The 922746-nt window shown below is 63.5% G+C and carries 794 protein-coding genes, 11 tRNA genes, 1 other RNA gene and 6 pseudogenes (1 of these 812 running past the window's edge); 460 read left to right on the top strand and 352 right to left on the bottom strand.

Annotation, left to right across the window (positions count from 1 at the left end):
- A protein-coding gene (gene fixL / locus CUJ91_RS11715) for an oxygen sensor histidine kinase FixL (RefSeq protein WP_006051255.1) crosses the window boundary here: on the bottom strand, positions 1-2411 show its 5' portion. The gene continues 106 nt to the left of window position 1, outside the view; only the first 2411 of its 2517 coding nucleotides appear in the window; its start codon is at positions 2409-2411; its stop codon lies beyond the left edge, outside the window.
- 275 nt (positions 2412-2686) lie between these two features.
- Between fixL and aceE the strand changes: the two genes are divergently transcribed.
- The 3 genes from aceE (at position 2687) to lpdA (CUJ91_RS11695) (ending at position 9167) form a co-directional block, all read left to right on the top strand.
- Positions 2687-5383, top strand: coding sequence for a pyruvate dehydrogenase (acetyl-transferring), homodimeric type (gene aceE, locus CUJ91_RS11710; RefSeq protein WP_114156243.1), 2697 nt, complete (start codon positions 2687-2689; stop codon positions 5381-5383).
- A 95-nt stretch (positions 5384-5478) separates the two neighbouring features.
- Positions 5479-7140 (top strand): dihydrolipoyllysine-residue acetyltransferase, encoded by a 1662-nt coding sequence (gene aceF, locus CUJ91_RS11705; RefSeq protein WP_114156242.1) that lies wholly within the window; start codon positions 5479-5481, stop codon positions 7138-7140.
- A 251-nt stretch (positions 7141-7391) separates the two neighbouring features.
- The gene (gene lpdA, locus CUJ91_RS11695; RefSeq protein WP_114156241.1) at positions 7392-9167 is read left to right on the top strand and encodes a dihydrolipoyl dehydrogenase; all 1776 of its coding nucleotides are present in this window, start codon (positions 7392-7394) and stop codon (positions 9165-9167) included.
- A gap of 357 nt (positions 9168-9524) precedes the next feature.
- Here lpdA (CUJ91_RS11695) and CUJ91_RS11690 read toward each other — a convergent pair whose 3' ends face one another.
- Positions 9525-10097 carry a phasin family protein gene (locus tag CUJ91_RS11690; RefSeq protein ID WP_006051259.1) on the bottom strand — a complete coding sequence of 191 codons (573 nt, stop codon included), beginning with the start codon at positions 10095-10097 and terminating at the stop codon, positions 9525-9527.
- Between the two features lie 769 nt (positions 10098-10866).
- Between CUJ91_RS11690 and pbpG the strand changes: the two genes are divergently transcribed.
- On the top strand, positions 10867-12051 hold the full coding sequence (gene pbpG / locus CUJ91_RS11685; protein WP_114156240.1) for a D-alanyl-D-alanine endopeptidase: 1185 nt from the start codon (positions 10867-10869) through the stop codon (positions 12049-12051).
- A gap of 134 nt (positions 12052-12185) precedes the next feature.
- Here the strand turns inward: pbpG and CUJ91_RS11680 are convergent, their stop codons facing one another.
- A complete protein-coding gene (locus CUJ91_RS11680) occupies positions 12186-12998 on the bottom strand; it encodes an IclR family transcriptional regulator (protein ID WP_114156239.1) in 813 nt (270 codons plus the stop codon).
- A gap of 179 nt (positions 12999-13177) precedes the next feature.
- On the opposite strand from CUJ91_RS11680, the gene CUJ91_RS11675 reads away from it, so the two are divergent.
- Together CUJ91_RS11675 and CUJ91_RS11670 are read left to right on the top strand one after the other, a co-directional pair.
- Positions 13178-13900, top strand: coding sequence for a (Fe-S)-binding protein (locus CUJ91_RS11675; RefSeq protein ID WP_006051262.1), 723 nt, complete (start codon positions 13178-13180; stop codon positions 13898-13900).
- Positions 13901-13918: 18 nt separating this feature from the next.
- The gene (locus tag CUJ91_RS11670) at positions 13919-15334 is read left to right on the top strand and encodes a lactate utilization protein B (protein ID WP_006051263.1); all 1416 of its coding nucleotides are present in this window, start codon (positions 13919-13921) and stop codon (positions 15332-15334) included.
- Positions 15335-15540: 206 nt separating this feature from the next.
- Here the strand turns inward: CUJ91_RS11670 and CUJ91_RS11665 are convergent, their stop codons facing one another.
- Entirely contained in the window at positions 15541-16065 is a 525-nt protein-coding gene (locus tag CUJ91_RS11665; protein WP_044021733.1) for a hypothetical protein, read from the bottom strand.
- Positions 16066-16334: 269 nt separating this feature from the next.
- On the opposite strand from CUJ91_RS11665, the gene CUJ91_RS11660 reads away from it, so the two are divergent.
- From CUJ91_RS11660 to iscX, 10 genes are all read left to right on the top strand, one after another.
- A complete protein-coding gene (locus CUJ91_RS11660) occupies positions 16335-16574 on the top strand; it encodes a hypothetical protein (RefSeq protein WP_114156238.1) in 240 nt (79 codons plus the stop codon).
- Between the two features lie 165 nt (positions 16575-16739).
- A complete protein-coding gene (locus tag CUJ91_RS11655) occupies positions 16740-17237 on the top strand; it encodes a low molecular weight protein-tyrosine-phosphatase (protein WP_053859064.1) in 498 nt (165 codons plus the stop codon).
- A gap of 130 nt (positions 17238-17367) precedes the next feature.
- On the top strand, positions 17368-17898 hold the full coding sequence (gene iscR, locus CUJ91_RS11650; protein ID WP_006051269.1) for a Fe-S cluster assembly transcriptional regulator IscR: 531 nt from the start codon (positions 17368-17370) through the stop codon (positions 17896-17898).
- 72 nt (positions 17899-17970) lie between these two features.
- Positions 17971-19194, top strand: a complete 1224-nt coding sequence (locus tag CUJ91_RS11645; RefSeq protein ID WP_006051270.1) for an IscS subfamily cysteine desulfurase — start codon at positions 17971-17973, stop codon at positions 19192-19194.
- A 94-nt stretch (positions 19195-19288) separates the two neighbouring features.
- Entirely contained in the window at positions 19289-19705 is a 417-nt protein-coding gene (iscU, locus tag CUJ91_RS11640; RefSeq protein WP_006051271.1) for a Fe-S cluster assembly scaffold IscU, read from the top strand.
- A gap of 131 nt (positions 19706-19836) precedes the next feature.
- A complete protein-coding gene (gene iscA, locus CUJ91_RS11635) occupies positions 19837-20160 on the top strand; it encodes an iron-sulfur cluster assembly protein IscA (protein ID WP_029967490.1) in 324 nt (107 codons plus the stop codon).
- A 140-nt stretch (positions 20161-20300) separates the two neighbouring features.
- Entirely contained in the window at positions 20301-20828 is a 528-nt protein-coding gene (gene hscB / locus CUJ91_RS11630; RefSeq protein ID WP_029967488.1) for a Fe-S protein assembly co-chaperone HscB, read from the top strand.
- Between the two features lie 103 nt (positions 20829-20931).
- Positions 20932-22803 (top strand): Fe-S protein assembly chaperone HscA, encoded by a 1872-nt coding sequence (gene hscA, locus CUJ91_RS11625; protein ID WP_029967486.1) that lies wholly within the window; start codon positions 20932-20934, stop codon positions 22801-22803.
- Between the two features lie 155 nt (positions 22804-22958).
- Positions 22959-23300 (top strand): ISC system 2Fe-2S type ferredoxin, encoded by a 342-nt coding sequence (gene fdx, locus CUJ91_RS11620; protein ID WP_006051275.1) that lies wholly within the window; start codon positions 22959-22961, stop codon positions 23298-23300.
- Between the two features lie 15 nt (positions 23301-23315).
- On the top strand, positions 23316-23513 hold the full coding sequence (gene iscX, locus CUJ91_RS11615) for a Fe-S cluster assembly protein IscX (protein ID WP_006051276.1): 198 nt from the start codon (positions 23316-23318) through the stop codon (positions 23511-23513).
- A gap of 131 nt (positions 23514-23644) precedes the next feature.
- Here iscX and CUJ91_RS11610 read toward each other — a convergent pair whose 3' ends face one another.
- The 5 genes from CUJ91_RS11610 to CUJ91_RS11590 form a co-directional block, all read right to left on the bottom strand.
- Positions 23645-24403: a glycine zipper 2TM domain-containing protein gene (locus CUJ91_RS11610; RefSeq protein WP_114156237.1), complete on the bottom strand. Its 759-nt coding sequence runs from the start codon at positions 24401-24403 to the stop codon at positions 23645-23647.
- Between the two features lie 234 nt (positions 24404-24637).
- Complete coding sequence (lysS, locus tag CUJ91_RS11605) at positions 24638-26164, bottom strand: lysine--tRNA ligase (protein ID WP_114156236.1); 1527 nt, start codon at positions 26162-26164, stop codon at positions 24638-24640.
- 117 nt (positions 26165-26281) lie between these two features.
- Positions 26282-27386 (bottom strand): peptide chain release factor 2 gene (gene prfB, locus CUJ91_RS11600; protein ID WP_107706556.1). Its coding sequence is split into 2 segments (ribosomal slippage): positions 26282-27304 and positions 27306-27386, totalling 1104 coding nucleotides; the frame shifts between segments, so codons are not numbered across the junction.
- Positions 27387-27571: 185 nt separating this feature from the next.
- Complete coding sequence (gene recJ, locus CUJ91_RS11595; protein ID WP_114156235.1) at positions 27572-29278, bottom strand: single-stranded-DNA-specific exonuclease RecJ; 1707 nt, start codon at positions 29276-29278, stop codon at positions 27572-27574.
- A 61-nt stretch (positions 29279-29339) separates the two neighbouring features.
- A complete protein-coding gene (locus tag CUJ91_RS11590; protein WP_114156234.1) occupies positions 29340-30509 on the bottom strand; it encodes a regulator in 1170 nt (389 codons plus the stop codon).
- A 602-nt stretch (positions 30510-31111) separates the two neighbouring features.
- Here CUJ91_RS11590 and CUJ91_RS11585 point away from each other — a divergent pair.
- From CUJ91_RS11585 to ftsB, 9 genes are all read left to right on the top strand, one after another.
- The gene (locus CUJ91_RS11585) at positions 31112-32365 is read left to right on the top strand and encodes a lipoprotein-releasing ABC transporter permease subunit (protein WP_006051283.1); all 1254 of its coding nucleotides are present in this window, start codon (positions 31112-31114) and stop codon (positions 32363-32365) included.
- The gene (lolD, locus tag CUJ91_RS11580) at positions 32358-33101 is read left to right on the top strand and encodes a lipoprotein-releasing ABC transporter ATP-binding protein LolD (RefSeq protein ID WP_029967476.1); all 744 of its coding nucleotides are present in this window, start codon (positions 32358-32360) and stop codon (positions 33099-33101) included. The genes CUJ91_RS11585 and lolD overlap by 8 nt, the downstream gene beginning before the upstream one ends.
- A gap of 157 nt (positions 33102-33258) precedes the next feature.
- Positions 33259-34047: a TatD family hydrolase gene (locus tag CUJ91_RS11575; RefSeq protein WP_029967474.1), complete on the top strand. Its 789-nt coding sequence runs from the start codon at positions 33259-33261 to the stop codon at positions 34045-34047.
- A 134-nt stretch (positions 34048-34181) separates the two neighbouring features.
- Positions 34182-37031, top strand: a complete 2850-nt coding sequence (locus CUJ91_RS11570) for a ComEC/Rec2 family competence protein (RefSeq protein WP_114156233.1) — start codon at positions 34182-34184, stop codon at positions 37029-37031.
- A gap of 227 nt (positions 37032-37258) precedes the next feature.
- Positions 37259-38062, top strand: coding sequence for an alpha/beta fold hydrolase (locus CUJ91_RS11565; protein WP_006051287.1), 804 nt, complete (start codon positions 37259-37261; stop codon positions 38060-38062).
- Positions 38063-38183: 121 nt separating this feature from the next.
- Entirely contained in the window at positions 38184-39857 is a 1674-nt protein-coding gene (locus tag CUJ91_RS11560; protein ID WP_006051288.1) for a CTP synthase, read from the top strand.
- On the top strand, positions 39854-40708 hold the full coding sequence (gene kdsA, locus CUJ91_RS11555) for a 3-deoxy-8-phosphooctulonate synthase (RefSeq protein ID WP_029967470.1): 855 nt from the start codon (positions 39854-39856) through the stop codon (positions 40706-40708). Before CUJ91_RS11560 ends, kdsA begins: the two co-directional genes overlap by 4 nt.
- An 80-nt stretch (positions 40709-40788) precedes the next feature.
- Entirely contained in the window at positions 40789-42072 is a 1284-nt protein-coding gene (gene eno, locus CUJ91_RS11550) for a phosphopyruvate hydratase (protein ID WP_053858435.1), read from the top strand.
- A gap of 114 nt (positions 42073-42186) precedes the next feature.
- Complete coding sequence (gene ftsB / locus CUJ91_RS11545; RefSeq protein WP_006051291.1) at positions 42187-42618, top strand: cell division protein FtsB; 432 nt, start codon at positions 42187-42189, stop codon at positions 42616-42618.
- Positions 42619-42736: 118 nt separating this feature from the next.
- Here the strand turns inward: ftsB and CUJ91_RS11540 are convergent, their stop codons facing one another.
- The 3 genes from CUJ91_RS11540 to CUJ91_RS11530 form a co-directional block, all read right to left on the bottom strand.
- Positions 42737-43123: a hypothetical protein gene (locus tag CUJ91_RS11540; RefSeq protein WP_029967468.1), complete on the bottom strand. Its 387-nt coding sequence runs from the start codon at positions 43121-43123 to the stop codon at positions 42737-42739.
- Positions 43124-43238: 115 nt separating this feature from the next.
- Entirely contained in the window at positions 43239-44189 is a 951-nt protein-coding gene (gene hslO, locus CUJ91_RS11535) for an Hsp33 family molecular chaperone HslO (protein WP_006051293.1), read from the bottom strand.
- 74 nt (positions 44190-44263) lie between these two features.
- A complete protein-coding gene (locus tag CUJ91_RS11530; protein WP_006051294.1) occupies positions 44264-44788 on the bottom strand; it encodes a gamma carbonic anhydrase family protein in 525 nt (174 codons plus the stop codon).
- 403 nt (positions 44789-45191) lie between these two features.
- Here CUJ91_RS11530 and CUJ91_RS11525 point away from each other — a divergent pair, with 403 nt between their 5' ends.
- The 10 genes from CUJ91_RS11525 to CUJ91_RS11480 all read left to right on the top strand — a co-directional run bounded on the left by CUJ91_RS11525 (position 45192) and on the right by CUJ91_RS11480 (position 54418).
- The gene (locus CUJ91_RS11525; RefSeq protein ID WP_114156232.1) at positions 45192-46124 is read left to right on the top strand and encodes a ferritin-like domain-containing protein; all 933 of its coding nucleotides are present in this window, start codon (positions 45192-45194) and stop codon (positions 46122-46124) included.
- Between the two features lie 102 nt (positions 46125-46226).
- Positions 46227-47111: an alpha/beta fold hydrolase gene (locus tag CUJ91_RS11520; RefSeq protein ID WP_029967461.1), complete on the top strand. Its 885-nt coding sequence runs from the start codon at positions 46227-46229 to the stop codon at positions 47109-47111.
- Positions 47112-47240: 129 nt separating this feature from the next.
- On the top strand, positions 47241-48071 hold the full coding sequence (locus tag CUJ91_RS11515; protein WP_029967460.1) for a 3',5'-nucleoside bisphosphate phosphatase: 831 nt from the start codon (positions 47241-47243) through the stop codon (positions 48069-48071).
- Positions 48072-48230: 159 nt separating this feature from the next.
- The gene (locus tag CUJ91_RS11510) at positions 48231-48866 is read left to right on the top strand and encodes an L-threonylcarbamoyladenylate synthase (RefSeq protein WP_006051298.1); all 636 of its coding nucleotides are present in this window, start codon (positions 48231-48233) and stop codon (positions 48864-48866) included.
- A 47-nt stretch (positions 48867-48913) separates the two neighbouring features.
- Complete coding sequence (locus CUJ91_RS11505; RefSeq protein WP_006051299.1) at positions 48914-49576, top strand: site-2 protease family protein; 663 nt, start codon at positions 48914-48916, stop codon at positions 49574-49576.
- Positions 49577-49582: 6 nt separating this feature from the next.
- Positions 49583-50785 (top strand): tryptophan--tRNA ligase, encoded by a 1203-nt coding sequence (locus CUJ91_RS11500; RefSeq protein WP_006051300.1) that lies wholly within the window; start codon positions 49583-49585, stop codon positions 50783-50785.
- A 17-nt stretch (positions 50786-50802) separates the two neighbouring features.
- Positions 50803-51402 carry a class I SAM-dependent methyltransferase gene (locus CUJ91_RS11495; protein ID WP_107706565.1) on the top strand — a complete coding sequence of 200 codons (600 nt, stop codon included), beginning with the start codon at positions 50803-50805 and terminating at the stop codon, positions 51400-51402.
- Between the two features lie 43 nt (positions 51403-51445).
- Entirely contained in the window at positions 51446-52372 is a 927-nt protein-coding gene (dapA, locus tag CUJ91_RS11490; RefSeq protein ID WP_006051302.1) for a 4-hydroxy-tetrahydrodipicolinate synthase, read from the top strand.
- Positions 52373-52497: 125 nt separating this feature from the next.
- The gene (gene bamC / locus CUJ91_RS11485) at positions 52498-53637 is read left to right on the top strand and encodes an outer membrane protein assembly factor BamC (RefSeq protein WP_107706566.1); all 1140 of its coding nucleotides are present in this window, start codon (positions 52498-52500) and stop codon (positions 53635-53637) included.
- A gap of 7 nt (positions 53638-53644) precedes the next feature.
- Positions 53645-54418, top strand: a complete 774-nt coding sequence (locus CUJ91_RS11480) for an MBL fold metallo-hydrolase (RefSeq protein ID WP_107706567.1) — start codon at positions 53645-53647, stop codon at positions 54416-54418.
- 154 nt (positions 54419-54572) lie between these two features.
- Here the strand turns inward: CUJ91_RS11480 and CUJ91_RS11475 are convergent, their stop codons facing one another.
- Positions 54573-55271 (bottom strand): Bax inhibitor-1/YccA family protein, encoded by a 699-nt coding sequence (locus tag CUJ91_RS11475; RefSeq protein ID WP_006051305.1) that lies wholly within the window; start codon positions 55269-55271, stop codon positions 54573-54575.
- A 343-nt stretch (positions 55272-55614) separates the two neighbouring features.
- Here CUJ91_RS11475 and ndk point away from each other — a divergent pair, with 343 nt between their 5' ends.
- The 17 genes from ndk (at position 55615) to CUJ91_RS11390 (ending at position 75255) form a co-directional block, all read left to right on the top strand.
- Positions 55615-56040, top strand: coding sequence for a nucleoside-diphosphate kinase (ndk, locus tag CUJ91_RS11470; protein WP_006051306.1), 426 nt, complete (start codon positions 55615-55617; stop codon positions 56038-56040).
- Between the two features lie 158 nt (positions 56041-56198).
- Complete coding sequence (gene rlmN, locus CUJ91_RS11465; protein WP_029967454.1) at positions 56199-57350, top strand: dual-specificity RNA methyltransferase RlmN; 1152 nt, start codon at positions 56199-56201, stop codon at positions 57348-57350.
- A gap of 215 nt (positions 57351-57565) precedes the next feature.
- A complete protein-coding gene (locus tag CUJ91_RS11460; protein WP_053858429.1) occupies positions 57566-58642 on the top strand; it encodes a helix-turn-helix domain-containing protein in 1077 nt (358 codons plus the stop codon).
- Positions 58643-58725: 83 nt separating this feature from the next.
- The gene (ispG, locus tag CUJ91_RS11455; protein WP_053858428.1) at positions 58726-60042 is read left to right on the top strand and encodes a flavodoxin-dependent (E)-4-hydroxy-3-methylbut-2-enyl-diphosphate synthase; all 1317 of its coding nucleotides are present in this window, start codon (positions 58726-58728) and stop codon (positions 60040-60042) included.
- A gap of 20 nt (positions 60043-60062) precedes the next feature.
- Positions 60063-61403, top strand: a complete 1341-nt coding sequence (gene hisS / locus CUJ91_RS11450) for a histidine--tRNA ligase (RefSeq protein ID WP_053858427.1) — start codon at positions 60063-60065, stop codon at positions 61401-61403.
- Between the two features lie 79 nt (positions 61404-61482).
- Positions 61483-62112 (top strand): YfgM family protein, encoded by a 630-nt coding sequence (locus CUJ91_RS11445; RefSeq protein WP_053858426.1) that lies wholly within the window; start codon positions 61483-61485, stop codon positions 62110-62112.
- 74 nt (positions 62113-62186) lie between these two features.
- Positions 62187-63332, top strand: coding sequence for an outer membrane protein assembly factor BamB (bamB, locus tag CUJ91_RS11440; RefSeq protein WP_029967447.1), 1146 nt, complete (start codon positions 62187-62189; stop codon positions 63330-63332).
- A 625-nt stretch (positions 63333-63957) separates the two neighbouring features.
- Positions 63958-65295 carry a ribosome biogenesis GTPase Der gene (der, locus tag CUJ91_RS11435; protein WP_029967444.1) on the top strand — a complete coding sequence of 446 codons (1338 nt, stop codon included), beginning with the start codon at positions 63958-63960 and terminating at the stop codon, positions 65293-65295.
- Positions 65296-65437: 142 nt separating this feature from the next.
- A complete protein-coding gene (gene hfq / locus CUJ91_RS11430) occupies positions 65438-65674 on the top strand; it encodes an RNA chaperone Hfq (protein ID WP_006051315.1) in 237 nt (78 codons plus the stop codon).
- Positions 65675-65746: 72 nt separating this feature from the next.
- Positions 65747-66919 (top strand): GTPase HflX, encoded by a 1173-nt coding sequence (gene hflX, locus CUJ91_RS11425; protein ID WP_114156720.1) that lies wholly within the window; start codon positions 65747-65749, stop codon positions 66917-66919.
- Positions 66920-66968: 49 nt separating this feature from the next.
- Positions 66969-68381, top strand: coding sequence for an FtsH protease activity modulator HflK (hflK, locus tag CUJ91_RS11420; protein WP_114156231.1), 1413 nt, complete (start codon positions 66969-66971; stop codon positions 68379-68381).
- A 12-nt stretch (positions 68382-68393) separates the two neighbouring features.
- A complete protein-coding gene (hflC, locus tag CUJ91_RS11415; RefSeq protein ID WP_114156230.1) occupies positions 68394-69296 on the top strand; it encodes a protease modulator HflC in 903 nt (300 codons plus the stop codon).
- 45 nt (positions 69297-69341) lie between these two features.
- Positions 69342-69533: a DUF2065 domain-containing protein gene (locus CUJ91_RS11410; protein WP_006051319.1), complete on the top strand. Its 192-nt coding sequence runs from the start codon at positions 69342-69344 to the stop codon at positions 69531-69533.
- Between the two features lie 244 nt (positions 69534-69777).
- Positions 69778-70929, top strand: coding sequence for an ATP phosphoribosyltransferase regulatory subunit (locus tag CUJ91_RS11405; protein WP_006051320.1), 1152 nt, complete (start codon positions 69778-69780; stop codon positions 70927-70929).
- 244 nt (positions 70930-71173) lie between these two features.
- On the top strand, positions 71174-72520 hold the full coding sequence (locus CUJ91_RS11400) for an adenylosuccinate synthase (protein ID WP_006051321.1): 1347 nt from the start codon (positions 71174-71176) through the stop codon (positions 72518-72520).
- Between the two features lie 3 nt (positions 72521-72523).
- On the top strand, positions 72524-73114 hold the full coding sequence (locus tag CUJ91_RS11395) for a phosphoribosyltransferase (RefSeq protein ID WP_006051322.1): 591 nt from the start codon (positions 72524-72526) through the stop codon (positions 73112-73114).
- A gap of 254 nt (positions 73115-73368) precedes the next feature.
- On the top strand, positions 73369-75255 hold the full coding sequence (locus tag CUJ91_RS11390; RefSeq protein ID WP_029967434.1) for a potassium transporter Kup: 1887 nt from the start codon (positions 73369-73371) through the stop codon (positions 75253-75255).
- A 139-nt stretch (positions 75256-75394) separates the two neighbouring features.
- On the opposite strand, the gene CUJ91_RS11385 is transcribed toward CUJ91_RS11390, so the two are convergent.
- Positions 75395-77746 carry a Tex family protein gene (locus tag CUJ91_RS11385; RefSeq protein WP_006051326.1) on the bottom strand — a complete coding sequence of 784 codons (2352 nt, stop codon included), beginning with the start codon at positions 77744-77746 and terminating at the stop codon, positions 75395-75397.
- 142 nt (positions 77747-77888) lie between these two features.
- Positions 77889-78158: a hypothetical protein gene (locus CUJ91_RS34000; protein WP_153067628.1), complete on the bottom strand. Its 270-nt coding sequence runs from the start codon at positions 78156-78158 to the stop codon at positions 77889-77891.
- Here CUJ91_RS34000 and CUJ91_RS11380 point away from each other — a divergent pair.
- The 3 genes from CUJ91_RS11380 to yoaA all read left to right on the top strand — a co-directional run bounded on the left by CUJ91_RS11380 (position 78136) and on the right by yoaA (position 81803).
- Positions 78136-78996: a hypothetical protein gene (locus CUJ91_RS11380; RefSeq protein ID WP_114156719.1), complete on the top strand. Its 861-nt coding sequence runs from the start codon at positions 78136-78138 to the stop codon at positions 78994-78996. The genes CUJ91_RS34000 and CUJ91_RS11380 overlap by 23 nt on opposite strands.
- Before the next feature lie 247 nt (positions 78997-79243).
- Positions 79244-79462, top strand: coding sequence for a DUF465 domain-containing protein (locus CUJ91_RS11375; protein WP_006051328.1), 219 nt, complete (start codon positions 79244-79246; stop codon positions 79460-79462).
- Positions 79463-79526: 64 nt separating this feature from the next.
- The gene (gene yoaA, locus CUJ91_RS11370) at positions 79527-81803 is read left to right on the top strand and encodes a DNA repair helicase YoaA (protein WP_114156718.1); all 2277 of its coding nucleotides are present in this window, start codon (positions 79527-79529) and stop codon (positions 81801-81803) included.
- A gap of 169 nt (positions 81804-81972) precedes the next feature.
- Here yoaA and CUJ91_RS34815 read toward each other — a convergent pair whose 3' ends face one another.
- On the bottom strand, positions 81973-82233 hold the full coding sequence (locus CUJ91_RS34815; protein WP_081652994.1) for a hypothetical protein: 261 nt from the start codon (positions 82231-82233) through the stop codon (positions 81973-81975).
- A gap of 233 nt (positions 82234-82466) precedes the next feature.
- Positions 82467-83717 carry a cupin domain-containing protein gene (locus CUJ91_RS11355; protein WP_114156229.1) on the bottom strand — a complete coding sequence of 417 codons (1251 nt, stop codon included), beginning with the start codon at positions 83715-83717 and terminating at the stop codon, positions 82467-82469.
- A gap of 32 nt (positions 83718-83749) precedes the next feature.
- On the opposite strand from CUJ91_RS11355, the gene CUJ91_RS11350 reads away from it, so the two are divergent.
- On the top strand, positions 83750-84295 hold the full coding sequence (locus CUJ91_RS11350; RefSeq protein ID WP_006051465.1) for an FKBP-type peptidyl-prolyl cis-trans isomerase: 546 nt from the start codon (positions 83750-83752) through the stop codon (positions 84293-84295).
- On the opposite strand, the gene CUJ91_RS11345 is transcribed toward CUJ91_RS11350, so the two are convergent.
- The 6 genes from CUJ91_RS11345 to CUJ91_RS11320 all read right to left on the bottom strand — a co-directional run bounded on the left by CUJ91_RS11345 (position 84275) and on the right by CUJ91_RS11320 (position 92785).
- Positions 84275-85708, bottom strand: coding sequence for a hypothetical protein (locus tag CUJ91_RS11345; protein ID WP_244231009.1), 1434 nt, complete (start codon positions 85706-85708; stop codon positions 84275-84277). The two genes, CUJ91_RS11350 and CUJ91_RS11345, sit on opposite strands and share 21 nt — an antisense overlap.
- Positions 85695-88376 (bottom strand): DNA mismatch repair protein MutS, encoded by a 2682-nt coding sequence (gene mutS, locus CUJ91_RS11340; RefSeq protein WP_114156227.1) that lies wholly within the window; start codon positions 88374-88376, stop codon positions 85695-85697. Before mutS ends, CUJ91_RS11345 begins: the two co-directional genes overlap by 14 nt.
- A 138-nt stretch (positions 88377-88514) precedes the next feature.
- Entirely contained in the window at positions 88515-89138 is a 624-nt protein-coding gene (locus tag CUJ91_RS11335; RefSeq protein ID WP_114156226.1) for a flagellar biosynthesis sigma factor, read from the bottom strand.
- A 2-nt stretch (positions 89139-89140) separates the two neighbouring features.
- On the bottom strand, positions 89141-90148 hold the full coding sequence (locus CUJ91_RS11330) for a DUF2515 family protein (RefSeq protein WP_006051469.1): 1008 nt from the start codon (positions 90146-90148) through the stop codon (positions 89141-89143).
- A 104-nt stretch (positions 90149-90252) separates the two neighbouring features.
- Positions 90253-91551: a lysophospholipid transporter LplT gene (gene lplT, locus CUJ91_RS11325; RefSeq protein WP_114156225.1), complete on the bottom strand. Its 1299-nt coding sequence runs from the start codon at positions 91549-91551 to the stop codon at positions 90253-90255.
- 430 nt (positions 91552-91981) lie between these two features.
- Positions 91982-92785, bottom strand: a complete 804-nt coding sequence (locus CUJ91_RS11320; protein WP_029970735.1) for an inositol monophosphatase family protein — start codon at positions 92783-92785, stop codon at positions 91982-91984.
- A gap of 795 nt (positions 92786-93580) precedes the next feature.
- On the opposite strand from CUJ91_RS11320, the gene CUJ91_RS11315 reads away from it, so the two are divergent.
- A complete protein-coding gene (locus tag CUJ91_RS11315) occupies positions 93581-94456 on the top strand; it encodes an RNA methyltransferase (protein ID WP_029970736.1) in 876 nt (291 codons plus the stop codon).
- Positions 94457-94730: 274 nt separating this feature from the next.
- Complete coding sequence (gene cysE, locus CUJ91_RS11310) at positions 94731-95642, top strand: serine O-acetyltransferase (RefSeq protein WP_114156224.1); 912 nt, start codon at positions 94731-94733, stop codon at positions 95640-95642.
- Positions 95643-95866: 224 nt separating this feature from the next.
- Here the strand turns inward: cysE and CUJ91_RS11305 are convergent, their stop codons facing one another.
- The 4 genes from CUJ91_RS11305 to CUJ91_RS11290 form a co-directional block, all read right to left on the bottom strand.
- Positions 95867-96664 (bottom strand): UDP-2,3-diacylglucosamine diphosphatase, encoded by a 798-nt coding sequence (locus CUJ91_RS11305; RefSeq protein WP_006051474.1) that lies wholly within the window; start codon positions 96662-96664, stop codon positions 95867-95869.
- A gap of 46 nt (positions 96665-96710) precedes the next feature.
- Entirely contained in the window at positions 96711-97205 is a 495-nt protein-coding gene (locus tag CUJ91_RS11300) for a peptidylprolyl isomerase (protein ID WP_006051475.1), read from the bottom strand.
- A gap of 171 nt (positions 97206-97376) precedes the next feature.
- Positions 97377-97961 (bottom strand): peptidylprolyl isomerase, encoded by a 585-nt coding sequence (locus tag CUJ91_RS11295; protein ID WP_006051476.1) that lies wholly within the window; start codon positions 97959-97961, stop codon positions 97377-97379.
- A gap of 45 nt (positions 97962-98006) precedes the next feature.
- The gene (locus CUJ91_RS11290) at positions 98007-98879 is read right to left on the bottom strand and encodes a tetratricopeptide repeat protein (RefSeq protein ID WP_114156223.1); all 873 of its coding nucleotides are present in this window, start codon (positions 98877-98879) and stop codon (positions 98007-98009) included.
- 345 nt (positions 98880-99224) lie between these two features.
- Here CUJ91_RS11290 and cysS point away from each other — a divergent pair, with 345 nt between their 5' ends.
- From cysS to CUJ91_RS11250, 10 genes and pseudogenes are all read left to right on the top strand, one after another.
- Positions 99225-100622 carry a cysteine--tRNA ligase gene (cysS, locus tag CUJ91_RS11285; protein WP_114156222.1) on the top strand — a complete coding sequence of 466 codons (1398 nt, stop codon included), beginning with the start codon at positions 99225-99227 and terminating at the stop codon, positions 100620-100622.
- Between the two features lie 47 nt (positions 100623-100669).
- Positions 100670-101782 carry a DNA-3-methyladenine glycosylase family protein gene (locus CUJ91_RS11280; protein ID WP_107706581.1) on the top strand — a complete coding sequence of 371 codons (1113 nt, stop codon included), beginning with the start codon at positions 100670-100672 and terminating at the stop codon, positions 101780-101782.
- 126 nt (positions 101783-101908) lie between these two features.
- Positions 101909-102880: an acetyl-CoA carboxylase carboxyltransferase subunit alpha gene (locus tag CUJ91_RS11275; protein ID WP_006051481.1), complete on the top strand. Its 972-nt coding sequence runs from the start codon at positions 101909-101911 to the stop codon at positions 102878-102880.
- A gap of 61 nt (positions 102881-102941) precedes the next feature.
- A complete protein-coding gene (tilS, locus tag CUJ91_RS11270) occupies positions 102942-104414 on the top strand; it encodes a tRNA lysidine(34) synthetase TilS (protein ID WP_114156221.1) in 1473 nt (490 codons plus the stop codon).
- Between the two features lie 400 nt (positions 104415-104814).
- Entirely contained in the window at positions 104815-106065 is a 1251-nt protein-coding gene (locus tag CUJ91_RS11265; protein WP_006051483.1) for an aspartate kinase, read from the top strand.
- A gap of 199 nt (positions 106066-106264) precedes the next feature.
- A tRNA-Ser gene (locus CUJ91_RS11260) sits at positions 106265-106358 on the top strand.
- 313 nt (positions 106359-106671) lie between these two features.
- Positions 106672-106725 (top strand): annotated as a pseudogene (locus CUJ91_RS35195) (hypothetical protein); the annotation flags it as partial.
- Between the two features lie 18 nt (positions 106726-106743).
- Positions 106744-106866, top strand: a complete 123-nt coding sequence (locus CUJ91_RS35190) for a hypothetical protein (RefSeq protein ID WP_308810912.1) — start codon at positions 106744-106746, stop codon at positions 106864-106866.
- Positions 106839-107393, top strand: coding sequence for a tyrosine-type recombinase/integrase (locus CUJ91_RS35185; RefSeq protein WP_308810907.1), 555 nt, complete (start codon positions 106839-106841; stop codon positions 107391-107393). The genes CUJ91_RS35190 and CUJ91_RS35185 overlap by 28 nt, the downstream gene beginning before the upstream one ends.
- The gene (locus CUJ91_RS11250; RefSeq protein ID WP_310399526.1) at positions 107390-107665 is read left to right on the top strand and encodes a helix-turn-helix transcriptional regulator; all 276 of its coding nucleotides are present in this window, start codon (positions 107390-107392) and stop codon (positions 107663-107665) included. Before CUJ91_RS35185 ends, CUJ91_RS11250 begins: the two co-directional genes overlap by 4 nt.
- Before the next feature lie 624 nt (positions 107666-108289).
- Here the strand turns inward: CUJ91_RS11250 and CUJ91_RS11240 are convergent.
- Positions 108290-108853, bottom strand: coding sequence for a TetR/AcrR family transcriptional regulator (locus CUJ91_RS11240; protein ID WP_006051394.1), 564 nt, complete (start codon positions 108851-108853; stop codon positions 108290-108292).
- A 115-nt stretch (positions 108854-108968) separates the two neighbouring features.
- Between CUJ91_RS11240 and CUJ91_RS11235 the strand changes: the two genes are divergently transcribed.
- From CUJ91_RS11235 to CUJ91_RS11225, 3 genes are all read left to right on the top strand, one after another.
- Positions 108969-109613 (top strand): glutathione S-transferase, encoded by a 645-nt coding sequence (locus tag CUJ91_RS11235; RefSeq protein ID WP_053858345.1) that lies wholly within the window; start codon positions 108969-108971, stop codon positions 109611-109613.
- A gap of 82 nt (positions 109614-109695) precedes the next feature.
- Positions 109696-110661 (top strand): alpha/beta fold hydrolase, encoded by a 966-nt coding sequence (locus tag CUJ91_RS11230; RefSeq protein ID WP_006051397.1) that lies wholly within the window; start codon positions 109696-109698, stop codon positions 110659-110661.
- 228 nt (positions 110662-110889) lie between these two features.
- A complete protein-coding gene (locus tag CUJ91_RS11225; RefSeq protein WP_006051398.1) occupies positions 110890-111621 on the top strand; it encodes a dienelactone hydrolase family protein in 732 nt (243 codons plus the stop codon).
- A gap of 552 nt (positions 111622-112173) precedes the next feature.
- On the opposite strand, the gene CUJ91_RS11220 is transcribed toward CUJ91_RS11225, so the two are convergent.
- On the bottom strand, positions 112174-112965 hold the full coding sequence (locus CUJ91_RS11220; protein WP_107706583.1) for an alpha/beta fold hydrolase: 792 nt from the start codon (positions 112963-112965) through the stop codon (positions 112174-112176).
- Between the two features lie 352 nt (positions 112966-113317).
- Between CUJ91_RS11220 and CUJ91_RS11215 the strand changes: the two genes are divergently transcribed.
- The 4 genes and pseudogenes from CUJ91_RS11215 to CUJ91_RS11200 all read left to right on the top strand — a co-directional run bounded on the left by CUJ91_RS11215 (position 113318) and on the right by CUJ91_RS11200 (position 116039).
- The gene (locus CUJ91_RS11215; protein ID WP_107706584.1) at positions 113318-113743 is read left to right on the top strand and encodes a MarR family winged helix-turn-helix transcriptional regulator; all 426 of its coding nucleotides are present in this window, start codon (positions 113318-113320) and stop codon (positions 113741-113743) included.
- Positions 113744-113819: 76 nt separating this feature from the next.
- Positions 113820-114368 (top strand): nuclear transport factor 2 family protein, encoded by a 549-nt coding sequence (locus CUJ91_RS11210; RefSeq protein WP_107706585.1) that lies wholly within the window; start codon positions 113820-113822, stop codon positions 114366-114368.
- 2 nt (positions 114369-114370) lie between these two features.
- Positions 114371-115416 (top strand): annotated as a pseudogene (locus tag CUJ91_RS11205) (aldo/keto reductase).
- Positions 115417-115418: 2 nt separating this feature from the next.
- Positions 115419-116039 (top strand): glutathione S-transferase family protein, encoded by a 621-nt coding sequence (locus CUJ91_RS11200; RefSeq protein WP_114156220.1) that lies wholly within the window; start codon positions 115419-115421, stop codon positions 116037-116039.
- Between the two features lie 3 nt (positions 116040-116042).
- Here the strand turns inward: CUJ91_RS11200 and CUJ91_RS11195 are convergent, their stop codons facing one another.
- On the bottom strand, positions 116043-117026 hold the full coding sequence (locus CUJ91_RS11195; protein ID WP_114156219.1) for an AraC family transcriptional regulator: 984 nt from the start codon (positions 117024-117026) through the stop codon (positions 116043-116045).
- A gap of 526 nt (positions 117027-117552) precedes the next feature.
- Here CUJ91_RS11195 and CUJ91_RS11190 point away from each other — a divergent pair.
- From CUJ91_RS11190 to CUJ91_RS11170, 5 genes are all read left to right on the top strand, one after another.
- A complete protein-coding gene (locus CUJ91_RS11190) occupies positions 117553-118731 on the top strand; it encodes an efflux RND transporter periplasmic adaptor subunit (protein WP_244230937.1) in 1179 nt (392 codons plus the stop codon).
- Between the two features lie 14 nt (positions 118732-118745).
- Positions 118746-121883: an efflux RND transporter permease subunit gene (locus CUJ91_RS11185; protein ID WP_107706588.1), complete on the top strand. Its 3138-nt coding sequence runs from the start codon at positions 118746-118748 to the stop codon at positions 121881-121883.
- A 167-nt stretch (positions 121884-122050) separates the two neighbouring features.
- Positions 122051-123553 (top strand): efflux transporter outer membrane subunit, encoded by a 1503-nt coding sequence (locus CUJ91_RS11180; protein WP_165919796.1) that lies wholly within the window; start codon positions 122051-122053, stop codon positions 123551-123553.
- 73 nt (positions 123554-123626) lie between these two features.
- Positions 123627-124535 carry a LysR family transcriptional regulator gene (locus tag CUJ91_RS11175; protein WP_161966574.1) on the top strand — a complete coding sequence of 303 codons (909 nt, stop codon included), beginning with the start codon at positions 123627-123629 and terminating at the stop codon, positions 124533-124535.
- 198 nt (positions 124536-124733) lie between these two features.
- On the top strand, positions 124734-125303 hold the full coding sequence (locus CUJ91_RS11170) for a TetR/AcrR family transcriptional regulator (protein ID WP_006051409.1): 570 nt from the start codon (positions 124734-124736) through the stop codon (positions 125301-125303).
- Positions 125304-125417: 114 nt separating this feature from the next.
- Here CUJ91_RS11170 and CUJ91_RS11165 read toward each other — a convergent pair whose 3' ends face one another.
- The 3 genes from CUJ91_RS11165 to CUJ91_RS11155 all read right to left on the bottom strand — a co-directional run bounded on the left by CUJ91_RS11165 (position 125418) and on the right by CUJ91_RS11155 (position 128277).
- Positions 125418-125957, bottom strand: a complete 540-nt coding sequence (locus CUJ91_RS11165; RefSeq protein ID WP_107706591.1) for a hypothetical protein — start codon at positions 125955-125957, stop codon at positions 125418-125420.
- A gap of 92 nt (positions 125958-126049) precedes the next feature.
- On the bottom strand, positions 126050-126991 hold the full coding sequence (locus CUJ91_RS11160; RefSeq protein WP_244230936.1) for a quinone oxidoreductase family protein: 942 nt from the start codon (positions 126989-126991) through the stop codon (positions 126050-126052).
- A gap of 80 nt (positions 126992-127071) precedes the next feature.
- Positions 127072-128277 carry an MFS transporter gene (locus CUJ91_RS11155; protein WP_244231008.1) on the bottom strand — a complete coding sequence of 402 codons (1206 nt, stop codon included), beginning with the start codon at positions 128275-128277 and terminating at the stop codon, positions 127072-127074.
- Positions 128278-128432: 155 nt separating this feature from the next.
- Between CUJ91_RS11155 and CUJ91_RS11150 the strand changes: the two genes are divergently transcribed.
- Both CUJ91_RS11150 and CUJ91_RS34810 read left to right on the top strand, forming a co-directional pair.
- A complete protein-coding gene (locus CUJ91_RS11150) occupies positions 128433-129281 on the top strand; it encodes a LysR family transcriptional regulator (protein ID WP_181324798.1) in 849 nt (282 codons plus the stop codon).
- A 791-nt stretch (positions 129282-130072) separates the two neighbouring features.
- A pseudogene (locus CUJ91_RS34810) lies at positions 130073-130248 on the top strand (IS5/IS1182 family transposase); the annotation flags it as partial.
- 133 nt (positions 130249-130381) lie between these two features.
- Here the strand turns inward: CUJ91_RS34810 and CUJ91_RS11135 are convergent.
- The 6 genes from CUJ91_RS11135 to CUJ91_RS11105 all read right to left on the bottom strand — a co-directional run bounded on the left by CUJ91_RS11135 (position 130382) and on the right by CUJ91_RS11105 (position 134899).
- On the bottom strand, positions 130382-130795 hold the full coding sequence (locus CUJ91_RS11135; RefSeq protein ID WP_107706595.1) for an ExbD/TolR family protein: 414 nt from the start codon (positions 130793-130795) through the stop codon (positions 130382-130384).
- A complete protein-coding gene (locus CUJ91_RS11130) occupies positions 130795-131493 on the bottom strand; it encodes a MotA/TolQ/ExbB proton channel family protein (protein ID WP_107706596.1) in 699 nt (232 codons plus the stop codon). Before CUJ91_RS11130 ends, CUJ91_RS11135 begins: the two co-directional genes overlap by 1 nt.
- Before the next feature lie 54 nt (positions 131494-131547).
- Positions 131548-131997 (bottom strand): energy transducer TonB, encoded by a 450-nt coding sequence (locus CUJ91_RS11125; RefSeq protein WP_244230935.1) that lies wholly within the window; start codon positions 131995-131997, stop codon positions 131548-131550.
- 546 nt (positions 131998-132543) lie between these two features.
- Positions 132544-133284, bottom strand: coding sequence for a DUF6250 domain-containing protein (locus CUJ91_RS11115; RefSeq protein ID WP_107706599.1), 741 nt, complete (start codon positions 133282-133284; stop codon positions 132544-132546).
- A gap of 110 nt (positions 133285-133394) precedes the next feature.
- The gene (locus CUJ91_RS11110; protein ID WP_114156216.1) at positions 133395-134345 is read right to left on the bottom strand and encodes a FecR family protein; all 951 of its coding nucleotides are present in this window, start codon (positions 134343-134345) and stop codon (positions 133395-133397) included.
- A complete protein-coding gene (locus tag CUJ91_RS11105; RefSeq protein ID WP_244230934.1) occupies positions 134342-134899 on the bottom strand; it encodes a sigma-70 family RNA polymerase sigma factor in 558 nt (185 codons plus the stop codon). The genes CUJ91_RS11110 and CUJ91_RS11105 overlap by 4 nt, the downstream gene beginning before the upstream one ends.
- 396 nt (positions 134900-135295) lie before the next feature.
- On the opposite strand from CUJ91_RS11105, the gene CUJ91_RS11095 reads away from it, so the two are divergent.
- Complete coding sequence (locus CUJ91_RS11095) at positions 135296-137848, top strand: TonB-dependent receptor (protein WP_153067627.1); 2553 nt, start codon at positions 135296-135298, stop codon at positions 137846-137848.
- 149 nt (positions 137849-137997) lie between these two features.
- On the opposite strand, the gene CUJ91_RS11090 is transcribed toward CUJ91_RS11095, so the two are convergent.
- Complete coding sequence (locus CUJ91_RS11090) at positions 137998-139281, bottom strand: oligogalacturonate lyase family protein (RefSeq protein WP_107706603.1); 1284 nt, start codon at positions 139279-139281, stop codon at positions 137998-138000.
- Between the two features lie 465 nt (positions 139282-139746).
- On the opposite strand from CUJ91_RS11090, the gene CUJ91_RS11085 reads away from it, so the two are divergent.
- The 14 genes from CUJ91_RS11085 to CUJ91_RS11020 all read left to right on the top strand — a co-directional run bounded on the left by CUJ91_RS11085 (position 139747) and on the right by CUJ91_RS11020 (position 153060).
- Positions 139747-140505 (top strand): GntR family transcriptional regulator, encoded by a 759-nt coding sequence (locus tag CUJ91_RS11085; protein WP_107706604.1) that lies wholly within the window; start codon positions 139747-139749, stop codon positions 140503-140505.
- A complete protein-coding gene (locus CUJ91_RS11080) occupies positions 140502-141245 on the top strand; it encodes an ABC transporter ATP-binding protein (protein WP_107706605.1) in 744 nt (247 codons plus the stop codon). Before CUJ91_RS11085 ends, CUJ91_RS11080 begins: the two co-directional genes overlap by 4 nt.
- Before the next feature lie 3 nt (positions 141246-141248).
- Positions 141249-142034, top strand: coding sequence for an ABC transporter permease (locus CUJ91_RS11075; RefSeq protein ID WP_107706606.1), 786 nt, complete (start codon positions 141249-141251; stop codon positions 142032-142034).
- Positions 142035-142053: 19 nt separating this feature from the next.
- On the top strand, positions 142054-143064 hold the full coding sequence (locus CUJ91_RS11070; protein WP_107706607.1) for an ABC transporter substrate-binding protein: 1011 nt from the start codon (positions 142054-142056) through the stop codon (positions 143062-143064).
- Between the two features lie 53 nt (positions 143065-143117).
- Positions 143118-144122 (top strand): zinc-binding dehydrogenase, encoded by a 1005-nt coding sequence (locus tag CUJ91_RS11065; protein WP_181324813.1) that lies wholly within the window; start codon positions 143118-143120, stop codon positions 144120-144122.
- Between the two features lie 27 nt (positions 144123-144149).
- Complete coding sequence (locus tag CUJ91_RS11060) at positions 144150-144620, top strand: PaaI family thioesterase (protein WP_107706608.1); 471 nt, start codon at positions 144150-144152, stop codon at positions 144618-144620.
- On the top strand, positions 144620-145393 hold the full coding sequence (locus CUJ91_RS11055; RefSeq protein ID WP_107706609.1) for a VOC family protein: 774 nt from the start codon (positions 144620-144622) through the stop codon (positions 145391-145393). Before CUJ91_RS11060 ends, CUJ91_RS11055 begins: the two co-directional genes overlap by 1 nt.
- The gene (locus tag CUJ91_RS11050) at positions 145390-146958 is read left to right on the top strand and encodes a class I adenylate-forming enzyme family protein (protein WP_107706610.1); all 1569 of its coding nucleotides are present in this window, start codon (positions 145390-145392) and stop codon (positions 146956-146958) included. The genes CUJ91_RS11055 and CUJ91_RS11050 overlap by 4 nt, the downstream gene beginning before the upstream one ends.
- Before the next feature lie 16 nt (positions 146959-146974).
- Complete coding sequence (locus tag CUJ91_RS11045; protein ID WP_107706611.1) at positions 146975-148054, top strand: ABC transporter substrate-binding protein; 1080 nt, start codon at positions 146975-146977, stop codon at positions 148052-148054.
- Entirely contained in the window at positions 148051-149367 is a 1317-nt protein-coding gene (locus CUJ91_RS11040; protein WP_107706612.1) for an acyl-CoA thioester hydrolase/BAAT C-terminal domain-containing protein, read from the top strand. Before CUJ91_RS11045 ends, CUJ91_RS11040 begins: the two co-directional genes overlap by 4 nt.
- Positions 149364-150122, top strand: coding sequence for an ABC transporter ATP-binding protein (locus CUJ91_RS11035; RefSeq protein ID WP_107706808.1), 759 nt, complete (start codon positions 149364-149366; stop codon positions 150120-150122). The genes CUJ91_RS11040 and CUJ91_RS11035 overlap by 4 nt, the downstream gene beginning before the upstream one ends.
- A complete protein-coding gene (locus CUJ91_RS11030; RefSeq protein WP_107706613.1) occupies positions 150119-150925 on the top strand; it encodes an ABC transporter permease in 807 nt (268 codons plus the stop codon). The genes CUJ91_RS11035 and CUJ91_RS11030 overlap by 4 nt, the downstream gene beginning before the upstream one ends.
- 805 nt (positions 150926-151730) lie before the next feature.
- Complete coding sequence (locus CUJ91_RS33995) at positions 151731-152036, top strand: hypothetical protein (protein WP_132384534.1); 306 nt, start codon at positions 151731-151733, stop codon at positions 152034-152036.
- Positions 152037-152367: 331 nt separating this feature from the next.
- Positions 152368-153060 carry a phosphatase PAP2 family protein gene (locus tag CUJ91_RS11020; protein ID WP_107706615.1) on the top strand — a complete coding sequence of 231 codons (693 nt, stop codon included), beginning with the start codon at positions 152368-152370 and terminating at the stop codon, positions 153058-153060.
- A gap of 106 nt (positions 153061-153166) precedes the next feature.
- Here the strand turns inward: CUJ91_RS11020 and CUJ91_RS35110 are convergent, their stop codons facing one another.
- Together CUJ91_RS35110 and CUJ91_RS34805 are read right to left on the bottom strand one after the other, a co-directional pair.
- Positions 153167-153277 (bottom strand): DUF2254 domain-containing protein, encoded by a 111-nt coding sequence (locus CUJ91_RS35110; RefSeq protein ID WP_006051418.1) that lies wholly within the window; start codon positions 153275-153277, stop codon positions 153167-153169.
- Positions 153267-153464, bottom strand: coding sequence for a DUF2254 domain-containing protein (locus tag CUJ91_RS34805; RefSeq protein WP_258196059.1), 198 nt, complete (start codon positions 153462-153464; stop codon positions 153267-153269). Before CUJ91_RS34805 ends, CUJ91_RS35110 begins: the two co-directional genes overlap by 11 nt.
- A gap of 478 nt (positions 153465-153942) precedes the next feature.
- Between CUJ91_RS34805 and CUJ91_RS11010 the strand changes: the two genes are divergently transcribed.
- The 5 genes from CUJ91_RS11010 (at position 153943) to CUJ91_RS10985 (ending at position 165807) form a co-directional block, all read left to right on the top strand.
- The gene (locus CUJ91_RS11010) at positions 153943-154587 is read left to right on the top strand and encodes a hypothetical protein (protein WP_107706616.1); all 645 of its coding nucleotides are present in this window, start codon (positions 153943-153945) and stop codon (positions 154585-154587) included.
- A 920-nt stretch (positions 154588-155507) separates the two neighbouring features.
- Positions 155508-164114 carry a glycoside hydrolase family 94 protein gene (locus CUJ91_RS11005; RefSeq protein WP_114156214.1) on the top strand — a complete coding sequence of 2869 codons (8607 nt, stop codon included), beginning with the start codon at positions 155508-155510 and terminating at the stop codon, positions 164112-164114.
- 78 nt (positions 164115-164192) lie between these two features.
- The gene (locus CUJ91_RS11000; protein WP_029970750.1) at positions 164193-164636 is read left to right on the top strand and encodes a hypothetical protein; all 444 of its coding nucleotides are present in this window, start codon (positions 164193-164195) and stop codon (positions 164634-164636) included.
- Between the two features lie 390 nt (positions 164637-165026).
- Positions 165027-165440, top strand: coding sequence for a type II toxin-antitoxin system HicB family antitoxin (locus tag CUJ91_RS10990; protein WP_053858329.1), 414 nt, complete (start codon positions 165027-165029; stop codon positions 165438-165440).
- 160 nt (positions 165441-165600) lie between these two features.
- A complete protein-coding gene (locus CUJ91_RS10985) occupies positions 165601-165807 on the top strand; it encodes a hypothetical protein (protein WP_029970752.1) in 207 nt (68 codons plus the stop codon).
- Between the two features lie 581 nt (positions 165808-166388).
- Here CUJ91_RS10985 and CUJ91_RS10975 read toward each other — a convergent pair.
- Complete coding sequence (locus tag CUJ91_RS10975) at positions 166389-166646, bottom strand: DUF1488 family protein (protein WP_035570457.1); 258 nt, start codon at positions 166644-166646, stop codon at positions 166389-166391.
- Positions 166647-167422: 776 nt separating this feature from the next.
- Here CUJ91_RS10975 and CUJ91_RS10965 point away from each other — a divergent pair.
- The 3 genes from CUJ91_RS10965 (at position 167423) to CUJ91_RS10955 (ending at position 170488) form a co-directional block, all read left to right on the top strand.
- On the top strand, positions 167423-167875 hold the full coding sequence (locus CUJ91_RS10965; RefSeq protein ID WP_029970754.1) for a DUF2934 domain-containing protein: 453 nt from the start codon (positions 167423-167425) through the stop codon (positions 167873-167875).
- Between the two features lie 726 nt (positions 167876-168601).
- Positions 168602-169516, top strand: a complete 915-nt coding sequence (locus CUJ91_RS10960; RefSeq protein ID WP_107706620.1) for a LysR family transcriptional regulator — start codon at positions 168602-168604, stop codon at positions 169514-169516.
- A gap of 204 nt (positions 169517-169720) precedes the next feature.
- Positions 169721-170488, top strand: a complete 768-nt coding sequence (locus CUJ91_RS10955) for an SDR family NAD(P)-dependent oxidoreductase (RefSeq protein WP_053858327.1) — start codon at positions 169721-169723, stop codon at positions 170486-170488.
- Between the two features lie 141 nt (positions 170489-170629).
- Here the strand turns inward: CUJ91_RS10955 and CUJ91_RS10950 are convergent, their stop codons facing one another.
- From CUJ91_RS10950 to CUJ91_RS10925, 6 genes are all read right to left on the bottom strand, one after another.
- Entirely contained in the window at positions 170630-171016 is a 387-nt protein-coding gene (locus CUJ91_RS10950; RefSeq protein ID WP_132384535.1) for an MFS transporter, read from the bottom strand.
- Positions 171017-171440: 424 nt separating this feature from the next.
- A complete protein-coding gene (locus tag CUJ91_RS10945; protein WP_107706622.1) occupies positions 171441-172772 on the bottom strand; it encodes an MFS transporter in 1332 nt (443 codons plus the stop codon).
- Positions 172773-172800: 28 nt separating this feature from the next.
- Complete coding sequence (locus CUJ91_RS10940; RefSeq protein ID WP_107706623.1) at positions 172801-174102, bottom strand: MFS transporter; 1302 nt, start codon at positions 174100-174102, stop codon at positions 172801-172803.
- Positions 174103-174232: 130 nt separating this feature from the next.
- Positions 174233-175861, bottom strand: coding sequence for a CoA-transferase (locus CUJ91_RS10935; protein ID WP_006051435.1), 1629 nt, complete (start codon positions 175859-175861; stop codon positions 174233-174235).
- Positions 175858-176598: an enoyl-CoA hydratase/isomerase family protein gene (locus CUJ91_RS10930; protein ID WP_107706624.1), complete on the bottom strand. Its 741-nt coding sequence runs from the start codon at positions 176596-176598 to the stop codon at positions 175858-175860. Before CUJ91_RS10930 ends, CUJ91_RS10935 begins: the two co-directional genes overlap by 4 nt.
- A gap of 11 nt (positions 176599-176609) precedes the next feature.
- Entirely contained in the window at positions 176610-177947 is a 1338-nt protein-coding gene (locus CUJ91_RS10925; protein WP_114156213.1) for an FAD-dependent oxidoreductase, read from the bottom strand.
- Positions 177948-178145: 198 nt separating this feature from the next.
- On the opposite strand from CUJ91_RS10925, the gene CUJ91_RS10920 reads away from it, so the two are divergent.
- A complete protein-coding gene (locus tag CUJ91_RS10920) occupies positions 178146-178832 on the top strand; it encodes a GntR family transcriptional regulator (RefSeq protein ID WP_006051438.1) in 687 nt (228 codons plus the stop codon).
- Positions 178833-178890: 58 nt separating this feature from the next.
- On the opposite strand, the gene CUJ91_RS10915 is transcribed toward CUJ91_RS10920, so the two are convergent.
- The 3 genes from CUJ91_RS10915 to CUJ91_RS10905 all read right to left on the bottom strand — a co-directional run bounded on the left by CUJ91_RS10915 (position 178891) and on the right by CUJ91_RS10905 (position 182146).
- On the bottom strand, positions 178891-179709 hold the full coding sequence (locus CUJ91_RS10915; RefSeq protein WP_161966573.1) for an isocitrate lyase/PEP mutase family protein: 819 nt from the start codon (positions 179707-179709) through the stop codon (positions 178891-178893).
- 38 nt (positions 179710-179747) lie between these two features.
- Complete coding sequence (locus CUJ91_RS10910) at positions 179748-181085, bottom strand: MFS transporter (RefSeq protein WP_107706809.1); 1338 nt, start codon at positions 181083-181085, stop codon at positions 179748-179750.
- Positions 181086-181195: 110 nt separating this feature from the next.
- A complete protein-coding gene (locus tag CUJ91_RS10905) occupies positions 181196-182146 on the bottom strand; it encodes a LysR family transcriptional regulator (protein ID WP_244230932.1) in 951 nt (316 codons plus the stop codon).
- Between the two features lie 286 nt (positions 182147-182432).
- Here CUJ91_RS10905 and CUJ91_RS10900 point away from each other — a divergent pair, with 286 nt between their 5' ends.
- Positions 182433-183941: a M81 family metallopeptidase gene (locus CUJ91_RS10900; protein WP_107706627.1), complete on the top strand. Its 1509-nt coding sequence runs from the start codon at positions 182433-182435 to the stop codon at positions 183939-183941.
- 35 nt (positions 183942-183976) lie between these two features.
- On the opposite strand, the gene CUJ91_RS10895 is transcribed toward CUJ91_RS10900, so the two are convergent.
- Positions 183977-184945 (bottom strand): LysR family transcriptional regulator, encoded by a 969-nt coding sequence (locus CUJ91_RS10895; RefSeq protein WP_107706628.1) that lies wholly within the window; start codon positions 184943-184945, stop codon positions 183977-183979.
- A gap of 74 nt (positions 184946-185019) precedes the next feature.
- On the opposite strand from CUJ91_RS10895, the gene CUJ91_RS10890 reads away from it, so the two are divergent.
- From CUJ91_RS10890 to CUJ91_RS10875, 5 genes and pseudogenes are all read left to right on the top strand, one after another.
- Positions 185020-185913: an MBL fold metallo-hydrolase gene (locus tag CUJ91_RS10890; protein ID WP_107706629.1), complete on the top strand. Its 894-nt coding sequence runs from the start codon at positions 185020-185022 to the stop codon at positions 185911-185913.
- Between the two features lie 26 nt (positions 185914-185939).
- Positions 185940-186947 (top strand): alpha/beta hydrolase, encoded by a 1008-nt coding sequence (locus CUJ91_RS10885; protein ID WP_107706811.1) that lies wholly within the window; start codon positions 185940-185942, stop codon positions 186945-186947.
- A 180-nt stretch (positions 186948-187127) separates the two neighbouring features.
- On the top strand, positions 187128-188759 hold the full coding sequence (locus tag CUJ91_RS10880; RefSeq protein ID WP_114156212.1) for an HAL/PAL/TAL family ammonia-lyase: 1632 nt from the start codon (positions 187128-187130) through the stop codon (positions 188757-188759).
- Between the two features lie 48 nt (positions 188760-188807).
- Positions 188808-188924: pseudogene (locus CUJ91_RS34800) on the top strand (GntR family transcriptional regulator); the annotation flags it as partial.
- A gap of 51 nt (positions 188925-188975) precedes the next feature.
- Positions 188976-189434, top strand: a complete 459-nt coding sequence (locus tag CUJ91_RS10875) for a GntR family transcriptional regulator (protein WP_244231007.1) — start codon at positions 188976-188978, stop codon at positions 189432-189434.
- A gap of 99 nt (positions 189435-189533) precedes the next feature.
- Here the strand turns inward: CUJ91_RS10875 and CUJ91_RS10870 are convergent, their stop codons facing one another.
- Positions 189534-190283, bottom strand: coding sequence for an SDR family oxidoreductase (locus tag CUJ91_RS10870; RefSeq protein WP_107706630.1), 750 nt, complete (start codon positions 190281-190283; stop codon positions 189534-189536).
- Positions 190284-190307: 24 nt separating this feature from the next.
- On the opposite strand from CUJ91_RS10870, the gene CUJ91_RS10865 reads away from it, so the two are divergent.
- The 10 genes from CUJ91_RS10865 (at position 190308) to CUJ91_RS10820 (ending at position 201225) form a co-directional block, all read left to right on the top strand.
- Positions 190308-190937 carry a TetR/AcrR family transcriptional regulator gene (locus tag CUJ91_RS10865; RefSeq protein ID WP_232292347.1) on the top strand — a complete coding sequence of 210 codons (630 nt, stop codon included), beginning with the start codon at positions 190308-190310 and terminating at the stop codon, positions 190935-190937.
- A gap of 260 nt (positions 190938-191197) precedes the next feature.
- Positions 191198-191923, top strand: a complete 726-nt coding sequence (locus tag CUJ91_RS10860; RefSeq protein ID WP_006051450.1) for a GntR family transcriptional regulator — start codon at positions 191198-191200, stop codon at positions 191921-191923.
- A gap of 31 nt (positions 191924-191954) precedes the next feature.
- Positions 191955-192761, top strand: coding sequence for an SDR family oxidoreductase (locus CUJ91_RS10855; RefSeq protein ID WP_006051451.1), 807 nt, complete (start codon positions 191955-191957; stop codon positions 192759-192761).
- Positions 192762-192776: 15 nt separating this feature from the next.
- Entirely contained in the window at positions 192777-193709 is a 933-nt protein-coding gene (gene kce / locus CUJ91_RS10850) for a 3,5-dioxohexanoate:acetyl-CoA acetone transferase (RefSeq protein ID WP_006051452.1), read from the top strand.
- 16 nt (positions 193710-193725) lie between these two features.
- A complete protein-coding gene (locus CUJ91_RS10845) occupies positions 193726-194505 on the top strand; it encodes an N-acyl homoserine lactonase family protein (protein WP_114156211.1) in 780 nt (259 codons plus the stop codon).
- Between the two features lie 39 nt (positions 194506-194544).
- Positions 194545-195684 (top strand): sugar ABC transporter substrate-binding protein, encoded by a 1140-nt coding sequence (locus CUJ91_RS10840; RefSeq protein ID WP_107706631.1) that lies wholly within the window; start codon positions 194545-194547, stop codon positions 195682-195684.
- 10 nt (positions 195685-195694) lie between these two features.
- Positions 195695-197218, top strand: coding sequence for a sugar ABC transporter ATP-binding protein (locus CUJ91_RS10835; RefSeq protein WP_107706632.1), 1524 nt, complete (start codon positions 195695-195697; stop codon positions 197216-197218).
- 10 nt (positions 197219-197228) lie between these two features.
- A complete protein-coding gene (locus CUJ91_RS10830) occupies positions 197229-199328 on the top strand; it encodes an ABC transporter permease (protein ID WP_107706633.1) in 2100 nt (699 codons plus the stop codon).
- Between the two features lie 15 nt (positions 199329-199343).
- Entirely contained in the window at positions 199344-200285 is a 942-nt protein-coding gene (locus CUJ91_RS10825) for a 3-hydroxyacyl-CoA dehydrogenase (RefSeq protein ID WP_107706634.1), read from the top strand.
- A gap of 37 nt (positions 200286-200322) precedes the next feature.
- Positions 200323-201225: an SMP-30/gluconolactonase/LRE family protein gene (locus tag CUJ91_RS10820; protein ID WP_114156210.1), complete on the top strand. Its 903-nt coding sequence runs from the start codon at positions 200323-200325 to the stop codon at positions 201223-201225.
- A gap of 175 nt (positions 201226-201400) precedes the next feature.
- On the opposite strand, the gene CUJ91_RS10815 is transcribed toward CUJ91_RS10820, so the two are convergent.
- On the bottom strand, positions 201401-202771 hold the full coding sequence (locus CUJ91_RS10815) for an FAD-dependent oxidoreductase (protein ID WP_107706635.1): 1371 nt from the start codon (positions 202769-202771) through the stop codon (positions 201401-201403).
- 110 nt (positions 202772-202881) lie between these two features.
- A complete protein-coding gene (locus CUJ91_RS10810) occupies positions 202882-204531 on the bottom strand; it encodes an FAD-dependent oxidoreductase (RefSeq protein WP_107706636.1) in 1650 nt (549 codons plus the stop codon).
- 220 nt (positions 204532-204751) lie between these two features.
- Between CUJ91_RS10810 and CUJ91_RS10805 the strand changes: the two genes are divergently transcribed.
- The 10 genes and pseudogenes from CUJ91_RS10805 (at position 204752) to CUJ91_RS10760 (ending at position 212703) form a co-directional block, all read left to right on the top strand.
- Positions 204752-205723 carry a GlxA family transcriptional regulator gene (locus CUJ91_RS10805; protein WP_114156209.1) on the top strand — a complete coding sequence of 324 codons (972 nt, stop codon included), beginning with the start codon at positions 204752-204754 and terminating at the stop codon, positions 205721-205723.
- Positions 205724-205883: 160 nt separating this feature from the next.
- Complete coding sequence (locus CUJ91_RS10800; RefSeq protein WP_053858320.1) at positions 205884-206684, top strand: SDR family NAD(P)-dependent oxidoreductase; 801 nt, start codon at positions 205884-205886, stop codon at positions 206682-206684.
- A gap of 42 nt (positions 206685-206726) precedes the next feature.
- Complete coding sequence (locus tag CUJ91_RS10795) at positions 206727-207488, top strand: SDR family oxidoreductase (protein ID WP_114156208.1); 762 nt, start codon at positions 206727-206729, stop codon at positions 207486-207488.
- Positions 207489-207601: 113 nt separating this feature from the next.
- Positions 207602-208804, top strand: a complete 1203-nt coding sequence (locus CUJ91_RS10790) for an MFS transporter (RefSeq protein WP_107706638.1) — start codon at positions 207602-207604, stop codon at positions 208802-208804.
- A 159-nt stretch (positions 208805-208963) separates the two neighbouring features.
- Positions 208964-209317, top strand: a complete 354-nt coding sequence (locus tag CUJ91_RS10785; RefSeq protein ID WP_006052629.1) for a DUF1428 domain-containing protein — start codon at positions 208964-208966, stop codon at positions 209315-209317.
- A gap of 133 nt (positions 209318-209450) precedes the next feature.
- Positions 209451-209828 (top strand): nuclear transport factor 2 family protein, encoded by a 378-nt coding sequence (locus CUJ91_RS10780; protein ID WP_107706812.1) that lies wholly within the window; start codon positions 209451-209453, stop codon positions 209826-209828.
- Between the two features lie 76 nt (positions 209829-209904).
- Positions 209905-210033: pseudogene (locus CUJ91_RS10775) on the top strand (ABC transporter ATP-binding protein); the annotation flags it as partial.
- Between the two features lie 258 nt (positions 210034-210291).
- Positions 210292-211110, top strand: coding sequence for an ABC transporter substrate-binding protein (locus CUJ91_RS10770; RefSeq protein ID WP_107706639.1), 819 nt, complete (start codon positions 210292-210294; stop codon positions 211108-211110).
- A 91-nt stretch (positions 211111-211201) separates the two neighbouring features.
- Positions 211202-211942 carry an amino acid ABC transporter permease gene (locus CUJ91_RS10765; RefSeq protein WP_181324801.1) on the top strand — a complete coding sequence of 247 codons (741 nt, stop codon included), beginning with the start codon at positions 211202-211204 and terminating at the stop codon, positions 211940-211942.
- Positions 211939-212703 (top strand): amino acid ABC transporter permease, encoded by a 765-nt coding sequence (locus CUJ91_RS10760; protein WP_114156207.1) that lies wholly within the window; start codon positions 211939-211941, stop codon positions 212701-212703. Before CUJ91_RS10765 ends, CUJ91_RS10760 begins: the two co-directional genes overlap by 4 nt.
- A gap of 162 nt (positions 212704-212865) precedes the next feature.
- On the opposite strand, the gene groL is transcribed toward CUJ91_RS10760, so the two are convergent.
- Positions 212866-214506: a chaperonin GroEL gene (gene groL / locus CUJ91_RS10755; protein ID WP_006052636.1), complete on the bottom strand. Its 1641-nt coding sequence runs from the start codon at positions 214504-214506 to the stop codon at positions 212866-212868.
- An 18-nt stretch (positions 214507-214524) separates the two neighbouring features.
- Positions 214525-214815, bottom strand: a complete 291-nt coding sequence (locus CUJ91_RS10750) for a co-chaperone GroES (RefSeq protein WP_006052637.1) — start codon at positions 214813-214815, stop codon at positions 214525-214527.
- A gap of 300 nt (positions 214816-215115) precedes the next feature.
- On the opposite strand from CUJ91_RS10750, the gene CUJ91_RS10745 reads away from it, so the two are divergent.
- Together CUJ91_RS10745 and CUJ91_RS10740 are read left to right on the top strand one after the other, a co-directional pair.
- A complete protein-coding gene (locus tag CUJ91_RS10745; RefSeq protein ID WP_114156206.1) occupies positions 215116-216612 on the top strand; it encodes a sugar ABC transporter ATP-binding protein in 1497 nt (498 codons plus the stop codon).
- Positions 216609-217688: an ABC transporter permease gene (locus CUJ91_RS10740; RefSeq protein WP_114156205.1), complete on the top strand. Its 1080-nt coding sequence runs from the start codon at positions 216609-216611 to the stop codon at positions 217686-217688. The genes CUJ91_RS10745 and CUJ91_RS10740 overlap by 4 nt, the downstream gene beginning before the upstream one ends.
- Here the strand turns inward: CUJ91_RS10740 and CUJ91_RS10735 are convergent.
- The 4 genes from CUJ91_RS10735 to CUJ91_RS10720 are packed head-to-tail and all read right to left on the bottom strand — an operon-like array spanning position 217679 to position 222246.
- Positions 217679-218638 carry an ABC transporter permease gene (locus CUJ91_RS10735; protein ID WP_114156204.1) on the bottom strand — a complete coding sequence of 320 codons (960 nt, stop codon included), beginning with the start codon at positions 218636-218638 and terminating at the stop codon, positions 217679-217681. The genes CUJ91_RS10740 and CUJ91_RS10735 overlap by 10 nt on opposite strands.
- Positions 218631-219659: an ABC transporter permease gene (locus CUJ91_RS10730; RefSeq protein ID WP_114156203.1), complete on the bottom strand. Its 1029-nt coding sequence runs from the start codon at positions 219657-219659 to the stop codon at positions 218631-218633. Before CUJ91_RS10730 ends, CUJ91_RS10735 begins: the two co-directional genes overlap by 8 nt.
- Positions 219656-221209, bottom strand: coding sequence for a sugar ABC transporter ATP-binding protein (locus CUJ91_RS10725; protein WP_114156202.1), 1554 nt, complete (start codon positions 221207-221209; stop codon positions 219656-219658). The genes CUJ91_RS10730 and CUJ91_RS10725 overlap by 4 nt, the downstream gene beginning before the upstream one ends.
- A complete protein-coding gene (locus CUJ91_RS10720; RefSeq protein ID WP_114156201.1) occupies positions 221206-222246 on the bottom strand; it encodes a sugar ABC transporter substrate-binding protein in 1041 nt (346 codons plus the stop codon). Before CUJ91_RS10720 ends, CUJ91_RS10725 begins: the two co-directional genes overlap by 4 nt.
- Positions 222247-222482: 236 nt before the next feature.
- Between CUJ91_RS10720 and CUJ91_RS10715 the strand changes: the two genes are divergently transcribed.
- The 5 genes from CUJ91_RS10715 to CUJ91_RS35100 all read left to right on the top strand — a co-directional run bounded on the left by CUJ91_RS10715 (position 222483) and on the right by CUJ91_RS35100 (position 227814).
- On the top strand, positions 222483-223730 hold the full coding sequence (locus CUJ91_RS10715) for an SfnB family sulfur acquisition oxidoreductase (RefSeq protein ID WP_244230931.1): 1248 nt from the start codon (positions 222483-222485) through the stop codon (positions 223728-223730).
- 4 nt (positions 223731-223734) lie between these two features.
- Positions 223735-224949: an SfnB family sulfur acquisition oxidoreductase gene (locus CUJ91_RS10710; RefSeq protein ID WP_114156200.1), complete on the top strand. Its 1215-nt coding sequence runs from the start codon at positions 223735-223737 to the stop codon at positions 224947-224949.
- Between the two features lie 45 nt (positions 224950-224994).
- Positions 224995-226377, top strand: a complete 1383-nt coding sequence (locus tag CUJ91_RS10705) for an LLM class flavin-dependent oxidoreductase (RefSeq protein WP_114156199.1) — start codon at positions 224995-224997, stop codon at positions 226375-226377.
- Between the two features lie 48 nt (positions 226378-226425).
- Positions 226426-227502 (top strand): substrate-binding domain-containing protein, encoded by a 1077-nt coding sequence (locus CUJ91_RS10700; protein WP_029970784.1) that lies wholly within the window; start codon positions 226426-226428, stop codon positions 227500-227502.
- A 180-nt stretch (positions 227503-227682) separates the two neighbouring features.
- Positions 227683-227814, top strand: coding sequence for a hypothetical protein (locus tag CUJ91_RS35100; RefSeq protein ID WP_279635383.1), 132 nt, complete (start codon positions 227683-227685; stop codon positions 227812-227814).
- 288 nt (positions 227815-228102) lie between these two features.
- Here the strand turns inward: CUJ91_RS35100 and CUJ91_RS10695 are convergent, their stop codons facing one another.
- From CUJ91_RS10695 to CUJ91_RS10680, 4 genes are all read right to left on the bottom strand, one after another.
- Positions 228103-229641, bottom strand: coding sequence for an efflux transporter outer membrane subunit (locus tag CUJ91_RS10695; protein ID WP_114156198.1), 1539 nt, complete (start codon positions 229639-229641; stop codon positions 228103-228105).
- Positions 229638-230714 carry an HlyD family secretion protein gene (locus tag CUJ91_RS10690; RefSeq protein WP_114156197.1) on the bottom strand — a complete coding sequence of 359 codons (1077 nt, stop codon included), beginning with the start codon at positions 230712-230714 and terminating at the stop codon, positions 229638-229640. The genes CUJ91_RS10695 and CUJ91_RS10690 overlap by 4 nt, the downstream gene beginning before the upstream one ends.
- Before the next feature lie 12 nt (positions 230715-230726).
- A complete protein-coding gene (locus CUJ91_RS10685; RefSeq protein ID WP_114156196.1) occupies positions 230727-232199 on the bottom strand; it encodes an MFS transporter in 1473 nt (490 codons plus the stop codon).
- A gap of 355 nt (positions 232200-232554) precedes the next feature.
- Positions 232555-233241 carry an antibiotic biosynthesis monooxygenase family protein gene (locus CUJ91_RS10680; protein ID WP_114156195.1) on the bottom strand — a complete coding sequence of 229 codons (687 nt, stop codon included), beginning with the start codon at positions 233239-233241 and terminating at the stop codon, positions 232555-232557.
- 14 nt (positions 233242-233255) lie between these two features.
- Between CUJ91_RS10680 and CUJ91_RS33990 the strand changes: the two genes are divergently transcribed.
- Together CUJ91_RS33990 and CUJ91_RS10675 are read left to right on the top strand one after the other, a co-directional pair.
- On the top strand, positions 233256-233456 hold the full coding sequence (locus tag CUJ91_RS33990; RefSeq protein WP_153067626.1) for a hypothetical protein: 201 nt from the start codon (positions 233256-233258) through the stop codon (positions 233454-233456).
- A gap of 135 nt (positions 233457-233591) precedes the next feature.
- Complete coding sequence (locus CUJ91_RS10675) at positions 233592-234512, top strand: LysR family transcriptional regulator (protein WP_044021990.1); 921 nt, start codon at positions 233592-233594, stop codon at positions 234510-234512.
- On the opposite strand, the gene mug is transcribed toward CUJ91_RS10675, so the two are convergent.
- Together mug and CUJ91_RS10665 are read right to left on the bottom strand one after the other, a co-directional pair.
- Complete coding sequence (gene mug, locus CUJ91_RS10670) at positions 234485-235015, bottom strand: G/U mismatch-specific DNA glycosylase (RefSeq protein WP_244230930.1); 531 nt, start codon at positions 235013-235015, stop codon at positions 234485-234487. The genes CUJ91_RS10675 and mug overlap by 28 nt on opposite strands.
- Positions 235012-236037 carry a GlxA family transcriptional regulator gene (locus tag CUJ91_RS10665; protein WP_006052655.1) on the bottom strand — a complete coding sequence of 342 codons (1026 nt, stop codon included), beginning with the start codon at positions 236035-236037 and terminating at the stop codon, positions 235012-235014. Before CUJ91_RS10665 ends, mug begins: the two co-directional genes overlap by 4 nt.
- A 345-nt stretch (positions 236038-236382) precedes the next feature.
- Between CUJ91_RS10665 and CUJ91_RS10660 the strand changes: the two genes are divergently transcribed.
- From CUJ91_RS10660 to CUJ91_RS10645, 4 genes are all read left to right on the top strand, one after another.
- Complete coding sequence (locus tag CUJ91_RS10660; RefSeq protein ID WP_114156193.1) at positions 236383-237048, top strand: AraC family transcriptional regulator; 666 nt, start codon at positions 236383-236385, stop codon at positions 237046-237048.
- Positions 237049-237246: 198 nt separating this feature from the next.
- Positions 237247-239112, top strand: a complete 1866-nt coding sequence (gene ilvB, locus CUJ91_RS10655; protein WP_374710136.1) for a biosynthetic-type acetolactate synthase large subunit — start codon at positions 237247-237249, stop codon at positions 239110-239112.
- Between the two features lie 20 nt (positions 239113-239132).
- A complete protein-coding gene (locus CUJ91_RS10650) occupies positions 239133-239465 on the top strand; it encodes an ArsR/SmtB family transcription factor (protein ID WP_114156716.1) in 333 nt (110 codons plus the stop codon).
- Between the two features lie 83 nt (positions 239466-239548).
- The gene (locus CUJ91_RS10645; RefSeq protein ID WP_114156191.1) at positions 239549-240490 is read left to right on the top strand and encodes an aldo/keto reductase; all 942 of its coding nucleotides are present in this window, start codon (positions 239549-239551) and stop codon (positions 240488-240490) included.
- A gap of 163 nt (positions 240491-240653) precedes the next feature.
- Here CUJ91_RS10645 and CUJ91_RS10640 read toward each other — a convergent pair whose 3' ends face one another.
- Entirely contained in the window at positions 240654-241109 is a 456-nt protein-coding gene (locus CUJ91_RS10640; RefSeq protein WP_053858299.1) for a VOC family protein, read from the bottom strand.
- A gap of 5 nt (positions 241110-241114) precedes the next feature.
- Positions 241115-242071 carry an enoyl-CoA hydratase/isomerase family protein gene (locus CUJ91_RS10635; protein WP_006052661.1) on the bottom strand — a complete coding sequence of 319 codons (957 nt, stop codon included), beginning with the start codon at positions 242069-242071 and terminating at the stop codon, positions 241115-241117.
- 383 nt (positions 242072-242454) lie between these two features.
- On the opposite strand from CUJ91_RS10635, the gene CUJ91_RS10630 reads away from it, so the two are divergent.
- The 3 genes from CUJ91_RS10630 (at position 242455) to CUJ91_RS10620 (ending at position 244770) form a co-directional block, all read left to right on the top strand.
- Entirely contained in the window at positions 242455-243780 is a 1326-nt protein-coding gene (locus CUJ91_RS10630) for an epoxide hydrolase family protein (RefSeq protein ID WP_114156189.1), read from the top strand.
- A gap of 109 nt (positions 243781-243889) precedes the next feature.
- Entirely contained in the window at positions 243890-244249 is a 360-nt protein-coding gene (locus tag CUJ91_RS10625; protein ID WP_114156188.1) for a BON domain-containing protein, read from the top strand.
- Between the two features lie 56 nt (positions 244250-244305).
- A complete protein-coding gene (locus CUJ91_RS10620) occupies positions 244306-244770 on the top strand; it encodes a universal stress protein (protein WP_006052664.1) in 465 nt (154 codons plus the stop codon).
- Between the two features lie 23 nt (positions 244771-244793).
- On the opposite strand, the gene CUJ91_RS10615 is transcribed toward CUJ91_RS10620, so the two are convergent.
- Both CUJ91_RS10615 and CUJ91_RS10610 read right to left on the bottom strand, forming a co-directional pair.
- Positions 244794-245207 carry a response regulator gene (locus tag CUJ91_RS10615; RefSeq protein WP_149029180.1) on the bottom strand — a complete coding sequence of 138 codons (414 nt, stop codon included), beginning with the start codon at positions 245205-245207 and terminating at the stop codon, positions 244794-244796.
- A 156-nt stretch (positions 245208-245363) separates the two neighbouring features.
- Positions 245364-246011 (bottom strand): response regulator transcription factor, encoded by a 648-nt coding sequence (locus tag CUJ91_RS10610; protein WP_006052666.1) that lies wholly within the window; start codon positions 246009-246011, stop codon positions 245364-245366.
- Between the two features lie 315 nt (positions 246012-246326).
- Here CUJ91_RS10610 and CUJ91_RS10605 point away from each other — a divergent pair, with 315 nt between their 5' ends.
- Together CUJ91_RS10605 and CUJ91_RS10600 are read left to right on the top strand one after the other, a co-directional pair.
- Positions 246327-247004, top strand: coding sequence for a type 1 glutamine amidotransferase domain-containing protein (locus CUJ91_RS10605; protein ID WP_006052667.1), 678 nt, complete (start codon positions 246327-246329; stop codon positions 247002-247004).
- Between the two features lie 100 nt (positions 247005-247104).
- Positions 247105-248838, top strand: coding sequence for an FAD-dependent oxidoreductase (locus CUJ91_RS10600; RefSeq protein ID WP_053858296.1), 1734 nt, complete (start codon positions 247105-247107; stop codon positions 248836-248838).
- A 20-nt stretch (positions 248839-248858) separates the two neighbouring features.
- Here CUJ91_RS10600 and CUJ91_RS10595 read toward each other — a convergent pair whose 3' ends face one another.
- On the bottom strand, positions 248859-249866 hold the full coding sequence (locus CUJ91_RS10595; protein WP_161966572.1) for a LysR family transcriptional regulator: 1008 nt from the start codon (positions 249864-249866) through the stop codon (positions 248859-248861).
- Between the two features lie 478 nt (positions 249867-250344).
- Between CUJ91_RS10595 and CUJ91_RS10590 the strand changes: the two genes are divergently transcribed.
- The 3 genes from CUJ91_RS10590 (at position 250345) to poxB (ending at position 258762) form a co-directional block, all read left to right on the top strand.
- Complete coding sequence (locus CUJ91_RS10590) at positions 250345-256311, top strand: ATP-binding sensor histidine kinase (protein ID WP_114156186.1); 5967 nt, start codon at positions 250345-250347, stop codon at positions 256309-256311.
- Between the two features lie 321 nt (positions 256312-256632).
- Positions 256633-256896 carry a DUF3331 domain-containing protein gene (locus tag CUJ91_RS34795; RefSeq protein WP_053858293.1) on the top strand — a complete coding sequence of 88 codons (264 nt, stop codon included), beginning with the start codon at positions 256633-256635 and terminating at the stop codon, positions 256894-256896.
- Between the two features lie 144 nt (positions 256897-257040).
- Positions 257041-258762, top strand: coding sequence for a ubiquinone-dependent pyruvate dehydrogenase (gene poxB, locus CUJ91_RS10580; protein WP_029970807.1), 1722 nt, complete (start codon positions 257041-257043; stop codon positions 258760-258762).
- Between the two features lie 60 nt (positions 258763-258822).
- Here poxB and CUJ91_RS10575 read toward each other — a convergent pair whose 3' ends face one another.
- Entirely contained in the window at positions 258823-259764 is a 942-nt protein-coding gene (locus CUJ91_RS10575; protein ID WP_114156185.1) for an AEC family transporter, read from the bottom strand.
- A 230-nt stretch (positions 259765-259994) separates the two neighbouring features.
- Here CUJ91_RS10575 and yfcF point away from each other — a divergent pair, with 230 nt between their 5' ends.
- Positions 259995-260627 (top strand): glutathione transferase, encoded by a 633-nt coding sequence (yfcF, locus tag CUJ91_RS10570; RefSeq protein ID WP_114156184.1) that lies wholly within the window; start codon positions 259995-259997, stop codon positions 260625-260627.
- Between the two features lie 180 nt (positions 260628-260807).
- Here the strand turns inward: yfcF and CUJ91_RS10565 are convergent, their stop codons facing one another.
- From CUJ91_RS10565 to CUJ91_RS10530, 8 genes are all read right to left on the bottom strand, one after another.
- Entirely contained in the window at positions 260808-261110 is a 303-nt protein-coding gene (locus CUJ91_RS10565; protein ID WP_114156183.1) for a gamma-butyrobetaine hydroxylase-like domain-containing protein, read from the bottom strand.
- Positions 261107-262111, bottom strand: a complete 1005-nt coding sequence (locus tag CUJ91_RS10560) for a HEAT repeat domain-containing protein (protein WP_114156182.1) — start codon at positions 262109-262111, stop codon at positions 261107-261109. Before CUJ91_RS10560 ends, CUJ91_RS10565 begins: the two co-directional genes overlap by 4 nt.
- A 39-nt stretch (positions 262112-262150) precedes the next feature.
- Entirely contained in the window at positions 262151-262426 is a 276-nt protein-coding gene (locus tag CUJ91_RS10555) for a 4Fe-4S dicluster domain-containing protein (RefSeq protein WP_053858289.1), read from the bottom strand.
- A 12-nt stretch (positions 262427-262438) separates the two neighbouring features.
- Positions 262439-264178, bottom strand: coding sequence for a fumarate reductase/succinate dehydrogenase flavoprotein subunit (locus CUJ91_RS10550; protein WP_053858288.1), 1740 nt, complete (start codon positions 264176-264178; stop codon positions 262439-262441).
- Complete coding sequence (locus CUJ91_RS10545) at positions 264175-265008, bottom strand: GntR family transcriptional regulator (RefSeq protein WP_114156181.1); 834 nt, start codon at positions 265006-265008, stop codon at positions 264175-264177. Before CUJ91_RS10545 ends, CUJ91_RS10550 begins: the two co-directional genes overlap by 4 nt.
- 159 nt (positions 265009-265167) lie before the next feature.
- Positions 265168-266352, bottom strand: coding sequence for a porin (locus CUJ91_RS10540; RefSeq protein WP_114156180.1), 1185 nt, complete (start codon positions 266350-266352; stop codon positions 265168-265170).
- A gap of 69 nt (positions 266353-266421) precedes the next feature.
- On the bottom strand, positions 266422-268845 hold the full coding sequence (locus CUJ91_RS10535) for a glycoside hydrolase family 31 protein (protein ID WP_114156179.1): 2424 nt from the start codon (positions 268843-268845) through the stop codon (positions 266422-266424).
- An 18-nt stretch (positions 268846-268863) separates the two neighbouring features.
- Complete coding sequence (locus CUJ91_RS10530) at positions 268864-270150, bottom strand: MFS transporter (protein ID WP_006053087.1); 1287 nt, start codon at positions 270148-270150, stop codon at positions 268864-268866.
- A 604-nt stretch (positions 270151-270754) separates the two neighbouring features.
- Between CUJ91_RS10530 and CUJ91_RS10525 the strand changes: the two genes are divergently transcribed.
- From CUJ91_RS10525 to CUJ91_RS10500, 6 genes are all read left to right on the top strand, one after another.
- On the top strand, positions 270755-271102 hold the full coding sequence (locus tag CUJ91_RS10525; protein ID WP_006053088.1) for a hypothetical protein: 348 nt from the start codon (positions 270755-270757) through the stop codon (positions 271100-271102).
- Positions 271103-271443: 341 nt separating this feature from the next.
- Positions 271444-273270 carry an extracellular solute-binding protein gene (locus CUJ91_RS10520; RefSeq protein WP_374710135.1) on the top strand — a complete coding sequence of 609 codons (1827 nt, stop codon included), beginning with the start codon at positions 271444-271446 and terminating at the stop codon, positions 273268-273270.
- A gap of 63 nt (positions 273271-273333) precedes the next feature.
- On the top strand, positions 273334-274371 hold the full coding sequence (locus tag CUJ91_RS10515) for a microcin C ABC transporter permease YejB (RefSeq protein ID WP_114156177.1): 1038 nt from the start codon (positions 273334-273336) through the stop codon (positions 274369-274371).
- The gene (locus tag CUJ91_RS10510; RefSeq protein ID WP_006053091.1) at positions 274371-275477 is read left to right on the top strand and encodes an ABC transporter permease; all 1107 of its coding nucleotides are present in this window, start codon (positions 274371-274373) and stop codon (positions 275475-275477) included. The genes CUJ91_RS10515 and CUJ91_RS10510 overlap by 1 nt, the downstream gene beginning before the upstream one ends.
- Positions 275478-275479: 2 nt before the next feature.
- Entirely contained in the window at positions 275480-277126 is a 1647-nt protein-coding gene (locus CUJ91_RS10505) for an ABC transporter ATP-binding protein (protein WP_114156176.1), read from the top strand.
- A gap of 137 nt (positions 277127-277263) precedes the next feature.
- Positions 277264-277929: a C40 family peptidase gene (locus tag CUJ91_RS10500; RefSeq protein ID WP_107706669.1), complete on the top strand. Its 666-nt coding sequence runs from the start codon at positions 277264-277266 to the stop codon at positions 277927-277929.
- A gap of 121 nt (positions 277930-278050) precedes the next feature.
- Here CUJ91_RS10500 and CUJ91_RS10495 read toward each other — a convergent pair whose 3' ends face one another.
- A complete protein-coding gene (locus CUJ91_RS10495; protein WP_114156715.1) occupies positions 278051-279001 on the bottom strand; it encodes a patatin-like phospholipase family protein in 951 nt (316 codons plus the stop codon).
- A 409-nt stretch (positions 279002-279410) separates the two neighbouring features.
- Here CUJ91_RS10495 and gltX point away from each other — a divergent pair, with 409 nt between their 5' ends.
- The 7 genes from gltX (at position 279411) to CUJ91_RS10460 (ending at position 282367) form a co-directional block, all read left to right on the top strand.
- Positions 279411-280820, top strand: coding sequence for a glutamate--tRNA ligase (gltX, locus tag CUJ91_RS10490; RefSeq protein ID WP_114156175.1), 1410 nt, complete (start codon positions 279411-279413; stop codon positions 280818-280820).
- A 139-nt stretch (positions 280821-280959) separates the two neighbouring features.
- Positions 280960-281035: transfer RNA gene (locus CUJ91_RS10485), tRNA-Ala, on the top strand.
- Between the two features lie 186 nt (positions 281036-281221).
- Positions 281222-281297, top strand: a tRNA-Glu gene (locus tag CUJ91_RS10480).
- Positions 281298-281377: 80 nt separating this feature from the next.
- Positions 281378-281454 (top strand) — tRNA-Asp (locus CUJ91_RS10475).
- A gap of 61 nt (positions 281455-281515) precedes the next feature.
- Positions 281516-281591, top strand: a tRNA-Glu gene (locus tag CUJ91_RS10470).
- Between the two features lie 92 nt (positions 281592-281683).
- A tRNA-Asp gene (locus tag CUJ91_RS10465) sits at positions 281684-281760 on the top strand.
- Between the two features lie 142 nt (positions 281761-281902).
- Positions 281903-282367: a GNAT family N-acetyltransferase gene (locus CUJ91_RS10460; protein WP_013338845.1), complete on the top strand. Its 465-nt coding sequence runs from the start codon at positions 281903-281905 to the stop codon at positions 282365-282367.
- A 16-nt stretch (positions 282368-282383) separates the two neighbouring features.
- Here the strand turns inward: CUJ91_RS10460 and CUJ91_RS10455 are convergent, their stop codons facing one another.
- Positions 282384-283304 (bottom strand): AraC family transcriptional regulator, encoded by a 921-nt coding sequence (locus tag CUJ91_RS10455; protein ID WP_244230929.1) that lies wholly within the window; start codon positions 283302-283304, stop codon positions 282384-282386.
- A 145-nt stretch (positions 283305-283449) separates the two neighbouring features.
- Between CUJ91_RS10455 and CUJ91_RS10450 the strand changes: the two genes are divergently transcribed.
- Positions 283450-283851 carry a gamma-glutamylcyclotransferase family protein gene (locus CUJ91_RS10450; RefSeq protein ID WP_006052985.1) on the top strand — a complete coding sequence of 134 codons (402 nt, stop codon included), beginning with the start codon at positions 283450-283452 and terminating at the stop codon, positions 283849-283851.
- Between the two features lie 139 nt (positions 283852-283990).
- Here the strand turns inward: CUJ91_RS10450 and aceB are convergent, their stop codons facing one another.
- Positions 283991-285601, bottom strand: a complete 1611-nt coding sequence (gene aceB / locus CUJ91_RS10445; protein ID WP_107706671.1) for a malate synthase A — start codon at positions 285599-285601, stop codon at positions 283991-283993.
- Between the two features lie 94 nt (positions 285602-285695).
- Positions 285696-286514, bottom strand: a complete 819-nt coding sequence (locus CUJ91_RS10440; RefSeq protein WP_107706672.1) for a haloacid dehalogenase type II — start codon at positions 286512-286514, stop codon at positions 285696-285698.
- A 148-nt stretch (positions 286515-286662) separates the two neighbouring features.
- Here CUJ91_RS10440 and CUJ91_RS10435 point away from each other — a divergent pair, with 148 nt between their 5' ends.
- Both CUJ91_RS10435 and CUJ91_RS10430 read left to right on the top strand, forming a co-directional pair.
- Complete coding sequence (locus tag CUJ91_RS10435; protein ID WP_006052988.1) at positions 286663-287565, top strand: LysR family transcriptional regulator; 903 nt, start codon at positions 286663-286665, stop codon at positions 287563-287565.
- 170 nt (positions 287566-287735) lie between these two features.
- On the top strand, positions 287736-288170 hold the full coding sequence (locus CUJ91_RS10430) for a universal stress protein (protein WP_006052989.1): 435 nt from the start codon (positions 287736-287738) through the stop codon (positions 288168-288170).
- Positions 288171-288503: 333 nt separating this feature from the next.
- Here the strand turns inward: CUJ91_RS10430 and aceA are convergent, their stop codons facing one another.
- The 3 genes from aceA to CUJ91_RS10410 all read right to left on the bottom strand — a co-directional run bounded on the left by aceA (position 288504) and on the right by CUJ91_RS10410 (position 292603).
- A complete protein-coding gene (gene aceA, locus CUJ91_RS10425) occupies positions 288504-289811 on the bottom strand; it encodes an isocitrate lyase (RefSeq protein ID WP_006052990.1) in 1308 nt (435 codons plus the stop codon).
- Between the two features lie 430 nt (positions 289812-290241).
- Positions 290242-291855 carry a DEAD/DEAH box helicase gene (locus CUJ91_RS10415; RefSeq protein WP_006052991.1) on the bottom strand — a complete coding sequence of 538 codons (1614 nt, stop codon included), beginning with the start codon at positions 291853-291855 and terminating at the stop codon, positions 290242-290244.
- 478 nt (positions 291856-292333) lie between these two features.
- Positions 292334-292603 (bottom strand): acyl-CoA-binding protein, encoded by a 270-nt coding sequence (locus CUJ91_RS10410; protein ID WP_006052992.1) that lies wholly within the window; start codon positions 292601-292603, stop codon positions 292334-292336.
- A gap of 169 nt (positions 292604-292772) precedes the next feature.
- Between CUJ91_RS10410 and tsaB the strand changes: the two genes are divergently transcribed.
- The 4 genes from tsaB (at position 292773) to CUJ91_RS10390 (ending at position 296287) form a co-directional block, all read left to right on the top strand.
- Positions 292773-293591: a tRNA (adenosine(37)-N6)-threonylcarbamoyltransferase complex dimerization subunit type 1 TsaB gene (gene tsaB / locus CUJ91_RS10405; protein ID WP_107706820.1), complete on the top strand. Its 819-nt coding sequence runs from the start codon at positions 292773-292775 to the stop codon at positions 293589-293591.
- Positions 293588-294082, top strand: a complete 495-nt coding sequence (rimI, locus tag CUJ91_RS10400; protein ID WP_006052994.1) for a ribosomal protein S18-alanine N-acetyltransferase — start codon at positions 293588-293590, stop codon at positions 294080-294082. Before tsaB ends, rimI begins: the two co-directional genes overlap by 4 nt.
- Positions 294069-295241 carry a uracil-DNA glycosylase family protein gene (locus CUJ91_RS10395; RefSeq protein WP_107706674.1) on the top strand — a complete coding sequence of 391 codons (1173 nt, stop codon included), beginning with the start codon at positions 294069-294071 and terminating at the stop codon, positions 295239-295241. Before rimI ends, CUJ91_RS10395 begins: the two co-directional genes overlap by 14 nt.
- An 83-nt stretch (positions 295242-295324) precedes the next feature.
- On the top strand, positions 295325-296287 hold the full coding sequence (locus CUJ91_RS10390) for a DUF1853 family protein (RefSeq protein WP_107706675.1): 963 nt from the start codon (positions 295325-295327) through the stop codon (positions 296285-296287).
- Positions 296288-296303: 16 nt separating this feature from the next.
- On the opposite strand, the gene thiD is transcribed toward CUJ91_RS10390, so the two are convergent.
- On the bottom strand, positions 296304-297113 hold the full coding sequence (gene thiD / locus CUJ91_RS10385) for a bifunctional hydroxymethylpyrimidine kinase/phosphomethylpyrimidine kinase (protein ID WP_107706676.1): 810 nt from the start codon (positions 297111-297113) through the stop codon (positions 296304-296306).
- An 82-nt stretch (positions 297114-297195) separates the two neighbouring features.
- Positions 297196-298503 (bottom strand): lysophospholipid transporter LplT, encoded by a 1308-nt coding sequence (gene lplT, locus CUJ91_RS10380; protein ID WP_006052998.1) that lies wholly within the window; start codon positions 298501-298503, stop codon positions 297196-297198.
- Positions 298504-298721: 218 nt separating this feature from the next.
- Here lplT (CUJ91_RS10380) and alr point away from each other — a divergent pair, with 218 nt between their 5' ends.
- From alr to CUJ91_RS10365, 3 genes are all read left to right on the top strand, one after another.
- Positions 298722-299792 carry an alanine racemase gene (gene alr / locus CUJ91_RS10375; protein WP_006052999.1) on the top strand — a complete coding sequence of 357 codons (1071 nt, stop codon included), beginning with the start codon at positions 298722-298724 and terminating at the stop codon, positions 299790-299792.
- 62 nt (positions 299793-299854) lie between these two features.
- Positions 299855-301231: a DNA repair protein RadA gene (radA, locus tag CUJ91_RS10370; RefSeq protein WP_006053000.1), complete on the top strand. Its 1377-nt coding sequence runs from the start codon at positions 299855-299857 to the stop codon at positions 301229-301231.
- Positions 301232-301386: 155 nt separating this feature from the next.
- Positions 301387-301665, top strand: coding sequence for a DUF2866 domain-containing protein (locus CUJ91_RS10365; protein ID WP_006053001.1), 279 nt, complete (start codon positions 301387-301389; stop codon positions 301663-301665).
- A gap of 44 nt (positions 301666-301709) precedes the next feature.
- Here the strand turns inward: CUJ91_RS10365 and CUJ91_RS10360 are convergent, their stop codons facing one another.
- Positions 301710-302852 (bottom strand): CaiB/BaiF CoA transferase family protein, encoded by a 1143-nt coding sequence (locus CUJ91_RS10360; RefSeq protein ID WP_053858277.1) that lies wholly within the window; start codon positions 302850-302852, stop codon positions 301710-301712.
- A 148-nt stretch (positions 302853-303000) separates the two neighbouring features.
- Positions 303001-304965 (bottom strand): ATP-binding cassette domain-containing protein, encoded by a 1965-nt coding sequence (locus tag CUJ91_RS10355; RefSeq protein ID WP_107706677.1) that lies wholly within the window; start codon positions 304963-304965, stop codon positions 303001-303003.
- Positions 304966-305100: 135 nt separating this feature from the next.
- Here CUJ91_RS10355 and CUJ91_RS10350 point away from each other — a divergent pair, with 135 nt between their 5' ends.
- On the top strand, positions 305101-305580 hold the full coding sequence (locus CUJ91_RS10350; protein ID WP_029970836.1) for a glutathione peroxidase: 480 nt from the start codon (positions 305101-305103) through the stop codon (positions 305578-305580).
- A gap of 23 nt (positions 305581-305603) precedes the next feature.
- Here CUJ91_RS10350 and cls read toward each other — a convergent pair whose 3' ends face one another.
- The 6 genes from cls to dapC form a co-directional block, all read right to left on the bottom strand.
- The gene (gene cls, locus CUJ91_RS10345; protein ID WP_006053005.1) at positions 305604-307085 is read right to left on the bottom strand and encodes a cardiolipin synthase; all 1482 of its coding nucleotides are present in this window, start codon (positions 307083-307085) and stop codon (positions 305604-305606) included.
- Positions 307086-307366: 281 nt separating this feature from the next.
- Complete coding sequence (gene prmB / locus CUJ91_RS10340) at positions 307367-308251, bottom strand: 50S ribosomal protein L3 N(5)-glutamine methyltransferase (RefSeq protein ID WP_107706678.1); 885 nt, start codon at positions 308249-308251, stop codon at positions 307367-307369.
- A 38-nt stretch (positions 308252-308289) separates the two neighbouring features.
- The gene (gene dapE, locus CUJ91_RS10335) at positions 308290-309429 is read right to left on the bottom strand and encodes a succinyl-diaminopimelate desuccinylase (RefSeq protein ID WP_107706679.1); all 1140 of its coding nucleotides are present in this window, start codon (positions 309427-309429) and stop codon (positions 308290-308292) included.
- Between the two features lie 117 nt (positions 309430-309546).
- The gene (locus tag CUJ91_RS10330; RefSeq protein ID WP_006053008.1) at positions 309547-309912 is read right to left on the bottom strand and encodes an ArsC family reductase; all 366 of its coding nucleotides are present in this window, start codon (positions 309910-309912) and stop codon (positions 309547-309549) included.
- Positions 309912-310739, bottom strand: coding sequence for a 2,3,4,5-tetrahydropyridine-2,6-dicarboxylate N-succinyltransferase (dapD, locus tag CUJ91_RS10325; RefSeq protein WP_053858274.1), 828 nt, complete (start codon positions 310737-310739; stop codon positions 309912-309914). Before dapD ends, CUJ91_RS10330 begins: the two co-directional genes overlap by 1 nt.
- Positions 310740-310846: 107 nt before the next feature.
- Positions 310847-312064 (bottom strand): succinyldiaminopimelate transaminase, encoded by a 1218-nt coding sequence (dapC, locus tag CUJ91_RS10320; protein ID WP_114156174.1) that lies wholly within the window; start codon positions 312062-312064, stop codon positions 310847-310849.
- A 428-nt stretch (positions 312065-312492) separates the two neighbouring features.
- Between dapC and CUJ91_RS10315 the strand changes: the two genes are divergently transcribed.
- The 5 genes from CUJ91_RS10315 to def all read left to right on the top strand — a co-directional run bounded on the left by CUJ91_RS10315 (position 312493) and on the right by def (position 321441).
- Positions 312493-313518 carry a DMT family transporter gene (locus CUJ91_RS10315; RefSeq protein ID WP_107706682.1) on the top strand — a complete coding sequence of 342 codons (1026 nt, stop codon included), beginning with the start codon at positions 312493-312495 and terminating at the stop codon, positions 313516-313518.
- Positions 313519-313678: 160 nt separating this feature from the next.
- Positions 313679-317197: a chromosome segregation protein SMC gene (gene smc / locus CUJ91_RS10310; RefSeq protein ID WP_107706683.1), complete on the top strand. Its 3519-nt coding sequence runs from the start codon at positions 313679-313681 to the stop codon at positions 317195-317197.
- A gap of 138 nt (positions 317198-317335) precedes the next feature.
- Complete coding sequence (locus CUJ91_RS10305; RefSeq protein WP_107706684.1) at positions 317336-318643, top strand: cell division protein ZipA C-terminal FtsZ-binding domain-containing protein; 1308 nt, start codon at positions 317336-317338, stop codon at positions 318641-318643.
- A 186-nt stretch (positions 318644-318829) separates the two neighbouring features.
- Positions 318830-320911, top strand: a complete 2082-nt coding sequence (ligA, locus tag CUJ91_RS10300; protein WP_107706685.1) for an NAD-dependent DNA ligase LigA — start codon at positions 318830-318832, stop codon at positions 320909-320911.
- Entirely contained in the window at positions 320908-321441 is a 534-nt protein-coding gene (gene def / locus CUJ91_RS10295) for a peptide deformylase (RefSeq protein ID WP_006048667.1), read from the top strand. Before ligA ends, def begins: the two co-directional genes overlap by 4 nt.
- Positions 321442-321559: 118 nt before the next feature.
- On the opposite strand, the gene CUJ91_RS34785 is transcribed toward def, so the two are convergent.
- From CUJ91_RS34785 to map, 3 genes are all read right to left on the bottom strand, one after another.
- Positions 321560-323290 (bottom strand): pseudouridine synthase, encoded by a 1731-nt coding sequence (locus tag CUJ91_RS34785; RefSeq protein ID WP_425183905.1) that lies wholly within the window; start codon positions 323288-323290, stop codon positions 321560-321562.
- A 681-nt stretch (positions 323291-323971) separates the two neighbouring features.
- Entirely contained in the window at positions 323972-326551 is a 2580-nt protein-coding gene (locus tag CUJ91_RS10280; protein ID WP_006048670.1) for a [protein-PII] uridylyltransferase, read from the bottom strand.
- Positions 326552-326581: 30 nt separating this feature from the next.
- Entirely contained in the window at positions 326582-327391 is an 810-nt protein-coding gene (gene map, locus CUJ91_RS10275) for a type I methionyl aminopeptidase (RefSeq protein WP_006048671.1), read from the bottom strand.
- A gap of 509 nt (positions 327392-327900) precedes the next feature.
- Here map and rpsB point away from each other — a divergent pair.
- The 16 genes from rpsB to CUJ91_RS10195 all read left to right on the top strand — a co-directional run bounded on the left by rpsB (position 327901) and on the right by CUJ91_RS10195 (position 344320).
- Positions 327901-328653 (top strand): 30S ribosomal protein S2, encoded by a 753-nt coding sequence (rpsB, locus tag CUJ91_RS10270; protein WP_006048672.1) that lies wholly within the window; start codon positions 327901-327903, stop codon positions 328651-328653.
- Positions 328654-328834: 181 nt separating this feature from the next.
- Positions 328835-329716 (top strand): translation elongation factor Ts, encoded by an 882-nt coding sequence (gene tsf, locus CUJ91_RS10265; RefSeq protein ID WP_006048673.1) that lies wholly within the window; start codon positions 328835-328837, stop codon positions 329714-329716.
- Positions 329717-329935: 219 nt separating this feature from the next.
- Positions 329936-330649 (top strand): UMP kinase, encoded by a 714-nt coding sequence (gene pyrH / locus CUJ91_RS10260; protein ID WP_006048674.1) that lies wholly within the window; start codon positions 329936-329938, stop codon positions 330647-330649.
- Between the two features lie 100 nt (positions 330650-330749).
- Positions 330750-331310, top strand: coding sequence for a ribosome recycling factor (frr, locus tag CUJ91_RS10255; protein WP_006048675.1), 561 nt, complete (start codon positions 330750-330752; stop codon positions 331308-331310).
- A gap of 152 nt (positions 331311-331462) precedes the next feature.
- Entirely contained in the window at positions 331463-332245 is a 783-nt protein-coding gene (gene uppS / locus CUJ91_RS10250; protein WP_006048676.1) for a polyprenyl diphosphate synthase, read from the top strand.
- Complete coding sequence (locus CUJ91_RS10245) at positions 332239-333060, top strand: phosphatidate cytidylyltransferase (RefSeq protein ID WP_107706687.1); 822 nt, start codon at positions 332239-332241, stop codon at positions 333058-333060. The genes uppS and CUJ91_RS10245 overlap by 7 nt, the downstream gene beginning before the upstream one ends.
- 10 nt (positions 333061-333070) lie before the next feature.
- Positions 333071-334276 carry a 1-deoxy-D-xylulose-5-phosphate reductoisomerase gene (locus CUJ91_RS10240; protein WP_053858268.1) on the top strand — a complete coding sequence of 402 codons (1206 nt, stop codon included), beginning with the start codon at positions 333071-333073 and terminating at the stop codon, positions 334274-334276.
- Positions 334277-334283: 7 nt separating this feature from the next.
- Positions 334284-335687, top strand: coding sequence for an RIP metalloprotease RseP (gene rseP, locus CUJ91_RS10235; RefSeq protein WP_107706688.1), 1404 nt, complete (start codon positions 334284-334286; stop codon positions 335685-335687).
- A gap of 67 nt (positions 335688-335754) precedes the next feature.
- A complete protein-coding gene (bamA, locus tag CUJ91_RS10230) occupies positions 335755-338067 on the top strand; it encodes an outer membrane protein assembly factor BamA (RefSeq protein WP_029970852.1) in 2313 nt (770 codons plus the stop codon).
- 47 nt (positions 338068-338114) lie between these two features.
- The gene (locus CUJ91_RS10225; RefSeq protein ID WP_006048681.1) at positions 338115-338636 is read left to right on the top strand and encodes an OmpH/Skp family outer membrane protein; all 522 of its coding nucleotides are present in this window, start codon (positions 338115-338117) and stop codon (positions 338634-338636) included.
- An 80-nt stretch (positions 338637-338716) separates the two neighbouring features.
- Positions 338717-339841 (top strand): UDP-3-O-(3-hydroxymyristoyl)glucosamine N-acyltransferase, encoded by a 1125-nt coding sequence (gene lpxD, locus CUJ91_RS10220; protein ID WP_006048682.1) that lies wholly within the window; start codon positions 338717-338719, stop codon positions 339839-339841.
- Between the two features lie 207 nt (positions 339842-340048).
- Positions 340049-340513 carry a 3-hydroxyacyl-ACP dehydratase FabZ gene (gene fabZ / locus CUJ91_RS10215; RefSeq protein WP_006048683.1) on the top strand — a complete coding sequence of 155 codons (465 nt, stop codon included), beginning with the start codon at positions 340049-340051 and terminating at the stop codon, positions 340511-340513.
- A 105-nt stretch (positions 340514-340618) separates the two neighbouring features.
- Positions 340619-341407 (top strand): acyl-ACP--UDP-N-acetylglucosamine O-acyltransferase, encoded by a 789-nt coding sequence (gene lpxA, locus CUJ91_RS10210; RefSeq protein ID WP_053858266.1) that lies wholly within the window; start codon positions 340619-340621, stop codon positions 341405-341407.
- A gap of 3 nt (positions 341408-341410) precedes the next feature.
- Positions 341411-342580 (top strand): lipid-A-disaccharide synthase, encoded by a 1170-nt coding sequence (gene lpxB, locus CUJ91_RS10205; RefSeq protein WP_006048685.1) that lies wholly within the window; start codon positions 341411-341413, stop codon positions 342578-342580.
- Positions 342577-343398 (top strand): ribonuclease HII, encoded by an 822-nt coding sequence (rnhB, locus tag CUJ91_RS10200; RefSeq protein WP_107706689.1) that lies wholly within the window; start codon positions 342577-342579, stop codon positions 343396-343398. Before lpxB ends, rnhB begins: the two co-directional genes overlap by 4 nt.
- A 133-nt stretch (positions 343399-343531) precedes the next feature.
- The gene (locus CUJ91_RS10195) at positions 343532-344320 is read left to right on the top strand and encodes a TrmH family RNA methyltransferase (RefSeq protein ID WP_107706690.1); all 789 of its coding nucleotides are present in this window, start codon (positions 343532-343534) and stop codon (positions 344318-344320) included.
- A 16-nt stretch (positions 344321-344336) separates the two neighbouring features.
- Here the strand turns inward: CUJ91_RS10195 and ppsR are convergent, their stop codons facing one another.
- Positions 344337-345152, bottom strand: coding sequence for a posphoenolpyruvate synthetase regulatory kinase/phosphorylase PpsR (gene ppsR, locus CUJ91_RS10190; protein ID WP_006048688.1), 816 nt, complete (start codon positions 345150-345152; stop codon positions 344337-344339).
- Between the two features lie 540 nt (positions 345153-345692).
- Here ppsR and ppsA point away from each other — a divergent pair.
- From ppsA to CUJ91_RS10175, 3 genes are all read left to right on the top strand, one after another.
- Positions 345693-348098 carry a phosphoenolpyruvate synthase gene (gene ppsA, locus CUJ91_RS10185; RefSeq protein WP_029970856.1) on the top strand — a complete coding sequence of 802 codons (2406 nt, stop codon included), beginning with the start codon at positions 345693-345695 and terminating at the stop codon, positions 348096-348098.
- Positions 348099-348275: 177 nt separating this feature from the next.
- Complete coding sequence (locus CUJ91_RS10180; protein WP_107706691.1) at positions 348276-348731, top strand: NfeD family protein; 456 nt, start codon at positions 348276-348278, stop codon at positions 348729-348731.
- Positions 348732-348827: 96 nt separating this feature from the next.
- Positions 348828-349763 carry an SPFH domain-containing protein gene (locus CUJ91_RS10175; protein ID WP_006048692.1) on the top strand — a complete coding sequence of 312 codons (936 nt, stop codon included), beginning with the start codon at positions 348828-348830 and terminating at the stop codon, positions 349761-349763.
- A gap of 132 nt (positions 349764-349895) precedes the next feature.
- Here CUJ91_RS10175 and smpB read toward each other — a convergent pair whose 3' ends face one another.
- The gene (gene smpB / locus CUJ91_RS10170; RefSeq protein ID WP_006048693.1) at positions 349896-350342 is read right to left on the bottom strand and encodes an SsrA-binding protein SmpB; all 447 of its coding nucleotides are present in this window, start codon (positions 350340-350342) and stop codon (positions 349896-349898) included.
- A gap of 100 nt (positions 350343-350442) precedes the next feature.
- Between smpB and CUJ91_RS10165 the strand changes: the two genes are divergently transcribed.
- Positions 350443-350880, top strand: a complete 438-nt coding sequence (locus CUJ91_RS10165) for a type II toxin-antitoxin system RatA family toxin (protein ID WP_006048694.1) — start codon at positions 350443-350445, stop codon at positions 350878-350880.
- The gene (locus CUJ91_RS10160; RefSeq protein WP_029970859.1) at positions 350877-351209 is read left to right on the top strand and encodes an RnfH family protein; all 333 of its coding nucleotides are present in this window, start codon (positions 350877-350879) and stop codon (positions 351207-351209) included. The genes CUJ91_RS10165 and CUJ91_RS10160 overlap by 4 nt, the downstream gene beginning before the upstream one ends.
- A gap of 58 nt (positions 351210-351267) precedes the next feature.
- Here CUJ91_RS10160 and CUJ91_RS10155 read toward each other — a convergent pair whose 3' ends face one another.
- Positions 351268-352245, bottom strand: a complete 978-nt coding sequence (locus CUJ91_RS10155) for a DMT family transporter (RefSeq protein WP_107706692.1) — start codon at positions 352243-352245, stop codon at positions 351268-351270.
- Between the two features lie 247 nt (positions 352246-352492).
- Here CUJ91_RS10155 and guaB point away from each other — a divergent pair, with 247 nt between their 5' ends.
- The 4 genes and pseudogenes from guaB to CUJ91_RS34780 form a co-directional block, all read left to right on the top strand.
- On the top strand, positions 352493-353953 hold the full coding sequence (gene guaB, locus CUJ91_RS10150; RefSeq protein ID WP_006048697.1) for an IMP dehydrogenase: 1461 nt from the start codon (positions 352493-352495) through the stop codon (positions 353951-353953).
- 6 nt (positions 353954-353959) lie between these two features.
- Positions 353960-354760, top strand: a complete 801-nt coding sequence (locus CUJ91_RS10145; RefSeq protein WP_107706693.1) for a hypothetical protein — start codon at positions 353960-353962, stop codon at positions 354758-354760.
- Positions 354761-355017: 257 nt separating this feature from the next.
- Entirely contained in the window at positions 355018-356601 is a 1584-nt protein-coding gene (guaA, locus tag CUJ91_RS10135; RefSeq protein ID WP_107706695.1) for a glutamine-hydrolyzing GMP synthase, read from the top strand.
- A gap of 45 nt (positions 356602-356646) precedes the next feature.
- Positions 356647-356916: pseudogene (locus tag CUJ91_RS34780) on the top strand (Arm DNA-binding domain-containing protein); the annotation flags it as partial.
- A 164-nt stretch (positions 356917-357080) separates the two neighbouring features.
- On the opposite strand, the gene CUJ91_RS35095 reads toward CUJ91_RS34780, so the two are convergent.
- Positions 357081-357254: a hypothetical protein gene (locus CUJ91_RS35095; protein WP_279635378.1), complete on the bottom strand. Its 174-nt coding sequence runs from the start codon at positions 357252-357254 to the stop codon at positions 357081-357083.
- Between the two features lie 106 nt (positions 357255-357360).
- Between CUJ91_RS35095 and CUJ91_RS34770 the strand changes: the two genes are divergently transcribed.
- Positions 357361-357696, top strand: coding sequence for a helix-turn-helix domain-containing protein (locus CUJ91_RS34770; RefSeq protein ID WP_053858234.1), 336 nt, complete (start codon positions 357361-357363; stop codon positions 357694-357696).
- Positions 357697-357726: 30 nt separating this feature from the next.
- Positions 357727-357825 (top strand): AraC family transcriptional regulator, encoded by a 99-nt coding sequence (locus tag CUJ91_RS35265; RefSeq protein WP_082366986.1) that lies wholly within the window; start codon positions 357727-357729, stop codon positions 357823-357825.
- Positions 357826-358010: 185 nt separating this feature from the next.
- Here CUJ91_RS35265 and CUJ91_RS10115 read toward each other — a convergent pair whose 3' ends face one another.
- Positions 358011-358922 carry a LysR family transcriptional regulator gene (locus CUJ91_RS10115; RefSeq protein WP_029971596.1) on the bottom strand — a complete coding sequence of 304 codons (912 nt, stop codon included), beginning with the start codon at positions 358920-358922 and terminating at the stop codon, positions 358011-358013.
- Positions 358923-359087: 165 nt separating this feature from the next.
- Between CUJ91_RS10115 and CUJ91_RS10110 the strand changes: the two genes are divergently transcribed.
- The 3 genes from CUJ91_RS10110 to CUJ91_RS10100 are packed head-to-tail and all read left to right on the top strand — an operon-like array spanning position 359088 to position 364972.
- Positions 359088-362534 (top strand): molybdopterin-dependent oxidoreductase, encoded by a 3447-nt coding sequence (locus CUJ91_RS10110; RefSeq protein ID WP_107706821.1) that lies wholly within the window; start codon positions 359088-359090, stop codon positions 362532-362534.
- A 26-nt stretch (positions 362535-362560) separates the two neighbouring features.
- Positions 362561-363496 carry a bifunctional Delta(1)-pyrroline-2-carboxylate/Delta(1)-piperideine-2-carboxylate reductase gene (gene lhpI / locus CUJ91_RS10105; protein WP_107706697.1) on the top strand — a complete coding sequence of 312 codons (936 nt, stop codon included), beginning with the start codon at positions 362561-362563 and terminating at the stop codon, positions 363494-363496.
- Between the two features lie 24 nt (positions 363497-363520).
- Positions 363521-364972 carry a short-chain fatty acid transporter gene (locus CUJ91_RS10100; RefSeq protein WP_053859044.1) on the top strand — a complete coding sequence of 484 codons (1452 nt, stop codon included), beginning with the start codon at positions 363521-363523 and terminating at the stop codon, positions 364970-364972.
- Between the two features lie 53 nt (positions 364973-365025).
- Here the strand turns inward: CUJ91_RS10100 and CUJ91_RS10095 are convergent, their stop codons facing one another.
- From CUJ91_RS10095 to CUJ91_RS10080, 4 genes are all read right to left on the bottom strand, one after another.
- Entirely contained in the window at positions 365026-366588 is a 1563-nt protein-coding gene (locus CUJ91_RS10095; protein ID WP_006050945.1) for a DHA2 family efflux MFS transporter permease subunit, read from the bottom strand.
- Between the two features lie 31 nt (positions 366589-366619).
- Entirely contained in the window at positions 366620-367882 is a 1263-nt protein-coding gene (locus tag CUJ91_RS10090) for an EmrA/EmrK family multidrug efflux transporter periplasmic adaptor subunit (RefSeq protein ID WP_006050944.1), read from the bottom strand.
- Positions 367883-367970: 88 nt separating this feature from the next.
- Positions 367971-369527: an efflux transporter outer membrane subunit gene (locus tag CUJ91_RS10085; protein ID WP_006050943.1), complete on the bottom strand. Its 1557-nt coding sequence runs from the start codon at positions 369525-369527 to the stop codon at positions 367971-367973.
- A 48-nt stretch (positions 369528-369575) separates the two neighbouring features.
- Positions 369576-370091, bottom strand: coding sequence for a MarR family winged helix-turn-helix transcriptional regulator (locus CUJ91_RS10080; RefSeq protein ID WP_006050942.1), 516 nt, complete (start codon positions 370089-370091; stop codon positions 369576-369578).
- 356 nt (positions 370092-370447) lie between these two features.
- Here CUJ91_RS10080 and typA point away from each other — a divergent pair, with 356 nt between their 5' ends.
- The 6 genes from typA (at position 370448) to CUJ91_RS10050 (ending at position 380386) form a co-directional block, all read left to right on the top strand.
- Complete coding sequence (gene typA / locus CUJ91_RS10075) at positions 370448-372274, top strand: translational GTPase TypA (protein WP_107706698.1); 1827 nt, start codon at positions 370448-370450, stop codon at positions 372272-372274.
- A 392-nt stretch (positions 372275-372666) separates the two neighbouring features.
- Positions 372667-375528 carry a 2-oxoglutarate dehydrogenase E1 component gene (locus CUJ91_RS10070; RefSeq protein WP_114156172.1) on the top strand — a complete coding sequence of 954 codons (2862 nt, stop codon included), beginning with the start codon at positions 372667-372669 and terminating at the stop codon, positions 375526-375528.
- Between the two features lie 143 nt (positions 375529-375671).
- Positions 375672-376955 carry a 2-oxoglutarate dehydrogenase complex dihydrolipoyllysine-residue succinyltransferase gene (gene odhB, locus CUJ91_RS10065; RefSeq protein ID WP_029971603.1) on the top strand — a complete coding sequence of 428 codons (1284 nt, stop codon included), beginning with the start codon at positions 375672-375674 and terminating at the stop codon, positions 376953-376955.
- Between the two features lie 164 nt (positions 376956-377119).
- A complete protein-coding gene (lpdA, locus tag CUJ91_RS10060) occupies positions 377120-378550 on the top strand; it encodes a dihydrolipoyl dehydrogenase (protein ID WP_107706699.1) in 1431 nt (476 codons plus the stop codon).
- A 107-nt stretch (positions 378551-378657) separates the two neighbouring features.
- Complete coding sequence (gene zapE / locus CUJ91_RS10055; RefSeq protein ID WP_006053265.1) at positions 378658-379755, top strand: cell division protein ZapE; 1098 nt, start codon at positions 378658-378660, stop codon at positions 379753-379755.
- 175 nt (positions 379756-379930) lie between these two features.
- Complete coding sequence (locus CUJ91_RS10050; RefSeq protein ID WP_006053264.1) at positions 379931-380386, top strand: transposase; 456 nt, start codon at positions 379931-379933, stop codon at positions 380384-380386.
- A 99-nt stretch (positions 380387-380485) separates the two neighbouring features.
- Here the strand turns inward: CUJ91_RS10050 and CUJ91_RS10045 are convergent, their stop codons facing one another.
- The 4 genes from CUJ91_RS10045 to CUJ91_RS10030 form a co-directional block, all read right to left on the bottom strand.
- The gene (locus CUJ91_RS10045) at positions 380486-380971 is read right to left on the bottom strand and encodes a DUF2147 domain-containing protein (protein ID WP_029971605.1); all 486 of its coding nucleotides are present in this window, start codon (positions 380969-380971) and stop codon (positions 380486-380488) included.
- A gap of 266 nt (positions 380972-381237) precedes the next feature.
- Positions 381238-382959, bottom strand: coding sequence for a ShlB/FhaC/HecB family hemolysin secretion/activation protein (locus tag CUJ91_RS10040; protein ID WP_107706822.1), 1722 nt, complete (start codon positions 382957-382959; stop codon positions 381238-381240).
- A gap of 339 nt (positions 382960-383298) precedes the next feature.
- Positions 383299-384684 carry a collagen-like triple helix repeat-containing protein gene (locus CUJ91_RS10035; protein ID WP_107706717.1) on the bottom strand — a complete coding sequence of 462 codons (1386 nt, stop codon included), beginning with the start codon at positions 384682-384684 and terminating at the stop codon, positions 383299-383301.
- Between the two features lie 371 nt (positions 384685-385055).
- On the bottom strand, positions 385056-386837 hold the full coding sequence (locus CUJ91_RS10030) for a collagen-like triple helix repeat-containing protein (protein ID WP_107706718.1): 1782 nt from the start codon (positions 386835-386837) through the stop codon (positions 385056-385058).
- Between the two features lie 654 nt (positions 386838-387491).
- Here CUJ91_RS10030 and CUJ91_RS10025 point away from each other — a divergent pair.
- The 14 genes from CUJ91_RS10025 to CUJ91_RS09960 all read left to right on the top strand — a co-directional run bounded on the left by CUJ91_RS10025 (position 387492) and on the right by CUJ91_RS09960 (position 401650).
- Complete coding sequence (locus CUJ91_RS10025) at positions 387492-387659, top strand: Flp family type IVb pilin (protein WP_006053275.1); 168 nt, start codon at positions 387492-387494, stop codon at positions 387657-387659.
- Positions 387660-387809: 150 nt separating this feature from the next.
- Positions 387810-388310 (top strand): A24 family peptidase, encoded by a 501-nt coding sequence (locus CUJ91_RS10020; RefSeq protein ID WP_053858227.1) that lies wholly within the window; start codon positions 387810-387812, stop codon positions 388308-388310.
- Positions 388307-388879, top strand: a complete 573-nt coding sequence (locus CUJ91_RS10015) for a TadE/TadG family type IV pilus assembly protein (RefSeq protein ID WP_107706719.1) — start codon at positions 388307-388309, stop codon at positions 388877-388879. Before CUJ91_RS10020 ends, CUJ91_RS10015 begins: the two co-directional genes overlap by 4 nt.
- Before the next feature lie 91 nt (positions 388880-388970).
- On the top strand, positions 388971-389912 hold the full coding sequence (gene cpaB, locus CUJ91_RS10010; protein WP_107706823.1) for a Flp pilus assembly protein CpaB: 942 nt from the start codon (positions 388971-388973) through the stop codon (positions 389910-389912).
- A gap of 41 nt (positions 389913-389953) precedes the next feature.
- On the top strand, positions 389954-391405 hold the full coding sequence (locus tag CUJ91_RS10005; protein WP_107706720.1) for a type II and III secretion system protein family protein: 1452 nt from the start codon (positions 389954-389956) through the stop codon (positions 391403-391405).
- 144 nt (positions 391406-391549) lie between these two features.
- Positions 391550-392791: a fimbrial protein gene (locus CUJ91_RS10000; protein WP_053859039.1), complete on the top strand. Its 1242-nt coding sequence runs from the start codon at positions 391550-391552 to the stop codon at positions 392789-392791.
- A 3-nt stretch (positions 392792-392794) separates the two neighbouring features.
- Positions 392795-394159, top strand: coding sequence for a TadA family conjugal transfer-associated ATPase (locus CUJ91_RS09995; protein WP_114156170.1), 1365 nt, complete (start codon positions 392795-392797; stop codon positions 394157-394159).
- Positions 394152-395270, top strand: coding sequence for a type II secretion system F family protein (locus CUJ91_RS09990; RefSeq protein WP_107706824.1), 1119 nt, complete (start codon positions 394152-394154; stop codon positions 395268-395270). Before CUJ91_RS09995 ends, CUJ91_RS09990 begins: the two co-directional genes overlap by 8 nt.
- 2 nt (positions 395271-395272) lie before the next feature.
- Complete coding sequence (locus tag CUJ91_RS09985) at positions 395273-396382, top strand: type II secretion system F family protein (RefSeq protein WP_107706722.1); 1110 nt, start codon at positions 395273-395275, stop codon at positions 396380-396382.
- Positions 396383-396431: 49 nt separating this feature from the next.
- Complete coding sequence (locus tag CUJ91_RS09980) at positions 396432-397259, top strand: tetratricopeptide repeat protein (protein ID WP_244231003.1); 828 nt, start codon at positions 396432-396434, stop codon at positions 397257-397259.
- Positions 397260-397285: 26 nt separating this feature from the next.
- Positions 397286-397648 (top strand): DUF3613 domain-containing protein, encoded by a 363-nt coding sequence (locus tag CUJ91_RS09975; RefSeq protein ID WP_107706724.1) that lies wholly within the window; start codon positions 397286-397288, stop codon positions 397646-397648.
- Between the two features lies 1 nt (position 397649).
- Positions 397650-399455 (top strand): TadG family pilus assembly protein, encoded by a 1806-nt coding sequence (locus tag CUJ91_RS09970; protein WP_107706725.1) that lies wholly within the window; start codon positions 397650-397652, stop codon positions 399453-399455.
- A 10-nt stretch (positions 399456-399465) separates the two neighbouring features.
- Positions 399466-400857 carry a sigma 54-interacting transcriptional regulator gene (locus CUJ91_RS09965; RefSeq protein WP_107706726.1) on the top strand — a complete coding sequence of 464 codons (1392 nt, stop codon included), beginning with the start codon at positions 399466-399468 and terminating at the stop codon, positions 400855-400857.
- A 49-nt stretch (positions 400858-400906) separates the two neighbouring features.
- Positions 400907-401650 (top strand): DUF2968 domain-containing protein, encoded by a 744-nt coding sequence (locus CUJ91_RS09960; protein ID WP_053858219.1) that lies wholly within the window; start codon positions 400907-400909, stop codon positions 401648-401650.
- 243 nt (positions 401651-401893) lie between these two features.
- Here the strand turns inward: CUJ91_RS09960 and CUJ91_RS09955 are convergent, their stop codons facing one another.
- Positions 401894-402112: a hypothetical protein gene (locus CUJ91_RS09955; RefSeq protein WP_053858218.1), complete on the bottom strand. Its 219-nt coding sequence runs from the start codon at positions 402110-402112 to the stop codon at positions 401894-401896.
- A gap of 299 nt (positions 402113-402411) precedes the next feature.
- Between CUJ91_RS09955 and CUJ91_RS09950 the strand changes: the two genes are divergently transcribed.
- Positions 402412-402636, top strand: a complete 225-nt coding sequence (locus CUJ91_RS09950) for a hypothetical protein (RefSeq protein ID WP_053858217.1) — start codon at positions 402412-402414, stop codon at positions 402634-402636.
- A gap of 24 nt (positions 402637-402660) precedes the next feature.
- Here CUJ91_RS09950 and hfq (CUJ91_RS09945) read toward each other — a convergent pair whose 3' ends face one another.
- A complete protein-coding gene (gene hfq / locus CUJ91_RS09945; protein WP_053858216.1) occupies positions 402661-403155 on the bottom strand; it encodes an RNA chaperone Hfq in 495 nt (164 codons plus the stop codon).
- A 357-nt stretch (positions 403156-403512) separates the two neighbouring features.
- Between hfq (CUJ91_RS09945) and CUJ91_RS34360 the strand changes: the two genes are divergently transcribed.
- From CUJ91_RS34360 to CUJ91_RS09925, 5 genes are all read left to right on the top strand, one after another.
- Complete coding sequence (locus CUJ91_RS34360; protein WP_165919791.1) at positions 403513-403656, top strand: hypothetical protein; 144 nt, start codon at positions 403513-403515, stop codon at positions 403654-403656.
- Between the two features lie 14 nt (positions 403657-403670).
- Positions 403671-404201 (top strand): sigma-70 family RNA polymerase sigma factor, encoded by a 531-nt coding sequence (locus tag CUJ91_RS09940; RefSeq protein ID WP_053858215.1) that lies wholly within the window; start codon positions 403671-403673, stop codon positions 404199-404201.
- Complete coding sequence (locus CUJ91_RS09935; RefSeq protein WP_107706727.1) at positions 404198-405073, top strand: anti-sigma factor family protein; 876 nt, start codon at positions 404198-404200, stop codon at positions 405071-405073. The genes CUJ91_RS09940 and CUJ91_RS09935 overlap by 4 nt, the downstream gene beginning before the upstream one ends.
- A 28-nt stretch (positions 405074-405101) precedes the next feature.
- On the top strand, positions 405102-406679 hold the full coding sequence (locus tag CUJ91_RS09930; RefSeq protein ID WP_114156169.1) for an FAD-binding oxidoreductase: 1578 nt from the start codon (positions 405102-405104) through the stop codon (positions 406677-406679).
- A gap of 114 nt (positions 406680-406793) precedes the next feature.
- Positions 406794-407210, top strand: coding sequence for a hypothetical protein (locus tag CUJ91_RS09925; RefSeq protein ID WP_107706729.1), 417 nt, complete (start codon positions 406794-406796; stop codon positions 407208-407210).
- Positions 407211-407228: 18 nt separating this feature from the next.
- Here the strand turns inward: CUJ91_RS09925 and CUJ91_RS09920 are convergent, their stop codons facing one another.
- From CUJ91_RS09920 to CUJ91_RS09885, 8 genes are all read right to left on the bottom strand, one after another.
- Positions 407229-408209: a DUF1571 domain-containing protein gene (locus CUJ91_RS09920; RefSeq protein WP_374710142.1), complete on the bottom strand. Its 981-nt coding sequence runs from the start codon at positions 408207-408209 to the stop codon at positions 407229-407231.
- A 92-nt stretch (positions 408210-408301) separates the two neighbouring features.
- Positions 408302-410080: an AMP-binding protein gene (locus tag CUJ91_RS09915; RefSeq protein ID WP_114156168.1), complete on the bottom strand. Its 1779-nt coding sequence runs from the start codon at positions 410078-410080 to the stop codon at positions 408302-408304.
- An 80-nt stretch (positions 410081-410160) separates the two neighbouring features.
- Positions 410161-411462 (bottom strand): acetyl-CoA C-acetyltransferase, encoded by a 1302-nt coding sequence (locus tag CUJ91_RS09910; RefSeq protein ID WP_107706732.1) that lies wholly within the window; start codon positions 411460-411462, stop codon positions 410161-410163.
- 103 nt (positions 411463-411565) lie between these two features.
- Complete coding sequence (locus CUJ91_RS09905) at positions 411566-412501, bottom strand: MaoC/PaaZ C-terminal domain-containing protein (protein WP_053858209.1); 936 nt, start codon at positions 412499-412501, stop codon at positions 411566-411568.
- A gap of 2 nt (positions 412502-412503) precedes the next feature.
- Entirely contained in the window at positions 412504-413946 is a 1443-nt protein-coding gene (locus CUJ91_RS09900) for a 3-oxoacyl-ACP reductase (protein ID WP_114156167.1), read from the bottom strand.
- Between the two features lie 116 nt (positions 413947-414062).
- On the bottom strand, positions 414063-416561 hold the full coding sequence (locus CUJ91_RS09895; protein ID WP_107706734.1) for an acyl-CoA dehydrogenase: 2499 nt from the start codon (positions 416559-416561) through the stop codon (positions 414063-414065).
- Between the two features lie 130 nt (positions 416562-416691).
- Positions 416692-417678 (bottom strand): TetR/AcrR family transcriptional regulator, encoded by a 987-nt coding sequence (locus CUJ91_RS09890; protein ID WP_107706735.1) that lies wholly within the window; start codon positions 417676-417678, stop codon positions 416692-416694.
- A gap of 389 nt (positions 417679-418067) precedes the next feature.
- Complete coding sequence (locus tag CUJ91_RS09885) at positions 418068-419315, bottom strand: MFS transporter (RefSeq protein WP_053858205.1); 1248 nt, start codon at positions 419313-419315, stop codon at positions 418068-418070.
- A gap of 446 nt (positions 419316-419761) precedes the next feature.
- Between CUJ91_RS09885 and CUJ91_RS09880 the strand changes: the two genes are divergently transcribed.
- Entirely contained in the window at positions 419762-420955 is a 1194-nt protein-coding gene (locus tag CUJ91_RS09880; protein ID WP_044021885.1) for a hybrid sensor histidine kinase/response regulator, read from the top strand.
- Between the two features lie 33 nt (positions 420956-420988).
- On the opposite strand, the gene CUJ91_RS09875 is transcribed toward CUJ91_RS09880, so the two are convergent.
- Both CUJ91_RS09875 and CUJ91_RS09870 read right to left on the bottom strand, forming a co-directional pair.
- Positions 420989-423619, bottom strand: a complete 2631-nt coding sequence (locus tag CUJ91_RS09875) for a response regulator (RefSeq protein ID WP_107706736.1) — start codon at positions 423617-423619, stop codon at positions 420989-420991.
- Between the two features lie 28 nt (positions 423620-423647).
- Complete coding sequence (locus tag CUJ91_RS09870; RefSeq protein WP_181324808.1) at positions 423648-424862, bottom strand: hypothetical protein; 1215 nt, start codon at positions 424860-424862, stop codon at positions 423648-423650.
- 412 nt (positions 424863-425274) lie between these two features.
- On the opposite strand from CUJ91_RS09870, the gene CUJ91_RS09865 reads away from it, so the two are divergent.
- The 6 genes from CUJ91_RS09865 to CUJ91_RS09840 all read left to right on the top strand — a co-directional run bounded on the left by CUJ91_RS09865 (position 425275) and on the right by CUJ91_RS09840 (position 430987).
- Positions 425275-426069 carry an OBAP family protein gene (locus CUJ91_RS09865; RefSeq protein ID WP_107706737.1) on the top strand — a complete coding sequence of 265 codons (795 nt, stop codon included), beginning with the start codon at positions 425275-425277 and terminating at the stop codon, positions 426067-426069.
- 203 nt (positions 426070-426272) lie between these two features.
- Positions 426273-426602 (top strand): four-helix bundle copper-binding protein, encoded by a 330-nt coding sequence (locus CUJ91_RS34765; protein ID WP_082367054.1) that lies wholly within the window; start codon positions 426273-426275, stop codon positions 426600-426602.
- Positions 426603-426618: 16 nt separating this feature from the next.
- Positions 426619-428745: a protein-L-isoaspartate(D-aspartate) O-methyltransferase gene (locus CUJ91_RS09855; RefSeq protein ID WP_107706825.1), complete on the top strand. Its 2127-nt coding sequence runs from the start codon at positions 426619-426621 to the stop codon at positions 428743-428745.
- A gap of 107 nt (positions 428746-428852) precedes the next feature.
- Entirely contained in the window at positions 428853-429461 is a 609-nt protein-coding gene (locus CUJ91_RS09850; protein ID WP_310073292.1) for a cytochrome b/b6 domain-containing protein, read from the top strand.
- Between the two features lie 2 nt (positions 429462-429463).
- Entirely contained in the window at positions 429464-430255 is a 792-nt protein-coding gene (locus CUJ91_RS09845) for a molybdopterin-dependent oxidoreductase (RefSeq protein WP_006051790.1), read from the top strand.
- A gap of 114 nt (positions 430256-430369) precedes the next feature.
- Positions 430370-430987 (top strand): hypothetical protein, encoded by a 618-nt coding sequence (locus tag CUJ91_RS09840; RefSeq protein WP_006051789.1) that lies wholly within the window; start codon positions 430370-430372, stop codon positions 430985-430987.
- Between the two features lie 55 nt (positions 430988-431042).
- On the opposite strand, the gene CUJ91_RS09835 is transcribed toward CUJ91_RS09840, so the two are convergent.
- Together CUJ91_RS09835 and CUJ91_RS09830 are read right to left on the bottom strand one after the other, a co-directional pair.
- Entirely contained in the window at positions 431043-431885 is an 843-nt protein-coding gene (locus tag CUJ91_RS09835; protein ID WP_107706738.1) for a DMT family transporter, read from the bottom strand.
- Between the two features lie 423 nt (positions 431886-432308).
- Positions 432309-432821, bottom strand: coding sequence for a low affinity iron permease family protein (locus tag CUJ91_RS09830; protein ID WP_107706739.1), 513 nt, complete (start codon positions 432819-432821; stop codon positions 432309-432311).
- A gap of 291 nt (positions 432822-433112) precedes the next feature.
- Between CUJ91_RS09830 and CUJ91_RS09825 the strand changes: the two genes are divergently transcribed.
- Positions 433113-433973, top strand: a complete 861-nt coding sequence (locus tag CUJ91_RS09825; RefSeq protein ID WP_107706740.1) for a class I SAM-dependent methyltransferase — start codon at positions 433113-433115, stop codon at positions 433971-433973.
- Between the two features lie 224 nt (positions 433974-434197).
- On the opposite strand, the gene chrA is transcribed toward CUJ91_RS09825, so the two are convergent.
- Positions 434198-435526, bottom strand: coding sequence for a chromate efflux transporter (gene chrA, locus CUJ91_RS09820; RefSeq protein WP_107706741.1), 1329 nt, complete (start codon positions 435524-435526; stop codon positions 434198-434200).
- 234 nt (positions 435527-435760) lie between these two features.
- Between chrA and CUJ91_RS09815 the strand changes: the two genes are divergently transcribed.
- The 11 genes from CUJ91_RS09815 (at position 435761) to CUJ91_RS09760 (ending at position 446340) form a co-directional block, all read left to right on the top strand.
- A complete protein-coding gene (locus tag CUJ91_RS09815; protein ID WP_053858194.1) occupies positions 435761-436366 on the top strand; it encodes a 2'-5' RNA ligase family protein in 606 nt (201 codons plus the stop codon).
- Positions 436367-436624: 258 nt separating this feature from the next.
- A complete protein-coding gene (locus tag CUJ91_RS09810) occupies positions 436625-437071 on the top strand; it encodes a DnaJ family domain-containing protein (RefSeq protein WP_006051782.1) in 447 nt (148 codons plus the stop codon).
- 458 nt (positions 437072-437529) lie between these two features.
- A complete protein-coding gene (gene tadA, locus CUJ91_RS09800) occupies positions 437530-438066 on the top strand; it encodes a tRNA adenosine(34) deaminase TadA (RefSeq protein WP_244231002.1) in 537 nt (178 codons plus the stop codon).
- A gap of 154 nt (positions 438067-438220) precedes the next feature.
- Positions 438221-439147: a muramoyltetrapeptide carboxypeptidase gene (gene ldcA, locus CUJ91_RS09795; RefSeq protein WP_053858191.1), complete on the top strand. Its 927-nt coding sequence runs from the start codon at positions 438221-438223 to the stop codon at positions 439145-439147.
- Between the two features lie 311 nt (positions 439148-439458).
- A complete protein-coding gene (locus CUJ91_RS09790) occupies positions 439459-440310 on the top strand; it encodes a GntR family transcriptional regulator (protein ID WP_107706744.1) in 852 nt (283 codons plus the stop codon).
- 355 nt (positions 440311-440665) lie between these two features.
- A complete protein-coding gene (locus tag CUJ91_RS09785; protein ID WP_114156165.1) occupies positions 440666-442147 on the top strand; it encodes an NCS1 family nucleobase:cation symporter-1 in 1482 nt (493 codons plus the stop codon).
- A 60-nt stretch (positions 442148-442207) separates the two neighbouring features.
- Entirely contained in the window at positions 442208-443035 is an 828-nt protein-coding gene (locus CUJ91_RS09780; RefSeq protein ID WP_107706745.1) for an aspartate/glutamate racemase family protein, read from the top strand.
- 240 nt (positions 443036-443275) lie between these two features.
- Complete coding sequence (puuE, locus tag CUJ91_RS09775; protein WP_107706746.1) at positions 443276-444226, top strand: allantoinase PuuE; 951 nt, start codon at positions 443276-443278, stop codon at positions 444224-444226.
- Positions 444223-444744 (top strand): 2-oxo-4-hydroxy-4-carboxy-5-ureidoimidazoline decarboxylase, encoded by a 522-nt coding sequence (gene uraD / locus CUJ91_RS09770; protein ID WP_107706747.1) that lies wholly within the window; start codon positions 444223-444225, stop codon positions 444742-444744. Before puuE ends, uraD begins: the two co-directional genes overlap by 4 nt.
- Before the next feature lie 73 nt (positions 444745-444817).
- Positions 444818-445831, top strand: coding sequence for an allantoicase (alc, locus tag CUJ91_RS09765; protein ID WP_006051773.1), 1014 nt, complete (start codon positions 444818-444820; stop codon positions 445829-445831).
- Positions 445828-446340: an ureidoglycolate lyase gene (locus CUJ91_RS09760; protein WP_107706748.1), complete on the top strand. Its 513-nt coding sequence runs from the start codon at positions 445828-445830 to the stop codon at positions 446338-446340. The genes alc and CUJ91_RS09760 overlap by 4 nt, the downstream gene beginning before the upstream one ends.
- Before the next feature lie 377 nt (positions 446341-446717).
- Here CUJ91_RS09760 and CUJ91_RS09755 read toward each other — a convergent pair whose 3' ends face one another.
- Entirely contained in the window at positions 446718-447911 is a 1194-nt protein-coding gene (locus CUJ91_RS09755; protein ID WP_006051771.1) for a urate hydroxylase PuuD, read from the bottom strand.
- 181 nt (positions 447912-448092) lie between these two features.
- Positions 448093-448446: a hydroxyisourate hydrolase gene (gene uraH / locus CUJ91_RS09750; RefSeq protein WP_006051770.1), complete on the bottom strand. Its 354-nt coding sequence runs from the start codon at positions 448444-448446 to the stop codon at positions 448093-448095.
- Positions 448447-448564: 118 nt separating this feature from the next.
- Here uraH and CUJ91_RS09745 point away from each other — a divergent pair, with 118 nt between their 5' ends.
- Both CUJ91_RS09745 and CUJ91_RS09740 read left to right on the top strand, forming a co-directional pair.
- Positions 448565-448822, top strand: a complete 258-nt coding sequence (locus CUJ91_RS09745; RefSeq protein ID WP_161966571.1) for a hypothetical protein — start codon at positions 448565-448567, stop codon at positions 448820-448822.
- A 172-nt stretch (positions 448823-448994) separates the two neighbouring features.
- Complete coding sequence (locus CUJ91_RS09740) at positions 448995-450401, top strand: 8-oxoguanine deaminase (RefSeq protein ID WP_107706750.1); 1407 nt, start codon at positions 448995-448997, stop codon at positions 450399-450401.
- Between the two features lie 79 nt (positions 450402-450480).
- On the opposite strand, the gene CUJ91_RS09735 is transcribed toward CUJ91_RS09740, so the two are convergent.
- The gene (locus tag CUJ91_RS09735; RefSeq protein WP_006051768.1) at positions 450481-451413 is read right to left on the bottom strand and encodes a LysR substrate-binding domain-containing protein; all 933 of its coding nucleotides are present in this window, start codon (positions 451411-451413) and stop codon (positions 450481-450483) included.
- A 249-nt stretch (positions 451414-451662) separates the two neighbouring features.
- Here CUJ91_RS09735 and CUJ91_RS09730 point away from each other — a divergent pair, with 249 nt between their 5' ends.
- The 4 genes from CUJ91_RS09730 (at position 451663) to CUJ91_RS09715 (ending at position 456596) form a co-directional block, all read left to right on the top strand.
- Positions 451663-453276, top strand: coding sequence for an ABC transporter ATP-binding protein (locus CUJ91_RS09730; protein WP_107706751.1), 1614 nt, complete (start codon positions 451663-451665; stop codon positions 453274-453276).
- Between the two features lie 83 nt (positions 453277-453359).
- Complete coding sequence (locus tag CUJ91_RS09725) at positions 453360-454466, top strand: ABC transporter permease (RefSeq protein WP_006051766.1); 1107 nt, start codon at positions 453360-453362, stop codon at positions 454464-454466.
- Between the two features lie 28 nt (positions 454467-454494).
- Positions 454495-455424, top strand: coding sequence for an ABC transporter permease (locus CUJ91_RS09720; RefSeq protein ID WP_029968638.1), 930 nt, complete (start codon positions 454495-454497; stop codon positions 455422-455424).
- Positions 455425-455489: 65 nt separating this feature from the next.
- Positions 455490-456596, top strand: coding sequence for a BMP family ABC transporter substrate-binding protein (locus CUJ91_RS09715; protein WP_107706752.1), 1107 nt, complete (start codon positions 455490-455492; stop codon positions 456594-456596).
- A gap of 154 nt (positions 456597-456750) precedes the next feature.
- Here the strand turns inward: CUJ91_RS09715 and CUJ91_RS09710 are convergent, their stop codons facing one another.
- The gene (locus tag CUJ91_RS09710) at positions 456751-456960 is read right to left on the bottom strand and encodes a dodecin (RefSeq protein WP_006051763.1); all 210 of its coding nucleotides are present in this window, start codon (positions 456958-456960) and stop codon (positions 456751-456753) included.
- Positions 456961-457185: 225 nt separating this feature from the next.
- Between CUJ91_RS09710 and CUJ91_RS09705 the strand changes: the two genes are divergently transcribed.
- Positions 457186-458778 (top strand): ABC-F family ATPase, encoded by a 1593-nt coding sequence (locus tag CUJ91_RS09705; RefSeq protein WP_006051762.1) that lies wholly within the window; start codon positions 457186-457188, stop codon positions 458776-458778.
- Positions 458779-458881: 103 nt separating this feature from the next.
- Here the strand turns inward: CUJ91_RS09705 and CUJ91_RS09700 are convergent, their stop codons facing one another.
- A complete protein-coding gene (locus tag CUJ91_RS09700) occupies positions 458882-459334 on the bottom strand; it encodes a hypothetical protein (RefSeq protein WP_006051761.1) in 453 nt (150 codons plus the stop codon).
- 199 nt (positions 459335-459533) lie between these two features.
- Here CUJ91_RS09700 and CUJ91_RS09695 point away from each other — a divergent pair, with 199 nt between their 5' ends.
- The 3 genes from CUJ91_RS09695 (at position 459534) to CUJ91_RS09685 (ending at position 463003) form a co-directional block, all read left to right on the top strand.
- Positions 459534-460958: an aldehyde dehydrogenase family protein gene (locus CUJ91_RS09695; RefSeq protein WP_107706753.1), complete on the top strand. Its 1425-nt coding sequence runs from the start codon at positions 459534-459536 to the stop codon at positions 460956-460958.
- A 129-nt stretch (positions 460959-461087) separates the two neighbouring features.
- Positions 461088-462278, top strand: coding sequence for an NAD(P)H-dependent flavin oxidoreductase (locus CUJ91_RS09690; protein WP_107706754.1), 1191 nt, complete (start codon positions 461088-461090; stop codon positions 462276-462278).
- Between the two features lie 68 nt (positions 462279-462346).
- On the top strand, positions 462347-463003 hold the full coding sequence (locus CUJ91_RS09685) for an OmpW/AlkL family protein (RefSeq protein ID WP_006051758.1): 657 nt from the start codon (positions 462347-462349) through the stop codon (positions 463001-463003).
- A gap of 9 nt (positions 463004-463012) precedes the next feature.
- Here the strand turns inward: CUJ91_RS09685 and CUJ91_RS09680 are convergent, their stop codons facing one another.
- The 3 genes from CUJ91_RS09680 to CUJ91_RS09665 all read right to left on the bottom strand — a co-directional run bounded on the left by CUJ91_RS09680 (position 463013) and on the right by CUJ91_RS09665 (position 466291).
- Positions 463013-463216 (bottom strand): DUF1289 domain-containing protein, encoded by a 204-nt coding sequence (locus tag CUJ91_RS09680; protein WP_006051757.1) that lies wholly within the window; start codon positions 463214-463216, stop codon positions 463013-463015.
- A 120-nt stretch (positions 463217-463336) separates the two neighbouring features.
- Positions 463337-464701 (bottom strand): phospholipase A, encoded by a 1365-nt coding sequence (locus tag CUJ91_RS09675; protein ID WP_107706755.1) that lies wholly within the window; start codon positions 464699-464701, stop codon positions 463337-463339.
- A 294-nt stretch (positions 464702-464995) separates the two neighbouring features.
- A complete protein-coding gene (locus CUJ91_RS09665; protein ID WP_107706756.1) occupies positions 464996-466291 on the bottom strand; it encodes an Nramp family divalent metal transporter in 1296 nt (431 codons plus the stop codon).
- 427 nt (positions 466292-466718) lie between these two features.
- Here CUJ91_RS09665 and CUJ91_RS09660 point away from each other — a divergent pair, with 427 nt between their 5' ends.
- From CUJ91_RS09660 to CUJ91_RS09645, 4 genes are all read left to right on the top strand, one after another.
- Positions 466719-467819 carry a polyamine ABC transporter substrate-binding protein gene (locus tag CUJ91_RS09660; RefSeq protein WP_006051754.1) on the top strand — a complete coding sequence of 367 codons (1101 nt, stop codon included), beginning with the start codon at positions 466719-466721 and terminating at the stop codon, positions 467817-467819.
- Positions 467820-467913: 94 nt separating this feature from the next.
- Positions 467914-469080: an ABC transporter ATP-binding protein gene (locus CUJ91_RS09655; RefSeq protein ID WP_161966570.1), complete on the top strand. Its 1167-nt coding sequence runs from the start codon at positions 467914-467916 to the stop codon at positions 469078-469080.
- A complete protein-coding gene (locus CUJ91_RS09650) occupies positions 469077-470006 on the top strand; it encodes an ABC transporter permease subunit (RefSeq protein ID WP_006051752.1) in 930 nt (309 codons plus the stop codon). The genes CUJ91_RS09655 and CUJ91_RS09650 overlap by 4 nt, the downstream gene beginning before the upstream one ends.
- On the top strand, positions 470006-470824 hold the full coding sequence (locus CUJ91_RS09645) for an ABC transporter permease subunit (protein ID WP_107706757.1): 819 nt from the start codon (positions 470006-470008) through the stop codon (positions 470822-470824). The genes CUJ91_RS09650 and CUJ91_RS09645 overlap by 1 nt, the downstream gene beginning before the upstream one ends.
- 42 nt (positions 470825-470866) lie before the next feature.
- Here the strand turns inward: CUJ91_RS09645 and CUJ91_RS09640 are convergent, their stop codons facing one another.
- The 3 genes from CUJ91_RS09640 to CUJ91_RS09630 all read right to left on the bottom strand — a co-directional run bounded on the left by CUJ91_RS09640 (position 470867) and on the right by CUJ91_RS09630 (position 475189).
- Positions 470867-472270 carry a methyl-accepting chemotaxis protein gene (locus tag CUJ91_RS09640; protein ID WP_029968623.1) on the bottom strand — a complete coding sequence of 468 codons (1404 nt, stop codon included), beginning with the start codon at positions 472268-472270 and terminating at the stop codon, positions 470867-470869.
- Positions 472271-472581: 311 nt separating this feature from the next.
- On the bottom strand, positions 472582-473583 hold the full coding sequence (locus tag CUJ91_RS09635) for an alpha/beta fold hydrolase (protein WP_107706758.1): 1002 nt from the start codon (positions 473581-473583) through the stop codon (positions 472582-472584).
- 97 nt (positions 473584-473680) lie between these two features.
- On the bottom strand, positions 473681-475189 hold the full coding sequence (locus CUJ91_RS09630) for a flavin-containing monooxygenase (protein WP_107706828.1): 1509 nt from the start codon (positions 475187-475189) through the stop codon (positions 473681-473683).
- A gap of 170 nt (positions 475190-475359) precedes the next feature.
- Here CUJ91_RS09630 and CUJ91_RS09625 point away from each other — a divergent pair, with 170 nt between their 5' ends.
- Positions 475360-476049, top strand: coding sequence for a TetR family transcriptional regulator (locus CUJ91_RS09625; RefSeq protein ID WP_107706829.1), 690 nt, complete (start codon positions 475360-475362; stop codon positions 476047-476049).
- A 97-nt stretch (positions 476050-476146) separates the two neighbouring features.
- Here CUJ91_RS09625 and CUJ91_RS09620 read toward each other — a convergent pair whose 3' ends face one another.
- The 3 genes from CUJ91_RS09620 to CUJ91_RS09610 form a co-directional block, all read right to left on the bottom strand.
- Positions 476147-477358: a tetratricopeptide repeat protein gene (locus tag CUJ91_RS09620; protein ID WP_107706830.1), complete on the bottom strand. Its 1212-nt coding sequence runs from the start codon at positions 477356-477358 to the stop codon at positions 476147-476149.
- 132 nt (positions 477359-477490) lie between these two features.
- Complete coding sequence (locus CUJ91_RS09615; protein WP_006051744.1) at positions 477491-478171, bottom strand: PspA/IM30 family protein; 681 nt, start codon at positions 478169-478171, stop codon at positions 477491-477493.
- A gap of 417 nt (positions 478172-478588) precedes the next feature.
- Positions 478589-479278 carry a plasmid mobilization protein gene (locus CUJ91_RS09610; RefSeq protein ID WP_029968619.1) on the bottom strand — a complete coding sequence of 230 codons (690 nt, stop codon included), beginning with the start codon at positions 479276-479278 and terminating at the stop codon, positions 478589-478591.
- 532 nt (positions 479279-479810) lie between these two features.
- Here CUJ91_RS09610 and CUJ91_RS09605 point away from each other — a divergent pair.
- On the top strand, positions 479811-482312 hold the full coding sequence (locus CUJ91_RS09605) for a penicillin-binding protein 1A (RefSeq protein ID WP_006051741.1): 2502 nt from the start codon (positions 479811-479813) through the stop codon (positions 482310-482312).
- Between the two features lie 156 nt (positions 482313-482468).
- On the opposite strand, the gene CUJ91_RS09600 is transcribed toward CUJ91_RS09605, so the two are convergent.
- The 4 genes from CUJ91_RS09600 to CUJ91_RS09585 form a co-directional block, all read right to left on the bottom strand.
- Positions 482469-483188 carry a glycosyltransferase family A protein gene (locus CUJ91_RS09600; protein WP_107706760.1) on the bottom strand — a complete coding sequence of 240 codons (720 nt, stop codon included), beginning with the start codon at positions 483186-483188 and terminating at the stop codon, positions 482469-482471.
- A 228-nt stretch (positions 483189-483416) separates the two neighbouring features.
- The gene (locus CUJ91_RS09595) at positions 483417-484985 is read right to left on the bottom strand and encodes an efflux transporter outer membrane subunit (protein WP_107706761.1); all 1569 of its coding nucleotides are present in this window, start codon (positions 484983-484985) and stop codon (positions 483417-483419) included.
- Between the two features lie 2 nt (positions 484986-484987).
- Complete coding sequence (locus CUJ91_RS09590) at positions 484988-488116, bottom strand: efflux RND transporter permease subunit (RefSeq protein WP_053858173.1); 3129 nt, start codon at positions 488114-488116, stop codon at positions 484988-484990.
- Positions 488113-489276, bottom strand: a complete 1164-nt coding sequence (locus tag CUJ91_RS09585; protein WP_107706762.1) for an efflux RND transporter periplasmic adaptor subunit — start codon at positions 489274-489276, stop codon at positions 488113-488115. The genes CUJ91_RS09590 and CUJ91_RS09585 overlap by 4 nt, the downstream gene beginning before the upstream one ends.
- Before the next feature lie 217 nt (positions 489277-489493).
- On the opposite strand from CUJ91_RS09585, the gene CUJ91_RS09580 reads away from it, so the two are divergent.
- On the top strand, positions 489494-490111 hold the full coding sequence (locus CUJ91_RS09580) for a TetR/AcrR family transcriptional regulator (protein WP_029968608.1): 618 nt from the start codon (positions 489494-489496) through the stop codon (positions 490109-490111).
- A 99-nt stretch (positions 490112-490210) separates the two neighbouring features.
- On the opposite strand, the gene CUJ91_RS09575 is transcribed toward CUJ91_RS09580, so the two are convergent.
- Entirely contained in the window at positions 490211-490423 is a 213-nt protein-coding gene (locus CUJ91_RS09575) for a hypothetical protein (RefSeq protein WP_006051735.1), read from the bottom strand.
- A 275-nt stretch (positions 490424-490698) separates the two neighbouring features.
- Here CUJ91_RS09575 and CUJ91_RS09570 point away from each other — a divergent pair, with 275 nt between their 5' ends.
- Positions 490699-491709, top strand: coding sequence for a LysR family transcriptional regulator (locus tag CUJ91_RS09570; protein WP_006051734.1), 1011 nt, complete (start codon positions 490699-490701; stop codon positions 491707-491709).
- Here the strand turns inward: CUJ91_RS09570 and CUJ91_RS09565 are convergent.
- From CUJ91_RS09565 to CUJ91_RS09535, 7 genes are all read right to left on the bottom strand, one after another.
- Positions 491706-492095 carry a cupin domain-containing protein gene (locus tag CUJ91_RS09565; protein ID WP_006051733.1) on the bottom strand — a complete coding sequence of 130 codons (390 nt, stop codon included), beginning with the start codon at positions 492093-492095 and terminating at the stop codon, positions 491706-491708. The genes CUJ91_RS09570 and CUJ91_RS09565 overlap by 4 nt on opposite strands.
- Positions 492096-492280: 185 nt before the next feature.
- Positions 492281-492511 carry a DUF2795 domain-containing protein gene (locus CUJ91_RS09560; protein ID WP_006051732.1) on the bottom strand — a complete coding sequence of 77 codons (231 nt, stop codon included), beginning with the start codon at positions 492509-492511 and terminating at the stop codon, positions 492281-492283.
- Between the two features lie 183 nt (positions 492512-492694).
- Complete coding sequence (locus tag CUJ91_RS09555) at positions 492695-492949, bottom strand: hypothetical protein (RefSeq protein WP_029968601.1); 255 nt, start codon at positions 492947-492949, stop codon at positions 492695-492697.
- A 334-nt stretch (positions 492950-493283) separates the two neighbouring features.
- The gene (locus CUJ91_RS09550; protein WP_029968600.1) at positions 493284-494621 is read right to left on the bottom strand and encodes a C45 family autoproteolytic acyltransferase/hydrolase; all 1338 of its coding nucleotides are present in this window, start codon (positions 494619-494621) and stop codon (positions 493284-493286) included.
- 140 nt (positions 494622-494761) lie between these two features.
- Positions 494762-496495 (bottom strand): ClcB-like voltage-gated chloride channel protein, encoded by a 1734-nt coding sequence (locus CUJ91_RS09545; RefSeq protein WP_029968599.1) that lies wholly within the window; start codon positions 496493-496495, stop codon positions 494762-494764.
- Between the two features lie 112 nt (positions 496496-496607).
- Positions 496608-497345 (bottom strand): glutathione S-transferase, encoded by a 738-nt coding sequence (locus tag CUJ91_RS09540; protein WP_029968598.1) that lies wholly within the window; start codon positions 497343-497345, stop codon positions 496608-496610.
- Between the two features lie 211 nt (positions 497346-497556).
- The gene (locus CUJ91_RS09535) at positions 497557-498660 is read right to left on the bottom strand and encodes a YeiH family protein (RefSeq protein WP_053858169.1); all 1104 of its coding nucleotides are present in this window, start codon (positions 498658-498660) and stop codon (positions 497557-497559) included.
- 114 nt (positions 498661-498774) lie between these two features.
- Between CUJ91_RS09535 and CUJ91_RS09530 the strand changes: the two genes are divergently transcribed.
- The 8 genes from CUJ91_RS09530 (at position 498775) to CUJ91_RS09495 (ending at position 507150) form a co-directional block, all read left to right on the top strand.
- Complete coding sequence (locus CUJ91_RS09530; protein WP_006051726.1) at positions 498775-499686, top strand: LysR family transcriptional regulator; 912 nt, start codon at positions 498775-498777, stop codon at positions 499684-499686.
- Between the two features lie 187 nt (positions 499687-499873).
- On the top strand, positions 499874-500647 hold the full coding sequence (locus CUJ91_RS09525) for a sugar phosphate isomerase/epimerase family protein (RefSeq protein ID WP_107706763.1): 774 nt from the start codon (positions 499874-499876) through the stop codon (positions 500645-500647).
- Between the two features lie 297 nt (positions 500648-500944).
- Positions 500945-501928 carry a sugar kinase gene (locus tag CUJ91_RS09520; protein WP_107706764.1) on the top strand — a complete coding sequence of 328 codons (984 nt, stop codon included), beginning with the start codon at positions 500945-500947 and terminating at the stop codon, positions 501926-501928.
- 259 nt (positions 501929-502187) lie between these two features.
- On the top strand, positions 502188-503477 hold the full coding sequence (locus CUJ91_RS09515) for an MFS transporter (protein WP_053858166.1): 1290 nt from the start codon (positions 502188-502190) through the stop codon (positions 503475-503477).
- Positions 503478-503481: 4 nt separating this feature from the next.
- Complete coding sequence (locus tag CUJ91_RS09510; RefSeq protein ID WP_107706765.1) at positions 503482-504447, top strand: 2-hydroxyacid dehydrogenase; 966 nt, start codon at positions 503482-503484, stop codon at positions 504445-504447.
- A 109-nt stretch (positions 504448-504556) separates the two neighbouring features.
- Positions 504557-505657 (top strand): LacI family DNA-binding transcriptional regulator, encoded by a 1101-nt coding sequence (locus CUJ91_RS09505; RefSeq protein WP_107706766.1) that lies wholly within the window; start codon positions 504557-504559, stop codon positions 505655-505657.
- A 177-nt stretch (positions 505658-505834) separates the two neighbouring features.
- Complete coding sequence (locus CUJ91_RS09500) at positions 505835-506683, top strand: YhfC family intramembrane metalloprotease (RefSeq protein WP_107706767.1); 849 nt, start codon at positions 505835-505837, stop codon at positions 506681-506683.
- 101 nt (positions 506684-506784) lie between these two features.
- On the top strand, positions 506785-507150 hold the full coding sequence (locus CUJ91_RS09495; protein WP_029968588.1) for a DUF3022 domain-containing protein: 366 nt from the start codon (positions 506785-506787) through the stop codon (positions 507148-507150).
- A gap of 17 nt (positions 507151-507167) precedes the next feature.
- Here the strand turns inward: CUJ91_RS09495 and CUJ91_RS09490 are convergent, their stop codons facing one another.
- Together CUJ91_RS09490 and CUJ91_RS09485 are read right to left on the bottom strand one after the other, a co-directional pair.
- Positions 507168-507605: a PGDYG domain-containing protein gene (locus CUJ91_RS09490; protein WP_029968587.1), complete on the bottom strand. Its 438-nt coding sequence runs from the start codon at positions 507603-507605 to the stop codon at positions 507168-507170.
- Positions 507606-507848: 243 nt separating this feature from the next.
- Positions 507849-508373, bottom strand: coding sequence for a Spy/CpxP family protein refolding chaperone (locus tag CUJ91_RS09485; RefSeq protein ID WP_006051717.1), 525 nt, complete (start codon positions 508371-508373; stop codon positions 507849-507851).
- Positions 508374-508597: 224 nt separating this feature from the next.
- Here CUJ91_RS09485 and CUJ91_RS09480 point away from each other — a divergent pair, with 224 nt between their 5' ends.
- The 3 genes from CUJ91_RS09480 (at position 508598) to CUJ91_RS09470 (ending at position 511394) form a co-directional block, all read left to right on the top strand.
- The gene (locus tag CUJ91_RS09480; protein WP_006051716.1) at positions 508598-509482 is read left to right on the top strand and encodes a LysR family transcriptional regulator; all 885 of its coding nucleotides are present in this window, start codon (positions 508598-508600) and stop codon (positions 509480-509482) included.
- 70 nt (positions 509483-509552) lie between these two features.
- A complete protein-coding gene (locus CUJ91_RS09475; RefSeq protein WP_006051715.1) occupies positions 509553-510011 on the top strand; it encodes an Lrp/AsnC family transcriptional regulator in 459 nt (152 codons plus the stop codon).
- Positions 510012-510287: 276 nt separating this feature from the next.
- Positions 510288-511394 carry a saccharopine dehydrogenase family protein gene (locus tag CUJ91_RS09470; RefSeq protein WP_029968583.1) on the top strand — a complete coding sequence of 369 codons (1107 nt, stop codon included), beginning with the start codon at positions 510288-510290 and terminating at the stop codon, positions 511392-511394.
- 70 nt (positions 511395-511464) lie between these two features.
- Here the strand turns inward: CUJ91_RS09470 and CUJ91_RS09465 are convergent, their stop codons facing one another.
- On the bottom strand, positions 511465-512052 hold the full coding sequence (locus CUJ91_RS09465; protein WP_029968582.1) for a P-loop nucleotide/nucleoside kinase family protein: 588 nt from the start codon (positions 512050-512052) through the stop codon (positions 511465-511467).
- A gap of 263 nt (positions 512053-512315) precedes the next feature.
- Between CUJ91_RS09465 and corA the strand changes: the two genes are divergently transcribed.
- The 11 genes from corA to CUJ91_RS09405 all read left to right on the top strand — a co-directional run bounded on the left by corA (position 512316) and on the right by CUJ91_RS09405 (position 529150).
- Positions 512316-513293, top strand: a complete 978-nt coding sequence (gene corA, locus CUJ91_RS09460) for a magnesium/cobalt transporter CorA (protein WP_053858160.1) — start codon at positions 512316-512318, stop codon at positions 513291-513293.
- Positions 513294-513648: 355 nt separating this feature from the next.
- Entirely contained in the window at positions 513649-514611 is a 963-nt protein-coding gene (locus CUJ91_RS09455; protein ID WP_006051711.1) for a sugar ABC transporter substrate-binding protein, read from the top strand.
- Between the two features lie 287 nt (positions 514612-514898).
- Positions 514899-516494, top strand: coding sequence for a sugar ABC transporter ATP-binding protein (locus CUJ91_RS09450; RefSeq protein ID WP_006051710.1), 1596 nt, complete (start codon positions 514899-514901; stop codon positions 516492-516494).
- Positions 516491-517564 carry an ABC transporter permease gene (locus tag CUJ91_RS09445; RefSeq protein ID WP_029968580.1) on the top strand — a complete coding sequence of 358 codons (1074 nt, stop codon included), beginning with the start codon at positions 516491-516493 and terminating at the stop codon, positions 517562-517564. The genes CUJ91_RS09450 and CUJ91_RS09445 overlap by 4 nt, the downstream gene beginning before the upstream one ends.
- A gap of 147 nt (positions 517565-517711) precedes the next feature.
- Entirely contained in the window at positions 517712-518752 is a 1041-nt protein-coding gene (locus CUJ91_RS09440; protein WP_006051708.1) for a LacI family DNA-binding transcriptional regulator, read from the top strand.
- 60 nt (positions 518753-518812) lie between these two features.
- Positions 518813-519736 carry a ribokinase gene (rbsK, locus tag CUJ91_RS09435; RefSeq protein ID WP_029968579.1) on the top strand — a complete coding sequence of 308 codons (924 nt, stop codon included), beginning with the start codon at positions 518813-518815 and terminating at the stop codon, positions 519734-519736.
- 497 nt (positions 519737-520233) lie between these two features.
- The gene (locus tag CUJ91_RS09430) at positions 520234-522057 is read left to right on the top strand and encodes a methyl-accepting chemotaxis protein (RefSeq protein ID WP_107706768.1); all 1824 of its coding nucleotides are present in this window, start codon (positions 520234-520236) and stop codon (positions 522055-522057) included.
- 465 nt (positions 522058-522522) lie between these two features.
- Entirely contained in the window at positions 522523-523284 is a 762-nt protein-coding gene (locus CUJ91_RS09425) for a 2-keto-4-pentenoate hydratase (protein ID WP_107706770.1), read from the top strand.
- A gap of 828 nt (positions 523285-524112) precedes the next feature.
- Positions 524113-526035 carry a PrkA family serine protein kinase gene (locus CUJ91_RS09415; protein WP_013339422.1) on the top strand — a complete coding sequence of 641 codons (1923 nt, stop codon included), beginning with the start codon at positions 524113-524115 and terminating at the stop codon, positions 526033-526035.
- Between the two features lie 131 nt (positions 526036-526166).
- Positions 526167-527438, top strand: coding sequence for a YeaH/YhbH family protein (locus tag CUJ91_RS09410; protein WP_006053195.1), 1272 nt, complete (start codon positions 526167-526169; stop codon positions 527436-527438).
- Entirely contained in the window at positions 527435-529150 is a 1716-nt protein-coding gene (locus CUJ91_RS09405; RefSeq protein ID WP_006053194.1) for a SpoVR family protein, read from the top strand. The genes CUJ91_RS09410 and CUJ91_RS09405 overlap by 4 nt, the downstream gene beginning before the upstream one ends.
- Positions 529151-529263: 113 nt before the next feature.
- On the opposite strand, the gene CUJ91_RS09400 is transcribed toward CUJ91_RS09405, so the two are convergent.
- Positions 529264-530301: a GSU2403 family nucleotidyltransferase fold protein gene (locus tag CUJ91_RS09400; RefSeq protein ID WP_053858155.1), complete on the bottom strand. Its 1038-nt coding sequence runs from the start codon at positions 530299-530301 to the stop codon at positions 529264-529266.
- 268 nt (positions 530302-530569) lie between these two features.
- Between CUJ91_RS09400 and CUJ91_RS09395 the strand changes: the two genes are divergently transcribed.
- Positions 530570-531874 carry an MFS family transporter gene (locus tag CUJ91_RS09395; RefSeq protein WP_006053192.1) on the top strand — a complete coding sequence of 435 codons (1305 nt, stop codon included), beginning with the start codon at positions 530570-530572 and terminating at the stop codon, positions 531872-531874.
- 49 nt (positions 531875-531923) lie between these two features.
- Here CUJ91_RS09395 and CUJ91_RS09390 read toward each other — a convergent pair whose 3' ends face one another.
- The 6 genes from CUJ91_RS09390 to CUJ91_RS09365 form a co-directional block, all read right to left on the bottom strand.
- Entirely contained in the window at positions 531924-532145 is a 222-nt protein-coding gene (locus tag CUJ91_RS09390; protein WP_006053191.1) for a hypothetical protein, read from the bottom strand.
- A 154-nt stretch (positions 532146-532299) separates the two neighbouring features.
- The gene (locus CUJ91_RS09385) at positions 532300-533481 is read right to left on the bottom strand and encodes a glycosyltransferase family 2 protein (RefSeq protein WP_053858154.1); all 1182 of its coding nucleotides are present in this window, start codon (positions 533479-533481) and stop codon (positions 532300-532302) included.
- Between the two features lie 212 nt (positions 533482-533693).
- The gene (locus CUJ91_RS34350) at positions 533694-533870 is read right to left on the bottom strand and encodes a hypothetical protein (RefSeq protein ID WP_006053189.1); all 177 of its coding nucleotides are present in this window, start codon (positions 533868-533870) and stop codon (positions 533694-533696) included.
- Between the two features lie 54 nt (positions 533871-533924).
- The gene (locus CUJ91_RS09380; RefSeq protein WP_114156713.1) at positions 533925-534845 is read right to left on the bottom strand and encodes a LysR family transcriptional regulator; all 921 of its coding nucleotides are present in this window, start codon (positions 534843-534845) and stop codon (positions 533925-533927) included.
- Between the two features lie 249 nt (positions 534846-535094).
- Positions 535095-536486, bottom strand: coding sequence for a DHA2 family efflux MFS transporter permease subunit (locus tag CUJ91_RS09370; protein ID WP_107706774.1), 1392 nt, complete (start codon positions 536484-536486; stop codon positions 535095-535097).
- 228 nt (positions 536487-536714) lie between these two features.
- Positions 536715-537152 carry a carboxymuconolactone decarboxylase family protein gene (locus CUJ91_RS09365; RefSeq protein WP_029968571.1) on the bottom strand — a complete coding sequence of 146 codons (438 nt, stop codon included), beginning with the start codon at positions 537150-537152 and terminating at the stop codon, positions 536715-536717.
- A 229-nt stretch (positions 537153-537381) separates the two neighbouring features.
- Here CUJ91_RS09365 and CUJ91_RS09360 point away from each other — a divergent pair, with 229 nt between their 5' ends.
- The gene (locus tag CUJ91_RS09360; RefSeq protein WP_029968570.1) at positions 537382-538467 is read left to right on the top strand and encodes an NAD(P)/FAD-dependent oxidoreductase; all 1086 of its coding nucleotides are present in this window, start codon (positions 537382-537384) and stop codon (positions 538465-538467) included.
- 89 nt (positions 538468-538556) lie between these two features.
- On the opposite strand, the gene CUJ91_RS09355 is transcribed toward CUJ91_RS09360, so the two are convergent.
- Entirely contained in the window at positions 538557-538793 is a 237-nt protein-coding gene (locus CUJ91_RS09355; protein WP_006053184.1) for a hypothetical protein, read from the bottom strand.
- A 198-nt stretch (positions 538794-538991) separates the two neighbouring features.
- Between CUJ91_RS09355 and coxB the strand changes: the two genes are divergently transcribed.
- The 6 genes from coxB to CUJ91_RS09325 all read left to right on the top strand — a co-directional run bounded on the left by coxB (position 538992) and on the right by CUJ91_RS09325 (position 545388).
- Positions 538992-540086 (top strand): cytochrome c oxidase subunit II, encoded by a 1095-nt coding sequence (gene coxB / locus CUJ91_RS09350; protein WP_114156712.1) that lies wholly within the window; start codon positions 538992-538994, stop codon positions 540084-540086.
- 53 nt (positions 540087-540139) lie between these two features.
- Entirely contained in the window at positions 540140-542170 is a 2031-nt protein-coding gene (ctaD, locus tag CUJ91_RS09345; protein ID WP_114156164.1) for a cytochrome c oxidase subunit I, read from the top strand.
- A gap of 1 nt (position 542171) precedes the next feature.
- The gene (locus CUJ91_RS09340) at positions 542172-542834 is read left to right on the top strand and encodes a cytochrome c oxidase subunit 3 (protein ID WP_114156163.1); all 663 of its coding nucleotides are present in this window, start codon (positions 542172-542174) and stop codon (positions 542832-542834) included.
- On the top strand, positions 542819-543259 hold the full coding sequence (locus CUJ91_RS09335; RefSeq protein WP_029968560.1) for a hypothetical protein: 441 nt from the start codon (positions 542819-542821) through the stop codon (positions 543257-543259). Before CUJ91_RS09340 ends, CUJ91_RS09335 begins: the two co-directional genes overlap by 16 nt.
- A 2-nt stretch (positions 543260-543261) precedes the next feature.
- On the top strand, positions 543262-544728 hold the full coding sequence (locus tag CUJ91_RS09330) for a c-type cytochrome (protein WP_114156711.1): 1467 nt from the start codon (positions 543262-543264) through the stop codon (positions 544726-544728).
- Between the two features lie 165 nt (positions 544729-544893).
- Positions 544894-545388, top strand: coding sequence for a DUF421 domain-containing protein (locus CUJ91_RS09325; RefSeq protein WP_053858148.1), 495 nt, complete (start codon positions 544894-544896; stop codon positions 545386-545388).
- A gap of 243 nt (positions 545389-545631) precedes the next feature.
- Here the strand turns inward: CUJ91_RS09325 and CUJ91_RS09320 are convergent, their stop codons facing one another.
- The gene (locus CUJ91_RS09320; protein ID WP_114156162.1) at positions 545632-547029 is read right to left on the bottom strand and encodes an MFS transporter; all 1398 of its coding nucleotides are present in this window, start codon (positions 547027-547029) and stop codon (positions 545632-545634) included.
- A 234-nt stretch (positions 547030-547263) separates the two neighbouring features.
- Here CUJ91_RS09320 and CUJ91_RS34345 point away from each other — a divergent pair, with 234 nt between their 5' ends.
- Positions 547264-547416 (top strand): hypothetical protein, encoded by a 153-nt coding sequence (locus CUJ91_RS34345; protein WP_013588207.1) that lies wholly within the window; start codon positions 547264-547266, stop codon positions 547414-547416.
- 170 nt (positions 547417-547586) lie between these two features.
- On the opposite strand, the gene CUJ91_RS34340 is transcribed toward CUJ91_RS34345, so the two are convergent.
- Positions 547587-547736: a hypothetical protein gene (locus CUJ91_RS34340; protein WP_006053306.1), complete on the bottom strand. Its 150-nt coding sequence runs from the start codon at positions 547734-547736 to the stop codon at positions 547587-547589.
- Positions 547737-548136: 400 nt separating this feature from the next.
- Between CUJ91_RS34340 and mprF the strand changes: the two genes are divergently transcribed.
- The 5 genes from mprF (at position 548137) to CUJ91_RS09290 (ending at position 555661) form a co-directional block, all read left to right on the top strand.
- Positions 548137-550689 carry a bifunctional lysylphosphatidylglycerol flippase/synthetase MprF gene (gene mprF / locus CUJ91_RS09310; RefSeq protein WP_244231001.1) on the top strand — a complete coding sequence of 851 codons (2553 nt, stop codon included), beginning with the start codon at positions 548137-548139 and terminating at the stop codon, positions 550687-550689.
- Positions 550686-551990 (top strand): virulence factor family protein, encoded by a 1305-nt coding sequence (locus tag CUJ91_RS09305; protein WP_114156160.1) that lies wholly within the window; start codon positions 550686-550688, stop codon positions 551988-551990. The genes mprF and CUJ91_RS09305 overlap by 4 nt, the downstream gene beginning before the upstream one ends.
- Positions 551991-552256: 266 nt before the next feature.
- Positions 552257-553828 carry a threonine ammonia-lyase, biosynthetic gene (gene ilvA / locus CUJ91_RS09300; RefSeq protein ID WP_114156159.1) on the top strand — a complete coding sequence of 524 codons (1572 nt, stop codon included), beginning with the start codon at positions 552257-552259 and terminating at the stop codon, positions 553826-553828.
- 248 nt (positions 553829-554076) lie between these two features.
- On the top strand, positions 554077-555255 hold the full coding sequence (locus tag CUJ91_RS09295; RefSeq protein WP_006052830.1) for a 4-hydroxybenzoate 3-monooxygenase: 1179 nt from the start codon (positions 554077-554079) through the stop codon (positions 555253-555255).
- Positions 555256-555409: 154 nt separating this feature from the next.
- Entirely contained in the window at positions 555410-555661 is a 252-nt protein-coding gene (locus tag CUJ91_RS09290; protein WP_114156158.1) for a hypothetical protein, read from the top strand.
- An 87-nt stretch (positions 555662-555748) separates the two neighbouring features.
- Here CUJ91_RS09290 and CUJ91_RS09285 read toward each other — a convergent pair whose 3' ends face one another.
- Together CUJ91_RS09285 and CUJ91_RS09280 are read right to left on the bottom strand one after the other, a co-directional pair.
- Positions 555749-556018 (bottom strand): hypothetical protein, encoded by a 270-nt coding sequence (locus tag CUJ91_RS09285; protein ID WP_006052828.1) that lies wholly within the window; start codon positions 556016-556018, stop codon positions 555749-555751.
- Positions 556019-556132: 114 nt separating this feature from the next.
- Positions 556133-556507, bottom strand: coding sequence for a hypothetical protein (locus CUJ91_RS09280; protein ID WP_029968545.1), 375 nt, complete (start codon positions 556505-556507; stop codon positions 556133-556135).
- Between the two features lie 659 nt (positions 556508-557166).
- On the opposite strand from CUJ91_RS09280, the gene CUJ91_RS09275 reads away from it, so the two are divergent.
- Positions 557167-557721 (top strand): cytochrome b, encoded by a 555-nt coding sequence (locus CUJ91_RS09275; protein WP_181324897.1) that lies wholly within the window; start codon positions 557167-557169, stop codon positions 557719-557721.
- 59 nt (positions 557722-557780) lie between these two features.
- Here the strand turns inward: CUJ91_RS09275 and kdgR are convergent, their stop codons facing one another.
- The 3 genes from kdgR to kduI form a co-directional block, all read right to left on the bottom strand.
- Positions 557781-558659, bottom strand: coding sequence for a DNA-binding transcriptional regulator KdgR (gene kdgR / locus CUJ91_RS09270; RefSeq protein WP_114156157.1), 879 nt, complete (start codon positions 558657-558659; stop codon positions 557781-557783).
- Between the two features lie 111 nt (positions 558660-558770).
- Entirely contained in the window at positions 558771-559571 is an 801-nt protein-coding gene (kduD, locus tag CUJ91_RS09265; RefSeq protein WP_114156156.1) for a 2-dehydro-3-deoxy-D-gluconate 5-dehydrogenase KduD, read from the bottom strand.
- Positions 559572-559620: 49 nt separating this feature from the next.
- Entirely contained in the window at positions 559621-560457 is an 837-nt protein-coding gene (gene kduI / locus CUJ91_RS09260) for a 5-dehydro-4-deoxy-D-glucuronate isomerase (RefSeq protein ID WP_114156710.1), read from the bottom strand.
- Between the two features lie 323 nt (positions 560458-560780).
- Between kduI and kdgT the strand changes: the two genes are divergently transcribed.
- Positions 560781-561797 (top strand): 2-keto-3-deoxygluconate transporter, encoded by a 1017-nt coding sequence (kdgT, locus tag CUJ91_RS09255; RefSeq protein WP_053858142.1) that lies wholly within the window; start codon positions 560781-560783, stop codon positions 561795-561797.
- 104 nt (positions 561798-561901) lie between these two features.
- Here the strand turns inward: kdgT and CUJ91_RS09250 are convergent, their stop codons facing one another.
- A complete protein-coding gene (locus tag CUJ91_RS09250) occupies positions 561902-562435 on the bottom strand; it encodes a GNAT family N-acetyltransferase (RefSeq protein WP_114156709.1) in 534 nt (177 codons plus the stop codon).
- Positions 562436-562542: 107 nt separating this feature from the next.
- Positions 562543-563988: an NAD-dependent succinate-semialdehyde dehydrogenase gene (locus tag CUJ91_RS09245; protein WP_107707802.1), complete on the bottom strand. Its 1446-nt coding sequence runs from the start codon at positions 563986-563988 to the stop codon at positions 562543-562545.
- 306 nt (positions 563989-564294) lie between these two features.
- Between CUJ91_RS09245 and CUJ91_RS09240 the strand changes: the two genes are divergently transcribed.
- Together CUJ91_RS09240 and CUJ91_RS09235 are read left to right on the top strand one after the other, a co-directional pair.
- Positions 564295-564498: a cold-shock protein gene (locus CUJ91_RS09240; RefSeq protein ID WP_006052818.1), complete on the top strand. Its 204-nt coding sequence runs from the start codon at positions 564295-564297 to the stop codon at positions 564496-564498.
- 529 nt (positions 564499-565027) lie between these two features.
- Positions 565028-565891: a ProQ/FinO family protein gene (locus tag CUJ91_RS09235; protein WP_114156155.1), complete on the top strand. Its 864-nt coding sequence runs from the start codon at positions 565028-565030 to the stop codon at positions 565889-565891.
- A gap of 29 nt (positions 565892-565920) precedes the next feature.
- Here CUJ91_RS09235 and CUJ91_RS09230 read toward each other — a convergent pair whose 3' ends face one another.
- Positions 565921-567261, bottom strand: a complete 1341-nt coding sequence (locus CUJ91_RS09230) for a TAXI family TRAP transporter solute-binding subunit (protein ID WP_006052816.1) — start codon at positions 567259-567261, stop codon at positions 565921-565923.
- A gap of 490 nt (positions 567262-567751) precedes the next feature.
- Here CUJ91_RS09230 and CUJ91_RS09225 point away from each other — a divergent pair, with 490 nt between their 5' ends.
- A complete protein-coding gene (locus tag CUJ91_RS09225) occupies positions 567752-568498 on the top strand; it encodes a glucose 1-dehydrogenase (protein ID WP_006052815.1) in 747 nt (248 codons plus the stop codon).
- 84 nt (positions 568499-568582) lie between these two features.
- On the opposite strand, the gene CUJ91_RS09220 is transcribed toward CUJ91_RS09225, so the two are convergent.
- Positions 568583-569452 carry a LysR substrate-binding domain-containing protein gene (locus tag CUJ91_RS09220; RefSeq protein WP_107707799.1) on the bottom strand — a complete coding sequence of 290 codons (870 nt, stop codon included), beginning with the start codon at positions 569450-569452 and terminating at the stop codon, positions 568583-568585.
- A gap of 133 nt (positions 569453-569585) precedes the next feature.
- Here CUJ91_RS09220 and CUJ91_RS09215 point away from each other — a divergent pair, with 133 nt between their 5' ends.
- Entirely contained in the window at positions 569586-570818 is a 1233-nt protein-coding gene (locus CUJ91_RS09215) for a 2-aminoethylphosphonate--pyruvate transaminase (protein ID WP_114156154.1), read from the top strand.
- Between the two features lie 40 nt (positions 570819-570858).
- Positions 570859-571662: a phosphonoacetaldehyde hydrolase gene (phnX, locus tag CUJ91_RS09210; RefSeq protein ID WP_114156153.1), complete on the top strand. Its 804-nt coding sequence runs from the start codon at positions 570859-570861 to the stop codon at positions 571660-571662.
- Between the two features lie 26 nt (positions 571663-571688).
- Here phnX and CUJ91_RS09205 read toward each other — a convergent pair whose 3' ends face one another.
- The 3 genes from CUJ91_RS09205 to CUJ91_RS09195 are packed head-to-tail and all read right to left on the bottom strand — an operon-like array spanning position 571689 to position 577020.
- Positions 571689-574604: an Hsp70 family protein gene (locus tag CUJ91_RS09205; RefSeq protein ID WP_208716118.1), complete on the bottom strand. Its 2916-nt coding sequence runs from the start codon at positions 574602-574604 to the stop codon at positions 571689-571691.
- The gene (locus CUJ91_RS09200; protein ID WP_114156152.1) at positions 574601-576460 is read right to left on the bottom strand and encodes an Hsp70 family protein; all 1860 of its coding nucleotides are present in this window, start codon (positions 576458-576460) and stop codon (positions 574601-574603) included. The genes CUJ91_RS09205 and CUJ91_RS09200 overlap by 4 nt, the downstream gene beginning before the upstream one ends.
- Complete coding sequence (locus CUJ91_RS09195; RefSeq protein ID WP_006052809.1) at positions 576457-577020, bottom strand: DUF2760 domain-containing protein; 564 nt, start codon at positions 577018-577020, stop codon at positions 576457-576459. Before CUJ91_RS09195 ends, CUJ91_RS09200 begins: the two co-directional genes overlap by 4 nt.
- A 467-nt stretch (positions 577021-577487) precedes the next feature.
- Here CUJ91_RS09195 and deoC point away from each other — a divergent pair, with 467 nt between their 5' ends.
- The 7 genes from deoC (at position 577488) to CUJ91_RS09160 (ending at position 587039) form a co-directional block, all read left to right on the top strand.
- Positions 577488-578495, top strand: coding sequence for a deoxyribose-phosphate aldolase (deoC, locus tag CUJ91_RS09190; protein WP_114156151.1), 1008 nt, complete (start codon positions 577488-577490; stop codon positions 578493-578495).
- 14 nt (positions 578496-578509) lie between these two features.
- Positions 578510-580927, top strand: coding sequence for an aldehyde dehydrogenase family protein (locus tag CUJ91_RS09185; protein WP_114156150.1), 2418 nt, complete (start codon positions 578510-578512; stop codon positions 580925-580927).
- Between the two features lie 167 nt (positions 580928-581094).
- Entirely contained in the window at positions 581095-582063 is a 969-nt protein-coding gene (locus tag CUJ91_RS09180) for a ribokinase (RefSeq protein ID WP_114156149.1), read from the top strand.
- Positions 582064-582112: 49 nt separating this feature from the next.
- The gene (locus tag CUJ91_RS09175; RefSeq protein WP_114156707.1) at positions 582113-583186 is read left to right on the top strand and encodes an ABC transporter permease; all 1074 of its coding nucleotides are present in this window, start codon (positions 582113-582115) and stop codon (positions 583184-583186) included.
- A 130-nt stretch (positions 583187-583316) separates the two neighbouring features.
- Entirely contained in the window at positions 583317-584321 is a 1005-nt protein-coding gene (locus CUJ91_RS09170) for an autoinducer 2 ABC transporter substrate-binding protein (protein ID WP_006052803.1), read from the top strand.
- A 60-nt stretch (positions 584322-584381) separates the two neighbouring features.
- Entirely contained in the window at positions 584382-585929 is a 1548-nt protein-coding gene (locus tag CUJ91_RS09165; protein ID WP_006052802.1) for a sugar ABC transporter ATP-binding protein, read from the top strand.
- Positions 585930-585944: 15 nt separating this feature from the next.
- Entirely contained in the window at positions 585945-587039 is a 1095-nt protein-coding gene (locus CUJ91_RS09160) for an ABC transporter permease (protein ID WP_029968518.1), read from the top strand.
- A 78-nt stretch (positions 587040-587117) separates the two neighbouring features.
- On the opposite strand, the gene CUJ91_RS09155 is transcribed toward CUJ91_RS09160, so the two are convergent.
- Positions 587118-587843, bottom strand: a complete 726-nt coding sequence (locus tag CUJ91_RS09155; RefSeq protein WP_029968517.1) for a DeoR/GlpR family DNA-binding transcription regulator — start codon at positions 587841-587843, stop codon at positions 587118-587120.
- 250 nt (positions 587844-588093) lie between these two features.
- On the opposite strand from CUJ91_RS09155, the gene CUJ91_RS09150 reads away from it, so the two are divergent.
- The 4 genes from CUJ91_RS09150 to CUJ91_RS09135 all read left to right on the top strand — a co-directional run bounded on the left by CUJ91_RS09150 (position 588094) and on the right by CUJ91_RS09135 (position 591818).
- Positions 588094-588345, top strand: a complete 252-nt coding sequence (locus tag CUJ91_RS09150) for a DUF2934 domain-containing protein (protein WP_006052799.1) — start codon at positions 588094-588096, stop codon at positions 588343-588345.
- Positions 588342-588674 carry a hypothetical protein gene (locus tag CUJ91_RS09145; RefSeq protein WP_244230928.1) on the top strand — a complete coding sequence of 111 codons (333 nt, stop codon included), beginning with the start codon at positions 588342-588344 and terminating at the stop codon, positions 588672-588674. The genes CUJ91_RS09150 and CUJ91_RS09145 overlap by 4 nt, the downstream gene beginning before the upstream one ends.
- A 223-nt stretch (positions 588675-588897) precedes the next feature.
- Complete coding sequence (locus CUJ91_RS09140) at positions 588898-589953, top strand: glycosyltransferase family 4 protein (protein WP_006052797.1); 1056 nt, start codon at positions 588898-588900, stop codon at positions 589951-589953.
- Positions 589954-589991: 38 nt separating this feature from the next.
- Positions 589992-591818, top strand: coding sequence for an HAD hydrolase family protein (locus tag CUJ91_RS09135; protein ID WP_114156148.1), 1827 nt, complete (start codon positions 589992-589994; stop codon positions 591816-591818).
- A 47-nt stretch (positions 591819-591865) separates the two neighbouring features.
- Here CUJ91_RS09135 and CUJ91_RS09130 read toward each other — a convergent pair whose 3' ends face one another.
- The 4 genes from CUJ91_RS09130 to CUJ91_RS09115 all read right to left on the bottom strand — a co-directional run bounded on the left by CUJ91_RS09130 (position 591866) and on the right by CUJ91_RS09115 (position 598082).
- Entirely contained in the window at positions 591866-594832 is a 2967-nt protein-coding gene (locus CUJ91_RS09130; RefSeq protein WP_114156147.1) for an ATP-binding protein, read from the bottom strand.
- Positions 594833-595013: 181 nt separating this feature from the next.
- A complete protein-coding gene (locus CUJ91_RS09125) occupies positions 595014-595979 on the bottom strand; it encodes a helix-turn-helix transcriptional regulator (RefSeq protein ID WP_114156146.1) in 966 nt (321 codons plus the stop codon).
- A gap of 429 nt (positions 595980-596408) precedes the next feature.
- The gene (locus tag CUJ91_RS09120) at positions 596409-597230 is read right to left on the bottom strand and encodes an alpha/beta fold hydrolase (RefSeq protein ID WP_029968505.1); all 822 of its coding nucleotides are present in this window, start codon (positions 597228-597230) and stop codon (positions 596409-596411) included.
- A gap of 333 nt (positions 597231-597563) precedes the next feature.
- Complete coding sequence (locus tag CUJ91_RS09115; protein ID WP_006049061.1) at positions 597564-598082, bottom strand: Dps family protein; 519 nt, start codon at positions 598080-598082, stop codon at positions 597564-597566.
- A gap of 295 nt (positions 598083-598377) precedes the next feature.
- Between CUJ91_RS09115 and CUJ91_RS09110 the strand changes: the two genes are divergently transcribed.
- The 10 genes from CUJ91_RS09110 (at position 598378) to CUJ91_RS09065 (ending at position 612135) form a co-directional block, all read left to right on the top strand.
- Positions 598378-600249, top strand: coding sequence for an amidohydrolase (locus CUJ91_RS09110; protein WP_006049060.1), 1872 nt, complete (start codon positions 598378-598380; stop codon positions 600247-600249).
- Between the two features lie 72 nt (positions 600250-600321).
- On the top strand, positions 600322-601791 hold the full coding sequence (locus CUJ91_RS09105) for a mechanosensitive ion channel family protein (RefSeq protein WP_114156145.1): 1470 nt from the start codon (positions 600322-600324) through the stop codon (positions 601789-601791).
- A gap of 211 nt (positions 601792-602002) precedes the next feature.
- Positions 602003-602644, top strand: coding sequence for a phosphohydrolase (locus tag CUJ91_RS09100; protein WP_114156144.1), 642 nt, complete (start codon positions 602003-602005; stop codon positions 602642-602644).
- Positions 602645-602668: 24 nt separating this feature from the next.
- On the top strand, positions 602669-602920 hold the full coding sequence (locus tag CUJ91_RS09095) for a DUF1427 family protein (RefSeq protein ID WP_006049057.1): 252 nt from the start codon (positions 602669-602671) through the stop codon (positions 602918-602920).
- A gap of 71 nt (positions 602921-602991) precedes the next feature.
- Positions 602992-603960, top strand: a complete 969-nt coding sequence (locus CUJ91_RS09090) for a VOC family protein (protein WP_114156706.1) — start codon at positions 602992-602994, stop codon at positions 603958-603960.
- Positions 603950-605566 carry an alginate export family protein gene (locus tag CUJ91_RS09085; RefSeq protein ID WP_244230927.1) on the top strand — a complete coding sequence of 539 codons (1617 nt, stop codon included), beginning with the start codon at positions 603950-603952 and terminating at the stop codon, positions 605564-605566. The genes CUJ91_RS09090 and CUJ91_RS09085 overlap by 11 nt, the downstream gene beginning before the upstream one ends.
- 52 nt (positions 605567-605618) lie before the next feature.
- Entirely contained in the window at positions 605619-607346 is a 1728-nt protein-coding gene (locus CUJ91_RS09080; RefSeq protein ID WP_006049053.1) for an FAD-dependent oxidoreductase, read from the top strand.
- An 11-nt stretch (positions 607347-607357) separates the two neighbouring features.
- Positions 607358-608371, top strand: coding sequence for an MBL fold metallo-hydrolase (locus tag CUJ91_RS09075; protein WP_114156143.1), 1014 nt, complete (start codon positions 607358-607360; stop codon positions 608369-608371).
- Between the two features lie 99 nt (positions 608372-608470).
- Positions 608471-609010 (top strand): DUF3331 domain-containing protein, encoded by a 540-nt coding sequence (locus CUJ91_RS09070; protein WP_029968496.1) that lies wholly within the window; start codon positions 608471-608473, stop codon positions 609008-609010.
- Between the two features lie 113 nt (positions 609011-609123).
- On the top strand, positions 609124-612135 hold the full coding sequence (locus CUJ91_RS09065) for an ATP-binding protein (RefSeq protein ID WP_114156142.1): 3012 nt from the start codon (positions 609124-609126) through the stop codon (positions 612133-612135).
- A 72-nt stretch (positions 612136-612207) separates the two neighbouring features.
- On the opposite strand, the gene CUJ91_RS09060 is transcribed toward CUJ91_RS09065, so the two are convergent.
- The 4 genes from CUJ91_RS09060 to CUJ91_RS09045 form a co-directional block, all read right to left on the bottom strand.
- Positions 612208-613143, bottom strand: coding sequence for a LysR family transcriptional regulator (locus CUJ91_RS09060; protein ID WP_006049049.1), 936 nt, complete (start codon positions 613141-613143; stop codon positions 612208-612210).
- 131 nt (positions 613144-613274) lie between these two features.
- A complete protein-coding gene (locus tag CUJ91_RS09055; protein ID WP_053858118.1) occupies positions 613275-614186 on the bottom strand; it encodes an MBL fold metallo-hydrolase in 912 nt (303 codons plus the stop codon).
- Between the two features lie 76 nt (positions 614187-614262).
- Complete coding sequence (locus CUJ91_RS09050; protein WP_114156141.1) at positions 614263-615201, bottom strand: LysR family transcriptional regulator; 939 nt, start codon at positions 615199-615201, stop codon at positions 614263-614265.
- A 123-nt stretch (positions 615202-615324) separates the two neighbouring features.
- Positions 615325-616278: a 2-hydroxyacid dehydrogenase gene (locus tag CUJ91_RS09045; RefSeq protein ID WP_107707780.1), complete on the bottom strand. Its 954-nt coding sequence runs from the start codon at positions 616276-616278 to the stop codon at positions 615325-615327.
- A 424-nt stretch (positions 616279-616702) separates the two neighbouring features.
- Between CUJ91_RS09045 and CUJ91_RS09040 the strand changes: the two genes are divergently transcribed.
- Positions 616703-618100: an MFS transporter gene (locus CUJ91_RS09040; protein ID WP_107707779.1), complete on the top strand. Its 1398-nt coding sequence runs from the start codon at positions 616703-616705 to the stop codon at positions 618098-618100.
- 37 nt (positions 618101-618137) lie between these two features.
- Here the strand turns inward: CUJ91_RS09040 and CUJ91_RS09035 are convergent, their stop codons facing one another.
- Both CUJ91_RS09035 and CUJ91_RS09030 read right to left on the bottom strand, forming a co-directional pair.
- A complete protein-coding gene (locus tag CUJ91_RS09035) occupies positions 618138-618455 on the bottom strand; it encodes a TFIIB-type zinc ribbon-containing protein (RefSeq protein WP_107707778.1) in 318 nt (105 codons plus the stop codon).
- 33 nt (positions 618456-618488) lie between these two features.
- On the bottom strand, positions 618489-619247 hold the full coding sequence (locus tag CUJ91_RS09030; protein ID WP_044020922.1) for a TerC family protein: 759 nt from the start codon (positions 619245-619247) through the stop codon (positions 618489-618491).
- A gap of 143 nt (positions 619248-619390) precedes the next feature.
- Between CUJ91_RS09030 and CUJ91_RS09025 the strand changes: the two genes are divergently transcribed.
- The gene (locus CUJ91_RS09025) at positions 619391-620272 is read left to right on the top strand and encodes a LysR family transcriptional regulator (protein ID WP_006049042.1); all 882 of its coding nucleotides are present in this window, start codon (positions 619391-619393) and stop codon (positions 620270-620272) included.
- Here CUJ91_RS09025 and CUJ91_RS09020 read toward each other — a convergent pair.
- The 6 genes from CUJ91_RS09020 to CUJ91_RS08995 form a co-directional block, all read right to left on the bottom strand.
- Entirely contained in the window at positions 620245-620706 is a 462-nt protein-coding gene (locus CUJ91_RS09020) for a tellurite resistance TerB family protein (protein WP_107707777.1), read from the bottom strand. The two genes, CUJ91_RS09025 and CUJ91_RS09020, sit on opposite strands and share 28 nt — an antisense overlap.
- Positions 620707-620923: 217 nt before the next feature.
- Positions 620924-622360, bottom strand: coding sequence for an aspartate aminotransferase family protein (locus CUJ91_RS09015; RefSeq protein ID WP_107707776.1), 1437 nt, complete (start codon positions 622358-622360; stop codon positions 620924-620926).
- Between the two features lie 37 nt (positions 622361-622397).
- Positions 622398-623732 carry a glutamine synthetase family protein gene (locus CUJ91_RS09010; RefSeq protein ID WP_029968479.1) on the bottom strand — a complete coding sequence of 445 codons (1335 nt, stop codon included), beginning with the start codon at positions 623730-623732 and terminating at the stop codon, positions 622398-622400.
- A 30-nt stretch (positions 623733-623762) separates the two neighbouring features.
- Positions 623763-624557: a gamma-glutamyl-gamma-aminobutyrate hydrolase family protein gene (locus tag CUJ91_RS09005; protein ID WP_029968477.1), complete on the bottom strand. Its 795-nt coding sequence runs from the start codon at positions 624555-624557 to the stop codon at positions 623763-623765.
- Between the two features lie 306 nt (positions 624558-624863).
- Complete coding sequence (locus CUJ91_RS34760) at positions 624864-625097, bottom strand: hypothetical protein (RefSeq protein WP_244230926.1); 234 nt, start codon at positions 625095-625097, stop codon at positions 624864-624866.
- Positions 625098-625371: 274 nt separating this feature from the next.
- The gene (locus tag CUJ91_RS08995) at positions 625372-626115 is read right to left on the bottom strand and encodes an SDR family NAD(P)-dependent oxidoreductase (protein ID WP_107707775.1); all 744 of its coding nucleotides are present in this window, start codon (positions 626113-626115) and stop codon (positions 625372-625374) included.
- Positions 626116-626285: 170 nt separating this feature from the next.
- Between CUJ91_RS08995 and CUJ91_RS08990 the strand changes: the two genes are divergently transcribed.
- Positions 626286-626873 carry a TetR/AcrR family transcriptional regulator gene (locus tag CUJ91_RS08990; protein ID WP_244230925.1) on the top strand — a complete coding sequence of 196 codons (588 nt, stop codon included), beginning with the start codon at positions 626286-626288 and terminating at the stop codon, positions 626871-626873.
- A gap of 242 nt (positions 626874-627115) precedes the next feature.
- Positions 627116-627457, top strand: a complete 342-nt coding sequence (locus tag CUJ91_RS08985; protein WP_006049034.1) for a cupin domain-containing protein — start codon at positions 627116-627118, stop codon at positions 627455-627457.
- 21 nt (positions 627458-627478) lie between these two features.
- On the opposite strand, the gene CUJ91_RS08980 is transcribed toward CUJ91_RS08985, so the two are convergent.
- Positions 627479-628951: an HD domain-containing phosphohydrolase gene (locus tag CUJ91_RS08980; RefSeq protein ID WP_107707773.1), complete on the bottom strand. Its 1473-nt coding sequence runs from the start codon at positions 628949-628951 to the stop codon at positions 627479-627481.
- A gap of 284 nt (positions 628952-629235) precedes the next feature.
- On the opposite strand from CUJ91_RS08980, the gene CUJ91_RS08975 reads away from it, so the two are divergent.
- Positions 629236-629940, top strand: a complete 705-nt coding sequence (locus tag CUJ91_RS08975; RefSeq protein ID WP_114156140.1) for an FMN-dependent NADH-azoreductase — start codon at positions 629236-629238, stop codon at positions 629938-629940.
- The gene (locus tag CUJ91_RS08970; protein ID WP_114156139.1) at positions 629937-630389 is read left to right on the top strand and encodes a cupin domain-containing protein; all 453 of its coding nucleotides are present in this window, start codon (positions 629937-629939) and stop codon (positions 630387-630389) included. The genes CUJ91_RS08975 and CUJ91_RS08970 overlap by 4 nt, the downstream gene beginning before the upstream one ends.
- A gap of 74 nt (positions 630390-630463) precedes the next feature.
- Here the strand turns inward: CUJ91_RS08970 and CUJ91_RS08965 are convergent, their stop codons facing one another.
- Positions 630464-630775: a hypothetical protein gene (locus CUJ91_RS08965; protein WP_029968463.1), complete on the bottom strand. Its 312-nt coding sequence runs from the start codon at positions 630773-630775 to the stop codon at positions 630464-630466.
- Between the two features lie 289 nt (positions 630776-631064).
- Between CUJ91_RS08965 and CUJ91_RS08960 the strand changes: the two genes are divergently transcribed.
- Positions 631065-632417 carry an MFS transporter gene (locus tag CUJ91_RS08960; RefSeq protein WP_029968461.1) on the top strand — a complete coding sequence of 451 codons (1353 nt, stop codon included), beginning with the start codon at positions 631065-631067 and terminating at the stop codon, positions 632415-632417.
- 52 nt (positions 632418-632469) lie between these two features.
- Here CUJ91_RS08960 and CUJ91_RS08955 read toward each other — a convergent pair whose 3' ends face one another.
- Complete coding sequence (locus CUJ91_RS08955; RefSeq protein WP_114156138.1) at positions 632470-634986, bottom strand: penicillin-binding protein 1A; 2517 nt, start codon at positions 634984-634986, stop codon at positions 632470-632472.
- 309 nt (positions 634987-635295) lie between these two features.
- Between CUJ91_RS08955 and fabV the strand changes: the two genes are divergently transcribed.
- Positions 635296-636492 (top strand): enoyl-ACP reductase FabV, encoded by a 1197-nt coding sequence (gene fabV / locus CUJ91_RS08950; protein WP_006049027.1) that lies wholly within the window; start codon positions 635296-635298, stop codon positions 636490-636492.
- A gap of 116 nt (positions 636493-636608) precedes the next feature.
- Here fabV and CUJ91_RS08945 read toward each other — a convergent pair whose 3' ends face one another.
- Positions 636609-637232 (bottom strand): glutathione S-transferase family protein, encoded by a 624-nt coding sequence (locus CUJ91_RS08945; protein ID WP_029968457.1) that lies wholly within the window; start codon positions 637230-637232, stop codon positions 636609-636611.
- A gap of 344 nt (positions 637233-637576) precedes the next feature.
- Between CUJ91_RS08945 and CUJ91_RS08940 the strand changes: the two genes are divergently transcribed.
- Positions 637577-637942, top strand: coding sequence for a hypothetical protein (locus tag CUJ91_RS08940; RefSeq protein WP_006049025.1), 366 nt, complete (start codon positions 637577-637579; stop codon positions 637940-637942).
- A 311-nt stretch (positions 637943-638253) separates the two neighbouring features.
- Positions 638254-639186, top strand: a complete 933-nt coding sequence (locus CUJ91_RS08935; RefSeq protein ID WP_114156137.1) for a LysR substrate-binding domain-containing protein — start codon at positions 638254-638256, stop codon at positions 639184-639186.
- A gap of 121 nt (positions 639187-639307) precedes the next feature.
- Here the strand turns inward: CUJ91_RS08935 and CUJ91_RS08930 are convergent, their stop codons facing one another.
- From CUJ91_RS08930 to aldA, 4 genes are all read right to left on the bottom strand, one after another.
- Positions 639308-640984, bottom strand: a complete 1677-nt coding sequence (locus CUJ91_RS08930; protein WP_114156136.1) for a GMC family oxidoreductase — start codon at positions 640982-640984, stop codon at positions 639308-639310.
- A 3-nt stretch (positions 640985-640987) separates the two neighbouring features.
- Complete coding sequence (locus CUJ91_RS08925; RefSeq protein ID WP_114156135.1) at positions 640988-642205, bottom strand: mandelate racemase/muconate lactonizing enzyme family protein; 1218 nt, start codon at positions 642203-642205, stop codon at positions 640988-640990.
- A complete protein-coding gene (locus CUJ91_RS08920) occupies positions 642206-643552 on the bottom strand; it encodes an MFS transporter (protein WP_114156134.1) in 1347 nt (448 codons plus the stop codon).
- A gap of 102 nt (positions 643553-643654) precedes the next feature.
- Entirely contained in the window at positions 643655-645109 is a 1455-nt protein-coding gene (aldA, locus tag CUJ91_RS08915) for an aldehyde dehydrogenase (RefSeq protein WP_114156704.1), read from the bottom strand.
- 274 nt (positions 645110-645383) lie between these two features.
- On the opposite strand from aldA, the gene CUJ91_RS08910 reads away from it, so the two are divergent.
- Complete coding sequence (locus CUJ91_RS08910; RefSeq protein ID WP_029968447.1) at positions 645384-646562, top strand: porin; 1179 nt, start codon at positions 645384-645386, stop codon at positions 646560-646562.
- A gap of 13 nt (positions 646563-646575) precedes the next feature.
- Here CUJ91_RS08910 and CUJ91_RS08905 read toward each other — a convergent pair whose 3' ends face one another.
- The 5 genes from CUJ91_RS08905 to nirB all read right to left on the bottom strand — a co-directional run bounded on the left by CUJ91_RS08905 (position 646576) and on the right by nirB (position 652356).
- Positions 646576-647076, bottom strand: coding sequence for an MgtC/SapB family protein (locus CUJ91_RS08905; RefSeq protein ID WP_114156133.1), 501 nt, complete (start codon positions 647074-647076; stop codon positions 646576-646578).
- Between the two features lie 75 nt (positions 647077-647151).
- Positions 647152-647874: a type IV pili methyl-accepting chemotaxis transducer N-terminal domain-containing protein gene (locus CUJ91_RS08900; RefSeq protein ID WP_114156132.1), complete on the bottom strand. Its 723-nt coding sequence runs from the start codon at positions 647872-647874 to the stop codon at positions 647152-647154.
- Positions 647875-647911: 37 nt separating this feature from the next.
- Entirely contained in the window at positions 647912-649279 is a 1368-nt protein-coding gene (locus CUJ91_RS08895) for an MFS transporter (protein WP_006049016.1), read from the bottom strand.
- A 149-nt stretch (positions 649280-649428) separates the two neighbouring features.
- Positions 649429-649782, bottom strand: a complete 354-nt coding sequence (gene nirD, locus CUJ91_RS08890; protein WP_114156131.1) for a nitrite reductase small subunit NirD — start codon at positions 649780-649782, stop codon at positions 649429-649431.
- 33 nt (positions 649783-649815) lie between these two features.
- Positions 649816-652356 carry a nitrite reductase large subunit NirB gene (nirB, locus tag CUJ91_RS08885; protein WP_114156130.1) on the bottom strand — a complete coding sequence of 847 codons (2541 nt, stop codon included), beginning with the start codon at positions 652354-652356 and terminating at the stop codon, positions 649816-649818.
- 784 nt (positions 652357-653140) lie between these two features.
- Between nirB and cobA the strand changes: the two genes are divergently transcribed.
- The gene (gene cobA / locus CUJ91_RS08875; protein WP_114156128.1) at positions 653141-653920 is read left to right on the top strand and encodes a uroporphyrinogen-III C-methyltransferase; all 780 of its coding nucleotides are present in this window, start codon (positions 653141-653143) and stop codon (positions 653918-653920) included.
- Positions 653921-653956: 36 nt separating this feature from the next.
- On the opposite strand, the gene CUJ91_RS08870 is transcribed toward cobA, so the two are convergent.
- Positions 653957-654838 (bottom strand): MOSC domain-containing protein, encoded by an 882-nt coding sequence (locus CUJ91_RS08870; protein ID WP_114156127.1) that lies wholly within the window; start codon positions 654836-654838, stop codon positions 653957-653959.
- A 288-nt stretch (positions 654839-655126) separates the two neighbouring features.
- Between CUJ91_RS08870 and CUJ91_RS08865 the strand changes: the two genes are divergently transcribed.
- Positions 655127-655531 carry a GlcG/HbpS family heme-binding protein gene (locus CUJ91_RS08865; protein WP_006049011.1) on the top strand — a complete coding sequence of 135 codons (405 nt, stop codon included), beginning with the start codon at positions 655127-655129 and terminating at the stop codon, positions 655529-655531.
- Between the two features lie 160 nt (positions 655532-655691).
- Positions 655692-657869, top strand: a complete 2178-nt coding sequence (locus CUJ91_RS08860) for a malate synthase G (RefSeq protein WP_114156703.1) — start codon at positions 655692-655694, stop codon at positions 657867-657869.
- Positions 657870-658049: 180 nt separating this feature from the next.
- Here the strand turns inward: CUJ91_RS08860 and galU are convergent, their stop codons facing one another.
- A complete protein-coding gene (gene galU, locus CUJ91_RS08855) occupies positions 658050-658964 on the bottom strand; it encodes a UTP--glucose-1-phosphate uridylyltransferase GalU (protein WP_114156702.1) in 915 nt (304 codons plus the stop codon).
- Between the two features lie 286 nt (positions 658965-659250).
- Positions 659251-659406: a hypothetical protein gene (locus tag CUJ91_RS34335; protein ID WP_006049008.1), complete on the bottom strand. Its 156-nt coding sequence runs from the start codon at positions 659404-659406 to the stop codon at positions 659251-659253.
- A 235-nt stretch (positions 659407-659641) separates the two neighbouring features.
- On the opposite strand from CUJ91_RS34335, the gene CUJ91_RS08850 reads away from it, so the two are divergent.
- Positions 659642-660877: an acyltransferase family protein gene (locus CUJ91_RS08850; RefSeq protein ID WP_029968437.1), complete on the top strand. Its 1236-nt coding sequence runs from the start codon at positions 659642-659644 to the stop codon at positions 660875-660877.
- A 118-nt stretch (positions 660878-660995) separates the two neighbouring features.
- On the opposite strand, the gene CUJ91_RS08845 is transcribed toward CUJ91_RS08850, so the two are convergent.
- Genes CUJ91_RS08845 through CUJ91_RS08835 form a run of 3 tightly spaced genes read right to left on the bottom strand, consistent with a single transcriptional unit; the run spans position 660996 to position 667170 of the window.
- Entirely contained in the window at positions 660996-663470 is a 2475-nt protein-coding gene (locus tag CUJ91_RS08845) for a glycosyltransferase family 4 protein (RefSeq protein WP_114156126.1), read from the bottom strand.
- On the bottom strand, positions 663467-664933 hold the full coding sequence (locus CUJ91_RS08840; RefSeq protein WP_114156125.1) for a flippase: 1467 nt from the start codon (positions 664931-664933) through the stop codon (positions 663467-663469). The genes CUJ91_RS08845 and CUJ91_RS08840 overlap by 4 nt, the downstream gene beginning before the upstream one ends.
- 35 nt (positions 664934-664968) lie before the next feature.
- Positions 664969-667170: an NHL repeat-containing protein gene (locus CUJ91_RS08835; protein ID WP_114156124.1), complete on the bottom strand. Its 2202-nt coding sequence runs from the start codon at positions 667168-667170 to the stop codon at positions 664969-664971.
- Positions 667171-667879: 709 nt separating this feature from the next.
- Here CUJ91_RS08835 and CUJ91_RS08830 point away from each other — a divergent pair.
- The 3 genes from CUJ91_RS08830 to gmd are packed head-to-tail and all read left to right on the top strand — an operon-like array spanning position 667880 to position 670856.
- Positions 667880-668977, top strand: coding sequence for an acyltransferase family protein (locus CUJ91_RS08830; RefSeq protein ID WP_114156123.1), 1098 nt, complete (start codon positions 667880-667882; stop codon positions 668975-668977).
- A gap of 46 nt (positions 668978-669023) precedes the next feature.
- Positions 669024-669773: an SGNH/GDSL hydrolase family protein gene (locus CUJ91_RS08825; protein WP_114156701.1), complete on the top strand. Its 750-nt coding sequence runs from the start codon at positions 669024-669026 to the stop codon at positions 669771-669773.
- Positions 669774-669812: 39 nt separating this feature from the next.
- Positions 669813-670856 (top strand): GDP-mannose 4,6-dehydratase, encoded by a 1044-nt coding sequence (gene gmd, locus CUJ91_RS08820; RefSeq protein ID WP_029968426.1) that lies wholly within the window; start codon positions 669813-669815, stop codon positions 670854-670856.
- Positions 670857-671007: 151 nt separating this feature from the next.
- Here the strand turns inward: gmd and CUJ91_RS34755 are convergent, their stop codons facing one another.
- Positions 671008-671385, bottom strand: coding sequence for a hypothetical protein (locus CUJ91_RS34755; protein ID WP_198143912.1), 378 nt, complete (start codon positions 671383-671385; stop codon positions 671008-671010).
- 69 nt (positions 671386-671454) lie between these two features.
- Between CUJ91_RS34755 and CUJ91_RS08815 the strand changes: the two genes are divergently transcribed.
- Positions 671455-672606, top strand: a complete 1152-nt coding sequence (locus CUJ91_RS08815) for a Fic family protein (RefSeq protein ID WP_244230990.1) — start codon at positions 671455-671457, stop codon at positions 672604-672606.
- A 24-nt stretch (positions 672607-672630) separates the two neighbouring features.
- Here CUJ91_RS08815 and CUJ91_RS08810 read toward each other — a convergent pair whose 3' ends face one another.
- The 10 genes from CUJ91_RS08810 to CUJ91_RS08765 all read right to left on the bottom strand — a co-directional run bounded on the left by CUJ91_RS08810 (position 672631) and on the right by CUJ91_RS08765 (position 685769).
- Positions 672631-673797: a glycosyltransferase family 4 protein gene (locus CUJ91_RS08810; protein ID WP_114156121.1), complete on the bottom strand. Its 1167-nt coding sequence runs from the start codon at positions 673795-673797 to the stop codon at positions 672631-672633.
- A 73-nt stretch (positions 673798-673870) separates the two neighbouring features.
- Complete coding sequence (locus CUJ91_RS08805; protein ID WP_114156120.1) at positions 673871-675100, bottom strand: glycosyltransferase family 4 protein; 1230 nt, start codon at positions 675098-675100, stop codon at positions 673871-673873.
- Entirely contained in the window at positions 675097-676623 is a 1527-nt protein-coding gene (locus CUJ91_RS08800; protein WP_114156119.1) for a glucose-6-phosphate isomerase, read from the bottom strand. The genes CUJ91_RS08805 and CUJ91_RS08800 overlap by 4 nt, the downstream gene beginning before the upstream one ends.
- Positions 676624-676626: 3 nt before the next feature.
- Positions 676627-677832 (bottom strand): glycosyltransferase, encoded by a 1206-nt coding sequence (locus tag CUJ91_RS08795; protein WP_114156700.1) that lies wholly within the window; start codon positions 677830-677832, stop codon positions 676627-676629.
- 79 nt (positions 677833-677911) lie between these two features.
- A complete protein-coding gene (locus tag CUJ91_RS08790; protein WP_006048995.1) occupies positions 677912-678844 on the bottom strand; it encodes a glycosyltransferase family 2 protein in 933 nt (310 codons plus the stop codon).
- A 61-nt stretch (positions 678845-678905) separates the two neighbouring features.
- Positions 678906-681104 carry a polysaccharide biosynthesis tyrosine autokinase gene (locus tag CUJ91_RS08785; protein ID WP_107707754.1) on the bottom strand — a complete coding sequence of 733 codons (2199 nt, stop codon included), beginning with the start codon at positions 681102-681104 and terminating at the stop codon, positions 678906-678908.
- A 43-nt stretch (positions 681105-681147) separates the two neighbouring features.
- The gene (locus tag CUJ91_RS08780) at positions 681148-682383 is read right to left on the bottom strand and encodes a polysaccharide biosynthesis/export family protein (RefSeq protein WP_029968417.1); all 1236 of its coding nucleotides are present in this window, start codon (positions 682381-682383) and stop codon (positions 681148-681150) included.
- Positions 682377-682814, bottom strand: coding sequence for an arsenate reductase/protein-tyrosine-phosphatase family protein (locus CUJ91_RS08775; RefSeq protein ID WP_029968415.1), 438 nt, complete (start codon positions 682812-682814; stop codon positions 682377-682379). The genes CUJ91_RS08780 and CUJ91_RS08775 overlap by 7 nt, the downstream gene beginning before the upstream one ends.
- 53 nt (positions 682815-682867) lie before the next feature.
- Complete coding sequence (locus tag CUJ91_RS08770) at positions 682868-684340, bottom strand: UDP-glucose dehydrogenase family protein (protein WP_029968413.1); 1473 nt, start codon at positions 684338-684340, stop codon at positions 682868-682870.
- A 31-nt stretch (positions 684341-684371) separates the two neighbouring features.
- The gene (locus CUJ91_RS08765; RefSeq protein ID WP_006048991.1) at positions 684372-685769 is read right to left on the bottom strand and encodes an undecaprenyl-phosphate glucose phosphotransferase; all 1398 of its coding nucleotides are present in this window, start codon (positions 685767-685769) and stop codon (positions 684372-684374) included.
- 666 nt (positions 685770-686435) lie between these two features.
- Here CUJ91_RS08765 and CUJ91_RS08760 point away from each other — a divergent pair.
- The gene (locus tag CUJ91_RS08760; protein WP_114156118.1) at positions 686436-688001 is read left to right on the top strand and encodes a mannose-1-phosphate guanylyltransferase/mannose-6-phosphate isomerase; all 1566 of its coding nucleotides are present in this window, start codon (positions 686436-686438) and stop codon (positions 687999-688001) included.
- Between the two features lie 115 nt (positions 688002-688116).
- Here the strand turns inward: CUJ91_RS08760 and CUJ91_RS08755 are convergent, their stop codons facing one another.
- Positions 688117-689553, bottom strand: coding sequence for a transposase (locus tag CUJ91_RS08755; RefSeq protein WP_114156117.1), 1437 nt, complete (start codon positions 689551-689553; stop codon positions 688117-688119).
- Between the two features lie 599 nt (positions 689554-690152).
- Positions 690153-690449 carry a YciI-like protein gene (locus tag CUJ91_RS08750; protein ID WP_029968407.1) on the bottom strand — a complete coding sequence of 99 codons (297 nt, stop codon included), beginning with the start codon at positions 690447-690449 and terminating at the stop codon, positions 690153-690155.
- A gap of 466 nt (positions 690450-690915) precedes the next feature.
- Here CUJ91_RS08750 and CUJ91_RS08745 point away from each other — a divergent pair, with 466 nt between their 5' ends.
- The 3 genes from CUJ91_RS08745 to CUJ91_RS08735 all read left to right on the top strand — a co-directional run bounded on the left by CUJ91_RS08745 (position 690916) and on the right by CUJ91_RS08735 (position 692933).
- The gene (locus CUJ91_RS08745; protein ID WP_006048987.1) at positions 690916-691209 is read left to right on the top strand and encodes a PsiF family protein; all 294 of its coding nucleotides are present in this window, start codon (positions 690916-690918) and stop codon (positions 691207-691209) included.
- A 314-nt stretch (positions 691210-691523) separates the two neighbouring features.
- Positions 691524-691976, top strand: a complete 453-nt coding sequence (locus tag CUJ91_RS08740; protein WP_114156116.1) for a hypothetical protein — start codon at positions 691524-691526, stop codon at positions 691974-691976.
- Positions 691977-692345: 369 nt separating this feature from the next.
- Positions 692346-692933, top strand: coding sequence for a BPSL1445 family SYLF domain-containing lipoprotein (locus CUJ91_RS08735; protein WP_006048985.1), 588 nt, complete (start codon positions 692346-692348; stop codon positions 692931-692933).
- Positions 692934-693310: 377 nt separating this feature from the next.
- On the opposite strand, the gene CUJ91_RS08730 is transcribed toward CUJ91_RS08735, so the two are convergent.
- The 11 genes from CUJ91_RS08730 to mltG form a co-directional block, all read right to left on the bottom strand.
- The gene (locus CUJ91_RS08730) at positions 693311-694378 is read right to left on the bottom strand and encodes a glycosyltransferase family 4 protein (RefSeq protein ID WP_006048984.1); all 1068 of its coding nucleotides are present in this window, start codon (positions 694376-694378) and stop codon (positions 693311-693313) included.
- A 252-nt stretch (positions 694379-694630) separates the two neighbouring features.
- Positions 694631-695797: an AAA family ATPase gene (locus tag CUJ91_RS08725; protein ID WP_114156115.1), complete on the bottom strand. Its 1167-nt coding sequence runs from the start codon at positions 695795-695797 to the stop codon at positions 694631-694633.
- A 100-nt stretch (positions 695798-695897) separates the two neighbouring features.
- Positions 695898-697307: an alpha,alpha-trehalose-phosphate synthase (UDP-forming) gene (otsA, locus tag CUJ91_RS08720; protein ID WP_006048981.1), complete on the bottom strand. Its 1410-nt coding sequence runs from the start codon at positions 697305-697307 to the stop codon at positions 695898-695900.
- Positions 697308-697597: 290 nt separating this feature from the next.
- On the bottom strand, positions 697598-698836 hold the full coding sequence (locus tag CUJ91_RS08715; protein WP_114156114.1) for a mechanosensitive ion channel family protein: 1239 nt from the start codon (positions 698834-698836) through the stop codon (positions 697598-697600).
- Between the two features lie 323 nt (positions 698837-699159).
- On the bottom strand, positions 699160-699516 hold the full coding sequence (locus tag CUJ91_RS08710) for a Rap1a/Tai family immunity protein (RefSeq protein ID WP_006048979.1): 357 nt from the start codon (positions 699514-699516) through the stop codon (positions 699160-699162).
- A 176-nt stretch (positions 699517-699692) separates the two neighbouring features.
- Positions 699693-700430: an ankyrin repeat domain-containing protein gene (locus CUJ91_RS08705; protein ID WP_029968403.1), complete on the bottom strand. Its 738-nt coding sequence runs from the start codon at positions 700428-700430 to the stop codon at positions 699693-699695.
- 47 nt (positions 700431-700477) lie between these two features.
- The gene (locus CUJ91_RS08700; protein WP_029968401.1) at positions 700478-701269 is read right to left on the bottom strand and encodes a TatD family hydrolase; all 792 of its coding nucleotides are present in this window, start codon (positions 701267-701269) and stop codon (positions 700478-700480) included.
- 33 nt (positions 701270-701302) lie between these two features.
- Positions 701303-701827: a GNAT family N-acetyltransferase gene (locus tag CUJ91_RS08695; protein ID WP_114156699.1), complete on the bottom strand. Its 525-nt coding sequence runs from the start codon at positions 701825-701827 to the stop codon at positions 701303-701305.
- A gap of 96 nt (positions 701828-701923) precedes the next feature.
- The gene (locus CUJ91_RS08690) at positions 701924-702967 is read right to left on the bottom strand and encodes a DNA polymerase III subunit delta' (RefSeq protein ID WP_029968397.1); all 1044 of its coding nucleotides are present in this window, start codon (positions 702965-702967) and stop codon (positions 701924-701926) included.
- Positions 702968-703064: 97 nt separating this feature from the next.
- The gene (tmk, locus tag CUJ91_RS08685) at positions 703065-703685 is read right to left on the bottom strand and encodes a dTMP kinase (RefSeq protein WP_114156113.1); all 621 of its coding nucleotides are present in this window, start codon (positions 703683-703685) and stop codon (positions 703065-703067) included.
- Positions 703686-704696 (bottom strand): endolytic transglycosylase MltG, encoded by a 1011-nt coding sequence (mltG, locus tag CUJ91_RS08680; protein ID WP_029968395.1) that lies wholly within the window; start codon positions 704694-704696, stop codon positions 703686-703688.
- A 77-nt stretch (positions 704697-704773) separates the two neighbouring features.
- Between mltG and ygfZ the strand changes: the two genes are divergently transcribed.
- A complete protein-coding gene (ygfZ, locus tag CUJ91_RS08675) occupies positions 704774-705850 on the top strand; it encodes a CAF17-like 4Fe-4S cluster assembly/insertion protein YgfZ (RefSeq protein WP_029968394.1) in 1077 nt (358 codons plus the stop codon).
- Between the two features lie 137 nt (positions 705851-705987).
- Positions 705988-706869: an NRDE family protein gene (locus CUJ91_RS08670; RefSeq protein WP_029968393.1), complete on the top strand. Its 882-nt coding sequence runs from the start codon at positions 705988-705990 to the stop codon at positions 706867-706869.
- Here CUJ91_RS08670 and CUJ91_RS08665 read toward each other — a convergent pair whose 3' ends face one another.
- From CUJ91_RS08665 to CUJ91_RS08645, 5 genes are all read right to left on the bottom strand, one after another.
- The gene (locus tag CUJ91_RS08665) at positions 706870-707829 is read right to left on the bottom strand and encodes an alpha/beta hydrolase (protein WP_114156112.1); all 960 of its coding nucleotides are present in this window, start codon (positions 707827-707829) and stop codon (positions 706870-706872) included.
- 64 nt (positions 707830-707893) lie between these two features.
- On the bottom strand, positions 707894-708787 hold the full coding sequence (locus tag CUJ91_RS08660; RefSeq protein WP_029968391.1) for an SDR family oxidoreductase: 894 nt from the start codon (positions 708785-708787) through the stop codon (positions 707894-707896).
- Between the two features lie 231 nt (positions 708788-709018).
- Positions 709019-710017, bottom strand: coding sequence for an NADP-dependent oxidoreductase (locus CUJ91_RS08655; protein ID WP_029968390.1), 999 nt, complete (start codon positions 710015-710017; stop codon positions 709019-709021).
- Positions 710018-710133: 116 nt separating this feature from the next.
- Complete coding sequence (locus tag CUJ91_RS08650; RefSeq protein ID WP_006048967.1) at positions 710134-710619, bottom strand: PaaI family thioesterase; 486 nt, start codon at positions 710617-710619, stop codon at positions 710134-710136.
- Between the two features lie 126 nt (positions 710620-710745).
- On the bottom strand, positions 710746-712293 hold the full coding sequence (locus CUJ91_RS08645; RefSeq protein ID WP_114156111.1) for an aminotransferase-like domain-containing protein: 1548 nt from the start codon (positions 712291-712293) through the stop codon (positions 710746-710748).
- A gap of 213 nt (positions 712294-712506) precedes the next feature.
- Here CUJ91_RS08645 and CUJ91_RS08640 point away from each other — a divergent pair, with 213 nt between their 5' ends.
- A complete protein-coding gene (locus tag CUJ91_RS08640) occupies positions 712507-712863 on the top strand; it encodes a hypothetical protein (RefSeq protein ID WP_114156110.1) in 357 nt (118 codons plus the stop codon).
- A 68-nt stretch (positions 712864-712931) separates the two neighbouring features.
- Positions 712932-713435, top strand: coding sequence for an LEA/WHy family protein (locus tag CUJ91_RS08635; protein WP_006048964.1), 504 nt, complete (start codon positions 712932-712934; stop codon positions 713433-713435).
- 10 nt (positions 713436-713445) lie between these two features.
- Here CUJ91_RS08635 and CUJ91_RS08630 read toward each other — a convergent pair whose 3' ends face one another.
- From CUJ91_RS08630 to CUJ91_RS08620, 3 genes are all read right to left on the bottom strand, one after another.
- Positions 713446-714624, bottom strand: a complete 1179-nt coding sequence (locus CUJ91_RS08630) for an acetyl-CoA C-acyltransferase (RefSeq protein WP_114156109.1) — start codon at positions 714622-714624, stop codon at positions 713446-713448.
- 156 nt (positions 714625-714780) lie between these two features.
- Positions 714781-716865 (bottom strand): 3-hydroxyacyl-CoA dehydrogenase NAD-binding domain-containing protein, encoded by a 2085-nt coding sequence (locus tag CUJ91_RS08625; RefSeq protein WP_114156108.1) that lies wholly within the window; start codon positions 716863-716865, stop codon positions 714781-714783.
- Positions 716866-717050: 185 nt separating this feature from the next.
- On the bottom strand, positions 717051-718736 hold the full coding sequence (locus CUJ91_RS08620) for a 3-(methylthio)propionyl-CoA ligase (protein WP_114156107.1): 1686 nt from the start codon (positions 718734-718736) through the stop codon (positions 717051-717053).
- 221 nt (positions 718737-718957) lie between these two features.
- Here CUJ91_RS08620 and CUJ91_RS08615 point away from each other — a divergent pair, with 221 nt between their 5' ends.
- The 5 genes from CUJ91_RS08615 (at position 718958) to CUJ91_RS08595 (ending at position 722809) form a co-directional block, all read left to right on the top strand.
- Positions 718958-720514: a protein adenylyltransferase SelO gene (locus CUJ91_RS08615; RefSeq protein WP_114156106.1), complete on the top strand. Its 1557-nt coding sequence runs from the start codon at positions 718958-718960 to the stop codon at positions 720512-720514.
- Positions 720515-720575: 61 nt separating this feature from the next.
- Positions 720576-720998, top strand: a complete 423-nt coding sequence (msrB, locus tag CUJ91_RS08610; RefSeq protein WP_006048959.1) for a peptide-methionine (R)-S-oxide reductase MsrB — start codon at positions 720576-720578, stop codon at positions 720996-720998.
- 176 nt (positions 720999-721174) lie between these two features.
- Positions 721175-721705 carry a septation protein A gene (locus CUJ91_RS08605; RefSeq protein WP_006048958.1) on the top strand — a complete coding sequence of 177 codons (531 nt, stop codon included), beginning with the start codon at positions 721175-721177 and terminating at the stop codon, positions 721703-721705.
- A gap of 1 nt (position 721706) precedes the next feature.
- On the top strand, positions 721707-722018 hold the full coding sequence (locus CUJ91_RS08600; protein WP_006048957.1) for a BolA family protein: 312 nt from the start codon (positions 721707-721709) through the stop codon (positions 722016-722018).
- An 11-nt stretch (positions 722019-722029) separates the two neighbouring features.
- A complete protein-coding gene (locus CUJ91_RS08595) occupies positions 722030-722809 on the top strand; it encodes a peptidylprolyl isomerase (RefSeq protein ID WP_006048956.1) in 780 nt (259 codons plus the stop codon).
- A 55-nt stretch (positions 722810-722864) separates the two neighbouring features.
- Here CUJ91_RS08595 and CUJ91_RS08590 read toward each other — a convergent pair whose 3' ends face one another.
- The 3 genes from CUJ91_RS08590 to purL form a co-directional block, all read right to left on the bottom strand.
- Entirely contained in the window at positions 722865-724157 is a 1293-nt protein-coding gene (locus CUJ91_RS08590; protein WP_114156105.1) for a HipA domain-containing protein, read from the bottom strand.
- Positions 724147-724434, bottom strand: coding sequence for a helix-turn-helix domain-containing protein (locus CUJ91_RS08585; protein ID WP_029968379.1), 288 nt, complete (start codon positions 724432-724434; stop codon positions 724147-724149). The genes CUJ91_RS08590 and CUJ91_RS08585 overlap by 11 nt, the downstream gene beginning before the upstream one ends.
- 315 nt (positions 724435-724749) lie before the next feature.
- Complete coding sequence (gene purL / locus CUJ91_RS08580) at positions 724750-728844, bottom strand: phosphoribosylformylglycinamidine synthase (protein ID WP_114156104.1); 4095 nt, start codon at positions 728842-728844, stop codon at positions 724750-724752.
- Between the two features lie 350 nt (positions 728845-729194).
- Between purL and CUJ91_RS08575 the strand changes: the two genes are divergently transcribed.
- From CUJ91_RS08575 to pgi, 3 genes are all read left to right on the top strand, one after another.
- Positions 729195-730502 (top strand): FAD-dependent oxidoreductase, encoded by a 1308-nt coding sequence (locus CUJ91_RS08575; RefSeq protein ID WP_114156103.1) that lies wholly within the window; start codon positions 729195-729197, stop codon positions 730500-730502.
- A gap of 235 nt (positions 730503-730737) precedes the next feature.
- Positions 730738-732324, top strand: coding sequence for an NAD(P)H-hydrate dehydratase (locus CUJ91_RS08570; protein WP_114156102.1), 1587 nt, complete (start codon positions 730738-730740; stop codon positions 732322-732324).
- A gap of 343 nt (positions 732325-732667) precedes the next feature.
- Positions 732668-734290, top strand: coding sequence for a glucose-6-phosphate isomerase (gene pgi / locus CUJ91_RS08565; protein ID WP_114156101.1), 1623 nt, complete (start codon positions 732668-732670; stop codon positions 734288-734290).
- 178 nt (positions 734291-734468) lie between these two features.
- Here pgi and CUJ91_RS08560 read toward each other — a convergent pair whose 3' ends face one another.
- Positions 734469-735155 (bottom strand): ABC transporter ATP-binding protein, encoded by a 687-nt coding sequence (locus CUJ91_RS08560; protein ID WP_029968371.1) that lies wholly within the window; start codon positions 735153-735155, stop codon positions 734469-734471.
- Here CUJ91_RS08560 and CUJ91_RS08555 point away from each other — a divergent pair.
- Positions 735154-735900, top strand: coding sequence for an arylesterase (locus tag CUJ91_RS08555; protein WP_053858070.1), 747 nt, complete (start codon positions 735154-735156; stop codon positions 735898-735900). The genes CUJ91_RS08560 and CUJ91_RS08555 overlap by 2 nt on opposite strands.
- A 116-nt stretch (positions 735901-736016) precedes the next feature.
- Positions 736017-736358, top strand: coding sequence for a hypothetical protein (locus CUJ91_RS08550; protein ID WP_006048947.1), 342 nt, complete (start codon positions 736017-736019; stop codon positions 736356-736358).
- A gap of 177 nt (positions 736359-736535) precedes the next feature.
- Here the strand turns inward: CUJ91_RS08550 and CUJ91_RS08545 are convergent, their stop codons facing one another.
- Together CUJ91_RS08545 and CUJ91_RS08540 are read right to left on the bottom strand one after the other, a co-directional pair.
- Positions 736536-738476 (bottom strand): SurA N-terminal domain-containing protein, encoded by a 1941-nt coding sequence (locus CUJ91_RS08545; protein WP_114156100.1) that lies wholly within the window; start codon positions 738474-738476, stop codon positions 736536-736538.
- Between the two features lie 83 nt (positions 738477-738559).
- A tRNA-Asp gene (locus CUJ91_RS08540) sits at positions 738560-738636 on the bottom strand.
- 244 nt (positions 738637-738880) lie between these two features.
- Between CUJ91_RS08540 and CUJ91_RS08535 the strand changes: the two genes are divergently transcribed.
- The 3 genes from CUJ91_RS08535 to CUJ91_RS08525 all read left to right on the top strand — a co-directional run bounded on the left by CUJ91_RS08535 (position 738881) and on the right by CUJ91_RS08525 (position 741719).
- Positions 738881-739786 (top strand): LysR family transcriptional regulator, encoded by a 906-nt coding sequence (locus CUJ91_RS08535; protein ID WP_114156099.1) that lies wholly within the window; start codon positions 738881-738883, stop codon positions 739784-739786.
- Between the two features lie 116 nt (positions 739787-739902).
- Positions 739903-740580 carry an HAD-IA family hydrolase gene (locus tag CUJ91_RS08530; protein WP_114156098.1) on the top strand — a complete coding sequence of 226 codons (678 nt, stop codon included), beginning with the start codon at positions 739903-739905 and terminating at the stop codon, positions 740578-740580.
- A complete protein-coding gene (locus tag CUJ91_RS08525) occupies positions 740577-741719 on the top strand; it encodes a DSD1 family PLP-dependent enzyme (protein ID WP_114156097.1) in 1143 nt (380 codons plus the stop codon). Before CUJ91_RS08530 ends, CUJ91_RS08525 begins: the two co-directional genes overlap by 4 nt.
- A gap of 35 nt (positions 741720-741754) precedes the next feature.
- On the opposite strand, the gene CUJ91_RS08520 is transcribed toward CUJ91_RS08525, so the two are convergent.
- Positions 741755-742258: a flavin reductase family protein gene (locus CUJ91_RS08520; RefSeq protein WP_053858065.1), complete on the bottom strand. Its 504-nt coding sequence runs from the start codon at positions 742256-742258 to the stop codon at positions 741755-741757.
- Between the two features lie 125 nt (positions 742259-742383).
- Between CUJ91_RS08520 and budC the strand changes: the two genes are divergently transcribed.
- The 3 genes from budC (at position 742384) to CUJ91_RS08505 (ending at position 745174) form a co-directional block, all read left to right on the top strand.
- The gene (budC, locus tag CUJ91_RS08515; RefSeq protein WP_053859020.1) at positions 742384-743166 is read left to right on the top strand and encodes a meso-2,3-butanediol dehydrogenase; all 783 of its coding nucleotides are present in this window, start codon (positions 742384-742386) and stop codon (positions 743164-743166) included.
- Positions 743167-743175: 9 nt separating this feature from the next.
- A complete protein-coding gene (locus CUJ91_RS08510; RefSeq protein ID WP_114156096.1) occupies positions 743176-744546 on the top strand; it encodes a 3-deoxy-D-arabino-heptulosonate 7-phosphate synthase in 1371 nt (456 codons plus the stop codon).
- A gap of 103 nt (positions 744547-744649) precedes the next feature.
- On the top strand, positions 744650-745174 hold the full coding sequence (locus CUJ91_RS08505) for a cyclophilin-like fold protein (RefSeq protein WP_244230989.1): 525 nt from the start codon (positions 744650-744652) through the stop codon (positions 745172-745174).
- A 141-nt stretch (positions 745175-745315) separates the two neighbouring features.
- Here the strand turns inward: CUJ91_RS08505 and CUJ91_RS08500 are convergent, their stop codons facing one another.
- Positions 745316-745591 (bottom strand): DUF4148 domain-containing protein, encoded by a 276-nt coding sequence (locus CUJ91_RS08500; protein ID WP_006048938.1) that lies wholly within the window; start codon positions 745589-745591, stop codon positions 745316-745318.
- A 234-nt stretch (positions 745592-745825) separates the two neighbouring features.
- Here CUJ91_RS08500 and CUJ91_RS08495 point away from each other — a divergent pair, with 234 nt between their 5' ends.
- The 6 genes from CUJ91_RS08495 to CUJ91_RS08470 all read left to right on the top strand — a co-directional run bounded on the left by CUJ91_RS08495 (position 745826) and on the right by CUJ91_RS08470 (position 750389).
- Positions 745826-746719 carry a LysR family transcriptional regulator gene (locus CUJ91_RS08495; RefSeq protein ID WP_006048937.1) on the top strand — a complete coding sequence of 298 codons (894 nt, stop codon included), beginning with the start codon at positions 745826-745828 and terminating at the stop codon, positions 746717-746719.
- A 346-nt stretch (positions 746720-747065) separates the two neighbouring features.
- Complete coding sequence (locus tag CUJ91_RS08490; protein WP_114156094.1) at positions 747066-748253, top strand: MFS transporter; 1188 nt, start codon at positions 747066-747068, stop codon at positions 748251-748253.
- A gap of 212 nt (positions 748254-748465) precedes the next feature.
- Positions 748466-749047 (top strand): RNA polymerase sigma factor, encoded by a 582-nt coding sequence (locus CUJ91_RS08485; protein WP_192698875.1) that lies wholly within the window; start codon positions 748466-748468, stop codon positions 749045-749047.
- Between the two features lie 12 nt (positions 749048-749059).
- Entirely contained in the window at positions 749060-749368 is a 309-nt protein-coding gene (locus tag CUJ91_RS08480) for a hypothetical protein (RefSeq protein ID WP_006048934.1), read from the top strand.
- 2 nt (positions 749369-749370) lie between these two features.
- Complete coding sequence (locus CUJ91_RS08475) at positions 749371-749667, top strand: 4Fe-4S dicluster domain-containing protein (protein ID WP_114156092.1); 297 nt, start codon at positions 749371-749373, stop codon at positions 749665-749667.
- A gap of 5 nt (positions 749668-749672) precedes the next feature.
- Positions 749673-750389: an O-methyltransferase gene (locus tag CUJ91_RS08470; RefSeq protein ID WP_114156091.1), complete on the top strand. Its 717-nt coding sequence runs from the start codon at positions 749673-749675 to the stop codon at positions 750387-750389.
- 153 nt (positions 750390-750542) lie between these two features.
- Here the strand turns inward: CUJ91_RS08470 and CUJ91_RS08465 are convergent, their stop codons facing one another.
- The 7 genes from CUJ91_RS08465 to tig all read right to left on the bottom strand — a co-directional run bounded on the left by CUJ91_RS08465 (position 750543) and on the right by tig (position 759340).
- Entirely contained in the window at positions 750543-752165 is a 1623-nt protein-coding gene (locus CUJ91_RS08465) for an MFS transporter (protein WP_114156090.1), read from the bottom strand.
- 188 nt (positions 752166-752353) lie between these two features.
- A tRNA-Val gene (locus CUJ91_RS08460) sits at positions 752354-752429 on the bottom strand.
- A 59-nt stretch (positions 752430-752488) separates the two neighbouring features.
- Positions 752489-752761, bottom strand: a complete 273-nt coding sequence (locus tag CUJ91_RS08455) for an HU family DNA-binding protein (protein WP_006048930.1) — start codon at positions 752759-752761, stop codon at positions 752489-752491.
- Positions 752762-753094: 333 nt separating this feature from the next.
- A complete protein-coding gene (lon, locus tag CUJ91_RS08450) occupies positions 753095-755518 on the bottom strand; it encodes an endopeptidase La (protein WP_006048929.1) in 2424 nt (807 codons plus the stop codon).
- Positions 755519-755716: 198 nt separating this feature from the next.
- Complete coding sequence (clpX, locus tag CUJ91_RS08445; protein WP_006048928.1) at positions 755717-756988, bottom strand: ATP-dependent Clp protease ATP-binding subunit ClpX; 1272 nt, start codon at positions 756986-756988, stop codon at positions 755717-755719.
- Between the two features lie 180 nt (positions 756989-757168).
- Positions 757169-757822, bottom strand: a complete 654-nt coding sequence (gene clpP, locus CUJ91_RS08440) for an ATP-dependent Clp endopeptidase proteolytic subunit ClpP (protein WP_006048927.1) — start codon at positions 757820-757822, stop codon at positions 757169-757171.
- A 171-nt stretch (positions 757823-757993) separates the two neighbouring features.
- Positions 757994-759340 (bottom strand): trigger factor, encoded by a 1347-nt coding sequence (tig, locus tag CUJ91_RS08435; protein WP_006048926.1) that lies wholly within the window; start codon positions 759338-759340, stop codon positions 757994-757996.
- A 399-nt stretch (positions 759341-759739) separates the two neighbouring features.
- Between tig and CUJ91_RS08430 the strand changes: the two genes are divergently transcribed.
- Both CUJ91_RS08430 and CUJ91_RS08425 read left to right on the top strand, forming a co-directional pair.
- On the top strand, positions 759740-760885 hold the full coding sequence (locus CUJ91_RS08430; RefSeq protein ID WP_006048925.1) for a glycerate kinase: 1146 nt from the start codon (positions 759740-759742) through the stop codon (positions 760883-760885).
- A gap of 64 nt (positions 760886-760949) precedes the next feature.
- A complete protein-coding gene (locus CUJ91_RS08425) occupies positions 760950-761402 on the top strand; it encodes a MarR family winged helix-turn-helix transcriptional regulator (protein WP_029968344.1) in 453 nt (150 codons plus the stop codon).
- 136 nt (positions 761403-761538) lie between these two features.
- Here the strand turns inward: CUJ91_RS08425 and CUJ91_RS08420 are convergent, their stop codons facing one another.
- Both CUJ91_RS08420 and CUJ91_RS08415 read right to left on the bottom strand, forming a co-directional pair.
- On the bottom strand, positions 761539-763077 hold the full coding sequence (locus tag CUJ91_RS08420; protein ID WP_114156089.1) for a DUF3999 domain-containing protein: 1539 nt from the start codon (positions 763075-763077) through the stop codon (positions 761539-761541).
- The gene (locus tag CUJ91_RS08415) at positions 763074-766631 is read right to left on the bottom strand and encodes a DUF2339 domain-containing protein (protein ID WP_114156088.1); all 3558 of its coding nucleotides are present in this window, start codon (positions 766629-766631) and stop codon (positions 763074-763076) included. The genes CUJ91_RS08420 and CUJ91_RS08415 overlap by 4 nt, the downstream gene beginning before the upstream one ends.
- A gap of 518 nt (positions 766632-767149) precedes the next feature.
- Here CUJ91_RS08415 and CUJ91_RS08410 point away from each other — a divergent pair.
- The 3 genes from CUJ91_RS08410 to CUJ91_RS34600 all read left to right on the top strand — a co-directional run bounded on the left by CUJ91_RS08410 (position 767150) and on the right by CUJ91_RS34600 (position 768283).
- On the top strand, positions 767150-767437 hold the full coding sequence (locus CUJ91_RS08410) for a hypothetical protein (protein ID WP_114156087.1): 288 nt from the start codon (positions 767150-767152) through the stop codon (positions 767435-767437).
- A 200-nt stretch (positions 767438-767637) separates the two neighbouring features.
- Positions 767638-768009, top strand: a complete 372-nt coding sequence (locus CUJ91_RS34750) for a hypothetical protein (RefSeq protein WP_244230988.1) — start codon at positions 767638-767640, stop codon at positions 768007-768009.
- Positions 768010-768043: 34 nt separating this feature from the next.
- Positions 768044-768283, top strand: a complete 240-nt coding sequence (locus CUJ91_RS34600; RefSeq protein WP_107707717.1) for a hypothetical protein — start codon at positions 768044-768046, stop codon at positions 768281-768283.
- A gap of 203 nt (positions 768284-768486) precedes the next feature.
- Here CUJ91_RS34600 and CUJ91_RS08395 read toward each other — a convergent pair.
- Positions 768487-768573: transfer RNA gene (locus CUJ91_RS08395), tRNA-Leu, on the bottom strand.
- A gap of 230 nt (positions 768574-768803) precedes the next feature.
- Here CUJ91_RS08395 and CUJ91_RS08390 point away from each other — a divergent pair.
- A complete protein-coding gene (locus CUJ91_RS08390; RefSeq protein ID WP_114156698.1) occupies positions 768804-769664 on the top strand; it encodes a squalene/phytoene synthase family protein in 861 nt (286 codons plus the stop codon).
- A 25-nt stretch (positions 769665-769689) separates the two neighbouring features.
- Here the strand turns inward: CUJ91_RS08390 and CUJ91_RS08385 are convergent, their stop codons facing one another.
- Together CUJ91_RS08385 and CUJ91_RS08380 are read right to left on the bottom strand one after the other, a co-directional pair.
- Entirely contained in the window at positions 769690-770892 is a 1203-nt protein-coding gene (locus CUJ91_RS08385; RefSeq protein WP_114156085.1) for a DUF1501 domain-containing protein, read from the bottom strand.
- 325 nt (positions 770893-771217) lie between these two features.
- Positions 771218-771544 carry a hypothetical protein gene (locus CUJ91_RS08380; RefSeq protein ID WP_082366974.1) on the bottom strand — a complete coding sequence of 109 codons (327 nt, stop codon included), beginning with the start codon at positions 771542-771544 and terminating at the stop codon, positions 771218-771220.
- Positions 771545-771773: 229 nt separating this feature from the next.
- Between CUJ91_RS08380 and ompR the strand changes: the two genes are divergently transcribed.
- The 4 genes from ompR to CUJ91_RS08360 all read left to right on the top strand — a co-directional run bounded on the left by ompR (position 771774) and on the right by CUJ91_RS08360 (position 775282).
- Positions 771774-772508 carry an osmolarity response regulator transcription factor OmpR gene (gene ompR, locus CUJ91_RS08375; protein WP_006048917.1) on the top strand — a complete coding sequence of 245 codons (735 nt, stop codon included), beginning with the start codon at positions 771774-771776 and terminating at the stop codon, positions 772506-772508.
- Between the two features lie 44 nt (positions 772509-772552).
- Positions 772553-773902 carry an ATP-binding protein gene (locus CUJ91_RS08370; RefSeq protein WP_006048916.1) on the top strand — a complete coding sequence of 450 codons (1350 nt, stop codon included), beginning with the start codon at positions 772553-772555 and terminating at the stop codon, positions 773900-773902.
- Positions 773903-774140: 238 nt separating this feature from the next.
- Complete coding sequence (locus CUJ91_RS08365) at positions 774141-774689, top strand: peroxiredoxin (RefSeq protein ID WP_006048915.1); 549 nt, start codon at positions 774141-774143, stop codon at positions 774687-774689.
- A 74-nt stretch (positions 774690-774763) separates the two neighbouring features.
- Positions 774764-775282 carry a carboxymuconolactone decarboxylase family protein gene (locus CUJ91_RS08360; RefSeq protein ID WP_006048914.1) on the top strand — a complete coding sequence of 173 codons (519 nt, stop codon included), beginning with the start codon at positions 774764-774766 and terminating at the stop codon, positions 775280-775282.
- A gap of 77 nt (positions 775283-775359) precedes the next feature.
- Here the strand turns inward: CUJ91_RS08360 and ispF are convergent, their stop codons facing one another.
- Positions 775360-775839: a 2-C-methyl-D-erythritol 2,4-cyclodiphosphate synthase gene (gene ispF / locus CUJ91_RS08355; protein ID WP_114156084.1), complete on the bottom strand. Its 480-nt coding sequence runs from the start codon at positions 775837-775839 to the stop codon at positions 775360-775362.
- A 54-nt stretch (positions 775840-775893) separates the two neighbouring features.
- Positions 775894-776607 carry a 2-C-methyl-D-erythritol 4-phosphate cytidylyltransferase gene (gene ispD, locus CUJ91_RS08350; RefSeq protein WP_029968333.1) on the bottom strand — a complete coding sequence of 238 codons (714 nt, stop codon included), beginning with the start codon at positions 776605-776607 and terminating at the stop codon, positions 775894-775896.
- Between the two features lie 120 nt (positions 776608-776727).
- Here ispD and mfd point away from each other — a divergent pair, with 120 nt between their 5' ends.
- The 4 genes from mfd (at position 776728) to mscL (ending at position 783311) form a co-directional block, all read left to right on the top strand.
- Positions 776728-780210: a transcription-repair coupling factor gene (gene mfd / locus CUJ91_RS08345; protein ID WP_114156083.1), complete on the top strand. Its 3483-nt coding sequence runs from the start codon at positions 776728-776730 to the stop codon at positions 780208-780210.
- A gap of 199 nt (positions 780211-780409) precedes the next feature.
- Positions 780410-781657 (top strand): acetylornithine deacetylase, encoded by a 1248-nt coding sequence (argE, locus tag CUJ91_RS08340; protein WP_114156082.1) that lies wholly within the window; start codon positions 780410-780412, stop codon positions 781655-781657.
- 62 nt (positions 781658-781719) lie between these two features.
- Positions 781720-782754 (top strand): threonine/serine dehydratase family protein, encoded by a 1035-nt coding sequence (locus CUJ91_RS08335; protein ID WP_006048909.1) that lies wholly within the window; start codon positions 781720-781722, stop codon positions 782752-782754.
- Positions 782755-782864: 110 nt separating this feature from the next.
- Entirely contained in the window at positions 782865-783311 is a 447-nt protein-coding gene (mscL, locus tag CUJ91_RS08330) for a large conductance mechanosensitive channel protein MscL (protein ID WP_006048908.1), read from the top strand.
- A 67-nt stretch (positions 783312-783378) separates the two neighbouring features.
- On the opposite strand, the gene CUJ91_RS08325 is transcribed toward mscL, so the two are convergent.
- The 3 genes from CUJ91_RS08325 to CUJ91_RS08315 all read right to left on the bottom strand — a co-directional run bounded on the left by CUJ91_RS08325 (position 783379) and on the right by CUJ91_RS08315 (position 787643).
- Positions 783379-785352, bottom strand: a complete 1974-nt coding sequence (locus tag CUJ91_RS08325) for a hybrid sensor histidine kinase/response regulator (protein WP_006048907.1) — start codon at positions 785350-785352, stop codon at positions 783379-783381.
- Between the two features lie 52 nt (positions 785353-785404).
- Entirely contained in the window at positions 785405-785890 is a 486-nt protein-coding gene (locus CUJ91_RS08320) for a response regulator (RefSeq protein ID WP_006048906.1), read from the bottom strand.
- 142 nt (positions 785891-786032) lie between these two features.
- Positions 786033-787643 (bottom strand): sensor histidine kinase, encoded by a 1611-nt coding sequence (locus CUJ91_RS08315; protein ID WP_114156697.1) that lies wholly within the window; start codon positions 787641-787643, stop codon positions 786033-786035.
- Between the two features lie 334 nt (positions 787644-787977).
- On the opposite strand from CUJ91_RS08315, the gene CUJ91_RS08310 reads away from it, so the two are divergent.
- Positions 787978-788469 carry a hypothetical protein gene (locus CUJ91_RS08310; protein ID WP_006048904.1) on the top strand — a complete coding sequence of 164 codons (492 nt, stop codon included), beginning with the start codon at positions 787978-787980 and terminating at the stop codon, positions 788467-788469.
- A 101-nt stretch (positions 788470-788570) separates the two neighbouring features.
- On the opposite strand, the gene CUJ91_RS08305 is transcribed toward CUJ91_RS08310, so the two are convergent.
- The gene (locus CUJ91_RS08305) at positions 788571-791210 is read right to left on the bottom strand and encodes an AsmA family protein (protein WP_114156081.1); all 2640 of its coding nucleotides are present in this window, start codon (positions 791208-791210) and stop codon (positions 788571-788573) included.
- 191 nt (positions 791211-791401) lie between these two features.
- Between CUJ91_RS08305 and CUJ91_RS08300 the strand changes: the two genes are divergently transcribed.
- Together CUJ91_RS08300 and CUJ91_RS08295 are read left to right on the top strand one after the other, a co-directional pair.
- Entirely contained in the window at positions 791402-792112 is a 711-nt protein-coding gene (locus tag CUJ91_RS08300; RefSeq protein WP_114156080.1) for an ABC transporter ATP-binding protein, read from the top strand.
- Positions 792109-792915: an ABC transporter permease gene (locus CUJ91_RS08295; protein WP_029968320.1), complete on the top strand. Its 807-nt coding sequence runs from the start codon at positions 792109-792111 to the stop codon at positions 792913-792915. Before CUJ91_RS08300 ends, CUJ91_RS08295 begins: the two co-directional genes overlap by 4 nt.
- A gap of 24 nt (positions 792916-792939) precedes the next feature.
- Here the strand turns inward: CUJ91_RS08295 and CUJ91_RS08290 are convergent, their stop codons facing one another.
- Together CUJ91_RS08290 and CUJ91_RS08285 are read right to left on the bottom strand one after the other, a co-directional pair.
- Positions 792940-793503: a DUF6013 family protein gene (locus CUJ91_RS08290; RefSeq protein WP_006048900.1), complete on the bottom strand. Its 564-nt coding sequence runs from the start codon at positions 793501-793503 to the stop codon at positions 792940-792942.
- A gap of 396 nt (positions 793504-793899) precedes the next feature.
- The gene (locus tag CUJ91_RS08285; RefSeq protein WP_029968319.1) at positions 793900-794916 is read right to left on the bottom strand and encodes a zinc-binding alcohol dehydrogenase family protein; all 1017 of its coding nucleotides are present in this window, start codon (positions 794914-794916) and stop codon (positions 793900-793902) included.
- Between the two features lie 160 nt (positions 794917-795076).
- On the opposite strand from CUJ91_RS08285, the gene CUJ91_RS08280 reads away from it, so the two are divergent.
- Positions 795077-796042: a LysR family transcriptional regulator gene (locus CUJ91_RS08280; RefSeq protein ID WP_114156079.1), complete on the top strand. Its 966-nt coding sequence runs from the start codon at positions 795077-795079 to the stop codon at positions 796040-796042.
- Positions 796043-796061: 19 nt separating this feature from the next.
- On the opposite strand, the gene CUJ91_RS08275 is transcribed toward CUJ91_RS08280, so the two are convergent.
- The 4 genes from CUJ91_RS08275 to CUJ91_RS08260 form a co-directional block, all read right to left on the bottom strand.
- Positions 796062-796364 carry a hypothetical protein gene (locus CUJ91_RS08275; protein ID WP_029968318.1) on the bottom strand — a complete coding sequence of 101 codons (303 nt, stop codon included), beginning with the start codon at positions 796362-796364 and terminating at the stop codon, positions 796062-796064.
- A 271-nt stretch (positions 796365-796635) separates the two neighbouring features.
- The gene (gene ligD / locus CUJ91_RS08270; RefSeq protein WP_114156078.1) at positions 796636-799458 is read right to left on the bottom strand and encodes a DNA ligase D; all 2823 of its coding nucleotides are present in this window, start codon (positions 799456-799458) and stop codon (positions 796636-796638) included.
- A 9-nt stretch (positions 799459-799467) separates the two neighbouring features.
- Positions 799468-800475 carry a non-homologous end joining protein Ku gene (ku, locus tag CUJ91_RS08265; protein WP_114156077.1) on the bottom strand — a complete coding sequence of 336 codons (1008 nt, stop codon included), beginning with the start codon at positions 800473-800475 and terminating at the stop codon, positions 799468-799470.
- A 161-nt stretch (positions 800476-800636) separates the two neighbouring features.
- Positions 800637-801866, bottom strand: coding sequence for a cytochrome P450 (locus CUJ91_RS08260; RefSeq protein ID WP_114156076.1), 1230 nt, complete (start codon positions 801864-801866; stop codon positions 800637-800639).
- Positions 801867-802293: 427 nt separating this feature from the next.
- Between CUJ91_RS08260 and serB the strand changes: the two genes are divergently transcribed.
- Positions 802294-803139, top strand: coding sequence for a phosphoserine phosphatase SerB (gene serB / locus CUJ91_RS08255; protein ID WP_114156075.1), 846 nt, complete (start codon positions 802294-802296; stop codon positions 803137-803139).
- A 283-nt stretch (positions 803140-803422) separates the two neighbouring features.
- Here serB and CUJ91_RS08250 read toward each other — a convergent pair whose 3' ends face one another.
- The 12 genes from CUJ91_RS08250 to CUJ91_RS08195 form a co-directional block, all read right to left on the bottom strand.
- Positions 803423-803884: a hypothetical protein gene (locus CUJ91_RS08250; RefSeq protein ID WP_029968309.1), complete on the bottom strand. Its 462-nt coding sequence runs from the start codon at positions 803882-803884 to the stop codon at positions 803423-803425.
- Positions 803885-804089: 205 nt separating this feature from the next.
- Positions 804090-805274 (bottom strand): cystathionine beta-lyase, encoded by a 1185-nt coding sequence (locus tag CUJ91_RS08245; RefSeq protein ID WP_053858035.1) that lies wholly within the window; start codon positions 805272-805274, stop codon positions 804090-804092.
- A 126-nt stretch (positions 805275-805400) separates the two neighbouring features.
- Positions 805401-806033 carry a hypothetical protein gene (locus CUJ91_RS08240; RefSeq protein ID WP_114156074.1) on the bottom strand — a complete coding sequence of 211 codons (633 nt, stop codon included), beginning with the start codon at positions 806031-806033 and terminating at the stop codon, positions 805401-805403.
- A gap of 59 nt (positions 806034-806092) precedes the next feature.
- Complete coding sequence (gene bktB / locus CUJ91_RS08235; RefSeq protein WP_006048888.1) at positions 806093-807277, bottom strand: beta-ketothiolase BktB; 1185 nt, start codon at positions 807275-807277, stop codon at positions 806093-806095.
- A 77-nt stretch (positions 807278-807354) separates the two neighbouring features.
- A complete protein-coding gene (locus tag CUJ91_RS08230) occupies positions 807355-808290 on the bottom strand; it encodes a sugar kinase (RefSeq protein WP_029968299.1) in 936 nt (311 codons plus the stop codon).
- A gap of 3 nt (positions 808291-808293) precedes the next feature.
- Complete coding sequence (rimO, locus tag CUJ91_RS08225) at positions 808294-809685, bottom strand: 30S ribosomal protein S12 methylthiotransferase RimO (RefSeq protein WP_114156073.1); 1392 nt, start codon at positions 809683-809685, stop codon at positions 808294-808296.
- 310 nt (positions 809686-809995) lie between these two features.
- A complete protein-coding gene (gene phaR, locus CUJ91_RS08220; protein WP_006048885.1) occupies positions 809996-810607 on the bottom strand; it encodes a polyhydroxyalkanoate synthesis repressor PhaR in 612 nt (203 codons plus the stop codon).
- Positions 810608-810734: 127 nt separating this feature from the next.
- Complete coding sequence (locus CUJ91_RS08215; protein ID WP_006048884.1) at positions 810735-811475, bottom strand: 3-ketoacyl-ACP reductase; 741 nt, start codon at positions 811473-811475, stop codon at positions 810735-810737.
- A gap of 210 nt (positions 811476-811685) precedes the next feature.
- Positions 811686-812867: an acetyl-CoA C-acetyltransferase gene (locus CUJ91_RS08210; protein WP_006048883.1), complete on the bottom strand. Its 1182-nt coding sequence runs from the start codon at positions 812865-812867 to the stop codon at positions 811686-811688.
- 123 nt (positions 812868-812990) lie between these two features.
- Positions 812991-814958, bottom strand: coding sequence for a class I poly(R)-hydroxyalkanoic acid synthase (gene phaC / locus CUJ91_RS08205; protein ID WP_192698880.1), 1968 nt, complete (start codon positions 814956-814958; stop codon positions 812991-812993).
- A 374-nt stretch (positions 814959-815332) separates the two neighbouring features.
- Positions 815333-816193: a peptidoglycan editing factor PgeF gene (gene pgeF / locus CUJ91_RS08200; protein WP_107707701.1), complete on the bottom strand. Its 861-nt coding sequence runs from the start codon at positions 816191-816193 to the stop codon at positions 815333-815335.
- On the bottom strand, positions 816190-817515 hold the full coding sequence (locus CUJ91_RS08195; protein WP_029968293.1) for an RluA family pseudouridine synthase: 1326 nt from the start codon (positions 817513-817515) through the stop codon (positions 816190-816192). The genes pgeF and CUJ91_RS08195 overlap by 4 nt, the downstream gene beginning before the upstream one ends.
- A 38-nt stretch (positions 817516-817553) precedes the next feature.
- On the opposite strand from CUJ91_RS08195, the gene CUJ91_RS08190 reads away from it, so the two are divergent.
- On the top strand, positions 817554-818414 hold the full coding sequence (locus CUJ91_RS08190; protein WP_006048879.1) for an outer membrane protein assembly factor BamD: 861 nt from the start codon (positions 817554-817556) through the stop codon (positions 818412-818414).
- A gap of 119 nt (positions 818415-818533) precedes the next feature.
- Here CUJ91_RS08190 and rlmD read toward each other — a convergent pair whose 3' ends face one another.
- The 6 genes from rlmD to surE all read right to left on the bottom strand — a co-directional run bounded on the left by rlmD (position 818534) and on the right by surE (position 824763).
- The gene (gene rlmD / locus CUJ91_RS08185; protein WP_107707700.1) at positions 818534-819961 is read right to left on the bottom strand and encodes a 23S rRNA (uracil(1939)-C(5))-methyltransferase RlmD; all 1428 of its coding nucleotides are present in this window, start codon (positions 819959-819961) and stop codon (positions 818534-818536) included.
- A gap of 91 nt (positions 819962-820052) precedes the next feature.
- Entirely contained in the window at positions 820053-820829 is a 777-nt protein-coding gene (locus CUJ91_RS08180) for a 3'-5' exonuclease (RefSeq protein WP_029968289.1), read from the bottom strand.
- A 4-nt stretch (positions 820830-820833) separates the two neighbouring features.
- On the bottom strand, positions 820834-821913 hold the full coding sequence (gene rpoS, locus CUJ91_RS08175) for an RNA polymerase sigma factor RpoS (protein WP_006048876.1): 1080 nt from the start codon (positions 821911-821913) through the stop codon (positions 820834-820836).
- Positions 821914-821924: 11 nt separating this feature from the next.
- Positions 821925-822872: a peptidoglycan DD-metalloendopeptidase family protein gene (locus tag CUJ91_RS08170; protein ID WP_107707699.1), complete on the bottom strand. Its 948-nt coding sequence runs from the start codon at positions 822870-822872 to the stop codon at positions 821925-821927.
- A gap of 5 nt (positions 822873-822877) precedes the next feature.
- Positions 822878-824008: a protein-L-isoaspartate(D-aspartate) O-methyltransferase gene (locus CUJ91_RS08165; RefSeq protein WP_107707698.1), complete on the bottom strand. Its 1131-nt coding sequence runs from the start codon at positions 824006-824008 to the stop codon at positions 822878-822880.
- Positions 824005-824763 (bottom strand): 5'/3'-nucleotidase SurE, encoded by a 759-nt coding sequence (gene surE, locus CUJ91_RS08160; protein ID WP_053858026.1) that lies wholly within the window; start codon positions 824761-824763, stop codon positions 824005-824007. Before surE ends, CUJ91_RS08165 begins: the two co-directional genes overlap by 4 nt.
- A 252-nt stretch (positions 824764-825015) precedes the next feature.
- Here surE and CUJ91_RS08155 point away from each other — a divergent pair, with 252 nt between their 5' ends.
- Complete coding sequence (locus CUJ91_RS08155) at positions 825016-825990, top strand: NADPH:quinone oxidoreductase family protein (protein WP_107707697.1); 975 nt, start codon at positions 825016-825018, stop codon at positions 825988-825990.
- Between the two features lie 95 nt (positions 825991-826085).
- On the opposite strand, the gene CUJ91_RS08150 is transcribed toward CUJ91_RS08155, so the two are convergent.
- The 8 genes from CUJ91_RS08150 to ffs all read right to left on the bottom strand — a co-directional run bounded on the left by CUJ91_RS08150 (position 826086) and on the right by ffs (position 835224).
- Positions 826086-826910, bottom strand: a complete 825-nt coding sequence (locus tag CUJ91_RS08150) for an ABC transporter permease (protein WP_006048871.1) — start codon at positions 826908-826910, stop codon at positions 826086-826088.
- A 78-nt stretch (positions 826911-826988) separates the two neighbouring features.
- Positions 826989-827801: an ABC transporter ATP-binding protein gene (locus CUJ91_RS08145; RefSeq protein ID WP_006048870.1), complete on the bottom strand. Its 813-nt coding sequence runs from the start codon at positions 827799-827801 to the stop codon at positions 826989-826991.
- Positions 827802-827889: 88 nt separating this feature from the next.
- Entirely contained in the window at positions 827890-828927 is a 1038-nt protein-coding gene (locus CUJ91_RS08140) for an ABC transporter substrate-binding protein (RefSeq protein WP_029968283.1), read from the bottom strand.
- A gap of 137 nt (positions 828928-829064) precedes the next feature.
- Positions 829065-830312: a CaiB/BaiF CoA transferase family protein gene (locus CUJ91_RS08135; protein ID WP_114156071.1), complete on the bottom strand. Its 1248-nt coding sequence runs from the start codon at positions 830310-830312 to the stop codon at positions 829065-829067.
- 72 nt (positions 830313-830384) lie between these two features.
- On the bottom strand, positions 830385-830981 hold the full coding sequence (gene recR, locus CUJ91_RS08130; protein WP_006048867.1) for a recombination mediator RecR: 597 nt from the start codon (positions 830979-830981) through the stop codon (positions 830385-830387).
- Positions 830982-831337: 356 nt separating this feature from the next.
- Positions 831338-831664: a YbaB/EbfC family nucleoid-associated protein gene (locus tag CUJ91_RS08125; RefSeq protein WP_006048866.1), complete on the bottom strand. Its 327-nt coding sequence runs from the start codon at positions 831662-831664 to the stop codon at positions 831338-831340.
- Positions 831665-831743: 79 nt separating this feature from the next.
- Positions 831744-834803, bottom strand: coding sequence for a DNA polymerase III subunit gamma/tau (gene dnaX / locus CUJ91_RS08120; protein ID WP_114156070.1), 3060 nt, complete (start codon positions 834801-834803; stop codon positions 831744-831746).
- A gap of 322 nt (positions 834804-835125) precedes the next feature.
- Positions 835126-835224: signal recognition particle sRNA small type (gene ffs, locus CUJ91_RS08115), an RNA gene on the bottom strand.
- Positions 835225-835652: 428 nt separating this feature from the next.
- Here ffs and trxA point away from each other — a divergent pair.
- The 8 genes from trxA to CUJ91_RS08075 all read left to right on the top strand — a co-directional run bounded on the left by trxA (position 835653) and on the right by CUJ91_RS08075 (position 844608).
- Positions 835653-835979 (top strand): thioredoxin TrxA, encoded by a 327-nt coding sequence (trxA, locus tag CUJ91_RS08110; RefSeq protein WP_006048864.1) that lies wholly within the window; start codon positions 835653-835655, stop codon positions 835977-835979.
- Positions 835980-836241: 262 nt separating this feature from the next.
- Positions 836242-837510: a transcription termination factor Rho gene (gene rho / locus CUJ91_RS08105; RefSeq protein ID WP_006048863.1), complete on the top strand. Its 1269-nt coding sequence runs from the start codon at positions 836242-836244 to the stop codon at positions 837508-837510.
- A 184-nt stretch (positions 837511-837694) separates the two neighbouring features.
- The gene (locus tag CUJ91_RS08100; protein WP_107707694.1) at positions 837695-838276 is read left to right on the top strand and encodes a MerR family transcriptional regulator; all 582 of its coding nucleotides are present in this window, start codon (positions 837695-837697) and stop codon (positions 838274-838276) included.
- A complete protein-coding gene (locus tag CUJ91_RS08095) occupies positions 838273-839829 on the top strand; it encodes an MFS transporter (protein WP_107707693.1) in 1557 nt (518 codons plus the stop codon). Before CUJ91_RS08100 ends, CUJ91_RS08095 begins: the two co-directional genes overlap by 4 nt.
- Positions 839830-839843: 14 nt before the next feature.
- Positions 839844-840677 (top strand): M90 family metallopeptidase, encoded by an 834-nt coding sequence (locus tag CUJ91_RS08090; protein ID WP_107707692.1) that lies wholly within the window; start codon positions 839844-839846, stop codon positions 840675-840677.
- Positions 840678-840872: 195 nt separating this feature from the next.
- Positions 840873-841139 carry a type B 50S ribosomal protein L31 gene (locus CUJ91_RS08085; protein WP_006048858.1) on the top strand — a complete coding sequence of 89 codons (267 nt, stop codon included), beginning with the start codon at positions 840873-840875 and terminating at the stop codon, positions 841137-841139.
- A 325-nt stretch (positions 841140-841464) separates the two neighbouring features.
- Complete coding sequence (locus tag CUJ91_RS08080) at positions 841465-843222, top strand: ArnT family glycosyltransferase (protein WP_006048857.1); 1758 nt, start codon at positions 841465-841467, stop codon at positions 843220-843222.
- Between the two features lie 6 nt (positions 843223-843228).
- Positions 843229-844608 (top strand): MATE family efflux transporter, encoded by a 1380-nt coding sequence (locus CUJ91_RS08075; RefSeq protein ID WP_107707691.1) that lies wholly within the window; start codon positions 843229-843231, stop codon positions 844606-844608.
- Between the two features lie 193 nt (positions 844609-844801).
- On the opposite strand, the gene CUJ91_RS08070 is transcribed toward CUJ91_RS08075, so the two are convergent.
- Together CUJ91_RS08070 and CUJ91_RS08065 are read right to left on the bottom strand one after the other, a co-directional pair.
- A complete protein-coding gene (locus CUJ91_RS08070; protein WP_006048855.1) occupies positions 844802-845233 on the bottom strand; it encodes a carboxymuconolactone decarboxylase family protein in 432 nt (143 codons plus the stop codon).
- Positions 845185-845685 carry a MerR family transcriptional regulator gene (locus tag CUJ91_RS08065; RefSeq protein WP_053858018.1) on the bottom strand — a complete coding sequence of 167 codons (501 nt, stop codon included), beginning with the start codon at positions 845683-845685 and terminating at the stop codon, positions 845185-845187. The genes CUJ91_RS08070 and CUJ91_RS08065 overlap by 49 nt, the downstream gene beginning before the upstream one ends.
- Positions 845686-846006: 321 nt before the next feature.
- Between CUJ91_RS08065 and CUJ91_RS08060 the strand changes: the two genes are divergently transcribed.
- Both CUJ91_RS08060 and CUJ91_RS08055 read left to right on the top strand, forming a co-directional pair.
- Positions 846007-846657: a ComEA family DNA-binding protein gene (locus CUJ91_RS08060; protein ID WP_107707690.1), complete on the top strand. Its 651-nt coding sequence runs from the start codon at positions 846007-846009 to the stop codon at positions 846655-846657.
- A 228-nt stretch (positions 846658-846885) separates the two neighbouring features.
- Positions 846886-847314, top strand: coding sequence for a YidB family protein (locus tag CUJ91_RS08055; protein ID WP_029971378.1), 429 nt, complete (start codon positions 846886-846888; stop codon positions 847312-847314).
- Positions 847315-847509: 195 nt separating this feature from the next.
- On the opposite strand, the gene clpB is transcribed toward CUJ91_RS08055, so the two are convergent.
- Positions 847510-850107 (bottom strand): ATP-dependent chaperone ClpB, encoded by a 2598-nt coding sequence (clpB, locus tag CUJ91_RS08050; RefSeq protein ID WP_006048851.1) that lies wholly within the window; start codon positions 850105-850107, stop codon positions 847510-847512.
- Positions 850108-850239: 132 nt separating this feature from the next.
- Positions 850240-850749 (bottom strand): Rrf2 family transcriptional regulator, encoded by a 510-nt coding sequence (locus tag CUJ91_RS08045; protein ID WP_107707689.1) that lies wholly within the window; start codon positions 850747-850749, stop codon positions 850240-850242.
- 310 nt (positions 850750-851059) lie between these two features.
- Here CUJ91_RS08045 and CUJ91_RS08040 point away from each other — a divergent pair, with 310 nt between their 5' ends.
- Positions 851060-851602, top strand: a complete 543-nt coding sequence (locus CUJ91_RS08040) for a group III truncated hemoglobin (RefSeq protein ID WP_114156069.1) — start codon at positions 851060-851062, stop codon at positions 851600-851602.
- Positions 851603-851638: 36 nt separating this feature from the next.
- On the opposite strand, the gene CUJ91_RS08035 is transcribed toward CUJ91_RS08040, so the two are convergent.
- The 6 genes from CUJ91_RS08035 to CUJ91_RS08010 all read right to left on the bottom strand — a co-directional run bounded on the left by CUJ91_RS08035 (position 851639) and on the right by CUJ91_RS08010 (position 857927).
- On the bottom strand, positions 851639-852115 hold the full coding sequence (locus tag CUJ91_RS08035; RefSeq protein WP_006048848.1) for a molybdenum cofactor biosynthesis protein MoaE: 477 nt from the start codon (positions 852113-852115) through the stop codon (positions 851639-851641).
- Positions 852116-852132: 17 nt separating this feature from the next.
- The gene (gene moaD / locus CUJ91_RS08030) at positions 852133-852390 is read right to left on the bottom strand and encodes a molybdopterin converting factor subunit 1 (RefSeq protein WP_006048847.1); all 258 of its coding nucleotides are present in this window, start codon (positions 852388-852390) and stop codon (positions 852133-852135) included.
- A gap of 24 nt (positions 852391-852414) precedes the next feature.
- A complete protein-coding gene (locus CUJ91_RS08025) occupies positions 852415-853671 on the bottom strand; it encodes a molybdopterin molybdotransferase MoeA (protein WP_107707688.1) in 1257 nt (418 codons plus the stop codon).
- A gap of 123 nt (positions 853672-853794) precedes the next feature.
- Positions 853795-855246 carry a threonine synthase gene (thrC, locus tag CUJ91_RS08020; protein WP_107707687.1) on the bottom strand — a complete coding sequence of 484 codons (1452 nt, stop codon included), beginning with the start codon at positions 855244-855246 and terminating at the stop codon, positions 853795-853797.
- 7 nt (positions 855247-855253) lie between these two features.
- The gene (locus tag CUJ91_RS08015; RefSeq protein ID WP_107707686.1) at positions 855254-856585 is read right to left on the bottom strand and encodes a homoserine dehydrogenase; all 1332 of its coding nucleotides are present in this window, start codon (positions 856583-856585) and stop codon (positions 855254-855256) included.
- A gap of 94 nt (positions 856586-856679) precedes the next feature.
- Positions 856680-857927: a pyridoxal phosphate-dependent aminotransferase gene (locus CUJ91_RS08010; protein ID WP_029971373.1), complete on the bottom strand. Its 1248-nt coding sequence runs from the start codon at positions 857925-857927 to the stop codon at positions 856680-856682.
- Between the two features lie 464 nt (positions 857928-858391).
- On the opposite strand from CUJ91_RS08010, the gene CUJ91_RS08005 reads away from it, so the two are divergent.
- From CUJ91_RS08005 to CUJ91_RS07950, 12 genes are all read left to right on the top strand, one after another.
- Complete coding sequence (locus tag CUJ91_RS08005) at positions 858392-858766, top strand: Mth938-like domain-containing protein (RefSeq protein ID WP_107707685.1); 375 nt, start codon at positions 858392-858394, stop codon at positions 858764-858766.
- A 163-nt stretch (positions 858767-858929) separates the two neighbouring features.
- Positions 858930-860651, top strand: a complete 1722-nt coding sequence (locus tag CUJ91_RS08000) for an ArnT family glycosyltransferase (RefSeq protein ID WP_107707684.1) — start codon at positions 858930-858932, stop codon at positions 860649-860651.
- A 25-nt stretch (positions 860652-860676) separates the two neighbouring features.
- Positions 860677-861048 carry an SMR family transporter gene (locus tag CUJ91_RS07995; protein ID WP_006048839.1) on the top strand — a complete coding sequence of 124 codons (372 nt, stop codon included), beginning with the start codon at positions 860677-860679 and terminating at the stop codon, positions 861046-861048.
- 210 nt (positions 861049-861258) lie between these two features.
- Positions 861259-862419: a DegT/DnrJ/EryC1/StrS family aminotransferase gene (locus tag CUJ91_RS07990; protein WP_107707683.1), complete on the top strand. Its 1161-nt coding sequence runs from the start codon at positions 861259-861261 to the stop codon at positions 862417-862419.
- Positions 862420-862425: 6 nt separating this feature from the next.
- The gene (locus CUJ91_RS07985) at positions 862426-863496 is read left to right on the top strand and encodes a glycosyltransferase (protein WP_053858011.1); all 1071 of its coding nucleotides are present in this window, start codon (positions 862426-862428) and stop codon (positions 863494-863496) included.
- A complete protein-coding gene (locus tag CUJ91_RS07980) occupies positions 863493-864428 on the top strand; it encodes a formyltransferase (protein ID WP_006048836.1) in 936 nt (311 codons plus the stop codon). Before CUJ91_RS07985 ends, CUJ91_RS07980 begins: the two co-directional genes overlap by 4 nt.
- Complete coding sequence (locus CUJ91_RS07975) at positions 864425-865471, top strand: bifunctional UDP-4-keto-pentose/UDP-xylose synthase (RefSeq protein ID WP_006048835.1); 1047 nt, start codon at positions 864425-864427, stop codon at positions 865469-865471. Before CUJ91_RS07980 ends, CUJ91_RS07975 begins: the two co-directional genes overlap by 4 nt.
- Positions 865472-865481: 10 nt before the next feature.
- Positions 865482-866375, top strand: coding sequence for a polysaccharide deacetylase family protein (locus CUJ91_RS07970; RefSeq protein ID WP_107707682.1), 894 nt, complete (start codon positions 865482-865484; stop codon positions 866373-866375).
- Positions 866376-866573: 198 nt separating this feature from the next.
- Positions 866574-867035, top strand: coding sequence for a peroxiredoxin (locus CUJ91_RS07965; protein ID WP_107707681.1), 462 nt, complete (start codon positions 866574-866576; stop codon positions 867033-867035).
- Between the two features lie 361 nt (positions 867036-867396).
- Positions 867397-869271 (top strand): PhoH family protein, encoded by a 1875-nt coding sequence (locus tag CUJ91_RS07960; RefSeq protein ID WP_107707680.1) that lies wholly within the window; start codon positions 867397-867399, stop codon positions 869269-869271.
- 213 nt (positions 869272-869484) lie between these two features.
- Complete coding sequence (locus tag CUJ91_RS07955) at positions 869485-870750, top strand: C40 family peptidase (protein ID WP_107707679.1); 1266 nt, start codon at positions 869485-869487, stop codon at positions 870748-870750.
- A gap of 274 nt (positions 870751-871024) precedes the next feature.
- Positions 871025-871831, top strand: coding sequence for an SDR family oxidoreductase (locus tag CUJ91_RS07950; protein WP_006048830.1), 807 nt, complete (start codon positions 871025-871027; stop codon positions 871829-871831).
- Between the two features lie 155 nt (positions 871832-871986).
- Here the strand turns inward: CUJ91_RS07950 and CUJ91_RS07945 are convergent, their stop codons facing one another.
- The 10 genes from CUJ91_RS07945 to CUJ91_RS07900 all read right to left on the bottom strand — a co-directional run bounded on the left by CUJ91_RS07945 (position 871987) and on the right by CUJ91_RS07900 (position 879764).
- Positions 871987-872997 carry an inorganic phosphate transporter gene (locus CUJ91_RS07945; protein WP_006048829.1) on the bottom strand — a complete coding sequence of 337 codons (1011 nt, stop codon included), beginning with the start codon at positions 872995-872997 and terminating at the stop codon, positions 871987-871989.
- Positions 872997-873623 carry a DUF47 domain-containing protein gene (locus CUJ91_RS07940; protein ID WP_006048828.1) on the bottom strand — a complete coding sequence of 209 codons (627 nt, stop codon included), beginning with the start codon at positions 873621-873623 and terminating at the stop codon, positions 872997-872999. Before CUJ91_RS07940 ends, CUJ91_RS07945 begins: the two co-directional genes overlap by 1 nt.
- A gap of 194 nt (positions 873624-873817) precedes the next feature.
- Entirely contained in the window at positions 873818-875203 is a 1386-nt protein-coding gene (locus CUJ91_RS07935) for a replicative DNA helicase (protein WP_006048827.1), read from the bottom strand.
- A gap of 146 nt (positions 875204-875349) precedes the next feature.
- Complete coding sequence (gene rplI / locus CUJ91_RS07930) at positions 875350-875802, bottom strand: 50S ribosomal protein L9 (protein ID WP_006048826.1); 453 nt, start codon at positions 875800-875802, stop codon at positions 875350-875352.
- A gap of 27 nt (positions 875803-875829) precedes the next feature.
- Positions 875830-876105 (bottom strand): 30S ribosomal protein S18, encoded by a 276-nt coding sequence (rpsR, locus tag CUJ91_RS07925; protein ID WP_006048825.1) that lies wholly within the window; start codon positions 876103-876105, stop codon positions 875830-875832.
- Positions 876106-876107: 2 nt separating this feature from the next.
- The gene (gene priB / locus CUJ91_RS07920) at positions 876108-876407 is read right to left on the bottom strand and encodes a primosomal replication protein N (RefSeq protein WP_006048824.1); all 300 of its coding nucleotides are present in this window, start codon (positions 876405-876407) and stop codon (positions 876108-876110) included.
- Between the two features lie 53 nt (positions 876408-876460).
- Positions 876461-876835, bottom strand: coding sequence for a 30S ribosomal protein S6 (rpsF, locus tag CUJ91_RS07915; RefSeq protein ID WP_006048823.1), 375 nt, complete (start codon positions 876833-876835; stop codon positions 876461-876463).
- A gap of 193 nt (positions 876836-877028) precedes the next feature.
- The gene (locus CUJ91_RS07910) at positions 877029-878009 is read right to left on the bottom strand and encodes an anti-sigma factor family protein (RefSeq protein ID WP_107707678.1); all 981 of its coding nucleotides are present in this window, start codon (positions 878007-878009) and stop codon (positions 877029-877031) included.
- On the bottom strand, positions 877999-878712 hold the full coding sequence (locus CUJ91_RS07905; RefSeq protein WP_374710193.1) for an RNA polymerase sigma factor: 714 nt from the start codon (positions 878710-878712) through the stop codon (positions 877999-878001). The genes CUJ91_RS07910 and CUJ91_RS07905 overlap by 11 nt, the downstream gene beginning before the upstream one ends.
- Positions 878713-878849: 137 nt before the next feature.
- Complete coding sequence (locus CUJ91_RS07900; RefSeq protein WP_107707676.1) at positions 878850-879764, bottom strand: LysR family transcriptional regulator; 915 nt, start codon at positions 879762-879764, stop codon at positions 878850-878852.
- 165 nt (positions 879765-879929) lie between these two features.
- On the opposite strand from CUJ91_RS07900, the gene gcl reads away from it, so the two are divergent.
- The 4 genes from gcl to CUJ91_RS07880 all read left to right on the top strand — a co-directional run bounded on the left by gcl (position 879930) and on the right by CUJ91_RS07880 (position 884641).
- Positions 879930-881705 carry a glyoxylate carboligase gene (gene gcl / locus CUJ91_RS07895; protein ID WP_006048819.1) on the top strand — a complete coding sequence of 592 codons (1776 nt, stop codon included), beginning with the start codon at positions 879930-879932 and terminating at the stop codon, positions 881703-881705.
- A gap of 103 nt (positions 881706-881808) precedes the next feature.
- Entirely contained in the window at positions 881809-882618 is an 810-nt protein-coding gene (gene hyi, locus CUJ91_RS07890) for a hydroxypyruvate isomerase (RefSeq protein ID WP_006048818.1), read from the top strand.
- 112 nt (positions 882619-882730) lie between these two features.
- A complete protein-coding gene (locus CUJ91_RS07885) occupies positions 882731-883639 on the top strand; it encodes a 2-hydroxy-3-oxopropionate reductase (RefSeq protein WP_006048817.1) in 909 nt (302 codons plus the stop codon).
- Positions 883640-884239: 600 nt separating this feature from the next.
- Entirely contained in the window at positions 884240-884641 is a 402-nt protein-coding gene (locus tag CUJ91_RS07880) for a DUF3597 domain-containing protein (protein ID WP_006048815.1), read from the top strand.
- Positions 884642-884775: 134 nt separating this feature from the next.
- Here the strand turns inward: CUJ91_RS07880 and CUJ91_RS07875 are convergent, their stop codons facing one another.
- The 6 genes from CUJ91_RS07875 to CUJ91_RS07850 form a co-directional block, all read right to left on the bottom strand.
- Complete coding sequence (locus tag CUJ91_RS07875) at positions 884776-885807, bottom strand: asparaginase (RefSeq protein WP_107707675.1); 1032 nt, start codon at positions 885805-885807, stop codon at positions 884776-884778.
- Between the two features lie 111 nt (positions 885808-885918).
- The gene (locus tag CUJ91_RS07870; protein ID WP_006048813.1) at positions 885919-886845 is read right to left on the bottom strand and encodes a CysB family HTH-type transcriptional regulator; all 927 of its coding nucleotides are present in this window, start codon (positions 886843-886845) and stop codon (positions 885919-885921) included.
- A gap of 85 nt (positions 886846-886930) precedes the next feature.
- Complete coding sequence (locus CUJ91_RS07865) at positions 886931-887989, bottom strand: sulfate/molybdate ABC transporter ATP-binding protein (RefSeq protein WP_107707674.1); 1059 nt, start codon at positions 887987-887989, stop codon at positions 886931-886933.
- Positions 887989-889068, bottom strand: a complete 1080-nt coding sequence (gene cysW / locus CUJ91_RS07860) for a sulfate ABC transporter permease subunit CysW (protein ID WP_181324884.1) — start codon at positions 889066-889068, stop codon at positions 887989-887991. Before cysW ends, CUJ91_RS07865 begins: the two co-directional genes overlap by 1 nt.
- Entirely contained in the window at positions 889065-889967 is a 903-nt protein-coding gene (gene cysT, locus CUJ91_RS07855) for a sulfate ABC transporter permease subunit CysT (RefSeq protein WP_006048810.1), read from the bottom strand. The genes cysW and cysT overlap by 4 nt, the downstream gene beginning before the upstream one ends.
- A gap of 152 nt (positions 889968-890119) precedes the next feature.
- Entirely contained in the window at positions 890120-891178 is a 1059-nt protein-coding gene (locus CUJ91_RS07850; protein ID WP_107707673.1) for a sulfate ABC transporter substrate-binding protein, read from the bottom strand.
- A 311-nt stretch (positions 891179-891489) separates the two neighbouring features.
- Between CUJ91_RS07850 and lexA the strand changes: the two genes are divergently transcribed.
- The 3 genes from lexA (at position 891490) to CUJ91_RS07835 (ending at position 893471) form a co-directional block, all read left to right on the top strand.
- Positions 891490-892152 (top strand): transcriptional repressor LexA, encoded by a 663-nt coding sequence (gene lexA, locus CUJ91_RS07845; RefSeq protein ID WP_006048808.1) that lies wholly within the window; start codon positions 891490-891492, stop codon positions 892150-892152.
- 107 nt (positions 892153-892259) lie between these two features.
- A complete protein-coding gene (locus tag CUJ91_RS07840) occupies positions 892260-892640 on the top strand; it encodes a hypothetical protein (protein ID WP_006048807.1) in 381 nt (126 codons plus the stop codon).
- A gap of 129 nt (positions 892641-892769) precedes the next feature.
- Entirely contained in the window at positions 892770-893471 is a 702-nt protein-coding gene (locus tag CUJ91_RS07835) for a DUF2939 domain-containing protein (protein ID WP_107707672.1), read from the top strand.
- 85 nt (positions 893472-893556) lie between these two features.
- On the opposite strand, the gene CUJ91_RS07830 is transcribed toward CUJ91_RS07835, so the two are convergent.
- Complete coding sequence (locus CUJ91_RS07830) at positions 893557-894021, bottom strand: universal stress protein (RefSeq protein ID WP_006048805.1); 465 nt, start codon at positions 894019-894021, stop codon at positions 893557-893559.
- Between the two features lie 275 nt (positions 894022-894296).
- On the opposite strand from CUJ91_RS07830, the gene nodI reads away from it, so the two are divergent.
- Together nodI and CUJ91_RS07820 are read left to right on the top strand one after the other, a co-directional pair.
- Positions 894297-895211 (top strand): nodulation factor ABC transporter ATP-binding protein NodI, encoded by a 915-nt coding sequence (gene nodI / locus CUJ91_RS07825; RefSeq protein ID WP_006048804.1) that lies wholly within the window; start codon positions 894297-894299, stop codon positions 895209-895211.
- Positions 895212-895286: 75 nt separating this feature from the next.
- Positions 895287-896114 carry an ABC transporter permease gene (locus CUJ91_RS07820; RefSeq protein WP_107707671.1) on the top strand — a complete coding sequence of 276 codons (828 nt, stop codon included), beginning with the start codon at positions 895287-895289 and terminating at the stop codon, positions 896112-896114.
- Between the two features lie 81 nt (positions 896115-896195).
- Here CUJ91_RS07820 and CUJ91_RS07815 read toward each other — a convergent pair whose 3' ends face one another.
- Positions 896196-896618 (bottom strand): hypothetical protein, encoded by a 423-nt coding sequence (locus CUJ91_RS07815; RefSeq protein ID WP_006048802.1) that lies wholly within the window; start codon positions 896616-896618, stop codon positions 896196-896198.
- Positions 896619-896829: 211 nt separating this feature from the next.
- Entirely contained in the window at positions 896830-897882 is a 1053-nt protein-coding gene (locus tag CUJ91_RS07810; RefSeq protein ID WP_006048801.1) for an NADP(H)-dependent aldo-keto reductase, read from the bottom strand.
- A gap of 142 nt (positions 897883-898024) precedes the next feature.
- On the opposite strand from CUJ91_RS07810, the gene CUJ91_RS07805 reads away from it, so the two are divergent.
- From CUJ91_RS07805 to CUJ91_RS35090, 6 genes are all read left to right on the top strand, one after another.
- Positions 898025-898237, top strand: a complete 213-nt coding sequence (locus CUJ91_RS07805) for a DUF3820 family protein (RefSeq protein WP_006048800.1) — start codon at positions 898025-898027, stop codon at positions 898235-898237.
- A 104-nt stretch (positions 898238-898341) separates the two neighbouring features.
- Entirely contained in the window at positions 898342-898686 is a 345-nt protein-coding gene (locus tag CUJ91_RS07800; RefSeq protein ID WP_107707670.1) for a hypothetical protein, read from the top strand.
- A gap of 271 nt (positions 898687-898957) precedes the next feature.
- Entirely contained in the window at positions 898958-900196 is a 1239-nt protein-coding gene (locus tag CUJ91_RS07795) for an acyltransferase family protein (RefSeq protein WP_035570657.1), read from the top strand.
- A gap of 581 nt (positions 900197-900777) precedes the next feature.
- Positions 900778-901287 carry an SGNH/GDSL hydrolase family protein gene (locus CUJ91_RS07790; RefSeq protein ID WP_029971353.1) on the top strand — a complete coding sequence of 170 codons (510 nt, stop codon included), beginning with the start codon at positions 900778-900780 and terminating at the stop codon, positions 901285-901287.
- A gap of 15 nt (positions 901288-901302) precedes the next feature.
- Positions 901303-902376 carry an acyltransferase family protein gene (locus tag CUJ91_RS07785; protein ID WP_107707669.1) on the top strand — a complete coding sequence of 358 codons (1074 nt, stop codon included), beginning with the start codon at positions 901303-901305 and terminating at the stop codon, positions 902374-902376.
- Positions 902377-902426: 50 nt separating this feature from the next.
- Positions 902427-902552: a hypothetical protein gene (locus CUJ91_RS35090; RefSeq protein ID WP_279635428.1), complete on the top strand. Its 126-nt coding sequence runs from the start codon at positions 902427-902429 to the stop codon at positions 902550-902552.
- Between the two features lie 230 nt (positions 902553-902782).
- On the opposite strand, the gene CUJ91_RS07780 is transcribed toward CUJ91_RS35090, so the two are convergent.
- Both CUJ91_RS07780 and dusA read right to left on the bottom strand, forming a co-directional pair.
- Positions 902783-902858: transfer RNA gene (locus tag CUJ91_RS07780), tRNA-His, on the bottom strand.
- Between the two features lie 99 nt (positions 902859-902957).
- Positions 902958-903959 carry a tRNA dihydrouridine(20/20a) synthase DusA gene (gene dusA / locus CUJ91_RS07775; RefSeq protein ID WP_107707668.1) on the bottom strand — a complete coding sequence of 334 codons (1002 nt, stop codon included), beginning with the start codon at positions 903957-903959 and terminating at the stop codon, positions 902958-902960.
- Positions 903960-904292: 333 nt separating this feature from the next.
- Here dusA and CUJ91_RS07770 point away from each other — a divergent pair, with 333 nt between their 5' ends.
- A complete protein-coding gene (locus CUJ91_RS07770; RefSeq protein ID WP_029971350.1) occupies positions 904293-904559 on the top strand; it encodes a hypothetical protein in 267 nt (88 codons plus the stop codon).
- Between the two features lie 122 nt (positions 904560-904681).
- Here CUJ91_RS07770 and CUJ91_RS07765 read toward each other — a convergent pair whose 3' ends face one another.
- From CUJ91_RS07765 to CUJ91_RS07755, 3 genes are all read right to left on the bottom strand, one after another.
- Positions 904682-905056 carry a glyoxalase superfamily protein gene (locus CUJ91_RS07765; protein ID WP_029971349.1) on the bottom strand — a complete coding sequence of 125 codons (375 nt, stop codon included), beginning with the start codon at positions 905054-905056 and terminating at the stop codon, positions 904682-904684.
- A 73-nt stretch (positions 905057-905129) separates the two neighbouring features.
- Positions 905130-905372 (bottom strand): DUF6566 family protein, encoded by a 243-nt coding sequence (locus CUJ91_RS07760; RefSeq protein ID WP_006048792.1) that lies wholly within the window; start codon positions 905370-905372, stop codon positions 905130-905132.
- A gap of 152 nt (positions 905373-905524) precedes the next feature.
- Entirely contained in the window at positions 905525-905722 is a 198-nt protein-coding gene (locus CUJ91_RS07755; protein WP_006048791.1) for a hypothetical protein, read from the bottom strand.
- 176 nt (positions 905723-905898) lie between these two features.
- On the opposite strand from CUJ91_RS07755, the gene CUJ91_RS07750 reads away from it, so the two are divergent.
- Entirely contained in the window at positions 905899-906195 is a 297-nt protein-coding gene (locus CUJ91_RS07750) for a hypothetical protein (protein ID WP_029971346.1), read from the top strand.
- An 8-nt stretch (positions 906196-906203) separates the two neighbouring features.
- Here CUJ91_RS07750 and CUJ91_RS07745 read toward each other — a convergent pair whose 3' ends face one another.
- The 4 genes from CUJ91_RS07745 to ssuD are packed head-to-tail and all read right to left on the bottom strand — an operon-like array spanning position 906204 to position 909599.
- Positions 906204-906419: a TOBE domain-containing protein gene (locus tag CUJ91_RS07745; protein ID WP_006048789.1), complete on the bottom strand. Its 216-nt coding sequence runs from the start codon at positions 906417-906419 to the stop codon at positions 906204-906206.
- Between the two features lie 47 nt (positions 906420-906466).
- Positions 906467-907525, bottom strand: coding sequence for an ATP-binding cassette domain-containing protein (locus CUJ91_RS07740; protein WP_107707667.1), 1059 nt, complete (start codon positions 907523-907525; stop codon positions 906467-906469).
- Positions 907522-908388, bottom strand: a complete 867-nt coding sequence (gene ssuC, locus CUJ91_RS07735; protein ID WP_053857989.1) for an aliphatic sulfonate ABC transporter permease SsuC — start codon at positions 908386-908388, stop codon at positions 907522-907524. Before ssuC ends, CUJ91_RS07740 begins: the two co-directional genes overlap by 4 nt.
- 50 nt (positions 908389-908438) lie before the next feature.
- Positions 908439-909599 (bottom strand): FMNH2-dependent alkanesulfonate monooxygenase, encoded by a 1161-nt coding sequence (gene ssuD / locus CUJ91_RS07730; protein ID WP_006048786.1) that lies wholly within the window; start codon positions 909597-909599, stop codon positions 908439-908441.
- A gap of 371 nt (positions 909600-909970) precedes the next feature.
- Between ssuD and CUJ91_RS07725 the strand changes: the two genes are divergently transcribed.
- A complete protein-coding gene (locus CUJ91_RS07725; protein ID WP_006048785.1) occupies positions 909971-910396 on the top strand; it encodes a hypothetical protein in 426 nt (141 codons plus the stop codon).
- 58 nt (positions 910397-910454) lie between these two features.
- Here CUJ91_RS07725 and CUJ91_RS07720 read toward each other — a convergent pair whose 3' ends face one another.
- The 3 genes from CUJ91_RS07720 to CUJ91_RS07710 all read right to left on the bottom strand — a co-directional run bounded on the left by CUJ91_RS07720 (position 910455) and on the right by CUJ91_RS07710 (position 912734).
- Positions 910455-911591: an enoyl-CoA hydratase/isomerase family protein gene (locus CUJ91_RS07720; RefSeq protein ID WP_107707666.1), complete on the bottom strand. Its 1137-nt coding sequence runs from the start codon at positions 911589-911591 to the stop codon at positions 910455-910457.
- Between the two features lie 286 nt (positions 911592-911877).
- The gene (locus CUJ91_RS07715; protein WP_029971341.1) at positions 911878-912162 is read right to left on the bottom strand and encodes a DUF1488 family protein; all 285 of its coding nucleotides are present in this window, start codon (positions 912160-912162) and stop codon (positions 911878-911880) included.
- Positions 912163-912467: 305 nt separating this feature from the next.
- The gene (locus CUJ91_RS07710) at positions 912468-912734 is read right to left on the bottom strand and encodes a hypothetical protein (RefSeq protein ID WP_006048782.1); all 267 of its coding nucleotides are present in this window, start codon (positions 912732-912734) and stop codon (positions 912468-912470) included.
- Positions 912735-912953: 219 nt separating this feature from the next.
- Here CUJ91_RS07710 and CUJ91_RS07705 point away from each other — a divergent pair, with 219 nt between their 5' ends.
- Positions 912954-913145, top strand: a complete 192-nt coding sequence (locus CUJ91_RS07705) for a hypothetical protein (protein ID WP_029971340.1) — start codon at positions 912954-912956, stop codon at positions 913143-913145.
- A gap of 45 nt (positions 913146-913190) precedes the next feature.
- The gene (locus tag CUJ91_RS07700) at positions 913191-913571 is read left to right on the top strand and encodes a hypothetical protein (RefSeq protein ID WP_053857986.1); all 381 of its coding nucleotides are present in this window, start codon (positions 913191-913193) and stop codon (positions 913569-913571) included.
- A gap of 90 nt (positions 913572-913661) precedes the next feature.
- Here CUJ91_RS07700 and CUJ91_RS07695 read toward each other — a convergent pair whose 3' ends face one another.
- Positions 913662-913994 carry an SMR family transporter gene (locus CUJ91_RS07695; protein ID WP_370882129.1) on the bottom strand — a complete coding sequence of 111 codons (333 nt, stop codon included), beginning with the start codon at positions 913992-913994 and terminating at the stop codon, positions 913662-913664.
- A 10-nt stretch (positions 913995-914004) separates the two neighbouring features.
- Positions 914005-914502 (bottom strand): heme-degrading domain-containing protein, encoded by a 498-nt coding sequence (locus CUJ91_RS07690; protein ID WP_006048778.1) that lies wholly within the window; start codon positions 914500-914502, stop codon positions 914005-914007.
- A 373-nt stretch (positions 914503-914875) separates the two neighbouring features.
- On the opposite strand from CUJ91_RS07690, the gene CUJ91_RS07685 reads away from it, so the two are divergent.
- The 7 genes from CUJ91_RS07685 to CUJ91_RS07655 all read left to right on the top strand — a co-directional run bounded on the left by CUJ91_RS07685 (position 914876) and on the right by CUJ91_RS07655 (position 920399).
- Positions 914876-914952: transfer RNA gene (locus CUJ91_RS07685), tRNA-Met, on the top strand.
- A 278-nt stretch (positions 914953-915230) separates the two neighbouring features.
- Positions 915231-915776 carry an NUDIX hydrolase gene (locus CUJ91_RS07680; RefSeq protein WP_006048777.1) on the top strand — a complete coding sequence of 182 codons (546 nt, stop codon included), beginning with the start codon at positions 915231-915233 and terminating at the stop codon, positions 915774-915776.
- 9 nt (positions 915777-915785) lie between these two features.
- Positions 915786-916523: a leucyl/phenylalanyl-tRNA--protein transferase gene (aat, locus tag CUJ91_RS07675; RefSeq protein WP_107707665.1), complete on the top strand. Its 738-nt coding sequence runs from the start codon at positions 915786-915788 to the stop codon at positions 916521-916523.
- A gap of 129 nt (positions 916524-916652) precedes the next feature.
- On the top strand, positions 916653-917474 hold the full coding sequence (locus CUJ91_RS07670; RefSeq protein WP_107707664.1) for an arginyltransferase: 822 nt from the start codon (positions 916653-916655) through the stop codon (positions 917472-917474).
- 212 nt (positions 917475-917686) lie between these two features.
- Positions 917687-918664 (top strand): quinone-dependent dihydroorotate dehydrogenase, encoded by a 978-nt coding sequence (locus CUJ91_RS07665; RefSeq protein ID WP_244231000.1) that lies wholly within the window; start codon positions 917687-917689, stop codon positions 918662-918664.
- A gap of 155 nt (positions 918665-918819) precedes the next feature.
- Positions 918820-919614 carry a cystine ABC transporter substrate-binding protein gene (locus tag CUJ91_RS07660; RefSeq protein WP_107707662.1) on the top strand — a complete coding sequence of 265 codons (795 nt, stop codon included), beginning with the start codon at positions 918820-918822 and terminating at the stop codon, positions 919612-919614.
- Positions 919615-919739: 125 nt separating this feature from the next.
- On the top strand, positions 919740-920399 hold the full coding sequence (locus tag CUJ91_RS07655; RefSeq protein WP_006048772.1) for an amino acid ABC transporter permease: 660 nt from the start codon (positions 919740-919742) through the stop codon (positions 920397-920399).
- Between the two features lie 97 nt (positions 920400-920496).
- Here CUJ91_RS07655 and CUJ91_RS07650 read toward each other — a convergent pair whose 3' ends face one another.
- Both CUJ91_RS07650 and CUJ91_RS07645 read right to left on the bottom strand, forming a co-directional pair.
- Positions 920497-921555, bottom strand: coding sequence for a Gfo/Idh/MocA family protein (locus CUJ91_RS07650; protein ID WP_244230987.1), 1059 nt, complete (start codon positions 921553-921555; stop codon positions 920497-920499).
- Positions 921556-921727: 172 nt separating this feature from the next.
- Positions 921728-922456: a FadR/GntR family transcriptional regulator gene (locus CUJ91_RS07645; RefSeq protein ID WP_053857982.1), complete on the bottom strand. Its 729-nt coding sequence runs from the start codon at positions 922454-922456 to the stop codon at positions 921728-921730.
- Positions 922457-922746 lie beyond the last annotated feature (290 nt).

Genomic DNA, 922746 nt, shown 5'->3' with positions numbered 1-922746 from the left:
ATGTGGCCGTCTGACTCGACGTTGTTGACCACCCACAGACGACCGCGGTGCGATTCGATAATCGAACGGCAAATGTTCAGCCCCATGCCCATGCCGTCGGACTTGGTGCTGTAAAACGGTTCGAACAGCCGCTCGGCGGTTGCTTCGTCGACGCCCGGGCCCTGATCCACGACGCTGATGTTGACAAAGCCGCCCTCCAGCCGCACGACGACGCGGATCACCGGATCGACCGCATTCGGCCGCGCTTCCGCCATCGCCTCGGCGCCGTTCTTCAGCAGGTTGACCAGCACCTGCTCGATCAGCACCGGGTCGACGTAAATGACGGGCAGCCGCGAGCGCATGTCGGTGACGATGCGGATGCGCCGCTTGCGCACTTCGATTTCGGCGAGGCCCACGGCGTCCGCGACGATGTCCGCGACGCGCGTCGCCTGGCGCTTCGGCTCGCTGCGTTTCACGAACTCGCGAATGCGCTTGATGATCATGCCGGCGCGCACCGCCTGCTGTGCGGTTTTTTCGAGCACGGGCAGCAGATTGTCAGGCGTCGTCCGACCGGATTTAACCAGCGCAACGGTTCCGGAGCAATAGTTATTGATGGCGGCGAGCGGCTGATTCAGTTCGTGTGCGAGCGACGACGCCATTTCGCCCATCGTCATCAGACGGCTCGTGAACTGCAGCTTTTCGTCCTGCTGGCGCGACAGTTCCTGCGCCTGCTTGCGCGTGGTGATGTCGGTTGCGATCTGCATCTGCGCGAGGTGGCCGTCCACCCACTGGATGTACTGACGGCGCACTTCGAACCATTTCTGGATGCTTTGCACGTAGATTTCCTGCGCGTCGGCCGTGCTTTCGGTCAACGCCGCGGCGGGCAGTCCCGCGTATGTGTCCACCATATCGATCGAATCCGACGACGCCTGTGCGCTATCGAACCCGCCGCCCGCCAATTCCAGATGACCGTCCGGGCGGATGCCGAACAGATGCCGGTAGTAGCGGTTGGCGAACAGCAGTTCGGCTTCGTCGGCGGCGAGCACGGACACGGCCGCGTCGAGACTTTCGAGCACGGTGGTGAAGCGCTCATGCGCGGCGGCGAGTTCCTCGCGCGCGCGCTTCGGCTCGGTGATGTCGGTCATCGACGACATCCAGCCGGTCTGGCGGCCCGAGCTGTCGATCAGCGGTGATACATACAGACGCGCGTGGAACGTGGAGCCGTCCTTGCGGCGCACCCGCAATTCGAATCCCGACGACGGCGCCTTGCCGCGCAGCGTCATGTCGAGCTGGCGCTGCATTTCCGGATAGGCGTCGCGCGGCCAGTAGGCGAACGGCGCCGTCTTGCCGACGAGGTCGCTTTCGTCCCAGCCGGTCATGCGGCAAAACGCGGGATTAACGTGCGTGATGCGGCCGTGCATGTCGAGCACGCGCATGCCGATGAGCACGGAGTTTTCCATCGCGCGGCGGAAGAACGCTTCGGCGTAGAGCGCCTGCTGCGCCTCGAAGCGCTGCCGCGTGTGCTTCCACAAGCTCCACAAACTCCACAACACGAAGCACGACAAACCGGCCACCAGCCACACGAGCGTGTTGTTGGTGAAGTTCGTCATCTGCGGGAACGCGTACACGCGCACCGAGACGCCCTGGCCCGGCGGATCGAGCGGCAGGTCGTAGAACATGTCGCGCGGCAGGCGCGGACGCGTGGACGTGGTGGTCAGCTCGCGGTTGTTCGCGTCGACGATCGAAATCTTGTACTTCGCCGACAGCTCGGGCGGAATATCGTGCTTGAGAATGCCTTCGACCGAAAACACCGCGGCGATCGAGCCGAGAAATTCGCGGTCGCGAAAGACCGGCGTTTGCAGTGTGATGTAGCCGTTGCCGAGGTCGTCGTAGATGAGCGGCGAATACACCTGGCGGCGCGTGCTGCGCGCCTCGGCGAACGCGGCTTTGACGGCCTCGTCCATTTGCGTGTCGTTCGGCTTGGCGAGACGCTGGCCGAACACGGGCAGCGCGGTATTGGGCCAGCGCGGCTGCTGCTGGCTCGTGTACCAGTTCATGTAGAGGATTTCGGGATGCCCCTGCATGATGTCCGTGGTAGACACCTGGAACGACTGCGGATCGGCGTGGCCCGCGGCGAGGTCGCGCGCGAGCGCCTGGATCTGTTCCTGCGCGCCGGTCATGGACAGGCGAATCTGCTGCTGGGCCCACGCGACGTTGCGGTAAAGCGTGTCTTCCTGCTGCTGCTGCTCGCGCCGGTTCAGGCTCCACAGAATCAGGCTCATGACGACCAGGAACACCAGGATCGACAGGAGCGGCGTCAGCAAATAGGAATTGGACCACCAGGGCCCATGGTGCCAGCGGGAGGACGGCGACGAATCCGCCGGCGAACCAGCGTTGCGCGCCGATCGAGCGAAAAGCCGTTCGGTCAACATGCGTGGCATTGTAGCGCAGCGCGTAGCTAGCAAATCACGCAAAAAATCACTGAAAGTGCCGTTATTCGGCGCACACTAGCCGACGTATCCGGGGAAAGGCAGTCAAATCAGGTTGCGCTGCAACAATTTTCCGCATTATGAGAACCGATCTCGTAATTCGAAAATTTTGTTGCGTGGACGTCGGGACCCTTATTACAATCGGCCGAAGCTGCCGCGGCCGTGCTTCGTCCGCGTCGTCTGTTCAAAGAGCGTTCCTCTATATCCAGGAGACGAGCATGTCCGCTGTACCCGACGAAGTCATGAAATATGTCGCCGCTGAAAAAGACGACGATCCCCAGGAAACCGGCGAATGGCTGGAAGCGCTGGATGGCGTGATTTCTGCTATTGGCCCCGACCGTGCCCACTACCTGATCGAGAAACAGATCGAATTCGCCCGCGTGCATGGCGAACATCTGCCGTTCTCCGCTAACACCCCGTACATCAACACGATTCCCGTCGCGCGCCAGGCGAAGATTCCCGGCGACCAGGACATCGAACACCGCATCCGCTCGTACACGCGCTGGAACGCCATCGCGATGGTGCTGCGCGCGGGCAAGGACACCAACGTCGGCGGCCATATCGCGTCGTTCGCGTCGGCAGCCACGCTGTATGACGTCGGCTTCAATCACTTCTGGCACGCGCCGTCGCCCGAACATGGCGGCGACCTCGTGTTCGTGCAGGGTCACTCGTCGCCGGGTGTTTACTCGCGCGCGTTCCTGCTTGGCCGCCTGACCGAGCAGCAGCTCGACAACTTCCGCCAGGAAGTGGGCGGCGAGGGCATCTCGTCGTATCCGCATCCGTGGCTGATGCCGGATTTCTGGCAATTCCCGACCGTCTCGATGGGCCTCGGCCCGATCATGGCGATCTACCAGGCGCGCTTCATGAAGTACATGCAGGCGCGCGGCATCGCGAAGACCGACGGCCGCAAGGTCTGGGCTTTCCTCGGCGACGGCGAAACGGACGAGCCGGAATCGCTCGGCGCGATCGGCATGGCCGGCCGCGAGCGGCTCGACAACCTCGTGTTCGTGATCAACTGCAACCTGCAGCGCCTCGACGGTCCGGTGCGCGGCAACGGCAAGATCATCCAGGAACTGGAAAGCGAATTCCGCGGCGCGGGCTGGAACGTCATCAAGGTCGTGTGGGGCAGCCGCTGGGACGCGCTGTTCCAGCGCGACAAGTCGGGCGCGCTGATGCGCCGCATGATGGAAGTCGTCGACGGCGAATATCAGACGTACAAGTCGGAGTCGGGCGCGTTCGTTCGCGAGCACTTCTTCAATACGCCGGAACTGAAGGCGCTGGTCGCCGACTGGTCGGATGAAGACGTGTGGAACCTGAACCGCGGCGGCCACGATCCGCACAAGATTTACGCCGCGTTCCACGAAGCCACGCAGACCAAGGGCCAGCCGACCGTCATCCTCGCGAAGACGATCAAGGGCTACGGCATGGGCGAAGCCGGCCAGGCGATGAACATCACCCACCAGCAGAAGAAGATGCAGGTGGAGCAGCTGAAGAAATTCCGCGACCAGTTCCGTCTGCCGATCTCCGACGAAGACCTCGTCAACGTGCCGTACCTCAAGTTCGAAGAAGGTTCGAAGGAACTCGAGTACATGCGCGCTCGCCGCCAGGAACTCGGCGGCTATCTGCCGGCGCGCCGTCAGAAGGCGGAGTCGCTGCCGGTGCCGGATCTTGCGGCATTCGAGCCGCTCCTGAAGGGCACGGGCGAAGGCCGCGAGATTTCCACGACGATGGCGTTCGTGCGGATTCTCAACATCTTGCTGAAGGACAAGGCGCTCGGCAAACGCATCGTGCCGATCGTCCCGGACGAGTCGCGTACGTTCGGCATGGAAGGTCTGTTCCGTCAGATCGGCATCTGGAATCAGGACGGCCAGAAGTACATTCCGGAAGATTCCGACCAGCTCATGTTCTACCGCGAGTCGGAAACCGGTCAGATTCTGCAGGAAGGCATCAACGAAGCCGGCGGCATGTCCGACTGGATCGCAGCCGCGACGTCGTACTCGACGCACGGCGAGATCATGATCCCGTTCTACATCTTCTACTCGATGTTCGGCTTCCAGCGCATCGGCGATCTGGCATGGGCCGCGGGCGACATGCGCTCGCGCGGTTTCCTGCTGGGCGGCACGGCAGGCCGCACGACGCTGAACGGCGAAGGTCTGCAACACGAAGACGGCCACTCGCTGCTGTGGGCCGCGTCGGTGCCGAACTGCATCAGCTATGACCCGACGTTCGGTTACGAACTCGCGGTCATCATGCAGGACGGCCTGCGCCGCATGGTCGCGGAGCAGGAAGACGTGTACTACTACATCACGGTGATGAACGAGAACTACGAGCACCCGGCGATTCCGCAGGGCGAGCATGTAGCGGCCGACATCATCAAGGGCATGTACGCGTTCCGCAAAGCCGACGCTGACAAGAAAGCGCCGCGTGTTCAACTGATGGGCGCGGGCACGATCTTCAACGAAGTGATCGCCGCCGCCGACCTGCTGAAGAACGACTGGGGCGTCGCCGCCGATCTGTGGAGCGTGCCGAGCTTCACCGAACTCGCTCGCGAAGGTCACGAAGTGCAGCGCTGGAACATGCTGCATCCGACGGAAGAAAAGAAGCTCTCGCACGTCGAGAAGCTGCTGAAGGACGCGCCTGGTCCGGTGATTGCCTCGACCGATTACGTTCGCGCGCTGACCGAGCAGATTCGCGCGTTCGTGCCGCAGAAGTTCGTCGTGCTGGGCACGGACGGCTATGGCCGTTCGGACACGCGCGAGAAGCTGCGCCACTTCTTCGAAGTCGACCGCTACTGGGTCACGGTTGCCGCGTTGAATGCACTGGCAGACGAGGGCACGATCGAACGCAAGGTCGTCGCCGAGGCGCTCAAGAAGTACAACCTTGATCCCGCCAAACCCAACCCGATGACCGTCTAAGGCATCATTCCCCGTGTGCCACGGCGTGCGCGCCCGCCACTGACCGGTTCCGACCGGCAGCGGCAGTCGCGTGCGCGGCCCAGGAGACACTAACAATGAGTCAAGCGATCGAAGTCAAGGTGCCGGACATCGGCGATTACAAGGACATTCCTGTGATCGAGGTGCTGGTCAAGGCGGGTGATACCGTCGAGAAAGAGCAATCGCTCGTTACGCTGGAGTCCGACAAGGCGACGATGGATGTGCCGAGTTCGGCGGCCGGCGTCGTCAAGGAAGTGAAGGTCAAGGTCGGCGACAACGTGTCGGAAGGTTCGCTGATCGTGGTGCTGGATGGTGCCGAGGGTGGAGCGGCCGCGGCTGCTCCGGCGGCTGCGCCTGCACCCGCACCTGCGGCTACTCCCGCGCCTGCACCGGCTGCGGCTCCGGCCGCTGCACCGGCTGCAAGCGGCGGCGGTCTGCAGGAAGTCAAAGTGCCGGATATCGGCGACTACAAAGACATTCCCGTGATCGAAGTCGCGGTGAAGGTCGGCGATCGCGTCGAGAAAGAGCAGTCGCTTGTCACGCTGGAATCCGACAAGGCGACGATGGACGTGCCGAGTTCCGCGGCCGGCGTCGTCAAGGAAGTGAAGGTCAAGGTCGGCGATACCGTGTCGGAAGGCTCGGTGATCGTCGTCGTGGAAGCCGAAGGCGGCGCTGCGGCGCCCGCGCCGGCTCCCGCGGCCAAGCCGCAAGCCGAGAAGCCGTCGGATGCGCCCGCCGCGCCGTCGCCCGCACCGGCCGCTCCGTCCGCGCTCGCACAAGCGCCTTCGATCCCGGCCGGCGAGGGCGGTTCGCGCCGCGCGAGCCACGCTTCGCCGTCGGTGCGCAAGTTCGCGCGCGAACTCGGCGTCGACGTGACGCAGGTTCAGGGCACAGGTCCGAAGGGCCGCATTACGCAAGCCGACGTCACCGCGTTCATCAAGGGCGTGATGACGGGCCAGCGTGCCGCTCCGGCCGGCGCAGCCGTGCCCGCAGCCGGCGGCGGCGAGCTGAATCTGCTGCCGTGGCCGAAGGTCGACTTCTCGAAGTTCGGCCCGTTCGAAGCGAAGCCGCTGTCGCGCATCAAGAAGATTTCGGGCGCGAACCTGCATCGCAACTGGGTCATGATTCCGCACGTCACGAACAACGACGAAGCGGACATCACCGAACTCGAAGCGCTGCGCGTGCAGTTGAACAAGGAAAACGAAAAGGCCGGCGTGAAGATCACGATGCTGGCGTTCGTCATCAAGGCCGTTGTGTCGGCGTTGAAGAAATTCCCGACGTTCAACGCGAGCCTCGACGGCGACAACCTCGTGTTCAAGCAGTACTACCACGTGGGTTTTGCCGCCGATACGCCGAACGGTCTCGTCGTTCCGGTGATTCGCGATGCGGACAAGAAGGGTCTCGTCGAGATCGCGAAGGAAATGACCGATCTTTCCAAGGCCGCGCGTGAAGGCAAGCTCAAGCCGGATCAGATGCAAGGCGGTTGCTTCTCGATTTCGTCGCTGGGCGGGATCGGCGGCACTAACTTCACGCCGATTATCAATGCGCCTGAAGTCGCTATTCTTGGGCTGTCGCGTGGCGCGATGAAGCCGGTGTGGGACGGCAAGCAGTTCGTGCCGCGTCTCATGCTGCCGCTGTCGTTGTCTTACGACCATCGGGTGATCGACGGGGCTGAGGCTGCGCGCTTCAATGCGTATCTTGGGGCGATTCTTGCCGATTTTCGGCGTGTGATTCTTTGATGTGGTGTTGCGCGGGGCGCTGGTTTTTTTCTGTGATCAGTGTCTCTCTGTAGAACCTGTTTTCTTAGTGGTCTATTGGCGCTGCCCCTGTGCGGGGCGGCACCTACTTTTCTTTGTCTTCCAAAGAAAAGTAGGCAAAAGAAAGGCGCGTCCTTCGGCGGACTGCAAAGGATGATTCTGTTTGGCGCGCTGCCAGTTTTTGGGCCCTGGGCTGGTTCTTCTCATCACCATCAACAAGACTAGGGGACACTATGAGTCTCGTCGAAGTAAAAGTGCCGGATATCGGTGACTTCAAGGACGTCGATGTCATCGAAGTCAATATCAAACCGGGCGATGCGATCGAAAAAGAACAGTCGCTGCTGACGCTCGAGTCCGATAAGGCATCCATGGAAGTGCCGAGCGATACCGCCGGCATCGTCAAGGAAATCCGTATCAAAGCCGGCGATAAAGTCTCGCAAGGCACCGTCATCGCGCTCGTCGAAACGTCCGGCGAAGCAGCGCCCGCTAAAGAAACTCCGAAGGCCGCGGAAAAAGCGCCTGCACCCGCGCCAGCTCCCGCCGCTGCGCCGGGCGCCGCTGCGCCCGCGCCGCAAGCGGGCAGCTTCTCGGGCAGCGCGGACATCGAGTGCGACATGCTCGTGCTCGGGTCGGGCCCTGGCGGCTATTCGGCTGCATTCCGGTCCGCCGATCTCGGCATGAAGACGGTGCTCGTCGAGCGTTATTCGACGCTTGGCGGCGTGTGTCTGAACGTGGGCTGCATTCCGTCGAAGGCGCTGCTGCACACGGCGCTCGTCATTGACGAAGCCGAAGCGCTCGGCGCGCACGGCATCACGTTTTCCAAACCGCAGATCGATCTGGACAAGCTGCGCGACTTCAAGTCGGGCGTCGTCAAGAAGCTGACCGGCGGTCTCGCCGGCATGGCGAAGATGCGCAAGGTCGAAGTGGTCACGGGCACCGGCGCGTTCGTCGATCCGAACCACATGGAAGTACAAACCGAGGGCGGCAAAAAGGTCGTCCGGTTCAAGCAGGCGATCATCGCCGCGGGCTCTGAAGCGGTGAAGCTGCCGTTCATTCCGGAAGATCCGCGTGTGGTCGATTCGACCGGCGCGCTCGAACTGCGTCAGATTCCGCAGCGCATGCTGGTGATCGGCGGCGGCATCATCGGGCTCGAAATGGCGACGGTCTACGCCACGCTCGGCGCGAAGATCGACGTCGTCGAAATGCTCGACGGTCTGATGGCCGGCGCGGACCGCGATCTGGTCAAGGTCTGGGAAAAGTACAACAGCAAGCGTTTCGCCAACGTCATGCTGAAGACCAAAACCACCGCGGCCGAAGCGAAAGAGGACGGCATCTACGTGTCGTTCGAAGGGGAGAAGGCTCCGGCGGAAGCGCAGCGTTATGACCTCGTGCTGGTCGCGGTCGGACGCTCGCCGAACGGCAAGAAGATCGGCGCGGACAAGGCCGGCGTGGCGGTCACGGATCGCGGCTTTATCGACGTCGACAAACAGATGCGCACCAACGTGCCGCACATCTTCGCGATCGGCGATATCGTCGGTCAGCCGATGCTCGCGCATAAGGCCGTGCACGAAGGACACGTTGCCGCCGAAGCCGCTCACGGCGAGAAGGCGTACTTCGACGCGCTGCAGATTCCGTCAGTGGCTTACACCGATCCCGAAGTGGCGTGGGCCGGCAAGACCGAAGACCAGTTGAAGGCCGAAGGCGTCAAGTACGGCAAGGCGGTGTTCCCGTGGGCCGCATCGGGCCGCGCGATCGCCAACGGCCGCGACGAGGGCTTCACGAAGCTGCTGTTCGACGAGGAAACGCATCGCGTGATCGGCGGCGGTATCGTCGGTCTGAATGCGGGTGACCTGATCAGCGAAGTGTGCCTCGCGATCGAAATGGGCGCGGACGCGGAAGACATCGGCAAGACGATTCATCCGCACCCGACGCTCGGCGAATCGATCGGCATGGCCGCCGAACTGTACGAAGGCGTCTGTACCGATTTGCCGCCGCAGAAAAAGAAGTAATGCGTTTGGCTCGTCCGCATGCGTGCGGATGGCGCTCGAAAACAAACGGCGCGCCCTTTGCGGGGCGCGCCGTTTCTCATCTGAAGCTCAATCGCATTCGAGCCGCGGCCCGAAACGAAGCAACGCCGCGAACGCCGCGCAAAAAAATCCCGGCGCTTCGCCGGGCAAACGATACGTCATTCAACGTATCGGAGCGTTCGGCCAATTGAAACCGTGTGAGCGGCAACGGCACGACGCTGTTGCTTACAGCAACGCCGGCGCAGCGATGAAGCTGGGCCGGCGCAAACGATGCCCGAAGCAAGGCCTCGGGTCAGTCGACCCAGGCTCCGACAGCGAGCCTGGAAGCAGACCGGAAACTTAGACCGGCTTCTTGGCCGAGCGCGAAGCTTGCGCAGCGGCTTGCGATGCAGCCTTCGAAGCGGCCGTGGCGGCTGCGTTGAAGTTGCTTTCCGCGATTTCGACAGCTTGCTTCGTGGCCTTGTGGACCGTTTCGTACGTGGTGTTGGCGGCAGTGATGGCCGACTTGATCACGGCGACAGCGGTTTCCGAACCGGCCGGTGCATTCTTCGCGACGTTTTCGACGAGCGACTGAACCTTGCGGTTCTGCTCTTCGAATTGCGCTTCCGCTACGCGGGCGAACTCGCCTTGCGTTGCCGAAACGATTTCGTACACGTGACGGCCATACGACAGCGCCTTTTCAGCGACCGGCTGCGCGAGGCTCGCTTGCAGTGCCAGCAGTTCCTGCGCGTCTTTCACCGACAGCGCGCGCTGGGCATTTTCCTGGCTTTCCGCGAGCGTCGATTTCACGACTTGCAGGTTCAGTTCGACCAGCTTTTCGACGCCTTCGAATGCCTTGGTGGTCAGGCCGAACAGCGTTTCGAAGTTGGCTTTCTGGGCTGCAGCGAATTGCTCGGGGGTCAGCAAAGTCATGGTTTACGCTCCTGGATCGCGGCCGAACTCTGCGACCGCATTGGGTGGTGGCGAGACGCACAAATTCGTCTGCCCGGACCGCGATGTATTGTGCATCGCAGCAATGAGTTCTATTTTAAGATGGCGCCAAGGAATGTCAAGTGGTTTTTGTGCATTGCACAATCTTAAGAAACCACTTAGGAAACAATAGCTTATGCGCTCTGAATGACAGCCGCATGACGCGGAACGATTGACCGTTCTTGCCAGTGGAAAGTCCGAAAACGGTATTTTGTTCCGGCTCCAACAGCCTCTCCGAGGCGCTTTTGCGTGCGCCGCGGAAAAAACCGTGAGGGGTCTATTTAACAAAAGCTGGGCGCGGATGCGAATTGATGTAAACCATAAACTGTCACGGAACGTTAATCGTTGATGCCGGTCGAACGCGCGTCTGCGATTTGCAGCGGGCATTTAAGACAACGTCCGCTGCGCGTGTTGTCTCGCTGGCGTCCGCGGCGGGAGACCTCGTTGGCCGCGACAGCCGTGTTTCCCCTCATCAAGGTTGTCTCGAAATTGCCGTTATGCTGAAAGGACCACACCCTTTTTCAGGGTGACGGTGGTGGCGAGGCGCGGCGCTCCGATCGTTTTTATCGATCGAAGCGCGGCACTTATTTGCGTTTTTGCGATCGGAGCTTATAAGCTGGTTTAAGGAGCGCAGATAAGTGCTTCAAATTGCTAATTTTTCGTTGTTTTACTACACTTGCGGAACCCTCTCGCCGCTCCCTACAGAACACCCATGAAAACCGACATGTTTTCGTCGCTAAAAGTGATCCACGGCGCGGCGCGCAGCACCGCTTTGTCGGTGGCCGCCTCCATGGTCCTCGCGGCGGCGCTTGGCACGCCCGTGAGCACTTTTGCCGCGACGCCCGCTGCATCCGCAAAAACCTCGAAGCACGCGAAGGCCGCCAAGAAGCCCGCCGCCGCAACCAAGGTCTCGAGCAAAGCTGTGAAAGCCGGCAGCAAAGGCGCGGTCGCAAAGGCCGCCGCCGCTGATGACGACGCGCCGCGCGCGAGCGTCAAGCGCAAGCGCGTGACCTATACGTCGAACGGCCGTCACCACTCGGTGGTGCGGCGCGTTGCCTATGAGCCGCGCCAGCCGACCGTCGGCCAGGCATTCGGCCTGCACGAGACGCCGGACGCGCTGATGCTGCGCTCGAGCGTCGCGTACGTGGTCGACCAGAACACCGGCGAGTCGCTCTTCGATAAAAACTCGCGCGCCGTGGTGCCGATCGCGTCCATCACGAAGCTGATGACCGCGATGGTCGTGCTGGATTCGAAAGAGCCGATGACCGATCAGCTCGAAGTCACGGACGAAGACCGCGACTACGAAAAGAACACCGGCTCGCGCCTGTCCGTCGGCTCGGTGCTGTCGCGCGAAGACATGCTGCATATCGCGCTGATGGCGTCGGAAAACCGCGCCGCCGCGGCGCTGTCGCGCTACTACCCGGGCGGCCGGCCGGCGTTCCTTGCCGCCATGAACGCGAAGGCGCGGCAACTCGGCATGACCGACACGCACTTCGAGAATCCCACCGGCTTGACGAGCCAGAACGTGTCGAGCGCGCGCGATCTCGTGAAGATGGTCAATGCCGCGTATCAATATCCGCTGATCCGCCGGTTCTCGACGGACCGCAGCTACGAGGTGTACACGGGCAAGCGCACGCTCGCGTACAACAGCACGAATGCGCTCGTGCGTAACCCGACGTGGGAGATCGGTCTGCAAAAGACCGGCTTCATCAACGAAGCGGGTGAGTGCCTCGTGATGCAGGCCAACATTCATGGCCGTCCGATGGTGCTGGTGCTGCTCGACTCGTCGGGCAAGTACTCGCGTTTCGCCGACGCCACGCGGCTGCGCACGTGGCTCGACAACGGCGGCGATCAGGCGCGTATCACGAGCGCGGACGCCGGCGGGCCGGGCACCTGAGCGCGCTGTGTTTCTGTGTTTGCGGTCGGTTTAAGAATCGGTCGCCACAATTGAAAAGCCCCGCATTTGCGGGGCTTTTTCGTTGCACGCTGCGATTCGTCGATTCGTCGATTCATCGACTCGCGACTCAGGACTTATGCATGCGAGCCCGAATGATGCCCATGATCCTGCGAAGCTTGCGGCCGATACCCAAGCGCTTCGGAAATCACAAGCGCTGTCTGGCTGAGCTGACCTAGCCAGGAATCCTGCAGGCGGTCGGCCGGCGCCGAAAGCGACAGACCCGCGACGAGTTTGCCGGTGTCGTCGTAGATGCCCGCGGCGATGCAGCGCACGCCGAGCTCCAGTTCCTCATTGTCGCGCGCGCACGCTTGCTGGCGCACATGCGACAGTTCGCGCTCGAGCTTGGCTAAGTCGGTGATGCTGTTTTGCGTGTGGCCCGAGAGGCCGGTGCGGGTTGCGTAGGCGCGCACGCGCGTCGATTCGTCGGCGGCGAGGAAGAGCTTGCCGACGGAAGTCAGATGCAGCGGCGCGCGTCCGCCGATGGCGCGCACGACCTGCATGCCCGAACGCTCGGAATAAGCGCGCTCGATGTACACGATCTCGTCGCCCTGACGCACCGACAGGTTCACGGTCTGGCCCGTCTGCCGATGCAGCTCGCGCATCGGCGTGAGCGCCGCGTCGCGCACGGACAGCCGCGCCTTCACGAGATTGCCGAGTTCGAGCAAGCGCATGCCGAGCCGGTACGTGCCGGGATCGGACCGGTCGACGAGCCGGCACATCACCATGTCGTTCAGGATGCGGTGCGCGGTGGACGGATGCAGTTCCGTGCGGATGGCGAGTTCTTTCAGGCTGACCGGGTCGCTATGCGCGGCGAGTGCGTCGAGCAGGCGCATCATGCGTTCGATCACCTGGATCGAAGTTTTGGGATCCGGGTTCGTGTCGCTCATAAGAAGAATCGGTTGACGCGTCAAACAGCGGAAACTGATTGTATCTCGTATCGTGAAAAAAGCGAACGCACTTGGAAGCGGCCTTCGAATTCGGCGAGGCGTTCGTCCTATGCCTTCCGGGCGTTGGTATTGTGCGCCAAACAGCGGATAATCAGGGACGTTTTCCCGGAGGAGGGCTCATGCGAGTCGGATTGTTCGTCACCTGCCTGATCGACCTGATGCGGCCCGAAATCGGTTTTTCGGTGATCAAGCTGCTCGAAGGCGCCGGTTTTGAAGTGGTGGTGCCGCCGGCGCAAACGTGCTGTGGCCAGCCCGCGTACAACTCGGGCGAGCGGCGCATCGCCCGCGACCTCGCCGAGAAAACCTTGCGCGAATTCGAGCAGTTCGACTACGTGGTGGTGCCGTCAGGCTCGTGCGGCGGCATGATCCGCGCGCATTACGGCGACCTGTTCGCCGACGACCCCGAACTGATGAATCGCTTCGGCCGCCTGCGCGCCAGGGTGTTCGAGCTGACCGACTTCCTCGTCAACGTCGCGAAAGTGCGGTTGCAGCCCGGCGAATTCGCCGGACAGGTGACGTATCACGATTCGTGTTCCGGTCTGCGCGAACTCGGCGTGAAGGCGCAGCCGCGCGAACTGCTCGCCCAGGTGGGCGTCGCGGTGACCGAAATGAAGGGCTGCGAACACTGCTGCGGCTTCGGCGGCACGTTTGCGGTGAAGTACGGCGACATCTCCACGGCGATCGTCGACGAAAAATGCGCGAATATCCGCGACAGCGGCGCGGGCGCGGTGGTGCTCGGCGATCTCGGCTGCATGCTCAATATCGAAGGGCGCCTGAGGCGCACCGGCGATACCGCGACGCGCGTGCTGCACATCGCGCAGGTCCTGGCCGGCGACGTATAACGGGGTAAGGGGACCGCCATGCAAATCCAATCGATGCAATTCAAGGCGCGCGCCGGTCAGAAGCTCGCGGATCAGCGGCTGCAGCAGAACCTGACCAAGCTGTCCACCAAGTTCGTCTCCGCGCGCGCCGCGGCGCTGACCGCGATCGACTTTCCCGCCACGCGGGACGCACTGAAGGAGCGCCGCAACCGGGCGCTCGAAAATCTGGACGTGTGGCTCGAGACGTTCGAACGCGAGGCGGCCCGGCGCGGCGTCACCGTGCTCTTTGCCGAGACCACGCAGGAGGCCGCGCGGCTCGTCGGCGAAATTGCACGCCGGCACGATGTGAAGAAGGTGATCAAGACCAAGTCGATGGTCACCGAGGAAATGCGCCTGAACGAGGTGCTCGGACAGATGGGCGTGCAATCCATCGAGACCGATCTCGGCGAATACATTCTGCAGATCAACGACAACGAGCCGCCTAGCCACATCATCGCGCCCGTCGTCCACAAGGATAAGGACGAGATCGCCGACCTGTTCGCCAAAACGCACGGCCGGCCGCGGCTTACCGAAATTCCCGATATGACGCTGGAAGCCCGGCAGGTGCTTCGCCCGCACTTCATGAGCGCGGACATGGGTGTGACCGGCGGCAACTTCGTGATCGCGGAAACCGGCTCGGTGGTGCTCGTCACCAATGAGGGCAACGAAGGCATGTGTACGGTGATGCCGCGCGTGCATGTCGCCGTCACCGGCATCGAAAAGGTGCTGCCCACGCTCGAAGACCTCGCGACGGCCATGCGCTTGCTGCCGCGCTCGGCGACGGGCCAGACCACGTCCAACTATTTCTCGGTGCTGACCGGGCCGCGAGGCGAGGGCGATCAGGACGGGCCCGAGCATATGTATGTGGTGCTCGTCGACGGCGGGCGCACGGGGCTGATCGGCGGCGATTTTCAGGAGATGCTCCGCTGCATTCGTTGCGGCGCGTGCATGAATCATTGCCCGGTGTATCAGAAAGTCGGCGGCCATGCCTACGGCTGGGTGTATCCCGGCCCGATGGGTTCTGTGCTGACGCCGAGCTACGTCGGCCTCGATAAGGCGCTCGATCTGCCGCAAGCAGCCACGCTGTGCGGCGAGTGCAATAGCGTATGTCCGGTCGGCATTCCGTTGTCCGATCTGCTGCGCAAACTGCGCGAGAAGCAGGTTGAACGGCGCCTGCGTCCGTGGAAGGAGCGCGCGGGTCTCGCAGTGTGGGGTTTTCTGGCGATGCATCCGGACGCTTACGCGCTCGTCACGAAACTCGCTGTGCGGGTGCTGGAGCGCATGGGCGGGCGCAATCGGTCGATTGCGAAGCTCCCTTTGGGCGGCGCCGGCTGGACGAATACGCGGGATATGCCCGCGCCGGTTGGACGCACGTTCCGGGAGTTGTACGCCGCGCAACGCAGTCATATCGGCTGAAGAAGGTTGGGGCGGCGCTCTGCCGTCGCGCGAGTGCTGCTGCTACTGCTAGTGAGTTGTGCAACGTGCCGGTAGAAGTTTTCGCGAGAGCCAACCGCTGTTGCGACGGCGCCGGTGCCATACGCCAAGGCTGGCCCGCGTGGCAAGTCGCTTGAGACGCCGTGGCGTGCCCGCGGCGTGCCGTTCACCGCCGCTAAAGCGCTGCTCTAATGCGTTGTCATGCCCCGAGCCGGATTGCCTCTCAACACGGGTGCGCCGGCATCGCCGCGACCGCCCGCCTGCGGTGCTGGCGCCGGCGCGGGCGGCGGCGGGGGCGGCGGCGCGACGCCGGGCCGCGGCGCATTCGAGCCGCTCGGACCGCGCGGACCCGCGACCGCTCCCTGCGGAGGCGGTCCGCCGTTGGGCTGGCCGCGAGGTCCACCGTTGGGTTGGCCATGCGGCCCACCGTTTCCGCCCCGATTGCCGTGGTCTCCGTCGTAGTACGGCCGCCCTCGGTATCCGCCGTATCCTGGACCGTAATAGCGCCCCGGACCGCCGTAATAGCCCGGACCGTAATAATTGCTGTAGCCCATGTAGACGTTCGTCTGCGGGACGGGCGCGCCGTACGCGTCGTAGTAGCCGTCATAGGTGCTGTAGCCGTTGCTGTACATCGGCGTGCCGTCCGGATAGACGGCGCAGCCGCCGAGCAGGGCGGCGACGGCGACAGCGGCAAAGGGTGCGAAGCGTTTCATTTCAAGCCCGAGACAGTAGGTTTCGTAGTAATGAGACCGCAATTATGCGCATCCGTGGCGGTAGCTTTGTATGCTTTTGTAAGGACTTATTTTTCGTGCCAGGCGTGAGCCGATCGCCCCTGATCGTGTCCGCATCAAATCACTGTTCCATTTCCGACAACGCTGTATCGCGCCTGAGCCGGTTTTTCCCGATTGGCTATTCCTATAGGATTCGTCATGGGCATAGTAAGCGATGAGCTTAGCTAGCCCTCCTCTGGAAGAACGACATCATGAAAAAGACAATAGCGGTGTACTGGCCTCTCGCACTGGTCGTCGGGTTAGCGGCCGTGGCGTATCTGCACATTTGCGGCGATCTGTCCGCGCGCGGCTCGCAGGCGCCGTTGGCGGCAGACCAATTGACCGCCGAACTGGCGCGGGCGGCGTCCTACGGCATGATCGACGACGCGTCGTCCGCGCCGGTCAAGCCGTTGCGCACCGTGACCACGCTGCCTCTGGCGCAGGCGTCCTGAACTCGAACCTGAGCCCGCGAGCGGCCGAAGCAATGCCGGGCGGCGTCCGCGGCGCAATTTCGTGCGCCTTTGTATAATCGCGGCACCGCGCGGCGGGCGTCGCGTCGCGGCGTATTTGCCGCCATTCGCACCTCACCGCGCCGAAAAGCGCAAAAGAAGCCTCCGATGAAAACTGTGTCCATCTGCTTTGTCTGCCTCGGGAACATCTGTCGTTCGCCGACCGCGGAAGCCGTGATGCGCCGTCTCGTCGACGAGGCGAAACTCGGTGGGCGCATTTTGCTCGACTCCGCCGGCACGGGCGACTGGCACATCGGCCAGCCGCCGGACGAGCGCGCGCAGCACGCCGCGCGCGGCCGCGGCTACGACCTCGCGGCACTGCGTGGGCGGCAGATAGCGGACATCGACTTCGACCGCTTCGACCTGCTGATCGCAATGGACGACAAGAACGTCGCCGCGCTGCGCCAGGTGTGTCCGCCGGACCAGCAGGACAAGATTCGCCTGCTGATGGAATTCGTGCCCGAAAGCGACGCTCGCTGGAGCGGTTCGCGCGAAGTCGTCGATCCGTATTTCGGCGGCGCGGAAGGTTTCGAGCAGGTGCTGGATCAATGCGAGGCGGCTTGCCGCGGGCTCATCGCCGCATTGCGTCCCCAATTGATCGATTAGCTCGCGGCGTCGCTGGGAAAAGCGCGCGAGCAATTAAGTAATGACCCACATCCCAGGAGGGATACTTGACTAAATCGGTCATGTATTTATACTTGACAAAACTTGTCGAGAATAGCGGTTCCCCATACATATGAGACTCACCACGAAAGGCCGTTTCGCCGTCACGGCGATGATCGACCTGGCTTTACGCCAGGAGCAGGGCCCGGTGACGCTTGCAGGTATCAGCCAGCGCCAGCATATCTCCCTGTCGTACCTCGAGCAGCTGTTTGGCAAGCTGCGTCGTCATGAAATCGTCGAGTCCGTGCGCGGGCCGGGCGGCGGCTACAATCTCGCGCGCCGCGCCGAAGACGTGACCGTGGCCGACATCATCATCGCGGTGGACGAGCCGCTCGACGCCACCCAATGCGGCGGCAAGGGCTCGTGCGAGGGCACCAAGCAGCACGACGGCCATTGCATGACGCATGAGCTGTGGTCCACGCTGAACCAGAAAATGGTCGAGTACCTGGATTCGGTCTCGCTGAAAGATCTGGTCGATCAGCAACGTTCGCGCGAAGGCGCGCCGGCCGTTCTGCGCGACAGGCGCAGTGAGGCGCCGGCGGTCGAGCCCGTTCGCGTGGCGCCCAAAGGTCCTAATTCCGTTTTCAACATGGCCGGTTCGTAAGACGCGGCGCGGCATACCGCAGCGCGATCACGAATTCAGAAGCCAGAGCACACGACGTCCCCGGAGCGATACATGAACAACGAGATTCCCCACCTGCCCATTTACATGGACTACAGCGCCACGACCCCGGTCGATCCGCGCGTGGTGGACAAGATGATTCCGTATCTGCGCGAGCAGTTCGGCAACCCCGCGTCGCGTAGCCATTCGTATGGCTGGACGGCTGAGCGCGCGGTCGAAGAAGCGCGCGAAAACGTCGCCGCGCTCGTCAATGCCGATCCGCGCGAAATCATCTGGACCTCGGGCGCAACCGAGTCGGACAACCTCGCGATCAAGGGCGCCGCGCACTTCTACAAGAGCAAGGGCAAGCACATCATCACGGTGAAGACCGAGCACAAGGCCGTGCTGGACACCTGCCGCGAGCTGGAGCGTGAAGGCTTCGAAGTCACGTATCTGGATGTGCAGGACGACGGTCTGATCGACCTCGAGAAGTTCAAGGCCGCGCTTCGCCCGGACACGATTCTCGTGTCGGTGATGTCGGTGAACAACGAGATCGGCGTGATTCAGGACATCGAGGCAATCGGCGAAATCACCCGTGAAAAAGGCATTATTTTTCACGTGGACGCCGCGCAAGCCACCGGCAAGATCGATATCGATTTGCAAAAACTGAAGGTCGACCTCATGTCCTTCTCGGCGCACAAGACGTATGGTCCGAAGGGCATCGGCGCGCTGTACGTGCGCCGCAAGCCGCGCGTGCGTATCGAGGCGCAGATGCACGGCGGCGGTCACGAGCGCGGCATGCGTTCGGGCACGCTGGCTACGCATCAGATCGTCGGCATGGGCGAGGCGTTCCGCATCGCGCGCGAGGAAATGGCAACGGAAAACGAGCGCATTCGCATGCTGCGCGACCGTTTGCTGCGCGGGCTGTCGGAGATCGACGAAGTCTATGTGAACGGCGACATGGAAAAGCGTGTGCCGCACAACCTGAACATCAGCTTTAATTTCGTCGAAGGCGAATCGCTGATCATGGCGGTGAAAGACGTGGCGGTGTCGTCGGGTTCGGCGTGCACGTCGGCTTCGCTGGAACCGTCGTACGTGTTGCGCGCGCTTGGCCGTAACGACGAACTCGCGCACAGCTCGATCCGCTTCACGGTGGGCCGCTTCACGACCGAGCAGGACGTGGACTACGTGATCAATCTGCTGAAGACGAAAATTGCGAAGCTGCGCGATCTGTCGCCGCTGTGGGAAATGCACCAGGACGGCATTGATATTTCGACGATTCAGTGGGCAGCGCACTGACGCGCCGGCTAGTCGAAACGATCGCGCAACTTACCGCGCAGTTCACCGCGCAATTTACGAACACGCAGATTGAAACGAATCAAGGAGTGTAATCATGGCTTATAGCGACAAGGTTCTGGACCACTACGAAAACCCGCGCAACGTCGGCTCGTTCTCGAAGGACGACGACGCGGTCGGCACCGGCATGGTCGGCGCACCCGCATGCGGCGACGTGATGAAGCTGCAGATCCGCGTGGGCGCGGACGGCATCATCGAAGACGCGAAGTTCAAGACGTACGGCTGCGGTTCGGCGATCGCGTCGAGCTCGCTCGTCACCGAGTGGGTGAAGGGCAAGACGCTCGATCAGGCTATGTCGATCAAGAACACGCAGATCGCCGAAGAACTCGCGTTGCCGCCGGTGAAAATCCACTGCTCGATTCTCGCGGAAGACGCGATCAAGGCAGCGGTCGCCGACTACAAGCAACGTCACGGCGAAGCAGCAGTAGTGGAAGGCGACCAGCAGCACGCCTGAAGCCACGAGTTCGAAAGCGATCGGGCGAGTTGAAGCGAACGGCGCGGTGGGTTGGCGCCGTCACGCATGAGCGATATTTGATGCAGGCAGGGCAGCGGGGCGTCGGCACGCACCGCGCAATGAGAAACGCTATGGCAATTACGTTGACCGAAAAGGCAGCACAGCACGTGCAGAAGTATCTGATCCGTCGTGGTAAAGGCGTGGGCCTGCGTCTGGGCGTGCGCACCACCGGCTGCTCCGGCTTGGCCTACAAGCTGGAGTATGTGGACGAACTCGCGCCCGAAGACGAGGTATTCGAATGCAACGGCGTGAAGATCATTGTCGACCCGAAGAGCCTCGCTTATATCGACGGAACCGAGCTCGATTTCGCGCGCGAAGGCCTGAATGAAGGCTTCAAGTTCAACAATCCGAACGTGAAGGACGAGTGCGGTTGCGGCGAGTCGTTCCGCGTATAACCGGAACTTCCGCGTGGAGCGGACCAAAGGCGGCGCGGGCCGCCTTTTTAGTTTGCTTCGCAAGATCGCACAATCGCACGATCGCACCGCGGGACTGCGCTTTGCATGCGCTCCTTTGAATGAACGGAAACTTCTATCCGATGGCCTCGCTGAACGATAGCCACTTCGACCTCTTTGGTCTTCCGGCGCAATTTGCGCTCGATCCCGCCGCGCTCGATCACGCGTATCGCACGGTGCAGGCGCAAGTGCATCCGGACCGCTTCGCGGCGGCCGGCGACGCGCAAAAGCGCATCGCGATGCAATGGGCGACGCGCGCGAACGAGGCGTATCAGACGCTGCGCGATCCGCTCAAGCGCGCGACGTATCTGTTGCATCTGCGCGGCATCGACATCGGCGCGCACGACAACACGGCGATGGAGCCGGCGTTTCTGATGCAGCAGATGGAATGGCGCGAAGCGATCGAAGACGCCGCCGCGGCGAAGAACGTCGACGCGCTCGATGCGCTGCTCGGCGAATTGCGCGACGAAGAGCGCGTGCGTTTCGACAAGCTCGGCGCATTGCTCGACAGCGGCGCGGACCAGGCGGCGGGCGAGGCGGTGCGGCAGTTGATGTTCATCGAACGGGTGGCGTCGGAAACCGGCTCGCAGATCGAGCGGCTCGAGAGCTAGCCTCGTTCAGCGCGTCGCATCGCATCGGCGCTGACGCGGCTTTGGCACTACATCCAGCAACGCAAAATTCAGGACGGGGCTTCGCGGCTCCGAGAAGATCCAGATGGCCTTACTGCAAATCTCCGAACCCGGCATGGCGCCGGCGCCCCATCAGCGGCGTCTGGCGGTCGGTATCGATCTCGGCACGACCAATTCTCTCGTCGCCGCCGTGCGCAGCGGCGTGCCCGACGTGCTGCCTGACGAAGATGGCCACGTGTTGCTGCCCTCTGTCGTGCGCTACCTCGAGAAGGGCGGCCGGCGCATCGGCCGCGCGGCCAAGGCCGAGGCGGCGACCGATCCGCGCAACACGATCGTCTCCGTCAAGCGCTTCATGGGCCGCGGCAAGGCGGAAGTCGAGGGCGCCGAAAACGCGCCGTACGATTTCATCGACGCGCCCGGCATGGTGCAGATTCGCACCGTCGACGGCGTGAAGAGCCCCGTCGAAGTGTCGGCGGAAATTCTCGCGACGCTGCGCCAGCGTGCGGAAGACACGCTCGGCGACGAACTCGTCGGCGCGGTCATCACGGTGCCGGCCTATTTCGACGAGGCGCAGCGCCAGGCCACGAAAGACGCCGCGCGCCTCGCCGGCCTGAACGTGCTGCGCCTGCTGAACGAACCGACGGCGGCCGCAATCGCCTACGGCCTCGACAACGGCTCCGAAGGCCTGTACGCGGTCTACGACCTCGGCGGCGGCACCTTCGACCTGTCGATTCTGAAGCTCACGAAAGGCGTGTTCGAAGTGCTGGCGGCGGGCGGCGACTCCGCGCTCGGTGGCGACGATTTCGACCACGCGCTCTATCGCCATGTGCTGCAGCAGGCCGGCATCGCGCCGCAATCGCTCGCGCCGGAAGATGTGCGGCTGCTGCTCGACAGCGTGCGCACGACCAAGGAGGCGTTGTCGGACGCGCCTGAGGCAACCCTCGCCGCGACGCTTTCGAACGGCACCAGGATCGATCTGACGATCGGCGAGGCTACTTTCGAGGCCATCACACAGTCGCTCGTGCAACGCACGCTCGGCCCGACCAAGAAAGCGCTGCGTGACGCAAAAGTCGCGACGAAGGACATCAAGGGCGTCGTGCTGGTGGGCGGCGCGACCCGCATGCCGGTGATTCGCCGCGCGGTCGAAGCGTTCTTCGGCCAGCCGCCGCTGACCAATCTCAACCCGGACCAGGTCGTCGCGCTCGGCGCGGCGATCCAGGCCGATCTGCTCGCGGGCAACCGGGGCGCGGACGGCGACGACTGGCTGCTGCTCGACGTGATTCCGCTGTCGCTCGGCGTCGAGACGATGGGCGGGCTGACCGAGAAAATCATCCCGCGCAATTCGACGATTCCGGTCGCGCGCGCGCAGGATTTCACGACCTTCAAGGACGGCCAGACCGCGATGGCGATCCACGTCGTGCAAGGCGAGCGCGAGCTCGTCAGCGACTGCCGCTCGCTCGCGCGCTTCGAGCTGCGCGGCATTCCGCCGATGGCGGCGGGCGCCGCGCGCATCCGCGTGACGTATCAGGTGGATGCGGACGGCCTCTTGTCCGTGTTCGCGCGCGAGCTGGGCTCGGGCGTGGAGGCGTCGGTGGTCGTGAAGCCGTCGTACGGTCTCGCCGACGACGACATCGCGCGCATGCTGGAGGACAGCTTCTCGACCGCCGAAGTCGACATGCGCGCCCGCGCGCTGCGCGAGGCGCAAGTCGAGGCGCGGCGTTTGATCGAAGCAACCGGCGCGGCGCTCGCCGCCGACGCCGAACTGCTCGACGACAGCGAACGCGCGGAACTCGACGCGCTCCTGAACGGCTTGCGCGACGTGGCGCAGAGCGACGACGTCGACGCAATCGAAGCGGCGACGAAAAAGCTCGCCGAAGGCACCGACGAATTCGCCGCCCGCCGCATGAACAAAGGCATTCGCCGCGCGCTCGCCGGCCGCAAGCTCGACGAGATCTGACGCTTGCTGCGCTCACGTGGCCAGCCGCGGTTCGCCGCTGCAAACCCATGAGCGCGATGGACTTAAAGACACGCGGACTTAAAAACTCCGCGCGTCGCCAGTAAAATGGTGCGAAGCCTGTTTGAGGCCGCGCCTCAGACCCAAACGGAAAATGTATGCCTCAAATCGTTGTGCTGCCTCACGTCGAACTGTGCCCGGAAGGCGCGGTGATCGAAGCCGTGCCCGGCAAGAGCATTTGCGACAACCTGCTCGATAACGGCATCGAAATCGAGCATGCCTGCGAGAAGTCGTGCGCGTGCACGACCTGTCACGTGATCGTGCGTGAGGGTTTCGCCGCCTTGACGCCGTCCGAGGAAGACGAGGACGATCTGTTGGACAAGGCGTGGGGGCTCGAGCCGGCTTCGCGTCTGTCGTGCCAGGCGATCGTGCCGGCCGAGCAGGACCTGGTCGTTGAAATCCCGCGTTACTCGATCAATCACGCGAAGGAAAACCACTAACAGGAGGACGCAGCCATGAAGTGGACCGATACGCAAGACATCGCGATGGCCCTGACCGACAAGCATCAGAACGTCGATCCGCAGCAGGTGCGCTTCACCGACCTGCATCGCTGGGTCACGGAGCTGGAAGGATTCGACGACGACCCGAACCGGTCGAACGAAAAAATTCTCGAGGCGATTCAGGCTGCATGGATTGAAGACGCGGATTACTGAGGTTGCGAAGCGGTTTCGGCCGATGCCGAGGCAGGAAGGAAAAAGGCGATTCCATCATTGGAATCGCCTTTTTTATGCGCGCTGACTTCGTGTGCGTGTGAGGTTTAAGCGCCGCGGAGTTTAGTCCGCGTTTAGTCCGCGACGAGCGTGCCGTTTTGCACGCGAACGCGCTGACCTTGCTGGAAGGGCGGCGCTTCGTGATACGTGAAGTAGCGCGTCTTGCCGTTTTCCATCCGTACCCGCACGGAATACGACGTCGTGCTGCGGATATGTTTTTCGACCGAGTTGCCGGCGAGCCCGCCGCCGAGCGCGCCGAGCAGCGTCATCGCGGTGCGGCCGTTGCCGCTGCCGAACTGGTTGCCGACCACGCCGCCGGCCACTGCACCGCCGACTGCGCCGATGCCGGTGCCGTGTCCTTCCTGACGCGCCGCGGAGATCGCGACCACCGTGCCGCACGTCGAGCAATGCGCCTGCTGTACAGGCTGCTGTGGCTGAGCGTATTGAGGCGCGGGCTCGGCCTGTGGTTGCGGCGCGGGTTGCTGTTGGGCGTATTGCTGCTGCGCGGGTGCGGGTGCGCGTTGCGGCTCGGCGGGCTGTGCGGCGGCGGTCTGCGCTGGCTGCTGCGCAGCCGGATTCGCCGGCGCCGCCGAATCGACCACAGGTTGCTGTTGCTGCGCGCTTTGCGGCACAACCTGCGCCGCTTGCGTCTGATTCGTCGGCTCGCCGTTGCTCGACGCCTTCGGGAACATGCCGGTGACGGCCGCCGTGGCGACGAGGCTCGCGATGATCACCGCGCCCGCGGCAGTCGCGACGAGCGGATGAAGCCGCCGCTGAGTCGGCGGCGCCGGCGGGGCAGCTTGTGTGGCGGGTTGCGTGTTGGGCTTGTCCATCTTGACCTCCGTCTTCGGCAGAGTGACTTCTAGTGAGACCCAGTCTCGCGGAATTCGATCCCCGAGGCGTTTCGAATTGTAACGATTTGCCGGAAAGCCGTCGTGCGACGGCTGTGGGCAGCGGGGCTTTTACCTATCGTTACAAACGGCGTCTCATGCAGCGTGCGCAAAAGAAAACGCCCGACATCCAGCCGGGCGTTTCCACAAATCAACCGCAAGCAAAAACCGCGGTCCTCAGTCCTCGCGACGCAGATGCGGGAACAGAATGACATCGCGGATGCTCGGGCTGTCGGTCAGCATCATCACCAGACGGTCGATGCCGATGCCGCAGCCGCCCGCCGGCGGCATGCCGTATTCGAGCGCGCGGATATAGTCCGCGTCGTAGAACATCGCTTCTTCGTCGCCGGCGTCTTTCTGGTCGACCTGCTTCCTGAAGCGCACGGCCTGGTCTTCCGGATCGTTCAGCTCCGAGAAGCCATTGGCGATCTCGCGGCCGGTAATGAAGAGCTCGAAGCGCTCCGTAATGCCCTCGACCTTGTCCGACGCGCGCGCGAGCGGCGACACTTCGAGCGGATAGTCGATGATGTACGTCGGCTCCCACAACTGCGACTCGGCGGTTTCCTCGAAGAGCGCGAGTTGCAGCGAACCCACGCCCGCGTTCAGGAACTGCGGCTGCGACGCATCCACGCCGAACTTCTTCAACTCGGTGCGCAAAAACGCGCTGTCGGCGAGCTGCTCGTTCGTGTATTGCGGCGCGTATTTCTGGATGGCCTGCGTGATTGTCAAACGGTGGAACGGCTTGGCCAGATCCAGCTCGCGCCCCTGGTACGTGATGGTGGCCGTACCCAGTGCGTCGATGGCGGCCTGGCGGATCAACTGCTCGGTGAAATCCATCACCCACTTGTAGTCGGTGTAGGCCGCGTAGAACTCGATCATCGTGAATTCCGGATTGTGGCGCACGGACACGCCCTCGTTACGGAAATTCCGGTTGACCTCGAACACGCGCTCGAAGCCGCCGACCACGAGACGCTTCAGATACAGCTCGGGTGCGATGCGCAGGAACATCTGCATGTCGAGCGCGTTGTGATGCGTGGTGAACGGCTTGGCCGCCGCGCCGCCGGGAATAGGGTGGAGCATCGGCGTTTCGACTTCCATGAAGCCGGCATCCGCCATGAATTTACGGATCGACGAAATCGCCCTGGTTCGCGCGACGAACGTCTTGCGCGTTTCCGGCGTGACGATCAGATCGACGTAGCGCTGCCGATACTTCATTTCCTGGTCCGACAGGCCATGGAACTTGTCGGGCAGCGGACGCAGCGACTTCGACAGCAAACGCAGTTCGGTACAGCGCACCGACAGCTCGCCCTTGTTCGTGCGGAACAGCACGCCGCGCGCCGCGACGATGTCGCCCATGTCCCACTTCTTGAAGGCGTCGTACGTTTCCTGGCCGACATCGGCCGGCGTGATGAAGAACTGGATCTGACCCGAGCCGTCGCGCACGGTCGCAAAGCTCGCCTTGCCCATCACGCGCTTGAGCATCATGCGGCCGGCGATCGCGACTTCGAGCGGATTCGCTTCGAGCGCTTCCTTGTCGGTGTGCTCGAACTGCGCCTGCAGATCTTCGGCGTGATGCGTGGGACGGAAATCGTTCGGATAGGCGACGCCTTGCTCGCGCAATTCGCGCAGCTTTTCGCGGCGCTCCGCGATGATCTTGTTGGCGTCCACCTCGGGCACGAGGTTCGGTTGGATCGGTTCGTTCATGATGGTCTTGGTGTTCGTGGTCCGCGTGGGTCGAGCCGCTTGCGAACAGCCAGTCGGTGAAAAACCTCAGGCAATAAAAAGAGGCGGCGCGGCTGTGCGTGCCGCGCCGGTTGTCGCTTAGACGCCTTGCTTCAGGCTTGCGCTGATAAACGGATCGAGATCGCCGTCGAGCACGCTCTTCGTATTGCTGATTTCGACGTTGGTGCGCAGATCCTTGATGCGGCTGTTGTCCAGCACATACGAGCGGATCTGATGACCCCAGCCCACATCGGTCTTGCCGGCTTCGAGCTTGTCCTGCTCGGCCTGACGCTTGCGGATTTCCGCTTCGTACAGGCGCGATTTCAGCATGGCCATGGCTTCCGCGCGGTTGCGGTGCTGCGAGCGGTCGTTCTGGCATTGCACGACGATGCCCGACGGCATGTGCGTGATACGCACCGCGGAATCGGTCTTGTTGATGTGCTGACCGCCCGCGCCGGACGCGCGGTACGTGTCGATCCGCAGATCGGCCGGGTTGATGTCCACTTCGATCGAATCGTCGACTTCCGGATACACGAACACCGACGAGAACGACGTATGACGCCCGCCCGAAGAATCGAACGGCGATTTACGCACGAGGCGGTGCACGCCGGTTTCGGTGCGCAAAAAGCCGTACGCGTATTCGCCTTCGATCTTGATGGTGGCGTTCTTGATGCCCGCGACGTCGCCGTCGGTCTGCTCGAGCACTTCCGTCTTGAAGCCCTTGCGTTCGCAATAGCGCAGGTACTGGCGCAGCAGCATGGCGGCCCAGTCGCACGCCTCGGTGCCGCCCGCGCCGGCCTGGATGTCCAGGAACGCGTTGTTCGGGTCGGCGGGGTTCGCGAACATGCGGCGAAATTCCATGTCGGCCACGCGCTGCTCGAGCGCTTGCGCGTCCGCTTCGCAGGCGACGAGCGTTTCGTCGTCGCCTTCTTCACGCGCCATCTCGAACAGGTCTTGCGCGTCGCGCAAGTCGTTGTGCAGCGAGGTGAGTTTGCCGACCGTGTCGTCGAGCAGCTTCTTTTCCCGGCCGAGCGCCTGGGCGTGTTTCGAGTCGTTCCAGACGTCCGGGTCTTCGAGTTCCCGGTTGACTTCGATCAGACGACGAGATTTGTCGTCGTAGTCAAAGATACCCCCGTAGGTCGGCCGCGCGCGTGCGCAGGTCCGCCAGAGAGGCTTCGATCGCGTTGAGACGTTCCGCTTCCATGTCGATCTTTGTGGCTTCGTAAAAAGGGGAAATTATAGCCGATCGGCGTGCCGCGCCGGAGGCCTCGTGGCGATCCGGCGCGTGTTTGCGGTTGATTTTGCGGAGATTTTCGGGGCGGTGCGTGCTGTGTGCGAGTTGGGCGCGAGTTGGGCGTGCACTGCCGCGGCAGTTCGTTGACGAGCGTGCTAGCTCACCGCATGCTCGACGATCAACTGCACGCGCGACACGCCGTTCCACGTATCGCTCGCGAGCCGGTACGCGACCGTGGTACGCGCGGGCAGCGTGTCCGTGTGGTTGAACCAGATCGCGTTGAAGCGCTGGCGGCCGCGCATCAGTTGCAGCTTGAGGTGCTTGTCCTTCACGAGCGCCTGTGAGGCAACGTCGAATTCGCCCGAGAACACCGGCGCCGGAAAGCCCTGCCCCCACACGGCTGCGTCGAGCATGTCGACGAATTGCGGCGTGAAATACGCGTCCTCGAGTTCGCCGTCGGTTTCGACGGTGCGCGACAGCGCGTCGTCGCTCAGCCATTCGCGGCCGACCGCTTCGAACGCGGCCGTGAAACGCGGCACGTCGGCGGTCGCGAGCGTGAGGCCCGCGGCCATCGCGTGGCCGCCGAACTTGACGATCATGCCGGGCTCGCGCTTCGAGATCAGATCGAGTGCATCGCGCAGATGAAAGCCCGCGATAGAACGCCCCGAGCCTTTGACGAGCTGGCCGCTGTCGTCGGCAAGCGCGAACGTGAACGCGGGCCGGTGAAACTTCTCCTTCAGCCGTCCCGCGACGATGCCGATCACGCCCTGATGCCACGCCGGATTGAACAGCGTGATGGTGGTCGCGCCGTCGGGGTCGATCGACGAGAGGTCGTCGAGCGCCTGCTGCTGCATGCCGGCTTCGATCTCGCGCCGCTCGCGGTTCATCGTGTCGAGCTGCTGCGCGAGTTCCCATGCGCGGCCGATGTCGTCGGTTGTCAGGCATTCGATCCCGAGCGACATGTCCGACAGCCGTCCGGCCGCGTTCAGCCGCGGGCCGAGCGCGAAGCCGAGGTCGAAGCCCGACGCGTTGCGCGCGTCGCGAGCGGCCGCGCGAAAGAGGGCGGCGATGCCCGGCTGCATCTTGCCTTTGCGGATGCGCTGCAAACCTTGCGCGACGAGCACGCGGTTATTGCCGTCGAGCTTCACGACATCGGCGACGGTGCCGAGCGCGACCAGATCGAGCAGGCCGTCCAGGCGCGGCTCGGGAAAGCCGTCGCCGAACGCGCCGCGCCGGCGCAATTCCGCGCGCAACGCGAGCAGCACGTAAAACATCACGCCGACGCCCGCGATGCACTTGCTCGGGAACTCGCAGCCCGGCTGATTCGGATTGACGATGGCGCGCGCGGCCGGCAACTGGTCGCCGGGCAGATGGTGATCGGTGACGAGCACGTCGATGCCGAGCGCGTTCGCCGCTTCCACGCCGTCCACGCTCGCGATGCCGTTATCGACGGTGATCAGCAGTTCCGGCTTGCCCGACGCGCTTTGCGCGGCCAGCGCGACGATCTCGGGCGTGAGCCCATAGCCGTATTCGAAGCGGTTCGGCACGAGGTAATCGATCTTGCCGCCGAACATGCGCAGCCCGCGCACCGCGACTGCGCAGGCGGTGGCGCCGTCGCAATCGTAATCGGCGACGACCAGCATGCGGCGCTTCTGCTGGATCGCGTCGGCGAGCAGCGCGGCGGCCTCGTCGCAACCCTTGAGCGCGGCGGGCGGCACGAGGCGCGCGAGGCCGGTTTCGAGCTCGTCGGGCAGGCACACGCCGCGCGCCGCATAGAGGCGCGCGAGCACCGGATGCAGGCCGTGGCGCACGAGGATTTCGGCGTCGACGGGAGAACAGGCGCGCGTAACGATTCGGGTCATTGTGAAGGGGCGTCGGTTGGTGCGTCGATAGGGGCGTGGGTACGTTAGATCGTGCGGTCGATCATTCGATGAACAGCGATGCGAGCACGCGCCGCCGCCAGAACTTGCGCAGATCGCCACGTGTGATGCTGAGCGTCACCGAGCCAGTGTCGCCGCATAGCGTCAGGCCGAGTTGAGCGAGCGCGCCCGATTCGAGCGCTGCGAGCGCCGGTTCGATCCAGTCGTCCTGCAACGCCGCGAAGGCCGCGTTCCAGCGGGCCCAGTCCTGTTCGATGTAAGGCGCCGAGAACGGATCGAGCTCGACGAGCGTCGCGTTGTTGTCGCTGCCGGCGTCTTTAGCCAACGGCGACGACGACGACGACGCCAGCGCCGCGAACGACGCCGGCGGTGCCGCGACCGGCGCGCCGGCCGTCATCGCGAGGCCGCGCGTGGCGGCGGCGTCGGAGAAAACTTGCGTGAACGGGCTTTGCACAGGACGCGCCGCGCCTTGCGCATGAAACCAGATGGAGTTGACGGCGGGCAGGCCGCGCGCTTCACGCGCCTCGTTGACGGGATGCTCGAACCAGGCCATCTGCACTTCGTTCTGCAGCTTCATCCACGCGCGCGAGCGCTCGCCGGAATGCGCTTCGTGCGGCAACCAGATTTCGATGTTGCGGCCGCTCGCGCGCAGCGGCGACGCGCCGGCGAGCGTGCCGAAGCCGTCGCCGGACAGATACCAGCGCGTGGGATTCGGCGCCTCGATTCGCACGCCGAGTTCTTCGATGAGCGGCCGCGCCACCGCGAGCAGCGCGCTGGCTTCTTCGTCCGAGAGTTCGAGCGACGCCGGATCGATCAGCACCAGATGGTCATGCGCGATGCGCACGTGCACCGGCTGCACGCAGGCCCAGGTGGCGTCGCCGGGATCGCCGCCGTCGGCGCGCAGCATGTACGGGGCGAGCGGGGCTTCGTCGGCGGCTGGGCTTGCATTGGTGGCGTCGGCGGCGCCAGTCGCGCCCGTCGCGCCCGTCGCGCCGGTCGATAAAGCGCCGAACTGGCGAGCGATCCACCGTTCATGCGGCAGCGTGCGCTGGAAATCCTCGCCGATCACGCGTTCCACGAGCGTCGCGCGCGCGATCAGCCGGTCGAGGGCGGGGCTGCGGATGTCGTGGAGGGCAGTGGCGGCATCGGCTGCGGCAGGCAGCGCGAAAGGAAGCAGAAGATGGAGGCGGTTGGCGTGCATGATGCTGCGCATTGTAGGGCAAAGCGTGCGGCGATTTCGATTGGCGCGGCGGATGGCGGGCGTGGGCGTTGGCGTCGCGGAGGGCGTGAAGCGGCTGGCGGACGGCGGGAGCATTTGCGCTGGGGCGGGCGTAGAGCGGCTGGCGGACAGCGGGAGCATTTGCGCCGCGGCGGGCTCGTGAGGGATCGCCGCAGGGCGCTTTGCGGCGAAGGCGGTGAACGCGCAAGACGGCGCACCGCGGGAACGCGTCAACTCCGGCAACGCGTCCACGCAGCGACACGTCAACTGCGGCAACCGGTCAACCGCGCGGACCTCACCGACCCGCCGCTCGTCACCCGTCCCTTTACGCGGCGGCGCGGCATTGTATGGCAAACTTCGCGCTTGATTGACGGTGGCGGCATCGGCGATATGGGGTGGAGTCTGGCGCGGAGTTGCGCCGCCAGACCAGACTGGAACCATCCGCATTGCCGCGACACCAATGATCAGGACACTCGGGCCACGCAACCATGCGCAACCGCGGGCAATCGCAAGCAACCGCAGCCGCACGGCAGCGGCTGCCCCGGCGGCAAGAGTGGCCGAAGAACGGTGGCCGAAGAACGCAGAAAAGGACTCGCTTGAAATTTCCCTATGAATGGCAGATCGGCTGGCGCTACACGCGCGCCGGCAAACGCACGACCGGCAACGGTTTTATCTCCTTTATCGCGCTCGTGTCGATGTCGGGCATCGCGCTCGGCGTGGCCGCGCTGATCGTCGTGCTGTCCGTGATGAACGGCTTCCAGAAAGAAGTGCGCGACCGGATGCTGTCGGTGCTCGCGCACGTCGAAATTTTCTCGCCGACCGGGTCGATGCCCAACTGGCAACTGACCGCTCAGGAAGCGCGCCAGAACAAGGAAGTGATCGGCGCCGCGCCCTATGTCGAAGCGCAGGCGCTGCTCACACGCCAGGACGCCGTGAGCGGCGTCGCGCTGCGCGGCATCGAACCGGCGCTCGAGCCGCAGGTCTCGGACATCGGCAAGGAAATGAAAGGCGGCAAGCTGACGGACCTCGTGCCGGGCGAATTCGGCATCGTGCTGGGCGCGGATCTCGCGACCAACCTGGGCGTCGCCGTCAACGACAAGATCACCCTCGTCGCGCCCGAAGGCACCATCACGCCTGCCGGCATGCTGCCGCGCCTGAAGCAGTTCACCGTGGTGGGCATCTTCGAGTCCGGGCATTACGAGTACGACAGCACGCTGGCGCTCATCAACATCAAGGACGCGCAGGCGCTGTTCCGGCTGCCCGCGCCGACCGGCGTGCGGCTGCGCCTCGCCGACATGCAGCGGGCGCCCGAAGTCGCGCATCAGCTCGCGCGGAGCCTCTCCGGCGACCTGTATATCCGCGACTGGACCCAGCAGAACAAGACCTGGTTCTCGGCGGTGCAGATCGAAAAACGCATGATGTTCATCATCCTCACGCTGATCATTGCGGTGGCGGCGTTCAATCTGGTGTCGTCGCTGGTGATGACGGTGACCAACAAGCAGGCCGACATCGCAATCTTGCGCACGCTCGGCGCGCAGCCGCGTTCGATCATGAAGATTTTCGTCGTGCAGGGCGTCACGATCGGCTTTATCGGCACGGCGACCGGCGTTGCGCTCGGTTGCCTGATCGCGTGGAGCATTCCGTGGCTCGTGCCGATGATCGAGCATGCGTTCGGCGTGCAGTTCCTGCCGCCGTCGGTGTATTTCATCAGCGAGTTGCCGTCCGAGCTGATTCCCGCCGACGTCGCGCGCATCGGCATCATTGCATTCCTGATGTCGGCCGTGGCCACGCTTTACCCGAGCTGGCGCGGCGCCAAAGTCCGTCCCGCGGAGGCGCTGCGCTATGAATGACCGTTCCGCAACTTTACCCATGACCGCTCAGGAAACGACGCCGCATCCCTACGTGCTGGAAGCGACCGGCATTTCGAAGTCGTTCGTGCAGGGCGGTCTGAATGTCCAGGTGCTGAACAACACGCAGTTGAGCGTGCGGCGCGGCGAGAAACTCGCGATTGTCGGCGCGTCCGGTTCAGGCAAAAGCACGCTGCTGCATGTGCTCGGCGGTCTCGACGATCCGAGCGCGGGCCACGTCTCGGTGATGGGCAAGCCGTTCACGAAACTCTCCGAGCGCGAGCGCAACGACCTGCGCAATCGCGCGCTCGGCTTCGTGTATCAGTTTCATCATTTGCTGCCGGAATTTTCCGCGCTCGACAACGTCGCGATGCCGCTGCGAATTCGCCGCATGACAACCGAAGCGTCGCGGCGTGAGGCGCTCGCGGTGCTGGAGCGCGTCGGCATGGCGCATCGCGCGAAACATCGGCCGGGCGAACTGTCGGGCGGCGAGCGTCAGCGTGTGGCGATCGCGCGGGCGCTGGTCACGAAACCGGCGTGCGTTCTCGCCGATGAACCGACGGGCAACCTCGACGGCGGCACCGCGGATACCGTCTTCAACCTGATGCTGGAACTGTCGCGAACGCTCGAAACGAGCTTCGTGATCGTCACGCACGATCCGGAACTCGCGGGCCGGTGCGACCGCATCATGCGGCTGCGCGACGGCGTTCTATACGAAGAGCCGCCCGTGCCGGTGTGACGGCGAGGCGGGGCGGGGCGGTGCGGTGCGGAGTTGGGTTGTGGCGGACGGGTTTGCCAGGTTCGCTTAGTTCCAGTCAGCGCCGCGTTCCGTTTAAAGCGTTCTGTTGCTCTGCGGCTCATTTGCTCACTCAGTTGCTCAGCTAGCGAGGCAAGTCATGTGGATCGATACGCACTGCCATCTCGACGCTTCCGAATTCGACGCCGATCGCGAGCACGTCGCGACGGCGGCGCGAGGCGCGGGCGTCGGGCGTATCGTGATTCCCGCCATCGGCCGGCAGAACTTCGCGACCGTGCGCGAACTGGCGCATCGCTTCGAAGGCGGCGCATACGCGCTCGGGATTCATCCGCTCTTCACGCCCTCCGCGCAGGACGGCGACCTCGAACTGCTGCGCGCGGAAATCGAGGCGAGTCTCGACGATCCGCGCTTTGTCGGCATCGGCGAGATCGGTCTGGACTATTTCGTCGACGGCCTCGACGACGCCCGGCAGCAATTCTTCTACAACGGCCAGCTTGAGATCGCGCGGGAATTCGATCTGCCGGTGATCTGCCATGTGCGCAAATCGCAGGACCAGGTGATCAAGGGACTGCGCCGGCACCAGATTCATCGCGGCATCGCGCATGCGTTCAACGGCAGCTTCCAGCAGGCGCAGGCCTACATCGATCAGGGGATGCATCTCGGCTTCGGCGGCAATCTGACGTTCGAGCGCGCGCGGCAGATTCGGCGCCTCGCCGAACAGTTGCCGTTCGACGCGCTCGTGGTCGAGACCGACGCGCCCGACATTCCACCCTCCTGGATCTACAAACAGCGCAACTCGCCCGAGCAGATTCCAGGCATCGGCGCGGGGCTCGCGCAATTGCGCGGCATGGCCGTCGACGAGACCGCCCTAGGCACAACGGCTAACGCGCTCGCCGCGCTGCCGCGGCTCGCACTTTCCTCTGCATAATCGAAGCGATTGATTCGAGTGGTTCGTGAGTGGTTCGCGCCGGGCGAGACACACGTCCCGGCATGCCTGTGCGTTGCGCCGCGCGGTGAGCGGGTGTTCGTTGTTTCGTCCGGTGGATGGCGGGCGGAGGGCGGATGCGTGCATGGTGGTGTGGGTTTGCGTTGGGTGTGATCTGGCTGCAGCAGCAGGCTGAGTTGCCGGGTTGGAGAGGCGGGTGCTTGCTGGTGTCGTTGGCCTGTGCGGCGTCGGCTGTTGCGATTTGGGGGTTGCGTCGGCGGGCGGAGATTCAGTCGGACGGGCACAGCGCGGTCGCACACTGGACCTTGCGGCGCTGGCGTTCTTTCGCGGGTTGGTGCGCGGTCTGTTGTGTGGCCTGGGGCGCGGGCTTCGGCTATGCCGCGTGGCGTGCCGACGTGCGGCTCGCGGCAAGCTTGCCGCCCGCGTGGGAAGGCCGCGACATCGACGTGACCGGCAGCATCAAAGGCTTGCCTGCGCGCGACGATAACGGCGCGCGTTTTCTGTTCGATGTCGAGTCGGTGGACTCACACGAAGCGGGACCGCTGCCGCCGACGCCGGTCATCTTTCCTCGCGTCATTCAACTTGCATGGATCGCGGACGAAGCGCCGCCGCCGCTTCAGCCCGGCGCGCGCTGGCGTTTGCGCGTGCGTCTGAAACGGCCGCACGGCAATGCGAACTTCGGTCTGCGCGACGCGGAAGCTGCGCTGCTCGCGCGCAATGTGCGCGCCACCGGCTACGTCAGCGCGGCGGCGCAGGCGGTGCGGTTGCGGCCAGACGCGCGCGGTGTCGGCGTGACCGTGGACCGCTGGCGCGCGGCGCTGCGGGCACGAATCGACGCGGTGCTTGGCAGCGCGCCGCATCGCGGCATCGTCGTCGCGTTGGCGATCGGCGCACAGGACGAGATCAGCGACGCCGATTGGCAACTGATGCGCGCCACCGGCACCAGTCATCTCGTGGCGATTTCGGGCTTGCATATCGGCTTTGCCGCGGGGATCGCCGCCTGGCTCGCGGGCGCTTTCTGGCGGCGCTCGGGATGGATCGGCCGCAACTGGCCGTTGTGGCTTCCCGCGCAAATCGTCGCGGTGACGGGCGGCGCGCTGTTTGCCGCGCTGCACGCGGCGCTGGCCGGTTTCAACGTGCCCGTGCAACGCGCGTTGTGGATGGCAAGCGTCGTCGCGCTCGCCTACGTAAGCGGGCGCAACGTGCCGCGCTCGGCCGTGCTCGCGTGGGCCCTCGGGCTCGTGGTGCTGATCGATCCGTGGGCAGTGGTGTCGGCGGGATTCTGGCTGTCCTTTTGCGCGGTGGCGGCGATTCTTTTTGCGACGTCAGGGCGGCCGCGGGTGTGGGACCGTGAGCAGCATTTTGATGAGATCGACGACGATGGCGTTGCGGCGGGCGGGGTGTTGGCGGCGTCGTCGCGGGCATCGGGTTTGTGGCGGTCGTTGCGCTTTCCCCGCTTTCGCACTGCCGCTGCACGGCGCATTCGCGCGTTCGGCGAGCGGCTCCATGGCGCCGCCCATGTCCAGTTCGCTGTCACACTCGCGCTCGCGCCGTTGACCGTCTACTGGTTCGCGCAGATTCCGCTGATCGGGCCGCTCGCGAATGCGTTCGCGATTCCGTGGGTGAGCGTGTTGGTCACGCCGTCGGTGCTGGCCGGCGTCGTGTTGCCCGCGCCGCTCGATGCCTACGCGTGGCGCATCGCGCATGCGTTGCTCGATGTGATGATCGCGGGATTGCAACGGCTGTCCGGGCCGCGTTGGGTGCTCTGGTGGCTGCCGCAGCCGAATGCATGGACGCTCGCCGCCGCCGCGGCCGGCGTGCTCTGGTGTCTTGCGCCGCGCGGCTGGCCGTTGCGCTGGGCCGCGCCGCTGACTTGGCTGCCGCTTGTCGTGCCCGCGCCGTCCGGGCCGCCGCACGGCAGCTTCCGGCTGACCGCGCTCGATGTGGGGCAGGGCACGTCGGTGCTCGTCGAGACCGCGCATCACGCGCTGCTGTTCGATGCCGGACCAGGGCCCGAATCGACGCATGCCGGCGAGCGGGTAGTGGTGCCGTATTTGCGAGCGCATGGCGTGAATGCGCTCGATACATTGATCATCAGCCATGCCGATTCCGATCATTCGGGCGGCGCGCCGGCCGTGCTGGATGCCATCGAGGTTCGTCAGATGGTCGCCGCGCTCGCGCCTGCCAACGCGCTATGGACGAACGCGCGGCAACGCGGCGCAGACACATGGCCGTGCGCGGCGGGTCAGCGCTGGCAGTGGGATGGCGTCGAGTTCGCGATGCTCTGGCCCGACCCTGGGCCGCTGCAAGGCAAACCGAACGCGCACTGCTGCGTGCTGCGCGTGAGCACGTTGCCACTGGCGGTTGCGTCTGAATTGGGTGGTGCCGTGCGCAGCGCTGCGGAGAGTGCGGGCGTGGATGGCACGGGTGATACGGATAGCTCGGTGCGCAGCGCACCGACCAGCGCATCAAACACAGCACCGACCGGCGCATCGACCAACGCACCGACCGGCGCATCGACCAACGCATCGAACAGCGCACCGACCGCGGGACCAACCCCCCAACCCCAAGCCACGCCCCTCGCCGCGCTCCTAACCGCAGACATCGAGGCCCCGTCCGAACGCGTGCTGCTTTCGCGCGATCGCGAGATGCTTCGCGCTGAGGTGCTCGTGGTCCCACATCATGGCAGCAAGACCTCATCCACTGAACCGTTCCTCGATTCTATCGACCCGCTCATCGCGCTATTTCAGGTAGGCTATCGCAACCGGTTTCATCATCCCAGTGCGGGCGTGCTGGCGCGCTATTCGGCGCGGCACATCGAGTTGGGCAGGAGCGATTCGGACGGCGCGGTGCGCGTGCTTGTCGATCCGTATTTCGCCGCGCGCGAGGCCCCGCATGCGCCAGACGCCGCGCTCACGGTCGAGCGTTATCGCGACACGCAGCGGCGCTACTGGATGGATCGATGAATGCTCGCTCAACGTTCGCTCGACGTTCGCAGATCGTGACAGCGGACATCGGCGCATCGCAAAAGGAGAGGCTGAAAATAGGCAGTTCCGCCACACAGCCAGACAGTCACACAGCCAGACAACAAGCGCCGCCACGAGCGCACCCGCGAACACTGCGGCATACCTTCGAGATGCCGCACCGCTTCACCCGCCGCGCGAAAACGAAAACAGAACGGAGATAACCGCAGTTGAAAAACATCATTCATTTTTCGCACGCGAACGGCTTTCCGGCCTCGACTTACCGGACGATTTTCGCCGAACTCTCCGACGACTACGACGTGCGCTACATCGAACGCATCGCACACGATCCGCGCTTTCCGGTGACGCAGGATTGGCCGCATCTCGTCGAGCAATTGATCGACGACATCGGCCGCACGTATGAGCAGCCTGTGTGGCTCGTCGGCCATTCGCTTGGCGGTTATCTGTCGCTCATGGCCGCGCTGAAAAAGCCGCAGTGGGTGAGAGGCGTCGTGATGCTCGATTCGCCGGTGGTCGCCGGCTGGCGCAGCAGCATCCTGCGCGTGTCGCAATTCACCGGGCTCGACGAGCGGCTGTCGCCCGCGGCCGCGACCCGCACGCGCCGCACGCACTGGGCGAGCCGCGACGAGGCATGGCGGCATTTCCATTCGAAGCCCGCGTTCGCGCGTTGGGACGAGCGCATGCTGTCCGACTACATCGAGTTCGGCATTCCGCAGGTCTCGCACGACGGCTCGCGCAGTCTCGCGTTCGATCGGCGCATCGAATATCAGATCTACCGGACCTTGCCGCACACGCTCGGTGCGCGGCTCGCGCGCGGCGCGCCGGTGCCGGTGGGTTTCATCGGCGGCACGCGCTCGAAGGAAGTCCGTCAGGTCGGCTTGAGCGCGACGCGCCGGGCGACGGGCGGGCACATCGAATGGATCGAGGGCAGCCATCTGTTTCCGATGGAAAAGCCGATCGAAACCGCGCGTGCCGTGCAGCGGATGTTGCGCGAACTGAGCGAGCGCGGCTGAGGCGGCGCGCGTCGATCGCCGTGGCTCGCGCGGCGCATCGGCCTGCCGCGGGCGCTCGCATTTTGCTGGGGTTGAGACCCTGCTTTACGGTATAATCCGTTTTTCCCGCGAGCATCCAGCGATGACCAAATATGTTTTCGTCACCGGCGGCGTAGTATCTTCCCTCGGCAAGGGTATTGCCGCCGCTTCCCTCGCCGCGATCCTCGAATCGCGCGGTCTCAAAGTCACTCTTCTCAAGCTCGATCCCTACATCAACGTCGACCCCGGCACGATGAGCCCGTTTCAACACGGCGAAGTGTTCGTGACGGAAGACGGAGCGGAAACCGACCTCGACCTCGGCCACTATGAGCGCTTCATCAGCACGAAGATGCGCAAGGCCAATAACTTCACCACGGGCCAGATTTACGAATCGGTGATCCGCAAGGAACGCCGCGGCGATTATCTCGGCAAGACGGTGCAGGTCATTCCGCACATCACGAATGAAATCCAGGCGTTCATCGAGCGTGGGGCAGCTTCCGCTACCTGCGGCGAACCGGACGTCGCGATCGTCGAAGTCGGCGGCACGGTCGGCGACATCGAATCGCTGCCGTTCCTCGAAGCCGCGCGTCAGATGAGCCTGCGCATGGGCCGTAACAGCGCGTGCTTCGTGCACCTCACGCTGGTGCCCTGGGTCGCCACCGCCGGCGAACTGAAGACCAAGCCCACGCAACACAGCGTGCAGAAGCTGCGCGAAATTGGTATCTCGCCGCACGTGCTGCTGTGCCGCGCCGACCGCCGCATTCCGGACGACGAGCGCGCGAAAATCTCCATGTTCTCGAACGTGCCGGAAGACGCCGTTATTTCGGTGTGGGACGCAGACAGCATCTACAAGATTCCGCAGATGCTGCACGACCAGGGTCTCGACGCGATCATCTGCGAAGAATTGAAGCTCACGCCGAAGCCCGCCGATCTGTCGATGTGGGCCGAACTCGTCGAGAAGCTGCAGAATCCGAAGCACGAAGTCACGATCGGCATGGTCGGCAAGTATGTCGATCTGACGGAGTCGTACAAGTCGCTGATCGAAGCGCTGCGTCATGCATCCATGCATACGTCCACGCGCGTGAACATCGAGTACATCGATTCGGAAGAGATCGAGACGCAGGGCGTCGAAAGTCTCAAGCATCTGGACGCCGTGCTCGTGCCTGGCGGCTTCGGCCGTCGCGGCACCGAAGGCAAGATCGCCGCGATCCGCTATGCGCGTGAAGCGAAGGTGCCGTATCTCGGCATCTGTCTCGGCATGCAACTGGCCGTGATCGAATTCGCACGCGACGTGGTCGCGCTGAAAGACGCGAACAGCACCGAGTTCGATCAGGAAACGCCGAACCGCGTGGTCGCGCTGATCACCGAGTGGTACGACCGCGAAGGCCGCGTCGAAAAGCGCACGGAAGAATCCGACCTCGGCGGCACGATGCGCCTCGGTTCGCAACGCTGCCCGATCAAGCCCGGCACGATGGCCGAAGAGATCTACGGCAAGGACGTGAACGAGCGTCATCGTCACCGTTATGAAGTCAATAACCGCTTCGTGCCCCAGCTCGAAGCCGGTGGTCTTATCATCAGCGCCCGTACCCCGAGTGAAGATCTGCCGGAAATGATGGAACTGCCGCGCAGCATGCACCCGTGGTTCGTCGGCGTGCAGTTCCACCCGGAATTCACGTCCACGCCGCGCGACGGCCATCCGCTGTTCAAGTCGTTCGTCGAAGCCGCGCTCGCGCATCAGCAGTCGCGCGTCGCGAGCGAAGTCGGGGAGAAAGCATGAAACTGGGCGATTTCGAAATCGGGCTCGACAAGCCGTTTTTCCTGATCGCGGGCACGTGTGTCGTCGAATCGGAGCAAATGACGATCGACACCGCGGGCCGCCTGAAGGAAATCTGCGCGAAGCTGAACATTCCGTTCATCTACAAATCGTCGTACGACAAGGCCAATCGCAGCAGCGGCAAGTCGTTTCGCGGTCTCGGCATGGACGAAGGTTTGCGCATCCTGTCGGAAGTGAAGCGTCAACTCGGCTTGCCGGTGCTGACCGACGTTCACGCGGAGCACGAAATCGAGCAGGTCGCATCAGTGGTAGACGTGCTGCAAACGCCGGCTTTCCTGTGCCGTCAAACCGACTTCATTCACGCGTGCGCGCGTTCGGGCAAACCGGTCAACATCAAGAAAGGCCAGTTTCTCGCGCCGCACGACATGAAGAACGTGATCGACAAGGCGCGCGACGCGGCGCGTGAGGCGGGTCTTTCCGAAGACCGTTTCATGGCATGCGAGCGCGGCGTGTCGTTCGGTTATAACAACCTCGTGTCGGACATGCGGTCGCTCGCGATCATGCGCGAAACCAACGCGCCGATCGTGTTCGACGCCACGCATTCGGTGCAGTTGCCGGGCGGGCAGGGCACGAGCTCGGGCGGTCAGCGCGAATTCGTGCCGGTGCTCGCGCGTGCGGCCGTGGCGGTCGGCGTCGCCGGTCTCTTCATGGAAACGCACCCGAATCCGGCAGAAGCGAAGTCGGATGGTCCGAACGCGGTGCCGCTCCATCGCATGGCCGATCTGCTCGAGACGCTCGTCACGCTCGATCAGGCCGTCAAGCGCACGCCGTTCCTCGAAAGCGATTTCAACTGATTCACGCGTTCGCCGCGTGCCGGCTTGCATATCGACACCGTGTCGCTGTAAAGAATTCATCGTCATTTCTTGAGGAAACCATGAGTGCTATCGTAGATATCATCGGTCGAGAGATTCTCGATTCGCGAGGCAACCCCACCGTCGAATGCGACGTACTGCTCGAGTCGGGCACGATGGGCCGCGCCGCGGTGCCGTCGGGCGCGTCCACCGGTTCGCGCGAAGCAATCGAGTTGCGCGACGGCGAAACCGGCCGCTACGGCGGCAAGGGTGTGCTGAAGGCTGTCGAGCACATCAACACCGAAATCTCCGAAGCGATCATGGGCCTCGACGCTTCCGAGCAGGCTTTCCTCGACAAGACGCTGCTGGAACTCGACGGCACGGACAACAAGTCGCGCCTCGGCGCGAACGCGATGCTGGCTGTTTCGATGGCCGTCGCGAAGGCCGCCGCTGAAGAAGCCGGCCTGCCGCTCTACCGCTACTTCGGCGGCTCGGGCGCGATGCAACTGCCGGTGCCGATGATGAACATCGTCAACGGCGGCGCGCACGCGAACAACAGCCTGGACATCCAGGAATTCATGATCGTGCCGGTCAGCCAGCCGACCTTCCGCGAAGCACTGCGCTGCGGCGCCGAAGTGTTCCACGCGCTGAAGAAGATTCTGTCGGACCGCGGCATGAGCACGGCAGTGGGCGACGAAGGCGGCTTCGCGCCGAACTTCGGCAGCAACGACGAATGCCTGTCGACCATCCTGCAAGCTATCGAGAAAGCCGGCTACCGCGCCGGTGAAGACGTGCTGCTCGCGCTCGACTGCGCAGCGAGCGAGTTCTACCACGACGGCAAATACCAGTTGGCCGGCGAAGGCCTGCAACTGTCGTCGGCGGAATTTGCCGACTATCTCGCGACGCTGGCCGACAAGTTCCCGATCGTGTCGATTGAAGACGGCATGCACGAAGGCGATTGGGAAGGCTGGAAGCTGCTGACCGAAAAGCTCGGCAAGAAGATTCAGCTCGTCGGCGACGATCTGTTCGTCACCAACACGCGCATCCTGAAGGAAGGCATCGAGAAGGGCATCGCGAACTCGATCCTCATCAAGATCAACCAGATCGGCACGCTGACCGAAACGTTCGCCGCAATCGAGATGGCGAAGCGCGCGGGCTATACGGCTGTCATCTCGCATCGCTCGGGTGAGACGGAAGACTCGACGATCGCGGACATCGCCGTCGGCCTGAACGCCGGCCAGATCAAGACGGGTTCGCTGTCGCGTTCGGACCGCATCTCGAAGTACAACCAGTTGCTGCGTATCGAAGAAGACCTCGGTGATATCGCCAGCTATCCGGGCAAGTCGGCGTTCTACAATCTGCGCTAATGGTTGTGAGTGGACTTTTTAGCGCTGACCGATGAGCCGGTTCTTCCTCGTGTCTGATTGACCTCGCCGCCCTGCGTAAAGCGCAGGGCGGCGCGTATTTATTGTGCTTACTTCATGCGGCTCGTCACTGCTGTACTGATCGTTCTGCTGGCGTTGATCCAGTACCCGCTGTGGTGGGGCCACGGCGGGTGGTTGCGCGTCCACGAACTGCAGCAACAGCTCGCGCAGCAGATACAAAAGAACGCCGACGCGAAGCTGCGCAACGAGCGTATTCAAGGCGAGGTGCAGGATCTGCAGAACGGCACGGCTGCCGTCGAAGAGCGCGCCCGCTACGAGATGGGCATGGTCAAGGACGGCGAAGTGTTCGTGCAGTTCGTGTCGCCGAATGCGCCGTTGCCGACGGCGAACGCGCCGTCGACTAGTGCGTCGACACGCGGCGAGGTGTCGGCCGCGCCGCTGCATGTGGTGCCGAATCCGGAGTCGCGCGCGAAGCCCGAGCGTAAGCACGGCAGCAAGGCGGCGAAAGAGAAGAAGCCCGCGCACTGACTAGGGCGTCGAGAGGTAGACAAAAAAGGCGCGGTCTGTGAACCGCGCCTTTTTGCATTTTGGGCCGCACATTCGGCGACCGGAACGACGGCTCTGCGGCATCGCACCTGCCACTGGATCACCAGCCCCAGTACGACCCATAGCCGATGCCGACGCCGGTGCCCCAGCCGTGTCCCCATCCACCGCCGTAGTAGCTGCCGTACACGCTGACGGGCACACGCGGGCTGTAATAACGCGACCACGCTTGCGCGGCGTTTTCGGCGGCGATGGCCTGGTTCTGCTCGGCCATGACCTGCCGGTCGATTGCGTCGTAACGCTCGCGCTCGGCCGGCGTCAGCGGTTGTGCGGTGCTGGCCATGCCCGACTGGTCGGCGGGCAGCCGGCTATAAATGGGCGAGGGACCCGGCGGGTCCATCATGCAACCGGTCAATGCGGTGAGGCCGGCGAGCGCCGTCAACACGGCGAGCGTGCGCGCGGGACGCGGCAATGAAGTGGGAATGCTCATGTTGAATCTCGATCGGTCGATACGTCAGCGCAGCCTAAGCGGACATTGAGCAGACACAAAGCGGACGCTCTGCGGACACTAAACGAACCCGCAAAGCGCCCACCCGCCGACCGCTTCAATGCCGTTGTTCAGCGGCCGGCGTCACACCTTGTGAGAGTGCGTTGGCGAAAAAAAGTTGCGCCACGTCGACGGGGTCGAACTCGTACCGCTGATTGCAGAACTCGCAATGAATCTCGACGTGGCCGCGCTCGGCGATCACGCCGTCAACTTCGTCGCGACCCAGCATCTTCAGCATCGAACCGACTTTTTCGCGCGAGCAGGTGCATTCGAAACGCGCGCTGGCCGGCTCGAAATGCTGGACGTTCTCCTGCCAGAAGAGGCGCCGGAACACCGTCTCGGGTTCTTCCTTCAGCAGTTCGTCTTGCGACAGCGTGCCGCCAAGCGTGCAGACGCGCTCCCATGTATCCGCGTCCAGTTCGCCGGGATGCGGGACGATGCCGCCGTCACCGGGAAGCTTTTGCAGCAGCATGCCGACCGCGCGCTCCGAATTGGCCGCGAGCCACAGGCGCGTGTCGAGCTGCTCGGAGTGATGCATGTAGTGTTCGAGCACTTCGGCCATCGACTCGAGCGGCCCGTTTTCGCCCGACAGCGGCACGATGCTCTGATACGGCTGCTGCCCCGGCTTCTTGTCGCGCGGATCGAGCGTGATCACGCAGCGGCCGTGACCGCTTGCGTTGAGCAATTCGATCATCGACGTCGTCTCGCCGATCACGCTGTCTTCGTCGCCGGAAAGTTTGGCGGTGGCGCGCATCGACAGGTCGGAGCTGCATTGAACCACCAGCATCTTGACCGGGCCGTCGCCGAAAATCTGCATGATCAGCGTGCCGTCGAACTTCAGATTCGCGGACAGCAGCGCGCACGCGGCCATCATTTCGCCGAGAATCGTCCGCACGGGCGCCGGATACTGGCGGCGCGTCAGCACTTCCTGCCATGTATTACGCAGCGAAACGATTTCGCCGCGCACCGGCGCCGCGCTGAACATGAATTTTTGCAACTGGTCGCTCACAACTTTTCCTCTGTCGAATGGCGCGGCACGGCGAGATGCCCTGCACACGCCGTGCGCGCCGCGCGCCCGGCCGGTTAGCCGATACGCACGAGCTGCGCCTTGAAATACTCGCGGCGCTCGGCGTAACTCGCCGTGCCGCGCTGCATGTTGGCGATGTCCGCGTCGGTCAGTTCGCGCACCACTTTCGCGGGCGCGCCGAGAATCAGCGAATTGTCGGGAAACACTTTGCCTTCAGTCACGATGGCGCCCGCTCCGACCAGACAGTTGCGGCCGATTACCGCGCCATTCAAGACCACCGCCTGAATTCCGATCAGCGCGCCTTCCTTGATCGTGCAGCCATGCAGCATGACCTGATGCCCGATTGTCACGTTGGCCTCGATGGTCAGCGGAAAGCCCGGATCCGTGTGCAGCACCGCGTTTTCCTGGATGTTGCTGCCCGCGCCGAGCGTGATCGGCTCGTTGTCGCCGCGCAGCGTCGCGCCGAACCAGACGCTCGAATTTTCCTCCAGCGTCACGTTCCCGATGATGGTCGCGGAATCCGCGACGAACACGCTTTCGTGGATGTTCGGTGCGGCGTCGCCAAGCTTGTAAATGGTCACGTTGTCTCCTCGTGGATCGGTCGGATCGGTCGCCGGGCGTGCGGACGGCTCGCGGCGTGTCGGGTTTGACGGCTTTTCGTTGGCTGCTGCGAGGCGCTTTGGGCTCTCGCGAGCGTCGAATCGAGTATTGTAAACGGTTGTGTGGTTCGGCCGCTTCGTGCGATATGCGGGGTGGTGGGCGCGGTTTGGTGGGTCTGGCGGGTTGCTGTTGCATGGTGTTGCAGCGTGCGGACACAAGCGGCCAGTGCGGCCATGCCGTCAGACCTGCAAGCGGCGGTAGCCACTGCGCTTGTGACCCGACCGACGCCAGCTCCGTTCGCTGTTTGCCCGCGACAGGCGCGCGCTGCCCTTAAACGTCCGTCGACCTCCGTCGCTCTCACTTCCCTCTACCGATCACGCTGCCATGATGTCCGCCGCTTCGTCCGCTTCGTCCGCTTCGTCCGCTTCGTCCGCTTCGTCCGCTTCGTCCGCTTCGTCCGTTCAGTCCGCGTCTGACATGGGCGACGACGCGCTTTGCGCGCGCACAGCGGCGCTTGCCGCGCTGCGCGAACCCGATCCGGCGACCAAGGCAAACGCCGCGCGCGCGCTCTACGCAGCGGTGCTCGACGGCAGCCTGCCGTGTATCGCCAATATCACACTCGACGAACCGCCGGAATTGCCCGGCCGGCCCGCGCGTCCGGAACTCGTCGAGCCGCGCAAGCTCGGGCGGCGCAGCATGCAATCGCCTCAAGGTCGCTCGGTATTGCTGCACGCGCTCGCCCACATCGAATTCAACGCGATCAACCTGGCGCTCGACGCCGTGTGGCGCTTCGCCGGCATGCCCGCCGCTTTCTACACCGACTGGCTGAAAGTCGCCGCCGAAGAGGCGTACCACTTCTCGCTACTGTCCGCGCGGCTCGCGGACTACGGCCATGCGTACGGCGACTTTCCCGCGCACGACGGCCTGTGGGACATGTGCGAGCGCACCCGTGGCGACGTGCTCGCGCGCATGGCGCTCGTGCCGCGCACGCTCGAAGCACGCGGCCTCGATGCGTCGCCGCCGATCCGCGCGCGTCTGCAGCAGGCGGGCGACGACGCTTCGGCGTCGATTCTCGACGTGATTCTGCGCGACGAAATCGGCCACGTGCTGATCGGCAATCGCTGGTTTCGTCATTTGTGCGACGAAGGCGGGCTGGACCCGCACACGACCTACACGCGCCTCGCCGACCAGTATCACGCGCCGAAATTGCGTGGTCCGTTCAATTTCGAGGCGCGCCGCGATGCAGGTTTCGACGACGCGGAACTCGCCGAACTGGCGGCGCTGGCGGGCCTCGACGTGGACGATCCGCAAAAGTAGGGCGTCTCCACGCGACTGAGTTAGTCCGCACTCGGGCGCCGCCCATCGTCGGCCTATCTCGTTATAATCGAACGATCATTCTTTTTTGGCGGGCATCCGACCATGAATACTTCCCGCTCCGAGTTCGTCGCCGTCCGAGGCATCCGTCTGCATGTGCGGCGCTGGGGCCATCCCGACGCGCCGATGCTGTTCATGCTGCACGGCTGGATGGACGTCGCCGCGTCGTTCCAGTTCGTCGTGGATGCGCTCGGCGGCGACTGGCAGGTCATCGCGCCGGACATGCGCGGCTTTGGCCTGTCCGACTGGCCGGTGGCGCAAAGCGGCGGCGGCCACTACTGGTTCCACGATTACCTCGCCGATCTCGACGCGCTGCTCGACCACTACGCGCCGACCGGCCAGGTAAATCTCGTCGGGCATAGCCTCGGCGCGAACGTCGTCTGCCTGTATGCGGGCGCGCGCCCCGAGCGCGTGCGGCGGGTGGTCGATCTGGAAGGCTTCGGACTCGCGCCCGCGCACCCGGCGCAAGCCCCGAAGCGTCTGCAGAACTGGCTCGACGAGTCGCGCGATCCGCCGCAACTCAAGCGCTACGCGTCGCTTGACGAGGTCGCCGGGCGCCTCATCAAGACGAATCCGCGGCTCGCCCCGGCCCGCGCGGAGTTCCTCGCGAAGCACTGGTCGAAGCCCGACGGCGAAGGGCGTTTCATGCTGCTCGCCGACCCGGCGCACAAACTGCGCGGCCCGACGCTGTACCGGCTCGACGAGGTCATGGCCGTCTGGCGCAAGGTGAGCGCGAAAGTGCTGCATGTCGAAGCCGCCAATTCGCCGACGCTCGCGACACTGGCCGGCGAGATTCCGCTCGACGAATTCAAGGCGCGTTTCCAGGCATTTGCCGACTGGCGCGAGAAGTTCATCGACGAAGCGGGGCACATGGTGCACCACGACCAGCCCGAACAGGTGGCGGCGCTGATCGAGGGATTCTGCGCGTAGCGCGGGGAAGGGGGCACAGCGCCGGCGCGAGCGTCGCAGCGAAGCCGCCGGAGCAATCGCCTACGAGATTTGCTCTGCGTCCACTTACTGCGTTGCAGTAAAATGGCTGCAAACCTTCTCCAGACGATGATGAACGCCGACCTCCACTGTCACTCCACCGTTTCCGACGGCCAGTTCGCGCCGGCCGATGTCGCGCGCCGTGCGCATGCGGGGGGCGTGACCTTGTGGGCGCTGACCGATCACGACGAACTCGGCGGCCAGCAGGAAGCGCGTGAAGCCGCCGCGGAACTGGGCATGAGCTATCTGAGCGGCGTGGAAATTTCGGTGACGTGGGCGGCGCGTACCGTTCACATTGTCGGGCTCGGCATCGACCCGACCAGCTCGGTGCTGATCGACGGCCTCGCGCGCACGCGCAACGGCCGCGCGGCGCGCGCCGAGGCAATCGGCGAGCAACTGGCCACGCTCGGCATTCCCGACGCGTATCAAGGCGCGCTCAAGTACGTGTCGAACCCGGACATGATCTCGCGTACGCATTTCGCGCGCTTCCTCGTCGAAAGCGGCTACGCCGCGTCCACGCAAGACGTATTCAACCGCTATCTCGGCGACGGCAAACCCGGCTATGTGGCGCACCGCTGGTCGAAACTGGCCGACGCGGTCGGCTGGATCAAGGCGGCCGGCGGCGAGGCAATCGTTGCCCATCCGGGCCGTTACGCGTACTCGCCGACCGAATTCGACGCGTTTTTCGCCGAATTCATCGACCTCGGCGGCAAGGCAATTGAAGTCGTCACGGGCAGCCACACGCCCGATCAATACCGCGAATACGCCGACGTCGCGCGCCGCTTCGGGTTCGAGGCGTCGCGCGGGTCGGATTTTCATGCGCCGGGCGAGGGGCGTGTCGAACTGGGCACGCTGCCGCCGCTTCCTTCCGATCTCAAGCCCGTCTGGGAACGCTGGCTGTGAACGCGCGCCGTGCCGACGCGGCACGTCGTGTGCGAGCCAGGGGTCTGGCGCGCTCGCGTTCCCGCTCGTCAAGTCCGCGTTTGCTTCGCACGGTCCACGGTCGTTTTGCCTTGAGCCGCGCTATAAACCGTTGTTTCTCCGTCGCCATCGTTAGCCGCCATGTCCCAATACTTCCGGCTTCATCCCGATAACCCGCAGCCGCGCCTCGTGAAGCAGGCCGTGCAGATCATCAACGACGGCGGCGTGGTCGCATTGCCGACCGACTCGAGCTACGCGCTCGCGTGCCATCTCGACGACAAGGACGCCGTGGAGCGCCTGCGCCGGATTCGCGGCCTCGACGAGAAGCAGTTGCTGTCGCTGCTGGTGCGCGATCTGTCGGAACTCGCGAACTTCGCGATGGTGGACAACCGTCAGTACCGGCTGATCAAATCGGTGACGCCGGGGCCTTATGTGTTCGTGCTTCAGGCCACGAAAGAAGTGCCGCGGCGGCTCTCGCATCCGTCGCGCAAGACGATCGGCCTGCGCGTGCCGGACCATGCGATCACGCTCGCGATTCTCGGCGAACTTGGCCAGCCGCTGCTCGGCTCGACGCTGATTCTGCCGGGCGAAACGGCGCCGCTCAACGAGCCCGAGGAAATCCGCGCGCGGCTTGAAAAACAACTGGATCTCGTGATCGACGGCGGGGCTTGCGTGTGCGAGCCGTCCACGGTGATCGATCTGACCGGCGACGAGCCGGTGCTGGTGCGGGCAGGGCGCGGTTCTCTCGCGCCATTCGGTCTCGAAGAGACGGCATGAGCGAAAGCGGACAGACGCACGCAATCGCATTGTTACAATAGCGAGTTATGGATTCTTCCCTGATACAAACCATCGCGGTCTACGCGTTGCCGGTGATCTTCGCCATCACGCTGCACGAGGCCGCGCATGGTTACGTCGCGCGCTGGCTCGGCGACAATACGGCCTACGTGCTCGGCCGCGTTTCGATCAATCCGATGCGGCACATCGACCCGCTCGGCACGATCGCCATTCCGTTGCTGCTGTACTTCGCCACGAGCGGCGCGTTCATGTTCGGCTATGCGAAGCCGGTGCCGGTCGCGTTCGGCAATCTGCGCAATCCGCGCTGGGGCAGCCTGTGGGTCGCGGCCGCCGGGCCGGGATGCAACTTCGTCCAGGCGCTGATCTGGGGCCTGTTCGGCGTGGCGCTCGCCGTGATGGCCGTCGACGAACCGTTCTTCACGCGCATGGCGGGCGCGGGCGTCGGCGTGAATCTGGTGCTCGGCGTGCTGAATCTGTTCCCGCTGCCGCCGCTCGACGGCGGCCGCGTGCTGATGGCGCTGTTGCCGCCGCGCCAGGCCATCGCGCTGTCGCGCCTCGAACCGTATGGCTTTTTTATCGTCATGGCGCTGGTCATGACGGGCACGCTGACGCGCTACTGGTTGAGCCCGCTCGTCGCGCTCGGCTACAGCGGCATCACCGCAATCCTGACTCCACTTGTTTCGCTTTTCTAAATAATCATGTTCCCAGACCGTATCTTCTCCGGCATGCGGCCCACCGGGTCGCTGCACCTCGGCCACTATCACGGCGTGCTGAAAAACTGGGTGCGGCTGCAGTCCGAATACCCGTGCTTCTTCGCTGTCGTCGACTGGCACGCGCTGACGACCCACTACGAAACGCCCGAGGTCATCGAGAAAAACGTCTGGGAGGTGCTGATCGACTGGCTCGCCTCCGGTATCGACCCGGCGCAGGCCACGCTGTTCATCCAGAGCCGCGTGCCCGAGCATGCGGAGCTATCGCTGCTGCTCGGCATGAGTACGCCGCTGGGCTGGCTCGAACGCGTGCCGACCTACAAGGAGCAGCAGGAAAAGCTGAAGGACAAGGATCTGTCCACGTACGGCTTTCTCGGCTATCCGGTGCTGATGGCGGCGGACATTCTGCTGTATCGCGCGTCGCTCGTGCCGGTCGGCGAAGACCAGGTGCCGCACGTCGAAATGACGCGTGAAATCGCGCGGCGTTTTAACTATCTGTACGGCCGCGAGGCGGATTTCGAGGACAAGGCGAACGAAGCCGCGAAGAAGCTCGGCGGCAAGCGCGCGAAGCTGTATCACGAACTGCGCAACGCCTATCAGCAGGAAGGCGACGACGAGGCGCTCGAGCAGGCGCGCGCGATGTTGCAGGAATCGCAAAGTCTGTCGATGAGCGACCGCGAGCGCCTGTTCGGCTATCTCGAAGGCTCGCGCAAGATCATTCTGGTCGAGCCGCAGGCCATGCTGACCGAAGCGTCGCGCATGCCGGGTCTCGACGGCCAGAAGATGTCGAAGTCGTACGGCAACACGATCGGTCTGCGCGAAGATGCCGAGACCATCACGAAGAAAGTGCGCACCATGCCGACCGATCCGGCGCGCGTGCGCCGCACCGATCCGGGCGATCCGGACAAGTGCCCGGTGTGGCAGTTGCACCAGGTCTACACGGACGAAACCACCCACCAGTGGGTCCAGAAGGGCTGCCGGTCGGCGGGTATTGGCTGTCTCGAATGCAAGCAGCCGGTGATCGAAGGCATCTTGCGCGAGCAGCAGCCGATGCTCGAGCGCGCGCAGAAGTACATGGACGACCCGTCGCTGTTGCGCGCGATCGTCGCCGACGGCTGCGACAAGGCGCGCCGCTTCGCCACGGAAACGATGCGCGACGTGCGCGAGGCGATGGGTCTGTCGTACAACTGACGAGCGGCGCGCACGTCATGAGCACGCCGGCCGCAGCCATGCATGGATTGGGCGAGCCGTCGCGCTGGGTGCGTCATTGGGCGCATCTGGTCGCGGCGGGCGGCGCGGTGCTCGACGTCGCTTCGGGTGCGGGGCGGCATGCGCGCTTTTTTGCGTCGCTGGGGCATCCCGTCACCGCGATCGACCGCGACGCGGCCGCGCTCGATGCGCTCGCCGACGAACCGCTCGTCACACGTATCCTGGCCGACATCGAAGGCGCTCCGTGGCCGTTGCGCACGGACGAGAAGTTCGCGGCGGTCGTCGTCACCAACTATCTGCATCGGCCGCTTTTCGGCCAACTGGTTTCGTCGCTCGCGCCCGGCGGCGTACTGGTTTACGAGACCTTCGCGCAAGGAAACGAAACGGTCGGCAAGCCCTCTAACCCCGCGTTCCTGCTCGCGCCTGGCGAGCTGCTCGAGGTCGTGCGCGGGCACTTGCGGGTGGTCGCGTTTCAGGACGGTTTTCTCGCGCAGCCACGCCCGGCTTACGTCCAGCGCATCTGCGCCATTCTCGAGGCGGACCGCTCAGACAACCCCGCGCAGGCGGCGCCCCCGCCTTGTTACGAGTTGGCTGGCTAATCCGCTACAATCGCGGTTTACCTGATCAAATTCATGGCGTTTCATGACTAACGGCACACACTCGGGCAACACCGCCGGCAACGACGGCGTTCAGATTCGCGGCAGCATTCCTGCCATCATCACCCCGATGCTCGAAGACGGCAGCCTCGACCTGCCGGCGTTTCGCAAACTGATCGACTGGCATATCGCCGAGGGCACGAATGCGCTCGTGGTGGTCGGTACGAGCGGCGAATCGGCCACGCTTTCCGTCGAGGAACATGTGCTGATGGTCAAGACCGCGGTCGAGCACACGGCGGGCCGGATTCCGGTGATTGCGGGCTCGGGCGGCAATTCCACGACCGAAGCCATCGAGCTCACGCGCGAGGCAAAAGAAGTCGGCGCAAACGCGACGCTGCAGGTCGTGCCGTACTACAACAAGCCGACGCAGGAAGGCATCTACCGTCATTTCGTGAAGATCGCCGAAACGGTCGATCTGCCGGTGATCCTGTACAACGTGCCGGGCCGCACGGTCGCGGACATGAGCAACGAGACCATTCTGCGTTGCGCGCAGGTGCCGGGCATCATCGGTGTGAAGGAAGCGACCGGCAATATCGATCGCGCCGCGCATCTGATCAAGTCGGCGCCGGCGCACTTCGGTATTTACAGCGGTGACGACCCGACCGCCATCGCGTTGATGCTGCTCGGCGGCCACGGCAATATCTCAGTGACGGCCAACGTCGCGCCGCGCGCCATGAGCGAGCTTTGCAAGGCCGCACTTGCGGCGGACGCGAAGACCGCGCGCGAAATTCATCTGAAGCTCTTGTCGCTGCATAAGAACCTGTTCATCGAATCGAATCCGATTCCGGCGAAATGGGCACTGCAGCAATTGGGTCGTGTGCAGGGCGGCATCCGCCTGCCGCTCACGCCGCTCGACGCGCAATACCACGAAGTGGTGCGCGGCGCGTTGCGCGAAGCGGGCCTGCTCGGCTAACCGGGCGGCCTGTCATACCCGTCAGCGCTCGCCCAGCCACCGGCATTTCCTTAACCGACGTCGATCCAGCCCACGTTCCCGGCACCCAGAACCAGGCACCGCGTTCCAGCATCACGAAGGACCTCATGAAACGTTCCGCACTTTCCCTCCACGCAACCCGCATGGCGGCGCTGACGCTTGCCCTGGTGACGCTCGCCGGCTGTGACACCCTGAACGACTGGTTCGCTTCCGATCGTGTGAATTACAAGGCTGCGGGCAGCGCGCCGCCGCTCGCCATTCCCGGCGACCTGACCACCACCGGCACTGATCAGCGTTACGTTGCACCGCCGGCCAATCTGGCGTTGGGCGGCGCGAGCAAGCGCGCGGTCACGGCGGCCGGCAATTCGACCGAAGGCCAGCCGACCGCGCAAGACCCGTACGGCATGCACATCGAGCGCGACGGCGACCGTCGCTGGCTGGTGGTGAACGGCCGCTCGCCGGAACAACTGTGGCCGCAGCTGCAGGAGTTCTGGCAGGAAAACGGCTTCGCACTGAAGACCGACGCGCCGGCCACCGGCATCATGGTGACCGACTGGGCGGAAAACCGCGCCAACATTCCGGACGACTGGTTCCGCCGCACGGTGGGCAAAGTGATCGACTTCGCCTATTCGTCGGGCACGCGGGACAGTTTCCGTACGCTCGTGTCGCGCGGTCCTTCCGATACCACGGACATTTCCGTCACGCATAGCGCGATGGAAGAAGTGCTGACGGGGCAGGACAAGACGTCGTCGCGTTGGGAAGAGCGTCCGCGCGACCCGGCGCTCGAAGCGCTGTTCCTGACCAAGCTGATGCAGAAATTCGGTCTCACCGAAAAGCAGTCGAAGCAATTGCTGACGGAAGCGCGTCCGGCCACGGCTCCCGCCACGCTTGACAAGAGCGCGGGCGCGTCGACGCTCGACCTGCAGGAATCGTTCGACCGTGCGTGGCTGCGCGTGGGCCTGGCGCTCGACCGCACCAACTTCACGGTCGACAACCGCGATCGCGAGAAGGGCATCTACTACGTGCGCTACGCCGATTCGATGCAGGAACTGAAGAAGGAAGGGCTGCTCGGCAAGCTGTTTTACAGCGGCACTTCGACGAAGAAGCCTGGTCAGCAGTTCCTCGTCAACGTGCGCCCGAAGGGTGACGCCGTGACGCAGGTCGCGGTGCTGGACACGAACGGCCAGATCGACAATTCGTCCGACGCGCAGCGCCTCGTGACGCTCCTGCACGCACAGCTGAACTGAACAGGCCGTGCGGTTCGCAAGTCTTGGCAGCGGCAGTGAAGGCAACGCGTTGCTGGTGGAGGCGCAAAGCGGCGTAACCACCACGCGCGTGCTGCTCGATTGCGGCTTCTCGGCGAAAGAAGTCGAGCGGCGCCTGAACCGGCTCGGTTCGAGCGCCGAAGCGCTCGACGCCGTTCTGATCACACACGAACACAGCGACCACATTGGCAGCGCGTTGACGCTCGCGCGCAAGTGGTCGATTCCGCTCTACATGAGCTGGGGCACGGCCCGCGCGGTCGGTGCCGACGAAGCCGACGTCGATCTGCAAGTGCTGTGGGGCGACGAGGCCGTGGCGATCGGCGACCTGAGCGTTCTTCCCTACACCGTTCCTCACGACGCCCGCGAGCCGTTGCAATACGTGTTCTCGAATGGCGCGAGCCGTCTTGGCGTGCTGACTGACGTCGGCACGTCCACGCCTCATATCAGCACTGTGTTGAGCGGCTGCGACGCGCTGGTGCTCGAATGCAATCACGACGTACGCATGCTGGCCGGCAGCCGCTATCCGCAATCGCTGAAGGCGCGGATCGGCGGCAATCACGGGCATTTGAACAACGACGCGGCGGGCGAAATTCTGGCTTCGCTCGATCGCTCGCGTCTGCGCCATCTGGTCGCCGCGCATTTGAGTCAGCAGAACAATCTGCCGGAACTCGCGCAGGCCGCGATGGCGAGCGTGCTCGGCGCCGCGGCGACCGAGGTGGTGGTCGCGTCGCAGACGGATGGATTCGAGTGGCTCAGCTTGTGATGCGCGAGTAGGTCCGGGGCCGCGGCGGTTTGTCGCCGGGGCGCATCGTCATCGCACGCGTAAAAAAAGCCCATAACGAGCGATCGTTATGGGCTTTTCACGATTTCCACCAGGCCGGCGCGTTGAGCGCCGCCGAGGTGCGAGGTGTGAAACCTTAGTTGCGGTTGCCGCCGAAAATGCCGAGCAGCGCCAGCAGGTTCACGAACACGTTGTACAGGTCGAGATAGATCGCGAGCGCCGCGGTGATGTAGTTCGTCTCGCCGCCGTTCACGACGCGCTGCACGTCGAACAGCATGTACGCCGAGAAAATCACGATCGCCATGACGGACACCGTGAGCATCAGCGCCGGCAGGTGCAGGAACACGTTCGCGACCGACGCCAGCAGCAGCACGATCACGCCCATGAAGAGCCACTTGCCGAGACCGGAGAAGTCGCGCTTGCTCACGGTCGCGATGGTCGCCATGGACGCGAAGATCACACCAGTGCCACCAAAGGCGAGCATGATCAGCGACGGGCCGTTGGAGAAGCCCAGCACGAAGCCCAGAATGCGCGACAGCATTAGGCCCATGAAGAACGTGAAGCCCAGCAGCACGAACACGCCCGCGGAGCTATTTTTTGTTTTCTCGATCGCGAACATGAAGCCGAAGGCGATCGCGAAGAACGCCAGCAGGCTCATGGCGGGACTGGTGGCGGCGAACAGCGAAAAACCGGTGGCGAGACCCACCCACGCGCCGAGCACTGTCGGAATCATGGACAGCGCCAGCAGCCAGTAGGTGTTTCGTAGCACCCGGTTACGCGTTTCGACCGTGCTGACCGCGCCAGTGCGGCCAAAGCTATACGGATGATCGTTCATGGTCTCTCCTTACGTCAGAAGCGTGTTGCGTGATGTTGTCAGCGGATTGTCCAGCGTTCTTGCCCGGTGGTGCCCGTTGTTGCCATATGCCGCCGCGCCGGACGCTGTTCGCCGCCCGCCGCAAACTACCCGATCATAAGATCGGTGCAATGGCCCGGAGTTTCAATGCGTTCATGCTGCGAAAAGTGCGTTGAAAGTCCCACACGGCCTACGCTACCAGCATTCACAAACTCCTGCTTGGAGTCTTTCAATGCTGTAAGGGTTCAATCGCAATCATACATGGGAACATGCTACAATAGCGGATTCATTTGAATCTGTAACCTCTTAATTTTTTGGAGTTTTTATGGCGATCGAACGCACCCTGTCCATTATCAAGCCGGACGCAGTGGCCAAGAACGTGATCGGCCAGATCTACAGCCGTTTCGAAAACGCCGGCCTGAAGATCGTGGCTTCGCGCATGGTCCATCTGTCGCGCGCCGACGCTGAGAAGTTCTACGCTGTGCACGCCGCACGCCCGTTCTTCAAGGACCTGGTTGAATTCATGATCTCCGGCCCGGTGGTCGTCCAAGTGCTGGAAGGCGAAAACGCCGTCCTGAAGCATCGCGATCTGATGGGTGCAACGGACCCGAAGAAGGCCGAAAAGGGCACGATCCGCGCCGACTTCGCCGACAGCATCGACGCGAACGCAGTGCACGGTTCGGACGCCGCTGAAACGGCTGCAGTTGAAATCGCGTTCTTCTTCCCGCAAGTGAACGTGTACTCGCGCTAATGCTGAATTGCCCCGGCGGCCGGTGCAGTCAATGCGTTTATTCACACCAATCGCCGGGCAAAGTAGTAAGGTAAAAGCAGCAGGATGGGCGCGAACGGTTTTGCGTTCATGCAGCTTGTTGCATGAACCAGTCTCGCACTGAAATGGCAGGAATCGATATGACGAGCAGTTCCACCGTCAACCTTCTCGACCTCGACGCCCAAGGGCTCGTCGCTTACTGCGACAGCCTGGGCGAGAAGCCGTTTCGCGCCAAACAATTGCAGCGCTGGATCCACCAGTACAACGCTGCGGACTTCGACGGCATGACCGATCTGGCGAAGTCCTTGCGCGAAAAGCTCAAGGGGCGCGCCACGATCTCGATGCCGGGCATCGTCAGCGACCATATTTCTACCGACGGCACACGCAAGTGGCTGATCGACGTCGGCAACAGCAACGCGGTCGAAACCGTTTTCATCCCGGAAGAAACGCGCGGCACGCTTTGCGTGTCGTCGCAGGCGGGGTGCGCGGTGAACTGCCGTTTCTGCTCGACCGGCAAGCAAGGTTTCTCGCGCAATCTGACCACCGGTGAAATCATCGGCCAGTTGCGCATGGCCGAGTTCGCGCTGCGCGCGTCGCTCGGCGCGGCCGGCGGCCGCGCCGTGGGCGGCGAAGGCAAGGGCGAGCGCGTCGTCACGAACGTCGTGATGATGGGCATGGGCGAGCCGCTTCTGAACTACGACGCAGTTGTACCCGCCATGCGCCTGATGCTCGACGACAACGCCTACGGCCTGTCGCGCCGGCGCGTCACGCTGTCGACCTCGGGCGTCGTACCCATGATGGACCGGCTGGGCGCCGATCTGCCTGTTGCGCTGGCGGTATCGCTGCATGCGCCGAGCGATCCGCTGCGCGACATGCTGGTGCCGCTCAACAAAAAATACCCGCTGCGCGAATTGATGGCGGCTTGCCAGCGCTATCTGAAAGTCGCGCCGCGCGATTTCATTACCTTCGAATATTGCATGCTGGACGGCGTGAACGACAGCGAAGCGCAAGCGCGCGAGCTGCTCGCGCTCACACGCGACGTCCCGTGCAAGTTCAATCTGATTCCGTTCAATCCGTTCCCCGAATCGGGCCTGGTGCGCTCGAAGTCGGAACAGATCAAGCGGTTTGCACAGGTGTTGATGGACGCGGGCGTCGTCACCACCGTGCGCAAAACACGCGGCGATGATATCGACGCTGCCTGCGGTCAGTTGGCGGGTGCGGTGAAAGACCGCACGCGTCTCGCTGAGCGCACCGGGAAGGCAGCGAAGATCATCGAGGTTCGCGCCGTCTAGCAGGAAGGGGCGGGGGGCTGCGAAGATTCGGCGCAAGCGCCGGAGAATGCGCAAAAACGCTTCACGCCCCGGCAATTGAAAAGAAAGTTTGCAGAATCGATCGGAAGCGGCACAAGAGGCCGCGCATTTTGTTATAAACGGTCTGCGATTCGGACATGAGGTTTGGACCGGTCCGGTCGCACAGTGAAAAAAGAATCGACGCGAAAGGATTTGGGATGAGTGAGCCGCAGCACCCGCAGCCGCAGGACACAGACACGAACGAAGGCCGCCCGGCATCTGTCGCACGGGCGGTGGTGCAGCCTGTGGGGCAGCCGGGCCTGGACTCGCTGGCGGCGGTTGGCGCGCGCTTGACGCAACTGCGCGAATCGAAGAACTGGTCGATCGAAGACGTTTCTGCCCGCCTCAAGGTGGCGCCCGCCAAATTGCGCGCGCTCGAAGCGGGCGACATCAGCCACTTGCCGGACACCACGTTTGCGCTCGGCGTCGTGCGCAGCTATGCGAAGATGCTCGGCGCCGATCCCACGCCGTTTACGCAGGCTTTGCGTCGCGAGAAGGGCGTGCCTGCGCCGGATCTGTCGATGCCGGCTTCATCGGGCAAGGATTTGCCGCGCGGCCGCGTGTCGCTGTCGCTCGGCGGGGGCGCGCAAAGAAGCCGCTCGTGGTTGTGGGGCGTCGCGGCGGTGATCGTCGCGGTTATCGCGCTCGCCATGTGGCATACCAATGGCGGCGATTCCACGGCTTGGCTCGCGCGCCTGAAAGCAAGCGCGAACGGCGGCGCGGGTGGCGCCACTGGTGCGTCCGGTGCTGTCGCGCAAGGCCCGGCGGCCGGCTCGGAGGCAGCCGCTCAGGAGGCGGCGCCCGAGACGGACGCTGCGGCGCAAGGCGCGTCGTCGGCTACACCGATGCCCGCTCCGCTCGCTGCCGGCACGGCGCCGGCTTCGGCGCCGCCCGTCACGGCTACGCCTGCTGCGCCCTCTGCTCCTGTGGCGAGCGCGCCGGCGGTGGTCGCGGGCGCATCGGCGGCAGTTGCAGCGCCGCGGGCAGGTTCGGCCATCGTTGCGCTGCGCGTCACGCAGGATAGCTGGTTCAGCGTGCGCGGCAAGGACGGCAAGGAAGTGTTCTCCGGCCTCGTGCGTGCAGGCGACACAAAAGAAGTGACGGGCGAAGCGCCCTTGAAGGTTACGGTCGGCAACAAGGCGGGTCTCGAGTCGATCACGCTCGACGGCCAGCCGGTCGATCCGTCGAAATATGCGGCGGCGAAAGGCAACGTGGCGCGCTTCGCGCTGCCTTGATACAGACGGTGTGCGCCGCGGCCAACCGGACCGCGGCGCTTTTTCAATTCAGGCGCTGCATTTTTGCGGCGACTGCGGCGTAAATGGGTTTTTCGATGCAATCCGAAGCTCAATCCCAATCCAGTAGCAAGATCGTGTCAAACGAGCCGGTGTTCGGCGGACAGGCGCCGCGGCGCAAGTCGCATGCGGTCGACGTCCGTTGGGGCGGCCAGCTCGTCACCATCGGCGGCGACGCGCCGGTGCGCGTCCAGTCGATGACAAACACGGACACCGCCGACGCCATCGGCACCGCTATCCAGATCAAGGAACTCGCGCAAGCCGGTTCGGAACTGGTGCGCATCACGGTCAACACGCCGGAGGCGGCCGCGGCCGTGCCGGCGGTGCGCGAGCAGCTCGACCGCATGGGCGTATCGGTGCCGCTCGTCGGCGATTTTCATTACAACGGCCACCTGCTGCTGCGCGACTACCCGGCGTGCGCGGAGGCGTTGTCGAAGTACCGCATCAACCCCGGCAATGTCGGCCACGGCGCGAAGCGCGACACGCAATTCGCGCAGATGATCGAAGCGGCGGTGAAGTACGACAAGCCGGTTCGTATCGGCGTGAACTGGGGCAGTCTCGACCAGGACCTGCTCGCGAAGATGATGGACGAAAACGCCGCGCGTTCCACGCCGTGGGAAGCGCAAAGCGTGATGTACGAAGCGCTGATCCAGTCGGCGATCGGCTCGGCGGAGCGGGCGGTCGAACTCGGTCTCTCGCGCAACCAGATCATTCTGTCGTGCAAGGTGAGCGGCGTGCAGGACCTGATCGCGGTGTACCGCGAGCTCGCGCGCCGTTGCGATTTCGCACTGCATCTCGGTCTGACGGAAGCGGGCATGGGCTCGAAGGGCATCGTCGCGTCGACGGCGGCGTTGTCGGTGCTGCTGCAGCAGGGCATCGGCGACACGATCCGCATTTCGCTCACGCCTGAACCGGGCGCGCCGCGTACCGGCGAAGTGATCGTCGGCCAGGAAATTTTGCAGACCATGGGTCTGCGCTCGTTCACGCCGATGGTCATTGCCTGCCCCGGCTGCGGTCGCACGACCAGCACGCTGTTCCAGGAACTGGCGTCGCAAATCCAGACCTATCTGCGTACGCAAATGCCGGTCTGGCGCGACCAGTATCCTGGCGTCGAAAAAATGCACGTCGCGGTGATGGGCTGCATCGTCAACGGTCCGGGCGAGTCGAAGCAGGCGAACATCGGCATCAGCCTGCCGGGATCGGGCGAGAATCCGGCTGCGCCCGTGTTTATCGACGGCGAGAAGGTCAAGACGCTGCGCGGCGAGAACATCGCGCAAGAATTCCAGCAAATCGTGAGTGACTACGTCGAGCGCCGCTATGGCCGCGCCGAGGCGCTCAACTAAACATCGGCTATCGCATACAGATGACTGAACAGAAGAAAAAGCTCGAGAAGCTGTCCGGCGTGAAGGGCATGAACGACATCCTTCCGCAGGAAGCCGGGCTGTGGGAATTTTTCGAAACGACCGTCAAGTCGATGCTGCGTTCGTACGGATACCAGAATATTCGTACGCCTATCGTCGAACATACGCAGCTGTTTACGCGCGGTATCGGCGAAGTGACGGACATCGTCGAGAAGGAAATGTACAGCTTCACCGACGCGTTGAACGGTGAAAATCTGACGATGCGCCCGGAAAATACGGCGGCGGTGGTGCGTGCGGCGATCGAGCACAACATGCTGTACGACGGGCCGAAGCGTCTGTGGTACATCGGCCCGATGTTCCGTCACGAGCGTCCGCAGCGCGGCCGTTATCGGCAGTTTCATCAGGTCGGCGTGGAAGCGCTCGGCTTTGCCGGCCCCGACGCCGACGCTGAAATCATCATGATGTGCCAGCGGCTGTGGGACGACCTCGGCCTCATGGGCATCAAGCTCGAGATCAATTCGCTGGGTCTCGCGGAAGAGCGCGCGGCGCATCGCGTCGAACTCATTGCGTACCTCGAAAAGCATATGGACGTGCTGGACGAAGATGCAAAGCGGCGTCTCTACACGAACCCGCTGCGCGTGCTCGATACGAAGAACCCGGCGCTCCAGGAAGTCGCTCAGAACGCGCCGAAGCTGATCGACTTTCTCGGCGAGGAATCGCGCGCGCACTTCGAAGGTTTGCAGCGCATTCTCAAAGCGAACAACATTCCGTTCACGATCAATCCGCGTCTCGTGCGCGGTCTCGATTACTACAATCTGACCGTGTTCGAATGGGTGACGGACAAGCTCGGCGCGCAAGGCACGGTCGCCGCGGGCGGCCGTTACGATCCGCTGATCGAGCAACTCGGCGGTAAGGCTACGGCTGCATGCGGCTGGGCGATGGGCATCGAGCGGATTCTCGAGCTGCTGAAAGAAGAACAGCTCGTGCCCGAAGACGAAGGTTGCGACGTGTACGTGGTCCACCAGGGCGATGCGGCGCGCGAGCAGGCCTTCATCATTGCCGAGCGGCTGCGCGACACCGGTCTCGACGTGATCCTGCATTGCAGCGCCGACGGTCAATCAGCGAGCTTCAAATCGCAGATGAAACGCGCCGACGCAAGCGGCGCCGCGTTCGCCGTGGTGCTCGGCGAAGACGAGATCGCGAACGGTACGGTCGGGGTCAAACCGCTGCGAGATACAAATGCTAACGGCGGTAAAAACGAGCAACATAACGTGCCCGCCGAAGACTTGACCGAATTTCTAATCAATGCGATGGTTGCAACCGCCGAAGACGGCGACGACTGATCGCGATGTCGTCGAGCCGGTTTTGTGACCGATCAGACTCGACACGCACACGTAGCAAGAAAGAGGAAATCGCCGGGCAATGAGTTACCACGACGAACAAGAATCGATTGAAGGTCTGAAGGCATGGTGGGCGCAGTGGGGCAATGCAACCACGTGGATCGTGCTGGTGGCGCTGGTCGCCGCAGCCGGCTGGAACGGCTGGAATTTCTGGCAGCGGCGTCAGGCCGCGGAAGCCGCCGTGCTGTACGACCAGGTGCAGCAGGCGGTGGCATCGGGCGATAAGGCGAAGATCAGCCGCGTCGCCGCCGACATGGAAGACAAGTTCAGCCGCACCGCGTACGCGCAAATGACGGCGCTTGGCGCCGCGAAGGCGCTGTACGCAGCCGGCGACGAAGCCGGCGCGAAAACGCAGTTGCAATGGACCATCGATCACGCGAAGGACGACGAGTTCAAGCAGATCGCCAGGCTGCGCCTCGCTTCGCTGCTGCTCGACGAGAAGGCTTACGACCAGGGCCTCGCACTGCTCGCCGAACCGCAATCCGACGCGTTCAAGGGCATCGTGGCCAACGGCCGCGGCGATCTGCTCGCCGCTCAGGGCAAGCGTGACGACGCGCGCGCGGCCTACAAGCTCGCGCTCGAATCGCTGCCGAAGAACGACAGTTCGGAGCGCCAATTGATCCAGTTCAAGCTGGACGCGCTGGGCGGCTAAGCAGCGCGCGCAACGTCGCCCGCCAAGATCAACCGGCCTTTCTTTAACCTATTTCCTGAATGCTTCGTCCACCGATGAATCTGCTGAAACGTTACGCTGTGCCCGTTGTCTGTGCGATGACCGTCCTCGCTCTCGCGGCATGCTCATCCACGAAAGACGAGCGCCGCGTGCCGACGCCGCTCACCGAGTTCAAACCCGTGCTCGACGTACAGCAAGCCTGGAAGACGAGCGTCGGCAAGGCAGGCCGTTATCTGTTCTCGCCGGTTGCGATCGGCGACGCGGTGTACGCGGCCGGCGCGAACGGCTCCGTTGCGAAGATCGACGCGCAAACCGGCAAGGACATCTGGCGAGTCAAGCTGCACGACGACATCTCCGCGGGTGTCGGCAGCGACGGCACGCTGACGGCCGTCGGCGGTCTGAAGGGCGACGTCTATGTGCTCGGCACAGACGGCAAGCAATTGTGGACGGCCAAGGCGCCCGGCGAAATCATCTCGCCGCCGCTCGTCGGCAATGGTCTCGTGGTCGTGCGTACAGTCGACGGCCAGATCGTCGCGTTCAATGCGCAAACCGGCGAGCAGAAGTGGAACTACCGCAATCGCGCTGTGCCGCTGAACCTGCGCGTGTCGTCGGGCATGACGTTCGCGGGCGACGCGGCCGTGCTGGCCGGTTTCCCTGGCGGATCGTTCTCGGCGATCAATCTGCAAACGGGTGAGACGTACTGGCAAACGCCGGTGTCCTATCCGAAGGGCGTGACGGAAGTGGAGCGCATCAACGACGTGACCGGCCCGCCCACGCTGGTCGGTTCGGAAACCTGCGCGGTGACGTTCCAAGGTCAGATTGGCTGTTTCGATGCGAACTCGGGCCGTGCGCTGTGGGAAAAGGCGTTCTCGAGCGCGAGCGGTCTTGCGCAGGACGATCGCGCGGTCGTCGCACCGGACGACTGGTCCGTCGTGTCCGCGTTCGACGTTACCACCGGCGCGCCGCTGTGGAAGAACGACAAGCTGAAGAACCGCGAACTCGGCGTGCCGTTTATCCTTGGCCGCGCTGCGGTGCTGGGCGACTATCAGGGCTACGTGCACTTCCTGTCGCGCGAGGACGGAACGCTCGTCGCACGCATGAAGACCGACGGTAGCGCGATTAGCGCGGCACCCGTGCTGGCCGGCGAGACGCTCGTCGTGCAAACGCGCGACGGCGACCTGTACGGTTACCGTCCGCGCTGATTGGCGGGGGCGCTGTCGAGCGCGCAGGCCGGCTTTGCCGGCCGCGCGTTTTTTGAGGCGCGTAGTAGTGGTAGCACCTTTGCGTGCGCCGACGCCGGCAGGCGGTGCAGGCAACGCACATCGCGCGTGCCACATCGCGAGGTAAGTAAGCGATTCCACCGGACTGGCTGAGCCGGTGAGAACGAAAAACGCTGCAAAAGCGAGCGGCACAATCGCTGCGAATAACAGCGATCGGCCGCGAACGGCGAACACAGCAGCGCATGAACGCGATGCAGTCGAGCGATGCACGCAAGCGATCAACAAAAGCAGCACGCGTGACGCCGCTTGTTGCTGGTGGTGCCGCAGTCAGTGCCGCAGTCAGCAGCATAGTCAGCGGCGCAGTCAGCCGCATCACAAGACACGCAGCGTAGCCGGCGAACGAACCGCCTGCAGCAGGACATGACCTCGCAGCCGATCACGCTGCGCATCAGCCAAACCCCCGTCCGCCTCGGCGCGCATCTGGACAGCGCATCCGGGGCTGGCCGAATTCGTGATAATTTTCGTCAAACGCTGCCGTGTAGCGGCGCAATGGCGTCGCTATGCGGACGGTCGATTCCGATCCGCGTTTCACCGTGAACAACATCTGATGAAACCCGTTATTGCCCTCGTCGGGCGCCCCAATGTGGGGAAATCCACGCTGTTCAACCGCCTCACGCGTTCGCGTGACGCGCTCGTCGCCGACTTGCCCGGCCTCACCCGCGATCGCCACTACGGCGAAGGGCGCACTGGTGAGCGGCCGTATCTCGTCGTCGACACGGGCGGTTTCGAGCCGGTCGCGAAAGACGGCATCCTGCACGAGATGGCGCGCCAGACGCGCCAGGCGGTGGAGGAGTCGGACATCGTCGTGTTTATCGTCGACGGACGCAATGGTCTCGCGCCGCAAGACAAGTCGATCGCCGACTATCTGCGCAAGACGGGCCGGCCGATCTTCCTCGTCGTCAACAAGGCCGAGGGGATGAAGTACAGCACCGTTGCCGCCGACTTCTACGAACTCGGTCTCGGCGATCCGCGCGCGATTTCGGCCGCGCACGGCGACGGCGTGACGGAAATGATCAACGAGGCGCTCGGCGTCGCGTACGCGGGCCAGCCCGAAGAGACCGACGAGGACAAGGAAGCGCGCGGCGTGAAGATCGCGATCGTCGGCCGTCCGAACGTGGGCAAGTCGACGCTGATCAATGCGCTGGTGGGCGAAGAGCGCGTGATCGCATTCGACATGCCCGGCACCACGCGCGATTCGATCTACGTCGACTTCGAGCGTCAGGGCAAGCCGTACACGCTGATCGACACGGCAGGTTTGCGCCGCCGCGGCAAGGTGTTCGAAGCGATCGAAAAGTTTTCGGTGGTCAAAACGCTGCAGTCGATTTCGGACGCCAACGTCGTCATTCTGCTGCTCGACGCGCGCCAGGATATTTCGGAACAGGACGCGCACATTGCCGGCTTCGTGGTCGAGCAGGGCCGCGCGCTGGTGGTCGGCGTGAACAAATGGGACGGGCTCGATTCGCATGTGCGCGAACGCACGAAAGCCGATCTGGAACGCAAACTAAAATTCCTCGACTTCGCCAAATTCCATTTCATTTCGGCTGCGGAAAAAACGGGAATCGGTCCGCTCATGCGCTCGGTTGACGACGCCTACGCCGCGGCAATGTCGAAGCTGCCCACACCGAAGCTGACGCGCGCGCTGATCGAGGCGGTCGAGTTCCAGCAGCCGCGCCGACGCGGTCCGGTGCGGCCGAAATTGCGTTACGCGCACCAGGGTGGACAGAATCCGCCGATCATCGTGATTCACGGCAACGCGCTCGACGCGATCACCGAAACGTACAAACGCTACCTTGAAAACCGCTTCCGGGAAACTTTCAAGCTGACCGGGACTCCATTGCGAATAGAGTTCAGATCGTCGACGAACCCTTACGCGGACAAAGGCTGAAACCCGCGTGTGCGTTGGGTTTGGCCGCTTCGGCAGGGGCCCCGCGCGAAAACGAAAATCGGCTATAGTGTAGCGGTTGACGGCAGATACCTTTTCTTCTGTCGTCAATTCAGTCAACCTGCAAAAAAATACGGAGTTTGCTATGAGCAACAAAGGGCAATTGTTACAAGACCCGTTTTTGAACGCACTGCGTAAAGAGCATGTGCCGGTGTCGATCTACCTGGTCAACGGCATCAAGCTTCAAGGGAACATCGAATCGTTCGACCAGTACGTCGTGTTGCTCAGGAATACGGTCACCCAGATGGTCTACAAGCACGCAATCTCGACTGTCGTGCCAGCCCGTCCGGTGAATTTCCACCCGGATTCCGAACAGTCCTAACCCCCGTCGCGGCCGGCATAGCGTCGCCCGTTGGCGATTACTTCCGGCCGCCTCATTTTGATACCGTCCAATTTGATCAATGCAGCGCTTGTCGGCATCGACTTCGGTAAGATCGATTTCGAAGCCAGTCTCGAAGAACTCAGCCTGCTCGCGCAAAGCGCGGGCGCGAATCCTCTAGTCACCCTCACCGGGCGCCGGGCGAGTCCCGACGCGAAGATGTTCGTCGGCAGCGGCAAGGCCGAAGAACTGCGCCTTGCGTGTGAGGCCAACGACATCGAACTCGTCATCTTCAATCACGCTCTTGCGCCTGCCCAGCAGCGCAATCTGGAGCAAGCGCTTAATCGGCGCGTGATCGACCGCACGAGTCTCATCCTCGATATTTTTGCGCAGCGCGCCCGCAGCCACGAAGGCAAGCTGCAGGTGGAGCTCGCGCAATTGCAGTATCTGTCCACGCGGCTGATCCGTGCATGGACTCACCTCGAGCGGCAAAAAGGCGGTATCGGCTTGCGCGGGCCTGGTGAGACGCAGCTCGAAACCGACCGCCGGCTGATCGGCGAGCGCATCAAGGCGCTCAAGTCGCGGCTCGAAAAATTGCGCCGCCAGCATGGCACGCAGCGCCGCCAGCGCTCGCGCAATCAGACCATGTCGGTGTCGCTCGTCGGCTATACGAACGCGGGCAAGTCCACGCTCTTCAATGCGCTGACGAAGGCGCAGGCGTACGCGGCCGATCAGCTTTTCGCCACGCTCGACACGACTTCGCGCCGTGTTTATCTCGGCGACGAAGCGGGGCAGGTGGTGGTGTCCGACACGGTCGGCTTCATCCGCGAACTGCCTCACCAACTCGTCGCGGCGTTTCGCGCCACGCTCGAAGAAACGATCCACGCGGATCTGCTGCTGCATGTCGTGGATGCTTCCAGCGCCGTGCGTCTCGATCAGATCGATCAGGTGAACGAGGTGTTGCACGCAATCGGTGCGGACACCGTCCGGCAGGTGCTCGTGTTCAACAAGATCGACGCGGTGCCCGAATTGGCGGCCCGCGGCGAGGCGGTCGAGCGAGACGAGTATGGTAATATTTCGCGCGTCTTTTTGAGCGCGCGCACGGGGCAAGGGCTGGACACATTGCGCGCTGCCATCGCTGAGATCGCTACTGCCGAACCTCTTCCCGACACGCTGCTGGACTCGTCGGAAGAAGACCGGTCGGCAGCACCACGCGAGCACCGCAAGGTTCCAGAACTCGGGCACTGACCCGTTCCAATTGCACTGACCCGCTGTCTACTCTGGTGAACGAACACAGGTGAACGATTACAACGAGCGGAGTATCTGGCTGCGCATGCGCGCCATGCTTTCACTGAACGATCCGCGCTGGGGCCGTGGCGATGGCAATGGCGAGCGCCAGCGGCCCGTCGAGCCCAAGCGGCCGCAGGCCAAGGAAGGTGAAGGCCCGCCCGATCTCGACGAGATGTGGCGGGATTTCAACCGTCGTTTGAGCCGGATGTTCGGCCGCAAGGGCGGCGGTGCCGGCGGCGGCCGTCCGGACAACGGACGTGGCGCGCGCATTGGCGTCGGCATCGTGATCGGCGTACTGATCGCCATTTATCTCGGCAGCGGCGTGTTCGTGGTGCAGGACGGCCAGGCCGGCGTCGTGATGCAGTTCGGCAAATATCGCTACACGGCCGCGCACGGTGTGCACTGGCGTTTGCCGTATCCGTTCGAAACGCACGAGCTCGTCAATATCGGCCAGGTTCGCCAGGTGGAGATCGGCCGCAACAACGTCGTGCGTCTTGCGAACGTGAAAGACGCGTCCATGCTGACGCACGACGCGGACATCGTCGACATTCGCTTCGCCGTGCAGTACCAGATCCGCAAGCCGACCGATTACCTTTTCCGCAGCGTCGATCCCGACCAGAGCGTGATGCAGGCCGCGCAGGCCGCGGTGCGCGGCATCGTCGGCGCGCGCAGCACACAAGACATTCTTGGTCAGGATCGCGAAGCAATTCGCCAGCAATTGATCGCGGCAATCCAGAAATCGCTCGATCAATACCAATCCGGTCTCGCTGTTACCGGCGTGACAATCCAGGCGGTGCAGGCGCCTGACCAGGTACAGGCCGCGTTCGACGACGCTGCGCGCGTGCGTCAGGAAAACGAGCGTGCGAAGCGCGACGCGCAAGCCTATGCAGCCGAGCTTCTTCCGCGTGCACAAGCGGACGTGGCGCGCCAGATCGACGACGCGAAGAAGTACAGCGACAAGACGGTGGCGCAAGCGCAAGGCGACGCGGACCGCTTCAAGGAAGTCTATGCGCAGTACTCGAAGGCGCCCGCTGTGATTCGTCAGCGCATGTATCTGGAAACCATGCAGCAGATCTATTCGAATACGACCAAGGTCTTTGTGGACAACAAGAGCGGCAACAACGTGCTGTATCTGCCGCTCGACAAGCTCGTCGAGCAGAACCGTCAGCGTGTGGCAGATGCCGCGGCAGCCGCGGCTGCATCGGGCGCCGCAGCGGCGGGTGCGTCGCAGCCGGCGAATTCGCCGGGTGCTGTGGCGGCGCAGGCGAATGCCGCATCGGCTGCCGCCGCATCGACGGCTGCTTCCGGGTCCGCATCCGCAGCAGCCGCCACGCCTGCAAGCCGCGCGGCGGCGAGCAGCGACGCGCTACGTTCGCGCGAGTCCTTCCGCAGCCGTATGCGCGAAGACGACGTTCAATAAGGAGCGCAGAACATGAACAAGATCATTGCGCTCGTCATCGCGGTTGTCATCGTGCTGTTCGCCGCTTCGTCGATGGTGGTCGTCGTCGACCAGCGTCATATGGCGGTGTTGTCGTCGCGCGGCGACGCGGCGCCGGCGTTGCTCGGGCCCGGACTGCACGTGAAGCTGCCGCCGCCGTTGCAAACGGTGACGCTCGTCGATAGCCGCATCCAGTCGCTCGACGCGCCGGACGAAGACCGCTACGTAACCGCCGACAAGAACGATTTGCTCGCGAACCCGGTCGTCAAATATCGCGTGACCGATCCGCTGAAGCTGCTCGCCGAAACGAAGGGCGACGTGCAAAGCCTGCCGGAGCGCCTCGCGCTCGTCGCGCGCGGCGCACTCGGCGACGCATTCGGCAAGTACACACTGGCCGATGCGCTCGCCAAACAGCAGACACTCGCCGACGAAGCGCGCGGCGCGATGGACAAGACGGCGGCGTCGCTCGGTGTGTCGGTGGTGGACGTGCAGTTGACGCGGGTCGATTTTCCGGCCGCCATGGCCGACTCGGTCTACAAGCGGATGATCGCCGAGCGCCAGCAGATCGCGGCCGACGAACGCGCGAAAGGCGCCGCCGAAGCCGACAAGATCAAGGCCGACGCCGTCGCGCAGCAGCAGGCCATTCTGGCTAACGGCTATGGCCAGGCGCAGACCATCAAGGGCGAGGGCGATGCGAAAACCGCCGAGATCGCCGCGCAGGCGTACGGCAGCGACCCGGAGTTCTATCAGTTCTATCAAAGCATGCAGGCGTACCGGAACACCTTCAAGCCTGGCGACGTGATCGTGGTCGACCCGAGCAGCGAGTTTTTCCGCTTCATGCGTAGTCCGACCGGCGGCGCAGCCCCGGACGCTTCCGCGGCCTCGCGCAAACACTAATAACCCGGAACGCCGCGGCATTCGCATCGCGGCCCCTTCTTTCGCATGGATATAGTCGGCTCGTTACTGCTCGCGATCGCGTTGATGCTGGTTATCGAGGGGATGTTCCCATTCGTTTTTCCGAGCGCGTGGCGCGACACGTTCCGTAGAATAGCGGAACGGCCCACGCATCAGATTCGTATCGGCGGCCTGATCGTCATGCTGCTGGGGCTGATTCTGCTGTTTTTCGTGACTTGACGCGGAGCGTGGGGCGACGCGCGATGCGCGACACGCGACGCCTCAGCGTGAACAAGCCCGCGATGTTTCCGCATCGACCGCCGCGTGTTTCGACAGGCGCTCTTCCTGCGTAGCGACTGCATGAGCCGTACGCTTCCGCCGCCGTCTGCCGAAGCCGCCGCAATCGAGCCCGAGTCCGAGCCCGCCATTCACACTTACTACCGGCGCACTGTGCCGCCGTGTTCAACGTCGTAGGACTGTATCGATGTCGACCTGGTTACTTCCCGAGAACATTGCCGACGTGCTGCCGTCGGAGGCCCGCAAGATCGAAGAATTGCGGCGTCGTCTGCTGGACCGTTTTCGCTCGTACGGCTACGAGATGGTCATGCCGCCGCTGCTCGAATACATCGAGTCGCTATTGACGGGCGGCGGGCACGATCTGAACCTGCGCACATTCAAGCTGGTCGATCAGTTGTCCGGACGCACGCTCGGCCTGCGCGCCGACATCACGCCGCAGGTCGCGCGTATCGACGCGCATCTGCTGAACCGTCAGGGCGTCACGCGTCTTTGCTACGCCGGGAATGTCGCGCATACGCGGCCGCGCGGTCTGCACGCGACGCGCGAGCAGATTCAGATCGGCGCTGAAATTTACGGTCATGCGGGCCTCGAGGCCGACCTTGAAATCCAGCAACTGATGCTCGATGCGCTGCATCTCGCGGGCCTGGGCAAAGTGCGCCTCGACCTGTGTCACGCGGGCGTGCTCGCGGCGTTGATCGAAGCGGAGCCGGCCGCCGCCGAACTCGGCCAATCGCTTTACGACGCGCTGGCGGGCAAGGACGTGCCCAGGCTCGTCGAATTGACCGCGAATCTTTCGGCCGTCACGCGCGATGCATTGCGCGCGCTGCCTGCGCTTTACGGCGACGCGTCGGTGCTCGAAGAAGCGCGCGCGCGTTTGCCGAATGCGCCGGCCATCGCACGCGCGCTCGACGACCTCGCATTCCTCGCAAGCCAGGTCGAAGGCGCCGAAGTGATGATCGACCTCGCGGATTTGCGCGGCTACGCGTATCACAGCGGCGTGATGTTCTCGGCGTATGTCGACGGCGTGCCGAATGCGGTTGCGCGCGGCGGCCGTTACGACCACGTCGGCCAGGCGTATGGCCGGGCGCGCGCGGCGACAGGCTTCTCGCTCGATCTTCGCGAAGTCGCGCGCATTTCGCCCGTCGAAGCGCGCAGCAGCGCGATTCTCGCGCCCTGGCAACACGACGACGCGCTGCGCGTGAGCGTGGCCGCGTTGCGCGACGCCGGTGAAGTCGTGATCCAGGCGCTGCCCGGTCACGAACACGATCTCGACGAATTCGCGTTCGACCGCGTGTTGGTCGAGCGCAACGGCGCATGGACCGTCGAACCGCGCTCGTGAGCGCGTTTTAATAGCGTCGCTCACGGTTTTTTCGCGGACACATCGAGGCGCGCAGCAGTTGTTCCGCATGCGTCGCCGGACATCGCGCGGCTATTGGCTACCCTTGGCCAACGTCGGCCACCACCGGCCGCGCTCCTTTCACGATACCCACCATAACGTGCATGCCGTTGAGCGGAAACGGAAAAATTCCGGAAGCGTCCGCGAACATAGGTAAAATACGTTTTTAACCAGCTTACGAAACAACATGTCTGCCAGCGCAGTGAATGTGAACCCCGGGCGTAACGTCGTCGTCGTGGGAACCCAGTGGGGTGATGAAGGCAAGGGCAAAATCGTCGACTGGCTGACGGACCACGCTCAAGGCGTCGTTCGCTTCCAGGGCGGTCACAATGCCGGCCACACGCTTATCATCGGCGGCAAGAAAACCATCTTGCGCCTGATCCCGTCGGGCATCATGCATGCCGGCGTCGCGTGCTACATCGGCAATGGCGTCGTGTTGTCGCCGGAAGCGCTGTTCAAGGAAATCGGCGAACTCGAGGCCGCAGGCGTCGACGTGCAGAACCGCCTGTTCATTTCCGAAGCCACCACGCTCATCCTGCCGTATCACATTGCCATCGACCAGGGCCGCGAAGCGCGCCGTGGCGCGAGCAAGATCGGCACCACCGGCCGCGGCATCGGCCCGGCTTACGAAGACAAGGTGGCGCGCCGCGGCTTGCGCGTGCAGGACCTGTTCGAGCCGGAGACTTTCGCCGAACGTCTGCGTGAAAACCTCGACTATCACAACTTCGTGCTGACGCAGTACCTGGGCGTCGCCGCTGTCGACTTCCAGCAAACGCTCGACACGATGCTGAGCTACGCCGACCGTCTGAAGCCGATGGTGACGGACGTGTCGCGCCGTCTGTACGACGCGAACGCCGCCGGCAGCAATCTGCTGTTCGAAGGCGCGCAAGGCACGCTGCTCGACATCGACCACGGCACCTATCCGTTCGTCACGTCGAGCAACTGCGTCGCGGGCGCGGCAACGGCGGGCGCGGGCGTCGGTCCGCAAAAGCTGAACTACATTCTCGGCATCACCAAGGCGTACTGCACGCGCGTCGGCTCGGGCCCGTTCCCGAGCGAACTGTACGACGCGGACAACGCCGCGCGCCAGGAAGCGATCGGCCTGGAACTCGCCACCGTCGGCAAGGAATTCGGCTCGGTCACCGGCCGTCCGCGCCGCACCGGCTGGCTCGACGTCGCCGCGCTGCGCCGCTCGATCCAGATCAACGGCGTGTCGGGCTTGTGCATGACGAAGCTCGACGTGCTCGACGGCCTCGACGAAGTGAAGCTGTGCGTCGGCTATACGGTCGACGGCAAGAACGTCGATCTGCTGCCGCGTGGCTCGTCGGAAGTCGCGCGTTGCGTGCCGGTGTACGAAACCTTCGCGGGCTGGAAGGAAAGCACCGTCGGCATCAAGGAATGGGACAAGCTGCCGGCGAACGCGCGTGCGTATCTGTCGCGCGTGCAGGAAGTGGCGGGCATTCCGATCGACATGGTGTCGACCGGTCCGGATCGCGACGAGACCATTCTGCTTCGTCATCCGTTCAAGGCTTAAGCGATGGTGCAAGGTGTCCCCATGATTGCGATGAAAGATCCGCGCAACGACGATAAAAACCTGTGGGTCGGCTGGGACGAGTATCACCGGCTGATCGAATTGCTGGCGCTCGCCGTGCATGAATCGGGCTGGAAGTTCGACAAGATTCTGTGCCTCGCGCGCGGCGGTTTGCGCGTGGGCGACCAGCTTTCGCGCATCTACGATTTGCCGCTGGCTATTCTCGCAACCAGTTCATATCGCGAAGCGGCCGGCACGGAGCAGGGCGAACTCGACATCGCGCAATACATCACGATGACGCGCGGTGAACTGCACGGCAACGTGCTGCTCGTCGACGACCTCGTCGATTCCGGCGTGACGCTCGCACGCGTTCAGCAGCATCTGAAGGAACGCTATCCGGCCATCACGGCGGTGCGTTCGGCGGTGCTCTGGTACAAGGGCTGCTCGAAAGTGAAGCCCGACTATCATGTGCAGTACTTGCCGACCAATCCGTGGATTCATCAACCGTTCGAGGAGTGGGATACGGTTCGCCCGCACAACCTCGGCGCGTGGATCAAGCGCGGCATGGCGCAAGCGCAGGAGTCCTCGGAAAATTGATGCCTCAAAAGCGCATCGTAGCGGAGCCCCATAGGGCTCCGTTTTTTTATGCGCTGGCAACAACGCGCGGCGCTTCGCCCGCGCGCAGTGACATTCGCCGCACGAGACGTTACGCAGCAGACGCGCACATATCGCAGTGCTACACTGCGCGGACCATCCACGTGGTGTGTCCACAATAAGCTGGGCGGTCTCAGGCAGGCGGTTTAGAATAGCGGTCGCTTTTTTCCGCCCAGGAAACGGATTTCCTCGCGTTTATGACAGATAACAATCACGTGCACAAACAGCCACTACCTTCGCTCGCGCTCGCCGCGATCGGCGTGGTGTTCGGCGATATCGGCACGAGCCCGCTGTACGCGCTCAAAGAGGCGTTCAGCCCGTCGCATGGCATTCCGCTGACCGATCAATCCATCCTGGGCGTGATCTCGCTGCTGTTCTGGGCCATCGTGATCGTCGTCGGCATCAAGTACGTGCTGTTCGTGATGCGCGCGGACAACAACGGCGAGGGCGGCGTGCTCGCGCTCATGGCGCTGGCGCTGCGTTCGCTGGATGAGAAATCGAAAATGGCCGGCCTGCTGATGATGCTCGGCATTTTCGGCGCCTGCATGTTTTACGGCGACGCGGTGATTACGCCCGCCATTTCGGTGATTTCCGCCGTCGAAGGTCTCGAGATCGCGGCGCCTCATCTGTCTCATCTGGTGTTGCCGCTCACCATCGTGATTCTGATCCTGCTGTTCTGGATTCAGCGGCACGGCACCGCCACCGTCGGCCGTCTGTTCGGTCCGATCATGGTCGTGTGGTTCGTCGTGCTCGCCGTGCTCGGGCTCTGGCATATCGTGCAATCGCCGACTGTGATCCGCGCGCTGAACCCGTATTACGCGTACTCCTTCATGGCCGCGCACGTGTTGCAAGCGTATGTCGTGCTCGGTTCGGTCGTGCTCGTGCTGACGGGCGCCGAGGCGCTCTACGCGGATATGGGCCACTTCGGCGCGAAGCCGATCCGCATGGGCTGGTACGTGCTGGTGATGCCTTCGCTGGTGCTGAACTATTTCGGCCAGGGCGCGCTGCTGATGCACGACGCGAAGGCGATCGAGAATCCGTTCTTCCTGCTCGCGCCGCAGTGGGCGTTGCTGCCGCTCGTCGTGCTGTCGACGGTGGCGACGGTGATCGCGTCGCAGGCGGTGATCTCGGGCGCGTATTCGTTGACGAGCCAGGCGATTCAGCTCGGCTACGTGCCGCGCATGAAGATCCTGCATACGTCCGAGCTTGCTATCGGCCAGATTTATGTGCCGGTCGTGAACTGGATGCTGCTCTTCATCATTCTGTGCATCGTGATCGCGTTCAAGAGTTCCGATAACCTCGCGGCCGCGTACGGCATCGCGGTGACGGCGACAATGGTCATCACCACGATCCTCGCATGCGTCGTGATGGTGAAGGTGTGGAACTGGAACAAGTTCCTGGTTGGACTGATCATCGCCGTCTTCATCACGATCGACCTAGGATTTTTCGGCGCGAATCTGCTGAAGGTGGAAGAGGGCGGCTGGCTGCCGCTCGGCATTGGCGCCTTGCTGTTCTTCCTGCTGATGACGTGGTTCAAGGGCCGAATGATCGTCAAGGAACGCACGGCCGCCGACGGTATTCCGCTGATGCCGTTCCTGCAAGGGCTGCTCGCGCATCCGCCGCACCGCGTGTCGGGTACGGCGATCTACCTGACCGGCAGCGATACGCTCGTGCCCGTCAGCCTGCTGCACAATCTGAAGCACAACAAGGTGCTGCATGAGCGCACCATCTTCCTGACCTTCATCACGCGCGACATTCCGTATGTGAACGACGCGGAGCGTGTGACGGTGAGGAACATCGACGGCGGTTTGTATCTCGTCAAGGCCGCGTACGGCTTTAATGAAACGCCGGACGTGAAGGCCGTGCTCATGGAAATCGGCCGCACGCACGACATGACGTTCGAGTTGATGGACACGTCGTTCTTCCTCGCTCGCGAAACGGTCGTGCCCACGCAATTGCCCGGCATGTCGGTGTGGCGCGAACGTGTGTTCGCGTGGATGCATCAGAACGCCGCGAAGCCGACGGACTTCTTTAGTATTCCCGCGAATCGCGTGGTGGAGCTGGGAACGAAGATCGAGATTTGACGGACGGCGCAGTAGCCGGCATTAGCTCTAACGAAAAAAACCCACGCAATGCGTGGGTTTTTTGTTGGCAGCCCCGTGAGAGACGGCGTGCATTCAGCGGCGCAGCATAAGCACTTCGCACACCGAACGCACAGGCGCCTTACTTCTGCTTGAGCTTCGCGAATGCCGCGGCCATTGCGCCACCCGGTTCCGGTTCACGCGAGCGCTGCTGCGGCGCGCCGCGTCCATTGCCGCCGCCCGCACGGCCGGAGCCGCCGCGATCCTGCTGCGCACCGCCGCCACTGCGCGTTGCGGCCGCGCCGAACTCGTCGTCCAGACGCATGGTCAGCGCGATACGCTGGCGCTTCACATCGACTTCGAGCACCTTGACCTTGACGATCTGGCCGGCCTTGACGACTTCGTGCGGGTCCTTGATGAACTTCGTCGACATGGCGGACACGTGCACGAGACCGTCCTGGTGCACGCCGACGTCGATGAACGCGCCAAACGCCGCGACGTTCGTCACCACGCCTTCGAGCACCATGCCAGGCGTCAGGTCGCTGACTTTCTCGACGCCTTCGCGGAACGTCGCCGTCTTGAACTCAGGCCGCGGATCGCGGCCCGGCTTTTCGAGTTCGAGCAGAATGTCGCGCACGGTCGGCAGACCGAAACGATCGTCGACGAATTCGGCGGGCGACAGGCCGCGCAGCGCGTCGCGATTGCCGAGCACTTCGCCGGCATGCTTGTTGATCTTCGCGAGAATCCGTTCGACGACCGGATACGCTTCCGGGTGCACCGACGAGCGGTCGAGCGGATTTTCGCCGTTGTTGATGCGCAGAAAACCGGCCGCCTGTTCGAAGGTTTTGTCGCCGAGACGCGGCACCTTGCGCAAGTGCTCGCGCGAAGGGAACGGACCGTTCGCGTCGCGATAGTCGACGATGTTGCGAGCCAGCGTGGCGTTGAGCCCCGACACGCGCGCGAGCAACGCGACCGACGCCGTATTCGCATCCACGCCGACCGCGTTCACGCAGTCTTCGACCACGGCGTCGAGCGAGCGCGCGAGTTCGCGCTGGTTCACGTCGTGCTGATATTGGCCGACGCCGATTGCCTTCGGCTCGATCTTCACGAGTTCGGCGAGCGGGTCTTGCAGACGCCGCGCGATGGACACCGCGCCGCGCAGCGACACGTCCATGTCCGGGAATTCCTTTGCCGCGAGTTCGGACGCCGAGTAGACCGACGCGCCCGCTTCCGACACGACGATCTTTTGCAGCTTGAGTTCGGGATGACGCGCGATCAGTTCGCTCGCGAGCTTGTCCGTTTCACGCGACGCCGTGCCGTTGCCGATACTGATCAGCTCGGCCTGCGTCTGCGCGCAGATGCGCGCCAGTTTCGCGATGGAGCCGTCCCAGTCGCGGCGCGGCTCGTGCGGGTAGATCACGTCGGTGGCGAGCACCTTGCCCGTCCGATCGACCACCGCGACTTTCACGCCGGTGCGCATACCAGGATCGAGACCGATCACGGCCTTCGGGCCCGCCGGCGCGGCCAGCAGCAGGTCCTTCAGATTGCGCGCGAACACGCGGATCGCTTCGTGTTCGGCTTCCTCGCGCAGATTGGTCAGCAGTTCGTTTTCGATGTGCGGCTGCACCTTCACGCGCCAGCACCAGCGGCACACGTCCGACAGCCATTTATCGGCCGGACGGTTTTGATTGGCAATGCCGAAATGACGCGCGATCAGCGTCTCGCCCGGATGCGGCACCTGCGCGTCCAGTTCTTCGCCGAGGCCGAGCTTGATCATCAGCACGCCGGCATTGCGGCCGCGGAACAGCGCGAGCGCGCGATGCGACGGCACCGTGCGGATGGTTTCCGCGTAGTCGTAGTAATCGCGGAATTTTTCTTCTTCAGCGCTCTCTTTGCCTTCGACCACCTTCGACGACACCACGCCCTGATTGAACATGTAATCGCGCAGCTTGCCGAGCAGGTCAGCCGTTTCGCCGAATTGTTCGGAGAGGATGTCGCGTGCGCCGTCGAGCGCGGCCTTCACGTCGGCGACGCCTTTCTCGGCGTCGACATACGCGGCGGCTTCGGTTTGCGGGTCGAGCAGCGGATTGCCGAGCAGCGCATCGGCGAGCGGCTGCAGGCCGGCTTCGCGAGCGATCTGCGCGCGCGTGCGGCGCTTCGGCTTATACGGGAGATAAAGGTCTTCGAGCACCTGCTTGCTGTCGGCGCCTTCGATCGCGGTGCGCAGCTCGTCGGTGAGCTTGCCCTGTTCGTCGATGCTCGCGATGATCGCCGCACGCCGGTCTTCCAGTTCGCGCAGATACAGCAAGCGTTCCTCGAGGTTACGCAACTGCGTGTCGTCGAGATTGTCGGTCACTTCCTTGCGGTAGCGCGCGATAAACGGAACGGTCGCTCCTTCGTCCAGAAGTTGCACCGCGGCCGCGACCTGGCGCGGCTGGACGGACAGTTCGGCGGCGATGCGCTGTACGATCTTGAGTGCTACGGTTTCCGTCATAAGCTCTTGGGTTTCCTGCGGACTCGGTCAGGGGCCGTGCGCCGGCGGCGCCTCGCACACACACGAGGCGCCGGGCACGCAGTGCGTGCGCGCTGCGACCAGTTTGCTAGAGCGGGGCATTTTGCCACAAATGCCAAAGGGCTCAACCGCGCGGGGGTGATAGAATTTCGGGCATGTTCCGTTGACCCTCTCTGACGTTGCCAATCACGTTGCCAATCTCCTTTTTGTTCAACCGCCAGGGCTCGCGCCCGGTTTCCCGCTTGCCACATTTGCCGCTGTTCGCCGCGCGCTGGCCGTTTGCTTCGCGTGTAGCCGGGTCGCGTCGTGTCGACCTTTTCGCGTGGGTTTCCAGCAGAACGTTGATGGCGTCTTGCGCGGTGTCGGCGTGCATGATGGCTGCGGCGCTGGCCATGTCAGAGCCTGCTGCGGCGCAATCGGTGACGCCCGCGGCCGCATCGGCTGTGCAGGGTAGCAGTGCCGGCGGTGACACGAATGCCGCTGCCGACGGTGCAAGCAGCACCGCAGCGCTGGACAGCGAATTCGACGCGCGGCAGAGAACGCTGGATCAACGCACCGAGGAAAACAACTATCGCTATGGCGTCGCCGAGCATGACTGCTACAGCACGTTCTTTGTCAATCACTGTCTGAACAAGGCGCGCGATCAGATGCGCACGGTTCAGGCGCAGATCCGCAAGGAGCAGTTGGCACTCGACGGCGAGCAGCGCGCCGAGCGCGCGCGCAAGCGCGACGAGCAGGCGGCGATCAAGCGCGCACAAGACGAGGCGAGCGCGCCGCAGCGTGCCGCCGAAGACGCGCGCAACGCCCAGGCTTACGAAGACAAGCAGCGCCAGCACGCGCTCGACCAGGCGCAGCGCAGTGCCGAGGCGCCGCAGCGCAGCGCCAACGCCGAGGCCTACGAGGAAAAGCAGCGTCAGCACGCAATCGACCAGGCGAAGCGCGGCATCAGCCCGTCGCAGGCGGCTGCCAATCAGCGGGCTTACGACCAGAAGCAGGGCGACTTCCAGCGCAAGCTGGACGAGGCTCGCAAGCAGGGCGCGCAGAAAGCGCAGGAGCGCGTCGAGAAGCAGCAGAGCTTCGAAAAGAAACAGGCCGAGGCCGCGCAGCACCGGGCCGATGTCGAAGCGCGCCAGAAGCAGGCCGCCGAAAAAGCCGAGCAGAAACGCCAGGAACAGTTGAGGCAGCAGAAGCAACTCGAAGAGCAGCAGAAACAGCAACAGCAGCAACAGTAGCGAGCCGCGCCGTGCGCAGTGCGTGTGACATGCGTATGGCGTTGAATGGCGCTTGCATGGTGCTGGATCGCACCCATCCGCACGGTGGGTGCCATGCGGTTGTAATATCGCAGTAGTGCACGCAGTAGCCAGCGCGCGCCGTAGTGCAGACAGTCGCCGTAACGCGTTTTGAGCCGGACAGCAACCTCAGGCAACGGGCTGAACATCGCGAACATGCAGCCCGTGTCACAGTCGAGCGGAGGCGAGCATGCGCGATCAACATCACGTCATCAACGCGGACACACTTCGCGACCGGATTCTGCAACTGCAATCGGAGCATAGTGGGCTCGACCGTTTGATCGACCGAATATCGGATGAGCCCGGCATCGACGACTTCGAGTTGCAGCGCCTGAAAAAGCGCAAACTCAAAGTCAAGGACACCATCATCTTGCTGCAATTGCAGCTCGAACCGGACGCACGCGCCTGAGTTCGCGGCCTGGCAGGCGCCGGGCGCGCGCCGCGCGAGCCGGACTTTGCAGGAAACGCTTGCCTTGAATTCACCGCTTGAAACTTCGCTTGAAACTTCATCACGCGCGAGTGCCGCCGACAGCGCCTCTGACACCGGCACACCTGCGCCGCGTCCCGCCGCGCCGGCGCTGAGCGCATCGCTCGATCCTCGCCGCGCCGCGGAACTGAACGACATCTTCGCCGACAACGGTTTGCTGGCGCGGCAGATCGACGGCTATCGCTCACGGGCGTCGCAAATCGAAATGTCGCGCGCCGTCGCTGCCGCCATGGAAGCATCGGGCCGCGCGATGCCCGAGCCCGCGATGTTCGAGGCGCAAAAACGTCCGGCGCGGCGTCTGCAAACTGCCGGCGCGGATGCCGCAAGCGAGACCGTCGAAGCCGACGGAGCGAAGGCGCTCGACGGCGCCGAGAACACGCTGATCGTCGAGGCCGGCACGGGCACGGGCAAGACCTATGCGTATTTGGTGCCGGCCATGCTGTGGGGCGGCAAGGTGATCGTCTCCACGGGCACCAAGCACCTGCAGGACCAGCTCTTTCAGCGCGACATTCCGACCGTGCGCGACGCACTGGCGGTGCCCGTGTCGGTGGCCATGCTCAAGGGCCGCGCGAACTATCTGTGTCACTACTATCTGCAGCGCACGGCCGATAACGGCCGCTTGCCGTCGCGCCAGGAAACCTCGTATCTGCAGGACATCGTCCGCTTCGCGAAGATCACGCGAACCGGCGACAAAGCCGAACTCGCGAGCGTGCCGGAAACGGCGGCGGTGTGGTCGATGGTGACGTCGACGCGGGACAACTGTCTCGGCCAGGAGTGTCCGCATTACAAGGACTGCTTCGTGATGCAGGCGCGCCGCGAGGCGCAGCAGGCCGACATCGTGGTGGTGAATCACCACCTCTTTTTCGCCGACATCATGCTGCGCGACACCGGCATGGCCGAGCTGCTGCCCACGGCCAATACGGTCATCTTCGACGAGGCGCATCAGCTTCCCGAAACGGCCACGCTGTTTTTCGGCGAGACGCTTTCCACCGCGCAGTTTCTCGAACTCGCGCGCGATTCGGTGGCCGAGGGCTTGGGGCATGCCCGCGACGCCGTCGACTGGGTCAAGCTCGGTTCGACGTTGGAGCGTGCCGCGCGCGACGTGCGGCTTGCGTTCAAGGAAGATTCGGTGCGCTTGTCGATCGGTCAGTTGCCCGACGATCACCCGCTGTTCGCCGCGCTCGAAGCGCTCGAAGCGGAACTCGACGCACTCGAGTCCGCGCTCGCCGGACAGGCCGAGCGCGCGGAGTCGATCGGCGCCTGTTTGCGCCGCGCGCGCGAGTTGCAGGGCGTGCTCGCCGGCTGGACGACTCCGCCTACCGAACTCGAACGTCAGACTGCGGATACGGATCGAAGCGCTTCCGCCGAAGCCAAAAACGAGCGCGCCGATCCGAACGAAAAAGTGCGCTGGATCGAAGTCTTCGCGCACACGGTGCAGTTGCATGAGACGCCGCTCGCGGTCGCGCCGATTTTCGCGAAGCAGCGCGCCGGCGTGCCGCGCGCGTGGATCTTTACGTCGGCTACGTTGTCGGTGCGCGGCGACTTCACGCACTACGCCGCGCAAATGGGCCTGAACGCCAAACGTTCGATGACCTTGCCGAGCCCGTTCGACTATCCGTCGCAAGGGCTGTTGTATGTGCCGCGCAATCTGCCGCAGCCGTCGTCGCCGACGTTCACAGACGCGGTGTTCGACGCGGCCTTGCCGGCGATCGAAGCCTCGGGCGGCGGCGTCTTCATGTTGTGCACGACGTTGCGCGCCGTGGACCGCATCTCCGCGAAATTGCGCGATGTGATCGAGGCGCGCGGCTGGAACTATCCGCTGCTGGTTCAGGGCGATGCGAGCCGCACGGAATTGCTCGATCGTTTTCGCGCGTACGGCAACGCGATTCTTGTCGGCAGTCAGAGCTTCTGGGAAGGCGTCGACGTGCGGGGCGACGCGCTATCGCTCGTCGTGATCGACAAGCTGCCGTTTGCGCCGCCCGACGATCCGGTTCTGTCAGCGCGGCTCGATGCGCTCACGAAGAAAGGTCTGAGCCCGTTCGCGGTTCATCAGTTGCCGCAGGCTGTCATTACGCTCAAGCAGGGCGCAGGGCGGCTGATTCGCGCGGAAACCGATCGCGGCGTGCTGATGATCTGCGATACGCGTCTCGTCGATAAACCTTATGGGCGCCGGATCTGGCAAAGCCTGCCGCCGTTTAAGCGCACGCGTGAAATCGAGGTCGTCCGCGAATTCTTTGAAGAGAACGACAAAGCCGCGCAATAGGCGAAATGGCATAGCCGTATTTCCACGCCGCGAAAACGACGCTGGAATAACGGCGCTGAAATAACAAAACGCCACGGATGTGAGTCCGTGGCGTTTCGCTTTACCGCTCGGGAAATCGCGATGATTTCCCGATGCGGTTTTCGCCCGAAGGCGAACCCTACGCGACAGCTTACTGGCTTGCGCCCGAAGCCGGAGCAGCAGCCGAAGCAGCAGCGCCTGCGTCCGAAGCAGCGGTCGAAGCCGAAGCAGCAGCGTCGCTCGCAGCAGCAGCCGCACCCGATGCAGCAGCAGCCGAATCCGAAGCAGCGGCAGCCGGTGCCGAAGCGGCAGCTGCGTCGCTAGCCGGTGCAGCGGCCTGATCGTTGCTCTTGTTGCATGCAGCCAGTGCCACAGCTGCCAACAGGGATGCTACGAGGAGGGATTTCTTCATGATCACGTCCTTTTATGGTTAAAGGTAAGCAACAGCGCAAAATAATACCGGTAATGTGCTCCAACACCGACTTCGGCCGCTGGTGGAGACGCTCTTTTGACGAGCAGGAATCTTCCCTACGGCTTGGGCGGAAATTATATGCACTTTCGTACTGACAATCCATAAATCCGGGGTCAATACGTTGTCTTTCTCATACAAAATTTCACTGTACTGTGTATAACAGACACGCGAGGCTAGGCAAGCTCGCCCATCCGTATCCAGCCCGCACGATACCACTCGTGTAGCCGTGCTGTCACCGACGAATCGTGTGAGAGTGTTACAAAGCGTTTCGCACTCAGACATCGGTGATCTGCGAGATCAAAGAGCCACTTTTTCGAGCCGTCAAACGGAAATTTCTCTCCGTTTATGAAGAAAAAGCGGCGGTTGTACAACAAACTCGTCTTGCGGTCCAGTCGCACTCCGGACTTCAATGCTTCACTGATAAAACGCGCTTCGTTGAGCGGCCTTTGCGGCGGATCAAAGACGACACTCGGCTTGGGTTCGCTGAGATACGTGCCAAGGAACGACGCAATGTCCTGCTCATTCCATCTGACCTCAGCAAGGATTGCGCCAACGCGTTCGACGAGCGCCGCCGGCAGTTCCGCCGGCCGGTCCACGGCGGGCTGCTGGGGATCGCGGTAAAGCGCGCCGGTCCGGCCGTTCTCTTCGCCGCGCTCGGCCAGATGGTAAAGGAACTGCGCCGTCAGCTCGCCCGCCGACGGCGCGCGAAACCCGATCGAGCAGGTCATGCATTCGCCCTCGGCGACGCCGTCGTGTGCGATATGCGGCGGCAGATACAGCATGTCGCCGGGCTCCAGCACCCACTCTTGTTCTGCCTCAAAGTTCTGTAAAACTTTCAACGGCAAGTCCGGCTGCAGCGTCAGATCTTTCTGCGCGCTGATGCGCCAGCGCCGCTTGCCTTTTACTTGCAAAAGAAACACATCGTAGGAATCGAAGTGCGGGCCCACGCCGCCGCCGTCGGTCGCATACGAGATCATAAGATCGTCCAGGCGCGCGTCTGGCACGAAGCGGAAGCGGTCGAGCAGGGCGCGCGCGCGGTCGTCGTGCAGATCGACGCCTTGCACGAGCAGCGTCCACGCGCGCCGCTTCAGCGACGGCAGTTCGTCAGGCGCGAACGGGCCATGCTCGAGTTGCCATTTATTGCGAAAGTGCGTGATGAGGCGCGCCTCGACGTCGTCTTCGTCCGCGAGTTCGAACAACTCGTCGCGCGAAAGCGGCGCTTCGACGTGGGGAATTGCCTGGCGGATCAATAACGGTTTTTTCTGCCAGTAGCGGCGCATGAATTGCGACGGCGTGAGGTTGCCGAGCAGCGGCGTGGGCGTGTCGGGCGAGGGCGGGAAAATCGCGGAAGCCGGCTTTGCAGCCGGTGAAGAATTGCGTGCCGAAGCTGCTTCGGCCGGGTGGTCAGTGGGCCGCTTGGGCATCGTATAATGTGAGTTGTATTCTGGAGAATCGAATGAAAATCGCAAAGAACACCGTCGTGTCGGTCGCTTACAAGCTGTCGGATGCGCAGGGCAATCTGATTGAAGAAAGCGACGAGCCGATGGTCTATCTGCACGGCGGCTATGATGGCACGTTCCCCAAGATCGAGGAAGAGCTCGACGGCCACGAGGCCGGCTTCGAGACCCAGATCCAGCTGGAGCCGCAAGACGCATTCGGCGAGTACGACCCGGAACTCGTGAAGATCGAACCGCGCAATCGCTTTCCGGAACCGCTCGAAGTCGGCATGCAGTTCGAAGGCACGCCGGAAGAAGGCGATGACGACCTCGATTCGCTCGTCTACGTGGTGACCGACGTCGCTGAAGACAAGGTCGTGCTCGACGGCAACCATCCGCTCGCCGGCATGGCGCTGCGTTTCGCGTTGACCGTGAAAGACGTGCGTCCCGCGACCGAAGACGAAATCCAGCACGAGCATGCGCATGGCGCGGATGGCCTGGAAGTGCTCGACGAAGACGACGACGCGGACGACGAGAGCGGCAAGTCAGGGCCCACGCTGCACTGAGTGCGGCTGCGAGCCGGTAGCGCCTGAGCCGGCCGCACCTGAAGCGCTTGAAGTGCCTGAAGCGCCTGAAGCGCTGGAGGCTCCCGGCGCACTCCGCTGCCCTGGCGGAGTCGATGTCGCGGGTCCGTATCCGCCGCCGCCCTGATCGGCCGGAATGCGCGGCAACTGATCGAGTTGCTGCGAGTCCGGTTGTGACTGGCCGGGCGTAGGAAGAAGCGGCGGCAAGTCGGACGCCGGCCCGAGCGACGGCACCGCCGGCATCGAAGCGGCGGGCTCGTCCCTCGGCAACACAGGCTGCGTCGTGGGCATCGGCATATGCCGCGGCACCTCGCGCACCGTCACGCGGAACGGCGGTTTTCTGCCGAAGTCCGCATCAATCTGAATCCACTGGTTAAGACGATCATGCGGCGCGAGCGCGATACGCGTGAGGTTCGTCACCAGATTCCCTTTGTCATTGCGTAACGGCTGGTCGATCGCGAAGCCGGCGCTCGCGTGTTCGTCGTCGAAATGGACGACGAGCACCGGCCCGTGGAAGATCTGCGCGAGCTTTACGAGGCTGCGCTTGAACTCGAGGAAGCCGTCGCGGCGCGGATTGCGTCCGAAGCGCAGCCATGCGAAACGCTCTGGCCGTTCATAGCGCTCGGCGTCGGGGTCGCCCTGAATGAACACGACGATCGCGCGTGCGTCACGGCGCTTCGCAAATTCGCCGGCATGTTCGAGCCAGAATGCGTTGGCGATCACGCGGTCTTCGAATTCTCCGTTGCGCCCGCCGGCGGTCAGATAGTGATTGTTGGGGCTCGGCGCATTGAGCCCGACGAACACCGTGTCGCCCACCTGCCAACGCACATTCTCGCGATACGGGCGAAAGCGCGATACCTCGCTCTCTCGCGTCAGTGAAAGCGGGTTCTGGCCCATCGAGTTGGCATCGCCGAGAAGCGTCTGGCGCAACTGGTCGAGCCGTTCGACCGGGTCGAAGCCGCCTGCCTCGGCGCTCGCGCAATCGACCCAATCGTGCTGGCCTGGAATAAAAAACAGCGCGGGCCGCGACGTTTCCAGCACCGCGTGGCGCCGTTCATACAGCGCATCGCGGCAGGCTTCTTTCGGGCCTTTCAGATTGCCGTCGTAGACGATAAAAGAGACGTCGCGTTCGCGGCCGATTGCGTCGATGAGCCGTTGGGTCGGGGCCTCGTCGGCGGGACTTTGCATCGTGTTCGCGATGACCGCGAAGCTGTAATTCGGCGCGGCTGCATGAGCCCGCGGTGTGGGAAGCAGAAGTGCGAAGGCGAGTGTGGATACGAGACCTGCAACGCGCAGCCCAACTCTGCTCGCTACCCTCGGCGCCATAGCTATAGCCGACCCCGCGCGGAATTCGCGCGGACGCTCGGCAAGACCGCGTGCCTCAATGATCCGCATCCGGCGCAGCGGCCAACTCGTGTAGTTCATACAGCAGATCGAGCGCCTCGCGTGGCCGCAGATCGTTCGGATCGATGCCGCGCAGACGCTCGACAAGCGCCTGCATAGCCGGCGACGCGTTAGCAGGTTGCGGCTCGTCGTCCGCATCTTCAAGCAGCATCGGCGACGGCGCCGCGAACAGATCGAGCTGCGGCGCCGGTTGCCCCGCGGACTGCTGCTCGAGATACGCAAGATGCTTGCGCGCCGCGCGAATCACCGCGTTCGGCACGCCGGCCAGTTGCGCGACCTGCAAACCGTAGCTCTGGTTCGCCGGACCTTCGTTGACGGCGTGCAGGAACACGATGCCATGTCCGTGTTCCACCGCCGACAGATGCACGTTCGCCGCTTGTGGGAATTCCGCCGGCAACTGCGTGAGTTCGAAGTAATGCGTCGCGAACAGCGTATGGCAACCGTTATGCGCAAGCAGATGCCGCGCGATGGCCCACGCGAGCGCGAGGCCGTCGAAGGTCGATGTGCCGCGGCCGATTTCATCCATCAGCACAAGGCTTTGCGGCGTCGCGTCGTTAAGAATCGCGGCCGCTTCGGTCATCTCGACCATGAAGGTCGAACGGCCGCCGGCGAGATCGTCCGCCGCGCCGATGCGCGTGAAAATCCGGTCGATCGGCCCGAATGCCGCACGCCGTGCAGGCACGTAGCTGCCGACGTACGCGAGCAGCGCGATCAGCGCCGTCTGGCGCATGAAGGTCGATTTACCGCCCATGTTCGGGCCGGTGATCAGCAGCAGCTTGCGCTCCGGCGTGAGCGTGCAGTCGTTGGCGATGAATTGCTCGACCTGCGCCTCGACAACCGGATGCCGTCCCTGTTCGATCTCGATGCCCGCATCCGGCGAGAAACTCGGCGCGACCCAGTCGAGCGCGCGAGCGCGTTCGGCAAAAGCGGCGAGCAAATCGAGCTCGGCGAGCGCCGACGCGACGCGCTGGCAGTCCGGAATAAACGGCAACAGCGCCTGCAGCAGCGAGTCGTAGAGCGAACGCTCGCGGGCAAGCGCGCGTTCCTGCGCGGACAGCGCCTTGTCCTCGAACGTCTTCAGTTCCGGCGTGATGTAGCGCTCGGCGTTCTTCAACGTCTGACGGCGGCGATAATCGTCCGGCACCTTGTCGGTCTGGCCGCGCGTGACCTCGATATAGAAGCCGTGCACCTTGTTGTATTCCACGCGCAGATTGCCGATGCCCGTGCGCGTGCGTTCGCGCGTTTCCAGATCGATTAGGAACTGTCCGCAGTTCTCCGAAATATCTCTGAGTTCGTCGAGTTCGGCGTCGTAGCCGCGCGCGATCACGCCGCCGTCGCGGACCATCGCGGCCGGCTCTTGTGCGATGGCGCGCGTGAGCAACTCGACGCACGCTTGCGGCGGCTCGAGCGACGCGTCGATGCGCGCAAGCGATTCCGCGTTCGACGAAACGGCGGCGAGCCTCGCGCGCAGTTCAGGCAGCGCGATGAAGGTGTCGCGCAAGCTCGACAGATCGCGCGGGCGTGCCGACAGCAGCGCGAGACGGCCGGTGATCCGCTCGATGTCCGAGATGTGCCGCAGTACGCCGCGCAGCGAGTCGACGTCCGTGCCCGCGCCCGCGGGCGCGTCGAGCAACGCGCCGATAGCCTGCTGACGCGCGCGTGCAACCGCCGATTCACGCGGCGGATGATGCAGCCAGTGACGCAGCAAACGGCTGCCCATCGTCGTGCAGCAGGTGTCGAGCAGCGAACACAGCGTGGGCGATTCGGTGCCGCGCAAAGTCTGCGTGATTTCCAGGTTGCGCCGCGTCGCGGGGTCGAGGCCGATATATTCCGATTCGTACTCGACCTTCAGACTGCGCACGTGCCGCAGTTGCTGGCCTTGCGTGGCCGCCGCGTACAACAGCAACGCGCCGGCCGCGCCGCACGCGCAGGTGAGCGAATGCGCGCCGAAGCCGTCGAGGCCCGCGACTTCCAGTTGATCGCACAAGCGCTGCGTGCCCGAGGCGACGTCGAAGTGCCATCCGGGCACGCGCGTGAGCGCGCGAGCGCCCGTAGGCGGCGTCCAGCTCGTGGAATCGGCCGTCGTGTCGGCGACCAGGATCTCCGCCGGGTCGATGCGTTCCAGCGCGGCGGCCACCTGGTCGGGCGCGACTTCGGCGAGCCGCAACGCGCCGCTCGCGAGATTCAGCCACGCGAGGCCGACGCTCGTCGCGACGCCGCGGCGATTGTGCGCGACGCACATGGCCAGCAGGAACACGTCGCTCTTGTCGGACAGCAGCGCGGCGTCCGTGAGCGTGCCCGGCGTGACGACGCGCACGACCTTGCGTTCGACAGGACCTTTGGACGTGGCCGGGTCGCCGATCTGCTCGCAAATCGCCACCGATTCGCCGAGCTTCACGAGCTTCGCCAGATACTGTTCGACCGCGTGATGCGGGACGCCCGCCATCTTGATCGGATTGCCCGCCGACGCGCCGCGTTGCGTGAGCGTGAGGTCGAGCAGACGCGCGGCTTTTTCGGCGTCGTCGAAAAAGAGTTCGTAGAAGTCGCCCATCCGGTAGAACACGAGCGTGCCCGGATGCTCCGCCTTGATGCGCAGGTATTGCTGCATCATCGGGGTATGTTGTGCGACGTCGCTGGCCGCTGCGGTTTGAGTGCCCATCCTCGGTATCTTTCTGCTTTAGCTGTTCAGGGCGTGAGTTTAACCCGCCGACGCCGCGAGCGGACCCTGGCCGAATGGCCGATGCGGGTTGCGAGGGGTGCGGCTAGGGAATGGCGTGGCTGTTGGCAGAGCGTTCGTTCAACGAGCAGGCGAATCTTCAAACACTGGTGGACTCAAGTCCAAGGTGATCACATAGCGCTCGTCGTTTGGATGGCCTCTGCTGCCGAAGCACCGGATATTGACTGAAACCTGATATTTGTTACCGGCTTGCCAGCGCGTTGTGGGGGCGGTGCATGCCCGGATCGCATTTCGGGCTGCCTGAGTGTCTTCGATAGGGCGGTTGTCGCGAGACTGGAACGGTTTCCAGCCCCCCCGCTGGAACTGCTTTTGCAGGTCCGTGAGAATAGCGATCGACGCGTCAAGCGGCAGTGTTTCGATTTGTGGCGATAGGGTAACAAGCGACACATTGCCAAGCTGATCCGCATAAAGACTCAGGAACCTGGCAGGCGGCGTAACGAAGCCGAACTGCGAATCGCTGAAGCGGAAGATTGCGGGGCGCGTTACGTAAAGGTTGATGGACTTCTCGTCGGTTGCAGCCGGCAGCGTCGATCGCGAGTGCTGCCGCACGTGTTCATAAGACTCACCAAGCGTCAGCACGACTTCGTCGACGGGTCTTGTCATCGCGTATATGCCCCAAACGACAGCGGAGCCGAACAGCGCGCACGCCGCGTACCCGAACCACCTGATTGTTCCGCGCACCATGATCACCTCGGGTGCGCAATGAGATACAGCGAGTTTTCGACCGAGTGCTTTTCGATCGGGTCGCGTAACAACTCGTCGAACCGCTGGGCTGCGCGGATAACGAACGCCATGCGCTGATCGGGATCTGCGATGTTGGCGAGAGCCTGGTTGCTGAAACGTTCGTTCTTCGCGCTGGTTGCTGCCAGTGTGCATTGGTTCGCAAATGCCAACTGGATCTCGCGCGCGGAACCGGTCGGAATGTGCCACGCCCACGCGAACTGGTTGGCGCGCATCAGCACCGCGAACGCCGGATCGGTGTACATGGCCGGTTGCAGGATATTGATCTGTTCGTGACGGGCAAGCAGCCTGACGCCCTCCGCGAGGTTGCCTGCATCGATTGCCCGGAACGCGAGTAACACCTCGGGTTTGCTTTCCGCGAAGAGAACACGGTCTGCGATCGGCCAGATAACCGACCCGCGGAGACCCGAGCGCTCGGTCAGGCATTTCTGAAATCGCTGCAGCCCGAACTTCCTGTAAAACATGTGCAGAGGCCAGACGTCGAGAAATAGCGCCGTGTTTCCCTTTGCGAGCATCTGATATACCTTTTCTGCGCCCGTACCGTTCACCTGATCCGGGATCGGCATGCGCGGCGATCCGTACGGTGCGATCCGTTCGAGCGGAGAGCTTTGTCTTTCCCATTGTTGGTAAGCGTTACGCTCCCGATTTGACTTGCCGATCAGTTCCGCAGCGTTGAGCAAGCCGCACCCGACCTGTTTGGATGCAAACGCCGCGAGCCCCGCCCACTGGAACCGGTGATCGTCTAGCCACAACTGCGCATACGCGGCGTTGATGCGTCGATTGCGGGCGATGGGATCGTCGATGGCAACGAGGGCCTCCGCTTTTTTCTGGTAGAAGCGCCAACAGTTGATGCAGTCTTGCTGGTCATCTTCCGACTGCTTTTTTGCGGCCGCTTCCTCGTCTCTCCAGTTCGGGTAACAGACCGGACAACGGTGGTTTTCGCACTTCGCCATCGAGCTCTTTCTCGCTGTCGGGTCTTGGGGATTTGCTGACCCCAGTTTCCCACGGCAAGAGCAGAGGCTATCTCGATATGCGGGTATTCGACGTCACGCCACCCTCATTCCTCCAGCAGCGCATGCATATTCGCAGACCGTTCGTTCGCCGCACTCCGCCGCTTTGCGAGCCACATCATGAACGTAATAAAAACGCCGAACACGACGATGATCCATTGCGCCGGCATCTTCGCCGTGAGCAGCAGCGCGTACGCGCCGAGCATCAGCAGCACTGCGAGATTCTGGTTGAAGTTCTGCACCGCGATCGAGTGTCCGGCCGACAGCAGGGTCGCGCCGCGATGCTGAAGAATCGCGTTCATCGGCACGATGAAAAAGCCGGACAACGCGCCGAGCAGGATCATCAGCGGATACGCGAGCAGGATGTAGACCGGCACGACATATGAGCCGATGTGGATGCCCGCGCCCGCGGGGAAAAGGTTCTTGTTGTAGAAGGCCATCGCAATGGCGACCGCGCCGGTGACGATGCCGACCGGCAGCACGGTCAGCGAGCGGCGCAGCGGAATCAGCGCGGCCGCCGCCGCGGCGCCGACAGCGATGCCGAGCCCGGTCACGCCTTGCATGACCGCGGCCTTCGAGAGCGACAGGCCGAGGTTCACGTTGGCCCATTTCAGCACCAGCAATTGCAGCGTGACGGCGCCGCCCCACATCAGCGTCGTGACCCACAGCGCGATCTGCGCGAGCTTGTCGGCCCACAGCACGTTAAAGCAATGATAGAAGTCGCCGACGAGCTTCGTCGGCTCGGTCAGGCGATTCGGATAGCGCGCGCCGGTGTCGGGAATGAAGATGTTGATGGCGGCGGCGATCGCGTACGTGAGCATGACCGCGAACATCGCCAGATCCGCCGACGAGCCGATCAGCGGCAGATGCGCGCGCGCGACGAATTTATCGGCGAATGTGCTGATGAGCGCGCCGCCCACCATGGTGCCGACGATCGTCGAGAGCACTGTCGCCGATTCGAGCCATGCGTTGGCCTTGACGAGTTTTTCGGCGGGCAGCAACTCGGTGAGAATGCCGTATTTCGCCGGCGAATACGCGGCCGCGCCAAAGCCGACCACGCCGTAGGCGATCATCGGATGCACGCCTGCAATCATCATCATGCAGCCGCTCGCCTTGAGAGCATTGGAGATGAACATCACGTGGCGCTTTTGCATGGCGTCCGCGAACGCGCCCACGAATGGCGCGAGCAGCACGTACGAGACAGTGAAGAAGATCTGCAGCAAGGGCGTGACCCACGCAGCCGAGCGGATCACCGATAACAATGCGATGGCGGCGATCAGCAGGGCATTGTCGGCAAGCGACGAAATGAACTGCGCCGCGATGATCGTGTAGAAGCCTTTTTTCATGAAGCGGATGGGAAGCGGCGCGCGAGGCGAGGCGCGAAGGACGCAGGAACGACGCACGGATGCGAGCGCGGATCGCTGCGCACACAACGCGCAGGCGGGCGCAGCGTGGGACGCGGAATGCAGCCGGCGAAAAGCGTAGGCCGGCGCGGCTTCCCGCTTTGTAGCACGAACGCTCGCACGATGCAGGCGCGCTAATGAAAAAGCGGCCGAAGCCGCTTGTTGAGTGGGTCTGTGTGTCGAGTGCTCGTCGTGATTGCCGGCGCGCAGTGCGCGGCTTACCCGTGGCGTCGCGTTGTGCTCGCCTGGAGCTTCGGGCGCTACGACGCGGAAGCGCGTGCCGCGCAACTCACGCGCTTCTCGCTCGGTAACGGCTCGCGCATGCGCCCGCTACACTCGGGCTGCGGATCGACCCGCCAGCCCGCCGCGCAACTCAAGCCGCTTGCTGACGCGTGCGGCTGTAACGCGAGAGGATCGGCACCATCTGCGCGTAAATCTTCGGATTGCCGGCGACGACTTCGCCGACGTGCAGGAAGTCCGAGTCGCCGGTGTAGTTGCCCACCAGACCGCCCGCTTCGGTAATCAGCAGGCTGCCCGCGGCGACGTCCCACGGGTTCAGGCCTTGCTCGAAGAAGCCGTCCATGCGGCCCGCGGCCACGTTTGCCAGATCGAGCGCGGCCGCGCCGGGACGGCGCAGGCCCGCGCAGGCTTGCGTCATTTCGGCGAACTGGCGGCCATATGCTTCGAGACCATCGGTTTCGCGGAACGGGAAGCCGGTGCCGATCAGGCCGTCCGCGAGACGATCGCGCCTTCCGACGCGAATGCGGCGGTCGTTCAGGAACGCGCCGCGGCCGCGCGAGGCGGTGAAGAGGTCATTGCGGGTCGGGTCGTACACGACGGCCTGCGTCACGATGCCCTTGTGGGCCAGCGCAATCGACACGCAGTAGTACGGAAAGCCGTGAATGAAATTGGTGGTGCCGTCGAGCGGATCGATGATCCACTGGTACTCGGACTCGTTGTCCGACTTGCCGGATTCTTCGGCGAGGATAGCGTGATCGGGATAAGCGGTCTTCAGCGTGTCGATGATCGCGGCTTCGGACGCTTTGTCGATCTCCGTGACGAAATCATTGTGCTGTTTCTTGCTGACCTGGATCAGATCGAGATCGAGCGACGCGCGGTTGATGATCTGGGCTGCGCGGCGCGCGGCCTTCACAGCGATGTTGAGCATGGGATGCATGGACGGATCCTTGTGCCGGGGCAGCACGGCTGCTTGCCGGTAAATAAGCGCGACGCGCGCGCTAATGGGCGCCCTCGATGAGGCGCGGAAACAGCACGGAACGCTCACCCGGTACAGGACCGGCGTGCATTCCGCCAACGGAGACGAATTGAATAAGAACGAGGCGCCGGGTTCTGGCTGATAGCTCTGCCTGACTGCGTGCACTGCTTTGAACTGGTGCGGTATGCAGATCGGCGTGGCGCAGGCCGGACGCGAATTCCGGTATTTTACCCGAGTCTGCCAGGCGCGGCAGGGTTCGGGTTGGGGAGGGCGCTGGTGGGCGTGCGTGGGCGCTTGCATGCGGATTTGAATGTGATGTTGAAGAGGCGGTCGGAGACGCGCTCGAGCCTCTTGCAACCCGCTTGCGCACGGGCTTGAGCCGCGGTTTCGCGCGCGCGTGAGCTGCTCGCGCACGGTCTTCCAGCCGCGCTCGAACCCGCGCTTGGAGACGCGCTTGAGCGGCTTGCAACCGCGCTTGCACATGCGCTCCCAGCCGTGCTCGTGCACGTGCTCGGAGACGCGCTCCAACTGCTTGCGGCGGCGCTCGCTCACGGGCGCGCAGCCGCGCTTGCACACGCACTTGGAGACGCGTTCGAACTGCTTGCAACCGCGCTTGCCCACGCGCCGGCGCGCAGCCTTCCAGCCGCGCTTGACGACGCATTTGCAGCCTCGATCCCGCCCGCCCACACACACGCCGTTCGGCGGCTTCGCGCGTTGGCGCTACCATACGCGTTCTCCGACTCGCAGGCTTTCATCGTGGACCACACCCACCATTCTTCCGATCCCGCCGTGGCAGACTTGCGCGGCGGCTTCACGTCGACGCGCTTCGTGCTCGTCGAGCCGAGCCATCCGGGCAACGTCGGAGCCGCGGCGCGCGCGCTGAAAACCATGGGTTTCTCGCGGCTCGTGCTCGTGTCGCCGCGCGTGCCTCATGTGCAGAGCGATCCGGAGGCGATAGCGATGGCAAGCGGCGCCGATGACGTGCTCGCCTCCGCGCACGTCGTGCCGACGCTTGCCGATGCGCTCTCCGGCGTGCACTGGTCGATCGCGTTGACCGCGCGGCAGCGCGAGTACGGCCCGCCGCAATGGACGCCTCGCGCAGCCGCAAGCCTCGCACGCGACGAAGCGTTGCACGGCGAGATCGCGCTCGTGTTCGGCAACGAGCGCACGGGCTTGTCGAATGAAGACGTCGAGCGATGCAGCGCGCTCGCGCATATTCCCGCGAATCCCGCCTACAGTTCCCTGAATCTCGCTCAGGCCGTGCAGGTCCTCGCGTATGAGTTGCGCATGATCTATCTGACGAGCGGTGCGGAGGTCAACGCATCGGCGAGCCGCGCGCCGCAAGCGTCGACTGGGTCGGCTGCATCGGCTCCATCGACCGGCGCCGCTGCATCGGCCGAGCCTGCAGGTCCGCGTGCCGCGAGCGATGAAATCGAAAGCATGTTTGCGCATCTCGAAAGCGCGCTCGTCGCACTCGAGTTTCTCGATCCCGCGAATCCGAAGAAGCTGATGTCGCGCTTGCGGCGGCTCTTCGCGCGTTCCGGTCTCGAGCGCGAGGAGGTGAACATCGTGCGCGGGATTGCGAAGCACATCCTGCTGAAAACCGGCCGCAAGGACGACAGCGCACGCTAGCGCGCGGCGCGGGGAATGAAGGGCCAATGAGCGAGCAATGAGCGAGCAATAAGCGAGCAATGAGCGGCCAATGAGCAAGCAATCAGCGGCCGTGCTGGCGGCCACCGACTAGCACGACGACCTTTTGCGCTACATGGACTTGCGGCAGGTTTGCGCGAACCGTCCTACAATCCTCGAAACCTTCTAAGCAAAGCTGCCGATCTGCTATGCGGCAGCCGTGCACGCGCGCATGACGTTTCGCGCGCGGCTTCCCCCACATAACATAGTCCCTGCCATGTTCACGAGACTTCGCGAAGACATTGCCACTATCCGCGAGCGCGATCCCGCCGCCCGCAGTGCCTGGGAAGTGCTCACGTGTTATCCAGGCTTGCACGCGCTGGTGCTGCACCGGTTCGCGCATGCGTGCTGGCGTGCGCGGCGCCGTTGGCTCGCGCGTTTCGTTTCGCAGATGGCGCGCTTCATGACGGGCATCGAGATCCATCCGGGTGCGACGGTTGGACGGCGAGTCTTCATCGATCACGGCATGGGCGTGGTGATCGGCGAGACCGCGCAGATCGGCGACGATTGCACGATCTATCAGGGCGTCACGCTCGGCGGCACGTCGCTCACACGCGGCGCGAAACGGCATCCGACGCTGGAGCGCGGCGTGATCGTGGGCGCGGGCGCAAAGGTGCTCGGAGGGTTCACGATCGGCGCGGACGCGAAGATCGGCTCGAATGCGGTGGTGACGAAGCCTGTGCCCGCCGGCGGGACGGCGGTCGGCAATCCGGCGCGAATCATCGTGCCGGCGGCGGCTGCCGCTGCATCTGTCGTGGCGAAGGCTGCCGCTGTTGGCATGCCGGTCAATGGCCGCGCGAGCGCAGCGTCGGATGCCACGGCGAACGGCGCTGCTGCGTCGAATGGCGTAACGCGTGAGGATGAACGCGGCAAGCTAGCCGCCAGGCGCAGCGATTTCTGCGCGTACGGCATCACGCCGAATGCAGACGATCCCGTATCGCTCGCCATTCACGGGCTGATCGATCATGCCGCGACGCAAGCGAAGCGCATCGATGAAATCGTCGTGGCGCTCGAGCATCTGGGCACGAGCCTGGAAGGCCTGCAAGGCGCCGATGCCGCGCTGCTCGATTTACGCCGTTTGTCCGCGGCGATCGCGGGCAAGGTGGAGGGGACGGTGGCCGCGCGTTGAAGGCTTGAAGATGCGCGGGGCCGTGAGCGCGGCACCGCCTCTTCATGCCACCGTCGGCGGCACAGCACATCATCATGCGGCCGGAGGCGGGGCGCAGCGTGGTCTCGCTGCTACGCATAAGACACGACCTTTTCATGCCGCCGTGGCGGCGCATCGCCTCGTCACGCCGCGGGTGAAACGCCACCTCATCACGCCGCGCAACGCACCACCTCTCACCACCACTCTCAATCGAGCGGTAACGCCCGAATCCCTTCCGAATCGACGCGCAAATAACCGCCGCGTCGCTCGCCATGATCGAGATCCCAGTCGGGCAGCACCCAGCGTATGCCGCCCGGCTCGCGATGACGCGCGGGGCGGTGCGTGTGCCCGTGAATCATCGTCGCCGCTTTCGACCACTTGAACAATGCGGCGACGCCTTTGGGCGTCACGTCGTATTTGAGTGAAACGGGACGCATGCGGCCGCCCTCGCTCTTCGCCCGCATGTTTTCCGCGAGCGCCTGACGCCACGAAAAGGGCGACGCGAGAAACAGCATCTGCGCAAGGCGGTTGCGCGCGAATCCGCGAAACAGTTGATAACCGCGGTCCGCGGTGCACAGACGGTCGCCATGCGCGACCGCAATGCGCGTGCCGAATGCGGTGATCACGAACGGGTCGGGCAGCCAGATCGCGCCGGCCGCTTTCATGAAACGCTTGCCGAGCAGAAAGTCGCGATTGCCGTGCATGATGTAGAGCGCAATGCCGCGCTCGGTCAGCGTGTGCAACAGCGCGGCCATCCGCGCGACGAACGGCTCGGCGAGCATGTCGTCGCCGATCCAGTACTCGAACAGATCGCCGAGAATAAAGACCGAGTCGGCCTGGTCGGCGTTGACGCGAATGAAGTGTTCGAACGCGGCGACCGTGCGCGGGATCGCCTCGCTCAAATGAATGTCGGAGAGGAACAAAAACGGGCGTGCGGCGTGCGGGCGTTTGCCCTCGCCAGGCACGCCCGCGGCGACGCTTCGCAGCGGCTTTTCTTGCAGCATTGAAGGTGCCTGTATCGCAGTTTTTCTAGTTAAGGCGCGTCCGCAATCAGTCGACGACCACGGCTTTTTCGATCACGACGTCGTCGACCGGCACGTCCTGATGAAAGCCCTTCGAGCCCGTCTTGACCTTCTTGATCTTCTCGACGATGTCCATGCCTTCGACCACCTTGCCGAACACCGCATAGCCCCAGCCTTGCGGCGTCGGCGACGAGTGGTTCAGGAAGTCGTTGTCGTTCACGTTGATGAAGAATTGCGCGGTCGCCGAATGCGGGTCGTTCGTGCGAGCCATCGCGATCGAGCCGTTCACGTTCTTCAGACCGTTGTTCGCTTCGTTGTTGATCGGCTCGGCCGTCGGCTTCTGCTTCATGCCGGGTTCGAAGCCGCCGCCCTGAATCATGAAGCCGTCGATCACGCGGTGAAACACCGTGTTGTCGTAGTGGCCGGCCTTCACGTAGTTGAGGAAGTTCTCAACCGACTTCGGCGCTTTCTCGGCGTCCAGTTCCAGTTTGATGACGCCGTGGTTCGTATGCAGTTCAACCATGATGGAATCCTTTGATGAACGGGGTGGGTGGAAAAGACGCGGCGAGCCGTCGTGCGCTGTGCAATCTGTGCGCGTCGATGCGTTTGACGGCGGGCCGCGCGGGGCGTGAGTTCGACGCTTCTACGCGTGCGTGATGTTCAGTGTTGTTCCGTGTTGCTCTGGGTTGTTCCGTTACTTGCCGCCGACCACGGTAGCCGATTCGATCACGATCGGCTTTTGCGGCACGTCGCCCATCGGACCGCGCGTGGTGGTCGGCGCGGCTTCGATCTTTTTGACGACGTCCATGCCGCTCGTGACCTTGCCGAACACCGCATAGCCGTTGCCGTCCGGATTCGGATAGTCGAGGCCCGCGTTGTCCACCGTGTTGATGAAGAATTGCGCGGTCGCGGAGTTCGGGTCGCTGGTGCGCGCCATCGCGAGCGTGCCCATCGTGTTCTTCAGACCGTTACGGCTTTCGAGCGGAATCGGCGCGCGCGTGGGCTTCTCCGCGAAGCTCTGCGTGTAGCCGCCGCCCTGGATCATGAAGCCGCGAATCACGCGATGAAAAATCGTGCCGCTGTACTGGCCGGACTTCACATAGTCGAGAAAGTTGGCGACCGTTTTGGGCGCTTTCTCAGGATACAACTCGACGCGAATATCGCCTTCCGACGTCTTGAGGAGGACGGACGGATGCGCGGCTTGCGAACCGGACTGGGCGAACGCGGGTGCGTTCGCGATCAGGGCGGCGCTGCCGAGCGCCAACATCAACCATTTCATGAAAATCCTCAGGGTTGGAAAAAACGTATGACCGCCGCGGCGGCCTTATTGCGAGGGTGCCATGTAAGGCGGCATGGCGAGCGAGCCGTTGGGTCCGCCGTACTGGAAGCTCGGCGTTTGCGTCATGTTCGCGGTGGAGCCGGGCGCGTATTCCTGCGGCGCGGCCGCGGCCCGTTTCGGCGCTTTCGCGGTCTTCGGCGGCGATACGATCTTCTGGATGTCGGCGATGCGCTGCGTGGTCGTGGCGTTCGCCTTGCCGAGGCTTTGCGCGCGGCGATACGCTTCGTTGGCCATGCGCAGATAGAGGTCGCCCAGGTTCTCGTAAGCGAGACCGTAACCGGGGTTGACCTTGGTCGCGGTTTCGAGCGCCGCGCGTGCTTCCGCGTAGCGGCCGTGCTTGGCGTAGAGCGCGGCGAGGTTGTTGTACGGCTCGGGCAACTCCGGATACAACTGCGTGAGTTCGGTGAACGCGGTGATCGCTTCGTCGTCGCGGTTCAGATGCGCGAGCACGGTGGCGCGCTTGAACTTCGCCTGCGCGTCACGCGGATTCGACGCGATGCGAGCATCGAGTTGCGTCAGCGAGGCTTGCCAGTCCTTTTGCGCGATGGACGCGTCGATCTCCGGCGTGTTGTCGCGCACGGCGGGCCCTTGCGGCATGGTAGGCGTTTTCTGCGCGAAGGCGGCGGCGCCCGGCAGCATGCCGAGCGCGACGGCCACGGCGACACGCAGCGTGACGGCGCGCGCGAACTTGCCGCCAGCGCCGTGCACTGAGCCACGCACCGAAGCGCCAACAGAGGCGCGGAGCGGGGCGCGAACAGGGCCGCGAATAGAGGCGCGAACAAGGGTGCCGGCAAGGCCGCCAAACGCCGTCGCGGCGAGGGTCGCAGCGCTGCGCGCGCGGCCGCTGGAAGGTTTCATAGGCTCGGGTCTGGGTGTTATACTCCGAGCCATTCTAACAAAAGGTCTGCGCGTTCCGTCGAACCGCCGGCTGTCTTTTCGCCACTCGTGGTCGTCTCCGCCTTGATAGCAGTCTGACCGCCGCACCAGGTGCACCGGTTTGCTGCTGTGCGTGTTTCAACAGTCGCCGCTGTGCGTGTTTCACGTCGGGCAATAGTCTGGTCATCAAGAAGTCTGATCAGAGCCCGTCCGAACAGGTAACAGGCAATAGGCAACAGTCGGCAACAATTCGTCCCCGCCGTCGTGTTCGGGGGCGGCACGCACGAAACACATTGCGGATTTCTTTCGGCCCACGCACCGTTCTCTATGGAATCACTGCGCATCTACAACACGCTCGCGCGTGACAAGCAAACTTTCGTGCCCCTGCAAGCAGGCGTCGTGCGGATGTACGTCTGCGGGATGACCGTGTACGACTATTGTCACGTCGGTCATGCGCGTGTCATGGTCGTGTTCGACATCGTGCAGCGGTGGCTGCGCACGCTCGGCTACCAGGTCACGTACGTGCGCAACATCACGGACATCGACGACAAGATCATTCGCCGCGCCGTCGAAAACGGCGAGACGATCAAGTCGCTGACCGATCGCTTCATCAATGCGTTGCATGAAGATGCGGACGCGCTCGGCATCGCGCGTCCCGACATCGAGCCGCGCGCCACCGACTTCATTCCGCAGATGCTCGGCATGATCGAGACGCTCGAGACGAACGGCTACGCGTATCAGGCGAGCGACGGCGACGTGAACTACGCGGTGCGCAAGTTCGCGGGCTACGGCAAGCTCTCCGGCAAGTCGCTCGAGGATCTGCGTGCGGGCGAGCGCGTCGCCGCGAACGACGCGAAAGAAGATCCGCTCGACTTCGTGTTGTGGAAGCAGTCAAAAGAGGGCGAACCCGCCGACACGGGCTGGGACTCGAAGTATGGCCGCGGCCGTCCTGGTTGGCATATCGAATGCTCGGCTATGGGGTGCGCGCTGCTCGGCGAACGTTTCGACATTCATGGCGGCGGACAGGACCTGCAGTTTCCGCACCACGAAAACGAAATCGCGCAAAGCGAAGCTGCGACCGGTCAAACGTTCGTGAATTACTGGATGCACAACGGCTACGTACAGATCGACAATGAGAAGATGTCGAAGTCGTTGAATAATTTCTTTACGATTCGCGAGGTATTGGCGCAGTACGATGCCGAGGTCGTGCGTTTTTTCATCGCACGCGCGCACTATCGTTCGCCGCTGAACTACAGCGACGTGCATATCGACGACGCCCGCAACGCCCTCGGCCGCCTTTACACGGCGCTGAAAGACGTGACGCCGGACGGCGCCGCGCTCGACTGGAACGAAGCGCATGCGCAGCGTTTCCAGGCAGCCATGAACGACGACTTCAACACGCCGGTTGCGGTGTCGGTGTTGTTCGAGCTGGCAACTGAAGTGAACCGCACGCGCGACCCCGCGCTGGCCCGTCAACTGCGCTCGCTCGGCGCGGTGCTCGGGCTGCTCGGGCGCGAGCCGCGTGCATACCTGCAGCAGGCAGCGGGCGCCGCGGTAGAAGGCGCGCTGGAACCCGCCGCGATCGAAGCGAAGATCGCCGAGCGCGTGGCCGCCAAGCAGGCGAAGGACTATGCAGCAGCAGACCGGATCCGGGCGGAATTGCTCGAGGCCGGCGTTGCACTTGAAGACAAACCCGGCGGGCTAACCGAGTGGCGGCGCGTGTGAGCGCACCTCGTACTTCCCTCTGAACGACTCGCCAGGCAGGAGGCAGGATGGCAACGGCCACGAAGACGCCGGCTAAACGAGCCACGTCTCAAACAAACGCGGCAGCCGCGCCCAAGTCGACTCGAACGTCGGCGCGCACGGCAAGCGGCGCGGTGAAGGCAGCAACGTCGAAAGGCGCGGGAGCGGCGGCAAAAACCGCCGCGGGCGCCTCGAAGAAGACGGCGGTCAAGCGCGCGTTGAACGGCGCGTCCGCGCCTGCGCATGTGGGTTCGTCCGCGGCGTCGTCGCTTTCGTCCGCCACGCGGCGCACGAAGGCGTCGTCCGCGAAGGCATCGCGTGCGAAGCCGAGTAGCGCGAACGGCGCGTTGCCGGCCGAACTTGCGGGCGACGTGCAGGAGCTCGCGCGCGTCGCGAAAACGCGAGAGAACCAGGAAGGCGAGATCGTGCGCAAGACGCGCGCGTCGTCTTCGGCGGGCGGCGAAGCGGCGAGCGCAAGCGAGGTCGCGGTGCCGGTGCAGATCGCCGGGCTTGCGCCCGAAGTCACGCGTCCGGACTACTGGGACAAGGCGTGCGCCGACCTCGTCAAACGCGACCGCATTCTGAAGAAGCTGATTCCGAAGTTCGGTCCGGTGCATCTATTAAGCCGCGGCGATCCGTTCGTCACGCTCGCGCGCTCGGTGGTCGGTCAGCAGATTTCGGTGGCGTCCGCGCAGGCCGTCTGGGCCAAGGTCGCGGCGGCTTGTCCGAAGCTCGTGCCGCAGCAGTTCATCAAGCTGGGTCAGGAAAAGCTCACGGCATGCGGCTTGTCGAGGCGCAAGGCGGAGTATGTGCTCGACCTCGCGCAGCATTTCGTGTCGGGTGCATTGCACGTCGGCAAGTGGCGGTCCATGGAAGACGAGGCGGTGATCGCCGAACTCACGCAGATTCGCGGCATCGGCCGCTGGACCGCGGAGATGTTCCTGATCTTCAACCTGTCGCGTCCCGATGTGCTGCCGCTCGACGATCTCGGTCTGATCCGCGCCATCAGCGTGAATTACTTTAGCGGCGAACCGGTCACGCGCAGCGAAGCGCGCGAGGTCGCGGCGAACTGGGAGCCGTGGCGCACCGTCGCCACCTGGTATATGTGGCGTAGTCTGGACCCGTTGCCGGTCGACTACTGAAAGCAGAAGAAGCAATGCCGCTTGGCGAAACTATCAATTGTTAGATTTTGATAGTTGCGAAGTGGTTTTGACATCGGCGAGCGCGGTTAGAATACGCGCTGCCGGTAAGTCCAAGGATTAAAACCAATGAAGACCACCTTTCTGGATTTCGAACAGCCGATCGCTGAACTCGAAGCGAAGATCGAAGAATTGCGCTTCGTGCAGGACGATTCGGCCGTCGATATTTCGGAAGAGATCGAGCGGCTGTCCAAGAAAAGCCAGCAGCTCACGAAAGATCTGTACGCGAACCTCACGCCGTGGCAGGTTTCGCAAATCGCCCGTCATCCGCAGCGCCCGTACACGTTTGACTACGTGAACGAACTCTTCACCGATTTCCACGAGTTGCACGGCGACCGCCACTATGCGGACGACCTGTCGATCGTCGGCGGCCTCGCGCGTTTCAATGGCCAGGCCTGCATGGTGATCGGCCATCAGAAGGGCCGCGACACGAAAGAGCGCGCGCTGCGCAACTTCGGCATGCCGCGTCCGGAAGGCTATCGCAAGGCCGAGCGTCTGATGCGTCTCGCCGAAAAATTCAGCCTGCCGATCTTCACGTTCATCGACACGCCCGGCGCCTATCCTGGCATCGGCGCGGAAGAACGCGGGCAGTCGGAAGCAATCGGCCGCAATCTGTACGTGATGGCCGAACTGAAGACGCCGCTGATCGCGACGATCATCGGCGAGGGCGGTTCGGGCGGCGCGTTGGCTATCGCGGTCGGCGACAGCGTGTTGATGCTGCAATTCTCGACCTATTCGGTGATTTCACCGGAAGGCTGCGCGTCGATTCTGTGGAAAAGCGCGGCCAAGGCGCCGGAAGCCGCCGAAGCGCTCGGTCTCACCGCGCATCGTCTGAAGGCGCTGGGTCTGATCGACAAGATCGTCAACGAGCCGCTCGGCGGCGCGCATCGCGATCCGAAGGGCATGGCGGCGATGCTGCGCCGTGCGCTCGCCGATTCGCTGCGTCAGTTCCAGGGCATGAGCATCAACGACTTGCGCGAACGCCGTTTCGAACGTTTGATGTCGTACGGCAAGTTCAAGGAAACGACGCCGGGCGTTTGAGCCCGCGCGTTTTCTTTCGTCCATCGGCGCGACGCATGACTAATGCAACCGCGCTAGCGACATGACTCCCACTGCCGAATCGCCTGCGGACCGCCTCGTTCTCGAGGCGGTCCGCGTTGCGTTTGCCGCGCTGCCCGCGAGCGCGCGCGTTGCCGTTGCGTTTAGCGGCGGCGTCGATTCGAGCGTGCTGCTGGACGCGGCCGTGCGTGTCGCCGGCTCGTCGCGTTGCATCGCGTTTCATGTGCATCACGGCCTGAGTCCGAACGCCGATGCGTGGCTCGCGCATTGCGAGGCGTTCGCGCGCGAACGCGAGGTCGAGTTCGTCGTGCGTTACGTCGACGTTTCGCGCGATGCCGGCGTGAGCGTGGAGGCCGCGGCGCGCGATGCGCGTTATCGCGCGCTGGACGCACTGTGCGCGGCACACGGCATTGGCTGGTTATGGCTCGCGCAACACGCGGACGATCAGGCGGAGACCGTGCTGCTACAACTGTTGCGCGGCGCGGGCCTCGCGGGCCTCGCGGCGATGGCGCCGGAGTTTTCGCCTGCGGGCGCCGCGGCGGCGCGCGTGCGGCCGTTGCTTCATCTGCTGCGCGCACAGATCGAACGCTATGCGAGTGCGCACGAACTGCGCTGGATCGACGACGAATCGAATGCGGACACGCGCTATGCGCGCAACGCGCTGCGCCACCAGGTCACGCCCGCGTTGGCCGTTCACTTCCCCGGTTTCCGCGACGCGCTCGCGCGCACGGCGTCGCATGCGGCGTCGGCGCAGCGCTTGCTCGATGAGCTTGCGCGCATCGACCTCGACGCCGTCTCGCGCGACGACGGGCACGCGCTCTCGCATGACGCGCTCATCGCACTCGATGACGACCGCGCGCTCAATCTGATGCGTTACTGGATGCGCTCGCAGGGCTTCATCGCGGCGTCGAGCGCGCGTCTTGGCGATGCGCTGCGGCAACTACGCGAAGTGGGCGAGGGCGGTGACGGGCATCGTCTGCGCGTCGATCATGCGGGTCATGCGCTGCGCAGCTATCGCGGGCTGGTGTATTGGGAAGCGGGCGACAGCAGCGATCCTGCCGACGAAACTTCGCTTGCGGCGCGCGAGGTCAGCGAGTTGGTGTGGCAGGGACAAGCGACGTGGCGCTTGCCGCAATGGCGCGGGACGTTTGTGTTTGAAGCGGTTGACGCTTTAGCGGTGAACGCGGCGGATGCCAGCAATGCCATTAACGCCGCGCTCAACGACACCATTCCGATGAGCCTGCTGCAACACGCACCACTGCGCGCGCGTTCGCGCAGCGGCGGCGAACGCATGCGCGCGAGCGACGCGCCGGGCGCGCGTAGTCGAACGCTGAAGAACCTGTTCCAGGAGCGCGGCATTCCCGCGTGGAAGCGCGAAGTGCCGCTGCTTTTTCTCGGCGACGAACTGCTGTTCGTCCCGTTGCTCGGCGTGAACCACGCGGCGTTGCACGCTGACGTAGCGCCCGACGAAGCGCGCGTGCGAATCGTCTGGCGCGAGGACTTGCTGATCGCCTGACCGGCCGGTCGGGCACTGGCTTCATCGAACGGGTTGTCGTCCAAATAGGGCGCGATTCTGAGCGCGAGCTAAAGCGCGAATATGCATTACGGAACGCCGCGCAAGCGCCGCGGCACGCGTCGCCACGGCCTTCGCGGCTTGTCTTTTTGCCTCTGATCGGGTACGTTAACTTGTTTGCCCGACCCGCTTTTGCCCTCGCTTTTGTCGGTTTTCCGATCGTGATCCGAGTTTTCCGGTAAGCCATTAGCGATCAATCACGGGCAAATCCGCGCGTGCTGCACGCGCGCTGCATCTACGCCGCCATACACTCCGCCGCCGTTCACAAGACGTTGCGCCCGTGTGCTTTTGTGCGGTCGTCGCGAGCGCGCCAGCGCGGTTTCTCCTTCAGTTCAGAACGACAATGGCACTCATCGTACATAAATACGGCGGCACTTCGATGGGCTCGGTCGAGCGCATCAAGAACGTCGCCAAGCGCGTCGCGAAATGGCAAAAGGCCGGCCACAAGATGGTCGTCGTGCCGTCGGCAATGTCCGGCGAAACCAACCGCTTGCTCGGCCTCGCGAAAGAGATCACGAGCCAGCCGAGCCCGCGCGAACTCGACATGATCGCCGCGACCGGCGAGCAGGTCAGCTCAGGGCTGCTCGCCATCGCGCTGCAGGAAGCCGGCGTCGACGCGGTGAGCTACGCGGGCTGGCAAGTGCCGGTCAAAACGGATAGCGCGTTCACGAAAGCGCGCATTAGCGACATCGACGGCGAGCGCGTGCTGCGCGATCTCGACGCGGGCAAGGTGGTCGTGATCACGGGCTTCCAGGGCATCGACCCGGACGGCAACATCACGACGCTTGGCCGCGGCGGTTCGGACACGTCGGCGGTCGCGGTCGCGGCTGCGTTGAAGGCCGACGAGTGCCTGATTTACACGGACGTCGACGGTGTCTATACCACCGACCCGCGCGTGGTCGAAGAGGCTCGCCGGCTCGATCGCGTGACGTTCGAAGAAATGCTGGAAATGGCAAGCCTGGGTTCGAAGGTGCTGCAGATCCGTTCGGTGGAATTCGCCGGCAAATATCAGGTGAAGACGCGCGTGCTGTCGAGCCTGACCGATCCGCTCATCCCGCTCGACGCTGAAATGAAGTCGGGCACCCTGATTACTTTTGAAGAAGACGAGACCATGGAAAAAGCAGTCATCTCGGGCATCGCGTTCCAGCGCGACGAAGCTCGCATCGCGGTGATGGGTGTGCCCGACAAGCCGGGCATCGCGTATCAGATTCTCGGCCCGGTGGCGGACGCGAATATCGACGTCGACATGATCATCCAGAACCAGAGCGTCGAAGGCAAAACGGCGTTCACGTTCACGGTGGGCCGCGGCGATTATCAGCGCGCGATGGACATTCTCACGAACCAGGTGAAGGGTCACGTGCAGGCCGAGCAGGTGCTGGGCGATCCGAAGGTGTCGAAGGTTTCGGTGGTCGGCGTGGGCATGCGTTCGCATGTGGGCATCGCGAGCACGATGTTCCGCACGCTGTCGGAAGAGGGCATCAACATCCAGATGATCTCGACGTCCGAAATCAAGATTTCGGTGCTGATCGACGAGAAGTATATGGAGCTCGCAGTGCGCGCGCTGCATAAGGCGTTCGAACTGGATCAGGCGTAACTGGGTGTGATTTGGTAGAAGCGGCGGGGCGTGCAGGAGCGCCTCGTTCGTTGTTGTACATATGCGTGGCCTGGCGAAAAAAATCCTTCGTCAATGACGACATTGGCACAAAAAGTGTTCGTCGGACATTGACCTTGGCGGTCCGGCCCGCTATTATCTTGGCTTCGTCGCGCTGACTCCCTGCGCGAGCGAAAGTTTGGGAGACGTGGCCGAGAGGTCGAAGGCACTCCCCTGCTAAGGGAGCATCTGGGCCAAAACCTGGATCGAGGGTTCGAATCCCTCCGTCTCCGCCAGGAGCACCTTCCGGGACATTTCACGATGTCCCGGACCAGACCCCGGAAGGCCGCCACAAGCGCCTTCCGGGGTTTTTTCTTTGCTGCTTCCGGCTCGTACCGACAGAATCGACCCATCAAGTTGGGGTGAAAGTAGGGGTGGGAAATGGCGGAATCTCAATCCAGGCAACCTCATTGGCTCTCGCCAGCTTCGCATAGCGAAGCTGGTTGATCGCGGTTACTACGCCGATGGTGGCGGCCTTTATTTCCAGATTTCTGGCTCGGGTTCGCGCTCCTGGATCTATCAGTTCAACTATTCGGGCGTTCGCGCGAGATGGGGCTTGGGCCGATGACGACTGTCTCGTTTGCAGAAGCGCGTACCGAGGCGGCTCGATGCAGGGCACTCGTGAAGGACAAGATTGACCCGATCGAGGCGCGTAAAGAGGCGCGGCGCACCGTGACGGCGACAACCCTGCACGCTGGCGTGGTCACCTGGATAAGATGCTGGCAAAGCGCAGGCGCGCCCTGAAGCATTTTCCGACGTTGCCGTGGGCCGACATCCCTGAATTCATACCAAAGCTTAAGGTGAAGGAAGACCAAGGTTCACGCTCGGCCGCGATGTTGCACCTGGTGATCCTGACCGTCTGTAGAACGAATGAGATCCGGCGAGCGCGGCCCGAAGAGTTTGACTTACGCCACAAGATTTCGACGATCCCCAGCGAGCGGATGAAGATGGGCCTTCCTCACCGCGTGCCCTTGTGTGATACGGCCTGCGATCTCGTGAAGAGAGCTATGCGGACGGCCAGGTATGGCTACCTCTTTCCGGGCGACAAAAAGGGCGCTCCGCTTTCGAATATGGCAATGTTAGAACTGCTCGATGGCATGGGATATACAGACATCACGGTGCACGGGTTCCGTTCGACATTTCAGGACTGGGCGGAGGAGTATGGTGAGTATCCCGAAGTGCTAGCCGACAAGGCGATTGCCCACAAGACGAGCAACAAGGCCCGCCGTGCGTATCAGCGAGGTGACATGCTCGAGAGGCGCCGAAGATGATGGACCACTGGTCGCAGTACTGCGCGGGGATGTCTGCGAGCGTCGTGTCTATTACGCCCCCGAAGGAGAATCCGGCAAAGCAAAGTTTGATTCGCCTTCGCGAGGTGCGTCTGCGTGTTGGCCTGGGCACAAGTACTGTCTATCGGTATCTGGCCGGAGGTAAGTTTCCACGGCCAGTGCAAATCGGTGGTGGTAGGGTTGCATGGCTAGAGACCGACGTTGATGCATGGATTGTCGACCGCGTTGAGGCCAGTGGGCGCGGAGCAACCTAGCTTGGTTCCATTCTGTCGCGGCGGTTTGCGTGACATCAGAAGCCATCGGAGCGCGACAGAACACGGACTTGCGGGACCTTGAGTTGCTCGGTCGTACCGCTGGAATGAATGCTTCGTTTTCCTTTTTAATTCGTCCTCCGCCCTCGGCAGAAGTACTTCCGGTAGCAGTCCATACTGTCCCGCCACGGAGCCCGGCAGATTGCCCGATATGGCGGCCTTCGGCTCACCGGCCCACCGGCCAGTCACGCTTGCGCCCAATGGCTTCGCCGATGGCGTGGTTTTCCATGGCCGCTTCCGTATCCTGATCCGCTTTTCGGCGCACACGTTCCCAGTCAGTGCAGCTTTCGCCGCGCGAGCGAACATCGTGCATTTCCGCGCTAGTCATCGAAGTGATTTTCGAGCCACTCCCGATAGGCGCACTGTTCATCTCGTTTGGCCGGCGGAAACTCACGATTCGCAGCGGTCCTCGCCCGGAACGAACGCCACCGACAATACGGTCAGAACCTCGGATACGTAGTCAAAAGCCCGCTGGCGCCGTCCGCCATGATGAGGGCAATCTACGAACAGGGTATGTTCACTTTCCCGCACCCGATCGGCATCGCAAAGTCACAGCGCCTGCGCTGTTTACGCAAAAAGGCCGGTACTTCGATATGCCTGGACCGTAGCGTCGAAGACCGACACGTCGCCGCGTCCACGAGCGACCAGTTGCGCGCCTTCAATAGCCGCGAAAATTGCTAGCGCGTGGCGCTTAATAGACTCGGCATCTCTTCCGTCCTCTCTGAGAGACAGAACCTTAAAAAGCCAGTCGACGTTTACCTCGGTGAAGTGATCGACTTCTACCCGGACTTCGGCGGGAAGGTCATGATGCTCTGCCGCCATGATGCCGCAAAGACACATTCGATTGTCTTGCACGAGTGCCGAACGAAAGATGCTCGCATAGCGCTCCAGCGTCAGCTGCTCGTTATCGAACCGTTCGAGAAGGTCATGCAGCAAAGTGACCGCTTCCTCCGTGTACTGGCGCGCCAACGCCGCGCCTAGATCACCCTTTGTCGGAAAGTGGTGGTGCACGCCTGCGCTCTTGATGCCGACCTCTTTGGCGATTTCGCGGAAACTCAGCGCGTTGTATCCACGCGCCTGAACCATGCGTCGGGCAGAGCCGAGAATGCGCTGTTTGGTGTCAGTTGTCATGTGGGAGACTCTAACACGATACCTATCGATAAGTAAGTGTTGACACGGGGAGGACGCCTCGCTAAAGTGCGCTTCACTTACCTATCGATAGGTAACGACCCTTTTGAGACCGACCATGAAAATTTTCGACATTCCAGGTTTTCCCAACCCGCTTCGCATCCGGATCGTGCTGGCGGAGAAAAATCTTGCTTCCAAGGTTGAGTTCATCAAAGTTGATCTTCCCGCTGCGGAACACAAGCAAGCCGCCTTCCTCGCCATCAACCCCACCGGGACTGTGCCCGTTCTGCAGTTGGATGACGGAACGTACATCTCGGAGTGCACGGCCATCACTGAGTATCTTGACAATCTTGACGGCAATCCGGTGCTGACGGGCAAGTCGCCAAAAGAGAAAGCGCTGGTTCATATGATGCAGAAGCGGGCTGAGTCAGAACTGATCGATGCGGTAGGGATCTACTTTCACCATGCGACGCCGGGTCTTGGACCGGCGCTTCAGGCGTACAAGAGCCCCGATTGGGAGGGCCGCCGAGAATGGGGTGAACGCTCACGCGACAAGGCTGTTGCCGGGATGCGCTACTTTGACAAGGTGCTCACGGCGCAACCGTACGTTGCGGGCGAATCCTTCTCAATGGCGGATATCACAGTTTGGGCGGGACTCGTGTTCGCTGGTTTTGCAAACATTCGGGTCCCCGAGGAATGCACCGCGCTGCTCAATTGGCGGCAGACGGTTGACGAGCGCTCTTCCGTCAAGAATCCGGCGTAAGCAGCGTTCGTCCCCAACACCACGCCAGTTCTCGGAGCGCAGTAAGAATATTTTTTAATGTGTTGAATTCAGGAGTACTGAAGTGAGAAAACCGATAAAAATCGCGACGGTCAAGGCGGGGGTGCTAGTACTTGCTACAGCTGCCGCTTTCGCAACTACGCCATCCAATGCGGCAGGGGAAGGGCAGAATCTGCGCGCCGTCTACACGCATCAGACAGCGCCGACGAGGTTTATCGATGTAAACGGTACGAAGCTCGCCTATCGCCGTTTCGGAAAACCCGGCAATGTGCCGCTGGTCTTTTTCCAGCACTTTGTGGGCAACATGGACAACTGGGACCCTGCGGTCATTGACGGTTTTGCTAAAAATCGAGAGGTAATTCTGTTCGACAACGCCGGCGTCGCCAGTTCAGAAGGAGAAGTTCCCAGCACCGTCGAGGGGATGGCACGGCATGCTATCGACCTGCTTCACGCACTCAACGTCAAAAGGGCTGATCTTCTCGGATTTTCTCTGGGAAGTCTCGTAGCACAGGAAGTTGCCGTTGAGCGCCCTGAAGTTGTTCGACATCTGGTGTTGGTGGGGAGCGGACCTCGCGGCGGGGCTGGAATGGCCACGCTTACGCCAGAGTTCCAGGAAATGATCAAGAAGGACAGCGGAAACAACGATCAACTGCTGCTTGATGTGTTCTTCACGCAATCAGACGCGAGTCGCGCTGCGGGACGTGAATTCCTCAATCGCCTTCATGCTCGTTCGCGCGATCGTGACCCGGACGTGAATGATAAGGTCGCACCGGCGCAGGTAGCGGCGTTCGCGGCATGGGGCGCGCCTCACGCTGATGCGGATGCATACCTGAAAAACATCAAGCAGCCTGTGCTCATCGTGGGCGGCAATCACGACATCGTTCATTATCCGGTGAATTCGTTCACCCTGGAGGAGAAGCTGCCGAACGCTCAGCTGATTCTGTACCCTGACTCGAGTCATGGGGCGCAGTATCAGTATCCCAAGCGCTTCGTGGCCGATGTCACGGCCTTTCTCGATCGCGAAGACTAGAACCTTCATGCAGCAGCCGGTGCTCGCTTATGTTCATCGTCTCATAGCTGCTAGCCACGGAGAAACCTCGCAGCGACAAGAGACGAGTTTTTCAACTCTCAGGCGCGGGGTTCCGTGGTCATAGGCGGTACACGGATGCCCTTTGCGACTCTGAAAGCCGGTTGACCACGCAATAAGCAGGCAGCCGCGCTTAACTTGAACTGTCGATAAATTATGGGAGGAAATCCGATGCGCAACGTGGGAACCATGGTCAGCTTTTGCCGTCCGGACGGTCAAGCCGTTGAGGGCTATCTTGCTAATCCGGCGAAGCTGGAAGGCGCGCCGGCAATCGTTGTGATCCAGGAGTGGTGGGGGCTTAACGCTCAGATCCGGGGCGTGGCGGACCGTCTGTCTCACGCGGGCTACATCGCGCTGGTGCCCGACCTCTACAGAGGAAAGTCTACAGTCGAGGAAGAAGAGGCTCACCACTACATGGATAGTCTGGACTTTGCTGACGCAATCTCTCAGGACGTTCGCGGCGCGGTTCAATACCTGAGTACGTACACGAGAAATATCGGTGTGACCGGGTTTTGCATGGGCGGCGCATTGACGCTTCTTGCCCTCAGCGCTGTCCCTGAATTTGCGGCTGGCGTTATATGGTATGGATTCCCGCCGCTGGATCGCCTGGACGCTTCTGGCATCAAAGCGCCCATCCAGGCGCACTGGGCCACACAGGATGCATTCTTTCCTGCCGCGGGTGTGGATGTGCTTGAGGAGAGGTTCGCCCGCAGTGAGGTCTCGGCGGAATTCCATCGCTATCTTGCACATCATGCGTTCGCCAATGAAACCGCCGTGGGCGATGGGCGCATATCAGGCACGCAATACGATCCGGTTTGGGCGCAACTCGCGTGGGACCGCACACTGACGTTTTTTGGCCGCACCCTTTGGAAGGAGCCAGTCGTAGTGAGACGTACGTCATAACCCACTGCGGTATTTCATGGCGCGATGCGACGCAGCGGCGAAAGGCGCAACACGCGGTCCATCGCTGAATACGGTCTCGCTATGCTGCACGCCGTGGAGATTGGCAGGACGAAGACGTCGCTGCCCCTTCCTAAAATCTCTGCTTGGGGGTACATCACCCCGTCACCAGATCGCAACGCATTACGCTCGCTGTGACCGTCATTCCTTGTCGGCTAGAAACCGCGGACAAAGCGAAGAATCTCGAGGTTATGCTTTTCCGCGTCGCCGGCATGTTGATCCTGCTGGCCATCTACGTCGCTCCTGCTCACGCCAGTTTCATTAGGCGAAGCGCTGACGGGTGAGATCCGTTGCGTAGCTGATTGGCCGGATGTGGTTGCCATGCAAGCGGAAAATAGCAATGACGACAGAAGCGTCGCAGCTACCACGAATATTTTGCGTGTGATCATTTTAAGGTCGTCAGGAAAATGATATCTCTGTCACTGCGTGAGCTATTGCGCAAGAGGGCGGGCGCGGCGGGCGTTAGCCCCGCCGCGCTGATGCTTTCGAGACCAGTCAGAGCACGCCGGTGGCTCGTGCCGCGTCGAGAACTACCGCGGCCACTGCGGCAGGTTGAGACATCAGTGCTACATGGCTCGCGCCAGCAATCGACGTAATCTTCGCGCCGATCTGTTTAGCCTCGGCCTGCTGGAGCGCCGCGGGAATGATCTGGTCCTGGTCGCCATAGACCCACCACGACGGTTTGGACTTCCAGGCGGCCACAGACACCTTATCGGTAAGACAGCGCGCATTGAGCGGCCCCTGAGCCGTGGCGAGCACACTGGATGTGTCTTTCGGAAGGTCCGGTGCGAAACTGCTCAGGTAGGTGTCAGTGTTGAGCGTAAGGAATCCAGTTTCGTCGGATACCAGACCCGCCTGCCAGGCCGGCTTCGGAAAGGGACTCGTCAGATCCGAGATCGACTGATTGTCTGCGGGCGCGAATGCTGACACATAAACGAGACCTGCAACCTTGTTAATGCTGCCGGCTTGCGTAATGACGGCGCCGCCGTAGGAGTGTCCGACCAGGAGGACGGGGCCCTGCTGGGCATCGATGGCACGGGTGACGGTTGCGGCATCGTCGGCTAGCGACGTGCGGGGAAGCTGAACAGTCACTACTTTCAGGCCACGCGCCTGCAGTACGCGCGTGACTGATGACCAGCTAGACCCGTCGGCCCACGCCCCGTGTACGAGTACGACCGTGCCCGTGGTGCTTGCGGAAGAGCTGCCGCATGCCGCAACGGATGCGAGGGTGACGAGACCGAGCGATACGACAAGAGCAGCAAAGAGCCGCAGAATGTAAGACTTCATGTTAGGAACGTTAAGACGCCAAATGAGATTTCAATATCGCGCCCGTCTAGCGACAGGAAGTATCAGGACGAGCGCGACGCCAACACGAACGGTAACCGGGCTCAGGGGCGCCGCCTATTGCACGTCGTCCGGTTTCAATGACATTGCGTCCGAAAGATAAGAGAGAAGATTTTTCGATGGTCGATACGACCGTATCCGCCAGCCCGTTGCAATGTCGGCCGGCGAAGCGTGGGCGACGGAAAAGTCGGCCGATCTCTGAGGCGGCCCCTCACAAAAGCACCTCTTTGGCTGAGTCGTGAGCCGCTATCCCGAAGCATTGACAAATGTGTAATAGCACATGAGAATAAGAAACATGAAACCGCTCACTGGTCCCGATCTTTGTCACTGTCTGGCTGCACGTCGCGCTGCCAGGTACGTGTCGCGTATTTACGATAGCCATCTGTCAGGCGTGGGCATTTCGATCTCGCAATTTTCGATACTTGCGCTCGTTGAAGAGCATCCAGGAATCGCGGTTGCCGATCTGGCGGACCTGATGGTGATGGAGCGGACCACGTTGGTACGTGCACTCAGACCCCTGAGGGACGCAAACTGGTTGACGAGCGATGCGGAAGGTCCGAAAGCGGCACTGACGTTCACGCTGTCCGCTGCGGGCAAGGCGAAGCTGTCGGAGGCTGAGCCCTGCTGGCGAGCAGCGCAGGCGGAGTTCGAAGCTGGCGTCAGTCGCAAACAGGCGGCTGCACTGCGGGCAGGTCTGTTGACCGTCGTCTTTGCAGGCTGAAAATTTTTCGTTCATATGTGTAATTGCACATATTATCTGTCTCATTCCGATCAACGTCTTCTTTCAAGGACTTTGCATGACAGCCTTTCCTTCCGTTCCGCATGTGAGCACAGTCAGCGCCGAAGACCGGGCGAGCGCCGTCGACTTCGTCAATCGCGTCAACTGGTTCTTCGAGACATGGGACGTCGAAGCCATGATCGAGGCATTCCTGCCCGACGCCGTGGCGTACCACTTTCACGGAACGATTAATGGACACACCGAAATCCGGCGCTTCTTCGAGCATGACTATCCGTATCTGATACCTGGCGTGGGGCGTCATGCCACAAACCATATCGTCGATGAGGACGAAGACGGCGTGGTCGTGCGATATCAAAACCTGCTGGTCCGCTATGCCTCGCCCGAGGATGCGTCGAAACTCGGTGCGGGCCAGGTGATGCACAACGATACCGGGCTGCCCGCGATCTGGCTGTATTCGCCGATGCGTGACCGGCTGCGCAAGACGGCGGCGGGGTGGAGGATCTATGAGCGCTATATCGGCGGTTCGACCACCAGTCGTGTCCTCACGCCTGCCGACACATCGGCAGCTGCCGTGGCGCCGTATCTCCCGAAGCTTCAAGGGGTGTAATCGTGCGATATCGTGTCTTCGGTAAACATACGGGCCTGCGCGTGTCTGAGCTGGTTCTTGGTACAGCCAACTTCGGCGGCCGGTGGGGGTACGGATCAGATCTTGATGCCGCACGCGAGATCGTCGACCGATATGCGGACGCGGGTGGTAACTTTCTGGATTGCGCCGACGTGTATCAGTTCGGAGAATCCGAGGAGTTTCTCGGTAAGCTCCTCTCGGGCCGTCGCGATAACTTCGTGGTTGCGACCAAGTACACTCAGGCAGCGGCGCCCAACGCGGGCGCTTTGGCGACGGGCAATAGCCGGCTCGCGATGCGCCTGTCTGTTGAGGCGAGCCTCAAGCGTCTCAAGACCGATCGCATTGACCTCTACTGGGTGCACTTTTCCGATGGCATCACACCAACGGACGAGATCGTGCGAGGCCTGGACGACCTGGTGTGCAGCGGCAAGGTGCTCTATATCGGACTGTCCGACTTCCCTGCGTGGCGCGTTGCGCGGGCGGCAACGATCGCCGAGTTGCGTGGCTGGGCGCGAGTTGCCGGCTTGCAGTTCGAGCACAGCCTGGTCGAGCGCACAGCCGAGCACGAACTGATGCCGGCAGGCCAGGCACTTGGACTTGGGATGGTGGCGTGGTCGCCGCTCGGTGGTGGACTGCTTTCGGGCAAGTACCGTCGGGGCGAGAAAGGGCGCCTTGAAGCACTGGGCGGTGCCGTATTCCAGCAGGAAAATTCCGGCCAGCGTACGGCGATCGTCGATGCCACCCTCGCGGTTGCGACCGAGCTTGGGGTCACGCCATCCGAGGTGGCAGTAGCGTGGGTCTTGCTAAAGGGTTCGCTGCCGATCATTGGACCTCGGACGAGCGAACAGCTATCGGCTACCTTGGCGCTGCAAAGCTCACGCTTGCACAGCATCACGTCGAGCGGCTGGATGATGCCAGTGCATTGGCTCCGATCTTTCCGCAGTCAATGATTGACGCGCCTGCGTACCGGCAAGCTGCGGCCGGAGGCCAGTACGAGCGCATCGTCATGCCCGAAACGCCGGCTCCCTGACAATGTCCGCCGACGTTACCCTGTATGGCGCGAAGACGGGTAACTGTCTTCGTGTGGCGATTGCGCTGGAGGAACTCGCGATCGCTCACCAGGTCGTGAAGCTCGATCTTCGGGCGGGGGAGCAGCGCACACCAGACTTCCTTTCACTGAACCCGAGTGGAAAAGTGCCGGTGCTGCGAGTTCGCTCGTCGGCGGCGCCTCCGCTCGTCCTCGCGCAGTCCAATGCGATTCTTCTTTACCTTGCGCGACGAGCGGGAGGCAGGTTGTTACCGCCCGAAACGGATGCATCGGCGCCCTTTGCACTCGAGCGATTCTTCTTTTTCGTGACTGACGTGATTGCGCCCAGCCACGCGGCCTTCTTTCTGAAGAACAAAGGGTGCAAGGAGGGGCAAGGGTTGATGGAACGGCGCAGCCTTGAGATGCTCCTTGCAAGCGAGAGGTTTCTGCAAAACGCACCGTTTATGGCAGGGCAGTCATTCACGCTCGCAGACATCGCTGCTGTCAGCATAGTGGCCGCGCAGTCGCCGTCGATCGACTGGGCGCGGTATCCGCAACTTCAGCGATGGTTCGCTGCCGTGATGGCGAGGTCCGGCGTAGAGCGTGGCATGATCGCTTTCGACTGAAGCTCAGCGTGACGGCATGCTCTGATCCGGATCTGCACCATGACGTATGGCACCGGGCGAATATCCGAAATGTGCCTTGAAGGCCCGCGAGAACGAGGAGTCCGACTGGTAACCGGCGACAGACGCTGCCTCGCTGATTCGCACACGACCGTTGCGCAGCCGGTCGGCGGCAAGGCTCAGGCGCCACCGTGCGAGATACCTGAGCGGCGGCTCGCCGACAATCTCCGTGAATCGGTCCGCAAAGTGCGACCGGGACATGGTCGCAATCTTCGCAAGCGCACCCAGTTTCCATTCATGCGCGGGATCCTCATGCATGGCCGCCAGTGCACGCCCAAGTCGTGCGTCGCCGAGGCCCCGGAGCCATCCGCTATGAGCGGGACTCTTCGCCACCCACTCGCGCAAGCTCCGTATCACCAGCAGATCGATCAGGCGCGAGATCATGAGCGCAGCGCCTGGCGACGGCTCGCTCGCTTCCAGCCGCACGAACCGCAGGATCGCGTGTTGCCATTCCGGTGTACCCGATGCGTCGGCCCGGAGATGAATGACGTCCGGGAGACCCGCGATCAATGAGCCGGCGGATGCGGATTCGAATACGAACGAGCCCGTCAGGACGCGAAAGGGCTTTTCGGCGAAGCCGCGACATTCATCGGGTCGCGAGGGTGATCCGGGCAGAGAGTCACGCGCATGGATTGCGGAGAGAACATGCGCACATCCCTTAGGTAGCAAAACAAGATCACCGGCGACTAACGTGGTCGTACCGATAGCGATCGCGTCGAGCCGGAAGGCGCCGTCCTGAATAAAGTGAAAGCGGGCGCGTCCAGCATCAAAGGGCTTGCGTTGCGCCTCGACCGTCTCGTATATCTCGATTGATTCGCCTCGTAGCCGTATCAGATCCAGAACGTCGGAAAGCACATCTTGCCGGGACAGCCTGTGTGCACGCGATTCGCGCTCACAAATGGATCGCCTCATCGCGTCGTCGCCGATCATGTCTTGCGCCTCAAAAAAAAGCGCACTTCAGGGAACGTGCGCCGCGACAAAAGAAGGACCGGTATGGAGGAGCGCTCCTTCATGCCGCAAAAAGAACAAACGCAATCACCTGCCATGGCACGCGAAAGCGATTCCACGCGCACAGTAGTTAAAAGCGTGCACAGCATAGCGGATCCAGTTGTTCGCATAAATCCGTCGATGATGAATACACATGCTGCCAGGCGCGAACAATCGGGCGAAGCGTTGCTGGTTCTGAGATGCATCGGTTGAGGGCCGGTAGAGCTACTGGTTAGCGCCTTGAAAAGTCTTGACGTATTAGATTTCACATGTAATCTAACGCCAGTTAGAAGTTGTGCGAAATCTAAATAGCCGCGTTGTCCGGTCCGCGCAATCAGTTGGTGCGCCGATTGGTCGAGACGCCGTTTCGCGACGAGGCGAACGACAACACTTTTCGAGGTGATCGAAGTTGGATACGAAAACAAGGCTGGAAGACGGCAGAACAGTTCGTCGTGCGCGATATGGCACGGTGGGCCGACGCGCCAGAACCTGGGCTGCCGCGGCCGCTGTGATCATGGCAAGCGGGGGCGCGTGGTTTCTCTACTCGCATGATGGCGGTGATAGCGTCGCCAATGCCCGACCCGTGCCGCCCCATGAGGTAACGATCAGCCGGCCGCTGGTACGCGACCTCGACACCCGACTCGGATTTCTTGGCCAGTTCTCGGCCGTCGATCAGGTGGAACTGCGCGCACAGGTAGGCGGTACGCTCACAGGTGTTCACTTCAGGGACGGCGACATCGTTCACAAGGGCGATCTGCTGTTCACCATCGATCCCGTGCCGTATGAGATTCGGCTCGCGCAGGCGACTGCCTTGCGGCGGACCGCTGAGGCGCGCCTCGTTCTGGCAAAGCAGGAGTTGGCGCGTGCACGGGAGCTTGAGCGCAATGATGCTGGCACGACGCAGAACGTCGAGCAGCGCACGTCCGAACTGAATGCTGCGCAAGCCGCACTCGACGATGCTGCGGCGCAGATCCGCGACGCCCGCTTCGATCTGGATCGCTGCCGCATCACGGCGCCGTTTACCGGCCGCATTGGCAGGCATCTTGTTTCCACCGGTAACCTTATTGCAGGCAGCCGTGGTGCAACGAGTCCGACGACATTGCTCGCGACGCTCGTCTCGCTCGATCCGGTCTACCTCGACTTCGATATGAGCGAGGCGGACTTCCAGTCGTTTTCGCAGTATCGCGGCGACGCCAAAGGGCCGATTGCAAATCGCGTCGAACTGGCGGCGGGCAATTCGACGACCTACACACGGCAAGGCACGCTTGATTTCATCGACAACGTGCTGGACCGTTCCAGCGGCACAATCCACGCCCGAGCGACGGTGTCCAATGCCGACCTGCGCTTTACACCTGGCGAGTTCTCGCGCGTGCGTCTCGCGGTGGCGCATCCCGCACCGACGCTGCTCGTGCCGGACGCATCCGTTTTACCCGACCAGTCCGAGTACCTCGTGATGACGGTTAGCACCGACGGAACGGTTGTGGCAAAGCATGTCGAGGTCGGTGAGATACGCGGGGGATTGCGTGTGATCCGCTCGGGCCTGTCTCGGGACGATCGCGTGATCGTCGACGGTTTGCCCTTTGCGGCGCCCGGAACGAAAGTGGCGACGCGCGATGGTGCGATCCGCTATGAGCCTAAACAGAACTAGCGGACAGTGAAGCCATGCGTATTGCCCATTTCTTTATCGACAGGCCGCGCTTCGCGACGGTGGTCAGTGCCTTTCTGACGCTAATTGGCCTGGGCGCGATGTTCGTGCTTCCCGTCGCACAGTACCCGGAGATCGTTCCCCCGACTGTGCAGGTGACGACATCGTATCCGGGTGCGTCGGCCGAAACGATTGCGCGAACAGTGGCCACGCCGCTTGAGCAGCAGATCAACGGCGTCGAGAACATGCTCTACATGAGCAGCCAGTCCACGGGAGACGGCCGGTTGACGGTCACGGTTACGTTTCGTATCGGCACCGACCTGAACGTCGCGCAGATGCTCACACAGAATCGGGTTCAGGATGCACTACCGCGCCTGCCCGAAGACGTCCGGCGCCTTGGCGTTCAGGTGAGGAAGTCCACACCTAGCATATTGCTGGCTGTTCACCTGTACTCACCTGACAGAACGCGCGACACACTTTATCTCTCGAACTACGCGACGTTGCACGTGAAGGACACGCTAGCGCGTCTGCAAGGCGTCGGCGACGTGCAGTTCCAGGGTGCCCGTGAGTACGCAATGCGTATCTGGATCGACCCCGACAAGGTCGCAGCCAACAATCTGAACGCGAGTGAAGTGCTCACAGCACTACGCGCACAGAACCTGCAGGTATCGGCTGGTGTCCTGAACCAGCCGCCCACGGCGGGCAGCGACGCGTACCAGATAAACGTAGAGGCGCTCGGCCGGCTGTCCACGCCACAGCAATTTTCCGACGTCGTCGTCAAGTCCGACGCACAGGGTCGCGTGACGCGGATACGCGATATTGGCCGGGTCGAAGTCGGCGCCGCAGACTACGGCTCAACCGCTTTCATGGACCGTGACAACGCTTCGACGTTGCTCATCTACGCGGAGCCCGGTGCGAACTCGCTTGCAGTCGAGCAGCAGGTTTTGTCCGCGATGCGCGGGCTAAAGAATGAGTTCCCCGCAGGAATGGACTACAAGATCATCTACGACCCGACCATCTTTATCGGCAAATCGGTCGACGAGGTGATTGTCACCATATTCGTCGCAATCCTGCTGGTTGTTGGCGTCGTCTTTCTTTTCCTGCAGAACTGGAGGGCCACGATTATCCCCGTCGTTGCAATTCCGGTCTCCCTGCTTGGGTCGTTCATCGTACTCGCCACGTTCGGAATATCGCTAAACAACCTGTCTTTGTTTGGCCTCGTGCTGGCGGTCGGCATTGTCGTTGATGATGCGATCGTCGTAGTCGAGAACGTCGAGCGCAACATGCGCTCTGGCATGTCGCCGGTAGAGGCGGCCCACCGGACGATGGACGAAGTGGGCGGGGCACTGCTGTCGATTGCGTTGACGCTATGTGCGGTCTTCATCCCGTCCGCCTTCCTTAGCGGGATTTCGGGGCTGTTCTTTCGCCAGTTTGCGGTGACGATCGCAGCATCGACTGTCATATCCTGCTTTGTGTCGCTTACGCTGAGTCCCGCCCTCTGCGCGGTGCTCTTCAAGTCGCATGAGCCGCATATCGCGTCGCACAGGGGCCTCGCGCAGCGTCTGCTACATGCGGGCTTCGATCGCTTTAACAGGGGCTTTGACAGACTGTCGTTCGGGTACGGAAACCTCACACGTCGTATCGTTCGTGGACTCACCGTCGTTCTCGCAATATACGTCGTGCTGATTGGCATTACGGGTCTTGAATTCTCGCGTACGCCAACCGGCTTTATTCCGGAGCAGGATCAGGGTTATCTGATTACCGTGGTTCAACTTCCGCCGGGCGCGGCACTCGACCGTACCGAGAAAGTGGTCCGAAATGCCATTGACATTATCCTGACGACGCGCGGAATTGAACACGTTGCCCCATTTGTTGGGCTTGACGCAACAACGTTGACCGTGGCGTCGAACTCGGGAACGATTTTTTCGGGGTTGCCGTCGCTGTACAACCACGAGATTCCGGGAGTGACCGCGAACACGGTACTGGCCGACCTGCGCAAACGCCTTTCCGTCATCAAGGACGCTTATGTGCTGACCATTCCGCCGCCTCCTGTGCAGGGTCTTGGCAATTCGGGCGGGTTCAAGATGATGCTGGAGGACCGCGCGGGACTTGGGTCGGAGGCGCTTGTGCATGCGGCGAATGCCCTTGTTGCTGCGGCCAACAGGGATCCCAGTTTTGCCGGAGTCTTTACCCTGTTCAATGCGGGGTCGCCATCGGTTTTCGCGAATATTGATCGTGTAAAGGCCGAAAAGGTCGGGCTCACACCCACGGATGTGTTTTCCGCACTGCAGGTCTATCTGGGTTCACAGTACGTGAACGACTTCAACTACCTTGGCAGAACTTATCAGGTCATTGTTCAGGCTGACGGGCAATTCCGGCATACGCCTCAGGACATTACCCGTCTAAAAGCGCGAAACCAGTTCGGTGAGATGGTGCCGGTCGGCACAGTGGCGCAAATGGAGAACCGTACGATTCCCTATCGTGTGCCTCGCTACAACTTGTATCCTGCCGCGGAAGTTCAGGGCGTCGCAGCGCCCGGCATCGCCACCGGTACAGCACTCCATCGCATGGAAGAGCTTGCCCATCAGGTGCTGCCGCAGGGTATCAGCTTCGAATGGACGGACCTGGCTTACCAGCAGCAGCAACACGGCACGCCGACGCTCCTGGTATTCGGAGCAGCTGCGCTCTTCGTGTTTCTCGTTCTCGTCGCGCAGTATGAGAGCTGGAAGCTACCGCTTGCGATCGTCCTGATCGTACCGATGTGTATTCTCGCGTCGGTCACTGGCCTGATCGCTCGCGGCATGCCCATCGATATCCTGGCGCAGATCGGCTTCGTCGTTCTCGTCGGACTGGCTGCGAAGAATGCCATCCTGATAGTCGAATTTGCGCGTCAGAAGGAGGACGAGGGGACCGCACCGGTTGACGCCGCGGTGCACGCTGCACGCACACGCCTGCGTCCTATCCTGATGACGTCTTTTGCCTTCATCCTCGGAGTGGCGCCGCTCGCGGTCGCCACAGGAGCAGGCGCTGAAATGCGCCAGTCGCTGGGAACGGCGGTGCTGTTCGGCATGCTGGGTGTGACTTGCTTCGGACTTCTGTTCACTCCTGCCTTTTATGTTTTCATCCGCAAATTTGGCCGTAAGGAGCGCACATGATCTTCACTACTGCCGTTGCTCGCGGACTAATGTGTGTTTCAGGTTCGCATAGTGAAGCTGGCAATCTTCGACACGAGCCGCATGACGGCGCCCCATATCTGCCCGAGATCAGCGGAGCGAAACCGGCGTGCCGGCGGCAGGCGGCTGAAGACGGACGTCACACGGTCATGCGCCGGCCTTCAACGAGCCTGCTCCGTGTTATATGCGTGGGCGTAGCAATCGCGACGGGCCTGGGGGCTTGTGCGGTGGGGCCAGATTATGCGGCGCCCACTACGCAGCTTGTGCCGTTCCATAACCGGGTTGAGACAAGCACCCAGCAAGCGGCCAGACCGTCTCCGCACCTCGACACCTGGTGGACCGGATTTGATGATCCAATGCTCGTAACCGTCGTTCAGCGTGCTCTTGCGCAGAACCTGGACCTTGCGGCGGCGTTTGCCCGCGTTCAGCAGGCGCGGGCGGTCGCAGCGGGGGCGGGCGCGCAGCTTCTGCCAACGCTCGATTTCGACGCGACGGGAACCGCCGAGCATCAGAGCCTGTTAAGTCCGGTCGGCACCATCGCGAAAACGTTTCCTGGCTACAGTCGCGACCAGCGCGAATACAACGTTGGGGCTACCGCGAGCTGGGAAATCGATCTGGCCGGCGGACTGCGCCGCAGCGCCGCTGCGGCGCGTGACGAAGTGCAGGCGGCCGAGGCTGAGCAACTCGGCACGCGGATTACGGTGGCCGCCGACGCCGCCGATGCATACCTGCAGGTCAGAGGGTTCCAGACGCGGCTTGCGGTGGCGCAGGATCAGATTGACACCGACGGACGCCTTCTTGAGCTTGTCCGGGTGCGGCGTCGCGCTGGCGCGGCGGACGAGAGGGAGATTGCCCAGGCCGAGGCGCTGCTAAAACAGGCAAGGTCCACTGTACCTATCCTGCGCACGTCGCTTGAGGCGCAACTAAACCGCCTGGATGTGCTGATGGGTGCGCAGCCGGGAACGTACGCGCATGAACTGTCCGTCTCCTCCACCATCCCCGCGATCCCGAAGATTGACGATAACGACCAGCCACTGGACGTCTTGAGGCGTAGACCTGACATCATCGCGGCGGAGCGGCGAGTGGCCGCTTCAAGTGAGCGGATCGGCGCGGCAATCTCGGGCTATTACCCGAAGATCTCCCTGTCTGGCGCGCTTGGCTTTGACAGCGTGAGCACCAATCACCTCTTTACCGCGGCAGCGTTTCAGCCGGTCGGTACGGGGGCGCTTCGGTGGCGTCTGTTTGACTTCGGGAAGGTGGATGCGGAGGTTAAGCAGGCGCGAGGCGCGAACGCAGAGGCGCTTGCACTGTATCGCCAGGCGGTGCTCAAGGCCGCTGAGGATGTTGAGAACGCGTTCACAGCGCTTTCCCAGACAGAGGCTCGACGGCAGGAGTTGCAGGATGAAGTGGCATCACTGACGCGCGCCCGCGACTTGTCCGAACGCGCCTACAGAGCAGGGGCCATAACCCTCACAGATGTGCTGGACGCGGACCGTCAACTCCTCGTCGCGCGTGACGATCTGGACAGCTCACGCGCGGACGCGGCGCGCGCCGCGGTCGGGGCATTTCGTGCGCTGGGCGGCGGCTGGGACATCTCCCCGGACGCCCGCGTGGCAACGAATAGTTCTCCACCGGCGGTTCCGGTCAGGTGAGATGCCTGGGCCGTTGCCTTGTTTCCTTCGTGAGCCGGGTGGTTGTCTGATACGGCGTCGACTTGGAGACGATATGGACCGGTTTCAGTCAATGCAGGTGTTCGCCAGGGTGGTCGAGCTGAACAGCTTTTCCCGTGCGGCGGACGCGCTCCGTCTTCCGCGTTCGACGGTGTCTGTTGTGGTCAGGAAGCTGGAAGCACATCTGCGGGTTCGTCTGATGCAGCGGACGACCCGACACCTTAGTCTTACTTCGGAAGGAGCGGAGTACTACAGGCATTGCATACGTATCCTGGCCGAGATCAGGGAGTCCGAAGAGATGCTTGCTAGCGCTCGGAACGGACCGCGAGGTCGGCTTTCCGTGCAGATCGCGACGGCGCTTGGAAGAATTGTCGTCTTGCCAGCCATCGACGACTTTCACAAACGGTTCCCCGATCTCGAGCTGATGATCGGTCTGGATGATCAGCCCATTCACTCGAGCGATGAGAACCTCGACTGTACAATCCGTATGGGGGAGCCTGACGACCCAGGCGTCATTCAGCGCCGGCTGTGTGATCTGGAGATAGTGACCGCTGGCAGCCCCGACTACCTTGTCCGTTACGGCGAACCTCAACGCGTGGAGGATATTCCGCAACATCTTGCAGTGCACTGCCTCTCACACGCTACCGGAAGAGTCGCGAACTTCATGTTTGACATCAACGGTGATGCGGTCGAGGTCGGCTTGCCGGCTGCGCTTTCAATCAGCGACGCGGAGAGCTGTGCAATATGCAGCGCTAACGGCATGGGACTAATTCAGGCTCCCCGGTTCATACTTGCGCCATACCTGAACTCGGGCGCACTCGTCGAAGTGCTGTCTCAGTGGCAGCCAGGGCCGATGCCGGTTGCAGCCGTGTTTCCGCACCGCCGGCAGATCGCCCTTAAGGCACGCGTCTTTGTGGAGTGGGCGGCGGAGCTATTGGAAAAAAGCCCTTTATTTCTGGGGTAACCTCGATCTTGGTAATCCGTCTTCGAGTGGCTATCGCGTCGACGCAGAGGCGCCTTTGATCGACTGATGGCCCCGCCGGTGGTGGACCCGAAAGGCGCGACGATTCGCGTCACTCCCTACGCAATGAGTGCATCTCCGACTTGCACCGGCAAGCTGGATGTTATATCAAATCTAAATTAACGAAAGATCATCGAGGTCATGAGAAAATCCAGACAGGAGGCGGCCGAGACCCGCCAACGCATCGTCGAGGCGGCGTCCAGCCGGTTTCGGGAAAACGGCATAGACGGGACTGCCGTCGCCGATCTTATGTCGCAGGCGGGCCTGACGCACGGCGGATTCTACAAACATTTCACATCGAAGGAACACGTAGTACTGGAGTCGCTACAACTCGCCGCTGGGTCGCTGCGCGAATCGATGGAAGCGTCGCTGTCGCGTTCGACCGACGTCCGAGGTCTGAATGCGGCAATCAACGACTATCTTTCTTTGGAGCATCGGGACGATCCTGGCAGCGGCTGTCCCTTCGTCGCACTTGCAGGCGAGTTGGCACGCTCCAGCGACGAGGTGCGCGACGCGGCCACCGAGGGCGTCGTGAACCTTGTCAACCTCATCGCAAGCCGTCTCACCGAACTGCCACCCGCTGCGGCAAGGAAGAAGGCGCTTGTCATGCTATCAACCATGATGGGCGCACTTACGATGGCGCGTATGGTGAACGACGAGCAACTGTCGTCGTCCATCCTCCGGGAGGCCAAGAAAGCGCTGCTGCCATGACCTTCGTGGCAGCAGCGATGTTTATGACAGGCGGCGGCCAACTTGATCGGCAATGAGGACCTGGATCAGCGGTGAGTTGTGCTATTTCGCGAGTTCGGACTAAATCGCGGCGGGTCAGGGCGACGGCACTGGCAAGATGATTTCCGACGCGATTTTCCATTGACCATCCAGATTCAGCCATTGAATGATCATGATAAACGGACGCGGAGATGGATCCTGGCCGCCGTAGCTGACGGCGATTTTCATCGGCGCATACGTCTGTGCGACTGTTGAAGAAATACCCACCACCTTTAGTTTTGCCCAGTCGGGAAACAGTGTGAGTGTGCCGGCAGCGTAGATATCCTGAAGCTTGTGCGCCACTGATTCAGATCCCCAAAAGCCGGCCCAACTTCCCTCTGCGGGATCGACGCTTTTTGCGACCAGCAGCGCTGACGGTGAGTCCCAGAACATCTTCTCTATGGCTGCAGCGTCGTGACGGTTTGCCGCCAATGTCAATTGCCGGAAGCGGTTCTTCACATCTTCAAGCGATCCATCGGGCAAAGGGTGCGCGGAGTCAAGATTCACAGGAGCCACATCCGTTTGTGCGCCGTACGTTGCACCTGCAGACATCAACGCACCGGCGAGCGCGGCCACGGCGAGGTAATTTTTTTTCATAAATAATCCTGGGGATTGCGATCCTCGCGGAGAGCGTTCAGCGAGCGGGACCATGACTGATCTGCGCGAACGCGTTGGAGCAGGGCCATTGATCAGTACCTCGGATCGAGGACGATGACGCCCTGGGCTTCCCGGCGTTCGAGCATGGCGTGCGCATCGGCCGCGCGGCTCAGCGGGAGCGTAGCCGCAACCCTCGGTCGAATCAGTCCTTGTGCAATGCCGTCTTTCAGGAAGCGCAGACCACGCAGGATAAGATCCGGGCGCTGAAAAAACGAGGGCAGATAGACTCCGGTCAGCGTTTGCGCTTTTGCCATCAACCGACGCGGCGCGAGAGGTTTGCCGGGGCCGCGCGTCGAACCGATGACAACACATCGGCCAAGCATGCCAAGGCAGGCGAAGTTCTCGTCGAAGACGTCGCCGCCGACTGTTTCGAGGATCACGTCAACGCCTTTGCCGTCAGTGAGGCTCAGGACCGATTCCGGCCAGTGCGGCGAGTCATAAGCAATCGCATGGTCGGCGCCACGGCTCAATACGAAGGCTCGGCGGGTGTCTGAACTCGCGGTCCCGATTACCGTGGCCGCACCGAGTACTTTCGCAATCTGGACCGCGAGGTTGCCGACGCCGCCGGCTGCGCCATGAACCAGCACGCTTTCGCCCGGGCGCAGCACTGTGCAAACCTGAAGAGCGAGAAATGCAGTCACGCCCTGACACGGCACGCTCGCCATGACGACGTCATCGGTATCGTCTTCGAGTTCAACGAGCATGTCAGTGCGAGCCACTGCGCGTTGCGCGTAAGCGCCCTTCGACATCAGGGCCATCACCTTGCGCCCAACCAGGTGGTCGTGCGCCTCGGTGCCGGCATTCAGCACACGGCCGACCACTTGCAGCCCGCCGACCTGAGGTAGCGTCACGCCGCCGACCTGCGTCTCTGCCCGGTTGTAGACACCCATGCGCTCCCGAACATCCGGAAAGTTGACACCGATAGCAGTGGTTTCGATCAACACTTCGCCCGCTCGCGGCTCGGGGTCGGGCAATCCGACGTACTCGAGGACTTCGGGGCCTCCGAATTTTCGATACTGAATGGCTTTCATTGAGGACTTCCTGTTTGATGGGATCATGCCTCGCCTGGGCGAGAGCGGATCGAGTCCGACTTTGCCCAGAGGGCAATGCCGAGTTGCCCTGACAGGGCGATGACGACCAGTGCCGTAGATAACATCGGCAACTGCGTAAGGCGGATGCCCGCGGCAAGGGCGAGCCCGCCCAGCGCAGCGCCGGCAGCACTGCCGAGATAGTGCGCGGAGCTCTGTAATGCGACGACGACGCCTGCTTTGTCCGGATGCAAAGTCAGCAATCTGTGTTGTTGTGGCGCCTGCGAGGACCACGCCGCGGCGCCCCACACACCAAACAGGGCGAGAGCCGCTGCGGGATAGGGCAGCGCTGGTCCCAGGGTTCCGAAAACTGTGACCATCAGAATCTGCACGACCGACATCGCCCATTCCGGGTGGCCTGTGGCGTCGATCAGCGCGCCGCAGAAGTAGATGCCGAGAACCCCGCCTACACTCCAGGCCCACAGATAAGGCAACGGATCAGTGATGCCGCCGCTCGCGCGCAGCAGCGGTGCCACGAAGGTGTAGAGCCCGATTGATGCGGCAGATGTGACGAATGAAACAGCAATGGTTGCAGCGACACGAGGGTCGACCAGTACTGCAACGCGTTGGCGAAGCGAAGGTGGTCTCGAGGCGGCGATTTCGGGCATGCGCGAAACGACGCCCGTGAATGCGATTCCACCTAGCGCCACTATCAGCCACATCGCGCTTCTCCAGCCGAAACCGTGAGCGACGATGAGACCGCACGGTACGCCGACGGCGGTGCCCAGTGCGAGGCCGCCCACGACGAGACCGAGTGCGCGGCCTCGTCGTTCCTGAGAAACCAGGCTTGCAGCAGCACTGAATGCGCTGGGACCATATAGGCCTGCGCCGACTCCGGCTGCTGCGCGCGACAGGAGCAGGACGGGGAAGCTCGTTGCGAGTGCGCTAAGCGTGTTCGCGAGCGTGAAAAGGATCAGCGCTGCGCCTAGCACGCGCCGCACGGGCTTGCCTGCCGTCAGTGCGCCAAACACCGGCGCTGCAACGGCATAACACGCGGTGAACATTGTGACCGTTTGACCTGCCACGGAGGCGGAGACCGCGAAGGTGTTGGCGATGCCGGGCAGCAAGCCCGCCATGATGTACGCGTCGATGCCAAGCGCAAACGTGCCGAGGCATAAGGGAAGAATCCTGATCAACCTGGCTCCTCGGGAATCGTTAATTTCCATCGCCATCAATAGATGCCACGCGATGCGACGCATGCACTCGGCGCCGGCATCACGATAAGATGTCAAGCATCATGCAAAATAGCACTGGTACCGGAAGTCGGAAACCCGGAAAGCATTCACATCGCTTGTGAGAATTTGCACCAATGTTCGACTGGAATGACATGAGACATTTCATCGCCCTGGCGGAGGCGGGCACTCTGTCGGGTGCGGCGCGCAAGCTGCAGGTGGATCACGCCACAGTTGCGCGGCGTATTGCAGCGCTCGAGCACGCGTTGGGAGAAACGTTGGTGGACCGCCTTGCGAGACGTTGGCGGTTAACCGATGCGGGCCTCGACGTTGCGCGCGTCGCCGAGGGCATGCAGACGCAGGCTCATGCATTGGAAATGGCGGTGCGAAGCCGTAACACGGGAGCGCGGGCGAGAGTCGTTGTCAGTGCTCCGCCTGCTTTCGCGAGCGTCTTCCTCGCGCCTCGTTTTGCCGAACTTGCTTCACGGCATCCCGAAATCGAACTGACGCTCCTGGGCACTCAGCCGATGATCTCGCTCAGTCGTCAGGAGGCGGATATTGCCGTTCGCCTGACCCAACCTACCGAACCAAGCTATGTTTCTCGCAGGATCGGAAGCGTGAGTTACGGGCTGTATGCGGCGCAGGGCTACATCAGCCGGCCATCCGGCGAGTGGCAGTTCATTGCGTACCATGCGGCACTCGATCACGTACCGGAGCAGGTATGGCTGCTTGACTTCGCGGGTGGCCGCCGCATCGGGTTCAGGAGCAACGATCTGGTGAGCCAGCTTGCCGCGGCGCGCGAAGGTCTGGGCATTGCTGCGTTTCCCCACTTTTTTGCGGCAGACGATGAACGCGTAATCGCGCTGCCTGTGGACGCAGAAAAACTGTCGCGTGATATTTATCTGATCGCCCACGTTGACATGCGACGGCAGGCGGCCGTGCGTCTCGTGATGGATTTCATTGCGGAGAAGTTCGTCAATGACTTTGACAACGGGGAGCGGTAGAACGAACAGTTCGCTGCCGCCCACCCTGAAGGCTGGTTGCGAAATGCAGCGGGTCATTCGGCTGCAAGTCAGACGGCGAGGTAGCGGCTATCGGGGAATCGCTGATGGATAGCAGACACGGTATCTATCGGCCCGATGTCGAAGCACGATGAGCAAGCGCATTGAATTGAGCAGCGGTCAGGCCGGCCCATTCCGGTCAATGAGGGTAGCGAGCGCTAGCGTCCGGCTGATCGAAGGGCGATGTCAAAGGAAGACGAAACGACCCCACGCCTTTCCTGCCATCCTGGGCAAATAAGCACGGGCGAGTCGCATACCCGCCATGACGTGTGCCTGCCAGTGACGATCCCAGCTATCGTCATCGGTATCAAAAAAATCTTTCGGTTGAAAAATCCCCAGGTTGCTTACGACGATGTCTGGCCCGACCTCGGCTTCGATCAGGCCATGACAACCGTCCGCGGTGCGAGATCGAAGGCATGGCCCCGCGCGCGCCCAAGGCGCGCAATGCCCGCATCGACTTTCTGTTTGGCGCGACCGTTTAGGACAACGTTGGCTCCGGCGTTGTTAAGCGCGCGGGCAATCGCGAAACCAATGCCTTCATAAGGGCGGTCACTACAAAAACGCTCGCACGGCAACCACTACGAGAAGCGCCGTTAGCGCTAACACTCCCAGGCGCGCCGCCTGATGATAGTTTCCCGTTCCGGGAAACTGAAAAACGTATGGGGCGGCGGTCCCGTCGGCGCAACGCGGCGAGCATGCACAGAAGCTGATTTGCACCGTGCTCAACGCTCCGTGATGTTCCAGAACACCCGGCGTTCTCAAAGGACGGTCACGGACGCTTTCGCGATAGTGATGTACTGCGGCATGTGTTCGAGACAGTGCTGGGTCGCTGTATGTCCGAAGGACTCGTAGGGGTGAAGGATTCGCGATTGATGCAGGCAACATCAGGGCCGACGCGAATCCTGCACGCGCTGCGCGGCGAGCACCGAATGCAGCGCGCCGTGGTTCGCAATGCCGCTCGCTGCAATCCAGGCTGCCGTCAATCGCTGAACAACGAAGCTTTTCTGCAACCCATTGCACGTTGGCAGACGTCGAGCGATTTGTCAGGCACCCGCGCTCTCCGTAAGAACGGCAAGCTTTGTCACGCCCGCATGCTCGATCGCTGCCATCGCCTTCGCGACCGTACCGTAAGGCACGCTCGCGTCGGCTTGCAGCGAGACGCCCGAGTTCGGGTCTCGCGCGGCGAGCGCGCGCATTGCCGCATCGAGCTGCTCCAGCGTGCGAGTCTCGCGATCCACGTAGATCTGCCCGTGGGCATCAATGCTTACCATCACCGTTTTGGTGGCCGGCGCAGGAGCGGTGGATTCCGTTTTCGGCAGCTTCACGTGCAACGCATTATTCAGCAACGGCGCCGTCACGATGAACGCGACCAGCAGAACGAGCATTACGTCGACGAGCGGAGTGATGTTGATTTCACTCAACACGTCATCGTCGTCGGATGAAGACGAGAACGCCATTATGCGAGTACCTCCTTGAGCGGGTGGGCGAGGGCGGCCTGCGCGCGCGGCACACGAAACCCGGCCTTTTGCGCGAGCGTGACAAAGTCGATTGCGAAGGCGTCGAGGTCTGCGGCGCCGCCTTTCACGCGGCGCACGAAAAAGTTGTAGCCCAGCACAGCCGGCACGGCTACGGCAATGCCAACGCCAGTTGCAACCAGCGCCTCTCCGATTGGACCGGCAACCACCGCAATGCTTGCCGACTCCGCATGCGAGATCGCCGCCAGCGCGTGGATGATGCCGAACACGGTCCCAAACAGACCGACGAATGGGGCCGTGCTGCCGATCGATGCCAGCACGGCGAGACCCGCTTCGGCGCGGCGGCGCTCCGTCTGGATCTGCTGGCGCAGATGGCGCTCGAGCAGATCATGACGGCTCCAGCTGTGTTCAAGGTCTCCCGCGCCGCTATCGTCCGCGCCGGCCAGCGCGTCGAAGCCCGCCGATGCCAGTCTGCCAAGCGGGCTGTCCGGACGGTCGAGCGCAGCAGCTGCCGCAAAGCTGGGAGCTGCCCAGAAGCTGCTGCCGTAGCGTCGGCTGCCGGCTGCCGCGCGCGTCGCCTGAAAAGCCTTGACGACGATGAGCGTCCACGTAATCACAGAGAAGATTCCGAGCAGCCATAGGGCGCCCTGTACGATGAATTGAGTCGATGAACCGGTCATGTTGTGTTCCTTTATGGATCGTAAGCGTGGTCGATGCGGGAGGAAGATGGCGCCTTACTGTGCAAGCCGGAAGTCGATCGGCACCGTCACCCAGCCGTCGACCGCCTGCTCGCCGCGCCTGGCTGGCACGAAGCGCCAGTTGCGCACGGCATCGCGCGCGGCCTCGTCGAGGACACGGCGGCCGGAGCCGGTCTGCACCGTTACGGATTCGGGCGATCCGTCGGCGAGCACGTGCACGCGCAGCAGCACGCGGCCCTGCCATCCCTGATCCTGCGCAATCTGTGGATAGTCCGGCGCAGGGTTGCGGAGGTACGCGGCGTCGCCGATCGGCGCAGTGGTGGGCGGCGTGTCGGCGTGCTGCGCGGGCGATGCCGCTGACGTTGCTGATTGCGTGGCCGGCTGAGTGGCCGCCTCTCCCGCGGGCGGCGATGTCTGCTGCGCAGTTTGCGGCGGCGCCTCGCTCTGGGTTATCGCAGGCTTCGATGTCGGCCTGGGATCGGACACCCGGTGTTCGACTGGCCGCGCCGGCACAGGAGCGGGCCGCTTCGCCTCGCGCGGCGGCTCCACGGACGGTCGTTGCGCAGCAGCTTCGACATGAGCGGCTTGTGGCAGCGCACGCGGAGCGGCGCCAAGCGTCACGGTCATCGGCAACGGTTGCGGTGGACGAGCGGGCGCGTGCGTTTGCCACGAGTGGACGAGCCACCAGAGCGCTCCGTGCACCGTGACGACCGCGATCGCCGTCAGTGCGAACGTACGATGCGCTCGAGATGTCGCCAGACGCGCGGGCGGCGATACGCCCGGTTGGCGTCCTGCCTGGTGCGCGGCTGAGCCGCCAGCCGGACGCTCAACGCTCGCAGCGGCGGCGCGTGCCTGGGCGGCTTGCTCATCGTCACGATGAGCGACTGCCTGCGCTGATCTCTGTGTCTGCGCGGCCCGGCGTACAGCGGCATAACGATGACTGAGCGCTGCACTCATCGTGCGGCTCCCGCGGGCGTAAAGGTATTAATTGACATTGATAGGTATCGTCTCGTTGCTTGACGCACGCTTCGCTTAAGGCAGGGCGCGAATCGCAAAGTCGCGAATGGTCTGGCGCGAAGCGGTCGAGCGGAAGCCAAACCAGCCTGCGTCCGGCAGCGGCCCAGCCGCCGCGAAGCACGGCTTGCCGTCGAGATAGAAACGTGTGCCCCTGCCATCGACGACGATCCGCACGCGGTATGCGTGATTGGCACGCAGCAGCCAGGGCGGAGCGGTGTATTCGGCAAGCAGGGGCCGCGACGGCGTGCCGTCGTAGTGACGAAAACGTGTGGTCGTGTTGTCGTTGCCCCCCACGCCGACGTAGTACAGCGTCAGTGAGTCGTAGTCGGTAAAGCGGCCCGAACCGCCGAACGGTGGCGCATGATCATCCTTCCTGTGTCCCGCGTGCGACGCGCTCGCGAGCCAGAACTGATTCATGTCGGACACGCGGTCGTTGGGGTCGCCGTGGTCGAGCACTGTGCGCGTGTAGCTGATTTCATAATGTCCGTTCAGACGCTGGCGAAGCCACACGGTCAGACCGCGTGTGCCGTTGAGCACCAGCGCATGCGCTTGTGTATAAACGGGCGGCTTGCTGCTCGGTGCGGACGCACGAGGCGCAGCCGAAACAGTAGGACCGTTCGCGGAGGCGGGCTCAGCTTCGACGACCCAGCGCCGGGCGTCGAACGAGGAGAAGTCGTCCTTGACGATCGTATGCTGCGCTGCCTGAAGCGGCGCGCAGGCCAGCAGCGCGAGCGCCGCGATGGGAATGTTGCGCACGTCCTGGAATCCGTCACGTTGCAGGGAAGTTGTTCAGACGAAGCCGCATTCGCGGCTCATATTGGACATGTGCAACGGGACTCAAGAAGCGTCAGTGCCCGTAACAAAAATTAGCTGAAAACGCTGACATAGTCGCCGATTCGCGTCAGCTCGACGGGGGCGCTGTCCGCGACCTGAGTGAGCGCTCGCGGAATATCGCCAAGAAGAAAGACGCCGCTCACGCGCAACTGGTTTGCCCCTCCAGTCACACGGATCACACCGGAGTCATAGCGATTGAAGACATCGACAAGCGCGGGCAACGGCAGGTTGTCGGCGACAAAGATGCCACGTGTCCACGCGCTCACGAGATCGAAAGGCTGCGCAAACCTCGTTAATCCTGCTTCGGTGAACGCGACGCTTTCGCCCGCCGCGACGTAGACGGGCGTGCGGCCAGGCTGGGAAATGCGCGCTTCGCCCCGGCCAACGGACACGACACTATGCCGATGTATGCGCCCGACGTTAAGCGCACCGCCGTCTGCTTCGACCACGCCGTGTACGGTCTCGAAGCGCCCGGGCGCACCGGCCCGCGACGAGGGCATTTCAACCAGCACCTGGCCTGCGGACACGCGCAGCGCGCGGTCGCTCGGCGCGGCTATGCGGTACACGCGGCTGCCCGCATCCATCGTCATGCGCGAGCCGTCGGTGAGACGCACGGTGCGACGCTGACCGATCGGGCTGCGCCAGTCGGCATCGAGCCCGAGCCGGTGCACACCGTCGCGCACCGTGGCGAAGCCGAGTACGGCGACCATGCCGCCGAACCCGGCACGCAGCAGCCTGCGACGTTTCCCGGATGGCACGCGCAACGCGTCGGCGACAGCTGCGCGTTCAGCCGGCACCGCAGGGCGCATCCGCGCGAGGCGCGCCTGCAACGCTTGCCACGCGCGGGCGTTGGCTTCGTCGCTGCGCCATGTGTCGAAGGCGGCCTGTTCGTGCGGACTCAGCTCTGCTTCGCGCAGCCGGACCTCCCATTCGATTGCGGTGCGCTCGGCCGTTTGCACCTTGGCCCCGGCAAGCGCGCTCATGACACCTCGCAACACAGCGCCAGTGCCTGTGCAACGTACTTGCGCACCATGCTGACCGAGACACCGAGTCTCGCCGCGATGTCCGCATATTTCATGTCCTCGTACTGGCTGAGGATGAACGCCTCGCGAGCGCGAGCGGACAGGCGTTGCAGGGCGGCGTCGATCAGCAGGATGTCCTGCACCGCTTCAAGCGCGACTTCGGGTGCCGGTGCCACTGGCTCCGGTGCGAGAGCGAGCCGCGCAAGGTAAGCGCGTTCAATGTCGCGGCGCCGCCAGTGCTCGAACGTCAGGCGTCGCGCGATCGTTGTCAGCAGCGCGCGAGGCTGACGAATCGCACTGACGTCCGGATACCCTGCAAGTTCGGTGAAAGCACTTGCGGCGAGGTCTTCGGCGTCGCTGCTGGAGCCGACCAGTCGATGCATGCAACTGGTGAGCCAGCCATAGCTGCGGCGGAATTCGTCGCTGAGAAAACGTTCGCGCATGAGCGCCGGACTGATCAGCGTATCAGCGTTGCCGGTGCGATCGGCGCGCAAGCTTTGAGATGGGATCGCCATAACGTTCAGGCTTGACGCGCTGCGCACAACGCGTCTTGAGCAAGGTGAGCAAATGCGGGAGCGGCAATTCTAAGTTGCGCGTCGCGTCGCCCAAAGCACCGTTTCTCGAATCGTTATCAGGTTCGTTGTGCTGCGTATTCCACGAATCGATTGCTCTGAAACGCGTGAAATGCAGCAAGTCCACGCGTCGCTCGCTGACGCTTTCGCACCCTGGCTGCACATGTCCACCGTCGCCATGTGACAGACGCGCGCCGGCCACTGGCCATAGGCGCCGCGGCTCCACGAGTCGATCAACTTGAAAAGCAACTGTACAACGACAGGGATACCGTGAAACGACCAGGCAAAAACGCGCGATGCGGCGCGTCACCGCGAGCGACCATCAGAAGCGGCACAACGTTGTGCACTCTTGCAACCGCGCTCGTTTTCTCCAGTGGCGTTGCACTCGCACAGAGCACTGCGACGCACTCCTTCCATCTTTCGGCGCAGCCGCTCAACCGTACGTTGCTGTCCATCGCCGCGCAGAGCGGTGTGCCGCTCAGCTACGATCCGCATATCGTCGAGAATCTGGTTGCTGCGCCGGTGGACGGCCAGCTGAGCGCGCAGGGCGCGATCGCTCAGGCGCTTAAGGGAACGGGACTCGAAGTCGCGGCAATCGACAACCGCGCGCTGACTGTGCGCCGCGTGCAGGCTGCCGTGTCGACAACGGAGGGAAGCGGCCCAAAAGCTGACCGGCCAAAACGGCCGGTGACCCAGTCAGCAGGCACCGCCGGGAAGACGACGGAGCTCGGCACCGTGACGGTGAGTGCAACTCGCCAAGCGAGAAAGGAGGACCCGCAGCGCGCGCCTACTTCCAGTTACCGGGTGACGGGCACGGAGCTGCAGCAGCAGCGCATCACGTCGCTGGCGGACCTGCAACAGATCGTGCCGGGACTGAACGTGCAGACCACCGATCCGTCCGATACGCAAATCACCATTCGAGGAATCGGCGACGGCGGAGGGCAGATGAGCGGCGAGCAAAACATCGGCATGCCGAGCAGCGTGGCGGTTTATCTCGACAATGTCTATCTGCCGCGGCCCGGCATGCTTGCCGGCGCGCTCGCAGATGTCGATTACGTCGACGTGCTGAGCGGCGCTCAAGGTACGTTGTTCGGCGCGAACTCCACCGGCGGCGTGGTCGACGTCCACACGCCGCTGCCCAGGTTCAAACTGACCGGCTCGGAGAGTCTGTCGATCGCCGAGCGCGGCACCGTAATGAATCACACGATGTTATCCGGCCCGATTTCGGATACGGTGGCGGGCCGCATTGACTACGCGCACGCCAGCACGGATGGTGACGTCACAAATGTGATCAACGGGCACACGCTCAACGGAAACTCGAGCAACGCGCTGCGGGGCCAGTTGTTGATCAAGCCCAACAGCCGGTTCAGCGTGCGCCTGAGCGCCGACTACGACAACGAAAACGGAACGCCGACGCCAGTGACGTACTCGTCGAACTCCGTCAACGGCGTCAACAGTTTTCTGACCCATTCGCAGCGGGTTGGCAACGAGGTGGTGTACGGCGGCAGCGGTCACACCGTCGCACTGGACGACGAAAACAGCTTCCATCTCGTGCAGGGCGGCGCCTCCGCCGAAGCGAACTACCGCTTTGACAACGGCTACAACCTGCGCTCGGTAAGTTCGTACCGCTACTTCAGCTACGTTCCTTCCACCGCCGACAGCCTGAGCGTCCCGATCTACGCAGACAGCGGCACGCAGTTTCTCGACCGCTCCTGGTTACAGGATTTCCGCCTCGATTCGCCGCGCGGCAAGTATTTCGATTTCGCGCTCGGCGCGACCTATATGGGTGAGAACCAGTCGACCCAGGCCTTTACGCGCTACGGTCACAGCGCGCTGCCCAACATCTACTACGATTCCACTATCTATAAAGGTCTCACCGTCATTCGCGATGGCACGTTGCACGACGAAATGTGGTCGGGTTTCGTGCAAGGTACGTTTCACGCGACGCCTCGCCTCGATATCACCTCGGGCGTGCGTCTCACGTATGACAAGAAGGGCGGCCAGTTCGTGCGGTACAACAAAAACGCGTTCGATTCGGGCTACATGACTCAATACAATACGCTGCCGTCGGCGACGCTGAACTTCAAGTACCTCATCTCACGCGACGTCTCCAGCTATCTTGCACTGTCGTACGGCGAGAAGGCGGGCGGTCTCAACGTTTCATCGGGCGCGGCCGCGAAGGAAGGCCTGGACTCACTCGTGATCCGGCCAGAGCGCACGAAAAGCGCGGAGCTGGGCATCAAGGGCACGCTGTTCGATGGCACATTGAACGCGAAGGCTGACGTGTTTCTCACGTACGTGAACGACTTCCAGACGCAAGGGTATGACCCGTCGACGCAATCGACATATCTGACGAACGCGGGTACGTTCCGCTCGCGAGGCGCTGAGTTCTCGCTGCAATACACGCCCGATGATCACTTGCTGCTGCAAACGTCGGCCGTTTATAACGACGCGCGCTATCTCAACTATCACCCGGCGATCTGCCCGCCGGAAGTCACGCTTGGACCAGGGGGCTCCTCGGCTGTCTGTGACCTGACCGGGCATCAGGTGTTCAACGCACCCAAGCTGACTTTCAATGCGACGGCGCGCTATACGTGGCATACGCTCAGTGGCTTGACGTCATTCGTCAGCGCCCGCTATTCATATCGCACGTGGGCGTTCGGCACCGTCGACGATTCGGCGTTCACACGCATTCCGGGCTACGGGCTCGTAGCGCTCTCGGCGGGCACCGGAGGCAAGTTCAATCGCGGCAGTTGGACCGCCTCGGTATGGGTGAATAACCTGTTCAACAAGACCTATTACCGTCGTCTGGTCGAGAGCGATTATGGTTCTGTGATCGGCTGGATCGGCGAACCGCGTACGATCGGCGGCACGCTCACGTACCAGTTCTGAGGCCACACTGCGCCGGTATGACCGACTCATGCGGGTGGGTCACGCAGCGAGCCGTTGACCATCATGGTGGCTCGAGCCTGGCAGCCGGGCCGCCACTCCGATGCCGCGAGGGTGCCCGGGCCGCATTGCAAAAGCTGAGTCTGTGAGACTTACTCGGCCCCAGACGAGGAGACTGCGCGGGCGACCTCCACAGCGAAGACGTAGACGGGTCCGAGCATGTTCGAGCGGAAGATCAGATACTTGCCGTCGGGGGTGAAGCGCACGTTCGGTTCCAGCCGGTAGTTATGCCTGGACATGTTGAGCAGCCGCTCAGCTCTCAGACGTCCCGGCTGGATCAGGTTTTCCCCGAGGCTGTGGTCGTCCTTGATCAGTTCCGGGCGGAACAGATAAATCCATTGTGCGCCCGGCGCCGTGCTGCCGTCACCCGCAAACAGTGCGCCGTCGGCAGACCGGGTGAAATGGATCGACGACTGCTGCTGGTCGTAGTGATACCAGATCCGCTTGCCGTTCCCGACGTTGTAGCTGGCCACGAAGGCATCCACGTTCTCGGGAAAGTGCAGGTCGTACCAGATGTTCCCGTTGTTGTCCCACCACTGGTGGCCGCTGCCCTCCATCTGCATGATGCGTGGATCGATGTGCCGGTTGCCGGACCCATCGGTGCGAATCGTCCACAGCTTTTCGACCTGTTGCCATGCACCCTGATGGGCATACATCAGCAGCGTTGGATCGGTCGGCGAGAACTGCAGATGATCGATCCAGTCCGTGCTCGCGAAGATGGGCTTGATGCGGCCGGTTTTCAGATCAACGGTGAACACGATCATCGGCAGCCGTGCGGCCAGACGCCGGGCCATTTTCTGCTCCTTGTTCAATGGCTCGGCGATCCAGTTCGCAGGCGTGGCCTGGCCGGCCTGACGGCCATTGAAATCTTCGCCATCTCCGACGATGTAACTGCCCACACCCAGGCTTTCGTCGGCATTGATCGAGAAGATGCCGGCGCGGGATGGCAACTCAGCGATCTTGCGCTGCTTGCCGGTGTCGATATCAGCCGCCCAGAGCGACGCATATCGGGGGTCGTCGGACGAGCCCTTGAAGTAATAGACCGTAGGTGTCTTGCGTCCAACGACCACCGCGCCGGGGCCGCCGCCCACCGGCCCCTTGACGAGGGGCCGGGACGCGAAGGTCGCGAGGTCGATTACGCCGATACCGTGATCGGCAGTGGTATAGACCATCTGCTTGCCATCCGGCGTAAAAGCGTTGATGTTGAAGTAGAGGCTGGCCGATCCGGGCTCGTCGGTCAGTCGAATGACGCGGTGGCCGGTATCGGGATCAATCCAGCTACGCGGCACTGGTTGTTCGCCTGCCGCGGCGATCGTAGAGAAAGTGAGCAGGGCGAGGCCTGGAATGAATCGGCGTAGGCGCGACGAGATGGTCATGATGGGTTACCGGAGGGTCGAATAAACCTCGCGGCTGGCGCGAGGCAGACGACCTTGATGTGCAATGGCAAGCCCAAAGCGTCAGTAACACGATCCGGTGGCCATCGCGAAGGTATTGCGGGTCGCCCGTTAGACGTTACAGCGGATCTCCCGCGCATCGTGTACGGTCGTTGTGCAGGGGGACGGTGCACGCTCAGGGCGATTTGCTCATCCCGCATCCACTCGACGCGCGGCACCACGTTACCGCCTCACGCTCGAACTCTCCCAACGCGTCGCGCATCGGCGTGCGGCTCACATTCGACCGCCTGGCGACCTGATCGTCCGAAGGCACGAGTTCGCTGCTGGGCGGCCCACGCTAGCAAAATGCATGAGATCGATAGCGCATTTTGTTCGTTAGCGATTCGGCAAAGACCGCCTACGATACCCGCTTGAGTGTTTCAAGCAACTGTCGTGAGCAGCTCACCAATGCCGTCGTCGATAATCCACGAAGACCCACAAGCAGATCCCACCGAAGCCGACAGCCGTGCGGCAGTCTCGCGCGGCGACGATGCTTACGCGCGAATCCGCCGCGATATCCTGTCGTGCCGCTTCATGCCGGGCTCGACCGTCAGCGAGAGCCAGTTGATGGAAACCTATGCGATCGGCAAGAACAGTTGCCGCATTGCGCTGGTGCGTCTGGTGCAGGAGGGGTTCGTCCGCTCGATTCCGCGTCAGGGCTATCGGCTCGCGCCGGTCACGCTGCGCGACGTCGAAGAGGTGTTCGCGCTGCGGGTGCAACTTGAACCGCTGGCGGCGCGGCTCGCATGCGGGCATGTCGACATCGCGCTGCTGCGCCGTCTTGAAGCCGCCTGCCGGGTGCCGTACCCGGAGCGCGCGCTCTCCGACCAGATCGATGTATTCCTCGACGCCAATCGCGACTTCCACCTCGCCATCGCGGCCGCGAGCGGCAACGAGCGGCTGCACCGCGCGCTAGCGGGTCTGATGGACGAAATGTCCCGGCTCGTCGCGCTCGGCTTCGGCGTGCAGGGCACCAAGCCCGAGATCAAGCACGACCATAACGCGATGATCGACGCGTTCGAGGCCGGCGACGGCCGTCGCGCCGAAACGATTGCGCGCCGGCATATCGAGACCTTCCAGGCGATGACGATGGAGAAAGTCTACGCGAGCCTCTCGAGCGCGGGCGCCTCCCTGCCGGTCTTAAGCGTGGCGGAGTTGCGCCGATGAGTTCGCAGGCCATTTCGTTGCGCGGCGTGAGCAAGCATTACGGCGCGCTGCCGGTGTTGCAGCAGATCGCGTTCGACGTCGCGCAAGGCGAGACCGTTGCCTTGCTCGGCACCTCCGGTTGCGGCAAGAGCACGCTGCTGAACATCGTCGCCGGTCTCGTCGAGCCGGACGCGGGTGAACTGTGGATTGAAGGCCGGCTAGCGGAAGGTACGCGGGAGCGCCACGCGCTCGCTTACATGTTTCAGGAGGACCGGCTGCTGCCGTGGCGCACGGCGCATGCGAACGCGGCGTTCGGTCTCGAGGCGCAACAGCCGCCGGTGCCGACGCGCGAACGCCACGCGCGCGCCGCTGCCGCACTCGAACTGGTGGGCCTCGGCGCGTTCGGCGACGCGCATCCGCATCAACTGTCCGGCGGCATGCGCAGCCGCGTCGCGCTGGCCCGCAGTCTGGTCACCGAGCCGCGCATCCTGCTGATGGACGAACCCTTTTCGAAACTCGATCCGCAGACGCGCGAGCAGATGCACCACGAATTGCTGCGTATCCGCGAACTGCACCGGATGACCGTGCTGTTCGTCACGCATGACGTGGAAGAGGCGGTCGTGCTGGCGGACCGCGTGGTCGTACTCGCGCCGCGGCCGGGCCGTGTGCGCGACATCGTCGGCGTGGATCTGCCGCGGCCGCGCGTCGTCACCGATCCCGCCGTCGCCGAGGCGATCCGCCAACTCCGTCTGCTGATCTGAGCCATGTCCACTGCGCCGTCTGGTTTGTCGTCCCGTTCATTTGCCGGACTCGTTGCCCAGCGCGCCGTGCTGGTTGCGCTGCTCGTCGCCGCCTGGTGGCTGGCATCGGTGCGTATGCCGCAATTCGTGCTGCCTGGCCCCGCGAAAGTCGGGGCCGCGTTCATCGCGCTGGTACATAGCGAGACCTTCTTCGACGATCTCGGCATCACGCTGTACCGGGTGCTCGCGGGGTTTGTGCTGGCCGCGATCGTCGGTGCGCCGCTTGGCATCGTGCTGGGTTCGAGTCCGCGCGCGGCGCGTTTTTTCGAGCCGTTGCTGTCGATCGTGAATACGGTTTCGTCGGCGATCTGGGCGGTGTTTGCGATTATCTGGTTCGGCATCTCCAACGCGACGACGATCTTCGTCGTGTTCATGACCGCGATGCCGCTGATCCTGACCAACGTCTGGCAAGGCGCGCTGACGGTGGATCGTCAGCATGTCGAACTGGCGCGCAGTTTCCGGATGACCTCCTCGCAGATCATGCGCAAGATTTTTCTGCCGACGATCCTGCCGCATTTCTTCGCCGGCGCGCGGCTCGCGTTCGGCTTCGGCTGGCGCGTGTCGCTGGTCGCGGAGACGATCGGCTCGTCGAACGGCATCGGCTACCGCTTGCGTCAGGCGGCGGACCTCGTGCAGACCGACCAGGTGTTCGCGTGGACCGTGACGCTCGTCGCGCTGATGCTCGCACTCGAATCCGGGGTGCTCAAACCGCTCGAACGGCGGCTCTTCCGCTGGAAAAAAACAGCTTAACCATAACGGGGCATAGACCATGAAGCGTATTCCTTTGCTGAAACACGCGGTATTGTCCGCGGCGCTCGCAGTGGGCGCCGTACTCGGGCTCGCGCAGACTGCACAGACCGCGCAGGCGGAGCCAATCCGCGTCGGCTACTGGACGAGCGGCGTGAGCCTCGGCTTCGGCGCGGTGCTCGAAGCGCAGAAATTCCTCCAGCAACGCGGCCTCGACGTCCAGTTCGTGCGCTTTGCCGACGTGAACGCGCCGAACCGCGCGCTCGCCGCGAATGCGATCGACTTCGCGTTCGCCGCGCCGGCCGCGGCGGTCTTCAGCACGGCGGCCGAAGGCGTGCCGCTGAAGATCGTGCTGGCCACGCAACCCGCCGACGTCGATTTCGTCGTGCCGGACGATTCGCCGATCAGGACGCTCGCGGAGCTACGCGGCAAGAAGGTCGGGATGTCGCCAGCGGGCAGTTCGGTCGCGGCCATCGCGACCGCGGTGCTGCAAGGCAACGACGGCATCAGAAGCGGCGACTTCTCGCTCGTGCCGGGCAACGAAAGCCGCCTCGCGCAATTCCTCGTGCAGAAGCAGGTGGACGCGGCCGCGCTGCGCTCGGTAACGATCGCGCAACTGCAGGAGCTGAAAGTGCGCCGGCTCGGCAGCTTCGGCGATCAGTGGAAGAAGCTGACGAAGTCCGACGCGACGCCGTATATCGGCGTGAGCGCGATCCGCGCCGACTATCTGGACAAGCATCCGCAAGACGTTGCGAAACTGATCGCGGGCTTGCGCAGCGCCTTGCAGTGGGGCGCTACGCACAAGAGCGAAGTGGCGGCGATCCTGCAAAAGAGCGCCAATCTGCCGGCCAACGACGCGCAAGCCTACGCCGCGCGCTGGTCGGACATCAATCGCGTGACCTTCGAGCCGATCGATCTCGACACGCTGAAACGCGAGCATCGGATTTTCGTCGACGGCGGTGTGATCAAGGGCGAGTTGCCCGACGATCTGTTCGTCACCGGCCCGTACATCGCATCGAAATCGATTCAATAACTATTCAGTAGAACCCATTGGAGCAGATCATGGCATCACCCATCCCTTCGACGATGAAAGCGCTCGTGCTGAACGAGCACGGCGATCTCGACCAACTGCGCGTCGTCACCGATAAGGCCGTGCCGGGCGCGGCGGCCGGCGGCGTCGTGATTCGCGTGCGGGCCTCCTCGTTCAACTATCACGACGTGTTCACCGTCAAGGGCATGCCGGGCATCAAGGTGCCGCTGCCGGTCGTGATCGGCCTCGATATGGCCGGCGAGATCGTCCAGGTGGGCGCGGGCGTGGACGGCTGGAAGGCCGGCGATCGCGTGCTCGTGAATCCGCTGAACCGCGAAAAAGGACTGATGGGCGAAATGCTCGACGGCGGGATGGCGCAGTACTGCGCGGTGTCGGCCGAACAACTGATCGCGTTGCCCGACGCAGTCAGCTTCGACGACGCATGCGCGTTGCCGGTCGCTTACGGCACCGCGCACCGGATGCTGATCACGCACAACACGGTCAAGGCCGGCGACCGTGTGCTGATTCTCGGCGCGAGCGGCGGCGTGGGCACGGCATCGCTGCTGCTCGCGAAGCAACTCGGCGCGGAAGTGATCGCGTGCGCCGGCAGCGACGAGAAAACCGCGCAACTCAAGGCGCTGGGTGCGGACCATGTCGTCAACTACAAGACTACCGATTTCTCGAAGTGGGCGATCGGCCAGTACGGCAAGCCGCAGCGCCGCAGCAATGAAGGCGGTGTCGACGTGGTGGTGAATTTCACCGGCGGCGACACGTGGGTGCCGTCGCTGAAATGCCTGAAACGCGGCGGCACGCTGCTGGTGTGCGGAGCAACCGCGGGCCACGCGCCCGCCGAGGATTTGCGCTACATCTGGAGCTTCGAGCTGAAGGTGCTCGGCTCGAACAGCTTCTACGACGACAACCTGCGCGCGTTGCTCGGCCAGATCGCCAGGGGCGAACTCAAGCCGCGGATCGATCGCGTGCTGCCGCTCGAAGAAGCCGCCGAAGGCCTGCGCCTGATTCGCGACCGCGAAGTGCTGGGCAAGGTCGTAGTCAATCCCTGAACACTGTCCGAATCAGAAGGAAGCAACATGAACGAAACGACATTGCCGGCGCCGCACGAGATCGAGGCGCGACTGCGTCGCGCGCCTTTTCATGAATGGCTGGGCCTGAAGGTGATCGCGGTAGCCGATGGCGAGATTGAACTGAGCGCGACCTGGCGCGAAGAGTGGGTCGTGAATCCGGACAAGCGCTACACGCACGGCGGTATTCTTGCTGCGCTCGTCGACCTCGCGGCGGACTGGGCGCTGGTGTCGACGACCGGCCGCGGCGTGCCGACGATCGATCTGCGCGTCGACTATCACCGCGCGGCGCTGCCAGGCGACTTGCGCGTGAAGGGCAAGGTCATCAAATTCGGCTCGCAGGTGTCGACGGCCGAGGCCCATGTGTACGACCTCGACGGCAAGCTCGTCGCGAGCGGCCGCGGCGTGTATTCAACCGCGGCAACCGCGGCAACCGCGGCAAGCACGGCGAGCGCGACGCCGCAGTCCGCGAAAAGCTGATGCTGAAGCTCGATCATCTCGTCATCAACACGCGCTTCGATACCGACGCGGCTCAGGGTTTGTTCGAGCAGCTCGGTTTCACGCTGGCGCCGCGCGGCTATCACACGCTCGGCTCGCTGAATCACGCGATCGTGTTCGGCGACCCCGACGACCACTACCTGGAACTGATCGGCCTGCCGGCGGACGGCAAGACGATTCGCGAGGAAATCGCGTCGAGCGCACTGGGCGCGGACGGTCTGGTGTTTCGTATCGACGACCCCGACGCGACCTTCGCCGCGTTGCGCGATGCCGGTCTCGAAGCCACGCCGCCGCAGACTTTCTCGCGCCCGGTGCCGCCGCTCGGCGACGCGCGCTTCACGACGGTTCGGCTCGCGCCGGATCAGTTGCCCGGCGGCCGCGTGTACTTCTGCCAGCATCTGACACCCGAGCTGGTGTTTCGCGACGAATGGCGCGCGCATCCGAACGGCGCGTATGCGCTCGAGCGCCTGCATCTGATCGGTGCGCCGGCGGACGCGTATGCGCGGTTGGGCGCGCTCGCACCGGGCTTCGAATTGGCGTTCCACACCCGTGGCGAATTCGACGCGCACTTCGCTCCGCTCGCGGAGCATGTGGTCGAGCGCACGCCGCGCTATGCGGCGATCACGGTTCGCACGCCGCAATGGCGCGAGATCGGCGAGCGGGCAACCGCGGCCGGCTTGCCGACGGTGACGCAACCAGACCGCACGCTGGTGGCGCTGCCGCGCTTCGATACGCTGCTGGAATTCGTTCGATGACTTTTCCGCTCAATCTCGGCGCGTTGATCGATCGCGATCAGGACCCGCACGCGCTCGCGCTGATCGACCTGGAGGAAGGGCAGCCGGCGCTTCGCTACAGCTTCGGCGAACTCGATGCGATGGCCGACGCCGTCGCGCGCGGTCTCAGTGCGACGGTTTCGCGCGGCGAGCGCATTGCGGTGCTGGCCGCGAATTCCGCGCAATACATCGCGACCGTGCTCGGCGTCATGCGGGCGGGGCTGGTCGCCGTACCGGTGAATTTCAAGTTTCCCCGCGCCCTGATCGCGGACGTGATCGCCGATAGCGGCGCGCGCGTCGTGTTCTGCGATCCGCCGCGCGCGGCGGACGTGCCGCCCGGACTGCCACGCGTGGTATTCGACTACCCGCAGCAGACACCGTTGCCCGACGACGCCGTCACGTTCTCCGCATTCACCGGCTACCGCAACACAGAGCCACATACGCCGTTCGACGCCCACGTCCCAGCAACGGACGAAGCCGCACTGATTCTGTATACGTCGGGTTCGACCGGTCGTCCGAAGGGCGTGGTGTTGTCGCATCGAAGCCAGCTGTGGGTCGTGCAGACGCGGCTCGCCGCGCAATCGCTGCACGACGAGCGCCTGCTGATCGCCGCGCCGCTGTTCCACATGAATGCGCTGGCGCTCGCGTTTCTGGCGCTGGCCGCGCGCGCGAGCACCGTGTTGTTGCCGCAGTTCAACGCGCGTCGATACATCCAGGCGATCGATGCGTGGCGCTGCACGTGGCTCACGTCCGTACCGCCGATGATCGCGATGATGCTGCAGGAGCGCGGGTTGCTCGCGCAGACCGATCTGTCGTCGGTGCGCTATGTGCGGATGGGCTCGGCGCCGGTCAGCGACGCGTTGCTGGAACAGATCCATGCGTTGCTGCCCAACGCGAGCGTCATCAATGCCTATGGGACGACCGAAGGCGGTCCGGTGGTGTTCGGCCCGCATCCGGGCGGTTTGCCGACGCCGCCGCGCGCGGTGGGCTTTGCGCATCCGCTGGTCGATCTGCGGCTCGCCGACGAACAGGGTGTGCCGGTCGGCGAGGAGGGCGAGTTGCAGATCCGCAGCCCCGGCCTGATGAACGGCTATCACAACCGCCCGGAACTCGCGCGGCCGTTCACGCCGGACGGCTTCTACCGAACCGGTGACGTGTTTCAACGCGACGCCGACGGCTTCTACACTTTCGTCGGCCGGCGCGACGATATGTTCGTGTCGGGCGGCGAGAACATTTTTCCCGGCGAAGTCGAGGCCGTGCTCGAACGTCATCCGTCGATCCAGCAAGCTTGCGTCGTGCCTGTCGCCGACGACATCAAAGGGACCAAACCCGTCGCGTTCGTCGTGCTGAAACCGGGTGCGTCGCTTGCCGCTGAAGACGTCAAGCGCTTTGCGCTCGAGCACGCGCCTGCGTATCAACATCCGCGTCACGTGTGGCTGGTCGACACGATTCCGCTCGCGTCGACCAACAAGGTCGATCGGACCACGCTCAAACGCGTCGCGGCGCAACGTGTTGCCGCCGATCCATCCGTCAGCAGGAGTCCATAAAAAAATGAAACCACGCATGAGAACACTTCACGCTACGCTGCTTAAGCTCGTTTGCAGTTCGTTCCTTCTTCTCGACGCCGTCAGCGCGCACGCGCTCGACGAGGTCACGGTCGGTCTCGCGATTCCGCCGGCCGTGCACGACGGCGCGCCGTACGCTGCCGCCGGCAAACTCGGGCTCTTTAGGGAAGAAGGGCTCGACGTGAAGCTGATCGTGTTCCAGGGCGCGGGCGCGCTGATTCCGCAAGTGGCGAGCAAGCGCATCACATTCGGCTATCCGACCGCGGAGCCGGTGCTGTCGAGCTATCTGAACGGCGGCACGCCGCTACCCGTGCGCTATTTCTACAACGGCGTGCCGGCCAACACGATGGAGTTCGCGGTGCTCGCGTCGTCGCCGGTGAAAACGATCGGTGATCTGAAGGGTAAGAAGATCGGCGTGGGCGCGCTGAGCTGGGGCACGATTCCGGGTGGCCGCGCGGCGTTGCGCGAAGCCGGCCTCAAACCCGGCGACAACGTCGACTACGTAGCGGTCGGCGCGCTGGGCGCGGGTTTTCATGCGCTGAAAACCGGTGCTGTCGATGCGCTCAATTTCAACAGCAGTTGGGACGACATGCTCGAACTGTCGGGTACGCCGATCCGGCGCATCCGCTACCCGGCCGTGTTCGACGAAACCGCGGGCAACGGTTTTATCGCGCATCGCGATACCTTCACCGAGCATCCGGATCTGATCGCACGCTTCGGCCGCGCTTACACCAAGGCGCAGGTCGTCTGCCAGGCGAATCCGGCGTTCTGCGTGAAGGCGTTCTGGGCCGAACATCCGGAATCGAAACCACAAGGCGACGACGCAAAGAACCTGCAGCAAGCGGTCGAACTGCTCAAGCGCCGGCTCGACCGCGTGCTGCTGGGCGCCGACGGCAAACCGCGCCAGCCCGGCGCCTACAACCTGCCGGCCGTGCGGGCGAATCTGGCGGAAATGCAGAAGGTCGGCGAATTCCCGAAGGGCGACGTGCCCGTCGAGCAGATTTTCTCGAACCAGTTCGTCGCCGACTTCAGCCGCTTCGACGCGGCCGCGCTGCGCGAACGTGCGAGGCAGCAATGAGCGCGCGCATCGAGGTGACGCCGCGCGTCGCGCTGATCGATGTGGCGCGCGCGATCGTGCTGTCCGGTTTTGCGCCGCGCGCCGAAGTCGACGTGACCGCGCGGCAGCGGCAGCACGACGGCAGCGAATGGGAGAGCGTCAACCGTTTCGTCGCGGACGAGCGCGGCTCCGTCGATCTGCGGACCGCCGCGCCGGTGTCCGGCGACTACGCGGGAAGCGGCGCGCAAGCGCTGGGCATCGTCTGGTCGATGCGCTGCGTGAAGGAGGCGCCCGGCGTCGACGGCATCGCGCCGTTGCACGTCGATATCGAAGCACGCGGCGAAGCACGCGAGGTGCGCGACGGGCCCGATGCGATCGCGCGGGCGTCGTTCATGCAGCAGATCGTGGCAGAGGGCGTGACGCGTCGCGAGATCCGCGAACACGGCGTGGTGGGCACGCTGTTCGTGCCCGCGACGCCCGGTCCGCATCCGGCCGTCGTCGTGCTCAACGGGTCCGGTGGCGGGATCAACGAGCCGCGCGCCGCGTTGTATGCGGCGCACGGGATCACGGCGCTGGCGCTTGGCTATTTCAAGGCGCCGGGACTGCCGCCGGCCATTTCCCGCACGCCGCTCGAATACTTCGCGCAGGCGCTCGACTGGTTGCGGCAGACCGTTCGGCCGCGCAACGGCTTCGTGGCGGTCGCCGGCCAGTCGCGCGGCGGCGAACTCGCGCTGCTGCTCGGCGCGACGTATCCGGAGCGGGTATCGGCGGTGATCGGCTACGTACCGAGCGCGGTGCTGCACGGCACGCTGCGCGCGGGCGCCGTCGGCGAGGCGCCGGACGCGGTCGCCTGGACACTCGGCGGCAACGCGCTGCCGCACGTGTGGGACGACAACCGTCGTGCGGACTGGAGCGCGTTCCGGCATCCACCGGCGCCCGGCGAGCCGATCCGCCAGGCGCCGGCGTTCGTGTCCGCACTCGACGACGCCGACGCGGTGGCCCGCTCGCGGATCGCGGTCGAGCGCATTGCCGCGCCGATCCTGCTGATCTCGGGCACCGACGACGGCTTCTGGCCGTCGACCCGTTACGCCGACATGATCGTCGACGACCTGACACGGCGCGGCTTCGCGCATCCGGTCGAGCATTTGCGCTATGAGGGCGCCGGCCACTCGATCCTGTTCCCGCACGTGCCGACCACGTTGGTCGCGCGCCCGCATCCGGTGGCCGGCGTGCGGATCACAGCGGGCGGCATGGCGGCGGCCAATGCGCACGCAAACGAAGCGTCGTGGCCGCGCGTGCTCGAATTCGTCAAAGCGGCGAGCGGCGCGGCATGAGTTCGATCGCTGCGTTTGCCGCCGAACGGATCTCGGTGCGCTATCAAACCCGCAGCGGCGCGATCGACGCGCTGCGCGACATCGACCTGCGCATCGCGGACGGCGAGTTCGTGGCCGTGCTCGGACCGTCCGGCTGCGGAAAATCGACGCTGCTGAAAGTCGCGGCCGGCCTGATCGCGCCGACGGGCGGCAGCGCGACGATTGGCGGCAAGCGGCTCGACCGGCCTGGCCGCGACGTCGGTGTCGCGTTCCAGAAGCCGAACCTGCTGCCGTGGAAAACCGTGCTCGACAACGTGCTTTTGCCGGCGCGCACGCTACGGCTTGCCTTAGGCCCGGCGACGCAGCGCGCGCGGGACTTGCTGGAACTGGTCGGCCTTGCCGCATTCGCGAACAACTATCCGGCAGAACTTTCCGGCGGCATGCAGCAACGCGTCGGGCTCGCGCGGATGCTGCTGCACGATCCCGGGTTGCTGCTGATGGACGAACCGTTCGCCGCGCTCGATGCGATGACCCGCGAGGCGCTGACGCTCGAACTGCAACGCATCTGGATGGCTCAGCGCAAGTCGGTGCTGTTCATCACGCACAGCATTCCGGAAGCGGTGTTTCTGGCCGACCGCGTGGTGGTGATGTCGGCGCGGCCGGGTCGTATCGTCGACGATTTCGCGGTGCCGCTCGAGCGTCCGCGCACTGCCGACACGATGGCGAGCGCCGCGTTCGTCGATGCCTGCCGTTATCTGAGAGGACATTTCCAATGACCGCCCGACGCGTGTTACCCGCGGTGCCGGCCTTCGTTTATCCGCTCGTCAGTCTGCTCGTGGTGATTGCCGTCTGGCAGGCCGCGGTGCGGCTGTTCGCGATTCCCGATTACATCCTGCCGGCACCGCAGCAGGTATTCGACGCGCTGGCGAGCGGTTTCGCGGACGGCACACTGTGGCCGCACATCGGCGCGACCCTGGTCGAAACGCTGGCCGGCTATGCGATCGGCTCCGCGCTCGCGGTGCTGCTGGGCGCGTTGCTGGCCGAGTCGCGGATGTTCGAGCGCTTCGTGTTTCCGCTTCTCGCCGGCCTGCAGGCGATGCCGAAAGTCGCGCTCGGGCCGATCATCCTCGTGTGGTGCGGTTACGGCAGCGCGTCGAAAATCGTGCTCGTGGTGCTGGTATGTTTTTTCCCGCTGTTCATCAATACGGTCAACGGACTGCGGCGCGCCGACCCGGATCTGCTCGACGCGTGCCGCGCATTTTCCGCGTCGCGGGCGTTTCTGTTCCTGCATGTGAAGCTGCCCTCGGCCGCCTCCGAGATTTTCAGCGGCTTGCAGATCGGCATTTCGCTCGCGCTTATCGGTGCGGTGGTCGGCGAGTTTTTGTCGTCGCAGCGTGGGCTCGGTTATCTGATCAGTTCGTCGTCGGTGAACATGAGTGTCTCGACGATGTTCGCGGGCGTCGTGCTGCTTGCGGTGATCGGCGTGAGCGGCGCGCAGACCGTGCGCGTTGTGCAACGCCGCGTGGTGTTCTGGGAGCAACGAACCACGCGGACCGTCGCCGAGGCGGACGGCGGCTGAGACTCAGCAAAGCGGGTGCATGCGCAGCCACAGGGCGTTCGCTAACGAGCGACGTGAAGACGCCTGATGAGTACCACCGCGGTCATCGAGCTATCGAAACAGGAGCCGTCTCTGCTGACTGCGCTATCCGACGCTTTGACGCCTGCCCGGCCGATCGCGATGCCGGCATTGATTAAGTAGACGTCCGAAACGGCAAGTTCGCGGCGAATCGCAAACTTGCCTGCGATCAAATGCAGGGCTTCCTGTTGAACCGGCCGTTGCGTGCCGCCGATCTTCTCGCGTTCCTGCGCGCCGGTGCTGACCGGATCGTCGCTACGGGGAGCGCCTGCCCCATGCCTGCAGGATGAGTGGAAACCCGGTGCCTCGCATGGTTCGACGCCTGGAGTGTCATCGACTGCGCGATGCTTTGAACCGCCTCGCTATACTGCGCCGATGACCGTTCCAGGTCCCGAAGCTGGCGTTCATACGGCATTGGTGTGAGCGGCAGAAGTGGCTGGGCTACGGTCGTCTGCGCGACGCGCGGGTCGTGGGTTCAGGCACACGGCGGCATCATGCAGAGATCGGCCATGAAGAGTCTTTCGCGCCGTTGGATGTGCGGACGCTCAATCGTCTCAATCTCACGGCGAAGCCGCCCTGTGCCCGACGGCAATTGACGCGGTTCGGGCCGTCGGCATCGTTATCGTGCATTCCGGCGCGAGGCATTCGAATGTGAACCGATCTTCCATTTCCCCCGGCGTCAGAGAGTGTCGCGCCGGGGTGCACGCGCAGATGTAACCCGTGAGCCGGACACGCGGGAGCGCAGAAAATGGCTGCTGATTCCGAACTGAGCCGTCGCTCGTCGGACTTTGTCCGGGCCAAGATGGGAGAGCAGCCGGTGAAGTGGCCGACAGTACCTTTACCAAACCACCGCATGTTCCATGGTGAAGCCCGGCGAGACGCAACGCCCCGCCAACCACGCTTTTCGCCCGACTCCTATGATCTGGTCTACCGCGCGGCAAACAAGCGCCAACGGCCGGAGAAGGTTCGATGCCACACCGATCCGGCAAATGTCGCGGAGGAGAATAGAGCGACGGATGTCTTCAACAACGTTGCCGGCCGAAAAATCGCCTAAAGGACGCTATCGGCCATACATCTGTGGTCGCCCGGCTGCGCGACCTGGAAGCCAAAGGCGAACGACCCCATGCGAGGTTCACCGGATCCAGACGGACGTGGTGTCGAGAGCATATACCCATGCTCAAACGGTAAGGCGCTGCCGCAACTCCCGGCGACCGCCACGCGCTTTCTCAAGGAGGCTTGCGGCGTTGACGGCTAACGTTTGTGAGTGTGAAGCATGTGCTGCGACGACACGCTCGAGAGGTCGGATATCGATGAACTCGTCATCGCTCCGATCCAACGTTTGGCTGCGCAGTTCCATAACTAGAAGATCGGGAGAAGATGCAAAGATGAACCCTTTCGATACGGCAATCCAGGCTTTTCTGACGCACACTGCGATGACTTGCGGTGTATTGAACCACCCGATAAGAGTCATCGCGGACCTCTACACATTCAAAGGCCTGGTGCTCGTACCCGTATTGTGGTGGATATGGTTCAAACCCAGCCAGCGGGGCGAATGGGAGCGTGAAATGGTTGTCGCGACGATCGCGAGCGGTCTTCTCGCACTCGCGGTGTTCAGGCTTATCGCCCGATATTTGCCATTCCGGATGCGGCCCATGTTCAATCCCGACCTGCACTTCAATTTTCCGTCAGGTGGCCTCGATCCGGCCGTACTTCCCGCGTGGAGTTCGTTTCCGAGTGACCACGCGATGTTGTGGATTTCGGTTGCGATGGGAATTTTCCTGGTTCGACGCGGCGTCGGCGTGCTCGCACTTTTATACACCGCGATCGTCATATTACTGCCGCGCGTTTATCTCGGCTGGCACTATCCGACCGACATACTCGCGGGGGCGGCGATTGGGGTGATCATCACCTGGTGCATGACTCGGGACCCCATTAGGACCCGCTTTTCAGCTCCGATCCTCGGATGGATGCAAAGATTCCCCGGGCCTTTCTATGCCGTGATGTTTGCTTTGTGTTTTGAACTGGTGACCCAGTTCAACGAGCTACTGGTTCTCGGCCGGTCCCTGGTGCAAGGCTGACGGTCGCGCGATCGAGCAGTGCCAATTCGACGCGCAACGCGTCATGACGATGTTCCGGAAGGCTCTGAACGAGATTCTCAATGGCCGCGGGCAGACGTCGCGCGATCTAAACGCTGCCCGCGCCGTACTGTCGTATCTCGCGAAAACTGATATGCACGAAGTCTTCCCAATTGGGCGTCCGCAAGATCATGCGCACCTGCCCCGACTTATCCACCATCTCTTCGATGTGCGGAGACCGTTTGCCCACCACGCGCAATAGTCGGTGCAAACTGGTCGATGGCAAGCACGGCCGTCGTCGGATCGTTGATCGCCGCCGACAGCGCTTTCAGCGCAATATCGACCAGGATGCGAAACGCGAACATAGGGTCCTGCTCGATGCTGCGTTCCGTCCCGAAAGCGACCAGGGTGCGGAGCCTCCTTTCATCGATTGCGCCACAATTCCGTACAGATAGAACAGGGGTTCGTCCACCGCGACGAAATCACCCACTTGCGGTACGAATTCAATGATTGAGTCAGTGCGCCGCGCCTTGGCCACCAGCCATTCCAGATTCACCGCCAGAACGATGCGAGATTTGCCGCGATGATGAACAATCCGATCCGGTACGCCTCTGTCCTCCTCGCGTCCGGCGGGGTAAGAAGCATTCGAAAATCTCTTGCAATGCTGAGGATGCCGGATCATCAATCCCCATAGCTACGATGCATCCGACTCCGGCGAAAGGGACGGCGGCACAAGCCGTGCGAGCGCCGCCGCGCAAGCGGGAAAAAGTGTAATGGGGCAGAATTGGATGGTGAGCACCTTCAAACGCGCGTGAGAGGAAGCGGTGCCAGACTTCGGTCATCAGGGCTTTCCGTTACCGAGGCAACTTTGCTGTAGAGGAATCAATGAAGAAAGGAAAGACAAAACTCACCCGCCATGATGCTGAGCGCCTTTTCGAGGGGCTGCCCGTCAGTAAGACGACAGGATCGAACCGGCCGGAGAACCCATTCGAAGCAGGGGTGTTCGACGTGGTCGAGCGCGTCGACGACGAAACCAAACTCTGGAAAGACAGCCTCATTACTCTTCCGATGTCGATCGAGTTGCCGACCGGCTACGAGTCGGTCTCGCGCCTGCGCGAGGCGATGGCGCGGGCCTGGCGCGTGAAGTGGGTGAGGGAGGGCAAAAACGAGGTTGTCGCGGAGTTTCCGGAAGGGTGGACCGCCGTTCGCCCCGAGACCGGCCCCATAGAGTTGCGAGATCCGTCCGGCGTGGTCCGTGCCTTATACGGGTGGGCCACGGATGCGGAACTCAGGATTCTTCCACGGTACGTTGTTGAGTCGCAGGCGAACAGATCGAGCGGACTGGGCAGCTTGCTTGTCCGTGATCGCGGGACCGGTCAAATTCTCGAGAGGTCGTCAACATGGTCGGCTCGAACCGGTACCAACCATCCAGATTGGACCAGGCTGTCGGCGTGGCTCAGCTCACGCTATCCACAACACCACGACCCGCTGAGGTACTGGGAAGATTGCGAGGAAAACACACAAAACTGAGTAGCGGTGCAAAGTAGCTACCGACGGGCAACGAGACAGAGCGCGGCGATATCGTCGCGAGTCCCCTTAGTCGGTCCACCCTATCGCTACGTTCGGACAGGGCGTTTGCTCCGATGGCATCGTGCATGCATGGCATGCGCCGGTAAATCCAGACGATCCGGCGATCGTCGAGTTGGCCGACTCGTCGGGAACGCATCTACACGGTACTCGAAAAAATATAAATCGCGACAGCGTCACCAGATGCGTTCACACTGGGCGACATGGCCGTTGCTTTCGCGACGGGCAAAACCGGGGAACCATATTGGCGAAGAGCACGATGCGCGGTAATCGCGAAGTTAAAAAGCCCAAACAACCCAAAAAGGTAGTGTCTCCTGCGGTAGGCGTGTCCCCAGCGCTTGCCTCGAAGACCACCGCAGGCAGCGCACCGGCCAGGAAGAAATAGCAGGCGCCTGGGACACGGATCCGTGTCCTTTCTGCTCCATCGTTTCCGTATGTTCAGCCGCAAGCTGCGTCGACGGGGCTGTGCATACGTGCTCCCGCCCGTCGCCGATTGCGGCACCGGTCACATCGAAGCTTATCTGCCAAATTTAGTGTGCCCCTCGACGGCAGCTACCGTTTTGCGCGGGGGCGAGTCATTGCCGACCGCTTCCGCAGAAGCCGCATAGCTGCTTGGTTGTCCTGACGGTTCCTCGCGTGTCCGCCCACACCGTGAATCAAGCCACATCCCGCAGGCGTGCATGCAGGCGAAGGTGGGGTGTGGCCTCGCCGAAGGAAGATCCGATCATGTTCCAACTCGATGAGCCGTCGGTCGCTATTACGATGGCAAACCCGACGGCAAGCGCTGTGCGCGCCGCTAACATGACACGCCACCGCGACCGGTCCACCCGGCCGAACTCATCGGCGCCGCAGGAAGTGCGCCTGTGAAAACGATCCTCCGGTATGTCGCGAGACATCGTTCGCCGTCGGCGCCGTGGACCGACACCGCGCCGGTGCGCGAAGAGCTGTTCGGCGTCGAACGGCTCGAGCAACATGCGGAAAGCCTCGCTGCCGCGCAACCGGTCACGAAGACACCGCCTGCCGTTTTATCGCTGCACACGAGACTGAACGATAATGCCGCGGTCCTGCTCGCGGCCTACCGCGCGAGCGCCGAAGAACTGGAGCGCGGCCGGGGCGTGGTGCCCGCCGCGGAATGGCTGCTCGACAACTATCACCTCGTCGAGGAGCAGATCCGCGAGATTCGTGACGACTTGCCGCCCGGCTACTACCGTCAGTTGCCCAAGCTTGCCGCAGGTCCGTTCGCCGGGTATCCGCGCGTGTTCGGTATTGCGTGGGCGTTCGTTGCGCATACCGACAGCCACGTCGACCCGCAGATCCTGCGGCGTTTCATCAGCGCGTATCAACGGATTCAGCCGCTGACAATCGGCGAATTGTGGGCCGTGGCGATCACGTTGCGCATCGTGCTGATCGAGAACCTGCGACGCCTGACTGACCAGATTACTGCTGGCCGCAGCGCACGCGCTGACGCCGATGCACTCACCGACCGTCTGCTCGAATCGGGGAGTGCCCGTTCGGCGCTCGAAGCGGACATTTCCACGCGCTCCTCAGGCCTGTTGTCGGAGCTGTTCGCCGCACAGCTCGCAAAACGGCTGCGTGACCAGGATCCGCGCATCACGCCGGCACTTGGCTGGCTGGAAGAGCGGCTCAAGCTTCAGGGCGTCTCTGTCGATGAAGTCGTGCAACACGCACAGCAGCGGCAGGGCGCGTCGAACGTCACCGTGCGCAATGTGATCACCAGCATGCGGCTGATTTCCGACATCGACTGGACCGAACTGTTCGAGAGCGTGAGTCTTGTCGACGCGCGGTTGCGCGCGGACAGCGGCTTTCCGACGATGGATTTCCCGACGCGCAACTTGTATCGCAGCGCGATCGAGCAACTGGCGCGCGGCTCTTCTTTCACCGAACTCGAAGTCGCCGGACTAGCGCTGGAATCGGCCCGGGTGGCGGCGCTGGAAGCAGGCGATGGCGCACATGCGCAACGCGCCGGCGACCCCGGCTATCACCTGATCGCCGAGGGCCGGCGAGCACTGGAGCGGGCGATCGGATTCCGGGCGCCTGCGCGTCTGCGGATCACGCGCCTCAACGTCCGCCTCGGCATCCACGGCTATGTCGCCACAATCCTGACGCTCGCCCTGGCGTTACTCGCGCTCGCGTTGTGGGCACTATCCACACTAGCGCCGCCCGGTACCGAAGCCTGGGTACTCGCGCTGTTTGCCGTATGCGCATTCCTGCCTGTCACCGAGGTCACGACCGCGCTAATCAATCGCGCGGTGACATGGAGTTTCGGCGCAATCACGTTGCCCGCTCTCGAACTGACTGCCGGCGTGCCGTCGTCATTGCGCACACTGGTTGCCGTGCCGACGCTTCTGACGAGCGAAGCCGATCTGCGCGAGCAGGTCGAACGCCTCGAAGTGCATCACCTCGCGGGAGCCGGTGGCGACCTGTCCTTCGCGTTGCTCGCGGACGGGCTCGATGCGGATCAGGAAGTGCTGCCGGACGACGCACACCTGCTCGCCGTGGCCGCCGGCGCGATCGACGAGCTGAACCGCCGTTACGAGCCAGGCCCCGGCGGAAGCCGTTTCCTGCTGCTACATCGCCGCCGCGTGTTCAATGCGAGCGAGAACAAATGGATGGGCTGGGAACGCAAGCGCGGCAAGCTGCACGAACTCAACCGCCTGCTGCGCGGTGCGACGGATACGACCTTTGTGTCGATCGCCGGCCGTGCACCGCAGGTGCCGCCCGAGGCGCGCTACGTCATCACACTCGACGCCGATACGCGTCTGCCACGCGACGCCGCGCTGCGGCTGATCGGCAAGATGGCGCATCCGCTGAACCGGCCGACGTTTAGCGACGCCGATCAACGCGTGGTCAACGGATACGCGATCCTGCAACCGCGTGTCACGCCATCGCTGCCCGTCGGGCAGGAAGGGTCACTGCATCAGCGCGTCTTCTCCGGCCCCGGCGGGATGGACCCGTACGCGGCGGCGGTGTCCGATGTCTATCAGGACCTGTTCGGCGAAGGGTCGTATACCGGCAAGGGCATTTACGACGTCGATGCGTTTGAGGCGGCTTTGCGTGGACGCGTGCCCGAAAACGCGCTGCTCAGTCACGATCTGTTCGAAGGGATTTTTGCGCGCGCCGGACTCGCGTCGGATGTCGAGGTGGTCGAGGAAGTGCCGTCGCGTTACGACGTGATCGGCAAGCGCCAGCATCGCTGGACGCGTGGCGACTGGCAATTGCTGCCGTGGATCGTCGGCTATCGCGGCCGGGACCGACACGCGATGCCGTCGATCGGCCGCTTCAAGATGCTCGACAATTTGCGCCGCTCGCTGCTCGCTCCCTTCATGGTCGCCGCGCTCGGCCTATGCTGGCTGATGCCGATCCACGCCGGAATGGCAAGCTCGCTGCTGGTGCTAAGCGCGCTCGCGATTCCCGCATTCCTGCCGACGCTGTTCGCGATCCTGCCGCGCCGCAGCGGCATCCATCTGCGCAATCATCTGGACGTGCTGGCCGCCGATGTGCGGCTCGCAACCTTGCAAACAGTTCTGTCGACCGCGTTCCTCGCTGACCAGGCGTGGCGCATGGGCGATGCGATTCTCCGCACGCTGATACGGCTGTTCGTGACGCATCGCCGGCTGCTCGAATGGACCACCGCCGCCCAGTCGAAGGGCAGCCCCCGCCTCGACTTGCGCGGCTTTTATCGGCAGATGAAAGGCGGTGTCGCGCTCGGCCTTGTGCTGCCGGCTGGTGCGATCGCGTTCGCACCCTCGCACTGGCCGCTAGTGCTGCCGTTTGCGCTGTTATGGCTCGCCGCGCCGGCGCTCGCGCTGTGGTCGAGCCGGTCGCCGACCGTCGCGCGGCGTTTCGCGATGGCGGACGCGGACGCACGCGGCCTTCGCCTGATCGCGCGACACACGTGGCGTTTCTTCGAGACCTTCGTTACGCCGGCAGAGAACATGCTGCCGCCCGATAATTTCCAGGAAGATCCGAAGCCGGTCGTCGCGCACCGCACCTCGCCGACCAACCTCGGGCTCTATCTGCTGTCGGCGGTTGCTGCGCGGGATTTTGGCTGGGCGGGGACGACGGAGACCGTCGAACGGCTCGAAGCGGCGTTCGCTTCGATGCACAAGCTCACGCGTTTCAAGGGGCATTTCTATAACTGGTACGGGACGCTCGATCTCCAGGTGTTGGCACCGGCGTATGTTTCGTCGGTCGATAGCGGCAATCTGGCCGGTCATCTGATCGTTCTCGCCAACGCGTGCGAAGAGTGGCCGCATGAATTGCTCGCGCCGGCCGCGCGGTCCGGATTGATGGATAACCTGCGACTCGCGCGTGAAGCCATCGACACGCTGCCCGCCGCAGGCGGTGAACATGGCAGGCAACTGGTTGCGATCCTCGAAGAGATCAGCAAGCAGTTGCACGGTCCGCAGGCGTTCGAAGCGCTGTCGCCATCGCTCACGCGGCTGACCGAAAAGGCCGCGAAGGCAGCGCGTGAACTCGTGCCCGCCGGCGGCGGCGATAGTTCTGCCGACCTGATGTTCTGGATCGATGCGTTGAGTAAAAGCCTGGTCGAACATGCCCGCGACCGGCAACAACTCATCGCGGCACCAGAGTTTCTGCAGGCACGCCTGAAGTCGCTCGCCGATACGTCGCGGGCGATGGCGCTCGACATGAACTTCGCATTCCTGCTCGATCCGGAACGCAAGCTGCTGTCGATCGGCTATTCCCAATCCGACAACAGCCTGGACGTGAACTGCTATGACCTGCTGGCGTCCGAAGCGCGTCTCGCAAGCCTGTTCGCCATCGCGAAAGGCGACGTGACGACGCGCCACTGGTTCCGCCTCGGTCGCGCTGCAACGCCGGTCGGTGACGGCTCGGCGCTGATCTCGTGGTCGGGGTCGATGTTCGAATACCTGATGCCCTCGCTGGTGATGCGTGCACCGGTCGGCAGCCTGCTTGAGCAGACAAGCCGCCTGGTGGTGGAACGGCAAGCCGCGTATGGGCGTTCGCTTGGCATCCCGTGGGGCATTTCGGAATCGGCGTACAACGCACGCGACATCGAATTTACCTACCAGTATTCGAATTTCGGCGTGCCCGGCCTTGGCCTCAAGCGAGGGCTTTCGGAGAACCGGGTGATCGCACCGTATGCAACGGGGCTAGCCGCGATGGTCGACCCACTAGCCGCGCGAGAGAACTACGCACGACTCGCCGCGCTCGGCGCGCTGGGGCGCTATGGTTTCTACGAAGCACTCGATTTCACCCGCTCGCGGCTACCTGAGAACGAGGATGTTGCGATCGTGCGCAATTTCATGGCCCATCATCAGGGCATGACGATCGTGTCGATCGCGAACACGTTGCTCGACGCGCAGATGCGGGCACGTTTTCATCGCGAACCCATGATCCAGGCCAGCGAACTGTTGCTGCAGGAGCGTATGCCGCGCAATGTCGCCGTCGCGCATCCCCGTGCCGAAGAAGTGAAAACGTCAGCAACGGTCGCCGGCGTCGTGCCGCCGACCGTACGGCGCCTCACAGCGTCGGCCGTTGCCGGCGCGGCGCCCGTGACACACCTGCTGTCGAATGGACGCTACGCCGTCATGCTGACTGCGACCGGCGCCGGCTACAGCCGTTGGCGCGATCTCGCCGTGACGCGCTGGCGCGAAGACGCAACCCGCGACGATTGGGGTTCTTTCATCTTCCTGCGCGACACGCAGAGCGGCCACGTGTGGTCGGCGGGCGCAAAGCCGGCTGATAGCGCTGCCGATTACGAAGAGGTTGTGTTCGGCGAGGACCATGCTGAATTCATCCGCCGCGACGGCTCGTTGACAACGACGATGGACGTACTGGTTTCCGGTGAAGCAGACGGTGAAGTGCGCCGCGTCTCGTTGGCCAACAGTGGACGCCGCGCGCGCGAGATCGAACTGACATCCTATGCGGAAATCGTGCTCGCGACGCCGGCTGCCGACAACGCGCATCCCGCCTTCTCACGGATGTTTGTCCAGACCGAGCACCTTGCGGAGTTCGGCGCGCTGGTGGCCACGCGCCGTCTGCGTTCGCACGACGAAAGACAACTGTGGGCTGCGCATTTCGCGGTTGTCGACGGCGAGATCGTTGCCGAGCCGCAATACGAATCGGATCGCGCGCGCTTTCTGGGACGCGGGCGCAACGCCGGCACGGCGGCAGCGATCTTCGACGATCAGCCGCTGAGCAATACTGCCGGGACCGTACTCGATCCGGTCCTTGCGCTCAGATATCGCGTGCTGGTGCCGCCGGGCAAGGTCGCGCGCGTGACGTTCTGGACAGTAGTGGCCGAGTCGCGAGCGCTGTTGCTCGATCTGGTCGACAAACACCATGACCGCAACGCGTTCGACCGCGCCAAAACGCTAGCCTGGACGCAGGCTCAGGTGCAGTTGCGTCATCTCGATGTCGAAGCCGACGAGGCTGCGGATTTTCAACGCCTCGCCGCGCCGGTTATTTACGCCGATGCGCGTTTCAGGGCGCCGTCGGACACGATCGTTCGAGGAGCAGGTCCTCAGTCCGGAGTCTGGCCGCACGCGATCTCGGGCGACCTGCCGATCGTGCTGCTGCGTATCGATGACGTCGAGGACATCGCGCAAGTCCGGCAATTATTGAGGGCGCACGAGTACTGGCGGATGAAGCGGCTGGACGTCGATCTCGTCATCGTCAACGAACGGGCTTCGTCTTATATCCAGGAGTTGCAGGGTGCGATCGAGACAGCCGTGCGCAGCAGCCAATTGCGGCCGCGTATCGGCGAAGAGCTCGCGCAAGGAGCGGTCTTTACGCTGCGCGCCGATTTGATGAGCGTGGAGGCGCGGGCGCTGCTGCAATCGGTCGCGCGTGTCGCGTTGATTGCGCGCCGCGGTTCGATCGCCGACCAGCTCGCGCGCTTGCCGCAGTCGCCGGGACAGCCATTGGCGCTACGCCGGCAGAAGCCGCCGATGTCGTCGCCATGGCCCGCGGCGCCTCATCCGCCTCGCGCGCTTTCGCCGGTTGCGTCGAGGCTCGAGTTCTTCAACGGTCTGGGCGGCTTCGATAAAGACGGCCGGGAATACGTGAGCGTCCTCGTGGGGGGCGCGACCACGCCCGCGCCGTGGATCAACGTGATCGCCAACTCCGGCTTCGGCTTTCAGGTCGCGGCGGAAGGCAGCGGCTACACCTGGGCCGAAAACAGCCGCGAGAACCAACTCACGCCGTGGTCGAACGACCCCGTCGAAGACCCGGCCGGCGAAGCCATCTATGTGCGCGACGAAGTCACTGGCGATGTATGGGGCGCCACCGCGTTGCCAATCCGCGACGGCGGGACGTATGTGGCGCGTCACGGGCATGGCTATAGCCGCTTTGAACACGAGGCGAATGGCATCGCGCTCGACTTGCTGCAATACGTGCCGCTCGCCGACCCACTGAAGATTTCGAGGCTGACGTTGCGCAATCTGTCCGGCATGCCGCGCCGTCTGTCCGTGACGGCGTGGATGGAATGGGTGCTTGGCAAATCGCGCGGCGCATCCGGACCCTTCATCGTGACGGAAATCGACTCCACTACCGGCGCGATGCTGGCGCGCAATCCGTGGAGCATGGGGTTCGCGGGGCGAGTCGCGTTCGCCGACCTGGGCGGCCGGCAGACCTCGTGGACGGCCGACCGCACCGAATTTCTCGGCCGCAACGGGCGGACTGCGGCACCCGCCGCGCTAACCGGCAACGCGCCGCTGTCTGGCGCAACCGGCGCGGGCCTCGATCCATGCGCGGCGTTGCAGCGCGTGATTGAGCTGGGCGTGGGTGAGACCGTCGAAGTCGTGTCGTTCATGGGGCAGTGCGCGTGCGTCGAAGACGCACGCGCATTGATCGAGCGTTATCGCAAGGCCGACCTCGACGCCGTCCTCGCCGAGGTGACGACCCAGTGGCAGAACGTGCTCGGCACCGTCCAGGTCAAGACCCCCGACCGCGCGATGGATCTGATGCTAAACGGCTGGCTGCTGTATCAGACGCTCGCATGTCGCGTCTGGGCACGCTCGGCGTTCTATCAGGCGAGCGGCGCGTATGGCTTCCGCGATCAGTTGCAGGACGGCATGGCGTTGACGCTGGCGCAGCCGGACGAGGCCCGGCGACATTTGTTGCGCACTGCGGCGCGGCAGTTCATCGAAGGCGATTTCCAGCACTGGTGGTTGCCTCAGTCGGGGCAAGGCGTGCGCACGCGGATTTCCGATGACCGCGTGTGGCTCGCGTTCGCGACGGCGACTTACATTGGCTGCGCGGGTGACGTCGCGATTCTCGACGAGATCGTGCCGTTTCTCGATGGACCGCCACTGCGACCTGGCGAGCACGATGCGTTCTTCCAGCCGATGGTCGCGGATGAATCAGCGTCGCTGTTCGAGCATTGTGCGCGGGGCCTGGATCAATGTATGGAACTGACCGGCGAGCACGGTTTGCCTCTGATCGGCACGGGTGACTGGAACGACGGCATGAACCGCGTCGGTGCGCACGGCAAGGGAGAAAGCGTTTGGCTTGGCTGGCTCTTGTTGCGGACGATCGAATTGTTTGCCCCGCTGGCTGAATCGCGCGATGCGGTTTCCGTTGCGCATGCTGCACGCTGGCGTGCGCATGCGGGCTCGGTGCGCGAGGCGCTGGAGCATGAAGCATGGGACGGCGAATGGTATCGCCGGGCGACGTTCGACGACGGCACGTGGCTTGGCTCAAAAGACAGTGACGAGTGCCAGATCGATTCGATCGCGCAGTCGTGGGCGGTGCTGTCCGGCGCGGCAGATCCCGCCCGCGCGGCGCTGGCGATGACCTCGCTGGAAAAGCACCTGATCCGTCCGGAAGACGGGCTTGCTTTGCTGTTCACGCCGCCATTCGATAAAACGTCGCACGATCCAGGCTATATCAAGGGCTATCCGCCGGGGCTGCGTGAAAACGGCGGGCAGTATAGCCACGCAGCGATGTGGGCGATCCTCGCGTTCACCAAAATGCGCGAGGGCAACAAGGCCGCCGCGCTGTTTTCACTGCTTAACCCCGTCAATCATGCGCGTACGCCGACAGAAGTCGACCGCTACAAGGTCGAGCCCTATGTCGTCGCCGCCGATGTGTATTCCGTGCCGCCGCACGCCGGGCGCGGTGGCTGGACCTGGTACACGGGGTCCGCTGGATGGATGTACCGGGCGGGTGTCGAGGGCATTCTCGGGATTTGTCGCGAGGGCGGTTTTCTTGTGATCGATCCGTGTATTCCGGACACGTGGCCGGGGTTTGAAGCAACGGTGACGATGGATTCGACGCGGTATGAGATTCACGTCGAAGCCGCTGACGAGCTCGATGTGACGCGCGCGGTGCTCGACGGCGCGAGTCTCGAATGTGGTGATGGACGGGTGCGCGTACCGCTCGATGCCGGCTCGCACAAGCGCCTGATTTCGCTTTGTCTCCGCGTAAGGGAAGACGTGAACTCGGGCGCGTACGTCGCGTGACGAAGCACGCATCGTGCTCCGAAAGGAAAACAGGAGACGAATAGTGGTAATGACAGGCAAATCCGACCGGAGCAAACGATGTTGGCATGGCACTACACCACGGGACAAAAGTTCCGGCAGATCAGCGCAAGCGGGATGCTCATCCCCGGCGGCATCGGGGCCGAGCCCACCGGGACGCCTGTACTGTGGTTTTCGCGTAATCAGCATTGGGAGCAAACCGCCGGCGACGAGTGCCATGAGACTGGGCAATCGGTGCGCCGTCTGACGATGCGTGAGACTTACGTGGCGAGCGGCGGGCTCGTGCGGTATGGATGCGATGTTAAACGCCTGTACGCCGGCGAAGTGCTGCGGCGAAAAGCACAGATGACCCACGAAGTCTGGGCGGCCTTGTATGCCGTTGGGAAATTGCAGCAGGCGTATCCTGCCGCGTGGTGCGGCTCGGTTGACTCAATGCCGGTTGATGGCATGGTAGTGCACGTGTTGAGCGAATCATTCAAATGGCAGCGCTTCGAAGCATGCTAGCCGATTGTCCGTCATTGATAATCGGGCTTTCTGGACCTGCATGAGCAGGCCGTCCCGGCGATGCAGGCGCGACGCACGCTTTCCTTTCACACTGTCACGATTTAGTTTGCTTTTCGACGGCCATGAGCGCATGGTGAAGATCCAGATGTACCTGACGGCCCTTTTTCGCATCCGGACAGGTATCGGTTCATGACGGTCAGTATCGCTTAAGGAGCGCGCGATCATGACCATCTCCACTATCGAATACAGAGAGTACGAGCTATGTACGTACTCTCACCACGCATTCCTTCTGCATCGTGATCCGTATGCCAAAGGACCCAGGCAGTTCCCGTCGTTCGTACGCTATGACGTACCGCATGCGAGTCAGCACGCAGCTGAGTGGAGCAGGTCATGCAATATCCGCTTTATGTGCACCGTGACGGAACTGCCGGCTTTCGCGCCAGTTTTCCCGATCTTCCCCGAGCAGTTGCGAGCGGCCATTCGTTCGATAAGCTGAGACGCAACGCGCAAGAGGTTGTCGAACTGATGTATGACCGCAGCGAGCAACTCATACCCGCTCCAACCTGCAGTACATCCGAATTGCAATCGCTCGACATGGACGATGGGCAAGGGATCTGGATGTTCGTCGAGATCAACCTGACGCGGGTTACCTCGAAAGCTGTGAGCGTTCAATTCAGTCTGCCCGAGAGTCTGCTGCAGCGAGTGGATGCTGCAGCAAAAGGGCGACACTCGACGCGCTCCATGTTCTTTACGCTGGCTGCCGTGCACGAACTTGGAAACCGGGACGAAGGGCAATTGTCCTAGATGCCGGTTTTACGGTGGGTGTTCGCGGACGGCTTCCATCGCGCGCCACGACCGCGTCAGCATTCAAAACCCGACCTTGCGATGGGTCGCGTCGTCCCGCTATCGGGGCGACGCCGACCACCTGATGGCGAACCAGTTTTTTCCATAGCAGGAGTGCATCATGATCGATGACCAGGTAAATGCCGAAGAACTGGCAGAAAGCAGGAAACAGAGAGAGGCCGCGGCGAATGCGACGGATGATGGTATGCCCGTGGGCCCCGAAGATGAAAAGCGGGTTGTCGACGGCACTCAATACAGAGGGCCGAAGCAGTGGATCCGGCACGCAAGGAAATTGCTGGGTGCTGGAGGCGGCTTTATGCGACCTTGATTTCGACTTGAAGCCATGCGCGTAAAGCCATCAATGGCTCGTGTGAGACGTTCGGGACGCCTCACACGCTGGTACGGGAGCGCGCAGAGCGCGCGGCCCATAAAGAGCTGATCCGCGACACCGAATCACCTTTGCAAGGATCCTGATGTCGCGCTACCAATTCGAAGGAGATCTGGCGCATCTCGAACGGATCATTCCGTTACTTGTGCACGGAAATCCCCTGGCGCTAGCGTACTGGCAGCGTCGAGTCTCGTCGCTATCGCTGCAGCAGAGTCTGCTTCCTGACGGCACCAGGCGCGTAACCCGACTGCTTAACGTATTCAATGAAGTCGAGCGCGCATTGATATCAGGCAAGGCCACCGCCCGACGGTCGCCGGGATGAACCGCGATGCGTCAGAAATAAATCGGAGAGGGGGCGAGCCGGCACATGCCCGGGCGCTGCAGTTCCGGCCAGCGCATATCTTGGTACGGGTCTTATTCCAGGCGGGAGGTTGGCGAACTATGGCGTCGAAACCATGCGCGCTTCCTGCACGAAGCCGGTGTTCACAGATGAGGAAACATTCTCGCGACAGGGCTGTAGATCATGAAATCGAATACCGGTTCTGCGGGCCGCCGACATACTGCCTGTTTGCGATTTCGAGAACCTTTTCACGAAACTCGTCAAAGGCACCAAGCAGCGAACGCTCGTCGGACCCAACGCCAGGTTGCAGATTTCTGAGCATTGCGTCGTCGATCATGAAGGTGATCTCGCGCGAATCGTCGTACCCCCAGAAACACACGCAATGTCGGGCGGCATCGTAGCTACGGCTGGGGTTGGGAAATTTAAGCACCGCGATCAGTCTTTCTCGTACACGGCCGAGTAGCGCCACTTAGTGGCGTTGGAGTCGATCGTGGCGTAACTGGCGCGTCTTTTCTCTGCTCTCAGAGCATCCGCTGCGTCGAGTATATGAGCACGCGTCCTGCATTCGGCGGCGTACTCGTTCTCCCTGCCAATTGCAGCAGAAGCGGGCTTGAATTGCGATCGCATGATGGGGCTCCTAAGCTGGAGGTCGCTCATGGACGACCGGTCTACCCACTGTATACCCTTTGGCTGGCATCGACGTCTTTATTTACCTGCATCCCTGGCGTTCAGTTTTCCGAAACGTTATGCAGGTCCGCATAGAAAAATTCGCTCGGACTGAGAGCGCCAGTCGATACCATTCGTATTGACCTGCTGCTCAGCGGTTGGTAGCGCGGTCATGCTCCCTCAAAAAAACGAAAAGTGCAGGCCGATGATTTCACTGGCAGCATCGCCCGTGAAGCGTTGGCGCCGGCATTCCACGTTCTGATGAAACCGTCCGGGTCCAGCATGAAAATTGCGCACTTCCTGTCACCTGCGACGAGAAGCTGAAAAGCCTGCTCTTTCGGAAACTTCCCCGGTCCGTGTGCAATTTGTCATAGCGTTTGAATGCAGCGCGCTGACGGAGGTTCTTCCCAATGGCCTTGTGCGGGCCTACCGCCAGGCATGATACGCGTTCAAGTTGTGCGGGCCGCTATTGGCGTCCCAAGCGGTGCAGGTCCGGGGCCGACAATGGGCTGGCCCCTCCATCCCAACGAAAACACCTGGAAGACGATCATGATCGAGCGACTGGTTGACGTAATAGACCGCAGCGGCACTGTGCTGCACACATACCCGATTACGCTGGGCGAGTCGGGCAACGCCGACGACTCCGAATACCTGGCCAAGGCGCTGGAAGCAGCAGCGCACAGCCGGCTTGTGCCGGACGCTGAACTCGGTACCCTGACGGCCAGGATGCACACGAGCCGGGGCGGTCAGATGGCTCCCTACGGCGATGACTTCTTGAGGGACTCGGAAACGAAATCGGGCCTGGAGCAGGCTGTTCGGGAACGCGCCTATCTGCTCTGGGAGAAAGACGGGCGCCCTGAAGGACGTGCGGAAGAATACTGGCATCGCGCTCTCGACCAGCATCTTCGGGAGCGCGCCTACGTTCTGTGGCAGCAGGAAGGAAGTCCCGAGGGGCGACAGGATGAGTATTGGCGTCGGCTTGTGGATTTCCAGGCTCAGTGATTCCGATCACCCTTGGACCGTCCGGTGCGTAGCGAAAAGGAGAACCGAGGCGGCATGCGCAGACATCCCCTTCGACCAGGTCGGGCGGATCGGTCTTCTTGCATCGCCGAACCATTGATATCGATCGCCACGGCGGCCTCTCGCTGCGGGTGCGTGTGAGCGCCGCGGCGACAACGGGGAAAGGCTGACATAAGAGTCGAGGCCGCTAACAGTGGCCGACACTCGAACGGCTGCAACGACCCCGATGACCCGCCGACCAAAATGACCGTCAGAATGGCCGTTATAGCTTGAAAGCGCCCTTCGGGTAAGGACGGGCCCGACGACCGCTTCGGGTCCGAAAGCACGCGTTCGCTGACATCCGGACCCTGCATTGGGCCAATTGATACACGAACGGCAGGGGCCCGATCTACAACTGCCTCACGGACATCGTCACCTGAGTTCCGGCAATGGCCGAACTGATGTCCCCGAAAAGTTCGCCTCGACGATCGGACCGCTCCATTACGTGCCTTTGATCTCGTGACGGCGCGATAGGCGGCAGCGCGTCGGGGGCGCCTGCGAAATTGCGCCCTGACACCATTGTCCGGCATGGGGCTGCACGGTCTGGGCTATACCTGATTACCTGATGGAACTGTCGGTATCGGAAACGGTACTGACATGTCCTCCTGAGCTGCTCGCCGTTTCGCTACACTGCGCATTTTCGCCGACAAGCTTGCCAGGAGGATGCGCATGGACCGCATGGTGACGATGGAAACCTTTGTGACGGTTGTCGATGCGGGTTCATTCTCTGCCGCCGCCCGTCGGTTGAAGCTAGGTCAGCCAGCTGTCTCAAAGGCGGTCGCCCAACTGGAGGAACGTCTGGGCGCCCGTTTGCTATTACGATCGACTCGTGGCTTGGCGCCGACGGCGGCCGGGCAGCGGTTCTATGAGCACGCGCTCAGGGCCATCCATGAGGCAGATCAAGCCGAACAGGCCGTGCGCGAGTCTTCCGATGGTCTGTCGGGGCAACTGCGCATAGGCGCGGCCGTCACCTTCGCCCGGCTGCACGTTTTGCCGGCGCTAAGGTCTTTCCTCCATCAACACCCCAATCTGAGCATCGACATCGTGCTTGACGACCGGTCCGTCGATTTACTGGAAGAGGGCGTCGATGTCGCTTTGCGTATGGGCACGCTGGACGACTCGTCCATGACTGCGCGTCGCATCGCGAGCGGGCGGAGAGTCGTAGTCGGCACGCCGTCATATTTCGCGGAAGCCGGAGTTCCGCAAACACCTGTCGAGCTCGGCCGGCATCAGGCGGTCGTCTATTCCGTGCGAGGCGGCGGTGAATCATGGTTGTTCAGCCGCGATGATGGATCTGATTCAACCGTGACCCTGTCCGGCCGAATCAGCGTGAACGCGGCTGAAGGCATGCGCACGGCAGTGCTCGCTCACATGGGCCTTGCTGTCGCATCGGAATGGATGTTCGCGCCTGAACTCGCGGACGGCACGGTGCAGGCCGTCCTGACTGACTGGACCTTGCCCACCATCGACCTGTGGGCAGTTTTTCCCGCCGGGCGTATGACGACAGCGAAAGCGCGCGCGTTCGTCGCGTTCGTCGAGCACATTCTCAATGAGCACAAATCCAGCGACGACCCGATTGCCTAGCCGCAGTGCAGCCCGGTTCGATTCGCCCCGACCTGTTCCCTTGCCGCAGGAATAGGAGCTATTCCTCGGCCACGACTACCGTACGACGCCGCCTGAGCGGAGGATACGCATCAACCAATGCATCACAGATTGGCTCTGATGCAGCGGTCTCTCCTGCAGTTCCTGCGGGAGAACCGATTCAAAACCTACCCGTTGAGGAAAACCATGACTCAAGCTCTGAAAGGCAAACTCGCCCTCGTTACCGGCGCTTCGCGCGGAATCGGTGCAGCCATTGCGGCACGTCTTGCGCGCGATGGTGCATCCGTCATCGTTCACTATGCGTCGAGTGCGGAGCGCGCCCAAGCAGTCGTCAACGAGATTCGCGATGCCGGCGGCGAGGCTGAAGCTGTGGGCGCCGACCTGTCGAAACCGGAAGGCGTCAGAAGCCTCGTCGACTCGCTGAACGGCGCGTTCGGCGGCCGTTTCGAGGGGCGGCTCGACATCCTTGTCAACAACGCGGGCACAGTCGAGTACGGACCATTTCTCGATTCTTCGGAGAGCTCGTACGACACGCACTTCAACTTGAATGTTCGTGCGCCGATCGAACTGGCAAAAGACGCGGCGGCGCGCATGGTCGCGGCTGGCTGGGGGCGCATCATCAACGTAGGTTCGGCCTTTGGCGAAGCCGCGCCACTGCCTGGCGTGACGCTCTACATCGCGTCGAAGTTCGCTCTCAGAGGCTTCACGCGCGGGCTGTCGCGTGAACTCGGCAAATACGGCGTGACCGTGAATGCTGTTCAGCCCGGCCCGATCGATACAGAACTTGCTCCGCAGCCCGGCACGGAAGATCACGCGACGATGGTAAAGCTCGCGAGCGTCGGCCGTTTCGGCAAACCCGCAGAAATCGCGGCGGCCGTCGCATATCTCGCCAGCCCCGAAGCAGGCTACACGACCGGCGAAAGCCTGACAGTCGACGGCGGATGGATTGCCTGACGCGGGCGGCCCTGTTGAACGCTATTCGAATGGCGCGTGCATTTCGATTTCGAATAGCGTCAACTGAGCGCAGCTAACTGCCGACGGTCATTTTCCGACGGCATTGCGCCCGGTCCGAGCAGTCAGGTGTAGCGGCAAGTATCAACGCCCTGCGGTATGCAGGGCTCCCGCATTCACACAACTGCCAAGCGACAGCAGCAGAACGCCGGCCGCAAGCGGCAGAAGCGGGGCGACTTGCAGCGGTAGTCCATAGTTGTGCCGCAAGTCGAAATACCTCCCGACCGCGACCGGTCCAGACACTGCGCCAAAGGCGTAGCCCGAAAACGCGATCCCATAGAACAGGCCGAAGCGCTTCAAGCCGATATACGAGCGGACGAGGAGATGCGATAGAAGGTCGCCTTCGCCAATTGCAAGCCCGACGAGCGCCGAGGCGAATAGCGCGCTGGGGTAGCTGTCGAGTTGCGCTAGCAGGACAAACCCGGCAGCGCCGGCCGTTAAGAAAAGGCAGGCCACGATCGGTGCGTGCACGCGATCCGCGAGTATGCCGGAGGCGAGCCGGCCAATGAGAATGCCGAATCCTGCGAACGAAGCAGTGCGCGCTGCGTCGTGAGCCGATATGCTGGGGCCACTGCATGTCGTCTCGCTAGCCGATGCACGCGAGCTCGCAGCGCGCTGCCGCACGACGCTGTTCGAAAGTGTTCATCCGATCGAGGCACGGCGTGAGCGAATTGCACGAAGTGCAGTCACCGCGATCGTGGATACATCACATTTCGGCGCCTGTCTGCGACAAAGCAGCGTTGATGTGCGGCAGATATGCAGGAACTCGACCACTAGTGCTCGCAATTCAGGCGGGCAGCTAGTCTGCATAGGGTGCAGGTGGTCGAAGGCTTTCAGGCCACTCCAGTACCGAGACCGCGATGGAAGTCCTGGGTGCTCAGCCGAATCGGCTGCGTCATGAAGACGTCGCAGAACGTATCGCAATCGTTGGGGCTCGACCCGTGGTCCGGATGAAACTCGCCGCGACAATTCCCGCCACCACACAGAACGCGATGAAAAACCAGCCGTTGGTATAGGTCTTGTGGCCCGATGCGTCGACGACCACGAGCGCTGCAAAGATCTTCGCGGAGAAAGCCGCGACGAAGTAGCCCGCGCCATTGACAAAGCCCATCGCCTTGCCATAAACCTCGGGGGAAAAGATTTCGGCAGGCAGCGCGAGGAACGGGCCCCATGCCATGTTCCCGAAGAATCCCATGCCGCAGAGCGCGACCGCGAGCAGAACCTGATTCGCCTGTTGCAACGTGCCGAGCAGAACCACGAACGGCGCGAGCCCGATGAAGCACACGAGGATCATGATCTTGCGGTTACCCTTGAAGACTTTGTCCGACATGTACGATGAGATGAAGCTGCCGATTGCGCCTGCCGCGAAGTAGAGGCCGCTCCACCAGCCCATCGTCTGCATTTTGAAGCCGAAGGTGTCGGACAGGTATAGCGGAATCCACGTGAGCGCGCCGTAGAGCGTAATCTGCATCACGATATCGACGAAAACGACTGCGACATACGTGCGATTCTTGAACAGATCGAGAAAGCGCACGCCGGCGCCCTTGAGAATGGTCTTTTGCGCCGATGCATATTGTCCGCGTGTGATCGTGCCTGCTTCGAGCTCGTCGCGGTACGCGTATTCGAGATCGGCTTCGGTCGCATGGCGATAGTGCTCCGGCCGGTCGAACACGAACACCGCGATCAGGGCGAGCGGCACGACCCCGAGCGCGCCCGTGACAAAAAACACGATGCGCCAGCTGTCCGCGTGCGCCGCGAATTGCGTAGCAAGGACGCTCGCCCATGCGGGCGTGATAATCCACGCCCACGCCAGAACGGTTTGCGCACGCGCGCGGCCTTCCTTGTTGAACCAGCGCATGAGCACGCGCGCCGAAGGAACGTATTCGGTGCCCACCAGCATACCGAAGATCGCCATCCGCCAGAGGTATTCTTCGCGCGTCTGGATGAGCCCCATATACATCGTCATTGCGGACCAGACGATGACCGAGAAGATCAGCATTTTCCTGGCGCCGAAACGGTCCGTCAGCAAGCCCGATACGTATTGCGCGGGCCCGTAGAAGAGCAGCATCAGGAAGGCGCCGGTGCCGATATCCGCGGTCGTCAATCCGATGTCGTGAGCGATCGCTGGATTGAGCACGCTGCTCTTCACGCGATCGAGATACTGGATGCTGTACGCGATGAACAGCACGAACGCGATGATCCATCGGTAAGCTACGCGAGGCCGCATTTTTGTCTCCTTGGCTAGTCGTATGTGTTTATCGCGTCGACGTCGCGATTTCGGGTGTGAGGCTCTGGTCGGCCGGTGCGCGTGGCGCGCGTACAAAGACCGCGACTGCCAGTGCACCGAGCAGGGCGATGGCGCCACTCAGCATGAATGCGCTTGCGAACACAGAGGTCGCCTGCACCAGAAAGCCTGTCGCTGCGGGCGCGAGAATGCCCGCCGTGTTCGCGATCAGATGCATGAAGCCGCCGACGCTGCCCATGCGCGTGTGCGGGACGGTGTCGAGAATGATTCCCCAATACGCGCCGAGCGTGAGGTTCATGAAGAACACGGTGACGGCCATCAGCGCGACGGCGAGCGGAAGGGTCGCGACGCGGCCCGCCAGTGCAACGCACACGGCGGACACGACCAGGCTCGTCACGATGACGATCTTGCGGGAGAGCACGGCTCTCCCCGTAGCGCGGTAGATGAGGTCTGATATCACACCGCCGAGTGCAATACCGACGGCCCCGCACGCCCATGGAATGACGTTCACGAAGCTCATTGACTGCAGGCTGAGATGGCGTTCCATCGTCAGATAGCTCGGGAACCACGAGAGAAAGAAGTACAGGATGTAGGCGTAGCCGAAGAAGGCGAAGGCCGTCGCAAGAATCGATGGACTGCGCAGCCACGCGCCGAGCGGCCGGCCGTCGTCTTCGGTGACCGATGCGGATTCAACGGGCGTGTCGTCGCGATGATGCGCGGGCTTTGCGTCAAGCCAGCGGTTCTCTTGCGGACGGTCGGTGACCAGCAGTGCCCACAGCGCGACCCAGACGAGCCCGAGCGCCGCTATCACGACAAACGACACGCGCCAGCCGACGGAAAGCGCCAGCATGCCGACGATCGGCCCGGCGATCGCGCCGCCGAATTGCTGTCCCGCGTTCGCATAGCCGACGGCGCTTGCCTGTTTGTTGCGCTCGAACCAGCCGCTAATCATCTTGTTCGTGCACGTCGCATACGGTCCTTCGCCTGCACCGAAGATCACACGCACGACGATCAGCGAACCCATGCCTACGACGCCCGCCGTGAGTCCGCAGAACACGGACCACAGCGACATGCTCGCAACGAGCACGCGCTTCGCGCCGAACCTGTCGGCCGCATAGCCACCGACGAAGCAGAACAGCGAATACCCGACGAAGAACACGCTGAACACGATGCCCAGTTCCGCGGGCGTAAGTTGGAGATCTTTCGCGATAAGCGGCGCAGCAACCGACAGCGCAGCGCGGTCGAGGTAGCTGATCGCGCCGGCGAGAAACAGCATGAGTACGATGAACCAGCGTAGTGAGCGGAGCTGCATGAGTGTCTCCTGCATGCGATAGGGATTGGGTCGCCGCCGCGCAACCGATGGACGCGCGTCGCCGGAAGAAGTGCCTTGCGGGCGCTTCTCCTGACGCGTGTCTATTGGATTCGGAGCGCCCGGGTGGCGCTTACGAAACTTCGTGTTCGCCGAGCGCGGTTTCGTCGAGATCGGCGCCTGCCTGCACGCCGGGTTGGAGGAGCGCCGCATCCATGAGCGGCAGCGGATCGAGGATGAGCGCGGGTGCGAACGCCATGTGGTCGAGCACATCGCGCCGCACGTCGATACCCGGTGCGATCTCGCGCAGCACGAGCCCGTCGTTCGTGGCTTCGAAGACTGCGCGCTCTGTGACGATCAGCGCGCTCTGGCCGCGCGCGACGCCGTTGCGAACGGAATACGTGATGCTCTGGGCGTCGCGCACGAATTTGCTGACCTTCCCCTCGCGGCGAATGTTCATCCGGCCGTTTGCATAGTCGACGTCGAGCCCGCCGGTTGTGAACGTGCCGGTGAACACGAGCCGCTTCGCGTTGGCCGCGATATCGGTGAAGCCGCCCGCGCCGGGATTCGCGCGTCCGAACTTGCTGACGTTCACGCTTCCATGCGAGTCGTATTCGGCGAATGCGAGCGCGGCGAATTCGCACAAGCCGCCGTCGATGACGTCGAACTGCTGAAGGCCGTCGAGCAGCGCGCTCGGATGCAGGTTCGCGGAGAACTGCCAGCCGTTCATCACGATGCCACCGTAAGAGCCGTGCTCGGTGGTGAACCAGTAATCCTCGGAACCGGTCTGCGGATCGATCAGACCTTGCTCCGCAAGAATGAGCGGAATGTCGGCCGCTGCGCCGAAGCCGAAGATGCCGAGCTCGCGCTTCCTGACCTCGAGCGCCGCGCGCCGCGCGATGACCTTGTCCGGCCCGAACGGAATCGAAGGAAACACGTGGCGATCGCCCGCCGAGACAAGGTAGTTGCGATCGTAGGGCGTGCCGGTCGTCATCATCATTTCCGCATCGACGACGATCGAATCGACGAAGATGCCCGGCAGGCGCACTTGTGTCGCGGGCCGCTCGCCTCGTCCGACGATGCGTCGCACCTGCGCGATTACGCGTCCGCCGCTGGCCTTCGCCGCGAGCGCAAGTGCGAGACCGGACGAGACAAGCGGCTCGTCTTCGAAGGACAGGTTGCCGAATTCGTCGGCGCTGCTTGCGCGGATGATTGCAACATCGATCGGCCAGGTTGGATAGAAGAGGCATTCCTCACCGTTTAGCGTGATCTTCTGGATAAGATCGTCCGTGCAGCGCGCGGTGAATTTGCCGCCGCCCTGAGCGGGGTCCGCATACGTGCCCACGCCGATGCGCGTCACATAGCCGGGGCTCTTTCGTGCGACTTCGCGCAGCCAGTGCATCGACGCACCGATCGGCCACGAATACGCCTCGATGCGGTTCTCCTGGATGAGTTGCATCAGCGCGGGCCGCTTGCCCGTGCGCGGATCGATGGGATTGATATAGGAACCTGCGACGATGCGCTTCATCAGGCCCTCACGCGCGACATGGTCCATACCCTTGATGCCGACGGCGTCGCCCGTTCCGCACGGGAAATAGAACGTCAGGTTGCGCGGCGTACCGGTGTCCTCGAAGCGCTTGCCGAGTGCCGCGAGCGTGGCGTCCGGCACGACCCAGCCGATGACGCCGACGGATGCGACGGTCTGGCCGTCCCTGATTGATTCCACGGCCTGCCTGGCCGTCACGACCTTGCTCATATTCATGATTTCACCGCGAATTTTGCGAAGATTTGTTGGGCCGCATCGGACTTGCAGTCGTCGGCAAAAATGCGGGCTGCTTCTCGGTCCAGACGCTCGCCATCGAGCGCGATGAACGGCTCGAAAAAGCGCTTGGCCGACGCGACAGCACCGCGTGGGAGTCTGGCGAGGCGTTGCGCGAGCGCGATTGCCCGCGCGTCGACATGACCTGCTTCGGCCAAATGATCAGCGACGCCCAACCGGTGTGCTTCCACGCCGTCGATGGGTTCGTCGCCCCACACGAGCATGCGCGCCCGGACCGCGCCGACCCGCGCGATGAGCGCCTGCAAGCCCCACGGCGGCAGCCAGCCGTTCGGCACCTCGGGAAGATGCCAGCGTGCGTTGACAGCGCTCACGACGAGATCGCACGACACCGCGAGAATGAAGCCGCCGCCGAGCGCGAAGCCCTCCACCGCGGCAATCACCGGCTTCGATAGTCCCGCTATGCCGCGCGCGATCCGCGCCGTTTCGAGTTCGTGTTCGCACATGTGATCGATCGAGAGGCCGCCGAGCTCCTTCAGGTCGCTGCCCGCGCAAAAGGCCGGTGGGGCGCCCGACAGCACGATCGCGGCGACCGAAGCGTCGCTTTCCGCCCTCCGCAATTCCTGTTCGAGTTGCTCCATCAGCGCCTGACTGAGCGCGTTGCGCCGCTGCGGACGGTCGAGCACGAGTTGCCGCACGCCGCCGATGTCTTCGATTTGCATTTGTATTCTCCTTAGCTCAGTTGTGCGCCGTCGCGGTCGAGCGCGCGGCGGATCGCCGACGGCTCCACCTGACGGGGCTCCAATCTTTCGTTGATGGCGATGGCCGCCGCATGTCCGATCGCGTGCCCGTACGAGAAGCACTGCGCGGTGACGCGCGCCGATGCGACCGCCTCGTGTTCCGCCGACAGGCAGCGGCCGGCCACGAGCAGGCCATCTCCCGACTGCGGCACGAAGCAGCCATACGGCACCGTGTAAAAGTCGTCGAGAATCCACTCGACCTTCGGCTTTGCACCCGCATGCAGTTCGATTGGCCACGGCGATACGGCGATGCCGTCGTCGAACTTGCGAGCCGCGAGCACGTCGTCGTTCAACAGGCGCGTGACTCCGCTGACCTGCCGGCTCTGGCGTATGCCCACCTGCACGCCCGTGTCGTTGACGAAGGCGTTTTCGCATCCCGCGAGGTTCTTCCGGAAGAACTGTGCGTACGCATGCACCTGCTTGCGCCCTTCGATTTCCGCTTCGGTGAAGTCATCGCGCAGCAGCGAGTTCAACTCGCGGCCGTCCGCACCGGTCACGCGCGTGCAGTTGCAGAGCAATTCCCCGGGCCGCGTCGTCGTGAAGAGCCAGATCTTGGCGCGCGGCAGATTCGCGCCCGCGTCTGCGGCGGCGCGCAGTTTCAGCGAGACTTCTTCGCCCATGATGGTGTCGTCGCCGTAGGCAGCGAGAAAGCGTCCGATATCGACGCCCAGCAGGCGGAAGATCATCGTCGGGTTCTGCACACGTCCGTCATGACCGATGAAGCTCGACAGGCCCGCCATCGCGACGACGTCCGCGTCACCGCTTGCGTCGATGGTCAGCTTCGCGCGGATATCGAGCGGACCTTGCTTGGTCCATGCCCGTACGCCCTCCACGCGCGCCCCATCCATCAGCGCGCCGGTCGCGATCGAGTGATAGATCACCTGCACGCCGGCACCGGCGAGCAGCGCGTCGGCGGTATCGCGCCAGATCAACGGATCGTGCACGCGCGTCCAGGTGCGCCCGTACCGGACGGGGTCCGCCAGTCCTCCGCGCGTTTCCAGCGCGCGCACGAATTCGTCCGCGAAACCGAAGACGACCTGCTCGGGTTTGGCGCCGGCGCGCTCCGTCGCGAGATACAGACCGCAGACAGTGCCAGAGAGGCCCGCGACCGCGCCGCCTCCGCAAAAGCCATAGCGTTCGAGCACAGTGACGCGCAAGCCTTGCCTTCGCGCCGTGACGGCAGCCGCCACGCCCGCCGCGCCGCCGCCAACGACGAGAACGTCGGTGGAAAGTGCATCGACCAGGCGATGTTCCACCACTGATAAACTCATAATATACTCCTGACATGTCAACACAACATCAGGATAGCGATTGGAGTGAGGCCGCGTCAACCGCTGTCGATTGCAGGTTAACCCCGAGGGCGCATCGCGAAGCGCACGGTGCGGCAGGATCGGGGCCGGCGCAAGCCGCCTCACGCGGCCGATATGTAATACTCACTTTGGTCCAATCGAACTCTCTAACCGGCTTTCATGACGAAATCCAGCACGCGTGCCACGCCCGCCGACCCCGATGCAAACGAGCCCAAGGTGGATTACGCCTATCGGCGTCTAGAAGAGATGATCGTGACGCGGGCACTGCCACCGGGCGCGCTCGTGTCCGAGGTGCAGCTCGCAAACGAGATCAATGTGGGCCGCACGCCAGTGCGCGAGGCACTGGCGCGCCTGAAGCAGTTCGGGTTCGTGGAAACACATCCGCGGCGCGGCACATTCGTGTCGACCGTCGATGTTCGCAAGCAACTGGAACTGCTGGAAGTGCGTCGCGCCTTGGAGCCTCTTGTCGTGGCAGCAGCATGCGCGCGCGCCACAAGCGAGCAGCGCACGGAGATGAAATCGCTCGCCGACCACATCGTCCGGGCGGCCAGGCAGCGCAATGTGAATGAATATTTCCGGGTGAATCGCGCGATCCACGAACTGGAAGTCACCGCAACGCACAACTCGATGCTCACGACGACCATGCAGGTCATCCATGCTCAATCACGGCGCTTCTGGTTCGTGCACGTACAGCAGAGCGAGGCTTTTGCGGAGGGCGCCGCTCGCCACGCGGCCGTGCTGCGCGCGATCGCGAAGGGTGCGGCCGACGAAGCGACGGTCGCGGGCGATGAACTGATGGTCTTCCTCGATCGGCTTACGCGCTCCGCGTTCGACACGTTCCGCTGAAGAGGCGTCGCAGTTTCGGTGTCAGGACACTTCGAGAGACGAGCGCCCGGATGTTGGTTCATGGATCGATCAAGCAATATTCAGCGGCGCGCCGATTGAAGTCTTCGTAACCGGTAAGTGCGTCGAGCGCGGCGCTGGACGCGAGCGATCCATCAAGTGCACGAATATCGCGTTGTTCCGTGAACGTCCGCAGGGTTTGCTCAATGGCATGTTGTGCCGCTTGCAGGCATAGGCCGTGATAGATCGCGACGTCGACTCCGGCCGCCTGCTCGTCGGCGACGCTCGCGCCGGCCGTGTTGACCAGCACGACCTTGCCCGGAATCCGCGCGCGGATTGTCGCCAGTTGGGCGACATCAAGCGCGCCCGGCATGACCGCGTCGGCCCCAGCGTCAAGATACGCGAGCATTCGTTCTAGCGCATCCAGTGGACTGCCGGTGACGTCGGCGATATCAGTGCGCGCGATGATCTGGAAGTTCGGATCTTCGCGCGCATCGAGCGCCGCGCGGATCTTCTGTACCATTTCCCTCGTCGAGAGCACTGCTTTTGGCATATTGGTGTGTTTGCCGCTGACGTGATCCTCGATATGGATCGCACTAACGCCGGTTCGCTCGAGAGCGCGGATCGTCTTGCCGATACCTGTCGCGTTGAAGAAGCCGCCTTCGGCATCCGCGATCAGGGGAATGCTCAGTACGTCGCAGAACTCGGCGAGCCTCGCGCACAGCGTCGTCAGATCGAGCCAGCCGACGTCTGGTTGCCCGACGCTGGTCGATAGCGCATAGCTACCGACGTAGGCGACCTCGAAGCCTGCGCGTTGAACCTGCAACGCCGATAGCGGATCGAAGGTGCCGGGAGCAGCAAGCGTGCGCGGTCTGCTCATCCGCTGTCTCAGTCGGGCACGTAGGAGAACCGCTGCATTCATGACGACTCGAACTCCGCGGCGGCGAGATCCTGTGTGCCTGCCGGCGAAGGCAGGCGGTTGAACGACAGCAGCAGACTACCGATCACGAGAATTCCGACCATGCCGAGCAGGCCGGCCTGCATCGTACCCGTCAGTGTCTTGAAATAGCCGATTAAGGTCGGACTCACGAAGCCTCCGAACAGTCCGATCGTGTTGACAAGCGCGACGCCGCCGGCTGCCGTGTCGCCCTTCATATAGTCGGACGGCATCGCCCAGAATACCGTGTACGCGGCCCACAGCCCGGCGGTCGCCACCGTGAGGCTGATGATGGTGATCAGCAGGCTGGTATCGTTCAGCGCGGCGATCAGCAACGCGACGGCGGCTAGCGTGAGCATCGACACCGTGTGCCAGCGGCGCTCGCCAAGACGGTCCGAGCGGCGTCCCCACCAGACCATCGCAAAGATCGCCGCGATGTAGGGAATCGCCGCGAGGATGCCGATCGTCATTGTGCTGGTGACGCCAGCGCTCTTAAGGATGGTCGGCAGCCAGAAGCTCACGGTGTAATGCCCGCAGATGATGCAGAAGTACGAGACGCCGAGAAGCAGCACGCGTGGATCGGAGACCACTTGGCGGAACGAATGGTGACGAGGTTCGTTGCCTGCTGTGTCGTGCTTCAGCTCGGCGGCGAGCAGACGCTTGTCGGTGTCGCTGAGCCATTTCGCTTCGGCCGGGCGATCGGTGATCCAGAATAGGCCGAACACGCCGAGCAAGACGCTCGGCAGTCCCTCGGCAATGAACATCCATTGCCAGCCGTGGAGGCCGCCGACCGTGTCCAGCAGCATCATCGTGCCGGTCGACAGCGGCGCGCCGAAGATCCCGCCGATCGGCCCGCACAGCATGATCACGGTGATCGCGCGTGCCATCCGGTTCTGGGGGTACCAGTAGGTCAGGTAGAAAATCAGCCCGGGCGCGAAGCCAGCTTCGAACACGCCGAGCAGGAAGCGGATCACGTAGAACGCGTTCGCGCTCGTGACGAACATCATGCTCGCCGAGGTCAGTCCCCAGAGGATCATGATGCGGCTCAGCGTGCGCCGCGCGCCGATTTTCGGGAGCAGGATGTTGCTCGGAATCTCGAAAAGCATGTAGCTGAGAAAGAAGACGCCGGCGCCGAGACCGTACGCGGCGTCGCTCAGGCCGACGTCGGCCTGCATCTGCAACTTAGCGAAACCGATATTGATCCGGTCGAGATACGCAAACACATAGCACAGCGTCAAGAAAGGCAGGAGCCGCCAGTTGATCCGCGCAAACAGGTTATTCGTGGAGGTCGTCAACGACCACGTGGCGTCGCTTTGCATGTTGTCATACACCGTCGGGGGATGGGAGGTGTGGACAATGTTTCCCGGTCAAAACGTGGGGCACAACAGCAATCGCATCGCCGTTGCGCTGCCTTTTCGGCATCGCTCGGTCAGCATCGCACAAGCGCACTGCTCACATGCACTTCGGAGCCGAATAGCGGCATTTGCTCGACGATCAGATCGAGCACGCGTTGCGCGGCATTCGGCAATCGACGGCCCTCGCGGACCAGCACGCACGACTGTGCCGCACCGAACAGGGGATGCGCGAGCGGCGCGACGCAGAAGGCCGGATCCGCGCTATCAATGAGCGTCGCCGCGTACGTCAGGAAGGTAACGCCGTTGCCGCTGCGCACGAATCGCTTAAGCATCGCGACCGAGTTCGACACGAGCGCCGGCGTCAGCCGCACGCGCTCAAGGTCGGCGACCGTGCGCACGATCTGGCCCAGCCCGAAAGCCGACGACATCAGCGCGAGTGGAAACGGCGCGAGTTCGGCGATTGTCAGCGGTGTGTTCCGCGACGCGAGCGTGTGCGCGCCCGACATCAGCACGCAGACCGGGTTCGCGGCGATCGCATGCTGCGTCACACGCGCCGCGGGCTGCGGGTTGTACGCGAGGCCGATGTCCACCTCATCGTTCGCAACTTCGCTGATGACGTCGTTGACCGCAAGCGTTTTCGCACTAATGTTCAATTGCGGATGCGCGTTGATAAACGGTGTCAGCACATGATCCATGAGCGGGTCGACGAAGCCTTCGCTGATGGCCAGGCGCACGCTGCCGATCCGAAGGCCGTTCAAATTTTGCAGCGTATTTTCAAACACCGCGCGTTCGGACTGGCAGCCGCGCCAGTACGCGAGCAGCGCGTGCGCTGCCTCGGTCGGCGCGACGCCGCGATTGCCGCGTTCGAACAACGGCGTGCCGATTTCGTCCTCGAGCAGCTTCATCTGTCGTGTCAGCACTGAGGACGCGGTGTTGAGCGCATCCGCCGCCGCGCGGATCGAGCCGCGCGCCAGAATTTCGTGGAAGTAGCGCAGACGGCGCTGGTTGATTTCACCAATGGCCATTCGGTTCTCCTGATCTGTCGGAATGATCTCGTCTGAGGCGAGTCGCGATGAACCCGACAGCCGTGCGACCTTCCGGGCTGTTGAAATGTTAGCAGTATGTCAGAGCGTGCATCCGGGGGCGAGGTACCGGTCTGTGTCAGCGTGCTGCCCGTCAGGCAGCGTCGAAGGCCGCATTTTGCTGTTGCCGCGCGCTCGGGTCTGGATCGAGCATTGAAGCCTGCGCTATTGCATCGGTCTATGCCTCGCGGCATGGCAATTACCCGTCAAACCTACCAGACAAAGCGGAATGAAAATATTGATCGCGGGTTTCCAGCACGAAACCAATACATTCGTCGAGCGAAAGGCGCTCTACCAGAACTTCGTGAATGGTGAAACGTTCCCCGCGTTGAGGCGCGGCCAGCAAGTGCTTGGTTTCCGAAACGTCAACCTTCCGATCGGGGGCTTCATTAGCGAGATCGAACCGGACGGTCATACGCTTGTCCCGGTACTTTGGGCAGGCGCAGGTCCCTCGGCACACGTTATGCATGACACGTATGAGAAGATTGCCGGCGAAATCGTCGAGGCGGCTGGAATGCATGTGCCGGATGCTGTTTACCTCGATCTGCACGGCGCCATGGTCGCCGAACAGACCAACGATGGCGAAGGCGAACTGCTGGCCCGCTTGCGAAGCGTGATCGGACCTCGCGTTCCTATCGTCGCGTCGCTCGATTTGCACGCGAATGTCACCGAGCGCATGCTTGCTTGCGCCGACGCGCTTGTCGCGTACCGAACCTATCCCCACGTCGACATGGCTGCAACGGGCGCGCGAGCTGCTCGCCTTTTGCGGGCGCTTCTGGGTGGAGAGCGTTGGCACTGCGCCTGGCGCCGGTTGCCCTTTCTTATTCCCCTGAACGCAATGTGCACCCTCGTCGACCCGGCAAAGTCGGCCTTTGAGAAGGTCGAGCAACGTGAGAAGGCCGGTCTTGCCTCAATGTCGTTCACACTCGGCTTTCCTGCCGCCGACTTCCCCGAATGCGGGCCGATGGTGTGGGCGTACGGGACACATAGGAATCCTGTGGAAGCCGCCGTCGGCCAAATTTTCGACGGGATAGCGCTTTCAGAGGCGGACTGGGCCGTCGATTTCCTCACGCCGGAGGACGCCGTGACGCAAGCCATGCAGCTGTCCGACGGCAAGAACAGACCGGTCGTGATTGCCGACACGCAGGACAATCCGGGCGCCGGGGGCGAATCCAACACCACCGGAATGCTTCGGGCACTCATCGCCCAGGGCGCCAGTAGTGCTGCATTCGGCGTTGTTCATGATGCCGAGGCCGCTATCGCAGCACAGCAGACCGGCATCGGCCGCTCGCTGGAAATTGAACTGGGTGGTGAATCCGGCTTGCCTAATGGTGCGCGCTTTCGTGGTGTTTTCGAAGTCGTCGAACTGTCGGACGGGAAATGTGTGTTCGATGGCCCAATGCTGAATGGCATGCAGGTTCAGTTGGGGCTGACTGCATTGCTGAAAATCCACGAGATTTTCGTCATTGTCAGCAGCGAACGTCCACCTCAGATGATGGATCGCAATCTCTATCGGGTGGCGGGTATCGAACCCGAGAACATGCGCATTCTTGTCAACAAAAGTTCGGTGCACTTTCGTGCCGACTTCGACGCCATTGCTTGCGCGACACTCGTCGCAAAAGCGCCGGGAGCCATGCGCGCCGATCCGCGCGATCTTCCCTGGAAGGACTTGCGACCCGGTTTGCGCATCGCTCCGCTCGGCGCCCCCTTCAGCGCGCGCATTGACGAGCCCGTATGAACAACGGGCCGGACCGCGCCGGAGGACCCCTTGGTTTAACTAATCTTGTCGGTGGCGATTTCGAATGACGGGCTGGCTTCCTCGATCTGCGCCAGGATTGGTTCAACCTGCTGCCGTAGCCACTCAGAAGCCGGGTCTCGATCTGAATAGGCAGCCCAGACCATCGAAATTGGTGTGACTCTAAAGTCGAACGGGACGGGGCTTGCCACCAGCCCCAACAGCGCGGCGTACCGTTTGATGATCCTCGACGGCAACGTAGCGATGACAGGCGTTTGCATGACCGCGCCGAGAATGGTCAGGAATTCGGGCGCAGCCATGGCCACGTCAAGTTCAACGCCGGCGGCGCGCAGGGCGTCGTCCAGGCATCCGCGAATACTCGCGTTTTGCGAGACAAGGGCGTGTTTCTGAGCCAGGTACGCACTTCGGCTGACGGGCATCGACAGATTGAGCAGGCGGGGGTTGAAGCAGCACATCAAGGACTGTTCGAACAGCAGTTTCCTTCGATGCCGTTCAGCGCCGTCGCCAAAACATCCAATCGCCAGATTGATCACGCCGTCATCCAGCATCCTGTGCACGTCGCCCGGTTGCGCCGGGCGACCGAGTAGCCGGATTCCTGGAGCACACCTTTGTACGTGGGCGGTCAAGCACGGCATCAGGAGCACCTCGAGCTCGCTCGAAAAGCCGATCGAAAAAGTCCGCTCCTCGGTTTCGGGACGAAACCTTTCGCGGGCAGTGATCGCATCCTGAGCCTGCTCGAGAACCGTGCCGATTGCCGCCGCGAGCGCTTCAGATCGGGGCGTCGGCTTCATTGTGTGCCCCACACGAACGAAGAGTTGGTCATCGAACAGCATACGCAGCGTACCAAGGTTGTGGCTCATGGCCGACTGCTGGATCTTCAACCGCGTAGCTGCCTTGGTGACGCTGCGCTCGCGCATCAGCGCATCGAAGGCGACCAGCAGATTCAGGTCGAAAGACCATAAATTGAAGTGATCGATGGAGCTCATGATTTGAATCGATTTGTTCGTTCGTTGCTCGAATCATAGACTACGGACGTCCTTTCAGCCAAGCGAGACCCAGCATGGTTCATCCGAACAAAACCTACCGGATCGGTGATGTGACCGTCACCAAGATCGAAGAAATGCGCCTGAACGTCGCGCCGCCGTCCTTTCTTTACCCGGCGTGGGAACCTGAACAACTCGAGCCCAATCTTCACTGGCTTACGCCCAGCAACATGGACGCGACGACCGGAAACCTGATCCAGAGCATTCACACGTGGCTGGTGCGCGCGCCGCATCACACCATCCTGATCGATACCGGCTCCGGCAACGACAAGGAACGGCCGCAGAATCAGATCTTCCATCATCTGAACACGCCGTATCTGCAGCGGCTCGCCGCGGTTGGCGTGCGCCCTGAGGAAGTCGACTATGTGTTGCATACGCACCTTCACGTCGACCATGTCGGCTGGAATACACGGCTCGTCGATGGCCGTTGGGTGCCGACCTTCCCGAATGCGCGGCACGTGTTCGCGAGGGCGGAGGAGGACTATTACGGCGGCCCCGACAGCCACAACGAAGTGAACGTGCCCAGCCTTGGCGTATTCGAGGACAGCGTCGCGCCGATCATTGCCTCCGGGCAGGCCGAACGCATCAGCAACGACGGGGGCGAGTACCTCGATAACTTCGTGTTCCGCCCGACCAAGGGACACAGTATTGGCCACATGTCGATTGAACTGCATTCGAAGGGGCAGGCGGCGCTCTTTACCGGAGACGTCATGCATCACCCGTTGCAGGTGGTGCGCCCCGACTGGAATTCGGTGTTCTGCGAATGGCAGGACGAGGCCCGCGCGTCGCGCCGCTGGGTGCTGGAGCAGGGCGCCGAACGCAATCTGCTGCTGTTCACCCCGCACTTCGCCGAGACATCGGCCGGTTACGTCACCAGCCAGGGCGACCGTTTCTCCTGGCGCTATGAATAATGAGCCAGACCCAGGAGCTACCCATCATGAGGCAGAACATCGTGGTTAAAGGAAAGCAACTTGTCTTCGAGGAATTGCGCGTAGCGACCGGTACCCCCGGCATTGACCTCTACGTTCGCAACAAGCGCCCCGCCGCGCTCGAGACCTTCACGGCGGAACGCACCATCGTCATGGTTCACGGTGCCACCTTTTCGTCGGGAAGCCTGTATGACGTTCCGTTCAACGGAATGTCGTTCATCGACTTTCTTGCCGCGGCGGGATATGACGTCTATGCGCTCGACGTGCGTGGTTACGGCCACTCAACACGCCCGGCGGAGATGGAGCAGGCAGCGGATCTGAGTCCTCCGGTCGTCGGCACCGACATCGGGTTGGCCGATCTTGGCACCGTGGTCGATTACGTCCTCAAGCGTCGCCAGCTGGACAAAGTATCGGTATTTGGCATGTCATGGGGCGGCACAGTGGCGGGTGCCTATACCAGCCGCAATAACGACAAGGTCCATAAACTGGTCCTATTGGCGCCGCAGTGGCTGAGCGATCGGCCGATTCCTATCGACACTGGCGGGAGGCTCGACGCGTGGCGCCTGGTTCCGGTGCGCGAAAGCAAGGCCCGCTGGCTCAGCACCGCACCGGAACACGGACGCGCGAGCCTGGTCCCGGAAGGTTGGTTCGAGCAGTGGGCCGATTTCACGCTGGCCGAGGATCCCTGGAGCCGGGAGCGCGCGCCGCACCAGTTGCGGGCCAGTAACGGCCCGATCCAGGATATCCGTGACTACTGGCGTGCGGGACGAAAATACTACGAGCCGGCCGAGATTCGTGTGCCCGTGTTGCTTGTCCATGGCGAGTGGGATATCGATGTGCCTATTGACCTCGCGCAGTCGCTTTTCCTTGAACTCAGGAACGCGCCTTACCGTCAATGGGCTGAAATAGGCGAAGCCACGCACCTCGTTTTGCTCGAGAAAAATCGCTTGCTCGCGTATCAGGCGATCCGGGACTTCTACGACCGCACTTTCCAGGAAGAAACCGGGAAGCGCTAGCACAAGCGCAGGCCCACGCCCGGAAGCCCCACACTCATTGCGACTCTCGTCGACAGGCTTATCGGCCTAAACAGTGGTGTGCCCGACGACTGACTATTAGTGCGATTGAGTTGCGATCGTCGAAAAGATTGCTAGTCGAGCACATTCTATAGATATAGATAAAAACCACTCGAGGCCCTCATGGCAAAAAACGAAATCGCACTCACAGGTTCCGATCTGACGATCGACCAGATCATCGCGATCGCGCGTCACGGCGCTCGCGTTCGTCTGTCTGACGCGGCTCGGGCGAATCTGTTGTCGACTCGACGATTCATTGAGGAAAACTGGCTGGTCGACGACGCTCCCCTGATGTATGCGTTCAACACCGGGGTAGGAGCCTTGAAGAATCAACGTATCAGCGCTTCGGACATCGCGCGGTTTCAGCGCAATCTTATTCACTCGCACTCCGCGAGCACCGGCGAAAACATGCCGCTTGAGGTCGTGCGCGCGATGATGGCGATCCGGGTGAACACCTTTGCTCGCAATCACTCCGGCATACGCGTCGCAGTGGTCGAGCGGCTTGTCGCGATGCTCAACGAGGGCATTACGCCCGTCATCCCGGCAAAAGGAAGCGTCGGTGCCAGCGGGGACCTTGCACCGTTGGCCATCATGAGCGGTGCATTGCTTGGGTTGGAACAATCGAAAGTGACGTTCCAGGGCGCCGTAACAAGCGCGCGCTCCGCATTTGAGCGATCGGGCCTTTCAGTGACCTTCGATGTGGAAGCAAAGGATGCGACAGCATTGATCAATGGCTCGACGGCGTCGTTGGCGTACGCGGTCATCGCCGCTTTCGACGCGCGTCGCCTGCTGACTAGCGCAACGATCTCACTGGTGTTGTCGTTGGAGGCAATGCGGGCGGAGCGGGCCTGCTTTGAAGACCGTGTGATGCTAGCGCGTCCACATCCGGGGCAGCGCCGCGTCGCTGCGGCCGTTCGCACGCTGCTCAATGGTTCCATGCGATGCAGCACCGAGGCACGTGCCATTCCGATCGATGCTCTTGCCGCGCCGGGCGACACGGTCCAACCGCGGATACAGGACGTCTATTCGTTCCGCTGCGCGCCACAGGTCTACGGGCCCGTTCTTGATGCACTCGATTACATTGACGGCATACTCGTCACCGAGATGAATAGCGCAACGGACAATCCGTTGATATTCGCTTCCGATGCAGGCTACGACATCGTCTCGTGCGGGCATTTTCACGGACAATACGTCGCGCAAGCGATGGACCTTCTCGCGTTGGTGACGACCGACCTGAGCGCAATCTGTGATCGCCGTAATAATCAGCTGATCGATCCGGCCTGCAACTACGGATTGCCGAGAAACATGATCGCTACCGAGCCGGGCATCAACACGGGTTTCGCCGTTATCCAGAGTATGGGTACCGGACTCGTGCTCGAGAACATAGGGCTATGTAGTCCAGCCAGTGTGACGAGTCTGCCTGCCAAAGGTAACCAGGAAGACCACATCAGTAATTCCTGTTTCGCTGCGCGGCGCACGCGGACGGTTGTCGAAAATGCGCAGGCGGTTGTCTGCGCCGAAATTCTGATTGCATCTCAGGCGCTCGATATTAGTCGCCAAGCGCTCTCACACCTGCCGCTCGGCCTTGGCGCATCCACGGCGCTGGAGAAAGTCAGATCGGTCGTTCCTGCGATGATGGGTAACGATCGGTGGGTGCATGACGATGTCGAAGCGGTAAAATGCCTGGTACAAAACGGCACGCTGAATGAAGCGGTTTCGGTTGCCTGCGGCGATATCTGGGCACCTTCGGCATAGGGAAAGCAAACGTGGATGTAGACAGCTCGGATTCACTTCCTGCACGCATTGCGGCGGCGCTGGCCGAACAGATTTATCCGGGGCGATCTTAGGCCGGGAGCGCGAGTTCGGCAGGACGCAATCGCAGATGAGTTCAATGCCAGTCACGTTCCGGTCCGGGAAGCATTCAGGCGTCTGGAAGCTCGCGGCCTGCTGGTTTCGCGCGAGCGTAAAGGCGTGTATGTCCCACTGCTCGATCAGGCATCCATCATTGAGATTACCCGGATGCGTACCGCACTTGAGGTTCTGGCGCTCCGGTACGCGATACCCAACCTGACTCAAGATGACATCACGTGTGCAGAAAACGCGATGCACAAAGGGAACACGGCCCGTGACATCAGCACGTGGGAGGCCGCCAACCGGGAATTCCATGCAAGTATTTATCGACCCTGCCAAATGCCTCGGCTGCTTTCACATATTGACGCCCTGCATGAGGCGCGACTTCGCTACATGTATGCGACATCGACGCTGATTGAGTGGGACGTCAAATCAGAAAACGAGCATCTGGAGATTTTGGAAGCGATAAAAGCGAAAGACGATCGGAGTGCCTGTGCGTTGATGGAAAAACATATCGATGACGCAGGGTGCATTCTTGTCGATGCGGTGGGTTCTCTTCGCTCACAGACTGACGAGTGAGCCAGGCGCGCGCATTCGTACGTCCGGCATAACCTCGCTCACTCGCCGCGGAAATCCGCGCCCGCCCGGCGAGAGCGGCGCGACAGCGACATCGAGGGCTCAAACGGCAATGGACCCGCCGTCCACGAACAGTTCAACGCCCGCGATATAGCTGCTCTCGCTCGACGCCAGAAAGAGCACGGCGCGCGCGACTTCATCCGGCTGGCCCAGACGCCCCAGCGGCACGAGCTGGTTCAGCATATCTTCGACTCCGGGCCGCGCATCGAGGTAGCTTCGCATCGGGCTTGTCTCGGTCCCGCCCGGCGAGACCACGTTCACGCGAATGCCTCGCTCTTTCAGGTCGGTCGTCCAGCTTCGCGCAAACGACCGCACAGCCGCCTTGCTTGCGTTGTAGAGCGACTGGCCAGGAAAGCCTTTGCTGCCAGCCACCGAGCCATTGAGGACGACAACGCCACCCGACGAAAGTAGTGGCAAGGCCTTCTGCACAGTGAAGAGCATGCCGCGCACGTTGAGGCCGAAAAGCCTGTCGAAACCCTCCTCGTCGATGGTGCCCAGCGGACGCGGCTCCACCTCGGCAACGCCTGCATTTGCGAAAACCACGTCGAGCCTGCCGTGGTCGCGCTGGATGCGCTCATACAGTCGATCAAGGTCGGCGAGGTTGCTCGCGTCCCCCCGAACGCCCACCGCACCGTTGCCGATTTCCTGTATCGCCTCGTCCAGTCGAGCTTGCCTGCGCCCCATGATGTAGACCCGCGCGCCTTCGTCCGCGAAAAGCCTGGCGCTCGCAAGGCCGATGCCCTCGCTGCCGCCGGTGATTGCTACAACCTTGTTCCCGAATCGCTTTGCCATATGCGTTCCTCGTTAAGTGGAGTATTGCTCCACTTAGTATATGGAGGCATCATCCACTTATCAACAGAAATCAAGGCAACGATGAACAGAAAGTGTTCGACGACCGACGAAGCACCGCTGCGCGCCGATGCAGCCCGGAACCGGGAACGCATTCTCGAAGCGGCGGAAGCGCTGTTTCTCGAACGCGGCGCTGAGGTTTCGCTTGACGATATCGCGAGGCGCGCCAACGTTGGTATCGGCACGCTCTACCGCCGTTTCCCGACGCGCGACGCGCTGCTTGCCGCGGCGAGTGATGAGCGCCTGCTGTCGCTTGCCAAAGCAAGCCGCGCACGCGATGACAAGCTCGAACCGATCGCGTCCCTGCGCGCCTTCGTCAAGGAGCTCGTGAACCACGCGAACCACTATCGCGGGCTCGCTGCGTTGCTCGGAACGGTATTACAGGAAGGGACGCCTGGCTGCCGCGCCGGCAGTGAAGAAGGACGCCGGCTGCTCGAGCGGGCCCAAAAGGCGGGGGCGGTTCGAAAGGACGTCTCCATCGGCGATCTCGTGTGTGTCGTGACGGCGATCGCTCTCGCCGTCGAGCAAGGCGGCACAACCAGATCCCGCGTCACCCACCTGATCGATCTCTTCTTCGACGGCATCGGCAAAACGTAAGCGCGGCACCAGCGACGTCTCGACTCGAGATCATGAGCGTTCAGGCTGTTTCATTTAAGCCGAGCGTTTTTGTACTGCGGCCGCCGCATCGGTTGAAGCCTGTTTGGGGCCCAACGCGATGGAAAGCCTTCCGCGTTTTCCCCTAGCAATCCACGGTTGACTCGGGCTCGAGCAAAGGCCAAACTTCTTTCAACGCAAGTGTGATCACAGGTCACACTTGCGCCGGAATCTCACATCGCAGCGAATCCACGGAGGCATTAGTGGCGCCACGCACGAGTTCAGACCTGCCCGAGCTTCAGCTCGTGGCGCGTGAAACGATGGCCGGTCGCGTCTATGCGCAACTCAAGGAAGCGATCATGACCGGACGCTTCGCGCCAGGACAATTGCTGAGCCTGCGCAGCGTGGCGGACGCGGTCGGCTCGTCCACCATGCCGGTGCGTGCGGCGCTCACACGCCTGCAAGCCGAGGGCGCGCTGATCGACGGACCGGGCCGCGCGCTCATCGTCCCGCCCATGACAGTCGAACTCCTCGAAGAGTTGCGCGACGTGCGTATCGCGCTCGAAGGCGCCGTTGCAAAGCGGGCTGCGACTCGCATGAGCCGCGAAGATCTCGCTGTGTTGCAACAGGTATTCGACACCATGAACGCGCACGTCGAAGCGGGCGATGTGCCGGCCTATCTGCGCAGCAACTTCGAATTTCACATCGCGATCTATGCGCACGGCGCGAGCGATATCACGCTGTCCACGATTCAAAACCTGTGGATGCGCATCGGCCCGTTTCTGAATCTCGTGGCCCCCGACATTCCGCACATGCGCAGGTCGATGGATGCACACCGCCATATCGTCGAGGCCCTGTGGCGCAGCGACGGCGAGGGCGCGCGCGCGGGCATCGAGCAGGACATCGGCGAAGCCGCCGCCGATCTGAAGGAGCGCTTGCAAAGCGCGATACAGGACGGCGAAGACCCCGGCGAACAGGCACGCGCCTGAGTTGTAAAAACACGGACAACGGAGACAGACAATGACGGTTCTTCAGATGCTGAAGCCGCACGCGGGCTTGCGCGTGCTTATCACGGGCGGCGCATCGGGCATCGGCCTCGTGATGGCCCAGGCGTTCATCGAAGCAGGTGCTCGCGTGCATGTTTGCGATGCGAGCCAGCAGGCGATCGACGCGCTTCAAAAAGCCCAGGAAAGTGTGGAACTGAACCGCATCACGGCGACGCTCGCCGACGTGGCGGATCGCGCGGCCGTGGAGCGCGTTTTCGTCGATGTGCAGGCGGAGCTTGGCGGTCTCGACGTGCTGGTCAATAACGCAGGCATTGCCGGGCCGACCGGCGGCGTCGACGAGCTCGACGAGCAGGAATGGAACAACACGGTCGACGTGAATCTCAACGCGCAGTTTTATTTCGCGCGCCGCGCGGTGCCGCTTCTCAGGCAGGCGCGCGATGGCGGCACCATCATCGCGCTGTCGTCGGTGGCCGGGCGTCTTGGTTATGCGTTCCGCACGCCTTACGCCGCGACCAAATGGGCGGTGGTCGGCATGACCAAGAGCCTTGCCATCGAACTCGGGCCTTCGAATATCCGTGTCAACGCGATACAGCCCGGCATTGTGAAAGGCCCGCGCATCGAGCGCGTGATCGCGGCGCGCGCGAAGCAGCTCAAGCTTTCCTACGAAGAGATGGAGAAGCAGTATCTCGCCAAAATCTCGCTGCGCCGTATGACCACGCCGGAAGAAGTGGCCGCCACCGCGCTCTTTCTGTGTTCGCCCGCCGGCAGCGGCATCTCGGGACAAGCGATATCCGTCTGCGGCAACGTCGAATTCCTCTAACCGCACGAGGCTCACATGGCAACGAAACGCAAGGTCATCATCACGTGCGCGCCGACGGGCGCAATCCATACACCGTCGATGTCGCCGTATCTGCCGGTTACTCCTCAACAGATCGGCGATGCCGCGCTTGCCGCGGCGAAAGAAGGCGCGGCGATCATTCATCTGCATGCGCGCGATCCGGACGACGGTCATCCGACCCAGGACCCCGCCGTGTTCCAGGAGTTCTTGCCGCGCATCAAGGCCGAATGCGATGCAGTCATCAACCTCACCACGGGCGGCAGCCCGCATATGACGGTCGCGGAACGCCTGAAGCCCGCGCATCATTTTCAGCCGGAAGTGGCGTCGCTCAACATGGGCTCGATGAACTTCGGCCTGTATCCGATGCTCGAGCGCTTCAAGGAACTCAAGTACGACTGGGAACGCAAGCATCTGGAGAACAGCCGCGATCTGGTGTTCAAGAACACGTTCGCGGATATCGAATACATCCTGACGTCTTGCGGGGCGAACGGCACGCGTTTCGAGTTCGAGTGCTACGACATCTCGCATCTGTACAACCTCGCGCATTTTGTCGACCGTGGGCTCGCGAAGCCGCCGTTCTTCGTGCAAAGCGTATTCGGTCTGCTCGGCGGCATCGGCGCGCATCCGGAAGACCTCGCGCATATGCGCCGCACGGCGGATCGCCTGTTCGGCAAGGACTACGTGTGGTCGATTCTCGGCGCGGGACGCAATCAGATTCCGCTCGCTTCGATCGGCGTGGCGCAAGGCTCGAACGCACGCGTCGGCCTTGAAGATTCGTTGTGGATCGAGCCGGGCAAGCTCGCGGAATCGAGCGCGGCGCAGGTCCGCAAGATACGCCAGGTGATCGAAGGCCTGTCGCTCGATATCGCGACGCCCGCCGAAGCGCGCGAGATGCTTCAACTCAAGGGCGCGGCCAACACCAACTTCTGATAGCGGAGAGCGCAGCGTGAACGCCAGATTGAAAGTAGTCGCGATGCCGACGGGCTGGCTCACCGTCGATCGCTCGTCACAGGTGTACGGCCGCTATTTCGGGCAGTCGATCAAGGTGCCGGTGTGGTCCACGGCGATTGTCGGCGCGCAGAAAAAGATCGTGGTGGATACAGGTATCCACGATCCGGGCTGGGTGTCGGACTTCGTGTGTCCTTGCGACCAGGCGCCGGAAGAGAAGCTCGAGCGCGCACTCAAACAATACGTCGGCTGGAGCGCGGACGAGGTCGACATTGTCATCAACACGCATCTGCATTACGACCATTCGGGCGGCAATACGCTGTTCAAAAACGCGCGCTTTATCGTGCAGGCGAAAGAGTGGGAATACGCGGGCCAGCCTCTGCCGACGCAGGCCACGTACTACCAGGAGTTTCTGATCGGCCGCGAGCCGCTCGCGTATTTCCGCTGGCAGTTCGTGCATGGCGTCGCCGATATCGTGCCGGGCGTGCGCGTCGTGCCGACGCCAGGACATACGCCCGGCCATCAATCCGTTGCGGTGGATACGGAAGACGGCGTGGTGCTGATCGCGGGGGATTGCGCGAACTGCATGGAAAACATCGTCGATCTGGTGCCGGTGGGCATCGTGCACGAGACGCTTGCGGAAATGGGCTCGCTCACGCGCATTCGCCAGATCGCCGATTACGTGATCCCCGGCCACGATCCCAACGTCGTGCCGGGCAGCGCGGGTATCGCATTGCCGGCCAGTGCGCACTTGCCGCATGTACCGGTTTCTGGCTGAAGCGTAGTTCGACACAAAAAACGAACATTGGAGGATGACATGAAAGCATGGACGCAATCTATTCGTCGTGCGGGACTGACGGCGCTCGGTATCGGTATGGGTATCGGCTTCGCTGCGGCGCTCGCTGTCTCCGGCGAGGCGCATGCGGCGGGCAAGTACAAGGTGTTCCTGTCGATGAGCTATGTCGGCAACGACTGGCAGACCGAGGCCGCGAACATGGTCAAGGCGATGGCGAACACGCCCGCGCTGAAGGACAAGGTCGATCTCGAGGTGCAGGTCGCGGGCACCGACGCGCAGAAGCAGATCCAGCAGATCAACTCGATGGTGCAGGCGGGCGCGAAGGCGATCATCATCTATCCGATCTCGCCCACGGCGCTGAACCGCGCAATCAAGAACGCCTGCTCGAAGGGCGTGGTCGTCGCGGCCTACGACGGCGAAGTGACCGAACCGTGCGCCCACAACGTGACGATCGACCAGCACCAGGCCGGCACCGTCACGGCGGAATGGCTTGCGAAGACGCTGAACGGCAAGGGCAACATCGTGCTGATCAACGGCGTTCCGGGCACGTCGGTGGATCGCGCCCGCACCGAAGCCGCCAAGGCCGTGTTCTCGAAGTACCCCGGCATCAAGGTCGTGGCGGAAGGCACGGGCATGTGGAGTCAGGCCACGGCCAAGACCGAGCTGTCGAAGATTCTCGCGACCAATAGCTGGGACAAGATCGACGGGCTGTGGATGCAGGTCGGCTGCTTCACCGCCGCGTCGATGCAGCTCGATGCCGGCATCGCCGACGACAAGATCAAGCCCTGCGCGGGTGAGTCGTCGAACGGTCATCGCGTGCAGATGCTGCCGCCTGGCGAGGTGAAAGGGCAGGGCGCCTATCGCTCGATCGGCTACCGTTCGATTTCGTATGGCGCGCCGCCGTATTCGGGTGCAATGGCGCTCAAGATGGCCGTGCAGAAGCTGGACGGCAAGGACTTCCCGCAGCGCATCACGCTCAAGCTGCCGCTCGTCGAAACGCCGCAGTCCAGGCTGTGCAAGACCGGCAGCATCGACGAACTGAAGGCGGGGTGCACGGCCTTCATGCCGGACAAGGTGCCGCCGGGCTGGTTCGCGGACATCTATTCCGAGGAAACCAGAGAGGTCGGCTTCAACGCGGCGCTCACGGGCAACCAGGACTGAGGACCTTGTCATGAGCGACGCATCTCTCGCCATCGACCTGTCGAACGTGACCAAGCGCTTCGGCGCCACCGTCGCGCTCGACGGCGCGTCGTTTCGCGTCAAGCGCGGTGCCGTGCACGCGTTGCTCGGCGAGAACGGCGCAGGCAAGTCCACCACCGTCAAGCTGCTGTCCGGGTTGATGCAGCCCGACGCGGGCACCATCCGCGTGATGGGCCGCGACCTGACGATGCGCGGCCCGCAGGACGCGCATCGCGCCGGCGTGCAGACGGCGTTTCAGGAGATGACGCTGGTGCGCGATCTCACGGTCGCGCAGAACCTGCTTCTGTCGTACGAGCCGACCGGGCTCTTCGGCCGCATCAGAACGCGCGAGGCGCAGCGCATGGCGGCGCAGTGGCTCGAAGAACTCGATCTGCCGGACGTGCGCCCCGGTGCGTATGTTCGCGATCTGTCCTTGCCGGTGCGGCAAAAGATCGAGATTGCGAAGGCGATCCTGCGTGGCCCGCAAGTACTGCTGCTCGACGAGCCGACTTCGTCGCTGTCGGGCGCGGACGTGGCGTGGCTTTCGCGCCGGATCGATGCGTTAAAGGCAAAGGGCGTCACGTTCGTGTTCATCTCGCACCGCATGCAGGAAGTGCGCGAGTTCTGCGACAGCCTCACCGTGTATCGCAATGGCCGCGATGTCGGCTCATTCGACACGCCCGACATTTCGGACGACGAGGTAATCCGCCTCGTCATCGGCCGCTCCATGGAAGCGAAATATCCGCCGAAGGTCGCGCCGCCGGCGCTGGCGCAGGGCCAAACCCGGCCGCCCGCCATGCAGGCGCGCCGCATCCGCGTGGACGGCGTGGTGAGCGACTTCGACCTGACGCTTGTCGCCGGCGAAGTGCACGGCATCGCGGCGTTGCAGGGTATGGGCCAGCGCGAACTGTTCGAGGCGCTGTTCGGCGCCACCTATATCGACGACGGCGAAATCCGTATCGACGGCAAGCCGGTCACGCTGACCTCGACCGCCGATTCGCTGAAGGCCGGTGTGTCGACCAGTTTTCTGCCTGAAGACCGCAAGACCGAAGGTCTGTTTCTGCGTCTGCCCGGCGGAGAGAACGTGTCGCTGCCGGTGATCGGACGTTATGCGCGCTTTGGACTGATCGACCGCAAGCGCGAGCAGGCCGCGATCGCCAGGTCGCTTGCGCAGATGGAAGTGAATCCGCGCGCGCTCTACAAGCCGTGCCTGTCGTTCTCGGGCGGCAACCAGCAAAAGATCGCAATGGCCAAGTGGATGCTCACGCAAAGCCGCGTCTGGCTCATGTTCGATCCGACGCGCGGCATCGACGTGGGCACCAAGCATCAGATTTTCGTGCTGATGCGCGCGTTCGCCGCGGCAGGCGGCGCCGTGCTGTTTTATTCGACCGATGTTCCCGAACTCGTCAATGTGTGCGACCGCGTGTCGGTGATGTATCGCGGCCGCAACGTCGGAGAATTGTCCGGCGATGCGCTCACGGAAGAAGCCGTGATGCGCAACATGCTTTCCAGCTGAGAGGTTGGCCATGAAAATAGCTATTGCGTCGCCCGACAGCGGGATCGTGCGTCGAGGCGCGGGCGCTGCCTGGGCCGCGCGAGTCGATCATCATCGCGGACTGATCATCGCGATCGGCGCGCTCGTCGCAATGCTCGTTGCGTGGGGCGCGCTGTCGGCCACGCCGGTGGGCGCGTACGACATCGGCTCCGTCATTTCGAGCGCGACGACGCTCGCGCTCGCCGCGCTCGGACAGACCATCGTCGTGCTGTCGGGCGGCTTCGATCTGTCCGCGTCGGCAGTCGTGTCGCTCGCCAACGTGCTCGCGGTGCGCTTCGTGCATGGCACGCCGCTTCAACAATGGGCGGGTGCGGCGCTGATTCTCGCGACAGGCGGCGGCATCGGTTTGATCAATGGCGCGCTGATCGCGTGGTTCCGCCTGCAATCCATCGTGGTCACGCTCGCGACCATGTTCATGGTTCAGGGCGTGACGCTGCTGATCCAGAACAAGCCCGGCGGCAGCGTCGGCGACGAGTTCGGCGCGTTCATCACATCCGATCTGATTGACGGGAAACTGCCGATGTCGGCCGGCGTGCTGATCGCCGCGCTGCTGATATGGGCGTTTATCCGGCGCACGCGTTTCGGCGTCGGTCTGTACGCGCTCGGCAGCGACGCGGACAGCGCGTACGCCAACGGCATGCCCGTCACGCGCTATCGCATCATGACCTACGCGCTCGCAGGCATGTTCTACGCGGCGGCGGGCCTGTACGTGTCGGCGCAGACGGGCTCTGCCGATCCCCTCGTCGGCCGTCCGCTGCTGCTGTCGATGTTTACCGCCGTGGTGCTCGGCGGAACGTTGCTCGGCGGCGGGCGGGGCGGCTGCGTCGGCACGGTGTTCGCCGCCATGACGCTGATGGTCACCGTGAATATCCTGCTGGTGCTGAACGTGTCGGCGTTCTTCACGACGATCGCGGAAGCGGTGATCCTGATTCTCGCGGTACTCGGTTCGTCGATCGGCAAACAGTCGGCCGCGCATGAATGCGCGCGTCACGCGGCACAATGGCTGAGGGCGATGCGAACCGGCACGCGAGTGAAGAACGACGCTCACGCGCGGCGCGTGTCCTTCGAAGTGAGCGGTTTTCAGCCGATCGCCAACACGGAGCTGAAGGGCCGCGCGATTGCGGACTGGATCGAGCGCAACCGCGAGTGGGTGAAGTATGTCGTGCCGGCGTATCTGCTGTTTTTCGCGGTAGTGGCGATCACCGGCTTCGTGTATGGCCCAGCGGTGCTGACCAGCGCGAACTTCTACAGCAGCCTGCTGACGCTGACATTGTTCCTCGCGATTCTCGGCCTCGGACAGGGCGCGGTGATCCTGACCGGCGGACTTGATCTCTCGATGCCCTGGCTCATCACGCTGGCCGGCGTTCTTCTCACGGGCCTCACGCACGGCGCGAACGCCGCGGCGGCGTGGGCGGTCCCGGCCGTGCTCGGCGTCGGCCTGCTCGTCGGCGCATTCAACGGCGTGGGCGTCGTGATGCTGGGCCTTCCGCCAATCGTCGTGACGCTTGCCGCCAACGGCCTGCTGCAAGGTCTCACGCTGATCTACTGCAATGGCTCGCCGCAAGGCTGGTCGCCGTCCGCGATCAGCGAATTCACCAACGGCAAACTCGGGCCCTTGTCGTTCGCCGCATGGAGCGTGCCGGTGTTTCTCGCGCTTGCGCTGTTGCTGCTGCATCGCACGCCGTTCGGGCGGCGCGTGTACGCGGTCGGCAATTCGCAGGTCGCGGCGAAGCTCTCAGGTGTGCGTGTCGGCACCACGCTGATCGCCGTGTACTGCCTCTCAGGATTGTGCTCGGCGCTCGTCGGTTTGCTGCTCGCGGGGTTCAGCTCGCAGGCGTTCCTCGGTATGGGCGATCCGTATCTGCTGCCGTCCATCGCGGTGGTCGTCGTGGGCGGCGCTCTGATCACCGGCGGGCGCGGGCATTATCTCGGCGTGTTCGGCGGCGCGCTGCTGCTGACCGCTCTCGGCACGCTGCTCGCGGGCACGACCGTGCCGCCCGCCGTGCGCGACATCATCAATGGGCTCGTCGTGCTGGCGGCCGTCATCACGCTGCGCGACCGGCGCGCATAACATCGGGACACATTCATGCAGACGAAGACGACAGCGGTAATCGGTTCGGGGCGCATCGGGCGCGCGTGGGCGATTGTGTTCGCGCGCAGCGGCTTCGACGTGAAGTTGCACGACGCCTCGCAAGACATGCTGAGGGACGCTGTCCCGGCCATTCGCGAAAGCGTGGAGGACCTCGCGTCGTTCGATCTGATCGACGAGCCGGCAGAGGCGATCGTCGCGCGCATCACAACATGCGAGACCCTTGCCGAAGCGGTCGCAGAGGCGGATCTCGTGCAGGAGAACATTGCCGAAATCGTCGACGTGAAGCGCACGCTCTTTGCGCAGCTAGACCGCCTGACGAAGCCCGACGCGCTGCTTGCCAGTTCGACCTCGGGTCTGCCGGCATCCACGTTCACCGAAGCGTTGCAAGGCCGCGCGCGCTGTCTCGTCGCGCATCCGGTGAACCCGCCGTCGCTCGTGCCGCTCGTCGAGTTGTGCGGGGCGCCCTGGACATCGCAGGACACGCTCGAACGTGCTCGCGTTTTCTATGAGCAAGCTGGACAGAAGCCGGTCACCGTGAATCGCGAAATCTCGGGTTTTCTGCTTAACCGCCTGCAAGGCGCGGTGCTCGATGAGGCGTTGAGCCTCTACGAGCAGGGCTATGCGAGCGCCGCCGATCTGGACACCGTGATGCGCGACGGTCTCGCGATGCGCTGGTCCTTCATGGGCCCGTTCGAGACGATCGATCTGAACGCGCCGGGCGGCGTGGCCGACTATGCACAGCGCTATGGCGGCACATACCGCAGCATCGCCGAAACGCGCGTGCCTTTTGACTGGGCCGCCGCCACGCTGGACCGCCTCGATGCCGAGCGGCGTGCCGCGCTGCCGCGCGAGCGTATCGAGGAGCGCAGCCGCTGGCGGGATCGGCGTCTGATGGCGCTGCTCGCTCATCGGCGCGCGCTCAAGGACAACGAGTGAACCGAAGCGCCAACATCGTGCCAACAAGGAGACGACGATGCCTGAAGTACGCTTGCTCGTGGATGCGAACAATCATCTTGGTGAAGGCCCGCTATGGGATGTCAAGGAGGAACGGCTGTACTGGATCGACAGTACCGCCGCGGAAATCTATAGCTGCCGCGCGGACGGCAGCGAGGTAAAGCGCTTTTTCGTGCCGCGTCATATCGGTTCGATGGCGCTGCGCGAGCAGGGCGGCGCGGTCGTGGCGCTTGCCAACGGCCTGCATTTTTACGACTTCGATGCGCAGACGGTGCAGTTCATCGCCGATCCGGAAAGCGACGATCCCGAGACCCGCTTCAACGACGGCAAGGTGGACCGGCGCGGCCGCTTCATCGCGGGCACGATGTCCTACGATTTCGACCGCTACGACGCGGATCGCGGCCAGCGCTCAACGCGCAGCGGCGGTCTGTACCGCCTGGATATCGACGGCACGCTGGCGCGGCTGGACTCGGGCATCAGCTGTTCGAACGGACCCTGCTGGAGCCCCGACAATCGCACGCTGTACTTCACGGACACGTATAGCAGTGAGATGTACGCGTACGACTACGACATCGAAACCGGCGCCGCCGGCAACCGCCGCCTGTTCGCATCGGCGCGCGACATGGCCGGCACTTTCGACGGCGCAACCGTCGATGAGGAAGGCTACGTCTGGTCCGCGCTGGTGTTCGGCGGGCGCATCTTGCGCTTCGCGCCGGACGGCAAGCTCGACCGCGTCGTCGAATTCCCGGTGCGCAATCTGACGAGCGTGATGTTCGGCGGCCCGAATCTCGACACGCTCTACGTGACGACGATGGGCCGCCCGATGTGGGGCATTCCGCAGAAAGAACGCGAGAAGGGCGGGTTGTTCGCGGTGACGGGGCTGGGAGTGCGCGGTTTGCCGGAGCCGCGTTTCGCTGGGTGAGAGAGCGGGCCGCCAACGTCACGCGATTCTTGCAAACTCCCCGGACAAAAGCAGTGTCGTTCGACATGGTTTCGCGCACGCCGTGCGCGGGCTGCATGCCGCCGGTTGGACCGGCCTGGGTAATCGCAGACAAGCAAGGAGGTTCATCGCTGCAAGTCTCTATCGCGGCTCCTCATTAGGGCGCACGCTGCGGCACCTTCGCAAGCAGGATATTGAGGCCCTCGGAGATCAGCGGATGCGCAATGATTGCATCGCGCACGGCCGTATAAGGTAATCCGCCGAGCATCGCCATCTGCACCGCGGTCACTACCTCGCCGGCATTGGTGCCCAGCATCGCAAAGCCAAGGATGGCGTCTGAGTCCGCGTCGATCAGCATTTTCATGAAGCCCTTCGTCGCGCCGTTCGTCCGCGCCCGCGGCACCGCCGCCATCGGCAGCTTTGCAACACGTACCGCGATGCCGCGCGCCTTCGCGTCGGCTTCGCTGAGACCGATACGACCGAGTTCCGGCTCGATAAAGAGCGCATACGGAATGATTCTGTCGCGCGTGGTTTTCGCATTTTCCCCAGCGAGTTGCGAGCGCAACACGCGGTAATCGTCGAACGATGCGTGCGTGAACATCGGTGTGCCTGCGACCTCGCCGATGGCCCATGTGCGCTCTGCTGTCGTCGCGAGACGTTCGTCCGTTCTGATGAAGCCGCGCGCGTCGACTTCGACCCCGGCGGCGTCGAGGCCGATACCGGACGTGCCAGGGGTGCGGCCCGCCGCGACCAGAAGATGACTCCCGCTCACCGTGCTGCCATTCTGCAGTACCACTGTCACCAACTCTCCCGACTTGCCCGTCACGCTGGCGGGTCTCGCGCCGGTTCTGATATCGATGCCTTCCTCTTTCAGCGCCGCCTCGATCGCCTCGGTGACGTCCTCGTCTTCACGCATCGCCACGCGCGGCGCGTCCTGTATCAGCGTGACCTTGCTGCCCAGTCTACGGAATGCCTGCGCCATTTCGAGCCCGATATATCCACCGCCGAGAACGATCAGGCTTTCGGGTAACGTCGTCAGCACCAGCGCTTCGACGTGCGTCAGCGGCTCGGCGGCCTTCAATCCCGGCACATCGGGAATCGCCGCCGTCGTGCCCGTGTTGATAAAAGCATGTTCGCCTTCGATCATTCGCAGACCGCCGTCATTGGTTTTCACTTCGAGCCGGCGCGGTCCGACAAAGCGGCCCGTGCCCAGCACGAGTTCGAGGCCGGAGTCACGCAACGCGTTGCGATTGATTTCCACCATACCGTCGACCACGGCTTTCACGCGCTGCGACACTTTGGCCATGTCCGCGGCCCTGCCATCCTGTCGATGCAGTATGTATTCGGTGCGCGCGGTCTGGATCAGCGTCTTGGTCGGTATGCATGCCACGTTGATGCACGATCCGCCGATCATGCCTCGTTCGATCACGGCAACCTTGCGGCCCGCCTGCGCGAGTTCCATCGCCAGTGTCTTGCCACCTTTGCCGCCGCCAAGAAATACATATTCGAAGTGCTCGATCGTTGTCATCGCGGAGTTCCTTTTTGCCCGTCAACTATCATCGCCCGACATCGGCGGTACCTTGAAAATCAGCACTAGCATCGTGCTGTGTGCTGCACGCCAATCCATCACGACGGCGCTTATGCCTGAGCGACCGTCCGCTCCAGTTGACGATGAATCTGCGCGACGACGGCAGCACCGTCTCCCACCGCCGCGGCAACACGTTTGGTCGAAGTCGAGCGGACGTCCCCCGCACAGAACACGCCGCGCACGCTTGTTTCATGCTCTTGCGACCCAGGTCCGGCGCCTTCGCCCGTAAGCACGAAGCCGTTTTTGTCGACGGCGACGCCGCATCCGTCAAGCCACGACGTGTTGGGAGATGCACCGGTAAACAGGAACACGTGTTCCGCGGATACAACCGACCGTTGCGTCCCGCTCAAAAGCTCTACTTCCTCGAGCGTCCTGGCGCCTCTCAGCGCGGTGATCTGAGTGCCGTACGTCACATCGACATTGTCCAGAGCAGCGATACGGTCGATGAGATATTGCGACATACTGGCCTTCAGGCTTTGTCCACGTACCAGCATGCGAACTCGCCGCGCGCGCGACGCGAGGTACACGGCGGCCTGTCCCGCGGAGTTTCCGCCGCCGACCAGCAATACGTCTTGTCCCGCGCAAAGCTTCGCCTCGACCGGCGAAGCCCAATAGTATGTTCCTCGTCCCTCGAAGCGTTCCAAGCCCTGAATGTCGGGTCTGCGATAAGCCGCGCCCGAAGCGATAACGATCGTTCGGGACCGGATGGTCACGGCGGAGGACAAGCGCAGCGCGAACGGCGTTATGCCGCAATCGAGGCTTTCCGCCTGAGCGGGAATGGCTACGTCGGCTCCGAATTTCTGTGCCTGTACGTACGCGCGGGCGGTGAGCGCATGGCCGGAGATGCCTGTTGGGAATCCGAAGAAGTTTTCAATGCGGGCGCTGGCACCGGCCTGTCCGCCTGGCGCACTATGATCGAGTACGATGACTCTCAGCCCCTCGGACGCGGCATAGACGGCTGTCGCCAAACCCGCCGGACCCGCTCCGACGATTGCGACGTCGTAGACATGCTCCGGATCGAAATCAGGGAGCCAGCCCAGCGCGTTGGCAAGCTCCGCTTCATCGGGTGCTCGCAAGATGGTCCCGTCTGGATGCAGCACGAGCGGGTAGTCGGCGTCATCGCGTACCCACTTCGCTACGTAACGGGCTGTGTCGTCGTCTTCTGACGACGCGCCGATGACCGCATGAGGAACATTGTTACGTCGCAGGAAACTTTGCAATGCGTGGAGGCGGGCGTTATGCGGTTGGCTGACTATAACGATCCCATTGCCTCGCTCAATAAGCGCAACCCGCCTGAGAATAAGCGCCCGCATAATGCGCTCACCCAGCTCCGCTTCGGCGATCAGGAGCGCCCGCAGTCTGTCGGGGAGGATGTGAATGGCCGATACATCGCCGACCGCATCGCCGTCCACTATGCATCGACCGCCGGATAGCTGTCCGACTTCCGCAACGAAGTGTCCCGGACCGTTTTCGCTAACGACGGCATGACGCCCGAACGCGTCGCGGCTACTCACGCGAATCATCCCGTGCAATACCACGCACATCCCGAACCCTGGCGCGCCGACTTCGAAAATCCGTTCCGATGTCCACGAACGAACAACGCCGTATTGACGCAGTCGTGCTAATTCGGCCTCGGTCAGTTGCGGATACTTCTGTTCATGACGGTCGGTAGCTGGCGCTAACCATGTGGAGCTGCTCATTTGCGTTCCTGCGGTTGCGTGCGCGATGGGAAGTTCCACGCGCCTGATTGAGCCGGCTATTACATCGACACAGACGTCGACACAGACATCGACACAGCGCGCTGTTATGCCGGACTAGCGGCACGGTATTGGCGGATAGGATGCTTATCATCCATGCCGCAGGCAGGCTTTTACAACGACATTTATACTCACGTTTTCGGACACCACGGCTGGCGTATTAATGCATCGGATTGGCTACTTCTTGACGGACGACTTCCAGGTCATGGCCATTGGGACCCAGACCGTATTTGAAATCGCCAACGTCGTTGCGCGCGAGCCTATTTATCATGTGACGAATTACTCGCTGCAGGGCGGAGAAATCCGCTCGTCGCTCGGCGTCTCCGTCATGACCAGGCCGGCCGATTCGAATGCGACGGCAGACACCTGGATGATCAGCGGCGTGGCCAATCCAACCGGCCGCACCACAACCGCCGAAGAACTCAGATTCATCAGCGAGGCGGCCGCGCGCTCACGGCGCACCGCGGGCCTCTGTACGGGTGCGTTCGTTCTCGCTGAAGCCGGGCTTCTAAACGGTAAACGCGCGACCACGCATTGGGCGTTCGCAGACGCTTTGCAGGCGCGCTGGCCGCTCGTTCAGGTCGAAGCCGACCGCATCTTTATCGTCGATGGCCCGATATGGACGTCAGCGGGTTTGACGGCGGCGATGGACCTGGCGCTTGGCCTGGTGGAGAAGGACATGGGTGCGGACTTCGCGACCAGGGTGGCGCGTGCGATGGTCATGACGCATCGGCGCTCGGGCGGGCAGTCGCAGCACTCTGAAATGCTGGCGCTCGCGCCAAAGTCGGACCGGGTCCAGAAGGCGCTCGAACATGCACGCCTCAATTTATCCAAACCCTTGCGCGTGGACGATCTAGCGAAGGCAGCGCATCTGAGCAGCCGGCAATTCGCGCGCATTTTTCTTTCCGAGACCGGCATATCTCCCGCGAAGGCAATCGAACGTCTGCGTCTGGAAGAGGCGAGAAATCTGATTGAACGTGGCCGTCATTCACTTGAAACAATTGCGCGCGAAACAGGATTTCGTGACAGGCGTCATCTCCGGGAAGTGTTCACGCGGGCCTATCAAATCACTCCTCAGTCGTTGAGGAGAGAGTCGCGGAATGTGACCGGCGACGATCACCCGATCGACGAATAGAAAGAGACGGCTTTAGTGCCGCGAGAAATTCGACGGGCTGCCAGTCGGTCATCCCTTCTATCTGGAATGTCCTAAAACATGACCTTTAACGTCATTTGAGTTGGTGGCCTTCGGCACCACAATTCACTCCGGCACAACTGTCTTCAACCGGAGTGACATGATGACGCAAGCACATTTGGGCACAGCACTGATTACGGGCGCATCGTCCGGTATGGGTGCGGTGTATGCCGAACGCCTCGCGCGACGCGGTTACGAACTCATACTCGTTGCCCGCAACCGTGAGCGCCTCGCCGCGCTAGCCAGCCGTATCACGACGCAAACCCAACGCAGTGTCGAGATTCTCGACGCCGACCTCGGGACTCGGGCCGGCCTTTCGATCGTCGAAACAAAGCTGAAACAGGACGCGACGATCACCCTGCTGGTCAATAACGCGGGCGTCGGTACGCACACGCCTCTCGAGGACAGCGACGTCGATGCGATGTCGCGCATGATCGATCTCAACGTGACGAGCGTGATGCGTCTTACCTACGCCGCCGTGCCCGGCTTTGTGTCGCGCGGCAAAGGCGCTGTCATCAATATTTCGTCGATCGTCGCGATTGCGCCGGAAGCGCTCAATGGTGTCTACGGTGGAAGCAAGGCCTTCGTGCTCGCATTCAGCCAGTCCCTGCACCACGAGCTTGCCGGCAAAGGAATTCGGATCCAGGCCGTGTTGCCGGGCGCAACGGCTACCGATTTCTGGCAAACGGGAGGGCTACCCCTCGAAAACCTGGACAAGTCGATCGTGATGTCCGCGGAAAACATGGTCGATGCGGCGCTGGTCGGGTTCGAGCGGGGCGAGCTCGTGACGATTCCTTCGCTGCACGACGTCGCCAAATGGGAAGAATACGAAAGCGCGAGGCGTGCAATGTCGCCGCTATTGTCGACCAACGTTCCGGCACCGCGCTACACGACCACTCACTGACATTGGTTGCCGATACACATCTACATTAAGGAAGCGGTGATCATGAAACTTTCAGGCAACACGATATTCATTACGGGCGGCACGTCGGGTATTGGACGCGCGCTCGCCGAAGCGTTCCATCAACGCGGCAACAAGGTGATCATTGCCGGGCGGCGCAAAGCGTTACTCGACGAGGTCGCAAAGGCGAACCCGGGCATCGGTGTCATGGAACTCGACATTGCAGACGGCGCGCAGATTCAACAGGTGGCAAGGCAATTGATCGGGCGCTATCCCACGCTGAACGTCTTGATCAACAACGCGGGCATCATGCCGTTCGACAACGCGGGCAGTGCGCTCGACGATGAGCAGGCGGTGCATCTGATCAATACAAACCTGCTCGGTCCGGTGCGGATGAGTGCGGCGCTTGTCGAACATCTCAAGCAGCAGCCGGAGTCGACGATCATCAACAACAGTTCCGTGCTCGCCTATGTACCGCTGGCTGCTACTGCGCTGTATTCCGCAACCAAGGCAGCAGTCCACTCGTACACCATGTCGCAGCGATTCATGCTGCGCGACACCAGCGTGCGCGTGCTCGAAATCGCGCCGCCGTGGGTCGACACGGATCTCGTCCACAGGAGTGGCGATCCGCGTGCAATGCCGCTCGATGCGTTCATCGCCGAGACCTTGGACAAGCTCGCTACCGCGACGCAGGAAGTGGTGGTCAGCGCTGCCCAGCCGCTGCGCGACAACGTCGGACCTAACGAGTATGCGTTCGTCGACCAGTTCAACCTCTCGTTGAAAGACAACCCCATTCCAGTAGCCTGACGTACCCGAACGGCGATCGCGACAAAGCGGCGCTCGGCGCCGCTTGCGCGGTCCGGCCGCTTGTCCGCCGTCCGCCGTCCGGCGCCGGAATCGCTCAACTCCAGTACTCGCTCATGACCCCAGCTATCCCTGCGAAAACCACGCGTGCGCTTCGCGCGCTCAGTTTTGCGTACTTCGTGCAAGCGACAGGCGCGTTGTCGGTCGTCGGCAGTCTCAATGCGATTTCGCGTGAATGGGGTCTTGCCGACGCGCAAAGCGTCTACCTGATATCTTTTTTTGGCGTGACCTTCGCGTTTGCCGCGCCTTTTCTGCAAGTCGGCTTCGGACATTTGCGACGGCGTCGCCAGGTGCTCATCGGGCTCTCGCTCTTCAGCGCCGCCGCATTGCTGTTCGCGGCCGCACCAAACTACTCCGTCCTCGTTCTGTCGCGCGTGCTGATGGGATTGGGCGCGGGATTTATTGGTCCTGTGCTTGGCGCATTGGGATCGAGCCTCGTTGAACCCAGGCATCAGGGCAGCGCGATCGCCATCGTTCTGCTCGGACTGAGTATCGCGGGTCTCGTCGGGATGCCGCTTTCGGCATGGGTCGCTCACGTGTGGGGGGCGCGGGCGTTATTCGTTGCGATTGCGTGCGCGGGCGCGGCAACAGCGGCGCTTATCGTGGCGGTCGTGCCCGATTCCAGCGAGGGCGAGCATGTCGAGCTCAGAACCGTTACATCGCTGCTAAGCCGTACCGAGACACTCAGCGCGTTTCTCGTCGTGTTTTTCATCGCGGCAGGCGTCTATTCGACGTACTCGTTTATTGCGCCGATTGTTCGCGACACGTTCCATGCCGGTTCCAGCGCTGTATCGGCCGCGCTTGTCGTGCTGGGCGTTGCCGGCGTCGCAGGCAACCTTTTCGTGACGCGTGCCGCGAGGCGCTATAGCGCGGAAGCGATGTTGACCGCTGGGCTCGCGCTGCTCGCCCTCGACCTCGCGTTGCTTTGGATGACGCCACCCCATCTGCAATGGTTCTTCGTTGCGCTTGCTGCCTGGGCATTCGCCACGGATCTGCTGTGGCCTTCCCAGCAGCGCCGGATCGTCGAGATGGTGCCGGACCGGCGCGGGACTGCATTAGCGTTGACTGCGTCGTTCGTATTTTGCGGAATCGGCTTTGGTTCGGCAGTGGCGGGGCATGTCTATCCGGTGTTCGGTTTTGCGGGTGTCATCTGCACCTCGTTGGGCTTCCTCGCACTTTCCGCTGTTAGTCTGATTATTTCGCGGGCTTCCGTTGTGAGGATTCAGGTGCCTGTCGCCGGCGGCTCGAGTCAGTCCTGATCTTCCAGTGCGCGCGCACGCGGACGAAATTTATCGTGAGCTTTGTCGATTTCCTCAAGCGTGGTTCGTCGTGTGTATAGGGCGGCAAGATTGCGGCAATGCGGTCCCGATGTCGCTTTTGCGCCCTTATTCATGACTCACGCAAACCGGAGATCGTTCATGACTTACATAGATGGGTTTGTCGCCGCGGTGCCCACGGCCAATCGCGAAACGTACAGGAAGCATGCCGAATCGGCAGCGGCCGTCTTCAAGGAGCACGGCGCATTGAAGGTGGTCGAGTGCTGGGGAGACGACGTCCCGGAAGGGAAGCTGACGTCTTTTCCGATGGCGGTCAAACGGCAGCATGACGAGGCGGTGGTGTTCTCCTGGGTTGTCTGGCCTTCGCGTCAGGCACGAGACGACGGCATGAAAGCGGTGATGGCCGACCCACGGCTGCAGCCCGACACGAATCCGATGCCTTTCGACGGCAAGCGGCTGATCTACGGCGGGTTTGAAGTGATCGTGGACGCATGAGGGGCAAAGAAGGCGGCGCCGGTCGGGTCGACAATGGCCAGGAGCCTGCGATGCACCTGAGTTTTCCGCAGGTCAGCCTGCGGGAACAGGCCGTTGAGGCGCTTTCCTGAAACATTCAATGGAGACGACGTATATGCAGCAAGATCCTGCCGACATCGCCCGTGCGAGTTATCTCGCCTATGTACATAAGGACCGCGCCGCCATCGAGGCGCTGATCGGCGCTGACTTCCATTTCACTAGCCCTCTGGATAACCGCCTGGATCGCAGCACTTACTTCACGCGTTGTTGGCCGAACAGCGAGACGATTACCGACTTTCAGTTCGTCGATGTCGTTGTTCATGGCGAACAGGTGTTCGTCGTTTACGAAGCAACGACTCTTGGCAGTCGACGATTCCGCAATACGGAGCGGCTGACCGTCCGCGGCGGCAAGATCGTCGAGGCAGAGGTCTATTTCGGCTGGTCCCTTCCGCACGACGCGCCCGATGGCGGATATGTGACGTCGGTCGCGTAGCAACTCATTGGATGCCAGAAGCGCGGTTTTGCGCGGTTGTCGGCAATGGGACAACCGGATGACCTGGCCGCGATGCGCGCATCGCGGCTATGTGCTGCAGACCGGCCGCGTGGTGTTGTCGGGCACCGCAAGCGAACTGCTCGGCGATCAACGGATTCGCGATGCTTATCTCGGCGGATCGCTTGCGGCGGAAACGGGGTCGTGAGCGCGACGGATTGTGGATTGCCCTGGTGCGTTGCGTGGATAGACGACAGGTTCCGCGCGGACACCCGCACTGAAAACGCGAACACGGGAATACCCAACCCCGCCGCCGCGCCCCACCCATTATCAGAAACGCTGCTTAGCACCTGAAAATTGCTTGGTTTGTGCCGTGCGCGAGCGTTGCTAGAGTCCACTTCTCACGCTAAGGCACGCGCTATTCGACCTCGCGCGCGGCCCATCAAAACAACAGGAAACCACCGCTATGAATCTCAGAGTGCTTGGCGCAGCGATCGCCGGAAGTCTGCTTGTCATGTCCGCCGCCGCGCACGCGGATCGCCTCGACGACATCAGGAAGGCGGGCGTATTGCGCGTGGCCGCGTTCGACAGCAATCCGCCGTTCGGCTTCGTCGATCCGAAGAGCAATCAGATCGTCGGGCTCGACGTCGATTATGCGCGAGCGCTCGCCACGCGCCTCGGCGTCAAGCTCGAGATCCAGCCGACCAATCCGGCGAACCGCATCGCGTTCCTGAAGTCGGGCAAGGTGGATCTCGTGTTCGCCAACTTCACGATTACCGACGACCGCAAGAAGGAAGTGGATTTCAGCACGCCGTATTTTGCGTCGGGCACGCAATTCATCGCGAAGAAGGGCACGCTTACTTCGCCGCAACAGTTGAACGGTTTGCGGATCGGCGCCGACAAAGGCACGACCAATGAGCAGCAGGTGCGCGCGCAATTCCCGAGCGCGACGATCATCGCTTACGACGACACGCCGTTCGCCTTCGCCGCGCTTCGCACGGGCAACGTGCAGGCGATCACGCAGGACGGACCGAAGCTCGTCGCGTTGCTGGCGAAGGTGCCGGACAAGGCGAACTACGAGATCCCGCCGTTCACGATCTCCAACGACTACGAAGGCGTGGGCGTGCCGAAGGGCGAGACGCGCCTGCTGAATGTCGTCAACGACACGCTGAAGGATCTCGAAGCCAAGGGCACGGCCGGCACGATCTACGATACCTGGTTCGGCCCGAAGAGCGCCGCGCCGCTGCCGCGTCTGTTCAGGATCGGCGATCCGCAGAAGAGCTGAACGCCCGTCGCTTGACAGCCGCCTCGACATGGCCCGGTCACGAAACGCGTGACCGGGCCTTCTTGCTGATACAGGACCGCGTTTTCTCCAAATGCATTTGATGAACTTCTGGCTGGGCCCGCGCTATCTCGGCTGGCTCGCGCACGGCTTCCTGATCACGCTGATCCTGTCGGCGTGCGTGAGCGTGTGCGCGACGTTGCTTGGATTCGGGCTGGCAATGGCCCGCATCGCGCAACATCGCGCGGTCGCCACGGCGGCGAAGCTCTACGTACTCGTGTTTCGCAATTCTCCGTTGCTGGTCCAATTGCTGTTCTGGTACTTCGGCGCGGCAATGCTGCTGCCTTCCGCGTGGATGACGTGGCTGAACACGCCGCATGTCCTGAGCGCCGGGCCGTTTGCGCTGCACTGGCCGAGCTTCGAACTGTTCGCCGGCTGGCTCGGGCTGACGTGCTACAGCACGGCCTTTATCGCCGAGGAGTTTCGCGCCGGAATCCGCGGCGTGGGCATCGCGCAATATCAGGCGAGCGCGGCATTGGGCATGACGCGTTACGCGACCTTGCGGCACGTGGTGCTGCCGCAAGCGGTGCGGATCGCCACGCCGCCGCTCGCGGGGCAATACATGAATATCGTGAAGAACTCGTCGCTGACGATGGCGATCGGCGTCGCCGAGTTGTCGTATGCGTCGCGCCAGGTCGACACGGAAAGCTTCCGGACTTTTCAGGCGTTCGGCACGGCAACCGTGCTGTATGTCGGCACCGTCGCGCTAATCGAAACGGCTCTCGTGATCTGGCAGCACACGGGCGTACGCGCGCTGCAACGGGGGCGAGCATGACCGCCCTCGAGTGGCTGCCGACGCTGCGCTATCTGCTGCTCGGTGCGTTTCCCAACGGGCCGCTGGGCGGCGCGGCGCTGACGGTCGTGCTCTCGGTGGTGTCGGCGTTGCTGTCCGCCGTCGTGGGATTGGCGGGCGGCGTGGCGCTCGCGCTGACACGCGGCGGCGCATACGTGGTGCTGCTCGGAATCGTCGCGTTTTTCCGCGCAATTCCGGTGCTGATGCTGATCTTCTGGACCTTCTTCCTGATGCCGACGCTGCTGCATATCGACGTGCCGGGCCTCGTCGCGGTGGTCTGCGCGCTGTCGCTGATCGGCGGCGCGTATCTGTCGCATGCGGTGCATGCGGGGATCGTGTCGGTCGGCGCGGGCCAGCAGCAGGCGGCGCTGTCGCTCGGGCTCACGCGCTGGCAGGCATTGCGTCATGTGGTGCTGCCGCAGGCCGTGCGCATCATGCTGCCGTCATTCGTGAATCAGTGGGTGTCGCTGGTGAAGGACACGTCGCTCGCGTATATCGTCGGCGTGCCGGAATTCACGTTTCTCGCCAATCAGGTCAACAGCCGTCTGATGATTTATCCCGCGCAGATTTTCGTATTCGTCGGGATCGTGTATCTGGTTTTGTGCTCCGCGCTGCAATGGATCGCGTCTCGGGTGTTGTTGCGGGAACGGGCGGTTCACGTGACGCGCATCGATGCGGCAACGGAAATGGAAACCGAGGCCAGTACGGTGCGCGATGAACAACACGGCGTGGCGGTGCGTTGATGCGATGAGTTTGCGCATCGGCTGCGGGCCGTGAGCGGAGAGCAGGCGAGAGCAGAACAGACACAAGCCGGCTCGCGATAAAGCGAATACCGGCCCGTGTCCCTTGCGTTTAACCGCGCGCAGTGCAAGTGCGCGATGCCTTGCGGCAGACGGTACGGGTACTTAGAAATCGAGTCCCGGCCCGCCCGCGCCGGGACCGCCCGGCTGTCCCGCTGCCGGCGCATCCTTCGGCGCTTCATGGACGGTGGCGTCGGTGGTGAGCAGCAGACCCGCGACCGATGCCGCGTTTTGCAGCGCCGTGCGCGTCACCTTGGTCGGATCGAGCACGCCCGATTCCACCAGGTCGCCATACTCGCCGGTCTGTGCGTTGTAGCCGAAATTGCCCGTGCCTTCCGCCACTTTCGCGACGACCACGCTGGCCTCTTCGCCGGCATTCGTCACGATCTGCCGCAGCGGTTCTTCTAGCGCGCGCAGCACGATCTTGATGCCCGCATCCTGATCGGCATTCACGCCCTTGAGCGCACTGATAGCCTGCTTCACGCGAATCAGCGCGACGCCGCCGCCCGGCACGATGCCTTCCTCGACAGCGGCACGCGTTGCATGCAGCGCGTCGTCGACACGGTCTTTCTTTTCCTTGACCTCGATCTCGGTCGCGCCGCCGACCTTGATGACCGCCACGCCGCCCGCCAGTTTCGCGACCCGTTCCTGCAGTTTCTCGCGGTCGTAGTCCGAACTGGCTTCCTCGATCTGCGTGCGAATCTGCTTCACGCGTGCTTCGATGTTCTTGCTGTCGCCCGCGCCGTCGATGACGGTGGTGTTTTCCTTGCCGACCTCGATCCGCTTGGCCTGACCGAGTTCCGCGAGCGTCGCTTTTTCGAGCGACAGTCCCGTTTCTTCGGCGATCACCTGGCCGCCGGTCAGAATCGCGATGTCTTCGAGCAGCGCCTTGCGGCGATCGCCGAAGCCCGGAGCCTTCACAGCAACCGTCTTCAGAATGCCGCGAATGTTGTTGACCACGAGCGTAGCCAGCGCTTCGCCTTCGACATCTTCCGCGATGATCAGAAGCGGGCGGCCGGCTTTCGCGACCTGTTCGAGAACCGGCAGCAGATCGCGAATGTTCGATACCTTCTTGTCGTGCAGCAGCACGAACGGGTTATCGAGCACGGCCACCTGTTTGTCCTGATCGTTGATGAAATACGGCGACAGGTAGCCACGATCGAATTGCAGACCTTCCACCACGTCGAGTTCATCGTCGAGCGACTTGCCGTCTTCCACGGTGATCACGCCTTCCTTGCCGACACGGTCGATCGCTTCGGCAATCCGCTGGCCGATCGACTCTTCGCCGTTGGCCGAGATCGTCGCGACCTGAGCGATTTCCTTGCTGGTCGTGGTCGGCCTGCTGATCTTCTTGAGCTCGTCGATCGCGGCGATCACGGCCTTGTCGATGCCGCGCTTCAGGTCCAGCGGATTGAGGCCCGCCGCCACATACTTCTGTCCTTCACGGACGATGGCTTGCGCGAGCACGGTCGCGGTGGTGGTGCCGTCGCCGGCGGCGTCGCTGGTGCGCGAGGCGACTTCCTTCACGAGCTGCGCGCCGATGTTCTGCACGCGGTCCGGCAATTCAATTTCCTTGGCGACCGAGACGCCGTCCTTGGTCACGATGGGCGAACCGAAGCTGCGTTCGAGCACAACATTGCGGCCCTTCGGACCGAGCGTGACCTTGACCGCGTTGGCCAGAATGTTGACACCTTCCACGAGTTTCGAGCGGGCGACGTCGCTGAAAATGATTTCTTTTGCTGCCATGATTTGACGCTCCGTTCGTTATTGAGTGACCACTGCCACGACATCTTCTTCGCGCAGCACGAGCAGTTCGTTGCCGTCGACTTTGACCGACTGTCCCGCATATTTGCCGAACAGCACGCGCTCGCCGACCTTGAGGTCAGGTTCGACGCGCTTGCCGTCGCTATCGCGCTTGCCCGGACCAATGGCGATAACTTCGCCCTGATCGGGTTTTTCGGCAGCGCTTTCAGGAATCACGATGCCCGAAGCGGTTTTGGTTTCCTGGTCGAGACGCTTGACGATCAGGCGGTCATGCAAAGGACGTAGGCTCATGGTTCGATATCCGCGTGTGAGTTTTGGCACTCGTCGTTGGTGAGTGCTGACCGGAATCGAGTATAGAAAGAAGAGCGCGCGTTGCTCCAATAAGCGATTCATCGAAGGTTATGCGCGTTTGGCATTTGGGTGGAGGCTAGTCGCCCGTTGCTTGCCGTTCGGTCTCCGGGCCGATATCGGGCCAGGGAAGAGAAAGCGGCCACACTATCGATATGAGCAACGCTTCGTTGGCCGGCTGATATCCGCTAGCTACGATGGTCGGTCATTCGCTACGAGCGCAGTCACGCTGCGCGCTCTTCGATGGCCGTTCCCATTCTGACCGTCGCCGCCGTTTCGAAACGCTTCGGCCCCACGCTGGCGCTCGATTCCGTCGACTTCTCGATCAGCGCCGGTGAAGTCGTCGCGCTGATGGGCGCCAACGGCGCGGGCAAATCCACACTGGTCAAAATCTTGAGTGGGGTTTATCGCCCCGACGGCGGCAATCTGAGCTTGCGTGGCGAGCCGTTCCAGCCCGCGTCGCCGCATCACGCGAAACAGCTCGGCATTGCCACCGTCCACCAGTCCATTGCTGATGCGGTGGTGCCGACGCTTTCCATAGCGGACAACCTGTTGCTCGACCGCCTGTGCGATCCGGCCTCGCCGTGGCGCGCGCCGCCGGCAGCGCGCATTCGTGACGCAGCGCCGTTGGCCGCGCGGGTAGGGCTGGACGCCGATCTGGCTGCGCCCTTGGCGTCGCTGTCGCTCGCCGCGCAGCAGCTCGTGACGCTGGCGCGTGCTTTGGCTACGCGACCGGCGCTGCTGATTCTCGATGAACCCACGGCCAGTCTGTCCGAGCCGGAGGCCGAGCGTCTCTTTGCGTTGCTCGAGCGCTTGCGCGATGAAGGTGTTGCGATTCTGCTGGTATCGCATCGGCTCGGCGACCTGCGTCGTATTGCGCAGCGCGTGACGATTGTGCGCGACGGCCGCATCGTCTCCGACTTGCGCGCGCCGATCGATTTCAACGCCGCAGTGGAAACGATGATCGGCCGCAAACTGCGCAGCGATCGCAACGCGGCCGTCTCCACTCATGCTGCTCTCTGCGCTCAGAAGCCCTGCTTCAGCGTACGCGATCTGCAATTGACGCCCGGCAGCGTCTCTTTCGATCTCGACGTGCAGCAAGGCGAAATCGTCGCGATCGCCGGGCCGGTCGGCGGGGGCAAGTCGCGTTTTGCACGGGCCATTTTCGGCGCGATCCGCACAGCGTCCGGCACGATGACGCTCGACGGCAAGCCGTGGCGTCCGCGCTCACCTGCCGACGCAATCCGCGCCGGTGTCTTCCTCGCGGGCGAAGACCGTTGGCGTACATCGCTGTTTCCGGACAGCGTACCGTTCGCGTCGATCGCGGGCACACTCAGCTTTCCGTTTCTCACGCGCTGGTTCAGGCGGGGCGTGGTCAATCGCGGCCGCGAACAGCGCGCGGCGGCCGACGCAATCGACAACTTCGGGATTCGCTGCACGGGTCCGGATGACCGGCTCACGCGTCTATCAGGCGGCAATCAGCAGAAAGTCGTGCTCGCGCGCTGGCATGCGCAGCCCGCGCGTTTGCTGCTGCTCGACGAACCGTTTCAGGGCGTCGATGCGGGCGCACGCGCCGATATCGTCGATACGTTGCGGCGTCACGCCGGCCAACGCGCCACGCTCGTTTTCGTCAGCGATCTCGAAGAGGCGCTCGAGATCGCCGATCGCGTTGTCCGTTTCGATCGGGCCACGCTCGAGCCTGCCGCCCATTCCGACCTCAATCTCCACACTCACTCATGAAAACCAGCTCTTCGATTGCATCCGAGGCCGTCGATCAAAACGCGCACGCCGCACGAACCCCGGTCGCACGCAAAGGCGGCGCATTGCGCAGCCTGCGAGGCCACCTCGAACGAACCGGCATGCTCCTCGTGCTCGCGCTACTGATCGTCGTCTTTGCGCTCAACCAGCCGGCGTTTCTGAATATCGACAACCTGTTCAGCATTTTGCAGTCGGTGTCGATTGTGGCGCTGCTCGGAATCGGCGTGACCGTGACGCTTGCGGCGGGCGGTTTCGATCTGTCGGTGGGCAGCGTGGCCGCATCGGCGCAGATGGCGGCGAGCTATGTGTTGATCGTCTGGCACGGCAATACGCTCGCGGCGGTCGCCGCATGCTTCGTCCTCGGCGTGCTGGCGGGTCTCTTCAACGGCCTGCTGATTACGCGCCTGCGCGTGCCGGATCAGCTTGCCACGCTCGGCACGCTGTTTCTGCTGGCCGGCTTGCAATTGATACCCACAGGTGGCCGTTCGCTCGCCACGGGTACGATCCTGCCCGACGGCACGGAAACGACCGGCGTATTCCCCGATGCGTTCCTGGCGCTCGGACGTCTGCGTCTATTCGACATCGTGCCGCTGCCGGTGATCGTGCTTGCCGTGTTGACGGTGGTGGCTTGCGTGCTGATGGAAAGCACGCGCTGGGGCCGCGTCATTTACGCAATCGGCGGTAACGAGACGGCGGCGCGTCTCGCTGGCGCACCGACTGCGCGCTACCGGATCGCCGCGTATGTCGTGTCGGGCGCGATTGCTTCGCTGGGCGGCGTGCTGATTGCCGCGCGCGTCGGCCGTGGCGATGTCAGCGCGGGCCATTCGATGCTGCTCGATGCCGTCGCGGCATCGCTGGTCGGATACGCGGTGTGGGGCGCCAAGCGGCCAAACGTGTTCGGCACGGTCGTCGGCGCAGTGTTCGTCGGTGTGTTGTTGAACGGCTTGACGATGCTCAACGCGCCGTACTACATGCAGGATTTCATCAAGGGTGTGCTGCTGGTCGGCGCGTTGGCATTTACGTTTAGCGTGGGACGTGGCGCGGAATCTCACGCATAACGGGCGCGGCGCTGAGCGAAGCTGACGGCCAGCACGGCGAAGATCAATGCGCCGGTCGCCACTTGTTGCCAGTAGAAATTCCAGCCGATCAGCAAGAGTCCGTTTGCGACCAGACTGAGCAGCAGCACGCCAAGCAAGGTGCCGACGACGCCAGGACGGCGCGTCGGCGACAACGTGGTGCCGATAAACGTCGCACCGATCGCATTGAGCAGATAACCGTTGCCGGCCTGCGGAACGTACGCTTTGACGGTGGACGAAAGCAGCAGTCCCACGACGCCATAAATCAACGCGCTGGCGATAAAAGTCACTGCCGTGATCGTCGCCACCGGCAGCCCCGAATAGCGTGCAACGCCAGGTTGCGCGCCAAGCGCCGTAATCGCCCTGCCGAACGCGGAGCGCGAAAGCGTGACGTGTACGATAAGCGCCAATGCAGCGACGATCCATAACGGCACCGGGAGGCCGGCTACGGCGCCATGCGCGAGCGCACTGAATAGCGGCGGCAACGCCATATTCAACAGATACACGGGCTGTCCGCCATCGGTCGCGAGTTGTTGCACGGTTTGTCCGATGAACAACGTGCCGAGCGTCGCGAGAAACGGCGCGATGCCGAGTCTGCCGATCAGCACGCCGTTGAACGCGCCAATTACGAATGCGGCGGCGAGACCGCCCAATGCCGCCGGCAACACGCCCACATGATGTGCGCTCAACAGCACGAACGCGAGACTGGCGACGTCGATAGACGTGCCGAGCGACAGATCGATCGCACCCAGGGACAATGCGAGCGTCATGCCAAGCGAGGCGATAGCGAGCAATGCGAAGTTGTTGAGCAGAACGTCGGCGAGATTGCCGGCCCGCGCAAAACCGGGCGCAAAAACCGCAAAGAAAACGATCACGGCGATCAATGCGCCGACTAGCGCGAAGCGCTGAAAGCGTCCGATGGTTTCAATCATGGGCGTGACTCCCCGCATGACGGCGGCGGACCAGAGCAGTGGTGGCGACCACAAACAGAATCAACACGCCTTCCACTCCGTTGACCCAATAGCTCGATACATTGTCGAGTTGAAAGCCGTTGCTGATCACGCCGATAAAAAGCACGGCGAGCAGCGTGCCCGGAATGGTCGGCACGAGGCGCCGCGAAAACACGACGCCGAGCAATGCCGCCGCGACGGTCGCCAGCAGATTTTCTCCCGCGCCCGGTGAACTGCCGCTGAGTAGCGCGGTGGAAGCCAGTGCCGCCAACGCAGCCGCCACGCCGCTCAACACGTAACTGGCCGCAATGTAGCGATGAGTTCGAACGCCCGCTGCCTGCGCGGCGTCGCGATGAGCGCCGACCGCGCGCAAGCGCAATCCGAACGGTGTGTAGTGAATCAGCAAGGTGAAGAGCGCGGCAACGAGCAGCAACGTATACGCAAGATGGGGCACGCCAAGCGCGCCATTGTCAAGCAGGAAGCCAGGCAATGCTCCGCTTGCAGGCACCGACGTATTCTGCGTGAGCACCAGTTCGAATCCGGCGCAGAGATTCATCGTCGTCAGGGTGGCAAGCAACGGGAAGATGCGCAGTACGATCACGGCGAACGCGTTGAGCGCACCGACTGCGGCGCCCGCTGCTAGCGTCAGCGCGAAAGCGCTCAAAGGCGAAAAGCCCTCGCGCAGCGTCACCGCGTACACCGCCGCACTCAGCCCGAGATTGGCCGCGACGGACAGATCAAGGCCGCCTCTGATCGGATCGGCACCGCCGCCTATCAGCACAATCGTCAACCCAAAGCCGAGTATTCCAACGACTGCGGATTGCTGCACGACGTTGGCCAGATTGGCGAGGCTGAAAAAGAGCGGCGAACTGATGGCAAAGCCGACGAACACTGCGGCAAAGGCGAGCGCCGCACCGCTGCGCAGCCACCATTGCGCGCCGAAGAAGCGTTCGGGCAATTCGAATTTGCCGCTACGTGGCGCGTTTTCGAGAACCTTGCTCATGCGGCAACCTCCTGTTGCGACGACGCGCCGCGTGCACCGGTTGCCCATGCGAGCACGTCCTGGCTATCGGCTTCGCGTGAGACGAGTTCGCGTACGATCCGGCCTCGCGCCATCACCAGCACGCGGTCGGTCATGCCGAGCAGTTCGATCAGATCGCTGGAGAACAGCAGTACGGCGGCACCGTCCCGCGCAAGCCGGTCCAGCAGACGATAGATCTCCGTTTTTGCGCCGATGTCGACGCCGACTGTAGGCTCATCGAGCAGATACACCGACGACGCGCGGCTCAGCCACTTCGCGAGCGCGACTTTCTGCTGGTTGCCTCCGGACAGATGCCGCACCGGCGCTTCCGTGCCCGGCGTGCGCACGGCCAGATCCTCGATCAGACCTTGCACGGCGAGGGTCTCGCTGCGTTGCTTCAGCAGCCCGAAGCGACTGAAGCGCGCGAGACTGGCAAGCGTCGTGTTCTCGCGCACGGAAAGCGCGGGCGCAACGCCGTGCGCGCGCCGGTCTTCCGGAACGAAGGCAATGCGTCGGCGCACGGCGTCCTGCGGACGTCGCAAACGCACCGGCTTGCCGTCGATTTCGATCACGCCCTCGACGCCGCGTTCAAGCCCGAACAGACTGCGGATCACCTGCTTGCCGCCGGAGCCGAGCAAACCGGTCACGCCGATAATCTCGCCGCGCCGCACATCGAACGAGACGTCTTCGAAGCGGTTTTGCGCGCTCAGATTGCGTACGCTCAACACGGTTTCGCCAGGTGTGCGCGCCGACTGGGGCATACGCGTTTGCGGCTGCGCGCCGATCATTGCCGTGACGAGCGACTCCGTAGAGGTGGTGCGTGCATCGACATGAGCGACGTCCGCGCCGTCGCGCAGCACGGTCACGCGATCGCAGACAGCGGCGATTTCATTGAGGTAATGCGACACGTAAAGGATGGTCAGGCCGCGTTGCCGCAGACGATCGATGGTCTGCAGCAAGCGGTCCACTTCGCGGCTCACCAGCGCCGCGGTCGGTTCGTCGAAGACGAGGATGCGCGGCTCGCGAATCAGTTCGCGCGTGATCTGCACGATCTGCTGTTCAGCGACGCTGAGATCGGCTATCAGCCGGTTGGGCGGCAAGTCGACACCGAAGTGTTTCTGCAACGCGTCACGCGCATCGCGCTGCATGCGGCGCACGTCCAGTAGACGAAACGGGCCCGCCGCGCGTGGACCGAAGCTGCGTTCGTCGCCCAGCCAGAGCGCTTCCGCGACCGTGAAGGTGGGCGGCAGCATGCGTTCCTGATGGATGAAGCCAATGCCGGACCCATGCGTGTGAGCGGACGCATCGAGCGGTTGTTCGATGCCGTCGACGCTGATCGTGCCCGAATCCGCTGCGTGAATACCGGCGAGAATCTTGATCAGCGTCGATTTGCCCGCGCCGTTCTGGCCGATCAGACCGTGTACGCTGCCGCGCGCCACGTTGAGCGACGCGCCGCGCAGCGCGGGCACGCCGTCGAAATGTTTGACGACGTCGCGCAGCACAAGCGCGGAAGGATGCGCCTTTGGATTCATTTCGAGCCGAGTTGTCCCAGGGTTTGCTGGACGTTGCCGGCGTTGTCCTTGGTGACGAGAATCGACGGCACGTAAGTGTAGGGCGGCAAGGTGCGGTCGCCCGCGAGGTAGCGCGCGACGTTGTCCACGGCCGTCTTGCCGATCAACGCCGGTTGCTGTGCGACCACGGCGCCTGCGCTCGACTTCGGGTCCTTGACGAGCGCCACGACGTCCGGGCTGCCATCCACGGCGTAGGTTCTGATTTCATTTCGATGCGCGGCATCCACGGCCTGCGTGGCGCCGACCTGCGGCACGTCCCATGCCGACCAGATCGCGGCAATCTGCCCCTTCGGATACTTCGCGAGCAACTGGCTCACTTGCGCATACGCGCTTTGCACCGTGTTCGGGATTACATCGCGCAACTCGGGCTGGATGATGTGCACTTTCGGGTAGTACTTCAGCACGGCTTTCAACTGGTCGTAGCGGATTGCGCAAACCGGCACGCCGTAAAAACCATTGAATACGAGGATGTTGCCCTCGCCGTGAATGTCGTTGACGAGCTTCAGCGCAAGCTGTTCGCCGATGAAGAAGTTATCCGAAGTCGTGTCGTTGATACTCGACGGAGATGCTGTGTCGATTGTGAACAGCGGGATGTTGGCCTGGCGTATTTTCTGCAACCACGGCTCCAGTACTGTTGCAGTGCCCAATTGTTCGATGATCGCATCGGGCTTCTGCGCGATCAGCGTCTGGATCTGCGCAATCTGGCGGTTGTCGTTGCGGCCCGCGTCGAGCGCGATCGGTGTGCCGCCGAGGCGTTTTACTTCATCCACGGCGCCCTGGTAGGCTTTCAGATCCCAGTAATGATCCGTGCCTGCCACAGTAATGCCGATGCGTTTGCCCTTGAGCGAGGGCACCGGCGCGACGTTATCGCCCGTGGACGCCGCCACGGGCGTTTCGCCTTGCGCGTGCGCTGGAGAGAAGAGGCCTCCGGCGAGTGTGAAAGCGGTTGCGGCGAGCAGCGAGAACAGAGTGGGCAGAGTGGGCAGAGGGCGTTTCATGGTGTCCGGTTTGAAGAGGCAAGAAGGTCCATCCTGCGATGACTCTAATCAACAACGCATCGCGCATGAAACTATCGAATCGGACTATCTTTATCAGGTCGGCTGCGAAGTGCTTATCTGCGGTTGCGGAAAAATTCGTTTGCCATCCGAAGGAATATTCATTTCATAAACGTTCAGTTTGCGCGCGTCGTACCCGCTGATAGATTGTGTAATCAGTCACTCAAGCGGAGATTCGTATGGCCGAGGTACATGAAGCGAACGAAGCGAACGCGTCGCAGGTAAGCGGTGTGCATCAACATGCCGCGCGTGTCATTGCGGATGACGCCGAGGCGATTGCCGTCGCCCATGAACTGGCTGTGCGTCTCGCCAGGGACGCCGCTCAGCGTGATCGCGAACGCCGCTTGCCGCACGAGGAAATTGAATGGTTTTCGCAATCGGGCCTGTGGGCGATCACCGTGCCGAAGGCGTATGGCGGCGCGGGCGTGTCCTTCGTGACGCTGACGGAAGTGATCAAGATCGTTGCAGCAGCAGATCCGTCGCTCGGACAGTTGCCGCAAAACCACTTCGGTCTGGTAGATGTGATTTCGCTGACAGGGACCGAAGAACAGAAGCGCTATTTCTTTGCGCAGATAGTGAGCGGCAAGCGCTTCGGTAACGGCTTTTCGGAAAAGGGCACAAAACACGTACTGGATCTGAAGACGCGCGTGCGGCGTGACGGTGACGAGTACGTGGTCGACGGCACCAAGTTCTACTCGACGGGGGCGTTGTTTGCGCACTTCGTGCCGGTGCTGGGCCTCGATGACGAGCGTAAAGGCTGGCTCGCGTATATACCGAAGGGCACGCCGGGTCTGAATGTGATCGACGACTGGTCGGGCTTTGGGCAACGCACGACGGCGAGCGGTACGGTCGTGCTCGAGGGCGTGCGCGTGCCTGCGTCGCATGTGTTCCCTGCGCATCGCGTGTCCGATTTCCCCACCTTGAACGGACCCGTTTCGCAGATCATTCAGGCGGCGATCGACGCAGGTATCGCACAGGCCGCGGTGAACGACACGCTGACGTTCGTGCGCACGCGCTCGCGGCCGTGGATCGATAGCAATGTCGAGCGCGCCGGCGACGATCCGCTGACCGTGCGCGAAATCGGCCACCTGCATATTCAGTTGCACGCCGCCGAGGCGCTGCTGGAACGCGCCGCACGGACACTCGACGCGATCGCCGCCAAGGGCGACACCAGCGAGGACGATGTGGCGCTAGCTTCCGTCGCAGTCGGCGAGGCCAAAGTCCTGACCACGGAAATCGCACTACTGGCGAGCGAAAAGCTGTTCGAGCTCGCAGGCACGCAGTCCACCTTGAGCGAACACAATCTGGATCGCCACTGGCGCAATGCGCGCACGCATACCTTGCATGATCCGGTGCGCTGGAAATATCACCTTGTCGGCAACTACTATCTGAACGGCGTCAAACCGGCCCGGCATGCGTGGAACTGATGCTATGAATGCCTTGACAGAACCGGCGGCGCGTAGCGAAGCAAGGCGGATTGCCAACGACGAAGAAGCGCTGCACGTCGCGCGCCAGTTAGCGCGGGACTTCGCCCGCGAAGCGTCGCAGCGTGACCGTGAGCGCCGCTTGCCGCATGCGGAAATCGAAGCCTACTCGTCGAGCGGTCTTTGGGGCATTGCTGTGCCACGCGAATTTGGTGGACCCCAGGTGTCGTTTGCGACGCTGGCCGAGGTAACCGCAATCATCTCCGAAGCCGATCCTGCAATAGGCCAGATTCCGCAAAATCACTTCTATATGCTGGACGTGTTGCGGGTTAACGGCACGCGCGAACAGCAGGCGTTTTATTTCGAACGGGCGCTTGCGGGCGAACGATTTGGCAATGCGCTGTCTGAGCGCGGCACCCGAACCGTCGCTGATTACCGCACCACGTTGACACCGGACGGCAACGGCTTTCGCATCAACGGGACGAAGTTCTATTCGACGGGTGCGCTGTTTGCGCAGTGGATTCCCATTGTCGCGAAGGCTTCCGACAATACGCTGCATGTGGCATTTGCGAGCGCGCAGACGCCAGGCTTGTCCGTGGTGGATGACTGGTCGGGCTTTGGCCAGCGGACCACGGGTAGCGGCACGACCACGCTCGATAACGTTTATGTGGAAGCCGCCGCGGTCGTGCCGTATAGCGCGGCGTTCAATGCGAAGCCCACGACGGTGGGCCCGGTCGGTCAATTGATTCACGCCGCAGTGGATCTTGGCATTGCGCGTGCCGCGTTCGCCGATGCACGGCGCTTCGTTCGCGAGCGGTCGCGTCCGTGGATCGACAGCGGCGTGGAACGCGCAAGCGACGATCCGCTGACGATCGAATTGTTCGGCAAGCTCGCGTTGCAACTCAATGCCGCGGACGCGCTGGTTGAGCGCGCAGGACGCAAGGTGGACCTCGCGGCTCAGGAGTCGAATGAGCAGACCGTTGCTGCCGCATCGATTGCGGTGGCGCAGGCGCGTGCTGCCACAACGGAAATAGCGTTGCAGGCCTCGACGCGTCTAATCGAACTGGCGGGCACGCAGTCCACGTTGAGCGAGCACAACCTCGACCGCCACTGGCGCAATGCCCGCACGCATACGCTGCATGATCCGGTGCGCTGGAAATACATCGCCGTCGGCAACTACTTTCTGAACGACGTGCTGCCACCGCGTCACGGCGCCATTTAGGGCGCTCGCCGCTTCCTTTTTGCATCAACCTAACTGGATCCGATTATGGCCAGACAGATCCGTCTAAACGCGTTCGACATGAATTGCGTTGGGCATCAGTCGCCGGGCTTGTGGGCGCATCCGCGTGACACATCGTGGCGATACAAGCACCTCGATTACTGGACCGATCTTGCGAAGCTGCTCGAGCGCGGCAAGTTCGATGGCCTGTTCATCGCGGATGTGCTCGGCATTTACGATGTCTTCAAGGGCAACGGCGAAGCGGCGATCCGCCAGGCGGCGCAGGTGCCCGTCAACGATCCGGTCCTGCTCGTTTCGGCGATGGCGAATGTCACCCAGCATCTCGGCTTTGGCGTGACGTGCTCGCTTTCGTACGAGCACCCGTATCCGTTTGCGCGGCGCATGTCGACGCTCGATCATCTGACCAACGGGCGCGTGGGCTGGAACATCGTGACGTCGTATCTGGATAGCGCGGCGCGCAATGTCGGTTTGCCGAGCCAGGCGAACCACGACGAACGCTATGCGCTCGCCGAAGAATATCTGGACGTTTGCTACAAGTTATGGGAGTCGTCATGGGAAGACGACGCCGTTGTGCGCGATGGCGAACGACAGGTCTTTACCGAGCCGTCGAAGGTGCATCCCATCGAGCATCACGGCAAGTACTTCGACGTGCCGGGCATCCACCTTTGCGAGCCTTCTGTGCAGCGTACGCCGGTGCTGTACCAGGCGGGCGCATCGAAGCGAGGGAAGGACTTCGCCGCGCAGCACGCCGAGTGCATTTTCATCGCGGCGCCGTCGCGCACCATTCTCAAGCAGTTCGTCGCGGATATTCGCGCTCGCGTGAAGTCATTCGGCCGCGATCCGCATGACGTGCTGATTTTCAATCTGCATACGGTGATTACCGGAAAGACCTCCGCCGAGGCCCATGCAAAACATGCGGATTATCGGCGCTATGCAAGCGACGAGGGAGCGCTCGCGTTGATGTCGGGCTGGACAGGCATCGACCTGTCGAAGTACGAACTGGACGAGCCGCTGCGTCACGTCGAGAGCAACGCGGTGCAATCCGCGGTGGAGGCTCTATCGAGCGCCGATCCCACGCGCGTATGGACCGTGCGCGAGATTGCGAAGTGGGGCGGCATTGGCGGACTTGGACCGTTGTCGGTGGGTGATCCGCAGGAGATTGCCGACGAGTTGCAGTCGTGGGTCGAAGAGACCGACGTCGACGGTTTCAATCTCGCCTATGCACTGACGCACGAAACGTTTAGCGATTTCGTCGATCTCGTCGTGCCGGAATTGCAGCGCCGCGGCGTGTACAAGACCGAGTATTCGAACGGTTCGCTCCGCGAAAAATTGCATGGCAAGGGGGCGCGTCTTGCGGAACCGCATCCTGGCGCGCGCTATCGGGCTCGACATACGGCGCACGCCGAATGAGTTTGCATTCACCCATCACTACGTTAACCGGTTTGCAGGAGACCTCCGATGAAATCGATTTTTAGTCACACGTTGCGCGCGCGACGCATGGCTGTTGCATTGACGTTGTTCTCCGCGGCGGCGATGCTGGGCGTTGGTCAGCCGACGCACGCCGCGCCGCTCAAGGGCGCACCTGCACCGTTCGACAAGGGCGGCGTGAAGATTGCGTTGGTCAACTATCTTTCGGAGGGCGATTTCTTCCAGGCCTATGAGGCCGGCGCGCAGAAGCAGGCCAAGGCGCTTGGGATCGACCTGCGCATTTACGAGGGGCGGCAGGATGCTGCCGAACAACGCGAGCAGATTCAGCAGGCGATCAGCCTTGGCGTGTCGGCGATCATCGTGAATCATGGCTTGCCGGAATCGCTTAAGGACGTGGTGCAGCGAGCGTTGGATAAAGGCATCAAGGTGGTTGCATTTGACGTCGACCTGAACAACCCGAAGGTGCCGCAGATCGAGCAGAGCGATCATGACCTTGCGACGCTGCTGTTGAATCAGGCGGTCAAGGATAACGGCGACGCGTTCTCCGCCGGCTATGTCTATGTGGCGGGCTTTGCGCCGCTGGACCGGCGCGATGCCGTGTGGCGCGAGTTCAAGAGTGCGCATCCACAGGTGCAGGAGAAGGCGCGCTTTGGGACGGTGAACAATCCGATTGCGCAATCGGTCGCGAACCAGGCCGCGGCGGCGTACCGTGCGCATCCTGACATTCGTGTGGTCTTTGCGCCTTACGATGAATTTGCACGCGGCGCGAAGCTGGCAGCGGATGAAGCGAAACTAGGATCAAAGGTTCGCATTTACAGTGCCGATATCTCGACTGCGGATATAGAGGCGATTCGCGCGCCTAATAGTGCGTGGGTAGCGACCGCTGCGACTAATCCCGCGGTGGTTGGCGCTGTTTCTGTGCGGGCCGCGGCTTTGGCAGTGGCGGGTGAGGGGCTTGCGCATCATATCGTGGTCAAGCCTACGCTTATTACGCGTGACGATCTCGTGAAGAACGACATCAAGACTGTCACGGAGCTGGGGGCCAGGTTTCCGGCGTTCAGGTCTAGCGATGCGGCGAGTGCTGCCTGGATTCCTGTGGCGGAATGAAGGTAACGCTATTTTCTTTGTCTTGATGAGGGGCGCCAGTGCAGAAGCTTGCCGGGGCCCGCTATGACAGCCGGGCGGCCCTCATACAGACTTCGATCCGTTGCTGAGCCGAGGAACTGCCTGTCGTTCATCGGCGGCACGCGTCCCAGCCCGGCCCGGCCCGGCTAACTGCCCTGATAGATGTCGCAAGACAAGCCCACGACACAAGCGCCGCCATTCCTCGCGCGTCCGCTTGCGGTCGATCCGCTGTACTGCGGTCCGCGGGAGTCGTTGCCGCTCATGGAGCCGGAAGACTGCGCCATCGGCGGCTGAGACAGCGTTGAGTTCGCCCCCTGACTGGTATTGCCGGCCGGCTGCGAAAATGCAACGCCCGATCCGGCAAAGAGCGCCGTTGCGACGAGTACTGAAGCAAGAGAGACTTTCATTTTCCACCTCGATTAAAAGAACGGTTCTGATTAGTCGATCACGATGACCAATAGAATCGCGCAGATTGAACTGCTGATTTCAAGTGCCCCATTGGTTCCCCGTTAGTGCCACATCAGTGCCGCAATTCGCTATTGCGTGTCGATTGTTAGAAGGAGAGCATTGGCATGCAGGAAGTTACTGCCTGGCATCCTGCTGCGCATACGTCGACTCCCAACCGCCGCCGAGTGCCTTGCATAACGTGATGAGATTCGTCGCCGCGTTCGCCGTGCTGCGCTCCAGATTGCTTTGCGCGTCGAGCAGCTGCTTCTGCACATTGAGCACGTCGAGAAAGTCGACCGCTCCCGCTTTATATCGTTGCCGCGCAATCGAAAGCGCACTCTGATTCAGACGTACGACCTGTTGCAGGCGCTCGTTGCGCCGCTGTTCGGCGTCGTAGAGAACCAGCGCATCGTCGACTTCGCGCCACGCGGCCAGCACCGTGCGCTTGTAGACGATTGCGGCTTCCTGCTGTTGCGCCTCGCGCAAATGAAGTGTTCCTTTCAGGCGGCCGCCTTCGAAGATGGGAAGCGTGATCGACGGTCCGATAACAAACTGTCCCGATGCCCAGTCCGCGAGATTCGAAAGCTGAAGGCTCTGAAATCCCGCGCTGCCGTTCAGCGATATGCGTGGATAGAAATCGGCTTTCGCCATTCCAATCGCAGCGGTGGCGGCGTGCAACTGCGCCTCGGCTCTTCTGATGTCGGGCCGCCGTTGCACGACTTCCGATGCGAAGCCGATAGGCACATTGTTCGGAAGCTTCGGAACAGCGCCTCGCGCGCTCAAGGTTTGCTGTAGTTCGCCAGGCTGCATTCCGAGCAATAAGCCAATTGAGTTGATGGTCGTCTCGCAGTTGGCTTCAAGAGTCGGAATCAGGCTTTCAATCGACGCCGCCTGGGCGGCCGCATTCGCGACGTCCAGATTCGTCGTGACGCCTTCACGCACGCGCGTTTCCGTGAGCTTCGTGGCATCGCGTGCTATTTCAAGGTTCTGCTGGGCTATTTCAAGCAGAGCCTGAGTGTCGCGCAACTGCACATAGTCGCGAGCCAATTCGGCCCGCGCGGACAGGAGCACAAAGTTGCGGTCCTCATATGATGCGTTACTCACCGCCGTCGCGGCTTCGACACCGCGTCGTACGCGTCCCCAGAAATCGAGTTCCCACGATGCATCGAAGCCGAACTGATAGAGGTCATAAGCGGGCGAGCCTTTGTCGCCTGGCAATGGGGCCACGCCGGTAGGCGACGCGCCCGAGGCCGATTGGCTTTGGCTTCCTGTCGGCGTCACGCCGAGCAAAGACAGAATGCCGTTTATGCTGCCTCGCTCGCGGTTATACGATGCGGCGGCGCTCACGGTCGGGTACTCGTCGGCGCCGACAATACGTTGCTGCGCACGGCTTTGGCGCAAGCGGGCCGACGCGGCTGCCACGTCGAGATTCGCATCGGTGAGGCGTTGCTCCAGCGAGTCCAGCGTGGGATCGTTGAGCAGCTTCCACCAGTCCGAATCAAAGCCGGCTTCGATCGCGCGGCTTGGTGCCTGTGCGGATTGCGTGCGACTGAATACATCGGGCACAGCGGTCTGCGGGCGTTCGAAATTGGGGCCCACCATACATGCACTGAGCAACATGCCAAGCAGCGTCGCGAGCACCGGTGTACGGATTGAACACAGATTCGCGTTCATTTTGGGTCCGCTCCGCTGATCGACACTTCGGCGGGCTTGCCGACATCGACTTCCGTTTCGACAGAGAGGCCCACGCTCAATGCAGATGCAGCCTGTTGCCCCGGGTCGATGCTGATCTTGACAGGCACACGCTGAACGACCTTCGTGAAGTTACCCGTAGCATTCTCCGGCGCAATGGGCGCGAAGCTCACGCCGGTAGCAGGCGCAAGACTGTCGACGTGGCCTCGGATCACGACGCCTGGAAAGCTGTCCACCTTAATACGCACGCGTGCGCCGGGCCGCATTCTCGCGAGCTGGTTTTCCTGGAAGTTAGCCACGACGTATGCGTCCGATAGCGGAACGATGGCGACAAGCGGGGCGCCCGGCGTAACAAATGCGCCCACACGCGCGGAACGTCTGCCGATCTTGCCGTCGACCGGTGCGCGAATCTCCGTATACGACAGGTTGAGCTTTGCCTGCTGGAGCGTGGCTTCGCTATGCGCTAACGCGCCGGCCGCCTTGTCGCGCTGTGCACGCAAAACGTCGAGGTTCTGCTCGGTCGCGACAAGCACTGCCTGATTGCGCGATTGCTGCGCCAGTTGCTCGGCTAATGCGCTGGAAGAACGCTGCTGCTCTTGCGTCGTTCCGGCGCCGGCTTCCGAAAGATTGCTGTAACGCGCGGCGTTTGCTCGCGCAAACTGGATCTCCGCTTCGTCGGAGCGAAGCGTGGCTCGCGCCTGCGCGACGAGCGCGGGGTGACGCGCGATTTCGGCGTCATAGTTAACGACCGATGCTTTCGCCGCAGCGACGTCCGCTTCGGCGCTCATCAGCGCGGCGCGAAAATCGCGGTCGTCGATGCGTGCGATCAGTTGCCCCGTCTTCACCTGCTGATTGTCCGCGACAGGTACTTCGGAAAGCTGGCCGGGGATACGCGCTGCGAGTAGCGTGAAATCGGCCGTGACATAGGCGTCGTTGGTCGACTCGCTATTGGGCGTCGCGAGCAGCCATAGGCAGGCGACACCAATGGCGCAAGCTACTGACACATACGCTATGAGGCGAAGCGTTTTGTTGGAAGGGCGGGTGAGAACGGACATATCTATTGTCGTTTAGCGTGAAGATGGCGGCGTGGTGCTCCAGGGCGGATAAATGCGCGTGGGTAACACCGGAACAAGAAAAAGCAGGGCGACGGCAATGCACGCCATCACGCGATACAGATCAGCGGATGTCAGCACGATTGCCTGCTCGTGAATGCGCTGCGCGAGTGCGCCGAAACCGTGATTTGCATCGACGCTTTGAGTCGTGATCAACGCGTTATTGCCAAGCCGGTCCACGAGCATGCTCGAGTGAAAGTGCTGGCGCGCAGTACCGAGCCCTTCAATGAGACCGGTGGCCGCCACGCCGGCGAAAACTTTTAGCGTGTTGAACATCGCGGAAGCAAGCGGGCCTTCTGTTGGCGGCAAGCCTCCGGTTACGCCCATCAGGATCGAGAGGATCACCATTGGTTGCGCGGCAATCTGCAACGACTGCAGCCAATAAAAGTTGTCGCGAATCCACTCGGAAGTCATGTAGCTTCCCAGGAAGCATGTGGTAGCCATGAGTGAAAGTCCGATCGCGATGACCCATCTGCGATCCACGCGCTGCATGTTCAGCAGCGCGGCAGTCAGAGGCAGCGCAATCAATAGCGGAATCGCGACCAGCAGCGCGAGCGGTGCGGTTTGCAGCGGCCTGTATCCGTGTACTTTCGCAAGGTATTGCGCGGGAATGACGGCTACGCCGGTCAGCAGGATCACCGCGCCCGCGAGTGTAATCAGGCCGTGTGTGAAGTTTCTGCGGCGTAGTAGTTGAAGGCCGAAGAACGGCGAGGGATGAAACCACTCGTTGATGAGAAACGCGGCCAGCAACAGCGTTCCTCCACCGAGCATGACGCGAATGAAGCCGGAATTCAGCCAGTCGAGGCGGTCGCCTTGCAATAAACCAATCACGAGCATGGCGATAGCGGGAAAGCCGGTGACGAAGCCGGTCCAGTTGAACGACTTGAAGCGTTCTGTCTTCGAGGATTCGTCGGGCAGTCCTTGCTGTATCGCTACGCAGCTAATCAGGCCGAGCGGTACGATTTGCCAGAATGCCATTCGCCAGTCGACGTACTCGGTCCACAGAGCCGCGAGCGGCGTTGCCAGCGATGGTCCAAAGGTTGCGGTCAGCGCGTAGCCGGCAAGGCCGTATAACTTGATCTTCGGCGGAAGGTAGCGCAGCGCCGCGATGATCAACATGGGAGGCAGGCAGCCGCCGGCTATTCCCTGCAGCACACGCAGCGCATAAAGCGCCGGGAGGTTCGGTGCAAACGGGCAAAGAACACCGATAAGCATCGCGGCTATTACGGCGCCCAGCGTGAACCGCTTCAGCGTGAGCGTTATCGCGAACCAGGGCGCGAAGACCATCGTGGCGACATTCGCGGCCTCGAAGAGGGCGGTCAGCCAGCTTCCGTCATCGTGTCCGATTGAAAGCGCACCGCGAATGTCGGTCATCGCCACTGCGGTGACCTGCTCGTTAAGTATTGCCAACAAAGACGCGAGAAGCATCCCGACGAGACCCGTCGCAAGACGAGGCGACAACTCCGCTGCCGCGGACTTAGGAGGAAGCGGGCTCTCTGTCTCGCGGACGACACTCGGTGACGACGCATCTGCTACGTCCGATGTTGCCGTTCCCGCGTTCCATGGCGTAGCGATGGTCATATGAGTGCGCGAATCGAGTAAGGTTGAATAAGGCTATGAATCGGACGTTGATTCATTCTAGGAGATCGCCTTGCTCTTCGAAGACAACAGAGCTGGCGCAGTTGGCCATTTCGTTCGCAAATCAGGCCACGGCTCGGCCTGGCACAATGACAATGTGCGTCCATCGCAATAGTCTTTTGTTTCCCGGACGCTGCTTTACTGTCTATGCGGAAGGTTGCACGTCCGCAAAGTACTGAGGCGCTTCGCGACGATCGAACATGCCGTACTCGCGCACCACGCGGATATGCCGCAGACGCACGTCTTCCGGCAATGCAGCCTTGCGTTCGAAAGATTCGGCGGCGGCGTGATCGCGCCAGGTCAGCACAGTGATCACATCGCCGGGCGCCATTAGCGCGTCGAATATGTCCCACGCCACGAGGCCCGCTGCCGCTGTCGCTGTTGTTGCATCAAATCCGAGCGACCTTGCCACGGCTTCTGCGCCGGCCTCTTTGGCCCACTCGGGCGCGCGCTGCGCATCGAGCAGTGTCACCGCAGTACCCGCGCCCGCCTCGGTGACATCGAGCCGTTGCTCGAGCAGAACTTCTCCTTCGGGCACGCGTGTATCGGCCACAGTCTGGCCGATGCGCAGCCGATAGTCGGCAAACACACGATCGCGCGCCGCCTGTTGTATCTGATGATGCTTCGTCGTGGTGCGCCAGCGAACCAGCGACTTCTCGTCGCGCCAGCTCGATAGGGAAAGAAGCCATCCCTCGCGCGTCAGGCTGGCGTAGCGGGCGTTGTCGATAAAGCCGACGATCTTCTCGAGTTCCGGGCGCAGCATCTTTGCCATGCCGAGGTAAAGGTCGAACTGTTCAGGTAGCGGATTGACTTCGAGCATTGCAGAAAACATAACGGACTCTTCCTTTGCTTGGCGATACGATAAGTGGCGAGTTGATTGTCCGCGACGCGTGGGAATTGCAGAAGCCGGAATGGCTCGCGTATCGGGCCAATAACGTGGAGAAATTTGCCAGCGCCGCGAAAAGCTTCATCACCGTTTTCATGCGGCGAACAAGTGTTTTTCCTGCCGCGCAACAGAGTGCCTTTGATTCGCGACGAGCATCATGAAAACTCGCTTTGCAGTCACCCGGAAGAGTAAGAAGCGGGCCAATTTGAGTCGAATTCAGGCCAATGCGGGATTCGGGCTATTACGGCGCCTACAATCGCGGTGTAGACGTGAGCGTTACCGCATGGGAAGTCGGAATGGACAAATTGCGCGAGATGGAAGTCTTTGTTGCCATCGTGGATCGTGGGAGCTTCACGAGCGCGTCGGAGAAACTCGGCATGTCGACGCCCGCGGTTTCTCGCGCGCTCAATTCACTCGAAGCCCGTCTCGGCACGCAACTGCTCGCGCGAACCACGCGGACAATACGGCCGACCGACGCAGGTCTCGGCTATCTCGACGCTTGCCGCAAAGTGCTGGACGCGATCACCGAGGCCGACGCCAATGTCGCCGCCGATCATCTGAATCCCGTTGGCACACTGACTGTTTCCGCGCCGGTGATGTTTGGTCAGCGCTTTATCGCGCCGCTCATCAATGCGTTTGCGCTGCGCTATCCGGAAGTCACCGTCAACGCCATCTATGTCGACCGCACCACGCGGCTACTGGAAGAAGGCGTGGATATCGCCGTTCGCATCGGCCATCTTGGAGATTCGTCGATATTCGCTATTCCGTTGGGGTTTGTGCGGCGTCGGACCTACGCCGCGCCTGCGTATCTCGCGGCGCATGGCGAGCCGCGTCATCCAAAAGATCTCGCCGATCATCAATGTGTGTCGTTCACGGGCGTCTCTCATCCGCTCGAGTGGGTGTTCGATGGCAACGGTACGAGAATGCCGGTTCGAATCCAGCCGCGAATGATCGTCGACCTGACTGCGGCTGCCGTTCTGGCGGCACTCGATTGCGTGGGATTGACGCAATTGTTGTCCTATCAGGCAGCTCAAGAGGTACAGGACGGCAAACTCAAGCCTATTCTGACGGCATTCGAGCCGGAGCCCACACCAGTGAGTCTCTTGCATATCGAACGGCGAGGCGCGAGCGGGAAGGTCCGCGCTTTTGTCGACTTCGTGACGGAGAGCCTGCGCAGCAATCCGCATCTTCAATCCGAAGACGCAACGGCGACGTAAAGTTCGCGGTAAGCACGCACGAGTAATTCGAGGCTATAGGCACGATTCAGGCCACTCGGATTTGGCAGCACCCACGCACGCGCACCACCGAAAGGTTCTTGCTGAAGTCCCCATTGAAGCTCGCGTTTGCCGGACATAGCGGATAGCGCCATCTTCCCGAGAAAGGCAATGTAGCGTGGCGCATAGCGTTTGATCTTTTGCTCGAACGCAGCCGCGCCTGCTTCGATTTCCGCTCGCGATAGCTGGTCGGCGCGTGCGGTTGGGCGCGATACTGCTGTAGTGAGACCGCATCCATACTGAAGGAAGCTGCGGTCGTCTTCAGGCCGAATCTGTTGCGGAGAAAAACCCGCGAGATGAACGGCACGCCAGAACCGGTTGTTTCTGCCCTCGAAATGATGGCCGGTCGTTGCCGCACGCACGCCAGGATTGATACCGCAAAAGACCAGCGACAAACCCGGCTCGAGAACATCCGGAAGAGAAGGGGCCAACTCTTCAGGAATCACAACTGCGGCGAAAGCTGAGATGCGGCGTGCTGATCGGCGCCGCTATAGGTCCGCGGCGGTGCGCTTACTGTGCCGCGAAATCTTTGGCGGTATTGTTTCGGCGTAACGTTCAGTCTTCGGGTGAACGTGGTCCGCATTTGCGTGGCGCTGTGAAAGCCGCATTGAAACGCGACGGTTTTCAACGGAGCGTCCGAGTCTTCAAGCAGTTTCCTCGCAGTGTCCACGCGAACCTGCTCGACGAACGCCGACGGTGTGACCTTTGCATACTTGGCGAAGAGCCGCGAGAAGGTGCGCCGGCTTACCGAAACAGCGCCTGCCAGTTGTTCGATCGACAATGCGTCGGTGATATGTTCGGTGACATAGCGGTGCACCTTGCCGATGATCGGGTTTTCCTCCTTGCCTGCACCAATGTAGGGGCTGTACTGCGACTGGCCGCCTTCTCGCTGGATATAGACAACCAGACGTTTGGCAACGCGTACCGCCATCTCGTGTCCCCAGTCTTCCGCCACTAACGACAAACACAGGTCGATGCCCGCCGTCACACCGGCAGAGGTGAAAAGACGACCGTCACGAATGAAGATCCTGTCGGGCTGTACTCGAGCAAGAGGGAAGTTGTCCGCGAGGCGCCTTGCATCGGCCCAATGGGTCGTTACCTGCTTGCCGTCGATCAAGCCAGCATGTCCAAGCACGAATGCACCGTTGCAAACGGAGCCGAAGCGCGCCGCTCCGCGTGCCTGGTTTTGCAGCCAGGTCAGCAATTCGTTCGGTGGATTGCAGTCAGGCAACCGGGGCCCGCCTGCCACCAGTACGAGGTCGAACTGAGTGACGGAGTCCGCATAGCCATAAGGAACGGCAAGCTGCATGCCGTTTGAACACGTGACCGTGCCGGCTTTGCTACCGACGAGCGACACTTCATATCGCTGATGCTCGGGAAGGTTTGCATTCGCTTCAGCGAATACATCGAGTGGGCCTGCTACATCCAGTGCTTGCGCACCTTCGAATATGACAATGGCGACTTTCATGCCGTGACCTTCATCGAGTAAGAGCACGCTCGCCTTGACGGTGCAGACCGTGTTTTCGTGGGAATTCCATGCATTGCGATAAGCCGCGGCAACGAGCGAGCGCCTAGCTTACCCCAATGATGGCGCGGCCCGCCCGTCACAAGTGGTAAATGACTTTTTCGCTGGCGTAAAGAGAGAAGCGCCTCGCCTGCGCGTGGGAACGCCTCTTTTTGCAAGGTGGCGCAAATCCCGCATCGAATGGCCTGACATCGCGCGATCTACGCAGTCGCACATGGGCCGCATTGATTAGACTTCGTTTGAAGAATCGTTCGTTCTGGGTTGGGTGCACTGGCGGAGAAATGGCGCATGCGTGTCGCAATGATGCTGTATGCAGGCTTTCAACTGCTCGAGGTGAGCGGGCCGATGGATGTATTCGAGGAAGCAAACCGCGTATGCGGTGAACGGTTCTATGTACAGCATGTCATTGGCCCGACACTCGGGCCGGTCATGTGCTCGAACGGGACCGCGGTACGGACGACCGAATCGCTGCGCGATTCACGGACATCGTTTGATATCGTCATCGTGCCCGGCTCTCCGGCGGTTGGCTCGGCGCGTGAGCATCGGGAACTGGTGAACTGGCTCGGCGGCGTGGATCGTACTGCGACAAAGATCGCGTGCATATCCAACGGTGCGTTTCTGCTGGCGCGTGCCGGTCTCGCCGATCATCGCTCATTGACTATTCGCGAGTGCGACGCACATCGTCTCGCGAGGGACTTTCCATTGGTGCACGTCGTGCCAGATGCGGGTTGGCTGAAAGACGGCAATCTCTATTCTTCTGACGGCGTGAGCGCCGGTGTTGGCCTCGCGCTGGCTCTGGTCGAAGAAGATCTGGGCGTGGATGTGGCGCATTGCATTGCGGAGACATTGCTGGCTCACACGTTCGACGAAGACCGCGTCAAAGACCGCGTGGCCCGAAAGCGAACTCTTTTGGCCTGTGACGCAAATGCATCCCCGCGCAGCAGGTCCCGATAGTTGGCAGAATCAATTCATCCTCGCAATTCTTCCAGATGCACACCAAGGAAGTGCTAAATGGACTGCACCGGTATGGAGATCCCGCCGCAGTAATGGTCCATGAACTGGCGCCGAACATACGCTGTTCTCGAATTGAACGGGATATTCCCCAATCGCGGCCGCTGATGCCCTCAGCGCCGGTTTCCATACGAGTCAGCCGTGACCCAGAATCCACAAATAGCTTCGCAAGTTTGTCCAGACCCGACACATGAAGGCGAACTGATGTCGGGCGCCGACATCATTCTGCGTGTACTCGCGGAACAGGGCGTCGACACACTATTCGGCTATAGCGGCGGCGCGATCCTGCCGACTTACGACGCGGTGTTTCGATTCAATGAAGCGTGCGCGTCGCATCCCGAGCGCCAAATCAGATTCATCGTGCCGGCCAATGAACAGGCGGCCGGCTTCATGGCCGCCGGCTACGCGCGAGCGAGCGGAAAAGTGGGCGTATTCATGGTCACGTCCGGACCTGGCGCGACGAACGCCGTGACACCCATTGCGGACTGCAATGGCGATTCGATTCCTGTTGTACTGATATGCGGGCAAGTGCCGCGCGCCGCGATCGGCAGCGATGCTTTTCAGGAAGCGCCGGTCTTCAACATCATGTCGGCCTGCTCCAAACAGGTGTTCCTGGTGACCGACGCAACGAAACTCGAGCAGACCCTGCGAAGCGCATTCGAGATTGCACGCACCGGACGTCCCGGTCCCGTTGTCGTCGACGTGCCAAAGGACATTCAGAACTGGATGGGCGTTTATCAGGGCAAAGGCACGTTGCAGTTTCGCGGCTATTCCGATCGCCTGCGCATGGTCGCGAAAGGCAGCGATCTCGGCGAGGACAAACGCGCGCGTTTCTTCGATCTTCTGCGGCAGAGCGAACGTCCGCTGTTATACGTCGGCGGCGGTGTCATCGCAGCGGGCGCAGCAGCCGAGCTGCGCGCGTTCTCGGAGCGTTACAGGATCCCGGTAGTGACGACGCTAATGGGTCTCGGCGCCATACCGGCAAAACACGAATTGTCGCTTGGCATGCTCGGCATGCACGGCGCCGCGTGCGCGAATTATGCAGTCGAAGATTGCGACTTTCTGATTGCCGTGGGTTCCCGATTCGACGATCGCGTCGCCGGTGGCCGCCCGGATGCATTTGCCGCCGGCGCACGTTACGTCGCGCATATCGACATCGACGAGGCTGAGATCAACAAAGTGAAGCGTACGCACTGGAGCCACGTGGGCGATGCGAAGCACGCGTTGCGTTCGTTGATGGAGCACGGTGCAGGTGTGCAATCGCCTGCCGGATGGCTCGAACGAGTGGTGGAACTCAAGCAGCGCCACGGCATGAACTACGACAGGCGCAGTCCGCTGATTCAGCCGCAATTCGTCGTCGAGAAACTCAGCGAAATTACTCAGGGGAGAGCCATTATCAGTACGGGCGTCGGCCAGCATCAAATGTGGACGGCGCAATTCTTCGAGTTCATCGAGCCTCGCAGCTTTCTGACGTCAGGCAGCATGGGAACCATGGGCTTCGGATTGCCCGCGGCTATTGGCGCACAACTGGCGCGGCCGGATGCGCTGGTAATCGACATCGACGGTGACGGCAGTATCCGGATGAATGCGGGCGAACTGGAAACAGCGAGCACGTATGGCGTCCCCGTCAAGGTGCTGCTGCTCAACAATCGCGGTGACGGGATGATCAGGCAGTGGCAGCGTCTCTTTTACGAGGGCCGGACGTTTGTCAGCGACAAGTCGCTTCATCAGAAGGACTTTGTGATGGCGGCGCGCGCCGACGGATTCAAATTTGCCTGCCGCGTCGAAGCGATAAGCGAACTCGAGGACAAACTGAAGTCATTCGTGAAGTTCGAAGGACCCGCCTTTCTCGAAGTGATGATCGATGAGAACGCCGACGTGTTCCCGATGGTGGGGCCAGGCCAAAGCTACTCGGAGATGATCACGGGGCCTTTCATCCCTTCGCGTCGCACGCCAGAAGCTGGAGATCAGGGCGCAGTGCGTTTGAACGCTGCGGACATGTTCTGACCATGCCTTCTTCTATCGCCATGATCGATATCGACCGGATTTATAAAGCCCTTGCGAATCCCTTTCGGCGGGACATTCTCGAATGGTTGAAGACGCCTGCCAAAGTATTCGAGCAGGGCCATTTCGATTTCAGTCATGGCGTACCGCCGAATCTGATTCATGCGCAAAGCGGTCTATCGCAGTCGACCGTCTCGGCCCACATCGCAACACTCGTCGCGGCCCGGCTTCTTGTTGCGACGCGGGCAGGGCAGTGGACTTTCCTGTCGCGCAATGAAGAAGTGATCCTCGCGTTTGCCACGCAGGTGAGTGACAACTTGTCAGCATCGCGCCCGCGTAGAGCTTCGTCGAAATAGTCGGGCATGCCGCGCAAATCATCCTATGCTGAAAGTCCGGCAGCCGCCGGAAGACATTTGCACAAACTCCTGGAGGTGTCGTCATGAATGAGCCTTCCGATTTCCAGCTCAAAAGAATAGCGCTCAGTCACGGCGGCGGCCATATGCCCGCAGTCGGATTTGGCACGTTGATTGCCGATGCAGCCGTCACGACAAGCGCCACGACCGCTGCGCTAAAAGTTGGATATCGGCACCTTGATTGTGCCGAGCGATACCGCAATGAGCGCGAGGTGGGCACGGCTTTACAGGCCGCGCTGTCGGCACGAGAGCTTTCGCGAGAAGACATCTTCGTCACGACGAAACTGTGGAATTCCAATCACCGGCCCGAGCGCGTCGAACCTGCGTTCAATGCGAGTCTGGACAGACTCGGGCTCGATTATCTGGACCTTTACCTGATTCATACGCCGTTCGCGTTTCAACCTGGCGACGAGCAGGACCCGCGAGACGAGCATGGAGCCATTCTCTATGATCGCCGTGTGACTTTACTCGACACGTGGCGGGCCTTGGAAGATCTCGTCGACCGTAAAAGATGCCGCGCGATCGGCCTTTCCGACATTGGTCTGAATGAGCTCGAGCCGCTGTATGAAGCTGCGCGAATCAAGCCGGCGGTCGTTCAGGTCGAGGCTCATCCTTATCTTCCGGAAAGAGAACTTCTGGAGTTCTGCCAAAAGAACGACATCGTCTTTCTGGCGTTTGCGCCATTGGGGCATGGCATAAGGCCCGGACCACTCGAAGATCCGGTTGTCTTGCGGATTGCCGAGCGAGTTGGAAAGACGCCTGCGCAAGTGCTGATCGCATGGGCAGTGCAGCGCGGCACCGCTGTATTGACGACACCCAAGACTGACGCGCGTGCGCGTGAAAACTTCGACATTGCGCCGCTGCCCGATGACGCTTTCGACGCGATCAATGACATTCAGACAAGGCAGCGCTTCAATGAAGTCGTGAAGACCGGCAATCCTGGGTTTATTCCGCGATCGCAGCTTTGATGCGTTGGCCGGGGTCATGGGTTCCGCTTTCCCCGGATACGAGTCCATCCGAACGTATTACATGAACACACGAGCGCACGATGCGCCACACCGTATCGGACGATGGCACCGCGCGGTGTTCGCGGCTACCGCCCTCGAGCGCGAGCTCGTCGCAATTCGTTTCTTAAACGCGCGGGTCGAAATCGAATTCGAGCCTGATGCCGCCGGGTTCATAAACCATCGCATGCCGCTTTGGTCCTTGACCGAGGTCTTCAGGCGCGAATTCGGCCACCACGCCTGCCCATTCCGAAACGCGCGCAAATATCTCGTTTAATGCTTCTTCACTACCCACCTTCAATGCGAGATGGTGCAGGCCGACGTTGGTCTTGCGGTCGAACTCGACGCGCCGGTCCGCGTCGAGTACTTGCCAAAGCGTCAGCGTGACGTGTCCATCGGACACGAACGCCGCAGGGTAGCTCGGGCGCTCGCCAACGAGAGTCCAGCCGAGGCATTCGGTGAAGAACTCCACCGTGAGCTTGAGGTCTCGAACCGTCAGACCGATATGGTCTATTCCGCGGGTTAGGGGTTTGCCTTCCACTGTGACTTCTCCGTTATTAATGAACCGGTCGCATTGCGCCATTATGCCTACTTGCCACCCCGACTTACTTCGCCCGTATATCGATCCAGATGAATCTCCACGTCGGGCTTTTTCTGCAGCCCGAGTTCCATCAGCTTCCCGATATCGTGCTGTGCCTGCGGACGCTGCACAGAAGTAATGAAGGCGTCCCATTGTGGGCCGAGTTCGCTATCGGGCGGGAGAGTGGCAATGTTGACGAAATGCTTGATTTCCCCAATGGTTTGCTTGTCGAACGAGGCGATGCGCCGGGCCAGTGTGTCGACAAACTTATCCAGCTCGGCATCTGGCAGCGAGCGGTTGACATAGCCATATCGCTCCGCAAGTTCGCCGTTGATGTCGCTGCCGCTCAGCAGGATTTCAAGCGCACGGCCCCGTCCCATCAGGCGGGGAAGACGCGACATCGGTCCGCCACCCGGATCGAACCCGGCGCCCACCTCGAATTGCGAAAGCACGGCTTTTTCGCGGCTGGCAAAGCGCATGTCGGATGCAAGCGACAACTCACTGCCAACGCCGGTAGCCCGGCCCCGGATCGATACGATCGACACGACAGAAGAGCGGCTCAGGCGACTCAACATATCGGGCAATGGCGGCATACCGGTGGGTCCGGGCGGCATGCTCGTAGTCGCTTCGAGCGGGGGCACGAAATCATAGTGAGTCAGGAAAAAACCAGGTACGGCGCTGTCGAACACCACGACCTTTAGTTCGGGATCGTTTTCTATCTGCGTGATGACGCTGTTCAACTGAGGTATGGATTCGGGGCCGAAGATATTGAACGGCGGATGATCGATCGTGACACGCCAGTATTGCGGCGTTACGCGTTTGATGCCGAACTCCGGCTTTGCGCCCGCTTCCAGTTGCACCGCCTGCTTCGCGGCAGCGCCGCTTTGATTCTCTTGTGCGATCGCGCTGCTATTGAAAAACAGTGGGCTTGCGATCAATGCCACCACAAATTGAGTCGGGTTCATGTTTGCTTCCTTTTGGTCCTGAGAAGATTCGCGGGACAAAAAGCGTGCGGCGCATCCGGTCCACCCAGGTAGTCTAGTCGCGGCCTTGTGCAAGACCAATGAGCGTGACGCCATCGCTCGATCAATAGTCTTGATACCGTATTGAGCGACGCGAAAAAACGGCTGGCGTATCCGGCTGCGTTGCCGTCGCATGACATCTCACACGGTGCTTTACGCGCATCGTATGTATCGCTGCGGCCACGCTGATTGCAGCGGAAAAGATCTATTCGCGGCCGACACAACTGTTGTTCTAACCCGGCCGTTTACCCGCAAGGTTTGTTTACCCACAATCGCTACCACCACTGCGACGTGCGGCGTCGCACTTATTGCCAACAGGAGTCTGTATGGCCGACGATATCTTTCCCGAGACCGCATCGCGCCGTCGCTTTATCGGCGTGGCGGCGTCGGCCGCTGTTGCTGGTTCACTAAGCCGACTGGCGTTCGCAGAACCGAATCGATCGATCATTGACGCATCGCCATCGGGCAGTGCCGACAAATCGGCTATTCGGCCACTCCGTGTGCACGCGCCGGAATCAAAAGTTATCGATCTAAAGAGGCGGATAAAGGCGACCCGCTGGCCTGAGCGCGAAACCGCGAAGGATGCGTCTCAAGGCGTGCAACTCGCAACCATGCAAAAGCTCGCCCGTTGCTGGGTGACGGACTACAACTGGCGCGACGTCGAGGCGAGACTGAACTCGCTGCCGCAATTCGTCACCGAGATTGACGGCGTCGACATTCACTTCATCCACGTTCGCTCGAAGGACGCCAATGCGTTACCGGTCATCATCACGCACGGGTGGCCTGGCTCGATCATCGAGCAATTGAAGATTATTGGCCCGCTGACGAACCCAACGGCGTACGGCGGCACTGCGTCCGATGCATTCGATGTCGTGATTCCGTCGCTCCCTGGCTACGGCTTCTCGGGGAAGCCGACCGAGGAGGGCTGGGACCCCGTTCGCATCGCACGCGCATGGGTCGTACTGATGCAGCGGCTCGGCTACACGCGGTACGTCGCGCAAGGCGGCGATTGGGGCAATGCGGTGACGGAGCAAATGGCTTTGCTGACACCGCCGGAACTGCTCGGCATTCACACCAACATGCCGGCGACGGTGCCCGACGACATCGCGCAGGCACTCAAGTTCGGAGAACCGGCGCCCGCGTCTCTGTCAGCCGACGAGAAGCACGCGTTCGATCAGCTCGACTATTTCTACAAGCACGGCCTCGGCTACGCATTGGAAATGGCGAACCGTCCGCAGACGCTGTATGGCATCGAAGATTCGCCGCTCGGCCTCGCCGCGTGGATGATCGACCACGACGCCGCCAGCCAGGCACTGATCGCGCGAGTATTTGACGGTCAGTCCGAAGGGATCACACGCAACGACGTGCTCGATAACGTGACGCTCTATTGGTTCACGGGCACGGCAATTTCATCGGCGCGCCTGTATGAGGAAAACAAGCTGAACTTCTTTGCGCCGAAGCACGTTGCTATTCCGGTTGCCGTGAGCGTCTTTCCCGATGAGATCTACGCTGCGCCGCAAAGCTGGACAGCGAAAGCATATCCACAGTTGATCCACTACAACCGCCTTCCGAAAGGCGGCCACTTTGCGGCGTGGGAACAACCGCAAGTTTTCTCGGAAGAGCTGCGCGTGAGCTTTCGGTCTCTGCGTTGACCGCACAGATACGGCGGGTAGAAGCGCAATGCGGGTGACGTCATGTAATCAGGATTGCCCGCGACTGACTATCGATCGTCCATGATTTGCTTACCGGCAGGAGCCTGACATGCAAACCCGAGTACTGATCTTCACCATGACGGCCGTGGCCGCTTTTACGATGGCTTTGCCTGGCGGCATACCGAGTACTTCGGCTGCGGATTCGTCGTCCGTCAGCACGGACGCTCCGAGCAAGAAGCAGCTTCGAGCCGACAATCGCGCTTTGAGTCATGCCGTGCGCAAGTCGCTCACGAAAGTGAAAGGGCTGGACTCCTCGCACATTAACGTGCTGGCGCACGGCGGCGTCATCACGCTTGCGGGAACTGCGCCCGATGAGGCGCAAATCCAGTCGGCCGGAACAGCAGCGGAAAACGTAGGAGGCGTTCATCGCGTGGACAGCCGGCTCACGGTCTACGAGCCCGGAAATTGACTTCGTGTGGCGACGGAGCCCGCGTGTGAATCTGATCTTCGATGGGTAGGCTCACCATGTTCAATATCCTTCTGGTGCCGCTGGACGGCACGCTTCAAAGTGCGAATGTCATCGACCTGGTGCGGCGCGTCGCGTCGCCGGGTCGCGCGACCGTACATCTTCTCTGCGTTATCGATCCTTCTTATGCACTGCCTCCCGGTAGCGAAAGCGGTATCGCGCCCGACGGGCTGACCTATCCGCCCGCAAGCGCGCAGACATCGTTTGCGCGATCCGTCCTCGCCACAGCAGCCGGGCAGCTTGCCGGCCACAATCTGATCGTGGAGCAGCACCTTCGCGCGGGAAATCCGCCGGCCGATGTGATCATCGAACAAGCCGGGCTGCTGGCCGCCGAGGTCATCGTGATGGGGCACCACCATCTGTCACGGCTGCGCCGCTGGGCTAATCCGTCGATCAGCGGAGAAGTGATCGACCGGTCGCCTTGTCCCGTACTGATCGAAACACGGGACAAAGGGCTGACGTGATGATGGCGGCGATAAAAGCAAGGTTACGTCTGTAGTATTTCACCAATCAGCGCGAGTAGCCGCACGCCGTCCACTGGCTTCGAGAAGAAACCGGCGGCTCGGCTCGCTTGCGCTTTTTCGAATAGCTGTTGCGTCGCGTAAGCCGTAATAAAAATGACGGGGCTTGGACGTTGCCATAGTTTGATCGACTCAAGAAGCGCAAAGCCGTCCATGCCGGGCATGTGAATATCGGCGATAACCAGATTCGGTTGCGATCGCGACGCATCGACCAGAAGATGGTTGGCGGACTCGTAAACAATAGCGTGCCAGTTCGCCGAACGAAGCAGATTGGATATCGCCATCCGGATGGATTCGTCGTCGTCCACCACTGCAATAGTTGCAGGAGAGCGCTTTGATTTCATCAGGAATCCACAGAGCACGGACACGGATTCGAACAAGCTGATTCTTCTTGCAACTTACAGGCCAATGGGCGAAGCAGCAATAAGACGTTCGAATGATCCGGATGACAGTGTGTATTAGCCTGAGCGCATTCGTCGTGATTGAGGAAGAGGTAAGGGCAGTGCGATAGGCCCGGCCGGTTTGTCGAGCCGCTCCTAGTGCAGAGGCGCCACTTGCTGTAGCTTCCTCACGACGTCAGGCACTGAGCGTGCATTCAACTTGTGCATCGCTTGCGCGCGATGGATCTTGACTGTCACTTCGCTCAGAGAAAGCTGGCCCGCGATCTGCTTGTTCAGCAGTCCATCGGCGACCAGTTTGATGACTTGCCGCTCGCGCGCCGTCAGGGATTCGTACGTTTGACGGATGCCCGCCACGATCTTCGCCTGACGCTTCAATTCTCCATCCCGCTTCAGCGCGGCGGCGATCGTATCGATCAGGTCCTGATCCTTGAACGGCTTTGTCATGAAGTCAAAAGCCCCTGCCTTCATCGCCTTCACGGACATTTCGATGTCGCCGTGCCCGGTCAGAAAAATAACCGGAAACGGGACGCTCTCCCGGAATGGATGCTGTTGCAGCGTGAGGCCGCTCGTGCCTCGCAGCCGAACGTCGAGAATGAGGCAACTGGGCACGTCGGGCATTTCCGCGGCCAGAAAGTCGTCCGCCGATTCGAACGCCAGTACCTTGATGCCGACGGAAGTGAGCAGAGAAGTCAGTGCGCCCCGAATGGATTCATCGTCGTCGACCACATAAACAAGCGAGTCCGACAATGATTCCCTTGCGCCCATCGCATTGTCATGTTTCATCGCTTGCTCATCCAGAACTGGTTGCATTGAGCCGACGCGGATACGTTCGTATAGTAAGCAACCGTCCCGCTTATCGCCAGGTTTTTGTAGAGGGTTTTGCATCTTGCCACTCGAGCCGGGCGCTGAAGACGAAGTACTCGTTCTGCGCAACCGCACAGGCCGGCAACGCCATACGTAGGTATTGATTGAACAATCGAACGGCGGTCGCCCGACATGCGTTGTACGTATGGTGTGCCGCCGCGATTGGGCGTAGCGTTACCGGTGTCCGCCCAGCCGTCGCACAGGCATGTCCTCGCAATCAACCGGAGACTGACAATGAAGGTTTTGATGGTTTTGACTTCGCACAACGTGCTTGGAAACACCGGCAAGCCGACCGGTTTCTGGCTCGAAGAGTTCACGGCTCCGTACTATGCGTTCGTCGATGCCGACGTGGAGGTCACCGTGGCTTCCGTCAAAGGCGGCCAGCCGCCGATCGACCCCAAAAGCGACGAGCCCGGCAACCAGACAGATTCCATGGAGCGCTTCAAGAAAGACGCTGCCACCCAGGCAATTCTCGCCAACACCGTCAAGCTGTCCGAAGTAAGCTCCGACGGCTACGATTCGGTCTTCTATCCGGGCGGGCACGGCCCGCTGTGGGACCTCGTGGAAGACAGAAACTCGATCGCCTTGATCGAGGCGTTCTATAACGCCGGCAAGCCGGTCGCCGCCGTCTGTCACGCGCCGGCCGTATTGAACAACGTCACGTATCAGGGGCAGCCCATCGTCAAGGGAAAGCGTGTCACGGGCTTTACCAATAGCGAAGAAGAGGCTGTGCAGCTTACCGCGGTCGTACCGTTCCTGGTCGAGGACGAGCTGAAGCGTCTGGGCGGCCTGTTTGAAAAAGGCCCGGACTGGTCGGTATATACGATCGTAGACGGGCGGCTGATCACAGGCCAGAATCCGGCTTCGTCTGGCCCGGCTGCCAGAGAACTGATCAAGCTCCTGCGGGCCTAGCGAGTGCAGGGCGTGATTTGCCGGCGCTGCCGCCTGCCTGCCGCGACGGCGCGCAGCCTCGCCACGCGGGCGCCAGCCGGCCGGTCAAGGAGGTTCGGCAATGAGCAACGAGCCAGAGTCGCCAGGCAAGGCGCCCGCCCGCGAAGTGACGGAGAACACGAGCCGCGTTGATGACGAGGCGCTCGCCGACGACCCTGCGGTGCGCGACCATCCTCGCTACAACCAGATGTTTCCGGTCCTCTCCGCTGCGGAGATCGACAGCATACGGCGGTTTGGCAGCGTGTCGCGCTACGTCAAGGGCGACTTGCTTTACCGTGCCGGAAGCCGTTGCCCAGGAATGTTCGTCGTGCTGTCAGGCAAGGTCCGGATAGTCGGCCGCGACGGCCTCGGCCACGAACGCGTGATTCACACCTACACGAAGCGCGGCGAATTTACCTCTGACGTCACCCAGCTATCTAGCAAGCTGGCCGTGGTCGACGCGCATGTCCTCGAAGATGTCGAAGCCGTGCTCGTGCGGCCCGCCGAGCTTAGCGCGATGATGGTGAGCGAAGCCGACCTCGGCGAAAAGATCATGCGCGCGCTGATCTTGCGGCGGGTGCTCGTCATCGAACGCGGACAGGGGGTCGTTCTCGTCGGCTCGTCGCGCCATCCGCAGTTGGCCGCCTTGCAGAATTTCTTGCGGCGCAACGCGTTTCCCAACATGACGCTCGATAGCGAGCAGGACGCCGAAGCCATCGCGTTGCTAGAGCGACTGACGCCGCAGCCCGACGACTTCCCGCTGATCTTTTGTCCGGACGGCACGGTGCTGCGAAACCCCGATGAAGGGCAACTGGCATCGTGCCTCGGCCTCATTCCGGAATTCGATCCGACGCATGTCTACGATGTGACGATCGTCGGCGCGGGTCCGGCGGGCCTGGCAGCAGCAGTCTATGCGGCGTCCGAAGGATTGTCGGTGGCGGCGCTCGACTGCCGCGCGCCCGGTGGGCAGGCCGGCACAAGCGCGCGCATCGAGAACTATCTGGGCTTTCCGACAGGCATCTCCGGGCAGGCACTCGCGGGCCGCGCGTTGGTCCAGGCGCAGAAGTTCGGCGCGCATATCGGAATCCCGTGCGAGGTCAGCGCACTGCACTGCGACAGGCAACCGCTTGTCGTCGAACTGATCGGCGGCCGCCGCATTACCACGCGCACGGTGGTGATCGCGAGCGGCGCTGAATATCGCCGGCCTTCCGTCGAGAACCTCTCGCGCTTCGAACGCTCCGGCGTCTATTACTGGGCGACGCCGATCGAGGCGAGGCTCTGCCGCAAGGAGTCCGTCGTGCTGATGGGCGGCGGCAATTCCGCGGGACAGGCTGCCGTTTTCCTCGCCGGGCACGCGGAACATGTGCACATGTTCATTCGGGGCGCGACCCTCGCTCGCAGCATGTCGCACTATCTCGCCGATCGTGTCGCGTCGCTCGCGAACCTCACGCTTCATACGCGGATGGAACTGACCGCGCTCGACGGCAATGCGCGTCTCGAGCGCGTGCACTACCGTGGTGCCGGCGGCATCGAAGGAAGCATGACGGCGCATCACCTGTTCGTTTTCATCGGCGCTGAACCCAATACGGGCTGGCTGGATCAATGTGCGGTGTCGCTCGACAGCAGCGGCTTCATATTGACCGGCGCCGACCTGGAAGAAGCCGGCGCGTCGACGATGCCGTTGCAGACGAACATCGAAGGCGTGTTCGCGATCGGCGACGTTCGCTCGGGTTCGACCAAGCGCGTCGCCTCGGCGGTGGGCGAGGGCGCGGCTGTCGTGGGGCAGATACACCGGTTTCTCGCGGCTGGCGGGTGAATAGACGCGCTCAGTCGTACTCAGTCGTAAACCGGCGAGCCGACCGCGTCGAACGAATGATGGATGGCGCGCGCCATGCAAGGCGGCGTGGCGGCTTTTCGCACCGTGACGGGAGCGACGTGCGGCGCTGTCGCGATGTCGTCGATGTTGAAGTGATTCACGATGAAGTCGATGAACGCGCGAATTCTCGCGGGCATGTTATGGCGCGTTTCGAACGCGACCGACAGGTCGAGACGCGGCATGTCGATGTCTGGCAGCACATTGACGAGCAGACCGCTGTCGATATCCGGCTCCGCCAGATAAGCCGGCAGCACGGCGATGCCGTGACCGTCCACGGACATCTTGTGCAGCATCGCAAGACTGTTCGACATGATCAGGCTGTCCGGATGACAGCGGCCATCGCCCAGCCGCTCGAGCCGGCGCAGGCATTCGGAGAACTGCTTGCCTGAATGCTGCAAGACCACATGATCGTTCAGCGCGGCCACCGTGGCCGGTACGCCGTGCCGCTGCAGATACATCGGCGATGCAACGAGCTGCATCGGACTGGACGCGAACCGTCTGGTGACGAGCGAATTGCCGCTGGCTTCCACTTCGGGAACGATCACGACATCGACCCGCCTTTCGACCAGGTTGATCGTGTCGTCGCACAGCGCCACATGCGGCATGACGAGCGGATAGGCGTCGCGGAACGACTTCAGGATCGGACTCAGGTGCCGCAGCCCGAACGCAACGGGAGACGCGATCCTGAGCACGCCGCACGCGCGGCGCTCCTGACCGGCAACGGCCATTTCGGCCTCGTCGATGTCGTCGAGAATACGGCGCGCGCTTTCCAGAAACGTCGCGCCGGCATCGGTCAATGCGACGTGCCGAGTCGTGCGTCTAAATAGCCGGGCGTCGAGACGTTTCTCCAACGCGACGACGCGTCGCGTCACGACGGCTGTGGTCACGGCGAAGTGCTCCGCGGTGCGGCTGAAGCTCGATGTATCGGCAACTTTCACGAAGATACGGATGGTTTCAAGATGGTCCATGATGCGACTCCTGGAGGCGACGCCGACGAGATCGAAGTAATCGTTATGAATCGATATGAGCGAGCATTTTGTGTGCAGCAACGCGGGCTGCATCGATCGTTAGCAGTTCTGCCAGGTTTGTCGTCGTACCCGCTCAGACCGCTGCGATGAGTAGATGAAACCGCGAGTCGGAAGGCCAGTCCATCACACGATGGTATGGCTTGCCACACCATCGTGCTATGACGAAGGCACCGTCGGGAAACTGCGTTGAATCGGTGCATTACAGGCTGAAAGATTCGAATGCGGCGACGCGGAGCGCGGTTGGTGGGGCGTCGCCGTTGCGCGTGCAACCGTAAGTTTTGCTTTGCGTTTGTTGTCTATTCGTACAAGAATGGTCGCTCAATGATCGCGAGCGTGATGTTGTTGGCTGATCGGGCGCGCAAGGTCCCGCGCTGGCTCCGTTCCTGTCCGTTCGGCGCACTCGACGACAGGAGGCGGCGTGATCCTCACCGGGTACGAACTCGAGCCATTACACGACGACGGCGATTTCTCGCTGTATCGGGCGAGGAAAGCCAGTCATGCCGTGACGATGCTTGCGCTGGTCGCCGCGCGGCCGACTTCGCGCAGTGTCGCGCGCCTCGTGCATGAGTACCGTCTGGCGCCGTTCCTCGATGCAAGCTGGGCGGCGCATCCGCTCGCGCTCGACCCGCGCCGCGAGCCGCCCATGCTGGTTCTCGACGACGACGGCGGCGAGCCTTTGCGGCGCATCTTGCGCCGTCCTCTCGAACTGGCGCGTGTGTTGCGTATCGCCGTCAACCTCGCAAAGGTCATCGGCCGCGTTCATCAATGCGGTCTCATACATAAAGACATCAAGCCGGCGCATGTGCTGGTCGATAGCAACGATCGCGTGCGTCTTACCGGCTTTGGCATCGCTTCGCAATTGCCGCAGGAGCATCAGCCGCCCATACCGCCGGAAGTCGTGGCGGGCACCTTTGCATACATGGCGCCTGAGCAGACGGGGCGAATGAATCGCTCGATCGACACCCGCAGCGATCTCTATTCGCTCGGCGTCGTTTTGTACGAAATGCTTACGGGTTCGCTGCCGTTCACGGCATCCGACCCGATGGAATGGATCCATTGTCATATCGCGCGCAGGCCGCCGCCGCCAGGCGAGCGGGCGAGGGGCATTCCCGAGCCTGTCGAGCGCATCGTGCTGAAACTGCTGGCCAAGGCCGCGGAAGACCGCTATCAAACCGCGGCGGGCGTCGAAGCGGATCTTCGTGCGTGCGTTGCGTCGTGGGGCACGAATCATTCGATTGCGCCGTTTGCGCTCGGCTTGCACGATGCATCGGACCGTCTGCTGATTCCCGAAAAACTTTATGGGCGCGAGGCGCAGATCGGGCACCTCGTCGACGCGTTCGAGAGAATCGTCGCGGGCGGCGCGACCGAACTCGTGTTGATTGCGGGCTATGCCGGCATCGGCAAATCGTCGGTCGTCAACGAGTTGCACAAAGTGCTGGTGCCGCCGCGCGGGCTGTTTGCTGCCGGCAAGTTCGATCAGTACAAGCGAGACGTTCCGTACGCCACCTTTGCGCAGGCATTCCAGTGGCTCTTGCGCGATCTGCTCAGCAAAAGCGACACGGAGATCGAGCCCTGGCGCGAACAGTTGATGGAGGCGCTCGCGCCGAATGGCCAGGTGATGGTGAACCTGATTCCCGAGCTCGCGCTCATCATCGGCGAGCAGCCGCCCGTTCCGAATCTGCCGCCGCAAGATGCGCAAAACCTGTTTCATTGGGTGTTCCGTCGCTTCCTGGGTGTGTTCGCGCGGGCCGAGCATCCGCTCGCGCTCTTCATTGACGATCTGCAATGGCTCGATACCGCAACACTCGAACTGCTGGAGCATCTCGTCACGCATCCCGAAGTGCGCCATGTTTTACTGATCGGCGCATACCGCGACAACGAAGTCGATGCGTCGCACCCGCTTGCGCGCACGCTCGATTCGATTCGTAGCGCGGCCGGCAACGTGCAGCAGATCGTGCTCGAGCCGCTGAACGCGCGAAGCATCGCGCAGCTTGCTTCCGATGCGTTGCACTGCGACGGCGCACCGGTCGAGGCGCTTGCGCAACTGGTGCATGAGAAGACAGGCGGCAATCCGTTTTTCACGATCCAGTTTCTGACCGCGCTGCACGATGAAGGCTTGATCCGCTTCGATCATCGCGCCGCGGTATGGACGTGGGATTTGCCGGGCATCCGCGCAAAGGGCTATACCGACAACGTCGCCGACCTGATGGCTGCGAAGCTCGGCCGCTTGTCCGCCGAAACACGTGACGTGCTGGGACAACTCGCGTGCCTCGGCAATGTGGCCGATGTCACCGCGCTGACATGGGTGCAGGACAAAGCGGAAGACAAAGCGGAGGAGGTCACCAACGCCCGCATGTGGGAAGCCATACGCAGCGGACTGGTGTTTCGCGTGGGCTCGAACTATGTGTTCGCTCACGACCGCGTGCAGGAAGCCGCGTATGAGTTGATTCCCGCCGGCGAGCGGCCCGCGGCGCATTTGCGAATCGGCCGAGCGCTCGCCTCGCATACTCCGCCCGAGGCGCTTCACGAGGCGATTTTCGACATCGTCAATCACCTCAATCGCGGTGCGGCTTTAATACAGAGCAAGACGGAGCGCGAGCAAGCCGCGGCACTCAACCTGATTGCAGGCAAGCGCGCGATGAGTTCGACGGCGTACTCGTCGGCCCGAAGCTATCTCGCCCAGGGCGTCGCGCTGCTCTCGGACGCCGCGTGGGACGAGCGTTACGACAGCACGCTGGAACTCTATCTCGCGTATCTGGAATGCGAGTACCTGGTTGGCGATTTCGCCAGGGCGGACGCCGTAGCCGATCTAGTACTCGAAAGGGCGCATGACAATCTCGATCGGGCCAAAGTATTCAGTCTGCGGATGGAGTTATATCAGCTCGCCGGAAAGTACAACGAGAGCTTCGCCGCCGCGCTCGCGGCGCTGCGTGACTTCGGTATCGTTTTTCCGGAGGCTGACGACGAACTCCGCGCGGCCGTCGACGACGCGTTGCTGGAGGTGCCCATCAACCAGGCGGGTCGTCCGACTGAAGCACTGGTCGATGCACCCGTGGCCGAAGACCCGGCGAGCCGCGCGGTCATCAATCTGCTTGTCGAAGCCATGCCGTGCGCGTTCGCCGCGCGTCCGGTCTTTTATCCGCTATTCACGCTGAAGGCGGTCAATCTCTCGCTGCGTCACGGCAATACCGACAACTCGAGTTTCGCGTACGGCAATTTTGCGTTGATGCTGGTTTCCCGTATCGGCGATATCCCGGCTGCCGTGCAGTTCTCCGAAATGTCGTTGCGTCTGAACGAAAAGTTCGGCAATCGCCGCCTGTACGGAAAGCTGCTTCATCTGTATTGCAGTCATGTGAATTTCTGGCGATGTAACATCGACGAGAACCTCCCGGTGTTTGAACAGGCGGCCGTTGCCTGCATGGAAGTGGGCGACCTCGTGTTCGCCGGCAATCTCGCGTTCAATGCCGTATGGCAGTCGATCGAAAAAGGCGACGCGCTCAAGGACGTGCACGCGCATTCGGCACGATACGCAACGCTCATGCTCGAGAGTCATAACGACGCGGTTCATGAAACGATTCGTATCGAGCAGCAGTTCGTCGCGAGCTTGCGAGGTCTGTCGAGCGGAATGCTCACGCTCAACGACGACCACTTCGACGAAGCCGCCTGTTGCGAGGCCATCGTCAAATCCAATTTCGGCTGCGGCATCGGCGTTTATCACATCATCAAGCTGATGCTCGCGTATCTCGATGGCCGCTATGCCGACGCACTGAACGCCGCAGCGATGGCCGACGCGGTCCTCAGTTCGGTGATGGCACTGGCGATCGAGCCCACGTTTCACTTTTTTCATGTGCTCACACTGAGCGCGCTTTATGCCGACGCGTCTGCCGGCCAGCAGCAGGCGTATCGGCAGGTCATCACAGAGAAGCTTCCGAAATTTGAAATGTGGGCGCGACATTGCCCCGCGAATTACGGAAACCGTTACTCGCTGGTGCTGGCGGAACTGGCGCGCATCGACGGTCGCGACGTCGACGCGATGCACCATTACGAAGACGCGCTGCGGCTCGCCCGCGTGCACGGCTTCATTCAGAACCAGGCGATGGCCAATGAGTTGGCCGCGCGATTTCACGCCTCGCGAGCTCGCGCGACGCTTGCCGATCATTATCTGGCCGATGCGCGCTCCTGCTACGAACGCTGGGGCGCACAAGGCAAGGTGCGTCAACTGGAAAGTATCTACCCGCAGTTAAGAGCCGAACTGGTCGACGAAGAAGGGTCGGTTGCGACATCGGTAGAACAACTGGACCTCGCGACTGTCGTCAAGGTATCGGAGTCCATTTTTAGCGGCATGGATCTGAACGAGCTGATTCGCAAGCTGATGCTGCTCGCGCTCGAACACGCCGGTGCCAACCGCGGGCTGCTGATTCTCGCGCGCGGCGACGAACTGCGCATCGAAGCGGAAGCCGAGACAGTCGGTAATACGGTGGCAGTGCGTTTGCCGAAATCGCGCCCGAGCGCCGCCGATCTGCCTATGTCCATCCTTCGCTATGTCGCGCGGACCCGGGACATACTCATGCTCGACGACGTGACTGCGCCCAACCCCTATTCACAGGACGAGTACATTCGCGCGCATGACTGCCGCTCAATCCTGTGTCTTCCGCTCGTCAAACTGACCAGGCTGATCGGCGTGCTGTACCTCGAAAACACGCTGACGGTGGACGTATTCTCGCCGGCCCAAACGGCCGTGTTGCGGCTATTGGCATCGCAGGCGGCGCTGTCGCTCGAAACGTTGCGGCTATACGCGGATCTTCAACATGCGGAAGCGCTGTTGACGGCCGCACAGGAGTTGAGTCACACGGGGAGTTTCGATTGGGATGTGACGGGCGATGCGATGTTCTGGTCGAAAGAGAGTTTCCGTATCTTTGGCTACGACGCAAGCATCACGCCGACGTTGCAGTTGATGCTCGATCGCGTCCATCCCGACGATCTTGCCTTCGTGCGCTCGGCGTTCGATCGCGCCGCGCGCGACGGCCAGGCGTTCGACATCGAGCATCGGCTGTCGATGCCGGACGGCTCGCATGGTCACTTGCAGGTCGTGGCGCACGTGGTGGCCGATGGGCCCGGTCAAAGGCGGCTGGTCGGCGCGCTGATGGACATCACGACACGCAAGCAGGCGCACGCCGCGCTTGCGCGCAGCGAGCAACGCTATCGCAGCCTCTTTCGCGATATACCGGTCGGGCTGTGGCAGATCGAGGCGCAGCCGTTGACCGCGATGCTGACCGAACTGCGCGGGCAAGGTGTCGACGATCTGTCGGCATATATCAGCGACCACGCAGACTGGCTCGAGCGCGCGAAGAACACGCTTGTCGTCGAAGAGACAAACGACCATGCGCTTCAGATGTTCGGCGCGACCGAACGGCGCGCGCTGCTTGGTCCGCTGCCGTGGGTCTGGAAGGAGAGTCCCGATACGCTGCGGCGCGCGCTCGAGAGCCGTTATCGCGGGGACATGCTGTTCCAGGAAACGACCCGGCTGCCGACGCTCGACGGGCGCGTGATCGACGTTCTGCTGACTGTCGCGCGCCCGCGCACGGTCGACGACCTGGGGATCGCGCTGATTAGCCTCGTCGACCTGACCGAGCGCGTTCGCGCCCAGGACATGCTGCAGCGGCTGCAGGCGGATTTCGCGCATGCGGCGCGCATTTCGATGCTGGGTGAATTGACGGCGTCGATCGCGCATGAACTCAACCAGCCGCTCGCTGCGATCGCGATAAATTGCCAGGTCAGCGAGCGCTGGTTGAACCGGCCGGTGCCCGAACTGGACGAGGTGCGGGACACGAACCAGCGCATCGCCGCCGATGCGCAGCGGGCCGTCGACATCATCGGCCGGATTCGCGGGATGGCGCTGCGGCGTGGGCCTAAATACACGCTCGAACCGCTTGCGCTGCTCATCGACGAGGCGCTGGTTTTCTTGCGCCGTGAGATCCAGACGCGCGACGTCCAGGTTTCGCTCGAACTTGCGCCGGGCGTGAGGCGAGTGCGCGCCGATCGCGTGCAGTTGCAGCAGGTGATCGTCAACCTCGTGGTCAATGCGATGCAGCAGATGGAGCAGACCGGCAGCCCGGAACGGCGGATCACCATTCGCACCAATGCGCCGGACGCGGGCACGCTGCATTGCGCTATCGAGGACAGTGGTCCCGGCATCGCGCCCGAGCATATGGATCGCGTGTTCCAAAGTTTCTTCACGACGAAGGAAGGCGGGATGGGAATGGGCTTGCCGATATGCCGCTCGATCATCGACGCGCATGACGGACGCATCGAGGCCGACAATCTGTCCGTGCACGGCGGGGCGCGTTTTCACTTCACGCTGCCGTCCGCGGGGGCTGCGCCTTAAGGCCATTGTTGATACCGGGGATCAAGTGTTGTTCGTGCTGCATCGGTTTTCCAGGTGAGCAAAAGCGCTATTTTCATGGAAGGCGAAATAGACGTCGGGGCATGGTCTGCGTGCAAAGTTCCCTTCACCCGACGTGTCTTCTACTGGAGAGCGCACTTGATCATGACCAAGCGAGTGGACCCGTGGGCGCAGACGATACATCTGCTTTTATCCGGATCGCGATGCGAGGAATGCGCTGGGCGAAGAACTTCCGCGCACGAGCGTATGACGCCGTGCCGTTCAGACGCGTACTCGAACGTGAACTGCGCTGCCCGACCTGTCGTGAGTCTGATCGAGCGAACCTCGCCGTCCGCCGTCACGATTCAGTGGCGCGATTCCACGAGCTGCTTCTACGGCGCGCAGATATGGCGAGTGGCCGGCGCCAAGGTTTCAGGCGTGTGTGTCCTGACCGGACAACGGATTCGTCGCGGCGATCGTATTTATCATCCCTGGCGGTCGAACCCGGAACCCGTCAACGCGCACGCCATGATTCTCGAATCGGCGCTAGAGTTGATGGCGCCGCTGCAACCGACCACCGCGCCGTGACGATTCATACACCGGCTTCAGTTGTTTTCAGGCGTAATTCAGGACTTGTTTACGACGGTCTCGTAGGTTATCAATTCGGCATGGCAATGCTGCGGTCCCGTCATTGCTTGCCGCCAGTCTTCATTCACTGAAAAGGAGTCAAGCATGGCCAGTAACACGATTGCCGGATACCTCGCGAGAACGCTTGCCGCAGCGGGCGTCGAGCGAATCTGGGGTGTGACCGGCGACAGTCTGAACGGGCTCGCCTACAGCCTCGATGAAGTCGGCTCGATACGCTGGATGCATACGCGTCACGAGGAAGCCGCCGCTTTCGCGGCGGGCGCCGACGCGGCTTCGAGCGGGCGCCTCGCGGTGTGCGCGGGCAGTTGCGGTCCCGGCAATCTGCATCTGATCAACGGTCTGTTCGATTGCCACCGCAACCATCAGCCCGTGCTGGCCATTGCGGCGCATATTCCTTCGAGTGAAATCGGCCTCGGTTACTTTCAGGAAACGCACCCGCAGGAGTTGTTCAAGGAGTGCAGTCACTATGTGGAAGTGGTGTCGTCGGCGGCGCAGTTTCCGCGCGTGCTCGCCCGCGCGATGCGCACGGCGATCGAGGAGCGCGGCGTCGCGGTGATCGTGCTGCCCGGCGACGTCGCGCTGAGCGAAGGCCCGGCCGAGCCAGTGTCGTGGACGGAAAGCGCCGCGCCGCGAATCCTGCCCGCGGAAGAAGACCTGGATCGTCTCGCGGCGCTCCTGAATGCGTCCGACGCCGTGACGATCATGTGCGGCAGCGGCACGCAAGGCGCGCACGACGAGGTCGTGGCGCTTGCCGATACGCTCGGTGCGCCGATCGTTCACGCGTTGCGCGGCAAGCAGTTCATCGAATACGACAACCCTTACGACGTCGGCATGACCGGGCTGATCGGCTTCAGCTCGGGCTATCACGCGATGATGTCGTGCGACACCTTGTTGCTGCTCGGCTGCGACTTTCCCTACCGTCCGTTCTATCCCGCTCACGCGAAAATCATTCAGGTGGACTGGAAAGGCTCACGGCTCGGCCGCCGTGCGCCGCTCGCGCTCGGACTCGTGGGCACGGTGAAAGAGACCGTCGCCGCGACGCTGCCAAGGCTGCAACGCAAAACGGATCGCGGTTTCATCGACAACGCGCGCAGGCATTACGCGTCGGCCCGCAAGGATCTGGACGATCTGGCGACGCCGGCGGGGCCAGGGCGGCCGATCCATCCGCAGTATCTGGCGAAGATGATCGACGAAGCCGCCAGCGACGACGCGATCTTCACCGCCGACGTCGGCACGCCCACGGTCTGGGCCGCGCGCTATCTGACGATGAACGGCAAGCGCCAGTTGCACGGCTCTTTCAATCACGGCTCGATGGCCAACGCGATGCCGCAGGCGCTCGGCGCGCAAGGGGCGCATCCGCGGCGGCAAGTCGTGTCCCTGTCCGGCGACGGCGGCCTGTCGATGCTGCTCGGCGATCTGCTCACCGCGCGGCAGCTAGACTTGCCGATCAAGGTCGTGGTCTTCAATAACAGCCTGCTCGGCTTCGTTTCGATGGAACTGAAGGCGGCCGGCTACCTCGATACCAATGTCGATCTGGCCAGAACCGATTTCGCGGCGATCGCAAAGGGTGCCGGTATCTTCGGTGTGCGCGTCGAGCAATCGGAAGATGTGGCGGCTGCGTTAAAGCAGGCATTCGATCATCCGGGGCCCGCGCTCGTGGACGTCGTCACGGCCAAACATGAACTGGCGATGCCGCCCAAAATCGAGTTGGCGCAAGCGAAGGGATTCAGCCTTTACATGATGCGCGCGATCCTCAATGGACGCGGTGACGAGATCGTCGAACTGGCGCGCACCAACTTGCGTTAGGCAGCGGGCCGATCTTGCGCGAGGCTGTTCATTCGCGTGTGGGATTGCTGGCTGGCCTCGTCAAAAGAAGCAGGCGATCAGCAATCCCTCAGTGAACACGCCGAGAATCGTACTGACGAGAATCGTTGCGGTGGCGTCGCGTGTGTAGGTGTTGCTCTTGATCGCGAACATGGCGGCGGCGGTCGCGGTCGGCACGGCCCCCGTAATGATGGCCTGATGTGCGGGGGCGCCGACTACGCCGAACAGTACGGCGCCGAGCGCCATCAACGCGGGCTGGACGAAGTTCTTCATGCCGAGATTCACGAGGATGTTGGCGTTGATCACGAAGCGCTCGCCGTAAAGCATCAATCCGAGTGCGAACAGCGACGTGCCGCCGGCGGCCTTTGCAATGAGGCCGACAGAAGTTAGCACCGGTTCGGGCAGCGTGATGTGGCAAAAGCTCAGCACCATGCCTGAGACCGGCAGCCACACAATCGGATGGATGACGGCGCGGGCAATGCTTTGCCGGAACACCCGCAACACGTCCGATCGCTCGCCGGCCTTTCCGTTGTTGCCGAGCCCGGTCAGGACTATCGTCAGCGGCAGCATGAACAGGCTCGTGATGAGATTGCCGACCAGCACCGCCAGAAATCCTTCCGGCCCGAACACCGCGGCGAGAATCGGCGCGCCGAAATAGGCCATGTCGGGAAATGCACACACCAGCGCCTGCATGGTGGCGGTGCGCAGATCATGTCTGAAGACGAATCGGCCGATCCCCAATGCAATCACGTACGTGCCCATCAGTCCGAGTGTCAGGCATAACGCGAACCCCACGTTGTGCAGCTTGTCCGGCGAAGTCCTGACCGCGCCTTCGAAGAGCGCGAAGGGTAGTGCGAAACGGATGACGAGCGTCGCGAACACGTCTGCATCGCCATGTTTCAGCAAGCCTATGCGCGCCGATAGCCAGCCCAGCACGATCACGAACGCGACCGGCAGAAGTCCGTTGAGAATGGTGTTGAGCAAAGGTGCTCCTGGTTTTTCAACCGGCCTCGACGCCGCTGATTTTGATTCGCCTGTAGGGGAGTCTAGTTGGGAATGTCGGCGAGATCAGGTGAGGCAAAAGTCATTTTCGTTTTGTGCGGGGGTGGGGACTTGACGAGCTATAGTGAGAGAAATGACTCCGTAGAAAACCCGGCTCCTGGATTGCACTGAGCGTGCACCGAGCACCGAGCACTGACAACCACAACGACCCCATGCCCCAACCCCACCTTCACCTCTACACCGACGCCCAGTTCGCAAGCCCCTATGCCATGTCGGTATTTGTCGCGCTCGAAGAAAAGCGCTTACCGTTCACCCTTACAACGGTCGATCTCGGTATCGGTGCAAACCATCAAGCAAGCTATGCGGCGAAGTCGTTGACACAACGCGTGCCCACGCTCGTAAACGAAGACTTCGCTTTATCGGAGTCGTCGGCCATCACCGAATATCTCGACGACGCCTTTCCCGATACGCCGGTCTATCCTCAAGACACACAGCTTCGGGCGAGGGCTCGGCAACTGCAAGCCTGGCTGCGAAGCGATCTGATGCCGATCCGGCAGGAGCGCTCGACCGAAGTCGTGTTCTACGGACGACGAGGCGCGCCGCTGAGCCCGGCAGCCGAGGCCGCGGCACACAAACTCTACGCCGCAGCCGAGACTTTGCTCGCGCAAAACAACGCGAACCTCTTCGGGCAGTGGTGCATTGCAGATACGGATCTCGCGTTGATGCTCAATCGTTTGATCCTGAATGGCGATCCGGTGCCTGCAAAGCTGATCGATTACGCCGCGCGTCAATGGGAGCGACCCTCGGTGCAGCGCTGGCTAGAGTTGGATCGTCCCGCGCTTTGAATCGTCAGCGTGAATGGTGCACAATAAATAACCCACGGGCGCCTGCGTTGCAGGTGTGAAGGTGGGCGTCACTCGCCAGCGTATGGTCGGAGAAATCGCCCGACACAGTGGCGCCCACATAGCAGCCGGAGTAACGCCCGGTCGTCCGTGGCCGTTTCGATATGTCTCATGGTGCCCAACTTACACCTCATCGTTTCGCTGAGCCTTCGCGAGCCGCTCAAGATAGACCCACGGAAAAATCCCGCGCTCATGCCCGTCGTCGAATATGAACTGCAAGCCATAGCCCGACGGCCGCGCATCGAGCAGCTTCACATCGGGTCGTGACAACGGAGCTTCCCCGTCGTACTTGCGCTTGCGGCACTGCGCGCACATACACGCCGCGCGCAATGCGGCGAACGGCAACTGCGCGGCCGAGCCGTCGGGCCAGCGTATCGACAGGCTCGCGCTGCTTGCGTCGATCGCCACATGGTCTGGAATGTTCACGGCCGACGCCCGGCGATTTGACGCAGCGCGATTCGCGCCGCCTTGCGCACTTCGGGATCGCCGTCGGCCTCGGCTGCTTCGAGCGCGGACAATGTGGGCGCATCGTCGCTGCTGCCGATCTCGCCTAGCGCGAGCGCGGCTTCCTTGCGCACGTTACTGATCGAATGCGAGAGCAGGGCAGCGACGCGCGCCGCGCTCGCGCTGTCGCCGATCTGTCCGAGCGCGCGCAGCGCACGCAAGCGCACTTGCCAGTAGGCGTCGTCGAGTGCTTTCTCCAAAGCCTCGCGCGATTCGGCGGCGCGCAGTTTGCCGAGCGTCGTCGTGGCTTCTTCGCGTACCTGCCAGGCGTCGTCGCGCAATGCACTGAGCAACGCCGCCATCGTCTCGCGATGTGCGGGCGGCGCAAAGCCAAGCGCCGCTGCCGCGGCACGCCGGATCGAAGCATCCGCGTCGCTGGTTGCGAGCGACGCCAACGGTTCAAGCGCGAGCGGATTCTTCAACCATCCCAACACGCCGACGGCTTGCTCGCGCACGTTCGCGTCCGCATCGGCGAGCGCCTGCAATGCAGGCGCGAACGCATCGGCCACGCGAAGTTCGCGCAACGCGCGCAACAGCGCGGCGCGCATGAACGAATCGGGACGCTTGAGCCACTCGAGCAGGATCGCGCCCGAGGACGCGTGCTTCAGTTCGGAGAGGCTCTGCGCCGCATTCGCACGCACGGACGCGTCGCCGTCGAGTAACGCGCCGCACAGCGCCTCGACCACATCGTCGCGCTCCCACGAAGCCAGCACGAGCGCCGCCTCGCTACGCACTTCAGGCGACGCGTCGCGCCGTAGCGCATCGACAATGGGTTCGATCACGCAGGCATCCTCGAGATCGGCGAGATCGATTAACGCGACCCGGCGCACGACGGCGTCTTCGGACGCGAGACGAGACAGCAGCGCGATGGCTTCCGCGGGAACGGCATCGAGCGAAGCATTCGGATCGGTCGAATCGGTCATGAATGGACGTGATGGAAGAGTAGACATTCCGCGCATCGCTTAACGCAGAAGATACGGAATGGACACCTTGACGGCGCCCGTCGGGCAATCCTGCTCGCAAGGCATGCAGTACCAGCATTCGTCGAATTGCATATACGCCTTGCCCTTCGTCATGTCGATTGCGAGCAGATCCAGCGGGCACACGTCGACGCATACCGTGCAGCCTTTTTCGGCGATGCACTTGCTTTCGTCGATCGTGACGGGCGCTGAACTGCGCTGGAAAATATCGTGTGGCGTAAAGGCGGTAGGCGGTGATGTAAGCGGCGTCGAGGACATCGTCATGCTCCGTCAGGCTGTGGCGGCGTCGAGCGCGGGCTCGCCGATCCGCAGGTTGCGATAGGCGTCGCGTTCGTTCTCGTTGAGCGCGACGATGTACGGCTCGACCGCACGCTTTTCGCTCGTCATGCGGCCATTCGCGTCCTTGCGCAAATGCGTATGGCAGAACCATTGCACGTCGTCGCGCTGCGGGTAATCCACGCGATGGTGGTAAAGCCCCCAGCGGCTCTCGGTGCGAAAAAGCGATGCACGTGCGGCCATTTCCGCGCAATCGCGTATCGCGCGCACTTCGGCAGCGCGCATCAACTCGTGCGGATTGGTGGCCGACATCGATTCGATATCCGAACTGATTTCAGCAAAGCGCTGTAGACCGATTTCCATTTTGCGTGTGACCTTCGGCGGCTGCAGGTAGTCGTTCACCATCCGGCGCAGCTTGTATTCGACCTGCGCGGGCGCGAGACCGTTGCTGCGCTCTAGCGGTGCATAAATGCGCGCGCGCTCGGCGTCGATCTGCTCTTCGTCGACGGCCGCATGTTCGCGGCCCGCCACGTAGTCCGCCGCGTTGTGCCCCGCGAACCATCCATACGTGAACGCGCCGAGCATGTAGTTGTGCGGCACGGCCGCCATGTCGCCGGCAGCATACAGTCCCGGCACGGTGGTTTCCGCGCGCGCGTTCACATACACGCCCGACGCGCTGTGTCCGCTGCAAAACCCGATCTCCGAAATGTGCATCTCGATCATCTGGCTGCGGTAATCGGTGCCGCGTCCCTCATGAAAGCGGCCGCGGCTCGGGCGCTCGTTCGTATGCAGAATCTGTTCGATCGTCTGAATGGTTTCTTCCGCGAGATGGTCGAGCTTCAGGAACACAGGGCCGTTGCCGCTTTGCAGTTCCTGATAAAACTCCCACATCATCTGGCCGCTCCAGTAATCGCATTCGATAAAGCGCTCGCCCTTGCCATTCGCGGTAAAGCCGCCGAGCGGACCGGTGACATACGCGCACGCGGGGCCGTTGTAGTCCTTGATGAGCGGATTGATCTGGAAGCACTCCAGATTCGCGAGCGCGGCGCCGGCGTGATAGGCCATCGCGTAGCCGTCGCCGGCATTCGTCGGGTTCTCGTAGGTGCCCATCAGATAGCCGGACGCCGGCAACCCGAGTCTTCCGGCCGCGCCGCAACTCAGCACGACGGCCTTCGCGCGCACCACGTAAAAGTCGGCGGTGCGGCAATCGAAGCCGAGCACGCCGCACACGCGGCCTTGCGAATCGGTCAACAGGCGCGTCGCCACGATGCGGTTCGTGATCGCGACGCGCGCGCGTTTGAGCTGCCTGTACAGCACTTTCTTGATGTCGTGGCCTTCGGGCATCGGCAGCACATACGAACCCATGTGATGCACTTTCTTGACCGCGTAGTCGCCGTTGCCGTCCTTTTCGAACTTTACGCCCCAGCGGTCGAGTTCCTCGATCGTCGTGAAGCTATGGCGTGCATACGCGTACACGGCCTCCTGATCCACGATGCCGTCGTTCGCGATCGTGATCTCGCGTGTGTACTGCTCGGGCGTCGCGTGGCCGGGAATCACCGCGTTGTTCAGGCCGTCCATGCCCATCGAGATCGCGCCGCTGCGCTTCACGTTGGCCTTTTCCAGCAGCAATACCTTCAGAGACGGATCGCGTTCTTTCGCCTTGACGGCGGCCATTGGGCCGGCCGTGCCGCCGCCGACCACGACGACGTCGTAGTCGAGTACATGGGTATTCATCGTGCCTCCGTTGCGTTTTTGGGGCTTTTTTGCAGGGGTTTTTGCTGTTGTTTTTGCTGTTCTTTCTCGCGGTCCACGCGCAGCCGGTATTGGAAGGCGTCGCCGCGAAAGTACAGATATTCGAAGTCGACAGGCTGTCCCGACGCGTCGTGCGTGAGACGCTCGATACGCAATACCGGGCTGCCTTCTTCGACGCGCAACGCATCGACGATATCGGCGTCGGCGAGAATCGCGTCGATGGACACATCGGCGTGACCGAGCGGCACACCGCAGTCGTTCTCGAGAATCAGGAAGATGTCGCGCGTCGCGAGGTCCGCGTTCGCGAGGCGCTTGCCCAGCGCTTCGGGCACCCACGTCAGTTCGAGCGAGACGGGCTCGCGATTGAGCAGCCGCACGCGATGAATCTCCGTGACAGGCGCGCCCTCGGCAATGTTCAGGCGCATCGCGACGTGGCGGCTGGCTTCGACCGTTCTGAAACTGCGCAACTGGTTGACGATTTCATAGCCCATCGACGACATCGCTTCGGCAAAGCCCTGCAGCGACGTGACGTTCTGAAATGCCTTGGGCTTCGCGACGAAGGTGCCCTTGCCATGCAGTTTGAACAGCAGACCTTCCTTCTGCAAATCGCCGAGCGCCTGGCGCACGGTGATGCGGCTCACAGCGAATCTGCGGCACAGTTCGTGTTCGGACGGCATCTGCGAATGCGGCGCATACGTGCCGTCGAGAATGCGCTCGCGCAGCGCGTCCTTGATCTGCGCGTACAGCGGAAGCGGGGAGACCGAGGCGGGAGCAGTGTCGGCGCCCAGCGGTACGAGAGTCGTTTTCGACATCGCTCAAACTTGTTATGACAAGACGATGTGAGTCTAGTAAGACGTCGTCTGCGATCAAACCAAGTTTTTCTGCTTTGTATTTCTCGCCGCGGAGTTAGAAGAATGAAAGCGCGGAAGATGCGCTGCAACGCCGGCAGCGCATCGTGCCCGGATGCAAAGTTAGAACGCGTGCCTCAAGCCGACCATGCCGACGAACTGCGAAGGTCCCGACGACGGCGTCGTGTTCTGCGAGTCGCCGACCACGGCCACTGCGTCGATGATGCTCGTCGCGCTGCTGCCCGCCGCGGCGAGCGTCTTGCCTCGCGCGAGCTGATACGCCTCGAGCGCGTAGAGCGTGGTGCGAGTGGAAAGGCTGTACGTCTGTTCGAGCGAAATCTGGTGATAGCGCGCGGGATCGCTGACGCCGTTCGCCTTGCTCGCCCGCGTGTAGCTGTAGCCGGCGCCGACAATTACGGCCGGCGTGATCCGGTACGTGGAAATCACGCCGTAGGTATTGAACACGCCTTCGCTTGCGAACAGCGAGCCGTGGCCCGGCGCGTATTGCACATTCGAATAGTTGATGCCGACCATCAGATCCTGCGCCGTGTAGCGTGCCGCGGCCGCGAACAACTGCGCACTGCGCGCCGTCGCGTAGCCGCTATTCACCGGCGAATTGATCGCGTAAGTGCCGAGCGCGGCGCTCGTCGCAATGTCCTTGAGCTTGACATAGCCCGCCGCGATGGCGAACGGTTTGTAGTCGTAGCGGAACGCCGCGCTGAAGTGGCTACCGTTCGCAACACTGCCCGGCACGCCGCCGAGCCCGTATTGCGCGCTGAATTGCAGACCTGCGAGTGTCGGCGATAGATAGGTAACCGAATTATTCAGGCGCAGCGTGGTGTCGAGTGCGTCGATGTCGCCGGGATGCGCGCCCGTTGCGCCGGTCAGCACGCCGGTCGGTCCTAGTGCGCCGACCATCTGGAAGTAGGGCGTGTACTGGCGGCCGAGCGTCACGGTGCCATAGCGGTCATTGCTGAGTCCCACGTACGCCTGACGGTTGAAGATGAAACCCGAACTGCTCTGCGCGCCCGTCAGCGAATTGAAGCCGCTTTCAAGCCGAAAAATCGCCTTGGTGCCGCCGCCGAGATCTTCCGCGCCGAGCAGGCCGAATTTGCTTGCTTGCAGATTGCCCTGGCTCATGTAGAAGTTCGCATGGCCGCGCTGATTGCTGACATAGGTGAACGCGTTGTCCACCACGCCGTATAGCGTGACGCTGCTTTGTGCCGATACGCCGCTCGACAGCAATGCGCCCGCGAGCGGCAGGCACGACATGACCGCGCGGGTCCGTGCGCGCTTCGATGAATTCATGGTGAGAAGTCTCCGGTCCAGTCTTTCGGTGTTTTCGGTGTTGTGTGATGCAACGGAATAGCGCGCGTTTCAGGGCGCGAGGGAAATGGTCAGGCATCGCCAGCCGTCGGCGGATTCGTCGTTAAGCAGCGTGCCGCGTGTGCACGTGACCGGTCGCGTTTCGTGTGCAGGCACGAACAGACGGACTTCGTTCTGCGTGTGCGGCATCGCGCCTTCGCGTTCTATGGCAACGCGCAGCGTCGCGGCGTCGCTCGCAATCGTCACGTTCCAGCGGCCTTGCGCGCCCGAACGCCAGGCTTCGCTTTCGCCGTCGTCTTCGATCGAGCCGCCATTTGCTGTGCCTGCGCCCAGGTAAGGCACGGCGATGAACGCGCGTTCGTCGGCGGATTGGCCGAAGTGCTGCTCGGCAGTGTTCAATGCGATCACACTGCCTTCGCGCAACAACATGACCGGTTGCTCGAACGGTGCGGGCAGCGTCACGCTCTGGCCGCCGTCGAACGATTCGCCGCTCCAGTACGACACCCAGCGCGTTCCCGTGGGCAGATAGGCGTCGCGCGTCGCTTGACCGGCATCCACCACCGGCGCGATCAGCATCGAGGAGCCGAGCATCATGTCGTCGCCATCGACGAGACAACGCGGGTCATGCGGAAACTCGGCGAACATGGGCCGCAAAACCGGCTCGTAGGCACTGTGCGATTGCCAGAGCAACTCGTACAGATACGGAATCAGCCGATAGCGCAGCTTGATGAGCGCGGCGATCTGCGGAGTCACTTCAGGGTACATCCACGGCTCGTTGACGGTGCCGTCGTCATTCCACGAATGAATGCTAAAGCGCGGCAGGAAGATGCCGAACGCGACCCAGCGCGCGAACAGTTCGGGACCGGGAGCGGGGCCCGAGAATCCGCCGATGTCATGGCCGCTGTTCGACACGCCGGACATCGCGAGCCCGAGACCCATCTTCAGATTGAAACGCAGCGTTTCCCACGACGTGTAGTTATCGCCCGACCACGTCTGAACATACCGATGCATGCCCACGCCGCCCGAACGCGAAACGAGAAAAGGCCTGCGTTCAGGGGCGAATTCGCGTTGCGCGTCGCGCGAGGCTCGCATCATCAACTGCGTTTGCAGCACCTTCGCCTGGTGCGCCGGATAGGCGTTGCCGAAGCCGCGCGCGATGGCGTCGCGTGTCCAGATTTCGAACTCGTTGTTGTCGTTCCAGGTTGCAGCGATGCCGTGTTTCAGCAGGCTTTCTTTCACCCGCGACTTCCACCAGTCGATCGTGTCGGGATTGGTGAAGTCGAGGTACGCGCCGACTTCGTCCCAGAACTGCACCCACGCGGGTTCGCCGTCGCGCGACTCGATCAGCAGGCCGGCCTTCGCGGCTTCTTCGAATGCAGGGTGATCCTGCAGGAGGCACGGCTTGATGTTCGCGCACAGACGCACGCCGTGTTCGAGATAGCCGTTGACGAAGCCGTCGATGTCCGGAAACTTCTCGTGATTCCAGTTGAAGACGTAGCGCTTCGGGCCGATCGACGTATAGCCCGACGACAGGTGGAACGAATCGCACAACACGTCGTGTTCGCTGCATCGTTCGATGAATTCGCCCATGCGTTGCTGCGCGTCCGGCGCGTCGGTGTAGCTCATCGTCGAGCCCGAATAGCCGAGTCCCCATTTGGGCATCCACGCGGGACGTCCGGTGAGCCACGTAAAGCGGCGCACCGCATGCAACGGCGTATCCGCCGACGCGATGAAGTAATAGTCGAGGTCGCCATGCTCCGCCACGAAATGGCGATAGTGGCCGTGATAGTTGTCGAGCTCGCGGCCCATGTCGAAGCGGCAATCGGCGAGCGTGTCGTAAAAGAGCCCGAAGCCCGTCGACGTTTGCGGCTGCCACGTCACGTAAAACGGAATGTGCTTGTAGAGCGGATCGGTCGTGCGCGCGTTGTAGCCCATCGCGTCGATATTGCGCATCTCGTACGACTGCTCCGCGCGATCGAGCGAGCCGGCTCTCTCGCCGAGACCGACGTAGATCTCGTCCTTGCGCCGCTCGACGTAGTGATAAACGCGCTCGTCCCACCAGCCGAAGTTGTACGCCTGCGTCTTGCGGTCGTTCATCACGCAATGCCATTTGGCGCCGCGCAGAATGTCCCACGCGCAGAAGCCGCCGTTAAGCGTCACGCGTAGACGGATGCACGCCGTTTGCACGACGAGTTGCGCGCCGTCGTTCGATACGTGAATGGGCGGCGGCGTGAAGCCGCTCATGTCGCGCCGTTCGCGGCCTTCGAGCGCAACGTCTTCCGCGCCGGGCGCGATGGCCCAGGTGCGCGGGCCATGCAGTTCGCCGTCCGGCAACACCAGCACGCGGATGATGTCTTCGGCGAGAACGTAGAGTTCGATCCGGCAATTCGCGGGCGAAGCGAGAACGATGCGATTGCCTTCGTGAGACGCTAGCGCGAAGCGCGGCGGATGCTTCAGATTCGTGATTGAGCGCATGATGAGTTCTCGATGAAATCACGCCGCTGCATTCGAGGCCGCATCGGCTTCGCGCGGACGTGCGTCGCGCGAAACGCCGCGCATCAGGATGATCAGCAGCGTCGCGCCGATGATGTCGAAAGCGCCGAGCGCGCCAAAGAGCGGTGTATAGCCGATGGTGTCCGCGAGCGCGCCCACCAGCAGCGAAAAGCCGAGGCCGCCGATCCACGCGGACATGCCCGCGAAACCCGCGACAGTGCCGACTTCGCCCGGATCGAAGACATCGGCGGCGAGCGTGTTGACGAGCGCGGAGATCATCTGATGCGCAAAGCCGCCGACGCAGAAAAGTGCGATTGCTTCGTACGGCGAAGCAACGAGACCGATGCAGGCGGGCCCGAGCATCATCAATGCGCCGAGCGCGACGCCTGCAATGCGCGACCAGATCAGCGGCACGCGCAGATGCTTCATCAGGAACGGCGACAGATAGCCGCCGAACAGACCGCCCAGGTCAGCCGCGAGGAACGGCAGCCACGCGAACAGCGCGATCTGTTTCAGATCCATATGGCGCTGCGTGGCGAGGTAAAGCGGAATCCAGAAGCTGAAGGTCTGCCATGCGGGCTCGGCGAAAAAGCGCGCTTGCGCGATTGCCCAGAAGCGGCGCGTGCGCAGCACTTCGCGAATGCTGCTGCGCCGCGCGGCCGGCGGCGTCTGTCCGCTGATGATGGTTTGGCGTTCGGCTTCGCCGATGTGCGCATGCTCGGCCGGCGAACGGTACAACGTGTACCACGCCGCGGCCCAGATGAAGCCGAGCGCGCCCGTCACGGCGAACGCGCTTTGCCATCCGTAACGAAGCGAGAGGAACACGACGAGCGGAGGCGCAAGCAAGGAGCCGAGCGACGTGCCTGCATTGAAGTAGCCGACCGCAACCGATTTCTCGCGATTCGGAAACCATTCGGCGACCACTTTCATGCCGGCCGGAATCGCGACGGCTTCAGTGAGGCCCATCAGACCGCGCAGCGCGGCGAGCGAGAACCAGCCGCTCGCGAAGCCGTGCAGCACGCCCGTGAGCGACCAGAGGCACGCAAAGAGGGCGAAGCCGAGGCGCAGACCGATCAGATCGATGATGAGACCGCACACCGGTTGCATGACCGTGTAGCCCACCTGGAACGCGCCGACCACATACGAGTACTGCTGCGTGCTCATGTGCATGAGCTTCATCAACTCGGGGGCCATCACGCCGAGCGCGTTGCGCGACAGGTAATTGACGATCGTCCCAAGACATACGAGAGCGATGATCCACCAGCGCAAACCAATGATTGTCTTCAAAGTCTGTCTCCGTGCCCGCATGTCCGGTGGCCAGCCGCTGACGCGGCAATGCGCGAATTCGAACATTTATCGGCGTTTAGTGTCAGTCATCGTATCACTGAGAAAGCTGTTTCATACTAGGGAAAACCATTGTTTGTAGCGCTGTATGGCCGGATTTAACGTGAGTATATGGGAGACGCGGTCGTGCGACCGTAACGAAGTCCGACGACTGCTTTCTTATCATAGGGCGATTAAAATGTTCTTTCGAACATGTAATGTTCATTGACGATCGGCGTGGTCGCCGCCGTGCAGCGCCCGCTCATGCCCGCGTGCGTCAGCAAGCGGGCAGGGGACCGCCGCCGGGCCGCAGGCGGCTTAAACGGCATAATAATTCGCCATCCTATGTATTTCGACGACTGCAGAGACCGCAAAAGCAGGCATGCGCGCCTTTGCCCTGGCTTTCCACTCGCTGCGTTCACCTACTCGGAACCGCCCAGGATGTAACCGGAAGTAACGTCAGACCGATGCTGCGATCTTATGCATCAGTTATTACAAAGTTGAAATACGCGGCTTGCGGGGTTGGGCTATATTTCCGCCAACAACACATTCTTCCAAAGGGTGATCGATGAAGTCCGCTCGTTTTGTTCCGCTTCTTCTCGGGGTTATCGCGTTGGGCGCGTCGGGTGCAGCCATGGCCGGCGGCGTCAATATCGGTGTCAATATCGGCATTCCCGCGCCGGTCTACGTGGCGCCGGCTCCCGTTTATGCGCCGCCTCCGCCGCCCCCGCCGCCTGTCGTGTATCAGCCGGCGCCGGTGTATTACGGCGCGCCGGCCGTCGTGATCGGCTGGCATGGCGACCGCTACTGGGACGGCCGCCGCTACTGGGCGCGCGACGACTGGTATCGCCATCATCCGCCGGGCCGCTATGACTATCGCCGCGATCACTACGATCACGGCCGCGGCTGGCATTGAACGGCAGCCGCGAATCTTTAGCGTCTTTGGCGCCTTTAGCTTCAGCGACGAGACAAACCGAACCGCCCCAACGGGCGGTTTTTTTATGCCTTCGCGCGTCGGCGATGTGGCCAGCGAACCTACAGTTGGCGTGAGTTTATTCGGTAGAATTCCCTCACCACGCAATTGCCCACTGACCAAAGGCGCTTATGACAACTGGCTCGCGACGGGTTCCATCGCCTCGTGCGCTTCAATGTGTTATCCAATACGTTATTCGACGCGTTACTTCGAGGCGCTCGCGTGTCGGTCCGGCCGTTGCATCGCGGTCATCGCGCAAAGCCTGCGTCGCGATAGGGTGTGGCGTGGTCGCTGCGGTAGGTCTCTTCGCGGCGCCGCAGGCTCGCGCGGTCTATGCAATCGCGCAGTACGGCGAGCCCAAGTATCCGGCCGGCTTCAAGCATTTTGGCTACGTCAACCCGAATGCGCCGAAGGGCGGCACGCTCGTGCTGGCCAATCCGAGCCGCCTGACCAGCTTCGATAAATTCAATCCGTTCACGCTGCGCGGCAATACCGCGCCCGGCGTCGACCTGCTGTTCGAAAGCCTGACGACCGGTAGCAGCGACGAAGTGGCGTCCGCCTACGGCTTGCTCGCCGACGACATCAAGGTTGCACCGGACGGTCTGTCGGCCACCTTCCATATCAACCCGCGCGCGCGCTTTTCGAACGGCGATCCCGTTACCGCGGACGACGTCAAGTATTCGCTCGACACGCTCAAGAGTCCGCAAGCCGCGCCGCAGTTCATGTCGATCTTCGGTCAGATCGTGCGCGCGGTCGTCGTCGATCCGCAGACGGTGCGCTTCGAATTTCACCAGCGCAATCGCGAGTTGCCGCTGCTCGCGGGCGGCATGCCCGTGTTCTCGCGCAAGTGGGGGATGAAAGCCGACGGCAGCCATATTCCGTTCGATCAGCTAGCGTTCGAAAAGCCCATTGGCAGCGGTCCGTATCTGATCGAACGCTACGACAACGGGCGCACCATCGCCTATCGACGCAACCCCGATTACTGGGGCGCGGCGCTGCCGGTGCGCGTGGGCATGTACAACTTCGATCGCATCGTCTACAAGCTGTATTCCGATAGCGTCGCGCGGCTCGAAGCGTTCAAGGCGGGCGAATACGATGCACTCGTCGAGTATGTCGCGCGTAACTGGGTGCGGCGCGATGTTGGGAAGCGGTTCGATAGCGGCGAACTGATCAAGAAGGTGTTCCCGCAGCACAACGGCACCGGCATGCAGGGCTTCATGCTGAACACGCGACGGCCGTTGTTCCAGGACGTGCGCGTGCGCAAGGCACTCGATCTCGCGCTCGATTTCCAGTGGCTGAACCGGCAGTTGTTCTTCAATCAGTACAGCCGTATCGACAGTTTCTTTGCCAACACCGATCTGCAGGCAAAGGGACTGCCTTCGCCCGGTGAACTGGCGCTGCTCGAGCCGTGGCGCGCGAAGCTCGACCCTGCGGTTTTCGGGCCGCCGCCGAAGCAGCCCGACACCGATCCGCCGGGCTCTTTGCGCGCGAATCTGCTGCAAGCCCGCGCGTTGTTGCAAGAGGCCGGATGGACCTATCGCGACGGCGCGCTGCGCAACGCGAAAGGCGAGCCGTTCGAGTTCGAGATACTCGACGACTCAGGATCGGCTGGGCAAATGGAGCCGATCGTCGCGACCTTCATTCGGAACCTGAAAAAGCTCGGCATTACGGCAACGTTTCGCGTGGCGGACTTCGCGGTGTATCAGAAGCGCCTCGACGCGTTCGACTTCGATACCACGACGATTCGCATGCCCGACGTGCAGGTGCCAGGTTCCGAGCAGATCGAGCGCTTCGGCAGCAAGGCAGCGGATACCCACGGCTCGGACAACGTAATCGGCTTGAAGTCGCCGGCCGTCGATGCAATCCTGCGCGCGCTCGTGCAGGCGCAAACGCGCGAGCAACTGCTGGATGCGACGCATGCGCTCGATCGCGTGCTGATGCATGGCTATTATGTGGTGCCGCACTGGTACAGCGCGACGCATCGGGTGGCGTTCAAGCGCGGGCTGGCCTGGCCGTCGACGCTGCCCCTGTACTATGGCGCGGAAGGCTGGATCACGTCGACGTGGTGGTTCGCAGAGCCGCAAGCGGCGAGTCAGGCGAAGCCGCAGTAATCGACCGCATTGAACCCGCACGCTATCGTCATTCACACACCGCCCTCGCAACGGAACGCCGCCATGTGGAGCTACATTCTCAAACGCCTGCTGCTGATGATTCCGACTTTGCTCGGCGTGCTGACGCTGACCTTCGTCGTGATCCAGTTCGTGCCGGGCGGTCCCGTCGAACAGATGCAGCATGAACTGCGCAAGGGCGCCGAGGGCGCGGCGCCGTTCGGCCTGCGCGCGCACAGCGGCGTGGACGCGCAGCAGATCGCGCAACTCAAGGCGCTCTACGGTTTCGACAAACCGCCGCTCGAGCGCTATGTGCTGATGCTCAAGCGCTTCTCGACGTTCGATCTCGGACAGAGCTATTTCCGCCATCAGAGCGTGTGGTCGCTGATCGTGTCCAAGTTGCCGGTGTCGATCAGCATCGGTTTATGGACGTTTTTTCTCACGTATCTGATTTCGGTGCCGCTCGGCATTTCGAAAGCGGTGCGCAACGGCTCGCGCTTCGACATCGCGACGAGTCTCGTCGTGCTGATCGGTTATGCGATCCCGGGCTTCGTGCTCGGCGTGCTGCTGCTCGTGCTGTTCGGCGGCGGCACGTTCCTGCAGCTTTTCCCGTTGCGCAATCTCACGTCGGATAACTGGGCGCAATTGAGCGTCGTAGGCAAGGTGCTCGATTACCTGTGGCATATCGCGTTGCCGATCACGGCTTCGGTGGTGGGCAGTTTTGCGGTCGTCACGATGCTCACGAAGAATGCCTTTCTCGACGAGATTCGCAAGCAATACGTGCTGACCGCGCGCGCCAAAGGTCTCTCGGAGAAACGCGTGCTGTGGAAGCATGTGTTTCGCAACGCGATGCTGCCGCTGATCGTCGGTTTTCCCGCAGCGTTTATCGGCGCCTTTTTCACGGGCAGTTTGCTGATCGAGACGCTCTTTTCGCTCGACGGTCTCGGCTTGCTGTCGTATGAGTCGGTCGTGCGGCGCGACTATCCGGTCGTGCTCGGCACGCTCTATCTCTTCACGCTGATCGGCCTCGCGACGAAGCTCGTTTCCGATCTTTGCTATGTGTGGGTCGATCCCCGCATCCAATTCGAACAACTGGAACGCTGATGAATCGAGCCCGCCTCTCAGCCGATGCAGCAGCGCGCGTCGAACCCGCGCGCGCGTTCGTCTCGCCTTCGCCCGCGCGCCGCATATGGCAGCGCTTTCGCCAACAGCGTCTTGGTTACTGGAGTCTGATCGTATTTGTCGTGGCGTTCGCTGCGAGCCTCGCGGGGCCGCTTTGGTCGAACGACAAACCGCTCGTGGTGCGCTACGACGGCCATCTGTATTTCCCGCTTTTCAACACCTACGCGGAAACGACCTTCGGCGGCGATTTCCCCGCGCCCGCGGATTATCTCGATCCTTATATCAAGCAGCGTTTCGACGCGCCGGGCAATTTCGCCGTGTATCCGCCGAACCATTATTACTACGACACGCTGAACTATTTTTCGAAAGCGCCGAACCCGGCGCCGCCTTCGCGTGAAAACTGGCTCGGCACCGACGATCGCGGCCGCGATCTGTTCGCCCGTCTGCTGTACGGCTTTCGCGTCTCGGTGGAATTCGGCCTCGTGCTGACTTTCATCGGCACGATACTCGGCATCGCGGCGGGCGCCGTGCAAGGTTATTTCGGAGGACGTACTGATATTGTCGGGCAGCGCCTGATCGAAATATGGAGCGCGATGCCGGAGCTTTATCTGCTGATCATTTTCTCGTCGATCTTCGAGCCCGGATTTATTCTGCTGATCGTGCTGCTCTCGTTGTTCGGCTGGATCGGTCTGTCCGACTATGTGCGCGCGGAGTTTTTGCGCAACCGTCAGCAGGACTACGTGCGTGCGGCGAAAGCGATGGGCCTGTCCAACTGGCAGATCATGTGGCGTCACGTGCTGCCCAACAGTCTGACGCCGGTGATTACGTTCCTGCCGTTTCGCATGAGCGGTTCGATTCTCGCGCTGACCAGTCTCGATTTCCTTGGCCTTGGCGTGCCTTCGCCGACGCCGAGCCTTGGCGAGCTGCTCGCGCAGGGCAAGGCGAATCTCGACGCGTGGTGGATTTCGTTGTCGACCTTCGGGGTGCTGGTCGCGATGCTGTTGCTGCTGACTTTCATGGGCGACGCGCTGCGCAACGCGCTCGACACCCGCATCTCCGATGCGATGCGCGCCGGAGGAAACCAGTGAGCATGCAACGGCAAACGAACGGACAGCAGCACGACGGCGGCGAAGCGGGGAGCCACGCGCCGCTACTGGAACTGGATCACCTTCATGTGAGCTTCGGCGAAACGGTCGCCGTCGACGACGTCACGCTGACCATTCGCCGCGGTGAGCGCATCGCGCTGGTCGGCGAATCGGGTTCGGGCAAGAGCGTGACGGCGCTGTCGATCCTGCGTCTGTTGAGCGACGCGCAGGTGAGCGGCGCGATCCGTTTCGACGGCGAGGATCTGCTTGCCAAGAGCGAGCGCGAGATGCGCGGCCTGCGCGGCTCGGACATCGCGATGATCTTTCAGGAGCCGATGACGGCGCTCAACCCGCTCTACACGATCGGCGAGCAGATTGCGGAGACGATCGTCGTGCACGACGGCGTGCCGGCAGCGGAAGCCCGCAAGCGCGCGGTCGCGCTGCTTGGACGCACGGGCATTCCCGAGCCGGGCAAGCGCGTGAACAGCTACCCGCACGAGCTTTCCGGCGGACAACGACAGCGCGCGATGATCGCGATGGCGCTCGCGTGCCGTCCGCGTCTCTTGCTCGCGGATGAGCCGACCACCGCGCTCGACGTGACGATTCGCGCGCAAATCGTCGACTTGCTGCTCGAACTGCAGCGCGACGAAGCCGAAAAGCGCGGCATGGCCGTGCTGCTGATCACGCACGACCTGAACCTCGTGCGCCACTTCGCGCAGCGCATCGCGGTGATGGAAAACGGCGTGCTCGTCGAAAGCGGATCGGTGGAGCAGGTGTTCGAGTCGCCGCAGCATCCGTACACGCAGCGGCTGCTCGCGAGCCGGCCGCAGCGCACGGTCGTGCCGGTGCTGCCCATTTCGCCCGTGCTGCTGGAAGCGCGCGGCGTATCCGTCGATTTCAAAACGAAGTTGCCGGGCGTGGCCGGCTGGTTCCGCTCGGGGCGCTTTCGTGCGGTCGCCGACGCGACGATTGCCGTGCGGCAAGGCGAGACGCTCGGGATTGTCGGCGAATCGGGCTCGGGCAAGTCGACGCTCGCGATGGCGCTGCTCGGCCTGCAGCGCACCGCGCATGGCGACATCGAATTTCAGGGCAGGGCGCTCGGCAGCTACCGCGGCACGGAGCAGACGACGTTGCGCTCGAACATGCAGGTCGTGTTTCAGGACCCGTTCAGCTCGCTTTCGCCGCGTCAGACGATCGAACGCATTGTTGGGGAAGGGCTCGCGCTGCACCGGCCGCAGATGTCGCCGCAAGCGCGGCGCGACAAGGTGCTTGCCGTGCTGCGCGAGGTCGCGATCGACCGGACCGCGCTTTTCCGGTATCCGCACGAGTTTTCCGGCGGGCAGCGCCAGCGCATCGCGATTGCGCGGGCGCTCGTGGTCGAGCCGCGCATTCTGATCCTCGACGAACCGACCAGCGCGCTGGATGTTTCGATCCAGCAGCAGGTGCTGAAACTCCTCGCCGGACTGCAGCAGAAGTACAACCTCGGCTTCGTTTTCATCAGCCACGACCTGGCCGTGATCGGGGCGATGGCACACCGCGTGGCGGTCATGCAAAACGGTTCTATCGTCGAAAGTGGAGACGTTGAGAAGATCTTTGCGACGCCTTCGCACCCGTACACTCGAAAACTCCTGAAAGCCGCATCAGACCGCTGATTTTTCACCCTTTCACCAATTGGGTGCGTGTCTCGATTGTATTTTTCTATTTGTTTTGACACGTGAATACTTACTGGCTAGTATCGACCAAACTTTTTTCCGTAGACCCCTGATTCTTTAGCAAAAAATACCGACCAATGCAGCACAGAAATCTGACCCAGGCTTGCACGCGCGCCGTCGCCGGGATGTTCATTGGCGTCTTGATCGCAGCAGCTCCCGGCGCTTTCGCCGACGAAGTAAGCAGTTTCAATCAGAATGCCTCCTTTTCGCCGACTAACCCGGCGAATTCCTCGTCTTCCTCCAGTTCGCAATCGCTCGCCGGCAACACCGACAGCGGCGCCAAATCGTTTCTTTCCGGCATGGCCGGCAAGGCGGGCGACGTGGTCGTCGGCGCGCTGAACATGATCGGCGTGCGCTACCGCTGGGGCGGCAACACGCCGGACTCCGGGCTCGATTGCAGCGGATTCGTGCGCTACGTGTTCCAGGACACGCTGGGCATGGCACTGCCGCGCCGCGCCGAGGAAATGAGCCGCGTCGGCGAAAAGGTTCGCGTGAGCGACCTGAAGCCGGGCGACCTGGTGTTCTTCAACACGATGCGCCGCACGTTCTCGCACGTCGGCATCTATATCGGCGACAACAAGTTCGTGCATTCGCCTTCCACGGGCAGCACGATCCGCGTCGACGACATGGATAGCGGCTACTGGGAAAAGCGCTTCACGGGCGCACGCCGGATCGAGACGTCGTATCAGGAAGGCGAAGATCTGCGCAAGCGCGTGAATGCGACGATCGGCGGAAATAACTGATTCCGGTTCGCCGGCGGTTGTTGTGCTGATCCAGCGAAAAAAGCCTGCTTCTTAAAGAAGCAGGCTTTTTTGCGTGTTGCCGCTAAGCCCTTAGGTCCTTCGCCACTAAGCCCTTAAGCCCTTAAGCCGCCACCCGGCTCGCGGCCAGCTTGCGCTGCAACTCCGGCATGATCTTCGCGACGGCTTCCTCGCCGGCGAGAATCGCGGCGTTGCGTTGCGAGAAGTCGCTGCCGCTCATGGCCGCCAGATTCGGCCGGATCACGATGTCGGCGTATTTGTCGAGTTCGTACGCCTTGATCGTCTGGCCCATGATCGTGAAGGTTTGCATCAGCACGTCGAAGGAACTGGCCGTGAGGCCGCTTTCCGGGCGCTGCGAGATGTCGACCGCGATCACGAAGTCCGCGCCCATCTTGCGCGCGAACGACGCCGGCACCGGACTCACGAGGCCGCCGTCCACATATTCATGTCCGCCGATTTTCACCGGCTCGAAGATCGACGGCACGCTGCACGACGCGCGCACCGCAACGCCGGTATTGCCGCGCTGAAAAAGAATCGGCTGGCCGGTTTTCAGGTCGGTGGCGACGACGCCAAGCGGCTTGACCATCTTCTCGATCGGCCGATTGTTGAGCGTGGTGTTCAGATAATTCTGCAGCGCGATGCCTTGCAGAAAGCCACGCGTGCGAAACGGCATGGCCCAGTCGCTGATCGACGCTTCGTCCATGGTGAGCGCGAGCTTGTTTAGCGCAAAGCCGTTCATGCCCGACGCGTAGAGCGCGCCGACCACCGCCCCGGCGCTCGTGCCGGCCACCAGATCCACCTGAATGTTGCGCGCCTCGAGCGCCTTGATCACGCCGATGTGCGCGAAGCCGCGCGCCGCGCCGCCGCCCAGCGCGAGCGCGACGCGCAGCGGCCGCTGCGGCTTGTCGAGCGGCGGCGCGTTCGTGGTGGGCGTGGCGGCGTTCGACGACACGCCGTCGATTTTGCTGCCGGCCGTGGTGCAGGCGGCGAGCACCGCTGAGGCGGCCGCGAGCGAAAAATGGCGGCGGCCGTAACGAGGCGACGAAGGTTTCAACGAGTTCTCCAGCAACGGCGTAAGCGGCGAAATGGGCGCCGCCAACTGCCGCGATCAGGCAAGGGTCAGGGACAAGCCAGGGACAGCGCCAGGGACAAAGTCCACGCGGCCGCAAACAAAGCGGCTCCAGCGCGCTGACGCGTCCGCGCCCCAGCGCGCGCACATCATAAAGCAAAGCGGCGCGCTCGCGGCGGCGCGTAATGAAACGTTGCACGGACGCTTCCCTGGGGCCTCGCCAGGCCATTCGGACGAGGGCGGGCGGGCCGTCCGTGAAAGGTATAATTCGGCTCTTGCTTTGATTCCTTCGTGTCCGCGCGCGGCAGCCTTTGTGCCGTCCGGGCGCGCTTCGCTGCCGCGCCTGACGGGCGATGTCTGTCCGACGCCGGCGCCCGTCTTCGAGTAACCGCCAATGACCACCTCCGTTCGCACCCGCTTCGCACCGAGTCCCACCGGCTTCATTCACCTCGGCAACATCCGCTCCGCGCTCTATCCGTGGGCGTTCGCGCGCAAGATGAAAGGGACCTTCGTGCTGCGGATCGAGGACACCGACGTCGAGCGGTCCACGACTGAATCCGTCGACGCCATTCTGGAAGGCATGGAATGGCTCGGCCTCGATTTCGACGAAGGCCCGTTCTACCAGATGCAGCGCATGGACCGTTATCGCGAAGTGCTCGCGCAGATGCAGAGCGCCGGGCTCGTGTACCCGTGCTACATGTCGACGGAAGAACTCGACGCGCTGCGCGAGCGTCAACGCGAAGCCGGCGAAAAGCCGCGTTATGACGGCACATGGCGTCCCGAGCCGGGCAAAGTGCTGCCCGAGCCGCCGGCGGGCGTGCAGCCCGTGCTGCGCTTCCGTAATCCGCTGACCGGCGTGGTCGCCTGGGACGATGCGGTGAAAGGGCGCATCGAGATTTCGAACGAGGAACTCGACGACCTCGTGATCGCGCGGCCGGACGGCACGCCGACCTACAACTTCTGCGTGGTGGTGGACGACCTGGACATGCGCATCACGCACGTCATTCGCGGCGACGACCACGTGAACAACACGCCGCGGCAGATCAACATTCTGCGCGCGCTCGGCGCCGAGCCGCCCGTCTACGCGCATCTGCCGACCGTGCTCAACGAGCAGGGCGAAAAGATGAGCAAGCGTCACGGCGCAATGAGCGTGATGGGTTATCGCGACGCCGGCTATCTGCCGGAAGCGGTGGTGAACTATCTCGCGCGCCTTGGCTGGTCGCATGGCGACGCCGAGATTTTCTCGCGCGAGCAGTTCGTCGAATGGTTCGATCTCGAGCATCTGGGCAAGTCGCCGGCGCAGTACGACCACGACAAACTCAACTGGCTCAACGCGCACTACATCAAGGAAGCGGATAACGCGCGCCTCGCCGGCCTCGCGCGTCCATTCCTCGCCGACCTGGGTATCGACGAAGCGACGATTGCGCAAGGCGCCGATCTGACCGCGGTGGTGGGCTTGCTGAAAGATCGCGCGTCCACGGTCAAGGAGATCGCCCAGAACGCGGCGATGTTCTATCGCACGCCGGCGCCGGATGCCGAAGCCCTCGCGCAGCACGTGACCGATGCGGTGCGCCCGGCGCTCGGCGAACTGGCCGCCGCGCTGAAAACGGTCGAGTGGACCAAGGAAGCCATCGCCGCCGCGCTCAAGGCAACGCTTTCCGCGCACAAGCTGAAGATGCCGCAACTGGCGATGCCGGTTCGTTTGCTGGTGGCGGGCACGACGCATACGCCGTCGATCGATACGGTGCTGATGCTGTTCGGGCGTGAGGTTGTCGTGAGCCGTATCGAGAAGGCGCTGGCTTAAGACGCGGAAGGGCGCAAGCGCATTCGCCCGTGCATTGAGATGGTTTGCGTGCGAGTTCGGAAAAAAGTCGCAGGCAGTTGCTCAAAGGGTATTTACAAAGCGCAAAACGGCCTCTAGAATCTCGTTTCTGTTCTGCAAGGGGGGTATAGCTCAGCTGGGAGAGCGCTTGCATGGCATGCAAGAGGTCAGCGGTTCGATCCCGCTTACCTCCACCATCAGAGCAGAGTGAAGTCGTTCCGAAGTCTGGAGCTTGTAGCAAAAAAGACTTCACAAGCCGCTGTATCGTAGTTAAAATAGCGGTCTTCGCAGTTGACGAAACGAATATCTGACCAGTAAGTGCGGTTAGTATCTCAGTTGATTCGAGTCAGCAGCGAGTTAAAGACAGAGTCTGAAAAGATTATGTCCCCTTCGTCTAGAGGCCTAGGACATCACCCTTTCACGGTGAGTACAGGGGTTCGAATCCCCTAGGGGACGCCAAACATCAGCGTCGCTTTAGCAGTAAAGCAGCGCAGCTTGCAGAGACATAACCGACGCTCGCAAGCCAGGGTGTAAAGACTGGAGTGGTAGTTCAGTCGGTTAGAATACCGGCCTGTCACGCCGGGGGTCGCGGGTTCGAGTCCCGTCCACTCCGCCAGACAAAGCCCGTTCATGCAAACTTGAACGGGCTTTTTCATTAAAGGTGTAAGCAGTACGTTGTCCCCTTCGTCTAGAGGCCTAGGACATCACCCTTTCACGGTGAGTACAGGGGTTCGAATCCCCTAGGGGACGCCAGAACATCGGCGTCGTTCGGTAAGAAGTTGAACGGTGCGGTTGGCGAGCGAGCAAAGCCTTGCTTCTCACTTGCCGGTCAGTTGTAAAAATCTGGAGCGGTAGTTCAGTTGGTTAGAATACCGGCCTGTCACGCCGGGGGTCGCGGGTTCGAGTCCCGTCCGCTCCGCCAGATTTTGGAAAGCCCACTTCGAAAGAAGTGGGCTTTTTTTATTTGCGCTGCCTTTCCGCCTGGCTATGCTCGGGACAAACAGCCATTGCCAGCGCGCGCGGCCTGTTTTACCGTTTATCCGACTTCTCTTCGTCGTGCCGCCATGTTCGATCCAACCGAAGCTCCGTCACCGTTCCATCTGCGCAAAGCCAGCATGGACGACTTCGAGTTCGCCGAGGCGCTGACTCACGGCAACATGGGCGGCTACTATCAGCGGCATCATCTCGTCTGGCGCGGCGATCTTTTTCTCGGCAGTTGGCGCGAGTCCGAAAACTTCATCCTCGAAATGGACGGCAAGCCGATCGGCGTTCTGCGCATCACGCAGGAGGGCGATTCGCTGCATATTCGCGACGTGCAAATCGCCGAGGGCTACCGGCGGCTCGGCGCCGGCACCTACCTGCTCGACATGTCGCACCAATGGGCGCGCGAACGTGGACTACGCGAGCTGCAACTGCGCGTGTTCGTCGACAATCCCGCGGCACGTCTCTATCAGCGCAAGGGCTACAAGCTCGCGGGGCCGCGCCTCGCGCAACTCGGCGCGATTCGTCATCTGGCGCGGCGGGTTTGAGTTCGCCGAGCGGCGCTTAGCGGCGGTCCGCGCCCGGCGCGATCGGATCGGCGCTCGTCGGCAAAGTCTGTTCAAGAGAAATTTCGTCTTGATCGGCGTCGTCAGCGCTTTCGCCATTTTCCAGCCGATGTTCCGAGCCGCGCTCGATAAACGCGCGCGGGCTTTCGCCAAAGGCACGGCGAAACATCGCAGAAAAAGCGCTCTGGCTTTGATAGCCCAACTCTTGCGCGACGTGCGACAGCGGCCGTCCCTGGCTCAGCAGCGGAATCGCGCGCGCCAGAATCGCCTGCTGGCGCCATTGCGAAAAGCTCACGCCGAGTTCCTGCCGAAAAAGCCGCGCGATGGTGCGCGTGCTCGCGCCCACGCTCGCCGCCCATTGCTCTAGCGATTCACCGGGCGTCGGGTCGGCGATCACCGCTTCGCAGAGCGCGCGCAGGCGCTTTTCGTTGGGCATCGGCACCGAAAGGGGCAGCGGCTGGGAACGCGTCAGCTCGTCGAGCGCGAGTGCGCCAAGCAGGCGCTCGCGCGCGGGCGAGAGGCCGGGCGTATCCAGCGCGGCAATGACTTCGCGCAGCAGATTCGACACTTCGACGACACGGGGCGCGTCGAGCCCCGCGGGCACCGTGCTTTCGGTGATGTACAACGTGCGTAGAAACGCGTCTTCGACGGCCACGACTTCGTGCGTCACATGCGGCGGCACCCAGATGGCGCGCGAGGGCGGCACCATCCACGTCGTGCCGGTTGTGGCGACGCGCAACACGCCGCGCGACGCATACGCGACCTGCGCCCACGCATGCTGGTGACGCGCGAAGTGCGAACCCATCGGCATAGGACGCGAGCGCACGCGAATCGGGTGCGCTTCGTTCGGCTGAAATTCTGGCGGCGTGTCGGTCAGGCTGACGAAGCTCGAGCGGTCCGAGCCGGCGTACGGAGTCATGGGCAAAGGTCGATCCATAAAACGAAACGCCACTGAACGAAGCGCGATCGCGGGCGGGCGGTTTCCTATTGTAGAGCGTGCGCGCTTTGCGACGTTGCATAATGGCCAGTCTGACCGACCACATACTCGAGGAGCACGAACGACGATGCAAACCGTCTTTGTCTACGGCACGCTGCGAGCGGGCGAAGTAAACGACATCCGCGAAGCTGCGGCGCGCAACGAGATCGCCGAGCCGACGCTGCTCGGCACGGCCACGGTTCGCGGCCATCTGTTCGACTTCGGCTCGTATCCGGGCCTGGTGGTCGACGATCAGGGTGTGGACGTGATCGGCGATGTGTACGAAATCGACGATGAACTCGTCGCCGTACTCGACGAAATCGAGGCCGTGTATCCCGGCGTCGAAGATCGTTTTCTGGCTCGCGACGTGATGGTGAAAGTGGACGGCAATGTGGTGAACTGCCGCTTCTATCCGGTCGCGCCGAACACGGTGAAGGGACTGCCGGAAATCAAATCCGGCGATTGGGTCAAGTATCGCGCGACGCGCTGATAGATAGCCCGCACAAGCGCCGGCACGCCGCAAAAAAAACAGCCCGCGAGACAGCAAGCCTCGCGGGCCGTAAGGCCGGTCATTCTTTGCGCCCGCCGTGCGCCCGCTCGCCACTGCATTGCGACGCGGGCGCCCTTGCTCAGATTTCCTCGTAGAGCGGCAGCGTCAGGAAGTCCGTGAACTGCTCCGACGTCGACATCTGCTCGAAGATCTGCGCCGCGCGCTCGTACGGCTTCGTATCGCCGCCGACAGCCTGCTTCACCTTGTCGAGTTCCTGCACGGCGAGTTCGCGCACCAGTTCCGCCGTGACCTTGCGGCCGTCGTCGAGTGTGCCCTTCGGCGAGCGAATCCACTGCCACACTTGCGAGCGCGAAATCTCGGCGGTCGCGGCATCTTCCATCAGGTTATGGATCGGCACGCAGCCGTTGCCCGCGAGCCATGAGCCCAGGTAGTGAATCCCGACGTTGATGTTGTTGCGCAGACCCGCTTCGGTGATCGGCGCTTCCGGGCGGAAGTCCGTGAGATCCGTCGCGGTCACGAGCACGTCGTCGCGTTGCTTGCCGATCTGGTTCGGCTTGTCGCCGAGCACCTTCACGAACTCTTCCATCGCGATCGGCACGAGGCCCGGATGCGCGACCCAGCCGCCGTCATAGCCGTCGCCGGCATCGCGCGCCTTGTCCGAGCGCACGCCGGCCATGGCCTTGTCGTTCGCGGCCGGATCGTTCTTGATCGGAATCAGCGCGCTCATTCCGCCGATAGCCGGCGCATTGCGGCGATGGCAAGTCTTCAGCAGCAACAGCGCATAGGCGCGCATGAAGGGCGACGTCATCGTGATCTGCGAGCGGTCCGCAAGGCAGAAGTCGCGGTCGGACTTGAACTTCTTGATCGCGGAAAAGATGTAGTCCCAGCGGCCGGCGTTCAGGCCCGAGCTATGTTCGCGCAGCTCGTACAAGATCTCGTCCATTTCGAACGCGGCGAGAATGGTTTCGATCAGCACGGTCGCGCGAATCGTGCCGCGCGGCACGCCGACCGCTTCCTGCGCGGCGACGAAGATGTCGTTCCACAGACGCGCTTCGAGATGGCTCTCCATCTTCGGCAGATAGAAGTAGGGGCCCGAGCCGCGCGCGACCAGTTCCTTCGCGTTGTGCACCATGAAGAGCGCGAAATCGAAGATGCCGCCCGACACGCGCTTGCCGTCCACCTTCACGTGCTTTTCGTCGAGATGCCAGCCGCGCGGACGCACGATCAGCGTGGCGACCTTGTCGTTCAGCCTGTAGCTCTTGCCGTTCTGCTCGAGCGAAATCGTGCGGCGCACCGCGTCCTTCAGGTTGATATGGCCGATGATCTGGTTCTCCCAGCTCGGCGCATTCGAATCCTCGAAGTCGGTCATGTACGAATCCGCGCCCGAGTTCAGCGCGTTGATGATCATCTTGCGCTCGACCGGCCCGGTGATTTCCACGCGGCGGCATTGCAGGTCGCGCGGCAGCGGCGCGATGGTCCAGTCGCCTTCGCGCACGCTCTTCGTCTCGGCGAGGAAGTCGGGGCGCTCGCCAGCGTCGAGGCGCTTGGTCCGTTCGGCGCGTGCCTGCAGCAACTGCTGACGGCGCGGCTCGAACGTGCGATGCAGCGCGGCGACGAGCTCGAGCGCCTCGCGCGTGAGAATCGCTTCATAACCGGGCTTGATTTCGCCGGTGATTTCCATGCCTTGCGGCAGGTCTAACGATGACAGCGATGGCAGCGAATTCGCCATGTTTTCTCCTTGGTCGGTCAGATTGCGAAGATGCAAAGTTGAGGTGCGGTTGTAATCGTTTGAGTGGGCTTGATGAGTCGGCTACGGAGCGTGGCTATGCGCCCCCGCTGCTGCGCGGACGGCGCGTGCGGCTCGCGGCGGTAGCGCGGCTTGGGCGCGGCGCATCGCCGGCAGATGCGAGCGTGTTCACGAAAGCCAGCAGATCGTTCATGCCCGCGCCCGTGCCGTGCGGCGTCACGCCCAGTTCCTCGAGCGGCGCGTTCTGGCGGTTGAGCCAGAACGTCGTGAAGCCGAACCACGTCGCGCCCGCCACGTCCCAGCCGTTCGACGAAACGAAGACGATCTCGCGCGGCTCCACACCGAAAGCCTGGGTGCCGAGCGCGTACGCGACGGGCGCGGGTTTGTAGGCGCGCACGGCGTCGACGGAAAGCACCTGGTCGAAGAGGCCACTCATGCCCGCGCTTTTCACGGCGACGTCGAGCATTTGCGGATTGCCGTTGGAGAGAATCGCGAGGCCGGGGCGCGCGCTAGTCGCCGCTGACGACGAAACCCCATCGCGCAACAGACGCAGCGCCGGCACCGCATCGGGAAACGCCGACAGACACGCGTATTCGTCCATCAGACGTTTTTCCGCGGTACGGCCGAGCGTGAGCTGAAGTTTTTTCGCGGAAAAGCGCAGAGCGTCGAGCGTGATGTCCCAGAACGGCCGATAGTGCGCGGCGCCTTCGCCGGCATCGGCAAGCGTGCGCAACTGCGTGTATTCGATCTGTTTCTGGCGCCACAACTGGGAGAGCGCGTCGCCGCGCCCGGGGAAGATCTGCTCCGCCGCGGCGACCACCGAGTGCACGTCGAACAGCGTGCCGTAGGCGTCGAAAATGATGGCTTTTGGGGAGAGTGTCGTTGTGGCCGACATTGCCGTGCGCTCCTGTCAGAGGTCGGGACAGATTGTATTAGCGGTACTGCGCGCTAAAAAAGAGGCTAAAGATCACTTGATCTTTTACTTTCATCCACCTAATCTGGCGCGCACCGGCCAACTTTGCCGCGCGAGCGGCGCTTCTTCCATGGACCGTTTCAAGCAGATCGAGACTTTCGTCACAGTCGCGGCCAAAGGCAGCCTGTCCGCCGCGGCGCTTGCCGAAGGCGTGGCGCCGGCGATCATCGGCCGCCGTATCGACGCGCTCGAAGAGCGCCTCGGCGTCAAGCTGCTGGTGCGCACGACCCGCAAGATCACACTGACCTTCGAAGGCTCGGCGTTTCTCGAGGACTGTCAGCGCATCATTCACGACATGCAGAACGCCGAGGCGAGCGTGTCGGCGGGCGGCGTGAAGGCGAGCGGGCATTTGCGCGTTTCCGCGCCGGCCGGCTTCGGACGCCGGCACGTCGCGCCGCTGGTGCCGGCGTTCACCGTCGCGCATCCCGATGTGTCGATCACGCTCGATCTGTCGGACCGGCTCGTCGATCTGGTCAACGAAGGTTTCGATTGCGCGGTGCGGCTCGGCGAATTGCCTGATTCGTCGCTCGTGTCGCTCAAGTTGGGCGAAAACCGGCGCGTGTGCGTGGCGTCGCCGGCGTATCTGAGCCGGCGCGGCGCGCCGCACAGCCTCGCGGATCTCGCGCAGCACAACTGTCTCGCGCTCGGCGCGAGCGCCAATCAGCAGCGCGGCTGGATGTTCCAGCAGGACGGCAAAGTGGTATCGATCAAGGTATCGGGCACGATGGAATGCTCGGACGGCGCGGTGCTGCACGAGTGGTGCCTCGAAGGCCACGGCCTCGCGTGGCGCTCGTGGTGGGAAGTCGGCGCGGACATCGCGGCGGGCCGGCTCGTCAGCGTGCTCGACGAGTTCGCCGCGCCGCCCATCGGCATTCATGCGGTGTTTCCGCAGCGCCGCCATTTGCCGCTGCGCGTGCGGCTGTTCCTGGATTTTCTCAAGCATACGTATGGCCTTCCAGATTACTGGGGATGACGCCGCGCAACGGGTTTTCGATATTCGGACAGACCCGCAATAAGACCTGGGCGCCGGTTTCTGCGGCCTACAATCGGTTTTAAGGCGTGGATGAAAAGCGTCGCGGGGATTGCTCAAATCCGACCCGCAACCGCAGCAGCAACCCAACCGGGCACGCAAACGGAGGGCACATGTTCAGGCACATTCTCGTCCCGACCGACGGTTCGGACCTCTCGCGCAAAGCGATCGCGGGCGCCATCGATCTCGCGCAGGCGGTCGGCGCGCGAATTACCGCGTACGCGTGCCTGCCGCAATATCCGTACGCGCCGTTCTCCGAGATCGCCGTCGAACCGCCGTCGGAGTTTCTCAACCGCAGCGAGCGCGAAGCGCAAGAGCATCTGCGCGAAGTCGAATTTGCGGCGAGCCGCGTCGGCGTGGTCGTCGATCGACGCACGAGCGTGCATCCCGCGCCGTATCTCGGGATCATCGAAGCCGCGGAGCGCGGTGGCTGCGATGTGATCTTCATGGCGTCGCACGGACGGCGCGGTCTCGGCAGTCTGCTGATCGGCAGCGAAACGCAGCGCGTGCTCACGCACACGAAAATTCCCGTGCTGGTGTATCGCTGAAATCGCGGATACCGGCGCTTATCGTCGTCGTTATCGCCGTCGTTACCGCCGTCGTTACGGCCGTCGTTACGGCCGTCGTGATCGCCGATAGTGGAGAACGCGCCGGCGCCTGGGCCGGCGCGTCGTCCATTCGCCGCACAATCCGGTGATGCCTGGCTGTGCTGGCTTTATGCAGCCCCCGCCTTACCGTCAACTCCCTCCGGCGCTGCGCACAAGAACCGCCGATGCGCCGCCGAAGCTCCTCCCTGCCGACGGCGGCCAGCCGGCGCAACCGCTGCGCCGCCCGTCCGCTGTCTATCTGCCTTTCATTTTTGCGATCAGGTCGCGAGACCGTTACGCGACTTTCTTGTCGAAGAACTGCTCGTCTTCCGTCGAGCCGTGCAGCGCCGTCGTGGATGCTTCGCGCTCGACCGTCTGCGTGACCGCGTCGAAATAGCCGGTGCCCACTTCGCGCTGATGCTTGACGGCGGTGAAGCCCTTTTCCGCTGCCGCGAATTCGGCCTGCTGCATCTCGACGAACGCCGTCATCTGATTGCGCGCGTAGCCGTGCGCGAGGTTGAACATCGAGTAGTTCAGCGCATGGAACCCGGCCAGCGTGATGAACTGGAACTTGTAGCCCATGGCGCCCAGTTCGCGCTGGAATTTGGCGATGGTCGCGTCGTCCAGGTTCTTCTTCCAGTTGAACGACGGCGAGCAGTTGTACGACAGCAGTTGGTCCGGATACTCCTTGTGGATCGCGTCGGCGAATTTCTTCGCGAACTCGAGGTCCGGCTTGCCCGTTTCGCACCAGATCATGTCGGCGTAGGGCGCGTAGGCGAGGCCGCGCGAGATCGCCTGTTCGAGACCCGGCTTCGTGCGATAGAAACCTTCGACGGTGCGCTCGCCGGTCAGGAACGGCTTGTCGTTTTCGTCGACGTCCGATGTGATCAGGTCGGCGGCTTCCGCATCGGTGCGGGCGAGCAGCACGGTCGGCACGCCGGAGACGTCGGCGGCGAGACGCGCGGCGGTCAGCTTGGCGATGTTTTCGCGCGTCGGCACGAGCACCTTGCCGCCCATGTGGCCGCATTTCTTCACCGAGGCGAGCTGGTCTTCGAAGTGCACGCCCGCGGCGCCGGCTTCGATCATCGCCTTCATCAGTTCGAACGCGTTCAGCACGCCGCCAAAACCGGCCTCTGCGTCCGCGACGATCGGCGCGAAGTAGTCGATATAGCCTTCGTCGCCCGGATTCTTGCCTTCCGACCACTGGATCTGGTCGGCGCGCGTCAGCGTGTTATTGATGCGCTTGACGACGAGCGGCACCGAATTCGCCGGGTAGAGCGACTGGTCCGGGTACATTTCGCCGGCCACGTTCGCGTCGCCCGCGACCTGCCAGCCCGACAGATAGATCGCCTTCAGACCTGCCTTGACCTGCTGCATCGCCTGATTGCCGGTCAACGCGCCGAGCGAGTTGACGAACGGCTCGGTGTTCACGCTATGCCAGAGCTTTTCGGCGCCGCGCTTCGCGAGCGTGTGCTCGACCTGCACGGAGCCGCGCAGGCGGATCACGTCTTCGGCGGTATAGCTGCGCTTGACGCCTTTCCAGCGCGGATCGGTTTCCCATTGCTGTTGAAGTTGGCGGGCTTGTTCTTCGCGCGTCGTCATGATTTTCTCCTTGGTTGCCTAATGAACAGATGGTGGACTCTGTCTTCGTCGAAGCGGGCCGGCCGGCGCTCAGCGCCTAAGCGTTCCGTTTCGTGAAGTCTTATATAAGAGTCTAGGCAAATCGACAGACGCGCAATAGCGGGGCGGGCGCGATTTTCCAATAAATCTTTGTTCGGATAATCAGTGGCTTATCTTCGACGTTCCGCATTAAGAAACGTTATTTTCCCTGCTGCAATGCCCGTCGTTGTGCCGTGCAGCACGATTTTTTACGACGCAAAAATTTTTTCCACATCGTGAAATTTGGGCGGCGATGCGTCGCAGGCGAAAAAAAACCGGTGCCTGGGCACCGGTTTTTCTGTCGACCAGCCGACGATGAAGCGCTGTCGGGGTCATTCAACTCATTGCTACGCAGAGCGTAGCGCTGCGTACGTTAGCTGCCGCGACGCGCGGTACGCGGACCGTCGCTGCGGCGTGCGCCGTAGCCGCCGTCACGCGAGCCGCCGTAGCCTTCGCGCGAACCGCTGCCTGCCGGCTTACCGGCCCAACCGCTGCCATTGCCGCTGCCGCTGCGCGAGCTGCCTGCGCTGCCGGCCGGCTTGCCCGAGCCGCTGCCGAAGCGACGGCCGCCGCTATTGCCGCCGCCCGGACGGCCGCGGCCGCCAAAGCCAGGACGGCCGTTACCCGACGGAGCCGACTTGCGCGGCTCGAAGCCTACGACAACGTTCACCGGCAGCGGCGTGCGCACGAAGCGCTCGATGCGCTTGAGCGCGCCCTGTTCGGCGTGATGCACGAGGCTCACCGCGATGCCCGAGCGACCGGCGCGGCCAGTACGGCCGATACGGTGCACGTAGTCTTCGGCGAACTTCGGCAAGTCGTAGTTGAACACGTGCGTGATGCCCGGAATGTCGATACCGCGAGCGGCGACGTCCGTTGCCACCAGCACGCGCACGCGACGCTCGCGCAATGCCTTGATCGTGCGGTTACGCGCGCCTTGCGGCAGGTCGCCGTGCAGTGCGGCCGATTCGAAACCGGCGTCGGCGAGACGTCCGGCCAGTTGATCGGCGTCCATCTTGGTTGCCGTGAAGACGATAGCCTGGTCGAGGCCTTCGTCACGCAGCAGATGGTCGAGCAGACGGTCCTTGTGATCGCGGTCGTCCACGTAATGGACGGTTTGCGCGATGTTCGTGCGTTGTTCCAGGCGCTGAACGATCTCGATACGCTCCGGATCTTTCAGCAGACGGCCCGTCAGCGAACCGATCTTGCCGTCGAGCGTGGCCGAGAACAGCATCGTCTGACGCGTAGCCGGCGTAGCGGCGACGATCGTTTCGATGTCTTCGATGAAGCCCATGTCAAGCATGCGGTCAGCTTCGTCGAGCACGAGAATCTGCAGTTGCGACAGGTCGATACGGCCGCGTTCCAGGTGGTCGATCAGACGACCCGGCGTGGCAACCAGGATTTCCGGGTTCTTTGCCAGCAGCATCAATTGCTGACCATAAGCGACGCCGCCGAGAATGCTGACGGTGCGCAGGCGCTTCAGGTGCTTCCCGTACGTGGCGGCGGCGGTGGTGACCTGCATCGCGAGTTCGCGGGTCGGCGTCAGAACCAGCATGGTCGGACGTGCAACCGGTTGCGGACGGCGCGTGTTGCGGGCGCCGTCGGCCGGACGCGGTTCGCGCGGCTGGCTGGCTTGCGCCTTTTGCAATTGCGAGAAACGCTCGATGGCGGGCAGCATGAACGCGGCGGTCTTGCCCGAACCGGTCGGGCTCGAGACCATCAGGTCGCGGCCGGCGATGGCGGCGGGCACTGCGCGTTGCTGAACCGGCGTCGGGTTCTGATAGCCAGCGGCGGTCAGCGCGGAGACGACATCCGCGGACAGGCCGAGCGACGCGAACGACGGGCCGGCGGGGGCGGCGGCTTCAGCGGCGACGGCAGGCGCGGCAGCGGCAACAGCGGGTGCTGCGGCTTGCGCGGGTGCGTCGGCGAAACCGAGGGCCTGGTCGGCGATGGCGTTCAACGGGCTGCTGGGGGTATTGCTCGAAGTCATGAGAATCCTTAAAACACAGGGAATTAAAACGTCGGCGCCAATCGGCATACCCAAGTCGTCGGATTCAGCGAGCAAAGAAGCAGCGAGCAAATCGAAAAACGGGGGCAACTCGCACCAATGGAGGGCGAGTTTTTCGTTAGAAGCTGTATCGGATGCGACACGCCAACATTGGCTTGCCGCCAGCCTGGGACATGATCGCCCGTAGGGGGCTAGGCAGGAGGGGACAGGTTCTAAACTGGATTGGAGCTAAACGCTACGAGGCGCTGCGCCGCAAAGGCCGCTTGAGAAAGCCGGGCAAAGCAGTGAAGCGCAGGCAGCATTGTATAGGTATTTGTTGCACTGCGCCACTGTTAGGATATTTCCTAGCGCGAAAGTTGCGGCGCCGCCCGGCGCTGCGGTGCGTTGGGGCGCGTGTTTCGGCCGCTTTATGGCTGCGCTTATGGCCGAATTTCCAGCCGGATTCCCGCCCGCACGCGTGTCAGGCCGAGGCGCCGCTCTTCAGCGATTCCACGAGTTCCACGTATTGCTGCTTGGCTGCGTCCTGCGCTGTGCCCTTGAGCGCGGCCCACGCGTCGTACTTGTATTTGCCGACGATGTCGGTAAAGCCCGGCTTGTCGCCCTGCACGTCGCCTTCGCTGGCCTGCTTGAAGAGCGCATAGAGGCGCAGCAGCGTGAGGTTGCCCGGGCGTTCGGGCAGTTGCTTGACGTCTTCCTGGGCCTGGGTGAACTGCGTGTCGAGGTTCGTCATCTTGATGCGCTCCGGCGCGGTGATCGGGTGGCCGACGATCATAACAATTGCATGCCGCGGCGTGGCCGAGGGCTTATTCCAAACGCCGGCGATCGCTGATCGGCAAACGGGCAACCGGATGCGGGCCCAAACCGCATCCGCGCGCGCCGTGCCGATTACAATACCGTCCATGACTCAGACCGTGCTTCTTGCCCTCGATACCTCCACCGAATTCTGCTCGGTCGCGCTGTTGTCCGTCGCCGTCGACGCCGCCGGCCACGTGCAAACCGGGCCGCGCGCGTGGGTCCGCCACGAGCAGACCGGCGCCGTGTCCAGCACGCGGCTTCTGCCCGCAATCCGCGAACTTTTCGACGAAGCCGGCCTGACGCTCGCCGATTGCAACGCGATCGCATTCGGCTCCGGCCCCGGCTCTTTCACCGGACTTCGCACCGCGACCGGCGTCGCACAGGGACTCGCGTTCGGCCTCGATCTGCCGGTCGTGCCGATCAGCACCTTGCTCGTTTGCGCGGAAAGCGCCCGGCGCCGCGATCCGGCCGCGACGCGCGTGCTGGCCGCGCTCGACGCCCGCATGGACGAGATTTACTGGGCCGATTACGCGTGGGACGAAGCACAAGGCGAGTGGCGCGTCTTGCAGCAAGCGTCGCTCGACACGCCTCAGCAGCTTGTCGTGCCCGCCGAGCCGTTCACGCTCGCGGGCAACGCCGCCGCGGCTTTCGGCGCGCGTCTGCCGGCCGCGTCCGCCGCCCGAACCGTCGATCACGACGCGCTGCCGCATGCGTTGCCGCTCGCCTACGCCGCGCTGCGGGCGTTCCACGCGGGACGCACGGTGCCCGCCGACCAGGCCGCGCCCGAGTACGTGCGCAACAAGGTCGCGCAGACCACGGCGGAGCGCATCGCCGAAAAAGCCGCGAAAGCGGAGCAGGCGGCGGCGCTCGCGGAGCGCCCGAACGGTGCGGAGGACACCCCGTTGCGCGAGGGCCGGCCATGAGCGGCGTGCTGCTGGCGGATCGCTACATGTCGCCGATGACCGAAGGCGATCTGGACGAAGTGGCCGCCATCGAAAAGCTCGCCTATGAATTTCCGTGGAGCCGCGGTAACTTCGGCGACTCGCTGCGCAACGGCTATTTCGGCATCTGTCTGCGGCACGTCACCGGCACGTTGATTGGCTATTGCGTGCTGATGCCCGTCGTCGACGAAATGCATTTGCTCAATCTGTGCGTCGCGCCCGATGCGCAAGGCGCGGGCGCCGGGCTCACGCTGCTGCGCGAAGCGGTGCGCATCACGCGCGCCGAAAAGCTCGACGGACTGCTGCTCGAAGTGCGGCCGTCGAACCATCGCGCGATCCGGCTTTATGAGCGCTTCGGCTTTACGTCGATTGGCCGGCGCAAAAACTATTATCCGGCGCGGCATCGCAGCCGGGAGGACGCCATCGTGATGCGTTTATCGTTTGTCAGGGAGGGCGCGGATGGCGCTGCATGAATCGGTATTGGAAGAATTCGGACTCGCGCCGCGCTGGGTGCGTCGCGGCATGGGCGCGGTGCAGGAAGCGGCTGCCGGGCTGAGCGACGAGCCGCAGGGCACACGGGCCGACGATGCGGTCCACGCGCGAACGTCGGTTGAAACCGGACCGCGTGCTGACGGGGTTCAGACGCCACGAGCGCCAGCGCTGCCGCGTGAGCGGTCGCAGAGCGCGGAGCCGGCCGGGCGCGCCGCCGAGTCCACGCGCTTCGTCGAGAGCGCGCAGCAGGGCGCGGAGAAGCACGACCGCGCTGCGCCGCCTGCGTCGCAAGCGCGGCAGCAGCAGCGCGTGCAACCCGCAGCCGACGGCAGCGATCCGCGAACGGCGCAACCGTCGCGCACGCCTGAGCCGGAGCGCGAGCCTTCCATCGCCGCAAGCGATGAGCCGGCCGTGGCGCAGCCGCCGCGCACATCGGAGCCGTCTTCTTTCGACGCTCCGCCCGACGACGGTTTCGCGTGGTTCGACGATCTGCCGCTGCATCCGCCGGGCGAGGGCGACGCCGACGCCGCCATGCCGGCGCTGCCCGCAATCGACACGCTCGACTGGGACGCACTGAGCGAGCGCGTCTCGACCTGCGAGCGCTGTCGGCTGTGCGAGAAACGCACGAAGACCGTATTCGGCGTCGGCGATCGGAACGCGGACTGGATGCTGATCGGCGAAGCGCCAGGCGAAAACGAGGACCGCGTGGGCGAACCGTTCGTCGGCCAGGCCGGCAAGCTGCTCGACAACATGCTGCGTTCGCTGACGCTCGCGCGCGACAGCAACGTCTATATCGCGAACGTCATCAAGTGTCGGCCGCCTGGCAACCGCAATCCCGAGCCCGACGAAGTCGCGCGCTGCGAGCCGTATCTGCAACGGCAGGTCGCGCTCGTCAAGCCGAAGCTGATCGTCGCGCTCGGCCGCTTCGCCGCGCAAAGCCTGCTCAAGACGGATGCGAGCATTTCGTCGCTGCGCGGCCGCGTCCACGAATACGAGGGCGTGCCGGTGATCGTCACGTATCACCCGGCCTATCTGCTGCGCAGCCTGCCCGACAAAGCCAAGGCGTGGGCCGATCTGTGCCTCGCGCGCGATACGTGGCGCGAGGCGGGCGGCGAGTCGTCGAATGCGGCGAGCCAGTGACGGTCGACCCACCGTCGGCGCCCCGGCCTGACGCGGCCCGGCCTGACGCGGCCCGACCTGACGCGCCGCGCGCCGACGCGGCGATGCTTCGCGCCTTGCTCGACGCGTTGCATGACCCCGCGGTGCGCGATCTCGCGTGGCTGCTTCTGAGCGTCGATTTGTTGCGTCCGCAACCGCCGGCAGGCGAGTTGGCCACGCTTTTTCATACGCCGCAGGAACTCGCCGAAACGCTGGACTTTCTGCGCTCGCTCGACGCCGCGCCCGAGCCCTTGCACCGCGATCTCGCGGCGACGCGCATGACGCGGCTTGGCCGGTACGCTGAACGTCTGCTGGGCTGGTTTCTGCAGCACGGACCGGCGGCGCGGCTCGTCGCGGCCAGTGTGCCGTTGCGGCGCGCGGGCGTCACGCTTGGCGAATGCGATTTTCTGCTCGAAACGCAAGAAGGCGCGCGGCTTCACTGGGAACTCGCGGTGAAGTGCTATCTGCATGCGGGCCATTCCGGCACGCACCACGCGTCAGAGCTATCGGACTATGTCGGCCCAAATCTGAAAGACCGCTTCGATCTGAAGCTCGCCCATTTGCTCGGCCATCAATTGCTGTTGAGCGCGCGTGAAGACTTTGCGTCGGCCGGTTATCCGGGCTTGTGGACGCCGCAAATGTTCATCAAAGGCTGGCTGTTCTATCGGCACGGACACGGCGAGACGCCGGCCGATCCCGTCGAACTCGATCCCGCGCATGGCCGCGGCTGGTGGGTGACGCATGGCGAGTGGCTGCGGTTCGCGTCGGCGCATGGCCAGCATTGGCGCACGTTGCCGCGTCTCGAATGGCTGGCGCCGCGTCGCTATCGCGTTGGCGAACAACACGCGGCCAGCACGCCGTTCGTCGATGCACAAACGCTCGCGGCTCAAACCTCGCAGCAACACGTTCCGACGATGGTCGCCGCATTCGACGAAGACACGACGGGCAATCTGCTCGAACGCAGTCGCGGTTTCATCGTGCCCGACGATTGGCCGCAGCGGGCAAGGGACTACGCACGGCAGCAGTAGCAGTGGGCGCGCTGCGTTACCACCATCGATAGAAATGATGCACCGGGCCGACGCCGCTGCCGACGTCGAGGCGATCGCTCGCCTGCAATGCGCCGGTCAGATATTCCTTCGCATCCGCGACCGCGCTCGCCAGATCGCCGCGTTGCGGGATCAGCGCTGCAATCGCCGACGACAACGTGCAGCCCGTGCCGTGCGTGTTCTTCACCGGCACGCGCGGACCTCCCAGACGCAGCGTGCCGCTCTCCTGCACCAGCCAGTCGGGACTGTCGGCGGCGTTCAAATGGCCGCCCTTCATCAGCACCGCGCGGGCGCCGAGCGCGCGCAGCGCTTCGCCTTGTTCGAGCATCGCGGCTTCGTCGGCAGCGGCTTGCGCGCCGCCGAGCAGCGCGGCGGCTTCGGGCAGATTGGGCGTCAGCAGATCGGCAAGCGGCAGCAGTTCGTCGCGCAAGGCCGCGACCGCGTCGGGCAGCAGCAGCGCATGGTTGCTCTTCGAGATCATCACGGTATCGAGCACGATGTGCGCGGGCTTGTGCCGGCGCAACGCGTCGGCGACGGCGCGCACGATCGACGCATTGGCCAGCATGCCGATCTTCACCGCGTCGATACGGATGTCGTCGAACACCGCGTCGAGTTGCGCGCCGACGAAGCCCGCGTCCGGCGCGTGAATCGCGGTGACGCCGCGCGTGTTCTGCGCGGTCAGCGCGGTAATCACGCTCGCGCCGTAAGCGCCGAGCGCGGAGAAGGCCTTCAGATCGGCCTGAATGCCGGCGCCGCCGCCCGAGTCGGAACCGGCGATCGTCAGCACATTGGGAATCGATTGGGTCATGGCAAAGCGGACTGGCACAGCAGCGTAAAGCCGCGGAGACGGTTGACGGTGGGCGGCCCGACAACCGGGCCGCGCGCGTGGTTCAGTGCTTGACTTCGCCGATCAGCGCGACCGAGTCGAACGCGCGCTGATTCGCCTGGTGACGTCGCATGACGAGCCACATCATCACGCAGACGAAGGTGCCGAACAGCACGATCACCGCCGCGACGGGCACGTCGAGCCAGACGAGCACCGCGTACAGGCACAGCATGACGAGCACGGAGAGATTTTCGTTGAAGTTCTGCACGGCGATGGAATGGCCGGCCGACAGCAGCACGTGGCCGCGATGCTGGAGCAGCGCATTCATCGGCACGACAAAGAAGCCCGACAGGCCGCCCACGATCATCAGGAAAATGTACGCGAAGATCAGATAGCCGGGCACATGCATGCGGCCGAAGTACAGCCCCCAGTGAGCGGGGAACAGATGCCGCGTGTAGAACGCCATCAGCATCACGGCAATGCCCATCATGATGCCGACCGGCAGCACCGACAGCGACTTTTTGAGCGGCACGCGCGAAGCCGCGAAGATCGCGCCGGCCGCGACGCCGACGGCCACCACGGCCTGCAAAATCGCGGCTTCGGAGAGCGACATGCCGAGCGACACTTCCGCCCACTTCAGCACGATGAATTGCAGCGTCGCGCCTGCGCCCCAGAAGAGCGTGGTGACGGCCAGCGAGATTTGCCCGAGCTTGTCGCGCCACAGCACGACGAAGCAGTCGGCGAAATCGGTCACGAGCTTGATCGGACCGTGCTGCTGCTTCGGATAGCGCGCGCCGGTATCGGGAATGCGCAGATTGAAGAGCGCCGCGATCACATAGATCACCATGATCACGAGCATCGCCGCTTCGGCGGGCGTGTTCACTGTGGGAATGTGGTGCCGCAGAATGGGCGCCGCGATATGCGGACTGATCAGCGCGCCGCCGAGCACGGTGCCGAGAATGATCGAGCCGACCGTGGTGCCTTCAATCCAGCCATTGGCGGCAACCAGGCGGTCAGGCGGCAGCAGTTCCGTGAGAATGCCGTATTTGGCCGGCGAATACGCCGCCGCGCCGAAACCGACAATACCGTAGGCAATAAGCGGATGCGCGCCGACCAGCATCGTGATGCAGCCGAGCACCTTGATCGTGTTCGTGATGAACATCACGCGTCCTTTCGGACGGGAATCGGCGAAGGCGCCCACGAAGGCGGCAAGAACGACGTACGACAGCACAAAGAACAGCTTGAGCAGCGGCGTCATCCAGTTCGGAGCGTGAAGATCTTTCAGCAGTGCGATAGCGGCGATCAGAAGCGCATTGTCGGCCAGCGACGAAAAAAACTGCGCGGCCATGATGGTGTAAAAACCTTTTTTCATCTGATGCGATGCTGTCCTCGCTGCGGTCTGTCCGCCCCGGCCGTTTGTTATGCGTCCGGGCTTATGCCGTTCGAAATGGGTTGTGCGCACGGCTTTATATCATGAAAATAGCTGCATTCAGACTAGCAGAATCCTTGATCGCACCGCCCAGCGGGCTGCCGCGCGTTGAAAACGCCCTGTAAGCCGCTGATTCGCAAGCGTCTTTACGAAAATATTCCATGCCGCGCCCCCTCTCAGCCACGATTCACACGTCCGCCCTTGCCAATAACCTTGCCGTCGCGCGCCGCTATGCGCCTAAATCGAAGATCTGGGCGGTCGTCAAGGCCAACGCCTACGGGCACGGCCTCGCGCGCGCTTTTCCAGGTTTGCGGGCAACCGACGGCTTTGGGTTGCTGGACCTCGAAGAAGCCGTGAAGTTGCGTGAATTGGGCTGGGCCGGCCCGATTCTTTTGCTCGAAGGCTTTTTTCGTCCGACGGACATCGACGTCATCGACCGCTATAGCCTCACGACGGCGCTGCATTCGGACGAGCAGTTGCGCATGCTGGAAATGGCGCGGCTCTCCAAGCCCGTCAACATCCAGTTGAAGATGAACAGCGGCATGAACCGGCTCGGCTACACGCCGGAAAAATTCCGCGCGGCGTGGGAGCGGGCGCGCGCCTGCCAGGGCGTCGGCCAGATCACGCTAATGACCCATTTCTCCGACGCCGACAGCGAGCGCGGCGTGGCTCACCAGATGGAAGCGTTCGAGCGCGGCGCGCAAGGCATCGCCGGCGCGCGCAGCCTCGCTAATTCCGCTGCGACGCTGTGGCATCCGCAATCGCATTTCGACTGGGTGCGGCCGGGCATCATTCTGTACGGCGCGTCGCCTTCGGGCGTGTCCGCGGCGATCCAGGGCACGGGCTTGCAGCCGGCCATGACGCTCGCGTCGGAACTGATCGCCGTGCAAAACATCGCGGAAGGTCAGACCGTCGGCTACGGCTCGCTCTTCAAGGCGCGCGGGCCAATGCGCATCGGCGTGGTCGCGTGCGGCTATGCGGACGGCTATCCGCGGGTCGCGCCCGAAGGCACGCCGGTGATCGTGGACGGCGTGCGCACGCGGATCGTCGGACGCGTTTCGATGGACATGCTGACCGTCGACCTCACGCCGGTTCCCACGGCGAACGTCGGCTCGCGCGTCGAATTGTGGGGCGCGTCCTTGCCCATCGACGATGTGGCGCGCGCGTGCGGCACGATTGGTTATGAGCTGATGTGCGCGGTCGCGCCACGCGTTCCGGTGCGCGCGGAATGACGTAGGCAACGGCAAACAACAACCAAGCAACATTAGAACAACCGCAACTCGGGCAGGAACGCGTGGCAAAAGCAAAAACGTTGTACGTATGCAGTGAATGCGGCGGTCAATCGCCGAAATGGGCAGGACAATGCCCGTCATGCCAGGCCTGGAACACACTGGTCGAATCGGTTGCGGAAGCACCTTCCACGCATCGCTTCCAGTCGCTCGCGAAGAGCGCGCCGGTGCGGCGCCTCGCGGACATCGAAGCGTCCGACGTGCCGCGCTTCACCACCGGCGTCGGCGAATTCGACCGCGTGCTCGGCGGCGGTCTGGTGCCGGGCGGCGTGGTGTTGATCGGCGGCGATCCGGGCATCGGCAAATCGACGCTGTTGCTGCAGTCGCTCGCTGAAATTGCCGCCGACAAGCGCGCGCTCTACATCAGCGGCGAGGAATCGGCTGCGCAAATTGCGTTGCGCGCGCAACGATTGTCGCTGCTCGAACCGGGTTCGAAGGCGAGCGAGTTGCAATTGCTCGCCGAAATCCAGCTGGAAAAAATTCAGGCGACGATTGCCGACCAGCGGCCGGATGTCGCCGTCATCGATTCGATCCAGACCGTGTACTCGGACGCGCTCACGTCCGCGCCCGGTTCGGTCGCCCAGGTGCGCGAGTGCGCGGCGCAATTGACGCGCATCGCGAAGCAGTCGGGCACCACGATCATCATGGTCGGCCACGTCACGAAAGAGGGCGCGCTCGCGGGGCCGCGCGTGCTGGAACATATCGTCGATACGGTGCTGTACTTCGAGGGCGACACGCATTCGTCGTTTCGCCTCGTGCGCGCGATCAAGAACCGCTTCGGCGCGGTCAACGAGCTTGGCGTGTTCGCGATGACCGAGCGCGGTTTGCGCGGCGTCGCCAATCCGTCGGCGCTTTTTCTGTCCCAGCATGAACAGTCGGTGCCGGGCTCGTGCGTGCTGGTGACGCAGGAAGGCACGCGGCCGCTGCTGGTGGAAGTGCAGGCGCTGGTCGATTCCGCCAATGCGCCGAATCCGCGGCGTCTCGCCGTCGGCCTCGAACAGAATCGTCTCGCGATGCTGCTCGCGGTGCTGCATCGGCATGCGGGCATTGCCTGTTTCGATCAGGACGTGTTCCTGAACGCGGTGGGCGGCGTGAAGATCACGGAGCCCGCCGCTGACCTCGCGGTGCTGCTCGCGATTCATTCGTCGATGCGTAACAAGCCGTTGCCCAAAGGCCTCGTGGTGTTCGGCGAAGTCGGCCTCGCCGGCGAAATCCGGCCGTCGCCGCGTGGTCAGGAACGTCTGAAGGAAGCGGCCAAGCTCGGCTTTTCGGTGGCCGTGATTCCGAAGGCCAATGCGCCCAAGCAGCCGATAGAAGGCTTACAGGTCGTTGCGGTCGAGCGTATCGAACAGGCAATCGACCGGGTTCGTACGCTCGAGTAGACGGGCCTTTCGCCGCTGCCGCGACCGGGGCGCGCGCGGCGCTTGCCGTAATGCGCGGTAAATATCTCCAGGTTGGCTGTAACCAACAAGCCCTTCCTTTTTCCTTAAGCTGCCAGGGTATTGCATCCCTTCGATGCCGGAAAAAGGATCGCGCCTTGAAACAGTCACATGAAACCGTAGCCGAGCGGCCGATACAGGTGCGCGGTTGCCGGGTCTCCGCGCCCATTCAGCAACCGTGGGGCGGCGCTTGCCGGATTGTCGAGTGGATCGACCGGACCGGACAGATTTCACGCCGCGTGGTAGCGGGCGACGCCACCGCCGCCGACGTGCGCGCCACCATCAATCGCCACGTGGAAGGCCGCAAGCATCTGCTTTACGACGATGAAAAGACGCCGCGTCAGACGTTGCCGCGGCAGACGGTGGCGCGGCGGTAGTTGTCGGCGGCGTCCTCGGGTTGGGATGAGGAGCGAAGGGCGCTTTAGCCTTCGCTTTCCTTGTTGCGCTGACCGAACGCGTCGAGCTCGTGGTTCGGCTCATGCGCTTGATCCGCTTCCTGCGTTTCATACGCCCGCGGATCAAACAGCACATGCCGCGCCGCTTCCGCCGCCGTCAGTACAGGCGAGACGCAGCAATCCAGCGGCTCGAGCAGCGCGACCCATTCATCGAGTGCGCGCGAGCCGAACACGTCGGCAAGCTCCTGCGTGAGCGCGGCGGCGTCCGGTCCGCCAATCGCCTGACCCAGGCTCCAGTGACGCGTGGCCCACTCGGGGCGATCGAGCGCCATGCACAAGCTCTCCCAGAACTTCAGTTCGAGCGCGCCGACCGCGAGCCAGCGGCCGTCCAGCGTGCGGTAGAGGTTGTAGCAGGGCACGCCGCCGTTCAGCAGACCCGAACCCGCGCGTGTTTCTTCCGGCGCCTGTCGCGCTGCGCTTGCCGCCATGTTTCCCGCTGCGCTTGCCGCTATGTTTGCCGCGGCATTCTCATTGGCAAGCGCAACTTGCGCGACCACGTTATGCGCATGCGTGGCGTGTGTCATGGAAACGTCGACAAAGCGGCCCTCGCCGCCGCGCGACACCTGCCACAACGCGGCGAGAATCTGCGTGACCGCGCTAAGCGCGCCGCCAAGCAGATCGGCGATCTGAAAGTTGGGCACGATAGGCGTGCCGTCGCGACTCTGGAGTTGATCCAGCACACCCGCGTAGCCGATGTAGTTCAGGTCGTGCCCGGCGCGATCGGCGAATGGTCCGCGTGCGCCGTAGCCGCTAATCGCGCAGTACACCAACCGTGGATTGGCCGCGCGCAGCGTCGCGTAGCCGACGCCGAGCCGGTCCATCACCCCCGGCCGGAAGCTTTCGATCAGCACGTCCGCCTCGGACGCGAGCGCGCGCAGCACATTGCGTCCCGCTTCGGATTTGAGGTCGAGACGCGTCTCGCGCTTGCCGCGATTGACGAGCCGGTAGAACGCGCCGGGCCGCCCGGCTACGCGGTCGCTCGACGACTGCATCATCGTGCGGGTAGGGTCGCCGGCGCCGGGCGCTTCGATCTTCAGGACGTCGGCGCCGAGTTCCGCAAGCCGCAAAGCGGCAACGGGGCCGGGGAGCAGGCGCGTGAGGTCGAGCACGCGCAGGCCCTTTAGAGGCGGTGGCGCGGCGTCGGCCGGCGCGGACTCGCCGAAAGACGAAGCAGATGCAGCAGATGCAGCGGAAGACGTCGCAGATGACAAAGCCAACCTCTCGTCGATGCCGGCGCGGATCGCAGCGAGCGTTCCGCTAACCGATTTGTTCGAGTTCCTCGTGTGTCTCGAGCCACTCGGCTTCGAGCGCCTCGAGGCGTGCGTTCACATCTGCCTGACGGCGGATCGCGTCCGTCAGCTTGCTCTTCTGAGCGGGCTCGTAACTGGCCGGATCGGCGACGAACGCGTCGAGCGTCGCCTTCTCCGCGTTGAGCGCGTCCATTTCCTTCTCGATCTTCGTGATGCGGCTTTGCAGCGGCTTTTTCAGATGCGCGAGCTTCTGACGCGTTTCTGCTTCGAGCCTGCGTTGCTCCTTGCGATTCACGCCGCCGTCAGCGCCGTTGTCGGTGCCGTTCGAGCCACCATTGGACGCGCCGTTCGCCGCATTCCCCGCCTTCAACGCCGCGCGCTGCTCCGCTGCGTGCTGCAAGAGCCAGTCGCGGTAATCGTCGAGATCGCCGTCGAATTCCTGCAGACGGTGCTTCGCGACCAGCATGAACTGATCGGTCGTGGCGCGCAGCAAATGCCGGTCGTGCGAGACGAGAATGAGCGTGCCTTCGAACTGCGCGAGCGCCATCGTCAACGCATGCCGCGTCTCCAGATCCAGGTGATTGGTCGGCTCGTCGAGCAGGAGCAGGTTCGGCTTTTGCCAGATGATCAGCGCAAGCGCGAGCCGCGCCTTTTCGCCACCGGAGAAGGGCGCGATTTTCGACGTCGCCATTTCGCCGGAAAAATTGAAGCTGCCGAGGAAGTCGCGCAATTCCTGTTCGCGTGTGTCGGGCGCGAGACGCGCGAGGTGCTGCAACGGCGTGTCGTCGGCACGCAGCGTTTCGAGCTGATGCTGCGCGAAATAGCCGATGCGCAAACCCTTGCCTTCGCGCACATGCCCGCCGAGCGGCGCAAGCGTGCCGGCCAGCGTCTTGATCAGCGTGGACTTGCCCTGGCCGTTCGCGCCGAGCAGGCCGATGCGCTGACCGTTCTGGATAGACAGCATCACACGCTCGACGACCGGAATCTCCGCGCCGTCCTCGCTGTGGTAGCCGCAGCGCACGTCTTCCATCACCATCATCGGATTCGGCGCGGAATCGGGCGTGCGGAATTCGAACGTGAACGGCGACGTGGCGTGCGCCGGCGCGATCAGTTCCATCTTTTCCAGCGCCTTCACGCGGCTTTGCGCCTGGCGCGCCTTGGTGGCCTGCGCCTTGAAACGGTTGATGTAGCTCTGCAGATGCGCGACCGTGCGCTGCTGCTTCTCGTACGCATTCTGTTGCAGCGCGATCTGCTGCGCGCGCAGCACTTCGAATTGCGAGTAGTTGCCGCCGTAACGCTTGATCTGCTGCTGTTCGAGATGCAGCGTGACGTTGCAGACGGAGTCGAGAAATTCGCGGTCGTGCGAGATCACGATCAGCGTGCCCGGATAGCGATGCAGCCACTCCTCGAGCCAGACGATTGCGTCGAGGTCCAGGTGGTTGGTCGGTTCGTCGAGCAGCAGCAAGTCCGAGCGGCACATCAGCGCCTGCGCGAGATTCAGGCGCATGCGCCAGCCGCCCGAGAAGCTGCTGACCGGCTCGCGGGTCTGCTCGAGCGTGAAGCCGAGACCGAGCAGCAAGGCTTCGGCGCGCGCGGGCGCCGTGTAGCCGTCGGCGTCCGCAAAGGCGGCGTGGGCTTCGGCTTCGGCCGCGCCGTCGTGCGCGGCGGAGGCGGCGGCAATGCGTGCTTCGATCGCGCGCAACGCGGCGTCGCCGTCGAGCGTATAGGCGAGCGCGGTCTTGTCGGCAGCGGGCGTTTCCTGCGCGACGTGCGCGATCTGCCACGTGGGCGGGATCGAAAAATCGCCGCCGTCCGCGTGCAGTTCGCCGAGCAGCACGGCAAACAGCGTCGACTTGCCCGCGCCGTTTGCGCCCACGAGGCCGGCCTTTTCGCCGGGATTGAGCGTGAACGTGGTGTTGTCGAAGAGCGGCTTGGTGCCGCGCGCGAGGCTGAACTGGTTAAAGCGGATCACGAAAAGGCCGGCTGAAGAAAAACGCTATTTTAGACTGCCGGGGATGACACCGGGACCTTAGCCGGCATCGGCCATTCGGCCGACTGTATCGGCCGCGCTTTTGACATAGACTGACGGCTTTCGTGGGGAGAGCATATGACATCGATTTATTCTTTTACGGCCCGCACGCTAGGCGGCGAGGAAGTGAGCCTCGCGCAGTACGAAGGCAAAGTGCTGCTGATCGTCAATACGGCGAGCGAATGCGGGTTCACGCCGCAATACGCGGGCTTGCAGAAGCTCTATGACGGCTACGCGGCGCGCGGGCTCACGGTGCTGGGCTTTCCATGCAATCAGTTCGGCAAGCAGGAGCCGGGCGACGCCGCGCAGATCGGCAGCTTCTGCGAGAAGAACTACGGCGTGACGTTCCCGATGTTCGACAAGATCGACGTGAACGGCGCGAATGCGCATCCGCTGTTCCGTTATCTGACGGGCGAAGCGCCGGGGCTGCTCGGCCTGGAAGGCATCAAGTGGAATTTCACGAAGTTTCTGATCGGCCGCGACGGCAACGTGGTCAAGCGCTATGCGCCGCTGACCAAGCCGGAGACGATTACCGAGGACATCGAAAAGCTGCTGTGAAACCGGCGGCACGTGGCGGGGCTTTACAGGATCGGCGAGAACAGCCGGGCCACGTGCATGAGTACGCGCCGCACCGCGCTTGCCTGACGATACTCGTTGCGGTCGATCTCGCGCGATTGCGCGAAGTCGTCGAGCAGCATGGCTTCGACTTCTTTCGCGAATGACTGATCGACGGTCACGACCATGATCTCGAAGTTGAGCCGGAACGAACGGTTGTCGAGGTTGGCGCTGCCCACCGCGGCGGCCACGGTGTCGATCAGCACGACCTTCTGGTGCAGAAAGCCGGGTTGATAACGAAAGATGCGGATGCCCGCGCGCAGCGAATCGTACGCGTACAGCTTCGACGCTTCGAACACCACGACGTGATCGCGCCGGCTCGGAATCATGATGCGCACGTCGACGCCGCGCAGCGCGGCGAGCCGCAATGCGGAGAACACGGCTTCGTCGGGAATGAGGTAGGGCGTCGTGATCCAGATGCGCTCGCGCGCCGCGTTGATCGCTTCGACGAAAAACAGCGAGCAGGTTTCCTGCTTGTCGGCGGGGCCGCTCGGCACAACCAGGCAGTGCATGTCGTGGTTGGCGGCGGGCGTTGAGCTTGCGGGGAGCGACGCGTTCGTGGAGTCCACCGGCATCGGCGGCACATCGAGTTGCGGCAATTGCTGCGTGGCCCAGTACCAGTCCTCGGTGAACACGAACTGGATGCTCGCGACCGCCGGCCCGCGCACTTCGATATGCGTGTCGCGCCACGGCGAAAGCGGCGGCTTCGCGCCCAGATACTCGACGCCGACATTGTGTCCGCCGACAAACGCGCGCTCGCCGTCGACGGAAACGATTTTGCGGTGATTGCGGAAGTTCAGTTGCAGCCGGTTGACGAACAGGCGATTGGTCGCGAACGGATGCGTGTCCACGCCGCCCGCGCGCAACGACGCGACGTAACGATGAGGCAGATCGAAGCTGCCGATGCTGTCGTAGAGGAAATAGACGCGCACGCCCTGGCGCGCTTTCGCGATCAATGCTTCCTTGAACATCTCGCCGAGCGCGTCTTCACGGACGATGAAGAACTGCACGATGATGTAGTGACGCGCGTGCTCGATGGCATCGAAAATGGCCTCGAAAGTCGCCGTGCCGTTCACCAGCGTACGCACGGCATTGCCCGGCAGAAACGGCATGCCGCCCAGGCGCGTCAGCGAGTGCACGAGCCTGCCTCCCAGCGCATGCGCGGGCAGTTCGACCGACGAAGCCAGCTTGTCCCACTGCGGAGGATGCGCGTGCGTGCGCAACAGTTCGTTCTCGACGCGGCGGGCGTCGGCATAGCCGGCGAACTTGCTGCGCCCGAGGAACAGGTAAGGGACGAGTGTCAGATACGGCATCGCGACCAGCGACACGGCCCACGCGATCGCGCCTTGCGACGTGCGGGTATTGAGAATCGCGTGACACGCCGCGACCGCGCCGAGTATGTGCGCGAGGGCCACCAGCGTGCCGACGTGAAGCAGGTCGAATTGCATAGGCGAGCGAAGGGTTGAGCGAAATGCCGTGCCGGGGCGTCGGAGGAACGCGGGCAACGGCGCTCATCTTACCGAACGCGAGGCGGTTGGGGTGAGGGCGGGGTTTGTGTGGGGCGACGGCGGGGGCGGGCTTAGAGCTTCCGTGGACGGCGCGTGCGCGCGGCGGCGCGCGTGCTGGCTGGCTTCGGCGGGCAGCCCAGCAAAAGCGGCAAGCCAACGTCGACCGGCGCGCAGGCGCCTCTCGCCCACACACCGCTCGGCGCTAAAACATCGTCACAACATCAGAGAGGCAGATCCGCGGCCTGAATCAGGAACACGTTGTCGTCGCCGGCGCTCGTCGACAGCCAGACGAGGTTCAGGCCGCCGAACGCCGCTTCCACATGCTGACGCTCGTTGCCGATCTCGATCACGAGCACGCCGTCTTCGGTCAGCCAGTTGCGTGCGTCCGCAATGATTCGCCGCACGATGTCCATACCGTCCGCGCCGCCCGCAAGCGCCATTTCCGGCTCGTGCTTGTACTCGGCGGGCAGTTCCTGCATCGACGCCGCGTTCACATACGGCGGATTGCTGATGATCACGTCGTAGCGGCGCTGCGCGAGCGGCGCATAAAGATCGCCTTCGAAGAGCGCGATGCGGTCGTCGAGCTTGTAGTCGGCCACGTTGCGCGCGGCGACTTCGAGGGCCGGCGCGGACAGGTCCACCGCGTCGATGTCGGCATTCGGAAACGCGTGCGCCGCGAGAATCGCGAGACACCCGGAACCCGTGCACAGTTCGAGCACGGCGCTCACCTGCTCGGGATCTTCCACATACGGTTGCAGGCCGTCCTGCAGCAGCTCGCCGATAAACGAACGCGGCACGATCACGCGCTCGTCGACGTAAAAGCGAAAGCCGTGCATCCACGCTTCCTGCGTGATGTACGCGGCCGGCACGCGCTCGCTGGCGCGGCGCTCGATCACGTTGAGCACGGCGTCGATTTCGGCTGCCGAGAGACGCGCGTCCATGAACGGCTCGAGCAGGTCGAGCGGCAGATGCAGCGTGTGCAGCACCAGGTAGGCGGCTTCGTCGTAGGCGTTGGCCGAGCCGTGGCCGAACGACAGCCCGGCCTGGTTGAAGCGCGACACCGCGAAACGCAGCAGGTCGCGGACGGTGGAAAAGGGCAGCGTCATCGCAATAGTCCTTGAATGTCCCTCGTATGTGCCGAGGGTTAAGCGATCAGTTGTTCGAGCACGCGGCGATACACGTTCTTGAGCGGCTCGATGTGGGCAACTTCGATATGTTCGTCGATCTTGTGGATGCTGGCGTTCAGCGGGCCGAACTCGACCACCTGTTGGCAGATGCGCGCGATGAAGCGGCCGTCCGACGTGCCGCCCGTGGTCGACAGTTCGGTGCTCACGCCGGTTTCGTCCTTGATCGCTTTCGCCAGCGCGCTCGACAGTTCGCCGTGCGGCGTGAGAAACGGCAGGCCGCTGACCGTCCATTGCAGATCGTATTCGAGGCCGTGCCGGTCGAGGATCGCGTGGACACGCTGCTGCAATCCTTCGACCGTGCTGGCCGTCGAGAAGCGGAAGTTGAACATGATGTCGGCGTGGCCGGGAATCACGTTGGTGGCGCCCGTGCCGCTATGAATGTTCGACACTTGCCAGGTGGTGGGCGGGAAGTACTGGTTGCCGTCGTCCCAGCGTTCGGCGACGAGATCGGCCAGCGCGGGCGCGAGCAGATGGACCGGGTTTTTCGCCAGGTGCGGATACGCGATATGGCCTTGCACGCCCTTGACGACGAGTTTGCCCGACATCGAGCCGCGCCGGCCGTTCTTTACCGTGTCGCCGAACTGCGCGCTCGAAGTCGGTTCGCCGACGATGCAGTAGTCCATGCGTTCGCCGCGCGCCTGCAGCGCTTCGACCACTTTGACGGTGCCGTCGGTGGCGGGGCCTTCTTCGTCGCTCGTGATCAGGAACGCGATCGAGCCGCGATGCTGAGGATGCGCCGCGACGAATTCCTCGCTCGCCACCACGAAGCCGGCGATCGACGTTTTCATGTCGGCTGCGCCCCGGCCGTACAGCTTGCCGTCGCGATGCGTCGGTTGGAACGGCGCCGATTGCCATTGATCGAGCGGGCCGGTGGGCACCACGTCCGTATGACCGGCAAACGCGAGCAGCTTGCCCGCCCGGCCGTCGACGCCGCGTTTCACGGCCCACAGATTCGTCACGCCGTTCGATTCGATGGTTTCGTGCTCGAAGCCGAGCGCGGACAGGCGCTCGATCAGAAGGCGCTGGCAATGCTGGTCGTCGGGCGTGACGGAGGCGCGCGCGATCAGTTGTTCGGTAAGGGCGAGGGTGCCGGACATGGATTCAGTACAAGCCACTTGGAAATGAAAAAATGCCGGCTGGCGGTGAAGCACCGCAGCCGGCAACAGCTTTGACGCAACGCGGCGGACCGCGTTTTTAGATAAACAACGCTACGCTTACGCAAACAACGCCGCGTATTCGTCGGCGGAAAAACCGAGCGACTTGACGCGGCCGTTGACCACCAGCACCGGCCGCTTGATCACCGACGGCTTGTGGATCATCAACGCGATCGCGCCCGGCTGCGTGTCGGCAGCGGCCTTCATGTCGTCGGACAGGCCGCGCCATGTGGTGCCGCGACGGTTCAGCAGCGCGTCGAGCTTCACGTCTTTCAGCCAGTCCTGCACGAGCGGCTCGGTCACGCCGGCCTTCTTGAAGTCGTGAAACTCGAACTCGACGCCGTGCTCCTCGAGCCACACGCGCGCTTTCTTCACCGTGTCGCAATTCGGAATACCGTAGACGACAGTTTTTGTGCCGCGCGCCATCAGTCGCCTCGCAGAAGCTCGTTCAGGCCGACCTTCGCGCGTGTCTTCGCGTCGACCTTCTTGACGATCACGGCGCAGTAGAGGCTATGCGAACCGTCCTTCGACGGCAGATTGCCCGCCACCACGACCGAACCCGCCGGAATGCGGCCATACGACACTTCGCCGGTTTCGCGGTCGTAAATCTTGGTGCTCTGGCCGAGGTACACGCCCATCGAAATGACCGAGTTTTCCTCGACGATCACGCCTTCCACCACTTCCGAGCGCGCGCCGATAAAGCAGTTGTCCTCGATGATGACCGGGTTCGCCTGCAGCGGCTCCAGCACGCCGCCGATGCCCACGCCGCCCGACAGGTGCACGTTCTTGCCGATCTGCGCGCACGAACCGACGGTGGCCCACGTATCGACCATCGAGCCTTCGTCGACGTAAGCGCCGATGTTGGTGTACGACGGCATCAGCACGACGTTTTTCGCGATGAACGAGCCGCGGCGCGCGATGGCGGGCGGCACGACACGAAAGCCGCCGGCCGCGAAGTCTTCAGCGGTGTAGTTCGCGAACTTCGACGGCACCTTGTCGTAGAACTGGCTGTAGCCGCCGGCCGGCATCGGCGCATTGTCTTCCAGGCGGAACGACAGCAGCACGGCTTTCTTCAGCCATTGATTGACGACCCAGTCGCCGTCTTTCTTCTCGGCGACGCGCAGCGCGCCCTTATCGAGTTGCTCGATGGCGTGGGCGACGGCTTCGCGCACGTCGGCCGGAGCGGCCTTGGGCGACAGCTCGGCGCGGTTGTCCCAGGCGGTGTCGATGATCTGCTGAAGTTGTTGCGACATATGCGTGCTTTATGAAGAGTTGAAGTCTGAAGAAGGGAGGCGGTGTGCAGTGTTCGCGCAAAGCCGGCAGCGCAAAGCCGGCAAGCGCAAACGCGGCAGCACGACAGTCAGCCCGCGAGCCCGCGGCAAAAATCGACGATTCGTTGCGCACCCTGCGTGCATTCGTCGACGTCGGCGACGAGCGCCATGCGCACGAAATTGCGGCCTGGGTTCACGCCGTGCGCGGTGCGCGCGAGGAACGAACCCGGCAGAACGGTCACATTATAGTCGGCGTAAAGACGCTGGGCGAACTCGGTATCGGAGAGGCCGGTGCGCGAGACGTCGGCCCACAGATAGAACGCGGCGTCCGGCAGACGCACGTCGAGCACCTCGGCGAGCATCGGCGTGACCGTCGAAAATTTCTGCACGTATTTCGCGCGGTTCTCGCGCACATGCGCCTCGTCGTTCCAGGCCGCGATGCTGGCGCTCTGATACACGGTCGACAACGCCGCGCCGTGGTACGTGCGGTACAGCAGGAAGTCCTTGAGGATGGCGGCGTCGCCCGCGACGAAACCCGAGCGCATGCCCGGCACGTTCGAGCGCTTCGAGAGGCTCGACAGCATCACGAGCCGATCGTAGCCGCGGCCCAGTTTGTGCGCGGCTTCGAGGCCGCCGAGCGGTGGGTTGGCTTCGTCGAAGTAGATTTCGGAGTAGCACTCGTCGGAGGCGATCACGAAGCCGTGACGGTCCGACAGCGCGAAGAGTTCACGCCAGTCTTCGAGCGTCAGCACAGCGCCCGTCGGATTGCCGGGTGAGCACACGTACAGCAACTGCGTGCGGGCCCAGATCGCTTCGGGCACCGCCGAGTAATCGCACGCGAAGTTGCGCGCCGGGTCGCTGTTCACGAAGTACGGCTCGGCGCCCGCGAGGATCGCGGCGCCTTCGTAGATTTGGTAGAACGGGTTGGGACAGAGTACGATCGCAGGCTCGCCTTCTGCATTACGCTTCGGGTCGATGACCGTTTGCGCGAGCGCGAACAGCGCCTCGCGCGAGCCCGACACCGGCAGCACCTCAGTCGCGGGATCGACGGGCGGCAGACTGTAGCGCTGCGTGACCCAGGTCGCGATCGACTCGCGCAACGGCGCCGAGCCGAGCGTCGCCGGATACGCGGACAGACCGCCGAGCGATGCGATCACCGCGTCGCGTATCAGCGCGGGCGTCGGATGCTTGGGCTCGCCAATGCCGAAGCTGATATGCGCGAGGCCGGCGGCCGGCGTGAGGTCCTTGAAAAGCGCGCGCAGCTTTTCGAACGGATAGGGCTGAAGGGAGTCGAGTAGCGGATTCACTGGGCGGATCGGGCCTGATCGAAGAAAGCGCGGAAAGAGGTGCGACGGCGCATGCGCCTCCGCTGGTGTCCTGTCGAGCCGCGCTAAGTGGCGGCGGGACGGCGGCGGCGAGCAGGGAATTATAGCGTGGCGTGGGGCGGGCTTGGGCCTGGCGCGGCGCGGACGGCGCGGGCCGTAACGCGAGCAGCAACGCAAACAACGACGAGCAGCAATACAAGCAGCAACACAAGCAACAAGACACGCAGCAACACGAACAGCAACACCGCAGGAGCAGCAATGTACGCAGGAGCCGGGCAGACATCCAGGCAATGCAGCCGTGAAAACACCGCTGCTTACCACACCAGCAACAGCAGTAACGCGAGCAAAACCAGCAACACCAGCAACGCCGTCGAGCGAATCGCCGCCACGCTCTCGCGGAGCCCGTCGCCATGACGAACTGGCTGCGCACAGGCTGGCCGACGCTCGCGATCATGCTGGGCGCGTCGGTGTGGGGCGTGATCTGGTATCCGTTGCGGATGCTGGCGTCGCTCGGCGTTACGGGCACGGCGGCGAGCGCGCTGACGAGCGGCGCGGGTTGCCTGTTCGTGCTGCTCGTGCGTCATCGGGCCATCCGGACCGTGCGCTGGCACTGGCTGCTGCCGGCGCTTGCGCTCGCCGCGGGCATCACGAATCTCGGCTTCGTGTGGGGCTCGATCCACGGCCAGGTGATGCGCGTGCTGCTGCTCTTCTATCTGACGCCCGCGTGGACCGCGCTGTTCGCGCATTTCATCCTGCATGAGCGCCTGACCTGGCCGGGCGCGGGTCTCGCCGCGCTGTCGCTCGTCGGCGCGATGACGATGCTATGGTCGCCGCAGCTCGGCATTCCGCTGCCGGGCAACCTCGCCGAATGGGCGGGCCTCGCGGGCGGCATGGGCTTCGCGATGAGCAACGTCCTGATCCTCAAGACAAGCCGCGTGTTGCCGCAGATGAAACCGGAGATGCGCACCGCGACCATCTTCGGCGGCGCGGCGATTTTCGGCGCGTGCGCGTCGCTGTTCGAAGCGATGCCCTCGCCGCCGACGGGCGCGCATCTCGGCACCGCGGCGTGGCTCGTGCTGGGGCTCGGTTTCCTGCTGGCGTCGAACAACATGCTGGTGCAGTACGGGCTCTCGCGCGTGCCGGCCAACCGGGCGTCGATCATCATGCTGTTCGAACTGGTAGTGACGGCGCTCTCCGCATGGCTCTTCGCCGGCGAAACGCCCGGCCCGCGCGAATGGGCGGGCGGCGCGTGCATCGTGCTGGCGTCGGCGCTGTCGAGCTGGATGCATCGCCCGAAGGCCATGCCGCCCGATCCCGCCAATCAGGACACTGGCGACGCCGCCGCGGCCGACCGCGACGACAAGGACGACAACAAGCACGACAGCGCGGGCGAACAGTCTAACGACCGCAAGAACCGCCGACGCGCGATGGTATGATTGCCCCTCATTAGCCGGCGCATGCGCGACCCGCGTGCAACCGGCGCCCCAATTCCCGAGGGCTGGCAAGGACCGTAGGCCGTCTCGCCGCAGCCGCGAACGGCTCGTGCGGTCTTCGTGAGCCACCTATTATTTTTCCTTCTCAAACAGCGAAATCGCCGTGCGTCTGACCTCGATCAAACTCGCTGGATTCAAGTCATTCGTCGATCCCACGCATTTCCAGGTTCCGGGCCAGCTAGTCGGCGTGGTCGGACCGAATGGATGCGGCAAGTCCAACATCATCGACGCCGTGCGCTGGGTGCTCGGCGAATCGCGCGCCTCCGAGCTGCGCGGCGAGTCGATGCAGGACGTGATCTTCAACGGTTCGACTGCGCGCAAGCCGGGCAGCCGCGCGAGCGTCGAACTCGTGTTCGACAACGCGGACGGCCGCGCCGCCGGCCAGTGGGGCCAATATGCGGAGATTGCCGTCAAGCGCGTGCTGACGCGCGACGGCACCTCGAGCTATTACATCAACAACCTGCCGGCGCGCCGCCGCGACATCCAGGATATTTTCCTCGGCACGGGCCTCGGGCCGCGCGCGTACGCGATCATCGGGCAGGGCATGATCGCGCGCCTGATCGAAGCGAAGCCTGAAGAGTTGCGCGTGTTTCTCGAAGAAGCCGCGGGCGTCTCCAAGTACAAGGAACGCCGCCGCGAGACCGAGAATCGTCTGCATGACACGCGGGAAAACCTGACGCGGGTCGAGGACATCGTCCGCGAACTGAGCACGAATCTGGAGAAGCTCGAAGCGCAGGCGGTCGTCGCCACGCGCTACAAGGAACTGCAGACCGACGGCGAGGAAAAGCAGCGTCTGTTGTGGCTGTTGCGCAAGAACGAGGCGGGCAGCGAGCAGGAACGTCAGCAGCGCGCGATCGAACAGGCGCAGATCGACCTCGAGGCGCAAACCGCCAAACTGCGTGAAGTGGAAGCGCAACTCGAGACGCTGCGCGTCGCGCACTACTCGGCGAGCGACGCGATGCAGGGCGCGCAAGGCGCGCTCTACGAGGCGAACGCCGACGTCAGCAAGCTCGAAGCCGAGATCAAGTTCATTGTCGAATCGCGCAACCGCGTGCAGGCGCAGATTGCCGCGCTCACCGCGCAGCGCGAGCAATGGCTCGCGCAAGCCGAAAAGGCGCAAGGCGATCTGGAAGACGCCGAAGAGCAGCTTGCCGTCGCCGAAGAAAAAGCGGTAGTCGCCGAGGAAGAAGCCGCGGCGAAACACGACGCCATGCCCGCGCTCGAAGCGCGCTGGCGCGACGCGCAAGCGGAGCTGAACGCGGAGCGCGGCGGCATTGCGCAGACCGAACAGGCGCTCAAGCTCGAAGCCGCGCACCAGCGCAACGCCGACCAGCAATTGCAGCAGTTGCAGCAGCGTCACGAGCGGCTGAAAGCGGAAGCCGGCGGTCTCGATGCGCCCGACGAAGCGCAACTCGAAGAACTGCGCATGCAGCTCGCCGAGCACGAAGAAATTTTGCACGACGCGCAAGCGCGTCTCGCGGATGCGCAGGAAACGCTGCCGCGTCTGGACGCCGAACGGCGCGCCGCGCAAGAGCGCGTGCAGGCCGAAAGCGCGCAGATTCATCAGCTCGATGCGCGCCTCGCCGCGCTCAAGCAATTGCAGGAAAACGTGCAGACCGAAGGCAAGATCCAGCCGTGGCTCGAAAAGCACGAACTGGGTGCGTTGCCGCGTCTGTGGAAGAAGCTGCATGTCGAAGCCGGCTGGGAAGCCGCGCTCGAATCGATGCTGCGCGAGCGGCTTGCCGCGCTCGAAGTGTCGAATCTCGACTGGGTCAAGGCGTTCGCCACCGACGCGCCGCCCGCGAAGCTCGCGTTCTACGCACCACCCGTCGCCGGTCAGCCGGTTGCGGCGCCCGCTGGGCTGCGGCCGTTGCTGTCGCTGGTGCGGATCGACGACGCGGGCATCCGCGCCGTGCTCAACGACTGGCTCGGCCTCGCTTTCGTCGCCGACGATCTGCAGCAGGCGCTCAGCATGCGCGCGCAGTTGCCCGAAGGCGGCTCGTTCGTCGTGAAGGCGGGGCACGTGGTGACGCGCGTCGGCGTGCAGCTTTATGCCGCCGATTCCGAGCAGGCCGGCATGCTGGCCCGTCAGCAGGAAATCGAAAATCTCGCGCGCCAGGTGCGCGCTCAGGCTTTGCTCGCCGACGAAGCGAAGGCCGCCGCGATCCGCGCCGAAGCCGCGCACACGCAAGCCGCGCAGGCGCTGACCGACGTGCGCCAGCAAGCCGAGCGCGCGACGCAGCGTGTGCATGCGTTGCAGCTCGACGTGCTCAAGCTCACGCAGGCGCACGAGCGCTATACGCAGCGCAGCACGCAGATTCGCGAGGAACTCGAAGAGATCAATGCGCAGATCGACGAACAGCGCGCGCTGCGTGCCGAGTCGGAAGCGAACTTCGAGCGCTACGACGGCGAACTCGCGGAATTGCAGGCGCGTTTCGAAGATCATCAACTGGCTTTCGAGGCGCTCGACGAAGAGCTGACCACGGCCCGCGGACAGGCGCGCGATCTCGACCGCGCCGCCACCGACGCGCGCTTCGCCGCGCGCAACATGGCCGCTCGCATCGACGAATTGAAGCGCAGCATTCAGGTCGCGCATGAGCAGAGCGAGCGCGTGGCGGCGTCGCTGGAAGACGCGCGCGCCGAACTCGAAACGATCAACGAGCAGACCGCGCACACCGGCTTGCAGGACGCGCTCGACATTCGCGCGGTCAAGGAAGAGGCGTTGCACGCCGCTCGCCTCGAACTGGACGACCTGACCGCCAAGCTGCGCGCCGCCGACGAAACGCGTCTGACCGCCGAGCGCGCGCTGCAACCGCTGCGCGACCGCATCAACGAATTGCAGTTGAAGGAACAGGCCGCGCGGCTGAACGGCGAGCAGTTCGTCGAGCAACTGGCGGCAGCCGGCGTGGACGAGGCGGAACTGCAGGCCAAGCTCACGCCGGACATGAAGCCGTCGTACCTGCAGGGCGAAGTCACGCGCATCAACAACGCGATCACCGCGCTCGGTCCGGTCAACATGGCCGCGCTCGACGAACTGAAGGCGGCGACCGAGCGCAAGACGTTCCTCGACGCGCAATCGGCCGATTTGACGAGCGCGATCGAAACGCTCGAAGACGCGATCCGCAAGATCGACGCGGAAACGCGCACGCTGCTACAAGGCACGTTCGACGAAGTGAACCGTCATTTCGGCGAACTGTTCCCGCGTCTTTTCGGCGGCGGCCAGGCGAAGCTGATCATGACCGGCGACGAAATTCTCGACGCCGGCGTGCAGGTCATGGCGCAACCGCCGGGCAAGAAGAACTCGACCATTCATCTGCTGTCCGGCGGAGAAAAAGCGCTGACCGCGACCGCGCTGGTGTTCGCGATGTTCCAGTTGAATCCCGCGCCGTTCTGTCTGCTGGACGAAGTGGACGCGCCGCTCGACGACGCCAACACCGAACGTTTCGCGAACCTCGTGCGCGCGATGTCCGACAAGACCCAGTTCCTTTTCATCTCGCACAACAAGATCGCGATGGAAATGGCGCAGCAACTGATCGGCGTGACGATGCAGGAGCAGGGCGTGTCGCGCATCGTTGCCGTCGACATGGAAACGGCTGCGGGTTTCGCCCAGAATATCGTTTGAGCTTAGGTTCGAATTCGGTTCGAATTTCGTTTGAATCATGGAAGCGCGGCCGCCCGCGTTCAGCGCTGCGGCCGCGGCTGCGCGACACGTGGAGCGGGCATCGGGCCGCGCATATAAAGAATTGCTGATGGAGCATGCATGGACGAGTTGACACTCGGTTTGATCGGCGCGGGCGCCGTGGTGGTCGGGGGCGTGGTCGTGTACAACGCGTGGCAGAGCGCCAAGGTGCGTCGCAAGATGCCGCGGCCGATGCCGGCGGACGCCGCGGAGAGTTTCGCGCGCGACGACCACGAGGAGCAGAGCCCGTTCATCGAACCGGCCCGGCCGACCACGCGCCGCGAGCCGGTGGTCGGCGCGGATACGTCTGCCGATACGGCGTCGGCACGTGTAGAGCCGACTTTCGGCGCGCCGGTGGGCGCTGCGCCGCTCGATACGCCGGCTGATATTCAGGCCGAGACGACTACGCCGAACGGTTTTACACCAGCGGGCAATGACGACGATGCCGAGCGCGGTGCGAGCGCCGGTGCTGACAAAGACGCAGCGGCAGCACAATCCGCCGACGCTTCGCGCGAGCCCGACGAGCACATCGAACCGATCCTGCCTGCGGCCACTACTATCTCGTCGGCGCCGCCGGCTATCGTCGATCGCCGCATCGACTGCATCGTGCCGATTCGTCTGAACGGACCGGTTGCGGGCGACAAGGTCATCCCGCTTGCGCAGCGTTTGCGCCGCGCGGGCAGCAAGCCCGTGCATATCGAAGGCAAGCTCGAAGGCGGCGCGTGGGAACTGCTGCAAAACGGCGCGCGTTACGAAGAGTTGCGCGCGGCCGCGCAGTTGGCCAACCGCAGCGGCGCGCTCAACGAACTCGAGTTCTCCGAGTTCGTGACAGGCGTGCAGCAGTTCGCCGACGCGCTCGACGCATCGCCGGAATTTCCCGACATGCTCGAAACGGTTGCGATGGCGCGAGAGCTCGACGCTTTCGCCGCGCAGTGCGACGCGCAGTTGTCGATCAACGTGCTGTCGGACGGCGCGCCGTGGTCGGCCAACTATGTGCAGGCGGTCGCTTCGCAAGACGGCTTGCTGCTGTCGCGCGACGGCACGCGCTTCGTCAAGCTCGACGCGCGCCAGAGCCCGGTGTTCATGCTGCAGTTCGGCGACACCAATTTCCTGCGCGACGACCTCACGTACAAGGGCGGGCAGATGATCACGCTGGTGCTCGACGTGCCGGTCGCCGACGAAGACATCCTGCCGTTCCGTCTGATGTGCGACTACGCGAAGTCGCTGGCCGAGCGCATCGGCGGGCGAGTGGTCGACGATGGTCGGCGCCCGTTGCCCGAGACCGCGCTGCTCGCGATCGAAAAGCAGCTCATGACGCTTTACGCGAAGCTCGAGCAGGCCGGCATTCCGGCGGGCTCGCCGGCCACGCGGCGCCTCTTCAGCCAGTAACTCACCGAAGGTTTCCAGTGTTGCCGACGGCCGCGCGATGCGCGGCCGTTGTCGTTTGCAAATGACGTTGCGCTCACTTTAACGCCATTGCACGAGGCCCGAAACCTGGCCATTCGGACGATGTAAAGGGGCACGCTTTCCTGCGATAATCCAGTGTCCGATTTCACTGAAGAAGCGTCCCACAGCATGGCTCGAACTCCCGCCTCACATTCAGCCACGAGCGCTCCGGCCGAGCGCGATCCGGCTGCACGCGCCGAGTGGCTGCGCGCGGAACTCGAACGCGCCAACTACGCGTACTACGTGCTCGACCAGCCTGATCTGCCCGACGCCGAATACGACAAGCTGTTCAAGGAGCTCGAAAGCATCGAGGCGGAGCACCCGGATCTGATCGTGCCGGATTCGCCCACCCAGCGCGTGGGCGGCGAAGCGGCGAGCGGCTTCGAGCCGGTCGTTCACGACCAGCCCATGCTGTCGCTGAACAACGGTTTCGCCGACGAAGACATCATCGCGTTCGACAAGCGCGTCGGCGACGCGCTCGGCAACAATGCGAAAGAGCCGCCGGTGCCCGTCGACTACGCAACGGAGCTCAAGTTCGACGGCCTGGCCATCTCGCTACGTTACGTCGACGGCGTGTTCGTGCAGGCCGCGACTCGCGGCGACGGTGCGACGGGCGAGAACGTCACCGAAAACATCCGCACGGTCCGTTCGATTCCGCTCAGGCTCAAAGGCAAGCGCGTGCCGCACATACTCGACGTGCGCGGCGAAGTGCTGATGTTCAAGCGTGACTTCGAACGTCTGAACGAGCGTCAGCGCGCGGCGGGACACAAGGAGTTCGCCAATCCGCGCAATGCAGCCGCAGGCAGCTTGCGTCAGCTCGATCCGAAGATCACCGCGCAGCGGCCGCTGTCGTTCTTTGCCTATGGCATCGGCGTGCTCGACGGCATCGAGATGCCGGCCACGCACAGCGAACTGCTCGACTGGTACAAGGAGCTTGGCCTGCCGGTCAATTCGGAGCGCGCGGTCGTGAAGGGCGCCGAAGGTTTGCTCGCGTTTTTTCACGCGGTGGGCGAGAAGCGCGACAAGCTGCCGTACGACATCGACGGCGTGGTCTACAAGGTCAACCGGCGCGACGAGCAGGAAGCGCTGGGCTTTGTATCGCGTGCGCCGCGTTTTGCGCTCGCGCATAAATTCCCAGCACAGGAGGCGCTTACGAAGCTCGTCGCGATCGACGTGCAGGTCGGGCGCACCGGCGCAATCACGCCCGTTGCGCGGCTCGAGCCGGTGTTCGTCGGCGGAGCCACGGTGACCAATGCGACACTGCATAACGAAGACGAAGTGCGCCGCAAGGACATCCGCATCGGCGACACGGTGATCGTGCGGCGTGCCGGCGACGTGATTCCCGAAGTGGTGAGCGCGCTCATCGACCGTCGTCCGGATGACGCTCGCGAATTCGTGATGCCGACGCATTGCCCGGTGTGCGGCTCCAACATCGAACGGCTGCCGGACGAGGCGATTGCGCGCTGCACGGGCGGCCTTTTTTGTCCGGCGCAGCGCAAGCAGGCGCTGTGGCATTTCGCGCAGCGGCGCGCGTTGGACATCGACGGATTGGGCGAAAAAATTATCGATCAACTCGTCGAACAGAACCTGGTGCGCACGCCCGCCGATCTGTTCAACCTCGGCTTCTCGACGCTCGCGCAACTCGACCGTTTCGCCGACAAGTCCGCGCAGAACCTGCTCGACTCGCTCGAGAAGGCGAGGCACACCACGCTCTCGCGTTTCATCTACGCACTGGGGATTCGGCATGTCGGCGAATCCACGGCAAAGGATCTGGCGAAGCACTTCGGCTCGCTGGACCCGATCATGGAGGCTTCGGTGGAGGCGCTGCTCGAAGTCAACGACGTCGGGCCGGTTGTCGCCGAATCCATTCACCAGTTTTTCGCCGAAGAGCACAACCGCACGGTGATCGAGCAACTGCGCGCGCACGGCAAGGTCACATGGCCCGAGGGCCCGCCCGCGCCGAAGGCGCCGCAAGGCGTGCTGGCCGGCAAGACCATTGTGCTGACCGGCACGTTGCCGAGCCTTGCCCGCGAAGAAGCGAAGGAAATGCTGGAAGCGGCCGGCGCGAAAGTGGCCGGCTCGGTGTCGAAGAAAACAGACTATGTGGTGGCAGGGGCCGAAGCTGGCAGCAAGTTGGTGAAGGCCGAGGAACTCGGCATTCCCGTACTCGACGAAGATGGTATGCGTAAGCTCCTGGAGGGGCAGTCATGATCCGCGAAATTCTCAAGATGGGCGATCCGCGCCTGTTGCGTATTGCCGATCCGGTCGATCACTTCGACACGCCGGAATTGCATGAGCTCATTAAAGACATGTTCGAGACCATGCACGACGCGAACGGGGCAGGGCTTGCCGCGCCGCAAATCGGCGTCAATCTGCAGGTGGTGATCTTCGGCTTCGGCAGCAATGAGCGTTATCCGGACGCGCCGCCCGTGCCGGAAACCGTGCTGATCAATCCGACCATCACGCCGGTCTCGCTCGATATGGAAGAGGGCTGGGAGGGCTGCCTGTCGGTGCCGGGCTTGCGCGGCGCGGTCAGCCGCTTTTCGATGATCAAGTATCACGGCTTCGATCAGTACGGCAAACCGATCGACCGCGTTGCCGAAGGGTTCCATGCGCGCGTCGTGCAGCACGAATGCGATCACCTGATCGGCAAGCTGTATCCGATGCGAATCAACGATTTCGCGAAGTTCGGCTTTACGGAAGTGCTGTTTCCGGACCTGGACCCGAATAGCGACGATTGAGGCGGAAGTTCGAGGCGAAAGAAAAAACTCACGCAAATGAGTGGGTTCGATGAGATTGCTGGATGACTGGGACAGCCCGATCGGCTTACGCTGATCGGGCTGTTTTTTCGGACGTCTGTCAGAACGACTCGTCGGCGGCCAGGTAGCGCCACTGTCCGGGCGGCAGCGCGCCGAGCACCACGCGACCCATCCGCACGCGCTTCAAGCCGATCACTTCGAGGCCGACCAGTTCGCACATCCGGCGAATCTGGCGCTTCTTGCCCTCGCGCAGCACGAAGCGCAACTGCTCGCCGTTTTGCCAGCTGACCTGCGCGGGCTTGAGCGGGACGTCGTCGAGCGAGAGGCCGTGGCGCAGCAATTCGAGGCTTTCCGCCGGAAAGTGACTTTCGACGTCGACGGTATGCTCGCCGTAGGCGACGCGCACCAGATATTCCTTGTCGATCTCCGAATGCCCGCCGATCAGTTGCTTGGCGATGCGGCCGTCCTGCGTCAGCACCAGCAAGCCCGTTGAATCGATGTCGAGACGCCCGGCCGGCGCCAGTTGACGCAAATGCGCGACGGAAAAACGGATGTCCGAATGGTCGCCTTCCCAGCGGTTTTCCGGCGTCACGAGCGTGATGGCCGGCTGATAGCCGTCCTCCGCCTGGCCCGACACGTAGCCGACTGTCTTATGGATCAGCACCGTGACCTGGCTCGCTTGCACGGCTTCGGCGGCGGGGTCGATCTCGATCCGCTGATCGGGACGCACTTTAGTGCCCAGCGTGTCGATCCGTTCGCCGTCGACGAGCACCCAGCCTTTCTCGATCCATTCGTCGGCCTCGCGGCGCGAACAGAGGCCAAGCTCCGACATGAGCTTGGACAGACGCAGCGTGCCTGGCGCGTCTTCGATGTCGCGACGCGGTGTGCGCGGGGCCTGCTCGGCTTGCGCGTGACGGTCGGCCGATGCGGCGCCGCGCGGCTTGCCGGCGCGCGCGGGGCGGTCGTCGGGGCCGCGGCGTGTGGCGGATGGCTTATCGAAGCTGCGGGGGGCGCGGTCCGTGCGCTCTGTGCGCGGGGCGGAGGCGTTGCTGAAATCGCGTCGGGCGGGTGTGCGTTCGCCGCGTTCGTCACGGGGCGCGCGTGCTTCACGGTCCGGGCGGTCGCCGTAGCCGCTCTTCACGGGCTTCGCAAAGCTTCGTTCTCCACGCTCTCCGCGTTCGCCTTCGAAGCGACGCGGGGCGCTGTCGCTACGCGGTCCGCGCTCGCTGCCGAAACGCGGGCGATCGGATGCGTCGCGCTCGCGGCCCGTCGGACGTTCGCCGCGCGCACCGGCTTCCGCAGGACGGCCTGCTCCGGTGCGTGGTCCAGCAAATGGCCGGCGCTCGCCGCTGTCGCCGCGCGGCGCACGGTCTCCACCGAATTTGCGCGCGGCGCCGCCGTCGGCGTTGCCGTCGAAGCGGCGGGGCGGGCGCTCGGTGCTGTCTCCGAAACGACGGGGGGCGCGTTCCGCGCCTGCGCCGCGAGGGGCTCGGTCGGTGCTGCCGGTGCGGTCTTCGAAGCGTCGCGGTGTGCGGTCGCTGCTGCCGGCGCGGTCTTCAAAGCGTCGGGGTGTGCGGTCGGCGCTGCCGGCGCGGTCGCCGACCGGTGCGCGAGGTCCGCGCTCGCTGCCACCTGCGCGATCGTCAAAGCGTCGGGGTGCGCGGTCACTGCCGCCCGCCCGATCTTCAAAACGTCGCGGTGCCCGTTCGGCGCGCTCGCCGGCCGGGGCACGAGGTCCGCGCTCACCACCACCTGCGCGATCGTCGAAGCGCCGCGGTGGGCGGTCGCTGCTACCGGCACGATCTTCAAAGCGTCGCGGTGCGCGCTCGATGCGGTCGCCGGCCGGGGCACGAGGCCCGCGGTCGCTGCCACCTGCGCGATCCTCGAACCGTCGCGGTGCTCGCTCGCCGCCACCTGAGCGATCTTCAAAGCGTCGCGGCCCACGTTCGGCGCGCTCGCCGGCCGGGGCACGAGGCCCTCGCTCACCACCACCTGCGCGATCCTCGAACCGTCGCGGTGCGCGCTCGCTGCTACCGGCGCGATCTTCAAAGCGCCGCGGCCCACGCTCAGCGCGGTCGCCGGCTGGGGCACGCGGTGCGCGCTCGCGACCACCGGCCCGATCCTCAAACCGTCGCGGCGCTCGCTCGCCACCGCGCTCACTGCTTCCTTCAAAACGCCGTGCAGGCGCACCGCTCGTACCTTCGCGACGCGGCGGCCGATCGGACCCGCTCCGCCGCGCGCCAGCCGCGCCGCCAGCCCCGCCAGCGCCACGCTCACGCGCGAACCCACCTTCCTCGCGAGGAGCACGCGGCGCGCGTGCGCCAGCCGAACGTTTCTCGCCCGCCGACGCCCCCGCGCCTTCGCCGCGCGCCTCGCCCGGGCCGGACGTCGACGGTTTGGGTCCCGCCGGCCGTGTCGGCTTGCGCGCCGACGTGCTGCCGCTACGGACAGGGGCGCGTTCGGACGAAGCCGGCCGCGGGTGCTTGGCTGTTAATTTGACTCGCATGAAATCTCACACTGCGATCGCGCGCAGCAGTTCCGTCTCGACCTGAATTTGCAGGCGGTTGTCCGACAGACCGTGCCCGTCCAGCAGGAACACGTCCTCGACGCGTTCGCCGAGCGTATTAATCCGTGCCGACGCGACGCCGACACGATGTTCGGCGAGCACGCGCGCGATCGAATAAAGAAGGCCTGGCCGGTCGTTCGCCGACACGGACAGGATGTAGTATTGGCCGCGATCGTCGGCCCGAAGATCGACGCGCGGCGTAACAGGGAAGGTCCGCGACAGCCGCGACAAGCGGCCCTTCGACGGGCCCGGAAGCCAGGTGCCGTCGCCGGTGAGGCGCGCGGTCAGTTCCTGTTCGACGAGATTGGCAATGTCGCGATAATGCACGTCTTCTTCGGTATGCGCGACGAGGAAATTATCGAGCGCGTAGCCGTGACGCGTCGTGCTGACGCGCGCATCCAGCACCGACAAGCCATTGCGGTCGAAATACGCGCAAATGCCGGCGAACAGATCCGGCTGGTCCTTCACGTACACGAGCACCTGAAGCGCTTCGCCGATCGGCGACGGGCGAGCCCGGACGATCGGCGTCGGCGTCTCGACGTAACGGTAGAGCACACGCGTTTGCCAAGCGATGTCGGCCGCGTCGTGACGCAGGAAATAGCCGACGTCGAGCTTGTCCCACAGCGCCTTCTGCGCGCCTTCCGGCACTGTTTCGAGACGCAAGAGCGCAAGCGCCTCTTCCTGACGCGACTCCAGTTCCGAATGCGCGTCCGGCCGCGCGCCGCCGAGCACGGCGAGCGTCGCGCGATACAGGTCCTCGAGCAGCTTGCCCTTCCACGTATTCCAGACCTTCGGGCTGGTTCCGCGGATGTCGGCCACCGTCAGCAGGTACAGCGCGGTCAGGCGGCGCTCGGTGCCGACCAGTTCCGCGAATCGCTTGATGACCTCGGGATCGCTCGTGTCCTGCTTTTGCGCGACCTGGCTCATGGTCAGATGCTGCTGGACGAGCCAGACGACCAGTTCGCCGTCGTCGCCCTCGATGCCGTGATTGCGGCAGAAGCGCCGCGCGTCGGCCATGCCGAGCGTGGAATGGTCGCCGCCGCGGCCTTTCGCAATGTCGTGAAAGAGCGCCGCGACGTACAGTACCCACGGCCGGTCGAAGCTGACGATCAACTGGCTGCAGAACGGATATTCATGCGCGTGTTCGGCCACGGCGAAGCGCCGCAGATTGCGCAGCACCATCAGAATGTGCTGATCGACCGTGTAGACGTGATACAGGTCGTGCTGCATCTGTCCGACGATGCGCCGGAAATTCAGCAAATATCGCCCTAGCACGCTGGTCTGGTTCATCAGGCGCAACGCGTGCGTGATGCCGGCCGGCTGCTTCAGGATGTCCATGAAAAGACGCCGGTTTTCCGGATCGCGGCGCCAGTGCTGGTCCATCACCTCGCGCGCGTTGTAGATGGCGCGCAGCGTACGCGCCGAAAGCCCTTTCACGCCCGGCGTCTGCTCGTACAGCAGGAAGGCTTCGAGAATGGCGTTCGGTTCGCGCTGGAACAGGTCGTCGCTGGCGATTTCCAGCATGCCCTGTTTTTCGACGAAACGGTCCGACAGCACCCGCGTAATGCCGCTCGTGCTGGGAAAAAGCTGAGCCTCGATGTTCTGGATCAGAATTGTCGCGAGCTGCGTGACCGCCTTCGCCGCCCAGTAATAGCGGCGCATCAGCTGTTCGCTCGCGCGCTTGGTGGCGGTCGGCTTGTAGCCGAAACTCTCGGCTACCGGCGTTTGCAGATCGAACACCAGAATGTCCTGGCGACGGCCGGCAGTGACGTGGACCCGCGCCCGCAGCGACTTGAGGAAGCCCTCGTTGCGCCGCAGTTCCTGCGCTTCGCGCTCGGTGATGAGTCCGCGCGCCTCGAGTTCGCGCCAGCTACTGCCGAAGCCGGCCGCCTGGGTCACCCACAGAATTAGCTGAAGATCCCGCAGACCGCCGGGGCTTTCCTTGATATTCGGCTCGAGCGCGTAAGGCGTGTCCTGGAACTTGGCGTGACGCTGACGCATTTCCAGCACTTTCGCCTGGAAAAACGCTTTCGGATCGAGCGCCTCGCGATAGCGCTTCGCGAAGTCGTCGAACAGGGCCGCGCTGCCGGTAATGCGCCGCGCTTCGAGCAGCGACGTGCGCACGGTGACGTCGTTAGCGGCTTCTTCCAGACACTGCGAGACGCTGCGTACGCTGCTGCCCAGCTCGAGCCCGAGATCCCACGCGAGGCTGATGAAACGCTCGATGCGCGCTTCCAGATGCTCGAGCGGCGCGTCCGGCAGCAGCACCAGAATGTCGATGTCGGAATGCGGAGCCAGTTCGCCGCGACCGAATCCGCCGACGGCGACGAGCGCCAGCTCGGCCGGCAGTTCGCAGGTGTTCCAGGCGGCGCGCAGGGAGTCGTCGGTGGTACGCGAGAGCGCCGCCATCAATCCTTCTACGTTGGTGGCGGTCCTGAAGCGTTCCAGCAACTGGGCTTTGGCCACTTTGTAGTCCGCCTTGAGCGACGTGGCGTGGGATCGGGCGACGGCTGGAACACTACTCATGGGCGGCTGGCGGTGAAAAGGCGGGATCGATCAGGCCGTGGCGGCGATCACCGGCGGGCGCGCGGGCGTGCCGGCGGACACGGTCAGCACGTCGTAGCCGGTTTCCGTCACGAGCACCGTGTGTTCCCATTGCGCCGACAGACTGCGGTCTTTCGTCTTGACGGTCCACTGGTCGGGCATGGTGCGGATGTCGCGGCGGCCGGCGTTGATCATCGGCTCGATCGTGAAGATCATGCCGGCTTGCAGTTCCAGCCCGGTGCCGGGGCGGCCGTAGTGCAGAATCTGCGGGTCTTCGTGAAACACGGTGCCGATGCCGTGGCCGCAATATTCGCGCACCACGCTGTAGCCTTGCGCCTCGGCGTGCTTCTGGATCGCATAGCCGATGTCGCCCAGATGCGCGCCGGGGCGGACCTGGTCAATGCCGAGCCACATGCACTCGAAGGTGGTCTGAACCAGCCGCTTCGCGAGAATCGAGCCCTCGCCGACGATGAACATGCGGCTCGTGTCGCCGAAGTAACCTTCCTTGATCACCGTAATGTCGATGTTCAGCGCGTCGCCGTTCTTCAGCGTCTTGTCGCCGGGAATGCCGTGGCAGATCACGTCGTTCACCGAGATGCAGGTGGCCTTGGGGTAGGGCGGATAGCCGGGCGGCTGATAATTCAGCGGCGCGGGCACGGTGCCCTGTTCCTTGAGCATATATTCGTGACACAGGCGGTCGAGTTCGCCGGTCGTGACGCCGGCCGTGACGAACGGCGTGATGTAGTCGAGCACTTCGCTCGCAAGTTTGCAGGCGACGCGCATTTGCGCGATGTCGTGTTCGTTTTTGAGCGTGATAGCCATGAGTCGGGCCTGAAATGCGATTTATTCCGGGATTATCGCACCATATTCCCCGTGCCGCAGTCTTTTGGCGGCGTTTCGGCGGCTGTAACGATAGAGCGGAGGGCTTTGCGGTTCACGGCTGGAAGACGACGCGCGAGGCGGCCAGCCAGGCGCCGGGTGCAACCGGAGCCCGCGCGAAGGAGCCACCCGGCAGGTTGAGTCGGCCGATAGTCGCATGCTATAATGTTTGGCTAAGTCGATCCTTTTCCTGTCCTGGTGGCTTCTTGTCATCGTTCAGACCGACTCTAGGCTGATTATGGTGGCAGCGGGCCAGCAACCAATCAACCAACGGCAGATAGAGGTGAAGCTTCCCGTGGCGCTTGTCGCCCGAGCCACGGGTGAGAGCAGTATCAAGGCGGCAGACTCGCAAGCCGGCGCACCCAGGGTGTTCGCGGCGCTCAGCCAGACAAGACATGGCGGCGCGGCGGATACGGCAGCCGGCTTAAGACCCAACCCTCGCGGAGATTTTCATGGCAGTTACCATGCGTCAAATGCTGGAAGCCGGTGTCCACTTCGGTCACCAAACGCGCTTCTGGAACCCGAAGATGGCCCCCTTCATTTTCGGCCATCGCAACAAGATTCACATCATCAACCTCGAAAAGACGCTGCCGATGTACAACGACGCGCTGAAGTACGCGCGTCAACTGGCAGCCAATCGCGGCACCATCCTGTTCGTCGGCACGAAGCGTCAGTCGCGTGACACGATCGCCCAGGAAGCGCAGCGCGCCGGCATGCCTTATGTCAACGCACGCTGGCTCGGCGGCATGCTGACCAACTTCAAGACGCTGAAGGTTTCGATCAAGCGCCTGAAGGACATGGAAGCGGCGCTGGAAGCAGGCGAAACGGAACGCATGAGCAAGAAGGAAGCTCTGCTGTTCGAACGCGAAATGGCCAAGCTGCAGAAGTCGATCGGCGGCGTGAAGGACATGGGCGGCATTCCGGACGCGATTTTCGTGGTCGACGTCGGCTACCACAAGATTGCCGTCACCGAAGCGAACAAGCTCGGCGTGCCGGTCATCGCAGTGGTCGATACGAACCACTCGCCGGAAGGCATCGACTACGTGATCCCGGGTAACGACGACGCCAGCAAGGCCGTCGCTCTGTACGCGGCCGGCGTGGCTGACGCGATCCTCGAAGGCCGTGCCAACGCGGTCAACGAAGTGGTGCAGGCTGCACGCGGCGACGACGGCGACGAGTTCGTCGAGGTCAACGCGGAAGCGTAAAGCTGCCCCGTGTCCGGCAAAAAAGGGGGCTTTCTACAGGCCCCCTTTTTTTAAGCCGCGACGCTGTAGCAAGGCGTTATCCGTAAAAAATTCGCATAACGCTGAAACGAATTCTTGCCGCCGGTATCGAAGTGCGGGCGGCGTGTGACACGGAACACAGACGGAACTCAAGGAGCAAATGATGGCGGCAATTACCGCAAGCATGGTTGCAGAACTGCGCGCAAAGACCGACGCGCCGATGATGGAATGCAAGAAGGCGCTGACGGAAGCCGACGGCGACATGGCGCGCGCCGAAGAGCTGCTGCGCGTGAAGCTGGGCAACAAGGCCAGCAAGGCGGCATCGCGCGTCACGGCTGAAGGCGTGGTCGCATCGTTCATCGGCGGCAATGCAGGTTCGCTGGTCGAGCTGAACTGCGAAACCGACTTCGTTTCGAAGAACGACGACTTCCTGGCTTTCTCGAAGAAGATCGCCGAACTGGTCGCCACGCAAAACCCGGCCGACGTCGCCGCGCTGTCCGCTCTGCCGCTCGACGGCCAGACCGTCGACGCAGTGCGCCTCGCGCTGGTCGGCAAGATCGGTGAAAACCTGTCGATCCGCCGTTTCGTGCGCTTCGAGACGTCGAACAAGCTGGCAGCGTACCTGCACGGCACGCGCATCGGCGTGCTGGTCGAGTACACCGGCGCCGACGAGCAGGTCGGCAAGGACGTGGCCATGCACATCGCCGCGATGAAGCCGGTCTCGCTGTCGTCGGACGACGTGCCGGCGGACCTGATCGCCAAGGAACGCAGCATCGCCGAGCAGAAGGCCGCCGAATCGGGCAAGCCGGCTGAAATCGTCGCGAAGATGGTGGAAGGCAGCGTGCAGAAGTACCTGAAGGAAGTGTCGCTGCTGAACCAGACGTTCGTTAAGAACGACAAGCAGACGATCGAACAGATGCTGAAGGCGGGCAACGCGAGCGTCCAGAAGTTTGCGCTCTTCGTGGTCGGCGAAGGCATCGAGAAGAAGCAGGACGACTTCGCCGCTGAAGTTGCCGCTCAAGTGGCTGCTGCGAAGCAACAATAAGCATCGCGAGTCTTAGCTAGTACCGTTGTACCCGCGGCGCAGCAAGACTGTGCCGCGGTCGGCAGCGCCGCAAGGCTGCGCGCGGGTTGATCCTCGCCGCGCGGCCGCCGCCGGTGGACCTTCCGGGTTCATCAATTTGGCGGCGCTTGCCCGAATCGGCGTTTCACCCCTACATTAGTCCCTTGTTGTTGCCCTGTTCTGCGCGATCTGGATACCCCTATGCCCACTGCCTACAAACGCGTCCTGCTCAAACTCTCCGGTGAAGCTCTGATGGGCGACGATGCCTTCGGCATCAATCGCGCGACCATCGAACGAATGGTGGCGGACGTGGCCGAAGTGGTCCGTCTTGGAACGCAGTTGGCGGTAGTGATCGGCGGCGGCAACATCTTCCGTGGCGTCGCGGGCGGCGCGGCCGGCATGGATCGCGCCACGGCCGACTACATGGGCATGCTGGCCACCATGATGAACGCGCTGGCGCTGCAAGACGCCATGCGTCACGCCGGCATCGAGGCGCGTGTGCAATCCGCGCTGCGCATGGACCAGGTCGTCGAGCCGTACATCCGTCCGCGCGCGATTCGCCAGCTCGAAGAAGGCAAAGTCGTGATTTTCGCGGCCGGCACCGGCAACCCGTTCTTCACGACCGACACGGCCGCCGCGCTGCGCGGCTCGGAAATCGGCGCCGAAGTCGTGTTGAAAGCCACCAAGGTGGACGGCGTCTACTCAGCCGACCCGAAGAAAGATCCGAGCGCGACGCGCTACACCACGATCAGCTTCGACGAGGCAATCGGCCGCAACCTGCAGGTCATGGACGCCACGGCGTTCGCGCTGTGCCGCGACCAGAAGCTGCCGATCCGCGTTTTTTCGATCGTCAAGCCGGGCGCATTGAAGCGCATCGTGCTCGGCGAGGACGAGGGCACCCTCGTCCACGTGTAAACTCTCGTTCACATAACGTGGGCTTTGACGCGAGCCCGGGCCGCCGCATATCGCGCGTGCTGGCCGGCTCGCACCGTTTTGAAGGTTCGGAGGTTTTAAAATGTCTGTGGCTGATATCAGGAAGGGCGCTGAACAAAAGATGCAGCGTTCCATCGACGCGTTCAAGAACGATCTGTCGAAAATCCGTACGGGCCGTGCGCACACGGGCCTGCTTGATCACATCCAGTGCGATTACTACGGCTCGCCGGTGCCTATCTCGCAGGTCGCGAACCTGACGCTGATCGACGCACGCACGATCGGCGTGCAGCCGTGGGAAAAGAAGATGGTCCCGGTCGTCGAAAAGGCGATCCGCGAGTCGGATCTCGGCCTGAACCCGGCTACCCAGGGCGACGTGATCCGCGTGCCGATGCCCGCGCTGACCGAAGAACGCCGCCGCGAACTGACGAAAGTCGTCAAGAGCGAAGCCGAAACGGCCAAAGTCGCCGTGCGCAATCTGCGCCGCGACGCGAACGAGCAACTGAAGAAGCTCGTTAAGGACAAGGAAATTTCGGAAGACGACGAACGCCGCGCCGGCGACGACGTTCAGAAGCTGACGGACAAATTCGTCGCTGAAATCGACAAGCTTGTTGTGACCAAAGAAGCAGAGATCATGACGGTATGAGGCTGCGAGGCTCCGAACAGAACGCCGGCTCGCTTCGGCGTTACTGTCTGTGCGGAGCTCGCGCGAAGTCCGAGTCGTGAAGCGCCAGGTCTGGGAGCACTCACACTTTCAGGATTTTTACTTCTTCATTTGCAGTTATTGTCCCGACGGCCATGACCTACACCAGTTCAACCGTGCGCGTGCCTGATGTCGCCGCGGTGCCGCGACACATCGCGATCATCATGGACGGCAACGGCCGTTGGGCCACCCAGCGCCGCTTGCCGCGCGTGGCCGGTCATACGCGCGGCGTCGACGCGGTGCGCGCGGCCGTCGAGGCGTGTGCCCGCCAGGGCGTCGAATATCTGACGCTGTTCGCTTTCAGCTCCGAAAACTGGCGCCGTCCGAACGACGAAGTGTCGTTCCTGATGCGCCTTTTCGTCACGGCGCTGGAGCGCGAAATCGGCAAGCTGCACGCAAACGGCATCCGTTTGCGCGTGGTCGGCGATCTCGAACGTTTCGATGCGCGCATCCGCGACCTGATCAAACGGGCGGAAACCAAGACGGCGCGCAATTCCCGCCTCACGCTGACCATCGCCGCCAATTACGGCGGCCGCTGGGACATCATGCAGGCGACCCGCAAGCTCGTGGAACAGGCCGCGCTCGCCGGCAAGCCGGTCGAGGTGAACGAGGATTCGTTCGCCGAGCATCTGTCCATGGCCTATGCGCCTGAGCCCGACCTCTTCATCCGCACGGGCGGCGAGCGGCGCGTCAGCAATTTCCTGCTGTGGCAACTCGCCTACACCGAGTTCTATTTCACCGACACCTTCTGGCCGGATTTCGACGCCGACGCGCTCGGCCGCGCGATTGCCTCATACGGCGAGCGCGAGCGCCGTTTCGGCCGCACCAGCGCTCAGCTCGAGCCGCAATCGCAAAACGTCGATTCGCTTCCATGCTAAAAACCCGTGTCATCACGGCGATTGTGCTTCTGGCGGTGTTCCTGCCCGTCACGTTGTTCGCGCCGGTCGGCGCGTTCGGCGCGCTGATCGCTTTCGTCGTCGTGTTCGCCGCATGGGAATGGGCCCGCCTGCTGAAGCTGGGCGGCGCCGGCCCGGTTATCTACGCGCTCGTCGCGGCGGTCGCGCTCGTGGCCAGCACGCGGCTTGGCATCGGCGTGGACAGCGCGCAGCCGTTTTACAAGGCGGCCGCCATTTTCTGGGTGATCGCCGGCCCGTTCGTGCTGCTGCGCAAGCCGACGCTCGCGCAAGGCGCCTGGCGCAGCTTTCTGCTGCTTGTCGGGATTGTGATATTCGTCGCCTGCTGGCATGCTCTCGTCGCCGCGCGCATGCAAGGCGTGCCGTTCGTGCTGTCGCTGCTGCTATTGGTATGGCTCGCGGATATCGGCGCATACTTCTCGGGTAAGGCGTTCGGCAAGCACAAGCTCGCGCCCGCCATCAGTCCCGGCAAGACGTGGGAGGGCGCGATCGGCGGCTGGCTCGCGGTGATGATCGTCGCGGTGGCGGCGGTCCTTTCGCATGCGTTCGAGCCGACCCTGTATTCTGAGCTGTGGGCGCATTGGGGCGCCCCGCGCGCGCTGCTTGCCCTGACGCTGCTGGTGGCGTTCAGCGTGGTGGGCGACCTTTTTGAATCCATGATGAAACGCCAGGCCGGCGTGAAAGATTCGAGCGGCCTGTTGCCGGGGCACGGAGGCGTGCTCGACCGCATCGACGCATTGTTGCCGGTGCTGCCGCTTGCCATGCTGCTGCTCGGCTAGAGAAAGAGATATGCAAAAACGTCTGACATTGCTCGGTTCCACGGGCTCGATTGGAGACAGCACGCTCGACGTCGTCGCGCGTCATCCCGAGCGCTTTTCGGTTTATGCGCTCACTGCGCACCGCAACGGCGACAAGCTCGTCGAGCAATGCCTGCGCTTCCGGCCAGAAGTCGCCGTGGTCGGCGACGCCGACACGGCGGCGCGCGTCGCGGCCAAGCTGCGCGACGCGGGCTGCAAGACGGAGGTGACGCACGGCGCCGAGGCGCTCGTCGAGGTGTCGAAGAGCGACGGCTGCGACACCGTGGTCGCGGCCATCGTCGGTGCGGCCGGCCTCGCGCCGAGCCTCGCGGCCGCGCGCGCCGGCAAGCGCATTCTGCTCGCGAACAAGGAAGCGCTCGTGATGTCGGGCGCGATCTTCATGGATGCCGTGCATGACAACGGCGCCGTGCTCTTGCCGGTCGACAGCGAACACAACGCCATTTTCCAGTGCCTGCCGCGCGAAGCCGCGCTGCATGGTGGCGTCTCCAAGATCATCCTGACCGCGTCGGGCGGCCCGTTCCGCACGCGCGAACCGGCCACGCTCGCCGACGTCACGCCCGATGAAGCCTGCAAGCATCCGAACTGGGTGATGGGCCGCAAGATCTCCGTCGACTCCGCGACCATGATGAACAAGGGCCTCGAGGTCATCGAGGCGCATTGGCTGTTCGGTTTGCCGGGCGAACGCATCGACGTGCTGATTCATCCGCAAAGCGTGATTCATTCGCTGGTGTCGTACGCCGACGGTTCGGTGCTCGCGCAACTCGGCAACCCCGATATGCGCACGCCGATCGCGCACGCGCTCGCGTTCCCGGATCGCGTGGATTCGGGCGTCGCGCAACTGGATCTCGTGGAAATCGCGTCGCTGTCGTTTGAAAAGCCGGACTACACGCGTTTCCCTTGCCTGGCATTGGCCATGAAGGCGCTCGCCGAAGGCGGCGTCGCCAGCGCGGCGCTCAATGCCGCTAACGAAATTGCTGTTGAAGCGTTCCTGTCGCGCCAGATCGGCTTCATGGCGATCGCGCAGGTGGTCGACTCGGTGCTCAACGCGTTGCCCAATCGCAGCGCGCATGCGCTCGAAGACGTGATCGAAGCGGACGCCGCCGCGCGTCGCGCCGCAGCCGAATTCATCGCGCGTCTGCCCGACGCCGCCCGCCGCACGGAACGCGCCGTCCAGTGAGGCGCCTATGAATCTGCTGATCGAAGTGCTCGCCTTCGCGGTCGCGATTGGCGTGCTGGTGGTCGTCCACGAATATGGGCATTACAGCGTGGCGCGGCTGTGCGGCGTCAAGGTGCTGCGCTTTTCGATTGGCTTCGGCAAGCCGCTGTTCCAATGGGTTAGTCCCAAGAGCGGCACCGAATGGACGGTCGCCGCGCTGCCGCTCGGCGGCTACGTGAAGATGCTCGACGAGCGCGAGACGGGCGGCGCGCCGATTCCCGCCGAAGCGTTGCCGCATGCGTTCAACCGGCAGTCGGTGTGGCGCCGCATCGCAATCGTCGCGGCCGGGCCGGTCGCGAATTTCCTGCTTGCCATCGTCCTGTTCGGCCTCGTGTTCGCGACCGGCGTCACCGAACCGGCGGCGATCCTTGCCACGCCCGCGCCCAACACGACCGCTGCGGCCGCCGGTTTCGAAGGCGGCGAAACAGTGGTGGCGGTGCGCGCGGAGAACGCGGCCGACTCCGAGCCGGTGCGCTCGTGGTCGGATTTGCGCTGGAAGCTGCTCGGCGCGGCGTTCGATCACAAGCGCGTCGTGCTGATCGCGAAAGGCGCGAACGGCCCGTCCGACTTCCAGCTCGATCTGCGCGGTGTCACCGAAAAGGACGTCGACGACGACTTCATGTCGCGGCTCGGCTTCGAACCCGGCGGGGGCAAGCTGACGGTTGCCGGCGTGCAGCCGGGCAGTGCCGCGCAAAAGGCGGGCCTTCTTCCGGGCGATCGCTTGCGCGCGATCAACGGAGTCGCGACTGATAACGCCACAGCCTTCATCGCGTATGTAAAATCGCACGCCGGCCAACCGCTGACGCTGCAAGTAGAGCGCGCAGCCGCGGGTCAAACGGAAGCGCAGGGCTCGGGCAAGCTCGAAGACATCAGGATCGTTCCGCAAGCGCAGCGCGACGCGGCAACGGGGCAGCAGGTCGGTCGCATCGGCGCTGAGCTTGCGACCCAGGTGCCGTCCATCAACGTGCGTTATGGACCGGTCGAAAGTCTTCAGCTCGGCGCGCGCCGCACGTGGGATCTCGCGGTTTACTCGGTGCGGATGTTCGGCCGCATGATCGTTGGCGATGCATCGCTGAAGAATCTGTCGGGTCCGGTGACCATCGCCGATTACGCAGGAAAGAGCGCACGTCTGGGTCCTTCTGCATTCCTGTCGTTCCTCGCCCTCGTCAGTATTAGCCTCGGTGTACTGAACCTGCTACCAATTCCGGTATTGGACGGGGGTCATCTGTTATATTATTTGGTTGAAGCTGTGACCGGTAAAGTTGTCTCCGATCGCTGGCAACTCGTTTTTCAGAGGGCGGGTCTCGCCTGCATCGTCGCTTTGTCGGCGATTGCACTGTTCAACGATCTCGCTCGTTTAATCCACTTTTAAAGTGTCCGGCGGCGCTCACAATAGCGACCGTCCGACCTGATGCAGCTATACACACTGGGGAAGCACGTTGTTTAAACCTCATCGCTTTGTTCCGAAGACGGTTATAACCGCGGCATTCGCCGCGCATGGGCTGGTTGCTCACGCAACCACGCCCTTCGTGGTGCAAGACATCCGGATCGAGGGATTGCAACGCGTCGAACCCGGTACGGTGTTCGCCTACCTGCCCATCAAGCAGGGCGACACGTTCAACGACGACAAGGCATCCGAAGCGATTCGCGCGCTGTACGCAACGGGTTTCTTCAACGACGTCAAGATCGCGACCGAAGGCAATGTAGTGATCGTGCAGGTGCTGGAGCGTCCGGCCATCGGCACGATCGACTTCGCGGGCATTCACGAATTCGACAAGGAAAACCTGACCAAGGCGCTGCGCGCGGTCGGTTTGTCGCAAGGCCGTTACTACGACAAGGCGCTCGTCGATAAGGCGGAACAGGAACTGAAGCGCCAGTACCTGACGCGCGGCTACTATGCAGCCGAAGTCACGACCACCATCACGCCGATCGACCGCAATCGCGTCTCGGTGCTGTTCTCGGTGGCCGAAGGGCCGAGCGCCAAGATTCGCCAGATCAACTTTATCGGCAACAAGGCGTTCAGCACCGGCACGCTGCGCGACGAAATGCAGTTGTCCACGCCGAACTGGTTCTCGTGGTACACGAAGAATGACCTGTACGCGAAAGACAAGCTCACCGGCGACCTCGAAAATATCCGCTCGTACTACCTGAACCGCGGCTATCTCGAGTTCAACATCGAGTCGACCCAGGTGTCGATCACGCCGGACAAGAAGGACATGTATCTGACGGTCACGCTGCATGAAGGCGAGCCGTACACGATCTCGAGCATCAAGCTGGCCGGCAATCTGCTCGACCGCGAGCCGGAGCTTGCCAAGCTCATCAAGATCAAACCGGGCGACCGCTTCTCGGCCGAAAAGCTGCAATCCACGACCAAGGCAATCGTCGACAAGCTGGGCGAATACGGTTACGCGTTCGCGACCGTCAACGCGCAGCCGCAGATCGACCAGTCGAATCACAAGGTGGACCTGACGCTGCAAGTGGACCCGAGCCGCCGCGTCTACGTGCGCCGCATCAACGTGGTGGGCAACACCCGTACGCGCGACGAAGTGGTGCGCCGCGAAATGCGCCAGCTCGAAAGCTCGTGGTTCGACTCGAACCGCCTCGCGTTGTCGAAAGACCGTATCAACCGTCTTGGCTACTTTACCGACGTCGACGTGACCACGATCCCCGTGGAAGGCACGCCCGACCAGGTGGACGTGGACGTGAAGGTCGCCGAAAAACCGACCGGCGCGATTACGCTGGGCGCGGGCTTCTCGTCGACGGACAAGGTGGTGCTGTCCGCAGGCGTCTCGCAAGACAACGTGTTCGGTTCGGGCACGAGCCTCGCGGTGAACGTCAACACCGCGAAGACGTATCGCACGTTGACCGTCACGCAGGTCGACCCGTACTTCACGGTGGACGGCATCAAGCGTATTACCGACGTCTACTACCGCACGTATCAGCCGCTGTATTACTCGACCGATTCGAGCTTCAAGATCGTCACGATGGGCGGCGACCTGAAGTTCGGCATTCCGTTCTCGGAAGTCGATACGGTGTACTTCGGCGCGGGTCTGGAGCAGAACAAGCTCGACGTCGACGCGAACACGCCGGCATCGTACAAGCAATACGTCGACGACTTCGGCCGCGTGTCGAACAACGTGCCGGTCACGGTGGGCTGGTCGCGCGACGCGCGTGACAGCGCGCTCGTGCCGAGCCGCGGCTACTTCGCGCAGGCGAACGCCGAATACGGCACGCCGATCGGCAGCACGCAGTATTACAAGGCCGACATCAACGCACAGTACTATTACTCGTTTGCGCGCGGCTTCGTGCTGGGCTTCAACTTCCAGGGCGGCTACGGCAAGGGCACGGGCGGCAAGCCATACCCGATTTTCAAGAACTACTACGCGGGCGGTATCGGTTCGGTCCGTGGCTACGAGCCGAGCTCGCTCGGTCCGCGCGACAAGACGACGGGCGATCCGATCGGCGGCTCGAAGCTGCTCGTCGGCAACATCGAATTGACATTCCCGCTGCCGGGCACCGGCTATGATCGCACCTTGCGCGTGTTCACGTTCCTCGACGCCGGTAACGTCTGGGCGGACGCGAGCGCTGCGGCCAATTCGAACGGCGCGAACGGTCTGCGTTACGGCTACGGTGTCGGTCTCGCATGGATTTCGCCGATCGGGCCGCTCAAGCTGAGCCTGGGCTTCCCGCTCACGAAGCACACGGGCGACCAGTATCAGAAGTTCCAGTTCCAGATCGGGACGGCGTTCTGATCCGCGTTGCGGACGGCTCGCCAAACAACAGTATCGAGAGGATCACTTTGCTAACCGGTATGTTTTCGAAACGTGTGGCTTGCGCGCTGGCGCTGGCAATGACGCTGGGCGTCGGAGTGGCGCACGCTCAGGAAGCCAGGATCGCCGCGGTGAATTCGGACCGGATTCTGCGGGAATCGGCGGCGGCGAAGGCGGCCCAGGTCAAGCTCGAGGCCGAGTTCGCCAAGCGCGACAAGGACCTCGCGGACATGGCGCAGAAGCTCAAGTCGATGTCCGATTCGCTCGACAAGAACGGCGCGTCGATGTCGTCCACGGACCGTGCGCAAAAGCAGCGCGATCTGTCGCAACTCGACACCGACTTCCAGCGCAAGCAACGCGAGTTTCGCGAAGACCTGAATCAGCGCCGCAATGAAGAACTGGCAGCGGTGCTGGATCGCGCGAACAAGGTGATCAAGCAGATCGCCGAGGCGCAGCACTATGACCTGATCGTGCAGGAAGCGGTGTATGTGAGCCCGCGCATCGACATTACGGATCAGGTGCTCAAGGCTCTCGCGGCTTCAGGCAACTGAAGGCGGTAGTAGAGCGCCGACAGCGCGCACTGACAGCGCGCACCGACAAGTTGTACTGATCAGCAGGAGACACGATAGGCATGGCTTTTACGCTCGAGGACATCGTCCAGCGGTTCGGCGGTGAAGTAGTGGGAGACGGTTCGCAGCGCGTCGGCAGTCTGGCGCCGCTCGACCAGGCAGGCCCGGACCAGCTGGCGTTCCTCGCCAACCCGAAGTACCTGTCGCAAGTCGAAACAACCCGCGCGGGCGCGGTGCTGATCAATGCGGACGACCTCGCGAAGCTCGCATCGGGCAGCGGGCGTAATTTCATCGTCACACCGAACCCGTACGCTTACTTCGCGCGCGTCGCGCAAACCTTCATCGACCTCGCCACGCCGAAGGTCGCGCCCGGCATTCATCCGAGCGCGACGATCGATCCGTCCGCGCAGATCGCCGCAAGCGCGGTGATCGGACCGCATGTCACGGTGGAAGCGGGCGCGGTCATCGGCGAGAATGTGCGGCTCGACGCGAACGTGGCCATCGGCCGCGGCACGCGCATCGGCGCTGGCTCGCATCTCTATCCGAATGTCACCGTGTATCACGGCTGCAAGCTTGCGGAGCGCGTGATCGTGCACGCGGGCGCGGTCATCGGTTCGGACGGCTTCGGCTTCGCGCCGGATTTCGTCGGCGAAGGCGACGCGCGCACCGGTAGCTGGGTGAAGATTCCGCAAGTGGGCGGCGTGTCGATCGCGGCGGACGTCGAAATCGGTGCGAACACCACGATCGACCGCGGCGCGATGGCCGATACGATCATCGAGGAATGCGTGAAAATCGACAACCTCGTGCAGATCGGGCACAACTGCAAAGTCGGCGCATACACGGTCATTGCCGGTTGCGCGGGCATTGCGGGCAGCACGACCATCGGCCGTCACTGCATGATCGGCGGCGCGGTCGGCATTGCCGGGCATGTGACGCTGGCCGATCACGTGATCGTGACCGCGAAGTCCGGCGTGTCCAAGTCGCTGCTCAAGCCCGGCATGTACACCAGCGCGTTCCCGGCCGTGAATCACGCCGACTGGAACAAGAGCGCGGCCTTGCTGCGCAATATCGACAAGCTTCGCGACCGCATCAAGGCACTGGAAAACGCCGCAGCGGATCAGCAGGACAGCAAGCCGGCGAGCGCGGCATCCGGCGCGGCAGGTCATGCACGGAGTGAGAAAAGCTAGTTTTCCGGACGGCCCGCCGACTCCGCGTAAAATGGCGGGCGAATATCAGGAAGCGAAGAGGGTTGCCGTGACCCGCGGTGGCATGGCAACCGGTTCACGGCGAGCGCCGGCAGCATGCGCTCATCACGCGCTAACAACGCGTTGACAACCCACCTGCACCAGCATCCGCAGTCATCATCGCGCAGTCAATGCGTGAGCAGAAACACCATGAGCACCGAAAAAATCAATCTCGACATCCATAAGATTCTCACGCTGCTGCCCCATCGTTACCCGATCCTGCTGGTCGACCGGGTGCTCGAACTCGAGCCGCACAAGAGCATCAAAGCGTTGAAGAACGTGTCGATCAACGAGCCGTATTTCCAGGGGCATTTCCCGACGCGTCCGGTCATGCCTGGCGTACTGATCCTCGAAGCGCTTGCGCAAACGGCGGCGCTGCTGACGTTCTCGGAAGAGCCGAGCGATCCGTCGAACACGCTGTATCTGTTTGTCGGTATCGACAACGCGCGCTTCAAGCGTGTCGTCGAGCCGGGCGATCAGCTCATCCTCAACTGCACGTTCGAACGGCATATGCGCGGCATCTGGAAGTTCAAGGCGCGAGCCGAGGTGGACGGCGTGGTGGCGGCTGAAGCCGACCTGATGTGCGCGGTGCGTCACACGGACAAGGACGCCTGAATCAAGGGCACCTGACTCGAGCTTCGGCCAGCCGGCGCCTCATGCAGCGCAGCCGGCTCGCCGCAGCCCATCCAGACAACGCAACAGAATCAGAAGCGAGGACGCATGAGCAGGATTCATCCCACTGCGATCGTCGAACCGGGCGCACAACTCGACGAATCCGTTGAAGTCGGACCGTATGCCGTGATCGGCGCGCATGTCACGATCGGCGCGCGGACCACGGTCGGCTCGCACAGTGTGATCGAAGGTCACACCACGATCGGCGAAGACAACCGCATCGGCCACTACGCATCGGTCGGCGGCCGTCCGCAGGACATGAAGTACAAAGACGAGCCGACGCGGCTCGAGATCGGCAACCGCAACACGATCCGCGAGTTCACCACGATCCACACCGGCACGGTGCAGGACGCAGGCGTGACCACGCTCGGCGACGACAACTGGATCATGGCGTACGTGCACATCGGCCATGACTGCCATGTCGGCAACAACGTCATTCTGTCGAGCAACGCGCAGATGGCCGGCCATGTGACGATCGGCGACCACGCGATTGTCGGCGGCATGTCGGGCGTGCATCAGTTCGTGCGCATCGGCGCGCATTCCATGCTGGGCGGCGCATCGGCGCTCGTGCAGGACATTCCGCCGTTCGTGATCGCGGCCGGCAACAAGGCGGAGCCGCACGGCATCAACGTCGAAGGTCTGCGCCGCCGCGGGTTCTCGCCGGACGCCATTTCGGCGCTGCGCTCGGCGTACCGTCTGTTGTACAAGAACAGCCTGTCGCTCGAGGAAGCCAAGGCGCAACTGCGTGAGCTTGCATCCGCCGGCGGCGACGGCGACGGCCCGGTTGGGACGCTGCTCGCATTCGTCGAAGCGTCGCAGCGCGGCATCATCCGCTAAGCGATGGCATTGCAACCCAGTCCGCTGCGCATCGCGATGGTGGCCGGCGAGCCGTCCGGCGACCTGCTGGCGTCGTCGCTGCTGGACGGCCTTGCGAGCCGCCTGCCTGCCGCCACGCATTATTACGGGATCGGCGGTCCGCGCATGGTCGCCACCGGTTTCGACGCCCATTGGCCGATGGAGAAGCTGTCCGTGCGCGGCTATGTCGAAGCGTTGCGGCATATCCCCGAGATTCTGCGCATCCGCACCGACCTGAAGCGCCAACTGCTGGCCGAGCCGCCCTCGGTGTTCGTCGGCGTCGATGCACCCGATTTCAACTTCGGGCTCGAGCATCCGCTGCGCGAGGCCGGCATCCCGACCGTTCACTTCGTGTGCCCGTCCATCTGGGCGTGGCGCGGCGGGCGCATCAAGAAGATCGCCAAGGCGGTCGACCATATGCTGTGCGTGTTCCCGTTCGAAACGGCGCTGCTCGAAAAGGCGGGCGTCGCGGCATCGTACGTGGGTCATCCTCTCGCCGACGAAATTCCGCTTGAGCCGGACACGCTCGGCGCGCGCCGCACGCTCGGTCTGGCGGAAAGCGGTCCGGTCATCGCGGTGCTGCCGGGCAGCCGCCGCTCGGAGATCGATCTGATCGGGCCGACGTTTTTCGCCGCGATGGAAATGATGCAGCACCAGGAGCCCGGTCTGCGCTTCGTGATGCCCGCGGCGACGCCGGCGTTGCGCGAGATGCTGCGCCCGCTGGTCGATTCGCACCCCGGCCTCGCGCTGACCATTACGGACGGCCAGTCGCAACTCGCGATGACCGCCGCCGACGCGATCCTCGTGAAAAGCGGCACGGTCACGCTCGAGGCCGCGCTTCTGAAAAAGCCGATGGTCATCTCGTACAAGGTGCCCTGGCTGACGGGCCAGATCATGCGCCGGCAGGGTTATCTGCCGTACGTCGGCTTGCCGAACATTCTGGCGGGCCGCTTCGTGGTGCCGGAAATCCTGCAGCACTTCGCGACGCCGCAGGCGCTCGCCGAAGCCACGCTGAAACAGTTGCGCGATGAAGCCAACCGGCGCACGCTGACGGAAATCTTCACGGAGATGCATCACGTGCTGAAGCAGAACACCGCGCAGCGTGCGGCGGAAGTGGTCGCGAGTGTCGTTGAGAAGCGCAGGGCGCGGCCGTGAGCGACGAACGCACCAAGCGCACTAACGAGCACGCCGCTGCGCACGCCGCTGCCCGCTCGCCACGCCGCAAGACCGCGGCCGTCGCCAGCGCGGCGACTCGGCAGGTCGGCCTGAACTTCGAGACGGCGGAGGACATCGTCTGCGGCGTCGACGAAGCCGGGCGCGGGCCGCTGGCCGGGCCGGTCGTCGCTGCTGCTGTGATTTTCGATCCGTCGAAGCCGATGATTCGCGGCCTCGACGATTCGAAGGTGCTTACCGCGAAAAAGCGCGACGAACTGTACGAGAAGATCGTCGACCGTGCGCTCGCTTACTGCATCGCCTCGGCAACGGTCGAGGAAATCGATACGCTGAACATTCTGCACGCCACCATGCTGGCCATGAAGCGCGCGGTAGAAGGGCTGTCCGTCACGCCGACGCTCGTGAAGGTGGACGGCAACCGCTGCCCCACGCTGAGCGTTCGCAGCGAAGCGGTGATCGGCGGCGACGCACTGGTCAAAAGCATTTCCGCGGCGTCGATTCTTGCGAAGGTGACGCGCGACCGGATGCTGCTCGAATTGCACCAGACTTATCCCGTGTACGGCTTTAACGCGCATGCCGGCTACGGCACGCCGCAGCATCTGGCGGCCTTGCGTGAACATGGGCCGTGCGAGCATCACCGGCGCTCGTTCGCACCCGTGCGCGAAGCGCATCTGCGATTTGGCACCGGCGTGCCGCTGCCGGCGGGCGAGATTATCGCCGTGCCGGAAATGCTCGCGGACGGCGTGCTGGACGATGCGCTGCTCGACAGCGACGCGTTCGGCGAACGCAGCGGCGCGTGAGCATAAGACGCCACAGCTAACGTGGCACAATCGCCCGTCAATGCTGCCGTCGCCGTAACCAGCACCTAGCCGCACCGCCTGCGATCAGCAACGCGCTCATCCTTCTCCTCATTTCTCATCGTCTTCGCTGCCTGTGAAAGCCATCACCTCGCGGGAGAATCCGCTCTATAAACGCCTGAAGGCGCTTGCCGGATCGACGCATCAACAGCGTCGCAGCGGTCATGCGCTGCTGGAAGGTTTTCATCTCGCGAGCGCGTATCTCGACGTCGCGGGGCAGCCGGAAATGTGCATCGTCACCGAGGGCGCGCTTCGTCACGACGAAGCTCAGGCGATCGTTTCGCGTATCGACGAGCAACGCATCGTCACGCTGCCAGACGCGCTGTTCGGACAACTGTCGAATGTCGTGCACGGCGTCGGCATGCTGCTGCTCGTGGAAAAGCTCGATACGCCGCTGCCCGACACGGTCGCGCAAACCTGCATCGTGCTCGACGGCGTGCAGGACGCAGGCAACGTCGGCTCCATCTTGCGCAGTGCGGCCGCGGCCGGCATTCAGCAGGTGTTCTGCGCGCCGGGCACGGCATACGCTTGGTCGTCGAAAGTATTGCGCTCGGGCATGGGCGCGCACTTCCTGCTGCAGATTCACGAAGACGTCGAAGCGCAGACGTTGATCGAGCGCCTCGCGGTGCCGGTTGTCATCACGGATTCGCACGGCGCCGAAGCGATCTACGATTGCGATCTGAGCGCGGAACTGGCGTGGGTATTCGGCAATGAAGGCGCCGGCGTGTCGCAAGCATGGCGCGACGCGGTCACGTTGCGCGTGACGATTCCGCAGCCGGGCGGCATGGAATCGCTGAACGTCGCGGCGGCCGCGGCTGTCTGCGTGTTCGAGCAATGCAGACAGCAGCGCGCGAGCCGCGCATAAACGAGCGAAGGCTCGCTCAATACGACGGCCGATCCAGCTTGATTTCCTGCAGGATCGTGGTCGCGATCTCTTCGATCGACTTGTGCGTCGACGACAGCCACTTGATCCCTTCGCGACGCATCATCGCCTCGGCTTCGTTGATCTCGTAACGGCAATTTTCCGGCGCAGCGTATTTGCTGCCAGGCCGGCGCTCGTTGCGAATCTCCGAAAGCCGTTGCGGATCGATCGACAAGCCAAACATCTTCTGCCGATGCGCCAATAGCGGCGTAGGCAGCTTGCCGCGCTCGAAATCTTCCGGAATCAGCGGATAGTTCGCTGCTTTCACGCCGTACTGCATCGCGAGGTAGAGGCTCGTCGGCGTCTTGCCGCTGCGCGATACGCCGACGAGGATCACGTCTGCGTCGGCGAGATTGCGGTTCGACTGGCCGTCGTCGTGCGCGAGCGAGAAGTTGATCGCCTCGATGCGGTTCTTGTACTCCTCGGTGTCCGCGTTCTGGTGGCCGCGCCCCATCGCGTGGCTCGACTTCAGCTCCAGTTCCTGTTCGAGCGGCTCGACGAAGGTCTGGAACATGTCGAGCACGAGCGCGTTCGAGCCTTTGACGATCTGATTCGATGCGCTGTCCACGAGCGTGGTGAAGACGATCGGACGGCGACCGTCCTGCTGGACCGCTTCATTGATTTTTTCGAGCGTGGCGTAGGCCTTTTCTGTCGAGTCGACAAAAGGCACGCGGACCAGGCGAAATTTCTGGTCGAACTGGGAGAGGATCGAATGCGCGAAGGTTTCGGCAGTGATCCCGGTACCGTCGGAGACGATGAATACGGTGGGCGGCATCAGTGGGGCAGGGAACGTGAGCGGCAAAAAGCGCTCGAATGGAACATTGCTGGAGCGACTTCGCTGCGCGGTGGCTGACCACTCATGCAGCGGCGTCGAAACAGCGCGCCGTGGGCACCGCTACTACGCCAGGACTGGCCTGGAGGCTCTCTTCATGCATTGGAAGAGCCCTGCGGGCAGCCTGGCGCGATTCGAGGCGCAATTCTCGTCCGACAGTCACATTTCGAGAGTCGGCACGGTAGAATAGCGGCAACCTGTTGGATAAGCAATTGCAGGCGATTGGCGTCTAACTCGCTGCGAACGGTCGTTCAACGCGATGTTATCTGGTGCTAAAGCGGGCGGATCGCGATTGATCGGGCGCTAAATGCGTCGATTCGCCTTCTTCGTGTGGAACGGGAGCGCAAGCCCGAACCCGCGCGGCGCCACAAGCGATTGCTTCTCCAACAGGTTGTGCAAGACGCGAGCTCACGCTTCCAATGAGCGTCTCGCGTTCGAGCCCACTTGCACAGCCGTGAATTTCTTTCACACTTAGGGGCTTGTATGACTAACGCAGTTACCGTCGCAAAGGATAAGGCGTATGTAGTTCCGTTCGAGCAGTTGCGGATGACCGATGTGGAGATTGTCGGCGGCAAGAACGCGTCGCTAGGCGAGATGATCAGTCAGCTTGCCGAAGCCGGCGTGCGCGTGCCGACCGGTTTCGCCACGACGGCACTGGCTTTCCGTGACTTCCTGCATCACAACAACCTGACGGAACGCATCGCCCAACGTCTCGAGACGCTCGACGTCGACGACGTGAAGGCGCTTGCCGAAGCGGGCAAGGAGATCCGTCAATGGATCGTCGACGCTCCCATGCAGCCGCAACTCGAAGCCGACATTCGCGCGGGCTTCGACACGCTTCAAAACAGCTCGCCTGAAGAGCTGTCGTTTGCCGTGCGTTCGTCGGCAACGGCGGAAGACTTGCCGGACGCATCGTTCGCGGGTCAGCAGGAAAGCTACCTCAACGTGGTCGGTATCGAAGACGTGCTCGATCGCATGAAGCACGTGTTCGCGTCGCTCTACAACGACCGCGCTATTTCCTATCGCGTTCACAAGGGCTTCACGCATGCTGAAGTCGCGTTGTCGGCGGGCGTGCAGCGCATGGTGCGCTCGGACGTCGGCGCGGCCGGCGTGATGTTCACGCTCGACACGGAATCGGGCTTCAAGGACGCGGTGTTCATCACGTCGAGCTACGGTCTCGGCGAAACGGTCGTGCAAGGCGCGGTGAATCCGGACGAGTTCTACGTCTACAAGACCACGCTCGCGCAAGGCAAGTATCCGATCATCCGCCGCTCGATTGGCTCGAAGCTCATCAAGATGGAGTTCACGAAGGCCGGTGAAGAAGGCCGCGTGAAGACCGTCGACGTGACGCACGAGCAGCGCAACCGCTTCTCGATCACCGACGAAGACGTGATCGAACTCGCGAAATACGCGGTCATCATCGAAAAGCACTACCAGCGTCCGATGGACATCGAGTGGGGCAAGGACGGCCGCGACGGCAAGATCTTTATCTTGCAGGCGCGTCCGGAAACGGTGAAGAGCCAGGCGACGGGCAAGGCCGAGCAGCGCTTCAAGCTGAAGGGTCAATCGAACGTGCTGGCTACCGGCCGCGCGATCGGCCAGAAGATCGGCGCGGGCCCGGTGCGCGTGATTCACGATCCGTCGGAAATGGACCGTGTGCAGCCGGGCGACGTGCTGGTCGCCGACATGACCGACCCGAACTGGGAGCCGGTCATGAAGCGCGCGTCCGCAATCGTCACCAATCGTGGCGGCCGCACGTGCCACGCGGCAATCATCGCGCGTGAGCTGGGCGTGCCGGCCGTGGTCGGCTGCGGCGACGCGACCGACGTGCTGAAGGATGGCGCGCTCGTCACGGTTTCGTGCGCGGAAGGCGACGAAGGCAAGATCTACGACGGCCTGCTCGAAACGGAAATCACCGAAGTGCAGCGCGGCGAACTGCCGCCCATTCCGGTGAAGATCATGATGAACGTCGGCAACCCGCAACTGGCTTTCGACTTCTCGCAACTGCCGAACGCGGGCGTCGGTCTCGCGCGTCTCGAGTTCATCATCAACAACAACATCGGCGTTCATCCGAAGGCGATTCTCGAGTACCCGAACATCGACCAGGACCTGAAGAAGGCCGTGGAAAGCGTCGCTCGCGGTCACGCATCGCCGCGCGCGTTCTACGTCGACAAGCTGACTGAAGGTATCGCGACGATCGCCGCGGCCTTCTATCCGAAGCCTGTGATCGTGCGTCTGTCGGACTTCAAGTCGAACGAGTACAAGAAGCTGATCGGCGGTTCGCGCTACGAGCCGGACGAAGAGAATCCGATGCTGGGCTTCCGCGGCGCGTCGCGCTACATCGCCGAAGACTTCGCCGAAGCGTTCCAGATGGAATGCGTCGCGCTGAAGAAGGTGCGCGAAGAGATGGGCCTCGACAACGTCGAGATCATGGTGCCGTTCGTGCGTACGCTGAAGCAGGCTGAGCGCGTGGTCGGCTTGCTGGAGAAGTTTGGCCTGAAGCGCGGCGAGAAAGGCCTGCGTCTCATCATGATGTGCGAAGTGCCGTCGAACGCGATTCTCGCCGAAGAGTTCCTGCAATTCTTCGACGGCTTCTCGATCGGTTCGAACGACCTGACGCAGCTCACGCTCGGCCTCGACCGCGACTCCGGCATGGAACTGCTGGCGGTCGATTTCGACGAACGCGATCCGGCGGTCAAGTTCATGTTGAAGCGCGCAATTGAAACGTGTCTGCGTCTGGACAAGTACGTCGGCATCTGCGGTCAGGGTCCGTCGGATCATCCGGACTTCGCGCAATGGCTGACGGATGAAGGCATCAAGTCGATCTCGCTGAACCCTGACACGATCATCGAGACGTGGCAGCAACTGGCGAAATCGTCGACGAAGTAAGCGTGCGGCGTGCCGCGTCCTAAGCGGCACGCATAACGAAAAGTGCGGCATATCAACGGCGCGTCAAACGCGCGTCAGCGGCGCAGTGAAGCGCGTCCTGAATGCCGGTAATTTGTCCGCGCTTCGTGCTATAAACACCCCGGTAGATCCGGGGTGTTTTGCTTTGTGGAGGTCGACGTGGCGCCAGGGGGATTGTTCTGGTGGGTCGGGGCGGGCGTGCTGGTCGTGCTGGAATTGCTCAGCGGCACGTTCTATCTGCTGATGATCGCGCTCGGTTGCGTCGCGGCGGCTATCGCGCATATTGCGGGCGCCGCCGCCGACGTGCAGTTCGCCGTTGCCGCGGTCGTCGCGCTGGCGGCCGTGTTTGTGCTCAAGCGTTCGCGCTTTGGCCGCAGGACGCGCAAGGAAGCGTCCGCGAATCCGGACGTCAATCTCGACATTGGGCAGACGCTCAGCGTGCCCGCGTGGCACGAGCGTCGCGCGCGGGTCAGCTATCGCGGCGCGCAATGGGACGCCGAACTGGCGCCCGGCGAGCCCGAAGATGCTCAAACCTACGAAATCATCGAACTGCACGGCAGTTGTCTTGTGGTCGCGGCGAAGCGGCCCGCGACGCATCACGCTAATACGCGGTAAGCGTCGGACATTCGCTGACTTGTTTGACCCAAACCAGTCAACCGAACTAGTTAACCGAACTAACTAATCAAACCAACTAAAGATTGGAGGGCGTAAATGGATTCCACCATTATCGGGGCAGTGCTGCTCGTCATTGTGATCGTGCTGGCGGCGCAGACCATCAAGATCGTGCCGCAGCAGCACGCGTGGGTGCTGGAGCGGCTCGGCCGCTATCACCGCACGCTCACGCCGGGCCTGAGCTTCGCGTTTCCTTTCGTCGACCGGATCGCGTACAAGCACATTCTCAAGGAAATTCCGCTCGAAGTGCCGAGCCAGGTCTGCATCACGCGCGACAACACGCAGTTGCAGGTGGACGGCGTGCTGTATTTCCAGGTGACCGATCCGATGAAGGCGTCGTATGGATCGAGCAACTTTGTGTTCGCGATCACGCAGTTGTCGCAGACCACGCTGCGCTCGGTGATCGGCAAGCTCGAACTCGACAAGACTTTCGAGGAGCGCGACTTCATCAATCACAGCATCGTCTCGTCACTCGATGAAGCAGCGGCGAACTGGGGCGTCAAAGTCCTACGCTACGAGATCAAGGATCTGACGCCGCCGAAGGAAATCCTTCACGCGATGCAGGCGCAAATTACGGCCGAGCGCGAAAAGCGCGCGTTGATTGCGGCTTCGGAAGGGCGCAAGCAGGAGCAGATCAACATCGCGTCCGGCGGGCGCGAGGCGGCAATCCAGAAATCGGAAGGCGAGCGCCAGGCGGCGATCAACCAGGCGCAAGGGCAGGCCGCGGCGATTCTTGCGGTTGCCGAGGCCAATTCGCAAGCCATCCAGAAGATTGCTGCTGCGATTCAGTCGCATGGCGGCATGGAGGCGGTGAACCTGAAGGTCGCCGAGCAATACGTGAACGCGTTCGGCAATCTGGCGAAGCAGGGCACCACGCTGATCGTGCCCGGCAATCTCGCGGATATGAGTTCGATGATCGCATCGGCGCTGACCATCGTGAACAAGGGCAAGAGCGGGGTGGCGGAGGCGCGCTGAGCGCGCGTTGGTTTTTGCGTTGGGCGCCGTTGCGCCATTGCTGTAAAAAAATGGCCCGCAGCAAGCGGGCCATTTTTATCGTGCTCGGTAAACGCTGCTCTGGCAGCGTCGCGGCAAACGCCCGCCCACGACTCAGGTCGGCGAGCGCATCAAACGCGCCTTTTCGCGCTCCCAATCGCGCTTTTTCTCGGTTTCGCGCTTGTCGTGCATCTTCTTGCCCTTGGCGAGGCCGATCTCGCATTTGACGCGGCCGCCCTTGTAGTGAAAATTCAGCGGCACGAGCGTGTAGCCGCGCTGTTCCACCTTGCCGATCAGCTTGCTGATTTCTTCGCTGTGCAAAAGGAGCTTGCGCGTGCGAACAGGGTCGGGGTTGATGTGGGTCGAGGCTTCGGGCAGCGGGCTGATGTGCGTGCCGATCAGGAACAGCTCGCCGTTCTTGATCACGACGTAACCTTCCTTGATCTGGCCGCGCCCGGCGCGCAGCGCCTTGACCTCCCATCCTTCGAGCACGAGCCCTGCTTCGTAACGTTCTTCGACCGAGTAGTCGTAGAACGCTTTTCTGTTGTCGATAATGCTCATGAATGGAAAGTGCCCAACTCGTTTAAAATCACGATTTTAGCAAAGCGGGGCAAGGAAAGCCCGCCGCGCCCGTCCACCCTTGCCACGTGCTGTTCAATTTATGGCAGATGTCCAGAAAACCGTGTTGATCCGCCATTCGGCGGAACAGATGTTCGACCTCGTCACCGACGTCGCCGATTACCCGAACTTCCTGCCCTGGTGCGGAGGCGTCGAGGTCCGTCATCGGGACGATACCAGCATGGAGGCGAAGATCGACATCAATTTCAAGGGCATCAAGCAGCACTTTGCGACGCGCAACAGCATGGAGCGGCCCACCCGCATCGACATGGAATTCGCCGACGGGCCGTTTCGCAAGTTCACCGGCTTCTGGCGCTTCACGCCGCTGCGCGCGGACGCCTGCAAGATCGAGTTCGCGCTGCACTACGAGTTCACCAACATCATCCTCGAAAAGATCATCGGGCCGGTGTTCAATCACATCGCCAATACATTCGTCGAATCTTTCGTGAAGCGCGCGGACCAGCGCTACGGCAAGGCATGAGCGGGCGTCTGTCCGTCCAGGTCTGTTATGCGCTCGCGAACGAACAGGCGCTCGTCGACGTGCAATTGCCGGCGGGCGCCACGCTCGCACAGGCTATCGAGGCAAGCGGCATTCTTCAGCGTTTTCCTCAGATCGATCTAGCGACGCAAAAGGTCGGCGTATTCGGCAAGCTCAAGCCGCTCGACACCGTGCTCGCCGATCACGACCGCGTCGAGATCTACCGGCCGCTGCTCGTGGACCCGAAGGTGTCACGCCAGCGTCGCGTCGAGAAGACCCGCAAGGCCGGCTCGATCGAAGGGCGTCGCTGGCAGAACAAGGATTCGCGTTAAACGCGTACGTTGCGCGGTGCGCGCCCTGCAATGCGGGGCGGCCCGTGGACCATGCGTGCTAGGGCGCCGAACCCTGAGCCTTTTCTTCGACCGGCGCAGTGCCGCCGGAATCGTCGTCCGCATGCTGACGCACCGACCAGCACACGCCCGCCACCAGCAACAGAATCGCGGCGAGTTCGAGCGGCCGCGGCAGGCGCTCGTCGTAAATGAACGCGTAGAGCAGCGCGAACAGCGTTTCAAACACGATCATCTGACCGGAAAGCGTCAACGGCAGCCGCTTCGACGCCGCATTCCACAGCCCGTTGCCAAGCCACGACGCGCCGATCGCGAGAACCAGATTGAGCGCCCAGAAGCTGTGCCAGCGGCTTTGCGCGAGTTCGCCCTGCGGGCCGCCCGGCGGCAGCGCGGCGATCGCGAGCCACAGCGCGGCGCCGAGCGCGCCTGTCACGACGCCCCACAGCACGGACCACTCGTTGCCGCTGAAATGCGTGTGCCGTTGCAGGTAGCGGGTGTTCTCGACCGCGAACCACGTCCAGCAGCCGAGCGCGCCGACTGCGCAGGCAAGGCCGAGCAGCTTCGTCAGGACGCCGGCGGGCGTGCCGTCGGCGGCCGTAAAGACGTCGATATTGATGCAGACGATGCCCGCCATCACGGCCGCAAGCGGCCACGCGAGGCGCGCGAGCGGCACCGCGCCGCGGTCGCCGCGGCCCATCAGCGTGACCGTCACCGGCAATACGCCGACGATCAGCGACGCCGGCGCGATGCCGACGAGGTGCACCGCCGCCGTCAGCAGCAGGTAGTACAGGAGATTGCCGCCCAGCGCGAGCTTGACGAGCGCGACGAGGTCCTCGCGAGTCAGGCGCTTGAGCAGCGAACGCGCCGTGGGCAACGCCGCTGCGAGCGCGACGACGCCGTACATCGTGTAGCGGCCGGCCGACAGCAACAGCGGCGAAAAATCCGGCAGCACGCGCGGGACCAGAAACACCATGCCCCATAGGGCTCCGGCCATGACTCCATAGGCGACACCGCGCTGCATCGACTGCTCCTGCGAAAAAACTGGAATGGTCGCAAGCGTAGCCGGCCGGCGCGAGGGGCGTCTTGTTTGATTCTGCATTCGGGCCCGAGCAAACGAAACGCGATCGAACCCGAGGCGAACGGCGAAGCGAAATCAAGGGTGTAAAAGCCACGAAAAAATGCGCCCGAAATTCGCTAAGCTGCTGTTCGCGCAGTGAAAAGCGGGGAGGTATCGCGTATAATTCGCTTTTGCGCCTATAGGATTTGCCATGCGTCTGATCCAAACAGCACTCACGTTCGATGACGTGCTCCTCGTCCCGGCCTTCTCCGATGTTCTGCCGCGCGACACCAGCCTCAAGACCCGGCTGACCCGCAACATCTCCCTGAATATGCCGCTCGTGTCCGCCGCCATGGACACCGTCACCGAAGCCCGTCTCGCCATTGCGATGGCGCAAATGGGCGGCGTCGGCATCATCCACAAGAACCTCACGGCTGCCGAACAGGCGCGTGAAGTGGCCAAGGTCAAGCGGTTCGAGTCAGGCGTGGTGCGCGATCCGATCACGGTGCCGCCGCAAATGAAGGTGCGCGACGTCATCGCGCTGTCGCAGCAGCATGGCATTTCCGGCTTTCCGGTGGTGGAAGGCTCGCAGCTGATCGGTATCGTGACCAACCGCGACCTGCGTTTCGAGGAGCGTCTGGACGAGCCGGTGCGCAGCATCATGACGCCGCGCGAGCGCCTCGTGACCGTCAAGGAAGGCACGTCGCTCGCCGAGGCCAAGGCGCTGATGCACAGCCACCGCCTTGAGCGCGTGCTGGTCATCAACGACGCATTCGAGCTGCGCGGCCTGATGACGGTGAAAGACATCACCAAGCAGACCGAACACCCGGACGCCTGTAAGGACGAGCACGGCAAGCTGCGCGCGGGCGCGGCCGTCGGCGTCGGCGCGGACAACGAAGAGCGTGTCGAACTGCTGGTGCAGGCGGGCGTGGACGTGATCGTCGTCGACACCGCGCATGGCCACAGCAAGGGCGTGCTCGAGCGCGTGCGCTGGGTCAAGCAGAACTTCCCGCACGTCGAGGTGATCGGCGGCAACATCGCCACCGCGGCGGCAGCCAAAGCGCTCGTCGAATACGGCGCGGACGGCGTGAAGGTCGGCATCGGCCCGGGCTCGATTTGCACGACGCGAATCGTCGCCGGTGTCGGCGTGCCGCAGGTCACGGCAATCGCGAACGTGTCGGAAGCGCTCAAGGGCACGGGCGTGCCGGTCATCGCAGACGGCGGCGTGCGTTTCTCGGGCGACGTCAGCAAGGCGCTGGCAGCGGGCGCGAACGCCGTGATGATGGGCAGCATGTTCGCCGGCACCGAAGAAGCGCCGGGCGACGTGTTCCTCTATCAAGGCCGTCAGTACAAGTCGTACCGCGGCATGGGCTCGGTCGGCGCAATGAAGGACGGCGCGGCGGACCGCTACTTCCAGGACAACTCGGCGAATATCGACAAGCTGGTGCCGGAAGGCATCGAAGGCCGCGTCGCTTATAAGGGTTCCGTGAACGCGATCCTGTTCCAGCTGATCGGCGGCGTGCGCGCGAGCATGGGCTACTGCGGCTGCCGCACGATTGCCGAGATGAACGAGAAGGCCGAGTTCGTGCAGATCACGGGCGCGGGTTTGCGCGAGTCGCACGTGCACGATGTTCAGATCACCAAGGAAGCGCCCAACTACCACGTGGACTAAACGCCAATGAAGCCATTGCTGCGCGCTGTACTGATTGTCGATGCGCTGTTGCTGCTCGCGTTCGGCTTGCTGTTCCTGCTGACGCCCTGGACGTCGTTGTACAACGCGCTGCTGTTGGTGCAGACGCAGCCGGCTCTGGCCGGCCAGGCGTTTGGCCTGGCGCTCATCGGGCTCGCCTGGCTGGCGTTGCATGCGTCGATCGACGGGGCGCTGACTTCGTCGGTGGCACGCGTGGTCGGCCATGTGAACTGGCTGACCGGCGTGCTCATGCTGGTGTGGCTGCTCGGGCTGCATACGCCGTCGCTGAGCGCGTTCGGGCAGATCGTCGCGGTGCTGACCGGTGTCGTGCTGCTGGTGCTCGGTCTTGGCGGCGTGCGTTTGTCGGGCGCGGTGCGGCGGCGCGAGAAGTTGCGCGTCGCTGAGGCTGTTGCCGCTGAGCGCGCCGAAAAGCAGGCCGCAAAAGACGCCGCGAAAAACGCGGCGAACCTCGAGGCAAATCGCCGTGAACCGGTTGTGCCGGCTACGGCGGGGTTTCCGGTGTATCACGCGGAGCCGGTGGTTGAGCCTGTTATCGGGCGTGGAGTTGATCCGGTTGCAAGGCCTGGCGTGGCGCCTGTGGTGCCCGCGGCGTCCGAAGCGTCGCCGGTCAACCCGACGACCTCCGCCCATTTGCATGCCACGACGGGCGAAGTGCTGAGCCCGTCGGAGCGAGCGGCACGCGCTGAAGCTGCTGCTGCCGCACGCGACGATGCCCGCAATGCCGCCGACGACGCCGCGAATGCGCCACGGCCTCCGTTCCATGGTTGACTGGCCGCGCGCGACTCGTTTGCCGAAGCAACCGGAATCCGCACGCGCGCCGCACCGCAGCCTGGTGACCCATGTTGTGGCTTCGGGCGCAACGAGCGAACGTCACGCGGGCATCAGCATTGCGTTCCGCTTTCCCGCCGTTGCGCTTCACCGTCGCAAGCCCCGGCCGTTTGTTCCCTCGTGGACCGCTTTGAATTCAACGCCGCGCCGTACGCGCGGCATTCCGTATCCGCTCACTTTTGACATCGTCCGCTGCCATGCATGACAAGATCCTGATCCTCGACTTCGGTTCGCAAGTCACCCAACTGATTGCACGTCGCGTTCGCGAAGCCAACGTGTATTCGGAAATCCATCCGTATGACGTCGATGCTTCGTTCATCCGCGACTTTGCGCCGAAGGGCGTGATCCTGTCGGGCGGACCGAGCTCGGTCACTGAAACCGACACGCCGCGCGTGCCGCAAGTGGTGTTCGAACTCGGCATGCCCGTGCTCGGCATCTGCTACGGCATGCAGGCCATGGCCGAGCAACTGGGCGGCCGGGTCGACATCGGCCATCTGCGTGAGTTCGGTTATGCCGAAGTGCGCGCGCGCAATCACACGAGCCTGCTCGAAGGCATCAGCGACTTCACGACGCCCGAAGGCCACGGCATGCTGAAGGTGTGGATGAGCCACGGCGACAAGGTGCTGGAGATGCCGCCGGGGTTCGCGCTGATGGCATCGACGGAATCGTGCCCGATCGCCGCGATGGCCGATGAGCAGCGTCATTTCTATGGTCTGCAATGGCACCCGGAAGTCACGCACACCGTGCAAGGCCGCGCGATGCTCGAGCGCTTCGTGCTGCAGATTTGCGGCGCGCGTCCCGACTGGGAGATGGGCCATTACATCGACGAGGCGGTCGCGAAAATTCGCGAGCAGGTCGGTAACGAGCACGTGATTCTGGGTCTGTCGGGCGGCGTGGATTCGTCGGTCGCGGCGGCGCTGTTGCATCGCGCGATCGGCGATCAACTGACGTGCGTGTTCGTCGATCATGGCCTGTTGCGCCTGAACGAAGCCGAGCAGGTCATGGCCACGTTCGCGGATCACCTGGGCGTGAAGGTGATTCACGTCGACGCGAGCGATGTGTTCCTGCGCAAGCTCGAAGGCGTGACCGATCCGGAAGCGAAGCGCAAGATCATCGGCGCGGAATTCGTCGAAGTGTTCCAGACGGAAGCCGGCAAGCTGACCGACGCAAAGTGGCTCGCGCAAGGCACGATCTATCCGGACGTGATCGAATCGGCGGGCAAGGGCAAGAAGGCGACGCAGACCATCAAGAGCCACCACAACGTGGGCGGCCTGCCGGAGACGCTGAACCTGAAGCTGCTCGAGCCGCTGCGCGAACTGTTCAAGGACGAAGTGCGCGAACTCGGCGTGAAGCTCGGTCTGCCGCCGGCGATGGTGTACCGCCATCCGTTCCCCGGTCCCGGTCTTGGCGTGCGGATTCTCGGCGAAGTGAAGCGCGAGTTTGCGGACCTGCTGCGTCGCGCGGACGCGATTTTCATCGAGACGCTGCGCACGTTCATCGACAAGGAAACCGGCAAGTCCTGGTACGATTTGACGAGCCAGGCGTTCGCGGTGTTTCTGCCGGTGAAGAGCGTCGGCGTGATGGGCGACGGCCGGACTTACGAGTATGTGGTCGCGCTGCGCGCGGTGCAGACGCTCGACTTCATGACCGCGCATTGGGCGCATCTGCCGCACGAGTTGCTGGGGCATGTGTCGAACCGCATTATTAATGAAGTGCGCGGGATTAACCGGGTGGTGTACGACATTTCGGGGAAGCCGCCGGCGACGATTGAGTGGGAGTGATTTAGGATCCTCTGCAGAGGTCTGCAGAGGTCCATAAGCGCCTGGATTTCCCCGACGCTTACGGACCCCGGATTGCGGGCGCTCAACCCGACCGGCAGTATCTACAAGGTGGCCACCAAAGTGGCCGACCAACGTGGCCTGTATGTGGCCGTTACGTCGTCTGAGGTAGTTAGTTTCCCGTTCGACTATCGCCTGAATGGGCGTCGCGAGACGTTGGTCATAGGTCGCTACGATCCGCGGCTCCCTGCCTGCGGAACGCGTGATGCCGAGGAACTGACTCTCGGTATGTCATTGAGTCTCGCAGAGGCGAGGCTTGGATGGACCCAGCGCCAGCGCGCGCCATCCCTCCCGGTCCGATAGACATTTCGGCGGGAGAGCCGTCTCGAGGAGACTGCTCTGCGAAGAAGCGTGCCCGGTGCGCACGAACTCTGCCGCCTGATGCCGCTTGTGCTCCCGTAAAGCAGTGTGTGCGAGCGCCACTACGCGTCGAACCATTCGCCGAAACCGCGCAAACATTCTTCAACGATAGGCGCCGCCCGATCAAGCATGACTTGCTCCTGTGCGCAAACCGCGTCTCGCCAGTTTGCCGCCGCGACGATTGCTTCAGCGAGTTCGGCAGCGTCAAGCATGGCCAGATTGACGCCTGCGCCCATTGGCGGCATTACGTGGGCGGCATCGCCTACGAGCGTCAGTCCCGACTTCGCGGGCCATGTCGTCCCAGCAGGAAGACTGCTACCGCAGGTCCTGGCGGTCGGACCTTTGCTCGGAGCGCTGATACAGCGCGTCGCACCGTGGAACCATCCCGTCGAGCGGACGCCTGAAGAGGCGCGGGTCGTCTCAGTGCTGATAGACGAAATGCGCGCGGCAGAGCATGAACCACTGCACCTTCCCATACCGGACGACAAGCGCCTGCTGAAGATGGTCAGCATCGTGCTGAAGGATTTGAGCCGGGAACACTCTCTGGAAGCACTGTCGTCAATGGCCGGCCTGTCGGCTAGAACCGCTCGGCGCCTGTTTTCCGTATCGCTCGGCATATCGTTGGCCGAGTGGCGACAGCAGGCGTTGCTGCTGCGTGCCGTGTATCTGCTCGCGTAGGGCGAGTGCGTCTCGGCGGTCGCAGACGTCTTGGGCTATGCCAGCCCAAGCAGTTTCATCGCGATGTTCCGCAAGGCTTTTGGCGAGACGCCGGGGAGATATGTCAGGGCTGCGGGGCAGGATGCCTGATATTGACGTTCTGGCGAAAGCGTTTAGTTTTGCCGGCTCGGCAAGTAGCGCCTTTTGCCTGTCGGCCCAAGAATCTGCCGTTCGCCTTCACCTGGCTCGTAGGTGTGACGTTCGTGTGTCGGCTTCGCATCAATTCCCGGTCGCTCGCATACCGAACGTCCGCTATGTCCGTCAGGAACGATCAACTATTGGATTGTCTTCTTCCAGGACCGGAAGAGATCTAGCAGCACTTTCGCGGGCGTCGGCAGGATGCTCTTTCGGTGCCAGACGGCGCCGACGTCCATGGTCGGGATCGGAATGCTCAGGTCACGCCTCATAATCCGGCTCCCTTCGAGCGACCACGGACGATAGACGAGGTCCGAAAGAATCGTGACGCCCAACCCGAGTGCGACCATGCTTCGCACGGCTTCTATCGACTTGCTCTGGATACGCACGTGCGGTGCGAGGCCATATTTTCCCCAATACTTGCGAACAGTTCGGACATGCTCGTCCATGTCGAGTAAAAGGTAGTCCTCCTGCGCAATGTCCTGCAGCGTGACCTGTTGTGCATCTTGCAACGGGTGATCCGGATGGGTCCAAAGCCGGCGCATGGAGCGCAGAATCGTTTCGTATTTCAGCTCGTCCACGTTGGCCGTATTGGACACAAGCATCAGACCGATATCAAGCTGATTGTCGACGAGACGTTGCTCGATATCCTCGCGCGCGTCTTCGATGACCTCGACAGTCAGGTGCTCGAAGCGCTGCGAGACGGTAGCAAGCATTGACGGCATCAGGTAAGCCGAGACGGTTTCCGTGACGCCCACCCGAACGTGCCCCGAAATCTGTTCAGGTTCCTCCTGGGCCGCGACCACGGCGCGCCCGACGGACACATTCGCGTTCTGCACATGCCGAAGAAATCGCTCGCCTGCTCGGGTCAGGCGGACGCCCCTTGCGTGGCGCTGCAGCAGCGGCACCCCCACGGTGTCTTCGAGATTCTTCAGCGCGATCGTCATCGACGACTGCGAAACGGCGCAGAGATTGGCAGATCTGGAGATCTGCCCGGTATCAGCCACCGAGATGAAGTATTCGATCTGGCGAAGCGTAATGTGTGTGGCCACGTTGACGTACTCCCCTAGGTTGTGGCGCCGTGCAAACCGACGGCGCGAACCCACGACCGAACTGAGGTATTGAAAAATTATATATCGCGAGGCAAGAAATATGAATTAGGCAGGGCAATTTCGGCTGCATAGCATCCCGTCATGAAAGGAAACAGTGGAACGATGATGGAGACGCAGGAGAAGAAGGGGTACTGCACGTTATGCCGGTCAAGATGCGGCACGATCAATACGGTCCGCGGCGACGTGTTGCTGAAGGTTCGTCCCGACAACACGCACCCGACCGGCAACGCGATGTGCATGAAAGGCAAGGCCGCGCCGGAACTCGTACACAGCCCCGACCGGGTGTTGTATCCCATGCGCCGCACTGCCCCAAAAGGGGCGGCCGATCCGCGCTGGAAACGGATCAGCTGGGACGAGGCCCTTGACGAGATCGCGACCACGCTCGCGCACGTCAAGCGGGAAAACGGCGCTGAATCGGTGGTGTTCGGCGTCACCACCCCGAGCGGTACGCCGATGAGCGACAGCATCGACTGGGTGGAGCGATTCGTGTGGTCTTTCGGGAGTCCGAATATCTGCTACGCAACCGAGATCTGCAACTGGCATAAGGATTTCGCGCACGTGTTTACGTTCGGTTGCGGCATGCCAACGGCCGATTACCGGAATTCCGACGTCATCGTGCTTTGGGGTACGAATCCAGCCAACACGTGGCTGGCCCAGGCGGACAGTATCGCAGCGGGTCGGCGCAACGGCGCAAAGCTGATTGTCGTGGACCCGAGACCCACGGCGCTTGCGCGCGATGCGGATGTATGGCTGCGCGTGCAGCCAGGCACGGACGGCGCGCTTGCTATGGGAATTGCCCGGCAAATGATCGCGACGGGAAATATCGACGATACATTTGTCCGCGAGTGGACGAATGGCGCGTTCCTGGTTCGTCGTGATAGCGGATATTTTCTGCGTGAGCGCGACATCGATCCGGAGTCGTCGAACAATCGATATGCGGTCTGGAATGGCGCGCTCAATCGACTCGAACTCGTCGGAGAGGAGGCGAGCACGTCGCCGTCCGATCTTTCGATTTCAGCCTCGTATCAGATTCGCGTATTCGACCTGACGGGCCGGGTGATAGAAGTCACGTGTACGCCCGCTTTCGAGGTGTACCGCGATGCGCTGTCTGGTTACACGCCCGAACACGTGAGCAGAATCACCGGTGTCGACGCCTCGGCGATCGAAATCGTGGCGGCGATGCTCAGCCCACGCCAGCGCATTGCCTATCACGCGTGGTCTGGCGTGGGACAACATACGAACGCGACGCAAACGGAGCGGGCGATCGCTACGCTGTATGCACTGACAGGTGCATTCGATACGCAGGGTTCAAACCGCGAGTTGCTGAAGCAGCCAGCAAATCCTCTCAGTAATTACGCCATGCTGAGTCCTCAGCAGCGAACAAAGGCGCTCGGACTTGACGAGCGACCGCTCGGTCCGCCGTCCCAGGGATGGGTGACCGCGCGCGACGTTTATCGTGCGATTCTCGAGTCCAGGCCTTATCGGGTGCGCGCGCTTGTCGCGTTCGGCACCAACATGGTGATGTCGCAAGCCGACAGCGCATTGGCGCGGGACGCGCTGTGCGCACTGGATTTTCATGTCCATTGCGACCTGTTCGAAACGCCATCCGCCCGCTATGCGGATATTCTCCTTCCGGTCAATACGCCTTGGGAACGGGAAGGACTGCGTCTCGGCTTCGAGATCAATGAGCGGGCCGTCGAATTGGTCCAGTTGCGGCAGCGGATGGTGACGCCTCGCGGGGAGAGCCGGGCGGACTACAACATCGTGCTGGATCTGGCGGTCAGGCTCGGGATGGGGGATCAATTCTTCGGTGGCGACGTCGAAAAAGGATGGAACCATGTTCTCGAACCGTTGGGCCTGGACGTCGCGACGCTGCGTTCACATCCCGAAGGCATTTACCGGCCGCTCAGGCAGCAGGAAAAGCAATACGCTTGCGCCACGCCGAATGGCCCGCGAGGCTTTGCGACCGAAACGCGGCGCGTCGAGTTCTATTCGGAGAAGCTGCATCGGTACGGTTATCCGGCCGTACCTCACTATGTACCGCCGAGCCGCGGAGAAGTAGCACGCGCAGCTGAGCGTCGACGCTTTCCCTATACGCTCACTTCCTTCAAGAACGGCTACTACTGCCACAGCCAGCATCGTAGCCTGCCAAGCCTTCGTCGCCGTGCCCCTTATCCCGTCGCGGAACTGAGCGCCGATCTGGCGGCCGTGAAGGGCATTGTCGACGGCGACTGGATACGCGTCGCCAGTACCAACGGCACCGCGCGATTTCGTGCGCGAGTTGTCCCCGAACTCGCGCCGGATGTCGTAGTCGCGGAGTATGGCTGGTGGCAGGCGTGCGACGAAATCGGCATGGAATCGTCGGCGGCACTGGGAAGCGCAAACAGTAACTACAACAGCATCGTGTCCGGCGCCATTGTCGATCCGCTGAGCGGTTCGTCGCCGCTTCGTGCCGTGCCATGCGACGTCACGCTCGACGCGTCGGTCGATCCAGCGCGACGGGCATGGCAAGGATTCCGGGACTTTGTCGTGTCGGCCGTACATGGAGAAGCCGAAGGCGTTCGCACGGTTACGTTCAGCGCAGCCGACGGTGGACCGCTCCCCGACTATCTGCCCGGACAGCATGTGACGGTCCATATTCCGGAGTTGTGCGAAGGAGGAACGACGCGTGCCTATTCGCTCACTGGCCATGCGATTGAAAGCGATCGCCGGACATACTCGATCTCCGTGCGCCATCAGCGAGGCCGAAGTGCCGATGGTGAGCAGTTCGAGGGCGTCATGTCCTCGCATATTCATCGCGAGTTGGCAGTTGGACACAGGGTCTTGCTTCAAGCCCCCAGCGGCACCTTCGTCGTACCGCCGGCTTCGAAGCGACCGGTCGTCATATTCGCGGGTGGGATTGGAATAACGCCCTTCATTTCGTGGCTGGAAACGATCGGGGAACTGGGCACACAAGCGCCTGAATCGCAGCTGTTTTACGCGAATCTCAATAGCTCGACTCATGCGTTCCGGAAACGAATTGCGCAATTGCAGCGTGCGTTGCCAACGCTCAAGGTCGTGAATTGCTATAACCAGCCGCGCGACGAAGTACTCGGACGCGACTTCGAGATGCAGGGCTACCTCACTGCGGACGTCGTGGACGACGCATTGATACAGCACCGCGCGCGATTCTATTTATGCGGCCCGGAGCCGATGATGAACGCCATCACGGCAGGCCTCGTCGAGCGCGGCGTACCGCCGTTCGATATCTTCAGCGAGGCCTTTCGGTCTCCGTCAAAGCCGGCCCTCGATCCATCACAGCGCTTCGCCGTCGAATTCCGGCGGTCGCGGATCAAGGCGGAATGGGCACCCGAACGGGGAAGCCTGCTCAGCTTCGGCGAGAGCCTCGGCATCAGCATGCCGAGCGGCTGCCGGGTCGGGCAATGCGAGAGCTGTGCCGTCAAGGTCCTGGCGGGCAAGGTGTCGCATATGACGGGGCATGGGCCGGATGAAGCCGATATGTGCCTCGCCTGCCAGGCGATCCCGGCCACTGATATTTCCATTGAAGCGTGAATGACCCACGAGGAGCCAAATCGAGCATGAAATTTTTCGACACGCCAGCGACACGCGAAGCGCTGGACTTCGCCACGCTGATTCCGTCGCTGAAGAAGGCGTTCATCAAGGGGTGTGAGGTTCCACTCCGGCACTCGCACACGATCAATAGCGGCGACGGCAATAGCGGCACCGTATTGATCATGCCGGCGTGGGAGGCGGACGGATATCTCGGCATCAAGACCGTGAACATTTTCCCCGGTAACCAGGGCCGCGGAATGCCCGGCTTGCACTCGACTTACGTGCTGTACGACGCCAGCACGGGTGAGCCACTCGCGCAGATGGACGGCAATGAAATCACCTCACGCCGGACCGCCGCCGCCTCGGCACTCGCTGCAACCTTTCTGGCGCGCGACGACTCCTCGCACATGGTGCTGTTGGGCGCCGGACGCGTGGCAAGCCTGGTGCCGTCAGCGTATCGAAGCCAGCTCCCAATCACGCATGTCGAGGTCTGGGACATCTATCCGGAATCGGCCGCGCGACTCGTGCAGCAACTGCGAGGCGAAGGTTTCAATGCGGCCGTTGTCGCCAGTCTGCCGGACAGCGTGGCGCGCGCGGATGTCGTGAGCTGCGCGACGCTCGCCACCGAGTCGATCGTACGCGGCTCGTGGTTGAAAGCGGGAACGCATCTCGATCTTATCGGAAGCTTCACGCCGCAGATGCGCGAGGCTGACGACGATTGTTTCCGCCACGCACGCGTGTTTGTGGATACGGACGAGGCGCCGCAGAAGTCCGGCGACCTGATTGGGCCGTTGTCGCGCAACGTGATTTCGCCGGCGGACCTGAACGGTACGCTCGCGGCCCTGTGCCGGGGCGACGTCGGTGGGCGATTCGACGGCAGCGAGCGCACGGTATTCAAAGCGGTGGGGACCGCACTCGAAGACCTGGCTGCGGCAGTGCAGGTTTATGAACAGCATGTTTAATCACTCGAAGCGTCGGAGACCATGATGAAGGAATTGAACCGTCAGCAAGACCTGGCAGCCTCGACAGCCGACGATGCAGTCGGACTCGAGCGTATGGCCGCAGCAGTGACCCGTTGGTCGGAAAAGTGGTTTCCCGACGCATACATATTCGCGGCGATCGCGGTTGTCGTCGTCGCGGTCGGCGCGCTGGCGACGGGCGCGCCTGCACAACGTGTGGGCATTGCCTTCGGAGACGGATTCTGGAGCCTGATTCCCTTTACGATGCAGATGGCGATCGTGGCCATTTCAGGCTACGTGGTCGCGGTATCTCCGCCTGCCGCCAAATTGATCGCATGGCTTGCCCGCTTGCCGTCGAACGGCAAGTCTGCGGTGGCATTCGTCGCGCTGGTCAGCATTTCGGCGTCGCTTTTCAACTGGGCGATCAGCCTGATCTTCAGCGGCCTGCTGGTTCGTGCGCTCGCTCGTCGCACCGGGCTCCGTATGGACTATCGAGCGGCGGGTGCCGCCGCCTATCTCGGCATGGGCGCGACCTGGGCGCTGGGATTGAGTTCGTCGGCATCGCAATTGCAGGCGAATCCGGACAGTTTGCCGAAAGCGCTGCTGGCGATCACCGGTGTCATTCCGTTCTCCGAAACGATTTTTCTTCCCCAGTCGTTGCTGATAGTCGCCGCTCTGACCGTCGTATCGCTTTTGATCGCGTATCTCTCTGCGCCGGGCACCGAACGCGCCAAAACCGCGCAGCATCTGGGCATCTCGCTGAACGAGGCGGAACTCGAAGTAGCAGCGCCTTCACGCCCCGGCGACTGGCTCGAGTACAGCCCGTTGATCACAATCCTGATCGTCGCACTCGGCTCTGTTTGGGCATGGCACGAATTCACCGCGAAAAATCCGGTGCTGGCGATCTCGAATCTCAATACCTACAACTTCGTGTTCCTGTTGGCCGGGATGCTGTTGAACTGGCGCCCCCGCCGCTTCCTGAACGCCGTGGCGAAATCGGTGCCGTCCGTGGCTGGCGTGTTGATCCAGTTTCCTCTCTACGGAGGCATTGCGTACATGCTGACGAAAGCCTCCGCGCCGTCGGGACTACCGTTGGCCGATCATCTTTCGCATTTCTTCGTTGCAGTGTCGTCGCATGCGTCGTTTCCGGCGCTGATGGGCATCTACTCTGCCGTCCTTGGATTCTTCGTGCCGTCAGGTGGCGGGAAATGGATCATCGAGGCACCGTACGTGATCGCGGCAGCCAGGGAACTGCAGGTTCATCTGGGCTGGGCGGTAACCGTCTACAACGCGGCGGAGGCGTTGCCGAATTTGATCAACCCTTTCTGGATGCTGCCGTTGCTAGGCGTGCTGGGATTGCGGGCTCGCGACGTGGTGGGCTTCACGTTTACCCAGTTCATCGTGCATCTTCCGCTCGTGATCTTCATGCTGTGGATTCTTGCGGGGACGTTGACCTTCCATCCCCCCGTCATGCCCTGATCCGTCTGTGGCGCCAGCCCGGTGCAGCAGGTTGTCAGTCTGGTCTGCTCGTCTCAATGCGCCGCCGCAGCAGCCGCGCCCGCATCGCCACCGGCTCTTTCCGGCTTCGTGATCCAGATCAGCGCAATCAGCGCGACGAAGATGCCGGCCGAAACGAAGAACAGGTCGTTCACGCCCAATTGCGCGGCCTGTTGCGTCGCCATCGAATTGAAGAGCCCATACGCTTGCGGTTGACTGAAACCCGCCGCGCCCATTTGCCGGATCGACTGATCGAAGACCGGGTTGTAGGCGTTGGCGCGCTCGGTCAGTTGCGCATGATGCATGATAGAGCGATGGTCCCACGCCGTCTGAAAGATCGACGTGCCGATGCCGCCGCACATGATCCGCACGAAGTTCGACAAGCCCGAGGCCGCCGGAATCCGGTTGCCCGGCAAGCCCGACAGCGTGATCGACACGAGCGGAATGAAGAACCCGGCCATGCCGATGCCCTGAATCAGCGTGGGCAACAGCAGCGAGTACGTATCGACGCCGGTCGTGTAGCGCGAGCGCATCCAGAAGCACAGCGCGAACACGAGGAACGACAGGGTCGCGATGTAGCGCGGATCGGTGCGTGGCAAGACCTTGCCCGTGATCGGCGACAGCAGCACGGCAAACAGTCCGACGGGCGCCATCACGAGACCGGCGTCGGTCGCCGTGTAGCCGATGTCGGTTTGCAGCCACAGCGGCAATAGCACGAGATTGCCGAAGTAAAGGCCGTAGCCGATCGACAGCGCGACCGTGCCGCCCGTGAAATTGCGCTTGCTGAAGAGCGAGAGGTCGACCACCGGATGCTCGGCCGTCAATTCCCACACGATAAAAAACGCGAGCGCGATCACGGCGACGAGCGCCAGCACGACGATCGTGGTCGACGAAAACCAGTCGAGGTCCTTGCCCTTGTCGAGCATGACCTGCAACGAGCCGACCCACAAGATCAGCAGGCCCAGGCCGACACCGTCGATCGGCGCCTTTTTCACGACGGAATCGCGGTTGCGGAAGATCATCCACGTCGCGGCCGCGGCGACGGCGCCGACGGGAATGTTGACGTAGAAAATCCACGGCCACGAAATGTTGTCCGAGATCCAGCCGCCGAGAATCGGGCCGGCGACCGGCGCGATCAACGTGGTCATTGCCCACATCGACAGCGCCATCGGCGCCTTCGCGCGCGGATAGCTCGCGAGCAGCAGCGTTTGCGACAGCGGAATCATCGGGCCGGCCACCGCGCCTTGCAGCACGCGCGAGGCGAGCAGGAAGGGCAGCGTCGGCGCGAGGCCGCACATCCATGACGAGATCACGAACAGCACGATCGACGCCATGAAAAGCCGCACCTGGCCGATGCGGTCGGTGAGCCAGCCGGTCAGCGGCACGGAGATCGCGTTGGCGACCGCGAACGACGTGATCACCCACGTGCCCTGATCGGCCGACACGCCGAGGTCGCCGGAAATGGACGGGATGGAGACGTTCGCGATCGACGTGTCGAGCACGTTCATGAAAACGGCGAGCGACACCGCGATGGTGCCGATCACCAGTTGCGCCCCCTCGAGCGGCGGATGAGGGGCTTGCGCCTGAGCCTGAGCCATTCAAAAAGCCTTGTAGGAGTCGCCGCGCGGCTTACATCAGTTTTGCGGCCGCAGCCGCGGGCTTGCCGGTTCCCGACTGCACGGCTTTCTGCGCGCCAGCGTTCGGACCTGCGTTTTCCGCGATGATGCGGGCGATTTCGGCGTCGGCTTCGTCGCCGTATTTCGCGAACACGTTCGTCTGATAGACGGTGTTCTGCGCGTTGCCGAGCTGGCCGCCGTTCTCGTCCTTGATGCTGACGTCGGCTTGCATCGACAGGCCGATACGCAGCGGATGCTTTTCAAGCTCCTGCGGATCGAGCGCGATACGCACCGGCAGGCGCTGCACCACCTTGATCCAGTTGCCCGTCGCGTTCTGCGCGGGCAGCAGCGAAAACGCCGAACCCGTGCCCGCCGAGAAGCCGACCACCTTGCCGTGATAGACGACCGACGAACCGTACACGTCGGCGGTCAGTTCGACCGGCTGGCCGATGCGCATGTGCTTGAGCTGCACTTCCTTGAAGTTGGCGTCGACCCAGACGGCGCCGAGCGGCACGATCGCCATGAGCGGCGTGCCCGGCGAGACGCGCTGTCCGACCTGCACCGAGCGTTTCGCGACATAGCCGGTGACCGGTGCCGGCAGCGTGTTGCGCGCATTGTTCAGATACGCGTCGCGGACCTTCGCGGCAGAAGCCTGCACGTTCGGGTGATTCGCGATCGTCGTGTTCGCGGTCAGCGCGCGGTTCGACGCGAGTTGTTGCTGGGCGGCCTCGACGGCGGCCTGGGCGCTCTTCACGGCGTCGCGTGCGTGGGAAATTTCTTCCTGCGACACCGCGCCGGTTTGAGCCACGGTCATGCGGCGCTTCAGGTCGTCCTGAGCACGCGACAGGTCGGACTGGCGCTGGGCGACCTGAGCCTGGTACTGGTTGTCGTCGGCGAAGAGGCCGCGCACCTGGCGCACCGTCTGCGCGAGATTCGCTTCGGCCTGTTCGAGCGCGACGCGGGCGTCGGCCGGATCGAGCACGACGAGCGGGTCGCCGGCCTTGACCGTTTGGGTGTCGTCGGCGTTGACCGCGACGACCGTGCCGGTGACCTGCGGCGTGATCTGCACGACGTTGCCGTTCACGTAGGCGTCGTCGGTGTCTTCGTGAAAGCGCGCCACGAGGAAGTAGTACAGGCCGTAGGCGATGGCGGCGATCAGGATCACGATGACGAGCAGCGTCATCATGCGCTTGCGTTTGCCGTTGTTCGCGGATTGCGCCGGCTTGTTCGGCTGTGCCGGCTGGTTGTTAGCCGCGGGCTGCTGGGGGGTGCTCATTGATGTGCTCCGGGTTCTCTCTAACGTCGTCGTTTATTCGGATGTTCGTGTGTGGTCTGTTGCTGTCGATCCGTTGCGGTCCGCGCTGTTACTTCGCAGCCGCAGCCGTGGTCGTGGCGGTGGCCGCGGTGCCGCTGGCGCTTGCCGCGGCGGCCGGCGCGGCTGCTTGCTGGGGTCCGTCGCCAGGCACCACGAGCCCGGTTTGCGTCGCGTCGAAACCGCCGCCGAGCGCCTTGACGAGACCGATCTGCAGATCGCGGCGGCGCATCTTCAACGTGGTCACGGTCTGTTCGGCGGCGAGGCGGTTCTGGTCCGCGGTCAGCACCTGCAATTGCGGCGACAACCCGGCCTTGTAGCGGATCACGGCGAGCTGATACGCCTTCGTGGATGCGTCGAGCGCGCGCTGTGCGTCGCCCGATTGCTGGTCGATCGAGCGGATCGACGAGACTTGCGTGGCTACATCCGACAAAGCATTGATCAGCGTCTGGTTGTAATTCGCGACGTCCAGGTCGAAGTCGGCGTAACGGCCCTTCAACTGCGAGCGCAGCGCGCCGGCGTCGAAGATCGGCAGATGAACCGCCGGGCCGAACTGTATCTGCCGGCTGCCGGCCTTCAGGAAGCGGCCCCAGCCGAACGCGTCGAAGCCGAAAGCGGCGGCGAGATTCACATCGGGGAAAAACTCGGCCTTCGCTTCCTTCACGTCGTGCATCGCCGCTTCGACCTGCCAGCGTGCGGCCACGATGTCCGCGCGGCGCGCGACCAGGTCGGCCGGCAGATTGTCGGGCAGGGTCACCGCGTTGCCGGCGCCGAGCACAGGTTGCGCGATCTGCAGGCCGCGGTCGGGCCCCTTGCCGAGCAGCGCGCCCAACTGATAGCGCACCACGGTGATCTGGCCGTCGAGGTCGGTCAGGTTCGACTGGCTCGTCGCGATATTGCCGGTCGCGGTCTGGCGTTCGACGTTGGTGTCGAGGCCCGCGGCGACGCGGCCATTCGTGATCCGGCCGATTTCCTGGCGATTCTCGATCTCGCGCGCGGCGATGTCGCGCAGCGCGTAGAGCTGCGCAAGCTGGTTATAGGTGCTCGCCACGGAGGCCGCGAGCGTCACGCGCGCCTGCTGCATGTCCGCCTGAGCCGCCTTTTCCTGCGACACCGCCTGGCCGAGCCGCTGACGGTTCTTGCCCCACAGGTCGAGGTCCCACGAGGCGCTCGCCAGCACGTTGTTTTCGCTATACCAGGTGCCACCGTACGGAGGCGGGTAGAGCGCGTTGCCGGAGAAGAGTTCGCGCGTCCACGAATAGCTGCCGTTGACCTTCGGATAGAGCGCCGAGCGCGAACTTTCGATATACGACGACGCCTTCGCGAGACGCGCCTGCGCCTGCGCGATCGATGGATTGCCTTCCAGCGCTTCGTCAATCAGCTTCGGCAACTGGGGATCGCCAAACTGGTTCGCCCACTCGAGCGACGGCCACTGGCCGCCCTGGCCCGTCAGACTCTGCGTGGACTCGTACTGCTCCGGCGACGAGATCTGCTTGTCGCTTTTGACACCGAAGTAGTTCGCGCACCCCGCGAGGGCGAGCGCTGCCACCGCGGCGGCGACAGCGGCCCGGCGCGGAAACGCGGGCGCGGACAGGGAAAGGGATTTCATCGCTCGACTCTTTGAGTGGAATGTAATGATGGACGCTGCAAGTAATTTTTAAGTCTTGTTGCCGGAGCTGCTTGCCGCATCGCGAGCAAATGCCGTGCATTCGCCGGAATTGATCAGGGCTCGCCGCAGCATGCTCTTTAAGAAGCCCACTTCTTCCGGGGTGAAACCGGAGAGCAGACTATCCAGCACGCTGGTGAAAATCTTCGGCATCTTCGCCGCGATTGCGTGGCCTTCCGGCGTCAGCGCGAGCCGCACGGCGCGCCGGTCTTCGCTGCTGCGCACCCGCGTCAGCAGCCCGCGCTTTTCCAGCCGGTCGATCAGCCTCGTGACGGCGCTTGCGTCGATGCCGTATTCGCGGGCCAGTTCGGCCGCCAGCACGCATTTGCCGCTCGCCACCATGAACAGGATGCTGCCCTGCTGACTGGTGATGCCCAGTTCGGCCATGCTGCGCTGGGTGACCATGTTCGACATGGTCGACTTCACTCGCGCGAGCAGGTAGCCGACGCTTTCGCCGAGCTGATACTCGCTGATCTCCGGCGCGGGTGTTGAGGACGGCTCCGTCATGATTCTCGTGCGAATGCAATGGTTGACTATGCACGATTATAGGAGCCGGATGATTGACGCGGCAAGGGTTATTACAGCTTAGGCAAGGAATTTTCCGCACTCAAGAAGGAATCGGCGCGTTTTTGCGTAGGCGCAAATGAGGTGCGCTGTCAGTGTTGCGGGCTGCAAATGGCACGCCGCGGCGTCCGCTATCGGGGAATACCAGAAAGCGTCACCATCGCGTGCTATAATGTTGGGTTCCCAAAAGTGCGCTTTGGGCTTGTCGTAATTTTGTCCTCGTATTGCTCTGATAGAAGGGTAAGCGGCAGGGGTAAGCGGCATGAGCAAGCGGCGCACTCAACTGTCTCCAGGTTCCTATGACCCGCGCCCTACGCAACATCGCCATCATTGCCCACGTCGACCACGGCAAGACCACGCTCGTCGACCAGCTCCTCCGTCAGACCGCCACGTTCCGCGACAACCAGCAGATTGCCGAACGCGTGATGGACTCGAACGACATCGAAAAAGAACGTGGCATCACGATTCTTTCCAAGAACTGCGCCGTCGAATACGAAGGCACGCACATCAACATCGTCGACACGCCGGGACACGCCGACTTCGGCGGTGAAGTGGAGCGCGTGCTGTCGATGGTCGACTCCGTGCTGCTGCTCGTCGACGCCGTCGAAGGCCCGATGCCGCAAACGCGCTTCGTGACCAAGAAGGCGCTGGCGCTCGGCCTGAAGCCGATCGTCGTGATCAACAAGGTTGACCGTCCGGGCGCGCGTATCGACTGGGTGATCAACCAGACGTTCGACCTGTTCGACAAGCTCGGCGCGACCGACGAGCAGCTCGATTTCCCGATCGTCTACGCGTCGGGCCTGAACGGCTATGCCGGCCTCACGCCGGACGTGCGCGAAGGCGACATGCGCCCGCTGTTCGAAGCCGTGCTCAAGCACGTGCCGGTGCGCGCAGCCGACCCGGAAGGCCCGCTGCAATTGCAGATCACGTCGCTCGACTACTCGTCGTATGTCGGCCGTATCGGCGTGGGCCGCATCACGCGTGGCCGCATCAAGCCGGGCATGGCCGTCGCCGTGCGTTCGGGTCCGGACGGCGCGATTCTGAACCGCAAGATCAACCAGGTGCTGTCGTTCAAGGGTCTCGAGCGCGTGCAGGTCGAGTCGGCGGAAGCGGGCGACATCGTGCTGATCAACGGTATCGAGGAAATCGGCATCGGCGTGACCATCTGCTCGCCGGAACAGCCGGAAGCGCTGCCCATGATCACCGTCGACGAACCGACGCTGACCATGAACTTCCTCGTCAATTCGTCGCCGCTGGCTGGCCGTGAAGGAAAGTTCGTCACGAGCCGTCAGATTCGCGACCGCCTGATGAAGGAACTGAACCACAACGTCGCGCTGCGCGTGAAAGAAACCGGCGACGAAACCACGTTCGAAGTGGCGGGCCGCGGCGAACTGCACCTGACCATTCTCGTGGAAAACATGCGTCGCGAAGGCTATGAGCTGGCCGTGTCGCGTCCGCGCGTGGTGATGCAGGAAATCGACGGCGTGAAGCACGAGCCGTACGAAAACCTGACCGTCGACATGGAAGACGCGCACCAGGGCGGCGTGATGGAAGAGTTGGGCCGCCGCAAGGGCGAAATGCTCGACATGGCGTCGGACGGCCGTGGCCGCACGCGTCTCGAGTATCGTATTTCGGCGCGTGGCCTGATCGGCTTCCAGTCGGAATTCCTGACGCTCACGCGTGGTACGGGCCTGATGAGCCACACGTTCGACTCGTATCAGCCGGTCAAGGAAGGCGCGGTCGGCGAGCGCCGCAACGGCGTGCTGATTTCGCAGGACGACGGCGCCGCAGTCGCTTACGCGCTGTGGAAGCTGCAGGACCGCGGCCGTATGTTCGTGTCGCCGGGCGAGCCGCTGTATGAAGGCATGATCATCGGCATTCATAGCCGTGACAACGACCTGGTCGTGAACCCCATCAAGGGCAAGCAGCTCACCAACGTGCGTTCGTCGGGTACGGACGAAGCCGTGCGCCTCGTGCCGCCGATCCAGATGTCGCTGGAATACGCGGTCGAGTTTATCGACGACGACGAACTGGTCGAGGTCACGCCGCAATCCATCCGTCTGCGCAAGCGCTACCTGAAGGAACACGAGCGCCGCAGCGCAAGCCGTAAGGGCGCGGTGGACTAGGAGCAGCGCGCGCCGGTTACGGCGCCTTTGCTCTGACTGCTGTTCAAAAGCCACCCGAAGCCTTCTTCGGGTGGCTTTTTGTTTTTGCCGCGCCGATAGCGTTATCAGCACTTACCGCCGGTTCGCACTTCGTTTATGCGCGTTTGTCTCCGTTAATCGCAGAAGACTGTTGCGCGCCGCGAAAATCGCCGCGAAGGCCCGTCGTTGCGGGCCCGGGCGGCAATCCGTCTGCTATCTGGACTATCGGTTCTGTGATATGCTCCCCGGGTGCAAGTTTTAGGTCCTTCCAAGCAAGACTTGATTCGCGCAATCCGCTAAACGGTCAGGCCGTGTCGCGGAAGGTTCTGTAACCCGCTATTTCTCGAGAAACTCGAAGAAAGGTGAGCGTAAAAATGATGAAGCAATTCCAGTCGAACTCTTATCTGTTCGGCGGCAATGCTCCGTACGTAGAAGAAATGTACGAAGCATATCTCGACAATCCGGCGTCAGTGCCCGAGAACTGGCGCAGCTATTTCGACGCGTTGCAGAATGTTCCCGCATCGGACGGCAGCAATGCCAACGACGTGGCCCACGGCCCGATCGTCGAATCGTTTGCGCAACGGGCCAAGGCCAATGCCTTCATCCCGCGCACCGCACCCGGCGGCGAAGACCTCGCTACCGCGCGAAAGCAAGTCTATGTGCAGTCCCTCATCGGCGCATATCGCTTCCTCGGCTCGCAATGGGCCAATCTCGATCCCCTGAAGCGCCGCGAACGTCCCGCAATCCCCGAACTCGAACCCGCGTTCTACGACTTCACCGAAGCCGACATGGACCAGGAGTTCAGCGCCACGAATCTGTATTTCGGATTCGAGCGCGCGTCGCTGCGTGAGATCGTCAAGGCACTGCGCGACACGTATTGCGGCACGATCGGCGCCGAGTACATGTACATCAGCGATCCGGAACAGAAGCGCTGGTGGAAGGAAAAGCTGGAGTCGATCCGCTCCACGCCGAACTTCTCGAACGAGAAGAAGAAGCACATCCTGAATCGCCTGACGGCCGCTGAAGGCCTCGAGCGCTTCCTGCACACCAAATACGTCGGCCAGAAGCGCTTTTCGCTGGAAGGCGGCGAGAGCTTCATCGCGTCGATGGACGAAGTCGTGCGTCACGGCGGTGCTCGCGGCGTCCAGGAAATCGTCATCGGCATGGCTCACCGTGGCCGTCTGAACGTGCTGGTCAATACGCTCGGCAAGATGCCGGCTGACCTGTTCGCCGAATTCGAAGGCAAGCACGTCGACGACCTGCCGGCCGGCGACGTCAAGTACCACAAGGGTTTCTCGTCGGACGTCTCGACCGAAGGCGGCCCGGTTCACCTGTCGCTCGCGTTCAACCCGTCGCACCTCGAAATCGTCAACCCGGTGGTCGAAGGTTCGGCGAAGGCGCGTATGGACCGTCGCGGCGACGACAGCGGCCTGCAAGTGCTGCCGGTGCAGATCCACGGCGACGCGGCTTTTGCCGGCCAGGGCGTCGTGATGGAAACGCTGAACCTCGCGCAAACGCGCGGTTACGGCACGCACGGCACGCTGCACATCGTCATCAACAACCAGATCGGTTTCACGACGTCGGACCCGCGCGATTCGCGCTCCACGTTGTACTGCTCGGACGTCGTCAAGATGATCGAGGCGCCGGTGCTGCACGTGAACGGCGACGATCCGGAAGCGGTCGTTCTGGCCACGCAACTGGCTATCGACTTCCGCATGCAGTTCCACAAGGATGTCGTGGTCGACATCGTGTGCTTCCGCAAGCTGGGTCACAACGAGCAGGACACGCCGGCTGTCACGCAGCCGCTGATGTACAAGACCATCGCCAAGCATCCGGGCACCCGCGCGCTGTACGCGGAAAAGCTGGTGCAGCAAGGCGTGATCACCGCCGAGGAAGGCGAGGAATTCGTCAAGGCGTATCGCAAGGCGATGGACGAAGGCCATCACACGGTCGATCCGGTGCTCTCGAACTACAAGAGCAAGTACGCGGTCGACTGGGTGCCGTTCCTGAACCGCAAGTGGACCGACGCAGCCGACACGGCCGTGCCGCTCGCGGAACTGAAGCGCCTCGCCGAGCGCATCACCACGATTCCGGAAAACTTCAAGGTTCACCCGCTGGTCGAGCGCGTCATCAACGACCGTCGCGCGATGGGCCGTGGCGAAGCGAAGCTCGACTGGGGCATGGGCGAGCATCTCGCGTTCGCGTCGCTGGTCGCATCGGGTTATGCCGTGCGTCTGACGGGTCAGGATTCGGGCCGCGGCACGTTCACGCACCGTCACGCGGTGCTGCACGACCAGAACCGCGAGCGCTGGAACGACGGCACGTACGTGCCGCTGCAGAACATCGCCGAAGGTCAGGCGAAGTTCACGGTAATCGACTCGGTGCTGTCGGAAGAAGCGGTGCTCGGCTTCGAATACGGTTACTCGACGGCTGAACCGAACACGTTCGTCGCGTGGGAAGCGCAGTTCGGCGACTTCGTGAACGGCGCGCAAGTCGTGATCGACCAGTTCATCTCGTCGGGCGAAGTAAAGTGGGGCCGCGTGTCGGGTCTCACCATGCTGCTGCCGCACGGCTACGAAGGCCAGGGTCCGGAGCACTCGTCGGCGCGTATCGAGCGTTTCCTGCAACTGTGCGCAGACCACAACATGCAGGTCGTTCAGCCGACCACGCCGGCGCAGATTTTCCACCTGCTGCGCCGTCAGATGATCCGCCTGTTCCGCAAGCCGCTGATCGTCGCCACGCCGAAATCGCTGCTGCGTCACAAGGAAGCGGTGTCGGATCTGTCGGAACTCGCGAAGGGTTCGTTCCAGCCGGTTATCGGCGAAGTGGACGACACCATCGACGCGAAGAAGGTCAAGCGCGTGCTGGCGTGCTCGGGCCGCGTGTACTACGACCTCGTCGCGCATCGCCGCGAAGCGAAGGCAAACGACGTCGCGATCATCCGTATCGAACAGCTCTATCCGTTTGCGCACAAGCAGTTCGAAACGGAAATGAAGAAGTACGACAACGCGACGGAAGTGGTGTGGGTCCAGGACGAGCCGCAGAATCAGGGCCCGTGGTTCTACATCGAGCATCACCTGAAGGAAGGCATGAAGGAAGGACAGAAGCTGGCATACAGCGGCCGTCCGGCTTCGGCTTCGCCGGCAGTGGGCTACTACGCGAAGCACTACGAGCAGCAGAAGGCGCTGGTCGAAGGCGCTTTCGGCCGCCTCAAGAGCACGTCGATCGCTAAATAAAGAGAACAGACGAACCGGGAAAGCGCAGCGCGCTTTCCCGTGCCGCGTTCTGCAACCCATCAAGGTTGAAGCGCGGCACGCAGGGTTCGCAGGCGGTCGTCGTTCACCGCGCCGTCACCCGATACGTATTCAGGATATTCATAATGGCTATTGTTGAAGTCAAGGTTCCCCAGCTGTCCGAGTCGGTCTCGGAAGCCACCATGCTGCAGTGGAAGAAGAAGCCCGGCGAGGCTGTGGCGCAAGACGAAATTCTCATCGAAATCGAGACCGACAAGGTCGTGCTCGAAGTGCCGGCACCCTCGGCCGGCGTGCTCGCGCAAGTCATCGCGAACGACGGCGACACCGTCACGGCCGATCAGGTCATCGCCAAGATCGACACCGAAGGCAAGGCTGGCGCCGCTGCCGTCGAAGCCGAAGTGAAGCCGGCTCCCGAAGCGTCGCCGGCTCCGGCTCCTGCTGCCGCACCGGCCGCGCAAGCCGCATCCGCAACGGGTGCGAACACCGCTGCTTCGCCGGCTGCCGGCAAGCTGATGGCGGAGAAGGGCCTGTCGTCGGGCGACGTCGCCGGCACGGGCCGCGACGGCCGCATCACCAAGGGCGACGTGCTGACGGCCGGCGCACCCGCCGCCAAGGCCGCAGCGCCGGCACCGGCTGCCGCACCGAAGGCCGCCAAGCCGTCGCTGCCGGACGTGAAGGCGCCGGCATCGGCTGATCAATGGCTGAAGGACCGCCCGGAACAACGCGTGCCGATGTCGCGTCTGCGCGCGCGTATCGCCGAGCGTCTGCTCGAGTCGCAGCAAACCAACGCGATCCTGACCACGTTCAACGAAGTGAACATGGCGCCGGTCATGGATCTGCGCAACAAGTACAAGGACAAGTTCGAGAAGGAACATGGCGTGAAGCTCGGCTTCATGTCGTTCTTCGTGAAGGCGGCTGTTCACGCGCTGAAGAAGTTCCCGCTGGTGAATGCGTCCATCGACGGTAACGACATCGTCTATCACGGCTACTTCGACATCGGTATCGCTGTCGGTTCGCCGCGCGGTCTGGTGGTGCCGATCCTGCGCAATGCAGATCAGCTGAGCCTCGCCGACATCGAGAAGAAGATCGCCGAGTTCGGTCAGAAGGCGAAAGACGGCAAGCTGTCCATCGACGAAATGACGGGCGGTACGTTCTCCATCTCGAACGGCGGCGTGTTCGGCTCGATGCTGTCGACGCCGATCATCAACCCGCCGCAGTCCGCGATTCTCGGCGTGCACGCCACGAAGGAACGCGCCGTGGTCGAGAACGGCCAGATCGTGATCCGCCCGATGAACTATCTGGCGCTGTCGTACGACCACCGGATCATCGACGGCCGCGAAGCGGTGCTGTCGCTGGTTGCCATGAAGGACGCGCTCGAAGATCCGGCGCGTCTGCTGCTCGACCTGTAAGCAACGGTCCGACCGGAGCCGGCTTGTAAAACACGCAAGCCGGCTCCAGATGAGCAATACGTCTTTCGCATTCCGCAGTACTGGAACGAGCCGCGCCACCAAGTGTGGCCAATAAGCTTGGCCAATAAGCGTGGCCGCGCCGTTCCGTCATCAAAAGGATTGTCATGTCCAAAGAATTTGACGTCGTCGTGATCGGCGCCGGCCCTGGCGGTTATATCGCCGCGATCCGCGCAGCGCAGCTCGGCAAGACCGTCGCATGTATCGAAAAATGGAAGAACCCGGCCGGCGCGCTGAAGCTCGGCGGCACCTGCCTGAACGTGGGCTGCATTCCATCGAAGGCGCTGCTCGCGTCGTCGGAAGAATTTGAAAACGCATCGCATCACCTCGCGGACCACGGCATTTCCGTGGAAAACGTGAAGGTCGACATCTCGAAGATGATGGCCCGCAAAGACGGCATCGTCGACAAGATGACGAAGGGCATCGAATTCCTGTTCCGCAAGAACAAGATCACGTGGCTCAAGGGCCACGGCAAGTTCACCGGCAAGACGGACGCCGGCGTGCAGATCGAAGTGAGCGGCGAAGGCGAAACCGAAGTGGTCACGGCGAAGAACGTGATCATTGCGACGGGTTCAAAGGCGCGCCATCTGCCGAACATTCCGGTCGACAACAAGATCGTCGCCGACAACGAAGGCGCGCTCGCTTTCGACTCGGCTCCGAAGAAGCTCGCCGTGATCGGCGCAGGCGTGATCGGCCTGGAACTCGGCTCGGTGTGGCGTCGTCTGGGCGCGGAAGTGACCGTGCTCGAAGCGCTGCCGGAATTCCTCGGCGCGGCTGACCAGGCTTTGGCGAAAGAAGCGGCCAAGCAGTTCAAGAAGCAGGGCCTCGACATTCACGTCGGCGTGAAGGTCGGCGAAGTCACGACCACTGAGAACAGCGTCACGATCAACTACACGGACAAGGACGGCAACGCGCAGAAGCTCGAAGCGGACCGCCTGATCGTGTCGATCGGCCGCGTGCCGAATACGGACAACCTCGGTCTCGAAGCAATCGGTCTGAAGGCGAACGAGCGCGGCTTCATCGACGTGGACGATCATTGCGCGACGGCCGTGCCGAACGTGTACGCGATCGGCGACGTGGTGCGCGGCCCGATGCTCGCGCACAAGGCTGAGGACGAAGGCGTGCTGGTGGCCGAGATCATCGACGGTCAGAAGCCGCATATCGACTACAACTGCATCCCGTGGGTGATCTACACCGAGCCGGAAATCGCGTGGGTCGGCAAGACCGAGCAGCAACTGAAGGCGGAAGGCCGCGAGGTCAAGACCGGCCAGTTCCCGTTCATGGCGAACGGCCGCGCGCTCGGCATCAACAAGGCGGATGGCTTCGTCAAGATGATCGCCGACGCAAAGACCGACGAACTGCTCGGCGTGCACATCATCTCGGCAAACGCATCGGATCTGATCGCAGAAGCCGTGGTCGCGATGGAGTTCAAGGCGGCGTCGGAAGACATCGGCCGCATTTGCCATCCGCACCCGTCGCTGTCGGAAGTCATGCGCGAAGCGGCGCTCGCCGTGGACAAGCGCGCGCTGAACATGTAAACGCGCACGCCTGACTGAACGCAACTTCGGCATTTCTGGCATCACAAGGCGGGCGGGTTCAATCCCTCCCGCCTTTCTTTTTGCAGCAACACTTTTGCAGCAACACAATGAACGTCACCGAATACTACGAGAAAGAACTGCAGACGCGGGGTTACCAATCCGATCCGGCGCAACGCGCGGCGGTGGACCGTCTGCAGCGGTGCTACGAAGAGTGGGTCGAGTACAAGTCGCGCCGCTCGAATGCGTTCAAGAAGCTGATCAATCATCCGGAGCAGCCGCGCGGCGTGTACATGTGGGGCGGCGTAGGGCGCGGCAAGAGCTTTCTGATGGACAGCTTCTACATGATCGTGCCGGTGCAGCGCAAAACGCGGCTGCATTTTCATGAGTTCATGCGCGAGGTGCATCGCGAGCTCGAAGAATTGAAAGGGCAGGCCGATCCGCTCGATGAACTCGCGCGGCGCGTTTCGAAGCGTTATCGGCTGATCTGTTTCGACGAGTTTCATGTGTCCGACATTGCCGACGCGATGATTCTTTATCGCCTGCTCGACAAGCTGTTCGAGAACGGCGTGCAGTTCGTGATGACGTCCAACTACGATCCCGACACGCTGTACCCGGACGGCCTGCATCGCGACCGCATGTTGCCGGCGATTGAGTTGATCAAGCAGAAGCTCGACGTGATCAACGTCGACGCGGGCATCGACTATCGGCAACGCACGCTGGCGCAGGTCGAGGTGTATCACACGCCGCTCGGCGCGGCCGCCGACAAGTCGCTGCGCGACGCGTTCGCGCGCCTCGCCGCGGTGCCCGACGAAAGCCCGATCCTGCACATCGAAAAGCGCGAGTTGAAGGCGCTGCGCAAGGCGGACGGCGTCGTCTGGTTCGACTTCGCGACGTTGTGCGGCGGTCCGCGCTCGCAGAACGACTACCTGGAACTGGCGAGCCGTTTTCACGCGGTGATTCTGTCCGCGGTCCCGCAGATGTCGGCGCGCATGGCGTCCGAAGCGCGCCGCTTTACGTGGCTCATCGACGTGTTCTACGACCACAAGGTGAAGCTGCTGATGTCGGCCGCGGTGCCGCCCGAGCAGCTTTACGTGGATGGCCCGATGGCCAACGAATTCACGCGCACGGTGTCGCGCATCGTCGAGATGCAGAGCAAGGAGTATCTCGATGCGCCGCGGCGGATCGTCGATACGTCGCTGACTTGAAGCCGGCGCCGCGGCGAGCGCGTTCGCAAGCTGCCGGGTGTGCTTTTGCGATAGGTCACATCGCCTGCGCCTAGCGGCCTAGGCCTAACGGCGTATTTTCAAGATTCGGATTGCTCCGATGTTTTGCCTTCGGGTGACTGGCTATCTTTGTCGGGTATCTGACAAAGGAGAAACCATGAATCCCTATCGCGACATCAACGACGAAGAATGGCAGCGCATCGCGCCGTTGCTGCCCGAACTGCGTCCGCGCTCCGAATTGCGCGGCCGCCCGCTGGCCAACACCCGGTCGGTGCTCAACGGCGTGCTGTGGGTGATGTACAGCGGCGCTACCTGGTCCGCCATGCCGCGCAAGTACCCGTCGTATCAAACCTGTCATCGCCGCTTCAAGGCGTGGTATCAGTCCGGCGTGCTCAAGCGCGTCATGGAACAGTTGTTCGGCGCCGCCAGCGAAGAACTGTGCGCAATGATGGAAGCACGCATGCGCACGCATCTGAGCGCGGAAAAGAAAAACGTCGCTGCAGCGCAGAAAGCGCCGGCTCCGGTGGCCCCTGCGGTATATACCCCGCCGCCGGTCAATCCGTTGCCGTCGTCTCCGTTTGCTTTCACGTCGCCCTTCAAACACGCTGCATGACGATTCAAATCACGCGACATCACGTAGAAAAAACGGCCGAACGATCATCTCGTCGGCCGTTTTCTTTTTTCGCTCGCGCGCCGGGTTAGCGCGTCTTCGCTACTGCTGACGAACCCACGTTTGCGAGCGCCCGAGCAGCGACACGCCAATATACCCGCGCACCACCAGCTTGTTCCCGCCGTCTTCCAGGTGCATCTTGCACTTGTAGAGCTTGCCGTTTTCCGGGTCGAGAATCTGCCCGTGATCCCAGGCATCGCCGTCTTTTTTCATGTCATCGATGATCGTCATGCCGAGAATCGGCTGATCCTTGCGCGCATCGGTGCAGGCGGTACAACGGCGATCGGGTTGGTCGTTCGGACCGAGACCCTTGATCACCTTGCCGCTCAGCGTGCCGTTGCCGCTGTCGACGATCTGCACGAGCGCCTTCGGTTGGCCGGTGTGATCGTCAATGGTCTGCCAGGTGCCCACAGGCGTGTCGGCTTGCGCCATCGCGGTGACGGCGCTCGCGAGCAGCACGCCGGCCAGCGCGGCCTGTTTCGCTGTACGAAGCGCGATCGCGCGGGCACGTTGGGTGAACTGCATCATTGTCTTCCTCCTTGATAAAAGACGGCGCGATCGTGGTCGCGCAGCGTTATTGGCATCGCGTGAGGCGCGAGCCGCGTGATGCCGCGTGATGCCCGGTGATGCCGCGTGATGCCTTTAGGTTCTCCCGACGCGCGCCGCACACGGGGCTCGGCTGGCGGCTCTGGCGCGGCCGCTTGATGCGATCGATGCAGAATACGTGATGTGCGCGCGAAAGTGCGCGCACGGTTTGATAGTGGAACCTCTAATCGGAGCAGGGCACTCGCCGCTCAATTGAGCTGATACGAGAACGTCGCATTGATGCGCGGACTGCGCGACGCGCTTTCCACTGGAGCATCGCCGACCGCCTTCGCCACGGAAAGATCGAGGCTGTAATACTTCGCGTCGCTGATGCGAAAGCCGAACGCAATCGACGCAAGCCGCGACGGCGACGGCGTGCCCGCGTGCAGATAGACGCGCGCCATGTCGAACGAAACGTAGGGCGTGAACGTGCGCAGATAAGTGAAGCCCGGCGTGAACGCACGGTTGATCTCGAACATGGCGCCCCAACCCGAATCGCCCGACGCTTCGCCCGGCTGATAGCCCTGCGCAAAACGCTGCGCGCCGAAGGCGATCTGCTCGGACGTGGGCAGCGACACCGCACTGTACTGCCCCGTCAGCGAAATCGCCGTGCCGATCTTCAGCGGCCACTCGTTGGTTTGCGAAAAGCTCGCACCTGTGCGCACGAAATTGATCGAAGCTGGATTGTTGATGCTGGTGCCGGGCACGTTCGAATCGCCCGATTTCGACGCGCCGAGAATGTCGAACGCCTTCGCCACGTTGATGCTCGCGCGGCGCACCTGGCCGGTTCCGACGCTCGCGTAATCGGCTTGCAACTGCATTACGCGCACTTGCGAGCGCAGACCGATCTGCGCGCCGTTCACCTGATTGTGATAGCGGTCCTCGTTGCGCGACGCGTAGACGGAAGCCGTGCCGATCACGCTTTGCGTATTGCTCAGCAGAAGCGGATACGCGAGCGAGCCGCCGATCTTGTCGTTGATGACCGTGCGCTCCACATACGACGGCAAACCCGGATTGTTGACCGGATTGCCGCGATAGTGCGACGCGTCGAGCTTCGAAATCAGGCCGTTGCTGCCGATCGGCACGGCGGCATGCGCGGCCAGATAGGTGACGTTGTCGCGGCCTTTCGGCAGCAGCGCCGACACGCTCAGTTGCTCGCCGAGCGCGGTGAGGCCGTTCTCGGTCGCGGTCAGCAGACCTTGCACGCCGGGATGATTGAAGTCGATGCCCGTACTGACGTCGAAAGGCTTGCGCTCCACGTTGAGCGCGAGCGTGGTCGCGCCGTCGGTGTTTTGCGGCGGTGGCACGTTGGCCGCGACCTTCACGCCGGGCAACAGTCCGAGCACGTTGATGTAGCGCTCGAAGGTCGCGCGCCGCAGCGGCCGGTCGGCGGTGATGTGATCGGCGATCGCGCGAATCCGGTCTTCCACGGCGCCGGCCCTGCCGGTCACCTTGACGGCGGACACGTAGCCTTCCACGACGGTCACGCGCACGACGCCGTCGTCGAATGTCTGCGCGGGGATGAATGCGAACGAGAGCGCGAAGCCGCGGTCCTGGTAGAGCTTGGTCACGCCATTGGCCACCTGGATCAGATCGCCGATGGTCGTGTCCTTGCCGACGAGCGGCGTGAAGCGCTGCGCGACGTCGTCGAACGGAATGGACTTGACGCCTTCGACCTGCACGCGCGTCGGCGTGAGATGGCGCGCGAGCAGTTCCTGGAGTTGAGGCGCCTGGGGCGCGACCTGCACGGTCACGTTCGGGCCTTTGTCGGGCGCCTTGATCTGGGGGAGGGAGTCGAGCGGATTGCCGCCCAGCGTACTACCGCCTGCCGTCGGTGCCGGGCGCGATTGCGCGTGCGCCGGTGCTTGCCATGCACTCGCGGCGAGCGCCGCGAGCACGAAGGTCCAGGTGCTGCCGTACCCGAGTTTCATCGGATTGTCCTCGTATGCCATCTTGTTTTACGGGCGCCTGTCGATGCGCGGCATGGCCTTGCCGCCTGACGGCGCCCGCTTATGTATGGCCGGACGAACTTTGCCGTCCCACCATGTATTACGTCATGCAGTGCACGAAGCTTGAATGCAGCGCCCATCGCGCGGAGTGTCGCGGGCATCGACGGCGAGCCTCGCAGCCGCACAATCGAAGCGTGTTCGTTTCAGCAGGCGTCGCGCGATGAGTCTCACTGTCTTTGCGAGCGGCATCGGCGGGAACCGTGGAGTGTTCCGGCCGATGCCACGCGCGCCGCATCCGCGCCTCAGCACCGCTTATGCGGACTACTTACGATTAACCGGCAGGAGGCCGCCGACCAGCGTCGTCAGTCCGCTCGCCGGATTGCCCGACGCGCCAGCGGAACCGCCGGAAGCCGTCGAGCCCGCCGCGCCGCTCAATGTGCCGGTAAGTTGCCCGACGAGAGCCGTCACGGGCCCGAGCGCCTGAGCGCCGCCGCCGGAACCGCTTGCCGTACCGCCTGCAACGCCGGACAGCGCGCCGCCCAGCGAGGACAGCGACGACAGCGGGCTCGCTGCGCTGCCCGTGCCGCCGAGCGTCGATGTCAGCGAGCCGAGCGGTGCGCCGCTCAGGCCGGAGCCGAGGCCGGCGAGAGGCGTGCCTCCGAGCAGCGTCGACACCGAGCCGAGCGGATTGCCGCCCAGACCGAGACTGGCCAGCACGCTTTGCAGCGGGCTCAACGGGCTGCTGTTCGACGGCGGTCCGTTGGCCACGCTCAGATTCGTGTTGCCGACGAGGCTCGTAATCAGGCCAGGAATCGGCAGTGCGCCGTTCGGGCCGTTCGGATTGACGAGGCCGCCGGCGTTCGTCACCGTGTTGCCGAGCGAGGCGACCAGCGCGCCCGCATCCGCGCCGACCGGATTGCCGCTCGCCGCGCCGATCTGCGAGCCGGCCGAGCTGAGCGCGCCGCCCACCTGAGCCAGCAGACCGCCGACCGGCGCGCCCAGGCCCGTCTGCGTGCCGGCCGCCTGGGTGACGAGACCCGCGGTCGTGACGATCGGCGTGATCGCGGTGCTGAGCGGCTGCGTGACCTGCTGGACGGGCACGGAGCCGAGCGTATTGCCGAGCGTCGCGCCGCCCGCGTTGAGCGCCGTTGCGGTGGTCGAGAGCGCGCCGGCCAGCGGCGTCGTCACCGGCGACAGCGGCGCGAGATTACCGCTGCCCAGGCCGTCGACGGCGGTGCTCAGTCCTTGCACGACACCGCTCGTCGAACTCACCACGGAGCCGAGGCCCGCGACGGTCGCGCCGACCGGGTTCGGCGTCGCGCCGATCTGGCCGACGCCGCTCGTCACCGCATTGGCAAGCGAGTTCAGCGTGGCGCTCGTGCCCGACACGGCGTTGCCGAGGCCTTGCGTGACTTGCGGGCTGAGGCCGGGAATCGTCTGCGCGGCGATCAACGCGCCCAGGTCGTTGGTCGTCTTGGCCGCGCCGGTAACGGCGCCGGAAGTCCCGGTCGTGGTCGTCGTGGTGCCTCCGCCGCCCGTCGATCCGGAGCCGCCGCCGGTGCCGGTGCTCGCTGTCGGCGGCGAGTTGACGGTGCTGCCGCCGCACGCGGCGAGCAGGCCGGCGACGGCCACCGCGATCAACGGAGTGCGCAGCGACAGAAAGGCGCTCGCGGCGGGGCGGCGGTTAAACAGGCGGTGCGTGGACATGTGTGCTCCTCAATGCCTTTTCTGGCGATCGTGTTTGCTGCTGGAACGTGCCGTTTGTGTGGTGGGTGGCGGCGCGTGGTGTTTAAGGCCGGGTTCGAAGCCGTGTTCGAAGCTGCATTCGAAGCCGTGTGTCGAGCCCGGTTGGAAGCGTGCTCAAAGCCGTATCTGAAGCCGTGTTCGACGCTGTGCCCAAACCCGTGAAACTGCATTCAAAGCGGGCGCGAAGGCCGCCGTTGAACATCGCTGTCCGTGCCGCAGGCGAGCTTGTGCGGATGTGCGTCGATTGCAGGTTCATCTCGCGTTAGTCGCCGCCCGGCGCGTGCCGCGCCAGCCGCACTGAGCGCGCGGCGACGCGCGAGCGGTTGCGCTTCTTACTTCTTCGACAATCCGCCGAGCAGACCGCCCACCAGCGAGGTCACGGGCGCGAGCGGATTGTTCGTGGTCGCATTACCCGAGGTCGCCGTGAGCGACACGCTCGCGGGCGCGGCGCCCGGCGCGCTCGACGTTGCCGCTGCAGGCGCAGTGGCGCTGCCGATGGCGCCGGTCACGGTCGACAGCAAGCCGGTGACGGGTGCAAGCGGGCTGCTGGTGGCGCCGCCGCCGGCAGCGCCGCTGAGTCCGCCCGTCACACTGGAGAGAATGCCGGTCACGGGCGCAAGCGCGTTGGTGCCGCCCGATGCGCCGCCGACCGCGCCCGTCAGGCCGCCGACCAGGCCGGCAACAGGGGCGAGCGGCCCGCTACCCGTTCCGCCCGTCAGGCCGCCGAGCACACCGGTAACTGGCGCAAGAGGCCCGCTACCCGTTCCACCCGTCAGGCCGCCGAGTACGCCGGCAACTGGCGCAAGCGGCCCGCTGCCAGCGCCGCCCGTCAAGCCGCCGAGAACACCGGTAACCGGCGCAAGTGGCCCGCCGCTAGTGCCACCCGTCAACCCGCCAAGCACGCCGGTAACCGGAGCCAGCGGCCCACTAGCCGTTCCGCCAGTAAGCCCACCAAGTGCACTCGTCAGCGGCGCAAGCGGCCCGCTACCGGTTCCCCCCGTCAAGCCACCCAACCCACCAAGCGCCCCCGTCAGCGGCGCGAGCGGGTTGCCGCCCGTTCCCCCCGTCAAAAGACCGCCAACCGACGCGACCGTCGCGCCCGTATCCGTCACCGTGCGTCCGAGCGCGGTCGTCACGGGATTGCCGCCGCTCGCGCCGAGCAGTACGCCGGCGTGGCCGAGCCCGCCGCCGAGCGTCGACAGCAGTGTGTTGACGGGCGCGCCGAGACCCGTCGTGTTGCCGACGGTCTGTGTCGTCGATGCCACCATCGACGTGATCGGCGTAATCGCCGTGCTCAGCGTCTGCGTGACCTGCTGCACCGGACCGGTCGACAGCGCCGTGCCGAGCACGCTGCCGCCGTTCGTGACCGCGCCGCCCAGCGTGCCGACCGCGCCGCCCAGCGGCGTCGTGAGTGCCGACAACGGAGCGAGCGGGCCGCTGCCGAGGCTCGTCACGAGCTTGCCGGTTTCCGTCACCGCGCCGCCGGCATGTCCGACGACGCCGCCAAGGCTCGACACCGTGGTCCCGACCGCGTTGCCGCCTGTGCCGAGCTGGCCGAGCCCCTGCGTGACGCCGCCGCCGAGCGTGGAGACGGCAGCGCCGACTTCGTTGACGATGCCGCCTGCGGCCTGGGTGGTCTGCGGGCTCACGCCCGGCAGCGTCTGTGAGCCGATTACCGTGCCGACGCCCGAGACCGTCGAGCCGACGTCGCCGATCACGCCGCCCGAGTTGCCGACCACGGTGCCGATCGCATTCGCGACCGGCGTCGTGCTCGGGTCGGTGCCGGGATCGGTGTGCGTGTTCGGATCGGTATTCGTATTCGTGCTGGTGTTTGTATTAGATTGGCCGCCCGAACCGCCGCTACCCGAACCGGCCGAGCCCATCGAGCCGCTGCCGCTCCCGGTCGACAGCGTACCGCCTGCCGAACCGCTGCCGTTGCTGCCGGTGCCCGAGCTGAGGCTTCCCGAGCCTCCGCACGCGCCGAGCGAAAGCAGCGCCGCCACGCCGGCCGCGATCAGCGTGGTGCGCAACGTGACGACGTTCGCCGCCTTCGTGATCCGGATTGTTCCGTTGAGGTTGGTCGTGTGGTTCGTGCCGATTGTTTGAATGTTCATGTCGCCCTCGCATCGCATGTGTTGTGTGTGGTCCTGCTGCGGGCTCTCTCTGCACGACCCATGCCATTTCGACTGACCAATAGCGAAGATTTTCGAATGGGCGTCGCAATGCCTTATCGAATAAGGCGTTGCCGAATTCGATGGAGCAAGCGCTAAATCAGAAAATGCATGGGAAAAAGGCGCCGCGGCGCATTGGCGATAGCGGCGTAACGTAACGGGCCGGGGACGCCGTTACGGAATTCGCCGTAACGCGAGCGCATATCGCGGCGTGTTCCGCTTGAAACATCCTTTCAAATAGTTAATTAGTGCACCGATTCAAAATTATGGTTAATACTATGTGCTGCAACGCACGAACAGCCGTTAACCTATGTGTACGGGAAGAACCAACGGGCAATCATCCGTGCGGGCACACGAGAATTGCTTAAAAAAGATTGTTCAGCTATAAAGCCCAAAAGCCGGACGGATTCACGAGGGAGGTGGGTTATCGAACAGACAGCTCATGCACATCCGTTTTATTGGGGGCGGCCGCAACGCTCAGATGCTGCACGGTAGCAACGCGCACCGGAACGAGAGACCAACGGTGCAGTGCGTGCTGGACCTGGCTGCAACACGCGGCACACAGAATGACGAATAAATCGAAAATCGAGGGTAACAATGAAAAAGTTCACCGCAAGCTTCCTGAGAGATAACCGGGGCGTAACAGCGCTGGAATATGGTCTGATCGCAGGTCTGATCGTCGTCGTTATCGGTTCGACAGTGCAGGGTCTGGGCACGCAGCTCAATACGGCATTCCAGACGATCGCCGGGCTTTTGCCTCATTAGCAAATAAAGCAATGGGGTCTCGGCAAGCACGGCGTAAGGCATTATTAATTTAACGTTTTACGTTCTTATTCCTGCCGGGATCTTGCCTGATAGGCGCACCCGGATTGCGATTGCAATCCGGGTGAATTGATGCGTCTGTCGAGTTCTAATATGCAAGTATCCTTCGCGCTTCTCGTATTCATGCTCTGGTGTGCGTGCGTCGCCATTTGCGATTACCGCAGCCGGCATATTTCCAATGCGCTTGTCGTTGTCGGTTTAATAACGGCGGTTTTGTGCGCTCTATTTAACATTTCTCCGTTCGGTATTTCCGCCGCTCAGGCCGCGGCCGGCGCCGCCGTCGGCCTCATCGCCCTGTTGCCGTTTTTCGCGCTCGGTGTGATGGGCGCCGCGGACGTCAAGGTGTTCGCGGTGCTTGGCGCGTGGTGCGGCGTTCATGCGCTGCTCGGGCTGTGGGCGGTGGCGAGCGTCGCCGCCGGGCTGCATGCGCTGTGGGTGCTCGTCGCGACGCGCACGCGCGTGGCCGCGCTGCTGCAACGCCGGGCGCCTACCTTCGAGCTGGCCGGCCGGCGCTCGACGCCGTTCGCCACATGCCTCACCGTGCCGTTGATGGTATGGCTCGCCGCGCAACTCGTTGTAGGAGGCGCCCGATGATCGCGCGTCCGCAACGCGGCAGGCAGGCCGATTCGAGACCCGCCTCGAGACTGGCCTCGATACCCGCCAACGGTATCGACGCCGCGCCGCGCGTCCCCGCACGCAACGCACACGCACGCAACACACACCCCCGCCGTTCCCAGCGCGGCGCTACCGCGATCGAATTCGCGCTCGTGTTCCCGCTCTTCTTCTGCGTGTTCTATGCGATCGTGACCTTCAGTCTGATCTTCGTCGCGCAGCAGAGTCTCACGCTGGCAAGCGAGGAGGGCGCGCGCGCCGCGCTGAACTATCAGAAAGCGAACGACGTCCCCGCCGCCATCAATCTGCGCGCCGCAGCCGCGTGCACGACCGCCACAAACATGGTCGCGCAGATGATCAGCACCGCCGCATGCCAGACCGTGCCCGCCGCATGCAGCTACCAGCCGGCCATGACCTGCATTGCCGTGACCCTGACCTACAACTACGCGGCGCATCCGCTCGTGCCGAACCTGCCTCTGCTCGGGCTCGTGCTGCCCGACAACCTGACCAGTACCGCCACGGTGCAACTCAATCCGGTGAACATACTTTGACTGACGCACACGCTCCGATTCCGTCGACTCCGGCTCGCTCGTCCGCGCATGACGGCCGCATGGCCTCGCGCGATTCATGGCGCGCCCGGCCATGCTGAAGCTGACCCGCATCGTTGCCGGCGCGCTGATTGCCGTCGCGCTGTTGCTCGGCGTATTCGCCGTGATGTTGCTGCGCCGGCCCGCGCCCGCGCCGGTCGCGTCCGTCAAGCAAACGGTGTTTCCGGTGGTGGTGGCGATGCGCGTGCTGCCCGCGGGCAAGCCGATCGGCGCCGATGCGCTGCGTGTTCAGCCGTTGCCGATCAACCCCAACGGCGCGTTCGCCGATCCTTCGCTGGTCGCGGGGCGCGTGCCCGCCGCCGACATCGGCGCGGACTCGCCGGTGCTCGAGGAGCAACTGTCGTCCGGTCTCGCCGAGCGGATCGAGCCGGGCGAGCGCGCGGTCGCGGTGCGCGTCGAGGAATCGAATGCGGTCGGCAACCGCTTGCGGCCCGGCAATTTCGTCGACGTGTTCTTCACGCTCAAGCGCGACGGCAATATGGGCAGCGGCGGCGAGATCGAGCGTACCCAGGCGCGTCTGTTGATGTCGAAGGTGCGCGTGCTCGCGTTCGGCAACGCGACGGCTGCCGGCGACACGTCCGGCGATCCGAACGGCATGGTCAGGACAGCGGTTCTCGCGGTGCCGGTTGCCGATGTCGACCGTCTGACGCTCGCCGAAAGTTCGGGGCGGCTCGTGTTCGCGCTGCGCAATCCCAAGGATGCCGAAGTAATCGACGCCGCCGCCTTCGCGCCGCTGCCCGCGGTGTTGAAGACAGCGACGCGAGCGGGCGACGCCGCGCCGTCCGGCGATTTAACGCGCGCGGCCGCCGGCGTCTCGCTCGACGCGCTGTCGGGCGGCGCGGGCAATGCCGCGCCACGCACGCCGGCCGCACCGCATGCAGCGCCGCCCGTCACGCGCGTCGTGAATCATGCGGGAAGCGCGGGCGGCGTCATCGAAGTGATACGGGGTGGGCGCGCCGAGACGGTCGCCCGATAGCGGTTTCAGGGAGCCGCGCGGCCACGCGCGTCCATAAAAAAATGAACAAACGCATTTTCGGGTACGGATTAACGGCGCTGCTGTGCGGCTCGTCGATGGCGATGTCGTCCGCGAGTTTTGCAGCGGGCGGCGCGGAGCAGCTCGACATCGCGGTCGGCTCGCAGCAGTCGCTTGCGGGCGGCCATACGCTGCGGCGCGTTGCGATCGGCGATCCGAGCGTCGCGGACGTGCTCATCATCAAGGGCGACAAAACGGGCGGCGTGCTGCTGATAGGCAAATCGCCGGGCACGACGAACGTCATGTTGTGGGAGCAGGGCAAGGACGCGCCGTTGTCGTACGTCGTGAACGTGAGTTCGCCGGCCGCGAAAAGTTTGCTCGGGCCCGGCACGCCGTCCGTGAAGGTGCTCGGCGACACCGCACTGATCACGGGCGCCGCGCCGACGATGGAAGCGCATCACCGCGCAGCAGCCGCCGCCGAGATCGAGGCACATCAGCGCGCGGCGCTGGGCGGCGCGGGCGGCATCGGCGCTGTGAACGGAGCAAAAAGCGGTGCAAACGGCGGACCAAACGGCAGCGCAAACAGCGCCGCAAACAGCGCCTCAAACAGCGCGCAAATCTACGACACCTCGACAATCGCGACCCGCTCGGTCGTCCAGGTCGACGTGCGCGTGGTGGAGTTCAGCCGCACGGTCCTCAAGCAGGTCGGCCTGAACATTCTCAAGCAGAACAACGGCTTCACGTTCGGCTCCTTCGCGCCGTCGGCGCTGACCTCGGCGACCTACGGCTCCACGCCGTCGTTCAGTTCGGTCGCGCCGATTTCGTCGGCGTTCAATCTCGTGTTCAACTCGGCCACGCACGGCCTGTTCGCCGACCTGAGCCTGATGGAAAGCAACAACCTCGCGCGGATTCTGGCCGAGCCGACGCTCGTCGCGCTGTCCGGTCAGAGCGCGAGCTTTCTTGCCGGCGGCGAAATTCCGGTGCCGATTCCGCAAGGTCTCGGCACGACGTCGATCGAATACAAGCCGTACGGCGTCGGTCTCACGCTCACGCCGACTGTGTTGAGCCCGCAGCGCATCGCGCTCAAGGTCGCGCCCGAAGCGAGCCAGCTCGACTTCGCGAACGCGGTCACGATCAGCGGCGTATCGGTGCCCGCGATCACCACGCGCCGCACCGACACCACGGTCGAACTCGGCGACGGCGAGAGCTTCGTGATCGGCGGGCTGATCGATCGCGAAACGATTTCGAACGTGGCCAAGGTGCCGCTGCTTGGCGACCTGCCCGTGATCGGCGCGTTCTTCAAGCAGCTCAACTATCAGCAGAACGACAAGGAACTGGTGATCATCGTCACGCCGCATCTGGTGTCGCCGCTCGCGAAAGGCGCGACCTTGCCGGCCACGCCGGGCGAGCAGTCGGAGCAGCGCAACGCGCCGGTGTGGCGCTCGCTGATCGGCGGCGTGGCGGCGCGCGACGCGGCGCCGGGATTTTCGAAATGAACGCGCGCGGCCAGGCGGCAGTTCGCGGCGCGCGCACGGCTTGCCGCTGCAAGATCGGCGCGCGTCTGCCGCAGTTAGGCTGCGGCGGGCAACGAAAGGCAAAGGCACGCGTCGTTGCGCCGATGCCGCAAGAGGATGGGCACGATGAACGCAAGAACGCACTCGTTGACTGACCGGGCCGTCACCGACTATTTCATGTTTGCGTCGCTCGCCGACGAACATGTGCACTGGCTCTCGGAGACCTTGCTTGCCGCGGGCGCGGTCGAGGCGGTCACGCTCGATCCGTCGATTCTTACGCAGCGTATCGCGACGCTCAACCCGTCGCTCGTATTCGTCGACTTTTCGGGCGGACGCGGCGCGGCGGCGAGCGCGGCGACGAACGCGGTGCGCGCGCAGTATCCGGGGCTCCAGATCGTCGCGATCGGTTCGCTCGCCGAGCCGGAGAGCGCGCTGGCTGCGTTGCGCGCGGGCGTGCGCGACTTCATCGATCTGACCGCGCCCGCCGCCGACGCGCTGCGCATTACGCAGCAGGTGCTCGACAACCTGGTCGAACCGGTGAGCCGGCATGGCCGCGTGACGGCGCTGCTCGGCGCGCGCGTCGGCATGGGCGTGAGCACGCTCGCGACCAATCTCGCGGTCATGCTGCAACGGCGCGACGCGCAGCAGGGCAGGCAGGCGGCCTTGCTCGATCTCGGCTTGCCCGCCGGCGACGGCCTGCTGATGCTCAACACCCGCAGCGACTTTCATTTCGTCGAAGCCGTGCGCAATCTGCGGCGCTTCGATCAGACCTTCGTGCACACGGCGCTTTCGCATCACACGAGCGGCCTCGCATTCACCACGCTGCCGCCGAATCTCGCCGACATGCGCGAGATTTCCTATTCGTCGTCGATCAGTCTCCTGAACCGGCTGCGCGCGTTTTTCGACCAGCAGATCATCGACCTCGGCGGCTTCTCGAACATCGAATTCATCGCGCACGTGGTGCGTGCTTCCGACGAAGCGTGGCTCGTCTGCGATCAGGGCGTGGCGTCGATCGTATCGGCGGTCGGCGTGCTGGAGGCATTGCGCGATGCGGGCACGGACACGACCAACGTCAGGCTGATCGTGAACAAGTTCGACCCGGATCTCGGCCTCGGCGCCGCGCAGATCGCGGAGCGTCTCGAGATTCCGCTCGTCGCGAGCTTGCCCGATCGCCGCGTGGCGCTCGGGCAGACGGCGAACCAGGGCTTGCTGCTCGCCGATGCCGCCGCGCGCGACCCGTACGTGCGCGCGCTCGAGCCGCTGATCGAGCGGCTCGCGGGCCCGGCACACACGAGCGCGCCGGCGCGCGGCAAGTTCGCGTTGGGCGCGCTCAAACGCTTCATCCCAACTTCTTCCAGACGGTCATAGACGATGGCAAAAGAAATCGAATTCGCCGACAACGCGCCGTCGTTTGCGCAAAGCCAGCAGTTCCAGGACATCAAGAACGCCGCGCACGAACATCTGCTCACGCGTATCGAGGAACTCGGCTCGGAGTTCGGCCGCTGGTCGCGCAACGCGATCAATCAGTTCGTCGATCTGGAAATGGACAGCTTCGTGCGGCTGCGGCGCGTGCCGATCAACGAGGCCGAGGTGCGCGCGATTGCCGACGCGTTGACCAAGGAGCTCGCGGGCTTCGGACCGATCGAGGATCTGCTCAACGATCCGGCCGTCGAAGACATCCTGATCAACGGCTATAACGACGTGTACGTGTCGCGCCACGGCATCCTCACGAAGATACCGGTGCGTTTCGCCGACAACGCGCATTTGCTGCGCATCGTGCGGCGCATTCTCGCGCCGATCGGCCGGCGTCTGGACGAATCGAATCCGATGGTCGATGCGCGCCTGCCGAACGGCGGACGCGTCAACGTGGTGATCGAGCCGCTGTCGATCGACGGGCCGATCGTGTCGATCCGCAAATTCCGCAAGGACCCGCTGCGTCCCGACGATCTGCTCGGCAACGGCACTTACAGTCCCGAAATCGGCGCGCTGCTCGAAGCCGCGGTCATGGCGCGCTGCAATGTGCTGGTGTCGGGCGGAACGAGTTCGGGCAAGACGTCGCTGCTCAACGCGCTGGCCTTTCACATCCCCGAGCCGGAGCGTGTCGTGACGATCGAGGACACGGCCGAACTGTCGCTCAACCATCCACATGTGGTGCGGCTCGAAAGCCGTCCGGGCGGCTTCGACGGTGCGGGCGTCGTGACGATCCGCGACCTGCTGCGCAATACGCTGCGCATGCGCCCGGACCGCATCATCGTCGGCGAAGTGCGGGGCGGCGAAGTGCTCGAAATGCTCCAGGCGATGAACACGGGCCACGACGGCTCGATGGGCACCGTTCACGCAAGCTCGCCGCGCGAGTGTCTGTACCGGCTCGAAATGCTGGCGGGCTTCGCGGGCTTCCAGGGCACCGAGTCGAGCCTGCGCCGTCAGATCGCCAACGCGATTGACTTCATCGTGCAGATCGGGCGGCTTTCGAACGGCCGCCGCCGCATTCTGTCGATCACCGAAGTGACGGGCCTGTCGGACAACATCATCGCGACGCAGGAGTTGTACCGCTACGAGCCGGTGCTGTCCGCGGACGGCGAAGAGCTCGATCAATGGGTGTCGCTCGGCATTCATCCGCATTCGCCGAAGCTCGCGCGCTTCCGTCAGCCGCTCGGGGGTGTGGGCTTCGGCGGTAGCGGCGGTGGCGGTTTTAATGGCGGCGGTGGTGGCGGTTTCGGCGGCTTCAATGTCTAGCGCCGCATTGATCTTTGCCGCGCTCGCGCTGCTGTGCGCGGCGCTTGCGCTGCTCGTCCTGCAGCGCGGCGCGCAACGCAAGGAGCAGGCGAGCGCGGAGCGCTTTATCGACAGCCGGATGAGCGTCGCGTCGACTGCCGCGATGAGCGGCGCGGCGATGGCATCGGGCGCAGCGGGTGCAAGCGGTGCTGCAAGCGCGCCGCGTGGCGCATCGTCTTCGGGCGGCGCTTCGTCTTCGTCTTCGTCTTCGGGCGCGGCCACGGGATCTGCGTCCGCTTCCGCACGCCGCGCCGCGCCCGGCGTCGCGTTCGCGCCGCGAGCGCCGGCCGCCGACGCGGGCTGGGACGCGCATCTGCGTTATCTGGGCGCACGCGTGCGCTATGCAATCGGCGCGAGGCTCAACCGCGCCGGACTGCGCAACGCGCGCGCGTCGCTCGCCGCGGTTGCGGCCATCGTCGCGACCTTGTGTCTCGTGGCCGGCAGCCAGGGCGGCCCGCTCGCCGCCGGCATCACGCTGCTGGGCTGCGCGGTGTTCCTCTACTTCGTGACGTCGATGCGCGCAAGCCGGCGCCGTCAGGCGATCGTGCGGCAACTGCCGTCGTTTCTCGACGGCATCGTGCGTCTGATCACGCTCGGCAACAGCGTGCCCGCCGCGTTCCAGGCCTCGCTGCAAACCACCGAGGCGCCGCTGCGCGAATGCCTGGACCACGTTTCGCGGATGCTCAGATCGGGCGTCGAGATCGACCGCGCGCTGTCTCACGTCGCGGTGCTGTACGGCGCGCGCGAACTCGAACTGGTGGGCGCGGTGCTGCGGCTCTCCGTTAAATACGGCGGCCGCGCGGACGTCATGCTCGACCGCATGTCGTCGTTCATGCGCGATCTCGAGCAGGCCGAACGCGAACTCGTCGCGATGTCGTCGGAAACGCGGCTGTCGTCGTGGGTGCTTGGCATGTTGCCCGTCGGCATAGGCGGCTTTCTGATTCTGACGAACCCGCGCTATTTCGGCTCCATGTGGTTCGATCCGGGCGGCCGCCAGATTCTCTATCTCGCGTTCGCGCTGCAATTGACGGGCGCGTATCTGCTCTACCGGCTCGCCCGGTTGAAGGCATGACGATGCGCCCGAACGAACTCTTCGCTCTTGCGCTTGCGTTCGCCGCCGCGGGCTTGCTGCTGCTTGCCGGCTTGCTGGTCGCGCGTCTTGCCGCGGCACGCCGCAGCGCTCGCACGCTCGCGCACGCACTCGACGGACGCGCGCTGCAAAGCGCGGCGGCAGCGGGCGCTCGTGGGGCGCAGGCGGGCAATGCGGCGAATGCCGCGCAGGGCGGCGGTGCTGCGAACGCATCGAGCGCGGCAAGCGTGGCAAGCGTGGCTAATCTGGCTAGCGGGTCGCACGCGTCCAACGCATCGTCCTCGCGCGGCACTTCGGCCAACGTCAAGCGCGCACGCGGCATGAAAGGCCTGCTCGAACGATGCGCCGACGCCGGCACGCGCTGGCTCGACACGTCGATTGGCCGGCAGGTCGTCGCGCAGGAGGACCGGCGGCTTCTCGAACAGTGCGGTTTCGTCGATGCCCGCGCGCGCGGACTGTTCCTGATGGCGCGGATCGCGGGCGCGATTGTGCTGCCGCTCGTCGCCGGCCCGATCGCGCACGCGCATGTCGACGGTCCGCGTTATGTGCTCGTCGTGATCGTCGCGTTCATGTGCGGCGTGATGGCGCCGAAGCTGGTGTTGCGCCGGCGCGCGGCGGCGCGTCGCGGCGCGGTCGTCGACGAATTGCCGATGCTCGTCGATCTCTTGCGCCTCTTGCAGGGTGTCGGTCTCTCGCTCGATCAAAGCCTTCAGGTGATGGTCAACGATTTTCGCGGCGTCTTGCCCGTGCTCGCGAGCGAACTCGAAATCGCGCAAGGTCAGTTCGCCGCGGGCCGCACGCGCGAGCAGTCGCTGTCGCGACTTGCGTCCAGCTTCGACAACGAAGACCTGCGCGCCGTGGTGCGCCTGCTGATTCAGGTGGACCGCCACGGCGGCGCAGTGCAGGAACCGCTCAAGCAGTTCGGCGACCGCCTGCGCGAAACGCGCCGCGCGATGCTGCGCGAACGGATCGGCCGAATGGCGGTGAAGATGACCGGCGTGATGATCCTGACACTGCTTCCCGCGCTGATGATCGTCACCGCGGGGCCGGGTGTGATGTCCGTGTCCCATTCGCTGAAGTCGATGCATCGGTAAGGAAACAGCAATGCAATTGATCAAGATACCGAACTATTCCGCGCGTGCGATGCGCTGCGCTTGCAGCGCGTTGGCGCTCGCGTTGCTCGGCGCGTGCGCGTCGCAGCAGTCCGGCTACGGCATCGGTCCGCAGGCCGAGCGGCAGGCCATGCTGCAGCGGACCAATCGCGATCCGGCGCCGGACACGCCGGGCATGTACCTGGGTCTGATCGACCGGATGCAGTCGCAAGGGCTTTACTTCGCGTCGCTCGCGCATATCGACGCGTTCGAGAAGCAGTACGGCGTCACGCCGGATTCGATCCTGTTGCGCGCGGACGCATTGCGCATGACCGATCAGCCGGAGGCGAGCGCGGCCGCTTACGCGCAGTTGTTACAGACGCCGCTGGCGGCGCGCGGGCATCGCGGGCTCGGATTGATCGCGGGCGGACAGGGCGACTTCGGCCGCGCGGCGAGCGAGTTGCAACAGGCGGCGCAGCTCGCGCCGACCGATGCGACGGTGCTCTCCGACCTCGGTTACGCGCGCCTGCGTGCGGGCGACGTCGCTGGCGCGCGCGTGCCGTTGATGAAGGCGGCGGAACTCGATTCGACGAACCCGAAGGTCGTCAGCAATGTCGCGCTTTTTCTGCTGGCGAACGGGCAGGCGGCCGCTGCACAGGCGCTGATGAACCAGCAGAAGCTCGCGCTCGACGTGCGCGCGGCGATCCGCAGCGATGCGGCGAAAGTCGCCGCCGCGAGCCGCGACGGTGCGCATGCGGGCGCTGCCGTCACCGGCATGACGGTTCCGTCGAGTGCGCGAAACGCGCCGGCGGGCACGGTCGCGAGCATGCAGAACACGATGGAACCGGCGCCGCGTCTCTTGCAACGGTTCGCACAATAACAGGCGGCGCGGCCGCGGAGGGTAGCGTGAAAAATAACGAAAGAATCGGGATGCGGTGGCGCTGGTGGTGCTTTGCAGTGCGCGCGTCGGTGTTCGTGCTGGCGGCGGGTGCGGCCGTGCACGCGAGCGCTCAGTCGGCGGCAGCGGGTGAGCCCGCCGTCGTAAGCAGCGAAGTCGGGCATTCGACTTCAGCATGGCTCGAGCTTCAGCGCAGCAACGCGCAAGCCGCAGCCCCTCAGCCGATGCTCGGCGAAGAGGCGGGGCTCGCCTATCGGCGCTACATGCAGTCGTTCAAATCGCGCATTCCCGATCTGTACGGTTCGGCGCTCAACCAGGGCAGCGGCGGCGGGCAGGGCGGCGGGCTCACGGGCCAGTTGCCGCAGAACTGATATGCGATCAGCCGATTCCGTCCACCGCCGTTTGCGATCGCTGCGCACGCATCGTCGCGCAGGCGCTGCCCTTGCGCTCACCCCGCGCCGGCAGCGCGGCGCGATCGCGCTGCTGGCGGCGGTGTTCGTGAGCGTCGCGGTGATCGCGCTCGGCGCCGTGGACATCGGCCACTTCTATTACGCGCGCCGCGATTTGCAGCGAACCGCCGATCTCGCCGCGGCGGCCGGCGCTCAGGTGATCGGCAGCGCGGGCGGCTGCGCGGCGGCCGCCAACACGGCGCGGCTGAACGCAACCGCAAACGGTCTGCCGGCCGACGGCACCGTCCAGGTCACTTGCGGACGATGGGACCCGTCGGCCAATGCGGGCCAGTCGTATTTCGTTGCGTCGGGCACGCCGCTCAATGCGGTGCAAGTGGTGGCGAGCCGGCCCGTGCCGTTTCTGTTTCTGATCGGCCAGGCGCGCGACCTGAGCGCGAGCGCCGTCGCGCAGGCGACCAACATCAGCTCGTTCTCGCTGAGCACGTCGGTGGCGAGCCTTTCCGGCGGTCTGCTCAACGGATTGCTGAACGGCTTGCTCGGCACCAGCCTGAATCTCGACGTCGGCTCTTATCAGGGGCTCGCCACCGCGCAGGTCAAGCTGGCGGATCTGGCGGCCGCATTGGGCGTCGCGTCGATGTCGCAGTTGCTGCAGACGCAGGTGACGGTGAGCCAGCTCGCCACCGCGATGGCGACCGTGCTCGGTCAGAGCAAGGTGGCGAGCGCGAGCGCGACCAGCGCGCTGGGCGCGATTGCGAGCGCATCGACGGGATCGACGGCGATCCGGCTCGGCGACACGACGAGCGCAAACGGCTTGCTCGCGATCGGTCTGGCGAACCCGGAGGCGGCCGCGTCCGCCACCATCAACGCGCTCGACGCGCTGATGATCGCCGCCGAGATCGCGCACGGCAGCTCGGCGGTGAACCTGGGCACCGCGCTCAATCTGAGCCCGGTCGCGAACGTCACGGCGCAAGCGCGGGTTCTGAAGCCGCCCGTGATCGCGGTGGGCGAGGCCGGCACCTATCCGGACGGCCGCTATCGGACGAGCGCGCATTCGGCGTCGGTGCAGCTTTATCTGAACGTGCAACTGGTCAACGCCAAGCTCGGGCTCGGGGCGGGATTTCCTTCGCTTGTCAACGTGAGCCTTCTCAATCTGCCGATTTACCTCGAAGTCGCGCCCGGCACCGCCGGCTTGCAAAGCACGCAGTGTTCGACGCAGAAGTCGACGAGCTATAGCGGGATCGACGTCAGGCCAGGCGTGCTGTCGATGTGCGTGGGCGGCGACGCGTCCAGCAACCTGACCAATAGCAGCGTGCCGACCACTTGCTCGACGCCCGCGTCGCTGACTTCAGTGAGCGTGCCGTTGCTGAGTCTCGGCGTAATCGACGTGACGGTCGGCAGCAGTTCGCCGGCGAACGGCTTCAACCTTCATATACAGCCGCAGTCGAGCGTGCTGCGCTTTAACAACGTGGCCGGCGATGCCGACGACTTTCAGAGCACCAACACCAACGCGCTCGGTTCGGCGACGAGCGGTCTTGTGGGCCAGCTCGCGGCCGGGCTCGCGGGCTCGATGCATGCGAGCGCGCTCGGCCTCGACATCACCGTTCTTGCCGCGCCGCTCGTTGGCGCGCTCGCCGGGACGCTCACGCCCGTACTGAATTCGCTCGACCTGCTGCTCGTTCCGCTTCTGCAACTCCTCGGCGTGCAGGTCGGCGTCAGCACGGTTCACAGCCTCGGACTTGCCTGCGGTCAGGCACAACTGGTTTATTGATTCGGCGACCATGAGAACCACCACCAAAATCGAGGAACTCGATATTTACGTCTGGGAGGGCAAGGCCGACATCGTCGACCGGGTCGCGCGCTGCATGGCGAGCTTCGACGTCGAAGTGATCCGTGCGGATGACATCGCGATCTCGCCCGAGCGGACCGCGCAGCGGCCGTCGCTCGCGATCATCAGCGTCTCGGTGATCGACAGCGGCGCGCTGATCGTGCGCGACTGGCAGGCCGCTCACGGCATTCCGGTCGTGTGGGTCGGCGCGGCGCCGCGCGACCACGATCCGTCGATGTATCCCGCCGAGTATTCGCACATTCTGCCGCTCGACTTTACGTGCGCCGAGTTGCGCGGCATGGTGACGAAGCTCGTGCTGCAAATGCGCGCACACAGCGCGAAGACGCACGAGTCGGACGCGATCATCGCCAACTCCGAATGCATGCAGGCGCTGCTGCACGAAGTCGATACCTTCGCCGACTGCGACACGAGCGTGCTGGTGCACGGCGAGACCGGCGTCGGCAAGGAGCGCATCGCGCAACTGCTGCACGAAAAACATAGCCGCTACGGCAAGGGCCCGTTCGTCGCGGTGAATTGCGGCGCGATTCCGGATGGCCTGTTCGAGTCGCTGTTTTTCGGGCACTCGAAGGGCTCGTTCACGGGCGCCGTGGTCGCGCACAAAGGCTACTTCGAGCAGGCCGACGGCGGCACGCTGTTTCTCGACGAGATCGGCGATTTGCCGCTTTATCAGCAGGTCAAGCTGTTGCGGGTGCTCGAAGACAGCGCCGTCACGCGCATTGGGTCCGCGACGCCCGTCAAGCTCGACTTCAGGCTCGTCGCGGCGACCAACAAGCATCTGCCGCAGCTCGTGAAGGACGGCACTTTTCGCGCGGACCTCTATTATCGGCTGGCGGTGATCGAGCTAAAAATCCCGTCGCTGGAAGAGCGGGGCGCCGTCGACAAGATCGCGATCTTCAAGGCGTTTATCGCGCATGTGGTGGGCGCCGAGCGCCTCGCCGGCTTGCCGGATTTGCCGTACTGGCTCGCGGACGCCGTCGCCGATACGTATTTTCCGGGCAACGTGCGCGAACTGCGCAATCTCGCCGAACGGATCGGTGTGACGGTGCGGCAGATCGGCGCATGGGACGCCGCGCGTCTGCAGCGTCTGCTCGCGCTTGCCCGCAGCAGTCAGCCGGTGCCGGCCGAGAGCGCGGCCGAAGTGCTGGTGGACCGCAGCAAATGGGACATGGCGGAGCGCAACCGTGTGATCGCCGCACTCGACGCCAACAGTTGGCGGCGTCAGGACACGGCGCTCTATCTGGGCATCAGCCGCAAGGTGCTGTGGGAGAAAATGCGCAAGTACCAAATTTTCGACGAAGAGCCCGAAACCCGCGAAAGTGAGTAATAATGAGACGATTGGGAACTAAAACAAAAACTGTCGAAGCAGGAATTACATGGACCAAAAGTCGAAACTACGACAGATCGCCGTTGCCGCGATCATGGCGTTGGGGGTAGCACACGGCGCATGCGCACAGGCTCAGTCTTTGCCTCAGTCTCAGTCTCAGTCTGACAACAATGGCGCATCCGGCGTCGTTTCCCAACCGGGTGCGACAGTCGCGCTGCCGTCGACGCAGCCTGCGCAGCCTCAGGTTCAGACTTCCGCGCTCACGCCGGACGAAGCGAAGCAATCCGCCGCGGGCAACGTCGCCGAATTGCAGCAGATGATCAAGGGCTCGGACCTCAGCGAACTGCGCACCACGTACAACGGCAGCTACGGCGCGAGCTTGCTGTTCCACGGCAAGGAGATGACGTACTACGTCGCGCTCTTCCAGCAAAAGAACTTCTGGCGTGTCATCAAGACGCAGGACGCGGCGCGCGCCGAAATGATCTACCGCGATTTCGCGCGCCAGACGCTGCAACTGTCGGACGTGGAAATTCGCCGCACGCAACTCGAGGCGCAAAAGGCGTTCACCGAACGCATGATCGCGCTGTCGCAGAACCGTGCGAATCGCCTGCAGGCCGACCTCGATGTTGCGCGCCAGCAGCAGACGATCGTGGCCAACCAGCAGCAACAGACCCGCGCCGAAGCCGTGGCGCTCGCGCAGCAAAAGGCTGCCGCGCAGGAGCAACTGCGTGCGGCGCAGCGTCAGGTGCGCGAACTGCAGCGGCAGCTTGAAAGCGGCTTGCCGGTGCATTGAGGCGGAAGCGGCTGACCGTCTGACGGTCTGCTCGCACCAGATAAGCCGGGTGGGCGATGCTCAATACGCTCGCTCGGCTTGCTTTCATACGAGGCGTTACTCGACCGGCTTTGTCCTTGGCATAAATCAGCGTATCTGTCGGCCGGCGTCATCACGGCGCGCGTGCCGAAGGCGCTTGCGAATTGCGCACTGTGCCTGCGCGCGCCATGCGTTCGTGGCGCGCGACTGCGTTGCCGTTGCGCGCTAGCGCCGCTTCTTCTCTTCCCCTGGCTTCTGCGCTTGCCCCGGCGAATGCGGTTGCGCCTCCGACGCACGAGGCGCGTGATTCTCGTGGACGGCAATCGGATCGCTCGCGGGGAAGCTTTCTTCCAGCGCCTCGTCGAGGCGGCTTTCCGTAGAGTCGAGCACCCGCTCCGGCTGGTTTCCGGTGGACGGCGGCGCAGTGTGCTTCTTGCTCGTCATGACGGGCTCCCTTAGACGTAATCGACGATCCAGCATAGCGCAAACACTGCGCCGGCGACATTAGCCGGATGGCATAGGACCGCGACGCGCAACGCCAACACCGCGCCATCTAGTAAAGAAAAACTTCAAACGTAGGTTCGCCGGCTCGTTTTCCGTGTGTCGCAGGAATGCAGTGCGGAAAACAACCATCATCGGACGGTCGCGTGGACCGGCCCATCGCACCGCATGCGGCGCAACGACACTGTCCAGCTTCGGGAGGGGCGCAAACTCAAACGACCAACAACAAGGCAGCGAACACCATGAACACGAAACACGTGCGCACAAGGCGTTTCAACGCTTCACACGTGGTGGAAGCAGAACTGGATCATCTGGATTGGGCAACGAAACAGCCGACGCAACGGATGCTGGACGCCGGCTACTGGCGGCGTCGTCTGTTGGCGGTCAAATGCAGGTTCGAGCTGTCAGAACAACAGGTGGCGAGGGTGGAGAAAATTCTGCAGCGGCTCGGCCCTCTGCAGAAGTAAGCGGCGCTGCGCGCCGCTTATTGCTTACTCGTGGCCGCCGTTGCCGTTGCCATTACCGTTGCTGCCGCCACTGCCGTGATTGCCGTGGTTGCCGCCGTCGCCGCCCGTGCCGAACAGACGGCGCCGGCGCGTGACGACCACCGGCGTATCGGACGAACTGCCGCGCTCCGATGCGGGCCGGTCAGACGGTGCGCCGTACGATTCGCGCGGTTCACGCGGTTCCCGATGCTCGCGCGGCTCACGCGAGCCGTGCGGCCCGCGGGTGGTGTGCTCGCCATGCGACGGGCGGCCCGCGCGCGGAGCCGGACGGGTTCCGGTATCGAGCTGGATCGTCGAGATGGCGCGCTTGTAGATGCCCTGCAGGCCGACGGGCGTGCGCAGCATCACCAGATATTGGTCGAACGACTCGATGCACCCTGTCAGGCGGATGCCGTTGACAAGGTAAATCTCAACGCGCTTTCGTTCTTTGCGCGCGGCGTTCATGAAGTCGTTTTGCGGATGCGATTCTGCGGAAGCCATGGACAATTCAGGTTAGAAAGACGGTTGTTCGCCGCGATTCTACCCTGTGCGGGGCGGAACGCGTCGGCGGGCGAACTGCGTCCACTATAACGGCTTGCGCCCACATAAGCACCTGGTAACTATGGGCTGTAACGTTGAGTTACCAAATCAGCCGATGATTGACCGGCTTCTTCGGCCAGAGCGGGCGCTTCCCGATGCCGATGGCGGAAAAAGCTGGCCCCGCGGGATGCATCGTCGGAATAAATCGCCTGGCTGCAGCGTTAAGAGAGGGACGGTGCAGGAAAGATGAGCACCGAGTTTGATCGACAGCCTCGCATGGGACGGAAGTAAGCGCCCTGCATGACAACGGAGACTCACATGAAACGCACTCGCATCCTCGGCATGATCGTCATGCTTTTCACACTCGCATTGGGTTCGCTCGCCACCACGGCGTGCTCGTCGACGGACAGCGGCGCGTCCAGCAGCGGCACGAGCGGCGGCAGCAGCAGCGGCGGCTACTGAGCGCTGCGCTCGGGGTGAGCTTCGAAGCGGAAGTGATTTCGTGGCTCCCGCAGTTGCGCCGCTATGCGCGCGCGCTGACGGGGGACCGCGCGTGGGCCGATGACCTTGTGCAGGACACGGCCGAGCGCGCGCTCGCGCGCTGGGCGGCGTTCCGGCCGAACAGCAATCTGCGCGCGTGGCTCCTGACCATCCTGCGGCATCTTTATATCGATCAGCTGCGCGGGCGCCGCGAAATCGCCGTCGATGAAGAAAGCGCCCCGTGGCGCAATCTCGAGGCGCCGCAACGCGAGGTCGACGGTCTCGTGCTGCGCGATCTGCAGCGCGCACTGTATCGCCTGCCGCTCGAACAGCGCGAGGTGCTGCTGCTCGTGTGCGTCGAGGAACTGACGTATCAGGAGACGTCGAAGGCGCTCGGTGTGCCCGTCGGCACGGTGATGTCGCGGCTGTCGCGCGGGCGCGAGCATCTGCGCGCGTTGCTGGAGGGGCCCGCGCAAGGGCCGGCGCGCAAGCCGCCGCCGTTGAAAGTAGTGAGAAATCCGCGATGAATAACGACCACGACGACCACGATTCCAGCTTGCCCGACGGGGTGGACCTGCGAGCGCTGTCGGCGTTCGTCGACGGCGAAATGCCGGATCACGAGCGCGAGCGCATCGCGGCGCTCGTCGCCGGAAATCCGCAAGCGGCCGCGCGGGTGGCCGCGTGGCGCGCGCAAAAGGCCGCGCTGCGCGTGTTGTGCGGCGTGTCGCCTGGCGAAGCGGAGCGCGTATCGGCGGATTATGCCGAGCCTGGCGGCCCCGATGAACCTCATGCCGCCGACGACCCCGCCGTCATCGTGCTGCGTCCGCGCACGCCGTGGTGGCGGCGCGTCGGCGTGGCCGCGTGCTGGCTCGCGGCGGGCGCCGGCCTCGCGCTCGCGCTCGGCCCGCTCGCGCCGCGTTTGACGGGCGGCGCGTGGAACGGTCTCGGTGCAAGCGCGCCCAGTTTCGCCGAACGCGCCGACATCGCGTATGCGGTCTATACGCCCGAGCGGCGACATCCGGTGGAAGTGGCGGCGAGCGAGGAAGAGCATCTGATCGCCTGGCTCTCCAAGCGTCTGAACCGGCCGCTTTCGGTGCCGTCGTTGCAGGAATACGGCTACTCGCTCGTGGGCGGCCGCCTGTTGCCCGGCGAGGCGGGACCGGCCGCGCAGTTCATGTACGAGAACCGCGGCGGCGCGCGCCTCACGCTGTACGTGACCGGCACCGCGCGCGACGAGAACGCGTTCCGTCTGCTGCGCGACGGCAACCGGCGCACCTTCTACTGGATCAGCGACGGCATGGGCTACGCGTTGTCCGGACCGATCGCGGAGGGCAAGCTGCGCTCAATTGCCGTCGACGTCTGCAGCGCGCTCGGCGGCAAGCCGGAAGCGTGGCAGTAGCGACGCGCGCGCCACAAACGGAGACCCCTTGAACCGCACCCTGCCGCCGAACGTTTCCGCCGCGCAGTTCGACGCTGCGCTGGCTGCCTGGCGCGCGATCGTCGGCGACCAGCATGTGGTGAATTCGGCGACCGCGCTGTCGACCTATCTCGACCCGTTCGCGCCCGGCGAGCGCGAGGCGTTCGCGGCGAGCGCCGCGCTGCTGCCCGCATCCGTCGATGAAATCCGTGCGGTGCTGCGCATTGCCAATCAATATCGCATTCCGTTGTGGACCGTTTCCACCGGACGCAACTTCGCGTACGGCGGCGCCGCGCCGCGTCTGACCGGCTCGGTCGTGCTCGATCTGCAACGGATGAAGCGCATCGTCGAGGTCAACGAATCGCTCGCGTATGCGCTCGTCGAACCGGGCGTCAGCTACTTCGATCTGCACGCGCACTTGCGCGAGAAAGGCTATCGGCTGTGGGTCGATCCACCGGCGGCGGGTTGGGGCAGTGTGGTCGGCAATACGCTGGAGCGCGGCTTCGGCTACACGTCGTATGGCGACCATGCGGCCACGCAGTGCGGCATGGAAGTGATACTCGCCAACGGCGACGTGCTGCGCACCGGCATGGGCGGCATCGACACGAGCACCGCATGGCAGCTTTATCAGCCGGGTTACGGGCCGTCGTTCGACGCGATGTTCATGCAGTCGAACTACGGCATCGTCACCAAGATCGGCGTGTGGCTGATGCCCGCACCGCCCGCGTATCTGCTCGGAGAAATTCAGTTTCGCCATGAAACGGATCTCGAAGCCATCGTCGAAATATTGCGGCCGTTGCGGCTCGACGAGACGATCCGCAATCATGCGGTGATCGAAGGCGGTTTGCGGCGCGCTGCCGGACTGTCGGCTCGCGCGCAGTGGTACGACGGTGCGGGCGCGATGCCGGAAAGCGCCATCACCGCGATGCTCGACAAGCTGAACGTCGGCCGCTGGAATCTGCATTTCGCGCTGTACGGCACGCCCGAGCTGGTCGACGCACGCTACGCGATCGTCGAGCGCGCGTTCGCGCGTGTGCCGCAGGCGCGAATCTTCGCGAAGCGTTATGCGGGCGACGCCGAGCCCACCGCGGGCGGCGATCGCAATCTGGCCGGCATCCCGGCGATGAGCGCGTTTCGCATGCTCGACTGGCGCGGCGGCGCGGGCGCGCATGTGGACTTCGCGCCGGTGTGCCCGGCGACCGGGCGCGATGCGCTGCGCCAGTACTTCATGGTGAAGGCGCGCGCGGCCGAATACGGCTTCGATTACTACGGCGGATTCACGGCGGGCGTGCGTCATCTGCATCACATCTTCGCGGCGATTTTCGATCGCGACGATGCGAACCAGGTCGAGCAGGCCGGCGCGCTATTGCGCTCGCTGATGAGCGACGCGCGCGCGGCCGGTTACGGACAATACCGCGCGCATCTCGCGTATATGGATTTCGCCGCCGCGCAGTACAGCTTCAACGAAGGCGCCTTGCTGCGGCTCTCGGAAACGATCAAGGACGCGCTCGACCCGAACGGCATTCTTGCGCCGGGCAAGCAGGGTATCTGGCCGGCGGCGTGGCGCCGACGGCGCGGCTATACGTAAGCGCAACATGAGCGCAAAGTGGAGCGCAACGTGGAGCGCAAAGTGGAGCGCAACGTGAACGCAACGTGAGCGCAAGCGGCGAAATGAGCCGCATCGAACAACCGGAGCACGAGCATGGACCGGCGCACTTTCATGATGACGAGCGCATGGCTTTCCACCACGGCGGGCTCCGTGTGGCCCTGGCTCGGCCACGCGGCGGCACGCGGCGACACCTTCGCGATCGCCGATTCGACGCTGCCGGCTAGCGCCGCGTTTGCCCGCTACGCCGCCGCGATGAACCTGCCCACTTTCGAAACCGGCGACGACATCGGCTTGCTATGGCACACCACGCTTTCACCGCTGCTGCACGCATCGGCTGCCAATGCAAACGCGGCGCGCTGGCTGATCGGCGTGACGCGCGCGTCCGATTACTTCGTGTTGAGAGAACTCGCGACTCGCGCGACGCATCGCATCGAGCATAGTCACGAACAGGCCGCGCAGTCCGCCGATGCCAAGCCCGCTCACGTCAGCTTCGTATTCGCGCCGCGTTGAGCCGCGACGACGCTAGGACTAGAATTTATAGGCCTTGTTTTGCGGGTCGAAAGTCGAGTCGTCGAAAGTTTTCGGCGTGATGGTTTCGAACACGATCTTCTCGAAGATGCGGCCGTCGTTGTCATAAGACTCGACGGTGCGGAAATACGGATGCCGCAAATCGAGCCCGAGCGTCTCCTTCTTCGCGTAGAACTGCGGCTGACCGGTCGGCGTCTCGAACGTGAACGCGACCACGCGCACGCCGTCGATGGTCTGCACGTCGATCTGCATCGAGCGCGGCAAGCCGGCCTCGATAAATTTCTTGCCCTCGGCGAGGTACTGCTGCGCGATGTATTCGGTGCCGAGATCGCGCACCTGGTGATTCGATTGCGAGCGGGCGAGCGCGCCGTTCAACGACGTCCATAACGGCATCACGTTCATGATGCCGCCGAGGTGCCCATACATTTCGTCGCTGCGCTTCGATTCGTCGTAGATGATTTCCTGGCCCGCGTGCCCGCCGTCGGGCAGCCACTTTGCGTAGATGCGCAGCGGGTCGTGCGCGACGCGCACCAGCATGTGATCGGGCTTGTCGGGCCACTGGCCGCGAACGCGCTCGGAGCGCGACATCGTGAACTCATACGACGCGTAGCCGTTCGGACCTTCCTTGATATAGCGAGGCAGCGCGAGCGGATCGAGCGACTTGAATAGCGCGACCAGTTGCGCGTCGTCGAGTGCTTCGAGCGTGCCGCTTTGCTGAGCGGCGCGCAGCCATTTGACCTGCTGATCGAGCGTCAACTTGCCGACTTGCGAAGCGGGCGTCGAAGGTGGCTTGACCGCGCTTGCGGTTTCGAGCGGCGGCGGCTTGTCGTCGTTTTGTGCGAAGGCGGGCGAGACGCCGATGCTTACGATTGCACATGCTACGGCGCACGCGACGAGCGCGCCGGACCGCAGCTTGCGAAACGGCAGCTTGTCGCGCTGAGCCGGCGGCGCGCAAACAGCGGCTGTCGCGTTCAAGCGCATCGCGCGAAACAACCGCAAGCGTGCGAACAGGCAAGGCGTCATCAAAACTCTCCCGAAAGGTGGCGCAACGCTTCACGCGAGCGCCTTGGGAGTCAGGCAGACTTTTGCTTCGCGAGTTCCTCGTCCCGCAGCGCGCGGCGCAGAATCTTGCCGACATTGGTTTGCGGCAACTCATCGCGGAACTCCACGACCTTCGGCACCTTGTAGCCCGTCAGATTCTTGCGGCAATGCGCGATCACCTGTTCGGCGGTCAACGACGGATTGCGCTTCACGACGAACACTTTCACGCGCTCGCCCTGGGCGTCGTCGGGCACACCGATTGCCGCCACTTCGCGCACGTCGGGATGCGCCGCGATTACGTCCTCGATCTCGTTCGGATAAACGTTAAAGCCCGACACGAGGATCATGTCCTTCTTCCTGTCGATGAGACGAATGAAGCCGCGCGAATCCATCACGCCGATGTCGCCGGTCGCGAGCCAGCCTTCGTCGTCGATCACCTTGGCGGTCTCCTCAGGCCGGTTCCAGTAGCCCTTCATGACCTGCGGGCCCATCACGCACAATTCGCCTGCCTCGCCGATGTCCGCCCAACTGCCGTCGTCTTTTCTGAAGCGCACTTGCGTCGACGGCGCGGGCAAGCCGATCGAGCCTTCGAAGTCGCGCAGGTTCGACACGTCGACGGGATTCATCGACACGATCGGCGAGCATTCGGTCAAGCCGTAGCCTTCGATAATCGGCTTGCCCGTCACCGCCTTGAAGCGCTCGGCCACCGACCTTTGCGTCGCCATGCCGCCCGCCATCGCGAGCTTGAGGTCGGAGAAATCGCGCTTGCGAAATTCCTCGTTCTCGAGAAACGCGTTGTACAGCGTATTGACCGCGGTCATGCCGGTGAACTTCTCATGACGGATGATCATCATCACGCGCTTCATGTCGCGCGGATTCGCGATCAGGATGTTGCGCCCGCCGAGTCCCATGAAGATCAGCGCGTTCACCGTCAGCGAATAGATGTGATAAAGCGGCAGCGGCGTGAGCACCGTTTCTATCTCGCCGCTCAATTGACCTTCGGACCACGCCTTCGCCTGCAGCAGATTGGCGATGATGTTGCGATGCGTGAGCATCGCGCCCTTCGCGACGCCCGTGGTTCCGCCGGTGTACTGAAGAAACGCGATGTCGTGATGCGTCGGGCGAACCGGTGTGAGCGGCCGCGCATAGCCGACGGCGAGCGCCTTCAGAAGCGGCACCGCTTGCGGCAACTGATACTCGGGCACCATCTTCTTCACATGACGCAGCATGAAATTGAGCAGACGTCCCTTGATATTCAGGCCGTCGGCGAGCAGGTCGCCGAGTCCAGTCACGATCACGTTCTGTATCTTCGTGCCCGGCAGCGCGTCCTGTACCGTCTTCGCAAAGTTCTCGAACACGATGATGGTTTGCGCGCCGCTGTCCTTCAACTGATGCGCAAGCTCGCGCACTGTGTAGAGCGGGTTCACGTTGACCACCACGGCGCCCGCCTTGAGCACGCCGAACAGCGATACCGGATACTGGAACGTATTGGGCAGCATGATCGCGACGCGTTCGCCGGGCTTCACGCCGGTGCTCTGCAAATACGCGGCGAAGGCCGTCGCCTTGCGGCCCAGTTCGCCATACGTCATGCTCGCGCCGACGCTCACGTACGCAACGCGCTCGCGAAACTGCGCGATGCATTCGTCGAAGAATTGCACGAGCGACTCGTACTTGTTGACGTCGATTTCATGCGGCACGCCGGCCGGGTACGACGCGTACCAGATACCGTCGGTGTTGGGCGCGCGCCCGGCACGCCCGCTTGCCTGATTCGCAGCGGCGGGCGAGGGCGAGGCTTGAGTGGGCTCGGTCATCGGTCGTCTCCTGAAGCCGGGGCTTCATGTGTTTGTGTGCTGTTTGTGCAGTGCTTTGCTTATGGTTCGCGCGACGCCGGTCAGCGCTCCAGAATAGCCACCACGCCCTGGCCGCCCGCCGCGCAGATCGAGATCAATCCGCGCGCGGTGCCCGCGGGCTTATCGAGTTGCGCGAGCATCTTCGCAAGACCCGCGACGATGCGCCCGCCCGTCGCCGCAAACGGATGACCCGTCGCGAGCGAGCCGCCGTTGACGTTGAGCTTCTCGCGATCGATCGCGCCGAGCGGGCCGTCGAGGCCCAACTGCGTGCGGCAATATTCGTCATCCTGCCATGCCGCGAGCGTGCACAACACTTGCGCCGCGAACGCTTCGTGGATCTCGTAGAAATCGAAGTCCTGCAACGTCAGTCCCGCGCGTGCGAGCATGCGCGGCACCGCATACGCAGGCGCCATCAAGAGGCCCTCTTTCTTGTCGAAGTAGTCGACGGCCGCCGCTTCCGACCAGCTCAGATACGCCAGCACCGGCAGCCCGCGGCGCGCGGCCCAGTCCTCGCTCGCGAGCAGTACCGCCGATGCGCCGTCGGTGAGCGGCGTCGAATTGCCGGCGGTCAGCGTACCGGCGTCGCGATCGAACGCGGGCTTGAGCGAAGCGAGCCTTTCGAGCGTGAGGTCGGAGCGCAGATTGTTGTCACGCGCAAGGCCGCGGTACGGCGTCATCAGATCGTTGACGAAGCCGCGCGCGTACGCTTCGGCGAGCTTGCGGTGACTGTCGTAGGCGAGCACGTCCTGCGCCTCGCGCGAGATGTTCCAGCGCTTCGCCATCAGTTCGCAATGCTCGCCCATCGAAAGACCCGTGCGCGGCTCGCCGTTGCGCGGCAACAGCGGCTTGAAAAACATGCCGGGCCGCAGCTTCGCCAGCGCGCCGACGCGCTGACCTGGGCTGCGGCCGCGGTTCGCCTCGAGCAGAATCTTGCGCAGGTTCTCGTTCACGCCGATCGGCGCATCCGAAGTCGTATCCACGCCGCCTGCGATGCCCACGTCGATCTGCCCCAACGCAATTTTATTGGCCACGAGGATCGCGGTTTCGAGCCCCGTGCCGCATGCCTGTTGCACATCGTACGCGGGTGTTTCCTTCGCGAGTGTGGTGGACAGCACGGATTCGCGCGTGAGATTGAAGTCGCGCGAATGCTTGATGACGGCGCCCGCCGCGACTTCGCCGAGACGTTCGCCATGCAGGTTGTAGCGGTCGATCAGTCCTTGCAGCGTGAAGGTCAGCATGTCCTGATTCGACGCGGTCGCGTAGGCCGTATTCGAGCGGGCAAACGGAATCCGGTTGCCGCCGATAATCGCGACGCGGCGCACGGGTGGCAGCGGGTGAGGCATGCTCGGCTCCTTCTTGTGGCGTGTTGGATTGATGTGGCTCGCGTAGACAGCGGCAAGCGCCGCTATCGTTGTTCCGGCGCGGGTCTGATTGCAGGACATGCGTTCATTGCAGTCTCCATTGCATGCGCCCGCGCAAATGCGGCTTTTCTCCAGCGATGTCGCGCACCTCGATATCGCGTTCGATCAGCGAGGACGACGCGCTCCATAGCGTCGCTTCGCCGGGCAGCAGCATCGGCAACTTGAATTCGGCGCTGAGCGTGGCTTCGGCAAGCGGCTTCGGCGGCTGCAATGACGATGCGGCGCGCGCAAGCGTCCACATGCCATGCGCGATCGCACGCGGAAAACCGAACGCCTTCGCGGAAAGCGCGCTCATATGGATCGGGTTGTAGTCGCCGGACACGCTCGCATAATCGCGGCCGAGTTGCGGCGCGAGCTGCCAGCGAGCGATGCGCTGCAACGCGGCGGCATCCACCACGAGCGGATCGAGCGGCGCGCCGCTCGCCGCCACGCCGCGCTTCAGATAAACGCTGTCGCCGTCCCACACCGCTTCGCCGCGCCGGTAAATGCGCGTATGCAGCAGGAACGCCTGGCCCTTGTCGTGACGCAGCAGCGCGCCGAACTCCACCTCGATACGCAAAACGTCCTTGTACGCGAGCGGCCGGCGCAGACGCACATGATTGGCGAGATGCAGCAGCCCGACCGCGGGCCACGGGAACGCCGGATCGGTGAGCATCAGCAGATGCAGCGGAAACGCGAGCAGATGCGGATACGTGAGCGGCACGCCGTGTTCGGGAATGAATCCGCACACGCGCGCGTAACGCCAGGCCGGCCCGGCATCGAGCGCGACGGCGGGGCGCACCAGACGCAACGCCGGCAACTGCGCTGGACGTCCGCGCTTGACGACGCCCGACAACGCGCGCGCATAAAGACGCGCCGGCGTGGGCAAGGTATCGATAACGACGGTCTTCGGCCGGACCGCATCGCGTTGCGCGAGAGTCGACGCGTGCTGGCCGCCGAACGGATCACCGGGTTCTTGCATGGTCACGCTCCGATCAGGCTTTGTCCGCACACGCGCACCACCTGGCCGCTGATGCCGCCCGAGCCCGGATGCGCGAGCCACGCGATGGTCTGCGCGACGTCGACCGGCTGGCCGCCCTGGGCGAGCGAATTCATGCGGCGGCCGGCCTCGCGAAGCGTGAACGGCATCTTCGCGGTCATCTGCGTTTCGATGAAGCCCGGCGCGACCGCGTTGATCGTGATGCCGCGCGCGCGCAACAGCGGCGCCATGCTTTGCACGCGGCCGATCACACCCGCTTTCGACGTCGCGTAGTTGGTCTGCCCGAGATTGCCCGCAATGCCGCTGATCGACGACACGGCGACGATGCGGCCGCCGTCGCGCAGAATGCCGGCCGCGAGCAACGCGTCGTCGATGCGCTCCTGCGCGCACAGGTTGATGTCGATCACGCTCTGCCACATAGCGGCGGTCATCTTCGCGATGGTTTTGTCCTTCGTGATGCCGGCGTTGTGCACGATGATGTCGATGCCCTGATCGTCGAGCGCGGCGGCGATCTGCGCGGGCGCTTCGGGCGCGGCGATGTCGAAGGCGAGCGCGGTGCCGTTCGACTGGCGCATGGTCGCGTCGAGCGCGTCGCGTGCCGACGGAATGTCGATGCCGATCACATGCGCGCCTTGCGCCGCGAGCACGCTTGCAATGGCCGCGCCGATGCCGCGCGCCGCGCCCGTCACCACCGCGCGCTTGTTCGCGAGCGGCGCTTGCCAATCGAAGGCCGCGGCTTTGCCGTCTTTCGTAAGCGAACGCGTGGCGCTCGAGTCGGGGCCGTCGGCGGTAATGTGCACGACCTGACCCGACACGTACGCCGAGCGCGGCGACAGAAAAAAGCGCAGCGTGGCCTCGATCCGCGCTTCAGCGCCTTCGCCGACATAGACCAGGTTCGCGGTGATGCCGCGCCGCGCTTCCTTGCCGAGCGATCGCGTGAGGCCTTCGAGCGCGCGCTGCGCGGTCCATTGCCGCGGATTCGCGCAGTCTTGCGGCGGCCGCCCGAGCACAATGATGCGCCCGCACTTGCCGAGCGAGCGCAGCGTGTCGTGGAAGAACGCATGCAGCGGCTCCATCTGGCTGCTGTCCTCGATACCGCTCGCATCGAAGATCAACGCGGCAAGACGCGTGGCCGAGCCTGCCTCCGCCGCCTGAAAACGCCCCGTCATCAGACCGTGACGATGCGCGAGCGGCATCCACAAGCCGGCGCTTTCATGCGCGACGCTCGTCACGCCGATGCTTGCGACGAGATTCGCGAGCGCATCCAGCAGATGCGGCCCGCGTCCCGCGCCGATCGCAATCAGGCCGTCGAACTCGGGGCGATCCGCGCGATAGCGGCGCAGCACCTCGGGCTTCGGCAGACCCAGCGAACGCGCAAGACGCGCGCCGAACGGCGAATTGACGAAGTTCAGGTAAGAGTCGTTCATGTTGTTGGTTGCTCCGCTGGACACGTCCGCACGTCCGTCAGTGTGCACTGAGTTTCGCGCATCGGCGTGTTTCGCAGCGAGGTTTTTTCATGGCGAGGCCCGAGCCCTGCTGCGCGTCACAGCGCGACTTCGAGCGCCGTTTCGAGTGCGTCCTTGCGTCGTTGCAGACTGGCGAGCAGGTCGAAGTCGGCGGGGAAGTCGTCGACCTTCACGACGTGTGCCGCGTAGCGCGCGTACTCGTCGAGCACGCGGCGCTCGTCGGCGTCGATCAGGCCTTGCTGCAGCGCGGCGTCGGCCCATGCGCCCAGTTGCACGACGCTCTGCGGCATCGGCTCGAGGCGGCGCGCTTTCACCGCTTCGCGAAGCTTCTGCTCGATCTGCGTGAAGCGCGGGTTCAGCTCGAACACGAGTTCGCCGTAGCCCAGCGCATCGACGTCGGGATGCGGCACGTACGAGTCGGACACCAGCCGGTTGCGCGCCGCGCCCGGCGTCTGCATCAGTTCCGCGATCGCGCTGCCGAGGCGGTCGGACGGCTCGCGATGCGGCAGGCCGAACGGGAAGGCGAGCACACGCACGAGGCCGGCGGCAAGGCGATTCGGATAATTGGCGAGCACGCCGTCGAGCGCCTGTTGCGCGCGATACAGCGAGTCCTCCACGCCCCAGCGCACGAGCGGCAGATCGTCTTCCTGACGGCCTTCGTCCTCGAAACGCTTCAGCGTTGCGGAGATCAGATAGAGCTGCGAGAGCACGTCGCCAAGACGCGCCGAAATGCGTTCGCGGCGTTTCAGATCGCCGCCGAGCACGAACATGGAGACATCCGCGAGCAGCGCGAAAACCGTGGCGATGCGCGTGGCCGCGCGATAGTACGCGTGCAGCGGCGCATGCGCGGCGCGCGGCGTGGCGATGAAGGCGCCGCCCGTGATGCCGTACACGACACTACGCACGACGTTCGACAGCGTGAAGCCGACGTGGCCGAAGAAGGCGTCGTCGAAATCGCGCAGCGCTTTGGCGCGGTCGGCTTCGCGCGTTGCGCTCATTTCCTTCAGCACGTACGGATGGCAACGAATCGCGCCCTGACCGAAGATGATCAGGCAGCGCGTGAGAATGTTCGCGCCTTCGACGGTGATCGCAATCGGCACCTGCTGATAGGCGCGTGCGAGAAAATTCGACGGCCCCATGCAAATGCCCTTGCCGGCGGTGACATCCATTGCGTCGTTGATGACCATGCGCGCGCGCTCGGTGATGTGATACTTCGCGATCGCCGAAATCACCGAAGGCTTTTCGCCGAGATCTACCGCATGCGCGGACAGGCGGCGCGCGGCGTCCATCACGTACAGATTGCCGCCCATGCGGCCGAGCGCTTCCTGCACGCCCTCGAACTTGCCGACGGCCGTGCGGAACTGGCGGCGCACGGCGGCATACGCGCCCGTGCCGCGCACGGCGAGCTTCGCCATTCCCACATTCGACGACGGCAGCGAAATCGCCCGGCCCGCCGCGAGACATTCCATCAGCATGCGCCAGCCGTTGCCCACTTGCGCGCGTCCGCCGATCACCCACTCGAGCGGAATGAAGACGTCCTTGCCGGAGTTCGGGCCATTCTGGAACACCGCGTTGAGCGGCCAGTGACGGCGCCCGATGTTCACGCCCGGATGATCGGTCGGAATCAGTGCGCACGTGATGCCGGGTTCGTCGTTCGAGCCGAGCAGACGGTCGGGATCGAGCGCGCGAAACGCGAGGCCGAGCACGGTGGCAATCGGCCCGAGCGTGATGTAGCGCTTGTCCCAGGTGACGCGAAAGCCGAGCGTCTCGCGGCCTTCGTGCATGCCTTTACACACGATGCCGACATCGGGAATCGCGGCGGCGTCCGAGCCGGCGTAGGGACTCGTCAGTGCGAAGCAGGGGATTTCATCGCCGCGCGCGAGACGCGGCAAATAGTGGTTCTTCTGCTCGTCGGTGCCGTAGTGCATCAGCAGTTCGGCGGGGCCGAGCGAATTGGGCACCATCACCGAAACGGCCGCGGCCGAGCAGCGCGTGGCGAGCTTCATGATGACCTGCGAATGCGCGTACGCGGAGAACTGCTTGCCGCCATACTGCTTCGGAATGATCATGCCGAGAAAGCCACGCTCCTTGATGAACTGCCACGCTTGCGGCGACAGGTCCTGCCACACCATCGTGGTTTCCCAGTCGTTCGCGAGGTCGCATAGCTGTTCGCATTCGTTGTCGAGAAAGGACTGCTCTTCGGCCGTCAATGTTGCTGGGCCGTAGCCTAGCAGCGTGTCCCAATGCGGACGGCCGGAGAAGAGTTCGGCGTCCCACCAGACGGTGCCGGCTTCGATCGCGTCACGCTCGGTCGGCGACATGTCCGGCAAGATCTTGCGGAACGTGTCGAGCACCGGCTTCGCGAGCCACGCGCGGCGCAGCGGCTTCACGGCGAGCACGAGGGCGGGCAGGACCAGCACGATCGCGAACAGCGTGGTCGCGGCCACGCCCGCCGCTCCGCTCACGCGCACGGCGGCGACCCACGCGACCATGAAGACCAGCCACCAGAGCGCGCGCGCCTGAACGTACACGAGCGCAAGCGCGCCGACGACCAGCAGTAGAACGAACCACGACATGACGTTTCCTCCCTGTTTCGATGATGCGCGCGAACGCATCCACGGCGCGTGGACGGTTCGCTTTTTTGATGTTGTGCGAGCAGGCTTGGCGTCGATTGGCGCTTGGCCTGCTTTTTGTCGAACGGCGTTTTTATGTCGCGCCGTGCCACACCTGCTGCAACGGACAGGCTTCTATCGCACTGCCGCGAGACTCGCCGTCGAGGCTCGCATGTGCCGGTGTATGTGCATGTGTATGTGCATGTACATGTGCTGATGCAGCCGACATGCCTGGGTTGCCTCGCGAAGCAGATGACCTCGCTGAGTCGTCAGCGTCGCGATGTGCTTCGTTCGCGGCATCGTTCGTAGCGTGTTGGCTGTTCTGCGCGGCCGTGGCGGTGCTCGCGTCGCTGTCCGCATCCGCTTCGGCATCCGTATCCGTCGCGTCGCCGAGCACCGCCGCGAACATCGCCAGTTGCGACGCGTCGGGCAGCGGCGCCTTCAGTGCGGCGACCATCAGCGATGCAAGACGGGCGATCAGTTGCAGGTCGTTCATCGACTTGCCCTGCGAGAACTCCGCGATCAGGCTCTCGGTGTCGGCGCCTGCCAGCACGCCCGACAACGCGCCGATCGCAAAGTGCAGACGCCAGCCGAGTTCCTCGCGCGGCAGATGCGGCAGCGCGCGCTGGAACGCGTCGAAAAAACGCACGGCCACCGACGCATAGTGCGCATTCAGAAAGTCGCGAATGAAGGCGGACGGGTCCGTGTAAGCGCGGCCGAGCAAGCGCAAAAATGCCTTGCCGCCGACGCGCGGATCGCGCGACAGCCGCAGCGCCGGAATGAACATCGCGCCGAGCACATGCTCGCAGGTGAGCCGTTCGCCGAGCATCTGATCGAAGCGATCGAGCAGCTTGACGCGCTCTTCGTTGAGGCGGTCGAGCCGGCGCGACAGCATCGAGTGAATCAGCGATTCCTTGCTGCCGAAGTGATAGTTGACCGCCGCGAGATTCGCTTCGGCGCGCGAAGTGATCTGCCGCAGCGACATGGCCTCGTATCCGCAATCGATGAAGAGCGTCTCAGCGGCGTCGAGAATGCGTGACTTCGTATCGCCGGCGTGCCGGCTTGTTGTGCGACCTGCCATGTTGCGTCTCCCAGTTGCCGGGCGCCCGGCCCGCAAACAGGCGATTCAAATGTCAATTTGAAACAGCCGTTTTTTTCAGGATATGAAGGATGGTGAAGCTGAGCAAGGGTTGCGTGTCGATTAACTCCTCTAGAAGACTCAAGGTTGGGCGCAACGCTTCGCGCGCGAAAAATAAAAAGGCCGTTCCGACGAATCGGAACGGCCTCGTATGAATCGGTGCTGATCGGTACTCTGTTTGGCCTGCGCTTATGCGCTAGTTCAAGCGGCACGCGCGCTATGTATGCCGTGGTGCTCTGTGCATACAGGCTGCGTGCCGTGGCGGTTCGAGCCGCCTTGTCGTCTATTGTGCCCGATAACCGCGCGGCGAAACAGTTGTTTGGTTCGAACGCTTAAAGCTGTCCTCCAACGGGGCGGCCTTGCACGTGTTCGCCGACATGCGCGGCCGACTGCGTCATGTCGATGCCGCGGCGCTCGCGGCTAAACGGAATCAGCGCGCAGATCACGAGCGCGACGACGCCGATCACGACGGCCATCACGAGTGCATAGTTGTTGCCGTGGGCTTCGGCGGCGCTCGCCTGCAGCGGTCCGTTCACGGACGCAATCAGATTGCCGAGCTGATACACGAGACCAGGGAAGGTCGCGCGGATTTCATCGGGCGAGATCTCGTTCAGATGAACCGGTATCACGCCCCATGCGCCTTGCACGGAGATCTGCATCAGGAACGCGCCCACCGCGAGCAGCACCGGCGTGCTCGAAAAAGCCCACAGCGGCAGCACCGGCAGAGCGATCAGCGCGGCGATAAAGATTGCGCGCTTGCGTCCGATCTTCTCCGACAACATGCCGAAAAAGAGCCCGCCGCAAATCGCGCCGATGTTCAGCGTGATCGTGATGAGCGACACCGTGTGCGCGTCGAACTGATGCTGCACGCGCAAGAAAGTGGGGTACAGGTCCTGCGATCCGTGAGAGAAGAAGTTGAACGCGGTCATCAGCACGATCGCGTACAGCGACAGCTTCACGTTCTTTTTCAACGTGGCGACGAGGCCGGGCCGTGCCTGCTTTTCGAGTGTCTTGAACGCGGGCGATTCCGGCACGTGCGCGCGAATGTACAGCACCAGCAGCGCGGGCAACACGCCGACGAAGAACATGCCGCGCCAGCCGATATACGGAAAGAAGAGGCCGAACACCACCGACGCGAGCAGGTAGCCGCTCGGATAGCCCGCTTGCAGCAAACCGGAGACGATGCCGCGCGACTTCGGGGGCACGGTCTCCATCGTCAAGGCGCCGCCCACGCCCCATTCGCCGCCCATCGCAATACCGAACAGCGCGCGCAGCACCAGCAGCGTGGCGAGGTTAGGGGAGAAACCGGATAGCAATTCGAGCAGCGAGAAGCACGCGATGTTGACCATCAGCGTGGGCCGGCGGCCGTAGCGGTCGGCGAGCCAGCCGAAAATGAGCGCGCCGACCGGCCGCATCATCAGCGTCAGCATAATGCCGAACGCGACATCGGGGATTTTCGTATTGAATTCCGCTGCAATATCTTTCAATACGAAAACCATCAGAAAGAAATCGAATGCGTCGAGTGTCCAGCCGAGATAGGCGGCGATCGTGACGTTTCTCTGCTCGCGTGTCCAGCTCATGGATTGTTCTCCTGGTCTCCATTCCGTTTTCGGTAAGCCGCGCGCGATGCCGATGACCGACACGCCCGTGGCATGGTCTTCGAGCGCGAGTGTACGCCGACCTTTAAGCGTCTGCAGGAATCCGCGCAGCGTTATCGGTGTTAATCCTGGGAGCAATTATCGTGCTGAATGCGCAATTGAAGCCGAGTGTCGGTTTAATGTAATTATTGTATCGGGCTTGTTTGCGAAAGTGCATGCGATATGTAATGGAATGAATCGCGGAATGAATTGCGGAATGGATTGCCGATCAATTGCCCGATCAATTGCAAACGCGGCCTCATCCGGTCGCAATGACTTCGCCGTTTTGCGTAGCCCCGCAAGCTTTTCCGATGCGCCCGCGCCGCAACGGTAGAATGCAATCGACCGCCGACTGTCGGCATCCACGAATGGATGTGCCCGAAAACGCAATGAGCGATTCAACACAAACGACAAATCAGACGGCAACGCCCGCGCCGCTCCAAACACCGTTCTCCGTCCTGTTCGTCGACGACGATGAGATGTCGCGCAACCACTTCGCCCGCGCCGTCCGCGACGATTACCGCGTGCATCTCGCGCGCGACGCCGACGAAGCGATGGCGCTGCTGCACGATCTGGGTCCCGAGATTGCCGTGCTCGTCACCGACTTTCGCATGCCGGGCCGCGACGGTGGCCATCTGCTGCGCGAAGTCGGAGAAACGTATCCGCAGATCGTGCGCATCCTCGTGACCGCGTATGCCGACAAGGACATGCTGCTGCAAACCTTCAATACCGGCGACCTGTTCCGCATCCTCGAAAAGCCGCTTCGCGTGGAGTCCGTGCGCGAGGTGCTGCGGCAGGCGGTGACGCGGTACGCCGAGCGCGAAACGCGTCAGCAGCGGCTGCTCGCGATGGACGAGACGCTTGCGTTCCTCGCTCACGAACTGAACACGCCGCTCGCCGCGATCTCGCTCTTTGCGCGCTCGGTGGAGAACGACGTCGCGCAGGACTACGATCCCGAGCGTCAGCGCGAGATCGGTCTCGCGGCCACGTCCATGCTCAACAACGCGCAGTATTGCCTGACGCTGATCTCGTCGTTCTGGGCGACGGTGCACAAGAGCGGCGGCCCGCAGCCGGCGTCGGGCAGCGCGGCGCGCGAGGTGAAGGCGACGCGCCTCATCGCCACCTTGCTCGACTCGTATCCGTTTGCGGGCGCACAGCGCGAATGGGTCGCCGTCGACGCGCGCGGCGATTTTGTCATTCACGCGATGCCCAATTGCGTCGCGCTGGTTCTCTCGTCGCTGATCTCGAATGCGTTGCGCGCGCTCGACGGTTGCCCCGCGCCTTCGTTGCGTGTCGAAGTGGTAAGCGAACCGGAGCCGGAAATTCGTCTGCACGACAATGGTCCGGGCATCGAACCGGAGGTCAAGGCGCGCTTGCTGCTCGATCCGGTGACGACGCACGCCGGCCGCGGCGGTCACGGCATGGGCATGATCTTTTGCAACCGCATCATGCAATCGTTCGGCGGCGGGCTGCGGATCGAATCGGCGGTCGGCGAGGGCACGACCGTGACGATGCGCTTTCCGGGCATCAGAGGCCGGGTGCAGAGTGGCGTCGGCGAAGCGCGCGACAGCGGCGCGATCTGACTCGATAGTTTGACGCGGACGCCTTAGTCTTAGTTAATGCTCGCGCATCGCGATGCCGTTCGCGCTTGCCGACGCGGGATCGCCTGACGATTCGGGCGGGCCAGGCCTTACTGTCACCGACTCGAGATACCGACGCAGCGCCTCGGTCGAGCGCTCGCCGAGTTCGCCGATCCGTTCCAGCCAGTCGGGTTCCGCGGGCCATGCGCCTTCGAGCGTGCGTGGATAAATTTGCCGCGTGTACTGCTGCAACGCCTTCGCGCCGATGTTGCCGCTCGCGCCGAGCAGCAGATGCAGCGCGCCATGCGTGGCGTCCAGGTCGCGGTCCGCGGCGTGCGCACGAAGCTGCGAAATCAGCGTGCGAATCTGCTCGATACCGCTTGAAAACGTCTCGTCGATGAGGCCGAGCGCGGCCAGCTCGCGCAGATGGTTCGTGTCGAGGAGATCGTTCTCGAGGATTGCGTTTTGCGTGTTGCCGGAGTCGAGCAGCGTCGGCAAGCGCCGCAGCTCGACCGCAGCGCCGGCACCGTTGCCACTTTTGCCACTCTTGCCGCCACCACCGCCACCACCACGCTGTTGCGCAAACTGCCTCGTCAGACACGCGTACAACGACCCGCCTTGCACCGGCTTGACCATGACCTCGTTCATCCCCACGCTCATGCACGCCTGCACCGAGCCAATATCCGACTGGCTCGTGAGCGCGATGATCGGCACGCTCGCGTGCGCGTCGGTGCGTGCGCGAATGGCCGCGGCCGTCTCGAGCCCGCCCATGCCCGGCATGTTCATGTCCACCACGATCGCGTCGATGACGGGCTCCTCATCGAGCCGTTCCAGCACCGCCTGTCCATGCTCCGCTTCGACGACGCTCGCGCCGAAGCGCTCCAGATACGCCTTGGCGACGAGCCGGCTGTAGGTGTCGTCGTCGGCGACGAGAATCGACTTGCCGGAGAAGTCGTCGAAGCGCTGGTTCAGATGGCGCCGGTTGCCGTTCTCGAACAGCGCCTGCAGCGACGTGAACAGTTCCATCACGCTGCACGACTTGCTGATCATGTCGTCCATGCCGGCACGGCGCGCCAGCACTCGCGCGATGTTGCCCGGCTCCGACGTGTACGCGGCAACCAGCACGTTCCAGTTCGGATGATCGCGGTCCGCGCGCAACTGTTCGGTGGCGGTGTAGCCGTCGAGCACCGGCATGTTGACGTCCATCAGCACGAGGTCGTAAGCCGTCGCTTCGCGCAGCATCGTCAACGCGGTATGGCCGTTGTCGGCCTCGCTCACCTGCATGCCGACCTTCGATAACGTGCGTCGCGTGCGCATGCGCTGAGCGGCGTCGTCGTCGACGAGAAGAACGTGCTTGCCGTCGAGCACCGTCGTTGCGCGCGCAACGACAGCGCGCTCGTGCGCGGCGACCTCGCTTTCGGTGACGGGCGGGAACTGCAGCGTGAATTGCGTGAACTTGCCGGGCTCCGACTTGCACGCGATGCTGCCGCCGAACGCACGCATCGCGCGCTGGCAGTACGCGAGCCCGAGGCCAGTGCCGGCCGAATTGCCGGCGGTGCGAAACGGCTCGAACAGATGCGGCAGGATTTCCGGCGCGACGCCGCTGCCGGTGTCGTGCACCGTGACCGTATGCCGGTCCACCGTCAGCGTGAGCGTGGCCGAAGCAAGCGGCGCAATGTGATGCAGCGCGTTCTTGATCAGATTGAAAAGCGTGAACAGGTAGACGGTTTCGTCGACCTTGAACATGAAATCCTCGAGCACGACGAGGCGAACCTTGCCGCGCTCCTTTTTATCCGCGAAGCCGTATTCGTCGAGCGCCTTGCGCGTGGTGGCCGCCGCGCTCAGGTAAGTGAGCGAGTCGGAGCGGATCTGTTTCGCGCTGACTTCGTCGAGCGTCATCGCAATCACGCGCAGGCCGCGCTCGATCGACAACTGCCCATGCGCGATATGCCGGTACAGCAGGCCCGCGCCTGCACCGGACAGAGCGGGCCCGCGGCCGGTTTCGGTGAGCGCGGGCAGCGTTTCTTCGACGCGATCCAGAACGTGCTTCAACTGGCTGAGCGGGTTGCGCATTTCATGCGCGATCGACCCGGCGAGCGCCTGCAGCGCGCGATTTTTCTCGACAAAGATGCGTCCCTTGCTGATCGCATGAGCGAAGGCCATGCTGCACAGCACGACGACCGGCAGCACCGCGAGATCCGATTGATTCGCCGTACTGAGCACGATAGGAGCGGGCGAACTGGCCACCGCGGCCCATGCGCCCGACAGCATGCCGATGCCGATGCAGCCCATCAGCAGGAAAGGGTTGTCGATGCACAGCGCCATGATGAAGATCATCATGACCTCCGTCATCATCCACATGGTGGAGAACGAATTCCGGATAGCCAGGAACGTGCAAACGAACGGCAGCACGTAGATCAGGCAGATGTGCCAGTAGATCAGCAGGTACTGGTTGAAGCGCTTCGGCCAGCGCGCCTGGAAGATCAACGGAATGCAGAGCAACGCGGCGCTCAGACGCAGCGCCAGGTTGTCGTACGGCTGCGGCAGGATGTAAGTCCAGACCAGGTAATAGATGGGGTGGCACACGAGGCCGAGTACGCCTCCCCATCGAATTGCAAACCGGCTTCGTTCAAGCACGTCCTGCATGCTTTCGCGCGGTATGATCATCTGGCCTCCAGAGACATTGACGACCCGGTCAAGTCATATTTGCAGTCACGCCCAGATCGAGGTTGATCGCCGAGCCGTCTTTGCCGTGAAAAGGTCCGACCGAGAATCCGTACTTTTTCAGCAGGCCATGAGTATAGGAGACGGACCACACAGGCGGACTGCCGATGATGAAGTCCGAAGCAATCCCTTCCTGCCAGGCGGCATAGCCCTCGGCGAAACAGGTATAGCAGTCGCGCGTGGTGGGCAGTCGGAACGGGAACCTCGAATCGAGACCGGCGGGGCCGCGCGCGAAGCATTCAATATATAGCGTATGTCCGCGCGACGCGAGTTCCGCTTCCACGCTTGCCGCGCGCGGATGCGAGTCGTCGATCCAGAAGCGCGCGCGCTTCAGATCGGCGGCGGTGAGATACGGCACGCTGGTGCTGCTCGCGAGGATCGCGCCGTCGAACTGCGGCAACGGCGTGTCGGGGCTGAAGGTGTGGACCGATACCTTCGTGCGCCCGAGCAGGTCGGCCGCCATCAGTTCGCGCGCCTGGTCCGCCAGCAGATTGACCTTGTCGGGCAGGTCGATCAGCACCAGTTCCGTCGGTGTTTCCTTGTACAGCAGATATTTCGCCACCGTGGTGCCGAGCCGTCCGGCCGCGCCGAAGAGCGCGAGCTTGGTCTTGCCGAACTCGAGGTCGAGTTCGTTGCAGCAGTGAATCGCCCAGTCCTTCAGCATGGCCGCAGTCGCTGCATGGCCCGTGGTGATGTGGGGCGGCTTCGTCTGCCGCGGCAGCGCCCCATAGTTGCAGGCATAAGGCGTCGAGGCGCCCATTGCCACCATGTTCAAGCCGGCCTGCCTCGCCAGTTCCAGCGCGGGGAAGAATTGCGTTTCGCGAAACCGCTTGATGCCGCGTGGACTGCCGAGCCAAAGCTCGAGCGGCACCGGGCAGGCAATGTTCGCGCCGATCATCTGCGAGCCCGAATAGATCGGCGACGCGATAAAAGGCTTGGTGCGCCAAAGCTCTTCTTCGAATGACTCGCTTCGGGTTTTGACATTGTGAAAGGAGAAAGCAAGCGTATCCCAGTCTGTAGCGTGAAAGAGAAAGCCGACACCGCCCTGGCCCGCCGGCAGATTGTCGCGAATCTGCTCGGGGTGGATCGTGTGCTTGAGTGTCAGCGGCGCACCGGATAGATGCAGCCTCGAGGTGCCGTGCCCGTGTTGGCCGGTCGATCGATCTTTGTAAAGAGACGTTCCCATTTGTTTTTCCCTGGTTTCCTCTGGATGACCCGCGCTGCGTGTTAGCGCGGCTTCGCCAGCCGCCATTGGCCGGCGATCCATCAACTCTAGAGAAATCCAATAGTTTTTGTCCGTGTGTTCGTGCGCATCGCCCGCCGTTGGGGGGATTGGGCGGCTTGGACCGCGCCGGCTTGGCGGGATTTGCGGCTCGGGCGGGCGGTCGGCTGACGGCCGGCTTGCTGCGAATCGCGCGCGGCTGGGCATAGGCGATGCTGGCTTTGATCAGGCTGGGCCTGAGCCTGAGCCTTCGACGGCGCCGCCGCCAGGCAACCCGCCGTGCGGACGCGTCAGCGCCGCCTCGCCTTGAAACCGAACCGCCGCGCGAAGCCGGACTGCCACGCGCCGGCCGCGCCCATCCGTGGAGGAAACCCGTATGAACCGACCTGCCGCGTGCGGCTGCCGCCGCGCTTTCACGTCGTCGATACTCAAAAGCGTGCTGCTGCTGCCGTTCGCGAGCCTCTTCGTGCCCGAGGCGCGGGCGCAGCACAATCTCGGCGTGCCGCCGCCGGGGTCGCAAAAGAGCGCAAAGAGCAAGGCGCTCGACGCGGGCGCCGACGTCTTGCAGAACCGCAAGCCGATCGACGCGATGAGCGCCTACCTGAACGGCTTTCATTTTTACGCGGACGACATGGGCCGCCAGGTCGAGGCGCATCACTTCTGCACGCATGTGACCGAGGATTTTCACCAGTGCGTGATCTTCGATTCCAACGAGAGCAACGCGAAGCTGATCGGCATCGAGTACATCGTCAGCGAGCGCATTTTCAAATCGCTGCCCGACGACGAAAAGAAGCTCTGGCACAGCCATCATTACGAGGTGAAGTCGGGCGAACTCGTCGCGCCGCGCATTCCCGAACTCGCCGAACATGCGCTGATGCAGGACCTCGTGACGACCTACGGCAAGACCTGGCACACATGGCAGATCGACCGCGACGCGAGCCTGCCGCTCGGCATCCCGCAACTGATGATGGGCTTCACACGCGACGGGCAGATCAATCCGCCGATGCTCGACGCGCGCGACACGCGGTTTCGCACGTCGACCGTCGAAGAGAGACGCAAGCGCGCCGACATCGCCGAGCCGCAAGTCGTGAAGGGCGCGAACGCGTGGGAAAGCGGCAAGACCGTGCAACTGACGTTGGCCGAAGTTGACGTGAGAAATCTGCGGCGCTGACACGCATCGGCACGCGAGGTTTGCCTAATACCCGCGCCTGCGAATCGCGAGCGCATTGGCACCGAAACACTGCGGCGCGACGCTGCTGCCCAAGCAGAAAAACCGCAGCCGGAATGCGCTTTGCTGCTCATCATGCAGGACGCGCGACGCGAGAGCGCGTTGCGTCGTCGATTGAAAATTCGACTCGTCAGATGGAGGTCACCATGACGCACGAACAGTTTCAGTCCTGTATTTCAGCCTGCGATGCGTGCGCGCTCGCCTGCGGCCACTGCGCCGGCTCTTGCCTCGCGGAAGAGGGCGTGGCCGACATGACCCGATGCATCGAACTCGACATCGATTGCGCGGCGGCTTGCCACTTCGCATCGGCTGCGATGGCGCGCGGCAGCAGCGAGGCAGCCACGATCTGCCGCATGTGTGCCGACATTTGCGACGCCTGCGCAGCGGAATGCGAAAAGCACGAAGCGCAGCACTGCAAGGATTGTGCTGCGTCGTGCCGCGCGTGCGCGAAAGCGTGCCGCGCAATGGCATCGTGATGCGTGAAGGCCCATGATGGACGAATCGACAGTCAATGAAGAGGCGTTCGACGAAGCGCGGCAGCAGATGGTCGAAAGCCAGATCGCCGCGCGCGGCGTGCGCGATGCGCGCGTGCTCGACGCGATGCGCGAGGTGCCGCGGCATCTGTTCGTGCCGCCGGAGCTTGCCGAGTTTGCCTACAGCGACACGCCGTTGCCGCTGGACGATGGCCAGACCATCTCGCAGCCGGTGATCGTCGCGCGCATGCTGGAGGCGGCTCAGTTGTCGCCTGGCGATCGCGTGCTCGATGTCGGCACCGGTTCGGGGTATGCGGCGGCCGTCGCGTCGCGGATCGTGGCCCACGTGGACAGCATCGAACGGCATGCGTCGCTCGCCGACAGCGCGCGGCAAGCGCTGCACGAGCACGCTTTCGACAATGTCGTCGTGCATCACGCGGACGGCACGCGCGGCTGGCCCGCCGCGGCGCCGTTCGATGCGATCATCGCGGCTGCCGGCGGCCCCGATGTGCCGCAGGCGTGGCGCGAGCAACTGGCGATCGGCGGCAGGCTCGTGATGCCCGTGGGGGCGTCGACGGAGACGCAGCGGCTTATCAAGGTCACGCGCCGCAGCGACACGGAGTTCGACGAAGAGGACATCTGCGGCGTGCATTTCGTGCCGCTGATCGGCGAGCAGGGCTGGCCGGAGGAAGACGGCGTTGCGGCGGCGGGTGCTGAGCAGTCGAGTGAAGCGGGTGGTGGCGTTTCGGTGGATGAGCCGCAGGGGCAAGAACGAGGGCCAACCCGAGGGCGAACGCAAAGACCAACGCAAAGACCAACGCCTAAGCAAGCGCGAACCCAGCGCCAACCCCATTCGCTCGCCGGCCTGATCGCAGCGAGCGCGCGTCCGCTGCCTGAGCCCGAAGACGAAACCTTCGCCGACGCGTTCGATCATCTGCGCACGAAGCGAGTGGTGCTGCTCGGCGAATGCAGTCACGGCACGTCGGAGTTTTACCGGGCGCGTGCGGCGATTACGCGGCGGCTCGTCGAGCGGCATGGCTTCATGATCGTCGCAGTGGAAGCGGACTGGCCCGATGCCGCGGTCATCGACAGTTACGCACGCGCGCGCGAGCCGCGCAACGGCGAGCCGCCGTTCCAGCGCTTCCCGGTATGGATGTGGCGCAACGAAGAGTTCGCGGCGTTCGTCCGCTGGTTGCGCGCGCATAACGAACAGCAGAGCGACGGGCGGCGCTGTGGTTTTTATGGGCTCGACATGTATAGCCTGTCGGCGTCGATTGCCGCCGTGCTCGATTATCTCGATCGCACCGATCCCGAGGCAGCCAGGATCGCACGCGAGCGCTACGGCTGCCTCACGCCGTGGCAGAAGGACCCGCAAGTGTACGGACGCGCGGCGTTTTCGGCGGGCTTCAGGACTTGCGAGAATGCGGTGATCCAGCAGTTGCAGGACCTGTTGCGCAAACGGCTCGACGAGGCCAACGTCGACGGCGAGCACTGGTTCGATGCGACGCAGAATGCGCGGCTCGTGGCATCGGCGGAACGTTATTACCGGACCATGTACCGCAGCTCCGCCGCAAGCTGGAACCTGCGCGACACGCACATGTTCGAGACGCTCGAAAGCCTGCTCGACTCGCAAGGCCCCGACAGCCGCGCGGTGGTGTGGGCGCATAACTCGCACATCGGCAACGCGGCCGCGACCGAAATGGGCCGCGTGCGCAACGAGCTGAACGTGGGGCAGCTATGCCGCGAACGTTTCGGTGACGCCGCGGCATTGATCGGATTCGGCACGCATGCTGGCGACGTCGCCGCCGCGTCCGACTGGGACGGACCGATGGAAATCAAGGCGGTGCGGCCTTCACGCGAGGACAGTTACGAGTATCAGTTTCATGCGTCCGGCGAGCCGCGCTGCGTCGTGGACCTGTCGAACGGCGCGGACGCGCTGCTGCGCGCGCGCTTGAGCGAGGCGCGGCTCGAACGCTTTATCGGCGTGATTTACCGGCCCGAGACCGAACTGCATAGCCACTATGCGGAAGCCGTGTTGCCCGAGCAATTCGATGCCTATGTCTGGTTCGACACGACGCGCGCCGTCGAGCCGCTGGCCACGCGCGCGACCGAACGCGCGCCGGACCTGTATCCGTTTGGCGTATGAAGGGTGGAGCCGAAATAAATTTATCGTGCGATGGAATAGCTGCCCACACGCGCTGTTAACGCCCATGACAGTGCCGATTTTTTGCAGCTATCCACCACGAGGCCGCCTTGAATTACGCCAGAATTCGTCATGCCACGATTCAACCCGCATGGGTTCGGATCTCACACTGGGTCAACGCGCTCGCCGTCACGCTGATGGTGATGAGCGGTTGGCAGATCTATAACGCTTCGCCGATCTTCGCGGGTGTGCGGTTTCCTGCCGCCATCACGCTGGGCGGCTGGCTCGGCGGCGCGCTGCAATGGCATTTCGCGATTATGTGGATGCTGGTCGCGAATTTCGCCGTGTACGTCGCGCTCAATGTTGCTTCGGGCCGTTTGCAGCGCAAGCTGTTGCCGCTCAGCATGCGCTCGCTGATGAGCGATCTCGCCGCCGCGCTGCGCGGCAAGCTCGGGCACGACGACCTCGCGCATTACAACGCGGTGCAGAAGTTCGCGTACCTCGTGGTGATCGTCGATATTGTGCTCGTTATCCTGTCGGGGCTCGCGATCTGGAAGTCCGTGCAGTTCCCGCTGCTGCGCACGCTGATGGGCGGATACGACAACGCGCGGGTCGTGCATTTCGTCGGGATGAGCGTGCTGGTGGCGTTCTTCGTCGTGCATGTGGCGATGGTCGCGCTGGTGCCGCGCTCGCTTCTCATAATGATTCGGGGGCGCTGATCATGACGCTTCGAAACAAGTCAGGAAGGCTAAGCGAATTTGCTTCGTCGCATGCCGAGAGCATCATCAAGGATGCGCGCAACGAGCTCAAGAATCCCGCACGCCGCCTGCTCGGCAAGCGCATTCTCACGCTCGGCGGAATCGCGATGCTGTCGGGCTGCGATCTGTCGAACGACAAGTCCGTGAACAGCATGTTGCGCAAGATGTCGTCCTTCAACGACGACGTGCAGGCGCTGCTCTTCAGTCCGACTACGCTCGCGCCGACCTATCCGGAGTCGATGATCACGCGGCCGTTTCCGTTCAACGCGTTCTACGATATCGACGACGTACCCGAGGTCGACGCCGCGAGCTATCGGCTGCAAGTGAGCGGCCTTGCCAACGGCAAGCGCGTGTGGACACTCGACGAACTGCGCGCGTTGCCGCAGGAAAGCCAGATCACGCGCCATATCTGCATTGAAGGCTGGAGTGCGATTGGCCGTTGGGACGGCGTGCGCTTTGCATCGTTCCTCAAGCAAGCGGGCGCCGATCTGACCGCGAAATATGTGTCGTTTCATTGCGCGGACAACTACTGGACCAGCATCGACATGCCGACGGCGCTGCATCCGCAGACGCAACTCACGCTCGGTTACGACGGCGAGACGCTGCCGCCGAAATATGGTTTCCCGATGAAGCTGCGCATGCCGACCAAGCTCGGCTACAAGAATCCGAAGCATATCGTCGCGATCAGCGTGACGAACGACTATCCCGGCGGCTACTGGGAGAACCAGGGCTATAACTGGTTCGGCGGTTCGTGATTTGCAGCGGGCCGTTCAGGGTGTTGCAGTTTCGGTTTGCATTGTCGTTTTGCAGTCCCCGCTTTGCAGTTCTTTTTTGATCGTTTTCGATCGTTTCTCACGGAGCATTCATTCATGTCTATTCGCCTGAAAATCGGCATCACGCTCGCGACGCTCGCCTTTGCCGGCGCCGCGCTCGCACAGACGCCCGCCGCCAAACCGTCGCGCATTCGCGGCGATATCGTTTCGCTCGACGGCGACGTGCTGAAGGTGCATCGCCGCAGCGGCGACACGGTATCGATTGAACTGAAGCCGGCTGTCGCCGTGTCGGCGGTCAAGTCGATGCAGCTTTCCGACATCAAGCCGGGCTCGTTCGTCGGCACGGCCGCGACGACCGGCACTGACGGCAAGCTCACGGCAACCGAAGTCGTCGTCTTCCCCGAAGCCGCGCGCGGCACGGGCGAGGGTCACTATGGCTGGGACCTCGGCCCCAACAGCACGATGACGAATGCGAACGTCGACACGGTGGTCCAGGGCACGAGCGGCCGCAACCTGAAGCTCTCGTACAAGGGCGGCAGCAACGAGGTGACGGTGCCGCCGAACGTGCCTGTCGTGACCTTCACGCCGGCTGCCCGTTCGGATCTGACGCCGGGCAAGAAGGTGTTCGTCGTGGCAACCGCCGCATCGCAGGGCGGCGCGTATGTCGCTCAGCGCGTGGTCGTCGAAAAGGATGGCGTCGCGCCGCCGATGTAATGGGCGCTAGTGCGGCAAGTGCGGCAAGCGCGGCGGCGCGGCGAGGGCTTGAGCATCAGAGCCCGAGACAAACCGCGCCGGCCGCGACCACCACGCAGGCAAGCCAGCGCTTGCCGTTGACCGTTTCGCCGAGGAACACGCGTCCGATCAGCACGGCGAACACCACGCTGGTCTCGCGCAACGCCGAGACGGTGCCCATCGCGCCCGACTGCATCGCCCAGATCACGATGCCGTACGCCGCCACCGACACAAGCCCGCCCACGAGCGACGAGCCGACCGCCGCCGGCGCCGAGCGTATCGGCATCCACAGCGCGGGCAGCCCGCGCCTCGCGATGAACAGCAGCGGCATCAGCCAGTAGAACAGGAACATCCACGCGGTGTAGGCAAGCGCCTCGCCGCCGGACAGCCGCACGCCGATGCCGTCGATCACCGTATAGAGCGCGATGGTCGCGCCGGTCGTCAAGGCGGCCAGCACGCCCGCGCGCGACACGCGCCCCGCTTGCAGTGCAATGGCGATGATGCCGCCGGAGATCATCGCGATCCCGAGCGCGTGCAGCGGGCCGATCGCCTCGTGAGCGAAGAGCGCCGCGCCGAGCGTGACGAGAAGCGGCGACGAGCCGCGCGCGACCGGATACGCCTGCGCCAGATCGCCGCGTCGGTACGCGTGCACGAGGCTCGCGTTGTAGCCGATATGCACGAGCCCCGATGCGACCACATACGGCCACGCCGCGGCGGCCGGCAGCGACGTGAACAGAACGATGACCGTGCTGACCGCCGCGATGGCGATGCTCATCCACGTCATCGACAGGAAACGGTCGCGGTTGCCGTGCAGCAACGCGTTCCAGCTTGCATGAAGCAGGGCCGCGACGAGGACGAGACCGCCGGTATAGCTGAGCATGCGCGGGTCAGGCCAGGGGTACGGGAAGCGGACTTGCAGGCGCGAAAGCGGGGACAACGGCTTGAGCGATGTTCATGGTTTTTCTGTTGCAGCGTGGTTGGCGTAAGGCGGATCAGGTGCCGACGCGCGAGCGCGCGTGAGGCCGCGCGAAGCGTTCGATCTTAAACGGAATTCACAGGGATTGCCCGCGCGTCTCGCAAGGGCCTGCACGGCGGAGGAGCGTCGGTGCGCGGCAAGCGCTCGACGTTTCGCCGGTGTCGCTTGAGGAGCAGAGCCGCGAGTTGAACGATGCGGTGGCCGTGTTTCGTTTGAAGGGAGACGCGGTGGTGCGGTGAGGCGAAGCGGCCTTCTTTGCTGTTATCGATGGGTGCGTGGTTCGCCTCGCCTGGCCGCGTTGCGTTGCGTCGCGTTAGGAAACGTGCGCTAGTTTTTTCGCTCGTGTGGGTTTGGTGTGTCTCGCTTGTCTTGCTTGTCGTCGTCACGATGGCGGTCGTCGTCGCTCCGCTTTTCGTCGCTCATGTCGCGATTGTCGACGAACGGCGAATCGGTATCGCTGCCGCCTTTGCGCAGCGCGACGCGCGCATCTTTCGCGAGATTTTCGTACTGTTTGCGAAAGCGCGTGAGGTCTTTCTCCTCCAGTTCTTCGAGATCGAGCAGTGCGTTATGCGCGCCTTCGATCGCGCGGATCAGTTCGTCGAGCTTGATCTGCATCGCGGCCGTATCGCGGTTCTGCGTGTTCTGGATCAGGAAGACCATCAGGAACGTGACGATCGTCGTGGATGTGTTGATCACGAGCTGCCACGTGTCGCTGTAGTGAAAGAACGGCCCCGTAACGGCCCACACGATCACGAGCGAGACGGCGATGACGAAGGTGCCCGGCCGGCCGGTCATCGTCGAAAGATAGCTCGCGAAGTTCGAAAACCATCTGCTGCTCATGGCGATCTCCCTGAGGTCTGGTCTGGTTCATAGGATGATCGCATAGAGATGCGAAGGGATCGGATGTTGAGTGGCGATTCGGCGCGGTGGGGATCTGTATGGTGTTGTGTGCCGATGCTATGCTTTTTGTTTGCTGCGGGCTGGGCGCGCAGAGCAGAGGTTATGGCGCGGAGCTTTCCGTGCGTGGGTTGCCGCGTACTGAGACTGCGGTGCTGCGCTCTGTGCTGCTGCTCCCCCAGCCGGCGATGAAGCGAAGCACACGCATCGCATAAATGAGGAGGATCGGCGATCATGAACGAAGAGCGAGAGCTGGCACCCGACAGCACCGCGGCCCGCGTCGCCCTGTGGCGTGCGTTGCATACCGAGGCAGACGCCGCGCCGCATGTTTTCGACGATTCCATTGGGCTGAAGCTGCTGTCTCCTGGCGACGACTGGCGTCAGCGCGGCGACATGGACCCGCAATTCACGCGTCCGTTTCGCGCATCGATCGTGGCTCGCGCTCGCTTCATCGAAGATCTCGTGGCCGAGCAGGCCGCGCACGGAATCGATCAGTATGTGATACTTGGCGCGGGCCTCGACAGTTTTGCGCAGCGCAGGCCCGAGCTTGCTTCACGCCTCACCGTGTTCGAGATCGATCAGCCTGTGCCGCAGGCGTGGAAACGTCGGCGGCTGATTGAGCTCGGCTTCGGCATTCCACAGTGGCTGCGTTTCGTGCCGGTCGATTTCGAGGCCGGCGAAGCGTGGCGCGAGCGGCTGATGGCCGAGGGCTTCGACAGCAGCAAGCCGGCAATCGTGGTCTCGACGGGCGTGAGCATGTATCTGACACGCGATGCAAACGCGGCCACGCTGCGCGAAGTCGCGGCCTTCGCGCGCGGATCGACGCTCGCCATGACTTTCCTGCTGCCGCTGCAGATGGCAGACCCCGAGGTACGCCCCGGACTGGAAATGGCGGAGAAGGGCGCGCTCGCAAGCGGCACGCCTTTTCTCAGCTTCTTCACGCCGGCGGATATGCTGGCTCTTGCGTACGAAGCCGGGTTCACGCAGGCCCGGCACGTTTCGGCGGCAGATCTCACGCAGCGCTACTTCGCGGACAGGACCGACGGTTTGCGTCCGCCGAGCAATGCTGAAGAGCTATTGGTCGCGAGTATGTAAGGCTGTTCTTGGCGGACGCCGCTGAGCGGCCTTCCGCGCTTAGTGTCGCGAGTACCTGGCCCGCTCTTGACGGACGCCCGCGAGGCAGCGGCGTTTCGCGCTTCATGCTGAGAGTACTTGGCCCGCTCTCGACGGAGGCCACGATGCACCCGCCTTCCGCGCTTCATCTCGCGAGTACCTGAACCGTTCTTGACGGACGCCGCGACGCAGCAGCGTTCCGCGCTTCATGCAAGCAGCCGGAACGCGAGCCCTGCCGCGCCGCACGTCAGCACCACCGGTATCACGCCGGCCTTCAGCCGAAACAGGGCAAGCGCCGCCGCGAACCCGATGACGAGCGACGGCCAGTCGAAACTTCCATGCAGGCCGTGCGGCCACAAAACGTGCAACGCAAAGAAGACCGCGAGATTCACGATGACGCCGACCACGGCTGCGGTGATCGCCGTCAGCGGCGCGGTGAATTTCAGGTTGCCGTGCGTGGTCTCGATAAACGGGCCGCCAAGCAGAATGAACATGAACGAAGGCAGGAAGGTGAAGAACGTCACGACCGTCGACGCGACGACCGCGGACAAGAGCAGCGCGTGCGGACCGAATATCGCTTTCGTCCATCCACCGACAAAGCCGACGAACGCGACGACCATGATCAGCGGGCCGGGCGTCGTCTCGCCGAGTGCGAGGCCGTCGATCATCTGAAGTCCCGTGAGCCAATGCTGATGCTCGACCGCGCCCTGATAGACGTACGGCAAAACAGCGTAGGCGCCGCCGAACGTAAGCAGCGCGGCCTTCGTGAAAAACCAGGCCATTTGCGTGAGCGCGCCGCTCCATCCGTAGAGCGCCGCCAGCGTACCGATCGCCGCGAGCCATAAGGCGACGAAGCTCGCGAGCACAATAGAAAAGCGCTTCCACGTGAAGAGCGCATGGCGAGGCGTCGGCGTGTCGTCGTCGATCAGCACCGGACCATGAAGCTGTGCGGCGGCGGCGTGTTTCCCGCCCATCGCGAAGCGGGCCGGCGCATATTTGCCACCCAAGTACCCGATGATGCCGGCGACGAGAACAATCAGCGGGAAGGGCACATTGCCGACGAAAATCGCGAGAAACGCGGCGGCGGCGATCGTCCATAGCCACGCGTTCTTGAGCGCTCGCGAGCCGATGCGATACGCGGCGAACACGACAATCGCCGTCACGGCCGGCTTGATGCCATAAAGCACGCCGGCCACGGCCGGGACGCTGCCGAACACGAGATAGACCCACGAAAGGCCCATCAGAATGAAGAGCGACGGCAGCACGAACAGTCCGCCCGCGATCACGCCGCCCCACGTGCGATGCATGAGCCAGCCGATGTACGTGGCCAGTTGCTGCGCCTCCGGGCCCGGCAGCACCATGCAGAAATTCAGCGCATGCAGGAAGCGCTTTTCCGAGATCCAGCGCTTTCTTTCGACGAGTTCCTCATGCATGAGCGCAATCTGGCCCGCCGGACCGCCGAAGCTCATGAAGCCGAGCCGCAGCCAGTACCAGAACGCCGTGGAAAAAGGGACCTGCGCGACGTCGTCTTTCATTGAGGTAGACCTGTTGTTTTCTCTGCCAGAACTTCTGGTTTTTCTGCAATTTCACGTTGCCGCCCGTACTGTATGAATGTACAGTATTCTACGTAGACGGTTTGGTACGGCAAGCGTTTTTTTGGGGGGGCGGCAGTGCGGCTTTCGCGCTCGCAGCACCCCCGAGTCAGTTAATGGCCAGTTAATGTGAAGGAGGATCCGTGTAGATGCCGGCTTTCACCACGCAGGAGCAAGATGCCTGAACAACTGTGGTTGCCCGGGCTCGAGGCGCCGCCAACCCCGACCGACGGTCTGTTCTTCGCTGTGTTTCCGGACACTAGCACGGCGGCCAGCATTTCAAAGCTCGCGCAGGAGCTTTGCGGGGAGGCGCGCGCCCGCGGCAAGCCGCTCGCCGCCAATCGGTTGCACGTCACGCTGCGTCACCTCGGCACTTTTGCAGGCGGGCTGCCGCAGGCCCAGGTGGCGGCGGCCATGCAGGCGGCCGCGTCGGTGCGCGTGGCGCCGTTTACCGTCGAATTCGATACGGTCGAGAGCTTCGCTTCGAAGCCACGGCCGGGGCCATTGGTGCTGACGGGAACTGAGGGCGTCGTCGGCCTGCATGCGCTTCATGATGCATTGCGCAGCGCGTTGGAGAGCTGCGGCCTCGACAGTCATCGGGGCTCGGGGGCCGTGGCTTTTACGCCGCATGTGACGTTGGCTTACGGTTTGCCGTGGGCTGCGCCGCGCCCGGTCGAGCCGGTCTGCTGGAATGTGCGCGGTTTTGCGTTGATACATAGCTTGTTGGGGCGTACCCGGCATATCGCGCTTGCGCGGTGGCCGCTCGAAGCTGCCGAGTCATAGGGGAGGGAAGTCCGCATCGTGGGCTCTCGGGCTTGCTGTGGATCGTACGAGGGCCCGGCGCTACCGCGGAACTGGGCTCGAATTGATTGCACGCTCGGCGCGCTCACATGGCCGGCTTGCGTCCACAAACGCCGCATACACAGCATCCACGAAATGTCCGCGCAAGATGCGAAGGGGCGGCGGCGCCGGTCGCCCCGGCGGAGGCAACCGTCGCGCGCCCTGATAGAATGCCTTGGGCCGCAACGTAGTGGATTGCAGATGAGATTGCTTGATGCGTTAGTCGAACAGCGTATTGCCGCCGCCGCGGCGCGCGGCGAGTTCGACGATTTGCCGGGCGCGGGCGCGCCGCTTTGCCTCGACGACGATGCACTCGTCCCGGAAGAGGTGCGCGTCGCGAACCGGATTCTGAAAAATGCGGGTTTCGTGCCGCCTGCCGTCGAGCAGTTGCGCGCGTTGCGTGACTTGCAGGCCGAGCTGAATGCCGTGAGCGACAAGGCTACGCGCTGTCGCCTCCAGGCGCGCATGCTGGCGCTCGATATGGCGCTGGAATCGCTGCGCGGGAGCGCTATGGCGTTGCCGCGCGAATATTGCCGTCGGATCGCCGAACGGCTGTCCGAGCGTGCTTCCAATGACGAAACGTCTCGATTGGAAAGCGCGGCGTCGGTTGTGTCCGGCGCGGAGAACGTCGCTGCGAGGTCGCGGTGAGCGAGCCCGTCGTCCATCGGGGCGCGGCGCATGCCGAGCCGGATCGGATCGAGGGCAGCAAGGCGTCGGATGGATCGCCTGCTGTTGTCGAGGGCGTTGACACGGCGAGCGGTGCTTGCGCGGGGGGCACGCCGCGCGTCGACGCCACTGGCGTGTCCGCGCCAGGGCGGCCGCTGGTCGCGCAGTCGGCCGTCGCTGAGCCTTCACCCGCAACTACAACGGCCTCTGCTGAAACCGCTGGGTCTGGTGCTCCTGCTGCAACTGCCGCGATCCCCGCAGCCGCTGCGACTGCCGAAACTGCTGCACCTGCCGAAACCGCTGCCTCTGCTGAAACCGCTGCCTCTGCCACAACTCCGGCAACTCCGGCAACTGCCGCAACTGCCGCAACTGCCGCAACTGCCGCAACTGCCGCAACTGCCGCAACCGCCGCAAGCGATCCGGCTGCACCGCCCACCGGCATCCCCACCCCCATCTCCGACCGCGACCGCCGCTTCATGGCGCTCGCCCAGGCCGCCGCCGAAGAGGCGCGCGCGGCCGGCGAAGTGCCCGTCGGCGCAGTGCTGGTGCGCGGCGACGAAGTAATCGCGACGGGCTTCAACCATCCGATCGGCGCGCACGATCCGTCGGCGCATGCGGAGATGGTCGCGTTGCGTGCCGCGGCGCAAGTTGCGCAGAACTATCGCTTGCCGGGCTGCGAACTGTATGTGACGCTCGAGCCGTGTTTGATGTGCGCCGGCGCGATCATGCATGCGCGCATCGCCCGGGTTGTGTTCGGCGCACGCGATCCGAAAACGGGCGCGTGCGGGAGCGTCGTCGATGCGTTCGCGAACCCGCAGTTGAATCACCACACCGAGGTAACGGGCGGCGTGCTCGAAAGCGAATGCGGCGCCGCACTGAAGTCGTTCTTCGCGGAACGGCGGCGCGCAAGCCGCGAAGCGCGGGCGGCGGCGCGCGCCGGCGTCGGTGCGCAAAGCAAGCCAGGCGAGCCGCTCTGAACAGCAACCGCGCGCACAACTCCAACCAGCAACCTCGATCAGCAACCGCAACCAACAACCGCAGCCAACAACCGCAGCCAACAACCGCAGCCAACAACCGCAGCCGACAACCGCAACCAACAACCGCAGCCAACACCATAACAAGGTCCCGCCGATGACTGTCCACCGTACCTTCGATCTGATCGCACCGTCCGGCTACCCGCCTGACTCCGAGGTGCTGAATCGGGCGTTGCAGCGCCTGCGCGGGCAAGGGCATCGGGTGGAGGGCGTCGACGCGACGCGGCGTCGCTATCAGCGCTTCGGCGGTACGGACGGCGAGCGCGCTGCGGACCTGAACCGGCTCGCGGATGCATCGCGCGCGTTGCCCGATATTGTGCTGGCCGTGCGCGGCGGATACGGCGCGATGCGTCTCCTGCACGGCCTCGATTACGACGGGCTGCAACGCCGGCTGACCGATCAACCGGTCGCGCTCGTCGGCCATAGCGACTTCACGGCGATTCAGTTGGCGCTCCTCGCGCGCGCCGGGCTGAAAACGTTCAGCGGGCCGATGCTGATGAGCGACTTCGGCGCGGAACACGTCAGCGAATTCACGATGCAGCACTTCTGGTCCGCGCTGACAAAGCCCAGCGTGACGATCGCGCGAAACGTCCCGCAAGCGCACGCGGTCGACGTCTCCGGCACCTTGTGGGGCGGCAATCTGGCGGTGCTGACGTCGCTCATCGGCACGCCGTACATGCCACCAGTGCAAGGCGGCGTGCTGTTTGTCGAAGACGTCAACGAGCAACCGTTTCGTATCGAGCGGATGCTTTATCAATTGCATCTGTCGGGCATCCTGGGTCAGCAGCAGGCACTCGTGCTCGGCGATTTTTCGGGCGGCAAGTTGTATGACTATGACAACGGCTACGACCTGCAAGCCATGATCGAGCACATGAGATCGGTGATCGGCATTCCGATCGTCACTGGCCTGCAGTTCGGCCATGTGCCGGACATGGTGACGCTGCCTGTGGGCGCCGACGCGCACCTCATCGCCGACGCCCGCGGCTTCAGGCTGACGTTATCCAACTATCCATTCCTGGGTTGAATGCCCGGGCACCTAAGAAGCGGGCTGCGGCCCGTTTTTCATGGCGCGTCAACGCAACTAACGGCCTCATCCGAACGCCCGTTCGGGCAACGAAGGCAGCGGTGAAGTAACGATTTTGTCGACAAAATAGCCGCTCAAAGACAGCGACTGTGCTCGCCGGCCGAGCGGCGCGTCCTTGCTGACAAAGCCGCCAAATCACCCAGGCCAATTCACGCCGCACCGCACCACGAAAAATTGTCGATGATCGCCGCAAAAATTGTTGACAATCTTTATGTCCATCCTAATATGACCAACATACCGAGACACACATCATGTCCGACACCGACACCGACACCGAATCCGTCAGCGTAAATAGTTCGAAGCCCGAAGCAATTGCCGAGCGCATTCGTGCCGCGATTCTCGAGCATCGGTTGGCGCCCGGAGCGAAGTTGACCGAAGCACAGTTGTGCGAAGTATTCGCGGTGAAGCGTGGTCCGATCCGGCAAGCGTTGGCGCAACTCGCGACGGATCGTCTCGTGGATCTTGAGCCGAACCGCGGCGCGTTCGTCGCGAGTCCGTCGCTTCAGGAAGTGCATGAGGTGTTCGAGATGCGCCGCATCATCGAACTGGCCGTCGTCGAAAAGATTTGCAACGGACACGGCATGCGGCGGTTAAAGAGCATCGGCGGCATGATCGGCCGCGAACGCAAGGCGTTCGAGACGCGCGACTTTTCGTCGTGGATTCGTTTGTCCGGCGAGTTTCATACGGAGCTGGCTCAACTCACCGGCAACACCGTGCTGTGCGATTGCCTGAACGGACTGGTCGCGCGCTCCACGCTGATCTCGGCGTTGTACGAGTCGCTTGGACGAAGCCCGTGTTCGTTCGAGGACCACGAAGCGATTCTCGCCGCGCTCGACGCCGGCGATGCCAAAGAGGCGGCGGCACTCATGTCGCGCCATCTGCAAAGCGTCGAGTTGAAGATGCTGGAGCGGCCCGCACGCGGCGCAGCCGACCTGCATGAAGTATTCGGCGCGCTGAGCGGCGGCATGAGCGGCATGAGCGGCATGAGCGGCATAAGCGGCGCAAGCAGCGGCGCAATGAGCGGCGCACCACGCGGCGCCGCGAAAACATCGCGTGAAGAATCACCCAAAGCGTTATCCAAACGCAAGTCCGCGCCAAGCTGAGGCAAGCGGCCGGCGTGCGCCCGTTGCTGGTGCGCGCCGCACTGAACTGAACCGATAGAGCGAGCGTTGCAAGGCGGCCCGGCGCGGGCGCTGCCGGCCGGCGCACGCGCGTCCGTCGCCAACGCGCCGGACGAAAGTAGCAGCAGACCCATTGCCGGACGTCCGCGGAACGCCGGCAATGCGATAACCACAAGTACTTCAGTACGGAGACATCCGCGGCGTGGCCATCGCGGCGGCCCGAGTCTGTTGCGCTTGCAACGACAGCAGGCGCGGGACCGGCAGCAAAGCCGCAAGTGGCATGGCCAATGCATTGCCCTTCGATTCGCAATCGACGGTCCCATCACAAGGAGGAATCATGGCTCAGTTCAGTGCAGCGCCCGGCAGTTCCGCAATCCCCCCTTATGCAGACGGCGACGCATCCGGCAATCCCGCCATGCCGGCCGGCTACAGCGAGCGCTTATACAACGAGGATCTCGCGCCGCTGCGTCACCAGACCTGGGGCGCCTACAACATCTTCGCGTTCTGGATGTCGGACGTGCACAGCGTGGGCGGTTATGTGTTCGCCGGCAGTCTCTTCGCGCTCGGTCTGACGAGCTGGCAGGTGCTGATTGCGCTGCTCGTCGGCATCGGCATCGTCAACGTGTTGTGCAACATGATCGCGAAGCCGAGCCAGGCGAACGGCGTGCCGTATCCGGTCGCATGTCGCGCGACTTTCGGCGTGCTCGGGGCCAATGTTCCCGCCGTGATTCGCGGGCTGATCGCGGTCGCGTGGTACGGCATCCAGACGTATCTCGCGTCGAGTGCGCTGGTGATCGTCGTGTTGAAGTTCGTGCCGCAACTGCTGCCGTACGCGGACGTGCATCGTCATGGCTTTATGGGCCTCTCGACGCTCGGCTGGTCCGGCTTCATGCTGCTCTGGGTGTTACAGGCGCTGGTGTTCTGGCACGGCATGGAGACGATCAAGAAGTTTATCGACTTCGCGGGTCCGGCCGTTTATGTCGTGATGTTCATCCTCGCCGGTTACATGGTGTATCGCGCGGGCTGGCGCAACATCGGCATCAATCTGGGCGGCGTCAAATATCACGGCATGGAAGTGCTGCCGGTGATGATCACGGCGACCTCGCTGGTGGTGTCCTACTTCTCCGGGCCGATGCTGAATTTCGGCGACTTTTCGCGCTACGGCAAGAGCTTTCGCAGCGTGCAGCGCGGCAACTTCTGGGGACTGCCGGTCAACTTTCTCGCGTTCTCGCTCGTCACGGTGATTACGACGGCGGCCACGCTGCCGGTGTTCGGTCAACTGATTACGGACCCGGTGGAAACGGTCGGCCGCATCGACTATCCGACCGCCGTGATTCTCGGCGCGCTGACTTTCACGATTGCGACCATCGGCATCAACATCGTCGCGAACTTCGTTTCGCCGGCCTTCGACTTCTCGAACGTCGCGCCGCGGCTCATTAGCTGGCGCGCGGGCGGCATGCTCGCGGCGGTTGCGTCGATCTTCATCACGCCGTGGAATCTGTTCAATAACCCGGCCGTGATTCACTACACGCTGGATGTGCTCGGCAGCTTCATCGGACCTTTGTACGGAATCCTGATCGTCGATTACTACCTCGTGAAGCGCCAGAAGATCGTGCTCGACGATCTGTACACGGTCGCGCCGACGGGTTCGTACTGGTATCGCAACGGCGTCAACTATCGGGCCGTTGCCGCGTTGTTGCCGGCCGCGCTGATCGCCGTGTTGTGCGTGATGGTGCCGTCGCTCGACGGCATGGCGAACTTCTCGTGGTTCATCGGCGCGGGTTTTGGGGCGTTGTTCTATCGCCTGCTGGCACGCTGAGCTTCGGTAGGTGAAGGGCAGTGCCGGTGCATTGCCCATGCAGTCGAAAGAGGAGACGAGATGCGTATCAAACTGATCAACCCGAACACGACCCAACGCATGACCGATGCAATGGGCCGCTGCGCGCGCGAAGTCGCCGCGCCGGGCACCGAGGTGATCGCGGTCAGTCCGACGATGGGGCCGCCGTCCATTGAAGGCTATTACGACGAAGCGCTCGCGACGCCGGGCCTGCTCGCCGAAGTGATGGCGGGCGAGCGCGAGGGCTGCGACGGCTACGTGATCGCGTGTTTCGGCGACCCTGGTCTCTACGCGGCGCGCGAGCTCGCGCGTGGCCCGGTGATCGGCATCGCGGAGGCGGCCATGCACGCGGCGAGCGTGCTCGCGCCGGGCTTTTCGGTGGTCACGACGCTTGCGCGCACTTGCGGCATGGCGTGGCATCTCGCCGAGCGTTACGGCATGCGGCGTTTTTGCCGCAACGTGCGCGCGACCGACGTCGCCGTGCTCGACCTCGACAAGCCTGGCTCGGCGGCGCGCCGCATCATCCTCGACGAATGCCGGCGGGCGCTGGCCGAAGACGGTTCCGATGCAATCGTGCTCGGCTGCGCGGGCATGGCCGAGTTGTGCGCGGAGATCGAGGACGCGCTCGGCGCGCCGGTGATCGAAGGCGTGACGGCCGCCGTCAAGTGGACGGAAGCGCTCGTCGCACTGCGGCTGTCGACCGCCAAGCGCGGCGACTATGCGCGGCCATTGCCCAAGCGCTATGACGGCGCGCTGGAATCGTTCAGTCCGTCGGCAGCGGACCCGAATCCCGCGCCGCCGCGCGTGAGCCATGCCGATTCGCTGCGGGTAAACACCAGCGAAGCAGAGCCGCACATACATTCAGTCTGACACGCACTATCTGCGCCGGTGTATGGGCGCACCAACGCGTTTTCGCTACACTGGTCCAACTCGCCGCGGGCCGTCCGACGTGCTGTGCGCTGCCTTGTGGTGGCCGTTGTGGTGGCCATCTCGGTGGCCATCTCGGTGGCCGTCGCGACGGTTATCGCGGCGGCGCCGCACAAGGCTTCAACAGATCCTGCAGCGCGCTTCGCGAGCCCACACGTATCGTCACTACGCATTCGTCAAACCATGCCACTCGACCCCAACTATCCACGCGATCTGATCGGCTACGGCCGCCACCCCGTGCAGGCCAACTGGCCAGGGCGAGCGCGCGTCGCCGTGCAATTCGTCCTCAACTACGAGGAGGGCGGTGAAAATTGCGTGCTGCACGGCGACCCCGGCTCCGAGCAGTTCTTGTCGGAGATCGTCGGCGCGGCTGCGTATCCGGCGCGTCACATGAGCATGGAGTCGATCTACGAATACGGCTCGCGCGCGGGCGTGTGGCGCATTCTGAGCGAATTCGAAAAGCGCGGCTTGCCGCTCACCGTGTTCGGCGTGGGCATGGCGATCGAACGGCATCCCGAAGTGGCGCGTGCATTCGTCGAACTCGGCCATGAGATCGCGTGTCATGGCTATCGCTGGATTCACTATCAGGACGTATCGCCGGAAAAAGAAGCCGAGCATATGCGGCTCGGCATGCAGGCGATCGAGCGCGTCACCGGCGAGCGGCCGCTTGGCTGGTACACCGGCCGCGACAGTCCGAACACGCATCGGCTCGTCGCCGAATACGGCGGCTTTCTATACGACTCCGATTACTACGGCGACGACCTGCCGTTCTGGATGGACGTCGAGGTCACAGGCGGCTCGACCGTGCCGCAACTGATCGTGCCGTACACGCTCGACACCAACGACATGCGCTTCGCGAGCCCGCAGGGCTTCAACACCGCGGACCACTTCTTCACGTACCTGCGCGATGCGTTCGACGTGCTCTACGAAGAAGGCGACGAAGCGCCGAAGATGCTGTCGATCGGCATGCACTGCCGGCTGCTCGGACGCCCTGGGCGTTTCCGCGGACTGCAGCGTTTTCTCGACCATATCGAACAGCACGATCGCGTCTGGGTGACACGGCGCGTCGACATCGCGCGGCACTGGCGCGAACATCATCCGTATCAGCAAAACAACCGCGAGGCGGCGGCATGAAGGCGATGCAATACACACTGGACCAACTCAACACCGTTTCCACCGACGCATTCGTCGCGGCGCTCTCGGGCATCTTCGAGCACTCGCCGTGGGTCGCGGAAATCGCCGCAAATGAGCGGCCATTTGCGAGCATCGACGAGCTGCATCGCAAGATGTCGAAGATTGTCGAGACGGCGGGCGAAGACAAGCAGCTCGCGTTGATCAATGCGCACCCGGAGCTCGCGGGCAAGGCGGCGGTGCGCGGCGAACTCACCGCGGAATCCACGCGCGAGCAAAGCGGCGCGGGCCTTGCGCAATGCACGCAGGCAGAGTTCGACAGGCTGCTTGCGCTGAACGCGGCGTATCGCGAGAAGTTCGGCTTTCCGTTCATTCTCGCGGTGCGCGGTTATGACCGTCACGGCATCATCGCGAACTTCGAGGCGCGCGTGAACAACAGCCGCGCCGACGAACTGCGCGCGAGCCTCGATCAGATCTACCGTATCGCACGTTTCCGGCTCGAAGACCTGATTAGCGCGTGAATGGACGTTTGAATCAACGCGCGGCTTCACGGAACGTTTTCTCGCACTAACAAACACATCAAGGAAGACAAAGATGGCACTCCCGACTCTCGACCCCAACGCACCCGAATTCACGCGGCGTTACGTGAATCTGGCGGACCCGCGCCTGGGCGCGCAGGCGCTCGAGGCCAGCGACGAATTCTTCGCGCCGAAGGACCGCATGCTGAACCCGGAGCCGGCCGTCTTCATTCCAGGCAAGTACGACGAGCACGGCAAGTGGATGGACGGCTGGGAAACGCGCCGCAAGCGCGTGACCGGCTACGACTGGTGCGTCGTCAAGCTCGCGCGTCCGGGCGTGATCAAGGGACTCGATCTCGACACGAGCCACTTCACCGGTAACTTTCCGCCGGCCGCTTCCGTCGAAGCCGCGCGCGTGGTGGACGGCGTGCCGAATCAGTCGACGCAATGGACCGAAATCGTGCCGTCGATCACGTTGCAAGGCAACAGCCATCACTATCTCGAAGTCGGCGACACGAATGCGTACACGCACTTGCGCGTGAACATCTATCCGGATGGCGGCATTGCGCGGCTGCGTGTGTACGGTCAGCCGCAAGTCGACTGGGCGGGCGCCAGCCGCACGCAGCAATTCGACCTCGCCGCGATGGAGAACGGCGCGTATCTGGTCGCGGCGAACAATCAGCACTTCGGCGCGGCGTCGACGATTCTGATGCCGGGCCGCGGCGTGAACATGGGCGACGGCTGGGAAACGCGGCGCCGTCGCGAACCGGGCAACGACTGGGCGATCGTCGCGCTGGCACAGCCGGGCGTGATCTCGAAGATCGAAGTCGACACCGCGCACTTCAAGGGCAACTATCCGGACCGCTGCTCGATTCAGGCCGCGTATGTGACGGGCGGCACGGACAGTTCGCTGATCACGCAAGCGATGTTCTGGCCCGTGCTGCTCGGCGAGCAGAAGCTGCAAATGGACAAGCAGCATTACTTCGAAAGCGAGATCGCGGCGCTCGGTCCGGTGACGCACGTGCGCTTTAACATCATTCCGGACGGCGGCGTATCGCGTCTGCGTTTGTGGGGCACGCTGGCATCATGAAAACGCTCGCTATCGAACCATTGACGAAGGAAGCGTTCGCCGCGTTCGGCGACGTGATCGAACTCGAGGGCGCGAAGCAGATCCCGATCAACCTCGGCACGACGATCCGCTATCACGACCTCGCAAAGGTGGACGTGACGGACGAGAACGGCCGCACGCTGATCAACCTGTTTCGCGGACAGCCGCGCACGCTTCCGTTCGAAGTGAAGATGCTCGAACGGCATCCGCTCGGCAGTCAGGCTTTCGTGCCGCTGAACGACAAGCCGTATCTGGTGGTGGTCGCGCCCGCGGGTGATCTCGACGAATCGAAGATTCGCGCATTCGTGACGAGCGGTTGGCAGGGCGTTAATTATGCGAAGGGGGTTTGGCACCATCCGCTGATCGCGTTGGGCGAAGTGAGCGACTTTATCGTCGTCGATCGCGGCGGGGAGGGGCTTAATCTTAACGAGCAGGATCTTGTGGAGCCGCTGTGGTTGACTGAGGATGCGTTGAGTGGGGTGGCGGTTTAGCGTTCCTGTTCCGGCGTAATTGGCAATTGACGAGCAGGATGATGGTAAGGAGCTCATGGCAGAAATGCCGTGGGCTCTTTTGGTTTTTGACGGTCCTCAACATCGGCGAGTCGGCTTCGACTTGGCCAGCGGCGGCATCACTGAGAACGTGCGTTAGCCGGCGCCTCGGCTGCGGCCATGACTGGTGAAACCAACGTCGACCGGCAGCAGGCCGTACAGAATGCCTGCGGGACAGAGGAAGCGTCCAGCAAGCAATTCAACCATCACCGCGCAGCAAACAAAAAACGGGCTTCCCGCTTCCGCGAAAAGCCCGCTCCATGATGCTGAGCGACCTCGGCCCCAACGACCTCACATCCGGCAAAGGCCCAGTCCCGCCATCACTTCGCCGCACCCCCCTCGAACCACGCAGCGATCTTCATCCGTTCGTCGTCCGTCATATGCGTGACATTGCCAAGCGGCATCGCCTTCAGCGTCACCGCTTGCTGATAAATCCGCTGCGCGTTCTGCGAGATCTCGTCCGGCGTATCGAGCAACACCCCAGCAGGCGCGCTGCCCATCATCGTCGGATGCGCGGAGTGGCATGCCACGCAACGCTGCTGCAACACCGGCGCGATGTCGGCCACTTTCACCGTCGGCGCATTCGCCGCTTGCGCCTGCGGGACCATCGGCTTGGGCATCGTCCAGAAGAGGGCGCCGAACATCAGCGCGATGCCGGCGAGCGGCAAATACCACAGCACCTGGCCACGATGACGCATCACGAAGAACTGACGGATCAGTGCGCCGGCCAGCATGATGACGACGAGCACCGCCCAGCTGTGCGGATGCGTGTACGTCATCGCGTAGTGATTCGACAGCATCGCGAAGACGACGGGCAACGTGAAATACGTGTTGTGCACCGAGCGCTGCTTGCCGCGCTTGCCGTAGATCGGGTTCGGCGTGTCGCCCTTGAGCATCGCGTCGACCATCTTGCGCTGGCCCGGAATGATCACGAAGAACACGTTGGCCGACATGATGGTCGCGAGCATCGCGCCCATGATCAGATACGCCGCGCGACCCGCGAAGATATGGCACGCGAGCCACGCCGCGATCAGCACATACACGCCGACGCAGATGCCGAGCACCTTGTCCTTGTTGCCGAGAAGGCGGCACAGCGAGTCGTAGACGATCCAGCCGGCGGCGAGAAAACCGAGCGCCGACGCGACCGCGACCACGGGGCCCATGTCGAGCACGTTTTTGTCGATCAGATACGTGGACGGCGAGAACAGATACAGCACCGTGAAAAGCCCGAAGCCCGACAGCCACGTCGTGTACGACGGCCACTTCGACCAGTGCAGGTCGTCCGGCATTTCCGGCGGCGCGACAGTGTACTTCTGCATGTTGTAGAAGCCGCCGCCGTGCACATGCCACAGTTCGCCGAACACGCCGCGCTTGCGCTGGTTCGGGTCCTGCGGCGGTTTCAGGCTGTTGTCGAGGGCGACGAAATAGAACGACTCGCCGATCCATGCGATTGCGGCGACGACGTGAAACCAGCGAATCGCGAGATTCAACCAGTCGGTGATAAAGCCTTCCATGAAACTCCTCCACTTCTGATTCGTTGCTCGCGCGGCGGCGTGGTGTGCGTCACGCCGCCCCGCGGACTGCGGGGTGAAAGACGCGGTGCGCTCAGTTCGCACGGCGTCGTCGTTCACTCGTCTCTAAGGTTTGTTATTGCGCTTCTGCAATCGACCGCACGCTTTTGCGGTTCCCGATCGATCAGCTGCCGCGATAAGTGCTGTACGACCACGGCGATACGAGCAGCGGCACGTGATAGTGCGCGTTGGCATCGGCGATACCGAAGCGCAACACGACGCGATCCACAAAACGCGGCTCGGGCACCTTGGTGCCGATCGACGCGAAGTAATCGCCCGCGGCGAACACGAGTTCGTACTCGCCCGGAACCAGCGCGTCGCCTTGCAGCAGCGGTTCGTCGCAGCGGCCGTCGTCATTGGTGAGAGTGGTTTTCAGCGCGCGGCGCGTGTCGCCCGAAAGCGCGAAGAGTTCGACCTTGATGCCCGCGCCGGGACGGCCGTTCGCGGTGTCGAGCACATGGGTAGTGAGCTTTCCCATTCGCAGTTTTCCTTGTGTGTTTGCGAGGTTTCGGCGGCAGCCCGATCCAGATACGTTGCGGCGGATCGAGGCTCCACGTCAGTGGCTACATACCCGTCGGCGAATTGAAGCGAGCGCCGTGGCAGCCATTGTAAAAACTTGTTCTGTCGAGCGCGCGCGCGATAAGAAAGATAATAGCTGGCGCATGAACGACAGTCTGCTGAAATCCTCGGCGGATGCGTTCGCGCGGCCTTGCCGTGTAGACGATCCCCGTTGGATCGTACCGTCGTCAAAAATGACCGACTATATCGCCGGCCTGAGGATGGTTATCGCAACGGCGCGAGTTGCCAGCGTTATTTTGGCCGTCGAAGGTTACGTCTGTGCGCCGCAGCAATAAGGCCCGAGCAACTCAAGGCTTATGCGCGGCACACGTCCCGAAGACGGCGGAGCACGCCGGGTAACCGGGCCAACGGCGTTCGACGGGACGCGGCGGCGCGGCGACACGGCTCACGCGCGGTCACATCGCGTTCGAACGACTTTGCACGGAAGCAATCAGGCGGAGAAAGCGGATGACGATGGAACAGGCAGCACAAGAAACCAACAATACGAACAAACCGAACAGAACGATGCTGGTCAAGCACGCCGACGTGCTCGTCACGATGGACGGCGCACGGCGCGAACTGCGCGACGGCGGCTTGTATATCGAGGACAACCGCATCGTCGCGGTCGGGCCGACGGCGGAACTGCCGCCCACCGCCGACGAAGTGCTCGACATGCGCGGACATCTGGTGATTCCCGGCCTCGTGAACACGCATCATCACATGTACCAGAGCCTCACGCGCGCGCTGCCCGCCGCGCAGAACGCCGAGCTGTTCGGCTGGCTCACGAGCCTCTACAAGGTGTGGGCGAACCTCACGCCGGAGATGATCGAAATTTCGACGTTGACCGCAATGGCCGAGCTGTTGCTCTCGGGATGCACGACGTCGAGCGATCACTTGTATATCTATCCGAACGGCAGCCGGCTCGACGACAGCATCGTCGCGGCGCGCCGCATCGGCATGCGTTTTCATGCGGCGCGCGGCAGCATGAGCGTGGGGCGCAAGGACGGCGGCCTGCCGCCGGATTCGGTCGTGGAGCGCGAGGCGGACATTCTGAAGGACACGCAGCGGCTCATCGAGAGTTACCACGACGAGGAGCGTTACGCGATGCTGCGCGTCGTCGTTGCACCATGCTCGCCGTTTTCGGTGAGCCGCGATCTGATGCGCGAATCGGCGGTGATGGCGCGGCACTACGGCGTATCGCTGCACACGCACCTCGCCGAGAACACGAACGACGTTGCCTATAGCCACGAGAAATTCGGCATGACGCCCGCGCAATATGCGGAAGACCTGGGCTGGGTCGGGCGCGACGTATGGCACGCGCACTGCGTGCAACTCGACGACGCCGGCATCGAACTGTTCGCGCGAACCGGCACGGGCGTCGCGCATTGTCCGTGCTCGAACATGCGGCTCGCGTCCGGCATCGCGCCGATCAAGCGGATGCGGCTCGCGGGTGTGCCGGTGGGTCTCGGCGTGGATGGCTCGGCGTCGAACGACGGCGCGCAGATGGTCGCCGAAGTGCGCCAGGCGCTGCTGTTGCAGCGCGTCGGCTTTGGGCCGGATGCGATGACCGCGCGCGAAGCATTGGAGATCGCCACGCTCGGCGGCGCGAAGGTTCTGAATCGCGACGACATCGGCGCGCTCGCGCCGGGCATGGCGGCCGACTTTGTCGCGTTCGATTTGCGTCAACCGCTCTTCGCCGGCGCGTTGCACGATCCGGTGGCGGCGCTGGTGTTCTGCGCGCCGCCGCAGGTGAGCCATAGCGTGATCGGCGGCAAGGTCGTGGTGAAGGACGGACAGTTGACGACGCTGGAACTCGGACCGGTCATCGAGCGGCACAACCGGTTGGCGAAGGCGCTTTACGAAGCCGCGGTGTGAGGCGAAGGCAAAAGGCGGCCGCGTGCGGGGATGCAGATGCACGAAATCGCCGTCGACCGCTCGCGCGGCCACAAAAGCTTCAAGGCTTGTCGATCAACGTCCTGGTCGCTTCCGCGACGAGGCTGCGCAGCCAGCGCACTTCGTCGGAGTAGTGAACGCGCTCATGCCAGAGCTGGTAGTACTGCATCGGCGGAAAATCGAGCGGTGCGGGCACCACGGTCAGCGGCAAAAACTTGGCGTAGTAATCGGCGAAGAGACGCGTCGTCGTGAAGATCAGATCCGATTTGATCAGCACGTACGGCGCGAGATTGAAGTACGGCAGCGTGACGACCACATGGCGCTTCAAACGCTCGCGCGCGAGATGCACGTCGATGGCGCCGCGCTGGCCGACCGAATACGGCGTTGGCGCGAGATGCGGCGCGTTCAGATACTGATCGAGCGTGAGCCCGCCGCGCTTCGCGAACGGATGCGTGTTGCTCATCAGGCAGACGATCTGGTCGACGAACAGGTTCGACAGATGCAGCTGCTCGGGCGGCTCCGGCCAGTTGCCGACGACGATGTCGAGCTTGCCGTCTTCGAGCGCGAGTTCGTAGTCGAACGCGGGGCCGAGCGAATGAAATTCGAGCGTCGCGTTCGGCGCGGCCTGGCGAAAGCGTTCGACCACCGTCGGCACGAACAGCACGTTGAGGTAGTCCGGGCAGCCGATCCGGTAGCAGCGGATCGACGTCGCCGGATCGAAGTTGTGTTGCTGGAACTTGATGCGCTCGATTTCGCGCAGTGCGTTCTGCACCGGTTCGAGCAGGCGCAGGCCGTACTCGGTGGGCACCATGCCGGATTTGCCGCGCACCAGCAGCGGGTCGCCGGTGATGTCGCGCAGGCGGCGCAGCGCGGCGCTAATGGCCGGTTGCGATTGATTCAGTTTGACGGCCGCGCGCGTGACGCTGCGTTCCATCAACAGGGTGTGCAAGACGCGTAAAAGATAGGTATCGATCGCCTCGCGTTGCTGACTCATGACTTCTCCGAAATATATGTTCTGGCTGATCGATGGGGTGCAGGGGTATATGCGTTTTAATATGAACGAAAAACGGCGTCAAGGGAGGCATACCCGCAGAGCTTGCTGTGGCGCGGGTTTCAGCGAATTTTGTCGGCTCGACTGAGCGGGGCGAATTAGGTATTGTCATCCGGTTGTGGTGACGGATCGGCCGCCGGGAAGGTGGGCGAACGCACGGCGACCGCAGTCACTGACGCACTACGGAATCACATGAGCGACTCTTCTTATAGCGACGGCGCCGCCGCGCAGCCGGCAGCCGGATCGGAACCCAGGCCGGAACAGGCGGCGCCCCGGTTGATGCTCAAGGGCATCACCAAACAGTATCCGGCCGTGCGAGCCAACGACGACGTCACGCTGATCGTCGCGCCGGGCGAGATCCATGCGGTGCTCGGCGAAAACGGCGCGGGCAAGAGCACGCTGATGAAGATCATCTACGGCGCCGTGCGGCCCGACGCAGGCGAGATTCACTGGGAAGGCGAGGCGCTCGACATCGCGAGTCCCGCGGCCGCGCGCAAGCTCGGCATCGGCATGGTGTTTCAGCACTTTTCGCTGTTCGAGACGCTCACGGTCGGCGAAAACATTGCGCTCGCACTCGACGAACCGTTCGATCTGAAAGCGCTGTCCAAGCGCATTCGCGAAGTGTCCGCCGACTACGGCCTCGACATCGACCCGCAGCGTCACGTGCATAGCCTGACGGTCGGCGAGCGGCAGCGCGTGGAGATCGTGCGCTGCCTGCTGCAGAACCCGCGGCTGCTCATCATGGACGAACCGACGTCCGTGCTCACGCCGCAAGCGGTGCGCAAGCTGTTCGCGACGCTGCGGCGGCTCGCGGCCGAAGGCTGCAGCATTCTCTACATCAGCCACAAGCTCGACGAAATCCAGGAACTGTGCGACACGGCCACGGTGATGCGCGGCGGTCGCGTGACGGGCCATGTGAAGCCTAAACAGGAAACGCATGCATCGCTCGCGCAACTGATGGTGGGCCACTCGCTGCCCGATTACACGCGCCGCGAGCACAAGCCCGGCGACGTGCTGCTCGAAGTGAAGGCGCTTTCGGTGGCAAGCGACGACCCGTTCGGCACGTCGCTCGATAACGTGTCGTTCGCCGTGCACGCGGGCGAAATCTTCGGCATTGCGGGCGTGTCGGGCAATGGTCAGGCGGAGTTGCTGTCGGCGTTGTCGGGTGAGAAGCGGGGCGTGCGCGCCGATGCGGTGACGATCTGCGGCAAGCCCGCGGGCCGTCTCGGCGCGGGCGCGCGGCGCGCGCTCGGTTTCGGCTTCGTTCCGGAAGAGCGGCTTGGCCGCGGCGCAGTGCCCGCGATGACGCTCGCTGAAAACGCGCTGCTGACCGGGCATCGGCAGAAGATGGTGCGCTCGGGCTGGATCAACGCGGGCGCGATGCGTGCGTTTGCGAAGCGCTGTATCGAAGCGTTCGACGTGCGTTGCGGCGGTTCCGAAGCGCTCGCGCAGAGTCTGTCGGGCGGCAATCTGCAGAAGTACATCGTGGGCCGCGAGATCTTGCAGGCGCCGAAGGTGCTGGTGGTCGCGCAGCCGACGTGGGGCGTCGACGTCGGCGCGGCCGCGTTCATTCGTCAGCAGTTGCTCGATCTGTCGGCGCGCGGCGTGGCGATCCTCGTCATTTCCGAAGAGCTGGAGGAACTGTTCGACATCTGCGACCGGATCGCAGTGCTCGCGGGCGGCAGACTCTCGCCGGTGCGCGCGACAGGCGCGACCAACGCCGAGGAAATCGGCCGCTGGATGGCGGGGCTTTTCGGCGGCCGCGAAGGCGCGGCGCCGTCGGCGGAACAGCCGGCGCATGCCTGAACCGCGCCTGTCCACGCGTTTATCCGTGCGTTTATGCGCGCCTTGCGTCCAATAACAGAACCCGACAACACGACACGCTACTCATGATTCTTCCGTATCGACTCGAAGCGCGCACGACGCCCTCGCGCACCATGCAGATCGCCGTGCCGCTGATCGCCGCGTTGCTCACGCTCGCCATCGGCTTCGTGATCTTTGGGCTGGTCGGCCGCGATCCGCTTCAAGCCATGCACGCGTTTTTCATCGAACCGCTGTCGAGCGTGAACGGCTGGTCCGAGCTTCTGCTGAAGGCGTCGCCGTTGTGCCTGATCGGCCTCGGCCTCGCGATCGGTTATCGCGCGAACGTGTGGAATATCGGCGCCGAAGGGCAGATGCTGCTCGGCGGCATTGCCGCGAGCGGCGTCGCGATTTATTTCGATCAGGCGAGCGGCTGGTGGATTCTGCCGTTGATGATGCTGGCCGGCGTGATCGGCGGCATGCTGTGGGCGGCGATTCCCGCGCTGCTCAAGAGCCGTTTCAACACCAACGAAATTCTCGTAAGCCTGATGCTCACGTACGTCGCGACGCAGTTGCTGATCTATCTGGTGAGCGGCCCGTGGCGCGATCCGCAGGGCATGAATTTTCCCCTCTCGGAGATGTTCAGCGGCGACGCGCTTTATCCGACGTTTTACGGCGACTGGCACTGGAAATGGCTGCGCGGCACGCGGCTGAACGCGTCCGTGTTCGTCACGCTGATCGCGATTCCGCTGGTGTGGATCTTCATGCGCAAGAGCTTCGCCGGCTACCGGATGAACGTCGGCGGTCTCGCGCCGCTGGCCGCGCGCTACGCCGGTTTTTCCGACAAAAAAACCATCTGGATGTCGCTCCTCATCAGCGGCGGCCTTGCGGGTCTTGCCGGCATGGGCGAGATCGCCGGGCCGATCGGTCAGTTGCAGGCGACGTGGTCGCCGGGTTACGGCTTTACCGCGATCATCGTGGTGTTCGTCGGACGGCTGCATCCGCTCGGCATCGTGCTCGCCAGTCTGCTGATGGCGCTGCTGTATCTCGGCGGCGAAGCGGTGCAGACCTCGATGCAATTGCCGCAGGCGCTCTCCGGCGTGTTCCAGGGGCTGCTGCTGTTCTGCCTGCTCGGCGCCGATCTGTTCGTGAATTACCGTGTGCGCCGGCGCTCCGTTGCCGCGCAAGCCCACTGACCCGCTCACCGCTTCGCTCACGCCATTCATGGATATTCAACAAGCCAGCGCGCTCACGTCGAGCGCCGTCACCGCCGCGATCCCGCTGATGTTCGCGGGCGCGGGCGAACTCGTCGCCGAAAAGTCGGGCGTTCTCAACCTCGGCGTCGAAGGCATGATGCTGATGGGCGCCGTCACCGGCTACGCGGTCACCGCGATCACCGGCAACCCGTGGCTCGGCGTGCTTGCCGCGATTGGCGCGGGTCTCGCGATGTCGCTGCTGTTCGCGTTTCTCACGCTGACCATGCTCGCCAACCAGGTCGCCACGGGCCTCTCGCTGACGATCTTCGGCATTGGCCTCTCCGCGTATGTCGGCAAGCCGTACACGTCGGCGGCGGTGCGCGCCACCATCGACACGTGGACCATTCCGGGCCTCTCGAAGATTCCGGTGCTCGGGCCCGCGCTTTTCAGTCTGACGCCGCTCGATTACCTCGCGTTTGCGATGTTCGCGGCGATCGGCTGGTTTCTGTATCGCACGCGCGCGGGGCTCGTGTTGCGCTCGGTCGGCGAGTCGCCGCAGGTCGCGCATTCGGTCGGCTTTCCGGTGGTCGGCGTGCGCTATGGCGCGGTCGCGTTCGGCGGCGGCATGGCGGGACTCGCGGGCGGCTACTACTCGATCGTCAATCTGCACTTGTGGCAGGAGCAACTGACGTCCGGCCGCGGCTGGATCGCGCTTGCGCTCGTCGTGTTCGCGACGTGGCGGCCGGGGCGCTTGCTGATCGGCGCGCTGCTGTTCGGTGCGGTCACGGGCCTGCAGTTCTACGCGCAGGCGATCGGCGTGCCCGTGCCGACGCAATTCCTCGCGATGCTGCCGTATGTCGCGACGGTCGTCGTGCTGGTGCTGATTTCGCGCAACCCGAACACGATTCGCCTGAATGCGCCGGCGTCGCTCGGCAAGCCGTTTTTCTCGGCGGGCTGACGCGCCGCTTTCATAACCAGACATCGCCATACGTTTCAATGACTAATCACACGACTGGAGAAAACATGAAGAAAAGGAATCTGCTGACGGCTTTCGCATGGGGCGCCGCCTCGCTCGCGCTCGGTGCAGCCGTGACGGCGCCATTCGCGCAATCCGCGCAGGCGGCGGATGCACCGGGCGTCGCGTTCGTCTATCTCGGCAATCCGGGCGATGCCGGCTGGACCTTCGCGCACGACCAGGGATCGAAGGAAGCGGAAGCGAAGTTCGGCAACAAGATCAAGATCACGCGTATCGAGAACGTGCCGGAATCGGCGGACTCGGAGCGTGTGTTCCGCGATCTGGCGAACAAGGGGAACAAGGTCATCATCGGTTCGAGCTTCGGCTATCAGGACTTCGAACTGAAGGTCGCGAAGGACTTCCCGGACACGGTGTTCCTGCATGCAACCGGCTACAAGAAGGCGCCGAACTTCGGCACCTACGACGTGCGCATGTACCAGGGCGCGTATCTGGCCGGCGTCGCCGCGGGCTATGTGACGAAGACCAACACGCTCGGCTTCGTCGCGTCGGTGCCGATTCCCGAAGTGGTCCGCAACATCAACGCGTACACGCTCGGCGCGCGCTCGGTGAATCCGAAGGTGCATACGAAGGTCATCTGGATCAATAGCTGGTTCGATCCCGGCAAGGAAAAGCAGGCCGCTGAAACGCTGATCGGCCAGGGCGCCGACGTGCTGTTGCAGAACACGGATTCGAGCGCGACGCTCGCGACCGCGTCCGAGAAGCACGTGCATGCTTTCGGCTGGGATTCCGACATGAAGAAGTTCGGCCCGAGCGCGCATCTGGGTTCGGTGGTCGCGCACTGGGGCGTGTACTACAACTCGGCGATCCAGCAGGTGCTCGACGGCAAGTGGAAGAACGATCCGGTGTGGTGGGGCATTCCGCAGAAGGCGGTCGATCTCGAGGACCTGAACACGTCGGCGATTCCGGCTGACGCGCAGAAGAAGGTTGCGGGCAAGCGCGAAGAACTGGCGAGCGGCAAGTGGGATGTGTTCGCCGGTCCGATCAAGGATCAGTCGGGCACGGTCAAGGTGCCGGCCGGCAAGACGCTGACGGACCCGGAGTTGCAGCGGCTGAACTGGTATGTCGAAGGTGTCGACGGGTCGTTGCCGAAGTAAGCGGGTGATGCCGGGCGGGTTGTGCTGCTCGCCTGGTTGATTACTTGTTGAGAAAGAGCTGCATCCGTTGTTGGCGGATGGCAGCTCTTTCGGTTTACGGTTTTGTGCTTGTGGGGCTGGGCGTCAGCGCGCCACATGCGCGACGTGCTCTGCCTCAATCGTCGATGCGCAGCCCGACCTTGATCGTCACCTGCCAGTAAGCGACGCGGTCGTTTTCGATCTGGCCCCGCGTTTCCGTCACTTCAAACCAGTGCAGATTGCGCAGCGTTTTCGACGCCTTGGCGATGGCGGTGCTGATCGCGTCGTCGATCGATTTCGTCGATGAGCCGGTCAGTTCGATCTGCTTGTAGACGTGGTCTGACATGAAATCTCTCCTTTAATCTTCGTTGGCGTTCAAAAAGTATAGGTAACGCGGACGGTTGCGCACGGCCGCCGTGTGAACGCGTTCTATCGCACGTCGCATGCCCGATACGCCGGACGCCCCCAGCCAGCAGGGCGCGGCGCGCGCCGAATTCCCGTCCGGTTGAAATCCCGGTAACCTGCTAAAATATTGGGTTTTTCGCCGATATCACATTCAAAGGGACGCGCCGTGCTGTCTACTGCCAACATCACCATGCAATTCGGGCCAAAGCCCCTGTTCGAGAACATCTCGGTCAAATTCGGGGGAGGGAACCGCTATGGCCTGATCGGTGCTAACGGCTGCGGCAAGTCCACCTTCATGAAAATCCTCGGTGGCGACCTGGAGCCGAGTTCCGGCAACGTCATGCTGGAGCCGAACGTGCGCCTCGGTAAATTGCGCCAGGACCAGTTCGCGTATGAAGACGTGCGCGTGCTCGACGTCGTGATGATGGGCCACGCAGAAATGTGGGCCGCGATGACCGAGCGCGACGCGATCTACGCGAACCCCGACGCGACCGACGACGACTACATGCACGCCGCCGAGCTCGAAGCGAAGTTCGCCGAATACGACGGCTACACCGCCGAAGCGCGCGCGGGCGAACTGCTGCTCGGCATCGGCATCGCCATTGAAGATCACAACGGTCCGATGAGCAACGTGGCTCCGGGCTGGAAGCTGCGCGTGCTGCTCGCGCAGGCGCTGTTCTCGAAGCCGGACGTGCTGCTGCTCGACGAGCCGACCAACAACCTGGACATCAACTCGATCCGTTGGCTGGAAGACGTGCTCAACCAGTACAACTCGACGATGATCATCATCTCGCACGATCGACACTTCCTGAACCAGGTGTGCACGCACATGGCCGACATGGACTTCGGCACGCTGAAGGTCTATCCGGGCAACTACGACGACTACATGCTCGCGAGCACGCAGGCGCGCGAGCGTCAGCAGAACGCGAATGCGAAGGCGAAGGAGCGTGTCGCCGACCTGCAGGACTTCGTGCGCCGCTTCTCGGCGAACAAGTCGAAGGCGCGTCAGGCAACCAGCCGTCTCAAGATGATCGACAAGATCAAGATCGAGGAATTCAAGCCGTCGTCGCGGCAGAATCCGTTTATCCGTTTCGAGTTCGAGAAGAAGCTGCACAACATCGCAGTGGTCGCCGAAAACATTTCGAAGAAGTACGAGCGGACCATCTTCAATAACTTCAGCATCAGCGTGCAGCCGGGCGAGCGCATTGCGATCATCGGCGAGAACGGCGCGGGCAAGACCACGTTGCTGCGCTCGCTGCTCGGCAATCTGCCGCTCGATCACGGCACGGTGAAGTGGGCGGAAAACGCGAACGTCGGTTATATGCCGCAGGACACGTACGAAGAGTTTCCGCAAGACGTCACGCTGATGGACTGGATCGACGCCTATCGCAAGGAAGGCGACGACGAGCAGATGGTGCGCGGCACGCTCGGGCGGCTGCTCTTTAATGCCGACGACATTCGCAAATCGGTGAAGGTGCTGTCGGGCGGCGAGAAGGGCCGCATGATCTGGGGCAAGCTGATGCTCGGCCGCCACAACGTGCTGATGATGGACGAGCCGACCAATCACATGGACATGGAATCGATCGAGTCGCTGCAAATCGCGCTCGACAAGTTCGAAGGCACGCTGATTTTCGTCTCGCACGACCGCGAGTTCGTGAGCGGGCTGGCGAACCGGATTATCGAAGTGAAGACGGACGGCACGCTGAACGACTTTGGCGGGAATTACGAGGACTTTTTGGCGAGCCAAGGCGTGCAGTAAGGGTCCCGGAACGCCTATTCATGTGACGCCGTTGTCCTGCGGGATTGTCCCGTTGGGACAATGGCGGCCGACATATCCGCCGGGAAGCCGCCGCGTGGAATCGCTACTCCGTTGGGGGCAGCGCCGCCTTCAGCGCGATCAGTGCGTCAACAAAGCTCTCTGCATCTTTCTGATTCTCCACGTACACGTCAGCAAGCTTTCGTCCTTGCCCTGTGCGCGGCTCGACTATGTACCAGTGACCCTTCAACGAAGCACGATCTAACAGCTTTACGTCGGCCATCGTTCGATAGTAGAGCCTCGTTACGTCCTTCTTGGACGAATGGTTGAACCCGGTCAGCGTCTCGCGAGACGAGCCTTTACTGCCGGCTCCGAATTCCACATAGTCATCAGTAACATCGACGTATTCCGGCCGTTTGCTCCCGGGCTGCTCGTACATAACGCGTTCCACGATTTTCTTCGGATCACCTTGGACCGGCCCGGCTTTGTATTCGGTCGGGACGTAGACACAAGCGGTAAGCGCGAGAGCGGATAGAGCTACGGACAGAACGGCTTTCATTTGGTCCCTTTTATGTTTGTCGACGGCATCGTAGCAGAGGTAAGACGGGAGCTAGGCGGCGATCAAACTACAAAATAGTGCCCTTATCCGCGGGTACTTCGCCGCATGCCGGCAACTCACCGCCCATCTCGCCCACCGAACCCTTCCCCCGACGCTGGCTAAAATAGAACAACCACCATCGGAAGCCAGGGCCGACATCATGAAGATCTACGACAAACTCTACATCGACGGCAAATGGATCGCGCCGTGCGGCACCGGCACGATCGACGTGATCGACTCCGGCACCGAGGAAGTCATGGGCCGCATCCCCGAGGGCGTCGACGCCGATGCGGAAAGCGCGATCGCGGCCGCGCGTGTGGCCTTCGACGGCTGGGCCGCCACGCCCGCCGCCGAGCGCGGCCGATACCTCGAGCGGATCGCCGAGAACCTCAAGGCGCGCACCGACGAACTCGCCGCGCTGATCGCAGGCGAAGTCGGCATGCCGCTGAAGCTCGCGCGCGCGATCCAGGTCGGCAGTCCCGTCTACAACTGGAACGCCTATGCGAAGCTCGCGGGCAGCTTCCAGTTCGAAGAACGCGTCGGCAATTCGCTCGTCGTGCGCGAACCGGTCGGCGTGGTTGCGGCGATCACGCCGTGGAACTATCCGCTCAATCAGATCACGCTGAAGGTCGCGGCCGCGCTCGCGGCCGGTTGCACGGTGGTGCTGAAACCGTCGGAGATCGCGCCTTTGAATGCGTTCGTGCTGGCCGAAGCGATCCACGAAGCGGGGCTGCCCGCCGGCGTGTTCAACCTCGTCAGCGGTTATGGGCCGGTGGTCGGCGAAATGCTGGCGAGCCATCCATCGGTCGATATGGTGTCGTTCACCGGCTCGACGCGCGCCGGCAAGCGCGTGTCGGAACTGGCATCGGCGACGATCAAGCGGGTCGCGCTCGAACTGGGCGGCAAATCGGCATCGGTCATTCTCGACGACGCCGATTTCGCCGCCGCGGTCAAAGGCACGGTCGGCGCGTGCTTCCTCAACTCGGGGCAGACCTGTTCGGCGCACACGCGCATGCTGGTGCCCGAAGCACGCTACGACGAAGCGTGCGCGCTCGCGAAACAGGCGGCCGAAAGCTACGCGGCCGGCGATCCGCGCGACGAGAAAACGCGCCTTGGCCCGCTGGCCTCCGCCGCGCAACAGGCGCGCGTGCAGCAGTACATCGCGAAGGGCATCGAGGAGGGCGCCGAACTCGTGACGGGCGGCGCGGGGCTGCCCGACGGCGTGTCGAAAGGCTTTTTCGTCAAGCCGACGGTGTTCGGCCGCGTGCATCCGAAAGCGACGATCGCGCAAGAAGAAATCTTCGGCCCGGTGCTGTCCATTCTGACTTACAAGGACGAAGACGAAGCGATTCGGATTGCCAACGATTCGCCATACGGACTCGGCGGCGCAGTGTGGGCCGGCAGCGACGAGCGCGCGCAACGCGTCGCGCGCCGCATCCGCACGGGGCAGATCGACATCAACGGCGGCGCGTGGAATATGGCGGCGCCGTTCGGCGGCTTCAAGCAGTCGGGCTTCGGACGCGAGAACGGCGTCTTTGGACTCGAGGAATATCTCGAACTCAAGTCGATGCAATTCAAAGTCTGACGCGGATGACCGGCATCAACGAACCCGCGCGCGCCGCAACGGCATGCGCGCGCCGCTTGATCTGACGCAACCCCGGCCGCGCCCGACCGACGATTATCCACGCTTTGATAATCGTCCGTCGGGTCAGCCATGCTCAACTCTCATTCGTTTTCTCCGCTGGTCATTCGCGGCCGCTCGCTCTTGCCGATCGTGCAAGGCGGCATGGGCGTCGGCATTTCGGCGCACCGGCTCGCAGGCAGCGTCGCGCGCGAGGGCGCGCTCGGCACCATCGCCAGTATTGATTTACGCCATCATCATCCCGATCTCGTCGAACGTTGCCGGCAGTCGCCCGACCGTGCCACGCTCGAAGAGGCGAATCTCACCGCGCTCGCGCGTGAAATTCATGCGGCGAAGAAGCTGAGCGAAGGCCGCGGCATGATCGCCGTCAACGTGATGAAGGCGGTCAGCGCGCAAGCCGATTACGTGCGCGCCGCCTGCGAAAACGGCGCCGACGCGATCGTGATGGGCGCGGGCCTGCCGCTCGATTTGCCGGAGATGACGCAAGGCCACGACATCGCGCTGATTCCGATTCTGTCGGACAGCCGCGGCGTCGCGCTGGTGCTGAAGAAGTGGATGAAGAAGGGCCGCTTGCCCGACGCCGTCGTGATCGAACATCCGGCGCATGCGGGCGGCCATCTCGGCGTCACGAACATCGCCGATATGAACGATCAGCGCTTCGACTTCAGGCGCATTCTCGATGAACTCGAGACCGTGTTCACGTCGCTCGGGATCGATCGCAAGCAGGTGCCGTTGATTCTCGCGGGCGGCATCAATAGTCATGAGGCCGTGCGCGCGCTGCTGAACGCGGGCGCGAACGGCGTGCAGCTCGGCACGCCGTTCGCCGTGACCGAGGAAGGCGACGCGCATCCGAACTTCAAGCGCGTGCTGGCCGAGGCGGCGCCGGATGACATCGTCGAATTCGTCAGCGTGACGGGTTTGCCCGCGCGTGCCGTGAAAACGCCGTGGCTCACGCGCTATTTGCGGCATGAAGCGAGGATTCGCGAGAAGGTCGGCGCGCTCAGGCAGGCGTGCCCGACGGCGCTCCAGTGTCTGAGCGTGTGCGGGTGGCGCGACGGCGTCGAAAAGTTCGGGCACTTCTGCATCGACACGCGGCTTGCCGCGGCCTTGCGCGGCGATGTGGCCAACGGCCTCTTTTTCCGCGGCAAGGAAGCGCTGCCGTTCGGCTCGGCGATTCGCAGCGTGCACGACCTGATCGAACTGCTGCTGACTGGCGCGACGCGACCGGCTGTCGCAGGGCGGCTGGCTTTCTCGCTCGGTTGATGGGAGTCAAACTGACGCGCGGCGGGAGCTTCGACAATCCCCGTAGATCAACAAAAAGGGGAAGAAAAATGAAGCTCTCGCTCAGCAACACCATCAGGACGGCTGCGTTGGCATCGGGGCTGCTCTGCGCCGCCGCGCTCATTCCGCAGGCGCATGCCGCCGGCGACGATTCGATGAGCGGCATTCACGCCGGCGACGTGATCGTTCGATTGCGCGCGATCAGCATCATGCCGAGCGTATCGACGACAGGCACGCTCTCCACGCTGAACACCGACGTCAACAACGCGATCGTGCCGGAACTGGATCTGACCTACATGATCCGCGATTATCTCGGCGTCGAACTGATTCTCGGCACGTCGCGTCATCAGTTGACTTCGAGCATCGGCCCGCTTGGCGGAGTGAACGTGCTGCCGCCCACGTTGCTGCTGCAATATCACTTCAATCACGCGGGGCGCGTGCGTCCGTATGTCGGCGCGGGTCTGAACTACACGTTGTTCTATAACAATGGCTTGCACGCCGGCGGGCAGCCGGTGTCGATCCGCAATCACAGCTTCGGTCCGGCATTGCAGGCAGGCGTCGACGTGCAGGTGACGAAGACGCTCTTCGTCAACGCGGACATCAAGAAGATCTGGATGCACACGGATGCCTCGCTCGGCGGGCAGCCGCTCGGCCGCGTGAGCATCGATCCGGTGGTGGTGGGGCTCGGCGTCGGCATGCGCTTCTGAGCGAAAAGCTCAGAGCTTGTCGTTCTGAAAACGCATGGCCGTGCCTTCGCGTTCGATGCGGGTCCACACGGCCCGCTTTTCTTCATCGCTCATGAATACCCAGTTCGATACCTCGCCGGCCGTGCGGCCGCAGCCTTTGCAGACTTCGTCGAAAAGTGTCGAACACACGCCGATGCACGGGCTGTCGGGTAGAGCGTGGAGATTGGAAGCCATCGGAAACCTTGCAGCAGAAAAGCGGAGGTCCGCTATGTTAACCGATACGGGACGTGAAGCCGCCCGAGCCCGTCCGCGAGGCCGATACTGCGCCGCCGCCGAGCGCGGCCCGCGTCGGCCTCACCGCGCGATGCTGTAACCGATTCGCGCCATCCAGTGCTGACGGTTGTTGTAGTCGAGCAGATCCTCGCCGTAGCCGTTGAAATAACCGATCCACAGATAGCCGCCCCACGCGCTGCCGAGCAGCTTCGCGAGCGGATAGGTGAATTGCGTGTCGACGCTGCCGTACCAGTGCTTCGTGCCTTTGCGCAGCGTGGTCGCCAGTTGCCAGCCATCGGGGCTGCCGTATTTGACGAGCAGATCGACATAGCCGCGATAGTCCGCAATGTCCGGATTACTGGACGTGCCGACGTAGTAATAAATTTTCGGCGACACCGTCAGATGGTTGGCCGTCAGATCGCCGAATTCCCACGTCGGGCGGATGAACGGCATGTTGATGCTGCGCGAATCGCTTCCGCCTTTGCCGTTCGATTCATGCGCGACGCCCGCCGCAAAACCCATGCGCGTGAAGAACGGACTGCGCCAGCCCGTGTCCGGCACGTAGTAGAAAAGCTGCGGCGAGTACGTCGTGTCGCGAAACGGACGCGAGTCGGCGGAGAGATCCCAGATCGACGTCTGCGTGTAGGCGAAGTAGAGGTTGTCGGTGAAGGCTTTGGAGCGCAGGTCGTCGGGAATGCGCAAGCGATACTTGAAGCTCAGTTGCAGCCGCGCATTGGTGTCGCCGTTGTGGCCGACGCCGATATACATCGGGTCGTAGTAGGAAACGTGCGCAAGCACGCCGCGTCCGGTCGTCGATAGCGAGTCGCCTGGCGGCGAGATCGCGTCGCCCGAGGGGCCGTCGAGCGCGGCAGCCGTCGCCGCGGCCTGGGCCGGCGTGCGGGCCTGGCTTTCGCTGCGCTCGGCCTGCGCTATGGCGTTCTGGTTGGGACCGCGATTGATCACGACGACCGCGGGCGAAGCATCGAAACCGATCGGATCGACACGCACTTCTCCGCGAGCCGAGTCCGGCCAAGGCGCGGAAAAGCGCACCTTGCGGAACTGGCCCGGCCGCAGACGCAGCGTGTCGGGCACGCCCGCTTCGCGCGCGAGTTCGAGCGGCTGCGGAGACTGCTCGCCGCCGCTCAGGTTGACGCGCAGTGTTTGCGGCACGGCGACGGTGAGCGGCGCGGCGTCGTCGGCGGAATAGAGCAACGTGATCTGCAGCGGCTCGTTCGCAGCGGCGATGCGCGCCGGCTGCAGCATCGCGACCGTGGCCGCAACCTCGCCGGAAAAGGCGCTCGACAACAACAGCGCAGCGAGGACGCAGACGAACCTGCCGCGGCCGAAGCGGTGGCCGGGCACGCGCAACGGTCGGTTGGAGGCGCGATGGGTAAGGCGATCGAATGGAGCAATGAGGAAAGCCGGAGGCAAAGCAGGAAGCGGCATGGGCTGTCGTCCAGGAGCAAGGGCGGTGAGCAAAACGGCGCGCCGCGTGTCGACTGAAGTCATGCTCGGGGCATGGCGTCATCGCCGCCGCCTGGCGGATACGGCACGCAGACGGCACAACGCGGTGGCAAGACAAACAAGCGAATGGCCGCCGCAATAGCGCAGGCAGCCATCGGGACTACGGCGAAGGCGGCGCCACGGCCAGCGGCGGCGCCGTTCAACTCGAAATACTAAAAGAATATTTACAACTGCGTTGCAACGATTGGCGAATGGCCTCGCGGCTCGCGAAGCGGCTCACTCACCCAACGCAACCTGCCACAACAGCGCGCCGTTAAGCAGGATGATGAAACCCGCCGACATCCACGCCAGCACCAGCGGCACGCCGTGCACGCGCCAGTCGCGCATCAGGCTGGCATCCGACGCATAGCGGATCAGCGGCACGACCGCGAGCGGCAATTGCAGGCTCAGCACCACCTGGCTTGCCACCAGCAACTGATTCGAGCCTTCCTGGCCGAACATCGTCACGGCCACCAGCGCCGGTCCGATTGCCAGTGCGCGCGTGAGCAGCGCACGCTTCCAGCGCGGCAGACGCAGTTGCAGGAAGCCTTCCATCACCGCCTGGCCGGCCAGCGTGCCGGTGACGGTCGCGCTCAGTCCGCAGGCCAGCAGCGCCGCGGCAAACAGGATGCCGGCCCAGCGCGTGCCGAGCAGCGGCGCGATCAGACGATGAGCGTCCGCGAGATCGGTGACGTCGCGGTGGCCGCTCGCATGGAACACGGCGGCGGCGACGATCAGCAGCGCGGCATTGATCACGAAAGCAAAGAGCAGCGAGCCGATGGTGTCGATATTGACGACATGCAGCGCGGCCTTGATCTGCGCGTCGCTGCTGTCGGGCGCGTGATGCTTGACGAGCGACGAGTGCAGATAGAGGTTGTGCGGCATCACCGTCGCGCCGACGATGCCCGCCGCGAGCCACAGCATGCCCGCGTTGCGCAGAAGCTCGGGGCTCGGCGCGGTGCCCGCCAGCGCCGCATGCCAGTCGGGCCGCGCGAGCGCCAGTTCGATCACGAAGCACAAGCCGACGAAGCCGATCAGCAACGCGATCACCGCTTCCAGCTTGCGGCCGCCTATCTGCTGAAGCGCCAGCAGCGCGAACGTGCATACCGCCGACATCAGCACACCCACGGTCAGCGAGACGCCCAGCAGCAATTGCAACGCGACGGCGCTGCCGACCACTTCGGCGACATCGCAGGCGATGATCGCCACTTCGCTGGTCAGCCACAGGAAGATCGTGCGGCGCGGCCCCGAACGCTCGCGGCAAACCTGCGCGAGATCGCGTCCGGTCACGACGCCGAGCCGCGACGACAGCCATTGCAGCAGCATCGCCATCAGGCTCGAGAGCACCACCATGCCGAGCAACTGGTAGCCGTAGCCGGCGCCCGCGCCGAGCGCCGTCGCCCAATTGCCGGGATCGATATAGCCGACGGCAATCAGCGCACCCGCGCCGACGAACGAGAACCAGTGCGCGGGTCCTCCTTCGGGCAGACGTCGACGGCGGTTTGGGCGCAGCGCGAACGGATTGGTGTTCATGGATGCCTGAGGTCAAAGACTGCCTGGTTTCGCAAGGCTTGTGCCCGCCGCGCGCGTTGCTGCCGATCGAGCCCGCGCCTCGCCGCTGTTGCCCCTTGTCCGTTGTCAGCTATTGTGCTCCGTCGCCCGGCTTCGCGTTTGGCTTGTCATGCGCGTGGGGAGCCTGCGTGAGGCCGCCGCCAGAGCGCCTAAGCGTGGCGGCGTTTTTTTCGGGTAGACACGCGCCCATAACCCGCTAAAATTGCGCCCATTTTCCGGCGGCGCGGCTTACGCTGTACCGTTTGCGCGACAGTGCGGCATTTTTTTTGGACCGCGCAATAATTGATGGTAGTTTTCGGGTTTTTCAGGGGAGCCGCTAGCGCAGCATGGCGCTGCTCGCGGCGTGCGTGAGGACGGCCGGCTCGGACCGGCACGATCGGAGAACGGGATGAAAAGACGGGTAGTGGGGCAAGTGGCTGCGCTGGTCTTGTGCGCGGCGCCGTGGTTGACGGCGGCAGCGAAGGATACGCAGCTCAACGTGTACAACTGGTCCGATTACATCGCCAAGGACACCATTCCGAACTTCACGAAGCAGTCCGGCGTCCAGGTCAAATACGACAACTACGATAGCGACGACACGCTGCAAGCCAAGCTGCTGACCGGCAATTCCGGTTACGACATCGTCGTGCCGACCAGCAATTACGCCGGCAAGCAGATCGCCGCGGGCATCTTCGCGCCGCTCGACAAATCGAAGCTGCCGAACCTCAAATACCTCGACCCGTCGCTGATGGCGCTCGTGGCCGGCGCCGATCCCGGCAACAAGTTCACGGTGCCCTGGGCATACGGCACGACCGGCCTCGGCTACAACGTGACGAAGGCCCAGCAGATTCTCGGCAAGAACGTGCCGCTCGATAACTGGGACGTGCTCTTCAAGCCGGAAAACATCTCGAAGCTGAAGGCGTGCGGCGTGTCCGTGCTGGATGCGCCGGATCAGATGTTCGCCGCCGCGCTGCATTACATCGGCAAAGACCCGATGAGCACGAATCCGGCCGACTATCGCGAGGCGCTCGCGATGCTCAAGAAGATTCGCCCGTACATCACGCAGTTCAACTCGTCGGGCTATATCAACGATCTGGTGGGCGGCGACGTGTGCTTCGCCTACGGCTGGTCGGGCGACGTCGTGATCGCCAAGCATCGCGCGATCGAGGCGAAGAAGCCGTACAAGATCGAGTATTACATTCCGAAGGGCGGCGCGCCCGTATGGTTCGACGTGATGGCGATTCCGAAGGACGCGAAGAACAAGGAAGCCGCGCTCGAGTGGATCAACTACATCGAAACGCCGCAAGTGCATGCCGCGATCACCAACGCCGTCTACTACCCGAGCGCGAATCTCGAAGCGCGTAAATACGTCGATAAGGACGTCGCGAACGATCCCGCCGTGTACCCGCCGCCCGAAGTCATCAAGACGCTGTTCCTGTTGAAGCCGTTGCCGCCCGAAGTGCAGCGGCTGCAGACGCGGCTCTGGACCGAGTTCAAGTCCGGCCGCTGAAGCGCGGCCGGAGTGAACGGGTAACAGCATCATCAAGAAGCCCTCGGTGTTCACCGGGGGCTTTGTTCGTCAAACGCCGGAGTGAAGCATTGTGATGAGTAGTGAGCAGCCGGGCGCGCTGGACCGGACGGCCGTGCCGCCCGCCGGCGGCAACGCCGCGATCGACGACGCCGCCGATAATTTCGTGCAGGTCGTCGACGTCGTGAAGAAATTCGGCGAGACCGTGGCGGTCAAGCAGGTCAATCTGTCGGTGAAAAAGGGCGAGCTGTTCGCGCTGCTCGGCAGTTCCGGCTGCGGCAAGTCGACCTTGCTGCGGATGCTCGCCGGCCTCGAGACCGTGACCTCGGGCAAGATCCTGATCGACGGCGAAGACCTTGCGCAACTGCCGCCGTATCGCCGGCCGGTCAACATGATGTTCCAGTCGTATGCGCTTTTTCCGCATATGACGGTCGAGTCGAACGTCGCGTTCGGTCTGAAGCAGGAAGGCGTGGCCAAGGCCGAGCTGAAGGACCGCGTGCAGACCGCGCTCGAACTCGTGCAGATGGGCCGCTTTGCGAAGCGCAAGCCGCATCAGCTTTCCGGCGGCCAGCAGCAGCGGGTCGCGCTGGCGCGTTCGCTGGTGAAGCGGCCGAAGCTGTTGCTGCTCGACGAACCGATGTCCGCGCTCGACAAGCAGATTCGCCAGCGCACGCAGATCGAGCTCGTCAACATTCTCGACAAGGTCGGCGTGACCTGCATCATGGTCACGCACGATCAGGAAGAAGCGATGACGATGGCGGGGCGCCTCGCGGTAATGAGCGAAGGCGAGATCGTGCAGCTCGGCACGCCGCACGAGGTGTACGAGTATCCGAACAGCCGCTTCTCGGCGGAGTTCATCGGCTCGACGAATCTGTTCGAAGGCCATACGGTCGAGGACGAGCCCGATCACGTCTTTATCGAAACGCCCGATCTGACTTGCCGTTTGTATGTGAGCCACGGCATTACCGGTCCGCTCGGCATGCCGGTGACGATCTCGGTGCGGCCCGAGCGGATCGCGCTCACGAGCAAGCCGCCCGAGGGCGCGTTCAACTGGGGCAAGGGCGTCGTGTCGAATATCGCGTACATGGGCGGCTATTCGCTGTATCACGTGAAGCTCGACGGCGGCAAAACCGTGATCGCGAACGTGACGAGCCTCGCGCTGACGGAGATCGATCCGCCCACTTGGGGCGACGAAGTGTACGTGCGCTGGAGCGCATCGGCCGGTGTGGTGCTGACGTCATGAAGCGCCAGTTCCATTCGGTTCTCAATTGGCCGGTGCGGCGCTTTAACCTGACGGGCCGTACCGCCGTGGTGGCCGGTCCGTTCGTCTGGCTGCTGCTGTTTTTTCTGGTGCCGTTTCTGCTGGTCGTGAAGATCAGCTTTGCCGATTTGCAGCTCGGCATTCCGCCGTATACCGAGCTCACGAGTTTCGCGGACGGCGCGATCAATCTCAAGCTCGATCTGTCGCATTACGCGTTTCTCGTCACCGACAGCCTGTATTTCGCGACGTATGTGAATTCGGTTGTCGTGGCCGCAATTTCGACGCTGCTGTGCCTGCTGATCGGTTATCCGATGGCGTATTACATCGCACGTTCGGATCCGGCGCGCCGTAATCTGCTGATGATGGCCGTGATGCTGCCGTTCTGGACGTCGTTCCTGATTCGCGTGTATGCGTGGATCGGGATTCTGAAAAACAACGGGCTGCTGAATAACTTCCTGATGTCGATCGGTCTGATTCATTCGCCGATCGAGCTGTATCACACGAATACGGCGGTTTATATCGGCATGGTCTATTCGTATCTGCCGTTTCTCGTAATGCCGTTGTACGCGCATCTCGTGAAAATGGACATGACCTTGCTCGAAGCCGCCTACGACCTGGGCGCAAGACCCTGGAAAGCGTTCTGGCAGATCACATTGCCGCTTTCGAAGAATGGCATTATCGCCGGTTGCCTGCTGGTGTTTATCCCGGCGGTGGGCGAGTACGTGATTCCGGAATTGCTCGGCGGCGCGAATACGCTGATGATCGGCCGCGTGATGTGGAATGAGTTTTTCGACAATGCCGATTGGCCGATGGCTTCTGCCGTGACGTGTGCGATGGTAGTGCTGCTGTTGGTGCCGATGGCGTTTTTCCAGTACGCGCAGGCCAAGGCGATGGAGGAAAAACGCTGATGAAGCCGAACCGGATTTTGCAGTTCACCGCGTTGGCGCTGGGCTTTCTGTTCCTGTATGTGCCGATTATCAGTCTGGTCGTCTATTCGTTCAACGAATCGCAACTCGTCACCGTATGGACGCGTTTTTCGACGCGCTGGTATGCGGCGTTATTGCACGACGACGAACTGATTGCGGCGGCGTGGCTGTCGTTGAGAGTAGCGGTGCTGACGGCGTTTGCGTCGGTGATTATCGGCACATGGGCGGGTTTTGTGCTCGCGCGCATGGGGCGTTTTCGCGGCTTTACGCTTTATACCGGCATGATCAACGCGCCGCTCGTGATCCCCGAAGTGATTCAGGGCATATCGCTGCTGCTGCTCTTTATCGAAATGGCGAAGTGGCTCGGCTGGCCGGCGGGGCGCGGCATTTTCACGATCTGGATCGGGCACGTGATGCTGTGTATTTCGTACGTGGCGATTATCGTGCAGTCGCGTGTCAAGGAGTTGCATCCTTCGCTCGAGGAAGCGGCGCTCGACCTCGGCGCGACGCCGCTGCGGGTGTTTTTCTCGATCACGTTGCCGCTGATTTCACAGGCGCTGGTGTCGGGCTGGTTATTGTCTTTTACGTTGTCGATCGACGATCTGGTTTTATCCGCGTTTCTGTCGGGGCCTGGGTCAACGACATTGCCGCTGGTGGTTTTCTCGCGCGTCAGGCTGGGTTTGAATCCCGAGATGAATGCGTTGGCGACGTTGTTTATCGCGGTGGTGACGGTTGGCGTGGTGGCGGTGAATTATTTTATGCAGCGGGCGGAGAGGAGAAGGGTGCAGGTGAGGGGGTAGGTGACGGGGCAAGTGCGCTTGCCCTGTTTCACGAATTGCAGCTTAAACCCTATACCCAATCCGAACCCCGCCCCAATGCCGCCCCTGCACAAAAACCGGCGCGGACGCATCCTTCATCAAAACAAACTGTCCACCGCCCATATCGCGCCGATACGTCTGCAGTAAAAACTTCTTCGTATGCGACCCGGCAGCCAGTCCAGTGCGGTCGTTAAAAATGCGCCGGTTCCGGCAATTGGCCATATTCCACACGACATCGTCACGCTGCGGCAAAGAGAACTTCAGGTTGTGCGTCGGCAGATAACCGCGCACGTCGATTGCGGCAGAGAACGCGACCCGCGGATCGAGATCGAGTAGCGGCTCCTGAATCGCCGGCAAAACGCGATCGGTAAAAGCCGTGAACCGCGTCATGAACTGCTGTGGATTGCTGCCCGGCACGGGCACGTAATGCTGATCGAACAGATCGTCGAGCGAAATCTCGCCGCGCGCGACCGCCGCCTCGAACAGCTTGCTCACCGCCGCCGCCGCGTCCTGCACGGCTTCGATGAAACGCGTGTCCGGCGTCTCCACGCCCGCCGCCGCCGTCAGTTCGATCAAGGTCTCTGAGACGCCGAGCAGATTGCCGAGCCGATCCTTCGCCTGCACGAAGTTTTCGCTCGAATCCTCGACGCCGCTCGCCATTTCCAGCACCTGCGCCTCAAGCCCGCCGCACTGCGTCTCGATCTCGCCGGTCAACGCGGCGATCTGCTCGGCCTCGTTGTTCAGATGCGCGATGGCGTCGCCCGTCGAATGCACGACGTCGCCGATCTTGCGCGTGCCCTCGCGCACCCGATGCGCCCGCTCCGTATTCACCGAGCCTTCGTTGATCAACTGCTCGGTCTGCTGCGTGAGTTGCGCGAGCGTGGTCTCGATCTGGCCGGTCGCCTGCGCGGTCTTCGCCGACAGATTCTTCACCTCGGCCGCCACCACCGCGAAGCTTCGGCCGGATTCGCCGGCGCGCGCGGCTTCGATCGCCGCGTTCAGCGCGAGCAGATGCGTTTGCCGCGCGATCAGCGAGATTTCCTCGGAGACGCGGCTCACATGCGCGAGCGCGCTGCGCAGCGCGCCGATCTGGCTCTCGATCACGGTCACGCCTTCCACCAGTCCGTGGATGTCGGCAAGCGACGCCTCCAGCGTCTCGTGCGACTCCTGCACGCCGGTCGCCGCTTGCGCCGACACGTCGCGCATACCCCGCGCGGCGGTCGCGATCCGATGATTGCCGGCGAGCGTCTGCGCGGCGGATTCGCGCAACGCCCGGCACACCTGTGCCTGATGCTGCACGCGCGCGGCGACTTCATCGACGTGGCCCGATACATCGCAGATTTCGATACCCAGTTTGCCCGCCTGCGCGGCAATATCGCCGACGACCCCTTGCGGTCGGCCCGTCCGGCGAAAGCTGAAACGCGACATGAACGTCTCCTTGATGACGCTAGCAACGCTGCCGGTCACGCGCTCGTCGAGCACGAACACAGCCTCTTCTCGACGCGTTTACGGCTGGCTTTCGGCGGACTTGATACGGGGTATCCCGCAGTCGCTACGCCGCAGTCGTTATGATGTCCGGTTTGGCGCCGCGGCAAGCGCCGCCATTCCTGACCAACTTTAACGATGTTCGATTCCTTCGCGCGCGCTTCGGGCTGGCAACAGCTTTACCATCTGTGGGAGCTGATCGTCATGCTCTTTAAATTTCTCTGGGACTTGCTGCGCTTGCTCGGAGGAAGGGGCTAGACGCGCGCGACGGTGCCTGCTTTCGGAGCGGCATGCGTGCCGAGAAACGCCCGCAGGTCGGTCAGCACGCGCTCGGGCGCTTCCTCCATCGGAATGTGTCCAAGGCCCGGATACATGACCGATTTCGCGCCCGGAATGCGCTGCGCGAATTCAGCCGCGTGCGCGGTCGGAATCCAGCGGTCCTTCGCGCCCCACAATACGAGCGTCGGCAGCGCGAGTGTTGTCAGCACATTCGTATCCAGTTCGGCGAAATCGAGCGTCGGCACCATCTTGCCGATCGCGGCGCGCGTGCCTTCGCCGTGAAAAAACTCGACGTAGCGCCGCAGCGTGACGGCATCGATTTTGCGCGGATCGCCATACACGTTGCGCACCGCGCTTTTGATGATCGCTTCCGGCAGCCAGCGCGGCGAACTCGCGCGCACCAGCGCGCTGTTGAAGAGGCCAATATAGATGGGCAGCCGCATCGGAAAGCCCGCGGAGTCGATCAGCACGAGCCGCTCGACGGCCTCGCGATGCCGCACCGCGTAGTCCCACGAAATGAGCCCGCCAAGCGAATTGCCGATGAAAGTCGCGCGCCTAATGCCGAGTGCCTGCAAAAAAGTGTCGATGAAACGCCGGTAGGTCGGGAGGTCCATCGTTTCGATCGCGCCTGTGCTGGAGCGCAGCGGCCCAGTCACGCCGAACGGCGGCAGATCGAGACGAATGATGCGGTAAGCGTGCTTCAGTTCATCCGCGACACGATTCCATGTGTGCAGCGACGACGCGAAGCCATGAATCATCACGATGATGTCGCCGCGGCCTTCGTCGACATAATGCACGTCCGCGCCCATGATGCGGATGAACTTCGAGCCGCTTTGCGTGTAGCGCCGCCGCAGTTCGTCGCGCGGCACGCTGGTGATGCCGAGGCGCGCGGCGAGCGAGCGGGGCGGCAGCGCCGCGACTGAACTGTGCGTCAACGAGTTCGACGAATTCGACGAACGAGGATCGATGCTTGCCATGTTTTCCGTCTCCCTTTTTTATTTGAATCGGGATACTAAATAATCGCCATCGGATCGGGCGACGTGACTTGCAATCGCACCGCGTGAGCGTCATTCCTCAAGGCAGAAAGCGGTAATCGCCTGGCCGCACGCGGCGCGTCCTTTTGCGAAAGCTGAACGTGAATCCCGGCCACAGCGCGGTCACTTTGCCGCTTCGCGTCTGATACCAGCTATGGCAACCGCTCGACCACACCGAGCGCCGCATATCGTGCTGCAGGCGCGCGTTGTAGTCGCGCTGCACGTCGGGCCGCAGGTTCATCGTGCGGGCGTTGCGCCGGCGCAGCGTCCGCAGGCAATCGGCGATGTACTGCACTTGCGACTCGATCATGTAGATCAGCGAGTTGTGGCCGAGTCCTGTGTTCGGGCCGACGATCATGAAGAAGTTCGGAAAGTCGGCGACGCTCACGCCGAGATAGGCTTCGGGGCCGTCGCGCAGCCACAGCGCGCCGAGGTCCGCACCGCCGACGCCGGTCACGTCGAACGGCGCGCCGACGTCGTTGACCTGAAAGCCGGTGCCGCAAATGATTGCATCCGCACGATGATGCGCGCCGTCCTCTGTCACGATGCCGTCCGCGACGATTTCGCGGATGCCCGTCGTGATCACGTTCACATTCGGCTCGACTAGCGCGCGATAGTAGTTGCTCGACAGCAGCACGCGCTTGCAGCCGAGGCGGTAGTTCGGCGTGAGCGTCGCGCGCAACTCAGGGTCTTTCACGCGCCGCTCGAGATAGCTGAGGCACAGCTTCATCGGGCGCTTCATTAGCTTTGGATGACTAACGAAAGCGACCGCCTGCGATTCGAGCTTCCAGTAGATCGCGCTGCGCACGAATCGCTGCGTGAACGGTAGATGTTCGAAAAGCCAGCGCGCGCGTTCGCCGATGCACTTGTCCGGCTTCGGCATGATCCACGGCGCGGTGCGCTGGAACAGATCGAGCCGGGCGACGCGCGGCTGGATTTGCGGCACGAACTGAATCGCGCTCGCACCCGTGCCGATCACGGCGACGTGCTTGCCCTCGAGCGGATACGCGTGATCCCAGCGCGCGGAATGGAACAGCTTGCCTTCGAAGTTCTCCAGTCCCGCGATGCGCGGCATCGCCGGCCGCGACAGCGGACCGCTCGCCGCGATCAATACGTCGGCCTCGATGTTCTCGCGCATGCCGCCGGCATCGAGTTCGATCTGCCACACATGACGTGCTTCGTCGAAGCGTGCCGCCACCACGCGCGCATTGCAACGCACGTAACGGTCCACGCCATACTTGCGCGCGCAATGCTTCAGATAAGCGAGAATTTCGTTCTGGCCGCTGAAGGCGCGCGACCACGCCGGGTTCGGCTCGAACGAAAACGAATACAGATGCGAGGGCACGTCGCACTCGGCGCCCGGATAGGTATTGTCGCGCCATGTCCCGCCGATGTCCGCGGCGGCTTCATAGAGGGTGAACGACGTGATGCCCATTTTTTGCAGCCGCACCGCCATGCCGATGCCGGAGAAGCCGCTCCCCACAATGGCGATGCGCGGCGCGACAGCTTGTGGTGATGCAGCGGATGCAGCGGATGCAGCGGACGTCACGTCGATCTCCTGCAAGTGGAAGTCGGGCGCTGCCTGCGCACACGGCAAGCCGCGTAGCCGCCCAAACGTAACGCGCAGGGTAGACAACTGTACACCTCGCGTCAAGATCGTTTAGAGTACGTCTATCAAACGCGCGTCCCGCGCGGCGATTGAAAGTCACCATGAACGCGATGAAATCCGTATCGGAAACGGCGCGGCAGCCCGCGCGCGACGCTGCGGCAGAACAGGAACTGCCGCCCGGCAAACGCAAACTGATCGAAGCCGCGTTGCGCTTGACCGCGGGCGGGCGCGGCTTCGCGAGTCTGGGTCTGCGCGAACTCGCACGCGAGGCGGGACTCAATCCGAACACGTTTTATCGGCATTTCGGCACGCTCGACGAGCTCGCGCGCGAGGCCGTCGATTCGGTCAGCCGCCGCTTGCGGCCGATGCTGCGACGCGAGCGCTGGCTCGCCGCGCACGACGAACCGCATAGCGTGCCGCGGCGCGCGTGCGTCGCGTTCTTCATGTTTGCGCTCGAAAACCGCGATGCGTTTCTCAGTGCGTTAGCTGAATATCACGGCACGTCGCCGGCACTGCGCGAAGCGGTGCGCGCGACGCTTCATGCGGTGTCAGCGGAAATGGCCGACGACGTCGTTCAGTTGCAGCTAATGCCCACACTTTCGCACGATGTCGTCGATGAAGTCTGCACGCAGATCGTGCTGCAACTGTTTCATCTCTCCGCCGAGTATCTCGATGCCGACGCCGCGCGCCGCGATGCGCTCGTCGGCTATGCGGAGCGTTTTATCGTGAGGCTTTTTGCGGGCTCGGTGCTGCTCGCGCAGCAGGAGGAGGTGCGGGCGCCTGTCTCGCGGCGCGCGTGATTTTCGCTGAACGTGCAGGCAAAAAAAACAGGCTCCGTGTAGGAGCCTGTCTTCAATGCACACGCGGAGAGTGCCGCGACTGAAAGAGCGCGAGGACTCAGGTATTGTCGTCGCTCCAGCCGCCGGAATCGTCGTTGCTGCCCATGTCGATGCCGCCACCGCTGTTGTCGTTCCAGTCGTTCGAGCCCTGGCCGAAATCGAGCCCGCCGCCATTGTCGCCTGAGTTGCCGCGCCTGCGCCCTTCATCGTCGACGATGACGTCGCGCTCCACGACGCGTTCACGCCCCGAGTTCAGCGCCTCGCCGAGCAGCACGCCGGTCAGCAGCCCGCCCATGCCGCCGCCGAAACCGCCGCCTTGCTGCACGACAACAGGCGGTTGCTGCTGATACGGACCTTGCTGCGGATAGGGCGCTTGCGGCGGATTGCCGAAGCGCTCGGCTTCGCGCGCATACGGCGACTGCTCGTTGCCTGCCGCGGCTGCTGCGTTCGGATCGGGCCGGCCTTCGGCGCGTGCGCGCAGGCTGCCGATACGCTGCTCCAGTTCATCGAGCTGATACGGCGGCACCGGATTCTTGCTGTTCGACAACGCTTCGACGAGCGTGCGCAACTGGTCTTCGGTTGCTTCGACTTCCTTTTCGAGCGCTTCGTGACCGGGCGCAGTGGAGAGCTTCACGTCGAGTTTCAGCGAACGCACGGTGTTGAGCAGGTCGGTTGCACGCTTGAGTTGCACGCGACGATCGTCGTTCGCGCGCGTGTCGTCTTGCGTGCGGGCGCGGCGCAAGGTCCAGCGCAACACGAGCGCAATCACGCCCACGATAAGCAGAATGCCGACCCACATACCGATGCCCGGGCCGTGGCGCTCAGGCGCTTGCGGCACTTGCGGCGCGAGTCCGGCCTGTTGCTGCACGGCCGGTGCATTCGCGTTTTGCTGGGCGAACGGGTTGTCCGCGCGGCTCGTCGATTTGGCGTTGGCGTTGCCCACCCGTTCGGCGTCCCGACGAATGCGCGCCTCGACTTGTGCGAAGCGCGTGGGGTCGGTGAAACGGATTTGCGGGTCGAGCGTCTTTGCCTGTTGAAGCTGCGCGAGCGCGTCGCCATAGCGGCCTTCACGGTCGAGCACCTGGCTGTACAGGTAATGCGCGCGCGCATTGTTCGGATGCGCCTGCAGCACTTCGGACAAGCCGGCGTCGGCCTGCTGCCAGTTGCCTTGCGACATCGCGGATTCGATCTGCTGCACGGTCGGCACGGCAAACGCCGCGGCCGAAACGAGCATGAGCGAGACGAATGCGCTTGCGATAAGTTTTTTCATTTGCGGACCGGGCGTCATACGCCCGTCTCCTTCAGTCGATTGCGCCGGGCCGGCGATCCGGCGGCGGCCGGCGGCCGGCGGCCGGTTAAACATCCACGCTCACCGGCCTGCCGTCAGACACTACTCACGCAATTACTGGGCCGGCGTATTGAGCTGCTTCTTCAGCGCTTCGAGACGGTCTTCCACCGACGGGCCGCGGTTCAGATCCGCGAGCTTGTCGTCGAGCGCCTTGCCGCTTTTGACGTCGGCGGAATTCAGGCGTGCGTCCGACCGTGCATTCGACAGTGCGACCTTGTCCTCGAGCTTCTGAAAATCTTCGGAAAGGTTTTTTCCGCCGATGCCGCCGAGCGCCGTCGCAGCGACGTCTTTCGCCTCGGCGATTTGCTGCTTGGCCTGGAGAATGTTGGACCGCGCGTTCAGATCGTTGCGGCGCGCGCGCATGTCTTCGATCTGGCTCTTCAATTGCGCGACCGACGGCTCGAGCGTGGCGAGTTCCTTCGTCAGTGCATCGCGTTCCGCCTCGGCGGTGGCTTGCGCGCTCAGCGCTTCACGCGCGAGCGCTTCGTCGCCGGATTGCAGCGCACGCTTCGCGCCGTCTTCATACTTCTTCGCCTTGTCGGCGGCAACATCGCGCTTGCTTTGCTGCGTGGCCACCTGCGCCTGAATCTCGATCAGCGAATTTTCGGCCTTGCCGATGCTCTCGTCCAGTTCGCGCACGATCTGGCGCGAGTCGCGCGACGGGTCCTGCACGGAGTCGGCCGCGTCGTTCAGGAGACCTTTTAGCGTGCGCGAAATGCTGTCAAAAAGCGACATGAAAACCTCCAAAGAATGGTGTCGGCGCTGAATAGTTCACGCGCGTTCGATTGCTTGCCACTGCTACTTTACGCCGCCGCGCGACAAGCAGCGCAGCGTTCGGACCGGAGGTCGGGGCGCGCGTGCGGAATGCAATAGCACGAGCGCAAATTGTCCGGCCGGTTCGCGCATGCGTCGCGTGATGAAGCGGCAAGCTTCGATGATAAACACGCGAGCGCGTCCCTCCAGCGGCTCGCGGATATTACACCACGGGCTCTCTTAAAATGCGCTTAAAGGGCACGATGCGCGAGCCGCTCAGTGTGCGAGCGGCGAGTGTCGTCGGCGTGAATTGAGCGATGGTTGCGAAAGCGTAAGCGCGCGGAGACGATGAGCTTGCATCGTACATTCGCCTTACACCTCCATTGCGTTTCGCCGGCGCTAGGCGAAGCGTCCGCCTTCGGGGCCCAGATCGCCTTGCGGATCGTCGTCATCGCGCGCGATGTCGAGGCGAGGGCGCTTCAATACGCTCTTTATGTGCGTCTGTACTTGCGTCTGCGTGGTGACGGCAGCGGGCGCCGGCTTCTGATCGGCAGCCGCTCGGGCCGCGGCGACTCGCGCGACGGCTTCGGCCGTAGCGACGGCGTCTTCATCGACATCGGCAGTGAGCGCGGCCAGCACATCGGCGGGCAGCAGCGGGGCGGGTTCGGAAGGAGCGGGTTGAGATGCGTGCGGCGCGCTACCCGCAAGCGCTTTGCCTGACGACGTCATCGGCTCATGCGCCGCGCGGTTCGCCGCATCGGGCAGTGCGTGGTTTGCGTCGGCGTTCGCGAGTCCGCTCGCCTCGCTGCTCGCGCGCGTGCGCAAGCCTGGCGGCAGCGCCGCGCGCGCATGCTCCGTGTCCTGCGCGACGCGCCGCAGCGCGGCGTCGAGCGCATCCGGTGCGCGCGGCGCATTGAGCCTGTCGACGATGCTCGCCGCTTTCACCTGCTCGCTCGTCGCGTCGAAACTCAGCACCGCGCGCCGCATGAGCTCGCTGACGCTGATGCCGAGCTCGTCGGCGGTGGCGGCGATCGCGCGTTTCTGCGCGGGCGTAACGAATACGACGATGCGTTCGCTGGGCTTTGTCATGATCGGCTCGCATACTTTTGTTGGTGTGGCGCTTCGCGGCGCGCATCGGCGTGCGCCGAATCCATCATATGACGAGTTGCGCCGATCGCAAACGGGCGCGTCGTGAAAATGCCGTGACATCAACGGCTTGTGGCGTTTTTGGTGGGCTTGTCCACAGGCTTGTGAACGTTTTCTGTTGATAACTCGCGCTGTGTGCGCAAGCGCATCGAAAGCTTGCCGAATCTACTCAAGCCCGCGCCGCCGGGGCCGCCGCGAAGGGAATTCTTACAAAAAAACTGCGTTGAGCGCGGCTTGATTTCTTTAAAATGCGCTGTTACGTTGCGCCGGACACTGTTCGGGCGCGCCGTGGCGACTCGCGGGGGCAAAGGGTCGCGCGGCGGTTTGCGTCCCGGACAACGCCCGCTCAGGATTCATGCGCGCTTCAAGCGCGAGAACAAGGCGTTGAATCATGGCATCCGGTCATGGCATTCAGTCATCCACTGAGTCATGAGACTGAGTCACGCCATTGATTCACGCGCCCACTATTCCAGTCATGCCAATCATCAAACGACCGCATTCTTCGCATTCTCCCGCCGGTCAAGACCGGGACTCCTACCGCCGCACCGAGGGACGCAACGCCGCTTCGCGAGATCGCGAAGAACGCGGCCGCCCGATCGGCGCGACCATCGCGATCTGGTTCGCGAGCTTCGCGGCGATTGTCGCCGTGGTGGGCGCGCTGATCGTCGGCTATGCGCTCGTCGTGATGGGGCCGAACTTGCCCTCGCTCGACGCGCTCACCGACTATCGTCCGAAAGTGCCGCTGCGCGTCTACACGGCGGACCATGTGCTGATCGGCGAATTCGGCGAGGAGCGGCGCTCCCTCGTGCGCTTCCAGGACATCCCCGACCAGATGAAAAAAGCCGTGCTCGCGATCGAGGACTATCGCTTCTACGAGCACGGCGGCGTCGACTTTCTCGGCATCTTGCGCGCGGGTTTCGCGGACCTCGCGCACGGCGGCGCGTCGCAGGGCGCGAGCACGATCACGATGCAGGTCGCGCGCAACTTCTTCCTGTCGAGCGAAAAGACCTACACGCGCAAGGTTTATGAAATGCTGCTCGCGTACAAGATCGAGCGCGCGTTGACGAAGGACCAGATTCTCGAGCTGTACATGAACCAGATTTATCTGGGTGAGCGCGCGTATGGTTTTGCCGCGGCGGCCCGCGTGTACTTCGGCAAGGATCTGAAAGACATCACGCTCGCGCAGGCCGCGATGCTCGCGGGTCTGCCGAAAGCGCCGTCCGCGTATAACCCCGTGGTGAACCCCAAGCGCGCGAAGATCCGTCAGGAATACATTCTGAGGCGCATGTTCGAGCTTCGCTATATCAGCCAGGAGCAGTACGACCAGGCGGTGAAGGAAGAGATTCACACGCGCAATCCGGGCAACGAATACAGCGTGCACGCCGAGTACATCGCCGAAATGGTTCGGCAGATGATGTATGCGCAGTACAAGGACGAAACCTATACGCGCGGCCTGAACGTGACGACCACGATCGATTCCGCCGACCAGGACGCCGCGTATCGCGCGGTGCGCAAGGGCGTGATGGATTACGAGCGGCGCCACGGTTATCGCGGGCCGGAAGGTTTCGTGCAATTGCCGGCTGCGGGCGACGACCGCGATCAGACTATCGACGACGCGCTCACCGATCATCCGGATAACGGCGAACTCGTCGCCGCCGTCGTGACGGACGCGAGTCCGAAGCAGGTGAAGGCGCAACTCGTCGACGGCACGCAAGTCACGATGAGCGGCGAGGGCTTGCGTTTTGTGGCGAATGCGCTGAGCGCGCGCGCCGCGTCGGCGACGAAGATCAAGCCCGGCTCGATCGTGCGCGTGATGAGCGACGACAAGGGCAACTGGCAGATCACGCAGCTTCCGCAAGTGGAAGGCGCGCTTGTGTCGCTGACGCCGCAGGACGGCGCGATTCGCGCGCTCGTCGGCGGCTTCGATTTCAACAAGAACAAGTTCAACCACGTGACGCAGGCATGGCGTCAGCCGGGTTCGAGCTTCAAGCCGTTCATCTATTCGGCCGCACTCGACAAGGGCCTCGGACCGGCGACGATCATCAACGACGCGCCGCTGTACTTCCCGTCGAGCACGCCAGGCGGCGACGCATGGGAGCCGAAGGACGACGATCAGCCGGATGGTCCGATGCCGCTGCGTCTCGCGTTGCAGAAGTCGAAGAACCTGGTGTCGATCCGCATCCTGTCGTATATCGGCACGAAGTACGCGCAAGACTTCGTCACGCAGCGTTTCGGTTTCGATGCCGACAAGACCCCGCCGTATCTGCCGATGGCGCTCGGCGCGGGGCTCGTCACGCCGTTGCAATCGGCGGGCGCGTATTCGGTGTTCGCCAACGGCGGCTATCGGATCAACCCGTATCTGATCAGCGAAGTCACGGACGCGCGCGGCGAGCCGCTTTCGAAAGCCCAGCCGCTCACGGCCGGCCGCGACGCGCCGCGCACACTCGAGCCGCGCAACGCGTACATCATGAACAGCCTGTTGCATTCGGTCGCGACGGCGGGCACGGGCGCGGGCACCAACGCGCTGCATCGTTCGGACTTGCAGGGCAAGACGGGTACGACCAACGACGCAAAGGACGGCTGGTTCGCCGGTTATCAGCAATCGCTCGTCGCCGTTGCGTGGATGGGTTACGACCAGCCGAAGACGCTCGGCAGCCGCGAGTTCGGCGCGCAACTCGCGTTGCCGATCTGGGTCGAGTACATGCAGCGCGCGTTGCGCGGCGTGCCGCAAAGCGAGCCGGCGCAACCGGACGGCGTGACTTCAGTCGACGGCGAGCTGTTCTATTCGGATATGACGCCGGGGAATGGTTTCGTGGCGAGTATCGGGCTCGATTCCGCGAATCCGACGGCCGGTGTGAGCGATGCGGTCGGCGGCGTGGGCCCTGCGGGTATGACGCCGCCGGCGGTGCCGCCGCCGAGCGTGTCGTCGAACGAGAAGAAGCAGATCATGGATCTGTTTGAGTCGAATAAGCCTTGAAGATGGGAAGCGCGTGCGAGCGGTGCTCGCACGCGCTGTGTTCTGTGCAGACCGCAAGGCAATGCGGACTTATGCGCGGGTCTGCCGTGTCGCTGAGACTAAGCGGAGGGCCGCGGCGTGCAATGCCGCCGAACATGGCCCGGTGCAGGTTCTCTTTCAGTAGCCTGCCTCTCGGCGTATCTCTTTCAGTTGTGCGTAACTGATTATCTGAAAATGCTGATCGTCGTTAAATTGGGCGATGAGCTTTGAGTCGTCGGGTGGCGTTTCTCCAAACATCTGGTAGTGAAATGCAAGCGTGGTCACATAGTTGACAGTTGGCACGATTGAGTGGGCTCGCGTGTAGCCACCGGTCTTCACGGCACGCCAGAAAACCCTGTCGCCGACGATGCTCTCAGACGAGTCCTTGAAGAGCCAGACTGCGCATGCGGGAAACGCAGCTCGCGTCAGGAAATAGCAATTCGTGTCGTTGAAATCGATCCCGTTGGATTCCTTGCAGATGCCAAGCACGCGGCCGTCTGCCGCAATTATTGTGCGAGTAGCCGTGACCACCTGCGCACCCGTCATCTGTACTATTGAGCGCATCGTTTCGATGTGGTTTGGCTCGTACCAGTTGTCGGCATCGAGAAAGCAGATCGCATCGAAACCATTGGCAGCCGCGCACGCGGCACCTACTCCACGAGGAGTGTCTCCATAGTCACCGTGATTCGGAATCTTGATGTGGACGACGTTTTCCCAGCTATCGACATCGGCAGCAGGGAACCCATCGGCGACCATGAAGTGAGTGACGTCCCCTTGCTGTCCAAGGACGCTCTCGTGGCACCTTCGTAGAACGTCAAGCGGCTCTTTATAGTACGGGCTAATAACGGCGACTCGCATGAAGAATTCCCGAGGTATCCATGGAGCGGCGAATTATATATATCGGTAGGTCGCAGAAGGCTATCTCGATTAATGGTCGCGCGAGGTCTACGTCTTTAAGGCAATCCCCGCCGCTTATGCTTCATTCCGCACCGCTGCCGATAACCCCAGCCCGCTCAACGAGTTAGCCTGCTTATCAGAAAGTTTTCAACAGGCTCATGAACATCAACTGGGGATAACTCCGGCCGACTAATTCGTACCACCAGGTTTCGCCTCTACTCCCCGCGAAACCTCGCCCAAACTCGCCTGCCCACCGTCACCCCCCACAGGCGGATTCCCCATCGCCTGAAACAGCGCCGCCGTATCCGCGAGCCGTGCGCTCGTGTAGCGAATCTCATCGAGCTGCGCATTACGAAACTGCTGCTCGCTGGTCCGCGTCGACGACACCGGCACGGCGCCGAGCCGATAGCGCCCCGACGTTTCATCGAAAACACCCTGCGCCGAACGCGCCGCCGTACTCGCGGCATCCAGCGCCTGCGCGTCATGCTCGAGCGCGGCGAGCGTATCGGCGACGTTCTGGAACGCGGCGAGCACCGTTTGCTTGTATTGCGACACCGTGGCCTCGTAGGTGTTCATGGCCGCGCGGCGCTGCGCCATCAGCGCGCCGCCGTGAAAGAGCGGCTGCGACAGTGACGCGCCGATGCTCCAGATCGCGCCCGCGCCCGAAAGCGCGACCGGCCAACTGAAGCCGCCTTGTCCCATCGACGCGCTCAGCGACAGGCTCGGATACATCTGCGCGGTCGCCACGCCCACATCGGCGGCGGCGGCTTTCAACGCGGCGTCGGCGGCCTGAATGTCGGGCCGCGCACGCAAGAGTTCGCTCGGCACCACGACCGGCACCTGCTCGGGCAGATGCAAGCTCGCGAGTTGGAGATCGTCCGGTGCGGCGTCCGGCGTGCGGCCCAGCAGCACGGCGAGCGCGTGACGCGTCGTTTGCCATTGCTGCCTGAGCCCCGGCAGACTCGCCGACAAACTCGCCGCACTTTGTTGCGCGCTCAACTGATCGGCATGCGAGACGGCGCCAAGCGCATAGCGCCGCGCGGTGTCGTGAGCCTGATCGTTCGCGAGCGTGACGAGCCGCTCGGTTGTGTCGATTTGCGCGCGCAATGCCGCGCTCGTGATCGCGGCGCTCACGATGTTCGCAGCGAGCGCGCGCCGCGCGGCGTCGAGTTGATAGGCCTGCACGTTCACGCGCGCGGCGAGCGCGGCATCGGCGAGACGCGCGGCGCCGAACAGGTCGATCGTATAGTGCGCCTGCAATTGGCCGACGAAGATGTTGTACAGAAACGTGTTCGGGCCGATCTCCGGAATCGCCAGCGCGCGATTGCGGGTTGCCTGACCGCCCGCGTCGATGGTGGGCAGCATCGAACTGCCGATCTGCGCGCGCAGTTGCTCGCGCGCGGCGGCAAGCGTCTGTTCGGTGGCGGCGAGCGTCGGGCTATTGCGCAAGCCTTCGTCGACGAGCGCGTTCAACGCATCCGACCGATACAGCGTCCACCACTCGGGCACCGGTTTGCCGCCGACCATGAACTGCTGCGCGACGCCTTGCGCGGCGACGGTTTGCGCCGGTTGCGCCTCGCTGCCGTAGTGGAGCGGCTGCGGCATCGCCGGCGGCTCGCCGTTCGGTCCGAACGAACAGCCGGCAAGCGAAGCGGCGAGCGCGAAGGTGAAGCCCGCAAGCGCCGTGCTGCGCGAGACGCGTGCCGGCGAGAAAACCGCCAACCTGCGCAAGAGGCGGGAATGTGCGAACTGGTTCATGTTCAATTTCCCGTGTGCGCCGCGCCGGATTCGGGCGGCGTTTGCGGCTCGCGCTCGTCGTTGCGTACGCGGAACGACAGCGCGTAGAGAGCCGGCAGATAGAACAAGGTGAGGACGGTCGCGCTCGTGATGCCGCCCATCAGCGCGGTGGCCATCGGCCCGAAAAAGTTCGAGCGCAACAGCGGAATCAGCGCGAGCACGGCGGCGGCAGCGGTCAGCGTGATCGGCCGGAAGCGCCGCACGGTCGCGCCGACAATCGCGTCGAAGCGCTTTTGCCCCGAGGCGATGTCCTGCTCGATCTGGTCGACCAGAATCACCGAATTGCGCATGATGATGCCGAACATCGCAATCACGCCGAGCATCGCGACAAAGCCGAACGGCTTGCCGAACAGCAGCAGGGTGAAGACCACGCCGATCAATCCGAGCGGCGCCGTCAGCACCACCATCAGCACGCGCGCGAAGCTCTGCAACTGGATCATCAGCAATGTGAGCACGACGACGATCATGATCGGCATTTGCGCATTGATCGACGCCTGGCCTTTGCCGCTTTCTTCGACGGAACCGCCTATCTCGATCCGGTAGCCGACAGGCAAGCTCGCGCGAATCGGCGCGAGCGCCTTGTCGACGGCATGCGTCACGTCGATGCCTTGCGCGCCCGGCGCGACGTCGGACTGCACGGTGATGGTCGGCTGACGGTCGCGTTCCCAGATCACGCCGTACTCAAGATCGTTGCGCAGATGCCCGAGCGTGCCGAGCGGCACCGCGCCGTTCGGCGTGGGCATGGCGAGCGTGACGAGCTTCGCCGGGTCCACGCGCTCGGCTTTCGGCGCGCGCAGATCGACGCTGATCAGCTTGTCGCGCTCGCGATACTGCGTGACGGTATAGCCGGACAGCGTCATCGCGAGGAAGCTCGAAATGTCGTCTGAACTCACGCCCAGTTCGCGCGCTTTTGTCTGGTCGACTTCGAAGCGCACCGAGCGTTCGGCCGGCTCGTCCCAATCGAACTGCACGTTGCGCGTATCGCGGTCGGCGCGCAGCGTCGCGGCGACTCGCTCGGCGATCGAGCGCACCGTCGCGATGTCGTCGCCGCTCACGCGAAACTGCACGGGATAGCCGACCGGCGGCCCGTTTTCGAGGCGCGACAGGCGCGTGCGAATCGCGGGAAAGTTATTGCGCAGTTCGGGCTCGAGCCATTGCGCGAGCTTCTCGCGCTCTTCCACGGACTTTGCGGTGATCACGAACTGCGCGAAATTCGGCTGCGTCAGTTGCTGGTCCAGCGGCAGATAAAAACGCGGCGCACCGGTGCCGACGAAGTCCACCGAGTGATCGATTTCAGGGCGTCCCACAAGTACCTTTTCGAGCCGTTTCGCTTCGCGCAAGGTCGCGTCGAACGATGCGCCTTCGGGCAGCCGCACGTCCACCAGCAGTTCGGGCCGGTCCGAACTCGGGAAGAACTGCTGCGGCACCAGCGCGAAGCTGGCCATCGCCACGACGAACAGCACGATGGTGATGGCGAGCACGATGAAGCGCCGCTCGATACACCAGCCGATCCAGCCGCGCAGACGCTTATAGAAGCCCGTGTCGTAGATGTCGTGTTCGTGATCAGGAGCGTGGTGCGCCTCGCGCTTGCGCTCGGGCAGCAGGTGAAAACCGAGCAGCGGAATCAGCACGACCGCCGCGAGCCACGACGCGATCAACGCGATCGCCGAGACTTCGAAAATGGAGCGCGTGTATTCGCCGGTGCTCGACTTGGCCAAGGCAATCGGCAGAAAGCCCGCGACGGTGACGAGCGTGCCGGTCAGCATCGGAAATGCCGTGCTGGTGTAGGCGAACGCCGCGGCGCGCGTGCGGTTCCAGCCCTGCTCGAGCTTCACGGCCATCATTTCGACGGCGATGATCGCGTCGTCGACCAGCAGGCCGAGCGCAAGCACGAGCGTGCCGAGCGATACCTTGTGCAGTCCGATGTCGAACATGTACATGCACAGCGCGGTGACGGCGAGCACGACCGGAATGGAGATGACCACCACCATGCCGGTGCGCACGCCGAGCGACACCAGGCTCACCACCAGCACGATCGCGATGGCTTCGGCCACGGCTTCCAGGAAGTCGTCGACGGAATGAGCGACGGCGTGCGGCATGCTCGACACTTCGGTCAATTGCAAACCGGCGGGCAGCGCCTTGCGCAGGCCGACCATTTGCGCGTCGAGCGCCTTGCCGAGACGGATCACGTCGCCGCCCGGCTGCATCGTCACGCCGATGCCGAGCACCGCCTTGCCGCCCGCGCGCATCTGCGTGACGACCGGATCGTCGTAACCGCGCTTGATCGTCGCGATGTCGCCGAGACGGAACGAGCGGCCGTTGATGCGGATCAGCGTGTCGGCAAGCGCGTTCACGTCCTTGAACTGGCCGGTGGGACGCACGAACACGCGGTCGTCGGTCGTGGTCAGCGTGCCCGCCTGCGACACCGCGTTCTGCGAGTTGATCGCCTGCCCGAGTTGTTGCGGCGAAATGCCGAGCCGCGTGAGCTGCGTGTTCGTGATCTCGACGTAGATGTGCTGATCGGGATCGCCGAAGTAATCCACCTTGGCGACGCCGGGCACGCGCAGCAGCACAGTGCGCAACTGGTCCGCGTAATCGTGCAGTTGCGCGGGCGAGAAGCCGTCGCCTTCGAGCGTGAAGATGTTGGTGTAGACGTCGCCGAATTCGTCGTTGAAGAACGGACCCTGAACGCCTTGCGGCAAGGTCGCGGCGATGTCGCCGACTTTCTTGCGCACCTGATACCAGGTTTCGGGCACGTCCTTCACGGGCGCGGAGTCTTTCATCGTGAAGAACATCAGCGACTCGCCGGGGCGCGAGTAGCTGCGCACGAAGTCGATGGCGGGCGTTTCCTGCAGCTTGCGGCCGATGCGGTCCGTCACCTGTTCCTGGACCTGGCGCGCGGTCGCGCCGGGCCAGAAGGTGCGGATCACCATCACGCGAAACGTGAACGGCGGGTCTTCGGATTGCGCGAGGCGCGTGTAGGCGAGGGCGCCGAACGCGGTGGCCAGTGCGATCAGGAAGACGACCAGCGCCTGATGGCGCAGCGCCCACGCGGACAGATTGAAGCGTCCTTCTTCGTGTGTCGCGCTCATGAAGCGAAGTCCTCGGGATGCAGTGGCGCAATCGCGCGGACTTTCTCACCGGCGCTGACCGTATGCACGCCTTGCAGCACGACGTGTTCGCCGTTCTTCAGGCCCTGGCTCACGACGATCGTGCGCTCGTTATAGCGCGCGACCGTGACGCGGCGCAGCTCCAGCGCGCTGTCCGCCGCTCGCACGACCCACACGGCCGGCTGCGTGCCGTCGTGAAAGAGCGCGGTGGACGGCAGCACGAAAAAGCCGTGCTCGCCTTCGGCGTTGCTCGCCGCCGAAGACGAACGCGCCGACAGCGCGATGTCCGCGGTCATGCCGAGGCGCACGTCGGGCCCAGGATTCTCGAGCGTGAGTTTCGCGCGATAGGTGCGGCTCTGTGGATCGGCGGCGGGCGACAGTTCGCGCACGCGCGCCGTGAACTTGCGGCCAGGCAGTGCGCCGAGCGTGACGTTCGCCGTTTGCCCGACGGAGAGGCCGGCGAGCGCGCTTTCCGGCACGTCGCAGACCACGTCGAGTTCGCCGCTCCACGCGAGGTTGTAGACGGCCTGGCCCGCCGACACGTTCTGACCTGTGTCAGCCTGCTCGGCGGTGATCACGCCGGCGTGATCGGCGGCGAGCGTCGTGTATTGCAACTGATCTTTCGACAACGCCGCCTGCTGCGCCGCCTGATCGCGCTGCGCAGCGGCCGACGCATATGCGTTGGTGGTCTGCTCAAGTTGCGCGGGGGCGATCAGATTTTCCTTGGCTTGCGCCCGGTCGCGGTCGAGCTGCTGCTTCGCGTATTGATAGCTGTGCTCGGCGGCGGCGAGCTGCGCCTGCGCGCTCGCAGCGTTCTTTTGCGCATCCGCGGGATCGAGGCGGGCGACGATCTGGCCGCTCTTCACCACGTCGCCAAGACGCACGCGCCGCTCGACGATTTTTCCGCCGACGCGAAACGACAGCGGCGTCGAATAACGCGCCTGCACCTCGCCGGGCAGCGACGCGACGGGCGCGGCGTTGCCGTCCGCATGAACGGCGACGGCCACGACGGGCCGCGGCTCGGGCGCCGCGGCTTCCTTTTTCGAACACGCGCTCAACGCGACGACGCCCGCAAGCGCGAGCGCAACGGCGAGGCGGCGCGCACGCCGTTGCCCCGCGAGGCGAGGAGACTGCTGGCGCATCGCTTCAGATGCGCGGAAACCGGGACGCTTCACAATGACCCCAACCGGAAACAGCGAAGAACATGGCAGGCCGCAGCGGCATACCAGCGAAGAGCGCACGCCCGGTCATGCAATTGGCATACGCATCTGATTTTCAATGATGCCTCGCATTCTAATACACACCTGTATCTGAATGTCGATGTGAATTAGAATTCTTTTCGGTGCTAGACTTGCGCCCATGAAACGGCAAAGACTCACACGCGAGCAAAGCAAAGACCAGACGCGGCAGCGTCTGCTCGACGCTGCGCAGGCAACTTTTATGAAGAAGGGCTTTGTCGCGGCGAGTGTCGAGGACATCGCCGCGGCGGCGGGCTACACGCGCGGCGCGTTCTATTCGAACTTCCGCAGCAAGAACGAACTGTTCCTGGAACTGCTGCGGCGCGACCACGAGGCCATGCAGGCGGGCTTGCGCGCGATTTTCGAAGAGGCGGTCACGCGCGAGCAAATGGAAGAGCGCGTGATGCGCTACTACAGCAACCTGCATCGCGAGAACAAATGTTTTTTGCTGTGGGTCGAGGCGAAGCTGCTGGCGGTGCGCGACGGCCGCTTCCGGCTGCGGTTCAACGCGTTCATGCACGAGAAGCTCGAGCAGCTCGCCGCGTATGTGAGCGAGTTCTCGGAGCGGGTCGGCACACCGCTGCCGCTGCCGGCCGCGACGCTGGCGCTGGGCTTGATGGGTTTGTGCGACGGCGTGCAGTTCTTCTACACGGTCGATCCGCAGAATGTGCCGAGTGAAACGGCAGAAGCGGTGCTGGCTGGATTTTTCGCGCGCGTGGTGTACGGGCGCAGCGCCTGAGGGCGCGAGGTGCTTAAAGCGCGCGAGGGCGCGTGAAGCGCGAGCATGCGTGGGGCTGAAGATGCCCCACGCCTTTGCGCATAAGTCCCGCTGCGGGAATCAGTTTGTCGTGAACTGCGTGCAGGTATCGACGACGGGGCTCGCGCACACGAACGAATATTCGCCGCTGTAGCGCAGGACTTCTTTACCCGCATGAAGAACGACCTTGATGTCCGGGCAGCGCTCGTAAGCGATAAACGCCGAGCAGGCTGCGGCGGACCAGCAGACCAGAGAAAACGCGATTTTTTCGAGAAGCTGGAAACGGTGTGGCATGGCTAGAGGCTGACGAAATAGCTAGCGGTGAAATTGTTCAGGCGCCATCTTACCAGCATCTAAGGGTTTATACCTAGTCTGACTCCGCAATCACGGGTGAAACGTCGCGCGCACGCATCGGCCAAGCTGGCGGGATTGTCATGTAGAGGTCAGGGTTGGGACAGGTCGGGTCGATACAATCGATTCGTTGGGCAAATCCGCGCGAGCCTTGCCGCGCGGGGTGATGGAGGCGGCAGCGCGCGCCCGGCCCGGCATCTCGACGCAGGAGTCGCCCCATGAATCAATTGCAGTCCATGCGCGTGTTCGTCAAAGTGGCGGACCTCGGCAGTTTCGTCCGCGCGGCAAACGCGCTGGATCTTTCCACCGCTGTCGTCACGCGCCATGTGGCCGATCTGGAAGCGCGCCTCGGCGCCCGTTTGCTCAATCGCACCACGCGCCGTCTGTCGCTGACGGAGTCGGGCGCGACCTATCTGGAGCGCGTGCGTCATCTGCTCGACGATCTCGAAGGCGTCGAGCAGATGCTGGCCGCGCGCCATCACGAGCCGGTCGGCACCCTACGGATCGTCGCGCCGGTGGTGTTCGGGCTGCAAAGCCTCGCGCCGGCCGTGCAGTCGTACGCGGCGCGCTATCCGGACGTCGTGCCCGATGTGACGCTCGCCGACCGCCAGGCGGATCTCGTCGAAGAAGGTTTCGACGTGGGCATCATGGTCGGGCGTCCGGCGCGCAGTGCGAGCATCGTCACGCGGCGACTCACCACCTGTCAGCTAACCGTTTGTGCGACGCCGGCCTATCTCGCGCAGCACGGCACGCCGACGCGCCCCGACGATCTGTTGCGTCATCCGTGTCTGAGCCGGGCGCCCGAGCAGGGCGGCGAGGAGCGTGTGTTCAGCGGACCGGAAGGGCTCGTGCGCGTGAGGACCACCAACGCGATTGCCGCGAACAATAGCGAAATGCTGCGGCAGTTCGCGCTGCTCGGCATGGGCGTCGCGATTCTGCCGAGCTATCTGATTGGCCGCGACCTGGCGTCGGGCCGGCTTGTCGAACTGCTCGGCGATTACCGCCTGCCCGAGATCGAGATCACGATTGTCTATCCGAGCCGCCTTCACTTGCCGGCGAAGGTGCGGACTTTCGTCGATCACCTCGTCGAGCATTTCGAGTCGGACTTCACGGCGCCGGCGCGCGATTCGCGACATGCGAAGCGTGCAGGTGCGCTCGCGGGTTGCGGAGTCCGGCATGTGCGGCCACGAGCGGGCGCCGCCGCCGGTCTCGCAACGGCGCCGGGCTAGATCCAGAGATCGTTGACGGCCGTGCGTTCGTTGGTTGCTTCGCCAGTGTTCTTGACGCCGCGCGGCTCGATCAGCAGCAGCTTCACTTCGCGCTCCGCGAACGGCTTGTGTTCGGTGCCTTTCGGCACGACGAACATTTCTCCCGCCGACAGCGTCACGAAACCGTCGCGCATGTCGATGCGCAACTGGCCGTCCAGCACGATGAAAGTCTCGTCGGTGTCGGCATGCTCGTGCCACACGAAATCGCCTTCGATGCGCACGACCTTGAACTGATAGTCGTTCATTTCGGCAACGACGCGCGCTTGCCATTGGTCCTGGAACAGCGCGAGTTTTTCAGCGAAATTGATCGCGCGGTAGGTTTGTTGTTCTGGCTGGACGTCGGACATGTGGTGCTCCTTCCAAAGAGGGTTGCTGTCTCGGGAAAGAGCATAGCGCGCGCGGACGAGGCGCGTCTGGAACGTTTGTGCGCGGGAGCGGGGCGCGAGCGGCGGCGCTTAGGTCGCGCTTAGGTCGCCTTTAGGTCGGGCTTTTGACCGCGCTCACCTGCGCCCGCACTCACCTGCGGACAAACTCACACACTGAGTCCCGGCCCGAAATTGCCGCCGATCAGCCGCGTGACCGAATCGACGTCCGCGTAGTCCTGCTCAGGCAGGCCGTCGAGCATCGACAGGACTTCGTTGCTCGCACCTGCCTCGCGCGCCGCGTCGACGAGTGCGTCCTTGTTGGCGGGGAAATGGATTTCGCTGAGTACGTCGGAGATCTGCAAGTCGATGGATTCCCCGGGGATGGACGATGCCGTCATGCAAGCGCTCCTGCAGATAAAGTTGGAATGAATCGCGGCGCCGCCCGAGCCGCACAAGCCGCCGGCGCCGCTCAAGCCGCACGCGGACCGCCGCGAGCCGGAACTCCGTATTGCCGGCCGGTTCGCCGCACTCGACCCCTCGGTCGAAGCGGACCGAGCAAAGCCACGCAACGGGCGCTGCTGTCAGGTCTGCAAGCGCTCATTGCGCGCCGCAAACCCACGCTCCGGATGTCGCGACTTCGGCAGGACGATATGCTGCCATTGCTGCGGACGATTGTCGTCCGTGACGGCCACGTCAGGCGCTGCGGGGGCGACTGGCGCGGCGTTCGCGCGTTCGGCGAGGGTGCTCGCCGGCGTGCCGTCCTGCGCGGTGTGAACCGGCGCGGCAAAGCACGAAGCGGACAGCGTCACCATGGTCAACAGTGTCGAGGTTTTCATGCCCGACCTCCTAAGCTCATGCGGCGCTAAGCATTCAGCAAGGGCTGTGCCGTCCCCGCGTCGAAAGGAAAGCGCAAGCCGCGCGAGGCCGGGCTGCAAAGGCCGCGCGCTTTGGTCGGGCGGGGCGCGTAATGCTTGCCCAGCGGCCTGCAAAGCAAGCTTGCCGCGCGCCTCGTGACCACCCATTGTAAATCGCCGATGATGGCGCGGGAATGGCAGTCAAAAGGCAGTGGTGTTCAGCAGTTTGCAGGCGCGGCGGCGCGGCACGGCTGATCGCGCGAGCGGCTGTTCGCGCGTCGCGAAGCTCGCGTCGCTCCATCCTTGCACGCCGCCGCTACCTCAGCACATCGAAGCGCGTCCACGGCCACGACGGCCGGTCGCGCATATAGCCGTTCAGCCAGTTCCACTGCGGATGCCGCTTCATGAACGCCTGGGCGTCGAACGGCCGGCCGCACGGATGTCCCCAGCGCGCCGAGAACGCCATGTCGCGCGCCATCTCGCTGTCGACCACCTTGCCGTCGTTCGCGCCCCACGGATTGAACGGCCCGTGATCCGAGCCGCCGAAACGCGCGTCGTCCAGTTCCAGATGTCCGCAGATCGTGCGCGAACACGGGTTGTCGTTGCGATCGAGATAGACGTCGTGATGATCGGCGATCATCGCCTTCGCGAGCTCGACGTCGATCTTGCCGCGGTGCATCTCCTCGAGCTGCATGAAGCGCAGACGCCGCGCGCCGTTCTTGCGCACGTCGGTATAGTCCTCGCCTTCGCCGATGCATTCCTGGTTGCGGATCTTCAGATCGGTCGCCGTGTTGTAGCCGCTGTAGAAGCCGTCCTTCGTGCTCTCGAAGCCGGAGTAGTGCAGCCCCAGTTCATAGCGCGCGATCTCGCCGGTCTTGATGTCGCCGAGCAGCCAGCTATTCGCGTAGCCGCCGTTGTTCGCCACGGCAAACATTTCGCACCATTCGCCGATGCTGTTCGCGTATTGCGACGCGCGTCGAGAACGGTAGAACTCGGGCGCGCCCGCCGCGTTGTAGCCGACGAAGTTCGAGATGGTCGTCTCCGTCACCATCAGTCCCGCGGCCGTGACCCAGAAATCGGTGAGGCTCGAAATGCAGCCCGGCAGGCCCTGCATCAGAATGCGGTTGCCCTCGTCGGGCACGATGTCGAAGATGACGTTAAACGCGTCGCCCGCGGCGTAGCGGTCCCACGAGTTGTGCGCCATCACGATGCGGCCGTCGCGCGTGGCGTTGCCCGTTGCGATGAACGCGCTGCAATGATGGCCGCGCCGGCCGCGCCAGGGCTTGAGTCCGAGGCCGGGCTTTTGCTGGGCCGCGTGCGCGGGCCACCAGCTTTGCAGCAGGTCCATGTAGCCGTTCCACGCGAGCACTTCGGCGAACGGCAGTTTCGCGCCGTCCGCGATGCCCTGAATTTCGTCGGCGAATTCGGTGTCGAGCTTGTTGGCGAACTGCGAGACGGCGGCCTCGACGAAGGTGTCGAACTCTTCGCCGGTGTCCCATTTCGCAAGGTAGCGGGCGGTGCGGATTGCGTTGCGGATTTCGGCTGCGAGCAGTTGGCCGTGCTGTTCGCCGCGATCGTACGGCTCACCTTCGATATGCAGGAAAATCCAGCCCGCCTGGTCGCGGCGCGCGGCGTCAAGGGACGGTTCGCTCATCTTCCCTCCGATCGGATGGCGGGCGTCGCGCTCGCCCGGCCTGGCGTAAGCTCGCGCTGCCGATGCCGCCACAGCGTCTTTTCATTGTAGAGATTCTGCGATGCTTTGCACGGGCGCGCCGCCCGCGTGCGGAGCCGTGCTCAGCGCGTCGGATTCATGCGGAAGTACGCGTCCAGCAGCGACGTTTTATAAACCACGCCCGCAAGCCGCGGATGCGCGGCGCTTTCGACAACCGGCAGGCGCTCGCCCTGGAACGCCATGAAGTGCTGCAACGCGACGCCGAGCGGCATGTCGGGCGTGAGCACGTCGAAGTGCGGCTGAAGATAGTCGGCGGCGGTTCGCGTCGAGGTATCGCGCTTGTCGAGCAGATCGGACGTGATGTCCTTCAGCGCGACGACGCCGAGAAACGCGCCCGATTCGTTCGCCACATACAGATACTTGACCGGATATTCGAGGAACACGCGCGTCATGTCGTGCACGGTCGCATTGGGCGGCACGACGGTCTGCGCAGGGCGGATCAGCTCGCGCATCTGCGTCGCGCGCAGGCGCGTGCGTTCCTGCTCTTCCTGATTGCGGCGCAGCGTGATTTCGTACATCGACGTCTTGCCGATCGCCCGCGAGACAAAGTACGCGACGACGCACGAAAGCATGAGCGGCAACACCACCTGGTAGCTGAGCGTCATCTCGAAGATCATCAGGATCGCCATCAGCGGCGCCTGCGTCGCGCCCGCGAGGAAGGCGCCCATGCCGACCATCGCATACGCGAACGGCGCCGAGGTGCCGTGCGGCCACAACGCGTGCATGCTCTGCCCGAACAGCGAGCCGACCACCGCGCCGACGAACAGCGTCGGCGTGAACACGCCACCCACGGCGCCCGAACCGGCAGTGGCCGCGGTCGCCACCAGCTTGAACACCAGCACGACGACGAGCGCGGTCCACGTCCACGGCGAATGCAGGATGGAGTTGACGACGCTGTAGCCGTTGCCCCACACCTCGGGCGTCCATACGGACAGAATGCCGACCACGAGCCCGCCGAGCGCAAGCCGCGCGGGCAGCGGCAACGGCAGCTTGCCGAACAGCGCCTTGGAGCCGTCGAGCAGCCGCAGAAACTGCGGCGCGGCTGCGCCGCACAGCAGACCGAGCGCGACGAACAGCAACACCTCGACGCCCGCCACCGGCGGAAACACCGGCATTTCATACGGCGGCTTGTAGCCGGCGAATTCGCGCATCGTGATGTTGGCGACGACTGCCGCGACGACCACGGGCCCGAAGCTTTCCATCGCGATCGAGCCGAGCACGATCTCGGTGACGAAGAACGCACCCGCGATCGGTGCGTTATACGCCGAGGTGATGCCGGCCGCCGCGCCGCAGGCCACCAGCAGGCGCAGCCGCGGCGGATCGAAGTGCACCCAGCGCCCGATCAGCGAGGCCGCGAGCGCGGCAAGCTGCACCATCGGACCTTCACGGCCGATCGAGCCGCCGCTTGCAATCGTGAACAGCGACGAGACGCTGCGCCACAGACTCAGCTTGACCGGCACCACGCCGTCGCCGATCGCCACCGCCTCCATGTAGTCGATGTGATTGCATTTGTCGGCGTGACGACGGGCGATCAGCAGCAGCGAACCGGCGATCAGGCCGCCCGCCGCCGGCAGCCAGATGCGCACCGTCCACGGCAGGCTGCGCGCCATTTCGACAAAGCTGCCGGCCTTGCCGGCCACCAGCAGTTGCAGGATCTCGATGCCGCGGCGAAAGGCGATCGTCGCAAAGGCGCCCGCGACGCCGACCACCACCGACCAGACCAGCATCGTATGGGCGTCGGAGAGACGGAAAAGATCTTGCGCGCGGGTGCGCAGCTTCAGCAGGAATGAAAGCACGTCGGCGGTACGGAGCGGGAAGAAGCGTTGAAAAGCGCGCACGGTAACAGCAGCGCGCCCGCTGGACGAAGCGGGCGCGCTGCCGGACGTGAACGGGGAAGGGCGGCGCGGCTCAAGCCGCCGCCTTGTCGAGTTCGGGATAGTGCCTGAAGATGCACGCCTCGTTATGTTCAATGCGGCGCTCGGACTGCAGATAGGCGGCGATATTCGGCCGCTCCATCACCGCGGCATGCAAGGCGGCGAGCCGCGGATACTGCTCGCCGAAGCGCTTCAGCGCGCGCGGGAAGGCGTAAAGCAGTCCGTCGATCAACTGGAACATCGAGAGATCGACGTAGGTGAGCGAGTCGCCGACCATGAAGGTGTCGCCGGCCGGATTCTGTTTCAGCACGCGCTCGAAATACTTCATGAACTTCGGAATCCGGTTGTCGATGAAATCATGCGCGCGCGTTTTCGCGGCGTCTTTCTGGTCTTCGTAGTAGAGGCTGGCCGCAAGCGGGTGATGCGTGTCGTGGGCTTCGGTCACCACGTCGGCGATAGTCAATTGCAGGCCGTTTGCGACGTAGCGCAAGCTTTCCACGGACGGCGCGAGATTCAGGCGCGGTCCGAGATAAAAGAGGATGTTCGCGGTCTGCGCGATCACCAGGTCGCCGTCTTTCAGAAACGGCGGAGCGAACGGCGGATAGGGCTCGTCCCTGCTTTTCATGACCGCCATCATCGCGCCGGTGCCGAGACCTTCGGACGGCTCGCCGCGCGCCACTTCGACATAGTCCGCGCCGGCTTCTTCCAGCGCGAGCCTCACAAATTCGCCACGGCCTTGCAGGCCGTCCCAATAGTAGAGTTCCAGGCTCATCGATCTGTCCTCATTCGGGTTGCGGGAAGGGTGTGCGGAACGCGTCGCGCTTGCTGCTGCGGGCGCTGGCGATGCTGTTTTGCGTCGTTCGCGTCGTTTGCGTTGTTCGCGTTTCTCGCACGCCAGCCAGTATGCCGCGCGGCGCGGCCGGATGCTTTCCCAGACGCACGAAACCCCGCACGCGGCGGGGTGTGTTCGGGCGAAGTGCGGCTTAGCCGAAGAAGTGCTGGACAGCCCATGTGATACCCAGTCCGCCCGCAATCAGCCACACGTACAGGATGAAGCCCGTGGTCAGCGCACGCGGACCTGCCTCGCGGATTTGCGAAATGCGCGTTTCGATGCCGAGCGCGGTCATGGCCATGGTCAACGCGAAGGTGTCGAGCGTGTTGAGCGTGCTGGTGGCGGCTTGCGGCAGCACGTGCAGCGAGTTGATCACGACGAAGGCGAGGAAGCCGAGCGCGAACCAGGGAATCGCGAGCTTGCCCGGACGACGCTGTTGAACCGAAGCGCCTTGTTGCGAGCTGGCAGACGATGCGTCAACGTCGCGGCGCGCCGCACGGTTGACCCACAAGCCGACCACGAGCAGCACCGGCACGAGCAGCATCACGCGAGTCATCTTGACGATGGTGGCGATATGCGTCGCTTCCGGGCTTACGTTGCTCGCCGCGCCGACCACCTGCGCGACCTCGTGAATCGTGCCGCCAAAAAAGAGTCCGGCGCCCGTCGTGTCGAGATGCAGCCAGCCCGCCTTGAAGAGAACCGGGTAGAGGAACATGGAGAGCGTGCCGAACAGCACGACGCTGCCCACCGCCATCGCGCTTTTGTGCGGCTTGGATTGCAGCGTCGACTCGAAGGCGAGCACGGCCGCGGCACCGCAGATCGCGCTGCCCGCAGCGGTGAGCAGCGCGGTGTCGCGGTCGAGCTTCATGATTTTCATGCCGGCCCACGTGCCGATTACGAGCGTGCTCACGACGATCAACACCGATTCGGCGAGGCCCGGCAAACCGACCTGGGCGATTTCCTGAAGGCTCACGCGCAGGCCGAAGAACGCGACGGCGATGCGCAGCAGCTTGCGCGCGGAAAAATTGACGCCGGCCGCCCAGCTTGCCGGCATGCCGTCGCGCAGCGCGTTGCCGTAAATCGCGCCGGCGACGATACCGACGATCAGCGGGCTCAGCCCCAGCCCCGCAATCGCAGGGATCTGGGCGATGCGCGTGACGGCGGCGGCGAACAGGGCGACGAACAGAATGCCGTTGAGCTGGCCGCGGGCGGATGACGCTTCGGCGGTGGCGGCGGTGAGGCGGGCGGTGGTCATGGGTGCAGCCTTTGGACTGACTGAGTCGATGGGTCTAATCCTAAGTTAGATATATGAATATGAAAAATCGTGATTTAGAATGGAAACTATCCGCGCTGCCGATAGTTCGTTGCGATGACCCCTGATCAGCTTATAACGTTTGCCGCCGTCGCCGAGCATCTGAACATCAGCCGCGCCGCGCTGGCTCTGCATTTGTCGCAGCCGGCGGTGTCGGGGCAACTGCGCCAGCTTCAGGATGAATTCGGCGAGCCGCTTTATCAGCGCGACGGGCGCGGCGTGCGTCTGACGCCCGCGGGCGAGCAACTCGCGCAGTACGCCGCGCGGCTGCGCGACACCTGGCGCCAGGCGCATGCGTACCGCGACGCGCTGCGCGGCCTCGAACACGGCACGCTGCGGATCGGCGCGACCACCACGCCCGCCAGTTATCTGCTGCCTTACCTGATCGCGGATTTTCATCGGCAGTATCCGGACGTGACGCTGCATACCGCCGACGGCAATACGACCGACATCGTCGGCGCGCTCGGCTCGGTCGACATCGCACTGATCGAGGGGCCGGTCGGCACCGACCTGCCGCCGGATACGGCCGTGCACGCGTGGCGCGAGGACGAGATCGTGGCGATCATGCCGCGCACGCATCGGCTCGCGGAGGGGATGGGAGCAGACGCGGCAAATGCGGCAAATGCCGGGCTTGACCTTGCCGCGCTCGGCGCGGAGCCGCTGATCGTGCGCGAGGCGGGCTCGGGCGTGCGGCAAGTCGTCGAGCGTGCGTTTGCCCGCGCGGGCGTGCCGATGCGCGTGGCGCTGGAAATTGCCGGCGTCGAAGGCGTCAAGGAAGCGGTGCGGGCGGGCATGGGCATCGGCTTCGTCTCGGCAATGTCGATGCGGCACGAAAACGGCGCGCTGCGCGTGTTCTCGCTGAGCCCCGAGCCGCTGACGCGGCGGCTGTCGATTGTCGTGCCGCACGCGAGCGCGCCGTCGCGTGCGGTCAAGCGGTTTTTGGCGTTGTGTCTGGAGGATGGGGCGTAGACACCGAGCGCTGCGGCGCGCCGTGCCAACACAGCCCACAGCCCCGCCTGGGGATTTCCACTATGGTCTCCGACACGAACCCAAGCGCACTATTCGCCTATCGCAAGCGCTTCGGCGCTTTTTTGAAATCCGCCTTTGGAACCGGTTCCATAGATGGAAGCGGGACGAAACACACGGTAGTGACGACATGACGGATGCAGTGGAAGTAGCGATTGTTGCCAGCGCTTTCGGCGCCGACGCGGTGCGCACGGCGGGTCATCGCAAGTGGGCGGAGGCGAGCCGGCGCGCCCGGGCGACCGGTTTCGAAGTGCGTCGCGAGCTGTTCGGCGACGAAGCCGACGCGGAGCCGGCGTGCCTCGCGGTACTGGGCAAGCAGATTGCGGAGCTGGGCCTGTGGTCGGTGTACTCGACACCGGCGTCGCTGTACGCCGGAGACGGTCAGCTCGACGCGGCCGCGCTGCGGCGCGCAGTGGATGAAGCGACGGCCCTCGGCGCGCGCTTCGTCAAACTGCAACTCGGCGGCTTCGCGGACCGCGCGCACGGCGACGCGATCGCCGCGCAATTGCACGGCGCGAACGTTCGGCTCGTCGTCGAAAACGGGCAACTGACGCAGGGTGGTTCGCTGCATCAGTTCGTCGGCCTGTTCGACGGACTGCAGCGCGAAGGTCACGCGGATCTGCTCGGCATGACGTTCGACGTCGGCAACTGGGCGTGGTGCGGCGTGCCCGCGCTCGACGCCGCTGTGGCGCTCGCGCCTTACGTCGAGTACGTGCATTGCAAGATCGCGGCGGGCGAGGGCGCGCGGCGTTTTGCGGCCGCGCCGGCTGCCGACGATGCGCGCTTCGCCGCCGTGCTGGACCGGCTGCCGCGCCGCGTGCCGCGCGGGATCGAGTTTCCGCTCGATCCCGCCTGCATCGACGACGACGCCACGCGGCGCGTCGCCTGGTTGGCCGCAGCGTAGGCGGTGGCGAGGACTGAGGCCCGAGAGTCAGCAGCCTAGAGTCAGCGGCCGAGAGCGAGCAGCCAAGAGCCGAAAGCGAAAAGCCGACAGCCGAAAGCCGAGAGCCAGAACCTGAGAGAACGAGCAGCAAACAAGACATAACAACAGAAGCAACAGCAGCAACAGCACCAAGGCACCAAGGCACCAAGGCACCAAGGCACCAAGGCACCAAGGCACCAAGGCACCAAGGCACCAAGGCACCAACCGCAGCAACCGCACCACCGCACCACAAGCCCGACGCACAAGCAGGAGCAACGCATGACCAACCCGCCCGCAGCACTGGACATCATCACCTACGGCGAAGCCATGGCCATGTTCGTGGCCGCCGAAACCGGCCCGCTCGCGCGCGTCGGCCAGTTCACGAAACGCATCGCGGGCGCCGACCTGAACGTGGCGATCGGCCTTGCGCGGCTCGGCTTCAAGGTCGGCTGGATGAGCCGCGTCGGCAACGATTCATTCGGCCAGTACGTGCGCGACACGTTGACGAGAGAAGGCATCGACCAGCGTTGCGTCACCACGGACGAGCGCTATCCGACCGGCTTCCAGCTCAAGTCGAAGAACGACGACGGCAGCGATCCCGCCGTCGAATATTTCCGCCGCGGCTCGGCGGCGAGTCACCTGTCGGTCGCGGATTACGTGGCGGACTACGTGTTGCCCGCGCGTCATCTGCATCTGACCGGCGTCGCGCCGGCAATCTCGGAGAGCTCGCGCGAACTCGCGTTTCATCTGGCACGTGAGATGCGCGCAGCCGGAAAGACCATTTCGTTCGATCCCAACCTGCGCCCGACGCTGTGGCCGTCGCGCGCCGCGATGGTCGAAGGCTTGAACTCGTTGGCCGCGCTCGCTGACTGGGTGCTGCCCGGCATCGGCGAGGGCGAGATTCTGACCGGCTACACGCAGCCCGAGGACATCGCCAGCTTTTATCTGGAGCGGGGCGCGCGCGGCGTGATCGTCAAGCTCGGCGCCGAGGGCGCGTACTTCCGCACCGCCGACGATGCCGCGATGATCGCCGGCCAGCCGGTCGCGAACGTCGTGGATACGGTCGGCGCGGGCGACGGCTTCGCCGTCGGCGTGATCAGTGCGCTGCTGGAAGGCAAGACGCTGCCCCAGGCGGTCGCGCGCGGCAACCGTATCGGCGCGCTGGCGATTCAGGTGATCGGCGATTCGGAAGGCTTGCCGAGCCGCGCCGAACTCGATGCGCTCGAACGCGATGATGCGGCGAGCGTCGCGCATGCGGCATGACGCGCAGGCGCGGCGAACGTGGCGCAGGCGCCTCGGCGGCAGAGGCGGCGCGCACTGGCGAGCGCGCGCACGCACCGGCAGCCAGCGGCACACGCATGCATCGAAACGGCAAGCACACGCATCGAAGCGCCGCGCGCAACGAAGACAGATCCAGCAAAGCACGGCGCGAGCCGCGCACCGATAACAGCAAGAGCGCTCGACAAGCGCCGCACCAGCTCCGTCCATCATTGTTTCGGGAAGCCGTAAAAGGAGACACCCCATGACTTCATCTCTCGCGATCCGCCGCTGGTGGACGATCATGCCGATCGTATTCATCACCTACAGCCTCGCTTATCTCGACCGCGCGAACTACGGTTTCGCGGCGGCCGCCGGCATCAACCAGGACCTGGGCATCAGCAAGGGATTGTCGTCGCTGATCGGCGCGCTGTTCTTCCTCGGTTATTTCTTCTTCCAGATTCCCGGCGCGATTTACGCCGAGCGCCGCAGCGTCAAGAAACTCGTGTTCTGGAGCCTGGTTCTCTGGGGCGGCTGCGCGGCGTTGACCGGCATGGTCAGCAATATTCCGTCGCTGATGGTGATCCGCTTCGTGCTCGGCGTCGTCGAGGCCGCGGTGATGCCGGCGATGCTGATCTTCATCAGCAACTGGTTCACGAAGAACGAGCGCTCGCGCGCCAACACGTTCCTGATTCTCGGCAATCCGGTGACGGTGTTGTGGATGTCGGTCGTGTCCGGTTATCTGGTGCACTCGTTCGGCTGGCGCCATATGTTCATCGCCGAGGGCGTGCCCGCGATTCTGTGGGCCGTGTGCTGGTGGTTCATCGTGCAGGACAAGCCGCAGCAGGTGTCGTGGCTCACGCAGCAGGAGAAGGACACGCTCGCCGAAACGCTGCGCGCCGAGCAGGCCGCGATCAAGCCGGTGCGCAATTACGCCGAGGCGTTCCGCTCGTCGGCGGTGATCAAGCTGTGTGCGCAGTACTTCTGCTGGAGCATCGGCGTGTATGGTTTCGTGCTGTGGCTGCCGTCCATTTTGAAGAACGGCTCGACGCTCGGCATGGTCGAAACCGGCTGGCTGTCGGCGCTGCCGTATCTCGCCGCGACCATCGCGATGCTGGCGGCGTCGTGGGCATCGGATAAACTCAACCGCCGTAAAGTGTTCGTGTGGCCGTTCCTGCTGATCGGCGCGGTCGCGTTCGCGGCATCGTATGCGCTCGGCTCCACGCATTTCTGGCTCTCGTATGCCGCGCTCGTGATTGCCGGCGCCGCGATGTACGCGCCGTACGGTCCGTTCTTCGCGATCGTGCCGGAACTGCTGCCGAAGAACGTCGCGGGCGGCGCGATGGCGCTGATCAACAGCATGGGCGCGCTCGGTTCGTTCGTCGGCTCGTATGTGGTCGGCTATCTGAACGGCGCGACGGGATCGCCCGCGGCATCGTACGCGTTCATGAGCGTCGCGCTGATCGCCGCCGTTATCCTCACGCTGATCGTGAAGCCGCAACAGCAGGCGGCAGCGCCGCGGCACAAGCTCGCTACACCGTTGCAAGGAAAATAAGCTGATGAAGAAGATCGTCGCGTGGAAGTCGTTGCCTGAAGACGTGCTTGCGTATCTGCAACAACATGTCGAAGTGGTGCAGGTCGACCCGGCCCGCCATGATGCGTTCGTCGCCGCGTTGCGCGAGGCCGACGGCGGCATCGGCGCGAGCGTGAAGATCACGCCGGCCATGCTCGAGGGCGCGACGCGATTGAAAGCGCTCTCGACGATCTCCGTCGGCTTCGATCAGTTCGACGTCGCCGATCTCACGCGGCGCGGCATCGTGCTCGCGCACACGCCGGACGTGCTGACCGAATCCACCGCGGACACGGTGTTCTCGCTGATCCTCGCGTCCGCGCGCCGGGTGGTCGAGCTTGCCGCGTGGGTGAAGGCGGGGCAATGGCAGCACAGCATCGGGCCCGCGCTATTCGGCGTCGACGTGCAGGGCAAGACGCTTGGCATCGTCGGCCTGGGACGCATTGGCGGCGCGGTCGCGCGGCGTGCGGCGCTCGGTTTCAACATGCAGGTGCTCTATACGAACCGCAGCGCGAACCCCGAGGCCGAAGCGGCTTACGGCGCGCGCCGCGTCGAGTTGGCCGAACTGCTCGCCACTGCCGATTTCGTCTGTCTGCAAGTGCCGCTCACGGAAGAAACGCGGCACATGATCGGCGCAAAAGAACTCGCGTCGATGAAGAAAAGCGCGATCCTCATCAACGCGTCGCGCGGCGCGATCGTCGACGAAAGCGCGCTGATCGACGCGCTGCGAAACGGCACGATTCACGGCGCGGGTCTCGACGTGTTCGAGAAGGAACCGTTGCCCGCCGACTCGCCGCTATTGCAGATGGCGAACGTGGTCGCGCTGCCGCACATCGGCTCGGCGACGCACGAGACGCGTCATGCGATGGCGCGCAATGCCGCCGAAAACCTCGTCGCCGCGCTCGCCGGTACGCTGACGACGAACATCGTCAATCGCGAAGTATTGCAACGGTGACGGCAGTCGCGATGAAGCGTTCGGCGGCCGGGTCGTTCGTTAAGCGACGCATCTTGCGTTGCACCTTGAGTTGCATGGGGCGTCGTATGGCATCGAGCGTGAGCACGCGATGAGCGCGACGCCCACATCTCAAGGCGCGCCGCGCCGCGCGACGATCACCGACGTCGCGCGCGAAGCCGGCACCGGCAAGACCAGCATTTCGCGCTACCTGAACGGCGAGATGAGCGTGTTGTCGCCGGAACTGCGCGCGCGCATCGAGGCGGCGATCGAGCGGCTCGACTATCAGCCGAATCAGATGGCGCGCGGCCTGAAGCGCGGCCGCAACCGGCTGATCGGCATGCTGCTCGCCGACCTCACGAATCCTTATACCGTCGAAGTGCTGCAAGGCGTCGAGGCCGCATGCCACGCGCTCGGCCTGATGCCGCTCATCTGCCACGCGGCGAACGAAGTGGAGATGGAGCGGCGCTATCTGCAACTGCTCACCACGTATCGCGTCGAAGGCGTGATCGTCAATGCGCTCGGCGTGCGCGAGGAAACGCTGCGGCCGGTGGGCGGCGGCGGGATTCCGGCGGTGCTCGTCGATCGTTCCGTCGAAGGCCTCGCCGCCGACATCGTCGGACTCGACAATCGCGCGGCGGCGGAACTGGGCACGCGGCATCTGCTGGACAGAGGCTTTCGGGAAATATGGTTCGTCGTGCAGCCGTTCGAGCAGGTCAGCTCGCGGCGGCTGCGCGAGGCGGCGTTTCGGGACGCGATGCGGGCACATGCGGATGCGGGTGCCCATGCCGATGCTGATGCAAGCGCTGCGCAAGGTCATACGCTCGTGCTCAATCTCGCCGACGTCGCGCAAACAGATCACAGCCTCGCCGAACTGGACCGCGCCATCGACACCGCGCATCAACGCGCAGGCAGAATCGGCGTTGATGCCCGCATCGCCGTGTTCGCGGCGAATGCGCCGGTCGCGCTGCGGCTCGCGCTGCATCTGAAGGCGCGTTACGGCGACGCCTGGCAGACACGCGTCGCACTGCTTTCCATCGACGACCCCGAGTGGGCCGAACTGACCGGCATCACGACGATTCGCCAGCCGACCTATGACATCGGCTATCGCGCGGTCGAGTTTCTGCATGAGCGGATCGAGGGCGTGCAGACCACGGCGCGCGATTGTCTGCTGCCGGGGGAGTTGATCGTGCGGGCATCGACGGCGAGCTGACAGGCTCACGCGCTGCGAGCGCACTGCGCGGCACTGCGCGACACCGCGCGACGTCATTCGCCCCCGCCACTCGCCGCACCCCCATCCTCGCGAACTTCGCCGCCCGTTTCCCGCCGATCTGCGATCATTCGGGCTGCGGCGCGCAGCGGGTGCGCGCCAGTCATCGCAAGGAAACTCATGGTCGTTGCACCGCTCACTCTGTCGAGCCTCGCGCTCGCGACGCTCGTCGTCGCCGCTTTGCCGTTTGTCATTTACCGCCGCCTGCGCCGGCCGCTTGCGCTGAAGCCGCGCCCGGCGATCGCCGGCATCGCCGTATTCGCGCTGTTCGCGATGGTCATCGAGCGCGCGCTGAACGATTATGTGCTGCATCGGAACGAGGCGACCGCGACGTTCCTGTCGCATCCGCTGGCCTTCGTCGTGTATGGCGCGCTGGCCGCGGGAATCTGCGAGGAAGTGGGGCGGTTCATCGGCATGCGCCTGCTGATTAAGCGTGCGTCTGCAAGGGCGGCTGCAACGCCCGCGTCCGCGCAACAAACCCCGCGCACCGACGACGGCACCGCGCTCGCGTACGGACTCGGTCATGGCGGCGCGGAAGCGTGGCTCGTCGGCGTAATGGTGCAGGTTCAATGGATTCTGTTCGCCGTGTTCGAAAACCGCGGCCAGCTCGACAGCTATCTGAGCAATCTGCCGACCGAATCATTGATGCGCATCCACCTGATACTCGCGAGTCTGACGCCGCAAACAGCCGGCATTTTCGCGCTCGAACGGATCGCGGCGCTCGTCTTCCAGATCGGTTTGTCGGTGCTGATGTGGCGCGGGCTGCGCGCCGGCTGGCGCGGCATCCTGCCGCTCGCAATCGCGCTGCATGCGCTCGTCGACGTGCCCGCCGCGCTGTTCCAGGCGCAGCTCGTGCCGCTTGCCGCGGTCGATGCGGTCTATGCGCTCGCAGCGGTCGTCGTCGTGGGATTGCTGTTCAAGACGTTGCGGCGTCCCGTCGCGGACGCTGTGACGGAACTGCCTCGCTAGGATGATGGCGTCGCTGCGGCCGCTGCGCCGCAGCGGCCTCGATAGCCGCTGCTTTACAATCGACGGCCATCCACCGCATGCCTATGACCTTCGGCACATCCATGGAAGCTTACCAATACGACTGCGCGAATCCCGAGTTCGAGGAATTGGCGCGCGTCATCAGCGATCTCTTTCCCGAGCAGACGCAGTTCATCCAGCGTGCCGCCGAAGACGGCACGCCCACGCTGGCGATTCACTGGGTCGCGATGCGCTTCGGCGCGACCGCGCGACGCATCGTGATGACGGTGCAGATCGCGCCGGCGGCGCTCGCGCGTTACCGCGCGCTGCCTGCACGCTTGCGCGGCCGCAGCTTCGCGGTGTTGCGCGCGTATGTCGAGGCGAGCATCGGCTCGCTCGAGGAACAGTATGCGAATGGCGAAGCGGTGCCGCGCGAAGTCACCGTGGATCTCGGCGACGAATTTGCGTAACGCGCGCGTGACGTGCTTTAGTCCGCGAGACGGTAGACCTTTGCGAAGCGCGCGGCCTGCACGACGCCGTAATCGCCGGGCGCGTACTGCATGATCCAGTCGCCGGCCACGCCGCGCAGCACGTCGCCGCCGTTCGCCGAGCGGGCCAGCGAAAACGCTTCGTGCATCTCTTTCGCGAGCACGACGGCCGGGCGGTTGCGATAGGCGCCGGGCTCGCCGTGCGTGAGCGCGGCATCGGCGGGAACATACTTCGCGTCGAAGCGTTCACGCGACACGACCCAGCGGTCGCCGGTCGAGCCGGTGATCAGCGCGTCGCCTGGCAGATAGCGGTTCGGGCCTTCGAGGCTCATCAGTTCGCCTTGCGTGGCGGCGAATTCGACGTTGACCGTTTCGTCCTTGACGACACGCCGGGCGGCGGGGTCCTGGCTCAGGTCGAGATTTTTCAGGTGGTTCATGAAGCGGGGCAGAAGGTGTGTTGACGGCGGCGCCGCGATCTCGATGTGATCGAGCGCGGACTCGCATCATGCCAGACGCATCTTACGGAGCGCTTCTTTTGCGGTGCGACGTGCGGGACGCGATGCGATCCGATTCGACGTGATGCAATCCGGCGCACATCGCGAAGCGGGCGCGGCACTCAGAACAAACGGCGTCTAGCTTCGAACCGCGCCGCTTGCATCACGCACCGCGCCTGCAATCCGTTAAGGCTTCACCGTCGCATCGCTCGCCGGAGCCGGCGCCGCTTTGCCGCTCTTGCCCTTGCCGTGATGACGACGCCCGCCCTCAGCACCGCCTTCGCGATGGAACGTCGTATCGGCGAGCTTCTTCTGTTCCGGCGAGAAGCTGTTGTAGAGCGGATCGAATGCGTCCACCAGTTTCTTCACGCCGTCCGCATGGGCCTGCGCGATGGTCGCATACTGCTTCATGTCGTCGAGCGCGGACAGGTTTGTCGCGGCGCGGCGTTCCTTGAACAGTTCGCCCATCGTCTGGCCGTTGCCGCGCATTACGTCGGCGAATGCTTTCCATTGCGGCTCCTGCTCGGGCGTGATCTTCAGTTGCGAATGCAGATAGGCGATGCGGTCTTCGACATTGCGCTCATGCCCAGCTTTCGCGGCGGGCGCGGACGCGGCCGTGCCCGAGGGCGCCGCTGCCGGCGCCGAGGCTTGTTGTGCGAATGCGCCGCTCATCGCGACTGCGGAGGCCAGCAAGACCAGTGCTTTTTTCATCGAAACTCCTGATGTCTATTCGAATTGGGACGATTGGACCAGTGCGTGCGGCGAGCGTTCCGCGTCATGACGCGGCATAACGTGACATAACGCCGGATAACTCGCCAGGCGTCATGATGCGGATCGCTCGATCCTTACGGTCGCCGCTATTAGTATCACGATATCCCTACAATGCGGCTCTTGTGCGACAAACGCTTACAACCGAAACGAACAGGAAATAGCGGGTGGATAAATTCGTCAGCATGGAGATTTTCGTGGCCGTGGTGGAGGCGGGCAGCCTCACGGCGGCAGCGGAGCGCTTCGACATTTCGTCGGCGATGGTCGGCAAACACATCCGTTCGCTCGAGACGCGGCTCGGCACGCGGCTGCTCACGCGCACCACGCGCCGTCAAAGCCTGACCGAGATCGGCCGGCAATACTACGAGCAGTGCCGGCGCATTCTCGCGGACGTGAAGGACGCCGAGTCGCTCGCCGAAGCGATGGCCGCCGCGCCGCGCGGCGTGCTGAAGGTGACGGTGCCGCTCACCTACGGCGTCGAAGTCTTCTCTTCGGCGATGACCGATTATCTGAGCGCATGGCCCGACGTCACGCTCGAACTCGACCTGTCGAACCGCATGAGGGACCTCGTCGAAGAAGGTTTCGACGCAGCGGTGCGCATCGGCCATCTGCCGGATTCGAGTTTTGTCGCGCGGCCATTGAAGCCGTATCGCATGCGCGCGTGCGCGTCGCCGGCGTACCTTGCGCGCGCGGGCATTCCGCGCACGCCGGCCGATCTCGCGCATCACGAATGTCTCGGTTTCCTGCATTGGGGCCGCGAGGGGACATGGAGGCTCGGCGGCGAAAGCGCAACGGAAAACCCGCTCCGCGCAGGACGTTTTCGCGCGAATAACGGTCAGGCGCTCAAGGTCGCCGCATTGCGCGGCTTCGGCCTCGTGCTGCAACCGGAGGCGCTGCTCGCACGCGAGATCGAGAGCGGAGAACTGGTGTCGGTGCTGGAAGAGCATCTGCCGCAAGGCGCGCCCGTGCATCTCGTCTATCCGCGCGATCGGCGCGCCACGCCCAAGCTGACCAGCTTCATCGACTTCGTGATCGAGCGCTTCGGCGTTTGAAGACGCGCCGCATGGCACTGAAGACGCGCGATAATCCGCACCACTCCGACCACTTCTTCTTCCTTCTCCGATGAGACCTCCGCGCCTCGACCAACTCGACGATCTCGACCGCAACCTCGTGGCGCTGCTTCAGGCAAACGCGCGAGAAAGCGTCGCCAATCTCGCGCGCCAGCTCGGCGTTGCGCGTACCACCGTGATCGCCAGAATCGCGCGGCTCGAGCGCAGCAACGTGATCGCGGGCTACAGCGTGCGGCTCGGCCAGGACGTGCTCGATTCGAGCATCTATGCGTATGTGGGGATCATCATCGCGCCGAAGCATGGGCCCGCTGTGCAAAAGCGCCTCGGCAAGATGCCCGAGGTGCAACTGCTATGCGCGGTGAGCGGCGAATTCGACTACGTCGCCTGGCTGCGTGCGGATTCGCCCGATCGTCTGAACGATCTGCTCGATCAGATCGGCGGACTCGAGGGCGTGGAGCGGACCACGACCTCGATCATTCTCGCGCGCAAGATCGATCGCGGCATGGTGTGAAGCGCACGTTGCCGACGTTTTTTAGATGATCTTTTATGGCGCTTTTGACGCGTTCCTGACGTTTCGTCGGCGTGGCTCGTCAAAACGTCGAAGTTGATGGTCATTACGCAGCATTTTGCGCGTATGAACTGGTTTTGCTTCTCCCTACACTGTCGTTCGAGGGTTCAGCCCGCCGCGCGCCGCGCTCGATCGCGGCGCACCTGAAGCTGGAGACAGCGCACGAAATGAACCGGACGAGGTGCTCACGCGCCGCTCCGATCGACAAAGGAGAAGAACATGAAAGTTGCCATCGTTGGTGCAGGTCTGATCGGTCACACCATTGCGCATATGCTGCGCGAAACCGGCGACTATGACGTCGTCGCATTCGACCGCGATCAGCCCGCGCTCGACAAACTCGCCGCGCAAGGCATTGCGACCCGCCGCGTGGATTCCGCCGATGCCGCCGCACTGCGCGCCGCGATTCATGGCTTCGATGCGCTCGTCAATGCCCTGCCGTATTATCTCGCGGTGAACGTGGCGGCTGCCGCCAAGGGCGCGGGCGTGCATTATTTCGACTTAACCGAAGACGTGCGCGCGACCCACGCAATCCGCGCGATCGCCGACGACGCCGAACACGCATTCATGCCGCAATGCGGTCTCGCGCCGGGCTTCATCGGCATTGCCGCGCACGAACTCGCGAACCGCTTCACGGAGATTCGCGACGTGAAGATGCGGGTCGGCGCGCTGCCGCAATTCCCGACCAATGCGCTGAAGTACAACCTGACGTGGAGCGTGGACGGCCTCATCAACGAATATTGCCAGCCGTGCGAAGCGATTCGCGATAGCCGCACGCAGTGGGTGCAGCCGCTCGAAGGCCTCGAACATTTTTCGCTCGACGGCACCGAGTACGAAGCGTTCAATACATCGGGCGGTTTGGGTACGCTCTGCGAAACGCTGTCGGGCCGCGTCGAATCGCTCGATTACAAGTCGGTGCGCTATCCGGGCCACCGCAATCTGATGCAGTTCCTGCTCGAAGACCTGCGTCTTTCCAGCGACCGCGATACGCTCAAGAGCATCATGCGCCGCTCGGTGCCGTCGACCGCGCAAGACGTGGTGCTCGTGTTCATCACCGTGAGCGGCATGCGCGACGGGCAACTCGTGCAGGAAGTGTTTACCCGCAAGATCTTCGCGAAGACAGTTTGCGGCGTGCCGATGAGCGCGATCCAGATCACGACGGCCGGCGCGATGTGCGCGGTGCTCGATCTGTTCCGCGAAAAGAAGCTGCCGCAACGCGGCTTCGTGCGTCAGGAGCAGGTGTCGCTGCGCGACTTCCTCGGCAACCGCTTCGGCCAGCTTTATGAAGGGCAAACTCTGGACTCGCTGCAAACACTCGCGACGGTTTGACGAACCATCTTCGATAGAAGCTGAAAGCGCAAACGCCCCATACGTGGGGCGTTTTTGCGCGTTTTTTCGTTTACTGCGGCTCGCCGAGAATACGCGCGAGCAGCGCGTCGTAATCGGCCGCGCTCGGCGCCGTGTTATCGAACATCAGCAGATCGTTGCACATGTCGCCGGCCGGCACGAAGCGCCGCTGACGGTATTCGTCCCAGTGAGCGAGTTTGTACGCGTCGTTCGGATTGGCGCGCGCCACGATTCGCTGCTGCGCCGTCTCTTCCGACACATGCACCCACGCCACGCGCACGCTGACATCGTCGCCGACGCCGAGCCACGCGCGATCGAAAAGCCGCCGCTCGCGGACTTCGCGTGACAGCGGCCCGACCACCAGTGCGCTCACGCCGAGTTCGAGATTATCGCGCGCGGTGTCGATCAGCCCGCGATACTCCGGCTCGCGCAAATGCTCGAGGAAAAGCGGGCTGTCGCGATCGTTCGGGTCGCCTGTCAGCATGCCCATCGCGGCCGCGCTATAGCCGCCGTACAGCGTGTCCTTGTCGAGCAGACAGAACGGCGACCCGGTTGCTTTCATCAACCTGCCGATCAGCATTTTTGCGAGCGTCGTCTTGCCGGTGCCCGCGTGACCGCAAATAAAAACGAGGCGGCTCACGACAAGCTGTCCTCCATCCGAACCGCCGCGGCAATAGCGGGCATCGAATTCAAATACCACATTGCAGTCTCCTTACTGTCTTCCTTTGCATCGATCATGAAGAAGAACGCAGAGGCGCGCAAGCGCCGGGGCCTTTAACAAATCGATACATGAGCGCAGCCCGCAGCCCTTAACATGACGGTTACTTGTTCCATTCATGCAGAGGGGCTTGCACGCGTGTGCCGCGATGCAGCCCGCTCTGTTCCGCTTTCAGGGTAACCAACATGCTGATCAATTGCGCCGCCTATCAGGACGGCCGGAAGCTGGCAGACATCGACATCGATAGCATCAGCGACTACGTCGCGCGGCCCGAGTGTTTCGTGTGGGTCGCGTTGAAAGATCCGGGCCCGGGCGAGCTCGCGGTGATGAAGCACGAGTTCGGTCTGCACGACCTCGCAATCGAAGACGCGCAAAACGGTCATCAACGGCCGAAGATCGAGGAGTACGGCGAGTCGCTGTTCGCGGTCATGCACACTGTCGAGATGGACGAGGACGGCGAACTGCTGCTCGGCGAGGTCGACGTATTCGTCGGAGCGAACTATGTGCTGTCGGTGCGGCGCGGCACGCGCGCGGGTTTTCAGAACGTGCGGGCGCGCTGCGAGCGCGAGCCGCAGTTGCTGAAGGCGGGCTCCGCGTTCGTGCTGTATGCGCTTGCGGATGACATCGTCGACCGTTATTTCCCGATCATCGACGCGGTGAACACCGAGATCGAAGCCATCGAAGACCGCATTTTCGAGCGCAACAATTCGGCGGCATCGCGCGCGATCATTCAGGATCTGTATTCGCTGAAGCGGCGCCTCGTGATTCTTCAGCATCACATCGCGCCGCTGCAGGAAGCGATCAGCAAGCTCACGGGCGGGCGCATTCCGAGCGTCTGCGAAGGCATGCAGGCTTACTTTCGCGACGTGTACGACCACCTTGAGCGGATCGTGCGGATCATCGACGGACGGCGCGAAATGGTCGTAACCGCCGTGCAGGTGAATCTCGGCATGATTTCGCTTGCGGAGAACGAAGTGACCAAGCGGCTCGGTTCGTTCGCCGCGCTGTTCGCGGTGCCGACGATGATCGCCGGCATCTACGGCATGAATTTTCAGAACATCCCCGAGCTGCATTTCCGCTACGGCTATCCGCTTTGCCTGGGGATCATGCTCACCGTCGACCTCATCCTCTACTGGCGTTTTCGCAAGGCCGGCTGGCTCTGAGCGCAAAGCCGCGCTTGCGCGCCGGTCCTGCTTGCACGCGGCGCAATAAAAGTCCAGCATAGGCGGCCCGTCGGCGGCGGAGATTGCAGCCGACGGCAACACCGTCACACGCGGACACAAGCGAGGACCCATTGCCAACCATCGTCTGCCGGACCGTCTGCGAGGCGTTTCGGAGCCCGGCCGTCGGGCGCTCGTGCGAGCCGCCCCGACGCGCCGCACTTTTTGCGCGCCGATGCACTGCAACACTTTGGATCGTTGACAGTTTGGCCGCGATGCGCTGAGAATGAGTCCCGCAAACGTTTGCGCGTAACTAAAAATACGGCTCGACAGAGCCTGACAAACCCAGGAGATATGCATGAGCAATCGCATTCGCCGCCGCATCGTGGCGGCCGCAATCCTCGCCACCGCCAGCACCGCCTTGCCGTTTTCCGCCGCCTATGCCCAGACGGCGCCCGCTCATAAGCCGAAAGTCGCGCTCGTCATGAAGTCGCTCGCCAACGAGTTCTTCCTCACGATGGAAAACGGCGCGAAGGACTATCAGAAGCACAACCCGTCGCAGTTCGACCTGATCACGAACGGCATCAAGGACGAGACCGATACGGCGAACCAGATCCGCATCGTCGAACAGATGATCGTCTCCAAGGTCGACGCGATCGTGCTGGCGCCGGCCGACTCGAAGGCGCTCGTGCCGGTCGTGAAGAAAGCGGTGGACGCGGGCATCATCGTTGTGAATATCGACAACCGGCTCGACCCGGACGTGCTCAAGTCGAAAGACCTGAACGTGCCGTTCGTCGGACCGGATAACCGCAAGGGCGCGCAGAAGGTCGGCGACTATCTCGCGAAGAAGCTGAAGGCGGGCGACGAGGTCGGCATCCTCGAAGGCGTGTCGACCACGACCAATGCGCAGCAGCGCACGGCCGGCTTCAAGGACGCGATGCAGGCGGTCGGCGCCAAGGTGGTGTCCGTGCAGTCGGGCGAATGGGAAATCGACAAGGGCAACGCGGTCGCTTCCGCGATGCTCAACGAGTACCCGAACCTGAAGGCGCTGCTCGCGGGCAACGACAACATGGCGATCGGCGCGGTTTCCGCGATCCGCGCGGCAGGCAAGCAAGGCAAGGTGATGGTGGTCGGCTACGACAACATCAATGCGATCAAGCCGATGCTGAAGGACGGCCGCGTGCTCGCCACCGCCGACCAGTACGCCGCCAAGCAGGCCGTGTTCGGCATCGACACCGCGCTGAAAGCGTTGAGCGAGCACAAGAAGCAGTCGCAGTTGTCGGGCGTGGTGGAAACGCCGTGCGACCTGGTGACGAAATAAGCGCCGCCAGCGCATGACCGACTAGCAGGGCGCGCGGATTCGCGCCGCATCAGCACGCGAATCCGCGCCTACTATTCAATGAACGCTCAATAGCCGCTCAAGAAACCCGCCGGGCCGCCGTTAATTCAGAGGTAAGCGTCATGACGGCGGCCGTGCGGCGAGAGGGAGCGCGGCCAGAGCGCCTGCGCATTCCGCGCATTGGGCCGGCATTGACCGCGCGGCGCCCGGCGCCGTCTCGCCCGAGCAGATCGTGTGAGACGCGCCTCGCGCCGCGAAACAGGATCGCGATGGATTCAACCGACCACGACGCCTTGCCTGCCGTGCTGTCCGTCAGCGGCATCGGCAAGACCTACGCCGAACCGGTGCTCGCCGACGTGTCTTTGTCGCTGCGCGCCGGCGAGGTATTGGCGCTCACCGGCGAGAACGGCGCCGGCAAGAGCACGCTGTCCAAGATCATCGGCGGACTCGTCGAGCCGACCGCCGGCACCATGCAGCTTGCCGGCAAACCGTATGCGCCGGCGAGCCGCACCGAAGCCGAGGCGCTCGGCGTGCGCATGGTGATGCAGGAGCTGAATCTGCTGCCGACGTTGTCGGTGGCCGAGAATCTGTTCCTGAACCGCTTGCCGCGCGCGGGCGCGTTCAGCTTCGGCTGGATCGATCGCCGCAAGCTGCGCGAGGACGCGCGTCACGCGATGGCGCAAGTCGGGCTCGACGCGATCGACCCCGATACGCTCGTCGGCGAGCTTGGCATCGGTCATCAGCAGATGGTGGAGATCGCGCGCAATCTGATCGACGACTGCCGCGTGCTGATTCTCGACGAGCCGACCGCGATGCTGACCGCGCGCGAAGTCGATCTGCTGTTTGAGCAGATCGAGCGCCTGAAGGCGCGCGGCGTCGCGCTCGTCTATATCTCGCACCGGCTCGAAGAACTGGCGCGAGTCGCCGGGCAGATCGCGGTGCTGCGCGACGGCCGCCTCGTGCACGTCGACGCAATGGCCAATCTGACCAGCGACGAAATCGTCACGTGGATGGTCGGCCGCGAGCTTGGCGAGCAGATCGATCTCGGCGTGCGCAAGATCGGCGCGCCGCTCTTGCGGGTCGAGCGGCTTTCGCGCGGCAAGGTGGTCCGCGACGTGTCGTTCGAAGTCCGCGCGGGCGAAATCTTCGGCATCAGCGGGCTGATCGGCGCGGGCCGCACGGAGTTGATGCGGCTGATTTACGGCGCCGACCCGAAAGACGGCGGCACGGTGGCGCTGGCTCCGACGCCCGGCGCACCGCCTGCGCCGGTCAGGATCGATTCGCCGTCGGACGCGGTGCGCGCGGGCATCGCGCTCATCACCGAAGACCGCAAAGGCGAGGGTCTGCTGCTGCCGCAGCCGATCGCGGCGAACGTGTCGCTCGGCAACATCGGCAGCGTGGCGCGGCACGGCATCGTCGATGCGAAGCGCGAGAACGCGCTGGCGAAAAAGCAGATGGACGCGATGCGGATTCGCAGCTCCGGCCCGGCGCAGATTGTCGGCGAGCTGTCGGGCGGCAATCAGCAGAAGGTCGTGATCGGCCGCTGGCTCGCGCGCGATTGCCGCGTGCTGTTATTCGACGAACCCACGCGCGGCATCGACGTCGGCGCGAAGTTCGATATTTATGGCTTGATGGGCGCGCTGGCTCGTGAAGGGCGCGCGCTCGTCGTGGTGTCGAGCGATCTGCGCGAACTGATGCTGATCTGCGACCGGATCGGCGTGATGTCGGCGGGAAGCCTGACCGGTGTGTTCGAGCGCGGCACGTGGTCGCAAGACGCGTTGCTCGCCGCCGCTTTCGCCGGCTATCGCGGCCGCGAAGCGCTGCTGCACGACCTCGACGCCAATGAAGCAGGGAGTTTGTCATGACCGATCAATCGTTGCGCGACGCGCCGGGCGCGAAACATGGCGCGGATGGGAGCAAGGCCGCCGCGAATGCGAATGCAAACGCCGCGCCGCCGGCCGATCCGTCGGCGCCGCTCGCGAGCGGCAAACCCGCGGGCACCCGGCTCGGCTTTTCGAACTACCTCGGCCTCGCCGGTGCGCTGCTCGCCATGATCGTGCTGTTCTCGCTGCTGAGTTCGCACTTTCTGACGTACGACACGTTCAGCACGATCGCCAACCAGATTCCGGATCTGGTGGTGATGTCGGTCGGCATGACGTTCGTGCTGATCATCGCCGGCATCGATCTGTCGGTCGGGTCGGTGCTTGCGCTTGGCGCGTCGGTGGTGAGCGTGGCCGCGTTGAAGTGGGGCTGGGGCCCGCTGCCGTCCGCACTGCTCGGCGTCGCAGCCGCCGCGCTGACCGGCACGGTCACCGGCGCGGTCACGGTCGGCTGGCGGATCCCGTCGTTCATCGTGTCGCTCGGCGTGCTCGAAGCGGCGCGCGGCCTCGCGTATCAGATGACGAATTCGCGCACCGCCTATATCGGCGATGCGTTCGATTTTCTGTCGAACCCGATCGCGGTCGGCATCTCGCCGGCCTTCCTGATCGCGGTGGCGGTGATGATCATCGCGCAGCTCGTGCTCACGCGCACGGTGTTCGGCCGCTACCTGGTCGGCATCGGCACGAACGAGGAAGCCGTGCGGCTCGCGGGCGTCAATCCGCGGCCGTACAAGGTGATCGTGTTCGCGTTGATGGGCGCGCTCGCGGGCCTTGCGTCGCTGTTCCAGATTTCGCGGCTGGAAGCGGCTGACCCGAACGCGGGCGTCGGCATGGAACTGCAGGTGATCGCGGCCGTGGTGATCGGCGGCACGAGTCTGATGGGCGGGCGCGGTTCGGTCATCAGTACGTTTTTTGGCGTGTTGATCATTTCGGTGCTGGCGGCCGGCCTCGCGCAGATCGGCGCGAACGAGCCGACCAAGCGGATGATTACCGGCGCGGTGATCGTGGTCGCGGTGGTGCTGGATACGTATCGCAGCCGCCGCAAACGCGCCTGACATGTTCAGCGTAACGTGTGGCGGGTGCCAGAAGGGCGATTTGCGGTAAAGCGTAAGAATTCATGAGTACGGCGTGTTCGATGAGGACGTCCCGGGGTCGGCGCAAAGTCTGACTGGCGGGAAAAACAGGCGGGAGAGCAACAGGTTATGGCGACGATCAAGGATGTAGCAGCCGTGGCGGGCGTGTCCTTCACGACGGTATCGCACGTCGTGAACAACTCGCGGCCGGTGTCGGCCGACGTGCGCGCGAAGGTCGAGCTCGCCATCCGCCAGCTTCACTATGTGCCCTCGGCGGTGGCCCGTTCGCTGAAGGCGCGCGCCACCGCGACCATCGGACTCGTGGTGCCGAACAGCACCAACCCGTATTTCGCGGAACTGGCGCGCGGCATCGAGGACGGTTGCTCCCGCAACGGCTACTGCGTGTTTTTCTGCAATTCCGACGACGACCCCGCGAAGCAGCGCAACTATCTGCGTGTGCTGCAGGAAAAGCGTATCGACGGGCTGATCGTCGCGTCCGCCGGCGACGACGCGGTGCTCGCGCAGACGCTTGCCGACGCTCGCGAGCCGCTTGTGATCGTCGACCGCAATATTGAAGGCGTGAACGCGGACCTCGTGCAGATCGATCACGAGAAGGGCGCGTATCTCGCCACGCGTCATCTGCTGGAACTGGGGCACGTGCGGATCGGCTGCATTAGCGGGCCGGTCGACACGGCGGTGAGCGCGATGCGCGTGCACGGCTTCATTCGCGCGATGAGCGAGCGCGGCATCGAGATTCCGCCGGACGCGATCGTCGAAAGCGATTTTTCGGGTACCGGCGGCCATCGCGCGGCGGCGCAACTGTTCGACACCGTGAAGCCGTCGGCGATCTTCGCCTGCAACGACATGATGGGCATCGGCGCGCTGCGCGCGGCGGCGGAGCGCAATATCAGCGTGCCGCGCGACTGCTCGATCATCGGTTTCGACGACATCGAGCTCGGGCGCTTCACCTATCCGGCGCTGTCGACGGTCGGGCAGTCGGTGCGCGCGCTCGGCGACATGGCCGCGCAGACGCTGATCGAACGGATTGCCGGCAAGTCGTCGGCGAACGCGCGGCCGGGCGGGCGCAGGCGCGTCGTGTCGCCGCGGCTGATCGTGCGCGAATCGACGGCGACGTGGGCGGGCGCGGGAAAGCGTCATCTGGCCGCGTGATCGGGCTGCAGTGCAGCGCGGCGTATCGGCAGCTTAGAAGCAGGACAACGGGAGAAATGAGTGGCCAGTAAGGAAACGCGCTCACGCGTGGCAGTGGTCGGCAGTCTGAACATGGATCTGGTGGCGCGCGCGCCGCGTCTGCCGCATCCCGGCGAAACGCTGGCCGGCCGCACCTTCGCGCAGGTCGCGGGCGGCAAGGGCGGCAACCAGGCGGTGGCCGCGGCGAGGCTCGGCGCGCAGGTGTCGATGCTCGGCTGCGTCGGCGCCGATGCGAACGGCGCGCAATTGCGCGCGGGGCTGGAGGCGGAAGGCATCGACTGCGCGGCGCTCGAAACCGGGCGCGAGGCGACGGGCGTGGCGCTGATCGTCGTCGATGACGCGAGTCAGAACGCGATTGTGATCGTCGCCGGCAGCAACGGCGAGGTGACGCCTGAGACGATCGCGCGCCACGAAGCGGTGCTGGCTGCCGCCGACGTGGTGATCTGCCAGCTCGAAACGCCGCTCGCCACGGTGCACGCGGCGCTTGCCGCGGCGCGGCGCCTCGGCAAGACGGTCATTCTGAACCCGGCGCCGGCCACCGGGCCGCTGCCCGCCGAGTGGCTGCCGCTGATCGACTATCTGATTCCGAACGAGCTGGAAGCCGCGACGCTCACTGGTTTGCCGGTCGGCTCGCCCGAAGAGGCGGCGACGGCCGCTGCCGTGCTGCGCGCGGCGGGCGCGCGCAATGTCCTGGTGACGCTCGGCCCGCGCGGCGTGCAGGCGGCGCTCGAAGGCGCGGCGCCTGTGCTGTACGACGCGCCGAAAGTCGAAGCCGTCGATACGACGGCGGCGGGCGATACGTTCATCGGCGGGTTCGCCGCGCAGCTTGCGGAAGGCGCGGACGTGGATGCGGCGATCCGCTTCGCGCAGCGCGCCGCGGCGCTGTCGGTGACGCGCGCCGGCGCTCAGCCTTCGATTCCGACGCGGGCGGAGTTGGGCGGGTAGGTTGTTGGGGGCGACGCTGAACTGCGCTCGCCTGGTTTCTTCGTCGTAGTTCAAAGGCTTGTGTTCGGCTGCGCAGCGCAGACGCGGTGCGCCCAAGCGCGCGCGGGCCAGCTTGCCCGCTTAAACTCGCCATTGCCGCCCGAGCCGTAGACGCGCGGCCCAAGCCGCAGGTCTCCTTTCCCGCAACTCAAAGCCCTCACATTGCCGCTCGAGCCGCAGACGCCTCGCGGCAAGCTGCATTCGTCCGTCGCTCCCAGCTTGTCCCTGCGCAGCCTTGCAACTACCGCCCCCCCGCTCAGCCATCCTCCCACCCACCTTGTAACTCTTTCCGCCTCATCTCCCGCCTTTCCTCAGACGTATAAAAACTTCAAGTCCGCATCGCAACTGCCGTTAATGCGGCTATCAGAGCGCCGACGAAACCAATAACAACCAACCGCGCGCAGGCCGTCATCGGACTTTTATTGCTGCAAAGCAGCCTCTCAAGCACAGGACACTTTATGTTGAACAAGGGCATTTCGATCAAGGCCCGCATTGGCCTCACGATGGCTTTTCTCGCCGCCTTGCTGCTGGGCATCGGCGCGTTCGGGCTGTTCGGCATGAGCCGTTCCAACGACGCCTACCAGGAAACCTTCACGAATTCGATGCCGAGCGCCGTGAACATCGGCAACGCCGAACTCTATGCGGCGCGCGAGCGTCTCGCGCTCGATCGCGCGGCCTTCATGATCGGCACGCCGGAAAGCGCGCCGACGCTGGAACGCGCGCGCTCGATGCGCACGACCTCCGACATGTGGTGGAAAAAGTATATGGATCTGCCGCGCGACGCCGACGAGGACCGTCTCGCGCGCGACGTGGTCAGCAAGCGCGACGCGCTGCACCAGCGGGCCGACGCGTTCGCCGCGGTGGTCGCGGCGAGCGACCAGAGCAAGCTGATCGACGGTGCCAAGCTTCTGCAAAGCGCCTACAACGAACTGGCGACCTCCGACGACGCACTGCGCAAATATCAGTTCGAGCTGGCGCAAGCCGGCTACGATGACGCGCAATCGAACTTCCATATGTTCCGCATGGTCAGCATCGGCGCGCTGATTGCCGGTATCCTCGCCGCGTTGCTCTCGTACGTGGCGCTCAGCCGCGCGATCGCACGGCCTCTCGCCGAGGCGCTCGACCATTTCGACGCGATCGCCGCAGGGGATCTGCGCCGCCAGGTCGTCGTCAGCTCACGCGACGAGATGGGCCAGATACTGGAAGGCATCTCGAAGATGCAGCGCAGTCTCATCGAAACGGTACGCGCGGTGCGCGGCGGCAGCGAATCGATTGCGACTGCCACGCGCGAGATCGCCGCCGGCAACATCGACCTGTCCTCGCGCACCGAAGAGCAGGCGTCGGCGTTGCAGGAAACCGCGTCGAGCATGGAAGAACTGACCGGCACCGTGAAGCAGAACGCGGACAACGCGCGTCAGGCGAGCGCGCTCGCGGCCAATGCGTCGGAAATCGCCAACAAGGGCAGCGCGGTGGTCGGCCAGGTCGTCGGTACGATGGGCGAGATCAACCAGAGCTCGGCGAAGATCGCCGACATCATTTCGATCATTGAAGGCATCGCGTTCCAGACCAACATCCTCGCGCTCAACGCGGCCGTGGAAGCGGCGCGGGCCGGCGAGGAAGGGCGCGGCTTCGCGGTCGTGGCGGGCGAAGTGCGCAGCCTCGCGCAGCGATCGTCGGCGGCGGCGAAGGAAATCAAGGAATTGATCGACACCTCGGTCGACCGCGTGCAATCGGGCTCGGCGCTCGTCGATCAGGCCGGCCGCACGATGAACGAAATCATCGGCGCGGTGCAGCGCGTGACCGACATCATGGGGGAAATCGCCGCGGCGTCGGAAGAGCAGAGCAGCGGCATCGACCAGGTTGCGCGCGCCGTCACGCAGATGGACGAAGTCACGCAGCAAAACGCCGCACTCGTCGAGGAAGCGGCGGCGGCAGCGTCGTCGCTCGAAGATCAGGCGGACAAGCTGCGCGGCGCGGTCGCCGTGTTCCAGCTCAGCGACGAAGGCAAGGCGTCGGGCGGTTCGTTGGCGAAGCACACGCCGACGCCTGCGCGTGCCGTCTCTGCTGCGCCGCGGGCAGTTTCCCGGACCGTCGCCCACGCACGCTCAGCCGCCGCGCCGCGTGCGGCCGCAGCAGCCCCTGCGCAGCCCGTGACGGCTGCGCACGCTCCGGCCGCCGCCTCGGCGCCTGCGGCACCGAAAGCCGCGCCGGCTCCGCGCGCGCCGGCGAAGTCCGCCGCCGTCGTCAGCGCCGGCAGCGATCAGGACTGGGAAACGTTCTGACGGCATCCGCGGCGTTTGCCGCACGGCTGCGCGAGCGCCGGACAGGCGCCGTGCAACCGGCGTTCCCGGCGCGACGGCGTCTGAATCGACGTCACGACGCCCGAGCCGCCTATATTGAAGACAGCAACGAAAAGACCGCGCCTGCTGACGCAGCCGCGGTCTTTTTTTATGGCGTGCGCATTAAGTCGCATTTGCGAAGCGGCGGGCGCCCTGGCGAGCCTCGCGATCCGGTACATTGACGGGCGGGTGACGGTAATTCGTAACCGGATCGCCGGCGAAGCACGGGTTGGCAAAGCGGCAGTGTGCAAGTCGGCGCCGCGCCCGACCAGTGCATCGCGCTCCACGTCACGTCACGCTTGCCGGTCAGCCGGTCAGCCGGTCAGCCGGCCAGCCGCTCGCCCTCACGCTTCTCACGCTTCTCATGCTTCAAACGCACGTTCAATGCGCCAGCCACAAAGGACCGACATGACGCCACACGACCTCGCGCATCGCCTCGTCGAAGCACGCCGGCAGCATCGCCCGATCGACGGGCTGCCCTCCGAACAGTTCCCGCCCGACGCCGCGACCGCGTATGCGATCCAGCAGGCGGTCATAGCAGGCCTCGGCGACTCCACCGGCGCGTGGAAGATCGGCGCGAAGGCGCCCGGCGGATCGACCTCGGGCGCGCCGATCCCGGCTTCGCTGGTGCGGGCTTCGCCGGCGCGCGTCGAGCATGCGGGCTTCTTTCGCGTACTCGTCGAGCTGGAGATCGCGTTCCGTTTCACCGAGGTCATCGAGCCGCGCAGCCGCGCCTATACGCGCGACGAGGTGCTCGCGCTCGTCGGCGTGGTGCTGCCGGCCATTGAAATCGTCGATAGCCGCTTCGCCGAATGGCCGAACATCGCGCCGCTCGCTCAACTCGCCGACGCGCAAAACAACGGGGCGCTCGTCACCGGTCATCCGGTCCCGTATGCGGGGCTCGCGCGCGGCTTCGACTTCGTGTCGCCGGAACTGGAACTGAGCTTCGACGGCGAGTCGCTCGTGCCCGACGCCACCGGCAATCCGGCCGGCGATCCACGCGAATTGCTGGTGTGGTTCGTCAACCATTGCGCCGCCATGGGCATCACGATCGAACCGGAATGGACGCTGACCACCGGCTCTTACGTCGGTGCGCATAAAGTGGGAAAGCCGGGCATCGTGCGCGGCCACATCGACGGACTCGGAGAGGTCGAGATCGAACTGACCTGATTGCGCGACACTGTGTCATGTGACACAGCGCTGCATTTCTTTCGACGCCGTCCTTGTAACGGCGCATTACAAACTCATCATCAAGCGGCTGCCCACGGGCGGCCGTTTTACATTTGACGCGTCGCCGAGGACTCCTTAGCCGTATACCCTATTGAAGCGGTTGCGCGCCGCGCCGTTATCCAGTTAACAAAGTTGAACGACAGTTCAACGAGGCATCGACAACGTAAAGCGGAGCAAAGCCGACCATGCCGTCGACGCGGTTATGCAAAGCATGTGAAGCATCGCATTGATAGCAAAGCATGCGCAGCGATGTGATGGAACAAAAGCTCGCGTGCATGGACGAACTGCATGAACGTGCGACGCCGAACGCCGCTTGCAACTTTGGTCGATCGACGTGTAACAGATGCGCACACAGGTAGACCAAATGCGTGTCAAAGCGTTAAGGAAGCAAGAGGCGAAAGCAGAAAAGAGTGGGGACGTAGCGCGAAAATGCGCGATGTGCGGCTGATGCGAGGCTTCAAGGTACGCGACGTGCGTGTGCAGGCAACGCGTGAATGTAACTGCTGATGAGTGCCGTCAAAGAAGTAGTGAAGCGACACTGTGAAGCGAGGTCGTCAAGCAACGTTCGCGGCACTGTTCGACGCGCAAGATTGTAGGTGGTCGAAACGGTGTTTCCAAGTGATGAATGTCGGGAGGCCCGCACGGCGCGATTTTCGCAACGTAGTTCGTGAAAAAAAATTTAAAAGGGTTTAGGATGAATTCGAGCGATGTCGTTTCCGAATAGCGCGCCGCGCACGACATCGGTCTAGACTTCGGCGAGGAGGTAGCATGGATATCTACAGCAGTTTCGCGACCCGCTTCGAGAAAACGCGAGAGGACGAACTCTCGCTCGAGGAGTACCTCGCGCTCTGCAAAGACAATCCCGCCGCGTACGCCACGGCTGGCGAACGCATGTTGACGGCAATCGGAGAACCCGAACAGATCGACACTCGCAACGATCCGCGCCTGTCGCGCATCTTCGCGAACAAGGTCATCAAGGTATACCCCGCATTCCGTGAGTTCTACGGAATGGAGGAGGTGATCGAGCAGGTGGTCGCCTACTTCCGGCACTCGGCCCAGGGGCTCGAAGAAAAGAAGCAGATTCTGTATCTGTTGGGCCCGGTCGGCGGCGGTAAATCGTCCATCGCCGAACGTCTGAAGCAGCTCATGGAGCGCGTGCCGTTCTACGCGATCAAGGGCTCGCCTGTGAACGAATCGCCGCTCGGTTTGTTCGATTACGACGAGGACGGTCCGATCCTCGAAGAGCAATACGGCATACCACGCCGCTACCTGAAAAGCATTCTGAGCCCGTGGGCGGTCAAGCGCCTGCACGAGTACAACGGCGACATCCGCAAGTTCCGCGTGGTGCGGCGCTATCCGTCCATCCTGCGGCAAATCGGCATCGCCAAAACGGAGCCGGGCGACGAGAACAATCAGGACATCTCCTCGCTCGTCGGCAAGGTCGACATTCGCAAGCTCGAGCAATACGCGCAAGACGATGCGGACGCCTACAGCTACTCCGGCGGCCTGTGTCTCGCGAATCAGGGCCTGCTCGAATTCGTCGAAATGTTCAAGGCGCCGATCAAGGTGTTGCACCCGCTGCTCACCGCGACCCAGGAAGGCAACTTCAAGGGCACGGAAGGCTTCGGCGCGATTCCTTTCGACGGCGTGATCCTCGCGCACTCGAACGAGTCGGAGTGGAAAGCCTTCCGCAATAACCGCAACAACGAAGCCTTGCTCGACCGGATTTTCGTCGTGAAGGTGCCGTACTGCCTGCGCTATTCGGAAGAGATCAAGATCTACGAGAAGCTGTTGCGCAATTCGTCGCTGGCTAATGCTGTCTGCGCGCCCGGCACGCTGAAGATGATGGCGCAAATGTCGGTGCTCACGCGCTTGCAGGAGCCCGAGAATTCGAGCCTCTTCTCGAAGATGCAGGTCTACGACGGCGAGAATCTGAAGGACACCGATCCGAAGGCGAAGTCGTACCAGGAATACCGCGACTTCGCGGGCGTCGACGAAGGCATGACCGGCGTGTCGACCCGCTTCGCGTTCAAGATTCTGTCGCGCGTGTTCAACTTCGATTCGACCGAAGTCGCGGCCAATCCGGTGCATCTGATGTACGTGCTCGAACAGCAGATCGAGCGCGAGCAGTTCCCACCGGAAACCGAGCAGAAGTACCTGTCGTTCATTAAAGACGTGCTCGCGTCGCGTTACGCGGAATTCATCGGCAAGGAGATCCAGACGGCGTATCTCGAGTCGTACTCCGAATATGGGCAGAACATTTTCGATCGCTATGTGACGTATGCGGACTTCTGGATTCAGGATCAGGAGTTCCGCGATCACGACACCGGCGAGAGCTTCGACCGCGCGGCGCTCAATGCCGAGCTGGAGAAGATCGAGAAGCCCGCGGGCATCAGCAACCCGAAGGACTTCCGCAACGAGATCGTGAACTTCGTGCTGCGCGCGCGTGCTGCGAATGCAGGGAAAAATCCTGCGTGGATCAGCTACGAAAAGCTGCGCGTCGTGATCGAAAAGAAAATGTTCTCGAATACGGAGGAACTGTTGCCGGTCATTTCGTTCAACGCCAAAGGTTCGGCGGAAGAACAGCGCAAGCACGAAGACTTCGTCAACCGGATGGTGGCGAAGGGCTACACGCCGAAGCAGGTGCGCTTGCTGTGTGACTGGTATCTGCGCGTGCGCAAGTCGTCATGATACGCACTGCGTGCCGCTCGCGCGGTCCGACCGCGCGAGCACCCTGCGAGCCGCAAGCTGCATGGACATAGCATCGGGCCATCCAGCGTGCGTCTCGCGCACCCGAATTTGGGCAGTATGGGAGACCGGGCGTGCTTCATCAAATCATCGACCGCAGGTTGGCAGGCAAGAACAAAAGCATTGCAAATCGCGAGCGTTTTTTGCGCCGCGTCAAGAACTACATTCGTCGCGCCGTTTCGGAAGCGGTGCGCGACCGCAGCATTAAAGACATTCAGAACACCCAGAGCATCACCATTCCGCGTAAGGACATCGCGGAGCCGTCGTTCCGGCACGGACCGGGCGGCCGGCGCGAAATGGTGCATCCAGGCAACTCCGACTACATCCGCGGCGACAAGATTCAGCGGCCGCAAGGCGGTGGCGGCGGAGGCGGCGGCAGTCAGGCGAGCAACGAAGGCGAAGGTCAGGACGACTTCGTGTTCGAGCTGAGCCGCGAAGAATTCATGCAGTATTTCTTCGACGATCTCGAACTGCCGCGGCTCGTCAAAACCCATCTGATGGCCGTGCCCACATGGAAGAGCATCCGCGCGGGCTGGGCGGCCGAAGGCACGCCGAACAACATCGACGTGGTCCGTTCGCTGCGCAGCGCGCTTGGCCGCCGCATCGCGCTCGGTGCGCCGCTCGTCAACCAGTTGCACGAAATGGAGCGGCAACTCGAGGTGCTGAAGGCCGACCCCGACGATCGCCGCGAAGAAATCAAGCTGCTCGAAGACGAGATCCACCATCTGCGCGGGCGCATCTGGCGCATTCCGTTTATCGACCCGTTCGACCTGCGTTACGTGAACCGCGTGAAGCAGCCCACGCCGTCGAGCCAGGCCGTGATGTTCTGTCTGATGGATGTGTCCGGTTCGATGGACGAGCAACGCAAGGATCTCGCCAAGCGCTTCTTCATCCTTCTTTATCTGTTTCTCAAGCGCAATTACGAAAAGATCGAGGTGGTGTTCATCCGCCACCACACGCGCGCCGAGGAGGTCGACGAAGACACGTTCTTCCACTCGACCGAAAGCGGCGGCACGGTGGTATCGAGCGCGCTCGAGCTGATGCAGAAGGTGATGGACGAGCGCTATTCGCCGACTGAATGGAACATTTACGGCGCCCAGGCGTCCGACGGTGACAACTGGACCGACGACTCGCCGAAGTGCCGCAAGATACTCTCGGATGACATCCTCGAGAAGGTGCGCTATTTTGCGTATATTCAGGTGACGCCCGAAGAGCAGAACCTGTGGCTCGAATATGCACAACTGGCCTTGAGCCAGCCGCATATGGCGATGAAGAAGGTCGAAACCGCGGCTGACATCTATCCGGTGTTTCGCGAGTTGTTTGAAAAGCAGGTGGCGTCGTCATGACGACCAAACATTTGCATAACGAAGCGCGCGGCTATCAGCCGGAGCGTGGGACAGGCGTGCCGCAGCGTGAGTCGGGGCATGCCGAGGCAGGGGCGGACGAAGAGCGGGCCGCCGCAGCCGGAGCAGTCGACAACGCTGACGCACGGGGACACACCGGAACGCCCATCGAGGGGCAAAGGGAAGTCCGTATGAACGTAGCCGATAGACGGCCTTTGCCGTGCCCGTCCGACTGGACCTTCGAGTTGATCGAGGAGTACGACTCCCATATTGCCCGTGTTGCAGAGCAATATGAACTCGACGTGTATCCGATCCAGCTCGAACTCATCAGCGCTGAACAGATGATGGACGCGTATGCGTCCGTCGGCATGCCGGTGAATTACCGGCACTGGTCGTTCGGCAAACACTTTCTCTCTACCGAAAAAAGCTACCGTCGAGGGCAGATGGGGCTCGCGTACGAGATCGTGATCAACTCGAACCCCTGCATCGCGTATCTGATGGAAGAGAACACGATGACGATGCAGGCGCTCGTCATCGCGCATGCGGCGTATGGGCACAACTCGTTCTTCAAGGGCAACTATCTGTTCCGGCTGTGGACGGATGCGCATGCCATCATCGACTACCTCGTCTACGCGAAGAATTACATTGCGGAATGCGAGGAGCGCTTCGGGCTCGACCGCGTGGAAGAACTGCTCGATTCGTGCCACGCGCTGATGAACTACGGCGTGGACCGCTACAAGCGTCCGCAGAAGCTGTCGCTGGAAAAAGAATTCGCCGCGCGTCGCGAACGCGAGGCGTATCTGCAATCGCAGGTGAACGAGTTATGGCGCACGCTGCCCACGCGACATACGCCGCTGCCCGAGGAAATCGAGGAGCGTTATCCGCCTGAGCCGCAGGAAAACCTGCTGTATTTCGCGGAGAAAAACGCGCCGCTGCTCGAGCCGTGGGAGCGCGAGGTGATCCGCATCGTGCGAAAAGTGGGGCAGTATTTTTATCCGCAGCGGCAGACGCAGGTGATGAACGAAGGTTGGGCCACGTTCTGGCACTACACGCTGCTTAACACAATGTACAACCAGGGCAAGCTGGAAGACGGCTTCATGATGGAGTTCCTCCATTCGCACAGCAATGTGGTCTATCAGCCGCCCGTCACCAAGCCGTACTACAGCGGCATCAATCCGTACGCGCTGGGTTTTTCGATGATGAGCGACATTCGCCGCATCTGCGAAAACCCGACCGAGGAAGACCGCAAGTGGTTCCCGGAGCTGGCCGGCAGTCCGTGGTTGCCCGCCATGCACTACGCGATGCGCAACTTCAAGGACGAGAGCTTCGTCGCGCAATATCTGTCGCCGCATCTGATCCGCGAAATGCGGCTGTTCTCAGTACTCGACGACGACATGCGCGACGCGCTGGAAGTCTCGGCGATCCACGATGACAGCGGCTATCAGTACGTGCGCCAGGCGTTGTCGCGGCAGTACGACATGCATCATCGCGAGCCGAACATTCAGGTGTGGTCGGTGAATACGCGCGGCGACCGCAGTCTGACGCTGCGGCATTTCATGAGCGACAACCGGCATCTTTCGTCCGATAGCGACGAGGTGCTCAAGCACATGGCGCGCTTGTGGCAGTTCGACGTGTATCTGGAAAGCGTCGACGAAAACGGCACGGTCAGGAAGCGTTACGAGTGCCGCTACGTGCCGCCGGCCGTGAGGGCGTGAGGACGTCTCACGGCGTGAGGGTCTTTTGGGCGCGCCCGCCACTGTCGTGGCCGGCGCGCCAGTCTTTATGGTGTCGAAGCCTGGCAGGCGATTCGCGCGCGGCCTGTCACGAGTTACGCGTGGGCACCCAGATCAGCCAGAAAATCGCGGGCGCGTTCCGACAAGCCCGGCGCGAGGTTTAGCGCCTGGGTGGCCGCCGTGCCGACCCGGCTGCGCGCGTTTTCCTCGAGTTCGTCGGCGGCTGTCGTCAACCAGTCTGGAAACTTCTCCGCGAGCGCGTCGATCAACACGGCGGCCTGCCGCCGGTCCTTGTCCGCCTTGAGCGCCCGCGACGGGTCGCGAAGCGTGCTGACGACAAGCTTGTGAAGCGCGAATCTGGCGGGGTCGGGCAGCATGACCGGCACCACGTGTTCCTTGCCGAGGATAAAGCCTTGCGTAGGGTTCGTTACCAGATACCTGAAGTAGGGAAGTCCGGTTGCGTGGGCGCGCAAGTGCGGCAAGGCCTTCGTCTCGTACGCTTCCGTACCCGGCACGAGCAAGTCCACCTTGAGGTGCTGTCCACGCGCCTTGAACGACGTGGACGGCTTTCGCGAGTGCAGTTCCGGCATCTCGAGAAACGGAATGCCGCTATCACGAAGGATGTCGAGAAAGCTGCGCTCTTCGGGGATAGCCACCGAAATGCTCCCGGCGCTGCCAATGTCGATATCTTCCGTCCGGTAGTTCGCAGGCAGCCGCACGCCCAGGCTGTTCAGAAGCGCGCCGAAGGCGTGGGAGCCGGCCAGCACTCCGCCGTGGCTGAAGATGCCCGCGTTGAAGAGCGTTGCCAGCGTGAGCGCCGAAGAGTTGTCCGCGGCGGCAAAGTTCGCCTTGCGCAGTATCTGGACCTCGGCGGCAAGCGCGCGCATCTCCGCGCTCTCGAGTAGTTTCGCCTCGAGCGCAGCCTCGGTAGCGGGCTCGCCTGCGCGGCCAAGCGACGTTTCCTTATGCTTTCCCGATGCCAGATAGACGCGCCAATAGGTGTACGTTTTCCCGTCGACGGTCTTCTGGGCCGCCGAGCCCGGAGAGTGCAGGGGAATATGACCTTGTGCGCCGGCGCGCTCGGTGACGGACGAATACAGCGTTTGCAATGCGTCGTTGTGGAAGCTGGCCATTGCTGGCGTCTCCTCATACCCTGTGATTGAGCATTAAGGTATAAATTCACAACAGTCAAATTTATACCTCACGATTAAACCCGAGGGATAAACCAGGAATGAGCTCCGAACTGTGCCGGGACCGGACTGGCGACGGCGCTCGCCGTAGCGCTTGCCAACAAACCCCCAACTTTTACTTGCGATTCTGTAAAATTCGCCCACGCTAAAAATCGCGTGCTGAAGGCGGCGCCACGACCGTCGCCTCCGTTCAAGAGACAAGGAAGACAACATGACCGACCTCACAGACCACAGCGTGGCCTCCGCCCACGACACGCGGCGCCGCATTTTCGCGATCGTCGGCGCTTCATCGGGCAATCTCGTCGAGTGGTTCGACTTTTACGTCTACTCGTTCTGCGCGCTGTACTTCGCGCCCGCGTTCTTCCCAAGCGGCAACACCACCACGCAATTGCTGAACACGGCCGGCGTGTTCGCGGCAGGCTTTCTGATGAGGCCGATCGGCGGCTGGTTCTTTGGCCGTCTCGCCGACAAGCACGGCCGGCGTACCGCGATGATGATCTCGGTCTTCATGATGTGCGGCGGCTCGCTGGTGATCGCCGTGCTGCCCACGTACGCGCAGATCGGCGCGCTCGCGCCGGCGCTGCTGCTCGTCGCGCGGCTGTTCCAGGGACTCTCCGTGGGCGGCGAATACGGCACCAGTGCAACGTATATGAGCGAGGTCGCGCTGAAAGGGCGGCGCGGCTTCTTCGCGTCGTTCCAGTACGTGACGCTGATCGGCGGCCAGTTGTGCGCGCTCCTCGTGCTGGTGATCCTGCAACAGACGCTCTCGACCGCGGAACTCAAAGCCTGGGGCTGGCGCGTGCCGTTCGTGATCGGCGCGATCGCGGCGCTGGTCGCGCTCTATCTGCGTAAATCGCTCGATGAAACCACTACCGCCGCGACGCGTCAGCGCAAGGAAGCGGGCACGCTGCGCGGCTTGTGGCAGCACCGCGTCGCGTTCATGACGGTGCTCGGCTTCACGGCGGGCGGCTCGCTGATTTTCTATACGTTCACCACGTATATGCAGAAGTATCTGGTGAACACGGCGGGCATGAATGCGAAGACCGCCAGCAACGTGATGACCGCGGCGCTCTTCGTCTACATGCTGCTTCAGCCGCTGTTCGGCGCGCTGTCGGACCGCATCGGCCGGCGTCGTTCGATGCTGTGCTTCGGCCTCTTCGCGACCATCGGCACGGTGCCGCTTCTGCATGCGCTGAAGGACGTGACGAGCCCGTATGCGGCGTTCGGTCTCGTGGTGCTGGCGCTTGCCATCGTCAGCTTTTATACGTCGATCAGCGGCCTCATCAAGGCGGAAATGTTCCCGCCCGAAGTGCGCGCGCTCGGCGTGGGCCTCTCGTATGCGGTGGCGAATGCGATCTTCGGCGGCTCGGCCGAATACGTGGCGCTGTGGCTCAAGTCGACCGGCAGCGAACCGATGTTCTACTGGTACGTGACCTTGATGTGCGCGATCGCCGGCATCGTCGCGCTGCGCATGCGCGATCCGTCGAAAGAAGGGTATTTGCGTCACGAACCGTGAGCCGAGGCGCGGGCTCGGGTGCGTGCTTAGGTGCGTGCTCAGTGCGTGTTCACGCCACCACGATTTCGGTGCCCAGTACGTGCAGAAGGTCGCGCAGCGCTTCGGCCTGCGCCATCTTCGCGTCGCTGCGCAGGTGGATCTGCACGGCTCGCCCGGCAATTCCGTCGATGGGTTGAGCGAGCCACAATTCCACCGCCAGTCCCAATCCCTCGGGCTGATTGGCGGCGACCGGCTCGATCACACGCGGCTTGAAACAGGCACTGTCGGACATGGCGAATCACCTCGGACTTGATGACGTGTCCGGCTCATCGTAATCAGCGGCGCGCGCGAGTCCAAGCAACAAATACGCCTTTGCTAAGCAGAGGATGCTTAGCAGAAAACGCGCTGACGGCGCATGTCGGCGACCGCCGACGACGTCGCCGCGATCAGCGCGATTCGGTCGTATCGGCGGTGAGTTCCGCGACAAGCTCTTTGATGGTTGTGCCGGGTTCACCGGTCAAGGCTGCTACAGGAGCCGCCGTTGCCACGGCGCCGGCTGCGCCCGCTGCGGCCACCGCCGTAACCGTGGCTGCGGCGCTCGCCCTCACCACGCTCTCCGTCTCCGCCATCACCACATCCCCCGCAGCAATCCCCGCCCGCCCGCGCGCATTCACCGCCGCTCGCGAAAGCATCAGCAGGTGGTAGTAAAGCCGCGCGCTGAATCCATAGCGATACGCGAACAGATGACCCAGCGCGATCTTCAACCCGAGCCGCGCCTGACGATTCCTCGCATGCACCGACACGACGATTGGCGCGAGCCGCCGCAGCGCGAGCTTGCGCGAAGGCTCGAGCTGCGGCGGCAACTTCAGCTTCCTGACGAACGCGTAGGCGCTCAGCGTGGCTGCCGCCGCGGTCCCGCGCGTGCTGTGCGAAATCGAAGTCGCGGTCTTGCGATACACCGACACGTAATCGTGCAGATAAAAGACCTCGCGCGCCGCGAGGCACAGCTCGGTGCCGAACACGAAGTCGCAGCACGCGCCGTATTGCTCCTTATAGCCGACGTGCCTAACGAGCCGCGCGTCCGCCATCCAGCCGTTGTTCGGGAACATCTGAACGAGCCCGGTTCTGCCCGGCAGCGGCTGCAAGCCTTCGGCGTCCTTCGTGCGCCTGAACGCCGCGTTGAGCCGCGCGCTGGCCTCGACGTCGATCGCGCCGTCATGGTTGGCTTCGTACTGTGCGCCGAACGCCGCATCGAGTTGCGGATGCAGCTTCCACAGCGACACGAGTTTTTCGACGCCGTCGGTGGTGAGCAGGTCGTCGTCGTGAAGCAGCAGAATCTTGTCGCCGAGCGCGCGCTCGAACAGGCTCGCGACGTTGCGCGCCTGGCCAAGCGGCGGCTCGTTCCTCGCATAACGGATGCGCTCTTCGCTCAACTCGTGCGGATAACGCGACGCGAGCAGTTGCGCGGTGCGCGCATCGTTTGAATCGTCGCCGATCACGATTTCCAGATTGCCGTAGGTCTGCGCAAGACACGAGTCGATGCACTCGACGATCAGCTCCGGCCGGTTGCAGGTCGGCACGCAGATCGACACTTTGGCTGGCTCGGCGGAGGGCACGGGAATGGACATGGGCGTCGCCTTTGTTATCTGTTGAAGGGGCGGCAGCCGGCTGCTTGTTCGCATACATCGCTGCAAGCAGAAAAGTAGTGCATCGCGCCGAAAAAATATTCGGTAAAAAAGCGGAAAAAATGTCTGCTGTATGAAAGCTGCGGAAAGGGAAAAATTTATGCGGCTTTGCGCGCTCCAACGCAGCAAAGCCGCTTCCAGACCTGCGCTTAATTTCAGCCGACTGACGGCTCGCCTTCACCCGGCTTCTGACCCGGACGGTCCGCCGGCGACTGATCGCGGTCGGCGTCGCCGCGCTCCGGCAGCTTGCTCTTTTCGTTGTCGCTATGTACCGCGGGGTGCGGATGGGCGATGTCGTCGGGCTTGTCGTTGCCTTGCTTGGGGTCGGCCATGGCGTTCTCCTGATCTTGAAGACTTACTCAGGAAGCAAAGCCTGGGCCCGCACTTCACTCGGCGTGAGCGGCGCCCGTCAGCGAAATGATGAAATCGATGAAGGCGCGCACCTTGGCGGGCGGATGATGCCGCGACGGATAGAGCGCGTAGAGCGGATAAAGCTCGTCGCCCCATTCGGGAAAAAGCTCGACCAGCTTGCCGCTCGCGAGCAAGGATTCCGCGCCGAGCGCGAGGATTTGCGCGATGCCCTGGCCCGCGGCGCACACGCTGTGCAAGGTGCCCACATCGTTGACGGTCAGGCGGCCTTGCGGCGTGACGACGATTTTCTTGCGGCCGCGATGAAACTCCCAACTGAACGGATAACCGGTCAGCGGATCGCGAAACTTGATGCACGCATGCTGGCCGCTTTCGAGTTCCGCAGGATTCGCCGGATGCCCATGCTTCTTCAGATACGACGGCGCGGCCACCGTCAGAATGCGCGTGTCGAGCAGCTTGCGCGCGATCAGCGACGACACCGGCGGCTCGCCGAAGCGGATCGCGACGTCGAAACCGTCGCCGACCATATCGCCCAACTGGTCGCGCGTGATCAGTTCGAGCTGCAAATCGGGATGTTTGTCGACGAAACCGCCGAGTCTCGGTCCGAGCACGAGGCGCGAAAAGAACGGGTCCATGTTCACGCGCAGGCGTCCGCGCACGGCCGTCGCGCCTCGGGCGGCGCTGGCCGCCGCGTCCTCGAGGCCGCTTAGCAGCGGCACGATCTGTTCGTAGAAGCGCCGGCCCTCGTCGGTGAGCGTGACCGAGCGCGTGGTGCGATCGAATAGCCGGATGCCGAGCCGCGCCTCGAGCCGCGCCACCGAACGGCTTACGCCCGATTGAGACATGTCGAGCGCGACGCCTGCTGCCGCGAAGCTGCCGCAATCGACGATCGCTGTCAGCACGCCCATGCCGTTCAGCACGCGCTCGTCAAATGGCATCGGAGAATCCTTTTCTTGTTCGTTGACGCGGTACATGCTAACGCGAAACGTGCGGCGGGGAGCCCGTCCACGAAGGATCGCGGGTCCGTCATGCGCGGCGCATATGAGAAGCGACAGCGTGTGAAAGCAACGCGGCGGCGCGGACTCAGTTGCAACGTTACCGAACCCGAACCCGAACCCGAACCCGAACCCGAACCCGAACCCGAACCCGAACCCGAACCCGAACCCGAACCCGAACCCGAGCGCGAATCAGCGCCCCGCGCCCTGGCTAGCCGGCGCGCGCACGGCGGGCGCCGCGTCGAGATGGCGGAACACCCACGCGGACAGCAGCGTGATCGCGCCGACGCAGACGAAGCTCAGCCGGAAGCCGAGGGCCGCCGAGCCCCATTGCGCGGCAAAGAGCTTCACGAGCCCGCCGCCGATGGATACGCCCAGGCCGATCGCCAGCATCTGCACCATCGAAAAGAGGCTGTTGCCGCTGCCGGCGTCTTCGTGCGAGAGGCCCTTGAGCGTGACGCTGTTCATCGCCGCGAACTGCATGGAGTTGGCTGCGCCGAATATCGCGAGAATCACGATTTCGACGATGAGCGGCGTGCCGCGCGAGATCGACGCAAACGCCACGATCGACGAACCGACGATGAGCGTATTCACCAGCAGGAAGAGGTCGTAGCCGTAGCGCCGCACGAGCGGCGCGATCCAGCGTTTGGCGACCGTGCCGGCGAGCGCCGCGGGCAGCATCATCAGCCCCGAATGCAGCGGCGTGTAGCCAAGCTGAAGCTGCAACAGCAGCGGCACCAGAAACGGCACGGCGCTCGAGCCGATGCGGCACACGAGGTTGCCGATCAGCCCCACGCTGAAATTCGGCTCGCTGAACAGCGACAGTTTGAAGAGCGGGTTACGCCGCCGCCTCGCGTGCGGAATGTAGGCGAGCGCGCTCACCGCCGCGAGCGCGAACAGCGCCGCGGACCACGCCGCCTGATGCGTCGGCACGGGGGCATCGACGGCCAGCGAAAACGCGATCATGCAAAGCGACAACAACCCGCAGCCGATGAAGTCGAACGGCGGCGCCTGGGTCTCGCCATGCGGCGGCAAAAAACGCTGCACCGCGTAGAGACCGGCGGCGCCGATCGGCACGTTGATCAGAAAGATCCAGTGCCATGTGATCGCCTGGACGAACCAGCCTCCGAGCGTTGGTCCGACAATCGGGCCGAGCTGACCGGCGACTGAAATAAACGCGAGCGCCGCGACGTATTGCTCACTGGACACGCTGCGCAGCACGGCGAGGCGTCCGATCGGCAGCAGCATCGAGCCGCCCACGCCTTGTAGCACGCGCGCGAGCACGAGTTCGCCGAGCGTGTGCGCGCTCGCGCAGCAAATCGAGCCGATCACGAAGACGAGGATCGCGGCGAAGTAGACGCGCCGCGTGCCGAAGCGGTCGGCGAGCCAGCCGGAGGCGGGCGTGAGCATCGCCATCGTCAACGTGTAGGCGACCACGATCGGCTGCATCGCAAGCGGCGCGACATGCAGGCTGTGCGCGATGGACGGCAGCGCCGTGTTCACGATCGTCGTGTCGAGCGACTGCATGAAGAAGCCCGCGGCGACGATCCACAGCAGCGCGGTATGCGACGAATCCCTGGTCATGTGATGGCAAGCGGCGGCGCGCGGGCGCCGGTTAAGCGGAGTTTTTTGTCAGCAAACGCTTCAATGATACGGCATTGAGCGGTGTTGCAAGGCGGGAATGGGGAGGGCGTGCGAGCGGTGGAGGTGTGCGGTACGAGTGCGCAGCGCGAGCCGCCTCTTTGAATCGCGTGATCCAGCCGAGTTGAAAGAGGCGCTGCGCCAGCGGTGCTGCTATGTACAGTGACGCGCTTATTCAGGCATCGAGCGGAACGAAATCGCGAAGCGGTTCCATGCGTTGATCGTGGAAACGAGCAGCGTGAGGTCGACCAGTTCTTCGTCGCTGAAGTGAGGGCGGACCGCTTCCCACACGGCGTCGGGCACGTGATCGTGCGAGATGAGCGTCAACGCTTCCGTCCATTCGAGCGCGGCGCGTTCGCGATCCGTGAAGAACGGTGTTTCGCGCCACGTCACGACCGTTGCAAGACGGCGGTCGGTTTCGCCGCCTTTACGGGCGTCGGTGGTATGCATGTCCACGCAGAACGCGCAGCCGTTGATCTGCGACGCACGCAGGCGAACCAGTTCCGCGAGCGACTTTTCAATCGACGATTTGCCGATGCGTTCTTCGAGGCCCAGCATTGCCTTGATCGCGGCGGGACTGGCTTTGTAGTAGTTCAGACGTTGTTTCATGATTCACTCCTTGGCTTTGGTGGGACGCATCCGGTGATGCGATGAGTGAATACTAGTCCCGGCATTGGCTTTGCAAAATGGCCATTTTCGACGATTTATAGGTGGCCACTTGAACGTCCGCAACCGGCTGCGAATCCCCGCTTAAGCGCCCTTGCTGGCTGTAATGGCATCGTTGCCGCGCTCACGGCGATTCGGTATGGTGGGTCATCACCTTATGAAGAGATAGCGAATGACGTCCGCCGCCGAGCCTGTTGTGCAACCTGGTTCACCGCCTATCCGCACCGACGTGCTGATCGTCGGCGCGGGTCCCGTTGGGCTCTTCGCCGCTTTCGAGGCCGGCGTGATCGGCTTGTCCTGCCAGATCGTCGATGCACTCGGCAAGATCGGCGGTCAATGCACCGAGCTCTATCCCGACAAGCCGATCTACGACATTCCCGCGATTCCATCGTGCACGGCGCGTGAACTCGTGGACCGCCTGCTCGCGCAATGCAAGCCGTTCGACGTGCCGATTCATCTCGAGCAGCGTGTGGAATCCGTCGAGCAGCGCAGCGACGGCCGGTGGACCGTGCGCACCGATCGCGGTCTTGTGTTCGACGTCGCGGCAATCATGCTGGCCGCGGGCAACGGTGCATTCGTGCCGCAAAAGCTGCCGCTTGCCGAAGCCGTGCCGCTCGAATCGCGCCATGTGCACTACAGCGTGCAGCGTCTCGCCGATTTCGCCGACAAGACCGTGGTCGTGGCAGGCGGCGGCGATTCCGCGCTCGACTGGGCGCTCGCGTTGCGCAAGGTCGCGCGGCGCGTGACGCTCGTGCATCGGCGCAACGGATTCAGCGCCGCCGATTCAAGCGTCGAGTTAATGCGGCGCGCGGTCGAAGCGGGCGAGATGGACTTTATCGTCGGCGCCATTTCAGGGTTGAAGGTGCAAAGCGACGCGCAAGAGAACGCCGAAAGCGGCGCGCTCAAATCCATCACATTGCGACATATCGAAGGCGAGACCGAGTTGCCGGCGGAACAGCTTGTCGTGCTATACGGACTGGTCGCGGACCTCGGTCCGATAGGGCAGTGGGGCTTGAGCCTGCACGGCGGCCGCGTCGATGTGGATACGTCCAACTACGAGAGCTCGCGGCCAGGCATCTTCGCGGTCGGCGACATCGCCAACTATCCGAACAAGCAGAAGCTGATTCTGTCGGGCTTTCACGAGGCGTCGCTCGCGCTGCGCAAAGCGTATTCGTATGCGTATCCCGAGCGCAAACGCGTGCACGTCCATTCGAGTTACGACGCGAAGCTCGCGGAAAAAGTCAGCGCGGCAGGCTGAGCCTGCAAGACGATTGAAAGAGACCCGCTGGAGACCGCACGATTGCAAGATGGTCCGATCGCAGCGGGTCTTTTTTACATCACAAGCTGCTATTTTCCCGCAGGCTGACTCGCGGCCGCCGCCGCGCTGGCCGCCTTGTCTTTCTTCTTTGCTTCATGATGGCCGATCGCGCAGCCTGCTGCTGCGCCGGCCACGCCGTGGCCACCCGCAATATGTCCGCCGACGCCGCCGACCACCGCGCCTTTGGTGCAACCTTCGGCATGCGCCGCGGCGTGAACGAACGCGAATGAAACCACGAGAGCCGTGGCGAGAGAGGCATGTTTCAAGGCAAGCTCCTGATGTTGAATTGATCGTGTGTCGATAAAGCAAGTGCGAGACCTGACCCGTGTTTAGCGGTCTGAAAGGTTCGTTTCTTGCTGCGCGATGAGCGCTGCTCGACGAAGCGCCGGGCACTTCGCACGAGGGTCGGGCGCCGCGCCGCGCAGCGTGAGTCCCAGGTCGAAACGCAATCGGAGCCGAGCGGCATGCCACGCACGAGGACCGCGCGAATCACATCGGACAGGGCAAACTTTTTCGCGCGCCCGAGCGCGTGGTTCGTGCTGAGCCTGTTGTCCGCGAGCGCTGTTCTTCCATCCACAGCTTCTGCCGACTCCGCGCCCCTCGCTTATTTTCTCCATACCGCAGGGCCCGCTGCTGCGCCGACGATGCGCCTCGGCTGGGTGCTGACTGCAATCGTCGTGCTGGTGGTGCTGATCGTGAGCGGCTTGCTTGTCGTGGCGCTCGCTCGCAAGCGGCCTGCTGAACCGGCGGACACGATTGGTCCCGAAGCGGGCGGATTGCGCTGGATTTATGTGGGGACCGGTGCCTCGTGTGTGGCGTTGCTCGGCATGCTCGTCTACACGATGACGACGCTCGAATCCGTCGCTTCGCCCGCATCGCATGCGCGGCTTGTCATCACCGTGACCGCCTACGACTGGTGGTGGAAAGTCGATTACGCCGACGACCCCGACGCCGCGCGAAACTTCAGTACCGCCAACGAAATTCATGTTCCTGTCGGCGAGCCCGTGAAGGTGCGGTTAAAAAGCGCCGATGTCGTCCACGCGTTCTGGGTGCCGCAGCTTGCCGGCAAGACGCAGACCATTCCCGGTCAAACGAACGAGCAATGGATTCAGGCCGATCGTCCCGGCATTTATCGCGGACAGTGTTCGCAGTTCTGCGGCGCGCAGCATGCGCATATGGCCTTCGAAGTCGTCGCACAAAGCGCCGCCGATTTCGATGCGTGGCGAGACGCGCAAGGGCGCAACGCGATGCCGACGCAGGCATCGGCGCACGACGCGCACGACGCGCAATTCAGCGCGGGCAAGAAACTGTTCGACGAGCGCTGTGCCGGCTGCCACACGATACGCGGCACCGACGCGCACGGCTCGCAGGCCCCTGACCTCACGCATCTCGGCTCGCGACGTCTGATCGCGGCCGGTGCGCTGACGAACACGCCCGAGCATCTGCTCGACTGGGTACAGCACGCGCAGCGAATCAAACCGGAAGCATTGATGCCGAGCATCGCATTGACCACGAGCGATGCCGCCGCGCTGTCCGCTTATCTCGCGACGCTGCATTGAACCCGAGCCGGTCGCGAGTTTGCGCGACCGCCTAACGTAAGGAGCGCATTTCGATGTCCGATCATGCCGACGCGCCGAGCTCGGGCGCATCGTCTTCGTTAGCGGCTGCACATGCGCCGCGCCTCGCGCGCCGGCCGCGGCGCGGCCGCGTGCCGCCTGGCAGCGCCGACGAAAAACGCATGCGCGAGATCTGGGAAACGCCGCCGGGCTGGCGCGGCTGGCTTTCGTCGGTGGATCACAAGACGATCGGCTTGCGCTATCTGGTGACCGCGTTCTTGTTTCTGCTGATGGGCGGCGTCGAAGCGCTCATCATGCGCGTCCAGCTCGCGCGGCCGAATGCGACGGTGCTCACGCCTGAGCAGTACAACCAGCTCTTCACGATGCACGGCGTGACGATGATCTTTCTGTATGCGCTGCCTGTGCTGTCCGGCTTCTCGAACTACCTGTGGCCGCTTGTGCTGGGTTCGCGCGACATGGCTTTTCCGCGGCTCAATGCGCTGTCGTACTGGATCTTTCTATTCGCGGGCATCTTCCTGTACGCGAGCTTTCCGACCGGCCAGGCGCCCGACGCGGGATGGTTCAACTACGCGCCGCTCTCGGGCCTCGAATACAGCACCGGACCCAACATCGACGTCTACGCGCTCGGCATGGTGCTGCTCGGTATTTCAACGACAGTCGGCTCGATGAACTTCGTCGTGACGTTGCTGCGCATGCGCGCACCGGGCATGTCGCTCGATCGCGTGCCGGTGCTCGTATGGGGCACGCTCACTGCATCGGCCGGCAATCTGCTCGCGGTGCCGTCAGTGAGCCTCGCATTTTTCCTGCTGTGGATGGACCGCCGCATCGGCACGCATTTCTTCGACGTACTGAACGGCGGACGGCCGCTGCTCTGGCAGCATCTGTTCTGGATCTTCGCGCATCCGTGGGTCTATGCGGTCGTGTTGCCGGCGATGGGCATCGTGTCCGATGCGTTGCCGGTGTTCTGCCGGCGCCCGCTGGTCGGCTACGGTCCTGTCGCGCTCGCCACCGTCGCGACGATGGCGATTGGTTTCGTCGTGTGGATTCACCACATGTTCGCGACCGGAATTCCGGCGCTCGCGCTGTCGTTTTTCGGCGCGGCGAGCATGGTGATCGCGATCCCGAGCGCAGTGGCCACGTTTGCGTGGATCGCGACCATCTGGACGGGGCGGCCGGTGTTTCGCGTGCCGTTCCTGTTTTTCGCGGGCTTCGTTTTTCTGTTCGTGGTGGGCGGCGTTTCGGGCGTGCTGACCGCGGCCGTGCCGTTCGACTGGCAACTCACCGACACCTACTTCGTCGTCGCGCATCTGCATTACGTGCTGCTCGGCATCAACGTGTTCCCGGTGATCGGCGGCATCTACTTCTGGTTTCCTAAGTTCACCGGCAAGATGATGAGCGAGCGTCTTGGCAAGCTTGGTTTCTGGGTGATGTTCGCGGGCTTCAACATCGGCTTTTTCCCGATGCATATCGCGGGGCTGCTCGGCATGCCGCGCCGCATCTACACGTATCCCGCCGATATGGGCTGGAATACGGTGAACCTCGTTACGTCGCTCGGCTCCTTTCTGTTTGCGTTCGGTATCCTGATCTTTCTCGCCGATCTCGCGGTGAGTCTGAAGCGCGGCAAGCCGGCAGGCAATAATCCGTGGGACGCACCATCGCTCGAATGGGCCGTGAGTTCGCCGCCGCCGCCGTACAACTTCGCGGTGGTGCCGACGCTCGCGAGCCGCCATCCGCTGTGGGAAGGCCGTATCGAGGAACCCGGCAACGCGGGCAACGTGCGCTCGCAAATCGACGAAGGTTATCTGCTGGCGGAAGGGCGCGAGGCGCTCGGTACGACCGCGCTCGAAGCGAATCCCGACGTGATTCTGAAGATGCCTGGCGACTCGTACGCGCCGTTCTTCCTTGCGTTGTTCGCCGCGCTTTTCTTCGCGGCGCTCGCGCTCGCGGCGTGGCTTTTCGCGGGCGCGATGCTGGCGGGCTGCGCGGTGTCGATCATCGTATGGCTGTGGCCGGAGCGCGAACTGATTCAGCGCGAACCGGTTGCCGTCCACGACGCCGGAGGCTGACATGAGCGACGCCGTCAACCTGCAGCGCTCATCGCGTGAGCCTCGCGAGCCGGACGAACCGGCGGGTCTGTTGCCGATAGGCAGCGCGGGCGAGCGTTCGGGCGGCTGGTGGGGTTGCCTCACGCTTGTGCTGACCGAAGGTGCATTGTTCGGATACCTGATCTTCACGTATCTGTATCTCGCTTCGCAAAATCCGCAGCACTGGCCGCCGGAAGGTTTGCCCAAACTCACGCTCGGCGTCGTCAACACAGTCATTCTGCTGACTAGCAGCGTGTTCGTCTGGCTATGCGAGCGTTGCGTGCGCCGCCGACGCGTGCGCTGGGCAGTCGCGTCGATGGCCACGGGTGTCGTGCTCGGCATCGTCTTCATGGGCATTCAGCTTGCGGAGTGGCACGACCATCCTTACGGGCTTACGACGCATCTGTATGGCTCGCTCTACTTCACGATCACCGGCTTTCATATGGCGCACGTCGCCGTCGGCATCGTCGTGTTGCTGTTGCTGCTCATATGGACCGCGCTCGGCTATTTCGACGAGCGGCGTTGCGCGGCGTTGAAGATCGGCGGACTGTATTGGCATTTCGTCGATATCGTCTGGCTGTTCATCTTCAGCACGCTGTATCTGACGCCTTACCTCTTTCAGGAGTGGTCATGGCCCAGGACATGAACACGCCTTCGACGAGCCCATTGCCCGGCGCGCCGCACCCGCTGCGCCATGTGCTGATCGGTCTGCTGGTCGCGCCGCTCGCCTGGCTCTTGCAGATGACCGTCGCCGAAATGCTCGCTGCGCAAAGCTGTTATCCGTTCGATCATCCGTTATCCGAACCAATTCTGCCGTGGATGAAAACCGCGCTCATCGTGCTCGGCGCATTGTGCCTCGCGGCGGGCTCATTCGGCACCTGGGTCGCGTGGCGCGAAATGCGGCAGCTTGCGCCGGTCGAGTGGGCCGCGCTCGATGCCGCGCGCCGCAAGCGGGTAGAGTTGCAGCGCTTTCTGCTGAGGGTCGCGGCGTTGTGCAGCACGCTGTTTCTGGTCGCTTTGATTGCGGTCGACGCCGCCATCGCGATCGTCTCGCCGTGCAAATGGTGGTGACGATGCGCGGCCTTCGTGATTTTATCGTGATGCGCGGCGGCCGCCTGGTGCCGCGAGGTTGGCGCGCGGGCAGTGTGGCCGCGGTCGCGCTCGCGGTGATGGGCATGTTGTTGCACGATGCCGCGAGCCATGCGCGAGAAGCCGCGGCGAGCGGGGCGGGCAAGGGCATAACCAGCACCGCAACGAACAGCACGGCCACGGGCGAGGCCAACGCCAACACCAACGCTACCAACACCAACCCCACCGAAATCGCCCGCGGCGCCTACCTCGCGAAAGCCGCCGATTGCGCCGGCTGCCACACAGCCCCGCCGCGCATCCCCCAGCCTGGCGCGAAGCCGGTAGCGACGCCGCCGTTCGCGGGCGGCCTCGGCATGGGCTCGCCGTTCGGCACCATCTATTCGTCGAACATCACACCCGATCCGCAAGCGGGCATCGGCCGCTACAGCTACGAAGACTTTGCGCGCGCGTTGCGCGAGGGCGTCGCGCGAGGCGGCAAGCGGCTTTATCCGGCGATGCCATACCCATCGTTTTCGAAGATCACCGACGACGACATGCACGCCCTCTACGCGTACTTTATGCACGGCGTGCAGCCTGTGCCGACACCCGCGCCGACGACGCGTCTGCCGTTCCCGTTCAACCAGCGTTGGGCGCTGCTGTTCTGGGACTGGGTTTTTGCGCCGACCAGGCAGTACCAGCCGGACCCCGCGCATGACGCGCAATGGAACCGCGGCGCCTACCTCGTGCAATCGCTCGGACATTGCGGCGCGTGCCACACGCCGCGCGGCCCCGCGTTCAACGAGCGCGGCTACAGCCATTCGAGTTCGACGTATCTGACGGGCGGCACCAACGACAACTGGTTCGCCTCGAACCTCACCGCCGATCCCGGCTCGGGCCTCGGCCGATTTTCCGCCGACGACATCGCCGCCTTCCTCAAAGCCGGCCACGGCGGCGGACTCGTGACTTTCGGCAGCATGGTGCAAGTGGTCGAAGACAGCACCCAGTACCTGAGCGATGCCGACCGCGCCGCCATCGCCGCATATCTGAAGAGCCTGCCGCCGCGCGCGCCGAACGGCCGCTTCAACGCAAACTCGCGCGCCGCGCAGCAGACCGTGCGGGCGCTCAGAACCGGCGACGTCGAGCGGCCCGGCGCCGGCATCTACGCAACGTATTGCGCGCGATGTCATCAGATGGACGGCGCCGGCGTGCCGCAAAAGTATCCGCGGCTGGCGGGCAATCCCGCCGTGCTCGGGGCATCGAGTACATCGCTCGTGCGCTTGCTGGTCGAAGGCGGCGAGAGTCCGCACACACTCAGCGGTCCGGAGCCGCGCAAGATGCCGTCCTTCACGGACAAACTGACCGATAACGAAATGGCGCGCGTGCTGACGTTTATCCGCAATACGTGGGGCAACGCGGCTGCGCCGGTGACGTCGCGCGATGTGTCGCGTGTGCGGGCGAAGCTGGGGAAGTAGCGCCTCAAACAGCGCCTGGAATAGCGCCTGGAATAGCGCCTCGGAATAGCGTCGCCGCGTCCGGCGATCGGCACATGGTTTGCTTCTCCTTGGCATCTGCTGCCGGTACTGCGCATGGCCTTGCCTTCATCGAACGGAGGCGGGCCGGACCCGGAGGACAAAACAATGATGGACGCGATTTATCTGCTGTTCGGGCAAGGGCGCGATCTCGACCCGCTGCAGATGAGCCTGCGCGCGGTCGTCGTGTTTCTGATCGCACTCGTGCTGATCAGGATCTCCGGACGGCGTTCGTTGGGACAGCGCTCGCCGTTCGATTCGGTGGTGGTCATTCTGCTGGGCGCCACGTTGAGCCGCGCGATCGTGGGCGCCTCGCCGTTCGTCGCGACTGTGCTGGCGTCGCTCGTGATCGTCGTTTGCCATCGCCTGCTTGCGTGGATCTGCATGCGCTCGCATGCGATCGAGCGGCTCGTCGGCGGCGTCGAGCGCGAGCTGTTCAGCAACGGCGCATTCAACGACGATCAACTGCAGGCCGCGCTGATGACCTCGAACGATGTGCGGGAAAGCGTGCGGCAGAAGATCGGCTCCCGCTCGCTCGACAAGGTCGCCGCGGCGATTCTCGAGCGCAACGGCGAAGTGAGCGTGATCCGCAAGGAGCAGTGAATTCGGCGCGGCGGGCAGCGGGGCAGACGAGCAGCGCGGGAGACCTGCAGCGCGACAGACGAGCAGCGTGGCAGACGAGCAGCGCGACAGACGAGCAGCGTGGCAGACGAGCAGCGCGACAGACGAGCAGCGTGGCAGACGAGCAGCGCGACAGACGAGCAGCGCGACAGACCAGCAGCGCGACAGGTAAGTCACCAGCTCGCCAAGCCACCAGCCCCCGCAGCCCGCGCTATCGGCTCGTCGTCAGCCGCGCCCACCGCGCGAGATTTCTTCCCCGGCGCCACGCGGCAGCCGCAACGTCACCGGAATCGACGCGAACGAGCACAATCCCACCACGAGAAACGCGGGCCAGAAATCCGACCACATGATCGCGTCGTGGCCGTTCAGCATGCGTGAAATCTGCAGCACGATGCCGCCGACCGTCACGCCGAGACCGAGCGACATCTGTTGCACGACACTGCCGAGGCTCGTCGCCCGCCCGACGTCGCGGCTCGCGATTTCCGCGTAGGTCAACGAATTGAGACTCGTGAATTGCAGCGCGGGAAAGAAGCCGCCGAGCAGCACCACGACCCAGATGATCCACGTCGGCGTGCCGGGAAAAAACAGCCCGCACGCCGCGATCGAAACGCCCGACAGCGCCGCGTTGACCACCAGCACCGAGCGAAAACCATAGCGATGCAGCACGCGCGACGCGACCGTGCGCATGAACATGCCGCCGAATGCCGACGCGCAGGTAATCAGGCCGGACTGAAACGCGCTCATGCCGTGTCCTTCCTGAAGCATCAGCGGCAGCAGGAACGGCAGCGCGCCGAGACCGATGCGAAACAGCGATCCGCCGAGCACGCTCGCCTGAAACGTCGGCACCTTGAAAAAGCGCAAATCGAGCAGCGGCAGCCGCGCGCGCTGCGCATACACGACGTAAAGCACCAGCAGCACCGCGCCGACCCCGCACATGCCGAACGCGTCGCGATTGGCGATCAGCTCGCCGCCGATCAGCGACAACCCGAGCAGAAGCAGCACCGCGCCCGCCGCCGACAGAAAAAAGCCGATCCAGTCGAGCGGGCCGGGATGCGGCTCGCGCGTGTTGGCGATGTGCTTGTTCGTCAGATAGATGCCGAGGATGCCGATCGGCACGTTGATAAAGAAAATCAGGCGCCAGTGCAGATAAGTCGTGATGAAGCCGCCGAGCAGCGGCCCGGCTGCGGGGCCGAGCATCGCGGGCACGCTCAGATAATTCATCGCGCGGATGAAGTCGGCCTTGTGCACGACCCGGAAGATGATGATGCGGCCGACCGGCACCATCATCGCGCCGCCGACGCCCTGGACGAAGCGCGCGAGCGTGAAGGTGGCCAGCGAATTCGACGCCGCGCACAGCAGCGAGCCGGCCACGAAGATGCCGATTGCCGTGCGAAACACGGTGCGAGCGCCGAAGCGGTCGGCGAGCCACCCGCAAACGGGGATGAACACGCCGAGCCCGAGCACGTAGCTCGTGACCGCGATTTTCAGCGCCACCGGGTCGCGCCCGAAGTCGCGCGCCATCGCGGGCAGGGCGGTGACGATCACGTTGGCGTCGACGCTTTCCATGAACATCGCGCACGCGACGATCAGAGGCGCTATCAGGGCGGTGCGGGCGGCGGTCATGGACAAAGCTGCGGCGGGCGGTCGCAGGCAAAGGGGTCATTATTGCACCTGTACGGTGCGGTTTGTTAATACTGCGGGCCTGCATGCCGCCCTTTTTGCGGTCATCGACCTCGGAGCGCGCTGCCGACGCCGCTGTGATTCTTGCGCAACAGCTTTATTTTTTGTTGCACTGCGCAACGAGAGGACTATAATCGGGTTATTCCCTAGGTAGAAACCCTATACAGGAGCCTCGATATGAACACCGCCACGAACGCTGCATCCGCCCGTAACACCGTCGCCGCCAAGGGCAACTGGCTCGCGAAACTGCGCGCTCTCGCGCTGCACGCACTGAATCTGCATCTGCAAAACTGCGCCGTGATCGCTGAGGCGCATCGCCGCCCGCAGTAAGCGGCAAACGCGGCCGGGCACGCTGAAAGGCGCTGTCGACGGTCGCGCGTTAAAGACGGTCGCGCGTCAAACGAACGCGGGTCAGCAAGCAACAAGCGGCGCATTTCGCGCCGCTTTTGCTTTGTGAACGCCGCGCGCTTCCCGTGGCTTATTCGCGGCTGACTCGCGGCTTACTCGCCCGAACGACGCGGCAAACGGATAAGCGTAACCGTTCGCCGCATTTTCGCCGCTCGCGCGGACCAGGCGCTCATCGCCAGCACGGTCGACGCGAGGGCCGCCAGATACAAGCCCGCCATCATCCAATCCTGTTCGGCCATCATCGTTTCTCCCGTCAAGTGCCCCGTTTGTGCGACCAACGGATCGCATCTCGCGAGGCTATTGCTTGCGATTACGGCACTTGCGGCAAAAAGCTTAGCCAGCCGTGGCTCACAGCTCACGTCAACCCGCGACGAATCTTCGTTGACCGTCCACGATTAGCGTTTAAACTTCAGCCCCCTGACTTCCGGGCCGGCCGGCGCGGCGCGGGTTCCGCCCAGGTTAAACCCCGGCGCAAAGGCCCGCAGTGTCAACCTTTTGATCTGCTTGCCGTTATCCAGTTGTAATCGCCGCAAGGCGACCTGGCGGCAGACGGCCCGTCGCCGCGACAGCTGACAGCTCCACGCAAGGCCCGCATTGACCATGTTCCATCGATATAAGAATAAATTCGACCGGCTGGGCGCGATGTTCGTCCGCGCATCCAAAGCGCGAGGCATCAGGGGATTGCTCTCGCCCGTGCTCGCGCTGGCGATCTGCGCGCTGCTGCTCGGCGTGCTCCAGCATTTGTCGCAGGCCGTCGACTACCGCTCGGTGATGCACGAGCTGCGCCGCTTGTCCGCCTCCGAGTGGACCGCCGCGCTGGCCGCCACGGCGCTCAGCTACGTGGCGCTCGTCGGCCGCGATGCAGTCGGCTTGCGCTACCTGGGTGCGAGTGTGCCGCGCCCGGCGCTATGGATCGGCGCGACGGCCGGCTCGGCGCTCGGCAACGCCACCGGCTTCGGCGCGTTGACGGGCGGCGCGGTGCGCGCCCGCGTGTATGGCGCCTCGAGCATCACGCCCGCGCAGATCGGCCGCATGACGGTCTTCACGAGCGTCTCGCTCGCGCTTGCACTGGTCCTGATGACGGCGTTCGGCATGGTCTGCCTCGCCAGCCCGCTTGCACCGATGCTGCATCTTTCGCCCGGCACCGTCCGCTGGGTCGGTGCGTTGCTGCTCGCCGCGCTGATTCTGCTGACCGCCGCATGCCGCGCCGAGACGCGCGCGATCCGCACGCGCTGGCAATGGCTTTCGTTCGACATCCCCGCGCGCCGCGATCTGCTCGAGCAAGTCGGCCTTGCGGTCGTCGACGTGATCGCCGCCGGCCTCGCGTTGTGGGCGCTGCTGCCGCATGCACACGTGAGCTTCGTCACCTTCATTACCGTCTATGCCGCGGCCATGCTGCTCGGCCTGATCGGCCATACGCCCGGCGGCGTCGGCGTGTTCGAAGCGGCGATGGTGTTCACGCTGAACGGCAGCGTCGCGACCCAGCAAATGGTCGCCGCGCTGCTCGCTTATCGAGCGATCTACTTCGGCGCGCCGCTCGTCGTATCGGCTGCGCTGCTCGCGGGTTTCGAGGGCCGCGCGCTGAAAGGCCGTCTGCCGCTGCGCCATGCGGCGGCCGCGTCGAAACTCGCGCCGCTGTTTCTGAGCCTCGTCACGTTCGTGGTCGGCGGCATGCTGGTGATCTCGAGTGCGACGCCCGCGTTCTGGCAGCGCCTTCATATTCTTCGCGACGTGCTGCCGCTGTGGGTGCTCGAAAGCTCGCAGATGCTGTGCAGCGTGCTCGGCGTGCTGCTGCTGTTCGTCGCGCGCGGGCTGCTGCGGCGTCTCGATGCCGCCTGGTGGATGACCTTGCTGCTCGCGGTGCTGAGCCTCGCGTTGTCGCTGACCAAGGGGCTGGCATTCGTCGAAGCCGGTGTGTTGTGCACGCTGATCGTGCTGCTGCTCGCGACGCGCCGGCGCTTCAATCGTCATTCGTCGCTGTTCGCCGAGCGCTTCACGGCCGGCTGGCTCGTCTCGGTCGCGATGGTGCTGATGCTCGCGACGTGGGTCATGCTGTTCGCGTTCCGCGACGTTCCTTATACGCGTGACCTGTGGTGGCAATTCGCCTTCGACGAACGCGCGCCGCGTGCGCTGCGCGCAACGCTCGCTGCGAGCCTGTTCGCCGCGACGTTCTCGTTCTGGCAGTTGCTGCGTCCCGCGCCGGGCCACTTCGTGAAGCCCGCGCCGGAAGATTTGCAGGACGCGGCGCGCATCGTGCGCGCGCAGGAGCGCAGCGACGCCGGCCTCGCACTGATGGGCGACAAGAGCTTCCTGTTCTCGGAGTCGCGGCAAGCGTTCCTGATGTACGCGAAATACGGCCGCACGTGGGCCGCGCTGCACGATCCCGTGGGTCCGCGCGCGGAGTGGGCCGGTCTCATCAGCAAGTTCGTCGCGCTCGCGCATGCGCACGGCGGACGCGCGGCCTTCTACCAGGTGCGCGCGAACGCGTTACCGCTCTATCTCGACGCGGGCCTCTCGCTGATGAAGCTCGGCGAGGAAGCGCACGTCGTGCTCGATGATTTCGATCTCAAGGGCTCGCACCGCGCGCATCTGCGCTACGCGCTCAAGCGCGGCGAGCGCGACGGCTTCACGGTCGAAGTGATCGACCAGGCGAACGTGCCGGCGTCGCTCGAAACGTTGCGCGGCATTTCCAACGGCTGGCTCAATAGCCGCGATGCGCGCGAGAAGAGCTTTTCGGTCGCCGCTTTCACCGACGAATACCTCGCCGCGCAATCGGTGATGCTGGTCCGCCAGAACGGCGAGCCGGTCGCGTTCGTCACCTTCATGACGACCGACCTGAACACCGAGGCGACCGTCGGCGTGATGCGTCACGTGGAAAGCGCGTCGCCGTACGCGATGGAATATCTGTTCACGCAACTGGCCTTGCATCTGAAGCAGGCCGGTTTCCGCTCGCTGAGTCTCGGCATCGCGCCGCTCTCGGGCATGCAGCCGACGCCGCTTGCGTCGCGCTGGCACCGGCTTGCCGGCATCGTGTGGCGCTTCGGCGGCCGCTTCTATAACTTCCGCGGACTGCGCGCTTTCAAGAGCAAGTTCCAGCCGCATTGGGAGCCGCGCTATCTCGCGGCGTCGGGTTCGGTGGGCGTGGTCTTCACGCTCGCGGACCTGTCATTGCTGGCGGGAGGCCGGCGTTCATGACTTTGCAATCGTTTTTCAGGCTCGCCGTCGTGGCGGGCCTCGTGGCGGGCAGCACGCTCGCGAACGCGGCGACGACCACCATTTCCGGCGGCCGCTACGGCAACGTCACCGTCACGCAGCCGGTCGGTCCCCTGCGCGGCTTCGTGGTGCTTTACTCGCAGGCGAGCGGCTGGAGCGCGGCCGATCAGCAAAGCGCCGACGCGCTGGCGAAGCAGGGCGCATTGACCGTCGGCGTGGATACCGCGCGCTATGCCGCGAAGCTCGCGACCGATCCTGCGCAGAAGAAAGAAGCCTGCCATCAGCTCGTCGGCGATGCCGAAGCGTTGAGCCATCAACTCGAGCGGCAGTCGCTGTCGAACCATTACTTCGCGCCGATCGTCGCGGGCACGGGCCAGGGCGCGACGCTCGCGATGCAGGTGCTGGAGCAGGCGCCGTCGAACACGATCGCCGGGGCTGTCGTCGTGGATGCGGAGCACACGCTCGATCCGCGCTTCAAGCCGTGCCCGCCCGATTCGACGATCATTCGCGACAAGATTCCGGGCTTCGTCGAAAAGGCATCGACGGGCAACGCAGGCAACGCAGGCAACGCAGGCAACGCCGACCGCGCGCGTCTTGTCGCGCTGATCGCGCCGCATCTGCAAACCGTGTCGACGCATGACGAGGACGTCTCCGATCTGCCGCTCATCGAACTGCCCGCCGCGCATCCGAACGGCCTGATGGCCGTCGTGATTTCCGGCGACGGCGGCTGGCGCGATCTCGACAAGACCATCGCCCAGGCGTTGCAGAAAGACGGCGTGTCGGTGATCGGCATCGACAGTCTGCGCTACTTCTGGAGCGAGAAGCCGCCCGCGCAAACGAGCCGCGACCTCGCGCGCGTGATGCAAACCTACGGCGCGCGCTGGCATGCCGAGCACATTGCACTGATCGGCTATTCGTTCGGCGCGGACGTGATGCCGTTCGCGTATAACCGCTTGCCCGAGGCGTTGCGCGCGAAGGTGTCGCTGATCTCGCTGCTCGGCTTTGCGCCTGACGCGGATTTCCAGATTCGCGTCGGCGGCTGGCTCGGCATGCCCGCGAGCGACAAGGCGCTGAAAGTGCGCCCTGAACTGGCGCGTGTGCCGCCCGCGATCGTGCAATGCATCTACGGCCAGAACGAGGAGGACACGCTGTGTCCGACGCTGACGAAGACCGGCATCGAAGTGATTCGCACGTCGGGCGACCATCATTTCGGCGGCGATTACAACGCGCTCGAGCGGCGCATTCTGAGTTCGTTCAAGAAGCAGAGCGGCGTGCGGGATTGAGTGCGCTGATCGCGCGCTCGTTTCGCACGGTGGACTCGCGGCACACTTGCATTGACAAATCCTGACCAGTCAACGATGATCGTCCGCATGAACTGCCTCGACATCCGTATTGCGCTGATTATTAGCATCATTCATCGAATGGTGGGTTAGCGCGCGTCTGATAGCAGTCACACATAACCCGCCCCACGAGGCGGGTTTTTTATGTCCGCTTGCTCCGCCTCCTGGTCGACTTTCGATGACACGTCCTTGCCGCACAGGAGCTTGCCTTGCCCTCACGCGAATCACAACCGCTCGATGAAGCCGTCGACCATGTCGCGCTTCGTCACGACTACCTGAAAAAAACCCTCACCGCGCGCGTCTACGACGTGGCCCGCGAGACCGAGCTCGAACGCGCGCGGCATCTGTCGGCGCGTCTGCGTAATCCCGTGTATCTAAAGCGCGAGGATAACCAGCCGGTGTTCTCGTTCAAGCTGCGCGGCGCGTACAACAAGATGGCGCACATGTCCGCCGACGCGCTCGCGCGCGGCGTAATCACCGCGTCGGCGGGCAATCATGCGCAGGGCGTGGCGTTGTCGGCGGCACGCATGGGCGTTAAGGCGATCATCGTGGTGCCGGTCACGACGCCACAGGTCAAGGTCGATGCCGTGCGCGCGCATGGCGGGCCGACGGTCGAAGTCGTGCAGTTTGGGGAATCGTTTAGCGATGCGTACGGCCACGCGGTTCAGTTGCAGAAAGAGCGCGACCTGACCTTCGTGCATCCGTTCGACGATCCGTATGTGATCGCCGGCCAGGGCACCGTCGCGATGGAAATTCTGAGCCAGCATCAAGGCCCGATTCACGCGATCTTCGTGCCGATTGGCGGCGGCGGACTCGCGGCGGGTGTCGCGGCGTATGTGAAATCGGTGCGCCCGGAGATCAAGGTGATCGGCGTGCAGACCGACGATTCGTGCGCGATGGCCGCGTCGTTGAAAGCGGGCGAGCGCGTGACGCTGAATGAAGTCGGTCTGTTTTCCGATGGCACCGCCGTCAAACTCGTCGGCGAAGAAACCTTCCGCCTGTGCAGCGAATATCTCGACGACGTGCTGCTGGTCAACACCGACGCACTCTGCGCCGCGATCAAGGATGTCTTCCAGGATACGCGCAGCGTGCTCGAACCGGCGGGCTCGCTCGCAGTCGCGGGCGCGAAGCAATATGCGGAGCGCGAAGGCATCGAGAACCAGACGCTGATCGCGATCACGTCGGGCGCGAACATGAACTTCGACCGGATGCGCTTCGTCGCCGAACGCGCCGAAGTCGGCGAGGCGCGCGAAGCGGTATTCGCGGTGACGATCCCGGAAGAGCGCGGCAGCTTCAAACGATTCTGCGAACTGGTCGGCACACGCAGCGTGACCGAATTCAATTACCGGATTGCGCAAGCCGAATCCGCGCATATCTTCGTGGGCGTGCAGATCAGGAACCGCAGCGAATCGGCGCAGATCGCAAGCGCCTTCGAGGCGCACAACTTCGCCACCGTCGATCTGACTTTCGACGAACTCTCGAAGCAACACATTCGCTATATGGTCGGCGGCCGCTCGCCGCTCGCACACGACGAACGTCTGTTCCGCTTCGAATTTCCCGAGCGGCCAGGTGCGCTGATGAAATTCCTTTCGTCGATGGCGCCGGACTGGAACATCAGCCTCTTCCACTATCGGAACCAGGGCGCGGACTACAGCTCGATTCTCGTCGGCATCCAGGTGCCGGAAACGGATAACGCCGAGTTCGACCGCTTCCTCGCGACGCTCGGCTATCCGTACTGGGAAGAGACGCAGAATCCGGTTTACCGGCTGTTCCTCGGCTGAACGTTATCGGCGCACTCGGGGTTTACCTTGAGCGCCTCACGTACGAGCAATCGCACCGCATAAACAGGCACTGCGCTGCAAGCGCCGTCAGCAGGGCGTCGCGCCGTATCGGCGGCTTTGCGTGACGCTTGCAGCGCTGTCCTGCTATCTCAAAAGACGATACAGCGTATCCGCCGTATCGCGTTGCGCGATAGCCGGGCCAATCGTCAAACTGGGCGCAAATCACACTTGCACTCAGGAGACACATCATGCGCACTCAGGTTGGCATCATCGGCGCGGGGCCCGCGGGCCTGCTTCTTTCTCATCTTCTTCATCTGCGCGGTATCGAGTCGGTCGTGCTCGAAACGCGCACGCGCGAGCAGATCGAATCGACGATACGCGCCGGCGTGCTCGAGCAGGGCACGATGGATCTGCTGACGCAAGCCGGCGTCGGCGAGCGCATGAAGGCGGAGGGCGCGCTGCATCACGGCTTCGAGCTTGCGTTCGAAGGCAAGCGCCGCCGCATCGATCTGACCGGACTGACGGGCCACTCGATCACCGTGTATGCACAGCACGAGGTCATCAAGGATCTGGTCGCGGCGCGCGTGGCAGCGGGCGGGGAATTGCGCTTCGGCGTATCGGAGACGTCGCTGCATGGCATCGACACCGACAAGCCGTCGATCCGCTACCGCCACGAAGGCGAACTCTGCGAGTTGCAGTGCGACTTCGTAATCGGCTGCGACGGCTCGCAGGGCGTTTCGCGCGCATCGATTCCGCAGGCGTTGCGCCGCGACTTCGAACGCGTGTACCCGTTCGGATGGTTCGGGATCCTATGCGAAGGGCCGCCGTCTTCCGATGAACTCATTTATGCGCGCCACGACCGCGGCTTTGCGCTGATCAGCACGCGCTCGGCCAACGTGCAGCGCATGTACTTTCAATGCGATCCGAAAGATTCCGTCGATAACTGGTCCGACGACCGCATCTGGGCCGAACTGCATGCACGCGTCGATTCGCACGATGGTCAGCACGTGAAGGACGGCAAGATATTTCAGAAGAACATTGTCGGCATGCGCAGTTTCGTTTCGGCGACGATGCAGCATGGCCGGCTCTTCCTGGCCGGCGACGCCGCGCATATCGTGCCGCCGACCGGCGCAAAAGGGATGAACCTTGCGGTCGCCGACGTGCGGTTGCTCACGAAGGCATTGAACGCGTTCTACGTCGAGAACCGCAGCGATCTGCTCGAACGCTATAGCGAAACGGCGCTCAAGCGCATCTGGCGCGCGGAGCATTTCTCGTACTGGATGACGAGCATGATGCATCGGATCGAGGGCGCGTCGCCGTTCGAGCAGCAGCTTCAGGTGGCCGAACTGGAATACGTGACGACGTCGCGCAGCGCGGCCACGGTGATGGCGGAGAACTACGTCGGCGTGGCCGTGCCGCAAGACTGAGCGCAACGCCGGCGGCTGCGATTGTCGGTGCAACAGCAACAGTGAATTCAGGATTAGCGGATTTATCGTCTACGACGGCGCACCTACACTGCCTTCACCGCTGCAACGAATTCCGTTCGCAGCACACATAAGAAGCATGACTGGAGGTGGTCAAATGAAATCGCTCATTCAGGCTGTTGCAGTTGCCGTCGCGCTGGGCGCGCCGATCGTTTCGATGGCGCAGACGTCGGGGCAAGCCGCGCAGCAAGGCGTCGAGGTTATTCAAAGTCAGGCCGCGGGCCAGCAGGGCGCCGCGCGAGTCGAGAACAGCGGCTATGGTTCGGGCAGCCACGGTTCGTGGCAAGCGGGCCGCGGCGGCGACGTCACGTTCAGTTCGTATTCGCCGCCGGTTTATAACGCACGATAAAGTTTGTCGAAAGAGCAGGGCGCGGAGTTTTCGCGTTCAAACCGCAAACGAAAAAACCGCATGACGCCCTAGGCGCCGCGCGGTTTTCTATTTCTGCATCGTGCCGGATTGCGGCGAGCGCAACAACGTCATCTCGTTGCGCAGCAGTGCGATGAGGTCGTCGTCGGTTGGTCGCGTGCCCCAATGCCGCGCGCCCGCGACGGACGCAATCGCCATCCACGAATGCGGTGGAAACCATTCGCGAACGAGCGCGCCGTTCTGCCGCAAACACAACTGGCCGGTCTGTTCGCTGTACTCCGCGCAGACGAGCATGCCGTCGATCTGCGCGCTGACTCGTCGTGGATCAGTGCGTACCAAGTTGTCGCTCCTGCAAGCTGCCGATGCAAACGCAAACGCAGACCTCAATGCAAAGGCAAAGCCCAATGCAGCGCGGCGCGATCGTCATAACGTGTAGCGCCGCACTACGCGCGATCAATGATCGCCGCCGTGGCCGTGCCACTCGCCGCGGCCATGTCCTTCGCCGTGGCCGCGCCAGTCTCCGTGCGGACCGCGCGCGTCGCGCCATTCGCGTTCGCGATGACGCTCTTCCCATTCGCGACGTTCCCAATAGCGATGACCGTCGTAGTAACGCTCGCCATACCAGCCGGGACTAACGACGACCACCGGTGGCGGCGGCGCATACACCGGCGGCGGAGGCGGCGCATAGACCGGCTCGGGCGCATACACGACGCCCGGAACGCCGATGTTCACGCCGACGTCGACGTGAGCGAGCGCCGCCGACGACGCCCCGATGCCGACACCGGCGACGATCGCAATAGAGAGCAAGCGGCTTCGTGATTGATTCATGGGGTGGGTTCCCGTGTTCTTATGATTGAGTGTGTAGGGCTCGGCGCGCGCCGCGATCAGTAACGGTCGTGGTAACGGTAATGGTTGTGATAGCCGCCATCGGGCACCACGATGCAACCGCTCAACGCGGTGCCGAGCGTCGCCGCCAGAATGACCAGCGCAAAAATTCGTTTCATGAGATTGCTCCTCGTTGCTGTTGATCCGAACTCTACTGAGAGGCGGTATTACCGTTGTGTTCGTGTGTAACAGGACGTGTCGCGTGCATCGCGTGGACTGTTTGTGCAGGGCGCGGGCAGGCGAGGGCGCACGTGCCGCGTGATGACCGCGGCTACGAAGTGCAAACGAGGGGCAAGCCATTGAGCACGCTATGAAAAGGCCGCGTACGCAGGTCTTGGATGAGGCGTGGCGCAACAAAGGCGTGGTGCAAGCAGCGCTGAAAAGCGGAAGGCAGGGCGAGACGCGGCCTATATGCCGCGCGGATACATTCGGTTGCAGACTGGCGTTTTACGTTGATCGTTTGCGACGCGAGGCCTGAGATTGGTCAATCGGCCGGACCGCAGTTCAGCTTTTATTAATATTTGACCGGTAGCATACTGGCTCGCACGCCGGCGCCCGCCCCGTGCCCAACCCACGATGCCCAACGAGAAACGAGACGTCCTATGAAGATGCAATCCTTCGATACGAATGCGCGCCGTTATGCGACCGGCTATGACGGCGTCGCCCGCTTGCTTCACTGGCTGATCGTCTTGCTGATTGCGGCGCAGTTCGTGATCGGCTGGACCATGCCGGACATTCACAAGGGCACGCTGCCCGAAGGGCTGATTGCGTGGCATCTCGGTGTGGGCGCAACCTTAATCGCGGCCGTCGTGCTGCGAATCGTCTGGCGTGCCACGCATCGTCCGTCGCCGGCATCGGTGTCGCCGTTTTTTCGCGTCGTTTCGCATATCACGCACGGACTGCTGTATCTCGCGCTTGTCGTCGTGCCGGTGCTCGGATGGGCGAACGCGTCATCGCGCGGCTGGACGATCAAGCTTTTCGGCGTGCTGCCGTATCCGTCGATTTCGCCGACCGGCTCCAGCGTCGGGCATGAGATGGGCGACATCCACGGGTATCTTGCGTGGGTCTTGCTCGTGCTGATCGGCTTGCATGTGGCGGGCGCGCTCTTTCATCGCTTCGTGCTGAAGGACGATGTCTTGCAGCGGATGCTGCCTTGAGCGGGTGCGATTGCCTGAACGCAACCTGAACGCAACCTGAACGCTGCATCAGCGCTCGATCAACCCGGTTCGGCGGCCGCATGCTGCGGCGCGGCTGCTTCGCGATAGCCGAGCCGCGTCGAGATCGCAAGGCCCGACTCGCGCAGCAGCGCGACGTAGTGCGACTTCGTATCGGCGCCGCAGCGCATGGTCGGAAATGAAATGGACAGGCCGGCGATCACGCGGCCAAAGCGGTCGAACACCGGCACCGCGATACACTGCAAGCCTTCTTCCTGCTCCTCGTTGTCTTCGCCGTAACCTTGCTCGCGAACGCGCGGCAGAATGCTCAACACTGCCTCGGCCGACGACAACGTCTTTTGCGTCGACTTGCGGAATTCGACGTGAGACAGCACCTCGCGCGCGTCGGCCGGCTCCATCCACGCGAGCAGCACCTTGCCGATTGCCGTGCTGTGAAGCGGATTGCGCCGGCCAATCCGCGACTGCATGCGCAGCCCGTAATCGGCGTCGATCTTGTGGATATAGATGATCGCGTCTTCGTCGAATGCGCCGAGGTGCACCGCCTCGCGTGTGAGCTGGCCGATGCGGCGCATTTCGACGTCGGCTTCGCGCACGAGATCGACACTCTCCAGCGCCTTCGCGCCGAGTTCGAACAGACGGATGGTCAGACGGTAGCGCTCGGTCTCGACTTCCTGCGTCACGTAGCCGAGCGCCTTCAGCGTCTGCACGACGCGATGCACGGTCGTCTTCGACATGCCGAGCCGTTGCGACAGTTCGCTGATGCCGATCTGCCCGCTGTCGCCGATCGCGCCGAGAATCGCGAACACGCGGCCAATCGACGAAGCCGATTCGCCTTTGTCGCTGCCGCACTCGACGCTGTCCGCGTCGTGCGCAAGGGTCGCGGGAACGTCCTTACGCTGCTGTTTGCCGGTTGCTGCCATTTCCGTGATTCCCTGATCGAACTTCTATTCGAACCGTATTCGAACGCTATTGCGTGCCGCGTTGCGGCGGACGCCGCGAGCATACCGCGTCTCGTCGCGTATGTTGAAGACTCAGCGCGCGAGCCATCCGCCGTCTACTGCGAGTGTATGCCCGTGCACGTAGTCCGACGCGGACGACGCCAGAAAAACCACCGGTCCCGCGAGATCGTCCGGCGCGCCCCAGCGGCCGGCCGGAATGCGGCTCAGGATTTCGTCGTTGCGCTGCGCGTCCTCACGCAACGCCGCGGTGTTCGCGGTGGCCATGTAGCCGGGCGCAATCGCGTTCACGTTGATGCGCTGCGCGGCCCATTCGTTGGCAAGAAGCCGCGTGAGCCCGAGCACGCCGCTTTTCGACGCCGTGTACGACGCGACGCGTATGCCGCCCTGGAACGACAGCATCGACGCGATGTTGATGATCTTGCCGCCGCTTTGCTGCGCGACGAATTGTCTTGCCGTGGCCTGCGCGAGAAAGAAGAGGCTTTTCAGATTGAGGTCCATCACGGCGTCCCAGTCGTCCTCGGTGAAGTCGAGCGCGTTCTCGCGACGGATGATGCCCGCGTTGTTCACCAGCACGTCGACACGTCCGAACGCTTCCACTGCGGCGCGCACGATGTCGTCCACTGGCGCAATCGACGCGAGGTCCGCGCGCACGTCTGCGAATCTGCGCCCCGCGGCGGCGACGCGCTCGGGCGTATCGCCCGCATCGGCACGCGACACGCCGACGATGTCGCAGCCCGCCTCGGCGAGCGCGAGCGCCATGCCCGCGCCGAGGCCCGCGTTGCTGCCGGTGACGATGGCGACCTTGCCAGTCAGATCGAACGGATGGGTCACGGGGCGGTTGGTGGCGGAGATATTCACAATGTCAAAGCCCATGTCGTGAGTTTCGTATGGCGAGCGGCCGATGCGATGCGATGCGATGCGCTCAGCGCAGGTCCCGCACCGCGATATGGTCCATGTCGCTGAACACCTGGTTTTCGCCGACCATCCCCCAGATGAACGTATAGGCCCGCGTGCCGACGCCCGAGTGGATCGACCAGCTCGGCGAGATCACCGCCTGTTCGTTATGCACGACGATGTGCCGCGTCTCGCTCGGCTCGCCCATCATGTGAAAGACGGCGGCATCGTCGGCGACATTGAAATAGAAATACACCTCCATGCGCCGCTCGTGCGTATGGCAGGGCATCGTGTTCCACAGGCTGCCGGGTTCGAGCTTGGTCATGCCCATCGACAACTGGCAGGTCGGCAGCACCTCGGGCACGATGAACTTGTAGATGGTGCGGCGGTTGCTCGTCGCGGCATCGCCGAGCGTTTGCGGCGACGCCTGCGCGAGCGAGATCGTGCGAGTCGGATGCGACTCGTGTGCGGGTGCGCAGTTCAGGTAGAACTTGGCCGGCTGCGCGGCGTCGTCGCTGCCGAAGGCTACCGATTGCGCGCCGCGGCCGATGTAGATCGCCTCCTCGTTACGCACCGTGTAGCGCGTGCCGTCGACGTCGACCCAACCGTCGCCGCCGATGTTGATCGCGCCCAGTTCGCGCCGCTCGAGCAGATAGCTGACGCCGATCGCCTTGCCGAGCGAGCCGGGCACTTCGACGGCGCGCGCGGCGGGCCACGCGCCGCCCACAATGATGCGGTCGATGTGGCTATACGTGAGCCGCAGCGCGTCGCGCTCGAACACCTCGTCGACGAGGAACTCCTTGCGCAATCCGGCGGTGTCCAGCGTCTTCGCATACTCGCTGTTGACGGCCTGCCTCACGTGCAGCGTTGCTTCCATGATTGTGTCTCCGGTGGGTGGGCGCCTTCCCGCAGTTACCCAGCTTAGCGGCGGCGCACGCATGGGCTCGACTGTAGCGCGTTATTCGCCTTTTCGGAACAGTGGTCCATAAAAAATTGCGAGGCATGGGTGAGCCAGCGGAGGCCCGCCAGCATAGGCCGGGTAAACGATTATCCTCGTCGCGCAAAAAACCGGAACGACGTTCCTGACTCGATGCTATATTGCGCCGAAAGGGAGCAGCCGGCGTCAGACCGGTGCTTACCCAAGGTGGAGTTACCGGACAACTGGACGTCAAGTCCACGGAGGAGACAATGAAGCTCAAGAAGGCCATCGACCGCATTCCTGGCGGCCTGATGCTCGTGCCGCTGCTGCTCGGCGCCTGCGTTCATACGTTCGCGCCCGGCGCGGGCAAGTATTTCGGCTCGTTCACCAACGGCCTGATCGCCGGCACCGTGCCGATTCTCGCGGTCTGGTTTTTCTGCATGGGCGCGACGATCGACCTGCGCGCCACCGGCACTGTGCTGCGCAAGTCCGGCACGCTGCTCGTCACGAAGATGGTCGTCGCGTGGATCGCGACCCTCGTGGCATCGCATTTCATTCCCATCGACGGCATCAAGGCCGGGCTCTTCGCCGGGCTCTCGGTGCTCGCGATCACGACGTCGATGGACATGACCAACGGCGGTCTCTACGCCGCGGTGATGCAGCAGTACGGCACGAAAGAGGAGGCCGGCGCATTCGTGCTGATGTCGGTCGAATCGGGGCCGCTCGTCAGCATGATCATTCTCGGCGCGACGGGCGTCGCGTTCTTCGAGCCGCGGCTTTTCGTGGGCGCGGTGCTGCCGTTTCTGATCGGTTTCGCGCTCGGCAATATCGACAGCGATCTGCGCGAGTTCTTCGGCCGCTGCGTGCATCCGCTGATTCCGTTTTTCGGCTTCGCGCTCGGCAACGGCATCGACCTGAACGTGATCGCGAAGAGCGGCATGGCGGGCGTGCTGCTCGGCCTTGCGGTGATCGTCGTGACCGGCATTCCGCTGATTCTCGCGGACCGCTGGATCGCGGGCGGCAACGGCGCGGCGGGACTCGCGGCTTCGTCGACGGCGGGCGCGGCGGTGGCCAACCCGGCGATCATCGGCGAGATGATTCCGAGCTTCAAGCCGCTCGTGCCGGCCGCGACGGCGATGGTCGCGACCGCCTGCCTCGTGACCGCGATTCTGGTGCCGATGCTGACCGCGCTGTGGGTGCGCCGTCATCACGCGCGCGATACGTTGCGCGAGGAATTGCTGACGCCCGCGGCGACGCCGCTGAAGGAGAGCGACGTGCATGTGTGAGCGGGTGTGAGCATGCGCGCTGATGCTCGCTGACCGAGCGTAGAAACGCCGGGGCCGCTTTAACGCGGCCCCAGTTTCGTTTCGAGCATGGCCTTAACGTGCGCTCATTCGTCGTCGATGATGCTAAAGCGCACCGAGTTGCGCTTGCGGCCGTCCGGCATGATGCGCTCGTGGCGAACCACGCCTTCCTGCTTTGCGCCGATTCGCAGAATCGCCGCGCGCGACTTGTCGTTGAGCTCGTCGGTGGTGAACTGCACGCGCACGCATTGCATTGCTTCGAATGCATGACGCAGCAGCAGATATTTCGCCTCGGTATTGACGGCCGAACGCTGCGCCGATTCGCCGAGCCACGTGTGCCCGATTTCGAGCTTGCGATTCGCGTAGTCGATTTTCCAGAACCGCGTGCTGCCGACCACCGCACCCGTATCGCGGCGCACGATCACGAACGGCATGACTGTTCCCGCGTCACGTCCGGCGAGCGCCGCGTCGATATAACCGTCGATCGTGCCGGGCCCTGGCACGACAGTCAGCGTCAGATTCCACAATTGCCCATCGGCGGCGGCTTCGAGCAACGCTTGCGCGTGATCGCGTTGCAGTGGCCGCAGTTCGACCGTGTTGCCCGTCAGCGTGGGTTGCATGAGTTCACACAAAACGTTTGTCGATGAAATAAAAAAGTCCGCGAGCATCAACTCGCGGACTCTCTACAGCCAGCAACGATCAGCCGTTGCCCGCGTTACTGCATGCGTTACGACGACATCACCGTCACGGCCTTCGTGACCAGATACGCTTCCATCGCTTCCGGTCCGCCTTCCGAGCCGTAGCCCGAATCCTTCACGCCGCCGAACGGCATTTCCGGCGTCGGCGTGGCGGGCTGGTTGATCCACAGCATGCCGACTTCCAGTTGCTGCGACAGCAGATGCACATTCGCGAACGACTTCGTGAACGCGTAACCCGCGAGACCGAACGGCAGGCGGTTCGCTTCGGCGATCGCTTCCTCGAGCTTGTCGAAACCGCGGATCGCCGCGATCGGGCCGAACGGCTCGTTGTTGAACACGTCGGCTTCGAGCGACACGTTGGTGAGCACCGTCGGCGCGAAGAAGTTGCCTTCGGTGCCGACGCGCTCGCCGCCCGTTTCGATCTTCGCGCCGGTCTTGCGCGCGTCGTCGAGCACCTTGCTCATCGCCGTCAGGCGTCGCGCGTTGGCGAGCGGCCCGAGGGTCGTGCCGTCCGCGAGACCGTCGCCGAGTTTCAGGCCCTCGGCGTGCTTGACGAGCGCCGCGGCGAACTCTTCGCGGATGCTGTTGTGCACCAGAAAGCGTGTCGGCGAAATGCACACCTGGCCCGCGTTGCGGAACTTCGCGCCGCCGGCTGCCTTGACCGCGAGCGCGACGTCGGCGTCTTCAGCGACGATGACCGGCGCGTGGCCGCCGAGCTCCATCGTCGCGCGCTTCATGTGCGCGCCGGCCAGCGAGGCCAGTTGCTTGCCGACCGGCGTGGAGCCCGTGAACGTGACCTTGCGGATCACCGGATGCGGGATCAGGTAGTTCGAGATTTCGGCCGGATCGCCGAACACGAGGCCAACGGTGCCCGCCGGCACGCCCGCTTCGACGAACGCCTGCAACAGACCCGCCGGCGACGCCGGGGTTTCTTCCGGCGCCTTCACGAGGAACGAGCAGCCGCTCGCGAGCGCCGCGCTCAGCTTGCGCACGATCTGGTTGACCGGGAAATTCCACGGCGTGAAGGCGGCGACCGGGCCGATCGGTTCCTTCAGCACGAGTTGCTGCGCGGCGAGATTGCGCGACGGCACCACGCGGCCATAGAGGCGGCGGCCTTCGTCGGCGAACCATTCGATGATGTCCGCCGCGGCCAGCACTTCGACCTTCGCTTCGGCGAACGGCTTGCCCTGTTCCTGCGTCATGAGGCGGCCGATGTCGGACGCGCGCTCGCGCACCAGCGCGGCTGCCTTGCGCATCACCGCGGCGCGCTCGTGCGCGGGCACCTTGCGCCAGGCTTCGAAGCCGCGCTGAGCCGCTTCGAGCGCACGGTCGAGATCGGCGATGCCGGCGTGCGCCACCTTGCCGATGACCTGGCCGGTAGCGGGGTTCAATACGTCGAGAGTCTTGCCGCTCGCGGCATCGCACCACTCGCCGTTGATCAGAAGTCGGGTATCGGTATAGCTCGAAATTGCCATGCTGGTTCCTGTAAATGGGAAAACGACAGGCTGCGCTGCGCTCGCGTACAGAGCCGAACGCGCGTGGCCGAGAATGGACTGCCGATAAGGAAACATCTTATCTGATTGCGCTCAAACGTACCGGCGGCCGCTCCGCTCGCGGCGGGCGCGGCACGCATCTTGCGACCCCAGTTTCCGGACGGCCGCCGCGGCCTGTGCGTCGACGCCAGGCGCTAGTCATGGAAAGCCCGGGGAGAGCGCCGGCGCGTCAAGTGGCGTACAGTCGAGCGGCAGTCCCAGTCAACCAGATGCACATGAGGAATCGACATGCCTACCGGTACAGTAAAGTGGTTCAACGACGCAAAAGGCTTCGGCTTCATCACACCCGACGACGGAGGTGAAGACCTGTTCGCCCATTTCTCGGAGATTCGCTCCGAGGGTTTCAAATCGCTGCAGGAAAATCAGAAGGTCAGCTTCGAAGTGAAGCAGGGGCCGAAAGGAAAGCAGGCCGCGGACATCAAGCCTATCTAGCCGGCGATGCGGCTAGCGCCGCGCACACGTTCGCGATCGTTGCGCGGCGCTTTGCATGATGACGGCGAGCGCCGCGCTTGCTGCGATCGCCGAGATCGCCGCAGCGTCTGGCGTGGCTGTGAACGCCGCGCTCGAGCGTCGCCGGCTTCGGTGAGCGCGGCCCGTCGTGCGCCGATGCGGTTATCTTGGCCGCGCTTAGTGGGCGCGCTTAGTGGGCGCGCTTAGTGGCCGCGCTGAGCGGCCCGCTGAGTGGAAACTTGCCGGCAAGTTAATCAGCATCCCGAAACCTTCTGCAACCCTCGTGCGGGCGAAGCCGACGCAATGCCCGCGCGGACACCCGGTTCGCTCGCCGGGCGGGGAGCGAGCGTCCGAACGGTTATTGCACCTTGCATAATCCGCTGCGTTAGTGCCCAACGGCATCGCAAAGAGGCGCCCGCGCATGCTGGCAGCCCGCCCGGCGTTGCAATGCCGTCACTAATCTCTTACGGAGCGCTGCTACAATCTCCCCTTTCTTGATTGGTTGTGCGCTATGGGTTTCGAACAACTCGCTGAACTGAAGAAGCAACTGGCCGCGGCACGGGCCCAGGCTGCGCCGGCCGCGAAGGCTGACGGCAAATCCGGCGCGAGGCCCGAGGGCAAGCCGGATTCAAGGCGCGATGTCAGGAGCGATGGCAGGCCGGCTGCGAAATCCGCGAAGCCGGGCGCGGGCCCCGGTGCGGGCGCCCGACAGGGCGCGCGGCCTGCCGGCAAGCCGTCGCAGCCGTCACAATCGCGGCGCGGTCCCGGCGGGGGTCCCAATGCTGGCGCGCCGGCCGCGGACGCCAAGCCGGTCGATCCGGTGGTGAAGTCCATCGGCCGTCTGCAAAAGCGCTTCCCGAACGCGTTCCCGAAGAACCCGGCGCCGAAGCTGCCGCTGAAGGTCGGCATCTTCGAAGACCTCGTGGTGCATGCCAAGGAACTGTCGCTGAGCGAAGCCGAGTTGCGCGACGCGATCAAGACGTGGTGCCGCGGCAGCCGCTACTGGAAGTGTCTCGTGGAAGGCGCCGCGCGCGTCGACCTGACGGGCGCCGAGGCGGGCAAGGTCACGGCTCAGGAAGCGGCGGGCGCGCAGCGCCTGCAGGCGCATCGCGCGGCGAAGAGCGCGAAGAGTGCGGCGGCAGCGGCTGCGCCGGCTGCATCTGCTGCTTCCGCCGATGCTGTGGGTGCGCAGAACCAAGCGCCTGTGGATGCGCAAGCGTCACAGCAGGGTTCGCAAGAAGCGTCGCAAGCCACCCCGCAACAAGCCGAGCCCAACGAGCCGCAGTCCACCGCCGCCGATGCGCCGTCTGACGACAAACTCGCTGCGCAATCCGCCAACCTCTCCGAGACGGCTCCCGCCACTCGCGAAGCCTGAGCATCGGCCACCAATCACCCGGTGGCCGCTCAACGCACCGCCGCCCCCAGCCGGCCGCGCACGAAGCCGACGTGTTCGCGCAGCACATAGAACGCGTCGGCGTAAGCGAGCGGCATGCGCAGCCGATTCAACGATTCCTCGATCTGATCCAGTTCCGCGAAGAGCCGCTTGCGCTCTTCGTCGGTGGTTTGCGCGAGCGCGCCGCGCTCGATGGCGATCAGCGAACCGTAATAGCGATAGATGCGCGAACGTACACGCCAGCGATACAGCGCCGGAACCAGCCGCATCGCCGGAAAAAGCAGCACGGCGATCGGCAACAGCAGCACGAGCGTGCGGTCGCCGATGCTCGCGAGCCAGAACGGCAGCGTCCGGTATAGGAAGCTCTTGCCGGTGCGGTAGTAGCGCTGCGCGTCCTCGCTGATCTGATACTCGTGCGCGATCGGGCTCGGGAATTGTCCCGCGCGCTGCAGCAGGCCCGGCCTGCCGTGCACTTCCTGCGCCGCCTCGATCAGCAGATCGGAAATGGCCGGATGCAGATCGGTACGCGCGACAAGCTCGACGGTCGGGCTGATCAGATGCACGGTCTCGGGCGGAATCTTGTGCCGCAGATCCAGCACGCCAGGCGGCAGATCGATCTGATCCAGATACGGAAAAAGCCGCGTATAGGCGCTGGCTTCGTCGAAATTCATCACCGAAATGCCGGGCACGCGAAGCAGGCGCAGCATCAGCCCGCGGGTCGCGGAATCGCCGCTGAGAATCGCCGCATCGACCTCGCCCGCGACGAGCTGCGTGGCCGCTTGCAGACCGTCGCTCGGCACGAGCGTCGTATCGTCGCCGGACCCAATGCCGTTCGCGTCCAGCAGCTTCAGCGCGAGCAGGCGCGTGCCGCTGCCTTCGCGGCCCACGGCGATCCGCTTGCCTTCGAGCTGCGCCAGCTCCGTTACGCCGGTGCCGCGATAAAACACCACGATCGGCACATAAAAGACGCTGCCGAGCGACATCAGCGACGACGTATCCAGCCCGTCCGCCACGCCGCCTTGCACGAGCGCGAGGTCGACGTGCTGCTTCGGATCGAGCAGACGCTGAAGGTTCTGCACCGAGCCGTCCGATTCGAGTACGTTCAGTTTGATGCCGTTTTGCGCGAGAATTTTCTTGTACTGATCGGCGGCGGCGACAAACGAGCTATCTTGCGGACCGGCGCTGAGCGTGATCGTTTTCGGCGGCGCCGGATCGACGAGCCACACGATCAGCGTGACGACAAGCGCGACCGCCGCGGCGACGACGATATAGGGCAGCGTGTGATCGCGCCACTCGGCATGAAGCGATTCGCGAGGAAGCGGCGGAGGACGACGCGGACGTTGCGCTTTCATAGGCATGGCGTGCGGTAGCCGGGATCAGGGCATTGTCTACTGCGGCGGGCGGACTTGTCGTCGGAAGTTTGCTCTATTGTTGGTTGCCCTGTTGTTTGCCTGATTCGCGGCGCGCGTTGCAAAAGTCCTTTAATCGAAGGGCCATGCAATCGTTCTCAAGCAATGAGCAGCCCGAGCTGCCAAGGAGACGATCGTGTTGTCTGCTGCATTGGATACTTTAGGTGCATTGGCGGTGCTGCTGAGCATCGCTCTGCATATTCTCGTCTTCGGACGCAAGCGGTGAGCGCGACACATCGCCGGCCGACCGCATCTTTCCCATTGTTCGGCTGCCTTGACGTATCTATTCGCCTTGAGCCGCTTTATCCGCGTGGCCGTGGTGCTTACATTGTCACCAGTGTCAGCGCCGCAGCGTCCTGCTGAAGCAGCGTGAATGCCGCGATTTTCCGCGGCAGCACGCCGGCGCAAATCCAGTCAAAGGACGAACCAGATCATGAGTAAGCTCACAGGCAAGGTCGCAGTCGTAACGGGTGCATCGAAAGGTATCGGCGCGGCAATCGCAAAGGGATTGGCCGCGCAAGGCGCGTCGGTAGTCGTGAACTACGCGTCGAGCAAGGCCGGCGCGGACGAAGTGGTGGCCGCGATCACCGCCGCGGGCGGCAAGGCCATCGCCGTCGGCGGCGACGTATCGAAAGCCGCCGATGCGAAAGGCATTATCGACAGCGCCGTCGAAACCTACGGCCGCCTGGATATTCTCGTCAACAACTCGGGCGTGTACGAATTCGCGGCGATCGAGGACATCACCGAAGCGCACTTCCATAAGCACTTCAATGTGAACGTGCTCGGTCTGCTGCTGGTCACGCAGGCAGCGGTCAAGCATCTGGGCGAGGGCGCGAGCATCGTCAACGTGAGCTCGGTCGCGAGCCGCATCACGCCGCCGACGAGCGCAGTCTATTCGGCGACGAAGGGCGCGGTGGACAGCATCACGGGCGTGCTCGCGAAGGACCTCGCGCCGCGCAAGATTCGCGTGAACTCGGTGAATCCGGGCATGGTCGTGACGGAAGGCACGCATAGCGCGGGCATCATCGGTTCGGACCTGGAGCAGTGGGCGCTGAGCACGACGCCGCTTGGCCGCCTCGGCCAGCCGGACGACATCGCGGACGTCGTCACCTTCCTCGCATCCAACGACGCGCGCTGGATCACCGGCGAAAGCCTGATCGTCAGCGGCGGCGTGCGTTAAGAATATCCATTGAAGTAGCGGCAAAGCGGCGCCCTCGGGTGCCGCTTTTTTTGCGCGTCGCTTTTTGCCTCGCTTATTCCTCGCTTATTCCTCGCTCCCCGGCAAGCGGACGGCAAAGAGCGCATCGAGCAGATTCGACCCCGGCCGTCCGGCGAGCCGCGTGAGCGATTCGGTCATCCGTACCTGACAATCGTCGAGCGGAATCATTCTGATACGCCGCGACGGGTTGAATTCCGCGCGCGCGATCACGCCGACGCCCATGCCTTGCGCGACGGCTTCCTCGAGCGCCTCGCGGCCGTCGACATACATGACCGGCTCGACTTGCAGCGACTCGCGCACCAGTTCGATCTCCAGCAATTGCTGCGTGACCGATTGCGGTTCGCGAAAAATCATCGGCTGCTGCACGAGTTCCCCGTAACTCAGCTTGCGTTTCTTCGCGACGGGATAGCGCACCGGCACCATCGCGACCAGCGGGTCGCGCCGCAATACGCGCGATTCGAGCCGGCTGTGAACCTGCGGCGCGGCGGTAATGGCGGCGTCGACGGCGCTCGACAGCACGCGCTGCATGCAGTCCGCCGCATTGGCGATGGACAGCGTCACCACGATCCCCGGATGCAGCTTGCGAAACGCGCGGATCAGCGCGACCGCGAGATCGGGCGCGTCCGCCGCGAGCGACAGCGACCCCGACTCCAGGCCGCCCGCCGATTCGAGCAACTGCCGCGCGTCGCGCTCGCAACCGAGCATCTGCCGCGTCACGCTGAAAAGCCGTAGCCCGAGTTCGGTGGTCTCGACGCCGCGCGGCCCGCGCTCGAACAGCTTCACGCCGTAATCCTGCTCGAGCCGCCGCACGTGATCCGACACCGCCGGTTGCGAGAGCGACAACGCCTCGGCGGCCCGCGAAAAGCCGCCATGTTCCGCGACCGCATGAAACGCCCGCAATTGCGCGTATTGCACCTGAGCCTCCGTCGCAGCGAAACTCGCCAGCTATAAGTATTTACGATGAGCGCATCGATTATATCGATTTTACCGATGCACCACGTTTCGGTACTGTAGGCGCTATCTCAACCAGCCAGACCGGAGATTGGGCATGCAAAACGCGACTGGCAATTCCCCGGCGACAGCGCAAGAAAGCGCAAGCTGCGCCCCGCCGGCTCAAGGCGAGCCTTATCTGTTGACGCCGGGCCCGCTGACCACCGCCTTCTCGACCAAGCAGGCGATGCTGCGCGACTGGGGTTCGTGGGACGGCGATTTTCGCGCGATGACGGCGCAACTGCGCCGCAGCCTGCTCGACATCGCAGGTGACGCAAGCGACGATGCCGGCGAATACGATTGCGTGCCGTTGCAAGGCAGCGGCAGCTATTGCGTCGAAGCGATGCTGGGCAGTCTGATTCCGCGCGACGGCAATGCGCTCGTGCTTGCGAACGGCGCCTACGGCAAACGCATCGCGACGACGCTGCGCTATCTCGGCCGCGCGCATACCGTGCTCGACAAGGGCGATTACTTGCCGCCGCGCGCGACGGAAGTCGAACGCATGCTCGATGCCGAGCCGGCCATCACGCATGTCGTCGCCGTGCATTGCGAAACGAGCTCGGGCATTCTCAATCCGATCGAAGAGATTGCGGCGGTCACGGCGGCGAAAGGCCGCAAGCTGCTGATCGACTCGATGAGCGCATTCGGCGCGGTGCCGCTCGACGTGCGCAAGATCGCGTGCGAAGCGTTCGTCTCGTCGGCGAACAAGTGTATTGAGGGCGTGCCCGGCTTCGGCTTCGTGATTGCGAAGAAGAGCGCGCTGCACGACGCGCGCGGGCGCAGCCATTCGCTCGCGCTCGACGTGCACGATCAATGGGACGTGATGAACCGCACCGGCCAGTGGCGCTTTACGCCGCCAACGCACACGGTCGCCGCGTTTATCGAGGCGCTGCGGCTTCACAAGCTCGAAGGCGGGCAGCCCGCTCGCCTCGCGCGTTACGCGAACAATCGCGACGTGCTGGTCGCGGGCATGCAGGAACTCGGCTTCGAGCCGCTCCTGAATGCGCGCTGGCGTTCGCCGATCATCGTGACGTTTTTCTCGCCGGCGCATCCGGCGTTCAGCTTTGAGCAGTTTTACGAACTAATGAAGCAACAGGGTTTCATCATTTATCCGGGCAAGCTGACGGTGGTGGAGAGTTTCCGCATCGGCTGCATCGGCCAGGTGGACGCGCAGGTGATGCGCCGCGTCGTGCAAGCGTGCGCGAGCGCGCTGCGGACGATGGGCGTCGATCACGCCGCGCCGCCGGCCGCGGCCATCGAAGAACGCAAGCTGCTGGCGGAGCTTGCATGAGCGATAGCAGACAACATCGAATGGAAGCGAACGAAACACGATGAAGCACGTCAAGGCGGTGATTTTCGACTGGGCCGGCACGGTGGTCGATTATGGTTCTCTTGCGCCGATGGGCGCGTTTGTCGAAACCTTCGAGCAGTTCGGCGTGCCGATCACGATCGACGAAGCGCGCGGACCGATGGGCATGGCCAAGCGCCCGCATATCGCGGCGCTGATGGCGCTGCCGCGCGTCGCGCGCACGTGGGCCGACAGGTATGGCCACGCGCCGGGCGACGCCGACATCGACGCCGTGTACGACGTGTTCGTGCCGAAGAATATCGCGGTGGCCGCGAGCTACAGTTCGGTGATTCCGGGCGTCGCCGAAGTGACGAGCGCGCTGCGCGGCGACGACATCCGCATCGGCACGACGACGGGCTACACGCGCGAGATCATGGCCGAGATCGTGCCGGGCGCGGCGGCCCAGGGTTTCTCGCCGGACAGCATCGTGTGCACGGGCGATACGCCCGAAGGGCGGCCGTCGCCGTACATGATCTACAAGACGCTGCCGGAACTGGGCGTGTGGCGCGCGAAAGACGCGATCAAGGTCGACGATACGGAAGTCGGCATCGAGGAAGGCATTAACGGCGGCACGTGGGCGGTGGGTGTCGCCGTCAGCGGCAATGCGTTCGGTATGGCGGAGGACGACGTCAAGGCGCTCGCGCCCGACGACTTCGCGCGGCGCCGCGCGGCCGCCATCGACAGATTGCGGGCCGCGGGCGCGCATTATGTGATCGACAGCGTCGCGGATCTGATGCCGGTGGTCCGCGATATCGACGCGCGGCTCGCGCGGGGCGAGCGGCCTTGAGGGGCGTGTTGGGCGCCGGTCCCAACTTAGTCGGAAATCAGCTTCAACCCCGCGGGCAAGGACTCGCCGAACACGCGGCCTTCGTCCGCGTTATCCAGTTCGACGACCTCGCCGACCATCGCGATCCACGCGCGCGGCGCGCTGGCCGCCTCCAACCTGCGAATCACGGCGTCGCGCAACTCGTGCGGCAGATCGCGCGAGCGGTCGCCGGTCATGCGCGCGATCTGCACGGCGGCGAACGCGGCCGGGTCGATCTTCTTCCAGTCGAGCGCGAGAATCGCGTCGAGCCATCCACTCGCGACATCGGCCGGCACGACGTTGTGCGCGCTGCCATAGAACGGCCGGCGCGCGCCGATCCGCCCGACGGCCCACCAGCTCTGATGATTCTCCGAAGGCTTGCGCAAGCGCGCGAGCACCGACTCGCCGAGTTCGATCTTGCGCTCCACCGGAATGCGTTCCAGCGACGCGCTCAGCCGAACCATATCGGCGATACCCGTTTTCGCGACGTCGAACGGCAGCTTGTGACGCGACTGCGCGGCCGTTTGCAGATAGGTCATTGCATCGAGCACGCGCAGTTGCGCGGTTTCGTCGAGGCCGCCCGCGGCGCGCCGCCACAGCGTCCACCATTCGGACCAGACCTGGCTTTCCTGGACGTACTGAATACCGTCGTCGAAGAGCGACCACAGTTGTTCGACGCGCCATTCGTCGAGCGGATAACCAAAGCCTGGCCGCACGCAATAGCCGGCGAGGTTCAGCCAGAGCCGCTCATGATCCGCCGAGCGGCGCCGCCTGCGCGCGCGTTCCCACAGCGCGCCGAACAGTTCGCGTAGCAGCGCGCTGTTCCAGCTCTCGCGCGGGCCGAGCAGTTGTTCGAGCTGCGCGCGCAGACGTTTGACTTCCTTTTTATCGACGTCTTGCGAGCGCGAACCGAACGAGCGGTCGATCTGCGTGATGGCTTCGTCGAGCCGCGGATGCCGCGCCGCGGCGGCATCGTCCGCGAGGTTGACCTGCGCATGCTCACGACGCAACTGGAACTCGAGCAACCAACGCTCGGCGGGATTGTCGCGGTCGATGCAGTGGACTTCGAGCGTGCCGACTTCGGTCAGCGAAGTCGCGATGCGCACGGCTCGCTCGCGGGCGCTGCCCGCGCCCTGCGGCGGGACGATGGTGGCGATGGGCGGCAGGCGCACGAAGTCGCCGCCCGCGAGGTCCGCCAGTTCGCCTGGTGCATACACGGTGTCCGCGCTCGACGACACCAGGTGAAAGCGCACCGGATGCCCGAGCCGCAGCGCGAACGTGCGATCGGCGATGAGGATTTCGTGGCCTTCCTCGGTGCCGCGCGGCAGGAGGCAGATGCCGCGTTGGGTGGTTTGCTCGGGCTGTGCGGGTTGCGAACGCTGCCGTTCCTCGCGCGCGTCGGCGGGTTCGTCCAATACGAGAAAATAGCTGCGTGGCGAACCGCCGCCGATTTTCGGCGCGCCGCCCGCGCGTGCGAGGCTGTAGGCAACAGCGCCGCGCGCCACGGCGACGTCCGGATTGTCGTTCTCCAGCACATGCAGCGGTTCGCCGCGCCACGCGCCCAATGTGTCGGCGAGGCGCTGCGTCAACGCCTGCGCGCGGAACACGCCGCCGTTGAGCAGCAGCGTATCGGGGACGGGGAGTGGGGCGGATTCATCTTTGTCCCGCCCCAACGCCTTGCGCGACTGCGCCTCGAAGCGGCCCAGAAAAGCGGCGATATGGCGTGTGACGGCGGCATCGGTTGCATACGGCAGACCGAACTCGACGATCGCGCCGCGCGGCCGGCCCGGCCGTTCGTGTGCAGCCACCGCCGGAAAGAATCCATCGACGATCACACGCTCCACCTCGTCGCGCGTGACCTGCGCGGTGCGCGCGCCGCCGACGAGCTTCGCGCCCGCGCCGAGCAGCGTGATCGACGCGGAGTCGGGCGCTTGCGGCCCGAGCAGCAACTCCTTCGCACCGCGGCAGCGCTCGACCAGTTGCGACAGGCTCGCCGCCGACAAACGCGCGCGCTCGCCGCCGCCAGGCAGCCGCGCTTCGACGAGATGCGCGAGCGCGAGGTCCATGTTGTCGCCGCCGAGCATCAGATGATTGCCGACGCCGATACGCGTGAGTTGCGGCTCGCCGTCGGCCATGCTTACTTCGATCAGCGTCAGGTCGGTGGTGCCGCCGCCGACGTCGCAGATCAGCACGAGACGCGTGTGCGCCAGTTCGTCGGCAAGCCGCTCGCGATGATGGAACAGCCAGTCGTAGAACGCCGCCTGCGGTTCCTCCAGCAGCCGCAACGACGGCAGCCCGGCCATGCGCGCCGCTTCGACGGTCAGCGCCCGCGCGCCTTCGTCGAACGAGGCGGGGACCGTGAGCACCACGTCCTGCTGTTCGAGCGGCGCGTCGGGAAAGCGCTGATTCCACGCCGCGCGCGCGTGCGCGAGATAGCTCGCGCTGGCTTCGACGGGCGAGACCTTGTGGACATCGTCGGCGGCGCCCCACGGCAGGATCGGCGCGACGCGATCGACGGCGGCATGCGAGAGCCAGCTTTTCGCGCTGGCGACGAGGCGTCCGGGAACCTGCGCGCCGAGCACGCGCGCAAGCCGGCCGATGACGACAGGCGGCGCGTCCTGATCGTCGGTGGAAGGCGCCGCGGCTCGCGCCGCGCTTTCGCCCGAGACCGAGACGCTTGCCCCGACCGCCTGCACCCCGCGTCCCGAGGTCCACGGCAACTGCAAATCCCCCGCATCCAGCTCGCCCGGCGCGGCGTGATACCGCACCGAAGGCAGTAGCGGCCGCGCCGCAACCTCGCCCGGACTAACAAGCTGTTCGATCTCGAAGACGCGAATCTCCTGCGACCCGGCCTGCGCATACGCAAGCACCGTGTTGCTCGTGCCGAGGTCGATGCCGACGCTGTACCGCTTCATCTCAGTCATGCATTCGCGTTGCCGCGCACGTCGAATTCGACTTTCCAGCGCTCGTCCGCTCCGCGCGGCACGGCTTCGAGTTCAAGCGTGCCCGCTTCGGTCACGCGCGCGTGCAGCTTCACGGGCACGACCTCGCCGGACGTGCGGCCGGAGGCGGGCAGCGTCGCCTGAATCTCTTCGAGTTCCTGCAACTCATCGGGGCCCCAGAAGTCGAGCAGCGTGCCGACCTGATCCTGACGACGCACCGACGACCCGAAGAAACGGAAATGCACCGGCTCGCCGACGACAAGCCCAAACTCCTGCGCCGGTAACTCGGCCTCGGTGCCTTCTTCCATGCCGAACGGCGCGACGCACAGCGCCTGGATGGGCGGCTCGAGGCCAGGCACGGCGGGCATCGCCGATTCGATCGCGATGTAGTACGCCCGCGCCGTGCCGCCACGAATCCGCACGCCTTGGCCGCGCCGCACGTAGCCGTAGTACGCCGCGCCACGGGCGACGGCCAGATCGAGATCGGCGCCTTCCAGCAGGCGCGCGGGCGCTGCGCCTTCCGCGGCGAGCCAGCCGTTCAGCGTGCTCATGATCCGCTCGACGAGCAGCGTCGACTTGAACACGCCGCCGTTGAACAGCACCGCCGTCGGATGCAGGAAGCTCGCGCCTTGCGCCGACGCGTCGGCAGCCGTCTCGCGCAAGCCTTCCAGTTCCGCGAGCGCGCCGACCTGACGGCCGAGAAACGCCGCCAGATGCCGCGTAATGCCCGCGTCCTGCGCATACGGCAAGCCGAGTTGCGTGAGGCCGGCGCGCGTGCGGCTCACCGGCCGCGCGGCGCTCTCCACCTGCGGGAAAAAGCCGTCGAGAATCGTCTGCGTCAACTCCGCGCGCGTGAGTTCCGTGCGGATCGATCCGCCGATCAGCTTCGAGCCGCGGCTCGGCACGACGAGCGGCACGGTGTCGGTGGTCGGGTCGCTTAGCAGCGTTTCCTTCGCCGAGCGGCACGCATAGGTGAGGGCGCGCAACTGCCACGCGTCGGCCTGCGTGCCTTGCGCCGCGAGCTTGCGCGCGACCACGTGCGCGAGCGCGAGGTCCATGTTGTCGCCGCCGAGCAGAATGTGTTCGCCGACCGCCACGCGATGCAGTTCCAGATTGCCTTGGCGCTCGACCACCGCGATCAGCGAGAGGTCGGTCGTGCCGCCGCCGACATCGACCACGAGAATGATGTCGCCGACCTTGACCTGCTTGCGCCACTGGCCGCCGCTCTTCTGAATCCAGCTATAGAGCGCGGCCTGCGGTTCCTCGAGCAGCGTCATGCGGCCATAGCCTGCGGCTTGCGCGGCTTCGGCGGTCAGTTCGCGCGCGGCCGGATCGAACGATGCGGGAATCGTCACCGTGATGTCCTGCTCGTGAAACGGCGCGTCCGGATGCGCGTGATCCCACGCTTCGCGCAAATGCGTCAGATAGCGGACCGAACTTTCGAGTGGCGACACGCGCGCGACTTCGGGCGGCGCATCGCTCGGCAGAATCGCCGCGCGCCGGTCGACGCCCGGATGGCACAGCCAGCTTTTCGCGCTCGAGACGAGCCGGATCGGCGTCGCCGCGCCGCGGCTGCGCGCGAATTCACCGACCGCGAACTGGCGCTCGCCCGTCCACGGCAGATGCAGGTCGCCGGAACCGAGTTCGTCGGGATGCGGCAGATACAGGAACGAGGGCAGCAGATCGAGATCGGCAATTGCGCCGGGGCCGGTCAATTGCGCGATGGGCAGCACGGCCAGCGTGGTCTTTTCGCCGTCGCTTGCGCTGGTGTCGACGTAGGAGAGCGCGCAGTGCGTGGTGCCCAGATCGATGCCGATGGAATAACGCGCGCCGCTCATAGCTCCACCTCGGCCGGCGCGATGACCTTCGCGTTATGGCTTTCCGCGAGCTTCGGCAGACGCACGTCGTCGACGCGCCAGCCGCGGTGGCTGATGCTGCCGACAAACGGCGCGCGGCCGACCACGTTGCCCGTCAGACGGATCGCGCTCGCGTCGAAACCTTCCTGAAGCGTGACGCGGCTGCCTTCCGCCTCGTCGCGCACCGGGCGGATCGTGAAGTGCTCGCGCAGCGTCGCGCGGCAGCCTTCGTGCACGAGGCGCGCGGCGGCGCCGATGTCGGCGTCGCTGAAACGCTTGATGTCTTCCTCGACGAAATCGATGAAGCGCGCGTCGCGTTGCAAGAGGCCGAGCAGTTGCAGCGCGGCGTCGGGGCTGGCTTCCTTGAGCGTCGGCGCGGCCTTGGGGGCCGGCGAGGGCGCCTGGGTTTGCGCTTGCGCAGCCGCGCCGCCGTCGCGCACGCGCAGCACCGCGGCGGCGAATTCGCCATCGCCGAGAATGCGGAAAAACGCGCTGACGGCCAGCGAAATCCTGCCGAGGAAGGATGGGTTCGAATCGGTCATAAATGCTCCTGAGAGGCTCTGTTAGAGGACGAGCTGTCCTGTGTCCGGGAGTGGGCGCGGCGGGCGAAACGGCCCACGGCGCCCTGTGGCGATGCACGTATCGCGGAAAGCCTGCGACGCAGCGAGCGGTGCGCTTCGCTTGGCGCGACCGGCGCAATCCGCGCGCGCAAAACCCGTATTTTGCCTTGTGACGCGCCGGCTGCGGGCAAACCCGCACGTTCTCGCGTGAGAAGGCAGCCAGATTGGCGGCTTGGGAGGGGGCAGCCCAACAACCTCGCAACCTCGTTTGTGACATCTACATCACGTTCAAGCGCCTCGCCTCACATGCAAACACCGCAGCAACAGCGTTCGCCGCCCGCAATGTGAGGATTTACCCGTACTGCGTGTGACAATCCTATCAAACGGAGTAACATAGCCCCGTCATTCGCCGGCTCGCCGTCGTGCCGCATTCCAACCCCGGACGCCTCATGCCTGATTCTTCTCCGTCGTCATCGGTCGTCGCGCTGCGCGGCGGGCCGCTCGTTCATCCGGTACGCAATCCGGGCATGCCGTTCGACGCTTCGTGGCTCGACGGTTTGCGCGTCAACCAGTCGGCGGTCGAACGGCGCTCGGCCACGCTCGTCACGCGCCGCAGCGTCAAGAAAGACGCGCAGGCCGCCTGGCTGCTCAAAGCGGTCACCTGCATCGACCTCACCACGCTCAGCGGCGACGACACCGAAGGCCGCGTGCGGCGCCTGTGCGCGAAGGCGCGCCAGCCGGTGCGCGCCGATATTCTCGACGCGCTCGGCATGGCGCCGCAGCGCATCACGACTGGCGCGGTATGCGTCTATCACCGCTTCGTCGCCGCCGCCGTGGATGCGCTAGAAGGCAGCGGCGTGCCCGTCGCGGCGGTGTCGACCGGCTTTCCGGCCGGACTGATTCCGCATCCGCTGAAGCTGAAGGAGATCGAGGCGTCGGTCGCCGACGGCGCCGCGGAAATCGACATCGTCGTCACGCGCGAATACGTGCTGACCGGCAACTGGCAGGCGCTTTACGACGAAGTGCGCGAGTTTCGCGCGGCCTGCGGCCCCGCGCATCTGAAGGCGATTCTCGCGACCGGCGACATCCGCACGCTGTCGAACGTGGCGCGCGCGTCGATGGTCTGCATGATGGCCGGCGCCGACTTCATCAAGACGTCGACGGGCAAGGAAGGCGTGAACGCGACGCTCGACGTGTCGCTCGTCATGGCGCGCATGATCCGCGAATACCACGAGCGCACCGGCGTGCTCATCGGCTTCAAGCCGGCAGGCGGCGTGTCGAGCGCGAAGTCGGTGCTGGCGTATCAGATCCTGATGAAGGAAGAACTGGGCCGCGCGTGGCTCGAACCGGAGCTGTTGCGCATCGGCGCATCGAGCCTGCTCGCCGACATCGAGCGGCAACTCGAACATCACGTGAGCGGCCGTTATTCCGCTTTCAACCGTCACCCCGTAGCCTGAAGCAGACCCAACCCATGAGCGTAGCGGAGTATTTTTCTTCGATGGAATACGGCCCCTCGTCCGAGGGCGACCAGCCCGCGCGCGCCTGGCTCGCGCAACATGACGCGCGCTTCGGGCATTTCATCAACGGCGCGTGGCACGCGCCCGCAAGCGGCGCGCATTTTGTGTCGCACGCGCCGGCAAGCGGCGAGCGCCTTGCCGAAGTCGCCCAAGGCGATGCAGCCGACGTCGACGCCGCGGTAGCCGCCGCGCGCGCCGCGCAACCCGGCTGGCTCGCGGCGGGCGGCGCGGCACGCGCGCGGCATCTGTATGCGCTCTCGCGCATGGTGCAGCGGCACAGCCGGCTCTTCGCGGTGCTCGAAGCGCTCGACAACGGCAAGCCGATTCGCGAGACGCGCGACATCGACGTGCCGCTCGTCGCGCGTCATTTTCTGCATCACGCCGGCTGGGCGCAGTTGCAGGACAGCGAGTTCGCCGATCATGCGCCGCTCGGCGTGATCGGCCAGATCGTGCCGTGGAATTTCCCGCTGCTGATGCTCGCGTGGAAAATCGCGCCGGCTATCGCAACGGGCAATTGCGTCGTGCTGAAGCCGGCCGAATACACGCCGCTCACCGCGCTCCTGTTCGCGGAGCTCGCGCATCGCGCCGGCCTGCCCGCGGGCGTGCTCAATGTCGTGACCGGCGACGGCGCGACGGGCGCGGCGCTCGTCGAGCACCCGCAAGTGGACAAGCTCGCGTTCACCGGCTCGACGGAAGTGGGCAAGCTGATCCGCTCGGTCACGGCGGGCTCGGGCAAATCGCTGACGCTTGAGTTGGGCGGCAAGTCGCCCTTCATCGTATTCGACGACGCGGACCTCGACGCTGCCGTCGAAGGCGTGGTCGACGCGATCTGGTTCAACCAGGGCCAGGTGTGTTGCGCGGGTTCGCGCCTGCTGGTGCAGGAGGGCGTCGAAGCGCGCTTCATCGCGAAGCTCAAGCGTCGCATGGAGTCGCTGCGCGTCGGAACGTCGCTCGACAAGAATGCCGACGTCGGCGCGATCGTCGATCCGGTGCAGCTCGAGCGGATTCGCTCGCTCGTCGAAAGCGGGCGGCGCGAGGGCTGCGCGATCTGGCAGGCGAGCAATACGACGCTGCCTGCCAACGGCTGCTTTTATCCGCCGACGCTCGTCACGAACGTTGCGCCCGCATCGACTCTGGCTCAGGAGGAAATCTTCGGCCCGGTGCTCGTGTCGATGAGCTTTCGCACGCCGGAAGAAGCCGTCGCGCTCGCCAACAATTCGCGCTATGGACTCGCTGCGAGCGTGTGGAGCGAGACCATCGGCCGCGCGCTCGATGTCGCGCCGCGGCTCGCGGCGGGCGTCGTGTGGATCAACGCGACGAACCTGTTCGACGCGGCGGTCGGCTTCGGCGGCTATCGCGAGTCGGGCTTTGGACGCGAGGGCGGACGTGAGGGCATTTACGAATATCTGAAACCGCGCGCGTGGCTCAATCTTCCGAAGCGCCGGCCGCTGGGCGCGACGCAAGAGGACAGCGGCCGCGTACAGATGCTGGCTGCCGAGCAGGACACCGCGAACACCGCGAACATCGTATCGATCGACCGCACGGCGAAGCTCTTTATCGGCGGCAAGCAGGTGCGCCCGGACAGCGGCTATTCGCTGACGATTCACGCGCCGGACGGAACGCCGGTCGGCGAGGTGAGCGAAGGCAATCGCAAGGACATACGCAACGCGGTCGAAGCGGCGCGCGCGGCGCACAAGTGGTCGCAGGCGAGCACGCATAACCGCGCGCAGGTGCTGTTCTATCTCGCCGAGAATCTCGCGGTGCGCGCCGACGAATTCGCGCATCGGCTGGTGTTGCGGCATGGCGTGACGGCTGACGCGGCGCGTGCGGAAGTGGAGGCGTCGGTCACCCGCCTTTTCACGTACGCGGCGTGGGCCGACAAGTTCGACGGCGCGGTGCACACGCCGCCGTTGCGCGGTGTCGCGCTTGCGATGCACGAGCCGCTCGGCGTGATCGGCATTGCGTGTCCGGACGAAGCGCCGTTGCTGGCTTTCGTTTCGCTGATCGCGCCGGCGCTCGCAATGGGTAATCGCGTGGTCGTGCTGCCGGGCGAGGCTGGTTCGCTGGCCGCGACGGACTTCTATCAGGTCGTCGAGACGTCCGACGTGCCCGGCGGCGTGGTGAACATCGTCACAGGCAAACGCGCGGCGCTGCTGCCGGCGCTCGCGAGCCACGACGACGTCGACGCGGTCTGGTGCTTCGGCAACGCGGCGGATTCGGCGCTGATCGAGCGCGCATCGGTCGGCAATCTGAAGCGCACCTTCACCGACTACGGCCACCAGTTCAACTGGTTCGACCGTGCGAGCGAGGGCAGGCCGTTTCTGCGCCAGGCCGTGCAGGTGAAGAACATCTGGATACCGTACGGAGATTGACCGCACAGCAGCACACGCAACGCAAGCAGCGCAGAGCATGCGCGTCGATCACAAAATGAAGGAGACAACGTGCCGAACATTCTGGACTTCCTGCTGTTGGCGAACGCTGCGCCATCGCACGCGGCGCGCCGCATGACGAAGCACGCGGCGCACGAAGGGCTGCCGTCATGAGCGCGCAGCAAGCGAGCGGACGCGTCGTCATTCTCGGCATCTACGTGACCGATCTGACGTTTCGTGCGGCGCGCATGCCTTCCATCGGCGAGACGATTGCGGGCTCCGCGTTCGCGATGGGCCCTGGCGGCAAGGGCTCGAACCAGGCCGTGGCGGCGGCGCGCGCGGGCGCGCAGGTCGTGTTCTGCACGCGCATCGGCGACGATGCGTTCGGCTCCATCGCACAGGCCACCTGGGCGCGCGAGGGCATCACGGCGCGCGCGTCGGTGGTGCCCGGCGTGGCGACGGGCGCGGCGCACATCTTCGTCGACGACACCACGGGCATGAACGCGATCATCGTCGCGGCCGGCGCGGCGGGCACGCTCGGCGCAGCCGACGTCGATGCGATAGAAGCCGACATTGCCGGTGCGCGCGTGTTCGTCACGCAGCTCGAGCAGCCGCTCGCGGCCGCGCGGCGCGGACTCCAAGTGGCGCGTAAGCATGGCGTCATCACGGTCTTCAATCCCGCACCGGCCATGCCGCTTGACGACGACATCTTCCCGCTGTGCGACTACATCACGCCGAACGAAAGCGAGGCGGCCGCGCTCACCGGCGTGCCGATCGCGAATGTCGACGATGCGCGGCGCGCGGCCGACGTGCTGCTCGCAAAAGGCGTGGGCGCCGCGATCGTGACGCTCGGCGAAGGCGGCGCGTTGCTGCACGACGCCACGCAATCGGTGTGGCTGCCCGCGTTCCGCTGCGGTACGGTAGTGGAAACGGCGGGCGCGGGCGACGGCTTCACGGGCGGCTTCGCGGCTGCGCTTGCGCGCGGCGAAGACCCAATTGCGGCGATGCGCTTCGGCTGCGCGCTCGCGGGCATCTCGGTCACGCGCGCAGGCACCGCGCCCTCGATGCCCACGCTTGCCGAAGTGAACCAGGTGTTGAGCGAGTACAGCGAGTCGGGCCAGACCGCGCAGGTGTCGTAACTCATCCGTGCAGTAACGTGCAGTGCAGTGTCAGGAGATCATGAGCGCCATGAAGTCTTCGTTTGCTGCGGGAAAACTGTTTGCCGACCGGCAACTCAACTTCCTTCTGATCGTCAACGTGCTCGTCGTGCTGGTCGCGACGTGGCTCTCGCGCGGCCAGTTCGTCGACATCGACAATCTTCAGTCGATGGGCGGCCAGTTGCCCGAACTCGGTCTGCTCGCGCTCGGCATCATGCTGTCGATGGTGTCGGGCAACGGCGGCATCGACCTGTCCGGTGTCGGCCTCGCGAACCTCTCGGGCATGGTCGCGGCGATCGTGGTGCCGCGCTTCGTCAATGGCGACGATTCGCCGATGCTTTACACGTCGCTCTTTTGCGCGATCGTGCTCATCATGGGTCTGCTCGGCGGCCTGCTCAACGGCGTCGTGATCGCGCGCCTCAGACTCACGCCGATTCTCTGCACGCTCGGCACGCAGTTGCTGTTCACCGGCTTTGCGGTCGTGATCAGCAACGGCGCATCGGTGCACGTCGACTATGTCGAGCCGCTGTCGGACATCGGCAACGGCACCGTGTTGCAGGTGCCGATTGCGTTCTGCATCTTCATCGCCGCGGTGATCGTGCTGGGATGGCTGCTCAGGCGCAGTCCGTTCGGCCTGCGTCTCTATCTGATGGGCACGAATCCGAAAGCCGCGTTTTACGCGGGCATTCCGCGCGCGCGCATGCTCATCACGACCTATGCGATGTGCGGCGTGCTCGCGTCGCTTACCGGACTGATCAGCGCGACGCATACGTCCAGCGCGAAATGGGATTACGGCAACTCGTATCTCTTGATCGCGATCCTCATTGCGGTGATGGGCGGCGTGAATCCCGCAGGCGGTTATGGGCGCATCGTCTGCGTGTTTTTTGCGGCAACAGTGCTGCAGTTTCTGTCGAGCCTCTTTAATCTGCTCGGCGTCTCGCAGTTTTTCGGCGACTGCGCGTGGGGCTTTTTGCTGCTGCTCTCGCTGGCCTTTGCGGGCGGCGAACGCGTGCGCGCAATCTTCGGCTTCGGCGGCGGCGCTGCGCATCCGGCAACGGAACCGGCAGCGGCTCGCGCCGACGGCGGCACGCCGCCAAAGCGCTAGCGCATAGCGAAGTATCGGTAAAAGCAAACGCAACGCAACGCAACGGATGAAGGCGAACAGGGTGCCCTCCCTGTTCGCGACGGCTGACACGGCCAGCACGGGCGACATCGAACGATAAAGGAGACATTGCATGAAACTGACTCGACTGGGTGCCGCGCTCGCAGCAGGCGCAGTGGCGGTGGGCGCGATCGCCGCGGCGCAGGCCGCCACCAACGAAACCATTGTCACGGTCGTCAAGGTGACGGGCATCAACTGGTTCAACCGGATGGACGACGGCGTCAAGGAATTCGCGAAGGAAAACACCGGCATCACCGCGTACCAGACGGGCCCGGGCCGCGCGGACGCGGCGCAGCAACTGAAGATCATCGAAGATCTGATCGCGAAGAAAGTCACCGCGATTGCAGTCGTGCCCTACGATCCGCCGACACTCGAACCGGCGCTGAAGAAGGCGATGGATCGCGGCATCAAGGTCGTCACGCATGAAGCGGACAACGCAAAGAACACGATGGTCGACATCGAGGCGTTCGACAACACGGCCTACGGTGCGGGTCTGAACGAACGGCTCGCGTCGTGCATGCATAACGAAGGCAAGTGGGCGGTGCTGGTCGGCTCGCTCGGCAGCCGTTCGCAGGTGCAATGGGCCGACGGCGGCATTGGGAACGCCAAGGCCAAGTACGCGAAAATGAATCTCGTCGAGCCGAAGCTCGAAACCAATAACGACGGCGAGCGCGCGTACGAAGTCGCAAAAGAAGTGCTGCGCAAGCATCCGGATCTGAAGGGCTTCCAGGGTTCGTCGTCGCTGGATGTGATCGGCATCGGCCGCGCCGTCGAGGAAGCCGGCATGCAGGGCAAGATCTGCGTATACGGCACGGGTCTGCCGACCGAGGCGGGCAAGTTCCTCGAGAGCGGCGCGATCAACGGCATCGCGTTCTGGGACCCGAAACTCGCGGGCATCGCGATGAACAAGGTCGCGAAGATGCTGGTGGACGGCAAGACCGTCGAGAACGGCGCGGACCTCGGCATTCCGGGCTACACGAAGGTGACGGTCGCGAAAGGGCCGGGCAAGGGCATCATCGTGCGCGGCCAGGGCTGGGTGAACGTCGACAAGTCGAACTACAAGCAGTATCCGTTCTGATTCCGTTGTTCACTTCGGGGCGCGTCCGGTGGGCGCGCCCCGGCATCGCGACCGCTCATCATGAATCGACAAGACGTCTCTTCCGCCCAGTCTTCGCAACCCTTTCTGCAAGTGGTCGGCGTGCATAAACGCTTTACCGGCGTACATGCGTTGCGCGGCGTGAGCCTCGCGTTCGAACGCGGGCAGATCTATCACCTGCTCGGCGAAAACGGCTGCGGCAAGAGCACGCTGATCAAGATCATTTCCGGCGCGCAGCCGCCGGACGAAGGCCAACTCGTGATCGAGGGCGTGCCGCATGCGCGGCTCTCCGCGCTCGAGGCGCTCGCGGCCGGCATCGAAACCGTGTATCAGGATTTGTCGCTGCTGCCGAACATGAGCGTCGCCGAAAACGTTGCGCTCACATCGGAACTCGCGACGCATGCAGGACGGCTCGCGCGCACCTTCGATCGCCGCGTGCTCGCCGCCACGGCCGCGCGCGCGCTCGAAGCGGTGGGCCTGCCCGGCAACGCGGATTTCCAGGCAACGCTCGTCGAGCAACTGCCGCTCGCCACGCGGCAGCTCGTCGCGATTGCGCGGGCCATTGCGAGCGAGGCGAAGTTCGTCATCATGGACGAGCCCACCACGTCGCTCACGCAAAAGGAAGTCGACAATCTGATCGCGGTGCTCGCGAATCTGCGCGCGCAAGGCGTGACGGTGCTGTTCGTGAGCCACAAGCTCGACGAGTGCTATGCGATCGGCGGCGAAGTGATCGTGCTGCGCGACGGGCAAAAGATGGCGCAAGGACCGATCGCGCAGTTCACCAAGGCGCAGATCAGCGAACTGATGACGGGCCGCCATCTGTCGAACGAGCGGTATCGCGAAAGCGCGCACGCGGACGACGTCGTGCTCGACGTGCGCGGCTTCACGCGCGCCGGTCAGTTCAGCGACGTCACGTTCAGGCTGCACGGCGGCGAGATTCTCGGCGTCACCGGACTGCTCGATTCGGGGCGCAACGAACTCGCGCGCGCGTTGGCGGGCGTCGCGCCGGCGCAAGCGGGCGAGGCGCGGCTCGACGGCAAGCCGATTGCGCTGCGCACGCCGTCGGACGCGAAACGCCACCGCATTGGCTACGTGCCGGAAGACCGGCTGAACGAAGGGCTCTTTCTCGACAAGCCGATTCGCGACAACGTGATCACCGCGATGATTTCGAGCCTGCGCGACCGCTTCGGCCAGATCGACCGCGCGCGTGCGCAGGCGCTTGCCGAGCAGACCGTGAAGGATTTGCAGATCGCGACGCCCGGCGTCGACAAGCCCGTGCAATCGCTTTCCGGCGGCAACCAGCAGCGCGTGCTGATCGGCCGCTGGCTGGCCATCGACCCGCGCGTGTTGATTCTGCACGGCCCGACGGTGGGCGTCGACGTGGGCTCAAAGGACATCATCTACCGGATCATGCAGCGGCTCTCGCAGCGCGGCATCGGCATCATTCTGATCAGCGACGACCTGCCCGAGCTTCTACAGAACTGCGACCGCATCCTGATGATGAAGAAGGGACGCGTGGCCGCCGAATATCAGGCCGACGCATTGAGCGAGGCCGATCTGTATCACGCGCTGCTTTCCGAAGCGGCCTAGAGGACGTCAACCGCCATGAACTCGCGCATCCAGCCGCGCATCGACTTGCCCACCGACTCGTCCACCGAATCGCCCATGAAGCAGACCATGACCACTCTGAATGTCGTCGAAGTCGCGCCGAGCGTCGAACCGGGAGGCTTGCGCATGCGGCTCGCGCGCAACCCCGAGTGGTTCACGGTCGCGCTGATCGTGGTCACGTGCCTGATCGTCGGCGCCATCAACCCGCGCTTCTTTCAGTTGGCGACGCTGTTCGATCTGCTGCATTCGGCGACGACCATGTCGCTGTTCGCGCTCGGCACGCTCGTCGTGCTCGCGTCGGGCGGCATCGACGTGTCGTTCACCGCGATTGCCGCGCTGACCATGTACGGCATCACCAAGGCCGTATTCGCGTTCTGGCCGGACGCGCCGTTCGCGCTGATTCTCGTAGCGGGTGCAGTGGGCGGCGTCGTGCTCGGCGTCGTCAACGGCTTGCTCGTGCATCGGCTGAAAGCGCCGTCGCTGATCGTCACGATCGGCACGCAATACCTGTATCGCGGCTTGCTGCTGACGTTTATCGGCACGACGTTCTTCATGAACATTCCGCACAGCATGGATCGCTTCGGCCGCATTCCGCTGTTTTTCTATCACACCGCGGACGGCTTGCGCGCGGTGCTGCCGGTCTCGGTGCTGGCGCTCGTCGCCGCCGCGTTCGTCACCTGGTGGCTGCTCAATCGAACGATGATGGGCCGCGGCGTCTACGCGATGGGCGGCTCGCTTGCGATTGCCGAGCGGCTCGGCTACAACCTGCGCGCGATCCATCTGTTCGTGTTCGGCTATACGGGCATGCTTGCCGGCATCGCGGGCATTCTGCATGTGTCGAACAACCGCCTCGCGAATCCGTTCGATCTGGTCGGCTCGGAACTCGACGTGATCGCCGCGGTGATTCTCGGCGGCGCGCGCATTACGGGCGGCACGGGCACGGTGGTGGGAACGCTGCTCGGCGTGGTGCTGGTTACGCTGATCAAGAGCGTGCTGATTCTTGTCGGCGTGCCGACTACCTGGCAGAAGGTGATTATCGGCGCGTTCATTCTGCTCGCCGGCACGCTGTTCGCGCTGCAACGCAAGCGCTGAAAACGCGCCGCGCGGGGTTGCGTTCGTGTGAGCGGAAGGCGCGTCGCGATGCGCGCCTGCCGCTTCACGCTAAACATATTACGCGCGCTTGCGCGGCGCCTGGCCCTCTTCGGTGATGATCGAATCGAAGTCTTCGATCTGTGAAAAGCGCACGGCTTTCACGACGCCGAACTTGCTTCTGTCCACGACCAGATGCCGCTCGACGGCGCTCGCCATCGCGGCCTGCTTCACTGCGACTTCGTGGAAATTCCAGCAGGTCACGCCGCGCGCGGTGTCCACGCCGCCCGCCGAGATAAACGCCTTGTTGATGCCCATGCGGCGCAGCATCTCGAGACTTTCCTCGCCCGCGAACGAATCCGACGAAGGCACATAGACGCCGCCGAGCAGAATCATGCGCACGTTCGGCTTGCGCCGCAAAATCTCGGCGACGTTCAGCGAATAGCAGACCACGGTCACATGGCGCTCCGGCGGAACGAGGCGCGCGAGTGCAGCGAGCGTCGTGCCGCAATCGATGAAAAGCGTTTCGTTGTCGCCGATCAATCCCGCCGCGATCGACGACGCGTCGGCCTTGGCCTGCGCGAAGTGATCCTTTTCCTGCTCCAGCGAATAGCCGGCGTTATTCGGCACGTCCGTCGCGCTGACGATATAGCCGCCGAGATACGTGAAGCGATCCGAATTCGCGGCAATGTCGCGGCGCACCGTCATTTCCGATACGCCGAGCAGCGCCGCGGCATCGCGCAGGCGCATCACGCTTTGCCGTGTCAGCGCGTCGGCCAGAGCGCGAAGGCGATCGGGTTTGAGCATGGAGGTCCTGGCGCGTGGAGAGAATGTGAATGTCGTTAGATTTCAATCATGCTTGCTGAAACGATTATAACGACAGGCTCATCGTGAGGCGAGCGGAAAGCCAACGCAGTCGCGCAAAAGCGCTTGCTTCGAGACTTCACATGCAGCGTGCGCACAGCGCGCATGGGAACGCGCTTTGCTCACCTCACCGGCGCAGCGGCCCGCATCGCGTGCGCTGTTTTCGACTGACGACAAACGTTTGGAGATTGCCATGGACGGCCTGCCGGGCGAACCCACCGTAGAGGACCGAATCCGCAAGCGCGCGTATGAGCTATGGCAGAGCGACGGCTCGCCGGAAGGAAGCGCCGACGATTACTGGACACGCGCTCAGGCGCAGATCGAAGCCGAAGGCGATACGGGCAACGCCGAGCCGCCGGTTGCCGTCGACCAGTCGAGCAAGGGGCGACGCGCGGACGAAGCCGTCGGCGAAGACAGCGAACCGCGAGCCGATAACGGTTCGTGAGGGCACCTGGCAACACAACTGAGCGACACAACCACGACACGCGGGAGAACATCATCGATTTCGAATACGGAGGGTGCATCGTTCATCTGACGGCAGGCGTCGACGGCGGCGCGATCGTTGCACATGCGAGGATCGAGGTCACGCCAGGCAGCGTGAGTTCGGGCGACGATACGCACGACATGGAGTTTCACCGCGATTTCGTCGATGAACACGAGGCGCTCGAATTCGCGCGCGAACGCGCGACGGCCTGGATCGACGAGCACGTCGAACGGGCAAACGGAGCGGAGCCCGCGGCGTCCGCCGATGGCTATAGCGGCCCGATCAGCTAGCGGCGCATGCAGTCCGCTCAGGTTCAGAATGACCACGCGACTGACCATGCGAATGACCACGCGACTGACCATTGCGACTGACCATTGCCGCGCGTACCGCTTAATTTCATCGCCGGCCTGTACATTTTTCCATCGGCGAAAAGTACTGCGGCTCGCGCGTGACGGCGCCGGGCATGCACCATGCGGCGGCTTCCGAACATAGGTTCGTCGAATGGAGCAGGGCATGCGTATCGCGCAGGTTTCGCCGTTGTATGAGAGGGTGCCGCCCGTGGCCTATGGCGGCGTCGAAAGAGTGGTGGCGTGGCTCGTGGACGGTCTCGTCGCGCGAGGCCACGACGTGACGCTCTTTGCAAGCGGCGACTCGCGCACGCGCGCGCGACTCGTCTCGGGCAGCGACTGCGCGGTTCGTCTGATCGAAGATACCGCCGACCCGCAGGCCTTCCATTTCGCGATGCTCGAGGACGTGGTGCGACGCGCGGACGAATTCGACATCGTGCATTTTCATACCGATTACGCGAGCTTTCCATTCGCCCGGCGTTTGAACTGCGCGTCGCTGACGACCTTGCACTGGCGGCTCGACGTGCCTGGCTTGAGCACGCTTTACCGGCAGTTCGCCGACATGCCGGTGGTCTCGATCTCCGCCGCGCAACGCGCGCCGTTGCCGTGGCTCAACTGGCGCGCCACCGTGCATCACGGCTTGCCCGTCGACCTGCTGCGCTTTCATGAAGAGCCGGGCGACTACGTCGCGTTTCTCGGCCGCATCGCGCCCACCAAGCGGCCCGACCGCGCGATCGAAATTGCGCGGCGCGCGGGCTGGCCGATCCGCATCGCCGCAAAAATCGACAACGGCGATCGTGCGTATTTTGAGCAGGAAATCGCGGAGCTGTTCGAGCTGCCGCATGTCGAGTATTGCGGCGAAGTCGGCGATTCCGACAAGAACGATTTCCTCGGACGCGCGCGTGCGTTGCTGTTTCCGATCGACTGGCCGGAGCCCTTCGGCCTCGTGATGATCGAAGCGCTCGCGTGCGGCACGCCGGTGATCGCCTTCGATCATGGCGCGGCGCATGAAATCGTCGAACACGGCGTGACCGGCTTTCTCGTTCACTCCGTCGACGAAGCGGTCGACGCGCTCGCGAAGATCGACACCATCAGCCGCGCCGCATGCCGCGCGGCCTTCGAGCGCCGCTTCACCGTCGAGCGAATGGTCGATCGGTACGTCCGCATTTACGAAGCGATGCTGCGCGACGCGTGCGACGCGCAACCGCTCGAGGCCGGCTGAAACAAGGCTGAACAACACGCGATCACGGAGCACTTTCCATGCGATTTTTTGCCATTGCGACCGACTACGACAACACCCTTGCATCCGACGGACGCGTTGCCGACGCGACGTGGGCCGCGCTCGAACGCCTGCGCGCGTCGGGCCGCCAGGCGATCCTCGTGAGCGGCCGCGAGATGGACGATCTGCTCGCGATCTGTCCGCGGCTCGATCTGTTTTCGCGAGTCGTCGCGGAAAACGGCGGCGTGCTGTACACGCCGTCGACGGGCGCGCGGCGCCTGCTCGCTCCACCGCCGCCGCCGGCTTTCGTCGACGAATTGCGAAGCCGCGGCCTGCGCCATTTCAGCGTGAGCGAAACGCTCGTCGCGATGATGAAGCCCGCGGAACAGATCGCGCTCGCGGCGATTCGCGATCTCGGCCTCGGCTTGCAGATCATCTTCAACGGCGACGCGGTGATGATCGTGTCGCCGGGCATATCGAAAGCAACCGGCTTGCATGAGGCGCTCGACGAACTCGCGTTGTCGGCCTTCAACGTCGCGGGCGTCGGCGACGCGGAAAACGATCACGCGCTGCTCGACGCATGCGGTTTCTCGGTGGCGGTGGCGAATGCGCTGCCGGCGTTGAAGCAGCACGCCGACATGGTCACGAGCCAGGCGGCTGGCGCGGGCGTCGCGGAACTGGTCGACGCGATCGTAAAGGACGACCTGCGCGAACGCGCGTGCGCCGCGCCGAAGAGCCGCGTGCTGATCGGACATGCACGCGATGCACGCGATGCACACGACACGCGCGAACCCGCGGACCGTTACTGCCCGGCGCACGGCACGGTCGCGCTGCTCGCCGGCGAATCGGGATGCGGCAAGTCGACCGCGTGCGCGGGTCTGCTCGAACGCCTCGCGGGCATGCATCAGCAGTTGTGCATCATCGATCCGGAAGGCGACTATCAGAACGACGAGGATACGATCGTGATCGGCGACGCGCACACCGCGCCGGTCATCGATGAAGTCGTGCAGTTGCTGTTGCGGCCTCCGCGTCCGGCGGTGGCGGTCAATCTGCTGCGTGTGCCGTTGCCCGAGCGGCCCGCGTTCTGCGCGTCGCTGCTGCTCGAAGTGCAGCAGTTGCGTCTGCGAACCGGACGGCCGCACTGGCTCGTATTCGACGAGGCGCATCATCTGTTTCCGGCCGGCTGGGCCGGCGCGAACCAGGCGATTCCGCAGGCGCTCGAGACCGCGCTCGCGATCACCGTTTCTCCGCAGCAACTGGACGGCGCGTTCCTGCGTCAGGTGAACCTGATACTCGCAATGGGTCCGAGCGCCGGCAAAGCGGTGCAGGAACTCGCGAATGCCACCGGCCGCCCCGTGCCGCAGCTTCAGGAAACGCAGCTCGAAACAGGGCAGGCGTTGTTATGGCGGCTCGATGAGCCCGAGCCCGAAGGCGTGATCCGGCTCGAGCCGGGCAGCAAGCATCGCCTCAGGCATCGGCGCAAATACGCGGAAGGGCTGCTGATTCCCGAGCGCAGTTTCTATTTCCGCGGGCCGCAGAACGCATTGAACCTGCGCGCGCATAACCTCGTGCTGTTCGTCGAAATCGCCGAGGGCGTCGATGCGGGCACCTGGCAGTATCATCGCGAGCGCGGCGATTATTCGCGCTGGTTCGAAAAGGAAATCGGCGATCCGGATCTCGCGGCGCAAGCGCGGCAGATCGAGCAGGACGCTTCGCTAGATGCAGCCGCGAGCCTCGCGCGCATCAAGGCCGCCGTGCAGGAGCGTTATACGCAGCCGGAGAATCCGTCGATGCCGGCGGTGCTGACGGCGAAGAATGCGGACGTGGCGACGGCAGATGGCGAAGACGCGGATGGAAAAAAAGAATAGTTCGGATGGCGTAATAAATCCGCGCTCGGGGCTTGCGCGACGCCAATCTAATCGACGCGCGCGAGGCTCGCGTTCGGTTTGCGCGCGGCTTTGCGACGATCATCCAGCGGTGCCGGACTTGTCAGCATCGGCGACGCAGTGCTCACCGTGCGTTCCGCTCCACCCATCGTGCTGAGCGTGTCGAACAGCGCACGCACATCGGCGGCATTCGACGGCGCATCGAAACACAGCGCGAGGCGCTCGAGCATGTGCAGCGCTTGCGAATCGCGCTCCGCGTCGTGAGATTCTTCACGCCACAGCGCGGCCAGCGACAGCGACGCGCGCAGCTCCCACATTGTCGCGCCTTGCCTGCGGGCCATTTGTATGGCCGTGGTGAAATGCGCTTCGGCGTCGGCGGATCGGCGTCGTGCGCGCGCGGCGATACCGAGCACGCGCCACAGTTCAGGGACGAACATCATCTCGCCGTTGTTCTCGCAGAACTGCAACGTGTCGTTGAGCCGGCGTACCGCTTCGTCGATTCGTCCTGCTGCAACCAGCGCCTCCGCATAGGCCGCGATGAACAGCGTGATGAGCCGGCGAAAGCCGCGCGCGATCAGCGCGTCGAGCGAACGCTCCAGCAATGCGACGCCTCGTTGCAGTTGACCGTCGAGAATGTCGCGATGCGCGGACAAACAGTTGCAGTAGTCGCGCCACACGTCGAGCCCATGCAGCGCCACTTGCGAGCGCATGATGTCCAGATACACGGCGGCGCGGCCGAGGTCGCCGCACATCAGCGAGAGCGGCGCGGCCGAAGCGCCGAGCGTGTGCGTGAGCGACGGCTCCATGATGTCAGGCCGCACGAGACCGACGAGCGTGTCGACGAGCCGCATCGCCTCGCCGCAATGTCCCTCGAGCCATGCAATGCGCGCGAGCGTGCCATTGCAGTAGACGAGTGGATCGACGGCAATCGTGTTGTCGCGCTGTCCGCTGTATTCGAGCTCGGCGAAGCGGTTTCTCGTGCGAAGCAGTTCGGCCTTGGCCTCCGCATGGCGGCCGAGGCAATGCTGCGAAATGGCGGCGATCTGATCGGCTAACGTTTCCTGCCAGGCGTTCTCGCGTTGCTGCGCGAGCTGCCGCAAGCGCACCGCGAATTCCGCCGATGCGTGGATGTTGCCGCTTGAAATCATCGTGGTCCACAGGCCCCACAGCGCGCGTGCGTGGTACGCGTCGTCGGCGCGTTCCGTTGCGAGCGCATAGACCTTGCGCCACAATTGCTCGGCTTTCGAGACCGAGCCGCGCACATGCGGCAACGCCGAGGCCAACGCCGCGCGCACGCGCATTTCGTCGCGCGCATCGATGCTTGCGGCGGGCAGCGCGTCGAGCGTGTCGACGGCGCGCGTCGCGCGTTCGCAGCATTCCGCGATCATGCCGCCGTCGAGCAGCGCAGCCGACAGCGTCGATGCCAACTCGACGCCGAGTTGCACGTCGCCGTCGGGCGAGAACGCCCAGTCGTACGCATGGCGCGCGTCGTCGAGCGTGTGTTTGAGTGCGGCGGCGAGTGCGGCGGCGCTGTCCGCGTTGCCGCGCACGGTTTGCGCGGTGTGCGTGATGAAGCACTGCGACAGATAGCGCGCGTGGCGCACCGCGAGTTCCTGGCGCTCGCCTTCGGCTTGCAGCTTGTCGAGCGCGTATGCGCGGGTCGATTCCGACAACCGGTAGCGCGCGACCGGCCCGTCGAACTCCACATTCACGAGCGACTTCGCGAGCAGTTCGCTGATCGCGATGATCGCATCGGCGACCGTCAGCGACGCATCGCATGCGACCGCGCACATCGCTTCGAAGCTGAACACGCCGCCGAACACGGCGCTTCGCCTGAACAGTGCCTGCGACTTCGCGTCGAGCAGCGCGAAGCTCCAGTCGAAGGTCGCGCGCAAGGTCTGGTGACGCGGCAACGCAGTGCGATAGCCGCCCGCGAGTATCGCGAGGCGATCGTCGAGCCGTTGATACACGCCGACCACGCCGAGCGTCACGACGCGCGCGGCCGCCAGTTCGAGCGCGAGCGGAATGCCGTCGAGCCGCCGGCAGATTTCGCCGACGAGCCGCAGTTCGGCGCTGTCCGTGGCCACCTCGCGCTGCATCGAGTTGGCGCGCAGCAGAAACAGATTGACGGCGGAGCGCCGCAGGATGTCTGCATCGGCGCTGCCGGGCTGCGGCACGTCGAGCGGCTCGACGCGAAACACCGCTTCCGCCATGATCCGCAGCGGCTCGCGGCTCGTTACGAGCATGCGCAGATCCGCGTTGACGGCGGCCAATACTTCGACGGCTTCGGCGACGTGCTCGATCACGTGCTCCGCATTGTCAAGCACGAGCAGACGGCGTCCGTCCAGCGCCGACGCGATTTGCGCGAGGCCCGGCGTGGCGTGTTCGACCGGCAGTCCGCAAGCTTGCGCGATGGCGGCGAGCACTTCGTCGCGTGTGCCGAGCGTCGCGAGTTCGACCAACCAGACGGGCTCCGTGAAGGGCTCAGTGACATCTGCCGCGGCCTGGCGCGCGGCTTCGACGGCGAGACTCGTCTTGCCGATGCCGCCCGCGCCGACGAGCGTCAGCACGCGCGTGTGGGCCAGCATCGAGCGGATCTGGATGACGTCCGCTTCGCGCCCGACCAGTTGCATGCGTAACGGCGGAAGCGGGCGTCCGACCGGCGCGCATTGTGCCTCTGGCGAAAGCGCCGCGATGCTCGCCGCACGGTGCCGCTGCACGAGCTGATAGCCGCGGCCAGGCACGGTCAGGATCAGGTCGCGGTCGGCGCCGAGTATCTTGCGCAACGCGGACAGATGAACCTGGATATTGTTTTCCTCGACGATGGTGTTCGGCCACACGGCGTCCATCAGCTCGTCCTTGGTGACGAGGCGGCCGCCGGCCTTGACGACCATCGCGAGAATGTCGAAGGCGCGCGAGCCGAGCGGCACACGTTCGCTGTCACACCATAAGGTGCGCAGTTCCAGATCGATTTGAAAGCGGCCTAGTTCAATCATGTCGTTTTCAATTTCCGGACAACGGGCTGAGGGAAAAACGTGCAGGCGGTAGGGCAGAAATTACCGCGTCCGCGCCTCGGCGTCTTGTCGGTTAGTGCGATGCTTTGTAGGAAAGTCTCGCGATGGCGAGCGCAGGCGGCCGTCATGCCGGCGGGGCGTTGCGTGCGGCGCCTGACGCGCCTTAACGCCCAGCCTGCCGACGCCAATGTCCAGGGGGCGTGCCGACCAGTTGCGAGAATGTGCGCGTGAAATGGCTCTGATCCGAAAACCCACAAGCCATGGCGATGTCGGACAGCGAACGGTCCGATCGTTTCAGAAGTTCGCGCGCCTGGTCGACGCGCCGCTCGAGCAGCCATTGATGCGGCGTGCGCTGCGTGGTCTCGCGAAACGCGCGAATAAAATAACTGCGCGACAGATTGCACGCGCCCGCGATCTCTTCAATAGAAACATTGCCCTGCGATCTGGCGAGCAGCATCTCCTTCGCGCGCGCTTCCTGCAAGGGTGAAAGACGGCGGCTCGCCTGACCCGTTCCACGCGCGGGCTCGCCATATCGATCGAGCAGATGCGTGCCGATGGTCACGCCGAGTTGTTCGACGAAAAGCGGGCTCGCGTTGTTCTGTGCGTCGAGTGTGAGCGCGAGCACCTGGGCGAGATGGCCGAGCACCGGGTCCTTGTGTCCCGCGACGGTCGCGATGCGTGCGAGGCCGCGGCCGCGTTCATGGCAGGTGTCGCTGACGAACGCGCGCGACAGTTCGATCAGCACGAAGTCGAAGCCGCCCAGCAGTTCGGCGCGATAGTCGTCGGCGAGATCGCGCACGTACACCGAGTCGCGCTCGAACTCATGCGTGGTCCATCGATGCTGCGAGCGGATGCGCCGCCGATGTCCCGTTCTCAGCGATACGCCGATCAGAAAGCCGCGGCCCGAGCCGTCCATGACGACCGGGTTCGTGTCGCTGCCGAGCGTGCATTTGCGATAGAACCTGAACTCGCCGGTATCGAGTTCGCGGTCATGCTGCAAGCGGCTCGACAGACAGCCGAGCGAATCCTCGCGAGCCGCGGTGGCAGACCCTGTGGAAGAAACGGTGGAAGAAGCGGTGGAAGAAGCCCCAGTGGAAGAAGCGGCGGATGCAAGCCTATCGTTGAGCATGGTCGTTACCCCTGTTCGTCGCAGCGCCCGACTGCATGCCGTTAATTTACTCGGAAATAATTAAATGTAAGTGAATTGTCATTATGCCGGGTTTTCCGGCGAATTGGGGATGGCGGCTCATTCGCCATATGCACAAACAATAGGCAAAAAGCGCGATAAGAAACGCGATAAGAAGGGCGAGAGCCGCGCCGGGACTGGCTTTGCGCGCAGGAGCGGGATGGCGGACGCCCGGCGGCAATTGATTTTGTGATTTCTTTAGACGTATTGCCGCAATCGAGCGCGTGTCAAAATTCAGCGCCGACAACAGTCATGTATTTGAAGTGCATCTATTAATCGGCAACGCGCGCTTTGCAGCCACGAAGAAGGCGCGGCGCCGCTGCAATCGCGGCGCCGCGCCTCAGCCATTAACGGCATTAACAGCTAACAGCATCAGCTCTGCAGGAACTCCAGCAGATCGGCATTCACCTTATCCGCGTGCGTCGAGCACATGCCATGCGGCGCGCCGGCATACACCTTCAGCGTCGCGTTCTTGACCAGCTTGGCCGACAGTCGCGCCGCGCCGTCGATCGGCACGATCTGGTCGTCGTCGCCGTGAAGGATCAGCGTGGGCATGTCCATCTTCTTCAGGTCCGGTGTGTAGTCGACCTCGGAGAACTGCTTGATGCATTCATACTGGCCTTTGATCGAGCCGAGCATGCCTTCGCGCCAGAACTCGTCGATCAGGCCTTGCGACACTTTCGCGTTCGGCCGGTTGAAACCATAGAAGGGCACCGCGAGGTCCTTGTAGAACTGCGAGCGGTTCGCCGCCACGTTCGCGCGAATGCCGTCGAACACGGACATCGGCAGGCCGTTCGGATGCGCTTCGGTCTTGACCATGATCGGCGGCACTGCGCCGATCAGCACGGCCTTCGCGACGCGCGCGCTGCCGTGGCGGCCGATATAGTGAGCGATTTCGCCGCCGCCCGTCGAATGGCCGACGAGCGTCGCTTCCTTCAGATCGAGCGCGTCGATCACCGCCGCCAGATCGTCCGCGTAGGTGTCCATGTCGTTGCCGTGCGACGGCTGGTCCGAACGGCCGTGGCCGCGGCGGTCATGAGCGATCACGCGATAACCCTTCTGCACGAGGAACAGCATCTGCGGGTCCCAGGCGTCCGCGTCGAGCGGCCAGCCGTGCGAGAACACGACGGGCTTACCGGTGCCCCAGTCCTTGAAAAAAATCCGCGTGCCGTCTTTCGTCGTGACCGTGTTCATGCTGTGTCGCTCTCCGTGATGTGAGTGAGATGAGTTGCCCGCATGGCTCGCGCCGCCGGCCGATGCCGCGGCCATCGCGGCGCCGGGCGCGGCAAACGCGGCAACGGCCGCGCTTGCGCCCGCTGCGAGCAACTGGCGGCGATTGGCCGATGGAACTGCGGATGAGTTAGCCAAATTATTCTCCGTACCTGTGACGTTGTTGTGTGCCGCTTTCAATGCTACGGGCGCGCATAGTCGCCGTACTTCAGATTGCTTAATTGTTGTTAACCTCGTGTTGTTAACCTCGTGTTGTTAACCTCGTGTCGTTAAGCCCGTGTCGCCCGCCGCGCCTCATCACGCATGCCGTCCCGACTCGAACAGGAACCACACGCGCTGTTCGGCTTCGTCGATCCAGTTTTCGAGCAGGCTTGCCGTCGCGACATCGCCATACTCGTCGCACAGCGAATGCGTTTCGCGCATATAGCCGGCAAGCGCCAGGTTGTCCTCGCGCAACTCGGCGAGCATGTCGTCGGGCGTGACGAAGTCCGCGTCGTTATCGGCGATGCGCTGCAGCTTCGTGATGTGTCCCGCCGAGCGCAGCGTCTTTCCGCCGATCTTGCGCGCGCGCTCCGCGATCGGATCGGTGGTCGCGTAGATCTGGTCCGACTGCTCGTCGAGCAGCAGGTGATAGTCGCGGAAGTACGGGCCGGACATATGCCAGTGGAAGTTCTTCGTCTTCAGATAGAGCGCGAACACGTCGGCGAGCAGCGTGGTCAACGCGGCGGCGATGTCGCGCGTCGCGTCTTCGCTGAGGCGGGTCGGCGTCTTCAGCGGCGCCGCGCGATGCGCTGCGGCCTCTTTGATGTCTTTCATGGCGATTCCTTTTTAAAGGCCAGTGAGCAGTGGGTCGAACGTGTCGAAGCATTCGGTTTACCGCGCTGCCAGTGTAAAAACTCCGCCTGCAAAAAGTCCTGCAGAAAAGATGAAAAGTTCTGAGGCGCATCACCCTCTCGCCACGCCTCGCCGGACAGTTCTTTTAAGAACTATTAAGGGCTTGCACAAGGACCCGGCAAAACCCCGCCGATAGACTGCCTCCCAGTTCGACTCGCCATGAGTGCGAGCCCCGCACTCATCCCAGTCTGCCTGTCCTTTCCCACTGGAGCCCGTCATGTCCCAGGACCCGTCAACCGGATTCACCCCGGCCGAAGTCGTTTTCTTCAACGGCAAAATCGCGACGCAGGACGACAAGCGTTCGTTCGCGGATTCGCTTGCCGTCGCGAACGGCCGTGTGATCGCCGCAGGTTCGCGCGATGCCGTGATGCGTCACGTGAACGACGCCACCCGCCATGTCGATCTGAAAGGCCGCACGGTCATTCCGGGTCTCAACGATTCGCATCTGCACATCATTCGCGGCGGTCTGAACTTCAACATGGAGTTGCGTTGGGACGGCGTGCCGTCGCTCGCCGATGCACTCGACATGCTGCGCAAGCAGGTCGCGCGCACGCCGGCCCCGCAGTGGGTTCGCGTGGTCGGCGGCTGGAACGAATTCCAGTTCGCCGAGCGGCGCGGCCCGACGCTCGAGGAAATCAACGCGATCGCGCCGGATACGCCCGTGTTCATCCTGCATCTGTACGACAGCGCGCTGCTGAATGCGGCGGCGCTGCGCGCGGTCGGCTACACGAAGGACACGCCCAATCCGCCGGGCGGCGAGATTCAACGCGACAAGCGCGGCAATCCGACCGGCATGCTGATCGCACGGCCCAACGCCGGGCTGCTGTATGCGACGCTCGCGAAGGGTCCGAAGCTCGCGCTGGAAGACCAGCGCAATTCGACGCGCCACTTCATGCGCGAACTGAACCGCCTCGGCGTGACGAGCGCGATCGATGCGGGCGGCGGCTATCAGGCCTATCCCGACGACTACGCGGTCATCATGGAGATGGCCAGGCGCAATGAACTGACCGTGCGCATCGCCTACAACCTCTTCACGCAGAACGCGAAGAAAGAGATCGAGGACTTTGCGAAGTGGGTGAAGATGACGAAGCCCGGCGAAGGCGACGACTTCCTGCGCGTGAACGGCGCCGGCGAAATGCTGGTGTTTTCCGCAGCCGACTTCGAAGACTTCCTGGAGCCGCGGCCCGATTTGCCCGACACGCTCGAAGTCGAACTCGAGGCGGTGGTGAGACTGCTGGTCGCGAACCGCTGGCCGTTCCGTCTGCATGCCACGTATAACGAGTCGATCGAGCGCTTCCTGAATGTGTTCGAGCGCGTGAACGCCGACATTCCGTTTAACGGCCTGCGCTGGTTCTTCGATCATTGCGAAACGATCACGCAGAAGAACATCGAGCGGGTGCGCGCGCTCGGCGGCGGCATCGCCATTCAGCATCGGATGGCGTATCAGGGCGAGTACTTCATCCAGCAGTACGGCGAAGAAGCGGTCAAGCACACGCCGCCGATCCGCCAGATGCTCGACGCGGGTCTGCCGGTCGGTGCGGGCACGGACGCGACGCGCGTCGCCAGTTTCAATCCGTTCGTGTCGCTTTACTGGATGGTGTCGGGCAAGACGGTCGGCGGCACGGCGATGTATTCGAGCGCGAACAAGCTCGACCGCATGGAAGCACTGCGCCGCTACACGGTGGGCAGCGCGTGGTTCTCGAACGAAGACGACCGCAAGGGCGCGCTGATGCCGGGCCACTTCGCGGACTTCGCGGTGCTGAGCGACGACTACTTCAGCGTGGACGAAACCAGCATCAAGTACCTCGAATCAGTGATGACGGTCGTGGGCGGCAAGGTCGTCTATGCGGCCGACGAGTTCGCGCCGCTCGCACCGCCCGACCTGCCGGTGAGCCCGTCGTGGTCGCCGGTCGCTGAGTTCGGCGGCTACAGCCGTTATAAGCCGACCGCGGTGGCCTGTGTGGACGGCTGCGTGAATCTGTGCGGCGTGCACGCGCATGCGCACGGCTGGGCGTGGCGCAAGAACGTGCCGGTCAGCGATTCGAACGGCTTCTGGGGCGCGCTCGGCTGCAGTTGCTTCGCGTTCTGACGCGCGACACACGCACCAGGCACTTGATGTTGCGCCCGGCTCTTTAATACATCGTCGCAAGCGGGAACCCTCATGCCGACTCTGACCGATGGCGTGCTCTATGGGCTCGGCATTCTGGTTCTCGACTTCCTCGCGTGGCGCTTCATGGGCCGGCGCAGCGAGCAGGCGCGGCTCGCGTTGCGCGCGCTGATGTTCGGCCTGTCGAGCTACGTGCTGTTTAGCCACGGGATGAATCCGCTGCGTGAGGCGCCGTGGTCCGCGGAACCGGTGCGCCATCTGCTCGCGCAGATTCTCGAGGTCGTCTGGTGGCTGCAAGGCGCGCGGCTTGTCACCGTCGTGCTCGACCGGATGGTGTTGCCCGACACCTGGCACAAGGAGCGTCTCTTTCAGGACGTGCTCGGCGCGCTGGTGTTTCTCGCGGCCGCGGTCGGCGCGATTGCGTTCGTGCTGCAACTGCCGGTGCGCGGGCTGCTCGCCACTTCGGGAGCGGTCGCGGTGGTGCTGGGTCTCGCGATCCAGAGCACGCTGAACGACGTGTTCTCCGGCATCGTGCTCAATGCGACGCAGCCGTTTCGCATCGGCGACTGGATCACCATCGGCGAAGTGGAAGGCCGGGTCGTGGAGAGCAACTGGCGCGCGACGAGCCTGCTCAACTCGCAGGGCAACATCGTCGTGATTCCGAATAGCGTGGCGGCACGCACGAACATCGTCAATGCAAATCAGCCGATGCACACGCACGGCGTGAGCGTGGTGCTGCCGGTCAAGCCGTCGGTTCGTCCCGCGACGGTATTGCAGGCGCTGATGCACGCCGCGGCGAGTTCGCCGGAAGTGCTCGCCGAGCCGAAGCCGCTGGTGAGCGTGAAGCGCGCGACCAACGACGCGATCGAGTACGAGATCGTTTGTTATGTCGACGCGTGGACCAAGAAGATCGGCGTGCGCAACGATCTTTACGACCTCGCGCACCGGCATCTGCTATCGCGCGGTGTGGTGTTGCGGCCGTTGTCGGTGGCCGAACCCATAGGCGAGCCCGCCGACGAAAAGCAGCGACTGCTGCGCAACGTGCTGATCTTCCAGACGCTCGACGACGGTGAAATCGCCGAGCTTGCCGCGCAATTGACGCCGCACGAGTTCGACGCCGGCGACACCATCTACAGCGCCGCCGACGAGGGCGGCCACGAGCTGCATATTCTCGCGCGCGGCGTCGCGAAAGCGGTCGTGACGAAAGAGGGCGTCGAGGTCGAGTTGCGCAGGCTCGCGCCAGGCGACTCGGTCGGCCAGTCCGGAATACTCGCCGGTGTCAGAACCGGCGTGATCGTGCGCGCACTGACGCGGGCCACGGTGTTCCGGCTCGACAAGGACGCGCTGACACCGATCCTCGCGCGGCGGCCGGACGTGGCGCGCGAAATGTGCCGGCTGCTTTCCGTCCATCACGAAAGCGAAAAGATGCTGCTCGCGCCGTCCGCGAATGCCGATGCGGGCAGCGGCGGTTTGCTGCAATGGATTCGCGACGGCGTGCGGCGTTTTCACGAACTCGCGCTGTGAGCGCGGGTGTGCGTGTGAACGTGCGCTTGCGCTTATTTCCGCTTCAGGCTTTTTAAGTTTGCGCCAAGGCTTTTATCGGCGGCAATCGTTACGCTGTTCAAGGCTCGGTCGATGGCCTGCCGATGGCAGCCTTTCGCGTGTTCGCAGGAATCGCGCGAGGACTACGGCCCGATGAAGAGGCCCGCGCGATGCGCTACGTGGAGGAGATGAGATGAACAGGACCATAGCGGGCATCGCGATGCCGGACAGTGCGATGGCCCGCGGGGCAACCGAGCGGGTCCGCGCGACGGAATCGGCGCTGATGTTCCGTCACGCGCAGCGGGCGTTTTTATTCGGCGCGTTGACCGGCTATCGCGAGAACCTGGTGTTCGACATCGAACTGCTGTACGTGGGCGCGATGTTTCATAACGTGGGCCTGAATATCGTGCATCGCGGATCGTCGTGCCGCTACGAGGTCGATAGCGCGAACGCGGCGCGCGACTTCATGCGCGAGCACAAGGCCGCGGCGAGTGCGATCGACGAAGTCTGGCTGGCGGTCGCGCTGCATACGACGCCGGGCATTCCCGAGCATCTCGCGCCGCTCGCGGCGTTGCTTGCCGCGGGTGTGCAAATGGACGTGCGCGGCGCGTGCTACGACGAATTCGCCCCGCAGCAGCGCGACGAAATCGTCGAGGCGTGTCCGCGGGAAGCCGGCTTCAAGAAGCGGATTCTCGAGGAATACGCGCGCGGCATGGAGTTTCGTCCGCATACGACGTTCGGCACGGTGAACGCCGACGTACTGGACCGGTGGGACCCGAACTACCGGCGTCTGAATTTTTGCGGGCTGGTGCTCGGTTCGGAATGGCCGAACTGAGCATGGCCTCGATAGGAGGTTGATATGGGCTACATCATTTCATTGGGCGTCGGCTTCGGCGTCGGACTGCTCTACTGGCTGCTCAAGGTGCAGTCGCCGGCACCGCCGTTGATCGCGCTCGCCGGCCTGCTCGGCATGGTGCTCGGCGAACACGCGATCCCTGTCGTGAAGGGCCAACTCTTCACGCCGAGCGCGGCGGTCCAAAGCGCGCCGCCCGCAGCGGATGGCGCCGCGCAAAAACCGCTCGCGCCGGGCGCCGCGAAAGAGGGTGGTTGATTCCACGCCATCGCAGCGCATTCCTCCGCTCCATTGCACACGCATTTTTCCAACACGATCAGGTCATGCATATGTTCCATTCGCTCCAGCGTCTTCGTCCTCTCGCGGTGGTGTCCGCCGCGCTGCTCATCGGCCTGACCGGCCTCACGCCGTTCACGTCCGCTTTCGCCGATGCCGGTCCGCCCGAAGTCGCGAGCGCGAAGACCGCGCTTGCCGAGCGTCATCCCGATGTGTCGGTCGGTCCGCAATACGACACGACCCACGTGTATGTCGCTTCGGCGGATCTGGACGCGTTCGTCAACAGCTTCATCGCGACGTTCGGCGGCAAGGCGTCGCCGCGCGCGGTCTTCACCGTCACGCCGACGCCGAGCCGCACCGCTTCGCAATATGTGCAGACGCCGGTGGGCATGCTCTCGGTGTTCGGCTTCGAAACGCCGGTGCCGTATCCGTTCGGCAATGAGCGCACCGGCTACCTCGTTACCAATATCGATCAGGCCGTGAAGGCCGCGCGCGCGGCGGGCGCGGACGTGCTCGTCGACAGCTTCGACGATCCGATCGGCAAGGACGCGATCATCCAGTGGCCGGGCGGTCTGACGATGCAGCTCTACTGGCACACCAAGGCGCCCAACTATGCGCCGCTGCAAAGCGTGCCGGATAACCGCGTGTACGTGTCGCGCTACGAGGCCGACAACTTCGTGCGCCGCTGGGTGCACTTTTCGCACGGCAAGGTGCTGTCCGACAATCCGCGTGCCGATGGCGGCGTGATCGGCCGTCCGGGCGAAACGATCCGCGAGATTCGCATCGCTTCGGGCTTTGGCCGCATGGTCGTGTTCGTCACCGACGGCAAGCTGCCGTTCCCGTTTGGCCGCGACACCACTGGCTATGCCGTCGACGATGTCGCGCAGACGCTGCAACGCGCGCAAGCGGCCGGCGCGAAGGTGCTGTATGCGCCGTATGCGTCCAATGGCAGCGCGGCGGGCAAGACCGCGATGCTCGAATTCCCGGGCGGATATATCGCCGAAGTACACGATGGCCGCTAAAGCGACCGCGATGCAGATGACGCAGACGATGCACGCAACGTCGGCGGCGGCGAATTCACGCAAGGTGGAGGCGACGGCGCGTGCTCGAACGGCGCGCCGTACCGCGCTGCGTGCGTGGCTTTTCGCCACGAGCGTGACGACGGGACTGGCAACGGGCCTGACTGCGGCTACGCCGGCTCTGGCCGCAGAGAGCGCGTCGGGCACCGCCGCGAATACGGCGAGCGCCACCAACACGGCGCTAGGCAGCGCCGACGACACAGCCCTCGTCAGCGCTCCCGCCACCAGCACGTCATGCGCGCGCCCAGCCGTGATGTTCAACCGCTGGCAGGAAAACTGGTCGGCGCTCGCGAATCCGTGCGTCCCGAAGCGTCCGTTCGATTCGCTGAAATACATCCCGCTGTTCGGCAATCCCGACGCGTACGTGTCGCTCGGCGTGGTGCTGCGCGAGCGGCTCGAAACCAACGACGCGCCGCTCTTCGGTCTCGGCTCGGGGCATGCCGACACGTATCTGCTGCAACGCCTCGAAGTGCATGCGGACGTGCGCCTCGGTCCCCACGTGCAAATCTTCACGCAACTCGAGGACGCGCATCCCTACGGCAAGAACACGGTCTCGCCCGTGGACAAGAATCCGCTCGACTTGCGTCAGGCGTTTGTCGCCATCGTGGAGCCGCTCGGGCCTGGCGTGATCAAGTTCCGCGTCGGCCGCCAGGAGATGGCGTTCGACTTGCAGCGCTTCATCTCCGTGCGCGACGGCCCGAACGTGCGCCAGGCGTATGACGCGATCTGGGCCGACTACGAGACCGGTCCGTGGCGCTGGATCGCCTACGCGACGCAGCCGGTCCAGTACCGCGACAACAGCGATTTCGACGATGTGTCGAACCGGCATCTCACGTTCAGCGGCGTGCGCGTGGAGCGCCAGGGCGTCGGTCCCGGCGACGTGTCCGCGTATTACTCGCGCTACAACCGCAGCAACGCGCGCTTTCTCGACGCGACCGGCGACGAGCATCGCGACGTGTTCGACGCGCGCTATGCGGGCAAGCTCGGTCACGTCGACTGGGACGTCGAGGGCATGTATCAGTCGGGGCATGTGGGCACGAAGACGATCGGCGCATGGGCGGTCGGCTCGCTCGCCGGCTACACGTTCGCGTCCGCGCCGTGGACGCCGCGCGTCGGCATCCAGGTCGATGCGGCATCGGGCGACAACCATCCGGGCGACGGCCGCGTCGGCACCTTCAATCCGCTGTTTCCGAACGGTTATTACTTCGCGCTCGCCGGCTACACCGGCTACGCGAACCTGATCCACGTGAAGCCCTCGCTCGTCGTCAAGCCGACCAGCAAGCTCTCGCTGCTCGCGGGCGTCGGTCTGCAATGGCGCGAGACGACCGCCGACGCGGTCTATCAGCAAGGCTCGGCGGTCGTGCCGGGCACGGCGGGACGCGGCAGCCGATGGACCGGTTTCTATACGCAACTGCGCGCCGACTGGGCCGTCACCGCGAATCTCGCGGCGGCGCTCGAAGCCGTGCATTTTCAGGTGGGACCGTCGCTGCGCGAACTCGGCGCGCGCAATGCCGACTATGTCGGCGCGGAGCTGAAGTTCGGCTGGTAGGTAAGAGAGAAGAAGAGAGCGGCAACGGGTCACGCATACAAAGGTCATCGCAATGAGCACTTCCGGTTTTTCGCTCGACGCCTCGCAACCGTCGGAGCTCGAGTTTCCTTATTCATCGCTCGAATACCGGCAACATCAAATGTTTCCGCGTCTGTCGGCGGCGGAGATTCAGAGCGTGCGGCGCTTTGCGCGGCCGATGAGCTTCAAGGCGGGCGAACTCATCTTCAAGACCGGCGAAGTCGCGCTCGGACTCTTCGTGCTGCTGCATGGACGCGTGCGGATTTTTTCGCGCGACAGCTTCGGCCGCTCGACGCTCGTCACCGAACACGACGACGGGCATTTCATGGCGGAGATGGCGCAACTGTCCGGCAAGCCGGCGCTGATCGACGGTCTCGCGCTGACGGACGCCGAGACGCTCGTGATCGAACCCGAGCGCCTGCGCGCGCTGATCGTCGCCGATGCGCAACTCGGCGAGCACATCATGCGTGCGCTGATCTTGCGGCGGCTCGGACTGATCGAGCAGGGCCTCGGGCCGATCATCGTCGGCAATGGCGACGATGCGCGGCTCGTCGGCCTGCAAGGCTTCCTGCGCCGCAATGCGTATCCGGCGACCGTGATCGACGCGCGCTCGGACCCGGAGGCGGTCGCGCTGCTCGGCGGCATGACGACCGGCCCCGGCGATTTTCCGCTGGTGTTCTGCCCGAACGGACATGTGCTGCGCGCGCCCGATGAAGCGCAACTCGCGTCGTGCCTCGGACTCGTGCCGACCTTCGAGCAGTCGCATCGCTACGACGTCGCGATTGTCGGCGCGGGTCCGGCCGGACTCGCCGCGTCGGTGTATGCGGCGACCGAGGGACTGTCCGTCGCCGTGTTCGATCAGCGTGCGCCTGGCGGCCAGGCGGGCGCGAGCTCGCGCATCGAAAACTATCTCGGCTTTCCCACCGGCATCTCGGGTCAGGCGCTCGCCGCGCGCGCATTCCAGCAGGCGCTCAAGTTCGGCGCGCATCTCGCGATTCCCGGCAAGGTCACGGAGGTGCGCCGCGATGACGGCATGTTCGCGCTGACGCTCGTCGACGGCCAGCGCATCAGTGCGCGCACGGTCGTGGTGGCGAGCGGCGCCGCGTATCGCAAGCCGACGGTGCCCGGCTTCGAGCGTTTCGAGGGACGCGGCACCTACTACTGGGCATCGACGATCGAAGCGAAGCTCGTCAAGGGGCAGGACATCGTGTTGATCGGCGGCGGCAATTCGGCGGGGCAGGCGGTGGTGTTTCTCGCCAACTTCGCGCGCAGCATCCGCATGCTGATTCGCGGCCGCGATCTCAACGCGAGCATGTCGAAGTATCTGATCGACCGGATCGGTTCGCTGCCCAACGTGTCGTTGTGCACAGGCTGCACGTTGAGCGAGCTCGAAGGCGACGAAGCGGGCCTCACTCAAGTGCGCGTGCGTCACGAAGCGAGCGGCGACGAAGAAGTCGTGGCCACGCGGCATCTGTTTCTCTTTATCGGCGCGGACCCGAAAACCGATTGGCTCACGGCGAGCGGCGTCGAACTCGACAATCGCGGCTTCGTCGTGACAGGAATCGCAAGAAGCGACGCGGGCGGCTCCGCGGCGGGCCTGCGCTATCCGCTCGAAACGAGCGTGCCGGGCATGTTCGCGGTCGGCGACGTGCGCTCGGATTCGGCGAAACGCGTGGCCGCGGCGGTCGGCGACGGCGCGGCGGTCGTCGCACAGATTCATGCGTATCTCAGCCAGCCGGCGAAAGTCGCGGCTCATTCCTGACGGAGCAGAAGATGAAGTCGTTTCAACGTAGCTGGACTTTGCATGCGGCCGCGCGTTGCATGATGATTTTGGGCATGGCCGCGGGCTTTTTAAGCAGTGCGGCGCTTGCGGCCGCGCCGCAAGTCAAGACACAAGGACCGGGCTTTTACCGGCTCATGCTCGGCAAGTTAGAAGTCACGGCGCTGCTCGACGGCACGCATCCGTTTCCCATCGACACTGTGATTGAAGACGTGTCGAAGGCCGAGATCGCGCGCGACCTCGAACGCGATTTTCTGAGCGCGCCGGTGCAAGGCTCGATCAACGCGTTTCTGATCAACACGGGCTCGAAGCTGATCCTGATCGACACCGGCGCGGGGGTGCTGTACGGCGATTGCTGCGGCAAGCTGCTCGCCAATCTGCGCGCGGCCGGGTATCGGCCCGAACAGATCGACGAAGTGTTGCTCACGCATCTGCACAAGGATCATGTCGGCGGGATCGTGATCAACAGTGCGAGCAGCGGCACGATGGCGTTTCCGAACGCGCTCGTGCGAGCAAGCCGGGCCGAAGCCGACTACTGGTTGAATCCGGCCAACAAAGCGAAAGCGCCGGCTTTTCTGAGCACCTTCTTCGACGCCGCGAGCGCAAGCGTCGCGCCGTATATCGCGGCGGGCCGCTTCAAACCGTTCGATGTCGACGTCGATAGCGATATCGAACTGGACGCAGGCATCCGCGCCATCGCGTTGCCTGGCCACACGCCTGGCCACACCGGTTATCTGATCGAGAGCGGCACGGAGCATCTGCTCGTGTGGGGCGACATCGTGCATGTGGCCGCGATCCAGTTGCAGAACCCGACAGCCTCGGTCGAATACGACACCGACGCCGCCGCTGCACAACGCTCGCGCCGCAGCGCGCTCGAACTCGCCGCGAATCGGCGCTACCTGATCGGCGCCGCGCATATCGCGTTTCCAGGCATCGGGCATATTCGAAAAAACGGCGGCACGTATGACTGGGTGCCGGTCAACTACGAGGCCGCGCCTGGCCACTGATGCGGCCACTGATGCGGCCACTGATGCAGCCGACCTTGCGAGGCGAGCCGCCTGCAACATGGACCACCGGCGCATAGTCAACACTCGAGGAGAATCGCGATGCACATCGAATCCCCCGCCAAGCAATGCACGAATGCAGCCAGGCACGAAGCGGGCGTGCATCGTGACGAATGCCGTGCAGCGCGCGACGAGCGCGAGCACGAACCTGAACATGAGCACGAATACGCGCGCGACGGCACCAGCGCGCCCATCTGGAATCACGTGATCGCACGGCTTCTCGCAGGCTATCGCGGCGACGCCGAAGGCGAGCCGTATCGCGTGCTGCCGCTCACGCGCGAGGCCGCCAACGGGCCGTCGCGGCATCGGCAGGTCGAGGTGATCGAGCGCCTGTCGGAGACGTCGATTGCGGTCCTCTGGCAGGACGCCACGCTGTGCCGTTATGCGGACCAGGTGTGGATCAGTTGCCGCGCGCGACTGAAGGGACGCTGCGCGCTGAGCGGCGCGACGATCCGCCGGAACGACATGATCTACAAGCCGAGAGTGCGCAGCGCGGTGCCGGTCAACGCCGCGGCGATGATTCTCGCGTCGGTGGTCGAGCTTCAGCATCCGCTCGTTCAGTACAAAAATTTTGAACGATAGGTTCAGTTTTTTCCGCGCATGCGTGATTACTGTTGGTCTAGACTTCGGGGACTCATCGCCGGGTAGCCATTGCCCGGCAGCATCTTCATCCCTCGTGCTCTGGATACCGCCTCATGATCCGCATCGGCCCGCTTCAGGTGGACCTGGCCAGTCGGGAACTGCTTCTCGACGGACAACCCGTGCGCATCGGCAGCCGCGCATTCGACATGCTCGCCGTCCTGATCGCCGCAAAAGGCGAACTGGTGTCGAAGAACGACATGTTGAAGGAAGTGTGGCCCGACACCATCGTCGAAGAAAATAATCTGCAGGTTCATATGTCCGCGCTGCGCAAGGTGCTGGGCGAGAGCCGCGGACTCATACAGACCGTCTCGGGCCGCGGCTACCGGCTCGTCGCGCGGCAATCGCCGGTGCGGCACGCGAGCGGCGTGACGTTGAGCGGTTTCGGCCGCGACCTGCAGGCGGCCAACGACCGCCAGAGCGCGGCCGCTCACATCCCGCACAATCTGCCCGCGAGCTTCTCGCCGCTGATCGGCCGCGACGACGCGCTGCGCGACGTCGCGCAGGCGCTCGCATCGGCGCGTCACGTCACGCTGCTCGGCGCGGGCGGCATCGGCAAGACGCGTCTTGCGGTCGAAGTCGCGCGCCGCCTGCTCGACGCGTATCCGGACGGCGTCTATCTGATCCCGCTTGCATCGACGTCGGACGCGAACAGCGTGCTCGCGATGTTCGCCGCGAGCGTCGGCGTCAGCAAGGCGAGCGGTCCGCTCACGCTCACGCGCGTCAGCAGCGAGTGGGGCGAGCGGCGCGTGCTGTGCGTGATCGACAATTGCGAGCATGTGCTCGGCCCGGCCGCCGAACTCGCCGACGCGCTGCTGAATGCCGGTCCGGGCGTACGCGTGCTGACCACGAGCCGCGAGCCGCTGCGCCTCGCGCAAGAGCACTTGTACTGGGTCGCCTCGCTCGATGTTCCCGCGCACGACGATCAAAGCCAGCAGGTACTCGAGCGCAGCGCCGTGCAGTTGTTCCTGTCGCGCGCCCGTGCGATGGACGCGCGTTTTTCGTCCGACGAACGCAGCATTCAATTGACCGGCACCGTATGCCGCCGGCTCGACGGCATACCGCTTGCGATCGAACTTGCGGCCGCGCGCGCGGCGACGCTCGGCATCGAAACACTCGCGGATCATCTGGACGACCGCTTCGACATGCTGACGGGCGGCAACCGCACGGCGCTGCCGCGGCATCAGACCTTGAAGGCCACGCTCGACTGGAGCCACGGCCTGCTCGACGACGCCGAACGCGCGACGCTGCGCAGGCTCGGCATCTTCGTCAACAGTTTTTCAATCGACGCGGCCATTGCCGTCGCCGCGGACTCTGGCTTGCAGCAAGCCGGGGTGATCGCGGCGGTCTCGGGGCTCGTCGAAAAGTCGCTGGTGGTCGCGCGCGTGGAGCGCGGCAAGGCGAGCTATCGGCTGCTCGAAACCACGCGTGCGTACGCGCTGCAAAAGCTCGACGACAACGGCGAGCGGCGCGCGGTCACGCTCAATCACGCGCGCTATTTCACCGGCTTGCTCGAGCGTCATATGTCGGCGGAAGCGCGCTTGTCGGAAGGCGATGCCGATGCCGACGCCGACCGTTGGCATGCGCGCATGCGCGGCTGGCTCGACGATCTGCGCGCGGCGCTCGGCTGGGCGCTTTCGTCGAAAGGCGACGACGCGCTCGCGGAAAAACTCGCGGTCAAGGTGGTCGCGTTGTTGTACGAGCTTTCGCTGGTGGACGAATGCTGCGCGTGGGCGCGCCGCGCGCTGGAAAGCGTCGCGCATACGCATGGCGCGTCGGGGTCGACCCGGCATCTGCGGGTGCGCATGCAACTGCTCGCGGCGCTCGGTGCGGCGCTCGTCTACGTCAACGGACCGAACCGCGAAACGCTCGCGGTCTGGGCCGAGGTGCTGGCGCTCGCCATCGCGCTTGCCGACCGCGCATTCGAAGCGCGCGCGTTGTGGGGCATGTGGAACGCGAGCCAGTCGTCGGGCGCGGCGCGCAATGCGCTGGCGTTCGCGCATCGGTTTGCGTCGCTCGCGGCGCAGACCGGCGACACGAGCAACGGCATTCTCGCCGCGCGGCTTCTCGGCATAGCGTGGCACTACGCGGGCAATCAGCAGCAGGCGCGCGCGTCGCTCGAACGCTTTCTGCTGCAAGCGGATACGCTGCAGCACGGTTTGCCGCTCGGTCAATCCATCGATCAGGGCGTGGTCGGCCGCGCGACGCTTGCACGGCTGCTGTGGTTTCAGGGCGCGCGCGACGAGGCGCTCGATCTCGCGCAAGCCTGCGTCGCGAGCGCGTGCGCGGAAGACCAGGCGATCGTCACCTGCTACGTGCTCGTCGAAGCGGAGATTCCACTCGCGTTGCTGTCGGGTCAACGCGAGCGGGCCGCAGACGCCATCGCGTTGCTGCGCGATGTATCGGCGCGCACGGGCCTCGGTGTCTCTCAAGCGTGCGCGCGCTGTTTCCACGAGTACCTGCGTTCATTCGACGACGTGAGCCCCGCGCGTCTCCAGGCATTTCGCGCGGCGCTCGACGAACTCGACGCGCTCGAATACGCCGCGCAACGCGCGATGCTGGTCGCGCAGTACGCGCTCGCATTGGGCCGCGCGGGACGGCGCGAGGAAGCCCTCGCCGCGGTGACGCGCGCGCTGGCCCAATGCGACGAAAGCGGCGACCATTGGTATGTGGTCGAACTGCGGCGCGTGCAGGGCGAGTTGCTGCTTCAGGATGCCGATGTGTTTTCAATTGGCAGCGCCGCGATGGATGCGAACGCGTGCCTGACGGCGGCAATGGAGGAATCGCTCGCGCAAGGCTGCGCTTCGTTGCAGTTGCGCGCGGCCACCAGTCTCGGCCGCCTGTGGTGCGCGCAAGGGCGTGCTGCCGATGCGGTGCGCCTGATCGAATCGGCGTGCGCGAAACTCACGCAGGGGCTCGATTTCGACGATTTCCGGGCGGCGCTGCAACTGCTCGAAACCGCGAGGGCTTCGGCCGCGATGGTGCCGCAATGCGCGCACAGCGAAGGCGAGGCGCGTGTGCCGCCTGTCAGGCATTCGCGGCAGCCGAGAGTGAGCGAAGGATGCTAGCCGGCGCGCGGCATTGGCTTTGAGCGGCCTGGGTTATGCCCGAGTCACGCCTGAGTCACGGGTGCGTCTGCATCACGGCGGACTGATCTGCATGTCGAGCATTTGCCGTTGCACGGCCTGGTCGACCAGGTCGGGATGATCGAGGCGCTCGACCCACCAGCGCAGCGCCTTGCCCGTCTCGTCGTCGCGCCATGCCAGATAAAAATGCGTGATCTCGCGCATGCCGAGCACTTCTTTCTGCACCAGGTCGCCGTTCCTGAGCGCCTCGACGGCGAGGCATTCGGGGATCGTGCCGGCAGCGAGCCCGCGCAACTGCGCGGCGAGCTTGGTTCCGAGCGTCGGCACGGTCAGCACTTCCTGATTGTCGGCAAGCGCGATGGTGCGCGGCGCGAGTTTGCGCGACGTATCGCCGATCGCCACCGCGCGATAGCGCGCGACCACGTCGAGCGTCAGCGGTCCGGGCATGCTTGCGAGCGGATGATCGGGCGCGACCACGAATACGTGCCGCAATGAGCCGATCGGCTTTGCGACGAGATTCGGAATCGGCGGCGGATCGCCCGCGGCGCCGACAATCAGATCCGCGCGGCGCGTGAGCAGCGCGTCCCACGACCCGCCCAGCACTTCCGTCGACAGATTCAGGCGCGTGTCGAGCTTGAGCTTATAAAACTCGCCGACGTGATCCCACAGCAGCGCGAACGGAATGATCTCGTCGACGGCGACGTACAGGTCGGACTCCCAGCCTTGCTCGATGCGCTTCGCCTTGCATTCCAGATCTTCTGCTGCGGCCAGCAAACGGCGGCCTTCCTCGACGACCACGCGCCCCGCATGCGTGAGCGTGGCGCGCCGGCCACTGCGATCGAACAGCTTGACGCCGAGATCGAGCTCGAGCTTCTGCACCAGATACGTGAGCGACGACGGCACCTTATGCAGCGTTTCCGCGGCGCTCGCGAAGGTGCCGGTTCGATCGACGGCGTCAAGCACCTGAAGGACTTCAAAGGAAAGATTCATGACGAAGAAGGGCGAAGGACGACATCCATTCGAGCCGGGCGGCTGAAGCGCTCAGCATACTGGATTTCATCGCAGGCGCGGTGGCTGGCGCGCCGGCTTCTTCGTTGTTGTCTGTTCTTTTGTTGACGGCGCTAGGCCGTGCGATTGTCGGACGACCAGGCCGCGTGCGGGGCGGCAGTGGTGTCGACGGCCCGGCGCGCCGGCATGTTCGCGGGACGCTTCGCGAGCCGTTCGAACTCGGTCACGTCGTGACTGCAAAACACGCTCACCGCCTGGCTCGTCAATGCGAGGTCGCGCAACCGGCTTTGATTATCGAAGCGCGCCGCGCGATCTTTTTCGAGCATCCACTGATAAAAGCGCAGCCCCGGCGTGCAATGCGGTTTTGCATGCATTTCGGCGTGATGGAAATAGGCGTCGGCCGCGTTGAACAGCCACCGGTCGCCCGTCGTATTTACGGCGATGCCCGCATGACCGAACGTGTGTCCGCGCAACGGCACGACGAGCAATTCGGGCGGCAGTCCGTCGAATTGCTGCACGCGCGAAAAGCCATTCCACGTTTCGCCTTCGCTTGCCTGATACACGCGCCATTTCGCGGACGTCGACCACTGCTGCGGACGAAACCGCTGCCGGTCCATCCACGTTCTTTGCTCGAACGCGTAATCGCGCTCGACGCGCAACAGGTGCACGGTGGCGTGCGGAAAGTCGTCGAGGCCGCCCGCATGATCGAAGTCGAGATGGCTCAGCACGATATGCGTGACGTCGCGCGGATCGAAACCGAGCCGCTGAATCTGGCGGATCGCGGTCATTTCCTCGCGGAAATCCGGGCTCACGAGTCCGAGAAAAAAACGGCTGATCCGCGAGCGCGGATCGGCGACGTCGCGCAGACCGAAGCCGGTGTCGACCAGCACGAGCCCCGCGGAAGTTTCGACCAGCAGGCAGTGGCAGGTGAGCAACCCGCGCTCGGCGAGCGAACGCGTGCGTCCGTCCATCAGGCGGCCGCCCAGCGGGCAGGTCGAAATGCAGTTGAGATGGTGCACGATCATCGCATTCGTCCCGTAACGGAAGGGGAAGGAGTGATGCAACGTCGCGCAAGCGCTATACCTGGTCGTGCGAGAGCTGCTATGGGTTCGGCGCGGCTCGCTTCGCGTTAGTGACGTTCGCCACATTCGCCACATTCGCGAAATATTCCGCGGCCATCAGGCGGAATGCGGTGACGGCGGGATTGTCCTGATCCGCGCGCCAGGCCATGCTCATTTCCGCGTGGATCGTGTTGCCGGCGATATGCCGGAACTCGACATTGTCGTAATGAAACCGTTGCGCAGACGCGGGCAGAATCGCGAGGCCGAGTCCCGCGCGAACCAGCGACAGAATCGTGGGCGTCTGATCGATGTATTGCGCGATGTTCAGATTCACGCCTTCGGCCGCGAGCATGCCCATGATGCGGTCATGAAAGTATTTGCCTTGCGCGGGCGAATGCATGATGAACGGCTGCTCGTCGAGCTGCTTCAGTTCGATCCGCTCGAACTGGCACAACGCGTGGCGCCTCGGCAGCGCGACGATCAACGGCTCTTCGTCGACGAGAAGAAACTCCAGCTTTTGCCTCGATTGCAACGGACGCAGAAAGCCGAGGTCGATTGCATTCGCGGCGAACGCTTCGATCTGCGCGGCGGAAACGAGTTCGAGCAGTACGACGTCGATCTCGGGCAGCACGTCGGCGGCGGCGACCAGCAACTCGGGAATCAGCTCATAACCGGCCGCGCCAGTGAAACCGAGCCGCACGCGCCCCGTCTTGCCCTTGCTCGCGCGCCGTACGGTGCTTTCGGCCTGCTCGGCAAGATTGAGCAGACGCGTCGCGTCGGCGAGAAACACGCGGCCTTCGGTGGTCAGCTTGACGGTGCGGCCAATGCGTTCGAACAGCTTCACGCCGAGGTTGTCCTCGAGCAGTTGAATCTGTCTGCTCAATGGCGGCTGGGTCATGTGCAGCAGCGCGGCAGCGCGTCTGAAATTCAGTTCTGTCGCCGCGGCGACGAAGCAACGCACTTGTCCGAGATCGAGCATTCTTGTATCGGCATGGAAGGGAAGTCGACGCTCATTATAGGTGCGCGCGCTCCCCATCCGATCCGGACGCCGCGGCGAGCCGCGGGCCGGTGCTGCATCACGTCGCTGCGTCAGGTCGCTGCATCACGTCGTGAGACTGCCCTCGGGACGCTGCCCGGCGAGCGCCTGTTCGAGGCTTGCCAGCACCATTTCGCCCATCGCGGTGCGCGATTCGACCGTGGCGCTCGCGCGATGCGCCTGCAAAACAACGCGGTCCATGTCGAAGAGCGCGGGCGGCACGTTTGGTTCGTCGACGAACACGTCGAGTCCCGCGCCCGCGATCACGCCGCCTTGCAGCGCCTGCACGAGGTCGCTTTCCACGACGAGCTTGCCGCGCGCGACGTTGATCAGGTAGCCGTTCTTGCCGAGCGCATCGAGCACGGCGGCATTGACGATGCCTTGCGCCTTGTCGGCGGCGGCGGCCAGCACGAGAAAATCGCAACCGCGCGCGAGCGACAGCAGATCGGCGACGAACGGATGCGGCACATCGTCCATGCGGCGCAAATCCGTGTATGAGATCGGGCAGTTGAACGCGCTCGCGCGCTGCGCAATCGCACGCCCAACCTTGCCCATTCCGACGATACCGACGCGCTTGCCGCTCAAGCGGCGCGACAGCGGCAACGCGCCCGGATGCGGATTCTTCTGCCAGTTGCCCGATTTGACGAACTCGTTGCCCGCGCAGATTTCGCGGCATACCGCGAGCATCAGACCAATCGCGAGGTCGGCGACATCTTCCGTCAACGCACCGAACGTCGCTGTCACCGGAATGCCGCGGGAGCGCGCGAATGCCAGATCCACTGCATCGGTGCCCACGCCGTTGACCGCGATCACTTCCAGAGCGGGCAAGCGCTCGATCAGGTCGTTCGAAATGCCGGTGTGGCCGCCTGTGATAACGCCTAGGATCGACGCGCCGTGCTCACTGATATAGGCATCCTTATCATTTTGTTCGAAGAGGCGATGCACCGTGTAGCGCGATGCGAGCGTGTCGTTGATCGCGGGAATCAGAATGGGGTTCAGTTGCAGAATGTTCGGTTTCAAAGCGGCGCTCCTTGTTGTAGTCGACGATCCGGCCGGCGCGGCGAGCGGCGCACGCATCCAGTCGCGATGTCGGCGGATGATGGGCCCTTTCACGAATCGCGTCCAATCCCAAAACGCTATCAGTTGATCCACGGATCGAAGCGTAACGGCGCGCTCGCCGGTGATTCAATCCAGGCATCAATTAATAGCGAGAAAAGATTGGACGGCCCATGACACCGCCCGCAGAATCGAAGCATCGGAAGGAGCATTCCTTCGGCTGCTTCCTCAAGGGAAGCGGCTAATAAGTTCTAAATACATCGGAGACAAAGCGTGAAAACATGCCGCTGCATGACGCCTCTCGCTGCATCAGGTTTTTTACCGATGCACCCGCCGTTGCACTCGCAATTGCATTCCCGTCCCGACGCAAGCTCGCGAGGGACTCGCCATGAATAATGCGGAGAGTGTGGTCGCGGATGCGAAAGCCGCGCCGCTTGCGCAAAAGCGCACGGGCCACCGCTGGATCGTGATGGGGCTGATCTTCTGCATCTGGGCGATTGCCTGCGCGGACCGCGCCAATTTCGGCTTTGCGCTGCCGTACCTGAAAAAGGAATACGGCATCACGAACACGCAGGCGGGACTCATCGTGAGTCTCTTTTCGTTTGCGTACGGCTTCGTGCAGATACCCGTCGGCCTGCTTTACAAGCGGCTCAGTGAAAAGACCACGGGCTTTCTGTTTTCGGTCTTCATGATTCTCACGTCGGTATTTACCGGGCTGATGGGCACGACGTCGTCGGTGTTTCTGCTCCAGGCGTACCGCGTCGGTCTCGGGTTATCCGAGGGTCCGTTGGGGATCGGCTGCACGAACGTGATCAACCGCTGGTTTCCCGCGAAAGAGAAGGGCACGGCCACCGGCCTGTGGATCGCCGCGTCCAAGCTCGGGCCGCTGATCGTGCCGTCGGTGTGCATCGTCGTGATCCAGTTGTGGGGATGGCGCGAGATCTTTTATGTTTTCGCGGTGCCGGGCCTTGTGCTTGCTGTCGTGTGGATGGTTCTCGTCACGAATTCGCCCAGTGAAAACCGCTTCTGTTCGGAAGCCGAGCAGCGCTATATCGCCGACGATACCCCGCGCCAGGGCCGGGGCGCCACCGCGTCGCGCCGCAATGAAGTCGCGCGTATTCCGTATCTCGACGCGTTCAATCGGACCAGGCCTGTCGCGCAACTCGAGACGATCCGCCAGGTGTTCGGATCGTGGAATATTCTGGGCGTCGCGATCGGCTATGGCTGCATGATCGGCATCGGCAATATTTTCATGTCGTGGATGCCGACGTACCTCGTCACGGTCAAGGGTTTTGCGTCGGTAAAAATGGGCTTTCTCGCGTCGGCGCCGTTTATCGGCGCGGTGGCCGGCAACATGCTCGGCGGCGTCATATCGGACCGGCTGCTCGCCGGCCGCCGCAAGCCGATGATGATGCTCGGCGCGCTCGGCACCATGCTGATGATGCTGCTGCTGATCGACGCGCCGGACAGCGTCGCGTATCTCGGCGTCGCGCTGATGCTCGCGGGCCTGATGCTTGGCATCGGCTTCGCCGGTTATTCCGCGTACCCGATGGGACTCGCGACCAAGTCCACTTATCCGACGGCCTTCGGCATCGTTAACTGTGTCGGGCAGATTGGCGGCGCATGCGCTCCGCTTGTCGTCGGCATTCTGCTCGACAAGTTCAGTTGGACGAGCGTGTTTCTGTATATGGTCGGCACGGCGCTGCTGTGTCTGCTGCTGCTCTTCAGCGTGGCCGAGCCGATTGCGACGCGGCGCGGTGACGGGCCGCAAGCGCGCGCGAAGTAGCAGGGCCACGCGAGGCGTATGACGCAGGTTTAAGCGCTCAATCGAAGTCGAACACGTCGAAAATCGAGCGCTTTTTCTTGTGCGTCCGATAACCCGATCGATGATCGTCGTAACGGCGTTGATCGTCGTAGACATGCCCGCGATCGCGATCCCGATAGTCGTCGTGGCTCGGGCGCGCGTGGGCAGGCGGGGCTGGCGCGGCTGGCGCGGCTGTTTCGGCGGCGTCTTGCGCGATCAGCTTGTCGAGCTCGCCGCGGTCGAGCCACACGCCGCGGCACTGGGGACAGTAGTCGATTTCGATCGAGCGGCGCTCGGTCATCAGCAGGTCAGGCGTTTTGCAAGCAGGGCATTTCATGGTGTCGCTCCTTGTTACGAGAGGTGGAAACGCTCATCGAGCGGTGCCCGCAGCGCGCTTCGACTTCGAGCGGCGCACGAGCATGTTCACTGCCTCGACGAACGCGGAGAAAGCCATCGCCACGTAGATATAGGCCTTCGGCACATGCGTTCCAAAGCCTTCCGCAATCAGCGTCATGCCGATCACGAGCAGGAAGCTCAATGCGAGCGTGACGATGGTCGGATTGCGGTCGATGAATTGCGACAGCGGGCGCGCCGCGAACAGCATCGCCATGACCGCGCTGATGACCGCGAGGAACATGATCGGCAAATGGTCGGTCATGCCGACCGCCGTGATGATGCTGTCGACTGAAAACACGATATCGAGCAGCAGGATCTGGCCGATGGCGCTCGCCACGGTCAACTGAACGGTGCTGCCCGCGCTGCGGTCTTCGTGGTCCGCCTGCGCGTGCACGACGTGATGGTGCATTTCACGCGTCGCTTTCCACACGAGGAACAGGCCGCCGCCAAGCAGAATCAAATCGCGCCATGAAAACGCGTGGTCGAACAGCGTGATCGCGGGCGCGGTCAGTTGCGCGATCCATGCGACCGTGCCGAGCAGGCCGAGCCGCAGCACGAGCGCGAGCATGATGCCGAGACGCTGCGTGCGCGCACGCTGCGCCACGGGCAGCTTGTTGCTGAGGATCGAGATGAAGATCAGGTTGTCGATGCCGAGCACGATCTCCATCACGACGAGCGTGAGAAGCGCGACCCATGCGGCGGGATCGGCAGCGAGTGTGAGCAGGGTGTCCATGAGTTCGTCGGCGAATGGGGTTGAATAACGGTGGAATAGCGATGCGATAGCGATCATGATCGCCCAATGCGTGGATCGGATAAACCAGTGTTAAGCTGATCGACATATCAGTTTTTCCGAAGCTAATTTATATCGGCCGTGCCATGCTCAACTACCGTCACCTGTACTATTTCTGGATCGTCGTGAAGGAGGGCGGCTTTGCGCGCGCAGCCGAGCGGCTCGATATGGCGGTTCAGACCATCAGCGCGCAGGTGCGCGAACTCGAAAAATCCATCGGGCGGCAATTGCTGAAACCGGCCGGCCGCGGCGTCGCGATGACCGAAGCCGGTGAGACCGCGTTCAGCCGCGCGGAGCAGATTTTTCAGCTCGGCGAGGCGCTGCTCGACGACATGCAAGAGGCGGGCGGCGAAGGCGTCGCGCGCCTTGCGGTCGGCCTGTCCGATGGCATTTCAAAGCTCGCGGCGCATGCGCTTCTCGCGCCCGTGCTCGGCACGCCGTCGCTCAGGCTGCTGTGTCACGAGGGAGAGCCCGCGCAGTTGCTGTCCGAGCTCGCGCTGCATCGGCTCGATCTGGTGCTCGCTTGCCAGCCGGCGCCGCACAATTCCGATCTGCGTGTGCTGAGTCAGCGGCTCGTCGGCTCGCCCGTCGACTGGTACGGTCCTGCGGAAATCGTGCGCAAATCCGCGCGCGCGAGTTTTCCGCACTGTCTTGCCGATTTGCCCGTGCTACTGCCCACGCGTCACGCCGCGTTGCGAGCGCGGCTCGATCGCTGGTTCGATTCGCACGGCATCCGGCCGCGCGTCGTCGGCGAGTTCGAGGACAGCGCGCTGATGGCCGTCTTCGCCGCGCGCGGCCTCGGCGTGTTTCCGCTCGCCGAACTGGGCGCGGAAGAGTTGTCGCTGCTGCGCGGTTTGCGCCCGCTCGGCCGCGCGGACGGCGTGGTCGAAGAGATTCACGCAATCCGCTCGCGCCGCGGGCAGCATCATGCGCTGGCTTCTCAGGTGATGGCGAGCGCGCGCTCGTAGTTGCGCATCACATGCGACGGAAAGCCGTGGCGACGTGCGACCGGTTTCAGTTGGTGTCCCCACGCATCGAACACCGCGGCGAGCAGCGCGATTTCGCCGTCCGCGAGATAGTCGTCAGCGACCGTCACCGCGACGCATAGGCGGATGACCTTGCGGCGCAGCGCGGGATCGTCTATTTCGTCGATCAGCGTGGCGAGCAGCGCGGTGTCCAGGCGGCCCATCGGTGGCGCGGACGATAGCTGCGCGATCGAGCGGTCCTCGCACAGCGTCTGCAGGATCTGCGCGAACTGCGCCGGCGCGAGGCCGAGTTCGCCGGCTATGTCGAGCTTCTCGAGTGCGCGTTCTTCCGAACTGCACACATGGCCGTCCGAAGTGAGCGCAAGCGCGACGATACGCGCTGCTGCCTCTTTGCTGTTAAGCGGATAGCTTCGCATGATCGGGTCCTTTCTCGGACAATGTCCGTGTTGATGATGAGCCCAGTCTGCGGCAGTATCCGTATCGGATAAACCTGTCAATCGCGAAGTTAAGGTGCGGAAAATGCGAAGTGTCACGAACCGCCGTTGCCGCGCGGTTTTCAGCGTCGGCGTCGGCGTGAGCGTCGGCGGCATGCGCGTGCCTGACGCATGCGCGCATGCCTGAAGCCGCAGTCCGTTATAAAAGGCCCAGTTGCCGTGCTGTCGCATCGACGGCCTTTTTCGCCTTCGCAACGATCTCGTCGATTTCCTCCCTGCTGATCACGAGCGGCGGCGACAGCAGCATGCGGTCGCCGGTTGCGCGCATGATCAGATTGCCGTTGAAGCAGAAGTCGCGGCAGAGCGTGCCGACATCGCCGCCATTCGCAAAGCGTTTGCGCGATGCAGGTTGTTCCGCGAGTTGCAAGCCGGCCACGAGTCCGGCGCCGGCAATGTCGCCGACAATCGGATGATTGGCGAACGTCTCACGCAGTTTTTTCTGGAAGTACGGACCGGTGTCCGTCTTCACGCGCTCGACAATGTTCTCGTCGCGCAGCAACCTGAGGTTCGCTACCGCAACGGCTGCGGCCACGGGATGACCGGAGTAGGTGAGGCCGTGATTGAACTCGCCGTTGTCGATAATCGCGGTTGCGATGCGATCGTGCAAACCGACGGCGCCCATCGGCACATAGCCGCTCGTGAGCCCCTTGGCGAGCGTGATGAGATCGGGCTCGAAACCAAAGTGCTGATGAGCGAACCATTCGCCGGTGCGCCCGAATCCGCCGATCACTTCGTCCGCGACTAGCAGCACGTCGTATTTGCGGCAAATACGCTGAATTTCCGGCCAATAAGTCGACGCGGGAAAGATCACGCCGCCCGCGCCCTGGAACGGCTCGCCGATAAACGCGGCCACGTTTTCAGCGCCAAATTCGAGGATCTTTGCTTCGAGTTGCTGCGCGCGAGCCAGCGCGAATTCCTCGGGCGTCTGGCCGCTTTCTGCTTCGCCGAAGAAATACGGTTGATCGATATGCACGATGTTCTCGACTTTCGACGGCATCTGCTCATGCATATAACCCATGCCGCCGAGCGTCGCGCCTGCGATGGTCGAGCCGTGATAACCGTTTCTGCGCGCAATCACGATCTTCTTCGAATGCCGGCGCTGCGTGGCCCAGTATTGATGAACGATGCGCAGCACCGTATCGTTGCCTTCCGAGCCGCTATTGCAGTAGAAAAAGTGATTGAACGGCTCGGGCGCGAGTTCGGCGAGTAAGGCAGACAACTCGATTATCGGCGGGTGCGTGGTCTTGAAGAACGTGTTGTAGTAGGGCAGTTCCTGCATCTGCCGATAGGCCGCATCCGCGAGTTCCTTGCGCCCGTATCCGACGTTGACGCACCAAAGACCCGCCATGCCGTCGATAATTTTGTTGCCATCCGAATCCCACAGATACACGCCGTGCGCTTTCACGATCACGCGACTGCCGCTGCGATTGAGCGCGCCCATATCAGAGAACGGATGAATGTGGTGAGCGGCATCGAGTGCGCGGAAATCGGCGGTAGTGCGTTGCTGCGCGGCAGGCGTGTTCGCCGCGAATTGCGCCGGCTGCATGTAAGCGATGTCTTCTGTCCGGTAACTCATGTTGCCTCCAGTGTTTGGCTTGTTGGCTTTGTGTGCGTTAGACGTGCAGCAGCAAATGCCGGCGTTCCCACGAACTGATCACGCGGAAAAACGCTTCGTATTCGGTCTCTTTCAATGCGAGGTAGGCCTTCACGAATTTTTCGCCGAGTACTTCGGCAATGGGTTCGCATGCGCTCATCAACGTTAGACCCTCTTCGAGATTGCGCGGCAATTGATAGGGCAATTCATAGCCGTCGCTAAGCAGCGGCTCGGTGGCTTCGAGTCTTTGCGTGATGCCCAGATAGCCGGCCGCGAGCGTCGCCGCAATCGCGAGGTACGGGTTGCAATCCACGCCCGGAATGCGGTTTTCTATGCGGCGCGCGGCGGGCCCGGAATGCGGAATACGAAAGCCGACTGTGCGGTTGTCGTAGCCCCACGCGACGTTGATCGGCGCGGCCATGAAGCGCGACAGCCGCCGATACGAGTTGATGTACGGCGCGAAAATCGGCATCAATGCCGGCGTGTATTTCTGCAAACCGGCGATATAGCTCGTGAAAAGCGAGGTCGGCTTGCCGTCCGCGGCGGTGAAAAGATTGCGGCCGGTTTCTTCATCGACGAGGCTCTGGTGCATATGCATCGCCGACCCCGGCTCGCTTTCCATTGGCTTCGCCATGAACGTCGCGTACATCTTGTGACGCAAGGCGGCTTCACGCACCGTGCGCTTGAAGAGGAACACGCTGTCCGCGAGTTTCAACGGATCGCCATGCATGAAGTTGATCTCCATTTGCGCGGCGCCCACTTCGTGAATCAGCGTATCGACTTCGAGTTCCTGCACCTCGCAGTACTCGTAAATGTCTTCGAAGAGCGGGTCGAACTCGTTGACCGCTTCTATCGAATAGGACTGGCGTCCGGTCTCGGGACGTCCGGTTCGGCCGATCGGCGGTTGCAAGGGCAGGTCCGGGTCCTTGTTCATGTCGACCAGATAGAACTCGAGTTCGGGCGCGATGACGGGCTTCCAACCTTTCGCGCGATACAACTCCAGCACACGGCGCAACACGCGGCGCGGCGAGATGGCAACGGGCGTGCCGTCGAAGTGCACGCAGTCGTGAATCACCTGAGCGGTTGGATCGACGGCCCAGGGAATCATTCGGATTGTCGTGGCGTCCGGAACGCACACCATGTCCGGATCGGTGACGCCGGTCAGCGTGCCGTCGTCCGGATAATCGCCGGTGACGGTCTGGATCATTACCGCTTGCGGCAAGCGCATCGACTCGCCGGATTCGAACTTGCTGCGCGGAATGATCTTGCCGCGCGCGATGCCGGCCATGTCGGGAATGATCGCTTCGATTTCAGTCACATGGTGCTTCTTCAGAAAATCGTCGATGTCATGCATGATTTTTCTCTCGGTTTTATAGCGCTACTGTTAGCCTTGCTTCGCGGCGACGGATGACGCGCCGTAACTCGTCGTCATGCGTAGCCGGTTGCGGCACGCGTCGCCGAACGCACGAAAAATCGCGGTGGAGAGCGCGTCGCTCGCATGCTTCCACTCGGGGTGCCACTGCACGCCAAGCGCGAAAGCACGCGCGTTTTTTACGCTGACCGCTTCGATCAACCCGTCCGGCGCGGTGGCTTCAATCGCGAGGCCCGCGCCCAATCGCTCGATGCCCTGGCCGTGCAATGAATTCACGCGCGCTTCATTTGCGCCGCATGCGAGGCGCTGCAATAAGCCGCCTGGCGCGAGAGAAATAGAATGAGAGGGCGCGTATTGCACGTCGAGGCTGTCTGCTTTGTTCTCGCGATGGTCGGCAAAGCCCGCACTCGTATGCACGCTTTGATGCAACGTTCCGCCGAACGCCACGTTGATTTCCTGGAATCCTCGGCATATGGCGAGTACGGGCACGCCGGCTTCCATTGCGGCGCGCAGCAAAGGCAGCGTCGTTGAGTCGCGGGCCGCGTCGTAGAGCGTGTCCGGTTCGTGCGGCTCGCCGCCGTAGCGTTGCGGCTCGACATTTGAATAGCTGCCGGTGAAGAGGAGGCCGTCGACAGTGGCCAGTACGTCTTGCGCCGATTGACGCTCGCCGAACGCGGGCAGCAGCATGGCGAGCGCTCGCGAGCCATCCACGATCGCTGCGATGTATTTTTCGCCGGCCACGTGTGATGGATGCATGCCTATCGTCGTTCTGTCGGCGCTGATGGCAACCAGTGGTTTAGTTCGCATAACGAATAGATGTGTTTATCCGGCCACGAAATGCGGCGCGACATTCTTCGAAACACGGCGGGGCGCGAGTTCGCGGCCGCACGGCCTGCTTCAAGGCTTCGGAGCAGGGCAGGCGGTCGCCGTCAACGGAACGCGCCGCGCGTGACGATCTGATGAGCCGTTCGATGCCGCCCGCCGCGATGCGCGAGCGGGCGCACGCGTGCGCGACGGATGGACGTCAGGCAACGGCGCACGCAAGCAAACGCGCGATTCAGGCGAACGCGTTCACGCAGACGGACGGATCGAACGGCAAAAAGGAGGGAGGCGCTAGGGCAACAGCGACGCGACTTCGTCTGTACGCACCGCGATGAAGGCGCGCGCGGAGATAGAGTTGTGACGCCGAACTGAACGGCGGGAGATGATTGTAAAGACGATCTTGAAGACGGACAGGAAGCGGCGGAACGCAAGGCTGCCGCTGCTGCCGTTGGCGATGGCGCCGTCAGCGCGCGGACGACTCGCGTGACTGCGGTTCCATCTCACCAAAGGGCCACGGACTCTCACGATGACACTCGATTAGCGACGTTGAACGTATTGAACACGCTGCCTTGATCGCACGGGGCATTGACAGAAGCTGCGCGTCGGATGATCGTGTATTCGCTGCGTCGGAAAACATGATGAACGTGTTTTCCGACGGCGGTATCACGATCGCCTGTTAACCAGCATATACGAGCCGGTGATGCCGTCAAATTGTTTTCTGGATTGGTGGGCGCCGGTGGATTGTTGGGATGTATGCACTCGGCAATTTTGGAGCGCCGAAAAATCGTGCATTACCGACCTAAGTCAGCAAGCCCCCGTCGACCGTGAGAATTGTTCCAGTGACATGCCTTGCCGCCGGGCTCGCAAGAAACGTGACGGCCGCAGCGATGTCAGCCGGCGCGGCGAAGCGCCCGAGCGGCGCGAGGCTGCGTTGGAAGTCCGCGCTCTCGCCATTAGCCGGGTTCATTTCGGTATCGGTCGAGCCCGGTTGAACGAGGTTGGCAGTGATGTCTTTCGGGCCCAGTTCCTGAGCCAGCCCGCGTGTCAACGACTGTAGTGCGGACTTGGTCATGTAGTAGACCGTTCCCGCTGCGCCCACGATGCGATCAGCTCCGGCGGAGCCGATCGTGATGATCCGACCGCCCGCTTTGAGGTGAGGGATGGCTGCCTGCGTCGCGAGAATGGGACCGCGGACGTTGACCGCAAGGAGAGCGTCGATGTCCGCCAGGTCGAAGTCGGCGATCGTGTTGTAGCGAGCGATGGCAGCGTTGTTGACGAGAATGTCGAGCCCACCCAGCGCGCCAACGGCCTCATCGACCGATCGCCTGATGGCGGCCGGATCGGCAATGTCGGCTTGGATCGCGACACCGCGGCGGCCTAGCTTCTCGATTGACGCCACGACTGCCTGCGCGCGCCCGGCTGAGTTCTGAAACGTTAGCGCAACGTCCGCGCCTTCTTCTGCAAGCGCAAGTGCGATCGCGGCGCCGATGCCCCGGGACCCGCCGGTAACCAATGCCCGTTTTCCGACTAGATTGTTGTTCATTGTCCGCCTTTTATGTAGTGATCGATGCACAAATGGTAAAATCGGCGGTACGGACAGTCAAGATATTTGTGTAGTGATCGATGCAAAAAAAATCAGAGAAATCTCCGAGCACCGTTGGACGCCCACTTCGTGGCCGCGGCAGGCCACGCGCTTTCGATCGCGAGGCTGCATTGGCGCAAGCCATGAGGCTTTTTTGGATCAAGGGTTATGAGGCGACCTCAATCGCAGACCTGACCAATGCGCTCGGCGTCGGCCCGACCAGCCTCTATGCCGCTTTCGGATCGAAAGACGAGCTATATGCCGAAGCGATGCGGTTTTACTCGGAGACCTACGAGCATCTGGTGCTGGGAAGCTTTCGCAAGGCGGTCACAGCACGCGAAGCGGCGTTCGCCTATCTGTGGGACTCAGCCGTGGCGATGACTGGGGCCGATTGCGGTCTGCCGCACGGCTGCATGGTCACACTGGGGAGCGTCGGAAGCGACGGCCATGCCGAGCTCGGCGACTTGATGCGGGCCGCGCGAGGTGGAGCGTTTGATGTGCTCGTGTCGCGCCTGGAAAGGGCCGTTGCCGAGGGTGAGTTGCCGGGGTCCGTGGATATAGCGAAACTCGCGAGGTTCCTGCAAACAGTACAAAGCGGTATGGCGATCCGGGCGCGGGACGGCGCCGAAAGAGCAGAACTCCAGGCCGTCGCTGAGATGACGATGGCGGGATGGGAGGCGCTGGTTCGTCACTGCGACACACATGCAAAGCCTGATTAACATTGATTCGGACAGCGGAGTATCTCGCTGGGCTTGAAAACCGGCTTCGCTTCGCGTCAAGGTGTTTTCAGGCGCGCAGAATTTCGCTATTCCGGCTTCTTTCGACTGGAACGGAAACGTGCTTTAGAGGCACGCTCGCGCGTATCGGTCATTCGACCGATACCTCAGCGATCAGTCGGCTGCCATGATGCCGTTGGAGCCGCGGCGACACAACACGCTACTGACTCGCATCGGAGAATGAAATGAATGACAACGATATTCCGCTTGCCAACGGCAAGGTGCAGTACAAGACGCTATTGCGCGAGGAAGGGTGCTCGATCCTGCAAACGACGGTTCAAGCCGGCGGTGAAACGCAATGGCATCACCACACGAATGTCAGTGACCGGTTTCTCGTGATCCGGGGCGTCTTGACCGTCGAGTTGAATATCGACGGTCAGGTTCAGAGCACCGAGGTGCGCGAATTTTACTCGGTTGATCCGGGCACCGTTCACCACGTCAAGAACGAGACAAATGAGGATGTCGTCTATCTCACGGTCCAGGCGGGCGGCGTCCCGGACATTGTGCTGGCCGGATCGTCTCGCTGAGGGCAGGGCAACGCCATGCAGCTAGATCAGGCCCATCGTCGACGCCTTGAGTGTTGCTGCCGCGCGTGTCGAACACTCGAGCTTGCGAAACACGCTCTCGACGTGGGTGCGCACCGTGCTCGGACTCATCGTCAATTCCTGCGCGGCTTGCTTGTTGCTCGCACCTCGCGAGATCGCACGCAGGACGTCGATCTCTCTCGCAGACAGACGCGGACCATGTGACACACTTCTTGCCGCGCGCCTTGCGACGGGGATCCGTTCCGCCACCAGCGCGTCCACCACCTCGCGGCATAGCCGGCCATTGGCAGCCTCGTCTTGCAGCACGTGTGCGGCCGCCTCATCGGTCAGCGCGGCGCGCCACGGGCGCGTCGAGCGCAACGCAACCCATGCCACCGACGCAGCCAGCACACGAGCCTCCAACGTCAATGCCGGGTCGCGCACGCCGCGAAAATACCCCGAGCCGTCTTGCCGCTCGTACGCATGGGACGCAAGCACGGTGGCTTCGCCGAGCGAGCCGGTTTGCTTGCCGGCGCGTTCCGTCCAGTAGGGCACGAGCCGCACCTTTTCCCAGGCGCTCGGCGACAAGCGAGTAGGTAGGTTCCACACTTCATTCGGCACGGCGGCCCTGCCGATGCCATGAATCAATCCAGCCCGATAGACAAGCGCGCCTGCTGCGTCATCCGACGCGAATCGTGCGTAGCATTCGGCGGCCGTCACTGCGACCGCACGTGAAAAGCCCGTCATCCACGGCAATTTCAGATCGATGATGTCGGCGATCAATTCCGCCGACGTGGTCCGTTGCATATCGGCGGTCGCGAGCACGACGTCAAAATCATCCAGCGCCTGGCGCTCCAGTTCCGTCAGCCAACTGCCGGCGTGGCGCGTCGCGACTGCGACGAGGCTCTCCGGATACCGCGCGCCGGAGCGTTGTTCGATCAGCGCAAGCGCCGCTTCGACTCCATATGTGCGGCTGAACACCTCCAGGTCGCCAGCAAGCGCGACGACGAGTACGGATATCGGCACCGCCTCGCGGGCGAGTTGTGCGGGCACGCCGCTGCCGTCCCAGGTTTCGAAAATGTGGCGCAGCGCCGTTTCGGTCCCACTCGAAAGCCCCATTATTCGCGCGACCTCGCCGGATACTTCGCAGTGAGTTTGCGCGAGAGGCATCATCGCGGCGCCGACGCCGCCAATCGTCTCCGCGATGCCGGGCCTGCTCTCGAGCATCGCGGTCCGGACCGCGATGTCGTCGCCGAACACTGTTGCGAACCCTGCCGCGTTTGCCGTGCAACCCGACCAACGTAGCAGCGACACCTCGCGGACCGCGTCGCAGGCCGAGGCCTCGAGTCCGGCCGCTTGTGCGAGCCGTACTGCCAGCCAACCGGTGCGCAACGAATGATCGGTCGGCTGTCCCATGCTCAGATCGCCGATGAAAGCGAGAGCTCTTACCGCATCGAAAATACGCAGCGTGGCGTGGCTGGTCTGAAGGTCGAACATCGGATGGGATAGGGTACGTCGCCGGAATGGGCTAACAATCATACGCGACGGTTAGAAGCGCTGCACCGCAGTGCCTGGTGGATCGGAGGTGATGAGGTGTGCGCGCCGTCGAATAGTTGATTTGACATAAGATAAATTATCAACAAATCGCATGTCAGAGCTTTTTAGAAATGTCCGCCCGCAGCCGCGAACTGGCCACCTCAATTTCCCAAAAACCGGTCATTTCCCAAAGCCACTCCAGACACTAATCTCACATCACCCATTCAACCCTGAAGGAACCGACGATGAAGCTCATGCATGTCGATGCCAGCGCGAAACGCGAGCGTTCGAACTCGCGGGCGTTGAGCCGTTTTTTTGTTGAACGTCTGCGCGCCGGGCACCCGGACCTGGAAGTCGATTATCTAGATGTCTCCGTCGATACGCCGCAGCACGTCGACGAAGCGTTCGCGATCGCAATCTACGCGGCGCCGCACGAGCGCACGCCGGCCATGAAGGCGCGGCTCGCGGCGTCGGATGCGCTCTGCCAGCGCGTGCTCGCCGCCGATGCGCTCGTGTTCGCGATGCCCATGTACAACTGGTCGATGCCGTCCGCATTCAAGACGTTCGTCGACGCGATTTCGCGCGCCGGCGTTACCTATAAGCATGGCGACGACGGCCGCATCGTCGGCCAGCTTGCGGGCAAGAAAGTGCTGTTCATCACGAGCCGCGGCGCGGACTTGCGGCCGGGCTCGCCGTACGCGTCGATGGACGCGCTCACGCCCGCGCTCAAAGCCGCGTTCGGATTTCTCGGCGTCGCGGCGCCGACGTTCGTCGATGCCCAGCCGTTGCAGTTCGCGAATCAGGAAGCACGAGCCGAAGCGCTCGAACGCGCACGCGGCGAGTTATCCGCAGTGGCGGCTAGCTGGGCCAATTCGGCAAACGCGGCTTCGCATGCGAATAACGCAGACGCCGCACAACATGAAGACGCAGACTCGGAGATGACGCAATGAAACTACACACCCTGATTGCCGCGGCAACGCTCGCCGGTTTCGGCATGCTCGCCACTTCACAACCCGCGCTTGCCGCCGACTCAACCGGCCAAGCCGCCGCCGCTGCCGCTGCCGAGACTATCACGCCTGCCTTCGCCGAAGCGATCGCCAACGTGCCCGGCAAGAAAATGACGGCGCTGGTGGTCGATTACGCGCCGGGCGGCAAGTCGTCGCCGCATCGGCACGGAAAGGCTTTCGTGGTCGCGTATGTGTTGTCGGGCGCGATTCGCAGCGGCGTCGACGGCAAGGAAGCGCAGGTGTTCCATGCGGGCGAGCACTGGATCGAGAAGCCGGGCGCGCATCACACCGTCAGCGAAAATGCGAGCGATACCGAGCCGGCCCGCCTCCTCGCCATTTTCGTGGCGGACACAAACGACAACAAGCTCGTCACGTTCGACCACAAGAAATAAGCTACCAATAAGCCGCAAAATAAGCGGCAACCGCAGCGCCAACCGCGCAACACCCCTGCCGCACGCGCTTCGTTCTAGAACTTCGGATGACATTCGAAGTTCAGCGAAGACGCGTGCGTCGTCAGCATCGCCACCCCGCTCACCGATTCTTCCTTGACACTGCTTTGCATGCCGAGGCGCTCGCAATAATCGCGCGCTTCGTTCAGCGCCTCGCCGTGTGCGCGGGCCCATGCCATGCGCCCGCCCGTCGCGCTCGCCGCGACCGTGTACGTGCCGGGTTTATCGGTTGCGACGACATGCGTCGACGATGCGCAGCCGGCAAGCGCGCCGCCTATCGCGAGCGCTGCGAGAGCGACGCGCGCCCAATCGCGTAGCTTATTCAACATGATGTACCTGAGTTTGCTGATCGTTGCGTGATCCGCCGACGGAGTCGTCGCGGATCGGTTAGATGGTTTTTCCGCGAATCGAATTATCCGGAATCTGCCGCTGGAGATCAGCCTCATGGGTCGAAAACACTGTTGCCTTCGCCCGAACAATCCGCGTGCGCTTACTGACCGCGGCCTCGACGCATTGCCGCGCGCGGACTGTTTAAAGCACTTCCCGAAACGTGGCCGAGCGACTAGTCTGTAACGGCATCTTCTGAACCATCCGGACAATGAACTGGAGGAGACATCGATGGAACTCGAAGCACGTACCATGAAACGTGTGACGGTTCGGCTCGTGCCGTTCCTGATCGTCTGCTATTTCATCGCCTATCTGGACCGCGTGAACGTCGGCTTCGCCGCGCTGCAGATGAACAAGGCGCTCGGCCTTTCCGCGAGTGCATTCGGCTTTGGCGCGGGGATTTTCTTTATCGCGTACTTCTTTTTCGAAGTGCCGTCCAACCTGCTGCTCGAGAAGTTCGGCGCGCGTCGCTGGATCGCGAGAATCATGTTCACGTGGGGCCTGCTCGCCGGCGCGATGGCGTATATCCCACATATCGCGCAATACACGGGGTTTTCGGCGGCGCATGTTTTTTACGGCTTGCGCGTTCTGCTCGGCGTGGCCGAAGCGGGCTTCTTTCCCGGCGTCATTTTCCTGCTCACATTGTGGTTTCCGGCGGCCTATCGCGGCCGCGTGGTCGGCTATTTCATGGCGGCGATTCCGTTATCCACGGTGATAGGCGGTCCCATTTCAGGCGCCCTGCTTTCCATGGATGGCTTCGGCGGGCTCGCCGGCTGGCAATGGGTTTATCTGATCGAAGCGGCGCCCGCGCTGCTGCTCGCGTTCGCGGTCTGGTTCTACCTGACCGACAAGCCGGCCGACGCAACCTGGCTTGCCGACGACGAACGCGAATGGCTCGTCGCGCGTCAGAAGCAGGAGCGCGAACATCGCGAGGCCGCGCATGCATTCAGCGTGAAGGAAGCGCTTTTCAATCGGCGGGTGCTTGCCATCGCGCTCATCTACTTCGGTGCAAACGCAACGAATTATGGTTTGAGCTTTTTCCTGCCGCAGATCGTGAAGTCGTTCGGCTTGACCAACTTGCAGACGGGCTTCGTGACGTCGTTGCCGTATATCGTCGGCGTGATCAGCATGGTCTATTGGGGACGTCATTCGGACCGCAAGCTCGAACGCAAACGCCATGTCGCTTTCGCGCTGACGGTGGCCGCGGTTGGCATCGCGGCGTCGGCGGGGCTCGATAATCCGGTGCAGAAAATGATCGCGCTGTCGATCGCCGGCTTCGGCATTTTCGGCTGCCTGCCCGTTATCTGGACGCTGCCGGCCGCGTTCCTCTCGGGCGCGGCAGCGGCGGGCGGCATCGCCGCGATCAATTCGCTCGGCAACCTCGCGGGCTTCTTCGGACCTTACGCGATGGGCTGGATCAAGGACAGCACCGGCGGCTTCGGCGCGGGCCTCCTGTGCCTCGGAGGCGCGGGACTCGTCGGCGCGGCCGCCGCGCTGCTGCTGCATCACGATACGGCGCTGGAGACGTCGGCGGGCGCGGCGCAGCGGGAAGCGCCGGGGCGGCCAGGCGTGGCGGAGTATTAGGCGAGGCTCACGTGACTTGCGCCGACAGTCACGTCGACATTCGCGTCGAGATTCACTCCGACGCACCCGCTCCGCTCGGCTGACCTTCGACGCTCACCGCGTCCGGCGGCATCACGTCGTCGGGCGTGGGCGTCGGTGCCGACGCCGCTGTGCCGGCGCCGCGCGCTTCGCCGTGGACCGGCTCATTCAGAACCGCCGCACCTGAAGCCGCGCCAGGCGCCGTCAGCAACGGCGGCAGCGCCCGCGTGTCTTCGCTCGCCGCCGCGGCTGCCGAAGCAGCAGCCGACGCAGCCGCCCCCGCCTCCGACGAAACAACCTCAACCGGCGCGCGCCGCGTCGTATTCCGCGCAGTCACCGCCGCATCCGGCTTGACCGTCGGCGCCGTCGACGGAAACAGTAGCTGGAACCACGCCCGCAACCGCTCCGAACGCTCGGCGAACCAGCCAGGCTGGTGCTCGGTGTCGAATTTGACGCGCGTGTCGACGAGCTTCGAGCGCTGCGCGCGCTGGAAAAAATCGCCGACGATCGGCAGCGCGCTATGCGCCCCCTGCCCCCAGTAATCGCTGCGCAAGGTCACGCGGCTGTCGTTGAAACCGACCCACGCGCCGGCCACGAGTTGCGGATGGATCAGGATGAACCAGCCGTCCGCGTTGCCCTGCGTCGTGCCGGTCTTGCCGGCGACGTCGCCGCGCACGCCGAAGCGTCCGCGTATCGCCGATCCGGTGCCGCGATTGACGACGTCGCGCATCACGTCGACGAGCGTGCGCGCCGCATCGGCGGACAGTTCCTGCTGCGGCGGCGTCGGCGCGAAGTCGGCCAGCACCTCGCCGTTGCGGTCCTCGATGCGCGTGACCATCACCGGCTCGACGTATCCGCCGAGGTTGGCGATCGTGCCGTATGCCGAGACCATTTCCTTCAGCGTGACCGGGCTCGTGCCCAATGCCAGCGACGGCACCGCCTCGAGCGGACTGTCGCGCACGCCCATCGCGCGGGCGAGCCGCGCGACCTTGTTCGGACCGACTGTCTGCATCAGTTGCGCGGTGATGCGGTTGCGCGAATACGCGAGGCCGTCGCGCAGCGTGATGGGCCGCTCGCTCGGTTCGTCCTCGTCGCCCGGACGCCAGACTTCGCCGCCCGCGAGTTGAATTTCGACGGGCTGATCGAGCAAGGTATCAGACGGTTTCGCGCCCGCCTCGAAGGCCGCCGCGTAGACGAACGGCTTGAAGGTCGAGCCCGGCTGACGCCGCGCCTGCTGCACATGATCGAACGGGTCCTGGCTGAAATCGCGGCTGCCGACCCACGCGCGGATCTGGCCGTTGCGCGGGTCCATCGCGAGAAAATCGGCCTGCACGCGCGTTTTCGATTCGCATACCGACTGCACGAGGCCGCGGTTCGCCGACACGCGCTTGAGCGCGTCGTCGTCGGAGAGGCCCGTATCTTTCGCGGCGCGGTAGTCGGGCGTTTCGCGCAGGAACGTCGCGAGCAGGTCCTTGCCGTTCGAACAACCGGCACGGCTGCCCCACGCCGCATTCGCGATGCCTTGCAACTGGTTGCCCTGCAAAATGACCGCCTGCGTGGCCATCGTCTGCAGACGCGAATCGATCGTGGTGCGCACCACGAGGCCGTCCGAATACAGGTTGTAGTCGTTGCGGTCGGCCCATGCCGCAAGCCATTTGCGCAGTTGCTGCGCGAAGTGCGGCGCGGGTCCGGGCGGCTCGGTCTGCCGCTCGAAGTCGATGCGCAACGGCTTTTTACTGAGCGTCTGATACGCGGCGGGCGTGAGCTTGCCGAACTTCACCATCTGCGCGAGCACGGTATTGCGCCGCTGCAATGCGCGCTCCGGATTGAGCACCGGGTTGTAATAGCTGTTGCCCTTCAGCATGCCCGCGAGCGTCGCGCTTTCGAGCACGTTCAGCTCCGACGCCGACTTGTCGAAGTACGTGCGCGCGGCCATCTCGATGCCGTACGCGTTGTACAGAAACGGCACGGTGTTCAGGTAGGTTTCGAGGATCTCGTCCTTCGTATAGAGCGCTTCGATCTTGAAGGCCGTGATCGCTTCCTTGAGCTTGCGCGTGAGCGTCGGCGCGCGGCCGATTTCGTCGGGATAAAGATTGCGCGCGAGTTGCTGCGTGATGGTCGAGCCGCCCTGCCGGTCGCCAGAAAACGTATGCAGCGCGGCCGATGCCGTGCGCCGCCAGTCGAGCCCGAAATGCTGATAGAAGCGATGGTCTTCGGTAGCGATCAGCGCATTGACCACGTTCGGCGAGATGTCCTTCAGCTTGACCCACTCGCGGTTGGACGGCTTGAACTCGGCGAGCAGTTTGCCGTCTGCCGAGAGAATGCGCGCCGGCTGCTCGATCTTCGCCTTGCGAATATCGCCGATGCCCGGTGTGAACGGAATCAGGACCAGCACATACAGCACGAACAGCAGCGGAAGCGCCGCGCACGCCTTGAGTACGCCGCGGCGGGTCGGATGGCGCAGATGCCACAGCGCCGCGGCCACGAGCGGGTTCACGCGGGTTAGACCTCGGTCGAGTGTCTCCAGAATCAGGGGAATAAGGCGCTTCACGCTGGCTACCGTCTGCGGGAAAAGGCTGAATCCTACCAAGATGTGCGGGTTGGGCTGATTTTTGCCCGTGCAGCCGTGGGACGGCGGTGGCTTTATTGCAGCTTTGTTGTGCGTTTGTTGCTGCTTTGCCGATGCTTTTCGGCGGCTTTGCCGGTTCTTGCCGCGGCTCGCCGCTCGTTTGTTGCTCGCTCGCCGCTCGTGTGCCGCTCGTCTGCTGCCTGTTTGCCGCTCCCCGCAGCCGATCCCGCGCGCCGCGCCAGCAGCCGCGCGGGCCACTATAATGTCGCCAATTCCGACAAGAGGTGCTTCATGATCATCAAACCGCGCGTGCGTGGCTTCATCTGCGTAACCACCCATCCGACGGGCTGCGAGGCCAACGTCAAGGAACAGATCGACTACGTCAAGGCACGCGGTCCCATTGCGAACGGCCCGAAGAAGGTGCTCGTGATCGGCGCATCCACGGGCTACGGACTGGCCGCTCGCATCAGCGCAGCGTTCGGCTGCGGCGCGGACACGCTCGGCGTGTTTTTCGAGCGCGGCGGCAGCGAATCGAAGGCCGGCACGGCAGGCTGGTACAACAGCGCGGCGTTCGAGAAGTTCGCCGCCGCCGAGGGCCTCTACGCGACGAGCATCAACGGCGACGCGTTTTCCGACGAAGTGAAGGCGCGCACCATCGAAGTCATCAAGCGCGATCTCGGCCAGGTCGACCTCGTGGTCTACAGCCTCGCCGCACCGAAGCGCACGCATCCGAAAACCGGCGAGGTGTTCACGTCCACGCTCAAGCCGGTCGGCAAGGCAGTCACGCTGCGCGGCATCGATACCGACAAGGAAGTGATCAAGGAAACCGTGCTCGAACCGGCCACGCAAACCGAAATCGACCACACGGTCGCGGTGATGGGCGGCGAAGACTGGCAAATGTGGATCGACGCGCTGCTCGAAGCGGGCGTGCTCGCGGACGGCGCGAAGACCACCGCGTTCACCTACCTCGGCGAGAAGATCACGCACGACATCTACTGGAACGGCTCGATCGGCGCGGCCAAGAAGGACCTCGACCAGAAGGTGCTCGATATCCGCGCGAAGCTCGCGGCCAAAGGCGGCGACGCGCGCGTGTCGGTGCTGAAGGCGGTCGTCACGCAGGCGAGTTCCGCGATTCCGATGATGCCGCTCTATCTGTCGCTGCTCTTCAAGGTGATGAAGGAGAAAGGCACGCACGAAGGCTGTATCGAGCAGGTTTATGGCCTATACAAGGACAGCTTGTACGGCGCGGCGCCGCATATCGACGAAGAAGGCCGTTTGCGCGCGGACTACAAGGAGCTGGACCCGGAAGTGCAGCAACGCGTGGAAGCGCTGTGGGGCCAGGTGACGAACGACACGATCTACGAACTCACGGATTTCGCCGGCTATAAGACCGACTTTCTGCGGTTGTTCGGCTTCGAGATCGCGGGCGTCGACTATGAGGCCGACGTGAATCCCGACGTGCAGATTCCGCGGCTTGTTCAGGTCTGAGTTTTTGCGGGTTTTAGCCGCGTTTTGAGAATGCGGGGCCGCTGCGCCCCGCATTGTTTGTCTCGTTTGCTTCCTCCTCTGCTTTTTCTCCCCCTCGCTCGCTGATGCTGTCGCGCTTACGGCGTGCCGTTGCGGCAGTACTCGCGATACGCATCGCGCGACGCAAGGCGCGTCATATAAGTGTCGACCGCGGGCAGATCGTCGCGTGCAATTGGGGTTTCGAGCCAACGGTTGATCGATAGCGCGATCGGAATGTCCGCGAGCGAGAAGGCGTCGCCCGCGATGAACGCGCCGGTGCGCTGCAATTGTCCTTCGACGATTGCCATGTGCTTCGCCCAGTTCGCGCGCGACGCCTCGATCTGCTGCGCATCGCGATGAGCCGGCGATTGCCGCACGAGCGCGAGAAACGCGTAGCTCCACGAGCGGTTCAATTCGCTTGCCTGCCAGTCGATCCACTGGTCGCAGCGCGCGCGTTCGCGCGGGTCGGCCGGATAAAGCCACTCGCCGCCATAGCGCCCCGCGAGATAGCGGATGATCGAGTTCGACTCCCATAGAACGAAGTCGCCGTCCCTGATGACGGGAACCATCGCGTTCGGATTCAGCGCGAGAAATTCGGGGACGTTGGTTGGACGGAACCCCGCGCCCCAATCTTCCCGTTCGAACGCGAGGCCGAGTTCCGCGCAGGTCCACAGCACCTTGCGCACGTTGATGGAGGTAGGTTTGCCGAGAATCTGCAGCATGGGGCGTGGATGCGGTGGTGGAAGGAACCGTTACGTTAGCGCGTTGGCGGATTTTCCGCTGGGGCGCGGCGGGTGCCTGCGCGGTTGGGCGCGTTGCTTGCCGGGCGCCTCGTTACCGGCTCTTGCTGCTTGCTTGCCGCGCGCCTCGCGCTCGTGTCCGGTTTTGTGCCAACGGGGCGAGTGGGCCGCCGTTAAACCAGCGCCCGAACAAAGCGCCGCCCCGCGTGCGCCAGGGTACGCCCGGGAATTGCCGCTGATGAATTCTGCGTGATATTGTTAATCCATGCGGAGGACGGCCGCACGCCGCCTCCCCCGGAAAGCAATTTACCGCAGCGAGCGTCGCCATGAGTGATGTACGCCACCATCTGAGTCCGCGGGACCGTCTGGAGCTGTTGTGCTGGCTCACATGCGGCAGCCTCGGCGCTTACTACCTCAACGAGGACTGGCCCGACGCGGCGTTCCACGTGCAGGCCGCCCACAAATGGCTCGACCGGCGCGCGCGCGAGGCCGACTGGCTCGCCATCGCCAAGCTGTCGGCCACCGCGCTGGAAATCGCCCGCCGGCACGCGCGCTTCGTCGACACTGACTGGGCCCGCGACGCCGTCGAGGAAATTCTCGACACCGACGAACTCGATCCGCAAGCGCGGCTCGTCCGGCAGGTTCTCGCGGACTGCGAGAAGGCGCTGGCGGACCGGCGGACGGCGGACTGATTGCTGTAGGAGGGCAAAGGCCGCGCGGTTTCTGCCCGCAAGCTCAAAGACGAACGTTCCCCGGAAATGCTGGCGCCGAACCCCGGCGGTGCGGGAAGCCGTTTCAGCAGCAAGTCCGCATCTCGCGCTTCGCCGTGCTCGCCATCTCTTCAAACCCGCGAAAACACCTGCGCGACACGCCTTCCCTCCCCCGTCCCCTCCGCAAAAAACACCCGCCCAAACCACCTCGCCTCCCTCTCCCCAGCCGCTAAAATACCGGGCACATCGCGCGTCGCGCTTCCCTCTCCCGGTCGAACATCTTGAAACGCAAAATGCCGGCGCTGAACGCGCTCAAAGCCTTCGAAGTGGCTGGCCGCACCGGCAGCTTCACGCGCGCCGCGGAATTGCTGAACGTCACGCAAAGCGCCGTGAGCCGGCAAGTGCGTCAACTCGAGGCGCAAATCGGCGAGACGCTGCTGCAACGCCATCATCACCATCTCGAACTGTCGGCGGCCGGGCGCGTGCTGTTGCAGGCGCTGCAGCAATCGTTCGACCGTATCGAACTGACGGTGCGCAGCCTGCAGGAGAAAACGCATCGCAACCGGCTGCGTATCAACGCACCGCCCACCTTCACGAGCCGCTGGCTGATGCCGCGTCTCGGCCGGCTGCGCGACGCGCACCCGCATCTCGAACTGAGCCTGTCGACGCGCATCGACGACAAGCTCGCGGAATCCGGCGTGCTGGATTGCGCGATCCGCTTCGGCAACGGCGAGTGGGAAGGTTTCGACAATCGTCTGTTGATGAACGAACGGCACGTCGCCGTTTGCGCGCCCGCGCTGCTCGCGCGCCAGGCGGGGCGCGCGTCGATCGATCTGAACGAATTCACGCTGCTGCACGTATTGGCGAGCGCGGATCAGCGCTACCTCACGTGGCAACACTGGCTCAAGGCGGCCGGAATCGACAATGTGGATACGCGCGGCGGCTATGAATTCGATCTGCTCGACCACGCGATTCGTGCGGCCATCGACGGCCTCGGTGTGACGATCGCCGACCGTCACATGGTCGCGCGTGAACTCGCCGACGGGCAACTGGTGCAGGTGCTGAACGTGCACGTCGACGGCCATCAGTCGTACTGGCTTGTGACGCGCGCCGGGCAGGAGGAATTGCCGCACGTCGCGCTGTTTCGCGACTGGCTGCAACAGGAAATGTGGCTGGGCGAACGGTCTTTCGAGGGCTCGGAGGCGATGCCGCTCGGCGACGTCTAACGTGTAGTGAAACGCGCGGCGTCAACCGCGTTTGTTTTTCACAGAGTGCCGATAAAAAACGCGCCGATCGCATTGCCTCGGCGCGCTGTCCTCGTCAGCTTGAACACAACGCCGACATCCCTCAAGCGGCGCTAGCCCACTCCGCCACCTCAGGCTCGCGCGCACCCTGCGCGGCGGCGTCTTGGAGAATCATGTCGGCGCCCTTCTCCGCGACCATCATCGTCGGCGCATTGATGTTGCCGGATGTGATGTTCGGGAAGATCGACGCATCGACGACGCGCAAGCCCGCCATGCCGTGCACGCGCAAACGCGCATCCACCACCGACGTCCGCGGATCGTCGCCCATCGCGCACGAGCCGCACAGGTGATAGATCGAGCCGGACTGCTCGCGGAAATATTGCAGGAAGTCCTCGCGCGACGCGACCTGCGGCCCCGGCGAGATTTCCTCGACTGTGATCTCCTTCAGTGCCGGCGAGCCCATGATCTTGCGCACGAGTTCGCAACCCTGAATCACTTCGTCGATGTCCTTCTGCGTGCTGAGCGCGTTCAGCCGAATCTTCGCGGCGTCGGCCGCGCGATTCGACGCGATTTCGATCGAGCCGCGGCTCGTCGGCCGGCAAGGGTTGAATGCGAGCAGGAAGCCCGAGTACGGCTCCGGTTCGAGATTCGCCTTGCTGCTCTTCGGAATCCGGTACGACAGCGGATTGAAGTAAAGCTGCAGGTTCGGCTGCGCCTCGCGTTCGCTGCCTTTGAAAAAACCGCCCGACTGATTCACGCTCATTGCAAGCGGCCCCTTGCGCGTGAGCAGATATTGCAGCCCGAGCTTGAGCTTGCCGAGAAGCGGCCGCATTTCGTCGTTGAGCGTTTTGACGTTCGCGCGGTAGTAGAAGCTCACGCACAAATGGTCCTGCAAATTGCGGCCGACGGCGGGCAACTCATTGACGGTGGCGATGCCGTGTTTCGTGAGCAGCGCACTGTCGCCGACGCCGGATAATTGCAAGAGCTTCGGCGAATCGACCGCGCCCGCGCACAAGATCACCTCGCGATTCGCCATGAAACGCCGCACGGCGCTTTTCTGCGCGACGCCGTTCTGCGTGACGCTCACGCCAATCGCGCGCCGCTCGCCGTCGAACAGCACACGATCGACCAGCACGTTATGCTCGATCGTGAGATTCTTCCGCGCGAGCGCCGGATGCAGATACTCGAAGCTGCTCGACGAGCGCTGACCATTGCGCGTGTTGACATCGTAAATACCGGCGCCTTCGAATTGCGCGCCGTTGAAGTCGTCGCTGCGCTGATAGCCGGCCTGATCGCAGCCCTTCAGAAAGACGTGGCAAATCGGATGCACGGCGTCTTTCATCGGCGAGATGCGGATCGGCCCATCGGCGCCGTGATATTTCGTATTGCCAAGCGGATGCGATTCGAGCTTGCGGAAATACGGTAGCACGTCGCGAAACGCCCAGCCGGAGTTGCCCGCTGCCGCCCAATCGTCGAAATCGCCCGCTTGCCCGCGCACGTAAATCATCGCGTTGATGGAGCCCGAGCCGCCCTGCACCTTGCCGCGCGGACAGTAAATAGGCCGGTTATCCAGCGCTTTTTCCGGCTCGCTGTAATACATCCAGTTATAGGTTTCGTTGTAGTAGGTCTTTGTAAAACCCACTGGAATCCTGAACCAGAACGAACTGTCCTTGCCGCCCGCCTCGAGCAGCAGCACCGAATATTGGCCCGACGCCGACAGGCGATTGGCGAGAATGCAGCCCGCCGAACCCGCGCCGACGATGATGTAATCGTAGTTCATGCTCTAACCCTTGGCCGGCGCCAGATCTTTCACGTCGGCAGGTTGTGCGGCCATTTGCAGATGCAGACGCTCGCCTGTGTACGGCGTGTGCTGTGCGACGACTTCCATGTTCAGCTCGACGCCAAGGCCAGGTTCGCGCGACGGAATGATGTAGCCGTCTTCCCATTGAATCGGCTTCTTCAAAACCGCCGCATGAAAACCGTCCCACGTGCCGATGCTTTCCTGAATCAGGAAGTTCGGCGTGCATGTCGCCAGTTGAATGCTTGCGGCCGCACCAATCGGACCGTTGTACAGATGCGGCGCGATCTGCGCGTAATACACCTCGGCGAGCGCGGCCACTTTCTTCGCTTCGAGCAGACCGCCCACGCGCGCCACGTTCAATTGCAGAATCGATGCGGCGCCCGCTTGCAGCAGCCTGAAAAATTCGTACTTCGTAGTCAGCCGCTCGCCGGCTGCAATCGGAATGCTCGTGTGCCGCGAGACTTGCGCCATCGCGTCTTCCTGGCCGGGCGGCACGGGTTCCTCGAACCATAGCGGATCGTATTTTTCGAGGCGCTTCGCAAGCCGGATTGCCGATGAAGGCACCATCTGTCCATGCGTGCCGAACAGCAGATCGGCCTTGCTGCCCACCGCGTCACGCACGCGGCGGCAGAATGTCTCGCAGCGGTCGAGTACTTCCATCGACAGTTGATGCCCCGAGTACGCTGTGTACGGCCCGGCCGGATCGAACTTCACCGCGGTAAAGCCGCGCTTCACATTCCCGGCGGCGCATTCGGCGGCAAGGTCGGGATCGTCGTAGTCGTATTCGCCGCGGCTGTTCTTCGGGTACAGGTACGTGTATGAGCGCAGACGCTGATTCACCATGCCGCCGAGCAATTCGTAAACCGGCTTGCCTGCCGCCTTGCCGATGATGTCCCAGCACGCCATTTCGAGGCCGCTCACCACGCCCATCATCGTCAGATCGGGACGTTGCGTGAAGCCGCTCGAATAGGCTTCGCGCCACAAGCGCTCAATATGATGCGGGTCCTTGTCGAGCAGATAGCGCGCAAACACATCGTCGACGATATGCGTCATTGCTTTCGGATGAAACGTCGCCGAATAGATTTCGCCGACGCCTTCAATACCGCAGTCGGTTTTCAGCTTGACGAAGATCCAGTACATGCCGCCCACGTGCGGCGGCGGTACGGCAACGATATGCGTTTCGAGCGAGACAACTTTCATTTACGCAACCTCTTTCCTGTTAAGCATGTTTCTCAACGCGAGCCCCGCAAAACCGCCGAGCGCAGCCATCGCCGCCACATAGCCGAAATACAGCTGATAGCCGAATACGCCGGGGAACGTCTGCGTCAGATAACCGTTGATGAGCGGCAAAAATACATCGGGCGAATAACCGAGTACGGAGATGAGGCCGATGGCGAGGCCCATCGTCGAAACGGGAATGTTGCAGCGGTCCAGCAGCGACCAGTAAAGCCCGCGAATCGCGTAGGTCAGAATGCCGATGAACAGCACGAGGAACACCAGCAATACGTGGCTCGCAATGCGTGGTGCGGCCATCAGTCCGAGCAGGGACAGCGCGGCGAGGAACAGCGCGATGACCAGCACCGATACCTTCGAGTAACGGTCGCCGAGAAAGCCGCCGCCGATGCCGCCAATCGGCCGCATCCACAGTTTGAGCGTGGTGATCGTACCGGCCATGACGACGGTCAGGCCGATTTCGCCTTCGTGCAGATAAGCGGAAAAGCTATACGTCGCCCAGAACACCTGATAGCCGCAGAACACGATCGCCGCGACGAGCCACAACTCCGGAATCTTTGCGAGCGTGGCGAGATCGGCGAGCACGTTGTTGCGCCGGCGCGCAGCGCGATTGGCCGCGTCGTCACGCGCGCCCTGCTCGCCTTGCGGGTCTTTCACGAGAACCAGCACCACACCGAGCGCAATGCACAAGAACGCGTACATGTAGACGACCATTCTGAAACCCGCGGCGACGGACTCGCCCTTCGTCTGCGTCGCCCATGCGAACAGCGTGATCGCGACGGTCGCGAGCATCGCCTCGATGAGCCCGCGCCCGCCGTCGAGCAGACCGAAGAAGCGGCCTTGCTCGTCGGCGCCGGCGATCATCGTCACGCGTTTGATCACAGCGGCCCAGAACGTCAGGCCGGTCGACAAGCCCCAGCCGCCGAAGATCAGCATCAGCATCTGAAACGAAGGCGCGGTCGAATACCAGAGCCCCAGTGCGCCGGTCGCGATCAGCGAAAAACAGATCAACAGGCGTGGCGCGATGCGATCCGCGAGCCAGCCGCTCGGCAGATAGCTGAGCAGAAAAATCGTGCCGAGCGACGAATACAGATAGCCGAGTTGGCTATCGGTGATATGAAACACTTCGAGCATCGTCGGCTGATAAACCTGCCGCAGATACAGGATCGGATAGATCGCGCCGGCTGCGAGAACCAGCAACATCAGTTGCGTATAACGGCGCGCTTTGGTGTTTTGCAGCGCGGCTTGCAGGTCGTTTTCGTTTAACGCGAGTGCAGCGGCGTTCGAAGCGGATCGGACGGGTTGAGATGACACGTGAGCCTCCTGAGAGACACCGCGCCGCATGAGCGGCCCGTGAGTCTCCAATATGTTTTGATGTTTTGTAATGAATGAGCAGCGTTTTGCTGCGTGTTTGCATCAGTACTTCATGACGACAAGACGCGTCTGCGTGAATTCGAGCATGCCGTGCTTGCCGTCGTCGCCGCCGAGGCCCGAGCGTTTCCAGCCCGCATGAAAGCCCTGATACGGATCGGCCGGCGTGCGGTTCACATACAACTCGCCCGCTTCGATGCCGTTGGCGATCTTCATCGCGCTGCGATAGTTCTCGGTGTAAAGCACCGACGACAAACCGAACTGGTGATCGTTGGCCATCTCGAGTGCTTCGTCGAGCGTGCGGTATTTGACGACCGGCATCACGGGGCCGAAGGTCTCTTCCTGCACGATCTCCATGTCCTGCCGGCAGTTCGACAACAACGTGGCCGGATAGAAGAACCCTTTGCGTTCCGTCGATGCCGGCAGCTTGCCGCCTGTTTCCAGCGTCGCGCCTGCTGCAACCGCGCGCTCGACCATCGCGTGAATCGACTGACGCGATGCTTCATTGACGAGCGGACCCATCAGCGACGGCTGTTCGCCGCGGTCGCCGAACTCGACTGCGCTCATGTGGCGCTTGAGCAGCGCGACGAAGCGGTCATGCACGCTTTCCTGCACATAGACGCGTTCGATCGCCGTGCAAAGCTGGCCGCAGTGCGTGGTTTTCGACGCGACCAGTTCACGCGCGGCTTTTTCCAGATCGGCGTCGGCTTCGATAATGGCCGGCGTCTTGCCGCCCAGTTCGAGCGACGGCTTCGCGATATTCGCCTTGCAGTAATCGAGCACCTTGCGGCCCGCGCCGACGCTGCCCGTCAACGTGATCATGCCGACCTTGGGATGCGTGCAGAGCGCCTCGGCAGTCGCATGATCCATCGCGAGAATGTTGACGACGCCTGCGGGCAAACCGGCCTTCTCGACGGCCTTGGCGATTTCGAACGCCGAGGTCGGCGTGTTGTTGCTTGGCCGCACGACGACCGTGTTGCCCGCGATCAGCGCGGGCGCCACCTTGCGCATGAACGTGTAGACCGGGTAGTTGAACGGAATCAGGCACGCGACCACGCCGATCGGCTCGCGATGCAGCACGAGGTTTTCGTCGGGCGTATCGCTTGGAATCACTTCGCCTTCGATGCGCCGCGCCCACTCTGCGTGGTAACGCGTGATCTGCGCGGCGTAGATCGCTTCGTTCGTGGCATCGGCGAGACTCTTGCCCGATTCGAGCGCGAGCGCCGCGCCGATGGCCGGCGCGCATTCGGTGAGCGCGTCGGCGAGCTTGTGCAGCCACGCGCCGCGTTCCACCGACGGCAGTTTGCGCCAGGCCTTTTGCGCGAGCGCGGCGGCATCGACGGCGGCCACGGCTTCCGCACGAGTCGCGGCGGTGACGTGCGCAATGAGCGCTTCGGTCGCTGGGTTGTGGACGGCGATCAACGCCTGATGCGTGGGTGAACCGGCATCGGCGGCCGGTTCGAGAAAGCGGCCGTTCACGTAGTTCCGGTCGAGTCGCATGTTCGTCTCCTTCGTTTTCTTGCCTGCGGAAAACGCATGCCTTGCGTTTCCGGCTTCATGCAAAAGTGCATGAACGGAATTTTTGTCGGCCTGATTACCGGCCACAAGCGAATAATTCGCGGGACAAACATTCGAAAAAATCACGTTTATCCAGGGATGTGCCTCATACGCGAGCCGCATCTCGAATAGCAGAATCCGGGCTTCGCCAAAAAGCAGCGGCCGCGCCGAGTCCTGGCATCGGGCCGCTCATTACCAACGTCTGGAGTTCACGATGATGAGAAAGAACCTGTTCGCCACGGCTAGTGCCAAGGCCATTGCGGGCGCTATCGCCGCCCTCGCCTCGCTGGCCAGTCCCTGCGCGTTCGCGCAAAGCAGCGTGACGCTGTACGGCGTGCTCGACGAAGGCCTCGACTACACCAACAACGCCGGACGCGGCGCGGTATGGGAAATGGCGAGCGGCTACGCACAAGGCAGTCGCTGGGGCCTGAAGGGCTCGGAAGATCTGGGCGGCGGCATGCAGGCCGTGTTCCAGTTGGAAAACGGCTTCGACATCAATTCGGGGCGGCTCGGCCAGGGCGGCCGCATGTTCGGCCGCCAGGCGTACGTGGGTTTGAGCGACAACCGGTTCGGCACACTCACGTTCGGACGACAGTACGACTCGGTTGTCGATTACCTCGCGCAGACCACGGCGAACGGCAACTGGGCCGGCTATCTGTTCGCGCATCCGTACGACAACGACAACACCGACAACTCGTTTCGCCTCGGCAACAGCGTGAAATACGCGAGCCCGAACTTCGCGGGCCTGCAGATCGGCGGCGTCTACAGCTTCAGCAACGACACGAACTTCGCGAACAATCGCGCGTACAGCTTCGGCGCGCAGTACGCGACCGGCGGGCTTCTGATTGCGGCTGCTTATCTGCAGGCGAACAACCCCGGCGTGGGCGCGACCGGCGCAATCACGGCGAACGACGCGAGCTTCATCGCCGGACGCATGCGGGTTTTCGGCGGCGGCATCAACTACACGTTCGGCTCGGCCACCGCCGGTTTCGCCTACACGAACTCCAGCTACAGGAGCCCAACGGGCAACGGCTATATCGGCGTGCCGCTCGCGGCGGCGGGCGTGACGTTGAACACGCTGAAGTACCAGAATTTCGAAGTGAACGGCAAATACCAGTTCACGCCCGCGTTTTTCGTCGGTGCGCAGTACGTGTACACGATGGAGAATTACGACGCGTCGTCAGGCGGCGTGAAGCCGAAGATTCATTCGGCCGGTCTGATGGCGGACTACAACCTGTCCAAACGCACGGACGTCTACGTGCAGGGCGTGTACCAGAAGGTCACGGGAGACTCGACGCATTCGATCCTCGATAACGCGTTTATTCCGGGCGTGCAGGCGCCGTCGTCGACGGGTACGCAGGTCGCCGCGCGAGTCGCGCTGCGTCATAAGTTCTAACGTCGACGCACGCTTATTTTCGTGGATGCGAGCGGCCTTTCACGAGTCGCGCGCTCGAGAGAATCAGCAGCGCAATGACCACGCTCAGAATCGCGGTGGCTTCGCGCCCAAGGCCCGCCGCCATGCCCACACCCGCGCTCAGCCACAGGCTTGCGGCCGTCGTCAGGCCGCGCACCTCGCGCTGCGCACTGAGCTTGATGACGGCGCCCGCGCCGAGAAAGCCGATGCCCGACACGAGCCCTTGCAGCACGCGGCTCATATTGTCTTGCGAAAAGCCGGCTTGCAGCGGCACCACGACGAATAGCGCCGCGCCCACGGCGACCATCATATGCGTGCGCATGCCGGCATCGCGCCGCGAGATCTCGCGCTCGAAACCGATCACGCCGCCGAGCACGAGCGCGATGCCGAGACGCATCAGCACCTGAGTCAGATCGGCCGCGCTGCCGAGGTCCGAGAACTCACCCTTGGCCGTCTGCCACACCGTTTCCCACACCGTTTGCGATCCGCTGTTCATATGGCTGACCCGACGTTGGCGAAAACGTCAAGCATAGCCGGGATAGCATCGGGTGGGCAGACCTCGGCGCGCGGATCAGGCGGACGCTGTCTTCTTCACGAAGGCGCTCACCACGGACTCGAGTTCCTTCGTGACCGAAGTCATCACGCCCGCAACGACCGCGAACTCGCGACCGGTCACATTGGTGCGGCTCGCCACGATCTGACCGTTGAAGGACACGATATGCGCTTCCTTCGCGATCGACTTGATTCGTTCGATCAATTGCTGCTGCTCTTTTTTCTGCAAGCGGGCAATGCGCCGGCTCTCCTGTTCGTAGACCGCCGTGATGCCATGCAGGTCGTTCAGCAACGGATCGGCGCACGCGATCAACGCCTGCACGGCGTCTTCGGCGCGTGCCGAGTCGCGTGCCGAGTCGCGTCCTATCGCGTCGAGCGCGGCCGACGCCACTGCGATGAAGTCGGCGATTTTCTTCGCGACGTGTCCGTTGCCGTTGCCCTTGTCTTTGTCATTGCCCATCCCGTGAAAGGCCTCGCGCAACGCCGGTGAAAAGAGCCCCGGCAGACCGTCGCGGCCTTGCACGAGCGCCGCGTGGCTGTCCGCGAAGGTGCGCAGCGTGTCTCGCGCGATCGCGAGCGCGCCGTCGCTTTGACGCAGCGCGAGCATCGCCTTGAAGACGATGCGCTGCGAGAGCATCCGTTGACGCCCAGCGATGTTGATCAACGAGCTCAACACTTCGCTGGACACGTCGGTTTGCGCTGCGTCGGCCCGCACTGTCTGAATCCGTTCTATCGTGCTCACGCTATTTGTTTGTGAAGGTTCAGATCAAAGCGCCGCATCACTCCGTAGCATGCGCGTGCATGCCGGCAGATTGCATCGACCACGCCATCCACGGACGGCGCAGCGCGACGATCGCGAGGAACGCGCAGGCGGCCAGCGCGCCGAAGGTCGCAAAGCCCATCTGATACGAACCGGTGCTTTCCTTAGCGATACCCATCACGACCGGCAGATAGAAGCCGCCAATCCCGCCCGCCGCGCCGACGATGCCCGACATCAAGCCCGTGCGGCCAGCCCAGCGATGCGGCACGAGCTGGAAAGTTGCACCATTGCCGAGTCCGAACGCCAGGTACAGGCACACCAGCAGCGCGATGCCGCCTGCGAGCGAAGGCATGACTGCCGCGAACACAAGGTCGCACAGCGAAATCGTCGCGAGCAGCACCGTCAGCGCGCGCACGCCGGACACCTTGTCGGCGATCAGGCCGCCGAGCGGACGCACCAGCGCGCCGGTTGCGGCGAGCAAGGCCATGAAGAGACCCGCGTCGATCTTCGAGAGCTGATAGAGGTTGGTGAGCAGCAGCGAAACATACGAGGACATGCCGACGAAACCGCCGAACGTGATGCTGTACACGAGCATGATGACCCACGTATCGCGCTCCGCGAGCACCGAGCGATAGCGCTTGGGCAGCACCGCAATCGCGAGCAGCGCGCCGATCACCGGCAACAGCAGCACGCCGGTCTTGCCCGAACCGAAGATGCCCGCTTCGACGAGCAGCACGAGCACGATCAGACCGACGAGCGTCACCGCGAAACCGCCGAAGGCACGCAGCACGCTGCCTGTCTTCACGCCGGAATCGTTGGCCCAGAAGTACAGCGTGATCGCGGCGATCGCGAGCAGCGGCAATGCGCCGCCGGTTGCGACCTGCCAGCCGTAGTGCGTGGCGAGCTGCGGAAACAGGAAGCCGTCGAGCACGGCGCCGATGTTGCCCGCAGCGGCAAGCCCCAGCACGAGGCCCTGCACTTTCGGCGGATAGTTGCTGCCGGCCATCGGCAACGCGACTGCGAAGCTCGCACCGCCCACGCCGAGAAACACGCCGAGCACGAGCAGCAGCGTGTACGACGGAACGAACGGCAGCACCGGCAACACGATGGTCGGCACCGCCGAGAGCAGCACGCCGAGCAGCGCAATGCGCTTGCCGTGCGCCGACTGATAGAGGTTGCCGAGCGTCACGCGCAGGATCGCCGCGGAGAGCACGGGCACCGCGACGAGCAGGCCCTGCTGCGCCGGCGTCATCGAAATGCTTTTGCTGATGAACGGCGCGAGCGGGCCATACAGCACCCACACGGTAAAGCCCGTGTCGAAATAAAGGAAACACGCCACCAGCGCGCGCCAATCGCCGCTCTTAAGCGAGCTCATCACGTTTTTCATCAGACATCCTCATTAAACTGATTTTCGATCACCCGGCTGGCCGTATGCTTCGCCGCGCACCGGAATGATCACTCTGTTTGGACCCCGCGCTGTCAATGCAACGTCTGTGCCATGCGGGCCGTTCTTATGCAGCGGTGAAACGTACCGGCTCAAACGGCGACCCACACCTGGCCGTTTTCGACGCGCGCGGGAAATGCGCTGACGGAATGCGCGGGCGTTTCGAGGCACTCGCCGGTGCGCAGATCGAAGTGATGCTTGTAGATCGGCGAAGCCACCACGACGCGCTCGCCGAGACTGCCGATCAGCCCGCGCGAAAGCACGGCCGCGCGCGAGCCCGGATCGAAGTTTTCGATCGCGTACACCGCGGCCTGATCTTGGTCCGTGTTCACGTGAAATACGGCGACCTGTTCGCCTTTGACGAGCGCGCAGACGCCCGTGTTCGGAACGATGTCGTCGAGCGTGCAAACAGGGGTCCAGGTTTGCGGCAAGCGGTCGTTACTCATGGCGGAGCTCCTCATTTTCGATGACGCTAAAAATCAAACGGTTTCGACTACGACAGGAATCGCAGCGAGCTTCGACTGACGTTCCTCCGGCGTGGCCGGGCGAATCTGTCCGCGCTCCTGAACGAACGTCACAGTGCTGTCGGCCTGATCGCTGTTGACAAAGTGACGGAAGCGCTTGCGCGTCTCCGGATCGGTGACCGCTTTCTTCCACTCGCATTCGTACGTGTCGACCACGCGCTGCATGTCCGCTTCGAGTTCCGTGGCGACGTCGAGCTTGTCGTGTACGACCACGTCGATCAGATACTGAAGCCCGCCTTCCAGGCTTTCGCGCCACACGCTGGTGCGTTGCAGACGGTCGGCGGTGCGTACATAGAACATCAGGAAACGGTCGATGTAGCGCACGAGCGTCTCGCGATCGAGGTCCGACGCGATCAGTTCCGCATGCCGCGGCTTCATCCCGCCGTTGCCGCACACATAGAGATTCCAGCCCTTCTCGGTCGCGATCACGCCGACGTCCTTGCCCTGCGCTTCCGCGCATTCGCGGGTGCAGCCCGACACGCCGAACTTGATCTTGTGCGGCGTGCGCAAGCCCTTGTAGCGGTTCTCGAGTTCGACCGCGAGCCCGACCGAATCGCCGACGCCATAACGGCACCACGTCGAGCCGACGCACGACTTCACCGTGCGCAGCGATTTGCCGTACGCATGCCCCGATTCGAAGCCGGCTGCGATCAGCTCTTCCCAGATCAGCGGCAACTGCTCGACGCGCGCGCCGAACAGGTCCACGCGCTGGCCGCCCGTGATCTTCGTGTAGAGGCCGTATTTCTTCGCGACCTGCGCGACGGCGATCAGCCCGTCCGGCGTCACTTCGCCGCCCGGCATGCGCGGCACCACCGAATAGGTGCCGTCGCGCTGAATGTTCGCGAGGTAGTAGTCGTTGGTGTCCTGCAACGACGCGTGCTCTTTCTTCAGCACGAATTCGTTCCAGCACGACGCGAGAATGCTCGCCACCACCGGCTTGCAGATGTCGCAGCCCAGACCGTGGCCGTGCCGTGACAGCAGTTCGCCGAAGCTGCGCACGCCTTCCACTCGCACGATGTGATAGAGCTCCTGGCGCGAATATGCAAAGTGCTCGCACACATGATTGTTCACGGCGAGGCCCTGCTTCTTCATCTCGGCCTTCATCACCTGCGTGACGAGCGGCACGCAACCGCCGCACGACGTGCCCGCGGTGGTCGCGCATTTCAATGCGCCGATGTCGGTCGCGCCCGCGCAAACGGCGGCGCACAGTTCGGCCTTCGACACGTTGTTGCACGAACAGATCTGCGCCGTGTCGGGCAACGCGTCGACGCCGAGGCCCGGTTTCGCGGCGCCGTCGCTTGGCGGCAGGATCAGGAATTCGGGCGACTCGGGCAGCTCGATACCGTTGAGCATCATCTGCAGCAGCGTGCCGTATTCGCTCGCGTCGCCGACCATGACCGCGCCCAGCAACTGCTTGCCGCATTCGGAGACGACCAGCTTCTTGTAGACCTGCTTGCGCTCGTCGCTGAACTGGTACGCGCGGCTGCCCGGCGTCGTGCCGTGCGCATCGCCGATGCTCGCGACGTCCACGCCCATCAGCTTCAGTTTCGTGCTCATGTCGGCGCCCGCGAAGGCCGCGTCGTCGCCGAGCAGATGTTTCGCGGCCACGCGCGCCATGTCGTAGCCCGGCGCGACGAGGCCGTACACCATGCCGTTCCATGCGGCACATTCGCCGATTGCGTAGATGTCGGGATCGCTCGTGCGGCACGCCGCGTCGATGGAAATGCCGCCACGCGCGCCGACTTCGAGGCCGCATGCGCGCGCCAGTTCGTCGCGCGGACGGATGCCCGCGGAGAACACGATCATGTCGGTGTCCAGATGCGAGCCGTCGGCGAACTGTATGCGGTGCGTGCCCGCTTCGCCGTCGACGATTGCCGTGGTGTTCTTCTGCGTGTGGACCGTCACGCCGAGTTCCTCGATCTTCGCGCGCAGCACGCGGCCGCCGCCTTCGTCGACCTGCACGGCCATCAGGCGCGGCGCGAACTCGACCACATGCGTTTGCAGGCCCATGTCGCGCAGCGCCTTCGCGCATTCGAGACCGAGCAGCCCGCCGCCGACGACGGTGCCCGTCTTCGAGCGCGCGCCGCATTCCTGCATCGCTTCGAGATCCTCGATAGTTCGGTAGACGAAGCAATCGCGGCGCTCGCGGCCTGCCACGGGCGGCACGAACGGCGACGAACCGGTGGCCATCACGAGCTTGTCGTAGGCAAGCGTCTCGCCACTGGAAAGCGCGACCGTGTGCGCGTCGCGATCGATCGACACGGCCTTCGCGTTGAGTTTGAGCAGCACGTTCTCGCGCTCGAAAAAGCCGGGCTCGACAAGCGAGAGGTCGTCTGCGGACTTGCCCGCGAAGAATTCGGACAGGTGCACGCGGTCGTACGCGGGACGCGGTTCTTCGCACAGCACGGTGATGTCGAGGCCGTGCGCGGCGTCTTGCGCCAGACACTCGACCAGTTTGTGACCGACCATCCCGTGACCGATAACGATGATTTTCATGACCGCGGTTTCCTCAATGTGCTGGGCATCGGCTGCCGCGCTGCCGTCATCGGCAAAGCGGCGCCGGAAATAAAAACGGCGTCCCGCGAACCCAGTCGATGACTGAATTCGGGGGACGCCGTTGTCCTGACCTGGGTGCTGCGGCGAGCGCTTTGTGTGCGCTCACGGCGGATCGTCGTTGATCCGATGGGACCGTTAAATGCAAGGGCTGTGCCAATGGGGTTTTATAGGCTCGTGAGCCTTGCAGCGCGTGGTTTTGCGAGGAATCGCGGCATCGTATGAAGGACTCGACGCGCGACGTATTTCGATGCACGTCAGCACAGCGATGGTGCGACGCAGCACTGTGTGCGTGCGAAACGTGCGTGGATCGGCGGCGCGGGAAGCGCGCTCCCTACCCGGCTTTTTCAAGCGTGCAACGGCGACTCGAATGCGGGAGCGCGAGCGTCGGCGCGCGAGTCATCGGCGCTTTGCGTCGAACGAATACGCATGCCGTTACCGCGCAAGCGCTCCGTTGGCCTGCTCCTTGCATAAACACGATGCGCGTCGCGTTCGACGTTCGACTCCGGCAACGCAGCCAGAGCGCAACACGCGACCATCGCGCGAGACACAACGCAGTGCCTCGCGACGCATCGAACAAGTCAGCAACACAGCAAGCAACGCAGCAGCATCGGACAACGGCGTCCCCTCGTGATCATCGCGAGAGGACGCCGTTTTTGTTTTTGCGCCGGCGGCACACGAGGCACACCAAAGCCGCCGGCCACCAGAGAATCAAAAGGACATCGCGATGAACACGAACTCCGGCAAGGTCACGTTATTGAGCGCCGGCCCAGGCGAACTCGATCTGCTCACGCTGCGGGCCGCGAAAGCGCTCGCCGCCGCCGACGTCGTGCTGCTCGACGACCTGGCGAATCCCGAGATCGTGTCGCTCGCGCCGCAAGCGCGCGTGATTCGCGTCGGCAAACGCGGCGGCTGCCGCTCGACGCCGCAGGCTTTTATCGAGCGCCTGATGCGGCGTTACGCGCAGAAGGGCTTGCATGTGGTGCGCGTGAAAGGCGGCGAAGCGCTGCTGTTCGGCCGCGCGGGAGAAGAACTCGCGAGCCTGCGCGAGGCCGGCATTCCGGTCGAGATCGTGAACGGCATTTCATCGGGCTTCGCTGCCGCGACGGGCCTCGGCATTTCGCTCACGCATCGCCGTCATTGTCATGGCGTGACCTTCGTCACCGCGCACAAAGAGGATCACGGCGAACCCGATTGGGCCGCGCTCGCCGCGACGCGCACCACGCTCGCGATCTATATGGGCATGCGGCGGATCGAGAGCCTCGCCGCCGCGTTGCTCGCGAGCCTGCCCGCCGAGACGCCCGCAGCGGTCGTGCAGTGGGCCGGCAGCGCGAATGAACGGCGCTTGATGACGCGCCTCGATCGTCTCGCCGCCGATGCTGCCGACGCGGGCTTCGGCAGTCCCGCCGTGATCCTGGTGGGCGATGCGATCGGCGAAAGTGTGGAAGCGATGTGGGTGCAAGACGCGGCATCGCACGATGAATCGGCGCGTGCTCGGGCTGCGTGACGCACGTCACGCGCGCGGCCGCGCTGCAAAACCCAGCTAATCGTCGAAGCCCAACTCCGCTTCGACCGTCTGCCCCACGCGCAGCCACGTGCCCGCCCCGCTCGCGACGACCGCGTTGTTGCCGAACGTGACCGCGCCGTTCCTCTGCGGATTCGCGCGATAGGCGCTCATCGTGTCGGTCGGTTCGTTCGGCCATTCGGGATCGCGCTCGCCCTTCGCCTGGTCGATGGTCGGCATCGGACAGCGCGAGCATGGCTTCACAAGGCGCAGCTCGACGCGCGGCCCCGAGGTTTGCGCGCCGTCGATGCCGAGCGTCTCCACATAATCTTCCTCATACGCATCGAGCCCGTTCAGCACGATGTTCGGACGAAACCGGTCGATCGGAATCGACGGCGCGCCTTTCGCGTTCAGACGCGTGTTCAGATCGTCGAGCGAAGCCTGGCCGATCACGAGCAACGGAAAGCCATCGGCGAAATAAGTCGTGGCGCCGCCCACGCTCTGCGTGTAGGTGGGATCGACAATGCGCTCGCGCTCGGGATCGAAGCGCAGCAGCCGCACCGGCATGCCGAGAAACGCGGTGAACCAGGCGGCGCATTCGTCGCCGGTGTCGAGTCCGTAAGCCGCGTCGCGCCATACCTTCGTAGTTAATTTGTTCGCAGCGCCGAGTTGCGCGGCGTCGAGCGGCGTGCGCAACTCGCTCATGCCGGGCGCGCGGATCACGAGTTCATGATCCGCAATCTCCACCTTGATGAGCGCCATGCGCGGATACGCGCGCTGCGTGAGCATCTCGCCGTTTGAATCGACGGCCATCCAGTAACGATCGTATTCGAGCCCCGTGGCCAGCAGACGCGCTTCATTCAGCGCAATGCCCGCGCAGGATTTGATCGGATAGACAAATAGCTCGCTGATGGTCGGCATGATGTGGGGTTCTCGCTGGTTTTTATGAGGCACTTGGGCGATTGTAAATCGGCAAATCGCGCCGCTTGTTCCTTTCGAGCCGCAAGCTTGGGACGGCGGCCGTTTCCTCCCGCCGCTCGTGGAAGTAAAATCCCAAAGCTTGGCACGCAGCATGGCTGTCGACGCGGCCCGCGCTTTATTGCCCCGTTTGATAGCCCCGTTTGATACCCGCGGCAAGCATGAACATGCGCACGAGCCGGAAGAAGTGGCACAAAGCCTCCCTACCATGAACGAGACAGGAACCTGATTATGCTGAGCAAACCCGTACTGACCATCGCCGAAACGACCCGCATCCTCGAAGCCGCGCGTGCCGAAGCCGAGAAGAACCGGTGGGCCGTCGCGATCGTCGTGTCCGACGACGGCGGCCATCCGCTCGGCATGCTGCGTCTGGACGGCAGCGCGCCCGCGAGCGCCTATATCGCGACCGAAAAGGCCCGCACCGCGGCCATCGGCCGTCGCGAAACCAAGGTTTACGAGGACATGATCAACAATGGCCGCACCGCGTTTCTCAGCGCGCCGCTCTCCGGTACGCTGGAAGGCGGCGTGCCGGTGATCGTCGAAGGCCAGGTGATCGGCGCGGTCGGCGTGTCGGGCGTAAAGTCCGACCAGGATGCGCAGATCGCGAAGGCCGGCATTCAGGCGCTCGGCGTCTGATGTCGGCAACGTTGTGAGCATGGCGCGTGCGTCACGAATGCCGTCGTGATTGCATGATTCGCGAACCGAACGCAGCAACAGCAGCAGAGAGCTTGTCAGCAGTAGCCCCAACGCGGGCCGATACCCCACATCGGCCCCACTCAGACAGATGGAGCAGTCGATGACTCAGATGAACCCGCGTGGCGGCTTGCAGGTCGCCGCCAATCTCGACCAGTTCGTCGAAACCGAAGCCCTGCCCGGCACCGGAATCGACAGCGCCGCGTTCTGGTCGGGTTTCGACGCCCTCGTGCACGAGCTGGCGCCCAAAAACCGCGCGCTGCTCGCCGAGCGCGATCGCCTGCAAACGGAACTCGACAACTGGCATCGCGCGAATCCGGGCCCGGTGCGCGACTTGCGCGCTTATCGTGCGTTTCTGGAAGGCATCGGCTATATCGCGCCCGCGCCGGCCGGCGTGAAGGCGACGACCGCGAACGTCGATACTGAAATCGCCGAACAGGCCGGCCCGCAACTGGTGGTGCCGTTGTCGAACCAGCGCTATGCGCTGAACGCGGCAAACGCGCGCTGGGGCAGCCTGTACGACGCGCTCTACGGCACCGACGCGATTCCCGATACGAACGGCGCGGAGCGTCAGAAGAGCTTCAATCCGGTGCGCGGCGCGGCGGTCATCGCCTATGCCCGTAAGTTTCTCGACGAAGCCGCGCCGCTCGCGAACGGCTCGCATGCCGACGCGACGCGCTATAGCGTGCAGAACGGCAAGCTCGTCGTCGCGCTGAAAAACGGCACGAGCGAGCTTGCTGCGCCCGCGCAATTCATCGGCTATCAGGGCGGCGCGAGCGAGCCCTCGGCGGTGCTGCTCAAGCACAACGGTCTGCACCTCGAAATCCAGATCGACGCGAACGACTCAATTGGCAAGACCGACGCCGCGCATGTCAAGGACGTGGTGGTCGAAGCGGCGGTGAGCACGATCATCGACTGTGAAGATTCCGTTGCGGCCGTGGATGCGAGCGACAAGGTTCAGCTCTATCGCAACTGGCTCGGCCTGATGAACGGCGATCTGACCGAAGAGGTCACGAAAAACGGCAAGACGTTCACGCGCCGTCTGAACGCGGATCGCGAATACGTCGGCGCGGACGGCAAAACGCCGGTCAAACTGCATGGCCGCTCGCTGCTTTTTATCCGCAACGTCGGCCACCTGATGACCAATCCGGCAGTGCTGACGAAAGACGGCGCCGAGATTCCCGAGGGCATTCTCGATGCGGTCATCACGACGCTGTGCGCGCTGCACGACCGCAAAAACAGGCTCAATTCGCGCACCGGCTCGATCTATATCGTGAAGCCGAAAATGCACGGCCCGGCTGAAGTGGCGTTCGCGAGCGAACTCTTTGCGCGCGTCGAAGACTTGCTGAAGCTGCCGCGCAACACGATCAAGATGGGCATCATGGACGAGGAGCGCCGCACCAGCGTCAATCTGCTGGCGTGTATCGGCGAGGCGTCGGAGCGCGTCGCGTTCATCAATACGGGCTTTCTCGACCGCACCGGCGACGAGATGCACAGCGCGATGGAAGCCGGCCCGATGATGCGCAAGGGCGATATGAAGTCGAGCACCTGGATTGCAGCGTACGAGCGCAGCAATGTGCTGGTCGGTTTGCATGCCGGGCTGCGCGGCCGCTCGCAGATCGGCAAGGGCATGTGGGCGATGCCCGATCTGATGCACGCGATGCTCGAGCAGAAGATCGGGCATCCGAAGGCCGGCGCGAACACCGCGTGGGTGCCCTCGCCCACGGCCGCGACGCTGCATGCGCTGCACTATCACCAGATCGACGTGCAGGCGGTTCAGCAGGAACTCGAGCGCACCGATTACGCGAAGGTGCGCGACGAATTGCTCGACGGCCTACTGACGATTCCCGTCGTCGAAACGGCGAAGTGGAGCGCCGATGAAATCCGCGCCGAGCTCGACAACAACGCGCAAGGCATTCTCGGCTACGTGGTGCGTTGGATCGATCAGGGCGTGGGTTGTTCGAAGGTGCCGGACATTCACGACGTCGGCCTGATGGAAGATCGCGCGACGCTGCGTATCTCGAGCCAGCACATCGCCAACTGGCTGCATCACGGCGTGGTCACGCGCGAGCAGGTCGAGGAGACCTTCAGGCGCATGGCGAAAGTGGTCGATCAGCAGAATGCCGCCGATCCGTTCTACACGCCGATGGCGCCGGGCTTCGACACGATTGCGTTCAAGGCCGCGCAGGCGCTCGTGTTCGAAGGACGTCAGCAGCCGAGCGGCTACACCGAGCCGTTGCTGCACAAGTTCCGGCTCGAAGTGAAGCAGGACCGGGCGTGAGGTTCGCCGTTGCTCGAAAGCATTGAAGTTCGAGCAGCGGCAGCCGCAAAAAAGACGGGCGCCTCGTTGCTGCGAGGCGCCCGATTTCAATGCGCGCGATGTATTGCGCGCTTTCTGCGTGATTTACGTGTGGACCGCAGCGATCGCAGACCGTAGCGAGCGTTGCGACCGCCGCCCCAATCAGGCCGCTTCAGCCGTGTACTCCGGCGGCACGCCGTGCGCGTTCGCCTGCAAATAAGCCTGCAAATAGGCTCCAAACTCGTCTTTCACTTCCGGATGACGCAGCGCGAACTCCACCGTCGCCTTCAGATAGCCGAGCTTGCTGCCGCAATCGAAACGCGTGCCGAAGTAGCGATAGGCGAGCACCTGCTCTTCGGTGAGCAGCGACTGCACGGCATCGGTCAACTGCAATTCGCCGCCCGCGCCGGGCTTCAGCGCGCGAATATGCTTGAAGATGGTCGGCATCAGCACGTAGCGGCCCACTACGCCGAGGTTCGACGGCGCCTTGTCCGGCGCGGGCTTCTCGACGATGCCCGAGAGCTTGATCACGTTGTCTTCCCACTCGCGGCCGTCGACCACACCGTATGAGCGGCTGTCTTCACGCGCGATGGTTTCCACGCCGATCACCGAGCTGTGATAGTGATTGAACGTATCGACAAGCTGGCTCATGACCGGCTTCGAGCTATGCAGCAGGTCGTCCGCGAGAATCACCGCGAACGGGCTCTGACCGACCAGCTTTTCCGCGCACAGCACTGCATGACCGAGACCGAGCGCTTCGGCCTGGCGAACGTAAAAACAGTCGACATTAGCGGGCTTGATGCTGCGCACGAGATCGAGCAGCTTCTGCTTGTTGCGCGCTTCGAGCTCGGCCTCGATCTCATACGACTTGTCGAAATGATCTTCGATAGCGCGCTTGCTGCGGCCCGTGACAAAGATCATTTCGGTGATGCCGGCAGCAATCGCTTCATCGACAGCGTACTGAATCAGCGGCTTGTCGACAATAGGCAGCATTTCCTTCGGACTTGCCTTGGTAGCCGGCAGGAATCGTGTCCCGAGGCCCGCTACGGGAAACACGGCTTTGGTGACTTTCAGCATGGTAGGCATTCCCAGATCGGTTAGAAATTGGTGTCGCGGGCATGGCGGCCGCTCGACGTCGCCGGAAAGGCTAACAAAAAAGCCACGCGAGATCACGCGTGAAATTTCTCAAACAATGCTTAATAAAACCGGTTTGCATCCATTGGAGCGGCGTGTAATGCGCAAGACAGGCAACAATTACATTGCAAAATCGAATTATTTTTAAGCAGTTGCGAAAAATTTACTCGTGGATTTTCTCGCGCCGCGCGCGCGAGTCCGTGCGCAACGAGGCGTGCCGCGGCCGGCTTTACGAACGGGCTTCTTCGTTTTCGTCGAGTTGCGGCAGCTTGCCCGGATTGATGCGAAAACGGCGGATCGGCTCATTGCGCAGCGCTTCCCGGTAGGCGGAGGCGGCGACGAGGATCAGCAGCACGGCGATGCCGGCCAGCAAATGCAGGTTCATGACTTCACCTCTCATCAGGAGAATCCGTGCTTCAAAGTAGCATGACAAAACGGATAAATAATTATTCGATACGGCTCGTCATGTGTAATTACAATTCGTCACAAAATGGCCTTTTTAATGGAGAATATGGCCGATTTTTTTATCCATTTTTGGTGCGCGCGGTGCACTAGCATGTGATGCACCGCGCGCGCATCGCGCGAATCCGCATTGCACCACTTCGAATAAAGGACCGCGCATGAGCGACTCAGCACTGGATGCCGCCGGCTCATCCCTGCCCCTGTCTCCTACGTCAAAACCCGCGGCAAAACCCGCCGCGCCGCGCGCGCAAAGCGACGCGCGCGCCGACAGCGCCGGCAAGGAACATGTGATCGACGCAATGCGAGGCTTCGCCGCGCTGCTCGTCGCGTACTTCCATTGCCGGCAGATCGAATGGGTCGGCATGCAGGCCTTTCACCAGAACGCCGGTCATTCATTCAGCCTGAATACGATTGCCGCCTATCTGACCTTTCCGATTGCGTGGGGCTCGGCCGGCGTGCCGATTTTCTTCGTGATCAGCGGCTACTGCATTCATCGCAGCGCCGCATTGCGGCTCGCCGCCAATCCCGCTTACCGGCTCGGCGCGGCGAACTTCTGGGCGCGCCGCTTTGCGCGCATCTATCCGGTGCTGCTCGCGGCATTGCTGCTGACGTTCGCACTCGACTGGTTCAGTCTGCAATTGCCACCTGTGAGCCACAAGATTCGCGAGATCGGCCTCGAGGCATTTCTCGTCAATCTGTTTTCGCTGCAAGGCGTGGCCGGCAAGACGTATGGATCGAACGGCGCGCTGTGGACCCTCTCGCTCGAAGTGCAGTTCTATGCGATCTATCCGCTGCTGTTCGCACTGCGCCGGCGCATTGGCATGACGTCGGTGCTCGCGATAGTCGGCGTGGTCAATGTCGTGTCGGCTTATGCGCTCGAGCGGCACGACATTCAGTTCTTCACGTCATACTGGTTTTCGTGGACGCTCGGCGCATGGATCGCCGACGCGAAGGCGCACAGCGTGTTGCAAACGCGTTCGTCGCGGTGGCTTTACGCGCTCGCGGCGGCCTGCATCGCGCTCGGCTGCGCGGCGTTTCATTTCGGTCAGTACGGTGCGTTCCAGTTGTGGGCGATCGGCTTCGCGTTCTATCTGTACAAGGCGTTGGAACCCAACGACCGCAATAAGGGCAACGGCAGCGGCCGCGCCGGTTGGGGCCTGCGGCTGCTGTCGCGCTTCGGCGACTTCAGCTTCTCGCTGTATCTGATTCATCTGCCGATCTTCGTGCTGCTCTCGTCGCTGCTGTTCCGCTCGTCGTTGCAGATGTCGATCTGGCCGTCGTTCGGCTATATGCTCGTCGCGGTGCCTGCCGCGTATGTGTTCTATCGTCTCGTCGAATTGCCGGCGATGAAGTGGTCGGCCAGTTTCAAACCGAAAACGAAAAGCGCGCTGTAACGTTCCTGATTAAAAAAAACGGAGCAACGCCGGCGAGTTCGTCGCTGACTCGTGCTCCGCTTTCTTTCTTTCACGCAAGCGGCGCTCAAAATCGCGAGCGCCGTCCCTTCCTCAAGCTTCACGCATCCGCAGACTTCTTCGCCGACGCCGCCACACGCCTCAGAATCCGCTCGACGCTCTCGACATACGCTTCCGTGCCGAAACGGCTCAGCGCCGTCCTGTAGCCGTTTTTAACGAGCCTCTCGCGCAGTTCCGCATTCGAGCGCAGTTCGGCCAACGCGTCGGCCAGCGCATGCGCATCGCCTGGCGTACACAGCACGCCGTTCTCGTAGTCGTCGACGATCTCCAGCACGCCGCCCGCGCGTGCGGCCACCACGGGCCGCTGCGCGAGCATGCCTTCGACGATCACGCGGCCGAACGGCTCGGGCGTGATCGACGTATGCACGACCGCATCGACGGCACACATGCACGCCGGAATATCGTGCTGAAAGCCGAGGAAATGCACGCGGCCACCGAGCTTGTTCGCCGCGACGAACGCATGCAGTTCGATCTCGTACTGATCCTCGCCGAAGAGCGGCGCGCCGACCAGCACCGCGTGCATGTGCGGATTGAGGACCATCGCTTCGAGCAGCACATGCTGGCCTTTCCAGCGCGCGAGCCGGCTGAACGAGCCGACCAGAAACGCATCCTGCGGCAGGTTCAGGCGCTCGCGCAGCGTCGCTTGCGGCACGTCGCGCAACGCGTCGAACGGGGCTGCGGAAATGCCGTTGAATACGACGTCGATACGCTTGTCGTCGAACTGCGTGAGTTCGGCAAAGGCACGCGCCGATGCCGCCGAATTCGCGATCACATGGCTAAGGCCGAGGCGCGCGCACCACTTGATGATCGCAAGCTGCTTGCCGCCGAAATGCTCGGGACTCACGATGTCGCGCAGATGCCAAACCACCGGCCGCCTCGCGAGCTTGCCCGCGACCGCGCCGATCACCATCGCGCGCTGCGTGTTCGCATAGATCACCTGCGCATTGCGCGCGCGTTTGGCCGTCGCCCGAACGAGCGACAACAAACCCTTCAGCGCCGCGCCCTTCGGGAGCGAGCCGCCCTGCTTACGCACGTTGCGCAGCGCGCCGGCGTCGAGCACCTCGACGCTCACGCCCGCTTTGTCGAGTGCGGTGCGGAACGGGCCGTCGTCGAACAGCACGACCTCGATGCGCGAACGCAGCGCCTTGACGATTTCGAGCAACGACAGTTCGGCGCCGCCCAGCACGCCGCTTTGATCGACCGCGAGAATGCGCGGCGCGTTCGCCGTAGGCCCGGCGCGCTCTGGCACATACGGCATGTACGGCGGCAGCGTCGCGTTGCGCAGCGCGGGGACAGCAGCGCGCACATGGGCGAAGAGGCGCTCGCGGAAATTGGCCGCGGAGAAACGCTCGGCGTTCGCGCGGCAATCCAGCGGCGAAAAACGCTTGACGTGTGCGTCGAAACGCTCGACAGCGGCAATGATCGCGTCCGCGCTTTGCTCGTCGAAGAACATGCCGGTCGCGCGCGGCTCGGCCACGTCGCGCACGGTTTCGAGCGCCCCGCCCTTGCCGTATGCGATCACCGGCGTCCCGCACGCCTGCGCCTCCACCACCGAAATGCCGAAGTCTTCTTCTGCGGCGAACACGAACGCCTTCGCGCGGCTCATCCGGTCCTTGAGCACCTCGAACGGCTGATAGCCCATGATCTCGACATTCGCGCCGGCCTTCGCGCGGATCTTCTGCATCTCGGGACCGTCGCCGATCACGACGAGCTTGCGCTCGGGCATACGCGCGAATGCCTCGACGATCAGATCGATCTTCTTGTACGGCACCATGCGCGAAGCGGTCAGATAGAAGTCGTCCTTCTCCGTGCACAGCGTGAAAGCATCCACGTCGACGGGCGGAAAGATCACTTGCGCATCGCGCTGATAAACCTTCTTGATGCGCCGCGCGATGAACTCCGAGTTCGCGATAAAGCCATCCACGGAATTCGCCGTGCGGATGTCCCAGTTGCGGATGTAATGCAGAATCAGCCGCGCCATCGCGGACTTCAGGCCGCTCGTCAATTTCGACTGCTGCAAGTACTGATGCTGCAAATCCCACGCATAACGAATCGGCGAATGCACGTAGCTGATATGCACCTGGTCGGGCCCGGTGAGAATGCCCTTCGCCACCGCGTGGCTGCTAGAGATCACGACGTCGTACGCGGACACATCGAGTTGCTCGATGGCGAGCGGCATCAGCGGCAGATAGGTGCGGTACTTCGTGCGTGCGAGCGGCAGCTTCTGGATAAACGAGGTGGTCACGGGCTTGCCGCGCAGGAAGCTGCGGTCGTCGAGAAAATCGACGAGGCTGAACAGGTCCGCCTCCGGAAAGCACGCGACGATCTGTTCCAGCACCTTCTCCGCGCCTGCATAGGTGACGAGCCAGTCGTGCACGATCGCGACGCGCACGGTTTTATTGTCGCGCGATGCGGCGCGCGAAGGCGTGCCTATAGCGGGAGCCGTGGTCAGTTCGGCCAATGCGCTGCGCGTCGGCGGTTGCAGCACGGCTTCTTCAAGGACTTCGTGGTTCATGCGCTTTTCCTCGGATTCAGTCGCAACAGCAGTGAACGCGCTAGATCGCGCAATGCGGGAGTCATCGTGATGGACCACGCGATGTTCGCGCCGACCATCAGCGCGCCGGCGACAATCGCCATCGCGAGGCCGGGCAGGAAGCCGGAGAGCCAGAGGCTCGCCAGCAGGAAAACGAGGTGAGCGAGCATGTCGAGCGCGATCTGCCGCGCGCGGATTGCGGAGAGCCGCAGCAGCACGACGTAGTCAAAGAGTGCGCGGCCGGCCACCGCGATCGCCGCGCCGGTCAGTCCGAAATGCGCGATGCCGAACCACAAAGCCCCTGCAAACAAGGGCAATTCGAAGAGACCGACGTGTGCGGCCGTGGCCGGATTGACCTGCGACTGGATCAGGATGCGCGTCACGTTCGCCTGGCCGACGAGCCAGACGGCGACGATCATGATGCGTCCCACCGGCGCCGCGACGGTCGCAATCTCATTGCCCACCCATAGATGCAAAAACGGTTCGAGCACGAGCATCGCGATCAGCGCGACAGGCGTGAACACGCCGTTGAGAAATTCAAGCGATTGCTGCGTGATCGTGTCGGCGTCCGCGCGGCCCACAGCGGAGAGCCTTGGAAACAGCGTGCGCACCATCGCGGTCGGCACGATGTTCAAACGCGTGACGAGGTTTTGCGGCACCGTGTAATACGTGACGAAGCGCGCGCCGAGACTAGTGCCGAGCATCACGCGGTCGAGCGATTCGGCGATCATGTTGGTGACGCTCGCAATCAGCATCCAGCCGCCGAAGTTGAAAAGCCCCTTCGCCACGCCGAGCTGCGGCGGCAGAATACTGCGTATTTCAAGCACTTTTAGCGCCGAACGGCCGAGCAGGATCGCGGCAAGTATGCGTGCGAATACCGCGGCCGCGAGCACGTTCTGCAAATTCGCGCCGAGCCACAGCGCCGCGCCGAGCGGCAGGAGCTGGAACAGGAAAGTGCCGATCGTCTGATTCGTGTTGTAGACGCCGAAGCGTTCCGCGCCGTTGATCGCGCCTGCGAATACCCACGAGACATTGGCCAGCGGAATCGCCACCGCGAGCCACGGCAACGCCATGTAGACCTCGTGCTGCAGTTCCGGCGATACCTTCGTGAAATACGCCGTGTACAGAAACGCGCCGAAATAAATAATCAGTCCGCCGATTACACCGGTCGCGAGATTGAGCCACGTCGCGCTCCAGAACACGCGCGCGCTTTCGTCCTTGTCGCCCGATGCGCGCGCTTTCGAAATGTGATTCTGCGCGGCCATGCTCATGCCGAGATCGAGAATGCCGAAGTAGCCGATCAGCGTCCACACGAGACTGATCACGCCATAGCGCTCGACGCCCAGCAGTTTGATATACGACGGCACGGTCACGAGCGAGACGAAAGTCGGCAGCACGAGGCCGAAGAAATTGATCGCTACGTTCTTGAGAATGCCTTTGTCCATCGGATGCCCTGGGTTCGACTGCGATTGGTAATTCGTCACGGTTTCCAGCGGTACATGAGCACCTTGCCGCGCGCGTCTTCTTCGACGAACACGAGGTACTCGCCGTTGCTTCGCTTCGCCGCGCTGATGCCGTTGGGCACGTCGACCCAGCCCGACGCGCGGCCTACTTCGGGGCCCGGCCGAATCACGCCGACCTCGCGGCCGTTGTCCTTGTCCCACACGTGCACGGCGCCCACGGGTTCGACGCCGAAGATGTACTGCCCTTCGACCGTGAGCCCGATGATCGTCGCGATGGGTTTGCTCTGCGTCTGCCAGGGGAGCGTGATCGAATAGCGCTGCACCGGCTTGCCGCTCGACCACTTGTCGTAGCGCACGAGCACGCGGCCCACTTCCTTCCAGAAGCCGCGGTCGGCCGGCGTGTCCGGCGTATAACCTGTTACGTACAGCGTGTCGGTGTCGGGTTCGTAAATCGCGCGATGCAGCTCGGCGAACGGTTGCGGCACCGGGTATTGCGTGAGGTCGGAATACGAATAGACGGGGTTGCCTTTCGCATCGATGCCACCGAAGCGGAAGCGATAAATGCCCTTCGTATCGCGTGTGCGCCAGATGTCGCCGGCGCTGTCGACCCACCAGCCCCAGCCACCCGCGAGCTTGGTGCCGGTCGTGTTGAGCGCGAACTCGTCGGAATTGAATTTGCCGTCGCCGTTTGCGTCGCGCCAGATCCAGTCGCCGCCCGGCGGCGCGTTCGGCACCTTCGCGACCGCACGCTCGCGGCCCGCGATAAAGCCCGACGGAATCGCCGTCTCGCCATCGTGTTGCGGATCGAAGCGATAGATCTTCAGATGATCCGCATACATGTCCGTCAGATACAGAAACGTGCGGCCCTTCAGCTTGCGGGCAATCGGCAGGCCCGGATACTGGTCGGTGTGAAAGACCGGATCATCGGGATACTTGAATCGGTTGGACAGGAATCCGACATATTTCCAGTCCTGCCCCGCGGGTTTCGAGAGGTCGAGTTCGAAGCGTTTGTTGCCGGTATAAACGCTGTCCGGTCGCGACGGATCTATCCACGCGCCGTCGACGAAAAGCAGTCCCTGAACGAGCCAGTTCTGTTTGCCGTCGGACGCGTAGCTTTCGAGCGTCGCGCCGAGGCCCGCGCCGATCGGCTCATAGCGCGGACCGATGCCGTTGGTCGACACGTACACATTGCCGCGCGCATCCACGCCCACACCGGTGAGTCCGTTAAAACGCCGCGGTCCCGGCCTTCCGGCGACGCCGCTAAAAATGCCGCCGCGCTCGCCGAGCGAACCGCTCTCTTCGTAGCGCCCTTCCTTCTTGCTGAAGAACAGCACCTGCTGACGTGGGCCGTTATCGGCGATCAGCACACGGCCTGTTGCATCGACGGCGACGTCGACCGCGAGCGTATCGGCGGGCAGTTCTAAGTTCTCGTCGATGCGTTTTCCGCTCGACGTGTAGTGCTCGACATGCGGCGCGCGATCGTTGCGCGTGCCGCTCAGCACCCATAGCGTGCCGTCCGGCGCAAGCGCGAGGCGGCCCGGTTCGTGCACGCTCCACGTGGTCTTCTGTTGCATCGATTCCGCGTCGTACACCTCGATGCGATCACGCGCGGTGTTCGCCGCGTAGAGCGTCGTTTCGCTCGCCGCGAGTCCGCCGATTTCGGCGCTCGTGCCGGTCGGCACTTCGTTCATCATCAGGAAGCCGGCTGCGAGCTGCGCATGCGGATCGGCGCTTTTCGCCGCAGGCTGAAACGGTGCGGCGCGTTTCGGATCGGCGATCTGCCGGCGCGAGATACCGAACCACTGCTTGCCCTTTTCCGGCCACACGCCCGGCTGTACGAGCCGGCCTTTTTCGTTGCCGACTGCAATTGCGACAAACGCGTACTTGCGATTGATCGCGATTGCATTGCCGCCGCTGTTGCCCCAGCCGTGCGTGCCGCCTGCGAAGCCGAGCATCTTGCCGTTCTGATAGACGCTCGCCTCGGCACCGCTTTCGTCCCACGGCGCATTGGTGTAGACCTTGCCGTCGGGCGCGACGGCAATTGCCGTGATGTTGATTTGCGTCCAGGTGCCGTCGCCGAAGCCGAACGTATTGCCGATCCACGACGTCTTAGCGTTCAACGCCGTTTCGGCACGCGCGATCGAGCCGGCCGATAGAGCGGCCAGCCCGGCAGCGCACGCGAATATCGCGAGACGGCGTTTGAACGTGCAGCGTAGCAAGGTATGTCCTCCAGTCGATACGGATCGATGCTTTAAAAAACCGATGAGGCCGATAGGCGAGCGCGCGCGAGCCTCACAGACGTACGCTGCTATCCGCACACACAGGCATTCAATGAAGGTGACGGCATGCGCCGCAAGTTGCCGATGAAAGACGAAGCGCGAACGTTCGCCTATGCCACGCAGGCCGCATAAGCCACGTCGAAATGCGGTGCTCGGCGCACGCGCCGTCCTTGGCCGCCCAATCCGCACGGTTCACATTACGCGTACAAAAGTCGGCGACGAAAATCAAAAATAATTCAAAAATATTCCCGGCTTTATACCGGGATAAAGAAATCGATTTAAAAATGGATTAAAAGAAAATTTGGCCGTGCCATGCTGTATAAGGAGCACGCTTGCGGATGCATGAGCCCATGTTTTACCGACTCCGCTTCACCGATCCGGCGAATTCACGCATGAACTCGGACTCGGGCTCCGGGTACAAGACAAGCATGAAAACCGCCTTCAAATGGATAACGAAACACCCTGTTGCAATCTGATTCACTTATCCATTTCATTCGCGTTTTTTCGCGATTTTCTTTTGCCTAGAATCGATTGCAGCCGGATTGCATTCCGATTGCGCTCCGGATCGCGGCCGTTATCGGCGCGACGCGTCTTTCGCAATGCCTTGCGGCTTCTCGCGGCTTTATCCGCTTCACACCATGGACGGTTCATGACTGCTAGCGCCCTGCCCATAGCGCCTTCTCATTCACGCCGCATCGTGCAGCTCGACGGCTTGCGTGCGATCGCCGTGCTCGCGGTGTTCGCGCAGCACGCATTGAAAGCGCCGCTGTGGATGGGCGTCGATCTGTTCTTCGTGCTGAGCGGCTTTCTGATCACCGGCATCCTGCTCGAACGCAAGGCGCGCGGGCAGTCGTACTTCGGCTATTTTTATGCACGCCGCGCGCGGCGCATTCTGCCGCCGTATCTGCTGCTGATGGTGGTGTCGTCGATCCTGTTCGGCTTCGGTTGGGCGCAGCACTGGCAGTGGTATGCGTTCTTCGCGACCAACATCGGCGATGCACTCAACCAGAGCGGACACGACAGCCTGAACGTGCTGTGGTCGCTTGCCGTCGAAGAGCAGTTCTATATTGTGTGGCCGTTCGTGATTCTGCTCGTGCCCGAGCGCGTGCTCGCATGGGTCGCGGCCGCGCTGATCCTGCTCGTGCCGGTGCTGCGCGCGGTGGCCACGCCGTGGTTCGATTCGTTCTGGCCGATCTATTACCTGACGCCCTTTCGCATGGATTTGCTTGCGGCGGGCGCGCTGCTCGCGGTCGCCGTGCGCCGCGATCGTGACGCGCTCGAACCGTTCAAGGGCCTCGCAGTGCTCGGCGTGATTGCCGCACTCGCGGCGCTCGCGTGGCTGCATCTGCATTTTCCGCGTTTTCGCGCGGCCAATACGCCGCTGTCGAACGCGGGGCTTTACAGCATTTCGTTGGTGCTTTGCACGTCCGTCGTGGTCATCGCCCTGCAAAGCCGGGGCATCGTCAAACGGCTGTTGTGCAATCCGGTGCTGGTGTACATCGGCACCATCAGCTACACGATCTATCTGATTCACCTGAGCGTGCTGTATGCGTTGTGGCCGCTGAACATGAGCCGCTATGTGACCGCTACGCTTGCGCTCGCGATCACCCTCGCCTATGCAAGCGTCACATGGTTCGCGTTCGAGAAGCGGCTGATTTTCGGCTCGCGCGGCAGTTCGCACGCAACGGCCGGTGCGGGTGCGAGTGTGCCGCGCGCCGCGCCGCAAGCACCGCACGGCCGCGCATGAAGTGGCACATGAGGTGGCACATGAAGTGGCGCATGAGATGGCTCGCATGAAGCGCCGCGCATGCGCCGCCGCCGCAGCGATGCTCGCGCCGCTTACCGCACTCATCACGCTCACGGCACTCACTGTCGCAACGACCGCGCATGCTCAGGCCACGCAGCACCAGATCGTGATCGATGCCTACGGCGACTCGACGACGCTCGGCATTTCATGCAGCGAAGGCCGTTGCGCGCCGCAAGCGCAAAACGCCGTGGCCTATCTGCAAGACAAGCTGCAGATGCATTTCGGCGAGCGCGTGCGCGTCGTCAACTATGGCGTCGGCGGGACGATGGCGACGCAATTGCGCGACGGCACCGGCAACCGCCGCGCCGGGCCGACGGCCGGTTTGCCGTGGCGCGAACGGCTCGCGGCATCGCCCGCGCAAATCGTGCTGATCAACTACGGCATCAACGAAGTGATGCAGGACCAGACGCCCGAGCAGTTCTACGCAGCGCAAAGCGCGCTCGTGCAAACCGCTCGCGCGCTCGGCAAGGAGCCGGTGCTCGAGACGTCGAATCCGATGCCCGATAACCGGCTCAACGCGCGGCTCGCGTCGATGGTCGCGGTGACGCGCCGCGTCGCCGCCGAGCAGCATGTGCCGCTCGTCGACCAGTTCGCGTACATCAGCAGCCTGCCGGACTGGAAGACGCTGATGTCCGACGGCGCGCATCCGAAGCCGGGCTTGTACCGGCTCAAGGCCGAGCAGGATGCCGAGGTCGTCGAACCGCTGGTGCGGCGGCTCCTGGATGGCACGCTCTGAGGTGCTCTTTTTTTCTTTTACCCATATCGAAGGCAAGCTATGAGCCAACCACGCAAAGCGATCATCACCGGTGTGTCCGGACAGGACGGCGCCTATCTGACCAAGCTGCTGCTCGACAAGGGCTATCACGTGACCGGCACCTACCGGCGCACGAGTTCCGTCAACTTCTGGCGCATGCGCGAGCTGGGCGTGCTCGATCATCCGAATCTGCGTCTCGTCGAGCACGATCTGACCGATCTCGGCTCGACGCTGCGTCTGCTCGAAGGCGCGCAGGCCGACGAGCTGTATAACCTGGCGGCGCAAAGCTTCGTGGGCGTCTCGTTCGATCAGCCGGTCACGACCGCCGAGGTGACCGGCATCGGCGCGCTGAATCTGCTCGAAGGCATCCGCATCCTCAATCCGAAGATGCGTTATTACCAGGCGTCGACGTCGGAAATGTTCGGACTCGTGCAGGCTGTGCCGCAACGCGAGGACACGCCCTTCTATCCGCGCAGTCCGTATGGCGTGGCGAAGCTGTTCGCGCATTGGTCGACGATCAACTATCGCGAGTCGTATGGTCTCTTTGCGAGCAGCGGCATTCTGTTCAATCACGAATCGCCGTTGCGCGGCCGCGAGTTCGTGACGCGCAAGATCACCGACACCGTCGCGAAGATCAAGCTCGGCAAGCAGGACGTGCTGGAGCTCGGCAATCTCGGCGCGAAACGCGACTGGGGCTTCGCGCTCGAATATGTGGAAGGCATGTGGCGCATGCTGCAAGCCGACGAGCCCGACACCTTCGTGCTCGCGACGGGCCGCACTGAAACGGTCCGCGACTTCGTGCGCATGGCGTTCGCAGCGGCCGGTTATCAACTCGAATGGTCGGGCAAGGAAGAGCGCGAAACGGGTATCGACGTGGCGACCGGCAAGACGCTCGTGCGCGTGAATCCGAAGTTCTACCGGCCGGCCGAAGTGGATCTGCTGATCGGCTGCGCGGACAAGGCGCGCGAGAAGCTAGGCTGGGAGCCGCGGACGAGTCTCGAGCAACTGTGTCACATGATGGTTCACGCGGATCTTGGGCGGAATGAGCATCAGGAGACGTTTTGAGGTAAGGGGCGCGGGGACGGCGTGACGGCTGTGGGGGCCGGCACGCGAGAGCCGCGTGTCGCGGTCGGAGAGCACGTCGTAAGCTGGTAAACGACATTTATCCGCGTTCCTTAGCTGGTTTACGACAAATTCGCCAATCCGCCCGTGTCGATTAGCTGGTAAACGACACGCCTCCCGGATAGCGTTTTAGCTGGTAAACGACAAAACCGGTAGAATGGAAGCTGGTTAACGACAAATTCCCGGCTCCATGCCCTCCCTCGAAGTCGAAAAACGACAATCCGATGAAATTGTCTTCGCGACCGGTGACACCGGCTTCGACCGCACGCTTCAAAGGCGCGCGAAGGAAGGCGGCCTGTTGCGCGTCGCGCGAGGCGTCTACGTCGAGCCCGGTAATCAGGAAGAGGTCGCGGGGCGGATTCGCCGAAACTGGCAGAAAATCGCCGCGCACGCGGTGCCTGGCGCGGTAGTCTCCCACTGTAGCGCATTCGCCGGCGGCATCACCGCGGCCAATGAAGTCGTACTCTCCCATCCCACGCGGTTTAACCGGCGTATCACCTACCCCGGCCTCACGCTCGTGCTGATGAAAGGCCCCGGGCCTATGCCCCGCGATCTGCGGCTTGGATCGCTCGATCTTTACTGGGCCTCGCAGGAACGTGCGCTACTCGAAAATCTCGCGCGGGGGGCGGCCGCAACCCGGGCGTCGCGCGAGGAGATTGAAGAACGCCTCGTTGCCTGCCTGAGCGCGAACAAAGAGCCAGGCCTCAACCAGATTCGGGATCGCGCTCGCGAACTTGTCGAACCGCTCGGCGCAGCAAAGAGCTATGAGACGCTCAACGGACTGATAGGCGCGCTGCTGAGCACGCATTCAAAGGGCGTGCTCAAAACGAAGGCTGGATTGGCTATCGCCCAGGGCGCGCCTATCGACATGGCGCGCATGACGCTCTTCGGCACGCTGGCAACCGCGCTACGCACGGCGGTGTTGCCCGACATCGTGGACGTGGCCGTTGCGGGCGACAGCCGCATCCATTTCGCGTTTCTTGAATCGTATTTTTCCAACTATGTCGAAGGAACACGGTTCTCTGTCGAGGAAGCGGAAGGCATCGTCTTGCGCAATCAGATCGTTGCGCAAAGACCCAAGGATTCACACGACATCCTGGGCGTATTCAATCTGGCGTATCGCACCGAGACCCGCGCAATAGTGCCGCCAGTCGGTGAAGATTTCATCGACGTGCTTCAGGAGCGCCATCGGATCATGCTCGAGCGCAGACCTGAGGCAGACCCTGGCAATCTGAAGCTCGAGGCAAATTATGCGGGCACCACGCAGTTCGTCGAGCCCTCTCACGTTCGCGGCACGCTCGCCGAAGGATCTCGCCTCGCGTTGACCGTCCCCGAGGGCCTCGCGCGGGCCATTTTTTATCTCTTTCTGATCGCGGAAGTTCATCCCTTCGCGGACGGCAATGGGCGTCTGTCGCGGCTGATCATGAATGCGGAGCTTTCGCGGGGCGAGCGCGCTCGCATCATTATCCCCACGCTTTTCCATCCGCAGTTCGTGGACTGCCTGAGAGCCCTCACACAAAGCGGACGTCCCGAGCCGCTCATCAGTTCCCTCGCACGAATGGCAGCGTGGTGCGCGGGCTTCGACTATGCCGAACTTGAAGCAGTCGTGCCCGCCATGCGCAGCGCACACGCGTTCGAAGAGTCGCCGGCGGAATTCCGGCTGCTCAATGCGGACGGCAGCCGGGCCACGTAGTAGCGTCTCGTCCCGTCACAAAGCTCAATGCATCCCACCCGCCCCAATAGCCTCCCCATAAACCGCAGCCACGCGCTTCGCGATCACCGAATTATCGAAGTTCTCACGCGCATAGCGTCGGCACGCGTCGGCGTCCGGCAGCTTCAGCCTGCCGCTTAGCGCGCCCGCGAGACCCGCCGCGATGGCTTGCGCGCCCGTCTCCGGCAACACGAGATCGGGCGACAGCCCCGCCACCGCTTCCGGCAAGCCGCCGACCGGCGTCACCAGCACCGGCGTGCCCGACGCGAGCGATTCGACCGTGATGAGCCCGAAGCCTTCGAGCGCCACCGTCGGCACCACGCTGATATTCGCCGCACGATACAACGCCGCGAGATGCTGATCGGGCACGAAGCCGAGCAGCTTCACGTTGTCCTGCAAACCGGCCTCGTCGATGCGCGCCTGCAATTCGTCCGCGAGACGCCCCTTGCCCGCGATCAGCAGCAGCACGTCCGGATGGGCCGCCTTCAGCAGCTTGACCGCGTCGATCAGATCCTCCAGACCCATGCGCCGCACGAGACGCCGCACCGCCAGCACGATCGGACGATCCTGCGGCAATTGCAGCTTCAAGCGCGCTTCGGCCGGTGTGATCGGCAGATTGAATTGCTCGACGTCGACGCAACCCGGCACCACGCGCACACGGTCCGGCGAAATGCGATAACGCGAAGTCAGAATCTTGCCGAACGCCTCCGACAAGACGATGAGCCGTGACGAACGCGCATACACGGATTGCTCGAGATAACGCTTCGCGCGCTGGCCGAGCGAATCGGCGCCTTCGACATGGCTCTCGTCGGCCCACGGTCCCTGAAAATGCGAGACCTGCGGAATGCCGCGCGTGACGTCGAGCCCAGGAAACGTATACAGCGCGAAGTGCGACGAGATCACGTCGGGACGCGAGCGGCCGATCTCCTCGCGCAGCGCGCGGCGTGCGGCCATCAAGCGCAATGGCAGCGATTGCCCGGCCGAACCGAAGCCGTTGATCGCACCGCCGGTATCGGCGGCCACTTTCGGCGAGCCGGCCACGACGCCGCGCACCGCGACGCCCGCGCCCGGCAGCGCGCCGACCAGCGAGTAATACATGCGGTCGAGGCCGCCCGCGCGCTCGGGGAACCAGTGCATCCCGATCTGCAGCGATTTGATTGAACTCGTCGTCATTGTCATTGCCCCTTGTCGATTTCGTGAGGTATTCGTTGGATTGCGATGGTCGCGTGTCCGACGCGCCGTCGCTTCATTCGCCGCTCTTGTGGCCGGCCAGCGAGTTGAGCGTCAGCGCGTCGGTCTTAGCGACCGCCGCCGCGTCGGCTTCGCTGCGCCGGCGATTTTTCTGCTGCCCTTCGAGCTGCCGATACAGCGCAATGTATTGCGCGGCCATGCGCGCCCAGCCGAAGCCGGTTGCGAGTTCGTTGGCGGCTTTGCCCATGTTGCGGCGCGCGTTGTCGTCGGCGGCAAGGCGCGCGACTGCGGCAGCAAGCAAGCGCGGATCGTCGGGATCGTCGAGCACGATGCCGCACTCCGGCGTGATGATCTCGGCGCCGCCCGCGGTGCGCGCGGTCACGACCGGCAGACCCGCGGCCATCGCTTCGAGCAGCGACAGGCTCATTGCCTCATAACGTGATGGAAACACGAACGCATCGACGGAATGCATCAGCACGGGCATCTCTTTCACGAGCCCGAGAAAATGCACGCGATGCGCAATGCCGAGCGCCTTCGCTTCGTCCGGATAAGGACTGCCCGGCAGGAAACCGGCCACCGCGATATGCACATGCTCGGGCAAATGCTTGAGCGCGGCCAGCACCGTGCCGAGGTTCTTGCGCGGCGTGCGCAGATCGCCGACGAACAGCAGCAGGAACGCATCGGAAGGCAGACCGAATTTCGCACGATCGCCGGTGGCCGCCGCAAAGCCCTGCGTATCGACGCCGTTATAGATCACGTCCACACGGTTATCCGGCGTGAGGCCGATCGCGCGGATTTCGTCGGCGACCTTCTGCGAGACCGCCGTGATCACCTTCGAGCGCCGGTAGGCCCAGCGCTCAAGCATCGCATTGCAGCGCGTATAGATCGACTGATACGCGGACCACACGCCCTTCAGCAGCCCGAACGGGTAGTACTTGCTGCCGAGCCAGCCGCTATGCACGAAGTGCGATGTGTTGACGTCGGCGGGCATCCACGTAATGAAGCCGTTCACATGCAGCACGTCGTATTCGCGGCGATGCGCGCGCAGCCACAGCGCGCTCTTGAACGCGAACACCTGCTGGCGCAGCAGATTGGTGGGCCACCAGCGGCCGATCTTGATCGGCGCCCAGCGGACATTCGGATGAACGAGCAGATCGGGCGCCACATGCGAAGCGATCAGCGTCACGCCGATGCCTTCGTCGAGCGCCGCGCGCGCGATCTCGTGGTTGACGCGCCCCTGGCCGTCGTTATGGCGCACAACGTGCGTGACAATGGCGACTCTCAATCAGTGCCTCCGTGAAAAATTGGCGTGCGCGATGGGCTATTGACCGCGTTGACGCGGTTGATCTTGTCGTAATGCACCGCGGAAAGAATTGAAAAAACGCTCATGAAAAGCAGCAGTCCGCCGGTGCCGACGAGCGAATTGGTGAACACGAGCATCGCGAAGGTCGCGAGGCACAGGCTCAGGCACGCGGACACGTATTTGTCGTGGCGCAATCTGAACGACGCGAGCACCGCGCGCGTGAGCAGCCACACGATGCCCGACATATAGAGCAGCGTGCCGGGCCATCCCAGCACGAACGGTATGTTCATCACGCCGCTGTCGAAGTTGCCGTACTGGCCGAGTTGGCCGCCGTCGTTCGAGAGTTTCGTCGACGTGCCGGTCGCGCCCATGCCTTCGCCGGAGACATCGGTGAAGGCGGTCTTCGCGAAGGTCGCGTAGAACTCGTTGCGCGCGGCATAGCTCTGGTCGTCGTTCAGATTGACGATGGTCGACAGACGCGCCTGCATCCGCTCGGCCACCGGACCGACCGCGAGCAGCGGCACGCATAACCCCGCAAGCAGCACCGCGCTCGCGACGATCCGCAAGCGCACCTTGTTGTTCGACTTGATCAACTGGATCAGCAGCGCGATCACCCAACCGCCCCATGTGGAGCGCACGAGGCTCAGCGCAAACGAGAAGAAGCCGAGCGCTGCCGCGACCCAGCGCACGCGATGCGTGGCGGCCATCACGTAGACCATCGCGCCCATCATCGCGAACGCGAACGGTCCCGACGAATTCATCGTGCTGAAGACGCGCACGCCCATCGGCACGGGATCGCCTTGCGAGTTCATCTGCGAGCCGAGCATCCACAGCGCGTCCCACTGCGGCATGATGAAAAACTGGATCAGGCCGTAGCCGCCCATCACGAGCATGCCCCAGATAAACGTGTTGACGATGATGTCGCGATACTGCGGATACTGGCGCGTGTTCGCCATGATGTGAAAGCCGATCAGGATCGGATAGAGCCAGTTCGCGAGGTCGTAGGTGGCCGCGAGCGGACCGCTCGACACCACGCCGACGAGGTACGCATAGACGAGGCCGAGCAGGATCAGCAGCACAGGCAGACCGCGTCGCTGGCCGAGCAGCCGGTAGTAGCGCAGCAGCGAGAATGCGCTGATCATCGTGACGGCGAGCGGCGCGACCTGGATCAGGCTCGTCGGCGTGAACGAGCCTTTGGACCAGTCGGCGAGACGCCGCACTTCCGGGCTCAGAAACCACAGCCACCACATGAAGCCGATATAGCGCGCGGGACTCTTGAAGTAGAGCCACAGGCCCGTGAGAATCGCGAGGACGGGAAACGCGAGCGTCAACACCGTGCCTTGATGCGCGACGATCAGCACCGCCGTGATGAGCCAGAGCATCGCCGATGGTAGCCATTCGCGGCGGCCTCGCCTTGCGCCCTGCACGGCCGCCGCCTCTACAGCGCTGGACATGCCAGGTATGCCGGGCGTAGGCGGGAAGTCCGCTCGCGGAAACGTCGACATCGCTTACAGACCTCCGCGCGATTCTTGCGCGGCGCCGGCCTGCGCTTGCCTGCTTGCGGCGTTATTCGCGGCCTTGCTCGCGGCCTTGTCTGCGTCGGCGCTCTGCGCGCCCCGGCCGCGCACTCCAGCGCGTGCACGCAGCATCTCCTGCGTGATGCGCACGTGCTGCATCGCGTAGTGCTCGGTCGTGAGATCGCGCGCGAGCAGACCGGTCGCCGCCGCTTGCGCCTGTCTCAGTGCATCCATTGGCGCGGCGGCGAGCTGATCGACGGCATCGCGCAACGCGGGCGGATTGAATGGCGGAATGTAGAAAGCCTCGCTCGCCGGAAAATAATCCTGCAAGGCGCCGACGTTGGTCACGACCATCGGCTTGCCGACCGCCGCCGCCTCAAGCATCACCGTAATGCCCGACGCGTGCGTATTCGGCCGCAGCGGCACGACGATCACATCGGCCCAGTCATACAACTCATGCTGTTTCTTGATGCCTGAAAACAGCGCGATCTCGACGTTCGGCGCACGCAGCGAAGCGGGAATCCGGCGACGCGTGGCGAGCTTCACCGTGTAGCGCGCGTCGTTGCCGAATGCCTTGATGAGCGTCTCCCAGTCGCGGTCGCGGTCGTTGCCGATCGCGGCGATGCGGATCGGCGAATGCGGCTTCCATTCGGTCGGCGTCTTCACGGGGAAGTCGCGCGTGTTCAGACCGTACAGCAACGGCTTCGCGTCGCGATCGAAATAGCGCTTGCACAGCGCGGCGTTTTCGCTGGCGAGCGTGGTCAACTGATCGGCGCGAGTCATCAGCTTGCGATACAGCCAGCGACGCACGATGCCATACGAAGGCCACTTGTCGAGCAGCCACACGCTTTGCGCGAGCAGCAGCGGCGACGCATTCGCGCCGGCCTTGCGGCCGCTCAGCAGAAGCATCAGCGCGGCGGAAAGCCATTCCTGTTCGGTATGCGTCCAGATCACGTCGGCATTCAGCATGTCCGCGCGATTGCGCCACGTGTGAATGAAATCGAAGCCGAGCGCCGCCTTCAGTGCGCGGCGCGCGAGGCGCACCGGTTTGCTTTCGCGCGCGTCTTGCGAATAGCTGAGCGCGAACGCGTCGGACTCGGCGTGGTGATAGCCGTACAGGCAACCGATGTTGTCGCCCGGTCGATAGAAACGCGGATCGGCGCCGTAAAACAGATGAACGTGAACCTTGGTAGTCATGTAGAGATTCCCTTTGCCGATGCCGATGCCGATGCCCACGCGTCCAACCCGCTGCGTGCCGCTTGCATGAACCGCCGCGTCACGCGGTCCGCGACAGCGCGCGCCGCGCCTCGTGCGCGCCGGTTCGCACCGCGCGCCAGCGCGAGAGCTTCAAACGCGCCTGTTTTGACAGCAGCGCGAGCGCCGCATGCGTGAGCCCCGGATACACCTTCGTGCCGACGAGCGTCCACCACCACCACGCGGTTTCGCGGCGCAGCGGCGGCAACTGGTCGCGCAGAATCAGATGGAAGTTGAACGCGGCGTTACGCAATGCGGCCATGGTCTGCGCATCGCGGCGGTCGTCGTCGAAACGTTCGGCGGGGAAATGATCGACCGCCACGCGCGGGTCGTACATCAGCTTCCAGCCGGCGTTCTTGACCGCGAGGCTGAACGCCATGTCGTTGTGAACCTGGGCGCCCGCGCCGCGCAGCCGTGCATCGAAACGGATGTTGCGCACCGCGTCGCGCCGATAGCTCATGTTGGCGCCCTTCAGGATGTCGACTTCGCGTGCGCCGCCCACGCCGAGATGATGATTGCCGATGATCTTGCCGTGCGCGGTGACCTTGCCGACCAATGGCCGCTCGCCGTCGAGCACGCGGCCTTTTTCGTGCACCCAGTCGCGGCCGCCGAGCGCGCCGAGCCGCGCGTCGCTTTCGAACGCGGCGGCGATGCGCTGCACCCAGTCGGGATGCGGCGCGGCGTCGTCGTCGGTGATGGCGATCACGTCGCCGCTCGCGGCGTCTAGTCCGCGATTGAGCGCGGCCACCTGGCCGGGCACGTCGACGAGCGCCACCGATAGCGGCAGCTTGCCCGGCACCGCCGGATCGCGCAGACAGGTATGCGTCGCGTCGTCGTCGGCGCGCGCGACCACCACGACTTCGTCGGGCGCGCGCGACTGCCGTTGCAGCGCCGCGAGGCAACGCGCGAGGTCGGCCGGGCGGCGGTAAGTCGGAACCAGTACCGTCACTTTCATTGCGATGTCCTTGTTGCTGAGTCCTTGATGCGATGCGTTTCGCTAGCCAAGGCCGTTACGGTTACGTGCTCAGATATTCCTGCACCGCCGCGTAACTGCGGTCATAGCCGCCGCGAGCACGCGCCGGCATGCCGTTGAAGATGCCGCCCTGCACATGTACGCCGGCCCCGCGCAGACGCTTGAGCGAGTCGATGATCTCGCCCTCGCTGTGCATGCCCGAACGCATCACGAAGAACGTCGAGCCTGCATACGCGCCGATGATCGACGCATCGGTCACCGCGAGCACCGGCGGCGTGTCGATCAGGATCACGTCGTAGCGTTTCGCGAGGGCGTCGAGGTATTGCGGCAAACGCGGCGACATCAGCAACTCGGACGGATTCGGCGGACGGCGTCCGCACGAGATAAAGCTGAGGTTCTCGATCTCCGACGCGCGGATCGACTCCTCCAGCGAAATCTGACCGCTCAGCAATTCCGACAAACCGTTTTCCTGCGTGCCGCCGAGGTAGCGTTCGAGCACACCGCGGCGCATGTCGCCGTCGATCATCAGCACGCGCTTGCCCGAATGCGCGAGCAGCACGGCGAGGTTGACCGTGAGGAAGCTCTTGCCGACGCCCGCCATCGGTCCCGTGAGCATGACGATGCGATTCTTTGCATCCATGATCGTGAACTGCATCGACGTGCGCAGACTGCGCAGACTCTCCACGGTGACGTCCTTCGGCCGCGCATTCGCGAGCACGGAACGCAGGCGCTCGCCGCCGCGCGCGAATCCGTTTTCGAGCAGCGTCTGCTCGGCGCTCATCGGCACGAGGCCGAACACCGGCAGACGAAATGCGCGCTCGATATGCTCGGGGTCGTCGATGCCCTTGAACATATTGCGGCGCAGGAACACGAAGCCGGTGCCCGCGATCAGCCCGAGGATCGTCGCCGCCGACAGGATCAGCGCCTTCTTCGGCTTGACCGGCGATCCGGGACGCAGCGCGGCGTCGACGATATGCACGTTGCCGCCGGTGCCGGCCTTCTGCACCGACAACTCCTGCACGCGATTGAGCAGCAGCACGTAGATGTCTTCCGCGACCTTCGCGTCGCGCTGCAACTGCACGGCCTTGACCTCGGTGGCCGGCAGATCGCGGAAACGGTCCGCGTATTTCGTGCGTTGCGCCTGCAACTCGGCCATCTGCTCGCGTGCGGCCTTCAGCATCGGATGGTCGTCGCCGTAACGTTCGGTGAGCTGCGCCATCTGCAGACGCAAGCCGGCAATCTGCTGTTCGTACTGCACGCTGCCTTCGAGATAAACCTTCGCCTCCTCGCTCGCGTTGATCGAGCCGGACTGACGCTGATACGCGGTCAGCGCGGCCTCGGCGCGTTCGAGATCGGACTTCAGGCGCGGCTCTTCGCTTTTCAGGAAGTCGAGCATCTTGCTTGCATCGGACTGCTTGTTCGCGATGTGCTGACGCACATACGACTGCGCGAGCGCGTTGGCGACGAGCGCGGCATGCTCGGGGTTTTTATCCTCCAGCGAAATCTGGATCACGCCCGTCTGCTTGCCCTGCTCCTGCACGCTGATCGCGGATTGAAACGCGCTGATCGCGTCGAGATCGTTCGCCCGCATCACGGTGAATTCCTCGCCCGGACGCGCGACCAGCTTGCTGACCAGCATCGTCACGCCGCCGCCTTGCGCCTGCTGCCCGACCTGACCGCGCAGCAGCAGCGCGCCGTTCTCCGCATGCAGTTCGTAGCGGCCGCCGTCGAGCGCCTTCATGGTCAGCTTCTGGCCTTCGAGCGCGGGCAGCACGTCGATCGAATCGACGTCGACAACCTCGCCGCCCCATGCATACGACGACAAGCCGAGCCACGGCTTCGCCGGCTCGCCAGGCGTCGCGACGCGCGCGGCGATGCTGCCGAGCAGCGGCAGCGTTTTCGGCGTGACGCTGAAGTTCAGCTTCATCTGCTCGACGACCGGCGCCACCACGCCGCGGCTCTTGATGATTTCGATTTCGGCGTCGGTCGGCAGCGAACTGGAGCCGCTCGTGATCGCGGCGCCGGTCTGCGTTTGCGTGAGCGCCTGCGACGTGTTGTCGGCCTGCTCGACACGCACATGTGCATCGGCCGAATAGATCGGCTTGGCGAGCACGCAGTACGCGCCGGCAATCGCGACGACCGCCGCCGCGATCGCGATGAGCCACCAGATGTCGTCGAGGATCACCTGCACCAGTTGCCCGAGGACCACGTCCTCTTCTTCGGTCCTGATCGGGCCGGCCATGTGTGGAGAAATTTGATTGCTCACAGTTCGATCCCGTATCTGGTTAGCGCGTCAGTTGCTTCAGGTAGAACAGCGTCTGCACGCTCGGCAACACCTGCTGCAACACGCGGTTGAACGTGGTCGAGGCGGCGGTGCCCACATACACGACATCGAGCGGCTGCAACTGGAACTGCGCGGACAGCATGATCGCGTCGGGCTGCGTCATGTCGAGGCGGTACACGTCCGGCGTGGTCGGATGCTCGCGCATGCCGCGCATCACGAAGATCTGCCGCGGATTGGCGTCGGTGTCGAGAATGCCGCCGGCTTGCGTGAGCGCGTCCGCGATCGTCAGACGGCCCTTGAGCATCGGCACCTGAATCGGCGTCTTCACTTCGCCCATCACGAAGATGCGGCTGTTGCTGCGGTCCGGCACGTTGATGACGTCGCCGTTTTGCAGCATCACGTTCTGCGTGGTGTCGCCCGCATCGAGCATGCGGTTCGCGTCGAGCACGTAAAGCGTCTTGTTGCGCGTGAGGCGCACGCGCTGGATGTCGGCGTCGGCAGTCGTGCCGCCCGAGCGCGTGAGCGCATCGACGAGCGTGAGCGGCACGTCACTGACCGCGAGCGGACCCGGCGTTTTGACTTCGCCGGTGACCTGCACTTTCTGGCCGCGATACGACAGCACGCGCACATCGACTTGCGGATTGCGGATATAGCGCACGAGGCCGCGCGCGAGCTGATCGCGCAACTCGCCGACGGTCTTGCCCGCGGCCATGATGCGGCCGACGAACGGGAAATAGATGGTGCCGTCCGCGGCGACGGTCTGGCCGTACGGATCGGCCTGGCCCGGCAACGCGGCCGTGTACGGCTGCTGCAACGCGCCGGCGATGGTCTGCGTGCTGGTGCCGCCCGCCGACAGCGTGCTGCCCTGCGGCGTGGTCAATTCGGGGTGATCCCACACGGTGATGCCGAGAATGTCTTGCGGCGACAGCCGGTAGACGTACTGCGAAGGATCGCTGAAGGTCGAGGTCGGCAACGGACGCGGCGGTGCGCTGGCTTCGGCCTGCGCCTGGGCGGCGACGACGCTCGCGTCGATCACATGGACCGGATAGGTTTCGGCGGACTGGCTCTGACTCTGGTGCTGGCCGTCGTCTTTCAGACGCGACGTGTCGAGGTAATTACCCGGTGCGGTGGCGCAGGCCGACAGAAAGGACGTCAGCAAAAGCGTGGCGGCGAACTTCGTGATCAGCTTCGTTTTCGGGTTCGCGAATGTAGGTGTAGCGAGTGTTTTCATCAGCATATTTTTTTCAGCCATCCCATGACCAGATGTTCGATGAGCACGAGACTTTCCCTGTAAGCGGATTCCTCGCCGCCGTGCGGATCGGCGACGTCGGCCAGGTCTTCCCACTTGCCGAGCGGAAAGACCTTGCCGCGCGAAGCCGGATCGAGTGCTTCGACTTCGCCGATCTGCGCGCGCTCGCTCACGAGCACGAGATCGGCGGATCGCACGAGCCGGCGGTCAAGCCGCCGCGAGTGATGCGCGCCGGATGCGACGCCGCGCTCGGCGAGCAGGCGCCGCATCACCGGGTCCATGCCGTGGCCGTTCATCGCGCGAATGCCCGCCGAATGAAACGCGATGGACGCCGACGCCTGGCGCGCCTTGAACAGCATTTCGGCGGCCGGCGAACGGCACACGTTGGCGTGGCAGACGATCAGAACATTGGCGAACATGTCGGGCTCCGGGATGAGGCGCGTAGTGCGGGCGGGCGGCGTGACAGGCAGGCTTATTGGCCGGCCTGGGCCACGGCGAGCGCATCCGCTTGCGTACCGCCGTGCGTATCGCCATGCACGGGCGGCAGGCCGTTCACGCCGACTCTTGCGGGCGCATTGCGCAGCGCATGCTGGCGTCCGATCGCGTGATACTCGATGCCGAGTTCGAGCAACGCGTCCGGTTCGTACAGATTGCGGCCGTCGAAAATAAGCGGCGTTTTCAGCATCGTTTTGAGCGCATTGAAGTCCGGGCTCTTGAAGACTTTCCACTCGGTCAGGATCACGAGCGCGTCGGCGTCTTGCGCTGCTTCCATCTCTTCGTTCACGAACTGCAGACGCGCGTGCTGCTGCGGCACGTCCTTCAGATCGAGCGCGAACACGCGCTTCGATTCGTCGATTGCGACCGGGTCGTACGCCTTCACGCGCGCGCCGCGGCGCAGCAGTTCGGCAATCAGCGGGCGGCTCGGCGCTTCGCGCATGTCGTCGGTATTCGGCTTGAACGCGAGGCCCCACACAGCGAACGTGCGGTCGGACAGGTCCTCGCCGAGACGCGCGACGATCTTCTGACCGAGCACTTTCTTCTGCGTGTCGTTGACCGCTTCCACGGCTTCGAGAATGCGCAGGTTCGCGTGGTGATCGGCGGCTGTGCGGATCAGCGCCTGCACGTCTTTGGGGAAGCACGAACCGCCGTAGCCGCAGCCCGCGTACAGGAAGTCGTAGCCGATGCGCGGGTCCGATCCGATGCCGCGGCGCACGGCCTCGATGTCCGCGCCGACGCGGTCGGCGAGATTCGCCAGCTCGTTCATGTACGAGATGCGCGTGGCGAGCATCGCGTTGGCCGCGTACTTGGTGAATTCGGCCGAGCGCACGTCCATGTACAGCGTGCGTTCGCGATTGCGGTTGAACGGCGCATAGAGGCGCTTCATCAATTCGCGCGCCTTTTCTCCGGGCACGTCTTCGTCGCAACCGAGCACGATGCGGTCGGGCCGCGTGAAGTCTTCCACTGCCGCGCCCTCTTTCAGGAACTCCGGGTTCGACACCACCGAGAACATGTGACTGAGGTTGCGCGCGGCAAGCTCTTCGGCGATTGCGTCGCGAACGCGTGAAGCCGTGCCGACCGGCACCGTCGATTTGTCGACGATCACCTTGAAGCCCGTCATGTGGCGGCCGATATTGCGTGCCGCGGCGAGCACGTATTGCAGATCCGCTGAGCCGTCTTCGTCCGACGGCGTGCCGACCGCGATGAACTGGATGTCGCCGTGCGCGACCGCCGCTTCGACGTCGGTCGAGAACGTGAGGCGTCCGGCCTTGCGATTGCGCGCGATGATCTCCTGCAGGCCCGGCTCGTGAATCGGCACGCCGCCGCCGTTGAGCACGTCGATCTTGCGCCGGTCGACGTCGAGACAGAACACGTCGTGGCCGATGTCGGCCAGACATGCGCCCGTCACGAGGCCTACGTAGCCGCTACCGATGATCGTCAGGTTCATGTATTACCTCGCAGGAGTTTGGAGTGAGTGTTCAATATGCGTTGCTGCCGACAAAGCCCTTCCACAGCGTCAGCACGACGATCTTGATGTCGAGCCAGAAGGTCCAGTGCTGCATGTAGTAGAGATCGAGCTTGACGCGGCCCATCATTTTTTCGATGCGGTCGGTTTCGCCGCGATAGCCGTTGATCTGCGCCCATCCGGTGATGCCCGGCTTGATCCGGTAGCGGTGCATGTAGCCCTTCACCAGATCCTTGTAGATGTCGTCGTGTTCGAGCGCATGCGGACGCGGGCCGACCACCGACATCTCGCCGCGCAGCACGTTGATGAATTGCGGCAGCTCGTCGAGGCTCGTGCGCCGCAGGAATGCGCCGACCGCGGTGATGCGCGGATCGCGCCGCGTGGCCTGCGTGATCTTGCCGGCCTCTTCCTTGTGTACTTTCATCGAGCGGAACTTGTAGATCTCGAACTCGTTTCCGTCGATGCCCTTGCGCTTCTGGCGGAAGAACACCGGACCCGGCGAGCTGAGCTTGACGAGCACCGCGATTCCGAGCATCAGCGGCGCGAGCGCGGTCAACGCGGCGAGCGCGAACAGCCGGTCGAAGATGCGCTTGGGCAGCACGCGCAAATCGGTGATCGGCGAAGCCGCGAGGTTGATCGCCGGCACGCCGAGCAGCTCCACCATCGGCTGATTGAAGAGCGTGAGGCTGCGCACGTCGGGAATAAAGCGGATGTTCACGAAGTCGTTGCGCAGATCCATCACAATGCGATGTATTTCCTTTTCCTTCGAGATGGGCAGCGCGAGCCACAATTCGCGGATCGCGCGCTGACGCACGAGCTGGATCATGCGCTGATAGTCGCGTTCGACGGGCACGCCTTCTATCGCGGCGGCCGCGTCGGGATCTTCATAGGGGTTGATCGTGCCGTTCTCGTCGAACACCACGACGGGGCTGAAGCCGGCGTCCGGGCGGCTGCGCATCTGCTGGATCAGAAAGCGCCCATACGGTGCGCCGCCCACGATCGCCACCGCGCGCTGATTGAAGCCTTCGCGGCGCAGCCCGCGCAGAATCGAGTAGACGATCACCTTGGTGACGATCAGCAGCACGATGGTCGCGGCCGCCCAATAGACGAGCCACAGCCGCGACAGACTGTCCGCGCGATGCAGGCTGAAGCTGATCAGCACGCCGGTGACTTCGACCATCGCCCAGCCGCCCGCGACGCGGCACAGCAGGTCGTAGAGCGGCTTGCCGCGCCATGACTGATAGATGCCGAGCGCGGGAAAGAACACGACGACGAGCAGCACGTCGAAGGCGAGCGACACGCTTTGCATGTCGTCCAGCCACACGACTTCTCCGTTGTGCACGGCCGCCGCGATCGCGGCGCCGAGCGCGACCATCGCGATGTCGATCAGTCTCGATAGAACGCTCAGCATGTGCTGCCCCTCAGTTCGTCAGTCAAGTGCCATCCTGCTGTTAGTCCGTTGCGTGCATCCGCCGGCCGCTTGGAACGCGCTGCCCGGTCGATTGGGCGGCACGCAAAAACGCCAGCAGCCGCGCCGGCAAATGAATTGCCCGACGCGAATCCGATTGAAGCCGTGCTAATTGCAATTACGCTTTCCGCTTTGCTAAACCGGACGCTCGGCCGCGGCGAAAAACGTGTCTCGGAATGAGTGAATGTCCTTCTACAGGTATAGATAAAGCGTTATTAAAATTCGCGCCGCAAGGCTGCAAAAATCTCAAAATGTATCGGTCAAAATTTCGGAATTTTTTGTGAATTTTGTGGGGTGTTTTTACCGGAATAGCGGCTTTGACCATGCTTTTGCGCCTTCATGACGAGTAACGGCGGCCTTTCTGTCGCTTTCCGGCGATGCCCGCGCGGGCTTGCGCCGTCATAATTCTCGTGCAGGCGCCGCGGTAAAAAAATAGCCCGCCGTTAATTTCCGCATAATTTTTCTTTTTATAAAATAGCCGCGACATTTTTTGTTCATCAAGACGTTAGCTCTATTCGGCTTATATATAGTTTCCAATTAACGGGCTTTTATTCATTTCGGTCTTCGTGATAAAACTGGACGCATCCATCCAGTCCCGAGGAGTCCATCATGACCGCTCCGGTTACGGCCACGTCCGCCGACACCCGGCCCACCCAGACGACGTCCGCGCACGTCAAACTGAAGGTTCATCCCGTCATTCTCGCGGGCGGCTCAGGCACGAGGTTGTGGCCGATGTCGCGCGAACAGCATCCCAAGCAGTTGATCGGCCTGCTCGGCGAAGACTCGCTGCTGCAGTCCACCACGCGCCGTCTCGACGCGCTCGAGGCCGGCTATCCGCTCGCCGGGCAACTCGTCGTGGTGGCCAACGAGGAACAACGCTTCACGACCGCCGAGCAATTGCGCACGAGCGGCAAACCGACTCGCCTGATTCTCGAACCGGTAGGCCGCGATACGGCGCCGGCGCTGACTGTGGCCGCGCTATCCATTGCTGCGCAGGACGAGGACGGCATCATGGTGGTGATGCCCGCGGATCACGCGGTCACCGATCTCGAAGGCTTTCACGCCGCAGTCGCCGCGGGCGTGCAGCATGCGGCGGCGGGTCAGATCGTCACAATGGGCATCGTGCCGACGCGCGCGGAAACGGGCTACGGCTACATCCGCATTGGCGCGGCTATCGGTACGCCTGGTAATCCTGATGAAACGCAAGCGGCTGACGCTGTGGATGCGAGTGCTTCAGTCACCGCGCACAAGCTCGATCGCTTCGTCGAAAAGCCGCATCTCGAACTCGCGCAACGCTATGTCGAATCGCGCGAATACTGGTGGAACAGCGGCATTTTCATCATGCGTGCATCGACGTGGTTGAAGGCGATCCGCCACTTTCAGCCGGCCATTCACGACGCCTGCGAAGCGGCCTACGCGGGCGGCAAGGCGGACGGCGACTTCTTCCGCCTGCAACGCGATGCGTTCAGCGCGTCGCCGTCCAATTCGATCGACTACGCGGTGATGGAGCAACTCGGCCAGGACCAAAGCGCGGCCTCGGGCGTGGTCGTGCCGTTGCAGGCGGGCTGGTCGGACGTGGGCTCGTGGGACGCCATCTGGGACATCTCCGAGAAAGACGCGGAGCAGAACGTGGGCCGCGGGCGCGTGATGTTCGAAGGCGCCTCCTCCACCTTCGCGCATTCCGAAGGACGCCTGATTGCCTGCGTGGGCACGCAGGATCTCGTCGTCGTCGAAACGGCCGACGCGATTCTCGTCGCCGACAAATCGCGCGTGCAGGACGTAAAGAAAATCGTGGGCCGCATTCGCAGCGAAGGCGGCATCGAAGCGGCCAATCATCGCAAGGTGCATCGCCCGTGGGGCAATTACGATTCCGTCGATACCGGCGAGCGTTTCCAGGTGAAGCGCATTGTCGTGAAGCCGGGCGCTCGCCTCTCGCTGCAAATGCATCATCACCGCGCCGAACATTGGATCGTCGTGCGCGGCACCGCGCTCGTCACGCGAGGTGAAGAGCGCTTTATCGTCTCCGAAAACGAATCGGCTTATATCCCGCTCGGCGTCACGCACCGTCTCGAGAACCCGGGCAAGATGCCGCTCGAAATGATCGAGGTGCAATCCGGCTCGTATCTCGGCGAAGACGATATCGTGCGCTTCGACGACACGTACGGACGCCAGTAAAGCCCTGGGTCACACATCAGGCACGCGAGGTCGGTTGCGGGAACAGCGTTGAATCACAGCGAATGAAGCGGGATCCTGCGGCGGTTGCTCCAGACTGCCGCGGGGTGCTGCGTGCTCATCCCGCGTGGGAGATGAGTTCTGTGTACGACGGATAACGTTCTGCTCGATCTGCTGCGGCTGGATTGGCGGGCGTTGCGGTTGCTGCGCCTGGTGCTGCGACTGCGCCTGATGCTGCATTGGCTGATGCGTTTGCGCTAGTCATCCCGCCATTCACCGCGCTGCCGACGGCAGCAGCGGCGGGTTCGCTCGTGTAGCGCCGCAGCGGTCCGCGAAACGCATTCAACGGACCATGCAACGGCGCTCCATGATGCGCGGCGACGGACTCGGGCACATGACGCATGCCCGCCGCCATCGGACGAGCCGGCGGCGCGGTATACGGCGAGTGAGCGGCAGACACGTCCGACGTGTACACGGGCTTGTGCATCTGCGTGTGCATCGGCGCGCCGTACGCTTGCGGTGCCCGTACCTGCGGCGCCGCATAGGCCGCGGCCTGCATCGCGCATTCACGATCGATCCACTGCGCGGCCCACTCGAACGCATAATGCTCGGCCGCCTCGGCGTCCGTAAAGCGCGGGCCGACGAGGCCCGAACGCTCGACGCGCTTGCCGTCCTTCATGATCTCCGCCCATGCGCGATACATCGCGTTCGGCACCCGCTCGGCGGCGACGTAGATCAGATAGCCGTGCCGCTCGGCGACTTGCCGCCCGCGCGGCGCGAGAGCCGTCGACAGCGGGCTGCGTTGCAGCGCCGCTCCCGAGATTCCGCGCGCCGATGCGATGGCCGCGTCCAGACCCTGCATGGCTGCACCGACCGCGCCGGCTTCGTTCATCGCGCGCAAGTCGGCACGCAGCGCCGGGCGCGGCGCATAAGCGACCGATGGAGTCGGCAAAGCCGGCGCACGCGCGATGGCATGTGCGGCTTGTGCAGCGTAGGCATCTTGCCGATCCTGCGCGACGACGGGCGCGGCGTGGTCGAAACCCGCCAGTTGACGCGTGATATCCGCGATCGGATCGGCCGAACGCCAGGGCCGCGCGTGCGACGCCTGAGCCTCGTGCAGCGCGTTGGCCGCGTGGCCGTTCGTGCCGGGCGCCTGCCACGACTCGGGGCTTTTCCACGACACGCCGCGCGGACTCTCGTCACGCATGCTGGTTGTATCCGCGACAGGCGCTGCGGGTTTGGCGGCGACGGGCGGCGCCGGTTGAGGCACGTAGGCGAACGTGCGCCCCGTTCTGGACAGAAGCCGAACCATCTCGAGCAGCGTGCCGTTCAGTTGCCATTCCTCGAAACGGCGCCGGCAAGTGGGCCCCGACGGATAACGGCCTGGCAGCTTCGACCAGGGCTCTCCGGTAGTGAGGATCCACAAAACCGCATTGGCCACGACACGTGGGTCGGCGCGAGGCCGCCCACGTCGGTTCAGACGGACGGCCGGCTCATCGGAGACAAGCGCAGATAGCAGCGCCCATTCGTCATTGCTTAGCTCATCGAAAAACATGGATTTTCTCCACGCAGCCTGGCCGGGCCGCGGCTTTGGGTGGACCACAGATTCAGCCTTCACGATCCGTGTGTCACCCTCGGTTGCACAAATATGTCTTGTACGTTCTGTTGGCTGGTCAACCCCGCCCTGTGTTAGTGCGGTTTATCCCTATTGCGAAGCACAAAACGTGGTCTCACTCGTGCATGGGAGAATTGTGCACGAAGCATACCATCACCAGGGTTTGCGTGAATATCGGCGAGACAAGTGTTACGGATAGAAACAAACTTATGCTTTTCACTCGCTTAATTCACGTCATGCCGTAACGGAAATGCTTCATGCGATAGCGACGGAATTGCTATTGTCCACTCGACAGCCGGCGAAAAAGCACAGCCAATGCGCGCTAAAGGCCTGCTAAAAAATGCGGCAGACACGCCGAATAAGCCGCCCGAATTCGACCGCATCACGGCGCAATAATTCAGGCATTCTTTGTCTGTCTGCCGGTGTGGCAGGTTCGTTGCACGCGCATCGAGTCAACGGTGCCAACGCTTGATGACATCGATGTGGCAACGCAGGCGAGCCGCTCGCTTGGGGCGTCGCCCGCGTGGTGTGTGGAACGGCTAGCGCACGGGATTCGCCGCGCCCTCGCCCGCCACGGTTTTCCATTCGCGTACGCGCCAGCGTGTAACAAGCCCCGCTCGCACGTACGGATCTGCCTGGGCGAAGGCTTCGGCGACGCGAGGCGTGTCGCTGTTAAAAAGCAGCATGGCCGTGTCGACCGGTTCGGTCAGCGCACCGCCCAGCATCAGTTCGCCGCGCCCCGCCGCTTCCCATGCGAGTTTCAGATGCGCATCGCGGTACTCACCACGCCGTTCCAGATAGTCGGGCACGAGGTCATAGATCAATAGATAGTGCATGACGAATTCCTCCTTAAAAAACACTACTGCGCCGGTGGTGAACGGACACGGCAACCTGTCAATAGCCGTTAAGGATTTCCCTGCGAATTTCCTTACCAATTGCCATTCATGTGCTAGCGCAGCAAATGGACAATGCAGCAAAACAATGCAGCGCGAATTTTTCAACCGCTCGCAGTGGGCGATACGGTAGCGAATTGCAGTCCGATTGCATCATCGTTTAATCTGCAATGCATAACATAATCGCGTGTCCGGATTCGCTGCAATTCAACGCCAATCGGCCTGAAATACGCACTCACTCCGCCTGGTCAGGGAAAACCAGCGGGCGCGGCTGTCAACGCAAACGCGGTTTTGACCGTTGATGCAGACAGCATTTGCCATAATGGACTTGCCGAGGGCCGGATGCCGGATCCCGTCGACGCCCACGTGCATGAAGACCAAAAACGTTTCCACACCGATGGAGTGTCACATGAAAATCCAATCCGCAATCGCTTCCCTGGTACTCGGCGCCGTCCTGGTTTCGCCGGCATTCGCGCAGAACAGCCAGCAGACGAAGATGGCCGACTGTAACAAGCAGGCCGGCGACAAAAAAGGCGACGAGCGCAAGGCGTTCATGAAGACGTGCCTGTCGGCGAAACCGGCCGCCGCGCCGATGAGCCAGCAGGACAAGATGAAGGTATGCAACACGCAAGCCACCGGCAAGAAAGGCGACGATCGCAAGGCGTTCATGAAGAGCTGCCTGTCGTCGGCGCCGGCTAACTGAACTTGGCTTAAACCCAACCAGATTCGACCAGGCGGGTTTCCAGCACGCTCGACCATGCGCCGCGCGCTTCGCGCGGCGCATGCGGTTCGCATCGGACTCTCGCATCGGACTCCAGCATCCCACTCTCGCATCCGATCTTTCGCACCACACCCCCTACGCTTTTCCGCTCCGCGCTTCGCCCGCCCTTCACAGTCCTCTCGCCCGAACGCGCCGTTTTTCTTCTATGATGGCTGCGGAGACGGCCCACCCCACACAACATTCATACGGGCCGCCATCTTGTCGTTGATGCCGCAAAGCATCGATTGGAGGCAAGGATGGTATCGAAGCATAAAAACCGCTGGTTGAGGCGGTGGCTGGTCGTCATCGTGTTCTGGGCGGTGCCCGTGGCGATCGTTGCTGTCAGCGAGATTCGCGAGGAGATGGCGTACAACGCCGTCGACCTGGACCGCGCGCTGACCACCTGGAATTTCACCGACGCGCAACGTGCGGCCGGCGCCCCCGCGCGCTGCCACGGCAAGCCGGACGAGGCGCAAGCCGCCGGTTGTCCCGCCGACGTGCTCGCGGCCAACGCGCCGCGTCAGCAGGACGCCCGCAATGAATACAGCGTGCGCCGCTCCACCCTGATGGCTTATCTCTGGCATGCGTTCGTCGGCTACTGGATCGTGCCGGCGCTCACGCTGTTTGTTATCGGCGTGTTGATCGGCGCGGTGCGCCGCGCGCTCAGGCGGCCACCGGCGGTCAAGAGTCCGGCCAATCACGGCGGATAGCGCGCGCATCTGACTTCAGATTTGCGGCGTCGAGACAACAGTTTCGCGCCGATCGCGACAGAAAATGCGAAGCGCTGGAGTCGGTAAAAATGGGCGAATGCGGCGATTTTGGCTCGCGTGCCCGGCGGCTCGACCGAGCGCGATCCGCGGCACGGCGGCCCGTTTTCTGCGCGTTGATGCGGTCGGCGAGCGTCGCCCGGCAGCCGGTCAAATTTACAGAAGACTCTTTTCGATTTGCCTCAAAGCCCCGCCGCATAAGGCTTTGAGGCTTGCGACCGAGGGCGCGTTTTGGCGTGCCGTGTGATATAACTCAGAGGCGACCGCGCGATTTGTTCGCGGTCGCGCCCCGGAACCATACGGAGAAAAACGATGCAAAGACGACACTTCATGTTGAAGACTACCGCTGCGCTCGCTTTCGGAGGCCTTGCTCTCGCCGGTTGCACAACCAACACCGGCGGCCACGACACCGCCGCCACCGATTCGTCCAAACGCCGCTCGATCGACGCCGACGTCGACGGCACCATGTCGCGGCTGTACACGACCGTGAAGGGTTCGCGCGAACTCGTCGCCAAGGCGCGCGGCGTGCTGGTGTTCCCGTCGGTGCTGCAGGCGGGCTTCATCGTCGGCGGGCAATACGGCGAAGGCGCGCTGCGCGTCGCCGGCACCTCAGTCGGCTACTACAGCACGGTTTCCGGCTCGTTCGGGCTCCAGGCGGGCGCGCAATCGAAGGCCATCATCTTCCTGTTCATGACGCAGGATGCGCTCGACAAATTCCGCAATGCGGACGGCTGGTCGGTCGGCGGCGACGCCTCCGTTGCGCTCGTGAAAATGGGTGCGAACGGCGCGATCGATTCGAACACGGCAACCGCGCCGGTCGAGGTCTTCGTGCTGACCAACGCCGGGTTGATGGGCGACCTGTCGTTGCAAGGCACCAAGGTTTCGCGCCTGAAGATTTGACGCCGAAGGGTTGGCCCCGGCGGTTTGTGTCCGCGGGCCGACTCTGTGAGCGTGACAATGGCTCGACGAGCCGCCGCTGCGTTGGTTGCGGCGGTATAGCGTCTTTGCGGCGGGACACGCAATGTGTCCCGCTGGGCCTAGGGTTGTGGAACGCAACCGTAGTAATGCAGCCATCGCGACAGTTGAGTTGCCGCGAGCGCGCCTAGTGCGCTATGCCGGCATCGGCTCACCGCACACGCGGCACAGCCTCTCGCAGTAAAAAGCCGGCGCTCGCCACGAGCGCCGGCTTCGTTTCTCTCTCCTGTTTTCGCTCAATCCCGCTTTGTCTGATCGCGCGAGCAAACCAGACAGCAGCATCGCGCGCCCACTGGCCGCGATCAACGCCCCGAGCTATCCACCACCTTGAAGCGCGAACGCTTCTGCGCGCGAATCACCGACTGATACGCATCCACGTATTGCTGCGCCATCCGGTGCGACGTGAAGCGCTCTTCGAAGCGCTGCCGCACGCCCGCACGCGACATCTTGTGCAGACGGTTGACCGCCGCGACCGCGCCGATCTCGTCTTCGACGATAAAGCCCGTCAGCCCGTCTTCGAGCACTTCCGGCACCGAGCCGCGGTTGAACGCGACGACCGGTGTGCCGCACGCCATCGCCTCGATCATCACGAGGCCGAACGGCTCCGGCCAGTCGATCGGAAACAGCAGCGCATGCGCGCCCGACAGGAACTCCGCCTTCTGATTGTCCGCGATTTCGCCGATGAACTCGACGTACGGCAGGTCCAGCAGCGGCCGGATATCGCGCTCGAAATATTCCCGATCGGCGGCGTCGACCTTGGCGGCGATGCGAATCGGCATGCCGCAGCGACCGGCAATGCGGATGGCCGTATCGACGCGTTTTTCCGGCGAAATACGGCCGAGAAACGCCAGGTACTTTTGCTCGACCGGCTGCGGCGTGTAGAGATGCTCGGGCAAGCCGTGATAGACGGTGGTGAGCCAACGCGCCTGCGGCAGCGGATGGCGCTGCGCATTCGAAATCGAAATTACCGGCGCCGAGCTGAACGTGTCGAACACCGGCTGCTGTTCGGGTAGGTCGAGACGGCCGTGCATCGTCGTGACGAACGGCGTGTCCTGGCGCTGAAACACCGAGAACGAGTAATAGTCGAGGTGAAAATGCAGGACGTCGAACTGCTCGGCCTGGCGGCGCACCAGTTCCATCAGCAACATATGCGGCGCGACGCGATCGCGAATGCCTGGGTCGAGGCGCAGCGCGCGCGGCCACACCGGCTCCAGTTTCGCACTCGTAACGGAATCGCCGCTTGCGAACAGCGTCACATCGTGGCCGAGCTCGACGAGCGCCTCGGTGATGTACGACACGACGCGCTCCGTGCCGCCGTATAGCTTCGGCGGCACCGATTCGGTCAAGGGGGCGATCTGCGCAATCTTCATAGTTGTCTCCGTGAACTGACAGCTCGTGGCCCGGCTTGTTCCGAGGCCGCGTTTTGCGGCGCCGTCAGTGGCGCCCTTTTGAGCGCCGGTCTTCGATCAGTGCACCGCGGCAGCACGCGCGCACCATAGGCATCGGAGCATTATTCCCTGGCAGGGACTAAAAAGCGCCCGTTATTGCATTTCCTGGGCGCTGTTACATTCAGCTTACAAGCGGCCTGGCACCGAAATAAACGCCGCATCGCACCGCGCGATTCAGCGCGACGGCCACTTCCAGGCCGGCATGTCGCGTTCGTCGGCGTCCGCGAGACGCGTGGCGCCGAAATGCTTTTCCAGCACCAGCGATTCGCTGGCGTCCTCGCGTTCGAGCGCCGCGATCAGCCGCGCCGCATGCGATACGACGAGCACCTGCGAGTGCGCGGCGGCCCGCGCGATCAGCCGCGCGAGCGCCGGCAGCAGATCGGGGTGCAAACTGGTTTCAGGCTCGTTCAGCACCAGCAGCGCGGGCGGGCGCGGAGTCAACAGCGCGGCGACCAGCAGCAGATAGCGCAAGGTGCCGTCCGACAATTCCGCGCCCTTCAGCGGACGCAGCAGGCCGTGCTGCTGCATCAGCACTTCGAAGCGGCCGTCCTGCGAGGCAATCTCGAGCCGCGAGCCGGGAAACGCGTCGTCGATGGCAGCGTCGAGCGCGCTCGAATCGCCGATTTCGCGGATGGTCTGCAACGCGGCGGCGAGGTCCGCGCCGTCGTCGGAGAGCACCGGCGTATGCGTGCCGACTTGCGGCATGCGGGCGGGGGCGTCGACGTCGGTCCGGAAGTGATCGTAGAAGCGCCACGAGCGGATCTGTTCGCGCACCGCGATCATCTCAGGCGCGGAGCGCGGGTCGGCGAACTCCGTCATCATGCTGTCGAAACTCGCGACCGGCTGCGGCACCGTTTGCCACTCGCCGCTTTCATCGCGCGTGCGTAACGCCGGACCCTGCCTGTCGACGAGCAATGCGGACGGCCGCAGCACCGGCCCGCTCCAGATGCATTCGCGCTTGACGACGGGATCGAGCATAAAACGGGTGCTCTTATTGAGCAGCGGCAGCCCGAGATCGATCGCATAACTAAACTGCTCGCCCGCGAAACCGAGCCTGAGACTCACCGGCGTCTTGCGTGCCGTGGGTTCAACCTCGAATTCGCCGCTCAGCACGCCGCGCGAAAAGCGTTCGGGACCGGCCCATAAGGTGGACGGCAGGCCGCCTTCCCGCGCAAGCGACGTAATCACGCCGCCGCGCGCCGTTTCCGCAAGCAGACGCAGCGAACGGTAGACGCTCGATTTGCCGCTGCCGTTCGCGCCGGTAATGACGTTCAGCCGGCCGAGCGGCACGATCAGTTCGCGCAAAGACCGATAGCCCGCGATGGCGAGCGCACTCAGCACGCGGCCATCCGAAGATACGAAGCTTGTGGACGCACGCGCGCCTTGCTAGCCGACAACCTCCGCTGCCCGAGGTTGAAGGTTGCGTATTGCCGCAAGCTCATTACCTGTGCCCTCCGCCCGCGGCCGGTCTTTGTATCGGCACGCTGCGCAGGTCGCGCAGGAAGCTGTCGCGCCACACGCCCAGATCGTTCTTGCGCAGCGCCGCCATGTTGATCTCGTGACGCCGCTGCCGTGCGTCGAGCGGCATTTGCAGCGCCCGCTGCAACGCCTCGCACATGCCGATCGCGTCATGCGGATTGACGAGCAGCGCGCCTGTCAACTCAGCCGCCGCGCCCGCGAAAATCGACAGCACGAGCACGCCCGGATCGTCCGGATTCTGCGCGGCGACATATTCCTTCGCGACCAGGTTCATGCCGTCATGCAACGGCGTGACGAAACCGATCTGCGACTCGCGAAACAGCGACATCAGTTTCCAGCGGTCGTATTGCTGATTCAGATAACGGATCGGCGTGTAGTCGAGGCCCGAATAGCGGCCGTTGATACGCCCCGCTTCGTACTCCAGGTCCTGGCGGATCTTCTGATAGGTCGCGACATCCGACCGCGTGGGCGGCGCGATCTGCACGAGCGTGACATTGCCGCGCCATTCGGGCGAGCGTTCCAGCAGATGCTCGAACGCGCGAAAACGTTCGACGAGCCCCTTCGAATAATCGAGCCGGTCCACGCTCATGATCAGCTTGCGGCCTTCCAGGCTCTGCTTCAGGTCGAGCACGTGCTGACGGCTTTCGTAGCGCTTGGCCTGTTCGGCGATCTCGTCGGGAAACACGCCGATGCGGTAAACGCCCGTGCGCAGCTTCCGGCCGAACGCCTCCACCATGCCGTTCGACACCGTGCCACGCGCGTGGCGCGTCACGTAGTCGTGAAAAGCCTCTTCGTCGGTCGCGGTCTGGAAACCAAGCAGGTCGTAGCACGACAGCGACTTCACCAGTTCCTCGTGCGGCGGAATATTCAGCAGGATTTGCGGCGACGGAAACGGAATGTGCAGGAAAAAACCGATGCGATTCGTGATGCCCTCGCTGCGCAGCGCCTCGGCGAACGGGATCAGATGGTAGTCGTGAATCCAGATGACGTCGTCGGGTTCGAGCAGCTTGATGAGCTTGTGCGCGAGCCACGCGTTGACGCGCCGATAACCGGCATATTCCTCCCGCTCGTAGCGCGCGAGGTCGTTGCGATAGTGGAACACCGGCCAGAGCGTCGCGTTCGAAAAACCGCGGTAGTACTGGTCGTAATCCTTGCGCGTGAGGCCCACGGTCGCGAAGGTCACCGCGCCGTCCTGTTCGAGCGTGGGTCCCGCGTTGGCGACGGTCTCGCTGACCACGTCGCCGCTCCAGCCGAACCACACGCCTCCCGCGTCTTTCAGCGCGCCGAACACGCCGACGGCGAGGCCGCCCGCCGATCCTTTGGTTTCCGTCGGCGTAGCGACGCGATTCGACACGACGATCAGTCGGCCCATGTTGCAAGTCCTCCTTGTTTCGCGCGGCATCTGCCAGGGTGCAGCCCGCGCCCGCCACGCAGCGGACGCGTCGACATCGTTTTGCATGGTGCACGCCATGCCGCGCCAGGTTTATTCAATGAGTGGACGGTTCGACCCTTTGGCGAACGATCGGTTGCATCGTTTAGCCGGTTGGCCAGGGCAGATAGCGCACGGCGCGCACATTTCAGCGAATTCGGTTGCGCGCTTCCGATCGTCGCAGCACTGCCTGCCAACGTTCCGCGCAGCGTCGCGCGGATTCTGACTTCGCGCTAGGCCGTTTCCTTCACTTTGTGCGGCGACCCAGCCGCCGACGACGGCCCAGGCCCAGGCCGGCTTGCCACCGGGTCCGCCTCAGTATGCGCCGCCGTGCTGCCGGCCGGCGTGCGCGTGCCGCGCGGCACCCAGTCGAGCGGTTCGCCCTTGCCGTTTTCGAGTTCCGCCGACACCTCCGCGCGCGCCCGCGGCAAATACTGCGGATAGTGCTTCTGGATGAAGTCGAGCAGCCCCTCGCGCACGCGGCAGCGCAGGTCCCAGTTCAGACCCGAATCGAGCGAACTGACGAGCGCGCGCAACTGCATCGAGCGCTCGGTGCCTTCGGTGACTTGCAGCACCTGCACGCGACGGTCCCACTCGGGCGCCGCTTCGACGATGCGCGCGAGTTCCTCGCGCAACGGCGCGAGCGGCATCCGGTAATCGACGTACAGAAACACCGTGCCGATGATCTGCGAACTGCTGCGCGTCCAGTTCGAAAACGGATTCTCGATGAACCATTGCAGCGGCACGATCAGCCGCCGCTGGTCCCACAGACGCACCGACACATACGTCCCGGTAATCTCCTCGATGCGCCCCCACTCGCCCTGAATGACGACGACGTCGTCGAGGCGGATTGGCTGCGACAGCGCGATCTGCAAGCCCGCGATCAGATTGCCGAGCACCGGCCGCGCGGCAATACCGGCGACCAGACCGGCGACGCCCGCCGACGCCAGCAGGCTCGCGCCGATCTGCCGCACGTTCGGAAACGTCATCAACGCGCCGCCGACGCCGACGATCACGATCACCAGCATCACCGAGCGCGCCAGCACCCTCGCCTGCGTATGGATGCGGCGCGCGTGGAGATTGTCGGCGGTATCGAGCGGATGGGCCTGAATGATCGCCTCGCCGATGGCCGCCGCCGAGCGCACCGACAGCCACGTCAATGCGCCGATCAGCGCAATGGCCGCGGCGTCGCGCAACGGGCCGATAAAAGTGAGCGTGTCCGGCGCCTCCCACCAGACGGCTTCGAGCGAGAGAATCAGCAGAACGAACAGCGACGGCTTGTCGATATAGCGCAGCACGACACTCGTGAGCGGATAAGGCCGCGCGATCCGCGTGACGATGCGCGCGCCCACGCGGTGCGCGCCGATCGCGATCAGCACGGCGATGACCGAGACCAGCAACGCGCCGGGCCAGGTATGCAGCGGCGCTTCGGCGATGTGGTCCAACTGGTCGAGTCGATCGAAAAAAGCCATATAGGACAGTTTCCTCCTCGCTTGGATGGGGACAGGCCGGCCGCGTGTGACGCGGCGACGGCGTAGAGATGAGGCGCCCGGCCGGCACGCCCGCGAAAGCGCGGATCAAACGATGCGCCCCGCTATCAAAGCCGGCTGCGACCGCGCAAAGCGGCGCCCCGGCTCATGTTGAACGCGTGCACGGCATACGGCACACGCGGTGAGCAAACTCAGTGACAAAAAACCCGTGACAAAAACCCATGACAAAACAACAAAGCTGGCGACCCGCACGCCTCGCGACACGAGGCCGCAAACCGCGCCGGCTCGAATCAACTCAACTCAAATCAGCTTCCGCTTTTGCAAGGAAACGCCTTGCCGAGCCCCAGCGAAATCGCCGTGCTCGCGTTATAGCCCGCCACAATCGGATTTTCCGCGATGTATTTGCGCACCGCATCCGTCAACTGCGCCGAACGCGCGTCTTGCGGCAGGCAGAAGTACTGGCCGACGCGCGGCCCGGTCGTGCCGCCGATTGCGTCGATCGTGTTGAAAATGCCGTCGGCGGCGCCTTCAATGTACGCGGCGCATGCACTGCGCGACGCCACGTCGGTCTTCGTGCACAGCTTGTTGAGGTCGCCTCCCGTAAACGCGGCCGCCGACAACGGTACGGCAAACGCGCTGGCGAAAATCAAAGCCCGCAGCATGGTGTTCCTTTCCAGGTCGTTTATCAGGCGGTCTGTTGCCGCATCCCGAGGGCGCGCACACGAGAGGCGCGCCAAAGTCGTCATTCTGCACTGTTTTACGGGGCCGCAGCAGGCAGCCGCCGCTATCTTCAGGCATATAAGCGGCAAAACGCGCACAAGCCGCTTCGCCGCGCGCCTTACTTCTGCTGCATCTGTTGCAGGCGGGCGGTGAGGCCCTCGACCACGTCCGGCTCCTTGTAGGTCTTCGCGAAATCGAGCGCGGTCAGGCCGATCTGGTTCTTCACGGTCAGGTCCGCGCCGTTGTCGAGCAGCAGCTTCACCGTCGACACATGGCCGCCGCGCGCGGCCATCATCAGCGGCGTGGTGCCGTTCGGGGAGCCGGCGTCGACGTAAGCCGAATGGTCGAGCAGCAGTTTCACGATGTCGTCGTGGCCGTTCGCGGCGGCGTAGTGCAGCGGCGCCCAGCCCTTCTTGTTGACTTCGGCGTCTTTCGCGATCAGTTGCTTGACGAATTCCAGGTCGCCGTTGAGCGCGGCCATCATCATCGCGTTCTCGCCCGCCTTGTCCTCGATTTCAACGTTGGTCTTCGGATTCGCGAGCAGCGCGGCGCCGACCTTGTCCGACTTCTCGCGCGCGGCGAGGACCAGCAGCGGCATGCCCTGGTTGTCGACGCTGTTCGGGTCCATGCCCTTCGCGAGCAATTTCTTGACGCCGTCGACGTCGTCGAATTTCACCGATTTGATCAGCGAGTCGATCGGCGCGGCTACAGCCGGCGCGGCGATCAGCGAGCTCAGCGCGGCACAGGCGAATGTGGCGGCCAAGGCGGCGCGCGACAAACCGCGGCGGACGGACGAGACTGCCGTGGCCGTCGTGTCAGCGGTATGCGGTGTGTGGGTTAATGTGAAATATGTCATATTTTACTTTAGGGCTAAGCCCTATCCTATTGATTTATTTACATTCTCTACGCGCCAGCCGGCGCGGGAATCTTGAAAAGGCGGAAGAAGTTTTGCGTCGTCGCGGCGGCGAGCGCCTCGTCCGTCATCTCGCGCTGCTGCGCGATGAAACGTCCGACATAACTCACGTACGCAGGTTCATTGGGCTTGCCGCGATACGGCACGGGCGCCAGATACGGCGAATCGGTCTCGATCAGCAGCCGCTCCAGAGGCACGCGACGCGCGACGTCCTGCACGTCCGTCGCGCTCTTGAACGTGACGATGCCCGACAGCGAGATGTAAAAGTTTTGCGCAAGCGCCTGCTCGGCGACGCTCCACGGCTCCGTGAAGCAGTGCATGACGCCGCCCGGCTCGCTCGCGCGCTCCTCGGCCATGATGCGCAGCGTGTCTTCCGACGAAGAACGCGTATGGATGATGAGCGGCTTGCCGGTCGCATGCGCGGCGCGGATGTGCGTGCGAAAGCGCTCGCGCTGCCATTCCATATCGGCGATCGAGCGGCCTTCCAGGCGGTAATAGTCGAGCCCCGTTTCGCCGATCGCGACCACTTTCGGATGTTCGGCCAGCTCGACCAGTTCGGCGACGCTCGGCTCGCGCATGTCCTCGTGATCGGGATGCACGCCCACCGACGCATAAACGTTGTCGTGCCGGCTGGCGATTTCAAGAACCGACGGCAGCGTTTCCAGATCGACCGACACGCACAGCGCATGCGTGACCGCGTGGCTGCGCATGTTCTCGAGCACCTGCGGCAGACGGTCGGCGAGTCCTTCGAAATTGATGTGACAGTGTGAATCGACAAACATGACGATGTCCTGCAAAGGAATGCCTGAGGCGGATCAGCTTGCCGCGCCCTGCGCGTCGAGCCGCTTGCCGAGAATCACCAGATCGCGCTCGACGCCGTCCAGCACGGCCACGCGCGGCAGCGACCCCCACGTGTCGAAGCCGAAACCCCGAAAGAGGCGCAGGCTCGCGTCATTGTGGCCGAAGATGAAACCGAGCACGGTGTCGATGCCGAGCGCCGGCGCCGCCGCGAGCGAGGCCGCCAGCAACTGCTTGCCGAGGCCCTTGCCGCGCGCGCGCTCGTCCAGATAGATGCTGACTTCCGCGGTGCGCTGATAGGCCGGACGGCCGTAAAAGTCCGAAAAGCTGAGCCAGCCGAGCAGGCGGCCGGGCGCTTCGGCGTCGTCGACGACCCACAGCGGACGTTTCTGCGGCCCGTGCGCATGAAACCATGCCAACCGGCTCTCGACGCTGACCGGCTCCAGATCGGCCGTCACCTGGCGCGACGCGACCGTCGAGTTGTAAATGGCGACGATCGCGGGCAGATCGTCGAGCGTGGCATCGCGGTAAGACAGGCTCATGGTGCTTTCGGATTGGAATGAGAGGCTGGGTAAAAAAATCAGAAACGGTTCTTCAGACGACGCTTGCGGCATGGACGGCATGGCGCTTCGTGAGCGTCATGCAAAAAGCTCGCGGTAGCCCAGAAACAGCTCCTCGAACACAAGCCGCGCGTTCAACGGATGATTTTCGACCGCGCGCTGCCGCGTCACGGTCCGCATGAAGCGCGCGAACGCGCTCGCGTCAGCCTGCGACGCGCAACGCGTCAACGCCGCCGACGCCTGCGGAAAGTAGCGCGGCGCGCCGGCCGCGCGCTGGGCGAGCAGATCGTACATCCAGCGCTGCAGCCAGCCGAGCACGAGCGGCACCGGCAGCTTCTGCAGCGCCTCGCCGCACGCAAAGGCGTCGCACTCGGGGCCCGCAGCCAGTTGCTTGAGCGTCCAGTCGCGCAGCGTGCGGTTTTCGTCGCTGGCGAGGGCGAGCGCGGTGAGCGGTGCGCCGCCCGCCTCGGCGAGCAGCGCCGGCGCTTCGGCCACGCCTTGCGCCGCGAGCCATTGGGTGGCGGCTTCGGGTGACGGCATGCTCATCGGCCATTGGCGGCAACGGCTGATGATGGTGGGCAGCAACCGGTCGATGCGTGCCGACACCATCAGGAACACGACGCCCGCTGGCGGCTCCTCGAGCGTCTTCAGCAGCGCATTGGCCGCGGCGATGTTCAGCCCTTCGGCGGGATACAGCACGACCACGCGCGCGCCGCCGCGATGCGAGCCCACGCCGACGAAGTCGAGCAAGCCGCGAATCTGCTCGATCTTGATCTCCTTGCTGGGTGCACGCGTTTTCTTGCCCTCGTCGGCGTCGGCCTTGTCGGCTTTATCCGCTTTGTCGTCGGCGCCGTAGCCGAGGCCGGCCTCGGCGGCCAGCGCCTCGGGCACCACGATCCGGTAATCGGGATGGTTGCCTTGCACGAACCAGTTGCACGCGACGCACGCGCCGCACGGCTCGCCGTTCTCGCGCTGGTCTTCGCACAACAGGCCCTGCGCGAGGTGCTGCGCGAAGCGCAGCTTGCCGATGCCCGCCTGGCCATGCAGCAACAACGCATGCGGCCAGTGGCCGCGCAACTGCTGCAGGCGGTTCCAGTCATCGGCTTGCCACGGATAAATCATCGTTTGTCTTTTCGAATCAATCGGTTGGGGACGTTATTTGATGCTTTGCCGGAGCTTTGGCGTGCGCTCGCCTGGATTTGACATTACCTTGGCAGAATCAAAGACTTGCAATCAACTCTTCAAGCTGCTTCTGGATACGGACAATGCTCTGCGAAGAGTCAATGATAGCGAAACGATACGGTGCTTCTTCCGCCCGGCGCAGATATTCGGTCCGCGTGCGCTCGAAAAAAGCCGCCGATTCGCTCTCGAAGCGATCCGGGTCGCGCGCCGCGCTGCGCCGTTCGTTGGCAATTTCCGGCGCGAGGTCGAACAGAACGGTCAAATCCGGCTGGAAGCCGCCCTGCACCCAACGCTCGAGCGTTTCCAGCTTGTCGCGCGGCAGCCCGCGCCCGCCGCCCTGGTAGGCAAAGGTCGCGTCGGTGAAGCGGTCGGACAGCACCCAGTCGCCGCGTGCGAGCGCCGGCTCGATCACTTCCGCCAGATGCTGGCGGCGCAGCGCGAACATCAGCAGCGCCTCGGTTTCGAGATCCATCTTTTGATGCAGCACGATTTCGCGGATCTGCTCGCCAAGCGGCGTGCCGCCGGGTTCGCGCGTCATGACGACCGCGCGGCCGGTGGCCGCCACCTTCTGTTCCAGCCGCTCGCGGAACCAGGCGAGATGCGTCGTCTTGCCGGCGCCGTCTATGCCCTCGAACGTGATGAATTTGCCGCGCGCCATTTATTGCCCTCGAATGTATTTGTCCACGGCCTTGTTGTGATCGCCAAGGTTGTCGGAAAAGATGCTGCTGCCGTCGCCGCGCGACACGAAGTACAACGCGCTCGTTTGCGCCGGGTTCATCGCCGCCTGCAGCGACGCGACGCCGGGCAGCGAAATCGGCGTGGGCGGCAGGCCCATGCGCGTGTAGGTATTGTAGGGAGTGTCCGTCTGCAGGTCTTTTTTGCGGATGCGGCCCGCGTAGCTCTCGCCCATTCCGTAGATCACAGTCGGGTCGGTCTGCAGCGGCATGCCCACGCGCAGACGGTTCGCGAACACGGCCGCGACCATCGGACGGTCCGACTTTTTGCCGGTTTCCTTTTCGATGATCGAAGCCATGATCAGCGCCTCGTACGGCGTCTTGTACGGCAGGTTCGGCGCGCGCGCGAGCCATGCTTCATCGAGACGCACGCGCATCAGACGATACGCGCGGCGATACACGTCGAGGTCGCTCGTGTTCTTGTCGAACAGATAGGTGTCCGGGAAAAAGAGCCCTTCGCCGTTGCCGATCGACGCTTCCGGTGCGCCGATCGCGCTCATCAGCTGCGCGTCGTTCATCGCGACGCTGTCGTGCTTGAGCGCCGGATTCGCGTCCAGCTCGGCGCGCATGCGCTTGAACGTCCACCCTTCGATGATGGTCGCGACGTATTCGTTGACGTCGCCGCGCGCGATTTTTTGCAGCACTTCGTAGGGCGTCACGCCGGTCTTGAATTCGTAATTGCCGGACTTCAGCTCGCTTTGCAGGCCGAGCAGCCGCGTCATCACGATGAATAGCTCGGGCTCGACCGGCACGCCGCCGCGATTGAGCTGCAGCGTGACGCTGCGCAGGCTGCTGTGCGGTTTGACGGTGACGTCGAGTTGCGCGGGATTCAGCTCGAGCGGGCTGTTGGCCCAGTGGTATCCGCCAGCGATCGCGGCTGCGGCCAGCACGAGGACAATCGAGCCGGCAACCAAACATTTCTTGAAGAGGGACATGAAAACGTGGCAGGGTTGGACTGCATATAATACTTGTTTGCCTTAGCTAAAGTCAGAATTGACTGTTCCCGGAATCCATGAACACACCGCTCGCTACCGCTTCAGGCACTGTCCCAGCTAACCCCGCAGTGCATCCGTCAGCCGCGGCCGTCACGGCGCTGCCGGTGTGGCCGCGTCCGTCCGCCGATGAGTTCGACGCCGCCCTCCAGCACGGCGCCTACGCGGTGCTCACGCAGTTCGGCGTGATCGACGCGACCGGCGACGACGCCGCGAGCTTCCTGCACGGTCAGTTGACGAACGACACGCAGCACCTCGACGCCGCCAACGCGCGCCTCGCAGGCTACTGCTCGGCGAAGGGACGCCTGCTCGCGTCGTTCCTGACCTGGCGCAGCGGCGACACGCTCCGTCTGCTGGTCTCAAAGGACGTACAGGCGGCGGTGCAAAAGCGCCTCTCCATGTTCGTTCTGCGCGCGAAGGCGAAGCTCGCCGATGCAAGCGGCGAGCTGGCGGTGATCGGCCTCGCGGGCGACGTGCGCAAGGCGCTGTCCGGCGTGTTCGACGCGTTGCCGGACGGCGTGCACGTCAAGGTGGACGGCGCGGCCGGCTCGCTGATTCGCGTGCCGGATGCGTTCGAGCGGCTCCGTTATCTGTGGATCGGGCCGAAGGCGCAGGTCGAAGCGCATCTGCCCTCGCTCGGCGAGAAGCTCACGCAGGTTTCGCCGGCCGTGTGGGACTGGCTCGACATTCGCGCGGGCGAGCCGCGCATCACGCAGCCGGTGGTCGAACAGTTCGTGCCGCAAATGGTCAATTTCGACGTGCTCGGCGCGGTCAATTTCCGCAAGGGCTGCTACCCTGGCCAGGAAGTGGTCGCGCGCAGCCAGTACCGCGGCACGATCAAGCGGCGCACGTCGCTCGCGAACGTGGCGGGCGAGCTCGATACCGTGAAGGCGGGCGTCGAGCTGTTTCACTCCGACGATCCTGGTCAGCCGTGCGGCATGGTGGTGAACGCGGCGTCGGCGCGGGACGGCGGCGTCGATGTGCTCGTCGAGATCAAGCTCGCGGCGCTCGAAAGCGGTTCGGTGCATCTGGGCGCCGCGGACGGCCCGGCGCTGCGCTTTCTCGCGCTGCCGTACGGACTGCCCTCCGAGGTTTGAACGGCGCTCCGCGGTACGCAGATGAGCGGCGCAGTGCGCTCGAAGCACGCGCCGCTTTTTGCCGGCGTCCTCGTCCGACTACTGTTCGCCATTGCGTTTTGAAGCAACATTGAAGCAACAACCGGGAGACGCCCCCGATGTGCCTGATCGTGTTCGACTGGCGACCCGATGCGGTCGACGGCCCGCTCTTCACGCTTGCCGCGAATCGCGACGAATTTTTCCACCGCACGGCCCAGCCGATCGGCTGGTGGGACGACGCGCGGGGCGTGCTGGCCGGCCGCGATCTGGTCGGCGGCGGCACCTGGCTCGGCATGTCGCGCCACGGACGCTTCGCCGCGCTGACCAACTACCGCGCGCCGCACGACATGCGCGCCGACGCGCCGACCCGCGGCACGCTCGTCAGCGACTGGCTGGCTTGCGAGGAGCCCGCATTTGACGCGGGACGGAATGGCGGCGAAAACCACGACGCAAACGACGGCGAACAGGAAACGCCCCTCGCCTATCTGCGCCGCGTCGCGCAAACCGGCGATCTGTACAACGGCTTTAATCTGCTGGTAGGCGACTGGACGCGCCGCGAGCTGGCCTGGTACTGCAATCGCTCGAATCTGGCGCCCGCGCTGCTCGCGCCGGGCACGCACGGCATCTCGAACGCGATTCTCGACACGCCGTGGCCGAAGCTCGTCAGGAAGCGCGCCGAACTGGGCGCGCTGCTCACGCGCAATTCGATGCCGCCGCTCGAACATCTGATCGACCTGATGCGCGATCCGCGCGTCGCCGCGGACGCCGAGTTGCCGTCCACCGGCATTGCGCTCGAGCGGGAACGGGCGCTGTCGGCGGCGTTCATCGAAACGCCCGGATACGGCACGCGCGGCACCACGGCGCTGCGCGTCGTCGCGAACGGCGAGATGGTCAGCGTCGCGGTGGCCGAGCGCAGCGACGACAACGGCTCGCACCGCATCGTCCGGCCAGGCGACTTCGAACGCAGCTTCGCGTTCAACGTCGAGCGGGAAATCGCCTAGTCAGTCCACGCCGAATGCCGCGCGCAATGCCGCGGCGGCATCGGCATGCGCGTGCGCGACCTCGGGCACGAAGCCGCCCATCTTGAAGAACTCGTGGATCATGCCCGGATAGCGCCTGAGCGTCACCGCGTTGCCGTAGCGGCGCAGCTTGTCCGCGTAGGCATCGCCTTCGTCGCTGAGCGGATCGTATTCGGCGGTCGCGATCCAGGCCGGCGCGAGTCCGCTGAAATCGGGCGCACCGCGCGTGCCGTCGAGCGGCGCGAAACGCCAGTCGTCGCGATCGCTCGTATCGCGCACATACTGCTCGAAGAACCATTGGATCGTCGTGCCCGACAGCAGGAATCCGTCGGCGAGGCGCGAGTGCGAATCGGTCTGCTGATAACCGGTCGTGCCGGGATAGATCAGCAATTGCAGCGCGAGCGGGATGCCTGCGTCGCGCGCGAGCACCGCGCACACCGTCGCCAGCGTGCCGCCCGCGCTGTCGCCGCCGACCGCGAGCCGGGCCGCGTCGATGCCGAACTCCGCGCCGTGCGTATGCAGCCACGTGAGCGCGTCGAAAGCGTCGTCGACGGCGGTCGGGAACTTGTGTTCCGGCGCGAGCCGGTAATCGACCGACAGCACCGCGCATTGGCCGTCGCGCGCGAACATCCGCGCGAGCGCATCGTGCGTGTTCACGCTGCCGACCGTGAAGCCGCCGCCGTGATAGTAGACGAGCGCGGGCGCGGGGTTCGCCCAGCTCGGCTCTTCGGCGTGGTAAAGACGTGCGCCGATCGTCGCGCCGTCGCGTGTTGGAATACGCAGGTCTTCGACGGAGAACATCGGCGCGCTGGCGATCTCCAGAATCGGCGCGCTTTTTTCATACGATGCGCGCGCCGCTTGCGGCGTCATCTCATGGAGCTTCGGGCGCTTTGCGCGCGCGATCATGTCGAGCACCTGCTCGATCTTCGGATTCAACGGCATGTGACGTGAGGTGGGTTGAAGAGAACTCGCGGGACGGCTCGGGCGGGCGGCTTCCGTACCGCATTCAAATCTCGCTGGCGCTTCTCACTTCCGGCTTCAGCGACATCGGATCGGTCGGATCGCGCAACTGCTCGATGTCCTCGTGACGCAGCTTGACGGTCGCCATGATGGCCGGGTGCGTGATGATATAGAAGCGCCGTGCGGCGATGGCGTCGAACGTGAGCGCGGCGACCTCGGCCGCGCTCAGCTTGCCCGCTCGCACCGCGCGCTGCAATTGCTTGCCGGCGGCGATCTGCGAGCGCGTCGGGCCGTTTTCGTTGCGCAGACCGGCGGGCCGCATGCGCTCGGCATCCGCGATGCCGGTCGGCGCGAAGGCCGGACACAGCAGCGAACAGCCGACCCGGGCGTTGGCGTCGCGCCCGGCCTGCGCGAGTTGCAGGTCGTGATACAGCGTCTCGGTGAGCGACACGACGGCGTGCTTCGACGCGTTGTAGACGCCCATCGCAGGCGGCGACAACAGCCCCGCCACCGACGCCGTATTGACGATATGCGCCGGCTCGTTCTGCGCGAGCATGAGCGGCGCGAACGCGCGCACGCCGTGGGCGACGCCCATCACGTTCACGCCGAACACCCAGGCCCAGTCGTTCGCCGAACTCTCCCACAGGAAGCCGCCCGAGCCCACGCCCGCATTGTTGAAGAGCAGATGCACCTTGCCGAACGCATCGAGCGCGGCCTGGGCAAGCGCTTCGACCTGCGCCGCGTTCGATACGTCGGTCGGCACGCCGATCGCGTCGGCGCCCGCGGCGCGCAATGCATCGACGGTCTGGGCGAGCGCCTCGGGGTTCACGTCCGCGAGCACGAGCTTCATGCGAAGCGCCGCGGCTCGTTGCGCGAATGCCTGGCCGAAGCCGCTCGCCGCGCCGGTGATGACCGCGACCCTGGCGGGGAATTCGAACATCTGGCGACTCCTTTTTGCGTGGGGCCTAATGCGTGGCTTTTGAATGTGTGATTCGCGATGCGCGACTTCGACTGCCGTGACTTCGGCTGCGTGCCGTTTGATGCCTGATTTTGCCGCATGCCCTCAACCCGCGACTTCCGCGCAACGCAACGCATCGCATCGCATCGACAAACGGCTCAATGAGCGACTCGCGCGTCCCACTCACGCTTCACTCACCGAGCCGAGCCTCACTCAAATCAGCTTCACCAGCTGCTTGCCGAAGTTCTTGCCCTTCAGCAAACCAATGAAAGCCTCGGGCGCGGCATCGAGCCCTTGCGCGATGGTCTCCCGATATTGCAGCTTCTTCTGCGCGACGAGCGTGCCGAGTTCGTTGAGCGCCTGCGGCCAGACGTCCATATGCTCGGTCACGATGAAGCCTTGCACCAGCAGGCGCTGCGTCAGTATCAGCGACGGGTGCTTGAGCGGCACCGGCTGACCGTCGTAGCCCGCGATGTATCCGCACACCGCGATGCGCCCCGACGGGTTCATGCGCGCGAGCGTCGCGTCGAGCACTTCGCCGCCGACGTTCTCGAAGCAGCCGTCGATGCCGTCCGGCGTCGCCGCCTTCAGGTCCTGATACAGATTGCCGGCCTTGTAGTCGACGCAGGCGTCGAAGCCGAGCGTCTCCACGACGTAGCGGCATTTCTCGACGCCGCCGGCGATGCCCACCGCGCGCGCGCCGGCCCGCTTCGCCAGTTGGCCGACGACGCTGCCCACCGCGCCGCTCGCCGCGCTCACTACGACGGTCTCGCCCGCCTTGGGCGCGATGATCCGGTTCAATCCATACCATGCCGTCACGCCCGGCATGCCGACGGGTCCGAGATAGGCCGACAGCGGCACGTGCGTGTCGTCGACTTTCTGCACGCCCGCGCCGTCCGACGTGCCGTATTCCTGCCAGCCGAATATGGCGACGACCTTGTCGCCGACCGCGAACTTCGGGTTCTTCGACTCGATCACTTCGCCGACCGTGCCGCCGATCATCACTTCATCGAGCGGCTGCGGCGCCGCGTACGACTTGCTGTCGTTCATGCGGCCGCGCATGTACGGATCGAGCGACAGGTAGTGATTGCGCACGCGGATTTCGCCATCGGCAAGCGGCGCGAGCGGCGTCTCCACGAGACGGAAGTTGTCGGGCGTGACAGCGCCTTGCGGACGCGAAGCGAGCAGGAACTGGCGGTTGATTTGTGGCATGTCGATCGTCTCCTTGGGTTGTGGATTGTGGACTACCGATTACGAATCAGCGATGGCAAGTCGCGCTCGCCGATGGCATGTTCGGGCATGTTGCCGCCTCGCACCTTGCCACTCGCTCAACCGTCGCTAGGACCGGGTTTCGCCGACGGGTCGCTGCGCAAGCGCTGGCGCGTCACGTCGCGGCCCACGGCGAGGCGGCGCATGTATTTGAACGTGCCGAGCGCCTTGCCGACGAAGTGGCCTTCGCTATCGCGGATCTCGCCTTCGCAATAGGCCATGGTGGTCGAGCGGTGCAGCACGCGCGCCGTCGCGCGCAACTCGCCGCGGCCTGGCTGCATGAAGTTGACCTTCATCTCGACCGTGACCACGCCGACACCGTCGCCGGCGAGACTGCGCGCGGCCATCGCGAGCGCGACGTCGGCGAGCGTCATCGTGACGCCGCCGTGCGCGACGTCCCAGGTGTTCATATGCTCGGGCAAGAGGGACAGCACCACTTCGCTGGCGCCGTCCGCAGCGGAAACGAGCCGTGCGCCGAGCCGGTCGACGAAGGGACTTTCGGGCAACGACGCGCCGCCCGCAGTGGATGAAGATGAATCGGTCATTGCGGCTTTCGGTTTTCCTTGTCTTGACGTGCGGCGGCGCGTGCGCGTGTGCGCTGATGCAGCGGCGATGCGGGCACCTTCATGCACGCGCGACGCGACGCGCCGGAAGAGAAGAAATGATACCTGCTATGCCGTTTCGCAGTGGGAGAGAGGCGTGGGTTTGTCTGCCGCCGACGCATATGCCGACGCCCGCGCCGCCATCGCTGTCGCAAGCCGTCCGAGCCGGCGCAGCGCGTCATCGGCGAGATCCAGATCTGTGCTTGGACAACTGAGGCGAATGAAGTGATCGAAGCGGCCCGCGTTCGAGAACACGGTGCCCGGCATCACGCGAATGCCCTCTTTCAGCGCGGCGTCGAAGAAATCGGCCGACGACACCTCGCGCGGCAGCTCGATCCAGAAGAAGATGCCGCCCGCGGGCGGCGTGAACCGCGTGCCCTCGGGAAAGGACGCGCCCAGCGCCGCCGCCATCCGCTCGCGCTGCATCCTCAGCCGGTCGCGCAAGCGCCGCAGATGCCGCTCATACGCGTTGGTCTGCAGAAACTCCGCGAGCACGACTTGCGACAACTGCTCGTTGTGACGCGACTGCGCGAATTTCAGCATGCCGATACGCGGATGCCAGCGCCCGCCGTTGATCCAGCCGATGCGCATGCCCGGCGCGAGCGTCTTGTTGAACGACGTGCAATGGATCACGGTGCCGTCGCTGTCCCAGGCCTTCAGCGAACGCAGCGGCTGTGTGCTGTCGACCAGTTCGCGATACGGGTCGTCCTCGATCAGCGCGATGCCTGCCCGCGCGCACAACTCGACGAGCCGAGCCTTGTGCGCGTCGGGCATCACGCTGCCAAGCGGATTCTGCAGGTTCGGCACCACGACCACGGCCTTGATGTCGGGATGCGTTTGCAACGCGAAGTCGAGCGCCTCGATGGCGAGCCCCGTACTCGGGCTCGCGGGAATTTCGAGCGCGCGCAGCCCGAGACTCTCCAGCGCCTGCAACAGGCCGAAGAAACACGGCGATTCGACGGCGACGGTGTCGCCCGGTTGCGTCACGGCCCGCAACGCCAGGTTGACTGCCTCGATGCCGCCGTGCGTCATGATGATGTCGTCCGCGCCGACCTGGATGCCCGCGTCGAGCGCACGGCGCGCGATGATCGCGCGCAACGCGGGATCGCCCTGATCGGGCCCGGCTGCGGTCAACAGCGTCGGCCGTCGGCGCAATGCGCGCAGCGCGGCTTTCTGCAACGCGTCGGTCGGATAGAGATCCGGCGACGCGGTCGCGCCGCCCAGATTGAACGCGTCCGGATAGCGCTGATATTGCGAGACGATGGTTGAAATGACCGAGTGAATGCCGACGAACTGCGCGGTGCGAGGCATCGTTGCGAGGTCGGGTTCCGATGCGGCGGGCAACGCGGCGCTTTGCGACGCGCGCACGAAATAGCCGGCGCGCGGCTGTGCTTCGATCAGCGCCTCGCGTTCGAGCACGCGATAACTCTCGGTGGCGGTCGCGAGGCTCACGCCGTGACGCTGCATGAAGGCGCGCATCGACGGCATGCGCTCGCCGGGGCGCAGCACGCCGTTGCGAATCGCGCGGCGATATTGCGCCGCCAGTTGGCGGTAAAGCGGTTCGCTCGCGGTGGCATCGTTCGGCGGCGCGAGGGGCATGCTGGTGTACGCGTGCATGGGCTTTTCTGCTTGCGTTCAGGTTGATCGGCTCATGAGCCGATGGTGCGCACGGTCCGCGTGCGGCAACAGATACACATCGACCTCATTTCGACCGATACAGCGTATCAAAGAGCCGCGTTGTACCGGTGCAGATTGTCGGCGACTGCGGCTGTTTTCCGTGGCAGCGGGTCAATAAGCTGAATGGCATGCAAACGCACCGAAGGAAACGTTATGTCAGCTCACGCCAACATCAATGTGTGCCGTCTCGCCGCGGGCCAGGTCGCGCTGCACGACCTGCGCGCGAGGAGCGCCGTCGTCGCGGTCGAAGGCGATCTGCACCTCGTCGTCCGCGATCATTCGCTGTCGTGGCTCGGCGACGCGGTTCCGTCGACATCGATCATGCTCAGCGAAGGCGAGTGCTTCGTGCCGACCGAACGCAGCATGGTGTCGATCAGCGCGTTGCATGGAAAAGCCGCGGCGTTCGCACTGCCCGCATCGCATGCAGCAGCTAGAAGCAATACGCAGCGCGCGAATGGGATTCGCCAACTCGCCGCGTTTCTCAAAGCGACGCTGCGGCGCGCTGCCTGATGCGTTGCCGCGCGCCGCCTGTCGCCCGCTACAATGCATGACCCCATCCGCTCTTCGAGGTGCCGGTCATGTCCTTTGTCCGCAAGCTGTTCGGCGCTAGTCTGTTGCGCGTCGCCGCGTTATGCGCGGTTCTCACGCTGACGCTCAGCGGCTGCGCGGGGCTGTTCGGCGGCGACCCGTTGCGCGTGAGCGTGGCGGGCATCGAACCGCTCGAAAGCCAGGGGCTGGAGGTGCGCTTTAACGTCAAGCTGCGCGTGCAGAATCCGAACGAATCGGCGGTGAGCTTCAACGGCGTGTCGCTCGATCTCGAACTGAACGGCCACTCTTTTGCGAGCGGCGTCAGCGATCAAGCCGGCACCGTGCCGCGCTATGGCGAAACGGTGCTGAACGTGCCGTTGACGGTGCCCGCATTCGCCGCGGTGCGCCAGGCCTTCGCGTTCGCCGGCGCCGCGCAGTCGGGACAGGTTCCGTATATTCTGCGCGGCAAGCTGGCGGGCGGCCCGTTCGGCACCGCGCGTTTCGTCGATCAGGGCATGCTCAGCCTGCCGATGTCAGGCGCCGGCATGCCGTAATCACGCGACCTCAGACCACTTCAAAGAGGCCCGCCGCGCCCTGCCCGCCGCCGATGCACATCGTCACCACGACGAGCTTCGCGCCGCGCCGCTTGCCTTCGATCAGCGCATGTCCGGCGAGGCGCGCGCCCGACACGCCATACGGATGGCCCACCGCAATCGCGCCGCCGTTCACGTTCAAGCGCTCCTGGTCGATGCCGAGTTTGTCCGCGCAATACAGCACCTGCACGGCGAACGCTTCGTTCAGTTCCCACAGATCGATGTCCCCGACTTTCAGACCGGCCTGCTTCAGCAGCTTGGGCACCGCGAAAACCGGGCCGATGCCCATCTCGTCCGGTTCGCAGCCGGCCACCGCGAAGCCGCGGAAAATGCCGAGCGGCTGCAGCCCTTCGCGCTCCGCGAGCTTCGCGTTCATCACCACGCAAGCCGACGCGCCATCGGAAAACTGGCTCGCGTTGCCCGCGGTAATCACGCCGCCGGGCAGCGCCGTGCGAATCTTCGATACGCCTTCGAGCGTCGTGTCCGCGCGAATGCCCTCGTCGCCGCTGACGGTGACTTCCTTCGTATAAAGACGCCCCGTTGCCTTGTCGGCGACGCCCGCGAGTACCGTCAACGGCACGATCTCGTCGTTGAAGCGGCCGGCTTCGAGCGCGGCTGCGGCGCGCTGCTGGGAGCGCACGCCGTATTCGTCCTGACGTTCCTTCGAAATCGAATAGCGTTTCGCGACGTTCTCGGCGGTCTGCAACATCGACCAGTAGATTTCCGGCTTGTTTTCGCTGAGCCAGCCTTCGATCATCATGTGGCGGTTCATCTCGTTCTGCACGCACGAGATGGATTCCACGCCGCCCGCGACGAACACATCGCCTTCGCCGGCGATCACGCGTTGCGCGGCAAGCGCGATAGTTTGCAATCCCGACGAACAGAAACGGTTGACCGTCATGCCCGGCACGCTGACCGGCAAGCCCGCGCGCAACGCGATCTGCCGCGCGATGTTCATGCCCGTCGCGCCTTCCGGATTCGCGCAGCCCATGATCACGTCTTCGATGCGCGCCGGGTCCAGCTTCGCGCGCTCGACCACGGCCTTCGTCACGTGGCCGCCGAGCGTCGCGCCGTGGGTCATGTTGAAACCGCCGCGCCATGATTTGGCGAGCCCCGTGCGGGCGGTCGATACGATTACGGCGTCAGTCATGCGAATCTCCTGCGTGTCAATGTCGATGGTGGCGCATGCGCTAATGCGCTAATGCGCTAATGCGCTAATGCGCTAATGCGCTAATGCGCTAATGCGCGCGAGTGACCCGCGCCACCTTTGTCGTTCGATGCGAGCGTTTTTGCTCTACGCGTCAACTCAGCCGTTAAACGTGCGGCCCTGCGCCGCCAGTTCGGCGATGCTTGGCGCAAGCTGCCACGCGTCGCCGTTCGGCTGCGATGCGTAGCGGCGTATCGCGCGCTCGACGTTGTAAAGCCCGACGGTGTCCGCGTACAGCATCGGACCGCCGCGATAAAGCGGGAAGCCGTAGCCGGTCAGATAGACCATGTCGATGTCCGACGCTTTCGACGCAATGCCTTCCTCGAGAATCTTCGCGCCTTCGTTCACGAGCGCGAACACGAGGCGCTCGACGATTTCCTCGTCGCCGATCTTGCGCCGCTCGCTACCGGTTTCCTTCGAATAAGCGACGATCATTTCGTCCACCATTTTCGACGGATACGCGGTGCGGTCGCCCGCCTTGTAGTCGTACCAGCCGCCGCCGGTTTTCTGGCCGAAGCGCCCGCTCTCGCACAAACGGTCGGCGATTTTCGAGTAGTGCATGTCAGGCTGTTCCTGATAGCGGCGCTTGCGGATCGCCCAGCCGATGTCGTTGCCCGCCAGGTCGCTCATGCGGAACGGCCCCATTGCAAAGCCGAATTTTTCGATGGCCCGATCGACCTGCGCGGGCAGCGCGCCTTCTTCGAGCATGAACAACGCCTGGCGGATGTACTGCTCGATCATCCGGTTGCCGATAAAGCCGTCGCACACGCCCGAAACAACCGCGGTCTTCTTTATCTTTTTCGCGAGCTTCATGACGGTGGCGAGCACGTCTTTCGCGGTCTTCTCGCCACGCACCACTTCGAGCAGCTTCATCACATTGGCCGGACTGAAGAAGTGCGTGCCGACGACGTCCTGCGGACGCTTCGTGAACGCGGCGATCTTGTCGACATCGAGCGTCGACGTGTTCGACGCGAGAATCGCGCCCGGCTTCGCGATTTCATCAAGACGCCTGAATACCTGCTCCTTGACGCCGAGTTCCTCGAACACCGCTTCGATGATCAGGTCGGCGTTCTTCAGGTCGTCGTAGGAAAGCGTGGTCGTGATGAGCGCCATGCGCTCCTGCAGCGCCTCGGGCTTGAGCTTGCCCTTCTTCACGCTCGCTTCATAATTGTTGCGGATCGTGGCAAGGCCACGCTCGAGCGCGTCCTGCTTCATCTCGAGCAGCGTGACCGGAATGCCCGCGTTGATGAAGTTCATCGCGATGCCGCCGCCCATCGTGCCCGCGCCGATCACCGCGACCTGGCGGATCTCGCGCACCGGCGTATCGGCCGGCACATCGGGAATCTTGCTCGCCGCGCGTTCAGCGAAGAACGCATGGCGCAGCGCGCGGCTCTCGGGCGTTTGCACGAGCGCGACGAAGCACTCGCGCTCGAATGCGAGGCCCTTGTCGAAGCCGTTTTTCACGCCGGCCTCCACTGCGTCGATACATTTGAGCGGCGCGGGAAAATTCTTCGCGATAGCCGCGACGCTGTTGCGCGCGAACTGAATGAAACCTTCCGGGTTCGGATGCTCGATCTCGCGATCGCGCACTTTCGGATGCGGGCCTTGTTTCGCACCGACCTTGCGCGCAAACGCGAGCGCGGCTTGCGTGAGATCGCCTTCGGCGAGTTCGTCGAAGAGACCGGAACCGGCCAGTTTCTGCGAGTCGACCGGCGCGCCGGACACGATCATGTTGAGCGCGCCTTCGAGGCCGATTGCGCGCGGCAGACGCTGCGTGCCGCCCGCGCCCGGCAGAATGCCGAGCTTCACTTCGGGCAATGCGATCTGCGCGCCGGGTGCGGCGATGCGGTAGTGCGCGCCGAGCGCGAGTTCGAGGCCGCCGCCCATCGCGACGCTGTGAATGGCCGCGACCACCGGCTTGGCGCTCCCTTCCACGGTCTTGATGACGGTGGCGAGCGTCGGCTCCTGGGTCGCCTTCGGCGTGTTGAATTCGGTGATGTCGGCGCCGCCCGAGAAGGCCTTGCCCGCGCCCGCCAGCACGACGGCCTGGATGGCCGGATCGTTTTGCGCGCGCTCGATGCCCTCGACGATCCCCGCGCGCGTCGACAGGCCGAGGCCGTTGACGGGAGGATTGTTCAGCGTGATGACGGCTACGCCGTCATGGGTTGTGTAGTCCACTGCCATCTGCCTGCCTCCGTGCGATGCATTGCATCCATGAGATGAGGCGGCGCAGCGCGCGCCGCCCGTCCGGTTGATCGAGCCGGCGAATGGCCCAACTCGAATGCGCCGGCCTTCGTCTTCAGCTTAGGTCGGCGGTTCCGGTGTCAGCAGGCAGAATACACAAAAAAGCACGCTCGTTCAATTTACGATCAGGCGGGGTTTCCCCTGGCGAGCGGGCAATCGCCTTCGTGCATGCGGTCTTCGAGCGCGGACGGCAGCACATGATCGCGGAAAATATCGCGCAGCTTGAGCTTCTGCAGTTTGCCCGTCGCCGTATGCGGCAGTTCGTCGACGAACACGACGTCGTCCGGAATCCACCACTTGGCGACCTTGCCGTTATAGAACGCGAGCAGTTCGTCGCGCGTCACGTCGAGGCCCGCGCGCTTGACCACGACGAGGAGCGGCCGCTCGGTCCACTTCGGATGCGCGCACGCAATGCACGCCGCTTCGGCCACTGCGGGGTGCGCGATCGCGACGTTTTCCACGTCGATCGAACTGATCCATTCGCCGCCCGACTTGATCACGTCCTTCGAGCGGTCCGTGATCTGCAGGAAGCCGTCGTGATCGATGGTCGCGACATCGCCGGTCGGAAACCAGCCGTCCACGAGCGGCGAGTCGTCCTTGCGGAAATATCGGTCGATCACCCACGGCCCACGCACGTACAGATCGCCGAACGCGACGCCGTCCCACGGCAGTTCCTGCCCGTCGTCGCCGACGATTTTCATATCGACGCCATAGAGCGCATGCCCCTGCTTCTCGAGCAGTTTGCGCTGCTCCGCGACGGGCCGCTGCGATTGTTCCCACGTAAGTTTGGAGAGCGTGCCGAGCGGCGACATCTCTGTCATGCCCCATGCATGAATGACCTGCACGCCGTAGTCGTCGACGAAGCTGCGCAGCATCGCCGGCGGACACGCGGAGCCGCCGATCACCGTGCGCTCCAGCGACGAAAACCGCGAGCCGCTTTCGCGCAGATAGTTGAGCAGCCCGAGCCAGACGGTCGGCACGCCCGCCGAATACGTGACGCGTTCGCGCTCCATGAGTTCGAACAGCGACTTGCCGTCGAGGTCCTTGCCGGGGAACACGAGCTTTGCGCCGGTGAGCGGCGCGGCGTGCGGGATGCCCCATGCGTTGACATGGAACATCGGCACGACGGGCAGCACGGAATCGCGCGCGGACAGCGCCATCGCATCGGGCAAGGACGCGCCGAACGCATGCAGCACCGTCGAGCGATGCGAGTACAGCGCGCCTTTCGGATTGCCGGTCGTGCCCGACGTATAGCAGAGATACGACGCCTGACGCTCGTCGATGAGCGGCCACTCGAAGTCGCCGTCGTGCGCGTTCACGATCGTTTCGTAGCTGAGCACGGGCGTTTGCATGGCCGGCAGATGCGCTTCGTCGGCGAGCGCGATCCAGCCGCGCACTTTCGGACATTGCGGCGCGAGCCCGTCGACGAGCGGCGCGAACGTGGTGTCGAAGAGCACGTAGGCGTCGTCGGCGTGATTGACGATGTAGGCGATCTGATCGGGAAAAAGCCGCGGGTTGATCGTGTGGCAGACCGCGCCGAAGCCGGTCGTGCCGTAGTACGTTTCTAGATGCCGGTAGCCGTTCCATGCGAGCGTCGCGACACGCTCGCCGGGCTGCACGCCAAGCGCGATGAGCGCCTGCGCGAGTTGCTTCGCGCGCCGTTCGCAATCGCGATAGGTATAACGGTGGATGTCGCCTTCAATGCGCCGTGACACGATCTCGGCGGTGCCGAAATGCCGCGCGGCGTGCGCAAGCAGCGAGGACACGGTGAGGGGCACGTCCATCATCTGGCCAAGCAGCGGCATCGTCATAAAGAGTCGTCTCCTCGCCTTTTGCTTTTCAAAGAGTGCGGATCGGAAAGCGCCGTGCGCGGGAAACCCGCCGCGGCAGTGAAATTGCTGAAGCAGTCGGCAAGCGGGCCGGCGGCTCGCCACGCATCGGCAGCCACGCGGCCCGCGCGGCTTACGTGCCGGCCCGCCAGCAGCGCCGCGGGTGCGGACTTACAATATCGGTTAATAGTGAGGCGCTCAACATGTCGTTTTCCCCAAGCATTGCAGGCCTGTCCGGGCCTTTGGCGGCACTTTCCGAAGCTCTTTCCACCTCCAACGAAAACGCGTTCGCGCAGCTTGGCAGCACGTTTGTCACGCGTTTGCCGGCCACGCCGCTCAACGCGCCGTACGTCGTCGGTTTCTCTTCCGAGACCGCGGCGATGCTCGGCCTGGAGCCGGGGCTCGAAAAAGATCCGGGCTTCGCCGAGCTGTTTTCGGGCAACGCCACGCGCGAATGGCCGGCAGACGCGCTGCCCTATGCATCGGTCTATTCGGGGCATCAGTTCGGCGTGTGGGCGGGTCAACTCGGCGACGGCCGCGCGCTCGGACTCGGCGAAGTCGAACATGACGGCCAGCGCTTCGAGCTGCAACTGAAAGGCGCGGGCCGCACGCCCTATTCGCGCATGGGCGACGGCCGCGCGGTGCTGCGCTCGTCGATTCGCGAGTTCCTGTGCTCGGAGGCGATGCATCATCTCGGCATTCCGACCACGCGCGCGTTGTGCGTGATTGGCTCGGACCAGCCCGTGCGGCGCGAGGAAGTCGAAACGGCCGCCGTGGTCACGCGCGTCGCGCCGAGCTTCGTGCGCTTCGGCCACTTCGAGCACTTCTATTCGAACGACCGCACGGACGCGCTGCGCGCGCTCGCCGATCATGTGATCGAGCGCTTCTATCCGCATTGCCGCGAAGCCGACGACCCGTATCTCGCGCTGCTGAACGAGGCGGTGCTGTCCACCGCCGACCTGATGGTCGAATGGCAGGCCGTGGGCTTTTGCCACGGCGTGATGAACACCGACAACATGTCGATCCTCGGTCTGACGATCGACTACGGCCCGTTCGGCTTCATGGACGGCTTCGACGCCGGCTATATCTGCAATCACTCCGATTCGCAAGGCCGTTACGCGTACCGGATGCAGCCGCAAATCGCGTACTGGAATCTCTTCTGCCTCGCACAAGGGCTCTTGCCGCTGCTCGGCGAACGCTATGAAGAGAGCGTGCGCGGCGACAAGTCGATCGAAGACGCGCAGCGGGTGCTCGCCGGTTTCAAGGACCGCTTCGGTCCGGCGCTCGAACGGCGCATGAGCGCGAAGCTCGGACTCGAGATCGAGCGGGACGGCGACGCGGCCCTCGTGAATCGCCTGTTCGACGTGATGCACGCGAATCGCGCCGATTTCACGCTGACGTTCCGCAATCTCGCGCGTCTCTCGAAGCACGATGCGAGCGGCGACGCGCCGGTGCGCGATCTGTTCCTCGATCGCGCCGCGTTCGACGCGTGGGCGAACGACTATCGCGCGCGGCTGTCCCATGAAACACGCGACGACGCGGCGCGCGCCATTGCAATGAACCGCGTCAACCCCAAATTCGTTCTTCGCAATCATCTGGCGGAAACGGCGATCCGCCGCGCGAAAGAGAAGGACTTTTCCGAACTGGAGCGTCTGGCCGCCGTGCTGCGCCGTCCGTTCGACGAACAGCCCGAGCATGAGGCGTATGCCGGCTTGCCGCCCGACTGGGCAAGCTCGCTCGAAGTGAGCTGCTCGTCGTGACGCGCGCGACGCCGCATCGCGCGAACCGCGCTCCCACCCAAGCCCGAGAGAGGAACCGACCATGAACAATCCCGACGACCTCAAGCACGACGCCCCGGCCGTACAGAAAGACGACGCCGAGTGGCGCAAGCAGCTTTCCGACATCGAATATCAGGTGACGCGGCACGCGGCCACCGAGCGTCCCTTCACCGGCCGCTATCACGATCACTGGGATCGCGGCATCTACGACTGCGTCTGTTGCGGCACGCCGCTGTTCGAGTCGGACACCAAGTTCGACGCCGGCTGCGGCTGGCCGAGCTACTTCAAGCCGATCAACGGCGAAGTGATCGCGGAGAAGACCGACCGCTCGCACGGCATGCTGCGCATCGAGGTGCAATGCAAGAACTGCGGCGCGCATCTCGGCCACGTGTTCGAGGACGGCCCCGCGCCGACCGGTCTTCGCTACTGCATCAATTCGGCTGCGTTACAATTCGAGCCCAAGTAACGCAGCGCGTGCGCTGATGGCGGGACACGACGAGTGGTTGGCGGCCGCTTGCACGGTCCGCCAGGCGCCGTCGGTCGTGATGCTGAAGCTGAGCGCCCGGCGCAGCCAGCCAGTTGGCGGATCACGGCGCGGCGCCCCTGCCTCTCCGACCCACTTCCCGAGTTCCCCGTCCACACATGAAATTTCTGTTCGATCTGTTCCCGATCATCCTGTTCTTCGTCGCCTTCAAGGTGTGGGGCATCTTCACGGCGACGGCAGTGGCGATCGTCGCCACGCTGGTGCAGATCGCGTGGGTGGCCTTCCGCCATCGCAAGGTGGATCCGATGCTGTGGGTGAGCCTCGGCGTCGTCACCGTGTTCGGCGGCGCGACGCTCGTGCTGCATAACGACACCTTCATCAAGTGGAAGCCGACCGTGCTGTACTGGGCTTTCTCCGTCGTGCTGATCGTCTCGCAACTGGCCTTCAACAAGAACCTCATCGAAGCGATGATGGGCAAGCAGATCACGCTGCCGCACGCGATCTGGGGCAAGCTGAATGTCATCTGGGCGATCTTTTTCGTGCTGCTCGGGCTGCTCAATCTGTTCGTCGCGTACAACTACACGACCGACCAATGGGTCAATTTCAAACTGTTCGGCGCGACCGGCTGTCTGGTGGTGTTTATCGTCGGGCAAAGCTTGTGGCTGTCGAAGTACATGAAGGAGGAATGACATGAGCGACGTGTTCATGCACGCCACCACCGCCGAGCGCGCCGCGCTGATCGAGGCGCGTCTCACGGCTGCGCTCGCGCCCATCGCGTCGATCCAGATCACCGACGACAGCGCGCAGCACGCAGGCCACGCCGGAGCCTCTGCCGGCGGTCATTTCAGCGTCACGATCGTGGCCGCCGCGTTCGCCGGGAAGCCCCGCGTGGCGCGGCATCGCATGGTGTATGATGCGCTGGCCGACGCCATGCAGCGCGGCATTCATGCCCTTGCCATCACGGCTTACACGCCCGAAGAATTCGCTTTGTTGCCCCGCTAGGAAACCTTCCGATGACCTTGAAGAAAACCCGCCTTTGGGTATTGCTGGCTGCGTTTGCGGCCGCACCTGCATTCGCACAGAACATCGCCGTGGTGAACGGCACGCCGATTCCGAAAGCGCGCGCCGACGCGCTGATCGATCAACTGGTTCATCAAGGCCAGCAAAACACGCCGCAGTTGCAAATGGCAGTGCGCGAAGAGCTCGTGAATCGCGAGATTCTGATGCAGGAAGCGCTGCGCCGCGGGCTGCCGAATCGGCCGGACATCAAGGCGCAAATCGCCGTCGCACAGCAAACGGTCGTGCTGCGCGCGCTGATCGAAGACTTCGTGAAGAAGAACACGCCGAGCGACGCGGAAGTCACCGCTCGCTATAACGCGCTGATCAAGGACGCGGGCGGCAAGGAGTATCACCTGCATCACATCCTCGTCGACAACGAACAGCAGGCGAAGGACCTGATCGCGAAGATCAAGGGCGGCGCGAGCTTCGAGGATCTCGCCAAGCAATATTCGAAGGACCCCGGCTCGGGCAAGAACGGCGGCGACCTCGACTGGTCCGATCCGAAAGCCTACGTGCCTGAGTTCGCGGACGCGGCCACGCATCTGCAGAAAGGCCAGATGAGCGAGACGCCGGTGCATACGCAATTCGGCTGGCACATCATCCGCGTGGACGACGTGCGCAGCATCACGCCGCCGCCGCTGGAACAGGTGCGCCCGCAGATCGTGCAGCAGATTCAGCAGGAAAAGCTGCAGGCGTTCGAAGAAGGTCTGCGCAAGAACGCGAAGATCCAGTAAGCGGCAAGCTGGTTCGCTTCATGGCCCCGTTCAGTCGATGACTGAACGGGGCTTTTTATTTGCGCAGCGCCCGGCTCATTTCAGCAAGCGGCATTGCAACGATCGAATCGAGCAGGCGGACTTCGCCGGCATTCGGCTGCGCGATTTCGTCGACGGCCCGCCGCGTGTTCGCGACTTTCGCGTCGGCCAGTGCCAGCATTTCGTCCAGCAATTTCTCGCAGCCTTTCAAAGGAAGGCGCAGTGCTTGCCCGAACTCGAGCATGTTCTTCCTGGAGATGTCGGCGAAACGCGTTGCCTGACCGACCGGCATGGTCAGATCGCAGTTGGGCCAGCGGTCCTGATTGTGCGGCTGGTAAGTCGGCGTGTGATAGACGACTGTGCTCACCAGGTCATAGAACGGCGCGAGCATGTAGCCCCGGAAAGTCGCGAAAAACGACACGTTCTTGAGATGCGAATCCGCATTGCCGATAAGCACATTGAAGATGGCCCAACGGAACAGATGCAGCCGCGCGACGGCTCGCGTGCTGGTTATCTCGATGGCATCGCTCAATACCTGCGCGTTCGCGTTCCGGTATTTGAAGCTGCGGTCGTAGTTCAGCAGCTGCATCGCGTCGATCGTGTGCAGGCGCCGAACCGGCTCGCTGGAGATGTCGCGATCGAAGCGGTCAATCACATAACACGCCGACGGCACGCGCAGAAAATGCGTGGGCGGCACCGGCAGGCCCATGGCCTGCGCCAGTCGCATGCAGAAAAATTCGTTGATTGCCGAATGCGGATAGCCCGTGCTTCGCATATCGGGCTTCAGCAAATGCATGGACGGCTCGCTGCCTAGCGGCTCGAGAAGCTCGTACTCCGGTGCATTGCCCCTTAACGTCAAAAGAAGCTTCTGCTGCGCGCCTGCCGCCGACATGCGCTTGGGTGCGGTGGCGGTCAGCGCACGTTCGGGCATGGCGCGAATGCGCGCGTCGAGATTGGCGTACGACAAGGGCTGCAAACCGCCCGATGCCTCGCGCTCGCCTTCCGCGAGCAGCGTCAGCGCGCCTGCCGATTCCCGGCCGTAGTAGGCGAGCAGACCCCACGCATCGTTTGCATCGACGGTGGCTTCGCGAGCAAGCGCCGCTCGCATTTCTTCTTCGGGCAACAGATTGTCGAAGAACCATTGAACCGGCCTCTCGCTCGAGCCATCGACAAAAGACGCGGACTGGAACGCGAAAGCGGGCGACAGCGCGAACGCGTCGCCGTAGCCGAGCCATTCCTCGTCGTAGGTGAACGACCAGACGCCGTTTTCATCGCTCACGGTGCCAACGCGCCGGCGGTTGGCGTATGCAACGAGTGTTCTAGCCGCCACGATTGCTCCGCCGGCGACGAGGTGCACCTGCGGCCGCGGCCGCAGGAAGATTGACGGGGGTCTCGGCGCGCAGTGTTATGCCGAGTTCGCCAAGCAGATGCAATACCTTGCCGATCTGCGCCGTCGTCTTGCCCGCCTCGATGTGGCTGATGAATTTGGGCGACAGGCCGGTGGCAAGCGCGACGTCGTCCCGCGTGAGCCCTTGGGCGAGCCGCGATGCTCGCGCAAGTTCGCCCAATTGCGCAATGTCAGTAATCAACACTCCGGATTCCCGCACTTTCGACTCCCTCGCCGTCCGTATCCGCTCGGGAACATTATGGCACAGCGCAGCGGTGCAAAGCCGTTTTCGTACCCGAGCGGATACGAAGCGGGCCAAAATTGGGTGAAACCGGGTGTTTCGTACCCGAGCGGGTACGAAACCGGTGAAAAGCAGGAGAAATGAGGTGTTTCGTACCCGAGCGGGTACGAAGAGAACTGGACCGAAGCGGCCGCGAGGGCGAGGACGGCGACCTGCGGCTCGGCGCAGCGGAACAGGCTGCCGCGAAAAACGCGGCAGCCTGTTCTACGGCTCTACCGGCTACGCTCCAGGCGATCAGCCCAACCAGCGCCGTGCGTTCTGGAACACGCGCAGCCACGGGCTTGCGTCGGTGGCGCCCTCGCCCCAGCCTTCCGGATGCCAGCTCATCTGCACCGCGCGGTGCACGCGCTCGGTGTGCGGCATCAGTACCGTGAAGCGGCCGTCCGGCGTCGTGACCGATGTGATGCCGTCCGGCGAACCGTTCGGGTTGAACGGATACTGCTCGGTCGCCTGACCGCGGTGATCGATATAACGCATTGCCACCGCGACCTTCGACGCATCGCCCTGCTGCGAGAAGTCCGCGTAACCCTCGCCGTGCGCGACCGCGACCGGAATACGCGAGCCTTCCATGCCGGTGAAGAAAATCGACGGCGAAGCCTCGACCTGCACGAGCGAAAAGCGCGCTTCGAATTTCTCCGACTTGTTGCGCGTGAACTTCGGCCAGGCTTCGGCGCCCGGAATCATCGACGCGAGGCTGCTCATCATCTGGCAGCCGTTGCAGATGCCGAGCGCGAAGGTGTCCGCGCGGCCGAAGAACGCCGCGAACATGTCGGCGAGCTGCGCGTTGAAGCGGATCGCCTTCGCCCAGCCTTCGCCCGCGCCGAGCGTGTCGCCGTACGAGAAGCCGCCGCACGCAACCGCGCCGGCAAAGTCAGCGAGGTTCGCACGTCCCGCGAGCAGGTCGCTCATGTGCACGTCGTGCGCATCGAAACCGGCGCGGTCGAACGCATAGGCGGTTTCCAGGTGCGAGTTCACGCCCTGCTCGCGCAGGATCGCCACACGCGGACGCGCGCTCTTGCCGACGTACGGCGCGGCGACGTCTTCGGCGGGATCGAACGTCAGCACCGGCGTGATGCCCGGATCGGCGGCGTCGAGCAGCGTGTCGTATTCGGCGTCGGCACAAGCCGGGTTGTCGCGCAGACGCGAAATGCGCCAGCTCACCTCGCTCCACGCGCGATGCAGTTCGACGCGCGGCGCTTCGTAGACCTTCTTCGCATCGCGATAAATTTCGATGACGTCGCGGTCGTTGATCTTGCCGATCACATGCGAGCAGGCCGCGAGGCCATGTTCGCGCAACGCGGCGAGCACCACGTCGCGGTCGGCTGCGCGCACCTGCACCACCGCGCCGAGTTCTTCGTTGAAAAGCGCGCGGATCGTGCGGTCTTCGCGGCGGCCGCTCGTCTGCTTCGCCCAGTCTTTGGCGTCGCCGTAATCGGACTCGTGATGCGGGTCGAGCACCAGCATGTCGACGTTCAGCGACACGCCGACGTGACCCGCGAACGCCATTTCGCAGACCGTCGCCCACAGGCCACCGTCGGAGCGGTCGTGGTAAGCGAGCAGCTTGCCGTCGCTGTTCAGCGACTGGATCGCGTTGAAGAAGCGCTTGATGTCTTCGGGCTCGTCGACGTCCGGCACCGTATCGCCGATCTGCTGCGTGACCTGCGCGAGGATACTGCCGCCCAGCCGATGCTTGCCGCGGCCGAGGTCGATCGCGATCAGCACCGAGTCGCCGACGCCGTCGGCACCGCTCGCGCGACGCAGTTGCGGCGTGAGATGCCGGCGCACGTCTTCGACGGGCGCGAACGCCGAAATGATGAGCGACACCGGCGCGACCACTTCCTTCGCGACGCCGCGGTCTTCCCATTTCGTGCGCATGGACAGCGAGTCTTTGCCGACCGGAATGCTGATGCCGAGCGCCGGGCACAATTCCATGCCGATCGCCTTGACCGTGTCGTAGAGCGCCGCGTCTTCGCCCGGCGCGCCGCACGCGGCCATCCAGTTCGCCGACAGCTTCAGCTTGTCGAGCGACGCAATCGGCGCCGCTGCGATATTCGTGATCGCCTCGCCAACCGCCATGCGGCCCGACGCCGGCGCGTTGATGACGGCGAGCGGCGTACGCTCGGCCATTGTCATGGCTTCGCCGCGGAAGCCCGCGTAGTCCATCGTCGTGATCGCGACGTCCGCGACCGGCACCTGCCACGGGCCGACCATCTGGTCGCGCGCGGTCGTGCCGCCCACCGAACGGTCGCCGATGGTGATGAGGAATGACTTGCTTGCGACCGTCGGATGACGCAGCACGCTGACCGCGACTTCGGAGAGCGCGATGCCGGTCACATCGACGGCTTGCAGTTTGGACTCGACGCGCTTGACGTCGCGATGCATGCGCGGCGCCTTGCCGAGCAGCACTTCCATCGGCATGTCGACCGGTTGATGCGCGTTGTCGTCCTTCAGTTCAGGATCGATCAGCTTCAGTTGACGCTCGGCCGTGGCCGTGCCGATCACGGCGAACGGGCAGCGTTCGCGCTCGCACATAGCCTGGAAGGCCGGCAAATCTGACAGCGCAATGGCGAGCACATAACGCTCTTGCGCCTCGTTCGACCAGATTTCGCGCGGCGACAAACCGCTTTCCTCGAGCTGAATCTTGCGCAGATCGAACAGCGCGCCCTTGCCCGCTCCGTCGACGACTTCCGGAAACGCGTTCGACAAACCGCCCGCGCCCACGTCGTGAATGCTCAGAATCGGATTCTTGTCGCCGAGTTGCCAGCACGCGTTGATGACTTCCTGCGCGCGCCGCTCGATTTCCGGGTTGCCGCGCTGAACCGAGTCGAAGTCGAGTTCGGCTGTGTTCGTGCCCGTCGCCATCGAACTCGCCGCGCCGCCGCCCATGCCGATACGCATGCCGGGGCCGCCGATCTGAATCAGCAGTGAGCCTTCCGGCAAGTCGTGCTTGTGCGTGTGCTGATCCGAGATATTGCCGATGCCGCCCGCGATCATGATCGGCTTGTGATAGCCGCGCACGAGGCCCGCCACGTTCTGCTCGTAAGCACGGAAATAGCCGCCCAGATTGGGCCGGCCGAATTCGTTGTTGAACGCGGCGCCGCCGAGCGGTCCGTCGATCATGATTTGCAGCGGCGACGCGATACGGTCCGGGCGGCCATACGCTTCGTACTTATTGTTCGGATTGCGATGCGCGAGCGGCTCGGCGACGTCGCGCGCGTTTTCCCATGCCTCGACGGCGTCGGGCAATTCCAGGTTCGACACCGTGAAGCCCGCGAGCCCGGCCTTCGGACGCGCGCCGCGGCCCGTCGCGCCTTCGTCGCGGATTTCACCGCCCGCGCCGGTCGCGGCGCCGGGGAACGGCGAAATCGCGGTCGGGTGATTGTGCGTTTCGACCTTCATCAGCGTGTGCGTGAGTTCGACGCTGCGGCGATAGTGCTCGGGCAATTCGTTCTCGCCGAGCTGCTCCGGCGTGCGCGGGAACCAGCGCTCGGCCATGCCGCCCGCCATGATCGCCGAGTTGTCCGAATACGCGACGATCGTGCCTTGCGGATTGAGCTTCTCGGTATTGCGGATCATGTTGAAGAGCGAGATGTCCTGCTTCTCGCCGTCGATGGTCCATTCCGCGTTGAAAATCTTGTGACGGCAGTGCTCGCTGTTGGCCTGCGCGAACATCATCAGTTCGACGTCGGTCGGATTGCGGCCGAGTTTCGTGAAGGCGTCGACCAGGTAGTCGATTTCGTCGTCGGCGAGCGCGAGGCCCAGTTCCGTGTTCGCGGTTTCCAGCGCGCCGCGGCCCTGGCCCAGCACGTCGACGGTTTGCAGCGGCCTGGCCGGCAGTTCGTCGAACAGATGCAGCGCGTAATCGCGCGACGGCGCGACGCTCTCGGTCATGCGGTCGTGCAACGCGGCGGCGACGGCCTCACGGGCTTCGTCGGAGAGCGCCTTCTTGCCGCCGAGCAGCCCGCTTTTCAGCGTGACCGTGTACTCGACGCCGCGCTCGATGCGGCGCACCTGCGTGAGCCCGCACAGATGCGCGATGTCGGTTGCCTTGCTCGCCCACGGCGACACTGTGCCGAAGCGCGGCACGACGAGGAACGTCTCTGCGGCGCCGCGCTCTTTGACTTCTTCGAGCGGATGGCCGTAGTGCATCAGCGCCTCGATTTTCGCGGTGTCTTCAGCGGAAAGCGGAGCGTGCGCGTTGACGAAGTGCAGGTATTGTCCGCGCACGCCCGTGATGTTCGGGTCGATGCGCGTGAGCGTTTCGAGCAGGCGGGTTTGACGGAAATCGGAAAGGGCCGAAGCGCCGGGGAAACACGAGAAGTGGGCCATGGACTTGACGTTGCGTCGCTCAATGATGCCGAAGAGTCGCGCGTGATGGCGACATGAGGCGGAAAGGAAGTCCGGGATTATACCCCGGGAACGGGCTTCCAGCGGCCTGCGACGTGGGCTCGCCCGCGCTCCGCGAGGCGCTCTCGGCCATGCTCCGGCGCGCCGCGCGCGGTCGTTGACTGCTATCATTCGCCCTTTCATCAGATCGGTGCGAGCAAGGCGTGGCCTTGCGCCGGCCTCACGTCGCGAGCCGCGCCGGACTTCGTTCCGGACGTCATGGCTGCGCGCGAGGTGCGGCCGCGCCGCATGTCACGCCTCGGCGCCTCGCCCCGGCAAATCGAATCAGAACAATGGATGTCATCGTCATTGGCGGCGGGATTGCTGGCGTCGCCACCGCTTATCAGCTACGCGCGGCCGGCCACCGGGTATGCGTCGTGGAGCGCCACGCCACCGTCGCGCAGGGCGCCACCTATGGTCACGGCGGCACGGTCCTGCCGACGCCGCTCGACGTCTGGTTCGGCCCGACCTTCATGGCAAGCCGCCAGAACGCGAAAAACGGCGTGATCAGCAAGCCCGGCTTCAGCGGCCCGGCGCGCCAGTTCGTGAAGAAGCTCGCCGCGTTGCAGGAGCCGGACGAGTTCGGTCATCAGTACGAGATGCTGCGGCCGCTCATCGAGTCCTCGCGCGAGGCGATGGCGGACATGGAAGCGCGCTTTGGCTACGAGTTCGAACAGGCAAGCGGCCTGCTCTATCTGGTGCGCTCCGCGCAGGAGTGGCAGCAGTTGCAGCCCGCGCTCGGTCTGCTGGCGCTTCACCATGTGCCGCATCGCGTGCTCACTCCCGCGGAATGCGCGGCCTACGAGCACTCGGTGCGCACCGAGCCGGAATTCGCGGGCGGCGTGGTGTTCGATCACGAACGAACCGCCAATTGTCCGCTCTTCACCAAGCTCATCAAGCAGACGCTCGACAACCAGGGCGGCGTGCAGTTCATGCTCGGCTGCGAGGTGTCGTCGATCCGCCTCGACGGCCAGCGCGCGGCGGTCGAACTTGCGCCGCGGCCGGGCGAAACTTCCCGTTCGCGCGAAGTCGACGTGATTCACGCGGACGCCGTTGTGGTCGCCGCCGGTCAAGGCAGTCTCGCGCTGCTCGAGCGCCTCGGCTTGCGCTTGCCGCTCTATCCGCTGCGCATTCACACGCTGGTCGCACCAATCGCGCATGAGGAGTGCGCGCCGCACGTGGCCATCGTCGATGCGGTCAAGCGCATCACGATCAGCCGCATGAATCACCGTTTGCGGATTGCCGGCGGCGCGGTCCTGCAAGCCGCCAACCAGCTCGAGAAGCCGCTTGGCGAGGCGCTGACCAAGGAAGCGCTCGCGCTGCTCGGCCAGGCCACGCATGACTGGATTCCCGGCGCCGCGCGCATCTCGGCGGCCCTGCCGTGGGAAGGCGTCAAGCTGTTGTCGCCGGACGGACTGCCCGTGGTCGGCAATGCGCTGCATCCGCGGCTCTTCGTCAATGTCGGGCATGGCCCCGCGGGCTGGGGCGTCGCCTGCGGAGCGGGCAAGCTGGTCGCGGATCTGATCTCGGGCAAGACGCCGGATCTCCCGGCGGAAACGCTCGCCGCGTTGCGGGCCGAGCGGTTCGGGCAAGGGGTTTAAGCGCTGCGCGGGCGGTGGGACGTAGCCACGGTTTTGCGAATGCCGTTCGCGCCCGGCCAGCGCTAGCAGTGCCGCCGGCGCTTTGCATGGCCGCAGACCAGCTCGCCTCATCTCACTTCATCTCGCCTCGTCTCATCTCGCCTCGCCAAACTGCCACGCGGCGCGTCCATCGGCACTACCATAGCGATTCCAGAAGCTCTCGCGCCTGACTCAAGGTGCTCGCCCTGTTCTCGCCATGACCGATGCCGACCTCACGCCGCCGACGCTGATCCGCCCGCAAAACCGCGCGCTGCCGCTGCTCACGCTGACCGATCTGCGGATCGCCGAAACGCAAGCCGCGGCGTCGCTGCCCGCGCACACGCTGATGGACCGCGCCGGCAAGGCGGCCGCCAGCTTCCTGCGCGAACAGATCACGCGCGACACGTCGACGGAAAAATCCCGCCAGCGCGTCTGGCTGATCGCCGGCCCCGGCAACAACGGCGGCGACGCGCTGATTCTCGCGACGCAACTGCACAAGGCGGGCATCGCCACGGAACTGTGCATGCCCGTCGAAGTGAAACCGGACGACGCCCGCTGGGCGCTCGACACGGCGCGCGCGAACGGCGTCTCGATCACCCAGGCGCCGCCTGCTTCGTTCGATGGGTACACGTGGCTTGTCGACGGCATGTTCGGCATTGGCCTCGCGCGCCCACTGGAAGGGGTGTTCGCCGACATCGCGCGCCGGCTTTCGCAGCGCACGCGGGCCCGGCCGCATGGCGGCGGCGTGCTGGCGCTCGACGTGCCGAGCGGTCTCGACAGCGACACCGGCACGATCGTCGACGACGGCGAAGCCGCGGTGCGCGCGACGCACACCGTCACGTTCATCGCCGGGAAGCCGGGTCTTTTCACCGCGCAGGGCCGCGATCTTGCCGGCGCGGTGACGGTCGCGCCGATCGGCATCGACAGCACGGCGCGCGCCTCGGTTCGGCTGAACGCGCCGGAACTGTTCGCGACGTTCCTGCCGCCGCGCGACTTCGCGACCAACAAGGGCACGTTCGGCAGTCTCGCGGTGGTCGGCGGCGACACCGGCATGTGCGGCGCGCCGATTCTGGCATCGCGCGCCGCGCTTTTCTGCGGCGCGGGCAAGGTCCACGTCGCGCTGCTCGGCGCGGGCGCCCCGCCCTACGACCCGCCGCATCCCGAACTGATGCTGCATGCCGTCGACGATCTGCCGCTCGACAAAATGGACGCGCTGGCGGTGGGCTGCGGCATGGGCCACGGCGAGCGCGCCACGCGCGTGCTGCGCGACGTGCTGCAACTCGACGTGCCGAAGCTCCTCGACGCCGACGCGCTCAATCTGATTTCGAACGACGCCGCGTTGGCCGCGGCCGTCACCGCGCGCGGCGTCGAAGGCGATCCGTGCGTGCTCACGCCGCATCCGCTCGAAGCCGCGCGCCTGCTCGGCACCGATGCCGCCGGCGTGCAGCGCGACCGCCTCGGCGCGGCGCGCGCGCTCGCTGCGCGCTTCGCGAGCGTGGTGGTGCTGAAGGGAACGGGCACGGTGATCGCCGCGCCCGACGGCCGTCTCACGATCAATCCGACCGGCAATGCCGCGCTCGCGACGGGCGGCACCGGCGACGTGCTCGGCGGCATCATCGGCGCCTTGCTCGCGCAACGCCTGCCGGGCTACGAAGCGGCGCTCGCGGGCGTCTATCTGCACGGACTGGCCGCCGACACGCTCACCGCGCAAGGTCATGGCCCTGCCGGATTGACGGCGGGCGAACTCGCGCCGATGGTGCGCAGCCTGATGAACCGCATGTTCTATCCGTCGACGCAATCATGAGTGATGGCGCGCTGAGCGGCATTGCGCCGCGTGCGGCAAGAGGCGTCCTATACCGGGTGGCTAAAGCCCTGCCGCCTGTCACGCAACGCCGCTATACTGAGTGACTGCGTGACCCACTGTGTAGATAGACCGCGCTAAGCGATTATGTTCGCCGCGTGTCGCATGCAGTGCCTCGCGAATCGCGATGGATTCCACGAACCGCGGCGAAGCGCTGCATGGTGCCGCAGCTTCTGAAATTTCACCACGAACGCGGCCGTGCGGTCTCGCTCTAACAGCATCGTTGCATCATCCCTGGCGGCGCTTCGCGCGCGCCTTTCTTCGTGCCCCTGGTTAGACGGACGCTATGACCCAGAACTCGCTCCCCTCCTGGTCCTCGCTGCAAACGCATTACGAGCAGATTCGCAATGCACACCTGCGCGACTGGTTCGCCCCCGAGAACGATCCCGCGCCCACGCGCGCCGAACGCTTTGCGTTCGCCGGCGGCGGTCTCGCGGCCGACTTCTCGAAGAACCGCATCACCGACGACACGCTGAAGCTGCTCGTGCAACTCGCCCGCGAAGCGGGCGTCGAAAAGCGCCGCGACGCGATGTTCGCGGGCGAAGTCGTCAATCCGACCGAAGGCCGCGCGGCGCTCCACACCGCGCTGCGCGCAAGCAGCCCGAGCGCGCCGTTCCACGCGCAGGTGCAAGCCGAGCGCGCCAAGATGGCCGCGTTCGCCGACCAGGTGCGCAGCGGCGCATGGACCGGCTACACGGGCAAGCGCATTCGCCACGTGGTGAACATCGGCATCGGCGGCTCGGACCTCGGGCCGAAAATGGTCGTGCACGCGCTGCATCATCTGGCTACGCCCGAGATCGCCACGCACTTCGTGTCGAATGTGGACGGCGCGGATCTCTACAACGTGATGCAGCAGATCGATCCCGAAGAGACGCTCGCCATCATCGTTTCGAAGACCTTCACCACGCTCGAAACCATGACGAACGCGCGCTCGCTGCGCGACTGGTTCATCGAGAAAGGCTGCCCGGAAAACGCGCTCGCGAAGCACTTCGTCGGCGTATCGGCGAACCCTTCGGAAGTGGTCAAGTTCGGCATTGCGCAAGAGAACGTGTTCGAGATGTGGGACTGGGTGGGCGGCCGCTATTCGCTGTGGTCGGCAGTCGGTCTGTCGATCATGATCGCGGTCGGACCGCAGCAGTTCGGCGAGCTGCTCGCGGGCGCCAACGACATGGACGAACATTTCCGCACCGCGCCGCTCGAAAAGAATCTGCCCGTGCTGCTCGGCATGATCGGCATCTGGTATCGCAATTTCTTCGGCTCGCAGAGCTATCTCGTCGCGCCGTATTCGGAAGCGCTGCACTACCTGCCTTCGTATCTTCAGCAACTGGAGATGGAGAGCAACGGCAAGTCGGCGCGTCTGGATGGCGCGATGGTCGACTATCCGACCTCCGCCGTGACGTGGGGCGAGCCGGGCACGAACGGCCAGCATGCGTTCTTCCAGATGCTGCATCAAGGTCCGACCATTGTGCCGATCGACTTCGTCGCCGTGCTGACGCCTGAGCATCCGCTCGTCAATCATCACGCGAAGCTGCTCGCCAACTGCTTCGCGCAAAGCGAAGCGCTGATGCTCGGCCGCACGTTCGAAGAAGCGAAAAAGGTCGCCGGTCCGGACAAGCCGGAGCTCGCGCCGCACCTCGTGTTCCCGGGCAACCGTCCGACCAGCACGCTGATTCTCGATGCGCTCACCGCGCGTTCACTCGGTGCGTTGATCGCGCTGTACGAACACAAGGTGCTGGTGCAGGCGTCGGTGTGGAACATCAATCCGTTCGATCAATGGGGCGTCGAGCTGGGCAAGATTCTCGGCAAGGTGGTTGAAGCCGATCTCACCGCGGCAAGCGTCGACGAAAAGAAACATGATTCGTCGACGTCGGCGTTGATCGCAAGGGCGCGGGCGGCTTTGAAGCGCTGATGTTCGTGCGCTGGTCGAATAGATGCTTGCGGCCGGCGTGTCGGATATGCGCTGTGCCGGGTGAAGTAGAAAGCGGGCCTTTAGCGGCCCGCTTTTTTTCGACCTAACGGCATGTGTCGCGCTTACTGGTTGTAGCTCGCTGATGGGCGCGGTGTTAACCGTGCGTCCTCCACCTCGCTCACGCCAGACGCCCCGCTTCGATCGTCACTGTCGTATCGCAGCGACGCGCCAGTTCGACGTCGTGCGTGACGAGAATCAGCGTTGCGCCATTCGCGCGATTCATCTCGAACATCAGGTCGATCACCGCGTGGCCGGTCGCGGCATCGAGACTGCCGGTCGGTTCATCGGCGAAGAGAATGGCCGGGTGCGTGACGAACGCGCGCGCCAGTGCGACGCGTTGCTGTTCGCCGCCCGACAGCAGCTTCGGATAATGACCGGTGCGCTGTCCGAGGCCGACTTGCTCGAGCAGCCGGCGCGCGCGCAGCGCGGCCTCGCGGGTGCCGATACCGCCTTGCAGTTCGAGCGGCAACGTGACGTTTTCGAGCGCGGTCAAATGCGGCATCAACTGGAACGACTGGAACACGAAGCCGACCGAGCCGCTGCGCAGTGCCGCGCGCTCGTCTTCGTTCAATGTCGTCAGCTCGCGGCCGAGCAGACGAACCGAGCCGGCGCTTGCGCTGTCCAATCCTGCGAGCAGGCCGAGCAGCGTAGACTTGCCCGACCCAGACGCGCCGACTATCGCGACACTGCTGCCGGCCTGGATAGCCAGGTCGATGTTGTCGAGAATGGTCAGTTCGCCCGTTGCATCCTTAACCTTCTTGCACAAACCCCGCACTTCAATGACTGGATCAGTTTTGTTTAGCATGGTGAGGCGTAGGTTGAAAGTGCGCGCCATCAGGCGTTGCGCCAACGCCATTATTCCGGCAACGAGCTCAGTGGTAATCGGCCCGGTCGTATTGGCCGCGGCCTTGCTATCGGCGAGTTTCGCTGTTCGCGCGGCTAATGTACCCAACGCAGCCAACGCACCGAATGCGCCCGAAGCGGCCAGGCCGGTGATCGTCGTATTGGGCGACAGCATCTCCGCCGAATACGGCCTGCCCCGCGATACGGGCTGGGTTGCGTTGCTGCGCCAGCGCCTGACCGAAGAGCGAATCGATTATAGCGTTGCCAACGCCAGCATCAGCGGCGACACGACAAGCGGCGGACGAGCCCGCTTGCCGGCGCTCATGCAGCGTTTGAAGCCCAGCATTGTGATCGTGGAACTGGGTGCGAACGACGCGTTGCGCGGCGTGCCGCTCGCCACGACCGAAGCGAACCTGCGCACGATCATCGAAGAGGCGCAGCAAGGTCACGCGAAAGTCGTGCTCGTGGGCATGTACGTGCCGCCTAACTACGGCCCCGACTATACGCAAAAGTTCCACGGCATCTATGGCCAGCTCGCGAAGCAACTGCGCGTGCCGCTGGTGCCGTTTCTGCTCGCCGGCATTGCCGACAAGCCCGATATGTTCCAGGCGGACCAGATTCATCCGACGCAGCAGGCACAGCCAGTGCTACTGAACAACGTGTGGCCTGCTGTGAAGCCACTCCTTCGTGCAAGTTCGCCGCGCTAGGCAGGCGGCTAGCAACTTGTGTCCGACATCACGGGAACACGGATCGGCGCGCTCTATCTCACGCTTCGCAATCCCGTGTACCCGGCTCGATTCTGAGCGACTTCTGAGGAGATAACGTGAAATACCTACCGTTAATCGCTTTGACCGTGGCAATTTCTGCCTGCGCCGCTCAACCGCCGGCTGGCGTCCAATCCGTTGGACAAAGCCAGCAACCGCCGAAGGCCGTGGCGACCTGCATCGCGCAAAAGTGGGCGGACGGCTCGCAGCAGCAGGTCGTGTCGCAAGACACGCTCGCTAACGATCAGGCCGTCGACGTGTATGTGCCTGGCCAGCAGCCGCCGAACGGCGCGGCCGCTGTCGTGCGTCCTTCATACTCCGGCAAGGGTTCGTGGGTCGGCTTCCGCGCAAACGGCGCAGCAGGCAGCGACGCCACCGGCGCGATCAGTTCGTGCCTGTAATCGCGAGGCGCTGACCAGCGCCAGGATCGTTTGACGAGCGCTCAGTTGTCGAATGAAGCTTGTCGAATGAAAAGTGTCGCGAAATGCAAAAAGCCCCGCGGTTGCGGGGCTTTTTGCATTTGCGTGCTGCTGACTAACAGGCTGCAACGAGGCTGCAACCGGGCTGCAACGCGAGCCTTACTGGTCGCTCGCCTGCGCGTTGCCGCTGCTTTCGAGCGAGCCGTACAGCTTCACCTTCGAGCGGGCGCGCAGTGCCTCGACATAGGCCTCGGCTTCCGACTGCGATTGCACCTGCGCGATCTGCTGCTGAGCCGCAGCCAGACGCTGCGGGTCCACTGCTCCGCCCGAGACGACCGCGTTCACCCGATAGATCGCGTAACCATCGTCGCCGAGATCGACGCCTACGTAGGCGGGCAACTTTTGCGCGTCCGCCTTGTAGATCGCGCTCAAGGCCGCCGGAGGCATGCCTTGCGCGTCGTTGCGCGACACTTTCAGCGGCGACGAGAAACCCGTGGTCGCCTTCGACTTCTCCAACTCCGCGAGCTTTGCGATGCCGTCCTTATGCGCGGCTTCGTTCGACTGGGCCGCGATGACCTTCTGACGCACGGTGTCCTTGATCGCGTCGAGCGCCGGCACGGCCGCGGCCTTGTAGTCGGTGACGCGCGCCGCGATCAGCGTGTTGCCGCCGACGTCGATTGCCTGCGTGTTGTTGCGCGCATTGACCGAGTCGTTCGCGAACACGGCGGCGAGGAACTTCGCGTTGTTCAGCGGGCTGTCGGGCGGCAGCTTCGGATCGGGCTGCGGCGTGACAGTGGCCGTCTGCAACTGAAGCTTGTACTTGTCGGCAGCCGGTTGCAGGCTCTTCGCCTTCTCATAGACGATGGACGTGAAACCTTCCGAGTCGTCGCTGAACGCCTTGCTCGCCAGTTGGGCCTTCAGGTCGCGCGCGATCTGATCTTTCACTTCGTCGAACGGCTTGGTAGCGGCCGGCTTCACGTCCGTCACCTTGACGATGTGATAGCCGAAGTCCGTTTGCACGATGCCGCTGACCTCGTCCTTCTTGAGCGCGAACACCGCGTCGTCGAACGCCTTGCCGCCTGCGATCATGCCGCGGCCAAAGTAACCGAGATCGCCGCCCTTCGCCGCCGAGCCGGGGTCTTGGGAGTTCTGTTGCGCGATCTGAGCGAATTGATCAGGATGCGCCTTGATCTGTGCGAGCAACTCGTCGGCCTTCTGCTTCGCCTTGGCCTTGTCGGCCGCGCTCGCGTCTTTCGGCGCTGCGATCAGGATATGGCTCGCGCGCACCTGGCCTTCAGTGCGGTAGTGCGCGATGTTGTCGTCGTAGTATTTTTTCAGCTCGGCGTCGCCGGGCTGCACCGACGCGGCGACCGTGGCCGGCGACATCACCAGATACTGGATGGTCGCCGTGGCCGGCGTCGCGAAGTCGTTGCGATGGGCGTCGTAATAGGCCTGCAACTGCGCGTCGGTAGGCTGCACCTTCGCGGCATAGTCGCGCGGATGGAACGCGATGCCCTGCACTTCGCGCTGCTGCTCGGCGAGTTCGGTCAAATGCTGCGCGAGCGTTTTCGACGTGAAGGCGCTGCCCTGAATGGCGGCGGGCAACTGCTGCGTGGCGATGCTGTAGCGCACGCGCTCGTCGTACTGATCGGGCGTCATGCCCTGCATGGCGAGCAACTGCTTGTAACGGTCGACGTCGATCGAGCCGTCCGGATTTTTCAGCGACGAGATGACCGGATCGTTCAGCAGCACGCGGCGCACGGCGTCGTCGGACGCGGTGAGGTGCAGGCGCTGCGTTTCATCGGCCAGCACGCGTTGTTCGATCAGGCCGTCGAGCATCTGGCTGCGACGCTCCGGCGTGTCGAACGCCTTGATGTCGAACTGCGCGCCGAGCATCTGCCGCGCGCGGTCGAGCTGCTGACGCATCGCGTTGTCGTACTCTGCCCGCGTGATCTTGTGACCGTTGACGCTCGCGACGTTTGCGCTTTCGTCAAAGAAGCCGCGAAAGCCCTGAATGCCCACAAAACCCAGCCCCGGCACAATGACGAGGATGAGCATGAACATCATCAGGCGTTTGTGATTACGGAAAAAATCGAGCATGCGTGAGTGCCAAAAACAGAACGCCCGATCTTACAACAGCGGGCAATAAAAAAGGCGAACCGGAGTTCGCCTTTCAAGGATACTGGCGGAGTGGACGGGACTCGAACCCGCGACCCCCGGCGTGACAGGCCGGTATTCTAACCGACTGAACTACCACTCCTTCTACTACACACTTCTGCATCCTGGCTGCGCTTCTTCTTGCAAGCTGCAGCTTGCCGGGACTGCCCAAATCGCGGCGAAATCGCGGCAAAAAACGAATTGTAGCTGAAGGCGCCGCGTGTCCGCAACTTTTGCGTCCCGAGGTTCGGGCGGCTCCCGATGCGGTTCGGGCAAGGTTCGGCGCGTACCCGACCGGTCCGGCCCACAATCCAATCTCCGTCACTGATCCAGTTAGCGTCACCCAAATGACCGATACCGCCGATATCCGCTTCCTCCTTACCATCCAGCAGAACGGAAGCCTGATCGCCGCCTCGCGCAAGCTCGGCCTCACCGCTTCGGCAGTAACGCAGCGCCTGCAACAGATCGAAAAGAAGCTCGGCAGCAGGCTCGTCGAAAGAACCGCGCGCAAGCTGACCTTTACCGAAGAAGGCACGCTGCTTTGCCTGCGCGGTGCGGAACTGATCGAGCAACTCGACACGCTGCTGGAAGATCTGCGGATTCATCATGGAGGACTGGTCGGCACATTGAAGGTCAATGCGCCGCTCGGTTTCGGCCGGCGCTACCTCGCACCGGTCATTGCCGATTTCCAGCAGGAGAACCCCGACGTCGATGTCGCGCTCACGCTATCCGACCAGCCGCTCACCGAAGCGGCGGACCGGTTCGACGTCGTGGTTCATATCGGCGAGTTGCGCGCATCCAATCTTGTCGGCCATACGATCGCACCGAACGCGCGATTCGTCTGCGCATCCCCTGCTTTCGTGAAGCGTTTCGGCAATCCCGAGCAGCCTGACGATCTGGCGGGACTGCCGTGCATCGTCCTTCGCGAAAACCAGGAAGACGTGTCGCTGTGGCATTTCAGCAAAGGCAAAACCGGCCGCAGCGTCCGCGTGACGTCGAAACTGAGTTGCAACGACGGCGACGTGATCCGCCGATGGGCGTGCGAGGGCCGAGGCGTCATTCTGCGTTCCGAGTGGGATGTCGCGGACGATATCCGGCAAGGCCGGCTGATGAGGCTGCTGCCCGGCTGGAAAGCACCGGATGCTCACGTGATCGCGCTGACTCACAACCGTTCCGGCTTGCCGAGAAGAACCCGGAATTTCATGCAGTATCTGCAAGCGCGCTTCAAGCCGCTTCCGCCGTGGCGCGTTTAAGGACGCATCGCATGTTCAGTTTTTGTGAATCACTGAGTTAGCGCGGCTAAATTCACAGCGGGCTGCTGAAACCTATAATCGAATCGTCTCTGGATTCCGATTGGTTATCAACGTCCATGTCCGCGAAAGATTCCTCACCTCAACCCGGCTATCCGAAAGCGGTCCTGTTCGACCTGTTGACCGCCCTGCTCGATTCGTGGACGCTCTGGAATCGTTGCGCCGGCTCCGAACAGGCAGGCAGAGCGTGGCGCGCGGAGTACCTGCGCCTCACCTACGGCTGTGGCCAATACGTCGAGTACGAAACGTTGGTCAAGCGCGCGGCGCAATACGTCGGCCTTCCCGACTCCGCGCCGCAAGCGCTCGAGGACAACTGGCTCGAACTGACGCCGTGGGAAGGCGCATTGGCTGCGCTGCAACAGCTACAGCCTCACTGCAAGCTCGCAGTGGTCACCAATTGTTCGGCACGGCTCGGCCGGCAAGCCGCATCGATTCTGCCCGTGCAATGGGACGTGGTCGTGACAGCGGAACAAGCCGGCGCCTACAAGCCCCACCCTCGTCCCTACGAGTTGGCGCTCGACGCGCTGAACGTGCTGCCTCACGAAGCGGCATTCGTCGCGGGTTCCAGTTACGACATGTTCGGTACGGCTGCCGTCGGCTTGCGGACGTACTGGCATAACCGGATCGGCCTGCCGCTCGTCGCCGGCGCACAGCGGCCGGAAATCGAATCGCCGGCACTCGATTCCCTCGCCGCCTGGGCGAGCCATTTCACGGCGAACAACTCGCAAACATCATGACACTCGATTCACAGGAAACGCCCGCGGCCATCGTCGATGTCCGCAAGATGGAAAAGAATATCGCCGCGATGCAGGAGCGGATGAACGCCCTCCGCGTGAAATTCCGCCCGCATGTGAAAACGTCGAAATGCGTCGACGTGGCACAGGCGCAGATCGCCGCCGGGGCTCGGGGCATCACCGTTTCCACGCTGAAAGAGGCGGAAAATTTTTTCGCGGCCGGCATCGTCGATATTCTTTATGCGGTCAGTATCGTTCCGTCGAAGCTGCCTAGAGTCATGGCGCTGCGGAAACGGGGATGCGATCTGAAGATCGTCGTCGACAATGCGAGCGCCGCGCTCGGCATCGTGGAGTTCTGCAAAACAGCGGGCGAATCGCTGGAAGTGTGGATCGAAGTGGATACCGACGGCCATCGCTCCGGCCTCAAGCCAGAAGAAGATGCGCTGCTGGAAATCGGCCGCATTCTGCACGCGGGCGCGATCAAGGTCGGCGGCGTGTTGACACATGCCGGTTCGAGCTACGAATTGAATACGCCCGCAGCGTTGGCGGCGCTCGCTGAACAGGAACGCGCCGGCTGCGTGCGCGCCGCGCAACGCCTGCGCGCGGCCGGCATTCCGTGCGAGAGCGTGAGCGTCGGCTCCACGCCGACGGCGCTCGCCGCACGCAGCCTCGAAGGCGTCACCGAAGTGCGTGCCGGCGTCTACGCATTCTTCGATCTCGTGATGCACAACGTCGGTGTTTGCGCGATCGACGATATCGCGCTGAGCGTCCTGACCACGGTGATCGGCCATCAGGAGGACAAATCGTGGGTGATTGTGGATGCGGGCTGGATGGCCATGAGCCGTGACCGCGGCACGTCGAAGCAGTCACGCGATTTCGGCTATGGACTGCCGTGCACGCTCGACGGCACTCCGCTCGACGGCTATCTGATGATCGGCGCAAACCAGGAGCACGGCATTCTTGCACCGGCCGATGCCGGCCACGCTCCTGATCACGGCGATCTGAAGGCCCGCTTTCCGATCGGCAGCCGGCTGCGCATCCTGCCCAATCACGCGTGTGCAACGGGCGCGCAGTTCCCCGAATATCACGCGCTGCAAGCAACGGGAGAACTCGCCGTGTGGAGCCGCCTGCATGGCTGGTGAAACTCGCGGACCTGCTTGTGAGCCCGCGCCCGTGGCTAGCCAAACCGGTCCGGATAGAGCGCCGCGCTGCCGTCGAGATTGCCGGTTTGCGCGTAGATCAACGGCTCGCCGTCGCGGCGAATGATTGCTCCATCAACGACACGGCCGATGACCAGGCGATGATCCCCCGCCTCGACGTCGTTCGCCACTTCGCACTCGAAGTGCGCGAGCGCCTCGAGGAGCAAGGGCGCACCCGTTCGGCCCGGTTGCCACGACACGGACGCGAGTTTGTCGACGGTGCGGCCCGACTGCGTGCCGAAGTGTTCCGCGAGCGGCTGCTGGTCCGCACTCAACACGTTGATGGCGAAGACCTGGCCGCTTCGCAGCAGTTTGTACGACTCGTGGTCCGTGCCGATCGTGATCGCGACGAGCAACGGCGAAAACGAAACCTGCATGATCGAACTGGCGGTGAACGCGTTGCGTCGATTACCATCCGCAACGCCGACGACATACACGCCGGCCGTCAAATGCCTGAAAAGTTCTGCGATGCGCTCGCTCATCGTGGACTCCTCTTAAGTGCGAAGAAGCGTGTTTCATCATAGCGCCGCTCATGCGTTGCGGCTCGCGCATCGGCTGGAACGCGGCTTGCGGCGCGAAGGTGTTTTACAGCGATCTTCATTTCATCATGAAAGACTCTCTCATCTACAACCGGTTCAGTTCGAAAGTGGTCGTCGTGACAGGCGCCGGGTCCGGGATCGGCGAAGGTGCGGCGCGTCGCTTTGCCGGAGAAGGCGCGTCGGTCGTGTTGGCCGGACGCACTCACGAGAAGCTCGAGCGGGTGGCGCGCGACCTCGACGCTCAACGCACGCTCGTTCACCCCTGCGATGTCTCCAGTTACGAGGCCGCCGAGCAACTGATGGCCGCGGCAATCGCGCGCTTCGGCCGTATCGACGTGCTCGTCAATAACGCAGGAATCGCGCCGACTGACCGCATCGACGAAGCCTCGCTCGACGACTGGCGCGCGATCATGTCGACCGATCTCGACGGTGTTTTCTATTGCAGCCGCGCGGCGATTCGTCATTTGATCGACGCGCGCGGCTCGATCGTGAACGTGTCGTCGGTGTCCGGCTTGGGCGGCGATTGGGGCATGAGTTTCTACAACGCGGCCAAGGGCGCGGTCACCAATTTCACGCGGGCGCTTGCCCTGGATCACGGCCGCGACGGCGTGCGAGTCAACGCGGTCTGCCCGAGCCTGACGGCCACCGACCTCACGCAAGACATGCTCGGCGACGAAAAGCTGATGGCAAAGTTTCGCGAGCGCATTCCACTCGGCCGCGCAGCCGAGCCCGCTGACATCGCGGCGGTCATCGCTTTTCTCGCCAGCGACGACGCGCGTTTTGTGACCGGCGTGAATCTGCCCGTCGACGGCGGTCTGAGCGCGTCGAACGGCCAGCCGCCGCAAGCGTGAGCGCGACGCGTGCCTGCGCTGCTCGATGACACGCTGAATCGCGTCGTGCGGCGTTATCGCTTGCCGGCCGACGCCTGCAAATTTCCGCCGACGCCCGATGCCAGTCCTGCTGAGGCGCTCGCGATCGTCATCGAGCGGGCTCGCGAAGCCGTGGTCCGCGGCGAAGCGCCCGATGCGGAATTGAAGCGTCGTTTCATCGCAGCGCTCGCTCAGATGATTCGTGACGCGATGCGTGCCGAATCCGGCGACCCCGTTTTCCAGGCGATGGCGTTTCGTCATCGAACGGCTGAGGTGCGCGAGTACGCGTCGCTGGCAGCGCGTGCCGCGCGGGACCGCCGTACGATTCACGCGGCCGTGAACGCCATCGCTCATCCGGCGAAGCAGCAACGAACTCCGCCGGGGCGGCAACGCGACGCGCTGGCTTTGTTGCATGCGTCCGCGGCGTCGGGAGCCTGGTCGGAGTTCGACGCGACGCTGCGGCGGCTTTGCGTCGAGCATTGCTCGGGCGAGTTTCCGTTCGAACGCAGCTTGAGGCAATTGCTCGACAGTCCCGAGTTGTCACGCTTGCGGCGTCTCGAACTGCTCGCGTCCGATGATCGTGTGCGTCAATATCAGTCGCTGTGGGATCGGCATGCTCATCGTCCGGGAAGCGCAGCGGCGATTGCCCTCGGCATTGCATCGAAAGAACGCGGCGCCCAGGTTGAAGCGTTAGCCACGCACGCGCTCGAGCTATTGGCGCGACGACTGAACGACGCGGAAGACTCGCTCGCGTCGTATCGCATCGTCAACTCGATGCGTGTTCCGGCCGCGATGCCCGCGAGCCACGAGCGTGCAAAAACCGAGTGGGACGTCGTGCTGTTAAGACGTGCAAAGGCGAATGACGAAGCTGCGGCCTGGGACGTATGCCTGCTCGTGGAGGCGAAGGCATCCGTTGACGCCGCGACCACCGACTTCCCGCGTCTTTTGCGCGGTGTGAATCTGCTTGCCCACGCGGATGAAAACACGGTCTATTCGTTCCTCACTCAGCAAGGCACGGTGAGTGTGCGTGGCGCTTCACTGAGCGCGCTGCGAACCGACGACGCAAGTCTCGCGAAGACCGTGCTCTATTGTTGTGACGCTCCTGCTGAAGCGAGTCCGCGTTTGCTTGGTGCCGCCGCTCGTATGCAGTTGTTGTCGGCAGAGGCCAGTCTGGTGTTTGCCAATGTTCTCGCTACCGAACACGATGCCGATTCAAGCGCTCTAGAACCAGTCTGGCAGCAGTTACTCGAATCTCCGAAGTGGCATGCCCTGCTCTATCAGTATCCGACGCTGCGCCGGGTTCGCGAGCTGATGGTTCATGCGGAAGATCTTCGATCGGCGGTCATGGCGGCGCTGCATTGATGACGCCGATTCATAGCCTCAAGAAAGCACAGCAACTTAATCTAAGGAAGACTCTCGGATAGAGTGGACAGCGACGTGGACTTCCCAGGCAAAGGAGCAGCATTTGGACACGAAGGTTTGCCGAACAGTTGCACTAGCTGTTGCATTTGCAACGACTGCTCTCCCCTTTATGAGCCGTGGCGCGTCCGCATTAAAGAGCCAAACGAATCCTGCTTACGTACAGACCGCTTCAGCAAAACAAGCCGCAACCATGTCGAACAATTCAACAGCGCTGGCCCGAATCAGGCTGAACTTCGACGGTAAGCAAGCGGAGGTCGAACTCAACGACAACCCTGCCAGCCGCGACTTTGTTTCCATGCTGCCGCTCACGCTGAACTTCCGGGACTACAACGGAGTTGAGAAAGTCGCCTATCCTCCGCGCAAGCTCTCAACCAAAGGCGCGTCCTTTGGATTGACACCCTCAGTAGGCGACTTTGCGTTGTATGCGCCGTGGGGAAACCTCGTGGCCTACTATCGCGGGTTTCGACATTCCGACGATCTGGTTCATCTCGGTCGCTTCACTTCCGGTATAGAAGAACTGTCGAAGATGGACGGCGAATTCAGCGTCCGTATTGAAGCTGTGCAGTAGTCGGCTTTTGAACTTTCGATGCCGTTCCGTCGTTTTCTCGAACATGCACAAAGAGGCTATGGGACTCGCATCCCATAGCCTCTTTTGCTTGCGAGCGTCGGCAGATAACCGATAGACAACTATCGTCGCGCAATACAGCGATCAGTTGCAGTGCGCGTTGTCGTCGCTCTTATTCGCCGCGAGTTGACTCGACGTGCGTTCCGCTTTCGCGAGCGTCACCTTCGCGGACGCTGCGTGCGCGTCGTCCACCCAGGTCCGCGGATTCATGCGCGCGGGGTTATATCCTGCTGCCGCGTAGTCGGCAGCTTCCTGACGGACCTGCTCACGCGTCAAACCTTGAGAGGACGTTTGCGCCGAGGCGAGCATAGGCGCGGAGATGGCGATTGCGATAAGAACAAGTTGAAGTTTGCGTTTCATGGTCGTAGCTCCGGAAAGATGGGCAAGGTTTGCCCGATAGCTTCGATGAAGCAACGGGCATCGCTTCGGCTCATGCACACTTTAAGGATTTCTACTGATTCGATTAAGTAGACGCCTTCCATTGAGCCTATTAGTATCATTCATGAATCACGAGATCGAAGCGACGCTCGAACACGCAACGCGCTGCTCGCCCCTGGCACCGGATGTTTGCTCACAAAGAATGGATGATGCGAGATGCCTCGAGAAAACCTGAATGACATCCTTGTGTTTATCGCGGTTGCACGCGAGAAGAGCTTCACGCGTGCGGCGGCAAAACTGGGCGTTTCTCAATCGGCGTTGAGTCATACCATCCGCGATCTCGAGGCGCGACTCGGACTGCGCCTCCTCACGCGAACGACCCGAAGCGTTTCGACCACTGAAGCGGGCGAAGAACTCTTTCAGGCGGTGGCGCCGCGCATCGAGGAAATCGATGCAAGCATTGCGGCTTTATCGGATTTCAGGGACAAGCCCGCTGGGATCATTCGCATCACCGCAACGGATCATCCCGTGGAGACGGTCATCTGGCCGAAGCTGCGAAAACTCTTGCCGTCCTACCCGGATATCAAGGTCGAGGTGACCGTCGACTACGGTCTTTCGAACATCGTCGAAGAACGCTATGACATTGGCGTCCGATTCGGCGATCAGGTCGCAAAGGACATGATTGCGGTCCGTATTAGCCCGGACATTCCGATGGCTATCGTCGGCTCACCCGGCTACTTTGCAAATAGAGAACTTCCGAAAACGCCGGAAGATCTTCTCCGCCACGAATGCATTAGCTTGCGCATGACGACCACGAAGGCGCTGTACGCGTGGGAATTGAAAAAGGGAAAGAGAGAGACGCAAGTGCGCGTTGCAGGACAGGTCACCGTCAATACGCAGCCTCAAATGATCCAGGCCGCGCTGGACGGCTTTGGACTGACTTTCGTCCCGGAAGATGCCGTAATCCAACACATGCGCAATGGCCATTTGCTAAGCGTTCTGAGAGACTGGTGCCCAGTCTGGCCCGGCTACCGCGCCTACTATCCGAGCCGCCGTCAAACGTCGCGTGCATTCTCGCTTGTGATCGATGCATTGAAACACCAAAGCTAAGCCGACTCCCAATTCGCCGCACCGATTGATCACAACAGCTCATAAGTCCAATCGACCGGCTTGGGTTTATCCGAACTGCCCGCGCAGCTAGAATAACTTCAATCGGTCAGGCATTCACTCGCTAACTTCAGTCTTTTTAGTCAACACGCGCCCGCTGCATTGCTTTAACGGATCGCAGCGCCGGCGACTCGCACGTCCATTCACTGCTTGAGCGCGTATCGTCGCGCCTGAACGCCGTAGTCAGGCATTGTCGACTGCCAATTCGTTGGCCGGTCGCGCATTCCTTTTATCGAAGCACGTTCAAGTATTGCAGCGAATCGGCGCCCAAGATGAACGAGGAAATCCGATGTCCACAGTGTCGAATCAATCCGCTATTTCCAGACGCCAGGTATGGAGCGCGGTCGCCTCGATGGCGATGTGCGCGGCCATGCTGATAGCGTCCGAATTCATGCCCGTTAGTCTTCTGACGCCGATTGCGTCAGACCTGCGTGCGTCAGTCGGTATGGCGGGCCAGGCCATTTCTATCTCGGGCCTCTTTGCTGTCGCGACAAGCCTGATCATTCCTTCGGTGACGAGCCGTCTCGATCGACGTCATGTGCTGGCCGGACTCGCGGGACTGATGCTGATGTCGTTGGTGCTGATCGCCGAGGCCCGCAGCTTCGAGATGTTGATGGCCGCTCGCGCGCTTCTCGGCGTGACAGTAGGTGGTTTCTGGTCGCTTGCAACCGCAACGATCATGCGACTCGTTCCCGAGGAATCGGTGCCGAAGGCATTAGGTGTTCTCTATACGGGCAACGCCGTCGCGACGTCGTTTGCCGCGCCCATTGGTAGTTACCTGGGCAGTGTCATCGGATGGCGAGGTGTGTTCTGGGCACTCGTCCCAATCGTGGCAATCAATCTGGTCATGCTGCTGGTGACGCTTCCGCCTATGAAAACCCGCGCATCGCAAGACGGCGGCGCGAACGCGCTTGCACTCCTGCGGCGCCCGCATGTGTCGTTTGCGATGCTCGCCGTCATGCTGACGTTTGCCGGCGCTTTTGAGGTCTTCACGTACTTCCGGCCGTTCTTTGAAACCTACACGCACGTCGGCGTGCCACGGCTACCAGTCCTTCTGCTTGGCATGGGACTCGCCGGTTTCGCCGGCACGTACGGTGCGAGCGCACTGATCGGTAAACGCCTCTTCCATCTGTTGATGGCTTTGCCCGTTGCACTGGCCGTCGTGACGCTCATCATGCTTCCCGCGGGTCACTCGTTCGGCGCAGCGGCATTGCTGGCAATTGCGTGGGGCGCCGTTAATGCAGCCATTCCGGTCGCTTGGTCGACGTGGCTTTCAAAAGGCGTGAAGGACAAGCCGGAAAGCGGCGGAGGCTTGATGGTTGCGTCTATCCAGCTATCCATCATGGTGGGCGCGGAGCTAGGCGGCACACTACTCGATCATTATTCGATCGGCGCGACCTTCTTGTCCGGCGCGGCGCTGCTGGTTCTTTCGGCGATTGTGGTTGGCAGCGGCAGGCGTCTCAGGCCTGCGGTGTGATAGACGATGCGGACGTTGCGCAGTTCATGCGCGGCGCTGACGTCAATGCTTGTCCGGCTAACGGCCATCTTATGTTTCCAGTTTGCGCGTCTGAGTCCTGCCGCGTACAGTTGATTATTCTTCTATCGGCGGCAACGAGCGGCCGCAGTCGCCCGACAAAACATTTTTCACGCTCGCCACAATATTCGCGTTCCTGAAACGTCTTCAGGCGCATGGAACCGCCACCTACCTCGCAGCCGATGACCGACCGAGACAGCGACATCACCGCGACCGTGGTGCGTGAGCGCACGAGGCTCGTCAATTTCATCCGGCGTCGAATACGCGACCCGGACGATGCCGAGGACATCCTGCAGGACGTGTTCCACGAATTCGTGCAGGCTTACCGGCTTCCCGCTCCGATCGAACAGGCTAGCGCGTGGCTTTTCCGCGCCGCGCGCAACCGCATCATCGATCGTTTTCGCAAGAAACGAGAGCAGCCGCTGACCGATCCGTTCGAGACCGACGACGACGCCGGCAGCGAATATCGCCTCGACCTCGCGCTGCCGGCGCACGATGCCGGTCCCGAAGCGCTCTACGCTCGCGCTCTATTGCTCAAGGCTTTGCAGGACGCGCTCGATGAGTTGCCGCCGAATCAACGTGACGTATTTATCGCCCACGAGCTCGAGGGGCGTTCCTTCAAGGACATGGTCGCGCAAAGCGGCGTGCCGCTTAATACGCTGCTCGCGCGCAAACGCTATGCGGTTCTTCATTTGCGCGCTCGACTGCAAGTCATTTACGACGAACTGGATCTTTAAAGGAGTCAACGGATGAAATTCCGAATCAGATGTGCCGGTAAAGCGCTGCTTGTGGTGGTCGCAATCGCCGCGCTTGGGTGGGTGGTCATGACGCTATGGAATTGGGTGATTCCTGCGCTATTCGTCGGCGCCCGTGCGATCGATTTCGCTCATGCGTTGGGCTTGCTGGTCTTGAGCCGCATTCTCTTTGGCGGATTCCGCGGACATGGCGGCTGGCGCGAACGGCGTCACTGGCGCAAATGGGAAGCGATGACGCCCGAGGAACGCGAGCATTTCCAGACGGCGTGGCGCTCGCGCCATGCCCCGCGCAAGGAGGATTGAATATGCGCGAGAACGCGGTGCGCGACTGCAAACAGGAGCCGGGCGTGATTGCGCCGGTCGTCCATCTGAAACGTTGCGAAGGCAAAGGCGATTGCGTGAACGTTTGCCCGGAGAATGTGTTTGAGATCCGGCGTATCGATGAGGCCGATTATCTCAGCCTCGGTTTGATGCATCGCCTGAAGCAGCGCGTGCATGGAATGAAGGTCGCCTACACGCCGAATGCGGACGCCTGCCGCTCGTGCGGTCTTTGCGTGACGGCATGCCCTGAACGCGCGATCAAGCTCGCCAGAACGGCATAGCGCATATGAGTCCATCAACCACAGTGCTTTTGCGCGAGCTTCACGAGCAGAGCCAGTCAGAAGTGATAGCCCGCGCATGCGCGCAGTTTCATGGATCGAGCGAGGAGTTTCTAACTCTCGCCGACGAATACGAAACGCTCGCACCCAGATTGCGTGGCCGGTTTCTCGAAACGCTCGGGCTATCCAGCGAAGATTTCGAGTCCTCGCAAGGCACGCCTCTTTCGCTGGCCGTCTCGGCGGAGACGGGACGGTTCCTGCGCAACATGGTGCTGTCGCACAAACCGGCTCGAATCCTAGAACTCGGGAGTTCGTGCGGTGTGTCCACGTTGTATCTCGCCGAGGCTCTTCGCACGTCAGGCAGCGGCATCGTTGTAGCGACTGAAGTCGATCCGCTGAAGTGCGTACGTCTTCGGGACAACATCACGACGGCGGGCGTCGATGCTTATGTCGAGCTGCGGGAAGGCGATGTGTTCCAGACCGTCACCGAGCTGGACGGCACGTTCGACATGGTGTTCATCGACGTATGGGCCAACGCCTATCTGGATCTGTTCAAACGGATCGAACACCTGCTGCGCCCCGGATCGATCGTTCTCGCCGACAACATGTACACAGCCGAAGACGCGGTTCGGCCGTACAAACAATATCTCGATGCGGACCCGCGCTTCTCGAGCACGACCTTGGGCTTTGAATCGGGGATCGAGTTTACGGTCGTGGTTTGCTGAATGAATCGGGAGTGCGCTCGCGTTCTTGCGCCATGCAATCGGGATGATTCCAATGCGCCGTGATTGATTGCTGCTTGTATGAAGGCGCCCGGTCTCAGCCGGAGATGGAAGCAGAGAGTCCGTGAGCAAACGCGTCCGGTGAAGTGAAGCCTCTCACCTGCGTCGCTGGATGGTTGCCAACGCGAGCCCCGCTCCTGCGAACGCGCACGCGGCGGACACCAGCGCGACTGCGCGCAGCGCGGCAACGATGGCGTCGGCTTCCGCTTGCGCCGTCGGCGTCTGCGGCGTCTGCGGCGGCGTATGGGCACCGCCGGCTTGCGCGCCGGCTGCCGCGTTCAACCCCGATAACTGTGCGCTCTGGCGTGCATCGTGAGGAACGTGCAGTGCGTCCAGCCGCGCGGACAGCGCCGCGTCGTGCGACCACACAAACACGATGCCGAGCACCGCAACCGCCAGCAGGCTCGCCACGCGTGCGACCGCGTTGTTGATACCGGAGGCTACGCCCGTGCGATGAGCCGGCACTGAGCCCATCACGGTCGTCGTGAGCGGTGCCACGGTGATCGTCATGCCGAGCCCGAGGACGGCGAGCGCAGGGAAAAATCCGGCCCAATAGCTGCCGCGCACGAACGGCATCGCGAGCATCGCAAAGCCGATTGCAGCGATGGCCGGGCCAACGCTCAATAGGACCCGCGAGCCGAAGCGGGTCGTCAGGCCGCCGGTCAAGCGCGACAACGAGCCGATGATGACCGGCACCGGCAGCAGCGCCGAGCCCGCTTCCGTTGCCGTGTAGCCATGTGCGCGGATCAGCGTGAACGGCAGGAAGAAAAACACGCCGCCCATACCGAAGTAAAGCAGCAGCGTGACGAGATTCGCGCCGGTGAAATCGCGCGAGCGAAACACCTCAAGCGGCATCATCGGGTCACGGCTCTTCGCTTGGATCATCAGGAATGCGGCCAGCACGAGCGCGCCAACGCCGATCGCGCACAGTACGAGCGCATGCGCGAAGCCACGCGCCGACGCCTCGGTCAGGCCATAGGTCAATGCCGCGAGCCCCGCTGCCGCACTCAGCGCGCCAGGCCAGTCCAACTGTTGAGGGGCATCCGGCGTGTGGCTGTTCGGCACCGACGAAACCGCGAGCACAATCGTCGCCGCTGCAAGCGGGACGTTGAGAAAGAAGATCGCGCGCCAGGAGAATGCGTCGACGAGCAGGCCGCCGGCCACTGGCCCGAGCGCCGACGTAATCGCGCCGACACCCGCCCAGGTGCCGATCGCCCGTCCGCGCTCCTCGCCGTCGAAGATCGCGCCGATGATCGCAAGACTGCCGGGTACGAAGAGCGCCGCGCCTATGCCCTGCACCGCACGCCCGGCGATCAGCGAGCCCGCGTTCGGGGCGAGCCCGCAAGCGGCCGATGCCAGCGTGAAGACCGCGATTCCCGCGATGAACACGGTGCGGTGGCCGAGTTTGTCGCCCATCGATCCACCCACCAGTACGAGCGATCCGAGAAACAGAAGGTAGGCGTTGATGATCCACTGCATCGCCGCGACGCTCGCGCCGAGCTCGCTCTGAATGGCGGGCAACGCGACGTTGACGACGGAGCCGTCGATAAACGCCATGCTCGAGCCGAGGATCGTCGCGGCGAGCGCCAGACGCTTGCGCCGGCACGGGCTGTCGAGTGCGGTGGGCTGCATGCGGATGATGAGTTCGTCGCACGGGCTCGCTTGCGCAGCGACAACGTGCGCGCGGTGTGGGTCGCTATGAACGCGCGGGTCGGCCATGCTCGCTCCAGTGCCGGTCGATGGTGACTAGCATAGCAACTGGGGCGCAGGAGCGCAGGTGTGGGTGCTCGTGGACTTGCGCGCCGCGCCACGGCCAAGAAAAAACCCGCAGAGCCAATAGCTGTGCGGGTTTTCGGATACTGCGGCAGAACACTACGGAACTGCGTGGAAGCAGGTCGCGAAACGAATGGTGGGTGCTGAGAGGCTCGAACTCCCGACCTACGCCTTGTAAGGGCGCCGCTCTACCAACTGAGCTAAGCACCCGTTTCGCAGACTTCTGATGCTGCTGCCTCGCTGTTGCCTTTGCCGAAGCAGCAAGCCCGTTAGTTTAGCGCATCCTTTAGGGCTTTGCCAGGCCTAAATTTCGGCACTTTTGCCGCCTTGATCTTGATCGCGTCGCCGGTGCGCGGATTGCGTCCCGTGCGCGCCGTACGCTTGCCGACGGCGAACGTGCCGAAGCCGACTAGCGTCACCGAACCGCCTTTCTTCAGCGTGCCTTTTACACCGCCGATCACTGCGTCCAGCGCGCGGCCGGCCGCAGCCTTGGAAATTTCCGCCTGCTGCGCAATGTGGTCGATCAATTCCGTCTTGTTCATCCTACCCCCGCGAATGTTTTAGAAGCGAAACGGCGCGTGCAGCGCCTGACATCGTGTGGCCGGCGCAACGCCGGGCCGAGTCATTAGAATTGGCCGAAACCGCCGTGTCAACCGGGGTTGAGCCTGATTTTGCAGAGATTCGAACGGACTTGCTTATCGCCGCCATGCTTGCGCCTTTCGATGCGCGCACAACCAGTTTACAGCCTGGCATTTTCATCGCTCGAATGAGCACCGTGTCGCTGCAAATTTCTTTGCACTCGAAAGAAAACAGGCAATAAAAAACCCGCGGCGATAAGACCGCGGGTTTTGTGCAGCGAAACTACCGCTGAAGGTTTAGTGCTTCACGACTTCGGTCGCGCCGGAGTCCTTGCCGGGTTCGGCAGCGACCGGCGACGCAGGCTTCGCCTCTTCTTCCGGCAACGCTTCAGGCACACGTTCGAGCGCCAGTTCGAGCACCTTGTCGATCCAGCGGACCGGCACGATTTCGATTGCGTTCTTCACGTTGTCCGGAATCTCCGTCAAGTCCTTGACGTTTTCTTCCGGGATCAGCACGAGCTTGATGCCGCCGCGATGCGCTGCCAGCAGCTTCTCCTTCAGACCGCCGATCGGCAGCACTTCGCCACGCAACGTGATTTCACCCGTCATCGCGACATCGGCACGCACCGGAATACCGGTCAGCACCGACACCAGCGCGGTGGTCATCGCGATACCGGCCGAAGGACCGTCCTTCGGCGTGGCGCCTTCAGGCACGTGGATGTGAATGTCCTGCTTCTCGAACGCTTCGTCCTTGACACCGAGACGACGCGAACGCGAACGCACAACCGAGCGCGCTGCCTCGACCGATTCCTTCATCACGTCGCCGAGCGAACCGGTGCGGATCACATTGCCCTTGCCCGGCATCACGGCGGCTTCGATAGTCAGCAGATCGCCGCCCACTTCGGTCCACGCGAGACCCGTGACCTGGCCAACCTGATTTTCCTTCGCGGCCAGACCGAAGTCGTACTTGCGCACGCCGAGGAACGTGTCGAGGTTGCTGCCGTCGACCTTCACCGCGCCTTCCGCCTTCTTCAGCAGAAGCATCTTCACGACCTTGCGGCAGATCTTCGAAATTTCACGCTCGAGCGAACGCACGCCGGCTTCACGCGTGTAGTAACGAATGATGTCGCGGATCGCCGTTTCCGTCACATCGACCTCGCCATCCTTGAGGCCGTTGTTCTTCTTCTGCTTGGGCAAAAGATAACGTTGCGCGATGCTGACCTTCTCGTCTTCCGTGTAACCCGACAGACGGATCACTTCCATCCGGTCGAGCAACGGCGGCGGAATATTCAGCGAGTTCGACGTCGCCACGAACATCACGTCCGACAGATCGAAGTCGACTTCGACGTAGTGATCGGCGAACGTATGGTTCTGTTCCGGATCGAGCACTTCGAGCAATGCCGACGACGGATCGCCGCGGAAATCCTGGCCCATCTTGTCGACTTCGTCGAGCAGGAAGAGCGGATTGCGCACACCGACCTTGGTCAGGCTTTGCAGAATCTTGCCCGGCATGGAACCGATATACGTACGACGGTGACCGCGAATCTCGGCTTCGTCGCGCACGCCGCCGAGCGCCATGCGCACGAACTTGCGGTTCGTGGCGCGAGCGATCGACTGACCCAGCGACGTCTTACCGACACCCGGAGGCCCAACGAGGCACAGGATCGGCGCCTTCACCTTGTCGACACGTTGCTGGACCGCGAGATACTCGAGAATGCGTTCCTTCACTTTCTCGAGACCGAAGTGGTCTTCGTCGAGCACGCGTTCCGCATTCGAGAGGTCGTTGTTGACCTTGCTCTTCTTGCGCCACGGCAAGCCGATCAGCGTGTCGATATAGTTGCGCACGACCGTTGCTTCAGCCGACATAGGCGACATCAGCTTGAGCTTTTTGAGCTCGGCGTCGGCCTTCTTCTTGGCTTCCTTCGGCATGCGGGCAGCCGTGATGCGCTTCTCGAGTTCCTCGAGATCCGCACCTTCTTCACCTTCGCCGAGTTCCTTCTGGATCGCCTTCACCTGCTCGTTCAGGTAGTACTCGCGCTGGCTCTTCTCCATCTGGCGCTTCACGCGCCCACGGATGCGCTTTTCGACCTGCAGGATGTCGATCTCGGCTTCGAGCTGCGCGAGCAGATGCTCGAGACGCTCAATGACCGGGAACATCTCAAGAATGTGCTGCTTCTGGTCGAGCTTCAGCGGCAAATGTGCCGCGATGGTATCGGCCAGACGCCCGGCTTCGTCGATACCCGACAGCGACGTCAGAATCTCCGGCGGAATCTTCTTGTTCAGCTTCACATACTGATCGAACTGCGACACGATCGCGCGGCGCAGCGCTTCAGTTTCAGCGCTGTCGGCGTGGTCGGGTTCGAGCGGCATGACTTCGCACGAGAACTGCGTTTCCTGTTCTTCGATGGAAAGCGTTTTCGCGCGCTGCAAACCCTCGACGAGCACCTTAACGGTGCCATCGGGCAGCTTGAGCATTTGCAGGATGTTGGCAACACACCCTACTTCGTACATGTCCTTTTCGGTCGGCTCATCTTTCGCAGCCGTTTTCTGGGCGACGAGCATGATGTGCTTGCCGCCTTCCATCGCTGCCTCGAGAGCCTTGATCGACTTCGGGCGGCCTACGAAGAGCGGAATCACCATGTGCGGGAAAACGACTACGTCACGCAGCGGGAGCAGCGGGAGCGTAATGCGTTCCTGCGGAAGGAGTTGGGTTCCTGACATTTCATTTCCCCATGAGTGGAATCAGTTCGTTCGATAGGTGAGGCCGGCAGAAAATATTGCAAGCCTCCGCGTGTGGGAAAAGTTCAGTGACTCCGAAGGTTCAGTGACTCCATTGTGAAAACAATCTTTCTGACCACACGATAAACGAAAAAGCCGTTCACGTCGCCATGAACGGCTTTTTGCGGTATCCGAAGCCGATCAGTTCGAACCCGCGACTTTGGGCGCGTCTTCGTAGATCAGTAACGGTTTGCCGTCGCCGTCGATCACATTGTCGTCGATGATGACCTTGCTGACACCTTTCATTTGCGGCAGATCGTACATCACGTCCAGCAACGCCTGTTCCAGGATGGAGCGCAGTCCGCGCGCGCCCGTCTTGCGACGGATCGCCTTGCGCGCCACAGCCTGCAACGCGGCCGGACGAATTTCGAGTTCGACCCGTTCCATGTTGAAGAGCTTGTGGTACTGCTTCACCAGCGCATTCTTCGGTTCGACGAGAATTTTCATCAGCGCCGCTTCGTCGAGCTTGCCAAGCGTGGCGACCACCGGCAGACGGCCGATCAGTTCGGGAATCAAACCGAACTTGATCAGATCTTCCGGTTCCACTTCGCGCAGCACTTCGCCGGCGTCGCGATCCTGCTTGCTCTTCACGCTCGCGCCAAAGCCAATGCCGGTCTTTTCAGTACGATCGACGATGACTTTTTCGAGGCCGTCAAATGCGCCGCCGCAGATGAACAGAATGTTGGTCGTATCGACCTGGATGAAGTCCTGATTCGGATGCTTGCGGCCACCTTGCGGCGGCACCGACGCCATCGTGCCTTCGACCAGCTTCAGCAACGCCTGCTGCACGCCCTCGCCCGACACGTCGCGGGTAATGGACGGGTTATCCGACTTGCGGCTGATCTTGTCGATTTCGTCGATATAGACAATGCCGCGCTGGGCCTTGTCGACTTCGTAATTGCAGTTCTGCAGCAGCTTCTGGATGATGTTCTCGACGTCTTCACCCACGTAACCCGCTTCGGTGAGCGTGGTTGCGTCCGCAATGACAAAGGGAACGTTCAGAAGACGCGCGAGCGTTTGCGCGAGCAAGGTCTTGCCGGAACCGGTCGGGCCGATCAGCAGGATGTTGCTCTTGGACAGCTCGATCTCGTCTTTCTTGTCGAGATGCTTCAGGCGCTTGTAGTGGTTGTACACCGCGACCGCGAGAATTTTCTTCGCGCGTTCCTGACCGATCACATACTGGTCGAGGATTTCACGGATTTCCTGCGGACTCGGCAGATCGGACTTGGACAAGCCCGCCTCGATACCCGCGCCTGCTGCTTCGTCGCGAATGATTTCGTTGCACAGGTCGATACATTCATCGCAGATGAACACCGACGGGCCGGCAATCAGTTTCTTGACTTCATGCTGGCTCTTGCCGCAAAACGAGCAATACAACAGCTTTTCGCTGTTAGAACCTTTCTTGTCCGCCATAGATGTGTGAGCCTCCGGACACTCGATTACATGATACGCCGTTTGCCCCAGCCTCGCAGTTGGGCGCGGCGGGGCTGAGCAAGGTGACGGCGTTTGCCGCAGGCGCTCGGACGAGTCTTGATTATTTCACAACCGATCAGGCGCCGGATTTGCCCCGAATTAGGGCAAATCCGTACCCGATCAAGGACGCTTGTGGGCTACCTGATCGACCAGACCGTACGCTTGCGCGTCGTCGCCGGACATGAAGTTGTCACGGTCGGTGTCGCGCGCAATACGCTCGACCGGCTGGCCGGTGTGGTGCGCCAGCAGATGATTCAGCCGCTCCTTCAGGTAAAGGATTTCCCGCGCCTGAATTTCGATGTCCGACGCCTGACCGCGCGCGCCGCCAAGCGGCTGGTGAATCATCACGCGCGAGTTCGGCAGCGCGAAGCGCTTGCCCTTCGCGCCCGCTGCCAGCAGGAACGCGCCCATGCTCGCCGCAAGCCCCATGCACAGCGTGGAGACGTCCGGCTTGATGAACTGCATCGTGTCGTAGATCGCCATGCCCGCCGAAACCGATCCGCCCGGGCTGTTGATATAGAAGTAGATGTCCTTGTCCGGATTCTCGCTCTCGAGGAACAGCATTTGTGCGACGACGAGATTGGCCGTCTGATCGTTCACCTCGCCGACCAGGAACACAATGCGTTCCTTCAGAAGACGCGAGTAGATGTCATACGAGCGCTCGCCCCGACCGCTCGTTTCCACGACGATCGGCACCAGTCCGAGCGCCTGCGCTTCGAGATCCCGGGACGACTGGGAGGTCAACGTGTCCAGCATTTGGGCGCGAAAGGTCATGCAATGGATCCTTGTCTGGAAATATTCTAAATATTTGATGCTAGACAGGTGTGGTCGACCGGCCCGTATTCAAGTGCGCGCCGACTGCACGACAGGCAGTACAAAAATGCAGCACAAAAAAACGGCGTGCTGGCCGTCGCTCCGACAGCCGGCACGCCGTTGCAGCGACGCTTACGCTTGCGCCGTTGCGCTTGCCAGTTCTTCGAAGCTCACTTCCTTGTCCGTCACCTTGGCCTTGCTCAGCACGAATTCGACGACGTTGGCTTCAACGACGTACGCTTCCATTTCAGCAAGGCGTTGCTGGTTCGAATAATACCAGCGGACGACTTCCTTCGGGTCTTCGTAGCTTTTCGCGAATTCGTCGACTTCGGCGCGGATCTGTTCCGGCTTTGCCTGCAGGTCGTTCGCCTTCACAAGCTCGGCCAGCACGAGACCCAGCTTCACGCGACGCTCGGCCTGTTCCTTGAACATAGCGGCAGGAATCGGCGCATCTTTAGCGTTCGGCACGCCGCGCTGCTCCAGATCCTGGCGAGCCATCGCGACGAGGCGTTCCTGATCCTGTTCGATCAGCGCGTTCGGCACGTCGAGTTCCGAAATCTTGAGCAGCGCGTCCATCACCTGATTCTTGACGATGGCTTGCGTGCGGCGCTTGGCTTCGCGCTCCAGATTGTCCTTGATCTCGGCGCGCATCTTGGTCAGATCGCCGTCTTCAATGCCGAGCGACTTCGCGAATTCAGCGTCGATTTCCGGCAGATGCGGCCACTCGATCTTCTTCATCGTGATCGTGAATTGCGCGGTCTTGCCGGCCACTTCCTTGCCGTGATAGTCGGCCGGGAATGCCAGGTCGAATTCCTTCGACTCGCCGACCTTCAGGCCCGTAGCCGCCTTTTCGAATTCCGGCAGCATGCGGCCTTCGCCCAGCACGAACGCGAAGTCTTCGGCGCTGCCGCCCTGGAACACTTCACCGTCGATCTTGCCGACGAAGTCGACCGACACGCGATCGCCTTCCTTGGCCGCCGTATCCGCGCCGCCGTCGCCGTGCTCGCCGGCTTCGCCGCGAGCGTGGAAATGCACGCGCTGCTTGCGCAGGATTTCGAGCGTGCGGTCGATTTCCGCTTCGGTGATCGTGGTCGTGGTGCGCTCGATTTCAGCCGTGGCGACATCGCCCAGCTTCACTTCGGGATAGACCTCGAAGGTCGCGTCGAAAGCGTAATCGCCTTCAGTCGCGTCGACCTTCGGCGCAAAGCTCGGCTGACCGGCGACGCGCAGGTTTTCGGCGCGGCTGATGTCGAAGAATTCCTTGCCGACCTTGTCGCTCAGCACTTCCGCTTCCACCTGGCCCGAATACTGTTGCGTCACCATCTTGAGCGGCACCTTGCCCGGGCGGAAACCCGGCATGCGCACGTTCTTCGCGAGTTGACGGATACGCGAGTCCACTTCCTTCTGCACGGCGTCCTTCGGCAGGGAAATCGTTACGCGGCGTTCGAGCTTGCCGAGGTTCTCAACAACGTTAGCCATGGCTTCAATCGTCCTAAAATTATTCGAGCGAATTCAGTTATCTTCTCGTGCCGCATTTGCGCGCCTGCGCCGCGGGCTTGCAGGCCGCCGGCAGCACGGTTGGGTCCAAAGAGCCGAATATTTTAGCAAACTATTTGCGCGCCTAGCCGGGATTCGATGATTACGCGCGTTTTTATCGGCATTCGGAGCCCTTTCCGGGCTGTTTTCGAGTCGGTTTCGCACTTCGCCGGCGATGCCGCCGCGCTACCGGATCGCAATTTCCACAATGCCGCCTATGCCTTTCGGCATATTTAGTCGGCGCGGCCATGCTGATAAGCTAGCGAACGCGCTCGGAGCGGCGCCGCGTCCGCTTCACCGCCGCCTCCCGGCTCGTAACCATTCCAACCATTCAGAGACACCATGCCGAATTCGCCGTCCACGCCTGTCGTCGTCATCGCCCCCGATTCCTTCAAAGGCTCGCTCAGCGCCGAACAGGTCGCGCAGGCGATCGCGTCGGGCGTGCGGCGCGCCCGTCCGGACGCCGAAGTCCGTATCTGCCCGATGGCGGACGGCGGAGAAGGCACGCTCGACGCCATGCTGACGAGCGGCGGCGAGCGCCGCACGCTGAGCGTGCGCGGTGCGGCCGGGCCGGTGCGCGACGCGCTGACCGGCGTGCTCGCCGACGGCAGCGCGATCGTGGAAACCGCGGAGATCGTCGGCATCACCGATCCGGTCGGGATGGGCGTGCCGGTTCAGGCGCGCAACACGCGCGGCATGGGCGAAGCGATCAGCGCGCTGCTCGACGCGGGCGTGCGGCGATTTTTCGTCGCGCTCGGCGGCAGCAGCACGAACGACGGCGGCGCGGGCCTTCTCGTCGGACTCGGTCTGAAACTCTTCGATGCGCAAGGCGGGGAACTCGAGCCCTCGCCCGAGCAACTCGCTCGCGTCGCGCGCGTGGACGTGTCGCAACTCGACGCGCGGCTCGCGGGCACGCAATTCATCGGCATGTCCGATGTGGACAATCCGCTGACCGGTGAGCATGGAGCGACCGCCGTCTTCGGCCCGCAAAAGGGCGTCAAGCCGGAACAGGTCGCGACGATCGACGCCGCCCTCGCCCGTTACGCGGATCTCCTCGAAGCGGCGCTCGGGCGCAGTGCCCGCGATCTGCCCGGCGCGGGCGCCGCGGGCGGCCTGGGCTTCGCGTTGCACATGCTCGGCGCGCAGTTCGAGCCGGGCGCGGAAACGGTCGCGCGGCAACTCGGGCTCGACGCCGCGCTCGAAGGCGCGAACTGGCTGATCACCGGCGAAGGACGCTCGGACGTGCAAACGCTGCATGGCAAAGCGCCCTTCATCGCGTGCCGTCATGCGCAAGCCGCAGGCGTGCCGGCCACACTTTTGTCGGGCGCCGTGGACTCCGCCGCGTTGCCGCGCCTTGCCGAATTTTTCAGTGGTTGCTTCTCGCCGGCACCCGGTCCGATCACGCTTGAATTCGCGATTCGCGACGCCGCGCGGCTCCTGGCGGATGAGGCCGAACAACTGACGCGTTTGAAGTACGGCGCGCGTTGACCAGGCGGCATGGTTGCGGCAACAATCACAGCGCCACAACCACGCCACTCATCACGGGAAGACCATGAAGGACTCCGCCAAAGCTGGCCTGGAACAGCTCCTCACTTATCGTCTGCATGTACTCAACAAGCTTGCTGAGCGCGGCATCAGCGAGCGCTACCAGGACAAGCTCGGCGTGACGTTGCCGGAAGCTCGCGTGATTGCGTCGGTGGGATCGTTTGGACCGTTCTCGATCATGGAACTCGCGAGGCATGCCAATCTCGACAAGAGCCAGGCGAGCCGCGCCGCCGAAGGTCTGATCAGACAGGGACTCGTCAAACGCGAAGCGAGTGCCGACGACGGACGCGTGGTGCTCGTGTCGCTCACGCCCGAGGGCCGCGCGCTGTATCGCAAGGTGATGCCGATCGCGCGCAAGTGGAATGGCGACCTGTTCGATTGCCTCGACGAAAACGAAAAGCTCGCGCTAGGCGAAGCGCTCGACAAGGTCATCGAGATGATGACTACGCGCGACGCGTGAAGCGTGTGAAACGCGGCTCGAGTCTGAAGCCGGCAAGCGCCAGACATGACGCGCGGCGCTTCAAATTTGCGACGAATGCCGCGCTCATGAACAGAGGTCGATAACGCGTGTCGTTCGTTGCGAACGCACGCGCGTCTCAGTCGTTGCTCTCGCGCCGATGCCCGGCTTCCGGCGCGTGCCCTGCACCAGCTGAAACCGCGTTCGCATTATCCTGGGGCGAAGCACTTGCTGGAACGTTTAAGTCTGTCGCCGCAGCCGCCGTACTGGCAAGACCGCCGGCCATCGCGCCCGATGCGCTTGCCGCGGCATCGCCCGCCGGCACCCGATGCGACACGCTGCGCGCCAGACGCCACGCGATCGCCGCGAGCGAGCCGACGGCCAGCAGCAATGCGGCCCACAGCACATAGCGCCGATACGCATCCGCATCCGCATTCGCCGGCGACGGCGCATTCGCATTCGGCGCAAGCGCGAGCGGCTCGCCGACGCGCGCGGTGGCAATCGCCGAGGACGCGTCCATCAGCAACTCATCGCGCCCGACCGCGGTCGACACTGCGGACGCATTGCCCACGCCGAGCGTGAAAGGCGCCGATCCGCGCGCGACGAACGTCAGCGTCGCCGGACGCCAACCCGCTGCAACAGTCAGCACGCCGCTGCCGAGTCCGCCGTTACGCGCATCGACAACCACCCGCCAGTGACGGTCCGTATCCGGCGTCAATTGAAGCGACGGATTGTTCTGTTCGACGTCCCCGTTATGCAAACGGAACAGCGTCGCATTCGACACCTCGCGCCACGCCCCGCCCAGTTCGCCGCGCGAATAGACGACCGCGGGCGCCACCGTGTTGGGCTGCGGCAGATTGAGCCGCAGCCGGTCGACCGGAAAAGGACCGCTGGTGCTAAAGAAATATTCGCCGGCCTTCGGACCCGCGCGCGCAACGATGCCTTCGCGCCACTCGCGCTGGCTGTCCGCGAGTTGTGTGCGCCCCGCGCCGGCCGCCTGCACTTCCACATCGATCGATTCGAGGTACGGCGCGCCGTCGAGCCAGCGTAGGCGCAGGTAGCGCGCGTGCGCACCGTTCAGTTCGATCCGGTCCTGGCTCAGCGTGCTGCCGTTGTAGCTGACCTTGAGCAGTTGCGCATCGCCGGCCGGTTGCCAGTTGCGCAGATCGTCGCTCGATTCGACCGACACACGCCCTTGGTAATTGTCGTCGCGCAGATGGATCAGCAGCGCGCTCGCGCGGCCTTCGTGCGACGCCTGACCGGCATCGATCAGATCGGTGTCGTGCTGCGCGCGCCCAGGCGGCGCGGCGGTGGCGCGCAGCGATCCGTCGGCGGCGATCGTCACGCCCAGCGGTGCACCCGCCTGACCTGCGGCGGCCGGACGAAGCGGGAACCAGCGGGCCGGACGCAGCGTCGGCGGCGTGCGGGCCGGCTCGCGCGGCCCCTCGAGCGAGTACGGCACGGGCTCGCCCGCGCCGTTGAAAACGCGCACGTCGCCGAGATCGTTGCGCTGGCTTGCCGCATAGACCGCGGCCGGCAGCGTCACACTGTAGTAGGCCGCGCCGTCGTCGAGCTGAAGCGCAAAGTGCCGCGCGAAATCTTCGGCCCACGCGGGCGCCGCGGTCCACGCGCACACGAGCGCGGCACACCAGCCCGTCACTTTCAGAAGATGCTTCATTGTTCAGTTTCCCTGACCATCGGCTTGGGCGGCAGCGGCGAGAAGTAGCCGATCAGCAGCAACATCAGGCCGATACCGATAAACGATACGATGCGCTCGATCCCCGTCACGTGCGACAGGTCGAACAGAAATAATTTGACGACAGTCGCGCCGAGCAACCCGCCGCCGATGAACCACACGATACGGCTTGCGCGCCTCGTCGCCCAGATCATCGCCGCCAGCGCGCAGAGCGTCCAGAAGACCGAGACCGACGCCTGCACGAGCATCGACTCGGACATCTGCGCGAACTCGTACGGCACGCCGATCCAATGATGCAGCGTGCGCAGCAGCATCGCATTCAACCACACGAAGCCGGTCGCCCCGGCCGCGACTTGCAGCGGCAGCCGGTAGCCGTCGAGCGGCACGCCGAGACGGTGAACGCGCACGAGCCAGAGCGCGGCCAGTGCAAAGACCACGGCCTGCACGAGATCGAGCGGATTCAATAACGGCAGCCGCGCCCACGCGCCGCCGTCCTGCGTCAGGTTGGCGTAGAACGTCCACAGCCACATCACGAGCACGAGCGGCGTCGACGCAATCGCGCACAGGCGCACGATGTTGTCGCGTCGCGCGAGCCACAAACCGGCGAACGCGAACGCGCTCCATCCGACCAGGAACACCTGCTGCAGCGTGAACGACGCGAGCACCGCGGTCACGTCGTACGCCGCGTCGAAATGATGATGCAGCGTGCGAAGCAGCAACGCATTGAACCACAGGAACAGCGTCGCGAGCACGGCATAATCGAACGCGCGCGGATGCCATTGCACGCCCAGTGCGCGCAGCCGTCGCAGCCACACTGCGCCCGCGACGAACACGAGTATCTGCGCCACGTCGAGCGGATTGACGATGGGCAGCCAGAAGAGCGGCGCGGCGCTGCCGTCGCTCGTCACGCTTGCAATGGTCCACGCCCACAGCAACGCGGCGAGCGGCGCCGCGGCCCACACCTGATAGGCCCGCGTGAAGCGCGCAACCGGCCAACGCAGACGATGCCCCACGCCGGCCAGCAGCAACAGCAGCGCGCCGAAGCCATACGCCCACGCGCTCCAGCTCCATGCACCTTCGGGCACGTAAGCGCGCAACGCCCAGTAGCCTTCGAGCGCGGCGAGCGTGCCGGCGGTCCAGAACATCAGCGTGTGCAGCGGCGCGAGAATGCGCTCGCCGACGTCACGCTGCTGACGCCATAAAAGCGCGTAACTGGCGACGGCAACCAGCAGACAAACCAGCCAGCCGTAACCGCTGACCGGCCTCATGTTCAATGCAAAAAGTTCGAGTGTGAGCGCGGCGAGAACAGGCACGAGCGCGAGCGCCGGCCACTCGGCGAGCGGCCAGCGCAGCTTGCGGCGCGCGCCATGAGCGAGCCATGCGCTCAGCGCGGCGAACAGCGCGACGAATGCGATGCCGACTCGGTCGCGGTCGTCCGGAACGTACGCATGGACGTAGCTCTGTATCTCGTTGAGCCCGCCCCCCACCCACCACAGCAGACCCCACAGACTCGCGACCACGCCAATCTGCGGCAGCCACGCGTGCCAGTCGCGTGCTTCGCTGCGGCCGTGCAAACGCCATCCGGTGAAGATGCCGGCGAGCGCAATCAGTACGCTTGCCAGATACGCGCCGTTCAGCACCGGCAAGCTCGCCGCGTGGCTGAACGACAAAACCGTGCCGACGACAAACGCGCCCGCCGCGGCCAGTTGCATCAGCAGGCCGAAGGCGAACGCGACGAGGCGTCGTTGCCGCACGGCGAGCCATGTCACCGCGGCGCCTTCGATTGCCCACGTCGCGCTCGTCGTCGGTCCGGTGAACGCGAGCGGCACGGCGAGCGTCGCGAAGATGACGGCGAGCGCGAACATCGAGTCGAAAAGCAGGCCGAGGCGCGCGCGGCGCGGCGCGAGCCAGCCCCCTATCGCGAGATAGAAGACGGCGAGCGCGACGGCGCTCCATGCGAGCCCGAACTCGGTGCCTCGCATCAGCGCGGACTGTAGGCCGATTGCGACGAGCGGCGTGCCGAACACGAGCGTGCCGTCGACGTAATGCCTGAGCGTCAGTTCGCGGCGCACCGCGTAGAGCAGCGCGATACCGACATACATCAGGAAGAAGAGGATCAGAAACGGCTCGGTGCTCGCGAGGAGTTCCGGACGATATGCCGTCGCGCCCCACGCCGCGCCGATCGAGAACGTGAAGACGAAGCCGAGCAGATTCAGCGGACGCCATGCCTTGAACCACGCGATCGCGAAGATGCCCGCGTTGAGCAACGCGTAGTAGCTAAAGAGCATCACATGACTGCCGCCGCCGGTGGACAAGAGGAGCGGCGCGAGGAAGCCGCCCGCGCTGCCCATGAACGCGAGCGAAGGCGCGTTCTGCCGTACCGCGAGGAACGCGCTCAGCGCGCAGGTGGCGATCATCAGCGGCAAGGCTGCGCCGGCGGGCAGCAGATGATAGAGCCGGGTCGCGGCGAACACCGTCAGGTACAGCGCGCCGACGCCGCCGCCTTGCAGCACGAGCCCGTACGCGCCGCGACTGTCGCCGATGCGCCAGCCGAGCACGAGCAAGGCCGTCGCGGCGAGCGCGACGCCGGCGAGGCGGAATTCGATCGGCAGCAGGCTGTTGTCGGCGGCGTATTTGAGCAGGAACGCAATGCCGAAGAACAGCACGACGATGCCGACGCGCACCACCGTATTGCCGCCGAAGAGCCAGTCGCGGCCTGCTTTGAAAAGGCGCTCGACGACGCCGGGGCCGCGTGGGGGGGCGGGTGGGAGGTTGGGTTGTGCCGGGGCGGCGAGGTCAGGTTGGGTATGCGCGGCGGCGTCGGGTTGCGGTTGGGCGGGTTGTGCCGCGTCGGTCGCAGTGGCTTGCGGGAGGCCCGCGAGGTTCGGTTGTGCTGGCGCGGCGGCGTCGGCTTGGGCGCGCGCGGCTGCGTCGAGTTGTGCTTGTGCTTGTGCTTGTGCTTGTGCTTGTGCTTGTGCTTGTGCTTGTGCTTGTGCTTGTGTTTGTGCTTGTGTTTGTGCGGCGGCGTCCATGCCGGTTGACGTTTCCGTCTGCCGATCAATCGACGCGCCCGCCTCCCCGCCCGCTGGCGCAAGCGCCGCCGACGCTCTCGCCGTGAGCTTCACAGCCTCTTGCGGCGCGATTGCATAGCGATGCTCTGTGGTGCCTGCCGCAACTGAATCGCGCATCGTTGCGGCGTCTGATGCGTGCATCGGCGCTGGCGCTCGAGCGTCGTCGTCGGCTGATGCAATACCCGCTGCCTCACGCAATTGCCGGATCTCGCCGCGCAGCGAAACGAGTTCACGTTCCAGCCACTCGACGCGAGCCGCCAGGTCACGAGGCGCGCCGGGCGCATCCGTGGCGGTAGCGCCCGGCAATGGCGACTGCGCAGTGCCCGCTGGATTTCTCTTGCGCAAGCGCGCCAGCGCAAAGCCCGCGAGCGCGCCGAACAATGCGCCGTAGCCGAGCGGAAGATCGTTCGACAACGAAGCCAGCATGCCGACCACCGCGCCCAGCACGGCAAATATCACGCTCATCGCATCCCTCTTTTATTGTGTTTTCCGGCGATACCCGTTTGATCGCAACCTCGGTCGCGCGGATTATCCGCGAATACGGCATGTGGAATCAGCGAAAATCGGCGCGCAGAATAACATGCAAAGCGACGTGCAAAGCGGGCTTTTCAAGCAGCTATCCCCCGATAGATGATGACGAGCGGCAGGCAAGCCAATTGAACGCGGATGTCGCCACGTCTCCGACAACACTTGCCGAAATTTCATCGCTCATTATGCGGCTGATGTGCGTCGATTAATTAAAGCGAATCGCTTACCGAATCGAACCGTTATTGCCAGCGCCTTTGCCGAGTCAATTACCCGAACAACGGCACGCGATTATCCGCGCGCCGCATTCTCACTGATCGCGACGCTGTCTTCGCGGCAAAACGCCAACCGTGTCAAAATCCCGGGTCCGCCGCGTGCGCCGGGTTATCGCTTCCATTCAAGTCGATGAACCGCGCGGCGCGCGAGCCAGTCATCCAACTCTATTCAGGGAAGTTTCAGTGGACATCAACAAACAGGTCGCGGCGCTCACGGCGTCGGAACTCCAGACGGCCGGTGCGAGCCAGGCGACGGCGATCGCGGTAAGCGTGCTGTTCCGCCATCTGCGTTCGCCGGAACTGGTGAAGCTGTTGTCGTCGGCATTCGAAAACCATCAGGCGGTCATGCTGCAAACGCCGTGGCCCGAGCCGATGTTGCAGGCATTCGAATCGACGCGGCGCTTTCTCGAGGGCGCCGCGCAATCCGATCTGCCGGGCACGCAGGCGCCGCCCGCCACACCGGAAGCCTGAGCGGCCTGACCTCGCCATGCGGGCCTCTACCGGCCTGCATCGTGCGCGCCGCCTATCCGGGTCACCAAAAAAGAGTCACCCAAGGACCATTCAAGAAAGAGCCCCGGCGAGTGCTGTGACCTGACGGGGGTTCTCACTGCACATCGCGACGATCGCGAACACTCGGCGTCGTACCGCTTCAGGCCGCCGTCAATTCCTGATTGCAGCCTCGCCAGCAGATTGTCGGGCGCGCTTTTGATTTGTCCCGCATGACGGGACGGCACAACTTTCCGAAATTGGAAGTTACGACATCAGAAAATCGGAGTATCTTTCCGATCAACCAAAAAAAAATACCAAAGACCAAGAGATGGCAGATAACGAACCAACCAAGCCGGACTACCCATTTCGATGAAATGAAGGAAGTCAGCGCGACCGTGCGCCGCACTCGCTCAGCGCAGGGCAAAAAGAATCCCGAGGACGTTCCGTTCGGTACGCCCGAGTGGATCGAGGTCAGCACGGACCTCATGCGGGACATGTGTGTGGCGATGGGTGGAGATCCCGACGCATGGCCGGCACTCCCGAATATCGAGTGATTGATAACCTGCGGAACCGGACCGACGGTCTCATTTGTACAGGTGGGCCATAGCGGACGGCCCGCTGTTCATCGACCCAACGACGCGCGAACGGTACGCCGGCTCGCACCAGATTTACCGCGTCTGGCAAACGGCGCGCAAGCGCGCCGGCGACGATTCTTCAGGCGCAAAGACCGTGGATAAGTTTGGAAAAGAAAACGGCGAAAAGAATGCAGCGATGCACGGAAAGCTTCTTGAGCGCGCAGGCCTTCAACAGGTTCCGATTCCGGCCTAGCGCCGCGGACTCTATTTCTTCTTGAGGCAGCGGAATATCCAATACATTGGAAAGACAGAAGATGTCTATACGCGGCTCGGGCAGCACATCAACGTCAAGAAATTCGATGATGTTATGTTCCTGCCGAGAATCCCGGATTCGCTTCAAGGCCGCCGGTCAACACGCCAAGGAAATCCGCAGACCGCTCTATATCGAGAAGTTAATGGTGCGAGGGAGGGGACTCGAACCCCTACACCCTTGCGGGCGTCAGGACCTAAACCTGGTGCGTCTACCAATTTCGCCACCCTCGCAGCCGGGCCAACGTTGTACGTCTCGCCCGATGTCCTGCATGCTTTCCGGCGCGTTCAAATGTACGCGCCCAAAAGCGTAAGCGCGAGATTCTAACGCATTGATTCGCGCTTGTCTGCAACTGCCGGGCATCCGGCTCGCGCCTCTGCCGTTGCCCCGCCGATGCTACAATTTTCGGCTTCGCGCACGCATGCCGTGCTCACTTCGCCTGCCCTTCCCCACATTCCACGCCGTGAATTTCGACGAATATTGCCAGCAAAAAGCGGCGCCCCCTGGATCGAGCGCCTACTACGCGCTGCGGCAAGCGCCGGCCGCCAGTCAGCCGCGCTTGACCGCGCTCTTCGCACTGCGCCGCGAGTTCGAGGAAACGGTCAAGGAAGTGAGCGACCCCGCGATTGGCCGCACGAAGCTCGCGTGGTGGCAAAACGAACTCGGCGCGTTGGCTGCGGGCTCGCCCACGCATCCGGTTGCAAAGGCGCTCGCGGCTTCGCTGCCCGACGTCAAAGCGGAATACCCCGCGTTGCAGACGCTGCTTGGCGGCTTCGAGATGGATCTCGACCAGGCGCGTTACCTGGACTACCCGAATTTGCGCCGCTATGTGCAGGCGGTCGGCGGCACTTTTGCCGCGCTTGTGGCGCGCGCGGCGAGCACGAATGGATCCACGAGCGCACCCACGAGCGCACCCACCGACGGCGCACAGGCTCCGGGCTGGTCCGCACCGTTAGGCGAAGCGCTGCTGCTCGCACAACTCGTGGCGGAAACGGGCAACGATGCGCGCCACGGCCGCATCTACATTCCTATTGACGAAATGCAGCGCTTCAGTGTGACAGCCGCGGACCTGATCAATCGAAAATATTCGGATGCGTTTACGGAGCTCATGCGCTTTCAGACGAAGCGTGCCCGCGATGCCTTGCATAGCGCGCTCGCCGCCGTGCCGCGCAGCGAGCGCCGTTCGCAGCGCACGCTGCTTGCGCAGGGCGCGCTCGCTGGCGCGTTGCTCGATGAAATAGAGCGCGACGGTTATCACGTGCTGCATCAACGCATCGCGTTGACGCCGGTCCGCAAGCTGTGGATCGCGTGGCGCGCAAAGTAAGCGTAACGGGCGGCGCGCGCCGTCGTCAGATGTGCAGCAAAGGGAGTGGCTCGAACTGCTGCCGCAAGATCGCCTGTGCGTCGACACGCCACCAGCGCGCGAGCACCGTCGCGTAAAGCTGTCGAAAATCGACGCCGACCGGCAGCTCCCCATTGCCGTCGAGCCGCGCCAACTGCGGCGGCACGCCGTGCAAGCCGCCGAGCACTCGTCCACCCATCATGAAATGCGGCGCCACGGTGCCGTGGTCCGTGCCGGCGCTGCCATTCTCACGCGGATGCCGCCCGAACTCGCTGTACGTCATCACGAGCGTGTCGTTCCAACGGCCCAGTTCGACAAGCGCCGATCGCATTGCAGCCAAGCCTTCAGCAAATTGCGTCAGCAACAGACGGTGGCGCTCCGGCTGATTCTGATGCGTATCGAAGCCGTTTAGCGTCAGGCGGATTGCGGTTGCAGGGGCGGTTGTGTCCGCTTGCGCAGCATGTAGTCGCAGTGCCTGCCCTTGCTGTGCTTGCACGCGCAACCTATCGCGGGCCGCGAGCATCTGCATCGCGCTCTTTATCGACGCGCCGAACGAACTGCATGGAAACGCGGTCGTCAGTCGCGTTGCGTCTTGTGCGCGCAGCGGCCGACCACATAGTTGAGCGATGCCTTTCCCGGCCTCTACAACTTGAGTGCGACCGGCACGCGCCCCGTCACCGCCGCCCAGCGCCAACGGTCCCATTTCAGCGCTGCCGATCACGACGCCCTCAGCGGCAAAACCAGCCGCCGCCGACGCGCTGTCGAACGCGCGACTGAGCCAGCCTTCGCGCAGGTACTGATCGGAGCGCGATGCCGTGTCCCATATCTGCATCGAACGAAAATGCGAGAGATTGGGCGCCGCGTAACCGACGCCCTGAACGATCGCAAGCTGCCCGCTTCGCCACAAAGGCATCAACGGTTCGAGCGATGGATGCAGCGCCGTGCGTTCGTCGAGTTGAATCGCGTGCTCGCGTCTGATTGCGATGCGCTTACGGAGCCGGTAGTACGCCGGATCGGCGAACGGAATGACGGTGTTCAGACCGTCATTGCCGCCCTTCAATTCGATGAGGATCAGCAGCTTGCCGTTATCGCGGGCGAACGCTGGAACGTGACGTGCCGTGTGCGCGGCCGGCTCAGCGCCGAATGTGCGAGGCAGCCAGAGGGCCGCGCTGGCGGCGGCGCTCATCGAGAGAAAGCTGCGTCGTTTCATTGGGCGTCCGGAAGGATGCGCGAATCACTGGCGAGCAAATGTGCAAGGCGCGCGATGCGTTCATGACAGACCGCATCTTCACGCACGATGACGCATCGCATGCGGCATGCCGCTCCCTTGTCTGCCCGCTTCTAGTACACAGGCCATATGCAAGACTCGACACACCTTGTCAGCATGATGAGCAAGACATGCCCAGCAAAATCACGAACGGGAAGCACAGCGAAGAGCGATGCAAGTGCGAACAAGCACAAGACAGCACAAGAACGGAAAGACAGCGTGGAACGCTAAAACCAGAACAAGCACGACGACCACCACCACCAAAACCCTACCGCTTATAAAGCTCCCGCACAGCATCTTCGATATGCTGCCTCAGCAAACGACGTTCGTCCGGCGTCATATGCCCATCGCGGCGGCGTTGATCGAGGTCGGGGGGAACCGCGGTGCGCAGCATCACGTCCGATGCAGGCCGCTCGCTGTTCGAGTCATGACGGTTTGCTTTTGAGGGGCTCAGTCTGGGCGCGCGCGCGCTCGCAGCTCTGTCGGCAGAAGGCTGGGCGTGGGCGAGCGTTGATCCCAATGTGCCTGCGAGCGTACCGGCGACCGCCAGTGCAATCACGTTCAGGCGCACATTCGGCCAAACCCCTCCCTTCATGTTGTTCCCTTCGTGGCGCGGCAACCGGCGACCTCAAATGCGTGTGACAAACCCGGTTACGAGCCGGGCGCGTGGGTTTTAGTCGAGTGAAGTATCCACCGAACAGCCGCATTCAGTAAAGGAGTCTAACTGGCGTCGCTTTACGCCGTGCCACAGGCAGGGTAAATTTTGTAACTGACTGTAACTCGACAAATGATGCAACCGCGCACCACTTTCTAATCGCGCTAAGATGCCGACCATGGAAACCAAAAACCCTTCGAAAATCCTCGTCGTCGACGACGATCCGCGCCTGCGCGACCTGCTGCGCCGCTACCTCGGCGAACAAGGCTTCAATGTTTATGTGGCGGAGAACGCGCCGTCCATGAACAAGCTGTGGGTGCGCGAGCGCTTCGATCTGCTGGTGCTCGACCTCATGCTGCCTGGCGAGGACGGCCTGTCCATCTGCCGCCGTCTGCGCGGCAGCAACGACCGCACGCCCATCATCATGCTGACGGCCAAGGGCGAAGACGTCGATCGTATCGTCGGCCTCGAAATGGGCGCTGACGACTATCTGCCGAAGCCGTTCAATCCGCGCGAACTGGTCGCGCGAATTCATGCTGTGTTGCGTCGTCAGTCGCCGTCGGAATTGCCGGGCGCGCCGTCCGAGACCACCGAGGTCTTCGAGTTCGGCGAGTTCGCGCTCAATCTCGCGACCCGTACGCTCACCAAGGCAGGCCAGGAAATTCCGCTGACCACCGGCGAATTCTCGGTGCTTAAAGTATTCGCGCGTCATCCGCGCCAGCCGCTGTCGCGCGAGAAGCTGATGGAACTCGCTCGCGGCCGCGAATACGAAGTGTTCGACCGCAGCCTCGACGTGCAGATCTCACGTCTGCGCAAGCTGATCGAGCCCGACCCAGGCAGCCCGCGCTTCATTCAGACGGTATGGGGTCTTGGCTACGTGTTCATTCCCGACGGCGCAGCCTGAGTTTGTTCACACCTCAAGCTTTTGTTTTCAGATAAGAAGGGCCCATGCGGATCGACCGGCGCCTCCTGACGCTCGCGTTCGGCGGCCTTTTCTGGCGGACCTTTCTGCTGATCGCGCTGTTGATCGCAGTCAGTCTCGCCGCGTGGTTCCAGAGCTTCCGGGTGATCGAGCGCGAGCCGCGCGCGCAGCGCGTGGCGTTGCAGCTCGTCGCCATCGTCAAGCTCACACGCACGGCACTCCTTTATTCCGATCCCGATCTGCGGCGCGCGTTGCTGCAAGATCTGGAAAGCAATGAAGGCGTGCGCGTGTATCCGCGCGAAACCACCGACAAGTTCAAGCTGCAGCCCGACGAGTCGCTGAACCGGCTGATCGAACACGACATTCGCGGCCGTCTCGGCGACGACACCGTGATCGCGCAAAGCGTCAACGACATCCCTGGCGTGTGGATCAGCTTCAAGATCGACGACGACGATTACTGGGTCGCCCTCGACCGCGATCAGCTCGACAATGCGACCGGCCTGCAATGGGCCGGCTGGGGCGTGTTCGCGCTTGCGTTGTCGCTATTCGGCGCGGCCTTCATCACGAGTCTCGTGAACCGGCCGTTCGCACGTCTCGCGATGGCCGCGCGCCGGGTCGGCTCGGGCCAGTCGCCCGAACCGCTGCCCGAGCGCGGCATGGGCGTGGCCGCCGAAACCAATCGCAGTTTCAACCAGATGGTGCGGGACCTCGAACAGCTCGAGGCCGACCGCGCCTTGATGCTCGCCGGCATCTCGCACGATCTGCGCACGCCGCTCGCGCGGCTGCGGCTCGAAACGGAAATGAGCCCGTCGGATCAAAGCACGAAAGACGCAATGGTCGACGACATCGAGCAGATGGATATGATCATCGGCCGCTTCCTCGATTACGCGCGGCCGGTGCAGCGCGTGCCCGAGCCCGTCGATCTGTCGGTGATCGCAAGCGAACTCGCCGCGCGCATGCAAAGCGAGGACAGCATGCGCCTGATCACGCGGCTTGCGCCGTCGGCGGTGATCGAAGCGGACGAGACCGACATGCGGCGCGTCGTCGGCAATCTGCTGGAAAACGCGCGCAAATACGGTTTGAGCGATGGCGACGGCATTCCGCACGTCATTCTGGAGACGCGTGTGTCGCACTCGCGCGTCGAGCTTTCGGTGGTCGACGAAGGCCCGGGCATTCCGGAAGACCAACTCGCGCTCGTCACACGGCCGTTCTATCGTGTGAACTCCGCTCGCACGCAGGCGAACGGCACGGGTCTCGGCATGGCGATCGTGCAGCGGCTCGTCGGCCGTTATCGCGGCGCGCTGCGCTTGCGCAATCGCACGCCAGGCCCTGGCCTCGAAGTTACGATCGAATTCCCGCTTGCCAAAGGCGCTTGAGTCCACTGCGAGCCCGCTGTGAACCGCTGTGGCCCGCGCCTTGCGGCACCGGCGACATCAGACCAGGCTGCGCACTGCCAATGCCCGCCCCGTTGAATAATAACTATCCGGGTTGTTAGTTAAAAACTATTGAGCGGATAGTTCCATAGAGCTATAGTTAAAAGCCTGACACGCGCTCGTGATGACGAGCTGGTAGCCTCAACATGCTGTTTTTTCCAACACACGAAGGAGCACTCGCATGAAAACCGTTGGCGACAAACTCGAAGCGTTCACCGTCACCGCTGCCAAGCCTGGCTTTAACAACCACGAGGAAAACGGCGTCTCGGCGTTCGAAGAGATCACGGAGCAGTCGTTCCCCGGCAAGTGGAAGATCATCTACTTCTACCCGAAGGATTTCACCTTCGTGTGCCCGACGGAAATCGTCGAGTTCGGCAAGCTCGCGAAAGACTTCGAGGAACGCGACGCGGTGCTGCTCGGCGGCAGCGTCGACAATGAATTCGTCAAGCTCGCATGGCGCCGCGAGCACAAGGACTTGAGCAAGCTGAACCACTATTCGTTCGGCGACGTGAAGGGCGAGCTGATCGACCAGCTTGGCGTGCGCGACAAGGAAGCGGGCGTCGCGCTGCGCGCCACGTTCATCGTCGATCCGGACAATACGATCCAGCACGTTTCGGTGAACAACCTGAACGTCGGCCGCAATCCTGAGGAAGTGCTGCGTATTCTCGACGGTCTGCAAACGGACGAGCTCTGTCCGTGCAACCGCGCAGTCGGCGGCGCGACGCTGTAAGCCGTGTCTGCCCAGGCCCGCCACGCTTGAAAAAGCCGCGGGCTTTTTTATCGACAACCCGATAGGAGATCGCAATGGAGTTCTTGTCTTCCATTAAGGCGCTCGTGCCCGACTACGCGAAAGACATCCGGCTGAATCTCGACGGCACGATCGCGCGCTCGTCGCTGGAAGGTAACGATGCGGTGGGCGTCGCGTTGGCCGCGGCTTTCGCCGCGAAGAGCACGGTGATCGTCAACGCGATTCGCAACGCGGGCGTGCTCTCGCCCGAAGAGACGAACGGCGCGTTGACCGCCGCCGCGTTGATGGGCATGAACAACGTCTGGTATCCGTACGTCGAAATGACGGACAACGCGGATCTGAAATCGCAACCGGCGCAGTTACGCATGAACGCCTATGCGTCGCATGGCGGCGTGGACAAGCGGCGCTTCGAGATGTATGCGCTGGCCGCGTCGATCATCGGCAAGTGTCATTTCTGCGTGAAGTCGCACTTCGATACGCTGGTCGCCGAAGGCATGAGCACGACGCAGTTGCGCGACGTGGGCCGGATTGCCGCCGTGATCAATGCGGCCGCGCAGTGTATTGCCGCAGAATAACGGCAGTTGATTTCGTCGCGGCTTAGGGCTTTGTCGACGCCGCGCGAGCCGCTCTTCGCGGCCGCATAAAAAGCCAGTCAGTCCTTGACCAGCAACACCACGGCCTGCGCCTCGATGCCCTCGCCCCGGCCAAGATAGCCGAGCTTCTCATTGGTCTTGGCTTTTACGTTGACCTTTTCCGTCGGCAAGCCGAGGTCGGCGGCAATGTTCGCGCGCATGCCTTCGATATGCGGCGCGAGCTTCGGCGCCTGCGCGACCACGCTGCTGTCCACATTCGCGATCGAAAAGCCCGCGGCCTTCACGCGCGCCACGCACTCGCGCAGCAGCACGCGGCTGTCGGCGCCGGCGAACTTCGCATCCGTATCGGAGAAATGGCGGCCGATGTCGCCGAGCGTGGCCGCGCCGAACAGCGCGTCGGTGATCGCGTGCAGCAGCACGTCGGCATCCGAATGGCCGAGCAAGCCGCGCTCATAGGGAATCGTCACCCCGCCGATAATCAACTGACGCCCCGGCACCAGCGCATGCACGTCGTAGCCTTGCCCAATTCTGAAATCCATCTGCGTCAAGTCCTCAAGTCCGTTCACTGAATTCACTGAAAATGAAACCGCCGGTCACGCTGCCGAAGGCCGCAGCAAAATCGCCTCGGCGAGATCGAAGTCTTCCGGGTACGTCACCTTGAAATTGCGCAAGCTGCCCTGCACGAGCCTCGGCGCATGGCCGGCCCATTCGATCGCGCTCGCTTCGTCGGTGAGATCGTGGCCGTCGGCCTGCGCGCGCAAGATCGCTTCGCGCAACATGCCGATGCGGAACATCTGCGGCGTCTGCGCCTGCCAGAGTCCGTCGCGCGATTCGGTGCGGGCAATGCGGCCGTCCGCCGATGCGCGGTCGATGCGCTTTAACGTATCCGCGACCGGCAAGGCCATGATGCCGCCCACCGCGTCGTCTTTCAGCGCGCCGGTCAACGTGCGGATCAGCCCCGGCGTGATGCCCGGCCGCGCGGCGTCGTGCACGAGCACCCAGTCGTCGTCGCGCGCGTTGAACTCGGTGAGCGCGTGCAAGCCGTTCAGCACCGACGCCTGGCGCGACGCGCCGCCGCAACGGCGCACGGCAAAGCGCAAGCCGCCGAAGCGGCGCGCGTCGAAGTGCTGGTCGTCGGGCGCAATCACGACGAGCGTTTGCGCGAATTCGCTGCACGCGTCGAATGCCGCGAGCGAATAATGCAGCAGGTCGCGGCCGGCGACGGTGCGATACTGTTTGGGCATCGCGGCGCCGGAACGGCTGCCGGTGCCTGCGCACGGAATCAGGGCAAATAGACGGGAAGTCACGAGTGCGGATGCCGCGAGGTCAAAGTAAAGGACGGATTTTATAATAGGTCCTTCGCATCCACGCCCCGACACGCGTAAACTTGCCGGTTCGTGTGAGCCCGAGGCCGCCTTTTCCTTTCTATGCCAGATATCGCCGCAACATCGCAGTACTCCCCGCCCGTCGCGCTCGTCAAGGCCGGCCAGCGTTTCGCCTTCGACGGCACGCATGGCTCGTCCGACGCCCTGCTGATCGCCCGCTACCATCTCGCCTATCGCGAGAAGGTGCCGTTGCTCGCGGTCGTCTGCGAGAGCGCGGTCGATGCACAGCGGCTGTCGCAGGAAATCGGCTTTTTCGCGCCGGACGCGCGCGTGCGCCTGCTGCCCGACTGGGAAACGCTGCCTTACGACACCTTTTCGCCGCACCAGGATCTGGTCTCCGAGCGCCTCGCCACGCTGCACGACCTCGGCGAGGGCCGCTGCGACATCCTGCTCGTGCCCGCCACCACGGCGCTGTACCGGATGCCGCCGGCGTCGTTTCTGGCCGCCTATACGTTCTCGTTCTCGCAAGGCGAGCGCCTCGACGAGGCCAAGCTGAAGGCGCAGCTCACGCTGGCCGGCTACGAACACGTGAGCCAGGTCGTGCGCCCCGGCGAATACTGCGTGCGCGGCTCGCTGCTCGATCTTTACCCGATGGGCTCGCCCTTGCCCTACCGGATCGATCTGTTCGACGACCAGGTGGATTCGATCCGCGCGTTCGATCCCGACACGCAGCGCAGCCTTTATCCGGTGAAAGACGTGCGCCTCTTGCCGGGCCGCGAATTCCCCTTCGACGAAGCCGCGCGCACCGCGTTTCGCAGCCGCTGGCGCGAGACGTTCGAGGGCGATCCGAGCCGCGCGTCGATCTATAAGGACATCGGCAACGGCGTGCCGTCGGCGGGCATCGAATATTATTTGCCGCTTTTCTTCGACGAGACGGCCACCCTCTTCCACTATTTGCCCCAAGGCGCGCAACTCGCGTTTATCGGCGATCTGGATGCGGCGATCCGGCGCTTCACCAACGACACCAAGCAGCGCTACAACTTCCTGTCGCACGATCGCGACCGGCCCATTCTCGAGCCGCAGCGCCTCTTTCTGACGGACGAGGATTTCTTCACGCTCGCCAAGCCGTTCGCGCGCCTCGTGCTGCCGGCCAATGCGGGCGGCGGCTGGGCGACGCCGCTGCCGAATCTCGCGATCGACCGTCATGCGGACGATCCTGTCTCGGCCTTGCGCGCGTTTCTCGACACGACGCCGAACCGCGTGCTGTTCGCCGCGGAATCGGCGGGCCGCCGCGAAACGCTATTGCAGTTGCTCGCGGACAATCATCTGAAGCCCGCGTCGAGCGACAGCTTCCAGGACTGGCTCACCGGCGACGCGCGTTTTTCGCTCGGCGTCGCGCCGCTTGCGAACGGCTTTGCGGTGCCGGTCGACGGCATCGCGATCATCACCGAGACCGAGCTTTACGGACCGCTCGCGCGGCGTGCGGGGCGTCGTCGCCAGGAACAGGCGAGCAACGTCGATTCGATGGTGCGCGATCTGTCCGAGCTGAAGGTCGGCGATCCGGTCGTGCATTCGCAGCACGGCATTGGCCGCTACATGGGCCTCGTCACGATGGACCTGGGCGAAGGCGAAACCGAGTTCCTGCACCTCGAATACGCGGGCGACAGCAAGCTCTACGTGCCGGTCGCGCAACTGCATGTGATCTCGCGCTATAGCGGCGCCGACCCGGAAAGCGCGCCGCTGCATTCGCTCGGCTCGGGTCAATGGGAGAAGGCCAAGCGCAAGGCTGCGCAGCAGATTCGCGACACGGCCGCCGAGCTGCTGAATCTCTACGCGCGCCGCGCCGCGCGCTCGGGCCACGCGTTCGCGCTCGAACCGAAAGACTATGTGAAGTTCGCCGAGAGCTTCGGTTTCGAGGAAACGCCGGACCAGGCCGCGGCCATCGCCGCCGTGATCGGCGACATGACGAGCGGCAAGCCGATGGACCGTCTGGTATGCGGCGACGTGGGCTTCGGCAAGACCGAGGTTGCATTGCGCGCGGCGTTTATCGCGGTGATGGGCGGCAAGCAGGTCGCGCTCCTCTCTCCTACCACGCTGCTCGCCGAACAGCACACGCAAACCTTCACAGACCGCTTCTCCGATTGGCCGGTGCGCATCGCCGAACTGTCGCGCTTCAAGTCGACCAAGGAAGTGAACGCCGCGATCCAGCAGATCAACGAAGGCAGTGTCGACATCGTGATCGGCACGCACAAGCTGCTCTCGTCGGATGTGCAGTTCAAGCGGCTCGGGCTCGTGATCATCGACGAAGAACACCGCTTTGGCGTGCGTCAGAAAGAAGCGCTCAAGGCGTTGCGCGCGGAAGTGGACGTGCTCACGCTGACCGCCACGCCGATTCCGCGCACGCTCGGCATGGCGCTCGAAGGGCTGCGCGATTTCTCGGTGATCGCGACCGCGCCGCAAAAGCGTCTGGCGATCAAGACCTTCGTGCGTCGCGAGGAAGAAAGCGTGATTCGCGAAGCGATGCTGCGCGAACTCAAGCGCGGCGGCCAGGTTTACTTTTTGCACAACGAAGTCGAGACCATCGAGAATCGCCGGCAGATGCTTGAAGCGCTCGTGCCCGAAGCACGCATCGCGGTCGCGCATGGGCAGATGCACGAACGCGAACTCGAACGCGTGATGCGCGACTTCGTCGCGCAACGCGCGAACGTGCTGCTGTGCACGACGATTATCGAAACCGGCATCGACGTGCCGAGCGCGAATACGATCCTGATTCATCGCTCGGACAAGTTCGGTCTTGCGCAATTGCACCAGTTGCGCGGACGCGTCGGGCGCTCGCATCACCAGGCGTACGCGTATCTGCTCGTGCACGATCCGCAAGGGCTGACGAAGCAGGCGCAGCGCCGGCTCGAGGCGATCCAGCAAATGGAGGAACTCGGTTCGGGCTTCTATCTGGCCATGCACGACCTGGAGATTCGCGGCACGGGCGAAGTGCTCGGCGACAAGCAGTCGGGTGAGATTCACGAGATCGGTTTCCAGCTTTACACCGACATGCTCAACGACGCCGTGAAGGCGCTGAAGGACGGCAAGGAACCCGACCTCACCGCGCCGCTTGCCGCGACGACCGAGATCAATCTGCATGCGCCCGCGATTCTTCCCGCCGACTATTGCGGCGACGTGCAGGAACGTCTGTCGCTCTACAAGCGGCTCGCGAATTGCGAGCACAGCGATTCGATCGACGGCATTCAGGAAGAGCTGATCGACCGCTTCGGCAAGCTGCCGCCGCAGGCGCATGCGCTTGTCGAGACGCATCGGCTGAGGCTGGCGGCGAAGCCGTTGGGCATTTCGAAGATCGACGCGGGCGAAGCCGTGATCGGCTTGCAGTTCATTCCGAATCCGCCAATCGACGCGATGCGTATCATCGAGATGGTGCAGAAGCACAAGCACATCAAGCTCGCGGGCCAGGACAAGCTGCGTATCGAAACGCGCAGTCCCGACCTTGCGGTGCGCGTCGCGACCGTCAAGGAGACGTTGCGCGCGCTCGGGTCGCCGAGCCGCGGTACGGCCGCAGCAACGGCCGCGCGATGAGTTGAGGCATGGCGTAGGGCGGGTTCATTCAGCGCACGCGTTACGCGCTGCCCAGCGCACAAAACCGCCCTACGTCTAGCGTTATTCCGCAATGCTGCGCTGCGCAACCCGCGCGCAGCAGCGCACTCACTGTACACAAGCCGCATACGGCACGGCATTTTTGGGTATGATCGAAAGACTCAAATGCCGGAGTCTTGTCATGTCTCACGTCGCTGATTCAGCGCAGTCCTCGCAAACATCCGCCACTGCATCATCCGCTTCCGCCTCCGATACGCCTGTCTCGCTGCCCTGGGTCACACGGCTCGTGTCGATGGACACGGTGAGCCGCAATCCGAATCTCGGTCTGATCGAAACCGTGCGCGACGAGTTGCGCGCCGTAGGCATTGACGCCACGCTCACGCACGATCAAAGCGGCAAATGGGCCAACCTCTTTGCGACGATCCCCGCGCACGACGGCGAAACGAATGGCGGCGTGGTCTTGTCGGGCCACACGGACGTGGTGCCCGTCGACGGTCAGCAATGGGACAGTGATCCGTTCAAGCCGGAAATTCGCGGCGACAAACTGTATGGCCGCGGCACCTGCGACATGAAAGGCTTCATCGGCGCGGCGCTCGCTCTCGTTCCTGAAATGCAGCGCACGAAGCTCGCCAAGCCGATTCACTTCGCGCTTTCATTCGACGAGGAAGTCGGCTGCGCGGGCGCACCGCTGCTGATCGCCGACCTGATGAAGCGCGGCGTGAAGCCGGACGGCTGCATCGTCGGCGAGCCGACCAGCATGCGGCCCATCGTGGCGCATAAGGGCATCAACGCTTATCAATGCTGCGTGCGCGGCCAGGCGGCGCATTCGTCGCTCACGCCGAAGGGCTTGAACGCGATCGAATACGCGGCGCGCCTCATCTGCTATATCCGCGACATGGCCGATCAGTTCCGCGAGCAAGGTCCGTTCGACGAACTGTACGACGTGCCCTTCACCACCGCGCAGACCAGCACGATCGTCGGCGGCAATGCGATCAATACGGTGCCGGCCGAATGCAAGTTCCAGTTCGAATTCCGTAACCTTCCCACGCTCGACCCGGAGCCGATCTTCGCGCGCATCGACCAGTACGCACGCGAAACGCTGCTGCCGAAAATGTTGCGCGAGCATCCATCGGCGGCCATCGAGATCACGAAGATCGCCGCGGCGCCGGGACTCGATTCGTCCGAACAGGCGGCCATCACGCAGCTCGTGCGCGCGCTCACCGCGGATCAGGACAAGCGCAAGGTTGCATACGGCACGGAGGCCGGGCTGTTTTCGCTGGCGGGCATTCCGAGCATTGTGTGCGGCCCCGGCGACATTCAGCAGGCGCACAAGGCCAACGAGTTCGTCGCACTCGATCAGCTCGTGCAGTGCGAACGCTTCCTGCGCAAGTTTATCCACAGCATGTCGGTGGAAGCGCATGCGCTCTGAAAACGCGTGAGAAAGAAGCAGACACTCACGCGTTTCCCGATCAACCCATTGTCGCCCACGCCATGTCAACCGCCACGCCGCAGCACACCGACCATACGATCGACGGCGAGCCGATCCCCACTCTCGACGACATCGCCGCGCAGCACTTCGCGCTGACGCCGTGGGTGGCGCGAACGCCGGTGTTCGACAGGCTCGACTTCGCGTCGCTCGAAGGCACGGTGGTGAACTTCAAGTTCGAGTTGCTGCAGGCGGGCGGCAGCTTCAAGGCGCGCGGCGCGTTCACGAACCTGCTCGCGTTGGATGAAGCACAGCGCAGCGCGGGCGTCACCTGCGTATCGGGCGGCAACCATGCGGTAGCGGTTGCGTATGCGGCGATGCGGCTTGGCATCAGCGCGAAGGTCGTGCTGTTTCGCGCGGCCAATCCGGCGCGCGTCGCGCTGTGCCGGCAATATCGCGCGGAAATTGTGTTCGCCGAAGATCTCGCCGAAGCGTTCGAACTGGTGCGCCGCATTGAAGCGGAAGAAGGCCGCTACTTCGTGCATCCGTTCAACGGTTATCGCACGGTGCTCGGCTCGGCCACGCTCGGCTACGAATGGACCACGCAAACGCCCGACCTCGAAGCCGTGATCGTGCCGATCGGCGGCGGCGGTCTCGCGGCCGGCGTCGCCACGGCAATGCGGCTCGCGAATCCCGACGTCCACGTGTTCGGTGTCGAGCCAGAAGGCGCCGATGCAATGGGCAAGAGTTTCGCCGCGAATCACACGGTGAAGATGGGCCATATGCACAGCATCGCCGATTCGCTGATGGCTCCGCATACCGAGGAATACAGCTATGAACTGTGCCGCCGTCATATCGACGAACTCGTCACGGTTTCCGACGACCAGTTGCGCGCGGCCATGCTGACCCTGTTCGGACAACTGAAGCTCGCCGTCGAACCGGCTTGCGCGGCTGCCACCGCGGCGCTGCTCGGACCGCTGCGCGAGAAGCTGCAAGGCAAGCGTGTCGGCGTTCTGCTGTGCGGCACCAACACCGACCCGGTTACTTTCGCGGCGCAGATCGAACGCGCGCGCCACAGCGCGTCGCAGTTTCCCGACTAGGCTAGTCATGCCGACCAAGCCGAACTACGCTCACTAAGCTATAACTAAGGGCTGGCCTATCCGTCTGAGATTGGTATGATTAAGTCATCGATATTCGGGAGGAAAACCCTATGAGCATGGTCAAGGAATTCAAGGAATTTGCCCTTAAGGGCAACGTGATGGATCTCGCGGTCGGTGTGATCATCGGCGGCGCGTTCTCCACCATTGTCAATTCAGTCGTGAAAGACCTGATCATGCCGGTCGTCGGCGTCGCCACGGGCGGCCTCGACTTCTCGAACAAGTTCATTCGCCTCGGCGACATTCCGCCGAGCTTCAAAGGCAGTCCGGAATCGTATAAAGACCTGCAAACAGCGGGCGTCGCCGTGTTCGGTTATGGCTCGTTCATTACGGTGCTCATCAACTTCATCATCCTCGCGTTTATCATTTTCCTGATGGTGAAGTTCATCAACAATCTGCGTAAGCCGGACGCTGCCGCGCCGTCCGAACCCCCGCCGCCGCCGGAAGACGTGCTGCTGTTGCGTGAAATCCGCGACTCGCTGAAAAACTCGCCGCGCTAGGCGACCGATGCTTGCCGTGCGGCGCTCTCATGTGCCGCACTTATGTGCCACACCTACGCGCCGCGCGTCACATTTCCTTCTGCGCCTTCAGATTGATCGCGTTCTCGATCATCGTTTCCAGTTGCGCGAAGTTCACCGGCTTCGTCAAATGCGAGGTGAAACCGGCGGCGAGACAACGGCGCACGTCTTCGTCGGTGCCGAAACCGGTCAGCGCAACGGCGGGCGCATTCGAACGCTCGCGATACGCCTTGATGAAGTCGAGGCCGGTGCCATCCGGCAAGCCGACGTCGCTGATCACGAGATCGAAAGTTTGCAACTGCGTGGCGGCGAGCGCGTCGTCCACGCGGCCCACCGTCGTCACGTCGTGGCCGAGCGTGCGTATCAGTTGCGCCATGACTTCGGCAGTATCGACGTGATCTTCGATCAGCAAAATGTTAAGTACACCGGCCGGATGCACCGGGTCGGGCAACACCGGCTGCGAGGTGCGCGCGGGGGCGGCAGCCGTCGGCAGCGTGATGGTGAACGTGGCGCCGCAGTGCGGGCCCGGGCTTTGTGCGGTCACCGTGCCGCCATGCACGTCCGTGAGCGCCTTGGTGATGGCGAGGCCGAGCCCCAGCCCGCCGAACTGCCGCGTCATCTTCTGATCGCCCTGCTCGAACGCGTTGAACAGCTTGCCGATCTGTTCGGGCTCGATGCCGATGCCCGTGTCTTCCACCGAAATCTGCACATGCATGCGCTCGTCGCGCGTGCGTACGTAGATGTGGCCGCCGTCGGGCGTGAACTTCGCGGCGTTGCGAATCAGATTCCATAGCATCTGTTGCAGGCGCGCGCGATCGGCAAGCACGTAGTGATGCGTCGCGTCCTTGTGCACATGCACGTCCTGCTGCTTGACCTGGATTTCGCTGCGGAACAGTTCGAGCACGCTGTCGATCACCTCATGCACGTCGACCGTTTCCAGCGACAGACGCAGCTTGCCGTTGGCTACGCGCGTAAGGTCGAGCAGATCGTCGATCAGGCGCGCTTCCAGTTCGATGTTGCGGCGAATCATGCGCACGCTCGAGCGCGCCTGATCCGGCAGATCGGGAATCATCTCGAGCACGCTCGCGCCCGCCAGCACGGGCGTGAGCGGCGTGCGCAACTCGTGCGAAAGCATCGCGAGGAAGCGGTCTTTCGCGCGGTTCGCTTCTTCGGCGATCTGGCGCGCGGCCTGTTCGGAAGCGAGCAGCCGCTCGCGCTCCTGCATCGCTTCGCGCTCCGAATGGATGTCCGTGCAGCTGCCGAACCATTTGCTGATGTTGCCTTCGTTGTCGCGCGTGGCGACGATGCGCGTGTCGAACCAGCGATATTCGCCGTCATGGCGGCGAATGCGCAGTTCGTGCCGATAGGTGCCCGCATTGCCGGCCACCGCTTTGAGCCAGCTACGGCGCACTTCCTCGCGATCGTCCGGATGCACGGCATCGAGCCACGCAAGACCATGCGAGCTGTTTTCGGTGAGACCGGTGTAGTCGTACCATTGCTTCGACAGGAAATCGCAGTCGCCCGCGGCGTTGCAGGTCAACACGAGGTGAGGCAGCGCTTCGGACAGGTCGCGGTAGTGCTGCTCGCGATCGCGCAGCAGCAATGCTTCGTCCGACGCGCGCTGCAGGCGCACTTGCGACAGCACGCGCTCCACCGCTTCGGGCAGGTAATCAAGGTAATCGCCTGACTTCGGCACCACGTCGGACACGCCCGCGCGCAGCGCTTCGATCACACGCGATTCGTCGGTAAAACCAGTCACGAGGATGGCCGGAATCCGCACGCCTTCGGAACGCAGCCGGCGAAAGAAGTCGAGGCCCGTTTCCGGTCCACTCAACTGATAGTCGAGCACCAGCAAGTCGAGGCCGCCCGCGGCGAGCCGTTCGCGCGCGGCCTCCACGCTCGGGCATACCGCGACCCGGCAGCCGGCGCGTTCGAGCGACTTGCGCGCGAGACGCAAGATGCCCTCGTCGTCGTCGACGACGAGAACACAAGCGGCGGGCTGCGTGGACACTTCTTCGGTCATGCGCGATCTTCGTCGGGTAGATAGATAGAGTATGTGAACAAATTGAGGCACGTCATGATGGCGACGCAAAGCGATGCCCGGACGGCAGCTTCACCACTTGCAGGAAAAACCCGAGGCGGCGCACCGCTTCAATAAATGCATCGTACTCGACTGGCTTCGTAATGTAGACATTGCAGCCCAGTTCGTAGCAGCGCGCGATTTCGCGAGGATCGTCGGTCGTGGTGAGGACGATCACCGGCACCGGCGCCGTTTGCGGCGACTCCTTCAGGCGCCGCAATACTTCGAAGCCGTCGACGCGCGGCATCTTCAGATCGAGTAGAACCACGGAATTCCTCAGATCTTCCGCATCGGGATGCGCGCCCGGCGCGCTCTCGCTATCTGTCTGCGCGCCGAAGAAATAATCGAGAGCCTGCTGTCCATCGCGAAAGCGCACGAAGCCATTCGAAATACCGGCACGGCGCAGATTGCGTTCGACGAGCGTGGCGTGGCCGTCGTCGTCTTCGATCAACACGATGCTGACCGTTTCCCCGTGACTCATATGCCCTCCGTTCTCCCAGTTCACGGCAGTTCACGCCAGGTAAGGCCAGGTAAGGCCAAGTAAGGCCACGTAGTGCCGGCGTTGCGCTGGAGCGCAGGCCGCGCGAATCATGCGCTGCGAGTTTTCATTGCGCCCGCGCGACTCAGAGGCGCGCGGGTTGTTCCGGCAGTACGACGAAAAAGCTCGATCCCGCACCTTCCGCGGACTCGACCCACACTCGCCCGCCATGCCGTTCCACCGTGCGCCGCACCACCGCGAGACCGACGCCGTCGCCCTTTGCCACGTCGATATGCAGACGTTGAAACGCACGAAACACTTTCGACATATACGCGGCCGGAATGCCGAGGCCGTTATCGCGCACATAGTACGTGCGCATGCGCACGGCGCGCGGCCCGTTCGCTTCGACGGGCTCCGGCTCGAGCGCGCCGATCTCAATGCGCCCGATGCGCGCCGGGTCGAGGTAATTCAACGCATTGCCAATCAGATTGCTGAAGACCTGTTCGATCGCGGCCGGGTCGCCCCAGGCCGGCGGCAAATCGCGCACGGTGACGACCACGCCGCGCTCGTCAATGACACTTTGCAGATTGTCGACAACGCGCGCCACCGCGCGCGCGACGCTCACCCGTTGCCACTGATACTCGAGCCGCCCCGCACGCGAAATGCGCAACAGCGCCTCGATAATCGCAGCCGCCTGCGTGACCGCACCACGCAAGTATTGCAGGGATTCGCGCACGTCGCCGTCGAGAATATGCGCCATCCGTTTATGTTCCGCTGCCGGCAGGCACGCCTCGCCGACGATACCGTCCAGCTCGTCGCACGAAACCTGCAATTCCTTCGAGAACCCTTGCAGATTCACGAGCGGCGAGCGCAGATCGTGCGATACGCTGTAGATAAACATTTCGTTGTCTTGCGTCTCCTGGCGCAGTTCCTCATTGACGCTGGCGAGTTCGTGCGCACGCGCTTCGAGGCGCCGCTTGAGCGACGCCTGCTCGGCATCCGCCTCGCGCAGACGCGCGCCTGTCTGATGCAGCACGGCGTCGAGCGCAGCGATTTCGTCGTTGCCGGACAGGCGCGCGGCAAGCGGCCGCCCGTTGCCGAGGCGCTCCGCGTTATCGGTCAGCACCTCGAAGCGCCGGCCGATGCTGCGCGCAAAAACGACTGCGGTGCCGGCCCAGATCAGCATGGAGCCGATCACTGCCGCGATCAATGCATATTGCTGACGCTCGCGACGCCGCGCGAGCGCCGCGGCACGCTCGCCATCCAGACGCGAGGCCTCTTCGCCGAATGCCGCGAGTTCGTCGCGAAAGAGCGCGATAGGCTGCGGCAGCGCACCACTTTCGAGCGCGGCCAGCGACTTGCCGCTGCGCCCTTCATGCAACGCCTCCGACACGGTGGCGGTCTGCGCGCGATAAGCGTCGATCGCGCGTCTCATGTTCTGCACGCGTTGCACTTGCTGCGGCGTGTCGGCCACGAGCGCGTCGAGCTTCGACAGACGATCGCTCATGTCGATCCACACCGTGTGCCGGTCGAGCAATGATGGATCGCCGATCACCATGCCGGTTCGAACGCGTGCGGCCTGGCGCAGCAGCGGATCGACGAGCGCCGACGACTGATAAAGAATCTGCTTGCTATTGGTGACCCATTGCGCGGCCTGCGCTGTCTCTTCCTGCGTATCGAACACGGCGCCGAGAAGCGCGAGTTCGACGAGGCTAGGCACTGCGATCAGCAACAGACCCTTGGTGAATAATTTCATGGTCGCCCGAAGGTCGTTCACGCCGCGGCAAGTCACGGGAACCCGCCAGCCGGACGGGCCATTATCGACGTGAATCGGCAATATTTCAACGTGGCCCAAAGATGCGCCGACCCACATAAAAACGACTTTTTTATTGGTGCGAGATGTTTTTTCGGCGCGCCGTGCGTCTATGATGGAGTCAGATGTGCTCGAATGCTAAGGCGCACGGCGAGGCGGTTCGGCATGATTCGTGCGGGAGACGGTGAGGCGGCGGGATTGTCGAATCATCGTGAATCCGGCCTTGTCGTATGCTATAAAAGATCGACGTGCGGCGCGCGAAGCCGGGAGTTGTCGCATGAGGACGCTGCGTTTCTTGCAATTCTTTTTCAGGCGAATTTTTATGTCCTTCCCGAAAAAGCGTAGACGCGCGAAGGTGGACGGCGATGAGTCGTTCCTCGCGGTACTGCGGCATTTCAAACCCTTCGGCCAACTCGACACCAAGATCGCACGCGCTCGGGCGCAAGACGAGCCGGTGCTTTATGCCCACGTGCTGCCGGGACTCGACGTACTCCTATGCAGCGTGCGCGGCGCACATCCACCCTACCCGGCCGCTGCCGAACTGCGGCGGCGCTGCATCGAATCCATTACGAATGCGCTGGAACAGCCGCTCGACGGTCTCGAGAACGGCGGTTACTGGTATGAAGCCGACGGCTTCGGCTTCCTCGTATTCGCAAGCCGCGCTCGCGGCAAGATCCTGACCGAGTTCGGCGCGACCCGCGTGGGCGCACGTCGCGGAGTTCGCCGGCAGGACGCGGCAGGCGACGCGACGCCGCGTTCGCTGCGCTAGGCACGCTGGCCTTTCATAGAAAGACAAAAGAAAGGCCGCCGCCGAACGTGCGAGTTTCACGAGTCGGCGGAAACAGGCAAGTGCCTTAGCTTCCCTTGGCCTCAGCTTCCCTTGTATTCGGCGGCGCTCGCGGGCGACATCGGCGCGGGCTTGCGCGTTGCCGGTGCAACCGCCGAAGCGCCAGAAGCCGCCGATGCCCCCGAACCTGCCCCCGCCCCCGACGAACGCTTGTTGACCGGCACGCCCTCGAGCGAGATGGCGGGCTTCGGCTGCTGCTTGCTGCCCGGCGGCGGCGCAGTCGGCGCCTGACGCACTTGCGAGAGTAGTTGCGCGCACGGCAACGGCTTGTTGTTGCTCGGTGCGAGCAACGGCAACAGCGCCGCAAACGGATTGATGAGGCCGAGGCCGACGGCCGCGCCGCCTCGCAATGCCAACGCGGCAGCATTCACGCCGACATGCGGGTTCTTGAACGTGCCCTTCGCGTACAGCGGCGAGCGCAGCGAGAACACGCGAAAACCCTTCGTATGCGGATGCACGCCGAGGTCCATCGTTTCGTCGCGCATGTTGACGTTGCCGTCGATGTCGATCACCGCGTCGTCGGTATCGAGTGCGAACACGCGCGAATCCAGCACGCCGTTGGTCGCGACGAAGTCGGCGGCCGCGCAGTTGATCTTCACGTCGCGATTGCCGAAGAGCTTCTCGTACACGACGTTCGCCACGTTCAGGCCGGCGGCCTCCATCAGCAGGCGGCTCACGGTGCCTTCGGTGACGAGCGCCTTGACCTCGCCGTTCGATGTCGCGGCGAGCGCGGCCGGCGAATTGCCCGTCGCGGTCAGCGAGGCGTCGCCGTTGATTTCGCCGAGTGCGTTTTGCATCGTCTTGAAGTTCGGGAAGAGCTGCTTCAACTTCAGATGCCGCGCCGAAGTCGCGAAGCGTCCCTTGAGCGGCGTGCCGCTACCGTCGAGATGAATGTCCGATGCGAGCGTGCCGCCGGCCACGCCGAACTTCAATGGTTGGAGCGACAGCACGCCGTCGGTCATCACGATGTGTGTGTACAGGTCGGTGATCGGCAAATCGGCGTTCTTGACGATGCGCCGGCCGGTGAACTTCACGTCGGCGTCGATCGCCTTCCAGCGGTCAGTGCGGAATTCTTCAACGGGCAGTGCCTTGTTGGACGGCTGCTTCGCCGCATCGCCGCGCTTGGCCTTGCTCGCGTTCGAGTCCGCGCCGATCACCGGCGCGAGATCGGAGAATTGCAGCAGGCGCGACTCGAGTTCGCCCTGCAGCAGCGGGCGCGGCCGACGCGCGGTGTAGGTCAGCGAACCGTTCAGATCGCTGCCGCCCACGCGGCCTGTAAAGTTTTCATACTTGAAGACGTTGCCGCTCGTCTTGAACTGGCCGACGAGACGTCCTTCGGTTGCGTAAGGCGGCGTGTCGGGCAAGGTGACGCCCGTCAGCGAATAGAGCTTGGCCATGCTGCTGCCTTGCACCCACAGGCGCAGGTCGACGGCGGCGAGATGCGCGGGGTCGGTGATGGTGCCGACGAGGCCCACGTGCAGATCGCCCGCCTTCACGTCCGCTTGCACGGGAAACGGGCGGTTCGCGTCCTGCAGCGCGAGCACGCCGCCGACCTTGCCGCTGCCCGACACGGGCGTCTTGTTGTAGGTGCCTTTCAAGGTCCAGCCGATCGCGTACGGCGGGAGTTCGGGTTTGCCGTTACGGGCGGTATTTGGGGCGCTGGCGGGGTTCGTATTGCTGGCCTCGTTGGCGCCGTTGGCTTCGTGGGTACCGCTCGTTCCGTTTGCATCGCTGGCGCGGTTCGCTCCATTGGCTCCGCTCGCGCCGCGTGCATCGCTCGGCGTCGCAGCCGATGCAACCGCCGCGCCGCTCGCGCCTGACCGCGCAGTCGCGCTTGCCCCCTTCGAACCGCCCGCGACCAGCCCACCCGAAGCGCCCGTGGCCGCCGTGGTCCCCGACGCATGCACATCCGTCGCCGAAGCCCCGCGCGCCGCGGCCGCGGAAGCAGCGGACGCCGCCGAGGCCGCCTGCGCATCGGCCTGCGCGCTCAGCTTCTTCGCGCCGTCCTTACCCACCGCTTCCGCCGATGCCTTGCGCGACGCCTCTTCCTGCTGCTTCATCGCCTCGCCGATCGGAATCGGCTGGCCGAGCGTATCGACGACCATCTGCGCGTCGACCTTCTTCTGCTGATCGGACAGCGCGATGTTGCCCTTCGCGAACACGATGTCGTGCAACTGCAGCTTCCACTGCGACGGCGTCTTCGACTTCGGCAACTCGAAGGTCCAGTTGTTGCGTCCGTCGAGCATGCGTTCGAGATCGACGGACGGATTCACCAGATTGATGGCGGGAATCACGATGTCGTGCGCGAGAAGCGGCAGCACCTTCACCTGGAAATCGATTTCGTCGAGTGTCGCGAACTGCGGGCGCTTGGCCCAGTCCGGGTTCGCGATGGTGATGTTTGCCGCCGAGAAGCGCGGCCACGGCACCCAGCTTTTCAAGCCGGTCTCGCCCACGGGACGCCGCAAGCCGACCTTCAGATCGCCGTTGATCGTGAACTGCCGGCCGATGGCCTGCGTGACCTTGTCATTGACATAAGGCCGCGCGCGGTTCCAGTCGAAGGTCAGAATGAAAACCGTGAGCGCCACTATCAGAATGACGATGATCGCCAGTATCCATGCGACGATTTTGCCGGCCCGTCTTCCGATTGTGCTCGACCCTGCCATCAACGGCTCCGCGTTTTCTTCTTGGGTGCCGATCGTTCAGCAGATATTGTGCCCGGCGATTGCGTATCGTAAGAGTCGCGATCGCGTTTGAGCGCGGCACGGACTCATGCGAATGCTGTGCGTCTTGTGCCCTTCCGTGCCCTTATGATGCTGCATCGCTCATCGCGTTTTCTCACGCCTCGTCCATTGTCATGACCGACGTCCCCCTCGTCCTCGCCGACGGCATCGTGCGGCGCGATCCGTCGCGCGGCCAGACGCTTCTGCACTCCACGCGCTTCGCGCTCGACGCCGGCGACCGCGTCGCCATCACCGGTCCGTCGGGCTCCGGCAAGAGCGTGTTCCTGCGCGCGCTCGCCCTGCTCGATCCGCTCGACGCGGGACGCATCGTCTGGCGAGGCGCGCCCGTCGCGCGCGCCGCGATCCCGCAACATCGGCGCAACGTCGCGTATATCCGGCAGCGGCCCGCTCTGCTCGATGGCACGGTCGAAGACAATCTGCGTTATCCGTTCGAACTGCGCGCGTATCGCGATGTGCGCTTTGACCGCGAGCAGGCGGCGAGTCTCGTTGCGCAGGCGGGCCGCGGCAACGGCTTCCTTGACAAGCTCGCAAGCGAACTGTCAGGCGGCGAGGCGCAAATCACCGCATTGATTCGCGTGCTGCAACTCGCGCCCGAAGTGCTGCTGCTCGACGAACCCACCGCGTCGCTCGACCCCGAGTCGTCGCGCGCCATCGAGGGACTCGTGCGCGCCTGGTTCGACGCCGCGCCGCACGCGCGCGCTTCGATCTGGGTGTCTCACGACGCCGCGCAAGCCGCGCGCATGAGCGAGCGTCATCTGACGATGAAGGCTGGCGTGCTCGACGAACCGGCCGTCGCCTCCACTCACGAGGAACCCAGCCGATGACCTTGCAGAACCTGACGCTCTGGGACGTCGCGATCGCCGCGTTGCTGATCGTCGTGAACGGCGCGGTATCGGTTGCGCTGAAGCTCGATCTCGAGCGCAAGCTCGCATGGGCCGCCGTGCGCACTGTCGTGCAACTGCTCGCGATCGGCTATGTGCTTGGTTGGGTGTTTCGCTACGACCACTGGTTCGTCGTGCTGCCCCTGATGATCGTGATGACGCTGATTGCCGGCTTCGCGGGCGCGCAGCGCGGCAGCCGCACTTACCCGGGCCAACGCGTGGACAGCGCCCTGTCGATCTGGATAAGTTCGTGGCTGGTGGCCGCGGTTGGGCTCTTCGTCGTGATCCGCATTCACCCGTGGTACGAGCCGCAGTATGCGATTCCGATTCTCGGGATGATCCTCGGCAATACGCTCACGGGCGTATCGCTCGGCATCGAACGCATGACCGAGGAGTTGACCGCGCGCCGCGACCGCGTCGACATGGCGCTCGCGCTCGGCGCGACCCGCTGGGAAGCCGCGCAGGCGCCCGCGCGTCAGGCCGTGCGCGCCGGCATGATGCCGACGCTGAATCAGATGGCTGTGGTCGGCGTCGTGAGCCTGCCCGGCATGATGACCGGCCAGGTGCTGGCCGGCCAGTCGCCGCTGCAGGCGGTGCGCTATCAGATCGTGATCATGTTCCTGATCGCCGCGTCGTCGGCGCTCGGGACCGTGGGCGCCGTGCTGCTTACTTACCGGCGGCTGTTTTCGGCGGAGCACCGGTTTTTGTCGGCGCGGCTGGTGGAGCGGAGCGCTGGGCGGCGGTGAGCCGGGCGAGCGCGGGCCAACGCTTCACCGCCTGGCGCTGATCGCGACAACCGTGCCGTCGCTGAGCGTCAGGGATTTGGTGCTGCCGTTCACGGGCATCGTGAAACGCAGGACCTGGCTCATGCTGACATCGTTCGGACACTTGAGCGATTTGCCGCCGGCCGTGACCGTCTTCATGCCGTCCGGCTTGTGCGCCTGGAAGCTCAGTTGCACGGTCGCCGTGCCGTCTTCGCCGACGACCGGCGCGAGCCGAATCTGCGTCTGGCGGATCATTGCGCCGTTCGCGTCGAGCGGCAGCGACGCGTAGTTCGGGCACGCATCGGTGGCAGGCACCGCCCCGCCGGGCGGCACCGTTTTCCACGTGAAATCATCCGACTGGCCGGAGCGGATCGTGCGGGTTTCCTGCGAGTTGCCGAACTGTTTCGACGTGACGCGCACCGTGTAGCGAATCGGACCGTCGAGCGCGGATTGCGACGTCACCGTGATCGGCGTCGCCGCATGAGCGGCCGGCGCGAGCATGCCGCAAGAAAGCGCGCATGCGAGAGAAGCGACAACTGGAACGGCGGAGAGTTTGAAGCTGGAGCTCATACTGTCACCTCGTTGTTGTGCCGTTGCATGCCCGCCAGAGCGCGGCCCTCCCGCATGGTCCCAGGTACGGTCCAGATACAGCGTGCGGGAGCCGGCAACGGACGCGAGACACGCAACCGTCTTAGCATGATGCATTACCAGTCTACCGCCAAGCGATGCCGCGCGTGCTCGCGCGGCATCGGGTGTTACCCCGCTTGCGCTGACGCGTTTTATCGGGGGCCGCTTGTCGAAGTTGCGTCAACAGCCGCACGTCGCAAGCCGCTCATGAAAAGCCGCGTGAGAAGCTGCTTATCGAAGCCGCGTCAGCAGCCACTCGTCACAAACCGCTGAGCGAAAGCCGCGTTAAAAGCCCCTCGTCACGAGCGGCTCGTCTAAAGCCGCGTCACAACGCACGCATCAAAACCCGCTCAGCACCAGCTTCCCGATCGCGCGCCCTTCCTCCAGCAGACGATGCGCGCGACGCAGATTGGCCGCGTTGATCGCGCCCAGGTGCTGGCCGACCGTCGTGCGCAACGTTCCGGCATCGACGAGACGCGCCACCTCCGTCAGCAGCTTGTGCTGTTCGATCATGTCGGGCGTGCCGAACATCGAGCGCGTGAACATGAACTCCCAGTGAAACGCGGCGCTCTTCGCCTTCAGCAGTTCGACCGGCACCGGCTTGCTGTTCTCGACGATCGTGCAAATGCCGCCTTGCGGCTTGACGAGCTCTGCCGCGGCGGGGAAATTCGCGTCGGTGTCGTTGAAGAGCAGCACGTAGTCGACCTGATCGATGCCGAGCTTTTTCAGTTGCGCCGGCATGTCGCCGAAGTGATCGACGATATGATCCGCGCCCAGCTCGCTCGCCCATTTCGCCGACTCCGGGCGCGACGCCGTCGCAATCACCTTGAGCTTGCCGAGCTGCTTGGCCAATTGGATGCCGATCGATCCGACGCCGCCCGCGCCGCCGAAAATCAGCACCGTGCGGCCTTCGTGCGCGCCCTGCGGCGAGACGCCGAGGCGATCGAACAACGCTTCCCACGCGGTGATCGCGGTCAACGGCAACGCGGCGGCGTGCGTGAAATCGAGCGATGCCGGCTTGCGTCCGACAATCCGCTCATCGACGAGATGAAACTCGCTGTTCGCGCCCGGCCGCGTGATGCTGCCCGCATAGAAGACCGGGTCGCCGACCTTGAAAAGCGTCGCCTCCGGGCCGACCGCGACCACGGTGCCGGCGGCGTCCCAGCCGAGCACGCGCGGCTCCTTCTCGACGGTGTCCTTCGGCGCGCGCACTTTCGTATCCACGGGATTGACGGAGATGGCTTCGACTTTCACCAGCAGGTCGCGTCCGGTGGCTTGCGGTTGCGCAATCTCGACGTCGATCAACGCTTCTTCGTGGTCGATGGGCAGATAGCGGTAGAGGCCGACGGCTTTCATACAGGCTCCTTGTTTTGTTCAGGTCAGAGTTGAAGGACGAGGACCGGCGGTGTGCGCGTGTGACGAGTACAACCGTCGATCCGTGGACGTGATCGTAAGGCGCCTCTTACTGCGACAAAAGCGGCATAATCGCTGAAACATCTTTTTGATTTTCCGAAGAATGGACCTTGCTGCTGCTCCACAATCGCGTGATGCGCGCCCCGCTGCCGGCGAGCGCGAGCGCCTCGATCTGCTCGACGTCGCCCTGTTCGTACGGGCTGCGCTGCTCGCCAACGTGTCGGCGGCCGGACGCGAGTTCGGGTTGTCGGCGGCGGTCGCGAGTTCGCGCATCGCGCAACTGGAAAAGCTGCTCGGCGCGCGGCTGCTGCATCGGACCACGCGCCGCATCAGTCTCACGCAGGACGGCGAAGTGTTCATGACGCGCGCCGAAGCGCTGCTCGACGCGGCGGCGGCCGCGCGCGCGTCGGTGGGACGCGGCCAGGTGGAGCCGCAAGGCCGCTTGCGCGTGTCGATGCCGTCGTCGTTCGGACGGCAGCACGTGTCGCCTGTCATCAGCGAATTCCTGCGCCGTTATCCGGGCGTGAGCGTCGATCTGCGGCTGACCGATCAGGTGATCGATCTCGTCGATGCCGGTATCGACGTCGCGATCCGGATTGGCGCACTCAAGGATTCGTCGCTGGTGGCGCGCCGGCTCGCGGTCAACTGGCGCGTGTTGTGCGCGGCGCCGTCCTACCTCGAAGAGCGCGGCACGCCGCATCATCCGTCGGATCTCGCGCAGCACGAATGCATCATTCTGTCGGACCAGCGGGACTGGGCCTTCCACACGCCGGCCGGACGGCTCGATGTGCGCGTGAGCGGGCGCATCGTCAGCGACAACGGCGAAGTGATCCGCGATGCGCTGCTCGCCGGCTTCGGCATCGCGCTGAAATCCACTTGGGACGTCGCGTCGCTTTTGCGGAGCGGCGAACTGGTCAGCGTGCTCGAAAATTATCCGCTCGCCGAGCAGGTGGCGATCTGGGCTGTGTATCCGAGCCGCGCATTCGTACCGCCGAAGACAGTTGCGTTCATCGACTTTCTCGCCGCTCATTTCGGCGATCCGCCCTATTGGGACGTCGAGCCGGACTAGCTAGCGTCGCTCGCGCGAATCAGCGTTTGCCGGTGCCCGCGCCGGGCGATCTGTCGTCCGAATTGGTGTCGGCGTGCGCGTCGTTCTGCGTCTTTTCCTGATATTCGCCGCCACCGCGGCGGTCCGTGTCCTGCAGACCGCGTTCGACGTCCTGATGTGCCTGCTTGCCGACGCGCCGCGGATCTTCGTCGTTCTGCGATTCGGCATTCTGGTCGTTCTCATGCGGCAGCGGCGCGGCAGCTTCCTCCAGCGACTGAGGATTCTTCGGTGCGTGCGGATCGGCTTGCTTGTCGCCGTCGGACGATTGCGGTGTGCTCTTCATAATGGGCTCCTTTTTTGCGTTTGAGGTGCCTGAAGGAATGCGGCAGAGGCGATATGTCACGATGTGCTATGTGTGCGAAGGCGCGTTTGACGTGGTGAGGACGTGCCGCCGTATGTGCCAAGTACGCCGCATATGGCATGTACGCCACGTATGGACATACGCCGCCAACGTCACGCACGCGATTTCCGCCACATACATCACAACGTGACATATGCCACATAGGCTACATAGGCCAAATACTCCACGCCCAGCGAGCCGCAGCCACCCTCAGCTACGCGCCGCTCAGACGCTTCCTCATCGCCGCCGTAATGCGTTGCCGCGTCTTTGCATAATCGGCCCACGGGTCTCCCTTCAGTTCGTCGAGGCGCTCGTGCAGGTTCTCGATATTCCACTGATCGCCGCCCGTCGTTTGCGCAACTTCGTCCCAAGCAAGCGGAACCGAAACGCCGAGGCCGGGACGCGCCCGCACCGAAAACGCGGCGACGGTACTCGAGCCGCGGTTATTGCGCAGATAGTCGACGAAAATCTTCTGCTTGCGATTCTGCGCGCCCATCTTCGCGCTGAAGTACTTGGGCAGCGTGCTCGCCATGTGTTGCGCGACGGCCTGCGAGAACTCCTTCACCTCGTCCCACCCCGCGTGTTTCGAGAGCGGCACGACCACGTGCAGACCTTTGCCGCCGCTCGTCTTGCAGAACGACGTGAGGCCGAGTTCCTCGAGCAGCGAGCGCGTCAACATCGCGGCCTCGATCATCCGGTCCCAGCCGAGCGACGGGTCCGGGTCGAGATCGAACACCACGCGGTCCGGCTTTTCGATGTTCGACGCCACGCCGTTCCATGTGTGAAATTCGATCGTGCCCATTTGCGCGGCGCCGACGAGCGCCTTCGCGCTATCGACGGTGATCAGCGGAGGATGACCCGGATCGAGCCCGGGATGCTGCGTGATGTTTGGAATCGACAGCTTCTGCGTGTGCTTCTGAAAAAACAGCTCGCCGCCGATGTCCTCCGGCGCGCGCACGAGCGACACCGGCCGGTCGACGAGATGCGGCAGCATCCATTGCGCGACGGATTCGTAGTACTGCACGAGGTCGATCTTGCGCGCGCCGGTGCTCTTGTCGATGACGCGGTCGGGATGCGAGATGCGGACGCCGGCGACTTCGGCGGGCGAGGATTTTTTGGCTCGCGGTGCGGTGGGTTCGGCTGAGTTTTGGGTGGCGGATTTGGTGGCTACTTTGCTCGCGGTTTTCGTGGCCACTTTGCTGGCGGATTTGGCGGCGGTTTTGTTGGCCTCGCCGCGCGCCGCACGCTTTTTCGGCGCAACCTCGGCCTCGATATCGGTTTGCTGTTGCACGTCGTCCCCCTTGCGTGGTGCTTCCTTGACGATCTGGCGCGCCGGCTTGTCCTTGCGCAGACTCACGAACGACGCCTGACGCACGATGCCGTCGCTCGTCCATTCGGCGAAATTGCATTCCGCGACGAGCACCGGCTCGACCCAATGCACAGGCGTGCGGCTGCGCTCGCGCGGTGTGCTCGCGAACGGCATGCGCTTCGTTTCGTGCGCGTCGAGTTCCTTCTTCACCGAGCGCAACAACGCGGCGTCGAAACCGGTGCCCACGCGCCCCGCGTACTGCAGTTTGCCCTTGCTGTCGTGCACGCCGAGCAGCAGCGCACCGAACGCCGCGCGGCTGCCCGACGGTTCCGAATAGCCGCCGATCACGAACTCCTGCCGCCGACGGCACTTCAGCTTGATCCACGTGGCAGAGCGGCCGGACACATAGCCGCTGTCGCGCCGCTTGCCGATGATGCCCTCGAGCGCCATGTCGCACGCGCTTTTCAGCAGATCGTCGGCGCTGAACTCGAAGTCGTTCGAAAAACGCAGCACGCTGTCGTCGACGGGCTCCAGCAGCGCGCGCAGAATCGCGCGGCGCTGTTGCAGCGGCACGCCGCGCAAGTCGTAACCGTTGAGAAACGGCACGTCGAACAGATAGACGACGATGTCTTGCGGACGGTTCGAATCGAACGCGTTTTGCAGCGCCTGGAAACTCGGCACGCCGTTTTCGTCGAGCACCACGGCTTCGCCGTCGAGCCACGCGCTGTCGAGGCCCAGTTGCGCGAACGCCTTCACCTGCTTGCTGAATTTCGCGGTCCAGTCGTTGCCCGCGCGCGTGAAGACCTGCACGCCGCGGGTTTTCTCGCTTGCGTCGATGCGGGCCAGCACGCGATAGCCGTCGAACTTGATTTCGTATGTCCAGTCGTCGCCGGGCGGCGTCGCGTCGACGAGCGTCGCCAGTTGAGGCTTCAGCGAGGCAGGCAGTTTGGCCTTCACCGCGCCTTCTATCGCGGGCGATGCGGCGAGTTCGCGCAGCGACTCGCTGCTGCGCGTCGCGACGATGTCGGGGCGCTTCGGATCGCCGCGCACCGAGGCGGTTCTGGTTTTGCCGGCGCTCTGCTTGATGGCCTGCTTATCGCTCTGCTTGCCGGCTTTTGCCTTCCCCGCAGGCGTCCCCGCGCCGCTCAGCACGCTGCCGGGCCGTTCGGCCAGAATGTCGTATTCGCTTTCGTCGCGCGCCTCGTCGTCGCGTTCCTTGATGAGGAGCCACTGTTCCTTGTCCGCGTCGCCGCGCATGTGGCTGCGCACGAGCGTCCAGCCGCCGTGCAGCTTGTCGCCGTGCAGATGGAACTTGAGCTTGCCTGCGCGATACGCACGCGCCGCTTCGGCCGGGCCGCCGACAGGTTCCCATGTGCCGCGGTCCCATACGATGACCGTGCCCGCGCCGTAATTGCCCGGCGGAATCTCGCCTTCGAATGTCCCGTATTCGACCGGATGGTCTTCGACATGCACGGCGAGGCGCTTCACCGACGGATCGAGGCTCGGCCCTTTCGGCACGGCCCACGACAGCAGCGCGCCGTTCAGTTCGAGCCGGAAGTCATAGTGCAGACGCCGTGCGTGGTGTTCCTGGATCACGTAGGACAGGCCCTGTTCGACTGTCGGCCTGGTGGCGCCGCGGCTGCCGCGCTTTTTCGCGGCGGTGCCCGCGGGCTCCGGCGTTTCGTCGAAGCGGCGCTTGCGGTTATAGAGGTCGAGTCTGTCGTTCATGGAGTGTCGTCATGCCGCCGCGCGGCGTTTGCGCGAAGCCGTCGTCGACTTCGCCGCGGCGCGGCCGGTCTTGCTGCCGCTCGTGCTGGCGCGAGACGTGCGCGTCGAGCGTGACTTTTTAGGCGCTGCCGTCGAGCCGCTGTCTTCTTCCGCCTCCGAGTTTTCGTCGGCGGCTTCATCGTCCGCGGCACGCTTGCGCGAGCCCGACGCGGGCTTGCTCTTACCGCGTCCCAGGCTACGTTTGAGCAGATCGGACAAATCGAGAATATCCGCCGATTGACGCGATTCGCGCGGCGCTTCGATGTCGGTGATTTCCTCGGTCTTGCCCTCGCGGACCTTGCGCTCGACGAGCGCCATGATGTCGTCGCGGAACGTGTCGTGATATTTCGACGGGTCCCACGTGTCGCTCATGTCGTCGATCAGTTTCTGCGCCATGTCGAGCTCGCGCGCGCTCACGCCGGCGGCCTTGGCACCTTCGGCGGGCAACTTGAATTCGTCGAAATCGCGGACCTCGTCCGCCCAGCGCAGTGTGTTCAGAGCGAGCACGGGGCCGACTGGAATCAGCGCCGCGAGATGCTGCTTGTTGTGCAGCACGACGCTTGCGACGCCGACCTTGCCCGACGATTTCATCGCCTCGCGCAGCAGCGCATAGACCTTTTCGCCTTTGCGGTCGGGCGTCAGGAAGTAAGGCGTGTCGAGATAGAGAAAGGAGATGTCCGGGGCGTCGACGAACGCGAGAATATCCACCGTCTGCGTCGACTCGGGATTGGCCGCGCGGATTTCCTCGTCGCTCAGGACGACGTACTTGTCCTTCTCGTACTCGAAGCCGCGCACGATGTTATCGCGCGTCACGTCCTTGCCGGTGCGCTTGTTGATCTGCTTGTAGCCGACCGGATCGATCGTGCGCTTGTCGAGCAGATTGAAGCCGACCTTTTCCGATTTCGTGGCCGGATATAACTGCACCGGTACGTGGACAAGGCCGAAGCTGATCGCGCCTTTCCAGATCATGTGTGCCATCGTGCGCTCCCCTGGGTCTGGAATCTAGGAGAAGCAGCAAGCATGCCACGGCGCTCTGCCGACGCACGGCGCGGGCGCGCCGTCATCAGCGCGCGCCGTGCTGTAACTCTTGCATGATGGCGGCAAGAACTACGGAGTCCCGCGTATTGCCGCCTCGCCTTCTATCGACACAACAGCGGTACTTCCGCGAAGCCGCGAAAACGCACGCGTCCGCCGCGCGTCGGCTCGCCATCGAGCTGATACGACGGAAAACGTCGAACGAAACGTCCGATGGCGATCCGTGCCTCGAGCCGTGCCAGCGAAAGCCCCGCGCATTGATGGATGCCGAAGCCAAAAGCAAGGTGCCGGTTCGGCTCGCGGCGGATATCGAAGCGGTCGGGCTCGGCGAACTGCTCGGGATCGCGATTCGCCGCGCCGATGCACAGCGTGACCGGCGTGCCGCGCGCGACCGGCAGGCCGCCGATTTCGGTATCGACAGTGGTCATGCGGTTGCCGAGCTGGTTCGAGCTCTCGAAGCGCAGGCATTCCTCGATAGCCGATTCGATCAACGACGGTTCGGCGAGCAAGGCCGCGCGTTGGTCCGGCCATTCGGTCAGCGTGACTAGCCCGTTGCCGATCAGATTCGTGGTAGTTTCGTGGCCTGCATTCAGTATGAAGATGCAGTTTTGCAGCAGTTCTTCTTCCGACAATTGCTCGCCGCCGGCCTCGCCCTGAATCAGCCGCGTCAGCACATCGTGCTGCGGATCGCCCGGCTCGCGTCGGCGCCGCGCGACCAGGCCGCGCAGATAATCGACGAATTCGCTGACGGCACGGTTGCCGCGCTCGAATTGCGCGTCGGTGAGCGACGGTTCGAGCGCGCCGAGAATCGCGAGCGACCAGTCGCGCAACGGGGCGCGTTCGGCATGCGGCACGTCGAGCAGATTGCCGATGATCTCCACCGGAATCGCCGACGCGAAGTCGCCGATCAGGTCGATGCGTCCGCGCTCGGCAGCGGCGTCCAGCAAGCCGTCGACGAGTTGGACCAGACCCGGCTCCATCGCCGCGATTGCTCGCGCGGTCAACGCGCCGGCGATCAGCTTGCGCACGCGCGTATGGCGCGGCGGATCGTTGAATACGAGACTCGTGGTGTGATGCGTGTAGAGCGGCGAGTCGCCGTACTTCGGACGGAATTCGACGGTCTTGTCCGAACTGAAGGTTTTCGGGTCGCGGTACACCGCCTGCACGTCGCGAAAGCGCGTGAGAAAGAGCGAGCCGTCCGGCATGCGCTTGACGGGTTCGTGAGCGCGCAGCGCGTGGTAGACCGGGTATGGGTCCGCATAGAACTCGGGGCTCAGGTGGCGCAGATCGAAGTTGCGCGCGAGGGTGGCTGCGTCGGCGGTCGCCGTGGACATGCGTTGTCTCCTTGTTGTGTGTTTCTGTGCTCGTGTGTTTCTGTGCTCGTGTGTTGCGGGGCGTGTTTTGGTCGGGCGCTCGCTGCGTTTTGCGTTTTGCGTGTGCTTTGCCTGTACGTTGGCTGTGCGTTGCCACTGCTTCGCGGCGCTTCAGTGCAATGAAGTCCGTTTGAACTTCACGCCAAAATCTCGCGGCGGCTTCTGCATGCAATGGCAGTGAGCAGTGAGCGTGGTTTGATGCGTCAGTATGAACCGGGCGGACGCGGATTGCACTTGAGCCAACGCCCTGTTTGCGTTTCACGCGCGCAGAGGCGCTCGACGGCGGCAGCAAAGCACTAGGACGGCCCCCTAGCCCCCGAGCCGTTACAATAGCGGCATTTTCCGCGCGCCTCGCGCGCTCGCCCTTTCCCGCGTCAATGCGTCGTTCATGAACCTCGTCATCCAAAGCCCCGCGCCCCTTTCCGCCGATCACCACAAGACGCTCGTCGCGCTCGCACGCGGCTCGCACGCGACCGTCATCGATGCGACCGCGATTCGCATTGCCGACGCCGACGTCGCGCAGCGCCCCGACCTCGACGTCTATTGCGGCACGCATCGGCTGGACTACGCGTTTATCGAAAGCGGCCGCCGCTTGCGCGACTTCGGGCTCGTGGCGATGGACATGGATTCGACGCTGATCACGATCGAATGTATCGATGAGATCGCCGATTTCTGCGGCCTGAAAGCGGAAGTGGCGGCGATCACCGAGGCCTCGATGCGCGGCGAAATCAAGGACTTCAACGAAAGCCTGACGCGCCGCGTGGCGCTTCTGAAGGGCCTCGACGCGAGCGCGCTCGAACGCGTGTACGAAGAACGCCTGCAACTCTCGCCAGGCGCCGAGCGGATGCTGGCAGGCGCAAAAGAAGCCGGGCTGAAAACGCTGCTGGTCTCGGGCGGTTTCAACTTCTTCACCGAGAAGCTGAAGGCGCGGCTTGGACTCGACTTCACGCGCGCCAATACGCTCGAGATCGTCGACGGCAAGCTGACCGGCAAAGTGCTCGGCGAAATCGTCAATGCCGATGTCAAAGCGCGCACGCTGCGCGAGACCTGTGCGCAACTGAACATCGAGCCGTCGCGCGCGATTGCAATGGGCGACGGTTCCAACGACCTGAAGATGATGGCGGAAGCCGGACTTTCGGTCGCGTTCCGTGCGAAGCCGGTAGTACGCGAAGCGGCCAGCGTGGCGTTCAACTACGTGGGGCTCGACGGGTTGTTGCGGTTGTTTGAAGCGTGATGCAGTTCGACGGACCGGCGCGATAGCTCGACGCGACGGTGCGATGATGTGATGGCCAGGTGAAACGGCTGCATGATCGTCAACCAATGCTGCGCCTGACGGCGCAACCAGGCGACGTTATTTTCTCGGAAGCCCGAGAAGAAATAATAAAGCCGTGCTGATCCCGTCGACGACGATGAAGATGGTGGACCACTTCACAAGACGCGTGCGATTTTGTTCCGATGCCAGAAAACTTACGACCTTATTCATAGTGCCTCCTTGAGTGGTCAGTATAACGGCCCGACTATCCCATAAATGACATGATGCAGATATGTAGGATTGCCAATAGTAGGGCGGCCGCACACGTGGATGCGATCGAGCAGCCGATTGCCGTTCGGGAGAACGTCCGCGCCGCCGGACGCGCAGTATCGGAGTTAGAGGCTGCAGCCGGCCGGGCGTACCGTGTACTCAGAAGACACGTCATCACCACAATAGAACACGCAAACGCGAGCAGGCAAAAAGCCACAATCCCCGACTCCAGAATCGGCGCAGCAGCGCTGCCTTGTTCCAACGCCGTCACCAGTTCATACACTCCGGCAGCGCACAGACCGATCGCACACCAGAACAGTTGTCCGTCCTTGATCGAGTCGGCGATCAATTCTTTCGCCACCGTCCAGCCATGTGCCGGCGCGACGAGCGCCAGCGTGAAGACAGGGCCGACGATCGGCACGCCGAGGTTCAGCAACATCCAGAAGAATAGGTTCATCGAAGCTCGCGGTCGTGCTCGGCAGTGAAATCGGATACGCACGATCGTAGCGTTTGCGCACTGCCGCGGCTATTCAGCCAAACGGCTAGTTCGTGAGGCAAAGCATAAGAAAAAAGCCCACTGAAAACCGAAGTCCAGTGGGCTTGTGTCGCTGCAACATTGCGTCGTCGCGGCGCGGAAAATTCACATCAGGTTTGCCTAAACTTCACGCGAGCGCCGCGAGACATTGCTCGATGTCGGCGCGCAGATCCGCTTCCTCCTCGAGGCCGATATAGAACCGGACCAGCGTGCCGCGATGCGGCCATTGCGCCTCGGTCCGCATCGACGCGATGTCGTACGGCATCACGAGGCTATGCGCCCCGCCCCAGCTCCAGCCGATGGCAAAGAGCTCCAGCGACTCGCAGAACGTGTCGATTTGCGCCGCACTATAGCGGGCGTCGAACACGACGGAAAACAGTCCGCCCGCGCCCGTGAAGTCGCGTTCGTAAAATTCATGGCCTGGACAGTCGGCGATGGCGGGATGCAGCACCGCGGCAATTTCCGGCCGCGTCTTCAGCCACTGCGCGAGCGCGAGCGCCGAGCGGTCGTGCTGCTGAAAGCGCACCTGCATGGTCGGCAGGCTGCGCAGAATCAGCGAGCAGTCATCCGACGATACGCCGAGCCCCATGCGCATGCGCGCCGACTTCAGCTTCAGATGCAACTCGCGATCGACGGTAATGGTCGCGCCCATCAGCACGTCGCCGCCGCCCGATTGGTACTTGGTCAGCGCCTGCACCGAAATGTCCACGCCGTGATCGAACGGCCGGAAAGCGAGGCCGGCGGACCACGTGTTGTCGATCGCCGTGACGACGTTGCGCGCGCGGGCCGCGGCCGTGATCGCGGGCACGTCGGACACTTCCATCGTCACCGAGCCGGGCGCCTCGAGCCAAATGAGCCGCGTGTTCGGCTGGATCAGGTCGGCGATTCCCGCGCCGATCATCGGATCGTAGTAGCGCGCCGTCACGCCGAAATCGCGCGCGAGCCAGTCGGCGTGATCGCGATTCGGCGAGTAGACGTTATCGGGAATCAGCACGTCGTCGCCCGACTTCACAAGCCCGAAGTACACGTTCGAAATCGACGACAAGCCGGACGGCTGCAACAGCGCGTGATTGCCGCCCTCGATGGCGGCAAGGCGCTGCGCGAGCGCTAACGACGTGGGCGTCGCATGCAGGCCGTAGCGCCACTGCGCGTCGTTTTTCCAGTCGAGCGCGCGCATCGTCGCGAGATCGGGAAATACGACCGTCGACGCGCGCGTCACCGGCACGGAGAAAGACTCGAAGCCCGGCGTGAGTTGGTCTTCGGCTTGCACGATGCGGGTTTGCAAAGCCCGCTTGAGTTTTGATTGGGTCATGGCGAATTCGATGAAAAAGACAATGCGACGAGCGGACAATGCCGCGCCGTTCACGCAAGAGTAGACGAGTCGGCGGATTTTCGCCGCGGCGGGCGCAAGGGCCGCGAGGCTCGCGCCGTGGCGCGATTACTCGCCGGTTTGGAGATTGCTGACGCCGCCCACCGGGTGGCCCGCGCCGGTTGCGGGTGCGGATTGAGCCGGCAACGAAGGTGCGGTTGCAGCAGGCGCAGTCACATTACCCGGCTTACCCGCGGCCGGCACCGCTTGCCCCGCCGCCAGCGGCTTCAGATCGAACGGCTGCGGGTCGGAATCGTCGACGTTCATCCGCTCGCCGGCCAGCGAACCGTCGGCGGCAAACTTGCCGACCCAGTTCCCTGTGATGTGCGTGCCGTCGTTCGACTCCTCGACTTCGAGCGTGTCGCCGTCACGGTCCCCCGCGATCAGGATCACTTCGCCGGTATCCGCGAACTGATATTCGCCGTGGACGCCCGCCGGATCGTCGGCTTTCGGGCCTAGGCGCAGCACGATTGGCCGCGAGCCGAGCGTGCCGCTGTAGCGCGGCAATTTCGCGAATTCGGGGCTCGGCTTGAGCGGCAACTGGATCGGCGGCGGCGCGGCGAGTTCCTTGACTGCGTCGCTTTGCGCGCAGGCCGCGCCCGGAAACCAGGCCACCGCGCTCACCGAGAGCAATGCGGCAACACTCGTCACGGCCCAGCCGCGCCGGCGTACCGCGCCTTCCACCGATTTCACTTCCCGCATCCGTCGATCCTCATTGCTTGATACAGCTTGTGCGCCGTTCGCGACACCGTTCGTAAAATTCAGATCCGCTCGAAGACCGCCGCGATGCCCTGCCCGCCGCCGATGCACATCGTCACGAGCGCGTAGCGCCCGCCGATGCGCTGCAGTTCGTACAGCGCCTTCACGGTGATTAGCGCGCCGGTCGCGCCGATCGGATGACCGAGCGAAATGCCCGAGCCGTTCGGGTTGACCTTGGCCGGATCGAAGCCCAGTTCCTTGCTGACCGCACAGGCTTGCGCGGCGAACGCCTCGTTGGCCTCGATCACGTCGAGATCGGCGACCGTCAGGCCGGCGCGCTCGAGCGCCTTGCGCGTCGCCGGCACCGGACCGATGCCCATATACGCCGGATCGACACCCGCATGCGCGTACGACACGAGCCGCGCCAACGGCTTGATGCCGCGCTGCTCGGCGACGCCGCGCTCCATCAGCACGACGGCCGCGGCCGCGTCGTTGATGCCCGACGCATTGCCCGCCGTCACCGTGCCGTTTTCCTTCGCGAACACGGGCTTGAGCTTCGAAAAGTCTTCCGCCGATGCGTTCATGCGCGCGTGTTCGTCGGTGTCGAACACGACATCGCCTTTCTTCGACGCCAACGTGATCGGCAGGATCTGTTCCTTGAAGTAGCCGTTCGTGATCGCGTGCGCCGCGCGGCGATGCGATTCTAGTGCGAGCGCGTCTTGCGCTTCGCGCGAAATTTCGTATTTGCGCGCGACGTTTTCCGCGGTCACGCCCATATGGATCGACTGGAACGGATCGTTCAGCGCGCCGACCATCATGTCGACGAGCCGCGCGTCGCCCATGCGCTGACCGAAGCGCGCGGCGGGCATCGAGTAAGGCGCGCGGCTCATGTTCTCCGCGCCGCCGCCGATCGCGATGTCGGCGTCGCCGAGCAGCACGCTCTGCGCGGCCGAGACGATGGCCTGCAAGCCCGAGCCGCACAGCCGGTTGACGGTGAGCGCGGGCGTGTGCTGCGCGACGCCGCCGTTGATCGCGGCCACGCGCGCGAGGTACATGTCTTTCGGTTCGGTATGCACGACATTGCCGAACACGACGTGCCCGACTTCGTCGCCGGACACGTTGGCGCGCAGCAGCGCCTCGCGCACGACGCGCGCGCCGAGTTCGGTCGGCGCAATATCCTTCAGACTGCCGCCGAAACCGCCGATTGCCGTACGCACACCGCTCACCACCACTACGTCCCGTTGCATCGTTCGCTCCTCTTTCAGTCTCTGCCGATAGTTTTGCTGCGGCGTGACCAGCATCGCCACGCGCGCCTTTACGACGCTCAGCCCGCCAGAATCTCTTCGACCGCCGCGCGCGAAGGAATCGGCGCGACCGCGCCATAGCCTTGCGTGGACAGCGCCGCCGCAACGTTCGCATAACGCGCGGCTTCGAATGGATCGTCGCCCTCAACGAGGCGCGCGATAAACGCGCCGCCGAAGCAATCGCCCGCGCCGGTTGCATCGACCGCATTGACGACGTGGCCCGGCACGACGCGCCGTTCATCCGGCGTCGCGATATACGAGCCGTCCTTGCCGAGCTTCAGCGCCACCACTCGCGGACCGTGCGACAGCAGAAAGTCGACGATCTCGTCGCGGCCCGTCAAACCGGTAAGCTCCGTGACGTCGTCCCAGCTCGGCAGGCAGATGTCGGTTTGCCGGATCGCTTCGAGCATCACGGCGCGCGCGCGGTTCAGTGGCCACAGCTTGAGGCGTAGATTGGTGTCGAAGCTCACGCGCACGCCGTTGGCGCGAGCATGCGCGATCGCTTCGAGCGCCGCGTCGCATGCGGACAGGCTGATCGCGAGACTGATGCCCGACAGATGGATGACCTTGGCCGCGGCAATCGCGTCGAGCGGCAGGTCATGCGGCGCATAGCGGCTCGCCGCCGAGCCCGCTCGCAGATAGTCGAACGCGTGGCCGTCCGGACCGTGCGACACGAAATACACGCCGGTCGACGCCTGCGGATCGACGCGCACCTGCGCCGTGTCCACGTTCTCGCGTTCCCACAGGTCGATCAGCAGCCGACCGAAATGATCGGCGCCGACCGCGGACACGAAGCCCGTCCGCGCACCTTGCCGCGCTGCCGCGATGCAGAAGTTCGACGTATCGCCGCCGAAGCCTTGCAGATACTTCGGCTCGCCTTTCGCCGACTGGTTGAACTCGATCATCGCCTCGCCAAGCGCGAGAATGTCCGGGTTAGCGGGCGTGTTCACCGTCATCGTTCAGACCTCGCCCCACAGGTCGTGACCGTCCGCGCCGGTGATTTTCACCGACACGAAGTCGCCGACCTTATAACGCTTCGACGCCTTCGCGGCCGGCGCGATATACACGACGCCGTCGATCTCCGGCGCATCCGCGGCCGTGCGGCCAATGCCGCCGTCGGCGTTGATTTCGTCGACGAGCACTTTCAGCGTCTTGCCGACCTTCTTCGCGATCCGTTTGGCCGACACTTGTTCGGCCACTTCCATGAAGCGCGCGCGACGCTCTTCGCGGACTTCGTCCGGCAACGCGCCGTCGAGCTCGTTCGCCGTTGCGCCTTCGACCGGCGAATACGCGAAGCAGCCCACGCGATCCAGTTCGGCTTCGCGGATGAAGTCGAGCAGCGCCTGAAACTGCTCCTCGGTCTCGCCGGGAAAGCCCGCGATAAACGTGCTGCGGATCGTGAGGTCCGGACACATCTCGCGCCACGCCTTCACGCGCTCCATCACCTTCTCGGCGTTGGCCGGGCGCTTCATGCGCTTGAGCACTTCGGGATGCGCGTGCTGGAACGGCACGTCGAGATACGGCAGCACGTGGCCCTTGTACGGACCCGTTGCCATCATCGGAATGACTTCGTCGACGCTCGGGTACGGATACACGTAATGCAGGCGCACCCACGCGCCGTATTGCGCGGCCAGTTCGCCGAGCGCGCCGACGAGATCGGTCATGCGCGTCTTGATCGGCTTGCCGTTCCAGAACCCGGTGCGATATTTGACGTCGACGCCGTAGGCGCTCGTGTCCTGCGAAATGACGAGCAGTTCCTTCACGCCGGACTTGAACAGATTCTCGGCTTCCAGCATCACTTCCGCGACCGGACGCGACACGAGGTCGCCGCGCATCGACGGAATGATGCAGAAGGTGCAGCGATGATTGCAGCCTTCGGAAATCTTGAGGTACGCGTAATGGCGCGGCGTGAGCTTGACGCCCGCGGGCGGCACGAGATCGACAAACGGATCGTGCGGCTTCGGCAGATGCATGTGAACATGCTGCATCACTTCGCCGACAGCATGCGGGCCGGTCACGGCCAGCACTTTCGGATGCACTTCTTCGATGAGGCCCGAGCCGCTCGCGCTCTTCTTCGCGCCGAGGCAGCCGGTCACGATCACCTTGCCGTTTTCGTTGAGCGCCTCGCCGATGGCGTCGAGGCTTTCCTGCACCGCTTCGTCGATGAAACCGCAGGTATTGACGACCACGAGGTCCGCGCCGTCATAGGTGCCCGAAATCTCGTAGCCTTCGGCGCGCAGCTGCGTGATGATCTGCTCGGAATCGACTAAAGCTTTTGGACAGCCGAGGCTAACGAACCCTACCTTCGGACTGGAAGGCGTCGGCGAGGCGGAAGAAGTGGTTTGCGACATAGGTGAATCCGGCGGATAGCGGTGACGTGGCGACAATGGGGATCGGGGATGGTGCGGCAAGCGGTGTGGCAAGGACAGGCGGCTCAGAAACCCATGTCCCCGACTGCTGAAGATTCAGCGCCCCGCGCACGCAACCCGCTATTGTACCGCGCGCATTGGGCACACGTTGGGGCACACGTTGGGGCACACGTTGGGGCACACGTTGGGGCACACGTCGGGGCACGCGTTCGGACCCGCACCCGCACCTGAGCCGCTCGCCTACCCGCCGTCCGCCGTCCGCAACGAGCGCGAACGCCGACACAACCCTACGTCACTTCTTCTCCGGCTCCGGATTCGCCTGCGGAGTGGCGGTAGCAGACGGTGCCGCGGAGTTTGCGCCGCCCGGCGTGAACGGGAACGTCGCGAACATCGACTTCGCCTGGTTCTGCATCTGCTCCTGCATCTGCACGAACATGTTCTTCGACTGCTCGATGTAGCTGGTCATCATGCCTTGCATCATCGGCGCCTGCATGTTCATGAATTGCGACCAGACCTCCGGGTTCATCGCCTTGCCTTCGTACAGGTTCTTCGACTGGTCGGCGAGCTTTGCCTGAATGTCGATGAACGCCTGGATGTTCTTCTCCAGATACGTGCCCATCATGCCCTGCATCGCATGGCCGTAGAAACGGATGATCTGCGACAGCATCGACGACGAGAACATCGGCAGCCCGCCGCTCTCCTCTTCGAGAATGATTTGCAGCAGGATCGCGCGCGTCAGGTCCTCGTTGCTCTTCGCATCGATAACCTTGAAATCCTCCTGGTCCAGCACGAGCTGCTTGACGTCCGTCAGCGTGATGTACGTGCTTGTCTCGGTATCGTAAAGCCGCCGATTCGGATATTTCTTGATCAGTCGTTCGGCTGCTTTCTTTGTAGTAGTAGTCATGTAACGCCTTTGAGCGCAAGTAAAGCGCGGACGGCGTGCCGGCTGCGCAATCGGGCCGTTGCGCAACGGGACGCCGCCGGAACCATCCGAGCGGGGCGCGCTGCCTCGTGAGCGGCGCGCCGCTTGCTCAGCCCATATGCAAACCGCCGTTCAGCGAGAAATCGGCACCCGTGGAAAAACCCGATTCTTCGGACGCGAGCCACGCGACGATCGAGCCGATCTCATCCGGCCGGCCGAGGCGGCGCACCGGAATCGTCGCAACGATCTTTTCGAGCACGTCGGGGCGGATCGCCTTGACCATGTCCGTGCCGATGTAGCCAGGCGACACGGTGTTGACCGTCACGCCCTTGGTGGCCACTTCCTGCGCGAGCGACATCGTGAAGCCGTGAATGCCGGCCTTCGCGGTCGAGTAGTTGGTCTGGCCGAACTGCCCTTTCTGCCCGTTCACCGACGAAATATTGATGATGCGCCCAAAGCCGCGCTCCACCATCCCGTCGATCACCTGCTTGGTGACGTTGAAGAGACTGGTCAGGTTGGTGTCGATCACCGCGGTCCAGTCTTCGTGCGTCATCTTGCGGAACACGACGTCGCGCGTGATGCCCGCGTTGTTCACCAGCACGTCGATCTCGCCGACTTCGGCCTTGACCTTGTCGAACGCGGCCTTGGTCGATTCCCAGTCGCCGACGTTGCCTTCGGATGCGACGAAGTCGAAGCCGAGCGCCTTCTGCTCTTCGAGCCATTTCACGCGGCGCGGCGAATTCGGGCCGCAGCCCGCGACGACCCTGTAGCCTTCCTTGTGCAGGCGCTGGCAAATGCTCGTGCCGATGCCGCCCATTCCGCCCGTTACATACGCAATTCGCTGTGTCATAACCTAGACTCCGTTGTCGTTCTTGAGGCGCCGGCCGGCTGCCCCAGCCGGCTACCTCTACCCTCGCCTGATGCTTTGTCCACACTGCCGCCGGGCGACCGGCCGGCGAGGCCGCTCTCGGGCGTCACACGAGCGCGCGCCGGATTCGCAAAGCGGCGCGCGTCAACACCGTGCACGGCGCCTGATGCGCGGTCGGCGTGCGGATCGTCGTCAAACGCGCTCGAGCGCCAGCGCGACGCCCATGCCGCCGCCGATGCACAGCGAAGCCAGGCCCTTCTTCGCATCGCGCTTCTGCATTTCGTGCAGCAGCGTGACGAGAATCCGGCAGCCGGACGCGCCGATCGGATGGCCGATCGCGATCGCGCCGCCGTTCACGTTGATCTTCGACGTGTCCCAGCCCATCTGCTTGTGCACGGCGAGCGCCTGCGCGGCGAAGGCTTCGTTGATCTCCATCAGATCGAGATCGTTCACGCTCCAGCCCGCGCGCTCCAGACAGCGCTTCGACGCCGGCACCGGACCCATGCCCATGATCTTCGGATCCACGCCCGCGTTCGCGTACGCCTTGATGCGCGCAAGCGGCGTGAGACCGAGCGCTTCGGCCTTTTTCGCGGACATGACGACCACAGCCGCCGCGCCGTCGTTCAGACCCGACGCGTTAGCCGCCGTGACCGTGCCTTCCTTCGAGAACGCCGGCTTCAGACCTGCCAGCGACTCGGCCGTCACGCCGTGACGCACGAACTCGTCGGTGGCGAAACGCACCGGGTCGCCCTTGCGCTGCGGAATCTCGACCGGCACGATTTCGTCGTCGAAACGGCCCGACTTCTGCGCGGCTTCCGCCTTGTTCTGCGACAGCGCCGCGAACGCGTCCTGCTGTTCGCGCGTGATGTCGAATTCCTTCGCGACGTTTTCCGCCGTCACGCCCATGTGATACTGGTTGTACACGTCCCACAGACCGTCGACGATCATCGTGTCCACGAGCTTGGCGTCGCCCATGCGGAAGCCGTCGCGCGAGCCCGGCAGCACGTGCGGCGCCGCGCTCATGTTTTCCTGACCACCGGCGATCACGATGTCCGCGTCGCCCGCGATGATCGCGTTGGCCGCGAGCATCACCGCTTTGAGGCCCGAACCGCAGACCTTGTTGATCGTCATGCCGGGCACCGCGGCGGGCAGACCCGCCTTGATCAACGACTGGCGCGCCGGATTCTGTCCCGAGCCCGCCGTCAGCACCTGGCCCAGAATGACTTCGCTCACCTGCTCGGGCTTCAGGCCCGCACGTTCCAGCACCGCGCGAATCACGGTCGCGCCGAGTTCGGGCGCGGCGATCTTCGCCAGCGACCCGCCGAATTTGCCCACTGCCGTACGCGCGGCCGATACGATCACAACATCAGTCATTTCCATATCCTCCGGGCTTCGCGGCCAATCTGGCCGTGGCCCGTCAAGTTAAAAATCTCGTTGCTCGTGAACCTGCTAGCTCGTCTTGCCCCGTTGCGTTGGGTGGCATCTGAGATCGTGTTCTTACTCGCGCTTGCACACGTAGCGGCCCGGCGCCGGCTCGATGACCGGGAATTCCTCCGAGCCCGCCGCGGCGCGCGGCTTCACTTTCCTGCCGCCGTACTGATCGAGCCACGTGGTCCACTCGGGCCACCAGCTTCCGGGCACTTCCTTCGCCTCGCCGAGCCAGTCGTCCGGGTTCTCGGGCAAGCTCTTCTGCTCGCCCTCGAGCGTCCAGTAGCTGCGCTTGTTTTTCGCGGGCGGGTTGATGACACCCGCGATATGACCCGACGCGCCGAGCACGAACTTCAACGGTCCGGTGAGGAGCGGCGCCGACGCATAGGCCGACGGCCACGGCACGATATGGTCGTCGCGTGAACCGTAAATGAAGGTGGGCACGTCGATCTTCGACAGATCGACCGGCTCGCCGCAGGTGGTCACTCCACCCGGTTCGCGCAGACGATTCTCGAGATACGTATTGCGCAGATACCAGACGTACATGGGACCGGGCAGGCTCGTGGAGTCGCTGTTCCAGTACAGCAGGTCGAACGGCACCGGCGTGCGTCCCTTCAGATAATTGTCGACGACGTAGTTCCACACCAGGTCGTTCGGACGCAGGAACGAAAACGTGTTGGCGAATTCGATGCCGCGCATGAGTCCCGCCGGCGCACCGTTCTTGCCGCCGATGGTCTGCTCGCGCATTTGCACATGCGCTTCGTCGACGAAAATATCGAGCACGCCGGTGTCGGAAAAGTCGAGCATCGAAGTGAGCAGCGTCATCGACGCGGCCGGATGTTCGCCGCGCGCCGCCGCAACCGCGAGCGCGGTGGCGAGCATCGTGCCGCCGATGCAGAAGCCGAGCGTGTTGATCTGCTCGCGGCCGCTGATCTTGCTCACGGTTTGCATCGCGGTGAATACGCCCTCGCTGACGTAGTCGTCCCACGTCTTATGCGCGATGGAGGCGTCCGCATTGCGCCACGAAATCAGGAACACCTGGTGGCCCGAATCGAGCGCATGGGCGACGAGCGAGTTCTCCGGCTGCAGATCGAGAATGTAGTACTTGTTGATGCAAGGCGGCACGATCAGAAGCGGCCGCTCGCGCACGGTCGCCGTGCGCGGCTTGTACTGGATCAACTGCATCAGGTCGTTTTCGAACACGACCGAGCCTTCGGTGGTCGCGAGATTTTCGCCGACCACGAAACGCGATTCGTCCGTCTGCGAAATCTTGCCGCGCTGCATGTCGGCAAGCAGATTCATCACGCCTTGCCGCAAGCTCTCGCCCTGGCTCTCGAGCAAGGTCTTTTGCGCCTCGGGATTCAACGCTAGGAAATTGCTCGGCGACGCGGCGGCCGTCCATTGCTGAACGGCGAAGCGGATGCGCTCGCGCACTTTCGGCTCGGTCTCGAGCGCGTCGACCATTTCCTGCAGATAGCGCGCGTTCAGCAGATACCATGCGGCGGTGAATGCGAAGGCCGGCGTGGCGCTCCATGCGTCCGAGCTGAAGCGGCGGTCCTTCAGTTCGGGCGCCTTCGGCGCCGCGCCGCCGCCGCTTGCCTGCTGCAGCAGCACCATCGCTTCACGCGTGTAGTCGGCTTGCAGTTTCTGCAGACGTTCAGGAGGAATCGCCGCGGCAGGTAGGCTCAGACCGGCGAACGACGGCATGCCGGGTATCCCACCACCGGCACCCGCTGCACCCGCTGCGAGCTTGCTGAAGTCAGGCATGCCAGGGAACGATGGCATCGACGGCATGCCGGGCACGCTCCACGGCGCCGCGCCTTGAACCGGAGGAAATTGCGGCATCGCGAACGGCGCGCCGTTGCCGCCGCCCGCCGTGCCTGCGCCCAACGAGCGCCAGGCGTTTAACCACGCGTCGAAAAATGGCTGAAGGCCCGCGGTCGCTGCGGCGCCGCTCGCGCCACTGGTGCCGGCCTGCTGCGTTTGCTCCTTCGAGGAGTCGGTGCTGGGGGAAGCTGGGGAATGAGGAGCTGCCATACCTGCTTTTGACCGGTAAGTCCTTGCGGACGGTTGAGAGGCAGGTTCTTGCGCACGTGGGCGATCGCTCGCGCCCTCGTCACGCCCTGTCCCATGTACGAGGAGCTGTGAGGAACATTCTTGCTCCCCATCGCAAGGCATGTCAATGCTTGTTCCCGATTTTGCCGCAGTGCGATAGTTTTTTAATTATCGTTTTCCCTGTATCACTGGCCGGCATTTTCAGACATATGTCAATCGAATGGCGGATTGCGAAAAAACGCTGTATTGCCGCGCTTAATTCACATTTATTGCTCGGTGTTAATGCGGGTATTAACGGACGAAACGATTCCGTTCGACGCTTCCGGCAGCGCAGCAAAATGCGAGTCGCGCTCGTCTCAGTCGCCGAGTGTCTGAGCTTCGTTGTCGAGCCAGATCAATGCGGCCATGCGCCCTGTCTCACGATCGCGGCGGTATGAATAGAAGCGCTCGCGCTCGCTGACCGTGCACATGTCGCCGCCGACAACGCGCGTCACGCCGAGCCGCTGCAAACGCAGACGAGCCAGCGCCGGAAGATCCGCAAGATATTTGCCGTCGGTTCGCGGATGCGCGACGAAGGCGCTCGCGGTTGCATCGCGTTCGCTCGCTTCCGCGCCGTCGAGGAATGCGTCGCGCACGTCGGGCCCGACTTCGAACGATTGCGGTCCAATGCAAGGTCCGAGATACGCGTGCAACGCGTGCGCTTCTACGCCGGCGAGTTCGGCGACGCGGCCGGCCGTCTGCTCGACGATGCCCGCAGCGAGTCCGCGCCAGCCCGCGTGCGCCGCGCCCACTGCACGGCCGGTTTCGTCGCACAGAAGCACCGGCATGCAGTCCGCGATCATCACTACGCACGCGATGCCCGCGCGATCCGTGGCGCTCGCGTCCGCTTGCGTCGGCGCGCCGTTCGCTTGCGCTTCGCGAAGCGCGTCCTCGGCTCGCACGATGCGCGCCGCGTGTACCTGATCGAGCCACGCGGCATCGGCGACGCCTGCCAGCGTGAGGAGCCGCTCCCGATTGGCCGCGACCGCGGCGGGATCGTCGCCGGACTTCATGCCGAGGTTCAGGCCGCCGGGTTCGTCCGCGCCGTCGCGCCAGCGACCGAACGGCGGCTTGCTCACGCCGCCGTTACGCGTTGTGACGAGCGCGCGCACGCGCGGCGCCACATTCCACGCGGGTTGCACGACATCGGCAAAGCTCAGTTCGGGCAGGCTGGTCATGCGCGATCGTCCTTGTCTTGCTGTGGGTTGTGGTCGTCGGGTTCGTCGGCTTGGTCGTGCTCGTCGGACTCGTCCTGCTCGTCGTATTCGCCGTGCGGATCGTGCTCGTCGGCGTCGTCGTGCTCGTCGTAGTCCGCGGCCTCGTAGCCGTCTTCCTCATAGTACGTCTCGTCGAACTCGCCCGCATCGTCGCGACCAAGACCCAGCGCCGCCGACAGCGCCGCGATATCTGCCGGCACGTCCGCGCGCCATTGCATCGTGCGGCCGGTCTTCGGATGAATCAGACCGAGGCGCCATGCATGCAGCGCCTGACGCGCGAACTCGCCGGGCAGCGGCGTCACCGAGCGCTTGCCGCGCGCGCGCCCATACACCGGATCGCCAAGCAGCGGATGGCCGATATGCGCGCAGTGCACGCGGATCTGATGCGTGCGGCCGGTTTCGAGATCGCAGTGAATCGCGGTGACCGGCTGACGCTGCCAGATCGCCGTATCGACGCGCCGGAAATGCGTGCGCGCCGGTTTGCCCGATGCGCCGGTCACGACGGCCATGCGCGTGCGCTCGCGCGGATCGCGGCCGATGGGCGCGTCGATCGTGCCTTCCTCGGGCATGTTGCCCCACACGAGCGCGAGATAGCGGCGCTTGACCGTGCGCGCCTGCAACTGGCGCACGAGGTCGGTCTGCGCCTCGAGCGTGCGCGCGACCACCATCAGCCCCGACGTTTCCTTGTCCAGCCGATGCACGATGCCCGCGCGCGGCAAGCCCGCCGCGGCGTCGCCGTAGCGGTACAGCAGACCGTTGAGCACGGTCCCGCTCCAGTTGCCGGCCGCCGGATGCACGACCATGCCGGCCGGCTTGTTGATGACGACGAGCGTGTCGTCTTCGTAGACGATCTCGAGCGGCACCGGTTCGGGCGTGAACGCGAGCTGTTCGGGCAGCAGGTCGGGCACGAGTTCGATGGTCGCGCCAAGCGGCACCGGCTGGCGAATCTTTGCCGGCTTGCCGTCGATCCGCACGCGCTCCGCCTCGATCCAGCTTTGCAGGCGGTTGCGCGAGAATTCGGGGAAAAGGCGCGCGAGCACCTTGTCGAGGCGCTCGCCTGCCAGTTCGTCGGGCACCACGACACTGCGCGGCGTTTCGTCCGCGACACGGTTTGCCACACTCGGCACCATGCTGGCGAGCGCGGCTTTGCCGAGCGCGTCGGCGGGGAGGTCGTCGTCGAGCGAATCGGGGCCCAACGCGTCGGAGGGGTCGGCGCTTACGTTATAATCTTCGTTGCTATTCCGGGCACCGGTTGCAGCGCCTGGAGTATTTGAGCGGGTCATTGAGTCTGGGTCACCTGGACGTAAAGCTAGACTGGAAAATGCGAGCCTTGAACACCATCACTAAAGCGGCGATCAATTTGAAGGCCATGAAGAGCGCGGCCCGGAAAGTGGCCGGATACATTGCGTGTGCCGCAGCCGTCGCGGTTGTTGCGGCTTGCCACGGCCTGCCGGAGAAGACCGACGAAACGGCAACGTGGAACAACAACAAATTATATACGGAGGCGAACGACGCCCTGAGCGGCGGCGACTTCGGCAAGTGCGCGAAGTACTTCGAAATGCTCGAAGGCCGCGACCCGTTCGGCCACTTCGCCCAGCAGGCGCAGATCAACGTCGCGTACTGCAACTGGAAAGACAATGAAGCCGCGGCTGCTGATCAGGCTATCGACCGCTTCATCCAGTTGCACCCGGATCACCCGGACATCGCCTATGCGTACTATCTCAAAGGCATGATCCACTTTAACGACGACCTCGGTCTCTTCGGCCGCTTTTCCGGCCAGGACATGAGCGAGCGCGATCCGAAGTCGCTGCGCGAGTCGTACGACGCGTTTAAGGTCGTGGTCGACCGGTATCCGAACAGCAAATATGCGCCGGACGCCGCCCAGCGCATGCGCTACATCGTGAACGCGCTGGCGTCGCACGAAGTCCATGCGGCGGATTACTACTACCGCCGTGGCGCGTATGTGGCTGCGATCAATCGCGCGCAGCTCGCGTTGAAGGAATACAAGAACGCACCGGCTATCGAAGACGCGCTGCACATCATGATGCTGTCGTATCAGAGGCTGAACCAGCCGCAACTCGCCGACGACACCAAGCGCGTGCTCGCCGGCACCTTCCCCGACAGCCCGTACGTCACGGGTCATGCAAGGCCGGGTAAGGAAAAGTCGTGGTGGCAGTTTTAAGCCGCGCCGCGGTGTGAACCGCGGCTGAACACGAGTTGCAAAGCAAAACGCCACGACTTCGGTCGTGGCGTTTTGCTTTATGCGTTAGCGGGATGGGTTGGCCATATCGACTAGCCGAATCAGTCCCGCTCGAACAACGCAATCGACTCGACATGCGACGTATGCGGGAACATGTTGACGACGCCCGCACCCACCAGCCGGTAGCCCGCCTCGTGCACGAGCAGACCGGCGTCGCGCGCAAGCGTCGACGGATTGCACGACACGTAGACGATGCGCTTCGGCAGCGGTCCATCGCCGCTTTGCGCGATTTCCGCCAGCGCCTTCGCGACGGCCAGTGCGCCTTCGCGCGGCGGGTCGACCAGAAACTTGTCGAAGTGGCCGAGCGCGCGCATGTCGTCGGCGGTGACTTCGAAAAGATTGCGGCATGCAAACGACGTGTGCGCCGCCACGCCGTTCAGCTCGGCATTGGCCAGCGCGCGCGAGGTCAGCACGTCGCTGCCTTCGATGCCCACCACTTCCCTCGCGATGCGCGCGAGCGGCAGCGTGAAATTGCCGATGCCGCAGAACAGATCCAGCACGCGGTCCGTGCGCGCGGGCGCGAGCAGGCGCAGCGCGCGGCTCACGAGCACACGGTTGATCGCGTGATTGACCTGCGTGAAGTCGGTCGGCTTGAACGGCATGCGGATGTTGTACTCGGGCAGCGTGTAGTCGAGCTGCACGTCGAGCGGATACAGCGGCGTGACCGTGTCCGGGCCGCCTGGCTGAATCCAGAACTGCACCTTGTGCTCATCGGCGAACTCGCGCAGCACTTGTTCGTCGGCGGCAGTCAAAGGCTCGAGATTGCGCACGACAAACGCCGTGACCGACGAGCCGACCGCCAGTTCGAGCTGCGGCATGCGGTCGTAGATGGACAGCTTGCGCACCATGAAGCGCAGCGGCATCAGCATCGCCGACACATGCGGCGGCAGCACTTCGCAGGTTTTCATATCCGCGATGTAGCTGCTCTTCTTCTCGTGAAAGCCAATGCGCATGCCGCCTTTTTCGGGCAGAAAACGCACGGCGAGACGCGCGCGATAGCGATAATCCCAGGCCGGTCCGTGAATCGGCCGGAACACCGTTTCGGGGCGCAGCTTCGCGAGATGCTGAAGGTTGTCCTCGAGCACGCGCTGCTTCACCGCGACCTGCGCGCGAATGTCGAGATGCTGCATCGAACAGCCGCCGCAAATGTCGAAATACGTGCATTTCGGCTTCGTGCGCATCACGCTTTCGCGGAACACCTGCACCACTTCGGCCTGTTCGAACTTCGGCTTGCTGCGATGTGTCGAGTAGCTCACGCGCTCGCCGGGCAGCGCGCCTTCGACGAAAATCACCTTGCCGGGTGTGCCGTCTTCGGACTCGATGCGGCCGACGCCGCGCGCTTCCATATCGAGCGAAACGATTTCGACGACCGGCTCGTTGCCGGTAATGACGGGCGCCGGAGCCGGCGCGGCTTTGTGGTATTTCGACGGGCGCTTCGGCGAGCGACGATGGTGGGCAGTTCGGGACACCTGCTACTTCCTGACAAACTTGGGGGAAAGGCGAGATTGTAGACGAAGCCGGCGCGAGCGACGCCCCGGCTCCGTGCACGCGGCCCCACGGCTATTGATCGAACGCCGCCAGATATTCCGCCCATTGCGGCGCGGTTTCGAGCGCGAGCGCGTTCTTGACGAGATTGATCTCGTCCGCATATTCGGCGGCGGAGAACGCGCCGCGAATCAACTGAAAGCGGCAATACAGCAGATACGTATTGACGACGTCGGTCTCGCAGTAATTGCGGATTTCCTCGATGCGCCCTTCCTGATACGCCTGCCACACCTGGCTGCCGTCCATGCCCATCTTGCCGGGAAAGCCGCACATCTTCGCGAGCGCGTCGAGCGGCGCGTTGGCGCGCGCCTGGTACATCGCGAGGACGTCCATGAGATCGGTATGGCGCGCGTGGTAGCGGCTGATGTAGTTGTTCCACTTGAACTCGCGGTCGTCCTCGCCGAGATCCCAGAACCGGTAGGCGGGAATCCCGTTGACGAGCGCGCGGTAGTTCAGCACCGGCAGGTCGAAGCCGCCGCCGTTCCACGACACGAGCTGCGGCGTGTACTTCTCGATCACGCGATAAAACGACTGCACCAGCGCCGCCTCGCCGTCTTCGAGCGTGCCGAGCGAGCGCACGCGAAAGCCGTTGTTATCGCGAAACACGCAGGAAATCGCGGCGATGCGTTGCAGATGATGCGGCAGAAAATCGCCGCCGGTCTTTTCGCGGCGCGCGGCGAACGCGTGCTCGGCGACTTCGGCGTCGCTCATCGTGGCGGGCAAATCTTCGAGACGGCGGATGCCGGCGACATCGGGAATCGTCTCGATGTCGAAAACAAGAATCGGTGTCATCAAGTCAGAGAACGGCGTCTTTGCGAACGCCATTAGAGGCGAAGAAGCGCTTTAACCGCACAAGCGCTTCCTGTTGGATCTGGCGCACACGCTCGCGCGTGAGGCCCATTTCATCGGCCAGCTCTTCGAGCGTGGCGGGTTCGATGTGATTCAGACCGAAGCGGCGTTCGATCACATGGCGATGCTTGTCCGACAGACGCGCGAGCCATGCGCGCGTGAGCGTTTCCAGTTCGCGATGCTGAACCTCCGCATCCGGCGACTGGCTCTGGTCGTCCGACAACAGATCGAGCAGACTGCTGGCCGGATCGAGATCGAGCGGCGCGTCGAGCGAGGCGGTGTGTTCGTTCAGCGCGAGAATGTCGGTGACTTCGTCGGTGGTCTTGCCGGTCAGATAAGCGATGTCGTCGATGCTGGCGTCGCGGCGCTCGGCTGCTTCGCCGGAGTTCATCGAATTCTTTTCCAGATGGCGCTTCGCACGCAGCACCTGATTGAGCTCGCGAATCACGTGCACCGGCAAGCGCACGGTGCGCGCCTGGTTCATGATCGCGCGCTCGATGCTCTGTCGGATCCACCACGTCGCGTAAGTGGAAAACCGGAAGCCGCGTGTCGGATCGAATTTCTCGATGGCGTGCATCAGGCCGAGGTTGCCCTCTTCGATCAGATCGAGCAGCGGCACGCCGCGATTCAGATAACCCTTAGCGATGCTGACGACCAGCCGCAGATTGCGCTCGATCATCACTTGCCGCGCTTCGAACTCGCCCGCCTTCGCGAGACGCGAGTACTTCTGCTCTTCCTCGACGGTGAGAAGCGGCTTCACGCTGATGCGATTCAGATAATGCTGGATCGTGTCGGCCGTGAGTTCGGCTTGCAGCAGCGCGCGGAAGTCGTCCGCGTCGGGCACGACCTCGGCTGCGCCTTCGCGCGCGTCGCCGCCTTCTTCGGCGCTCGGGCGCTCGTCGAGCTCGCGCTCTTCGACGAGCTCCTCTTCCGCTTCCGAAGCGCCGCTGTCGTCCACCGAAGCGGACGTGGCATTGCTGATCGTTTCAGATTCGGCTTGCGGCAGGCGGCGCTTCGGTTTCGGCATGGTCGTATCGCTTATTGCGGCGGCAAATACTTCAGTGGGTCGACAGGTTTACCCTGCCGGCGAACTTCGAAATGCAACATGACACGGTCTGAATCGCTGTTACCCATCTCGGCGATTTTCTGCCCCTTCGTGACCGCATCCCCCTCTTTTACCATCAAAGAGCGGTTGTGTGCATACGCGGTGAGATAAGTTGCGTCATGCTTGATGATAATTAGATTGCCGTAACCACGCAGCCCATTTCCGGCATAAACCACGCGGCCGTCCGCGGAGGCCTTCACCGCTTCGCCCGCCGCGCCGCCGATATTGACGCCCTTGTTGGTCGAATCGTTGAAGGTGCCGAGCAACTGGCCGCGCACCGGCCAGGAGAAGCTGATGTTGCTCGACGCGCCGGCAGTCGAATCGCTGGCTGCAGCGGCGTTCGACGGCGGCGTGAGCGCCGCGCTGTTCGCGCTCGAGCCGTAGATGGGCGGCGCGGCCACGCCGGCTGCCGCGCCCGTCGACGGCGCCGCGCCATTGAGCGGCGCGCTTTGCACCGCGCCGTTACTGCCGAGCGGCGCAGTCGCGACGCCCGGCGTCAGCGCAGCGGTGTTCGCGCCCGGCGGCACCACGCGCAGCAGTTGATCGACCTCGATCTGATTCGGGTTCGTGAGGTTGTTCCACGCGGAAATGTCGCGGTAGTTCTGGCCGTTCTCGAGTGCGATCCGGTACAGCGTGTCGCCCGGCTTCACGCGATAGTAGCCAGGCGGCGGCGGGCCGAGCGGCACGGCCGGTTGCTGCCCGGCCTGCGCGGCTTGCGTGCCGAGCACGCCGCCGCCGGAGCGGTCGACGACCGGCGCCTGATCGAGCCGGGATGCACAGGCTGTCATCAACAGGGACAAGGCGAGCACGCACACGCTACGCTGGGTTACGGACATGGGGACATTCAGGCTGGTTCTTTGCATCGCGCGCAACATACTCATCGGTGTCAAATCACTCCGGATTTTAAGGGTACAAAGAAAACGCGATCAAGCTGCGACTCGCGCCACTGCGCCGGCCCAAGGCGCTCGACGAGCGTCAGCACCTGGTTCTGGCCTTCCTGCGAGCCGACCGGCGCGATCAGGCGGCCGCCGATCGCGAGTTGTTCAAGTAATGCTTGCGGCACGTCGAGGCCCGCGGCGGCGATCAGGATCGCATCGAAAGGCGCCGCCGACGGCAGCCCCAAACGTCCGTCGCCATAGTGCAGCCGGATGTTCGGAATTCGCAGCGGACGCAAGTTTGTCTTCGCGCGCTCGGACAACGGCTTGATGCGTTCGATCGAATACACCTCGCGCGCGACCTGGCTCAGCACCGCCGCCTGATAACCGCAACCGGTGCCGATCTCGAGCACGTTGTTCAGCGCACGGCCCGTTGCGGCCAGCTCGATCATTCGCGCGACCACCGACGGCTTCGAGATGGTCTGGTGATGGCCGATTGGCAACGCCGCATCTTCGTAGGCCTGAACCGCGAGGCCGGGATCGACGAACATATGGCGCGGCACCACGGACATCGCGCTCAACACGCGCTGATCGGTGATGCCGTTCGCACGCAGGCGTTCGACCATGCGTTCGCGAACCCGTTCCGACGTCAATGCGGTTGCACGGTTCAGCGCGACGTTCGGCGCGGCGCCGCGCTCGTTCGAGCGGCTTGTCACGGACTTGGCGGCCGGCGAGGACGGTGCAGAGGAACTCACGGCCTTGCTCGCGGCTCGCGTAGACGACGACGCTGCACCCTTCACCGCGGACGACGGACGCGCGCCCGTGCTCTGCGCAATCGGCCGCGCCGGCGTCTTCACCGCAGGCGCGGCGAGCGCCCTGGGCGGCGTCACGATGAGCGGCCTCGCTGGCGTGCCGGCCGGCAATCTGTCCGCGACCGAAGCCGGCGCTCTCGCCTGCTTCGGCTGCGTCTTGCCAGCCGAACCGGGCTGCCCATGCTTCGCCGGCTGCTGCCGCGCATTGAGCGCGGCACTCGCGGCAAGCGCCGCCGCGCGCACTTCCCCTGGACGGCCTTCGGGCCGGCGCGGCTCGCGCACCAGATCTTCGAGGCCGAGTGGAAAGCGCTTCGCGCGCTCGCTCGTCATGAAGCGCCGCTGCCCGCACGCGCCCAGTCGTGTGCGGCCGGGAGCATTTGCGTGTGCGTCAGATCGAGCTGCAGCGGCGTGATCGACACATGGCCGTTCGCGACTGCGTGGAAATCCGTCCCTTCGCTCGCATCGCGCGCGCTGCCCGACGGCCCGATCCAGTAGATCGGCTCGCCGCGCGGATTGGTCTGCCGGATGACCGGCTGCGACGGATGCCGCTTGCCCAGACGAGTGACGCGCCAGTCGCGCAGTTGCTCGTACGGCAGGTTCGGAATGTTGACGTTCAGAAGGGGATGCCCCGGCAGCGGATGCGCGAGGTAATGCGCGACGATTTCCGCGGCGACGCGCACCGCGTCTTCGAGATGCACCCAGTCTTTATCGACGAGCGAAAACGCGATGGCCGGCACGCCGAACATGATGCCTTCGGTAGCCGCCGCGACGGTGCCCGAATAGAGCGTGTCCTCGCCCATGTTCTGGCCGTTGTTGATGCCCGAGACGACGAGGTCCGGCGTGTGGTCGAGCATGCCCGTCAACGCAATGTGCACCGAGTCGGTCGGCGTGCCGTTCACGTAGTAGAAACCATTGGCCGAGCGCAAAACCGAAAGCGGCCGCGACAAGGTCAGGGAATTCGACGCGCCGCTGCAGTTCTGCTCGGGCGCCATCACGGTCACGTCGGCGAGCGGCTTGAGCGCTTCGTAAAGCGCGCCGAGGCCGGGCGCCAGGTAACCGTCGTCGTTGCTGAGTAGGATTCGCATGCGGCGATTGTAACCGAGGAAAGATGGCGCGCGAACGACACGGCAAGCGCGTTGCGCAGGCCACGCAAAGCGCTTGCGCTGGTGTGTGAATGCGGGCTTGTTGTCTTGTCCCTATGCGCTCGTGAGCAGCGCAGTAAATGCAGATCGATGCGCGGCGCCCTGCTGCCGCCAGACCGCGAACCCGCGAAACGTACGGTCGTGCGCATGCATTACACTCGAAGCCATTGCGAACTCTGATCGAATGGAGACACGATGCGCGCGATTCGCTGCAATCAGTACGGCCCGCCGGAGAGCCTCACCGTCGAAGAGTTGCCTGATCTGGAACCGCCGCCAGGGCATGTCGTGATCGACGTGAAGGCGGCCTCCGTCAACTTTCCCGATGTGCTGATCATCCAGAACAAGTATCAGTTCAAGCCGCCACTGCCTTTTACGCCAGGCTCGGAAGTCGCGGGCATCGTGCGCGCGGTCGGTGCGGGGGTCACGCAGTTCACGCCCGGCTCCCGCGTGGTCGCGTTCACGGGCTCGGGCGGCTTCGCGCAGCAGGCGCTTGCGAGCGAGTCGGCCTGCGTGCCGCTCGCCGAAGACGTCGACCTCGAACTGGCCGCGGCCTTCACGCTCGCGTATGGCACGTCGCATCACGCGGTGGTCGACCGCGCCGCGCTGCAAGCCGGCGAGACGATGCTCGTGCTGGGCGCGGCGGGCGGCGTGGGACTCGCGGCTGTGGAAATCGGCAAGGCGCTCGGCGCGCGCGTGATCGCGGCGGCGTCGAGCGATGAAAAGCTCGCGGTGTGCTTGCAACATGGCGCCGACGCGACGATCAACTACGCGACCGAGGACCTGCGCGAGCGCATCAAGACGCTCACCGACGGCAAAGGCCCGGACGTGATCTACGATCCGGTCGGCGGCGTGTATGCGGAGCCGGCGTTTCGCAGCATCGGCTGGCGCGGTCGCTACCTGGTGGTCGGCTTCGCGAACGGCGAGATTCCGAAGCTGCCGCTCAATCTGACGCTGCTCAAAGGCGCGAGCGTGGTCGGCGTGTTCTGGGGAGACTTTGCGAAGCGCGAGCCCGAGCGCAATCATGCGGCGTTCCGGCAGATGGTCGGCTGGATCGGCGAAGGCAAGCTCAAGCCGCATGTGTCCGCGCGTTATCCGCTCGATGAAACGGCGCGCGCGCTGCGCGATATGGCCGAGCGTCGCGTGATCGGCAAGGTGGTGATCACGCCGTAGCCGGCCTCGCTGAGACGCGGCGCTCGCTCAAACAAAAACAGCGTGCGGCTCTGCGAGCCCACGCTGTTTTTTTTGCGCTGTGAAGTTTACGGCGCCTACAGCTTTTCGGTGTCTCCGGTCTTTGGCTGCCACTTCATCAGATGCCGCTCGCCGACGCCGACGATCGCATCGAGAATCAGCGCGAACGCGGTCAACACGAGAATGCCGGCGAACACGGTGTTGATGTCGAACGTGCCTTCGGCCTGCAGGATCAGATAGCCGACGCCGCGCGCGGAGCCGAGGTACTCGCCCACCACCGAGCCCACGAACGCGAGACCCACCGACGTGTGCAAGCTCGAAAAGACCCAGCTCATCGCGCTCGGCAAATAGACATAGCGCAGCAGTTGCTTGCCGTTTGCGCCGAGCATGCGCGCGTTCGCGAGCACGACCGGACTCACTTCCTTCACGCCCTGATAGACGTTGAAGAACACGATGAAGAACACCAGCGTGACGCCAAGCGCGACCTTCGACCAGATGCCAAGACCGAACCACACGCCGAAGATCGGCGCGAGAATCACGCGCGGCATTGAGTTCGCGGCCTTGATGTACGGATCGAACAGCGCGCTCGCAAGCGGCGACAGCGCGAGCCATAAACCAACGCCGAGTCCGAGCGCCGTGCCGAGCGCAAACGCGAGCACGGTCTCGAGCAGCGTGATCCACAGGTGCAGATAGATCTCGCCGGTTGTGAACCATTCCCAGATCCGCAGCAAGACTTTTTGCGGTTCGCCGAAGAAGAAAGCCGCCTTGTTCGGATCGTCGAAATAAAACGCGGGCAGCAGTGTCGGGCTCGTCAGCACGTACCAGAGCACGAAGCACAGCACGAGCAGCAGCCACTGCCAGATCACCAGATTCGCCCGGTTCGGGCGCAACGTCTTCCACATGACTCGGTTTGCCTCGGTTTGGCTTGGACGGTTGATAGACGTAAAGCGCGTTGCGTTCAGAGAGCGTTCAATGAGACGTCATACAGCGGTGAGTTGCTGTTGATAGCCTTTTAGCACCTCGTCGCGCAGCACGCTCCAGATCTGCGCGTGCAACTCGACGAAGCGCGGATGCGAACGGATTTCGGCGACGTCGCGCGGACGCGGCAAGTCGATCGTGAATTCGCCGATCGGATGCGTGCCCGGTCCCGCCGAGAGAACGACCACGCGATCCGACATCGCAATGGCCTCGTCGAGATCGTGCGTGATGAAAAGCACGGCCTTGCGTTTTGCCGCCCACAGGTCTAGCAACTCGTTTTCCATGAGTTGCCGCGTCTGGATGTCGAGCGCGGAAAACGGCTCGTCCATCAGGATGATGTCGGGGTCGAGAATCAGCGTCTGCGCCATCGCGACGCGCTTGCGCATGCCGCCCGACAATTGATGCGGATAGCGGTCGCCGAAACCGCCGAGACCCACGCGCTTGAGCCACTCCTCGGCTTTGGCACGCGCTTCCTGCTGCGCCACGCCGTGAAACGCGAGGCCGGCGATCACGTTGTCGATAGCGGAGCGCCACGGCATCAACGCGTCGGCCTGGAACATGTAGCCCGCGCGCCGGTTGATGCCGTTCAACGGCTCGCCGAATACGCTGACCGTACCCGCCGACGGCCCGAGCAAGCCCGCGCCGACATTCAGCAACGTGGACTTGCCGCAGCCGGTCGGGCCGACCACCGAGACGAACTCGCCGGGCGCGATCCGCAACGTGGTGTCCTTGACCGCCGTATAGCGCTGCGCGCGGTTGTCGCGCGCGGCGAAGGTGCAAGTGATGTTTTCGAGCGCCAGAGCTGCAACGGTCATGGTTCGACTCGCTTCGAGGATCGGTTGTTCGATGATAGGCTGACACGCGCCGCGCGCGGCATGTCGTCGTCGCGCGGCGCTCGAAGTTTTACGCCTTGACGGTGCTGAGCGCTTTCTTGACGAAGTCGTTGGTCCACGTCTTCGACACGTCGATCGGCTTGCCCTGCACGGTCGCGTCGAACGCCTGCAAGGTCTTGAGCGCGGTGCCGGGGCCGTCGGTCGGCATGAGGCCGTCGGGCGACATGGCTTCCTTGACGTGCTGCCATGCGTCGAGATAAACGGCGCGATCGCCGAGCAGATAGCTCTCCGGCACGGTGTTGATCAACTCGGTGCCGGTCGCCGTCTGCAGCCACTTCAGCGCGCGCACCATTGCATTGGTCAGCGCCTGCGTGGTGTTCGGATTCTTCGTGATGAAGCTTTGCGACGCATACAGGCAGCCTGCCGGCATGTCGCCGCCGAATACGCTGCGCGTATCGGCAAGCGTGCGCGTGTCGGAGACGATACGAATGTCGCCGGTGCGTTCGAGCTTGGTCATCACCGGGTCGAGGTTCGCCAGCGCGTCGATCTGGCCGGACTGCAGCGCGGCAATCGCGCCCGCGCCCGCACCCACGCCGATGAACGCGACGTCTTTCGCGGTCAGCCCGCCCTTGGCCAGCACGAAGCTCGCCATGATCGACGTCGACGATCCGGGCGCGGTCACGCCGATCTTCTTGCCACGCAGATCGGCGATCGACTTGTAGTTGGGCATCGTCTTCTTCGACACCGCGAGCACGATTTGCGGCGCGCGTCCTTGCAGCACGAATTCGCGGAACGACTGCTTTTGCGCCTGCAACAGCAGCGTGTGTTCGAACGCGCCGGACACCACATCGGCGCTGCCGCCCACCGCCGCCTTCAACGCTTGCGAGCCGCCGGCGAAGTCGGAGATTTCGACGTCGAGTCCTTCGTCCTTGAAGTAATTGCGGCGCTCGGCAATCGTGAGCGGCAAATAATAAAAGAGGTTCTTTCCGCCGACGGCAATGGCCACCTTCGTGGTTTCCAGTTTGCCCTGTGCGAAGGCGAGCGGCGTGGCCGTGAGCGTGGCGCCGGCAAGCGCGGCCGTACCGGCGAGGAAGCTTCTGCGATGCATGTTGGTTGTCTCCGAGGCTCTTGCAATTCTGCTGTTGCGATTTTATTGGCAGGTTGCTGCTTGCGTTGTGCGTGCGTGCGCGGCGTTCATGTGTCGGTCACATGGCTCACATGGCGCTCATGTCTCTCACGCCGCACTCACACAACTTGTTGCGCATGCAACCTTGCGATGTGGTCTGCATCATAACCTAGCGACTGCAGGACTTCATCCGTATGTTCACCCAGTTCGGGGCCGAGCCAGCGCGTTTCGCCGGGCGTCGCCGAGAGCTTCGGCGTGACCGCGGGCAGCGTGATCTCGCGGCCGTCCTGCCACTTGAAGCGCTGAATCATCTGACGCGCGAGGTACTGCGGATCGGTGAACATATCGGCCACGCTGTAGATGCGCCCCACCGGCACGTCGGCGGCGTTGAGCACTGCGAGCGCTTCGTCGATGGTGCGCGGCGCGAGCCACTCGGCGATCGCCGCGTCGATTTCCCCGGTGCGCGGCACGCGGCCGTCGTTGTGTGCGAGAGCGGGATCGTTGGCGAGATCCTCGCGTTCAATGGCAATCATCAGCCGCCTGAAAATCGGATCGCTATTGCCGCCAATCACGATGCTGCCGTCGCGGCAAGGGTACGTATTCGACGGCACGATGCCCGGCAGCGACGCGCCGGTGCGCTCGCGCACCATGCCGTACACGCCGTATTCGGGCACCACGCTTTCCATCATGTTGAAGACGGCCTCGTACAACGCGACGTCGACGACCTGCCCTTTGCCGCCGTTCACCTGCTTGTGATGCAGCGCCATCAGCGCGCCGATCACGCCGTGCAGCGCCGCAATCGAATCGCCGATCGAAATGCCGATGCGCGGCGGCGGCAATTCGGGGTAGCCGGTGATATGACGCAGACCGCCCATCGACTCGGCGATCGCACCGAAGCCAGGCCGATCGCGATACGGCCCGGTCTGGCCGTAACCGGAAAGCCGCACCATCACGAGTCCCGGATTTTCCGCCGATAGCACGTCGTAACCGAGCCCCAGCTTTTCGAGCAAGCCAGGCCTGAAATTCTCGACGACGATGTCTGCTTCACGCGCGAGGCGGCGCACGATCTCCTTGCCCTCCTCGGCCTTCAGGTTGATCGTGACGGACTTCTTGTTGCGCGCCTGCACGGCCCACCAGAGCGACATGCCGCCGACTTCCGGATAAAGCTTGCGCCACTTGCGCAGCGGATCGCCGCCTTTCGGATCTTCGATCTTGATGACGTCGGCGCCGAACTCGCCGAGAAAGCGCGCGGCGAATGGGCCGGCGATCAGGGTGCCGAGCTCGAGGACTTTGACGCCGGCGAGCGGGCCAGCGCCGGGTGGGTTTTGCGGCGCGCCGTTCGCGCCCGAATCGGGAGTTGCGCTCATAGTCTCCTTCTCTGTTTTTGCTGTTTTGGCTGTTTCGGCGGCAGCGCTGGCGCCCACTCGTGCGGCTTGCCGCTACATCGAGCGGCGGTCAAGCATCGCGCGCGCGATGGTGCCCGCGTCGACGTATTCCAGTTCGCCGCCCACCGGCACGCCGCGGGCGAGGCGCGTGACGGCCAGACCGCGCGCCTTCAGCGTTTGCCCGAGATAGTGCGCGGTGGCCTCGCCCTCGTTGGTGAAGTTGGTGGCCAGCACGACTTCTTTAACGATGCCGTCCGACGCGCGCTTCACCAGCCGGTCGAAATGTATCTCCTTCGGGCCGATGCCGTCGAGCGGACTCAGACGCCCCATCAGCACGAAGTAGAGGCCGCGATAGGTCATGGTCTGCTCGAGCATGATCTGATCGGCGGGCGTCTCGACGACGCACAGCAACGTTGGATCGCGCTCCGAATCGAGGCACACTTCACAGATCTGCGCTTCGGTGAAGGTGTTGCACTTCTCGCAGTGCTGCAGATGCTCGGTCGCGAACAGCAACGCGCGACCGAGCTTCTCGGCGCCGTCGCGGTCGTGCTGCATCAGATGGTAGGCCATGCGTTGCGCGGACTTCGGCCCGACTCCAGGCAGCACGCGCAGCGCTTCGACGAGCGCCGACAAGGCGGAAGGTTGTTTCATGCGGATCGGCGTCGAGGTGAGTGAGGCCCGGGAATGCGGATTGGAACGCGTTTTTTGCGAACGTGGTACGAGCTTGTTTCAGCGGGCAAAGCTACGCGTGGCGATCTGCCGGCAGGTGGCATGGAGCGGCTCTTCACCGGCGAGTCTGGTCAGACAGCGCGCGGCAGCAAACGGCAACGATGCGCAACCAGGCGCGTCCGCGGTCGTCTCGCGAGGCGCACGGTCAGGCATCGCGCGGTGGGACCGACCACGAGTTCGACGCGTGCCGCGCTCTGCGTCGGCCCTCTTTACTCAGCCGCTTTGTGCACGCCCGGCAGACGACGTTGCCAGTTTGCCGCGTCGCCTGGAAGCGTCGCTTAGAACGGCAGTTTGAAGCCGGGCGGCAGCGGCAGGCCCGAGGTCATTCCGCCCATCTTTTCCTGCGCGGTCGCTTCGGCCTTGCGAACGGCGTCGTTGAATGCAGCGGCGACGAGGTCTTCGAGCATGTCCTTGTCGTCGGCGAGCAGGCTCGGATCGATCGACACGCGACGCACGTCGTTCTTGCAGGTCATCGTCACCTTGACGAGACCGGCGCCCGACTGCCCTTCGACTTCGATCTGAGCGAGCTGCTCCTGCATCTTCTTCATGTTTTCCTGCATCTGCTGAGCCTGTTTCATCAGCCCGGCGAGTTGACCTTTCATCATGGAAATGCTCCTTCTTGATAGCGTGAAATTCGGGAATCGGGCGCGCTTTTAATGTGCTTGCGTTCAGCGGCGCGGCGAATCAGTGAACCTGGGACGCGCCGTTCTGGCCGGCGTCGGGAGTAATCGGGCGGATCGAGCCCGGCACGATGCTCGCGTCGAATTCGCGGATCAGCGACTGCACGAACGGATCGGCGCTGATCTCGCGCTCGGCTTCCTGCTGACGTTGCGCGCGCATTGCGGCGTCGTGAGCGGCTGCAGTGCGGCGGGCCGGGCCGACTTCGACCACCACGTCGACATGCTGGCCGAGCTTGTCGGCGAGCGCCGCCTTGAGCTTCGCGACCTGCGAGGTTTCCGCGTACTGCGGCACGGGCACGTTGAGTTTGAGCGTGTTGCCTTCGAGCGCCATCAGTTCGCTGTTGAACGCAAGCTGATACGAAATGCCCTTGAGCGGCAGATCGACGGCGAGCGCCGGCCAGTCGCCGTTGAAGCCCAGCGGGTCGAGCGGCACGGCGGGCGGCAGCGGACGCCGATCGACGGCCGGTGCCGGTGCGGACGGTGCCGACGCGTTCACGCGGACGTCGTCCGGACCGCTGTCGAACACAGGCATGTAGTTGTCGTCGGGCGGGCCGTAGTAGCCGTCGTCCGATGCGGAAAGCGGCATGTAGTCGTCGGGCGGCATGTCGTCCCACGGCGGAACCGGCGAGCCGTTTTGCTGCGCGTCGTTGCGGGTCGCTGATTGCGCTGATTGCGCTGATTGCGCTGATTGCGCTGATTGCGCTGATTGCGCTGATTGCGCTGATTGTGCTGATCGTGCTGGTTGCGCTGGTTGCGGTGGCTGCGTCGACTGAGCCGATTGCGCTGACGCGCGCACGGTCGACGCGGGCGGCTGCTGCGCAGCAGCGCCGCGCGGCGCGCCGGGCGTGGGCACGGGGACTACCACGCGTGGCGCGGCTGGCTTCGGTGTTGCCGGCGCCGCGGTTTTCGCGGCCGTGGCGGCACTCGCGCGGCCACGATCGGACGATACCTTCAACCCGGCGCTGCGCAGAACGTCGAGCGCTGCGCTCGCACCGCCCGCGCGACGCGGCGGCATTTCAGATTCGGCTGCGGCGGCGTTGTGGCCTGCGGCTTGATCGACCGCTTCGCTCGCGCGTGCGAACGCGGCGGCGGCGGGCGGGTTCAATGCGGCGGGAGGCGCATCCTCGGCGAGCTTTGTGTCGGTGGAGGCGGAGTCGGATGCAGTGGTAGTTGCTGTGTCGGGTGCGGACGGCTGCGCCGTATTCAAAGGTGTCGGCGCAGAAGACGCCTGTCCGGCATCAGAAGATGCGGTGGCGGATGCCTGCCCCACTTCCGAAGATCCGGTGGCGGATGCCGTTTCCGATGATCCGGCGGCGGATACCTGCGCCGCGTCGGAAGGCCGCGCGGCGGATGCCTGCGCCGCATCGGAAGACGCAGTGCCAGCGGATGCAGAAGCAGAGGCATCCGATGCGTCTGCGGCGGCGCGTCTATCAGCTACGGGCTCAGCCGGCGCGTCCTCCCACGGCGCCAACGGCGGCGCGGCAGCGGCCTGCGCTGCGGCAGGCGTTGCGCTGGACGGCGCGGACGCCGGAGCACTTGCCGCCGATCGCTCCAATTCTGCGCTCTCTACCACTGACGAAGAGGCGGCCTCGACCGCTGACTCAGACGCCGCAGCCGCTGTACGCGCTACATCGTGCGCCGCACGCTCCGCCGCATTCCCGCCATCCTGCCCCGCTGCGGACTGCGCATCCCGCCCAGCGGGCTCCATCGAATCGGCTCGACGAACCGGCTCGGCTAACGCAGCGGGTTCGGAAGACACCTTAGCTGCCACATCTCGCGACTCACCAACCGGCGACGCAGCCGCAGCAACGCCGCCCACCCCCGCCCTGCCCGCCCCGCCCATCGACGCAACACTCCCAGGCGAAGCCAACGCGCGTGGCTGCGCGGCCACCGCCGGCGCGCCCGCCCGCTTCGATCCACCCGCGCCCGCCTGCCCGGCTTGCGCACCAGACCCCGCGACGCCGCCACCGCCGCCCGTCGGCGCCGGCTCGAAAGCCAGCATGCGCAGCAGCGTCATCGTGAAGCCCGCGTATTCGTCGGGCGCGAGGCCGAGCTCGCTTCGTCCGATCGTCGCGATCTGATAGAACAACTGCACCTGCTCGGCGCTGAGCGTCTCGGCGAAACGCCGCAAATCGCCGGCTTCGGGCCATTCATCCAGTACCGACGACGGCGCGAACTGCGCCCACGCAATCCGATGCAGCAAGCTCGCGAGATCCTGCAGCGCCGTGGAAAACGACAGACTGCGCAGCGCCATTTCGTCGGCAATCGTGAGCACCGTTGCGCCGTCGCCCTGCGCGAGCGCATCGAGCAGGCGAATCAGGTAGCTCTGATCGAGCGCGCCGAGCATGCCGCGCACGGCTTCTTCATTGACCTGATTCGCCGAGTAGGCGATCGCCTGATCCGTCAGCGACAGCGCGTCGCGCATCGAACCGTCGGCGGCACGCGCGAGCAGACGCAACGCCTGCGCCTCGTAAGGCACTTTCTCTTCGCCGAGAATGTGTTCGAGGTGCGAGACGATATGGCCGGCCGGCATCTGCTTCAGATTGAACTGCAGACAGCGCGACAGCACCGTGACCGGAATCTTCTGCGGATCGGTGGTGGCGAGAATGAACTTGACGTGCGGCGGCGGTTCTTCGAGCGTCTTCAACATTGCGTTGAAGGCGTGATTCGTCAGCATGTGCACTTCGTCGATCATGTAGACCTTGAAGCGCGCGTCGACCGGCGCGTACACCGCGCGCTCGAGCAGCGCCGCCATTTCGTCGACGCCGCGATTACTCGCCGCGTCCATCTCGACGTAATCGACAAAGCGCCCTTCATCGATCTCGCGGCACGCCCGGCACACGCCGCACGGCGTGGACGTCACGCCCGTTTCGCAATTGAGCGCCTTCGAAAAAATGCGCGACAACGTCGTCTTGCCGACGCCCCGCGTGCCGGTAAACAGATAGGCGTGATGCAGACGGCCGCCGTCGAGCGCGTGCGTGAGCGCGCGCACCACGTGCTCCTGTCCGACGAGCGACGCGAAATCCTTCGGCCGCCATTTGCGTGCGAGAACTTGATAGGTCATCCGGAAATTGTATCAGTAACAATGCCGCGCAAAACCGATTCGGCTGGCCGCGCGAACGCGCGTCGCCCGTCGATTGAAAGCGGCTAATGGAACGATAGAAAAAAATGGTCGCGCGGCGCGCAGTGCGGCTTGCGTGCGGGTCCGTGCGCGTTGCGTGCGTTGTGCAGAGAGTACGCCCACCGCCGCGCGGCAAAGGCCAAGGGCCAAGACACCGCGAGCACGCTTGCGAAGCGAACGGACGAAGCAAAGCGAACCGGCATCTGAAGTAGATGCAACGTGGGCAAACGCAAGGGGAGAAAAGCAGGACAAACAGAAAGAGGAAGGTGACGAGCCTGACCCTCGGCACTGGTGGAAAACGGCTGTGGCTGCTTCGTTCCCGACCTGACCAGGTTGACCATCCCTCCATGCGAGGAGGCCCGTCACGAAACATTCTATCATCGCGTGGCGCTTTGTGCGACTGTTAATACGACCAAACCGGCAAGCACACGCCGAATCGCGAACCCGCCGATTCGGTTGCGACGCGCGCGCCGCTCACTTGAGTTTGTCCGCCGAGCCTCCACATAGGCTACGTCGCAGTTGATGAAATACGGTGGCACTTCATCGGCAGCCGTTGGCCCCACTGCCTGTGATGACTACTATCGCCCCCGGCAACGCATAGCGAATTAAGCTAAACTGCCGTACGGATGACCCGCAAACGCGGGCCCTTTGCCGAAGCCAGAAAGTCTCGTACTTTTCAGGCGCCGGCAGCGGGGCTCCGGGTGCGGCTAAGCGAACGGAAGTTTCCCCAGGTTTTGACGTATCGTGGCGAGCAATTCAGGCGGGCCTCGAACCGATAGAGGTATTCATACAATGAGCGAACAAATCAAGCATATTAGCGACGCATCGTTCGAACAGGACGTCGTGAAATCCGATAAACCCGTGCTGCTCGACTTCTGGGCTGAATGGTGCGGTCCGTGCAAGATGATCGCGCCGATCCTCGACGAAGTCGCCAAGGATTACGCCGATCGCCTGCAAATCGCCAAGATCAACGTCGACGAACATCAGTCGACGCCGGTCAAGTTCGGCGTGCGCGGCATCCCCACGCTGATCCTGTTCAAGAACGGCGCTGTCGCCGCGCAAAAGGTTGGCGCATTGTCGAAGTCGCAACTCACCGCGTTCCTCGACGGCAACCTGTAAAACAGCGGCGCGGGTGCGTCACGCGGTCCGCCCGGACCCGCGCGCGCCCGCGTTGTTCTGCTTGCTGTCCTGGCTTGCCGTGCTGTTGTCAGCCGGCAACGTTTCGAAGAAGAAAGATGCCGCGCCGGCGCACTGGCGGAAACTGGCGTGTGCTATGCTAGAATCCGCAAAACGTCGAAAAGACGTGTAAGTCCTTGAGCGGTTCCGCTCACTTCTCCTCCCAGATTCCATTTCGTCGCACCTTCTCCTGCGGGTTCTCCGTATGCATTTATCCGAGCTTAAGACTCTGCACGTGTCCGAATTGATCGAGATGGCCAATGGCCTCGAGATCGAAAGTGCGAACCGCCTGCGCAAGCAGGAATTGATGTTCGCCATTCTAAAAAAACGAGCCAAAACGGGCGACACGATTTTCGGCGACGGCACGCTCGAAGTGCTGCCGGACGGCTTCGGCTTCCTGCGTTCGCCGGAAACCTCCTATCTCGCCAGCACGGATGATATTTACATCAGCCCGTCGCAAATCCGCCGCTTCAACCTGCATACGGGCGACACGATCGAAGGCGAAGTACGCACGCCGAAAGACGGCGAACGCTATTTCGCGCTGGTGAAGGTGGACAAGGTCAACGGCCAGCCGCCGGAGGCCTCGAAGCACAAGATCATGTTCGAAAACCTGACGCCGCTGCACCCGAACAAGGTGCTGCTGCTCGAACGTGAAATGCGCGGCGAAGAAAATGTCACGGGCCGCATCATCGACATGATCGCGCCTATCGGCAAAGGCCAGCGCGGCCTGCTCGTCGCGTCGCCGAAGTCCGGCAAGACCGTGATGCTTCAGCATATCGCGCACGCCATCAAGCAGAACCATCCCGACGTCGTACTGTTTGTTCTGCTGATCGACGAACGTCCGGAAGAAGTGACGGAAATGCAGCGTTCGGTGGCGGGCGAAGTGATCGCATCCACGTTCGACGAACCCGCCGCACGTCACGTGCAGGTCGCCGAAATGGTGATCGAAAAGGCCAAGCGCCTCGTCGAAATGAAAAACGACGTGGTGATTCTGCTCGACTCCATCACGCGTCTCGCGCGCGCATACAACACGGTTGTGCCGGCTTCGGGCAAGGTGCTCACGGGCGGTGTCGACGCGAACGCGCTGCAACGGCCGAAGCGCTTCTTCGGCGCGGCGCGCAACATCGAGGAAGGCGGTTCGCTGACCATCATCGGCACGGCGCTGATCGAAACGGGCAGCCGCATGGACGACGTGATTTACGAAGAGTTCAAGGGCACCGGCAACATGGAAGTGCACCTGGAACGCCGCCTCGCCGAGAAGCGCGTGTATCCGTCGATCAATCTGAACAAGTCCGGCACGCGTCGCGAAGAACTGCTGATCAAGCCCGAAGTGCTGCAAAAAATCTGGGTGCTGCGCAAGTTCATTCACGACATGGACGAAGTCGAGTCGATGGAATTCCTGCTCGACAAGATCCGCCAGACCAAGAGCAACTCCGAATTCTTCGACATGATGCGTCGTGGCGGCGGCAGCTAAGCTGTTTGCCGACCAACGCAGCATCGGATGTGAAAACCGCTCGTCGCCGACGAGCGGTTTTTTTTCGTCTGGCGGTTTTGCGTGAGCGTATAGGGGCAGCGTTTCGGGTCGCATCGGCCAACCTGTACGTGAACGTACAGGTTGAAGTACAATCACCCCGCCGCCACTCCGAACGCCACCGCTCATGCCGACCGAGCCGCCTGCCCTGCTGACCGTCGCCGATGCCGCCGAGCGCCTCGGCGTCACGCCGCGCACACTGAAGTACTACGAGGAGCGCGGGCTTGTTTCGCCGACGCGCAGCGAAGGCCGCTACCGTCTCTACGACGAGGACGATTTGTCGCGCTTCGGGCGCATCCTGCGTTTGCGTTCGCTCGGTTTCTCGCTGCACGGCATCACCGAAATGCTGAAACGGCCGCTCGAACCAGTGGAAGGCAAACACCGCTTTTCGACGGAATCGCTGCAGCAGATTCATGGCGCCTTGGCGGCACAAGTCGACGCGTTGAACGCGCGTATCGAAGCCATGCGCCGCGAGCTGAAGGAAGCGCAGAAACTGCGCGACGAATTGAGCCCTGATCTCGACTATCTGAAGCGCCGTCTGGCCGGCGAAAATGCGGACGCGTTGCTCGAGCAACGCCGCAACGCGCTGACAAAAAACGGCAACGCGCGTAAAACAGCGAGCGCCATTAAACCCGCCAAGGCCGACGCAAAGCCCACAGCAAAACGCGCCAAAAAACCGCGTGCCTCGGCGTCGCGCGAGCGGTCATGAACACATCGCGGGCTCACGCAGGCTGGCTCAGTGCTGACAAGCTGCGTGGCGATTTTTTCCCGTGGGTGCTCGCGGTCGTCACCGGCCTCGACTACTTCGACAATTCCGTCTTTTCGTTTTTCGCGAGCTATATCGCCGGCGGCGTGAATGCGTCGCCGGATGAACTCGTCTGGGCTTCGAGCGCGTATGCCGTGGCTGCTGTGCTCGGTATCCTGCAGCAGGAATGGTGGGTCGAGCGTTTCGGCTACCGGCGCTATGTGGCAGGCTGCATGTTGTTCTACGCGGCCGGCGCGGTGGCCGCCGCGCTCAGCGAATCGTCGGTTGAACTTGCGTTTGCGCGCGGCTTTCAGGGCTACTTCATTGGCCCGATGATGGGCACCTGCCGCATTCTGATCCAGATGAGCTTCACACCCAGAGAGCGCCCCGCCGCAACCCGCGCGTTCCTGATACTGATCGTGTTGAGCAGCGCGCTGGCGTCGTTGATCGGCGGTCAGTTGATTGGGTATTTCGGCTGGCGCGCGCTCTTTGCGTGCACGGCGCCCGTGGGCGCGCTGTTCGCCGTGCTTGCGTTCGCCGCGTTGCCCGACGCGGGCAACCGTCTGCCCGAAGAGCGTGGTTCGGCGCATTTCTGGCCGTACATCATCTTTGCGTTTGCGCAAGGCGCGCTGCAGATCGTGATGCAGCAAGTCCGCTTCCAGTTGTTCAGCGCGTCGCCCGGTCTCATTCTGCTGACGGTCGCCGGCATCGTCGCACTCGGCTGGTTCGCGTATCACCAGTGGCATCACCCCGCCCCGCTCATGCGTCTGCATGCGTTGCGCGAAAAGGTGTTTCAGGTGGGCCTCGTGCTCTACATGTTCTACTACTACCTGTCGACCGCGTTCAGCTACCTCGTGTCGCGTTTCCTCGAAAGCGGGCTGGGTTATCCGGTCGAGAATGCCGGGCAACTCGTCGGCGTCACGTCGCTGATTTCGGCGAGCGCGCTCTTCGTCTACCTTCGCTATGCAAAGCTGCTCACGCGCAAGAAGTGGATCATCGTGCCGGGCTTCGCGATCGCCGCGCTGACGGCCGCGTGGATGACGCGCATGTCGCCCGCCGCCGGCGAGGCCGCGCTCGCGGGACCGCTGCTGTTGCGCGGCCTGCTGTTATTGTTCATCGTGCTGCCGGTCGCGAACCTCACGTTCAGAATCTTCGCGATAGAAGAGTTCTCGCACGGCTACCGGCTCAAGAATGTCGTGCGCCAGTTGACCATCTCGTTTGCGACGGCGTCGGTGATCATCGTCGAGCAGCATCGGCAGGCGTTGCATCAGGCGCGCCTCGCGGAGTTTGTGAATCCGTACAATCCGGTGTTTCAGGATTCGCTGGCCGCACTTACGCGGGCGTTTTCCGCGGCCGGACATTCGCCCTCGGACGCGCATTCGCTTGCCGTCGTCGAGATCAGCCGGGCCGTGGCGCGGCAGGCGAGTTTTCTGAGTTCGCTGGACGGCTTCTATTTCCTGATCGGCATCGCGATATGCGGCGGGATTTTCGCCGCGTTGCAAAAACAGATCGACTAACGGTTTCATCGCCCATGCTTTCGAAACTCACTGGATGGCTCGGCTCACGCCGGCGCGAGCGCGCGCTGCGCGACTACGCGATCGGCGACACGCTGTGGCAAGCCACGCTCGACGGCCTGCCGTTCCTCGCGCATCTCGATGCGCCGGACCTCGCGCGCCTGCGCGAAATGAGCAGCCTGTTCATCGCGCAAAAGGAGTTCTCCACCGCGCACGAGCTCGAACTGACCGACGCGATGACCGTCGCGATCGCGGCTCAGGCGTGCTTGCCGGTGCTGAATCTGAGCCTCGACCTGTATCGCGGATGGGTCGGCGTGATCGTCTATCCGGGCGAGTTCGTGATCCGCAAGACCGTCGAGGACGAAGACGGCGTCGTCCACGAAGTCGAGCACGACGCGAGCGGCGAAGCATGGGAAGGCGGCCCCGTGATCCTGTCGTGGGAAGACGCGCAGATGACCGACGGGACGGACGCGTACAACGTGGTGATCCACGAATTCGCGCACAAGATCGACATGCTGAACGGCGAAGCGGACGGCCATCCGCCGCTCGTGCGCCGCTGGCATGCGCCGCTCGACTCAGAGGCGTGGGCGGACGTGTTCGATTCCGCCTACGACCAGTTCTGCGCCCGCGTCGACGCCGTGCCGCAGCGGCGCTGGACGCGCTTCGAGCGCGAGTCGCTGATCGATCCGTACGCCGCGGACCATCCGTCGGAATTCTTCGCGGTATGCAGCGAAGCGCTCTTCGTCAAGCCGCATGCTTTCGAGGCGGAGTATCCGGAACTGTACAGATTGCTCGCGCGCTATTACCGCCAGGACCCGGCGCGAGCCGGTCTGACGTTCGCCGCACCGTGATTTTCCGAATAGCGGCTGAATTCAGGCGGAAATGTGTCAAGAAAGCGGTCAAAAAACCTCGTCAGATTCGTCAAGCGACTGATTTTCTGGCATAATCGCCGTTTTTCGACCATAGGCAAGTGGCTCGCGCCTAAATGCGGTCCGCGCAACAGCGGCCTCACGCGGGTTGGCTACCGCCAGATTTAAGGAAAGATCATGAAAGAAGGCATTCACCCGAATTACCGCGAAGTCCTGTTCATCGACGTGTCGAACGACTTCAGGTTTGTGACGCGCTCCACGATCCAGACGCGTGAAACCGCCGAATTCAACGGCAAGACGTACCCGCTCGCCAAGATCGAAGTGTCGTCGGAATCGCATCCGTTCTACACCGGCCAGCAAAAGATCATGGACACGGCAGGCCGCGTCGAGAAGTTCCGCAACAAGTTCGGCTCGCGCGCTACCGGCAAGGCAGCAGCAAAGTAATACGCGCTTTGATCACCGCTTCGCCGGTTTCGGCCAGCAGCGGTGCAGCGAAAAGGAAGGGCAGCGCAAGCTGCCCTTTTTTGTCGCCTGCGCGCGGGCGGCTTGCGTCGCCTGGCTATGCTCACGCGCCCATCGCGCTCACGAGCGGCATCGCGCAACTCGCGCCTGAGCGCCTATGCGGGCCGATTGCAGCCCCGTTGCACGCGATTACTTGCCGTGACGCGCACAGTGCCGCCCGACTACAATGCCGGATGCTCCAATCGGGCCATCGCCGGCAGGAAGGTAGTCCGGTGACGGCTTTCGCTTATCCACTATCCCAAACCGCATGAGACCTGTCGTTCGCCTCACTGCCTCCGCGACCAGTGCGCTGCCACGCTGGCTGCTGTTGACCATCTGTATCGTCTACGCGTCGTTCGGCCTGTTCGGCCGCGATCCGTGGAAGAACGAGGACGCAGCCGGCTTCGGCGTGATGTGGACCATGGCGAACGGCAGCGCGCACGACTGGCTGCTGCCGAATCTCGTCGGCAAATACCTCACTGAAGACGGCCCGCTCGGCTACTGGCTCGGCGCGATCGCGATCCGCGTGCTGGCGCCGTGGGTCGACGCGAGCAATGCATCGCGCGTCTTCACAGGGCTGCTGTTCTGCGCGGGCTGCGCGTTCGTCTGGTATGCGGCCTACCTGCTCGGGCGGCGCGCCGAAGTGCAGCCGTTCAAATACGCATTCGGCGGCGAGCCGGAGCCGCGCGACTACGGCCGCACGCTCGCCGACGGCGCCCTGCTGATCCTGCTCGCGTGCTTCGGCCTCGCCGAACGCGGCCACGAAACGACGCCGCAACTCGCGCAATTCGTCGGCATCGCGATGCTGGTGTACGGCCTCGTGCGGATGATCGACAAGCCGATTCAGGGCGCTTCGATCTGGGGCCTCGCACTCGGCCTCGTGACGCTCGCGAGCAGCCCGGTGCTGGTCGGCGCGCTGCTGCTCGGCACCCTCGCGATGACCTTGATCGTGCGCGAAACGCGCTCGCGCTGGCTGCTGCTGGCGGGCCTGCCGATCGCTCTGGGGCTCTCCGTCGCATGGCCGATTGCCGCGCTGGCCGCGTTTCCCGTCGACGCCGTCTGGTATCTGAACCAGTGGGTGCACGTGAGCCTGAGCTCGTTCGCCGGCCCGCCCGGCTCGGTGGCGGCTTACGCGCTCAAGAACCTGCCGCTCTTCACGTGGCCCGCGTGGCCGCTCGCGCTATGGGCGTGGTTTAGCTGGTCGGGGCTGCGCCGCGGGCCGCACGTGGCGATTCCCCTTTCGGTGATCGGGCCGCTGTTCGTGCTGGTGGTGCTGCAAAGCCATCAGTCGAACCGGCTCTATATGCTGCTGCTGCCGCCGCTCGCGGTGCTGGCCACCTTCGCGCTGCCTACGCTCAAGCGCGGCGCAATCAACGCAATCGACTGGTTCGCCCTGCTCAGCTTCACGATTCTCGGCAGCTTCGTGTGGCTCGTTTATGTGGCCGGGCTGACCGGTTTCCCGCATCCGCTGGCGCGCAATCTCGCGCGTCTCGCGCCGGGCTTTGCGCCGCAGTTCAAGATTCTTTCGTTCGTCTGCGCGGTCGCGGTGACGGTGTGCTGGTTCGTGCTGGTGCAATGGCGTCTCGCGCGCCATCCGAAGGTGTTGTGGCGCAGCGTGGTGCTCTCCAGCGCGGGCACGACGCTGATGTGGGTGCTGCTCATGACCTTGTGGCTGCCGGTCGTCAACTACAGCCGGACATATAAGGACGTGGCCCAACAGATCTCGAGCCATCTGCCCGACGACTACACCTGCATATCGCCGGTGCGCCTCGGCAATGCGCAGATCGCGACCTTCGCGTATTTCGGCGACATGCACTTCGCGTTCAATGAAGATTGCGACGTGATTCTGCGTCAGGACACGCAGGACTACGGCGAGCCGAGCGCAATGTCCAACTTCGTGTGGAAGCTCGTATGGGAAGGCCGACGCGCGGCCGACCGCGACGAACGCTTCCGTCTGTATGTCCGCATCGACCGGCCGAAGCCGCCCGTCGTCAAACGGCGCAGCTGGCACAAGAAAGCCGACTGAACGACGATGCTCGCCGACCTACGGAAAATCGCAGGGCTCGCGTGGCCGGTGCTGATCGGCCAACTGGCGATCATCGCGTTCGGCGTGATCGACACGGCCATGGTCGGCCGTTATTCGGCCGTCGATCTCGCCGCGCTCGGCCTCGGCTCGTCCATCTACATTTCGGTGTACATCGGCCTGACCGGCATTCTCACGGCGCTGCAGCCGATCACCGCGCAACTCTACGGCGCGCGCCGCTATGAAGAGATCGGCGAGGAGATCCGCCAGGCGCTGTGGCTCGCGCTTGCGCTGACGGTGATCGGCTTTCTGATCCTGTTCTTTCCGGGCCATCTGCTGAAGCTCGCGCGCGTGCCGGAGGCGCTGCACGAGCGCACGGTGTCGTATCTGCGGATACTCGCGTTCGGTCTGCCCGCCGGTCTCGTCTTTCGCGTTTACGGTTCGATCAGCAATGCAGTCGGCAAGCCGCGGCTCGTGATGATTCTGCAGATCGGCGGCCTGTTGCTGAAGGTGCCGCTCAATACGTGGTTTATTTTCGGCGGTCTCGGTGTGCCGGCGCTCGGCGGCCCTGGCTGTGCGCTGGCAAGCAGCCTGATTAACTGGGCGCTCGCGCTCGTCGGCATGCTGCTGCTCACGCGCGTCGACGTGTTCACGCCCTTCGCGATCTTCCGGCGCTTTTGCTGGCCGGTCTGGCGGCGCCAGGCGGCGCAGTTGCGGCTCGGCATCCCGATGGGACTGTCGTATCTAATCGAAGTCACGTCGTACACGTTCATGGCGCTTTTCATCGCGCGCTTCGGCACGACGACGCTCGCCGGGCATCAGATCGCCGGCAACATCGGCGCGGTGTTGTACATGACGCCGCTGTCGATCGGCATTGCTTCGTCGACGCTCGTCGCTCAGGCGCTCGGCGCGCATCGCCCGGAAGCGGCGCGCACGCTGTCGCGGCACGGCATCATGATGGCCGTCGCGATCGCCTGCTGTTACGGCGTCATCGTGCTCGCGCTGCGCCCGTATGTGATCGAAGGCTATACGCCGAATGCGCAAGTCGTGGCCGCGGCGATGCCGCTCGTGCTGATCGTCGTGTGCTACCACGCGTTCGACGCGTTGCAGATCACCACCGCGTTCGTGCTGCGCGCGTACAAGGTCGCGGTCGTGCCGACCGTGATCTACGCGGTGGCGCTATGGGGCGTGGGGCTCGGCGGCGGCTATCTGCTCGGCTTCAATGTGAGCGGCACGATCCCGCCGTGGTTGACCGGCGCACGCGGCTTCTGGGTGGCCAATACCGCGAGCCTCGCGATTGCCGGCATCGGCTTGCTGCTTTACTGGCGAGTGGTCAGCAGGCGGCACGTGCGCGCGGCCGCGGCGTTGCGGGCGGATGCTGGGGTTTGATGGTGGAAGTCGCGGGCGGTCGCACTGCGGTGCGGTTGGTTGAAAGCGCGGATTGTTTCTATGTCCGCCCCCCGTACCGGGCGCGGGCGGGCCGGGCATAGGTGCAGTGCGTGTGTTGAGCGCAGGTTCCGAACGCCGGTTCCAGGCGACGACTAAACGCAGCCGCTCAAATACGCGGCCCGCATCCACCGCTTCAACCCGCATCCGCCGCTTCAACCCGCGCCTCCGCCCCTCCCGCCTCCCGATCATGCCGCTCGAAAATCTCGCGTGCGGCAAAGAGCGCGTTCAGCGCCGCCGGAAAGCCGGCATACAACGCCATCTGCATGAACACTTCGACGATTTCCTCGCGCGAGCAGCCGACATTCAGCGCTGCTTCGATATGCACCTTCAACTGCGGCTGCGCGCAGCCGAGCGTGGCAAGCGAAGCGATCGTCGCAATTTCGCGCGCGCGCAAATCGAGCTGCGGACGGCTGTAAATATCGCCGAAACCGAATTCGATCAAAAGACGCGCGAAGTCCGGTGCGATCGGCGCGAGCGCGGCGATGACCTGCTCGCCCGCCGAGCCGTCGATTTCCCTCAGCTTGTTCCAGCCTTGCGTGTAGCGGTCGTTTTGTGCGTGGTCCATGGTGAGTCCTTTTCCGAGTGTGATAGGGATGACGTGTCGTCGATCCGCCGTGTCCGGCCGCCCGCCGCGGGCGTCTGGCCGGCCGCTTCGCCTTCGTAATACGCGATCTTGTCGATGATCGCGCCGAGGTTCGTCTGCAACTCGGCGATCCGCGCCAGCACCGCATCGCGATGCGCGGCGAGCAGGTCGCGACGCGCGCCCATCGTCTGCTGACCCTCGGCCCGCAGCGCCGCGAAGGCCTGCATGCCGGCGATCGGCATGCCGGTCGCCTTCAGGCGCATCAAGAACCGCAGCCAGTCGAGGTCGGCCGGCGAGTACAGGCGATGCCCCGCCTGCGTGCGGCCGACCGCGCGAATCAGCCCGGCCTGCTCGTAATAGCGTAGCGTGTGCGTGGAGACGCCGATGGTTTCGGCGACCTGCCCGATGGTGAGTGCGTTCGACGTTTTCGACATGACAGGACTCAGGTTAGGACTTCGAGTGCACTCTAAGTCAAGCGCGCCGCGCTGTCATTCGCGCTGTCGTTTATTGCCGCTCATTCGTCGACACGGCCACGCGCGCGCGGACGATGTGAGCAATCGGCGCACAACCGCCTTATATCGAGGCAAAAGGTTTAAAGATTGTTCATGGCGATTTACTTGCCATCAATCGATCGGTATAAATCGTCGGCGTTCGCAAATAAAGGGGCGCATTTGTCCTATGCTTATGCGCAGCGCCTGCTGAGCGATGCGTCGCCCGTTTCCGGCTAACTTTTTGCCCCCAATGGAGTGCTTGCCATGCTGAAAAAGCTCGTGATGCTTTGCGTTGCTCTCGCGTTCTCGCTGTCGGCCGGATTCGCGGCAGCAGTGGAAGTCAACTCCGCCGATCAGGCGGCGCTCGAATCGGTCAAGGGCATCGGGCCCGCGCATGCGAAGGCGATCATCGAAGAACGCAGCAAGAACGGCCCGTTCAAGGACGCCGACGATCTGGCCGCGCGCGTCAAGGGCATCGGCAGCAAGTCGGTCGTGAACCTGGAAGCGGCGGGCCTGACGATCAACGGCTCGTCGACGCCGCCCACGGGTGCAAAGGCGGCCGCCAAACCTGCGGCTACGCCGTCCGCGGCCACGAAGCCGACGGAGACGAAGGCCGCGCCCACGGCTAATACGACCGCGACCGCGGCCACAACGCCGGCAACCGCGGCGCCGGCCACGCCTGTCGATGCTTCGGGCGCTAAGGCGTCCAAATCCGCAAAGTCATCCAAGTCGAAGAAGGCTAAGGAGGCTGCAGCGGCATCGGCGCCTGCGGGCACTGCTACTACCGCCACAACCACGGCCACCGCCGCCACGGCCGCGAGCGCGCCGGCCGACGCGTCGGGCGCCAAAGCATCGAAGAAGAAAGCGAAGAAGAGTAAAGCCGCGTCGGCAGCGGCGGCTTCCGGCGGCGCATAAAGAACCCGTCCGATGCAAACCGTGTCGGACATTGATCGAACAGCAAGGCAGTGCGCCGCGCAGCGATGTTTGCGCCGTGGGCGCACCCAGTGCAGCCGGCACAGTTGGCGCACCACGGGCACCACCGCACCGCACGCACTACCTTCTTTCCCCTCGACGCCGCGCAGCCGCGCGGCGCCTCACCCGCCGGCCCGTCATCGACGTGCCGGCATTCAAGAGAGACCCATCATGAGCCTACTCGATACCCTCGGTTCCCTGGTCGGTAAATCGCCCGAAGGCGGCGGCCAGGCAGCGCTGATCACAGCCGCACTCGAATTCGTCAACAGTCAGCCGGGCGGGCTGAACGGCCTGATCCAGCGCTTCCAGGAAAAGGGCCTCGGCGAGGTCGCATCGTCGTGGGTCAGCAACGGCGAGAATCAGCCGATCGCCGCCGACGCGCTGCATAGCGTGCTCGGTTCCGACGCCGTCGCCGGCCTCGCCGCGAAAGCCGGCGTGCAACCGGATCAGGTCACCGGCCTGCTCGCACAAATCCTGCCGCACGTGGTCAACGCGGCCACGCCGGAAGGCGAAGTGCCGGCCGAAGGCAAGCTGAACGCAACGACCGTGCTGGGCGCGCTCGGCGGTTTGTCGGCGCTGTTCGGCAAGGGCACGGCCTAAGCGAAATCGGGCTGGCGCGAGCGGCGTGAGCGATTGAAGCGCGCCTCGACGCACCGAGCGGACCGCTGAAGCAAGCGAACCACTCCTGCCGGCCACGGAGCAGCAAAAAAAAGCGGCAACGAAGTCACCTTCGTTGCCGCTTTGCCATCTACGCGCGCTTGATTACCGCGCGTGAGACCGTTCGTGACGTGTGGCTCAATGCACCACGCGCTCGAACACCAGGTTGCCGTCTTCCAGTTCGACCGGAATCACATCCTTCGGACCGAACTTGCCCGCCAGAATCAGCTTGGCGACCGGGTTCTCGATCTCCTGCTGGATCGCACGCTTCAACGGCCGCGCGCCGAACAGCGGATCGTAGCCGACCTTGCCGACGTGCTCGAGCGCCTCGTCGGAGACCACCAGTTGCATGTCGAGCTTCGCGAGCCGGTCATGCAGACGCTGCAACTGAATCCGCGCGATGGACTGCACGTTCGAGCGGTCGAGCGCATGGAACACCACGACGTCGTCGATCCGGTTCAGGAACTCAGGGCGGAAGTGCAGCTTCACCTCCGTCCACACCGCGTCCTTCACGGCTTCCTGCGGCTCGCCGACCATCGCCTGGATGACCTGCGAACCCAGGTTCGACGTCATCACGATCACCGTGTTCTTGAAGTCCACGGTACGCCCCTGGCCATCGGTCATACGGCCGTCGTCGAGCACTTGCAGCAGCACGTTGAACACGTCCGGATGCGCCTTCTCGATTTCGTCGAGCAGAATCACGCTATACGGCTTGCGACGCACCGCTTCTGTCAGATAACCGCCCTCTTCGTAGCCGACATATCCCGGCGGCGCGCCGATCAGACGCGCGACGCTGTGCTTCTCCATGAATTCGCTCATGTCGATACGGATCAGATGATCTTCCGAATCGAACAGGAACGCCGCCAACGCCTTGCACAGCTCGGTCTTGCCCACGCCGGTCGGCCCGAGGAACAGGAACGACCCGTACGGACGGTTCGGATCGGACAGACCCGCGCGCGAGCGGCGGATCGCGTCGGCCACCGCGCTGATCGCCTCGTCCTGGCCGATCACGCGCTCATGCAGCTTGTCTTCGATCTGCAACAGCTTCTCGCGCTCGCCTTGCATCATCCGCGAGACCGGAATGCCGGTGGAGCGCGACACGACTTCCGCGATTTCCTCGGCGCCGACCTGCGTGCGCAACAGGCGCGGACGCGTCGGATTGTTCTGCTCCTTCGCCTCGGCCTGCGTCACTTCCTTCAGTTGCGCCTCGAGACCCGGCAGCTTGCCGTATTGCAATTCGGCGACTTTTTCGAGCTTGCCTTCGCGCTGCAAACGCGTGATTTCCGCACGCGTCTTGTCGATCTCTTCCTTCAACTGCGCGCTGCCCTGCACCGCTGCTTTTTCCGCGGTCCAGATTTCCTCGAGGTCCGAATACTCGCGATCGAGCCGCTCGATTTCCTCTTCGATCAGTTGCAGACGCTTTTGCGACGCTTCGTCCTTCTCTTTCTTGACGGCTTCGCGTTCGATCTTCAACTGGATCAGCCGACGGTCGAGCCGGTCCATTTCTTCGGGCTTCGAATCAATTTCCATCTTGATCTTCGACGCGGCTTCGTCGATCAGATCGATTGCCTTGTCCGGCAGGAAACGATCGGTGATGTAGCGATGCGACAGCTCGGCCGCCGCGACGATCGCCGGGTCGGTAATGTCCACGCCGTGATGCAGTTCGTACTTTTCCTGCAAGCCGCGCAGGATCGCGATCGTGGCCTCGACCGTCGGTTCGTCGACGAGCACCTTCTGGAAGCGGCGCTCGAGCGCGGCATCCTTCTCGATGTACTTGCGGTATTCGTCGAGCGTGGTCGCGCCGACGCAATGCAGTTCGCCGCGCGAGAGCGCCGGCTTCAGCATGTTGCCCGCGTCCATCGCGCCTTCGGCCTTGCCCGCGCCGACCATCGTATGAATTTCGTCGATGAAGACGATGGTCTGCCCTTCGTCCTTCGCGATGTCGTTCAGCACGGCCTTCAGGCGCTCTTCGAATTCGCCGCGATACTTTGCGCCCGCGAGCAACGCTGCCATGTCGAGCGACAGCACGCGCTTGCCCTTGAGCGTCTCCGGCACTTCGCCATTGACGATGCGCTGCGCGAGCCCTTCGACGATCGCGGTCTTGCCCACGCCCGGCTCGCCGATCAGCACCGGATTGTTCTTGGTGCGGCGCTGCAGGATCTGAATGGCGCGCCGGATTTCGTCGTCACGGCCGATCACCGGGTCGAGCTTGCCGGCCCGCGCGCGCTCGGTCAGGTCGACCGTGTACTTCTTCAGCGCCTCGCGCTGGCTTTCGGCGTCCTGGCTGTGCACTTGCGAGCCGCCGCGCACCGCCGCAATCGCGCTTTCGAGCGACTTGCGCGACAAGCCATGCTGACGCGCGATGCGGCCGGCCTCGCCCTTGTCGTCGGCGACCGCGAGCAGAAACATTTCGCTCGCGATGAACGTGTCGTTGAGCTTCTGCGCTTCCTTGTCGGCCTGGTTTAGCAGTCCGGTCAACTCGCGGCCGATCTGCACATTGCCGTCGGTGCCCTGAACTTGCGGCAGACGCGTGATGGCGTCGTCGAGCGCGGTTTGCAGCGCCTGAACGTGCACGCCGGCGCGCGACAGCAGCGAACGCGCGGACCCGTCCTGCTGCGCGACGAGCGCCGCGAGGACGTGAACCGGTTCGATGTATTGATTGTCATGGCCGACCGCGAGACTCTGCGCGTCCGCCAGCGCTTCCTGGAATTTAGTGGTGAGTTTGTCGATTCTCATGCGAGACCTCCAATTTCGATTACCACCAAAATGAGGCGTTTTATTCAGGTTTCAAGCGCTTTTTTGTCCTCAGGACGTAGTTTTTAACGTTGCACGCGAAGAAAAATGCGCGACGCTTCGCGCGAGCCGCGTTCAGGCGACCGGCAGCGGGTTGTCGCTCGCCGGCTCGACGGGCACCGCCGGCACGACCGGGATCACCGTGCGGATGCCGAGCAAGGCCGCCAACGGCCCTTGCGGACCCGCGACTTCATCGATCGTATGGCGATCGAGTTCGGAGAGAAAGGCATTACGCGCAGCCTCGAGCACGTTGCGCAACCGGCATTGAGGCGTAATGACGCAAGGACGGCGTTCGCCGTTCTGGTCCGGCAGACACGCGACCAGCGCGAAGTCGCTTTCCGTCGCGCGCACGATCTCGCCGACCGTCAGCTTGCGGGTGCGCTCGGCAAGCCGCAAGCCGCCGTTACGGCCGCGCACGGTTTCCACCCAGCCCAGTTCGCTCAACTGCTGCACCACCTTCATCAGGTGGTTCTTGGAGACGCCGTACGCGTCGGAAATGTCCTGAATGGTCGACAAGCCCTCGCCGCGAATAGCGAGGTATAAAAGGACGCGCAGCGAATAATCGGTGTAATCGGTCAGTCTCATGGTTGCAGTATCACAATGAGCGCAAGCCGCGATCCGTGGGATAACCGCGTCGATGCAAGGGTTGCCGGGGGCCGCGGCTTCGCCATAAGATGCAGGGTTGGCACATGTTTAATTATGCTGCATCGATGAATCCGGGCCTTCGACGCCAATGGTAACGTTTCGCGCCGCGCCTATTCACACCAAAAGCGCGCTATTTTGAGCTGACTTCCGCGGAACTGGTAGTTTTTATGGCAGTTCCGGACGCCCGGTGGCGCCCGGTGGCGCGCTTTGACGAATCGCAGCGCAATCGTCGCATATTTCTGGAACCCGCATGAAACCGTCTTTTCCGGCCGCGCCGGTTGTCGAGCGCGCCGCCGAGCCTACCGAAACGAACATCCGCGAGCTGGTGTACGCGTTTTATGACCGCGTGCGCGCCGATCCGCTGCTCGGGCCGGTGTTCGACGCAACGCTCGCGGGCCGCTGGGACGACCATCTGCCAAAGATGTGCACGTTCTGGGCGAGTCTCGTGCTCGGCGCGAAGCAGTACCGCGGCAATGTGCAGCAGGCGCATCAGCCGCTCGAGGGAGTCGAACCGCAGCATTTCAGCCGCTGGCTGTACCTGTTTCTCGACACCGTCGAATCGCGTTACGAGCCGGCTGCGGCCGTGCGCTTCATGGAACCGGCGCTGCGTATCGCGCAGAGCTTGCAGCTAAGCCGCTTCGGCTGGGACTACAAGATTCCGGCGGAACAGCAGGCGTTGCTCGAACGGGTGGCGCCGAAGCGGCCTCGGGCGGACGACGAACCGCATCTTCCCGCACGGCCCGCCGGGGAACCGTTTCCGACGCGCATTGTCGGTAAATCGCGGGACGAGTGAGAGCGGTTGGCGCCGTGCCGAGCGAGCGCCCGGCGCTTACTCCAACCCGCCGTTGCCCGACTCGATGCCCCAGCGCGCAAGCGCCGCGTCATCGGTCACGCGGGCGTCGACCCAGCGCTCGCCCGCCTCGGTTTTTTCCTTCTTCCAGAACGGCGCCTGCGTCTTCAGATAGTCCATCACGAATTCGCACGACGCGAATGCGTCGCCGCGATGTGAAGCGGTGGTCGCGACCAGCACGATCTGATCGAGCGGATAAAGCTTGCCGACGCGGTGCACGATCAGCACCTCGATGCCCGGCCAGCGCTCGCGCGCGCTCACGATGATCGCTTCAAGCGACTTCTCGGTCATGCCCGGATAGTGCTCGAGTTCCATCGCCTCGACGGTGCTGCCGTCGTTCAGATCACGCACCGTGCCGACGAAACACGCCACCGCGCCGACCTTCGGATTGCGGGCGCGCAACGCGGCGACCTCGGCGGTGAGATCGAAATCTTCGGTCTGGACACGAACGGGCATAGCGGGCTCCTTGCGGCTCAACCGCCCGTGACGGGTGGGAAGAACGCGACCTCGCAGCCTTCGGTGATGCGCGTGCCGGCGTCGGTCATCACGTGATTGCAGGCCATGCGCAGCGCGCGGCCTTCGGCCAGCGTGTCGGCCCAGATGCCGCCGCGCACGCGCAGCCATGCGCGCACGTCGCCGACGGTCGCGATGCCCTCGGGCACCTCGACGGTTTCGTCGGCCAGGCCGAGCGCTTCACGCACGCTCGCGAAATATCGCAGTTGAATCTTCATGGGATGCCGCCGGCTCAGCCGGCCTCAATTCAGCAATTCGGAAAAAGGAATGAAGCGCACGGTTTCGCCCGCGCTGATCGCGTGATTGGCCGGATTGTCAATCAGCCCGTCGCCCCATACCGTCGACGTCAGCACGGCCGAGCTCTGGTTCGGGAACAGGTCGAGCCCGCCCTCGGCATTGATGCGCGCCCGCAGGAATTCATTGCGGCGATCGGCCTTGCTCTGCGTGAAGTCCGCGCGCAGCGACAGCGCGCGCGGCACGACGGCCTGCACGCCGGCAAGACGCAGAATGAACGGACGCACGAACAGCAGAAAGGTGACGAAGCTCGATACGGGGTTGCCTGGCAGGCCGATGAAAAACGTGTCGGCTGAAGGGGTAGCGGGAGCCGCGGCTGAATCTTTTGCCGAGCCGCTGTCCACCCCGCGGCGCACCGCGCCGAACGCCAACGGCTTGCCCGGCTTCATCGCGATCTGCCACATCGCGAGGCGCCCTTCCGCTTCGACGGCCGGCTTCACATGATCTTCCTCGCCGACCGACACGCCGCCGCACGTCAGAATGAGATCATGCGCCTGCGCGGCTTCCCGCAGCGTGGCGCGCGTCGCATCCAGACTATCGGCGACGATGCCGAAATCGCTCACCTCGCAGCCGAGCTTCTCGAGCAGGCCACGCAGCGTGAAGCGATTCGAGTTGTAGATCGCGCCGGGCTTGAGCGGCTCGCCGGGCATGGTCAGTTCGTCGCCGGTAAAGAACACGGCGACTTTCACGCGACGGCGCACGGGCAGTTCCGCGCAACCGACAGACGCCGCGAGCCCTAGCGCCTGCGGCGTGAGCCGCGTGCCGGCCGGCAGGATCACCGAGCCGCTGCGGATGTCCGCGCCTTGTGCGGTAATCCATTCGCCCGGCTGCGGGCCGTGCAGGATAGTGACTTCGTCGGCAGCGGCTTCCGTTTGCTCCTGCATCACGACCGCGTCCGCGCCCGGCGGCACGGTCGCGCCGGTGAAAATGCGCGCCGCCGTGCCGGGCTTCAGCGGATCGGGCGCGTGGCCGGCGGGAATGCGTTGCGATACCGGCAGGCGGCGATTGCTGTGCGTCGTGAGGTCGGCGGTGCGGATCGCGTAGCCGTCCATTGAACTCGTGTTCATGGGCGGCACGTCGAGCGGCGACACGACGTCGGCCGACAACACACGGCCCGACGCTTCGAGCGTCGGAACCGACTCGCTGCCGTCGACGGCGCGCGCGGCGTCGAGCAGGGTCGCGAGTGCGTCGGCAGTGGCGAGCATCGGAGCGCGGGGCGTGGGAGTGGACATCTGTGGTTTCAGGCCGCTGGTCAAAAGAACATTGTAGCGGGCCAACGGCGAGCCTTGTCGGGTCGGCGATGCTGGCACCGACCCGCCCTTCGATACTCAGGCGCCCGTATTCGCGGCAATGAAGTCCTTCACGCGCTGCGCGTCCGCCGGCAACACTTCGAAGCGCTGCGGCAGCGACTCCAGTCCCGCGAACGCCGCCGGACGCTCCGGTTCGCGCAACAGCGCTTCGCGAATCGTTTCACCGAACTTGATCGGCTGCGCGGTCTCCAGCACGATCATCGGAATGCCCGGCTGCAGATGTTCGCGCGCAACCTTCAGGCCGTCGGCGGTATGCGTGTCGATCATCGTGTCGTAGCGCTGGAACACGTCGCGGATCGCCTCGACGCGATCGTCGTGACTGCTGCGGCCCGACACGAAACCGAACTCCTTCACGCGCGCAAAGTCGCCGCTCGCCGCAAGGTCGAACCCGCCCTTTTCCTCGACGTCGCGGAACAGTTGCAGCACGCGCGACGGATCGCGGCCGAGCAGATCGAACACGAAGCGCTCGAAGTTAGACGCCTTCGAAATGTCCATGCTCGGGCTGCTCGTGTGATACGTCTCGGCCGCCTTGCGCACGCGATAGATGCCGGTGCGGAAGAACTCGTCGAGCACGTCGTTTTCGTTCGTGGCGACCACGAGCTTTTCGATCGGCAGACCCATCATGCGCGCGATGTGCCCTGCGCACACGTTGCCGAAGTTGCCCGACGGCACCGTGAACGACACGCGCTCGTCGTTGCTCTTCGTCGCCGCGAAGTAGCCCTTGAAGTAGTAGACGACCTGCGCGACGACGCGCGCCCAGTTGATCGAATTGACCGTGCCGATCTTGTACCGCGCCTTGAACGCGTGATCGTTCGACACCGCTTTCACGATGTCCTGGCAGTCGTCGAACACGCCCTCGACCGCGAGATTGAAGATGTTCGGGTCTTGCAGGCTGTACATCTGCGCGGTTTGAAACGCGCTCATTTTCTTGTGCGGCGACAGCATGAACACGCGAATGCCCTGCTTGCCGCGCATTGCGTATTCGGCGGCGCTGCCGGTGTCGCCCGAAGTCGCGCCCAGAATGTTCAGCGTTTCGCCGTGCTTCGCGAGCGCGTATTCGAACAGGTTGCCGATCAACTGCATCGCCATGTCCTTGAACGCGAGCGTCGGACCGTTCGACAGTTCGAGCAGCGACAGCGGCGCGCCGTTTTCGACGCCAAGCGTTTTGAGCGGCGTGATCTGCGCGGCGCTTTCGTCGTCGCGCACGTTGCTGTACGTGGCCGCCGTGTACGTCTTGCGCGTGAGCGCGCGCAGGTCTTCGGCGGGAATGTCGTCGCTGAACTTCGACAGAATTTCGAAGGCGAGGTCCGCGTACGGCAGCGTGCGCCAGCGCGTGAGTTCGTCGGCGCTGACGCGCGGATAGTCGGCCGGCAGATAGAGGCCGCCGTCTTTCGCGAGACCGCCGAGCAGGATTTCGGAGAAGGTGTGGCGCTCGCCGGCTCCGGCGCCGCGCGTTGACAGGTAGTTCATAGTTGGCCTAGTTCAGCGCTTCCATGCGCAGCTTCGTGACTTGCGAGACAACGGTCTTCAATGCTTCGATCGTTTTGATCGCCGCGTTGACGTGCTTTTCGACCGTTTCGTGCGTGATCAGGATGATGTCGGTCTCGCCCTTGCCGTTGGCGTCGACCTGTTCCGATTCCTTCTGCAGCAGCGCGTCGATCGAGATACCCGTGTCGGCCAGAATGCGCGTGATGTCGGCCAGCACGCCGGTCACGTCGGCAACGCGCAGACGCAGGTAATAGCCGCTCGTCACTTCGTCGATGGGCAGAATCGGCGTGTTCGACAGACGGTCCGGCTGGAAAGCCAGATGCGGCACGCGATGCTCGGGGTCGGCCGTGTGCAGGCGCGTCACGTCGACCAGATCGGCGACGACCGCCGACGCCGTGGGCTCCGCGCCCGCGCCCTTGCCGTAGTAAAGCGTGGTGCCGACCGCGTCGCCGTGCACAACGACCGCGTTCATTGCGCCTTCCACGTTGGCGAGCAGACGCTTGGCCGGGATCAGCGTGGGATGCACGCGCAATTCGATGCCCTTGTCGGTACGGCGCGCGATGCCGAGCAGCTTGATGCGATAGCCGAGTTCCTCGGCGTATTTGATGTCGATCGCGGCGAGCTTGCTGATGCCCTCCACATACGCGCGGTCGAACTGCACCGGCACGCCGAACGCGATCGCGCTCATGATCGTCGCCTTATGCGCGGCGTCGATGCCTTCGATGTCGAAGGTCGGGTCGGCTTCGGCGTAGCCCAGTTCCTGCGCGGCCTTCAGCGCGGTCGCGAAGTCGAGCCCGCGGTCGCGCATTTCCGAAAGAATGTAGTTCGTCGTGCCGTTGATGATGCCCGCGATGTACTGAATCTGATTGGCCGTCAAGCCTTCGCGCAGCGCCTTGATGATCGGGATGCCGCCCGCGACGGCCGCCTCGAACGCGACCATCACGCCGTTCGCGCGCGCCGCCTCGAAGATCTCGGTGCCGTGCACGGCGAGCAGCGCCTTGTTGGCCGTGACCACGTGCTTGCCCTTGCCGATTGCGCGCAGCACCAGATCGCGCGCCACGCCGGTGCCGCCGATCATTTCCGCGATGATGTCGATCGACGGATCGTCGACCACCGCGTTGAAGTCGTCGGTCAGCGCGACGCTCGCGGCTTGCGCGCCGAGCGCCGCCGTCGCCTTGGCCGGATTGCGCACGGCGATGCGCGCAATCTCGATGCCGCGGCCCGCGCGACGTTTGATTTCATCCTGATTGCGGCGCAGTACCGTGAAGGTGCCGCTGCCTACCGTGCCGAAGCCCAGCAGTCCAACTTTGATCGGTTCCATGCAGCGTGGTGTCGTGTAGTGATTAAGGGAATTCGGGTGCCGGTTGGCCGGTGCGCGCAGCGGACAGATCACGCGTTGCGCACCGTATTGTGCGCTACGCCGTGTGACGTTTGCGATAACCGTCGAGGAAGCGCGCGATCCGGTTGATGGAATCGGCCAGATCGTCGACGTTCGGCAGGAACACGACGCGGAAATGATCCGGCGTCTTCCAGTTAAAGCCGGTGCCCTGCACGAGCAGCACGCGCTCCTCCAGCAGCAGGTCGAGGATGAACTGCTGGTCGTTCTCGATCGGATAAATCTTCGGATCGAGGCGCGGGAACATGTAGAGCGCCGCCTCCGGCTTCACGCAGCTCACGCCCGGAATCGCCGTCAGCATGTCGTACGCGAGCTCGCGCTGCTTGTAGAGGCGCCCGCTCGGCACGATCAGGTCGTTGATGCTCTGATAGCCGCCGAGCGCGGTCTGGATCGCGTACTGGCCTGGCACGTTCGGGCACAGGCGCATGGACGCGAGAATGCCGAGCCCTTCGAAATAGTCTTTCGCGTTGCGGCGGTTTTCGCCGGTGAGACCCGAAATGAACATCCAGCCGGCGCGGTAGCCGCACGAGCGGTAGCTCTTGGACAGGCTGTTGAACGTGACGGTCAGCACGTCTTCGGACAGCGCGGCCATCGACGTGTGCGTCTTGCCGTCGTAGACGATCTTGTCGTAGACCTCGTCGGCGAAAATCACGAGGCCATGCTGGCGCGCGATTTCGATGAGGCCGAGCAGCAGTTCGTCGGAATACAGCGCGCCGGTCGGGTTATTCGGATTGATGACGACGAGCGCGCGCGTATTCGGCGTGATTTTCGCGCGGATGTCGTCCAGGTCCGGCATCCAGCGGTTCGATTCGTCGCAGATGTAGTGCACGGGCGTGCCGCCCGCGAGGCTCACGCCGGCGGTCCACAGCGGATAGTCGGGCGCGGGCAGCAGCACTTCGTCGCCGTCGTTCAGCAGCCCCTGAAGCGCCATCACGATCAGCTCGGACGCGCCATTGCCGATGTAGATGTCGTCCAGTTCGACGCCGTGCACGCCCTTTTGCTGCGTGTAATGCATGATCGCCTTGCGCGCGGCGAACACGCCCTTGGAGTCCGAGTAACCGGACGAACCAGGCAGATTCAGGATCATGTCCTGAATGATTTCGTCCGGCGCTTCGAAGCCGAACGGCGCCAGGTTGCCGATGTTCAGCTTGATGATGCGATGGCCTTCTTCTTCGAGCCGCTTCGCATGTTCGAGGACGGGCCCGCGAATGTCGTAGCAGACATTCAACAACTTGTTGGATTTGAGAATCGGTTTCACGGCGGGCACTTCATCCTGGTTAATGTCCTGGTTAATGTCCCGGTTAAGGGCATTGAGGGCTTCAAGGCTTGAGCTCGGGGCTGGCGGCGAACGGCTCGGCCAACCGGCTCTGGCGAACAAATCGACGGACCGTGCAGGCTCGCCGATTGCGGAATTCGGGTGCGGCAACGCCGCGGGGCCGCCCGGGATCGGGCCGCCCATGATGGACGAAAGCGGGCGGAACCAGGTAGGTAGCCGGTGGGTCGCACCCCGAACCTTAGCGCCACTTGTGACGGCGCGTGAGCAGGGGCGCCGCGAGGCGGCTAAAAAGTTATAATTTAGCGGATTTTGGCCGACTTCCGCAATGCACCAGGCGTAACGGGAGCCTTTTGGGCCCTTTCCTGTCCCACCTCGTGTAGAACCGCCCTGCTCGCGCCTCGCGCGATCAGGCCTTCAACACGCATGATGTCTCGCGACGACTTCGGAAAACGAATTTGAAATTACATCAGGATTCCAGCGGCGCCCTCAATACCGTCACCGGTTACGGCGCCGGCTATGTCGAAATCAATCTGGTGCGTCACGCGGGCAGCCTTCTCGTGCTGCCGGACGCGCCTGTCATCCCCTGGCCGGTTACGTCTTTCGAGCAGTTGAGCGCCGAGCTCTTCGCGATGCTGGTCGAGCCCGCGCCCGAGGTCGTGATATTCGGCAGCGGCGAGCGGCTGCGCTTTCCGCATCCGCGCCTGACGGCGGCGCTCACCGCGAGGCGCATCGGCGTCGAAACCATGGACTTCAAGGCCGCCTGCCGCACGTACAACATTCTGATGGCCGAGGGCCGCAAGGTTGCGGCCGCGCTGCTGATCGAAGGCTAGCGCGGCAGCCGACGCGCCTCCCGCGCGCGCCCAGGCTCGCTCTCGCCGCGTCACGCCCGATCACGTACACTGCGCGCCATCCGCGCGAGGCCGGCTGCGTGCCGCCATCTCCGAATAACAACGCGGCGCCGCGCGAGCGGCGTCGCCAGAAAGGTTTGAATCCATGAACGATACGCCGTCGAGGCTACCGCTCAACCGCACCGCCATCCTGCTGCTGGTGCTCGCCCTTGCCGTCATCTGGTTCGTGCCGCTCGGCTGGCGCCATCTGCTGCCGAGCGACGAAGGCCGCTACGCCGAAATGGCCCGCGAGATGTTCGTCACCGGCGACTGGATCACGCCGCGCTACAACGGCTACAAGTACTTCGAAAAGCCGCCGCTGCAAACCTGGGCGAACGCGCTGACGTTCGCGTGGTTCGGCATCGGCGAATGGCAGGCGCGGCTCTATACGGCGCTGACCGGCTTTGCCGGCGTGCTGCTGATCGGCTACACCGGCGCGCGCGTGTTCAATGCGGCGACCGGCGTGTTCGCCGCGCTCGTGCTGGCGACCTCGCCGTACTGGAACCTGATGGGCCACTTCAACACGCTCGACATGGGCCTGTCGTTCTGGATGGAGCTCACGCTTTGCGCGTTGCTGCTCGCGCAGCGCCCCAACCTCAAGACTTCGTGCGAGCGCGGCTGGATGTGGCTGTGCTGGGGCTCGATGGCGCTCGCGGTGCTGTCCAAGGGTCTCGTCGGCGTGATTCTGCCGGGCGCGGTGCTGGTGCTTTACACGCTGATCGCGCGCGACTGGGCGGTGTGGAAGCGTCTGCATCTGATCGGCGGCCTGATCGTGTTCTTCGCGATCGTCACGCCGTGGTTCGTGCTGGTGCAGCAGCGCAATCCGGAATTCCTCAATTTCTTTTTCATCGTCCAGCAGTTCAAGCGCTATCTGACGCCTGAGCAGAACCGCCCCGGAGCGTTCTATTACTTTGTGCCGGTGCTGATTATCGGTTTCCTGCCGTGGCTTTCGGTGACGGTGCAAAGCGTGCGTCACGCGTGGCGTCTGCCGCGTCAGCCGAACGGCTTCGCGCCCGTCACGATGATGCTCGTCTGGATCGGCTTCATCTTCCTGTTCTTCAGCGCGTCGCACTCCAAGCTGCTGTCGTACACGCTGCCGATCGCGCCGGCCATCGCGCTGCTGATCGGCATGTATCTGCCGCTCGTCACGCGCGAGCAGTTGCGCCGCCATCTGACCGGCTATGTGCTGTTTCTCGTAGTCGCCGCGTTTGCCTCGCTGTTCCTGCCGCGCTTCGGCAGCGCGCGCAATCCGGCCGAGCTGTATGCCGAGTACCGCACGTGGGTGCTCGCGGCGCTCGCCGTTGCCTTCGTGCTGACGCTCGCCGCGCTGTGGCTGAATCGCCGTGGCCGCGCGAGCAGTCTCGGCGCCATCGCCAGTTTCGGCGCGGCATGGCTGCTGCTCGGCACGATCGCCGGCACGGGCCACGACGTGTTCGGCCGCCTCAGTTCCGGCGCGCCGCTCGCGCCCGCGATCAAGGCGCAAATGGCGAAACTGCCTGCCGACACGCCGTTTTACTCGGTCGGCGTGCTGGATCACACGCTGCCGTTCTACATCGGCCATACGATGACGATGGTCGAGCATCCCGACGAACTGGCGTTCGGCGTTTCGGTGGAACCGCAGAAATGGCTGCCTTCGGTGCAGGCATGGGTCGAGCGCTGGAAGGCCGACCGCTACGCGCTCGCGCTCATTCCGCCGTCCACCTACGACACGCTTCTCAAGCAGGGCCTGCCGATGCAGGTCATCGCGCGCGATTCGCGCCGCGTCGTCGTGATGAAGCCGCTCGCGGCGGGCGCGGCGGCCGCGGCGCTGGAAAAACCGCAGCAGTGACCCCATATCAGGACCTGAACATTCGATGAATCCGATTTCCCTCTTTTGCATTCTTGCCGGCGTCACGTTGAACGCCGGTGCGCAGTTGTTGCTCAAAGCCGGTACGAATGCCGTTGGACACTTCGAATTCACCCGTGCGAACATCCTGCCGATCGCCTTTCGACTTGCGACGCAGCCGCCGATCATCGGCGGGCTGGCGTGCTATGTGATCAGCGTCGTGGTGTGGATCGTCGGGCTGTCGCGCGTGGACGTGTCGATCGCGTATCCGATGCTGTCGCTCGGCTACATCGTCAATGCGTTCGCCGCGTGGTATCTGTTCGGCGAAGTGCTGTCGGTGCACAAGCTCGTCGGCATCGGCGTGATTCTGGTCGGCGTGGTGATACTTGCGCGCAGCTAGGCGCGTCGCGTAGAACGCCGTGGCAAACGCCGCGGCAAACGCCGGGGTAAAGACAGCGTAAGCCGGCATCCATGCCGGCCAAGCAAAATGTAAGGTTCATCGCGGTATGCTCCGCGGTTGCACCCTTTTTCGGCCTTGGCCTCGAATCGCGCGCAGTGTGTTTCCACAGCGCCGTTCGGGCCCCGGCCTCATTGATCGAGCGAAGCATTCATGACCCAGTCAACCGTTGCGTCTCTGCCCTTCCTGCCGTTCGTCAAACCGGAAATCGACGAAGAAACGATTCAGGGCGTAGCCGATGTGCTGCGCTCCGGCTGGATCACCACGGGCCCGCAAAACCAGAAATTCGAGGCGGCGCTCTCCGAATTCTGCGGCGGCCGTCCGGTGCGCACGTTCAATTCCGGCACGGCGACGCTGGAAATCGGTCTGCGCATTGCAGACGTCGGCGAAGGCGACGAAGTGATCACGACGCCTGCCTCGTGGGTGTCGACGAGCAACGTGATCTACGAAGTCGGCGCGACGCCGGTATTCGCCGACATCGACCCGGTCACGCGCAACATCGACCTCGACAAGCTCGAGCAGGCGATCACGCCGCGCACCAAGGCGCTGATCCCCGTCTATCTGTCCGGCCTGCCCGTCGACATGGACCGCCTGTACGCGATCGCTCGCGCGCACAAGCTGCGCGTGGTCGAAGACGCCGCGCAGGCGTTCGGCTCGACATGGAACGGCAAGCGCATCGGCGCGATCGGCGACATGGTCTCGTTCAGCTTTCACGCGAACAAGAACCTCACGTCGATCGAAGGCGGCGCGCTCGTGCTGAACAATGAGGACGAAGCCGTGCTCGCGCAAAAGTACCGCCTGCAAGGCATCACGCGCACGGGTTTCGACGGCATGGACTGCGACGTGCTCGGTGGCAAGTACAACCTGACGGACGTCGCCGCGCGCGTCGGCCTCGGTCAATTGCCGCATCTGGAACGCTTTCTCGCGCAGCGCAGGAAACTCGCGCGCGCGTATTTCGCCGGCTTCGAGGGCGGCGCGGCGCAGAAGCTCGGCGTCGGCCTGCCGTTCGCCGACTTCGAGAACAGCAACTGGCACATGTTCCAGATCACGCTGCCGCTCGACAAGCTTTCCATCGACCGCGCGGGTTTCATGAGTCAATTGAAAGACCGCGGCATCGGCTCCGGCGTGCACTATCCTGCGATTCACCTGTTCACGCTGTATCGCGCGCGCGGCTTTACGGAAGGCATGTTCCCGCACGCCGAGCGTTTCGGCGCGACGAACGTCACCCTACCGCTCTTCACGCTGATGAACGAAGGCGACGTGCAGCGCGTCTGCCGCGCAGTCAATGAAATTTGCGAACAATACGGAAAATAAGCGGAAATGATTTATACGGAACAACGCGCCGTCACACCGGAAGTGTCGATCATCATTCCGGTGTACAACGAGGAAGCCGGGCTGGGCGCGCTCTTCGCGCGGCTCTATCCGGCGCTCGACGCGCTCGGCACGTCGTATGAAGTGATCTTCATCAACGACGGCAGCCGCGACAAATCCCCCGCGCTGCTCGCCGAGCAGTTCCGCGCGCGCCCCGACACGACCCGCGTGATCCTGCTGAACGGCAACTACGGGCAGCACATGGCGATTCTCGCGGGCTTCGAGCAGTCGCGCGGCGAGATCGTCATCACGCTCGACGCCGATCTGCAAAATCCGCCGGAAGAAATCGGCAAGCTCGTCTCGAAGATGCGCGAAGGCTTCGACTACGTCGGCACGATTCGCCTGCAACGCCAGGACAGCTTGTGGCGCCGCAAGGCTTCGCGCGCGATGAACCGTCTGCGCGAGCGCATCACGCGCATCAAGATGACCGACCAGGGCTGCATGCTGCGCGCGTACAGCCGGCACATCATCGACACGATCAATCGCTGCGGCGAAATCAACACGTTCATTCCGGCGCTCGCGTACACCTTCGCGCAGAATCCGGTCGAGATCGAAGTGGCGCACGAAGAGCGCTTCGCGGGCGAATCCAAGTACTCGCTGTATTCGCTGATCCGCCTGAATTTCGACCTCGTGACCGGCTTCTCGGTCGTGCCGCTGCAGTGGCTGTCGTTCATCGGCGTCATCCTGTCGCTCGGCTCCGCGGCGCTGTTCGTGCTGCTGCTGATTCGCCGCTTCATCATCGGCGCGGAAGTTCAGGGCGTGTTCACGCTGTTCGCCATTACGTTCTTCCTGCTCGGCGTGATCATCTTCGCGCTCGGGCTGCTCGGCGAGTACATCGGGCGGATTTATCAGCAGGTGCGCGCGCGTCCGCGTTATCTGGTGCAGACCATTCTCGAAGAGCGCAACGGCACGGCGGTGGCCGACATGCCGCGTCAAACCGTCGTGCAGGCTGTTCAACCGGCGCCGATTGTCGACCAGCGCGACCAGCGCGATCACCGCGACCAGGGCCCGAACCGATGAAACCGCGCGCCGTCGTATTCGCGTATCACAACGTCGGCGTGCGCTGCCTGCAGGTGCTGCTCGCGCGCGGCGTGGACGTGGCGCTCGTCGTCACTCACGAAGACAGTCCGACCGAGAACATCTGGTTTGGCAGCGTCGCGAGCGTGGCGGCCGAGCACGGCATTCCCGTCGTGACGCCCGCCGATCCGAAAAGCCCGGAACTGCGCGCGGCGGTGAGCGCGGCGCGGCCGGACTTTATCTTCTCGTTCTACTACCGCCATATGTTGCCGGTCGACGTGCTCGCGCTCGCCGCGCGCGGCGCCTACAACATGCACGGCTCGCTGCTGCCAAAGTACCGCGGCCGCGTGCCGACCAACTGGGCGGTGCTGCACGGCGAAACCGAAACCGGCGCGACGCTGCACGAAATGGCCGCCAAGCCGGACGCGGGCGCGATCGTCGCGCAAACGCCGGTGCCGATCCTGCCCGACGACACCGCCGCGCAAGTGTTCGACAAGGTCACCGTGGCCGCCGAGCAGACGCTGTGGCGCGTGCTGCCGGCGCTGCTGGCGGGCGAGGCGCCGCATCTGCCGAACGATCTGTCGCACGGCAGCTACTACGGCGGGCGCAAGCCGGAAGACGGCCGCATCGACTGGAGCCAGCCGGCGCAACAGGTCTACAACCTGATTCGCGCGGTCGCGCCGCCCTATCCCGGCGCGTTTACCGACGTCGGCGGCCGGCGTTTTGTTGTTGCGCGCGCACGCCTCGCGACACCCGGCGCGCTTCGCCCGGATTTGCCGCCGGGCCTGCACGTAAGCGATAATGCCGTTTTCGCGATATGCGGCGACGGTCGCGCGATCGCCATCCACGAATTGCGGCATCAGCACGACGGCACCGAAACTGTCGTCACTCCGGCCGAATTCGCCCAGCTCATTCAAACTCCCCGACCTTTATGAAGAAAGTCCTGATCCTGGGTGTGAACGGCTTTATCGGCCATCACCTGTCCAAACGCATTCTCGAAACGACCGATTGGGAAGTCTTCGGGATGGACATGCAGACCGAACGTCTGGGCGATCTCATCAATCATGAGCGGATGCACTTCTTCGAAGGCGACATCACGATCAACAAGGAGTGGGTCGAATATCACGTCAAGAAGTGCGATGTGATTCTGCCGCTGGTCGCGATCGCGACGCCCGCCACTTACGTGAAGCAGCCGCTGCGCGTGTTCGAACTCGACTTCGAGGCGAACCTGCCCATCGTGCGTTCGGCGGTCAAGTACGGCAAGCACCTCGTGTTTCCGTCGACGTCCGAGGTCTACGGCATGTGCACGGACGAGCAGTTCGATCCGGAAGAATCGCAACTGTCGTACGGCCCGATCAACAAGCCGCGCTGGATCTACGCGTGCTCGAAGCAGTTGATGGACCGCGTGATCTGGGGCTACGGCATGGAGGGCCTGAACTTCACGCTGTTCCGTCCGTTCAACTGGATCGGCCCGGGCCTCGACTCGATCTACACGCCGAAGGAAGGCAGCTCGCGCGTGGTCACGCAGTTCCTCGGCCACATCGTGCGCGGCGAGAACATCAGCCTCGTCGACGGCGGCGCGCAAAAACGCGCGTTCACGGATATCGACGACGGCATCGGCGCGCTGATGAAGATCATCGACAACAAGAACGGCGTCGCGACGGGCAAGATCTACAACATCGGCAATCCGACCAACAACTTCTCGGTGCGCGAACTCGCGCACAAGATGCTGACGTTGGCCGCGGAATTCCCTGAGTACGCAGAGACCGCGAAAAAAGTGCAACTGGTCGAGACGTCGTCGGGCGCGTACTACGGCGCGGGCTATCAGGACGTGCAAAACCGCGTGCCGAAGATCGACAACACGATGCAGGAACTCGGCTGGGCGCCGAAGTCGACCTTCGACGAAGCGCTGCGCAAGATTTTCGAAGCGTATCGCGGCCACGTCGCCGAAGCACGCGCGCTCGTCGAACAGCAATAAGGGCTGATCCTTGGCCCGTATCGTCCTGAAGATCGACGTCGACACGCTGCGCGGCACACGCGAAGGCGTGCCGAACCTCGCGCGTATTTTCGATCGCTTCAAGGCGCGCGCCACCTTCCTCTTTAGCCTCGGGCCCGACCACACCGGTTGGGCGATGCGCCGCGTGCTGCGGCCGGGCTTTCTGAAGAAGGTGTCGCGCACGTCGGTGGTCGAGCACTACGGCATCAGGCAACTGATGTACGGCGTGCTGCTGCCGGGGCCGGATATCGGCGTGAAGGCGTCGGCGGAGATGCGCGCGATTCACGAAGCCGGTTTCGAATGCGGCATTCACACGTGGGACCACGTCTATTGGCAGGACAACGTGCGCTCGAAAGATCGCGGATGGACCGCGGCGCAAATGCAGCAAAGCCATGATCGTTTCGTCGATATTTTCGGCGCGCCGCCGCTCACGCATGGCGCAGCCGGCTGGCAGATGAACGGCCACGCGTTCGAGCAGATCGACGCGTGGGGCATGCACTACGCGTCCGACGGCCGCGGGCATTCGCCGTATCTGCCGGTCGTCGACGGCAAGACGCTTGCGCATGTGCAGATGCCGACCACGTTGCCCACGCTCGACGAAGTGCTCGGCGTGAACGGCGTCGACGAACACAACGTGGCCGCGTTCATGCTGAAGCACACGGAAAACAATCCGCACGATCAGGTCTTCACGCTGCACGCGGAACTCGAAGGGCAAAAGCTCGCGCCGATCTTCGAACAGTTGCTGAACGGCTGGCGCGCGCAAGGCCATACGTTTGCGACCATGGGCGACTATTACGCGGCGCTGGACCGCGGCGCGCTGCCATCGTACCCTGTTACGTGGGGCGAAATTCCAGGGCGCTCCGGCGAGTTGATCGTCCAGCCGTGACGGGTCGGTCGGCGCGCTTCCAGTCGACGCAGCCTTCGTTGCCATCCGGTTGCTGTTCGATTAAGGCCGGCAGACTGCCCTTATGCCCAGCCGCCACGCGAGACTATGCGCGCACCGGTAGCCCCTCCCCCAAAAAGTTTCGATGCCAGGCCCGCGCCGCCATAACGCGCACGCCGACCATAACAACCGGAGAACCTCGTGTCCATCGCAGTCGATAAACCCATCCCCGACTTCACCGCTGCCGCTACCGGAGGCGAGATCACGCTGTCCGGCCTGCGGGGTAAGAAGGTGGTGCTGTACTTTTATCCGAAGGACAACACGCCGGGCTGCACGACCGAAGGTCTGCAGTTTCGCGATCTGTATCCGAAGTTCAAGAAAGCCGGCGCCGAAATTCTGGGCGTCTCGCGCGACAGCCTGCGCTCGCATGACAATTTCAAGGCGAAGCTCGAATTGCCCTTCCCCTTGATCTCGGACCCCGAAGAAAAACTGTGCGCGCTCTTCGGCGTCATCAAAATGAAGAAAATGTATGGCAAAGAAGTGCGGGGAATCGAGCGCTCCACGTTCCTCATCGACGCTGACGGCGTGCTGCAGCAGGAGTGGCGCGGCGTGAAGGTGCCGGGCCATGTCGACGAAATTCTGGAGGCTGTACAAGCGCTTTGAGGCGCGTTATATTGGGTTGCAATGAGTGCCTGTCCACCCCAAATTTTTCGTCGCTGCGCAAGACTTGACGGTCATATCGCCGTCGTCGCCCTCATCGGGACTGGCGGAGTCGTCAGGCGCAACGCGAACACCGTAGGCGAGCCGCTTGCCCCGTACGACGGGGCGGCGGCTTTTTTAATTGCGCGCAGCCGTTCGTTCATTCGGCCACGCGTTTCCGTTAAGGAGCCGATCGAAGACCAGGCGAACCGGCATCTCTAGACCGAATGCGCGCCTCCGGGCGCAAACTGCGTGCGCAACATCGGCACCGGCAGAATGCGACAGGCGGCGCACGATATGCGACCCGATAATTTCGAGGGAAACCATGCCTTTGCCTACCCCCCCGAGCAAGCTCGGCAATCTCCTGCCCCCTGACGAATACAAGGCCAAGGCCGCCACGCCGGCGCGCTCCGCCGCGAAGAAACAGGCCGAGGGAGAATCCGCGGAGCCGGCCGACTACGGCCGCGCGAATGTCGCCACGCCCATGGCGCACGCCGCCAATGCCGCGACCACCTTGCGGCCGGTGCCGGCATCGTCGGCTGCCGCCACCGCGTCCGCCGCAGGCGAGGCCGCGCAGTCACGCGGCGCGTCGGGCTCCGGGCGCAAGACCCGGCAAACCGCCGCGCTGCTGCAGCCGGTTCCCGCAGCGCGTCCGCAGGCCGAGCCCGCTGTCGAGCCGTCCGCCGAACCGCAGCCGGCCATCGCGCGCAAGCCAGGCGCGAAGCAACCCGCCGCCAGCGCGCCCACTGTCGCGCCAACCGCGCGCGGCACGAGCAAAAAACGCGGCACGGACGCACAGTTGGTCGAGATGCAAAAGCTCTTCGTGCTCGACACCAACGTGCTGATGCACGATCCAAGCTGCCTGTTCCGTTTCGAGGAGCACGACGTCTATCTGCCGATGATGACGTTGGAGGAACTCGACAACCACAAGAAAGGCATGTCGGAAGTCGCGCGCAACGCCCGTCAGGTGAGCCGCACGCTCGACGCGCTGGTGGCGAACGCGGGCAACATGTCCGACGGCATTTCGCTCGCGCGGCTCGGCAGCCGCGAGGCTTCCGGGCGCCTCTACTTCCAGACGAAGCTGACGGCGATCGAACCGGTCGAGGGCTTGCCGGAAGGCAAGGCCGACAATCAGATTCTCGGCGTGGTGCGCGCGTTGCAGCGCGACCGGTCGGATCGCCAGGTCGTGCTGGTGTCGAAAGACATCAACATGCGCATCAAGGCGCATGCGCTCGGCTTGCCCGCTGAAGACTACTTCAACGACCAGGTGCTCGAGGACAGCGATCTGCTGTATTCGGGCATCCGCGCGCTGCCGCAGGACTTCTGGACCCGCCATGCGAAGGGCATGGAGAGCTGGCAGGACACCAAGACCGGCACCACGTATTACCGCGTGACCGGGCCGCTGTGTCCGTCGATGCTCGTCAACGAGTTCGTGTATCTCGAGCCGCAGAACGGCGAGCCGGCGTTCCATGCGCTCGTTCGCGAGCTCAACGGCAAGACGGCGCTGCTGCAAACGCTGCGCGACTACGGCCATCACAAGAACAACGTGTGGGGCATCACCGCGCGCAACCGCGAGCAGAATTTCGCGCTGAACCTGTTGATGAATCCGGAGATCGACTTCGTCACGCTGCTCGGCCAGGCCGGCACCGGCAAGACGCTGGTGGCGCTCGCAGCGGGGCTCGCGCAGGTGCTCGACGACAAGCGCTACAACGAGATCATCGTGACGCGCGCGACCGTGCCCGTCGGCGAGGACATCGGCTTCCTGCCCGGCACTGAAGAGGAAAAGATGCAGCCGTGGATGGGTGCATTCGACGACAACCTCGAAGTGCTGCAGAAAACCGACGACGCCGCGGGCGAATGGGGCCGCGCCGCGACCCAGGAACTGATCCGTTCGCGCCTGAAGATCAAGAGCATGAACTTCATGCGTGGCCGGACGTTCGTGGACAAGTATCTGATCATCGACGAGGCGCAAAACCTGACACCCAAGCAGATGAAGACGCTGGTCACGCGCGCCGGGCCGGGCACGAAGATCATTTGCCTCGGCAATATCGCGCAGATCGACACGCCTTATCTGACGGAAGGCAGTTCGGGTCTGACGTACGTGGTCGACCGTTTCAAGGGTTGGGCGCACAGCGGGCACGTGACGCTGGCGCGCGGCGAGCGTTCGCGCCTCGCCGACTACGCATCGGAAATCCTTTAAAGATCAACCGGCTGGCCGTCAGGCCGGTTACCGCTCAAGCCGCGCCCCGCTTTCCCGGGGCGCGGTTTTTTTATGGCTGCGGCGTCTTTGGCAGGCAACACTTAGCGTGTGAACTTCAAGTAATTTGTCAAGAATTCTTGCCGGTTGCGCGTTTCACCGGCTACCATCCGGACATCGTCCGCCTTTAAACGAGCGTTTACCGCCTTCCCTTTCATGCGCCGACTCGCCCTCTCGCTACTGACCGTCGTGCTGCTCGCCGCGTGTGCCGGCGCGCCGCAGAAGACGTCGTCGCGCGCGGGAAGCTCCGTCGTCGTCGCAAACGGGGCGTATCGGCCGCCGCCGCCGGGCTTTCCGAACTTCGTGGACCACAGCATCGGCCGCGAGGAAATCTCCATTCAGGCGATGAGCCTCGTCGGCGTGCCCTACCGCTGGGGCGGCAACACGCCCGATAGCGGCTTCGATTGCAGCGGCCTGGTTCGCTACGTGGTCGCGCGCGCGGCTTCGGTGAATTTGCCGCGCACGACCGCGGATATGAGCGGACGCGGCGAATCGGTCGAACCCGACGAGATAGCGCCGGGCGATCTGATCTTCTTCAACACGACTGGGCGCCCGCACTCGCATGTGGGCATCTACGTGGGCAAGCTGCGCTTCGTGAATGCGCCGTCGACGGGCGGCACGGTGCGGCTCGACTACCTGACCAATCCGTACTGGGCAAAGCGCTTCGACGGCATCCGCCGTATGGCCGGACCGGCCGCCAAGCCGGCGCCGTTCGACGCGCCGAGCTATCAGGCTGCGGCGCCGCAGCCTGAGCGCTCCGCTGCGACTGGCTACGGCAGCGATCAAGGCGGTGCCCGCGCGAGCGCCGCGAATACGCCGTCTGTGACGGCGAAGACGGGTTCGGACTACGCCGCCGATGCTGGACTTTCGCAAACCACCACGGCTCGGGTTACCGGACAACCGCGAGTGACATCGAACGCGACTGGCGATTCGGCCGCGCTCTCGACGGTCTCAACGGCAGCGACCCGCGCGCCGCAAGCCGATCCGTTCGAGCCGCCGCCGCCCGCGATGACCGCAGCGCAATTGCAGGCCCGCGCGGCCGGCGCCGTCTCGCCGACGCCGGTCGCGTCGACGCGGGCAAGCGGCTATGGCAGCGACAGCGGCAGCAGTGGAACGCCCGTTCAAGCGCAATCGACAGCCACAGCGCGCGCGATGCCGCAGACGGCAAACGCCGCTACACCGGACGCCATCGATGCAGCCGCCGACGCTTTCGAACCGCCGCCACCGGCTTCGATCGCCGCCCGCCAGGCGCGCCTCGCACAGCAGACTGAACAAACGGGGCAAGCCCAGCGCGCAGGTGAAGCACAGGCGGATGACGGCGCCGTGCAAATCATGCGCGCCTCGACGGCCTCGCGACCCACACCCGCTCCTTCGCAGACCAACGACGACCCGATCGCCCGTTTCGCCAACGGCAAGTTCTAGCGAAAGCGGCGACCCCAGCACGCGCCAACGCGCGCGCCCTTATACATGCTGGTTAGTTGCCTGGAGCACAAAGCATCCGCCATCTGCAATGCGGTCAATCTGCTTCGCAATGCTGATAAATACGCGAACTAAACGCGCACACATTGTCCCAGCGATGAATCGGATTCGTCCGATCGGCACGTCCAGAAACACCGCGCGCAGCCTGGCTCGGTCAGCACGCGGACGCCGCCGATCTGCTATCGTCATCGGTATTCTTCCGAAGCGGGTGACGACAATGGATCTCGGGCTGAAAGAAAAAGTGGTCTTGATCACGGGTGGCAGCAAGGGCATTGGCTTTGCGTGTGCCCGCGCGTTCGCGATCGAAGGTGCGAAGGTCGCGATCGTTTCGCGCGATCCCGCCAACCTGGCGCGCGCCTACGAGCAGCTGAAACAGGAAGGCTTGCACGTGCATCGCACGCGCGCCGATCTGCACGAACCGCACAGCGCCGCGGACATCGTCGAGGAAGTGACTACCGCCGTCGGCCCGATCGATGTGCTGGTCAACAGCGCCGGCGCGGCGCGCCGCTACGACCCCGAAACGCTCGATGCGGACGCGTTTCGCGCCACGATGGAAGCCAAGTATTTCCCGTACATCTACCCGCAACAGGAAGTGCTGCGCCGGATGGCGGAGCGCGCGAAAAGAGGCGATGGCGGCGACCCGGGGACGATCGTGAATATCATCGGCATGGGCGGCAAGATCGCGAGCGACATCCATATTGCCGGCGGCGCCGCAAATGCCGCGCTGATGCTCGCCACGGTCGGCCTCGCCCACTACTACGCGCGTTACGGCATCCGGATCAACGCGATCAATCCGGGCGCGACGCTGACCGAGCGCGTCGAGGAAGCAGTCCAGTTGGAAGCGACGCAGCAAGGCATCGGGAGCGCGGAGGCGCTGGCGCGCGGACAGGCGAAGGTGCCGCTCGGGCGCTATGCAAAACCGGAGGAAATCGCGGACGTCGCGCTATTTCTGGCGAGCCGCCGCGCGAGTTATGTGACGGGCGCGATCGTGCCGATGGATGGCGCGAGCGCGCCGTTGATATGAGGTGAGGCGTTGAGCCTGGGCGTTGGGCTTGGCCCGTTCATCCGCCCGCGGCGGTAGAGCCGTTGACCTGCACCGCTGCCACGCTGTGTTACGCCTACCGTGTTACGCCTACCGGGCGGACGACCACAGCGTCCCCCGCCGGCAGGCCGTGAAACTTACAGGAAATGGTGGCCGAGCCACCATGCGACGGCGGCGAGCGCCGCCGAAGCCGGGATCGTCAGAATCCAGGCCCACACGATGTTGCCGGCCACGCCCCAGCGCACCGCGCTCAGCTTCTGCGTCGCGCCGACGCCGACGATCGCGCCGGTGATCGTATGCGTGGTGGACACCGGAATACCGAGCCACGAGGCGGTGAACAGAGTAATCGCCCCGCCCGATTCCGCGCAAAAACCGCCAACCGGCTTCAGCTTCGTGATCTTCTGCCCCATGGTGCGGACGATTCGCCAGCCGCCGAACAACGTTCCAACACCCATCGACAGATAGCAGCCGCCGATCACCCACAACGGCGGCGCATCGGCGAGCGACGACGCATAGCCCGTCGCGATCAGCAGCATCCAGATAATGCCGATGGTTTTTTGCGCGTCATTGCCGCCGTGCCCAAGACTGTACAAACCGGCGGATACCAGTTGCAGGCGGCGGAAGCGCCGGTCGACCTTGCTGGGTGGCGTGCGGAAATAGATCCACGACACGGCCAGCATGAAGAACGAGCCGAGCACGAAGCCGAGCAGCGGCGAGACGAGAATAAACGTCACGGTCTTCATGAGCCCGTCGAAATTCAGCGAGCCCCAGCCGGACTTGGCGAGCGCCGAGCCCACGAGCCCGCCGATCAGCGCGTGCGACGAACTCGACGGAATGCCGTAGTGCCACGTGATGACGTTCCACCCGATCGCGCCGACGAGCGCGCCGAAAATCACGTAGTGATCGACGATGGCCGGGTCGATCGTGCCCTTGCCGACCGTCGCGGCGACTTTCAGGTGGAACACGAAATACGCGATGACGTTGAACGCCGCGGCGAACGCGACCGCCTGCTGCGGCTTCAGCACGCCGGTCGACACGACGGTGGCGATCGAATTCGCCGCGTCGTGAAAGCCGTTCATGAAGTCGAAAATCAGCGCGACGGCGACCAGGGCGGCGACCACCCAGATAGCGAGTTGTATCGATTGCATTATGCGTTTTCCAGCACGATGCCTTCAATGATGTTCGCTACGTCTTCACACTTGTCGGTGATCGTTTCGAGCAATTCGTAAATCGCCTTCAGCTTGATAAGCGTCTTGACGTTGTCCTCTTCGCGAAAGAGTTTCGACATGGCCGCGCGCAGCACGCGGTCCGCTTCGGATTCGAGCCGGTCGATTTCCTCGCACGCCTTCAGAATCTGGCTTGCCTGCTTCATGTCCGACAACAGTCTCACCGCGAACTGCACGCGCTCGGACGTCGCCGTGCAGATGTGCGCGAGCTGGCTCGCCTCGGAGGTGACGGACTGCACGTCGTAAAGGGAAATAGCGGTGGCGACGTCTTCCATCAGATCGAGGATGTCGTCCATCGTGGTGATGAGCTTGTGGATTTCGTCGCGGTCGAGCGGCGTGATGAACGTCTTGTGCAGCAGGTCGATGGTTTCGTGCGTGAGCTTGTCGGCAGCCTTTTCGGCCTTTTGCACGTTTTGCTTGTGGGTTTCCGCGTCCTGCAGATTGTCGATCAGCAGTTCGAGTTCGCGGCTCGCCGAGACGATGCACTCTGCATGCGCGTTGAAAATATCAAAAAACTTGCCCTCGGTGGGCATGAATCGACCGAACATTGGGATCCCGAAAATTGGTCACATAATGGCTGACATAAAACCGCCATATTGTACCGTTGCAGGATCGATGTCGCACTTTGCAAAGCGCGGTTACAACAGCGCCATTGCTTCGGCGCTGCTTTTGGTCGCGGCTTTCGTGCTACGTCATCGATTCGCGGCTGCTCGCCGCTTTATTTGCCGTGCTACTCACCACGCTACTCGCCGTAAAAATTCTGCGCGCCGGCAAAGTTGTCGAACTTCGTGAATTGGCCGTGGAACGTGAGCCGAACCGGCCCGATCGGACCATTCCGCTGCTTGCCGATAATGATTTCCGCCGTGCCTTTGTCAGGGCTGTCGGGGTTATACACTTCGTCGCGGTAAATGAAGAGGATCACGTCGGCGTCCTGTTCGATAGCGCCCGATTCGCGCAAGTCGGACATGATCGGCCGCTTGTTCGGACGCTGTTCGAGGCCGCGATTGAGCTGGGACAAAGCAATTACCGGTACGTCGAGTTCTTTCGCGAGACTCTTGAGCGAACGCGAAATCTCCGAGATTTCGGTCGCGCGGTTTTCGCCGGACGACGACCCGCTCATCAGCTGCAAATAGTCGATGATGATGAGCCCTAGCTTGCCGCACTGGCGTGAAAGCCGCCGCGCGCGCGAGCGCAGTTCCATCGGATTCAGACCGCCGGTTTCGTCGATGAAAATCTGCGCCTCGCTCATTTTCTGCACGGCGTGCGTGAGCTTCGGCCAGTCCTCGTCGGTCAGGCGGCCGGTTCGCATGCGGTGCTGGTCGAGCCGGCCGACCGAGCCGAGCATACGCATGGTGAGCTGGGAGCCTGGCATTTCCATCGAGAACACGGCGACCGGCAAGCCGTATTCGACCGCGACGTATTCGCCGATATTCATCGAAAACGCCGTCTTACCCATCGACGGACGCCCTGCGACGATGATCAGCTCGCCGCCGTGCATGCCCGACGTCATGCGGTCAAGGTCGACGAAGCCCGTCGGCGTGCCCGTCACATCGCTCGGATTGGCCGTGTGGTAAAGCGTATCGATGCGCTCCACCACTTCGGTGAGCAGCGGCCCGATTTCGAGAAAGCCCTGGGTGCCGCGCGCGCCGTCTTCGGCGATCGAAAACACCTTCGACTCCGCTTCGTCCAGCAGTTGCCGGACTTCCTTGCCTTGCGGATTGAACGCGTCTGCCGAGATTTCATCGGCAACCGAAACCAGCCGGCGCAGCACCGCGCGATCGCGCACGATCTCGGCGTAGCGCCGGATATTCGCCGCGCTCGGCGTGTTTTGCGCAAGCGCATTCAGATAGGCAAGCCCGCCGACCTCTTCCGCCTTACCCGAGGTGCCGAGCGCTTCGTACACGGTAATCACGTCGGCCGGACGCGTGGCCGCGATCAGCTTGCCGATGTGCTCGAAGATGATGCGGTGGTCGTAGCGGTAGAAATCGCTTTGCGACAGAAAGTCGGCGATGCGGTCCCACGCGGCGTTATCCAGCAGCAAGCCGCCCAGCACCGATTGCTCGGCCTCGATCGAATGCGGCGGGACTTTCAGCGACTCGAGTTGGGGATCTTTGGACGGTGCGTTCATGGAGAGGGATTATCGTGGAAATGAGGCGACCGCGGCCAGCAGGAAATCAATTTGACGCGCACAAAAAAACAGGGGCCGGTTGCCCGGCCCCTGCCTTTAGCCAGCAACTTCCTGGCCGATACTATCGGATGCTCGACGCAGCCGGTTTAAACGTGCTCGCCCAGCACCGACACCGTCACGTCCACAACCACGTCGGTGTGCAGCGAAACCTGGATCGGGTGGTCGCCCACCAGCTTCAGCGGGCCTTCCGGCAGACGCACTTGCGCCTTTTCCACTGCGAAGCCTTGCTTGCCCAGCGCTTCAGCGATGTCAGCGTTCGTCACCGAGCCGAACAGACGGCCGTCGACGCCGGCCTTCTGGCCGATCTGAACCGTCGAGCCAGCCAGCTTTTCGCCTTGAGCTTGAGCAGCAGCCAGCTTTTCAGCGGCGATCTTTTCGAGTTCGGCGCGGCGGACTTCGAATTCAGCCAGCGCTTCTTTCGTTGCACGGCGAGCCTGCTTGTTCGGGATCAGGAAGTTACGTGCGTAACCGTCCTTGACCTTCACGATGTCGCCCAGGTTGCCCAGATTGACGACTTTTTCCAGAAGAATGATTTGCATTCGGATGCTCCTTATCGCGTCGTCGGGTTAGGCCTTGTGCTGGTCGGTGTACGGCACGAGCGCGAGGAAACGCGCGCGCTTGATTGCCGTATCCAGCTGGCGTTGATAGTGCGACTTCGTACCCGTGAGACGCGCCGGCGTGATCTTGCCGTTTTCGCCGATGAAGTCCTTCAGCGTTTCGATGTCCTTGTAGTCGATGTACTCGACGCCAGCGGCCGTGAAACGGCAGAACTTCTTGCGCTTGAAGAGCGGATTTTGTTGCTGACGACGCTTGTCGAATTTCTTACCAGTCGGGCGGGGCATGTTCAGTCCTTTCCAATGTCCTGCAATGCTGTGATGTGAAATACCAGAGTTCTCGCGTTGCGGTGCTTTTTAGCCAGGAAGCCTGTGAAGAGCGTTTCGACGCCCATCGGACAGCTTTCCAGCTTACCGCTCGCCTCGCCTGCGGCTACTGCCTGCATGGTCAGTTCGACTTGCCGGGCAATCCCGGCTTCGACGACTTCGGTGCGGTGCTGCAACGTGCAGCCTGCAATCGGAACGCCGGCGGGTGTGTACCGCACCGGTTCGCGTTCGACGACGCTGGCCGTAAGTTGCAGCCGGTTCATGTAGCCTTTGGCAAGAGCGGCGCGCTGTGCTCTGGTAGCTTAAATTGGGTGTCTTAAGCCTGCGCTTCGGACGGTTGCGTAGCAGCCGACTTCTTGGCTTCTTCGCGCTGCACTTCCTTCATCATCGGCGACGGGCCGGTTTCGGCCTTCTTCATCTTGACGATGAGGTGACGCAGAACTGCGTCGTTGAACTTGAACGCGTGTTCCAGCTCGTCGAGCGTGGTCTGGTCGCATTCGATGTTCATGCAGACGTAGTGAGCCTTCGCGAGTTTCTCGATCATGTAGGCCAGTTGGCGACGGCCCCAGTCTTCGATACGGTGGATCTGGCCACCGTGCGAGGTGATCGTGCTCTTGTAACGCTCGATCATGGCGGGCACCTGCTCGCTCTGATCGGGATGCACGATAAAGACGATTTCATAATGACGCATACACACTCCTTGTGCTGACTTATGGATAGAAGCCACCCGGGCGTCGAACCGGTGTGGCAAGTGAGAAGCCGAAGATTGTAGCCCGATTGGGGCCGGGTTGCAAGGCATCGAACCGCGCCAGCACGCGGTTCGGGCGTGTTTTCAGGCATTTAGCGAACGCGCCCCGGTGCGGGCGCCGGCTTGCCGCGCCGGCTCAACCGCTCTCGGTGCGCGCGCTGCCGGCCGCGAGGCGCGCCTTGAGCGCCGTTTCCAGACCGCTCAGCGCCTCGGGCGCAGCGTCCGTGATCGCCCACCAGGTCATGCCCTCGGCGTCCCAGTGCGCGAGCGAATAGCCTTCGCGGGCAAGCGCCGCCGGCGCGCCGCCGTCCGTGCCGCCCGTCTGCGGGAACACGTAGACGTCGATCACGTGCTTGCGGTAACGGTAGACCAGCACGGCGACCCGTCGATGCGCGAGGTAATCGAGCCGCCCGCCTTCCAGCGCGAACCCGCTCGCCGCGAGGTCCTCGACCGGCGGCGAATAATCCAGCCGGCCGTTGAACCAGGGCTTGACGGTATGCCGGTCCGTCGAAATCACGTCGATGTCGCGGCCCGACACCTGCGCACGCACATGGCTCGCCACGAGTTCGTCGGCGAACGGCGCGAAGTCGGCGGGACGGCGCAGGTTGAGCGTCACTGTGACGGCCAGCGCGCCGAAGGCGACGACGAGCGGCACCAACCAGCCGGACGCGAGCGGCGCTGCCACGCCACGAGGCGCCGCCGGACGGCTCCCCCCGCCCAATGCGCCCTGCCCGCCCTCGGCGGAACGCCCGCCGAACCATCTGTCGATCCGATCGCGCAAACCATCGCCTAGCCTGCGCGGCCGCTCGCCGCCCAACGGCTGCGGTGCCGGCGCGCGCCCCGCCTGCTCCGCCTCAGCGCCCGCACCCCGCGCTCCAGCGTCTTCCGCCGCGCTTTGCGTCTCCGGCAAGCCCGCAAGAATGCGCGAGCGCAACGACTGCGGCGCGCGATGATAAGGCGCCGTGCGCAGCGCGTGGCTCATCGTCCGGAGGCTCTCGCTTTCGCGCCGGCAGGCCTCGCAGCTCTCGATATGCTGCTGGACGCGCCGTGCATCCGGCGCGGGCAATTCGCGATCGGCGTTCGCATCGAGGAGCGGCCGCGCTTCGTTACAGTCCATCTGGCGTCTCCTGAGCGTTGCCGGCGGACGCGCCGCCGCGGTTGTTGAGCGATCTGCCGTTGGCCACGGCCCGAAGCGGCGTCACCGACGCGCTCGGCGCGCCCGCCGCATCGCGCGGCTCGCCGAGGAGCGCCGCGAGCTTGCGCCGCCCGCGTGCGAGCCGCGACATCACAGTGCCGATCGGCACATCGGCGACCTGAGCGATCTCGCGATAACCCATCTCTTCCAGTTCACGCAGAATCAGCACCTCGCGATACTCGACGGGCAGCAGCGCGAGCGCCTCGTGCACGCGCTTCGCGTCCTCGTCGCGGATCAGGAGCGCCTGTGGATCGGCGCCGCCCGCGCTCCACCCCTCGAACGTGGCGTCGTCCATCGTGTCGTCGAACTCCACTGTTTCATGCGACGACGCGCGCCGCCGCCACTCCGTGTACCAGGTGCGGCGCACGATCGCGAGCAGCCACGGCCGCGCCGAATCGCCGCGGAACGTGTCGAAAAAGCGGAACGCGCGCATGAAGGCTTCCTGCACGACGTCGTCGGCATCGTTCGGATTGCCGCACAGCCAGCGCGCGAGGTTGTACGCGGCGTCGAGATGCGGCAGCGCGAGCTGCTGGAAACGGCGGCTGCGCGCGGCATCGGTCTCGCCGTTCGCGCGGGCAGCGTCTGAATCGGCGTCTGAATCGGCGTCTGAATCGATCTGGACCACCTCGGCCCTCCAGGGCATGTGCGGCTATGCGGTGCGGTTCGTCGTCAAGCTTCACATCGCATAACCGGCCATGCGCCGAGTTTATTCCCGCCGCGGCGCGCCGCTGACAAAAAACCGCGGCAGAACCCGAAACAGCGCTAATACGCGGGCCGGTTCCAGTAGTCCTCGCTCGCGTAAATCTCCTTCAGATAATCGATGAAATAGCGCACCTTGGCCGGCACGTAGCGCTGCTGCGGGTAGACCGCGAGGATGTCGTAGTCGGGCAGCGCGAATTCGTCGAGCACCGTTTCGAGTTCACCGCGCGCGAGCTGCTGCTGGATTTCCCACGTGGAACGCCAGCCGAGGCCGAGCCCTTCGGACACCCAGCGGTGCAGCAGTTCGCCGTCGTTGCAGTCGAGCGTGCCGCCCACGCGCACCGTGACGAGCTTGCCGTTGCGGCGGAAATACCAGCCGCGGTTCTGCCCGCCTTGCAGATTGAACGCGAGGCAGTTGTGGCGCGGCAGATCTTCGAGCGTTTTCGGCTTGCCGTGCTGGCGGAAATACTCGGGCGTGCCGCAGACCACGCGCCGGTTCGACGCCAGTTTCACCGCGACGAAGTTCGGGTCGACCGCGCCGCCGATGCGAATCGACAGGTCGTAACCCTCGCGCACCAGGTCCACCACACGGTCGGTCAGGTTGAACGACACCTGCAATTCGGGCTTGTCGGCGACAAACGCGGGCGCGAGCGGCGCGACATGCTTGCGGCCGAACGCGGCCGGCGCCGACACGATCAGGTGGCCGTTCACCGCCCGCCGCCCCGCGCTCAGTTCGTTTTCCGCCTGATCCCACTCGGTCAGAAGACCGCGGCAGCGCTCGAGAAACGCGGCGCCGTCTTCGCTGACGACGAGCCGCCGCGTCGAGCGGTACATCAGCTTCACGCCGAGGCGCTTTTCGAGCGCGTCGATGCGCCGCCCGAGAATCACCGGCGACACGCCCTCTTCCAGCGCGGCGGCCGCGAGGCTGCCTGCGTCCGCGACACGCACAAACGTTTCGATCTGCTTGAAGCGGTCCATGTCTGTCTCCTCACGCTTTTTTGCCCGCGTCGCCCGCCCTCCGGCATTCCATACTTTTTGTTTCGAAATAAGCGACGCGGACTGATCTTATCAAACCTTTAGGTCGAGCCTAAAGTGCGTTCAACAGCCTTAATCGCCATTTCCCAGGACATTCAGGAGACATTCATGGCCAAGATGAGAGCCGTCGACGCCGCCGTGCTGGTGCTCGAAAAAGAAGGTATCGACACCGCGTTCGGCGTGCCGGGCGCCGCCATCAACCCGTTCTACTCGGCGATGCGCAAGGCCGGCAACATCAGCCACGTGCTCGCGCGTCACGTCGAGGGCGCGTCGCACATGGCCGAAGGCTATACGCGGGCGCAGCCCGGCAACATCGGCGTGTGTATCGGCACGTCGGGTCCCGCGGGCACCGACATGATCACCGGTCTCTACTCCGCCCAGGCCGACTCGATTCCTATTCTGGCCATCACGGGCCAGGCGCCGCGCGCGCGTCTCTACAAGGAAGACTTCCAGGCCGTCGACATCGAGTCGATCGCCAAGCCCGTCACCAAGTGGGCGGTGACGGTGCGCGAGCCGGCGCTCGTGCCGCGCGTGTTCCAGCAGGCGTTCCATCTGATGCGCTCGGGCCGCCCCGGTCCGGTGCTGGTCGATCTGCCGATCGACGTGCAGCTCGCCGAAATCGAATTCGATATCGACACCTACGAACCGCTGCCGGTCTACAAGCCGAAGGCGACGCGCAAGCAGATCGAGGCCGCGCTCACGCTGCTCAACGATTCCGAGAAGCCGCTGATCGTCTCCGGCGGCGGCGTGCTGAACGCAGCCGCCGAGGACCTGCTCGTGAAGTTCGCGGAAACCGTCGGCGTGCCGGTGATCCCGACGCTGATGTCGTGGGGCGCGATTCCCGACGACCATCCGCTGATGGCCGGCATGGTCGGTCTGCAGACCTCGCACCGCTACGGCAACGCGACGATGCTCGCGTCCGACTTCGTGCTCGGCATCGGCAACCGCTGGGCGAACCGTCACACGGGCAGCATCGATGTCTACACGAAGGGCCGCAAGTTCGTGCACGTCGATATCGAGCCGACGCAAATCGGCCGCGTGTTCGGTCCGGACCTCGGCATCGTGTCGGATGCGAAGGCGGCGCTCGAACTGTTCGTCGAAGTGGCCAGCGAATGGAAGGCCGCGGGCAAGCTGAAGGACCGCAGCGCGTGGGTCGCCGATTGCCAGCAGCGCAAGCAGACCATGCATCGCAAGACGCACTTCGACAACGTGCCGATGAAGCCGCAGCGCGTCTACGAAGAGATGAACCAGGTGTTCGGCCGCGACACCTGCTACGTGAGCACGATCGGTCTCTCGCAGATCGCCGGCGCACAATTCCTGCACGTCTACAAGGCGCGCAACTGGATCAACTGCGGCCAGGCGGGCCCGCTCGGTTGGACGATTCCGGCCGCCCTCGGCGTGCGCGCAGCCGATCCGCAACGGCCGATCGTCGCGCTCTCCGGCGACTACGACTTCCAGTTCATGATCGAAGAACTCGCCGCCGGCGCGCAGTTCAAGCTGCCGTACGTGCATGTGGTCGTGAACAACTCGTACCTCGGCCTGATCCGCCAGGCGCAGCGCGCGTTCGACATGGACTTCTGCGTGCAGCTCGGCTTCGAGAACATCAACTCGCCGGAAATGAACGGCTACGGCGTGGATCACGTCGCGGTGGCCGAAGGTCTCGGCTGCAAGGCGATTCGCGTGTTCAAGCCGGAGGAGCTCAAGCCGGCGCTGCAAAAAGCGCAGTCGATGCTCTCCGAGTTCAACGTGCCGGTCATCGTCGAAGTGATTCTCGAGCGCGTGACCAATATTTCGATGGGCGCCGAGATCGACGCGATCAACGAGTTCGAGGAACTGGCCACGACGCGCGAGGACGCGCCCACCGCAATCAGCATCGCCGACTGACATCGCAAGACATCACCGGTTCGATCATGCAGGCGCGATGCGCGGCCGCGTTGCGCCTGCATGACGATCCACTCCACCGACCGACCAGCGAGACCTACGCACCATGCCGAAATTCGCAGCGAATCTCACGATGCTTTTCAACGAAGTCCCGTTCCTCGACCGCTTTGCGGCGGCGGCGGACGCGGGCTTTCACGCCGTCGAATTCCTGTTTCCGTATCCGTATGCGATCGCCGAGCTGAGCGAGCGTCTTCAGCAGAACCGGCTCAAGCTCGTGCTCCACAACCTGCCTGCGGGCAACTGGGAAGCCGGCGAGCGCGGCATTGCGTGCCTGCCCGATCGCGTGAGCGAATTCCAGGAAGGCGTGGGCCGCGCGATCGAATATGCGAGCGCGCTGAAGGTGCCGCAACTGAACTGCCTCGTCGGCATTCCCGGCGCGGGCATCGATGCCGACAAGGCGCGCTCGACCATCGTCGATAACCTGCGTTTCGCGGCCGGCGAACTGAAGAAAGCGGGCATCCGGCTGCTCGTCGAACCGTGCAACTCGTACGACATTCCGGGCTTCGCGCTGAACCGCTCGAGCGAAGGTCTTGACGTGATTCGCGCGGTCGGCTCGGACAACCTGTTCCTGCAATACGACATCTATCACATGCAACGGATGGAAGGCGAACTCGCGGCCACGATCAAAAAGAATCTGCCGCACATCGCGCACATCCAGCTCGCCGACAACCCGGGGCGCAACGAACCCGGCACCGGCGAAATCAACTACCCGTTCCTGTTCGATCTGCTCGACTCGATCGGCTACGACGGCTGGATCGGCTGCGAATACAAGCCGCGCACCACCACCACGGCCGGCCTCGTCTGGGTGCAGAGCGTGGCCGGGCAAACGCGCGGCGCCGCGCACGCGGCAGCGTGAGCCAGGCGCGATTCATCTTCACCGCATTGCTCGAACCGGGCGCAGCGCGCCTTTGAAGCACGTCCCCTCGCGGGCGCGCAAACAACACTGGAAACACTGGAGATTCAGACACATGGCAAAGATCGGTTTCATCGGGCTCGGCATCATGGGCGCGCATATGGCGCGCAACCTTCTCAAGGGCGGTCACACGCTGTTCGTGAACGGCGCGTATCCGGTGCCGGAAGACCTGGGCAAGAGCACGAACGTGGTGGCCGATTCCACCGCCGTCGCGCAAGCCGCCGACATCGTCATCATCATGGTGCCCGACACGCCTGACGTTGCTAACGTGCTGTTCGCCGACGACGGCGTCGCCGCCGGTCTGACAGCGGGCAAGCTCGTGATCGACATGAGCTCGATCTCGCCGCTCGACACGCAGGCGTTCGCGAAGAAGATCAACGCGCTCGGCGTCGACTATCTGGATGCGCCGGTGTCCGGCGGCGAGGTCGGCGCACGCGAGGCCACGCTCACGATCATGGTCGGCGGCCCCGAAAAAGCGTTCGCGCAGGCCAAGCCGCTCTTTGAACTGATGGGCAAGAACATCTCGCTGATCGGCGATAACGGCGCGGGTCAAACGTGTAAGGTCGCGAACCAGATCATCGTCGCGTTGAACATCGAGGCCGTGGCCGAAGCGCTGCTGTTCGCGTCGCGCTCGGGCGCCGACCCGGAACGTGTACGCAAGGCATTGATGGGCGGCTTCGCTTCGTCGCGCATTCTCGAAGTACATGGCGAGCGCATGACGAAGCGCACGTTCAATCCGGGCTTCAGGATTGAACTGCATCAAAAGGATCTGAACCTGGCACTCGACGGCGCACGCAAGCTAGGCATCGCGCTGCCGCATACCGCAAGCGCGCAGCAACTGTTCAGCGTGTGCGCAGCGAACGGCGGCAAGGCGTGGGATCACTCGGCGATGGTTCGCGCGCTCGAGATCATGGCCAACTATGAAGTCGCGCAGGCGCCGGATAGCGAGGCGAAAGCGGCCTGATGTCGCAAGGTTGCTTCGCGGCTTGCGGAGCAGCGTAGTAACACCGATTGCCGCCGACGCCGCTTCCTTCGGCACGTCACGGCAATCCAATGTGGGGCGCCTGTTCCGTCGCGCGGCATCGCGGCGGAGCGGGCAAATCGAGCCGCTCTGGGCTGAGAGCGGCAAAGTGGGGTCCGCAGCGGCACCCGGCGGCGCCGGGGAAGCCTTGGTCGGTCAGACGTCGTCGTCGGGTGTCCGGCTGTCGGATTCATCGTTATGCGCTTTCCGCCAATCTCTCGCAGCAGGTGCGCCATGCGCGCCGCCTGCCAGCGCCTGTCTTTGCAGATTCCCTCGCACGTTGGCTCGCAAGTCCGCTTGCATTTGCTTGCAACTCCGCGTCCGCGGCACGACCTTTTTTGACACTTCGGTCCGCGCTTTTCTCCTACACTCCCTGAGTCTGGTTGCAGCGTATCGGCGATCACGTACGGCTTGCCGATCATTGCAGCGCATGTGCCCTGCTTCGTTCGCCCGAGTCGAAACGACTTGCAACGACTCGCAACCAGTGTTCAACCCGTGAGCGGTATGTGCTTGCGCCGGTAACCCATCTGCAAAGGATTCAGAATGAGCATCTTTGGTGACATCGTGAACAAGCTCTTCGGCAAAGCGAAGCCCGACCAGCCCGCACCGGCAGTCGAGCCGACACCGGACCCGGCAGCGGCGCAAGCTGCCGCACCGCAGGCTGCACCGGCGCCCGCGCCGCTGGCCGATGTGGACGTCGCTGCCGTGATGGACCAGTTCGTCAGCGAGAGCGGCCAAACGTTGAACTGGCGCACGTCGATCGTCGACACGCTGAAGGCGCTCGGCGTGGACAGCAGCCTCGAGCATCGCAAGGAACTCGCACGCGAACTGAAGTACAGCGGCGACACGAACGATTCGGCGAGCATGAATGTCTGGCTGCACAAGCAGGTAATGCAAGCGCTGGCGGCGAACGGCGGCAAGTTGCCCGCGGATCTGGCGGACTGACGTCCATCGCGACAAACGTCAAGCTCAAACGATAACGCGGCGCCAGGTCGATGACCTGAGCGCCGCGTTGTCATTTGACGTTCATCTGCGGGACACGTTTCCGACTTTGAATCGGGCCGCTCGCGCGAGATCGATCAGTACGTATCGAACGCCTTTTGCAGTGCAACCGGCCCCGCGCCGCCCGCGGCCAACGCGAGCATCAACAGCACGCGCGCCTTGTACGGATTGAGCGAGCCGGCGCTGACGAAACCGAGTGCATCGTCGGCGGCTGCGCCGTTGCGCATCACATGTCCCGAACCCACGCGCGACGAACGCACGACGGCGACGCCCTGCGACGCTGCATCGGCGAGTGCCTGCGCAAGCGACGCGTGAATCGAACCGTTGCCCGTGCCCGCCACCACGATGCCGCGCACGCCGGCTGTCACGAATGCATCCACGGCGATACGCGATACGCCCGCATAGCTCGCGACGATCTCCACATGCGGCCAGTTCGCGCCGATCACGAACTCGGTCGCGCGCGTATGCGGACGCACGACGCTGCGCTGAAACTCGACGCGCCCGTCCTGCACCCAACCCAGCGCGCCAATTTCCGGCGACTGGAACGCATCGACGGCATAGGTGCTCGTCTTGACCACGTCGCGCGCGCTGTGAATCCTGTTGTTGAACGCAACCAGCACGCCCTGCCCGCGTGCGGCCGGATTCGCTGCAACGGTGACCGCATTCAGCAGATTGAGCGGACCGTCCGCCGACAACGCCGACGCCGGACGCATCGCGGCGGTCAGCACGACCGGCTTATCCGACTTGACGGTCAGATGCAGCAGATAGGCCGTTTCCTCGAGCGTGTCCGTGCCGTGCGTGATGACGACGCCGTCGATGTCGTCGGCGGCAAGCAGCGTGTTGACGCGTTGCGCGAGCGTGGTCCACAGCGGCATCGCCATGTCCTTGCTGTCGATGCTCGCAATCTGCTCTGGCGCGATGCGCGCCACCGTCGACAACGCCGGCACCACGGAGAGCAATTGTTCGACGCCGACCACGCCGGCCTGATAGCCGGAAGTGTTGGTGGCGTCCGCGGCGGCGCCGGCAATCGTGCCGCCGGTCGCCAGCACGGCGATGCGCGGCAGCGGCGCCGCAGCGCTTGACGAAGAGGAGGAAGTCAGTGTGTTCATGGCGGCGATTGTAAGCGATGATGCGCCGCCCTCTCGCGCCGTTGAAGTCCTCACAAACCCTTTGGTTGCTTAAGCGGATCGTTTAGGCAGATCGCTTAAGCAATCGCGCGCTCACACCGCCTCGCGCAATTGCACGGCGATTTCCGCCTCCGTCAATTGCGGCGCGAACATCTCGATCAGCCGATACGCGTACGCGCGCAGGAACGCGCCCTTGCGCAAGCCGACGCGCGTCGTGCTCGCTTCGAACAGATGCTGCGTATCGAGCGCGACCAGTTCCGTGTCGCGCTTCGGGTCATAGGCCATTGCGGCCACCACGCCGATGCCCATGCCGAGTTCGACATACGTCTTGATCACGTCGGCGTCGATCGCGGTCAGCACCACGTCGGGCAGCGCGCCCGCTTTCGCGAACGCCTGGTCGATATGCGAGCGGCCCGTGAAGTCCTGGTCATACGTGACGATCGGGAATTCGGCGATTTCGTCGAGCGTCAGATTCGGGCGGCCGACGAGCGGATGATCCTTCGGCACGACCACGACGTGATGCCACGAATAGCACGGGAACGTGACGATGTCCGGGAAACGGTCGAGCGCCTCGGTCGAGATGCCGATGTCCGCCTCGCCGTTGATGATCATCTGCGCGATCTGCTGCGGGCTGCCCTGACGCAGCGCGAGATGCACCTTCGGAAAGACCTCGGTGAACTGGCGAATCACTTTCGGCAACGCGTAGCGCGCCTGCGTGTGGGTGGTCGCGACCACGAGGTGGCCGCTGTCCTGATCCGCGAACTGGCGCGCCACGCGGCGCAGATTCTCCGCGTCGAGCAGCATCCGCTCGATCAGTTGATGCACCGCCTTGCCAGGTTCCGTGAGGCCGGTGAGCCGCTTGCCGCGTCGAATGAAGATGTCGACGCCGAGTTCGTCTTCCAGATCCTTGATCTGTTTCGATACGCCCGACTGCGACGTGTACAGCACGTTCGCCACTTCGGTCAGGTTCATGTTCTGACGCACGGCCTCGCGCACGAAGCGCAGTTGCTGGAAGTTCATGTTGAAGTGTCCGGTTCAGCGAAAATTGAATTATTGGAGTGGGTCGCGTTGGATCGAATCGGGTTGCGCATGCGTGCTGAGCCGCTCATTGCGCCGGAAATACGCGCAGCGCGCGCGGCACGGCCGTCACGCCGTCGCCGACCGCGAGTTGCAGCTCGCGCCATGATTCGCGATCGAGTTCGGCTTCGAGCAGATGGCCTTCGCGGCCCGCGAGTTCCACTCGCACCGAGCCGCCCAGCGTCACGACACGCCGCACATCGACGACGATACCTTCGCGGTGCCCCGCCGACTGCGGATACAACTGCAGATCGTGCGGACGCACATAGGCGAAAGCCGGGCCGCTGAAGTCGGTGCTGATCGCAACCGGCAACGCCGCGCCGTCCACCACGAAACCCCTTGCGTCGACCTTGCCGTGCAGCCGGTTGGCCGCGCCGAGAAACTCATAGACGAACGAAGTCTGCGGATGGTCGTACACGTCTTGCGGACTGCCGACCTGCTCCACGTGTCCATGATTCAGCACGACGATGCGGTCCGCCACTTCGAGCGCCTCTTCCTGATCGTGCGTGACAAAGATCGTCGAGATATGCAGGTCGTCGTGCAAACGCCGCAGCCAGCTACGCAGTTCCTTGCGCACCTTGGCGTCGAGCGCGCCGAACGGTTCGTCGAGCAGCAGCACTTTCGGTTCGACGGCAAGCGCGCGAGCGAGCGCGATGCGCTGCCGCTGGCCGCCCGACAGCTCCGACGGATAGCGTTGCGCGAGCCAGTCGAGTTGCACGAGCTTCAGCAGCTCATGCACCTTTTCGCGGATCACCGCTTCCGAAGGCCGCTCTTTCCTCGGCTTCACGCGCAGCCCGAACGCCACGTTCTCGAACACCGTCATGTGACGGAACAGCGCGTAATGCTGGAACACGAAGCCCACTTCGCGCTCGCGCGCGCCGACCGTGGCGACGTCCTGGCCTTGTAGTTCGACCTGTCCGCCATCCGCGTATTCGAGGCCTGCGATCACCCGCAGCAAAGTGGTCTTGCCACAACCCGAGGGCCCGAGCAGCGCAACCAGTTCGCCCGGCGGAAAATCGAGCGAGACGTTATCGAGCGCGACGAAATCGCCGAAGCGCTTTTGCAGGTTACGTACGGTGATACCCATTACAGCTCTCCTTGCTTGAGCGGGTGTTGCTGCGAGACTGATGTTTTGAGCGGCCTGGAGCCAGACGACGAGGCCGACGACGACGCTGGGGACGACGACGCCGACAGCGCCGACGGCAGCGTGACAGGACCAGCATGTGCGGGCACGTCGCGCACGTCCGACAGCTCCGCCGACATATGACGCTCGGCGAGCAGCTTGAGCGCGAGCGTCACGAGCGCGAGCAACGCCAGCACCGACGCCACGGCAAACGCCGCCGAGAAGTTGTATTCGTTGTAGAGAATTTCGACGTGCAGCGGCATCGTGTCGGTCTGCCCGCGAATGTGGCCCGACACCACCGACACCGCGCCGAATTCGCCCATCGCCCGCGCGTTGCACAGAATCACGCCGTACAGCAGGCCCCATTTCACATTGGGCAGCGTGACGCGGCGGAAAATCTGCCAGCCGGACGCGCCGAGCACATGCGCGGCTTCTTCCTCGTCGTTGCCTTGCGCCTGCATCAGCGGAATCAATTCGCGCGCGACGAACGGGAACGTGACGAAGATCGTCGCGAGCACGATGCCCGGCACCGCGAAAATAATCTGTATGTTGTGCGCCTGCAGCCACGGACCGAACCAGCCCTGCGCGCCGAACATCAACACGTAGATGAGACCCGAGATCACCGGCGACACGGAAAACGGCAAATCGATCAGCGTGGTCAGCAGCGCCTTGCCGCGAAACTCGAACTTCGCGATGCACCACGAAGCCGCGAGGCCGAACACGAGATTGAGCGGCACCGCGATCGCCGCGGTGATCGCCGTGAGCTTGATGGCGGCGAGCGCATCCGGGTCCGCGAGCGACTCCAGATAGAAGCCGAGCCCCTTGCTCAACGCCTGATAAAACACCGCGACGAGCGGCACGACGAGAAAGAGCGCGAGAAACAGCAGCGCGATGCCAATGAGAATCCAGCGCACCACGGGCGGCTCAGTCACGGGGTCGGGCCGGCGCGCGGCAGTCAGCGGCGCGCGTGCGGGCGCGGCATGCGCGTCAATGCTTTCGGCGCTTTCGGCAGGCTTGAGGGTTTCGACAGACTGGCGGCTCATTGCACACCTCCGCCAATCGCCGCGACGCTCGTCACGCTCGCTGCGGGCGCAGGACCGGAACCGCCGCGGCTCGTGCGCCGCTGCAAGTACCACTGCAACGTGTTGATGAAAAGCAGCATCAGGAACGAGACGACGAGCATCACCACGGCAAGCGCGGTCGCGCCTGCGTAGTCGTATTGCTCGAGCTTCGTGATGATCAGAAGCGACGTGATCTCCGACTTCATCGGCACATTCCCGGCGATGAAGATGACCGAGCCGTATTCGCCGAGCGCCCGCGCGAACGCGAGCGCGAAGCCCGTCAGCAACGCCGGGAAAACCGCCGGCAGCACGACGCGGCGAAACGTCAGCCAGCGCGACGCGCCGAGGCAGGCGGCGGCCTCTTCCTGTTCGCGCTCGAACTCCTCGAGCACCGGCTGCACCGTGCGCACGACGAACGGCAAGCCGATGAACGTCAGCGCGACCAGCACGCCCACCGGCGTAAAGGCGACCTTCAGGCCGAGCGGCTCGAGAAACTGTCCGATCCAGCCGTTGCCCGCATAGACAGCCGCGAGCGAAATGCCGGCGACCGACGTCGGCAGCGCGAACGGCAGATCGACCACCGCGTCGACGATGCGCTTGAACGGAAACGTGTAGCGCACCAGCACCCACGCGACCAGAAAGCCGAACACCGCGTTGATCAGCGCGCCGCCGAGCGCGGAAAAAAACGTCAGCCGGTATGAAGCAAGCACGCGCGGCGAGCTGACCGCGCGCACGAACTGGCTCCAGTCGAGGGTCGCCGTTTTCAGAAAAGTCGCCGCGAGCGGAATGAGCACCACGAGGCTCAGATAAGCCACCGTGATGCCGAGGGTCAGGCCAAAACCGGGCAACGCGCTCGGCTTTCGGAAGGTCAACGTCGTCATGCTCGTACTCTTTCAGTTGATGCTCGTGTTGCAGGCCTCGGCGTCCCGATCGGCCAAAAGCGCGCCCGCGGCGCGCTCCTTCACGACGCCTGACGGCGCGTCGCGTTTGCCCTGTCCGCGCCGGGTTGCGGCGCGGACCTGGACGATGCTACTTACTGCGGCTGATAGATCGAATCGAACACGCCGCCGTCGGCAAAGTGCGTCTTTTGCGCGTTGGTCCAGCCGCCGAACGAATCGTCGACCGTGTAGAGCTTCAGCTTCGGAAACTTCGCGGTCAACTCGGCCGGCACCTTGTTCGAACGCGGACGGTAGAAGTTCTTCGCGGCGATTTCCTGGCCTTCCTGGCTGTACAGGAAGTTTAGATACGCCTCGGCGAGCTTGCGCGTGCCGTGCTTGTCGACGACCTTGTCCACCACCGCGACCGGCGGCTCGGCCAGAATACTCACCGACGGCACGACGATTTCGAACTTGTCCGTGCCGAATTCCTTGATCGACAGGAACGCCTCGTTTTCCCACGCGATCAGCACGTCTCCGATCCCGCGTTGCACGAAGCTGGTGGTCGCGCCGCGCGCGCCCGAATCGAGCACGCCCGCATTCTTGTAGAGCTTGCCGACGAATTCCTTGGCCTTCTGGTCGTTGCCGCCCGGCTGATGCGCGGCGTACGCCCACGCGGCCAGGTAGTTCCAGCGCGCGCCGCCCGAGGTCTTCGGATTCGGCGTCACGATCGACACGCCCGGCTTCGTCAGATCGTCCCAATCCTTAATGTGCTTGGGGTTGCCCTTGCGCACCAGGAACACGATCGTCGACGTATAAGGCGATGCGTTGTCGGGCAGGCGCTTCTGCCAGTTCTTGTCGATCAAGCCCTTGTTGGCGAGCGCGTCGATGTCGTAGGCGAGCGCAAGCGTCACGACGTCGGCCTGCAGGCCGTCGAGCACCGAGCGAGCCTGCGCGCCCGAGCCGCCATGCGACTGCTTGAACGTGATGGTTTCGCCGGTCTTCGCCTTCCACTCCTTGCCGAACGCCTGGTTCACGTCCTGATAGAGCTCGCGGGTCGGGTCGTAGGAAACGTTCAGCAGCGTGTTGTCGGCGGCTTGCGCCTGGCCGATTGTGCCAATTACGCCGAGCGCGGCCGCCGCGCCGAATGCGAGCGCGGCGATGATGCTCCGCGCCTTATGGGTAGTCCGTGCCCGCCCCGTGTTCCGATGATTCATGTCCTGTTCTCCGCGTGTTGGTCCGCTAAAGCTGCGAGTGGTGTTGTTTTGCGTCGGGTCACGTGCACATGAGCGCGACTGGAGGCCAGTCTATCGAAGGGCTTTCATCATTAAAAATAATGTTTCCTCATTTTTTAATACGCAAAAGTGGTAATGGCAGCCAGACAAGGCGTTGCGGCATGCAAACCGATGTTTTGACGTCGATTGACGACGTTGCAGCGCGGTGCTTGAGCGCGAACTTAAAGTAAAGCTTGAATTGCGCCGAATACTGTATAAAAATACAGTCACCTGTTCATACATACAGTGGCGCCATGACAAAACTCACCGCACGACAGCAGCAGGTTTTCGATCTGATCCGCCGGGCGATCGAACGCACCGGCTTTCCGCCCACCCGCGCGGAGATCGCCGCCGAGCTGGGCTTCAGCTCTGCCAACTCGGCCGAAGAGCATTTGCGGGCGCTTGCCCGCAAGGGCGTGATCGAACTCGCCGCCGGCGCGTCGCGCGGCATCCGTCTGCTGCCCAGCCAGGACTTCGGACAGGACGGCACCCAGCATCAGTTCACGCTGCCGCATCCGAGCATCATGCAACTGTCGCTGCCGCTCATCGGGCGGGTCGCGGCCGGTAGCCCGATCCTCGCGCAGGAACATATCGCGCAGCACTATGCGTGCGACCCGGCGCTGTTCTCGAGCAAGCCCGACTACCTGCTGAAGGTGCGCGGCCTGTCCATGCGCGACGCGGGCATCTTCGACGGCGATCTGCTCGCGGTGCAGAAAAGAAGCGAGGCGAAAGACGGCCAGATCATCATTGCCCGCCTCGGCGACGACGTCACGGTCAAGCGCCTGAAGCGCCGGCCGAACGGTATCGAGCTGATCGCCGAGAACCCCGATTACGAAAACATCTTCGTTGAGACAGGCAGTGCGGACTTCGCGCTGGAAGGCATTGCTGTCGGTCTGATTCGCCCCGGCGAGTTCTGATCGCGCCTGCCGGGTTGGTCGCCTGTCAGTACACCGTACACAGGCGGATCAACCCTCGCCTGCCACTCACTACCGCAGCACACACGTTGAATCGCCCGGAGAGCCTCATGGAACGCCTTGCCCGCCTGTTGCCGTTTCGCCAGTTCGGCCGTTTGCGCCATCTGCGCAAGCTGGTGCCCTGCTCACTGATTGAAGCATCCACGGCCGCCACTGCGTCGCTGTTCGATTCGCCGGTGAACGGCTCCGGTGCGCATGCCGCTTCGTCATCCTTACAGGCGTCTTTGTTGCCGTCGTCGTTGCCGGCGTTCGCGCGGGTGTCGCTGAATTCCGGGCTCAACACCGCGGAGCCGGCGCGTCGCGCGCCGGTGCGGGTTTATCACGGGCCGTCGCGGCTCATCATGGTCGGCACCATGGACGCGGTGTGCAGAATGATCGACCGTTGCATCGCCGACGAAACCAACGTCCAGGGCGCGGTGTTCGAGTCCTGATGTGCGGTAAGGTGTGCGGGCGCGTTGCGGGAAACGTCGTTCGTCGCATCGAACGGGAATCATGAGTGGGGATCGTTTCGGCGCAACGCCGGTCCACGTTCGATCTCACCTGATGGAGAATCCCGGCCCATGGCAGCAGTATCAATACGCAAGAAGCGCGGTGCTCGTCCGCTTGTCGTCGCGCTGATCGTCATCGCGATAATCGCCGGCTTGGGCTTTGGCTATGCATCGCCGTATATCGCGCTCAACAACCTCAAACGCGCCGCCGACGCGCGCGACGCGCAGACGGTGAATCAGTACGTCGATTTCCCGGCGTTGCGCGAAAGCCTCAAGCAGCAGGTGACGGGTTTGCTGACGCGGCGGCTCGACTCGCGCGGAAACGGCAACCCATTGGCCGCGATCGGCGCGATGATCGGCGTCGCATTGATCGGCCCGCTAGTCGATGCGTATGCGACGCCCGACGGCGTGGCCGCGTTGCTCAACGGCATGCCGCCGCGCGGCGTACCGGGCGAACGGCCGCCCGCGCCGCCGGCTGCGAGCAATCCGGCTGCGGCAAATGGACCTGCGCCGGCAGCGCCGGGCAGCGCTAATAGCGCGGATCAAAGCGGCGCGGATCAAAGAGCCGGCAATGGCGCCAACTCCGGTGGAGAAGGCAACGCGGCGCATGGCGCCACGCCGCCGCAGCCGCCGGAAACCACCGCCGGTTATCGCGGCATCAACGAATTCGTCGTTACATACCAGCACGGCGCCGGCGACGCGCGTTACTCCGCGATCTTCCTGCGCGAAGGCCTGTTCACATGGAAGCTGGCCGCGGTCAATCTGAACGAGTGAGCGGGAGCGCGGCGCTTGGGCGTTGAAGTTCGCGAATTCGACAGCCGCACTCGCGCCGCGAAGGTCGCAAGCGCGAGCCGTGTGCTCAGGCCGCCTCTTGCTGCTGCTCCTGCGCCGATGAACACGCCACCAGGATACTGCACGACACGCGATCGAGCAGCGGCGTGTTGCCCGCGCCCATCCACCATCGGGACAAGCCGGTGCGGCAGCGGTGGCCGACCACTACGAGGTCGACATGCAGTTCATTGGCCAGATTGGCGATCTCGTCGATCGGATGGCCGAACGCAAAGTGCCCTTGAGCCCGCACGCCGCGCTCCGTCAGCCAGTCCACGCCTTCTTGCAGGATGTCCCGCGCGGTCTTTTCGAAGCTGCCGCACGCGACGTCGGTCAGCAGGCCCGCGCTTTGCGCGATGCTCGAGCGCATGTCCACGACCGAGAGCAGATGCGTTTCCGCTTTGAGGTCCAGCGCAAGATCGGCGCCGCAGCGCAGCGCTTTGCGGCCTTCACGCGAGCCGTCGTAGCACAACAGGATTTTCTGGTAGCTCGCCATGGTATTTCCCCTTTCCGCAAAAGCGCGGTCTGAGTTAATCATGGTGCGCCGCAATTCAGCTTGCAAGGGATGGAAAACGCTAAGTGCGACTCGTGCATGCCCCTGCCCTGTGCATGCGAGCTTCGCGCCGTTGCGACAGCGTCGGCGGCGTTCATGCGGCGGTGCAAGAAGCGGCTCCGACCGCGCGCCGCAGCGGCCACCCGTTCGCAGCCGATGGCCTAGAATGAGCAGCCTTCCCGGCCATTCGCGCCTTTTCCATGACGTCGATCTCATTCATGCCCGATACCGCCATCCAGTTCGATCAGGTTGAAAAAAGCTACGGCGAAAAGAAGGTAGTCGACGGACTGTCGTTTCACGTCGACACCGGCGAATGTTTTGGCCTGCTCGGACCAAACGGCGCGGGCAAGACGACCACGCTGCGCATGCTGCTCGGCATCGCCGCGCCGGACGCCGGCGCGATCCATCTGTGCGGCGAGCCGATTCCAGGCCGCGCGCGCGTAGCGCGGGCACGCGTCGGCGTCGTGCCGCAGTTCGATAACCTCGACCCGGACTTCACCGTCCGCGAGAACCTGCTGGTCTTCGGCCGCTACTTTGGCCTGAGCGGCGCGCAATGCCGCGCAATGGTGCCGTCGCTGCTCGAATTCGCGCGTCTGGAAAGCAAGGCCGACGCGCGCGTGAGCGAGCTGTCGGGCGGCATGAAGCGGCGCCTGACGCTCGCGCGGGCGCTCGTCAACGATCCCGACGTGCTGATCATGGACGAGCCGACCACCGGCCTCGACCCGCAGGCGCGGCATCTGATCTGGGAGCGTCTGCGCTCGCTGCTCGCGCGCGGCAAGACGATCCTGCTGACCACGCATTTCATGGAGGAAGCCGAGCGGTTATGCGACCGGCTGTGCGTGATCGAAGAAGGACGCAAGATCGCGGAAGGTGCGCCGAGGGCGCTGATCGAATCGGAAATCGGCTGCGACGTGATCGAGATTTTCGGCCCCGATCCGCTCGCGTTGCGCGACGAACTCGCGCCGCTCGCGCAGCGCACGGAAATCAGCGGCGAGACGCTTTTCTGTTATGTGAACGACGCGGCGCCGGTGCACGCGCGGCTCAAGCAGCGCGCGGATCTGCGCTATCTGCATCGTCCGGCGAATCTGGAGGATGTGTTCCTGCGGCTCACGGGCCGCGAGATGCAGGACTGACTTTCGTCGATACCGCACGAGATACCGAAAGAGACACTAGAGAATCACGGCACCAAACCCCGCACGAGACACGCAATGGATGCACGCACCTACCGAAGCAACGAAGCGAGGCCGCCGAGCCAGGCGCTGCTCGCCGCACTGCCCGCCAACGCGGTCAACTGGATCGCCGTGTGGCGCCGCAACTACCTCGTGTGGAAAAAGCTCGCGCTCGCGTCGATGTTCGGCAATCTCGCCGATCCGATGATCTACCTGTTCGGCCTCGGCTTCGGCCTCGGATTGATGGTCGGCCGCGTGGATGGCGTGTCGTATATCGCGTTCCTCGCCGCGGGCACGGTCGCGTCGAGCGTGATGATGTCGGCGAGCTTCGAGTCGATGTATTCCGGCTTCTCGCGCATGCACGTACAGCGCACGTGGGAAGCGATCATGCACACGCCGTTGACGCTCGGCGACATCGTGCTCGGCGAAGTGATCTGGGCGGCCAGCAAGTCGGTGCTCTCGGGCGTGGCCATCATGCTGGTGGCGGGCGCGCTCGGCTACGCCAGTTTTCCGTCGATGCTGCTGGCGCTGCCCGTCATCGTACTGACGGGACTGGCGTTCGCGAGTGTCGCGATGGTGGTGACCGCGCTCGCCCCGTCGTATGACTTTTTCATGTTTTATCAGACGCTGGTGTTGACGCCGATGCTGCTGCTTTCGGGCGTGTTCTTCCCGATCTCGCAGTTGCCCGCCGCGGCGCGCGGTGCGGCGCAAGTACTGCCTTTGGCACACGCCGTCGATCTGCTCCGCCCGGCGATGCTGGCGCGCCCGCTCGATAACGCGTTATCGCATGTCGTCGTGCTGACGGTTTATGCGGTAGGCGGCTTTGTTGTGTCGGCGGTGCTGTTCCGGCGCAGGATGATGAAGTAGCGGACGGCTTCGCGCGCGTTCCTCCAAAGGAGCCGGCGCCCGCGAATGAACGTGCATGACGATGATGGCGATGCCGCGGACTCAGTCCTCGTCGTCGGTCCACGGAATGTCGACGTCCGAGATAAACGCGACCGTCGCGAACGGGCCGCCTTCATGCCGGCCGATCTTGCCGTCGGCACGCTGCCACTCCACGCGAAACACGGTGCCGGGGTCGTCGGCGATCAGGCGCACGGTGCGGATCTCGTCGGGATCGGCGTCTTCCACGGGACCGTCGAGCGAGATTTGCAGCTCTTGCGGCCACAGGCCGTCGGCGGGATCGTAAATCTTGTCGCCGTCCGGGATCAGCGTGAACGCCTCTACGCCGATGGTCGCCGACGCCTCGACGATCATCTTGGCCAGCGCGCGCAGCAACGCAGTCGCCCGCGCCGAATTCGCCTGACGGATTGCAAGATCCCCGCGCGTCAGCGCCTGCTCGAGTTTTGGGTTTGTTTTTTGTTGAGCCATTCGATGTCCTGGTCCTGGTGCTGTGTTTTGTGCAGCGCGGCGGAACAACCGCCGCGGCTGCCGATTCACGGGCCGAGTCGCATTATTCGCGCGCGCCGTTAACTTACGACGTGCCGGATAAGAAGGACAAGCCCGTACTGCTCACCACAGTTTAGGTCGTGATTTGCCGACAGGCAGGCACATTTGCCTTTCGTTGCATGTCCGTGCGAACTCAGGGCGCGGGGTTCGGCTGCAACTGATGCAACGCGTCGATTTCATCGAGCACGTCTTGCGAGAGCTTGACGTCGACGCTCGCAATGTTCTCCTTCAACTGATCGAGCGATGTCGCGCCGATCAGATTGCTCGTCACGAACGGCCGGCTGTTCACGAACGCGAGCGCGAACTGCGCGGGCGAGAGGCCATGCCGCTTCGCCAGCTCGACGTAGCGCGTGGTGGCCTGAACCGCTTGCGGCTTGCTGTAGCGCTGGAAGCGCTCGAACAGCGAAATGCGCGCGCCTGCCGGACGCGCGCCGCCTTCATACTTGCCCGACAGCCAGCCGAACGCGAGCGGCGAATACGCGAGCAAGCCGATGTTGTCGCGATGCGCGTACTCGGAGAGCCCGACTTCGTAAGTGCGATTAAGCAGACTGTACGGATTCTGAATACTGACGATGCGCGGCAAGCCGAGCTTCTCCGACGCGCGCAGGAACTGCGCGACGCCCCACGGCGTTTCGTTGGAGACGCCGACATGGCGCACCTTGCCCGCCTTGACGAAATCGGCGAGCACGGAGAGCGTTTCCTCGATAGGCACCGTGTATTCGTCGTCGACCCACGGATAGGCCGGGCGGCCGAACGTCATCGTGTTGCGGTCGGGCCAATGCAACTGGTACAGATCGACGTAATCGGTTTGCAGGCGCTTAAGGCTGTCGTTGAGCGCCTCGGTGAGATTCTTGCGGTCGAACTGATTGGTTTCGCCGCGGATATGACGCGGATTGTGCGGCTGACGCGCGGGTCCGGCGATCTTGGTGGCCAGCACGATCTTCTCGCGTGCGCTGCGATGCTGCGCGAGCCAGGTGCCGATAAAGCGCTCGGTGGAGCCTTGCGTTTCCGCGCGCGGCGGCACCGGATACATCTCCGCGGTATCGATCAGGTTGACGCCGTGATCGAGCGCGTAGTCGATCTGCGCGTGCGCCTCCTGCTCGGTGTTCTGCTCGCCCCACGTCATCGTGCCGAGCCCGATCAGGCTGACCTGTACATCCGAATCGCCGAGTCTGCGGTATTCCATTGAACCTGTCCTATCGGTTGTATGAACATAAACCGCTGACGTTACCACGCCCGCGCGATGCCTGCAGCACAGCTAAAATGCCGTCGTCGCGGGCGTCTGAAGATGCGCCGCGCTCAACCTTCCTTGCGTCGATCGAATCACGATGAATCCCGAACACCTCGAGTTGCTGGTCACGCGCGTCATGCCCTACGGCAAGTACAAGGGCCGCCTGATCGCCGACCTGCCTGGCCACTACCTCAACTGGTTCGCGAGTCAGGGCTTTCCGCCCGGCGAGATCGGACGGCTGCTTGCGTTGATGCATGAGATCGATCACAACGGTTTGTCGTCGCTGATCGAGCCTTTGCGCAAACGCTAAAGGCGTGGGCCGCGCTGTAACGCGACGACACAAATACGGCTGAACTCCCGGACGCGCGATCTTTCTGACTCTTTAGTGAGGACGTATGGGGACGGGAGACGATCGTGAGCAGACTCTTTGCATCGATGGCATGGCTGGCGATTGCAGCGGGCGTGAGCGGATGCGCGGTCGCGCCCGGCTATGACTACGGCTACGCGCAGCCGTATTACCCCGACTATGGTTATGCGTACGGCGCGCCATACGCACCGTATGCGCCGGTATACGGCACGGTCGGGATCTGGGGCGGCTGGGGTGGCTCCTGCTGCTACCACGGCGGCGGCGGGCACTGGCGCGGCGGTGATTGGCATGGCGGCCACGGCGGTGGCGGCGGGCATGGCGGCGGTTATGGTGGATCGCGCGGCGGCAGCTCGTGGAGTGGTGGCGGCGGGCATGGCGGACGGAGTCATTGAGGCTCGCAGCTCATGCGACGATGGTTGCCGCGATCCGTGCGGTAGAACAAAAGCGGCGTTGTGGTTTCTCACGACGCCGCTTGCAAATGCCTACTGAAGCTTACCGCTGAAATTCTTCGGGTCGCTACGGGGCTCGCAAACGACCCGAACTCAATCGTAATTTCTGCAAGAAGCCGGACCGGGCGGCCGCGCCATGCCTGCGCTCGAGCCGCTGAAATCCTTACCAATTCATGTAGACTCGTCCGCACCGATCCTAAGAAAGATATGGGACATGGGCCTCTACAACATCGCGCCGTACTTTGTCGTCATGGCGGCGTTGTGCTGCCTGTTTGCGCTGCCCATATTCAGGTTTGTGGACACTGTCGGTGGAGACTCCGGGAGAGTCGTCACCATCGACGGCTTGCGCGGATTCCTGGCTCTGTCCGTCATGATCTACCACGGCCTGATCAGCTATAACTACCAGGCGAATGGCCAATGGATCGCGAGCGACTCCCTTTTCTACAGACCGCTTGGCGGCGTCGCGGTGATGCTCTTTTTCATGATCACAGCCTACCTGTTCTGGACGCGCCTATTGAAGCGTGACGGTCGACCGGACTGGAAAGGACTTTATATCGGTCGTCTTTTCAGGATCGGCCCGCTTTACGTCTTTTCCATTCTGGCAATGACTCTCATCGTATTCTGGCGAACCGGCTTTGAACTGCGAGAACCGTTGGATTCAATGGTCTCGAATCTGGGCCGGTGGTTCGCGCTCGGCCTGAACGACGATATGAAACCGATTAATGGATTCCCGTGGACTATATTCATCCTGATGGGAGTCACATGGAGTATCAAATATGAATGGTGGTTTTACTTCTCACTGATCATCACTGCAATATTTATTCAGCTGAGAATGCACCTGACTTTTGCGGTCGTCGGTCTGGCCGCGTCGTTCGCCCTGATTCTCACAACGCAGTCTGACCTGTGGTGCCTTCCTGCCGCGTTTTTTTGTGGCATCTTGACCGCATCGCTGTTGCACGAGGGCATCAAGCCGCGGCTCAGCGCTAACTGGATGTCGATCATGGCGCTTACCGCATTAGCGATAATGTTCTCGTTCGCCAGGACACACGCGGGCGTGATCCAGATCGCCCTGATTGGGATTGCCTTTTACCTGATTTGCAGCGGCGCCGACCTGTTCGGCCTGCTTTTGCTGCGGCCCGCGCAGCGCATGGGGCACATCAGCTATGGAATCTACCTGTTGCAAGGCATCCCACTGACGCTTCTTTTCTGGCATGCGCCATTCAAAGCCTGGGCGCTTTTCTCGCCGACGCATTATTGGACAGCGCTACTGATCTGCGCAGCAGTTTTGTGTGTCGCTGCATCGATCACATTTGCGGCAATCGAACGGCCCTTTATCGAACTTGGAAAATCGCTAACTCGCATAGGCAAGCGCGATGCAGTCAAAATCGAGCCGACGCAATCGCCGCAAAGCGTCGGCTCGATGATGAACAAAAACCAGAAATACAAACGCTAGTTCTTTCTCCTGTCCGAGAAATGCGGCGCGGTGTCTACTTGCCCGCGCATTAACGCCGTCAGGCAGCGCAACGGCTGCTGGCGATGTGCGATGGCGGAAGGGATTACCCGTTTGTGTTCGACCTCGGCTATCGGTCTCAAAGCATACGCGAAGCACCCTGTATGAAGAAGGCATCCGGTCCTCGCCATGCAACGACCCGGGGCATCAAGTGTTGGCCGAATTGGTCGCGTAGCGACTACAGTCGGCGATGCATTAGGCGTGCGTCGACTAATAAGTGTACTATCCCGGTCCGGGTTATTACACTTTCTTACAACGTGATAAAAATAATTTCTGTTGCATGCTTTCTCGCGTGCACCTGCGCCCATGCAGCGGGACCCGAGTGTTACATCACAGATCCGAAGCTGCCTCAATCCTGCGTCGTCGACCCAGCCGCACTGAACCGGTCGGTTATCCAATACGGAGACGATTCGCGCCTTTGGAAAGTTTTCGAGAAAGCCCGGGCGGGTAAACCGATAACCATTGCCGCGATCGGCGGCTCAATCACGCAAGGTGCATGGGCGACGAGTCAGGAAAAAAACTATGTGGGCCGCGTGTTCGGCTGGTGGCGAGCGACCTTTCCGAAAAGCAGGATGAGGCTTGTCAATGCCGGGATCGGCCAGACGAATTCCGAATACGGCGACAAGCGCCTGCAGAAAGACCTACTGAGATACAAGCCAGACTTCGTAATTACCGAGTGGGCAAATAACGATGCCATCACTCCAGAGATGAGAGCGAGCTACAAGCGAGTCGTGCAGCGCATCCTGGCTGCGCCCAATCATCCAGCCGTACTGATGCTTTTCACGATGGATCGTAAGTGGTCAAGCGCGGAAGACAACCAGATCCCAATCGGTCGGGAACTCGGCGTGCCAATGATCGCCCTGCGAGAGGCCATCATGCCTTTGGAGAAGGCCGGGAAATTCGATCCCATGGAGCGCACAGCGGACCCGATCCATCCTAATGACCTTGGCCATCAGATCATCGCTCAGCTTGTCGCATACCGCCTCCAGTCCGGGCTCAACAATATGCACGCGACGTTGTCGGCGAGCAAGTGACAGGAGCACTTATCAATGACACTCGATGATGCTCTCCGGCGTGAAAATAACAACGCGGATCTGTTTCGTTTGATCGCCGCCCTGGCGGTGATATGGGGGCACGCTTTCGGGCTGTCTCCTCGCGAGGGCGAGCATGAGCCAATCGGAGCGCTTTTGGGTTTCGACTACTCCGGCTCGCTTGCGGTCAAGTTTTTCTTCTTCCTCAGTGGGATTCTCGTCACGTCTAGCTGGCTTCGCCAGCCGTCGCCAGTGAAGTTCGCCGTCGCCCGAGTATTCCGCATTTTCCCGGCGCTCATCGTGAGCGGCTCCATTTGCATGCTCGTCATCGGCCCCATGTTGACCTCGCTACCTTTAGGCCAATATTTCGGGAACACCTGGATGTACATCCACATTTTCAAGCAACCCTATATGGGTTACGTGATGCCGGGCGTGTTCCAGAATAATGCATACCAGGATGCGAATGGCTCGCTTTGGACAATCTGCTATGAGCTCCTCATGTATGCAGCGTTACTGGCGCTTGCCATGTGTGGTTTATTGCGATTGAAGGTCGTTGCGGCATTTGCTTGCGGTGCAGTGATCGTTTGGTTTTTGTATCGACCAGACAGCATCTCAATCTTTGGCTTGCCCAACAACAATGATGCTGGACGCCTACCGGCGTTCTTTTCATTTGGCGTCTTGCTGGCACTCTTCAAGGAAAAAATCCGCATCGACGCGCGAGTGGTCCTCGGTACCTATCTCCTTGCATGGCTGCTTCGAGACGGACCAGTGTTTGAATACGCGTTCTATGCTGCCTTCCTGCTGACGCCGCTATGGCTGATGACACTGAGGCCCATCAAAGCGCTTAAACTTCCCGGAGACTATTCATACGGGGTTTACGTTTATGGATGGCCGATACAGCAAACGATCACTGCTTTATTTCCTGACATTAGCCTGCAGCAAAATCAGCTTTTCTCAATTGCTGTGGCTATCGCTGTCGGTGCTGCTTCATGGCATTTTCTCGAGAAGCCTTTCGTCAAAGTCGGGCACCGCCTTCCGGACGTTCTTCAAGCAATCCGACCGATGGTGCCGACCCGCTGGTTTTCAGGATGAAGAGTGTTACATCACCGCCGCTTTTTACCAACCGCAGGTTGGCGTCATTGATGCAATGCGCAGATCATGGCTACGACGAGCACATCAATCCGCTGATGGCTCACATCGCCGAGATCTGCCGTGCCGACAAGATTGCATTCGGTCTCGTTCTTCGGTCTGGCGACATCTTGCAGTAGGCGTCAAACGCCGGGTTTTGCTTGGGCTCCCGTTGCCATCGCCAATCTAATAGTCGTAGTACTCGACCAAATTAACGAGCGGCTGCACCCCTAACGTCGAAATCGTTTTATTCCCCGGTCTCTCTAGCCGGCTTATGTCGACTGCGTAAGTGCGCAGAACGAAAAAAAGCCCGCAACGGTGTGCGGGCTTAATTCCGAAACTTCCAACTGCTTGATACCGCTGAATTCTTTGGGGTGGCTGATGGGGCTCGAACCCACGACAACAGGAATCACAATCCTGGACTCTACCAACTGAGCTACAGCCACCACTGACATCTGCTTTGACTCGCCGGAAACAACTAAAAAACCCGGGTCACCAACGAAGAAACGAGATTATACGAACACAAACGGCGTTTGCCTAGCCCTTTATTCAAAAATCTCGACAGGCTCACGCAGATGCTGTCTCGCCTCGTCGAAGATCGCGAGGTCGCGTGCCGCGAGCCGTTTGCTGTCCGACAGAACGCGCCGCCAGCCGCGCGCCCCCGCCTCGCCGCGATAGAGGCCGAGCGCATGACGCGTGATCGCGCCGAGATACGTGCCGCGCGCCATCTCGGCCGCGCAATACTCGATCAATTGCGCTTCCACCTGCTCGCGCGTGAGCGGCGCCTGCGTCGAACCATAGAAGCGCGCGTCGACGTCAGCCAGCAGATACGGGTTGTGATAGGCCTCGCGCCCGAGCATCACGCCATCGACGTGTTGAAGGTGCGTCTCCACTTCGTCGAGCGTCCGGATTCCGCCGTTGATGATGATCTCCAGGTGCGGGAAGTCGCGCTTCAACTGATAGGCGTATTCGTACTTGAGCGGCGGAATTTCGCGATTCTCTTTCGGGCTCAGACCTTTGAGAATCGCGTTGCGCGCATGCACGATGAAAACATCGCAGCCGGCCTCTGCGATCGTGCCGACAAAGTCGCGCACGAAGCCGTATTCCTCGACGGCATCCACGCCGATCCGGTGCTTGACCGTGACCGGCACCGACACCACGTCGCGCATCGCCTTCACACAGTCCGCCACGAGTTGCGGCTCGTTCATCAGACACGCGCCGAATGCGCCGCGCTGCACGCGCTCAGACGGGCAGCCGCAATTCAGGTTGATTTCGTCGTAGCCCCAGTGCTCGCCGAGCTTCGCCGAGCGCGCGAGATCGTCCGGCTCGCTGCCGCCGAGTTGCAATGCGACGGGCGCTTCGTCGGGCGTAAACGCCAGATGGCGCGGCACATCGCCGTGCAGCAGCGCGCCGGTCGTCACCATTTCCGTGTACAGCCACGTATGGCGCGAAATCATGCGATGAAGCGACCGGCAGTGGCGATCGGTCCAGTCCATCATGGGGGCGACGCTGACGCGGCGCGGACTGGCGGGACGAGCTGAAGACATGGGCGGTAACGACTTGAATCGAAACCGCAATTTTACCGCAACGCGGGAAGCGGCCGGCGTCGGTGCCCCTCGACTGCCCGATAAACCCTTGCAAGATCAGGTATTTGGACTCCGGCCAACGCACAGGAAAGCCGCGGAAAGCAGGGTCGAACCACTGCTAAGCCATATGCGGCGCGGCTCTGACGGATTATTTCAGCAGCGAGAATAGTAATTTCAGATTATCGGCACAAATTTTCGATAGTAGGGGTATACACTGCATTCCATCGACGTAGCAGACACAGCCCACGGCTTCCTGCCACGCCATCCTGAAAATCGAAATCCTGGAGGTACATCATGAAGACCAAATTTATCGCTGCCTTGCTCGTCGCTGTTTCCGCTTCCGTCGCTGCACCGGCTTTCGCAAGCGGCTACGGCCCGGCACCGTTCTATCGCCCGTCCGTCGGCGCACCGGCTTCGCAACAAGGCCAGAACGCGCAAACCGTCGCGGCCGAACGTGCTAACGCCGGCTCGACCGCTTACGGCGGCGTGAACAACGTGTCGTCGCAATCGGGCACCCGCGAACCGGTTTCCGGTCCGCAATCGGTGTTCTTCGGCCACTAAGCACTCGCCGTCGACCCTCCTGCCCCTGCTGCCCAGGTGGCAGCATGCGAACTGGGCGCTGCATCGGATTCCGGTGCGGCGCCCAGTTTCGTTTACGGGAATGAATCGCCACCCACCGCGCGTTACGCCGCCCCTTCTTCCGGCGCCTCACAAAAGCGGATGCGATTGCCAAACGGATCGGCGACTTCCAGCACTTTGCCCCACGGCAGCGCGTCGACACCCGGCTTCGCGTACTTATAGTCCTTCGCATCGAGCTCGGAATGCAGCGCGTCAATCTCCCGTACCGGCACGAAAATCGTCGAGCCGGGCGTCGCGTCGCCATGATGTTCGCTGAGGTGTAGAACCAGATCGGAGCGCCGCACTTGCGCATACAACGGGAAGTTGTCGCCGAAACGGTGTTCCCAATCGACGCTAAAGCCCAGGAAATCCACGTAGAACTCGCGGGCTTTGTCCTCGGAGAAGATGCGGATGATCGGCACAGCAGGCGCAAGATGCATGACGAGGCTCAGCGAGTCGGAATGAGCCGCCAAGCATAGTCGAATACGTTGCCGATTTCACGCGCCGCCGCAATCAAGCCGCGAGCCCCGCGTCGATCACGTCGCGCGCCGCGCGAAAGCCGGCCTCGGCGGCGGCGTGCTCGGTGGGCCAAAGACTGTCGATATGCACGAGCCGCCAGTCGACCACCACCGCGCTCTCGCGCAGCACGCGGAAATGCGCCTTGACGCCGGTGAGCACCTGTTCGACCGCGACTTCGATGTCGTAGTCCTGATAGCGCTCCTTGTAATCGCCCATGTCGAGGCCCGTCGGCTCCATCTTCACTTCCCCCTTCACTGCGGTTCCAATCGCCGTTTATCGCGCGCGAACGCGCCGGCACCGGCGGCAGCGCGGTGCGCTGCAACCTGCCCTTGCCAACCCGCTTGCGGCTCGTTCGAACAAGGTCGCGCAAACGTCGCCCGTCGGTTCGCTCAGTCGCAATCGCCGGAAAGGTACTGCCTGCCGTTGCAGGTGATTTCGACTTCGTCGCCGCTCGATTCGGCGACGAGTCCGCTCGCCAGCAACTGCGCGGTGACGGACTGCGGGAATTTCGGCGCCGGCTGGCCGACGCCCACTTCGTTCAGGCGCCGCAACGCTTCGATTGCTTCGGGACTCAATGACTTCGACATGGCGGTCTCCGTCGACGTGACTGAATTTATCGTAGCAAGTTTCGAGAGCGAATGGAGGCGCATTGGCGCATCGTCACGAGCGAATGGCTCGCGCGTGAATTTTCGCGGGCGACGCCGGTCTACCGGGAAAACCCATGCAACCCGAGCAGACGCGAGGAACGCAAAAGGAGAAGGCGATGAAGCGAAGCACTCTGGCCGCGCTAAGCGCAGCCGCCGCGCTGCTGGCGCTGGGCGCGAGCGGAACGGCGGCATCGGCGACGCCAACGACGACCAACGCGGCAGGCTCGACCACGCCGCCCACGCAAGCAGCGCAACCGGCCGACGCCGCATCGTCGATGGTAAAGCCGCCCGAGTCGGCATCAGGCGCGACCGGCTCGAGCAATCCGGACAACATGCCGATCAAGCGTCCGCGCAAGCCCACCAACGACAAAATGATGCACGAGCCGCCCGCGAGCGGCGCGAACGCGAAATAGCGCGGCGCTTACAGGCGCGCGATCGAGACCTCCGTCGACTTGACGAGCGCGACGACTTCCGAGCCGACCTGCAGCTCGAGTTCGTCGATGGAGCGCGTCGTGATCACGGAGGTCACGATGCCGAACGGTGTGTCGACATCGACTTCGGACACGACCGGTCCGCGGATGATTTCCTTGACCTTGCCTTTGAACTGATTGCGTACGTTGATTGCGGAAATGCTCATTGCGAGTGACTCCAGGGAAAGCGATTAGATTCAGTCAGTCAAGGATGTCAGATGGCCCAACGGACATCTGTTGGCCGCGTGAAACGGCCTGCGTTGCCAGCGTTACCTGCACCACGTGCGTCGCGCGAATCGTGCGCCTCCTCGCGCAACGCGTCGTCGTTCGGCGCATTTTTCAGCACGCGCTGCAGCACATGCTCTTCGAGCGCGGCAAAACCCGCGGACGCACGCGCCCGCGGACGCTCGAGCGGCACCGGCTGATCGAGCGCGATGCGCCCTTCTTCGATCAACAGGATGCGATCGCCTAACGCGACGGCCTCGTGCACGTCGTGCGTGACGAGCAGCGCGGTGAACTTGTGCTCGCGCCATAGGCGCTCAATGAGCGCATGCATTTCGATGCGCGTCAACGCGTCGAGCGCGCCGAGCGGCTCGTCGAGCAGCAGCAATTGCGGACGATGCACGAGCGCGCGGGCCAACGCGACGCGCTGACGCTGACCGCCGGAAAGCTGCGCGGGCCAGTCGTTGGCGCGCTCGAGCAAGCCGACTTCGGCAAGCACCGCGCGCGCGTCGTCGCGCGCGCCGCGCGGCAGGCCGAGCATCACGTTTTGCAGCACGCTCTTCCACGGCAACAGACGCGCGTCCTGGAACATGATCCGCGTGTCGAGCGGCCGGCCGTCTTCGGCGCGTTTTTCGAGCACGCCGGCGCTCGTCTTCTCGAGACCGGCGACGAGCCGCAGCAACGTCGATTTACCGCAGCCGCTGCGGCCGACAATCGCGACAAAACTGCCGCGCTCGATCGACAGATCGAAGTCCGTCAGCACCTTGCGTTCGCCATACTGCTTGCCGACGCCGCGCAGCTCGACCGAGTAATCGGCTGTGCGGGTTGTGCGGGTTTTTCCGTTCGCGTCCCTTGCATCTTCGCGCGCCACGGCGCCCGCCTGCTCCGCCGCCCGTCGCTCATTGCGCACCTGACGACGCGCACGCTCACGCTCATCGAGATCCGCGGCGACATCCGCGTTGTGATCCGCGACGCGCGCCTGCGCCAGCTCGACCTCCAGATCGCGGCCCGCGATGCCGCCGAACGTCGTCGACAGTGTCGTTGCGCTCATGCCTTACCTCCACGTTGATAGGCCGGATGCCAGCGCAGCGACACGCGCTCGAGGCTCTTCGCCAGCACGTCGGCGATCTTGCCGAGCGCCGCGTACAGCAGAATGCCGACCACGACGACATCGGTTTGCAGGAATTCGCGCGCGTTCATCGTCATGTAGCCGATGCCCGATTGCGCCGAAATCGTCTCGGCGACGATCAGCGTCACCCACATCAGCCCGAACGCGAAGCGCACGCCGACGAGAATCGACGGCAGCGCGCCCGGCAAAATCACGTGCCGATAGAGCGCTACGCCCTTCACGCCGTAGCTGCGCGCCATCTCGATCAGATTCGAATCGACCGAACGGATGCCGTGGAACGTGTTCACGTAGATCGGGAAAAAAACGCCGAGCGCGACGAGGAACACCTTCGCCTGCTCCTCGATACCGAACCACAGAATCACGAGCGGGATCATCGCCAGCGCGGGAATATTGCGGATCATCTGCACGGTCGAATCAAGCGCGATTTCGATCGGCTTGAAGAGACCGGTCGCGAGCCCGAGCACGAGACCGATTCCACCGCCGATCGCAAAACCGGACACCGCGCGCCACGTGCTGACCTTCACGTCCGCCCACATTTCGCCCGACTGGATCAACGACCACGCCGCCTTTACCACCGCGAGCGGCTCAGGCAGAACGCGCGTGGACAGCACGCCGCTGCGCGCGGCGGCTTCCCAGGCGAGCAGAATCAGAAGCGGTGCGACCCACGGCGCAAGCGACGCGCCGACTTGCCGCAACGACCCGAAAGCGGACCGCAGCGCGGGCCGGAAAGCCGCGCCGCCCCGCGCGCCTTCATCGCGTTGCGCACTCACAGTGGATTGAGTCATGTGACTTCCCTCATTGCGTGTCGAAGGTGTCGTAACCGAACGGACGCCGCTCAGCTCGCACTCGCCGCCTTCGGCAGATAGTTGTTGCCGACGATCTCGCCGAACGGCCCGGAAAGCGGCCCGTTTGAGGTCTTGCTCTGGCGGCCGGGCAGCAGCGGAAACACGAGTTCGGCAAAGCGGTACGACTCTTCGAGATGCGGATAGCCCGACAGAATGAACGTCTCGATGCCGAGCTCCGCGTATTCCTTCATGAGCGCCGCGACCTGCTGCGGATTGCCGACGAGCGCGGTGCCCGCGCCGCCGCGCACGAGGCCGACGCCGGCCCACAGGTTCGGATAAACCTCAAGCTCCGCGCGTCCGCCGCGCTTGCCGCCGTGGAGCGCGGCCATGCGGCGCTGACCTTCGGAGTCCATCTTCGAGAACGACGCCTGCGCGCGCGCAATGGTCTCGTCGTCGAGCTTGCTGATGAGTTTGTCGGCGGCGGCCCACGCTTCTTCTTCCGTCTCGCGCACGATCACGTGCAGGCGAATGCCGAAGCGGATCGTGCGGCCATTCGCAGCCGCGCGTGCGCGAATGTCGGCGATCTTTTTCGCGACCGCCGCGGGCGGCTCGCCCCACGTCAGATAGGTGTCGATATGCTCGCCCGCCATGTCGTGCGCGGCCGGCGAGGAACCGCCGAACCACAGCGGCGGATGCGGCTTCTGCACGGGCGGATACAGGGCCTTGCCGCCCTTCGACTGCAAGTGCTTGCCTTCGTAGTCGATCGCATCGTTCGTATGCGCGGCCGTGAGCAGCTTGCGCCAGATGTGCAGGAACTCGTCGGTGATTTCATAGCGCGTGTCGTGATCGACGAACACGCCGTCGCCTTCGAGCTCGGCCGCATCGCCGCCGGTCACGACATTGATCAACAGGCGCCCGTTCGACAGACGGTCGAAAGTGGCGGCCATGCGCGCGGCAAGACCCGGCGACGAAATGCCCGGCCGGATCGCGACCAGAAATTTCAGGCGCTTCGTCGCGGCGATCAGGCTCGACGCGACGACCCATGCGTCCTCGCAGGAGCGGCCCGTGGGCAGCAGCACGCCCTCGTAGCCGAGCGTATCGGCGGCGACGGCGATCTGCTGAAAGTAGTCGTAATCGGCCGCGCGCGCGCCTTGCGACGTGCCGAGATAACGGCTGTCACCGTGAGTCGGAATGAACCAGAACACATTCATTTGCTGCTCCCCGCGTATTCGGAAACTGGAGTGGATCGAGACAACGCCGGACGCACGCATCCAGCCGGTCATCGGACATGAACCGGACGATGCATCGCGAAGGGACGGAAAAAGGTTGCGGTATCGACGCTAAAGGCAACGGCGCGAGGCGCCGTCTGCATGGAGAAACAGTCTATGGACGGGGGCGCGGCTTTTGAACGATTTTTTTGAGCTTAGGTTTTCCACTTCCGTGATTAGCCCGACGCTACAGCATACGGGCACGACCCCGGAGGCCCGCGGAAAAGCCGCGAGCGCTGGATATAATGGCGCACGTTTCCAATAATCCGGTGCAGGCAATGCAATCACGCGCCTGTACCCTGGCGGTGCAATGCATGCAAAAACTCATCCTGCCGTTTGTCGCCGGTTTTCTGGCATCGCTGTTCTTTCATGAATCCACGCTGGCGCTGCTGCATGCCGCAGGCGTCGTCGATCAAAGCGGTTTTTCCACTGCCCCGTTCATGCCGCTCGGCCTGCCCGAGTTCATCGCCAACGCGATCTGGAGCGCGTTCTGGGCGGTGTTGATGGCGTGGCTCTTGCGCGTCGCGCCCGAGCGCCGCGCGCCGTGGCTGCCGGCGTTCGTGTTCGGCGGCATCGTATTGACGGCGGCCAGCGTGTTCGTCGTCGATCCGATTCGCGGCATCTGGCCAAGCGGCAACATGCTGCCGCGCCTCGCGATGGGCTTTGCCGCGAACGCGATGTGGGGCTGGGGCGCGCTCGTCTTCATGCGCGCGTTCATGGCGGGTGAGGATGCGGATTGAGCGCGCGCTGAGCGTTCGTTCCGATGTTCGTCCGCGACTAGTGGCGAGCGACTAGCGGCTAGCTCCGCAGGTCGCGCAGCGGATGCTCGTTCGGCGGCCACGGGCTTTCGAACATCTTCTCGACGTCGGCGACGCTGACGTCTTCAATGCGCGCAAAGCGCCAGCGCGGCGCATTGTCCTTGTCGATGATGCGCGCGCGCACGCCCTCCACGGCGTCGCCTTGTTCAAAGCTCGAGCGCGTGAGATCGAGATCGCTGCGCAGCACCTCGGCCATCGAGCCTTCCGCGCGCGTCACCACCTCGAGCGATACCGCCATCGAAAGCGGCGAGCGCTCGCGCAACACGGCGATCACCTGCTCGGCCCACTCGGCGCTGTCGCGATCGCACTTCTGCTGCAGCGACGCCAGAATGCGCGGCACGTCCGGCAGCGCGAAATGCCGGTCGATCAGCGTTCGCGCGCGAGCGAGCGGCGACTCGTCCGGCGGCGGCGTCACCTGATCCTGATACGCGCGGCATTCGCGCTCGACGCACGCCACCACATCTGCGCCGCGCTCGAACAGTTCGCTGCGCAACGTGTCGACGAGCGCGGGCAACGCGGCGTCTTCCATATAGACATCGGCGAGACCGGCGTACAGCGCGTCGGCCGCGCCGATGGTTTCGCCCGTCACCGCGAGATAGCGGCCGATCGCGCCCGGCGTGCGCGCGAGAAACCAGCTCGCGCCGACATCGGGAAAGAGGCCGATGCGCGTTTCCGGCATCGCCATCTTCGTGGACTGCGTGACGACCCGCAGCCCGCCCGTGCGATGCGCGCCCTGCGAAATGCCCATGCCGCCGCCCATCACCACGCCGTTCGTCAGCGCGATATAGGGCTTCGGATACGTGAAAATCGCGTGATTGAGCCGGTATTCCTCGATAAAAAACGCGTCGCGAGCTTCGTGGTCGCCGCGCTGCACGGACTCGTACAGGAAGCGGACGTCGCCGCCCGCGCAGAACGCCCGGGGATGCTGGCTGCGCACCACGACCGCGAGCACGTTGGGATCTTCCGACCAGGTGTCGAGCGCGGCGTGCATGGCGCGGATCATGCCGATCGACAGCGCGTTGAGCGCCTGCGGTCTTTCGAGTTCGATGAAACCAATGCGGTTGGCTACGTAAGTCGCGAGCTGGTCGCTGGCTGCGGGCGAGGCGGAAAGAGACATGGAAGACGACGCGCGACGGCGCAGAGTCACGGGAAACCCAACGTTATCACGTAGCTGCGGCGTCGGACCTGTTTGTGGTGGAAGGCGGCGCGGCGTCGGGCAGGTTGCCGGCGGCTATGCGCGGGCGCGCGCTGCACGTTGTGCGTTGGCGCGGCGAGCCGCTGTCTTGCGGTGCGGCTCGCCGCATGGGGTTCGTTGAGCTTGAGCTTGAGCTTGAGCTTGAGCTTGAGCTTGAGCTTGAGCTTGAGCTTGAGCTTGAGTTTGAGCTTGAGCTTGAGCTTGAGCTTTAGCCCGCCGCGTTGCCGGGCGGAAAGTGGCCGCTCTTGAGCAGCACCGGCGTGCCGTTGCTGATCTGCAAGTGCTCGCGCGCAACGGCTTCGATGCGCGGACGGCCGGCGTCGAACGCGCGCATCCAGCCTTCTTCGTCCTCGGAGTGGGCGCCGAAGTGATCTTCGAGCGCCTCGACGGAGATCGCACAGGGCACGGGCTCGCCATCCACGAGCGCGGAAAACACAACGGTCAGATTGGAATCGCGGTAGGCTGGCGCGCCTGCGGGAAACCTGATTTCCATGGTCGCCTCATCGGAAGTATCTGGCACACAACCGGAGCCCGCAAAAACCGGCCGGCCCCGGACGACCCGAATATGGTACTCGCGGGGCCGGACCGCGGTCCAGAGCGCTGCGGCTGGCGTGTGGGCGGTTGGTTGGGGATGGGCGTCGGCGCCAGAGTGGCTTTCGGTTCGACTCCTGGCCTGGCTTTGGGCGTGGCTTCCGGTGCGCGTTTCGGTTTGACTCTTGCCGTGACTTTGGGGGTGACTACGGGCGTGACTCCGCGCCTCGGTGCGCGCGTGCTTGCGCACTCCACGATCGCGCGCCGTCATGGCCGGCCTCCGAGCAGCCGGTCGATGTAATCGCGCGCGGCCTGTTCGACGAATGCGAGCGCCTCGTCCTCGCTGCCAAAGCGCTGCTCGCCGCCGAGATCGACCAGGGTTTCCATCCGGTGCGAATCGTCGGGGCCGAGTTCGGCGAGGCTGACCGACCCGACGTAATGGCCGCCCGCGCCTGGCGCGTCGCCTGCCGGCACGAGGCGCGCGGCGGCGCTGATGTAATAGCCGCGATAAGGGCCGCTGACCCGCTCAGCCATGTTCGTTCTCCTCGATGCAATGATTGAGGTAAGGCGCCGGGGAAGCCAATTAGTTCTGCGAGCGTGCGCTTGTTGAGCGCTTTTCCACCCTTGTTAGGCCCTTGCTTCGCGCTCGCTGCGCATGTATGCCGCACGTTCGCGCTTGGCGCCGGTCGAAGAGCTTTATCGGCACACTCCATGCTCATGCAGTCGGTCCCTTTCCAGTTCCGCGAGCGCAATATGGGAAAATATTTTCTGGACGACCACGAATTGCCCGAGCCGGATGCGGCGAACAGATGGTTTGCGTACGCCGAAAGTCACGGCATCGACATCGCGAGAGCCATCAGCATCTGGGAAGACGCGGCCACCGAAAGCGGCGCGGAAAGCCGCAAGCTGGTCGGCGCAGCGGGCATCACTATCGACGCACCCTGAGCTTGCGCGCGTCGCAAGCTCGCATGATCAAAGGAAACAATCACGATGCATTTCATGACGCAATTGCCGCGCACCCGCCATCTTCGACATGGCCTCGCGCGGGCTCTGCTGCGCCGCATTTCGCTTTTTGCCGCGTTGCCGGCCGCGCTCGCGATCGGCGTGGGCATAGCCGGCTGCGCGTCGTCGAATACGACGTCGCTGATCAATCTGCCGAACGGCCAGACCGGCTTTGCGGTGAATTGCAGCGGCGCCGGCGCCGATTCGAGCTGGGCCTCATGCTACGTGCAGGCCGGCAAGGCGTGCGGCGCGACGGGCTATGACATCGTGTCGAAGGACAACGACGAAGGCGGCACCGCGGGCGGCAGCGTGACGAACGTCGTGTCGGCCAACGTCAAGAACCGTTCGATGATCGTGCGCTGCAAGTGAGCGCGTTCAGCTTCAGTTGCAGTCGCAGTTGCAGTTGCAGTTGCAGCGCAGTTGGCGCCCACCGTTGCGGCACAGGCGCCGGAGCATGCTTCAATGCGCCTGCATCTTCGAGAACATATTGAGCACGGCGACGCCCGCGATAATCAGCCCGAGGCCGATGACGGCCGGCACGTCCGGCACCTGTCCGTACAGCAGCAGCGCGACGAGCGTGATCAGCACGATGCCCGCGCCCGACCACACCGCGTAGACGATGCCGACCGGAATGCTGCGCAGCGTCAGCGACAGGCAGTAGAACGCGACGGCGTAGCCAAGCACCACAATCGCCGACGGCACGAACCGCGAGAAGCCCTCCGACGCGCGCATCGCCGATGTCGCGATCACTTCGGCCACGATGGCGATGCCCAGCAATGCATAAGGCGGCAGCCGCATCGGCTCAGGCCTTTGCAAGCGCGAGCTTGCTGTAGTCGTGACCGAGATGCGCGCATAGCGCTTCGACCACAAACTCATGATCGGCGCGCTGCGGCAGACCGGACACCGTGATCGAACCGATTACGCCCGCGCCCGTGACTGTCAACGGAAACGCGCCGCCGTGCGACGCGTATTCGGTGGCGGGCAGACCGTGTTTGTCGGCGAGCGTGCTGCCGGCCTGCTGCATTTTCAGACCGATCGCGTACGAGCTGCGCCGGAAATGCGCGACCGTGTTGCCCTTTCGGCGTGCCCAATCGATGTTGTCCGGCGTCGCGCCGTCGAGCAGGCTGAAGAACAGCGGTTGACCGAACGTGCGGACGTCGATGGCGGCCGCGATGCCGCGCGCCTTCGCGACCTCGTGCAAATAGGCGCCGATTTGCCAGGCGCGGTCGGCGTCGAATTGAGGAAACACGAGCGCGTGTTCCTGAGCGGCAATGACCTGCAGATCGTGAGCGATGTCCATGAAATTCCGAGGGCGAATGGGAGTGCGGGCGCGTCGTCGTGCAGTGCTGACGGTTTGTGCGGTTGTCTGCTTTGTCGTGCGGCGAGTCGCGCGGTTCCTTGCGAATCGATCGGGATTACTTCGCGACTACCTGGCGACGGAGCGACATACGTGACGGCGCGTCGAATTGCGATTTTAGCGCAGCGTGTTGCGGGGGCCTTGCGCGATGCGACGCGGGGCACGCATCGCGCGACGTGCTGTTAGTTAGCGCCGGCGCTTGTCAGAGCGAGGAGAAAGCGTTCCGCTGAGGAAAAGGCCCGCGCCCAAAAAGCCGTTTTCTTAAACGCCTATTGCACGCGCTTCCCATCTGTTCTATAATCTTTTCTTCGACGGACGCGGGGTGGAGCAGTCTGGCAGCTCGTCGGGCTCATAACCCGAAGGTCGTAGGTTCAAATCCTACCCCCGCAACCAAGTGCTCAATGCGAGCGAACAGGTCAAAGCGTCGAAAACAACATTCAAGGCTTGCCAAATCGGCAGGCCTTTTTTGTTTTGAGCTTGCCATTCCTCTTCCAAGCTTCGACACGCGGGTCATCGGCTCGCACACAGCGTTCCAGTTGTTCGCAAACGCTCGCGCTCGCGTCGCCGTGGCAACCCCCGCCAACTTCGCCTCTCCCACCGCCCTTCGCTCCCGCCACAAAACCACGCCGCCCCAGTGATAAACTCCTAGCACCCTTTCTCGTCCCCTTCCTATGAAATTCTGTTCTGTCTGCGGCCACGGCGTCAGCCTGAGCATTCCGCCGGGCGACAACCGCGAGCGCTTCGTGTGCGGCAGTTGCGGCACGGTGCACTATCAGAATCCGCGCAACGTCGTGGGCACCGTTCCGGTGTGGGACGACAAGGTGCTGCTATGCCGCCGCGCGATCGAACCGCGCTACGGCTACTGGACGCTGCCTGCGGGCTTCATGGAAATGGGCGAGACCACGGCCGAGGCCGCGTCGCGCGAAACGCTCGAGGAAGCCGGCGCGCGCGTCGAAGTGCAGAGCCTGTTCTCGCTGCTGAACGTGCCGCACGTGCATCAGGTGCATCTGTTCTATATGGCGCGCCTGCTCGATCTCGACATTGCCGCGGGCGAGGAAAGTCTCGAAGTAAAGCTCTTCGAGGAAGGCGACATTCCGTGGGACGAGATCGCGTTTCCCACCGTCGGACAAACACTGCGCTTCTTTTTCGCCGACCGCGCGGCCGGCAGCTTCGGCCTGCATACCGGCGACATCTTCCGCTCGCTGCGCGAAGGCTGAGCGGCGCGCATGGTCCCCTGGCTCGGCCCCGACGATCCCTTTCCGCCCGTCGAGCGTGCGCTCGGCGCGGCCAGTGGCGCGCCGGGCCTGCTCGCCGCGAGCGGCGACCTGCTGCCGTCGCGGCTCATCGACGCTTATCGTCACGGCATCTTCCCGTGGTATTCCGACGGTCAGCCGGTGCTGTGGTGGAGCCCCGACCCGCGCATGATCCTGCGTCCCGCGGAGTTCAAGATCTCGCCGTCGCTGCGTAAAACGCTCAAGCGCGTGCTGCGCGACGACGCATGGGAAATTCGCGTGGATCACGATTTCGCCGCGGTGATGCGCGCGTGCGCGCAGGCGCCGAGGCGCGGACAGCGCGGCACCTGGATCACCGCCGACGTCGTCGACGCCTACACGTCGCTGCATCGGATGGGCGATGCGCACAGCATCGAAACATGGTTCGAAGGTGAGCGCGTGGGCGGCTTATACGGCGTCTCGTTCGGCAAGATGTTCTTCGGCGAATCGATGTTCGCGGACGTCACCGATGCCTCGAAAATGGCGCTGGCCGCGCTTGTCGGGCACTTGCGCCGTCACGAAATAGAAATGATAGACTGCCAGCAGAACACGTCGCATCTGGCGTCGCTCGGCGGTCGCGAGATAGCGCGCAAGGCGTTCATCGCGCATGTTCGCGCGTCGGTCGACGCACCGCGCATTCCCTGGCGCTTCGACAAGACCGCGTTGCTCGATGTGCTCGCGCGAGCGGCGTAGAAGGAATCAGGCCGAATCCGGGTCCGCATGATCGAACGCACAAGCGAACGCGCGGATCGACAAGCTAGCCGCAACGCGCGCCGGGTTTGCATTACCAGAGACACCAGAGACGCTTCGAGAGCTGCCAACGTGACTCATCCCAACGAGCTGCCTCTTTCTCCGCTTTCGGCGCTGCAATTTTATGCAACGGCGCCTTATCCCTGTAGTTATCTCGACGGGCGCATCGCGCGCTCGCAAGTCGCCACGCCCAGTCACCTCATCAACTCCGATGTCTACACGGACCTCGTGAAGGCCGGCTTCCGGCGCTCCGGCGTGTTCACCTACCGGCCGTATTGCGACGGTTGCCGCGCGTGCGTGCCGGTGCGCGTGCCGGTCGAGCGCTTCGAGCCGAACCGTACGCAGCGCCGCGTGTGGAAAAAACATGGCGAGATGATCGCCACCGTCGCACCGCTTCACTACGACGAAGAGCACTACGCGCTCTACATGCGCTATCAGTCGGCGCGGCATGCGGGCGGCGGCATGGACCGCGACAGCCGCGATCAATACGAGCAGTTCCTGCTGCAAAGCCGGATCAATTCGCGGCTCGTCGAATTCCGCGAGCCGCTGCCGGACCGGCCCGATTCGCCGGGCCTGCTGCGCATGATCAGCATGATCGATATTCTCGGCGACGGGCTCTCGTCCGTGTACACGTTCTTCGAGCCGGGACTGCCGCATACGAGCTTCGGCACGTACAACATCTACTGGCAGATCGAGCAGGCGCGCAGTCTCAAGCTGCCGTATGTGTACCTCGGCTACTGGATTCGCGAGAGTCCGAAGATGGCGTACAAGGCCAATTTCCGGCCGCTCGAAGGATTGATCGACGGCACGTGGCGCGTGCTCGATCCCGCCGGCGTCGATCTCCAGCCGACCGGCGCGGGGATGCAAGGCAGGCGCGGGCCGCTGCGGCCTTGAGTGTGGGCTGAGTGTGGGCTGAGTGTGGGCTGAGTGTGGCCCGAGGAACACCACGCTCGACCCGCGCCCGCGGCAACGCACCGCCCTCGCCTTCCGCCTTATCTCATTGACAGCGCAAAGCCGGTAAAATAGCGGGTTCCCATTTTCCGGCCGCCCGGCTTCGTCCTGTGTTCAGTTCCCTCTATCCGCTCGTACGCGCCCAACTCTTTCGCATGGACGCGGAAGACGCTCATCACCTGACCTTGCGCGCGCTCGGCGCCGCGGGCCGCACTGGGCTCGCGGGCGCGCTCGCCGCCCGCGTGCCCGATGCGCCGCGCACGGTGATGGGACTGACGTTCCGCAATCCGGTAGGACTCGCAGCGGGACTCGACAAGGACGGCGCCGCGATCGACGGGCTCGCCGCACTCGGCTTCGGCTTCATCGAAGTGGGCACCGTCACACCGCGCGCGCAGCCGGGCAACCCGCGTCCGCGCATGTTCCGGCTGCCGCAGGCGCAAGCTGTGATCAACCGGATGGGCTTTAACAACGCGGGCGTCGACCAGTTCGTGAAGAACGTGCAGGCCGCGCGTTACCGCGGCATTCTCGGGCTGAATATCGGCAAGAACGCCGATACGCCGATCGACCGTGCCGCCGACGATTATCTCTATTGCCTCGAGCGCGTCTATCCGTTTGCGAGCTATGTGACGGTCAACATCTCGTCGCCGAATACGAAGAACCTGCGCCAGTTGCAAGGCGCGGACGAACTCGACGCGCTGCTCGCCGCGCTCAAGGACAAGCAGCAGCGTCTGGCCGACATGCACGGCAAGCTCGTGCCGCTCGCGTTGAAGATCGCGCCCGACCTCGACGACGAGCAGATCAAATCGATCGCCGGCACGCTGCTGCGCCACCGCTTCGAAGGCGTGATCGCGACCAACACGACGCTCGCGCGCACGGCCGTCGCGGGCATGCAGCACGGCGACGAAGCGGGCGGCCTGTCGGGCAAGCCGGTGTTCGACGCGTCCAATGAAGTGATCCGCAAGCTGCGCGCCGAAGTCGGCGAGACGGTGCCGATCATCGGCGTCGGCGGGATTTTTTCCGGCGACGACGCGCGCGCCAAACTTGCCGCGGGCGCTTCGCTCATTCAGCTTTATACGGGTTTCATTTATCGCGGCCCGGCACTCATCGGCGAATGCGTGCAGGCGTTGCGCTAGGTATGCGGTCAGCGTGCGCGCTCTCACGCGTCGCTGATGGTCATGCACACGCCCGCCTCGTAATACAGACATGAGCAATGGGTATTTAGCGACGGGCACTCTGCTTTGTTAAGCTCTCGTCCGCTATAACGCCATACGAACAAAAAAGGACCACGATGCAACTTCGCTTGTTGAAAAAACTTTTCGTCGCCGCGATGATCGGCGCTTCGTTCACCGCGATCCCGGCCCATGCCGACGATCTGCTGGATCAGGTCAAGCAGCGCGGCACGCTGCGCGTCGGCCTCGAAGGCACCTTCCCTCCGTTCAATTCCAAAGCGCCGTCGGGCGAACTGGTCGGCTATGACGTCGACATCGCGAAGGCTGTCGCGTCGAAGCTCGGCGTGAAGCCGGAGTTCGTCACGACCGAATGGAGCGGCATCATTGCGGGCCTGCAGGCCGGCAAGTTCGACGTGATCGTCAATCAGGTCGGCATTACGGACGCACGCAAGCAGTCGCTCGACTTTTCGCCTGCGTACACGTACTCGGCCGCGCAACTGATTCAGCGTAAGGACGACACGCGCCAGTTCAAGTCGCTCGACGATCTGAAGGGCAAGAAGCTCGGCGTCGGCCTCGGCACCAACTACATGGACATGGCGAAGTCGGTGCCGGGCATCGACGTGAAGACGTATCCGGGCGCGCCCGAATATCTGCGCGATCTCGCGGCCGGCCGTCTCGACGCGGCGCTCAACGACCGCCTGATGCTCGCGTATCTGCTGAAGAACTCGCAGTTGCCGCTGCGCACCGGCGCGAACGTCGGCGCGGGCAACCCGTCGGGCATTCCGTTCAAGAAGAACAACCCGAAGTTCGCCAAGGCAATCGACGACGCGATGACGCAGCTTGAAACCGACGGCACGTTCGCGAAGATCTCGGACAAGTGGTTCGGCATCGACGTGAGCAAGCCGATCAAATAAGCGCCTGAAATAAGCGGCTCGCGATGAAACGAAGGGCGGCATGCTCGGTATGCCGCCCTTCGCACTTGTGCGGCACGCGCTCCCATTGACGATATGCGCCTTGCGCGCCAACCCGAGCACTGCTCATGTCCACCACTTCCCTGCTCGTCGAATCGCTTCCTGCGCTCGCGCAGGGCGCCGTCCTGACGGTCAAGTTCGCCGTTCTGTCGATGTTCTTCGGCCTGATCGCCGGCGCCGTGCTCGCGCTGATGGGCGTGAGCCACAGCCGCACGCTGAACCGCCTCGCGCGCGTCTACGTGAGCGTGATGCGCGGCACGCCGCTGCTCGTGCAGATCTTCGTGATTTACTACGGCTTGCCGAGCTTCAATATTTCGCTCGATCCGACGCCGGCCGGCGTGATCGCATTGTCGGCGAACGTGGCCGCGTATCTGTCGGAGAGCATGCGCGGCGCGATCCTCGGCATTCATCAGGGACAATGGCTCGCCGCGTACAGCCTCGGACTCTCGCGGCGCCAGACGCTGCGTTACGTGATCGCGCCGCAGGCGCTGCGCATCGCCGTGCCGAGCCTGTCGAACAGCCTCATCAGCCTGATCAAGGACACCTCGCTCGTGTCGGTGATCACCGTCACGGAACTGCTGCGCAGCGCGCAGGAAGTCATCGCGTCGACGTATCAGCCGTTGCCGCTTTATCTCGCCGCGGCGGCTGTTTACTGGGTGCTGTGTCAGATACTGGAACTGTTGCAGCGCTGGTATGAGCGGCGTCTTGCGTTGCCTTCGCGGCATTGAGCGCGGCACGCGATGAACGCGTGGTCGGCTACGCTTTCATTGCGAGCCGGGTGAAACGCGATGCGTGTAAGTCGTGAGTCGTGACTCGCGGCCCCCTTCACTCTCCCGCAAACTTCAGCCCTAGCGCCGCGCGCGCCGCGTCGGCCATCTCGATCATCTGCAACGATTTACTGTGCGGCATCAGCGGACTTTCGAGCTGTCCCGCGCGAATCAGGTCGCAGAAATGCGCGGTCTCGTAGTTGAGGCCCCCGCCTTCGAACGGCTCGTCGAGCTCGACCACGCGACCGTCGGTGTAGCGGATCGTCGCGCGCGACGGGTTCCACCACGGCTCGTGAATCGTCACGTGCCCGCCCTTCGCCATCAGCAGCGCGTCGCCCTTGCCGTGCAGATCGAGCCCGCAAAACAGTTGCGCGATGCCGCGCTCGTGCCGGCTATTCAGGCTCGCAAACGTATCGACGCCGGTCGAGCCGAGCCGGCCGAGCGTTTGCACTTCCAGCGGCGCGCCGAGCCAGTCGACGGCAAGAAATATTTCATAGATGCCGATGTCGAGCAGCGCGCCGCCCGCGTGCTCGAACGACAGCGACGGATGATCGTCGGGTACGCCCGGCACCGAGCAGCCGGCCCGCACGAGTCCCATGTCGCCGATCGGATCGTCGTTTAGATGCGCGCGCAACTTTCTGTAGAGCGGATAAAACGGCGGCTTCATCGCTTCCATGAAGAGCCGTTGTGCGCCGCGCGCGGCATCGACCACACGCTCGAGCTGCGGCCTGTTGATCGTCGCGGGCTTTTCGCACAGCACATGCACGCCCGCTTGCAGCGCGGCGACGGCGTAGTCGGCGTGGCTGTCCTGAACCGTGGCGATGTAGAGCGCGTCGATGCCGCTCGCGAGCAACGCGTCGAAGCTCGCGCAAGCCTCGCCGCCGAACTCGTCGGCGAAAGTCTGAGCGGGCTCGGGCCGCCGTGACCACAGCGCGGCGAGACGCGCGTGCGGCACATAGGCGAGGCCTTGAGCGAACCGGCGCGCAATGCGGCCGGCGCCGACGATGCCCCAACGGATGTCGCGGTCCGAAGCAGTGGTTTGGGTTGCGGTTGAGTTGGCGTTCGTCACGATCGGCTGGCGTCCATGCGGATAAAGAGAGCCGCTATTGTCGCGCATGCGGCCCCGCACGTGTGCCGTCGCCGGCGAACGCCCTGCCTGTTTGTCTCTATCGAAGAACTAACGGCGACCGAACCATGAGCGAACACTCGCGCGCCGCTGCGCGAACGCGCGCAGCAGCAGCGCGCAACCGATGCGCCGCCCCGTGTTGCCCTGCGTCTTGCCCAGCGTGTCAGCCGCGTGAGGGCGGCACCGGCGGCGCGCCGGCGAAGGTGCCGGCGATTTCCTCGGTCGTGTGATCGATCATCGCCATCGCAGCGAGTTCGGCCTCTTTCGGGTCGCGCCGTTCGATCGCCTCGACCACGCGCCGATGCGAGTTCACTGCCGTTTCCCACGCGCCTTCGCGAGCGGTGACGATGGGATTACCGGTCGACAGCGCGCCGCGAATAATCGCCGCCATCTGCTTGAAGAACTGATTGCCGCTCGCGACGACGATGCGCGTATGGAACAGCTCGTCGGCTTCCTGATAACCGGGTTCGCCCGGACGGATCACCTTGAACGCCTCGAACGCGTCGCGCACCGCCGCGATGTCGGCCGCGCTGCCGCGCGACGCGGCCTGCGCCGAAGCACGCGGTTCGATCAGAATACGAAACTCGATGACGTCGCGCAGGAACACCGGATCGGGCTTCGCGCGAAAACGCCAGTTCACGACGTCCTCGTCGATCATGCGCCAGTCGCTCATCGGCCGGATGCGCGTGCCGATCTTCGGGCGCACGTCGAGCATGTCGCGCGCGAGCAGCATCGAGAGCGCTTCGCGCATCACCGTGCGGCTCACGTCGAACTCTTTCGACAGCACGTCCTGCGGCGGCAGTATCGCGCCGTATTTCTCCTCGACGATCCCTGTGACGAGCCCATCCATGACCTTGCTCACCAGCGATCGATCCTTGTTTGCCTGTTCCATGACCCTCTCCCCGAAGCGGTGTTCGCCCCCGCGTAGCCTGTTGATAAACCGCCCTTTTGTGTGTTTTATCGTCGCGTGGTTACTCATCCACGATACGTTGCTAGCTTCACAACGGTTACGCCAGTTGGGACACTTCCTGACAGGGTTATCCCTCTGAAGAATTGTTTCTTCTGTGTAACGCGATCGGCCCCGAAGGACCATAAGCTTGCGTCTCAAGCATGCCTTTCACGCCGACTTTGCATCGTGCGAAGACGCACGTAGGACGGCAAATTGTCTGAACGGAGGCGGCG

It is taken from the genome of Paraburkholderia graminis, assembly GCF_003330785.1.
In the GTDB taxonomy this organism is placed as follows: domain Bacteria; phylum Pseudomonadota; class Gammaproteobacteria; order Burkholderiales; family Burkholderiaceae; genus Paraburkholderia; species Paraburkholderia graminis.
This window is presented reverse-complemented; position numbering and strand designations above follow the sequence as displayed.

Coding starts and splice junctions, on each gene's coding strand:
- aceE (WP_114156243.1), top strand. CDS start 2,687: ATGTCCGCTGTACCCGACGAAGTCATGAAATATGTCGCCGCTGAAAAA.
- aceF (WP_114156242.1), top strand. CDS start 5,479: ATGAGTCAAGCGATCGAAGTCAAGGTGCCGGACATCGGCGATTACAAG.
- lpdA (WP_114156241.1), top strand. CDS start 7,392: ATGAGTCTCGTCGAAGTAAAAGTGCCGGATATCGGTGACTTCAAGGAC.
- CUJ91_RS11690 (WP_006051259.1), bottom strand. CDS start 10,097: ATGACTTTGCTGACCCCCGAGCAATTCGCTGCAGCCCAGAAAGCCAAC.
- pbpG (WP_114156240.1), top strand. CDS start 10,867: ATGAAAACCGACATGTTTTCGTCGCTAAAAGTGATCCACGGCGCGGCG.
- CUJ91_RS11680 (WP_114156239.1), bottom strand. CDS start 12,998: ATGAGCGACACGAACCCGGATCCCAAAACTTCGATCCAGGTGATCGAA.
- CUJ91_RS11675 (WP_006051262.1), top strand. CDS start 13,178: ATGCGAGTCGGATTGTTCGTCACCTGCCTGATCGACCTGATGCGGCCC.
- CUJ91_RS11670 (WP_006051263.1), top strand. CDS start 13,919: ATGCAAATCCAATCGATGCAATTCAAGGCGCGCGCCGGTCAGAAGCTC.
- CUJ91_RS11665 (WP_044021733.1), bottom strand. CDS start 16,065: ATGAAACGCTTCGCACCCTTTGCCGCTGTCGCCGTCGCCGCCCTGCTC.
- CUJ91_RS11660 (WP_114156238.1), top strand. CDS start 16,335: ATGAAAAAGACAATAGCGGTGTACTGGCCTCTCGCACTGGTCGTCGGG.
- CUJ91_RS11655 (WP_053859064.1), top strand. CDS start 16,740: ATGAAAACTGTGTCCATCTGCTTTGTCTGCCTCGGGAACATCTGTCGT.
- iscR (WP_006051269.1), top strand. CDS start 17,368: ATGAGACTCACCACGAAAGGCCGTTTCGCCGTCACGGCGATGATCGAC.
- CUJ91_RS11645 (WP_006051270.1), top strand. CDS start 17,971: ATGAACAACGAGATTCCCCACCTGCCCATTTACATGGACTACAGCGCC.
- iscU (WP_006051271.1), top strand. CDS start 19,289: ATGGCTTATAGCGACAAGGTTCTGGACCACTACGAAAACCCGCGCAAC.
- iscA (WP_029967490.1), top strand. CDS start 19,837: ATGGCAATTACGTTGACCGAAAAGGCAGCACAGCACGTGCAGAAGTAT.
- hscB (WP_029967488.1), top strand. CDS start 20,301: ATGGCCTCGCTGAACGATAGCCACTTCGACCTCTTTGGTCTTCCGGCG.
- hscA (WP_029967486.1), top strand. CDS start 20,932: ATGGCCTTACTGCAAATCTCCGAACCCGGCATGGCGCCGGCGCCCCAT.
- fdx (WP_006051275.1), top strand. CDS start 22,959: ATGCCTCAAATCGTTGTGCTGCCTCACGTCGAACTGTGCCCGGAAGGC.
- iscX (WP_006051276.1), top strand. CDS start 23,316: ATGAAGTGGACCGATACGCAAGACATCGCGATGGCCCTGACCGACAAG.
- CUJ91_RS11610 (WP_114156237.1), bottom strand. CDS start 24,403: ATGGACAAGCCCAACACGCAACCCGCCACACAAGCTGCCCCGCCGGCG.
- lysS (WP_114156236.1), bottom strand. CDS start 26,164: ATGAACGAACCGATCCAACCGAACCTCGTGCCCGAGGTGGACGCCAAC.
- recJ (WP_114156235.1), bottom strand. CDS start 29,278: ATGACCCGAATCGTTACGCGCGCCTGTTCTCCCGTCGACGCCGAAATC.
- CUJ91_RS11590 (WP_114156234.1), bottom strand. CDS start 30,509: ATGCGCAGCATCATGCACGCCAACCGCCTCCATCTTCTGCTTCCTTTC.
- lolD (WP_029967476.1), top strand. CDS start 32,358: ATGAATGACCGTTCCGCAACTTTACCCATGACCGCTCAGGAAACGACG.
- CUJ91_RS11575 (WP_029967474.1), top strand. CDS start 33,259: ATGTGGATCGATACGCACTGCCATCTCGACGCTTCCGAATTCGACGCC.
- CUJ91_RS11570 (WP_114156233.1), top strand. CDS start 34,182: ATGCGTGCATGGTGGTGTGGGTTTGCGTTGGGTGTGATCTGGCTGCAG.
- CUJ91_RS11560 (WP_006051288.1), top strand. CDS start 38,184: ATGACCAAATATGTTTTCGTCACCGGCGGCGTAGTATCTTCCCTCGGC.
- kdsA (WP_029967470.1), top strand. CDS start 39,854: ATGAAACTGGGCGATTTCGAAATCGGGCTCGACAAGCCGTTTTTCCTG.
- eno (WP_053858435.1), top strand. CDS start 40,789: ATGAGTGCTATCGTAGATATCATCGGTCGAGAGATTCTCGATTCGCGA.
- ftsB (WP_006051291.1), top strand. CDS start 42,187: ATGCGGCTCGTCACTGCTGTACTGATCGTTCTGCTGGCGTTGATCCAG.
- CUJ91_RS11540 (WP_029967468.1), bottom strand. CDS start 43,123: ATGAGCATTCCCACTTCATTGCCGCGTCCCGCGCGCACGCTCGCCGTG.
- CUJ91_RS11525 (WP_114156232.1), top strand. CDS start 45,192: ATGATGTCCGCCGCTTCGTCCGCTTCGTCCGCTTCGTCCGCTTCGTCC.
- CUJ91_RS11520 (WP_029967461.1), top strand. CDS start 46,227: ATGAATACTTCCCGCTCCGAGTTCGTCGCCGTCCGAGGCATCCGTCTG.
- CUJ91_RS11515 (WP_029967460.1), top strand. CDS start 47,241: ATGAACGCCGACCTCCACTGTCACTCCACCGTTTCCGACGGCCAGTTC.
- CUJ91_RS11510 (WP_006051298.1), top strand. CDS start 48,231: ATGTCCCAATACTTCCGGCTTCATCCCGATAACCCGCAGCCGCGCCTC.
- CUJ91_RS11505 (WP_006051299.1), top strand. CDS start 48,914: ATGGATTCTTCCCTGATACAAACCATCGCGGTCTACGCGTTGCCGGTG.
- CUJ91_RS11500 (WP_006051300.1), top strand. CDS start 49,583: ATGTTCCCAGACCGTATCTTCTCCGGCATGCGGCCCACCGGGTCGCTG.
- CUJ91_RS11495 (WP_107706565.1), top strand. CDS start 50,803: ATGAGCACGCCGGCCGCAGCCATGCATGGATTGGGCGAGCCGTCGCGC.
- dapA (WP_006051302.1), top strand. CDS start 51,446: ATGACTAACGGCACACACTCGGGCAACACCGCCGGCAACGACGGCGTT.
- bamC (WP_107706566.1), top strand. CDS start 52,498: ATGAAACGTTCCGCACTTTCCCTCCACGCAACCCGCATGGCGGCGCTG.
- CUJ91_RS11475 (WP_006051305.1), bottom strand. CDS start 55,271: ATGAACGATCATCCGTATAGCTTTGGCCGCACTGGCGCGGTCAGCACG.
- ndk (WP_006051306.1), top strand. CDS start 55,615: ATGGCGATCGAACGCACCCTGTCCATTATCAAGCCGGACGCAGTGGCC.
- rlmN (WP_029967454.1), top strand. CDS start 56,199: ATGACGAGCAGTTCCACCGTCAACCTTCTCGACCTCGACGCCCAAGGG.
- CUJ91_RS11460 (WP_053858429.1), top strand. CDS start 57,566: ATGAGTGAGCCGCAGCACCCGCAGCCGCAGGACACAGACACGAACGAA.
- ispG (WP_053858428.1), top strand. CDS start 58,726: ATGGGTTTTTCGATGCAATCCGAAGCTCAATCCCAATCCAGTAGCAAG.
- hisS (WP_053858427.1), top strand. CDS start 60,063: ATGACTGAACAGAAGAAAAAGCTCGAGAAGCTGTCCGGCGTGAAGGGC.
- CUJ91_RS11445 (WP_053858426.1), top strand. CDS start 61,483: ATGAGTTACCACGACGAACAAGAATCGATTGAAGGTCTGAAGGCATGG.
- bamB (WP_029967447.1), top strand. CDS start 62,187: ATGAATCTGCTGAAACGTTACGCTGTGCCCGTTGTCTGTGCGATGACC.
- der (WP_029967444.1), top strand. CDS start 63,958: ATGAAACCCGTTATTGCCCTCGTCGGGCGCCCCAATGTGGGGAAATCC.
- hfq (WP_006051315.1), top strand. CDS start 65,438: ATGAGCAACAAAGGGCAATTGTTACAAGACCCGTTTTTGAACGCACTG.
- hflC (WP_114156230.1), top strand. CDS start 68,394: ATGAACAAGATCATTGCGCTCGTCATCGCGGTTGTCATCGTGCTGTTC.
- CUJ91_RS11410 (WP_006051319.1), top strand. CDS start 69,342: ATGGATATAGTCGGCTCGTTACTGCTCGCGATCGCGTTGATGCTGGTT.
- CUJ91_RS11405 (WP_006051320.1), top strand. CDS start 69,778: ATGTCGACCTGGTTACTTCCCGAGAACATTGCCGACGTGCTGCCGTCG.
- CUJ91_RS11400 (WP_006051321.1), top strand. CDS start 71,174: ATGTCTGCCAGCGCAGTGAATGTGAACCCCGGGCGTAACGTCGTCGTC.
- CUJ91_RS11395 (WP_006051322.1), top strand. CDS start 72,524: ATGGTGCAAGGTGTCCCCATGATTGCGATGAAAGATCCGCGCAACGAC.
- CUJ91_RS11390 (WP_029967434.1), top strand. CDS start 73,369: ATGACAGATAACAATCACGTGCACAAACAGCCACTACCTTCGCTCGCG.
- CUJ91_RS11385 (WP_006051326.1), bottom strand. CDS start 77,746: ATGACGGAAACCGTAGCACTCAAGATCGTACAGCGCATCGCCGCCGAA.
- CUJ91_RS11380 (WP_114156719.1), top strand. CDS start 78,136: ATGATGGCTGCGGCGCTGGCCATGTCAGAGCCTGCTGCGGCGCAATCG.
- CUJ91_RS34000 (WP_153067628.1), bottom strand. CDS start 78,158: ATGGCCAGCGCCGCAGCCATCATGCACGCCGACACCGCGCAAGACGCC.
- CUJ91_RS11375 (WP_006051328.1), top strand. CDS start 79,244: ATGCGCGATCAACATCACGTCATCAACGCGGACACACTTCGCGACCGG.
- CUJ91_RS34815 (WP_081652994.1), bottom strand. CDS start 82,233: ATGAAGAAATCCCTCCTCGTAGCATCCCTGTTGGCAGCTGTGGCACTG.
- CUJ91_RS11355 (WP_114156229.1), bottom strand. CDS start 83,717: ATGCCCAAGCGGCCCACTGACCACCCGGCCGAAGCAGCTTCGGCACGC.
- CUJ91_RS11350 (WP_006051465.1), top strand. CDS start 83,750: ATGAAAATCGCAAAGAACACCGTCGTGTCGGTCGCTTACAAGCTGTCG.
- CUJ91_RS11345 (WP_244231009.1), bottom strand. CDS start 85,708: ATGCGGATCATTGAGGCACGCGGTCTTGCCGAGCGTCCGCGCGAATTC.
- mutS (WP_114156227.1), bottom strand. CDS start 88,376: ATGGGCACTCAAACCGCAGCGGCCAGCGACGTCGCACAACATACCCCG.
- CUJ91_RS11335 (WP_114156226.1), bottom strand. CDS start 89,138: ATGGTGCGCGGAACAATCAGGTGGTTCGGGTACGCGGCGTGCGCGCTG.
- CUJ91_RS11330 (WP_006051469.1), bottom strand. CDS start 90,148: ATGGCGAAGTGCGAAAACCACCGTTGTCCGGTCTGTTACCCGAACTGG.
- lplT (WP_114156225.1), bottom strand. CDS start 91,551: ATGAAAAAAGGCTTCTACACGATCATCGCGGCGCAGTTCATTTCGTCG.
- CUJ91_RS11320 (WP_029970735.1), bottom strand. CDS start 92,785: ATGCATCCCATGCTCAACATCGCTGTGAAGGCCGCGCGCCGCGCAGCC.
- cysE (WP_114156224.1), top strand. CDS start 94,731: ATGTTCACGAGACTTCGCGAAGACATTGCCACTATCCGCGAGCGCGAT.
- CUJ91_RS11305 (WP_006051474.1), bottom strand. CDS start 96,664: ATGCTGCAAGAAAAGCCGCTGCGAAGCGTCGCCGCGGGCGTGCCTGGC.
- CUJ91_RS11300 (WP_006051475.1), bottom strand. CDS start 97,205: ATGGTTGAACTGCATACGAACCACGGCGTCATCAAACTGGAACTGGAC.
- CUJ91_RS11295 (WP_006051476.1), bottom strand. CDS start 97,961: ATGAAATGGTTGATGTTGGCGCTCGGCAGCGCCGCCCTGATCGCGAAC.
- CUJ91_RS11290 (WP_114156223.1), bottom strand. CDS start 98,879: ATGAAACCTTCCAGCGGCCGCGCGCGCAGCGCTGCGACCCTCGCCGCG.
- cysS (WP_114156222.1), top strand. CDS start 99,225: ATGGAATCACTGCGCATCTACAACACGCTCGCGCGTGACAAGCAAACT.
- CUJ91_RS11280 (WP_107706581.1), top strand. CDS start 100,670: ATGGCAACGGCCACGAAGACGCCGGCTAAACGAGCCACGTCTCAAACA.
- CUJ91_RS11275 (WP_006051481.1), top strand. CDS start 101,909: ATGAAGACCACCTTTCTGGATTTCGAACAGCCGATCGCTGAACTCGAA.
- tilS (WP_114156221.1), top strand. CDS start 102,942: ATGACTCCCACTGCCGAATCGCCTGCGGACCGCCTCGTTCTCGAGGCG.
- CUJ91_RS11265 (WP_006051483.1), top strand. CDS start 104,815: ATGGCACTCATCGTACATAAATACGGCGGCACTTCGATGGGCTCGGTC.
- CUJ91_RS35185 (WP_308810907.1), top strand. CDS start 106,839: ATGCTGGCAAAGCGCAGGCGCGCCCTGAAGCATTTTCCGACGTTGCCG.
- CUJ91_RS11250 (WP_310399526.1), top strand. CDS start 107,390: ATGATGGACCACTGGTCGCAGTACTGCGCGGGGATGTCTGCGAGCGTC.
- CUJ91_RS11240 (WP_006051394.1), bottom strand. CDS start 108,853: ATGACAACTGACACCAAACAGCGCATTCTCGGCTCTGCCCGACGCATG.
- CUJ91_RS11235 (WP_053858345.1), top strand. CDS start 108,969: ATGAAAATTTTCGACATTCCAGGTTTTCCCAACCCGCTTCGCATCCGG.
- CUJ91_RS11225 (WP_006051398.1), top strand. CDS start 110,890: ATGCGCAACGTGGGAACCATGGTCAGCTTTTGCCGTCCGGACGGTCAA.
- CUJ91_RS11220 (WP_107706583.1), bottom strand. CDS start 112,965: ATGAAGTCTTACATTCTGCGGCTCTTTGCTGCTCTTGTCGTATCGCTC.
- CUJ91_RS11215 (WP_107706584.1), top strand. CDS start 113,318: ATGAAACCGCTCACTGGTCCCGATCTTTGTCACTGTCTGGCTGCACGT.
- CUJ91_RS11210 (WP_107706585.1), top strand. CDS start 113,820: ATGACAGCCTTTCCTTCCGTTCCGCATGTGAGCACAGTCAGCGCCGAA.
- CUJ91_RS11200 (WP_114156220.1), top strand. CDS start 115,419: ATGTCCGCCGACGTTACCCTGTATGGCGCGAAGACGGGTAACTGTCTT.
- CUJ91_RS11195 (WP_114156219.1), bottom strand. CDS start 117,026: ATGATCGGCGACGACGCGATGAGGCGATCCATTTGTGAGCGCGAATCG.
- CUJ91_RS11185 (WP_107706588.1), top strand. CDS start 118,746: ATGCGTATTGCCCATTTCTTTATCGACAGGCCGCGCTTCGCGACGGTG.
- CUJ91_RS11180 (WP_165919796.1), top strand. CDS start 122,051: ATGCGCCGGCCTTCAACGAGCCTGCTCCGTGTTATATGCGTGGGCGTA.
- CUJ91_RS11175 (WP_161966574.1), top strand. CDS start 123,627: ATGGACCGGTTTCAGTCAATGCAGGTGTTCGCCAGGGTGGTCGAGCTG.
- CUJ91_RS11170 (WP_006051409.1), top strand. CDS start 124,734: ATGAGAAAATCCAGACAGGAGGCGGCCGAGACCCGCCAACGCATCGTC.
- CUJ91_RS11165 (WP_107706591.1), bottom strand. CDS start 125,957: ATGAAAAAAAATTACCTCGCCGTGGCCGCGCTCGCCGGTGCGTTGATG.
- CUJ91_RS11155 (WP_244231008.1), bottom strand. CDS start 128,277: ATGGCGATGGAAATTAACGATTCCCGAGGAGCCAGGTTGATCAGGATT.
- CUJ91_RS11150 (WP_181324798.1), top strand. CDS start 128,433: ATGAGACATTTCATCGCCCTGGCGGAGGCGGGCACTCTGTCGGGTGCG.
- CUJ91_RS11135 (WP_107706595.1), bottom strand. CDS start 130,795: ATGGCGTTCTCGTCTTCATCCGACGACGATGACGTGTTGAGTGAAATC.
- CUJ91_RS11130 (WP_107706596.1), bottom strand. CDS start 131,493: ATGACCGGTTCATCGACTCAATTCATCGTACAGGGCGCCCTATGGCTG.
- CUJ91_RS11110 (WP_114156216.1), bottom strand. CDS start 134,345: ATGAGCGCGCTTGCCGGGGCCAAGGTGCAAACGGCCGAGCGCACCGCA.
- CUJ91_RS11105 (WP_244230934.1), bottom strand. CDS start 134,899: ATGGCGATCCCATCTCAAAGCTTGCGCGCCGATCGCACCGGCAACGCT.
- CUJ91_RS11090 (WP_107706603.1), bottom strand. CDS start 139,281: ATGACCATCTCGTCGCGCCTACGCCGATTCATTCCAGGCCTCGCCCTG.
- CUJ91_RS11085 (WP_107706604.1), top strand. CDS start 139,747: ATGCCGTCGTCGATAATCCACGAAGACCCACAAGCAGATCCCACCGAA.
- CUJ91_RS11080 (WP_107706605.1), top strand. CDS start 140,502: ATGAGTTCGCAGGCCATTTCGTTGCGCGGCGTGAGCAAGCATTACGGC.
- CUJ91_RS11075 (WP_107706606.1), top strand. CDS start 141,249: ATGTCCACTGCGCCGTCTGGTTTGTCGTCCCGTTCATTTGCCGGACTC.
- CUJ91_RS11070 (WP_107706607.1), top strand. CDS start 142,054: ATGAAGCGTATTCCTTTGCTGAAACACGCGGTATTGTCCGCGGCGCTC.
- CUJ91_RS11065 (WP_181324813.1), top strand. CDS start 143,118: ATGAAAGCGCTCGTGCTGAACGAGCACGGCGATCTCGACCAACTGCGC.
- CUJ91_RS11060 (WP_107706608.1), top strand. CDS start 144,150: ATGAACGAAACGACATTGCCGGCGCCGCACGAGATCGAGGCGCGACTG.
- CUJ91_RS11055 (WP_107706609.1), top strand. CDS start 144,620: ATGCTGAAGCTCGATCATCTCGTCATCAACACGCGCTTCGATACCGAC.
- CUJ91_RS11050 (WP_107706610.1), top strand. CDS start 145,390: ATGACTTTTCCGCTCAATCTCGGCGCGTTGATCGATCGCGATCAGGAC.
- CUJ91_RS11045 (WP_107706611.1), top strand. CDS start 146,975: ATGAGAACACTTCACGCTACGCTGCTTAAGCTCGTTTGCAGTTCGTTC.
- CUJ91_RS11040 (WP_107706612.1), top strand. CDS start 148,051: ATGAGCGCGCGCATCGAGGTGACGCCGCGCGTCGCGCTGATCGATGTG.
- CUJ91_RS11035 (WP_107706808.1), top strand. CDS start 149,364: ATGAGTTCGATCGCTGCGTTTGCCGCCGAACGGATCTCGGTGCGCTAT.
- CUJ91_RS11030 (WP_107706613.1), top strand. CDS start 150,119: ATGACCGCCCGACGCGTGTTACCCGCGGTGCCGGCCTTCGTTTATCCG.
- CUJ91_RS33995 (WP_132384534.1), top strand. CDS start 151,731: ATGGCTGCTGATTCCGAACTGAGCCGTCGCTCGTCGGACTTTGTCCGG.
- CUJ91_RS11020 (WP_107706615.1), top strand. CDS start 152,368: ATGAACCCTTTCGATACGGCAATCCAGGCTTTTCTGACGCACACTGCG.
- CUJ91_RS35110 (WP_006051418.1), bottom strand. CDS start 153,277: ATGGTGGATAAGTCGGGGCAGGTGCGCATGATCTTGCGGACGCCCAAT.
- CUJ91_RS11010 (WP_107706616.1), top strand. CDS start 153,943: ATGAAGAAAGGAAAGACAAAACTCACCCGCCATGATGCTGAGCGCCTT.
- CUJ91_RS11000 (WP_029970750.1), top strand. CDS start 164,193: ATGTTGGCATGGCACTACACCACGGGACAAAAGTTCCGGCAGATCAGC.
- CUJ91_RS10990 (WP_053858329.1), top strand. CDS start 165,027: ATGCAATATCCGCTTTATGTGCACCGTGACGGAACTGCCGGCTTTCGC.
- CUJ91_RS10985 (WP_029970752.1), top strand. CDS start 165,601: ATGATCGATGACCAGGTAAATGCCGAAGAACTGGCAGAAAGCAGGAAA.
- CUJ91_RS10965 (WP_029970754.1), top strand. CDS start 167,423: ATGATCGAGCGACTGGTTGACGTAATAGACCGCAGCGGCACTGTGCTG.
- CUJ91_RS10960 (WP_107706620.1), top strand. CDS start 168,602: ATGGACCGCATGGTGACGATGGAAACCTTTGTGACGGTTGTCGATGCG.
- CUJ91_RS10955 (WP_053858327.1), top strand. CDS start 169,721: ATGACTCAAGCTCTGAAAGGCAAACTCGCCCTCGTTACCGGCGCTTCG.
- CUJ91_RS10945 (WP_107706622.1), bottom strand. CDS start 172,772: ATGCGGCCTCGCGTAGCTTACCGATGGATCATCGCGTTCGTGCTGTTC.
- CUJ91_RS10940 (WP_107706623.1), bottom strand. CDS start 174,102: ATGCAGCTCCGCTCACTACGCTGGTTCATCGTACTCATGCTGTTTCTC.
- CUJ91_RS10935 (WP_006051435.1), bottom strand. CDS start 175,861: ATGAATATGAGCAAGGTCGTGACGGCCAGGCAGGCCGTGGAATCAATC.
- CUJ91_RS10930 (WP_107706624.1), bottom strand. CDS start 176,598: ATGCAAATCGAAGACATCGGCGGCGTGCGGCAACTCGTGCTCGACCGT.
- CUJ91_RS10925 (WP_114156213.1), bottom strand. CDS start 177,947: ATGAGTTTATCAGTGGTGGAACATCGCCTGGTCGATGCACTTTCCACC.
- CUJ91_RS10920 (WP_006051438.1), top strand. CDS start 178,146: ATGACGAAATCCAGCACGCGTGCCACGCCCGCCGACCCCGATGCAAAC.
- CUJ91_RS10915 (WP_161966573.1), bottom strand. CDS start 179,709: ATGAGCAGACCGCGCACGCTTGCTGCTCCCGGCACCTTCGATCCGCTA.
- CUJ91_RS10910 (WP_107706809.1), bottom strand. CDS start 181,085: ATGCAAAGCGACGCCACGTGGTCGTTGACGACCTCCACGAATAACCTG.
- CUJ91_RS10905 (WP_244230932.1), bottom strand. CDS start 182,146: ATGGCCATTGGTGAAATCAACCAGCGCCGTCTGCGCTACTTCCACGAA.
- CUJ91_RS10900 (WP_107706627.1), top strand. CDS start 182,433: ATGAAAATATTGATCGCGGGTTTCCAGCACGAAACCAATACATTCGTC.
- CUJ91_RS10895 (WP_107706628.1), bottom strand. CDS start 184,945: ATGAGCTCCATCGATCACTTCAATTTATGGTCTTTCGACCTGAATCTG.
- CUJ91_RS10890 (WP_107706629.1), top strand. CDS start 185,020: ATGGTTCATCCGAACAAAACCTACCGGATCGGTGATGTGACCGTCACC.
- CUJ91_RS10885 (WP_107706811.1), top strand. CDS start 185,940: ATGAGGCAGAACATCGTGGTTAAAGGAAAGCAACTTGTCTTCGAGGAA.
- CUJ91_RS10880 (WP_114156212.1), top strand. CDS start 187,128: ATGGCAAAAAACGAAATCGCACTCACAGGTTCCGATCTGACGATCGAC.
- CUJ91_RS10870 (WP_107706630.1), bottom strand. CDS start 190,283: ATGGCAAAGCGATTCGGGAACAAGGTTGTAGCAATCACCGGCGGCAGC.
- CUJ91_RS10855 (WP_006051451.1), top strand. CDS start 191,955: ATGACGGTTCTTCAGATGCTGAAGCCGCACGCGGGCTTGCGCGTGCTT.
- kce (WP_006051452.1), top strand. CDS start 192,777: ATGGCAACGAAACGCAAGGTCATCATCACGTGCGCGCCGACGGGCGCA.
- CUJ91_RS10840 (WP_107706631.1), top strand. CDS start 194,545: ATGAAAGCATGGACGCAATCTATTCGTCGTGCGGGACTGACGGCGCTC.
- CUJ91_RS10835 (WP_107706632.1), top strand. CDS start 195,695: ATGAGCGACGCATCTCTCGCCATCGACCTGTCGAACGTGACCAAGCGC.
- CUJ91_RS10830 (WP_107706633.1), top strand. CDS start 197,229: ATGAAAATAGCTATTGCGTCGCCCGACAGCGGGATCGTGCGTCGAGGC.
- CUJ91_RS10825 (WP_107706634.1), top strand. CDS start 199,344: ATGCAGACGAAGACGACAGCGGTAATCGGTTCGGGGCGCATCGGGCGC.
- CUJ91_RS10820 (WP_114156210.1), top strand. CDS start 200,323: ATGCCTGAAGTACGCTTGCTCGTGGATGCGAACAATCATCTTGGTGAA.
- CUJ91_RS10815 (WP_107706635.1), bottom strand. CDS start 202,771: ATGACAACGATCGAGCACTTCGAATATGTATTTCTTGGCGGCGGCAAA.
- CUJ91_RS10810 (WP_107706636.1), bottom strand. CDS start 204,531: ATGAGCAGCTCCACATGGTTAGCGCCAGCTACCGACCGTCATGAACAG.
- CUJ91_RS10805 (WP_114156209.1), top strand. CDS start 204,752: ATGCATCGGATTGGCTACTTCTTGACGGACGACTTCCAGGTCATGGCC.
- CUJ91_RS10800 (WP_053858320.1), top strand. CDS start 205,884: ATGACGCAAGCACATTTGGGCACAGCACTGATTACGGGCGCATCGTCC.
- CUJ91_RS10795 (WP_114156208.1), top strand. CDS start 206,727: ATGAAACTTTCAGGCAACACGATATTCATTACGGGCGGCACGTCGGGT.
- CUJ91_RS10790 (WP_107706638.1), top strand. CDS start 207,602: ATGACCCCAGCTATCCCTGCGAAAACCACGCGTGCGCTTCGCGCGCTC.
- CUJ91_RS10785 (WP_006052629.1), top strand. CDS start 208,964: ATGACTTACATAGATGGGTTTGTCGCCGCGGTGCCCACGGCCAATCGC.
- CUJ91_RS10780 (WP_107706812.1), top strand. CDS start 209,451: ATGCAGCAAGATCCTGCCGACATCGCCCGTGCGAGTTATCTCGCCTAT.
- CUJ91_RS10770 (WP_107706639.1), top strand. CDS start 210,292: ATGAATCTCAGAGTGCTTGGCGCAGCGATCGCCGGAAGTCTGCTTGTC.
- CUJ91_RS10765 (WP_181324801.1), top strand. CDS start 211,202: ATGCATTTGATGAACTTCTGGCTGGGCCCGCGCTATCTCGGCTGGCTC.
- CUJ91_RS10760 (WP_114156207.1), top strand. CDS start 211,939: ATGACCGCCCTCGAGTGGCTGCCGACGCTGCGCTATCTGCTGCTCGGT.
- groL (WP_006052636.1), bottom strand. CDS start 214,506: ATGGCAGCAAAAGAAATCATTTTCAGCGACGTCGCCCGCTCGAAACTC.
- CUJ91_RS10750 (WP_006052637.1), bottom strand. CDS start 214,815: ATGAGCCTACGTCCTTTGCATGACCGCCTGATCGTCAAGCGTCTCGAC.
- CUJ91_RS10745 (WP_114156206.1), top strand. CDS start 215,116: ATGGCCGTTCCCATTCTGACCGTCGCCGCCGTTTCGAAACGCTTCGGC.
- CUJ91_RS10740 (WP_114156205.1), top strand. CDS start 216,609: ATGAAAACCAGCTCTTCGATTGCATCCGAGGCCGTCGATCAAAACGCG.
- CUJ91_RS10735 (WP_114156204.1), bottom strand. CDS start 218,638: ATGATTGAAACCATCGGACGCTTTCAGCGCTTCGCGCTAGTCGGCGCA.
- CUJ91_RS10730 (WP_114156203.1), bottom strand. CDS start 219,659: ATGAGCAAGGTTCTCGAAAACGCGCCACGTAGCGGCAAATTCGAATTG.
- CUJ91_RS10725 (WP_114156202.1), bottom strand. CDS start 221,209: ATGAATCCAAAGGCGCATCCTTCCGCGCTTGTGCTGCGCGACGTCGTC.
- CUJ91_RS10720 (WP_114156201.1), bottom strand. CDS start 222,246: ATGAAACGCCCTCTGCCCACTCTGCCCACTCTGTTCTCGCTGCTCGCC.
- CUJ91_RS10715 (WP_244230931.1), top strand. CDS start 222,483: ATGGCCGAGGTACATGAAGCGAACGAAGCGAACGCGTCGCAGGTAAGC.
- CUJ91_RS10710 (WP_114156200.1), top strand. CDS start 223,735: ATGAATGCCTTGACAGAACCGGCGGCGCGTAGCGAAGCAAGGCGGATT.
- CUJ91_RS10705 (WP_114156199.1), top strand. CDS start 224,995: ATGGCCAGACAGATCCGTCTAAACGCGTTCGACATGAATTGCGTTGGG.
- CUJ91_RS10700 (WP_029970784.1), top strand. CDS start 226,426: ATGAAATCGATTTTTAGTCACACGTTGCGCGCGCGACGCATGGCTGTT.
- CUJ91_RS35100 (WP_279635383.1), top strand. CDS start 227,683: ATGTCGCAAGACAAGCCCACGACACAAGCGCCGCCATTCCTCGCGCGT.
- CUJ91_RS10695 (WP_114156198.1), bottom strand. CDS start 229,641: ATGAACGCGAATCTGTGTTCAATCCGTACACCGGTGCTCGCGACGCTG.
- CUJ91_RS10690 (WP_114156197.1), bottom strand. CDS start 230,714: ATGTCCGTTCTCACCCGCCCTTCCAACAAAACGCTTCGCCTCATAGCG.
- CUJ91_RS10685 (WP_114156196.1), bottom strand. CDS start 232,199: ATGCTTCTCGCGTCTTTGTTGGCAATACTTAACGAGCAGGTCACCGCA.
- CUJ91_RS10680 (WP_114156195.1), bottom strand. CDS start 233,241: ATGTTTTCTGCAATGCTCGAAGTCAATCCGCTACCTGAACAGTTCGAC.
- CUJ91_RS10675 (WP_044021990.1), top strand. CDS start 233,592: ATGGACAAATTGCGCGAGATGGAAGTCTTTGTTGCCATCGTGGATCGT.
- CUJ91_RS10665 (WP_006052655.1), bottom strand. CDS start 236,037: ATGAAAGTCGCCATTGTCATATTCGAAGGTGCGCAAGCACTGGATGTA.
- CUJ91_RS10660 (WP_114156193.1), top strand. CDS start 236,383: ATGCGTGTCGCAATGATGCTGTATGCAGGCTTTCAACTGCTCGAGGTG.
- CUJ91_RS10650 (WP_114156716.1), top strand. CDS start 239,133: ATGATCGATATCGACCGGATTTATAAAGCCCTTGCGAATCCCTTTCGG.
- CUJ91_RS10645 (WP_114156191.1), top strand. CDS start 239,549: ATGAATGAGCCTTCCGATTTCCAGCTCAAAAGAATAGCGCTCAGTCAC.
- CUJ91_RS10640 (WP_053858299.1), bottom strand. CDS start 241,109: ATGGCGCAATGCGACCGGTTCATTAATAACGGAGAAGTCACAGTGGAA.
- CUJ91_RS10635 (WP_006052661.1), bottom strand. CDS start 242,071: ATGAACCCGACTCAATTTGTGGTGGCATTGATCGCAAGCCCACTGTTT.
- CUJ91_RS10630 (WP_114156189.1), top strand. CDS start 242,455: ATGGCCGACGATATCTTTCCCGAGACCGCATCGCGCCGTCGCTTTATC.
- CUJ91_RS10625 (WP_114156188.1), top strand. CDS start 243,890: ATGCAAACCCGAGTACTGATCTTCACCATGACGGCCGTGGCCGCTTTT.
- CUJ91_RS10620 (WP_006052664.1), top strand. CDS start 244,306: ATGTTCAATATCCTTCTGGTGCCGCTGGACGGCACGCTTCAAAGTGCG.
- CUJ91_RS10610 (WP_006052666.1), bottom strand. CDS start 246,011: ATGAAACATGACAATGCGATGGGCGCAAGGGAATCATTGTCGGACTCG.
- CUJ91_RS10605 (WP_006052667.1), top strand. CDS start 246,327: ATGAAGGTTTTGATGGTTTTGACTTCGCACAACGTGCTTGGAAACACC.
- CUJ91_RS10600 (WP_053858296.1), top strand. CDS start 247,105: ATGAGCAACGAGCCAGAGTCGCCAGGCAAGGCGCCCGCCCGCGAAGTG.
- CUJ91_RS10595 (WP_161966572.1), bottom strand. CDS start 249,866: ATGGACCATCTTGAAACCATCCGTATCTTCGTGAAAGTTGCCGATACA.
- poxB (WP_029970807.1), top strand. CDS start 257,041: ATGGCCAGTAACACGATTGCCGGATACCTCGCGAGAACGCTTGCCGCA.
- yfcF (WP_114156184.1), top strand. CDS start 259,995: ATGCCCCAACCCCACCTTCACCTCTACACCGACGCCCAGTTCGCAAGC.
- CUJ91_RS10560 (WP_114156182.1), bottom strand. CDS start 262,111: ATGACCGATTCGACCGATCCGAATGCTTCGCTCGATGCCGTTCCCGCG.
- CUJ91_RS10555 (WP_053858289.1), bottom strand. CDS start 262,426: ATGTCCTCGACGCCGCTTACATCACCGCCTACCGCCTTTACGCCACAC.
- CUJ91_RS10550 (WP_053858288.1), bottom strand. CDS start 264,178: ATGAATACCCATGTACTCGACTACGACGTCGTCGTGGTCGGCGGCGGC.
- CUJ91_RS10545 (WP_114156181.1), bottom strand. CDS start 265,008: ATGTCGAAAACGACTCTCGTACCGCTGGGCGCCGACACTGCTCCCGCC.
- CUJ91_RS10540 (WP_114156180.1), bottom strand. CDS start 266,352: ATGAATTCATCGAAGCGCGCACGGACCCGCGCGGTCATGTCGTGCCTG.
- CUJ91_RS10535 (WP_114156179.1), bottom strand. CDS start 268,845: ATGCGCTCAATCACGAATCTGAAGCATCCGCCGCGCTTCGCGCTAGCG.
- CUJ91_RS10525 (WP_006053088.1), top strand. CDS start 270,755: ATGAAGTCCGCTCGTTTTGTTCCGCTTCTTCTCGGGGTTATCGCGTTG.
- CUJ91_RS10515 (WP_114156177.1), top strand. CDS start 273,334: ATGTGGAGCTACATTCTCAAACGCCTGCTGCTGATGATTCCGACTTTG.
- CUJ91_RS10510 (WP_006053091.1), top strand. CDS start 274,371: ATGAATCGAGCCCGCCTCTCAGCCGATGCAGCAGCGCGCGTCGAACCC.
- CUJ91_RS10505 (WP_114156176.1), top strand. CDS start 275,480: ATGCAACGGCAAACGAACGGACAGCAGCACGACGGCGGCGAAGCGGGG.
- CUJ91_RS10500 (WP_107706669.1), top strand. CDS start 277,264: ATGCAGCACAGAAATCTGACCCAGGCTTGCACGCGCGCCGTCGCCGGG.
- gltX (WP_114156175.1), top strand. CDS start 279,411: ATGACCACCTCCGTTCGCACCCGCTTCGCACCGAGTCCCACCGGCTTC.
- CUJ91_RS10460 (WP_013338845.1), top strand. CDS start 281,903: ATGTTCGATCCAACCGAAGCTCCGTCACCGTTCCATCTGCGCAAAGCC.
- CUJ91_RS10455 (WP_244230929.1), bottom strand. CDS start 283,304: ATGACTCCGTACGCCGGCTCGGACCGCTCGAGCTTCGTCAGCCTGACC.
- CUJ91_RS10450 (WP_006052985.1), top strand. CDS start 283,450: ATGCAAACCGTCTTTGTCTACGGCACGCTGCGAGCGGGCGAAGTAAAC.
- aceB (WP_107706671.1), bottom strand. CDS start 285,601: ATGGCGAATTCGCTGCCATCGCTGTCATCGTTAGACCTGCCGCAAGGC.
- CUJ91_RS10440 (WP_107706672.1), bottom strand. CDS start 286,514: ATGTCGGCCACAACGACACTCTCCCCAAAAGCCATCATTTTCGACGCC.
- CUJ91_RS10435 (WP_006052988.1), top strand. CDS start 286,663: ATGGACCGTTTCAAGCAGATCGAGACTTTCGTCACAGTCGCGGCCAAA.
- CUJ91_RS10430 (WP_006052989.1), top strand. CDS start 287,736: ATGTTCAGGCACATTCTCGTCCCGACCGACGGTTCGGACCTCTCGCGC.
- aceA (WP_006052990.1), bottom strand. CDS start 289,811: ATGACGACGCGCGAAGAACAAGCCCGCCAACTTCAACAGCAATGGGAA.
- CUJ91_RS10415 (WP_006052991.1), bottom strand. CDS start 291,855: ATGACTTCGAGCAATACCCCCAGCAGCCCGTTGAACGCCATCGCCGAC.
- CUJ91_RS10410 (WP_006052992.1), bottom strand. CDS start 292,603: ATGACGAACCTCGACACGCAGTTCACCCAGGCCCAGGAAGACGTCAAG.
- tsaB (WP_107706820.1), top strand. CDS start 292,773: ATGACTCAGACCGTGCTTCTTGCCCTCGATACCTCCACCGAATTCTGC.
- rimI (WP_006052994.1), top strand. CDS start 293,588: ATGAGCGGCGTGCTGCTGGCGGATCGCTACATGTCGCCGATGACCGAA.
- CUJ91_RS10395 (WP_107706674.1), top strand. CDS start 294,069: ATGGCGCTGCATGAATCGGTATTGGAAGAATTCGGACTCGCGCCGCGC.
- CUJ91_RS10390 (WP_107706675.1), top strand. CDS start 295,325: ATGCTTCGCGCCTTGCTCGACGCGTTGCATGACCCCGCGGTGCGCGAT.
- thiD (WP_107706676.1), bottom strand. CDS start 297,113: ATGACCCAATCGATTCCCAATGTGCTGACGATCGCCGGTTCCGACTCG.
- lplT (WP_006052998.1), bottom strand. CDS start 298,503: ATGAAAAAAGGTTTTTACACCATCATGGCCGCGCAGTTTTTTTCGTCG.
- alr (WP_006052999.1), top strand. CDS start 298,722: ATGCCGCGCCCCCTCTCAGCCACGATTCACACGTCCGCCCTTGCCAAT.
- CUJ91_RS10350 (WP_029970836.1), top strand. CDS start 305,101: ATGACATCGATTTATTCTTTTACGGCCCGCACGCTAGGCGGCGAGGAA.
- cls (WP_006053005.1), bottom strand. CDS start 307,085: ATGCAATTCGACCTGCTTCACGTCGGCACGCTGGTGGCCCTCGCGCAC.
- prmB (WP_107706678.1), bottom strand. CDS start 308,251: ATGACGCTGCCCTTTTCCACCGTCCGCGACCTGCTGCGTTTCGCGGTG.
- dapE (WP_107706679.1), bottom strand. CDS start 309,429: ATGTCCGGCACCCTCGCCCTTACCGAACAACTGATCGCGCGCGCCTCC.
- CUJ91_RS10330 (WP_006053008.1), bottom strand. CDS start 309,912: ATGGCGCGCGGCACAAAAACTGTCGTCTACGGTATTCCGAATTGCGAC.
- dapD (WP_053858274.1), bottom strand. CDS start 310,739: ATGTCGCAACAACTTCAGCAGATCATCGACACCGCCTGGGACAACCGC.
- CUJ91_RS10315 (WP_107706682.1), top strand. CDS start 312,493: ATGACGAACTGGCTGCGCACAGGCTGGCCGACGCTCGCGATCATGCTG.
- CUJ91_RS10305 (WP_107706684.1), top strand. CDS start 317,336: ATGGACGAGTTGACACTCGGTTTGATCGGCGCGGGCGCCGTGGTGGTC.
- ligA (WP_107706685.1), top strand. CDS start 318,830: ATGGCTCGAACTCCCGCCTCACATTCAGCCACGAGCGCTCCGGCCGAG.
- def (WP_006048667.1), top strand. CDS start 320,908: ATGATCCGCGAAATTCTCAAGATGGGCGATCCGCGCCTGTTGCGTATT.
- CUJ91_RS10280 (WP_006048670.1), bottom strand. CDS start 326,551: ATGAGTAGTGTTCCAGCCGTCGCCCGATCCCACGCCACGTCGCTCAAG.
- map (WP_006048671.1), bottom strand. CDS start 327,391: ATGGCTATCACGCTCAAAAACGAACACGACATCGCGCAAATGCGCGTC.
- rpsB (WP_006048672.1), top strand. CDS start 327,901: ATGGCAGTTACCATGCGTCAAATGCTGGAAGCCGGTGTCCACTTCGGT.
- tsf (WP_006048673.1), top strand. CDS start 328,835: ATGGCGGCAATTACCGCAAGCATGGTTGCAGAACTGCGCGCAAAGACC.
- pyrH (WP_006048674.1), top strand. CDS start 329,936: ATGCCCACTGCCTACAAACGCGTCCTGCTCAAACTCTCCGGTGAAGCT.
- frr (WP_006048675.1), top strand. CDS start 330,750: ATGTCTGTGGCTGATATCAGGAAGGGCGCTGAACAAAAGATGCAGCGT.
- uppS (WP_006048676.1), top strand. CDS start 331,463: ATGACCTACACCAGTTCAACCGTGCGCGTGCCTGATGTCGCCGCGGTG.
- CUJ91_RS10245 (WP_107706687.1), top strand. CDS start 332,239: ATGCTAAAAACCCGTGTCATCACGGCGATTGTGCTTCTGGCGGTGTTC.
- CUJ91_RS10240 (WP_053858268.1), top strand. CDS start 333,071: ATGCAAAAACGTCTGACATTGCTCGGTTCCACGGGCTCGATTGGAGAC.
- rseP (WP_107706688.1), top strand. CDS start 334,284: ATGAATCTGCTGATCGAAGTGCTCGCCTTCGCGGTCGCGATTGGCGTG.
- lpxD (WP_006048682.1), top strand. CDS start 338,717: ATGGCTTTTACGCTCGAGGACATCGTCCAGCGGTTCGGCGGTGAAGTA.
- fabZ (WP_006048683.1), top strand. CDS start 340,049: ATGAGCACCGAAAAAATCAATCTCGACATCCATAAGATTCTCACGCTG.
- lpxA (WP_053858266.1), top strand. CDS start 340,619: ATGAGCAGGATTCATCCCACTGCGATCGTCGAACCGGGCGCACAACTC.
- lpxB (WP_006048685.1), top strand. CDS start 341,411: ATGGCATTGCAACCCAGTCCGCTGCGCATCGCGATGGTGGCCGGCGAG.
- ppsR (WP_006048688.1), bottom strand. CDS start 345,152: ATGCCGCCCACCGTATTCATCGTCTCCGACGGTACCGGGATCACTGCC.
- ppsA (WP_029970856.1), top strand. CDS start 345,693: ATGACTAACGCAGTTACCGTCGCAAAGGATAAGGCGTATGTAGTTCCG.
- CUJ91_RS10175 (WP_006048692.1), top strand. CDS start 348,828: ATGGATTCCACCATTATCGGGGCAGTGCTGCTCGTCATTGTGATCGTG.
- smpB (WP_006048693.1), bottom strand. CDS start 350,342: ATGAGCATTATCGACAACAGAAAAGCGTTCTACGACTACTCGGTCGAA.
- CUJ91_RS10165 (WP_006048694.1), top strand. CDS start 350,443: ATGGCAGATGTCCAGAAAACCGTGTTGATCCGCCATTCGGCGGAACAG.
- CUJ91_RS10160 (WP_029970859.1), top strand. CDS start 350,877: ATGAGCGGGCGTCTGTCCGTCCAGGTCTGTTATGCGCTCGCGAACGAA.
- CUJ91_RS10155 (WP_107706692.1), bottom strand. CDS start 352,245: ATGCAGCGCGGTGTCGCCTATGGAGTCATGGCCGGAGCCCTATGGGGC.
- guaB (WP_006048697.1), top strand. CDS start 352,493: ATGCGTCTGATCCAAACAGCACTCACGTTCGATGACGTGCTCCTCGTC.
- CUJ91_RS10145 (WP_107706693.1), top strand. CDS start 353,960: ATGAAGCCATTGCTGCGCGCTGTACTGATTGTCGATGCGCTGTTGCTG.
- guaA (WP_107706695.1), top strand. CDS start 355,018: ATGCATGACAAGATCCTGATCCTCGACTTCGGTTCGCAAGTCACCCAA.
- CUJ91_RS35095 (WP_279635378.1), bottom strand. CDS start 357,254: ATGGGCGCAGGCGTCAATCTGGCCATGCTTGACGCTGCCGAACTCGCT.
- CUJ91_RS10110 (WP_107706821.1), top strand. CDS start 359,088: ATGGAGACGCAGGAGAAGAAGGGGTACTGCACGTTATGCCGGTCAAGA.
- lhpI (WP_107706697.1), top strand. CDS start 362,561: ATGAAATTTTTCGACACGCCAGCGACACGCGAAGCGCTGGACTTCGCC.
- CUJ91_RS10100 (WP_053859044.1), top strand. CDS start 363,521: ATGAAGGAATTGAACCGTCAGCAAGACCTGGCAGCCTCGACAGCCGAC.
- CUJ91_RS10095 (WP_006050945.1), bottom strand. CDS start 366,588: ATGGCTCAGGCTCAGGCGCAAGCCCCTCATCCGCCGCTCGAGGGGGCG.
- CUJ91_RS10090 (WP_006050944.1), bottom strand. CDS start 367,882: ATGAGCACCCCCCAGCAGCCCGCGGCTAACAACCAGCCGGCACAGCCG.
- CUJ91_RS10085 (WP_006050943.1), bottom strand. CDS start 369,527: ATGAAATCCCTTTCCCTGTCCGCGCCCGCGTTTCCGCGCCGGGCCGCT.
- CUJ91_RS10080 (WP_006050942.1), bottom strand. CDS start 370,091: ATGACGGAGCCGTCCTCAACACCCGCGCCGGAGATCAGCGAGTATCAG.
- typA (WP_107706698.1), top strand. CDS start 370,448: ATGACCCGCGCCCTACGCAACATCGCCATCATTGCCCACGTCGACCAC.
- CUJ91_RS10070 (WP_114156172.1), top strand. CDS start 372,667: ATGATGAAGCAATTCCAGTCGAACTCTTATCTGTTCGGCGGCAATGCT.
- odhB (WP_029971603.1), top strand. CDS start 375,672: ATGGCTATTGTTGAAGTCAAGGTTCCCCAGCTGTCCGAGTCGGTCTCG.
- lpdA (WP_107706699.1), top strand. CDS start 377,120: ATGTCCAAAGAATTTGACGTCGTCGTGATCGGCGCCGGCCCTGGCGGT.
- zapE (WP_006053265.1), top strand. CDS start 378,658: ATGAACGTCACCGAATACTACGAGAAAGAACTGCAGACGCGGGGTTAC.
- CUJ91_RS10050 (WP_006053264.1), top strand. CDS start 379,931: ATGAATCCCTATCGCGACATCAACGACGAAGAATGGCAGCGCATCGCG.
- CUJ91_RS10045 (WP_029971605.1), bottom strand. CDS start 380,971: ATGATGCAGTTCACCCAACGTGCCCGCGCGATCGCGCTTCGTACAGCG.
- CUJ91_RS10040 (WP_107706822.1), bottom strand. CDS start 382,959: ATGAAACTCGGGTACGGCAGCACCTGGACCTTCGTGCTCGCGGCGCTC.
- CUJ91_RS10035 (WP_107706717.1), bottom strand. CDS start 384,684: ATGTCCACGCACCGCCTGTTTAACCGCCGCCCCGCCGCGAGCGCCTTT.
- CUJ91_RS10030 (WP_107706718.1), bottom strand. CDS start 386,837: ATGAACATTCAAACAATCGGCACGAACCACACGACCAACCTCAACGGA.
- CUJ91_RS10025 (WP_006053275.1), top strand. CDS start 387,492: ATGAAAAAGTTCACCGCAAGCTTCCTGAGAGATAACCGGGGCGTAACA.
- CUJ91_RS10020 (WP_053858227.1), top strand. CDS start 387,810: ATGCAAGTATCCTTCGCGCTTCTCGTATTCATGCTCTGGTGTGCGTGC.
- CUJ91_RS10015 (WP_107706719.1), top strand. CDS start 388,307: ATGATCGCGCGTCCGCAACGCGGCAGGCAGGCCGATTCGAGACCCGCC.
- cpaB (WP_107706823.1), top strand. CDS start 388,971: ATGCTGAAGCTGACCCGCATCGTTGCCGGCGCGCTGATTGCCGTCGCG.
- CUJ91_RS10005 (WP_107706720.1), top strand. CDS start 389,954: ATGAACAAACGCATTTTCGGGTACGGATTAACGGCGCTGCTGTGCGGC.
- CUJ91_RS10000 (WP_053859039.1), top strand. CDS start 391,550: ATGAACGCAAGAACGCACTCGTTGACTGACCGGGCCGTCACCGACTAT.
- CUJ91_RS09995 (WP_114156170.1), top strand. CDS start 392,795: ATGGCAAAAGAAATCGAATTCGCCGACAACGCGCCGTCGTTTGCGCAA.
- CUJ91_RS09990 (WP_107706824.1), top strand. CDS start 394,152: ATGTCTAGCGCCGCATTGATCTTTGCCGCGCTCGCGCTGCTGTGCGCG.
- CUJ91_RS09985 (WP_107706722.1), top strand. CDS start 395,273: ATGCGCCCGAACGAACTCTTCGCTCTTGCGCTTGCGTTCGCCGCCGCG.
- CUJ91_RS09980 (WP_244231003.1), top strand. CDS start 396,432: ATGCGCTGCGCTTGCAGCGCGTTGGCGCTCGCGTTGCTCGGCGCGTGC.
- CUJ91_RS09970 (WP_107706725.1), top strand. CDS start 397,650: ATGCGATCAGCCGATTCCGTCCACCGCCGTTTGCGATCGCTGCGCACG.
- CUJ91_RS09965 (WP_107706726.1), top strand. CDS start 399,466: ATGAGAACCACCACCAAAATCGAGGAACTCGATATTTACGTCTGGGAG.
- CUJ91_RS09960 (WP_053858219.1), top strand. CDS start 400,907: ATGGACCAAAAGTCGAAACTACGACAGATCGCCGTTGCCGCGATCATG.
- CUJ91_RS09955 (WP_053858218.1), bottom strand. CDS start 402,112: ATGACGAGCAAGAAGCACACTGCGCCGCCGTCCACCGGAAACCAGCCG.
- CUJ91_RS09950 (WP_053858217.1), top strand. CDS start 402,412: ATGAACACGAAACACGTGCGCACAAGGCGTTTCAACGCTTCACACGTG.
- hfq (WP_053858216.1), bottom strand. CDS start 403,155: ATGGCTTCCGCAGAATCGCATCCGCAAAACGACTTCATGAACGCCGCG.
- CUJ91_RS34360 (WP_165919791.1), top strand. CDS start 403,513: ATGAAACGCACTCGCATCCTCGGCATGATCGTCATGCTTTTCACACTC.
- CUJ91_RS09935 (WP_107706727.1), top strand. CDS start 404,198: ATGAATAACGACCACGACGACCACGATTCCAGCTTGCCCGACGGGGTG.
- CUJ91_RS09925 (WP_107706729.1), top strand. CDS start 406,794: ATGGACCGGCGCACTTTCATGATGACGAGCGCATGGCTTTCCACCACG.
- CUJ91_RS09920 (WP_374710142.1), bottom strand. CDS start 408,209: ATGCGCTTGAACGCGACAGCCGCTGTTTGCGCGCCGCCGGCTCAGCGC.
- CUJ91_RS09915 (WP_114156168.1), bottom strand. CDS start 410,080: ATGACCGAGCCCACTCAAGCCTCGCCCTCGCCCGCCGCTGCGAATCAG.
- CUJ91_RS09910 (WP_107706732.1), bottom strand. CDS start 411,462: ATGCCTCACCCGCTGCCACCCGTGCGCCGCGTCGCGATTATCGGCGGC.
- CUJ91_RS09905 (WP_053858209.1), bottom strand. CDS start 412,501: ATGCAAGAACCCGGTGATCCGTTCGGCGGCCAGCACGCGTCGACTCTC.
- CUJ91_RS09900 (WP_114156167.1), bottom strand. CDS start 413,946: ATGAACGACTCTTACCTGAACTTCGTCAATTCGCCGTTCGGCGCGCGT.
- CUJ91_RS09895 (WP_107706734.1), bottom strand. CDS start 416,561: ATGTCGTGGTTCGTTCTACTGCTGGTCGTCGGCGCGCTTGCGCTCGTG.
- CUJ91_RS09890 (WP_107706735.1), bottom strand. CDS start 417,678: ATGGCAGGTCGCACAACAAGCCGGCACGCCGGCGATACGAAGTCACGC.
- CUJ91_RS09885 (WP_053858205.1), bottom strand. CDS start 419,315: ATGAGCTGGACACGCGAGCAGAGAAACGTCACGATCGCCGCCTATCTC.
- CUJ91_RS09880 (WP_044021885.1), top strand. CDS start 419,762: ATGAGCGATTCAACACAAACGACAAATCAGACGGCAACGCCCGCGCCG.
- CUJ91_RS09875 (WP_107706736.1), bottom strand. CDS start 423,619: ATGATCATACCGCGCGAAAGCATGCAGGACGTGCTTGAACGAAGCCGG.
- CUJ91_RS09870 (WP_181324808.1), bottom strand. CDS start 424,862: ATGGGAACGTCTCTTTACAAAGATCGATCGACCGGCCAACACGGGCAC.
- CUJ91_RS09865 (WP_107706737.1), top strand. CDS start 425,275: ATGAACCGACCTGCCGCGTGCGGCTGCCGCCGCGCTTTCACGTCGTCG.
- CUJ91_RS34765 (WP_082367054.1), top strand. CDS start 426,273: ATGACGCACGAACAGTTTCAGTCCTGTATTTCAGCCTGCGATGCGTGC.
- CUJ91_RS09855 (WP_107706825.1), top strand. CDS start 426,619: ATGGACGAATCGACAGTCAATGAAGAGGCGTTCGACGAAGCGCGGCAG.
- CUJ91_RS09845 (WP_006051790.1), top strand. CDS start 429,464: ATGACGCTTCGAAACAAGTCAGGAAGGCTAAGCGAATTTGCTTCGTCG.
- CUJ91_RS09840 (WP_006051789.1), top strand. CDS start 430,370: ATGTCTATTCGCCTGAAAATCGGCATCACGCTCGCGACGCTCGCCTTT.
- CUJ91_RS09835 (WP_107706738.1), bottom strand. CDS start 431,885: ATGCTCAGCTATACCGGCGGTCTCGTCCTCGTCGCGGCCCTGCTTCAT.
- CUJ91_RS09830 (WP_107706739.1), bottom strand. CDS start 432,821: ATGAGCAGCAGATGGTTTTCGAACTTCGCGAGCTATCTTTCGACGATG.
- CUJ91_RS09825 (WP_107706740.1), top strand. CDS start 433,113: ATGAACGAAGAGCGAGAGCTGGCACCCGACAGCACCGCGGCCCGCGTC.
- chrA (WP_107706741.1), bottom strand. CDS start 435,526: ATGAAAGACGACGTCGCGCAGGTCCCTTTTTCCACGGCGTTCTGGTAC.
- CUJ91_RS09815 (WP_053858194.1), top strand. CDS start 435,761: ATGCCTGAACAACTGTGGTTGCCCGGGCTCGAGGCGCCGCCAACCCCG.
- CUJ91_RS09810 (WP_006051782.1), top strand. CDS start 436,625: ATGAGATTGCTTGATGCGTTAGTCGAACAGCGTATTGCCGCCGCCGCG.
- ldcA (WP_053858191.1), top strand. CDS start 438,221: ATGACTGTCCACCGTACCTTCGATCTGATCGCACCGTCCGGCTACCCG.
- CUJ91_RS09790 (WP_107706744.1), top strand. CDS start 439,459: ATGTCCGACACCGACACCGACACCGAATCCGTCAGCGTAAATAGTTCG.
- CUJ91_RS09785 (WP_114156165.1), top strand. CDS start 440,666: ATGGCTCAGTTCAGTGCAGCGCCCGGCAGTTCCGCAATCCCCCCTTAT.
- CUJ91_RS09780 (WP_107706745.1), top strand. CDS start 442,208: ATGCGTATCAAACTGATCAACCCGAACACGACCCAACGCATGACCGAT.
- puuE (WP_107706746.1), top strand. CDS start 443,276: ATGCCACTCGACCCCAACTATCCACGCGATCTGATCGGCTACGGCCGC.
- uraD (WP_107706747.1), top strand. CDS start 444,223: ATGAAGGCGATGCAATACACACTGGACCAACTCAACACCGTTTCCACC.
- alc (WP_006051773.1), top strand. CDS start 444,818: ATGGCACTCCCGACTCTCGACCCCAACGCACCCGAATTCACGCGGCGT.
- CUJ91_RS09760 (WP_107706748.1), top strand. CDS start 445,828: ATGAAAACGCTCGCTATCGAACCATTGACGAAGGAAGCGTTCGCCGCG.
- CUJ91_RS09755 (WP_006051771.1), bottom strand. CDS start 447,911: ATGGAAGGCTTTATCACCGACTGGTTGAATCTCGCGATTCGCTGGTTT.
- uraH (WP_006051770.1), bottom strand. CDS start 448,446: ATGGGAAAGCTCACTACCCATGTGCTCGACACCGCGAACGGCCGTCCC.
- CUJ91_RS09740 (WP_107706750.1), top strand. CDS start 448,995: ATGACGATGGAACAGGCAGCACAAGAAACCAACAATACGAACAAACCG.
- CUJ91_RS09735 (WP_006051768.1), bottom strand. CDS start 451,413: ATGAGTCAGCAACGCGAGGCGATCGATACCTATCTTTTACGCGTCTTG.
- CUJ91_RS09730 (WP_107706751.1), top strand. CDS start 451,663: ATGAGCGACTCTTCTTATAGCGACGGCGCCGCCGCGCAGCCGGCAGCC.
- CUJ91_RS09725 (WP_006051766.1), top strand. CDS start 453,360: ATGATTCTTCCGTATCGACTCGAAGCGCGCACGACGCCCTCGCGCACC.
- CUJ91_RS09720 (WP_029968638.1), top strand. CDS start 454,495: ATGGATATTCAACAAGCCAGCGCGCTCACGTCGAGCGCCGTCACCGCC.
- CUJ91_RS09715 (WP_107706752.1), top strand. CDS start 455,490: ATGAAGAAAAGGAATCTGCTGACGGCTTTCGCATGGGGCGCCGCCTCG.
- CUJ91_RS09710 (WP_006051763.1), bottom strand. CDS start 456,960: ATGTCAGACCACGTCTACAAGCAGATCGAACTGACCGGCTCATCGACG.
- CUJ91_RS09700 (WP_006051761.1), bottom strand. CDS start 459,334: ATGAAAGCCGTTCTGTCCGTAGCTCTATCCGCTCTCGCGCTTACCGCT.
- CUJ91_RS09695 (WP_107706753.1), top strand. CDS start 459,534: ATGAAGATCTACGACAAACTCTACATCGACGGCAAATGGATCGCGCCG.
- CUJ91_RS09690 (WP_107706754.1), top strand. CDS start 461,088: ATGCTCAACTCTCATTCGTTTTCTCCGCTGGTCATTCGCGGCCGCTCG.
- CUJ91_RS09685 (WP_006051758.1), top strand. CDS start 462,347: ATGAAGCTCTCGCTCAGCAACACCATCAGGACGGCTGCGTTGGCATCG.
- CUJ91_RS09680 (WP_006051757.1), bottom strand. CDS start 463,216: ATGGCTTCCAATCTCCACGCTCTACCCGACAGCCCGTGCATCGGCGTG.
- CUJ91_RS09675 (WP_107706755.1), bottom strand. CDS start 464,701: ATGCCGCTTCCTGCTTTGCCTCCGGCTTTCCTCATTGCTCCATTCGAT.
- CUJ91_RS09665 (WP_107706756.1), bottom strand. CDS start 466,291: ATGAACACCAATCCGTTCGCGCTGCGCCCAAACCGCCGTCGACGTCTG.
- CUJ91_RS09660 (WP_006051754.1), top strand. CDS start 466,719: ATGAAAAGACGGGTAGTGGGGCAAGTGGCTGCGCTGGTCTTGTGCGCG.
- CUJ91_RS09655 (WP_161966570.1), top strand. CDS start 467,914: ATGAGTAGTGAGCAGCCGGGCGCGCTGGACCGGACGGCCGTGCCGCCC.
- CUJ91_RS09650 (WP_006051752.1), top strand. CDS start 469,077: ATGAAGCGCCAGTTCCATTCGGTTCTCAATTGGCCGGTGCGGCGCTTT.
- CUJ91_RS09645 (WP_107706757.1), top strand. CDS start 470,006: ATGAAGCCGAACCGGATTTTGCAGTTCACCGCGTTGGCGCTGGGCTTT.
- CUJ91_RS09640 (WP_029968623.1), bottom strand. CDS start 472,270: ATGTCGCGTTTCAGCTTTCGCCGGACGGGCCGACCGCAAGGGGTCGTC.
- CUJ91_RS09635 (WP_107706758.1), bottom strand. CDS start 473,583: ATGGCAAGCATCGATCCTCGTTCGTCGAATTCGTCGAACTCGTTGACG.
- CUJ91_RS09625 (WP_107706829.1), top strand. CDS start 475,360: ATGAAATCCGTATCGGAAACGGCGCGGCAGCCCGCGCGCGACGCTGCG.
- CUJ91_RS09620 (WP_107706830.1), bottom strand. CDS start 477,358: ATGAAAAAACTTATCGCAAGCGCATTCGTCTCGCTCATGCTCGTTTCG.
- CUJ91_RS09615 (WP_006051744.1), bottom strand. CDS start 478,171: ATGTCGCTTTTTGACAGCATTTCGCGCACGCTAAAAGGTCTCCTGAAC.
- CUJ91_RS09610 (WP_029968619.1), bottom strand. CDS start 479,278: ATGACAAAGCCCAGCGAACGCATCGTCGTATTCGTTACGCCCGCGCAG.
- CUJ91_RS09605 (WP_006051741.1), top strand. CDS start 479,811: ATGCCAATCATCAAACGACCGCATTCTTCGCATTCTCCCGCCGGTCAA.
- CUJ91_RS09600 (WP_107706760.1), bottom strand. CDS start 483,188: ATGCGAGTCGCCGTTATTAGCCCGTACTATAAAGAGCCGCTTGACGTT.
- CUJ91_RS09595 (WP_107706761.1), bottom strand. CDS start 484,985: ATGAACCAGTTCGCACATTCCCGCCTCTTGCGCAGGTTGGCGGTTTTC.
- CUJ91_RS09590 (WP_053858173.1), bottom strand. CDS start 488,116: ATGAGCGCGACACACGAAGAAGGACGCTTCAATCTGTCCGCGTGGGCG.
- CUJ91_RS09585 (WP_107706762.1), bottom strand. CDS start 489,276: ATGCGCCAGCAGTCTCCTCGCCTCGCGGGGCAACGGCGTGCGCGCCGC.
- CUJ91_RS09580 (WP_029968608.1), top strand. CDS start 489,494: ATGAAACGGCAAAGACTCACACGCGAGCAAAGCAAAGACCAGACGCGG.
- CUJ91_RS09575 (WP_006051735.1), bottom strand. CDS start 490,423: ATGCCACACCGTTTCCAGCTTCTCGAAAAAATCGCGTTTTCTCTGGTC.
- CUJ91_RS09570 (WP_006051734.1), top strand. CDS start 490,699: ATGAATCAATTGCAGTCCATGCGCGTGTTCGTCAAAGTGGCGGACCTC.
- CUJ91_RS09565 (WP_006051733.1), bottom strand. CDS start 492,095: ATGTCCGACGTCCAGCCAGAACAACAAACCTACCGCGCGATCAATTTC.
- CUJ91_RS09560 (WP_006051732.1), bottom strand. CDS start 492,511: ATGACGGCATCGTCCATCCCCGGGGAATCCATCGACTTGCAGATCTCC.
- CUJ91_RS09555 (WP_029968601.1), bottom strand. CDS start 492,949: ATGAAAACCTCGACACTGTTGACCATGGTGACGCTGTCCGCTTCGTGC.
- CUJ91_RS09550 (WP_029968600.1), bottom strand. CDS start 494,621: ATGAGCGAACCGTCCCTTGACGCCGCGCGCCGCGACCAGGCGGGCTGG.
- CUJ91_RS09540 (WP_029968598.1), bottom strand. CDS start 497,345: ATGAGCCTGGAACTCTACTATTGGGACGGCCTGCAAGGCCGTGGCGAA.
- CUJ91_RS09535 (WP_053858169.1), bottom strand. CDS start 498,660: ATGACCACCGCCCGCCTCACCGCCGCCACCGCCGAAGCGTCATCCGCC.
- CUJ91_RS09530 (WP_006051726.1), top strand. CDS start 498,775: ATGACCCCTGATCAGCTTATAACGTTTGCCGCCGTCGCCGAGCATCTG.
- CUJ91_RS09525 (WP_107706763.1), top strand. CDS start 499,874: ATGACGGATGCAGTGGAAGTAGCGATTGTTGCCAGCGCTTTCGGCGCC.
- CUJ91_RS09520 (WP_107706764.1), top strand. CDS start 500,945: ATGACCAACCCGCCCGCAGCACTGGACATCATCACCTACGGCGAAGCC.
- CUJ91_RS09515 (WP_053858166.1), top strand. CDS start 502,188: ATGACTTCATCTCTCGCGATCCGCCGCTGGTGGACGATCATGCCGATC.
- CUJ91_RS09510 (WP_107706765.1), top strand. CDS start 503,482: ATGAAGAAGATCGTCGCGTGGAAGTCGTTGCCTGAAGACGTGCTTGCG.
- CUJ91_RS09505 (WP_107706766.1), top strand. CDS start 504,557: ATGAGCGCGACGCCCACATCTCAAGGCGCGCCGCGCCGCGCGACGATC.
- CUJ91_RS09500 (WP_107706767.1), top strand. CDS start 505,835: ATGGTCGTTGCACCGCTCACTCTGTCGAGCCTCGCGCTCGCGACGCTC.
- CUJ91_RS09495 (WP_029968588.1), top strand. CDS start 506,785: ATGGAAGCTTACCAATACGACTGCGCGAATCCCGAGTTCGAGGAATTG.
- CUJ91_RS09490 (WP_029968587.1), bottom strand. CDS start 507,605: ATGAACCACCTGAAAAATCTCGACCTGAGCCAGGACCCCGCCGCCCGG.
- CUJ91_RS09485 (WP_006051717.1), bottom strand. CDS start 508,373: ATGAAAAAAGCACTGGTCTTGCTGGCCTCCGCAGTCGCGATGAGCGGC.
- CUJ91_RS09475 (WP_006051715.1), top strand. CDS start 509,553: ATGAGACCTCCGCGCCTCGACCAACTCGACGATCTCGACCGCAACCTC.
- CUJ91_RS09470 (WP_029968583.1), top strand. CDS start 510,288: ATGAAAGTTGCCATCGTTGGTGCAGGTCTGATCGGTCACACCATTGCG.
- corA (WP_053858160.1), top strand. CDS start 512,316: ATGCTGATCAATTGCGCCGCCTATCAGGACGGCCGGAAGCTGGCAGAC.
- CUJ91_RS09455 (WP_006051711.1), top strand. CDS start 513,649: ATGAGCAATCGCATTCGCCGCCGCATCGTGGCGGCCGCAATCCTCGCC.
- CUJ91_RS09450 (WP_006051710.1), top strand. CDS start 514,899: ATGGATTCAACCGACCACGACGCCTTGCCTGCCGTGCTGTCCGTCAGC.
- CUJ91_RS09445 (WP_029968580.1), top strand. CDS start 516,491: ATGACCGATCAATCGTTGCGCGACGCGCCGGGCGCGAAACATGGCGCG.
- CUJ91_RS09440 (WP_006051708.1), top strand. CDS start 517,712: ATGGCGACGATCAAGGATGTAGCAGCCGTGGCGGGCGTGTCCTTCACG.
- CUJ91_RS09430 (WP_107706768.1), top strand. CDS start 520,234: ATGTTGAACAAGGGCATTTCGATCAAGGCCCGCATTGGCCTCACGATG.
- CUJ91_RS09425 (WP_107706770.1), top strand. CDS start 522,523: ATGACGCCACACGACCTCGCGCATCGCCTCGTCGAAGCACGCCGGCAG.
- CUJ91_RS09415 (WP_013339422.1), top strand. CDS start 524,113: ATGGATATCTACAGCAGTTTCGCGACCCGCTTCGAGAAAACGCGAGAG.
- CUJ91_RS09405 (WP_006053194.1), top strand. CDS start 527,435: ATGACGACCAAACATTTGCATAACGAAGCGCGCGGCTATCAGCCGGAG.
- CUJ91_RS09400 (WP_053858155.1), bottom strand. CDS start 530,301: ATGGCCAGCTTCCACAACGACGCATTGCAAACGCTGTATTCGTCCGTC.
- CUJ91_RS09395 (WP_006053192.1), top strand. CDS start 530,570: ATGACCGACCTCACAGACCACAGCGTGGCCTCCGCCCACGACACGCGG.
- CUJ91_RS09390 (WP_006053191.1), bottom strand. CDS start 532,145: ATGTCCGACAGTGCCTGTTTCAAGCCGCGTGTGATCGAGCCGGTCGCC.
- CUJ91_RS09385 (WP_053858154.1), bottom strand. CDS start 533,481: ATGTCCATTCCCGTGCCCTCCGCCGAGCCAGCCAAAGTGTCGATCTGC.
- CUJ91_RS34350 (WP_006053189.1), bottom strand. CDS start 533,870: ATGGCCGACCCCAAGCAAGGCAACGACAAGCCCGACGACATCGCCCAT.
- CUJ91_RS09380 (WP_114156713.1), bottom strand. CDS start 534,845: ATGCCATTTGACGAGCGCGTGCTGAACGGCATGGGCGTGCTGACAGCG.
- CUJ91_RS09370 (WP_107706774.1), bottom strand. CDS start 536,486: ATGACCAGGGATTCGTCGCATACCGCGCTGCTGTGGATCGTCGCCGCG.
- CUJ91_RS09365 (WP_029968571.1), bottom strand. CDS start 537,152: ATGAAACAACGTCTGAACTACTACAAAGCCAGTCCCGCCGCGATCAAG.
- CUJ91_RS09360 (WP_029968570.1), top strand. CDS start 537,382: ATGACGTCCGCCGCCGAGCCTGTTGTGCAACCTGGTTCACCGCCTATC.
- coxB (WP_114156712.1), top strand. CDS start 538,992: ATGCCACGCACGAGGACCGCGCGAATCACATCGGACAGGGCAAACTTT.
- ctaD (WP_114156164.1), top strand. CDS start 540,140: ATGTCCGATCATGCCGACGCGCCGAGCTCGGGCGCATCGTCTTCGTTA.
- CUJ91_RS09340 (WP_114156163.1), top strand. CDS start 542,172: ATGAGCGACGCCGTCAACCTGCAGCGCTCATCGCGTGAGCCTCGCGAG.
- CUJ91_RS09335 (WP_029968560.1), top strand. CDS start 542,819: ATGGCCCAGGACATGAACACGCCTTCGACGAGCCCATTGCCCGGCGCG.
- CUJ91_RS09330 (WP_114156711.1), top strand. CDS start 543,262: ATGCGCGGCCTTCGTGATTTTATCGTGATGCGCGGCGGCCGCCTGGTG.
- CUJ91_RS09325 (WP_053858148.1), top strand. CDS start 544,894: ATGATGGACGCGATTTATCTGCTGTTCGGGCAAGGGCGCGATCTCGAC.
- CUJ91_RS09320 (WP_114156162.1), bottom strand. CDS start 547,029: ATGACCGCCGCCCGCACCGCCCTGATAGCGCCTCTGATCGTCGCGTGC.
- CUJ91_RS34345 (WP_013588207.1), top strand. CDS start 547,264: ATGAACACCGCCACGAACGCTGCATCCGCCCGTAACACCGTCGCCGCC.
- CUJ91_RS34340 (WP_006053306.1), bottom strand. CDS start 547,736: ATGATGGCCGAACAGGATTGGATGATGGCGGGCTTGTATCTGGCGGCC.
- mprF (WP_244231001.1), top strand. CDS start 548,137: ATGTTCGTCCGCGCATCCAAAGCGCGAGGCATCAGGGGATTGCTCTCG.
- CUJ91_RS09305 (WP_114156160.1), top strand. CDS start 550,686: ATGACTTTGCAATCGTTTTTCAGGCTCGCCGTCGTGGCGGGCCTCGTG.
- CUJ91_RS09295 (WP_006052830.1), top strand. CDS start 554,077: ATGCGCACTCAGGTTGGCATCATCGGCGCGGGGCCCGCGGGCCTGCTT.
- CUJ91_RS09290 (WP_114156158.1), top strand. CDS start 555,410: ATGAAATCGCTCATTCAGGCTGTTGCAGTTGCCGTCGCGCTGGGCGCG.
- CUJ91_RS09280 (WP_029968545.1), bottom strand. CDS start 556,507: ATGAATCAATCACGAAGCCGCTTGCTCTCTATTGCGATCGTCGCCGGT.
- CUJ91_RS09275 (WP_181324897.1), top strand. CDS start 557,167: ATGAAGATGCAATCCTTCGATACGAATGCGCGCCGTTATGCGACCGGC.
- kdgR (WP_114156157.1), bottom strand. CDS start 558,659: ATGGCAGCAACCGGCAAACAGCAGCGTAAGGACGTTCCCGCGACCCTT.
- kduD (WP_114156156.1), bottom strand. CDS start 559,571: ATGGGCTTTGACATTGTGAATATCTCCGCCACCAACCGCCCCGTGACC.
- kdgT (WP_053858142.1), top strand. CDS start 560,781: ATGAAGCTCAAGAAGGCCATCGACCGCATTCCTGGCGGCCTGATGCTC.
- CUJ91_RS09250 (WP_114156709.1), bottom strand. CDS start 562,435: ATGCAACCCACGCTGACGGGCAACACGGTCGAACTGCGGCCACTGCAA.
- CUJ91_RS09245 (WP_107707802.1), bottom strand. CDS start 563,988: ATGGCAATTTCGAGCTATACCGATACCCGACTTCTGATCAACGGCGAG.
- CUJ91_RS09240 (WP_006052818.1), top strand. CDS start 564,295: ATGCCTACCGGTACAGTAAAGTGGTTCAACGACGCAAAAGGCTTCGGC.
- CUJ91_RS09235 (WP_114156155.1), top strand. CDS start 565,028: ATGGGTTTCGAACAACTCGCTGAACTGAAGAAGCAACTGGCCGCGGCA.
- CUJ91_RS09230 (WP_006052816.1), bottom strand. CDS start 567,261: ATGAAAGCGCAACGTCCGCGTCGTCCTCCGCCGCTTCCTCGCGAATCG.
- CUJ91_RS09225 (WP_006052815.1), top strand. CDS start 567,752: ATGAGTAAGCTCACAGGCAAGGTCGCAGTCGTAACGGGTGCATCGAAA.
- CUJ91_RS09215 (WP_114156154.1), top strand. CDS start 569,586: ATGCAAAACGCGACTGGCAATTCCCCGGCGACAGCGCAAGAAAGCGCA.
- phnX (WP_114156153.1), top strand. CDS start 570,859: ATGAAGCACGTCAAGGCGGTGATTTTCGACTGGGCCGGCACGGTGGTC.
- CUJ91_RS09205 (WP_208716118.1), bottom strand. CDS start 574,604: ATGACTGAGATGAAGCGGTACAGCGTCGGCATCGACCTCGGCACGAGC.
- CUJ91_RS09200 (WP_114156152.1), bottom strand. CDS start 576,460: ATGAGCGGCGCGCGTTATTCCATCGGCATCGATCTGGGCACCACGCAC.
- CUJ91_RS09195 (WP_006052809.1), bottom strand. CDS start 577,020: ATGACCGATTCGAACCCATCCTTCCTCGGCAGGATTTCGCTGGCCGTC.
- deoC (WP_114156151.1), top strand. CDS start 577,488: ATGCCTGATTCTTCTCCGTCGTCATCGGTCGTCGCGCTGCGCGGCGGG.
- CUJ91_RS09185 (WP_114156150.1), top strand. CDS start 578,510: ATGAGCGTAGCGGAGTATTTTTCTTCGATGGAATACGGCCCCTCGTCC.
- CUJ91_RS09180 (WP_114156149.1), top strand. CDS start 581,095: ATGAGCGCGCAGCAAGCGAGCGGACGCGTCGTCATTCTCGGCATCTAC.
- CUJ91_RS09175 (WP_114156707.1), top strand. CDS start 582,113: ATGAAGTCTTCGTTTGCTGCGGGAAAACTGTTTGCCGACCGGCAACTC.
- CUJ91_RS09170 (WP_006052803.1), top strand. CDS start 583,317: ATGAAACTGACTCGACTGGGTGCCGCGCTCGCAGCAGGCGCAGTGGCG.
- CUJ91_RS09165 (WP_006052802.1), top strand. CDS start 584,382: ATGAATCGACAAGACGTCTCTTCCGCCCAGTCTTCGCAACCCTTTCTG.
- CUJ91_RS09160 (WP_029968518.1), top strand. CDS start 585,945: ATGAACTCGCGCATCCAGCCGCGCATCGACTTGCCCACCGACTCGTCC.
- CUJ91_RS09155 (WP_029968517.1), bottom strand. CDS start 587,843: ATGCTCAAACCCGATCGCCTTCGCGCTCTGGCCGACGCGCTGACACGG.
- CUJ91_RS09150 (WP_006052799.1), top strand. CDS start 588,094: ATGGACGGCCTGCCGGGCGAACCCACCGTAGAGGACCGAATCCGCAAG.
- CUJ91_RS09140 (WP_006052797.1), top strand. CDS start 588,898: ATGCGTATCGCGCAGGTTTCGCCGTTGTATGAGAGGGTGCCGCCCGTG.
- CUJ91_RS09135 (WP_114156148.1), top strand. CDS start 589,992: ATGCGATTTTTTGCCATTGCGACCGACTACGACAACACCCTTGCATCC.
- CUJ91_RS09130 (WP_114156147.1), bottom strand. CDS start 594,832: ATGATTGAACTAGGCCGCTTTCAAATCGATCTGGAACTGCGCACCTTA.
- CUJ91_RS09125 (WP_114156146.1), bottom strand. CDS start 595,979: ATGCTCAACGATAGGCTTGCATCCGCCGCTTCTTCCACTGGGGCTTCT.
- CUJ91_RS09120 (WP_029968505.1), bottom strand. CDS start 597,230: ATGAACACGGTCACGACGAAAGACGGCACGCGGATTTTTTTCAAGGAC.
- CUJ91_RS09115 (WP_006049061.1), bottom strand. CDS start 598,082: ATGAAAGACATCAAAGAGGCCGCAGCGCATCGCGCGGCGCCGCTGAAG.
- CUJ91_RS09110 (WP_006049060.1), top strand. CDS start 598,378: ATGTCCCAGGACCCGTCAACCGGATTCACCCCGGCCGAAGTCGTTTTC.
- CUJ91_RS09105 (WP_114156145.1), top strand. CDS start 600,322: ATGCCGACTCTGACCGATGGCGTGCTCTATGGGCTCGGCATTCTGGTT.
- CUJ91_RS09100 (WP_114156144.1), top strand. CDS start 602,003: ATGAACAGGACCATAGCGGGCATCGCGATGCCGGACAGTGCGATGGCC.
- CUJ91_RS09095 (WP_006049057.1), top strand. CDS start 602,669: ATGGGCTACATCATTTCATTGGGCGTCGGCTTCGGCGTCGGACTGCTC.
- CUJ91_RS09090 (WP_114156706.1), top strand. CDS start 602,992: ATGTTCCATTCGCTCCAGCGTCTTCGTCCTCTCGCGGTGGTGTCCGCC.
- CUJ91_RS09085 (WP_244230927.1), top strand. CDS start 603,950: ATGGCCGCTAAAGCGACCGCGATGCAGATGACGCAGACGATGCACGCA.
- CUJ91_RS09080 (WP_006049053.1), top strand. CDS start 605,619: ATGAGCACTTCCGGTTTTTCGCTCGACGCCTCGCAACCGTCGGAGCTC.
- CUJ91_RS09075 (WP_114156143.1), top strand. CDS start 607,358: ATGAAGTCGTTTCAACGTAGCTGGACTTTGCATGCGGCCGCGCGTTGC.
- CUJ91_RS09070 (WP_029968496.1), top strand. CDS start 608,471: ATGCACATCGAATCCCCCGCCAAGCAATGCACGAATGCAGCCAGGCAC.
- CUJ91_RS09065 (WP_114156142.1), top strand. CDS start 609,124: ATGATCCGCATCGGCCCGCTTCAGGTGGACCTGGCCAGTCGGGAACTG.
- CUJ91_RS09060 (WP_006049049.1), bottom strand. CDS start 613,143: ATGAATCTTTCCTTTGAAGTCCTTCAGGTGCTTGACGCCGTCGATCGA.
- CUJ91_RS09055 (WP_053858118.1), bottom strand. CDS start 614,186: ATGATCGTGCACCATCTCAACTGCATTTCGACCTGCCCGCTGGGCGGC.
- CUJ91_RS09050 (WP_114156141.1), bottom strand. CDS start 615,201: ATGCTCGATCTCGGACAAGTGCGTTGCTTCGTCGCCGCGGCGACAGAA.
- CUJ91_RS09040 (WP_107707779.1), top strand. CDS start 616,703: ATGAATAATGCGGAGAGTGTGGTCGCGGATGCGAAAGCCGCGCCGCTT.
- CUJ91_RS09035 (WP_107707778.1), bottom strand. CDS start 618,455: ATGAAATGCCCTGCTTGCAAAACGCCTGACCTGCTGATGACCGAGCGC.
- CUJ91_RS09030 (WP_044020922.1), bottom strand. CDS start 619,247: ATGGACACCCTGCTCACACTCGCTGCCGATCCCGCCGCATGGGTCGCG.
- CUJ91_RS09025 (WP_006049042.1), top strand. CDS start 619,391: ATGCTCAACTACCGTCACCTGTACTATTTCTGGATCGTCGTGAAGGAG.
- CUJ91_RS09020 (WP_107707777.1), bottom strand. CDS start 620,706: ATGCGAAGCTATCCGCTTAACAGCAAAGAGGCAGCAGCGCGTATCGTC.
- CUJ91_RS09015 (WP_107707776.1), bottom strand. CDS start 622,360: ATGAGTTACCGGACAGAAGACATCGCTTACATGCAGCCGGCGCAATTC.
- CUJ91_RS09010 (WP_029968479.1), bottom strand. CDS start 623,732: ATGCATGACATCGACGATTTTCTGAAGAAGCACCATGTGACTGAAATC.
- CUJ91_RS09005 (WP_029968477.1), bottom strand. CDS start 624,557: ATGCGAACTAAACCACTGGTTGCCATCAGCGCCGACAGAACGACGATA.
- CUJ91_RS08995 (WP_107707775.1), bottom strand. CDS start 626,115: ATGAACAACAATCTAGTCGGAAAACGGGCATTGGTTACCGGCGGGTCC.
- CUJ91_RS08985 (WP_006049034.1), top strand. CDS start 627,116: ATGAATGACAACGATATTCCGCTTGCCAACGGCAAGGTGCAGTACAAG.
- CUJ91_RS08980 (WP_107707773.1), bottom strand. CDS start 628,951: ATGTTCGACCTTCAGACCAGCCACGCCACGCTGCGTATTTTCGATGCG.
- CUJ91_RS08975 (WP_114156140.1), top strand. CDS start 629,236: ATGAAGCTCATGCATGTCGATGCCAGCGCGAAACGCGAGCGTTCGAAC.
- CUJ91_RS08970 (WP_114156139.1), top strand. CDS start 629,937: ATGAAACTACACACCCTGATTGCCGCGGCAACGCTCGCCGGTTTCGGC.
- CUJ91_RS08965 (WP_029968463.1), bottom strand. CDS start 630,775: ATGTTGAATAAGCTACGCGATTGGGCGCGCGTCGCTCTCGCAGCGCTC.
- CUJ91_RS08960 (WP_029968461.1), top strand. CDS start 631,065: ATGGAACTCGAAGCACGTACCATGAAACGTGTGACGGTTCGGCTCGTG.
- fabV (WP_006049027.1), top strand. CDS start 635,296: ATGATCATCAAACCGCGCGTGCGTGGCTTCATCTGCGTAACCACCCAT.
- CUJ91_RS08945 (WP_029968457.1), bottom strand. CDS start 637,232: ATGCTGCAGATTCTCGGCAAACCTACCTCCATCAACGTGCGCAAGGTG.
- CUJ91_RS08940 (WP_006049025.1), top strand. CDS start 637,577: ATGAGTGATGTACGCCACCATCTGAGTCCGCGGGACCGTCTGGAGCTG.
- CUJ91_RS08935 (WP_114156137.1), top strand. CDS start 638,254: ATGCCGGCGCTGAACGCGCTCAAAGCCTTCGAAGTGGCTGGCCGCACC.
- CUJ91_RS08930 (WP_114156136.1), bottom strand. CDS start 640,984: ATGAACTACGATTACATCATCGTCGGCGCGGGTTCGGCGGGCTGCATT.
- CUJ91_RS08925 (WP_114156135.1), bottom strand. CDS start 642,205: ATGAAAGTTGTCTCGCTCGAAACGCATATCGTTGCCGTACCGCCGCCG.
- aldA (WP_114156704.1), bottom strand. CDS start 645,109: ATGCGACTCGACCGGAACTACGTGAACGGCCGCTTTCTCGAACCGGCC.
- CUJ91_RS08910 (WP_029968447.1), top strand. CDS start 645,384: ATGAGAAAGAACCTGTTCGCCACGGCTAGTGCCAAGGCCATTGCGGGC.
- CUJ91_RS08905 (WP_114156133.1), bottom strand. CDS start 647,076: ATGAACAGCGGATCGCAAACGGTGTGGGAAACGGTGTGGCAGACGGCC.
- CUJ91_RS08895 (WP_006049016.1), bottom strand. CDS start 649,279: ATGAAAAACGTGATGAGCTCGCTTAAGAGCGGCGATTGGCGCGCGCTG.
- nirD (WP_114156131.1), bottom strand. CDS start 649,782: ATGAGTAACGACCGCTTGCCGCAAACCTGGACCCCTGTTTGCACGCTC.
- nirB (WP_114156130.1), bottom strand. CDS start 652,356: ATGAAAATCATCGTTATCGGTCACGGGATGGTCGGTCACAAACTGGTC.
- cobA (WP_114156128.1), top strand. CDS start 653,141: ATGAACACGAACTCCGGCAAGGTCACGTTATTGAGCGCCGGCCCAGGC.
- CUJ91_RS08870 (WP_114156127.1), bottom strand. CDS start 654,838: ATGCCGACCATCAGCGAGCTATTTGTCTATCCGATCAAATCCTGCGCG.
- CUJ91_RS08865 (WP_006049011.1), top strand. CDS start 655,127: ATGCTGAGCAAACCCGTACTGACCATCGCCGAAACGACCCGCATCCTC.
- CUJ91_RS08860 (WP_114156703.1), top strand. CDS start 655,692: ATGACTCAGATGAACCCGCGTGGCGGCTTGCAGGTCGCCGCCAATCTC.
- galU (WP_114156702.1), bottom strand. CDS start 658,964: ATGCTGAAAGTCACCAAAGCCGTGTTTCCCGTAGCGGGCCTCGGGACA.
- CUJ91_RS34335 (WP_006049008.1), bottom strand. CDS start 659,406: ATGAACCTGCATTTGCTGGCCGGCATCGCCGTGCTGCTGATCCTCGTC.
- CUJ91_RS08850 (WP_029968437.1), top strand. CDS start 659,642: ATGAGCGACTCAGCACTGGATGCCGCCGGCTCATCCCTGCCCCTGTCT.
- CUJ91_RS08845 (WP_114156126.1), bottom strand. CDS start 663,470: ATGAACCACGAAGTCCTTGAAGAAGCCGTGCTGCAACCGCCGACGCGC.
- CUJ91_RS08840 (WP_114156125.1), bottom strand. CDS start 664,933: ATGGACAAAGGCATTCTCAAGAACGTAGCGATCAATTTCTTCGGCCTC.
- CUJ91_RS08830 (WP_114156123.1), top strand. CDS start 667,880: ATGACTGCTAGCGCCCTGCCCATAGCGCCTTCTCATTCACGCCGCATC.
- CUJ91_RS08825 (WP_114156701.1), top strand. CDS start 669,024: ATGAAGCGCCGCGCATGCGCCGCCGCCGCAGCGATGCTCGCGCCGCTT.
- gmd (WP_029968426.1), top strand. CDS start 669,813: ATGAGCCAACCACGCAAAGCGATCATCACCGGTGTGTCCGGACAGGAC.
- CUJ91_RS34755 (WP_198143912.1), bottom strand. CDS start 671,385: ATGGGAGAGTACGACTTCATTGGCCGCGGTGATGCCGCCGGCGAATGC.
- CUJ91_RS08815 (WP_244230990.1), top strand. CDS start 671,455: ATGCCCCGCGATCTGCGGCTTGGATCGCTCGATCTTTACTGGGCCTCG.
- CUJ91_RS08810 (WP_114156121.1), bottom strand. CDS start 673,797: ATGACGACGAGTTCAATCAAATCGCTGCAGATCGGGATGCACTGGTTC.
- CUJ91_RS08800 (WP_114156119.1), bottom strand. CDS start 676,623: ATGTCGACGTTTCCGCGAGCGGACTTCCCGCCTACGCCCGGCATACCT.
- CUJ91_RS08795 (WP_114156700.1), bottom strand. CDS start 677,832: ATGACTACCAAGGTTCACGTTCATCTGTTTTACGGCGCCGATCCGCGT.
- CUJ91_RS08790 (WP_006048995.1), bottom strand. CDS start 678,844: ATGAAAGTGACGGTACTGGTTCCGACTTACCGCCGCCCGGCCGACCTC.
- CUJ91_RS08785 (WP_107707754.1), bottom strand. CDS start 681,104: ATGGCCGGCCCGATCAGGACCGAAGAAGAGGACGTGGTCCTCGGGCAA.
- CUJ91_RS08780 (WP_029968417.1), bottom strand. CDS start 682,383: ATGCTGATGAAAACACTCGCTACACCTACATTCGCGAACCCGAAAACG.
- CUJ91_RS08775 (WP_029968415.1), bottom strand. CDS start 682,814: ATGTTCGCCAATGTTCTGATCGTCTGCCACGCCAACGTGTGCCGTTCG.
- CUJ91_RS08770 (WP_029968413.1), bottom strand. CDS start 684,340: ATGAACCTGACGATCATCGGTAGCGGCTACGTAGGCCTCGTGACGGGC.
- CUJ91_RS08765 (WP_006048991.1), bottom strand. CDS start 685,769: ATGCTGAGCGTTCTATCGAGACTGATCGACATCGCGATGGTCGCGCTC.
- CUJ91_RS08760 (WP_114156118.1), top strand. CDS start 686,436: ATGACCGCTCCGGTTACGGCCACGTCCGCCGACACCCGGCCCACCCAG.
- CUJ91_RS08755 (WP_114156117.1), bottom strand. CDS start 689,553: ATGTTTTTCGATGAGCTAAGCAATGACGAATGGGCGCTGCTATCTGCG.
- CUJ91_RS08750 (WP_029968407.1), bottom strand. CDS start 690,449: ATGCACTATCTATTGATCTATGACCTCGTGCCCGACTATCTGGAACGG.
- CUJ91_RS08745 (WP_006048987.1), top strand. CDS start 690,916: ATGAAAATCCAATCCGCAATCGCTTCCCTGGTACTCGGCGCCGTCCTG.
- CUJ91_RS08740 (WP_114156116.1), top strand. CDS start 691,524: ATGGTATCGAAGCATAAAAACCGCTGGTTGAGGCGGTGGCTGGTCGTC.
- CUJ91_RS08735 (WP_006048985.1), top strand. CDS start 692,346: ATGCAAAGACGACACTTCATGTTGAAGACTACCGCTGCGCTCGCTTTC.
- CUJ91_RS08730 (WP_006048984.1), bottom strand. CDS start 694,378: ATGAAGATTGCGCAGATCGCCCCCTTGACCGAATCGGTGCCGCCGAAG.
- otsA (WP_006048981.1), bottom strand. CDS start 697,307: ATGGGCCGACTGATCGTCGTGTCGAATCGCGTCGCTACGCCGACGGAA.
- CUJ91_RS08715 (WP_114156114.1), bottom strand. CDS start 698,836: ATGGCTTTTTTCGATCGACTCGACCAGTTGGACCACATCGCCGAAGCG.
- CUJ91_RS08710 (WP_006048979.1), bottom strand. CDS start 699,516: ATGCTGCGGGCTTTGATTTTCGCCAGCGCGTTTGCCGTACCGTTGTCG.
- CUJ91_RS08705 (WP_029968403.1), bottom strand. CDS start 700,430: ATGACATATTTCACATTAACCCACACACCGCATACCGCTGACACGACG.
- CUJ91_RS08700 (WP_029968401.1), bottom strand. CDS start 701,269: ATGTTTGTCGATTCACACTGTCACATCAATTTCGAAGGACTCGCCGAC.
- CUJ91_RS08695 (WP_114156699.1), bottom strand. CDS start 701,827: ATGAGCCTGTCTTACCGCGATGCCACGCTCGACGATCTGCCCGCGATC.
- CUJ91_RS08690 (WP_029968397.1), bottom strand. CDS start 702,967: ATGATTTATCCGTGGCAAGCCGATGACTGGAACCGCCTGCAGCAGTTG.
- tmk (WP_114156113.1), bottom strand. CDS start 703,685: ATGGCGCGCGGCAAATTCATCACGTTCGAGGGCATAGACGGCGCCGGC.
- mltG (WP_029968395.1), bottom strand. CDS start 704,696: ATGTCCCTCTTCAAGAAATGTTTGGTTGCCGGCTCGATTGTCCTCGTG.
- ygfZ (WP_029968394.1), top strand. CDS start 704,774: ATGAACACACCGCTCGCTACCGCTTCAGGCACTGTCCCAGCTAACCCC.
- CUJ91_RS08670 (WP_029968393.1), top strand. CDS start 705,988: ATGTGCCTGATCGTGTTCGACTGGCGACCCGATGCGGTCGACGGCCCG.
- CUJ91_RS08665 (WP_114156112.1), bottom strand. CDS start 707,829: ATGCCGTTGAATCCGAAGATCGAGCAGGTGCTCGACATGATCGCGCGC.
- CUJ91_RS08660 (WP_029968391.1), bottom strand. CDS start 708,787: ATGTTCGAATTCCCCGCCAGGGTCGCGGTCATCACCGGCGCGGCGAGC.
- CUJ91_RS08655 (WP_029968390.1), bottom strand. CDS start 710,017: ATGCCACAAATCAACCGCCAGTTCCTGCTCGCTTCGCGTCCGCAAGGC.
- CUJ91_RS08650 (WP_006048967.1), bottom strand. CDS start 710,619: ATGACCGATTCATCTTCATCCACTGCGGGCGGCGCGTCGTTGCCCGAA.
- CUJ91_RS08645 (WP_114156111.1), bottom strand. CDS start 712,293: ATGCACGCGTACACCAGCATGCCCCTCGCGCCGCCGAACGATGCCACC.
- CUJ91_RS08640 (WP_114156110.1), top strand. CDS start 712,507: ATGTCAGCTCACGCCAACATCAATGTGTGCCGTCTCGCCGCGGGCCAG.
- CUJ91_RS08635 (WP_006048964.1), top strand. CDS start 712,932: ATGTCCTTTGTCCGCAAGCTGTTCGGCGCTAGTCTGTTGCGCGTCGCC.
- CUJ91_RS08630 (WP_114156109.1), bottom strand. CDS start 714,624: ATGACTGACGCCGTAATCGTATCGACCGCCCGCACGGGGCTCGCCAAA.
- CUJ91_RS08625 (WP_114156108.1), bottom strand. CDS start 716,865: ATGGCAGTGGACTACACAACCCATGACGGCGTAGCCGTCATCACGCTG.
- CUJ91_RS08620 (WP_114156107.1), bottom strand. CDS start 718,736: ATGACGATGCCGCTGCTTGGCCAGATGATGGACGTGCCCCTCACCGTG.
- CUJ91_RS08615 (WP_114156106.1), top strand. CDS start 718,958: ATGTCGTTTTCCCCAAGCATTGCAGGCCTGTCCGGGCCTTTGGCGGCA.
- msrB (WP_006048959.1), top strand. CDS start 720,576: ATGAACAATCCCGACGACCTCAAGCACGACGCCCCGGCCGTACAGAAA.
- CUJ91_RS08605 (WP_006048958.1), top strand. CDS start 721,175: ATGAAATTTCTGTTCGATCTGTTCCCGATCATCCTGTTCTTCGTCGCC.
- CUJ91_RS08600 (WP_006048957.1), top strand. CDS start 721,707: ATGAGCGACGTGTTCATGCACGCCACCACCGCCGAGCGCGCCGCGCTG.
- CUJ91_RS08595 (WP_006048956.1), top strand. CDS start 722,030: ATGACCTTGAAGAAAACCCGCCTTTGGGTATTGCTGGCTGCGTTTGCG.
- purL (WP_114156104.1), bottom strand. CDS start 728,844: ATGGCCCACTTCTCGTGTTTCCCCGGCGCTTCGGCCCTTTCCGATTTC.
- CUJ91_RS08575 (WP_114156103.1), top strand. CDS start 729,195: ATGGATGTCATCGTCATTGGCGGCGGGATTGCTGGCGTCGCCACCGCT.
- CUJ91_RS08570 (WP_114156102.1), top strand. CDS start 730,738: ATGACCGATGCCGACCTCACGCCGCCGACGCTGATCCGCCCGCAAAAC.
- pgi (WP_114156101.1), top strand. CDS start 732,668: ATGACCCAGAACTCGCTCCCCTCCTGGTCCTCGCTGCAAACGCATTAC.
- CUJ91_RS08555 (WP_053858070.1), top strand. CDS start 735,154: ATGGTGAGGCGTAGGTTGAAAGTGCGCGCCATCAGGCGTTGCGCCAAC.
- CUJ91_RS08560 (WP_029968371.1), bottom strand. CDS start 735,155: ATGCTAAACAAAACTGATCCAGTCATTGAAGTGCGGGGTTTGTGCAAG.
- CUJ91_RS08545 (WP_114156100.1), bottom strand. CDS start 738,476: ATGCTCGATTTTTTCCGTAATCACAAACGCCTGATGATGTTCATGCTC.
- CUJ91_RS08535 (WP_114156099.1), top strand. CDS start 738,881: ATGACCGATACCGCCGATATCCGCTTCCTCCTTACCATCCAGCAGAAC.
- CUJ91_RS08530 (WP_114156098.1), top strand. CDS start 739,903: ATGTCCGCGAAAGATTCCTCACCTCAACCCGGCTATCCGAAAGCGGTC.
- CUJ91_RS08525 (WP_114156097.1), top strand. CDS start 740,577: ATGACACTCGATTCACAGGAAACGCCCGCGGCCATCGTCGATGTCCGC.
- CUJ91_RS08520 (WP_053858065.1), bottom strand. CDS start 742,258: ATGAGCGAGCGCATCGCAGAACTTTTCAGGCATTTGACGGCCGGCGTG.
- budC (WP_053859020.1), top strand. CDS start 742,384: ATGAAAGACTCTCTCATCTACAACCGGTTCAGTTCGAAAGTGGTCGTC.
- CUJ91_RS08500 (WP_006048938.1), bottom strand. CDS start 745,591: ATGAAACGCAAACTTCAACTTGTTCTTATCGCAATCGCCATCTCCGCG.
- CUJ91_RS08495 (WP_006048937.1), top strand. CDS start 745,826: ATGCCTCGAGAAAACCTGAATGACATCCTTGTGTTTATCGCGGTTGCA.
- CUJ91_RS08490 (WP_114156094.1), top strand. CDS start 747,066: ATGTCCACAGTGTCGAATCAATCCGCTATTTCCAGACGCCAGGTATGG.
- CUJ91_RS08485 (WP_192698875.1), top strand. CDS start 748,466: ATGGAACCGCCACCTACCTCGCAGCCGATGACCGACCGAGACAGCGAC.
- CUJ91_RS08480 (WP_006048934.1), top strand. CDS start 749,060: ATGAAATTCCGAATCAGATGTGCCGGTAAAGCGCTGCTTGTGGTGGTC.
- CUJ91_RS08475 (WP_114156092.1), top strand. CDS start 749,371: ATGCGCGAGAACGCGGTGCGCGACTGCAAACAGGAGCCGGGCGTGATT.
- CUJ91_RS08470 (WP_114156091.1), top strand. CDS start 749,673: ATGAGTCCATCAACCACAGTGCTTTTGCGCGAGCTTCACGAGCAGAGC.
- CUJ91_RS08465 (WP_114156090.1), bottom strand. CDS start 752,165: ATGGCCGACCCGCGCGTTCATAGCGACCCACACCGCGCGCACGTTGTC.
- CUJ91_RS08455 (WP_006048930.1), bottom strand. CDS start 752,761: ATGAACAAGACGGAATTGATCGACCACATTGCGCAGCAGGCGGAAATT.
- lon (WP_006048929.1), bottom strand. CDS start 755,518: ATGTCAGGAACCCAACTCCTTCCGCAGGAACGCATTACGCTCCCGCTG.
- clpX (WP_006048928.1), bottom strand. CDS start 756,988: ATGGCGGACAAGAAAGGTTCTAACAGCGAAAAGCTGTTGTATTGCTCG.
- clpP (WP_006048927.1), bottom strand. CDS start 757,822: ATGACCTTTCGCGCCCAAATGCTGGACACGTTGACCTCCCAGTCGTCC.
- tig (WP_006048926.1), bottom strand. CDS start 759,340: ATGGCTAACGTTGTTGAGAACCTCGGCAAGCTCGAACGCCGCGTAACG.
- CUJ91_RS08430 (WP_006048925.1), top strand. CDS start 759,740: ATGCCGAATTCGCCGTCCACGCCTGTCGTCGTCATCGCCCCCGATTCC.
- CUJ91_RS08425 (WP_029968344.1), top strand. CDS start 760,950: ATGAAGGACTCCGCCAAAGCTGGCCTGGAACAGCTCCTCACTTATCGT.
- CUJ91_RS08420 (WP_114156089.1), bottom strand. CDS start 763,077: ATGAAGCATCTTCTGAAAGTGACGGGCTGGTGTGCCGCGCTCGTGTGC.
- CUJ91_RS08415 (WP_114156088.1), bottom strand. CDS start 766,631: ATGAGCGTGATATTTGCCGTGCTGGGCGCGGTGGTCGGCATGCTGGCT.
- CUJ91_RS08385 (WP_114156085.1), bottom strand. CDS start 770,892: ATGAAACGACGCAGCTTTCTCTCGATGAGCGCCGCCGCCAGCGCGGCC.
- CUJ91_RS08380 (WP_082366974.1), bottom strand. CDS start 771,544: ATGAAGGGAGGGGTTTGGCCGAATGTGCGCCTGAACGTGATTGCACTG.
- ompR (WP_006048917.1), top strand. CDS start 771,774: ATGCCGACCATGGAAACCAAAAACCCTTCGAAAATCCTCGTCGTCGAC.
- CUJ91_RS08370 (WP_006048916.1), top strand. CDS start 772,553: ATGCGGATCGACCGGCGCCTCCTGACGCTCGCGTTCGGCGGCCTTTTC.
- CUJ91_RS08365 (WP_006048915.1), top strand. CDS start 774,141: ATGAAAACCGTTGGCGACAAACTCGAAGCGTTCACCGTCACCGCTGCC.
- CUJ91_RS08360 (WP_006048914.1), top strand. CDS start 774,764: ATGGAGTTCTTGTCTTCCATTAAGGCGCTCGTGCCCGACTACGCGAAA.
- ispF (WP_114156084.1), bottom strand. CDS start 775,839: ATGGATTTCAGAATTGGGCAAGGCTACGACGTGCATGCGCTGGTGCCG.
- mfd (WP_114156083.1), top strand. CDS start 776,728: ATGCCAGATATCGCCGCAACATCGCAGTACTCCCCGCCCGTCGCGCTC.
- argE (WP_114156082.1), top strand. CDS start 780,410: ATGTCTCACGTCGCTGATTCAGCGCAGTCCTCGCAAACATCCGCCACT.
- CUJ91_RS08335 (WP_006048909.1), top strand. CDS start 781,720: ATGTCAACCGCCACGCCGCAGCACACCGACCATACGATCGACGGCGAG.
- mscL (WP_006048908.1), top strand. CDS start 782,865: ATGAGCATGGTCAAGGAATTCAAGGAATTTGCCCTTAAGGGCAACGTG.
- CUJ91_RS08325 (WP_006048907.1), bottom strand. CDS start 785,352: ATGACCGAAGAAGTGTCCACGCAGCCCGCCGCTTGTGTTCTCGTCGTC.
- CUJ91_RS08320 (WP_006048906.1), bottom strand. CDS start 785,890: ATGAGTCACGGGGAAACGGTCAGCATCGTGTTGATCGAAGACGACGAC.
- CUJ91_RS08315 (WP_114156697.1), bottom strand. CDS start 787,643: ATGAAATTATTCACCAAGGGTCTGTTGCTGATCGCAGTGCCTAGCCTC.
- CUJ91_RS08310 (WP_006048904.1), top strand. CDS start 787,978: ATGAGGACGCTGCGTTTCTTGCAATTCTTTTTCAGGCGAATTTTTATG.
- CUJ91_RS08305 (WP_114156081.1), bottom strand. CDS start 791,210: ATGGCAGGGTCGAGCACAATCGGAAGACGGGCCGGCAAAATCGTCGCA.
- CUJ91_RS08300 (WP_114156080.1), top strand. CDS start 791,402: ATGACCGACGTCCCCCTCGTCCTCGCCGACGGCATCGTGCGGCGCGAT.
- CUJ91_RS08295 (WP_029968320.1), top strand. CDS start 792,109: ATGACCTTGCAGAACCTGACGCTCTGGGACGTCGCGATCGCCGCGTTG.
- CUJ91_RS08290 (WP_006048900.1), bottom strand. CDS start 793,503: ATGAGCTCCAGCTTCAAACTCTCCGCCGTTCCAGTTGTCGCTTCTCTC.
- CUJ91_RS08285 (WP_029968319.1), bottom strand. CDS start 794,916: ATGAAAGCCGTCGGCCTCTACCGCTATCTGCCCATCGACCACGAAGAA.
- CUJ91_RS08280 (WP_114156079.1), top strand. CDS start 795,077: ATGGACCTTGCTGCTGCTCCACAATCGCGTGATGCGCGCCCCGCTGCC.
- CUJ91_RS08275 (WP_029968318.1), bottom strand. CDS start 796,364: ATGAAGAGCACACCGCAATCGTCCGACGGCGACAAGCAAGCCGATCCG.
- ligD (WP_114156078.1), bottom strand. CDS start 799,458: ATGAACGACAGACTCGACCTCTATAACCGCAAGCGCCGCTTCGACGAA.
- ku (WP_114156077.1), bottom strand. CDS start 800,475: ATGGCACACATGATCTGGAAAGGCGCGATCAGCTTCGGCCTTGTCCAC.
- CUJ91_RS08260 (WP_114156076.1), bottom strand. CDS start 801,866: ATGTCCACGGCGACCGCCGACGCAGCCACCCTCGCGCGCAACTTCGAT.
- serB (WP_114156075.1), top strand. CDS start 802,294: ATGAACCTCGTCATCCAAAGCCCCGCGCCCCTTTCCGCCGATCACCAC.
- CUJ91_RS08250 (WP_029968309.1), bottom strand. CDS start 803,884: ATGAACCTATTCTTCTGGATGTTGCTGAACCTCGGCGTGCCGATCGTC.
- CUJ91_RS08245 (WP_053858035.1), bottom strand. CDS start 805,274: ATGACCCAATCAAAACTCAAGCGGGCTTTGCAAACCCGCATCGTGCAA.
- CUJ91_RS08240 (WP_114156074.1), bottom strand. CDS start 806,033: ATGCGGGAAGTGAAATCGGTGGAAGGCGCGGTACGCCGGCGCGGCTGG.
- bktB (WP_006048888.1), bottom strand. CDS start 807,277: ATGCAACGGGACGTAGTGGTGGTGAGCGGTGTGCGTACGGCAATCGGC.
- CUJ91_RS08230 (WP_029968299.1), bottom strand. CDS start 808,290: ATGACGGTGAACACGCCCGCTAACCCGGACATTCTCGCGCTTGGCGAG.
- rimO (WP_114156073.1), bottom strand. CDS start 809,685: ATGTCGCAAACCACTTCTTCCGCCTCGCCGACGCCTTCCAGTCCGAAG.
- phaR (WP_006048885.1), bottom strand. CDS start 810,607: ATGACTACTACTACAAAGAAAGCAGCCGAACGACTGATCAAGAAATAT.
- CUJ91_RS08215 (WP_006048884.1), bottom strand. CDS start 811,475: ATGACACAGCGAATTGCGTATGTAACGGGCGGAATGGGCGGCATCGGC.
- CUJ91_RS08210 (WP_006048883.1), bottom strand. CDS start 812,867: ATGACTGATGTTGTGATCGTATCGGCCGCGCGTACGGCAGTGGGCAAA.
- phaC (WP_192698880.1), bottom strand. CDS start 814,958: ATGGCAGCTCCTCATTCCCCAGCTTCCCCCAGCACCGACTCCTCGAAG.
- pgeF (WP_107707701.1), bottom strand. CDS start 816,193: ATGACCAGCCTGCCCGAACTGAGCTTTGCCGATGTCGTGCAACCCGCG.
- CUJ91_RS08195 (WP_029968293.1), bottom strand. CDS start 817,515: ATGACCCGCTCAAATACTCCAGGCGCTGCAACCGGTGCCCGGAATAGC.
- CUJ91_RS08190 (WP_006048879.1), top strand. CDS start 817,554: ATGCGAGCCTTGAACACCATCACTAAAGCGGCGATCAATTTGAAGGCC.
- CUJ91_RS08180 (WP_029968289.1), bottom strand. CDS start 820,829: ATGACACCGATTCTTGTTTTCGACATCGAGACGATTCCCGATGTCGCC.
- rpoS (WP_006048876.1), bottom strand. CDS start 821,913: ATGCCGAAACCGAAGCGCCGCCTGCCGCAAGCCGAATCTGAAACGATC.
- CUJ91_RS08170 (WP_107707699.1), bottom strand. CDS start 822,872: ATGAGTATGTTGCGCGCGATGCAAAGAACCAGCCTGAATGTCCCCATG.
- CUJ91_RS08165 (WP_107707698.1), bottom strand. CDS start 824,008: ATGACGAGCGAGCGCGCGAAGCGCTTTCCACTCGGCCTCGAAGATCTG.
- surE (WP_053858026.1), bottom strand. CDS start 824,763: ATGCGAATCCTACTCAGCAACGACGACGGTTACCTGGCGCCCGGCCTC.
- CUJ91_RS08155 (WP_107707697.1), top strand. CDS start 825,016: ATGCGCGCGATTCGCTGCAATCAGTACGGCCCGCCGGAGAGCCTCACC.
- CUJ91_RS08150 (WP_006048871.1), bottom strand. CDS start 826,910: ATGTGGAAGACGTTGCGCCCGAACCGGGCGAATCTGGTGATCTGGCAG.
- CUJ91_RS08145 (WP_006048870.1), bottom strand. CDS start 827,801: ATGACCGTTGCAGCTCTGGCGCTCGAAAACATCACTTGCACCTTCGCC.
- CUJ91_RS08140 (WP_029968283.1), bottom strand. CDS start 828,927: ATGCATCGCAGAAGCTTCCTCGCCGGTACGGCCGCGCTTGCCGGCGCC.
- CUJ91_RS08135 (WP_114156071.1), bottom strand. CDS start 830,312: ATGAGCGCAACTCCCGATTCGGGCGCGAACGGCGCGCCGCAAAACCCA.
- recR (WP_006048867.1), bottom strand. CDS start 830,981: ATGAAACAACCTTCCGCCTTGTCGGCGCTCGTCGAAGCGCTGCGCGTG.
- CUJ91_RS08125 (WP_006048866.1), bottom strand. CDS start 831,664: ATGATGAAAGGTCAACTCGCCGGGCTGATGAAACAGGCTCAGCAGATG.
- dnaX (WP_114156070.1), bottom strand. CDS start 834,803: ATGACCTATCAAGTTCTCGCACGCAAATGGCGGCCGAAGGATTTCGCG.
- trxA (WP_006048864.1), top strand. CDS start 835,653: ATGAGCGAACAAATCAAGCATATTAGCGACGCATCGTTCGAACAGGAC.
- rho (WP_006048863.1), top strand. CDS start 836,242: ATGCATTTATCCGAGCTTAAGACTCTGCACGTGTCCGAATTGATCGAG.
- CUJ91_RS08100 (WP_107707694.1), top strand. CDS start 837,695: ATGCCGACCGAGCCGCCTGCCCTGCTGACCGTCGCCGATGCCGCCGAG.
- CUJ91_RS08095 (WP_107707693.1), top strand. CDS start 838,273: ATGAACACATCGCGGGCTCACGCAGGCTGGCTCAGTGCTGACAAGCTG.
- CUJ91_RS08090 (WP_107707692.1), top strand. CDS start 839,844: ATGCTTTCGAAACTCACTGGATGGCTCGGCTCACGCCGGCGCGAGCGC.
- CUJ91_RS08085 (WP_006048858.1), top strand. CDS start 840,873: ATGAAAGAAGGCATTCACCCGAATTACCGCGAAGTCCTGTTCATCGAC.
- CUJ91_RS08080 (WP_006048857.1), top strand. CDS start 841,465: ATGAGACCTGTCGTTCGCCTCACTGCCTCCGCGACCAGTGCGCTGCCA.
- CUJ91_RS08075 (WP_107707691.1), top strand. CDS start 843,229: ATGCTCGCCGACCTACGGAAAATCGCAGGGCTCGCGTGGCCGGTGCTG.
- CUJ91_RS08070 (WP_006048855.1), bottom strand. CDS start 845,233: ATGGACCACGCACAAAACGACCGCTACACGCAAGGCTGGAACAAGCTG.
- CUJ91_RS08065 (WP_053858018.1), bottom strand. CDS start 845,685: ATGTCGAAAACGTCGAACGCACTCACCATCGGGCAGGTCGCCGAAACC.
- CUJ91_RS08060 (WP_107707690.1), top strand. CDS start 846,007: ATGCTGAAAAAGCTCGTGATGCTTTGCGTTGCTCTCGCGTTCTCGCTG.
- CUJ91_RS08055 (WP_029971378.1), top strand. CDS start 846,886: ATGAGCCTACTCGATACCCTCGGTTCCCTGGTCGGTAAATCGCCCGAA.
- clpB (WP_006048851.1), bottom strand. CDS start 850,107: ATGAGAATCGACAAACTCACCACTAAATTCCAGGAAGCGCTGGCGGAC.
- CUJ91_RS08045 (WP_107707689.1), bottom strand. CDS start 850,749: ATGAGACTGACCGATTACACCGATTATTCGCTGCGCGTCCTTTTATAC.
- CUJ91_RS08040 (WP_114156069.1), top strand. CDS start 851,060: ATGAAACCGTCTTTTCCGGCCGCGCCGGTTGTCGAGCGCGCCGCCGAG.
- CUJ91_RS08035 (WP_006048848.1), bottom strand. CDS start 852,115: ATGCCCGTTCGTGTCCAGACCGAAGATTTCGATCTCACCGCCGAGGTC.
- moaD (WP_006048847.1), bottom strand. CDS start 852,390: ATGAAGATTCAACTGCGATATTTCGCGAGCGTGCGTGAAGCGCTCGGC.
- CUJ91_RS08025 (WP_107707688.1), bottom strand. CDS start 853,671: ATGCTCGCCACTGCCGACGCACTCGCGACCCTGCTCGACGCCGCGCGC.
- thrC (WP_107707687.1), bottom strand. CDS start 855,246: ATGAACTACCTGTCAACGCGCGGCGCCGGAGCCGGCGAGCGCCACACC.
- CUJ91_RS08015 (WP_107707686.1), bottom strand. CDS start 856,585: ATGGAACCGATCAAAGTTGGACTGCTGGGCTTCGGCACGGTAGGCAGC.
- CUJ91_RS08000 (WP_107707684.1), top strand. CDS start 858,930: ATGAACGATACGCCGTCGAGGCTACCGCTCAACCGCACCGCCATCCTG.
- CUJ91_RS07995 (WP_006048839.1), top strand. CDS start 860,677: ATGAATCCGATTTCCCTCTTTTGCATTCTTGCCGGCGTCACGTTGAAC.
- CUJ91_RS07990 (WP_107707683.1), top strand. CDS start 861,259: ATGACCCAGTCAACCGTTGCGTCTCTGCCCTTCCTGCCGTTCGTCAAA.
- CUJ91_RS07985 (WP_053858011.1), top strand. CDS start 862,426: ATGATTTATACGGAACAACGCGCCGTCACACCGGAAGTGTCGATCATC.
- CUJ91_RS07980 (WP_006048836.1), top strand. CDS start 863,493: ATGAAACCGCGCGCCGTCGTATTCGCGTATCACAACGTCGGCGTGCGC.
- CUJ91_RS07975 (WP_006048835.1), top strand. CDS start 864,425: ATGAAGAAAGTCCTGATCCTGGGTGTGAACGGCTTTATCGGCCATCAC.
- CUJ91_RS07960 (WP_107707680.1), top strand. CDS start 867,397: ATGCCTTTGCCTACCCCCCCGAGCAAGCTCGGCAATCTCCTGCCCCCT.
- CUJ91_RS07955 (WP_107707679.1), top strand. CDS start 869,485: ATGCGCCGACTCGCCCTCTCGCTACTGACCGTCGTGCTGCTCGCCGCG.
- CUJ91_RS07950 (WP_006048830.1), top strand. CDS start 871,025: ATGGATCTCGGGCTGAAAGAAAAAGTGGTCTTGATCACGGGTGGCAGC.
- CUJ91_RS07945 (WP_006048829.1), bottom strand. CDS start 872,997: ATGCAATCGATACAACTCGCTATCTGGGTGGTCGCCGCCCTGGTCGCC.
- CUJ91_RS07940 (WP_006048828.1), bottom strand. CDS start 873,623: ATGTTCGGTCGATTCATGCCCACCGAGGGCAAGTTTTTTGATATTTTC.
- CUJ91_RS07935 (WP_006048827.1), bottom strand. CDS start 875,203: ATGAACGCACCGTCCAAAGATCCCCAACTCGAGTCGCTGAAAGTCCCG.
- rplI (WP_006048826.1), bottom strand. CDS start 875,802: ATGCAAATCATTCTTCTGGAAAAAGTCGTCAATCTGGGCAACCTGGGC.
- rpsR (WP_006048825.1), bottom strand. CDS start 876,105: ATGCCCCGCCCGACTGGTAAGAAATTCGACAAGCGTCGTCAGCAACAA.
- priB (WP_006048824.1), bottom strand. CDS start 876,407: ATGAACCGGCTGCAACTTACGGCCAGCGTCGTCGAACGCGAACCGGTG.
- rpsF (WP_006048823.1), bottom strand. CDS start 876,835: ATGCGTCATTATGAAATCGTCTTTATCGTGCATCCCGATCAGAGCGAG.
- CUJ91_RS07910 (WP_107707678.1), bottom strand. CDS start 878,009: ATGGACTGTAACGAAGCGCGGCCGCTCCTCGATGCGAACGCCGATCGC.
- CUJ91_RS07900 (WP_107707676.1), bottom strand. CDS start 879,764: ATGGACCGCTTCAAGCAGATCGAAACGTTTGTGCGTGTCGCGGACGCA.
- gcl (WP_006048819.1), top strand. CDS start 879,930: ATGGCCAAGATGAGAGCCGTCGACGCCGCCGTGCTGGTGCTCGAAAAA.
- hyi (WP_006048818.1), top strand. CDS start 881,809: ATGCCGAAATTCGCAGCGAATCTCACGATGCTTTTCAACGAAGTCCCG.
- CUJ91_RS07885 (WP_006048817.1), top strand. CDS start 882,731: ATGGCAAAGATCGGTTTCATCGGGCTCGGCATCATGGGCGCGCATATG.
- CUJ91_RS07880 (WP_006048815.1), top strand. CDS start 884,240: ATGAGCATCTTTGGTGACATCGTGAACAAGCTCTTCGGCAAAGCGAAG.
- CUJ91_RS07875 (WP_107707675.1), bottom strand. CDS start 885,807: ATGAACACACTGACTTCCTCCTCTTCGTCAAGCGCTGCGGCGCCGCTG.
- CUJ91_RS07870 (WP_006048813.1), bottom strand. CDS start 886,845: ATGAACTTCCAGCAACTGCGCTTCGTGCGCGAGGCCGTGCGTCAGAAC.
- CUJ91_RS07865 (WP_107707674.1), bottom strand. CDS start 887,989: ATGGGTATCACCGTACGTAACCTGCAAAAGCGCTTCGGCGATTTCGTC.
- cysW (WP_181324884.1), bottom strand. CDS start 889,068: ATGAGCCGCCAGTCTGTCGAAACCCTCAAGCCTGCCGAAAGCGCCGAA.
- cysT (WP_006048810.1), bottom strand. CDS start 889,967: ATGACGACGTTGACCTTCCGAAAGCCGAGCGCGTTGCCCGGTTTTGGC.
- CUJ91_RS07850 (WP_107707673.1), bottom strand. CDS start 891,178: ATGAATCATCGGAACACGGGGCGGGCACGGACTACCCATAAGGCGCGG.
- lexA (WP_006048808.1), top strand. CDS start 891,490: ATGACAAAACTCACCGCACGACAGCAGCAGGTTTTCGATCTGATCCGC.
- CUJ91_RS07840 (WP_006048807.1), top strand. CDS start 892,260: ATGGAACGCCTTGCCCGCCTGTTGCCGTTTCGCCAGTTCGGCCGTTTG.
- CUJ91_RS07835 (WP_107707672.1), top strand. CDS start 892,770: ATGGCAGCAGTATCAATACGCAAGAAGCGCGGTGCTCGTCCGCTTGTC.
- CUJ91_RS07830 (WP_006048805.1), bottom strand. CDS start 894,021: ATGGCGAGCTACCAGAAAATCCTGTTGTGCTACGACGGCTCGCGTGAA.
- nodI (WP_006048804.1), top strand. CDS start 894,297: ATGCCCGATACCGCCATCCAGTTCGATCAGGTTGAAAAAAGCTACGGC.
- CUJ91_RS07820 (WP_107707671.1), top strand. CDS start 895,287: ATGGATGCACGCACCTACCGAAGCAACGAAGCGAGGCCGCCGAGCCAG.
- CUJ91_RS07815 (WP_006048802.1), bottom strand. CDS start 896,618: ATGGCTCAACAAAAAACAAACCCAAAACTCGAGCAGGCGCTGACGCGC.
- CUJ91_RS07810 (WP_006048801.1), bottom strand. CDS start 897,882: ATGGAATACCGCAGACTCGGCGATTCGGATGTACAGGTCAGCCTGATC.
- CUJ91_RS07805 (WP_006048800.1), top strand. CDS start 898,025: ATGAATCCCGAACACCTCGAGTTGCTGGTCACGCGCGTCATGCCCTAC.
- CUJ91_RS07795 (WP_035570657.1), top strand. CDS start 898,958: ATGGGCCTCTACAACATCGCGCCGTACTTTGTCGTCATGGCGGCGTTG.
- CUJ91_RS07785 (WP_107707669.1), top strand. CDS start 901,303: ATGACACTCGATGATGCTCTCCGGCGTGAAAATAACAACGCGGATCTG.
- CUJ91_RS35090 (WP_279635428.1), top strand. CDS start 902,427: ATGCAATGCGCAGATCATGGCTACGACGAGCACATCAATCCGCTGATG.
- dusA (WP_107707668.1), bottom strand. CDS start 903,959: ATGTCTTCAGCTCGTCCCGCCAGTCCGCGCCGCGTCAGCGTCGCCCCC.
- CUJ91_RS07770 (WP_029971350.1), top strand. CDS start 904,293: ATGAAGACCAAATTTATCGCTGCCTTGCTCGTCGCTGTTTCCGCTTCC.
- CUJ91_RS07765 (WP_029971349.1), bottom strand. CDS start 905,056: ATGCATCTTGCGCCTGCTGTGCCGATCATCCGCATCTTCTCCGAGGAC.
- CUJ91_RS07760 (WP_006048792.1), bottom strand. CDS start 905,372: ATGGAGCCGACGGGCCTCGACATGGGCGATTACAAGGAGCGCTATCAG.
- CUJ91_RS07755 (WP_006048791.1), bottom strand. CDS start 905,722: ATGTCGAAGTCATTGAGTCCCGAAGCAATCGAAGCGTTGCGGCGCCTG.
- CUJ91_RS07750 (WP_029971346.1), top strand. CDS start 905,899: ATGAAGCGAAGCACTCTGGCCGCGCTAAGCGCAGCCGCCGCGCTGCTG.
- CUJ91_RS07745 (WP_006048789.1), bottom strand. CDS start 906,419: ATGAGCATTTCCGCAATCAACGTACGCAATCAGTTCAAAGGCAAGGTC.
- CUJ91_RS07740 (WP_107707667.1), bottom strand. CDS start 907,525: ATGAGCGCAACGACACTGTCGACGACGTTCGGCGGCATCGCGGGCCGC.
- ssuC (WP_053857989.1), bottom strand. CDS start 908,388: ATGACTCAATCCACTGTGAGTGCGCAACGCGATGAAGGCGCGCGGGGC.
- ssuD (WP_006048786.1), bottom strand. CDS start 909,599: ATGAATGTGTTCTGGTTCATTCCGACTCACGGTGACAGCCGTTATCTC.
- CUJ91_RS07725 (WP_006048785.1), top strand. CDS start 909,971: ATGCAAAAACTCATCCTGCCGTTTGTCGCCGGTTTTCTGGCATCGCTG.
- CUJ91_RS07720 (WP_107707666.1), bottom strand. CDS start 911,591: ATGTCTCTTTCCGCCTCGCCCGCAGCCAGCGACCAGCTCGCGACTTAC.
- CUJ91_RS07715 (WP_029971341.1), bottom strand. CDS start 912,162: ATGGAAATCAGGTTTCCCGCAGGCGCGCCAGCCTACCGCGATTCCAAT.
- CUJ91_RS07710 (WP_006048782.1), bottom strand. CDS start 912,734: ATGGCTGAGCGGGTCAGCGGCCCTTATCGCGGCTATTACATCAGCGCC.
- CUJ91_RS07705 (WP_029971340.1), top strand. CDS start 912,954: ATGGGAAAATATTTTCTGGACGACCACGAATTGCCCGAGCCGGATGCG.
- CUJ91_RS07700 (WP_053857986.1), top strand. CDS start 913,191: ATGCATTTCATGACGCAATTGCCGCGCACCCGCCATCTTCGACATGGC.
- CUJ91_RS07690 (WP_006048778.1), bottom strand. CDS start 914,502: ATGGACATCGCTCACGATCTGCAGGTCATTGCCGCTCAGGAACACGCG.
- CUJ91_RS07680 (WP_006048777.1), top strand. CDS start 915,231: ATGAAATTCTGTTCTGTCTGCGGCCACGGCGTCAGCCTGAGCATTCCG.
- aat (WP_107707665.1), top strand. CDS start 915,786: ATGGTCCCCTGGCTCGGCCCCGACGATCCCTTTCCGCCCGTCGAGCGT.
- CUJ91_RS07665 (WP_244231000.1), top strand. CDS start 917,687: ATGGACGCGGAAGACGCTCATCACCTGACCTTGCGCGCGCTCGGCGCC.
- CUJ91_RS07660 (WP_107707662.1), top strand. CDS start 918,820: ATGCAACTTCGCTTGTTGAAAAAACTTTTCGTCGCCGCGATGATCGGC.
- CUJ91_RS07655 (WP_006048772.1), top strand. CDS start 919,740: ATGTCCACCACTTCCCTGCTCGTCGAATCGCTTCCTGCGCTCGCGCAG.
- CUJ91_RS07650 (WP_244230987.1), bottom strand. CDS start 921,555: ATGCGCGACAATAGCGGCTCTCTTTATCCGCATGGACGCCAGCCGATC.
- CUJ91_RS07645 (WP_053857982.1), bottom strand. CDS start 922,456: ATGGAACAGGCAAACAAGGATCGATCGCTGGTGAGCAAGGTCATGGAT.